This window comes from Streptomyces sp. AM8-1-1 (assembly GCF_032229325.1).
Taxonomy (GTDB): Bacteria; Actinomycetota; Actinomycetes; order Streptomycetales; family Streptomycetaceae; genus Streptomyces; species Streptomyces achmelvichensis.
This window is the reverse complement of record NZ_CP135086.1, coordinates 3,649,527-4,560,708: the sequence shown is the minus strand read 5'-3', so window position 1 is coordinate 4,560,708 and position 911,182 is coordinate 3,649,527. Positions and strand designations below refer to the sequence as shown.

817 protein-coding genes, 22 tRNA genes, 6 rRNA genes, 1 other RNA gene, 10 pseudogenes and 3 riboswitches (2 of these 859 only partly in view) are annotated in these 911,182 nt (G+C 70.5%); of the genes and pseudogenes, 472 read left to right on the top strand and 384 right to left on the bottom strand.

Annotated features, from left to right (window positions below):
* Nucleotides 1-580 carry the 3' portion of a hypothetical protein gene (locus RPQ07_RS20680; protein ID WP_313945652.1) on the top strand. It extends 1,952 nt beyond the left edge of the window, so the window shows 580 of its 2,532 coding nt (coding positions 1,953-2,532); its start codon lies off the left edge, out of view; the stop codon is at nt 578-580.
* A gap of 323 nt (nt 581-903) precedes the next feature.
* On the opposite strand, the gene RPQ07_RS20675 is transcribed toward RPQ07_RS20680, so the two are convergent.
* Nucleotides 904-4,053, bottom strand: coding sequence for a sacsin N-terminal ATP-binding-like domain-containing protein (locus RPQ07_RS20675; protein ID WP_313945651.1), 3,150 nt, complete (start codon nt 4,051-4,053; stop codon nt 904-906).
* A gap of 299 nt (nt 4,054-4,352) precedes the next feature.
* Entirely contained in the window at nt 4,353-5,285 is a 933-nt protein-coding gene (locus RPQ07_RS20670) for a DUF3027 domain-containing protein (protein WP_313945650.1), read from the bottom strand.
* 302 nt (nt 5,286-5,587) lie between these two features.
* Here RPQ07_RS20670 and RPQ07_RS20665 point away from each other — a divergent pair, with 302 nt between their 5' ends.
* The 4 genes from RPQ07_RS20665 (at nt 5,588) to RPQ07_RS20650 (ending at nt 9,825) form a co-directional block, all read left to right on the top strand.
* The gene (locus RPQ07_RS20665) at nt 5,588-6,937 is read left to right on the top strand and encodes an MFS transporter (protein WP_313945649.1); all 1,350 of its coding nucleotides are present in this window, start codon (nt 5,588-5,590) and stop codon (nt 6,935-6,937) included.
* 743 nt (nt 6,938-7,680) lie between these two features.
* Nucleotides 7,681-8,160 carry a DUF2771 domain-containing protein gene (locus RPQ07_RS20660; protein WP_313945648.1) on the top strand — a complete coding sequence of 160 codons (480 nt, stop codon included), beginning with the start codon at nt 7,681-7,683 and terminating at the stop codon, nt 8,158-8,160.
* Between the two features lie 16 nt (nt 8,161-8,176).
* A complete protein-coding gene (locus tag RPQ07_RS20655; RefSeq protein ID WP_313945647.1) occupies nt 8,177-8,983 on the top strand; it encodes a futalosine hydrolase in 807 nt (268 codons plus the stop codon).
* Complete coding sequence (locus RPQ07_RS20650; RefSeq protein WP_313945646.1) at nt 8,980-9,825, top strand: 1,4-dihydroxy-6-naphthoate synthase; 846 nt, start codon at nt 8,980-8,982, stop codon at nt 9,823-9,825. Before RPQ07_RS20655 ends, RPQ07_RS20650 begins: the two co-directional genes overlap by 4 nt.
* A 33-nt stretch (nt 9,826-9,858) precedes the next feature.
* On the opposite strand, the gene RPQ07_RS20645 is transcribed toward RPQ07_RS20650, so the two are convergent.
* A complete protein-coding gene (locus RPQ07_RS20645) occupies nt 9,859-10,242 on the bottom strand; it encodes a cold-shock protein (RefSeq protein WP_313945645.1) in 384 nt (127 codons plus the stop codon).
* A gap of 179 nt (nt 10,243-10,421) precedes the next feature.
* Between RPQ07_RS20645 and RPQ07_RS20640 the strand changes: the two genes are divergently transcribed.
* Nucleotides 10,422-10,694: a hypothetical protein gene (locus tag RPQ07_RS20640; protein ID WP_313945644.1), complete on the top strand. Its 273-nt coding sequence runs from the start codon at nt 10,422-10,424 to the stop codon at nt 10,692-10,694.
* Here the strand turns inward: RPQ07_RS20640 and RPQ07_RS20635 are convergent.
* Nucleotides 10,670-11,341, bottom strand: a complete 672-nt coding sequence (locus tag RPQ07_RS20635; protein WP_313945643.1) for an HAD family hydrolase — start codon at nt 11,339-11,341, stop codon at nt 10,670-10,672. The genes RPQ07_RS20640 and RPQ07_RS20635 overlap by 25 nt on opposite strands.
* Before the next feature lie 87 nt (nt 11,342-11,428).
* Here RPQ07_RS20635 and RPQ07_RS20630 point away from each other — a divergent pair, with 87 nt between their 5' ends.
* From RPQ07_RS20630 to RPQ07_RS20620, 3 genes are all read left to right on the top strand, one after another.
* Nucleotides 11,429-12,439 carry an iron ABC transporter permease gene (locus tag RPQ07_RS20630; RefSeq protein ID WP_313945642.1) on the top strand — a complete coding sequence of 337 codons (1,011 nt, stop codon included), beginning with the start codon at nt 11,429-11,431 and terminating at the stop codon, nt 12,437-12,439.
* A gap of 127 nt (nt 12,440-12,566) precedes the next feature.
* Nucleotides 12,567-13,622 (top strand): FecCD family ABC transporter permease, encoded by a 1,056-nt coding sequence (locus RPQ07_RS20625; RefSeq protein ID WP_313945641.1) that lies wholly within the window; start codon nt 12,567-12,569, stop codon nt 13,620-13,622.
* Nucleotides 13,619-14,467 (top strand): ABC transporter ATP-binding protein, encoded by an 849-nt coding sequence (locus tag RPQ07_RS20620; protein WP_313945640.1) that lies wholly within the window; start codon nt 13,619-13,621, stop codon nt 14,465-14,467. The genes RPQ07_RS20625 and RPQ07_RS20620 overlap by 4 nt, the downstream gene beginning before the upstream one ends.
* 22 nt (nt 14,468-14,489) lie before the next feature.
* Here RPQ07_RS20620 and RPQ07_RS20615 read toward each other — a convergent pair whose 3' ends face one another.
* Entirely contained in the window at nt 14,490-15,539 is a 1,050-nt protein-coding gene (locus RPQ07_RS20615) for a hypothetical protein (RefSeq protein WP_313945639.1), read from the bottom strand.
* A 95-nt stretch (nt 15,540-15,634) separates the two neighbouring features.
* Here RPQ07_RS20615 and RPQ07_RS20610 point away from each other — a divergent pair, with 95 nt between their 5' ends.
* Complete coding sequence (locus RPQ07_RS20610; RefSeq protein WP_313945638.1) at nt 15,635-18,190, top strand: helicase C-terminal domain-containing protein; 2,556 nt, start codon at nt 15,635-15,637, stop codon at nt 18,188-18,190.
* On the opposite strand, the gene RPQ07_RS20605 is transcribed toward RPQ07_RS20610, so the two are convergent.
* Nucleotides 18,153-18,848, bottom strand: coding sequence for a VanZ family protein (locus tag RPQ07_RS20605; RefSeq protein WP_413777759.1), 696 nt, complete (start codon nt 18,846-18,848; stop codon nt 18,153-18,155). The genes RPQ07_RS20610 and RPQ07_RS20605 overlap by 38 nt on opposite strands.
* A gap of 95 nt (nt 18,849-18,943) precedes the next feature.
* Between RPQ07_RS20605 and RPQ07_RS20600 the strand changes: the two genes are divergently transcribed.
* Nucleotides 18,944-20,581, top strand: coding sequence for a DNA repair helicase XPB (locus tag RPQ07_RS20600; protein WP_313945637.1), 1,638 nt, complete (start codon nt 18,944-18,946; stop codon nt 20,579-20,581).
* Here RPQ07_RS20600 and RPQ07_RS20595 read toward each other — a convergent pair.
* Together RPQ07_RS20595 and RPQ07_RS20590 are read right to left on the bottom strand one after the other, a co-directional pair.
* Nucleotides 20,539-21,585, bottom strand: a complete 1,047-nt coding sequence (locus RPQ07_RS20595) for a glycosyltransferase 87 family protein (protein WP_313948959.1) — start codon at nt 21,583-21,585, stop codon at nt 20,539-20,541. The two genes, RPQ07_RS20600 and RPQ07_RS20595, sit on opposite strands and share 43 nt — an antisense overlap.
* Before the next feature lie 126 nt (nt 21,586-21,711).
* Complete coding sequence (locus RPQ07_RS20590) at nt 21,712-21,903, bottom strand: hypothetical protein (protein ID WP_313945636.1); 192 nt, start codon at nt 21,901-21,903, stop codon at nt 21,712-21,714.
* A 318-nt stretch (nt 21,904-22,221) separates the two neighbouring features.
* Between RPQ07_RS20590 and RPQ07_RS20585 the strand changes: the two genes are divergently transcribed.
* Nucleotides 22,222-24,264 (top strand): HelD family protein, encoded by a 2,043-nt coding sequence (locus RPQ07_RS20585; protein WP_313945635.1) that lies wholly within the window; start codon nt 22,222-22,224, stop codon nt 24,262-24,264.
* A gap of 179 nt (nt 24,265-24,443) precedes the next feature.
* Here the strand turns inward: RPQ07_RS20585 and RPQ07_RS20580 are convergent, their stop codons facing one another.
* The 3 genes from RPQ07_RS20580 to RPQ07_RS20570 all read right to left on the bottom strand — a co-directional run bounded on the left by RPQ07_RS20580 (nt 24,444) and on the right by RPQ07_RS20570 (nt 26,479).
* Nucleotides 24,444-25,142, bottom strand: coding sequence for a copper homeostasis protein CutC (locus RPQ07_RS20580; RefSeq protein WP_313945634.1), 699 nt, complete (start codon nt 25,140-25,142; stop codon nt 24,444-24,446).
* Between the two features lie 236 nt (nt 25,143-25,378).
* Nucleotides 25,379-25,699 (bottom strand): DUF6479 family protein, encoded by a 321-nt coding sequence (locus tag RPQ07_RS20575; RefSeq protein ID WP_413777758.1) that lies wholly within the window; start codon nt 25,697-25,699, stop codon nt 25,379-25,381.
* A gap of 126 nt (nt 25,700-25,825) precedes the next feature.
* Entirely contained in the window at nt 25,826-26,479 is a 654-nt protein-coding gene (locus tag RPQ07_RS20570) for a maleylpyruvate isomerase family mycothiol-dependent enzyme (protein ID WP_313945632.1), read from the bottom strand.
* A gap of 86 nt (nt 26,480-26,565) precedes the next feature.
* Here RPQ07_RS20570 and RPQ07_RS20565 point away from each other — a divergent pair, with 86 nt between their 5' ends.
* Together RPQ07_RS20565 and RPQ07_RS20560 are read left to right on the top strand one after the other, a co-directional pair.
* Entirely contained in the window at nt 26,566-27,219 is a 654-nt protein-coding gene (locus RPQ07_RS20565) for a hypothetical protein (protein ID WP_313945631.1), read from the top strand.
* Nucleotides 27,220-27,316: 97 nt separating this feature from the next.
* Nucleotides 27,317-28,552, top strand: coding sequence for a Cmx/CmrA family chloramphenicol efflux MFS transporter (locus RPQ07_RS20560; protein ID WP_313948958.1), 1,236 nt, complete (start codon nt 27,317-27,319; stop codon nt 28,550-28,552).
* Nucleotides 28,553-28,660: 108 nt separating this feature from the next.
* Here RPQ07_RS20560 and RPQ07_RS20555 read toward each other — a convergent pair whose 3' ends face one another.
* Nucleotides 28,661-28,927: a DUF4031 domain-containing protein gene (locus RPQ07_RS20555; RefSeq protein WP_313945630.1), complete on the bottom strand. Its 267-nt coding sequence runs from the start codon at nt 28,925-28,927 to the stop codon at nt 28,661-28,663.
* Nucleotides 28,924-29,280 carry a hypothetical protein gene (locus tag RPQ07_RS20550; RefSeq protein WP_313945629.1) on the bottom strand — a complete coding sequence of 119 codons (357 nt, stop codon included), beginning with the start codon at nt 29,278-29,280 and terminating at the stop codon, nt 28,924-28,926. The genes RPQ07_RS20555 and RPQ07_RS20550 overlap by 4 nt, the downstream gene beginning before the upstream one ends.
* A 116-nt stretch (nt 29,281-29,396) precedes the next feature.
* Here RPQ07_RS20550 and RPQ07_RS20545 point away from each other — a divergent pair, with 116 nt between their 5' ends.
* From RPQ07_RS20545 to RPQ07_RS20535, 3 genes are read left to right on the top strand one after another with little or no spacing between them, the layout of a single operon-like run.
* Nucleotides 29,397-30,314, top strand: a complete 918-nt coding sequence (locus RPQ07_RS20545; protein WP_313945628.1) for a MurR/RpiR family transcriptional regulator — start codon at nt 29,397-29,399, stop codon at nt 30,312-30,314.
* A gap of 11 nt (nt 30,315-30,325) precedes the next feature.
* Complete coding sequence (gene murQ, locus RPQ07_RS20540) at nt 30,326-31,285, top strand: N-acetylmuramic acid 6-phosphate etherase (RefSeq protein ID WP_313945627.1); 960 nt, start codon at nt 30,326-30,328, stop codon at nt 31,283-31,285.
* Nucleotides 31,286-31,337: 52 nt separating this feature from the next.
* Nucleotides 31,338-32,792: a PTS transporter subunit EIIC gene (locus tag RPQ07_RS20535; protein WP_313945626.1), complete on the top strand. Its 1,455-nt coding sequence runs from the start codon at nt 31,338-31,340 to the stop codon at nt 32,790-32,792.
* A gap of 467 nt (nt 32,793-33,259) precedes the next feature.
* Here RPQ07_RS20535 and RPQ07_RS20530 read toward each other — a convergent pair whose 3' ends face one another.
* The 4 genes from RPQ07_RS20530 to RPQ07_RS20515 form a co-directional block, all read right to left on the bottom strand.
* The gene (locus RPQ07_RS20530; RefSeq protein ID WP_313945625.1) at nt 33,260-33,967 is read right to left on the bottom strand and encodes an ABC transporter ATP-binding protein; all 708 of its coding nucleotides are present in this window, start codon (nt 33,965-33,967) and stop codon (nt 33,260-33,262) included.
* Between the two features lie 49 nt (nt 33,968-34,016).
* Entirely contained in the window at nt 34,017-35,474 is a 1,458-nt protein-coding gene (locus RPQ07_RS20525; protein WP_313945624.1) for an ABC transporter permease, read from the bottom strand.
* Between the two features lie 87 nt (nt 35,475-35,561).
* Complete coding sequence (locus tag RPQ07_RS20520) at nt 35,562-35,780, bottom strand: hypothetical protein (RefSeq protein WP_313949148.1); 219 nt, start codon at nt 35,778-35,780, stop codon at nt 35,562-35,564.
* Nucleotides 35,777-35,992, bottom strand: a complete 216-nt coding sequence (locus tag RPQ07_RS20515; protein ID WP_313945623.1) for a hypothetical protein — start codon at nt 35,990-35,992, stop codon at nt 35,777-35,779. Before RPQ07_RS20515 ends, RPQ07_RS20520 begins: the two co-directional genes overlap by 4 nt.
* A gap of 113 nt (nt 35,993-36,105) precedes the next feature.
* On the opposite strand from RPQ07_RS20515, the gene RPQ07_RS20510 reads away from it, so the two are divergent.
* Both RPQ07_RS20510 and RPQ07_RS20505 read left to right on the top strand, forming a co-directional pair.
* Nucleotides 36,106-36,948, top strand: coding sequence for a helix-turn-helix transcriptional regulator (locus RPQ07_RS20510; protein WP_313945622.1), 843 nt, complete (start codon nt 36,106-36,108; stop codon nt 36,946-36,948).
* Nucleotides 36,929-37,195 carry a DUF397 domain-containing protein gene (locus RPQ07_RS20505; protein ID WP_313945621.1) on the top strand — a complete coding sequence of 89 codons (267 nt, stop codon included), beginning with the start codon at nt 36,929-36,931 and terminating at the stop codon, nt 37,193-37,195. Before RPQ07_RS20510 ends, RPQ07_RS20505 begins: the two co-directional genes overlap by 20 nt.
* Here the strand turns inward: RPQ07_RS20505 and RPQ07_RS20500 are convergent.
* Complete coding sequence (locus RPQ07_RS20500; protein ID WP_313945620.1) at nt 37,192-38,700, bottom strand: alpha/beta hydrolase; 1,509 nt, start codon at nt 38,698-38,700, stop codon at nt 37,192-37,194. The two genes, RPQ07_RS20505 and RPQ07_RS20500, sit on opposite strands and share 4 nt — an antisense overlap.
* A 202-nt stretch (nt 38,701-38,902) precedes the next feature.
* Here RPQ07_RS20500 and RPQ07_RS20495 point away from each other — a divergent pair, with 202 nt between their 5' ends.
* A complete protein-coding gene (locus RPQ07_RS20495; protein ID WP_313945619.1) occupies nt 38,903-39,286 on the top strand; it encodes a hypothetical protein in 384 nt (127 codons plus the stop codon).
* Nucleotides 39,287-39,448: 162 nt separating this feature from the next.
* Here RPQ07_RS20495 and groL read toward each other — a convergent pair whose 3' ends face one another.
* The 4 genes from groL to thrC form a co-directional block, all read right to left on the bottom strand.
* A complete protein-coding gene (gene groL, locus RPQ07_RS20490) occupies nt 39,449-41,071 on the bottom strand; it encodes a chaperonin GroEL (RefSeq protein ID WP_313945618.1) in 1,623 nt (540 codons plus the stop codon).
* 361 nt (nt 41,072-41,432) lie between these two features.
* Nucleotides 41,433-41,636, bottom strand: a complete 204-nt coding sequence (locus RPQ07_RS20485) for a cold-shock protein (protein WP_005315736.1) — start codon at nt 41,634-41,636, stop codon at nt 41,433-41,435.
* A 434-nt stretch (nt 41,637-42,070) separates the two neighbouring features.
* Nucleotides 42,071-42,346, bottom strand: a complete 276-nt coding sequence (locus tag RPQ07_RS20480; RefSeq protein WP_313945617.1) for a MoaD/ThiS family protein — start codon at nt 42,344-42,346, stop codon at nt 42,071-42,073.
* Between the two features lie 29 nt (nt 42,347-42,375).
* Nucleotides 42,376-43,659 carry a threonine synthase gene (thrC, locus tag RPQ07_RS20475; RefSeq protein ID WP_313945616.1) on the bottom strand — a complete coding sequence of 428 codons (1,284 nt, stop codon included), beginning with the start codon at nt 43,657-43,659 and terminating at the stop codon, nt 42,376-42,378.
* Between the two features lie 17 nt (nt 43,660-43,676).
* Nucleotides 43,677-43,845: riboswitch (SAM riboswitch) on the bottom strand.
* 116 nt (nt 43,846-43,961) lie between these two features.
* Between thrC and RPQ07_RS20470 the strand changes: the two genes are divergently transcribed.
* The 3 genes from RPQ07_RS20470 to RPQ07_RS20460 are packed head-to-tail and all read left to right on the top strand — an operon-like array spanning nt 43,962 to nt 46,731.
* A complete protein-coding gene (locus tag RPQ07_RS20470) occupies nt 43,962-44,903 on the top strand; it encodes a glucosyl-3-phosphoglycerate synthase (protein WP_313945615.1) in 942 nt (313 codons plus the stop codon).
* A gap of 38 nt (nt 44,904-44,941) precedes the next feature.
* On the top strand, nt 44,942-45,193 hold the full coding sequence (locus RPQ07_RS20465) for a hypothetical protein (protein WP_313945614.1): 252 nt from the start codon (nt 44,942-44,944) through the stop codon (nt 45,191-45,193).
* A gap of 59 nt (nt 45,194-45,252) precedes the next feature.
* Nucleotides 45,253-46,731 (top strand): trehalose-6-phosphate synthase, encoded by a 1,479-nt coding sequence (locus RPQ07_RS20460; RefSeq protein WP_313945613.1) that lies wholly within the window; start codon nt 45,253-45,255, stop codon nt 46,729-46,731.
* On the opposite strand, the gene otsB is transcribed toward RPQ07_RS20460, so the two are convergent.
* The 3 genes from otsB to RPQ07_RS20445 form a co-directional block, all read right to left on the bottom strand.
* Nucleotides 46,687-47,532 (bottom strand): trehalose-phosphatase, encoded by an 846-nt coding sequence (otsB, locus tag RPQ07_RS20455; protein ID WP_313945612.1) that lies wholly within the window; start codon nt 47,530-47,532, stop codon nt 46,687-46,689. The genes RPQ07_RS20460 and otsB overlap by 45 nt on opposite strands.
* Nucleotides 47,533-47,541: 9 nt before the next feature.
* Nucleotides 47,542-47,790, bottom strand: a complete 249-nt coding sequence (locus RPQ07_RS20450) for a DUF3263 domain-containing protein (RefSeq protein ID WP_313945611.1) — start codon at nt 47,788-47,790, stop codon at nt 47,542-47,544.
* Between the two features lie 86 nt (nt 47,791-47,876).
* Complete coding sequence (locus RPQ07_RS20445) at nt 47,877-49,133, bottom strand: extracellular solute-binding protein (protein WP_413777757.1); 1,257 nt, start codon at nt 49,131-49,133, stop codon at nt 47,877-47,879.
* 304 nt (nt 49,134-49,437) lie between these two features.
* Here RPQ07_RS20445 and RPQ07_RS20440 point away from each other — a divergent pair, with 304 nt between their 5' ends.
* From RPQ07_RS20440 to RPQ07_RS20420, 5 genes are all read left to right on the top strand, one after another.
* Nucleotides 49,438-50,331: a sugar isomerase gene (locus tag RPQ07_RS20440; RefSeq protein ID WP_313945610.1), complete on the top strand. Its 894-nt coding sequence runs from the start codon at nt 49,438-49,440 to the stop codon at nt 50,329-50,331.
* 186 nt (nt 50,332-50,517) lie between these two features.
* A complete protein-coding gene (locus RPQ07_RS20435) occupies nt 50,518-51,417 on the top strand; it encodes an ROK family protein (protein ID WP_391844802.1) in 900 nt (299 codons plus the stop codon).
* On the top strand, nt 51,417-52,574 hold the full coding sequence (nagA, locus tag RPQ07_RS20430) for an N-acetylglucosamine-6-phosphate deacetylase (protein WP_313945608.1): 1,158 nt from the start codon (nt 51,417-51,419) through the stop codon (nt 52,572-52,574). Before RPQ07_RS20435 ends, nagA begins: the two co-directional genes overlap by 1 nt.
* Nucleotides 52,575-52,695: 121 nt before the next feature.
* Complete coding sequence (locus RPQ07_RS20425; protein ID WP_313945607.1) at nt 52,696-53,622, top strand: 1-phosphofructokinase family hexose kinase; 927 nt, start codon at nt 52,696-52,698, stop codon at nt 53,620-53,622.
* A gap of 60 nt (nt 53,623-53,682) precedes the next feature.
* Nucleotides 53,683-54,528, top strand: coding sequence for a class II fructose-bisphosphate aldolase (locus RPQ07_RS20420; protein WP_313945606.1), 846 nt, complete (start codon nt 53,683-53,685; stop codon nt 54,526-54,528).
* Nucleotides 54,529-54,597: 69 nt separating this feature from the next.
* On the opposite strand, the gene RPQ07_RS20415 is transcribed toward RPQ07_RS20420, so the two are convergent.
* Nucleotides 54,598-55,569, bottom strand: coding sequence for a CBM35 domain-containing protein (locus RPQ07_RS20415; protein WP_313945605.1), 972 nt, complete (start codon nt 55,567-55,569; stop codon nt 54,598-54,600).
* 134 nt (nt 55,570-55,703) lie between these two features.
* Nucleotides 55,704-57,344: a diguanylate cyclase CdgB gene (gene cdgB / locus RPQ07_RS20410; RefSeq protein WP_313945604.1), complete on the bottom strand. Its 1,641-nt coding sequence runs from the start codon at nt 57,342-57,344 to the stop codon at nt 55,704-55,706.
* A 292-nt stretch (nt 57,345-57,636) separates the two neighbouring features.
* Here cdgB and RPQ07_RS20405 point away from each other — a divergent pair, with 292 nt between their 5' ends.
* Nucleotides 57,637-58,191 (top strand): flavin reductase family protein, encoded by a 555-nt coding sequence (locus RPQ07_RS20405; protein ID WP_313945603.1) that lies wholly within the window; start codon nt 57,637-57,639, stop codon nt 58,189-58,191.
* Between the two features lie 387 nt (nt 58,192-58,578).
* Here RPQ07_RS20405 and arfB read toward each other — a convergent pair whose 3' ends face one another.
* On the bottom strand, nt 58,579-59,004 hold the full coding sequence (gene arfB / locus RPQ07_RS20400) for an alternative ribosome rescue aminoacyl-tRNA hydrolase ArfB (RefSeq protein ID WP_313945602.1): 426 nt from the start codon (nt 59,002-59,004) through the stop codon (nt 58,579-58,581).
* A gap of 265 nt (nt 59,005-59,269) precedes the next feature.
* Here arfB and RPQ07_RS20395 point away from each other — a divergent pair, with 265 nt between their 5' ends.
* Complete coding sequence (locus tag RPQ07_RS20395; RefSeq protein ID WP_266547139.1) at nt 59,270-59,845, top strand: TerD family protein; 576 nt, start codon at nt 59,270-59,272, stop codon at nt 59,843-59,845.
* 159 nt (nt 59,846-60,004) lie between these two features.
* Here RPQ07_RS20395 and RPQ07_RS20390 read toward each other — a convergent pair whose 3' ends face one another.
* Nucleotides 60,005-61,408 (bottom strand): M1 family metallopeptidase, encoded by a 1,404-nt coding sequence (locus tag RPQ07_RS20390; protein WP_313945601.1) that lies wholly within the window; start codon nt 61,406-61,408, stop codon nt 60,005-60,007.
* Between the two features lie 98 nt (nt 61,409-61,506).
* A complete protein-coding gene (locus RPQ07_RS20385) occupies nt 61,507-62,064 on the bottom strand; it encodes a GlcG/HbpS family heme-binding protein (protein ID WP_313945600.1) in 558 nt (185 codons plus the stop codon).
* Between the two features lie 234 nt (nt 62,065-62,298).
* Between RPQ07_RS20385 and RPQ07_RS20380 the strand changes: the two genes are divergently transcribed.
* From RPQ07_RS20380 to RPQ07_RS20360, 5 genes are all read left to right on the top strand, one after another.
* Nucleotides 62,299-63,507, top strand: a complete 1,209-nt coding sequence (locus tag RPQ07_RS20380; protein WP_313945599.1) for a sensor histidine kinase — start codon at nt 62,299-62,301, stop codon at nt 63,505-63,507.
* Nucleotides 63,508-63,673: 166 nt separating this feature from the next.
* On the top strand, nt 63,674-64,297 hold the full coding sequence (locus RPQ07_RS20375; protein WP_313945598.1) for a response regulator transcription factor: 624 nt from the start codon (nt 63,674-63,676) through the stop codon (nt 64,295-64,297).
* Between the two features lie 120 nt (nt 64,298-64,417).
* Entirely contained in the window at nt 64,418-64,915 is a 498-nt protein-coding gene (locus RPQ07_RS20370) for a hypothetical protein (protein ID WP_313945597.1), read from the top strand.
* A 103-nt stretch (nt 64,916-65,018) separates the two neighbouring features.
* Nucleotides 65,019-66,197 (top strand): FAD-dependent oxidoreductase, encoded by a 1,179-nt coding sequence (locus RPQ07_RS20365; protein WP_313945596.1) that lies wholly within the window; start codon nt 65,019-65,021, stop codon nt 66,195-66,197.
* A 91-nt stretch (nt 66,198-66,288) separates the two neighbouring features.
* The gene (locus tag RPQ07_RS20360; protein WP_313945595.1) at nt 66,289-67,344 is read left to right on the top strand and encodes a zinc-binding dehydrogenase; all 1,056 of its coding nucleotides are present in this window, start codon (nt 66,289-66,291) and stop codon (nt 67,342-67,344) included.
* 18 nt (nt 67,345-67,362) lie between these two features.
* On the opposite strand, the gene RPQ07_RS20355 is transcribed toward RPQ07_RS20360, so the two are convergent.
* Together RPQ07_RS20355 and RPQ07_RS20350 are read right to left on the bottom strand one after the other, a co-directional pair.
* Nucleotides 67,363-67,833: a GNAT family N-acetyltransferase gene (locus RPQ07_RS20355; protein WP_313945594.1), complete on the bottom strand. Its 471-nt coding sequence runs from the start codon at nt 67,831-67,833 to the stop codon at nt 67,363-67,365.
* A gap of 110 nt (nt 67,834-67,943) precedes the next feature.
* Nucleotides 67,944-68,858 (bottom strand): aminoglycoside phosphotransferase family protein, encoded by a 915-nt coding sequence (locus RPQ07_RS20350; RefSeq protein WP_313945593.1) that lies wholly within the window; start codon nt 68,856-68,858, stop codon nt 67,944-67,946.
* A 126-nt stretch (nt 68,859-68,984) separates the two neighbouring features.
* Between RPQ07_RS20350 and RPQ07_RS20345 the strand changes: the two genes are divergently transcribed.
* Complete coding sequence (locus RPQ07_RS20345; protein ID WP_313945592.1) at nt 68,985-70,382, top strand: FAD-dependent oxidoreductase; 1,398 nt, start codon at nt 68,985-68,987, stop codon at nt 70,380-70,382.
* A 78-nt stretch (nt 70,383-70,460) separates the two neighbouring features.
* Here the strand turns inward: RPQ07_RS20345 and RPQ07_RS20340 are convergent.
* Nucleotides 70,461-70,533 (bottom strand) — tRNA-Thr (locus tag RPQ07_RS20340).
* Nucleotides 70,534-70,685: 152 nt separating this feature from the next.
* Between RPQ07_RS20340 and RPQ07_RS20335 the strand changes: the two genes are divergently transcribed.
* The 4 genes from RPQ07_RS20335 to RPQ07_RS20320 all read left to right on the top strand — a co-directional run bounded on the left by RPQ07_RS20335 (nt 70,686) and on the right by RPQ07_RS20320 (nt 74,994).
* Complete coding sequence (locus tag RPQ07_RS20335; RefSeq protein ID WP_313945591.1) at nt 70,686-72,086, top strand: transposase; 1,401 nt, start codon at nt 70,686-70,688, stop codon at nt 72,084-72,086.
* 370 nt (nt 72,087-72,456) lie between these two features.
* On the top strand, nt 72,457-73,593 hold the full coding sequence (locus tag RPQ07_RS20330) for a sn-glycerol-3-phosphate ABC transporter ATP-binding protein UgpC (protein WP_313945590.1): 1,137 nt from the start codon (nt 72,457-72,459) through the stop codon (nt 73,591-73,593).
* A 198-nt stretch (nt 73,594-73,791) separates the two neighbouring features.
* Nucleotides 73,792-74,214, top strand: coding sequence for a hypothetical protein (locus RPQ07_RS20325; protein WP_313945589.1), 423 nt, complete (start codon nt 73,792-73,794; stop codon nt 74,212-74,214).
* Nucleotides 74,215-74,271: 57 nt separating this feature from the next.
* Nucleotides 74,272-74,994, top strand: coding sequence for a nucleotidyltransferase family protein (locus tag RPQ07_RS20320; protein WP_313945588.1), 723 nt, complete (start codon nt 74,272-74,274; stop codon nt 74,992-74,994).
* A gap of 214 nt (nt 74,995-75,208) precedes the next feature.
* Here RPQ07_RS20320 and RPQ07_RS20315 read toward each other — a convergent pair whose 3' ends face one another.
* The 6 genes from RPQ07_RS20315 to RPQ07_RS20290 form a co-directional block, all read right to left on the bottom strand.
* The gene (locus RPQ07_RS20315) at nt 75,209-76,774 is read right to left on the bottom strand and encodes a DoxX family membrane protein (RefSeq protein ID WP_313945587.1); all 1,566 of its coding nucleotides are present in this window, start codon (nt 76,772-76,774) and stop codon (nt 75,209-75,211) included.
* Between the two features lie 169 nt (nt 76,775-76,943).
* Nucleotides 76,944-77,897, bottom strand: a complete 954-nt coding sequence (gene rlmB, locus RPQ07_RS20310; protein ID WP_313945586.1) for a 23S rRNA (guanosine(2251)-2'-O)-methyltransferase RlmB — start codon at nt 77,895-77,897, stop codon at nt 76,944-76,946.
* Between the two features lie 94 nt (nt 77,898-77,991).
* Nucleotides 77,992-79,392, bottom strand: a complete 1,401-nt coding sequence (gene cysS, locus RPQ07_RS20305; protein WP_313945585.1) for a cysteine--tRNA ligase — start codon at nt 79,390-79,392, stop codon at nt 77,992-77,994.
* 198 nt (nt 79,393-79,590) lie between these two features.
* Nucleotides 79,591-80,109: a 2-C-methyl-D-erythritol 2,4-cyclodiphosphate synthase gene (gene ispF / locus RPQ07_RS20300; RefSeq protein ID WP_313945584.1), complete on the bottom strand. Its 519-nt coding sequence runs from the start codon at nt 80,107-80,109 to the stop codon at nt 79,591-79,593.
* The gene (gene ispD / locus RPQ07_RS20295) at nt 80,096-80,842 is read right to left on the bottom strand and encodes a 2-C-methyl-D-erythritol 4-phosphate cytidylyltransferase (protein WP_313945583.1); all 747 of its coding nucleotides are present in this window, start codon (nt 80,840-80,842) and stop codon (nt 80,096-80,098) included. The genes ispF and ispD overlap by 14 nt, the downstream gene beginning before the upstream one ends.
* 283 nt (nt 80,843-81,125) lie before the next feature.
* Nucleotides 81,126-81,608: a CarD family transcriptional regulator gene (locus RPQ07_RS20290; RefSeq protein ID WP_003953493.1), complete on the bottom strand. Its 483-nt coding sequence runs from the start codon at nt 81,606-81,608 to the stop codon at nt 81,126-81,128.
* A 615-nt stretch (nt 81,609-82,223) separates the two neighbouring features.
* Here RPQ07_RS20290 and RPQ07_RS20285 point away from each other — a divergent pair.
* On the top strand, nt 82,224-82,979 hold the full coding sequence (locus RPQ07_RS20285; RefSeq protein ID WP_313945582.1) for a DUF461 domain-containing protein: 756 nt from the start codon (nt 82,224-82,226) through the stop codon (nt 82,977-82,979).
* A 98-nt stretch (nt 82,980-83,077) separates the two neighbouring features.
* On the opposite strand, the gene RPQ07_RS20280 is transcribed toward RPQ07_RS20285, so the two are convergent.
* On the bottom strand, nt 83,078-83,758 hold the full coding sequence (locus RPQ07_RS20280) for a response regulator transcription factor (RefSeq protein WP_142217884.1): 681 nt from the start codon (nt 83,756-83,758) through the stop codon (nt 83,078-83,080).
* The gene (locus tag RPQ07_RS20275) at nt 83,755-85,047 is read right to left on the bottom strand and encodes a sensor histidine kinase (RefSeq protein ID WP_313945581.1); all 1,293 of its coding nucleotides are present in this window, start codon (nt 85,045-85,047) and stop codon (nt 83,755-83,757) included. The genes RPQ07_RS20280 and RPQ07_RS20275 overlap by 4 nt, the downstream gene beginning before the upstream one ends.
* 208 nt (nt 85,048-85,255) lie before the next feature.
* Between RPQ07_RS20275 and phoU the strand changes: the two genes are divergently transcribed.
* Both phoU and RPQ07_RS20265 read left to right on the top strand, forming a co-directional pair.
* Complete coding sequence (gene phoU, locus RPQ07_RS20270) at nt 85,256-85,933, top strand: phosphate signaling complex protein PhoU (protein WP_313945580.1); 678 nt, start codon at nt 85,256-85,258, stop codon at nt 85,931-85,933.
* 104 nt (nt 85,934-86,037) lie between these two features.
* A complete protein-coding gene (locus RPQ07_RS20265; RefSeq protein ID WP_313945579.1) occupies nt 86,038-86,196 on the top strand; it encodes a hypothetical protein in 159 nt (52 codons plus the stop codon).
* Between the two features lie 124 nt (nt 86,197-86,320).
* On the opposite strand, the gene RPQ07_RS20260 is transcribed toward RPQ07_RS20265, so the two are convergent.
* The gene (locus RPQ07_RS20260) at nt 86,321-87,490 is read right to left on the bottom strand and encodes an amidase domain-containing protein (RefSeq protein ID WP_313945578.1); all 1,170 of its coding nucleotides are present in this window, start codon (nt 87,488-87,490) and stop codon (nt 86,321-86,323) included.
* Nucleotides 87,491-87,610: 120 nt separating this feature from the next.
* On the opposite strand from RPQ07_RS20260, the gene RPQ07_RS20255 reads away from it, so the two are divergent.
* Both RPQ07_RS20255 and RPQ07_RS20250 read left to right on the top strand, forming a co-directional pair.
* On the top strand, nt 87,611-88,153 hold the full coding sequence (locus RPQ07_RS20255; protein ID WP_313945577.1) for an HAD domain-containing protein: 543 nt from the start codon (nt 87,611-87,613) through the stop codon (nt 88,151-88,153).
* Between the two features lie 106 nt (nt 88,154-88,259).
* Nucleotides 88,260-88,718, top strand: coding sequence for a PaaI family thioesterase (locus RPQ07_RS20250; RefSeq protein ID WP_313945576.1), 459 nt, complete (start codon nt 88,260-88,262; stop codon nt 88,716-88,718).
* Nucleotides 88,719-88,752: 34 nt separating this feature from the next.
* Here the strand turns inward: RPQ07_RS20250 and RPQ07_RS20245 are convergent, their stop codons facing one another.
* The 3 genes from RPQ07_RS20245 to RPQ07_RS20235 all read right to left on the bottom strand — a co-directional run bounded on the left by RPQ07_RS20245 (nt 88,753) and on the right by RPQ07_RS20235 (nt 91,046).
* Nucleotides 88,753-89,328 carry a hypothetical protein gene (locus tag RPQ07_RS20245; protein WP_313945575.1) on the bottom strand — a complete coding sequence of 192 codons (576 nt, stop codon included), beginning with the start codon at nt 89,326-89,328 and terminating at the stop codon, nt 88,753-88,755.
* Nucleotides 89,329-89,559: 231 nt separating this feature from the next.
* Nucleotides 89,560-90,138, bottom strand: a complete 579-nt coding sequence (locus RPQ07_RS20240; protein WP_313945574.1) for a dihydrofolate reductase family protein — start codon at nt 90,136-90,138, stop codon at nt 89,560-89,562.
* Nucleotides 90,139-90,284: 146 nt separating this feature from the next.
* Nucleotides 90,285-91,046, bottom strand: a complete 762-nt coding sequence (locus RPQ07_RS20235) for a phosphoglyceromutase (protein WP_313945573.1) — start codon at nt 91,044-91,046, stop codon at nt 90,285-90,287.
* A gap of 153 nt (nt 91,047-91,199) precedes the next feature.
* Here RPQ07_RS20235 and RPQ07_RS20230 point away from each other — a divergent pair, with 153 nt between their 5' ends.
* Nucleotides 91,200-92,531: an MFS transporter gene (locus RPQ07_RS20230; RefSeq protein WP_313945572.1), complete on the top strand. Its 1,332-nt coding sequence runs from the start codon at nt 91,200-91,202 to the stop codon at nt 92,529-92,531.
* 46 nt (nt 92,532-92,577) lie between these two features.
* Here RPQ07_RS20230 and RPQ07_RS20225 read toward each other — a convergent pair whose 3' ends face one another.
* From RPQ07_RS20225 to mshA, 4 genes are all read right to left on the bottom strand, one after another.
* A complete protein-coding gene (locus RPQ07_RS20225; RefSeq protein ID WP_313945571.1) occupies nt 92,578-94,191 on the bottom strand; it encodes an MFS transporter in 1,614 nt (537 codons plus the stop codon).
* A gap of 64 nt (nt 94,192-94,255) precedes the next feature.
* Nucleotides 94,256-96,013 carry a glycosyl hydrolase family 28-related protein gene (locus RPQ07_RS20220; protein ID WP_313945570.1) on the bottom strand — a complete coding sequence of 586 codons (1,758 nt, stop codon included), beginning with the start codon at nt 96,011-96,013 and terminating at the stop codon, nt 94,256-94,258.
* A gap of 939 nt (nt 96,014-96,952) precedes the next feature.
* Nucleotides 96,953-97,447 carry a YbjN domain-containing protein gene (locus tag RPQ07_RS20215; RefSeq protein WP_313945569.1) on the bottom strand — a complete coding sequence of 165 codons (495 nt, stop codon included), beginning with the start codon at nt 97,445-97,447 and terminating at the stop codon, nt 96,953-96,955.
* Nucleotides 97,440-98,780: a D-inositol-3-phosphate glycosyltransferase gene (mshA, locus tag RPQ07_RS20210; protein WP_313945568.1), complete on the bottom strand. Its 1,341-nt coding sequence runs from the start codon at nt 98,778-98,780 to the stop codon at nt 97,440-97,442. The genes RPQ07_RS20215 and mshA overlap by 8 nt, the downstream gene beginning before the upstream one ends.
* Nucleotides 98,781-98,930: 150 nt before the next feature.
* Between mshA and RPQ07_RS20205 the strand changes: the two genes are divergently transcribed.
* From RPQ07_RS20205 to RPQ07_RS20195, 3 genes are all read left to right on the top strand, one after another.
* The gene (locus RPQ07_RS20205; RefSeq protein WP_313945567.1) at nt 98,931-99,713 is read left to right on the top strand and encodes a class I SAM-dependent methyltransferase; all 783 of its coding nucleotides are present in this window, start codon (nt 98,931-98,933) and stop codon (nt 99,711-99,713) included.
* 177 nt (nt 99,714-99,890) lie between these two features.
* Entirely contained in the window at nt 99,891-100,961 is a 1,071-nt protein-coding gene (locus RPQ07_RS20200) for an NlpC/P60 family protein (RefSeq protein WP_313945566.1), read from the top strand.
* A 269-nt stretch (nt 100,962-101,230) separates the two neighbouring features.
* On the top strand, nt 101,231-102,553 hold the full coding sequence (locus RPQ07_RS20195) for a PP2C family protein-serine/threonine phosphatase (RefSeq protein ID WP_313945565.1): 1,323 nt from the start codon (nt 101,231-101,233) through the stop codon (nt 102,551-102,553).
* Between the two features lie 45 nt (nt 102,554-102,598).
* Here RPQ07_RS20195 and RPQ07_RS20190 read toward each other — a convergent pair whose 3' ends face one another.
* The 4 genes from RPQ07_RS20190 to RPQ07_RS37800 all read right to left on the bottom strand — a co-directional run bounded on the left by RPQ07_RS20190 (nt 102,599) and on the right by RPQ07_RS37800 (nt 104,762).
* Nucleotides 102,599-102,934, bottom strand: coding sequence for a DUF2516 family protein (locus RPQ07_RS20190; RefSeq protein ID WP_313945564.1), 336 nt, complete (start codon nt 102,932-102,934; stop codon nt 102,599-102,601).
* 117 nt (nt 102,935-103,051) lie between these two features.
* Complete coding sequence (locus RPQ07_RS20185) at nt 103,052-103,642, bottom strand: hypothetical protein (protein ID WP_313945563.1); 591 nt, start codon at nt 103,640-103,642, stop codon at nt 103,052-103,054.
* A 25-nt stretch (nt 103,643-103,667) separates the two neighbouring features.
* Nucleotides 103,668-104,102, bottom strand: coding sequence for a helix-turn-helix transcriptional regulator (locus RPQ07_RS20180; protein ID WP_313945562.1), 435 nt, complete (start codon nt 104,100-104,102; stop codon nt 103,668-103,670).
* A gap of 27 nt (nt 104,103-104,129) precedes the next feature.
* Nucleotides 104,130-104,762 (bottom strand): DUF6188 family protein, encoded by a 633-nt coding sequence (locus tag RPQ07_RS37800; RefSeq protein ID WP_413777756.1) that lies wholly within the window; start codon nt 104,760-104,762, stop codon nt 104,130-104,132.
* 368 nt (nt 104,763-105,130) lie between these two features.
* On the opposite strand from RPQ07_RS37800, the gene RPQ07_RS20175 reads away from it, so the two are divergent.
* Entirely contained in the window at nt 105,131-105,637 is a 507-nt protein-coding gene (locus tag RPQ07_RS20175; protein ID WP_313945561.1) for a DinB family protein, read from the top strand.
* Nucleotides 105,638-105,651: 14 nt separating this feature from the next.
* On the opposite strand, the gene RPQ07_RS20170 is transcribed toward RPQ07_RS20175, so the two are convergent.
* The 3 genes from RPQ07_RS20170 to RPQ07_RS20160 form a co-directional block, all read right to left on the bottom strand.
* Nucleotides 105,652-107,727 carry an AAA family ATPase gene (locus RPQ07_RS20170; protein WP_313945560.1) on the bottom strand — a complete coding sequence of 692 codons (2,076 nt, stop codon included), beginning with the start codon at nt 107,725-107,727 and terminating at the stop codon, nt 105,652-105,654.
* A 73-nt stretch (nt 107,728-107,800) separates the two neighbouring features.
* The gene (locus RPQ07_RS20165; protein WP_313945559.1) at nt 107,801-108,475 is read right to left on the bottom strand and encodes a helix-turn-helix domain-containing protein; all 675 of its coding nucleotides are present in this window, start codon (nt 108,473-108,475) and stop codon (nt 107,801-107,803) included.
* Between the two features lie 39 nt (nt 108,476-108,514).
* Nucleotides 108,515-109,300 carry a TetR/AcrR family transcriptional regulator gene (locus tag RPQ07_RS20160; RefSeq protein WP_313945558.1) on the bottom strand — a complete coding sequence of 262 codons (786 nt, stop codon included), beginning with the start codon at nt 109,298-109,300 and terminating at the stop codon, nt 108,515-108,517.
* 104 nt (nt 109,301-109,404) lie between these two features.
* On the opposite strand from RPQ07_RS20160, the gene RPQ07_RS20155 reads away from it, so the two are divergent.
* A complete protein-coding gene (locus RPQ07_RS20155) occupies nt 109,405-110,349 on the top strand; it encodes an ATP-binding cassette domain-containing protein (RefSeq protein WP_313945557.1) in 945 nt (314 codons plus the stop codon).
* Entirely contained in the window at nt 110,342-111,121 is a 780-nt protein-coding gene (locus RPQ07_RS20150; protein ID WP_313945556.1) for an ABC transporter permease, read from the top strand. Before RPQ07_RS20155 ends, RPQ07_RS20150 begins: the two co-directional genes overlap by 8 nt.
* Here the strand turns inward: RPQ07_RS20150 and RPQ07_RS20145 are convergent.
* The 4 genes from RPQ07_RS20145 to RPQ07_RS20130 form a co-directional block, all read right to left on the bottom strand.
* Nucleotides 111,089-112,219, bottom strand: coding sequence for a phosphotransferase (locus RPQ07_RS20145; RefSeq protein ID WP_313945555.1), 1,131 nt, complete (start codon nt 112,217-112,219; stop codon nt 111,089-111,091). The two genes, RPQ07_RS20150 and RPQ07_RS20145, sit on opposite strands and share 33 nt — an antisense overlap.
* A gap of 89 nt (nt 112,220-112,308) precedes the next feature.
* On the bottom strand, nt 112,309-113,184 hold the full coding sequence (locus tag RPQ07_RS20140; RefSeq protein WP_313945554.1) for a winged helix-turn-helix domain-containing protein: 876 nt from the start codon (nt 113,182-113,184) through the stop codon (nt 112,309-112,311).
* A gap of 192 nt (nt 113,185-113,376) precedes the next feature.
* Nucleotides 113,377-114,078, bottom strand: a complete 702-nt coding sequence (locus RPQ07_RS20135) for an HAD family hydrolase (protein ID WP_313945553.1) — start codon at nt 114,076-114,078, stop codon at nt 113,377-113,379.
* A 168-nt stretch (nt 114,079-114,246) separates the two neighbouring features.
* Nucleotides 114,247-115,125: a winged helix-turn-helix domain-containing protein gene (locus tag RPQ07_RS20130; RefSeq protein WP_313945552.1), complete on the bottom strand. Its 879-nt coding sequence runs from the start codon at nt 115,123-115,125 to the stop codon at nt 114,247-114,249.
* A gap of 223 nt (nt 115,126-115,348) precedes the next feature.
* Here RPQ07_RS20130 and RPQ07_RS20125 point away from each other — a divergent pair, with 223 nt between their 5' ends.
* Nucleotides 115,349-115,516, top strand: coding sequence for a hypothetical protein (locus RPQ07_RS20125; RefSeq protein WP_313945551.1), 168 nt, complete (start codon nt 115,349-115,351; stop codon nt 115,514-115,516).
* 153 nt (nt 115,517-115,669) lie between these two features.
* On the opposite strand, the gene RPQ07_RS20120 is transcribed toward RPQ07_RS20125, so the two are convergent.
* Genes RPQ07_RS20120 through RPQ07_RS20110 form a run of 3 tightly spaced genes read right to left on the bottom strand, consistent with a single transcriptional unit; the run spans nt 115,670 to nt 118,547 of the window.
* Nucleotides 115,670-116,914, bottom strand: coding sequence for a GNAT family N-acetyltransferase (locus tag RPQ07_RS20120; RefSeq protein WP_313945550.1), 1,245 nt, complete (start codon nt 116,912-116,914; stop codon nt 115,670-115,672).
* Nucleotides 116,915-116,938: 24 nt separating this feature from the next.
* Nucleotides 116,939-117,904, bottom strand: coding sequence for an asparaginase (locus tag RPQ07_RS20115; RefSeq protein ID WP_313945549.1), 966 nt, complete (start codon nt 117,902-117,904; stop codon nt 116,939-116,941).
* 43 nt (nt 117,905-117,947) lie between these two features.
* The gene (locus tag RPQ07_RS20110; RefSeq protein ID WP_313945548.1) at nt 117,948-118,547 is read right to left on the bottom strand and encodes an ABC transporter substrate-binding protein; all 600 of its coding nucleotides are present in this window, start codon (nt 118,545-118,547) and stop codon (nt 117,948-117,950) included.
* A gap of 149 nt (nt 118,548-118,696) precedes the next feature.
* Here RPQ07_RS20110 and dtd point away from each other — a divergent pair, with 149 nt between their 5' ends.
* Complete coding sequence (gene dtd, locus RPQ07_RS20105) at nt 118,697-119,134, top strand: D-aminoacyl-tRNA deacylase (RefSeq protein ID WP_313945547.1); 438 nt, start codon at nt 118,697-118,699, stop codon at nt 119,132-119,134.
* 54 nt (nt 119,135-119,188) lie between these two features.
* On the opposite strand, the gene RPQ07_RS20100 is transcribed toward dtd, so the two are convergent.
* From RPQ07_RS20100 to RPQ07_RS20070, 7 genes are all read right to left on the bottom strand, one after another.
* A complete protein-coding gene (locus RPQ07_RS20100; protein WP_313945546.1) occupies nt 119,189-120,172 on the bottom strand; it encodes a folate-binding protein in 984 nt (327 codons plus the stop codon).
* Between the two features lie 10 nt (nt 120,173-120,182).
* Nucleotides 120,183-120,620, bottom strand: coding sequence for a Fur family transcriptional regulator (locus tag RPQ07_RS20095; protein WP_313945545.1), 438 nt, complete (start codon nt 120,618-120,620; stop codon nt 120,183-120,185).
* Nucleotides 120,614-121,129, bottom strand: a complete 516-nt coding sequence (locus RPQ07_RS20090; RefSeq protein ID WP_313945544.1) for a response regulator — start codon at nt 121,127-121,129, stop codon at nt 120,614-120,616. The genes RPQ07_RS20095 and RPQ07_RS20090 overlap by 7 nt, the downstream gene beginning before the upstream one ends.
* Nucleotides 121,130-121,220: 91 nt before the next feature.
* On the bottom strand, nt 121,221-121,793 hold the full coding sequence (locus RPQ07_RS20085) for an FABP family protein (RefSeq protein WP_313945543.1): 573 nt from the start codon (nt 121,791-121,793) through the stop codon (nt 121,221-121,223).
* Between the two features lie 247 nt (nt 121,794-122,040).
* Complete coding sequence (locus RPQ07_RS20080; RefSeq protein WP_313945542.1) at nt 122,041-123,018, bottom strand: hypothetical protein; 978 nt, start codon at nt 123,016-123,018, stop codon at nt 122,041-122,043.
* A complete protein-coding gene (locus tag RPQ07_RS20075; protein ID WP_313945541.1) occupies nt 123,015-123,929 on the bottom strand; it encodes a hypothetical protein in 915 nt (304 codons plus the stop codon). The genes RPQ07_RS20080 and RPQ07_RS20075 overlap by 4 nt, the downstream gene beginning before the upstream one ends.
* On the bottom strand, nt 123,926-124,711 hold the full coding sequence (locus RPQ07_RS20070) for a hypothetical protein (protein WP_313945540.1): 786 nt from the start codon (nt 124,709-124,711) through the stop codon (nt 123,926-123,928). The genes RPQ07_RS20075 and RPQ07_RS20070 overlap by 4 nt, the downstream gene beginning before the upstream one ends.
* Before the next feature lie 59 nt (nt 124,712-124,770).
* On the opposite strand from RPQ07_RS20070, the gene RPQ07_RS20065 reads away from it, so the two are divergent.
* Nucleotides 124,771-125,133, top strand: a complete 363-nt coding sequence (locus tag RPQ07_RS20065; protein WP_313945539.1) for a DsrE family protein — start codon at nt 124,771-124,773, stop codon at nt 125,131-125,133.
* Nucleotides 125,134-125,196: 63 nt separating this feature from the next.
* On the opposite strand, the gene RPQ07_RS20060 is transcribed toward RPQ07_RS20065, so the two are convergent.
* The 8 genes and pseudogenes from RPQ07_RS20060 to RPQ07_RS20030 form a co-directional block, all read right to left on the bottom strand.
* Nucleotides 125,197-125,457: a DUF3099 domain-containing protein gene (locus RPQ07_RS20060; RefSeq protein WP_313945538.1), complete on the bottom strand. Its 261-nt coding sequence runs from the start codon at nt 125,455-125,457 to the stop codon at nt 125,197-125,199.
* A 97-nt stretch (nt 125,458-125,554) separates the two neighbouring features.
* Nucleotides 125,555-125,842, bottom strand: a complete 288-nt coding sequence (locus RPQ07_RS20055) for a DUF1416 domain-containing protein (RefSeq protein WP_313945537.1) — start codon at nt 125,840-125,842, stop codon at nt 125,555-125,557.
* Between the two features lie 27 nt (nt 125,843-125,869).
* Nucleotides 125,870-126,709 carry a sulfurtransferase gene (locus RPQ07_RS20050; RefSeq protein WP_313945536.1) on the bottom strand — a complete coding sequence of 280 codons (840 nt, stop codon included), beginning with the start codon at nt 126,707-126,709 and terminating at the stop codon, nt 125,870-125,872.
* A 148-nt stretch (nt 126,710-126,857) separates the two neighbouring features.
* Nucleotides 126,858-126,941 carry a putative leader peptide gene (locus tag RPQ07_RS37795; RefSeq protein ID WP_350807544.1) on the bottom strand — a complete coding sequence of 28 codons (84 nt, stop codon included), beginning with the start codon at nt 126,939-126,941 and terminating at the stop codon, nt 126,858-126,860.
* Between the two features lie 193 nt (nt 126,942-127,134).
* A complete protein-coding gene (locus RPQ07_RS20045) occupies nt 127,135-127,884 on the bottom strand; it encodes a DUF2993 domain-containing protein (protein WP_313945535.1) in 750 nt (249 codons plus the stop codon).
* 198 nt (nt 127,885-128,082) lie between these two features.
* A complete protein-coding gene (locus RPQ07_RS20040) occupies nt 128,083-129,330 on the bottom strand; it encodes a hypothetical protein (protein WP_313945534.1) in 1,248 nt (415 codons plus the stop codon).
* A 10-nt stretch (nt 129,331-129,340) separates the two neighbouring features.
* A complete protein-coding gene (locus RPQ07_RS20035; protein ID WP_313948956.1) occupies nt 129,341-129,595 on the bottom strand; it encodes a MoaD/ThiS family protein in 255 nt (84 codons plus the stop codon).
* Between the two features lie 36 nt (nt 129,596-129,631).
* Nucleotides 129,632-130,405, bottom strand: a pseudogene (locus RPQ07_RS20030) (alpha/beta hydrolase); the annotation flags it as partial.
* Nucleotides 130,406-130,668: 263 nt separating this feature from the next.
* Between RPQ07_RS20030 and RPQ07_RS20025 the strand changes: the two are divergent.
* From RPQ07_RS20025 to RPQ07_RS20005, 5 genes are all read left to right on the top strand, one after another.
* The gene (locus RPQ07_RS20025) at nt 130,669-131,448 is read left to right on the top strand and encodes a response regulator transcription factor (protein WP_313945533.1); all 780 of its coding nucleotides are present in this window, start codon (nt 130,669-130,671) and stop codon (nt 131,446-131,448) included.
* 24 nt (nt 131,449-131,472) lie between these two features.
* Entirely contained in the window at nt 131,473-132,495 is a 1,023-nt protein-coding gene (locus RPQ07_RS20020; protein ID WP_313945532.1) for a LacI family DNA-binding transcriptional regulator, read from the top strand.
* Nucleotides 132,496-132,617: 122 nt separating this feature from the next.
* Nucleotides 132,618-133,673 (top strand): S1C family serine protease, encoded by a 1,056-nt coding sequence (locus RPQ07_RS20015; RefSeq protein WP_313945531.1) that lies wholly within the window; start codon nt 132,618-132,620, stop codon nt 133,671-133,673.
* A gap of 20 nt (nt 133,674-133,693) precedes the next feature.
* A complete protein-coding gene (locus tag RPQ07_RS20010) occupies nt 133,694-134,419 on the top strand; it encodes a response regulator transcription factor (RefSeq protein WP_313945530.1) in 726 nt (241 codons plus the stop codon).
* Nucleotides 134,416-135,825 carry a HAMP domain-containing sensor histidine kinase gene (locus RPQ07_RS20005; protein WP_313945529.1) on the top strand — a complete coding sequence of 470 codons (1,410 nt, stop codon included), beginning with the start codon at nt 134,416-134,418 and terminating at the stop codon, nt 135,823-135,825. The genes RPQ07_RS20010 and RPQ07_RS20005 overlap by 4 nt, the downstream gene beginning before the upstream one ends.
* A gap of 46 nt (nt 135,826-135,871) precedes the next feature.
* On the opposite strand, the gene RPQ07_RS20000 is transcribed toward RPQ07_RS20005, so the two are convergent.
* A complete protein-coding gene (locus RPQ07_RS20000) occupies nt 135,872-136,738 on the bottom strand; it encodes a phosphatidylinositol-specific phospholipase C (RefSeq protein WP_313945528.1) in 867 nt (288 codons plus the stop codon).
* Between the two features lie 310 nt (nt 136,739-137,048).
* Nucleotides 137,049-138,836 carry a bifunctional metallophosphatase/5'-nucleotidase gene (locus RPQ07_RS19995; protein ID WP_313945527.1) on the bottom strand — a complete coding sequence of 596 codons (1,788 nt, stop codon included), beginning with the start codon at nt 138,834-138,836 and terminating at the stop codon, nt 137,049-137,051.
* Nucleotides 138,837-139,017: 181 nt separating this feature from the next.
* Between RPQ07_RS19995 and mshD the strand changes: the two genes are divergently transcribed.
* The 11 genes from mshD (at nt 139,018) to pstB (ending at nt 150,843) form a co-directional block, all read left to right on the top strand.
* The gene (gene mshD, locus RPQ07_RS19990; protein ID WP_313945526.1) at nt 139,018-139,941 is read left to right on the top strand and encodes a mycothiol synthase; all 924 of its coding nucleotides are present in this window, start codon (nt 139,018-139,020) and stop codon (nt 139,939-139,941) included.
* 82 nt (nt 139,942-140,023) lie between these two features.
* Nucleotides 140,024-140,410 carry a GntR family transcriptional regulator gene (locus tag RPQ07_RS19985; RefSeq protein ID WP_313945525.1) on the top strand — a complete coding sequence of 129 codons (387 nt, stop codon included), beginning with the start codon at nt 140,024-140,026 and terminating at the stop codon, nt 140,408-140,410.
* Nucleotides 140,407-141,285, top strand: coding sequence for an ABC transporter ATP-binding protein (locus RPQ07_RS19980; protein WP_313945524.1), 879 nt, complete (start codon nt 140,407-140,409; stop codon nt 141,283-141,285). Before RPQ07_RS19985 ends, RPQ07_RS19980 begins: the two co-directional genes overlap by 4 nt.
* Nucleotides 141,282-142,226: an ABC transporter permease gene (locus RPQ07_RS19975; RefSeq protein WP_313945523.1), complete on the top strand. Its 945-nt coding sequence runs from the start codon at nt 141,282-141,284 to the stop codon at nt 142,224-142,226. The genes RPQ07_RS19980 and RPQ07_RS19975 overlap by 4 nt, the downstream gene beginning before the upstream one ends.
* 262 nt (nt 142,227-142,488) lie before the next feature.
* Nucleotides 142,489-144,717, top strand: coding sequence for an RNA degradosome polyphosphate kinase (locus tag RPQ07_RS19970; RefSeq protein ID WP_313945522.1), 2,229 nt, complete (start codon nt 142,489-142,491; stop codon nt 144,715-144,717).
* Nucleotides 144,704-145,783, top strand: a complete 1,080-nt coding sequence (locus RPQ07_RS19965) for a CHAD domain-containing protein (protein WP_413777755.1) — start codon at nt 144,704-144,706, stop codon at nt 145,781-145,783. The genes RPQ07_RS19970 and RPQ07_RS19965 overlap by 14 nt, the downstream gene beginning before the upstream one ends.
* Nucleotides 145,784-145,883: 100 nt before the next feature.
* On the top strand, nt 145,884-146,297 hold the full coding sequence (locus RPQ07_RS19960) for an NUDIX hydrolase (protein ID WP_313945521.1): 414 nt from the start codon (nt 145,884-145,886) through the stop codon (nt 146,295-146,297).
* 433 nt (nt 146,298-146,730) lie between these two features.
* Nucleotides 146,731-147,864 carry a phosphate ABC transporter substrate-binding protein PstS gene (gene pstS / locus RPQ07_RS19955; protein WP_313945520.1) on the top strand — a complete coding sequence of 378 codons (1,134 nt, stop codon included), beginning with the start codon at nt 146,731-146,733 and terminating at the stop codon, nt 147,862-147,864.
* Between the two features lie 103 nt (nt 147,865-147,967).
* On the top strand, nt 147,968-148,966 hold the full coding sequence (gene pstC / locus RPQ07_RS19950; protein ID WP_313945519.1) for a phosphate ABC transporter permease subunit PstC: 999 nt from the start codon (nt 147,968-147,970) through the stop codon (nt 148,964-148,966).
* Nucleotides 148,963-150,039: a phosphate ABC transporter permease PstA gene (pstA, locus tag RPQ07_RS19945; protein ID WP_313945518.1), complete on the top strand. Its 1,077-nt coding sequence runs from the start codon at nt 148,963-148,965 to the stop codon at nt 150,037-150,039. The genes pstC and pstA overlap by 4 nt, the downstream gene beginning before the upstream one ends.
* A 27-nt stretch (nt 150,040-150,066) precedes the next feature.
* Nucleotides 150,067-150,843: a phosphate ABC transporter ATP-binding protein PstB gene (pstB, locus tag RPQ07_RS19940; protein ID WP_313945517.1), complete on the top strand. Its 777-nt coding sequence runs from the start codon at nt 150,067-150,069 to the stop codon at nt 150,841-150,843.
* A gap of 346 nt (nt 150,844-151,189) precedes the next feature.
* Here the strand turns inward: pstB and RPQ07_RS19935 are convergent, their stop codons facing one another.
* Together RPQ07_RS19935 and RPQ07_RS19930 are read right to left on the bottom strand one after the other, a co-directional pair.
* Nucleotides 151,190-152,188, bottom strand: a complete 999-nt coding sequence (locus RPQ07_RS19935; protein ID WP_313945516.1) for an anion permease — start codon at nt 152,186-152,188, stop codon at nt 151,190-151,192.
* 5 nt (nt 152,189-152,193) lie between these two features.
* Nucleotides 152,194-152,814: a DUF47 domain-containing protein gene (locus tag RPQ07_RS19930; protein WP_313945515.1), complete on the bottom strand. Its 621-nt coding sequence runs from the start codon at nt 152,812-152,814 to the stop codon at nt 152,194-152,196.
* Between the two features lie 242 nt (nt 152,815-153,056).
* Between RPQ07_RS19930 and RPQ07_RS19925 the strand changes: the two genes are divergently transcribed.
* Nucleotides 153,057-153,389, top strand: coding sequence for a metal-sensitive transcriptional regulator (locus tag RPQ07_RS19925; RefSeq protein WP_313945514.1), 333 nt, complete (start codon nt 153,057-153,059; stop codon nt 153,387-153,389).
* A 116-nt stretch (nt 153,390-153,505) separates the two neighbouring features.
* On the opposite strand, the gene RPQ07_RS19920 is transcribed toward RPQ07_RS19925, so the two are convergent.
* Together RPQ07_RS19920 and RPQ07_RS19915 are read right to left on the bottom strand one after the other, a co-directional pair.
* The gene (locus RPQ07_RS19920) at nt 153,506-153,682 is read right to left on the bottom strand and encodes a hypothetical protein (protein ID WP_313945513.1); all 177 of its coding nucleotides are present in this window, start codon (nt 153,680-153,682) and stop codon (nt 153,506-153,508) included.
* Between the two features lie 172 nt (nt 153,683-153,854).
* A complete protein-coding gene (locus tag RPQ07_RS19915; protein ID WP_313945512.1) occupies nt 153,855-154,685 on the bottom strand; it encodes a hypothetical protein in 831 nt (276 codons plus the stop codon).
* 126 nt (nt 154,686-154,811) lie between these two features.
* Here RPQ07_RS19915 and RPQ07_RS19910 point away from each other — a divergent pair, with 126 nt between their 5' ends.
* The 3 genes from RPQ07_RS19910 (at nt 154,812) to RPQ07_RS19900 (ending at nt 156,942) form a co-directional block, all read left to right on the top strand.
* On the top strand, nt 154,812-154,991 hold the full coding sequence (locus RPQ07_RS19910) for a hypothetical protein (protein ID WP_313945511.1): 180 nt from the start codon (nt 154,812-154,814) through the stop codon (nt 154,989-154,991).
* Between the two features lie 78 nt (nt 154,992-155,069).
* Nucleotides 155,070-156,641, top strand: a complete 1,572-nt coding sequence (locus RPQ07_RS19905; protein ID WP_313945510.1) for an FAD-binding oxidoreductase — start codon at nt 155,070-155,072, stop codon at nt 156,639-156,641.
* 55 nt (nt 156,642-156,696) lie between these two features.
* Nucleotides 156,697-156,942 (top strand): hypothetical protein, encoded by a 246-nt coding sequence (locus tag RPQ07_RS19900; protein ID WP_313945509.1) that lies wholly within the window; start codon nt 156,697-156,699, stop codon nt 156,940-156,942.
* Nucleotides 156,943-156,985: 43 nt separating this feature from the next.
* Here the strand turns inward: RPQ07_RS19900 and RPQ07_RS19895 are convergent, their stop codons facing one another.
* The 3 genes from RPQ07_RS19895 to RPQ07_RS19885 all read right to left on the bottom strand — a co-directional run bounded on the left by RPQ07_RS19895 (nt 156,986) and on the right by RPQ07_RS19885 (nt 160,035).
* Nucleotides 156,986-157,723: a phosphatase PAP2 family protein gene (locus RPQ07_RS19895; RefSeq protein WP_313945508.1), complete on the bottom strand. Its 738-nt coding sequence runs from the start codon at nt 157,721-157,723 to the stop codon at nt 156,986-156,988.
* Nucleotides 157,724-157,966: 243 nt separating this feature from the next.
* A complete protein-coding gene (locus RPQ07_RS19890; protein WP_313945507.1) occupies nt 157,967-158,980 on the bottom strand; it encodes a bifunctional lytic transglycosylase/C40 family peptidase in 1,014 nt (337 codons plus the stop codon).
* A 233-nt stretch (nt 158,981-159,213) separates the two neighbouring features.
* The gene (locus tag RPQ07_RS19885) at nt 159,214-160,035 is read right to left on the bottom strand and encodes an SAM-dependent methyltransferase (RefSeq protein ID WP_313945506.1); all 822 of its coding nucleotides are present in this window, start codon (nt 160,033-160,035) and stop codon (nt 159,214-159,216) included.
* Between the two features lie 468 nt (nt 160,036-160,503).
* On the opposite strand from RPQ07_RS19885, the gene RPQ07_RS19880 reads away from it, so the two are divergent.
* The 6 genes from RPQ07_RS19880 to RPQ07_RS19855 all read left to right on the top strand — a co-directional run bounded on the left by RPQ07_RS19880 (nt 160,504) and on the right by RPQ07_RS19855 (nt 167,701).
* A complete protein-coding gene (locus RPQ07_RS19880) occupies nt 160,504-160,812 on the top strand; it encodes a hypothetical protein (RefSeq protein ID WP_313945505.1) in 309 nt (102 codons plus the stop codon).
* Between the two features lie 157 nt (nt 160,813-160,969).
* Nucleotides 160,970-161,821 carry a hypothetical protein gene (locus tag RPQ07_RS19875; RefSeq protein ID WP_313945504.1) on the top strand — a complete coding sequence of 284 codons (852 nt, stop codon included), beginning with the start codon at nt 160,970-160,972 and terminating at the stop codon, nt 161,819-161,821.
* Complete coding sequence (locus tag RPQ07_RS19870; RefSeq protein ID WP_313945503.1) at nt 161,811-163,142, top strand: hypothetical protein; 1,332 nt, start codon at nt 161,811-161,813, stop codon at nt 163,140-163,142. The genes RPQ07_RS19875 and RPQ07_RS19870 overlap by 11 nt, the downstream gene beginning before the upstream one ends.
* Nucleotides 163,139-164,698, top strand: coding sequence for an SCO6880 family protein (locus RPQ07_RS19865; RefSeq protein WP_313945502.1), 1,560 nt, complete (start codon nt 163,139-163,141; stop codon nt 164,696-164,698). Before RPQ07_RS19870 ends, RPQ07_RS19865 begins: the two co-directional genes overlap by 4 nt.
* A gap of 11 nt (nt 164,699-164,709) precedes the next feature.
* The gene (locus tag RPQ07_RS19860) at nt 164,710-166,122 is read left to right on the top strand and encodes an ATP-binding protein (protein WP_313945501.1); all 1,413 of its coding nucleotides are present in this window, start codon (nt 164,710-164,712) and stop codon (nt 166,120-166,122) included.
* 1 nt (nt 166,123) lies between these two features.
* The gene (locus tag RPQ07_RS19855) at nt 166,124-167,701 is read left to right on the top strand and encodes a type IV secretory system conjugative DNA transfer family protein (protein ID WP_313945500.1); all 1,578 of its coding nucleotides are present in this window, start codon (nt 166,124-166,126) and stop codon (nt 167,699-167,701) included.
* Nucleotides 167,702-167,718: 17 nt separating this feature from the next.
* Here the strand turns inward: RPQ07_RS19855 and RPQ07_RS19850 are convergent, their stop codons facing one another.
* The 5 genes from RPQ07_RS19850 to RPQ07_RS19830 form a co-directional block, all read right to left on the bottom strand.
* Nucleotides 167,719-168,267: a GNAT family N-acetyltransferase gene (locus RPQ07_RS19850; RefSeq protein WP_313945499.1), complete on the bottom strand. Its 549-nt coding sequence runs from the start codon at nt 168,265-168,267 to the stop codon at nt 167,719-167,721.
* A 131-nt stretch (nt 168,268-168,398) separates the two neighbouring features.
* Nucleotides 168,399-168,515, bottom strand: a 5S ribosomal RNA gene (gene rrf, locus RPQ07_RS19845).
* An 88-nt stretch (nt 168,516-168,603) separates the two neighbouring features.
* Nucleotides 168,604-171,728, bottom strand: a 23S ribosomal RNA gene (locus tag RPQ07_RS19840).
* A 312-nt stretch (nt 171,729-172,040) separates the two neighbouring features.
* Nucleotides 172,041-173,564: ribosomal RNA gene (locus RPQ07_RS19835) — 16S ribosomal RNA — on the bottom strand.
* A 648-nt stretch (nt 173,565-174,212) separates the two neighbouring features.
* Nucleotides 174,213-174,788 (bottom strand): MarR family transcriptional regulator, encoded by a 576-nt coding sequence (locus RPQ07_RS19830; RefSeq protein ID WP_313945498.1) that lies wholly within the window; start codon nt 174,786-174,788, stop codon nt 174,213-174,215.
* Nucleotides 174,789-174,933: 145 nt separating this feature from the next.
* On the opposite strand from RPQ07_RS19830, the gene RPQ07_RS19825 reads away from it, so the two are divergent.
* A complete protein-coding gene (locus tag RPQ07_RS19825; RefSeq protein WP_313948954.1) occupies nt 174,934-176,208 on the top strand; it encodes an MFS transporter in 1,275 nt (424 codons plus the stop codon).
* A gap of 27 nt (nt 176,209-176,235) precedes the next feature.
* Here the strand turns inward: RPQ07_RS19825 and RPQ07_RS19820 are convergent, their stop codons facing one another.
* Both RPQ07_RS19820 and RPQ07_RS19815 read right to left on the bottom strand, forming a co-directional pair.
* Complete coding sequence (locus RPQ07_RS19820; RefSeq protein WP_313945497.1) at nt 176,236-177,885, bottom strand: SpoIIE family protein phosphatase; 1,650 nt, start codon at nt 177,883-177,885, stop codon at nt 176,236-176,238.
* Between the two features lie 107 nt (nt 177,886-177,992).
* A complete protein-coding gene (locus tag RPQ07_RS19815) occupies nt 177,993-179,477 on the bottom strand; it encodes an NAD(P)/FAD-dependent oxidoreductase (RefSeq protein WP_313945496.1) in 1,485 nt (494 codons plus the stop codon).
* Nucleotides 179,478-179,803: 326 nt separating this feature from the next.
* On the opposite strand from RPQ07_RS19815, the gene RPQ07_RS19810 reads away from it, so the two are divergent.
* Together RPQ07_RS19810 and RPQ07_RS19805 are read left to right on the top strand one after the other, a co-directional pair.
* Nucleotides 179,804-180,592 carry a helix-turn-helix domain-containing protein gene (locus tag RPQ07_RS19810; protein ID WP_313945495.1) on the top strand — a complete coding sequence of 263 codons (789 nt, stop codon included), beginning with the start codon at nt 179,804-179,806 and terminating at the stop codon, nt 180,590-180,592.
* A 228-nt stretch (nt 180,593-180,820) separates the two neighbouring features.
* The gene (locus RPQ07_RS19805) at nt 180,821-182,839 is read left to right on the top strand and encodes a sigma-70 family RNA polymerase sigma factor (protein ID WP_313945494.1); all 2,019 of its coding nucleotides are present in this window, start codon (nt 180,821-180,823) and stop codon (nt 182,837-182,839) included.
* A gap of 205 nt (nt 182,840-183,044) precedes the next feature.
* Here the strand turns inward: RPQ07_RS19805 and RPQ07_RS19800 are convergent, their stop codons facing one another.
* Nucleotides 183,045-185,171 (bottom strand): asparagine synthase-related protein, encoded by a 2,127-nt coding sequence (locus RPQ07_RS19800; protein WP_313945493.1) that lies wholly within the window; start codon nt 185,169-185,171, stop codon nt 183,045-183,047.
* A 705-nt stretch (nt 185,172-185,876) separates the two neighbouring features.
* Here RPQ07_RS19800 and RPQ07_RS19795 point away from each other — a divergent pair.
* The 4 genes from RPQ07_RS19795 to RPQ07_RS19780 all read left to right on the top strand — a co-directional run bounded on the left by RPQ07_RS19795 (nt 185,877) and on the right by RPQ07_RS19780 (nt 191,446).
* Entirely contained in the window at nt 185,877-187,298 is a 1,422-nt protein-coding gene (locus RPQ07_RS19795; protein WP_313945492.1) for an MFS transporter, read from the top strand.
* Nucleotides 187,299-187,395: 97 nt separating this feature from the next.
* Complete coding sequence (lhgO, locus tag RPQ07_RS19790; RefSeq protein WP_313945491.1) at nt 187,396-188,604, top strand: L-2-hydroxyglutarate oxidase; 1,209 nt, start codon at nt 187,396-187,398, stop codon at nt 188,602-188,604.
* Between the two features lie 608 nt (nt 188,605-189,212).
* The gene (trmB, locus tag RPQ07_RS19785) at nt 189,213-189,989 is read left to right on the top strand and encodes a tRNA (guanosine(46)-N7)-methyltransferase TrmB (RefSeq protein ID WP_313945490.1); all 777 of its coding nucleotides are present in this window, start codon (nt 189,213-189,215) and stop codon (nt 189,987-189,989) included.
* 110 nt (nt 189,990-190,099) lie between these two features.
* The gene (locus RPQ07_RS19780; protein WP_313945489.1) at nt 190,100-191,446 is read left to right on the top strand and encodes a PrsW family intramembrane metalloprotease; all 1,347 of its coding nucleotides are present in this window, start codon (nt 190,100-190,102) and stop codon (nt 191,444-191,446) included.
* 131 nt (nt 191,447-191,577) lie between these two features.
* Here the strand turns inward: RPQ07_RS19780 and RPQ07_RS19775 are convergent, their stop codons facing one another.
* From RPQ07_RS19775 to RPQ07_RS19765, 3 genes are all read right to left on the bottom strand, one after another.
* The gene (locus tag RPQ07_RS19775) at nt 191,578-192,618 is read right to left on the bottom strand and encodes a M23 family metallopeptidase (protein WP_313945488.1); all 1,041 of its coding nucleotides are present in this window, start codon (nt 192,616-192,618) and stop codon (nt 191,578-191,580) included.
* Nucleotides 192,619-192,629: 11 nt separating this feature from the next.
* Nucleotides 192,630-192,786: riboswitch (cyclic di-AMP (ydaO/yuaA leader) on the bottom strand.
* A gap of 310 nt (nt 192,787-193,096) precedes the next feature.
* Nucleotides 193,097-194,236, bottom strand: a complete 1,140-nt coding sequence (locus RPQ07_RS19770; protein ID WP_313945487.1) for a PP2C family protein-serine/threonine phosphatase — start codon at nt 194,234-194,236, stop codon at nt 193,097-193,099.
* Nucleotides 194,237-194,412: 176 nt separating this feature from the next.
* A tRNA-Met gene (locus RPQ07_RS19765) sits at nt 194,413-194,486 on the bottom strand.
* 99 nt (nt 194,487-194,585) lie between these two features.
* Here RPQ07_RS19765 and RPQ07_RS19760 point away from each other — a divergent pair.
* On the top strand, nt 194,586-195,176 hold the full coding sequence (locus tag RPQ07_RS19760) for a hypothetical protein (RefSeq protein WP_313945486.1): 591 nt from the start codon (nt 194,586-194,588) through the stop codon (nt 195,174-195,176).
* 64 nt (nt 195,177-195,240) lie between these two features.
* On the opposite strand, the gene RPQ07_RS19755 is transcribed toward RPQ07_RS19760, so the two are convergent.
* From RPQ07_RS19755 to RPQ07_RS19740, 4 genes are all read right to left on the bottom strand, one after another.
* Entirely contained in the window at nt 195,241-195,990 is a 750-nt protein-coding gene (locus RPQ07_RS19755; RefSeq protein ID WP_313945485.1) for a MerR family transcriptional regulator, read from the bottom strand.
* 90 nt (nt 195,991-196,080) lie between these two features.
* Nucleotides 196,081-197,316, bottom strand: coding sequence for an RNA polymerase sigma factor (locus RPQ07_RS19750; protein ID WP_313945484.1), 1,236 nt, complete (start codon nt 197,314-197,316; stop codon nt 196,081-196,083).
* Nucleotides 197,310-197,726, bottom strand: coding sequence for a YciI family protein (locus tag RPQ07_RS19745; RefSeq protein ID WP_313945483.1), 417 nt, complete (start codon nt 197,724-197,726; stop codon nt 197,310-197,312). Before RPQ07_RS19745 ends, RPQ07_RS19750 begins: the two co-directional genes overlap by 7 nt.
* Nucleotides 197,727-197,911: 185 nt before the next feature.
* A complete protein-coding gene (locus tag RPQ07_RS19740; protein WP_313945482.1) occupies nt 197,912-198,121 on the bottom strand; it encodes a hypothetical protein in 210 nt (69 codons plus the stop codon).
* A 220-nt stretch (nt 198,122-198,341) separates the two neighbouring features.
* On the opposite strand from RPQ07_RS19740, the gene RPQ07_RS19735 reads away from it, so the two are divergent.
* Nucleotides 198,342-199,277, top strand: a complete 936-nt coding sequence (locus RPQ07_RS19735) for an N-acetylmuramoyl-L-alanine amidase (protein WP_313945481.1) — start codon at nt 198,342-198,344, stop codon at nt 199,275-199,277.
* A 116-nt stretch (nt 199,278-199,393) separates the two neighbouring features.
* Here RPQ07_RS19735 and RPQ07_RS19730 read toward each other — a convergent pair.
* From RPQ07_RS19730 to RPQ07_RS19705, 6 genes are all read right to left on the bottom strand, one after another.
* Nucleotides 199,394-199,469: transfer RNA gene (locus RPQ07_RS19730), tRNA-Lys, on the bottom strand.
* A gap of 239 nt (nt 199,470-199,708) precedes the next feature.
* Complete coding sequence (locus RPQ07_RS19725; protein ID WP_313945480.1) at nt 199,709-201,763, bottom strand: DEAD/DEAH box helicase; 2,055 nt, start codon at nt 201,761-201,763, stop codon at nt 199,709-199,711.
* Between the two features lie 205 nt (nt 201,764-201,968).
* Nucleotides 201,969-202,529, bottom strand: a complete 561-nt coding sequence (locus RPQ07_RS19720; protein ID WP_313945479.1) for a hypothetical protein — start codon at nt 202,527-202,529, stop codon at nt 201,969-201,971.
* A gap of 139 nt (nt 202,530-202,668) precedes the next feature.
* Complete coding sequence (locus tag RPQ07_RS19715; RefSeq protein WP_313945478.1) at nt 202,669-203,031, bottom strand: CrcB family protein; 363 nt, start codon at nt 203,029-203,031, stop codon at nt 202,669-202,671.
* Nucleotides 203,028-203,591, bottom strand: a complete 564-nt coding sequence (locus tag RPQ07_RS19710) for a fluoride efflux transporter FluC (RefSeq protein ID WP_413777754.1) — start codon at nt 203,589-203,591, stop codon at nt 203,028-203,030. The genes RPQ07_RS19715 and RPQ07_RS19710 overlap by 4 nt, the downstream gene beginning before the upstream one ends.
* On the bottom strand, nt 203,588-203,938 hold the full coding sequence (locus tag RPQ07_RS19705) for a metallopeptidase family protein (RefSeq protein WP_313945477.1): 351 nt from the start codon (nt 203,936-203,938) through the stop codon (nt 203,588-203,590). Before RPQ07_RS19705 ends, RPQ07_RS19710 begins: the two co-directional genes overlap by 4 nt.
* Before the next feature lie 135 nt (nt 203,939-204,073).
* On the opposite strand from RPQ07_RS19705, the gene RPQ07_RS19700 reads away from it, so the two are divergent.
* The 4 genes from RPQ07_RS19700 (at nt 204,074) to RPQ07_RS19685 (ending at nt 205,994) form a co-directional block, all read left to right on the top strand.
* Nucleotides 204,074-205,627 (top strand): metallophosphoesterase, encoded by a 1,554-nt coding sequence (locus tag RPQ07_RS19700; RefSeq protein WP_313945476.1) that lies wholly within the window; start codon nt 204,074-204,076, stop codon nt 205,625-205,627.
* An 80-nt stretch (nt 205,628-205,707) separates the two neighbouring features.
* Nucleotides 205,708-205,780, top strand: a tRNA-Glu gene (locus RPQ07_RS19695).
* Nucleotides 205,781-205,818: 38 nt separating this feature from the next.
* Nucleotides 205,819-205,893: transfer RNA gene (locus RPQ07_RS19690), tRNA-Asp, on the top strand.
* A 24-nt stretch (nt 205,894-205,917) separates the two neighbouring features.
* Nucleotides 205,918-205,994 (top strand) — tRNA-Phe (locus tag RPQ07_RS19685).
* 42 nt (nt 205,995-206,036) lie between these two features.
* Here RPQ07_RS19685 and RPQ07_RS19680 read toward each other — a convergent pair.
* The 3 genes from RPQ07_RS19680 to RPQ07_RS19670 form a co-directional block, all read right to left on the bottom strand.
* The gene (locus RPQ07_RS19680) at nt 206,037-206,861 is read right to left on the bottom strand and encodes a cytochrome c biogenesis CcdA family protein (protein ID WP_313945475.1); all 825 of its coding nucleotides are present in this window, start codon (nt 206,859-206,861) and stop codon (nt 206,037-206,039) included.
* Nucleotides 206,858-207,595, bottom strand: coding sequence for a DsbA family protein (locus RPQ07_RS19675; protein ID WP_313945474.1), 738 nt, complete (start codon nt 207,593-207,595; stop codon nt 206,858-206,860). The genes RPQ07_RS19680 and RPQ07_RS19675 overlap by 4 nt, the downstream gene beginning before the upstream one ends.
* A gap of 79 nt (nt 207,596-207,674) precedes the next feature.
* A complete protein-coding gene (locus RPQ07_RS19670; RefSeq protein ID WP_313945473.1) occupies nt 207,675-208,037 on the bottom strand; it encodes a hypothetical protein in 363 nt (120 codons plus the stop codon).
* Between the two features lie 110 nt (nt 208,038-208,147).
* On the opposite strand from RPQ07_RS19670, the gene hrpA reads away from it, so the two are divergent.
* From hrpA to RPQ07_RS19655, 3 genes are all read left to right on the top strand, one after another.
* The gene (hrpA, locus tag RPQ07_RS19665) at nt 208,148-212,077 is read left to right on the top strand and encodes an ATP-dependent RNA helicase HrpA (protein WP_313945472.1); all 3,930 of its coding nucleotides are present in this window, start codon (nt 208,148-208,150) and stop codon (nt 212,075-212,077) included.
* A gap of 143 nt (nt 212,078-212,220) precedes the next feature.
* Nucleotides 212,221-212,295 (top strand) — tRNA-Asp (locus RPQ07_RS19660).
* 184 nt (nt 212,296-212,479) lie between these two features.
* The gene (locus tag RPQ07_RS19655; RefSeq protein WP_313945471.1) at nt 212,480-212,776 is read left to right on the top strand and encodes a DUF6274 family protein; all 297 of its coding nucleotides are present in this window, start codon (nt 212,480-212,482) and stop codon (nt 212,774-212,776) included.
* Nucleotides 212,777-213,133: 357 nt separating this feature from the next.
* On the opposite strand, the gene bldC is transcribed toward RPQ07_RS19655, so the two are convergent.
* Nucleotides 213,134-213,340 (bottom strand): developmental transcriptional regulator BldC, encoded by a 207-nt coding sequence (gene bldC / locus RPQ07_RS19650; RefSeq protein ID WP_003949541.1) that lies wholly within the window; start codon nt 213,338-213,340, stop codon nt 213,134-213,136.
* A gap of 485 nt (nt 213,341-213,825) precedes the next feature.
* On the bottom strand, nt 213,826-214,665 hold the full coding sequence (locus RPQ07_RS19645) for a hypothetical protein (RefSeq protein WP_313945470.1): 840 nt from the start codon (nt 214,663-214,665) through the stop codon (nt 213,826-213,828).
* 186 nt (nt 214,666-214,851) lie between these two features.
* Here RPQ07_RS19645 and RPQ07_RS19640 point away from each other — a divergent pair, with 186 nt between their 5' ends.
* Nucleotides 214,852-215,949 carry a Leu/Phe/Val dehydrogenase gene (locus tag RPQ07_RS19640; RefSeq protein ID WP_313945469.1) on the top strand — a complete coding sequence of 366 codons (1,098 nt, stop codon included), beginning with the start codon at nt 214,852-214,854 and terminating at the stop codon, nt 215,947-215,949.
* A 278-nt stretch (nt 215,950-216,227) separates the two neighbouring features.
* Nucleotides 216,228-216,491, top strand: coding sequence for a DUF3073 domain-containing protein (locus RPQ07_RS19635; RefSeq protein ID WP_313945468.1), 264 nt, complete (start codon nt 216,228-216,230; stop codon nt 216,489-216,491).
* 54 nt (nt 216,492-216,545) lie between these two features.
* Here RPQ07_RS19635 and purM read toward each other — a convergent pair whose 3' ends face one another.
* The 9 genes from purM to purS all read right to left on the bottom strand — a co-directional run bounded on the left by purM (nt 216,546) and on the right by purS (nt 225,719).
* Nucleotides 216,546-217,646: a phosphoribosylformylglycinamidine cyclo-ligase gene (gene purM, locus RPQ07_RS19630; RefSeq protein ID WP_413777753.1), complete on the bottom strand. Its 1,101-nt coding sequence runs from the start codon at nt 217,644-217,646 to the stop codon at nt 216,546-216,548.
* A gap of 33 nt (nt 217,647-217,679) precedes the next feature.
* Nucleotides 217,680-219,197, bottom strand: coding sequence for an amidophosphoribosyltransferase (gene purF, locus RPQ07_RS19625; protein ID WP_313945467.1), 1,518 nt, complete (start codon nt 219,195-219,197; stop codon nt 217,680-217,682).
* A gap of 72 nt (nt 219,198-219,269) precedes the next feature.
* Nucleotides 219,270-220,085 (bottom strand): META domain-containing protein, encoded by an 816-nt coding sequence (locus tag RPQ07_RS19620; protein ID WP_313948951.1) that lies wholly within the window; start codon nt 220,083-220,085, stop codon nt 219,270-219,272.
* A gap of 92 nt (nt 220,086-220,177) precedes the next feature.
* The gene (locus RPQ07_RS19615; RefSeq protein WP_313945466.1) at nt 220,178-220,969 is read right to left on the bottom strand and encodes a maleylpyruvate isomerase family mycothiol-dependent enzyme; all 792 of its coding nucleotides are present in this window, start codon (nt 220,967-220,969) and stop codon (nt 220,178-220,180) included.
* A gap of 13 nt (nt 220,970-220,982) precedes the next feature.
* Nucleotides 220,983-221,879, bottom strand: a complete 897-nt coding sequence (locus RPQ07_RS19610; protein ID WP_313945465.1) for a M23 family metallopeptidase — start codon at nt 221,877-221,879, stop codon at nt 220,983-220,985.
* Nucleotides 221,880-221,939: 60 nt separating this feature from the next.
* Entirely contained in the window at nt 221,940-222,440 is a 501-nt protein-coding gene (locus RPQ07_RS19605; RefSeq protein ID WP_313945464.1) for an ArsR/SmtB family transcription factor, read from the bottom strand.
* Nucleotides 222,441-222,550: 110 nt separating this feature from the next.
* Nucleotides 222,551-224,800: a phosphoribosylformylglycinamidine synthase subunit PurL gene (purL, locus tag RPQ07_RS19600; RefSeq protein WP_313945463.1), complete on the bottom strand. Its 2,250-nt coding sequence runs from the start codon at nt 224,798-224,800 to the stop codon at nt 222,551-222,553.
* Nucleotides 224,797-225,477, bottom strand: coding sequence for a phosphoribosylformylglycinamidine synthase subunit PurQ (gene purQ / locus RPQ07_RS19595; protein WP_313945462.1), 681 nt, complete (start codon nt 225,475-225,477; stop codon nt 224,797-224,799). The genes purL and purQ overlap by 4 nt, the downstream gene beginning before the upstream one ends.
* Entirely contained in the window at nt 225,474-225,719 is a 246-nt protein-coding gene (purS, locus tag RPQ07_RS19590; protein ID WP_313945461.1) for a phosphoribosylformylglycinamidine synthase subunit PurS, read from the bottom strand. Before purS ends, purQ begins: the two co-directional genes overlap by 4 nt.
* 292 nt (nt 225,720-226,011) lie before the next feature.
* Between purS and RPQ07_RS19585 the strand changes: the two genes are divergently transcribed.
* The 8 genes from RPQ07_RS19585 (at nt 226,012) to RPQ07_RS19550 (ending at nt 230,450) form a co-directional block, all read left to right on the top strand.
* Nucleotides 226,012-226,347: an Lsr2 family protein gene (locus tag RPQ07_RS19585; protein WP_313945460.1), complete on the top strand. Its 336-nt coding sequence runs from the start codon at nt 226,012-226,014 to the stop codon at nt 226,345-226,347.
* A 112-nt stretch (nt 226,348-226,459) separates the two neighbouring features.
* Nucleotides 226,460-226,531: transfer RNA gene (locus RPQ07_RS19580), tRNA-Gly, on the top strand.
* A 78-nt stretch (nt 226,532-226,609) separates the two neighbouring features.
* Nucleotides 226,610-226,682, top strand: a tRNA-Gly gene (locus tag RPQ07_RS19575).
* A gap of 155 nt (nt 226,683-226,837) precedes the next feature.
* Nucleotides 226,838-227,755: an ABC transporter ATP-binding protein gene (locus tag RPQ07_RS19570; protein WP_313945459.1), complete on the top strand. Its 918-nt coding sequence runs from the start codon at nt 226,838-226,840 to the stop codon at nt 227,753-227,755.
* Nucleotide 227,756: 1 nt separating this feature from the next.
* Nucleotides 227,757-228,521 (top strand): ABC transporter permease, encoded by a 765-nt coding sequence (locus tag RPQ07_RS19565; RefSeq protein ID WP_313945458.1) that lies wholly within the window; start codon nt 227,757-227,759, stop codon nt 228,519-228,521.
* Nucleotides 228,522-228,541: 20 nt separating this feature from the next.
* Nucleotides 228,542-229,750: a sensor histidine kinase gene (locus RPQ07_RS19560; protein ID WP_313948950.1), complete on the top strand. Its 1,209-nt coding sequence runs from the start codon at nt 228,542-228,544 to the stop codon at nt 229,748-229,750.
* The gene (locus RPQ07_RS19555) at nt 229,747-230,355 is read left to right on the top strand and encodes a response regulator transcription factor (protein ID WP_313945457.1); all 609 of its coding nucleotides are present in this window, start codon (nt 229,747-229,749) and stop codon (nt 230,353-230,355) included. The genes RPQ07_RS19560 and RPQ07_RS19555 overlap by 4 nt, the downstream gene beginning before the upstream one ends.
* A 22-nt stretch (nt 230,356-230,377) precedes the next feature.
* Nucleotides 230,378-230,450: transfer RNA gene (locus tag RPQ07_RS19550), tRNA-Gly, on the top strand.
* Between the two features lie 128 nt (nt 230,451-230,578).
* On the opposite strand, the gene RPQ07_RS19545 is transcribed toward RPQ07_RS19550, so the two are convergent.
* From RPQ07_RS19545 to ffs, 6 genes are all read right to left on the bottom strand, one after another.
* Nucleotides 230,579-231,478 carry a phosphoribosylaminoimidazolesuccinocarboxamide synthase gene (locus tag RPQ07_RS19545; RefSeq protein WP_313945456.1) on the bottom strand — a complete coding sequence of 300 codons (900 nt, stop codon included), beginning with the start codon at nt 231,476-231,478 and terminating at the stop codon, nt 230,579-230,581.
* Nucleotides 231,479-231,547: 69 nt separating this feature from the next.
* Nucleotides 231,548-233,005, bottom strand: coding sequence for a N,N-dimethylformamidase beta subunit family domain-containing protein (locus RPQ07_RS19540; protein ID WP_313945455.1), 1,458 nt, complete (start codon nt 233,003-233,005; stop codon nt 231,548-231,550).
* 204 nt (nt 233,006-233,209) lie between these two features.
* A complete protein-coding gene (locus RPQ07_RS19535; protein ID WP_313945454.1) occupies nt 233,210-234,844 on the bottom strand; it encodes a hypothetical protein in 1,635 nt (544 codons plus the stop codon).
* Between the two features lie 436 nt (nt 234,845-235,280).
* Nucleotides 235,281-236,531 carry a phosphoribosylamine--glycine ligase gene (gene purD, locus RPQ07_RS19530; RefSeq protein ID WP_313945453.1) on the bottom strand — a complete coding sequence of 417 codons (1,251 nt, stop codon included), beginning with the start codon at nt 236,529-236,531 and terminating at the stop codon, nt 235,281-235,283.
* 60 nt (nt 236,532-236,591) lie between these two features.
* Entirely contained in the window at nt 236,592-238,895 is a 2,304-nt protein-coding gene (locus RPQ07_RS19525) for a DNA polymerase III subunit gamma and tau (RefSeq protein WP_313945452.1), read from the bottom strand.
* A gap of 144 nt (nt 238,896-239,039) precedes the next feature.
* Nucleotides 239,040-239,134, bottom strand: an RNA gene (gene ffs, locus RPQ07_RS19520) — signal recognition particle sRNA small type.
* 98 nt (nt 239,135-239,232) lie between these two features.
* Here ffs and RPQ07_RS19515 point away from each other — a divergent pair.
* A tRNA-Ser gene (locus tag RPQ07_RS19515) sits at nt 239,233-239,320 on the top strand.
* Between the two features lie 69 nt (nt 239,321-239,389).
* On the opposite strand, the pseudogene RPQ07_RS19510 reads toward RPQ07_RS19515, so the two are convergent.
* Nucleotides 239,390-239,653: pseudogene (locus RPQ07_RS19510) on the bottom strand (tyrosine-type recombinase/integrase); the annotation flags it as partial.
* A gap of 366 nt (nt 239,654-240,019) precedes the next feature.
* Between RPQ07_RS19510 and RPQ07_RS19505 the strand changes: the two are divergent.
* Both RPQ07_RS19505 and RPQ07_RS37790 read left to right on the top strand, forming a co-directional pair.
* The gene (locus RPQ07_RS19505; RefSeq protein WP_313945451.1) at nt 240,020-240,370 is read left to right on the top strand and encodes a hypothetical protein; all 351 of its coding nucleotides are present in this window, start codon (nt 240,020-240,022) and stop codon (nt 240,368-240,370) included.
* A 125-nt stretch (nt 240,371-240,495) separates the two neighbouring features.
* Nucleotides 240,496-240,648, top strand: a pseudogene (locus RPQ07_RS37790) (Tn3 family transposase); the annotation flags it as partial.
* A 127-nt stretch (nt 240,649-240,775) separates the two neighbouring features.
* Here the strand turns inward: RPQ07_RS37790 and RPQ07_RS19500 are convergent.
* Nucleotides 240,776-241,978 carry an NAD(P)/FAD-dependent oxidoreductase gene (locus RPQ07_RS19500; protein ID WP_313945450.1) on the bottom strand — a complete coding sequence of 401 codons (1,203 nt, stop codon included), beginning with the start codon at nt 241,976-241,978 and terminating at the stop codon, nt 240,776-240,778.
* Nucleotides 241,979-242,071: 93 nt separating this feature from the next.
* Nucleotides 242,072-243,016, bottom strand: a complete 945-nt coding sequence (locus RPQ07_RS19495) for an RNA polymerase sigma-70 factor (protein ID WP_313945449.1) — start codon at nt 243,014-243,016, stop codon at nt 242,072-242,074.
* Nucleotides 243,017-243,264: 248 nt separating this feature from the next.
* Between RPQ07_RS19495 and RPQ07_RS19490 the strand changes: the two genes are divergently transcribed.
* Complete coding sequence (locus RPQ07_RS19490; RefSeq protein WP_313945448.1) at nt 243,265-243,810, top strand: pyridoxamine 5'-phosphate oxidase family protein; 546 nt, start codon at nt 243,265-243,267, stop codon at nt 243,808-243,810.
* A 72-nt stretch (nt 243,811-243,882) separates the two neighbouring features.
* On the opposite strand, the gene RPQ07_RS19485 is transcribed toward RPQ07_RS19490, so the two are convergent.
* Nucleotides 243,883-244,257 carry a DUF2267 domain-containing protein gene (locus tag RPQ07_RS19485; RefSeq protein WP_313945447.1) on the bottom strand — a complete coding sequence of 125 codons (375 nt, stop codon included), beginning with the start codon at nt 244,255-244,257 and terminating at the stop codon, nt 243,883-243,885.
* A gap of 342 nt (nt 244,258-244,599) precedes the next feature.
* Here RPQ07_RS19485 and RPQ07_RS19480 point away from each other — a divergent pair, with 342 nt between their 5' ends.
* Entirely contained in the window at nt 244,600-244,926 is a 327-nt protein-coding gene (locus RPQ07_RS19480) for a carboxymuconolactone decarboxylase family protein (RefSeq protein ID WP_313945446.1), read from the top strand.
* Nucleotides 244,927-245,026: 100 nt separating this feature from the next.
* Here the strand turns inward: RPQ07_RS19480 and RPQ07_RS19475 are convergent, their stop codons facing one another.
* The gene (locus RPQ07_RS19475) at nt 245,027-245,305 is read right to left on the bottom strand and encodes a GlsB/YeaQ/YmgE family stress response membrane protein (protein ID WP_313945445.1); all 279 of its coding nucleotides are present in this window, start codon (nt 245,303-245,305) and stop codon (nt 245,027-245,029) included.
* Nucleotides 245,306-245,856: 551 nt separating this feature from the next.
* Between RPQ07_RS19475 and sigK the strand changes: the two genes are divergently transcribed.
* Together sigK and RPQ07_RS19465 are read left to right on the top strand one after the other, a co-directional pair.
* Nucleotides 245,857-246,381 carry an ECF RNA polymerase sigma factor SigK gene (sigK, locus tag RPQ07_RS19470; RefSeq protein ID WP_313948949.1) on the top strand — a complete coding sequence of 175 codons (525 nt, stop codon included), beginning with the start codon at nt 245,857-245,859 and terminating at the stop codon, nt 246,379-246,381.
* Nucleotides 246,378-247,118, top strand: a complete 741-nt coding sequence (locus RPQ07_RS19465) for an anti-sigma factor (protein ID WP_313945444.1) — start codon at nt 246,378-246,380, stop codon at nt 247,116-247,118. Before sigK ends, RPQ07_RS19465 begins: the two co-directional genes overlap by 4 nt.
* 194 nt (nt 247,119-247,312) lie before the next feature.
* On the opposite strand, the gene RPQ07_RS19460 is transcribed toward RPQ07_RS19465, so the two are convergent.
* From RPQ07_RS19460 to RPQ07_RS19445, 4 genes are all read right to left on the bottom strand, one after another.
* Entirely contained in the window at nt 247,313-247,960 is a 648-nt protein-coding gene (locus tag RPQ07_RS19460) for a fasciclin domain-containing protein (RefSeq protein WP_313945443.1), read from the bottom strand.
* A gap of 85 nt (nt 247,961-248,045) precedes the next feature.
* Nucleotides 248,046-249,614 (bottom strand): molybdopterin-dependent oxidoreductase, encoded by a 1,569-nt coding sequence (locus RPQ07_RS19455; RefSeq protein WP_313945442.1) that lies wholly within the window; start codon nt 249,612-249,614, stop codon nt 248,046-248,048.
* Nucleotides 249,615-250,469: 855 nt separating this feature from the next.
* Nucleotides 250,470-251,444, bottom strand: a complete 975-nt coding sequence (locus RPQ07_RS19450) for an alpha/beta hydrolase (protein WP_313945441.1) — start codon at nt 251,442-251,444, stop codon at nt 250,470-250,472.
* Between the two features lie 205 nt (nt 251,445-251,649).
* Nucleotides 251,650-252,135, bottom strand: coding sequence for a hypothetical protein (locus RPQ07_RS19445; protein ID WP_313945440.1), 486 nt, complete (start codon nt 252,133-252,135; stop codon nt 251,650-251,652).
* A gap of 650 nt (nt 252,136-252,785) precedes the next feature.
* Between RPQ07_RS19445 and RPQ07_RS19435 the strand changes: the two genes are divergently transcribed.
* Nucleotides 252,786-253,607, top strand: coding sequence for a maleylpyruvate isomerase family mycothiol-dependent enzyme (locus RPQ07_RS19435; protein ID WP_313945439.1), 822 nt, complete (start codon nt 252,786-252,788; stop codon nt 253,605-253,607).
* A gap of 92 nt (nt 253,608-253,699) precedes the next feature.
* Here RPQ07_RS19435 and RPQ07_RS19430 read toward each other — a convergent pair whose 3' ends face one another.
* The gene (locus RPQ07_RS19430) at nt 253,700-255,280 is read right to left on the bottom strand and encodes an MFS transporter (RefSeq protein WP_313945438.1); all 1,581 of its coding nucleotides are present in this window, start codon (nt 255,278-255,280) and stop codon (nt 253,700-253,702) included.
* 132 nt (nt 255,281-255,412) lie between these two features.
* Here RPQ07_RS19430 and RPQ07_RS19425 point away from each other — a divergent pair, with 132 nt between their 5' ends.
* Complete coding sequence (locus RPQ07_RS19425; RefSeq protein ID WP_313945437.1) at nt 255,413-256,159, top strand: TetR/AcrR family transcriptional regulator; 747 nt, start codon at nt 255,413-255,415, stop codon at nt 256,157-256,159.
* Nucleotides 256,160-256,330: 171 nt separating this feature from the next.
* Here the strand turns inward: RPQ07_RS19425 and wrbA are convergent, their stop codons facing one another.
* Nucleotides 256,331-256,942, bottom strand: coding sequence for an NAD(P)H:quinone oxidoreductase (gene wrbA, locus RPQ07_RS19420; RefSeq protein ID WP_313945436.1), 612 nt, complete (start codon nt 256,940-256,942; stop codon nt 256,331-256,333).
* A gap of 201 nt (nt 256,943-257,143) precedes the next feature.
* Here wrbA and RPQ07_RS19415 point away from each other — a divergent pair, with 201 nt between their 5' ends.
* The 3 genes from RPQ07_RS19415 to RPQ07_RS19405 all read left to right on the top strand — a co-directional run bounded on the left by RPQ07_RS19415 (nt 257,144) and on the right by RPQ07_RS19405 (nt 260,143).
* Nucleotides 257,144-257,764, top strand: a complete 621-nt coding sequence (locus RPQ07_RS19415; RefSeq protein ID WP_313945435.1) for a helix-turn-helix domain-containing protein — start codon at nt 257,144-257,146, stop codon at nt 257,762-257,764.
* Between the two features lie 92 nt (nt 257,765-257,856).
* Nucleotides 257,857-258,444, top strand: coding sequence for an HhH-GPD-type base excision DNA repair protein (locus RPQ07_RS19410; RefSeq protein WP_313945434.1), 588 nt, complete (start codon nt 257,857-257,859; stop codon nt 258,442-258,444).
* Between the two features lie 163 nt (nt 258,445-258,607).
* The gene (locus RPQ07_RS19405; protein WP_313948948.1) at nt 258,608-260,143 is read left to right on the top strand and encodes a M28 family metallopeptidase; all 1,536 of its coding nucleotides are present in this window, start codon (nt 258,608-258,610) and stop codon (nt 260,141-260,143) included.
* Between the two features lie 73 nt (nt 260,144-260,216).
* Here RPQ07_RS19405 and RPQ07_RS19400 read toward each other — a convergent pair whose 3' ends face one another.
* Complete coding sequence (locus RPQ07_RS19400) at nt 260,217-261,794, bottom strand: helicase HerA-like domain-containing protein (RefSeq protein WP_313945433.1); 1,578 nt, start codon at nt 261,792-261,794, stop codon at nt 260,217-260,219.
* A 117-nt stretch (nt 261,795-261,911) separates the two neighbouring features.
* On the opposite strand from RPQ07_RS19400, the gene RPQ07_RS19395 reads away from it, so the two are divergent.
* Both RPQ07_RS19395 and RPQ07_RS19390 read left to right on the top strand, forming a co-directional pair.
* The gene (locus RPQ07_RS19395) at nt 261,912-262,208 is read left to right on the top strand and encodes a type II toxin-antitoxin system VapB family antitoxin (protein WP_003955420.1); all 297 of its coding nucleotides are present in this window, start codon (nt 261,912-261,914) and stop codon (nt 262,206-262,208) included.
* Nucleotides 262,209-262,341: 133 nt separating this feature from the next.
* On the top strand, nt 262,342-262,965 hold the full coding sequence (locus RPQ07_RS19390) for a LytR C-terminal domain-containing protein (protein WP_313945432.1): 624 nt from the start codon (nt 262,342-262,344) through the stop codon (nt 262,963-262,965).
* A gap of 88 nt (nt 262,966-263,053) precedes the next feature.
* Here the strand turns inward: RPQ07_RS19390 and upp are convergent, their stop codons facing one another.
* Nucleotides 263,054-263,689 carry a uracil phosphoribosyltransferase gene (gene upp / locus RPQ07_RS19385; RefSeq protein WP_313945431.1) on the bottom strand — a complete coding sequence of 212 codons (636 nt, stop codon included), beginning with the start codon at nt 263,687-263,689 and terminating at the stop codon, nt 263,054-263,056.
* Nucleotides 263,690-263,808: 119 nt separating this feature from the next.
* Here upp and RPQ07_RS19380 point away from each other — a divergent pair, with 119 nt between their 5' ends.
* The 9 genes from RPQ07_RS19380 (at nt 263,809) to RPQ07_RS19340 (ending at nt 269,062) form a co-directional block, all read left to right on the top strand.
* On the top strand, nt 263,809-264,000 hold the full coding sequence (locus RPQ07_RS19380) for a hypothetical protein (RefSeq protein WP_313945430.1): 192 nt from the start codon (nt 263,809-263,811) through the stop codon (nt 263,998-264,000).
* A gap of 153 nt (nt 264,001-264,153) precedes the next feature.
* Nucleotides 264,154-264,690: a hypothetical protein gene (locus RPQ07_RS19375; RefSeq protein ID WP_313945429.1), complete on the top strand. Its 537-nt coding sequence runs from the start codon at nt 264,154-264,156 to the stop codon at nt 264,688-264,690.
* 68 nt (nt 264,691-264,758) lie between these two features.
* The gene (tadA, locus tag RPQ07_RS19370) at nt 264,759-265,187 is read left to right on the top strand and encodes a tRNA adenosine(34) deaminase TadA (RefSeq protein ID WP_313945428.1); all 429 of its coding nucleotides are present in this window, start codon (nt 264,759-264,761) and stop codon (nt 265,185-265,187) included.
* A gap of 57 nt (nt 265,188-265,244) precedes the next feature.
* Nucleotides 265,245-265,329: transfer RNA gene (locus RPQ07_RS19365), tRNA-Ser, on the top strand.
* A gap of 204 nt (nt 265,330-265,533) precedes the next feature.
* Entirely contained in the window at nt 265,534-265,698 is a 165-nt protein-coding gene (locus RPQ07_RS19360) for a hypothetical protein (RefSeq protein ID WP_313945427.1), read from the top strand.
* A gap of 73 nt (nt 265,699-265,771) precedes the next feature.
* On the top strand, nt 265,772-266,065 hold the full coding sequence (locus tag RPQ07_RS19355; RefSeq protein WP_313945426.1) for a Dabb family protein: 294 nt from the start codon (nt 265,772-265,774) through the stop codon (nt 266,063-266,065).
* 177 nt (nt 266,066-266,242) lie between these two features.
* Complete coding sequence (locus RPQ07_RS19350; RefSeq protein WP_313945425.1) at nt 266,243-267,085, top strand: RNA polymerase sigma factor SigF; 843 nt, start codon at nt 266,243-266,245, stop codon at nt 267,083-267,085.
* A gap of 234 nt (nt 267,086-267,319) precedes the next feature.
* Nucleotides 267,320-268,183: an RNA polymerase sigma factor SigF gene (locus RPQ07_RS19345; RefSeq protein ID WP_313945424.1), complete on the top strand. Its 864-nt coding sequence runs from the start codon at nt 267,320-267,322 to the stop codon at nt 268,181-268,183.
* Between the two features lie 81 nt (nt 268,184-268,264).
* Nucleotides 268,265-269,062, top strand: a complete 798-nt coding sequence (locus RPQ07_RS19340; RefSeq protein WP_313945423.1) for a hypothetical protein — start codon at nt 268,265-268,267, stop codon at nt 269,060-269,062.
* 84 nt (nt 269,063-269,146) lie between these two features.
* Here RPQ07_RS19340 and RPQ07_RS19335 read toward each other — a convergent pair whose 3' ends face one another.
* Nucleotides 269,147-269,365, bottom strand: coding sequence for a hypothetical protein (locus tag RPQ07_RS19335; RefSeq protein ID WP_313945422.1), 219 nt, complete (start codon nt 269,363-269,365; stop codon nt 269,147-269,149).
* A gap of 198 nt (nt 269,366-269,563) precedes the next feature.
* On the opposite strand from RPQ07_RS19335, the gene RPQ07_RS19330 reads away from it, so the two are divergent.
* The 4 genes from RPQ07_RS19330 (at nt 269,564) to RPQ07_RS19315 (ending at nt 273,974) form a co-directional block, all read left to right on the top strand.
* Nucleotides 269,564-270,034, top strand: coding sequence for a MarR family winged helix-turn-helix transcriptional regulator (locus RPQ07_RS19330; protein ID WP_313945421.1), 471 nt, complete (start codon nt 269,564-269,566; stop codon nt 270,032-270,034).
* A 23-nt stretch (nt 270,035-270,057) separates the two neighbouring features.
* Entirely contained in the window at nt 270,058-272,529 is a 2,472-nt protein-coding gene (locus RPQ07_RS19325) for an MFS transporter (protein ID WP_313945420.1), read from the top strand.
* Nucleotides 272,530-272,640: 111 nt separating this feature from the next.
* Nucleotides 272,641-273,459: a YceI family protein gene (locus RPQ07_RS19320; protein WP_313945419.1), complete on the top strand. Its 819-nt coding sequence runs from the start codon at nt 272,641-272,643 to the stop codon at nt 273,457-273,459.
* A gap of 47 nt (nt 273,460-273,506) precedes the next feature.
* The gene (locus tag RPQ07_RS19315) at nt 273,507-273,974 is read left to right on the top strand and encodes a PPOX class F420-dependent oxidoreductase (protein WP_313945418.1); all 468 of its coding nucleotides are present in this window, start codon (nt 273,507-273,509) and stop codon (nt 273,972-273,974) included.
* Between the two features lie 562 nt (nt 273,975-274,536).
* Here RPQ07_RS19315 and RPQ07_RS19310 read toward each other — a convergent pair.
* The 9 genes from RPQ07_RS19310 to RPQ07_RS19270 form a co-directional block, all read right to left on the bottom strand.
* The gene (locus tag RPQ07_RS19310; RefSeq protein ID WP_313945417.1) at nt 274,537-275,313 is read right to left on the bottom strand and encodes a TetR/AcrR family transcriptional regulator; all 777 of its coding nucleotides are present in this window, start codon (nt 275,311-275,313) and stop codon (nt 274,537-274,539) included.
* A gap of 34 nt (nt 275,314-275,347) precedes the next feature.
* A complete protein-coding gene (locus RPQ07_RS19305) occupies nt 275,348-276,856 on the bottom strand; it encodes an MFS transporter (protein WP_313945416.1) in 1,509 nt (502 codons plus the stop codon).
* An 85-nt stretch (nt 276,857-276,941) separates the two neighbouring features.
* Nucleotides 276,942-279,224, bottom strand: a complete 2,283-nt coding sequence (locus RPQ07_RS19300; protein WP_313945415.1) for an ArnT family glycosyltransferase — start codon at nt 279,222-279,224, stop codon at nt 276,942-276,944.
* Nucleotides 279,221-280,642: a bifunctional glycosyltransferase family 2/GtrA family protein gene (locus tag RPQ07_RS19295; RefSeq protein WP_313945414.1), complete on the bottom strand. Its 1,422-nt coding sequence runs from the start codon at nt 280,640-280,642 to the stop codon at nt 279,221-279,223. The genes RPQ07_RS19300 and RPQ07_RS19295 overlap by 4 nt, the downstream gene beginning before the upstream one ends.
* Nucleotides 280,643-280,667: 25 nt before the next feature.
* Entirely contained in the window at nt 280,668-282,257 is a 1,590-nt protein-coding gene (locus RPQ07_RS19290; RefSeq protein WP_313945413.1) for a HAMP domain-containing sensor histidine kinase, read from the bottom strand.
* Between the two features lie 8 nt (nt 282,258-282,265).
* Nucleotides 282,266-283,003, bottom strand: coding sequence for a response regulator transcription factor (locus RPQ07_RS19285; RefSeq protein ID WP_313945412.1), 738 nt, complete (start codon nt 283,001-283,003; stop codon nt 282,266-282,268).
* Nucleotides 283,004-283,104: 101 nt separating this feature from the next.
* Nucleotides 283,105-284,040: an amidohydrolase family protein gene (locus RPQ07_RS19280; protein WP_313945411.1), complete on the bottom strand. Its 936-nt coding sequence runs from the start codon at nt 284,038-284,040 to the stop codon at nt 283,105-283,107.
* Between the two features lie 258 nt (nt 284,041-284,298).
* Entirely contained in the window at nt 284,299-285,171 is an 873-nt protein-coding gene (locus tag RPQ07_RS19275; protein WP_313945410.1) for a DUF2797 domain-containing protein, read from the bottom strand.
* Nucleotides 285,172-285,229: 58 nt separating this feature from the next.
* Nucleotides 285,230-286,114, bottom strand: a complete 885-nt coding sequence (locus tag RPQ07_RS19270; RefSeq protein WP_313945409.1) for an arginase family protein — start codon at nt 286,112-286,114, stop codon at nt 285,230-285,232.
* A 333-nt stretch (nt 286,115-286,447) separates the two neighbouring features.
* Here RPQ07_RS19270 and RPQ07_RS19265 point away from each other — a divergent pair, with 333 nt between their 5' ends.
* Complete coding sequence (locus RPQ07_RS19265; RefSeq protein WP_313945408.1) at nt 286,448-287,368, top strand: peptidase; 921 nt, start codon at nt 286,448-286,450, stop codon at nt 287,366-287,368.
* 428 nt (nt 287,369-287,796) lie between these two features.
* Here RPQ07_RS19265 and RPQ07_RS19260 read toward each other — a convergent pair whose 3' ends face one another.
* On the bottom strand, nt 287,797-289,068 hold the full coding sequence (locus RPQ07_RS19260) for a hypothetical protein (RefSeq protein ID WP_313945407.1): 1,272 nt from the start codon (nt 289,066-289,068) through the stop codon (nt 287,797-287,799).
* Nucleotides 289,069-289,328: 260 nt separating this feature from the next.
* Here RPQ07_RS19260 and RPQ07_RS37785 point away from each other — a divergent pair, with 260 nt between their 5' ends.
* Nucleotides 289,329-289,532, top strand: a complete 204-nt coding sequence (locus RPQ07_RS37785) for a hypothetical protein (RefSeq protein WP_413777752.1) — start codon at nt 289,329-289,331, stop codon at nt 289,530-289,532.
* Nucleotides 289,533-289,538: 6 nt separating this feature from the next.
* Here the strand turns inward: RPQ07_RS37785 and RPQ07_RS19250 are convergent.
* Both RPQ07_RS19250 and RPQ07_RS19245 read right to left on the bottom strand, forming a co-directional pair.
* Nucleotides 289,539-289,611 (bottom strand) — tRNA-Arg (locus RPQ07_RS19250).
* Between the two features lie 210 nt (nt 289,612-289,821).
* A tRNA-Ser gene (locus RPQ07_RS19245) sits at nt 289,822-289,915 on the bottom strand.
* A 255-nt stretch (nt 289,916-290,170) separates the two neighbouring features.
* Here RPQ07_RS19245 and RPQ07_RS19240 point away from each other — a divergent pair.
* Nucleotides 290,171-290,617: an SSI family serine proteinase inhibitor gene (locus tag RPQ07_RS19240; protein WP_313945406.1), complete on the top strand. Its 447-nt coding sequence runs from the start codon at nt 290,171-290,173 to the stop codon at nt 290,615-290,617.
* A 169-nt stretch (nt 290,618-290,786) separates the two neighbouring features.
* On the top strand, nt 290,787-294,620 hold the full coding sequence (locus RPQ07_RS19235; RefSeq protein WP_313945405.1) for a PAS domain-containing protein: 3,834 nt from the start codon (nt 290,787-290,789) through the stop codon (nt 294,618-294,620).
* 88 nt (nt 294,621-294,708) lie between these two features.
* On the opposite strand, the gene RPQ07_RS19230 is transcribed toward RPQ07_RS19235, so the two are convergent.
* From RPQ07_RS19230 to RPQ07_RS19190, 9 genes are all read right to left on the bottom strand, one after another.
* Nucleotides 294,709-296,355, bottom strand: coding sequence for a long-chain fatty acid--CoA ligase (locus RPQ07_RS19230; protein ID WP_313945404.1), 1,647 nt, complete (start codon nt 296,353-296,355; stop codon nt 294,709-294,711).
* A 117-nt stretch (nt 296,356-296,472) separates the two neighbouring features.
* Nucleotides 296,473-297,057: a SigE family RNA polymerase sigma factor gene (locus RPQ07_RS19225; protein ID WP_313945403.1), complete on the bottom strand. Its 585-nt coding sequence runs from the start codon at nt 297,055-297,057 to the stop codon at nt 296,473-296,475.
* Between the two features lie 261 nt (nt 297,058-297,318).
* The gene (locus RPQ07_RS19220) at nt 297,319-298,401 is read right to left on the bottom strand and encodes a DUF1906 domain-containing protein (RefSeq protein WP_313945402.1); all 1,083 of its coding nucleotides are present in this window, start codon (nt 298,399-298,401) and stop codon (nt 297,319-297,321) included.
* A 52-nt stretch (nt 298,402-298,453) separates the two neighbouring features.
* Nucleotides 298,454-299,620, bottom strand: a complete 1,167-nt coding sequence (locus RPQ07_RS19215) for a lipid-transfer protein (protein ID WP_313945401.1) — start codon at nt 299,618-299,620, stop codon at nt 298,454-298,456.
* Complete coding sequence (locus RPQ07_RS19210) at nt 299,617-300,012, bottom strand: MaoC/PaaZ C-terminal domain-containing protein (protein ID WP_313945400.1); 396 nt, start codon at nt 300,010-300,012, stop codon at nt 299,617-299,619. The genes RPQ07_RS19215 and RPQ07_RS19210 overlap by 4 nt, the downstream gene beginning before the upstream one ends.
* On the bottom strand, nt 300,009-301,106 hold the full coding sequence (locus RPQ07_RS19205; protein WP_313945399.1) for an acyl-CoA dehydrogenase family protein: 1,098 nt from the start codon (nt 301,104-301,106) through the stop codon (nt 300,009-300,011). Before RPQ07_RS19205 ends, RPQ07_RS19210 begins: the two co-directional genes overlap by 4 nt.
* 2 nt (nt 301,107-301,108) lie before the next feature.
* Nucleotides 301,109-302,107, bottom strand: coding sequence for a bifunctional MaoC family dehydratase N-terminal/OB-fold nucleic acid binding domain-containing protein (locus RPQ07_RS19200; protein WP_313945398.1), 999 nt, complete (start codon nt 302,105-302,107; stop codon nt 301,109-301,111).
* Entirely contained in the window at nt 302,104-303,282 is a 1,179-nt protein-coding gene (locus RPQ07_RS19195) for an acyl-CoA dehydrogenase family protein (protein ID WP_313948947.1), read from the bottom strand. The genes RPQ07_RS19200 and RPQ07_RS19195 overlap by 4 nt, the downstream gene beginning before the upstream one ends.
* A gap of 224 nt (nt 303,283-303,506) precedes the next feature.
* Nucleotides 303,507-303,812 (bottom strand): hypothetical protein, encoded by a 306-nt coding sequence (locus RPQ07_RS19190; protein ID WP_313945397.1) that lies wholly within the window; start codon nt 303,810-303,812, stop codon nt 303,507-303,509.
* A 312-nt stretch (nt 303,813-304,124) separates the two neighbouring features.
* On the opposite strand from RPQ07_RS19190, the gene RPQ07_RS19185 reads away from it, so the two are divergent.
* From RPQ07_RS19185 to RPQ07_RS19170, 4 genes are all read left to right on the top strand, one after another.
* Nucleotides 304,125-304,991: a bifunctional DNA primase/polymerase gene (locus RPQ07_RS19185; protein ID WP_313945396.1), complete on the top strand. Its 867-nt coding sequence runs from the start codon at nt 304,125-304,127 to the stop codon at nt 304,989-304,991.
* A 343-nt stretch (nt 304,992-305,334) separates the two neighbouring features.
* Entirely contained in the window at nt 305,335-305,694 is a 360-nt protein-coding gene (locus RPQ07_RS19180; protein ID WP_313945395.1) for a DUF805 domain-containing protein, read from the top strand.
* Nucleotides 305,695-305,857: 163 nt separating this feature from the next.
* Nucleotides 305,858-306,172, top strand: coding sequence for a hypothetical protein (locus tag RPQ07_RS19175; protein ID WP_313945394.1), 315 nt, complete (start codon nt 305,858-305,860; stop codon nt 306,170-306,172).
* Between the two features lie 102 nt (nt 306,173-306,274).
* Nucleotides 306,275-306,670, top strand: coding sequence for an Imm7 family immunity protein (locus tag RPQ07_RS19170; RefSeq protein WP_313945393.1), 396 nt, complete (start codon nt 306,275-306,277; stop codon nt 306,668-306,670).
* Nucleotides 306,671-306,829: 159 nt separating this feature from the next.
* Here the strand turns inward: RPQ07_RS19170 and RPQ07_RS19165 are convergent.
* Together RPQ07_RS19165 and RPQ07_RS19160 are read right to left on the bottom strand one after the other, a co-directional pair.
* A tRNA-Ser gene (locus RPQ07_RS19165) sits at nt 306,830-306,916 on the bottom strand.
* Nucleotides 306,917-307,093: 177 nt separating this feature from the next.
* A complete protein-coding gene (locus RPQ07_RS19160; protein WP_313945392.1) occupies nt 307,094-308,662 on the bottom strand; it encodes a S1C family serine protease in 1,569 nt (522 codons plus the stop codon).
* A 327-nt stretch (nt 308,663-308,989) separates the two neighbouring features.
* Here RPQ07_RS19160 and RPQ07_RS19155 point away from each other — a divergent pair, with 327 nt between their 5' ends.
* From RPQ07_RS19155 to RPQ07_RS19145, 3 genes are all read left to right on the top strand, one after another.
* Nucleotides 308,990-309,799 carry a glycerophosphodiester phosphodiesterase gene (locus tag RPQ07_RS19155; RefSeq protein ID WP_313945391.1) on the top strand — a complete coding sequence of 270 codons (810 nt, stop codon included), beginning with the start codon at nt 308,990-308,992 and terminating at the stop codon, nt 309,797-309,799.
* A 53-nt stretch (nt 309,800-309,852) separates the two neighbouring features.
* Nucleotides 309,853-310,452 (top strand): ATP-binding protein, encoded by a 600-nt coding sequence (locus RPQ07_RS19150; protein ID WP_313945390.1) that lies wholly within the window; start codon nt 309,853-309,855, stop codon nt 310,450-310,452.
* Nucleotides 310,453-310,729: 277 nt separating this feature from the next.
* Nucleotides 310,730-311,722, top strand: coding sequence for a DUF5926 family protein (locus RPQ07_RS19145; protein ID WP_313945389.1), 993 nt, complete (start codon nt 310,730-310,732; stop codon nt 311,720-311,722).
* Between the two features lie 207 nt (nt 311,723-311,929).
* On the opposite strand, the gene RPQ07_RS19140 is transcribed toward RPQ07_RS19145, so the two are convergent.
* Together RPQ07_RS19140 and RPQ07_RS19135 are read right to left on the bottom strand one after the other, a co-directional pair.
* A complete protein-coding gene (locus RPQ07_RS19140) occupies nt 311,930-312,502 on the bottom strand; it encodes a hypothetical protein (RefSeq protein WP_313945388.1) in 573 nt (190 codons plus the stop codon).
* A 153-nt stretch (nt 312,503-312,655) separates the two neighbouring features.
* On the bottom strand, nt 312,656-313,339 hold the full coding sequence (locus tag RPQ07_RS19135; protein WP_313945387.1) for a bifunctional DNA primase/polymerase: 684 nt from the start codon (nt 313,337-313,339) through the stop codon (nt 312,656-312,658).
* A gap of 487 nt (nt 313,340-313,826) precedes the next feature.
* Here RPQ07_RS19135 and RPQ07_RS19130 point away from each other — a divergent pair, with 487 nt between their 5' ends.
* Together RPQ07_RS19130 and RPQ07_RS19125 are read left to right on the top strand one after the other, a co-directional pair.
* The gene (locus tag RPQ07_RS19130; RefSeq protein WP_313945386.1) at nt 313,827-315,368 is read left to right on the top strand and encodes a PP2C family protein-serine/threonine phosphatase; all 1,542 of its coding nucleotides are present in this window, start codon (nt 313,827-313,829) and stop codon (nt 315,366-315,368) included.
* A gap of 89 nt (nt 315,369-315,457) precedes the next feature.
* Nucleotides 315,458-316,945, top strand: a complete 1,488-nt coding sequence (locus RPQ07_RS19125; protein ID WP_313945385.1) for an aminopeptidase P family protein — start codon at nt 315,458-315,460, stop codon at nt 316,943-316,945.
* Nucleotides 316,946-317,047: 102 nt separating this feature from the next.
* On the opposite strand, the gene RPQ07_RS19120 is transcribed toward RPQ07_RS19125, so the two are convergent.
* A complete protein-coding gene (locus RPQ07_RS19120; RefSeq protein WP_313945384.1) occupies nt 317,048-317,506 on the bottom strand; it encodes an ATP-binding protein in 459 nt (152 codons plus the stop codon).
* Nucleotides 317,507-317,698: 192 nt separating this feature from the next.
* Between RPQ07_RS19120 and RPQ07_RS19115 the strand changes: the two genes are divergently transcribed.
* From RPQ07_RS19115 to RPQ07_RS19075, 9 genes are all read left to right on the top strand, one after another.
* Entirely contained in the window at nt 317,699-318,484 is a 786-nt protein-coding gene (locus tag RPQ07_RS19115) for a hypothetical protein (protein WP_313945383.1), read from the top strand.
* A gap of 96 nt (nt 318,485-318,580) precedes the next feature.
* On the top strand, nt 318,581-319,315 hold the full coding sequence (locus RPQ07_RS19110; RefSeq protein WP_313945382.1) for a YcnI family protein: 735 nt from the start codon (nt 318,581-318,583) through the stop codon (nt 319,313-319,315).
* Nucleotides 319,316-319,346: 31 nt separating this feature from the next.
* Nucleotides 319,347-320,003 (top strand): SCO family protein, encoded by a 657-nt coding sequence (locus RPQ07_RS19105; RefSeq protein ID WP_313945381.1) that lies wholly within the window; start codon nt 319,347-319,349, stop codon nt 320,001-320,003.
* Complete coding sequence (locus RPQ07_RS19100; protein WP_313945380.1) at nt 320,000-320,446, top strand: copper chaperone PCu(A)C; 447 nt, start codon at nt 320,000-320,002, stop codon at nt 320,444-320,446. Before RPQ07_RS19105 ends, RPQ07_RS19100 begins: the two co-directional genes overlap by 4 nt.
* Nucleotides 320,447-320,470: 24 nt before the next feature.
* Nucleotides 320,471-322,444, top strand: coding sequence for a copper resistance protein CopC (locus tag RPQ07_RS19095; RefSeq protein WP_313945379.1), 1,974 nt, complete (start codon nt 320,471-320,473; stop codon nt 322,442-322,444).
* A gap of 7 nt (nt 322,445-322,451) precedes the next feature.
* Nucleotides 322,452-323,684 carry an iron uptake transporter deferrochelatase/peroxidase subunit gene (gene efeB / locus RPQ07_RS19090; RefSeq protein ID WP_313945378.1) on the top strand — a complete coding sequence of 411 codons (1,233 nt, stop codon included), beginning with the start codon at nt 322,452-322,454 and terminating at the stop codon, nt 323,682-323,684.
* A 27-nt stretch (nt 323,685-323,711) separates the two neighbouring features.
* A complete protein-coding gene (gene pheA / locus RPQ07_RS19085) occupies nt 323,712-324,647 on the top strand; it encodes a prephenate dehydratase (protein ID WP_313945377.1) in 936 nt (311 codons plus the stop codon).
* A gap of 609 nt (nt 324,648-325,256) precedes the next feature.
* Nucleotides 325,257-326,534, top strand: a complete 1,278-nt coding sequence (gene serS, locus RPQ07_RS19080) for a serine--tRNA ligase (RefSeq protein ID WP_313945376.1) — start codon at nt 325,257-325,259, stop codon at nt 326,532-326,534.
* Nucleotides 326,531-327,343, top strand: a complete 813-nt coding sequence (locus tag RPQ07_RS19075) for an HAD family hydrolase (protein WP_313945375.1) — start codon at nt 326,531-326,533, stop codon at nt 327,341-327,343. The genes serS and RPQ07_RS19075 overlap by 4 nt, the downstream gene beginning before the upstream one ends.
* 120 nt (nt 327,344-327,463) lie before the next feature.
* On the opposite strand, the gene RPQ07_RS19070 is transcribed toward RPQ07_RS19075, so the two are convergent.
* The 6 genes from RPQ07_RS19070 to RPQ07_RS19045 all read right to left on the bottom strand — a co-directional run bounded on the left by RPQ07_RS19070 (nt 327,464) and on the right by RPQ07_RS19045 (nt 332,386).
* Nucleotides 327,464-327,550, bottom strand: a tRNA-Ser gene (locus RPQ07_RS19070).
* A 287-nt stretch (nt 327,551-327,837) separates the two neighbouring features.
* Nucleotides 327,838-328,530 carry a hypothetical protein gene (locus RPQ07_RS19065; protein ID WP_313945374.1) on the bottom strand — a complete coding sequence of 231 codons (693 nt, stop codon included), beginning with the start codon at nt 328,528-328,530 and terminating at the stop codon, nt 327,838-327,840.
* 294 nt (nt 328,531-328,824) lie between these two features.
* Nucleotides 328,825-329,544, bottom strand: coding sequence for an ABC transporter permease (locus RPQ07_RS19060; RefSeq protein ID WP_313945373.1), 720 nt, complete (start codon nt 329,542-329,544; stop codon nt 328,825-328,827).
* Between the two features lie 16 nt (nt 329,545-329,560).
* Nucleotides 329,561-330,472 carry an ABC transporter ATP-binding protein gene (locus tag RPQ07_RS19055; RefSeq protein WP_313945372.1) on the bottom strand — a complete coding sequence of 304 codons (912 nt, stop codon included), beginning with the start codon at nt 330,470-330,472 and terminating at the stop codon, nt 329,561-329,563.
* 49 nt (nt 330,473-330,521) lie between these two features.
* Nucleotides 330,522-331,424: an ABC transporter permease gene (locus RPQ07_RS19050; protein WP_313945371.1), complete on the bottom strand. Its 903-nt coding sequence runs from the start codon at nt 331,422-331,424 to the stop codon at nt 330,522-330,524.
* Nucleotides 331,421-332,386 carry an ABC transporter ATP-binding protein gene (locus RPQ07_RS19045; RefSeq protein WP_313948946.1) on the bottom strand — a complete coding sequence of 322 codons (966 nt, stop codon included), beginning with the start codon at nt 332,384-332,386 and terminating at the stop codon, nt 331,421-331,423. Before RPQ07_RS19045 ends, RPQ07_RS19050 begins: the two co-directional genes overlap by 4 nt.
* Before the next feature lie 244 nt (nt 332,387-332,630).
* Between RPQ07_RS19045 and RPQ07_RS19040 the strand changes: the two genes are divergently transcribed.
* The 5 genes and pseudogenes from RPQ07_RS19040 to RPQ07_RS19020 all read left to right on the top strand — a co-directional run.
* A complete protein-coding gene (locus RPQ07_RS19040; protein ID WP_313945370.1) occupies nt 332,631-333,473 on the top strand; it encodes a M24 family metallopeptidase in 843 nt (280 codons plus the stop codon).
* On the top strand, nt 333,470-335,239 hold the full coding sequence (locus RPQ07_RS19035; protein WP_313945369.1) for an SDR family oxidoreductase: 1,770 nt from the start codon (nt 333,470-333,472) through the stop codon (nt 335,237-335,239). The genes RPQ07_RS19040 and RPQ07_RS19035 overlap by 4 nt, the downstream gene beginning before the upstream one ends.
* Complete coding sequence (locus RPQ07_RS19030) at nt 335,236-336,153, top strand: metal-dependent hydrolase (RefSeq protein WP_313945368.1); 918 nt, start codon at nt 335,236-335,238, stop codon at nt 336,151-336,153. Before RPQ07_RS19035 ends, RPQ07_RS19030 begins: the two co-directional genes overlap by 4 nt.
* Nucleotides 336,154-336,163: 10 nt before the next feature.
* Nucleotides 336,164-337,120 carry a MerR family transcriptional regulator gene (locus RPQ07_RS19025; protein ID WP_413777842.1) on the top strand — a complete coding sequence of 319 codons (957 nt, stop codon included), beginning with the start codon at nt 336,164-336,166 and terminating at the stop codon, nt 337,118-337,120.
* 279 nt (nt 337,121-337,399) lie between these two features.
* Nucleotides 337,400-337,942, top strand: a pseudogene (locus RPQ07_RS19020) (RNA 2'-phosphotransferase); the annotation flags it as partial.
* A 48-nt stretch (nt 337,943-337,990) separates the two neighbouring features.
* On the opposite strand, the gene RPQ07_RS19015 reads toward RPQ07_RS19020, so the two are convergent.
* Complete coding sequence (locus RPQ07_RS19015) at nt 337,991-338,890, bottom strand: LLM class flavin-dependent oxidoreductase (protein WP_313945366.1); 900 nt, start codon at nt 338,888-338,890, stop codon at nt 337,991-337,993.
* Between the two features lie 214 nt (nt 338,891-339,104).
* On the opposite strand from RPQ07_RS19015, the gene RPQ07_RS19010 reads away from it, so the two are divergent.
* The gene (locus RPQ07_RS19010) at nt 339,105-339,965 is read left to right on the top strand and encodes a Cof-type HAD-IIB family hydrolase (RefSeq protein WP_313945365.1); all 861 of its coding nucleotides are present in this window, start codon (nt 339,105-339,107) and stop codon (nt 339,963-339,965) included.
* Between the two features lie 73 nt (nt 339,966-340,038).
* On the opposite strand, the gene RPQ07_RS19005 is transcribed toward RPQ07_RS19010, so the two are convergent.
* From RPQ07_RS19005 to hisC, 6 genes are all read right to left on the bottom strand, one after another.
* Entirely contained in the window at nt 340,039-341,247 is a 1,209-nt protein-coding gene (locus tag RPQ07_RS19005; protein WP_313945364.1) for a M23 family metallopeptidase, read from the bottom strand.
* A 155-nt stretch (nt 341,248-341,402) separates the two neighbouring features.
* The gene (locus tag RPQ07_RS19000; RefSeq protein ID WP_313945363.1) at nt 341,403-343,118 is read right to left on the bottom strand and encodes a GAF domain-containing protein; all 1,716 of its coding nucleotides are present in this window, start codon (nt 343,116-343,118) and stop codon (nt 341,403-341,405) included.
* 53 nt (nt 343,119-343,171) lie between these two features.
* Nucleotides 343,172-346,702 carry a thiol reductant ABC exporter subunit CydD gene (gene cydD / locus RPQ07_RS18995; protein WP_313945362.1) on the bottom strand — a complete coding sequence of 1,177 codons (3,531 nt, stop codon included), beginning with the start codon at nt 346,700-346,702 and terminating at the stop codon, nt 343,172-343,174.
* 15 nt (nt 346,703-346,717) lie between these two features.
* The gene (cydB, locus tag RPQ07_RS18990; RefSeq protein ID WP_313945361.1) at nt 346,718-347,719 is read right to left on the bottom strand and encodes a cytochrome d ubiquinol oxidase subunit II; all 1,002 of its coding nucleotides are present in this window, start codon (nt 347,717-347,719) and stop codon (nt 346,718-346,720) included.
* 21 nt (nt 347,720-347,740) lie between these two features.
* Nucleotides 347,741-349,249, bottom strand: a complete 1,509-nt coding sequence (locus tag RPQ07_RS18985) for a cytochrome ubiquinol oxidase subunit I (RefSeq protein ID WP_313945360.1) — start codon at nt 349,247-349,249, stop codon at nt 347,741-347,743.
* A gap of 237 nt (nt 349,250-349,486) precedes the next feature.
* Nucleotides 349,487-350,566 (bottom strand): histidinol-phosphate transaminase, encoded by a 1,080-nt coding sequence (gene hisC / locus RPQ07_RS18980; protein ID WP_313945359.1) that lies wholly within the window; start codon nt 350,564-350,566, stop codon nt 349,487-349,489.
* 354 nt (nt 350,567-350,920) lie between these two features.
* Between hisC and RPQ07_RS18975 the strand changes: the two genes are divergently transcribed.
* The 3 genes from RPQ07_RS18975 to RPQ07_RS18965 all read left to right on the top strand — a co-directional run bounded on the left by RPQ07_RS18975 (nt 350,921) and on the right by RPQ07_RS18965 (nt 354,394).
* A complete protein-coding gene (locus RPQ07_RS18975; protein WP_313945358.1) occupies nt 350,921-352,033 on the top strand; it encodes a LacI family DNA-binding transcriptional regulator in 1,113 nt (370 codons plus the stop codon).
* Nucleotides 352,034-352,207: 174 nt separating this feature from the next.
* Nucleotides 352,208-353,416 carry a metallophosphoesterase gene (locus tag RPQ07_RS18970; RefSeq protein ID WP_313945357.1) on the top strand — a complete coding sequence of 403 codons (1,209 nt, stop codon included), beginning with the start codon at nt 352,208-352,210 and terminating at the stop codon, nt 353,414-353,416.
* Nucleotides 353,417-353,563: 147 nt separating this feature from the next.
* Nucleotides 353,564-354,394, top strand: a complete 831-nt coding sequence (locus RPQ07_RS18965; RefSeq protein WP_313945356.1) for a hypothetical protein — start codon at nt 353,564-353,566, stop codon at nt 354,392-354,394.
* Nucleotides 354,395-354,494: 100 nt separating this feature from the next.
* On the opposite strand, the gene thiC is transcribed toward RPQ07_RS18965, so the two are convergent.
* On the bottom strand, nt 354,495-356,261 hold the full coding sequence (thiC, locus tag RPQ07_RS18960) for a phosphomethylpyrimidine synthase ThiC (RefSeq protein ID WP_313945355.1): 1,767 nt from the start codon (nt 356,259-356,261) through the stop codon (nt 354,495-354,497).
* Nucleotides 356,254-356,410: riboswitch (TPP riboswitch) on the bottom strand. (Overlaps the previous gene by 8 nt.)
* Before the next feature lie 71 nt (nt 356,411-356,481).
* Between thiC and RPQ07_RS18955 the strand changes: the two genes are divergently transcribed.
* Complete coding sequence (locus RPQ07_RS18955) at nt 356,482-357,828, top strand: YibE/F family protein (RefSeq protein WP_313945354.1); 1,347 nt, start codon at nt 356,482-356,484, stop codon at nt 357,826-357,828.
* A 10-nt stretch (nt 357,829-357,838) separates the two neighbouring features.
* Here RPQ07_RS18955 and RPQ07_RS18950 read toward each other — a convergent pair whose 3' ends face one another.
* From RPQ07_RS18950 to RPQ07_RS18935, 4 genes are all read right to left on the bottom strand, one after another.
* Nucleotides 357,839-358,273 carry an SsgA family sporulation/cell division regulator gene (locus tag RPQ07_RS18950; protein WP_313945353.1) on the bottom strand — a complete coding sequence of 145 codons (435 nt, stop codon included), beginning with the start codon at nt 358,271-358,273 and terminating at the stop codon, nt 357,839-357,841.
* 108 nt (nt 358,274-358,381) lie between these two features.
* Nucleotides 358,382-359,152, bottom strand: coding sequence for an IclR family transcriptional regulator (locus RPQ07_RS18945; protein ID WP_313945352.1), 771 nt, complete (start codon nt 359,150-359,152; stop codon nt 358,382-358,384).
* Between the two features lie 108 nt (nt 359,153-359,260).
* On the bottom strand, nt 359,261-359,473 hold the full coding sequence (locus tag RPQ07_RS18940; RefSeq protein ID WP_313948945.1) for a DUF5326 family protein: 213 nt from the start codon (nt 359,471-359,473) through the stop codon (nt 359,261-359,263).
* Between the two features lie 127 nt (nt 359,474-359,600).
* Complete coding sequence (locus RPQ07_RS18935) at nt 359,601-359,918, bottom strand: cupin domain-containing protein (RefSeq protein WP_313945351.1); 318 nt, start codon at nt 359,916-359,918, stop codon at nt 359,601-359,603.
* A gap of 51 nt (nt 359,919-359,969) precedes the next feature.
* Here RPQ07_RS18935 and RPQ07_RS18930 point away from each other — a divergent pair, with 51 nt between their 5' ends.
* The 4 genes from RPQ07_RS18930 to RPQ07_RS18915 all read left to right on the top strand — a co-directional run bounded on the left by RPQ07_RS18930 (nt 359,970) and on the right by RPQ07_RS18915 (nt 363,420).
* Nucleotides 359,970-360,347 carry a phage holin family protein gene (locus RPQ07_RS18930; RefSeq protein ID WP_313945350.1) on the top strand — a complete coding sequence of 126 codons (378 nt, stop codon included), beginning with the start codon at nt 359,970-359,972 and terminating at the stop codon, nt 360,345-360,347.
* Nucleotides 360,348-360,520: 173 nt separating this feature from the next.
* Nucleotides 360,521-361,648: a cystathionine gamma-lyase gene (locus RPQ07_RS18925; RefSeq protein WP_313945349.1), complete on the top strand. Its 1,128-nt coding sequence runs from the start codon at nt 360,521-360,523 to the stop codon at nt 361,646-361,648.
* 349 nt (nt 361,649-361,997) lie between these two features.
* Nucleotides 361,998-362,888, top strand: coding sequence for a LysR family transcriptional regulator (locus RPQ07_RS18920; protein ID WP_313945348.1), 891 nt, complete (start codon nt 361,998-362,000; stop codon nt 362,886-362,888).
* A gap of 52 nt (nt 362,889-362,940) precedes the next feature.
* The gene (locus RPQ07_RS18915) at nt 362,941-363,420 is read left to right on the top strand and encodes an NUDIX hydrolase (RefSeq protein ID WP_313945347.1); all 480 of its coding nucleotides are present in this window, start codon (nt 362,941-362,943) and stop codon (nt 363,418-363,420) included.
* A gap of 99 nt (nt 363,421-363,519) precedes the next feature.
* On the opposite strand, the gene RPQ07_RS18910 is transcribed toward RPQ07_RS18915, so the two are convergent.
* Nucleotides 363,520-365,247, bottom strand: a complete 1,728-nt coding sequence (locus tag RPQ07_RS18910) for a globin domain-containing protein (RefSeq protein ID WP_313945346.1) — start codon at nt 365,245-365,247, stop codon at nt 363,520-363,522.
* 760 nt (nt 365,248-366,007) lie between these two features.
* Between RPQ07_RS18910 and RPQ07_RS18905 the strand changes: the two genes are divergently transcribed.
* The 5 genes from RPQ07_RS18905 to RPQ07_RS18885 all read left to right on the top strand — a co-directional run bounded on the left by RPQ07_RS18905 (nt 366,008) and on the right by RPQ07_RS18885 (nt 369,628).
* Entirely contained in the window at nt 366,008-366,553 is a 546-nt protein-coding gene (locus tag RPQ07_RS18905) for a DUF2269 domain-containing protein (RefSeq protein ID WP_313945345.1), read from the top strand.
* Between the two features lie 5 nt (nt 366,554-366,558).
* A complete protein-coding gene (locus RPQ07_RS18900) occupies nt 366,559-367,416 on the top strand; it encodes a GNAT family N-acetyltransferase (RefSeq protein ID WP_313945344.1) in 858 nt (285 codons plus the stop codon).
* Nucleotides 367,417-367,517: 101 nt separating this feature from the next.
* Nucleotides 367,518-367,976 carry a MarR family winged helix-turn-helix transcriptional regulator gene (locus tag RPQ07_RS18895; RefSeq protein WP_313945343.1) on the top strand — a complete coding sequence of 153 codons (459 nt, stop codon included), beginning with the start codon at nt 367,518-367,520 and terminating at the stop codon, nt 367,974-367,976.
* 10 nt (nt 367,977-367,986) lie between these two features.
* A complete protein-coding gene (locus RPQ07_RS18890) occupies nt 367,987-368,439 on the top strand; it encodes a GNAT family N-acetyltransferase (protein WP_313945342.1) in 453 nt (150 codons plus the stop codon).
* Between the two features lie 25 nt (nt 368,440-368,464).
* Complete coding sequence (locus tag RPQ07_RS18885) at nt 368,465-369,628, top strand: winged helix DNA-binding domain-containing protein (protein WP_313945341.1); 1,164 nt, start codon at nt 368,465-368,467, stop codon at nt 369,626-369,628.
* A gap of 75 nt (nt 369,629-369,703) precedes the next feature.
* Here RPQ07_RS18885 and RPQ07_RS18880 read toward each other — a convergent pair whose 3' ends face one another.
* Nucleotides 369,704-371,086: a serine hydrolase domain-containing protein gene (locus RPQ07_RS18880; RefSeq protein WP_313945340.1), complete on the bottom strand. Its 1,383-nt coding sequence runs from the start codon at nt 371,084-371,086 to the stop codon at nt 369,704-369,706.
* A gap of 235 nt (nt 371,087-371,321) precedes the next feature.
* Here RPQ07_RS18880 and RPQ07_RS18875 point away from each other — a divergent pair, with 235 nt between their 5' ends.
* Together RPQ07_RS18875 and RPQ07_RS18870 are read left to right on the top strand one after the other, a co-directional pair.
* Nucleotides 371,322-371,885, top strand: coding sequence for a dihydrofolate reductase family protein (locus RPQ07_RS18875; protein ID WP_313945339.1), 564 nt, complete (start codon nt 371,322-371,324; stop codon nt 371,883-371,885).
* Nucleotides 371,886-371,900: 15 nt separating this feature from the next.
* Nucleotides 371,901-372,078 (top strand): annotated as a pseudogene (locus RPQ07_RS18870) (IMP dehydrogenase); the annotation flags it as partial.
* A 58-nt stretch (nt 372,079-372,136) separates the two neighbouring features.
* On the opposite strand, the gene RPQ07_RS18865 reads toward RPQ07_RS18870, so the two are convergent.
* Together RPQ07_RS18865 and dnaB are read right to left on the bottom strand one after the other, a co-directional pair.
* The gene (locus RPQ07_RS18865) at nt 372,137-372,769 is read right to left on the bottom strand and encodes a DUF2461 family protein (RefSeq protein WP_313945338.1); all 633 of its coding nucleotides are present in this window, start codon (nt 372,767-372,769) and stop codon (nt 372,137-372,139) included.
* Between the two features lie 103 nt (nt 372,770-372,872).
* Entirely contained in the window at nt 372,873-374,339 is a 1,467-nt protein-coding gene (gene dnaB, locus RPQ07_RS18860; RefSeq protein WP_313948944.1) for a replicative DNA helicase, read from the bottom strand.
* A gap of 442 nt (nt 374,340-374,781) precedes the next feature.
* Between dnaB and RPQ07_RS18855 the strand changes: the two genes are divergently transcribed.
* Nucleotides 374,782-376,119, top strand: coding sequence for an MATE family efflux transporter (locus RPQ07_RS18855; protein WP_313945337.1), 1,338 nt, complete (start codon nt 374,782-374,784; stop codon nt 376,117-376,119).
* Between the two features lie 102 nt (nt 376,120-376,221).
* On the opposite strand, the gene rplI is transcribed toward RPQ07_RS18855, so the two are convergent.
* The 4 genes from rplI to rpsF all read right to left on the bottom strand — a co-directional run bounded on the left by rplI (nt 376,222) and on the right by rpsF (nt 377,940).
* A complete protein-coding gene (rplI, locus tag RPQ07_RS18850) occupies nt 376,222-376,668 on the bottom strand; it encodes a 50S ribosomal protein L9 (protein ID WP_313945336.1) in 447 nt (148 codons plus the stop codon).
* A gap of 17 nt (nt 376,669-376,685) precedes the next feature.
* The gene (gene rpsR, locus RPQ07_RS18845) at nt 376,686-376,922 is read right to left on the bottom strand and encodes a 30S ribosomal protein S18 (RefSeq protein WP_003956534.1); all 237 of its coding nucleotides are present in this window, start codon (nt 376,920-376,922) and stop codon (nt 376,686-376,688) included.
* Nucleotides 376,923-376,975: 53 nt separating this feature from the next.
* Nucleotides 376,976-377,575, bottom strand: coding sequence for a single-stranded DNA-binding protein (locus tag RPQ07_RS18840; protein WP_313945335.1), 600 nt, complete (start codon nt 377,573-377,575; stop codon nt 376,976-376,978).
* A gap of 74 nt (nt 377,576-377,649) precedes the next feature.
* Nucleotides 377,650-377,940, bottom strand: a complete 291-nt coding sequence (gene rpsF, locus RPQ07_RS18835; RefSeq protein ID WP_159689873.1) for a 30S ribosomal protein S6 — start codon at nt 377,938-377,940, stop codon at nt 377,650-377,652.
* A gap of 259 nt (nt 377,941-378,199) precedes the next feature.
* Here rpsF and RPQ07_RS18830 point away from each other — a divergent pair, with 259 nt between their 5' ends.
* The 3 genes from RPQ07_RS18830 to RPQ07_RS18820 all read left to right on the top strand — a co-directional run bounded on the left by RPQ07_RS18830 (nt 378,200) and on the right by RPQ07_RS18820 (nt 380,995).
* Entirely contained in the window at nt 378,200-378,523 is a 324-nt protein-coding gene (locus RPQ07_RS18830) for a hypothetical protein (protein WP_313945334.1), read from the top strand.
* A gap of 236 nt (nt 378,524-378,759) precedes the next feature.
* Nucleotides 378,760-379,878, top strand: coding sequence for a lipid II:glycine glycyltransferase FemX (locus RPQ07_RS18825; RefSeq protein WP_313945333.1), 1,119 nt, complete (start codon nt 378,760-378,762; stop codon nt 379,876-379,878).
* 85 nt (nt 379,879-379,963) lie between these two features.
* Entirely contained in the window at nt 379,964-380,995 is a 1,032-nt protein-coding gene (locus RPQ07_RS18820) for an alanine racemase (RefSeq protein ID WP_313945332.1), read from the top strand.
* 63 nt (nt 380,996-381,058) lie between these two features.
* On the opposite strand, the gene RPQ07_RS18815 is transcribed toward RPQ07_RS18820, so the two are convergent.
* The 3 genes from RPQ07_RS18815 to RPQ07_RS18805 all read right to left on the bottom strand — a co-directional run bounded on the left by RPQ07_RS18815 (nt 381,059) and on the right by RPQ07_RS18805 (nt 385,237).
* The gene (locus RPQ07_RS18815) at nt 381,059-382,564 is read right to left on the bottom strand and encodes a glycosyltransferase family 87 protein (RefSeq protein WP_313945331.1); all 1,506 of its coding nucleotides are present in this window, start codon (nt 382,562-382,564) and stop codon (nt 381,059-381,061) included.
* A 112-nt stretch (nt 382,565-382,676) separates the two neighbouring features.
* On the bottom strand, nt 382,677-384,965 hold the full coding sequence (locus RPQ07_RS18810) for a transglycosylase domain-containing protein (RefSeq protein ID WP_313945330.1): 2,289 nt from the start codon (nt 384,963-384,965) through the stop codon (nt 382,677-382,679).
* A gap of 95 nt (nt 384,966-385,060) precedes the next feature.
* Complete coding sequence (locus tag RPQ07_RS18805; RefSeq protein ID WP_313945329.1) at nt 385,061-385,237, bottom strand: hypothetical protein; 177 nt, start codon at nt 385,235-385,237, stop codon at nt 385,061-385,063.
* A gap of 511 nt (nt 385,238-385,748) precedes the next feature.
* Here RPQ07_RS18805 and RPQ07_RS18800 point away from each other — a divergent pair.
* From RPQ07_RS18800 to RPQ07_RS18790, 3 genes are all read left to right on the top strand, one after another.
* On the top strand, nt 385,749-386,465 hold the full coding sequence (locus RPQ07_RS18800) for a PadR family transcriptional regulator (RefSeq protein ID WP_313945328.1): 717 nt from the start codon (nt 385,749-385,751) through the stop codon (nt 386,463-386,465).
* Between the two features lie 59 nt (nt 386,466-386,524).
* Nucleotides 386,525-387,607, top strand: coding sequence for an inositol-3-phosphate synthase (locus RPQ07_RS18795; RefSeq protein WP_313945327.1), 1,083 nt, complete (start codon nt 386,525-386,527; stop codon nt 387,605-387,607).
* Nucleotides 387,608-387,683: 76 nt separating this feature from the next.
* On the top strand, nt 387,684-388,976 hold the full coding sequence (locus RPQ07_RS18790) for an MFS transporter (protein ID WP_313945326.1): 1,293 nt from the start codon (nt 387,684-387,686) through the stop codon (nt 388,974-388,976).
* A 107-nt stretch (nt 388,977-389,083) separates the two neighbouring features.
* Here the strand turns inward: RPQ07_RS18790 and RPQ07_RS18785 are convergent, their stop codons facing one another.
* Complete coding sequence (locus tag RPQ07_RS18785) at nt 389,084-390,526, bottom strand: CCA tRNA nucleotidyltransferase (RefSeq protein WP_313945325.1); 1,443 nt, start codon at nt 390,524-390,526, stop codon at nt 389,084-389,086.
* A gap of 249 nt (nt 390,527-390,775) precedes the next feature.
* Here RPQ07_RS18785 and RPQ07_RS18780 point away from each other — a divergent pair, with 249 nt between their 5' ends.
* The 7 genes from RPQ07_RS18780 (at nt 390,776) to trxA (ending at nt 400,492) form a co-directional block, all read left to right on the top strand.
* Nucleotides 390,776-393,169: a DUF6049 family protein gene (locus RPQ07_RS18780; RefSeq protein ID WP_313945324.1), complete on the top strand. Its 2,394-nt coding sequence runs from the start codon at nt 390,776-390,778 to the stop codon at nt 393,167-393,169.
* A 45-nt stretch (nt 393,170-393,214) separates the two neighbouring features.
* On the top strand, nt 393,215-395,368 hold the full coding sequence (murJ, locus tag RPQ07_RS18775) for a murein biosynthesis integral membrane protein MurJ (protein WP_313945323.1): 2,154 nt from the start codon (nt 393,215-393,217) through the stop codon (nt 395,366-395,368).
* A gap of 120 nt (nt 395,369-395,488) precedes the next feature.
* Entirely contained in the window at nt 395,489-397,207 is a 1,719-nt protein-coding gene (locus RPQ07_RS18770) for a protein kinase family protein (protein ID WP_313945322.1), read from the top strand.
* Between the two features lie 190 nt (nt 397,208-397,397).
* Nucleotides 397,398-398,114 carry an RNA polymerase sigma factor SigM gene (gene sigM, locus RPQ07_RS18765; protein ID WP_391843569.1) on the top strand — a complete coding sequence of 239 codons (717 nt, stop codon included), beginning with the start codon at nt 397,398-397,400 and terminating at the stop codon, nt 398,112-398,114.
* Nucleotides 398,115-398,242: 128 nt separating this feature from the next.
* Complete coding sequence (locus RPQ07_RS18760; RefSeq protein ID WP_313945320.1) at nt 398,243-399,013, top strand: hypothetical protein; 771 nt, start codon at nt 398,243-398,245, stop codon at nt 399,011-399,013.
* Nucleotides 399,014-399,138: 125 nt separating this feature from the next.
* Complete coding sequence (gene trxB / locus RPQ07_RS18755; protein ID WP_313945319.1) at nt 399,139-400,113, top strand: thioredoxin-disulfide reductase; 975 nt, start codon at nt 399,139-399,141, stop codon at nt 400,111-400,113.
* A gap of 46 nt (nt 400,114-400,159) precedes the next feature.
* Nucleotides 400,160-400,492 (top strand): thioredoxin, encoded by a 333-nt coding sequence (trxA, locus tag RPQ07_RS18750; protein ID WP_313945318.1) that lies wholly within the window; start codon nt 400,160-400,162, stop codon nt 400,490-400,492.
* Nucleotides 400,493-400,579: 87 nt separating this feature from the next.
* Here trxA and RPQ07_RS18745 read toward each other — a convergent pair whose 3' ends face one another.
* The 9 genes from RPQ07_RS18745 to rpmH all read right to left on the bottom strand — a co-directional run bounded on the left by RPQ07_RS18745 (nt 400,580) and on the right by rpmH (nt 407,481).
* A complete protein-coding gene (locus tag RPQ07_RS18745) occupies nt 400,580-401,197 on the bottom strand; it encodes a GNAT family N-acetyltransferase (protein ID WP_313945317.1) in 618 nt (205 codons plus the stop codon).
* A 308-nt stretch (nt 401,198-401,505) separates the two neighbouring features.
* On the bottom strand, nt 401,506-402,603 hold the full coding sequence (locus RPQ07_RS18740) for a ParB/RepB/Spo0J family partition protein (RefSeq protein WP_313945316.1): 1,098 nt from the start codon (nt 402,601-402,603) through the stop codon (nt 401,506-401,508).
* Complete coding sequence (locus RPQ07_RS18735) at nt 402,600-403,676, bottom strand: ParA family protein (RefSeq protein WP_313945315.1); 1,077 nt, start codon at nt 403,674-403,676, stop codon at nt 402,600-402,602. Before RPQ07_RS18735 ends, RPQ07_RS18740 begins: the two co-directional genes overlap by 4 nt.
* Nucleotides 403,677-403,969: 293 nt before the next feature.
* Complete coding sequence (gene rsmG / locus RPQ07_RS18730) at nt 403,970-404,686, bottom strand: 16S rRNA (guanine(527)-N(7))-methyltransferase RsmG (RefSeq protein ID WP_313945314.1); 717 nt, start codon at nt 404,684-404,686, stop codon at nt 403,970-403,972.
* A 114-nt stretch (nt 404,687-404,800) separates the two neighbouring features.
* A complete protein-coding gene (locus RPQ07_RS18725) occupies nt 404,801-405,313 on the bottom strand; it encodes a protein jag (protein ID WP_313945313.1) in 513 nt (170 codons plus the stop codon).
* A gap of 18 nt (nt 405,314-405,331) precedes the next feature.
* Nucleotides 405,332-406,594, bottom strand: a complete 1,263-nt coding sequence (gene yidC, locus RPQ07_RS18720; protein ID WP_313945312.1) for a membrane protein insertase YidC — start codon at nt 406,592-406,594, stop codon at nt 405,332-405,334.
* Between the two features lie 3 nt (nt 406,595-406,597).
* Nucleotides 406,598-406,957 (bottom strand): membrane protein insertion efficiency factor YidD, encoded by a 360-nt coding sequence (gene yidD, locus RPQ07_RS18715; protein WP_313945311.1) that lies wholly within the window; start codon nt 406,955-406,957, stop codon nt 406,598-406,600.
* Nucleotides 406,954-407,325 carry a ribonuclease P protein component gene (gene rnpA / locus RPQ07_RS18710; protein WP_313945310.1) on the bottom strand — a complete coding sequence of 124 codons (372 nt, stop codon included), beginning with the start codon at nt 407,323-407,325 and terminating at the stop codon, nt 406,954-406,956. Before rnpA ends, yidD begins: the two co-directional genes overlap by 4 nt.
* A gap of 18 nt (nt 407,326-407,343) precedes the next feature.
* Complete coding sequence (gene rpmH / locus RPQ07_RS18705; RefSeq protein WP_010985740.1) at nt 407,344-407,481, bottom strand: 50S ribosomal protein L34; 138 nt, start codon at nt 407,479-407,481, stop codon at nt 407,344-407,346.
* Between the two features lie 359 nt (nt 407,482-407,840).
* On the opposite strand from rpmH, the gene dnaA reads away from it, so the two are divergent.
* The 12 genes from dnaA to RPQ07_RS18645 all read left to right on the top strand — a co-directional run bounded on the left by dnaA (nt 407,841) and on the right by RPQ07_RS18645 (nt 423,252).
* Nucleotides 407,841-409,649 (top strand): chromosomal replication initiator protein DnaA, encoded by a 1,809-nt coding sequence (dnaA, locus tag RPQ07_RS18700; protein ID WP_313945309.1) that lies wholly within the window; start codon nt 407,841-407,843, stop codon nt 409,647-409,649.
* Between the two features lie 839 nt (nt 409,650-410,488).
* Nucleotides 410,489-411,619: a DNA polymerase III subunit beta gene (gene dnaN / locus RPQ07_RS18695; RefSeq protein ID WP_313945308.1), complete on the top strand. Its 1,131-nt coding sequence runs from the start codon at nt 410,489-410,491 to the stop codon at nt 411,617-411,619.
* Between the two features lie 127 nt (nt 411,620-411,746).
* Nucleotides 411,747-412,625, top strand: a complete 879-nt coding sequence (gnd, locus tag RPQ07_RS18690) for a phosphogluconate dehydrogenase (NAD(+)-dependent, decarboxylating) (RefSeq protein WP_313945307.1) — start codon at nt 411,747-411,749, stop codon at nt 412,623-412,625.
* 30 nt (nt 412,626-412,655) lie between these two features.
* Nucleotides 412,656-413,819, top strand: a complete 1,164-nt coding sequence (gene recF, locus RPQ07_RS18685) for a DNA replication/repair protein RecF (RefSeq protein WP_313945306.1) — start codon at nt 412,656-412,658, stop codon at nt 413,817-413,819.
* Nucleotides 413,816-414,361 (top strand): DUF721 domain-containing protein, encoded by a 546-nt coding sequence (locus tag RPQ07_RS18680; RefSeq protein ID WP_313945305.1) that lies wholly within the window; start codon nt 413,816-413,818, stop codon nt 414,359-414,361. Before recF ends, RPQ07_RS18680 begins: the two co-directional genes overlap by 4 nt.
* 563 nt (nt 414,362-414,924) lie before the next feature.
* Nucleotides 414,925-416,988, top strand: a complete 2,064-nt coding sequence (gene gyrB, locus RPQ07_RS18675) for a DNA topoisomerase (ATP-hydrolyzing) subunit B (protein WP_313945304.1) — start codon at nt 414,925-414,927, stop codon at nt 416,986-416,988.
* Between the two features lie 40 nt (nt 416,989-417,028).
* Nucleotides 417,029-419,632, top strand: coding sequence for a DNA gyrase subunit A (gene gyrA / locus RPQ07_RS18670; RefSeq protein WP_313945303.1), 2,604 nt, complete (start codon nt 417,029-417,031; stop codon nt 419,630-419,632).
* 3 nt (nt 419,633-419,635) lie between these two features.
* On the top strand, nt 419,636-420,298 hold the full coding sequence (locus RPQ07_RS18665; RefSeq protein ID WP_391843585.1) for a DUF3566 domain-containing protein: 663 nt from the start codon (nt 419,636-419,638) through the stop codon (nt 420,296-420,298).
* Between the two features lie 59 nt (nt 420,299-420,357).
* Nucleotides 420,358-420,434: transfer RNA gene (locus tag RPQ07_RS18660), tRNA-Ile, on the top strand.
* Nucleotides 420,435-420,607: 173 nt separating this feature from the next.
* The gene (locus RPQ07_RS18655; RefSeq protein ID WP_313945301.1) at nt 420,608-420,979 is read left to right on the top strand and encodes an amphi-Trp domain-containing protein; all 372 of its coding nucleotides are present in this window, start codon (nt 420,608-420,610) and stop codon (nt 420,977-420,979) included.
* Nucleotides 420,980-421,240: 261 nt separating this feature from the next.
* Nucleotides 421,241-421,375: a DLW-39 family protein gene (locus RPQ07_RS18650; protein WP_003958712.1), complete on the top strand. Its 135-nt coding sequence runs from the start codon at nt 421,241-421,243 to the stop codon at nt 421,373-421,375.
* A gap of 380 nt (nt 421,376-421,755) precedes the next feature.
* Nucleotides 421,756-423,252, top strand: coding sequence for a hypothetical protein (locus tag RPQ07_RS18645; RefSeq protein ID WP_313945300.1), 1,497 nt, complete (start codon nt 421,756-421,758; stop codon nt 423,250-423,252).
* Nucleotides 423,253-423,298: 46 nt separating this feature from the next.
* Here RPQ07_RS18645 and RPQ07_RS18640 read toward each other — a convergent pair whose 3' ends face one another.
* Both RPQ07_RS18640 and RPQ07_RS18635 read right to left on the bottom strand, forming a co-directional pair.
* The gene (locus tag RPQ07_RS18640; RefSeq protein WP_313945299.1) at nt 423,299-424,669 is read right to left on the bottom strand and encodes a serine/threonine-protein kinase; all 1,371 of its coding nucleotides are present in this window, start codon (nt 424,667-424,669) and stop codon (nt 423,299-423,301) included.
* 45 nt (nt 424,670-424,714) lie between these two features.
* The gene (locus RPQ07_RS18635; RefSeq protein ID WP_313945298.1) at nt 424,715-425,263 is read right to left on the bottom strand and encodes a DNA-binding protein; all 549 of its coding nucleotides are present in this window, start codon (nt 425,261-425,263) and stop codon (nt 424,715-424,717) included.
* A gap of 142 nt (nt 425,264-425,405) precedes the next feature.
* On the opposite strand from RPQ07_RS18635, the gene RPQ07_RS18630 reads away from it, so the two are divergent.
* A tRNA-Ala gene (locus tag RPQ07_RS18630) sits at nt 425,406-425,478 on the top strand.
* Nucleotides 425,479-425,670: 192 nt separating this feature from the next.
* Nucleotides 425,671-426,036, top strand: coding sequence for a DUF6344 domain-containing protein (locus tag RPQ07_RS18625; protein ID WP_313945297.1), 366 nt, complete (start codon nt 425,671-425,673; stop codon nt 426,034-426,036).
* A 193-nt stretch (nt 426,037-426,229) separates the two neighbouring features.
* Here the strand turns inward: RPQ07_RS18625 and RPQ07_RS18620 are convergent, their stop codons facing one another.
* On the bottom strand, nt 426,230-426,907 hold the full coding sequence (locus RPQ07_RS18620) for a DUF5324 family protein (RefSeq protein ID WP_313945296.1): 678 nt from the start codon (nt 426,905-426,907) through the stop codon (nt 426,230-426,232).
* 275 nt (nt 426,908-427,182) lie between these two features.
* Between RPQ07_RS18620 and RPQ07_RS18615 the strand changes: the two genes are divergently transcribed.
* Nucleotides 427,183-427,716, top strand: coding sequence for a peptidylprolyl isomerase (locus tag RPQ07_RS18615; protein ID WP_313945295.1), 534 nt, complete (start codon nt 427,183-427,185; stop codon nt 427,714-427,716).
* Between the two features lie 96 nt (nt 427,717-427,812).
* Complete coding sequence (locus tag RPQ07_RS18610; RefSeq protein WP_313945294.1) at nt 427,813-428,709, top strand: rhomboid family intramembrane serine protease; 897 nt, start codon at nt 427,813-427,815, stop codon at nt 428,707-428,709.
* A 360-nt stretch (nt 428,710-429,069) separates the two neighbouring features.
* On the opposite strand, the gene crgA is transcribed toward RPQ07_RS18610, so the two are convergent.
* Nucleotides 429,070-429,327, bottom strand: a complete 258-nt coding sequence (crgA, locus tag RPQ07_RS18605) for a cell division protein CrgA (protein WP_313945292.1) — start codon at nt 429,325-429,327, stop codon at nt 429,070-429,072.
* Between the two features lie 141 nt (nt 429,328-429,468).
* Here crgA and RPQ07_RS18600 point away from each other — a divergent pair, with 141 nt between their 5' ends.
* Genes RPQ07_RS18600 through RPQ07_RS18575 form a run of 6 tightly spaced genes read left to right on the top strand, consistent with a single transcriptional unit; the run spans nt 429,469 to nt 433,848 of the window.
* Nucleotides 429,469-430,236 (top strand): DUF881 domain-containing protein, encoded by a 768-nt coding sequence (locus RPQ07_RS18600; RefSeq protein ID WP_313945291.1) that lies wholly within the window; start codon nt 429,469-429,471, stop codon nt 430,234-430,236.
* A 14-nt stretch (nt 430,237-430,250) separates the two neighbouring features.
* Nucleotides 430,251-430,955 (top strand): class E sortase, encoded by a 705-nt coding sequence (locus RPQ07_RS18595; protein WP_313945290.1) that lies wholly within the window; start codon nt 430,251-430,253, stop codon nt 430,953-430,955.
* Nucleotides 430,956-431,011: 56 nt separating this feature from the next.
* On the top strand, nt 431,012-431,185 hold the full coding sequence (locus RPQ07_RS18590; RefSeq protein WP_313945289.1) for a hypothetical protein: 174 nt from the start codon (nt 431,012-431,014) through the stop codon (nt 431,183-431,185).
* Nucleotides 431,182-431,820: an aminodeoxychorismate/anthranilate synthase component II gene (locus RPQ07_RS18585; protein WP_313945288.1), complete on the top strand. Its 639-nt coding sequence runs from the start codon at nt 431,182-431,184 to the stop codon at nt 431,818-431,820. The genes RPQ07_RS18590 and RPQ07_RS18585 overlap by 4 nt, the downstream gene beginning before the upstream one ends.
* Nucleotides 431,817-433,151, top strand: a complete 1,335-nt coding sequence (locus tag RPQ07_RS18580) for a class E sortase (RefSeq protein WP_313945287.1) — start codon at nt 431,817-431,819, stop codon at nt 433,149-433,151. Before RPQ07_RS18585 ends, RPQ07_RS18580 begins: the two co-directional genes overlap by 4 nt.
* A 25-nt stretch (nt 433,152-433,176) precedes the next feature.
* Nucleotides 433,177-433,848 (top strand): class E sortase, encoded by a 672-nt coding sequence (locus RPQ07_RS18575; protein ID WP_313945286.1) that lies wholly within the window; start codon nt 433,177-433,179, stop codon nt 433,846-433,848.
* A 176-nt stretch (nt 433,849-434,024) separates the two neighbouring features.
* Here the strand turns inward: RPQ07_RS18575 and pknB are convergent, their stop codons facing one another.
* The 6 genes from pknB to RPQ07_RS18545 form a co-directional block, all read right to left on the bottom strand.
* Nucleotides 434,025-436,022 carry a Stk1 family PASTA domain-containing Ser/Thr kinase gene (gene pknB, locus RPQ07_RS18570; RefSeq protein ID WP_313945285.1) on the bottom strand — a complete coding sequence of 666 codons (1,998 nt, stop codon included), beginning with the start codon at nt 436,020-436,022 and terminating at the stop codon, nt 434,025-434,027.
* A gap of 168 nt (nt 436,023-436,190) precedes the next feature.
* Nucleotides 436,191-437,651, bottom strand: a complete 1,461-nt coding sequence (locus tag RPQ07_RS18565; RefSeq protein ID WP_313945284.1) for a peptidoglycan D,D-transpeptidase FtsI family protein — start codon at nt 437,649-437,651, stop codon at nt 436,191-436,193.
* Nucleotides 437,648-439,057, bottom strand: a complete 1,410-nt coding sequence (locus RPQ07_RS18560; RefSeq protein WP_313945283.1) for an FtsW/RodA/SpoVE family cell cycle protein — start codon at nt 439,055-439,057, stop codon at nt 437,648-437,650. The genes RPQ07_RS18565 and RPQ07_RS18560 overlap by 4 nt, the downstream gene beginning before the upstream one ends.
* Before the next feature lie 23 nt (nt 439,058-439,080).
* On the bottom strand, nt 439,081-440,577 hold the full coding sequence (locus tag RPQ07_RS18555) for a PP2C family serine/threonine-protein phosphatase (RefSeq protein WP_313945282.1): 1,497 nt from the start codon (nt 440,575-440,577) through the stop codon (nt 439,081-439,083).
* A gap of 135 nt (nt 440,578-440,712) precedes the next feature.
* Nucleotides 440,713-441,228, bottom strand: coding sequence for an FHA domain-containing protein (locus tag RPQ07_RS18550; RefSeq protein WP_313945281.1), 516 nt, complete (start codon nt 441,226-441,228; stop codon nt 440,713-440,715).
* Nucleotides 441,229-441,238: 10 nt separating this feature from the next.
* A complete protein-coding gene (locus tag RPQ07_RS18545) occupies nt 441,239-442,093 on the bottom strand; it encodes a DUF3662 and FHA domain-containing protein (RefSeq protein WP_313945280.1) in 855 nt (284 codons plus the stop codon).
* Nucleotides 442,094-442,409: 316 nt separating this feature from the next.
* On the opposite strand from RPQ07_RS18545, the gene RPQ07_RS18540 reads away from it, so the two are divergent.
* The 3 genes from RPQ07_RS18540 (at nt 442,410) to RPQ07_RS18530 (ending at nt 445,432) form a co-directional block, all read left to right on the top strand.
* Nucleotides 442,410-442,493, top strand: a tRNA-Leu gene (locus RPQ07_RS18540).
* A 345-nt stretch (nt 442,494-442,838) separates the two neighbouring features.
* Entirely contained in the window at nt 442,839-444,560 is a 1,722-nt protein-coding gene (locus tag RPQ07_RS18535; RefSeq protein ID WP_313948943.1) for a sensor histidine kinase, read from the top strand.
* A gap of 191 nt (nt 444,561-444,751) precedes the next feature.
* Nucleotides 444,752-445,432, top strand: a complete 681-nt coding sequence (locus RPQ07_RS18530) for a response regulator transcription factor (RefSeq protein WP_413777751.1) — start codon at nt 444,752-444,754, stop codon at nt 445,430-445,432.
* A gap of 209 nt (nt 445,433-445,641) precedes the next feature.
* Here RPQ07_RS18530 and RPQ07_RS18525 read toward each other — a convergent pair whose 3' ends face one another.
* The gene (locus RPQ07_RS18525) at nt 445,642-446,256 is read right to left on the bottom strand and encodes an FMN-dependent NADH-azoreductase (RefSeq protein WP_313945279.1); all 615 of its coding nucleotides are present in this window, start codon (nt 446,254-446,256) and stop codon (nt 445,642-445,644) included.
* Nucleotides 446,257-446,359: 103 nt separating this feature from the next.
* Here RPQ07_RS18525 and RPQ07_RS18520 point away from each other — a divergent pair, with 103 nt between their 5' ends.
* Entirely contained in the window at nt 446,360-446,713 is a 354-nt protein-coding gene (locus tag RPQ07_RS18520) for a helix-turn-helix domain-containing protein (protein ID WP_313945278.1), read from the top strand.
* Nucleotides 446,714-446,762: 49 nt separating this feature from the next.
* On the opposite strand, the gene RPQ07_RS18515 is transcribed toward RPQ07_RS18520, so the two are convergent.
* Nucleotides 446,763-447,206: a MarR family winged helix-turn-helix transcriptional regulator gene (locus tag RPQ07_RS18515; RefSeq protein WP_313945277.1), complete on the bottom strand. Its 444-nt coding sequence runs from the start codon at nt 447,204-447,206 to the stop codon at nt 446,763-446,765.
* Nucleotides 447,207-447,422: 216 nt separating this feature from the next.
* Here RPQ07_RS18515 and RPQ07_RS18510 point away from each other — a divergent pair, with 216 nt between their 5' ends.
* From RPQ07_RS18510 to RPQ07_RS18500, 3 genes are all read left to right on the top strand, one after another.
* On the top strand, nt 447,423-448,928 hold the full coding sequence (locus RPQ07_RS18510) for a DUF2252 domain-containing protein (RefSeq protein ID WP_313945275.1): 1,506 nt from the start codon (nt 447,423-447,425) through the stop codon (nt 448,926-448,928).
* Between the two features lie 33 nt (nt 448,929-448,961).
* Nucleotides 448,962-449,792 carry a hypothetical protein gene (locus tag RPQ07_RS18505; RefSeq protein WP_313945274.1) on the top strand — a complete coding sequence of 277 codons (831 nt, stop codon included), beginning with the start codon at nt 448,962-448,964 and terminating at the stop codon, nt 449,790-449,792.
* A 68-nt stretch (nt 449,793-449,860) separates the two neighbouring features.
* Nucleotides 449,861-450,205: a rhodanese-like domain-containing protein gene (locus tag RPQ07_RS18500; RefSeq protein ID WP_313945273.1), complete on the top strand. Its 345-nt coding sequence runs from the start codon at nt 449,861-449,863 to the stop codon at nt 450,203-450,205.
* A 59-nt stretch (nt 450,206-450,264) separates the two neighbouring features.
* Here the strand turns inward: RPQ07_RS18500 and RPQ07_RS18495 are convergent, their stop codons facing one another.
* From RPQ07_RS18495 to paaA, 6 genes are all read right to left on the bottom strand, one after another.
* On the bottom strand, nt 450,265-451,446 hold the full coding sequence (locus RPQ07_RS18495; RefSeq protein WP_313945271.1) for an acyl-CoA dehydrogenase family protein: 1,182 nt from the start codon (nt 451,444-451,446) through the stop codon (nt 450,265-450,267).
* 160 nt (nt 451,447-451,606) lie between these two features.
* Entirely contained in the window at nt 451,607-452,662 is a 1,056-nt protein-coding gene (locus tag RPQ07_RS18490) for a 2Fe-2S iron-sulfur cluster-binding protein (protein ID WP_313945269.1), read from the bottom strand.
* Nucleotides 452,663-453,262 carry a 1,2-phenylacetyl-CoA epoxidase subunit PaaD gene (gene paaD / locus RPQ07_RS18485; protein ID WP_313945268.1) on the bottom strand — a complete coding sequence of 200 codons (600 nt, stop codon included), beginning with the start codon at nt 453,260-453,262 and terminating at the stop codon, nt 452,663-452,665.
* A complete protein-coding gene (gene paaC / locus RPQ07_RS18480; RefSeq protein WP_313945267.1) occupies nt 453,256-453,972 on the bottom strand; it encodes a 1,2-phenylacetyl-CoA epoxidase subunit PaaC in 717 nt (238 codons plus the stop codon). The genes paaD and paaC overlap by 7 nt, the downstream gene beginning before the upstream one ends.
* Complete coding sequence (gene paaB / locus RPQ07_RS18475) at nt 453,969-454,259, bottom strand: 1,2-phenylacetyl-CoA epoxidase subunit PaaB (RefSeq protein WP_313945266.1); 291 nt, start codon at nt 454,257-454,259, stop codon at nt 453,969-453,971. Before paaB ends, paaC begins: the two co-directional genes overlap by 4 nt.
* Complete coding sequence (gene paaA, locus RPQ07_RS18470; protein ID WP_313945265.1) at nt 454,256-455,221, bottom strand: 1,2-phenylacetyl-CoA epoxidase subunit PaaA; 966 nt, start codon at nt 455,219-455,221, stop codon at nt 454,256-454,258. Before paaA ends, paaB begins: the two co-directional genes overlap by 4 nt.
* Nucleotides 455,222-455,296: 75 nt before the next feature.
* Here paaA and RPQ07_RS18465 point away from each other — a divergent pair, with 75 nt between their 5' ends.
* The 3 genes from RPQ07_RS18465 to RPQ07_RS18455 are packed head-to-tail and all read left to right on the top strand — an operon-like array spanning nt 455,297 to nt 458,300.
* On the top strand, nt 455,297-456,394 hold the full coding sequence (locus tag RPQ07_RS18465) for a DUF5819 family protein (protein ID WP_313945264.1): 1,098 nt from the start codon (nt 455,297-455,299) through the stop codon (nt 456,392-456,394).
* Nucleotides 456,391-457,629, top strand: a complete 1,239-nt coding sequence (locus tag RPQ07_RS18460; protein WP_313945263.1) for an HTTM domain-containing protein — start codon at nt 456,391-456,393, stop codon at nt 457,627-457,629. Before RPQ07_RS18465 ends, RPQ07_RS18460 begins: the two co-directional genes overlap by 4 nt.
* Nucleotides 457,626-458,300 (top strand): TrmH family RNA methyltransferase, encoded by a 675-nt coding sequence (locus tag RPQ07_RS18455; protein ID WP_313945262.1) that lies wholly within the window; start codon nt 457,626-457,628, stop codon nt 458,298-458,300. The genes RPQ07_RS18460 and RPQ07_RS18455 overlap by 4 nt, the downstream gene beginning before the upstream one ends.
* Before the next feature lie 116 nt (nt 458,301-458,416).
* Here the strand turns inward: RPQ07_RS18455 and paaN are convergent, their stop codons facing one another.
* Nucleotides 458,417-460,078 carry a phenylacetic acid degradation protein PaaN gene (paaN, locus tag RPQ07_RS18450; protein WP_313945261.1) on the bottom strand — a complete coding sequence of 554 codons (1,662 nt, stop codon included), beginning with the start codon at nt 460,076-460,078 and terminating at the stop codon, nt 458,417-458,419.
* Between the two features lie 123 nt (nt 460,079-460,201).
* Here paaN and RPQ07_RS18445 point away from each other — a divergent pair, with 123 nt between their 5' ends.
* A complete protein-coding gene (locus RPQ07_RS18445; RefSeq protein WP_313945260.1) occupies nt 460,202-461,719 on the top strand; it encodes a 3-hydroxyacyl-CoA dehydrogenase in 1,518 nt (505 codons plus the stop codon).
* A complete protein-coding gene (locus RPQ07_RS18440; protein WP_313945259.1) occupies nt 461,716-462,318 on the top strand; it encodes a TetR/AcrR family transcriptional regulator in 603 nt (200 codons plus the stop codon). The genes RPQ07_RS18445 and RPQ07_RS18440 overlap by 4 nt, the downstream gene beginning before the upstream one ends.
* A 181-nt stretch (nt 462,319-462,499) precedes the next feature.
* Here RPQ07_RS18440 and RPQ07_RS18435 read toward each other — a convergent pair whose 3' ends face one another.
* A complete protein-coding gene (locus RPQ07_RS18435) occupies nt 462,500-463,018 on the bottom strand; it encodes an Lrp/AsnC family transcriptional regulator (RefSeq protein WP_313948941.1) in 519 nt (172 codons plus the stop codon).
* A 204-nt stretch (nt 463,019-463,222) separates the two neighbouring features.
* Here RPQ07_RS18435 and pdhA (RPQ07_RS18430) point away from each other — a divergent pair, with 204 nt between their 5' ends.
* From pdhA (RPQ07_RS18430) to RPQ07_RS18400, 7 genes are all read left to right on the top strand, one after another.
* On the top strand, nt 463,223-464,359 hold the full coding sequence (gene pdhA, locus RPQ07_RS18430; protein WP_313948940.1) for a pyruvate dehydrogenase (acetyl-transferring) E1 component subunit alpha: 1,137 nt from the start codon (nt 463,223-463,225) through the stop codon (nt 464,357-464,359).
* A complete protein-coding gene (locus RPQ07_RS18425) occupies nt 464,356-465,360 on the top strand; it encodes an alpha-ketoacid dehydrogenase subunit beta (protein WP_313945258.1) in 1,005 nt (334 codons plus the stop codon). The genes pdhA (RPQ07_RS18430) and RPQ07_RS18425 overlap by 4 nt, the downstream gene beginning before the upstream one ends.
* Nucleotides 465,360-466,841: a dihydrolipoamide acetyltransferase family protein gene (locus RPQ07_RS18420; protein WP_313945256.1), complete on the top strand. Its 1,482-nt coding sequence runs from the start codon at nt 465,360-465,362 to the stop codon at nt 466,839-466,841. Before RPQ07_RS18425 ends, RPQ07_RS18420 begins: the two co-directional genes overlap by 1 nt.
* Before the next feature lie 409 nt (nt 466,842-467,250).
* Nucleotides 467,251-468,132, top strand: coding sequence for an NTP transferase domain-containing protein (locus RPQ07_RS18415; protein WP_313945255.1), 882 nt, complete (start codon nt 467,251-467,253; stop codon nt 468,130-468,132).
* A complete protein-coding gene (locus tag RPQ07_RS18410; RefSeq protein WP_313945254.1) occupies nt 468,129-469,499 on the top strand; it encodes a molybdopterin molybdotransferase MoeA in 1,371 nt (456 codons plus the stop codon). The genes RPQ07_RS18415 and RPQ07_RS18410 overlap by 4 nt, the downstream gene beginning before the upstream one ends.
* Nucleotides 469,451-470,575 (top strand): potassium channel family protein, encoded by a 1,125-nt coding sequence (locus tag RPQ07_RS18405; protein ID WP_313945253.1) that lies wholly within the window; start codon nt 469,451-469,453, stop codon nt 470,573-470,575. Before RPQ07_RS18410 ends, RPQ07_RS18405 begins: the two co-directional genes overlap by 49 nt.
* 26 nt (nt 470,576-470,601) lie before the next feature.
* Entirely contained in the window at nt 470,602-471,582 is a 981-nt protein-coding gene (locus tag RPQ07_RS18400; RefSeq protein ID WP_313945252.1) for an NAD(P)H-quinone oxidoreductase, read from the top strand.
* A 309-nt stretch (nt 471,583-471,891) separates the two neighbouring features.
* On the opposite strand, the gene RPQ07_RS18395 is transcribed toward RPQ07_RS18400, so the two are convergent.
* From RPQ07_RS18395 to RPQ07_RS18370, 6 genes are all read right to left on the bottom strand, one after another.
* The gene (locus RPQ07_RS18395; protein WP_313945251.1) at nt 471,892-472,434 is read right to left on the bottom strand and encodes a bacterial proteasome activator family protein; all 543 of its coding nucleotides are present in this window, start codon (nt 472,432-472,434) and stop codon (nt 471,892-471,894) included.
* A gap of 140 nt (nt 472,435-472,574) precedes the next feature.
* Complete coding sequence (locus RPQ07_RS18390; protein WP_313945250.1) at nt 472,575-475,436, bottom strand: ABC transporter permease; 2,862 nt, start codon at nt 475,434-475,436, stop codon at nt 472,575-472,577.
* On the bottom strand, nt 475,433-476,203 hold the full coding sequence (locus RPQ07_RS18385; protein WP_313945249.1) for an ABC transporter ATP-binding protein: 771 nt from the start codon (nt 476,201-476,203) through the stop codon (nt 475,433-475,435). The genes RPQ07_RS18390 and RPQ07_RS18385 overlap by 4 nt, the downstream gene beginning before the upstream one ends.
* A gap of 174 nt (nt 476,204-476,377) precedes the next feature.
* A complete protein-coding gene (locus RPQ07_RS18380) occupies nt 476,378-477,046 on the bottom strand; it encodes a PadR family transcriptional regulator (protein ID WP_313945248.1) in 669 nt (222 codons plus the stop codon).
* An 85-nt stretch (nt 477,047-477,131) separates the two neighbouring features.
* Complete coding sequence (locus RPQ07_RS18375) at nt 477,132-477,695, bottom strand: hypothetical protein (protein WP_313945247.1); 564 nt, start codon at nt 477,693-477,695, stop codon at nt 477,132-477,134.
* 172 nt (nt 477,696-477,867) lie between these two features.
* Complete coding sequence (locus RPQ07_RS18370) at nt 477,868-479,484, bottom strand: protein kinase domain-containing protein (protein WP_313945246.1); 1,617 nt, start codon at nt 479,482-479,484, stop codon at nt 477,868-477,870.
* A 351-nt stretch (nt 479,485-479,835) separates the two neighbouring features.
* Here RPQ07_RS18370 and RPQ07_RS18365 point away from each other — a divergent pair, with 351 nt between their 5' ends.
* Nucleotides 479,836-481,368 carry a protein kinase domain-containing protein gene (locus tag RPQ07_RS18365; RefSeq protein WP_313945245.1) on the top strand — a complete coding sequence of 511 codons (1,533 nt, stop codon included), beginning with the start codon at nt 479,836-479,838 and terminating at the stop codon, nt 481,366-481,368.
* Between the two features lie 63 nt (nt 481,369-481,431).
* Here the strand turns inward: RPQ07_RS18365 and RPQ07_RS18360 are convergent, their stop codons facing one another.
* From RPQ07_RS18360 to RPQ07_RS18350, 3 genes are all read right to left on the bottom strand, one after another.
* A complete protein-coding gene (locus tag RPQ07_RS18360) occupies nt 481,432-482,439 on the bottom strand; it encodes a phosphotransferase (RefSeq protein ID WP_313945244.1) in 1,008 nt (335 codons plus the stop codon).
* A 15-nt stretch (nt 482,440-482,454) separates the two neighbouring features.
* Complete coding sequence (locus RPQ07_RS18355; RefSeq protein WP_313945243.1) at nt 482,455-482,871, bottom strand: pyridoxamine 5'-phosphate oxidase family protein; 417 nt, start codon at nt 482,869-482,871, stop codon at nt 482,455-482,457.
* Nucleotides 482,872-482,990: 119 nt separating this feature from the next.
* Complete coding sequence (locus RPQ07_RS18350; RefSeq protein WP_313945242.1) at nt 482,991-483,656, bottom strand: response regulator transcription factor; 666 nt, start codon at nt 483,654-483,656, stop codon at nt 482,991-482,993.
* 327 nt (nt 483,657-483,983) lie between these two features.
* Between RPQ07_RS18350 and pdhA (RPQ07_RS18345) the strand changes: the two genes are divergently transcribed.
* The 3 genes from pdhA (RPQ07_RS18345) to RPQ07_RS18335 are packed head-to-tail and all read left to right on the top strand — an operon-like array spanning nt 483,984 to nt 487,611.
* Complete coding sequence (gene pdhA, locus RPQ07_RS18345) at nt 483,984-485,141, top strand: pyruvate dehydrogenase (acetyl-transferring) E1 component subunit alpha (RefSeq protein WP_313945241.1); 1,158 nt, start codon at nt 483,984-483,986, stop codon at nt 485,139-485,141.
* Nucleotides 485,142-485,143: 2 nt separating this feature from the next.
* Nucleotides 485,144-486,124: an alpha-ketoacid dehydrogenase subunit beta gene (locus tag RPQ07_RS18340; RefSeq protein ID WP_313945240.1), complete on the top strand. Its 981-nt coding sequence runs from the start codon at nt 485,144-485,146 to the stop codon at nt 486,122-486,124.
* 14 nt (nt 486,125-486,138) lie between these two features.
* Entirely contained in the window at nt 486,139-487,611 is a 1,473-nt protein-coding gene (locus RPQ07_RS18335) for a dihydrolipoamide acetyltransferase family protein (RefSeq protein ID WP_313945239.1), read from the top strand.
* A gap of 95 nt (nt 487,612-487,706) precedes the next feature.
* Here the strand turns inward: RPQ07_RS18335 and RPQ07_RS18330 are convergent, their stop codons facing one another.
* Nucleotides 487,707-488,630, bottom strand: a complete 924-nt coding sequence (locus RPQ07_RS18330; RefSeq protein WP_313948939.1) for a D-alanyl-D-alanine carboxypeptidase family protein — start codon at nt 488,628-488,630, stop codon at nt 487,707-487,709.
* A 246-nt stretch (nt 488,631-488,876) separates the two neighbouring features.
* On the opposite strand from RPQ07_RS18330, the gene RPQ07_RS18325 reads away from it, so the two are divergent.
* Together RPQ07_RS18325 and RPQ07_RS18320 are read left to right on the top strand one after the other, a co-directional pair.
* Entirely contained in the window at nt 488,877-489,518 is a 642-nt protein-coding gene (locus tag RPQ07_RS18325; RefSeq protein WP_313945238.1) for a GntR family transcriptional regulator, read from the top strand.
* On the top strand, nt 489,515-490,813 hold the full coding sequence (locus RPQ07_RS18320) for an MFS transporter (RefSeq protein WP_313945237.1): 1,299 nt from the start codon (nt 489,515-489,517) through the stop codon (nt 490,811-490,813). Before RPQ07_RS18325 ends, RPQ07_RS18320 begins: the two co-directional genes overlap by 4 nt.
* 167 nt (nt 490,814-490,980) lie before the next feature.
* Here the strand turns inward: RPQ07_RS18320 and RPQ07_RS18315 are convergent, their stop codons facing one another.
* Entirely contained in the window at nt 490,981-491,805 is an 825-nt protein-coding gene (locus tag RPQ07_RS18315) for a maleylpyruvate isomerase family mycothiol-dependent enzyme (RefSeq protein WP_313945236.1), read from the bottom strand.
* 166 nt (nt 491,806-491,971) lie between these two features.
* Here RPQ07_RS18315 and RPQ07_RS18310 point away from each other — a divergent pair, with 166 nt between their 5' ends.
* Both RPQ07_RS18310 and RPQ07_RS18305 read left to right on the top strand, forming a co-directional pair.
* A complete protein-coding gene (locus RPQ07_RS18310; protein ID WP_313945235.1) occupies nt 491,972-492,772 on the top strand; it encodes a carbon-nitrogen family hydrolase in 801 nt (266 codons plus the stop codon).
* Nucleotides 492,773-492,822: 50 nt separating this feature from the next.
* Nucleotides 492,823-493,040, top strand: a pseudogene (locus RPQ07_RS18305) (mycodextranase); the annotation flags it as partial.
* Between the two features lie 50 nt (nt 493,041-493,090).
* On the opposite strand, the gene RPQ07_RS18300 reads toward RPQ07_RS18305, so the two are convergent.
* Nucleotides 493,091-493,585 carry an LURP-one-related/scramblase family protein gene (locus RPQ07_RS18300; protein WP_313945234.1) on the bottom strand — a complete coding sequence of 165 codons (495 nt, stop codon included), beginning with the start codon at nt 493,583-493,585 and terminating at the stop codon, nt 493,091-493,093.
* 81 nt (nt 493,586-493,666) lie between these two features.
* On the bottom strand, nt 493,667-494,281 hold the full coding sequence (locus RPQ07_RS18295) for a hypothetical protein (RefSeq protein ID WP_313945233.1): 615 nt from the start codon (nt 494,279-494,281) through the stop codon (nt 493,667-493,669).
* 187 nt (nt 494,282-494,468) lie between these two features.
* On the opposite strand from RPQ07_RS18295, the gene RPQ07_RS18290 reads away from it, so the two are divergent.
* A complete protein-coding gene (locus tag RPQ07_RS18290; protein ID WP_313945232.1) occupies nt 494,469-496,280 on the top strand; it encodes an NHL domain-containing thioredoxin family protein in 1,812 nt (603 codons plus the stop codon).
* A gap of 171 nt (nt 496,281-496,451) precedes the next feature.
* On the opposite strand, the gene RPQ07_RS18285 is transcribed toward RPQ07_RS18290, so the two are convergent.
* The 3 genes from RPQ07_RS18285 to RPQ07_RS18275 form a co-directional block, all read right to left on the bottom strand.
* The gene (locus RPQ07_RS18285; protein WP_313945231.1) at nt 496,452-496,823 is read right to left on the bottom strand and encodes a hypothetical protein; all 372 of its coding nucleotides are present in this window, start codon (nt 496,821-496,823) and stop codon (nt 496,452-496,454) included.
* A 74-nt stretch (nt 496,824-496,897) separates the two neighbouring features.
* Nucleotides 496,898-498,196, bottom strand: a complete 1,299-nt coding sequence (locus RPQ07_RS18280) for a M18 family aminopeptidase (RefSeq protein ID WP_313945230.1) — start codon at nt 498,194-498,196, stop codon at nt 496,898-496,900.
* A gap of 89 nt (nt 498,197-498,285) precedes the next feature.
* Nucleotides 498,286-500,112 carry an acyl-CoA dehydrogenase gene (locus RPQ07_RS18275; protein WP_313945229.1) on the bottom strand — a complete coding sequence of 609 codons (1,827 nt, stop codon included), beginning with the start codon at nt 500,110-500,112 and terminating at the stop codon, nt 498,286-498,288.
* A gap of 143 nt (nt 500,113-500,255) precedes the next feature.
* Between RPQ07_RS18275 and RPQ07_RS18270 the strand changes: the two genes are divergently transcribed.
* The 3 genes from RPQ07_RS18270 to RPQ07_RS18260 all read left to right on the top strand — a co-directional run bounded on the left by RPQ07_RS18270 (nt 500,256) and on the right by RPQ07_RS18260 (nt 503,018).
* A complete protein-coding gene (locus RPQ07_RS18270; RefSeq protein ID WP_313945228.1) occupies nt 500,256-500,714 on the top strand; it encodes an SseB family protein in 459 nt (152 codons plus the stop codon).
* 108 nt (nt 500,715-500,822) lie between these two features.
* Nucleotides 500,823-501,779 (top strand): pirin family protein, encoded by a 957-nt coding sequence (locus RPQ07_RS18265; RefSeq protein ID WP_313945227.1) that lies wholly within the window; start codon nt 500,823-500,825, stop codon nt 501,777-501,779.
* Nucleotides 501,780-501,938: 159 nt separating this feature from the next.
* The gene (locus RPQ07_RS18260) at nt 501,939-503,018 is read left to right on the top strand and encodes an AI-2E family transporter (protein ID WP_313945226.1); all 1,080 of its coding nucleotides are present in this window, start codon (nt 501,939-501,941) and stop codon (nt 503,016-503,018) included.
* Here RPQ07_RS18260 and RPQ07_RS18255 read toward each other — a convergent pair.
* On the bottom strand, nt 502,958-505,069 hold the full coding sequence (locus RPQ07_RS18255; protein ID WP_313945225.1) for a SpoIIE family protein phosphatase: 2,112 nt from the start codon (nt 505,067-505,069) through the stop codon (nt 502,958-502,960). The genes RPQ07_RS18260 and RPQ07_RS18255 overlap by 61 nt on opposite strands.
* Before the next feature lie 195 nt (nt 505,070-505,264).
* Between RPQ07_RS18255 and aspS the strand changes: the two genes are divergently transcribed.
* The 4 genes from aspS to RPQ07_RS18235 all read left to right on the top strand — a co-directional run bounded on the left by aspS (nt 505,265) and on the right by RPQ07_RS18235 (nt 509,371).
* Nucleotides 505,265-507,037, top strand: coding sequence for an aspartate--tRNA ligase (gene aspS / locus RPQ07_RS18250; RefSeq protein ID WP_313945224.1), 1,773 nt, complete (start codon nt 505,265-505,267; stop codon nt 507,035-507,037).
* 219 nt (nt 507,038-507,256) lie between these two features.
* Nucleotides 507,257-507,781, top strand: a complete 525-nt coding sequence (locus RPQ07_RS18245) for a SigE family RNA polymerase sigma factor (RefSeq protein WP_313945223.1) — start codon at nt 507,257-507,259, stop codon at nt 507,779-507,781.
* Entirely contained in the window at nt 507,768-508,598 is an 831-nt protein-coding gene (locus RPQ07_RS18240) for a hypothetical protein (protein ID WP_313945222.1), read from the top strand. The genes RPQ07_RS18245 and RPQ07_RS18240 overlap by 14 nt, the downstream gene beginning before the upstream one ends.
* Nucleotides 508,595-509,371: a L,D-transpeptidase family protein gene (locus tag RPQ07_RS18235; protein ID WP_313945221.1), complete on the top strand. Its 777-nt coding sequence runs from the start codon at nt 508,595-508,597 to the stop codon at nt 509,369-509,371. The genes RPQ07_RS18240 and RPQ07_RS18235 overlap by 4 nt, the downstream gene beginning before the upstream one ends.
* Nucleotides 509,372-509,454: 83 nt before the next feature.
* On the opposite strand, the gene metG is transcribed toward RPQ07_RS18235, so the two are convergent.
* Entirely contained in the window at nt 509,455-511,068 is a 1,614-nt protein-coding gene (gene metG / locus RPQ07_RS18230) for a methionine--tRNA ligase (RefSeq protein ID WP_313945220.1), read from the bottom strand.
* A gap of 146 nt (nt 511,069-511,214) precedes the next feature.
* Here metG and RPQ07_RS18225 point away from each other — a divergent pair, with 146 nt between their 5' ends.
* Nucleotides 511,215-511,868, top strand: coding sequence for a response regulator transcription factor (locus tag RPQ07_RS18225; RefSeq protein ID WP_313945219.1), 654 nt, complete (start codon nt 511,215-511,217; stop codon nt 511,866-511,868).
* The gene (locus tag RPQ07_RS18220) at nt 511,865-512,992 is read left to right on the top strand and encodes a HAMP domain-containing sensor histidine kinase (RefSeq protein ID WP_313945218.1); all 1,128 of its coding nucleotides are present in this window, start codon (nt 511,865-511,867) and stop codon (nt 512,990-512,992) included. Before RPQ07_RS18225 ends, RPQ07_RS18220 begins: the two co-directional genes overlap by 4 nt.
* Before the next feature lie 172 nt (nt 512,993-513,164).
* On the opposite strand, the gene RPQ07_RS18215 is transcribed toward RPQ07_RS18220, so the two are convergent.
* Entirely contained in the window at nt 513,165-514,916 is a 1,752-nt protein-coding gene (locus RPQ07_RS18215; protein WP_313945217.1) for a VWA domain-containing protein, read from the bottom strand.
* A gap of 297 nt (nt 514,917-515,213) precedes the next feature.
* On the opposite strand from RPQ07_RS18215, the gene RPQ07_RS18210 reads away from it, so the two are divergent.
* The gene (locus tag RPQ07_RS18210) at nt 515,214-517,265 is read left to right on the top strand and encodes a PhoX family protein (protein WP_313945216.1); all 2,052 of its coding nucleotides are present in this window, start codon (nt 515,214-515,216) and stop codon (nt 517,263-517,265) included.
* 21 nt (nt 517,266-517,286) lie between these two features.
* Here the strand turns inward: RPQ07_RS18210 and RPQ07_RS18205 are convergent, their stop codons facing one another.
* Together RPQ07_RS18205 and RPQ07_RS18200 are read right to left on the bottom strand one after the other, a co-directional pair.
* The gene (locus tag RPQ07_RS18205; RefSeq protein WP_313945215.1) at nt 517,287-518,255 is read right to left on the bottom strand and encodes a hypothetical protein; all 969 of its coding nucleotides are present in this window, start codon (nt 518,253-518,255) and stop codon (nt 517,287-517,289) included.
* A gap of 5 nt (nt 518,256-518,260) precedes the next feature.
* Entirely contained in the window at nt 518,261-519,733 is a 1,473-nt protein-coding gene (locus tag RPQ07_RS18200) for an APC family permease (RefSeq protein WP_313945214.1), read from the bottom strand.
* 284 nt (nt 519,734-520,017) lie between these two features.
* Here RPQ07_RS18200 and RPQ07_RS18195 point away from each other — a divergent pair, with 284 nt between their 5' ends.
* Nucleotides 520,018-520,401, top strand: coding sequence for an RNA-binding S4 domain-containing protein (locus RPQ07_RS18195; protein ID WP_313945213.1), 384 nt, complete (start codon nt 520,018-520,020; stop codon nt 520,399-520,401).
* Between the two features lie 91 nt (nt 520,402-520,492).
* Here the strand turns inward: RPQ07_RS18195 and RPQ07_RS18190 are convergent, their stop codons facing one another.
* The 5 genes from RPQ07_RS18190 to RPQ07_RS18170 form a co-directional block, all read right to left on the bottom strand.
* Nucleotides 520,493-522,436: an FUSC family protein gene (locus RPQ07_RS18190; protein WP_313948938.1), complete on the bottom strand. Its 1,944-nt coding sequence runs from the start codon at nt 522,434-522,436 to the stop codon at nt 520,493-520,495.
* 114 nt (nt 522,437-522,550) lie between these two features.
* Nucleotides 522,551-523,495 (bottom strand): NADP-dependent oxidoreductase, encoded by a 945-nt coding sequence (locus RPQ07_RS18185; RefSeq protein ID WP_313945212.1) that lies wholly within the window; start codon nt 523,493-523,495, stop codon nt 522,551-522,553.
* Between the two features lie 96 nt (nt 523,496-523,591).
* A complete protein-coding gene (locus RPQ07_RS18180) occupies nt 523,592-524,611 on the bottom strand; it encodes an endonuclease/exonuclease/phosphatase family protein (protein WP_313945211.1) in 1,020 nt (339 codons plus the stop codon).
* A 299-nt stretch (nt 524,612-524,910) separates the two neighbouring features.
* The gene (locus tag RPQ07_RS18175) at nt 524,911-525,519 is read right to left on the bottom strand and encodes a hypothetical protein (RefSeq protein WP_313945210.1); all 609 of its coding nucleotides are present in this window, start codon (nt 525,517-525,519) and stop codon (nt 524,911-524,913) included.
* Between the two features lie 101 nt (nt 525,520-525,620).
* Nucleotides 525,621-526,403: a TetR/AcrR family transcriptional regulator C-terminal domain-containing protein gene (locus RPQ07_RS18170; RefSeq protein ID WP_313945209.1), complete on the bottom strand. Its 783-nt coding sequence runs from the start codon at nt 526,401-526,403 to the stop codon at nt 525,621-525,623.
* Between the two features lie 177 nt (nt 526,404-526,580).
* Here RPQ07_RS18170 and RPQ07_RS18165 point away from each other — a divergent pair, with 177 nt between their 5' ends.
* Entirely contained in the window at nt 526,581-527,390 is an 810-nt protein-coding gene (locus RPQ07_RS18165) for an MBL fold metallo-hydrolase (protein ID WP_313945208.1), read from the top strand.
* Here RPQ07_RS18165 and RPQ07_RS18160 read toward each other — a convergent pair.
* Nucleotides 527,359-528,099 (bottom strand): ATP-grasp domain-containing protein, encoded by a 741-nt coding sequence (locus RPQ07_RS18160; RefSeq protein ID WP_313945207.1) that lies wholly within the window; start codon nt 528,097-528,099, stop codon nt 527,359-527,361. The genes RPQ07_RS18165 and RPQ07_RS18160 overlap by 32 nt on opposite strands.
* A gap of 445 nt (nt 528,100-528,544) precedes the next feature.
* Nucleotides 528,545-529,396: a hypothetical protein gene (locus RPQ07_RS18155; RefSeq protein ID WP_313945206.1), complete on the bottom strand. Its 852-nt coding sequence runs from the start codon at nt 529,394-529,396 to the stop codon at nt 528,545-528,547.
* Nucleotides 529,397-529,532: 136 nt separating this feature from the next.
* On the opposite strand from RPQ07_RS18155, the gene RPQ07_RS18150 reads away from it, so the two are divergent.
* From RPQ07_RS18150 to RPQ07_RS18130, 5 genes are all read left to right on the top strand, one after another.
* Entirely contained in the window at nt 529,533-529,910 is a 378-nt protein-coding gene (locus RPQ07_RS18150) for a hypothetical protein (protein WP_313945204.1), read from the top strand.
* Nucleotides 529,911-530,024: 114 nt separating this feature from the next.
* A complete protein-coding gene (locus RPQ07_RS18145; RefSeq protein ID WP_313945203.1) occupies nt 530,025-530,570 on the top strand; it encodes an NAD(P)H-dependent oxidoreductase in 546 nt (181 codons plus the stop codon).
* Nucleotides 530,571-530,676: 106 nt separating this feature from the next.
* Nucleotides 530,677-531,648, top strand: coding sequence for an ATP-binding cassette domain-containing protein (locus RPQ07_RS18140; protein ID WP_313945202.1), 972 nt, complete (start codon nt 530,677-530,679; stop codon nt 531,646-531,648).
* Nucleotides 531,645-532,511, top strand: a complete 867-nt coding sequence (locus RPQ07_RS18135; RefSeq protein ID WP_313945201.1) for an ABC transporter permease — start codon at nt 531,645-531,647, stop codon at nt 532,509-532,511. Before RPQ07_RS18140 ends, RPQ07_RS18135 begins: the two co-directional genes overlap by 4 nt.
* A 151-nt stretch (nt 532,512-532,662) precedes the next feature.
* Complete coding sequence (locus RPQ07_RS18130) at nt 532,663-533,739, top strand: MerR family transcriptional regulator (RefSeq protein ID WP_313945200.1); 1,077 nt, start codon at nt 532,663-532,665, stop codon at nt 533,737-533,739.
* Nucleotides 533,740-533,853: 114 nt separating this feature from the next.
* On the opposite strand, the gene RPQ07_RS18125 is transcribed toward RPQ07_RS18130, so the two are convergent.
* The 5 genes from RPQ07_RS18125 to RPQ07_RS18105 all read right to left on the bottom strand — a co-directional run bounded on the left by RPQ07_RS18125 (nt 533,854) and on the right by RPQ07_RS18105 (nt 541,155).
* Complete coding sequence (locus tag RPQ07_RS18125; protein WP_313945198.1) at nt 533,854-537,084, bottom strand: ATP-binding protein; 3,231 nt, start codon at nt 537,082-537,084, stop codon at nt 533,854-533,856.
* Between the two features lie 180 nt (nt 537,085-537,264).
* Nucleotides 537,265-537,885, bottom strand: coding sequence for an FMN reductase (locus tag RPQ07_RS18120; protein WP_313945197.1), 621 nt, complete (start codon nt 537,883-537,885; stop codon nt 537,265-537,267).
* A complete protein-coding gene (locus RPQ07_RS18115) occupies nt 537,882-539,012 on the bottom strand; it encodes an LLM class flavin-dependent oxidoreductase (RefSeq protein ID WP_313945196.1) in 1,131 nt (376 codons plus the stop codon). Before RPQ07_RS18115 ends, RPQ07_RS18120 begins: the two co-directional genes overlap by 4 nt.
* Before the next feature lie 94 nt (nt 539,013-539,106).
* Complete coding sequence (locus RPQ07_RS18110) at nt 539,107-539,889, bottom strand: hypothetical protein (protein ID WP_313945195.1); 783 nt, start codon at nt 539,887-539,889, stop codon at nt 539,107-539,109.
* Nucleotides 539,890-539,934: 45 nt separating this feature from the next.
* Nucleotides 539,935-541,155, bottom strand: coding sequence for a hypothetical protein (locus RPQ07_RS18105; RefSeq protein WP_313945194.1), 1,221 nt, complete (start codon nt 541,153-541,155; stop codon nt 539,935-539,937).
* A 177-nt stretch (nt 541,156-541,332) separates the two neighbouring features.
* Here RPQ07_RS18105 and RPQ07_RS18100 point away from each other — a divergent pair, with 177 nt between their 5' ends.
* The 3 genes from RPQ07_RS18100 to RPQ07_RS18090 all read left to right on the top strand — a co-directional run bounded on the left by RPQ07_RS18100 (nt 541,333) and on the right by RPQ07_RS18090 (nt 544,483).
* Nucleotides 541,333-543,369, top strand: coding sequence for an NADPH-dependent 2,4-dienoyl-CoA reductase (locus RPQ07_RS18100; RefSeq protein WP_313945193.1), 2,037 nt, complete (start codon nt 541,333-541,335; stop codon nt 543,367-543,369).
* 125 nt (nt 543,370-543,494) lie between these two features.
* Complete coding sequence (locus RPQ07_RS18095) at nt 543,495-544,034, top strand: PadR family transcriptional regulator (RefSeq protein WP_313945192.1); 540 nt, start codon at nt 543,495-543,497, stop codon at nt 544,032-544,034.
* A gap of 254 nt (nt 544,035-544,288) precedes the next feature.
* Nucleotides 544,289-544,483 (top strand): hypothetical protein, encoded by a 195-nt coding sequence (locus RPQ07_RS18090; RefSeq protein ID WP_413777750.1) that lies wholly within the window; start codon nt 544,289-544,291, stop codon nt 544,481-544,483.
* Between the two features lie 21 nt (nt 544,484-544,504).
* Here RPQ07_RS18090 and RPQ07_RS18085 read toward each other — a convergent pair whose 3' ends face one another.
* The gene (locus RPQ07_RS18085) at nt 544,505-545,605 is read right to left on the bottom strand and encodes a magnesium and cobalt transport protein CorA (RefSeq protein WP_313948936.1); all 1,101 of its coding nucleotides are present in this window, start codon (nt 545,603-545,605) and stop codon (nt 544,505-544,507) included.
* A gap of 274 nt (nt 545,606-545,879) precedes the next feature.
* Here RPQ07_RS18085 and RPQ07_RS18080 point away from each other — a divergent pair, with 274 nt between their 5' ends.
* A complete protein-coding gene (locus tag RPQ07_RS18080) occupies nt 545,880-546,416 on the top strand; it encodes a DM13 domain-containing protein (protein ID WP_413777841.1) in 537 nt (178 codons plus the stop codon).
* 35 nt (nt 546,417-546,451) lie between these two features.
* Here RPQ07_RS18080 and RPQ07_RS18075 read toward each other — a convergent pair whose 3' ends face one another.
* Entirely contained in the window at nt 546,452-547,279 is an 828-nt protein-coding gene (locus tag RPQ07_RS18075; RefSeq protein WP_313945190.1) for a mycofactocin-coupled SDR family oxidoreductase, read from the bottom strand.
* A 553-nt stretch (nt 547,280-547,832) separates the two neighbouring features.
* Here RPQ07_RS18075 and RPQ07_RS18070 point away from each other — a divergent pair.
* Complete coding sequence (locus tag RPQ07_RS18070) at nt 547,833-548,219, top strand: hypothetical protein (protein WP_313945189.1); 387 nt, start codon at nt 547,833-547,835, stop codon at nt 548,217-548,219.
* A 25-nt stretch (nt 548,220-548,244) separates the two neighbouring features.
* Here the strand turns inward: RPQ07_RS18070 and RPQ07_RS18065 are convergent, their stop codons facing one another.
* Nucleotides 548,245-549,210, bottom strand: a complete 966-nt coding sequence (locus RPQ07_RS18065; RefSeq protein ID WP_313945188.1) for a helix-turn-helix transcriptional regulator — start codon at nt 549,208-549,210, stop codon at nt 548,245-548,247.
* A 233-nt stretch (nt 549,211-549,443) separates the two neighbouring features.
* On the opposite strand from RPQ07_RS18065, the gene RPQ07_RS18060 reads away from it, so the two are divergent.
* The gene (locus RPQ07_RS18060; RefSeq protein WP_313945187.1) at nt 549,444-549,995 is read left to right on the top strand and encodes a hypothetical protein; all 552 of its coding nucleotides are present in this window, start codon (nt 549,444-549,446) and stop codon (nt 549,993-549,995) included.
* Nucleotides 549,996-550,010: 15 nt separating this feature from the next.
* Nucleotides 550,011-550,616: a response regulator transcription factor gene (locus tag RPQ07_RS18055; protein WP_313945186.1), complete on the top strand. Its 606-nt coding sequence runs from the start codon at nt 550,011-550,013 to the stop codon at nt 550,614-550,616.
* Between the two features lie 95 nt (nt 550,617-550,711).
* Here RPQ07_RS18055 and RPQ07_RS18050 read toward each other — a convergent pair whose 3' ends face one another.
* The 4 genes from RPQ07_RS18050 to RPQ07_RS18035 form a co-directional block, all read right to left on the bottom strand.
* Nucleotides 550,712-551,821 (bottom strand): 3-dehydroquinate synthase II, encoded by a 1,110-nt coding sequence (locus tag RPQ07_RS18050; RefSeq protein WP_313945185.1) that lies wholly within the window; start codon nt 551,819-551,821, stop codon nt 550,712-550,714.
* Entirely contained in the window at nt 551,793-552,725 is a 933-nt protein-coding gene (locus RPQ07_RS18045) for a 2-amino-3,7-dideoxy-D-threo-hept-6-ulosonate synthase (RefSeq protein ID WP_313945184.1), read from the bottom strand. The genes RPQ07_RS18050 and RPQ07_RS18045 overlap by 29 nt, the downstream gene beginning before the upstream one ends.
* A complete protein-coding gene (locus tag RPQ07_RS18040) occupies nt 552,622-554,376 on the bottom strand; it encodes a fatty acid--CoA ligase family protein (RefSeq protein ID WP_313945183.1) in 1,755 nt (584 codons plus the stop codon). Before RPQ07_RS18040 ends, RPQ07_RS18045 begins: the two co-directional genes overlap by 104 nt.
* Nucleotides 554,377-554,451: 75 nt before the next feature.
* Nucleotides 554,452-555,915, bottom strand: a complete 1,464-nt coding sequence (locus tag RPQ07_RS18035; protein ID WP_313945181.1) for a multicopper oxidase family protein — start codon at nt 555,913-555,915, stop codon at nt 554,452-554,454.
* A 262-nt stretch (nt 555,916-556,177) separates the two neighbouring features.
* Here RPQ07_RS18035 and RPQ07_RS18030 point away from each other — a divergent pair, with 262 nt between their 5' ends.
* From RPQ07_RS18030 to RPQ07_RS18020, 3 genes are all read left to right on the top strand, one after another.
* Nucleotides 556,178-557,689, top strand: coding sequence for a SagB family peptide dehydrogenase (locus RPQ07_RS18030; protein ID WP_313945180.1), 1,512 nt, complete (start codon nt 556,178-556,180; stop codon nt 557,687-557,689).
* A 239-nt stretch (nt 557,690-557,928) separates the two neighbouring features.
* Nucleotides 557,929-558,105: a thiazolylpeptide-type bacteriocin gene (locus RPQ07_RS18025; RefSeq protein ID WP_313945179.1), complete on the top strand. Its 177-nt coding sequence runs from the start codon at nt 557,929-557,931 to the stop codon at nt 558,103-558,105.
* A gap of 35 nt (nt 558,106-558,140) precedes the next feature.
* Complete coding sequence (locus RPQ07_RS18020; RefSeq protein ID WP_313945178.1) at nt 558,141-558,314, top strand: thiazolylpeptide-type bacteriocin; 174 nt, start codon at nt 558,141-558,143, stop codon at nt 558,312-558,314.
* 145 nt (nt 558,315-558,459) lie between these two features.
* Here RPQ07_RS18020 and RPQ07_RS18015 read toward each other — a convergent pair whose 3' ends face one another.
* On the bottom strand, nt 558,460-559,014 hold the full coding sequence (locus tag RPQ07_RS18015) for a hypothetical protein (protein WP_313945177.1): 555 nt from the start codon (nt 559,012-559,014) through the stop codon (nt 558,460-558,462).
* 215 nt (nt 559,015-559,229) lie between these two features.
* Here RPQ07_RS18015 and RPQ07_RS18010 point away from each other — a divergent pair, with 215 nt between their 5' ends.
* From RPQ07_RS18010 to RPQ07_RS17985, 6 genes are read left to right on the top strand one after another with little or no spacing between them, the layout of a single operon-like run.
* Nucleotides 559,230-560,405: a hypothetical protein gene (locus RPQ07_RS18010; RefSeq protein WP_313945176.1), complete on the top strand. Its 1,176-nt coding sequence runs from the start codon at nt 559,230-559,232 to the stop codon at nt 560,403-560,405.
* Nucleotides 560,402-562,978, top strand: a complete 2,577-nt coding sequence (locus RPQ07_RS18005; RefSeq protein WP_313945175.1) for a hypothetical protein — start codon at nt 560,402-560,404, stop codon at nt 562,976-562,978. The genes RPQ07_RS18010 and RPQ07_RS18005 overlap by 4 nt, the downstream gene beginning before the upstream one ends.
* Nucleotides 562,975-564,666 (top strand): hypothetical protein, encoded by a 1,692-nt coding sequence (locus RPQ07_RS18000; protein ID WP_313945174.1) that lies wholly within the window; start codon nt 562,975-562,977, stop codon nt 564,664-564,666. The genes RPQ07_RS18005 and RPQ07_RS18000 overlap by 4 nt, the downstream gene beginning before the upstream one ends.
* Complete coding sequence (locus tag RPQ07_RS17995) at nt 564,656-566,590, top strand: TOMM precursor leader peptide-binding protein (RefSeq protein WP_313945173.1); 1,935 nt, start codon at nt 564,656-564,658, stop codon at nt 566,588-566,590. Before RPQ07_RS18000 ends, RPQ07_RS17995 begins: the two co-directional genes overlap by 11 nt.
* Complete coding sequence (locus RPQ07_RS17990) at nt 566,587-568,221, top strand: hypothetical protein (RefSeq protein WP_313945172.1); 1,635 nt, start codon at nt 566,587-566,589, stop codon at nt 568,219-568,221. The genes RPQ07_RS17995 and RPQ07_RS17990 overlap by 4 nt, the downstream gene beginning before the upstream one ends.
* 26 nt (nt 568,222-568,247) lie before the next feature.
* Nucleotides 568,248-569,210 carry a thiopeptide-type bacteriocin biosynthesis protein gene (locus RPQ07_RS17985; protein WP_313945171.1) on the top strand — a complete coding sequence of 321 codons (963 nt, stop codon included), beginning with the start codon at nt 568,248-568,250 and terminating at the stop codon, nt 569,208-569,210.
* Between the two features lie 244 nt (nt 569,211-569,454).
* On the opposite strand, the gene RPQ07_RS17980 is transcribed toward RPQ07_RS17985, so the two are convergent.
* Both RPQ07_RS17980 and RPQ07_RS17975 read right to left on the bottom strand, forming a co-directional pair.
* Nucleotides 569,455-570,270, bottom strand: a complete 816-nt coding sequence (locus tag RPQ07_RS17980; RefSeq protein WP_313945170.1) for an ABC transporter permease — start codon at nt 570,268-570,270, stop codon at nt 569,455-569,457.
* The gene (locus tag RPQ07_RS17975; RefSeq protein ID WP_313945169.1) at nt 570,267-571,241 is read right to left on the bottom strand and encodes an ABC transporter ATP-binding protein; all 975 of its coding nucleotides are present in this window, start codon (nt 571,239-571,241) and stop codon (nt 570,267-570,269) included. Before RPQ07_RS17975 ends, RPQ07_RS17980 begins: the two co-directional genes overlap by 4 nt.
* A 279-nt stretch (nt 571,242-571,520) precedes the next feature.
* On the opposite strand from RPQ07_RS17975, the gene RPQ07_RS17970 reads away from it, so the two are divergent.
* Nucleotides 571,521-572,729, top strand: coding sequence for an FAD-dependent monooxygenase (locus tag RPQ07_RS17970; RefSeq protein WP_313945168.1), 1,209 nt, complete (start codon nt 571,521-571,523; stop codon nt 572,727-572,729).
* 183 nt (nt 572,730-572,912) lie between these two features.
* On the opposite strand, the gene RPQ07_RS17965 is transcribed toward RPQ07_RS17970, so the two are convergent.
* From RPQ07_RS17965 to RPQ07_RS17955, 3 genes are all read right to left on the bottom strand, one after another.
* Nucleotides 572,913-573,464 (bottom strand): hypothetical protein, encoded by a 552-nt coding sequence (locus RPQ07_RS17965; protein WP_313945167.1) that lies wholly within the window; start codon nt 573,462-573,464, stop codon nt 572,913-572,915.
* An 81-nt stretch (nt 573,465-573,545) separates the two neighbouring features.
* Nucleotides 573,546-575,483 (bottom strand): NAD-binding protein, encoded by a 1,938-nt coding sequence (locus RPQ07_RS17960; protein ID WP_313948935.1) that lies wholly within the window; start codon nt 575,481-575,483, stop codon nt 573,546-573,548.
* A gap of 165 nt (nt 575,484-575,648) precedes the next feature.
* A complete protein-coding gene (locus tag RPQ07_RS17955; RefSeq protein ID WP_313945166.1) occupies nt 575,649-576,014 on the bottom strand; it encodes a PH domain-containing protein in 366 nt (121 codons plus the stop codon).
* 173 nt (nt 576,015-576,187) lie between these two features.
* On the opposite strand from RPQ07_RS17955, the gene RPQ07_RS17950 reads away from it, so the two are divergent.
* Nucleotides 576,188-576,853, top strand: a complete 666-nt coding sequence (locus RPQ07_RS17950; protein ID WP_313945165.1) for a GOLPH3/VPS74 family protein — start codon at nt 576,188-576,190, stop codon at nt 576,851-576,853.
* An 82-nt stretch (nt 576,854-576,935) separates the two neighbouring features.
* Here RPQ07_RS17950 and RPQ07_RS17945 read toward each other — a convergent pair whose 3' ends face one another.
* Nucleotides 576,936-578,621, bottom strand: a complete 1,686-nt coding sequence (locus RPQ07_RS17945) for a TROVE domain-containing protein (RefSeq protein WP_313945164.1) — start codon at nt 578,619-578,621, stop codon at nt 576,936-576,938.
* Nucleotides 578,622-579,338: 717 nt separating this feature from the next.
* On the opposite strand from RPQ07_RS17945, the gene RPQ07_RS17940 reads away from it, so the two are divergent.
* The gene (locus RPQ07_RS17940) at nt 579,339-579,815 is read left to right on the top strand and encodes a lamin tail domain-containing protein (protein WP_313945163.1); all 477 of its coding nucleotides are present in this window, start codon (nt 579,339-579,341) and stop codon (nt 579,813-579,815) included.
* 130 nt (nt 579,816-579,945) lie between these two features.
* Here RPQ07_RS17940 and RPQ07_RS17935 read toward each other — a convergent pair whose 3' ends face one another.
* A complete protein-coding gene (locus RPQ07_RS17935; protein WP_313945162.1) occupies nt 579,946-580,509 on the bottom strand; it encodes a dihydrofolate reductase family protein in 564 nt (187 codons plus the stop codon).
* 267 nt (nt 580,510-580,776) lie between these two features.
* Here RPQ07_RS17935 and RPQ07_RS17930 point away from each other — a divergent pair, with 267 nt between their 5' ends.
* Nucleotides 580,777-581,337, top strand: a complete 561-nt coding sequence (locus tag RPQ07_RS17930; RefSeq protein ID WP_313945161.1) for a DinB family protein — start codon at nt 580,777-580,779, stop codon at nt 581,335-581,337.
* Between the two features lie 430 nt (nt 581,338-581,767).
* Here the strand turns inward: RPQ07_RS17930 and RPQ07_RS17925 are convergent, their stop codons facing one another.
* From RPQ07_RS17925 to RPQ07_RS17895, 7 genes are all read right to left on the bottom strand, one after another.
* The gene (locus RPQ07_RS17925) at nt 581,768-582,331 is read right to left on the bottom strand and encodes a hypothetical protein (RefSeq protein WP_313945160.1); all 564 of its coding nucleotides are present in this window, start codon (nt 582,329-582,331) and stop codon (nt 581,768-581,770) included.
* A gap of 10 nt (nt 582,332-582,341) precedes the next feature.
* Nucleotides 582,342-587,126 carry a putative T7SS-secreted protein gene (locus RPQ07_RS17920; RefSeq protein WP_313945159.1) on the bottom strand — a complete coding sequence of 1,595 codons (4,785 nt, stop codon included), beginning with the start codon at nt 587,124-587,126 and terminating at the stop codon, nt 582,342-582,344.
* A gap of 3 nt (nt 587,127-587,129) precedes the next feature.
* The gene (locus RPQ07_RS17915) at nt 587,130-587,780 is read right to left on the bottom strand and encodes a hypothetical protein (protein WP_313945158.1); all 651 of its coding nucleotides are present in this window, start codon (nt 587,778-587,780) and stop codon (nt 587,130-587,132) included.
* Nucleotides 587,780-588,193 carry a hypothetical protein gene (locus tag RPQ07_RS17910; protein ID WP_313945157.1) on the bottom strand — a complete coding sequence of 138 codons (414 nt, stop codon included), beginning with the start codon at nt 588,191-588,193 and terminating at the stop codon, nt 587,780-587,782. The genes RPQ07_RS17915 and RPQ07_RS17910 overlap by 1 nt, the downstream gene beginning before the upstream one ends.
* 187 nt (nt 588,194-588,380) lie before the next feature.
* On the bottom strand, nt 588,381-588,884 hold the full coding sequence (locus RPQ07_RS17905) for a hypothetical protein (RefSeq protein ID WP_313945156.1): 504 nt from the start codon (nt 588,882-588,884) through the stop codon (nt 588,381-588,383).
* A gap of 334 nt (nt 588,885-589,218) precedes the next feature.
* Complete coding sequence (locus RPQ07_RS17900; protein ID WP_313945155.1) at nt 589,219-589,641, bottom strand: arsenate reductase ArsC; 423 nt, start codon at nt 589,639-589,641, stop codon at nt 589,219-589,221.
* 314 nt (nt 589,642-589,955) lie between these two features.
* Nucleotides 589,956-590,330, bottom strand: coding sequence for a metalloregulator ArsR/SmtB family transcription factor (locus tag RPQ07_RS17895; protein WP_313945154.1), 375 nt, complete (start codon nt 590,328-590,330; stop codon nt 589,956-589,958).
* Nucleotides 590,331-590,435: 105 nt separating this feature from the next.
* Here RPQ07_RS17895 and arsM point away from each other — a divergent pair, with 105 nt between their 5' ends.
* From arsM to RPQ07_RS17860, 7 genes are all read left to right on the top strand, one after another.
* Nucleotides 590,436-591,329 (top strand): arsenite methyltransferase, encoded by an 894-nt coding sequence (gene arsM, locus RPQ07_RS17890; RefSeq protein ID WP_313945153.1) that lies wholly within the window; start codon nt 590,436-590,438, stop codon nt 591,327-591,329.
* 201 nt (nt 591,330-591,530) lie between these two features.
* On the top strand, nt 591,531-591,815 hold the full coding sequence (locus tag RPQ07_RS17885; protein ID WP_313945152.1) for a hypothetical protein: 285 nt from the start codon (nt 591,531-591,533) through the stop codon (nt 591,813-591,815).
* Nucleotides 591,816-592,197: 382 nt separating this feature from the next.
* Nucleotides 592,198-593,982 carry a serine/threonine-protein kinase gene (locus tag RPQ07_RS17880; protein ID WP_313945151.1) on the top strand — a complete coding sequence of 595 codons (1,785 nt, stop codon included), beginning with the start codon at nt 592,198-592,200 and terminating at the stop codon, nt 593,980-593,982.
* 167 nt (nt 593,983-594,149) lie between these two features.
* Nucleotides 594,150-595,961: a hypothetical protein gene (locus RPQ07_RS17875; protein ID WP_313945150.1), complete on the top strand. Its 1,812-nt coding sequence runs from the start codon at nt 594,150-594,152 to the stop codon at nt 595,959-595,961.
* Between the two features lie 241 nt (nt 595,962-596,202).
* Nucleotides 596,203-597,441 carry a PP2C family protein-serine/threonine phosphatase gene (locus RPQ07_RS17870; protein ID WP_313945149.1) on the top strand — a complete coding sequence of 413 codons (1,239 nt, stop codon included), beginning with the start codon at nt 596,203-596,205 and terminating at the stop codon, nt 597,439-597,441.
* Nucleotides 597,442-597,718: 277 nt separating this feature from the next.
* Nucleotides 597,719-598,219 (top strand): SRPBCC family protein, encoded by a 501-nt coding sequence (locus RPQ07_RS17865; RefSeq protein ID WP_313945148.1) that lies wholly within the window; start codon nt 597,719-597,721, stop codon nt 598,217-598,219.
* Between the two features lie 179 nt (nt 598,220-598,398).
* A complete protein-coding gene (locus RPQ07_RS17860; RefSeq protein WP_313945147.1) occupies nt 598,399-598,950 on the top strand; it encodes an SMI1/KNR4 family protein in 552 nt (183 codons plus the stop codon).
* Between the two features lie 278 nt (nt 598,951-599,228).
* Here RPQ07_RS17860 and RPQ07_RS17855 read toward each other — a convergent pair whose 3' ends face one another.
* From RPQ07_RS17855 to RPQ07_RS17840, 4 genes are all read right to left on the bottom strand, one after another.
* Nucleotides 599,229-599,417 carry a hypothetical protein gene (locus tag RPQ07_RS17855; RefSeq protein ID WP_313945146.1) on the bottom strand — a complete coding sequence of 63 codons (189 nt, stop codon included), beginning with the start codon at nt 599,415-599,417 and terminating at the stop codon, nt 599,229-599,231.
* Nucleotides 599,418-599,455: 38 nt separating this feature from the next.
* On the bottom strand, nt 599,456-599,896 hold the full coding sequence (locus RPQ07_RS17850; protein ID WP_313945144.1) for a hypothetical protein: 441 nt from the start codon (nt 599,894-599,896) through the stop codon (nt 599,456-599,458).
* A gap of 337 nt (nt 599,897-600,233) precedes the next feature.
* Nucleotides 600,234-600,668: a hypothetical protein gene (locus RPQ07_RS17845; RefSeq protein ID WP_313945143.1), complete on the bottom strand. Its 435-nt coding sequence runs from the start codon at nt 600,666-600,668 to the stop codon at nt 600,234-600,236.
* 256 nt (nt 600,669-600,924) lie between these two features.
* Nucleotides 600,925-601,467 (bottom strand): SMI1/KNR4 family protein, encoded by a 543-nt coding sequence (locus tag RPQ07_RS17840; protein ID WP_313945142.1) that lies wholly within the window; start codon nt 601,465-601,467, stop codon nt 600,925-600,927.
* 171 nt (nt 601,468-601,638) lie between these two features.
* On the opposite strand from RPQ07_RS17840, the pseudogene RPQ07_RS17835 reads away from it, so the two are divergent.
* Nucleotides 601,639-601,996 (top strand): annotated as a pseudogene (locus RPQ07_RS17835) (hypothetical protein); the annotation flags it as partial.
* A 553-nt stretch (nt 601,997-602,549) separates the two neighbouring features.
* Here RPQ07_RS17835 and RPQ07_RS17830 read toward each other — a convergent pair.
* Nucleotides 602,550-602,906: a DUF4145 domain-containing protein gene (locus tag RPQ07_RS17830; RefSeq protein WP_313948934.1), complete on the bottom strand. Its 357-nt coding sequence runs from the start codon at nt 602,904-602,906 to the stop codon at nt 602,550-602,552.
* A gap of 1,101 nt (nt 602,907-604,007) precedes the next feature.
* Here RPQ07_RS17830 and RPQ07_RS17825 point away from each other — a divergent pair.
* Nucleotides 604,008-605,750: an AIPR family protein gene (locus RPQ07_RS17825; RefSeq protein ID WP_313945141.1), complete on the top strand. Its 1,743-nt coding sequence runs from the start codon at nt 604,008-604,010 to the stop codon at nt 605,748-605,750.
* A gap of 478 nt (nt 605,751-606,228) precedes the next feature.
* The gene (locus RPQ07_RS17820; protein ID WP_313945140.1) at nt 606,229-607,248 is read left to right on the top strand and encodes a hypothetical protein; all 1,020 of its coding nucleotides are present in this window, start codon (nt 606,229-606,231) and stop codon (nt 607,246-607,248) included.
* A gap of 330 nt (nt 607,249-607,578) precedes the next feature.
* Here the strand turns inward: RPQ07_RS17820 and RPQ07_RS17815 are convergent, their stop codons facing one another.
* Entirely contained in the window at nt 607,579-608,619 is a 1,041-nt protein-coding gene (locus RPQ07_RS17815) for a DUF1152 domain-containing protein (RefSeq protein WP_413777840.1), read from the bottom strand.
* Nucleotides 608,620-608,754: 135 nt separating this feature from the next.
* Here RPQ07_RS17815 and RPQ07_RS17810 point away from each other — a divergent pair, with 135 nt between their 5' ends.
* The 13 genes from RPQ07_RS17810 to xerC all read left to right on the top strand — a co-directional run bounded on the left by RPQ07_RS17810 (nt 608,755) and on the right by xerC (nt 617,330).
* Nucleotides 608,755-609,495 carry a GntR family transcriptional regulator gene (locus RPQ07_RS17810; RefSeq protein WP_313945138.1) on the top strand — a complete coding sequence of 247 codons (741 nt, stop codon included), beginning with the start codon at nt 608,755-608,757 and terminating at the stop codon, nt 609,493-609,495.
* A 284-nt stretch (nt 609,496-609,779) separates the two neighbouring features.
* Nucleotides 609,780-610,223, top strand: a complete 444-nt coding sequence (locus RPQ07_RS17805) for an ATP-binding protein (protein WP_313945137.1) — start codon at nt 609,780-609,782, stop codon at nt 610,221-610,223.
* A gap of 99 nt (nt 610,224-610,322) precedes the next feature.
* A complete protein-coding gene (locus RPQ07_RS17800; protein WP_313945136.1) occupies nt 610,323-611,051 on the top strand; it encodes a GntR family transcriptional regulator in 729 nt (242 codons plus the stop codon).
* A 130-nt stretch (nt 611,052-611,181) separates the two neighbouring features.
* Entirely contained in the window at nt 611,182-611,532 is a 351-nt protein-coding gene (locus RPQ07_RS17795; RefSeq protein WP_313945135.1) for a hypothetical protein, read from the top strand.
* A 5-nt stretch (nt 611,533-611,537) separates the two neighbouring features.
* Complete coding sequence (locus tag RPQ07_RS17790) at nt 611,538-612,878, top strand: FtsK/SpoIIIE domain-containing protein (protein ID WP_313945134.1); 1,341 nt, start codon at nt 611,538-611,540, stop codon at nt 612,876-612,878.
* Between the two features lie 81 nt (nt 612,879-612,959).
* The gene (locus tag RPQ07_RS17785; protein ID WP_313945133.1) at nt 612,960-613,571 is read left to right on the top strand and encodes a DUF2637 domain-containing protein; all 612 of its coding nucleotides are present in this window, start codon (nt 612,960-612,962) and stop codon (nt 613,569-613,571) included.
* An 11-nt stretch (nt 613,572-613,582) separates the two neighbouring features.
* Nucleotides 613,583-613,801 carry a hypothetical protein gene (locus tag RPQ07_RS17780; protein ID WP_313945132.1) on the top strand — a complete coding sequence of 73 codons (219 nt, stop codon included), beginning with the start codon at nt 613,583-613,585 and terminating at the stop codon, nt 613,799-613,801.
* On the top strand, nt 613,771-613,962 hold the full coding sequence (locus RPQ07_RS17775) for a mobile element transfer protein (protein WP_313945131.1): 192 nt from the start codon (nt 613,771-613,773) through the stop codon (nt 613,960-613,962). Before RPQ07_RS17780 ends, RPQ07_RS17775 begins: the two co-directional genes overlap by 31 nt.
* A 10-nt stretch (nt 613,963-613,972) precedes the next feature.
* Entirely contained in the window at nt 613,973-614,167 is a 195-nt protein-coding gene (locus RPQ07_RS17770) for a hypothetical protein (protein ID WP_313945130.1), read from the top strand.
* Between the two features lie 16 nt (nt 614,168-614,183).
* Nucleotides 614,184-614,483, top strand: coding sequence for a hypothetical protein (locus RPQ07_RS17765; RefSeq protein ID WP_413777839.1), 300 nt, complete (start codon nt 614,184-614,186; stop codon nt 614,481-614,483).
* A gap of 153 nt (nt 614,484-614,636) precedes the next feature.
* Nucleotides 614,637-615,959 (top strand): replication initiator, encoded by a 1,323-nt coding sequence (locus tag RPQ07_RS17760; protein WP_313945128.1) that lies wholly within the window; start codon nt 614,637-614,639, stop codon nt 615,957-615,959.
* On the top strand, nt 615,952-616,164 hold the full coding sequence (locus tag RPQ07_RS17755) for an excisionase family DNA-binding protein (RefSeq protein ID WP_313945127.1): 213 nt from the start codon (nt 615,952-615,954) through the stop codon (nt 616,162-616,164). Before RPQ07_RS17760 ends, RPQ07_RS17755 begins: the two co-directional genes overlap by 8 nt.
* Complete coding sequence (gene xerC, locus RPQ07_RS17750; protein WP_313945126.1) at nt 616,164-617,330, top strand: site-specific integrase; 1,167 nt, start codon at nt 616,164-616,166, stop codon at nt 617,328-617,330. Before RPQ07_RS17755 ends, xerC begins: the two co-directional genes overlap by 1 nt.
* 51 nt (nt 617,331-617,381) lie before the next feature.
* On the opposite strand, the gene RPQ07_RS17745 is transcribed toward xerC, so the two are convergent.
* Nucleotides 617,382-617,455 (bottom strand) — tRNA-Gly (locus RPQ07_RS17745).
* Between the two features lie 501 nt (nt 617,456-617,956).
* Between RPQ07_RS17745 and dcd the strand changes: the two genes are divergently transcribed.
* Nucleotides 617,957-618,532, top strand: coding sequence for a dCTP deaminase (gene dcd, locus RPQ07_RS17740; protein ID WP_313945125.1), 576 nt, complete (start codon nt 617,957-617,959; stop codon nt 618,530-618,532).
* 3 nt (nt 618,533-618,535) lie between these two features.
* Nucleotides 618,536-619,033, top strand: coding sequence for a phosphoribosyltransferase (locus RPQ07_RS17735; protein ID WP_313945124.1), 498 nt, complete (start codon nt 618,536-618,538; stop codon nt 619,031-619,033).
* 80 nt (nt 619,034-619,113) lie between these two features.
* Here RPQ07_RS17735 and RPQ07_RS17730 read toward each other — a convergent pair whose 3' ends face one another.
* From RPQ07_RS17730 to RPQ07_RS17715, 4 genes are all read right to left on the bottom strand, one after another.
* On the bottom strand, nt 619,114-619,995 hold the full coding sequence (locus RPQ07_RS17730) for a Yip1 family protein (RefSeq protein WP_313945123.1): 882 nt from the start codon (nt 619,993-619,995) through the stop codon (nt 619,114-619,116).
* 174 nt (nt 619,996-620,169) lie between these two features.
* Nucleotides 620,170-621,369, bottom strand: coding sequence for a VCBS repeat-containing protein (locus RPQ07_RS17725; protein ID WP_313945122.1), 1,200 nt, complete (start codon nt 621,367-621,369; stop codon nt 620,170-620,172).
* Between the two features lie 224 nt (nt 621,370-621,593).
* Nucleotides 621,594-623,861 (bottom strand): (Fe-S)-binding protein, encoded by a 2,268-nt coding sequence (locus RPQ07_RS17720; RefSeq protein ID WP_313945121.1) that lies wholly within the window; start codon nt 623,859-623,861, stop codon nt 621,594-621,596.
* 130 nt (nt 623,862-623,991) lie between these two features.
* On the bottom strand, nt 623,992-624,555 hold the full coding sequence (locus RPQ07_RS17715) for a sugar transferase (RefSeq protein WP_313948933.1): 564 nt from the start codon (nt 624,553-624,555) through the stop codon (nt 623,992-623,994).
* A gap of 272 nt (nt 624,556-624,827) precedes the next feature.
* Here RPQ07_RS17715 and dnaK point away from each other — a divergent pair, with 272 nt between their 5' ends.
* The 6 genes from dnaK to RPQ07_RS17685 all read left to right on the top strand — a co-directional run bounded on the left by dnaK (nt 624,828) and on the right by RPQ07_RS17685 (nt 629,893).
* Nucleotides 624,828-626,699 (top strand): molecular chaperone DnaK, encoded by a 1,872-nt coding sequence (gene dnaK, locus RPQ07_RS17710; protein ID WP_313945120.1) that lies wholly within the window; start codon nt 624,828-624,830, stop codon nt 626,697-626,699.
* A complete protein-coding gene (grpE, locus tag RPQ07_RS17705) occupies nt 626,696-627,346 on the top strand; it encodes a nucleotide exchange factor GrpE (RefSeq protein ID WP_313945119.1) in 651 nt (216 codons plus the stop codon). The genes dnaK and grpE overlap by 4 nt, the downstream gene beginning before the upstream one ends.
* 30 nt (nt 627,347-627,376) lie before the next feature.
* Complete coding sequence (gene dnaJ, locus RPQ07_RS17700) at nt 627,377-628,567, top strand: molecular chaperone DnaJ (protein ID WP_313945118.1); 1,191 nt, start codon at nt 627,377-627,379, stop codon at nt 628,565-628,567.
* 1 nt (nt 628,568) lies between these two features.
* On the top strand, nt 628,569-629,024 hold the full coding sequence (locus tag RPQ07_RS17695) for a heat shock protein transcriptional repressor HspR (protein WP_313945117.1): 456 nt from the start codon (nt 628,569-628,571) through the stop codon (nt 629,022-629,024).
* A gap of 243 nt (nt 629,025-629,267) precedes the next feature.
* Complete coding sequence (locus RPQ07_RS17690; protein WP_313945116.1) at nt 629,268-629,516, top strand: hypothetical protein; 249 nt, start codon at nt 629,268-629,270, stop codon at nt 629,514-629,516.
* A gap of 146 nt (nt 629,517-629,662) precedes the next feature.
* Nucleotides 629,663-629,893, top strand: coding sequence for a hypothetical protein (locus RPQ07_RS17685; protein WP_313945115.1), 231 nt, complete (start codon nt 629,663-629,665; stop codon nt 629,891-629,893).
* Nucleotides 629,894-630,044: 151 nt separating this feature from the next.
* Here the strand turns inward: RPQ07_RS17685 and RPQ07_RS17680 are convergent, their stop codons facing one another.
* Nucleotides 630,045-631,037, bottom strand: coding sequence for a helix-turn-helix transcriptional regulator (locus RPQ07_RS17680; RefSeq protein WP_313945114.1), 993 nt, complete (start codon nt 631,035-631,037; stop codon nt 630,045-630,047).
* A gap of 174 nt (nt 631,038-631,211) precedes the next feature.
* Between RPQ07_RS17680 and RPQ07_RS17675 the strand changes: the two genes are divergently transcribed.
* Nucleotides 631,212-631,448, top strand: coding sequence for a LuxR C-terminal-related transcriptional regulator (locus RPQ07_RS17675; RefSeq protein WP_313945113.1), 237 nt, complete (start codon nt 631,212-631,214; stop codon nt 631,446-631,448).
* Nucleotides 631,449-631,624: 176 nt separating this feature from the next.
* Here the strand turns inward: RPQ07_RS17675 and RPQ07_RS17670 are convergent, their stop codons facing one another.
* Nucleotides 631,625-632,143, bottom strand: coding sequence for a hypothetical protein (locus RPQ07_RS17670; RefSeq protein ID WP_313945112.1), 519 nt, complete (start codon nt 632,141-632,143; stop codon nt 631,625-631,627).
* Between the two features lie 65 nt (nt 632,144-632,208).
* Nucleotides 632,209-633,963 carry an ABC transporter ATP-binding protein gene (locus RPQ07_RS17665; RefSeq protein WP_313945111.1) on the bottom strand — a complete coding sequence of 585 codons (1,755 nt, stop codon included), beginning with the start codon at nt 633,961-633,963 and terminating at the stop codon, nt 632,209-632,211.
* Nucleotides 633,964-634,162: 199 nt separating this feature from the next.
* On the opposite strand from RPQ07_RS17665, the gene lxmA reads away from it, so the two are divergent.
* The 9 genes from lxmA to lxmJ all read left to right on the top strand — a co-directional run bounded on the left by lxmA (nt 634,163) and on the right by lxmJ (nt 642,477).
* Entirely contained in the window at nt 634,163-634,378 is a 216-nt protein-coding gene (lxmA, locus tag RPQ07_RS17660) for a lexapeptide family class V lantibiotic (protein ID WP_313945110.1), read from the top strand.
* A gap of 100 nt (nt 634,379-634,478) precedes the next feature.
* Entirely contained in the window at nt 634,479-635,060 is a 582-nt protein-coding gene (locus RPQ07_RS17655) for a flavoprotein (RefSeq protein WP_313945109.1), read from the top strand.
* Nucleotides 635,057-635,950, top strand: coding sequence for a hypothetical protein (locus RPQ07_RS17650; protein WP_313945108.1), 894 nt, complete (start codon nt 635,057-635,059; stop codon nt 635,948-635,950). The genes RPQ07_RS17655 and RPQ07_RS17650 overlap by 4 nt, the downstream gene beginning before the upstream one ends.
* The gene (gene lxmK / locus RPQ07_RS17645) at nt 635,947-637,077 is read left to right on the top strand and encodes a class V lanthionine synthetase subunit LxmK (protein ID WP_313945107.1); all 1,131 of its coding nucleotides are present in this window, start codon (nt 635,947-635,949) and stop codon (nt 637,075-637,077) included. The genes RPQ07_RS17650 and lxmK overlap by 4 nt, the downstream gene beginning before the upstream one ends.
* Entirely contained in the window at nt 637,074-638,111 is a 1,038-nt protein-coding gene (locus RPQ07_RS17640; RefSeq protein WP_313945106.1) for a T3SS effector HopA1 family protein, read from the top strand. Before lxmK ends, RPQ07_RS17640 begins: the two co-directional genes overlap by 4 nt.
* Nucleotides 638,092-638,910, top strand: a complete 819-nt coding sequence (locus RPQ07_RS17635) for a class I SAM-dependent methyltransferase (protein ID WP_313945105.1) — start codon at nt 638,092-638,094, stop codon at nt 638,908-638,910. Before RPQ07_RS17640 ends, RPQ07_RS17635 begins: the two co-directional genes overlap by 20 nt.
* The gene (locus RPQ07_RS17630) at nt 638,907-640,232 is read left to right on the top strand and encodes a M16 family metallopeptidase (protein WP_313945104.1); all 1,326 of its coding nucleotides are present in this window, start codon (nt 638,907-638,909) and stop codon (nt 640,230-640,232) included. The genes RPQ07_RS17635 and RPQ07_RS17630 overlap by 4 nt, the downstream gene beginning before the upstream one ends.
* Entirely contained in the window at nt 640,229-641,464 is a 1,236-nt protein-coding gene (locus tag RPQ07_RS17625) for a M16 family metallopeptidase (protein WP_313945103.1), read from the top strand. The genes RPQ07_RS17630 and RPQ07_RS17625 overlap by 4 nt, the downstream gene beginning before the upstream one ends.
* 26 nt (nt 641,465-641,490) lie before the next feature.
* A complete protein-coding gene (gene lxmJ, locus RPQ07_RS17620) occupies nt 641,491-642,477 on the top strand; it encodes a F420-dependent peptide dehydroalanine reductase LxmJ (RefSeq protein WP_313948932.1) in 987 nt (328 codons plus the stop codon).
* A gap of 148 nt (nt 642,478-642,625) precedes the next feature.
* Here lxmJ and RPQ07_RS17615 read toward each other — a convergent pair whose 3' ends face one another.
* The gene (locus RPQ07_RS17615) at nt 642,626-643,630 is read right to left on the bottom strand and encodes a helix-turn-helix transcriptional regulator (protein ID WP_313945102.1); all 1,005 of its coding nucleotides are present in this window, start codon (nt 643,628-643,630) and stop codon (nt 642,626-642,628) included.
* A 434-nt stretch (nt 643,631-644,064) separates the two neighbouring features.
* Between RPQ07_RS17615 and RPQ07_RS17610 the strand changes: the two genes are divergently transcribed.
* The gene (locus RPQ07_RS17610) at nt 644,065-644,385 is read left to right on the top strand and encodes a (2Fe-2S)-binding protein (RefSeq protein ID WP_190120959.1); all 321 of its coding nucleotides are present in this window, start codon (nt 644,065-644,067) and stop codon (nt 644,383-644,385) included.
* A 160-nt stretch (nt 644,386-644,545) separates the two neighbouring features.
* Here the strand turns inward: RPQ07_RS17610 and RPQ07_RS17605 are convergent, their stop codons facing one another.
* Nucleotides 644,546-644,980: a pyridoxamine 5'-phosphate oxidase family protein gene (locus RPQ07_RS17605; RefSeq protein ID WP_313945101.1), complete on the bottom strand. Its 435-nt coding sequence runs from the start codon at nt 644,978-644,980 to the stop codon at nt 644,546-644,548.
* A 152-nt stretch (nt 644,981-645,132) separates the two neighbouring features.
* On the opposite strand from RPQ07_RS17605, the gene clpB reads away from it, so the two are divergent.
* Both clpB and RPQ07_RS17595 read left to right on the top strand, forming a co-directional pair.
* Nucleotides 645,133-647,730, top strand: coding sequence for an ATP-dependent chaperone ClpB (gene clpB, locus RPQ07_RS17600; protein ID WP_313945100.1), 2,598 nt, complete (start codon nt 645,133-645,135; stop codon nt 647,728-647,730).
* A 139-nt stretch (nt 647,731-647,869) separates the two neighbouring features.
* Nucleotides 647,870-648,400, top strand: coding sequence for a YbjN domain-containing protein (locus RPQ07_RS17595; protein ID WP_313945099.1), 531 nt, complete (start codon nt 647,870-647,872; stop codon nt 648,398-648,400).
* A 7-nt stretch (nt 648,401-648,407) separates the two neighbouring features.
* Here the strand turns inward: RPQ07_RS17595 and RPQ07_RS17590 are convergent, their stop codons facing one another.
* Both RPQ07_RS17590 and RPQ07_RS17585 read right to left on the bottom strand, forming a co-directional pair.
* Nucleotides 648,408-649,610 carry a glycosyltransferase family 39 protein gene (locus tag RPQ07_RS17590; RefSeq protein ID WP_313945098.1) on the bottom strand — a complete coding sequence of 401 codons (1,203 nt, stop codon included), beginning with the start codon at nt 649,608-649,610 and terminating at the stop codon, nt 648,408-648,410.
* Between the two features lie 121 nt (nt 649,611-649,731).
* The gene (locus RPQ07_RS17585; RefSeq protein ID WP_313945097.1) at nt 649,732-650,922 is read right to left on the bottom strand and encodes a pyridoxal phosphate-dependent aminotransferase; all 1,191 of its coding nucleotides are present in this window, start codon (nt 650,920-650,922) and stop codon (nt 649,732-649,734) included.
* A gap of 830 nt (nt 650,923-651,752) precedes the next feature.
* Between RPQ07_RS17585 and RPQ07_RS17580 the strand changes: the two genes are divergently transcribed.
* The 8 genes from RPQ07_RS17580 to RPQ07_RS17545 all read left to right on the top strand — a co-directional run bounded on the left by RPQ07_RS17580 (nt 651,753) and on the right by RPQ07_RS17545 (nt 660,494).
* Complete coding sequence (locus tag RPQ07_RS17580) at nt 651,753-652,304, top strand: DUF2617 family protein (protein WP_313945096.1); 552 nt, start codon at nt 651,753-651,755, stop codon at nt 652,302-652,304.
* A 63-nt stretch (nt 652,305-652,367) separates the two neighbouring features.
* Nucleotides 652,368-653,966 (top strand): polyamine aminopropyltransferase, encoded by a 1,599-nt coding sequence (locus RPQ07_RS17575; RefSeq protein ID WP_313945095.1) that lies wholly within the window; start codon nt 652,368-652,370, stop codon nt 653,964-653,966.
* 41 nt (nt 653,967-654,007) lie between these two features.
* Entirely contained in the window at nt 654,008-654,988 is a 981-nt protein-coding gene (locus RPQ07_RS17570; protein ID WP_313945094.1) for an SRPBCC domain-containing protein, read from the top strand.
* Between the two features lie 130 nt (nt 654,989-655,118).
* Nucleotides 655,119-655,913 (top strand): aldose 1-epimerase, encoded by a 795-nt coding sequence (locus RPQ07_RS17565; RefSeq protein WP_313945093.1) that lies wholly within the window; start codon nt 655,119-655,121, stop codon nt 655,911-655,913.
* Nucleotides 655,914-655,942: 29 nt separating this feature from the next.
* Nucleotides 655,943-656,491: an orotate phosphoribosyltransferase gene (pyrE, locus tag RPQ07_RS17560; RefSeq protein ID WP_313945092.1), complete on the top strand. Its 549-nt coding sequence runs from the start codon at nt 655,943-655,945 to the stop codon at nt 656,489-656,491.
* A gap of 194 nt (nt 656,492-656,685) precedes the next feature.
* On the top strand, nt 656,686-657,708 hold the full coding sequence (fbaA, locus tag RPQ07_RS17555; protein ID WP_313945091.1) for a class II fructose-bisphosphate aldolase: 1,023 nt from the start codon (nt 656,686-656,688) through the stop codon (nt 657,706-657,708).
* A gap of 92 nt (nt 657,709-657,800) precedes the next feature.
* Nucleotides 657,801-658,970 (top strand): MalY/PatB family protein, encoded by a 1,170-nt coding sequence (locus RPQ07_RS17550; protein ID WP_313945090.1) that lies wholly within the window; start codon nt 657,801-657,803, stop codon nt 658,968-658,970.
* Nucleotides 658,971-658,997: 27 nt separating this feature from the next.
* Nucleotides 658,998-660,494, top strand: a complete 1,497-nt coding sequence (locus RPQ07_RS17545) for an MFS transporter (RefSeq protein WP_313945089.1) — start codon at nt 658,998-659,000, stop codon at nt 660,492-660,494.
* A 96-nt stretch (nt 660,495-660,590) separates the two neighbouring features.
* Here RPQ07_RS17545 and RPQ07_RS17540 read toward each other — a convergent pair whose 3' ends face one another.
* Nucleotides 660,591-661,004 carry a hypothetical protein gene (locus tag RPQ07_RS17540; RefSeq protein WP_313945088.1) on the bottom strand — a complete coding sequence of 138 codons (414 nt, stop codon included), beginning with the start codon at nt 661,002-661,004 and terminating at the stop codon, nt 660,591-660,593.
* 121 nt (nt 661,005-661,125) lie between these two features.
* On the opposite strand from RPQ07_RS17540, the gene RPQ07_RS17535 reads away from it, so the two are divergent.
* The 10 genes from RPQ07_RS17535 (at nt 661,126) to RPQ07_RS17490 (ending at nt 670,481) form a co-directional block, all read left to right on the top strand.
* On the top strand, nt 661,126-661,419 hold the full coding sequence (locus RPQ07_RS17535) for a hypothetical protein (protein WP_313945087.1): 294 nt from the start codon (nt 661,126-661,128) through the stop codon (nt 661,417-661,419).
* An 11-nt stretch (nt 661,420-661,430) separates the two neighbouring features.
* Complete coding sequence (locus tag RPQ07_RS17530) at nt 661,431-661,844, top strand: DUF3151 domain-containing protein (protein ID WP_313945086.1); 414 nt, start codon at nt 661,431-661,433, stop codon at nt 661,842-661,844.
* A gap of 95 nt (nt 661,845-661,939) precedes the next feature.
* Complete coding sequence (locus tag RPQ07_RS17525; RefSeq protein WP_313945085.1) at nt 661,940-662,890, top strand: DUF3152 domain-containing protein; 951 nt, start codon at nt 661,940-661,942, stop codon at nt 662,888-662,890.
* Between the two features lie 88 nt (nt 662,891-662,978).
* Nucleotides 662,979-663,809: a tryptophan 2,3-dioxygenase family protein gene (locus RPQ07_RS17520; protein WP_313945084.1), complete on the top strand. Its 831-nt coding sequence runs from the start codon at nt 662,979-662,981 to the stop codon at nt 663,807-663,809.
* A complete protein-coding gene (kynU, locus tag RPQ07_RS17515) occupies nt 663,802-664,995 on the top strand; it encodes a kynureninase (protein ID WP_313945083.1) in 1,194 nt (397 codons plus the stop codon). Before RPQ07_RS17520 ends, kynU begins: the two co-directional genes overlap by 8 nt.
* Before the next feature lie 208 nt (nt 664,996-665,203).
* Nucleotides 665,204-666,073, top strand: a complete 870-nt coding sequence (locus RPQ07_RS17510) for an alpha/beta hydrolase (protein WP_313945082.1) — start codon at nt 665,204-665,206, stop codon at nt 666,071-666,073.
* A 156-nt stretch (nt 666,074-666,229) separates the two neighbouring features.
* Nucleotides 666,230-667,057 (top strand): NAD(P)H-binding protein, encoded by an 828-nt coding sequence (locus RPQ07_RS17505; RefSeq protein ID WP_313945081.1) that lies wholly within the window; start codon nt 666,230-666,232, stop codon nt 667,055-667,057.
* A 95-nt stretch (nt 667,058-667,152) separates the two neighbouring features.
* Entirely contained in the window at nt 667,153-668,523 is a 1,371-nt protein-coding gene (locus tag RPQ07_RS17500) for a histidine kinase (protein WP_391844123.1), read from the top strand.
* On the top strand, nt 668,520-669,179 hold the full coding sequence (locus RPQ07_RS17495; RefSeq protein WP_313945080.1) for a response regulator transcription factor: 660 nt from the start codon (nt 668,520-668,522) through the stop codon (nt 669,177-669,179). The genes RPQ07_RS17500 and RPQ07_RS17495 overlap by 4 nt, the downstream gene beginning before the upstream one ends.
* A gap of 84 nt (nt 669,180-669,263) precedes the next feature.
* Nucleotides 669,264-670,481, top strand: a complete 1,218-nt coding sequence (locus RPQ07_RS17490) for a cytochrome P450 (RefSeq protein WP_413777749.1) — start codon at nt 669,264-669,266, stop codon at nt 670,479-670,481.
* A 91-nt stretch (nt 670,482-670,572) separates the two neighbouring features.
* Here RPQ07_RS17490 and RPQ07_RS17485 read toward each other — a convergent pair whose 3' ends face one another.
* Together RPQ07_RS17485 and RPQ07_RS17480 are read right to left on the bottom strand one after the other, a co-directional pair.
* Nucleotides 670,573-672,189 carry an ABC transporter permease gene (locus tag RPQ07_RS17485; RefSeq protein ID WP_313945079.1) on the bottom strand — a complete coding sequence of 539 codons (1,617 nt, stop codon included), beginning with the start codon at nt 672,187-672,189 and terminating at the stop codon, nt 670,573-670,575.
* A complete protein-coding gene (locus RPQ07_RS17480) occupies nt 672,186-673,085 on the bottom strand; it encodes an ABC transporter ATP-binding protein (RefSeq protein WP_313945078.1) in 900 nt (299 codons plus the stop codon). Before RPQ07_RS17480 ends, RPQ07_RS17485 begins: the two co-directional genes overlap by 4 nt.
* Nucleotides 673,086-673,178: 93 nt before the next feature.
* On the opposite strand from RPQ07_RS17480, the gene RPQ07_RS17475 reads away from it, so the two are divergent.
* Entirely contained in the window at nt 673,179-673,685 is a 507-nt protein-coding gene (locus RPQ07_RS17475) for a GbsR/MarR family transcriptional regulator (RefSeq protein ID WP_313945077.1), read from the top strand.
* Nucleotides 673,686-673,740: 55 nt separating this feature from the next.
* On the opposite strand, the gene RPQ07_RS17470 is transcribed toward RPQ07_RS17475, so the two are convergent.
* Nucleotides 673,741-674,982, bottom strand: coding sequence for a GDSL-type esterase/lipase family protein (locus tag RPQ07_RS17470; protein WP_313945076.1), 1,242 nt, complete (start codon nt 674,980-674,982; stop codon nt 673,741-673,743).
* A 133-nt stretch (nt 674,983-675,115) separates the two neighbouring features.
* Nucleotides 675,116-675,931 (bottom strand): diacylglycerol kinase family protein, encoded by an 816-nt coding sequence (locus tag RPQ07_RS17465; RefSeq protein ID WP_313945075.1) that lies wholly within the window; start codon nt 675,929-675,931, stop codon nt 675,116-675,118.
* Between the two features lie 153 nt (nt 675,932-676,084).
* On the opposite strand from RPQ07_RS17465, the gene RPQ07_RS17460 reads away from it, so the two are divergent.
* Nucleotides 676,085-677,371: an adenylosuccinate synthase gene (locus RPQ07_RS17460; protein WP_313945074.1), complete on the top strand. Its 1,287-nt coding sequence runs from the start codon at nt 676,085-676,087 to the stop codon at nt 677,369-677,371.
* Nucleotides 677,372-677,451: 80 nt separating this feature from the next.
* Here RPQ07_RS17460 and RPQ07_RS17455 read toward each other — a convergent pair whose 3' ends face one another.
* Complete coding sequence (locus tag RPQ07_RS17455; protein WP_313945073.1) at nt 677,452-678,984, bottom strand: substrate-binding domain-containing protein; 1,533 nt, start codon at nt 678,982-678,984, stop codon at nt 677,452-677,454.
* A 163-nt stretch (nt 678,985-679,147) separates the two neighbouring features.
* On the opposite strand from RPQ07_RS17455, the gene RPQ07_RS17450 reads away from it, so the two are divergent.
* Nucleotides 679,148-680,029, top strand: coding sequence for a glycoside hydrolase family 19 protein (locus RPQ07_RS17450; protein ID WP_313945072.1), 882 nt, complete (start codon nt 679,148-679,150; stop codon nt 680,027-680,029).
* A gap of 113 nt (nt 680,030-680,142) precedes the next feature.
* On the opposite strand, the gene RPQ07_RS17445 is transcribed toward RPQ07_RS17450, so the two are convergent.
* Together RPQ07_RS17445 and RPQ07_RS17440 are read right to left on the bottom strand one after the other, a co-directional pair.
* Nucleotides 680,143-682,308 (bottom strand): S1 family peptidase, encoded by a 2,166-nt coding sequence (locus tag RPQ07_RS17445; RefSeq protein WP_313945071.1) that lies wholly within the window; start codon nt 682,306-682,308, stop codon nt 680,143-680,145.
* Nucleotides 682,309-682,342: 34 nt separating this feature from the next.
* On the bottom strand, nt 682,343-682,852 hold the full coding sequence (locus RPQ07_RS17440) for a hypothetical protein (RefSeq protein WP_313945070.1): 510 nt from the start codon (nt 682,850-682,852) through the stop codon (nt 682,343-682,345).
* Nucleotides 682,853-683,246: 394 nt separating this feature from the next.
* Between RPQ07_RS17440 and RPQ07_RS17435 the strand changes: the two genes are divergently transcribed.
* On the top strand, nt 683,247-686,969 hold the full coding sequence (locus RPQ07_RS17435) for an ALF repeat-containing protein (protein WP_313945069.1): 3,723 nt from the start codon (nt 683,247-683,249) through the stop codon (nt 686,967-686,969).
* Between the two features lie 13 nt (nt 686,970-686,982).
* Nucleotides 686,983-687,252: a hypothetical protein gene (locus RPQ07_RS17430; protein WP_313945068.1), complete on the top strand. Its 270-nt coding sequence runs from the start codon at nt 686,983-686,985 to the stop codon at nt 687,250-687,252.
* A gap of 62 nt (nt 687,253-687,314) precedes the next feature.
* Here RPQ07_RS17430 and RPQ07_RS17425 read toward each other — a convergent pair whose 3' ends face one another.
* Both RPQ07_RS17425 and RPQ07_RS17420 read right to left on the bottom strand, forming a co-directional pair.
* Entirely contained in the window at nt 687,315-687,551 is a 237-nt protein-coding gene (locus RPQ07_RS17425; protein WP_313945067.1) for a DUF397 domain-containing protein, read from the bottom strand.
* On the bottom strand, nt 687,548-688,384 hold the full coding sequence (locus RPQ07_RS17420) for a helix-turn-helix transcriptional regulator (RefSeq protein WP_313945066.1): 837 nt from the start codon (nt 688,382-688,384) through the stop codon (nt 687,548-687,550). Before RPQ07_RS17420 ends, RPQ07_RS17425 begins: the two co-directional genes overlap by 4 nt.
* Before the next feature lie 156 nt (nt 688,385-688,540).
* Here RPQ07_RS17420 and RPQ07_RS17415 point away from each other — a divergent pair, with 156 nt between their 5' ends.
* Nucleotides 688,541-688,963 carry a hypothetical protein gene (locus RPQ07_RS17415; RefSeq protein ID WP_313945065.1) on the top strand — a complete coding sequence of 141 codons (423 nt, stop codon included), beginning with the start codon at nt 688,541-688,543 and terminating at the stop codon, nt 688,961-688,963.
* Here the strand turns inward: RPQ07_RS17415 and RPQ07_RS17410 are convergent.
* A complete protein-coding gene (locus RPQ07_RS17410) occupies nt 688,941-690,647 on the bottom strand; it encodes a serine/threonine-protein kinase (RefSeq protein ID WP_313945064.1) in 1,707 nt (568 codons plus the stop codon). The two genes, RPQ07_RS17415 and RPQ07_RS17410, sit on opposite strands and share 23 nt — an antisense overlap.
* A gap of 178 nt (nt 690,648-690,825) precedes the next feature.
* Between RPQ07_RS17410 and RPQ07_RS17405 the strand changes: the two genes are divergently transcribed.
* Complete coding sequence (locus RPQ07_RS17405; RefSeq protein WP_313945063.1) at nt 690,826-691,314, top strand: VOC family protein; 489 nt, start codon at nt 690,826-690,828, stop codon at nt 691,312-691,314.
* Here the strand turns inward: RPQ07_RS17405 and RPQ07_RS17400 are convergent.
* Together RPQ07_RS17400 and RPQ07_RS17395 are read right to left on the bottom strand one after the other, a co-directional pair.
* Nucleotides 691,280-691,747: a helix-turn-helix domain-containing protein gene (locus RPQ07_RS17400; RefSeq protein ID WP_313945062.1), complete on the bottom strand. Its 468-nt coding sequence runs from the start codon at nt 691,745-691,747 to the stop codon at nt 691,280-691,282. The two genes, RPQ07_RS17405 and RPQ07_RS17400, sit on opposite strands and share 35 nt — an antisense overlap.
* Nucleotides 691,744-692,337, bottom strand: a complete 594-nt coding sequence (locus tag RPQ07_RS17395; RefSeq protein WP_313945061.1) for a type 1 glutamine amidotransferase family protein — start codon at nt 692,335-692,337, stop codon at nt 691,744-691,746. The genes RPQ07_RS17400 and RPQ07_RS17395 overlap by 4 nt, the downstream gene beginning before the upstream one ends.
* Before the next feature lie 163 nt (nt 692,338-692,500).
* Here RPQ07_RS17395 and RPQ07_RS17390 point away from each other — a divergent pair, with 163 nt between their 5' ends.
* The gene (locus RPQ07_RS17390; protein ID WP_313945060.1) at nt 692,501-693,862 is read left to right on the top strand and encodes an aspartate aminotransferase family protein; all 1,362 of its coding nucleotides are present in this window, start codon (nt 692,501-692,503) and stop codon (nt 693,860-693,862) included.
* 179 nt (nt 693,863-694,041) lie between these two features.
* On the opposite strand, the gene RPQ07_RS17385 is transcribed toward RPQ07_RS17390, so the two are convergent.
* A complete protein-coding gene (locus tag RPQ07_RS17385; RefSeq protein WP_313945059.1) occupies nt 694,042-694,491 on the bottom strand; it encodes a hypothetical protein in 450 nt (149 codons plus the stop codon).
* 184 nt (nt 694,492-694,675) lie between these two features.
* Between RPQ07_RS17385 and RPQ07_RS17380 the strand changes: the two genes are divergently transcribed.
* The 4 genes from RPQ07_RS17380 (at nt 694,676) to RPQ07_RS17365 (ending at nt 699,600) form a co-directional block, all read left to right on the top strand.
* On the top strand, nt 694,676-695,353 hold the full coding sequence (locus tag RPQ07_RS17380; protein ID WP_313945058.1) for a GntR family transcriptional regulator: 678 nt from the start codon (nt 694,676-694,678) through the stop codon (nt 695,351-695,353).
* Complete coding sequence (locus tag RPQ07_RS17375) at nt 695,350-697,788, top strand: glycosyltransferase family 2 protein (RefSeq protein WP_313945057.1); 2,439 nt, start codon at nt 695,350-695,352, stop codon at nt 697,786-697,788. Before RPQ07_RS17380 ends, RPQ07_RS17375 begins: the two co-directional genes overlap by 4 nt.
* 112 nt (nt 697,789-697,900) lie before the next feature.
* A complete protein-coding gene (locus RPQ07_RS17370) occupies nt 697,901-698,551 on the top strand; it encodes a hypothetical protein (protein WP_313945056.1) in 651 nt (216 codons plus the stop codon).
* Nucleotides 698,552-698,664: 113 nt separating this feature from the next.
* Nucleotides 698,665-699,600, top strand: a complete 936-nt coding sequence (locus RPQ07_RS17365) for a class I SAM-dependent methyltransferase (RefSeq protein WP_313945055.1) — start codon at nt 698,665-698,667, stop codon at nt 699,598-699,600.
* A 756-nt stretch (nt 699,601-700,356) separates the two neighbouring features.
* On the opposite strand, the gene RPQ07_RS17360 is transcribed toward RPQ07_RS17365, so the two are convergent.
* On the bottom strand, nt 700,357-701,094 hold the full coding sequence (locus RPQ07_RS17360; RefSeq protein ID WP_313945054.1) for an SLATT domain-containing protein: 738 nt from the start codon (nt 701,092-701,094) through the stop codon (nt 700,357-700,359).
* 287 nt (nt 701,095-701,381) lie between these two features.
* On the opposite strand from RPQ07_RS17360, the gene RPQ07_RS17355 reads away from it, so the two are divergent.
* From RPQ07_RS17355 to RPQ07_RS17325, 7 genes are all read left to right on the top strand, one after another.
* The gene (locus tag RPQ07_RS17355; RefSeq protein WP_313948929.1) at nt 701,382-701,717 is read left to right on the top strand and encodes a YbaB/EbfC family nucleoid-associated protein; all 336 of its coding nucleotides are present in this window, start codon (nt 701,382-701,384) and stop codon (nt 701,715-701,717) included.
* Between the two features lie 54 nt (nt 701,718-701,771).
* The gene (gene recR, locus RPQ07_RS17350; protein WP_313945053.1) at nt 701,772-702,371 is read left to right on the top strand and encodes a recombination mediator RecR; all 600 of its coding nucleotides are present in this window, start codon (nt 701,772-701,774) and stop codon (nt 702,369-702,371) included.
* Complete coding sequence (locus RPQ07_RS17345) at nt 702,364-703,023, top strand: DUF5063 domain-containing protein (RefSeq protein ID WP_313945052.1); 660 nt, start codon at nt 702,364-702,366, stop codon at nt 703,021-703,023. The genes recR and RPQ07_RS17345 overlap by 8 nt, the downstream gene beginning before the upstream one ends.
* A gap of 296 nt (nt 703,024-703,319) precedes the next feature.
* Nucleotides 703,320-704,591, top strand: a complete 1,272-nt coding sequence (locus RPQ07_RS17340) for an aspartate kinase (RefSeq protein WP_313945051.1) — start codon at nt 703,320-703,322, stop codon at nt 704,589-704,591.
* Nucleotides 704,588-705,688 carry an aspartate-semialdehyde dehydrogenase gene (locus RPQ07_RS17335; protein ID WP_313945050.1) on the top strand — a complete coding sequence of 367 codons (1,101 nt, stop codon included), beginning with the start codon at nt 704,588-704,590 and terminating at the stop codon, nt 705,686-705,688. The genes RPQ07_RS17340 and RPQ07_RS17335 overlap by 4 nt, the downstream gene beginning before the upstream one ends.
* Nucleotides 705,689-705,941: 253 nt before the next feature.
* Entirely contained in the window at nt 705,942-706,604 is a 663-nt protein-coding gene (locus RPQ07_RS17330; RefSeq protein WP_313945049.1) for a SigE family RNA polymerase sigma factor, read from the top strand.
* Between the two features lie 71 nt (nt 706,605-706,675).
* A complete protein-coding gene (locus RPQ07_RS17325; protein ID WP_313945048.1) occupies nt 706,676-707,710 on the top strand; it encodes a hypothetical protein in 1,035 nt (344 codons plus the stop codon).
* 549 nt (nt 707,711-708,259) lie between these two features.
* On the opposite strand, the gene RPQ07_RS17320 is transcribed toward RPQ07_RS17325, so the two are convergent.
* Both RPQ07_RS17320 and RPQ07_RS17315 read right to left on the bottom strand, forming a co-directional pair.
* Entirely contained in the window at nt 708,260-709,015 is a 756-nt protein-coding gene (locus RPQ07_RS17320) for an SURF1 family protein (protein ID WP_313945047.1), read from the bottom strand.
* Nucleotides 709,016-709,042: 27 nt separating this feature from the next.
* Nucleotides 709,043-710,869, bottom strand: a complete 1,827-nt coding sequence (locus RPQ07_RS17315; RefSeq protein WP_313945046.1) for a S9 family peptidase — start codon at nt 710,867-710,869, stop codon at nt 709,043-709,045.
* A gap of 154 nt (nt 710,870-711,023) precedes the next feature.
* Here RPQ07_RS17315 and RPQ07_RS17310 point away from each other — a divergent pair, with 154 nt between their 5' ends.
* Entirely contained in the window at nt 711,024-711,404 is a 381-nt protein-coding gene (locus RPQ07_RS17310; protein ID WP_313945045.1) for a nuclear transport factor 2 family protein, read from the top strand.
* A gap of 30 nt (nt 711,405-711,434) precedes the next feature.
* On the opposite strand, the gene RPQ07_RS17305 is transcribed toward RPQ07_RS17310, so the two are convergent.
* Nucleotides 711,435-712,133: a 4'-phosphopantetheinyl transferase family protein gene (locus tag RPQ07_RS17305; RefSeq protein WP_313945044.1), complete on the bottom strand. Its 699-nt coding sequence runs from the start codon at nt 712,131-712,133 to the stop codon at nt 711,435-711,437.
* A 335-nt stretch (nt 712,134-712,468) separates the two neighbouring features.
* Between RPQ07_RS17305 and RPQ07_RS17300 the strand changes: the two genes are divergently transcribed.
* Complete coding sequence (locus RPQ07_RS17300; RefSeq protein ID WP_313948928.1) at nt 712,469-713,026, top strand: TetR/AcrR family transcriptional regulator; 558 nt, start codon at nt 712,469-712,471, stop codon at nt 713,024-713,026.
* 260 nt (nt 713,027-713,286) lie between these two features.
* On the opposite strand, the gene RPQ07_RS17295 is transcribed toward RPQ07_RS17300, so the two are convergent.
* Nucleotides 713,287-713,862 (bottom strand): TerD family protein, encoded by a 576-nt coding sequence (locus tag RPQ07_RS17295; RefSeq protein ID WP_313945043.1) that lies wholly within the window; start codon nt 713,860-713,862, stop codon nt 713,287-713,289.
* A gap of 145 nt (nt 713,863-714,007) precedes the next feature.
* On the opposite strand from RPQ07_RS17295, the gene RPQ07_RS17290 reads away from it, so the two are divergent.
* From RPQ07_RS17290 to RPQ07_RS17280, 3 genes are all read left to right on the top strand, one after another.
* Nucleotides 714,008-714,391, top strand: coding sequence for a metalloregulator ArsR/SmtB family transcription factor (locus RPQ07_RS17290; RefSeq protein WP_313945042.1), 384 nt, complete (start codon nt 714,008-714,010; stop codon nt 714,389-714,391).
* A gap of 34 nt (nt 714,392-714,425) precedes the next feature.
* Nucleotides 714,426-715,067, top strand: a complete 642-nt coding sequence (locus tag RPQ07_RS17285) for an SRPBCC family protein (RefSeq protein ID WP_313945041.1) — start codon at nt 714,426-714,428, stop codon at nt 715,065-715,067.
* An 80-nt stretch (nt 715,068-715,147) separates the two neighbouring features.
* A complete protein-coding gene (locus RPQ07_RS17280; RefSeq protein ID WP_313945040.1) occupies nt 715,148-715,579 on the top strand; it encodes an SRPBCC family protein in 432 nt (143 codons plus the stop codon).
* A 39-nt stretch (nt 715,580-715,618) separates the two neighbouring features.
* Here RPQ07_RS17280 and RPQ07_RS17275 read toward each other — a convergent pair whose 3' ends face one another.
* Both RPQ07_RS17275 and RPQ07_RS17270 read right to left on the bottom strand, forming a co-directional pair.
* Nucleotides 715,619-716,368: a hypothetical protein gene (locus RPQ07_RS17275; RefSeq protein ID WP_313945039.1), complete on the bottom strand. Its 750-nt coding sequence runs from the start codon at nt 716,366-716,368 to the stop codon at nt 715,619-715,621.
* 1,044 nt (nt 716,369-717,412) lie between these two features.
* On the bottom strand, nt 717,413-719,740 hold the full coding sequence (locus RPQ07_RS17270; RefSeq protein ID WP_313945038.1) for an LAETG motif-containing sortase-dependent surface protein: 2,328 nt from the start codon (nt 719,738-719,740) through the stop codon (nt 717,413-717,415).
* A gap of 195 nt (nt 719,741-719,935) precedes the next feature.
* Here RPQ07_RS17270 and RPQ07_RS17265 point away from each other — a divergent pair, with 195 nt between their 5' ends.
* The 3 genes from RPQ07_RS17265 (at nt 719,936) to RPQ07_RS17255 (ending at nt 721,797) form a co-directional block, all read left to right on the top strand.
* Entirely contained in the window at nt 719,936-720,433 is a 498-nt protein-coding gene (locus RPQ07_RS17265; RefSeq protein ID WP_313945037.1) for a hypothetical protein, read from the top strand.
* Nucleotides 720,434-720,741: 308 nt separating this feature from the next.
* Nucleotides 720,742-721,203 carry a hypothetical protein gene (locus RPQ07_RS17260; RefSeq protein ID WP_313945036.1) on the top strand — a complete coding sequence of 154 codons (462 nt, stop codon included), beginning with the start codon at nt 720,742-720,744 and terminating at the stop codon, nt 721,201-721,203.
* A gap of 162 nt (nt 721,204-721,365) precedes the next feature.
* Nucleotides 721,366-721,797: an SMI1/KNR4 family protein gene (locus tag RPQ07_RS17255; protein ID WP_313945035.1), complete on the top strand. Its 432-nt coding sequence runs from the start codon at nt 721,366-721,368 to the stop codon at nt 721,795-721,797.
* A 294-nt stretch (nt 721,798-722,091) separates the two neighbouring features.
* Here RPQ07_RS17255 and RPQ07_RS17250 read toward each other — a convergent pair.
* The 4 genes from RPQ07_RS17250 to mptB all read right to left on the bottom strand — a co-directional run bounded on the left by RPQ07_RS17250 (nt 722,092) and on the right by mptB (nt 725,996).
* A tRNA-Pro gene (locus tag RPQ07_RS17250) sits at nt 722,092-722,165 on the bottom strand.
* 140 nt (nt 722,166-722,305) lie between these two features.
* Entirely contained in the window at nt 722,306-723,247 is a 942-nt protein-coding gene (locus RPQ07_RS17245; protein ID WP_313945034.1) for a metallophosphoesterase, read from the bottom strand.
* A complete protein-coding gene (locus RPQ07_RS17240; protein WP_313948927.1) occupies nt 723,220-724,467 on the bottom strand; it encodes a glycosyltransferase 87 family protein in 1,248 nt (415 codons plus the stop codon). Before RPQ07_RS17240 ends, RPQ07_RS17245 begins: the two co-directional genes overlap by 28 nt.
* Before the next feature lie 26 nt (nt 724,468-724,493).
* A complete protein-coding gene (gene mptB, locus RPQ07_RS17235) occupies nt 724,494-725,996 on the bottom strand; it encodes a polyprenol phosphomannose-dependent alpha 1,6 mannosyltransferase MptB (RefSeq protein ID WP_313945033.1) in 1,503 nt (500 codons plus the stop codon).
* A gap of 77 nt (nt 725,997-726,073) precedes the next feature.
* On the opposite strand from mptB, the gene RPQ07_RS17230 reads away from it, so the two are divergent.
* Nucleotides 726,074-726,313, top strand: coding sequence for a hypothetical protein (locus RPQ07_RS17230; protein ID WP_313945032.1), 240 nt, complete (start codon nt 726,074-726,076; stop codon nt 726,311-726,313).
* Here RPQ07_RS17230 and RPQ07_RS17225 read toward each other — a convergent pair.
* The 3 genes from RPQ07_RS17225 to RPQ07_RS17215 form a co-directional block, all read right to left on the bottom strand.
* Nucleotides 726,265-726,807, bottom strand: a complete 543-nt coding sequence (locus RPQ07_RS17225; protein WP_313945031.1) for a hypothetical protein — start codon at nt 726,805-726,807, stop codon at nt 726,265-726,267. The genes RPQ07_RS17230 and RPQ07_RS17225 overlap by 49 nt on opposite strands.
* 71 nt (nt 726,808-726,878) lie before the next feature.
* Nucleotides 726,879-727,280, bottom strand: coding sequence for a DUF393 domain-containing protein (locus RPQ07_RS17220; protein ID WP_313945030.1), 402 nt, complete (start codon nt 727,278-727,280; stop codon nt 726,879-726,881).
* A 17-nt stretch (nt 727,281-727,297) separates the two neighbouring features.
* Nucleotides 727,298-728,287, bottom strand: coding sequence for a GlxA family transcriptional regulator (locus tag RPQ07_RS17215; RefSeq protein WP_313945029.1), 990 nt, complete (start codon nt 728,285-728,287; stop codon nt 727,298-727,300).
* 70 nt (nt 728,288-728,357) lie between these two features.
* Between RPQ07_RS17215 and RPQ07_RS17210 the strand changes: the two genes are divergently transcribed.
* Nucleotides 728,358-729,308 carry an NADP-dependent oxidoreductase gene (locus tag RPQ07_RS17210; protein WP_313945028.1) on the top strand — a complete coding sequence of 317 codons (951 nt, stop codon included), beginning with the start codon at nt 728,358-728,360 and terminating at the stop codon, nt 729,306-729,308.
* Between the two features lie 330 nt (nt 729,309-729,638).
* The gene (locus RPQ07_RS17205; protein WP_313945027.1) at nt 729,639-730,103 is read left to right on the top strand and encodes a GatB/YqeY domain-containing protein; all 465 of its coding nucleotides are present in this window, start codon (nt 729,639-729,641) and stop codon (nt 730,101-730,103) included.
* Between the two features lie 83 nt (nt 730,104-730,186).
* Here the strand turns inward: RPQ07_RS17205 and RPQ07_RS17200 are convergent, their stop codons facing one another.
* Nucleotides 730,187-732,445, bottom strand: a complete 2,259-nt coding sequence (locus tag RPQ07_RS17200) for a transglycosylase domain-containing protein (RefSeq protein ID WP_313945026.1) — start codon at nt 732,443-732,445, stop codon at nt 730,187-730,189.
* Between the two features lie 622 nt (nt 732,446-733,067).
* On the opposite strand from RPQ07_RS17200, the gene RPQ07_RS17195 reads away from it, so the two are divergent.
* On the top strand, nt 733,068-733,412 hold the full coding sequence (locus RPQ07_RS17195; protein ID WP_177149633.1) for a WhiB family transcriptional regulator: 345 nt from the start codon (nt 733,068-733,070) through the stop codon (nt 733,410-733,412).
* Between the two features lie 145 nt (nt 733,413-733,557).
* On the opposite strand, the gene RPQ07_RS17190 is transcribed toward RPQ07_RS17195, so the two are convergent.
* Nucleotides 733,558-734,916, bottom strand: coding sequence for an ArsA family ATPase (locus RPQ07_RS17190; RefSeq protein WP_313945025.1), 1,359 nt, complete (start codon nt 734,914-734,916; stop codon nt 733,558-733,560).
* Nucleotides 734,913-735,875, bottom strand: coding sequence for an ArsA family ATPase (locus tag RPQ07_RS17185; protein ID WP_313945024.1), 963 nt, complete (start codon nt 735,873-735,875; stop codon nt 734,913-734,915). The genes RPQ07_RS17190 and RPQ07_RS17185 overlap by 4 nt, the downstream gene beginning before the upstream one ends.
* A gap of 95 nt (nt 735,876-735,970) precedes the next feature.
* On the opposite strand from RPQ07_RS17185, the gene RPQ07_RS17180 reads away from it, so the two are divergent.
* The 6 genes from RPQ07_RS17180 (at nt 735,971) to RPQ07_RS17155 (ending at nt 742,383) form a co-directional block, all read left to right on the top strand.
* Nucleotides 735,971-736,132 carry a DUF4177 domain-containing protein gene (locus RPQ07_RS17180; RefSeq protein ID WP_005314434.1) on the top strand — a complete coding sequence of 54 codons (162 nt, stop codon included), beginning with the start codon at nt 735,971-735,973 and terminating at the stop codon, nt 736,130-736,132.
* Complete coding sequence (locus tag RPQ07_RS17175; RefSeq protein ID WP_313945023.1) at nt 736,129-736,599, top strand: RidA family protein; 471 nt, start codon at nt 736,129-736,131, stop codon at nt 736,597-736,599. The genes RPQ07_RS17180 and RPQ07_RS17175 overlap by 4 nt, the downstream gene beginning before the upstream one ends.
* A 327-nt stretch (nt 736,600-736,926) precedes the next feature.
* Nucleotides 736,927-739,596, top strand: coding sequence for a PQQ-dependent sugar dehydrogenase (locus RPQ07_RS17170; RefSeq protein ID WP_313945022.1), 2,670 nt, complete (start codon nt 736,927-736,929; stop codon nt 739,594-739,596).
* Between the two features lie 92 nt (nt 739,597-739,688).
* Entirely contained in the window at nt 739,689-740,552 is an 864-nt protein-coding gene (locus RPQ07_RS17165) for an NUDIX hydrolase (RefSeq protein ID WP_313945021.1), read from the top strand.
* The gene (locus RPQ07_RS17160; RefSeq protein ID WP_313945020.1) at nt 740,549-741,379 is read left to right on the top strand and encodes an MBL fold metallo-hydrolase; all 831 of its coding nucleotides are present in this window, start codon (nt 740,549-740,551) and stop codon (nt 741,377-741,379) included. Before RPQ07_RS17165 ends, RPQ07_RS17160 begins: the two co-directional genes overlap by 4 nt.
* Nucleotides 741,380-741,498: 119 nt before the next feature.
* Nucleotides 741,499-742,383 carry a prohibitin family protein gene (locus RPQ07_RS17155; RefSeq protein ID WP_313945019.1) on the top strand — a complete coding sequence of 295 codons (885 nt, stop codon included), beginning with the start codon at nt 741,499-741,501 and terminating at the stop codon, nt 742,381-742,383.
* Between the two features lie 205 nt (nt 742,384-742,588).
* On the opposite strand, the gene RPQ07_RS17150 is transcribed toward RPQ07_RS17155, so the two are convergent.
* The gene (locus RPQ07_RS17150; protein WP_313945018.1) at nt 742,589-743,263 is read right to left on the bottom strand and encodes a Crp/Fnr family transcriptional regulator; all 675 of its coding nucleotides are present in this window, start codon (nt 743,261-743,263) and stop codon (nt 742,589-742,591) included.
* Between the two features lie 314 nt (nt 743,264-743,577).
* On the opposite strand from RPQ07_RS17150, the gene nth reads away from it, so the two are divergent.
* The 3 genes from nth (at nt 743,578) to RPQ07_RS17135 (ending at nt 746,483) form a co-directional block, all read left to right on the top strand.
* The gene (nth, locus tag RPQ07_RS17145; protein ID WP_313945017.1) at nt 743,578-744,396 is read left to right on the top strand and encodes an endonuclease III; all 819 of its coding nucleotides are present in this window, start codon (nt 743,578-743,580) and stop codon (nt 744,394-744,396) included.
* 82 nt (nt 744,397-744,478) lie between these two features.
* On the top strand, nt 744,479-745,216 hold the full coding sequence (locus RPQ07_RS17140) for a CoA pyrophosphatase (RefSeq protein WP_313945016.1): 738 nt from the start codon (nt 744,479-744,481) through the stop codon (nt 745,214-745,216).
* A 67-nt stretch (nt 745,217-745,283) separates the two neighbouring features.
* Nucleotides 745,284-746,483 carry a MarP family serine protease gene (locus tag RPQ07_RS17135; RefSeq protein ID WP_313945015.1) on the top strand — a complete coding sequence of 400 codons (1,200 nt, stop codon included), beginning with the start codon at nt 745,284-745,286 and terminating at the stop codon, nt 746,481-746,483.
* Between the two features lie 125 nt (nt 746,484-746,608).
* Here RPQ07_RS17135 and RPQ07_RS17130 read toward each other — a convergent pair whose 3' ends face one another.
* From RPQ07_RS17130 to RPQ07_RS17105, 6 genes are all read right to left on the bottom strand, one after another.
* Entirely contained in the window at nt 746,609-746,797 is a 189-nt protein-coding gene (locus tag RPQ07_RS17130; protein WP_313945014.1) for a hypothetical protein, read from the bottom strand.
* A gap of 128 nt (nt 746,798-746,925) precedes the next feature.
* Complete coding sequence (locus RPQ07_RS17125; protein ID WP_313945013.1) at nt 746,926-747,855, bottom strand: alpha/beta fold hydrolase; 930 nt, start codon at nt 747,853-747,855, stop codon at nt 746,926-746,928.
* 118 nt (nt 747,856-747,973) lie between these two features.
* Entirely contained in the window at nt 747,974-748,405 is a 432-nt protein-coding gene (locus RPQ07_RS17120; RefSeq protein ID WP_313945012.1) for a phage holin family protein, read from the bottom strand.
* 33 nt (nt 748,406-748,438) lie between these two features.
* A complete protein-coding gene (gene nhaA / locus RPQ07_RS17115) occupies nt 748,439-749,830 on the bottom strand; it encodes a Na+/H+ antiporter NhaA (RefSeq protein ID WP_313945011.1) in 1,392 nt (463 codons plus the stop codon).
* A 261-nt stretch (nt 749,831-750,091) separates the two neighbouring features.
* Nucleotides 750,092-752,047, bottom strand: a complete 1,956-nt coding sequence (acs, locus tag RPQ07_RS17110; protein WP_313945010.1) for an acetate--CoA ligase — start codon at nt 752,045-752,047, stop codon at nt 750,092-750,094.
* A gap of 198 nt (nt 752,048-752,245) precedes the next feature.
* Entirely contained in the window at nt 752,246-754,678 is a 2,433-nt protein-coding gene (locus tag RPQ07_RS17105; RefSeq protein ID WP_413777748.1) for a SulP family inorganic anion transporter, read from the bottom strand.
* Nucleotides 754,679-754,964: 286 nt separating this feature from the next.
* Between RPQ07_RS17105 and RPQ07_RS17100 the strand changes: the two genes are divergently transcribed.
* On the top strand, nt 754,965-756,233 hold the full coding sequence (locus RPQ07_RS17100; RefSeq protein WP_313945009.1) for a hypothetical protein: 1,269 nt from the start codon (nt 754,965-754,967) through the stop codon (nt 756,231-756,233).
* Here the strand turns inward: RPQ07_RS17100 and RPQ07_RS17095 are convergent.
* Nucleotides 756,211-757,206 carry an ATP-binding protein gene (locus RPQ07_RS17095; protein ID WP_313945008.1) on the bottom strand — a complete coding sequence of 332 codons (996 nt, stop codon included), beginning with the start codon at nt 757,204-757,206 and terminating at the stop codon, nt 756,211-756,213. The genes RPQ07_RS17100 and RPQ07_RS17095 overlap by 23 nt on opposite strands.
* 103 nt (nt 757,207-757,309) lie before the next feature.
* On the opposite strand from RPQ07_RS17095, the gene RPQ07_RS17090 reads away from it, so the two are divergent.
* A complete protein-coding gene (locus RPQ07_RS17090; RefSeq protein WP_313945007.1) occupies nt 757,310-758,140 on the top strand; it encodes an oxidoreductase in 831 nt (276 codons plus the stop codon).
* Nucleotides 758,141-758,585: 445 nt separating this feature from the next.
* Here the strand turns inward: RPQ07_RS17090 and RPQ07_RS17085 are convergent, their stop codons facing one another.
* The gene (locus RPQ07_RS17085; RefSeq protein ID WP_313945006.1) at nt 758,586-759,506 is read right to left on the bottom strand and encodes an HAD-IB family hydrolase; all 921 of its coding nucleotides are present in this window, start codon (nt 759,504-759,506) and stop codon (nt 758,586-758,588) included.
* 467 nt (nt 759,507-759,973) lie between these two features.
* On the opposite strand from RPQ07_RS17085, the gene ssd reads away from it, so the two are divergent.
* The 7 genes and pseudogenes from ssd to RPQ07_RS17050 all read left to right on the top strand — a co-directional run.
* Nucleotides 759,974-761,071 carry a septum site-determining protein Ssd gene (gene ssd, locus RPQ07_RS17080; protein WP_313945005.1) on the top strand — a complete coding sequence of 366 codons (1,098 nt, stop codon included), beginning with the start codon at nt 759,974-759,976 and terminating at the stop codon, nt 761,069-761,071.
* Entirely contained in the window at nt 761,068-762,216 is a 1,149-nt protein-coding gene (locus tag RPQ07_RS17075; protein WP_313945004.1) for a TadA family conjugal transfer-associated ATPase, read from the top strand. The genes ssd and RPQ07_RS17075 overlap by 4 nt, the downstream gene beginning before the upstream one ends.
* A 14-nt stretch (nt 762,217-762,230) precedes the next feature.
* Nucleotides 762,231-763,061, top strand: coding sequence for a type II secretion system F family protein (locus RPQ07_RS17070; RefSeq protein WP_313948925.1), 831 nt, complete (start codon nt 762,231-762,233; stop codon nt 763,059-763,061).
* Nucleotides 763,058-763,837, top strand: a complete 780-nt coding sequence (locus tag RPQ07_RS17065) for a type II secretion system F family protein (protein ID WP_313945003.1) — start codon at nt 763,058-763,060, stop codon at nt 763,835-763,837. Before RPQ07_RS17070 ends, RPQ07_RS17065 begins: the two co-directional genes overlap by 4 nt.
* A gap of 46 nt (nt 763,838-763,883) precedes the next feature.
* A complete protein-coding gene (locus RPQ07_RS17060; RefSeq protein WP_313945002.1) occupies nt 763,884-764,084 on the top strand; it encodes a DUF4244 domain-containing protein in 201 nt (66 codons plus the stop codon).
* The gene (locus tag RPQ07_RS37780; RefSeq protein WP_413777747.1) at nt 764,071-764,793 is read left to right on the top strand and encodes a TadE family type IV pilus minor pilin; all 723 of its coding nucleotides are present in this window, start codon (nt 764,071-764,073) and stop codon (nt 764,791-764,793) included. Before RPQ07_RS17060 ends, RPQ07_RS37780 begins: the two co-directional genes overlap by 14 nt.
* Nucleotides 764,790-765,053, top strand: a pseudogene (locus RPQ07_RS17050) (Rv3654c family TadE-like protein); the annotation flags it as partial. The gene RPQ07_RS37780 and the pseudogene RPQ07_RS17050, both read left to right, overlap by 4 nt.
* Nucleotides 765,054-765,096: 43 nt before the next feature.
* Here the strand turns inward: RPQ07_RS17050 and RPQ07_RS17045 are convergent.
* Entirely contained in the window at nt 765,097-767,769 is a 2,673-nt protein-coding gene (locus RPQ07_RS17045) for a DEAD/DEAH box helicase (RefSeq protein ID WP_313945001.1), read from the bottom strand.
* Between the two features lie 78 nt (nt 767,770-767,847).
* Between RPQ07_RS17045 and RPQ07_RS17040 the strand changes: the two genes are divergently transcribed.
* The 11 genes from RPQ07_RS17040 (at nt 767,848) to RPQ07_RS16990 (ending at nt 784,120) form a co-directional block, all read left to right on the top strand.
* Nucleotides 767,848-768,201, top strand: coding sequence for an STAS domain-containing protein (locus RPQ07_RS17040; RefSeq protein ID WP_215097290.1), 354 nt, complete (start codon nt 767,848-767,850; stop codon nt 768,199-768,201).
* Between the two features lie 91 nt (nt 768,202-768,292).
* Nucleotides 768,293-768,739, top strand: a complete 447-nt coding sequence (locus tag RPQ07_RS17035; RefSeq protein WP_313945000.1) for an ATP-binding protein — start codon at nt 768,293-768,295, stop codon at nt 768,737-768,739.
* 283 nt (nt 768,740-769,022) lie between these two features.
* Nucleotides 769,023-771,428, top strand: a complete 2,406-nt coding sequence (locus RPQ07_RS17030) for a sodium-translocating pyrophosphatase (protein ID WP_313944999.1) — start codon at nt 769,023-769,025, stop codon at nt 771,426-771,428.
* 208 nt (nt 771,429-771,636) lie between these two features.
* Entirely contained in the window at nt 771,637-772,215 is a 579-nt protein-coding gene (locus RPQ07_RS17025; protein WP_313944998.1) for a small secreted protein, read from the top strand.
* Nucleotides 772,216-772,316: 101 nt separating this feature from the next.
* The gene (locus RPQ07_RS17020) at nt 772,317-773,849 is read left to right on the top strand and encodes a class I SAM-dependent methyltransferase (protein ID WP_313944997.1); all 1,533 of its coding nucleotides are present in this window, start codon (nt 772,317-772,319) and stop codon (nt 773,847-773,849) included.
* A 461-nt stretch (nt 773,850-774,310) separates the two neighbouring features.
* A complete protein-coding gene (locus RPQ07_RS17015; protein ID WP_313944996.1) occupies nt 774,311-774,508 on the top strand; it encodes a hypothetical protein in 198 nt (65 codons plus the stop codon).
* A gap of 212 nt (nt 774,509-774,720) precedes the next feature.
* Nucleotides 774,721-777,558, top strand: coding sequence for a type I DNA topoisomerase (topA, locus tag RPQ07_RS17010; RefSeq protein WP_313944995.1), 2,838 nt, complete (start codon nt 774,721-774,723; stop codon nt 777,556-777,558).
* A 193-nt stretch (nt 777,559-777,751) separates the two neighbouring features.
* The gene (tmk, locus tag RPQ07_RS17005; protein ID WP_313944994.1) at nt 777,752-780,856 is read left to right on the top strand and encodes a dTMP kinase; all 3,105 of its coding nucleotides are present in this window, start codon (nt 777,752-777,754) and stop codon (nt 780,854-780,856) included.
* Between the two features lie 176 nt (nt 780,857-781,032).
* Nucleotides 781,033-782,238 carry a DNA polymerase III subunit delta' gene (locus tag RPQ07_RS17000; RefSeq protein WP_313944993.1) on the top strand — a complete coding sequence of 402 codons (1,206 nt, stop codon included), beginning with the start codon at nt 781,033-781,035 and terminating at the stop codon, nt 782,236-782,238.
* Between the two features lie 129 nt (nt 782,239-782,367).
* A complete protein-coding gene (locus RPQ07_RS16995) occupies nt 782,368-783,909 on the top strand; it encodes an alpha/beta hydrolase (protein ID WP_313944992.1) in 1,542 nt (513 codons plus the stop codon).
* A gap of 137 nt (nt 783,910-784,046) precedes the next feature.
* Nucleotides 784,047-784,120 (top strand) — tRNA-Thr (locus tag RPQ07_RS16990).
* Nucleotides 784,121-784,429: 309 nt separating this feature from the next.
* On the opposite strand, the gene RPQ07_RS16985 is transcribed toward RPQ07_RS16990, so the two are convergent.
* Together RPQ07_RS16985 and RPQ07_RS16980 are read right to left on the bottom strand one after the other, a co-directional pair.
* Nucleotides 784,430-785,851 carry a M14 family zinc carboxypeptidase gene (locus tag RPQ07_RS16985; protein ID WP_313944991.1) on the bottom strand — a complete coding sequence of 474 codons (1,422 nt, stop codon included), beginning with the start codon at nt 785,849-785,851 and terminating at the stop codon, nt 784,430-784,432.
* The gene (locus RPQ07_RS16980) at nt 785,848-786,180 is read right to left on the bottom strand and encodes a hypothetical protein (protein ID WP_313944990.1); all 333 of its coding nucleotides are present in this window, start codon (nt 786,178-786,180) and stop codon (nt 785,848-785,850) included. The genes RPQ07_RS16985 and RPQ07_RS16980 overlap by 4 nt, the downstream gene beginning before the upstream one ends.
* Before the next feature lie 398 nt (nt 786,181-786,578).
* On the opposite strand from RPQ07_RS16980, the gene RPQ07_RS16975 reads away from it, so the two are divergent.
* A complete protein-coding gene (locus tag RPQ07_RS16975; protein WP_313944989.1) occupies nt 786,579-787,550 on the top strand; it encodes a hypothetical protein in 972 nt (323 codons plus the stop codon).
* A 123-nt stretch (nt 787,551-787,673) separates the two neighbouring features.
* Here the strand turns inward: RPQ07_RS16975 and RPQ07_RS16970 are convergent, their stop codons facing one another.
* Nucleotides 787,674-789,584 (bottom strand): ABC transporter ATP-binding protein, encoded by a 1,911-nt coding sequence (locus tag RPQ07_RS16970; RefSeq protein ID WP_313948924.1) that lies wholly within the window; start codon nt 789,582-789,584, stop codon nt 787,674-787,676.
* Nucleotides 789,585-790,150: 566 nt separating this feature from the next.
* Between RPQ07_RS16970 and RPQ07_RS16965 the strand changes: the two genes are divergently transcribed.
* The 5 genes from RPQ07_RS16965 to RPQ07_RS16945 all read left to right on the top strand — a co-directional run bounded on the left by RPQ07_RS16965 (nt 790,151) and on the right by RPQ07_RS16945 (nt 796,161).
* Nucleotides 790,151-790,837 (top strand): FadR/GntR family transcriptional regulator, encoded by a 687-nt coding sequence (locus tag RPQ07_RS16965; protein ID WP_313944988.1) that lies wholly within the window; start codon nt 790,151-790,153, stop codon nt 790,835-790,837.
* 101 nt (nt 790,838-790,938) lie between these two features.
* The gene (locus tag RPQ07_RS16960; protein ID WP_313944987.1) at nt 790,939-792,294 is read left to right on the top strand and encodes a hypothetical protein; all 1,356 of its coding nucleotides are present in this window, start codon (nt 790,939-790,941) and stop codon (nt 792,292-792,294) included.
* The gene (locus tag RPQ07_RS16955) at nt 792,291-794,126 is read left to right on the top strand and encodes a GMC family oxidoreductase (RefSeq protein WP_313944986.1); all 1,836 of its coding nucleotides are present in this window, start codon (nt 792,291-792,293) and stop codon (nt 794,124-794,126) included. The genes RPQ07_RS16960 and RPQ07_RS16955 overlap by 4 nt, the downstream gene beginning before the upstream one ends.
* A 132-nt stretch (nt 794,127-794,258) precedes the next feature.
* Nucleotides 794,259-794,771 (top strand): SigE family RNA polymerase sigma factor, encoded by a 513-nt coding sequence (locus tag RPQ07_RS16950; RefSeq protein WP_313944985.1) that lies wholly within the window; start codon nt 794,259-794,261, stop codon nt 794,769-794,771.
* A 130-nt stretch (nt 794,772-794,901) separates the two neighbouring features.
* A complete protein-coding gene (locus RPQ07_RS16945; RefSeq protein WP_313944984.1) occupies nt 794,902-796,161 on the top strand; it encodes a hypothetical protein in 1,260 nt (419 codons plus the stop codon).
* Between the two features lie 144 nt (nt 796,162-796,305).
* Here the strand turns inward: RPQ07_RS16945 and RPQ07_RS16940 are convergent, their stop codons facing one another.
* Both RPQ07_RS16940 and RPQ07_RS16935 read right to left on the bottom strand, forming a co-directional pair.
* Nucleotides 796,306-797,991 carry a bifunctional 3'-5' exonuclease/DNA polymerase gene (locus tag RPQ07_RS16940; RefSeq protein ID WP_313944983.1) on the bottom strand — a complete coding sequence of 562 codons (1,686 nt, stop codon included), beginning with the start codon at nt 797,989-797,991 and terminating at the stop codon, nt 796,306-796,308.
* A 567-nt stretch (nt 797,992-798,558) separates the two neighbouring features.
* Complete coding sequence (locus RPQ07_RS16935) at nt 798,559-799,824, bottom strand: helix-turn-helix transcriptional regulator (RefSeq protein ID WP_313944982.1); 1,266 nt, start codon at nt 799,822-799,824, stop codon at nt 798,559-798,561.
* Nucleotides 799,825-799,950: 126 nt separating this feature from the next.
* Between RPQ07_RS16935 and RPQ07_RS16930 the strand changes: the two genes are divergently transcribed.
* On the top strand, nt 799,951-800,859 hold the full coding sequence (locus RPQ07_RS16930; protein ID WP_313944981.1) for an NADP-dependent oxidoreductase: 909 nt from the start codon (nt 799,951-799,953) through the stop codon (nt 800,857-800,859).
* Here the strand turns inward: RPQ07_RS16930 and RPQ07_RS16925 are convergent.
* Nucleotides 800,849-801,418 (bottom strand): sugar O-acetyltransferase, encoded by a 570-nt coding sequence (locus tag RPQ07_RS16925; RefSeq protein ID WP_313944980.1) that lies wholly within the window; start codon nt 801,416-801,418, stop codon nt 800,849-800,851. The genes RPQ07_RS16930 and RPQ07_RS16925 overlap by 11 nt on opposite strands.
* Nucleotides 801,419-801,543: 125 nt before the next feature.
* On the opposite strand from RPQ07_RS16925, the gene RPQ07_RS16920 reads away from it, so the two are divergent.
* Complete coding sequence (locus tag RPQ07_RS16920; protein WP_313944979.1) at nt 801,544-802,176, top strand: lipoprotein; 633 nt, start codon at nt 801,544-801,546, stop codon at nt 802,174-802,176.
* Nucleotides 802,177-802,355: 179 nt separating this feature from the next.
* The gene (locus RPQ07_RS16915) at nt 802,356-802,868 is read left to right on the top strand and encodes a hypothetical protein (RefSeq protein ID WP_313944978.1); all 513 of its coding nucleotides are present in this window, start codon (nt 802,356-802,358) and stop codon (nt 802,866-802,868) included.
* A gap of 50 nt (nt 802,869-802,918) precedes the next feature.
* On the opposite strand, the gene RPQ07_RS16910 is transcribed toward RPQ07_RS16915, so the two are convergent.
* Both RPQ07_RS16910 and RPQ07_RS16905 read right to left on the bottom strand, forming a co-directional pair.
* Complete coding sequence (locus RPQ07_RS16910) at nt 802,919-805,024, bottom strand: ABC transporter permease (RefSeq protein ID WP_313944977.1); 2,106 nt, start codon at nt 805,022-805,024, stop codon at nt 802,919-802,921.
* Nucleotides 805,018-805,755 (bottom strand): ABC transporter ATP-binding protein, encoded by a 738-nt coding sequence (locus RPQ07_RS16905; protein WP_313944976.1) that lies wholly within the window; start codon nt 805,753-805,755, stop codon nt 805,018-805,020. The genes RPQ07_RS16910 and RPQ07_RS16905 overlap by 7 nt, the downstream gene beginning before the upstream one ends.
* Before the next feature lie 165 nt (nt 805,756-805,920).
* Here RPQ07_RS16905 and RPQ07_RS16900 point away from each other — a divergent pair, with 165 nt between their 5' ends.
* Together RPQ07_RS16900 and RPQ07_RS16895 are read left to right on the top strand one after the other, a co-directional pair.
* Entirely contained in the window at nt 805,921-807,027 is a 1,107-nt protein-coding gene (locus tag RPQ07_RS16900) for a DUF2786 domain-containing protein (RefSeq protein ID WP_413777838.1), read from the top strand.
* 816 nt (nt 807,028-807,843) lie between these two features.
* Nucleotides 807,844-809,931, top strand: a complete 2,088-nt coding sequence (locus tag RPQ07_RS16895) for an FUSC family protein (protein ID WP_313944974.1) — start codon at nt 807,844-807,846, stop codon at nt 809,929-809,931.
* Nucleotides 809,932-809,968: 37 nt separating this feature from the next.
* Here the strand turns inward: RPQ07_RS16895 and RPQ07_RS16890 are convergent, their stop codons facing one another.
* Nucleotides 809,969-810,445: a hypothetical protein gene (locus RPQ07_RS16890; protein ID WP_384441757.1), complete on the bottom strand. Its 477-nt coding sequence runs from the start codon at nt 810,443-810,445 to the stop codon at nt 809,969-809,971.
* A 347-nt stretch (nt 810,446-810,792) separates the two neighbouring features.
* Between RPQ07_RS16890 and RPQ07_RS16885 the strand changes: the two genes are divergently transcribed.
* Nucleotides 810,793-811,035 (top strand): DUF397 domain-containing protein, encoded by a 243-nt coding sequence (locus tag RPQ07_RS16885; protein WP_313948922.1) that lies wholly within the window; start codon nt 810,793-810,795, stop codon nt 811,033-811,035.
* A gap of 91 nt (nt 811,036-811,126) precedes the next feature.
* Here RPQ07_RS16885 and RPQ07_RS16880 read toward each other — a convergent pair whose 3' ends face one another.
* Nucleotides 811,127-811,633 (bottom strand): ATP-binding protein, encoded by a 507-nt coding sequence (locus RPQ07_RS16880; RefSeq protein WP_313944973.1) that lies wholly within the window; start codon nt 811,631-811,633, stop codon nt 811,127-811,129.
* 325 nt (nt 811,634-811,958) lie between these two features.
* Here RPQ07_RS16880 and RPQ07_RS16875 point away from each other — a divergent pair, with 325 nt between their 5' ends.
* The 3 genes from RPQ07_RS16875 to RPQ07_RS16865 all read left to right on the top strand — a co-directional run bounded on the left by RPQ07_RS16875 (nt 811,959) and on the right by RPQ07_RS16865 (nt 815,087).
* Entirely contained in the window at nt 811,959-812,840 is an 882-nt protein-coding gene (locus RPQ07_RS16875; protein ID WP_383231943.1) for a helix-turn-helix domain-containing protein, read from the top strand.
* A gap of 58 nt (nt 812,841-812,898) precedes the next feature.
* Nucleotides 812,899-814,356 carry an aldehyde dehydrogenase family protein gene (locus RPQ07_RS16870; protein ID WP_313944971.1) on the top strand — a complete coding sequence of 486 codons (1,458 nt, stop codon included), beginning with the start codon at nt 812,899-812,901 and terminating at the stop codon, nt 814,354-814,356.
* Between the two features lie 182 nt (nt 814,357-814,538).
* Nucleotides 814,539-815,087, top strand: coding sequence for a DinB family protein (locus RPQ07_RS16865; RefSeq protein ID WP_313944970.1), 549 nt, complete (start codon nt 814,539-814,541; stop codon nt 815,085-815,087).
* A gap of 76 nt (nt 815,088-815,163) precedes the next feature.
* On the opposite strand, the gene RPQ07_RS16860 is transcribed toward RPQ07_RS16865, so the two are convergent.
* Nucleotides 815,164-815,865, bottom strand: a complete 702-nt coding sequence (locus RPQ07_RS16860) for a VOC family protein (protein ID WP_313944969.1) — start codon at nt 815,863-815,865, stop codon at nt 815,164-815,166.
* 44 nt (nt 815,866-815,909) lie between these two features.
* Between RPQ07_RS16860 and RPQ07_RS16855 the strand changes: the two genes are divergently transcribed.
* From RPQ07_RS16855 to RPQ07_RS16845, 3 genes are all read left to right on the top strand, one after another.
* Nucleotides 815,910-816,551, top strand: coding sequence for a PadR family transcriptional regulator (locus RPQ07_RS16855; protein WP_313944968.1), 642 nt, complete (start codon nt 815,910-815,912; stop codon nt 816,549-816,551).
* A 117-nt stretch (nt 816,552-816,668) separates the two neighbouring features.
* Nucleotides 816,669-817,598 carry an ATP-binding cassette domain-containing protein gene (locus tag RPQ07_RS16850; RefSeq protein WP_313944967.1) on the top strand — a complete coding sequence of 310 codons (930 nt, stop codon included), beginning with the start codon at nt 816,669-816,671 and terminating at the stop codon, nt 817,596-817,598.
* Nucleotides 817,595-818,368, top strand: a complete 774-nt coding sequence (locus RPQ07_RS16845) for an ABC transporter permease (RefSeq protein ID WP_313944966.1) — start codon at nt 817,595-817,597, stop codon at nt 818,366-818,368. The genes RPQ07_RS16850 and RPQ07_RS16845 overlap by 4 nt, the downstream gene beginning before the upstream one ends.
* A gap of 20 nt (nt 818,369-818,388) precedes the next feature.
* Here the strand turns inward: RPQ07_RS16845 and RPQ07_RS16840 are convergent, their stop codons facing one another.
* Nucleotides 818,389-819,810, bottom strand: coding sequence for a glutamate decarboxylase (locus RPQ07_RS16840; protein ID WP_313944965.1), 1,422 nt, complete (start codon nt 819,808-819,810; stop codon nt 818,389-818,391).
* Between the two features lie 216 nt (nt 819,811-820,026).
* Nucleotides 820,027-820,392 (bottom strand): YbjQ family protein, encoded by a 366-nt coding sequence (locus RPQ07_RS16835; protein WP_313944964.1) that lies wholly within the window; start codon nt 820,390-820,392, stop codon nt 820,027-820,029.
* Nucleotides 820,393-820,571: 179 nt separating this feature from the next.
* Here RPQ07_RS16835 and RPQ07_RS16830 point away from each other — a divergent pair, with 179 nt between their 5' ends.
* Nucleotides 820,572-821,261 carry a DedA family protein gene (locus RPQ07_RS16830; RefSeq protein WP_313944963.1) on the top strand — a complete coding sequence of 230 codons (690 nt, stop codon included), beginning with the start codon at nt 820,572-820,574 and terminating at the stop codon, nt 821,259-821,261.
* Nucleotides 821,262-821,339: 78 nt separating this feature from the next.
* On the opposite strand, the gene RPQ07_RS16825 is transcribed toward RPQ07_RS16830, so the two are convergent.
* Together RPQ07_RS16825 and RPQ07_RS16820 are read right to left on the bottom strand one after the other, a co-directional pair.
* Nucleotides 821,340-822,995: a threonine/serine ThrE exporter family protein gene (locus RPQ07_RS16825; protein WP_313944962.1), complete on the bottom strand. Its 1,656-nt coding sequence runs from the start codon at nt 822,993-822,995 to the stop codon at nt 821,340-821,342.
* A 144-nt stretch (nt 822,996-823,139) separates the two neighbouring features.
* Nucleotides 823,140-823,634 (bottom strand): inorganic diphosphatase, encoded by a 495-nt coding sequence (locus tag RPQ07_RS16820; protein WP_108151010.1) that lies wholly within the window; start codon nt 823,632-823,634, stop codon nt 823,140-823,142.
* 86 nt (nt 823,635-823,720) lie between these two features.
* On the opposite strand from RPQ07_RS16820, the gene dacB (RPQ07_RS16815) reads away from it, so the two are divergent.
* The 6 genes from dacB (RPQ07_RS16815) (at nt 823,721) to folE (ending at nt 831,134) form a co-directional block, all read left to right on the top strand.
* Nucleotides 823,721-825,124, top strand: a complete 1,404-nt coding sequence (dacB, locus tag RPQ07_RS16815) for a D-alanyl-D-alanine carboxypeptidase/D-alanyl-D-alanine-endopeptidase (RefSeq protein ID WP_313944961.1) — start codon at nt 823,721-823,723, stop codon at nt 825,122-825,124.
* A gap of 67 nt (nt 825,125-825,191) precedes the next feature.
* Nucleotides 825,192-826,319 carry a zinc-dependent metalloprotease gene (locus RPQ07_RS16810; RefSeq protein ID WP_313944960.1) on the top strand — a complete coding sequence of 376 codons (1,128 nt, stop codon included), beginning with the start codon at nt 825,192-825,194 and terminating at the stop codon, nt 826,317-826,319.
* Between the two features lie 174 nt (nt 826,320-826,493).
* A complete protein-coding gene (gene tilS / locus RPQ07_RS16805; protein WP_313944959.1) occupies nt 826,494-827,585 on the top strand; it encodes a tRNA lysidine(34) synthetase TilS in 1,092 nt (363 codons plus the stop codon).
* Between the two features lie 74 nt (nt 827,586-827,659).
* Nucleotides 827,660-828,214, top strand: a complete 555-nt coding sequence (hpt, locus tag RPQ07_RS16800) for a hypoxanthine phosphoribosyltransferase (protein ID WP_313944958.1) — start codon at nt 827,660-827,662, stop codon at nt 828,212-828,214.
* A 187-nt stretch (nt 828,215-828,401) separates the two neighbouring features.
* The gene (gene ftsH / locus RPQ07_RS16795) at nt 828,402-830,420 is read left to right on the top strand and encodes an ATP-dependent zinc metalloprotease FtsH (RefSeq protein WP_313944957.1); all 2,019 of its coding nucleotides are present in this window, start codon (nt 828,402-828,404) and stop codon (nt 830,418-830,420) included.
* Between the two features lie 108 nt (nt 830,421-830,528).
* Entirely contained in the window at nt 830,529-831,134 is a 606-nt protein-coding gene (folE, locus tag RPQ07_RS16790) for a GTP cyclohydrolase I FolE (RefSeq protein ID WP_313944956.1), read from the top strand.
* 509 nt (nt 831,135-831,643) lie between these two features.
* Here folE and RPQ07_RS16785 read toward each other — a convergent pair.
* The 6 genes from RPQ07_RS16785 to RPQ07_RS16760 form a co-directional block, all read right to left on the bottom strand.
* The gene (locus RPQ07_RS16785; protein WP_313948921.1) at nt 831,644-832,120 is read right to left on the bottom strand and encodes a DUF3180 domain-containing protein; all 477 of its coding nucleotides are present in this window, start codon (nt 832,118-832,120) and stop codon (nt 831,644-831,646) included.
* 76 nt (nt 832,121-832,196) lie between these two features.
* Nucleotides 832,197-832,811 carry a 2-amino-4-hydroxy-6-hydroxymethyldihydropteridine diphosphokinase gene (gene folK, locus RPQ07_RS16780; RefSeq protein ID WP_313944955.1) on the bottom strand — a complete coding sequence of 205 codons (615 nt, stop codon included), beginning with the start codon at nt 832,809-832,811 and terminating at the stop codon, nt 832,197-832,199.
* Nucleotides 832,808-833,167, bottom strand: a complete 360-nt coding sequence (folB, locus tag RPQ07_RS16775) for a dihydroneopterin aldolase (protein WP_313944954.1) — start codon at nt 833,165-833,167, stop codon at nt 832,808-832,810. The genes folK and folB overlap by 4 nt, the downstream gene beginning before the upstream one ends.
* 197 nt (nt 833,168-833,364) lie before the next feature.
* The gene (locus RPQ07_RS16770) at nt 833,365-833,811 is read right to left on the bottom strand and encodes a nuclear transport factor 2 family protein (protein WP_313944953.1); all 447 of its coding nucleotides are present in this window, start codon (nt 833,809-833,811) and stop codon (nt 833,365-833,367) included.
* Nucleotides 833,808-834,650: a dihydropteroate synthase gene (gene folP / locus RPQ07_RS16765; protein ID WP_313944952.1), complete on the bottom strand. Its 843-nt coding sequence runs from the start codon at nt 834,648-834,650 to the stop codon at nt 833,808-833,810. The genes RPQ07_RS16770 and folP overlap by 4 nt, the downstream gene beginning before the upstream one ends.
* An 83-nt stretch (nt 834,651-834,733) precedes the next feature.
* Complete coding sequence (locus RPQ07_RS16760) at nt 834,734-836,575, bottom strand: phosphatidylglycerol lysyltransferase domain-containing protein (RefSeq protein WP_313944951.1); 1,842 nt, start codon at nt 836,573-836,575, stop codon at nt 834,734-834,736.
* 147 nt (nt 836,576-836,722) lie between these two features.
* Between RPQ07_RS16760 and RPQ07_RS16755 the strand changes: the two genes are divergently transcribed.
* The gene (locus RPQ07_RS16755; RefSeq protein WP_313944950.1) at nt 836,723-837,835 is read left to right on the top strand and encodes an alpha/beta hydrolase; all 1,113 of its coding nucleotides are present in this window, start codon (nt 836,723-836,725) and stop codon (nt 837,833-837,835) included.
* Nucleotides 837,836-837,921: 86 nt separating this feature from the next.
* Here RPQ07_RS16755 and RPQ07_RS16750 read toward each other — a convergent pair whose 3' ends face one another.
* The gene (locus RPQ07_RS16750; RefSeq protein ID WP_313944949.1) at nt 837,922-839,085 is read right to left on the bottom strand and encodes a betaine/proline/choline family ABC transporter ATP-binding protein; all 1,164 of its coding nucleotides are present in this window, start codon (nt 839,083-839,085) and stop codon (nt 837,922-837,924) included.
* A 128-nt stretch (nt 839,086-839,213) separates the two neighbouring features.
* Between RPQ07_RS16750 and RPQ07_RS16745 the strand changes: the two genes are divergently transcribed.
* The 4 genes from RPQ07_RS16745 (at nt 839,214) to RPQ07_RS16730 (ending at nt 842,828) form a co-directional block, all read left to right on the top strand.
* Nucleotides 839,214-840,017: an ABC transporter permease gene (locus tag RPQ07_RS16745; RefSeq protein WP_313944948.1), complete on the top strand. Its 804-nt coding sequence runs from the start codon at nt 839,214-839,216 to the stop codon at nt 840,015-840,017.
* Complete coding sequence (locus RPQ07_RS16740) at nt 840,017-840,703, top strand: ABC transporter permease (RefSeq protein ID WP_313944947.1); 687 nt, start codon at nt 840,017-840,019, stop codon at nt 840,701-840,703. Before RPQ07_RS16745 ends, RPQ07_RS16740 begins: the two co-directional genes overlap by 1 nt.
* 52 nt (nt 840,704-840,755) lie before the next feature.
* Nucleotides 840,756-841,727: an ABC transporter substrate-binding protein gene (locus RPQ07_RS16735; RefSeq protein WP_313944946.1), complete on the top strand. Its 972-nt coding sequence runs from the start codon at nt 840,756-840,758 to the stop codon at nt 841,725-841,727.
* A gap of 84 nt (nt 841,728-841,811) precedes the next feature.
* Complete coding sequence (locus RPQ07_RS16730) at nt 841,812-842,828, top strand: hypothetical protein (protein ID WP_313944945.1); 1,017 nt, start codon at nt 841,812-841,814, stop codon at nt 842,826-842,828.
* Nucleotides 842,829-842,880: 52 nt separating this feature from the next.
* Here RPQ07_RS16730 and RPQ07_RS16725 read toward each other — a convergent pair whose 3' ends face one another.
* Both RPQ07_RS16725 and RPQ07_RS16720 read right to left on the bottom strand, forming a co-directional pair.
* Complete coding sequence (locus RPQ07_RS16725; RefSeq protein ID WP_313944944.1) at nt 842,881-844,023, bottom strand: NADH-quinone oxidoreductase subunit D; 1,143 nt, start codon at nt 844,021-844,023, stop codon at nt 842,881-842,883.
* 751 nt (nt 844,024-844,774) lie between these two features.
* Nucleotides 844,775-845,731, bottom strand: a pseudogene (locus RPQ07_RS16720) (SAM-dependent methyltransferase); the annotation flags it as partial.
* A gap of 96 nt (nt 845,732-845,827) precedes the next feature.
* On the opposite strand from RPQ07_RS16720, the gene RPQ07_RS16715 reads away from it, so the two are divergent.
* Nucleotides 845,828-847,027 (top strand): sensor histidine kinase, encoded by a 1,200-nt coding sequence (locus tag RPQ07_RS16715; RefSeq protein ID WP_313944943.1) that lies wholly within the window; start codon nt 845,828-845,830, stop codon nt 847,025-847,027.
* An 83-nt stretch (nt 847,028-847,110) separates the two neighbouring features.
* A complete protein-coding gene (locus RPQ07_RS16710) occupies nt 847,111-847,788 on the top strand; it encodes a response regulator transcription factor (RefSeq protein ID WP_313944942.1) in 678 nt (225 codons plus the stop codon).
* 86 nt (nt 847,789-847,874) lie between these two features.
* On the opposite strand, the gene RPQ07_RS16705 is transcribed toward RPQ07_RS16710, so the two are convergent.
* Nucleotides 847,875-848,999 (bottom strand): DUF5937 family protein, encoded by a 1,125-nt coding sequence (locus RPQ07_RS16705; RefSeq protein ID WP_313948920.1) that lies wholly within the window; start codon nt 848,997-848,999, stop codon nt 847,875-847,877.
* Between the two features lie 107 nt (nt 849,000-849,106).
* Between RPQ07_RS16705 and RPQ07_RS16700 the strand changes: the two genes are divergently transcribed.
* The gene (locus RPQ07_RS16700; protein WP_313944941.1) at nt 849,107-849,304 is read left to right on the top strand and encodes a hypothetical protein; all 198 of its coding nucleotides are present in this window, start codon (nt 849,107-849,109) and stop codon (nt 849,302-849,304) included.
* Nucleotides 849,305-849,397: 93 nt separating this feature from the next.
* Here RPQ07_RS16700 and RPQ07_RS16695 read toward each other — a convergent pair whose 3' ends face one another.
* Nucleotides 849,398-850,540, bottom strand: a complete 1,143-nt coding sequence (locus RPQ07_RS16695; protein ID WP_313944940.1) for a threonine aldolase family protein — start codon at nt 850,538-850,540, stop codon at nt 849,398-849,400.
* Nucleotides 850,541-850,656: 116 nt separating this feature from the next.
* On the opposite strand from RPQ07_RS16695, the gene RPQ07_RS16690 reads away from it, so the two are divergent.
* The 10 genes from RPQ07_RS16690 to RPQ07_RS16645 all read left to right on the top strand — a co-directional run bounded on the left by RPQ07_RS16690 (nt 850,657) and on the right by RPQ07_RS16645 (nt 859,070).
* On the top strand, nt 850,657-851,577 hold the full coding sequence (locus RPQ07_RS16690; RefSeq protein ID WP_313944939.1) for a Rossmann-like and DUF2520 domain-containing protein: 921 nt from the start codon (nt 850,657-850,659) through the stop codon (nt 851,575-851,577).
* On the top strand, nt 851,574-852,569 hold the full coding sequence (gene panC / locus RPQ07_RS16685; RefSeq protein WP_313944938.1) for a pantoate--beta-alanine ligase: 996 nt from the start codon (nt 851,574-851,576) through the stop codon (nt 852,567-852,569). The genes RPQ07_RS16690 and panC overlap by 4 nt, the downstream gene beginning before the upstream one ends.
* Entirely contained in the window at nt 852,566-854,281 is a 1,716-nt protein-coding gene (locus RPQ07_RS16680) for an L-aspartate oxidase (protein WP_313944937.1), read from the top strand. The genes panC and RPQ07_RS16680 overlap by 4 nt, the downstream gene beginning before the upstream one ends.
* Nucleotides 854,278-855,303, top strand: coding sequence for a carboxylating nicotinate-nucleotide diphosphorylase (gene nadC, locus RPQ07_RS16675; RefSeq protein ID WP_313944936.1), 1,026 nt, complete (start codon nt 854,278-854,280; stop codon nt 855,301-855,303). The genes RPQ07_RS16680 and nadC overlap by 4 nt, the downstream gene beginning before the upstream one ends.
* Nucleotides 855,303-856,100 carry a type III pantothenate kinase gene (locus RPQ07_RS16670; protein WP_313944935.1) on the top strand — a complete coding sequence of 266 codons (798 nt, stop codon included), beginning with the start codon at nt 855,303-855,305 and terminating at the stop codon, nt 856,098-856,100. Before nadC ends, RPQ07_RS16670 begins: the two co-directional genes overlap by 1 nt.
* 680 nt (nt 856,101-856,780) lie before the next feature.
* A complete protein-coding gene (locus tag RPQ07_RS16665; protein WP_313948919.1) occupies nt 856,781-857,356 on the top strand; it encodes a hypothetical protein in 576 nt (191 codons plus the stop codon).
* A gap of 14 nt (nt 857,357-857,370) precedes the next feature.
* Nucleotides 857,371-857,544, top strand: a complete 174-nt coding sequence (locus RPQ07_RS16660; RefSeq protein ID WP_313944934.1) for a hypothetical protein — start codon at nt 857,371-857,373, stop codon at nt 857,542-857,544.
* 119 nt (nt 857,545-857,663) lie between these two features.
* Nucleotides 857,664-858,059: a BlaI/MecI/CopY family transcriptional regulator gene (locus RPQ07_RS16655; RefSeq protein ID WP_313944933.1), complete on the top strand. Its 396-nt coding sequence runs from the start codon at nt 857,664-857,666 to the stop codon at nt 858,057-858,059.
* 9 nt (nt 858,060-858,068) lie between these two features.
* Nucleotides 858,069-858,590 carry an amino-acid N-acetyltransferase gene (locus tag RPQ07_RS16650; protein ID WP_313944932.1) on the top strand — a complete coding sequence of 174 codons (522 nt, stop codon included), beginning with the start codon at nt 858,069-858,071 and terminating at the stop codon, nt 858,588-858,590.
* 144 nt (nt 858,591-858,734) lie between these two features.
* A complete protein-coding gene (locus RPQ07_RS16645; protein WP_313944931.1) occupies nt 858,735-859,070 on the top strand; it encodes an Lsr2 family protein in 336 nt (111 codons plus the stop codon).
* Here RPQ07_RS16645 and RPQ07_RS16640 read toward each other — a convergent pair.
* Complete coding sequence (locus RPQ07_RS16640) at nt 859,049-859,639, bottom strand: SCO3374 family protein (RefSeq protein WP_313944930.1); 591 nt, start codon at nt 859,637-859,639, stop codon at nt 859,049-859,051. The genes RPQ07_RS16645 and RPQ07_RS16640 overlap by 22 nt on opposite strands.
* A 431-nt stretch (nt 859,640-860,070) precedes the next feature.
* On the opposite strand from RPQ07_RS16640, the gene RPQ07_RS16635 reads away from it, so the two are divergent.
* Nucleotides 860,071-862,596, top strand: a complete 2,526-nt coding sequence (locus RPQ07_RS16635; RefSeq protein WP_313944929.1) for an ATP-dependent Clp protease ATP-binding subunit — start codon at nt 860,071-860,073, stop codon at nt 862,594-862,596.
* 87 nt (nt 862,597-862,683) lie between these two features.
* On the opposite strand, the gene dacB (RPQ07_RS16630) is transcribed toward RPQ07_RS16635, so the two are convergent.
* Nucleotides 862,684-864,294 carry a D-alanyl-D-alanine carboxypeptidase/D-alanyl-D-alanine-endopeptidase gene (dacB, locus tag RPQ07_RS16630; RefSeq protein ID WP_313944928.1) on the bottom strand — a complete coding sequence of 537 codons (1,611 nt, stop codon included), beginning with the start codon at nt 864,292-864,294 and terminating at the stop codon, nt 862,684-862,686.
* Nucleotides 864,295-864,831: 537 nt separating this feature from the next.
* On the opposite strand from dacB (RPQ07_RS16630), the gene RPQ07_RS16625 reads away from it, so the two are divergent.
* Complete coding sequence (locus RPQ07_RS16625; protein ID WP_313944927.1) at nt 864,832-865,524, top strand: M23 family metallopeptidase; 693 nt, start codon at nt 864,832-864,834, stop codon at nt 865,522-865,524.
* 18 nt (nt 865,525-865,542) lie between these two features.
* Here RPQ07_RS16625 and RPQ07_RS16620 read toward each other — a convergent pair whose 3' ends face one another.
* Nucleotides 865,543-866,103 carry a helix-turn-helix domain-containing protein gene (locus tag RPQ07_RS16620; RefSeq protein ID WP_313944926.1) on the bottom strand — a complete coding sequence of 187 codons (561 nt, stop codon included), beginning with the start codon at nt 866,101-866,103 and terminating at the stop codon, nt 865,543-865,545.
* Between the two features lie 114 nt (nt 866,104-866,217).
* Between RPQ07_RS16620 and RPQ07_RS16615 the strand changes: the two genes are divergently transcribed.
* The 3 genes and pseudogenes from RPQ07_RS16615 to RPQ07_RS16605 all read left to right on the top strand — a co-directional run bounded on the left by RPQ07_RS16615 (nt 866,218) and on the right by RPQ07_RS16605 (nt 869,019).
* Nucleotides 866,218-867,795: an MDR family MFS transporter gene (locus RPQ07_RS16615; protein ID WP_313944925.1), complete on the top strand. Its 1,578-nt coding sequence runs from the start codon at nt 866,218-866,220 to the stop codon at nt 867,793-867,795.
* 210 nt (nt 867,796-868,005) lie between these two features.
* A pseudogene (locus tag RPQ07_RS16610) lies at nt 868,006-868,395 on the top strand (helix-turn-helix transcriptional regulator); the annotation flags it as partial.
* Nucleotides 868,396-868,572: 177 nt separating this feature from the next.
* Entirely contained in the window at nt 868,573-869,019 is a 447-nt protein-coding gene (locus RPQ07_RS16605) for a VOC family protein (RefSeq protein ID WP_313944924.1), read from the top strand.
* 122 nt (nt 869,020-869,141) lie between these two features.
* On the opposite strand, the gene cseC is transcribed toward RPQ07_RS16605, so the two are convergent.
* The 5 genes from cseC to RPQ07_RS16580 form a co-directional block, all read right to left on the bottom strand.
* Entirely contained in the window at nt 869,142-870,458 is a 1,317-nt protein-coding gene (gene cseC, locus RPQ07_RS16600; protein ID WP_313944923.1) for a two-component system sensor histidine kinase CseC, read from the bottom strand.
* A complete protein-coding gene (cseB, locus tag RPQ07_RS16595; RefSeq protein ID WP_313944922.1) occupies nt 870,455-871,162 on the bottom strand; it encodes a two-component system response regulator CseB in 708 nt (235 codons plus the stop codon). Before cseB ends, cseC begins: the two co-directional genes overlap by 4 nt.
* Before the next feature lie 9 nt (nt 871,163-871,171).
* On the bottom strand, nt 871,172-871,843 hold the full coding sequence (locus RPQ07_RS16590; RefSeq protein ID WP_313944921.1) for a hypothetical protein: 672 nt from the start codon (nt 871,841-871,843) through the stop codon (nt 871,172-871,174).
* The gene (locus tag RPQ07_RS16585) at nt 871,831-872,436 is read right to left on the bottom strand and encodes a SigE family RNA polymerase sigma factor (protein WP_313944920.1); all 606 of its coding nucleotides are present in this window, start codon (nt 872,434-872,436) and stop codon (nt 871,831-871,833) included. Before RPQ07_RS16585 ends, RPQ07_RS16590 begins: the two co-directional genes overlap by 13 nt.
* A gap of 184 nt (nt 872,437-872,620) precedes the next feature.
* Nucleotides 872,621-873,526 carry an A/G-specific adenine glycosylase gene (locus tag RPQ07_RS16580; protein ID WP_313944919.1) on the bottom strand — a complete coding sequence of 302 codons (906 nt, stop codon included), beginning with the start codon at nt 873,524-873,526 and terminating at the stop codon, nt 872,621-872,623.
* Nucleotides 873,527-874,103: 577 nt separating this feature from the next.
* On the opposite strand from RPQ07_RS16580, the gene RPQ07_RS16575 reads away from it, so the two are divergent.
* Complete coding sequence (locus RPQ07_RS16575) at nt 874,104-874,931, top strand: hypothetical protein (RefSeq protein WP_313944918.1); 828 nt, start codon at nt 874,104-874,106, stop codon at nt 874,929-874,931.
* Between the two features lie 69 nt (nt 874,932-875,000).
* Here the strand turns inward: RPQ07_RS16575 and disA are convergent, their stop codons facing one another.
* Together disA and radA are read right to left on the bottom strand one after the other, a co-directional pair.
* Entirely contained in the window at nt 875,001-876,125 is a 1,125-nt protein-coding gene (gene disA / locus RPQ07_RS16570) for a DNA integrity scanning diadenylate cyclase DisA (protein ID WP_313944917.1), read from the bottom strand.
* 44 nt (nt 876,126-876,169) lie between these two features.
* Nucleotides 876,170-877,624: a DNA repair protein RadA gene (radA, locus tag RPQ07_RS16565; protein WP_313944916.1), complete on the bottom strand. Its 1,455-nt coding sequence runs from the start codon at nt 877,622-877,624 to the stop codon at nt 876,170-876,172.
* Nucleotides 877,625-877,859: 235 nt separating this feature from the next.
* Between radA and RPQ07_RS16560 the strand changes: the two genes are divergently transcribed.
* Complete coding sequence (locus tag RPQ07_RS16560; RefSeq protein WP_313944915.1) at nt 877,860-879,524, top strand: BACON domain-containing protein; 1,665 nt, start codon at nt 877,860-877,862, stop codon at nt 879,522-879,524.
* Between the two features lie 1,232 nt (nt 879,525-880,756).
* Here RPQ07_RS16560 and RPQ07_RS16555 read toward each other — a convergent pair.
* A complete protein-coding gene (locus RPQ07_RS16555; RefSeq protein WP_313944914.1) occupies nt 880,757-881,560 on the bottom strand; it encodes a hypothetical protein in 804 nt (267 codons plus the stop codon).
* Nucleotides 881,561-881,600: 40 nt separating this feature from the next.
* Between RPQ07_RS16555 and RPQ07_RS16550 the strand changes: the two genes are divergently transcribed.
* The 4 genes from RPQ07_RS16550 to ilvD all read left to right on the top strand — a co-directional run bounded on the left by RPQ07_RS16550 (nt 881,601) and on the right by ilvD (nt 885,941).
* Complete coding sequence (locus RPQ07_RS16550) at nt 881,601-882,533, top strand: Ppx/GppA phosphatase family protein (protein WP_313944913.1); 933 nt, start codon at nt 881,601-881,603, stop codon at nt 882,531-882,533.
* A 22-nt stretch (nt 882,534-882,555) separates the two neighbouring features.
* Nucleotides 882,556-883,386 carry a sugar phosphate isomerase/epimerase gene (locus tag RPQ07_RS16545; RefSeq protein WP_313944912.1) on the top strand — a complete coding sequence of 277 codons (831 nt, stop codon included), beginning with the start codon at nt 882,556-882,558 and terminating at the stop codon, nt 883,384-883,386.
* On the top strand, nt 883,383-883,997 hold the full coding sequence (locus RPQ07_RS16540) for a TetR family transcriptional regulator (protein ID WP_313944911.1): 615 nt from the start codon (nt 883,383-883,385) through the stop codon (nt 883,995-883,997). Before RPQ07_RS16545 ends, RPQ07_RS16540 begins: the two co-directional genes overlap by 4 nt.
* A 93-nt stretch (nt 883,998-884,090) precedes the next feature.
* Nucleotides 884,091-885,941 carry a dihydroxy-acid dehydratase gene (ilvD, locus tag RPQ07_RS16535; protein ID WP_313944910.1) on the top strand — a complete coding sequence of 617 codons (1,851 nt, stop codon included), beginning with the start codon at nt 884,091-884,093 and terminating at the stop codon, nt 885,939-885,941.
* A 671-nt stretch (nt 885,942-886,612) separates the two neighbouring features.
* Here the strand turns inward: ilvD and RPQ07_RS16530 are convergent.
* The gene (locus RPQ07_RS16530) at nt 886,613-888,808 is read right to left on the bottom strand and encodes a protein kinase domain-containing protein (protein WP_313944909.1); all 2,196 of its coding nucleotides are present in this window, start codon (nt 888,806-888,808) and stop codon (nt 886,613-886,615) included.
* 138 nt (nt 888,809-888,946) lie between these two features.
* On the opposite strand from RPQ07_RS16530, the gene RPQ07_RS16525 reads away from it, so the two are divergent.
* Both RPQ07_RS16525 and RPQ07_RS16520 read left to right on the top strand, forming a co-directional pair.
* On the top strand, nt 888,947-889,387 hold the full coding sequence (locus tag RPQ07_RS16525; protein ID WP_413777746.1) for an SH3 domain-containing protein: 441 nt from the start codon (nt 888,947-888,949) through the stop codon (nt 889,385-889,387).
* A gap of 72 nt (nt 889,388-889,459) precedes the next feature.
* Nucleotides 889,460-889,972 carry a hypothetical protein gene (locus tag RPQ07_RS16520; RefSeq protein WP_313948916.1) on the top strand — a complete coding sequence of 171 codons (513 nt, stop codon included), beginning with the start codon at nt 889,460-889,462 and terminating at the stop codon, nt 889,970-889,972.
* 64 nt (nt 889,973-890,036) lie between these two features.
* On the opposite strand, the gene RPQ07_RS16515 is transcribed toward RPQ07_RS16520, so the two are convergent.
* Nucleotides 890,037-890,498: a hypothetical protein gene (locus RPQ07_RS16515; RefSeq protein ID WP_313944908.1), complete on the bottom strand. Its 462-nt coding sequence runs from the start codon at nt 890,496-890,498 to the stop codon at nt 890,037-890,039.
* Between the two features lie 127 nt (nt 890,499-890,625).
* On the opposite strand from RPQ07_RS16515, the gene RPQ07_RS16510 reads away from it, so the two are divergent.
* Both RPQ07_RS16510 and RPQ07_RS16505 read left to right on the top strand, forming a co-directional pair.
* Nucleotides 890,626-891,441 carry an ABC transporter ATP-binding protein gene (locus RPQ07_RS16510; protein WP_313944907.1) on the top strand — a complete coding sequence of 272 codons (816 nt, stop codon included), beginning with the start codon at nt 890,626-890,628 and terminating at the stop codon, nt 891,439-891,441.
* Nucleotides 891,438-892,175, top strand: a complete 738-nt coding sequence (locus RPQ07_RS16505) for an ABC transporter permease (RefSeq protein WP_313944906.1) — start codon at nt 891,438-891,440, stop codon at nt 892,173-892,175. The genes RPQ07_RS16510 and RPQ07_RS16505 overlap by 4 nt, the downstream gene beginning before the upstream one ends.
* A 5-nt stretch (nt 892,176-892,180) precedes the next feature.
* On the opposite strand, the gene RPQ07_RS16500 is transcribed toward RPQ07_RS16505, so the two are convergent.
* Together RPQ07_RS16500 and RPQ07_RS16495 are read right to left on the bottom strand one after the other, a co-directional pair.
* The gene (locus tag RPQ07_RS16500; protein WP_313944905.1) at nt 892,181-892,813 is read right to left on the bottom strand and encodes a hypothetical protein; all 633 of its coding nucleotides are present in this window, start codon (nt 892,811-892,813) and stop codon (nt 892,181-892,183) included.
* Nucleotides 892,806-893,312, bottom strand: coding sequence for a SigE family RNA polymerase sigma factor (locus tag RPQ07_RS16495; RefSeq protein ID WP_313944904.1), 507 nt, complete (start codon nt 893,310-893,312; stop codon nt 892,806-892,808). Before RPQ07_RS16495 ends, RPQ07_RS16500 begins: the two co-directional genes overlap by 8 nt.
* A gap of 138 nt (nt 893,313-893,450) precedes the next feature.
* On the opposite strand from RPQ07_RS16495, the gene RPQ07_RS16490 reads away from it, so the two are divergent.
* Together RPQ07_RS16490 and proC are read left to right on the top strand one after the other, a co-directional pair.
* Nucleotides 893,451-894,383 (top strand): L,D-transpeptidase, encoded by a 933-nt coding sequence (locus RPQ07_RS16490; RefSeq protein WP_313944903.1) that lies wholly within the window; start codon nt 893,451-893,453, stop codon nt 894,381-894,383.
* Nucleotides 894,384-894,621: 238 nt separating this feature from the next.
* Complete coding sequence (gene proC / locus RPQ07_RS16485; protein WP_313944902.1) at nt 894,622-895,431, top strand: pyrroline-5-carboxylate reductase; 810 nt, start codon at nt 894,622-894,624, stop codon at nt 895,429-895,431.
* 66 nt (nt 895,432-895,497) lie between these two features.
* Here proC and trpS read toward each other — a convergent pair whose 3' ends face one another.
* Nucleotides 895,498-896,493, bottom strand: a complete 996-nt coding sequence (gene trpS / locus RPQ07_RS16480) for a tryptophan--tRNA ligase (RefSeq protein WP_313944901.1) — start codon at nt 896,491-896,493, stop codon at nt 895,498-895,500.
* 835 nt (nt 896,494-897,328) lie between these two features.
* On the opposite strand from trpS, the gene RPQ07_RS16475 reads away from it, so the two are divergent.
* From RPQ07_RS16475 to RPQ07_RS16420, 12 genes are all read left to right on the top strand, one after another.
* A 16S ribosomal RNA gene (locus tag RPQ07_RS16475) occupies nt 897,329-898,851 on the top strand.
* Between the two features lie 314 nt (nt 898,852-899,165).
* Nucleotides 899,166-902,293, top strand: a 23S ribosomal RNA gene (locus RPQ07_RS16470).
* An 88-nt stretch (nt 902,294-902,381) separates the two neighbouring features.
* Nucleotides 902,382-902,498, top strand: a 5S ribosomal RNA gene (gene rrf / locus RPQ07_RS16465).
* A 94-nt stretch (nt 902,499-902,592) separates the two neighbouring features.
* Nucleotides 902,593-903,414 carry a hypothetical protein gene (locus RPQ07_RS16460; protein WP_313944900.1) on the top strand — a complete coding sequence of 274 codons (822 nt, stop codon included), beginning with the start codon at nt 902,593-902,595 and terminating at the stop codon, nt 903,412-903,414.
* Nucleotides 903,415-903,433: 19 nt separating this feature from the next.
* Complete coding sequence (locus RPQ07_RS16455) at nt 903,434-904,078, top strand: HAD family hydrolase (RefSeq protein ID WP_313944899.1); 645 nt, start codon at nt 903,434-903,436, stop codon at nt 904,076-904,078.
* A 64-nt stretch (nt 904,079-904,142) separates the two neighbouring features.
* A complete protein-coding gene (locus RPQ07_RS16450) occupies nt 904,143-905,393 on the top strand; it encodes an MFS transporter (protein WP_313944898.1) in 1,251 nt (416 codons plus the stop codon).
* Complete coding sequence (locus RPQ07_RS16445) at nt 905,344-906,519, top strand: acetoin utilization protein AcuC (RefSeq protein ID WP_313944897.1); 1,176 nt, start codon at nt 905,344-905,346, stop codon at nt 906,517-906,519. Before RPQ07_RS16450 ends, RPQ07_RS16445 begins: the two co-directional genes overlap by 50 nt.
* Nucleotides 906,520-906,678: 159 nt before the next feature.
* Nucleotides 906,679-907,494, top strand: a complete 816-nt coding sequence (locus RPQ07_RS16440) for a phosphatase (RefSeq protein WP_313944896.1) — start codon at nt 906,679-906,681, stop codon at nt 907,492-907,494.
* 128 nt (nt 907,495-907,622) lie between these two features.
* A complete protein-coding gene (locus RPQ07_RS16435) occupies nt 907,623-907,835 on the top strand; it encodes a helix-turn-helix domain-containing protein (protein WP_014046653.1) in 213 nt (70 codons plus the stop codon).
* A 122-nt stretch (nt 907,836-907,957) separates the two neighbouring features.
* A complete protein-coding gene (locus tag RPQ07_RS16430) occupies nt 907,958-908,056 on the top strand; it encodes a 30S ribosomal protein bS22 (RefSeq protein ID WP_003948845.1) in 99 nt (32 codons plus the stop codon).
* A 164-nt stretch (nt 908,057-908,220) separates the two neighbouring features.
* Nucleotides 908,221-909,309, top strand: a complete 1,089-nt coding sequence (locus RPQ07_RS16425) for an NAD-dependent epimerase/dehydratase family protein (RefSeq protein ID WP_313944895.1) — start codon at nt 908,221-908,223, stop codon at nt 909,307-909,309.
* Nucleotides 909,310-909,324: 15 nt separating this feature from the next.
* Nucleotides 909,325-910,386 (top strand): lysophospholipid acyltransferase family protein, encoded by a 1,062-nt coding sequence (locus RPQ07_RS16420; RefSeq protein ID WP_313944894.1) that lies wholly within the window; start codon nt 909,325-909,327, stop codon nt 910,384-910,386.
* Nucleotides 910,387-910,455: 69 nt separating this feature from the next.
* Here RPQ07_RS16420 and RPQ07_RS16415 read toward each other — a convergent pair whose 3' ends face one another.
* Nucleotides 910,456-911,182, bottom strand: partial view of a DUF5667 domain-containing protein gene (locus RPQ07_RS16415; RefSeq protein ID WP_313944893.1) — the 3' portion only. 476 nt of this gene lie beyond the right edge of the window; the window shows 727 of its 1,203 coding nt (coding positions 477-1,203); the start codon falls outside the window, past its right edge — the gene reads right to left on this strand; it ends in the stop codon at nt 910,456-910,458.

The following is a 911,182-nucleotide window of genomic DNA, read 5'->3' as shown; positions in this document are numbered from 1 at the left end:
CCCGGCGGGCGTGGCGGACACGGGCGTCGTCCTGCACCGGAGCGACCCGGGCCGGCCGGACGCGGTGATCCGTACCTGGACCCCGGAGTGCACCCCGGTGGACGCCACCACGTCCACGTGCGAGGCGCCCTTCCAGCTCAATGCCCGCGGCCAGCTCGGCCGGAACGATCTCGCCGGTGAGTGGAAGGCGGCCGTCTGGGCCCGCTCCCTCGACGGCCGGAGCTTCACCGACCGGAGCGATCTCGCAACAGCCCAGATCCTGCGCGAGACCCGGGTGACGATCACCGCGCCGACGGTCCCGGTGACCAAGGGCAAGGCGTTCGCAGTCTCCGGCATCGCCGGGATCGCGGACTGGTCGACAGGTCGCTGGAACGCCCTGCCGGGCAAGGCGGTCCAGCTGGAGTTCCGCCGTCCCGGCACCTCGGCCTACACGATCGCCGCCCATGTGACCGCCGACACGACGGGCACGGTCAAGGCCGCGCCGAAGGCCGCGTACGACGCCAACTGGCGGTGGCTGCTGCCGCGTACGCCCGGTGTGGGGGCCGCCGCGTCACCGGTCGTCTTCGTGGACGTCCGCTAGTGCCGGATCGGCAAGGTTCGTCCGTCGAGGAGTGAGGGTCCCCCCACGCCCGCATGGCGTGGGGGGAGCGTCCGGTGCGTGCTGTCGCAAGGCGGCCGGAAGTCCTGGTAGCGGAGCTGCCAGGGCTTGTGGCTGCACCTCCCGTGCCCGAAGGGCTACGGATGGGGGTACCTCCCGTGCCCGAAGGGCTACGGGGGAATGCAGGCGCGACAGGGCAGAGCTTGCCGGGAGCGGCACCAGGGACACGGACGAGATCGTCACACGCGAGAAGGGGGCGCCCTGACCGGGCGCCCCCTTCCTGCGTCTCCGCGCCGGTCTGCGTGTCAGTCGAACCAGCGGTTCCGCGCCAGTTCGTCCGTACGCGACGGGTCCTCCAGCAGGGCCGCCACCTCGAAGCGGCGCGGCCACTGGGCCGCCGTCCACGCGAGGCCCGCCGCCACGCCCTCCACCGTGGACGCGTGGATCACCCCGTCCGGGGTGCGGCGCCACTCCAGTTCGGTGCCGCCCGCGATCAGTTCGTCGTGCTCGACGTACGTGGCCGGGGTGCCCGCGCCCAGCAGGACGTGCACCGATTCCGGGACCTCGTACTCCTCACCCTCGGTCGCGACCTCCGCCGCCACCGTCTCGCTCAGCCGGCGGACCTGGAACAGTTCCGCCAGCTCCGTAGCCCGGGACGGAGCCACCGGCAGCAGCGGGATGCCGGCGGTGAGCGGGAGGAGGTCGGGGGCGTCGGCCACGACCGCGTCGGACGCGTCGACCACCCGGACCTCTCCGTCCACCACCGCGCGGAGCTCGTCCGGCAGGGTCACCTGCTCCGGGTCGAGCTCCGCCAGCGCCGTGTAGAGCGCGTGCAGTTGGGCCGGCCGCACCGGCAGGCCGGGGTCCGCGAGGCGGCCGAGCAGCTCGGCCGCGCCGCCGGGCTCGTCGAGGAGGGACGCCACCGACGTCCGTACGCCCAGCGCCCGCAGGACCTGCGCGTCGTCGAAGCCGGTCGCGTCGACGGCCTCGTACAGCCCTTCGAGCAGCGGATCGCCGCCGGCGGCCCGCAGCCCGGCGGGCCGCCGGCCGTCCAGGACGGGGTGGTCCCGCAGCCACCACGCGGTGTAGGGCCGCACGGTCTCCGTCGTGCCGTCCGGCAGCAGGACCCGTACGGCCTGGGTGAGCGCGTCCCGCAGCGGCGGCTGCGCCAGCAGCGCCAGCGCCTGCGGCCAGCGGTCGTCGTCCACCAGGTCCAGATCGCGCACCGCGACGATCTCCGTGGCGACCGGGGGAACGGGTGTGTCCGGCAGCCGGTCGAGCACGTCCTCGCACCAGACGTCGACCGCGTCCAGCAGGCCCGCGTCGTCGGGTTCGGCGAAGTCCCCGTCGCGGGGCTCCAGTTCGTCGGGGTCGAGGACGACGTCCGTGGCCCGTACCAGCGCGAAGTTCGCCAGCACCCCGCAGGCGGCGAGCGGCTGCTCGCCCCACCGTTCGGCCAGGTCCGCATCGCACAGCGCCAGCTCGTCGTCGCGCATCACGGCCGCGAACGGGCTGCCCGGCAGCACCAGTTCACCCGCCGGGGCGAGCTCCCCGTCCTCATCGGGCAGCGCGAGGGCGCCCAGCCAGGGCTCGTCGCCGGGTTCGAGACCCGCGTCCCGTACGAGCGTGAGCACGGTCTGCACGACCTCGTCGGCGTCGAGCGCGTCCTCGTCCCACATCTCGCCGGCGTCCATCGACCCGGCGACCGCGGCCCGCACCTGCGGCGTCGTGAGCACCGCACGCGGCGTCGCGGGCAGCGCCCCCAGCTTCTCCAGCAGCGGGTGCGCCGCGTCGGGGTGGACGACCTTCAGGCCGAGGCGGGCCAGCTCCTGCGGGGTGTCGGCGAGCGGAAGCAGCGTCTGCCGCGGCCCGATCGTGGTCCGGGAGTCCGCCAGCGGGACGGGCAGGCCCGTCAGCCGGTCGGGGTCGACACCGGCGAGGCTGTCGTAGAGCCGCCGCCACCAGTCCGGTTCGCGCTCCAGCCCCGCGAGCCGGTCGATCGCCTCGGTCAGCGGGACCCGGGCGACGCCGAGCGTCCGCAGCTCCACCCGGCGCTCCAGCCCGGCCGGCAGCAGACTCGGCAGGACTTCGGCGAGCACCTGCACGGTCTCCGCGCCGGCGCCCTCCAGGACCTCCGCCTCGATCGGCCGCAGCCCGGCCGAGGACTCGCCCACGGGCAGTCCGGTGTCGTCCCGTCCGGACCACTCCCCGGCGACGTCGCGCGGGGCCGCCGCCTCCAGGAACGCCGTACGCGGCAGCAGCCGCAGGATCGCGGCCCGCAGTGCGCCGTCCAGTTCGCCCTTGCCGAGCGGGCCCGGCACCAGGTCGATCGTGCCGACCGTGACGGGCTGCCAGTCGCCGAGCAGCTCGGCGTAGGCCTGCGCGGCGCGCTCCACGAGGAAGTCGGTGAGCGGCCCGGGCGCGGGATGGCGGCGCGTGGTGTCCAGCGGAAGTGTGGCGATCAGCAGTGCGGGGACACCGAGGGGTTCGTCGGTGGGGGTGGGCGCGTGCACCACGGGTGCGGTGCGCGGCTGGGCCGGCGCGCCCTCGTCGTCGACGGGCACGGCCCAGGTGACGGCCCAGTGGGGCCGCAGGCGCTCCTCGACGGGCCGGTCCGCGAGCAGGGCCGGTGCGAGGCCGCCGCCGTGGCTGACGACACGCCAGCGCCGCTCGCCGTGGACGCTGTCCTGGACGTGGACGTAGGGGCCCTGGACGGTGCGCCGCAACTCCCGTACGCCGTCCGGGGTTTCGATCACGATCTCGGTGAGGCCCGGGAGGGTGAGGAGCAGCGCGTCGTCGACCCCGGCGAGGAGCCGCTCCACGAGGTCGGCCGCGGCGCCGTCGCGCAGCGGCAGCACGACGACGGTGTCGTACCCCTCGGGGGCGGTGCCCTCGGCGGGCAGCGGCAGCCGCAGCAGCGGTACGTGCCCGTCGCGGCGGCGCAGCTCGTCGCCGAGGCCGGGGCTCGCCTGGGCGGCCTCCTCGGCCAGACCGCGCGCCTCGGCGAGGGACCAGCGGACGCCGCCGTGGCGGCCGATGACCGCGGGTTCGTCGCTCACGGCGAGCACGGCCGCGAAGCCGACGCCGAACCGGCCGACAGCGCTCTCGCCGCTGTCGCGCTTGGCGGAGGCACGCAGGGTGCTCAGCGATTCGACGCCGGTGGCGTCCAGGGCCGCGCCGGTGTTGGCGGCGGCGAGGACCGGTGGTGCGTCTCCGGTGCCGGGGTGCAGGGTCAGCCGCAGGCGGCCGGCGGTCCCGGCGCGGGCGGCGGCGTCGGCGGCGTTCTGGGCGAGCTCGACGACGAGGCGGTCACGGTAGCCGCCGAGGACGAGGTCCTCCTCGGCGTTCGCGTCCTCCCGGAAGCGAGCGGGGCTCGCACCCCACGCGTCGAGCACGCCGCGCCGCAGCCGCGCCGTCCCGAACGGGTCGGCCCACTCGGTCGTCCTGACGCTCACGCTGTGACTCCGCTCTTCCGCTGATGCCGCCGGTGCCGTGCTGCCGGTACTGCCGGTACTGCCCGGACTCGTGCCGGCGGTGATGCCTGTGCGGCCGAAGGTACCGCGTACCGAGCGCGGGGCGTCCAGAGGGCGGAAGGACCTGTGTCCACCGATTTGTCCCCGAACGGGGGCGGATCGAGGGCGGGCACGACGGAGAGCCGGGTGGATCACCACCCGGCCCGATCCGTACGGCAGGCGTTATGCGCGGCAGAGGTCGTCCGCCGGGGAGCGGCGAACCGGGCGGGACGCCGCGAACCCTACGAGTGACCGAGGTCGTCCGAGTCCGCGTCCGGCTCCGAGGACACCGAGCCCCCGTCGCGGGAAGGCCGCAGCGGGAACGCGTCCGCCCCCATCGAGTCGAGCACGTGCGGTGCGGGCGTCGGCGTCTTCGGCATCACGGCGGCCTCGGAGTGGCCACCGCAGCCGTACGCGAAGGACACGACATGCCCGTCGGCGGGCGAGAACTCGTTCGCGCAGAGGCCGAAGGCCTGCCCCAATGAGCCGCCGACCCGCACGAGGAACCCGCACGAGACACAGGGAGCGGGGGCCGCCTGCGCCATCGGGGTGTTCGGTCCGAAGGACTCCTCCCAGCGGGCGGCCGCGGCGCGCAGGCCGTACCGGGACAGCACCCGCGCCCGGCGCAGGCCCAGCTCCTCGGCGATCGACGTGATCGCACCCCGGCCGTTGCCCCCGGTACCCGCGGGCCTGCGGTCGGTGAGCTCGGCGTCCTCGTCCTCGACGCGTTCGGCCAGGTCGTGCAGCGTCTCGGCGACGGCCGAGTTCGGCGGCGGCGCGTCCTCGCCGGTCCAGCCGGGTTCGAGGCGCAGGTCCTCCGCCTCGGTGGGCAGCAGATCGCCCGGGCCCATGTCGCCCGGCCGCAGCCGCTCGCTCCAGGGCACCCACTCGGGGGCCAGCAGCGCGTCGGGTCCCGGCAACAGGACGGTCTCGTCGAGCGTCACGACCTTCGCGCGGGAGGCGCGGGCGACCGTGACGGCCCAGCGCCAGCCGCGGTAGCCGGGTTCCTTGCTCTCGAAGAAGTGCGTGACGACGCGGTCTCCCTCGGACACGAGGGACACATGCTCGCCGACCACTCCTGGGGCAGCGGCCTCCTCGGCCGCCTCCCGGGCAAGGTCTACCGCCTCGGCGCACAGACGGTCGGGGGTTCGGCTTCGCGTCGTCGCAGCACTCACAGGTCTCGCTTCTCTCCTACGCCGTCTCACGGGTGCGCCGGCCGATTCGTGAGGGACGGGCCGCAGGCGGAGCGGACCAGAGGGCCGCATCGACGTCCGCGCCCAGACCAACCTGTCTCGGGCACACCTATCTTCATCCATTCTGCGGGATGCCGAAGAGGCGCGCGGCCGAGAACAACCGCCGGTGGCGCGCTACGCACGCTACCCCCTCCGCAGCCCGCCGCCCACCTGCCCGCCCCAACAAGGGTCCAACTACGCCGCATCTCGGTTCGTCATGGCGGGGCTTGGGGCACTATGACGTGGTGGCAACCGTGAGGTCGTCGGAGCGAACCGGGCCGGTCGGGAGGGCGGGCCGGGCGGTCGGACGCGCCCTTCACCTGCCGTTCACCGGCACCGCCCGCGGCATCCGGAAAGCGACACACGCGCACGGCGCGGGCGAGTCGGGTCTCGGAAAACTGATCGAGCTGCACGCGGTCAACGGCGCGGGCGATGTCATGATCACCGTCGCGCTGGCGACGACGGTCTTCTTCTCCGTGCCGACGGACGAGGCGCGCGGCCGGGTGGCGCTGTATCTGGCCATCACCATGGCGCCCTTCGCCCTGCTCGCCCCGGTCATCGGCCCGCTGCTGGACCGCATCCCGCACGGCCGGCGCGCGGCGATGGCGGGCGCCATGCTCACCCGGGCGGTGCTCGCGGTGACGCTGTCCGGCGCGGTGGCGACGGGCGGCCTGGAGCTGTATCCGGCGGCGCTCGGGGTGCTGGTCGCGTCCAAGGCGTACGGAGTGGTGCGCAGCGCGGTCGTGCCACGTCTGCTGCCACCGGGGTTCTCGCTGGTCAAGGCGAACTCCCGGGTCACCCTTGCCGGGCTGCTGGCCACCGGGATCGCTGCGCCGATCGGGGTGGGGCTGCAGAAGATCGGGCCCGAGTGGCCTCTGTACGGGGCGTGTGCGCTGTTCCTGCTCGGCGCGTACTGGGCCTTCACCATGCCGCCGAAGGTGGACTCGGCGAAGGGTGAGGCCAAGGCGCACATGCTCACGCACGGGGAGAAGAAGCCGAGCCTGCGCACGGTCGGCCCCTCGGTGCTGCACGGTCTCCAGGCGAACGCGGCGTTCCGTGCCCTGTCCGGGTTCCTGATCTTCTTCCTCGCCTTCCTGCTGCGCGAGCATCCGCTGGCCGGGCAGAGCGCGGCGGTCTCGCTCGGGATCGTCGGTGTCGCCGCGGGTGTCGGCAACGCGCTCGGCACGACGGTCGGGGCCTGGCTGAAGTCACGCGGCCCCGAGGTGATCATCGCGACGGTGCTGGCGGTGGTGCTGGCGGCCGCGATCACCACGGCGGTGTTCTTCGGCGCGGGCATGGTGGCGGTGCTGGGCGCGTCGGCCGGTCTGTGCCAGGCGCTGGCGAAACTGTCTCTGGACGCACTGATCCAGCGCGATGTGCCCGAGCAGGTCCGTACGTCCGCGTTCGCCCGCTCGGAGACGCTGCTCCAGATGGCGTGGGTGGTCGGCGGCGCGATCGGCATCGCGCTCCCGCTGAACGGCACGCTGGGCATGTCGGTGGCGGCGGGCATCGTGGGGGTGGGCGCGGCGCTGTCGGTACGGGGCCTGCTGACGGCGGCGCACCGGGGCGGCCACCCGCGGCCGAAGGTGGCGTAGGGCGCCGCCTCATGGCCCGGACCTCCGCCTGTCCGGCGCCCGCACCTCCAGCCTGTCCGGCGATTGAGGACACGGCCGAAGGACGTGCCCCACAGAGACAGCGCGGGTGCCTGCGGGGCTCCGCCCCGAACCCCGCGCCTCAAACGCCGGCGAGGCTGAAATCCCGGACCCGCACTCCCGGCCTCGGGACACTCGGCCCGTCGGGCATTCGAGGGGCGCGTCCAGCCCGTAAGACACAGGGCCCGCACATCCAGCCCGTCCGGCGATTGAGGACACGACCGAAGGACGTGCCCCAGCGACGGCGCGGGTGCCTGCGAGACGCGGCCGACCCGTATGGCACAGGGCCCGTGAGTCCAGCCCGTCCGTCTCAGGGCCCGCACATCCAGCCCGTCCGGCGATTGAGGACACGGCCGAAGGACGTGCCCCACAGAGGCGGCGCAGGTGCCTGCGGGGCTCCGCCCCGAACCCCGCGCCTCAAACCCCGGCGAGGCTGGAATCCCGGACCCGCACTCCCGGACCCCGGGATGAGCGGACATTCGGCCCGTCGGGCATTCGAGGGGCGCGTCCAGCCCGTAAGACACAGGGCCCGCACATCCAGCCCGTCCGGCGATTGAGGACACGACCGAAGGACGTGCCCCCGCGCCTCACACCGGCGAGATCGCGGTCAACGCGTACCGCGGGCAATTCGGGCGACACGCCACCCCCGCGCCGACCCGCGCCCCCGGCCCGATAGCCTTTCGGCCATGACCGCTGCGTTCTTCTCCGGCAAGCGCCGCCGTGCTGCTGCCGCCGTCGGTGCCGTCTCCGCCGGGCTCCTCGTCCTCTCCGCCTGCGACAAGCCGACACCGCTCGCGACCGTCACGGTCGGGACGAACTCGGTCAGCACCGAGGCGGCCTGCTACAACGACGGTGACGCCATCAAGGAGTCCCTGATCCAGGGCTGCCTGAACAAGAAGGACGGCAAGACCGTCAAGGTCGCGATGGACGACAAGGTCCGCTTCGGCGTCGACCCCGAGATCGCCGACAACGGCTGGACCCTGTTCATCGGCGGCCAGCAGGCCGAGCAGGAGCCGTACAAGAAGACGTACCGGACCATCCCCGGCAACGCGTTCTTCGCCTCGCAGACCGGCGAGACCACGAACAAGGCCCAGGTCAGCATCGTGGAGACGGACGGCAAGAAGCTCGTCGGGATCTGGCACTTCACCCTCGAGAAGACCTCCTGACCCCAGGAGCAAGGCTGTGCGCGTACTTGTCGTGACCGCGGTGGCGGCGGAGGCCGGATCGGTCGCCGCCGGCCTCGCGGGTTTCGCGGACGGGAGTCCGCGGACCCTGCCGGGCGGCTACGCGCTGACGCGGTACGCGCGCCCCGCGACCGGCGCGCAGACCCCGGCCGTACTCGTGGACGTCCTCGCGGCCGGCGTGGGTCCCGCGGCGGCGGCGGCAGCGACGGCGACCGCCCTGACCGCGCGGACACACGAGCAGGCACAGGCGCTGACGGCGGGACCCGCACAGGCACCATCTGACGCCCGCGGCGCCCTCCCGCCCTACGACATGGTCGTCTCCGCCGGCATCGGCGGCGGATTCCCGCCCCGCGCCCCGCTCGGCACGGTCGTCGTCGCCGACGAGATCATCGCCGCCGATCTGGGCGCCGAGACGCCCGACGGATACCTCCCCGTCGACGAGCTCGGATTCGGCCGCACCACCCATCTCCCGCCCCCCGGGCTGCCGGGCCGCGCCGCGAAGCTGCTGGAGGCCGGCGGGCTGCCGCATCTCGTCGCTCCCGTGCTCACCGTCTCCACGGTGACCGGCACCGCGCGCCGGGCCGATGAGCTGACCGCGCGTCACCCCCGCGCCGGAGCCGAGGCGATGGAGGGGTTCGGGGTCGCCGAGGCCGCCGCCGCCCACGCTCTGCCCGTCCTGGAGATCCGTGCGGTCTCCAACCCCGTCGGCCCGCGCGACCGCGACGCCTGGCGCATCAAAGAGGCACTGGACTCCCTGCGGCACGCCTTCCAGCTGCTCACACCCCTGTTCGAGGAGTCGCCGTGACCCTGCAGATCGCGTACTCACCCTGCCCGAACGACACGTTCGTCTTCGAGGCGTGGGCGCACGGCCGGGTGCCGGGCGCGCCCGGTGTCGATGTCACCTTCGCGGACATCGACATCACCAACGGCATGGCGGAGCGCGGCGAGTCCGACATCCTCAAGGTCTCCTACGCCGTACTGCCGTGGGTGCTCGACGAGTACACCCTGCTCCCCTGCGGCGGGGCGCTCGGCCGCGGCTGCGGTCCGCTGGTGCTGACCCGTGAGCCGGGTGTGGACCTGCGGGGGAAGACGGTCGCGGTGCCGAGCGAGCGCTCCACCGCATATCTGCTGTTCCGGCTGTGGACGGCGGACCTCGTGCCGGGAGGCGTCGGCGAGGTCGTCGTGATGCCGTTCCACGAGATCATGCCCGCCGTGCGCGACGGCAAGGTGGACGCCGGACTGGTCATCCACGAGGCGCGCTTCACCTACCAGAACTACGGGCTGCACTGCCTCGCCGACATGGGCGAGCACTGGGAGTCCACCACCGGGCTGCCCATCCCGCTGGGCGCGATCATCGCCAAGCGGTCGCTGGGCGCCGGGACTCTGCGGCAGCTGGCCGAGTCGATCCGTACGTCGGTCCGCATGGCCTGGGACGATCCCGCGGCCTCCCGCACCTACGTACTGGAGCACGCCCAGGAGATGGATCCGGCGGTTGCCGATCAGCACATCGGGCTCTACGTCAACGAGTTCACCGCCGACCTCGGCGAGGACGGCTACGCCGCGGTGCGGGGGCTGCTGACACGCGCGGCGGCCGAGGGGCTGGTACCGCCCCTCGGCCGCGATGCGCTGGGTTTCGTCGACAACTGACGGGGCCCGGCGGCCCGGTCCGAAGGACAGCCCTCAGACGTCCAGCTGGTCCGCCACGGCGCGCAGCAGGCCGGCGATCTTCTTGCCGTGCACCTTGTCGGGGTAGCGGCCGCGCTCCAGCATCGGTGTGATGTTCTCCAGCAGCGTCGTCAGGTCCTGGACGATGGAGGCCAGCTCATCGGGCTTGCGGCGCTGTGCCGCCGCCACGGACGGGGTGGGGTCGAGAATCGTCACCGACAGAGCCTGGTCGCCGCGCTGACCCGCGACCACGCCGAACTCGACACGCTGACCGGGCTTGAGCGCCTCCACCCCGGCGGGCAGAACCGACGAGTGCACGAAGACGTCGCCGCCGTCGTCGCGGGAGAGAAAGCCGAAGCCCTTCTCGCTGTTGAACCACTTGACCTTGCCGGTAGGCACGTCTGTCCTCGTCCTCGTACTCTTGGGGCGCTGGGGCACCGGAAGATGGGCGCCGAAAAACGGCTCTGGATAGCACTACAGCGGGTCGCCTGACCCGCCACCCCCAAGGCTAATGGTCCAGGGGCCGGTGACAAGACGTCGCCGATCGGTTCCTACGCGCAGGGAACTACCCTGGCCGGATGACTGCTACTCCTCCCGCCCCCGGTGACGGGCTGGTCCGTGCCGGTGCCATCGTCTTCATCGTCGGCGCGGTCGCCACACTGGTCACGGTGGCACCGTTGTTCCTCGGCACCGAGCCGTTCCCGTCCCTCGCGTACGCGGTCTGCATGCTGATGGGCGTCGGCTTCCTGATCGCCGCCGCCGGTGTGCTGCGCTCCATCGCGGTGCAGCGCCGCGCGGCCAGGTCGGCACAGGCGGCGCATACACCTCAGGCGGCCCGTCCCGCCGCGTAGTCGCGCAGCCAGGCCGGGAACGTCATGAGGTCGTCGAGCACCACGTCCGCGCCGGCTTCCCGCAGTTCATCGGCGGTGCACGGGCCCGTCGGCACCGCGACGGACAGCGCCCGCGCGGTGCGCGCGCCGCGCACGTCGCCCGTGTGGTCGCCGACGTACACCCGCGCGCCGTGCTCCCGCAGCGCCTCCCCCTTGGCCTCCGCCCACAGCCAGCCGATCACCGCGTCCGGCTCGATGCCCAGGTGCGCGAGGTGGAGCTTGGCGTTCGGCTCGTGCTTGGCGGTGACGACGATCGCGCGGCCGCCGAGCTCCTGGACCGCGGTCACCGCCTCGCGGGCTCCGGGCATGGCGAGGGTCGGCCCGATCGCGTACGTGGGGTAGAGCTCGCGGTACCGGTCGCCCATGGCCTGGATCTGCCGGTCGGGGAACCAGTGCGCCAACTCCTGCTCCAGCGGCGGGCCGAGCCGGGTGACGGCCAGGTCCGCGTCGATCCACACGCCCGTCTCCGCCGCGAGCGCACGGTAGGCGGCGTGGATGCCCGGGCGGGAGTCGATCAGCGTCATATCGAGGTCGAACCCCACGGTGAGGGGGCCTCCGGGACGGGCCGGGGACGCGGGCGACGGGCCGGGTGAGGGGTGCGATGCCATAAGACCATTGTGCCCATCGGGCCGCGCGGACCCTTCCGTAGACTCAGGCAAGCCTTACCAACCCCTTGTCCCGTTCGATTGGTCCCCATGTCAGCCAGACGCGCGCTCGCGGTCCGCCGCATCGGCTGGACGGCCGCCGCCGTCGCGGCCCTGCTGTTCGCGATCCTGCTCAGCCTCGCGGTGGGCGCGCGGGCGATCGCGCCGACGGCCGTACTCGACGCCCTGCTGCACGGCGGGCACAGCGACGCCGCCGAGGTCGTCCGCGAACTGCGCGTCCCGCGCACCCTCATCGGCCTGATGGTCGGCGCGGCGCTCGCCCTGGCCGGCACGGTCCTCCAGGGCATCACCCGCAACCCGATCGCCGACCCCGGCATCCTCGGCATCAGCCAGGGCGCATCGGTGAGCGTGGTCCTCGCCATCGCCTTCGCGGGGATCCACACGCTGACCGGGTACGTCTGGTTCGCCTTCGCCGGCGCGGCAGTCGCGTCCGTCGCGGTGTACGCGATCGCCGCGAGCGGCAGGGGCGGCGCGACCCCCGTGAAGCTGGCGCTCGGGGGCGCGGCCATCAACGCGCTGCTGGTGTCGGTGACGATGGCCGTGCTCACGACGAAGGCGGCGACGCTGGAGGAGTTCCGGTTCTGGCAGGTGGGGTCCGTGGCCGGCCGGGACGCGGAAGTCGTCGGCCAGGTCTGGCCGTTCCTGCTGGTGGGCACGGTGCTGGTCGTCTCGGTGGCGCGGGGTCTCGACGCGCTGGCGCTCGGCGAGGACGTGGCGAAGGGGCTCGGCCAGAACGTGGCGACCGTGCGGATCGTGGGCGGGGTGGGCGCGACGGTGCTCACCGGCGTGGCGGTCGCGGCGGCCGGCCCGATCGCGTTCGTAGGCCTCGCGGTGCCGCACATCGCCCGCGCGATCGTGGGCGGCGACCACCGCTGGGTGCTGCCGATGGCCGCGCTGATCGGCCCGGTGATGCTGCTGGTGTCGGACGTGATCGGCCGGATCGTGTTCCCACCCGGGGAGATCCCGGCGGGTGTGATGACGGCCCTGATCGGCGTTCCGTTCCTGGTCGCCCTGGTCCGCCGCAAGGCGGTCCCGGCGTGAGCGCGACCCTCCACCGGGGCGGCGCCGACCGGTCCGGCCACCGCACCCGTGACCGCGACACCCTCAGCCGCAGCACCCTTACCCGCCACACCTGTTCCCGTACCACCCACCGCGCAGGGGCCACGACATGAGCAGCACCACCGTCCGCCCCCCGGGGTACGCCCTGGTGCGAGCCGGGCGTGGCTCGTACCTCCTGCACCGGCGCGCCGCCGTCACCGCCACCGCTCTCGCCGGGGCGCTCGCCGTCGTCTGCGTCGCCTACCTCTGCGTGGGCCAGAGCTTCGTCGCGCCCGGTGAGGTCGTCCGGGTGCTCCTCGGCCGCCCCTCCGCGGACGAGCTGGTCGTCGGCACGCTGCGGCTGCCCCGGATGACCGTCGGGCTGCTCGTCGGCGCCGCCTTCGGCATCGCGGGCGCGCTCATCCAGACCGTCGCCCGCAACCCGCTCGCCAGCCCCGACATCATCGGGATCAGCCAGGGCGCGAGCGCGCTCACGGTCGGGGCGATGACCTTCGGGCTCACCTCGTACACCGTCCTGCCCTACCTCTCGGTCGCCGGCGGTATGGCGGCCGCCGCGCTCGTCTATGTCTTCGCCTGGCGGGGCGGTCTGCACGCCACCCGCTTCGTCCTCATCGGCATCGGCTTCGCGATCGCGCTGCGCTCGGTCACCACGCTCTTTCTGACGAAGGGCGACGTGCTCGTCGCCCAGCAGGCCCAGATCTGGATGACCGGTTCGCTCAACGGCCGGGGCTGGGAGGAGGCGGCGCCCCTCGGCCGGCTGCTTCTCGCGCTGGTCCCGGCGATCCTGTGGGCGGCCCGCGCCCAGCGGACCGTCTCCCTGGACGACGACACCGCGACCACGCTCGGCGTCCGGCTGGGCCGCGTACGCCTCGGGCTCGTCCTCGTCGGTGTGGTGCTCGCGTCCGTGGCGACCGGCGCCGCCGGACCGGTCGACTTCGTGGCCCTGCTCGCGCCGCAGATCGCCCGCCGGATGACGCGGACCGCGCAGATCCCGCTGCTGTCTTCCGCCCTGATGGGCGCGGTGATCGTCGTGCTCGCCGATCTCCTCGCCCGGAAACTTCTCGCGCCCACCGAACTGCCGGTGGGCGTGCTGACGGCCGCCGTCGGCGCCCCGTACCTGATCTGGCTCATCGTCCGGAGCCGTACCGCTGGAGGAACGTCGTGAGCAGGCTCACCGCGCGCGGGCTGACGCTCGCCTACGAGGACCGCACGGTCGTCCACGATCTCGACCTGGCCGTCCCCGACGGGAAGGTGACGGTGATCGTCGGCCCGAACGCCTGTGGCAAGTCCACGACACTGCGCGCGCTCGGCCGGCTGCTCAGGCCGAAAGGCGGGGCCGTCCTGCTCGACGGCGACGAGCTCGCGAAGATCCCGACGAAGCGGATCGCGCAGTCGATCGGACTGCTGCCGCAGTCTCCCGTCGCCCCCGAGGCCATCACCGTCGCCGATCTCGTCTCACGCGGCCGTCAGCCCCACCAGGCCTGGTGGAAGCAGTGGTCGCAGGAGGACGAGCGGGCGGTCACGGACGCGATGGCGCGCACCGATGTGACCGCTCTGGCGGAGCGTTGCGTTGACGAGCTCTCCGGCGGCCAGCGCCAGCGGGTGTGGATCGCGATGGCGCTGGCCCAGGAGACGGACCTGCTGCTGCTCGACGAGCCGACGACGTTCCTCGACATCGCTCACCAGGTGGAGGTCCTCGACCTGATGCGCCGGCTCAACCACGAGCGCGGCCGCACGGTCGTCGCCGTGCTCCACGATCTCAACCAGGCGGCCCGGTACGCCGATCACCTGGTCGCGATGAAGGCGGGCCGGATCGTCGCGGAGGGGCATCCCTCGCAGGTCGTCACGGCCGCGCTGGTACGCGAGGTCTTCGGCCTGGAGTCGGTGGTGGTCCCGGACCCGGTGACGGGTTCGCCGCTGGTGGTACCGGGTAGTCCGTGGTCGGCCGGGACCGGGGACCGCGTCCCGGCGCAGTCCGAGAGCACCGGTCCGGTCGGCCGCACGTCCTGACCACCGCCGGCCCCCGCACGGCTCACCGCTTCCGCGCCCGCCACACCAGATAGAGCGCGGAGGCGAGCGCCGCGCCCTTCAGCACCCAGGGCCAGGTCCCGGCCAGCGCGTCGCGCATGCCGTTCTCCGGGACCGGCTCGCCCCAGCGGCCCTCGAACCGGCCCCAGAGCCAGACCAGTCCGCCGGTCACGGCGGCTCCCGGCAGGCCGAAGACCGCCGTCTTCACCTCCGCGGGCGTCAGCCGGCGCGAGCCGTACGCGAGGAGCCAGCCGAGGCCCAGCGCGAGCCAGTTGCCGAGGAGTGCGCCCGCGACCAGCAGCGCGGCCGCGAGCAGCAGGAACGGGTTGCCGAAACCCGCCCGGGGCACGGCCTCCTCCGCGCGGCGTCGCAGCCGGGGCCGCCAGCGGCGGCGCGCGACGACCGTCTCCGTCGCCTCGCCGGCCGCTTCCTCGCTCTCGTACCCCGCCGCCTCGGCCTCCTCCTCGGCGGCCCTGGCGGCCCTCGCCGCCAACTCCTCCTCGGTGGGCGGGGGTTTGAGTATCTCGGGGATCTCCACCCCGCCGGTGAAGCCGGCCACGCTCTCGCCCGCACCGAACGGCTTGGGCTCGACCCGCCACCAGTCCACCCCGTCGGACGGCCCGAGCTCGTCCATACCGGCGAGATGGGGCGGCGACGCGCCCACCGGCGGCTGCGGATTCCCGGGCCGTTCGCGGGCCGTTCCGGTGCGCGGCCCAGGGACCCGGCGGCGTACGCGCTGGGCCGGCAGATCGGCGGTGGGCAGAGGTTCCGGCGGGGCCGCACGCGAGGGTGTGTGCCGGGGGGCCGGGGCCTGTGCCGGGCCGTCACCGTCCGAGGCGGAGGCGACCACTTCGTCCGGTGTGCCGAGCCGTCCGAGGATGCGGCGCACGGCCGCCGGGCTGTCGGACACGGCTTTCGCGCGCTGCCGGTCGATCTCGCCGCGCAGTGCCGACACCAGCTTCATCCGGGTGCCGGACGGCAGCTGTTGCTGCTGCGCCAGGTCGCCGACCCGGCTCAGATAGTCGTAGACGAGCTGGTCGCTCTCGATCCCCACGGCCGTTTCCCCTGACGTTCCCCTGCCGGGCCGCCCTGTCTTCCCGGGCCCGCCCTGTCCCCGACCGTAGCGCTCCAGGGTCTACCGTGGGGCGGATGGGGACCATGCCCGAAGGAAGCAGCAGTCCGCGCACGCTGGCCGAGGCCCTGCGTACCCGCGACGACGAGGAGCTGGCGGCGCTGCTGCGCGCCCGCCCCGATCTGCTGAACCCCGTACCCAACGATGTGACGCAGCTGGCCACCCGTGCCGGCACCCGCGCCTCGGTCGTGCGGGCACTGGAGCGTCTGGACCGGTTCGCGTTGCAGACCGCCGAGGCGCTGGCGGTGGCCCCCGACCCGGCCCCGTACAAGACCCTGCTGGCCCTGCTGTCCGGTGACGAGGGCGACCCGGACGTCGAGGCGGCCCTGCCGCGTGCGCTGGGTGTGCTGCGCGGGCAGGCGCTGGTGTGGGGCGGTGACGACCGGCTGCGGCTGGTGCGCACCGCGCGTGAGCTGCTGGCCCCCTCCCCCACCCGGCCGTCGCCGACCGGGCTCGGCCCGACCGTCGCCGAGTCCACGTCGGGGATGTCGCCGGGCCGGCTCCAGGACATCCTGGCGGCCGCCGGGCTGTCGACGACGCACGATCCGGTGTCCGCGGTCGCCTCGCTGACCTCGCTGTTCACCGACCGCAGACGGATGGGCGCGCTGCTGGACACCGCGCCGACGGAGGCGCTGACGGTCCTGGACCGGCTGGTGTGGGGTCCTCCGTACGGCGAGGTGACGGCGAATCCGGCGCCGCCCGTCCAGTGGCTGCGCGACCACGGGATGCTGCTGCCCGCCTCGCCGCGCACCGTGGTGCTGCCGCGTGAAGTGGCCCTGCATCTGCGGGGCGGCCGGGCGCACCGGGTGCCGGAGCCGGTGCCGCCCGCGGTGGGGCCCGCGGCGAGCGCGTCCCTCACGCAGGGCCGTCCACAGGTTGTGGACAGCACCGCGGCCGGCCAGGCCTTCACCGCGCTGTCGACGGTCGAGGACCTGCTCCAGGACTGGCACGAGGGCGGACCTGCCGTCATGCGGTCCGGCGGTCTGTCCGTACGCGATCTCAAGCGGGCCGCTGCCGCGCTGGACACCGGCGAGCAGATGGCCGCCTTCTGGATCGAACTCGCCTATGCGGCCGGCCTGTTGGCGGCGGACGGCGAGGCCGACGAGCGGTACGCGCCGACGCCCGCGTACGACGAGTGGCTCACCCTGCCCCCGGCCGAGCGCTGGGCGCTGCTGGCATCCGCCTGGCTCACCGCGACCCGTACGTCCGGCCTGATCGGCGGCCAGGACGCCAAGGGCCGCTCGCTCTCGGCGCTCGGTCCCGATCTGGACCGTTCGGCGGCCGCGGAGGTGCGCCGCCGGGTCCTCGATCTGCTGGCCGTGCTGCCGGCGGGCACGGCGCCCGACCCGGAGACGGTGCTCGCCAGGCTGCGCTGGGAGCGCCCGCTGCGGGGCGGGACCGGCGCGGACGCCAACGCCGCCCGCAGCGCCGCGGACGGTTCCGTGGATCTGCGCTCGCGGGTCGCGGCATGGACGCTGACGGAGGCGGAGACCCTGGGCGTGACGGGCCGTGGCGCCCTGTCGGCGCACGGCCGCGCGCTGCTCGGCCCTTCGGGGCCTTCGGGCACGGGCCCTGACGCTGCCCGCACCCCCGGCCCCGACGCCTCACGCACCACCGGCGCCGGCCCCGATCCGGTCGCTCTCGCCGCCGCCGCGCTCGCGCCGCTGCTGCCCGAGCCGCTGGACCATGTGCTCCTCCAGGCCGACCTCACCGCCGTCGCCCCGGGACCGCTGGAGCGGCCGCTCGCGGAGACGCTGGCCGTCCTCGCCGATGTGGAGTCCAAGGGCGGTGCGACGGTCTACCGCTTCACGCCCGGCTCGGTGCGCCGTGCGCTCGACGCCGGACGGTCCGCGTCCGACCTGCACACGTTTCTCGCGACCCACTCGCGCACGCCGGTTCCGCAGCCGCTGTCGTACCTGATCGACGACGTGGCCCGCCGCCACGGCCATCTGCGGATCGGCGCCGCCTCGGCGTACGTCCGCTGCGACGACGACGCCATGCTGGACGAGATCCTCGCCGACAAGCGCTCCCAGGGCCTGCGGCTGCGGCGCCTCGCGCCGACCGTGCTCGCGGCCCAGGCCGACCCGGGGGCCCTGCTCGACGGTCTGCGGTCCATGGGGTACGCCCCCGCCGCCGAGTCGGCCGAGGGCGATGTCCTGATCACCCGGGCACACGCCCGCCGTACACCGCCGCGCACACCTCCCGCGCCGGTCCCGGACGGACCGCCGGTGCCCGACCCCACGCTGCTCGGCGCCGCCGTGAAGGCGATCCGGGCCGGGGACCTCGCGGCCACCGTCGAACGCAAGCCCGCTCCCGAGCCCTCACCCAACGGCAGCCTGCCGCGGTCCTCCTCGGCCGAGACCCTCGCCACGGTGCAGGCCGCGGCGATGACGGGCTCGGCGATCTGGATCGGCTATGTCAACGCGGAGGGTTCGGCGAGCCAGCGCGTGATCGCGCCGGTGCGCGTCGAGGGCGGCTTCGTGACGGCGTACGACCACACCGCCGACGAGGTCCGCACCTATCCGCTGCACCGCATCACGGGCGTTGCGGAGCTCGCCGACGACTCCGCCTGACCCGGTCGGCGACCCGCGTCCGCACGGCCCGCCACTCGGCGCCGGGCCGGGTACGGGCCTTGGCCCGGGCGGCCTTGCGCTTGCGCTCGCGCTCCCGGTTGCGTTCCAGCCGGCGCTCCTCCGCCTGCTCCGCGCGCTCCTGGTCCCGCTGTCCCGGCCGCGCGAGCGCATGGAAACGGCGTCCGATCTTCCGCCCCACCAGGAGGTAGGCGATCAGCGCGCCGCTGGTGTTGAGGATGACGTCGTCGACGTCGAAGGCGCGGCCCTCGACGATCGCGCCCTGCGCCATCTCCACGAGCACCATCACGAGCGCGGTCAGCACCACGACCCGCACCATCCGCATCTTGCGCGGAACCAGCACGGGCAGGATCAGCCCGAACGGGGCGCCGAGCACCAGATTGCCGCCGACCTGCTTGCAGGCCGCGAGGAACGTGTAGTCCTCGGCGTACTGCCGCAGTGAGTTCCCGGGCCGCAGATTGGATCCGGCGATCTCCGACGAGGCCGGTGACGGGGTGAGCGTCAGTTTGGCCAGCACCGCGGAGAAGCCGACCAGTGCGACGAACCCCAGGACCATGATCAGAACGCGGAGGGCGGTCCTGCCCCATGAGACTTCTGCCACGACGCTTCCGGCCGTGGCGCCTTCCCGATGTACGGTCATGGCTCCCTGATGCCCCCGCCCGCCGGGATCAGGCCCGCCAGTTCTGTCGTCCGGTACGGCACACTGGAGGTTTGGCTTACCGAAAGGGCGCAGGTGTGAACGGACCCCTCATCGTCCAGAGCGACAAGACTCTTCTCCTCGAAGTGGACCACGAGCAGGCGGACGCATGCCGTCGCGCCATCGCGCCCTTCGCGGAGCTGGAGCGCGCGCCCGAGCACATCCACACCTACCGGGTCACCCCGCTCGGTCTGTGGAACGCGCGGGCCGCGGGACACGACGCCGAACAGGTCGTCGACGCTCTGGTCGAGTTCTCGCGTTACCCCGTCCCGCACGCGCTGCTCGTCGACGTCGCCGAGACGATGGCCCGCTACGGCCGGCTCACCCTCTCCAAGCACCCCGTCCACGGCCTGGTGCTCACCAGCAGCGACCGGCCGGTCCTGGAGGAGATCCTCCGCTCGAAGAAGGTCCAGCCGCTGGTCGGCGAGCGGCTCGACCCGGACACGGTCGCCGTGCACCCCTCCGAGCGCGGTCAGATCAAGCAGACGCTGCTGAAGCTGGGCTGGCCGGCCGAGGACCACGCCGGCTACGTCGACGGCGAGGCGCACCGCATCGACCTCGACGAGACGGGCTGGGCGCTGCGCCCGTACCAGAAGCAGGCCGTCGAGGGCTTCTGGCACGGCGGCTCGGGTGTCGTCGTGCTGCCCTGCGGCGCCGGCAAGACCCTCGTCGGCGCAGGCGCCATGGCGCAGGCCAAGGCGACCACGCTGATCCTGGTGACCAACACGGTCTCCGCCCGCCAGTGGAAGCACGAGCTGGTGAAGCGGACGAGCCTGACCGAGGAGGAGATCGGCGAGTACAGCGGGACGAGGAAGGAGATCCGCCCGGTCACCATCGCCACCTACCAGGTGCTGACGACCCGGCGGAAGGGGATCTACCCCCACCTGGAGCTCTTCGACTCCCGCGACTGGGGCCTGATCCTCTACGACGAGGTGCACCTGCTGCCCGCGCCGGTCTTCAAGTTCACCGCCGACCTCCAGGCCCGCCGCCGGCTCGGTCTGACCGCGACGCTCGTCCGCGAGGACGGCCGGGAGTCGGACGTGTTCTCGCTCATCGGCCCGAAGCGCTTCGACGCCCCGTGGAAGGAGATCGAGGCGCAGGGTTACATCGCGCCCGCGGACTGTGTCGAGGTCCGGGTCAATCTGACCGACTCGGAGCGGCTCGCGTACGCCACCGCCGAGACCGAGGAGAAGTACCGCTTCTGCGCCACCACCGCGACCAAGCGGAAGGTGACGGAGGCCCTGGTCGCCAAGCACCGCGGCGAGCAGACGCTGGTGATCGGCCAGTACATCGACCAGCTCGACGAGCTCGGCGAGCACCTGGACGCGCCCGTGATCAAGGGCGAGACGTCCAACGCCCAGCGGGAGAAGCTCTTCGAGGCGTTCCGGCAGGGCGAGATCTCCGTCCTGGTCGTCTCGAAGGTCGCGAACTTCTCGATCGACCTGCCGGAGGCCACGGTCGCCATCCAGGTGTCGGGCACCTTCGGCTCCCGTCAGGAAGAGGCCCAGCGCCTCGGCCGGGTGCTCCGCCCGAAGGCCGACGGCCACGAGGCACGGTTCTACTCGGTGGTCGCGCGGGACACGATCGACCAGGACTTCGCGGCGCACCGCCAGCGCTTCCTGGCCGAACAGGGCTACGCGTACCGGATCATGGACGCGGACGAGCTGCTGCGCTGACGGCACCCCCGCGCCAGCGCCAGCACCGCGAACCCCAGCAGCGGGTACGGGGACGCCAGTATCTGCTGCCACCAGGGCAGCCGCAGGTCGAGGTCCCCGTGGTGCGGCACCAGCCACAAGGTCCGCGCCATGAAGACGGCGGCGACCACCGCGGCCGTGCGCATCCGGTTCTCCGCGATCAGCAGGGCCAGCAGCGGGACGCACCACACCCAGTGGTGCGACCAGCTGATCGGGGAGACGAGCAGGGCGGTCGTCGCGGTGGCCAGGACCCCCCACGGTCCGTCCGCGCGGACGGCGATCCACAGCCCGGCGACGGCGGTGAGGGCGGCGGCGAACAGCCACACGGCCCCTGGTTCGCCGGTGTGCAGCAGCCGGGCGAACAGTCCCTGAAGGGACTGGTTGTCGATGATCCACGCCTTGCCGACCCGGTCCGTCTCGAAGATGCGCCGGGTCCAGAAGTCCGCGCTGGCCTGCGGCAGGACGAGCGCGCCCAGGGCCACGGTGCCGGCGAACGAGCCGAGTGCGGTCAGTCCCGCCCGGACCCGGCCCGTGATCAGCAGATGGACGACGAACACCAGCGGCGTGAGCTTGATGCCCGCGGCCACCCCGATGGCGAAGCCCTTTCCGATGGCCGCCTCGTCGCGGGACAGGTCCCAGAGCAGCAGGCAGACGAGGGCGAGATTGATCTGTCCGAACAGGACGGTCTGGAAGACGGGTTCGAGCCACAGGCCGGCGGCCACGGCGGCCAGGACCAGCGGGGTCCGGGCGGGCAGGCCCGCGAAGCGGCAGGAGAGCCGCACCAGCAGGGCGAGCAGCAGAACGTTGCCGACGGCGAAGACCACCTTGAGCGCGGGGACGGGCAGCCAGGTGGTCGGTACGAAGAGGATTGCGGCGAAGGGCGGATACGTGGCGGGCAGACGCCACCGGGTGACGGTGAACCCGTAGAGATCGGTGCCGTTGGCGACGGCTGCTCCCTCCGCCCGGTACACGAGTGTGTCGGCCATCGGGATGCGCTGGGCGATGCAGAGTCCGGCGAGCGCGGCGAGGGAGACGGCGAGAGCGATCGAGGTGACTGCGGTAAGTAAACGAGGGGTCACGTTCCGGTACTTCACGGCCGCGACCCTAGTGGATCAACGGCGGCGGACGCCCGCTTCCTCCGCGTACTCACCGAGGACGGCGACGCTGAAGACGGCCTCGGCGAAGACCTTGACGGCACGCAGGGCGTTGCCGACGCGGTGCGGGGAGTGCGGGGCTCCGGTCGCGGTGGCTCCGTGATGGGGTGGAGGGACATGGGCTGCTGGGGTGAAGGTCGCTGTACTCATACCTCCATGATGGGATTCCCGGGCGCGCAGAACATCGATCCATGGACTGAACCCTGCGGATGCGCGTGTACGACTCCAGACAGAGGCCGTCCCCTACGGGGAGGACGCTCTCGCGTAGTACTCGCACGGCCGGGCGTCGCCCTCGCGCGGCCCCGCACAGCCCCGCGTCGCCCTCACGCGAAATTCGGTCGCCCGCGTCCGCCGCGCTGATCTAAACTCCTCCGTCTTGCCCGCCTCCCGCTGAGGAGCGCCACCGCCCGGTCGGAAACCGGGTGGTCTGCCTGCCCAGATCCCTGCCGTAGCCGCCGGAGGCGACCCGTGCCCGCGCACGCCCCTGTACCCGACTCTGCCGACACCGACCCCCTGTCGCGTGAACGTGCCCACCTCTCCGCCTCGCGCGACGCCCTGCGTGTCATGCGGGAGGACGTCCAGGCCCTCGACATCAAGGACGTCACCGCGAACTGGGTGAACGCGGCGGTGCTGGAGGCGCAGATCGACGAGCGCATCAAGGCGCTCGCCGACCTCTCCCACACCCCGCTCTTCTTCGGCCGCGTCGACTACCTCCACACCACACAGGAGGGGCAGCGCTTCTACATCGGCCGCCGCCATGTGCACGACGTGGACGGCGATCCGATGGTCGTCGACTGGCGGGCACCCGTGTCGCAGCCGTTCTACCGGGCCTCGAAGAAGGACCCGCTGGACGTCGCACTGCGGCGGCGCTTCGGCTACACGGCCGGCGACCTCACGGCGTACGAGGACGAGCACCTGAGCGATCCGGCCGAGGCGGAACGGACCAGCAGGCTGCTCCAGGCGGAGATCGAACGGCCGCGTGTGGGGCCGATGCGGGACATCGTCGCGACCATCCAGCCGGAGCAGGACGAGATCGTACGGTCCGGCCTCGGCGGCACGGTCTGTGTGCAGGGCGGCCCCGGCACGGGCAAGACGGCCGTCGGTCTGCACCGGGTGGCCTATCTGCTGTACGCGCACCGGGAGCGGCTGGCGAGGACGGGCACGCTGGTCGTCGGGCCGAACCGGTCCTTCCTCCACTACATCGAGCAAGTGCTCCCGGCACTCGGTGAGTTGGAGGTGAAGCAGGCGACCGTCGACGACCTCGTGGCGCATGTGGACGTACGCGGGACCGACGAGGCGGCGACCGCCGTCGTCAAGGGCGACGCGAGGATGGCCCAGGTGCTGCGCCGGGCCGTCCGCTCCCATGTCACGCTCCCCACCGAGCCGCTGATGGTCGTCCGCGGCTCCCGGCGGTGGCGGGTGCCCGCCTACGAACTCGAGGAGATCGTGCGCGAGTTGCTGGACCGGGACATCCGCTACGGCGCCGCACGGGAGGCGCTGCCGCAGCGCATCGCGCACACGGTGCTGGTCCGTATGGAGCAGGCGGGCGAGGCGCCGGACGACCGCGTGCAGGACGCGGTGGCGCGCAATCCCGCGGTGAAGGCGGCCGTCAAGGCGATGTGGCCGCCGGTGGACCCGGCGAAACTGGTGCTGCGTCTGCTGTCCGACGCGGACTTCCTGGCCGTGCACGCGGAGGGTGTGCTGACCCTCGACGAACAGAAGAGAATCCTGTGGCAGAAGCCGCCGCGGAGCCTGCGGACGGCGCGCTGGTCGCCGGCGGACGCGGTGCTGATCGACGAGGCGACGGACCTGGTGGCGCGGACGCACTCGCTGGGTCATGTGGTCCTCGACGAGGCGCAGGACCTCTCCCCAATGCAGTACCGCGCGGTGGGCCGGCGCTGCACGACGGGCTCCGCCACTGTGCTGGGCGACCTGGCACAGGGCACCACCCCCTGGGCGACGGAGAGTTGGCAGGAGGCTCTGTCCCACCTGGGCAAGCCGGACGCGGTGGTGGAGGAACTGACGGCGGGCTTCCGTGTGCCGCGCGAGGTCATCGCGTACGCCTCCCGGCTGCTCCCGCACATGTCGCCCGGACTGCGGGAGGTGAGCTCCGTGCGGGAGTCGCCCGGCTCGCTGACGATCCGTGAGGTGACGGACCTGGACGCGGCGGTGGTGGCGGCGTGCGAGGAATCGCTGCGCCACGAGGGCTCGATCGGCCTGATCGCGGCGGACGGGCGCATCCCGGCGCTGAGCGAGGCACTCGCCGCGGCGGGCCTGACGTGGCTCACCCCGGGATCGGAGACGACCCTGACGTCCCGGCTCACGCTGGTCCCGGCGTCGCTGGCGAAGGGTCTGGAGTACGACTACGTCGTCCTGGACGACCCGTCGTCGGTGGTCTCCGCGGAACCCGACGAGCGCACGGGCCTGCGCCGGCTGTACGTGGCCCTGACCCGCGCGGTCTCGGGCCTCACGGTGCTGCACAGGTCGCCCCTGCCGGCCCAACTCGCCTAGCAGGGACGGCCCGCGCCCGGTGGGGGCGGCGCGGGTCTGTCCGTCGGACGCGGGCCGGGAACGCAACCAGGGTCTGTCGATTGGATCAGGCCGGGTCAGTGAGTGGGGTCCCCCCACGGATGGGGGTACCGCCCGTGCCCGGACGGCTACGGATGGGGGCACCTCCCGTGCCCGGAGGGCTACGCGTCGAGCGCCCGGCGCCACTCCTCGACGGCCGCGGGCGCCACCGGCCTCTCCCAGCCGTCCGGCCGCGCCGCCCCGCCGATGTGGAACGCCTCCACGCCCGCTTCCCGCAGTACCGGCAGATGCTCCAGCCGCAGCCCGCCGCCCACCAGGATCTGCGGCTCGTAGCCCGGTTCGCCCGACCTCCGGGTCTCCGACAGCAGTGTCGGCAGGCCGTCGTCGACCCCGTCGGGCGATCCCGCGGTCAGATATGTGTCCAGGCCCGGCAGATCCGCCAGTTGCTTGCGCAACGAGTCCCGGTCGGCGGCACGGTCGATCGCACGGTGAAAGGTCCAGCGGCAGCCGGGCAGTTCGGCCATCAGCCGCTCCACCGTCACCAGGTCCGGGTTGCCGGCCTCGTCGAGGAAGCCCAGCACGAACTGGTCCGCGCCCTCGGACCGCAGGCCGCCCGCCGCCCGTACGAGGGAGTCCACGTCGGCCTGCGAGCCCGCCGAGAAGCCGTCCGCGAGGCGGAGCATCACGCGCAGCGGAATGTCCACGGCGTCACGGATGCGGGCGAAGGTCTCCCGCGACGGGGTCAGCCCGTCCGCCGCCATGTCAGTGACCAACTCCAGCCGGTCCGCCCCTCCGGACTGCGCCGCGACCGCGTCCTGCGCGTCCAGAGCGATCACCTCCAGGACTGCACGGTTGCTCATGTGACCCCATCCTCCAGGGAGACGGCTCATATAGGTCTAGTCCAATGCCAGCGTAATGCGCATGTACCACGAAAGCAGCTGCACCCGAGGATCCGCGCCGGGCGAACCGCCGGCGCGGGGTGTGCATAACCGCATGAGGTACCCCATAGGGGCATGAGCCAGTGGTCGAGCGGGGCGTGAGCCGTTGGTCACGCCCCGCGTGGACCGGGTCCGCGCCCGGCCGTGTCGCCCGGGGCTCAGCCCCCGAGGCCGCCGCTGCCGAACGAGCCGCTGTGCGCGTTCTTCCCGTGCAGGGGCCGCTCGTCGGGCCCCTTGCCGGTGCTGTGCGTGCTGTGCGTCCGCATGTTGTACGGAAGGAGCCGGTCGTCGCCCTTGTGCGGGAAGGTGTCGTCGTCCTCCTCGCGGACCTCCTCGATGTGCTCGCGGTGGTCGGGCACCGTGGGCTGCTCCTCGGGGAGCGGCGGGACGAGCTGCTCCCGGCGCCTGCCGTCCCACCACATGGCCCCCGCCAGGAGACACACCAGGATGAGCCCGAAAACGATCATCACTGCGATCATGGCGTCTGCCTCCGCCTCACTGGTCGACACACATGCCTTTGATCCCATTATCTCCCGGTATGGCCACTTCACTCCGCCGCGGAGGCAGCAGCGGCAAAAGCAGCCGGTGGCGGCGCACTGCCCGTGTCAGTCGAAGAAGACCAGCTCCTGCTCCGTCGCCCCCGTGAGCTCATAGCGCGTCCCGGTCAGCGGCCGGGCCGCCACCAGCCGGACCAGGGTGGCCGCCGACCCGCTGTAGACGGCGGGCTCCGGGCTGTCGGAGCCGAGCACCAGCGGTGCGTCGTGCCCGTCGAGCCGGGCGAGCAGAGGCAGCGACTTGTGCGCCCGGGTCAGAGCGGCCAGCAGGGCGAGCGCATGGGCCATCCCCTCCCCCTCGTACGCCCCGGGCTCACCGAGAGCCGCCCGCACATCACCGGCGTGCACCCACTCGCCGAGCGCGATCTTGTCCAGCATCCCGTGTCCGGCGGCGGCCATGACCTCGCCCGCCTCGGTCATCCCGCGCTCCAGCTCGTCGACGACGCGGGCGTTCGTCCACTCCGCACGCTCGGCGATGTCGCGGTCGTTGGACGCGGGCGTGAAGACGCCCTCCTCGAAACGGTTGTCCACCACGCGCGTCAGCGCCGAGCTGCAGTGGGCCAGCACATGCCGCACCGTCCAGCCGGGGCAGCAGGTGCGCAGGGCGAAGTCGTCGTCGGGGCGGGCACGCAGCAGCGGGACGAGGGCGTCGCGCTCGGTGCGCAGCAACAGGCCGGGCAGCTCGGGATCGCGTACAGATTCCATGCGCCCAGCCAACCGCATGGCGGCGAACGCCTCCAGGGGCCGGATCGGCCCGGCGGGACGCGAAGGGCACGAACTACAGTCGGCACATGACCGCCGATCTCCGCGAACGCTGGACCGAGGCCCTGCTCGCCGCCCGCCGGGGCCCGTCCGCGGCGAACGCGCCGGACCCCCTGCCGTACGCCGAGAATCTGCTCGCACGCTGGGCCGAACCGCAGCGCCGCTATCACACCACCGCGCATCTGACCGCGGTCCTGGACCACATCGACACGCTCTCCGAGCACGCGGCCGACCCGGATCTGGTGCGCCTCGCGGCCTGGTTCCACGACGCGGTCTACTTCCCCGACCGCTCCGAGAACGAGGAGCGTTCGGCCCGCCTCGCCGAACGCGCCCTTCCCGAGGCCGGCCTCTCCCCCGAGGCGACCGCTGAGGTCGCCCGCCTGGTGCGCCTGACCATCACCCACGCCCCGGACGACGCCGACGCCAACGGCGCGGTCCTGTGCGACGCGGACCTGGCGATCCTGGCCTCCGGCCCGGAACCGTACGCCGCCTATGCCGCCGCGGTCCGCGAGGAGTACGGCTTCGTCCCCGAGGACGCCTTCCGTACGGGCCGCGCGGCGGTGCTGCGCCAACTGCTGGAGCTGCCACGGCTGTTCCACACCCCGCACGGCGAACGCGTGTGGGAACCGGCCGCCCGCCGCAACCTCGGGACGGAGCTGGAGCTGCTCGGCGCCGCCGGCTGAGCGCCGCATCGGCACGGCCCCGGCCCCTGCGGGAATGCAATCAGCGATACAGGTCGTTGCTGCTGTCATGCCCGAATCCGCCGAGCGCCGTTCCCGTATGCCCCTCGCCGTCTACATCCTGGGGCTGTCCGTCTTCGCGCTCGGGACGAGCGAGTTCATGCTCTCCGGGCTGCTGCCGCCCATCGCGGACGACATGAACGTCTCCATCCCCCGGGCCGGCCTGCTCATCTCGGCCTTCGCGATCGGCATGGTCGTCGGCGCGCCCCTGCTCGCGGTGGCCACGCTGCGGCTGCCCCGCAAGACCACGCTCGTCACCCTGATCTCGCTCTTCGGACTCGGCCAGATCGCGGGTGCCCTGGCACCGACGTACGAGATCCTCTTCGCGTCGCGGGTGGTCAGCGCCCTCGCCTGCGCGGGCTTCTGGGCGGTGGGCGCCGCGGTCGCCATCGCGATGGTGCCGTTCACCTCGCGCGCCCGCGCCATGGGCGTGATGATCGGCGGGCTGTCCATAGCCAACGTCCTGGGCGTCCCGGCGGGCGCGTTCCTCGGGGAGCACCTGGGCTGGCGTTCCGCGTTCTGGGCCGTCGCCGCCGCCTCCGCGATCGCGCTGGCCGGTGTCGTGACCCTGATCCCGCGCATCCCGCTGCCCGACGAGAAGCCGCGGCTGCGGCGTGAGCTGTCGATCTACCGCGACCGTCAGGTCTGGCTCTCCGTGGCGATCACCGCACTCGCGGCGGGCGGTGTCTTCTGCGCCTTCTCCTACCTGGCGCCCCTGCTCACGGACGTCTCGGGCCTGGACGCCGGCTGGGTGCCGAGCGTGCTCGCCCTCTTCGGGATCGGCGCGCTGATCGGTACGACGGTGGGCGGCCGGGTCGCCGACGCGCACCTCTTCGGTGTCCTGCTGAGCGGCATCACCGCCTCGACGGTCCTGCTGGCGGCGCTGGCGCTGTTCGCGCCCAACCCGGCGGCGACCGTCGTGCTCACGCTGCTGCTCGGCTTCTCGGCCTTCTTCACCGCCCCGGCCCTCAACGCCCGCATGTTCAACGTCGCGGGTGCGGCGCCCACGCTGGCGGGCGCGACGACGACCGCCGCGTTCAACGTGGGCAACACGGGCGGCCCCTGGCTGGGCGGCACGGTGATCGACGCGGACTTCGGCTTCGCCTCGACGGCGTGGGCGGGCGCCGCGATGACGATCGCCGCGCTGGCCCTGGTCGGGATCTCTCTGCGTCTGCACGGCAGGTCGCGCGTGATCGCCTCCTCCACGCGACACGAGACGGCGGACGTGCCCGGCACCGTGCCCGGGGTCGGCGTCTGTCGCCCGACCACCGATTGACGCGCCGGCGCGAGCACGCTCTTCCGGCCGCGCGGCGGCCGCCTGTGTGACCGCGCGCCGGACACCCTTGACGCCCCTCCGGCGGCACACCGGCAGCCGGTCCGGCGCTCAGATCGCGCGGCCCTTCGGCCGCCGCAGCCCCGCCCGCGTCAGCAGGCCGACCACCTCACGGCTCGACACCTGCACCGCGCCCGCCGCCACCGCGTCCCCGTAGCGGTGCGAGGGGACGTCGTAGTGGTCCCGCTCGAAGGCGGTGGCCGGGCAGCCGATCGACTGCGCGAACGCGTGCAGCTCCGCGAACGAGACGTCGCTGATCAGGTGCGACCACATACGGCCGTGGCCCGGCCACGTCGGCGGATCGATGTACACCGTCATGCCAGACCGCCGACCCGGGCCACGACCACGCCCGCCTTGCCGCAGACCCAGTGCGGGTCCGCGCCCAGCTCCGGCTCCACGTCCAGGGCGTGCGGGTCACCGGCGTCGCAGACCGGGCACAGCGGCCAGCGGCCGTACCGCTCCAGGAGCGCGTCCTGGACATCCTGCGCGACCAGACCGGCGACGTACTCGACACCCTCCGGCCACTGCTCCACCCACCAGCGGCGGTGGGTCACGGCCTCCTCGACCAGGGACACCACCGCGGCGTCGGCCACATCGCGGGCGGCGAGGTCGGCGAGGACCAGGGAGCGCGCCGTGTGCAGGGCCTGCTCGATCGGGTTGGCGTCGTCCATGCAGACATTGTCACCCAACCGGCCCTGCGTCCGGGGGGCCGGTGTGATGCATCCGCCCAGCTCTCCGCCGCGGAGGGGGGTTGACGACCGGCGAAAAGCGAAAATATCTTTCAGAGGTGACCAATCCAGTGAAGGAAATTTTCAGCGGCGATGCTCCGCCCGCCCCCGCCGCCCTCGCGGCGAAGGTGCGGACGCTCACGCCGTCCATGACCCGCTCCATGCAGCGGGTCGCCGAAGCCGTCGCCGAGGACCCGGCGGGCTGCGCGGCCCTCACGGTCACCGGTCTCGCGGAGCTCACGGGCACCAGCGAGGCCACCGTGGTGCGCACCGCCCGTCTCCTCGGCTACCCCGGATACCGCGACCTGCGCCTCGCACTGGCCGGTCTGGCCGCCCACCAGCAGTCCGGCCGCGCCCCCAGCGTCACCGCGGACATCGCCGTCGACGACCCCATCGCCGACGTCGTCACCAAGCTCGCCTACGACGAGCAGCAGACCCTCGCGGACACCGCCGCCGGGCTCGACACCGTCCAGCTGGGCGCGGCGGTCTCCGCCGCGGCCACCGCACGCCGCATCGACATCTACGGCGTCGGCGCGTCCTCGCTCGTCGGCATGGACCTCGCCCAGAAGCTGCTGCGCATCGGCCTGATCGCCCACGCCCACAGCGACCCCCACCTCGCCGTCACCAACGCCGTGCAGCTGCGCTCCGGCGACGTGGCCATCGCGATCACCCACTCGGGCTCCACCGGCGATGTCATCGAACCGCTGCGGGTCGCCTTCGACCGCGGGGCGACCACCGTCGCGATCACCGGCCGCCCGGACGGACCCGTCTCGCAGTACGCCGACCACGTACTGACCACGTCCACCGCGCGCGAGAGCGAGCTACGCCCGGCCGCGATGTCCTCGCGCACCAGTCAGCTCCTCGTCGTCGACTGCCTGTTCATAGGCGTCGCGCAGCGCACGTACGAGACGGCGGCCCCTGCCCTCGCCGCCTCCTACGAGGCCCTCGCGCACCGGCACAGCCCGCGCTCCCGCTGATCACCCCCCTCATGAGAAAGCCGAGCCGCACCTCCATGACCTCCACGTCGCCCGCATACGGCGAACTCCGCGCTCAGCTGGCCACGCTCACCACCGAGGCGTTCCGGCCGGAGCTCGCCGACATCGACCAGCAGTCCACCCTCGAGATCGCCCGCATCATGAACGGCGAGGACCGCACCGTCCCCGACGCGGTCGCCGCCCAGCTGCCGCGGATCGCCGCCGCCATCGACGCCACCGCGGAGCGCATGTCCCGCGGCGGCCGGCTGGTGTACGCGGGCGCGGGCACGGCGGGCCGGCTCGGCGTGCTGGACGCCAGCGAGTGCCCGCCCACCTTCAACACCGACCCCTCCGAGGTGCTGGGCCTGATCGCGGGCGGGCCCTCCGCCATGGTCAAGGCCGTGGAGGGCGCGGAGGACAGCAAGGAACTGGCCGCCGCCGACCTGGACGGGCTCCGGCTGACCGCCGATGACACCGTCGTGGGGATCTCCGCATCGGGCCGCACCCCGTACGCCATCGGCGCCGTCGAGCACGCACGCGCCCTCGGCGCACTGACCGTCGGACTCTCCTGCAACGCGGACAGCGCACTCGCCGCGGCCGCCGACCACGGCATCGAGGTCGTCGTCGGACCCGAACTGCTGACCGGCTCGACACGGTTGAAGGCCGGTACGGCGCAGAAGCTCGTCCTCAACATGATCTCGACGATCACGATGATCCGGCTCGGCAAGACGTACGGAAACCTCATGGTCGACGTCCGCGCCTCCAACGAGAAGCTGCGGGCCCGCTCGCGGCGGATCGTGGCGCTCGCCACCGAAGCGGCCGACGAGGAGATCGAGGCGGCGCTCGCCGCCACGGACGGCGAGGTCAAGGAGGCGATCCTGACCATCCTGGCCGGTGTGGACGCCGCCACGGCCCGCCGTCTCCTTGACGAATCCCGGGGCCACCTCCGGGCCGCACTGCAGTCCGCTCTCTGATCCGCCCCTCCCTGGCACGTCCCCCGCCCCCGCACAGCAAGGCACCCGCACCATGAGCACGATCGATCACAAGGCGACGGCGGCAGCGATCCTCCCCCTCGTCGGAGGCGCCGCCAACGTCACGTCCGTCGCCCACTGCATGACCCGTCTCCGCCTCGGTCTGCGCGACCGTTCCCTCGTCCGGGACGAGGAACTCACCGCGCTGCCCGCCGTCATGGGGGTGGTCGACGACGACACCTACCAGATCGTGCTGGGACCGGGCACCGTCGCCCGCGTCACCCCCGAGTTCGAGGCACTGATCGCGGAGGCGCCGGTCACCGCGGAAGCGCTCGCCGACCGGGGTGCGGCCATCAGGGCGGAACGGAAGTCGCGCAACTCCACCCCCTTCAAGCTCTTCCTGCGGAAGATCGCGAACATCTTCGTCCCGCTGATCCCCGCCCTCATCGGCTGCGGCATCATCGCCGGTCTCAACGGCCTGCTCATCAACCTGGGTTGGCTGCCGTCCGTCACCCCCGCGCTCGCCGCCATGGCGAGCGGCTTCATGGCGCTGATCGCGGTCTTCGTCGGCTACAACACCGCGAAGGAGTTCGGCGGAACCCCGATCCTCGGCGGCGCGGTCGCCGCGATCATCGTCTTCCCCGGCGTCGCCAACATCGAGGCCTTCGGCCAGAAGCTCTCCCCCGGCCAGGGCGGAGTGCTGGGCGCGCTCGCCGCGGCGATCCTCGCGGTGTACGTCGAGAAGTGGTGCCGCCGCGTGGTGCCGGCCTCCCTCGACGTCCTGGTCACCCCGACGCTGACCGTTCTCGTCTCCGGCCTGGTCACCATCTTCGGCCTGATGTTCGTGGCCGGTGAGATCTCCACGGCCATCGGCGACTTCGCCAACTGGCTGCTGGCCAGCGGCGGAGCGGGCGCCGGCTTCGTCCTCGGCGGACTCTTCCTCCCGCTGGTGATGCTCGGCCTCCACCAGGCGCTGATCCCCATCCACGCCACGCTCATCGAGCAGCAGGGCTTCACGGTCCTGCTCCCCATCCTGGCGATGGCGGGCGCGGGCCAGGTCGGCGCGGCGGTCGCCGTGTACGCCCGACTCCCGCACAACACCTCGATCCGCAACACCATCAAGTCCGCGCTCCCCGCGGGTGTCCTGGGTGTCGGCGAGCCCTTGATCTACGGCGTCTCGCTCCCGCTGGGCCGCCCGTTCATCACGGCCTGCATCGGCGGCGCGTTCGGCGGAGGCTTCGTGGGCCTGTTCAACATGCTGGGCGACAAGGTCGGTTCGACGGCCATCGGCCCGTCGGGCTGGGCCCTGTTCCCGCTGGTCGACGGAAACAAGGGCCTGGGCGAGACGATCGCGATCTACGCGGGAGGGCTGCTGGCCGGGTACGCGGTGGGCTTCCTGGCGACGTACTGGTTCGGCTTCACGAAGCAGATGCTGACGGACCTGAACGCGGCGCCGGTGGAGGATGCGCCGGACGCCAAGCAGCGGGAGTTCAGCCCGGCGGGCGTCTGACGACATCAAGCCCCGCCGGGACCTGCGGCCGCACATTCAAGCCCCGTCGGCGATTGAGGCGCGGGGTCCGGGGCAGCGCCCCGGCGGACCGCCCGCGGCTCTCGTCGCACGGCACACCCTGCGGGCGTGTCCTCAATCGCCGGACGGGCTGGAATTACCTGCCCCGCACAAAATCAAGCCCCGCCGGGGCATCTGGCCGCACATTCAAGCCCCGCCGGCGATTGAGGCGCGGGGTCCGGGGCAGCGCCCCGCCGACCACCCGCGCCTCTCGTCGCACCGCACACCCTGCGGGCGTGTCCTCAATCGCCGGACGGGCTGGAATTACCTGCCCCGCACAAAATCAAGCCCCGCCGGGGCATCTGCCCGCACACATCAAGCCCCGCCGGCGATTGAGGCGCGGGCCCGGGGCAGCGCCCCGCCGACCACCCGCACCCTCTCGTCGCACCGCACACCCTGCGGGCATGTCCTCAATCGCCGGACGGGCTGGACGTGCCCGCTGCCGCACGCTCCTCCATCGTCACCCTCCCCTGACGAATCACCGCCACCCGCCTCGCCCGCCCCGCCAGCGCCGAGTCGTGCGTCACCATCACGAAGGTGAAGGCGTGTTCCTGCCACAGGGACTCCAGCACCTCCATGATCTCGTCCCGCATCGACTCGTCGAGGTTTCCGGTGGGCTCGTCCGCCAGCAGCACCGCCGGCCGCTTGACCAACGCGCGGGCGATCGCGACCCGTTGCTGCTGACCGCCCGACAACTCACCCGGCAGATGTCTCAGGCGCTCCCCGAGCCCCACCGAGCCGAGCGCCTCCGCGGCCCGCTCCCGCCGCTCGGCCGTCTTCAGGCCGAGCGGCACCAGCGCAGTCTCCACGTTCTCCTGCGCCGTGAGCGTGGGGATCAGGTTGAAGCTCTGGAAGACGAACCCGATCTTCTCCGCACGGACCCGGGTCAGCCTCGCCTCCGGCAGGGTCGCGAGATCCGTCCCGTCCAGGACCACGCTGCCCTCCGACGGCCGGTCCAGCCCGCCGAGCATCTGCAGCAGCGTCGACTTGCCGCCGCCGGTCGGGCCCTGGATCACCAGCCGACCGCCGTCCTCGATGGTGAGGTCCACGCCCGCCAGTGCGTGCACCGTGTCCTTGCCGCGCCGGTAGCGCTTGGTGACGCCACTGAGCTCGTACATCATCAACTCCTGTTGCACATGGATGAGAAGGGCTGCTGCGGTCGCCGCGTCACTCGACGCGGCGCAGCGCGTCGGCGGGGCGGAGCCGGGACGCGCGCCAGCCGCCGAAGCCCCCGGCCACGAGTCCTCCCGCCACGGCGAGCGCGACGGCGAGACCGATCGTGGTCAGCGAGACCGGCGCGGTGAGCGCGATGTCGAGCGCACGGGACGCGGAGCCGGGACCGCCCTGGCCCGCCGGACCGGCGCCGAACATCCGGCCACCGCCCGCCCCGCCACCACCACCGCCGAGCTGCGCGGTCAGCGTCGGACTGAACGTCGTGATCAGCCACGCTCCGGCGAGCCCCAGCGCGATGCCGAGCGCACCGCCGAACAGCCCGTTGACCAGGGCCTCCCCGGCCACCTGCCGGGTCACCCGGCCGCTCTTCCACCCCAGGGCCTTCAACGTCCCGAACTCCCGCACCCGCCGGCTCACCGCGGACGAGGTCAGCAGCCCGGCGACCAGGAACGCGGCGACGAGCACCAGGATCGACAGCCACTTGCCGACCCCCGAGGCGAGGTCGGACGCGGTGGACAGGGACCCGGAGACGGTGTCGGCCAGATCAGCCGATGTCGTCACGGTCGTACCCGAGATGTTCTTCTGGATCGTCTGCTTCACCGCGTCGATCCGCTGCGAGTCCTTCGCCCGGACATAGACCGTGGTGACCTTGTCCTTGGCGCCGGCCAGCGACTGCGCCTGGGTGAGCGGCAGATACACATTGGCCGCGGCGTCCCCGCTGTCGGCCGTCGCGATACCGATGACCTGGTACGGGATCTTGGAGATGGTGAGCGTCTTGCCGACGCCGAGACTCTTCTCCTTGGCGTACGCGCTGTCGAGCACCACGACCTTGGCGTTGGTCTCGGTCGCCTTGAACGTACGCCCGGAGGTGATCTTCGACGAGGTCAGCGGGCCGAGGTCCTGCTCGGTGACGTCCGTCCCGTACGCGGTGTACGAGTCGACGTCGAAGGCAGCACCGCCGCCCTGCACTTCGCCGCCACCGCCGCCACCGCCACCGGGTCCACCCTGTGGCGGCTGTGCGGGAGCGGCCTCTCCGCGCCTGAACTGCCCGTTGACCTTCATGACCCGCACGCTCAGGCCGCCCACGGCGTCTCCCACGCCGTCCTGCTTGCCGACCTGCGCGACGGTCGACGAGGCGAGTGTCTCGAAGCCCTGGACCATCACCAGGTCCCGCGCCTGCTCGGCGGTGTCGTCGTTGTCCTGCGCGTCGAACTCGAACCGGGGCCGCCGCGTCGTCTCGCCCTCCCCGGGCGGCGCGGCGGCCTTGGTGACGGTCATGTCCGTGCCCAGCCCGTACAGCGATTCCAGGACCTTGTCCTGGGCGCGATTCATCCCGGACGAGACCGAGTTGACCACGATGACCAGCGCGATTCCGAGAGCGAGTCCCGAAGCGACGACGAGCGCCGCTTTTCTGCGGCGGCGCAGTTCGCGCCGGAGGTAGGTGAAGAACATGGCTGGAAGTTAGGCGGGTGGCGTGATGGCCGGTTGAGTGCGCGGTGAGAGAAGCATGAGAACGCCTGAGCCGCCCTCACCACCCGTTCACGGCAGCCGGCCCTCCGCGTTGAGCTGCCGCACCCGCGCCCTCAGCACCTCGGCGGGCGGCGCCGGCCGTACGTCCTCGGGCGGGCAGTCCCACTCCCGTCCGCCGCCCACGGGCCGCAGCTGCACACAGGTACCGACGCGGCCCATGACCAGCCCCACGCGCCCGTCCCGGACATCGACGGCGTACGTGCCCGCCTCCGGCACCTGCCCGCTCACTTCTCCAGCCCCTGAAGCACCGCCGCCAGCCGCAGCGCGGTGTCGAGGTTGCAACGCCCCAGCTCCACCAAGGGATACGGCGCCGAACTCGCCAGCGACACCAGATCGACCCGTAGCGACGGCAGCGTCACCGACACCACGTCGAGGCCCTGCCGCAACTGGGCCACCACCTCCTCGGCGGCCCGCAGCCGCTCCGCCGAACGCACCACCATGACCAGGCACCTCCACACTCAGTGTTCGCTTTCCTCACCCAGCGTGTCCGTCACTGGCTAGCCTGAACAGTGACGGCGGCCCAACAACGCGACCTGTCGGCCAGGGAGTTGTCTTGCCAGGACCCAAGGATCTCGATCCCTCCTCATCCCCCCGCGCCCTGCTGGGCGCCGAGCTGCGCCACGCACGCGACCAAGCGGGTCTCACCCAGGACGAGTTGGGCAGACCGCTGTTCGTCAGCGGCTCGTACATCGGCCAGATGGAGGCGGGTACGCGCAGGATGCTGCCCGAGTACGCGCACCAGATAGACGAGATCCTCGGGACGAACGGGTTCTTCACCCGCAACTGCGAGGTCTCCAACAAGTCGCGCTACCCGGACCACTTCGCCGAGGCGGCGGAAGCGGAGGCGACCGCGACGACGATCCGGGAGTACGCGCCGCTGTTGGTGCCGGGGCTGCTTCAGACGGAGGCGTATGCGCGGGCAGTGTTCCGGGCGTATCAGCCGACCGCCGCCGAGGACGTCATCGATGAGCTGGTGGAGGCCCGGCTCGACCGGGCGCGGCTGCTGACCCATCCAACAAAGCCTCAGTTGTGGGCAGTTCTCGACGAGGCGGTGTTACGGAGGAAGGTCGGCGGGACGGCAGTGATGGCGGAGACGCTGGAACATGTGGCGGGGCTGGCGCGGCGGCACCGCATCATCGTGCAGGTGCTGCCGTTCGCGGCGGGTGCGCACGCGGCTTCTGATGGCGGCCTCAAATTGATGACATTCCCCGATGCGCCACCGCTCGCCTACGTCAACGGTCTGGGAACCGGCCAGTTGGTGGATGATCCGGCCACGGTCACTCGCCACGAACTGTCTTACGATCTGGTCGGGGCCACCGCACTGTCACCGGAAACGTCCTTGGCCTTGATCTCGTCAGTGGCGGAGGATTACGCACATGAGGATCAGCAACCCTGAGTTCGACCTGGCAACAGCGGTCTGGCACAAGTCCAGCTACAGCGGCGGCGACGGCGGCAACTGCCTGGAGATGGCCACCTGGCGCAAGTCGACCCACAGCGGCGGCGAAGGCGGCAACTGCCTCGAAGTCGCCGACAACTCCCCCGGCTTCGTCCCCGTACGTGACTCCAAGAACAGCGGCGGCCCCGAACTCATGTTCAGAGCCGCCGCCTGGTCCGCCTTCGTCGCCGGTCTGAAGCGCGACTAGCAGGCCTTGTCGCGGGCCGGGCGTTCGCCGGTGAGCAGGAAGGTGGTCACGGCGTCGTCCCCGCAGGCGTTGCCGTTGGCGACGTAGGCGCCGTGGCCCACGGTGTCGACCGTGACCATCCGGGCCCGCGCGCCGAACGCCTCGCGCATCTTCAGCGCACCGGCGAGCGGTGTGGAGGGGTCGCGCCGGGTCTGGATCATGAGGACGTTCGAGGGGCCGCCGTCCGGGGTGATGCGGGTGGGCCGCTCGCGCGGCTTGTCCTTCCAGAAGGCGCACAGCCAGATGTTCCTCGGCATGCCCGCGGTGAGGGGGTACTGCGCACGGCTCCTGGCGACGTCGCGGGCGTAGGGGGCCGGGTCGGTGGCCGGCCAGGCATCGACGTCGTTGCAGATGGTGGCGCCGGTGACGGCGACCGAGTTCTGCATGACCTGGTCCGGGGGCGTGTTCGCGGCGGGGAGTTCACGGCCGTCGCGGGCGGCGGCCATCAGCTTGGCCAGCGCGGGGAATCGCGTGACGGAGTAGAGGCTGTCCAGCAGGGTCTGCCGCAGGACGTTGCCGTTGAGTTCCGCCGGGTTGGCGCCGGCCCACGGGATCGGTGCACGGTCGAGGCGGGTGGCGAGCGCGAGGAACATCGGCCGGACCTCGGCGGGCGTCGCGGCGAGGCGGTCGGGGTTGGCGGGGTCCGCGGCCCAGGCGGCGAAGTCGGGGAAGGCGTCCTCGACGGCGATCTCGTAGTTGGCGAGCCAGCCGCGGGCCACCCGCTTCGGGTCGGGGTCGCCGCTGCTGTCCAGGACCCAGCGGTCGGTGCGGTGGGGGAACATCTGGGCGTAGACGGCTCCCACGTACGTCCCGTACGACAGACCCCAGGCGGACAGCCTGCGCTCGCCGAGTGCCTGCCGGATGCGGTCGATGTCCCGGGCCTCGTTGCGGGTGCTGATGCTGCGCATCACCTCGCCCCCGTTCGTGGCGCAGGCGGCGGCGAGGCGGCGGGCGGTCTCGGTGTTCTTGTCGATGCTGCCGTCCGCGGCGGGCCATCCCCTGACGTTCACCAGGGCGAGGTCGTCGTGGGTGAGACCGCAGCTCACCGGTGTGCTGCGGCCGACGCCGCGCGGGTCGAAGCCCACGATGTCGTAGGCGTCGCGCACCGACTGGGGCAGCTTCTTCCCCTTGCCCGAGGGATCGTTGATGCTGGAGCCGCCGGGTCCTCCGGGGATGATCAGCAGGGTGCCACGTCGTCTGTCGGGGCTCTCGCTGCGGATGCGGGAGACGGCGAGGGTGGTCTGCGGCCCCCGGGGTTTCGCGTGGTCGAGCGGTACGGAGATGTCCGCGCACTCCTGGCGCGGGTCGAGTCCCGTACCGGTGCATTTCTCCCAGCGGACTGCCGGGTCCGGCCGGGGAGTTGAGGCCGAGGCGGGCGCCGGGAGGGCGAGGAGCGTCGTCGCCAGGACCGGGAGGGTGAGCGCCGCCGCGGTGAAGCCGGATGTCGTACTGCCGAGGATTCGCATGTGATGACCCTCGCGGAACCGGCGCCCGGCTCCCACGGTGCCTCCTGGCCTGTTCCCAGGGGGGTTTGCCCCACCCGGCCGGTAGGGCCGCGCCCGCGGTGGCCGATGTCCGGCACCCACCCGCGGCACTGCGCTGCGCTCATACAGCGACGGCCGGCGGGCCGTCCCTCCTCGAACGACCTTTCCAGAGAGAGGAACACCGATGCGCAAGCGAATGCTCGGAACCCTGGCCGCGGTCGCGGCCTTCGCGGGCGTGCTGGGGAGCGCGCCGGCCGCCTCGGCGGCACCGAATCCGCCGGGGTGCGGCAAGGGCTACTTCTGCATCTACTCGGACCTGATCCAGGAGGGCAGGCTCGTCGCGAAGTCGGACCGCAACTGGTCCGGCAGGGCCGTGGGCATGTCCATCTTCAACAACGGCACGCCCTTCCCCGGCCAGGACCACATTCAGGTCGAATGGGGCTGGGCGGACGGCAGCGGCGGCACCTACACGAGCTGCCTCCACTTCAACCCCGGACCGGGCAACTACTCCCAGTCCTTCGGCGCGGACGTCGCGTTCACGAAGGTGACGTGGCGCGGCGAGTGCTGAGGCGCCGGCACCGGGCGGGCGCGGACGGCGCACGGCGGCCCGGGCCGGGCAGCGGCTGAGGAACCCCGGGCGAGCCCGGGCGCCCCACAACACGCCCGAGGGCGGCACCTCCTGGGAGAGAGGTGCCGCCCTCGGTCAAGGACGGGTCCGATCCGTGAAGGATCAGAAGTCCATGTCACCGCCCGGCATGCCGCCCGGAGCGGCCGCGGAGGCCTTCTCCGGCTTGTCGGCGATGACGGCCTCGGTGGTGAGGAACAGCGCCGCGATGGAGGCCGCGTTCTGCAGGGCAGAGCGGGTCACCTTCGCGGGGTCGATGATGCCTTCGGCGATCATGTCGACGTACTCACCGGTCGCGGCGTTCAGGCCGTGGCCGACGGGCAGGTTGCGGACCTTCTCGACGATGACGCCACCCTCGAGACCACCGTTGACGGCGATCTGCTTGAGCGGGGCCTCCAGCGCGAGCTTCACGGCGTTGGCGCCGGTCGCCTCGTCGCCCGTGAGCTCGAGCTTCTCGAAGACCGAGGAAGCCTGGAGCAGAGCCACGCCACCACCGGCGACGATGCCCTCCTCGACGGCGGCCTTGGCGTTGCGCACCGCGTCCTCGATGCGGTGCTTGCGCTCCTTGAGCTCGACCTCGGTCGCGGCACCGGCCTTGATGACGGCCACGCCGCCGGCCAGCTTCGCGAGGCGCTCCTGGAGCTTCTCACGGTCGTAGTCCGAGTCGCTGTTCTCGATCTCGGCACGGATCTGGTTGACACGACCCTGGACCTGGTCGCTCTCACCGGCACCGTCGACGATCGTGGTCTCGTCCTTGGTGATGACGACCTTGCGGGCGCGGCCCAGCAGGTCCAGGCCGGCGTTCTCGAGCTTGAGGCCGACCTCCTCGGAGATGACCGTGCCGCCCGTGAGGATGGCGATGTCGTTCAGCATCGCCTTGCGGCGGTCGCCGAAGCCCGGGGCCTTGACGGCGACGGACTTGAAGGTGCCACGGATCTTGTTGACGACCAGGGTGGACAGGGCCTCGCCCTCGACGTCCTCCGCGATGATCAGCAGCGGCTTGCCGGACTGCATGACCTTCTCGAGCAGCGGAAGGAGGTCCTTCACGTTGCCGATCTTGGAGTTGACGATCAGGATGTACGGGTCGTCGAGCGACGCCTCCATACGCTCCATGTCGGTGGCGAAGTACGCCGAGATGTAGCCCTTGTCGAAGCGCATACCCTCGGTGAGCTCCAGCTCCAGACCGAAGGTCTGGGACTCCTCGACGGTGATGACGCCTTCCTTGCCGACCTTGTCCATCGCCTCGGCGATGAGCTCGCCGATCTGGGTGTCGGCGGCGGAGATGGAGGCCGTCGAAGCGATCTGCTCCTTGGTCTCCACGTCCTTGGCCTGCTCCAGCAGGGCGCCGGAGACGGCCTCGACGGCACGCTCGATGCCGCGCTTGAGGGCCATCGGGTTGGCGCCGGCCGCCACGTTGCGCAGGCCCTCACGGACGAGCGCCTGGGCGAGGACGGTCGCGGTGGTCGTACCGTCACCGGCGACGTCGTCCGTCTTCTTGGCGACTTCCTTGACCAGCTCGGCGCCGATCTTCTCGTACGGGTCCTCGAGCTCGATCTCCTTGGCGATGGACACACCATCGTTGGTGATCGTGGGGGCGCCCCACTTCTTCTCGAGGACGACGTTGCGACCCTTGGGGCCAAGGGTGACCTTGACGGCGTCGGCGAGCTGGTTCATCCCGCGCTCGAGACCGCGCCGTGCCTCCTCGTCGAACGCGATGATCTTGGCCATGTGAAGTGGTCCTCCCGGACTTGGGGGTCCCCCCGCGCCCGCAGGGCTACGGGGGAGGATTGCTTCCGGACCGCGCTGGCGCCCGCGACGGACGGCCTGAGAGCCGTACGGTTCCTTGCCCCGACGGCCCTCGGACCTCACCGGCCCGGTCCATAAAGTTGTCACTCTCACCTGCAGAGTGCTAACGCCAATGATTAGCACTCGACCCCCTCGAGTGCAAGCGGCTTCGACGAAGCCCCGACGAGGGGCGGCGGGTTCGAATCCGCCCGCCCCGGGCATGCACGAGGGGCCCGCCTCCCTGGTGGGATGCGGGCCCCTCGTGAGTGTCGCGTGAGTGCGTCGGTGGCCGATCGCGCCGAGATCAGACGGCGAGCTTGACCATGTCCGCCTGCGGACCCTTCTGGCCCTGCGAGATCTCGAACTCGACTCGCTGACCCTCCTCCAGGGTGCGGTAGCCGTCCATCTGGATCGCGCTGTAGTGGACGAAAACATCCGCACCACCGTCGACCGCGATGAAGCCGTACCCCTTCTCCGCGTTGAACCACTTGACGGTGCCCTGAGCCATGCCTAACTCCCCTATTACTGGCCCTTGCACAGGACCGCACTTCGCGGACCCGGGTCATACCTCACCACCGAGAATTCCCTCCGCCAGAGGTGGAAGGAGGCCCTCGGGATGTGCGTCGGAACGCGTCGACCGCGGCTGAATGTATCTGTCCAACTGCCCTCTGCAACAGGTCAATCGGACGAGAAATCTGGGCGCGCGGGAACGGACCTTTGACGCTAATTCAAGAAGATCCAGGGCAACTCGGGCCCGGCAAATGACACTTAAGAGGCATTTTGATCGACCACATTGGCTGCTTCTTGTCGCGCCAGGGCGCATTCTCATATGCGGCGGGCACGGGCAGCGGCGGGGACTTCCCCAACTGTACCGCGCTCAACCATGCAGAATTGCCCCCTCCGCTTCTCTCGCGGAGGGGGCAACAGCGGTGACGGTGCGTATCAGCCGCCGGCGACGGCGGGGATGATCGAAATGCCGGCGCCGTCGGGCGTGGCGGTCTCGAGACCCTGCTCGAAACGGACGTCGTCGTCGTTGACGTAGACGTTCACGAAGCGGCGCAGCTTGCCCTGGTCGTCCAGGACACGGGCGGCGATACCGGTGTGGTTCTTCTCCAGGTCGGCGATGACCTCGGAGAGCGTCGCGCCCTCCGCCGGGACCTCGGCCTGGCCGCCCGTGTACGTGCGGAGGATGGTGGGGATGCGGACGTTGACGCTCATGCTGCGTGCCTTCCTTGAGTCTCGGGGTGTCAGCCGGCCAGGCCGGCGTCGCGGAACGCGTCCAGGCTCGGGCGGATGGTCGCGCTGGGGCCGGTGGTCGGCGCGACCGCGTCCAGGGTCTTGAGACCGTCGCCGGTGTTGAGCACGACGGTGGTGAGCGACGGGTCGAGCACGCCCGCCTCGAGCAGCTTCCGCGTCACACCCACGGTCACGCCACCCGCCGTCTCGGCGAAGATGCCCTCGGTACGGGCCAGCAGCTTGATCGCGTCGACGATCTGCTCGTCGTCGACGTCCTCCACGAAGCCGCCCGTGCGGCGCGCGATGTCGAGGACGTACGGGCCGTCGGCGGGGTTGCCGATCGCCAGCGACTTGGCGATGGTGTTCGGCTTCTGCGGGCGGACCACGTCGTGCCCGGCCTTGAAGGCCGTCGACACCGGCGAGCAGCCCGCGGCCTGGGCGCCGAAGATCTTGTACGGCTTGTCCTCGACCAGACCGAGCTTGATCAGCTCCTGGAGACCCTTGTCGATCTTCGTGAGCTGCGAACCCGAGGCGATCGGGATGACGATCTGGTCGGGCAGCCGCCAGCCGAGCTGCTCGCAGATCTCGTAGGCGAGGGTCTTGGAGCCCTCTCCGTAATACGGCCGAAGATTGACGTTGACAAAGCCCCAGCCCTCACCGAGCGGGTCGCCGATGAGCTCGGAGCAGAAGCGGTTGACGTCGTCGTAGTTGCCCTCGATGCCGACCAGTTCGCCGCCGTACACCGCGGCCATGACGACCTTGCCCTGCTCCAGGTCGTGCGGGATGAACACGCAGGAGCGGAAGCCGGCGCGCGCGGCGGCGGCGCCGACCGCACCCGCGAGGTTGCCGGTGGAGGAGCAGGAGAGCGTGGTGAAGCCGAAGGCACGGGCGGCCTCGACGGCGATCGCGACGACACGGTCCTTGAAGGAGTGCGTCGGGTTGCCGGAGTCGTCCTTGATGTGGAGACCGCCGGTCACGCCCAGCTCACGGGCGAGGTTGTCGGCCTTGACGAGCTTGGTGAAGCCGGGGTTGATGTTCGGCTTGTCGGCCACATCGGCCGGCACGGGCAGCAGCGGCGCGTACCGCCAGATGTTGTCCGGACCCGCCTCGATCCGCTTCCTCAGCCCTTCGGGGTCACCGCTCGGGAGGTCGTAGGCGACTTCCAGCGGCCCGAAACACGAGGCACAGGCAAAGATCGGGCCGAGTTCGAAACGCTCCCCGCATTCGCGGCACGAGAGCGCCGCGGCCGGTCCCAGGTCGACGGGGGTGGTGCTGGCGACAGTCTGCACAGCCATGGTGGCGAGGCCCTTTCTCCTCATCTTCCCCGTGACGCATTTCGTCACGAGACGGACTTGGCACCTTCCCTAGCCGGGAGCCTCGCGGTGGCTGCCACGTCCCATGGACGGGCGGCGCAACGGAGACCGGCTGGAGGGTTGCCGGGGCTTCAACGGGCCGTATCCCTCTGCCCCTCTGGATGAGCGGTATTCGATTGTCGGCGTGGGACCCCCGGCATGCGACGGTCCCGCGCGTTGTTCAAGACTGTAACCGACACCCCGGACGGTTGAGATGGTCGTCCGATCCGCGAGATGGAGATCCTGTGCTGGAAGAGGTGGAGCGCTGGCTGTCCCGGCGGTCCTGGTCGGCGGCGGACCGCCCGGTGGACCGGCTGGTCACGGCCAAGCAGGGCACCACGGTCAGCGTGGTGCTCCCCGCCCTGAACGAGGAGGCGACGGTCGGGCAGATCGTCACCGTCATCCGGCGCGAGCTGATGTCCGGGCCCCTTCCGCTCGTCGACGAGCTGGTGGTGATCGACTCGGGCTCCACCGACCGTACGGGCGCGGTGGCCGCCGCCGCGGGCGCGCGGGTGGTCCACCGGGACGCGATCCTGCCCGGCATCCCGGCCGTCCCCGGCAAGGGCGAGGTGCTGTGGCGCTCGCTGATGGTGACGCGGGGCGACATCGTCTGTTTCGTGGACGCGGACCTCAGGGAGTTCTCGGCCGACTTCGTGTCCGGGATCGTCGGCCCGCTGCTGACCGATCCGGACGTGCAGTTCGTGAAGGCGATGTACGACCGGCCCCTGGGCGACGTCGCCGGCCAGGGCGGCCGGGTGACGGAGCTGGTGGCGCGCCCGCTGCTCAATCTGCACTGGCCGCAGCTGGCCGGATTCGTCCAGCCACTGGGCGGCGAGTACGCGGCCCGCCGCTCGCTGCTGGAACGGCTGCCCTTCCCGGTCGGATACGGCGTGGAGCTGGGGCTTCTCGTCGACGCGCTGCACACCGTGGGCCTGGACGCGCTGGCGCAGGTGGACGTGGGAGAGCGCCGGCACCGCCATCAGGACGGACAGGCACTCGGCAGGATGGCGGCCGCCATCTACCGCACGGCGCAACTGAGGCTCTCCCGCGGGCACTTGGTGCGGCCCTCGCTGACCCAGTTCGAGCGGGGCTCGGACGGCTTCGTCCCACGGACGCACGCCGTGGACACCGAGGAGCGTCCGCCGATGCGCGAGATCGGTGAGTATGCGGCGCGTCGCGCGGCATAACCGAAGACAACCGGACACTTTGCATGAATATCGTACTTATGGATGCACAGGTTCCGGACGCACAGCGCAGGACGGGCTCCCGACGCGGCGCGCTCAGACTCACCACGCTGCTCGGCACACTGGCCGTCGTCATCGCCACCACGGTCGGCATGGCACCTCCGGCCGCCACGATCGCCGGGGGCGACGGGCACAGCACCGAACGCCTGTGGCTGCTGGGCGGCCTCGCCCTCAGCCTCACCGCGGCCGGTGTCGTCGCCGTCGCCGCCACCCGGGGACGCCGTAACCAGTGACGGGCGGCGCGGGGGCGTACGCACGTTTGAGGGATTACAGGACGGGCTAGGTTCGGCACATGGTCTCCGAGCATTCCGCTGCGCAGGTCCTCGTCGCGTCGAACCGCGGCCCCATCTCGTACACCCTGAAGGACGACGGGAGCCTCGACGCCAAGCGCGGCGGCGGCGGCCTGGTCTCCGGACTCTCCGCCATCGGGTCCGAGGCGGACGCCCTGTGGGTGTGCGCCGCGCTCGGCGACGGCGACCGCGAGGCGGTCCGGCGCGGAGAGGGCGCGGACGGGGTCCTGATGCTCGACATCGACGAGGCCGTCCACGCCGACGCGTACAACGGCATCGCGAACTCGGTGCTGTGGTTCGTCCACCACATGCTGTACCAGACCCCGCTGGAGCCGGCCTTCGACGCCGAGTTCCGCCGCCAGTGGGGCGCGTACGAGAGCTACAACCGGGCCTTCGCCGAGGCACTCGCCGAGCACGCGGACGAGGGCGCCGCGGTGCTGGTGCAGGACTACCACCTGTGCCTGGTGCCCGGCATGCTCCGCGAAATGCGCCCCGACCTGCGCATCGGCCACTTCTCCCACACCCCGTGGGCGCCGGTGGACTACTTCCGGATGCTGCCCGACGACATCGCCGAACAACTGCTGTGGGGCATGCTCGGCGCCGACCGGCTGGGGTTTTTGACCTCACGGTGGGCGACCGCGTTCATGTCCTGCGCCGACCGGCTGGAGCAGGCGGCCGCGCACTTCCCCAGCGGCGATCCCCGGCGGTACGTGGAGCACGCGCGCACCGGACGGGCCTCGGCGCGGACCACCGAGGTGGCCGTGCACGGACTCGGCGCCGACGCGGACTTCCTGCGGGCACGCTCCCACGAGGCCGATGTCGACGAGCGCATGGCCACCCTGCGCGAGCAGATCGGCCCGGACCGGAAGACGATCGTGCGGGTGGACCGCACCGAACTGTCCAAGAACATCGTCCGCGGGCTGCTCGCCTACCGGCATCTGCTCGACACCCGGCCCGAATGGCGCGAGCGCGTCGTCCACGTCGCCTTCGCCTATCCCTCCCGGCAGGACCTCGCGGTGTACCGCGACTACACGGCCGAGGTGCAGCGGGTCGCCGACGAGATCAACGCCACGTACGGCACGGACGGCTGGACCCCGGTCGTCCTCCATGTGCAGGACGACTTCGCCCGCTCGCTGGCCGCCTACCGGCTGGCCGACGTGGCTCTCGTCAACCCCATCCGCGACGGCATGAACCTCGTCGCCAAGGAGATCCCGGTGGTCTCCGACGACGGCTGCGCACTGGTGCTCTCCCGGGAGGCGGGCGCGCACGAGGAGCTCGGCGACGACGCGGTCACGGTCAATCCGTACGACGTGACCGGCACCGCGGACGCGCTCCACGAGGCGCTGACCATGCCGCACGACGAACGGGCCCGGCACACCAAGCGGCTGGCCACCGCTGCGACGGCGCTGCCGCCGCAGCGGTGGTTCCTCGACCAGCTAGAGGCGCTGCGCGAGCATGGCCAGGAACGCCACGACGGCTGACGGGCCCGGCAGCAGCAGATCGGCGCGCTCCGCCAGCTCCGGCACCGCGGTGCCGGAGCACACCAGCAGACCGGGTACGCCGTCCGAGCGGAGTTTCTCCACGGCCGCGTAGGCCGGCAGATCACCGAGGTCGTCGCCCGCGTACAGGACGGCCTCGGCGTCCACCTCGCGCACGTACTCCGCCAGTGCCACGCCCTTGTCCATGCCCGGCGGGCGCAGCTCCAGGACCATACGGCCCGGCTCCAGGATCAGACCGTGACGGGCCGCGAGCCCGGCCAGTGGATCGCGCAGCGCCTCGAACGCGGCCTGCGGGTCCGAGGCCCGGCGGGTGTGGACCGCGACCGCCTGCCCCTTCTCCTCGATCCAGGTGCCCTGCCAGGCGCCGATCTCGTCGAGGAAGCCGGGCAGTTCGGCGCGGGCGGCGGCGACGCCCGGATGCGGGGCGGGCGTGTTCACGGTCCCGGTGACCGCGTCCCAGCGCTCGGCGCCGTAGTGCCCGAGGACGACGAGATGGTCCAGGCCGGGCACCCCGGCGAAACCGCCGTAGCGGACCGCGACGCCGGCCGGGCGGCCGGTGACCACGGCGACGGAGCCGACCCGCGGCGCGAGCTGAGCCAGCGCGGGCACCGCCTCGGGATGCGCGCGGGCCTGCTCGGGGTCGGGCACGATCTCGGCGAGCGTGCCGTCGAAATCGAGGGCGACGACCGCCTTGCCGGGACGGGCCAGAAGCGCGGCCAGGCCTTCACGGCCCGCCGGCGTCGACGGTGACGGCAGAGGATGCACATACGGAGAGCTGCCCATGCCACGACCCTAGCGGCGCGATCGTTTGGCGTCCCTGACACGGCGGAGCCGGTTGACCGTGACGGGGTCGTGGGCGAGGGCCCGCTCGTCGTCGAGGAGGGCGTTCAGGAGCTGGTAGTAGCGCACCGGGGAGATGCCGAGCTGCTCCCTGATGGCCCGCTCCTTCGCGCCGGGGCCCGGCCAGGAGCGCTGCTCCATGGCCAGGACGGCCCGGTCACGGTCGGACAGCGCCTGGTGCTCGGTCATACGGTCCAACATATCGGCGGGGTGTCCCCCGGTGCGGCGGTGCGTACGGCTCGGCCTTCCCGGGCCGGCTGTGTGGCACCGGCGCCGGCAGGGGCGCGTTACTCGGCGTTCTCCTCGGTCGTCGCCTTCTGGGAGATCTGGCGCAGCACGGTCTGCGGGTCTCCCTCGGGATCGACCGCCTTGCCGATGTTCTGCTTGACGCTCTCGCTCACGGCGGCCCACGAGGTCTTGCCGACGGGCGGCAGGACCGAGGTCGGCAGTTCCTGGAGGAACTCCTTCAGATCCTGGTGCTCCGGGTCCTTCTGCATCGCCTCGGACGCGGAGATCGTCACCGGCAGCAGATCGTTCTGTCCGGCGAAGTCGAGGACGTTCTTGTCGTCGAAGACGAAGTCCAGGAACTTGCCGATCTCGACCTTGTGGCCGTTCTGCTTGAAGCCCATGATCCAGTCGGCGACGCCCATCGCGGCCTTCGGCTTGCCGGTGCGGCCGGGCATGGCCACCTTGCCGAGCTCGATGTTCGCCTTGGCCGCGGCCTTCATCAGCGAGGGGTGGCCGTTGAGCATCCCGACCTCGCCGCGGGTGAAGGCGGCGAAGGCGTCCTTGCGGTTGAGCTTGCCCGGCGCGACGGGGCCGGTGAGCTCCTTCTCCACGAGGTTGGTCTTCACCCACTCGAGGGTCGATATGTTCTGCGTGGAGTCGATCGCGTATCTGCCGACCGGGTCGACGTAGCCGTCACCGCCGCTGAGCAGCCACATCATGGTCTCGGCCTGGGCCTCCTCGGGCCCGAGCGGCAGCGCGAAGGGGTACTTGACGTCCGTGTTCTGCGCGAGCTTCTCGGCATCCTCGCGCAGCTCCTCCCAGGTCGTCGGCTCGCCCTTGATCCCGGCTTCCTTGAACAGCTTCTTGTTGTAGAAGAGCAGCCGGGTGGAGGCGACGAAGGGCAGGCCGTACTGCACACGCTTCTGCTCGCCGGCGTCGACGAGCGGGCCGAGGAAGTTGGACTGCACGGGGATGGAGAGCAGTTGGTCGGCGGTGTAGAGCTTGCCGGTGGCGGCGTAGTCGGCGTACGCGCCGATCTGCGCGATGTCCGGGGCCTTGTCGGCCTTGACCATCTCGGCGACCTTGCGGTCGACGTCGTTCCAGGACTCGATCCGGACGTCGATCTTGATGCCGGGGTTCTCGGCCTCGAACGCGGCCGCGAGGTCGGCCCAGTACTTCTTGCTGCTCTCGCCGCCCGCGACGTCGTAGTCCGCGGCCACGAAGGTGAGGGTGACGTCCGAGGAACCGCCGGAGCTGCCGCAGCCCGCGAGGGCAACCGTCATACCGAGCGCGGCGACCGCCGCTGTCAGACCCAAGAAATGCCGGTGCACAACTCTCTTGCCCCACCCTCTGCTGCTTGTTGGATTTGGTCCCCCGACCGTCCCCCCGTCCGCCCCGCACGACGTCCCCCGTGACGTCTCGCGAGATGAGCGACGATTTTTCACCATGCGAAGGGTAGAGGTCTACTCCACGCGGTATCTCTTCTGCAACGTCTGTCCCACTCAGGGTCAGCATTGCCCGCTTCCGCCGCGGCCTGCTAAGCACGACCTGCCAGGCCGTTTCGGCAGCACGAGGCCGATACCGGTCCCCCGTCCGCGTACGCGCTAGGAGCCTTGCCGCATGTCCCGTACCGCAGCAGAGATAGCCACTCAGCCCACCTGCTGGCGCCGGGCGGCCGACGCCGCCGCCGCCTTCGACGGATTTCCGCGGCCGGGTGAGCGCGTGGCCGTCACCGGCTGCGGGACGTCCTGGTTCATGGCGATCGCCTACGCGGCGCTGCGGGAGGCGGCGGGGCTCGGCGAGACCGACGCGTTCGCCTCGTCCGAGTTCCCGGCCGGCCGGTCCTACGACCGGGTGGTCGCGATCACCCGTTCCGGCACCACGACCGAGGTCCTGGAGCTGCTGACCGCGCTGAAGGGCAGGGTGCCGACGCTGGCACTCACCGCGGACCCCAAGACGCCGGTGATGGAGGCCGCGGACTCGGTGGCGGTGCTGGACTGGGCGGACGAGGACTCGGTCGTCCAGACCCGGTTCGCGACGACGGCCCTGGCGTTCCTGCGGGCGGGCCTCGGCGACATCCCCGGCGTCAAGACGGTCGCCGAGGCGGCCGTGGACGCGGAACTCGCGGTCACCGAACCGCTGCCGGAGGCGGTCCTCGGCGCGGAGCAGTGGACGTTCCTCGGCCGCGGCTGGACCTACGGGCTCGCCCTGGAGGCGGGACTGAAGATGCGGGAGGCGGCGGGCGCCTGGACGGAGTCGTACCCGGCGATGGAGTACCGCCACGGGCCGATCTCGATCACCGGTCCGGGCCGGGTGGCCTGGGTGTTCGGTGCACTGCCGGACGGCCTGTCGGTGGACGTCTCACGGGTGGGCGGCACGCTGGTCGCGAACCAGGGGGCGGACCCGCTGGCCGACCTGATCCGCGCGCAGCGTCTCGCGGTGATCCTGGCGGAGTCCAAGGGCTTCGACCCGGACCGGCCGAGGAACCTGACGCGCAGCGTGATCCTGACGTGAGGCGGATCCGCTGAGCCGGGGCCCTGGGCCCGCGGCGGCTCCGGGGGCGCGCAGACACGTGTCCGCACCCCCGGAGTTTGTACGCTCACGCAACAATCGGACGCAGTGGACTAGACCTTTCTGCCACTCTCGCGCCAGACTGTCTCCGTGAGACACGTCATCGCCCTCGATGTGGGCGGCACCGGCATGAAAGCCGCCCTCGTCGGGGCGGACGGCACGCTCCTGTACGAGGCCCGCCGCGCCACCGGCCGCGAGCGCGGGCCCGACGCGGTCGTCCGGTCGATCCTCGACTTCGCCGTCGAGCTGCGCGCGTACGGCGGCGAACACCTCGGCGAGAGCGCCGTCGCCGCGGGTGTCGCCGTGCCCGGCATCATCGACGCCGAACACGGCATCGCCGTCTACGCCGCGAACCTCGGCTGGCGCGACGTCCCCATGCGCGACCTCCTCAGCGAGCGGCTGGACGGCGTGCCCGTCGCCCTCGGCCACGACGTGCGCACCGGCGGACTCGCCGAAGGCCGCATCGGCGCCGGCAAGGGAGCCGACCGGTTCTTCTTCGTCCCGCTCGGCACCGGCATCGCCGGCGCCATCGGCATCGCCGGGGCGATCGAGGCGGGAGCCCACGGATACGCCGGCGAGATCGGCCACATCGTCGTACGCCCCGACGGCCCCGACTGCGGCTGCGGCCAGCGCGGCTGTCTGGAGACCCTCGCCTCCGCCGCGGCCGTCACCCGCGCCTGGGCGGCGGCGAGCGGCGACCCGCAGGCCGACGCCGCGGACTGCGCCAAGGCCGTCGAGTCCGGCGACCCGAAGGCCGCCGCCGTATGGGCCGACGCGGTCGACGCCCTGGCCGCCGGCCTCGTCACCGCGCTCACCCTCCTGGACCCCCGCACCCTGATCATCGGTGGCGGTCTCGCGGAGGCGGGGGAAACCTTGTTCACACCGCTGCGGGCAGCCGTAGAGAAGCGCGTCACCTTCCAGAAACTGCCCGCCATCGTCCCCGCAGCCCTCGGGGACACCGCCGGATGCCTGGGCGCGGGACTGCTCGCCTGGGATCTGCTCGCCACCGACTCGGAGGTAACCACCTAATGGCCGCAAGCGCCGTACGCGCCGACAGCACCGTTCTGACCGGCGCCCGGGTGGTCCTGCCGACCGGGACCGTCGACGGTGGGCGGATCTCCGTCGAGGGCACGAAGATCGTCGCCGCGGCACCCGACAGCGCGCCCGTCCGCGATCTGTCCGGCCACTGGGTCGTCCCCGGCTTCGTCGACATCCACAACCACGGCGGCGGCGGGGCGTCCTTCACCAGCGGCAGCGCCGAGGACGTCCTGCGCGGCGTGCGGACCCACCACGAGCACGGCACGACCACGCTCGTCGCCTCCACCGTCACCGGCGAGATGGACTTCCTCGCCCGCCGCGCCGGGTTCCTGTCCGAACTCGTCGAGCAGGGCGACCTCGCGGGCATCCACTTCGAAGGACCGTTCATCTCGCCGTGCCGCAAGGGCGCACACAGCGAGGACCTGCTGCGCGACCCGGACCCGGCCTCTGTGCGCAGGCTCGTCGACGCGGCCCGCGGCACCGCCCGCATGGTGACGCTGGCCACCGAACTGCCCGGCGGCATCGACTCCGTACGCCTGCTCGCCGACCACGGCGTGATCGCCGCGATCGGACACACCGACGCGACCTACGAGCAGACCGTCGAGGCCATCGAGGCGGGCGCGACCGTGGCGACCCACCTGTTCAACGCGATGCCCCCGCTCGGCCACCGCGCACCCGGGCCGATCGCCGCGCTGCTGGAGGACGAGCGGGTCACCGTCGAGCTGATCAACGACGGCACGCATCTGCACCCCGCCGCCCTCGAACTCGCCTTCCACCGCGCCGGCGCGCACCGCGTCGCCTTCATCACCGACGCGATGGACGCGGCGGGCTTCGGTGACGGCCGCTACCAGCTCGGCCCGCTCGCGGTCGACGTCACCGACGGAGTGGCCCGTCTCGTCGACGGCGGCTCGATCGCCGGCTCGACCCTCACCCTCGACACAGCGTTCCGGCGCGCGGCGACCGTGGACCGGCTGCCCGTGGAGGACATCGTCCGGGCGATCTCGGCCAACCCCGCGAGGCTGCTCGGCATGGACGACACGATCGGCTCGCTGGAACCCGGCAAGGACGCGGACCTCGTGGTGCTGGACGAGGACTTCACGCTGGTCGGCGTGATGCGCAAGGGCGAATGGGTGATTGACCCCAAGTAGCGGCATTTCGCCACGGAACATGGCAAGGCGGTTGGCCGGGGGGCTGGGCCGACCGCCCTGTGTTTGGCATGATCAGGACCCGTACGGATACCGCTCACGCGTTCCGAAGGGGTGTCACCGGGTGATCCTGACGGTCACGCTCAACACCGCACTCGACATCACCTACACGGTCGACGCCCTCACCCCGCACACCAGTCACCGCGTCGACCGGGTCGGCGAACGCCCCGGCGGCAAGGGGCTCAACGTGGCCCGGGTACTCGCCGCGCTCGGCCACGAGAGCGTCGTCACCGGCTTCGTCGGCGGATCCGTCGGCACCGTCCTGCGCGAACTGCTCGCCCCGCTGCCCCCGCGCGACGCGCTCGTACCCATCGAGGGCAGCACCCGCCGCACGGTCGCCGTCGTCGACGCCGCGACCGGCGACACCACCCAGCTGAACGAAGCGGGCCCCACCGTCACGCCCACGGAGTGGACGGCCTTCCTCGCCGCCTACGAGACCCTCCTGCGGGACGCCGACGCGGTAGCCCTGTGCGGCAGCCTGCCGCCCGGCATCCACGTCGGCGCATACGCCGAACTCGTCCGCAGAGCACGCGCCGCGGGCGTCCCCACCCTCCTCGACACCAGCGGCGAACCCCTGCGCCGCGGCATCGCCGCCCGCCCCGACCTCGCCAAGCCGAACGCCGACGAACTGGCCCGGCTCACCGGCTCCCGCGAACCGCTGCGCGCCGCCCGGGACGCGCGCCGCCGCGGAGCCCACGCCGTCATCGCCTCCCTCGGCCCCGAGGGCCTGCTCGCGGCCACCCCGGACGGCATATGGCAGGCCGCTCCGCCGGCTCCCGTACAGGGCAACCCGACGGGCGCCGGGGACTCGGTGGTCGCGGCCCTGCTCGCGGGACTCGTCGAGGGACTGCCCTGGCCGGACCGGCTGGCCCGCGCGGTCGCCCTGTCGGCGGCGACCGTACTGGCCCCGGCGGCAGGCGAGTTCGACCCCACCGCGTACGAGGAACTGCTGCCGCGGGTCACCGTGACCGAAGACGCGACCGCGGCGTGAGCCACCACCAGGGCAGCGGCCCGGACAATCGGGCCAGGCGCCCGGGAAGTGAGACGCACCATGCCCCTCGTCAACACCGGTGACCTGGTCTCGGCCGCGGCGGCCGAAGGCCGCGGGATCGCCGCCTTCAACGTCATCACGCTGGAGCACGCGGAGGCGATCGCGGCCGGAGCGGAGACGGCGGGAGCGCCCGCGATCCTCCAGATCTCCGAGAACGCGGTGAAGTTCCACGGCGGCACCCTCTCCGCGATCGCCGCCGCGACGGCAGCCGTCGCCCGCGCCTCCTCCGCGCCGCTCTCGCTCCACCTCGACCATGTCGTCACCGGGGCCCTGCTGCGGTCGGCGGCCGACGAGGGCTTCAGCTCGGTGATGTACGACGCCTCACGGCTCGCTCACGGACGGAACATCGAGGCCACGGAGGACGCGGTGCGCTGGGCCCACGAACGGGGCCTGTGGATCGAGGCGGAACTGGGCAAGGTCGGCGGCAAGGAGGGCGAGGCCCCCCTCGACGCCCACGCCCCCGGCGTCCGGACCGACCCCGAGGAGGCGGCGGCCTACGTCACGGCGACGGGAGTGGACGCACTGGCCGTCGCGGTCGGCTCCAGCCACGCGATGACACAGCGCACGGCGACGCTCGACCACACCCTGATCGCCGCCCTGCGCGAGGCGGTCCCGGTCCCCCTGGTTCTGCACGGCTCATCGGGCGTCCCGGACGAGGAGATCCGCGCGGCGGTGGCAGCGGGCATGGTCAAGATCAACGTCGGCACGGCCCTGAACACGGCGTTCACGGGAGCGGTACGCGCGTTCCTTGACGCGGACGCGAAGACGGTGGACCCGAGGAAGTACCTGGCACCGGCACGGGAGGCGATGTCGTCAGTGGTGGCGGGGTTCCTGGGGCTGCTGTGACGGCCGGGCCGGGCCCGTGCCCATCACTCGGCTCCGCCCGGGCCACCGGGCGGAGCACCTTCGGGAGGGCTAGATCGCCCCGTCGCTGACCTGGAGCCAGTCGAGGATGGCGTTGCACTGATTGCCCGCCTCGCACGAGATCTTGATCTCGTTCTCACCCTTCTGGAGATTGACCGGCGCCCATGTGGTCTGCCAGTTCTTCTCCCAGTTCGGGTCCGAGGACTTGACGAAGTTCTTCAGGCCCAGCGGGTTGGTGTTCGCCTTGCCGTTCACGGTCAGGGTGGCGTTGGCGTCCTGCGCGGGGATGGCGTAACGCACATACAGGCGGTACGTCTTCTCCTCGCTGACACTCGCCTTCCAGGTGACCGAAGCACCCGGGGCGTTGAACCCGGTGACGTACGCGCCGCCGGCGCCTTCCGCACCCTTGATGTCCTTGGCGAGCACCGCGGGCGCACCGAGCTGGAGCGTCGCCGCGTCCTGCTTGGGCAGCGGGGGGTCCGCCGGACGGTCCGACGCCTCACCGCTCGGCTCCACCGACTCCCCCGCCGTCGCGTCGCCGCCCGGCTTGCCCGAGCCGTCCGCCTTGTCGTCCTCGCCGCCGCCCGTCATCAGCGCCGCCGCGATGCCGATCACCACGACCGCCACCACCGCGATCGCGCCGATCAGCAGGCCCTTGGTGTTCGGACCGCCGCTGCGGCCGCCGCCGTGGCCACCGCTGTGGCTCGGGGTGCCCGGGAGCGGGGTCTGGCGGGTGGGCGCGCCGCCGGGGTAGGTCTCCGGGGCCGCGTACTGCGCCGTCGGCTGGCCCTGCTGCGCATACGTCTGCTGCTGCGGGACCTGCTGGCCGTACTGACGCTCGCCGACCGTCCGCACCTGGTTGTAAGAGGTTCTGGGGACACCGGGCTGCGCCGCCGGACCCGGGTAGCCGTAACCGCGGCCCTGTCCAGGCGGTGTCGCGCCCGCTGCCCGGCCGTCCTCGTAGAGGTAGCCGAACGGATCGTCGTCCTCGGGCGTGCTCGCGCCGTTGTTCGCGGCCGTCATCCCTAGTCACTCCTCACCATCTCGTCAGCACAACGCCGACGCGGGCGAGCCTACCCGGTTCGGAGTAACCACATGGGTGGCCTTGGCCTCATCCGGCCCGCCCGCCCTTCGTCCGCGGGCGCGGCCGCTCACCCTCAGCCCGCGCGGCGGTGCACCTTCGCCCGGGACCGCTTCTCCACGTACATCCGCTGGTCGGCGGACTGCAGGACCTCGTCCACGGACATCCCGCAGCTCGCCCAGCCGATGCCGAAGCTCGCCCCGACCCGCACACCCCGGCCGTCCACCCGGATCGGCAGGATGATGGCGTTCCGCAGGCGAACGGCCAGGTCAGCGGCGTCCGCCGCTCCCAGGCCGTCGGCGAGGACGACGAATTCGTCACCCCCGAGCCGCGCGACGGTGTCCCCCTCGCGCACACCCGTCGTCAGCCGGCGCGCGACCTCGACCAGCACCGCGTCGCCGGTCTGGTGCCCGAACCGGTCGTTGATCGACTTGAAGCCGTCCAGGTCGCAGAAGAGAACCGCGAGCCCCTTCGTACCGTCGTCGATCTCACTGTCCGGCGCGATCGTGTGCACATGGTGGTCGTAGGGCACGCCCACCGGCCCGAAGTCGAAGCCCTCGGTGTGAAAGATCGTGTCGGGGTCGGCGTCGTACGCCGCGTCCAGCGCCTCGATCGCCGCCTCCCGCGCCCCGTGCGGCCGCTCGCACAGCCGGGAGCTGAGCCGGGACCGCAGCTCGGCGCTGTTGGGCAGCCCGGTCAACGCGTCGTGCGAGGCCCGGTGCGCCAGCTGGAGCTCGTGCCGCTTGCGGTCCTCGATGTCCTCGACGTGCGTGAGCAGAAAACGCGGCCCGTCGGCGGTGTCGGCGACCACGGAGTTCCGCAGTGAGACCCAGACGTACGAACCGTCCCGCCGCCCCAGCCGCAGCTCGGCCCGCCCGCCCTCGGCGGAGGTCCGCAGCAGTGTGCCGACGTCCTCGGGGTGCACCAGGTCGGCGAAGGAGTAGCGCCGCATCGCCGACGCCGGCCGCCCCAGCAGCCGGCACAGCGCGTCGTTGGTGCGCAGCAGCCTGCCGTGCTGATCGCCGCCCATCTCCGCGATCGCCATCCCGCTGGGCGCGTACTCGAAGGCCTGGCGAAACGACTCCTCGCTCGCGCGCAGCGCCTGCTGCTCGCGTTCCAGGCGGACCAGCGCCCGCTGCATGTTTGCTCGCAGCCGGGCGTTGCTGATCGCAATCGCCGCCTGGGACGCGTACATCTGGAGGGCTTCCTGGCCCCACGGACCCGGACGGCGGCCGTTGCGCGGCCGGTCCACCGAGATGACTCCGAGGAGTTCACGGCCGCCGCCCGACGCGTACATCGGCGCGTAGAGCCGGTCCTGGGGGTGCCACTCGTCCTCGAAGCGGGGATCGGGACCTTCGGTGTGCCACTGCGGCACGTCGTCCTCGATGAGCACCCAGCCCTCGGTGTGCGGGATGAACCGCAGCTCGCCCCAGGCCTCACCCATGGACAACCGGCGCTCCCACGAGGGACGCGAGCCGACCCGGCCGGTGATCAGGGCCTCGGCGGCCGCACTGCCGGCGAACGCGGCGACCACGAGATCACCGTCGGGGCGTACGAGGTTCACACACGCCAGCTCGTAGCCGAGTCCCGCCACGATCCCGTCGGCGACGGTCTGCAGGGTGTCGGCCAGGCTGCGGGCCGTGTTGAGGTCGGCGACCACCTTGTGCAGCTGCCGCAGGGTCGCAAGACGGACGTAGGGCTCCGACTCGGTCTCCATGCTCGCTCTCCCCGAGACCTCGACAGCAAACTCCAGGGTTCTGATCGGCCTTCTCGTTGCGGTATCACGGCCACTGAATCACAGCGAGCTGTCCACTCGGTACACAGGGTCAACAAATAGTGCACTCTGTGACTCAAGTCACATCAAATGACCAGGGGTTGCGGTGGCGGGTGGATGTGCGCTCGGACTTTCCCGGCCTTCCCGGAACGCAAATCCCGGCCGCTGGACCTAGGTCCTGCCTGGTCCCCGGGCCCGATGCGGGTCCGGGACGGCCGAGGTTAGCGTTCCCGGTGTGCTTCCGACGACCCCTGCCTCCGCGCCCGCCGTCATCCCCCATCCTGAGGGGGTGACGAACGAGGATTTCCGCGCAGCCATGTCCCGGCTCGCCGCGGGTGTGGTGCTGGTGACCGCGTACGACGCCGACGACGGCCCGCGCGGCGAGGACGTCGGCATGACCGCGACCGCGTTCCTCTCGGTGTCGCTGGAACCCCCGCTGGTGATGGTGAGCCTGCGCGACGGCTCCCGGATGGACGACCTGCTGGCGGAACAGCCGCTGTGGGGGGTCTCGGTGCTGTCCGAGAGCCAGCGTCACATCGCGGGCCGCTTCGCGATGAAGGGCCGGATCAGCGACCGGCTGCTGTTCGAGGACATCCCCTACGTCCGGGGCGAGGTGAGCGGTGCGCTGCTGGTCGGCGGTGCGCTGGCGACGCTGGAGTGCCGTACGGAACAGCGGGTGGTGGCGGGCGACCACACCCTGGTGATCGCCCGGGTCCTGGAGGCGAACCTGCCGAGCGGGGAGGGCGGCCCGCTGACGTATTTCCGGGGCAGGTACCGCCAGTTGAACTGACGGGCGGCGGCGCGGGGCCGTGTGCCGGCCTGTCGGGCACGTGAGCGCAGAGGCCGTACATGAAGCCTGTCCGGCGCGGGCGGACACGGCCAGCGCACCCGCTCGTCCGGCGCTTGAGGACACGACCAGCGCACCCGGATCGTCCGGCGCGGGCAGACACAAGCCGTACAACACGCCCATCCGGCGCCTGAGGACAAGCCGTACAGCGCGCCCGCCCACAGTTGAAGGACAGGGCCCGCAACCCAGCCCGTCCGGCGCTTGAGGACACGACCAGCGCACCCGGCTCGTCCGGCGCTTGAGGACACGGCTCGCTCAGCGGTACCGAGGCGCGCGGACCGGCGCGATCGGCAGGCGGGTCACGGCCCGGGGCCCGGGGCCTGGCCGGAACTACCAGTCCCGCCCCGCGCGGCCCCGCTTCGTCTCCGCCCGCTGCTTCTTCTCCCGCAGCCGCCGTTCGTTGATGCCGCGCGGAATCCTCGTCGCCCGTCGCGGCTTCGGCGGCGGCGCCGTCGCCTCGGCGAGCAGGGCCGCCAGCCGGACCGCCGCGGTCTCCCGGTTGCGCCACTGAGAGCGGTGCTCGGACGCGCGGACCGCGATCACACCGCCGACCAGCCGCCCCGCGAGCCGCTCCAGCGCGCGGTCCTTCCAGACCTGCGGCAGCGAGTCCGTGTTCGCCAGGTCGAAGCGCAGCTCGACCTGCGAGTCACTGGTGTTGACGTGCTGGCCGCCGGGCCCGGACGACCGGGAGAAACGCCAGATGAGCTCGGCCTCCGGCAGGGAGACCGAACCGCGGATGATGTAGGGCCCGGACATGTGTCCATGGTCGCCTGCCCGCGCCTTTCGCGTCACCCCGTTTTCGACGCCGTCCGGCGCAATCCCGCGGCACACGGCGCGATCCGGTGGCGAACCCGGCGGAACGTGGCGGAACCCGCAGAAACCCGGCGGGCCGCTTCCGTACGGAATCCGCATGGAACCTCTTCGCATGGAACCTCGCAGTCCCCTGCCCGCGTTATGTCGGGTGACGGTAGCTTCGGGAGGGCTCGAAGCCCGCACACTCGAACACGAAGGGGACATCCCAATGGCAGTAAGCCTGTCCAAGGGCGGCAACGTCTCGCTCACCAAGGAGGCACCGGGCCTGACCGCCGTCACGGTCGGCCTCGGCTGGGACGTCCGCACCACCACCGGCACCGACTTCGACCTCGACGCCTCGGCGATCGGCGTCAACCCCGGCGGCAAGGTGGCCTCCGACGCCCACTTCGTCTTCTTCAACAACAAGGCGACGCCGGACCAGACCATCGTCCACACCGGCGACAACCGCACGGGCGAGGGCGGCGGCGACGACGAGCAGATCAACGTCAACCTCGCGGGCCTGCCCGCCGACGTCGACAAGATCGTCTTCCCGGTCTCCATCTACGACGCCGTCACCCGCAGCCAGAACTTCGGCCAGGTGCGCAACGCCTACATCCGTATCGTCAACCAGGCCGGCGGCGCCGAGCTCGCGCGCTACGACCTGAGCGAGGACGCGGCCACCGAGACCGCGATGGTCTTCGGCGAGCTGTACCGCAATGGCGCGGAGTGGAAGTTCCGCGCGGTCGGCCAGGGGTACGCCTCGGGCCTGGAGGGCATCGCCCGCGACTTCGGCGTCAACCTCTGATCCTCACCGTCGACGTAACGACGTCCGCCTCGGCGGGGAAGCCCGCGGCCGCACCGGCCGCGGGCTTCCGTCGTACAAAGCCGCGTACACAGCCCGGGCGTTCAGAGCCAGCACGTTCAGAGCCAGGACGTCCATCGCTCAACTCACCTGCCCCCGCCGTCACGGCGCGTCCGGCTTCTCCTCGCCGTACAGCCAGGTGTCCCACACCGCGTCCAGATCCTTGCCCGACATCTTCTCCACGTACGACGTGAAGTCGGCGGTCGACGCGTTGCCGTACATCCGCGTCTGAGCCCACAGCGGCAGGATCCTGAAGAACATCGGGTCGCCCACCGCCTCACGGACCTTGTGCAGGACCATCGCGCCCCGCCAGTACACCGGGTCCTCGGAGATGTCCGCCGCGCTCGGCGGATCGGCGGCGGGGAACCCCCAGTTGGCGTCGTCGGCGAAGGCCTCCTCGAAGCTCTCCTGCGCCGGTACGTCGTTGTAGTCCTCGTCCCAGAGCCACTGCGCGTAGGTCGCGAAGCCCTCGTTGAGCCACATGTCCTTCCACGTCTTCGGCGTCACGGAGTTGCCGTACCACTGGTGGGCGATCTCGTGGACGAGTACCTCCTCCTTGAACTCGCCCACCGGGAAGACGGGACGGGTCTGCGTCTCCAGGGCGTAACCCACCTCGCCGTCGGGGACGACGATCACACCGAAGGCCCCGAAGGGATACCGGCCGAACTTCTTCGCCGACCAGCTCATCATCGTGGGGACCTGGGTGAGCAGTTCCTCGGTCTCCTCCGCCACCGCCGGGTCGACCGCGGTGATGACAGGCTGACCGGTGCGGGGCAACGCGGACGGCGTCAGGTCGTAGCGGCCGATCGCGACCGTCGCCGCGTACGACGGCATCACGTGCTCGGACTTCCAGAAGAACGTGGTCTTGTCACCCGTGGAGTACTGGTCGTGCAGCACTCCGTTGGAGATGCCCTGGAGCCCCTTCGGCACAGTGATCTTGATGTCGTAGGTGGCCTTGTCGCTCGGGTGATGGTTGCCCGGGAACCACGCCATCGAGCCCGCCGGCTGACCGACCGCCAGCGCGCCGTCCGCGGTCCGCAGCCAGCCCTCCTCGGCATTGTCGACGTCGACGACGGTCCGGGGGGTGCCGGAGTAGCGGACGACCGCCCGCACCCGGCCCCCCTTGGGCACGGCCTTGTCCAGGTGCACCGTCACCTCGTCGCCCGCCCGGTCGACCGCGGCCTTACGGGCCCCGAGGGTGACGCTGTCGACGGTGAGCCCGTGCAGATCGAGGTTGAAGGCGCTCAGGTCCTGCGTCGCCTTCGCGATGATTTCGGCGGTGCCCGCGAGACGGCCGGTCTCCGGGTCGTAATCGAGCGTCAGACCGTAATGGCTGACGTCATAACCGCCGTTGCCCAGCTTCGCGAACAGCGGGTCCCCCGCCCCGGCCGCCCCCGGCTTGCCGTGCACCTCCGGATGTCCGGCACCGTTGAGACTCGGGCAACCCGTGAGCAGCAGCATCGCTGCGGCGGACATCGCGACCGGAAAGAGGCGTCTTCGGTACATGTCCCGATCCTAGAGGCGGGACATGTACCGACCACCAGGGGTTCGCACGGCATGTCCTGCGCCAACTCCGGTGCCGTCGACGGAAGTTGACAGACACATCAGCGGCCGAGCGCCGCCACGCCCGCCGCGGCGAACTGCTCGTCCAGGTCGCCGCTCGGCGCACCGGCCACCCCGATACCCGCGATCGGAGCACCCTTGGCCTGCACCGGGACGCCGCCCGCGAGGAACAGCGTGCCGGGAATGTCCTTCAGGTTCGGGGCCTGCGCCAGGCGCTTGGCGAGCTCGGAGGTGGGCGCGTTCCAGGAGACCGCGGTGAACGCCTTCTTCTCCGCCGACTCGTACGACTGCGGACCGGCGCCGTCACCGCGCAGGGTGACCAGGGTGTTGCCGTTGCGGTCGACGACAGCGACCGTGACGCGCTGTCCGGCCTTCTCGGCGGCGTCCAGCGCGGCCTGAGCGGCCTTGGCCGCCGCGTCGACGGTCAGATGCGTGGACTGCTGGAGGTTGCGGTTCGCCGGGTCGGCGCTCACCGCGGCGAGCGACTCGGCGGCCGGCGCGGAGGCGTTCGCCGTCACCGCACCGAACGTTCCCGCGCCGAGCGCGGCGGCGGCGACAGCGCCGGTCAGGACACGGGCACGCAGAGACATCTTCTTCATGATCGTCGGCTCCTGGGGTGAGTACGGAGAAGGGCGGGGAAGCGGAGGTGTCCCCCTCTGCCATCGATCCTCGGGCCGGATCCGGGGCCTGGCGGTCGGCGTAGCGGCTGGTGAACGCAGGCATGATGGATGACGGCCGGGTCAGCCGAACGGTCGATGCGGGGACGGTCCCGCCGGGTCACGATGCGAAGCAGGACGAGCCGGCCCACGAGGAGATCCCCGGGAGACAAGACGATGTCGCACGCACCGCCCGCCGCCGGACGGGCCCCCGACAGCGGGCCTGCCGACAGCCGGGCCTCCGGCGCCGGGGACGACCACAGCGGCCGGGACGCGGACGACCGATGGCTGGCGACGGTGATGAACACCGCCTTCCTCGCCCTCCTCGCCGGATCGCTGCTGCGCTATCTCCTCAAGCACCCCGACAGCCCGCGGCTGCCGTGGGTCGTCGGACTCGGCATCACCCTCGCCGTACTCCAGCTCGCCGGCCACCGGCTGATCGCCCGGCGCCCCGGGCGGCCCGCGCTCGTCCTGCTCGGCGCGATCGTCACCTGCTGGGTCGTCATCGTGCTGCTCGCCCCCAGCTTCGCCTGGTGCGCCGTCCCTCTGATCTACACCGTCCTGCGGACCCTGCCCACCCGCGCGGCCGTCGCGCTCGTCGGCGTGCTGTGCGCGCTGGTGATGATCGCCGAATGGCGGATCTCCGACGACGTCGACCCGAACCTCTTCCTCGTACCACCGGCCGTCACCGTCCTCGCCACCGCCGTCTTCCTCCACATGCGGCGGCAGGCCGAACGCCTGGCCGCCACCGAACGCCGCGAGGGCACGCTCGCCGAACGCGAGCGGCTGTCCATGGAGATCCACGACACCCTCGCGCAGAGCCTGTCGAGCCAGCAGATGCTCCTCCAGGCCGCGGAACGCACCTGGGACAGCGATCCGACGACCGCACGCGGTCACGTCCGTACCGCCGAGTCGATCGCGGAACGCAGCCTCGCCGAGGCCCGGCGCTTCGTGCACGACCTCGCACCCGCCGACCTGGCCGAGGGCGGCGGACTCGCCGAGGCGCTGCGCACCCTGGCCCTGCGCGAGTCCACCGACACGCTGCGGGTCCGCCTCCATCTCGACGGAACCCCCGTGCCGCTGCCCGACCGGGTGCAGTCGGCGCTGCTGCGCATCGCCCAGGGCGCGCTGGCGAACGTGACCGAGCACGCGGGCGCCTCCACGGCGACGCTCACCCTCAGCCACCTGGACGACCAGGTGGTGCTGGACATCGCGGACGACGGCCACGGCTTCGCCCCGCCGACGGACGCTCCCTCCGGGGGACGCGGGCACGGTCTGGCGGCGATGCGCGCCCGCGTGCGTCAGCTGGGCGGCACCCTGACGATCGAGTCGGCACCGGGCGAGGGCACGGTGGTGTCCGCGTCGATCCCGCTGGAGGACCGATGACCGCGGTACGTCCCGGAGGAGAGCGGTGCGGTACGCCCGGACGGCGCGCGCTTCACCAGGGAGCGCCCACGGCCCCCCGCCCGCCCGACCCGGGAGCGCCCGTAACCCCCCGCAGGCCCACCCCGGGAGCGCCCATGACCGCCGCCCGCTTCGAAGGGAAGCGCCCATGACCGCCGTACGGATCCTCCTCTGCGACGACCACGCCGTCGTACGCGCCGGGCTGCTCGCCCTCCTCGCCAGCGAACCCGACATCGAGGTCGTCGGCGAAGCGGGCAGCGGCGAGGAAGCCGTCGCCGCTGCCGCGAAGCTCCGGCCCGACGTCGTCCTCATGGACCTCCAGCTGGGCCCCGGCATCGACGGTGTGGAAGCCACCCGGCGGATCGCCGCACCCGGTGTCCACGTCCTGGTCCTCACCACGTACGACACCGACGCCGACATCACCCGGGCCATCGAGGCCGGCGCGACGGGCTACCTCCTCAAGGCCGAGCGGCCCGAAGAACTCTTCTCGGCGATCCACGCCGCCGCCCAGGGCCGCACCGCCCTCTCCGCCCCGGTCGCCGGCCGCGTCATGGACCGTATGCGCGGCACCGGCCGGCCGACGCTGACCGACCGCGAGCGGGACATCCTCGGCCAGCTCGCACGCGGCCTCGCCAATCGCGACATCGCCCGCGCGCTGTTCATCAGCGAAGCGACCGTGAAGACCCACCTGGGCCGTATCTACGCCAAGCTCGACGTGGACACCCGGGCCGGAGCGGTCGCCGTGGCCAAGGAGCAGCGCCTGCTGCCGTAAGCCGCCACACGGGCCGCGGCCCCACGGCGGCCGCCCACCCGCGGGGTCCACCGCGCCCGCCGGGCCGCCTCCCCCGGCCGCCCGGAACCGCGTACCCCATCACCGTGACACCATCGAGCCGTGCTCGACATCGGCTACTCCCTCTCCCGGCGCTTCCCGGACCCCCCGCAGACCGACTACCGCCGCGCGGACGTCCAGGCCCTGCGCCACGACCTCTTCAGCGGCGACGTCTACCTCGCCGACACCAAAGAGGACCGCGAGCTGTCCACAGCCTGGGGATGGGTGCCCGTACTCGACTTCGCCTGGGCCCTGTGCGACATCGTCGAGCGCATCGACCGCGACCCGCTCGGCAGCCGCGCCGCCAAACCCCAGCACGCCGAACTGGACTTCACCGAATCCGCCGACCGGATGCTCTTCCGGCGGCGCTTCGGCTGGGTCGACGTCGAGGCCGACTGGATGCCCCGCGACGAGCCTCCCCTCACCTTCGGCCACGGCGAGCTGCGCCGCGAAGCCCGCGACTTCCTCCACGACCTGATCGCCGACCTCGCCGACATGCACGAAGGCCTCGCGGACAACCCCGTGATCTGGGACCTCCAGGCGCGCTTCCCGCGCACCTGACCCTCCCGTCACCCCGGTCCCGCGCCGGGACCCGGCGCCGATGTCACACATCGGCCTCCCCGATCCGTCCCCTTCCCGAGAACGCCCCACGGGAAGGACAGCCATGCACGAGATCACCGTCATCGGTGGCGGCTTCGCCGGGCTCACCGCGGCCGTCGCCGCCGCCGAGTCCGGCGCCAAAGTGACCCTGTACGAGGCCCACCACACCCTCGGCGGCCGCGCCCGCACCGCCGAAGGCCCGTACCGGACCAACGACGGACCTCACGCCCTCTACCGCCGCGGCCCCCACTGGACCTGGCTCCAGCAGCGCGGCCTCCTCGGCCCGGTGGCCACCCCGCCGCTGCGCGAAAGTGCCCGGCTCCGCTTCCGCCGCGGCGGCGTCCTGCGCAGGACCCCGCCCCTCGCCCTGCTGCGACTGGCTCTGACCACACCCGAACAGGCCCCGGTGGACAGCGACTTCCTCACCTGGGCGAGCAGCCGGGTCGGCGAGGAGGGCGCCCGCGCCGCAGCCCACTGGATGGGCGTCGCCCTCTTCCACCACGACCCCGGATCGCTCTCCGCCGCCTTTGTCCAGGAGCGGCTGCGACGGTCCACCTCCCTGCCGCCCGAAGCCCACTACCCGCGCGGAGGCTGGGGCCGGCTCATCGAGCGCATGGCCGCCCGCGCCTGGGACCTCGGCGTACGCATCGAGACCACCTCCCGCGTCGACGCCCTCCCCGAACGCAGGGGCCCGGTGATCGTCGCGACCTCGCTCGACGCCGCCCGCCGCCTCCTCGGCGACAGCACCCTGGAGGGCCCGAGCGGCCGCACCGTCCTGATCGACCTCGCGCTGCGCGCCCGCAGAGGCGACCCGTTCGTCGTCTCCGACCTCGACGCCCCCGGCTGGCTGGAACGCTTCACCGCCTCGGACCGCTCCCTCGCCCCCGCCGGGCAGTCCCTCATCCAGGGCCAGCTGCCCATCGCCCCCGACCAGTCCAAGGCCGACGGCATCGCCCACGCCGAAACCCTCCTCGACCTCGGCTTCCCCGGCTGGCGCGAGCGGACCCAGTGGCGGCGCGAAGGGCTCGCAAGCGGCCGTACCGGCGCCGTCGACCTGCCCGGCACCACCTGGCGCGACCGTCCGGGAATCGACCGCGGCAACGGCATCTATCTGGCGGGCGACCAGGTCGCCGCACCCGGACTGCTCTCCGAGGTGTCGTTCAACAGCGGGCTCGAAGCCGCGTCGCTCGCACTCCTCGCCACCAAGCGCACCACCGATTCGCTTGACCTCAAGCGGACTTGAGGTCGGAGGGTGGGGCCACGAACGGATCCGGGCCCCCGCGGCCCGGGTCCGCACACGACCCGACCCGGCACGCGACACAGGGGAGCCCGCCATGCACGCCATCCGCCTCCACACCTTCGGACCGCCCGAGAACCTCCGCTACGAAGAGACCGAGGACCCCGTACCCGGCCCCGGCCAGGTCCGCATCGCCGTCGCCGCCGCCGGCGTACACCTCCTCGACGCCGCCCTGCGCGAAGGCTCCCTCGGCCCCCACCCCGCCGCCGCGGAACTCCCCGCCGTCCCCGGCCGCGAGGTCGCCGGCGTCGTCGACGCCCTCGGCGAGGGCGCCGACCCGAGCTGGCTCGGCAGACGCGTCGTCGCCCACCTCGGCCTGATCCAGGGGGCACCTCCCGGACGAAGCTCCGTGGGCGGCTACGCCGAACTCACCGTCACCGACACCCCCCGGCTCCACGAGATCCCCGACAGCCTCGACCCCGCCGAAGCCGTCGCCATGATCGGAACCGGACGCACCGCGCTCGGCATCCTCCAGTTCACCGACCTCGGCCCCGGCGACATCGTCGTCGTCCCCGCCGCCGCCGGCGGCATCGGCACCCTGCTCGTCCAGTACGCCAAGAACGCCGGCGCCCATGTCATCGGCCTCGCCGGCGGCCCCGCCAAGGTCACCCGCGTCACCGCCAATGGCGCCGACCTCGCCGTCGACTACACCCGGCCCGACTGGCCCGCCGTCGTCCGCGAACACCTCGGCGACCGCCGCGCCACCGTCGTCTACGACTCCGTCGGAGGCGACACCGCCCGCGCCGCCGTCGACCTCCTCGGCAAGGGCGGCCGCCACATCGTCTTCGGCTGGTCCAGCCAGGGCATCTCCGACGGCGGCCCGCTGACCTTCACCGACGAGGAACTCGCCGAACGCGGCATCACCTCCGAAGGAGTCCTCGGCCCCGTCATGCTGGAGAAGGCCGGCGGCGACATCCGCACCCTCGAAACCCGCGCACTGGCCGAAGCCGCCGCAGGACGACTCCGCCCCGCCGTGACCCGCTACCCGCTCGAGCTGGCAGCCGACGCCCACCGCGCACTGGAGACCCGCGGCACCGTCGGCAAGGTCGTCCTCGAACCCCGCCCGCGGCGCACCCCCGGCGCCAAGCCGTAGACCGCGCCCCCAACCCCCCTATGAACCAAGCGACTTGAGCGCCTCGCCGGTCAACCGGTACACCGTCCACTCGTCCTGCGGCCTCGCACCGAGTGCCTCGTAGAAGCTGATCGACGGGGCGTTCCAGTCCAGCACCGACCACTCGAAGCGCTCATAACCCCGCTCCCCACAGATCCGCGCCAGCTCCGTCAGCAACGCCTTCCCGTACCCGCCCCCACGCCGGTCCGGACGGACGAACAGATCCTCCAGATACAGCCCCTGCACCCCGGTCCACGTCGAGAAGTTGAGGAACCACAGCGCGAACCCCACCACCTCGCCCTCATCCGTCTCCGCGATGTGCGCATACGCCCCCGGGCGCTCGCCGAACAGCGCCGCGTGCAACTGCTCCGGCGTCGCCCGCGCCTCCTGCGGAGCCTTCTCGTACTCCGCCAGCTCACGGATCATGGCAAGGATCTCGGGCACATCAGCAGGTGTGGCTTCACGAATCATGTGATCAGCGTGCACGCCCGACCACGCGCCACGCCAGCCGATTCCCGCGCGCCCATCCGCCCCCGGCGCCAGTGCCCCTGCACGGCCCGCGCCCCCCGGGTGGGCAGCCCTCAACGCGCCAGCAGCGCCCGCGCGATGGACATCTGCGACTCCTGGAGCCCTTCCTCCCCGTCCTCCAGATCCCACAAGCTGTTCTGCAACACCCGCCCCAGCGTCCACGCCTTCGCGCGCTCCCGGTCCAGACCCAGCGCCTCCGTCAGCAGATCGAAACGCCACAGCGTCTCCGCCGGATCGAAACGGTTGTCGAGCGCCGGCATCAGATCGAACCCCGGATCCCCCGCCAGCGGCTTCGGGTCAATGGCAAGCCACGGCTCCCGCGCGCCCGCCATGACGTTGTCGTAATGCAGATCCCAGTGCAGCAGCCGGTCCCCCGGCTCACCCGCCACCTCCCGCACCGCCGCCGCACAGTCCGCCAGCAGCCGGCGCTCCCCCACGTCCCCCAGCAACCTCAGCGCGTCCGGCACATCCGCCAGCATCCGCTCAGCGACGTCCCCCAGCCGCCGCAACCCCGGCGGCGCCGCCACCGACGTCAACCGCACCAGCAGCCCCGCCAGCACGCGCACCGCCTCCCGCGCATCCTCGACGGCCGACAGATGCACCCACGAACCGGCCACGTCCCCCGCCCGCGCCGCACCCCCGAGCCGCTCCAGCAGCATCGTGCCCGTCACCGGATCATGGTCCAACAGCCGCACCGCCCCGGCCCCGTCCCACACACGCAACGCGACCGGCTCCCCCACGCTCTCCTCGTCGAGCGCCTGAAGCTTCAGCACAGCCCGCGAACCGTCCCGCCGCACCACCGGAAGCACCAGCGCGCACCAGCCGTGCATCGCAGCACCCGACCGCGTCAGCTCCCACCGCTCCAAAAACTCCGCCGCCCGCTCCGGCAGCGCCGCGATGAACTCCCGCCCGGCCTCACCGCCGTACTTGAACTGCGTCGCCGCAAGCTCCTCCGGAACCTCGATCATGCCGCGATCCTACGGACACCCCACCCGCCCCCACCCGGCAATTTCCCCGGCCCCAGGTCTCCCCCACACCGGCCGGCCGGTAGCCTCCCCGCACAACACAGGCACACTCGCCGGAGCAGGGACAACATGAGCACCAGCACCGTCAACGGCGGCATCTCGTTCTGGTACGCGCAGGAAGGCCTCCCCGTACCGAGGGAACCCCTGCCCGGCGACACCACCGCCGACATCTGCATCGTCGGCGGCGGCTACACCGGCCTGTGGACGGCCTACTACCTCAAGAAAGCCGTCCCCTTCCTCAACATCACCGTCCTCGAAGCCAAGTTCTGCGGCTACGGCGCCTCCGGACGCAACGGCGGATGGCTCTACAACGGCATCGCCGGCCGCGGCCGCTACGCCCGACTCCACGGCCACGACGCCGCCGTACGCCTCCAGCAGGCCATGAACGACACCGTCGACGAAGTCGTCCGCACCGCCGCCGAAGAGAACATCGACGCCGACATCCACCAGGGCGGCGTCCTCGAAGTCGCCTACACCCCCGCCCAGCTCGAACGCCTCAAGACGTTCCACGCCGTCGAGATCGCCTTCGGCGAAAAGGACCGCGCCCTCCTCGGCGCCCGCGAGACCGCCGACCGCGTCCGCGTCGCCGGAGCCGTCGCCTCCAGCTGGACACCCCACGGCGCCCGGCTCCACCCCGTCAAACTCGTCAAAGGCCTCGCCGACACCGTCGCGGCACTCGGCGTCACCATCCACGAGTCCACGCCCGTCACCGAGATCAGGCCAAAACACGCCGTCACGCCCTACGGCACCGTCCGCGCCCCCTACATCCTGCGCTGCACCGAAGGCTTCACCGCGGGCCTCAAGGGCCAGCGCCGCGCCTGGCTCCCGATGAACTCCTCCATGATCGCCACGGAGTCGCTCCCCCAGTCCGTCTGGGACACCATCGGCTGGGACGGCCGCGAAGCCCTCGGCGACATGGCCCACGCCTACATGTACGCCCAGCGCACCGCCGACAACCGCATCGCCCTCGGCGGTCGCGGCATCCCCTACCGCTACGGCTCCCGCACCGACAACGACGGCCGCACCCAGCCCGCCACCGTCCAGGCCCTGCGCGACATCCTCGTCCGCTTCTTCCCCACCACGGCGGGCGTCCGCATCGACCACGCCTGGTCGGGCGTCCTCGGCGTCCCCCGCGACTGGTGCGCCACCGTCACCCTGGACCGCTCCACCGGCCTCGGCTGGGCGGGCGGCTACGTCGGCTCGGGCGTCGCCACCACGAACCTCGCGGCGCGCACCCTGCGCGACCTGATCCAACAGGACTCGGGCCAGTCCGGCCCCACGGACCTCACGACGCTCCCCTGGGTCAACCACAAGGTCCGCAAATGGGAACCGGAGCCGCTGCGCTGGCTCGGAGTCCAGGCGATGTACGCGGCCTACCGCGGCGCGGACCGCCGCGAATCGACGGGCCGCACGACGGCGACGGACCGGGTGGCGACACTGGCGGACAGGGTGTCGGGGCGCGGCTAGAGCGGGGACGGGCGCCGGAAAGGCCCGGAACGTACCAGTGCCCCGGACCGATGCGGTCCGGGGCACTGGCGTGATCTGAGCCGCCTGTCGGAATCGAACCGACGACCGTTCCATTACAAGTGGAGAGCTCTTCCAACTGAGCTAAGGCGGCATCGTGCGCGCTCGAACACGCAACGAAGCGTGACCACTCTACACAGCGCTCGGACCCGTCCGCCAAGAAGATTCGACCTTCGTAACCACTCGCCCAACCGTTCGTTGAACGGACTGGTGTGCCGTTCTGAAGATCGGACCGGGGGTGGAGGCATGGGGGAATCACGGGAGAAGCCGGTGCGCCTCACCGGCGCGGAAGCCGAGTACGTGAAGCGCGAGGCATTGGGCATCGCAGGTCGTCGGAAGCACCACGACCGGCCGGCGACACCGTTGAAACAGCGGGTCACAGAACGCGGGACGCAGTCGCGCGTCTACCGCTTCCGGTTCTATCCGACAGCGGAGCAGGCCGGGCAACTCCAGCAGACGTTCGGTGCCTGCCGGTGGGTCTACAACGAGGGTCTCGCCCTCCGGTCGGAGGCCTGGGAGAAGCACCGGGTGTCGGTCGGCTTCGCGGAGACCTGCCGGGCGCTGACCGGGTGGCGCAGGGCCGCGGAGACGTCGTGGCTCCGCGAAGTCTCGTCCGCGGTATTGCAGCAGGCCCTGCGAAACCTTGAAGGCGCGTTCTCCCGCTTCTTCAAGAAGACCGCGAAGCACCCGAAGCGGAAGACGAAACACCGGTCCCGGGACTCGGCGACCTACGTCCGCACCGGTTTCCGGTGGGTCGAAGATCCCGATCAGCCGGGCATCGGCATGATCACGTTGGCGAAGCAGACGGCGCCTCTGAACGTCCGGTGGTCACGGCCACTGCCGAGTGGCCAGGTCCCGCTGAAACTGACGGTGACGCGGGACAGGGCAGGACGCTGGTTCCTGGCGGTGCTGGTCGAGGAACGGATCGAGCCGCTGCCGCCGGTGTCCCTGCCCAGCAGTGGCCAGCCGAAGGCCGTCGGGCTCGATCTGGGTCTCAAAGCCCTGGTGACGCTGGACGACGGAACAGAGGTCGCGCACCCTCGGCTGCTCGCGAAGCACGCCGCCGAACTGGCCCGCCTCCAGAGACAACTGCACCGTAAGAAGAAGGGGTCACGGAACCGGGAGAAGGCCAGGAAGAGGATCGCCAGGCTCTACGCTCTCATCAGCGATGTGCGCAGGGACATGATCGACCAGCTCACCACCCGCCTCGTGCGCGAGAACCAAGTGCTCGTGGTGGAGGACCTGCCGATCACCAACCTGCTGCGCCCTGCCGTCGGCACAGGCCGGAAGCGGAAGGCAAAGCTGAATCAGGCGATCACGGATGCCGCCTGGGGCGAACTGCTGCGCCAGCTGCGCTACAAGTGCGCTTGGTACGGCCGGACCCTCGTGATCGTCGACCGCTTCTTCCCCTCCACGCGACGATGTTCCTCGTGCCACACCAAGGGACCTCGTCTGGACGTGTCCGTACGGGAGTGGACCTGTGCGGACTGCGGTGCGGTGCATGGCCGTGACAAGAACGCGGCCGTGAATCTCCGGGACGAGGGGATGCGGCTGTACTGGCTGGTCGCCGCCGCCTTGCCCCCGGGGAGAGTGACACCACCGGTGATCAAGGCGTCGGAACTGCCTGAGATTCTCGTCACCTCGTAGAGACGAGCCGGCGATACGCGTCACGGACCGACGGGCTGTCGGCCGGAATGCCTGTGGAGCTCGCGTAAGACCGTCCTGAGGTGGCCTCGAAGGCTGCCCCCGGCCGGCACTGGGCTGTGAAGCAGGAAGCGCCGCTGGTGTGCGGCAGCAGGCCACAAGGCAACTGCTCTGCTCAGCCATCAGTCGTCGCGAGCCACAAGTACGTCGCTCTGCCCGGTTCTCCCCCGAAGCCGAATATTCCCTCCCCCTCCCCTACTGACAGAACACACATCGCCAGGTAGCGTCACGGCAAGTCCGCTCAACTGGACTACACCACTCCCTTACAACGGATCGTCCGGCACGTTCCTGCCGGTGAAGGAGCAGCCTCACCATGGCCACTGTCACGTTCGACAAGGCGACCCGGATCTACCCGGGTACCGAGAAGCCCGCCGTCGATCAGCTGGAGATCGAGACCCAGGACGGGGAGTTCCTCGTCCTCGTCGGTCCCTCCGGCTGCGGCAAGTCCACCTCCCTGCGCATGCTCGCCGGGCTCGAGGACGTCAACGCCGGGTCCATCCGGATCGGTGACCGCGACGTCACGCACCTGCCGCCCAAGGACCGGGACATCGCCATGGTGTTCCAGAACTACGCGCTGTACCCGCACATGACCGTCGCCGACAACATGGGCTTCGCGCTCAAGATCGCCGGCGTCAACAAGTCCACCATCCGCCAGAAGGTCGAGGAAGCCGCGAAGATCCTCGACCTCAGCGAGTACCTGGACCGCAAGCCGAAGGCGCTCTCGGGTGGTCAGCGGCAGCGTGTGGCGATGGGGCGGGCCATCGTGCGGGAGCCGCAGGTCTTCCTCATGGACGAGCCGCTGTCGAACCTCGACGCCAAGCTCCGTGTGTCGACGCGTACGCAGATCGCGAGCCTGCAGCGCCGTCTGGGGATCACGACCGTGTACGTCACGCACGACCAGGTCGAGGCCATGACGATGGGCGACCGGGTCGCGGTCCTCAAGGACGGTCTGCTCCAGCAGGTCGACTCGCCGCGCAACATGTACGACCGGCCGGCGAACCTCTTCGTCGCCGGCTTCATCGGCTCGCCGGCGATGAACCTCGTCGAGGTTCCGATCACCGACGGCGGCGTGAAGTTCGGCAACAGCGTCGTCCCGGTCTCGCGTGAGGCGCTGACCGCCGCCGCGGACCGCGGCGACACGACGGTCACCGTCGGTGTCCGCCCGGAGCACTTCGACGTCGTCGAGCACAACGGCGCCGCGGCGAAGTCGCTGTCGAAGGACACCGAGGACGCGCCCGCGGGTCTCGCGGTCTCCGTGAACGTCGTGGAGGAGCTGGGCGCCGACGGTTACGTCTACGGCTCGGCCCAGGTCGGCGGCGAGCACAAGGACCTCGTGGTCCGCGTCGGTGGCCGTGCCGTGCCGGAGAAGGGCGCGGAGCTGCACGTCGTGCCGCGTCCGGGTGAGATCCACGTCTTCGCGACCTCGTCGGGCGAGCGTCTGAGCAACTGACGCTCCGGCGTCGCGCGCAACTCGCCGAAACGGCCCCGCAGTTCTTGCGGGGCCGTTTTTGCGTGTCGACAAATAACCCAACACTTCGGGCATTTCACCATCACTCGTCAACACCTGATTCGAAAAGCTTCGTCGAACCATCCCCCGGGCGAGTGACTAAATGTCGCCAAATCATCACTGACCGCTACGCTCGCTCGCGTGACCCACACAGCACGCCGAATCGGCCGCACTCTCGCTCTCGTTCTGCCCGTCGTCCTGGTGCTCTCCGGAACCCTCGCGGTCACCAGCGTGCCGTGGGCCGGGCATTCCGGCGAGTCGCAGATGCTCACCGCCTCTTCCCAGAACGTCTCCGTCCGCGCCACGTCACGCGCGCCGCAGGATGTTCTCCGTGACCGGCTCCTCGCCGAGCTCCAGGAGAAGGACCCCAGCGTCGCCCTGACCCATCTCCAGCGTGAGGTGGAGGAGCGTCCGTCCCTCGCCAAGCACTGCATGTCGATCGCGAAGGCTCTCGGCCGCGCGGCCGTGGACCGGTTCGGGCCGACTCGCGCGCAGACGTACTCGCAGCCCGTCTGCGACACCTCCTTCGCCACCGGCGTCGCCCAGCAGACGCAGGGGAGCTGACCGGCCGGCCGCGGCCCACGCCGCTTGTCCTCACCTGCGCCGCATATCGTTCACGGCATGCAAACGCCTACGTATCCGACGCAGGCCGTGGTCCTGGCCGGCGGCCAGGGCTCGCGGCTGCGCCCGTACACCGACGACCGCCCCAAGCCGATGGTCGAGATCCCGGGCACCGGGACCCCGATCATCGGCCATCAGCTTGCCTGGCTGGCCTCGGAGGGCGTGACGGACGCCGTCGTCTCCTGCGGTCATCTCGCCGAGGTTCTCCAGGAGTGGCTGGAGGGCGCGGACCTGCCGCTGCGGGTGACGACGGTCGTCGAGAGCGAACCCCTGGGCCGCGGCGGCGGTCTGAAGTACGCCGCCGGGCATCTCCCGGCCCCCGACGAGCCCTGGTACGCGACGAACGGTGACATCTGGACCCGTTTCTCGCTGCGGGACATGGCGGCCTTCCACACCGAGCGTGACGCCTTCGCGACGCTCGCGCTGGCCCGTCCCCGGATCCCGTGGGGCGCGGTCGAGACCGACGCGTTCGGTCACATCACCGACTTCATCGAGTCGCCGCCGTCGCCGTATCTGATCAACGCCGGTGTGTACGTGTTCTCCTCGGCCTTCACGGAGCTTCTGCCGGATCGGGGCGACCATGAGCGGACCACGTTCCCGGGGCTGGCGCGGGAGAGGCGTCTGGCCGGGTTCCCGCTGCCGAACGGCGCGTACTGGCGGGCGATCGACACGGCGAAGGATCTGACGGAAGCGGCCAAGGAGCTTGCCGCGCAGGCCCGCTGAGGCGCCGCGTTCCCCGAACCCCCGAACAACCCCCCGGCCGGCGTCCGCAGGCCCCGTACGGGCCCGTGCAGCGCCGCACGGAGCCCGGTGGGCCTCGCGGAGCCCCGCCGGACCCCGCGAGGGGGCCCGGACATGACGAAGAGGCGGCCACCGGACTCCCGGTGGCCGCCTCTTCGTCGTGGTGCGTCGTGGTGCGTCGTGCTGGGTCGTGGGGTCAGCCGAGCAGGCCGCCGATCACGCGCCCGCCGCTCGAACCGCCACCGGATCCGCCCGACGAGCCTCCGGAGTTCCCGCCGGAGGAGGAGCCGCCGCCGTCACCACCGCCGCCGGAGCCGTCACCACCGCCGCCGCTGGAGCTGGGGCCCGAGCTGCCCGCCGGGGGTTCCTCGGCCGGCTCGGAGCGGCCGGGCTGTTCCTGGCTGCTTCCCTGTGTCTCGCTGGGGCGTTCGGCGACGCGTCCGCTCTCGCGCACGGCCTCCTGCGAGGGCGTCGACTTCTCCTGCTCGGGGGTCTCGGCGCGGCTCGCGGACGGGGTGGGCCTGTCGGCGTCACCGGACGGGCCGGAGGAGCTGCGTCCGGTGGTCGGCTCCTGCTCCAGCGGGGAGCCGGGGCGGTGGTTGGTCGGGTCCTGGTTGGGCCCGGGGACGGTGACCATGTCGGTGGAGCGGACGGCTCCGCCGAGTACGGAGCCGATGAGCAGGGTGAGGCCGACGACGACGGAGGCGACGATCGCTCCGCGGCGCAGCACACGCTGCCGCAGTTCCCACAGTTCGGAGCGGGGGCCGAGTTTGCGCCAGGCCTCGCCCGCGAGGCGTCCGTCGATGGAGTACACGGGGGCGCCCGCGATGATCAGCGGGGACCAGGCGGCGAGGTAGATGATGTCCGGCGCGTCGTAGGCGGGGACGGTCTTCCAGCTGACGGTGAGGATCAGTGCGGCCGACAGGAGGACGCCGATCACCGCGGCGACGCGCTGCCAGAGGCCGAGCACGGTGAGGACGCCGACGACGACCTGGAGGAAGGCGACGGTGAGGCCCGCGCCGACGGGGTGGGAGAGGGCGAAGTCCCGCAGGGGTTCGGCAAGGGCCCACGGGTGGAGGGAGTTGAGCCACTTCACCATGGAGCCGCGTTCGCCGCCGTCGAAGTAGACGGGGTCGCACAGTTTGCCCATGCCGGCGTAGATGGAGATGAAGCCGAGGAACACGCGCAGCGGCAGCAGCACCACTCCGAGGTTCATCCGGCGGCCGGGGTAGTAGGCGTGCCGGACGGTGTCGGCGCCGTGGCGCTGCGGGCGGTCGTCGTCACCGTGCTCGCTCAGGTCGAACTCGTCGTCCTCGTACGGCTCCTGGCCGTGGGAGTGGTACGAGTCGTAGGCGCCGACGGCCTGCCGCATGGGCGGCAGGAGGGGCCGGTCGCCGCCGCCGGGGGCGGGGACGACGGGGGTCGGCTCGGTGTCCTCGGCGAGGTCGAGGCGCGGGATGGTCTGCGTGGCGCCGGTGTCGTAGCGGTCGCTGTCGTAGCGGTCGCTGTCGTAGGCGTCGCGCCCGGCGGTGGTGTTGCGTACGGCCTGGAGCAGGCCGGTGGCGCCGGCGTCCCCGGGCGCCGACTTTCCGCTCCAGACGACGGGCGCCCGCCTGCGCACCACCCGGCCGGCCGCGCCGACGACGGGAATGAGGGCGGTCTGCGCGAGGGCACGTGCGGGGCGCGGGCTCTGGGCGAGCTGCACCCGGAAGCTGGCGTGGTTCACGATGACCTGCGCGGGATCGCAGTCAACCTTGACCATGCTCAGCGCAGGCTGATCATCGAACCCGGGCCGGGGCGTTCTGGTGTCCACACTCATCTAACCGAGTGATGTGGACTTAGGACACTGCCGTGACGGGCCCTATCTGTCCGAGACCCGTCAAGGCTGGTGAATTGGCCGGTTAACGCGTCGGAAGCGCGGAAATGCGGTGTCAGGCGCGGCGCTTGGCGGCCTCGTAGAGGACGACACCGGCGGCCACACCGGCGTTGAGCGATTCGGCGCCGCCGGGCATCGGGATGCGGACGAGGAAGTCGCAGGTCTCGCCGACGAGCCGGGACAGGCCCTTGCCCTCACTGCCGACGACGATGACGAGCGGGCCGCCGAGTTCCGTGAGGTCGCCGACCTCGTGGTCGCCGTCGGCGGCGAGGCCGACGACGGTGAGTCCGGCCTTCTGGTACGACTCCAGAGCGCGGGTGAGGTTGGTGGCGCGCGCGACGGGGGTGCGGGCCGCGGTGCCGGCGGAGGTCTTCCAGGCACCGGCGGTCATGCCGGCGGCGCGACGCTCGGGGACGACGACGCCGTGGCCGCCGAAGGCGGCGACGGAGCGGACGACGGCGCCGAGGTTGCGCGGGTCGGTGACGCCGTCGAGAGCGACGATGAGCGGGTCCTCGCCGTCGTCGAAGGCGGCGGCCGCGAGGTCCTCGGGGTGCGCGTACTCGTAGGGCGGGACCTGGAGGACGAGGCCCTGGTGGTTGAGCCCGTTGGTCATGCGGTCGAGCTCGGGCCGCGGGGCTTCCATGATGTTGATGTTGCCGCGGCCGGTGGCGAGCTGGAGAGCCTCGCGTACGCGCTCGTCGTTGTCGATGAACTGCTGGACGTAGAGCGTGGAGGCGGGGACGCCGTCGCGCAGGGCCTCGAAGACGGGGTTGCGGCCGACGACCATCTCGGAGGTGCCCTTGCCGCCGCGGCGGGCGACGGGGCGCCGGCCGACGGCCTTCTTGGCCTGGGCGGTGGCGATGCGGTTCTTCTTGTGGCCCTTGCGGGCGGACGCGGGCGGGGTGGGGCCCTTGCCTTCGAGGCCGCGGCGTCGCTGGCCACCGCTGCCGACCTGCGCGCCCTTCTTGTTGGACGTGCGGCGGTTCCTGCGCTGGCTGTTCCCGGCCATGACTACCTGTTTCCCTGTTTCTTCAAGTCTGCGTGCGTGCGTATGTAAGAAAGTGTGCCGCCCGGCGGGCCGGGCGGCACATCTGCATGGGTGCTCAGCGGGGGCCGAGGGTCCACCGTGGCCCGTCGGGACCGTCTTCGATGACGAGTCCGGACTGGGTGAGCTGGTCGCGGATGGCGTCGGCGGTGCCCCAGTCCTTGCGGGCCCGGGCCGCTTCGCGCTGCTGGAGCACGAGGCGTACGAGGGTGTCGACGGCGCCGTGGAGGTCTTCGCCGCGGTCGGTCTCGCCGGCCCAGTGCTGGTCGAGCGGGTCCAGGCCGAGGACGCCGAGCATGGCGCGGACCTCGGCGAGGCGCGCGACGGCGGCTTCCTTGTCGTCGGCCGCCAGTGCGGAGTTCCCCTGGCGGACCGTGGTGTGGACGATGGCGAGGGCCTGGGGCACGCCCAGGTCGTCGTCCATGGCTTCGGCGAACGCGGGCGGCACCTCGTCCGCGGCGGGGACGGCTTCCCCGGCCTTCTCGGTGACGCGCTGGATGAAGCCCTCGATGCGGGCGAAGGCGGACTCGGCCTCGCGCAGCGCTTCCTCGCTGTACTCGATCATGGACCGGTAGTGCGGGGTGCCGAGGTAGTAGCGCAGGACGATGGGGCGCCAGTTCTTGACCATCTCGGAGACGAGCACCGAGTTGCCGAGCGACTTGGACATCTTCTCGCCGCTCATGGTGACCCAGGCGTTGTGCACCCAGTACCTGGCGAACTCGTCCCCGTAGGCCTTGGCCTGCGCGATCTCGTTCTCGTGGTGCGGGAAGATCAGGTCGAGTCCGCCGCCGTGGATGTCGAAGGCGGTGCCCAGGTACTTGTGCGCCATGGCGGAGCACTCGAGGTGCCAGCCGGGACGGCCGCGGCCCCACGGGGTCTCCCAGCTGGGCTCGCCGGGCCTGGCGGACTTCCACATGGCGAAATCGCGGGGGTCGCGCTTGCCGGTCTCGCCGTCGCCGGAGGGCTGGCGCAGGTCGTCGAGGTCCTGGTTGGACAGTTCGAGATAGCCGGGGAAGGACTTCACGTCGAAGTAGACGTTGCCCTCGGCCTCGTAGGCGTGGCCGCGCTCGATGAGGCCGCGCATCATCTCGACCATCTCGGTGATGTGGCCGGTGGCGCGCGGCTCGTAGGTGGGCGGCAGGCAGCCGAGGGCGGTGTAGCCGTCGTTGAAGGCGCGCTCGTTCTCGTAACCGATGGACCACCAGGGGCGGTTCTGCTCGGACGACTTGGTGATGATCTTGTCGTCGATGTCGGTCACGTTGCGGATGAAGGTCACGTCGTAGCCGCGGTACTCGAACCAGCGGCGCATGATGTCGAAGTTCAGTCCCGACCTGATGTGCCCGATGTGCGGGGCGGCCTGCACGGTCGCGCCACAGAGGTAGATCGAGACACAGCCCGGCGTGAGCGGGGAGAAGTCACGGATCTGCCGGGCGCTGGTGTCGTACAGGCGAATGGTCACGCAACAAGGGTAGTGGGCCCACGGCAGTGCCCCGCGACCCTTTCGGGCCGCGGGGACAAGTTCGTGACGTTTGTACGACGTGTTGTACGACGCCTTGCCGGGGCCCTGTCCGACGTCGTGTCGGAGCGGGCCGCGGCCGGGTCGTTCACCCGTTCCGGCGACGTCCGGGGATGCGGGCGGGCCCGAGGGTGGTGAGGCTCACGGCGACGCGGGCGCCGGGGCCCGGTAGACCAGCGCCGTGGCGATGGCGGCGAGGCCCTCGGCCCGGCCGGTGAGCCCGAGGCCGTCGGTGGTCGTGCCGGAGACGGAGACCGGGGCGCCGACCGCCGCTCCGAGCGCCTTCTGGGCCTCGTCCCGGCGCTTGCCGATCTTGGGCCGTACGCCGATGACCTGGATGGCGACGTTCCCGATCTCGAATCCTTCGGCGCGCACGATCCGGGCCGCCTCGGTGAGGAGGGTGACGCCCGAGGCGCCGGACCACTCGGGCCGTGAGGTGCCGAAGTGGGCGCCGAGGTCGCCGACACCGGCGGCGGAGAAGAGCGCGTCGCAGGCGGCGTGGGCGGCGACGTCGCCGTCGGAGTGTCCGGCGAGGCCATGACCGCCGTCGGGGCCGTCCCACAGCAGGCCGGCGCACCACAGCTCGCGGCCCTCTTCGAAGGCGTGGACGTCGGTGCCGATGCCGATCTGCGGCACGGGCGGGTGGCTAGAAGCCGTCATTGGCCCTCCTGCGGGCGAGTACGGCCTCGGCGAGGACGAGGTCCAGGGGGCGGGTCACCTTGAAGGCCTCTTCGTGTCCGGGGACGACGACGACCGGGCCGCCGAGCCGCTCGACCATCCCGGCACAGTCGGTGGCGCCCTCGCCGTCCGGCCGGACGATGTGGTGGGCGCGCACGAGGGTGTCCCGGTCGAAGCCCTGGGGGGTCTGCACGGCGCGCAGCCGGGCCCGCTCGGGGGTGGCGACGACCGGTTCGGGTTCGCCCTTCTCGGCGGGTTCGACTTCCTTGACGGTGTCGGCGAGCGGGAGGGCGGGCACGACGGCCTGCGCTCCGTCGCGTACGGCTTCGATGACGCCGTCGACGGTGTCGACGGGTACGAGGGGTCGCGCCGCGTCGTGGACGAGGACGATGCCGATGTCCTCGGGCAGGGCGTCGAGGCCGAGCCGTACGGAGTCCTGGCGGGTGTCGCCGCCTGCGACGACGAGGACCTCGGTGCGGTCGGACATGGCGTGTTCGGCGAGGACGTTCTTCACGCCGGCGACGTCGTCGGGCGGAGCGACGACCACGACGAGGGACACGGCGCGGGAGGCGGCCATGGCCCGTACGGCGTGGACGAGCATGGGTGTGCCGCTCAGCGTGCGGAGCGCCTTGGGAGCGCCGGGGCCGAGCCGTACGCCCTTGCCGGCGGCCGGGATCACCGCTGCGGTACGGGACGGACGCGTTTGGTCAGACATCGGTTGCACTCCGGCAGGTTTGTTTCCTCGGCCGACATGGGTATGGCCTGGGGGTACCCCCGACCGTAGGTTGGGGGAGTGCCGGGCGCGACGCCTTGACCGAACCCTTCCGTGACCATCGGTCTGCGCCAGCCGCCCGGGCCCGGCACACCACAGGGTGGGGTACCGCTGTGAACGCGAGACGAACATGCCGCAGCGCCCGGCGACAGAACTGTAGTCACAGCTTGTCAGCGGGCACCGCGGCACTATGTGGATAGCAGCTTTTGCATCCGGCGCAGCTGCGTCAGGACGCGAGGACCTCGTCGAGCAGAGCCTCGGCCTTGTCTTCGTTGGTGTTCTCCGCAAGCGCGAGCTCGCTCACCAGGATCTGGCGAGCCTTGGCGAGCATCCGCTTCTCACCTGCGGAAAGACCACGCTCACGCTCACGACGCCACAGGTCGCGCACTACTTCGGCGACCTTGATGACATCGCCGGAGGCGAGCTTCTCGAGATTTGCCTTGTAGCGACGGGACCAGTTCGTCGGCTCTTCGGCGTACGGCGCGCGCAGCACCTCGAAGACCCGGTCCAGCCCGTCCTGCCCGACCACATCGCGTACCCCGACGAACTCCGCATTGTCCGCCGGCACGCGCACCGTCAGGTCGCCCTGAGCGACCTTGAGCACCAAGTAGGTCTTGTCCACGCCTTTGATCTGGCGAGTTTCGATGGCCTCGATCAGCGCGGCCCCGTGATGGGGATAGACCACGGTGTCGCCAACCTTGAACGTCATGTGACAGGTACCCCTTCCGTGGCTATCCAGGGTAACACGGATACGGCTTCTTCTGAATGGCGTTTTCGCAGGTCAGGGCATATCTCGGGGCTTGACAACTGCAACGTGGACGTGCTGCGGGCGGTCTGCGGAACGAGGTATTCGCAGGTCGGAGCCGCTGCACAGGCGGACAGAAACGCACACGTCACACACCGCGCAGAGCCCCCGCGCATGGATGAACGTCCCGATTTGCCGGGTTTCCAGTGGTGAACTTCCCGTACTCCGTTCGGCGGTCGGTCACCCGTACGGAGGGATGCGGCCGGGAATCCGGAATTGATCACCGGAGCTATTCGCGGGGAATGCGGACGGGCCGGGAAATTGATCATCTCGGATATGTGAACAGCGTTCGAATGCACATGATCGGGCGTGGCCCGGCAGGGCCTGTGCCGGTACCCGGGGCGGCGCGTCGCGGGTGAAGGGGCGGGTCGGGTGCGGGGCGGGAGCGGTGGCTCGGTAATCTGTCGGCGAACTGACGCGGCCCCGGCCGGTATTGCGCCGGTTCGACCTTCCCCGAGGCCTCCGGGCGCCGGGGGCCCGTCCGTAGCCAGTCCGAACGTTCAAGGAGATGCCGCCGCCGTGAGCCTCCCCCAAACTCCGTCCGGGGGCGCCCGCCTTCGACGCGGCGCCCTCGCCGTCACCGCCGTCGCGTTCTCCGTCCTCGCGCTCGGCGCCTGCAGCGCGGGCGAGAACGCCCAGACGCTCGGTGTCAGGCCCGACAACGCCGAGGTCTCGGTCGACGCGATCAAGATCCAGAACGCGGTGGTGATCACCCAGCCGCAGAGCGACACCGACGGTCCCGCGACCTTCTCCGCGACGATCTTCAACGAGGACTCCGAGCCGCAGACGATCGACGCGGTCACGCTGCCGGGCGTCAACGGCACCGTGAAGCTGTCCCCGGCCCAGGGCACGGGCCCGGTCACCGTCCCCGCTCTGGGCTCGATCATCGTCGGCGGCAAGGGCAACGCGTCCGCGGTGCTCGAGAACGGCCGTGAGCTGACGAAGAACATCGGCGGGGTGCAGGACGTCGTCGTCCGCTTCAGCGAGACCGGCGATGTGAAGCTCGAGGCGTTCGTGCACCCGGCCGCGGGCTACTACCAGGGCTTCGGCCCGAGCGTCCTGCCGAAGCCGCCGGTGCAGACGCCGCCGGCCGAGCCGTCGAAGAGCCCGGGCGCGCCGGAGGGCGAGCACGGCAGCGAGCCGTCGGACGGCGCCTCGGAGCCGGCGGAGGGCGAGGCCGGAGCGTCGGGCGAGCCGGGCAACGGCGAGTCGGGCGAGCCGGGTACCCCCTCGGACTCCTCCTCCGCCTCGACCGAGGGCGACGCGGAGCACTGACAGCAGACATGAGGGCGCCCCGCCGGGACTCCGGCGGGGCGCCCTCATGTCTGCCCCGGAACGGCCCTTCGGAGGGGAATCCCTCCGGCCGGGCCGGCCTACGGCTCGAACTTGTAGCCGAGGCCCCGGACCGTCACCAGATAGCGCGGCGCACCCGGGTCCGGCTCGATCTTGGCGCGCAGACGCTTGACGTGGACGTCCAGCGTCTTGGTGTCGCCGACGTAGTCCGCGCCCCACACCCGGTCGATCAGCTGCATACGGGTCAGCACACGGCCCGCGTTGCGCAACAGCATCTCCAGCAGGTCGAACTCCTTCAGCGGGAGGTCGACCTTGCCGCCGGAGACCGTGACGACATGGCGGTCCACGTCCATCCGGACCGGGCCGGCCTCCAGCGCTGCCGGGGTGACCTCCTCCGGCTCGCCGCGGCGGCGCAGCACCGCACGGATACGGGCGACCAGCTCCCGCGAGGAGAAGGGCTTGGTGACGTAGTCGTCGGCTCCTATTTCGAGGCCGACGACCTTGTCGATCTCACTGTCCTTGGCGGTCACCATGATGACCGGGACGTTGGAGCGGCCGCGCAGCTGACGGCACACCTCGGTGCCCGGCAGTCCGGGCAGCATCAGGTCGAGCAGGACGAGGTCGGCGCCGTTGCGCTCGAACTCGTCGAGCCCCTCGGGGCCGGTGGTCGCGATGGCGACCTCGAAGCCCTCTTTGCGGAGCATGTAGGACAGGGCGTCGCTGAATGATTCCTCATCCTCGACGACGAGCACTCGGGTCACGGAAGGACCTCCGGGGCAGGGATCACGGTGTTCTGGTCAGAGGGTTCGCTGTCGAAGGGCCGGTCGTCGTCCTCGTCGACGCGATCCGGGCCAGGGGATGAACGGTCCCGCACGGCTCCCGCTTCCGGTAGCCGCAGGGTGAACGTGGAGCCTTGTCCCTCGGAGCTCCACACGGTGACCTCCCCGCCGTGCGAGGCGGCCACGTGTTTGACGATGGCCAGTCCGAGGCCGGTGCCTCCGGTGGCCCGGGACCGGGCGGGATCGACGCGGTAGAAGCGTTCGAAGACCCTTTCGCGGTCCTTCTCGGAGATCCCGATGCCCTGGTCGGTGACGGCGATCTCGATGAGGTCGCCGCCGGACGCGGTGATGCGGCGGGCAGAGATGCCGACGCGGGTGCGGGCCGGGGAGTAGTTGACGGCGTTCTCGACGAGATTGCCGAGCGCGGCGGCGAGCTGGCCCCGGTTGCCCCAGATGTGCAGGTCGGAGGTGGCTCCCTCGGCGCCGGGCGCGGTGGTCCCGCCGACGGCCATGGTGATCTGTTTGGTGGACGCGGGGTGCCGGGAGCGGTCGATGGCCTCGGCGACCAGTTCGTCCACGCGTACGGGCTCGGCGTCCTCCAGCGGGTCGTCGTTCTGCACCCGGGAGAGGTCGATGAGTTCCTGTACGAGGTTGGTGAGCCGGGTCGCCTCGATCTGCATGCGGCCGGCGAAGCGGGTGACCGCCTCGGGGTCGTCGGAGGCGTCCATGACCGCCTCGGAGAGCAGGGAGAGAGCGCCGACGGGGGTCTTGAGCTCGTGGCTGACGTTGGCGACGAAGTCGCGTCGTACCGCTTCGATACGGCGGGCCTCGGTGAGGTCCTCCACCAGCAGGAGGACGAGGCGGGAGCCGAGCGGTGCGACGCGGGCGGAGACGGCGAGGGCTTCGCCGCGGCCGGTGCCGCGGCGGGGCAGGTCCAGTTCGACCTGCCGTATCTCACCGTCGCGCCGGGTGTCGCGTGCCATGTGCAGCATCGGCTCGACCGCGAGCTTGCCGCCGCGGACCAGGCCGAGGGCGTACGCGGCGGAGCTGGCCTTGACCACGGCGTCGCTCTCGTCGAGGACGACCGCGGAGGAGCGGAGTACGGAAAGGACCGTGTCGACGCCGGGCGGCAGCGCGGCGTCGGTGTGCAGAGAGGTGCGGGTGGGTCTCGCCTGGTCGCGTTCGCTCCAGCGGAACGCCAGCATGGCGATGACGCCGGTGCACAACCCGGCGATCGCTGCCGCTGCGGCAACCGCCGCGTTCACGTCCATGCCTCCAGGTTAGGCGTGGTCACGAGCATGCTCCCAGCCAAACGGGTGGCACCTCGAACACTCGTCGCTCAGAGTTCACCGAGGGGATGGGGCCGGTTCACTTCCGAGGGTGGAGCCGGACGCGTTCCGGACAGAACGTGGGAGCGTGGGGGTCCGAGACACCCCCGTACCACTCCGGACCCCGGTCAGATTGAGAGAGGGACATCCCATGCGGGACGCGTACCACGAGGAACTGGACTCGATCGGCGAGGGCCTGGTCGAGATGGCCCGGCTGGTCGGGTCGGCGATCGGGCGCGCCACGACGGCGATGCTCGACGCCGATCTGAAGCTTGCCGAGAGTGTGATCGCCGCCGACCAGAAGGTCGACGACCTGCAGCACGACCTGGAGGCGCGGGCGATCGCGCTGCTGGCGCGCCAGCAGCCCGTCGCCACGGATCTGCGGATCGTGGTGACCTCCCTGCGGATGAGCGCCGACCTGGAGCGCTCGGGCGACCTGGCCCAGCACGTGGCCAAGCTGGCCCGGCTGCGTTTCCCGGAGACCGCGGTGCCGCAGGACCTTCAGGCGACCATCCTGGAGATGGGTCAGCTGGCGCAGCGCCTGATGGCGAAGGCGGCCGAGGTCATCATCACGAAGGACGTCGACCTGGCGCTCCAGCTGGAGACGGACGACGACGAGATGGACCTGCTGCACCGCACGCTGTTCCAGCACCTGATCGACGACCGCTGGAAGCACGGCATCGAGACGGCGGTGGACGTGACGCTGCTCGGCCGCTACTACGAGCGCTTCGCGGACCACGCGGTTTCGGTGGCCAAGCGTGTCGTGTACCTGGTCACGGGCGAGCACGCGGACGAGCTTCAGCAGCCGACGCAGGTCGACGGCGCGTAGTCGCCGGGGGCGATTGTGCCTCCGCGCGCTGTTGATGCGCCTGCCCCGGGGGGAATGACATGGGCAGAGGCGGCACATCTCGTACGCCCTTGAGGAGGGACCCCATGGCCGAATCCCCCACGACCGACCCTCAGCAGGAATCGTCCGGCGGACAGACCGACGTGACGTTCCTGCCCGTTCTCGGTGCCTGCGGCTGCGGCTCGGGCTGCGGCTGCGGCTGCCAGTCGGGGGCACCGTGCCAGTGCGGAGGCTGCTGCGGCTAGCGGCGGCGACAGCGAACAAGGGCCCCGTCCGCATCCGGACGGGGCCCTTGTCTGTCCACCTGCGCCTGTGTCCCTGTGCGCCTCGGCGTGCGTGACCGTACGCCGAGGCGTGTCGTGCGTCGGATCAGGTGCGGTACGCGTAGTACGCCGAGTTCGGGTACGAGGCGATGATGCTCGCGACCGACCTGCGGTACGTGTTGTTGGAGTGGTACGTCAGGTACGGCACGCCCTTCGAGCTGCGGTACGAGACGACCATGGTGTGGTCCTTGGACCCGTCCTTGTCGAAGTCCATCTGCATCACGTCACCCAGATCCATCTGGTAGACGTTCGCCAGGCTGGTGACCCGCTTGGAGGACAGGGCGAACCACGAGAACTCGTTCACGCCGACCCACGAGTCCGACTGGCGCGTGGTGTTGGAGAACCACTTCGTGTAGTCGGTGGACGTCCCCGGGACGTCCTTCCATCCACCGGCCCGCAGGGCCTGGCTGACGAAGTTCGTGCAGTCGCCGCCGGCCGAGTGGTAGTTGGGGTAGGCGGTGTTGTAGTTGGTCCAGTACTTCTCCGCGTACGCGGCCATGGCCTTGTAGTTGTACGTACCGGAGTTGAGGGCCTTCGGCTTGGCCGGCGCGGGCCGCGTGATGGCGGCGCGCGTGGCCACGGGCATCCCGCCGTCGCGCGCGGTCACCCCGGTGCGCGGCTGGGCGGGCTGGTTCACCGCGATGTAGCCGTCATCGGTGTCGCGGATGCCGGTCAGCTGCCAGTTGCCCTGCCGGTCGGCGGCGAAGGTGAGTTCGTGGCGGGCCTGGAAACCGGTGGTGCCCGGCTCGTCGCCACGGATCTTCTGGTACGTCAGCGTCGTGGTCTCGGTGACCTCGACGGTGGCGTGACGTCCCCGGGTGCGCGCCTTGTCGAGGGTGACGCTGGTCTTTGCCGAGGTGTAGCGCTCACCGAGGGTGGCGAGGCGGGACTTGCGGCTGCGGAGCGAGGAGAGCGCGGAGTCCTCCTTGTTCTCCAGCGACGCCGACAGCCGTACGTCACCGGAGAAGCCGGACGTCAGCGGCGCCTTGCCCGGGTTCTGCTTGCGGTCCACGAGGGCGTCCGTGCGGTCGGTGAAGACCGCGTCCGCCAGCCGCTGGAAGGTGGCCCTGGTCTGCGGGTCCACCGCCACGTTGTCGGCACTGGCCGCGCCGGCACTCCAGTTGGGCAGCATGGCCGCGCCGGCGACAACCGAGGCGACCGCCGCCGTCAATATGGTCGCGCGGCGGCGCGTACGGCTCAATTTCCTTGATTTCACTGAGTTCCCCTCCCACCCGGACGCCTGCCGGGGCAGGGCATCTTCGCATGCCCGCTGTGCGGGGTGTGAAGGGGGTTGCCCGAGAGATGGCGGGATCGTTGCGCGGTTAGTGTTCCGCCCGTGACCGGCCCGGTGGAACGCCCCCTCCTCTTCCTCGATGTCGACGGCCCGCTCATCCCCTTCGGACCGGCACCGGAGCGTTCTTCCGGACCGTCTGCTTCCGTTTTCGGTGCGCCCGCCGATCCGGGAAATCCGCTGCTGGGCCGCCTCGATCCCTCGGTCGGGCCTCGTCTGACCGCGCTGGGCTGCGAGTTGGTGTGGGCGACGACATGGCTGGACGACGCGAACGAGGTCGTCGCTCCGCGGATCGGCCTGCCGCCCCTGCCGGTGGTGAGGTGGCCGGACGCCGTTCCCGAGGGGCCACGGGGCCTGCACTGGAAGACGCGCACCGTCGTCGAGTGGGCGTGCGGCCGCCCGTTCATCTGGGTCGACGACGAGATCGGCGCGATGGACCGCCTGTGGGTCGCGGCCGAGCACCGAGCGGCGGCGCTGCTGCACCGCGTGGACGCGAGCGTGGGGCTGACGGACGAGGATTTCAGGGTGCTCGCGGAGTGGCTCGGTACGGCGGTGCCGGACGGGCCGCAGGGTACGGACGGGCCCTGACCAGGGGTGTCATGATGATCGCCACTCGGCGGTTCATCCGTGCACCTGGGCGTGGCCCGCACCTCGGCCCGCCGGACCGGGACCGACGACCGCCCCTGGAGGGCACGTGGACGACCAGGCGCAGCAGGACGAGGCGAGCCCCGAGGTGCAGGCGCGCATCCGGGCCAGTTTCGAGAGCCAGGGCCTGATGGGCCACCTCGGCGCCCGCCTCGCGCACATCGCACCGGGCCGCGTCCACATCACCCTCCCCCACCGGCCCGAGGTCACCCAGCAGAACGGCTACTTCCACGCGGGAGCCACCAGCGCCATCGCCGACAGCGCGGGCGGCTACGCGGCGTTCACCCTCTTTCCCGAGGACTCGTCGGTGCTCTCCGTCGAGTACAAGATCAACCTGCTGGCGCCCGCGCTGGGTGACCACATCGAGGCGATCGGCACGGTTCTGAAGTCCGGACGCACGCTCACCGTCTGCCGACTGGAGGTGTTCGGAGTGCGGGGAGACGAACGGTCGCTCGTGGCCTCCGGCCAGCAGACACTGATCCGCGTCGAGGCACGGCCGGAACGGTGAACCCCGGCGCCCAGCCGTGGGGTTGCGGGGCTGCTCAGGGGCGCTGCGCCTCCCGCAACCGCTCGACCTGCCGGTGGATCAGATCGGAGGGGAAGGACGCGCTGCCGCCGAGGTTCAGCTTTCTGAACGTCACGATGGTGTTCCCGGCCCGCACCACGGTGAACTGCTCGTTGCGATCCCCGGGATGCTCGGGGCCCATGGGGATGGTCTCCAGGAATCGCACCGATTCGTCACCGACGATCAGGGGCTGTACCACCGTCAGCGTGGTCTTGAACTTTCCCATCCAGGCAGTGCCCTCGTACGAACGGCAGGTGCCGAGCGCCTGCTTGAGCCGGGCGAAGGCCTGCTGGGCCTTCCCGTCCTCGTAGGCGGCAAGCGTCGAGCCACCGCCCCAGATGTCTCCCTTCCAGTTGAATTCCTGAGAGACGACTGCGGACGCACGCTCGCCTCCACGAATGTCGAGCACGGCCTGGCACGCGGCGTCGGACACCGGCGGGAACGAGCGCTGTTCCTCCTTCGGCTGGGGATCCAGCACCGGATTCCCGGCCTCGTGCGCCCCCGCGACCTCGCCCTCCTTCAAGGTCAGCGCCCGCAGTTGTGCCCGCGTCAAAGGCGCTACGGCGGCCTTCGCCGACGCGGTCGCCCTCGGCTTTTTCACCGGCTTCGGTGGCGCAGCCGGTGCCGCGGAACACCCGGCCATCAGTACCCCGGCGATCACCGTGCCGAGTATCGGAATGGGCCGGCGCGCGCGACCGTACATGAACGTCCCCCCAAGGACCGTGCGAGTGAGGACGCCGACGGTAGCCGTGCCGGGGCGTTCGTGACCAGGGGCTTCCTGGGCTCAGCCGTGCAGCGTGGGCCGGTAGACGAGTTCCTGGATGTGGCCGTCGAGCGTCCGCTGCCCGATCAGTTCCAGGTCGAAGTCGGCCGCCCCCTGGAAGATCGGGTCCAGCCCGGTCCGGCCGGTGATCACCGGGTAGAGCGTCACCTGGACCCGGTCGACCAGACCGGCGGCCATCAGGGCCCGGTTCATCGAGAGGCTGCCGTGCGAGCGCAGCGGTACGTCGGACTCCTCCTTGAGCCGGGCGACGACGTCGACGGCGTCGCCGCTCACGACCTTCGCCTCCGGCCAGTCGAGGGGGCCGTCCAGCGTGTTCGACACCACCGTCGCCGGCAGGCTCCTCATCCGCGTGACCCAGGGGTCGCGCACCTCGGACTCCTCGGTGCTCTCGGCCAGCATCTGCGCGAACAGCCGGTAGGTATTGGCCCCGAAGACCATCCTCTGCTCCTCCCCGTACAGGGAGAGGCGGTGGTCGAGGAGCTCAGGGCCCTGCTTGCCCCAGTAGCCGGTCCAGTCGCCGCCGGCGGCACCGAAGCCGTCGAGGCTGGAGAAGACGTCGAACGTGTAGATGGCGGTCATGGTGCTCTCCCGGTGTGCGGTCGGTCGCGTCCTGGAGATACAGACTGGCGACCGCGACGGGACTCATCGCCCATCCATGGCCGCGCGCCGCGAAAACGCCCCCGATCCGCGCCATCGGCGCAGCTCGGGGGCGTGATCGTGCAGAGCTACTTCTTCTTGCCCTGATTCTTGACCGCCTCGATCGCCGCCGCCGCAGCGTCCGGGTCGAGGTAGGTGCCGCCCGGGTTGAGGGGCTTGAAGTCGGCGTCGAGCTCGTACACCAGCGGGATGCCCGTCGGGATGTTGAGGCCCGCGATGTCCTCGTCCGAGACGCCGTCGAGGTGCTTGACCAGCGCGCGCAGCGAGTTGCCGTGCGCGGCGACCAGGACCGTGCGGCCGGTCAGCAGGTCCGGGACGATGCCGTCGTACCAGTACGGCAGCATGCGGACCACGACGTCCTTGAGGCACTCGGTGCGCGGGCGCAGCTCCGGCGGGATCGTGGCGTAGCGCGCGTCGTCGCTCTGGGAGAACTCCGTGCCGTCCTCGAGCGGCGGCGGCGGGGTGTCGTAGGAGCGGCGCCACAGCATGAACTGCTCCTCGCCGAACTCCGCGAGGGTCTGCGCCTTGTCCTTGCCCTGAAGCGCACCGTAGTGACGCTCGTTCAGCCGCCACGAGCGGCGGACCGGGATCCACAGGCGGTCGGCGGAGTCCAACGCCAGCTGGGCGGTGCGGATCGCGCGCTTCTGCAGCGACGTGTGCAGTACGTCGGGCAGCAGGCCGGCGTCCTTGAGCAGCTCACCGCCGCGGACCGCCTCCTTCTCGCCCTTCTCGGTGAGATTGACGTCCACCCAGCCGGTGAACAGGTTCTTCGCGTTCCATTCGCTCTCGCCGTGGCGGAGGAGGATCAGCTTGTACGGTGCTTCGGCCATGTGTCCGAGCCTAATGGACGCCCTCCGGGCGGACCGCTCGCGTCCACGGTTGACGGCAGACGTCAATTGACTGGCGGCCGGGACCCCGCGCTAAGTAACGTGCGCATACCAGCCAAGCCACTTACACGCCTGCCGAGGCCCCGGGGGAGACACATGTCCACAGCCGCACTGCGCAGAGCCGTACGCGAAAGCGTCTCGGGGCTCCCCCCGGCGTTCTGGTGGCTGTGGACGAGCACGCTGGTGAACCGGCTCGGGGCGTTCGTCGCCACCTTCATGGCCTTGTACCTGACGCTGGAGGAGGGCTACTCGGCCTCGTACGCCGGGCTCGTCGTCGCTCTGCACGGCCTCGGTGGTGTCATCTCCTCCCTCGGCGGCGGTGTGATGGCCGACCGGCTGGGGCGCCGGCCCACCCTGCTGATCGCGCAGAGCTCGACGGCCGTGTCCGTGGCCGTGCTCGGATTCGTCCAGCACCCGGTGGCGATCGCGGCCGTCGCCTTCGTGGTCGGCATGGCGTCGAACGCCTCCCGTCCGGCCGTGCAGGCGATGATGGCCGACATCGTCCGGCCGCAGGACCGTGTGCGGGCGTTCTCGCTCAACTACTGGGCCATCAACCTCGGCTTCGCCGTCTCCTCCGTCGCCGCCGGATTCATCGCCGAGTACAGCTACCTCGCGGGCTTCCTCGGCGAGGCCGTCATGACCCTCGTCTGCGCCGTCGTCGTCTTCGTGAAGCTGCCGGAGTCGCGGCCCGAGCGGTCGCAGGAGGAGTCCGCCACAGGCGCCGCGGAGCCGCGGATCGGGCTCGGGACCGTGCTGCGCGACGGCCGGTTCATGGGTGTCGTCGGGCTGTCGTTCCTCGTCTCGCTGGTCTTCATGCAGGGCTACATGGGCCTGCCGCTCGCGATGGGCGCCGACGGCTTCTCCGCCTCCGACTTCGGCACGGCCATCGCGATCAACGGTGTGCTGATCGTGGTCATGCAGATCCCGGTCACCCGGTACATCGAGCACCGCGACCCGCGCCGTCTGCTGATCATCTCCTCGCTGCTCGCGGGGTACGGCTTCGGGCTCACCGCCTTCGCCGGGTCCATCGCCGTCTACGCGCTGACCGTGTGCGTGTGGACGCTGGCCGAGATCGTCAACGCCCCCACGCAGACCGGGCTGGTCGTCCGGCTCTCCCCGCTGCACGGCCGGGGCCGCTACCAGGGCATGTACACGATGTCGTGGTCGGTCGCCGCGCTGATCGCCCCGCTGCTGGCCGGATTCGTCATCGACCACTACGGCGCCGGGCTGCTGTGGGGCATGTGCGCGGTGCTGGGGACGGTGGCCGGGCTCGGGTACTGGCTGCTGATGCGCAGCCTCCCGGAGGAGGAACCGGCCGGGGCGGAGGTGCCCGCACCGGACGCACAGGTCCCGCCGGTCGCCCCCGTCACACCGGTCACGCCCATCACCCTGACGGACACCGGCGCGGCGGAGAGGGCCGGAGCCTGACCGCGGGCCGCCGATCGCGGGCCGCGCGCACCGACACCTCGGCGCGTCAGCGGTCCGCCTGCACCCGCGACGCCGTGTCCGTCTCCTCCGTCACCCGCGTGCCCGGGTGCAGCAGCGAGCACACGAACGCGATGGCGAGCGCGATGGCCATGCCGTAGAACACGTACTGGTTGGCCTCGGCGAAGTCCATCCGGATGGCGTTCATCGAGTCGCGCATGGCCGTCGCGATCGGCCCGTCGCCGGTCGGTGTCTTCGCGTCCGGGTTGCCGGTGACCGCCTCGGCGACATTGCGGGCCGCGTCCCGTGCGGGGCCGTCCGGTACGCCCTTGGCCTGGAGCGTCTCCATGACCTTGTCGGTGGTGACATGGGTGAGGATCGTGCCGAAGACCGCCATGCCCACCGCCGCCGCGAAGTTGCGCACGGTCTGGGTGATGCCGGTGACCTCGCCGTACGAGGCGTTGATCGACCGGTTGACGGCGTCCGTCGAGGCGGGAGCGAGCAGAAAGCCGATGCCCGCGCCGGCGAGCGCTGCGTACAACCACTGGTCGTGCATCGAAAGGTTCGTCAGTTCGCCCGCCCACAGCCAGAATCCGACGGCGCCGAGCGCGGTGCCCAGTTTCATCGCGGGCCGCGCGCCGCGTTTGTCGAGGATGCGGCCGCCCCACTGGGACGCGATGCCGAAGCCGATGAAGAAGTAGAGAAGGAACAGCGCGGCCTGGTTCGGCGAGGCGCTCAGCGAGACCTGCGCGTACACCGAGGCGAAGAAGAACACCGGGACGAAGGCGAGCATCGCGAAGAAGAGGACGGCCGAGTCGACGCTGAACGCCTTGTCGCGGAAGACCTGGAGCTTGATGAGCGGTTCCTCGACGCGGAGTTCGTAGGCGCAGAACACGACCAGCACGGCGATGCCGCCGATGATGCAGGCCCAGGTGGCGACGCTGCCCCAGCCCCACGCGGACGCCTGCTGAAGGCCGAGCACGCTCAGCCCCATGCCGGCGGCGACGAGGACGGCGCCGGGCACGTCGAGGCGTTCGGGTCGCTTCTGGTTGGGGATACGGGCGTACGCCGTGAGGACGAGGGCGATGATCGCGACGGGCACGTTGACCCAGAAGATCGCGCGCCACGTCCAGTCGGTGAGCCAGCCACCGAGGAGCGGGCCGAGCGCGGTCAGCGCACCGGACAGACCGAAGAACAGCGCGAGGGCGCGGCCGCGCTTCTCCACCGGGAAGACCGCGACGACGACGGCGAGCGCGGCGGGGAACATCAGGGCGGCGCCCAGGCCTTGGGTGGCCCGGAAGACGATGAGCCAGCTCTGGGCGAAGCTGTCGTCGGGGACGCAGCCGCAGAGCACGGAGGAGATGACGAAGATCAGGGTGCCGATCACCATCATCCGGCGGTGGCCGAGGATGTCGGCGAGCCGGCCACCGAGGGCGAAGAACGCGGCCAGGGACAGCAGATAGGCGTTGACGACCCATTGCACGCCCGAGGTGGAGAGGTCGAGTTCGTCCACGATGCTCGGGGCGGCGATGGCCACGATGGTCTGGTCGATGAACGTCATCGACACCGCGAACAGCATCGCGGCGAGGGCAACGGTCTGATTGGGCCCGGCGGCTCCGGAAGCGGCCGTCCCGGGCGCAGAACTCCCCGTTTTGTCGCTCATGGTGGGATTCTCCCCCTCCCCGGGGTGTCCCGCACGCCCGGGGAGAGGGAGGGAACAGGGGCGGCTACGAGTGCAGAGCGCGCTGCGCCTGATGCAGATTGCGCGGCTGCACGCCACCCGGGGCGCCGTACGCCTCCAGCCGGGAGTGCAGTTCTCCGGTGAAGTCGGGTACGTCCGTCTGGTCGAACTCGCGGACCGTGGAGATGGCGACGGTCGCGCTGTACGGGGCGATTTGGTCGATCTTGATCAGGCCGGCGCGTTCGTTGGTGACGGTGACGTTCCAGTGGGTGAACCGGGCGCCGTAGAGCGGGCCCGCGCTGGCGTCGCCGCCGTGCCGGCCGTCGTTGTTCACCGTGATCTCGGTGCGGACGTTGGCGAACGGCATCCCGCGGTGGGTGTCGAAGGTGCCCATGTCCATCCGGCCGCGCGACCAGACGTTGTAGCTGGAGAGCCCTTCGACGTTGATGCCGTGCAACTGGGTGCCGGCCGGGGCCGGGACCGTGCGCGGGGCGATGGTGAAGTCCTCGACGAGGTTGTCGTGCGAGCCCTCGCGGCAGAAGTACGGGTGGTGGGAGCCGCGGCCCTCGACCCGGGTACGGCGCAGTGTGCAGGCGGACGCGGCGACCAGGCCGAACCCGTTGTCCGCGTGACGGACCGTGATGTCGTCGACCCAGCAGTCGTACGCGCACTGGAAGGTGACGCCGTTGTAGCCCTTGTCGAGCAGATGCGGGGACTGCGGGGTCTCCACCGCCTCCAGGGTGAGCCCCTCGACGCCCGAGTCGGTGAGCGGCGTGACCGGTGTGACGAGCCGGGGGTCCCACTCCGGGCGCAGGTCGAGCGGCAGAGGGCGCTCGAACGTGACCCTGTTCCGCTTGACCGAGGTGATGCGGACCGGCCACTCGTACGGGACGTAGCTGGTCAGCTTGGTCTTGTCGTCCCAGAAGTACGCCTCGGGGCCGGGGCCGTCGCCGGCCATGTGCTCCAGCAGCGTGTGCTGGGCGTCGTCCGCGATGCGCAGCAGGACGAGCTGGCCGCGGCGCAGTTTGCGGGTGTCGGGGACGGTCACGGTCCAGTCGCCGCGCTTGGCGGCGCGGACGGTGGCGAGGGTGCGCCACTCGTCGCGCTGGTTGCCGGTCCAGCCCTCGAAGGGCCAGTTCTTGGCCTTGATCGCATCGACGAGGCTGTCCCAACGCCCGCTCGGGCAGAGCCAGATGAGCCCGCCCGCCCAGGACCAGGAGGACTTGTCGCCGCCGTAGCGACTGCCGTACGGGCCGATGAGCTCGGTGAGGTTCTTGGTGGCGAGCAGCTTGGTGCGGGTGCTGCCGGCGCCCTTGAGGACGACGTTGCTGTGGCCGATGCGGATGACGTCGTCGATGCGGTAGGTGCCGGGGGGTATGCGGACGGTGCCGCCGCCGCGCTTGCCGACGGCGGCGAGGGCGCGGTTGATGGCGGGGGCGGCGTCGGCGGAGCCGTCGGGCTCGGCGCCGAAGTCGAGGACGTCGACGGTGCGGGTGGGTGCGTCCTGCTCGGGCGCGTCCTGCTTGGGCGCGTCCTGCTTGGGCGCGTCCTGCTTGGGCGCGTGGTGGTCACCGCGGTGGCGGCCGGCGCGGCCGATGTAGGGGATCTGGGGGTGGTCGAAGGGGTCGCGGCGGTACTCGCGCCAGAGGGAGGAGGGGGCGGCGGCCGGCTGGGGGTGGAGGTGGGGGGCGGCGGCGTGGGCGGTGCCGCCGAGGAGGGTGCCGCTGGTGGCACAGGCTGCTGCGACGGCGGTGGCACTGCCGAGCAGAGTGCGTCTGCTGATGGGGCGCTGACCGGTCTCCATGAGCTCGCCTTCCACGGATGTGAACCACGTTCATGTGGGTGTTGGCGGTGAGCATGCCATGGGGGTGCGGGGTGCGGAAGGGGGTGTGCGGGGGGTGTTGGTCGGGGGCTGGTGCTGTGCGGGCGCTTGAGGCGGGCCCGGGTTCTTGAGCCTCGGGTCCTGTGCGGCGTCGGGTGCGGGGGCAGCCCGGGGGCGTCGGGTCCTTGTCCCGCGTCGGGTCCGGGGGCCCTCCGGGCTCGACTCCTCGGGGTCGGCGGCGCACAGGTCCCTTGCATCGAACACCCAGGTTCTACCGCCGATCCCCTGCGGGGACGACCCTGCACGCCCCCTGCATGCGGTCGAGCACGCGACCCCCTGGCGTACACCCGGAAGCGAACCCGGACCGGTATGGGCAGCTGATGAGATGCGGCACGAAGCTGCCGCAGGCGGCGGCCGCTTGAGCCTCGGGTCCTTGTCCCGCGTCGGGTCCGGGAGCCCTCCGGGCTCGACTCCTCGGGGTCGGCGGCCAACAGGTCCCTTGCATCGAGCACCCAGGTTTTACCGCCGATCCCCTGCGGGGACGACCCTGCACGCCCCCTGCATGCGGTCGAGCACGCGACCCCCTGGCGTGCACCCGGAAGCGAACCCGGACCGGTATGGGCAGCTGATGGGATGCGGCGCGAAGCTGCCGCTAGGGGGTGTGGGGCGCAGCCCCGCTGAATCCCGCAGGTGCATGCGGCCCGGGTCCTTGTCCGACGTCGGGCGCGAGACGCACCCCGTTGCCGTGCGGGCACGCGCGACCCGAGCCGGTTCGGGGCAGTGAATGGGCGGGGGCGCGAAGCTGCCGGACCCGTACCGGACAGGTGTCGGCCGGCACTCGCGGCGCGAAGCTGGCGCGCTGAGCGGGGCGTGGGCGCCGGCCCCAAAACCCTTTGGACCGCACCCCCGTCGCGCGGGGAACTACCCCTTGCCGGTCAGGTTCGTGAACGCGTCCAGGTTGCGCGTCGACTCCCCCCGCGACACCCTCCACGCGTACTCCTTGCGGATCGCGCTCGCGAAGCCCAGCTCCAGCAGCGTGTTGAACGCGCCGTCCGACGCCTCCAGGACCGAGCCCAGGAGGCGGTCCAGTTCCTCCGGGGTGATCACGGAGAGCGGGAGCGTGCCCGTCAGGTAGATGTCGCCGAGGGTGTCGATCGCGTAGCTCACCCCGTACAGCTTCAGATTCCGTTCGAGCAGCCAGCGGTGGACCGCCGCGTCGTTCTCGTCGGGGTGGCGGATCACGAACGCGTTCACCGACAGGGCGTGCTTGCCGACCCGCAGGGAGCAGGTCGTCGACAGCTTGCGGGTGCCGGGGAGTTGGACCACGTACGTGCCGGGTGCCGGGTTCTCCCACGCGAGGTCCGCGTCGCCCAGGGTCTTCTCGATGATCTCCGCGGCCTGCCGTAGGTCAGCCATGGTGCGAGCGTACCCGCCGGCGGTGTTCGTACATCGCCGCCGTGTAGACGTCGGCCGTCGCCGATGCCGCGGTGTCCCAGCCGAAGGACTCCGCGTGGCGGGCCGCCGCCGCGCCCATGCGTCCCGCGAGGTCCTTGTCCGCCAGCAGGCGGTGCAGCGCCTGCGCGTAGTCGGCGGGGTCGTGGCCGGGGATCAGGAGGCCGGTGATCTCGTCGCGTACGGCGACCGGAAGGCCGCCGACCTCCGCCGCGATCACCGGCGTGCCGGTGGCCTGCGCCTCGATGGCGACGAGGCCGAAGGACTCGCTGTAGGAGGGCATGACCAGGGTGGACGCGGCCCGGAACCAGTCCGCGAGGGTGTCCTGGCCGACGGGCGGGTGGAAGTGGACGACGTCCGCGATGCCGAGGCGCGCGGCCAGTTTCTGGAGGCCTTCGGGCTTGGCCAGGCCGCTGCCCGAGGGGCCGCCGACGATGGGGACGTAGACCTTCGAGCGCAGCGAGGGCTCGCGGTCCAGAAGCAGTGCCACCGCGCGCAGCAGGATGTCGGGGGCCTTCAGGGGCTGGATGCGGCCCGCAAACAGGGGCACGAAAGCGCCCTGCGGCACCCCGAGGCGGGCGCGCGCGGGGCCGCGGCCGTCCAGCGGACGGAAGCGGTCCAGGTTCACGCCGGGGTGGACGACCGCGACCTTCGCCGGGTCCGCGTCGTAGAACCGGACGAGTTCGTCCGCCTCCTCCGCGGTGTTCGCGATCAGACGGTCCGCCGCGTCGACGATCTGGGTCTCGCCGATGACGCGGGAGGCGGGCTCGGGTGTGTCGCCGTCGGCCAGCGCCGCGTTCTTGACCTTGGCCATGGTGTGCATGGCGTGCACCAGGGGGACGCCCCAGCGTTCGGCGGCGAGCCAGCCGACGTGGCCGGAGAGCCAGTAGTGGGAGTGCACGAGGTCGTAGTAGCCGGGCCGGTGACGCGCCCACGCCTGCATCACGCCGTGGGTGAAGGCACAGAGCTGGCCGGGCAGCTCCTCCTTGGCGAGCCCTTCGTAGGGGCCGGCGTCGACGTGGCGTACGAGCACACCGGGGGCGAGTTCGACGCGGGGCGCCAGTCCGCCGGTGGTGGCCCGGGTGAAGATCTCGACCTCGATGTTGATCGCGGCGAGCCGCTTGGCGAGCTCCACGATGTAGACGTTCATACCGCCCGCGTCGCCCGTCCCGGGCTGGTGCAGCGGTGAGGTGTGGACGCTGAGCATCGCGATCCGGCGCGGCTTGCGCTGGCCGCCGGGGAATCGGATGCGCGGCGTCACCAGGCTGCTGCCGAGGCGGGAGACGTACTGGCTCACGTCGGTTGTCCTCCTCGATCCGGGCACGTCAAACAGCGGGCACGGGGCCCTGCCAGCCAGCTACAACAGCGGACTCTTCTCTTCCATTTCCCGCCTCCCCCTGCTTTGCCAAATCATTACCGTCACCTCGGCGCGTATACCCTCGCTGGCATGACCCGTCCCGTCGGCACCGCGACCCGCGGGACGACCAACCCCAACCGGCTGCGCCGGATGGACCGCTGGATCGCGGCCACCCACGGCGCCGCTCTGCGCCGCAGCGAGCGGCCGGTCGCCGTCGACCTCGGATACGGCGCCGCCCCCTGGACCGCCGTCGAACTGCTCCAGCGGCTGCGTACGGCCGATCCCCGCTGCGAGGTCGTCGGCATCGAGATCGATCCGGCGCGGGTCGCGGCGGCGAAGCCGTACGAACGCGCGGGGCTCACGTTCCGGCACGGCGGCTTCGAGGTGCCGGCGGACCGGCCACCCGCGCTGATCCGCGCGGCGAACGTGCTGCGCCAGTACGACGAGGGCGAGGTCGCCGCCGTCTGGGCCCGGCTGTGCGCGCGCCTCGCGCCCGGCGGTCTGCTCGTCGAGGGCACCTGCGACGAGATCGGACGGCGGCACGTGTGGGTGGCGCTCGGCCCCGAAGGGCCGCGGACGGTCACCTTCGCGGCCCGGCTGGCCTCCTTGGAGCGCCCCTCGGACCTGGCGGAGCGCCTCCCCAAGGCCCTGATCCACCGCAATGTGCCGGGCGAGCCGGTCCACGCCTTCCTGCGCGACTTCGACCGCGCCTGGGCGGCCGCCGCTCCCTACGCCTCGCTCGGCGCGCGGCAGCGCTGGGCCAGGGCGGTGGGTGAACTGGCGTCCGACTGGCCGCTGTCACAGGACCGGCGGCGGTGGCGGCAGGGGGAAGTCACGGTGAACTGGGCGGCACTGGCACCCAATTCCGGGTGAAACCTGCGCCCGCGGGGAACGCGCGCACCTGATCGTTCGTCCCTGTGAAGTGGGTGTGATCTCCCGAATGGCTCTGTCGCTTTGACGGAGGCCGTGGCACCATCGCGACATCACGCACCAAGTTACTGACGGTAAATCAGGTTTCCTGGCCTACGCCCGGGTTACGGAGGGGAAGTCGTGAACCGACGCCACTGTGCCACTGCCGCGATCACTCTGGTCTGCGCTCTGACCGTGCTGGCGTCATCAGGACAGGCTTTCGCCGCCACCGCCGCGCCCGAACCGCCGCCCTCCGCCGGCGCGCCGGCCGTGCCGAAGAAGACCCTCGAGCAGGTCCGCCTCGAACTCGACACCCTCTACCGGCAGGCGGCGTCCGCTGCGGACGCGTACAAACTCGCCGAGGAGAAGGCCGAGAAGCAGTCGGCCGAGATCGTCAGGCTGGCCCAGGAGACCGTCAAGGTCCAGGCGCGCGTCGACGACCTGAAGAACCGCGCCGGCGCGGCCGCCCGCGCGCAGTACCAGGGCGGCGGGCTGCCGGCCGAGGCGCAGTTGGTCCTCACGGACGACCCGGGCCTCTTCCTCGACGGCATGGGCCGGATCCGGCAGAGCCAGAAGGCGACCAAGGACCTCCTCGGCGAACTGACCCGGGCACAGGCCGATTTGGCCGCGTACTCGAAGGACGCCAGCGCCCACTGGAAGACGCTGGAGGCGCACCGCGTCAAGCAGGCCGCCGCCAAGAAGAAGATCGACGGCAAGATCGCGGCGGCCAAGAAGATAGAGGACCTGCTGGAGAAGGAGGAGCGCGCGCGCCTTCTCGAGCTGGAACGGCAGGCGGAGTACAAAGCGCAGACCACCTGGCTGAGTTCGGGCGTGCTCAAGGGAATCGGCGGCGCGGCGACCCAACAGGGCAAGAAGGCGGTGCGGTTCGCCACCGCCCAGATCGGCAAGCCGTACGTCTGGGGCGCCGAGGGCCCGGGTTCGTTCGACTGCTCGGGACTCACCTCGCAAGCTTGGTCGGCGGCCGGCCGGGGCATCCCGCGCACCTCGCAGGAGCAGTGGCGGCTGCTGCCGCGGATCGACATCAAGGACATGCGGCCCGGCGATCTGATCATCTACCACGCCGACGCCAGCCATGTCGGGATGTACATCGGCGACGGCGCGATCGTGCACGCCCCGCGCCCCGGGCGGAATGTGACCCTCGCGGGGGCGGGTTCGATGAAGATTCTCGGAGTCGTACGCCCCGACAAGTGAGCACTCGCGGCCGCGTTACGCCCCGGCACGTGAGCACGTGACCTGCGCCACCACCGGGCCCATGGGGCCAACAGGCCCGTCGATCATGCCCAGGGCGTGATGTTCGTCATGGCCCCGGCGTCAACTACCTCCCCATGCGCGGCATATGCCACCGGCTCTATGTCCTTCGCCATTCCGCTACGGCCGGGGCTACCGCTATGGTCCCCGTCGGGCGGGACGTCGATCGTCGTCCTGCCGCGCCCTCGGGGGGAGGGAAGGAAACCGAGTCAATGCCCGTACCCGTACCGCGACAGAGGAACGTCCCCGTCGCGGAGACCGCGCACGGCGGCGCCGCCGGCGGCGCCGGAGTCGTCGGCCGCCGCGCCGACGGCGGCCTCGGCGGCTCCACAGGCGTACCCGGTGGCGGCAGCGGCGTCAGCGGCGGCGACCTCACGCTCCTGGTGATCGAGGACGACCCTGCGGGCTCCTTCTCCGTACCCGAGCTGCCCGACACGGCCGGCGCCCGCGTCAAGGTCCGCAGCGCGCGCAACCTCACCGAGGCCGCACGCCTGCTCACCGACGACGTCCACTGCATCCTGGTCGACCTCGCCCTGCCCGGCACCGGCGACGAGCCGCTCTCGCCGCTGAAGCACGTCCTGCGGCTCGCGCCGCGCCACGCGGTCCTCGCCCTGACGACGTCGGGCGACGCCCAGCGTGCGGCCGAGGCGGTGCAGCTGGGTGCCCAGGACCATCTCTTCCGCGACGAGCTCGACGCCCGGCTGCTCAGCCGGGCCGTGCGGTACGCGGTGGAGCGCAAGCGCGCCGACACCGCCCAGATGAAGCTCGCCGAGTCCCGGCTGCGCGCGCAGGAGAACGCCCGGCTGGAGCGCGGTCTGCTGCCCACTCCCCTGCTGGAGGGCTCGAACCTGCGGTTCGCCGCCCGCTACCGCCCCGGCCGTTCCCGGGCCCTGCTCGGCGGTGACTTCTACGACACCGTCCGCACCCCGGACGGCACGGTCCACGCGATGATCGGCGACGTCTGCGGGCACGGCCCGGACGAGGCGGCCCTCGGTGTGGAGCTGCGCATCGCCTGGCGTGCGCTGACCTTCGCGGGTCTGTGCGGGGACGAGCTGCTCTCGACGATGCAGCAGGTGCTGGAGCACGAGCGGGAGAGCGACGAGATCTTCGCGACGCTGTGCACGGTCGACATCGCCCCCGACGGCCGTCGGGCCGGACTGTGCCTTGCGGGCCATCCGTCCCCGCTGATCGCCCGCAAGGGCAAGGCCGCGCAGCTGCTGCCGTACGAGAACGGCGGCCCGGCGCTCGGTCTGCTGCCGCGCGCCCGCTGGCCGCGCCGCCAGGTGGAGCTGGGCGGCGCGTGGAGCCTGATGATGTACACGGACGGGCTGATCGAGGGCCGTGCCGGGCCGGGCGAGAAACAGCGCCTCGGCCAGGAGGGCATGCTCGACATGATCAACCGGCAGCTGGGCGAGGGGCTCGAGGGCGAGGCGCTGCTGGAGTCGGCGGTGTCGGAGGTGCGCGACCTGAACGGCGGCGACCTCACGGACGATGTGGCGGTCCTGCTCCTGAGCAGGGACCGGCAGACGGCCTGAGCCGTCGCGCGGCGGGCTGCGACGGGGCTTCGGCTGCCCCGCGCGCTACCTGCCGCCGTTGTACGGGCCGTACGGGCCGTCGCTGCTGGAGCCGCCCCTTCGGCCGCCCCCGGACACCTGCGCGAGCGCGGGGCGCACGTCGACGAAGAAGACGATGCTGGCGATCAGTCCGGCGATCGACAGGAACAGCACGGACACGAACAGGTTCACCGCGACCGTGATGCCCAGGATGATCAGCCAGAAGTTCTTCGTCTGCTTGTCGGCGGCGGTGTAGGCGTCCTTGCGGGCCAGCGCAGCCATGATCAGAGCGGTCACCGAGGTGACCAGGAAGACCAGGTCCAGCACCAGCCAGAGTGTGAAGTCGAATCCCGCGCGCAACATGGAGTACCGCCTCGTGAGTCGTTAGGAGCGCCTCGCCGCCAAAGCTATCGGGAGAACGGGCCGGACACCTCAATGGTGCCCGGCCCGTTTTCTCCGTACGCCGTTGCCGGCGCTGGGCTACTTGGCCGGCGGCGTGGCCGTCTTCTTCGGCGCGGGCTTGCGCGGGCCGGTCTTCTTGGCGGCCTGGGCCGGCGGAACGGCCGCGGCGACCGGGGTGGACTTCGCCCCGGCCGGCTTCGCGGCCTTCGGCTCCGGGTCCGGCTCGACGGCGATGGCGATCTCGTTGATCTCCTCGGCCGCCTCGCCACGCCAGGTCTTCACGGTCTGCTCGCCGTGCTCGGCGACCTTCTCGTACGCCTCGCGGGCCTTGACGGCGTACTCGGCGGCGACGCCGACGCTGCGCAGGGCCAGGTCCTGGGCGCTCTCGCCCAGCTTCTTCAGGTCGGCGTCGAAGGTGCCGAGCACCTCGGTGACCTTGGCCTGGACGGTCGCCTGGGCCTCCTTGGCCTGGACGGAGACCTTCTCCTGGACAGCCTTGGGGTCGGTGTTGCGCACGGCCTCGATGCGGCTCGGCGCCTCGGCGCGGAGCTGCTCGAGCAGCGCGGGGACCTTCTTCGCCTGCTGGACGGCGAGGTCGGCCGTGCCGGCCGCGAAGTAGAGGGGGGTCGGGTCGGTGAGGGTCTTGCGCAGGTCATCGGTGATGGCCATGACTGTGGTCCTCCCGGAACGCAGATCAGTGTGAGGGTGGGTCGGCAACACTGCCGTCGGCCGTGCGGGGCCCTTCAACGTCGGTGTCCTCCGTGACCGCGCCGTCCTCGGTCTCGAATCCGTTCTCCTTGCGGAAGGACTCGTAGATCTGGAGCAGTACGGCCTTCTGGCGCTCGTTGATCGAGGGGTCGGCCAGGATGACGGCACGCGTCTCCAGCTCATCCCGATCCCGCTCATCGAGAATCCCGGCCCGCACGTACAGCGTCTCGGCGGAGATCCGCAGGGCCTTGGCGACCTGCTGCAGCACCTCCGCGCTCGGCTTGCGCAGCCCGCGCTCGATCTGGCTCAGATACGGATTGGACACCCCGGCGGCATCGGCGAGCTGCCGCAGGGAGAGCTGCGCCGTGCGCCGCTGCTCCCGCAGGTACTCACCGAGACTGCCGACGTTGAGTGATGCCATGCTTCCGATGGTGCACAGTCGCGCTAACTATTGCAAGCAACTGCTTGCAATAGTGTTCCACGCAACACCCGTACGGCCCTGAGGGACGCCTACCCGGTGTCCGCTCTCATGAGATGTGGCGAGTCCCAGTGGTTCTGGCAATCGACCTCGCGGAGTCCCAGCGAAGCCGGCCAGCCTGTTGTCCCGTCGAAACGGAGGTGGCAGATTCTCAGTGCTTCGCAGTCCGACCTTGTGGATTCTCACCCGTTCCAGAGCGGGACCAGACGGCAGCTCTCCGCCGGGCAACGAGACGAACCGCCATCCTCGTGGTCCTGTGATCTGCCAGGCTTCGAACGACGTGTCGGCCGAACACGTCAGATGCGTGCCGCCGTCGAACACCATCCGCAGGAGGCCGCACTTGAACGCAACCGCGGACAGGGTCTTCGCCCCGAACAGTGGAAGAGCCTCAGCCACGTCCTGAGACTCCGGTGTCAAAGGCAGGCCAGGACTGGTGTGGAGTGAGCCTGCCGAGAGCCGAGCCGGTGCTTCCAGTACGACTTCCCACCCCGCATCGAGGGTGAGCGTCAGCCGAGAGTCGATGCTGATCCTGGCGACACTCAGGCCTCGGAGGTTCAGGACCCACCGGTCCTCATGCTCGACCGGTTCCACTTCAGTGCTCATCACCGCACCATGGTCCACTCCGTCGCAGTTGCCAAGGGATTTTGCTCCTCCTCGGCAGCACCCTCTGCTGAGCAGGCGACTCTCCCCGGAAAGCGCATCCCTGGTTCGCGCTGCGGAAGACGAGCACTCCACCGAACTCGTCGTGTACGAACAGCTCGCAAGGGCGCAGCTCGGCACGCGTCAGTGCGGCTGCGGGACCTCGGTCAGGCCGATCCGCCGGTGTTCGTCCAGTCACGGGATGGTTGGGTCCGCTACCCACGCCTCCCGCCCCGATAACCCCGTGCCCTCCGTCACCCGCCCTGCCACCATGGTCCGGTTCACGCCGCCGGGTCGGTGCCCTCGGCACCGATTCCCCGAAAGGACCCACCGTGACCGACGACCGCATCGACCCGCCCATGCGGGGGGACGAGCGCGAGACGCTGCGCGCCTACCTCGACTACCACCGGGCGACCCTCGCCATGAAGACCGAGGGACTCACCGACGACGAGCTGCGCCGCCGGTCGATGCCGCCGTCGGCCCTCACCCTGCTCGGGCTGGTGCGGCACATGGCGGAGGTGGAGCGCACCTGGTTCCGCCGGGTGATCAACGGTGAGGACATTCCGCTCGTCTGGTCGGACGAGGGCGACTACCAGGTGGCGTACGACGCGAACGGGTCCACCGGCGCGGAGGCGTTCGCGGCCTGGCGGACCGAGATCGACCACGCGCGCCGGATCGAGAAGGAGGCCGAGTCCCTCGACGTGACCGGCTACCAGGCACGGTGGGGCGAGGACGTCTCACTGCGGCTGGTGATGCTGCATCTGATCCACGAGTACGCGCGGCACAACGGCCACGCCGACTTCCTCCGCGAGGGAATCGACGGAACAGTCGGCGCCTGACCGCCCACCGGTCCCTACGTGCCGAGTTCGCCCGGCAGCGGGCGGGTGTGCAGGACGTCGAGCCGGGACACGGCCCGGGTGAGGACGACATACAGCCGGTGCAGGCCACGGGTCTCCGCCCCGGCGATGGCGGCGGGCTCGGCGACGACGACATGGTCGTACTCCAGGCCCTTGGCCACCGCCGCGGGCAGCACGGTGACCCGGGCGTCCGCCGCGAGGTCGTCCGCGGCGGCGGTCGCGATGCCCGCCGCGGTGAGCGCGGCCCGCAGCCGGTGGGTGTCCGGCTCGTCCGCGATCACGCCGACCGAGCCCTCGTGCTCCAGCGCCGCCCGTACGGCCGTGACCGTCGCGGCCACCACGTCGTCGACCTCGCTGACCGTCAGGGCGCCGTCGCCCCGCAGCGAACGCGCCGGCGGCACGTCGACACCGAGCGAGGGAACCAGCCGGTTCGCGAAGGCCACGATGGCCGCCGGGACACGGAACCCTTCGGTCAGCGGGACCACGGCCGCGTCCGCCTTGCCGAGATGGGCCAGTTGCTCGGGCCAGCTGCCGGCCGCCCACGGTGTGGTGCCCTGGGCCAGGTCGCCGAGCACGGTCAGCGATCCGAACCCGGCGCGCCGCGCGATGGCCCGGCACTGCATGGGCGACAGGTCCTGCGCCTCGTCGACGACGATGTGGCCGTAGCCGTCGGGGCGTTCGATCAGCCCGGCGAGTTCGTCGAGGAGTACGAGATCCGCCGCGCTCCACCGCGCGGATCTGTACGAGCGCGGCGGCCTGGCCCACCTGACCGCGTCCTGCTCCACCGCGGTGAGGAGCGGATCCGCGGGGTCGGTCAGCAGGCCGGTGAGGACCTCCTCCGGCTGCGTCCGCGGCCAGACGGCGTCGACGAACGCGGACACCGGGCGGGAACGGCTGATCCGCTGCACCCAGGCGTTTCCCATCGGCCCGGCGCGCCGCTCCGCCTGGAGCAGGATCGCGCGGACGGCGCGGGTACGGACGCGCTCCCGTCCCACGGCGTACGGCGGTGCCTCGGCCCTCACCTCGTCGACGATGCGCCGCAGTTCGGCGAGCGGGACGCGCCAGCGATACGAGCCGTCGGGTACGACGACCGGCCCCGTGGGCGGCACCACCCGTGCGTACAGGGCCCGGTGCAGCACCTCGGCCATCCGGACGTCGTGCTTGACCGCCGCGGCGGCCGCGCCGTCCTGCGCGCGTACCTCGTGACGGGCGATCTCGTCGTCCACGGTCGACTGCCGGACGCCGGTCTCGCCGAGCGCGGGCAGGACGGCCGAGATGTAGGAGAGGAAGGTGCGGTTGGGCCCGAGGATCAGAAGCCCGCCACGCCGGATGCGCTGCGGAAAGGTGTAGAGGAGATAGGCGGCCCGGTGCAGCCCGACTGCGGTCTTGCCGGTGCCCGGAGCGCCCTGCACGCACAGCGATTCGGCGAGCCCGGACCGTACGAGGTCGTCCTGCTCGGGCTGGATGGTGGCGGCGATGTCCCGCATGGGTCCGACCCGGGGGCGCTCGATCTCGTCGGCCACGATGGCGCTCGTACGGCTGGTACGGGAGGGGCCGGGCGCCAGGCCGTCGGTGGCGGGGCCGGGGGGCCGCGTGAGCCGTTCGTCCTCCATGCCGGTCAGATCCGCCGAATCGCCCTTGCTCAGGGGCGCCCAGCCGAACCGGCGGCGCACGGCCACGCCGTGCGGATCGCGAGGGCCCGCCTGGTAGAAGGCGCGGGAGACGGGCGCGCGCCAATCGACGACGAGCGGCGGCGCGGAGGGATGTTCGGTGATCCGGCGGCGGCCGATGTGGTAGCTCTGCCCGCGGTGTTCGCCGGCGGTCGCCTCCCGTGCGAAATCGAGGCGGCCGAAGAAGAGCGGGCTGTCCGGCTCCTCGCTCAACGCCTTGGCCCGGCTGCGCAGTTCGTACCCCAGGACTTCGGCGTCGGCGCCCGAGGCGAAGGCGTTCTCGCCGTCGACGACGTCCTGGGCCGCACCGTCGACCATGCCGGTCAGGGCTGCGCGGCAGGCGTCGTGGAACGTGCGTTCCTGGGTGAGGGCATGGCTGAGTGCGTCGTCGGGTGCCGTCATTCCATCGAGAATAACGTAACCGAGTTACATTTTTAACCGAGACTCATCAAGGTGACTGGCTGCCCTGGCTGCCCTAACCGACCTGGCCGACCTGGCCGACCTGGCCGAGACCGTTGCGCAGCTGCGCGAAGGCGAGCCGCGCGGCGTCCACCGCGGACGGACGCACATCCTCAGCGCTCTCACCTGCGGCGATCCGGCGCCAGTTCTCCTCGGCCAGGATGCGGATGACGGCGATGATCTGCCCGGCGGCGAGCCTGGCGGTCACCGGGGCGCCGCCACCGTCCGCGGCTCCCGCCCGGGGTTCTCCGCCGTCGAGCGCCGCCGCCAGCGCCTCCTCGGACCGCGCCTGGTACGCGTACAGCCGGGCCACCAGGCTGGGCGTGCCGTACAGCAGCCGGTGGAAGGCGAGCACCTGCGGGACGTCACTGAGCCCGGTCACGGGGTCGCCGCGGTCGAGGCCGTCGAGAAAGTGCCCCAGCAGCGCGTCCAGTGGTGAGACCCCCGGCTCCCGTGCGGCCACCACGCGGGCCGCCTCGTCCTCGTGGTCGGCGAACCGGTGGAGCGCCATATCCTCCTTGGCCGGGAAGTAGCGGAAGAGCGTGGGCTTGGAGACGTCGGCCGCCGCGGCGATCTCGGCGACGGAGACCGCTTCGAAGCCCTTCTCCAGGAAGAGCGCGATCGCGGCGTCCGAGATCGCGCGGTACGTCTGCTGCTTCTTGCGCTCCCGCAGGCCCGTGCCACCGCTCATGGGCCCGAGCCTACGCACCGTCGCGCGCGGCCGGGGTGATCACCCCGCCGCGCACGGGCCCGCTCCGCCCCGCCTGCGGATCAGGGCCTCGACACCGTCCAGGATCGTCTCCAGCCCGAAGGCGAAGTCGGACCCCGGCTCGTCCGGCTCGAACATCGCCGTGGACTCCATCAGCTTGGCCACCGACGGATAGCGGACGGGATCCGCCAGTCGCTTCACGGTGTTGGCCCAGCCGCGCATGGCCTCCTCCGGACCGGCGCCGCTCCTCGCGACCGCCGCCGCCAGATCCGCCATCAGCAGCGCCTCGTTCCGCACGAAGCCGCCGACCAGCATGATCACCGAGATCTTGTCGCCCTCGTCCAGCCCCGTGCCCTCCAGCGCCGCGAGGCCCTGGTCCCACCAGGCGACCGAGTTGGGCGTGGCCGGCGGGCCGGAGATGGGGATGCGCAGGGCCCACAGATTGCGGTGGAAGACCTCGCGCTGCGCGCTCGCCCAGGCCGCCGTCGCCTCCCGCCAGTCCGCGTCCGGGCCGGGCGGCTCGGGGGGCATACCGACGACCGCCTCCTGCATCAGGATGTAGAGCTCGTCCTTGGCCGCGACATACCGGTACAGGGACATCGTCGAGACGCCCAGCTCCTTGGCGACCCGCCCCATCGACACGGCGCCGAGCCCCTCCGCCGCCGCGAGGGCGACCGCGGCCGCGACGATCCGTTCCAGGCTGAGTCCGGGTTTCGGCCCCTTCGCGGGACGGTCCCGCAGGCCCCACGCCGCCTCGATGCTGGCCGGCAGCCCGGTACCGCCGCCGTCGCCGCTGGTGTCCGTCATCGCTCTCCGCCTCGCTGCCCCGTTCCGCCTTGACGCACATCCTAGTAATGCGTAACCCTTACACAGTATCGCGTATGGCATACGCATTAGAGGGGGAGTCCGTCATGAACCAGCCAGCCGCCGTCGAGGCCACCGGCCTCGTCAAGGCGTACGGGAAGGTCGCAGTGCTCCACGGCATCGATCTGCGGGTCGAGGCGGGCAGCGTCTTCGCGCTGCTCGGCCCGAACGGCGCGGGCAAGACCACCGCCGTCCGCATCCTCGCCACCCTCACCACCGCCGACGCCGGAGATGCGCGCGTCGCCGGGTACGACATCGTCCGCGAACGGACGCGGGTGCGCCGGGCCATCAGCCTGACCGGCCAGTTCGCGGCGATCGACGAGAAGCAGACGGGCGAGGAGAACCTCCGCATGATGGGCCGCCTGAGCGGACTGTCCCGCCCGGCCGCCAAGCAGCGGGCCGCCGAACTCCTCGAACGGTTCGGCCTCACGGACGCCGCCCGCCGACGGACCGTCACCTACTCCGGCGGGATGCGCCGCCGCCTCGACCTCGCCGCCGGACTCGTCGGCCGGCCCGAGGTGGTCTTCCTCGACGAGCCGACGACCGGCCTCGACCCGCGCAGCCGCGCCGAGTTGTGGCAGGTGGTGCGCGAACTGTCCGCCGGGGGCGCGACGGTGTTCCTGACCACGCAGTACCTGGAGGAGGCCGACCGGCTCGCGGACCGTATCGCGCTCGTCGACGGCGGCAGGCTCGTCGCGGAGGGCACGGCGGACGAACTCAAGGCCAGGGTCGCGGGCCACCGCCTCGACCTCGTCCTCACCGACGCGGCGGCGTATCTGCGGATCGAGTCCCGCGCACCGGGCCGCTCCGTCCACCGCTCCCCCGAGACCCTCACCGTCGGCTTCCCGACGGACGGAACCGCCGCGGAGGTCCGCGCCCTGCTGGACGAACTCGACCCGCAGCGGCGCGACATCGTCCGCTTCTCGGTCCGGCAGGCCACGCTCGACGACGTCTTCCTCACTCTGACCGGCAAGGAGCCCGCCCATGTCTGACGCCCTGAGCCGTACGGTGTCGCCCGCGCTGACCGCCGCCATGACGATGTCCGGCCGCAGCATCCGTCTCAGCCGGCGCAACATCGACGCCGTCATCACCTCGATGATGCTGCCGCTGATGATGATGGTGGTCTTCATCTACTTCTTCGGCGGAGCCATCGACACCGGGACGGCGTACGTGACGTACGTGGTGCCCGGGATCCTCGTCCTGTGCGCGGCCTTCGGCGCGTCGACCACCGCGGTGGGGGTGAGCGAGGACATGAAGGGCGGCATCATCGACCGCTTCCGCTCCCTGGACGTCGGCGGCACGGCGATCCTGACGGGTCATGTCGCCGCCAGCACCCTGCGCAACCTGCTCTCCACGGCCCTGGTCCTCGCGGTCGCCCTGCTGGTCGGCTTCCGCCCCTCGGCCTCCCCCGCGGCCTGGCTGGCGGCCGGCGGCATCCTGATCGCGTTCCTGATCGCGATCTCCTGGCTCGCGGCGGCGGTCGGCCTGCTGGCGAGAAGCCCGGAAGCGGCGGGCGGCTTCACCTTCTTCATGTCGTTCCTGCCCTACCCGAGCAGCGCGTTCGTCCCGATCGACACGATGCCGGGCTGGCTCCACTCGTTCGCGGACCACCAGCCGGTGACCCCGCTGATCGAGTCCCTGCGCGGCCTGCTGCTCTCCCAGCCGGTGGGCACGACACCCTGGGCGGCACTGGCGTGGTGCGCGGTGATCATGGCGGTGGCGACGGGGGCGTCAGGGGTGCTGTTCCGGATGCGGACGCGGTGAGGACTTGAGCCAGTCGGCATAGGCGGCGATCACCCGGTGCAGCGAGGGGACACTCGTCAGCCCGAGTTGTTCCTGTGCCGCCGCCAGGACCCGCCGCACCTTTCGCGCCGCATCCGGCAGAAGCCGCTCAGCCGCCTCCGATGCCGCCCTGATCTCCTCGGCAGTGCGGATGACATCCGTGATGACTGATTGCACCCTCTTGTATGCCATCAGGACCGGAAGATCGTGTCCCATGTGTGCGGAGCAGCCGGGCTTCGCGTACTCGACCGCTTCCCGCCACACCTCGCAGATCCGCTGCTCCTCCCTCTTCGTGTAGTGCATCAGGTGCAGGTGGGTCGCCAGGTCGTAGAGCGGATCCCCGATCATGGCGAGCTCCCAGTCGATGAACCAGAGGTCGCCGCTGGAGTCGACAATCAGATTCTTGCGGTGGAGATCGCCGTGGAGGAGGGTGAACGGGCGTCGTCCGAGACCGGAGGCGGACTCGGACAGCTCGGCCAACGCCTGTTCATGAACCCCCAGCGTGCTGAGAAGCGTTCCAAATACTCCCGCATTGCGCCGGTACACCTCATGCTCGGTGAAGCGGATGAGCCCTCGCAGAAATCCGGCCGAGTCGTCATCCGCCGAGTCGCTGTCCACCGAAGAAGACCCCGTCAGGGTGGGGACCCGCGCTATGTCGTCCAATTCATCCGGCTTGATGGCCGTCAATTCCCTGAACAGCCGGCCGAGTTGAGTGACATGCCGTGCGCCCAGGGAGCGTTGGCACGAGGCGCCGCCCTCCAGCGTCCGGCCTTCGATGAACCCTTGGAGGAACACACCGTCCGCGATCTCGGCGGTCTCGGGGATACGCGAGACCCGGCCCTGCAGGGCAATGAGCAAGCGGTCCTCGGAGGCGAAGCAGCGCCGGTCGAACCAGAGCAGTCCCGGGCGCGGCACGCGCAACTTGCCTCGGAGGGAGTGGGCCGCCAATGGGTTCTCGACCGGCAGACGAAAGGCGTACGCCTCATGGTGGTAGCCCTCCAGAGGGCCTTCCACATCCTGGCCGTCGCTGCTCAGCGCGGCTGCTCGCCGTCGGATTTCAGATGCCGCATCGACTGTCATGTAGCGCGCCCTCAGCGTTCCGCCCGGTTCAGACTGAGAGAGGAAGTTACCTCCCCAGCAGACCCAGTGGTTGAAGGTTTGCTCCGAAGTCACTCACCCCAGTCCATGGAGGCCTCGGCATTCGACCAGTAGGACTCGAACTGCTCGCGCACTTTGTGGAAGTAGGCACTGTCCTGCCCCGTGCCGCCCGCCGTCGGCTTCCACGTGAAGGGTTCCGAGCTGCTCATCAGGTCACGGATCGCCATGGGCGGGCTGTCTCCGTGTTCGCGCACCTCGTTGCGGCGGACCTCGTAGAGACTGGTGAGCGCGACCGAGTTGTTGAGGATGTAGTACTTCTGCTGCGGGAGCGTGGGCAGCGAGCGGATCTCCACTCGCACACTGGCCCGTCTCCGGTACTCCGCCACGGAGAGCAGAGAGTGCTCCAGCTGCCGCGCATAGGTTCGGATGATTCCTCGCAGTCTCCGCAACGGGCGCTGGTCCGTCGGATCGCTGATCAACTCCGGTAGGCCGTGATCGACCACCAGACTCGGCAGCAGCACCCGCGCCCTGATCGACTCGGGCACCGGGGCCTTCCCCGCCCTGATCCTCACCACCTGCTGAGCCACGATCTGGCTGAGATTCTCGGTGGTCAGGGACCAGACATCGAGAGACACGTCGGCGGCGGCGAACGCCTCGGCCACCCAGTCGTCGAGGGTCTGCGGCGTCGTGTGGCCCGCCACCACGCGAGGCCCCCTCCCCTTCCCGCCCTCATCGATCAGTCCCCACGCCCGCAGGATCTTCAGGGCATGCTGAACGGTTACCAAGGAGACCTCGTACTGCTGTGCCAGCACCCGTTGCTTGGGGACCTGTTCGCCCGGCTCGATCCTGTTGTCGGCGATCTGCTCGCGGAGGTCTTCGGCTATGCGCAGGTACTTGTGCCGACCGGGAACGCCATGCTTCTCGCCCTCACGCCCCGTCAAAGCCATTCAAGAAAGCTACAACAGTCGTTCACCATGCGTCGCAAGTCCGCCATGAGCAGTCAACAAGACATGTTGAACGGTCACTTGGCAGACAGGTCGGGTGGCGTTGTGAGCTGCCAAGACCGCAGTGAGCGGGCGTACCTTCGGCCGCACGGGCAGAGCTCCCGAAGGGACGAAGTCATGCGTCGTACACTGCCGTCACTCCGCTCGGTGACCAGCCTCGAACGCCTCGATCAACGGGCCGTAGGAGCCGATGTACACCAGTGGCTCGCGGCCCCTCAGACGCCGGAGCTTCGCGTCGTTCCGGACATACCCGAGGAAGGGAACCCCGAGCGCACCGGCGGCTTCACGATCCGCGGGAGAGTCGCCGATCATCAGCGACTTCTCCGCCGTGAACCCCGTGGTCTCCAGCGCCCGGCGCAGACAGTGCGGATTCGGCTTGAGCAGCGCCGGGTCCGCGGTGCGTCCGTGGACGTGCCCGTCGAAGTAGGCCGAAAGGCCACGGTCTTCGAGATACTGCGACGCTGCCCGCGGCGAGTTGTTGGTGGTGATGGCGAGTCGTACGCCTCTTCCGCTCAGCAGCTCCATCAGGCGCCCCGCGCCGACGGTCGGCTCAGCAGTCGACGTGGCCCGCAGCTCCTCTTCGGTGAGCAGCCGCTCGAGTTCCAGGACCAGCTCACTGCCGGGTCGCTCCTGGCCTGCGACGCCCAGTACGGCGTGGGGGTCGTCGGCGGAGGCGGCGGGCACCGGCACGTCGTAACCGAACCGGTGCCGGCTCAGGGCGCGCATCGCTGCGGCCACGTCCGCAGCCGGATGGCCGGAGAAAAGTCGGCACACCGGGCCGTCGAAGTCGAAGAGCACGCACTTGGCGGCCGAAAGGAGGTCGAGCGGACCGGTCACGTGCGGATACCTCTCGTCGATCCGTCCGTTCGGGCAGAGAGTCGGCTGGTGTCTTCGCACCCCATCTTGCCCCCAATGAACAGGGGGAGCAGTGACGTTGCTACCGGACCCCCTGCGCCTCGCCACCCTCCAGGCCCCCGGCGCGAACCTCAATGGCCTCCGGGCAGCTCAGCCGGCGAGGGTGATGTCCGAGGCAAGCGTGCCCCACAGGCCGTCGAACCAAGCCTGCGACTGGATCAGGAAGGCTTCGTCCCGCGCCCCGCCGTCACGGTCGAAGGCGAACAGCCACGAGTCGCTCCCCAGCGCGTCGTAGATCACGGTGGGGGTGTCGCCGATCTGCTCCTCGCGCTTCGTCACGGTGTAGTACGCGAACAGCGCCTCGGAGCCGTTCAGCAGATAGAGCTTCACGGGCGGGGTGAAGGGCAGCGCCTTCAGTGTGACGTCGACGTCGATGCCCCGCGTCGTACGCAGCGCCCTGAGGCCGGAGCGCAGGACCAGGCCGTGGCTGTTGCGCAGCGACAGCCAGTGCTCGTGGACCTTCCTCTCGTCCGCCGCGTCCTCCGCGGCCCGGGGAAAGGCGATGTCCAGATCGCGCGAGGGCAGCAGCAGACGGACGGTCACACTCTCCGGGGTGACCTGACCCGAGCGCATCAGCTGCAACGGGTCGGCGAGCGCCAGATTCAGCGACTCGGCGGTGAGACAGATGGCGTCGATGGTCACGTGCGGAGCCTGGAACGCCTCCATCACTCGCGGTCGCAGCCCGGCGGCGGTCTGCTGCGGCTCCGCCGAAGGGTCCGTCTCGCGCGGCAGGGCAATGCGTGCCGGTGCGCCCCGGACGCCGGCCGTGAGCAGACCCGCGTCCCGCAGCAGGTCGAGCGCCTGCCGGATCACTCGACGCTCCACGCCGAATTCCTCGGCCAGGGTGTCCTGCGTGGGCATGCGCTCGCCGGCCCTGAGTCGGCCGACCCGGATGCGCTCGGTCAGGATGTCAGCCACTTCGCGGTGCGAGGGCTTGGTGCCATTGAGTGCACTGTGCTCGTGGGTCACGACAGAACGTTACAACTTAAGTCTATCTGACGGGAGTTACCCGCAACTTGTTTTCAAGTTGCGACCAAGTGGGGACAACTCAAGTGAAGTTGGCAACCAACTTGACCAACTTCCCGCAACTCGAAGACCGCGCCACCCCGCCCCGTCCACCGTCGTACGGGTGCCGCGTGCGGACGAATCCGCACCTCTGCCGTTCCACTCCCCAGCCCGAGGAGGGATCGCCGTGCCCCTGATCGCCCTTTTTGTCGAGCAGTACGTGCAGCTGCGGTACGGCTTCGTCGCCGCCGTAGGGCTCGCTCTGCTGACCATCGGAGTCAAGGCCGAGAACGCCACCTGCGCCGGCATCGGCGGCATTCTCCTCATCACGCCCGCCATCAGCGCCGGCAGCTGACAGGCACAACTCCCCACGCACCACCGAGCGCACCGAGCGCAACCCACGCCCGGACATCACCGCGCGAGCGGCCCTCGCGCCGCAGACGTCACAGGTGTCCGGGCACTCCCATGCCGCTGACGTCAGGACGTGCCCGGGCACACCTCGCAGACCTCAGAAGACGTCCGGGCACCACGCGCGCCTCGACGTACGGAACACCCCGTCCGCCACCCGCGCCGCTCCCGCCGTGTTCTCCTCCACCCGGCCGAGCGCCGTCAGCCGTACCGCCGACTCGTCGCCCAGGTACAGCGTCCCCAACTCCGCGATGTCCAGGGTCAGATCCGGGGTGTCCGTCGACGGGGCGCAGGTCGCGCCCTCCGGGGACGCGTCCAGGCGGAAGCGGCCGCCCGCCAGGCCCATCCGGTCGTGGAGCTCCAGCACCAGCGTGCCCGAGCTTTCGTACGTACGGGCTTCCAGCGCCCGTACGACGTCCAGGATCCGCACCCACAGGAAGTCGGCGTGCGTCAGGATCCGCGCCGCCCTCGGGTCCGGGAGGAGCAGGGGGAGGAGGTCGTCCGGGGCGCGGCTGCCCGACTTCACCGTGGTGATCCAGTCGACCGAGCAGACGAAGTGCCACAGCGCGCGCTCCGCGCCCGGGGTGAGCGCCAGCAGTTCGCGTACCGACGCCGTGTTCAGCGGCTGCTTGGCGTCTCCCCAGCGGTCGTCCGCCCGGTAGGAGAGCAGGCCCTCGATCTCGCCGGACGCCGCGCGGTAAACGGCGTAGAACGGCTCGGTCCACGGGTCGCCCGGCGGCAGGGCCTGGCCCGTGTGGAGCTGCCACCAGCGCTCGTCGCGGCTCACGAAGCCCGGCTGCACGGCGGCGAGGCGCTGATGCAGTTCCGGACCGAGCTTGCGGACGTCGGTGCCGTCCACCAGGTCGACACGGCCGCCGTCGGACGGGCCGGACCAGCGCGGGTCGATACCCGTGCGCGGGACGTCGACGGACCACTCGGTGAGCCAGGCAGCGGGCCCGAAGCCGTACCGGCCGTAGATGGGGTACTCCGCGGCGATCAGCGTCGACACCACGTCACCGCGCTCCTTGGCCTCCGCCAGGTCCGCGGTCATCATCCGGCTGAGCAGCCCGCGGCGGCGATGGGTGGGGCTGACCGTGACGTTGGAGACGGCGTTCGCGGCCACCGTGCCGCCGCCGGGCACGGTCAGCCGCTGCTCGAAGGTGCGGTACGTCGCGACACAGCGGCCGTCGTCGAAGGCGCCCCGCACCCGGCTGAGATCCGTGTGCGCACGGCGCAGCGCGATCTCCTCGTCGGTGATCGCGGGCGGGCGCAGAAAGCCGGTGGCCAACGCGCGCAGCCAGTCGGGGTATTCGGACTCGGTCGCGATGCGGGTCTCGACGCTCATGCACCCACGCTAAGCACGCGGCCGTCAGAAAGTCGCGCGAATTTCCCCGACCTCGGCCCCGCCGCCGAGCAGTGGCATCCGGCCGATCCTCGCCACCACCGGCGCGTCCACACCCATCAGGCGCAGCGCCCTGGCCAGCACGGGCCCGAGCGCGCGGCTCCCGCCGTCGTCGACCTTGAAGGCCAGCGCGCGGCCGTCCTCCAGCGCCACCGCCTGCACGGCCTCGGCGCCCATCTTGGACAGCGCGCCCGGCACCTCCTGCATCAGCCAGGTGTCGGCCCTGCGGGTGCCCGCCACGTACTCCGGGTGCGCCCGCATCGCGTCGGCGACCCGTCGTTCGGCCGTGCCGGCGCCGGCGAGCACGAAGGAGCGGAAGGACCGGGCGAGCCCGGTGAGGCTGATCGCCATCAGCGGCGCTCCGCAGCCGTCGGTGCCCACCGCACCCACCTGCTCCCCGGAGGCGTCCTCGACGACCTCGTGCACCAGCTGCTGGAGCGGGTGCGCCGGGTCGAGGTAGGTCGTACGGTCCCAGCCTGCCCGGGCGCAGGCGGCGAGCATCGCGGCGTGCTTGCCGGAGCAGTTCATGGTGACCCGGTCGCGCACCTGCCCCGCGGCGAGGTACGTCTCGGCCTCGACCGGGTCCAGCGGCAGATCGGGCGGGGTCCGCAGCTCGTCCGCCGTCAGGCCGTGCTCGGCGAGCATCTTCCGTACGAGATCGAGGTGAAAGCTTTCTCCTGAGTGACTCGCGGCCGCCAGCGCCAGCCGCTCCCCCGAGAGGTCGAGCCCGGCCCGGAGGACGGCCGCGGCCTGCATCGGCTTGTTGCTGGAGCGTGGGAAGACGGGGGTCGCCGGGTCGCCCAGCGCGAACTCCACACTGCCGTCGGCCGCGAGGACGACGAGAGACCCTCGGTGATGGCCCTCGACGAAGCCGGAACGTACGACTTCGGCGAGGACCGGCGGTATGGCGGTGCTGGCGGAGGTGGAGCTCATCGTCGGCCTTCCGGGGCGGGAACCCGCTCCCGGCACGGTCGCCTCAGGTGAGCAGGTCGTCTACTTGCGCTTCGCCCTCACGGTACCTGCGGGCGATCTCGGCACTGCAATCGTCCGCGGTGTGCTGCAGCAGCTGCCGGCGGCGTGACACCTGCTGTTCATAGCGGATCAGCTGTCCCATTCCCGCGTGCAGCTCTTCGTCCGTCCGGGCGTCGAGGTCGGAGAGCTCCACATCGGAGAGCATGTCGGCGGCGAGCCGCCGGTACTCCTCGCCGTGCGGCGTCGAGAGCGTCACATGGCGGGCGGAGGAGCGGTGCCGGGACGGGGTGTCGGCGAGGATCTCCGACAGCCGGTCCACGACCGGGGTCTCGGGGTCCGTACGCCGCGCGAGCTCGGCCCGCAGGATGTCGATCCGGCCCTGGAGCAGCCGCCGTACATAGCTGAGGTCCGCCTCGTCGCGCTGGGCCTCACGGCGTAGCACCCGCAGCTCGGGCAGACGCAGGGCGGGGAGGTCGTACTGCGGCGGCTCCGGCAGGGCGTCCGCGGTGCGCTGCTGGGGCGGGCGGGTCGCACACGCCGCCGCCGGCGGGAATGCGGGAATCGAAACGGGACCTGCCGTCTGCCCGGCGCCAGATGTACTCATGTGCGTATGTCCGTCCCCTCGACCGGTGCATGAGGTCTCCGCAGGCCCGGAAGGGCCGGGGGGATGCACCGCCTCATGGCATCGTGCCACTCCCGAACCGTCCGACGCAGGCGCTCTGCACCCGTTCAGCCCCAGATAGGTTGGTCTGTATGCGTGCAGTGGTGCAGAGGGTCGACGGCGCGAGCGTCGACGTGACGGAGGAGTCCGGCTCCGAGACGGTCGGCGAGATCATCGGCGAAGGCCTGTGTGTGCTGGTGGGAGTCACCCACGAGGACACCGAGGAGAAGGCGGCGCAGCTCGCCCGCAAGCTCTGGTCGCTGCGGATCCTGGAGGGTGAGAAGTCCTGCTCGGACGTGAATGCGCCCTTGCTGGTGATTTCGCAGTTCACTCTCTACGGGGACGCCCGGAAGGGCCGCCGCCCCACCTGGAACGCGGCGGCGCCGGGGCCGGTGGCCGAGCCGCTGGTGGACGAGGTGGTGGCGCAGCTGCGGGCACTGGGGGCGACGGTGCAGACGGGCCGGTTCGGGGCGAGCATGCGGGTCTCGCTCACCAATCACGGCCCGTTCACCGTACTGATCGAGATCTGACCGGCCGGCGGATTGCCGGGGCACGCGAGCCCGGCAGGTCCGAACGACGGACCCCTACGGCTCGACGACCGTCTCCTGTGCGGCCGCCGTGTCGCCAGCCAGCAGCTCCGCGTCCACCGGCACATTGCGCTTCACCAGCGCCAGCGCGATCGGGCCGAGCTCGTGGTGGCGGGCGGAGGTGGTGATGAACCCGAGCTTGCGGCCCTCCTCGCCGTCGGCCGCGAGCCGGATCGGGGTGCCGGGGCCGGGCAGATGGACCTCGCTGCCGTCCAGGTGCAGGAAGACCAGCCGGCGCGGCGGCTTCCCCAGGTTGTGGACGCGCGCCACGGTCTCCTGCCCGCGGTAGCACCCCTTCTGGAGGTGGACCGCGGAGCCGATCCAGCCCAGCTCGTGCGGGATGGTGCGGTGGTCGGTCTCGAAGCCGACGCGCGGGCGGTGGGTCTCCACGCGCAGGGCCTCGTAGGCCAGGATTCCGGCAAGAGGGCCGTTCGCGTCGGCGTACGACTCCAGGTCGGCGCGCGGCAGGAACAGATCGCGGCCGTGCGGGGTCTCGCGTACGACCACGCCGTTCGGGACCTCGGCGATGGAGCCGGCGGGCAGATGCACCACCGCGATCTCGGCGGTGCGCTCGGCGACCTCGACCCGGTAGAAGAACTTCATCGACTCCAGGTAGGCGATGAGCGCCTCCTCGGTGCCCGGCTCGACATGCATCCACACCGTCTCGCCGTCGTCGACGAGATACAGCGCGTGCTCGATGTGGCCGTGGGCGGAGAGGATCAGCGACTCGGTGGCCTGGCCCGCCGGAAGGTCGCTCACATGCTGCGTGAGCAGCAGATGCAGCCAGCTCAGCCGGTCGTCACCGGTGACGGCGACGACACCGCGGTGGGAGAGGTCGACCAGACCCCGGCCGTCCGCGAGGGCGCGCTGCTCACGGAACAGGTCGCCGTAGTGCGCGGCGACCCCTTCGTCGTGTCCCTCGGCGGGGACGGCGCCGGGCCGGGACAGCAGCGGGCTGGCTGTACGTGAATGTTGCAGCATGCGCACCAGCCTACGACTCGGTCGTCGAAGCCTCGGCAGAGCACTTCTCGCAGCGGCCGAAGATCGCGAAGTGCTTCATGTCGGTCTCGAACCCGAAGGTCTCGCGCAGCTTCGCCGTGAACTCGGAGGCGACCGAGACGTCCGCCTCGATCACGGTCGTGCAGTCGCGGCACACCAGGTGGATGTGGTGGTGCCGGTCGGCGAGGTGATAGGTCGGAGCGCCGTGGCCGAGATGGGCATGTGAGACGAGGTGCAGCTCCTCCAGGAGCTCCAGGGTCCGGTAGACGGTGGAGATGTTCACGCCGGACGCGGTCTTGCGCACCTCGGCGAGGATGTCGTCGGGCGTCGCGTGCTCCAGGGAGTCGACGGCCTCCAGGACAAGCTGACGCTGTGGGGTCAGCCGGTAGCCGCGCTGCCGCAGATCGCTCTTCCAGTCGATGCTCACCACGGGACCCAGTGTAGGTCCGCCGCGGAGCGTCGGACGGGGCTATGAGCGGGCGCCTCGGCCGACGGCCCGTCCGGGCGGGGCGGCGGCGCATCCGGGCGCTGCGGCGGCGCGTCCGGGCGGGGAGGTGGGGCGTCCGTGTCCCGCGTGCGGCCGAGCAGGGCCCGGACCCGCAGCACCACCTCTTCGAGGCTGAACGGCTTGGCCACGCACGCGTCCGCCTCCCCCGCGGGCCCGGTGCAGCGGTCGGCCGCGCCCGGGGCGGTGAGGAAGAGGACCGGCATGCCGTGCCCGGCCCTGCGCATCATGCGGGCGATCTCGAATCCGTCGAGATCGGGCAGCAGCACGTCCAGCACGACCACATCCGGGGCACGGCCGCCCAGGCGCTGCATGGCCTGGATGCCGGTTGCCGCACAGCTGACGTCGAAGCCGGCGAGGCACAGCGTCTGGGCGAGGAGTTCACGGATGTCCGGCTCGTCGTCGACGACGAGCACGGAGGCGGCTCTGGTCACATTCCAGAGCTACCGGCCGTGCCTCAGAGGATCCTGAGAATCCTCTTCGGGTTGCTTGAGGATCGCGCCCTGCCCGAGGCAGGCTGCTCGGCTACTTGAAGAAGGCGATGCCGTCGTCGGGGAGGTCACCGAGGTCCTTGGCCCAGGACTCGACCTGCTCCGGGGAGACGACCTTCTTCAGATGCGCCGACATGTACGGCCGCAGCGGCACCTCGGGCGTGGACTTCTCGCCCACCCACATCAGGTCGCTCTTCACATACCCGTAGAGCCGCTTTCCGCCGCTGTACGGGCCGGCGGACGCGGTCCGCGCGATCGCGTCCGTCACGAGATCGATCTGCGGCTTCTGGTCGGCGAGTTCGCCGTACCAGACCTCGACGACGCCCTGGTCGCGGACCATGACGACCTCGACCTTGCGGTCCTTGTCGATGCGCCAGTAGCCGTGCTCGCTCTCCAGCGGCCTGACCTTGTTGCCCTCGGCGTCCAGCACCCAGGAGTGCGAGACGTACTCGATGAAGTCCCGGCCGTCGTGGCTGAAGGTGACGGACTGGCCGAAGTTGCACTTCTCGGCGCCGGGGAAGTCGGAGACGCCCGCGCCCTCCCAGGTTCCGAGGAGGAAGACGAGGGGGACGAGGTCCGGGTTCAGGTCGGACGGAATCTCGATCATGAGCAGCTCAGGCGATCTGTAGTGATGGGCTGTCGTCACAGGTCTCGGGCGGCACGGCCCCGTTCAGCGCTGACCCTGGTAGAGCTTCTTCACGGTCAGCCAGGCGAAGGCGGCGACGCCGACGCAGACCAGGACCAGAAGGGCTTCGAAGAATGCCTCAAGCACGGGGTGCTCCTCGGATGAGCGATGTGGCGGAACAGGGCCGGTGCCCAGCCTAATGGGTTGACGGTCCCGTCTCTCTGCGAGGTCAGCCGAGCAGCTGATTCTGCAGGACGACGGTCTGGTGGAAGGGGACCGCCGCGGACGGGCCCTTCCGGGACTGGACGATCAGCGCGACGGTGTCGCCGGCGGTGATGTAGGCGTGCCGCACATGCACCGCCCCCGGCTCCGACTCGCCGTACACATGGCGGTTCGTCGAGAGAATGTCTGCGGCGAAGGGGTAGGACTCGTCGACCGGAGCGACCTGATCCACCCCGTTCAGCGGCGCTACGGCCTCCGGTGCCCCGCCGAGATTCGTCGAGAAGAACTCCTCGGCGAACGCGACCGAGTGGAAACGCAGCAGATAGATCCGGGTGCTGGTGGAGTCCGCCATGGTCCAGCCCCGCGCCACGACGTGTCGCAGCCCTCCATCGATGAGGTCCTGTTCCAGGTCCTCGCGCTGGTGGTCGGGGAACTCGGCGAGGAAGCGGCCGGCGGGCACCCGGTCGCCCTTGAGCTGCTTGTCCGGGCGGGCCCCCGCGGGCAGCGGGAGCAGCAGTGAGCCCAGGTCCGCGTAGTGGATCTGGGCCTCGTTGGTCGGGTCGAACGGGTCGATCGCACCGGCCGGCAGCACCGGCTTGGCGAGCTTCGGGTAGACCCAGCGGCCGTCGTCCTCGGTGGCGAGCCCGGGCACGTCGGTACGCTCCTGCTCGGTGATGCCGTACGCGACGGCCGTTCCCAGCGCGGCGAAGACCACCGTGGCGGCGGTCCAGCGGAGCACGGTCCGCAGACGCCTCCGGCGGCCGGGCGGGGCGGGCGGGGCGGGCGCGGCGGGCACGGCGGGGGCAGCGGGCGCGGCGGGCGGGGCGGGCGGAGCGGGCGGAGCGGGGACAACGGGCGGGGCGGGGGCAGCGGTCGCCTGGGCCTCCGGGGCCTCCGGCGGCACGCCGCCGTCGGCCTGCGGCGCGGTCAGCTCGGGCTCGTGCACGGATCGCACCTCGGGTGCCGTGCGGGTTTCGTCGATCACACGGACTCCCCGGGGGATTCGAGATGCTCCAGCTGGAGCCGCAGCAGTTCGGTAGCGGACGCGGTGTCCAGCGGCTTGAGGCCGTAGGCGTACACGTTGATCAGCGCATCGCCCTCGTAGGCGCTGCAGAACATCGCGTCGAACTTCGTCCTGGTGCTCTTCGGCGTCAGGAAGCATCTGGCGTTCTTGAAGCCGGGGACGGTGGGGCCCTTGCGCAGGACGCCGAGCGCGTCGACGAACTCGCTCTGGAACGCGGCGAGCTCCCGGCCGTCCTTCGCGTTCTCGATCTGCGCGAGCCGCATCTCGACGATCAGCCCCTGATCGAGGGCGACATAGCTGCGCACGGCGAGACCCTGGAGGCGCAGCTTGTCGATCGCTTTGTCACGGGCCTTGCGCTGCTCGGCCGGAAGGCCGCGGGTTCCCTCCTTGAACCGGACGATCGCCTGCTTCCTGCCCAGGACCGTGTTGTTGCCCAGTCCGTCGACGTCCGGTCCCAGCCGGTACTCGTCGGGCACCGGCGGCAGTTCGGCGGCGAGACCCGTCGCCTCGGCCGCCGGGTTCGCCGGCCGCTCAGGTGGATCTGCCCAGACCACGGTGGGTGCGGTTCGGTCCGCGTCGCCGAGCCGGTCGAAAGCCAGAACACCCAGGCCGGCGACCACGGCGAGGGCGAGGGTCCCCGACACCGCCACGATCAGTTCGGGGCGGACGCGCCGAGGCTCCCGGGCAGAGCCGAGGGTCTCGGGAAGCGGCTCCGGCGAGGCGGGCGCGGAGGGCGGCAATACGGGCGGAACCGGAACGGAAGGCGGCTCGACCGGCGGCGTACCGGGGACGGAAGGCTGTTCGACCGGCGGCGCGGTCGAGAGGGAGGGCTCGCCCGCGGGCGGGCCCGGAACGGAAGGCTGCTCGCTCACAGGCGCCCCAGTTGCTGCTCGGCGAGGGCCGTCACGGCCTTCTCGGATATCTCGCGGCGATTGCTGACGTACCAGATCTCCATGGCCACATCACCGCGACACGCGAGGACCCGGGCCCGGTACAGCGGTTCGTAACCCGCCTTGCGGATGGGTTCGTTGAACACGTACACCCGTCCGTTGCCACTGCCCGTGATGAGTTCGCCGTCGTGGCCGGCGAACTCCTCCGTCGGCATGTAGGACTGCTGGTCGGAGACCCAGTCCGCGGCTGCCGTCTTGGTGGCGTCCCGGAACTGGATGAGATGGACGGTGACGAAGATCCCGCCGCGCTGCTCCCAGGCGGTCGTGGCGATACGCCGGATCTCGTGCTTGGCCAGGAAGCGGAACGTCTGGGGGGGCTCGTCGAACCCACTGGCGTACGAGACGACCTCGGTCCACCCGTCGGACGTCACCGCACGGTCCGTCTGGGCACCCTTCGGCTTCTTGACGAGCAGCTGACGCAGATCGCCGTCCGTCGCATGCCGGCGGTTCGCGCTGACCGTCAGCGGTGTGGTGTCCGGGCCCGCCGCGACGGTCCTCGGCGTCCTCAACTCCGGCTGGGACAACGGCGCCAGCGGTGTCGGCTCACGTTCGATCTGCACGGCGTAGCCGGTCACCGTTCCGGCCAGCACCCCCAGCACCGCCGCCGCCCCGACGACCAGCGCCGTACGGCCCCGCCTGCGCGGTGCCACCGCCTCGGGAGCCGCAGGCTCACCGGGCTTCTCTTGATCTTCCGGTATGTGCACACACAGCAGACCCACAGGCCCGGGGGTGGGTTGCACCGCCGCGCATTACAGTTCGGCATATGGCGAAGAAGCTCGTGATCAAGGTCACCGCTGGTTCCGATGCGCCCGAGCGCTGCTCGCAGGCGTTCACCGTGGCGGCCGTCGCCGCCGCCAGCGGGGTGGAGGTGTCGCTCTGGCTGACCGGCGAGTCCGCGTGGTTCGCGCTGCCCGGGCGGGCCGCCGAGTTCGAACTGCCGCACGCCGCGCCGCTGCCGACGCTCATCGAGTCGATCCAGGCGGTGGGGCTGATCACGCTGTGCACGCAGTGCGCGGCCCGCCGGGACATCACGGAGAAGGACGTCATCGAGGGCGTACGGATCGCGGGCGCGCAGGTGTTCGTCAGCGAGATCATGGGCGACGGCGTACAGGCCCTCGTCTACTGAGAGCCCCGCCCGCGGCCGCCCGCAGGAGCGCAGGCCCTACGGCCGTCGGTACGGAACGGGCCGCTACGGCCGTCGGTTCTTGCCGTCCAACTCGTCCCACCAGTCGTCGGACTGCTTGTCGCCCGTGGGGTCGTCCCACCAGCGGTCGTCGGGTCCGCGCCGGTTCGCGATCATCGCCGCGAACGGCGGGATGACCATGGCGACGACGCACATCCCGACGGCGACCGGCACCGACCACAGCCGCACCACGGCCCAGGCGGAGACGAACAGGACCACGCATCCGCCCATCAGCCAGAAATAGCCACGCCGACGCCGTGCGTACATGTCTCCAGCGTACGACCGAAGGGCCGCACCCCCATCCGGTGGCGTCCAACCCCCGGGGGTGCGGCCCTTGGCCGTTCAGGTGTGCCCGATCAGCGACTCAGACCGCGATCGCGACCTCGGAGAGGCCGCCGGTCTGGGCGACGACGGTACGGTCCGCCGTACCGCCCGGCACCAGGGCGCGCACCGTCCACGTGCCCTCGGCCGCGTAGAAGCGGAACTGTCCGGTCGCCGAGGTCGGGACCTCGGCGGTGAACTCGCCGGTCGAGTCCAGCAGACGCACGTAACCGGTGACGGGCTCGCCGTCGCGGGTCACGTGGCCCTGGATGGTGGTCTCACCGGGCTTGATCGACGAGGCGTCGGGGCCGCCGGCCTTCGCTCCACACATACTGCTCTCCAGAAAGGTCGGGGTCGGTTACTTGTTGGCGCCGAGCTCGATCGGCACGCCGACGAGGGAGCCGTACTCGGTCCACGAACCGTCGTAGTTCTTGACGTTCTCCTGGCCGAGCAGCTGGTGCAGCACGAACCAGGTGAGCGCGGAGCGCTCGCCGATGCGGCAGTAGGCGATGGTGTCCTTCGACAGGTCGACCTGCTCGTCCTCGTAGAGGGCCTTGAGCTCTTCGTCCGACTTGAAGGTGCCGTCGTCGTTGGCGTTCTTGGACCACGGGATGTTGCGGGCGCTCGGCACGTGGCCGGGGCGCTGCGACTGCTCCTGCGGGAGGTGCGCCGGGGCGAGCAGCTTGCCGCTGAACTCGTCGGGCGAGCGCACGTCGACCAGGTTCTGGGAGCCGATCGCCTTGACCACGTCGTCACGGAAGGCGCGGATCGAGACGTCCTGGGGCTTGGCCTTGTAGTCCGTGGCCGGGCGCTCGGGGACCTCGTCGACCAGGTCGCGGGAGTCGAGCTCCCACTTCTTGCGGCCGCCGTCGAGGAGGCGGACGTCGCCGTGGCCGTAGAGCTTGAAGTACCAGAACGCGTACGAGGCGAACCAGTTGTTGTTGCCGCCGTAGAGGACGACGGTGGTGTCGTTCGCGATGCCCTTCGCCGACAGGAGCTTCTCGAAGCCCTCCTGGTCGATGAAGTCACGGCGGACCGGGTCCTGGAGGTCCTTCGTCCAGTCGATCCGGATCGCGTTCTTGATGTGGTTCTTGTCGTACGCCGAGGTGTCCTCGTCGACCTCGACGATGGCGACCTTCGGGTCGTCGATGTGGGCCTCGACCCAGTCGGCGTCTACCAGGACGTCGCTGCGGCTCATGCTGTTCTCCTCCGGGGCAGTGTGCGGCGGGTGATGCGAAGAGACGGGGGCGCGGTTACGCGGATGCGCGAGGGCACTGCGCTGAGCGCCGGGGGCGGCCCTGATTGACCATCGAAGGGCCCGGGGGAAACGGGAGAAAGGCTCCCGCTCAGACAGCGCGACAGAGCATGGCGGCGACGCGGCACAGGTCCACTGCCCGCCGCTTCGTGAGGTCCGCCTGTCGCTGCTTCATGCCACCGATCGTAGGGACGAGTCGGCCACCATGTCACCGGCGTGTCGGATGCTGAGACGCGATCGTCCAGCATGCGGTACGCAGACCGGTCCGGACCGCTCCCCCACGGTCTCCGGACCGATTTCCGCCTCATGTTCATCTACCCAGCGGACACGGCCGTCTCACCATGCGGCCGTGCCCCGGGCGGCGCGGGTCAGCCCGCGAGCGACACGTCCTTGCCGATGCCGGAGAACCTCAGGCCCTCCTTCGTCGCCTCCAGCTTGTCGAGCTTGATGCTGGACGGCAGACCGTCGATCTTCAGGTCGTAGTCGACGAGCTCGCGCAGCTTCTCGTCGAAGCCGGGCAGCGGCAGGGAGGGCAGCGTCTCCGCCTTCAGCCGGACCGTGGTGCCGGCATGGAGCGAGACCTTGCTGTACGTCGAGACGGTCCGGCCCTTGACCAGTCCTTCGAGCGCGCCGGGAATGTCGATGCCCGCGCCCTCCAGCAGTTCGTCGAGCGGCCCGGTGAGCTTGACCTGACCGTTGGCGGCCCGCTCGGGGCCCGCGTAGGAAACGGTGGCGCCCTTCGGGGCGGCCTTCGTCAGATCCGCGTACGAGATACGGGCGGAGCCGTCGGCGCGGCTCGCGGTCGCGGAGGAGAAGCTGCTGTTGATCCTCACATCGAGCAGTTCGGCCTTCACCTCGGTGACGTTCACCGTGTGGCCGCCGGCGCTGCCGGTGATGCCGCTGATGCTCACGTCTATCTCGTCGAGCTCCTTGCCCAGCACCTGGGTGAGGAAGGGGAAGCCCTTGATCGAGACCTCGGGAGTGGAATCCAGCCCCTGGCTGCTCTTGATCTTGTCGGCCGCTTCGGACTCGGCCATGTTCACCGCGATCCGGTCCGCGGCGACGAATATGCCGCCGAGGACGACGGCCATGATGAGCAGTATTCGCAGTGCGCGCATTGCTTCGGTGTCCCCCACCCTTTTATTCGTCAGACCCCCGTGACGCCCGTGAGCCTAACCAAGACCGGACGACGCCTACTCGTCTGTGATCGACGTCCGGGCGGGGGCATTGGTTCCGCACACACGTTCCCCACGGTCACGGACCGGTCCCCACGGCCTCGGACCGGTCCCCACGGCCTCGGACCGGTCCCCGCGGCCTCAGGCCAGTACGCGGCCGATCAGATAGACCGCGGGCGCCGCGGCCGTCAGCGGCAGCGCCACCCCGGCGGTGAAGTGGACGAAGCGGGACGGGTAGTCGTAGCTGGCCACCCGCAGACCGACGAGCGCGAGGACGCCCGCCGTGAGACCGAGCAACGCGCCCGAGGTGCCGATGTCGGTGGCGCCTCCCGCGGCGACACCCGCACCCGTGGCCGCGAGCAGCGACAGCACGACGGAGGCGACGGGGGGCAGCGGCAGGGCGCGGGCCACCGTCGCCACGGCGACGGCGATCCCGCCGATCACCACGGCGTCGTCGGCGGCCCCGAGATGGCCGGTCGCGAGGATCGCCAGGGCCGCCGACGCCACGGTCGCCATCAGGCCCTGCATCCGCTCGTCCGCACTCGCGCGGCTGCGCAGCTGGAGGACGAGGGTGATGAGCACCCACACGCCGAGCGTGCCGACGATGGCCGCCGGAGCGTTCTCCCGGCCGACGGAGAGCACCACGACGTCGGCCGCGAGCCCGCCGGCGAAGGCGAGCGCGATGCCCTGCCGGGCGGGCCACATGCCGTTCAGCCGGAACCACCCGGCGGCCGTGACGGCCTGGAGCAGGACGAGCGGCACGAGCAGCGCGTACGGGCCGATGGCCGCGCCGGCGGCGAGGAGCAGTCCGAGAGCGGCGGTCAGCCCGGCGGGCTGGATGCCGGGCGGGATGATCGGCGAGCGGCCCTCGGCGCGGGCGCGCTGTGCGTCGGTGATCCGGGTGTTCCCGCCGACGGTGGGCGTGCTGTAGCCCGCGCCCTGCGATCCACCGGTGGCCGCGGAGGCGTCGGGCGCGGCCGGTTCGGCGGCGGGCTCGGCGTACGCGGGGGTCTCGGGCGGCAGCGGGTGGGCGCCCTGCACCGGCAGATACGCGGTGTCGGCGGCGGCCGGGGTCTGCGCGGGGGGCAGGACCGGCTGGTACTGCGTGTCCCAGGTCTCGCCCTCCCAGGTCTGCGCGGCCTGCGGGTGGGACGGCTGGGGATACCCCTGCTGCTGGTGCTGCTGCGGGTACCCCTGCTGCTGGGGGTGGGACTGCCGCGAGTAGGGCTCCTGCGCGTACGACTGGTCGTAGGACGGGTCGTAGGACGGGTCGTACCGGCCGTCGTGCGGCTGCTGCCCCTGGTACGGGTCCGGGTACTGCTGCTGCGGCGGGTACGGCTGCTGCTGCCCGTGCTGCCGGTCGTACGGATACTGCTGGTCGCTGCTCATGGTGTGCGGTTCACCCTCCTGCGAACGGCGGGAGCACCTCGACCGTGCCGCCCTCGGCAAGGCGTACGGTCTCATGGTCACGGGTCCCGACGGGATCACCGTCGACGAGGAACGAACACCGTTTCAGCACGCGCGTCAGCTCTCCCGGATGCCTCTCGCGTACCGCGTCGAGCGCTTCGGCGAGCGTCTCCGCCGCGTACGGCTCCTCCGCGATCCCGGCCGCCGCCTTCGCCGCGGCCCAGTAGCGGATCGTTCCCGCTGCCATGGCGCCCTTCCTTTCGTCGGCATCCATCATGGGCCACGCCGGGACCAGCCAGTCCGCGAGACGGCCCAGCAACCGGTCGTCGGCGGCGTTCTCGGCGTGCCCCATGCCCACTTCCAGCCACAGTTCGGCATCCCCGGCCGCCGCCAGCATCCGGGGATGGTCCAGCGGGAAGTACGGATCGCGGTCGCCGTGCACGATCAGCAGCGGGGTCGGCGCGATCAGCGGAACGGCCTCCACCGGCGAGAGCGGCACGGGGTCCCAGTCCTCGGCGTGGATGCGGGTCCGCAGCCCGTACCGGCCGACCGCACGGCCCAGCGGCCGGGTCACCACCCAGTGCAGGCGCCGCATCGGAGCCGTACCGCGGTAGTACCAGCGGGCGGGGGCGCTCACCGAGGCCACGGCGTCGGTCCGTGCCTCATTGCGCCCCCTGTGCATCGCCGCGTGCCGGAGCACGACCGAGCCGCCCATCGAGAAACCGATGGTCACCACCCGGCGGTAACCGCACGCGCGCGCCCACTCGACCGCGGCGGCGAGGTCGAGCACCTCGCGGTCGCCCACCGTCGAGCGGCCGCCGGAGTTCCCGTGACCGCGGAAGGAGAAGGTGACCACGGCCGCACGCTGCGCGAAGACCGCCGCGGCCCGGCGCACGGCCGGCCGGTCCACCGAACCGGTGAAACCGTGCGCGACGACGATCGCGGTGTCACTGTTGCCTTGTACCCACGGTGTGTGGAGCGCCTCGATGCGGACCCCGTCGGCGGTCCGCAGGGTTGCGCGCCGAGGGCCGCGGGTGATCGAGGAAACATCCACCATGTGAAATCAGCCCTCTGCCCCGGAACTCATGTGGGCTATTGTGCTGGGTAGAGGATCCGGGCAACGCAGCCCCCGGGTCCTTTTGTGTTTTCCGGCCGTTGTTACAGGCAGGTGAACAAAGGCTCTCAAGGGCGCGCGGGAGCCGAAGAACGAAGCAGGGCCGCATCACGTCCTCGCAGGGACCGAGGAGGAACCGACGTTATGGGCGAGCGAACCGTGCACGAACCCCGTCAGACGCAGACGACCTGGGCAGGTGGAGCCCGATGAGCTCACTGTTGCTCCTGACCAATGCCCTCCAGCCGTCGACGGAGGTGCTCCCCGCCCTCGGACTGCTGCTGCACAACGTGCGGGTCGCCCCCGCCGAGGGCCCCGCCCTCGTCGACACCCCCGGTGCCGACGTCATCCTGATCGACGGCCGGCGGGATCTGCCACAGGTGCGGTCGCTGTGCCAGCTGCTGCGCTCCACCGGACCCGGCTGTCCGCTGATGCTCGTCGTCACGGAGGGCGGCCTCGCGGCCGTCACCGCGGACTGGGGCATCGACGACGTCCTGCTGGACACGGCGGGCCCCGCCGAGGTCGAGGCACGACTGCGCCTCGCGATGGGCCGCCAGCAGATCACCTCCGACGACTCCCCCATGGAGATCCGCAACGGCGACCTCTCGGTCGACGAGGCGACGTACAGCGCGAAGCTGAAGGGCCGGGTCCTGGACCTCACCTTCAAGGAGTTCGAGCTGCTCAAGTACCTCGCACAGCACCCCGGCCGGGTCTTCACCCGGGCGCAGCTGCTCCAGGAGGTCTGGGGCTACGACTACTTCGGCGGCACCCGGACGGTCGACGTCCACGTGCGCCGGCTGCGGGCCAAGCTGGGCCCGGAGCACGAGTCGCTCATCGGAACCGTGCGGAACGTCGGATACCGCTTCGTCGCGCCGGAGAAGGTCGAGCGCGCGGCCGAGGAGGCCAAGGCGAAGGCGGCGGCTTCGGCCACCCGTACGGAGCAGGGAACCCCGGAGCAGGAAGCGGCCGTACGCCCTGCACACAGGTAGGTCACCACGCGTAGACTGCCGCGCGTGGCCAAGGTGACGCGGGACGATGTTGCGCGACTGGCGGGTACGTCGACCGCCGTCGTGAGCTATGTCATCAACAACGGACCCCGGCCGGTCGCCCCGGCCACGCGCGAGCGGGTTCTCGCAGCGATCAAGGAGCTGGGGTACCGGCCCGACCGGGTCGCCCAGGCCATGGCGTCGCGGCGCACGGACCTCATAGGAATGATCGTCCCGGACGCGCGGCAGCCCTTCTTCGCCGAGATGGCGCACGCGGTGGAACAGGCCGCGGCCGAGCGCGGGAAAATGGTCCTCGTCGGCAATTCCGACTACCGCGACGAGCGCGAGGTCCACTATCTGCGGGCCTTCCTCGGTATGCGGGTCTCCGGCCTGATCCTCGTCAGCCAGGGCCCCAGCGAGCGGGCCGCGGCGGAGATCGAGGCCTGGGACGCGCGAGTGGTGCTGCTGCACGAGCGCCCCGAGGCGATCGACGACGTCGCGGTGGTCACCGACGACGTCGGCGGCGCGCAGCTGGCCACCCGGCACCTCCTGGAGCACGGCTACGAGTACGTCGCCTGCCTCGGCGGCATGGAGTCGACCCCGGCCGTCGGCGACCCCGTCGCCGACCACGTGGAGGGCTGGCGCCGCGCGATGCTGGAGTCCGGCCGCTCGGTGGAGGACCGGCTGTTCCAGGCCCCGTACAACCGCTACGACGCGTATCTCGTGGCCCTGAAGCTGCTGGCCGGACCCGACCGGCCGCCGGCCATCTTCTGCTCGACGGACGACCAGGCGATCGGTGTCCTGCGGGCCGCCCGTGAACTGCGGATCGACGTGCCGGGCGAACTCGCGGTGGCGGGCTTCGACGACGTCAAGGAAGCGGCCCTGACGGACCCGCCTCTGACAACGATCTCCTCGGACCGCCCGGCGATGGCACGGGCGGCGGTGGACCTGGTACTCGACGACGGTCTGCGGGTGGCCGGTTCGCGGCGCGAGAGGGTGAAGCAGTTCCCCTCGGGCCTGGTGATCCGCCGGTCCTGCGGCTGCGCCTGAGAGGCCCGTAGCCGGGCGAGGGGAGGCCCTTGTCCGGTGCGGGGACAGGCTCTCACCGGTTCTCGGGTGGTTCTCAGCAGCGCCTCAGACTGTTCTCATCCGGCAGGAGAACAGTCATCAGCATGACGGACCACTACCCAGCGCAGTCGCATCCGCAGCCGTACACCACCGGCGCGCACCCGTACGACACTGCCGCACCGCCGTTCGACGGCGGCCCCTCCTACCCGCCGCCCCCGCCGTACGACCCCGTCGCCCACGAGGAGCCCGCGCAGCCGGCCGCGCACCGGGCCAGGGCCAGGCGCCCCGTCGCCCTCATCGCCGCCGTCGCGCTCATCGCGGCCGTCGTCGGCGGCGGAACCTCCGCCCTCGTCCAGCACTTCGCCGACAACGGCAGCGGCTCGGCCGGCTCCGCGGTCAACGGGACCACCGTGTCCCGTACGACCGCCGGCACCGTCGCGGGCGTCGCCCAGGCCGTGTCGCCGAGCATCGTGGAGATCAACGCGACCACCTCCGCCGGTGAGTCCACCGGCTCGGGCGTGATCATCACCTCCGACGGCGAGATCATCACCAACAACCATGTGATCGCGGGCGCCGACACCGTGAAGGTGCGGCTCGACGACGGCACGGCGTACACCGCGAAGGTCGTCGGCACCGATCCCGACAAGGACCTGGCGCTCATCAAGCTCGACGGCGCGAAGGGTCTGAAGGCAGCCGCGCTCGGGGACTCCGGCAAGGTCAAGGTGGGTGACGAGGTCGTCGCGATCGGCTCGCCCGAGGGGCTGACCGGCACGGTCACCAGCGGCATCGTGTCCGCGCTCGACCGCGACGTGACGGTCGCGAAGGACCAGGCCCCAGGCCAGGGGCAGGGCCAGGAGCAGGGTCAGCAGGGTGGGGGCGGGAACTGGCCGTTCGAGTTCGGCGGGCAGGAGTTCAACGGCGACACCGGCTCCTCGAAGACCACGTACAAGGCCCTCCAGACGGACGCCTCCCTCAACCCCGGCAACTCCGGCGGCGCCCTCATCAACATGAACGGCGAGATCATCGGCATCAACTCGGCCATGTACTCACCCAGTTCAGCGACCGGTTCCACCGCGGGCAGCGTCGGTCTGGGGTTCGCCATCCCGATCGACACCGTGAAGGGCGACCTCGACGCACTGCGCGACGGCGGCAGCAGCTGAGTGCGTGCGAGGCTGGTGCCATGACGACCCCCCGTGAAGGCGAACGCATCCTCATCGTGGACGACGAGCCCGCCGTCCGAGAGGCGCTCCAGCGCAGTCTGGCCTTCGAGGGGTACGGGACCGAGGTCGCCGTCGACGGCATCGACGCGCTGGAAAAGGCGGAGGCGTACGCCCCGGACCTGATCGTCCTCGACATCCAGATGCCGCGGATGGACGGTCTGACCGCGGCCCGCCGGGTGCGCGCGTCCGGGTCGACGGTGCCGATCCTGATGCTGACCGCCCGCGACACGGTCGGCGACCGGGTCACCGGACTGGACGCGGGCGCCGACGACTACCTGGTCAAGCCGTTCGAACTGGACGAGCTGTTCGCCCGGATCCGCGCACTGCTGCGGCGCAGCTCGTACGCGTCGGCCGCGGGGACGGCCGGCGAGGACGATGTGCTGGCCTTCGCCGACCTGCGGATGGACCTGGCGACCCGCGAGGTCCACCGCGGCACCCGCCCGGTGGAGCTGACGCGCACCGAGTTCACGCTCCTGGAGATGTTCCTGGCCCATCCGCGCCAGGTGCTCACCCGTGAGCAGATCCTCAAGTCCGTATGGGGGTTCGACTTCGAGCCCAGTTCCAATTCGCTGGATGTGTATGTGATGTACCTGCGACGCAAGACGGAGGCGGGCGGCGAGCCGCGTCTCGTGCACACGGTGCGGGGAGTGGGCTACGCGCTCCGCACCGGCGGCGGTGAGGGGTGACGGGCCCGGTCCACCGGTTCCGTGCCCTGCCGATCCGGTCCCGGCTCGCGCTGCTGGTGGCCACCGCCGTCGCGGTCGCCGTCGCGGCCGTGTCCGTCGCCTGCTGGCTGCTCACCCGGGCCCAGCTGAACGACGAGCTGAACACCTCGCTGAAGAACATCGGCGCGCCCCGGCAGGCGCTGGTCCAGGCGTACCAGGAGTGCCTCCAGGGACAGAGCCCCATCGAGAACACCCCGACGTCGAACTTCGCGTACGTCCAGATCGTGGCGCCGGACGGCCGTCGCTGCCCGGTCGCGTACTCACAGCCCGTGAAGGTGCAGGACGAGGACATCGCCGTCGCGGAGGGCACCTCGCGCATCGGCCTGCACGACAGCACCACCGACACGGGCGCCGAGGTGCGCGTGCGTACGGAGCAGGAGGACATCGGCGGTATCGGCGTGGCGGTGTCCGTCTCCCGCCCCCTCGCCGAGATCAACACCTCGCTGAACCGTCTCGCCCTGTTCCTCACCGCCGTCGCCGGCATCGGTGTCGTCGGCGCGGGCGCCGCGGGCCTGTGGGTGGCCCGCACCGGACTCAGGCCGGTCGACCGGCTCACCGGCGCGGTCGAGCACATCGCCCGCACCGAGGACCTGACCGTCCGTATCCCCGTCGAGGGCGAGGACGAGATCGCCCGGCTGTCGCGCTCGTTCAACTCGATGACCGCGGCCCTCGCCTCCTCGCGCGACCGCCAGGCGCAGCTGATCGCGGACGCGGGTCACGAGCTGCGGACGCCGCTGACGTCGCTGCGGACGAACATCGAGCTGCTGGCCCGCAGCGATCGGACCGGACGGGCGATCCCGCCCGCGGACCGGACCGCGCTGATGGCGTCGGTGAAGGCCCAGATGACCGAACTGGCCGCGTTGATCGGCGACTTGCAGGAGCTGTCCCGGCCCGACGCGGTCGAGGGCGGACCGCTCCAGGTGGTCGCGCTGCACGAGATCGTGGACGCGGCGCTGGAGCGGGTGCGGCTGCGCGGCCCGGAGCTGACGTTCGCTGCGGACGTCTCGCCCTGGTACGTACGGGCCGAGCCCGCCGCGCTGGAGCGGGCACTCGTCAACGTCCTGGACAACGCGGTGAAGTTCTCGCCACCGGGCGGGGTGGTCGAGGTGCGCCTCGAAGGCGGCGAGCTGACCGTACGGGACCACGGGCCGGGCATCGATGCCGAGGACCTGCCGCATGTCTTCGAACGCTTCTGGCGTTCGTCCTCGGCGCGGGCGCTGCCGGGATCGGGGCTGGGTCTGTCGATCGTGGCGCGCACCGTGCAGCAGGCGGGCGGCGAGATCGAGCTGGAGCCGGCGGCGGGCGGCGGCACACGGGCGCTGATCAGGCTGCCGGGGGCGGCCGAGCCGCCCCCGGCCTCGCTGTGACGCTCTCGGTGTGACCGCCGTCGGTCGTGAACGCCGGCCAGGGCTGTCAGTTGTGCCGGATCAGTGACTCGACGAGACCGCCGCGGGTGGCCGGGAAGTCGAGCGGGACGATCCCGAGCCCGCGCCAGCCGCTCGCGGTGCCGTCGATGAAGGAGTGGACCCGCGGGTTGAGGTTGTCGGAGTTCCAGCGCGGCGGCAGGCTCGCCGAGGTGCTGACGTAGTTGATGAACAGCTTGCCGGGCTGTTCGGAAGCCCGCCGGAAGTGCGCCTCGATCTTGGGGTACTTGGCGCCCGGCAGCGCGTTCCAGTCGTCCTGGATGTCGAACAGCGCCCCGTCGGCGTAGCGCACACCGGGCAGTCCGCCGTTGTCGCCGAGGAGCACGACCTTGCCGCGGGCCTCGCCGAGGGACGGAATCCCGTCGCCGATCCGGAACAGCGGCCGCCAGCCCTTGGTGTCCAGATAGGTGTCGAAGATCCGGCGGAAGGTGGCGTCGCTGTCGCTCGAGTACTCCTGCTTGACGCGCATGAGCACGGTCTCGGACGGGTGCGCCTGGAGGAAGTCCCGGCAGGCGATGAGGACGTCGCCGAACATCATGTTCTGGAAGGCCGGGCCGTGGTGGATGGCGAACGAGTCGCCGGTGACCCGGCAGCGGACGTCGAGGAAGCGGATGCCGCTCGTCAACTGCTGGGCGATGGTGGTGTTCTGGCACTCGGCCCACGGGCCGCCGAAGCGGGCGCCGGAGTCGTGGGTGCCGGGGATCGTCAGACGCTGCAGGGCGGTCGAGTCACCGTGACCCGCCATCCAGTCCTGGGGGGAGAGGATGCGGCGCGGTGCCGCGACTGCGGCCGGTGGGGGGATGAGGGCGGTCGCGGTCAGAACTGCGGCCCCCGCGAGAAAGCTGCGTCGGTCCATGGCCCCGGATTATGGCGGGGCCACGTCAAGCATCACCAGCCTCCGGACTGGCCAGTAACAAACAGCGATTTTCGGCCGGGACGGGCCGGGACGGCCGTGACGGGGCGCCGGAAAGCGGCGGACGGCGAACGGACCGCGGCCCTGCAAGCCGCGGGGCCCGCACGACCCGCGGCCCTGAAAGCCGCCGGGCCCGCACCACCCGCGGCCCGCACCACCCACAGCCCGCACGACCCGTGAGGCGCCGGCCCGGCAAACGCCGGTGGGGCGGCGCGCCCGAAGGCCCGCCGCCCCACCCTTCCCGCGTCTGCCGCTACTTGACGACCGTGATCCGACCGGTGGCCGGCGGCGCCAGCGGGGAGGCCGCCGTCGAGTGCGCGGCCAGGTAGGCGGTCAGCACATCCAGGTCGGAGGCGCCGACGAGCTTGTTCTTGTGCTCCTTCAGCACGGCGAACCCGTCGCCACCGCCCGCGAGGAACTCGTTCATCGCGACCCGGTAGGTCTTCGCCGGGTCGAGCGCCTCGCCGCCCAGCTTCACCGACGACGTCACGATCCGGTCGGCGCCCGACTTCGTCATGTCCAGGGTGTAGGTGAAGCCCTTGGACACCTGAAGGATCTTCGGAGCGGCCTGGTTCGCGCCACTGACCTGCTGCTGGAGCATGGTGACCAGCTGCGCGCCGGTCAGGTCGACGACGTTCATCATGTTGGTGAACGGCTGCACGGTGAACGCCTCGCCGTACGTCACGACACCGTCGCCCTCACCGCCCGACGCCTTGTGCACCAGACCCGCACGGACACCGCCCGGGTTCATGACGGCCAGCTGCGCCCCGCCCTTGTCGGCCGGCGCGAGACCCTCCAGCTGGGCGTCCGCGATCAGGTTGCCCACCGGCTTCTCGGGGGCGTCCGCCGGGTTCTCGATGTCGGCGGAGATGTAGCCCACGGGACGGCTCGCGATCGGCGCGGCCAGCGTGTTCCAGCGCTGGATCAGATTCGTCATGTCCGAGGCCTTCGCGACGTCACGGGTGACGACGTGGTTCGCGGACGCCACGGCCGTACGCACGATGTCGTTCGTGCGCCGGTCGTAGGTGAGGGTCGTGTCGGTGTAGAGCTTGCCGAACGACGCGGCCGAGGTGACGGTGCGCGGCTTGCCCGACGGGTCGGGGATCGAGCACGCGTACGCCTGGTGGGTGTGGCCGGTGACGAGCGCGTCGACCTGCGGGCTGACCTTCTTGGCGATGTCCACGATCGGGCCGGAGACGCCGTCACCCGGGCCAGGGCTGTCGCAGTTGTAGTTGTACGACGCCGAGGCGGGCGCGCCGCCCTCGTGGATCAGGGCGACGATCGACTTGACGCCCTTGCGCTCCAGGACCTTGGTGTACTTGTTGATCGTCTCGATCTCGTCGCCGAACTTCAGGCCCTTGACGCCCTCGGCGCTGACGATGTTCGGCGTGCCCTCCAGGGTCACCCCGATGAAACCGATCTTGACGCCGTTCTTCTTCCAGATGAAGTACGGGTCGAGCAGCGGCTTGCCGCTCTTCTCCTTCGTCACGTTGGCCGCGAGGTAGGGGAAGTCCGCGCCCTTGAACTTCTTCCCCTTCTCGTAGCAGCCCTCGGTCGGGTGGCAGCCACCGTTCTGGAGGCGGGCCAGTTCCTTGGCGCCCTCGTCGAACTCGTGGTTGCCGACGGAAGTGACGTCGAGCTTCAGCTTGTTCAGCGCCTCGACGGTGGGCTCGTCGTGGAAGAGACCGGACAGCAGCGGGGACGCGCCGACCATGTCACCGGCCGCGGCCGTCACCGAGTACCGGTGGTCCTCGCGCGCCTGGCGCAGGTGCGTGGCGAGGTACTCGGCACCGCCCGCGTCGATCGTCCTGGTGGTGCCGTCCTCGTTGGTGTGCGTGACGCGCCCGGCCGAGCCGGCGGGCGGCTCCAGGTTCCCGTGCAGGTCGTTGAAGGACAGGAGCTGGACGTCAACGGTGCGGCCGTGTCCGTGGCCGCTCTCGGAGGCTCCTGCCGGCATCGCGGCGACCAGAGCGCCGACGGTGGTCAGGCCGGCGACCGCGGCGAGTATGCGGCTGCGGTTTCTGTGCGGTGTCGCTGACATCTGTCCCCTTGTAGGTCTCAGCGTGTCTGAGGGTGCGAGCGGCAGCCTAGAGTCAACGCGCGTAGCGCGACAGGGGTGTACGGGTTACGACCTGATTGCCTTCGCGACAACCGCCCCCGGCCGGACCATTGCCGTCCCGCGTGCCACCCGCGGTCCGCGCCCCCCGCCGTACGCTCTCCTCATGACGACTGACGCGGTGATTCCGGAGCCCGGCCGGCAGATCCTGACCTATGACGAGCTGACTCCCGAGCAGGCGGAAGCCGTACTGGGTCTGCTCGCCGAGGCCGCCCGCAGCGACGGGATGCAGGCCGTCTCCGAACAGGGCCGGCTGCAACTGCGCGGCGGAAAGCGGGACGGCGTACGGCACTTCCTGCTGACCGTCGGCGACGAACTGATCGGCTACGCCCAGCTGGAGGACACCGATCCGGTGGAGGCCCCGGCCGCCGAACTCGTGGTCCACCCGAGCCACCGGGGCCGCGGCCACGGCCGGGCCCTGGGCAGTGCGCTGCTCGGCGCCTCGGGCAAGCGGCTGCGGGTGTGGGCGCACGGTGGGAAGTCGGCGGCCCGGCACCTGGCCCAGGTCCTCGGGCTCAGCCTCTTCCGCGAACTGCGCCAACTGCGCCGCTCCCTGAGCCCGCTCGACATCCCCGAGCCGGTGTTCCCTGCCGGGGTCACGGTGCGCACCTTCGTCCCGGGCCAGGACGACGCGGCCTGGCTCGCGGTGAACGCCGCGGCCTTCGCCCACCACCCGGAGCAGGGCTCGCTCACCCAACGGGACCTCGACGACCGCAAGAACGAACCGTGGTTCGACCCGAAGGGCTTCTTCCTGGCGGAGCGCGACGGCGAGATCATCGGCTTCCACTGGACGAAGGTGCACGCGGAGGAACACCTGGGCGAGGTGTACGTGGTGGGCATCCGCCCCGACGCCCAGGGCGGCGGACTCGGCAAGGCCCTGACCGCGATCGGCCTCCGCCACCTCGCGGCCCAGCAGATGCCGACGGCCATGCTCTACGTGGACGCGGACAACACTGCGGCACTGGCCGTGTACGAGCGGCTGGGCTTCGTCACGCACGAGGTGGATCTGATGTACCGCGCGGAGTCCTGAACGAACCTGCGGAAGGGGGCGGTTGACACCGCCCCCTTCTTTGCAACACCCTTTCACTACTTGATTAGTGAAAGGGTGGTTGATGATCGAATACCGGATCGACCGGCGCAGCGGAGTCGCCACCTATCTGCAGATCGTCCAGCAGACCAAACAGGCGCTGCGCCTCGGACTCCTCGAACCCGGCGACCGTCTGCCCACCGCCCGCGAAGTGGTGGAGGCGACCGCCATCAACCCGAACACCGTGCTCAAGGCCTACCGCGAACTGGAGCGCGAAGGCCTCGTCGAGGCCCGCCGCGGGCTCGGCACCTTCGTCCGCAGGTCCCTGGGTGCCACCCCCGCCGACTCGCCGCTGCGCGGCGAACTCGCCGAATGGGGGCGGCGGGCGCGGGCCGCGGGCCTGGAGCGGGACGACGTGGCCGCGCTGTTCACATCCGTACTGGACGAGCTCTACAAGGGGGACGACACATGACCGGCACAGCCCTGCAAGCCGACGGCCTCGGCCGGCGGTTCCGGCACGGATGGGCCCTGCGGGAATGCACCTTCCGACTGCCCGCCGGGCGGATCTGCGGCCTCGTCGGCCCCAACGGCGCGGGCAAGTCCACCCTGCTGGCCCTCGCCGCGGGACTGCTGCGCCCGACGGAGGGCAGCATCGAGATCCTCGGCACCGACCCCGCGTCCGCCCGGGCACGCATGGCGTACGTCGGCCAGGACAAGCCGCTGCATCCTCAGCTGACGGTGGCCCAGACCCTGCGGCTGGGCGCCGAACTCAACCCGGACGTCTGGGACATGGACACCGCGCAGCGGGTCGTGGCGGCCGGCGAGATCGACGGCACGGCCCGCGTCCGCACCCTGTCCGGCGGCCAGCGCACCCGCGTCGCCCTGGCCCTCGCTCTCGGCAAGCGGGCCGAACTGCTGCTCCTCGACGAGCCGATGGCGGACCTGGACCCGCTCGCCCGGCACCAGCTGATGGGCACGCTGCTGGCGGACGCGGCGGAGCGCGGTACGACGGTGGTGATGTCGTCGCACATCCTCACCGAGCTGGAGGACACCTGCGACTACGTGGTGCTCGTCGACGCGGGACGCATCCGGCTCGCGGGCGGGACCGACGACCTGCTGACCGCCCACACCCTGGTCACCGGCCCGGCACGGGACCTCGCCCCGCACACCGTGGTCGAAGCACGGACGACGGGCCGCGCCACCACGGCCCTCCTGCGGCGTGACGGCCCGGTCTCGGACGCCTGGCAGACGGCCCAGCCCTCCCTCGAAGAACTCCTCCTCGCCCACCTGCGCAACCCGGACGCACCGGCCCTGTTCACCCCGAGCGCGACAGGAATCCCCCGATGAACCAGGCAATACTCGCCGGCCCTCGCCGGACCGTCCTCCAACTGCACCGACGTGCACTGTGGGCCGCGCTCGCCCTGTTCGGCGCGGCGGCCGTGACCCTCGTCGTGCTGCGGCTGCGCGTCGACACGCTCGACACCACCGGTCCGTGCCGAGGCGGGACAGGCTGCAACGAAGCGATCCAGGGCCTCGTCCAGGCCCACGAATGGCTGCGGACCGGGCTCGACCAGGTGGCCACGGGCGTCCTGCTCCTGCCGCTCGCGATCGCGGCGTTCGCGGCCGGTCCGCTGATCGCCCGCGAGCTGGAGACCGGCACGTACCGGCTCGCCTGGACCCAGTCGGTGACTCCCGCCGGATGGCTCGCGGCCAAACTGCTCCTTCCCGCGGTCGTCGTCACGGCAGGGACGGCCGCGCTCGTCGCCGCCTTCCGCTGGAGCCGCCCGCCCACCACCGGGAACGGCGCCGGAATGCTGTGGGACAGCCCGGTGTACGCGTCCATGGGGGTCACCACCTTCGCGTACGGACTCCTCGCGCTCGCCGTCGGCGCGCTCACCGGACTGCTGGTGCGCCGCACCGTCGTCGCCATGAGTTTCGCGGGCCTGGCGACCGGAGGGCTCATGCTCCTCGTCACCACGCTGCGTCCGCACCTGTGGCCCGTCGCGACCAGGTCGGCGCCCGGCGACGAGCAGGACCTGTGGATTCTTCAGCAGGGCAAGCTCACGGCCTCCGGCGAACGGCTGTTCTGGGAGGACTGCTACAACATCAGCGGCCCGCAGACCCCGGAACAGTGCATGTCCGCCCGCGGCGCCGTCGGGGACTTCCACGACGTGCACCCCAGCTCCCACTTCTGGCCGCTCCAGCTCGTGGAGACCGGCATCGTGCTGGCGCTTGCCGCCGCGGCCGTCGCGGCCGCATTCTGGCTGCTGCGCCGGCGCCACGGCTGACCGCACACCCCCGGCGACCTGCCCGCGCACGCCGCCGGACCCGCCGGAACGCCCCTGAATCCCGTGCCGGACCCCTCGCGCGACCCCGGGGGGTCCCGCCGCGCTTTCCCGCGCGTCATGTCGTCGTTACCGGCCATTCAGACGCCCTTGCGACCCTCTCTCAATGCAGCCCGCCGTGCCCGCCTCCCCCAACGGCAGATTCCACCTCGATCCGGCACCCTCCGACGCGCCCGTCATGCCCACTACGCGGAAGAATGGGTCCATGAGTCAGCAGCCCGCCGAGGTACCGGTCCAGCACCCCCAGCCGTCCGTCGGTTCCATAGCCGCGCACCGCCCGCACACCGTCGCGGCCACGGTGTCCGAGCTGGAACCCGACCTCGACGCCGATCTCGACGGCTACGAGGAGGATCACGACGGATCGGGCGCCGAGCTGCCCCAGGGACGGTTCCTGGACCGGGAGCGCAGCTGGCTCGCGTTCAACGAGCGGGTCCTGGAGCTCGCCGAGGATCCGGCCACCCCGCTGCTCGAACGGGCGAACTTCCTCGCCATCTTCGCGTCCAACCTGGACGAGTTCTTCATGGTCCGGGTGGCCGGCCTCAAGCGCCGTATCGCCACCGGTGTCGCCACCCGTTCGGCCTCCGGCCTCCAGCCGCGCGAGGTCCTCGATCTGATCTGGACCCGCTCCCGCGAGCTGATGGCCCGGCACGCCGCCGCCTACCAGCAGGACGTCGCCCCCGCGCTCGCCGAGGAAGGCGTCCACCTCATCCGCTGGCCGGACCTCACCGAGAAGGAGCAGGCGCGGCTGTTCACGCTGTTCCGGCAGCAGATCTTCCCGGTGCTCACGCCGCTGGCCGTCGACCCGGCGCACCCCTTCCCGTACATCTCCGGGCTCTCGCTGAACCTCGCGGTCGTCGTCCGCAACCCGGTCAGCGGCCACCGCCACTTCGCCCGGGTGAAGGTCCCGCCCCTGCTCTCCCGCTTCCTGGAGGCCTCGCCGCAGCGGTACGTACCGCTGGAGGACGTCATCGCGGCCCATCTCGAGGAGCTCTTCCCCGGCATGGAGGTGCTCGCGCACCACATGTTCCGGGTGACCAGGAACGAGGACCTGGAGGTCGAGGAGGACGACGCCGAGAACCTCCTCCAGGCCCTGGAGAAGGAGCTCATGCGGCGCCGCTTCGGGCCGCCGGTGCGCCTGGAGGTCGAGGAGTCCATCGACCCGTACGTCCTCGACCTGCTGGTGCGCGAGCTGAAGGTGTCCGACGCCGAGGTCTACCCGCTGCCGGGCCCGCTGGACCTGACCGGACTCTTCGGCATCGCGGCGCTGGACCGGCCCGAGCTGAAGTTCCCCAAGTTCGTCGCCGGCACCCACCGGGAACTCGCCGAGGTCGAGTCGGCCTCCGCACCCGACATCTTCATGGCGCTGCGCGAGCGCGACGTCCTGCTGCACCACCCGTACGACAGCTTCTCCACCTCCGTGCAGGCCTTCCTGGAGCAGGCCGCAGCCGACCCGGACGTGCTCGCGATCAAGCAGACCCTGTACCGGACCTCCGGCGACTCGCCCATCGTGGACGCGCTGATAGACGCCGCCGAGTCGGGCAAGCAGGTCCTCGTCCTGGTCGAGATCAAGGCCCGCTTCGACGAGCAGGCCAACATCAAGTGGGCGCGCAAGCTGGAGGAGTCCGGCTGCCACGTCGTCTACGGACTCGTCGGCCTCAAGACCCACTGCAAGCTGTCCCTGGTGGTGCGCCAGGAGGGCGACACCCTGCGCCGCTACTCGCACGTCGGCACCGGCAACTACCACCCGAAGACCGCCCGGCTGTACGAGGACCTGGGGCTGCTGACCGCCGACCCGCAGGTCGGCGCCGACCTCTCCGACCTGTTCAACAGGCTGTCGGGCTACTCACGGCGAGAGACCTACCGCCGGCTGCTGGTCGCGCCCAAGTCCCTGCGCGACGGCCTCATCGCGCGCATCAACAAGGAAGCGGCGCACCACCGCGCCGGGCGTCCCGCGTACGTCCGCATCAAGGTCAACTCGATGGTGGACGAGGCGGTCATCGACGCCTGCTACCGGGCCGCGATGGCGGGCGTGCCGGTCGACATCTGGGTGCGCGGCATCTGCGCGCTGCGCCCCGGCGTCACCGGGCTCTCGGAGAACATACGGGTGCGCTCCATCCTCGGACGCTTCCTCGAACACTCCCGGATCTTCTCCTTCGGCAACGGCGGAGAACCCGAGGTCTGGTTCGGCAGCGCCGACATGATGCACCGCAACCTCGACCGCCGTATCGAGGCTCTGGTGCGGGTCACCGACCCCGCCCACCGCGCGACCATCACGCGCCTCATGGAGACCGGTATGTCCGACTCCACGTCCTCCTGGCACCTCGGCCCGGACGGCGCATGGACCCGGCATGCGACGGATCCGGAGGGCCAGCCGCTGCGGAACGTACAGGAGATGCTCATAGACGCCCGGAGGCGCCGGCGTGCACAGCCCTGATCTCTCCCGGGAGGACGCACCCGCCGTCCCGTCCGGCCACCCCACCGCGGTCACCGCGGGCGAGGCTCTCGCCCGGTACCTGAACGCGCGGGCGGGCGACTTTCTGCGCAGCCTGCGGCTGCACGGCGAGAGCGGTTCGGACACGGCGGGCGTGGCCGAGGCGGCCGGGTCGCTGCACATGGCCGCCCGCCGTATCAGCGGGACCCTGCACACCTTCCGGCCGCTGCTCGACCCGGGCTGGGCGGACGATCTGCGGACCGAGCTGGCCTGGCTGTCCGCCACGCTGGCGCAGGAACACGCCTGCACCTCGCGGCTGAACCGGCTGCTGAGCGCCCTGTCCCGGCTCTCGGGCGCCGCTCCGGTGCCGTCGGCCAGGGGTGAGTTCCTGGTGCTGGACGGCGCCATGGGCCCCCAGGCGACGGACGCGCCCCGCCCCTCCGGCAGTCTCACCGTGGGCGCGGCCCGCGCGGGTGCGCTGCTGGAGCGGCAGCTCACCCTGGCCCGGACGCGCGCCCACTCCGCGGCCCTCCAGGCGCTGGGCTCCTCGCGCTTCCACGGCGTCGCCGACGCCGTCGCCGTACTCGCCTCCGAGCTGCCGCTCGGCCCCGTCGCGGGCGCCCCGGCCTCCGAGGCCCTGGCCCCCGCCGCCGAGGTCGCCGAGCACCGGCTGGTGGACGCGGTCGCCGCACTGCCGCTGTCGCGTGCGGGCCACCCGTACAACGCCGAGGCCCTCGTGCACGGCCTCGCCACCGCGTCGGCCGGAGAGGCGCAGGACGCGCCCTGGCACCAGGTCCGCCAATTGCTGCGGCTGCACCGGTACGCCCAGGAAGTGCTGTGCCCGAACACGGATCCCGTGCTGGGCCGCGCGGGTCTGGTGCTCGACCGGCACCGCGACGCCGCCGAGGCGGCCGCCGCTGCCGCCGCCGCGGCCCGCACCCCCCGGATCGCTCCGGCCACGGCGTACGCGCTGGGGGTGCTGCACGCGGACCAGCGGCACGAGGTGGAGGCGGCCCGGTTCGCCTTCCAGGAGGTGTGGCGGACCAGCACCGCGGTATCCGCGCCATGAGGACCCGGGGCCGGGTCCTCGATGCGGTTCATGAGGACGGGCTCATGGGACCGGGCACAGGAGGCGAGCCATGGAGGCGGCTCATGAAAGCGGGCTTGTGATGAGCGACAGCACGGTCCATGCGGCGGGGTGCGTCCTGTGGCGCCGGGCCCCGTACGACGAGGGCCTGGAGATCTGTCTGGTGCACCGGCCCAAGTACGACGACTGGTCACACCCCAAGGGCAAACTGAAACGCGGTGAGGACACCCTCGCCGGTGCGTTGCGCGAAGTGCTGGAGGAGACCGGTCACGCGTGTGTCCCCGGCGCCCGGCTGCCGACCGCGCGCTACTTTGCGAACGGGCGCCCGAAGCAGGTCACGTACTGGGCGGCCGAGGCGACGACGGGGTCCTTCACCCCGAGCGAGGAGGTGGACCGCATTCTGTGGCTGCCGCCCGCCGCGGCACGCAACCGGCTGACGCAGCCGCGGGACCGCCAGCTGCTGGACGCGCTGCTCGACGCGCTGCACTCGGCCTGATGCACGAGGCTGGGACGTAGAGGCCGAGCGGCGATGGGCACGACCCGGGAGCGGAGAGGCGAGGTCCGGGAGTCCGAGGCCGGAGCCGCCGGGAGCCGCCCTGACCCGTCCTGCCGGCAGTCCCCGACCCTCACCAAGCTGTCGCTCGACGGTCCGCCGACCTGTGCCGGACAGACGTACGGACGGTCACCGGGACAGGGGTACGGGCGAACGGAGCGCGACCGTCCGATCCGCCGCGCCACCAGGCACCCAGCCGCCCGACACGGTTCACCTTCCGTTCACTCTCCACCTTGGGCCGCTTCACCTGATCTGCCTAATTTCGGCCTTACACGGTGACCGGCAAAGGGCCGGCTCCCCCCACCCCGACACACGCCGCACTGAACGTCCCCGACTCAGGTCAACGTCCGGCGGCTCCTGGAAGGAACACCCGAAAGTGAAGCTTCAGCGCAAGAACGGGCTTCGCGCCACCGCGCTCGGCGCCCTCGCCGTGACCGGCGCCCTGGTCCTCACGGCGTGTGGTTCGGACGACAACGCGGGCGGAACCGGCGGCACCGGCGAGAAGACCAACGCCGCGTCGAACATCAAGTGCGACGACGCCAAGGGCAAGCTGCCCGCCTCCGGTTCCAGCGCTCAGAAGAACGCCATGGACCTGTGGGTCAAGAACTACATGGCGGCCTGCTCCGGCGTGGAGGTCAACTACAAGTCCTCCTCCTCCGGTGAGGGAATCGTCGCCTTCAACCAGGGCACGGTGGGCTTCGCCGGATCCGACTCGGCCCTGAAGCCCGAAGAGGTCGAGGACTCGAAGAAGATCTGCAAGGGCGGCCAGGGCATCAACCTGCCCATGGTCGGCGGCCCGATCGCGATCGGTTACAACCTCTCCGGTGTCGAGGGTCTGACCCTGGACGCCCCGACCGTCGCCAAGATCTTCAACAACAAGATCAAGAAGTGGAACGACCCGGCGATCGCCGCTCTGAACAAGGGCAAGACGCTCCCGGACAAGGCGATCCAGGCCTTCCACCGCTCCGAGGACTCCGGCACCACGCAGAACCTCGGCAAGTACCTCGGCAAGACCGCCAAGGCGGAGTGGCCCTACGAGGCCGAGAAGAGCTGGCCCGCCCCCGGCGGCCAGGCCGCGTCCGGTTCCTCCGGTGTCGCCGCCCAGGTCAAGCAGGTCGACGGCGCGATCGGTTACTTCGAGCTCTCCTACGCCAGCTCGCAGTCCATCCCGACCGTGGACATCAACACCGGTGCCGCCGCTCCGGTGAAGGCCACCTCCGAGAACGCCTCCAAGGCCATCGCCGCCGCCAAGGTCAAGGGCACCGGCAAGGACCTGGCTCTCGACCTCGACTACACCACCAAGGCCGAAGGCGCCTACCCGATCGTCCTCGTGACCTACGAGGTCGTCTGCGACACGGGCAACAAGGCCGAGACGCTGGGCACGGTCAAGTCCTTCCTGACCTACACCGCCGGCGACGAGGGCCAGAAGGTCCTCTCCGAGGCCGGCTACGCGCCGATCCCGGCCGAGATCAACGCCAAGGTCCGCGAGACCGTCGCGGGTCTGAAGTAACGCAACCGGCCGGCGGAGGCCTTCGGGCCTCCGCCGGCCACCTCATCCGGTGCACCGCCGCCAGGGGAGTCCTGCCGCTCCCCCACCACAGACCGGAAAGACCATGGCTTCGACCACATCCATAGACGCACCCCCTCCAACGCCGGCTCCGCCGGTCAACAGGAAGAAGGGTTCCACCGGCCGCACCGGCGACAAGGTCTTCCTCGGCCTGTCCCGCGGTTCGGGCATCCTGCTCCTGGTGATCATGGCGTCGATCGCCGCGTTCCTCACCTACCGCTCCGTGCTCGCCATCTCCGCGGACGAGGGCAACTTCCTCACCACGTTCGAGTGGAACCCGGCGGGCGACCCGCCGGTGTTCGGCATCGCGGTCCTCCTCTTCGGCACCGTGATCAGCTCGATCATCGCGATGGCGATCGCCGTCCCGATCGCCGTCGGCATCGCGCTGTTCATCTCGCACTACGCGCCGCGCAAGCTCGCTTCCCCCATCGCCTACGTGGTCGACCTGCTGGCCGCCGTGCCGTCGATCATCTACGGCATCTGGGGCGCGCTCTTCCTGGTCCCCTACCTGGAGGGCCTGAACCTCTGGCTCGACCAGTTCTTCGGGTGGACCTACCTCTTCGAGAAGACCGAGGTCGGCGTCGCCCGCTCGCTGTTCACCGTCGGCATCCTGCTGGCGATCATGATCCTGCCGATCGTGACCAGCGTCAGCCGCGAAGTCTTCCTCCAGGTCCCGAAGATGAACGAAGAGGCCGCCCTCGCACTCGGCGCCACCCGCTGGGAAGTCATCCGTATGTCGGTGCTCCCCTTCGGCCGGTCCGGCGTGATCTCCGCCTCGATGCTCGGCCTCGGCCGCGCACTCGGCGAGACGATGGCCGTCGCCACGGTGCTGTCGCCGAGCTTCCTGATCTCCCTGCATCTGCTCAACCCGGGCGGAGGCACCTTCGCCCAGAACATCGCGGCGAAGTTCGACGAGGCCAACGAGTTCGGGCGGGACGCCCTGATCGCCTCCGGTCTCGTCCTCTTCATCCTCACCCTGCTGGTCAACGGCGCGGCCCGCCTGATCATCGCCCGCCGCAAGGAGTACTCGGGGGCCAACGCATGAGCCAGACAGCCATACAGGACAGGCCCACCCCGACGCCGCCGGTCCGCAAGGACGGCCTGCGCAGCCGCTCCCTCCCCCGCTTCGCGCCGCTCGGCTTCGCCGTCGTCGCGATCGCGCTCGGTGTCTGCCTCGGTCTCGCCGCCGGCTGGGAGAGCCGCATCCAGTGGGGCCTGATCTCGGCCCTCTTCTTCGTCGTCATCTCGTACGTCGTCACCACGGTCGTCGAGAACAAGCGACAGGCCAAGGACCGTCTGGCCACCAGCGTCGTCTGGGTCTGCTTCGTCCTCGCCGTCATCCCGCTCTTCTCGCTGATCTGGGTGACCGTCAGCCGCGGTATGAAGGTGCTCGACGGGTACTTCCTGACCCACTCGATGGCCGGTGTCCCCGGCTTCGAGGCCGGCGGCGGTGTCTACCACGCCATCATCGGCACGCTGGAGCAGGTCGGTATCGCCACCGTGCTCTCGGTGCCGATCGGTCTGCTGACCGCGATCTACCTGGTCGAGTACGGCAAGGGCACGCTGGCCAAGGCCGTCACCTTCTTCGTCGACGTCATGACGGGCATCCCGTCGATCGTCGCGGGCCTGTTCCTCCTCTCGATCATGCTGCTGTTCGAGCTGGAGCCCTCCGGCCTGATGGGCGCGCTGGCACTGGCGATCCTCATGGTCCCGGTCGTCGTCCGCTCCACCGAGGAGATGCTCAAGCTCGTTCCGAACGAGCTGCGCGAGGCGTCGCTTGCCCTCGGTGTGCCGAAGTACCGCACGATCACCAAGGTCGTCATCCCGACCGCGCTCGGCGGCATCACCACCGGTGTGATGCTCGCGATCGCGCGTATCGCGGGTGAGACCGCGCCGATCCTGCTGCTGGTCTTCGGCAGCCAGCTGATCAACAGCAATCCTTTCGAAGGCGCCCAGTCCTCCCTCCCCTTCTACATTTGGGAGCAGTACAGGGTGGGCAGCGAGGCGTCGTACGACCGCGCCTGGGCCGCCGCCCTGGTGCTGATCGCCTTCGTCATGATTCTCAACCTGGTGGCCCGCGGCATCGCCCGCTGGAAGGCCCCGAAGTCCGGTCGCTGAAGCGTCCATGAAAGCGAAGTGATCCCCATGGCCAAGCGAATCGACGTCAGCGGCCTCTCTGCCTTCTACGGCTCCCACAAGGCGATCGAGGACATCTCGATGACCGTGGAGCCCCGCTCCGTGACGGCCTTCATCGGCCCGTCCGGCTGCGGCAAGTCCACCTTCCTGCGCACCCTGAACCGTATGCACGAGGTCACCCCCGGCGGCCGCGTCGAGGGCAAGGTGATGCTGGACGACGAGAACCTCTACGGCTCCAGCGTCGACCCGGTCTCCGTGCGCCGTACGGTCGGCATGGTCTTCCAGCGTCCGAACCCGTTCCCGACGATGTCCATCTACGACAACGTCGCCGCCGGTCTGCGCCTCAACCGCAGCTACAAGAAGAGCGAGCTCAACGCGGTCGTCGAGAAGTCGCTCAAGGGCGCGAACCTCTGGAACGAGGTGAAGGACCGCCTCAACAAGCCCGGTTCCGGTCTCTCCGGCGGTCAGCAGCAGCGTCTGTGCATCGCCCGCGCGATCGCGGTCGAGCCCGACGTCCTGCTGATGGACGAGCCCTGCTCGGCGCTCGACCCGATCTCGACCCTCGCGATCGAGGACCTGATCGGCGAGCTGAAGGAGCGCTTCACGATCGTCATCGTGACGCACAACATGCAGCAGGCGGCGCGGGTCTCGGACCGTACGGCGTTCTTCAACCTCTCGGCGGTCGGCCAGCCCGGAAAGCTGATCGAGATAGACGAGACGGAGCGCATCTTCGCGAACCCGTCGGTGCAGGCGACCGAGGACTACATCTCGGGCCGCTTCGGGTGATCACCGCTCCCGCGGTGATCCCGGGCGGACGGCGCCGGCACCGGCTGCCGGCGCCCGGCAGCCCCGTCGCCCCCTAACACGTCTCGCGGTGCTGCATGGCGGTGCCACCGCAAGACGAAGGGCCCGCCCCCTTTCCCAGGGGGGCGGGCCCACATGTCTTTCCAGTCTCTGCCGTACGGGCGCTCACACCGGGCCGGCGTCTTCGAAGGGGGCGAGCCGTCCGGGGCGGGGAAGTGGTACGGCTGCCTTCCGGGCCGGGCTCGCAGGCCGTCGTCCGAGCCGGCTCCCAGGCCGTCGTCCGGGCCGGCTGCCCTGCGGGCCGCGTCCCGGCCGTCCGGCGCAGGCGTCAGCCGAACGCCAGGTACACGATCCCGTAGCTCAGCGCCGCGACCGCCGCTGCGGCCGGCATCGTGATGAACCAGCCCATGATGATGTTCTTCGCGACGCCCCACCGGACCGCGTTGACCCGCTTCGTCGCCCCGACACCCATGATCGCGGACGTGATCACATGCGTCGTCGAGATCGGCGCGTGGAACAGGAACGCCGAACCGAACATGATCGAGGCGCCCGTCGTCTCCGCCGCGAACCCCTGCGGCGGGTCGAGCTCGATGATCTTCCGCCCCAGCGTGCGCATGATGCGCCAGCCACCGGCGTACGTGCCGAGCGAGAGCATCACCGCACAGGCGATCTTCACCCAGACCGGGATCGCGTCGCCCTGGCCCTCGACATCGGCGATGACCAGCGCCATCACCACGATGCCCATCGTCTTCTGGGCGTCCTGGAGTCCGTGCCCGAGCGCCATACCGGCCGCCGAGACGGTCTGGGCTATCCGGAATCCGCGCTTGGCCTTGTGCGGGTTGGACTTCCGGAACATCCACATGATCCCGACCATCACCAGATAGCCGCAGACCAGGCCCACGATGGGCGAGACGAACATCGGGATGACGACCTTCTCCAGGACGCCGGTCCAGATCACATCCGTGCCGCCGGCGAGCGCCGCGCCCACCATGCCGCCGAACAATGCGTGCGAGGAGGACGAGGGAAGGCCGAAGTACCAGGTGACGAGGTTCCACACGATCGCGCCGAGCAACGCGGCGAAGAGGATGCCCATCCCCTTGCTGCCCTGGGGCGTCGCGATGAGCCCCTCGCTGACGGTCTTGGCCACGCCCTGTCCGAGGAACGCGCCCGCGAGGTTCATCACCGCGGCCATCGCCAGCGCCGCGCGCGGTGTCAGGGCGCGGGTGGAGACGGACGTCGCGATGGCGTTCGCGGAGTCGTGGAAGCCGTTGGTGTACGTGAATCCGAGCGCGACACCAATGGTCACGATCAGGGCAAAGGTGTCCACAAGCTTCAGGACTCCTTGACCGCGATGGTCTCGACGGTGTTCGCGACGTGCTCGAAGGCGTCGGCCGCCTCTTCGAGTACGTCCACGATCTGCTTCAGCTTGAGGACCTCGATGGCCTCGTACTTGCCGTTGAAGAGGTGGGCCAGCAGCTTGCGGTGGATCTGGTCGGCCTGGTTCTCGAGGCGGTTGACCTCGATCCAGTACTCGGTGAGGTTGTCCATGGTCCGCAGGTGCGGCATGGCCTCCGCCGTCAGCTCCGCGGCCCGCGCGAGGACCTCGATCTGCTGCTCGACACCCTTCGGGAGCTCCTCGACCTGGTACAGCACGACCAGGTCGACGGCCTCCTCCATGAAGTCCATGATGTCGTCGAGCGACGACGCGAGCTTGTAGATGTCCTCGCGGTCGAACGGCGTGATGAAGGAGGAGTTCAGCTGGTGGAAGATCGCGTGCGTCGCGTCGTCTCCCGCGTGCTCCGCTGCCCGCATCCGTTCCGCGATCTCGGCCCGGGCGGAGGAGTCCGCCCCGAGCAGTTCCATCAGGAGCTTGGAGCCCGTGACGATGTTGTCCGCGGAGGCGGCAAACATGTCGTAGAAGCTCGTCTCCCTGGGGGTCAGACGAAATCGCACGTGGGGTCCTCGGGGTGCATTGGATTCGGTCAGGCTGATGCTAGGCGCATTCATCCGGCCACGGCCAACCGGCTTCCTCAGTGTCGCCCATCGGCAACAGTGCACAGCACAGCACCCCCGGCCCCCTGGCCGGAGCGATTCGGTACCATATACCCATGAGGGGTATGTGACTCCTATGTGATGGATCAGGCACAGTTTTCGGACAGGCTCCATCTCGGCACAGCTGACAACCGGAGGACGCGATGACGACCACCGAGGCGGGCGGCCCCCCGGTCACGGACCACGACCGCGGCGTGCACGGCTACCACAAACAGAAGGACGAGCACCTCAAGCGGCTGCGCCGTATCGAGGGCCAGATCCGCGGCCTCCAGCGCATGGTCGATGAGGACGTCTACTGCATCGACATACTCACGCAGGTCTCCGCCTCCACCAAGGCACTCCAGTCGTTCGCGCTCCAGCTGCTCGAGGAGCATCTGCGCCACTGCGTCGCGGACGCCGCGGTCAAGGGCGGCGACGAGATCGACGCCAAGGTCGAGGAAGCCACCAAGGCGATCGCCCGCCTGCTGCGCACCTGACCTGCCGCTTTCCCGATCTGCCGGCCACACGGCCGGCGCTTACCCGCCTTGCCGCCCATCCGACCGCCGCATACCCGACGTACAGCGCCCCCCGGGGACGGTCCCGCCGAGAGGGATCAGTCGATTCGGCCGGATTCGGACCGCTCGGCCGCCACCTTCAGCACCTCGTCGATACGGTCCGGGCTCAGCCGGTCCTCGTCAGCGGCCGACGCCGCGATGATCAGCTCACCGCACAGTTCGATCTCGGCAAGCGCCACGTGGTCCTGGACGGTCGTCGTACTGGGCGGAGCCACGTGCGTTCACCTCTTCCTGCCGGGCGTCGACTTCCTAGCGTAGGGAGTGGTGCACACACCGCGCATGGCACGTCCGGACCATTTCGGGGGTGTCTTTCAGATCTTCCCGGGCTGACCCGAAGGAACCCCACGGGCCCCGGCGGCGAACGGACACGGCCACGAAGAACACGGACTACGTCCCGATCCTGCCGGCATAGATGTCCCGCCGGTCGGGGAGAACCATGGTCACCGGAGTGCCGAAGTCGTAGAGCACCGTGGTCGACGTGACCGCGACCGTACCGGTCGCGTTGGCGAAACTGAAGCGGTGCCGCACCTTGCGGAGCCGGCCCTGCTCGTCGAGATAGACGTCGAACGGCACGGTGTCGGTGGCGAACCCTTTCGCCGCGGCCGCCAGCGAGGCCCGCGCATGTGGTTCGGCGGCCAGCGCCGCCCGCCCGATGTCCGTGCTCCCCCGGTAGTGGTGCACCGTCTCGCCGGCGACGCTCTCCTCCCCGACGTACGTCACGTCCCGGGCGCCGCGCAGCAGTTCGGCCGCGGCCAGCGGATCCGTCGCCCCGCCGGTGACCAGATTGCCGTCCGCGAGGGTCGTCGTGTCGATCCGAACCCACTTGTCGGCGGGCACACCCGCGCCCCGGTTCTTCATGTAGAGCGCCCCGGGCGCCATCAGTTCCGTGACCGGGCGGTGTTCGTCCGCGCCCGCGGGGTCCTTCGGCAGGACCACCGTCAGCCGGCCCATCCGCCGCCGGAAGTCGTAACCGCCCTCGCCCTGGATGGTCACCCGCGTCCCGCCGGTCGCGGTCTCCATCGACGTACGCGCCCGCGCGCTGCCGGCGGCGACCAGCGCGTCCGCCGCCGTGCGCACCCGGTCGGTCCGTCCGCCGCCGGGCCGGTCGTCGGCGACCGCGCCCGTGCCGCCGGAGCAGCCGCTGGTCGCCATCACACCCGCCACGGCGGCGGCGACCACCAACGCGGCGCCCCTGCGCCTGTGCTGCTGCACCACCATCGACCGCCAACCCCCAACACCGGAACCGCTGCTTCTACGAGACCTCCGCCCGTCCCGCATAACGACGGCCAGGGCCCGTCGTCACGCGACCACCCGGGTTGCGCTCCGCGCCAGTACCGTGGAGAGGTGCCAGCGCGAGACCTCCCGGACAGCGGAGAATCCCCTCATCTCACGACAACCACCGAGCGGGGCTCGTTCGCGATAGCCCGGTGCAGCTGCGGATGGGCCGGACCCGCCCGACGCTCCCGTGAACGAGCACGTACCGACGCCGAGTTGCACGGGACAGCCGTCACCGCGAGAGACTGAGACCGCACGGCAGCCCCTGGACCGCGTTCCTCCGGAACCCCCACGGCCTCAGCGCCGTCTTGTCCCCCAGGAGGCACCATGGACCGGCGCGCGCTGCTCACCACCGCTGTAGCTCTGACCGCGACCGCCTGCAGCAGCAGTGCGGGCGGCGGCACACCCACGGCCGAGGCCACCACCGGCACGGCCGGCCGCATACCCACGCCCCGCGGGTCCGCCTCGACGGCCTCCGCCGCCGCGGCCGACTGGACAGCTCTCGCCCGCGGCCTGGACGGGCAGCTGGTGCGCCCCGGCGACGCCGCGTACCCCACGGCCCGCCAGCTCTACAACACCCGCTTCGACGCGCTGAAGCCCGCGGCCGTCGCGTATGTGTCCGGCGAGGACGACATCGCCGAGTGCCTCGCCTACGCCCGGGCCCACCGCACCCCCGTCTCCATACGCAACGGCGGCCACTCCTACGCCGGTTGGTCCTCCGGCAACGGCCGGCTCGTCATCGACGTCTCCGCCCTGAAGAAGGTCGGCACGGACGGCACCATCGGCGCCGGCGCCAAACTGATCGACGTCTACACCACGCTCGGAAAAGCCGGCCGCACCATACCGGCCGGCTCCTGCCCCTCCGTCGGGGTGTCCGGCCTCACCCTCGGCGGCGGTCACGGCGTCACCTCGCGTGCGTACGGCCTGACCTGCGACAGCCTCACCTCGGCGAGGATCGTCACGGCCGACGGCCGACGGCTGACGGCGAGCGCGAAGGAGAACACGGACCTGTTCTGGGCACTGCGCGGCGCCGGCAACGGCAACTTCGGCGTGGTCACCGAGCTCCGGTTCCGTACGCACCCGGCCACGCCGACCGTCGTCGGCTATCTCACCTGGCCCTGGTCGAAGGCGGCCGCCGTGTTCTCGGCCTGGCAGCGATGGGGACCCGACCAGCCCGACGAGATATGGTCCTCGGCCCATCTGTCGGCCGGCCCCGGCGGGCATTCCCCCACCTTCTCCATCGCCGCCTTCTCCCTCGGCACCGAGGGCGATCTGAAGAACGCCGTCGACCGGCTCGCCGACGCGGCGGGCTCCCCGGCGAGCAACGTCTCCATCCGCCGGCGCGGCCATCTCGACGCCATGCTCGGCTACGCGAACTGCGCCACGCTCAGCCAGGACCAGTGCCATCTGCCCGGCCGCACCCCGGGCCGCTCCCCGCAGGGCGCGCTCCAGCGTGAGACGTACGCCGCGGCGTCCGCCTTCTTCGACCGGGCGCTCTCCCCTTCCGGCGTCCAGGCACTGCTCGCGGCGGCCGAAGGGTTCACGCGCCTCCCGCAGAGCCAGGGCGGGGGCGGCTCCATCGTCCTGACAGCGCTCGGCGGCGCGGTCAACCGGGTGGACCCGCTGGCGACGTCGTTCGTCCACCGCCGCTCGCGGATGCTCGCGCAGTACATCGCCGCCTGGCGCCCGGGCGCGCAGGGCACGGCCCAGCAGGCGTGGCTGAAGAGCACCCATGCCTCCCTGCGCCGTTTCGCGTCGGGGGCGGCGTACCAGAACTATGTCGATCCGACGCTGACCGACTGGCGGCGGGCCTACTACGGACCCGCGGCGGACCGGCTCACCCGGCTGAAGAAGCAGTACGACCCAGGCAGGCTGTTCGACTTCCCGCAGGCGCTGTAGCCCGTACGGGGGCCCCCGAATGGCCGGTACGGTGCCGGGCCTGTGCGCTGGTTATATGAACCGAACCGGACGAATAGCCACGCTCACGGCGACCACCGCGCTCACGCTGGCCCTCCCGTTCGGCGGTGCCGCGCCCGGGGCGTCCGCGGAGCCGGCCGAGACGGCCCCCGCCGTCGCCTCCAAGCCGGACGGCCCGCTCGAGAGTTCCCTCGCGGTGCTCGCCACCGGAGCGATAGCCGGCGCCGGAACCGTACTGATCGTCCGTCGCCACCACCGCCGCAACCGCGGCGGACGCCGCTGACCCGCCAGGACCCGGTACGGCCTGCGGCTCACGGCCCAAACGATCAGGCAGCCAGGTCGTTCCGGCCCGCGCCCTCGGTCCGCGGATCGTGGATGTCCAGCGGCTCGGGACGGTCCGCCTGGGCGGGCGCCCGCTTCGAGCGCACGAGCCGTCCGGCCCGGCCGGAGCCCGCGACCGCCGACACCACCGGGGTCAGCAGAGCCAGCGCGAGCGGGGCGAGGAGCAGGGTGACCGCCGTACCGAGCGCGAAGCCGCCGATGACATCGGTCGGGTAGTGCACGCCCATGTACACCCGGCAGAACCCCTCGGCGAGGGCGAGACCGATCGCGGCCCAGCCGAACTTCCGGTGCGCGATGAACAGCCCGGCACCGATCGCCATCGCCATCGTGGCGTGGTCGCTGACGAACGAGTAGTCGGTCTTCCCGGAGACGAGGACCTCGATGCCCTGGTGGTCCAGGAACGGACGAGGTCTCTCCACGAACCCGCGGATCGGGATGTTGATCAGCAGCGCGATGCCCGCGGCGAGCGGCGCCCACACCAGCGCGACGACACCCGACACCGAGTCCTCGGTGGTACCGCGCCGGCGCACGCTCCACCAGCACCAGAGCGCCACGGCCACCATCGCCAGCAGGATGCCCCACTCGCCGACGAACTCCATCACGCGGTCGAACCAGTGGGGTGCGTCCTTGGCCAGGCCGTTGATGTCGTAGAGCAGGCTGACATCAGGGCTCGACCCGCCCCTTGACTCCGTCAGGGGGAACCCCATTGCGAGTCCAGCCATCTGCTGCGGCCCCTTGCCTTGTGCCTGCTGCGGTGCACGGGTGCACCGCTCGTACCAACCCCCGTGGTCAGTGTGGTGTCTGCTGCATGGTCAGTGCCGCTGTCACAGTCCAGGGAACGGCACGTTCCCCGGCTTCGTTCCACTCTCCACCGAACGATCACTATGACGTTATCGAAGAGAGACACATCGCTGCAGCTCAGGGCCTTGGCCTAACGGAGAGTTCCAGCCATTCGCGACGCCCCGTCAGGCCCCCGGAGGCACCGTGGGGAGTGCTTTTGCGCCATCCTCGGTGACCCTCGTGGCGCCGAAGTAGTCCGGGGTGTCGATCTTGTCGAAGCGGATCACGGCACCGGTGTAGGGCGCATTGATCATGTAGCCGCCGCCGACGTACAGCCCCACGTGCCGGATGGCGCGCGAATTGGTCAGGTCGTCCGAGAAGAAGACGAGGTCCCCCGGCAGCAGCTCGTCGCGGGACGGATGCGGCCCGGCGTTGTACTGGTCGTTGGCCACCCGCGGCAGCTCGATCTTCACCGTGCGGTACGCGGCCTGCGTGAGCCCGGAGCAGTCGAAACGTCCGCCCTGCTCAGGGGTGCCGTTACCGCCCCACAGATACTTCGTGCCGAGCCGCTGCTGCGCGAAATGGATCGCCCCGGCGGCCTGCCGCGACGGCTCGACACGGCCGGCCGGCCGGGCGAAGCTCTTCTCCAGGGTGCGGATGATCTTCACGTAGTTCTGCGTCTCGCGGTACGGCGGAACCCCGCCGTACTTGATGACCGCGTACGCGCCGGCGTTGTAGGCGGCGAGCATGTTGTCGGTCGCGTCGCCCGGCGCCTTCTTGACATATCCAGCCAAGTGGCAGTCGTACGTCGCAGCAGACGGAATCGCGTCGGCCGGATCCCACACATCGCGGTCCCCGTCCTTGTCCCCGTCGACGCCGTGCGCCGCCCAGGTGCCGGGGATGAACTGCGCGATGCCCTGCGCGGTGGCCGGGCTCTGCGCCTTCGGGTTCCAGCCGCTCTCCTGGTAGAGCTGGGCGGCGAGCAGCGCGGGATTGATGGCCGGGCAGAGGTTGCCCCACTTCTGCACGAGCGGCTGGTAGCGCGCGGGCACGGCCCCCTTGGCCAGGGCGACGGCACCGTTCCTGCCGTCGATCCCGAGGAGGCCGGAGGCGGCGGAGTACGTACCGACGACGAGCAAGCCGACGAACCCCAGGCACACCACGACGGACGCGCCCGCGACCAGCCACGCCTTACGCACCGTCAACCACCCTTCACCCCATGGCAGTAGGCCCTGCGCCAGTGTAGGTGGGCAGGGCCTCAATCAGCGGTCGGAGAAGAGGGCGGGGCGGGAAGCGTTCGCAGGATGGCGCGACCGCGACGTCCGCGCCGCGCCACCGGCTTCCCATCCCCGCCACGGAACCGGACCTACGGCTTCCCGTCCCGGCCGCGGAACCGGACGTACGGCTTCCCGTCCCTGCCGCCGAACCTGGTCTACGGCTTGCGCGCCACGCCGCCGAACATCGCGACCTCTTCCGGCTCCGGCCGGCCCTCGGGGACGTCCACGCGCCAGCGGGAGCAGGAGACCACGCCCGGAGGGAGCAGTTCGAGGCCGTCGAAGTAGCCCTCGACCTCCCGCGGAGTGCGCTGGGTGAGGCGCGGGGTGCCGTGCTCGTTCCAGAAGGCGACCGCCGCGTCCACGTCCGGCATCGTGGGGCTGGTGATCGTGTGCGACAGCACGAGGTGGCTGCCGGAGGGCAGCGCGTCCATCAGCCGGCGGACGACCGCGTACGACTCCTCGTGGTCCTCGATGAAGATGACCACGCCCAGCAGCATCAGTGCCACGGGCTGCTTGAAGTCGAGCGTCTCCGAGGCACGCTCCAGGATGGCGTCGACATCGCGCAGATCGGCGTCGAGGTAGTCCGTACGGCCCTGAGGAGTGCTGGTCAGGAGCGCGCGGGCGTGCGCGAGGACGAGCGGGTCGTTGTCCACGTAGACGATCCGCGATTCGGGCGCGACGCCCTGTGCGACCTCATGGGTGTTGTCGGCGCTGGGCAGCCCCGTTCCGACGTCGAGGAACTGCCGGATCCCGAGATCCGCCACCAGATGGTGGACGGCCCGGCCCAGAAACTGACGGTCGGCCAGGGCATAGTCCCCGATGCCGGGGTGAATGCCCCGGATCTGGTCCCCGGCCTCACGGTCCACGGGGTAGTTGTCCTTGCCGCCGAGCCAGTAGTTCCAGATCCTGGCGGTGTGAGGGCGCGAGGTGTCGATCCGGTCGCGTACGTGCTCGTTTTCGGTCACGGGCCACAACATATCCAACTCGGGCCCTCGGGAGGGAGGTTGAGGCGCAGATGGGAGACGTTTCTGCACCCTCCGCGGGCCCGGCCCCGAGCACGGCCGCGGCCCGGTCCGGAACACGGCCGCGGACACGGCTCCGGCGAGGAACCTCCCCGGCCGGCGGACCGTCATATGTCACGGCGGACGCACCCGTTCGCCCGGCACGCGCCGATCGGCTGTCCGGAACGCCCCAAAGGTGCCACAACGACAGTCATTGCCCGGAGTCACGCACCGTGATACACAGAGTGACGGTACGGGCTCCTCTCTGTGAACAGGTCGGCACCGCCGCAGGTCAGGGCGGTGGGATCGGTCATACGTGCGGAGATCGGGTAAAGAGACCCGCCAAGTCGGCATACGCGGGCGGTTTCATCAGCGAAGATAGAGCGATGGCCCATGCCGAGGGGCATGGGCAGCGAACAACCCGACAGGGGCGGTGAGTTACACATGATCCTGGCAGCCGAAAAGGGCGACATCACCACCATCATCGGCGGAATCGCCCCGAACTGGGGGCCTTTCGGGAGCCTGGGCAATGAAGCCCGCATCATGATCGAGGTCGTGATGGCGGTGGCCATCCTGCTCTGCCTCGGTATCGCGATCTGGGGCGCCGCGAAGCAGCGCATCGGAGCGACCGCGCTGCGCGACACCTTCAGCGCGGAACAGGGCAAGGGCCTGATCGTCGCCGGCCTGACCGGCGTCTTCATCATCGGGTCACTGGGGACCCTGTTCACCATCGTGTACGGGATGGCCGTCTGACCGACCCGTCGGACCCTCCGTCCCCTTCCCGCGTGCCCGGCCCACCCAGAGGTTGCGTCTCCCTGATGTCGAGTCACCACACCGCGCCCGCGCGGAAAGCAGCACGGCTACCGTCGTACTACGCGGTTCTGCACCCGGTCGAGGGGAAGTGCGCGACATGAGCCTGGGGGACGACCACGGCTTCGGCGGCGACACGAGCAGCCGGGTGGACGACGGCTTCCGCGGCACGGGCCAGACCCGCACGCGCCTGCCCGGCACGGACACGGACGTCTACGGTGGCGCCCGCCGCCCGGTCCGCAACTCCCGCTCGCTCATCACGGTGGTGGGCGTCGTGGTGCTGCTGATCGCGGCGATCGCGTTCGCCAACCAGGGCGGCGGCGACGAGGAGCGCGCCGGAGAATCCCCGAAGGGCCCGGAATCGGCCCCGACGGCGGCGACGGGCGTGAAGCCGGTACAGGGCAAGGTGGGCGGGATCCCGACGGGGTACGGGAGGAACGAGCAGGGGGCGCAGAGCGCTGCTGCCAACTATGCGGTGGCACTGGGTTCTGACGGAATGTTCAAGGCCGGCACTCGGCAGGCCATCGTCGAGACCGTCCACGATCCCGCCGTGGTCACCCCGCTGCTGGGCAACCTCGACCAGGCGTACTCGCCCCAGTTCCTCGCCAACGTCGGCCTCACCGCCGACGGCAGCGCGCCTGACGGCCTCACCTTCGTCTCTCGCACCGTGCCAGTCGGGACCAAGGTGACCGCGCAGAACGGCGAATCCGCGACCGTGGAGGTCTGGTGCACCGGTCTCGTGGGGCTGGCGGGGCCGAAATCCACCAAACCCGTGACCGAGACCTGGTTCACGCTCACCCAGCAGCTCAAATGGGTCGGTAACGACTGGAAGATCACCTCCTCCACCCAGAAGGAGGGCCCGACACCGGTCAACGGGGACAACCGCGCGTCCTCCGCGGAAGAGATCGCCGGTGCCGTCGCGGGATACGGAGGCTTCACCTATGCCCGGTAGTCACCGCACCAGGATCCTCACCGCCCTGGCCGCCGTCCCCACGTCCCTCGTCCTGCTCTCGTCCCGGGCCTCGGCAGCGCCGACACCGCCACCCACTCCGAGCCCGAGCGACAACCCCTGCGACCTCATCGTCGGACTGGCCAGGGACTACTGCGAGGACGGCGACAAGGCCGGCGGCGCCGCCCGCACCACCCCCCAAGACCCCACCGACGCCCTCGACCCCCTGTCCTCCCTCGCCCGCGGCTGCGCCGACGCCGCCGTCTGGACCGTCGACACCCTCTCCAAGGCCGTGAAGTCCACGGCCACCGTCGACTTCACCAACACCGCCTTCCTCTCCCAGTACGCCGTCGTCTTCGCCGCCGCCACCATCCTCACGCTCGTCCTGTGGCTCCTCGCCGTCGCCAAGCGGGCCATCCGCGGCGTGCCGCTGATGACCGCCATCTCCGAAGCCATCGGCTTCCTCTGGCTCACGGTCCTCGCCTCCGCCTTCACCCCGCTGATCCTCTACACCCTCGTCTCCGCCACCGACGGCGTCACCGAGGTCATCGCGGGCGGTACCAGCGGGCAGACCGACATGTTCTTCGGGAACTTCTCCGCCGCCCTCAAGAAGGGCACCGACATCGGAGGCGGGCCGATCATGCTGATCGTCGTCTCCCTCGTCACCGTGCTGGCCGCGGGAATCCTCTACCTCGAGCTGTTCATCCGCGCCGTCCTCCTCTACGTCGGTGCCCTCCTCGGCGTCGTCGTCTACGCCGGACTCGTCGACAAGAACATGTGGGGCCACGTACGCCGCTGGGCCGGCATCATGATCGCGATCATCCTCATCAAGCCGGTCATCGTGATCGTCCTCGGCCTCGCCGGTGCCCTCTCCGCCGATCAGGGCCCCGACTCCTTCTCCGCCGTCGTCTCCGGACTCGCGATCATCCTGCTCGCGATCTTCGCCTCGGCGATGATCTACCGCTTCGTTCCGGGCTTCGGCGACGAGATCGTCGCCTCCCGCAACAACCGCCTCCAGGGCGGCGCGGAGAACGCCGCCGCCGCCGTCATCAGCTCCCCCGCCGCCCTCGTCTCCCAGGGCATCAAGACCCACAGCGCCCGCGGCAACCCCCGCGGCGGCGAGAACAGCGGCGGAGGCGGCGGGGCCAGGCCGTCCAACCCCATGGGCGGCGGCGTAGCCGCCCACAGCAGCCGCACCCCCGGGGGCGGCGGCGGAACTGTCCCCTCCGCCGCACCCCCGCCCCGCAGCTCCCGACCCAGTAGCAGTCCCACCAGCGGCACGCCGCACAGCAACCGCAAGAGCACAGGAGGTGGAGGGCGTTGACGACCCAGTCCCATCCCATCGCGCCCCGCCGTACGTATCTGATCGGCCGGGCCCGGCCGAACGCGATCGTCGGCAAGAACCGCGAGACCGGCGAGATCGCCCTGATCATCGCCGGCGCGTTCCTCGGCATGATGTGCGGACTGCTCGTCCCCGTTCTGTCCGTGCGCATCGTTCTGCTGATGGGCTTCCCGCTGCTGGCGCTCGCCGCGGTCTACGTGCCGTACAAGCACCGCACGTTCTACAAGTGGTTCGAGGTCAACCGCAGCTTCAAGCGCACCCTGCGCAACGGCACCGTCTACCGTTCCACCGCCGTCGAGGCCGGCACCCGTCTCGACGGACGTGAGGTCGAGGTCGGCCCGCCCCCGGGCATCGGCCGGATCAACTGGCTCGCCGCCCCCTTCGGCCCCGACGAGATCGCCGTACTGCTGCACGCGGACCGCCGTACCGTCACCGCCGCCATCGAGATCGAGGGCCCCGGCGTCGGACTGCGCGACAGCGAGGACCAGGAGGCCCTCGTCGACCGCTTCGGCACGCTGCTCAAGCATGTGGCCAACGGCGACGGCTTCGTGACACGCCTTCAGATGCTGGCCCGTACCCTCCCCGCCGACCCCGACGCCCACGCCAAGGACGTCGCCCAGCGCGGCGACCAGAAGACCCCCGGCTGGCTGCGCGACTCCTACGACCAGCTCCAGTCGATGGTGTCCACCTCCAGCGAGCAGCACCGCGCCTATCTCGTCGCCTGCATGCACTACACGCGGGAACTGGCCGCCGAGGCCCACGCCATGGCGCGTGCCACCCGCCACGCCTCCGGCGCCAAGTCCCGCAAGCTCGACAAGGACGCGGGCCTCGCTGTCGTCATGGCGCGCGAACTCACCGACATCTGCGCCCGCCTCGCCGAGGCCGACATCCGCGTCCGCCAGCCGCTCGGCCAGGGCCGGCTCGCCTCCCTCGTGCACTCGATGTACGACCCGGACCACCCCATCGACCACATCCAGGCCATGACGAAGCGGAACGCCTGGCCGGCCGAGCTCGACGCCATGCAGCCCACCTTCCTCCAGGCCAAGACCCGCGAGTCCTCCACCCGCGCGCCCTGGTGCCACTCCACCGCGTGGGTGAAGGAGTGGCCGATGACCCCTGTCGGCGTCAACTTCCTGGCACCGCTGCTCGTCCACACCCCCGACGTGATCCGCACGGTCGCGGTCACCATGGATCTGGAACCCACCGAGGTCGCCATCGAGCGGATGCTCACCGAGAAGACGAACGACGAGGCCGACGCCAGCAGGGCCGCCAAGATGAACCGCACGGTCGACCCGCGCGACATCGCCGCACACGGCCGACTCGACCAGCGGGGTGAAGATCTCGCCAGCGGTGCGGCAGGGGTCAACCTTGTCGGGTACATCACTGTGTCGTCGCGTTCGCCCGAGGCCCTGGCCAGAGACAAGCGGACGATCAGGGCCTCGGCCGGTAAGTCGTATCTCAAGCTGGAGTGGTGCGACCGCGAGCACCACCGGGCCTTTGTGAACACCTTGCCGTTCGCGACCGGCATCCGCCGATAGGGGCCCGAGTGATGCGAGATCCGCTGTCCGTCCTCACCGATGCCTTCACCTCCTTCCTGTTCGGGAAGGTGGAGACGACCCGACTGCCCGTCCGAACCTCGACCGGGCAGGCGCAGGCCGTCTATCTGCCGACCGCGGCGCCGGGCCTCGGCGACTCGGGCGTGATCATCGGCCGTGAGGTCTACAGCGGCAAGGGCTACATCTACGATCCCTTCCAGCTCTACGGCCAGCAGCTCCCCGCCCCGCACTGGCTGGTCCTCGGCGAGTCCGGCAACGGCAAGTCGGCACTGGAGAAGACCTACGTCCTGCGCCAGCTCCGCTTCCGCGACCGGCAGGTCGTCGTCCTCGACGCCCAGGGCGAGGACGGCGTCGGCGAATGGAACCTCGTCGCGCAGGAGCTGGGTATAACTCCCATCCGGCTCGACCCGATGACGGCGCTCGACGGCGGCATCCGTCTCAACCCGCTGGACCCCGCGATCACCTCGACGGGCCAGCTGGCGCTGCTGCGCACGATCATCGAGGTCGCGATGGGCCACGGCCTGGACGAGCGCTCCGGCTTCGCGCTCAAGGTCGCCCACGCCTACGTGAATGAGTCCATCACCGACCGCCAGCCCGTACTGACCGACATCGTCGACCAGTTGCGCCACCCGGAGGCGGAGTCGGCGGAATCGATGAACGTCGACATAGACGATGTACGGGCCTGGGGCCTGGACGTCGCCCTGGTGCTGGACCGGCTGGTCGACGGTGACCTGCGCGGCATGTTCGACGGCCCGACGACCGTCGGCATCGACCTCGACGCACCGCTGATCGTCTTCGACCTCTCCCACATCGACCGCAACTCCATCGCCATGCCGATCCTCATGGCAATCGTGGGCGTGTGGCTGGAACACACCTGGATCCGCCCGGACCGCAAGAAGCGCATCTTCCTGGTGGAAGAGGCGTGGCACATCATCAACAGCCCGTTCGTGGCGCAGCTGTTCCAGCGGCTGCTCAAGTTCGGCCGGCGGCTCGGTCTGTCGTTCGTGGCGGTGGTCCACCACCTCTCGGACGTCGTCGACGGCGCCGCGGCGCGGGAAGCGGCGGCCATCCTCAAGATGGCGTCCACCAGGACGATCTACGCCCAGAAGGCGGACGAGGCGAGAGCCACGGGCCGGGTCCTGGGCCTGCCACGCTGGGCGGTCGAGATCATCCCGACGCTGACTCCGGGTATCGCCGTATGGGACGTCAACGGCAACGTCCAGGTGGTCAAACACCTGGTGACCGAGGCCGAACGACCACTCGTCTTCACCGACCGTGCCATGACGGAGTCCTCGGGCCCCGCACTGCCGGAGGACGTACAGGCCGCGGAGTGGGAGGCGGAGGAGCGTGCGGCGCTGATCGAACGGCAGCAGCAGCTCGACGAGTCCGAGTCGACGGTGGCATGACATGCACGACAACCGCCAGGGCCGCCGCCGGCGGGACGAGAACGAGCGGGGCATCCCCGACGGCATGCTGCTGGCCCTGCTCGGCTTCCTCCTCGGCCTGACCATCCTGGTCTGGACGGCGACGGGCCTGGCCGGTGTGCTGTCCCACGGCGCCTGGCCGCAGGGCGTCACCTACCAGAACACCCCGCTGGCGATGCGCTCCCTGGCCTCGGCCCCGCACGACCTCGCCGCGGCCTGGCCGTCGACGCCCGCGGCGGAACTGTCCGGCTACGGCCTGTTCTGGGGCCTGGCGATCGGCGAACTGATGGTGCTGATCGTCCTGACGATCTTCGCGCTCGGTACGACGGCCCGCTGGCGCGCGGTCCGGGCGGACCGCCGGGAGGCCATCCGTGCCGCCCGCCGCGACGAGGTACGCGACAACCGGACCGGCAGCCGCAGCCCGACCCGGGACGGTGCGGAGTCCCTCCCCCGCGAAGCGCACCCGGTGAGCCCCGGTCCGTACGCCGAGCCCGCACACCACCCCGCCGACGCGCCCACAGCCGTGGTCCCCGGTCCACCGGTGGAGCAGACGGCCGGCGCACGGCCCGCCGACACCGCACCCCTGTCGGCACCCGACACCGGCGTCCTGCCGGCTCCCGTCCCGCCGCCCCGCGCCGCCGCCCCCCGGCTTCTCTACGGCGACCCCGCCACGCGCCGGCCCACCACGCTCCAGGCCGTGCTCGACGCAGCCGGGCCCGCACTCGTCGTCACGTCCGACCCCACCGTATGGGCCGAGACCAAGGACGCCCGGGCCAAGCTGGGTCCCGTGCTCGTCTACGACCCGGGCCATCTCTGCGACACCCCCGCCCGGCTCCACTGGTCTCCCACCGCCGGCTGCGAGAACGCCGACACGGCCGCCGCGCGCGCCATCGCCCTTCTCACGCCGGTCCGCCCGCGAGCCCTCCTCGACGCCGCCATGGCCGACACCGCGGAGACACTGCTGCGCTGCTGGCTGCACGCGGCCGCGGTGGACGGGCGCCCGTTCAAGCAGGTCCACCGCTGGGCCCAGGGCGGGGGAGCCCAGGAGGCCGTACGCGTCCTCCGCACACACCCCAAGGCCGCCTCCGGTCTCGCGGGCCTCCTGGAGTCCTCACTCACCGCCCACCCCGAACGGCGGGAGATCGCCCAGCAGTTGGTCGCCCGCGCGCTCTCGGCCCTCTCCTCGATCCACATCCGCGAGGCATGCGCTCCCAACCGAACCGATGCACTCGCCCTGGAATCTTTCGCCAATGAATCGGGAACGCTTTATCTGGTGGGTGAACCGATCGAGGATCCCCGCACCCACCCCGGAGCGATGCCCTTGCTGACGGCATTGGCGTCAGACGTGGTCGAGCACGGCCGCCGCATGGCCGCACGGTCATCCGACGGTCGGCTCGACCCACCAATGACGCTCGTCCTCGACGACGTGGCCGCCGTGGCCCCGCTCCCCCGGCTCCCGGATCTGCTGACCACCGGTCAGGCACAGGGACTGCCCACCCTGGTGCTGCTCCGCTCGGCCGAACAGGCCCGCGCCCGCTGGCCCGAGCCGCTCACGCAGTAGCCGGCCCCGCTTCCGGACTACCGCAGGACTTCGTACTCCACCTCGCGTGCCGTCTCGTCGCCCGGCACCGGCACGGTGTCACCGGTCGGCACGAATCCGATCCGCCGGTAGAACGCCGCCGCCCGGGCGTTCCCCTCGTGCACATACAGCCGTACGCGCTTCACGGGCGGTTCCGACAGTTCCCACGACCAGTCGATCGCGGCCCGGAACAAGGCTTCCGACACCCCCGTGCCGCGAACCTCGGGCCGGACGAACACCGCGACCAGATGCGTCTGATCGCTCTCCGCCACCTCCCCGAACCGCACCTCACCTGCCGGCCTCTCCACCAGCGCGGTGATGGTCCCCACCCACCGCCCGTCCGGCGCCTCGGCGATGAACTGCCGCGAGCTGATGCCCTCGGCCGCATGGACGGCACGGTCCTGCCAGAAGCTGTCCGGCCGCCCGACGGCGTGCTCGTACGACTCCAGGAACGCGAGGTGGGCAACCGGGTCCTGCAGAGCGGCGAGCCGGATCTCCTTGGCCCTCTCCCACTCCTCGGCGAGTACGGGGCGAATCACATGGTCCATACAGTGCATCCTCCGTGTGCGACGGACGGACCCGCAACACGGTTTCCCGCACACCGCTTCGCCGGCGGCCGGTCGTGAACGCAAAAATGCCTCAACCCCCGGACATGGTCCAGGGATTGAGGCTAAAAATTGTTCGGCGGCGTCCTACTCTCCCACAGGGTCCCCCCTGCAGTACCATCGGCGCTGAAAGGCTTAGCTTCCGGGTTCGGAATGTAACCGGGCGTTTCCCTAACGCAATGACCACCGAAACACTATGAAGATATCGACCCGGAACCCACACAGACGGGGGTTCGACAGTTCGTTACTTCAGAACTAACACAGTGGACGCGAGCAACTGAGGACAAGCCCTCGGCCTATTAGTACCGGTCAACTCCACCCATTACTGGGCTTCCATATCCGGCCTATCAACCCAGTCGTCTACTGGGAGCCTTACCCTCTCAAGGAGGTGGGAATACTCATCTCGAAGCAGGCTTCCCGCTTAGATGCTTTCAGCGGTTATCCCTCCCGAACGTAGCCAACCAGCCATGCCCTTGGCAGGACAACTGGCACACCAGAGGTTCGTCCGTCCCGGTCCTCTCGTACTAGGGACAGCCCTTCTCAATATTCCTACGCGCACAGCGGATAGGGACCGAACTGTCTCACGACGTTCTAAACCCAGCTCGCGTACCGCTTTAATGGGCGAACAGCCCAACCCTTGGGACCGACTCCAGCCCCAGGATGCGACGAGCCGACATCGAGGTGCCAAACCATCCCGTCGATATGGACTCTTGGGGAAGATCAGCCTGTTATCCCCGGGGTACCTTTTATCCGTTGAGCGACGGCGCTTCCACAAGCCACCGCCGGATCACTAGTCCCGACTTTCGTCCCTGCTCGACCCGTCGGTCTCACAGTCAAGCTCCCTTGTGCACTTACACTCAACACCTGATTGCCAACCAGGCTGAGGGAACCTTTGGGCGCCTCCGTTACCCTTTGGGAGGCAACCGCCCCAGTTAAACTACCCATCAGACACTGTCCCTGATCCGGATCACGGACCCAGGTTAGACATCCAGCACGACCAGAGTGGTATTTCAACGATGACTCCACAACCACTGGCGTGGCCGCTTCAAAGTCTCCCACCTATCCTACACAAGCCGAACCGAACACCAATATCAAACTGTAGTAAAGGTCCCGGGGTCTTTCCGTCCTGCTGCGCGAAACGAGCATCTTTACTCGTAGTGCAATTTCACCGGGCCTATGGTTGAGACAGTCGAGAAGTCGTTACGCCATTCGTGCAGGTCGGAACTTACCCGACAAGGAATTTCGCTACCTTAGGATGGTTATAGTTACCACCGCCGTTTACTGGCGCTTAAGTTCTCAGCTTCGCACGCCCGAAAGCGTACTAACCGGTCCCCTTAACGTTCCAGCACCGGGCAGGCGTCAGTCCGTATACATCGCCTTACGGCTTCGCACGGACCTGTGTTTTTAGTAAACAGTCGCTTCTCGCTGGTCTCTGCGGCCACCCCCAGCTCGAGGAGCAAGTCCTCTCACCAGTGATGGCCCCCCTTCTCCCGAAGTTACGGGGGCATTTTGCCGAGTTCCTTAACCATAGTTCACCCGAACGCCTCGGTATTCTCTACCTGACCACCTGAGTCGGTTTAGGGTACGGGCCGCCATGAAACTCGCTAGAGGCTTTTCTCGACAGCATAGGATCATCCACTTCACCACAATCGGCTCGGCATCAGGTCTCAGCCTTAACGAGGGACGGATTTGCCTACCCCTCGGCCTACACCCTTACCCCGGGACAACCACCGCCCGGGCTGGACTACCTTCCTGCGTCACCCCATCGCTTACCTACTACCACCTTGGATCGCCGGCTCCACCACTTTCCTTTCCCCGAAGGGTCCGGAACGGCTTCACGGGCTTAGCATTAATGGGCTCGATATTGGGCGTTTCAAAGCGGGTACCGGAATATCAACCGGTTGTCCATCGACTACGCCTGTCGGCCTCGCCTTAGGTCCCGACTTACCCTGGGCAGATCAGCCTGACCCAGGAACCCTTAGTCAATCGGCGCACACGTTTCTCACGTGTGTATCGCTACTCATGCCTGCATTCTCACTCGTGAACCGTCCACCACTGCCTTCCGGCGCGGCTTCACCCGGCACACGACGCTCCCCTACCCATCCGTACTCCCGTTGGGGATATATGTACGAATGACACGACTTCGGCGGTACGCTTGAGCCCCGCTACATTGTCGGCGCGGAATCACTTGACCAGTGAGCTATTACGCACTCTTTCAAGGGTGGCTGCTTCTAAGCCAACCTCCTGGTTGTCTCTGCGACTCCACATCCTTTCCCACTTAGCGTACGCTTAGGGGCCTTAGTCGATGCTCTGGGCTGTTTCCCTCTCGACCATGGAGCTTATCCCCCACAGTCTCACTGCCGTGCTCTCACTTACCGGCATTCGGAGTTTGGCTAAGGTCAGTAACCCGGTAGGGCCCATCGCCTATCCAGTGCTCTACCTCCGGCAAGAAACACACGACGCTGCACCTAAATGCATTTCGGGGAGAACCAGCTATCACGGAGTTTGATTGGCCTTTCACCCCTAACCACAGGTCATCCCCCCAGGTTTTCAACCCTGGTGGGTTCGGTCCTCCACGACCTCTTACAGCCGCTTCAACCTGCCCATGGCTAGATCACTCCGCTTCGGGTCTTGAGCGCGCTACTATGTCGCCCTATTCGGACTCGCTTTCGCTACGGCTTCCCCCACACGGGTTAACCTCGCAACACACCGCAAACTCGCAGGCTCATTCTTCAAAGGCACGCAGTCACGACGCAAGGAACAAGTTCCTTGCGCGACGCTCCCACGGCTTGTAGGCACACGGTTTCAGGTACTATTTCACTCCGCTCCCGCGGTACTTTTCACCATTCCCTCACGGTACTATCCGCTATCGGTCACCAGGGAATATTTAGGCTTAACGGGTGGTCCCGCCAGATTCACACGGGATTTCTCGGGCCCCGTGCTACTTGGGTGTCTCTTAAACGAGCCGCATGAATTTCAGCTACGGGGGTCTTACCCTCTACGCCGGACCTTTCGCATGTCCTTCGCCTATCCATACGGTTTCTGACTCGTCTCACCGCCGGCAGACGATGATAAAGAGATCCCACAACCCCGCATGCGCAACCCCTGCCGGGTATCACACGCATACGGTTTGGCCTCATCCGGTTTCGCTCGCCACTACTCCCGGAATCACGGTTGTTTTCTCTTCCTGAGGGTACTGAGATGTTTCACTTCCCCTCGTTCCCTCCACACTGCCTATGTGTTCAGCAGCGGGTGACAGCCCATGACGACTGCCGGGTTTCCCCATTCGGAAACCCCCGGATCAAAGCCTGGTTGACGACTCCCCGGGGACTATCGTGGCCTCCCACGTCCTTCATCGGTTCCTGGTGCCAAGGCATCCACCGTGCGCCCTTAAAAACTTGGCCACAGATGCTCGCGTCCACTGTGCAGTTCTCAAGCAACGACCAGCCACCCACCACCCCACCCAACAGGGCGAGTTCACTGGGGCCGGCATCGCGAAGGTTCAGACAACTTTCTGTCCGTACCCTCAGATACCCAACAGCGCGCCCGGCACGATCAGCCTGGAGTCACGTTCCACACTCCGAAGAGCAGTACTAGTGATCCCTGCGGATCGTGCCGAATAGTCAACGTTCCACCCATGAGCAACCAGCACCGGACATTCGCCGATGTACTGGCCTCTGACCTGATCCGAAGATCCGGTAAGAAGTGCTCCTTAGAAAGGAGGTGATCCAGCCGCACCTTCCGGTACGGCTACCTTGTTACGACTTCGTCCCAATCGCCAGTCCCACCTTCGACAGCTCCCTCCCACAAGGGGTTGGGCCACCGGCTTCGGGTGTTACCGACTTTCGTGACGTGACGGGCGGTGTGTACAAGGCCCGGGAACGTATTCACCGCAGCAATGCTGATCTGCGATTACTAGCAACTCCGACTTCATGGGGTCGAGTTGCAGACCCCAATCCGAACTGAGACCGGCTTTTTTGAGATTCGCTCCGCCTCGCGGCATCGCAGCTCATTGTACCGGCCATTGTAGCACGTGCAGCCCAAGACATAAGGGGCATGATGACTTGACGTCGTCCCCACCTTCCTCCGAGTTGACCCCGGCAGTCTCCTGTGAGTCCCCATCACCCCGAAGGGCATGCTGGCAACACAGAACAAGGGTTGCGCTCGTTGCGGGACTTAACCCAACATCTCACGACACGAGCTGACGACAGCCATGCACCACCTGTCACCCGACCACAAGGGGGGCACCATCTCTGATGCTTTCCGGGCGATGTCAAGCCTTGGTAAGGTTCTTCGCGTTGCGTCGAATTAAGCCACATGCTCCGCTCTTGTGCGGGCCCCCGTCAATTCCTTTGAGTTTTAGCCTTGCGGCCGTACTCCCCAGGCGGGGAACTTAATGCGTTAGCTGCGGCACCGACGACGTGGAATGTCGCCAACACCTAGTTCCCAACGTTTACGGCGTGGACTACCAGGGTATCTAATCCTGTTCGCTCCCCACGCTTTCGCTCCTCAGCGTCAGTAATGGCCCATGAGATCCGCCTTCGCCACCGGTGTTCCTCCTGATATCTGCGCATTTCACCGCTACACCAGGAATTCCGATCTCCCCTACCACACTCTAGCTAGCCCGTATCGAATGCAGACCCGGGGTTAAGCCCCGGGCTTTCACATCCGACGTGACAAGCCGCCTACGAGCTCTTTACGCCCAATAATTCCGGACAACGCTTGCGCCCTACGTATTACCGCGGCTGCTGGCACGTAGTTAGCCGGCGCTTCTTCTGCAGGTACCGTCACTTTCGCTTCTTCCCTGCTGAAAGAGGTTTACAACCCGAAGGCCGTCATCCCTCACGCGGCGTCGCTGCATCAGGCTTTCGCCCATTGTGCAATATTCCCCACTGCTGCCTCCCGTAGGAGTCTGGGCCGTGTCTCAGTCCCAGTGTGGCCGGTCGCCCTCTCAGGCCGGCTACCCGTCGTCGCCTTGGTAGGCCATCACCCCACCAACAAGCTGATAGGCCGCGGGCTCATCCTTCACCGCCGGAGCTTTCAACCCTTCCCATGCAGGAAGGAGTGTTATCCGGTATTAGACCCCGTTTCCAGGGCTTGTCCCAGAGTGAAGGGCAGATTGCCCACGTGTTACTCACCCGTTCGCCACTAATCCACCCCGAAGGGCTTCATCGTTCGACTTGCATGTGTTAAGCACGCCGCCAGCGTTCGTCCTGAGCCAGGATCAAACTCTCCATGAATGTTTTCCCGTAATCGGGATGAACACCACAAGAGCGGAACAGCCGATCGGAATAAGACCGACTGTTCACAGCGTCCTCGCTGTGTCATTGCCTACCGACCACAAGGGCCGGCAGGACTTTCAAAGGAACCTCGCCATCCGAAGATGGACGGGGTATCAACATATCTGGCGTTGACTTTTGGCACGCTGTTGAGTTCTCAAGGAACGGACGCTTCCTTTGTACTCACCCTCTCGGGCTTTCCTCCGGGCGCTTCCCTTCGGTCTTGCGTTTCCGACTCTATCAGACTCTTTCGTGTCCGATTCCCCAGTCGGCGGGGCTGCTTTCCGGCCTTTCGGCTTTCCGGCGATTCCGACTCTATCAGATCCTTTCGGGCCTGATTCCCGGTCGAACTCGGGTTGTCATTCCGGCTGTTGGGCCGTTCCGACGTTCCAAACTCTAGCGGATTCCCCATCCGACTCATAATCGAGTCTTCGAAATGAATTTCGGCATGCCGAAATTCGTCCCGGTTGGGAGATCGTGTCGAGAGTTGGGTGCCGCTTGAGCGGCTGAGTGGCTGTCGAGGAACCGTTCCGGCCCCTGACAACTCGAAGAACCTTACAGACAGGTGAAGTGTGCGTCAAATCCCGCCCGGGAGGGGTCGACAGCTCGCTAGTCGAGGTCCGTGAGCCGGCCGCCCGCGTCCGGTTGGGCGTGTTCCACCCGGCGCAGGACGCGGATCAGGAGCTCGCCGAGCATGCCCCGGTCCTCCGCCGAGAGGTCCTGGAGCAGGTCCTCCTCGAAGTCCGTGGCCATGCGCATCGCCTCGAGCCACTTCGTACGGCCTTCGTCGGTCAGTTCCACGATCACGCGGACGCGGTTGTTCTCGTCCCGGTCGCGGGTGACGAGGCCTTCGCTCGCCATGCGGTCGATGCGGTGGGTCATCGCGGCCGGGGTGAGGCCGAGGCGCTTGGCCAGTTCGCCGGGGCCCATCCGGTAGGGCGCCCCCGCGAGCACCAGGCTCTTGAGGACCTCCCACTCGGCGTTGCTGATGCCGAGGGTGGCGACCTGGCGGCCATACGCCACGTTCATGCGCCGATTGAGCCGGCCCAGCGCGGAGACGACCTTCTCGACCTGGGGGTCCAGGTCTCCGTACTCCCGCTGGTACGCGGCGATCTGCTCGTCGAGGCTCGGCTCGCCGAGGGCGGGGTCCGGCGCTGCTGGGCCTTCGGGGCTCGCGGTTGGCATGCGCCGAAGTATCCCATGGGGCGCGTTGGCGTTGAAGTCCTTCACTGTGTATTGTTGAGGATCTAACTTTAGTGTTGAAGTCTTCAGGCTTCAGTCCTTCAAGACCTCGAGGTAGGTGAGTGTGACCAGGGCGATGGGCGCTGCGATGCGCCGGATTCAGGCGGGGAACGCGCTGAGCGCGTTCGGACTCGGCTTCACGGTCCCGTATCTGTACGTCTATGTGGCGCAGGTACGGGATCTCGGCGCGACGACGGCGGGAGCTGTCCTCGCGGTCTTTGCGATGGCCGCCCTCGTCGCCCTTCCCTTCACCGGTCGTGTGATCGACCGCCGCGGACCGCTGCCCGTCCTGGTGGGGGCCGCGCTGCTGGCCGGTGCGGGCGCCGTCGCCATGGGACTGGCGGGGAACGTGCCCGCGGTCGTGCTGTCGGCGGCCCTGCTGGGCGCCGGTACCGCGATCATGCAGCCGGCGCTGGCCACCATGATCGTGTGGACCTCCGACTCCACGACCCGTACGCGCGCCTTCGCCACACAGTTCTTCCTGCAGAACCTGGGCCTCGGCATCGGCGGGCTGATCGGCGGGCACATCGTCGACGCGAGCCGCCCGGGCAGCTTCCTCCTGCTGTTCGGTATCGAAGCCGCGATGTTCCTGGTGCTGGCCGGGATCGCCCTCACCGTGCGGCTGCCGCGCTCCCTCTCACTGCACGAGCTGCGGCCCGAGAACGCCGAGGCCAAGGCACGCGGCGGGATGCGTGCCCTGCTCGGCCACAAGGCCATGGTCCAGCTCTGCGTCCTCGGGTTCGTCCTCTTCTTCGCCTGCTACGGACAGTTCGAGTCGGGGCTCGCGGCCTACGGCACCGAGGCCGCCGGGATCCAGCCGTCGACGCTCGGCACCGCGCTGGCCGCGAACACCGCGGTCATCGTGGTCGCCCAGTTCGTCGTGCTGAAGTTCGTCGAGCGCCGCAGCCGCACCCGGGTGATCGCCGCTGTCGGGCTGATCTGGACGGTCGCCTGGCTCATCGCGGGCTACGCGGGCCTCGGGCACGGCAGCCAGGCGATGGCGACGGCCGCGTTCGTCTCGACGTACGCGCTCTTCGGGCTGGGTGAGGCGATGCTGTCGCCGACCGTCGCGCCGCTGGTCGCCGATCTGGCGCCGGAGTCGATGGTCGGGCAGTACAACTCGGCGTTCGCCCTGGTCAAGCAGCTCGCGCTGGCGGTCGGTCCGGCCGTGGGCGGGCCGATGGGGGCCGCGCTGCACGGCCCGTACATCGTGACGTTCGTGCTGTTCTCGCTCGGCATCAGTGTGCTGGCGCTGCGGCTCGGCAAGCAGCTCACACCTGTGCAGGACAAGCCCGCGCTCGCGTCGAAGTCGCGGGTGGTGGCGGTGCACAAGCCCGCCGAAGCGGTGGAGACACCGGTCTGAGGGGCTGAGCCCGCGGGGATCCCTGCCCTACGAGGGCAGGGCGAACTCGCACCAGACCGCTTTCCCGCCGCCCGGCGTGCGGCGGCTTCCCCAGGACGAGGCGATCGTCGCGACGATGGAGATCCCGCGGCCCGCCTCGTCCTCCGTTTCCGCACGGCGGCGGCGCGGCAGGTGATCGTCGCCGTCCGTGACCTCGATGATCAGCCGGCGGTCGGTGCGGCGGAGTCTGAGGCGCATGGGCGGGGTGCCGTGCTGGAGGGAGTTGGCGACCAGTTCGCTGGTCGCCAGGACGCCCAGGTCGTGCAGTTCCGGGGAGAAGCGCCAGGAGGCGAGGACGCCGGAGGCGAACGCGCGGGCGCGCGGGGCCGCTTCGATGCCGCCGAGAAGATCGAGCGCCGCGTTGTGGAAGAGCTCGGCCGCCGCACCCGTACGCGTGGGGTGCTGGACGACGAGGACGGCGACGTCGTCGTCATGCTCCGCCGTCACCCCCAGCGAGCGGATCAGCCGGTCGCAGACCACCTGGGGGGTGCCCGTCGCTCCCGACAGGGCACGCTCCAGAGCGGCCACTCCCTCGTCGATGTCCTCGCCCCGGCGCTCGACCAGACCATCGGTGTAGAGGACGGCGCTGGAGCCGGGCGGCAGGGCGATCGTGCCCGAGGTGTGGATCCAGCCGCCGGTGCCGAGCGGGGGGCCCGTCGGGTCCTCGGCGCGGCGGACCGAGCCGTCCTCGTCGCGGACGAGGATCGGCAGATGGCCGGCCGACGCGTACACGAGCCGGCCTTCGTTCGGATCGTGCACCGCGTAGACGCAGGTCGCGATCTGGCTGGCGTCGATCTCGGCGGCCAGGCCGTCGAGCAGCTGGAGCACCTCGTGCGGCGGCAGATCGAGACGGGCGTAGGCGCGGACGGCGGTCCGGAGCTGGCCCATGACGGCGGCGGCACGCACCCCGCGGCCCATGACGTCGCCGATGACGAGCGCGGTACGGCCGGCGCCGAGGGTGATGACGTCGTACCAGTCGCCGCCGACCGCCGCGTCCGTACCGCCCGGGCGGTAGTCGGCCGCGATCCGCAGATCGTCGGGCTGCTCCAACTCCTGCGGCAGCAGGGACCGCTGGAGAGTCACCGCCGTCTCGCGGTGACGGCGCTCGCTGGCCCGCAGCCGCTCGGCGGCCTCGGCGTGGTCGGTGACGTCGGCGGCGAAGACGAGGACCCCGCCGCCTTCGTCGGGGCTGTCGACCGGAAGGCAGGTGGCGGTGTACGAGCCTCCGCCGCGGACCTTGCGGGACTTGACCGTCCGGGGCTTCCCGCTGCGCAGCACCTGGTCCATGAGCGGGAACAGGCCCAGCTCGGCCAGTTCGGGGCAGGCGCCGGCGGCCGTGGCGCCGGCCGGGCGGGGGCCGAAGGCCGCGGCGTACGCGTCGTTCACGTAGGCGATGCGGTGCTCGGGGCCGTACACGAGGGCGACCAGGGCGGGCAGGCTGCCGAGCACCTCGCGGACCGGGAAGTCCTCGATGGCGGGCGCGTCGGGCAGGGAGTCCGGCTGCTGTTCGTACTCGCCGCGGGCCGCGGGGACCGAGCCCTCCCCTCGTTGTACGGGGGAGATCCCGTGGTCGGTCCTCCGCGCCGCGCCGCGGCGCTGCGTACCGGGGAGCCTCGAGCTCCAACGCGTGAAGTTCACTGACTTACTTGCCTCAATGGTTGTCGCCAAGGGTCACTCTGTGCAGGTGTGAGCCCACCTATGGTCACACGTCCAGTGTGGCCGAACGGACTGCCGGCCGCCGCCGGCTAGTTGCCTCTGGGGTCGCTCTGCTGCTCGTCCTTCGACCCGCCCTCGGTCCCGGGGAGGGTCCCGCCGTGGGGCCGGTGCCGCGCACCGTCAGGGCCGTGGCCGGGGCGTTTGCCGCCGGCGGCGAGCTCGAACTCGGCCCGCGGGTGCTCCAGCGATCCGAGCGAGACGATCTCGCGCTTGAAGAGCCCCGCGAGGGTCCATTCCGCGAGCACCCGCGCCTTGCGGTTGAAGGTGGGGACACGGCTCAGGTGGTAGGCGCGGTGCATGAACCACGCCGGGTAGCCCTTGAGCTTGCGGCCGTAGACGTGGGCGACGCCCTTGTGGAGACCGAGGGAGGCCACGGAGCCGACGTATTTGTGCGCGTACTGCTGGAGCGGTGCGCCGCGCAGCGATGCCGCGATGTTCTCCGCCAGCACCTTCGTCTGACGCACGGCGTGCTGGGCGTTGGGCGCGGTCTCCGTGCCCGGCGTGTCGGCGGTGACATCGGGAACGGCCGCCGCGTCACCGGCCGCCCAGGCGTGCTCGACGCCGACGACGGTCAGTTCGGCGGTGCAGCGCAGGCGGCCACGCTCGTTCAGCGGCAGGTCGGTGGCGGCCAGGACCGGTGCCGGTTTGACGCCGGCGGTCCACACGACGGTGCGCGTCGGAAAGCGGCTGCCGTCGCTGAGAACGGCGACGCGGTCCTCGCAGGACTCGAGCCGGGTCTCGAGGCGTACGTCGATGTTGCGGGCGCGCAGCTCGCGTATGGCGTAGGTGCCCATCTCCTCGCCCACCTCGGGGAGGATGCGGTTGCTGGCCTCGACGAGGATCCACTTCAGGTCGTCGGGCTTGATGTTGTGGTAGTAGCGCGAGGTGTAGCGGGCCATGTCCTCCAGCTCGGCGAGCGCCTCGACGCCCGCGTAGCCGCCGCCGACGAAGACGAAGGTGAGGGCCGCGTCGCGGATCGCGGGGTCGCGGGTGGAGGAGGCGATGTCCATCTGCTCGATGACGTGGTTGCGCAGACCGATGGCCTCCTCGACGGTCTTGAAGCCGATGGCGTAGTCCGCGAGGCCGGGGACGGGCAGGGTGCGGGAGACCGATCCCGGCGCGAGGACCAGTTCGTCGTACGGCAGCTCGACGGCGCCGGTCCCCTCCTCGGCGGTGGCGAGGGTGGTCACGGTCGCGGTGCGCTTGGCATGGTCGATCGCCGTGGCCTCGCCGATGAGGATCTTGCACTTGTCCAGAACTCGCCGCAGCGGGACGACGACATGGCGGGGCGAGATCGATCCGGCGGCCGCTTCGGGGAGGAAGGGCTGATACGTCATATAGGGGTCCGGCGTGATCACCAGGATCTCCGCCTCGCCGCGTGCCAGCTCGTGTTTCAGCTTCTGCTGGAGACGAAGCGCCGTGTACATCCCGACGTAGCCGCCGCCGACGACGAGGATGCGCGTGCCCGACGGTGGGCCGGGGGTCGCGCCCCGGGAGTTAGCAGCCTTCACCATCCCATGAGGCAACGGCCGCAGGCGTTTGTCCACAGGCCCGGCAAATTGTGTGACCGGAAGCCTCCGGTTGTGACGCGCCGGGCGCATCCCGCGCATTCCGGAAGGTACGCAGGTCAGGGGCGGGGAGGAGGGTGGTGCGAGGGGGCGTAATCGGGAGTCTTCCGGTCCTTGCTCCGATCGGGGGGCGCTCCGTGCGGAACTACCCCCTTCTGAATTGACCCTGGCTCAACTATGTTCGTACCTCGTCGGGGTGCCTGGTCAAGGCGCGCCCGGCAGACCAGGCGGGGAGGTCTCCGGGGGGAGACACAGTGACCGGGGGAACGCGTATGACCATTCAGGATTCTCATTGGCAGGCTGCCGTGCCGACGGCCGTGGACGGGCATTCCGTGCACGGCGGACACACGGGCGGCGAGGGCAACGGACGCGCGGGATCGGGCGGCCTCGGCCGTTCCGCACCGCTGCGGGTGGACGCACAGCGCAATCTCGAGCACGTCCTGCGGGCGGCTCGTGAGGTGTTCGGCGAGCTGGGATACGGCGCGCCGATGGAGGATGTGGCCCGTCGCGCCAGGGTCGGCGTGGGGACGGTGTACCGCCGTTTCCCGAGCAAGGACGTGCTGGTGCGCCGGATAGCCGAGGAGGAGACCTCCCGGCTGACGGAGCAGGCGCGTACGGCTCTGGGGCAGGAGGAGGAGCCCTGGTCGGCCCTCTCCCGCTTCCTGCGTACGTCGGTGGCGTCGGGTGCCGGACGGCTGCTGCCGCCGCAGGTGCTGCGCGTCGGCGTGGAGTCGGAGGAGTCTGCGGCGGTCGGCGGCGACGGTGTCCGGGTTCCGCATCAGCGCTCCGGGGCACAGCCCGAACTGCGGGTCGTCGGACAGCGTCAGGCACCGGCGGACGAGGACGAGGGCACGGGCGCGGCGGATCTGCTCGAGGTCGTGGGGCAGCTCGTGGACCGGGCCCGGGCGGCGGGTGAGCTGCGGGGCGATGTGACCGTGGCGGACGTGCTGCTGGTGATAGCCACGGCGGCGCCCTCGCTGCCGGACCCGGCGCAGCAGGCTGCGGCGTCGTCACGGCTGCTGGACATTCTCCTCGAGGGATTGCGTCCGCGGTCGGCCTGAGCACTGACGGGTGCGGCTGTGGGCAGCGACCGACCATCGCGATCCACAGCCGCAACGGCTCATCACAGAACGCCGATTGACCATTCCCCGAACGAGTGACGATTAGTGCTCGGATTCGGTAAGTCTCCCCGGATGAGTGGTTGACGCGCATGCGGGTTCGGTGCGCTGTTGCTCTGTGGCACGCTTGCCCGGTGTTTGGGTCTGAAGGTGCTGACGGGGGCTTCCGCGATGAGCGGTGACGAACGGGACGAGTCCCTCGACGGTGCGGATGACGCGGAGGCTTCGGGACTGCCTTCGAGGCAGGTTCCGAGCCAGGGCGGGCCCGAGGGGTCCTCCGGATCGCCCGACGGCGTTCCGCCCCAAGGCGCGGCCAGAGACGGGATCGGGACCACCGGCCCCGTGCCGGCCGGTCATGCGGTGCCGCTCCAGCGCGAAGGCGGCAGCGGACTCGACTCGGTGCTTCCGCCACCACGTGAACTCCCCGTGTCCGATGCCGAGTTGCTCCAGCGCATGCGCATGGGGGAGAGCAGCGCCTACGAGGAGCTGTTCCGCCGCCACTCCGACGCCGTTCGTCGGTACGCGCGCACGTGTTGCCGGGACGCGCACACCGCCGACGACCTGACGGCAGAGGTGTTCGCGCGGACGCTGCAGGCCGTTCGCGGGGGCGCCGGGCCCGATCACGCCGTGCGGGCGTATCTGATGACGACGGTGCGCCGGGTGGCCGCCTCCTGGACGAAGACCGCCAAGCGCGAGCAACTGGTGGACGACTTCGCGGTGTTCGCCGCCGAGGCAGCCCGCAGCACGGACGCCGCGACCGACGACACCCTGGACCTGGGCGCGGACGTCCGCGCCATGCACGAGGCCGAACAGTCCCTGGCCATGCAGGCCTTCCGGTCGCTGCCCGAGCGCTGGCAGGCGGTCCTGTGGCACACCACCGTCGAGGAGGAGTCCCCGAGCGAGGTCGCACCGCTCTTCGGGCTGACCGCCAACGCCACGGCGGTCCTCGCCAGCCGGGCCCGCGAAGGGCTCAAGCAGGCCTATCTGCAAGCCCATGTGAGCACCGCGCTCACCTCCGGCGGCGACTGCGCGCGGTACGCCGACCGGCTGGGGGCCTATGCCCGCGGCGGGCTGCGGATGCGGGCCGAACGCGGTCTGCGCAAGCACCTGGAGGAGTGCGCCAAGTGCCGGCTCGCGGTGGGCGAGCTGGAGCACGTCAACGCCGGGATCCCCGCGCTGCTGCCGGTCGCGGTCATCGGCTGGTTCGCCGCCGGCTACTCGCTCAAGGCCGCCGGGATCGTCGCCGGCGGAGCAGCCGGCGCGGCGGGGGCGGGCGCGGCCGCCGCGGCATCGGGCGGTGCGGCGTCCGGCGGGTCCTCGGGCGCGGCCGGTGGAGCCGCCGCAACGGAGGGACTCGGCGCACCCGTGAAGGCGGGTATCGCCGCCGCGGTGGCCGTGGCGGCAGCGGCGGGACTGGTGTGGGCGCTCTCCGGCGACCCGGCGCCCGTGCCGGAAGCGGATGCAAAGCCTCCGGTCAGTCTGCCCGGCGCACCGCAGCAGCCGCGGCCGCCACAGCAGAAGCCCGATCCGCCGCGGCCGCCGGCACCCGGCGACCCCGCCGTACCGGCTCCGTCGGTGCGTCCCAACGACCCTGCGCCGAAGACGAATCCGGCACCCACGACGGCACCGGGTACGCCCGCACCCTCGGCCCCGGTGCCGTCCGAGCCCGCACCGTCGGACCCGCCCGCACCCACACAGCCACCGGCACCGACGCCGTCCGAGCCGCGCCCCACACCTCCCCCGCCTCCGCCGGAGCCGCGGGTCTACCAGGTCAACCGGCTCGAATACAGCGTGTTCGGTGACCACACCGGACCTGAGGTGCTGCTGGGGCAGAGCAGTTGGATCTGGCAGCGCTGGGGGATGTCGGTCGACGGCCGCCGCTACGGACACGGGGTGACGGTGCACGCGCCGTCGTCGGTCACCATCGCCCTCAACCGCCGGTGCACCAGCTATGACGCGGTGGTCGGCATCGACGACCTGACGCTGGGCCGCGGTGCCGTGCGGTTCTCCGTCTACGGGGACGGTGCGCGGCTGTGGCGCTCGCCGGTGATCCGCGGCGGGCAGGCGGGCGTACCGGTGCATGTGGCGATCGGCGGGCGGGAGAGGATCCGGCTGGTCGTGGAGCCGGTCACGCCGTTCGGTTCGGTGGCGCTCGCGAACTGGGCCCAGTCGCAGATCAGCTGCGGCTGACGACGGCCCGTACCGGTACCTCTACGGGGGTCGCGCCCCCGGGCCGTACGGAGAGCCCGCGGTCGTACGGAGATCAGCCGGGCCGTACAAGGAGCCCGAGGCCGTACCGAGGTCCACCCGAGGCCGTACCGAGGTCCACCCGAGGCCGTACCGAGGCCCACCCGCGCGGAGGTCGGCCTGAGCCCTGTGCGGGCCCAACCGCCGCCTACGGCTGGAGTGTTCGCCGCGGTGGTACTCCTCCGGCGACCGCACGCTGCCGGGGGGCCGCCGAGCCCGTCCAGCAGGTGCCACGGCGCGACAGCAGTCGCCGCAGCCACAGTTCCGTGGAGATCAGGTCGGCCAGGCCGTCCAGAGGCACCTGTTCGCCCTCGGAGGCCGCCCTCAGGGCCTTGCGGACCACCCGCGCCTCCACGAGGCCCGCGTCCGCGAGCAGCGGGGCGTCGAAGAGGGCCATCAGCGTCGGCAGTGCCGCGCGGAGGCCTTTGCGTGCCGTCGCGGTCGACGTGGCCTGGGTGGTCGCACCCCAGCCCGGCGGCAGGTCGTGGATGCCCGCACCCGAGAGGACCGTGCGCAGGATCTCCGCCCGCGCGCCTGGCCGCACCCGCAGGGACTCGGGGAGGTCGCGGCAGGCGCGGACGACCTGGTTGTCGAGGAAGGGCGCGTGCAGGCGCTGGCTGCGGACCTCGGCCGCCTGTTCCAGGATGCGGTGGTCGGACGCGTGGCGGGTCAGCGCGGCCCGGGCGCGGGCCTCACCGGGACGTTGCACGATCACCGGGCGCGTCGCCGCCGCCATCAGACGAACCGATACTTCAGCCAACGCCTCACCCGTGAGCCACCGCGCGGCCGGGCCGGGCCGCGACCAGGTCAGGGCCGCCAGCGACGCACCGAGCGGGCCGGTGCCGTTCGCCCCCGCGCTCTTGCGGTTCGCCTCCAGCAACAGGTCGGCGGCCGTCTCCAGGCCCGTCCGGTACGGCGTACGCGCCAGCCGCCGCGCCGCCCGGTACACCGTCACGGGGATGAACAGCGCCTGCGGCGAAGGGCCTTCGGCCCGCGCCAGCGCTGCGGCAGGCCGCAGCAGATGGCGCCGGCGCCGGTCCAGCAGCAGATCCGCGAGGCGTGCCGGGTGCGCGTCCAGCACCTGCCGTGCGCCCGTACCGGTGAAGTGGTCCGCGCTGCCGCCGGTCAGCCGGCCACGGTGACGTTCCGCCGTGACAAGGGAGGGCGCGGGTTCGTCGGTGAGCGGCCCGCTGTCCAGCGAGGCGTACGGCAGCCCCTCCTCGCCGGCCGCGACGACCACATGGTGCAGGCGGGGGTTCTCGGCGATCGCGCGTGCCCGTTCCAGTTCGGCCTCGCGGCCGTCCTCGGTGAGGTCGTTGAAGGTGACGGCGAGGAGCCGCTCGCCCGCGCCGGTGCCATGGCCGAGCACCGTGCCGGGGACGCCGGGCAGCCCCGCCGCGAGCAGCGCGAGCGTGCCGGACGCGCTGCCGCCGGACAGGTCCGCGCCGATGCCGGGAGCCGGCCCGCCCCTGGCGGCGCGGCGCTCCGCGGGACCCATGCCCGGCACGGGCCCCGGGTCCGGGGGCAGGGTCTCGGGTGCGTGCCGGGGCGCGGTGAGCCGGGCGCGTACCGCGTCGACCAGGGCGTCCCGTACGCCGTCGACCGCGCGCGCCGCCTCGATCTGCGGGCCCGCGACGGCGAGCGAGGCGACCGGCTCGTAGCCGGTGATCTCGCGGGAGCCCTCGCGCAGGATCAGCGCGTGCCCCGGCGGGATGCGCTTGACCCCTTCGTACGGAGTCGAGTCGCGCAACGCCTCCGGGGTCTCGGGGCAGGCGAGCAGTGCGGCCAAGTGGCCGATGTCCAGCTGCGCTTCGATGAGATCGGCGAGCGGGAGGGCGGCGGTCGCGTAGGCGGTGCCGTTGGCCCAGGGGGTGTAGAAGACGGGTCTCGCGCCGGCCAGGTCGCCGATGACGGTGATCCGGCGCCCTATCTGGACGACCGCGGTGTAACTGCCGGCCCACGAGGTCAGATGGCGAAGGGCCCCGCCGCGGGCGGACAGCAGTCCGGCCCGCAGCTCGCCGTCCCCGGCCGCGCAGCAGCCGAGGACGGCGAGTCTGGTGATGGGAACCTGGCCGACGACATGGGCAGGCGGATCGGCGGTGACGACGCGCACCTCGTCGGGGCGCCAGTCACCGACCGCCCACAGCGGGTCCGGGTCGCCCCACAGGAGCTGCGAGCCGACGGGGTGGACGGTGCGGCCCTCGTCGGACTCCCCGACGGCCCCGGCCGTACCGAAGTTTGCGGCAATACTGCTCCACCCCACCAACCACCGCATCGCCGCCTCCACAGGCTGTGGACAAACCATGGCCGTCGAGCCCCGGCCGTTCGGGAACATGCTGCCACGAAGGCAGCGCACAGGAGGGGCTCCGGGTAGCGCGCGCAAAAAGTGAACGCGCCCCCGCGGTTGGCGATTTGCTGCCGGTTCAACGAGCGGCGGAACGAGCGACCCATACCCAAATCAGAGCAAAGGGAACGAGCAGGACAGTCGTCATTCGGCCATTCTCAGGGGCGCTTCGGGGGCTTTGGCCCGGCATACGACAGTCCGGGAGGCGCTGTTCGCCTCCCGGACCGGTCCGCCGCCCGCGGGGATTGAAGGCGGCGGTGTCCCCCAGCCCACTGGTTCCAGTACGCAGTGGGCCGACCCACGCAGCACTCATGGAAGCGGTCCCCCACCTGCCGGACCAGAGCGCACGGACGGGCGCACGGCCACACACACGGAGCACGGCGGCGCGGCACCGCCGGCCGTCCGGCTGCTCCAACGCACAACAATCTCGCCATACGGAACACCGCCCCTTAACGGTCAGGATGCGGCGAACTACGCTGTGTTTACTGATGTTCTCCGCCGGGGCGCATATTCCGCAGGGCTCGGCCAGGTGCTTTTGCAGCCGGGACCGCGAAGCTGCCAACCGGGGAGGACGCAGTACGAATGCCGTGCGCTGCAGAGCGACGCGGCGGCCGTCTGTGTGTCGAGGGGTGGCGCATGTCCAGGGAGCAACGCGGGCCGAACGAAAAACTCGGCACCGTTCTCGCCCTCGCGGGAATCAGCAACGCCGGTCTTGCCCGGCGGGTCAACGACCTCGGAGCGCAGCGCGGGCTGACCCTTCGCTACGACAAGACGTCCGTGGCGAGATGGGTGTCGAAGGGCATGGTGCCGCAGGGTGCCGCGCCCCATCTGATCGCCGCCGCGATCGGCGCGAAGCTCGGCCGTCCGGTGCCGCTGCACGAGATCGGTCTCGCGGACGCCGACCCGGCCCCCGAGGTCGGGCTCGCCTTCCCGCGTGACGTCGGCGAGGCGGTGAAATCGGCCACCGAGCTGTACCGCCTCGACCTGGCGGGCCGGCGGGCCGGGAGCGGAGGCATATGGCAGTCGCTGGCCGGTTCCTTCGCGGTGAGCGCTTATGCGACGCCTGCGTCGCGCTGGCTCATAACCCCTGCCGACTCCTCGGTGGAGCGTTCTCTGGACGCCCTCACCGACGACTCGCCCGCCCGCGTGGGCCACAGCGATGTGGCCAAACTGCGGGAGGCGGCGGAGGACGCCCGCCGCTGGGACTCCAAGTACGGTGGTGGGGACTGGCGTTCGTCGATGGTCCCCGAGTGCCTCCGGGTGGACGCGGCGCCGCTGCTGCTCGCCTCGTACTCCGACGAGGTCGGCCGCGCATTGTTCGGCGCGACCGCCGAACTGACGCGGCTGGCGGGCTGGATGGCCTTCGACACGGGCCAGCAGGAGGCCGCCCAGCGGTACTACATCCAGGCGTTGCGGCTCGCCCGAGCGGCGGCCGACGTGCCGCTCGGCGGATACGTCCTCGCCTCGATGTCGCTCCAGGCCACCTACCGCGGCTTCGCCGACGAGGGCGTGGATCTCGCGCAGGCGGCACTGGAGCGCAACCGCGGCCTGGCGACCGCCCGCACGATGAGCTTCTTCCGGCTGGTCGAGGCACGCGCCCACGCCAAGGCGAACGACGCGGCCGCGGCCGGCGGGGCGCTGAAGGCGGCCGAGGGCTGGCTGGAGCGCTCACGGGAGGGCGACCCGGATCCGTCCTGGCTGGGTTTCTACTCCTACGACCGGTTCGCCGCCGACGCGGCCGAGTGCTACCGCGACCTGAAGGCACCACGGCAGGTACGGCGCTTCACGGAGCAGGCCCTGTCGCGGCCGACGGAGGAGTTCGTGCGCTCGCACGGCTTACGGCTCGTGGTGAGCGCCGTCGCGGAGCTGGAGTCCGGGAACCTGGACGCGGCGTGCGCGGCGGGCACGCGCGCGGTGGAGGTCGCGGGACGGATCTCCTCGGCGCGGACCACGGAGTACGTACGGGACCTGCTGCACCGGCTGGAACCGTACGGCGACGAACCGCGGGTCGTGGAGCTCCGGGAGCGGGCGAGGCCGCTGCTGATGGCGCCCGCGTAGACCCGAGCGGACATGACTGCGTACACGCCTCCCTGTTTCAGCTGGTTTAACGGCATTGTCAGCGGGCCAGTGCACTATCGGGGTGGGAGGTGACGCGGTGACGGCGTCCGGGCAGAGCTTCGACTGCGACGTGCTGGTGATCGGCGGTGGGATCGTCGGTCTGTCGACGGCGTACGCCCTCACGCGCGCGGCCCCGGGGACCCGGGTGATCGTCCTGGAGAAGGAACCGGGGACGGCGCGCCACCAGACCGGGCGGAACAGCGGGGTGATCCACAGCGGGATCTACTACCGGCCGGGGTCGCTGAAGGCGCGCTTCGCGGTGCGCGGGGCGGCGGAGATGGTCAAGTTCTGCGCGGAGTACGGCATCGCCCACCAGGTCACGGGCAAGCTGATCGTCGCCACCGGCCGCGACGAGCTGCCCCGGCTGCACGCGCTGGTCCAGCGCGGCCGGGAGAACGGCATTCCGGTACGGGAGCTGGGCCCCGCGCAGATCATGGAGCACGAACCGGAGGTCCGCGGGCTCGCGGCGATCCAGGTGGGCACGACGGGGATCTGCGACTTCGGCGCGGTGGCGGCGCAGCTGGCGGCCGCGTCGGACGCCGACATCCGCTGCGGCGAGGAGGTCCTGGCGGTCGACCGCCGCGCCTTCGGAGTCGCCGTGCGCACGTCCTCCGGCACGGTGCTCAGAGCGCGGGCGATGGTCAACTGCGCGGGTCTCCAGTGCGACCGGGTGGCCCGGATGACGGGCGACGAGCCGGACATGCGGATCATCCCCTTCCGCGGCGAGTACTACGAACTGGCGGACCCCTCGCTCGTCCGGGGGCTGGTCTATCCGGTGCCGGACCCGGCGTTCCCATTCCTCGGGGTGCACCTGACACGCGGGATCGACGGCGGGGTCCACGTCGGCCCGAACGCGGTCCCGGCGCTGGCCCGCGAGGGCTACGACTGGTCCACCCTGCGCCCTCGCGACCTGGCGACCACCCTGACCTGGCCGGGCTCCTGGCGGATCGCCCAACGCCACTGGCGGTACGGCGCGGGCGAGCTGCACCGCTCGGTCTCGAAGCGCGCCTTCACGACGGCGGTCCGCCGCCTGCTGCCCTCGATCACGGAATCGGACCTCCGCCGCGCCCCGGCGGGAGTCCGCGCCCAGGCGGTCCTGCGGGACGGCACGCTGGCGGACGACTTCCTGATCCGCGAGTCCCCGCGCACGGTCCACGTCCTGAACGCCCCGTCCCCGGCGGCGACGGCCTCGCTCCCGATCGGCCGCGAGGTGGCGCGCAGGGCGCTGCGAGCGCTGTCCGCTTAGCGGGGCCGCGCCCCACGCCCCCTGGCTCCGGTGGCTTCGCGCCGCAGGAGCCAGGGCCGTGCGGATCAGTCGGTGTGGCCCCACGGGGCGGGTGGCCGCACCTGTTCGGTGCGGAAGAGAGAGGGGTTTGTGGAGCTGCGCCCCACGGCCCCGCATGCCGCGGCAGCTTCGCGCCGCCGGGCCCAGACAGGTGCATATAAGGCCTCGCGCCGCGAGCGCTGGCCGACGCCCTGTCCTGTTTATCCCGAACCGCTCTGGTTCGCGTGTGCCCGCACCGCAACGAGGCACGTCCTCGACCGCCGGCAGGGGGCGTGCAGGGTCGTCCCCGCAGGGGATCGGCGGCAACACCCGGGTGACCAAGACAACAGACCTGTACGCCGCCGACCCCGAGGAGTCGAGCCCGGAGGGCCCCCGGACCCGCACCACACAAGAACCCGCGCCCCAAGCACCCAGTCCCCGCCCCATGGACCCGACGCGGGACAAGAGCCCGCCACCCCAAGCGCCCCGGCCCCGCCCCATGGACCCGCACCACACAAGAACCCGAGGTCCAAGCACCCGCACCACACAAGAACCCGCACCCTCACCCACCGCGTAAAATCGGCCCCACTGTGTCTGAGTCCCAAGAACCCGCCCCCCAGCCCATCCGCGACCGCCGCGCCCCCCGGTTCCCCGATGGGCCCACTCCCGACCCCGCCGGGTCGCACCACGAGCGGCGCATTCGCAGTTTTCAGCCGCGGCGCAGTCGTGTCACCGCCGGGCAGGGCGATGCTCTCCAGCGGCTCTGGCCCATCTGGGGCTTCGACATCGACGGGCACCGCGTCCTCGACCTGGAGGCCATGTTCGACGGGCTCCCCGTCGTCCTCGAGATCGGCTTCGGCATGGGCGAGGCCACCGCCCAGATGGCCGCCGCCGACCCCACCACCGGCATCCTCGCCGTCGACGTCCACACCCCCGGCCAGGGCAACCTCCTCGCCCTCGCCGAGCGCAACGGCCTCTCCAACGTCCGGGTCGCCAACGGCGACGCGATCATCCTCCTCCGCGAGATGCTCGCCCCCCGCTCGCTCGACGGTCTGCGCGTCTACTTCCCCGACCCCTGGCCCAAGAAGCGGCACCACAAGCGCCGGCTGATCCAGCCCGAATTCCTCAGTCTCGTCGCCGGCTCGCTGAAGCCCGGCGCGATCGTGCACTGCGCTACGGACTGGGAGTCGTACGCCGAGCAGATGCTCGAGGTGCTCTCGGCCCACCCGGACTTCGAGAACACCCAGGAGCACGGCGGTTTCGCGCCACGCCCCGACTTCCGGCCGCTCACGCGGTTCGAGGGCCAGGGCATCGACAAGGGCCACAAGGTGCACGACCTGCTGTTCCGCCGCACCGCAGGAGCCTGACCCGAGCGAACGGCGGCGCGCGCCCGGCTCACAGCCACCCGCCCCGGCCGGGGCCAGCCAACCCCCACACACCGTCGCCCGTTGTCGGTGTCCCTCGTTAGGGTCAGTGGGTGTCCGAGTCGTCGCCCCCGCAGCACCATCCACCGCACCCCGCGGTCCCGGCGTTCGAGCAGCAGCGTGTCGACGAGCTGCTCGCCGCCGTGCCGGAGCGTGCCCGGTGGCGCTACGAGCCCCGCCGTGTCTCCCGGTTCTGGCACAGCAAGGCCGTCCGGGCCGGGGTGCTGATCACGCTCCTCGCTCTCTCGGGCCTCGTCATCCTGTCGCTCGTACGGGAGCAGACCGGCACCCAGGGCTTCCTGGTCGGACTCGGGCTGGCGACCCTGCCGGTGCCCCTGCTCACCGCCGCGTTCCGCTGGCTGGACCGGGTCGAGCCGGGTCCCTGGCGGAACCTCCTGTTCGCCTTCGCCTGGGGCGCGTTCGCCGCCGCCCTCGTGGCGATCATCGCGAACACCTTCGCGACGCAGTGGATAGCCACCGCCACGGCGGACCCCGCGGGCGCGGACACACTCGGCGCGACGGTCATCGCGCCGGTCGTCGAGGAGAGCGCGAAGGCCGCGGCGATCCTGCTGATCTTCCGCTTCCGCAGACAGGACTTCCGCGGCATCGTCGACGGCGTCGTGGTCGCCGGGTTCACCGCGACCGGCTTCGCGTTCACCGAGAACATCCTCTATCTGGGCAACGCCTTCGGCGAGGACCAGCAGATGGGCTTCTCCGGGATCGCCTCGGTGACCGCGGCGACGTTCTTCGTACGGATCGTCATGTCCCCGTTCGCGCACCCGCTCTTCACCGTGCTCACCGGTATCGGCTTCGGCGTCGCGGCGCTGGCCTCACGGCGCATGCGCGTCCGGCGCATCGTGCTGCCGCTGCTCGGACTCGCGCTGGCGATGGGCATGCACGCACTGTGGAACGGCTCGACGTCCCTGTTCGGCCCGTGGGGCTTCTATCTCGTGTACGGGGCGTTCATGGTGCCCGTCTTCGGACTGCTGACCTGGCTCACGATATGGAGCCGGCAGCGGGAACTGCGGACGATAGCGACCGAGTTGCCTGCCTACGCCGCGGCCGGATGGCTGTCGGCGGACCAGCCGCCCGCGCTGTCGTCGATGCGGGCGCGCACCCTCGCCCGGGATGTGGCCCGGCGCATGCACGGGCCGACCGCGGCGCACGCGGTGTCGGAGTACCAGCACTTCGCGACGTCGCTGGCGTTCCTGCGCCACCGGGCCCACCGGGGCGCGGCGGACCCGGACTTCGTGGAGCGCGAGCAGGAGTTGCTGCACCATCTGTGGCAGCGCAGGGACGTGGCGGCGCCGGCGCTGACGTACGCGGCACGGGCCACCGGGCGGGTGCGTGTGCCGCCTCCGCACCGCGACTACGGCGCGTACAACCCGTACCGGACCTGACCGCACCGGTGGGCGACCGAACCCGCCCGCGCCCGGGAGAACCGGGCGCAGCAAAAACCGGCAGTCCTGGCGTCGGGGGGTGAGCGCCAGGACTGCCGGGGATCGAGATACGCGGGAACGGTCCCGCAGGATCAGGGAGTCAGGCCCTTGTCCCGCAGCCAGGCCATCGGGTCGATGCCCGAGCCGCCGGGGGTGTGGACCTCGAGGTGCAGGTGCGCGCCCGTCACATTGCCCGTGGCGCCGACGCGGCCGATGGTCTCGCCCGTCGCCACCTTCTGGCCGGCGCTCGCGGTCATCGACGACAGGTGCGCGTACCAGACCTCGGTGCCGTCCTCGAGTTCGAGAACGATGCGGTAGCCGTACGAGCCGGACCAGCCCGCCGACTTCACGGTGCCGTTGTGGACGGCCTTGGCGGGCGTACCCGTCGGGGCGGCGAAGTCCAGGCCGGTGTGCTGGCCCGAGGACCACAGGGAGCCGGACTCGCCGTACGTGGAGGTGATCGTGTACGAGGAGGTGGGGAGCGAGTAGCTCTTGGCCAGCTGCGCGAGACGCTCGGCCTCCGCCTTGGCCTTCGCCTCGGCCTCCGCCTTCTTCTTCGCGGCGGCGGCCTTCGCGGCCACTTCTTCCGCCTTCTTCTTCGCCGCGGCCTCGGCCTTGTCCGCCGCGGCCTTCGCGGCCGCCGCCCTGGCCGACTCCTCCGCCTTGGCCTGCTGCTGCTCGGCCTGCTGGAGGATGCGGGAGCGCAGCGCCTCGCCGGCACCGCCCTGGTCGGTGTCGGAGGCGGTGTCGGCGTAGGCGATGCCCATCGCCGAGTACGTGGCCGCCTCGTCGACGACGTCCGAGGAGTCGTCGGACATGAAAGAACCGACGCCGGGAAGAGACTTGGCGTCGGGGAGATTGTCCGAGAGCGCGTCGGGAAGGGAGATGGAGACCGCGGGTTTGTCCTGGGCGGTCGCGATGCCACCCGCGCCGACCGCGGCGATCACGCCGACGCCGAGCACGGTGGAGCTTCGGGCAAGTCCGCCGCGCTGCTTGGCTACACGGTGCCGACCGCGCACCGGACGGACGGAGTCCTCGGTGGGGTTCCACTCTTCGAGGGACCGCTCCGCGCCCTCCGCACCGAAGAAGTCATTGGCGAAGGGTGCTTCTGGGGCAGGCCTGTTGGACGCCACTGAGGCGTGCTCCTTTCCTTCCTTCTCGCCTACCGGGTTAGCTGACGGGTTCGGAGCAGGAAGGTCTCCTACGAGCGCCACCCGCCGCGGAAGTCGCGGTGGAAGGTGCCCGATTCACCCCAAGGATTGGTTCCCCGGTTCCCTTGCGGAATTCGGCGCACGCGCACGGCGCCGTCCTGACGACGGCTGGGACGACCGCGCTGCGTTATCGAACGTTAATAGACGCGAGGACCGTATTCCAAGCTGTTCCGGGTGATCGTTAACGACTTCCCACGGGACCAATCGGGACACAAGCAGCCGGATACGGGCGACTTGATCGCGCTTCGGACTTCGTCACATTACTGACGGGTCGTCAAATGGTATGCGGAGGGGGATCTTCCCACTACGCAGCGTGCGCGGCCGCCCGAGCGGGCCGAGCGGGCCGAGCGGGCCGAGCAGACGAGACACCCGAGACCGTCCCGCGGGGGCCCGGCGCTCCTCACGCGGGCGGCACGACCTTCACCGTCCTGCGGCGCTCCGGCTGCCCCTCCGCCGGCCGGGCGACCGCCAGCAGCGCCATGTCGTCCTTCGAGCCGCCGCCGGTGTACCGGCGCACGTCGTCGACGAGCGCGTCGAGCAGTTCGTCGGGCCCGGGGAAGAGCCGGCCGGAGAGCCGCGCGCCGGGATCGTAGAACTCACCGGCCGCGTTGCGCGCCTCGCTGACACCGTCCGTGTAGAGCAACAGGGTCGCCCCCGTCGGCAGCGGATACTCCACCGCCTGGTCCGGCCAGGAGTCCAGATCGCCCATACCCAACGGCAGCGCGGCCCTCGACGGCTCCAGGAATGCCAGGTCGCCGTTGGCGTACAGCATGATGGGTTCCGGGTGGCCGCGATTCACCAGCCGGACGATTCCGGCGCCGCGCGGGATCTCCCCCAATACGGCGGTGGTGAAGCCCTCGACCGCGTCCAGGCTGTCCCGGCGCGTGCCCTCGCGCGCCAGCGCCCGCTCGAGGCGCTGGGCGACGCCCTCCAGGGAGCTCTCCTGTTCGGCAGCCTCCCGGAACGCGCCGATGACGACGGCCACCGCCTCGACGGCCTCCAGCCCCTTGCCGCGGACGTCGCCGACCACCAGCCGCACACCGAAGGGCGTCTCCTGCACGGCGAACAGGTCACCGCCGATGAACGCGTCGGCGAGCGCGGCCTCGTACCGCGCCGCGACGTGCAGCCCGCCGATCCGGTCGGCGGGCGCGGGCAGCACGGCACGCTGCGCGGTCTCGGCGATGACCCGGGCGGAGGCGAGCCGTTCACCGCTGCGTCTGACGACGGTGTTGATGAGCAGCGCGAGTCCGGAGACGGTGATGAGCGTGAAGACCTCGGTGTACGCCGTGACCTCGTCGGCGGTGTGGTTGTAGAAGTGCAGCCCGAGCACCGCGAGGACCGCCGTGATGCCCGTCAGCAGTGTGGTGAGCCAGGAGAAGAACGGAGCGGCGATCAGCGGGGCGGCGGCGAACAACGGCACGGCCGTGAACTGCGCCGGGGTCGCCAGGTCGAAGACCAGCCCACCGATGATCATCAGCGTGGGCAGGGCGCGGAGGAAGCGGCGGGCGCCGTACACGCGACTCTGCTGGAACTGCGCCAACGGTGCTCTCCTCCCCGGTCCGCCCACGGCTGCGGACGGTACCGCGCCCTACCCAGGCTGTCCGGAGCCGCGCCGCTGAGCGACTCTCCGTCGGCCAACCGGGCGAAACACGAGCCCGCAGAGGGGGAAACAACAGCGGCCCGGCACTCGAGACGAGTGCCGGACCGCTGTTTCAGTAGCGGGGACAGGATTTGAACCTGCGACCTCTGGGTTATGAGCCCAGCGAGCTACCGAGCTGCTCCACCCCGCGTCGGTAAACACCACTCTACGCCATCCGGAGCAAGATCAACTCCAATTGGTGGAGCCCCCGCCCTGTCGCTCACGTTTCCGGTAGGTCACCATCTCGCGCATGAGGGGGAAACAGTCCGTGCGGCCGAACGTACGTCCGTCGATCGTCCGCCCGCTCGCGCGTCGAAGGGCCGGGCCGCTCGTCCGGGCCGCCGCGGCGCTGATGGCGCCCGCGGTAGGCCTGGCCACGTACGTGCTCCCGCCCGGCGCGCAGGACGACAGGCCGGCGGGCGCACTGGCGCACAGCCCCCTCCCGCGCGCCCAGCTGCTGGTCATCGATCCCCCCGGCGGCTTCGAGACGGAACCGGGCACCGGCCGTCTCACAGCGGACTTCCGTCTCCACTACAGCGCCGGCGGCCGGCCCGGCGCCGTCCCCGGCTTCGACTACGAGGTCACCGCGCGGCCCGACGCGGGCTGCCCCGAGGAACTCCCCGGCCAGATCGTCTGCCTGGACGCCGGGGACGGTTTCACCGTGGTCAAGCAGCGTCACGTCGACGGCAAGGTGTCCCACTACGTCGTCCAGCGCCGCGGGTCCCTGTTGCTGCGGGCGCGCACCGCCCCCGGCCTGGACGTGGAACGGCTGCGCAGCACCCTCGCCGCCGCACGCCCCGCGACCGACGAGGAACTGGCGAGAGCGTTGCCCAGCCGCTGACCAGCGGCGGGGGACCAGCGGCCCGCGACCGGCGGCCGGAGACCGGCGAGCGGGCACCGCGTGATCACTCGTCGGTCAGATGCCGCTCCCCGTACACCTTCATCGCGTCCCGGACCAGGACGGCCGTCCCCTCGCCGTGCCGGTCGTACGCGGCGGTGAAGCGCGGATCCGCCACGTACATCTCACCGAGACCGATGAAGTACGACTTCGAGGGCGTCACGGTCGTCGACAGCCAGGCGTACTGCCGCGCGGTGATCGCCTGCACCTCGTCGCTGTCGGCGGACCGGCCGTCCCGGAGCGCCTGGGCGAAGGCCTGGGCGATGGAGACCTGCTCGTCCTGGAAGGCGCGCTTCTCCTTGTCGCTGAGCGAGCGCCACCAGCGGTCGCCCTTCTCGTACGCGTCCCGGCCCCAGCGCTCGGTCACCTCCTGCTCGTACTGCGTGTGGTCGAAGCCGTCGAACACTTCCTCGGCCATGAGCTCTTCCCCTCTCTCGGTCTTGTGGAGAGTGGTCCGCACCGAGGCGATCTGCCGCCCGATGCGTTCGCGTTCCTGCTCCAGGAGGCGCAGATGAGCCCGCAGCGCGGCGCCCGTGTCCCGTTGCCCTTCGAGCACCTCGGCGATCGCGGGCAGGCCGAGACCGAGCTCGCGGAGCAGCAGGATCCGCTGCAGCCGCACGAGCGCGTCCGGGCCGTAGTAGCGATAGCCGTTGCTGCCCACCCGGGTGGGTTCGAGCAGACCGAGCTCGCCGTAGTGCCGCAGCGTGCGGCTCGTCGTCCCGGCGCGCCGGGCAATCTCCTGGATCGACCACTCCATGACGCAGACGCTAAATCTTGACGCTGCGTAAAGGTCAAGCGGCGTTTCGGCTGGGTGAGCCGGCGGCCGTCCTACGGGCCGGGGCGCGGTTCAGGGCAGCAGCCGGGACGCCCGGGCCCGGAGATAGCGAGCCTCGGGGATGCTCAGCGTGCGCTGGGCGGCCAGCTGGTAGGCGGCGCGTGCGCCCTCGACGTCCCCCGCCTTCTCCAGCAGATGCGCGCGTACGGCGTCCAGCCGGTGGTGGCCCGCCAGCCCGTCCTCCAGCCCGTCGAGCTCCGCGAGCCCGGCCTCGGGCCCGTGCACCATCGCGACCGCGACGGCCCGCCCGAGTTCGGCCATCGGCTCCGGAGCCAGCCGTACGACCAGGTCGTACAGCGCGAGGATCTGCGGCCAGTCCGTGTCCTCGGCACGCGCGGCCTCGTCGTGCAGCGCCGCGATCGCCGCCTGAAGCTGGTAGACCCCGGCCGGGCCCTGCCCCAGAGCCTCCTCCACCAGCGCCGACCCCTCGTCGATCGCCGCCCGGTCCCAGAGACCGCGGTCCTGCTCGTCGAGCGGGATCAGCTCTCCGTCCGGCCCGGTCCGCGCGGAGCTGCGGGCGTCGGTGAGCAGCATCAGCGCCAGCAGACCGGTGACCGCACCCTCCCGCGGCAGCAGACGGCGTACGGCCCGGGTGAGCCGGATCGCCTCACGGGCCAGATCGGCGCGGTGCAGCGCCCTGCCGGACGTCGCCGTGTAGCCCTCGTTGAAGATCAGATACAGGACCTGGAGCACGGCGGCGAGCCGCCGGTCACGGTCCTCGGGACCCGGCTGCCGGAACGGCAGGCCCCGGACCCTCTGCTTGGCCCGGCTCACCCGCTGCGCCATCGTCGCCTCCGGCACCAGATGCGCGCGGGCGATCTCCGCGGTGGTCAGACCGCCCACGGCACGCAGCGTCAGGGCGATCTGGGCGGCGGGCGTGAGTTCGGGATGGCAGCAGAGAAAGAGGAGGGTGAGGGTGTCGTCCTCGGCGGGCGCCCGGCTCTCCCCGGGGGCCGGAGCGGTGAAGGCGTCGCGGGGCATGAGGGTCGCGACCGTCTCCTCGCGACGGCGCCGGGCCTCCTCGCTGCGCAGCTGGTCCGTCAGCCGGCGCGAGGCGACCCTGATCAGCCAGCCGCGGGGGTTGTCCGGGATACCGGAGTCCGGCCACTGCTCGGCGGCCGCGAGGAGGGCTTCCTGCACCGCGTCCTCGGCCAGGTCGAAGTGGCCGTAACGGCGTACCAACGCGCCGAGGACCTGCGGCGCGTGCCGGCGCAGCAGGTCCTCGACAGCGGTCGTACGGCTCAACATTCGCCTCCGGCGGCGTCCTGGATGGGCCGGATGACGACGGGGTATTCGGTCGATCCCTCGGGAGCCGGGCACTGCGCGACCCGTGCCGCGATCTCGGTGACCCGCTCCAGGCTCTCGCAGTCCAGGACCCAGTACCCGGCGAGGACCTCCTTGGTCTCGCCGTAGGGCCCGTCCGTGATGACCGGCCGGCCGTCCTTGCCGGCGGCCACCGTCCGGGTCTTCGCGGGCTCGGTGAGCCCCTGCGCGTCGACGAGTTCACCGGACTCGGCGAGGTCGTTGTTGATCGCTCCCATGAAGGCGAACATCGCCTGCATGTCCTTCTCGCTCCACGCGGGGCTCTGCGCGGAAGGCTTGCCGGACATGGCCTCGTAGTCGGCCTGCGTGCCCTGGACCATCACCAGATACTTCATGACTCGCTCCCTCGGATGCGCGGTCACCCTCGTGGGCAACTCTCACAGGGGACGTCGGAGCCGGTGAAGGGTTCTCGACACCTCGCGGAAGAATCCCGGGAAATCTTTTCGGGACCACCCGGCCGGGCGCCTGCCCGGGGTACGGCACCGATCCGAGCCGCCTCGTGCTGCCCGGAGCGCCGGTGCTACTGGACGGCGCCCAGCACCCCGGTCACGGGGGCCACGACTCCGGTGAGCTGACCCAGCTGGCTGAGCTGGTCGAGCTGGTTCAGGGACGGTGCTCCGGCGCCCTTCTGCTCGGCGGTGTGTCCCGAGGCGTGAGCACCGGAGGCGGCCATGGCGGTGGCGCCGGCGGCGATGGCAACGGCGGTGAGGATGCGCTGTGTCTTGGTCATGCCGGGACAACGGCCTGGGGGACGCGGGGTCACGGGGACGGCTCCCGGATGACCCGCACCGACGACCTCACCGATGGCCGCACCGGCCACAACAACGCCCCTGTACGAGGAAGCGGGCCGACTATGGCGTGTTCTGGACCATCCCTGGGCCCGCTCCCCCCGAGATCCTCTAAGGGTCCACCGGCGTGAGAGCCCACGCATCGATCTGATTGGGGGACGCATGGCCTGGTATCCGAACGCCACGAAGTACGAACTTCAGCCCGAGTCCGACAGTCAACCCGCCATCCGGCCCACGCAGTTCATCCTGCACAGCATCGCGGCGCCCTGGACGGCGAAGCGGGTGTACGAGTACTGGCGGGACAGCACCAATCTCGAAAGTCATTTCGGGCTCGGTTACGCCGGCGACCTCGGCCAGTACATCGGCACGGAGACCCGGGCCGACGCCAACTATCAGGCCAACCGGCGCCCCGACGGGACCGGCGCGGTCTCCATCGAGACGGCGAGCAACACCAATGCCACCGACCGGTGGACGGACGAACAGGTCGACCGGCTGATCCGGTTGGGGGCGTGGCTGCACCACCGCCACGGCATCCCGCTGCGGATCTGCCGCACCCACGACGACCCCGGCTACGGCTACCACCGGCTGCACGAGGAATGGGCGGTCGGCGGCACGATCTGCCCCGGCAACGCCCGGGTGACCCAGTTCCGTGAGGTGGTCTTCCCCGGCATCGTCGCCGAGGCCGCGAATCCCAGCCCGCCCGAGGAGGACGACATGCCCATCGCCAAACTGCACGAGTCGAACGCCTTCGACGTCGAACTGCCGTCCGGCTCCTGGGTGGGCCTCGCCTTCCGGGACGCGGTCATCCACGCGGGCCCCCGCACCCTGATCGGCCCGCTCTACGTCCAACTGACCATCGGCGACGCCCCGCAGGGCACCCGCCTGGACGGCCGCTTCTACGCCACGAACCCGGACGGCTCGTCACCCTCGGGCTACGGCGACCTCACCAAGTGGGGCGCGGGTACGCACCAGTTCCTGCACAACGTGGACGTCCCTGCGGGCAAGCACCTGCGGTTCGAGATCTGCGCGACGACACCGGACGGCAGCCCGGTGACGCTGATCCACCGGCTGGTGACGGGGGATTACGTGGCGTCGTGAGGGGCGGACAGGCGAGGTGCGAGCCGGTGCACGCCGCCCGCGGACGCAGAAGCGCCCGGCCGGGGAAACCGGTCCGGGCGCTCGGGTGGTGGCCGACCGGAGACCGGTCGGCCGGGTGGTAGGCCGTGTGGGACTCGAACCCACAACCAACGGATTAAAAGTCCGCTGCTCTGCCAATTGAGCTAACGGCCCTCGGCAGGACACCCCGAGCATAGCCCGAGCTGACTCGTGAGCCGATCGGGTATCCGATCAACGGCTTGTCGCGCTCTTCCTGGGAGGTGCCACGAGTCAGTGAGGTGGGCCGTACCGCTCGGCGCAGCCCCCTCGGGAGGCGCCTTGTCCCCGCAACACGTCAGGGCCCGCACGGCACCGAAGTGTCGTGCGGGCCCTGTCAGCGTTCAGCAGGTCCGGCTCAAGAGCCGGGAGGCGGATCAGCCGTTGCGCTTCCAGCGCGGCTTGTCGTCACGGCGACCGAAGGAACCGGTGTTCGTGCCGGTGCCGGTGCCACCCCGGTGGTCGTCACGGCGGCCGTACGGGCGGTCCGCCGAGCCGGCGCGGTAGCCGCTGGAGGGGCGGTCGTCGCGGCGGTCACGGTTGAACGGGCGGTCGCTGCCACGGTGGCCGGACGGACGGTCGTCGCGACGGAAGCCGCCGGAGGGGCGGTCGTCACGGCGCTCGTTGTCGCGGCGGAAGCCACCGGAGGGGCGGTCGTCGCGGCGGAAGCCACCGGACGGACGGTCGTTGCTGTCACGGCGGAAGCCACCGCGGTCGTCACGACGCTCGAAGGAACGGCCACCACGGTCGCCACCGCGGTCGTCACGACGGTCACGGTTGAAGCCGCCACGGTCGCCACCGCGGTCGTCACGACGGTCACGGTTGAAGCCACCGCGGTCGTCACGGCGGTCGTTGCCACGACGCTCGAAGTTGCCGCGGTCGTCGCGGCGTTCGGTCTGCTCCGGCACGGCGGCCGCGGCCACAGCGGCCTCGACCTCCGCCGTGGCGGCCTCGGCCACCTCGGCGATCGCCGTCTCCGGGTCGTCGCCCCGCTCACGGGCCGCACGCGCCACCAGGCGGTCGGCCTCCTCGCGGAGCTCCACCGCGCGGCGCTGCACCCGCTCCAGCTGCTTCGTCAGGTCGGCGGCCTCACGCTCGGCCTGCTTGGCGGCGTTGTTCGCGGAGTCGGCCTGGACCTCGGTGAGCGAACGCGCACCGGTGATCTCGGCGACCTCGGGGTCGAACGCGCCCGCTCCGCCCACGATGTGGCGCGAGGCGTCGACGCCCGCGTCCTCCATGAGACGGAAGATCTGGCGGCGCTGGTGCGGCAGCGACAGCGACACGACCGTGCCGGACTTGCCGGCGCGGGCGGTACGGCCCGAGCGGTGCAGGTAGTCCTTGTGGTCGCCGGCCGGGTCCACGTTCAGGACCAGGTCGATGCCGTCGACGTGGATGCCGCGGGCGGCGACGTCGGTCGCGACGAGCGCGTTGACGTAGCCCTTCTTGAAGTCCTCCAGCACCCGGGTACGCGCGCCCTGCGTCATACCGCCGTGGAGCGCGTCGGCCTTCACGCCCGAGTCGCAGAGCTGCTCGGCGATGCGGTCGGCGCCCAGCTGGGTGCGGACGAAGATGATGGTGCGGCCCTTGCGGGCGGCGATCGCCGCGGTGACGGGCGCCTTGTCCTTCGGCTTCACGACGAGGACGTGGTGCGTCATGGTCGTGACGTTGCCCTGGGCGCTGTCGACCTCGTGGCTGACCGGGTCGACGAGGTAGCGGCGCACGAGGGTGCCGATCTCGTTCTCCATGGTCGCGGAGAAGAGCATCCGCTGACCGCCGGCCGGGATCTGGTCGAACAGCTCGGTGACCTCGGGCAGGAAGCCCAGGTCGGACATCTGGTCGGCCTCGTCGAGGACGGCGACCTGGATGTTCTCCAGCGAGCAGGCACCGCGGTTGATGATGTCGCGCAGTCGGCCCGGGGTGGCGACGAGGACGTCGACACCGCGCTCGAGCGCGTAGATCTGGTTGCCCATGGACGTACCGCCGCAGACGACCTTCATCTTGAGGCCGAGCACGTCGCCGTACGGCTGGAGGGCGTCCGCGACCTGCATCGCGAGCTCACGGGTCGGGGTGAGGATGACGCCGCGGGGCTTCTTCTTGTCGGTGTGGCCGCCGGCCAGCGTCGCGAGCAGCGGGAGACCGAAGGAGAGGGTCTTGCCGGAGCCGGTGCGGCCACGGCCGAGGATGTCCTTGCCGGCCAGGGCGTCCGGGATGGTCGCGGCCTGGATCGGGAAGGGGGTGGTGACACCGTTCTGCGCGAGCTTGCGGACGACGCCCTCGGGCAGACCGAGGTCGGAGAACGTCACCTCGGGGGTCGAGGGAGCCTCGGAGACGTCCGCGGTCTCGGGGGCGTCGGAGACCTCGACGGTCTCGACAACGGCCTCGGCCGACTCGTTCTCGGGCATGACGGCGTGATCAGTACTGAAAGTGGACATGCGAAATGCGAAACCTTCCGGAGTCTCGGCACGCGCCCAAACTCCGTGATTCGCAATTCGACCGCCTCGATGCGGTCAGCCACGGCTAGGGAGAGTACGCGCCACGCGGCGCTCTTCTTTTTCGGCGCCGGGCAATGGGATCAAACGATCTACCACCATACGCACCCTCCCCCGCCCAAGGCAAACCACCAGGGAGTGACCCCGGTTACATCGGCCCCATCTGCGGTGATGCGCTGGGTACTCCCAGTGTGCCCTGTCCGTCGACCAGCCGCATGGCACCGGCGTGCACCTCCGGCGCGGACGACGCCGACGGCGCATCGGTGGGCTCGCTCGGCGGCAGGGTGGGCGGGTCGACCGGCGGCGGCTCGGACGGCTCGACCGGGGGTTGCGGCTGCGACGGCTGCGCGGAAGGGGACGATCCGCCTCGCGTCGGCTCGGGCCCTTCGGGCGGCCGGGGCTGCTGACCGCCGCTCGGGGGCCGCGCGGAGGGCGCGGCCGTACCGCTGGCGCTGGACGATGCGTCCGGGCCGTCACTCTTGTCGCCGGCCTTGCCGGAACCTTTCCGTCCACCGTCGGCGTGACGGCCGCCGGACACCCCCTCCCCGCCGTCCGGTTCGGCCACCGCACCAGGGCGGCCGGAGGACTTGCCGGGGGCCGGTTTGCCGCCGGGATCGTCGCTCACGCTCATACAGCCGGCCGAGGCTGCGACGGCCAGTGAGGTGACCATGGCGACAGCCAGACGGCGGGGGGCGGACAACTGGCGCACGAGGGGCACCTCCGGGACACAGGGCACGGTTTCCGTGCCCAACTCCCTGTGCCCCACAAGGGACACGCCCCGACGCCTGACAAGTACACGACCCTGTCCCGACGGTCCGGTGCCCAGCCGTGCGCCCCCGGGCCGCCTTCTAGTGCGCCCACGCGCGCGCCAACTCCGCGCCCAGGAACACCGATCCGAGCCCCACCAGCACCGATGCGGCCACGTTCGCCGCGGCGAGGAGCCCCCGGCCGCGTTCGGCCAGCCGCAGCGTCTCGTAGGAGAAGGTCGAATACGTCGTGAGCGCCCCGCACAGGCCGGTGCCCAGCAAGGCGTACGCGCCCGAGGAGACCGACGCGCCCGCGACCGCGCCCAGCACCAGGCTGCCGCCGGCGTTGACCACGAAGGTGCCCCACGGGAACAGCGAGTCGCTGCGGGCCTGCACCGCACGGTCCGTCAGATAGCGCAGAGGTGCGCCGACCGCCGCGCCGAGGGCCACCAGCAGCCAGGTCATTTCGGCACCGCTCCACCCGCGGCAGCCCTGGCCACTACCGCCCTGGTCGTCACCGCGGCGAGCCACACGGCGCCGAGGCAGCCGGCCACCGTGCCGCCGGCGTAGGCGAGCGCGAGCCCGGCCTCCTCGCGTTCCAGGAGGTTCCGGAGGTCCAGGGCGTACGTCGAGAAGGTGGTGAAACCGCCGAGCACCCCGACTCCGACGAACGGCCGGACCAGCGGATGGGCGCGCCGGCCGCCCTCGGCGATCAGCGCCATCAGGACGCCGATCAGGGCGGACCCCAGCACGTTGATCCAGAACGTCGCCCACGGGAAGGTGCCGTCGGCCGCGGGCCACTGGCGGTTCACCGCGTGGCGGGCGAGCGCCCCGGCCACACCGCCCGCGGAGATGGCCAGCAGGACGGGAAGACGGTGGCCGCGCGCGGTCTCCGCGCGCTGCTCGGGCACGTGCAGGTCGACATCCGGGTCGATCGCCTCGGCTGATGCATCAGGCGTACCGGACGCCGCAGCGGCATCTCCCGCCTCAGCGTCTCCCGCACCGGAGGGCGGGTCCTCGCTCACCCGTACCCCAGTGCGTGCAGCCGCTCGTCGTCGATGCCGAAGTGGTGCGCGATCTCGTGCACGACCGTGATCTCAGTCTCCTCGACCACGTCCTGCCGGGTCTCGCTGATCCGCAGCGTGGGCCCCCGGTAGATCGTGATCCGGTCCGGCAGCACCCCCGCGTACCACTCGCCGCGGTCGGTGAGCGGCGTCCCCTCGTACAGCCCGAGCAGCTCGGGGTCGTCCGCGGGCGGCTCGTCCTCGACGAACACCGCGACGTTGTCCATCAGCCGCGTCAGCTCCGGCGGAATCCTGTCCAGGGCCTCGGCGACCAGTTCCTCGAACTCCTCGCGCGTCATCTCCAGCACGTGGCCATTGTCACGTACGCCGTCCGGCCGGTCGCCCCGGGCCGGGCCGCTCGGCCGGCCCGGGTGCCTCCGAGCCCTCCCCGTACGCCCGGCCGGCCCGGCATGCCGCCCCGCATCACTGGGCATACGCGCCCAATGGCACGCAAGGTCCCGGAACCGGTCCGAGCCGCGACGACACGGCTGCAACGCCTCTATCGCTCCCGCCACACCGAACCGACCAGCGCCCTCGTCCATACGCCGCACCCGTGGGCCCGCGCACTGGGACTGACCGTCGTCGTGCTGTTCGGCGCCTGGCTCGGCCTGCTGATCGTCGGCAGCGTCCGCACCCCGGTCGGGCCGATGAACACGAGCATGACGCTGCGCCCGGACCTGACCGGCGGCACGAAGATCAACGTCTCGCCGCTGGGCGCCCTCGAACTCGACTCCCATGTGGCACCCATCCGGCTGGACGTGGACGTCGACCAGCTCGACCCGGTGCGTTCCCAGGCACTGGTCGAACACCCCGAACGGCTCGCCGGCCTCCAGGACGAGGTCGCCAGCGACGTGGCCGACGGCACCACCGAACTGGCCGTGCGCTCCTGCGTCGCCGTCGTCTCCGGCGCCACCGCCCTCGGCCTCGCCGTCTACCGCCGCCCGCGCCGCGCCCTCGCCGCCGGCGGCCTGGCCCTGGCGCTGCTGGCGGCCTCCGGTGTCTCCGCGTACGCCACCTGGAACCCGAAGTCCGTCCTGGAGCCGAAGTTCTCCGGACTGCTCTCCAGCGCCCCGTCACTGGTCGGCAACGCCCGCTCCATCGTCACCGAATTCGACGTCTACCAGCAGGAGTTGGCCCGCCTGGTCACCAATGTGACCAAGCTGTACGACGCGACGTCGACCCTGCCCACCTATCAGCCGGACCCGCTGAGCATGCGGGTGCTGCACGTTTCCGACATCCATCTCAACCCGGCGTCGTGGCACATCATCAGCTCGCTGGTGGAGCAGTACGACATCGACGTGATCATCGACTCCGGCGACACGATGGACCACGGAACGGCTGCCGAGAACGGCTTCCTGGACCCCATCCGGGATCTCGGCGCCCCCTATGTGTGGGTCCGCGGAAACCACGACTCCGACGTCACACAGGCGTACCTCTCCCGGATGAAGAACGTCCACGTCCTCGACAACGGCAGGGCCGTCACGGTCAACGGGGTGCGGATCGCGGGCAGCGGGGACCCCCAGTTCACCCCGGACCGCTCGGTCGTCGCCCAGGGCGACCCGGCCGAACGCATGACCGGCATCCGCCTCGCCTCCGCCCTGCGCGACCAGGAACGGGCGGGCACGCCGGTGGACATCGCGGTCGCCCACAACCCGGTGGCGGCCCGCCAGACCGACGGCACGGTCCCGCTCGTCCTGGCCGGCCATGTCCACCGCCGCCAGACGGAGGTGATGAAACTCGGCACACGGCTGAAGATCGAGGGCTCGACGGGCGGCGGCGGCCTGCGGGCCGTGCAGAACGAGAAGCCGGAGAAGGTGCGGGCCTCGCTGCTCTATCTGGACCGCTCGACGAGGAAGCTCCAGGCGTGGGACGAGATCACGCTGGGCGGCCTGGGACTGACGACGGCCGAGGTCAGCCGCCATCTCCCGGAGGACAACCAGCCGGGTGCGGTGCCGTCCCCGAGCGTCTCCTCACCCTCCCCCTCGGCGACCCCCTAAACCGTTTTGGCGATACCTCCCTGCATCCCATATGCTTCTCACGTCCCCGACGCGCTGCGAGGCGCCCAGGCGGGCCTTTAGCCCTCATCGTCTAGTGGCCCAGGACGCCGCCCTTTCAAGGCGGTAGCACGGGTTCGAATCCCGTTGGGGGCACGCATCACCCTGTGCGAGACTTGTCTCGCACATTGCTTGGTCCTGTGGAGCAGTTTGGAGTGCTCGCCACCCTGTCAAGGTGGAGGCCGCGGGTTCAAATCCCGTCAGGACCGCTGTGGTCACGCGAGTGATCGCGTGGCTGGGTAGCTCAGTTGGTACGAGCGATCGCCTGAAAAGCGATAGGTCGCCGGTTCGACCCCGGCCCCAGCCACCACCCGAAGGCCCCGATCCCCGGATCGGGGCCTTCGTCGTTCCCCTACGCCTCCTCCCGCCTCCGCCACCCCCGTACCCCCAGCACCACCGCCGCGACCGCGACCACCGCGATCAGCAGGGCCCAGTCCGGGACCGCCCTGCCCACGTCGCCCGCCCACTGTTCCGCGGCGAACGAGTCGTCGACCGACAGCAGGCCCGGCAGGGCCGTCGCGCCGTCGAAGAGCAGGAACAGCGTGCCGAGGACGACGAAGAACAGGCCCGACGCCAGCGAGGTGGTGTGCAGGTGCAGGCGGCCGATGGTCAGTGCGCGGCCGCGGAGCCAGCGCCTGCTGCCCAGGTCGTAGCGGTCCCACAGCAGGGCGAGCAGGAACAGCGGGACCGCCATGCCCGCGGCGTAGACCGCGAGGAGCAGTCCGCCGTAGGCCGGGCTGCCGCTGAGGGCCGACACCGTCAGCACGCTGCCGAGGATCGGGCCCGCGCAGAAGCCGGCGAGGCCGTAGACCAGGCCCAGGGCGTAGACCGGGAGGGCCGTCGTCGGGCGGATGCGGCCCGAGAGCGCGGCCATCCGGCGGGAGGCGAATCCGAGGCCGAGGATCTGGGCGAGACCCAGCACGATGATCAGCCAGCCGCCGGTGGTGACCAGCAGATCGCGGTTGCCGTAGAAGAAGCGGCCCGCCAGCGAGCCGGCGGCGCCGAGCGGGACGAGGGTGGTGGCCAGACCCGCGTAGAAGATCGCGGTGCGGGCAAGCAGCCTGCCGGCCGAGTCGAGGGAGTACGCGAAGAACGCCGGGAGCAGCAGTGCGCTGCACGGACTCACCAGAGCGAGCAGGCCGCCGAGGAAGGCGGCCAGATAGCCGAGGTCGGTCATCGGGCGGCCTTCGCCGCCGCGTCGACCGCCTCGGTGAACGTCCGCTCCGACTGCGCGCCCGCGATCGGCCGGCCGTTGATCAGGAAGGACGGCGTCGAGGTGGCGCCGAGACCGTACGCCTCGTCCTGGTCCTTCTTCACCGCCTTCTTCGCGGCGGCGCTGTCCACGTCGCGGCCGAAGCGGGCGAGGTCCTTCACCCCGGCCTCGCGCGCCAGCGCCTCCAGCCGGTCGCCGGTGAAGCCCTTCTCCTTGGCGCCCTCGGCGTACGCGGCGGCGTGGAACTGCCAGAACCGGCCCTGCTGTCCGGCCGCCCAGGCGGCGCGTGCGGCGGACTCGGACTCCGCGCCGAAGATCGGGAAGTTGCGCCACTCGATGCGCAGGACACCCGCGTCGACGTACTTCTTCACCAGCGCCGGTTCGGTGTCGCGGGCGAACTTGCCGCAGTAGCCGCACTTGAAGTCGGCGTACTCGACCATCACGACGGGCGCGTCCGCGCGGCCCATGGCGAGGGGGTCACCGGCGTCGCGGCGGGCGAGTTTCACCAGTTCGGGATAGGTGCCGGCGCCCGGTTCTGCGGACACCTCGGCGGCGGGGCCGGATTTCGAGGGCGACTGAGGTCGGGTGGCGGTGTACGAGGCGAAGCCGAGCAGCAGCGCGGCGACGAGCACACCCGCGGCGATGGCGACGGTCGTGCCGGAGGGCCGGGACGATCGGGCAGAGGGGGAGGAAGGCATGGTGGTTCGGTACTCCTGAGCGAGAAGAAACAGCGAGAAGGACGCCGTGAACGGACACGCGCGAGCGGCCCGTCGCCTTCTAGACGCGCAGGACGGACAGATCCACCGGGGTGGGCGGGGCGGGTGGCGGCGGGGCCCGGTCGGGAGTGATGACCGGGGTCGCGGCGGTCAGGACCGGGCCCGTGAAGCAGGGCGCGTCATGCGGCGCCGGCAGCAGTTCGTACGCCGCCGAGCCGCGCGGCGGGGTCGCGGGATGCGCCCCCCGGTCCCCGTCCGGCGCCCCCTTGCCGCATCCGGGCGCCTGCCCCTGCGCGGTCACCACGATCACGTCGTCGGCGGGGTTCGCGTACGACGGGGAGCACAGGAGCAGCGCGAAGAGCATGCCCAGCAACGCGGTCGCGGTCACCGCGGAGCGGTACCGGCGGTGGCGGCCGATGGGCATGAACGTGCGGCCCTTCGTGGGGAGGTGAACGGATCTGCTCCATACTGCACCAGCTTGTGGGCGAAATGCGTTCGCCAGTGCTTTCCCGGGGGTGCGATCCTGGGATCCGTATGTCTACTTCCTTCGCCGACCTTCAGACCCTCCTGGCCGGGGCATCGCTGCGCGACGCCCACCGGCTGGGCCGTCGTCTCGAAGGCGCCCGCCGCATCCGTAAGCCCGAGGCGCGGCAGGCCGTGCTGGACGAGATCGCCGCCGAGGCCGAGCAGTCCGCTGCCCGCACCGCCCGGCGCGCGGAGCGCATGCCCGCGATCACGTACCCCGAGCAGCTGCCCGTCAGCCAGAAGCGGGACGAGATCCTGGAGGCGATACGGGACCACCAGGTCGTGATCGTCGCGGGCGAGACCGGCTCGGGAAAGACGACGCAGATCCCCAAGATCTGTATGGAGCTCGGCCGGGGCGTGCGCGGCATGATCGGCCATACGCAGCCGAGACGGATCGCCGCCCGGACGGTCGCGGAACGGGTCGCCGAGGAGCTGAACACGCCGCTCGGCGAGGCCGTCGGCTGGAAGGTCCGCTTCACGGACCAGGTCAGCGGCAACACCTTCGTCAAGCTGATGACGGACGGCATCCTCCTCGCGGAGATCCAGACGGACCGCGAGCTGCGCGCGTACGACACGATCATCATCGACGAGGCCCACGAGCGGTCCCTCAACATCGACTTCCTGCTCGGCTATCTCGCCCAGCTGCTGCCCAAGCGCCCCGATCTCAAGGTCGTCATCACCTCCGCGACCATCGACCCGGAGCGGTTCTCGCGCCACTTCGGGGACGCCCCGATCGTCGAGGTCAGCGGGCGTACGTACCCGGTCGAGGTGCGCTATCAGCCCCTTCTCGAGGAAGAGGGTGACGACAGCGACCGCGACCAGATCACCGCGATCACGGACGCCGTCGAGGAGCTCCAGGGCGAGGGCAAGGGCGACATCCTCGTCTTCCTCTCCGGTGAGCGGGAGATCCGCGACACCGCGGACGCGCTCAACAAGAAGCAGTACCGATTCACCGAGGTGCTCCCCCTCTACGCGCGGCTCTCGCACGCCGAGCAGCACCGCGTCTTCCAGCCGCACACCGGCCGCCGGATCGTGCTCGCCACGAACGTCGCCGAGACCTCGCTGACCGTCCCCGGCATCAAGTACGTGATCGACCCGGGCACCGCCCGTATCTCCCGCTACAGCCATCGCACCAAGGTCCAGCGGCTGCCGATCGAGGCGGTCAGCCAGGCCAGCGCCAACCAGCGCAAGGGCCGTTGCGGCCGTACCTCCGACGGCATCTGCATCCGGCTGTACTCCGAGGACGACTTCGAGTCCCGTCCCGAGTTCACCGACGCCGAGATCCTGCGGACCAACCTGGCCTCCGTCATCCTCCAGATGACCGCCGCCGGCCTCGGGGACATCGAGAAGTTCCCCTTCATCGACCCGCCGGACCACCGCAACATCCGCGACGGTGTGCAGCTTCTCCAGGAACTGGGCGCGTTCGACCCCGCCCAGAAGGACCCGAAGAAGAAGCTGACCCAGCTCGGCCGCAAGCTCTCGCAGCTGCCCGTGGACCCGCGGCTGGCCCGGATGGTCGTGGAGGCCGAGAAGAACGGCTGCGTACGCGAGGTCATGGTGATCGCGGCCGCGCTCTCCATCCAGGACCCGCGCGAGCGACCCGCCGAGAAGCAGACGCAGGCCGATCAGCAGCACGCGCGCTTCAAGGACGAGACGTCCGACTTCCTCGCCTTCCTCAATCTCTGGCGCTATGTCCGCGAGCAGCAGAAGGAGCGCGGCTCCTCCAGCTTCCGCCGGATGTGCAAGCAGGAGTATCTGAACTTCCTGCGCATCCGCGAATGGCAGGACATCTACGCCCAGCTGCGCCAGGTCACCAAGTCCATGGGCATCGAGGTGAACGAGGACGACGCGCCCGAGACCAGCGTCCACATCTCGCTGCTGGCCGGCCTGCTGTCGCACATCGGCCTCAAGGACACCGACAACAAGAACGAGTACCTGGGTGCGCGCGGCGCCAAGTTCGCGGTCTTCCCCGGCTCGGCGCTGTTCAAGAAGCCGCCGCGGTTCGTGATGTCGGCCGAGCTGGTGGAGACGTCCCGGCTGTGGGCGCGGGTCAACGCCAAGGTCGAACCGGAGTGGATCGAACCGCTCGCGCAGCATCTGCTCAAGCGCACCTACAGCGAGCCGCACTGGGAGAAGGACCAGGCGGCCGTGATGGCGTTCGAGAAGGTCACGCTGTACGGCGTGCCGATCGTCGCCCAGCGGAAGGTCAACTACGGGCGCATCGACCCGGAGACCTCCCGCGACCTGTTCATCCGCAACGCCCTGGTCGAGGGCGACTGGCGCACGCACCACAAGTTCTTCGCGGACAACCGCAAGCTGCTGACCGAGGTCGAGGAGCTCGAGCACCGGGCCCGCCGGCGCGACATCCTCGTGGACGACGAGACGCTGTTCGACTTCTACGACCAGCGCATCCCCGAACACGTGGTGTCCGGCGCGCACTTCGACTCGTGGTGGAAGCACAAGAAGCGCGAGGAGCCCGAACTCCTCGACTTCGAGCGCGAGATGCTCATCAACGAGAAGGCCGCGGGGGTCACGAAGGACGACTATCCGGACTCCTGGCGGCAGGGTCCGCTGAAGTTCCGGGTGACGTACCAGTTCGAGCCCGGGGCCGACGCCGACGGTGTGACCGTCCACATCCCCCTCCAGGTGCTCAACCAGGTCACGGACGAGGGCTTCGACTGGCAGATCCCGGGCCTGCGCGAAGAGGTCGTCATCGAGCTGATCCGCTCCCTGCCGAAACCGGTCCGCCGCCACTACGTTCCCGCGCCGAACTACGCGAAGGCGTTCCTGGAGAGGGCCGTGCCCCTTCAGGAGCCGCTGCCCGTGACGCTGGCGCGTGAGCTCAAGCGCATGGTGGGGGTGCCGGTCGGCGCCGAGGACTTCGATCTCACCCGGGTCCCGGACCACTTGAAGATCACGTTCCGGATCGTCGACGAGCGCCGCCGCAAGCTGGCCGAGGACAAGGACCTGGAGGCGTTGAAGCTCCAGCTGAAGCCGAAGGCCCGGCAGGCGCTCTCCAAGGCGGCAGCGGCCGCCACGGCGGGCCCCTCGGGGTCGGGCGAGTCCCTGGAGCGCACCGGTCTGACGGACTGGACGATCGGGACGCTGACGAAGGTCTTCGAGACCCGGCGCGCGGGCCAGCCGGTGAAGGCGTATCCCGCGCTCGTCGACGAGGGGGACAGCGTCGCCGTACGCCTCTTCGACACCGAGGCGGAGCAGCAGCAGGCGATGTGGCGGGGCACGCGGAAGCTGATCCTGCTCAACATCCCGGTCAACCCCGCCAAGTTCGCCTCGGACAAGCTGAGCAACCAGCAGAAGCTCGCTCTGTCGGGCAATCCGCACGGTTCGGTGCAGGCCCTGTTCGACGACTGCGCCACCGCCGCCGCGGACAAGCTGGTCGCGGACCACGGCGGACCGGCGTGGGACGAGGAGTCGTACCGGAAACTCTACGACAAGGTGCGTGCCGACCTCGTGGACGCGACCGTACGGACGGTGGGCCAGGTGCAGCAGATCCTGGCTGCCTGGCAGGCGTGCGAACGCCGGCTGAAGGACACGAAGAGCCCGACCCTCGCCGCCAACGTCCAGGACGTACGGACCCAGCTGGCGGCCCTGATGCCGGCGGGCTTCGTGACCCTCACCGGTCTGCGCCGTCTTCCGGACCTGATGCGGTATCTGGTCGCCGTGGACCGCAGGCTCCAGCAGATGCCGACGTCGGTGCAGCGCGACACCACGCGCATGGAGAAGGTCCACGACATGCGGGACGAGTACGCGTGGCTCCTGGAGCAGCTGCCCCAGGGACGGCCGGTGCCGCAGGAGGTCCTGGACATCCGCTGGATGATCGAGGAGCTGCGGGTGAGCTACTTCGCCCACGCCCTGGGCACCGCGTACCCGGTCTCCGACAAGCGGATCGTGAAGGCGATCGACGCGGCCGCGCCGTGACGGACCCTGGGGCGATCGCCGTGACGAACCCCGTGGCGATCGCCGTGACAAGGCCGTCGCTCACCGTGAGTTCGACCGCCGGGCCCGGCCTGCTGTAGAGTCTCTTCTCGCAGCACAGCGCACGATTCGGAGCTGCAAAACCTGGTCCTGTGGAGCAGTTTGGAGTGCTCGCCACCCTGTCAAGGTGGAGGCCGCGGGTTCAAATCCCGTCAGGACCGCACAGACGACGAAGGCCCCGCACCATCACGGTGCGGGGCCTTCGTCGTTCTCGCCGTCTTGACGACGCCATCCGCCGCCGGTACCCACTGACTAGGGGCCCTTCGCCGGCCTGCCGTCCGGACACGGCGGACGAGACGGACGAGCGGGCGAGGGCGGGGACGGCACACACCGGAGGTGACGTGCATGGCGGCGTCCACGGCGAGGCGGCACGAGACGAGGGCACTTCTGCGAGCCCATCTGGCGGCGGCTTCCGGCTATCGGCATCTGACGCGCAACTGCCCCATCTGTCATCGCCTCCTGAGGCTCGCCATGGAACCGTCGGCGGACAACGAACCCGCCGGCCTCCGCCCGCCCGTGGCGTCCGGGACGCCCGAGGCCTCCGAGACATCCGAGGGGTCCGGGTCTCGCCGGACCTCCGAGGCTCCCCAGCCGGCCGCAACTCCCGTCGGCGCGGAGAGCGGAGGCACCGCCGACGCGTGACGTCGGGCGGGTTGCGGCCCGTTCCGGGGGCGTGCGGCGGGGAGTTGGCAAGAGTCGTGCAGTGTGACGGGAGTCACCGCGTGGGTTTTCAGAACCCCCCTCCTTAACCCCTCCCTACAACCGACCAATTTAATATGTGCCATTGCACTGCCCCCAAAGGGTCTCCCGCGCTCTCCGGGAGCGCCCTGTGCAGGGGCGATGCCGGCGCCCGAAGAAGCGCACAAAAAAGATCGCGCTGGACCCGGCGGAGTCCAGCGCGATCGATGACGAAGTCTGTTGGGGCAGAGCCCGTCATGTGGAGCTATGGGTGGGCTTACCGGGATGGGGGTCCCGAATACGCCCGTTTCAACGGGGCTTTCAGGCCTCGCTGCGCTGCTGCGGGATACCCGCAAGCAGTGCGCGGACCTCAGCCTCGCGGTACCGGCGATGTCCACCGAGAGTTCGGATGGACGTGAGCTTGCCTGCCTTCGCCCAGCGGGTGACCGTCTTCGGGTCCACGCGGAACATCGTGGCAACCTCTGCCGGGGTCAGCAGCGGCTCGGCATCAGGGGTGCGAGCGGTCATGAGCGGCCTCCTCGGGAGAACCGAACCTTCTCGGTTCTTTCCTCTAAATTCTGCACCTTGACCCGCGTTGCCCGAAATGGCGGACGCGGGCCGAGTCGGTTATAGGACGAACGGCTTGTCCTCGGCACTACAACTACACCATCTGTCCAGCCACGTCGGCCAAACCGACGGAATTGCCCTCTGAGGTGTTCATCAGTGGCGGAAGCCGATGGACCATGCCATAACGGACAGTCACGCCACAGTGACGATCAGTCACAGAGCGATCAGGAGTCACCAGACCCCCCATAGAGCGCAATACCGAGAAATCCGCCTGAAGTTGGACGGAAGGAGTCCTCCCCGGACTCCTTGTCCTATTTTGACACGAGGGTAGGCGATAGGCGCAAGGGCCCAGTTAGTGCAGTCCGTCACGCTTGAGACAAAGGCCCGGATCGGGACCTACGTCCTGGACGGAGGGGCTCGGCGATCTCATCGATCCCCAGAATCGATCAGTTTGCGAACTGAAGGTCCCTCACGGCCCGCCAGCGCTCTACGAGACGGGCGTACGCCGCGCTCGCGCCGTCACTGTCGCCGGCCCCCAGCGCCGTGATCCCCGCGGCCAGATCCGCCGCCGAACGGTCCTCCTCGAGGTGCGCTCCACCGAGCGCGTGCACCAGGCCGCCGTAGTCCAGCTCGACCAGGGAGCGCGGGTGGAACTCCTCCAGCCACTTCCCGACGTCCACCAGCCCGTCGGTCAGCAGACCGCCGTCTGCCGACTCCCGCAGCGTCCGCAGCGAGCGGGCCACCCGGCGCCGCGCCTGGACCATCGGCGTGCGGTAGCGCAGCACGGCCGCCTCGGGCCCGGCCGGCTCGTAGACGCGCTCCTCGTCCGAGAACAGCGCGAACCAGCGCACCGGCACCTGCCACACCGCGGTCCTGATCCACGGCCGGGCATCCGGGTTCCGCTCCCGCCACTGCTCGTAGTCGGCCGCTGCCTGTCCGCGCACGACCGGCGGAAGCGCCGCGTCCAGCAGTGCCGCCGGCAACTGCTCGGTCAGCTCCTCCAGCGCCAGCCAGCCGCGCAGCCGGGTCCGCCAGGGGCAGACACAGACCACACCGTCGATCTCCGTGACGAAGGCGTCGCCGCTCTCGTGGACGGGCACCGGGACGGGCGGGGTGGGCAGCAAGTCCGCCAGTGAGCGCCGCAGTTCGTCCTGCGCCGTGGGGGTGCTCTCCCGCTTGGCGTAACGGGTCCAGTGGGCCCGCTCCGCGTCCGGGAAGGCCGCCAGCGGTTCGTAGACCCGCAGGTAGGCCGCGTAGGGAACGGGGACCGAGGACAGCGCTGGCATGTCGCGAATCCTTCCACGCCCGTACTCCGCCAGGGGGTGATCCTCGGCACTGCGTCGGATCTACCCTGACGTAGGACTTACCCTCGTGCCCAACCGGACCTCCCCACCCCTTCCCCTGCCACAAGCGACGGGGAGACCCCAAGGGGGTCCTCCACATCCGCCGCTTCGTACTTGGGAGTCACCACAGTGACCGATCTGACCGGCGCGCCCGTCCCCGTCGATGTCCTGCACACCCTGTTCCGGTCGGACCAGGGCGGCCACGAGCAAGTCGTGCTGTGCCAGGACCGCGCCTCCGGCCTCAAGGCCGTCATCGCCCTCCACTCGACCGCCCTGGGCCCCGGCCTGGGCGGCACCCGCTTCTACCCGTACGCCTCGGAGGCGGAGGCCGTCGCCGACGCGCTGAACCTCTCCCGCGGGATGTCGTACAAGAACGCCATGGCCGGTCTCGACCACGGCGGCGGCAAGGCGGTCATCATCGGTGACCCCGAGACCCTCAAGAGCGAGGAGCTCCTGCTGGCGTACGGCCGGTTCGTCGACTCCCTCGGCGGCCGCTACGTCACCGCCTGCGACGTCGGCACCTACGTCGCCGACATGGACGTCGTCGCCCGCGAGACCCGCTGGGCCACCGGCCGCTCCCCCGAGAACGGCGGCGCGGGGGACTCCTCCGTCCTCACCGCCTACGGCGTCTTCCAGGGCATGCGCGCCTCCGCCCAGCACCTGTGGGGCGAGCCCTCGCTGCGCGGCCGCCGGGTCGGCATCGCCGGCGTCGGCAAGGTCGGCCACCACCTCGTGGGGCATCTGATCGAGGACGGCGCCGAGGTCGTCATCACGGATGTCCGCGAGGAGTCCGTACGCCGTATCCGCGACAAGCACCCGCAGGTCACCGCCGTCGCGGACACCGACACGCTGATCCGCTCGGAGGGCCTGGACGTCTACGCGCCCTGTGCGCTGGGCGGCGCGCTGAACGACGGCTCCGTCCCCGCACTGACCGCCACGGTGGTCTGCGGAGCGGCCAACAACCAGCTCGCCCACCCGGGCGTCGAGAAGGACCTCGCGGACCGCGGCATCCTCTACGCGCCCGACTACGTGGTGAACGCCGGCGGAGTGATCCAGGTCGCCGACGAGCTCCACGGCTTCGACTTCGACCGTTGCAAGGCCAAGGCGTCGAAGATCTTCGACACCACGCTGGCAATATTCGCACGTGCGAAGGAGGACGGCATTCCGCCGGCCGCCGCGGCCGACCGGATCGCCGAGCAGCGCATGGCGGACGCCCGCCGGAGCTGACCGCACGGACGCCGGCCCGCCGTATCGGGAGACAAGACTCACCCCGGTCGGCGGGTCGACCGCCAAGAAGAGGTTAAAATCGCAGTTGACCAGCGAGGACGGGGCTCCTCGCGGGTCCTGTGAAGTGGCACCTCATGCGGGCGGCGTACCGTATGGCCGCGGAAGCAGGTACCGTTGAAGCTCTACGGACCGGTCTCTCCACGGAGAGCCCGTTCCGACTCATGAACGCGTGTCAAGACTCTGGGGCCGTCGAGCCCCGTCACCGAGGGGGTCGAGCCATGGGGCGCGGCCGGGCCAAGGCCAAGCAGACAAAGGTCGCCCGCCAGCTGAAGTACAACAGCGGCGGGACTGACCTGTCGCGTCTGGCCAACGAGCTGGGCGCTTCCACTCCGAGTCCGATTTCGAGCCAGCCGCCGAACAGCGAGCCGTTCGAGGACGACGACGAGGAAGACGACCCGTACGCACGGTACGCGGATCTGTACAACGACGACGAGGACGAGGACGAAGAGTCCGGCCCGTCGTCACAGCGCCGCGGCGCTTGACGTCGTCACCACCGACCCGGTCCGGGGCCCGCCCCGGACCGGGTTCTGTGCTGTTCAGCTCGCGTAGTCGCCGGTGAGCTCCGCCCCGGTGGTCCGGTCGCCGCGCTCGGTGATCTCTCCGGTCACCCAGGCGTCCACACCGCGGTCCGCGAGCGTGGTCAGCGCCGCGCCCACCGATGCCTCGGGGACGACGGCGATCATGCCCACGCCCATGTTCAGCGTCTTCTCCAGCTCCAGCCGCTCGACTTGGCCGGCCGTGCCGACGAGGTCGAAGACCGGACCCGGCGTCCAGGTCGACCGGTCGACGATCGCGTGCAGGTCGTCGGGCACGACGCGGGCCAGGTTGTTGGCGAGCCCGCCGCCGGTGACGTGGCTGAAGGCGTGCACCTCGGTGGTCCGGGTGAGGGCCAGGCAGTCCAGCGAGTAGATCTTCGTGGGCTCCAGCAGTTCCTCGCCGAGCGTGCGGCCGAACTCCTCGACCTGCTGGTCCAGCGACATGTTCGCCCGGTCGAAAAGGACATGGCGGACGAGCGAGTACCCGTTCGAGTGAAGGCCCGACGACGCCATGGCGATCACCGCGTCACCCTTACGGATACGATCCGGGCCCAGCACCCGGTCGGCCTCCACCACTCCGGTGCCGGCGCCGGCGACGTCGAAGTCGTCCTCGCCCAGCAGACCGGGGTGCTCGGCCGTCTCACCGCCGACCAGGGCGCAGCCGGCCAGCACACAGCCTTCGGCGATGCCCTTGACGATGGCGGCGACCCGCTCGGGGTGGACCTTGCCGACGCAGATGTAGTCGGTCATGAACAGCGGCTCGGCGCCGCAGACGACGAGGTCGTCGACGACCATGCCGACGAGGTCGTGGCCGATCGTGTCGTACACGCCCATCTTCCGGGCGAGATCGACCTTGGTGCCGACGCCGTCCGTGGCGGAGGCGAGCAGCGGACGCTCGTAGCGCTTGAGGGCGGAGGCGTCGAAGAGGCCGGCGAATCCGCCGAGGCCGCCCAGGCCCGCCGTCTCGGGGCGCTGGGTCTTCTTCACCCACTCCTTCATCAGCTCGACGGCGCGGTCGCCGGCCTCGATGTCGACACCCGCGGCCGCGTAGCTGGCACCGGTGCCCGCGTGCAGGGCACGCTCGGAAGATTCAGCAGACATTGCCGGAGAACTTTCGTGTCGTTGAGCGGGGTCTCACGGGCGACGGAGCGCGTCGGCGGCGTCGGCGCCGCCCGCAAGCTCGGTCTCCAGAAGCTGCTTGCCGAGCAGCTCGGGGTCGGGGAGGTCCATCGGGTACTCGCCGTCGAAGCAGGCGCGGCAGAGGTTCGGCTTGTCGATGGTCGTGGCCTCGATCATGCCGTCGATGGAGATGTAGGAGAGCGAGTCGGCACCCATCGAGGTGGCGATCTCGTCGACCGTCATGCCGTTGGCGATGAGCTCCGCGCGGGTGGCGAAGTCGATGCCGAAGAAGCAGGGCCACTTCACCGGCGGGGACGAGATCCGGATGTGGACCTCGGCGGCGCCGGCCTCGCGGAGCATCTTGACCAGGGCGCGCTGGGTGTTGCCGCGGACGATCGAGTCGTCCACGACCACCAGGCGCTTGCCCCGGATGACTTCCTTGAGGGGGTTCAGCTTGAGGCGGATGCCCAATTGGCGAATGGTCTGTGAGGGCTGGATGAAGGTGCGGCCCACATAGGCGTTCTTCACCAGGCCGGAGCCGTAGGGGATGCCGCTGGCCTCGGCGTAGCCGATGGCGGCGGGGGTGCCGGACTCCGGCGTCGCTATCACCAGGTCCGCGTCGACGGGCGCTTCCTTGGCGAGTTTCCGGCCCATCTCCACACGGGAGAGGTAGACGTTCCGGCCGGCGATGTCGGTGTCGGGGCGCGCCAGGTAGACGTACTCGAAGACACAGCCCTTGGGCTTCGCTTCCGCGAATCGCTGGGTGCGGAGACCGTTCTCGTCGATGGCGATGAGCTCGCCCGGCTCGATCTCGCGGACGTAGCTCGCGCCGCAGATGTCGAGGGCCGCGGACTCGCTCGCGACAACCCAGCCGCGGTCGAGCCTGCCGAGGACGAGCGGGCGGATGCCCTGCGGGTCCCGGGCGGCGTACAGGGTGCCCTCGTCCATGAAGACGAGCGAGAAGGCGCCCTTGACGTCGGGGAGGATCCTGGCGGCGGCTTCCTCGATGGTCAGCGGCTTGCCGTCGTCGTCGACCTGGCCCGCGAGGAGCGCGGTGACGAGGTCGGTGTCGTTGGTCGCCGCGACCTGGGTGGAGCGTCCGTCCTGCCGGGGCAGATCGGCGACGAGCCCGGCGAGCTCGGCGGTGTTGACCAGGTTGCCGTTGTGGCCGAGCGCGATGGAGCCGTGGGCCGTGGCCCGGAATGTCGGCTGCGCGTTCTCCCACACGGAGGCGCCGGTCGTCGAGTAGCGGGCGTGACCGACCGCGATGTGTCCCCGCAGAGATCCGAGGGACGTCTCGTCGAAGACCTGCGAAACGAGGCCCATGTCCTTGAAGACGAGGATCTGGGAGCCGTTGCTCACCGCGATTCCCGCGGATTCCTGACCTCGATGCTGAAGGGCGTAGAGCCCGAAGTAAGTGAGCTTTGCGACCTCTTCGCCCGGAGCCCAGACACCGAAGACGCCACAAGCGTCCTGGGGGCCTTTCTCACCGGGGAGAAGATCATGACTGAGTCGACCGTCACCACGTGGCACGGCACCGAGTGTAGGCGAGATCGACCACTGGTCCGAATTGGGGACTACCCGGGTCTCTCGGTGACCGCACGGTCACCCGGTGGTGGCGTTCGCGGAGATGCCTTTTCCATTCGCCGCGGTGAGGGTGAGACCGCGGTGCTGAAGGTTGAACGTCACCTTTCCCTCGAGCGCCTTGCGCATGTGGTTCTCCACCGTGCCCGCGGTGCCGGCGCACATCTTCCGGGTGCTGGCCAGGCGGTCGAAGGTGATCGTCGAGCCGGAGACCTTCGCCGTGCTGCTGAAGGTGTTGCAGCCGAGGCTGCCGCGTACGGAGCCGTCCTTGGCGAGGGTGAAATAGGCGTTCTTCTCGGTGCCGGCCGGCAGGGACGTCGCGACATCGCCCGTGAGCAGCGAGTTCACCGTCCACTTGGTGCCCGCGAGGGGTGCGGCCGGCTCGGAGGTCAGGGTGATCGAGTCACCCTTCGGGGTGGTCAGGGTGAGGTTCTTGTCGACGAGCTTGGCCTTGAGCTTCCCGGTGAAGGCGTCCTTCATCGCCTCCTCGAAGCCCTGGATGTCCTCGGCGCAGCCCATCTCGGTCATCTCGCCCTTGCCGACGGTGACGGTGTCGCCCTCGACCTTCACGGCGGCGCCGAACTGGTTGCAGCCGTAGTTGCCCTGGGCGCGGCCCTTGTCGGTGATCTCGACATGCGCGCCGTTCGGGGCAGCCGACTTCTTGCCGTCGACGGTGACGCTGTCGACGGTCCAGTGCACGCCGGTCAGGGGCAGGTCGGTCGTGACCGATCCGCCCCCGTCGCCGCCCGACCCGGAACCGGATCCCGATTCCGTGCCGCAGGCTGCGAGCGCGAGGAGGGCCAGGGCAGTGACAGGAATGCTCAGCTGGTTACGCATACCGATGTGACGGAGCACACCGCGCTCCGGTTCCCGCCCGTACGCCGGGCGGGCGTGCCTGCCCGTACGCCGGGTGGGCGTGCCGGCCCGGCTCAGCCGAGCACCGGCAGCAGCGCGGCGAGGTCGGCCCGCTCGCCGCTGGCGCTCACCTTCGCGGCATCGAGTGCCTCGGCCCAGCCGGTGCGTCCGGTGGCGAGCCTGATCCAGGTCAGCGGGTCGGTCTCGACGACATTGGGCGGGGTGCCCCGGGTGTGCCGGGGGCCCTCGACGCACTGGACGACCGCGTAGGGCGGCACCCGGACCTCGACCGAGCCCCCGGGCGCCTTCACGGCGAGCGCGTCGGCCAGGAGCCGGGTGCAGGCGGCGAGCGCCTGCCGGTCGTACGGGATCGCCGTCCCGGCCGCGTCGTTCAGGTCGTCGGTGTGGACGACGAGTTCGACGGTCCGTGTGACGAGGAAGTCGCCGAGGCGCATGGCTCCGAACCGGGTCGGGATCAGCCGGTCGTCGGGGACCCCCGCAAGCGCCTCCTCGATACGGGTGGCCGCGTGCTCGTACAGCTCGTCGGTGGTGGCGCCGGCCACCAGTGCGCGGACGTCCTCGTCGACCTGACCGGCGGCCGATGCCGTGGCGAACGGCCATTCCAGCAGGGCGACTTCCTGCCGCGCGGGCTCCGGCAGGGCGAGGTTGCGGGCGACGACGGCGACGGCCATGGACAGATGGGCGGCCAGCTCGCGCACCGTCCAGTCCCCCAGCCGGGTGGGCAGCTCCTGCTGCTCCGGCGTGAGCTTCGACACCCCGTCGCGTACGTGGCCGAACTGGGTCAGCACGGCCGTACGGATCTTGCCGGGGTCGTAGCTGCGGGTGCGCTTTCTGGCTGGTGGCATGGCCCGAGGGTAATCAATCGCGGTGCGTCGGCAGGGCTGTTTCTCCGGCCGGGAAAGTGGCCTGCGAAGGGTCCGGGGAGACGGCCTGCGAGGAGTCCTCCGTGGACCCGGCCGTGAACGTCTCGCCGTTGCGCGGGACGCCGATGGCCCGCCACGCGAACGGGACGCCCCGGGCGGTGTCCAGGTCCGTCCCGTCCATCAGCTGGAAGTGGACGTGCGGCTCGCTGGAGTTGCCGGAGTTCCCGCAGCGGGCGATCTGCTGCCCGGCCCGGACGGTGTCGCCCGCGCGGACGCTCAGCGAACCGCGCTGGACGTGGGCGTACATCGCATAGGTGCCGTCGCCCAGGTCCAGGACGATGTGGTTGCCCACGACCCAGGAGGCACCGCCGATGTCCCGCACGCTCGCCTCGACGAGCAGCATGTAGACCAGCATCACGAGGGAGTTGCGGCTCAGATGGTCGCGCCGTCCGTCCGAGGCGTGCACGACGGTGGCGTCGGCGACCGCGAACAGCGGTGCGCCGAAGGCCGGGAAGGCGCTGTTGCGACGGGCGAGCGGCCAGAGCCAGGCGAACGCGGGGCGCGCACCCTTCTCGGGCTCCGCGACGATGTCGATGGCGTACGTCTGCCCGTAGCCGTGGACCCCGTGGCTCGGCACCTTGTCCGCCGGGCTGTTGAGCGCGGACCACCGGCCCGCGACCGGGGCCTCCACCTCGACGGCGGGCGGCCGGTGGGCGTGGACGCCGCGCGCGCGGCGGCTCAGCTCCACGACGATGGCGAGAGCGAGAGCGCCGGGCAGCCAGACCCAGTGCGGGGAGAAGGGCAGCTCCGTGACGAGGCTCGTGACAACCAGCGCGAAGAAGACGACCCAGCAGACCCGCTGGGTCACCATCAGCAGCTTCTGGACGGACATCGTCATCACCTCTCGTGGCGATCGGGGTGGTCGGGCGGTTCCTGGAATCGGACAGGGGACCTACGGGCGGGCCGCGGCGAGCGCGACCAGCAGGGGCACCACCCGCGCTCCCGGCACCTCGTAGCGGCCACGGCTCGCGGTGTGCAGCCAGCCCGCGGCGGTCAGCTGGCGCAGGTGGTGGTAGATCTGGCCGGTCGTGCCGAGGCCTTCGAGCTCGGTGAGCTCGGCCGCGGTGCGCCGGCCGCCGAGGATCTCGCGCAGCAGGCGGAGCCGTACGGCATGGCCGAGAGCGGCGAAGGAGTCCGCGGCGTCCGACCAGTCGCCGTCGAGCAGCTGCTCACTCAGCAGGCCGTACTGCCATTCGTACTGCTCCTGCGTCGGCAGCCGCACGGCCCCGGTGAACAGCACTCCCCCGCTCTGCGCGCCGGCCTCGGCGAGCTGCTCCTTGAGGCCCTCCAGCGCCCAGAAGTCGCCCTCGCCCAGCCGGGGAGCCGCGCGGTCCGCCTGCTCTAGGGCGGCGAGCCGGCGTTCCAGCGCGGCGACCCGTTCTTCCAGTTCCATGATTGCCAACATACGTAATTACGTAATCTCGCGCAACGGTCGGACAGGTGTCCGGACACGACGGAGCCCCCGCCCCCGGAAGGGGGGCAGGGGCTCAGCGGATGCTGCGGTCAGACCAGCAGACCCGGGATCGTCTCCTCGTGCGCCGTGCGCAGCTCGCTCAGCGCGATGCCGAACTCGCCCTGGACCTCGATCTCGTCCCCGTCCACGACACCGATACGGGTCACCGGCAGACCTCGCGCACCGCACATGTCGGTGAAACGCAGTTCCTCGCTGCGCGGCACCGAGACGACCGCGCGCCCCGCCGACTCGCTGAACAGGAAGGTGAAGGCGTCCAGACCGTCGGGAACGACCAGCCGCGCACCCGTCCGGCCGCGCAGGCAGGACTCGACGACCGCCTGGATCAGACCGCCGTCGGACAGGTCGTGCGCCGCGTCGATCATGCCGTCGCGGGAGGCCGAGATCAGGATCTCGCCGAGCAGCTTCTCCCGGTCGAGGTCCACGGCCGGCGGCATACCGCCGAGGTGGTCGTGGACGACCTGCGACCAGGCAGAGCCGCCGAACTCCTCCTTCGTGTCCCCGAGGAGGTACAGCAGCTGCCCCTCCTCCGCGAACGCGATGGGCGTACGGCGCGTGACGTCGTCGATCACACCGAGCACCGCCACGACCGGCGTCGGGTGGATCGCCGTCTCACCGGTCTGGTTGTAGAGCGACACATTGCCGCCGGTGACCGGGGTGCCGAGCTGCAGGCAGCCGTCCGCGAGACCACGGGTGGCCTCGGCGAACTGCCACATGACGGCCGGGTCCTCGGGCGAACCGAAGTTCAGGCAGTCGGAGATGGCGAGCGGCTTGGCACCGGAGGCGGCGACATTGCGGTACGCCTCCGCCAGCGCGAGCTGCGCGCCCGTGTACGGGTCGAGCTTGGCGTACCGGCCGTTGCCGTCGGTCGCCATGGCCACGCCCAGGTTCGAATCCTCGTCGATCCGGACCATGCCCGCGTCCTCGGGCTGCGCCAGGACGGTGTTGCCCTGCACGAAGCGGTCGTACTGGTCGGTGATCCAGGCCTTCGAGGCCTGGTTCGGCGAGGCGACCAGCTTCAGGACCTGCTCGCGCAGCTCCTGCGAGGTCGACGGCCGCGGCAGCTTGCCCGCGTCGTCGGCCTGGAGGGCGTCCTGCCACTCGGGGCGGGCGAACGGCCGGTGGTAGACCGGGCCGTCGTGCGCCACGGACCGCGGGGGCACGTCCACGATCTGCTCGCCGTGCCAGAAGATCTCCAGCCGCTCGCCCTCGGTCACCTCACCGATGACGGTGGCGATGACGTCCCACTTCTCGCAGATCTCCAGGAAGCGGTCGACCTTGTCGGGCTCGACCACCGCGCACATGCGCTCCTGCGACTCGCTCATGAGGATCTCCTCGGGCGAGAGCGAGGAGTCGCGCAGCGGCACGGTGTCCAGCTCGACCCGCATGCCGCCCGAGCCGGCGCTCGCCAGCTCGCTGGTGGCGCAGGACAGCCCGGCGCCGCCGAGGTCCTGGATGCCGGCGACGAGGTGCTCGCGGAAGATCTCCAGGGTGCACTCGATGAGGAGCTTCTCCTGGAAGGGGTCGCCGACCTGGACGGCGGGGCGCTTGGCCGGGCCGGTCGCGTCGAAGGTCTCGGACGCGAGGACCGAGACACCGCCGATGCCGTCGCCGCCGGTCCGGGCGCCGTACAGGATGACCTTGTTGCCGGGGCCCGAGGCCTGCGCGAGGTGGATGTCCTCGTGCTTCATCACACCGATGCAGCCGGCGTTGACCAGCGGGTTGCCCTGGTAGCAGGCGTCGAAGACGACCTCGCCGCCGATGTTCGGCAGGCCCAGACAGTTTCCGTAGCCGCCGATGCCCGCGACGACACCGGGCAGCACCCGCTTGGTGTCGGGGTGGTCGGCGGCGCCGAAGCGCAGCGGGTCGACGACGGCCACGGGGCGGGCGCCCATCGCGAGGATGTCGCGGACGATGCCGCCGACGCCGGTGGCCGCGCCCTGGTAGGGCTCGATGTAGCTGGGGTGGTTGTGCGACTCGACCTTGAAGGTGACCGCGTAGCCCTGGCCGACATCGACGACGCCGGCGTTCTCGCCGATACCGACGAGCATGGCGTCGTTCTCGGGGACCTTCTCACCGAACTGCTTGAGATGGACCTTGCTGGACTTGTACGAGCAATGCTCCGACCACATGACGGAGTACATGGCGAGCTCGGCGCCGGTGGGACGGCGGCCGAGGATCTCGTTGATCCGCGCGTACTCGTCCTGCTTCAGGCCCAGTTCGGCCCAGGGCTGGTCGACGTCCGGCGTCTCGGTGGCGTGCTTGACGGTGTCGAGGGTCATGCGGTGACCAGCTTCTTGATGATCGAGGTGAAGAACGCGAGGCCGTCGGTGCGGCCGGTGCCGACCAGCGGCTCGACAGCGTGCTCGGGGTGCGGCATCAGACCGACGACATTGCCCTCGGCATTGGTGATGCCGGCGATGTCACGGAGCGAGCCGTTCGGATTGCCGTCGAGGTAGCGGAAGGCCACCCGGCCCTCGGCCTCGAGCTCGTCGAGGACCCGCTCGGCGGCGACGTAGCGGCCGTCGATGTTCTTCAGCGGTACGGAGATCTCCTGGCCCGCCTCGTAGTCGGCGGTCCACGCGGTCGTCGCGTTCTCCACCCGGAGCTTCTGGTCGCGGCAGATGAAGTGGAGGTGGTTGTTGCGCAGCATCGCGCCCGGCAGCAGATGCGACTCGGTGAGGATCTGGAAGCCGTTGCAGATACCGAGGACCGGCAGTCCCGCCCTGGCCTGCTCGATGAGCGTCTCCATCACCGGCGAGAAGCGGGAGATGGCTCCCGCGCGCAGATAGTCCCCGTAGGAGAAACCTCCGGCGAGGACCACGGCGTCGACCTGCTTGAGGTCCTTGTCGCGGTGCCAGAGGGTGACGGGCTCGGCGCCGGCGAGACGCACGGCGCGCAGGCTGTCCCGGTCGTCGAGCGTTCCGGGGAAAGTGACGACTCCGATGCGAGCTGTCACGACTCCACCTTTACGACGAAGTCCTCGATGACGGTGTTGGCGAGGAACGTTTCGGCCATCTCGTGGATGCGGGCGAGGGCGGCGTCGTCGACCGGCCCGTCCACCTCCAGCTCGAAACGCTTTCCCTGACGTACGTCCGCGATGCCGTCGAATCCGAGACGGGGCAGTGCGCGCTGAACTGCCTGTCCCTGGGGGTCGAGGATCTCGGACTTGAGCATGACGTCGACTACGACGCGTGCCACGGGCACTCCCGGTGGTGTGTTGCGAGGGCGGTTCCCTCAGCGTACCCGGCCCGAAAATCTACTCGCGTAGATATCCGGAGAACATCCTGGGTAACGCACGGAGAAAATCCAGGAAAAATATCCCGCCCGCCATTGCTCCAGACACGCGCATGTAATTGAGTGGGCTTCACAATGTGTCGTCGGCCGCTGTACAAAGGAATACAGAGGAAAGCAGCTTTGCCCCTCGGCAGCCGGAAAGTCGGTGGCACCGCATGTCAGAACGGGTGACACCGCAGGGAAAGGACCGATATCCGTGGCTCAGCGAGTAGTGGTCGCGCTCTTCGATGACATCGACGGCGGAGAAGCGGCGGAAACGGTCACGTTCGCCCTGGACGGGAAGTCGTACGAGATCGACCTCAATCCCGCCAATGCAAAGAAACTGCGCAAGGCGCTGGCCCCGTACGTCGCGGCCGGCCGGAAGCAGAGAGATGCCGGCAGACGCGGCAGGGCCCGCACCGCCTACACGCACACCTCGCTCGAGCCGGCCCCGGCCGCCGTACGGGCCTGGGCGCAGTCCAACAAGATGGACGTGCCCGCACGCGGACGCATCCCGAAGGCGGTCTACGAGGCGTTCCGCGAAGCGAGTTGAGCGCCGCGCGCCGGACCGCGCGCCGATCCGAGTTGCACAGCACCCCTGCTGTTCGGCTAGAGTCTGGAGCACGCCGAGGGGCGAGGCCGCAAGGCCCCACCTCACGCAGCGTGCGGGTGTAGTTCAGTAGTAGAACATCCCCCTTCCAGGGGGAAGGCGCAGTGTGCAATTCCTGTCACCCGCTCTCATCGCTTTACCATCCTCTCGCGAGGATCGGGTAAGGTGATGCGGCACCGCCCAGTGAGAGCTGAGCGGGAGCAATGCGGACGTAGCTCAGTTGGTAGAGCGCAACCTTGCCAAGGTTGAGGTCGCCAGTTCGAACCTGGTCGTCCGCTCCGGAATGAAGGCCCTGGTCATCGACCAGGGCCTTCGTCGTCTTCCCGTACACGCCCGCCGGTTCCGGACCGCCTGCCGCGCCCATGACATTTGTCATCGGGGCCGATGACAGGGCGCACTGCTCGTGGGTCCGTCCGGGCGGAAGCCTTGAGACATGACCTCAGACGACCACGTGATCAGGGCCGAGCAGGTCCGGCGCTCCTACACCGAGGGCTTCGAGGCCGTGAGCGGGATCTCCTTCTCCGTCTCCCGCGGCGAGATCTTCGCGCTGCTCGGGACGAACGGCGCGGGCAAGACCTCCACCGTCGAACTGCTCGAAGGACTCGCCCGGCCGACCGGCGGGACCGTGCAGGTCCTCGGCCACGACCCGTACCGCGACCGCACCGCCGTCCGGCCCCGGATCGGGGTCATGCTCCAGGAGGGCGGCTTCCCCTCCGACCTCACGGTCGCCGAGACCGCCCGCATGTGGGCCGGTTGCACCACCGGAGCACGGCCCGTCCCGGAAGCCCTGGAACTCGTCGGGCTCGGAATGCGGGCCGGCGTCCGCGTCAAGCAGCTCTCCGGCGGTGAGCGGCGGCGCCTGGATCTGGCACTGGCGCTGCTCGGACGGCCCGAGGTGCTCTTCCTCGACGAGCCGACGACCGGCCTCGACGCCGAAGGGCGCCGCGACACCTGGGACTTGGTGCGCGCCCTGCGGGAGGGCGGCACCACCGTGCTGCTGACCACGCACTATCTGGAGGAGGCCGAGTCGCTGGCCGACCGGCTGGCGATCATGCACCGGGGGCGGATCGTGACCGGCGGCACCCCCGCCGAGGTGACGGCGTCCCGGCCCGCCAGGATCCGCTTCCTGCTTCCCGAGGGCTTCCCGGCCGGGCGGCTGCCGCTGTCGCTCCAGGCCGGCGCCCTGGGCCGCCGCGTCGAGATCCGTACGCACGAACTCCAGGACGACCTCGGCGAACTGCTGCGCTGGGCACGGGAGTCGGACGTACGCCTCGAAGCGCTCGACGCCCGCTCCGCCTCCCTCGAAGACGCCTTCCTCGACATCGCGCAGACCGAAACGGCAGGGGTGTGACATGAACGCCACCACACGCAGGCTTAACGCGCTCGGGCGCGCGGAGCTGACCCTCCTCGTACGCAACCGGACCACCCTCTTCGTGGCCCTGCTGATGCCCCCGGCGATGATCATGCTGATGGCGTCGACGCTGGACGGCATGGACCTCGGCCCGACCGGGATGAGCATCGGCGAAGCGACGATGACCGGCGCGATCGGGATGGTGCTGATCCTCGTCGTCCATCTCAACCTCGTCTCGGCCTATGTGGCCCGGCGCGAGGAACTGGTGCTCAAGCGGCTGCGCACGGGAGAGGTGCCGGACCACGAGATCCTCACCGGGACCGCGCTGCCCGCCGTCGGGCTCGCGCTCGCGCAGTGTCTGCTGATCGTGATCGCCGGCATGGCCCTGCTGGATCTCGGCGCACCCCGGCGGCCCGACCTGCTCGTCGTCGGCATCCTGCTGGGGACCCTGCTGATGGCCGCCCTCGCCGCCGCCACCTCCGCGTTCACCCGCACCGTGGAGAGCTCGCAGATCACCACGATGCCGATGTTCCTGATCTCCCTGCCGGGCTCCGGCCTGCTTTTTCCGCTGGACGTCCTGCCGGACAAGATCGCCTCGGTCTGTGAACTGCTGCCACTCACCGGAGCGATGACGCTCGTACGGGCCGGCTGGCTCGGCGACACCGGCTCCGGGGAACTGCTGGGTGCCGCCGTGACCGCACTGGCCTGGGTCGTGGTCTCGGTGTTCGCTGTGCAACGGTGGTTCCGCTGGGAACCCCGTCGCTGACCTCGGGAGTACGTGTGCCGGTGAAGGCATGGAGCAAACGCAGCGGTCTGGCCAAGGTGGACCTCTACACCCGCGGCACCGTGCATCTGATCATCTGGTTCGGGCCCGTCGGGCTGGCGCTGCTGCTGATGACCAGGCCGGTGCGCAATGGCGGACAGACGCCTGTCCTGCTGGCCACGCTGCTCTGCTGCGTCGTGACGGGCGTGCTGTGCGGCCGTCTCCTCCGGCACGCGATGGACGTGTACCTGGGCAGGGGGCAGCTGCCCCCGCGGCTGCTGGGCCAGGCCGCCGCCGCGACGGCCGCCACGGCCGGCGGGGTGGCCGTGCTGGCGGCCACCGTCGATCTCGAAGGGCTGCTGCCCACCATGCTGGCGGCGGCGGTCGTCCCCTTTCTGACCGTCCACACGCTGCTCGTGCCCAACCGGGTCTCGGTCGTGGTCCAGCTCGGCGTGCTCCTCGCCGTGGCCGGACTGCTCGCGGCGACCGGCAGCCCGGTTCAGGAGATGCTCATCGTCCTGCCTGCCCTCGCCTTCAGCACCGGGTGGATGGCCTTCACCTCGCGGGCGTCGATGTGGGTACTGGCGGTGATGTGGGAGCTGCGGGAGGCGCGGGACGTCCAGGCACGGCTCGCGGTCGCCGAGGAGCGGCTGCGCTTCGGCCGCGATCTGCACGACGTCCTGGGCCGCAATCTCGCCGTCATCGCGCTGAAGAGCGAACTGGCGGTCCAGCTGGCCCGGCGCGAGCGGCCCGAGGCGGTCGACCAGATGACCGAGGTCCAGCGCATCGCGCAGGAGTCGCAGCGGGAGGTGCGGGACGTGGTGCGCGGCTATCGCGAGGCGGATCTGCGCGTCGAACTGGAGGGGGCGCGGGGCGTGTTGGCGGCCGCCGGCATCGCCTGCACCGTGACCGCCGGGGACACGGTCCTGCCCGGCGATGTGCAGTCCGCGCTCGGCTGGGTGGTCCGGGAGGCCACCACCAACGTGCTGCGGCACGGGGACGCGCGGCGCTGCACGATCGCGGTGGACACGGCGGACGACGGCGTGGTCCTCGTCGTCGAGAACGACGGAGCGGGTGCCGCGGTGGCCGCGCCCGGCTCGGGTCTGACCGGTCTGCGGGAGCGGCTGTCCGCGGTGGACGGCGCCCTGGAGGCGGGCCCGGTGGACGGTGGACGGTTCCGGCTGACGGCCCGGGTACCGCTGGCACGAGCTGACATGAGGGAGGCGGTGTGACCGTACGCGTACTGCTCGCCGACGACGAGCATCTGATCCGCGGGGCGCTCGCCGCGCTCCTCGCGCTGGAGGAGGACCTCGTGGTCGTCGCCGAGGCCGCCTCGGGCTCGGAGGCGCTGGCCATGGCGCTGGCGCACCGGCCCGACGTCGCGGTCCTCGATCTCCAGATGCCGGGCGCCGACGGTGTGAGTGTGGCCACATCACTGCGGGCCGAACTGCCCATGTGCCGGACGATGATCGTCACCAGCCACGGCCTGCCGGGACATCTGAAAAGGGCGCTGACAGCGGGTGTGCGGGGCTTTGTCCCGAAGACGCTCAGTGCCCGGCGGCTCGCCGAGATCATCCGTACCGTGCACGCCGGAAACCGTTACGTGGACCCGGAGTTGGCGGCCGACGCGATCTCCGCCGGGGACTCGCCGCTGACCGCCCGCGAGGCGGAGGTACTGACGCTGGCGGCGGACGGCGCACCGGTCGCGGAGATCGCGGAACGGGCCTCGCTGTCACAGGGGACCGTGCGGAACTACCTGTCGTCGGCGGCCTCAAAGCTGGGTGCGGAGAACCGGCATACGGCAGTCCGTCTCGCACGCGAGCGAGGTTGGGTATAGTGGTCTCCGCGCCACGGCGCATGCGGACGTAGCTCAGTTGGTAGAGCGCAACCTTGCCAAGGTTGAGGTCGCCAGTTCGAACCTGGTCGTCCGCTCGGAAAGAAGGCCCCGGTCCTCAGGACCGGGGCCTTCTTCGTGTCTTCGTGGGCCGGTGTCTTCGTGCGCCGGTGTCTCCGCGGGCCGCGTGTCTCCGCGGCCCGCGTCGCTCCGGGCCCGCCGGGCGCTACGACCAGCTGGTGCCGGTCAGCAGCTCGTAGGCTTCCAGGTACTTGGCGCGCGTCGCCTCCACGACCTCCTGCGGGAGCGCCGGCGGCGGCTGCTCGCTCCGGCGGTCCCAGCCCGAGGCGGGCGAGGTCAGCCAGTCGCGGACGTACTGCTTGTCGTACGAGGGCTGGGCGCGGCCCGGCTCCCACGTGGCCGCCGGCCAGAACCGCGAGGAGTCCGGGGTCAGCACCTCGTCCGCGATGACGAGGTCGTCGCCGTCGAAGCCGAACTCGAACTTGGTGTCCGCGAGGATGATGCCGCGCTCCCGGGCGATGTCACGGGCCCGGCCGTAGACGGCCAGGGTCGCCTGCCGCAGCTCGGCCGCGGTCTCGGCGCCGACCTGACGGGCGACCTCTTCGTAGCTCACGTTCTCGTCGTGGTCGCCCACGGCCGCCTTGGTGGCGGGGGTGAAGATCGGGGCCGGGAGCTCCGAGCCGTCGGTGAGGCCCTCGGGAAGCGCGAGGCCGCAGACCGTACGGGACTCCTTGTACTCGGCGAGGCCGGAGCCGGTGAGATAGCCGCGGGCGACGCACTCGACCGGGACCATCCGCAGCGACTTGCACACCAGGGTGCGCCCCTCCCAGTCGGCGGGGGCGCCCTCGGGCAGGTCGGTGCTCAGGACGTGGTTGGGGACCAGGTCGGAGAGCCGCTCGAACCACCACAGCGAGAGCCGCGTGAGCACCCGGCCCTTGTCGGGGATCTCGGTGGGCAGCACCCAGTCATAGGCGGACATACGGTCGCTGGCGACCATCACGAGGTCGCCCGCCTCGTTCCGGTACAGCTCGCGCACCTTGCCGGTGTGCAGATGCACCAGGCCCGGCACCTGAAGCGGTTCGGGCTTTTCGACGAATCCGGACACGGTTCCTCCCCGTATATCTGTCCCAGCGGTCCGATTCTCCCGCATCCGGAGGGCGGTCCTCGACGCGGGTCAGTCCCGTTTGCAGATCCGGTCCAGCAGATTGGCCGTCGCACGCTGCACTCGCGTGTCCCGGTGGCCCGGCCGGTCCAGCGCCGGTGACCAGGCGAAAGTCCCGGACGCGAAGACGAGGGCACCGGAGGGAGCGCGGTACAGGGAGGTCTCCTGGTGACGCACCACGCCCTCGCCGTCCCGGTACGGGGAGTGCGCGAGCAGGATGCGGCGCCGGTGGTCGGGGAGCGCGGTGCGCGGGAAGTAACGGTCCGCCTCACCGGCGACCAGGCCGGCGAGCTCGTCGCCCTCGCCCGCGCCGGTCGCCTCCCACAGCCAGTGGTCCGCGTTCCGGACGACGAGGGGATGCGGCTCGGGCACACGGCCCGCGTACTGGATGCCCAGGAGCTGCTGCTCCGAACGGTCCACCTCGCGCCACAGGGCCGGTTTGCCGGGGCCGCGGCGCTTGCGGCAGGTGAGAAGACGGTCGGGCACCCCGGAGGGCGAGGGGCCGAGCTCGACCTGCCAGTACATGGTGTTGGCGGAGAGGAAGACGAGCGAGGTGCCGTGGTCGCGGGCGCGCTCGGCCGTGCGGCGCATGGGCGCCGACCAGTACTCGTCATGGCCGGGGAAGACCAGGCCGCGGTAACGGGTCGGATCGATGCGGCCGGCATGCAGATCGCGGGTGTCGGCATAGGCGAGGTCGTAGCCGTACCGCTCGGCCCAGCGGATGAAGTCGTAGGCATGACCGACGTGCAGGGGCAGGCCGGCACCTGCGTACGGCCGGTCGAACGAGACCGTCACGGCGGCGTCCTGCTCACCGAGGAGCCGGCCCTCCTCGTCCCACGCGTGGTAGAGACTCGCGCCGGTACGGCCGTCCTCGGGATACAGGTTGTACGCCTGCCAGGTGACGTCCGGCAGGAGCAGCAGCAGGTCCGCGGGGTGGTCGTCGCGGACGGTGAAGGGGATGTGGGAGCGGTACCCGTCGAGGGTGGTCAGCACGGCGACATAGGCGCCGACCGACCAGTACGAAGGGATCTGCAACCGCCAGGAGAGCCACCAGTGGTGGCAGGAGACCGTGCGGTCAGCGGCGAGCGGCGGTGGCTGGACGATGCCGGACAGCCGGGGGCTGGTGGTGATCTTGGCGGCGCCGTCGCCCGCGTAGTGCCCGATGCGATAGACGTCGACCGAGAACTGCTGCGGCGGGTCGACCGTGATGTGGAAGTCGAGCGCCTCGCCCGGCGCCGCGGCGCCGGTGGACGTGAAGCCCTTGATCTGGCGGTGGACGTCGTCGGCCGTGCGGGGGCCGCGGGCGCTTCTGCCCCGGTCCGGGTCGGCGTACCACGGCACGACCTGACCGGTGTCGTCGAAGTAGTGCTCGCTGCCGCGGAGCCAGGGGAGCGGCCCCTGCCCGAACGGGTCCGAGACGGCGTGGGCGAGAGCGCCCGATTCCCACCGCCTGATCTGCTCCGCCCCCATGCCGCACCCTCCCTCGATGCCCCAGGACAACTGTGGAAGCGCCGAGTTCGTTCAGCGCCGGTCCCAGCACATCACATAACGCACGCGCACCGTCACCCTTCGTCGCTAATTGTTGCGGCAGCGAGCTATTGACGAGAGCGGGCGGTGTCCGGTGCGTGGGGCGGGCCCCCCGAGGAGCGGACGCTCGTCCGGCCGGGAGCCGCGTCAGACGAGGCGGACCGGTTTCTCGGGGCGGACGCCGAGCGTGCGGATCCAGGTGCGCAGCGGGGCCGCGTCACCGTCCTCGGTCAGGCTGAGCACCCGGGTCGTGAGGTCTCCGCAGCGTTCGCCGCGGATCAACAGCGCCGGTCCGTCGAGCCAGTCGAGGCCGGGGGCGGCGCCCGCGGTGTCGACCGCGGCACAGCAGACCATCGCGGTCACGTGGTCGGCGAGCAGCTCACGCCCCGTCCGGGGCGGCTGGAGCGGGAAGAGCGGCAAGGGGTCCGCGGCCCAGCCGGCCAGCGTGTCCCCGGGACTCTTGGCGACCGGCAGCGCCGCCTCCTCCTCGCGGGCCACATGGGCGGTGATCCCGGCCGCGAGATGGTCGCCGGTGTCCGTTCCGCGCCCGGACAGATGCTCCATCACGCGGTCCAGCGTCGGCCCGTCCGGACCGGTCGACTGCGGTACGCCGAGCTCGTCCAGGACCCGGTGCAGCCGGGCCGCCTCGGTACGCCACTTACGGTCGACGACCTCTTCCGGGTACTGCTGCCAGTCCACCGGCGACCACCCGGGGCTGTTCTTCGCGGGACCGCCGTGGAAGAGGCGGGCGGCCAGCAGGGAGGCGGCCTCGTCGATGGCGCCCGGCTCCTCGAGCAGATCGCAGGCGGGGCGCTCGCCCAGCCGGGACGTGAAGCCCTCGGCGAGACGGTCGCGGCGGGACAGTTCGGTGAGGGCCGAGACCACGCCCGCGTCGAGTCGGGCCGGCCAGCGGCCCATGCGCCACGCCGGCAGCGCCACCCGGGTCAGCAGCCGGTCCCAGCCCGCGTAGGCGAGGCCGACCTGCTCCTGGGCGACGATCCGCAGGCCGTAGTCCACAGCCTGTGCGCGCTCGGACGCCGCCGCGGCGACCCCGCGCTCCATCTCGGCCGCGTGGGTCTGACAGCTGTGCAGCATCAGCCGGGCGACCCGGCCGACGAAGCCGAGCGCCGCCGCGCGTATCGCACCCCGGCCGGGGCTCGCCCCGACCGCGACCGCCGCGTCCAGGCCCCGGACGAACCTGCGGGCCGCGGCTATGTCGGGCTGCGCGGAGGGGCCGGTGCCGGCGACCACCGGTGCCAGCAGGGCCCGCAGCTCGGCGACCCGCATCCACCACAGGAAGGGCGAGCCGATGACGAGCACGGGCGCCTCCGTCGTACGCCGACGGCGCGCTCCGGATATCGCGTGCGCCGGGTGCGTACGGTCCTCGAGCCAGCTGTCGCAGTCCGGGGTGAGGGCCAGCGCGGAGGGCGCGGGCACGCCGAGACGGTCGGCCAGGTCCCTGACCAGCCGGTACAGATCGGGTGCGGCCCGCTCGGACAGCTCCACCGTGGGGCTGAGCGCCGGGGACGCCCGGACGATCACGGCCGCGACCACCGCGGCCACCACCAGGACAACCGCAGCGAAGATGCCCACGGCCCAGCGGGCCGTGCTCCATGCTTCGCCGCTCATATGGCCGGACACACCGCCCGCGAAGAGCACGACGGCGACAGCCGCGGGCAGCAGGCCGACGGCCAGGGCCCTGCCGCGGGTGCGCAGCACGGCCAGTGCGCGCGACCGCGCGGCCTGGGCCCCGATCGACTCACCGATACCGGTACCGGACACGATCGGTTCTCACCCCCTTTGCCCTGCGACGGTGTAGGTCACTCACCCACTGTGGCACCCGCCAGTGACATCGCAATGCCGGTGGGCCAAGTGCCGGAACGCTTGCGCCGCACCATAGTTGGGCCTTCGGCGGGCGTCATCCGGATGGCTCAGCCGTCACTCGATGGAATGGCTATGGGCATAGGTGATGACGGAATCGCGGGGCGGGGGGTTCACTCCTGCGCGGGCTTGCGTGGAGGGGCGCCGCTGCGTGGGGACGCACCTGCTGTCGTGCGCGGGGCACCGTATGGCGGCCCTGGCGCGTCAGGGGGTCGCCGCACGGGGCATCCGCCCGCCGGGGTTGCTCCTCGGCGGGCTTACGGAGCCTGTTCGGCGGCCTGGCGCCCGGGGGTCTCGGCGGCGGCGCGTGGGCCTGTCGGCGGCGACGCCCGCGGGTCTACGCCTCCGCGACCTTGCGGGCGATGTCGGTCCGGTGCTGCGAACCGTCCAGCCGGATCCGGCCCACCGCGGCGTAGGCGCGTTCCCGCGCCTCGTGGAGGTCCTTTCCGGTCGCGGTGACCGAGAGCACCCGGCCACCGGCGCTCACGACGGCGTCACCGTCGCGCCGGGTCCCGGCGTGCAGGACGTACGCGTGCGGCGCATCCTTCGCCGCGACCTCGTCCAGCCCCTCGATCGGGTCGCCGGTGCGCGGGGTGTCCGGGTAGTTGTGCGAGGCGACGACCACCGTCACGGCGGCCTCGTCGCGCCAGCGCAGCGGCGGCTGGAGGTCGAGGGTGCCGTCGGCGGCGTGCAGCAGCAGTCCGCCGAGCGGTGTCTTCAGCCGGGCGAGGACCACCTGGGTCTCGGGATCGCCGAAGCGCGCGTTGAACTCGATGACGCGGACGCCGCGCGAGGTGATCGCCAGGCCCGCGTACAGCAGCCCGGAGAACGGGGTACCGCGGCGGCGCAGTTCGTCGACGGTCGGCTGGAGGACCGTCTCCATGACCTCGTCGACCAGCTTGGGGTCCGCCCACGGCAGCGGCGAGTACGCACCCATGCCGCCGGTGTTGGGGCCCTCGTCGCCGTCGAGGGCACGCTTGAAGTCCTGCGCGGGGCTGAGCGGCACGACGGTCCGGCCGTCAGTGATCGCGAAGAGCGATACCTCGGGACCGTCCAGGAACTCCTCGATCACCACCCGGCCGCAGGCGAGCGCGTGCTCGCGAGCCGCACCGAGGTCGTGGGTGACCACGACGCCCTTGCCGGCAGCGAGGCCGTCGTCCTTCACGACGTACGGGGCACCGAAGGCGTCGAGCGCCTCGTCGATCTCCTCGGGCGTCGTACAGACATAGCTGCGGGCCGTGGGCACCGCGGCGGCCGCCATGACGGCTTTGGCGAAGGCCTTGGACCCCTCCAGCTCGGCGGCCTCGCGAGAGGGGCCGAAGCAGGGGATGCCGGCCGCGCGCACGGCGTCGGCGACGCCCGCGACCAGCGGGGCCTCCGGACCGACGACGACGAGCCCGGCAGCCAGTTCGCCGGCGAGCCGGGCCACGGCCGCGCCGTCCATGGCGTCGACCGGGTGCAGCTCGGCGACCTCGCCGATGCCGGCGTTTCCGGGCGCGCAGTGCACAGCGGTGACGTCGGGGTCGAGTGAGAGAGAGCGGCACAGGGCGTGTTCGCGGGCGCCGCCGCCGATGACGAGGACCTTCACGGCAGCCAGCCTAACCGCCGTGCGCGGCTCGTCCTGTACGGGCCTCCGAAGGAGGGGGCCCTATTCGTTCGTGTATTCCTCCACGACCGTGGCTCCCAGCTCGCGCACGATCAGGTCGTGACCGGAGAGCGCGGAGTCGACCAGGTCGGGGTCGTCGTCCTCGGGCACGTCGTCCTCGATACGGACGGACGGCGGGGTGTGTGCGGGCCCGGAGGCGTGCGAGGGCTCGGGGGCGGCCGCGGCTCTGGGCGGGCGTGGGGCCTGCGCGGGCTGCGGCGCAGGAGCGGGCGCGGGTGCGGACGCCTGCGGGGCGGAGCTCTGGGGGGCGAACCCGGACTGCGGGGGCCGGCCGCCGCCGTACCCGCCGCCGGACGAGGGCGGTGCGCCGCCGCCGGGACCGCCCGGGCCCGGACCGCCGGAGCCACCGCCTGAGCCACCCGGACCGCCGGTGCCCCCCGAGGGGTCGACGATCGCCTCGACCTTCCACTGCACGTTGAACTGCTCGGAGAGTGCCTGCCGCAGCACCTCTTCGCTGCCGCTGCTCGCGAAGTTGTCGCGAGCGCCGGCGTTGATGAAGCCGAGCTGGAGCGTGGTGCCGTCGAACCCGGCCACCTGCGCGTTCTGGCTGAGCAGGATCCAGGTGAAGCGCCGGCGGTTCTTCACGGCCTCCAGGATGTCCGGCCACATGTTCCGCACCTGGCCGGCGCCCTGGGCCATGCCGGGTGTGGGACCGGGGGCCGATTCCTGAGCCGGGGCCTGCGCCGCGGGGGCCGGCCGGGAGGCCGCGGGCGGGGTGCCGCCCTGGCCCGGGGCGGAGGCGGTGGGCCAGCCACCGGGCCGGCGCGGGGGTTCGGGCGCGGCATCGGGTGCTGAGCCGGAAGCGGGTGGGGACGCGGGGGCGGAGCCGGACGCGGGGGCCGCCGCGGTGGGCCAGGCGCCGGGGCGGGGGCCGGTGGCCGGTTGCGGATCCGCGGGCGCGGCGTACTCCTCCGGTGCCGGGGCGGACTGGGCGGCGGCCGGCTGCGCGGTGCTCGGTGCGGACGGCGGCTGAGCGGCCGGCGGTGCGTCCGGCACGGGCCCGCGGGCCGCCGCACGGGCCGCGGCCGGTCCACCGCCCGCAGGCGCCGCGTGGGCGGGCATGTGCGCCTGCGCCTCCGGCCCGGGGATGTAGCCCATCGCGGGACCGGGACCGGCCGCCGAGAAGGTCGCGCCGCGCTCCAGCCGATCCAGCCTGGCCTGCATCGAACGCTCGTCGTCGTACGCGGCGGGCAGCAGCACCCGCGCGCAGATCAGCTCCAGTTGAAGCCGGGGCGAGTTCGCGCCCCGCATCTCGGTCAGCCCGGTGTTGACGAGATCGGCCGCCCGGCTCAGCTCGGCCGCCCCGAAGACGGAAGCCTGCGCCTGCATCCGCTCGACGACATCGGCCGGGGCATCGATGAGGCCCTTCTCGGCGGCGTCCGGCACGGCGGCCAGGATCACCAGGTCGCGGAGCCGCTCCAGGAGGTCGGCGACGAAGCGGCGCGGGTCGTTGCCGCCCTCGATGACCTGGTCCACGACCTCGAAGGCCGCGGCCCCGTCGCCCGAGGCGAACGCCTCCACGACCGCGTCGAGCAACGACCCGTCGGTGTACCCGAGGAGGCCGGTGGCCATGGCGTACGTCACGCCGTCCTCGGCCGCACCGGCGAGAAGCTGGTCCATCACGGACATCGAGTCCCGCACGGACCCGGCACCGGCCCGGACGACCAGCGGCAGCACACCGTCCGCGACGGGGATCTGCTCCTTGCCGCACACCTCGCCGAGGTAGTCGCGCAGCGTCCCGGGCGGCACCAGACGGAACGGGTAGTGGTGCGTACGCGACCGGATCGTGCCGATGACCTTCTCCGGCTCGGTGGTCGCGAAGATGAACTTGAGGTGCTCCGGGGGCTCCTCGACCACCTTCAGCAGAGCGTTGAAGCCCTGCGGGGTGACCATGTGGGCCTCGTCGATGATGTAGATCTTGTAACGACTGCCGGCGGGACCGAAGAAGGCCTTCTCGCGCAGATCGCGGGCGTCGTCCACGCCACCGTGCGAAGCGGCGTCGATCTCGATGACGTCGATCGACCCCGGGCCGTTCCTCGCGAGATCGCGGCAGGACTGGCACTCACCGCAGGGGGTCGGCGTCGGCCCCTGCTCACAGTTGAGACAGCGCGCGAGGATGCGCGCACTGGTCGTCTTGCCGCAACCGCGCGGACCGCTGAACAGGTACGCGTGATTGACCCGGTTGTTCCGCAGCGCCTGCTGCAGCGGGTCAGTGACATGCTCCTGCCCGATGACCTCGGCGAACGACTCGGGGCGGTAGCGGCGGTACAGCGCAAGGGACGACACGCCTACGAGGTTATCGGGGTGCACCGACAACCGTCGCCGCCCCTGTGTGGCCGCCGGGGGCCGCCGAGATCGTTCCCGTCCGCACGGCCGACGATCACGTACTCACGTGCGACGCCCCCACCGGAAGGCGGGCACCCCGGAACGCAAAACGCCCCTCACGCACCCGCCAGAGCCGACCTACCCTTGCTGCCTTCCGGCCCTGGGGGAGTTCAGTCAGATAGCGCCACGTGAGGGGCTGCGCCCAGGTTACCCGATGACGACCGGTGCTCGATCCCCCGGGCCGGGCTGCCGGGAACAGGTTCGCGAGCACTCCTCAACGTCTTGTATTGTTTGCGGCGGAGGATTCGCCTAGTGGCCTAGGGCGCACGCTTGGAAAGCGTGTTGGGGGCAACCCCTCACGAGTTCGAATCTCGTATCCTCCGCCATTGCTCTCACCGGGCAATACGTCGAAGGGCCCCACCGCGAGGTGGGGCCCTTCGGCGTTGTCCCCAGCCCTCGTTGTCCTGGTTCTTGTCCACAGGGGGCGTTTCCGGGGGTCCCCAGATGGCTTCGGCGACCTTCCGGGCCATGTCCTTGAGCATCGCGTCCGGCACATGCAGGTACCTCGCCCGCATGCCGGCGGAGGCGCCCGGTTCCCATCCCATGATCTGGTCGATGACACGGGCCGGGACACCGAGCAGCATGAGCACGGTGGCGATGGTGTGACGAGCATCATGCGGCCGGCCGTCCCGGACCCCCGCGTCTGTCAGCAGTCGCTTCCGGCAGGAGCGGATCCTCGGCTGCATCCACGAGCGGATCGCCGAAACCGGCGAGGGCCCGAGCATCCGGCAGAAGAGCCGGTGGCCCCGAACCGCACGGTTCGGGGCCACCGGCCTCTCGTTCCTTCTGAGATCAGGACGGGAGCTGAACCCGCAGCGCGTTCAAGCCGTTTCGGATTCCCGGATGCCGCCGGCGACTGCACGATCACCACGCTGGACCACCCGGTGGAAATCGGCTCCACTTCTACCCGCTCCAAGATCACCCGCACGCGCCGGGACGGCTCCTCGAAGGTGTCGACGCTCCACGACATGCTCCGGGACGGAACGTCGGCCGCCGGCCGACGTCCATCCAGCCAGAGGTCCCCCATGCGTCTTCGTCTCACCCTCGGCGCCGCCATCGGCGCCGTCGCCCTCATCGTGGCCATCCCCTCCTCGGCCCACGCGCTCGACGGAAGCTTCCTCTACCAGTACGGCGACTCCGCCAATCCGACTGCGGCGCTGCTGGAACAGCCGGGGGCGGGCGAGTGCATCAACATCCCCGAGGTCGAGGGCAAGTCCGACACCGCGTTCGCGCCCAACAACTCGGTGCAGGGCGCCGATGCCAACGTCTACACCGAAGAGGACTGCCAGGGCACGCCCACGACACTTGCCGAGGGCACCCAGCTGGGCCCCGAGGTGACGTTCAAGTCCGTGTACTTCGAGCAGACCGAAGCCTGAGCCGCACGGCCACACCGTGCGGACCATCACGGCCGCACCGGAACAGAGCCGCGTCACGGTGCGAGGAACCTGACGCGCCCCCACATCCGCGAACCATCGGACGGTGCGCAACGTGCCGCGCTCGTGCGGTCGTTCTCCGGACGATCCGCTGCATCGGCGTCGCGGTCGCCCAGCTGAGTGCCGAGGGCCATGAGATCCGCGACGAAGACGTGGCCCGGCTCTCGCCACACAAGCACCGAAACGTGAACTGCCTGGGCCGGCACAGCTTCGCCGCCTCCCAGAGGACCATGCGAACAGGCACAGGCAGAGATCAGCGGCGCCGGGCTTGGTCACGCGGCCCTGTTCGGGCGGTGGAACCGCCGTGGGCGCCCCCGGTGCGAGGGCGCCCATGACCGAAAGCGTGCGTCAGGCAGCCGTGACCGGCGCGCCCGCGCCCGTCGGCTGCGGCAGTACCCGGCGGGGCCGGGTCGGGAGGCCGAGAAGGGGGTTGGCCACTCCCCAGGCCGCTCCCTTGCAGATCAGTTCCTTGTAGACCGCGGCGAGCCGGCCGGTCAGGGCCGCGTTGACCGAGCGGTCGTCGGCGGTGACGTACTGGATCAGGCCTTCCCTGCGGCCCAGCGAGATGCACTGGTTGAAGTAGCGGAGCGGCGTCTTCGGGAGCTTGCGGCCGGTCATGCGTGCCGCGATGGCGTCGGCGGCCTGCCATGCCATGGGGGTGCCCGTGGCGCACGACATCCGCAGCGGCTTGTCCGCGGGGCCCATCGCCATGGCCGCGTCGCCGACCGCGTACACGTCCGGGTGCGAGACCGAGCGCATGGTCCCGTCGACCACGATCTGGCCCGCTTCCGTGACGTCCAGGGCGGTCGCCGCCGCGATCGGGTGGACCGCGAAGCCCGCGGTCCACACGGTGACCGCGGCCGGGACGGCCGTGCCGTCGGCGGTGGTGACACGGTCGGCCTCGACCCCGGTGACGGCGGCGTGCTCGTGCACGGTGATGCCGAGCCTGCCGAAGACCTTCCGCAGGTGGGCGCGGCCCTTGGGCGACAGCCAGTCGCCGAGTTCGCCGCGGGCGGCGAGGGCGACGTCGAGGTCCGGGCGGGCCTCGGCGATCTCGGTCGCGGCCTCCACGCCGGTGAGACCGCCACCGACGACGACCACGGTCCCGCCTGCCTCCAGCCGGGCCAGGCGCTCGCGCAGCCGGAGTGCTCCCGGACGGCTCGCGATCTGGTGGGCGTGCTCGTCGGTGCCGGGGACGCCCTGGTCGTTCCAGGCGCTGCCGAGGGCGTAGACCAGGGTGTCGTACGACAGCTCCTCGGCCGCGCCGTCGCCGTTCGCGCCGGCCACGGCGACGGTCTTGCGGTCGACATCGACGCCGGTGACCTTCGCGAGCTTCAGTTCGACACCGGTGCCGGCGAACATCTCGCTGAACGGCCGGGCCTTGAGGTCCTGGCCGACCGCCAGCTGATGGTTGCGGACCCGCTCCACGAAGTCGGACTCGGCGTTGACGAGGGTGATGGCGACGTCCTCGCGGTGCAGCCGCCTGGCGAGTCGCCCGGCGGCGATGGCTCCGCTGTACCCGGCTCCGAGGACGATGATGCGGTGCTGCATGTCAGGGCTCCTGTCTCGCGCGGTTTCGCCCCTTGAACCGGGCAGCCCGCCGATTCCTGACAGGAACCGGATGTGAAGCAGGTCACATCGGGGTCAGAAGGCCGTGAACAGGGGTTCCCCGTGGTCGGCGGCCGCCCACCGCCGGGTCGCGCGGTCGAGCTTGTCGGGGTTGACCTGGTTGCGGAACGCGGCGATGCCGTCGGCGCCGACCTCCACGCACATGATGCCGACCACCCGGTCGTCGACGACCGCCACGACCGCGGGGACGCCGTTGGCGGTCGCGGCGTAGACCCCGGGCGAGCCGCCGACCAGGTTTCGCTTGGCCTTGCTCGGCTTGAACAGACCCCGCATGAACTTCGCGACCGCGAGAGCGCCCTCGAACGGAGTGGCCTTGGCCGGGACCTTGCCGCCGCCGTCGCCGACCGACACGGCGTCCTTGGTCAGCATCTTCACGAGCAGATCCGTCTGCCCGCTGGTGGCGGCCGCGAGGAACTCCTCGACGATCCGCCGGGCCGCTTCCTCGTCGATCTCGGTACGGGACCTGCCCTGCGCCACGTGCTTCTTGGCGCGGTGGAAGATCTGCTGGCAGGCGGCCTCGGTGAGGTCGAGGATCTCGGCGATCTCGCGGTGCGGGTAGTCGAAGGCCGTCCGCAGCACGTACACCGCACGCTCGTTGGGAGTCAGGCGCTCCAGCAGGGTGAGGACCGCGTACGAGACCGACTCACGCTGTTCGGCGGTGTCCGCCGGGCCGAGCATCGGGTCCCCGGCGAGCAGCGGCTCGGGGAGCCACTGCCCCACATAGGTCTCGCGGCGCGCACGGGCCGAGGTGAGCTCGTTGAGGCACAGGTTGGTGAGGACCTTCGTCAGCCAGGCCTCGGGGACCTCGATGCGGTCCACGTCGGCGGCCTGCCAGCGCAGGAACGTGTCCTGCACGGCGTCCTCGGCCTCGCTCGCGGAGCCGAGGAGGCGGTAGGCGATGGCCTCCAGGCGCGGCCTGGAGGCCTCGAACCGGTCGACGGCGTTCCTGGTCAGGGCCATGGCCCGGATCCTAACTCCCGCCGTGCCCGCCGGCCGCCGCATTCCGCGACGAACCGGCCACCCGCCGGATGCCGACGGCCGGCTCCCGGCGGCTGACCCCGGCGGCCGGCCCCCGACGACCGACCGCCGACGGTCGTCCGTCGCGGGCGGACCCGGACCGCTGACCGTAGCGGCGGCCGATGACTTCGGTGGGGAAACGCGGTCAGTACTGAGCAGGCACAGGAGAACGGAATCGAGGAGGACGTCCCATGACACCGATCGAGCCGATCACCGAGGTGATCCCCCGCCGGGGCAGGGGCACACAACCCGACGGAGGCGGGGAACTTCCCCCGGCCGACTGGGAGATGGTGTCGGGTGAGCTGCGGAAGGGTTCCGCCACGTCCTGGCTGGCGACCGTGGGCCGCGACGGGTCGCCGCACGTCCGGCCGGTGTTCGCGGCGTGGACGGGGTCGTCCTTCGTCGTCGCCTCGAAGCACGACGCGGTCAAGAGCCGGAACATGCGCGCGGACGGACGCGCCACGATCACCACCGACATCGGACTCCTGCATGTCGTGGTGGAGGGGCTGATCCGGCGGGTGACGGACCGCGAGCGGCTGCAGTTGGCGTCGCGGACGATGCAGGAGGTGTTCGCCTGGCCGACGGAGGTCGTCGGCGAAGAACTCGACGCCGAGTACGGGGCGCCCACCTCCGGAGGACCGCCGTACGAGGTCTACGAGATGCATCCGCGGAAGGCGTTCGGATTCCCGACGCAGGACACCTTCGAGCCCACGCGGTGGACTTTTCCTCCCCGTTGAGCGTGTCAGCGGGGTGCGCCCTCGGCGGATGACGCGAAGGAGAATCGGTCGACGACGGTCAGTCGGCGACAGTCAGTCGGCGATCGGCTGGGAGAAGTCGGATCCGAGCTGCGACATCAGATGCCCGAACTCCTTCTCGCTGATCGCCTCACGAAGGGTGCCGAGCACCGCACGGACGCCGCTGTCGGCCTCGTCCGTCCTGAGCACGTTGCGCTCGGCCACACGCCGCACGGTCTCCGCGTAGTCGAAAACCTCGATGTGGGGGGTGGCACCGCGTCGGACCGACTCCGCCAGACCTTCGGGGAGCTCCGGCATCAGGTTCCGGGTCTCGCCGGAACTCAGCCGATGGGCCAGCGTCTCCAGCGTCGCGCGGGTCAGATCGGCCGACTCCTGCCGCGACAGGCCCGTGCGCTCCGAGACCGCCTGGATGAATGCCCTCTCTTCCACGCGCTGTCTCCTTTGCCGGCGTGCCGGTGCCGCTGCCCTTCCCGTTCGACGACGGTGGAGCGGCCCTGAATCCAGCCTGACACGCGGCTGCCGGGCCCGCGCGGGCAGGGAGCCGCACCCCCGCGGCCGGAGCCCGCCGCGGCGTATCACGTGCCATGCGCACGGCGCGGATGAGTTCTAGGGTTGAAGGGAATCCCGACGCTCGCGCCCACCGAATCGACATCGGCATCGGACCGGATCCGACGTCGAATCCGACCTCTGACAGCGGACATTCGCTCCTTCCGCCGCGCTTTCCTCCGTCGGGACACACATTCACGGGACACACATTCAGGAGGGACAGAAATGTCCACTGCATCGGAAACCCCTGTCCTGGACACCCTCGCCGCCATGACCATCGATTCCGTCGAACGCTGCGGACTGCCCCCGGACATGCTCCTGCTGACCCGCATCGCGGCCCTCGCAGCCTCCGATGCCCCGCCGATCTCCTATGCGGCCCACATCGACCCGGCTCTCAGGACCGGTATCACCGCCGAACAGTTGCAGGACGTCCTCGTCGCCATCGCACCCATCGTGGGCACGGCCCGTGTGATGACGGCGGCAGGAAACCTCACCGCGGCACTCGGCATCGCCATCGCCGTTGCCGACGCGGAGATCCAGGCCCAGGGCTGAGAACGGACGCCCCGGCCGGGGTGTCGCAGGCCTCGCGCCCCGCACGGCGCGGCCCCCGCCCGAGAAGGGCGGGGGCCGCTTGCGCGTCCGCTGTGCGAGGTCAGGCGTGCCGGTGCGAGCGGCGGTTGCCCGTGATGAGGCGGTAGAGGACGAGCAGGATGAGCGAGCCCACGACGGCCGCGACCCACGTGGAGAGATCGAAGAAGCCGTCGATGGAGTCGACGCCGAAGATGACCTTGCCGAGCCAGCCTCCGAGAAGGCCGCCGGCGATGCCGATGAGCATCGTGATGATGATGCCGCCGGGGTCCTTGCCAGGCATCAGAGCCTTGGCGATCATGCCGGCGAGCAAACCGATGAGTATCCAGGCGATGATGCCCATGTGTGATCCCCTGCCCCTCGAAGTAATTCACTGTTCGATTACCGCGTGCGCCGAGAATGGCGATTCAAACCTCGCCGACTCATGAGCGGGCGGGGTGACTCCGTTTTCACGGCCGGGTGCCCGGCAAAAGGGCCCGGCGGCCCCCCGGATCCGTACCGGCCCGCCCTCCTCGGTCCGTGACTGCCGTCGGTCGGCGACCCGGCCGGACACGGCGCGGTGCTCGCCTCTCGTACGCCGCTCGTACGGCTCTCGTACGGCTCTCGTACGGCGCTCCTACGACGCCGGCGTCCCGCGCCGTCGCACATCGGCTGACCTGCGCGCTCGCACCCCGCCCGCACCCACCGGCCCGTGACGCACCGGCCGGGCCGTGGACCAATCCCTCTTCGCTCCGGTGACGAACCAGTAATGACCAGCAATGACATAGACCGCGAAAACGCCCCATGAGCCATCCACGGCACCATCGAGCAGGTCAGTGAGGAATCCAGGTGCAATCCGCCGACCGCGGACAGGAAACCGGGCAGCCGTCGACACAGCGCGATCTCGACGCGCTGATGATCCGGACAGCCCAAGGAGATCATGACGCGTTCGCCCGGGTGTACGACCTGGTCAGCGCGCCCGTCATGGGAATGGTGCGCCAGGTACTGCGGAATCCGGCCCAGTCCGAGGAGGTGACCCAGGACGTGCTCGTCGAGGTGTGGCGGACCGCGGCCCGGTTCGAGCCCGAACGCGGCAGCGCGAAGAACTGGATCATGACCCTGGCCCACCGCCGGGCGGTGGACCGGGTGCGAGCCGTGCAGGCGAGCGTCGACCGCGAGTACAAGGCGGCGCTGCTGGACCGGACCACCCCCTTCGACGAGGTGACGGAACACGTCGAGACGCGTCTGGAGTGGCAGCAGGTACGCCGCTGCGTACGGACTCTCACGGACATCCAGCGAGAGGCCGTCACCCTCGCCTACTACAAGGGGCTGACCTACAAGCAGGTGGCCGAGGCGCTCTCGCTCCCTCTGGGCACGGTCAAGACCCGGCTGAGGGACGGGCTCATCCGCCTGCGCGACTGCCTGGGGGTGACGGCATGACCACGGCCGACCTGCACACGGCCACCGGCGCCTATGTGCTGCACGCACTGCCCGAGGACGAACGGGCGGCCTTCGAGACGCACCTGGCCGCCTGCGAGGCATGCCGGCAGGAGGTCGCCGAGCTCCGGGCCACGGCCGCCCGGCTGGGTCTGGCCGTCGCCGTCACGCCTCCCGACGCGATGAGGGACAGCGTGCTGCGGCGCACGGCGGGCACCCGTCAGGAGTTCAAGCTGCTGACGAGCGAACGGATGCGACGGCCCGCCCAGCGGCTCCCCCGCCTCGTCATGGCGGCCTGCGTGGCGGCCGCGGCGGCCTTCGGCGGCATCGCCGTGTGGCAGCACGAGGAGGCGGACAGCGCACGGACCGCGGCGCGCCAGGCCGAGGAACGGGAGGCGAGTGTCGCGGATGTGCTGGCGGCACCCGACGCCCGCCTTCAGACGCGTGCCCTGTCCGGCGGGGCCACCGCCACGGTCGCCGTCTCGCGCAGCGAGGACGCCGCGGCGCTGGTCGTCGCGGGACTGCCGGAACTGCCGGCGGACAAGGTGTACGAAGCCTGGTACGCCGGGAGCGGCAATCCGCGTCCGGCCGGACTGCTGCAGAGCGCGTCGGGCAGGCAACTCACCCTGCTCGACGGACCGGTGGGCGACGCGACCGCCGTGGCGGTCACCGTCGAGCCGGCCGGGGGCTCTCCGCAGCCCACGACCGTGCCGCTCGGCGCGATCACCCTCCCCGCCTGAGCCGGGGCCGGACAGCAGTACACGCGGCGGGCACCGGGACAGTCCCGGTGCCCGCCGCGTGCGTACGGGTGGACGATGCCGGTCGACCGGTCGTCACGCTCACCGCCGGGCGCCCCCGGCCCCACCGCAACGCGCCGGGGCGACCCCTCAGAGGCCGCCCCGGTCGCTTCCGCCTGCCCCGTGGGCAGTTGCCGCTACTTCGGCATCAGTACGGTGTCCACGATGTAGACCGTGGCGTTGGCGGTGGGCACATTGCCGCAGACCACGTTCGAGGCGTCGTTCACCTTGTACGCCTCTCCCGAGCCGGCCGTCGTGAGCCGGGTCTTCTCGAGGGTGGCGTAGGAACCGCTATCGAGCTGCTGCGGAGTGAGCTTCTGGCCCACGACGTGATAGGTCAGGATCTTGGTGAGCATCGCCTTGTCGGCGAGGACCTTGTCCAGGTCGGCCTTCGGGATCTTGGCGAAGGCGTCGTTGGTCGGGGCGAACACCGTGATGTTCTCGGCGTTGTTGAGGGTGTCGACCAGACCCGCCTTCTTCACCGCGGCCACCAGGGTGGACAGCGCCGGGTTGTTGGAGGCGGCGGTCGCGACCGGGTCCTTGGCCATGCCGTCGAAGCTGCCCGCCCCGTCCTTCGGCACCGACGCGCAGGCAGGGCCGAACGGGCCGTCCGCCGTGGCGGCGTCGTCGGCGGGCATCGACTTCTCCGTCGACGGAGCCGCCGTGGACGCCTTGTCGGAGGCGGATCCGGAGCTGTCGTCGCCGCCGCAGGCGGTCAGGGTCAGAGGCAGGGCCGCGGCGGCGGCCACGGCGACGGCGGCACGACGGAAGCGCAGAGCGTTCATGATGTCTCCTTGAGTGTTCGCATAGTGACGTTGTGTCACCAACGGAGGGGTTGAGGAACCTGGGGGCAGGCCCGGGGGTGCCGGTTCAGTCGACGGTGACGACCACCGAGTGCCGGCCGCTCGCTCCATCGGGGATGGTGCGGGCACGTCTGTCGGTCTGGACTTCGCCCGTCCGGTCGGTGGCGCGGACGGTGAGGGTGTGGCTGCCCGGCGTGGCCTTCCACGGGTAGGACCACTGCCGCCAGGTGTCCGTGGTGGCCTGCGCGGCGAGGTCGGCGGGACGCCAGGGGCCGTCGTCGACACGGATCTCGACCCGGTCGATGCCGCGATGCTGGGCCCAGGCGACACCGGCGACCATGACGGTGCCTGCCGCGGGCCGGGCGAACGGCTTGGGGGTGTCGATCCGCGACTGGGTCTTGATGGGGGCCTTACGGGCCCACTTCCGCTTCACCCAGTAGGGGTCGTAGTCGGCGAACGTGGTGAGTTCGATGTCCTCGATCCACTTGCAGGCCGACACGTATCCGTACAGGCCGGGGACGATCATGCGGACCGGGAACCCGTGGGCGAGCGGCAGCGGTTCGCCGTTCATCCCGACCGCGAGCATCGCGTCACGGCCGTCCATCACGTCGTCGACCGGCGTGCCGAGCGTCATGCCGTCCACCGACCGGGCGACGAGCTGGTCGGCGGGGCCGCCCCGGCGTGGCGGCCTGACGCCCGCCTCGCGCAGCAGGTCGGCCAGACGCACCCCGATCCAGCGGGCGTTGCCCACGTACGGGCCGCCGACCTCGTTGGACACGCACGTCAGGGTGATGTCGCGTTCGATCAACTCCCGTGCCAGCAGATCCTGGAACGTGTACGTGACCGGGCGCGTGACGCCCTTTCCGTGGATACGCAGCCGCCAGCGGGTCGCGTCGACCTTCGGGACCACCAGCGCGGTGTCCACCCGGTAGAAGTCCTTGTTGGGCGTGGAGAACGGGCTGATGCCCGGTGCCCGCAGCCAGGCACCGGCCGGGACGGCAGCAGCCGGGGACGCCGCGGCCGGGAGGTTCACCGCGGCGCGTGAGGCGACTGCGTCCTTCCCCCGCGAGGTGTTGAGGCCGCGGCCGAGGGCTCCGGCGCCGGCCGAGACGAGAGCGGCCGCGCCCGCGGTGGCGAGGAACCCCCGCCGGTCCCACCCGAGTTCGGCACCGGCATCGGCTGCTTCGCGGCGGGCCGTGAGCCGTCCGACGAGGACGTACAACAGCGCCGCCCCCGCGACGGCGCCGACGAACGAGGGAAGCCCGTCCACCGCTCCGGTCGAGTCGGGGCGGCCGACGGCCGCGGCCGCACCCACCACGCCGAAGAGCAGCACACCGGCCGACCCCACGCGCCGGAAGCGCAGCGCGACGAGTCCGAGCACCAGGGCGAGGGCGGCGAGCGTGGCCAGGATCCCCAGCTGGAGGACGAGTTTGTCGTTCGTCCCGAAGCTGCGGATCGCCCAGTCCTTGAGGCCCGCGGGTGTCCGGTCGATGGCCGCTCCGCCCACCGCGGTCACCGGTCCGGCCTCGGGCCTGACGGCGGCCGAGACCAACTCGGCGACGGCGAGCGCCGCACAGCCGGCGAGCAGGCCGCTCACCGCGGCCAACCCGTTCCGGCAGATGTTCGTCCTGGTCATCGTCACAAACACAGTTCGGAACCAGGACGGCGGGCGGATTGGTGCATCACTCAGTCGAATGAAGATCGTTCGATCGCCGCGGCGGGAGAGGGGGCTGCGGCGCGAGCCCGTGCGGCGATCGAGGCCATGCCCGCAGGGCGGGCGGGACGGCCCCGGGCGGGAGTCACTTCGAGGCCCGGGCTCGTTGCGGGGCTCCGCCCCGAACCCCGCGCCTCAAACGCCGGCGAGGCTGGACTTACCGGGCCCTCCCCGGCGAAAGCCGAAGAGCCTGCTGCCGACAAGGACGTTCACCCTCAGTTCGGCCCGCGATCGAGGACAACCCCGCAGGACGCGCGAGACAGTCCCGGGCCGGGGGGTCGCCTCAAAGCCCGGGCCCATTGCGGGGCCCCGCCCCGAACCCGCGGCTCCAACCCCGGCAAGGCTGGATCCGGCCGGGCGGGGCCGTGGTGGACCGGGCGGGTGATGTTCTCTCAGGCGACCAAGCTCCGGGCGGCCCGGTTCCGAATCGATGGTGGCGGGAGGGGTCGCGAGCGGCGGCCACTGCCACCGACCGCACCGGCAGACCTGGGACGCTGCCGATGCGGGACCGCCCGGCTCCGGAGGGGGACCCCTGGCGCCGGGCGGCACCCTGTTCCCTCGTACGAACAGCCCACGTGCGACCGATCCGCGTACGAACGGTCCGCTTACGACCGGCCCGCGTACGAACGGTCCGCGTACGAACGGTCCGCGTACGAACGGTCCGCTTACGACCGGCTCTCGGGCGCTCGGAGCACAGTCCGGCTCATCCGGGTCCCGGCCCGCCTCGCGGCCCCGTGGGTGACGCTCGCGGCGCTCGACCCCGCCGTGGTCACGACGTCAGGACGCCCCGGCGAACGCGACCGTCTCCGGCTCCGCCGCGTAGGACAGCCCTTCCAGCGTCCTGTCGGTGCAGAAACGCGTCACCAGGTCCGCGAAGTCGGCGATGCGTTCCACCGGCGCGAGATGGTCCGTCTCGTCGATGGTCATGAACCGGCCCGCCGGCAGACACGCGGCCACGTCGCGGCCCATGGCGGGTGTGGTCAGCGTGTCGTGCTCGCCCGTGACGACCAGGCTGGGGATGTGCGGCACCGGCTCGGGCCGGTACCACTCGTGGCGCATCAGACGGGTGTTGTGCTCCGCCGACTTCCGCAGCTGTTCGGGGCTCTGCGAGGCGATCTGCTGGTGGACCAGGCGGGCCACGGCGGCGTGCTTGCGGACGCGGCCCGTGCCGGGCGGAGACATGAAGCGGTCGGCCAGTTCGCGGGCGATCGTCTCCGTCCGCCCCTCCCGGATCATGCCGTCCCAGCGCACCATGGCCGCGGCGTAGTCGTCCGGGATCCTCGTCGTCATACCGACGAGCATCAGCCGGGCGACGTGGTGGGGGTAGTGCTGGGCGAACCGCAGACCGATGGCACCGCCGTAGCAGGCGCCCACGAGATGGACCCGGGGCAGCTCCAGCGAGTCGAGGAGGTCCCGTACGGCCGCGGCGAGGAAGTCGATGCCGTACGTCGCCGGAAGGAAGTCGGCGCTGCCGTAGCCAGGGAGATCCACGGTGATGACGGAATGCGCGTGCGAGAGCCACTTCTCGTGGCGCGTCCAGGAGAAGCGGTCCTGCGACGACCCGCCCAGCACCAGAATGGGCTCGGCATCGGGACGCGCGCCTCGCGCGACACGGCACGTGTAGCGGAAGCCCGCGAAGGTGAAGTCCTGTTCCTCCACCGGCCGTTCGGCACAGCCACTGTCGGAGACCTGGCCGGGGACGGCGTTCACACCGGGCACGGGCGGATGGGTATTGATGGTGTCTGCGGCCACAGAAGGACTCCCAGGCAGGTCGAGAAGGCAGGGCTAGTCGCTAACGGCATTCCGTGGTCACCGGTTGCGGATATCCCGTGGGAACTGGTGAGTTACGGGTGCACCGCCGACGGGACCGCCCCTCCCGGACCGGAACGGGGACGGGGACGGGCCTGCCACGGCGAAATGTTCCTGTGTACGCGCGAGTTGACCCGACCCGCCGTCGTCATCGGCCGTACGCCCCGCGGCACAGCTCCGTGAGCGACGGATCGGCGATGCCGTCGGAGATCGCGCACAGGCTGCGCATGTCGTACGTCTGCCGGGGGCGCGGGGCCCGGACGACCGGGCGCGGCCGCCGGGGCCGTGGGGGCTGGGCACGTCGTTCGGCCGCGGGCCGGGCGCGCCTCGCCGGTGGCTCCTGTGCCCCGCGGCGCGGAGCCGACACCGGCCGGTCCTCGGGGTGTTGGCGTGCCGGAGCCCCGGTGGCCGCCGCGCCCGGTCCGGTCACCGCGAGCGTCTCGCGCACGGGCGCCTGGGTCGGGCGGTGGCGTGGGTTCACGGGCTCCGTCGGCCGTGGTTCCAGGGGTGCCGTCGACCGGTCGCCCGCCGGCGCCAGACCCGGGGTACCCGGTTTCCCGGTATGGGGCACGGCAACGCAGCCGGTCGAGGCCGCGAGCACGGCCAGGGCGATGAACGTGATCCGCAGACGCATCCGACCACTCTCCCGCCGGGAGAGCCTGCCTGCGAGGACACGCGGGCAGGACCACCGGCACGAGTGATCACCTGCGCGCATCCCTGACGCGGCGGGTGTCGCGAGCCGGCACGTCACGTTCGCGGAACGAGTCGCGAGCCGGCACATCCCGATCCCGTGCCTGGTCCCGATCTCGATCCCGATCCCGTGCCTGTTCCCGTGCCTGTGACTGTTCCCTTGCCTGTCGGCGAAGCTCGACCCGGGCCGCCGGTGACCGGCCGCGCTCGGTCTCCCAGTACGGGTGCCACAGGACGCGCACCGACAGTCTCAGCAGGCGGCGGCGCAACGTCGTGCAGTGCGGTGCACCCTCTGCGAGCTGCGCATATGTGCGGTTCCAGTCGCGCTGGGCCTGCACCAGGTCGGACGGGAAAGCGGTGTGGGCCATAGCTCGAATTCAATCATATGTTCGATTCTTTGGTCATCCGGAACCCCACCACCGGCGGGTCGCCCCAGCACCCTCCTCGTCGTGACCGAGACCTTGTCGTCGTGCCCGCGACCTGGTTGTCTACCGCGGGCGATCTCCAACAGGTTCGCCGGCGGAACCGTGCGATCCGCCGTGGAAGTCCGCCACGGAAGTCCTCCGTGGATGAGGGACCGGGACCGGGAGAGCCGTGACAGGGACAACAGGGCATGAGATACACGGCGCGCTTCCCGAGGGGCTCGCCGACGCGATACGCGACACCGCCGAGGACATCGCCGCCCTGCTGCGCGGGGTCAGCGACACCGGCGTCCCGGTACCTGACTCGCAGTGGAGCCTCGGAGCCGCAGCCGCCCATCTCGCGCAGGCCAACGAGCTGATGGCCGACATAGCGGCGGGGCGGGAGCGCAGTCACGGCGACGGCACACCGCAGAGCCTGGCGGCCGCCAACGAACACGCGCTCGCCGCATTCGCCGAGCGGGACGCCGCTCCCCTGGCCGCGATGATCGTGGAGCAGGCCGCCGCCTTCCTCGACGCCGCGGACCGGAACTCCCCCGACGAGATCGTCTTCACCCCGCTCGGCCCGATGAGCCGGGCGGAACTGGGTTCGTACCTGCTGACGCACATGCTCGGCCACGGCTACGACGTGGCCCGCGCCCTCGGCCGTCCGCACATGATCGACCGGGCGCGGGTCGGGCTGACCCTGCCTTTCCTGATGGTGGCCATGCCGCGGGTGGTCGACGGTGCCACGGCCGCCGGGCTGAGCGCCGCGTACACGATCCGCCTGTGGGGAGGCGCCCGCTTCGGCGTGACCTTCACCGACGGCAGCGCTGCGGTGGAGGCCCGGACGCCCGGCCGCCCGGACTGCACCATCCTCACCGAGCCGGTGACCTTCCTGCTCATGGCCCTCGGGCGCTGCGACCCGCGGGGCGCCATCGCCCGGGGCCGGGTGCTGGCCTGGGGCCGCAGGCCCTGGCTCGCTCCCCGTTTCCCGGAGCTCTTCACGGCTCCCTGAAGCGCCGCCCGGTCCGGACGACCCGGACCACACCGAAGGCCCCGAACGGCGAACCGTCGGGGCCTTCTCCATCGAGCCGTCCGTGCCGGACCTCAGCCGGCCGTCTGCCCGGCCGTCCCCTCCAGCGCCCCGTCCTTCACCGAGGCGTCCTTCACCGCGTCGTCCTTCACGGCATCGTCCCCGCCACCGGTCTGCGCATCGGGCGTACGCCCCCGCATCAGAAGCAGCGCCAGCACCGCCGCGGCCAGCACACCAGCGACTCCGACCACGAAGCTGGCGGACATCGCGTCCGTGAAGGCGTCCCGGGCGGAGTCGAGCAGTCCGGCGTCACCGGTGCGGCCGGCCACGGCGAGCGCGTCGCCGATCGACTCCCGCGCCTGCTCGGGCGCCGAACCGGGCATCGAGCCGGTGTAGGTGCTCGACAGGACCGCGCCCATGATGGCCACGCCCAGGGCCGCACCCGCCTGCTGAATCGTGTCGTTGAGCGCCGACCCGACGCCGGCGTGCTCCTGAGGCACCGCGCCCATCAGCGCCGCGATCGCCGCGGGCATCGCCAGTCCGCTGCCCGCTCCCATGAGGACCATCGCGGCGGCCAGCATCCCGAACCCGTCGTCCGTGGACAGGGTCGTGAGCACGCCGAAGCCGGACGCGACGACGATCAGACCCATGACCGCGACGGCGCGGTTGCCCAGCTTCTGCACCAGCGAGGCGCCGAGCACGTTGAACAGCAGCGCGGCGACGGCCAGCGGGGTGAAGGCGAGACCGGTCTCGGTGGGCGAGTACTCCAGCACGAACTGGAGGAACTGGGTGAGCACCAGCATCAGTCCGCCGTTGGCGAAGGTCAGCAGGACGAGCGAGAAGCTGGACCCGGTGAAGACGCGATCACGGAACAGGGAGAGCGGCACCATCGGGGAGGGGGCGCGCATCTCCCAGTACGCGAACCCGCCCAGGCACAGCACCGTGACGGCGAGCGAGGTCAGCGTGGCCGGGTCGGTGAGGCCCAGCTTCGGCAGCTCGATGATCGTCCAGACCAGGGCGACCATGCCGGCCATCGAGAGCACCATGCCGAGCGGATCGGCCTTGCGCCAGGGGCCCTTGGACTCCGGCATCAGCGCCACGGCCGCGATGATCGCGAGCGCCGCGATGGGGATGTTGATGAGGAAGACCGCGCCCCACCAGAACTTGGCGATCAGGACACCGCCGAGAACGGGACCGCCGACCAGGCCGATCATCGCCACACCGCTCCAGGCCGCGATGGCCTTGGGCCGCTCGGCCTCGTCGAAGACCGTGATCAGGATCGACAGGGTGCTCGGCATGATCAGGGCACCGCCGACACCCATCATCACGCGGGCGGCGATGAGCTGTTCAGGACTGCCGGCCCAGGTGGCGAGCACCGACGCCGCCCCGAACAGCGCCAGGCCGATGATCATGACCTTCCGGCGCCCGAAGCGGTCGGACAGGCTGCCCGAGGTGAGCAGCAGACCGGCGAAGACCAGCATGTACGAGTCGATGATCCACTGGATGTCCTGCGCGCTCGCCCCGAGGTCCTCGGTGATCGGAGGGACCGCCACCGTGAGCACCATGTTGTCGATGACCAGCACCAGCGTGCTGAGGCAGAGCACGATCAGGATGAGCCAGCGCCGTGGGTGGCGTTCGGGGCGTTCGGTCTCCATCGTCCAGCCTTTCCGAGTCCGTCCATACGTCGTTCGCTACTCCGAACACTGTACGGCTGACGCACGGCGTACGCAAGACGCACATCGTTCGTGCGCTGGGCTATCCTGGCGGCGAGACGAAGAGGAGACCGGATGTCAGCGGAGAAGCAGCAGGTCCAGTCGGTGTGGACGCGGCCCCAGCGGCAGCGGCGGGAACAGCCGGCCCTGAGCCGCGACCAGATCGTGTCCGTGGCACTCGAACTGCTGGACACCGAAGGGCTCGACGCCCTGAGCATGCGCAAGCTCGGCACCCGACTGAACGCCGGCGCCACGTCGATGTACACCTACGTGGCCAACAAGGACGAGCTGTTCGAGCTGGTCGTGGACCAGGTCTACGGCGAGATCGAGGTGCCGGCCGCCGACGACCCCGCGGACTGGCGCGCGGCCACCACACGCTGCGCCCACAGCCTCCGCTCGACCTTCCTGCAGCACCCCTGGATCGTCTCGGTGCTCGGCGAGGTGGGCGTGGCCTATCTGGGCCCGAACATGATGCGGCTCTCCGACGCCCTGCTCGGCGTGCTGGAGGACGGCGGCTTCTCGCTGGAGGCGGCGGACCGGGGCGTGAGCACGGTATTCGCGTACGTCATCGGGGTGTCGACCACCGAGGCGGCATGGCTGACGACGGTCAAGCGCAGCGGCCGCGCCGAACAGGATCTGATGGAGAGCCTGCTGCCCGCCGCCGAACAGGCGGTCCAGGGCCACCCCCGGCTGCGGAGGCTGTACGCGGCCCAGCGGGACGCGAACGCCAACGGCGCGCGCAACGACGGCTTCGAGGACGGACTCCAGTGCGTACTGGACGGCCTGGAGGCCCGGTTGGGACGCGGGGGCGGCGCGGGCTGAGGGACGGACCGGCCGTCACGGCCGCGCCGGGGCGCATCACGACCGCTGCCCCCGGTCCGCGTGCGAACCGGGGGCAGGATCCGTGGGACGGGCCCTGGGCGTGGGCGAACCGCCCTCCGCGCAGAGGAGCGAGCCGCGCGCTCCGCGCGTCGGCCGGCTTCGGGCGCCGCGTCAGGCGGTCGGCGTGCCGGTCAGCAGCCGGCCCGTGATGTCGGCGAGACGCCGGCCCTGGTAGCGCGCGGCTTCCAGGATGTTCTCGCCGGGCTCACCCGCGCCCGAGGCGTGTGCCGTGCCGTACGGGTTGCCGGTGGCGGCGGAGACGGCCGGGTCGGTGTAGCCGGGGGAGACGATCAGCGAGCCCCAGTGGTGCAGCGTGTTGTAGAGCGCCAGCAGCGTCGACTCGTTCCCGCCGTGCACATTGGCGGCGGAGACGAAGGCGGTGGCGGGCTTGTCGATGAACGCACCCTGGGCCCACAGCCCGCCGGTGCCGTCGATGAACTGCTTGAGCTGGGCCGCGACACTGCCGAAGCGGGTCGGCGTACCGAAGGCGTAGGCGTCGGCCCAGGTCAGGTCGTCGTGGGTGGCGACCTCGATGTCCTTGGTGGCCTCGACGTGCTCGCGCCAGGCGGGGTTGGAGTCGATCGCGGCGTCGGGCGCGAGTTCGGGCGCACGGCGCAGACGGACCTCCGCGTCCGCCTTCTCGGCCCCCTCGGCGACGGCCTGCGCGAGCTGGTGCACATTGCCGGTGGAGGAGTAGTAGATGACGGCGATCTTGGTGGCCATGAGGGGGTCCCCTTCCGAGGAACAAGGCTCTTTCCGTGGGCAGGCGCTCCGGGGAGACGCACGCTGCGGGACGGCACACGGGCCGCCGCAGAGAAACGGATGATTATCCGTTTCGTTCGCCGCCCACGCTAAACGGACAGCTATCCAGTTTTCAAGTACGGTCCGGGACCGGCCGGAAACCTGTCCGATACGCTCGGTGCCATGGGAGTGCCACACCGCACCGAGCTGCCGCTCGCCGACCGGCAGCCGCCCGTCGAGCGCGCGGACGCGGCGCGCAACCGGCTCAGAATCCTTCGGGCGGCGTCCGCGATCGTGGCCGAGAAGGGCCCCGAGGCACTCACCATGAACGCCGTCGCCCAGGCTTCCGGCATCGGCGTGGGCACGGTCTACCGCCGCTTCGGCGACGTGGCCCAGCTGCTGAACGCGCTGCTGGACGAGCGGGAGAAGCAGTTCCAGGCGGCGTTCCTCGGCGGTCCGCCCCCGCTCGGCCCCGGCGCACCGCCGGCCGAGCGGCTGCACGCCTTTCTGCACGCCCTGGCCGACCGCGTCATCGACCAGCGGGAGATGCTGGTCGCCGGAGAGACGGCGTCACCGTGCGGGCGGTACACGAGCGGCCCCTACACGACCATGCACACCCATGTGGCGATGCTCGTCACCGAGCTGCGGCCGCAGGCCGACGCCGCCCTCCTCGCCCATCTGCTGCTCGCACCCTTCGCACCGAGCCTGCTGGACCACCTCTCGCGGGGCCAGGGGCGTACGGCACGGCAGATCACGGACGCGGTGGACGAGCTCCTCGCGACGGGCGGACTGCTCCAGGGGTAAGGGCTGTCCCGTTCGACAAGCGTGTCCGCCGGACGGCGCCCCGGACGCCCTGCTCACTGGCGGCCCGCCGCGCCCGGAGAGATCATCGGGACATGAGCCCCACCATTCATCTCTCCCAGCAACCCGAGGCCGACGAACTGCTCGGCCGCAGTCCGCTCGCCGCTCTCGTCGGGATGCTGCTCGACCAGCAGGTTCCGATGGAATGGGCGTTCTCCGGCCCGTACACCATCGCCCGGCGGATGGGCGCGGACGACCTGGACGCCGCCGCGATCGCCGCGTACGACCCCGAGGCCTTCGCCGAGCTGCTGAAGGAGAAACCCGCGGTCCACCGCTACCCGGGAAACATGGCCAAGCGCGTGCAGGTGCTCTGTCAGTACCTGGTCGACGAGTACGGCGGTGACGCGAGCGCGGTGTGGCAGGACGTGCAGAGCGGCGCGGAGCTGCTGGGCCGGCTGAAGGCGCTGCCCGGGTTCGGCGAGCAGAAGGCGAAGATCTTCCTGGCGCTGCTCGGCAAGCAGTACGACGTCCGGCCCACGGGGTGGCGGGAGGCCGCCGGCGCGTACGGCGAGCAGGGCTCCTACCGCTCCGCCGCCGACATCACGGGACCCGATTCCCTGGCCAAGGTGCGGGCGCACAAGCAGGAGATGAAGGCGGCGGCGAAGGCGGCCAAGGGAGACTGATCATCGGCGTGTTGAAGCGGATCCCTCCACTCCTGGTGCCAATGAGATGAATTGCGACGTGAGTTGAGGCACATCCGTTCACAGAACTGCCGTGCGTCGCTAACTTCCCTTCCACCTGTCCACACCGGGAAGGATCTCTGTGAAGGCATCCCGTCGCAGAGCCGTGGCCACCATGGCCGCAGCCGCACTCGCCACCCCGCTCCTGCTGGCATCCGCATCCCCTTCCGCCGCTCATCGCCAGGACCCTGGCGCCCAGGCGGCGAAGAACGCGTCGAAGCTCGCCCAGAAGCTGGTAGGCAAGGCGTCCGCCAAGGACGCCCACAAGCATCTGGAGAAGTTCCAGCAGATAGCCGACACCACCGGCGGCCACCGGGCCGCCGGTTCGCTGGGCCACGACGCGTCCGCCGCGTACGTCTACCAGCAGATGAAGAAGTACGGCTACGACGTCTCGTACGAAGAGTTCAACTTCGTCTACACCGAGACGCAGGCCGAGAAGCTCTCCGTGGTCTCGCCCACGCCGCGCGACGTCGCGATCTCGGCGATGACGTACACCAAGTCCACCCCGGTGGGCGGCATCAAGGCCGATCTGGCCGCCGTGCCGGTGGACGAGACGACGGGCTGCGAGCCCGCCGACTACGCCTCCGGAACCTTCACCGGGAAGATCGCGCTCATCAAGCGCGGCGGCTGCACCTTCGGCGAGAAGCAGGTCGCCGCGGCCGCCGCCGGCGCGGTCGGCGCCATCGTCTACAACAACACCGAGGGCGCGCTCGCGGGCACCCTGGGCGACGTGGCCACCGGCAAGATCCCGACCGGCGGAGTCACCCAGGCGGACGGCGAGAAGCTCGTCGCCGATCTGGCCAAGGGCGCGGTGAACGTCTCCTTCGAGATCCGCCAGCTCCAGCAGAACCGCACGACCAGAAACGTGATCGCGGAGACGCGCACGGGCAACGCGGCCAACACCGTGATGCTCGGCTCGCACCTCGACTCGGTCACCGCCGGCCCCGGCATCAACGACAACGGCTCCGGCTCCGCCGGCCTGCTCGAAGTCGCCCAGGAGCTGGCCAAGGCCGAGAAGCGCCCGGCCAACAAGGTCCGCTTCGCCTGGTGGTCCGCGGAGGAGAACGGTCTGCTCGGCTCCGAGGCGTACGTCGCGAACCTCAGCGACCTCGGGAAGAAGGAGATCAAGCTCTATCTGAACTTCGACATGATCGCCTCGCCGAACTACGGGCTCTTCGTCTACGACGGCGACGACTCCGACGGCGTGGGCGCGGGCCCCGGCCCGGCGGGCTCGGCGCAGCTGGAGCGGGACATCAACACGTTCCTCGACAAGCGCGGCACCCCGCACGAGGGCACGGACTTCACCGGACGCTCGGACTACGGGCCGTTCATCGAGGTCGGCATCCCCTCCGGCGGTACGTTCACCGGCGCCGAGGGCCTCAAGACCCCGGCCCAGGCGGCGAAGTTCGGCGGCACCGCCGGTGTCGCGTACGACCCGAACTACCACGCCAAGGGTGACGACCTCAGCAACATCAACATGAAGGCGTTCGCCGTGAACATCGGCGTCATCGCCAACGCGGTCGGCACGTACGCCCACGACCTGAGCTCGCTCAGGAAGCCGGTCACCACCGTCCCGACGGAGGGCGACGCCGGCAGCGGCGGCGGTCTTCACGACGGCCACGGCCACGAGGTCACCGAGTAACGAACACCGAGCGACAAGCTCACCCAGCAGGACCGCTCCCCCGCGCCCGTCCGGGCGTGGGGGAGCGTCGTTCTCAGCGTCTGCGGCGGGCGGTACCGAACAGCGAGCGGGAGATCTCCCGGCCGAGCTGTGTGCCCACCGAGCGCGCCAGCGAGCGGAAGACCCCGCTGCCCATCACCTGACCGGCCAGCGACTCGTCCTTCCGCTGCGAGGCCTTCGGCGCCTTCGCCGCGTCCTTCGCGGCCTGCTTCGCCGCCTCCGCGTCCCGCGCCGCCGCTTCGGCCGCCGCCTCCGCCGCCTGCTGCTCGGCGGTCAGCCTCTCGTACGCCGACTCCCGGTCGACCGCCTGCGCATAGCGCGCGTACAGCGGCGAGGAGGTCACCGCCGCCTGCATCGCCGCGGCGTCGATCGGGCCCATCAGGGACTGCGGTGCCCGCAGCCGGGTCGCGGCGACGGGTGTCGGCGCTCCCTTGTCGCTCAGCACGGTGATCACGGCCTCGCCGATGCCGAGCCCGGTGAGCACCTCTTCCAGGTCGTACGCCGAGTTCGGGAAGGTCTTCACCGTCGCCTTCAATGCCTTCGCGTCGTCCGGTGTGAACGCCCGCAGCGCGTGCTGCACCCGGTTGCCGAGCTGCGCCAGCACATCGGACGGCACGTCCTTGGGTGTCTGCGTCACGAAGAAGACGCCGACCCCTTTCGAGCGAATCAGCCGCACGGTCTGCGTGATCGACTCCAGGAACGCCTTGGACGCCCCGTTGAACAGCAGATGCGCCTCGTCGAAGAAGAACACGAGCTTCGGCTTGTCCACGTCGCCGGCCTCGGGCAGATCCTCGAAGAGATCGGCGAGCAGCCACATCAGAAAGGTGGAGAACAGCTGCGGTTTGTCCTGCACCGACGGCAGCTCCAGTACGGAGACGAGACCCCGCCCGTCCGGGGCCGTCCGCAGCAGCTCGCTCGTGTCGAACTCCGGCTCGCCGAAGAACCCGCCCGCGCCCTGCTGCTCGAAGGCGGTGATCGAGCGCAGGATGACGCCCGCCGTGGCCGTCGAGAGCCCGCCGATGTTCTTCAGCTCCGCCTTGCCGGTGTCGGACACCAGGAAGGCCACCACCGCGCGCAGATCCTTGAGATCGACCAGCTCCAGGCCCTTGGAGTCCGCGTAGTGGAAGATCAGCCCGAGGGACTGCTCCTGCGTCTGGTTGAGCTGGAGCACCTTGGAGAGCAGCACCGGCCCGAAGCTCGTGACGGTCGCGCGCACGGGGATGCCGGCGCCGATGCCGCCCAGCCCGTAGAACGCGCAGGGAAAGCCCTCGGCCTGCCACTCCTGTCCGACCTGCGCGGCCCGCTCGCGCACCCTGGGGCCGTCCTGCCCGGGCGCGGAGACACCGGACACGTCGCCCTTGATGTCGGCCAGGAAGACGGGGACCCCGTTCGCGGAGAGCTGCTCGGCGATCAGCTGGAGCGTCTTGGTCTTGCCCGTGCCGGTGGCCCCGGCGACCAGTCCGTGCCGGTTGAGCATGGAGAAAGGGATACGGACCGGCGCCTGGGGCAGGCACTGCCCGTCCCAGAGCAGGGCGCCCAGCTCCAGGGCAGGGCCGTCGACGGCGTAGCCCGAGGCGATTTCCTGCGCGGGCTGCGGCACGGTCTCGGCCATGACGGACCTCGGATTTCCGGTCTGTGGCGTGCGATTTCCGGTCTGTACCGTTTTGCCCAGGATCGCATTGGGCTGCCATGGCTGCGCCCGGAGCCGCTTGCCCGGTAGGCTTTCCGTGTGATCTTCAAGCGCATCGGTAACGGGCGGCCGTATCCCGACCACGGCCGGGAAAGCACCCGGCAGTGGGCGGATGTCGCGCCGCGCCCGGTCCGCCTCGATCAGCTCGTGACGACCAAGGGTCAGCTCGATCTGGAAACGCTGCTGGCCGAGGACTCGACCTTCTACGGCGACCTCTTCGCGCATGTCGTGAAGTGGCAGGGCGACCTCTATCTCGAGGACGGCCTGCACCGCGCCGTACGCGCCGCGCTCCAGCAGCGCCAGGTGCTGCACGCCCGCGTCCTCGAACTCGGCTGACCCGCACAACTCGCCGCGAGGCGCTCGCCGAGAGGTCGGCCACTGACCCTTTCGGGCTCTTTCGAAGTCCGTACGGACGCAATCGGTTGATCGTTTAGTAGGCATGGACTCCGGGTCGCACTACGCTGCGCCCATGAGCATGCTCACTCCCCCCGGCATGGGCGGAAAGTACCGCATCACGGGCGACAAGTACCCCCGCATGCGACGCCCCCGCAATCGCCGCAGGATCGTCACGGCAGTCGTTGCCGCGGTCGTCGCCCTCGGGCTGGCCGGGTGGGGAACGCTGCAGCTCATCGACGTCTTCACCAGTGACGGGAAGAAGACGTCGGCGAGCCACAAGGCGAACTGCCAACCGGCTGCGAAGACCTCCGCGGCGGCTCCCGTGGCCCTCAGGCCGGGACAGATCACGGTGAACGTCTACAACGCCACTCCGCGGTCCGGTCTGGCCAAGGCGGCGGCCGACGAACTCAAGAAACGCGGCTTTGCCATCGGCAAGGTGGGCAACGCGCCGGCCGCCTACGACAAGAAGGTTCCGGGCATCGGGATACTGCTCGGCGCGCCGACGGCGTCGAAGGGTCCGTTCTCGGTCCTCGGCACCCAGCTGAGGGGTGCGACGACCAAGACGGACGCACGCAAGACGGCGGACGTGGACCTGATTCTCGGTACGCGCTTCACGGCGCTCACGGCCAAGCCGGACGCGGACCAGGCGCTGACGGTGCTCGCGAAGCCCGCACCCGCTCCCGCCGGGAAGTGCTGAGAGGCCACTCCCCGCACCGAGGCGCCACCGCACGACAAGGCCGCCGGGACACGGTCGTCCCGGCGGCCGAGATCGCTCGGATCAGTTCCTAGTCGACCGTGCCGTACATGCGGTCGCCCGCGTCGCCGAGGCCCGGGACGATGTAGCCGTGCTCGTTCAGGCGCTCGTCCACGGACGCCGTGACGACGGTGACCGGGGTGCCGGCGAGCTCGCGCTCCATCATCTCGACACCCTCGGGCGCCGCCAGCAGCACGACCGCCGTCACATCGTCCGCGCCGCGCTTGATCAGCTCGCGGATCGCCGCGACCAGCGTGCCGCCGGTGGCCAGCATCGGGTCGAGGACGTAGACCTGCCGGCCCGAGAGGTCCTCGGGCATCCGGGTCGCGTACGTCGACGCCTCCAGCGTCTCCTCGTTGCGGATCATCCCGAGGAAGCCCACTTCGGCGGTCGGCAGCAGGCGCACCATGCCGTCCAGCATGCCGAGGCCGGCCCGCAGGATCGGCACGACCAGCGGGCGCGGGTGCGAGAGCTTGACGCCCGTCGTCCCGGTCACCGGGGTCACGATGTCCACCTGCTCGGTGCGCACGTCCCGGGTCGCCTCGTACGCGAGCAGGGTGACCAGCTCGTCGGCGAGACGCCGGAAGGTCGGGGAGTCGGTGCGCCTGTCGCGCAGCGTGGTGAGTTTGTGCGCCACCAGGGGGTGGTCGACGACGTGGATCCGCATGGCGTCAACAGTAGCCCGCGCTCGCATCAAGGCAGGTTCCGGAGGGAAGGTGGAGGAGATCCCCCCAGGCCCCGGGGCCGAGGGGAAGACGGATCAAGCCGTGGGGTGGTGTGTGGGCGATGCCTGAGCCCGAGGGTGAGCAGCACGACATAGGGAGCGAGAGCGAGAGCGAGGCGGCGCGCAGGAGGCGGCGCGCCCAGTTCCTCCGCGAGCTCCACGAGGCCAAGGCGCTGCGCGACCGTGTGCAGCCGCGCCGGGCCCGTGCGGCACGGATGCGTCAGCAGATGCGCATGCGCACGTTCCGCTGGTGACGGGCCCACGCAAACGGTGCCTGTGAGAACTGATGGCCGACGCAACGACGGAAGACCTCTCGCAATGGCCCGCTTTCTGCCACGATTCCGAGAGGGCGGGGCACGCTCAGCGCACCGCCGGTCGTCACACCTCTGATCAGTGGGAGAGTCACGGTGTACTTCGCCGCACTGCTCGCGCGCACTCATGACGGGTGGGAAGCGAGCGACACAGAGCTCGACGATGTGGAGACGCTGTCGGATCTGACCGACCTGGCACGTGAGGCCTCGGTGGACGAGGACACGGTGCTCGTCTTCATCGAGCAGGAGGACGCCTGGTTCGGCATCGTCCGGGTGGAGGGCGAGGAGGATCCTCGTATCTTCGTCTCGGACGCCGCCGCCGCCGCGCGCTCCTCCTACGGGGAGATCCTCACCAACGAATTGCTCGGCGGGGACGATGATGACCCGGCCGACGATCTGGACACCCTGGACCTCGACGGCACCGAGGACGGCGAGGCGGACGAGGACGACGACGAGGAAGCCGTCGACCCCATCGCCGCGCTCGACACCGTGCCCGCGGGACCGGTCGGTGACCGCGACATCCTGACGGACCTCGGTCTGTCGGAGAAGGAGCTGCTGGCACTGGATACGGAGGCACTGCCGGAGATCGCCGAGTCGCTGGGCGCGGCCGAGGTTCTGGAGACCGTTCGCTAGTGACGGGAGCGGGACCCGATCGCGTACCGACAGGCTCGGACCCGGTACGCGGACCGTGGGAGGCGCCGATGCGCGCCGCCCTGGCGGAGGCGGAGCGTGCGGCGCTGTCCGGCGATGTGCCGGTCGGCGCCCTCGTGCTGGGCGAGGACGGCACGGTGCTCTCCGCCGGGCACAACGAACGCGAGCTGACGGGCGACCCGACGGCCCATGCCGAGGTCCTGGCGATCCGCAGGGCCGCCGAGCGCCTCGGCAGCTGGCGGCTGACCGGCTGCACGCTGGTCGTGACGCTGGAGCCGTGCACCATGTGCGCGGGCGCGATCGTGCAGTCCCGGGTGGACCGTGTGGTCTACGGCGCCCGCGACGAGAAGGCGGGCGCCGCGGGTTCGCTGTGGGACGTCGTACGGGACAGACGGCTCAACCACCGGCCCGAGGTGGTGCTCGGCGTGCTCGAGCAGGAGTGCGCGGCGCTCCTGACGGCCTTCTTCCGCGAGCGCTGAGCACGGATCCGGATACCGATTTCGGAGCACGGCCCACCTTGGGCTAAGCTCTCTCCCGGTAGCGTGTCCGAGCGGCCGAAGGAGCTCGCCTCGAAAGCGAGTGTGGGGAAACTCACCGAGGGTTCAAATCCCTCCGCTACCGCTCTCGGCAAAGGGTCCGGCTCATCGAGCCGGGCCCTTTCGTCTGTTCCGGGACCACTCGTACGGACCTGTCCCGCGGGCCCGGGACCCCGTCGGCAACCGGCCACGATCACCGGGTTCTTGGTCCGGAAAGGCTCGGTTAGACTCACGCGACTCCACGAACGGGGGAGGCACAGGGGCCAGGGGACGCAGGGAGCAAGGGCTGATGGTGCAGACGAAGAAGATCGCTGTCTATGTCGTCGTCGTCTTCGTGCTCTACACGATCATCACGTCTCCGGAGAAGGCCGCCGACCTGGTCCAGATAGGGTTCGAGGGTATTTCGACCGCCGCGCAGGGCGTCGGGGACTTCATGACCGAGCTCGTCAATTAGGGTCTGTCGCTGATCCGAACGACAGGCCCCGGGGTCTGTCGGTGGTCCGAACGACCGACGCTGGGAGCACCCCTTGATCCGCCATCTGGTCCTGTTCAAGCTCAACGAAGGAGTGGGGCGCGACGAGCCCCGGGTGATCGCCGGCGCGCAGGCCTTCCGGGAGGTGGACGGGCTCGTGCCCGAGCTGGAGTTCTGGGAGTGCGGCTGGAACATCACCGACCGGCCGATCGCCTATGACTTCGCCATCAACTCCGCCGTCGCCGACGGCGATGCGCTGAAGCGGTACATCGAGCATCCGGCCCATCAGGCTGCCGCCGGACAGTGGCGTGAGTTCGCCACCTGGGTGATCGCCGACTACGAGTTCTGAACCACCTGCTTCTCCGGCCCTCCGCCCGCTGGGCGGGGGGTTTTTGAGGTTTAGATCACAACTTGCCGTCAACACGGTGTTTTCGGGTGCTTGCACACAGTGGACATGTCTTGTGATGCTATGACCGCTTTTGACGGATGAGTTGACCGTAGTTGACCGCAAAGGGGTGGCGTGACCGTGCCGGCCAGTACTGCGCCTCAGGTGTTGCCCCAGAACGAGCGGCCGGACGACCCGCCCGCCACCGCGCGGCCACAGAGCAGGGGCGCCGACACCAGGGCCCTGACACAGGTGCTCTTCGGTGAGCTCAAGGACCTGGAGCCCGGCACCCCGGAACACTCCCGGGTGCGTGGGGCGCTGATCGAGGCGAACCTCCCGCTGGTGCGCTACGCCGCCGCCCGCTTCCGCTCCCGCAACGAGCCGATGGAGGACGTCGTCCAGGTCGGCACGATCGGCCTCATCAACGCCATCGACCGCTTCGACCCGGACCGCGGAGTGCAGTTCCCGACCTTCGCGATGCCCACGGTGGTCGGCGAGATCAAACGTTACTTCCGCGACAACGTACGGACCGTCCATGTGCCGCGGCGGCTGCACGAGCTGTGGGTCCAGGTCAACGGCGCCACCGAGGACCTGACGACCGCTCACGGCCGCTCCCCGACGACCGCCGAGATCGCCGAGCGGCTGAAGATCGGCGAGGACGAGGTGCTGGCATGCATCGAGGCCGGCCGTTCGTACCACGCGACCTCGCTGGAGGCGGCGCAGGAGGGTGACGGGCTGCCCGGCCTGCTGGACCGGCTCGGTTACGAGGACCCCGCCCTCGCGGGCGTCGAACACCGGGATCTCGTACGGCATCTGCTCGTACAACTGCCCGAACGGGAACAGCGCATCCTGATGCTGCGGTACTACAGCAATCTGACGCAGTCACAGATCAGCCAGGAGCTGGGAGTCTCCCAGATGCATGTGTCAAGACTTCTGGCGCGCAGCTTCGCCCGATTGCGATCCGCAAACAGGATCGAGGCGTAGCCGGAACGGGTATACCCCGGTCGGACGCTTTTCATCGGGCCCACATCCGTACACCCCCTGCCGCCTGCGGAGTTTGGCCCATTACTTGTCGACATGTCACTACAGCGTGTTGCCGACATGTGACATTCTGCCGGAGACGCGTTTGCCGCAGCCTCGCCGCCGGTATTTCAGGGGAAGCTGCGTTCCTCCGTTGGTCGCGGCCACCGCGACCGTCCGCGACCTCAAGGGGGTGGCATGTCCGCAGAACAGGGCAGCTCGAAGGTGCTTACGCTCACAAAGAGCGCTCCCGCACCTGTCACGCCTGACAGCTCGGAGGCCATCGACACTCGCACTCTGTCCCGCTCCCTGTTTCTGCGGCTGCGCGCACTCGACGCGCAGAACGCCGAGGGCGCGGGCGACACCCCGGAGCGCACCTATGTGCGCGACACCCTCATCGAGCTCAATCTCCCCCTGGTGCGTTACGCGGCGGCGCGGTTCCGCTCCCGCAACGAACCGATGGAGGACATCGTCCAGGTCGGGACCATCGGTCTGATCAAGGCGATCGACCGCTTCGACTGCGAACGAGGCGTGGAGTTCCCGACGTTCGCCATGCCGACGGTCGTCGGCGAGATCAAGCGCTTCTTCCGCGACACCTCGTGGTCGGTGCGGGTGCCGCGCCGGCTCCAGGAGCTGCGGCTCGCGCTCACCAAGGCGAGCGACGAGCTGGCGCAGAAGCTGGACCGCTCCCCGACCGTGCCCGAACTCGCGGCCGTGCTCGGGGTCTCCGAGGAGGACGTGGTCGACGGCCTGGCCGTCGGAAACGCCTACACGGCGTCCTCGCTGGACTCGCCGTCCCCCGAGGACGACGGCGGCGAGGGCTCGCTGGCGGACCGTCTGGGGTACGAGGACTCGGCGCTCGAGGGCGTGGAGTACCGCGAGTCCCTGAAGCCGCTGCTGGCCAAACTCCCGCCCCGGGAGCGGCAGATCATCATGCTGCGGTTCTTCGCGAACATGACGCAGTCCCAGATCGGCGAGGAGGTCGGCATCTCGCAGATGCACGTCTCCCGGCTGCTGACCCGCACGCTCGCGCAGCTGCGGGAGGGACTGATCTCCGACTGACGTCCGCCGGCCCGGCCCGGTCGCCGATCCGGCGGCCGCGGCCGGGTTCCTTATTGACGGTCCGTCAGACACACTGACGCGATGCGACGACGTCCCAGAACGGCTCTCGTGGCGGTGGCGCTCTGCCTCGGCGGCACGCTGACAGCGTGCGGCAGCGGCGGCGACGACGGATACGCGGCGGTCGGTGCCGCGGGTTCGGGGCCCGAGAGAGGGCCCACGGCCGCGGTTCCGCCGAAGGGTGACGTGATCCTGGTACCGCTGGACGGGACCACCGGGCCCGGTGAGCCACCGGGCGCGACACCGCCGAAGGGCGGGCAGCCGTCCGGTACGCCGTCCGCGGGCGGCGACGGAAGTGGCGCGGGCGGTACGGGAGATGGCCCCGGAAGCTCCAGCGCTTCGGCGGGCGGCACAGGTACTCCGGGTGCTGGAGGTCCGGCCTCCGGCAGTCCGGGCGGGAGCGCCTCGGGCGGACCGGGCGCTTCGGGAGGATCCGGCGGCACGGACACACCCGGCCGGCCCGGCACACCGCCCGCCGAACCACCCTCGAAGCCCACACCGGAGCCCCCGCCGGGACCCGCCGTGCTCAGCGTCGGCGAACCGGTGCGCGCGGCACTCGACCGCCGCTGGTGCGAGCAGGTCACCGTGACGTTCCGCAACACCGGCCGGTCGCCGGTGGCTTCGGGCACGGTCACCTTCGCCACGCACATCATCGGCGCGCTCGGCATCGACTGGGCGACCGTCCGGTCCGCTCAGCCCCTGCCCGCGCCGATCGCCGCGGGGGCGGCGCGCACACAGGCGTACACCGTGTGTGTGGACGCCTGGCGGGTGCCGCTGGGCATGCACATCGAGACCCAGGACGTCACCGCCACCTGGACCTGACGGACGCGCGGCCGCGGTGACGTACCCGGTGAGGTGCCTCGTACGTTTCCCCGACGTCTTCGGTGACGTGAGGAAGCGGGCGGGTCAGCCCAGGGCGAGCCAGGCCACCGCGCCGAGGATCACGACGGCGGCGATGACGCCGACGATGAGCCCGACGCGCGAACCGGACTGGGCGGTGGCCGCCGGCTGCCGGGTCTGCGGCGCGCCCTCGTCGACGAACGCGCGGAACATCTGGGTGCTGCCCGCCGGGTCGTAGTTGCCCTCGGGGCCCTGACCTTGGGGAGCGTGGGGGTTGTGTGCCATGGGGCAGGACCCTAGCGAACGCAGGTGTCCTGCCCAACCCCGGGCGAGCGACGGACCGCTCCCCGGGTGCGCCATGACCGGGCGCATGCGAAGCCTTTTGAGTTCCTTTACTACTGCAAGCCCCGCTTTCGTTTGCCTTCAGCAACCAATAACTTCTATGGTTGCCCTAAGCAACAAGATGTCGGGAGGGGTACGGCCATGGCCGCACAGAGTCAGTACGCGGAACTGGCCCGGCAGCTCAGTGCCATCGGCGCGATCAAGCGCGGACTGGCACGGATGCTCCCCGCCGAGTGCCCGTCCGGCACGGCCGCCGTACTGACCCTGCTGGACCGGCACGGCGAGATGCGGATGAGCCGGCTGGCCGAGCTGCTGGCCGTCGACATGTCGGTGACCAGCCGGCATGTGGCCCATGCGGCGGAACGCGGATGGATCGAGCGCTCCCCCGACCCGGGCGACCGGCGCTCCCGCATCCTCCGGCTGACCCCCGCGGGGCTGGACATGCTCGACGAGCTCGCCCGGCGGACGACGGACATGTTCGCCCACAACCTCGAGGACTGGTCCGACGACGACGTCGGACAGCTGATCGTGATGCTGGCGCGCCTGCGCGACTCCTTCGGAGACTGCCGGGCGCGCCACCACGACGAGCCGCACTCCCGTACATCCGTGTGACAAGACGTAAGAAAAGGAACTTCATGGCTACGACCACACCGTCCGGTGTGCGGGGCGGCCACGCCAAGCACGGCGCTCAACCCGCCGGCGACGGCACGCCGATGACCCACCGGCAGATCATGGAAGCGCTGTCCGGGCTGCTGCTCGGCATGTTCGTCGCCATCCTGTCGTCCACCATCGTCTCCAACGCCCTGCCCGAGATCATCACGGACCTCGGCGGCGGCCAGAGCGCCTACACCTGGGTGGTCACGGCCGCACTGCTGTCGATGACCGCGACCACCCCGCTGTGGGGCAAGCTCGCGGACCTCTTCAGCAAGAAGCTGCTGGTCCAGATAGCGCTCGTCATCTACATGGCGGGCTCGGTGGTCGCCGGCCTCTCGCAGAACACCAGCATGCTCATCGCGTGCCGCGTCGTGCAGGGCATCGGCGTCGGTGGCCTGACGGCACTCGCGCAGATCATCATGGCCGCCATGATCGCCCCGCGTGAGCGGGGCCGGTACAGCGGTTACCTCGGCGCGACGTTCGCTGTCGCAACCGTCGGCGGTCCTCTGCTCGGCGGCATCATCACCGACACCGAGTGGCTCGGCTGGCGCTGGTGCTTCTACGTCGGTGTGCCCTTCGCGATCATCGCGCTGATCGTGCTCCAGAAGACGCTGAAGCTGCCGGTCGTGAAGCGCCAGGTCAAGGTCGACTGGGCGGGTGCCCTCTTCATCAGCGCCGCGGTCTCGCTGCTGCTGGTCTGGGTGACCTTCGCCGGTGACAAGTACGACTGGATCTCATGGCAGACCTACGCCATGGTCGGCGGCTCGATCGCCCTCGGGCTGCTCTTCCTGCTCATCGAGTCCAGGGCGAGCGAGCCGATCATCCCGCTGCGGCTGTTCCGCAACCGCACGATCACGCTGGCCTCGCTGGCCTCGCTCTTCGTCGGTGTCGCGATGTTCGCCGGCACCGTGTTCTTCAGCCAGTACTTCCAACTGGCACGCGACAAGTCGCCGACGATGTCCGGCGTGATGACCATTCCGATGATCGCCGGTCTGTTCGTCTCCTCCACGGTCTCGGGCCAGGTCATCACCAAGACGGGCCGCTGGAAGGCCTGGCTGGTCGGCGGCGGTGTGCTCGTGACCGGCGGCCTCGGTCTGCTCGGCACGATCCGGTACGACACGGAGTACTGGCACATCGCGATCTTCATGGCCGTCATGGGCCTCGGTCTCGGCATGATGATGCAGAACCTGGTGCTCTGCACGCAGAACCAGGTCGCGCCCGAGGACCTCGGCTCCGCCTCCTCCGTCGTCACCTTCTTCCGCTCGCTGGGCGGTGCGATCGGCGTCTCCGCGCTGGGCGCGGTGCTCGCCAACCGGGTCACGCACTACGTCAAGGACGGACTCGCCGAACTCGGTCCGCAGGGCGCGGCGCTGGGCCACGGCGGCACGGCCGGCGGGGGCATCCCCGACCTGGACACGCTGCCCGGCCCGATCCGTACGGTGATGGAGACCGCGTACGGACACGGCATCGCCGACATCTTCCTGTTCTCGGCGCCCTTCGCCCTGCTGGCCTTCCTCGTGACCCTGTTCATCAAGGAGGTCGCACTGAAGAGCCACGCGTCGTCGGAGTCCTCCGAGCCGGCGATGTCCCCGGCGCCCGCGGCGTCCGTGGAGGCATCGGTCGGCGCACCCGCTGCCGCCCTGTCCCTGGCGGCCGACGCCCCGGTCGCGGTCGTCGCCGCCCCGGTCGGCCCGTCCGTGCACGGTGTGGTGCGCGGCAACGAGGGTGCGGCGGTGCCGCAGGCAGCCGTCACCCTGATCTCGCCGGCCGGCCGCCAGCTCGGCCGCTCGGTCTCCCAGCACGACGGCAGCTACGCACTGGACGCTCCCGGCGCCGGTTCGTACGTCCTGATCGCCTCCGCCGACGGCTTCCAGCCGCAGGCCTCCACGGTGGTCGTCGGTGACGACCCGGTGGCGTTCGACATCCTGCTCTCGGGCACGAGCGGACTCGCCGGCATCGTGCGGGCCGCCGACAGCGGCCTGCCGGTCGACGGCGCGATGGTCATCGTCACGGACGTCCGCGGCGATGTGCTGGGCACCGGAAAGACCACCGTGCAGGGCGACTTCGCCTTCGCGGAGCTCGTACCGGGTGCGGTGACCGTCGCCGTGAACGCCACCGGCTTCCGGCCGCTGGCCCTCCCCGTGGAGATCGGCGGCCAGGGCGTGACCCGGGTCGAGGCCGTCCTCCAGGCAGGGGCGCTCGTCCGCGGAACCGTCCGCGGCGGCCCGGACCGCCGGCCGCTGGCCGACGCACGGGTCACCCTGGTCGACGCCGCCGGCAACGTGGCCGCCACCTCGACGACCGGGGACGACGGGGCGTACGCCTTCGCCGACCTGGACGCGGGGGAGTACACGGTCATCGCGACCGGCTATCCGCCGGTGGCCGGAGCGCTGAGCGTGGCCGGCGGCGGGGTCGACGGCCACGACATCGAACTCGCCCACCCGGGCGAGTAGTTCGGACCCCCGGGCAGCTGCGCTCTGTAGCGGAAGCGCGCGCCCGGGGCCGGGGCGGCAGGCTGGGGACGGCCTGCCGCCCCGGCAATTTTTCGCAAGGAGAGAAACGGGATGGGACTTCGCGCACAGGTACGGACGCGGGACGGCTGGGCCGTCCAGCACGCGGTCGTGACGGTCACCGACATGACCGGCGCACAGGTGCTGCGGGAGACGGCGGACGCGGACGGCGCGGTGCGCTCGGCAGCCCCGCTGTCCGCGGGCGGCTACACGGTCGTCGTCACGGCGCTCGGTTACGCGCCGACCGCGTCGACCGCGATGGTCACCGCGAGCGGGCGCGCCGAGATCGGCACGGTCGTACTGGCCCGCCAGGGCGGCGCCGAACTGCCACCGCCGGGCACCTGGTCCATCGACCCCGCCCACTCCTCCGCGGGCGCGGTCGCCCAGCACCTCGGCATCTCCTCGGTGAGCGGCCGGTTCACCGACTTCGGCGGCCGGATCGCGATCGCGCCGGACCTCGGCTCCTCGCGGGTCGAGGCGGTGATCCGGGCGGCCACCATCGACACGGGCAACGGCCTGCGCGACAAGCACCTGCGCTCGCCGGACTTCCTGGACGTCGAGCAGTACCCGGAGATCGTCTACCGCAGCCACGGTCTGACACCGACGGGCACGGACCGCTGGACGGTGCACGGCGCGCTGTCCCTGCACGGTGTCGTACGGGACGTGGACCTGGACCTCGCCTACCTCGGCACCGGCCCCGATCCGTGGGGAGGCGTCCGGGCGGCCTTCCGGGCGACCACCGAGCTGCACCGGGAGGACTTCGCGATGAACTACAACCAGGTGGTCCAGGCGGGGATCTCCGCGATCGGCACGACCCTCAAGATCGAGCTGGCGATCCAGGCGGTCCAGGGTGACGCGCTGCCGGGCGTCTGAGGAACGGGTCCCAAAGGACAGGGCGCCCGAGGATTAGGCTGCGGCCCATGGCACCCAACATCGCCACCAACACCACGGTGGAACTGGACGAGTTGCTGGAGTTCGTACGCCCCCGGCACCGGGCGATCCTGCTGACGGCCCGTGCGGACGGGTCACCGCAGGGCTCCCCGCTCACGTGCGGGGTGGACGACTCGGGCCGGATCGTGATGTCGACGTACCCCGAGCGCGCGAAAACCCGCAACGCGAAGCGGAATCCGCGGGTGAGTGTGATCGTCCTGTCGGACGACTGGGACGGGCCGTGGGTCCAGATCGACGGCGACGCGGAAGTCATCGACGCGCCGGACTCGGTGGAACCGCTGGTGGAGTACTTCCGCAACATCTCGGGGGAGCATCCGGACTGGGCGGAGTACCGGGAGGCGATGCTGAAGCAGGGGAAGTCGATCATCCGGGTGACGCCGGGGCGGTGGGGGCCGATCGCGAAGGGCGGCTTCCCGGCCCGCCTCAGCGGCTCCTGAGGGCGCTCCAGCCCCACCGAGCTGTGCGGGCCGCGGGCTGGCAGACGCGCATTCAGCAAGCCAGCCTCGCCGGGTTGTGCGGGCCGTTCCAGCCCCGCGGGTCTGTGCGGGCAAATCCAGCCCCGCGGGCATGGGGTGATCAGCCGGGCCATCCAAGCCCCGCCAGCGATTGAGGCGCGGGGTCCGGGGCAGAGCCCCGCAACGAGCCCGCGCCACGAAGCCACCCCCCGCCCGGGACTGTCCCGCATGCCCTACGGGCATGTCCTCAATCGCCGGACGGGCTTGAAGTGAACGCCCTTGGCAGCACCTAGCCCCTTCGACTGGACCGGGTCAATCCGGCCTCGGGGCGGATGATCAGCCGGGCCATTCCAGCCCCGCGGGTCTGTGCGGGCAAATCCAGCCCCGCGGGCATGGGGTGATCAGCCGGGCCATCCAAGCCCCGCCGGCGATTGAGGCGCGGGGCCCGGGGCAGAGCCCCGCAACGAGCCCGCAGGCTGAAGGTGCAGCCCCCTGACCGGCTCAGAGTCAGCCGCACGCGTGCGCAGCCGCACGCTCCGCTCCGTCACACCGCGCGAGCCACCATCGCTTCGATGCCCGCCACCAACAGCTCCAGCGCGAAGTCGAAGTCCCTCTCCCTCATCTCCGCCACCGTCTCCCCGCCCCGCGCCTTCATCAGTTCCGCCGCGTTTCCGAAATGCCGGCTGAAGTCCGGCTGTTCGCTGATCGAGCCCATCGCCTCGCGGAAGTACTCGTCCTGGCTCAGGCCCGCCGCCGCGCAGCGCTGGATGAAATGGCCCTCGATCGTGCCGAAGCCGTAGACGAACTGGAAGACCGCCGACAGCCCGCCCATCTGGCCGTGCGGCGGAAGTCCCGTGTTGCGCATGACCTCCTGGACCGCCAGCGAGAAGCCCATCGAGTGCGGGCCGATGTTCAGGAACGTGCCGATCAGCGCCGAGACCCACGGGTGGCGCACCAGCACCCCCCGGTACTCGACCGCCAGTGCGCGCAGCTGCCCGCGCCACTCGGACGCGTCGCCGACGTCGGGCAGCCGTACTTCCCCGAAGACCGCGTCCAGCGCCAGTTCCAGCAGGTCGTCCTTGGTGTCGACGTACCAGTACACGGACATCGCGGTGACATCGAGCTCGGCGGCCAGCCGGCGCATCGAGAACTTCGCCGCGCCCTCCGAGTCCAGCAGTCGTACCGTCGCGGCGATGATCTTCTCGCGGTCCAGGCCCGTCGGCTGGGCCGGTTTGCCGCCGGCGCGCCGGCCGGCCGGCTTGCCCTCCAGCCACACACTGGTCCGCGAAGGACCCTTCGCGCGGTCGGCCGCACCCACCATCGCGCCACTCTCCTCGACTCGCCCGCTCCCGATGCTATGCCGCCGCCCGCACCTCGTCTGCACGCTCCGCCCGCCGCAGCAGCATCGCGGCCAGCAGACCGCCGGCCAGCACGGCCACCGCGCCGACCAGCTGGCTTGTCTCCAGGCCGGAGGCGAACGCGTCCGAGATCCGGGCCCGCTCGGCCGGGCTCCCGGCCGCCGCGAGGGCGGCGGGCAGCGAGACGGCGCCTGCCACCGCGGGAACGAGTGCGGCGAAGCGGGAGTTCAGTACCGCGCCGAGCACGGCGACGCCGAGGCCGTTGCCGAACTCGGCGAGCGTGCCGTTCACCCCCGCGCCCACGCCCGCCTTCTCCGGAGGGATGGCCCCCATGATCGCGTTGGCCATCGCCGGCATGGAGAGCGCCACTCCCGCGCCCATCGTCACCAGGCCGAGCAGCATCCCGCCGTACCCGTCGGCACCGAGGAGCGCGATCGACGCGAGGCCGGCCGACACCAGGGTCATACCGACGGCGATGGTCCCCGGGGTGCCGATCCTCGGCAGCAGCCGGGCTCCCACGCCGGTCAGATTGAGCGCGACGACGGTGAGCGCCAGGGGAGCGGTGCGCAGACCCGCGTCCAGCGGCCCGTATCCGAGCACGAACTGCAGATGCTGGGTGAGCAGGAACAGCGAACCGCCCATGCCGAACGCGACGAGGATCGCCCCCGCGACCGCCCCGATGAACCGCTGGTTGCGGAAGAAGTGCATGTCCAGCATCGGGTGCGGGATCCGCAGTTCCCACAGGACGAACACGCCGAGCACCAGGACACCGGTCGCCGCCGATGCCACGACCTGCGTCGAGGTCCAGCCGTGCTCGGGCCCGGAGATGATCGCGTACACGACGGCGGTCATACCGATCGTGGAGAGCAGCGCGCCGAGCAGGTCCGGCCGGTCGCCCTGCGGGTTCTTGGACTCCGGTACGAGGGCGATGACCGCGAACAGACCGATGGCCACCACGGGGATGTTGACCAGGAAGATCGCGCCCCACCAGAAGTGGTCGAGCATGACCCCACCGATCAGCGGACCGGCCGCGAACCCGAGGGAGTTGACGGTGGACCACAGGCCGATGGCCTTGACGCGCTCGGTGTCGTCGAAGATCTGCACGACCACCGCGAGGGTGGTGGTCATCAGCAGCGCACCGCCGACGCCCATACCGGCGCGTGCGGCGATCAGCTGGGTGGAGGACTGGGCGAGCCCGGCGGTGAGTGAGCCGATGCCGAACAGCGCGAGCCCTGCCACCAGCATCTTCTTGCGCCCGTAGCGGTCGGCCGCGTTGCCCGCGGTGAGCAGCAGGCCGGACTGCACGAGTGAGTAGGCGTTGATCATCCACTGGATGTCGGCGGTGGAGGCGTCGAGTTCCCGCGTGAGGGAGGGGATGGCGACGCTCAGGACGGTGTTGTCGAGCAGCACCGTGAGCTGGGCGAGGCAGATGACGCCGAGAATGATCCAGCGCTGCGGATGGCGGCCCGGGAGGGCGGTGCCGGTCTCGGTGGCCGTGGCCGTCATACGCACTCCTTGTACGGTGTACGGGGTATATCCTGTACACCGTACAGCAAACTCCCTTACGCCGTACAGCGACCCTGAACTGGCACTACTTCTCGGCGGTCAGGTCGTACAGGGTCGTGCCGCCCACGGTCACCTCCGTGAAGGTCGACTCGATCCACGAGGTGATCGCGGAGCTGCTGTTGCCACCGGGCCCGCCGCCTTGTCCACCGCCCTGGCCGCCCTGGCCGCCCTGGCCGCCCGCGACGAAGTAGTGGATCTTCCCTGCGGCGACGTACTCCTTGAACTGGGCGAGCGTCGGAGACGGGTCGCTGCCGTTGAAGCCGCCGATCGCCATCACCGGCTCACCGGTGGCGAGTTGGTAGCCGGCCGCGTTCTGGGAGCCGATGGCCGCGGCGACCCAGGTGTAGTCGCCCGCGTTCTGCCGCAGTGTCGCCTCGGCCTCGGAGCTCACGGTCGCTCCGTTGAGCAGGCCGCCCATGCCGCCTCCCCCGCCACCCTCGCGAGCGCCGCCGCCCGCACCGCCGGGCCCCATGCCCTGGCGCTGGGCCGGACCGCCCTGCCAGGGAAGGCCGTTCGAGGGCTGAGCCGCCCCGCCACCGGGACCTCCCTGCTGCCCCTGCCCCGGGCCTTGCCCCTGTTGCCCCTGGCCCTGCTGCCCCGGCGGCACCCGTCCACCGTCGCCGCCCGGCCCGCCGGCGCGCATGCCCCCACCGCCCCGCGCCGCCGCGGGACCGGCGGTCACGATCGAGCCGGCGTGCCCCTCGTTCACGGTCGTGAGGGAGTACGCCACCGGTCCGGCCAGTGCCGCGACCAGGGCAAGCGCCGCCGCGCCCAGCGACAGCCGGGGTCCCCGCCGGCCCGCACGCCCCGCGAGCAGAAGCCCTGCCGCAGCCGCCAGGCCGCCGATGAGCACCGCCCAGCGCAGCCACGGCAGATAGTCGGGGGTCCGGCCGAGCAAGGTGAAGGACCACACGGCTGTCACCGCGACCGTCACGATCAGTGCCGCCGAGGCCGCGAACGCGTGCCGTTCCTCCCACAGGACGGTGACGCCCATGCCGACCAGGGCCGCGATGGAGGGGGCCAGCGCCACCGTGTAGTACTCGTGGAAGATCCCCGCCATGAAGCTGAAGACCGCCGCGGTCATCAGCAGCGAGCCGCCCCACACCAGGAACGCCGACCGCGCGGTGTCGGTCCGCCCGGCCCGCCAGGTGACGACGAGACCCGCGACGAGCAGCAGCAGAGCCGCGGGCAGCAGCCAGGAGATCTGGCCGCCGATCGACGCGTCGAACATCCGGCCGATGCCGCTGCTCCCCCAGCGGCCCCCGCCACCACCACCGCCGCCGCCCACGCTGCCGACCTCGTCGCCGTTGATCCGGCCGAGACCGTTGTAGCCGAAGGTCAGCTCCAGGAAGCTGTTGTTCTGGGAGCCGCCGATGTACGGGCGCGAGGAAGCGGGCCACAGCTCGACGATCGCCACCCACCAGCCGCCCGCGGCGACGATCGCGAGCCCGCCGAGGGCGAGCTGGCCGAGCCGCCGCCGCAGTGTCGTCGGCGCGCACACCGCGTACACCAGTGCCAGGGGCGGCAGGATCAGGAACGCCTGGAGGGTCTTGGTCAGGAACGCGAACCCGATCGCCACACCCGCCCAGACCAGCCATGCCGTCCGCGCACCCTCCAGCGCGCGCAGCACGCAGTAGACGGCGACCGTCATCAGCAACGCCAGCAGCGCGTCGGGGTTGTTGAAGCGGAACATCAGCGCGGCGACGGGCGTCACGGCCAGCACGGCGCCCGCGATCAGCCCGGCCGCGGGAGTGAAGCGCCGGCGCACCGCCGCGTACACCACCGCCACCGTGCCGACCCCCATCAGCACCTCGGGCACCAGGATCTGCCAGGAGCCGAGCCCGAAGAGCCGTACGGACAGGGCCATCGGCCACAGCGCGGCCGGGGGCTTGTCGACGGTGATCGAGTTCGCGGCGTCGGAGGACCCGAAGAAGAAGGCCTTCCAGCTCTCGCTGCCCGCCTGGACGGCGGCGGAGTAGAAGGAGTTGGCGTAGCCGGACGCGGTCAGGTCGTAGCTGTAGAGCACCGCCGTGATGAGCAGCAGACCGAGGAAGGCCGGGCGTACCCAGGGGGCGTCACCGGCCCGGCCGCGCCACAGCCGGGCTGCCGTCCGGGCTCCCCGTCCGCCGGCCGCGTGTCCGCCCCTGGGTCCGCCGCCGGGTGGTCCCCCGCGTCCGGGGCGTCCCTGCGCGGGCCCGGCCACCAGGCCGTCGGGACCGGACGCGTTGCCGGGCGGATCGCCAAGCGCATTGCCGGGCGCATTGCCGGGCGGGGGAGGGTAGGCGTGGCTGTCGTGTGTCGTCGTCATCGTGCGGCCCTCGGGTCGTTGTCGTGCGGGACGGCGCGCAGCTGCGCGGTGTCGTCCCAGGTGTGGTCGGAGACCGCACATGCGTCCGGCGCGCGGTCCGGGAACCCTCGCGGCCGCGGTCCCTCATCGGGTTCCGGGACCGCCCACGTCCGGGATGCCTCACTCCGTGCCGGCGCCCCCCGCCGGTCCGGGAACACCCACGCCCGGAACAGCAGAAAGCGCAGCACCGTCGCCGCCAGGTTCGCCGCGATCAGCACCGCCAGTTCGGTGCCGTGCGAGGCATCGCCCGCGGCAGCGTCCAGTGCGGCCAGCGAACCGCTCGTCAGCGCGAGCCCGATGGCGAACACGACCAGGCCCTGCGCCTGGTGCCGTACCGCTCGGTCCCGCCCCCGCACACCGAAGGTGAGCCGCCGGTTGGCCGCCGTGTTGGCGATCGCCGACAGCAACAGGGCGGACGCGTTGGCCGTCTGCGGGCCGGCTCCCAGCCGGAACGCGGAGTACAGCAGCAGATAGAGCAGCGTGGAGAGCGCGCCCACCGCGCAGAAGCCGACCAGCTGACGCGCCAGCGAGCCGGGCACCCCGCTGAGCTGCCGGTCGCGCGGGTCGTCGCCGAAGGGGCGGGCCAGCCGGTCCAGCGGCAGCGCGCCGACCGCCAGGGCCCGTCCCACCCGCCAGACGCCCTTGAGGTCCTCGGTCGCCGTGCTCACGATGTGCACGGTCGAGTCCGGGTCGTCCACCCAGTCGACCGGCACCTCGTGGATGCGCAGTCCGGCGCGCTCGGCCAGCACCAGCAGCTCGGTGTCGAAGAACCAGCCGGTGTCCTCGACCATCGGCAGCAGCCGCTCGGCGACTTCGCGCCGTATCGCCTTGAACCCGCACTGGGCGTCCGAGAACCGCGCGGCGAGCGAGCCGCGCAGAATCAGGTTGTAGGCCCGCGAGATGAACTCCCGCTTCGGCCCGCGCACCACCCGCGACGAGCGGGCCAGCCGTGAGCCGATGGCGAGATCCGAGTGCCCGGAGATCAGCGGGGCGACGAGCGGAAGCAGCGCGTTGAGGTCGGTGGACAGATCGACGTCCATGTAGGCGAGTACGGGGGCATCGGAGTGCGACCAGACGGTCCGCAGGGCCCGCCCCCGCCCCTTCTCCTCCAGCCGGTACGACCGCACCTCGGGGACGGTCGCCGCGAGTTCGGCCGCCACCCGGGGCGTGCTGTCGGTGCTCGCGTTGTCGGCGACGGTGATGCGGAAGCCGTACGGGAAGGTCCGCGCGAGGTGTTCGCGCAGCCGCAGCACGCATCTTTCGAGGTCGGCCTCCTCGTTGTAGACCGGGATCACGACGTCGAGTACGGGCGGCCCGGCCGTGCCGGCGAGCAGATGCTCCCGGGCCGGCAGGGTTCCCTCTGGGATGTCGGTTCGCATGTCACGACACTCGTCAGGAGGGCTGTCACGGCTGTGTGATGCGCCTGTGCCCTGTCTGTGAGAGGGGATCAGTGGCGCCCGGCGGGTCGTTCCACGTGGGCAGTTCGACGCCGAACACGGTGCGCCCGGGGCGGGAGTTGACTCCGACGCGACCGCCGTGCGCGCTCACCACCGCGTCCACGATCGCCAGTCCGAGCCCGGTCGACCCCGCGGTGCGGGACCGGGACGCGTCCCCGCGCGCAAACCGTTCGAAGATGTACGGGAGCAGTTCGGGCGGGATGCCGGGCCCGTCGTCCTCCACCTCCAGCACGACGGTGGGACCGCGGTCCTGCACCCGGGCGACGACGGTCGTGCCGGGCGGTGTGTGCGTACGGGCGTTGGCCAGCAGATTGACCAGGACCTGATGGAGCCGGGCCGCGTCGCCCCCGACCGCCGCCGGTTCCACCGGGAGTTCGAGCCGCCAGGTGTGATCGGGACCGGCCGCGCGGGCGTCGCTGACGGCGTCCACGACCAGGGGAGGAAGGTCGGTGCGCTCGCGGTCGAGCGGGCGTCCCGCGTCGAGGCGCGCCAGCAGCAGCAGATCCTCGACCAGACCGGTCATCCGGGTGGCCTCGGACTCGATCCGGCCGAGGGCGTGCCGGGTGTCCGGTCCGACGGTGTCCCGGCCGCGCCGGGTGAGTTCCGCGTAACCGCGGATCGAGGCCAGTGGCGTACGCAGCTCATGGCTGGCGTCGGCGACGAACTGCCGTACCCGCGTCTCGCTCTGCTGGCGGGCGGTCAGCGCCGAACCGACATGGTCCAGCATGCGGTTGAGCGCGGCTCCGACCTGTCCGACCTCGGTGCGGGGATCGGCCTCGGCGTCCGGCACCCGCTCCAGCGGGGCGACCTCGCCGCTGTGCAGGGGGAGTTCGGAGACCCGGGTGGCGGTGGCGGCCACGCGCCGCAGCGGTCGCAGCGCGACACCGACCAGCGCGGTACCGGTGATACCGGCCGCCAGCAGGCCCGTCGCGGCCACACAGATCTCGACGAGGATCAACGTGCTCAGCGCGTCTTCCACCTCGCCGGCCGGAATCCCGACGAGAACCGTGCCTTCGCCGGCCGACCCGTTGTCCGCCGCTCCGTCGCTCACGGTCCCGTCGCCCGTCGACCCGTCTGTCGTCGTGGGCAGGGACATCACGCGATAGCCGCCGAGCCCCGGCAGCGTGACGTCGTGCACCTCGCCGTCCGCGGGCACCGTGCCGAGCGCCCTGAGCTGCGCGGCATCGAGCGGCGTGGTGTCGTCCGGGCGGTAGCCGGGAGTGGTGTTCTCGACGGTCCTCGCGCCTTCGGACCCCGCGCTGCCACCGTCCGGTACCAACGCCCCGACCGTGCCGAAGGGCTGACCGCCGCCGCCGAGGAAGTCCAGCGGGCCCTCGGTGTCCCCGGGTACCGGAGGCGGACGTCCGGGCAGGTCGGCGCGGACCGCGATGCCGCGCAGCTGGTCGTCGAGCTTGCCGTACAGATAGCTGCCGAACGCGATCGTCGTGACGGCCCCGATCACCGACGCGACCACGGCGATCAGCGCCACCGCGGACACCACCAGCCGGGTCCGCAGCGACCATCTGCGGCCGCGCATCCCCCGCACTACTCGCCGGGCTTGATCAGATACCCGGCTCCGCGCCGGGTGTGGATCATCGGCGGCCGCCCGGCGTCGATCTTCTTGCGCAGATAGGAGACGTACAGCTCGACGACGTTGGCCTGGCCGCCGAAGTCGTACGACCACACCCGGTCGAGGATCTGCGCCTTGCTGAGCACGCGCCGCGGATTGCGCATCAGATAGCGCAGCAGCTCGAACTCCGTCGCCGTCAGATGGATCGCGTCACCGGCCCGGCAGACCTCATGGCTGTCCTCGTCCAGGGTGAGATCGCCGACCGCCAGCAGCGAGGCGCTCCGCGCGGCCGCCGTCCCGGAGCGCCTGATCAGTCCGCGCAGCCTCGCCACGACCTCCTCCAGCGAGAAGGGCTTGGTCACATAGTCGTCGCCGCCCGCCGTGAGCCCGGCGATCCGGTCCTCGACGGCGTCCCTCGCGGTCAGGAAGAGCACCGGCACCTCGGGCATGTCACGCCGCAGGCGTCCGAGGACCGCGAGCCCGTCCATGTCGGGCAGCATCACGTCCAGCACGACGGCGTCGGGCCGGAAGTCGCGCGCGGACCGGAGAGCGCCCGCGCCGTCGCCCGCGCTGCGCACTTCCCAGCCCTCGTAGCGCAGGGCCATCGACAGCAGCTCGCTCAGCGCGGTCTCGTCGTCGACGACGAGGACGCGGACGGGGCTGCCGTCCGGCCTGAGCAACTCGGTACGCCCCTGAGGCGTGGTCGCGGTCATGCGGCCAGCCTGCGACCCGGCCGTGAAAAGGCTCTTGCGCCTTTCTGTGAATTGCCTGAGAACCGGGGCTCCTCGGGGACCGCTTCTCCTCAGGGATCGCCTCAGGTCGCCTCAGCGACCGCGTCTTCTCCGGGACCGCCGGGCGCGAAGAGCCGGACGCCGTTGTCGTGGCAGACGGCCCGCAGCCAGTCGTCCCCGAGGCCGAGCTCCTCGAGGGCGCGGAGCTGATGGACGTACGGATAGGGGATGTTGGGGAAGTCCGTGCCGAGCACGATCCGGTCGCCGAGATCCGCGAGCCGCCCCTTGTGCTGCTGGGGGAAGGGGGCCATGCGCTCGCTGAAGTCCGTGAAGGCCATGGTCGTGTCCAGCCGTACCTGCGTGTAGCGCTCGGCGAGGTCGAGGAAATCGCTGTACTCGGGCATGCCCATGTGCGCGACGACGAGCGGCAGCCGCGGATGCCGCGCGAGCAGCCGGCCGACCGGCTCGGGCCCGGTGTGCTTGCCGGCCACGGGCCCGGAGCCGCAGTGCGTCACCACGGGCACACCGGCCTCGGCCAGCAGTCCCCACACCGGGTCGAGCAGGGGATCGTTGGGGTCGTACGCGCCGACCTGGAGATGCGACTTGAAGATCCGTGCGCCGCGGTCGAGGGCCTCGCGGACATAGGTCTCGACGCCCTCCTCCGGGAAGAAGGTCGCGGTGTGGAGGCAGTCCGGCGTCCGGGCGGCGAAGTCGGCGGCCCAGCCGTTGAGCCAGGCCGCCATGCCGGCCTTGTGCGGGTAGAGCATGGAGGTGAAGGCGCGCACCCCGAACTCACGCAGCAGAGTGACCCGTTGCTCCTCCTCGTGCCGGTAGGTGATGGGCCACTCCAGGCCCGTCATGGGCCCCACGGCATCGAAGTAGGCCCACACCTTGGCCAGGACTCGTTCCGGCATGAAGTGGGTGTGGACGTCGACGAGCCCGGGGAGCCCGAGCCGGCCCCAGAACGCGCGTACGTCCGCGGCCTCCGTGGCCTGGTCGCTGACGGGCTTGTTGGTCATGACGCCCACCTTCGGACGCCGGTCCGTGGGGTGTCCACCGGCTTCGCGGTACGGGATCGGAACGTGATCCGGTTCATGACGGCCGGGGCTGCCGGATCACCGGGTCCACGCGGGCATCGGGCCACCCGGCCGGCGGGGCTGGTGGTGCGGCGAGCAGTCTCATACGGCCCGGCCATCGGGGCTGGTGGTGCGGCGAGAGCCCTCCCGGACGGCCCGGGACTCCGTTGATCATCCCGTCCGGCACCGGTACGCCACTCGTCAGAACAAGCCGTCCTGCACGGCCCCGCCCCCCGCGTTGGCGTCGGCCGTCGGCACGGAGACGCCCGCCGCCGGATCGGCCCCGATGAGCGACCAGCCCGTCATCAACCGGGTGTCGAGGATGACCAGTTCACCCTCCGCGGTCCGCAGATGCAGATCGGGCCCGGCGGCCGCGAGCAGCGTTCCCGCGACGGCGCCGCCGTCGGTCAGCTCCCGCACCACCGCCCCGGGCGCCGGCAGCCGGCCGAGCCCGAACACCTCGGCGTGGTCGACCGCCAGGAACTCCAGCCGCTCCAGCGACTCGGCCCAGCCGGTGAGCGCGAGCGCCCGCCCGTGCAGGTCCTCGACCTCCGCGGCACGCTCGGCGGGACCCGGCAGCTCGCACCGCACAGCCCTCTTGTGGGCGTACGGAATCCGGTCCGGCACCCCCAGCGCGCTGCGCAGCAGCTCCTCCGTACGCCGCGCCGCCATCAGCGGCCCCCGCCCCAGCCAGCTGAAGACGACGGCGCCCTGCTCCAGCAGCCGCGCGGACTCACGCTCCTCGGCGGTGATGCCGACCTTGACCATCCCGGGGCCGAACCAGGCCAGATAGACGCGGTACGTCCGCGGGTCGTCGGCGATGGTGTCGGCCGCCACCGAGTGCGCGCGATCCAGCCGTGCGCACTCCGGACACCGGGCCTGGGTGGCCCGCCCCGGCACGACGGCCCGCAGCGGGCAGGCATTGCCACGCGCCCCGACACAGCTCCGGACCCCTTCGGCACGGAACCCGAGCGCCTTGCCCGCGGTCAGCGGACTGATCCGCCCGCCGTCCCACCGGAGCACGGCCATCCGCGCCCCGCGCGGCCAGCCGAGCCCGGAGCACCGCCATGCCATACGCACCTCCGGCCGAAAACGCGGAGGTTACCCGAGAGCACTGACACAGGCCCCGGGTCTAGGCCGAGTTCCGGCCGATCCGCGCGGAGAGCCCGCGGTGCAGACATTCGACGAGCCGGGCCGTGATCAGGCCTTCGGGGTCGAGGCGGGGGTTGAAGATCGTGACGTCGAACCCGACAGCACGCTCGTCACCGAGCGCGATCCCGAGCACGCTCTCCAGTTCCGCCCAGCTCAGGCCCCCGGGGATGCGGTAGTCGACGGCCGGCATGACGGCGTCGTCGAGAACGTCCACATCGAGATGCACCCAGTACTCCCCGAGCCGTCCGACCGCCTCCCGGGCCGCCTCCTCGGCGCCGGCCGCCCGCACGGCATCGAGACCGACGGCGTGCAGCTCCGGCGGCAGCGGCTGCATCCCGGCCTCCGTGGACTCGTCGGTGTCGCGGAACCCGAGGGCCACGACATCCTCGTCCCGTACGAGCGGCCGGAGTCCTTCCAGATCGGTGAGTACGTCGGGCCCGCGGCCGGTGGCGAGCGCGAGCTCCATGGAGGCGGCCTCGCCGTTCGGTTCCGCGGCCGGCTGATAGAAGTCGGTGTGCCCGTCGAGGAACAGCAGCCCGTACCGTCCGCGCCGCCGCAGCGCGAGGAGGTTGCCGAGGAGGATCGAACAGTCCCCGCCGAGGACGACCGGGAAGTCCCCCTGATCGAGCACTCCGGCGACGACGTCGGCCAGCTCGCCGGAGTACCGCGCGATCGCGGCCGCGTTGAGCACCCCGCTCGCGGGGTCCCGCCGGGCCACATACGCCGGCGCCTCGACCCGCCCGCCGTGGACGGCCCCCAGCCGCTCGGCCAGACCGGCCCCGATCAGGGCCGCGGGCAACTCCTCCACCCCGGAGGGCCGCAGCCCGAGCACGGAAGGGGCTTCGACGACGACGATCCGGCGCATCCCGGCTCCTTCTGTCGGACACCCAACGGTGCACGAGGCCCCTTAACGGTGCACAAGGCCTCTTTCGGACGCTACCGGACAGGGGCGGTCGCCGCAGGGTGGCTGCTCCGGCCCCCGCCGACGGCGGTCCGGCCGGAGGGCGAACACCTCACTCTCGCCGCCAACTCTCCTTGTGCGCCCGGTCGGTGGTCGATCACCGCCGACCGGGCGCGGATCCAGACACGTGTGTCACAGATCATCGACAGCGCCAACCGAACCGGCGGATTCCCCGGTCTTGCCGTGCGGACCGGCGCCCCGCGTCCGCTGCCCGCACCGACCGAGGAGACATCCGCGATGCCCACGACCTCCCCTTCCATGATCCGGCGCCTTCGCAGCCGGGCCACGGTGCTCGCCGTCGCCGGTACGGCTCTCGCCCTCGTCGCCCCGGCCACGGCGACCGCCGCCGCCGGGCAGACCCGTGCGGCCGCGCCCGACCCGGTCTCCGTCCTGTCGTACACCGCCAAGGAACGCCGCACGGCCCTCGCCTACTGGACACCCGCCCGTATCAAGGCCGTCGGTAAGTCCGTGGACCTCGGCCCGACCGGCCCGAAGGCGAAGCCGTGGCGGGGCACCACGCTGAAGACCGTGGGGCGGCTCTTCTTCGTCAACGCGTCCGGCGCCGACACCTGGTGCACGGCCACGGCCGTGAAGAGCGCCAACCGCTCCGCCGTGATGACCGCGGCCCACTGCGTGCGACGCGGCTCGTCTCCCGTCAACACCAACACCGACATGGTGTTCGTCCCCGCCTACGGCAAGGGCCAGCAGCCGTACGGCGCGTTCGCGGTCCGCTCGGCCATGACCCCGCGCACCTGGGAGACGGACTCCACCGACGACCTGTCCACGCTGGTCGTCGACCCCGACAAGAAGGGCCGCAAGCTCACCGACGTCGTGGGCGGCCAGGCCGTCGCCTTCAACCGTGCCGTCGGCGGCACGATCTCCGCCTTCGGCTACTCGGCCACCCGCCCCCAGCGCGGCGAGGAACTCCTCCGCTGCGTCGGCAAGCCGAAGAAGAAGCACGGCCTTCAGGCCATCTCCTGCGACCTGACCGGCGGCTCCAGCGGCGGCCCGTGGCTGGCCGACTTCAACACCACCACCGGCAAGGGCGTCCTGGTCTCGGTCAACAGCTCGCTGGACTCCCTGACCCCGACGGAGATGCAGGCAGAGATCATGGGCGCCCTGGCGAAGAAGGTGTACGACCGGGCCCAGCGCGCCTGACACGGTTCGCCCGCGCGTCGACGCGAGAGGCCCCCGGATCGCCTCCGGGGGCCTCTCGCGTCTGCACACTCGTCCGCGGCCTAGGCGAGAGTCCGCCTGACGAAGGCGAGGATGGCGGTCAGCAGGTTGAGGTTCTGACCGATGCCGGTGCCGGTGCCGATGCCCGGGAGCGGCGCGGCGTGGGCGGAGGTGACGGTCATGGTCGTGAGGATGACGGCGGAGCTTGCCAGGGTCGCGGCTACGCGCTTGATCTGTCGCATATAAGGACGAACGATCACGAACGTGTGAAGTGAGTTCGGTGAGCGGCGAACTCACCGGAATGGAGGCAGCGCCCTCCGTTTCTGTCAGCTCGTCCGCCGATCACGGGCGGATGTGCTGGGGCCCGTTTCTGATGTTCGTCGATCAAGTCGGAGGCGTGTGGGGCGAGGTCAGAAGCAGCCGGGTCCGGTGGAGGGGCTGAAGCAGACGTTGGTGCCGGGGCCGCCGTCGTTGGTGTTGGTGCCCGGGCCACCGAAGAGCGCGTCGCTGCCGGGACCGCCGAAGAGGGCGTCGTTGCCGTTGTTGCCGTTCAGGTTGTCGGCGCCGTTGCCGCCTTCGATGCGGTCGTTGCCGTCACCGCCGGACAGTACGTCGTTGCCGTCGCCGCCGCAGATGATGTCGTTGCCACCGCGGCCGTCGACCACGTCGTTGCCGCCGAGAGCGAAGATCACGTCATTGCCGGGAGTGCCGATCAGGATGTTGTTGCCATTGGTACCGGTGATGGTGGCCGTGGCGGTCGCGCAGGTGGGGGGCGCCGGCTCGTAGGTGACGGTCACCTGGGCCGGCCCCACTGCAGGTCCGGAGGTACCACCCGTGGGGACACGGTTCGACGCACCACCGCCACCACCGGGACCGTAAGCGGGAGGAAAATCAATACGGTTGCAGCCTCCGCCGCCGCCTCCACCGAACCAGCCGCCCCCGCCTCCGCCCGCCCCGAAGCCGCCTCCGCCGGTGCCGCCCGCACCGCCTGTGCCCGGAGTGCCGGATGTACCGACGGCAGGGCATGCTGCTCCGGCTGTGCCACCGGCGGTCTGGGTTCCGCCGCCGCCGCCTTGGCCGCTGTTCGTTCTGCTGCCGCCGGCACCCCCGGTGATTCCGGCGTCTCCGCCGGTGGCCTCCGGGTTGAGGTAAGTGGGGGGGAAGCCGCTTCCTCCGCCGCCTCCGCCGCCCGCGACGATGAGACGGGGGTCCGTGCCGGGGACGCCGGTCAGGGTGCAGCCGGGACCGGCCGAGCTGCAGGTGCGGACATCGCTGGATCCGCCGCCGGCACCGCCCGTAGTGGCGGGTCCGCCGCCGGCGCCCCCGCCCGTGCCGACGTTGACGTAGAGGGTGGTGGTGCTCGGCGGCACGGTGACGGTGCCGGTGACGGTGGCGCCGTTGCCTCCTGTGCCGCCGCCGGACCCGTTTTGTCCTGCGGCGCCTGTGGCGGTGACGGTCAGTTGGGTGACGCCGGACGGGACGGTGAAGGGCTGGTTGGCGCCTGCGTTGAAGGTGACGGTCACGGGCGCCGCCACGGCGGGCGTGGCCGTGGGAACGACCAGTGCCGCCGGCAGTGCCACCGTGGCGAGCAGGACCGCAGCACGCCTGGCCGGGCGCCTCCGCTCACCGGCGGCTCCGGCGCCACGTCGCTGGAGCATGGCATGTTGCAGGGTCGGTCTCACGGTGGGGGCTCCTCGACGATGAGCGCGGCACTCAGGACGTGCCACGGATGTCGGTTGGTGTTCGGGCCCCTGCCGGGACCGCCCGACGATCAAGCCACACGCACCCTGTGTGGTCGTACAGACACACCGTCATACCGCCCGCAATCCACCGACCAGACGCTCCCCGACCCCGAACTCGGTCCTGTGATCCGTTGGCGCGTACACCACGGACACGAGGTCCGTGCAGTTCTCTCCCGGTCGCCCTCGAGGTCCACCCGAAGGTGGCACAGCGGATCCTGCGGCACTCTCGCATCGCCCTGACGATGGAGGTCTGCGCCGAGGCGAGGGAGGAACAGGTGCGCGCCGCGATCGGCAAGCCGTCGGACGCGATGCGCGTACCGGCTGACGACGATCAGCCCTTGCTGTACTTCGCTGCTGCACGGCACGACAAAGCCCCCTCCGGAGTGATCCCGAGGGGGCTTTGAGCAGTGTGCACTCGGCAGGATTCGAACCTGCAACCTTCTGATCCGTAGTCAGATGCTCTATCCGTTAAGCTACGAGTGCTTGGCGTTCCGGGCTTTTCTGCCTGGTCGGCGTTGCGGGAACAACATTACATGACCCGCGCCGTGAGGTGAAATCCGTTAAGCAAACCCCAGCTGACCTGCGAAAACAGCGACTCAGCGGCCAAGAATCCCCGCACGTACGCCCGAAGAAGCACAGCCCGCCGAGGACGACCGAAGCCCCGGCCTGCGGGCCGGGGCTTCGGTGATCAACTGGCGGAGGCGGAGGGATTTGAACCCTCGATGGGCTTTAAGACCCAAACCGCATTAGCAGTGCGGCGCCATAGACCGGACTAGGCGACGCCTCCAGCACACTCACGCGGGCGCGAGTGGTGCGTGCAGATGATGACACAGCCGAGCGGGGTGTCACCAATCGCCGTCCACGGTACTAGGCCCGCAGGCCGGAGGGCAAAGCACGGGCCGCCGGGCCCGTCGGCCGGTCGGAGCGCCCGTAGTCCGGGCGGCGCGGTCCGGTTGCGCAACGCCCGGGCGCACGGAGCGTTAGAGATGCCGGGGCATCCGCGCCCCCGCACGGTCCCTCACTCCCGGATCCAGGAGCACCCATGCTGCGCCGCCTCGTCCTCACCGCAACCGTGACCGCCGCCGCGCTGGCCGGCGCCGTACCCGCCGCGGGAGCGACCCCTCTGCCGTTCCCGTTGCCGCTGCTGTCGGCACCCGACCCCGACCGGCTGACCGTGATCGTCTCCGACACCGGGAACACCCGGACGGACGGCACCTACGAGCTGATGTGCGACCCGGCCGGCGGCACCCACCCCGCAGCCGCCAAGGCGTGCGCGCGGCTGGACGAGCTCGCGAAGGAGAGGCGTAATCCGTTCGCGCCGGTTCCCGAGGACCAGATGTGCACCATGCAGTCCGGGGGGCCGGCCACCGCCCGGGTCACCGGCACATGGCAGGGACAGAGGGTGGACGCCACGTTCAACCGGGCGAACGGCTGCGAAATCTCACGGTGGCGCACGATGGAGCCCGTGCTGCCGAACACCAGGTCATAGCGCCCGGCGGTACCGCTTGTGCACACAACCTTGGTGAGAGCTCCCCCTCATCCGCCGCCCCGGCCCCCTCGCCTGCCTTTAGACTCCCTCCAGTGACAGGCTGAAGCCCGAGGGGCAAGATGGGACCGGCCGTCCGCAATATGCAGTAGGTCAGGGAGGAACCGTCGTCGTGAGCAGCAGGCCATCCCGAGGCGCTGCTCGCCTCGCAGCCATACTCGACGCCCTTCCGGACGGCCTCGTGCTCGTCAACTGCAACGGCACGGTCGTCAACGCCAACACCATCGCCCTCGAACTCTTCGAGACGCCCGGTACCGCACTCGTCGGACGCGGGCTGCTCGATCTGCTGCCCGCCTTCGACTCCCGGCTGATCCCCGGCTCGATGCGGCGCCCCGAGGCGGCCGACGAGCGCGGGCGGACCAAGCCCACGCGGATGGTGGCGCGGCGCACGGACGGCAGCGAGTTCCCCGTCGAGGTGACCAGCGCGAGCCTCGAGGACGGACGCGAGGCATACGACTCGTACAGCGGCTACACCGGCGACGAGCTGCTGATGCTCGTCGTGCGGGACCTGTCCGGAACGATGGACACCGAGGCCGAGCTGGCGCGTTCGCAGCGGCAGACCGAGATGATCCTGCGTGCCGCGGCCGAGGGTGTGGTCGGTACGGACACCGACGGACGCGTCGTCCTGGTCAATCCGGCGGCAGCGCAGATCCTCGGATTCCGGGCGAGCGACCTCGGCGGCAAGGAGCTGCACCCGCTGATCCTGCACTCGCGCGGGGACGGCGAGCCCTTCCCGTACGAGGAGTCGGCGCTCGCCGACACCCTCAAGTCCGGGCGCAAGCACCGGGTGCGCGGACAGGTGCTGTGGGCGAAGAACGGCTCGCAGGTGCCGGTCGATCTGACGACCGCGCCGGTGCGGGACGGCGACCAGCTCGTCGGCGCGGTGATGACCTTCACCGACCGCCGTCCTTACGAGGAGCTGAGCCAGCAGCACAAGTCCGAACTCACGGAGACGACCGAGCGGCTCGGCAAGGAGCTGGAGGAGACCACCGAACGGTTCACGGCCGAGCTGGCCGACCGCGCGGACCGCTACACCGCGGAGATCGAGAGCCGGGATGAGCAGTACACCGAGCTCGCCGCCCGCCATGACCAGCTGACCGCCGTGCTCGGCGAGTCGCTGCGGGGGCCGCTGGAGGAACTCCGTTCCGAACTGGCCACCCTGGCCGCCGACCCGGCGGGGCAGTTGTGGCCCGAGGCCAACCAGATCCTGCACCACCTGGCCGCCGGTTATGCCCGGATGACGACGCTCGTCGACAACGTCATGGGCTACCAGCGGCTCGACACGGGTGCGGAACAGCTCTACAAGATCCCGGTGCTGCTCGACGCGGTCGTCGCGGCCGGCGTCGAGGGTGCCATCGAGCTGATCGGCCCCGGGCGGGCGCAGTTCGCGGTGCACGCTCCGCCGATCGAGGCCGAGGTGGACGCCGGACGGCTGGCGACGGCGCTCGCCCACCTGGTGGCGGACGTGGCCGGTGTCGACTCCACCGGCAAGGCCAAGCTGATGCCCGGCGGCGGGTATGTGGACTCCACGATCGTGGTGGCGGCCGCGCAGCGCGGTGACGTCGTACGGATCGAGGTGCGCGGGCCGTTCGCCGGGGGAGACCCGGTGCACGAGCCGATCGTGCGCGGAATCGTGCGGGCGCACGGCGGAGTGCTGCAGACACACGAGGTGCCGGGGATGAGCGGCAGCGCGTATGTCCTGGAACTGCCGCTGGGCGAGGGCTCGGGAACCGTGGCACCGCCGGAGCACGGCGCGATGCTGGCCCTGCCGGAGCAGACGCCTCCGCAGCCGCAGCGCTCCCCCGGCACGTCGGGCGGTGGCCGGCGGCGCGCGCGGCGGGCTTCCACGGACGCGTTCCTGGAGAGCCCCGTCGCGATGGAGGACCCGGTGGCCGCGCCGCCGACAGGCCGGCGTCGCGCGCACGGCGAACAGCCGCAGCAGGACCTGATCCCGGCCCAGGACTCGGGCGGCAGCCATGCCGCCCACGCGGGCGGTGGCGGAACCGGTCGCCGACGCGGCCGGCCGAGCCCTGCCGAGGAGTCCGTCGCCGTCACCGCCGGTGGCGGCAGGCCGACCGAGGGCTCCGTCGTGACGGCCGCGGAGGGCGCCGCCCAGTCCGGTCGCGCCGCACTCGGCGAAACGGTGCCGCCGCAGGGTGTCTCCGTCGACGGGCCGGGCTCGGGCCGTCGAGCGCGGCACGGTGCGATGCCGGAGCTGCCCGCGGCTCCGTCCGCCGCCCCGGCCTCCTCGGCTTCGACCGCGATCGAGACGCGCCCCTCCGGCCGCCGGGCCAGGAGGGCACTGGCGGCGGCTCCGGCCGAGCCGGAAGCACCGCGCACCCCGTTCGCGCTGCCGCCCGCCGAGGCCGACCGCATCCCGCCGAGGGCGGGTGAGGCGGACGCCTCGCTGCCGGGCCGACACGACTCCGTCCGTACGGAGCCGGGCACCGACCATCACACGCCGCCGCAGCAGCACCCCACCCCGACAGGTCGGCGGCGCGCGCGGCCGCAGCCGCAGGCGCCCGCTCAGGGTGCGATGCCGGACGCCCCGCCCGGGTGGGGGGACGCAGCCGAATTCGATCCGCGCGCCACCGACGACGGTACGAACGGGCAGCACGCGGCGACGCAGGACGAGGCGGCGCCGGGTCAGTCGGGTGCCGCGACGTCGCAGGGCACCGGCTCGGTCGCCCTGCCGATGCCCGCGTTCGAGGAGCCCGCCGCCGAGCCGCAGACCGCGCCGCGGCCCGCGCAGGCGCGCGTCGCCCAGCCGCTGCCCGCGGAGGCACCGGTCCCGGCGGACGCCTCACAGGGCCGGGCATTCAGCGTCCGCACACTCGGACAGGGTGTGCCGTTCTCGCAGCAGATCGCCGAGAAGCAGAACCAGACGCTCGGCGCCGGACGCCGTCGCAAGCTGGGGACGCGGTCCGCCGAGGGGGAGCGCCCGGAGCCGGCCGCCACCACGGCCCGCCCGCATCCGCAGACGCAGGCCGCCCCGGCACAGGCTCCGACGCAGGGCCAGACCCAAGGGCAGTCGCAACCCCAGGGACAGGGACAGGCACAGACCCAGAACGGGTCGCTGCTCCCCGCCGAGCGGTCCGAGGGCCGGTCGTACGCCATAGGCGCACCCCTCGAAGGCGCGGAGGGCCCGGAGCCGCTGGACGGTCCCGGCGGCGCGGTGGAGGTGGCCAACCGGCCGCAGCCGCAGCCCGTCGACGACGAGCTGCCCCCGGAGCCGCTGGACAATCCGCGCCGCCTGCTGGTGTGGCCGGCGCCGGATGTCTCGACCTCGCAGGCGCTGAGCGACCGGGGCTACCGTCCCGTCGTCGTGCACTCGCGCGAAGAGGTCGATGCACAGATCGCCGCGTTCCCCGCGGCCCTGTTCGTCGACCCGCTGACGGGTCCGATCACCCGGACCGCGCTGCAGTCGCTGCGCCAGGCCGCGGTGGCCGCGGAGGTCCCCGTCCTGGTGACGGCCGGACTGGGGCAGGCCACCCGGGAGGCGGCCTACGGCGCCGACCCGGCCATCCTGCTGAAGGCGCTGGCCCCTCGGGACAGCGAACAGCACCCGTCACGCGTGCTGTTGATCGAGGAGCACGAGGAGATCGCGCTGGCGCTCACCGCGACGCTGGAGCGCCGCGGAATGCAGGTCGCTCGGGCCGGTGCGGACACGGACGCCGTCACCCTCGCGACCCAGATGCGGCCGAACCTCGTGGTGATGGACTTGATGCAGGTGCGCCGCCGCCGGGCCGGGATCATCGACTGGCTGCGGGCGAACGGCCAGCTGAACCGGACGCCTCTGGTCGTCTACACCTCGGCCGGCCTGGACCGGGCCGAGCTGCCGCGGCTCTCGTCGGGCGAGACGGTGCTCTTCCTCGCGGAGCGCTCCACCAGTAACGAGGTCCAGTCGCGGATCGTCGACCTGCTCGCGAAGATCGGTACGAACTGACGGCGGTGGCCGGGGCTTTGGCCGAGGGCATCAACTGATGCGTCGGGGGCGGTGTTTCACGTGAAACACCGCCCCCGACGCGTGATGGTCAGAACTGGGTGACGTCCAGCTCACCGTCCGCGTACTGCTTGCGGATCACCTTCTTGTCGAACTTGCCCACGCTCGTCTTCGGGACCGCCGGGATCACCGCCCAGCGCTCGGGCAGCTGCCACTTGGCGACCTTCTCGGAGAGGAAGGCCTTCAGCGACTCATAGTCCGCCGTCGAGCCCTCCTTGAGGACGACCGTCGCCAGCGGACGCTCGCCCCACTTGTCGTCGGGCACCGCGACCACCGCGGCCTCGGCGACCTCCGGGTGGGCCATGAGCGCGTTCTCCAGATCGACGCTCGAGATCCACTCCCCGCCGGACTTGATGACGTCCTTGGCCCGGTCGGTCAGCGTGAGGTAGCCGTCGGGGCTGATGAGGCCGACGTCGCCGGTCTTCAGCCAGCCGTCCTCACTGAACTTGTCCGCGGGCTTGAAGTCCTCGCCGCCCGCACCGCCGTAGTACGAGCCCGCGATCCAGGCGCCCCGGACCTCCAGCTCACCGGCGGAGACGCCGTCCCACGGCAGGATCTCACCGGCGGGACCGACCAGCCGGGCCTCGACGCCCGTGGGGAAACGGCCCTGGGTGATGCGGTACGGCCACTCCTCCTCCGCGGACAGACCGGCCGGCGGGTGCGACATCGTGCCGAGCGGGGAGGTCTCCGTCATGCCCCAGGCGTGACAGAGCCGTACGCCGAGCTTGTCGTACGCCTCCATCAAGGCCGGCGGACAGGCCGCGCCGCCGATGGTGACCTGCGTCATCGAGGTCAGGTCGCGGGGGTTGGCGGTGACTTCGGCGAGGAGTCCCTGCCAGATGGTGGGGACGGCCGCCGCGTGCGAGGGCCTCTCGCGCTCGATCATGTCCGCGAGCGGTCCGGGCTGAAGGAAACGGTCCGGCATCAGCATGTTGATGCCGGTCATGAAGGTGGCGTGCGGCAGGCCCCAGGCATTCACATGGAACTGCGGGACCACGACGAGCGTGGTGTCCCGCTCGGTCAGCCCCATCGACTCGGCCATGTTGACCTGCATCGAGTGGAGGTAGATCGAGCGGTGGGAGTAGACGACACCCTTGGGGTCGCCCGTGGTGCCGGAGGTGTAGCACATGGCGGCGGCGGTCCGCTCGTCCAGCTCGGGCCAGTCGAACGTGGTCGGACGGCCCGCGATCAGGTCCTCGTACTCGTGCACCGTCGCGTCGGTCTCGGCGAGCAGACCGCGGTCGCCGGGGCCGGAGACCACGATGTGCTCGATCGTGGGCAGGTGCGGCAGGAGCGGGGCGAGCAGCGGGAGCAGGGAACCGTTGACGATGACGGCCCGGTCGGCGGCGTGGTTGACGATCCACACCAACTGCTCGGCGGGGAGGCGGAGATTGAGTGTGTGCAGTACGGCGCCCATGGAGGGGATGGCGAAGTACGCCTCGACATGCTCGGCGTTGTTCCACATCAGGGTGGCGATCCGCTGGTCTCCGTCGACCCCCAGCTCGTCACGGAGCGCGTTGGCCAGCTGTGTCGCACGGCTGCCCACCTCCGCGAAGCTGCGCCGCTGCGGCTCGGCGTCTCCGGTCCAGGTGGTGATCTGCGACTTTCCGTGGATCGTCATCCCGTGTTGCAGGATGCGGGTCACAGTCAGCGGTACGTCCTGCATGGTGCTCAGCACGGCGTCCTCCCGGTGGGCGCTAGCGCTACGTGGCAGTAAAGGTGGGAAGATTCTGCTCACGTACCGCGCGGTATGTCACTACCCCCGGGTAGGGGAACTGGTCACGGACGGTGTTGCTCAGCGCACAGGGGACAGCTCCGGGTCCTCGCGGAGCTTGCTCAGCGCCCGGGACACCGCACTCTTGACCGTGCCGACGGACACCCCGAGCACCTCGGCGGTCTGGGCCTCGCTGAGGTCTTCGTAGTACCGCAGGACGACCATCGCGCGCTGCCGGTCCGGCAGCTTCATCACGGCGCGCCACATGGCGTCGTGCAGCACCTGCTGCTCGGCCGGGTCCGCCGCCGGTACGGTCTCCGGCTCCGGAAGTTCCTCGCAGGCGAACTCGTCGACCTTGCGCTTGCGCCACTGCGAGGTGCGGGTGTTGAGGAGGGCGCGGCGGACATAGCCGTCGAGCGCCCGGTGGTCCTCGATCCGCTCCCACGCGACATACGTCTTCGTGAGCGCGGTCTGCAGCAGGTCCTCGGCGTCGCTCGGGTTCGCCGTGAGCGAGCGGGCGGTACGCAGCAGCACGGGCCCCCGCGCCCGTACGTACGACGAGAACGACGAATAGCGAGCATGGGGCGCATGCCGTGGGCCGGCGCCGTACGACGGAGGCACCGGCACGGCGGGCCTCGAGACGCTTGTGCAGACTGGCGTGGTCATAGGTCCACGCTAGGAGCGGGTGCTACTCAGCGGATCGGCCACAGGTCCCGAAGGCATGTCCGCCTCAGGTTGTACGGCTGGTGCCGGCCTCACCTCCTGAAGGTGGAGGAGACCCTCAGGGGCAGTGCGCCTCAGGTCAGGGGGAAGAGGCCCTTCCGCCGCGACGGGCACAGGCATCCGAGACTCGCGCCACCGGCACCAGCCGACGTACGCGGGTCGCTCAGGCCAGGCCACGGGTTCCTCGGCCGCGGACAGGGACGCTCACGGGCGGATCCGGGCCACGGGAGCGTCCGCCATGCTGCGGCCGACGGTCAGCCGGTGACCGCCATGGCTCTCGGTGACGTCGCCGTCGTACTGGTGGATCCGCCGCTTCGGCCGCCAGGCGTACGGGTTCAGGACCTGCTCGTCGTACAGGTCCTCGTACAGGGCGGGCTCGGCGCTCCGGCGGGCGAACCACATCGCGGAGGGCAGGTCGCCCGTGCCGGCCAGCCGGGCGCGCTCCATGTGCAGGACCCCGGCGTCGGCGGTGCTGTGGAAACCGGGCACATAACCCCGGCGGCGTACCTCGCGGTCCCACGCCCGGACGAAGTCGAGCGTGGCACGGGCGCACGCCGCGTCGTCCACGTCGTACGCCTCCAGGTCGAGATAGAGAGCGCTGCCCCTGGCCATGCCGAGCGCCCAGGCACGCTCCACCGCCTCGTTGCCCTCTCGCTGCCCCTCGGCACCGGGGCTCGCGCCGATCACGGCGGCGCGTCTGCGCTCGTCCCGGACGCAGGGGGCCTGCGAGCCGGCGAACACGGGCAGCACCTGCCAGCCCATGCGGTGCACCGCCGCGACCCACTCCCGGGTGAGGTGGGGCTGCTGCGGGCAGCGCCGCCCGCGCCCGCCGTAGGACACACCGACCGCGCCGTACGGGGACGAGGTGCGCCAGGACCGCATCGCGGCCAGGGGCGGTGCCTGGCAGGTGTCGAACACCAGGCCCCGGAAGGTCAGGGCGGTGTCGGCGGTCGTGTCGACGACCGCGCCGGAACCCTCGGCCGGAGCGTCTGCGTTGCTGTTCGGCCGGCCGTTGCCGTTCCGCTCGATGCTGTTGTTCCGCTCGGTGGTGCTGTTCCGCTCGGTGGTGCTGTTCCGCTCGGTGTTCGTGTCGGTGTCCGCGTTGGCGTCGGCCCTTCTGTCCGTGGGGGGTTGCGCCGCGCGGGCGTCGGGGGCGGCGGGGGCATCGACGGCGGCTGCGTACGCCGTGTCCCTGGGCGCGGACCGCTCGGGTTCCGGTGCCAGCAGCAGACCGAGCAGGGCGGTCAGCGCGAGGGCGACGGCGGCGGCGCATTTCCGTAGACGCATGTGCCGAGTGAACGGCGGGCGGGGCGGCCGGGCCACCGCTCAGCCCGCTCGCTCAGCCGTCCGCGCCCAGGATCAACCCGGATGTGGGAACGCCGGTGCCCGCGGTGACCAGAGCCCTGGCCGCGCCCGGTATCTGGTTCACCGAGGTGCCCCGTATCTGGCGGACCGCCTCCGCGATCCCGTTCATCCCGTGCAGATAGGCCTCCCCCAGCTGTCCGCCGTGGGTGTTGAGCGGCAGCGCGTCCGCCGCCACGAACTCCGCCGCTTCGCCCGGTCCGCAGAACCCGAACTCCTCCAGCTGCATCAGCACGAAGGGGGTGAAGTGGTCGTAGATGATCCCCACGTCGATGTCCTGGGGCGCCAGGCCCGAGGTCCGCCACAGCTGCCGGGCGACCACTCCCATCTCGGGCAGTCCGGTGAGGTCGTCGCGGTAGAAACTGGTCATCTGCTCCTGCACGCGGCCCGCGCCCTGCGCGGCGGCGACGACCACCGCGGGGCGTTGCGGCAGATCGCGTGCCCGCTCCGCGCTGGTCACCACGATCGCCTGACCGCCGTCGGTCTCCTGGCAGCAGTCCAGCAGCCGCAGCGGCTCGACGATCCAGCGCGAGGCGGCGTGATCGTCGAGGGTGATCGGCTTCCCGTAGAAATACGCCGCCGGGTTGCGGGCGGCATGGCGGCGGTCGGTGACGGCGACATGGCCGAACGCCTCGGGGGTCAGCCCATAGGTGTGCAGATAGCGCTGGGCCGCCATGGCCACCCAGGACGCGGGGGTGAGCAGCCCGAACGGGAGGTTCCAGCCGAGGGCCGCACCCTCGGCCGACGGCTCCCGGTGCTGCACACCCGCGCCGAATCGCCGCCCCGACCGTTCGTTGAACGCGCGGTAGCAGACGACGACTTCGGCGATGCCCGTCGCCACGGCGAGAGCGGCCTGCTGGACGGTGGCGCAGGCCGCGCCGCCGCCGTAATGGACACGGGAGAAGAAGGACAGCTCTCCGATACCTGCCGCCTGGGCGACGGTGATCTCGGGGCTGGTGTCCATGGTGAAGGTAACGAGGCCGTCGACGTCTGCGGGGGAGAGGCCGGCGTCGTCGAGAGCCGCGTGGACCGCCTCGACGGCCAGCTTCAGCTCACTGCGCCCGGAGTCCTTGGAGAACTCGGTCGCCCCGATGCCCACGACGGCGGCCCGCCCGCCGAGTTCGTCCCTGCGGCGGATGCTCATACGGCGCCCTCCGGTGGAAGGGTCACCGTCACCGTGCCGGTGACATGGGTACCGATGCCGTTGGCGCCGACGACCCGGACCTCGGCGGTGTCGCCGGTGACGGAGGCGATCGTGCCGCGCAGCACCATGGTGTCTCCCGGGTAGTTGGGCGCGCCCAGCCGGATGGCGACCTTGCGGAGAACGGCCCGCCCGCCGAGCCGGTCCGTGATGTAGCGCCCGACGAGGCCGTTGGTCGTCAGGATGTTCATGAAGATGTCCGGGGAGCCCCTCTCCTTCGCCAGTTCGGCGTCGTGGTGCACGTCCTGGTAGTCGCGCGAGGCCACGGCTCCGGCGACGATCAGTGTGCGGGTGATCTCGATCTCCAGCGGCGGCAGTTCGTCACCGGCCTTCACTGGGCTCCCTCCTTCGCGAGCATCGCTCCGAGCTCCGCCAGCAGTTCGCTGCCGCACCCCTGGTACGCGTCGAGCTGGCGTCCCCAGAGGAAGTGCCGGTGGACGGGGTGGTCCACATCGGCGCCGATGCCCCCGTGGAGGTGCTGGCCCGCGTGGACGACGCGCTTTCCGGCTTCGGACGCCCACCAGGCCGCCGTGAGCGCGTGGGTGGTACACGGCAGAGCCTCGTCGTACCGCCAGGCGGCCTCGTAGGCCGTGACGCGGATGGCCTCGGTGTCCATATGGGCGTCGGCCGCGCGGATCAGCACGCCCTGATTGGTGGAGAGAGGGCGGCCGAACTGCTCGCGGGTGGTGGTGTGTTCGACGGCACGGGCGAGCGAGCCGGCGCACACGCCCGCCTGCAGCCCGGCGAAGGCGATACGGCTCGCGGTCAGCACCTGCTGATACGGCCTCGTGTCACCGATGTGCCGGGTGCCTTCGAGCTCCGCGCCCGGGGCGCCGACACGCTCCGCCGGGGTGCCGTCCAGGACGAGCCGCGCGGCCGACCAGGGCGCGGTGGTGTGCACCGGCTCGGTCTCCGCGTCGACGACCCGCATCCACCACAGGTGCCGGTCCTCGTCGGCGACCAGCACATGCGTGGCATCCCGCAGCCAGGGCACCCAGCCGACGGTGCCGGTCAGACGTCCCTCCGTCCGGCCGGCGGCACCGGCGGACGGACCACTGCGGGTCCGCACCGCAGCGGGTTCGGTGACCGCTCCCGTCGCCACCACAGTCCCGTCCCGCAGCCCGGGCAGCAGCCGCTCGCGCTGCTCGTCCGTGCCGTGCGCGACGAGGGGCAGCAGTCCGTACGCACAGGTCGCCGCGAACGGCACCTGGGCCGTCGTCCGGCCCTGTTCCTCCAGCAGCAGCACCAGTCCCAGCAGACCGATGTCCTCGACGGCGGCGACGAGTCCCGCCGCGCACAGGGCCTTCCACAACTCGGCGTCCGTCCCGGTGCCCGCCGCGGCGAGCCGGTCGGGCGTGGACAGATCACCGAAGATCCGGGCCGCCAGTTCCCGCGCGGCGGTCTGCTCCTCCGTGGGCGTGAAGTCCATGGTCAGCCCTCACCCCCCGCCGTGCCCGAGCCGCCGTGCGGATCGCTGTCAGCGTCGGCGGTCCCATCGGCACCCGCTCCCGTGCCGCGGAAGACCGGCAGCTCCAACTCCTCGTCCACCCGCAGGAACTCCAGTTCCACGGGCATCCCGATGCGCACCTTGTCGTACGGCACCCCTGTCACATTGCTGACCATCCGCACGCCTTCCGCGAGCTCGATCAGCCCCACCGCGTACGGCCCGGTCGTGTCTCCGTGCTGATCGGGCGCGGCGAAGCCGGGGAAGACCGGGTGGTGCATCACCACGTACGAGTAGACGGTCCCGGCGCCGCTCGCCTCGACCGTGTCCCACCGGTCCGAACCGCAGGCATGGCATCCCGGAAGCCAGGGGAACCGCAGGGTGTCGCAGCCCGTGCAGCGCTGGATCAGCAGCTTGTGCTCCGCGACCCCTGCCCAGAATCCGGCGTTGTCCCTGTTGATCACCGGCCTCGGCCGCTTGGCCTTCGGCTTTCGCGCGGCCGGCGCGTATTTGAGGATCCGGAAGCGGTGCGTACCGGCGAGCTCGCCGTTCGCCCGGACGTCCATCCGTGTCGTGATGAAGTGGCCCGTCCCGAGCTTGGTCGTCTTGCGCTGCGACACCGAGTCGATCGCACCGTCGAAGGTGATCCGGTCACCCGGCCGCAGCGGCCGCAGATACTCCTGCTCGCAGTCGGTCGCGACGATCGAGGTGTACCCGGCGTCGTCGAGCAGTCCGAACAGCTCGTCGTGCACCGTCGAATGCGCCGTGTGTCCCGAGAGCCCGCCCATCGTCCATGCCTGGAGCATCGTCGCCGGCGCCACCGCGTCCGGGCCCCGGTACGCCGGGTTGGTGTCCCCCATCGCCTCGCACCAGTGCCTGATCATCGGCTCGTTGACCAGGTCCTTCCCGGCTCCTCCCGTCGTGGTCGCCCTGCCCTCGTACGCCTTGAGCCGCTCGTACAGCCCCGGTACGTCCGTGTCCGTCACCGCCGCCCCCTCGTCATACCGAGCCGCATCGTCGCGACGATCTCCCGCTGCACCTCGCTCACCCCTCCCCCGAAGGTGTTGATCTGCGCTGCCCTGTTCATCCGCTCCAGCTCCCCGTCCCCCGGAGCGCCTGTGCCGAGAGCCCCGGGCGATCCGGCCCGGACCAGTCCGGCCTCCCCCGCGATTTCCTGGCACATTCGATACACCTCGACCGCCGATTCGGTTCCCGCGAACTTCACCCCGCTCGCGTCGCCCGGGGCCGGACCGCCTGCCTCCACATCGCCCACCAAACGCCAGTTGAGCAGGCGCGTTGCCGCCAGCCGGGCGTGTGCTTCGGCCGCCCGGAACTGGACCCAGGGCTCGTCAATTCGGCGCCTGCCACTCACCGGATCGGGTGTACGGGCCCGTTCCAGGGCGGCCGCGAAGAAGTCCTCCGCCTGCATCCCGATCGCGGCGAGCGCCACCCTCTCGTGGTTGAGCTGGTTGGTGATCAGCCTCCAGCCGGCGTTCTCCTCGCCGACCAGGTTCGCCGCCGGCACCCGGACGCCGTCGTAGTACGTGGACGTCGTGGTCTGACCGCCCACGGTCTCGATCGGTGTCCAGGAGAACCCGGGCGCACCGGTCGGCACGAGGATGATCGAGATGCCCTTGTGCTTGGGCGCGGCGGGGTCCGTGCGGCAGGCGAGCCAGATCCAGTCGGCGTTCTGGCCGTTGCTCGTGAAGACCTTCTGGCCGTCGATCAGCCAGGAGTCGCCGTCGCGGACGGCACGGGTGCGCAGAGCCGCGAGGTCGGTCCCGGCCTCCGGCTCGCTGTAGCCGATCGCGAAAACGATCTCACCGCTGAGGATGCCCGGCAGGAAGGCCGACTTCTGCTGCTCGGTGCCGAACTTCATCAGGGTCGGGCCGACGGTGTTGAGGGTCACCATCGACACCGGGGCCCCGGCGCGATGGGCCTCGTCGAAGAAGACGAACTGCTCGTCGGCGCCGCGGCCCTGGCCTCCGTAGGCGACGGGCCAGCCGAGGCCGAGCATGCCGTCCGCGCCGATCCGGCGCAGCAGGGCCCGCTGCGCCTCCGCGTCCGCCGGGGGCGGCGGACCGTCCGGCATCAACGCTGTGAAGTACGAGCGCAGTTCGGCGCGCAGCAGTTGCTGCCGCTCCGTCGGGGCGAGGTGCACGGCGGCCGCCTCCCGGGCGTACGGATCGCGGGGGATCAGGGATTTCTGACTGTCCGTCAGATGACGCCACCCTGTCAAGGTCATGCCGCGCCCGCGATCGCGCGAGGCCCTCAACCAGATCCCCGAAACCGCGCCCCGCACAGAACCGCCTGCGCGACGGCACCGAAGTACCGTCGCGCAGGCGGTGGTTCACCCCAGGATCGAACCCCCCGTCGGGCCGGTCGTCACCACAGGTTCGTGAAGTTCACGACGGTCTTCGACTGATCGATGGCCGTGAACGCGGAGCCGTTCACGCTGGCGATGTTGCTGTGATTCGACGCGCCGGCGCCGCTCGCCACCTGCTGACTGGTGGTCGAATTACCCCAGTTGCCGCCACCGACCCCGCTGCCGACGATCGATGCCACCGTCGCGTTCGATCCGTCGTCCGCGAACGCTCCGTTGTCGGCCGTGGCGACGCCCGAGAACAGGGCGGCCGTGAGGGGCAGGGCTGCGACAGCGGCGAGGACGCGGGCGGTACGGATGCTTGCCATGTCATTTCCTCCAGGAACCGGAACTGCGGAAGTACGGCTGGTTCCAGAGCAGTTGGCCGACCGCCCCGGATCGTGGTCACGACGTCGCGATCTCAGAGTTGCCCACCGAATACCCGGCGAACCGCCCATCCCGGAGCGATTCCCCCGCAAGCGTGATGACATGTCGATAAACCCCCTTCGTCGCCACAGAACCCCAGCTCAGCGGCGCAGAGGTGACAAAACCCAAGGGCCGCAAGGGATGAAGCGTTACGGCATATTTTCGGCCAATCTTTCCCCCTTCCCTTCTTCGAACGCTTGTACGAAAATGGGGCCATGGCCATCACCGACCGGCAGACCGCGACCCTGGCCCTCGCCCACGCCCTCTCCGCCGCGGAGCGAGGGCTCCCCGTCATCCCCCTGTCCCCCACGAAGCTTCCGGCCCTGCGCTCCCCGCACCACGGCGAGGCCGAGCCGGTCCTGTGCCGCGGCGAGTGCGGCCTCCCCGGCCACGGTGTCCACGACGCCACCACCGACCCGGCGGGCGTGCGCGCCCTCTTCGGGGCCGCGCCCTGGGCCACCGGCTACGGCATCGCATGCGGCCGCCCCCCGCACCATCTGATCGGCATCGACCTCGACACGAAGGCTCCGACCGACTCGGTCTCCGCACTCCAACACCTGGCGCTGCGGCACCTGTTCACCATTCCGGAGACGGTCACCGTGCTCACCCCGAGCGGCGGGCGCCATCTGTGGCTGACCGGTCCGCCGGACGTCGTCGTACCGAACTCCGCGAGCCGGCTCGCCCCCGGCATCGACGTGCGCGGCGCGGGCGGCTATCTGGTCGGCCCCGGCTCGGTCTCCGCCCACGGCGCGTACCGGCTGGCCCCCGGCACCGCCGATCTCTCGCCCGCTCCGTGCCCCCGCGCCCTGCTCCGGCTCGTCGCACCCCCCGCGCGCTCCCGGCACGCCACACGATCACGCCCGCCACACGGCCAAGGCCTCGTCCAGTTCGTCCTGGCGGCACACGAGGGCCAGCGCAACACCCGTCTGTTCTGGGCGGCATGCCGGGCGTACGAGAACGGCATCGGGGAGGACCTCGCCGACGCCCTCACCGAAGCGGCGGTCCACGCGGGCCTGAGCGAACGCGAAGCCCGCGCGACGATCGCCTCGGCGGACCGGCTCACCACGGGCCGCGGCCGCTGAACGGGGGAGAGGGAAGGGGGAACGGGGAGACGCGGGGGTGCTCACGAGGGGGGCATCCCCGCCGCCGCCCACCCCGTCCCGGTGTGGCCCACGCCACACGAATCCCCATGCGTGACCCCCGGTGGTCCGGGCACCAGCCCTGTCGAGGCCCCGTCGCGTATCCCCCGTCGCGACGGGGCCTCCCCCCTTGCCACCTGGGCCTTTCCCCACGGTCGAACGGACGGGCAGTCGGCCGCCGGACAAGCTTTAGGTAACAGTTTGACCCGCTCACTTCAAGCCCATAGGTTCTGCCCCTGGCCTGATCCATGAGGACGGGTCCACCACAGTCCTTTGGGGGGACGTAATGCACTGGTACCTGGACGTGCTCAAGAAGTACGCGGTGTTCAACGGGCGGGCCCGCCGCCAGGAGTACTGGATGTTCACGCTGTTCAGCGTGATCATCAGCATCGTGCTGGCGATCGTCGACGCCGTGGCCGGCACGAGCCCCATCCTGGGCGGCATCTACACCGTCGCGGTGCTGCTTCCGACGCTGGGTGTCACCATCCGCCGCCTCCACGACACGGACCGCTCCGGCTGGTGGATCCTCATCGGCATCGTCCCGCTGGTGGGCTTCATCGTCATGCTGGTGTTCCTCGCCAGCGAGGGCAAGCGCCACGACAACAGCTACGGCCCGGACCCGAAGCTGGTTCCGGCCACCTACTGATCGCCGCACCACCGGCCGCCGGGAACCGCTCTTTCCCGGCCGGCCCCGAGCGCCGTGCCCGACGAGCCCGTCGGCCACGGCGCTCGGCCGTTTCCGCCCCCTTCGGGGCGTTCCGACCACCCCGCCGCACTTCTGGGTGCCGTTTCGCTGGCAGGATCGCCTCATGACCGAATTCGGCTGGCGACGCGGGCCCGACGATCCGTTCCCGGAACAGATCCGCCGGGCGTGGCCGGCAACCGTGTCCGCGCTCCCCATAGGCACCCCTGTCACAGGTCAGGTCGTCGGCCGCCAACCGTTCGGCATCTTCATCCGCATTAACGGTTCTCCTCATGCGGTCGGCATGGCCGACGCCGGCTCCATGCCGGTCGGCGGAACCCTGCCGGCGCTGGGAGCCCAGGTCAGCGGCACGGTGGTCTGGCACACCGACAGCAGCTTCCAGGTGCGGATCCGGCTGAGCGAGTGGCTCGACGAGAATTGAACCGGGGCGGTGACGCGTCGGCAGTGGGGGCTGCCGACGAGCCTGCCCGCGGCAGACGGGCATCCTGATCGGCAGTGGCCGCGCGGTCACTACGCTGCGTCCATGTTCGAATACCACGGCTGGATCACCGTGCGGGAGAGCGCCGGCGCCGACGACGACGACCGCGAGGCCGATCGTCTGCGGGAGATCGTCGAGGGCGTCCAGCGCCGCATCCGGGAGATCAACAGCCCGTATCTCCTGGATCTGCGGTGGATGAACGGCGAGCCCTTGCTTCACCTGGGGGGCTTCTCCAACCACCGTGACAAGGAGATTCTCGGATTCTTCGCAGAGGTGGGTCGGCGGGCACCGGGGTCCTACGGCCTGCTGCACGTACGGGACGACGAGCACGCCGGTCGCGACAACGAGGTCCTCGTCCTCAGGCTGGTGCGCGGCGAGGTGACCGAACACGCGGAACCGTTGCTGTCACCCTGCATTCCGGTGCTGGAGGACCCGCTGTGACCATCGCCGACCGAGCGGGCCGGAGCCGCGTATCGAAAGGGGGCCCGTCCCCCCTCCGCGCCCGATCGGGCGGGAAGCCGCTGGGACATCGATGGTCGGCGGGCAGCGCCCAGCACAACGGCCCCTGACCGTATGACCTGGTCAAGGGCCGTTCAACTGCGGTGGGTGTGGGATTTGAACCCACGGTGACATCGCTGCCACGACGGTTTTCAAGACCGTTCCCTTAGGCCGCTCGGGCAACCCACCCACGCCCCGCCTCACCTGCCGCGGAACGGCCTACAGAGTACCGGGCCGACGCGGCGCGTCGCAGCACGCTTTCGATCACCGCCTCGGTGGCCACCGAGGCGGTGACAGCAGCCTTGTGACCACCGCGTGGAACGGCCCTCCGACCGCCGGGGACCGGGCGACGCCCGTCCCCGTGGCTCAGCTGTCGCCCTGGCGTTCACCGAGTACCACGTCGACCGTCTGTTCCTTGCCGCCGCGCTCGTACGTCAGCTTCACCTTGTCGCCCGGCTTGTGATTCCAGATCTCACTGATCAGTGTCGGGCCGCTGTCGATCGGCTTGCCGTTGAACTTGGTGATCACGTCGCCCGACTTCAGACCGGCCTTCGCCGCCGGACCGTCCGCGGTCACGGCCGCCGTGCCGCCCGCGCCCTCCGTCGCGATCTTGGCTCCCGACTCCTTGCCCGACATGTCGACCGTCGCGCCGATGACCGGGTAGACCGGCTTGCCTGTCTTGATCAGCTGTTCCGCGACGTTCTTCGCCTGGTTGATCGGGATGGCGAAGCCGAGTCCGATCGAGCCCGCCTGGGACTGGCCGAGGCCGCTGCCCGCCGACTGGATCGCCGAGTTGATGCCGATCACCGCGCCGCGTGCGTCGAGCAGCGGGCCGCCGGAGTTGCCGGGGTTGATCGATGCGTCCGTCTGGAGGGCGCTCATGTACGAGTTCTTGCCGCTGGAGCCGTCACCGGAGGCCACCGGGCGGTTCTTGGCGCTGATGATGCCGGTGGTGACCGTGTTCGACAGGCCGAAGGGCGCGCCGATCGCGATCGTCGAGTCGCCCACGGCGACCTTCTGGGAATCGCCCAGGGCCAGCGGGTTCAGACCCGACGGCGCGTTCTTCAGCTTGATCACGGCCACGTCGTAGCCTTCGGCCCGGCCGACGACCTCCGCGTCGTACTTCTTGCCGTTGGAGAAGATGACGGAGAGCGTGCCCCCGTCCGCGGCCGTGGCGACCACGTGGTTGTTGGTGAGGATGTGGCCTTCCTTGTCGTAGACGAAGCCGGTGCCCGTGCCCGCCTCGCTCTCGCCCGTGCCGTCGGCACCGCTGCCGCCGGCCTTCGCCTCGATCGTGACCACGCTCGGCAGCGCCTTGGCCGCGACGGCCGCGACCGTGCCCGGCTCGCGCTGGACCTCCCTCGGGGTGTCCGCTGCGGAGACCGTCGTGGAGTTGATGCCGTCGTCGTTGCGCTCGGCCGCCCAGTAGCCGATGCCACCGCCGACACCGCCGGCGACCAGGGCGGCCACGAGGACGGCCGCTGCCAGTCCGCCGGATCGTTTCCGCCTCGGCCCTTCGCCCGCGTGCACCGGGGCGCCCCAGACCGGGCCGTCGCCGCCGGGGCCGTGGGGCGCGCCGGGGCCGTGAGCGCCATGAGGGCCGTGGGCGCCGCCGCCGTAGGAGGGCAGGCTGGGCGGAGGCGGCGGCCAGCCGGTGCCGGGCTGCTGCGATCCGGCCGGCGCCGCGGCGCCCACGGGATGCGGCAGCGGCGCGGTGGCGTGCTCGGGCTGGGCGGAGTGCCCGGGACGCTCGCCCGCAGCCGCAGCAGGCTCGGCGGGACGCGTCATGTCGTGGCGGGGCGGGGCGGGATACGCGGCGTGCGTGGGCTCGGCTCCGGAGGGTCCCGAAAACTCGGGAGGGCCGGCCGGCACGGGAGGTACCGACGGGGCGGCCGGCCGCGCAGTGCCCTCGTTGCCCTCGTTCTCGGTGCTCACAGCTCTCTCCTCAGGTTCCACGTCGTGCGTCGTCGTGCTTCGTCCGGTGCCTGGCGGCGGTTCGTACTCCGGCCCTGGTCGGGCGGTGGTGGCGGGCGGCGTTCGGCGCTGTCTCGGCGGGGACCGGTCAGCAACTGTCCGACGCAAGCTTTTCCCACAGCCCGTCAGGCCACTGTAAGCAGGACCTGTGTGTATTCCCGCAATCCTTTACTTCCGACAATCAGGACGCATCCCCAGAGCGCCGGACGGATCCGTCGCCGGGCCGCTTCCCGGCCTGGGATCGGCCCCCTGCGCACGCCTTCCCCGTCTCGGTGACACCATGACGCGGTGACCCAAGCACGGCAGCACAACATTCAGGTCGTTGCCCACCGAGGCGCGTCGGAAGACGCCCCGGAACACACCCTCGCCGCCTATATGAAGGCGATCGACGACGGTGCGGACGCCCTCGAATGCGATGTGCGCCTCAGCGCCGACGGCCATCTGGTGTGCGTCCACGACCGCAGGGTCAACCGGACGTCGAACGGCCGCGGCGCCGTGTCCGCCCTGGAGCTCGCCGACCTCGGCGCGCTGGACTTCGGGACCTGGAAGGGCCGCGAGGACTCCGCCGAGAGCCCGGACTGGGGTGACCGCTCGCTCACCTCGGTGCTCACCCTGGAACGGCTGCTGGAACTGGTCGCCGACTCGGGCCGCCGCGTCGAGCTGGCCATCGAGACCAAGCACCCCACCCGCTGGGCGGGGCAGGTGGAGGACCGGCTGCTCCAGCTCCTCGGCCGCTTCGGCCTCGCCGACCCGCCGACGCCCGCGGACTCTCCCGTACGCGTCATGAGCTTCTCGGCCCGCTCGCTGCACCGGGTCTCGGCCGCCGCGCCGCGCATCCCGACCGTGTATCTGCTGCAGTTCGTCAGTCCGCGGCTGCGCGACGGACGGCTGCCCTCCGGCGCCCGGATCGCGGGGCCGGGGATACGGATCGTCCGCAACCAGCCCGGCTACATCGCCCGGCTTCACCGGGCGGGCCAGCGCGTCCATGTGTGGACGGTCAACGAACCCGAGGACGTCGAGCTCTGCGTCCGGCTGGGTGTCGAGGCGATCATCACCAACCGGCCGCGGCAGGTGCTGTCCCAGCTGGGCCGTCTGTAACACCCCTTACAGGGAGTGCACCGGCGCGTTCGGTTCGTATCCGATCGTTACGAGTGCGTCACTGGCCCGGCCTTGGCCGGTTTCCGGTCCAGTCCATTGGGGCATTCACACCGTGGCGTGGGGCAAAGGAGGTCTCGGGGGTGGCGTTTGTGGTGGCACAGGAGGTGCCCACGTCGTCGAGCATGGCCGTTCCCCATGGTCCTGCGGGCGTGGGGGCAGCACGACACCGTATGCAGGAACAGCTGCGCCGCAGCGGGGTGTCGGAATCGGTCGTCGACGATGCAGTTCTGATTCTGTCCGAGCTTCTCAGCAATGCCTGCCGGCACGGCAGACCGCTGGGACGTACCGAGATCGGCGACGGGGACATCCGCGCCGAGTGGCGCGTCGACCAGGCGGGCCGGCTCACGGTCGAGGTGACGGACGGCGGCGGTCCCACGCGGCCGGTCCCGTCCACACCGTCGGTGACCGCACGGGGCGGCCGCGGACTCAACATCATCACCGCGCTCGCCCAGGAGTGGGGTGTCCGCGACAGCGCGGGCGGCGAGGTCACCGTGTGGGTGATCGTGACGGAAGGGCACCGGCGCGAGGATTTTGCTACGCGCGTCGCAGGCCCGGGCTTCGACTTCGCCGAGGCGTACGACGACCTCGACTGACCCCCGGCGGAGCGAGCACGACGGCGCCGCGGGACCGAGGGGCACGACCACCCCTGGCCGCGACGGGCAGGGACCGGGTGGCACGAACACAGCGGTCCCGGCCGGCCTTCCGGTGATGACGGCACGACCCGGGTCCCCGGCGACCCGGACATGACCGATGCTCCCGACGAAGTGAGCACCGTCGGGGCGAGTGTGCGGCGCCGTGCCACCGTGAGGGCGGCGGACGGCTAGGCTCGCGCCCACACACAGCACCGCCGCAATCGGGAGAAGCCGCACCATGGCCAAGAAGCGCCCCCAGACCAAGGCGTCGAAGCCTCCGCACACGGACCGGGGCCGCGCCGCAGGCGCCGATGAACCCGTACCGGTGGTCGGGGCGCGTGAGCCCTGCCCCTGCGGTTCGGGCCGCCGCTACAAGGCGTGTCACGGCCGCGCGGCCTCGCACGCCGTGACCGAGCTGGTCCAGCGTCCGTTCGAGGGCCTCGCCGGCGAATGCGACTGGGTCGCCCTGCGCGAACTGGTGCCCGCCGCGACGGTCGAGCTGACGCTGAAGGACGGACTGCCCGACGGCGTCCCGTCCGTGACGCTCGCGACCGTCCTGCCGATGGCGTGGCCCGCGCTGCGCCGCGACGACGGCTCGGTCCTGCTCGGCCTGCAGAACGACACGTCCTCGGGCGACCTGAGCCGCGACCTCGCCGACACCCTCAACCGCGCGCTCACCTCCCAGCCGGGCAACCCGGTCGCCGGGGAGCGGGTGTCCGGTGACGGTCCGCGACTTCAGGACCTCCTCGACCCGGACGCCGCGTTCGCGCCGGTCGTCCATTCCGGTTTCGAGTTCTGGATCCCGGACTCGGCGGAGAACGCCACGCCCGAGGTGTCCGCGTCCCTGGAGCGCGCGAACGCCGCGGCGATCCCCACCGTGCGCCTGACGGGAGTCGACTCCGCCTACTGGTGCGAGACGCCGGACAAGAACCACCTGCGCTGGGTCATGCCGCACCCGGAGGAGAAGCTGCTGGACGCGCTGGCCCGGCTGCACGCCTCCGGTGCCACCTCGCTCGGCGAGGGGACCCGTCTGGTCGGCTCGTTCCGGGCCCACGGCCTGATGGTCCCCGTCTGGGACCTGCCGACCGGGATGGGCGCCGAGGAGTGCGAGAAGCCGGCGGCCGAGTTCGCCGAGCGGCTGTCCGAGGCGCTGGCCTCCGACGCTCCGCTTTCCCCCGAGGAGCGCCGCGCCCGCGGCGGTCTCACCAACCGCCAGGTGACCCTCAGCTGACATCCTTCCCGGCCGTGAGAAGAGACTGGTGACTCCGGTCACAACTCTCGCCGGGGGCAGCCGAATCGATGTCCGAATAACCGAGATCGAATTTGCGAACCGCCGATCTCTTGTTACCGTTCTGGAAGCCCGGTCGCTGGTGCATCCCCCGTCGCCAGCGACCGGGCGCTTCCATTTCCGCGGAGCGGTCCGTTCCGCGTGGACGCGTCAACTTCCCCCGCTGTCATGGGAGTTGCTCCCGGACCTCAGCAGCAGTGGCGCATCGTCCGAATCCTCGGCAGGCGCGAACTCCGCAACTGCCGAATAATCCCCGGATCCGCCCCGAGAAGGCTCCCGCGGTGTCTCACAAACACCCGGTTCGTCACCCGCTTCGACCGCACAGTTGGTCTGCATAGTGCGCCCGCCGGGTCCCATCAGAGTGAGTACGGAACGCAATTCCTCACCTGTTGCATTCCGGTAGTACGTACGCGCCCAGGCATCGCCGCTCTGCGTCAGCACACAGGTCTGCGCCTCGATCCCGCCGGGCGATGTCAGTTCCGGACCGCACCGTGCCGCGGAGGCGGGCGATACAGCCGAGCCGGCTGCGGCGGGCGGTTCGGTGGGATCTGTTTCGGCCGTCTGCGGATCCGGTCGCGTACTTGACTTCGCGTCGACGACGGGTCCTCGCGCGGCGGGCACGTCCGGCCACAACAGGCCGTCGGCCGGTCCGGCGACGGCGGCCAGCGGCAACAGCGCGGCGACCACCACGACCGAGGCGATCCCGATCATGCGGAGATTCATGGCGCCCACCTGCCGACCGAGCGGAATTCCTGACGGTGGACCGACGATATCCGCGGAATACGGGCACGCGGTGCGCCGCACGCCCGTTTTCCCGACAACTCGGGCCGGCTCCAACCCTTACGAGTGAGGGAGCCGGCCCGAAGAAGCGCCTGTTCAGTAAGCCAGCCGACTGCCGCCGTCCGGCGCGCTGGTGCTCGCCTCGACCAGCGCGTCCACCACCGCCTCCACATCCGGCAGCCACGGTGCGGCGGAACCGGGCAAGGGAGCCCGCTCCCAGCGCACCTGACCGGTTCCCGCCTCCGCCGGAGGCAGCACCAGATATCCGCCCTCGCCGTGGAAGCGCAGCGAACTCGGCACGCAGTCCTTGACGAAGAGCAGTTCCCCGAGCTGTTCGAGGGTGTAGGGGGCCACGAGGAGCGACCACCGGGTGGGCGTCGCGACCACGGGGCCCAGCCGCATGTCCATGCGGTCGAGCGCCGAGAGCGCACGCGCCCCGGCCACCGCCGGCAGGCTCACCGCGCACGGTGCCCGTCCTCCGGTGGCCAGCACGATCGGAGCGGCCGGCCGGTTGGCCCACCACCAGCGCACCATCTGCTCGTCGGTCGTCGCCGCGAGAATGCCGGGGTCGAAGGGGTGCGCGCCGGGTACGACGCACTCGGGTTCCGGGCAGGCGCAACCGCGCCCGCGGTCACCGCGGCTTCCGGCCGCCTTCAGTCCCACACCGGGGAGGACGGGCCATTGCCACGCGGCGGCGTAGGTGAGCGCCGCCCGAAGCTGTACTGGCCCCCTCTTACGCCGGAACAGGAGCCTGCGTCGCCTTCCGAGGATCTCGCGCATGAGCGCTCGTTCCTTTCCGTTGAACGCCGAGGTCCACATCACAACATGTGTGCAGCTCTTCACTGTGCGTACAAGTCGGCGCATCACCGCCCCTTGCCGGTGGCATGGGCGACTCCCCGCTTCGTCTGCGGCAGGATCGCCGCTCGGGGGCCGAACGTGGGCTGTAGTCCATTAAACGCATGGCGAGGGGTGGCGCGCGCGTGGCGCTTGCCGTCCCGTCAAAACTTTTCCCCGCCACCCGGGGATGCGGCGCGGCCCACGGCTGTTAGGACGCCCGTGGCCGTCGCCAGGTTCCGGGGCGGAATCAACTGCCCCTGGCCGTCACCGTTTACGTACCCAGCACGTTTGGTATGACGCGTCCCTCTGGGGCCTGAGCCCTGGAGGGATCCACTGCCGAACGCCCTCAGTCGACCCCAATTCGCCGCCACGGGGTGCATTTTTCGGCCAAGTTCATGGTCACCTAGACACCACCAATCCCACTGGTCCAATGCTGGACATCCCCTTCCTTGTGCGTGTACATGTGGATGCATTGATAGCGGCGCAGAATGACATGGGGGTTTGCGATGCTATTGAGCGAAACGCACCAGTCGGAAAGCCGGCTGCCATGAGCGCCCCTCACCTGCCGAAAGTGGCTGGAATCGACTCGGCAGTCCCCAACCCCACGCACACTGCCCACTCGCTGCCCTCCCTGCCCACCCCTCCCGGCGCGGTCCTCCAGGACCGGCTGGCCGGCTGGGTCTCCGATCTCACGACCCTGCACGAGCTGACCGAGCGCCTGGCCAGGACCAGCACGCTGGACACAGCACTCCACGAACTGCTGCGCGCCGGCGCCGCCCTCGTCGGAGCGCGCCGGGGCATGGTCGTCCTCGAACCGGTGGCGGACGCCCGGCGCGCCGACTGCTTCGACGCGGACCACGGCCCCGCGTTCACCAAGGGCCTCGGACTCAGCCACGCCGAACTCGGGCACATCGAGACCGTCCCGCGCCTCGCGACCGCGTACGGCCGCATCCTGGACGGCCGTCGCCCCGGTGGACTGCCGGGCCCGGCCACCTCCCCGGAGGCCGTCGCCCAGCCCGATCTGCTCGCCGACGAATCGCTCGACCCCCTGCACCGCGACGTCGTGGTCCGCCTCGGCTACGCCGCGAGTTTCACCCAGCCCCTCGCCTCCGAGACCGCGGGCACCCTGGGCGCGGCCGTCTGGATGTACGACGAACCCGCCACCCCTGTGGAGCGTCAGCGTCATCTCGTCGGCCTCTACATGCGCTACGCCACCGAACACCTGGCACGCCTGCTGGAACTGGAGCACGCGCGGGAGACCGTGGCGACCGTCGCCGAGGAACTGCTGCCGAGCAGGCTGCCCCGGGTGCCCGGGGTACAGCTCGCCGCACGCCACCGCACGGGACCGCAGGGCGGGGGCGACTGGTACGACGCGCTGCCGCTGCCGGAGGGCGCACTGGGCCTCGCCGTCGGATCGGTCAGCGGATCCGGCCCGAGCGCGCTCGCCGCGATGGGCCGGCTGCGCGCCTCCCTGCGGGCGTACGCGGTGATGGAGGGCGAGGACCCCGTCGCCGTCCTGTCCGATCTCGAACTGCTGCTGCGGCTGACCGAACCCGCCCGTACCGCCACGGCCCTGTTCGCCTACGCCGAACCTGCGGTCGGGAAGATCGTGCTGGCCGGGGCGGGGCACACACCGCCGTTGCTCATCAGCGAGCACCGCACCGAGTTCGTCGAGACCTCCCTGTCCGCGCCGCTGGGCATGCTCGCGTGCTGGGAGGCACCGAGCGTCGAGATCTCGCCCGAGCCGGGAGAAACGGTGCTCCTCTACACCGACGGGCTGCTGCGACGGACCGGTGACCCGATGGACCGGGCGTTCGCACGGCTGCACGCGGCCGCCGCGAGCGTGCCCCGGGCGGCCCGCCAGGACCCGGCCGCCATCGCCGACCATGTACTGCGCACGGTGCTCCCTGACGGTCTCGACCGGGACGGAACGGGAGAGGACGTCGTCCTGCTGGCCGCCCGCTTCGACTGATTCCTCACACGTTGTCCACAGGGCGACAGGACGTCTTCCCCTCGCACATACGATGGACAGCGGTCCAGTGTCGTATCGAGGAGGCAGACGTGGCCGAGGAGCTCATCCCGGCGGATTCCGACGAGGCCGCTGCGGCAGCGGGCGCGGAAGAAGAAGAGCAGCCGATCAAGCAGCGCAAGAACGGCCTGTACCCGGGCGTGTCCGACGAGCTCGCGGAGAACATGACGAGCGGCTGGGCGGACACCGAGCTGCGCGATCTCGAGCCCATCGCACAGGCGGCGCACACCGCCGACCGCCGTGCGGCGCTCTCGGCGCGCTTTCCCGGTGAGCGGCTGGTGATCCCCTCCGGGAATCTGAAGACCCGCTCCAACGACACCGAGTACGCGTTCCGCGCGTCCACCGAGTACGCCTACCTCACCGGTGACCAGAGCGAGGACGGCGTCCTCGTCCTGGAGCCGCAGGGCGGCGGCCACCGTGCCACGGTCTATCTGCTGCCCCGTTCCGACCGGGAGAACGGCGAGTTCTGGCTGTCCGGCCAGGGTGAGCTGTGGGTCGGCCGCAGGCACTCGCTCGCGGAGGCCGAGCAGCTGCTGGGCATCCCCGCCAAGGACGTGCGCGAACTGCCCGAGAAGCTGCGCGAGGCGACCGGTCCGGTCCGCGTCGTCCGCGGGCACGACGCGGCCATCGAGGCCGCGCTGACCGACAAGGTCACCGCCGAGCGTGACGAGGAGCTGCGGGTCAACCTCTCCGAGGCGCGCGCCGTCAAGGACGCGTTCGAGATCGGCGAGCTGCAGAAGGCGTGCGACTCCACCGCCCGCGGTTTCGAGGACGTGGTCAAGGTCCTCGACAAGGCCGAGGCCACGAGCGAGCGCTACATCGAGGGCACGTTCTTCCTGCGCGCCCGCGTCGAGGGCAACGACGTCGGCTACGGCTCGATCTGCGCCGCCGGACCGCACGCGACCACCCTGCACTGGGTGCGCAACGACGGCCCGGTCCGCTCCGGCGATCTGCTCCTGCTGGACGCCGGCGTGGAGACCCACACCCTCTACACCGCGGACGTCACCCGCACGCTGCCGATCAACGGCCGCTACAGCGAGTTGCAGCGCACCATCTACGACGCGGTGTACGACGCCCAGGAGGCCGGTATCGCGGCCGTCAAGCCGGGTGCCAAGTACCGCGACTTCCACGACGCCGCGCAGCGCGTGCTCACCGAGCGGCTCGTCGAATGGGGTCTGGTCGAGGGCCCGGTGGAGCGGGTGCTGGAGCTGGGCCTTCAGCGCCGCTGGACGCTCCACGGCACCGGCCACATGCTCGGCATGGACGTCCACGACTGCGCCGCCGCGCGCACCGAGGCGTACGTCGACGGGACGCTGGAGCCGGGCATGTGCCTGACGGTGGAGCCCGGGCTCTACTTCCAGGCGGACGACCTGACCGTGCCGGAGGAGTACCGCGGCATCGGTGTCCGGATCGAGGACGACATCCTGGTCACCGAGGACGGCAACAGGAATCTGTCGGCGGCGCTCCCGCGCCGGGCCGACGAGGTCGAGGCCTGGATGGCGGCGCTCAAGCAGGGCTGAGACGAGACGCACCGAGTCGGGCCGGGCACGTCGGGCCGACTCGGGACCGGGAGGGCGTGGCTGCCCCGGGTCTTGGTGGACGGATCCTCGGACGAGGACGTCTCACGAGACCTTGAGCAGCGCGTCCTCCCGCCATTTGAGGACCTTGTCGAAACTGACCACCGCTCCCCGCCCCGGCCGGTTGCCGAAGTGGACGTGGTCGGCGAGCTGCTCGATGAGACAGAGCCCCCGACCGCTCTCGGCGGAGGCCGGAGCCTGCGGCAGGGCGTGGGCGCAGCCCGCGGCGTAGACAGGGAATCCGGGGCCGGAGTCGGAGACTTCGATACGGCACGTCTCGCCGTCCAGATAGGCGGTGACGCAGTAGTCGGCCGAGGCATCGCCGTGCCCCTTGTCGCCGCCGTGCTCGACCGCGTTCGCACAGGCCTCACTGAGCGCGACCGAGAGGTCGAACGAGATGTCGGGGTCGACGCCCGCGGTCTCCATCGTGCCGAGCAGCAGGCGCCGGGCGAGCGGAATGCTCGCGGCTTCGCGCCGCAAGTGGAGTGACCACCAGATGCTCATGCTCCAGCCTCCTGGCTGCGGCTCGACATACCGTTACGTATTGCCCCAAGACACGCTCGGTAAGCACATGGTTGACGTGAGTGCGCTCATTCGGCCGACGCGCGCCACCAGGGCGGCGGTGTATACCGCCAAAGCGGATCTTCCGGACCTGCCGTACGGGGCCCGTTGACGCAGTGCGATGATGACCCGGCCATGTCGTCCCCACCCGTTGCACGTACCGGAGCCGGTCTGCGGCTGCTGAGGGCCGCGGTGTTCACCGCGGTCTGTGTCGTGCTGTCCGGGACGGGGCATGCGATCGCCGCCTGCGAGGGCGTCGCGGCGTGGTCGCTCGCAGTGGGCTTCCTGGGCATGTTCGCGCTGGTCCTGCCCTTTGCGGGCCGTGTTCGCGCACTGCCGTCGATCGCCGTCGCCCTGAGCGTCGGACAGCTCGCCCTGCACGCCCTGTTCGGTCTGGGGCAGCATCAGCTGCGGCTCGCGCCGGCGGCGGACGACGCACTGATCCGTACGGCGGCGAAGCTGGTCTGCGGGGCGGGCGCCTCGTCCCTGACTCCCGCGGACGCGCACCGGATCGTCACCGCGGCGGGAGTCACTCCGCCGGGGCACGGCACGCACACCTCTGTGACGCACTCCACAGTGCCGCAGGCGGAGCTGTGGCCTTCGCTTCCGATGCTGCTGGGGCACCTGCTGGCGGCTCTCGTGACCGGCTGGCTGCTGCGCCGCGGAGACCTGGCGCTGGCCCGGTTGATCCGGCTGTCGGCCGACTCCGCCCAGGAGGTGGCCGAGGCCGCCTGGCTGCGCCCGCTGCGCGCCGCGCTCGCTCTCGTACGGGCGCTGCGCGGCGGGCTCGTACGAACCCCTCTGCCCGGTGCGCGCGCCGTAGCGGCGTCGGCCGGTCCTCCCCCGACGGCAGCGGGAGAGGCACTCCAGCACACGGTGATCAGGCGCGGGCCGCCCGCCCGCCTCGAACTCGCAGCCTGACGCGGCCCACTCGACGGGAGTGGTGCCGTGGTGCCCGCGCATCCTCCCGCGCCCGGCACACCTCACCTCTCCTCACCAGTGGAGTGTTCCCCAGCCATGAACCTTTCCCGTATCGCCGTCGTGTCCGGTGTCGCCGCCTCCTCCGTGCTGCTGCTGTCCGGCACCGCCTTCGCGCACGTCAGCGTCCAGCCGCAGGGCGAAGCCGCCAAGGGCGGCTACGCCACGGTCAACTTCAAGGTCCCCAACGAGCGTGACAACGCCTCGACCGTGAAGCTCGAGGTCAACCTCCCGGCCGATCACCCGATGGCGTCCGTGATGCCGCAGCCCGTTCCCGGCTGGAAGGCCGTCGTCACCAAGACCAAGCTGGCCAAGCCGCTCGAGGTGCACGGGAAGCAGATCACCGAGGCCCCGTCCAAGATCACGTGGACCGCGGCCGGCGGCAAGATCGCTCCGGGTGAGTTCCAGCAGTTCCCGGTCTCCCTCGGCCGGCTGCCCGAGGACACCGACCAGCTGGTGTTCAAGGCGCTCCAGACGTACGACAACAAGGAGGTCGTGCGCTGGATCGAGGAGGTGAAGGAGGGCGCGGCCGAGCCCGAGTCCCCCGCGCCGGTCCTGAAGCTGTCGGCCGCCGCCGAGGACGGCCACGGCGCCGCGGGTGCCTCCGCCTCGAAGGCCGGCGCCAAGGACACCGCGGCCGACGACTCCAAGGCCGAGACGGCCTCCGCCGACGACACGGACACCTTCGCCCGCGTCCTCGGGATCGTCGGCATCCTGATCGGCGCGGCAGGTGTCGCCTTCGGTGTCCTGGCCGGCCGCCGCCGCACCGCCTGACACCCCACATCACTTCCGGGAACTTTCTCTCATGCGCAAGAAGACCGCTCTGGCGGCCGCACTCGTTGCGGCCGCCGGGCTCACCCTGTCCGCCTGCTCCGACGGCGGAGAATCCGCCAAGAGCCCTGTCGCCGATGTCTCCGCCCAGCAGGGCGCCGAGGCGGCGACCGTGCTCGACCAGCCGTTCGCCAAGCCGAACCTGGTCCTCACGGACACCACCGGCAAGAAGTACGACCTGCGCGAGCGCACCAAGGGCAAGCCGACGCTGATCTATTTCGGCTACACGCACTGCCCCGACGTCTGCCCGCTGACGATGAGCAACATCGCCATCGCCAAGAAGAAGCTGCCCAAGGCCGACCAGGACAAGCTCCAGGTCGTCTTCGTCACGACCGATCCGGAGCGGGACACCCCCGCCGAGCTGGCCAAGTGGCTGCCCAGCGCGGGTGACGCGTCCTTCACCGGGCTGACCGGCGAGTTCGCGGCCATCCAGGCCGGTGCCCGCCGGATCGGCATCGGCATCGACCCGCCGAAGAAGGAGAAGGACGGCACGGTCGTGTCGATGCACGGCGCCCAGGTCGTCGCCTTCTCCCCGAAGACGGACGCGGGCTATGTGCTCTACGGCGAGGACACGACGGCGGACGACTACGCCAGGGACCTGCCGAAGCTGATCCGCGGGGAGAAGCCGTGAGCCGCGGCAGGACACTCGCCTGCGTCATAGCCCTGTCCGCGGGGCTGGCCCTGGCGGGCTGCTCCTCGGACGGCACGCCGGAGTTGAAGGTCAGCGGCGGGTTCATGCCGCAGCCGGTGACCGACATGGCCGCCGGTTTCCTGACCGTGCACAACGACGGAGGCCAGGGCGACAAGCTCACCTCCGTCACCAGCGCCATCTCCGACGACGTCACGATCCACGAGACGAAGGACCAGCGGATGCGGAAGGTGGAGGCCTTCGACATCCCGGCCGACGGCGAGCTCGACCTCGAACGCGGTGGCAACCACATCATGTTCATGGCGCTCAAGAAGCAGCCCAAGCAGGGCGAGAAGGTCGCCGTGGAACTGCACTTCGAGAAGTCCGACCCGATCACGGTTGAACTCCCCGTCAAGGCTCCCACGTACAACCCGACGGAACACTGAGCACCGAGGGGACTGAACCACGCCATGACAACCACCGCCCCGCGCCTCGGCCCATCCCCGGTCCGACTGCTGCTGGCCGCGACCGTGTTCCTGGGCACGCTCCTCGGAGCGCTGCTCACCGCGGCGAGCCCGGCCGCCGCCCATGCCGCTCTGACCGGGAGCAATCCGAAGGACGGGGCGGTGGTCGCGACCGCCCCCACGGAGGTCACGCTCACCTTCTCCGAGCAGATCGCGATGGGCAACGACTCGATCCGGGTCCTCGAACCGAGCGGCAAGCGCGCGGACAAGGCCAAGATCCGTGACATGTCCACCGGCGGCAAGGTCGGTTACGGCGTCGATCTGCTGCCGGGCCTGCCCGACGGCACGTACACCGTGGCCTGGCAGGCCGTCTCCGCCGACAGCCACCCCGTCTCCGGCGCCTTCACCTTCTCGATCGGGGCGCCCTCCCAGACCGAGGTCGCCCTCCCCGACAACGAAGCCGGCGGCGGCCTGGTCGGCCTGCTCTACGACATCGCGCGCTACGCCGCGTACGCGGGATTCGTCCTGCTCGCGGGCGGCGCCGCGTTCGTCCTGCTGTGCTGGCAGCGCGCCGCCTCCGTCCGCCCGGTCCAACGGCTCGTCGCGTACGGGTGGGTGACGCTGACCGCGTCCACCCTCGCCATGCTGCTGCTGCGCACCCCGTACACCGGCTCCGGAAAACTCGCCGACGCCTTCGACCTGAGCGGGCTGCGGGACGTCCTGGAGACCAAGACCGGGGCCGCGCTCGTCTCCCGGCTGCTGCTGCTCGGCGCGGCCGCCCTGTTCATCGCCGTGCTGTTCGGCGCGTACGCGAGGCGGGAGGACGCGGCCGAGAAGAAGGACCTCACCTTCGGGCTGGCCATGGGCGGCACCGTCGTCGCGGCCGGTGTCGCGGCCACCTGGGCGCTGTCGGAGCACGCGTCGACCGGTATCCAGCCCACCGTCGCCATGCCGGTGGACGTCCTGCATCTGCTGGCCGTCGCCGGCTGGCTCGGCGGTCTCGCCACCTTGCTGACCGCGCTGTACCGGGCACCGTCCATCGAGCCGTCGGCCGTGCACCGCTTCTCCCGCGTCGCCTTCATCTGCGTCGTGACGCTGACGGTGACCGGGCTGTACCAGTCCTGGCGGCAGGTCGGCTCGTGGTCGGCGCTGACCGGGACGTCGTACGGACAGCTGCTGCTGGCCAAGGTGGCGCTGGTCGTCGTCATGGTCGGTGTCGCCTGGGTGTCGCGGCGCTGGACCGCACAGCTCGCCGAGGCGAAGCAGGCCGAGCAGTCGGTGCGGACCGAAGAGGCGGAGACGGAGCAGGCCGAGGCGGAGCCCGCCGCCGTGACCGTTCCCGACGACTCCGCCACGAACGCGGCCGGCTCGGGCGGACAGGGCGAAGGGGCGGACCCCGAACGGGCCGCCCAGCTCGCCCGCCAGCAGGCCGCCGTGGCCACCGCGGCCAAGAAGAAGGCCAGGGACGCGGACCCCGTGCGGTCCGGGCTGCGCCGTTCCGTACTGGCCGAGGCGGCCGTCGCCGTCGCCCTGCTCGCCGTGACCACCGTGCTGACGTCCACCGAGCCGGGCCGTACGGAGGAGGAGGCGGCCAGGATCACCGGCAGCTCCGCCCAGGGTGCCGACGCACCGGCGCCCGGTCCCGCCGAGATCACCCTGCCGTTCGACACCGGAGGCCAGAAGGGCAAGGGCACGGTCCGGCTCACGCTCGGTCCGGCGAGCCCGGGCGCGAACGAGATGCATCTCTACCTCACCGACCCGGCCGGCAAGCCGATGGAGGTGCCCGAGGTGAAGGTGTCGTTCACGCTGGTCGCCAAGCAGATCGGCCCGCTGCCCATCCGGCCCGACCGGCTCCCTGCGGGACACTGGAGCGCGGCCGCGGTCCAGATCCCGATGCCCGGTGAGTGGCAGGTCCAGGTGACCGTGCGGACCTCCGACATCGACCAGGCCACCATCGACAAGAACGTGAAGATCGGCTGATCCACCCGTGAGCGACAACAACATCTCCAGGCGGCGGCTGCTGGGCAGCGTGGGTGCCGCCGGCGCCACCGGACTGGCGCTCGGCGCCGCGGGCGGCGTCGTCTCCGGCGCCACCGCGTCCGACGACACCCTGGCGGCGCTGACCGCGGTCGGCTCCACCGGTGTCCCCTTCCACGGCGAGCACCAGTCCGGCATCACCACCCCCCTCCAGGCGCGCGGCCATCTGATCGCCTTCGATCTGGCGCCGGGGGCGGGCCGGAGCGAGGCCATCGCGCTGATGCGCCGCTGGTCGGCGCTGGCCGCCGAACTGATGGCGGGCCGCCCGGCCGCCGAGGGGGACACGGGGGTCGCCCTGGACGCAGGTCCTTCGTCGCTGACGCTGACGTTCGGCTTCGGCCGCACCTTCTTCGACCGGACGGGCCTGGTGGCGCAGCGTCCGCCGGAGCTGGACCCGCTGCCGGACTTCTCGTCCGACCAGCTCGACGCCAAGCGCTCGAACGGCGATCTGTGGGTGCAGATCGGCGCCGACGACTCCCTGGTCGCCTTTCACGCACTGCGCGCGGTGCAGAAGGCGGCGGGCGCGGCGGCCCGGGTGCGCTGGCAGATGAACGGCTTCAACCGTTCGCCCGGTGCCACCGACAGGCCGATGACCGCCCGCAACCTGATGGGGCAGGTCGACGGCACCCGCAACCCGAAGCCGTCCGAACCCGACTTCGACCGCAGGATCTTCGTCCCCGCGAAGACCGCGCACCCGTGGATGGCCGGCGGCTCGTACGCGGTCGTGCGCCGGATCCGGATGCTGCTCGACGACTGGGAGCAGCTGACGCTGAAGAAGCAGGAGCAGGTCATCGGCCGGCGCAAGTCCGACGGCGCCCCCCTGACCGGCGGCTCCGAGACCACCGAGATCGCGCTGGACAAGACGGGCCCGGACGGCAGGCTCGTCGTCCCCGACAACGCGCACGCCCGTATCGCCGCACCCGAGCAGAACGGCGGGGCGGCGATGCTGCGGCGCCCGTTCTCCTTCCACGACGGGATCGCCGCGGACGGGACGCCGGACGCGGGGCTGCTCTTCATCTGCTGGCAGGCCGATCCGCTGCGCGGCTTCGTGCCGGTGCAGCGCAAGCTGGACCGGGGAGACGCCCTGTCGCCGTTCGTCCGGCACGAGGCGAGCGGACTGTTCGCGGTGCCCGGAGGCCCGCGGGAGGGCGAGTACGTGGGGCAGCGGCTCCTGGAGTCGTGACTCCCGCGCGCCCATTAGGGTGACCGTATGTCAGCCACGCGCTACACCTATCTGGGTCCCGAGGGCACGTTCACCGAGGCCGCCCTCCGTACGCTCCCGGAAGCGGCCACCCGCGAGCTCGTTCCGATGGTGTCCGTGCCGGCGGCTCTGGACGCCGTGCGGAACGGGGACGCCGCGGCGGCCCTCGTCCCGATCGAGAACTCCGTGGAGGGCGGTGTCACCGCCACCCTCGACGAGCTGGCGTCCGGCGAGCCGCTGATGATCTACCGCGAGGTGCTGCTGCCGATCGCCTTCGCGCTGCTGGTACGGCCGGGCACCAAGCTGTCCTCGGTGAAGACGGTGACCGGGCACCCGGTCGCCCAGCCCCAGGTGCGCAACTGGCTGCGGAACCATCTGCCGGACGCCCTGTGGGAGTCGGCGGCATCCAACGCGGACGGTGCGCGGCTGGTGCAGGAGGGCCGGTACGACGCGGCCTTCGCGGGGGAGTTCGCGGCGGCGACCTACGGGCTCGAGCCGCTGGTGACCGAGATCCACGACGCGGAGAACGCGGAGACCCGGTTCGTCCTGGTGGGCCGGCCCGCGAGGCCCGCGGCACCGACCGGCGCGGACAAGACGTCGGTCGTCATCTGGCTGGGCGACGACCACCCCGGTGCTCTGCTCGAACTGCTGCAGGAATTCGCCGTGCGCGGGGTCAACCTGATGCTCATCCAGTCACGGCCGACGGGCGCGGGCATCGGGAACTACTGCTTCGCCGTGGACGCCGAGGGCCATATCTCCGACCGGCGGGTGGGCGAGGCGCTGATGGGCCTCAAGCGGATCTGCCCGAAGGTGCGCTTCCTCGGTTCGTATCCCCGTGCGGGCGTCGCACCACAGGACGTACGGGCACTGCGGCGGGGCACCTCGGACGAGGAATTCACGTCGGCCTCGGACTGGCTGGCGCGCTGCCAGGACGGCCGGGCCTGACACGAAGCCGCTCCGCCCTGCCCGCGGCCTGACCGGAAACTGTCCTACCTGCTGACTTTTCGTTGTCCACAGAAGTTATCCACAGGCCTGGGTCTCGACCTGGGGACAAGTCGACAACACCATCCGACATGGTCGACAAATCGGCCCAGTCACCCCACTTCCATCCACAGGGCAGCAGGTCGCCCATGTCATCCGCTCGTCACCTCCCTTTCATTGATCAACTCTTTGGAGCGAGCAATTCCCACCCGAATGAGTGTGTGGGGTGGGTTTGGGAGGGGAATCCCTCGGCTCGTACGAAGCCCCAGGAATGATCACTTCCGCCGTCCACAGTTCTCCCACACAGCCTGTGGATAACTTTCTGAGGCACCGCACCCCTGTGGACAACAGCAGGTCAAGTTCCGCGCCCCGCAAGGGAAGTGGGTCAATTCCCCTCTTCACGGAATGCCCCGTTTCGGCGAATAGCGGCTTGTCCATTGACGATTGGCCCCGGCATTGACGGTGGACCCGGCGATTCACCCGGCAGCTTTCCCAATTCCGGCAATCCGGACAAAGTGACACGCGCGGTATATCGATGGCGTTGCGGTGAGTGGGCACCGGTAGCCTGGTGGGGTGATTGACCTTCGCCTGCTCCGTGAGGACCCCGACCGTGTCCGCGCCTCCCAGCGCGCCCGTGGAGAGGACGTCGCCGCCGTCGACGCCCTGCTCTCCGCCGACGAGCGACGCAGGTCCTCCGGCGTCCGCTTCGACGAGCTGCGCTCCGAGCAGAAGGCGCTCGGCAAGCTGATCCCGAAGGCTTCTCCCGAGGAGCGCGCCGAACTGCTCCAGCGGGCCGAGCAGCTGAAGACCGAGGTCAAGGCGGCGGATGCCGCGCAGGACGAAGCCGACGAGGAGACCAAGCGGCTCCTGCTCCAGCTCGGGAACCTCGTCCACCCGGACGTCCCGGTCGGCGGCGAGGAGGACTTCGTCGTCCTGGAGACGCACGGCACCATCCGCGACTTCGCCGCCGAGGGCTTCGAGCCCAAGGACCATCTGGAGCTCGGCGAGGCGCTGGGCGCCATCGATGTCGAGCGCGGGGCCAAGGTCTCGGGTTCGCGCTTCTACTACCTGACCGGAATCGGCGCGCTGCTGGAGCTCGCCCTGGTCAACGCGGCGATCGCGCAGGCGGGCGAGGCCGGCTTCGTGCCGATGCTGACCCCCGCGCTGGTCCGCCCGCGCGCCATGGAGGGCACCGGCTTCCTCGGCCAGGCCGCGGAGAACGTGTACCACCTGGACAAGGACGACCTGTACCTCGTCGGCACCTCCGAGGTGCCCCTCGCCGCGTACCACATGGACGAGATCATCGAGGCCGACAAACTGCCGCTGCGGTACGCGGGCTTCTCGCCCTGCTTCCGCCGTGAGGCCGGGACGTACGGCAAGGACACCCGCGGCATCTTCCGGGTGCACCAGTTCGACAAGGTCGAGATGTTCTCCTACGTCGCTCCCGAGGACGCGGAGGCCGAGCACCAGCGTCTCCTGGACTGGGAGAAGCAGTGGCTGACCGGTCTGGAGCTGCCGTTCCAGGTCATCGACGTCGCCACCGGCGATCTCGGCGCCTCGGCCTCGCGCAAGTTCGACTGCGAGGCGTGGATCCCGACCCAGGGCAAGTACCGCGAGCTGACGTCCGCGTCGAACTGCGACGGCTTCCAGGCCCGCCGTCTGTCGGTCCGTATGCGGGACGGCAAGAAGGTGCAGCCGCTGGCGACGCTGAACGGCACGCTGTGCGCCGTGCCGCGCACCATCGTGGCGATCCTGGAGAACCACCAGCTCGCCGACGGTTCGGTGCGCGTACCGCCGGTGCTGCGCCCCTACCTCGGCGGCCGGGAGATTCTGGAGCCGATCACCAAGTGAGCTCGGCCCCGCCGCTCCCGTACCGGCTGATCGCCACGGACCTCGACGGCACGCTTCTGCGCGAGGACGACACCGTCTCGCAGCGCACCCGCGACGCGCTCGCCGCAGCCACCGCGGCGGGTGCCGCGCACATCGTCGTCACCGGACGCGCCGTGCCCTGGACCCGGCACATCCTGGACGACCTCGGCTACGAAGGCCTCGCGGTCTGCGGGCAGGGCGCGCAGGTCTACCACGCCGGTGAGCACCGGCTGCTGACCTCCGTGACGCTCGACCGGCAACTGGCGGGTCTGGCTCTGGCCAAGCTGGAGGCCGAGGTCGGCCCGCTGGCCCTGGCCGCGAGCCGGGACGGTCTCGACGGCGAGGTGCTGGTCGGCCCCGGCTACCGCGTCCAGGAAGGCCCGCTGCCCGTGCTGGCCTACGAGGACCCTGCCGAGCTGTGGTCCGCCCCGCTGAACAAGGTCTACATCCAGCACCCCGGACTCGACGACGACGCCCTGACCAGGGTGGCCAGGGCGACGGTCGGCGGACTGGTGGACGTGGTGATGGCGGGCCAGGGCGTGGTCGAACTGCTGCCGCTGGGGCTGAGCAAGGCGACGGGTCTGTCGCTGGCCGCCCGTCGGCTGGGACTGAAGGCCGCGGACACGATCGCCTTCGGCGACATGCCGAACGACATCCCGATGTTCGCGTGGGCGGCGCACGGCGTGGCGATGGCGAACGCGCACGAGGAACTGAAGTCGGTGGCGGACGAGGTCACCTCGCCGAACGACGCGGACGGCATCGCCGTGGTCCTGGAGCGCTGGCTCGGCTGACGCGTTCGGCCGGTGCGGGGCGTGCGGCGTGGAGGCCGAGGTCCGCGTCGGCCGGGGTGCGGCGTACGGCTTTCGGCGAAGGCCGCCGGAAACGACCTGCGTAACGGGGCCTGCGTACGGCGGAGGATGCGCGGATCGAACGCGCGCGGGGCTCCCGCCCCGACGACGGCTTAGCAAGCCGCTGCCTTACCACTCGGCCAATCCTCCGGGACGGGGCGGCCCGCGCAGATGCGCGCTCGAAGCGGCCGCCCCCGGACAGCTGCTCGCGGGCGGCGTGGAGTCTCGGTGGCTACTCCAGTGCCTGCCCGGCGCTGCCCTGACGGGAGCTCGACGGACTCGTACTCTCGGTCATCGTCGCGCTCCTCTCCCGGTAGGTGGTACCGATCGCACTGGTGTGCCCCGGCCCGACCACTGTGCCGGGCCGGGGCGGTCCCGCGCCACCGAATTACCGGCGGCGCGGGCACTGCGTCCCCGCGGTCATTGCCGCGGTTCGGTCAGCGGCGCCTGCGACGGCGCAGATCCCTCAACTGACGGGCGAAGTCGTCCATCCTGGCGTCCATGCGCAGCATGTCGTCGGACAGTTCGCACAGTCGGTTGCTCATCGCCCCGACCACGCGGTTGGTGGCATCCAGCCGCTGGTCCAGGGAGTCGAGCCGCTGCGACATCCGGTTGAGCACCGGGCCGAGTTCGCACAGCGCCGTGCCGACGCCGGCGAGGCACTGTTCGACCGCGGTGACACGCCGGTCGAGTGAGGCGTGGGCCTCTCGCCAGCCCTCCTCGGCATCGAGGAGATAGGTGCGGACGCGGCGGGCGATGTCACTGTCGCGCAGGAGCATCGCGATGTTGAGCACCGTCCGGCGGGTGAAGAGGGTGAGGCTGGAACGGCGCTGTGGATAACTTCCCGCCCCGCTCGCGGATGAGAGTGACAACTTGTCACTCTGATATTCCCGCAGGTCAGAGCCGCGCAGCACGCGCATCCCGTTCTCGGTGAGCTCCTCACGATGCCGCGAGGTCACCTGCCTGACGACCTCTGTGGATACTTCGAAGTACCGCGCAACGCCCTCTGTGGATACGTGCACGTTGTCAGGGAGCAGAGCGAGCGCCTTGACCTTGTCGAGTGCTTCGACACACCCCTGGACGCTGTCGCGCATCGCGCGCGATTCGAGCAGGGCACCTTCTGGTGGCATGAGCATGCCTTCTGTTCGGGGAGCTGACAGTGGACAGCCCTCTCCCCGGGCACAGGGGTGGAGGTCGGCTCACGGTGCAACTCACTCAATGACCGTTCCGGGCGCAGTCCCTGCCCTCACGGCAATCCCCGACTTCACGAACTCTCGACGCCACTCACTCCAGTTGCCTCCACGCACCGAGGACAACGAGCCGATAAACGTACAGTTACGCGAAATGCGTCGGCCCCCGCCTGTCCTGGCGGGGGCCGACGCACCTGGCGATGTCTCCGGTGTGGTCTCCGGGGTCGCTGTCTCTCACTCCTCGCCGGCGAGCTTCAGCACCCGCAGCTTCTGGCCCGCGTACCACGTGGCCGCGACCGTGACACCGGCGAGCAGCACCGCTGCCAGCGGAAGCCCGACGTCCGAGCCGATCAGGCCCTCGCCGCCGATCTTCTCGGCGAGCGCGAGCGCCCACTGCTGGACGCTCAGGGTGCGGGCGCCGGGCACCAGGCTGCCGAACAGCGTCTCCCACACCAGCGCGTAGACGAGACCGATGACGACCGCGTGCCGGCTGACCGTGCCCAGCAGCAGGAACAGCGCGCTGTAGGCGATCGAGGCGACGAGTGCCGCGACCGTGTAGGCGATCGCGACCTGCTGGCCGTTGCCGTTGAGAATGAACCCCGCGATGAGGGTGGGGATGGCCGAGAAGGCCATCGTCACGGCGATCGCCACGATCAGCTTGGTGAAGATGATCGTCGGCCGCTTCACGGGCTTGGCCAGCAGATAGACGATCGAGCCGTCGTCGATCTCGGGACCGATCGCCCCGGTGCCTGCGATGACACCGATCAGCGGCACCATCGTGGCGATGGCGAAGCCGCCGAGGACGTCGGCGGCGACCTGGTCGTCGACGCCGTTGAAGCTCCGTACCGCCACCGCGATGACGAGCAGCAGGGCGGGTAGGACGAACAGGATGGCTGCCCGGCGCCTGCCGAGCACGGCCCGATAGGTGAGCCGGGCGACTGTGGGGTTGTACATGACGTCACAGCTCCTTTCAGGCCGCTACGAGGTAGGAGAAGACCGACTCGAGGGACTCGTCCGAGGGCGAGACCGTGAGGAGCCGGATGGAGTGCTCGCGGGCGACCCGCGGCAGCAGCTCGGTGAACCTGCCGAAGTCGACGGCCTGGATGCGCAGCGCGCCCTCGGCGAGGTCGACCTCGATGCCGGCCGTCGACGGGTCGGCGATCAGGGCCGCGGCGAGCGCCCGGTCGTCGCTGGACCGTACGAGATAGCGGTGCGGCCGGTCCGTCATCAGTCGGCGGATCTTCCGGAAGTCACCGGACGCGGCATGCCGTCCGGCGACGATCACCTCGATGTGGGAGGCGAGTTGCTCGACCTCCTCCAGGATGTGCGAGGAGAACAGCACGGTGCGCCCCGCGGCGCCCATGCGCCGCAGCAGATCCATCAGCTGCATGCGCTGACGCGGGTCCATACCGTTGAAGGGCTCGTCGAGCAGCAGCACCGACGGGTCGTGGACCAGCGCGGACGCCATCTTCACGCGCTGCCGCATGCCCTTGCTGTACGTCGAGATCTTGCGGTCCTGCGCGTACTCCATCTCGACCGTCGCGAGCGCCCTCTGGGCCTCGTTGGCGCCCAGGCCGTGCAACTCGGCGTTGGCGACGACGAATTCGCGGCCGGTCAGGAAGTCGTACATCGCTTCCCGCTCCGGTACGACGCCGATCTGGCGGTAGACGGACTCGTTGCGCCAGATGGCATGGCCGTCGAGCGTGACGCTTCCCGTGGAGGGGGCGAGGAAACCACCCATCATGTTGATGAGAGTGGACTTTCCGGCGCCGTTCGGGCCGAGCAGACCGGTGACGCCGGGGCCGACGGTCATGGTCACGTCGTTGACGGCCACGACATTGCCGAACCACCGCGAGGTGTGCTCGATGTTCAGAGTGCTCATGGGCGCAGCCCATTCCTTAGGAGGGTGGTGGTGGGCGACGGGCGGGCGGTCACAGCCCGACCTTTCGGTAGCGGCGCATCAGGACGGCGTACGAGCCGGCGACGAGCGCGAGGACGACCAGCAGATAGACCACGCAGGCACCGGCGCCCGGTCCCGCTTCGCCCGGGAAGGCGGAGGTGGCTCCGAGGAAGGCGGTCTGCACGCCGTCGATGAGGGTGACCGGCGAGAAGAGGCCGAGCCACTTGATCGCGCCGGCCGAGCCGGTCTCCCAGGCGATGGCCTGGACGGTGGAGACGGCGCCGTAGGTGATCGTGAACGTCGCGATGACGGCGGCGACACCGAAGCCGCGGCGCGGTGTGAGCGCGGCCATCACCAGGCCGAGTCCGCCGAAGAGCACCGAGAGGAGCGCCACCGAGACCATGCCCTGTGCGAAGCCCTTCGTCTGGTCCATGAAGTCCATCTTGGCCAGCAGCGAGCCGACGTAGAGGATCACCAGCGGCGCCGCGGTGAGGACGAACAGCGCGGACGCCATCGCCCCGTACTTCGCGAGGACGTAGTCGATCCGCTCGATCGGGCGCGAGAAGTACAGCGGCACCGTCTTGAAGCGCAGGTCGCGGGAGACGGACTGCGGTGCCTGCGCGGCCAGATAGAGCCCGATGACCGCCTGGGTGACGATCGCGTAGCGCGTGTAGTCGAGGGGGAGGTCGTTCATCTTGGTGGTGACGGCGACCGCCACGATGATCGCCGCGGGCACGCACATCACCGCGAAGAGGATCATCGGCAGCACCTTGGACTTCGCCGAACGGCCGAGGCCGTAGGCGCCGCGCAGCGACTGCGAGTAGAGCGAGCGGCGTGCGTAGGCACGGCCGAGGCGCTGGCCCTCGTAGTTCCGGTAGCCGATGTTGTGGATACGGGTGGTCTCGGGGACCGTTCCGGACAGCTCCGTGCTCATCGGGCCTGCACCTCCATCGCCTGTGCCGCTGCCTCCGGGCGGAAGACCTCCGCGATGTGGTGGCGTCGCTGTTCCATCCGTACGAGGCCGAGGCCGAGGCCCGCGACGGTGTCGCGCACGACGTCGTACGTCTCTTCGCCCGTGGCCTCGATCAGCAGGATGTGGCCGGCTCCCGGCAGTCCCTCCTCCACGCCCGCGTGGAGCGTGATCCCGGCGGCTGCCAGTGCCTCACGGAGCGTCGCGGTCCCGTCGGGGTGCTTGTCCGTGTCGGTGACCTCGACCGCGAGGGTCGTGGTGGTCTGGGTGAAGTCGCTGGTGGAGCTGGACCGCAGGAGTGCGCCGCCGTCGATGACGACGACGTGGTCACAGGTGCGCTCGAGTTCACCGAGGAGGTGCGAGGTGACCAGGACCGAGATCCCGAAGTCGGTGTAGACGCGCCGGATGAGGCCGAGCATCTCGTCGCGGCCCACCGGATCGAGGCCGTTGGTCGGCTCGTCCAGGAGGACCAGCTTGGGGTCGTGGACCAGGGCCTGCGCGAGTTTCACCCGCTGTTTCATGCCGGTCGAGTAGCCGCCGATGGGGCGGTACCGCTCCTCGTAGAGGCCGACATGCCGCAGGGTGTCCGCGGTGCGCTCGCGGGCGGCCGTCGCCGGCAGCCCGGACATGCGCGCCATGTGGACGACGAACTCGGTGGCCGAGACGTCGGGCGGCAGGCAGTCGTGCTCGGGCATGTAGCCCACCTGCTCACGGATGGCGCCGCCGCTGGTGGCGACGTCGAGGCCGAGCACCGCGGCCCGGCCTTCCGTGGCGGGGGACAGACCCAGCAGGATCTTGATCAACGTGGACTTGCCGGCTCCGTTGGCGCCCACCAGGCCGGTCACACCGGGTCCGATGTCCAAGGAGAGCCGGTCAAGAGCGGTCACCCGGGGGAACCGCTTGCTCAGGCTTTCGGTCGCGATCACAGTCACAGTTCGAAGGTAGTGGTGCACGACACAGGGAGCGTCAGCCCTGACGGCTGTATCCGTGTCCGACTCCAGAGGTACGGACCCGTAGGGGCATGCGACCTCAGTGCCCCCGGGACGTCGGGGGACGGCGGTGTTTTCCACAGGCTTCGGCACGGGTCTTGACGTAGCCGCCGGGCATTGTCACATTCATCAGTGTCAAGTTACGGGCACGTACTGCATCCGACACGGGACGGACAGTGGCATGACCTCAGCAGTGGCAGGCGAACTCACCGCGGAGCTGCGGGGGTTCAGAGACGTGCAGCGGCTCGCCTACGACTGCGCGGAGGCGGTGGCGGCGCAGCTCAAGCCGGGCGTGACCGAGCGCGAGGCCGCGCGCATGCAGCGCGACTGGCTGCGGGAGCGCGGGGTGCGGGACTGGTTCCATCTGCCGTTCGCCTGGTTCGGCGACCGCACGGCCTTCGTCGGCTTCCGGGTGCCCCTTCAGTTCTTCCCCACGAACCGCGTGCTCGAGCCGGGCATGCCCTTCATTCTCGACATGGCTCCGGTGCACAGGGGCTTCACCGCGGACATCGGCTATTCGGGCTGTCTCGGCCCGAGCCCGCTGCACAGCAAGCTGCTCTCCGATCTCCAGGCACACCGCGAGCTGATTCTGCGCGAGGTGCGGGAGCGGCGATCGCTGCGCGAGATATACGAGGACGTGGAGCGCCTCATGGTCCGCCAGGGGTACGCCAACCGGCACCGCGCGTATCCCTTCGGCGTGATCGCCCACAAGATCGACCGAGTGAAGGACCGGCGCTGGTCACCGAGCCTCTTCGGCTTCGGCACCCAGTCGCTGAAGGGCCTCGCGAGCGACGCGCTGCACGGTCATCGCGACGGCTGGTCACCACTGTGGAGCCCGTACAAGTTCTCCGACCACCCGCCCCGTCCGGGGCTCTGGGCGGTCGAACCGCACCTCGGATTCCGGGGCACGGGCGCGAAGTTCGAGGAGATCCTGGTGGTCACCGACTCCAGGGACCCCGAGCAGAGCGCGTTCTGGCTGGACGACGATCTGCCGCATGTGCGGCGCTGGGCGGAGGACGCGTGAGTCTCGAAGGGGCGCGGGAGCGCTGGGTGCGTACGGGAGGAATCGAGCTGTGCGTCGCCGAACTGGGCGACACCGACAGGCCGACGGTCCTCCTCGTACACGGATACCCGGACAGCAAGGAAGTGTGGTCCGAGGTCGCCGGACGGCTGGCCGACCGCTTCCATGTGGTGCTGTACGACGTGCGGGGGCACGGTCGCTCGACCGCGCCGACCCCGCTGCGCGGCGGCTTCACGCTGGAGAAGCTGACGGACGACTTCCTCGCCGTCGCCGACGCGGTGAGTCCCGGCCGGCCGGTGCATCTCGTCGGGCACGACTGGGGCTCCGTGCAGGGCTGGGAGTTCGTCACGCTGGAGCGCACAGAGGGGCGGATCTCCTCCTTCACCTCGATGTCCGGACCGTCGCTGGACCACTTCGGGCACTGGATCAAGAAGCGGATGAGCCGGCCGACCCCCCGCAGGGTCGGACAGCTCCTCGGCCAGGGCGCCAAGTCCTGGTACGTGTACATGCTGCATACGCCGGTGCTCCCCGAGCTCGCCTGGCGCGGACCGCTCGGCAGGCAGTGGCCGAAGATCCTCCGGCGCATGGAGAAGCCGGCCGCCGGCGACTACCCGACACCCTCGCTCCCCCAGGACGCGGCCCACGGCGCCTGGCTGTACCGCGACAACGTCCGTGCCCGGCTCCGCCGCCCCCGTCCCGACGCCTACGCCCACGCGCCCGTGCAGCTCATCACGCCGACCGGGGACTTCTTCCTGTCCGAGCGGCTCTACGACGACCTGGGCACCTGGGCACCGCAGTTGACCCGCCGGACGCTGCCCGCCCGGCACTGGATCCCACGCACCCGGCCCGACCAACTGGCCTCTTGGATTGCTGAGTTCGTGACCCAGCACGAGGGCAGTCCGGCGGGCACGGCGGCGCCGGTGAGTGCGGCCAGGGGCGCCCACGCCGAGCGGTTCGGCGGACAGCTCGTCCTGGTGACGGGCGCGGCCAGCGGCATCGGACGGGCGACCGCCTTCGCGTTCGCCGAGGCCGGGGCCCGGGTCGTGGCCGTGGACCGGGATGCGGAGGGCGCGGCGAGGACCGCGGAGATGTCCCGGCTCATCGGGGCTCCCGAGGCCTGGGGCGAGGCGGTGGACGTCAGCGACGAGGAGGCGATGGAGAAGCTCGCCGACCGGGTCGCCACCGAGTACGGAGTGGTCGACGTCCTCGTCAACAACGCGGGGATCGGTCTGTCCGGCTCCTTCCTCCAGACCACGTCCGCGGACTGGAAGAAGGTCCTCGACGTCAATCTGTGGGGTGTCATCCACGGCTGCCGGCTCTTCGGGCGGCACATGGCCGAGCGGGGACAGGGCGGCCACATCGTCAACACCGCGTCGGCCGCCGCCTATCAGCCCTCCAAGGCGCTGCCTGCGTACAGCACCTCCAAGGCCGCGGTGCTGATGCTCAGCGAATGCCTGCGGGCCGAGCTCGCGGGCAAGGGGATCGGGGTCTCGGCGATCTGCCCGGGCTTCGTCAACACCAACATCACCTCCACCGCGCGCTTCGCCGGCGTCGACGCGGCCGAGGAGCAGCGGCGCCAGAAGAAGTCCGCCCGGCTCTACGGTCTGCGCAACTACCCGCCGGAGAAGGTCGCCGACGCCATCCTGCGCGCCGTCGTACGTAACCAGGCGGTGGTGCCGGTGACGCCCGAGGCCCGCGGCCTTCGCTTCATGTCCCGTTTCACGCCCAGGACTCTGCGCGCGATCGCCCGGCTGGAGCCGCCGCTGTGAGCACCGAGGAGCAGACCGGTCACCATGCCATCACCCCGCGGCGGGTCTCGTTCGACTGGGACGGGACCCCGCTGCACTGGATACCGGACGAGCCCGTCGCGACCCATGTGATCAATGTGCTGCATCTGCTGCTGCCCGCCGGGGAGCGGTGGTTCGTCAAGGTGTTCAAGGAAGCCCTGCCGTTGGTGTCGGACCCGGTGCTGCTGAAGGACGTCAAGGGCTTCATGGGGCAGGAGGCCACTCACAGCGTGCAGCACTCCCATGTGCTGGACCATCTGGCTGCCCAGCGGCTCGCCACCGAGGACTTCACCCGGCACGTCGACTTCCTCTTCGAGAAGCTCCTCGGCGAGACACCGCCGTTCAACGCACCGGTGCCGAAGCGGGAGTGGCTGCGGTTCCGGCTCTCGATCATCGCGGCGATCGAGCAGTTCACCGCGGTGCTGGGCGACTGGGTGCTGCGCGCCGAAGGGCTCGACCGTGCGGGCGCCGACGAGATCATGCTCGACCTGCTGCGCTGGCACGGCGCCGAGGAGGTCGAGCACCGGGCTGTCGCCTTCGACATGTACCAGCACTGCGGAGGCTCGGGGCTGCCACGCTACGCACGCCGCATCGAAGGCATGGTGGTCACCACCCCGGTGCTGCTGTGGCTCTGGGCCTGGGGCACGGCGTATCTCATCCGTCACGACCCCGAACTGGCGGGCCGGCTGCGCTACTCCCTGCGCGAGCACAACCGCGCGGTCGCCAGAGGGCTGCTGCCCACCTGGCGCGAGCTGGGCGCCGCGATACCCCGCTACTTCCGGCGGTCGTACCATCCCTCGCAGGAAGGTTCGCTGCGCAGGGCCGTCGACTATCTCGCGACCTCGCCGGCGGCCCGCGCCGCGGCGGGGGCGGTGGGCCGCGCCGCCCTGTCGTAGGCGGTCTGTCATCGAGGGAGCGGGCGTGTCCGAGCAGTCAGTCGCCGAGTACCGCATCGAGGATCTCGCGCACCGCAGCGGCGCCACGGTCCGTACGATCCGCGCCTACCAGGACCGCGGGCTGCTGCCCAAGCCCGAACGGCGCGGCCGGTCCAACGTCTACGGCTCCGCCCATCTGGCGCGGCTGCGGCAGATCGCCGATCTGCTCGACCGGGGCTACACCCTGGCGTCGATCAAGGAGTTGCTGGAGGCCTGGGACGCGGGCCGGGGGCTCGGCGGAGTGCTCGGGCTGGTCGCCGAGGTGCAGGGCCCGTGGACCGACGAGGAGGCGGCCCGGATCACCCGGGACGAGCTGAACGCCAAGTTCGGGGGGAAGCCGGACGATGCCGCGGTCGCCGAGGCGGTGGAGCTCGGGGTGCTGGAGGCCGTGCCGGGGCGGGACGACGAGTTCCTGGTCCCCAGCCCTCAGGAACTTGCTGTGGCGGCCGAGTTGCACGCGGCCGGGGTTCCGCTCCGGGCAATCTCCGGTCATCTGAGGGAACTTCGCGGCCAGGTGGAGCACATCGCTTCGCGTTTCCTGGAGTTCACCACCGAGCACGTCTTCGCCCGCTATCTCGGGCACCGGCCGCCGACCGACGCGAATGCGGCCGAAGCGGCGTCGCTGGTGCGACGACTCCGTCCGCTCGCACAGCAGACGGTGGATGCCGAACTGGCGCGCGCCATGCGTACGTTCGCCACCCAGCACCTGCAACTCCACCTGACGTCGGAGGGTCCTCTTCCCGTCGGCTCCGAGGCGCGTTCCGTCGCCCTGCCGACGGAGACGATCCTGGCCGTACAGGCCCTGGTTGGCGCGGAGCATGCGGCAGCGTTTATCACCGCGGCGACCGAACGGGAGCTTCAGGCAAGGACCTTGGATGCTCTGGCGTCAAGGACAGGCGACACCAGTGGACTTGGCCAAAGCACGTAAAACGAACAGGAGTTGTCCACAGAATCGTCAATTCCCCTGTGGATAACCACAGTTGGCTGTGGATCAAACATTCGCAGCGATTTTTCTGGGTGGCGGCGAGGGTGATCGGCCGGGCACGCTGACCGCATGAACGAAAGACCCGACAAACGATCCGACGGACTATCCGACAAGCGAGACCGATCCGACAAGCGAGACTCCGCGCGCGGCCGGCCGGTCGCCGAGCCGGAGCCGTCCGGAGCCGAGCACGGCTCCGAGCCCGACCGGGGCGGCGCCGAGCCCGACGAGCGGCGCACCGTGAAGGTGTCGAAGTACCTCTCGAAGCATCTGCGCCATCAGCCGGAGCGGATCGGCATCACCCTCGACGAGAACGGCTGGGTGCCGGTGGACGAGCTGATGCGCGCCGCGGCCGCGCACCACTTCCCCTTCACCCGCGCCGAACTGGACCATGTCGTCGCCGTCAACGACAAACGGCGCTTCACCATCGACGGCACACGTATCCGCGCCAACCAGGGCCACACGGTCGAGGTCGACCTGGACCTGCCCCCGGCCGAACCTCCCGCGTACCTCTACCACGGCACGGTCGCCGCGCATCTGGACGCGATCCGCGCCGAGGGCCTGCGTCCCATGCGCCGCCACCATGTGCACCTGTCGCCGGACCGCGAGACGGCGACGCGGGTCGGCGCGCGCCGCGGCCGCCCCGTCATCCTGTCCGTGGACTCCGGGGCGATGCACCGCGCGGGCCATGTCTTCCGCGTCAGCGCGAACGGCGTGTGGCTGGCGGAGGCCGTCCCGACCGAGTTCCTGCGGTTCCCCGGCGCGTAGGTCCGTGCGCTGCGTCCGGGGTGCGTGGGTCCGGCGACTCAGTGCACGTCAGCGCCGCAGCTGCGCGAGCCCCTCGGTCGCGATCTGCTCGAAGACCGCCTGGTCGGCGGCGAAGTCCGAGTCGGGGATCGGCGCGTGGATCGCGATCTCCGTGAAGCCCAGCTCGAAGTGCTTGCCCGCGAAGTCCACGAAGGCGTCGAGCGAGGTCAGCGGCGTCCCGCGGTCCGGTGTGAAGCCGGTGAGCAGGATCTTGTCCAGGTCCGCCACGTCCCGGCCCGCTTCCGCGCACGCCTTGCCGAGCTTGTCGATCTGCCCGCGGATCGCCTCGCGGGACTGCGCCGGAGTGCCCGTCTCGAAGATCTTCGGGTCGCCCGTGGTCACCCACGCCTGGCCGTGCTGCGCCGCGAGCTTCAGCCCGCGCGGCCCGGTCGCCGCCACCGCGAACGGCAGCCGCGGCCGCTGTACGCAACCAGGGATGTTGCGTGCCTCGACCGCCGAGTAGAAGGTCCCGTCGTAGGTGACGGAGTCCTCGGTCAGCAGCCGGTCCAGCAGCGGTACGAACTCGGCGAAGCGATCCGCCCTCTCCCGCGGGGTCCAGGCCTCCTGCCCGAGCGCCGTCGCGTCGAAGCCCATGCCGCCCGCGCCGATACCCAGCGTGACCCGCCCGCCGGAGATGTCGTCGAGGGAGATCAGCTCCTTGGCGAGGGTCACGGGGTGCCGGAAGTTCGGCGAGGTGACCAGGGTGCCGAGGCGCAGCCGGTCGGTGGCGGCGGCAGCGGCGGTCAGCGTCGGGACCGCGCCGTACCAGGGGCCGTCGCGGAAGGTGCGCCACGACAGGTGGTCGTAGGTGTAGGCGGTGTGGAAGCCGAGCTGCTCGGCTCGCAGCCACTCGTCACGGCCGCCGTCGTGCCAGGGACGGACAGGAAGGATCACGGTGCTCAAACGCATGCCTTCGAGCGTACGTGGCCCCGAGGACTCCTCCGCCCGGACCCGGGAACTGCTCCGTCCCGCCCCGGGGAAGTCCTCCGCCCGCCCGGAATCACCCCGCCCCGCCGGGGGAATCCCGCGGCTCTTCTCGGAGAATCCCCCCGGTCACGCCCAGCTGCACTCAGATGTGCGCCCTGTCGCACGCACGTGCGCGGGCGTACGGGAGAATGGATCGGTGACCTCAGCTACCGATTCCTTCCCGCCCGTCGTCCCCCGGCTGATCGCCACCGACCTGGACGGCACGCTGCTGCGCGACGACAAGTCCGTCTCGGAACGCACCATCGCCGCCCTCGCGGCCGCCGAGGAGGCCGGGGTAGAGGTCTTCTTCGTCACCGGCCGCCCGGCCCGCTGGATGGACGTGGTCAGTGACCATGTCCACGGTCACGGCCTGGCCATATGCGCCAACGGCGCCGCCGTCGTCGATCTGCACGCGGGCGGGAAGGTACTGGAGGTCCGGCCCCTGGAGCGGGACATCGCCCTCGACGTCGTACGCACCCTGCGGGACGCCGCCCCCGGGACCTCCTTCGCGGTCGAGACGACCGTCGGCATCCACTACGAGCCTCAGTACCCGCCGTTCTTCCTCGACCCCGGCGCGACCGTCGCGACCGCCGAGAAGCTGCTCCACGAGGAGGAGCCCGGCTCCGCCGCCCCGGTGATCAAGCTGCTCGCCCACCACCCCGATCTGACGCCCGACGGGTTCCTCACCCTGGCGCGTACGGCCGCGGGCGACCGTGCGTCCTTCACCCGTTCCAGCCCGTCCGCGCTCCTGGAGATCAGCGGCCTGGGCGTGAGCAAGGCCAGCACCCTCGCGCTGTGCTGTGCCAAGCGCGGGATCTCCTCCGACCAGGTCGTGGCCTTCGGTGACATGCCGAACGACGTGGAGATGCTCACCTGGGCGGGGACCTCGTACGCGATGGGCAACGCCCATCCGGACGTGATCGCCGCCGCTTCGGGGCGGACCGTGGCCAACAACGAGGACGGGGTGGCGGTCGTCATCGAGCGCATCCTGCAGAACCTCCCGCCCGAGGGCGTCTGAGCACGTTCGCGGCGAGGCGTCCGGGGTGTCGAACCCGTGTCGAACCCCTTCCGCGTGAGGCGGCGGAGGGGCGTCATAGCCCGACGCCCCGCTCCGCCAGCCACGGCACGGGATCGACCCCCGACCCCAGATGAGGCGTGAGCCGCACCTCGAAGTGCAGGTGCGGCCCCGTCGAGTTGCCCGTGGTGCCCGCCTGACCGATCCACTGCCCGGTGCGCACCTGCTGTCCCTGGTCGACGGCCAGGGACGCCAGGTGGGCGTACTGCGTGTAGTAGCCGCCCGGGTGCTGGACGATGATCTCGATGCCGAAGGCGCCTCCGCAGGAGACCGACAGCACCCGGCCCGCCCCCACCGCGCGCACAGGCGCCCCGATGCCCACCGCGAAGTCCTGGCCCGTGTGCCCGCTCACCCAGTGCGACCCGCCGCTCCCGAAGCTGGCGGACAGCGCGTAGTCCTCCACCGGCGGGACCCACGCCGCCGCCGGTGGCGTGTCCTCGTCGACGGGTACGGCGCCCGCGCAGGTGCCGGCGGCCACGCTCCGGTCCGCCTCGCCCTGCAGCGTCCACTGCGCTGCCTCCAGTTTGGTCGCGATGCGCTGCTTGGCCGCGGCCAGCCCCGCCCTGCGGACGTCGAGGTCGTGCCAGGCGGCCCGGGCCCGCCGCTCGGCCGCGCTCAGCCGCTGCTCCGCGAGACGGGCCCGGTCGAGCAGCCGGCCCACGGCCTCCTCCGCCTGACGTGCGATACGCCGTCCTCGCAGCAGCTCGTCGGGGGTCTTCGACAGAAGCAGCCGCGCGGTGAACGTGAGCGATCCGCCGTTCCGGTACTGCGCGCGGGCGACCCCACCCAAGTCGTCGCGCAGGAGGCTCATCTCGCCCCGCTGCTGATCGAGCTGGTCCTGAAGCCTGCCGGCCGCGAGGCGCTGCGCCTCGGCGGCGCGTCTGCCCTTCTCGTACCCCGCGGTGGCGCGCGCCGCCTCCGCGTACAGCCGGGCCACTTCCGCGCTGATGCTGATGTCCGGGCCGTCGACGGGTGGCGCGGCCGGTTCCGGTGCGGCGGCGGGCGGCGCGGGCGGCTCCGGGTCGGCGGGCGCCACGAGAGCCGGGGCCGGAGGACCCGGGAGCAGGGGACCCGGCAACAGGGGAGCGGGGATCGCGGGAACCGGCACGGTGGGCAGCGGCATCGGATCCACCGGTGTGCCCGCGGCCGGGGACGGAGTCGTCGTGAGAAGGGCACACAGCACCACCGGGACGAGCAGCAGCCGGTCACGGGGTCTCAGGCACATGTCCGGATCGTCACCCGGCGGGCGCGCGATTTGTGGTACCGCCGAGGTGTCGTACGGCCACCTGGCCCAGGATCCGGCCCGTTGCGCGGGACGGCCACAGCCACGCGGGGCTTGTCGCCTCGACCGTGCGGCCGTGGCAAGGAGGCGAAGCCCGGCTACAGCGGTGCCTCCCAGAAGACCGTCGTCCCGCGGCCGTCCTCACCGATCCCCGGGCCGCTGCGGCTCGTTCCGCCGAGGGCCTCGGCACGGCGGGCAAGATTGCGCAGCCCGCTGCGCCGTCCACCCGCAGACATGCCCACCCCGTCGTCGGCGACGGTCAGCCGGACACCGTCGGAGCCGTCGTCGAGTGCCACGGTCGCATCGACGACGACATCGATACGGGTAGCCTCCGCGTGCCGGAAGGCGTTCGACAGCGCCTCGCGCAGCGCCGCGATCAGGTTCTTCGCGGTGAGCTCGCCGACGACCGAGTCCACGGGGCCGCGGAAGCGGTGGCCGGGCCTGAAGCCGAGAGGGACGGCCGCCATGTTGATCTCCCGCAGGACCCGGGTGCGCAGCCCGGACGGCACCTCGGCAGGGCCCTGTTGCAACGCGAAGATGGCGGTGCGGATCTCCTGGATGGTCACGTCCAGTTCGTCGACCGCCTTGCCCACGCCCTCCTGCACCGCGGGCACGACCGACCGGCGCTGGGCGCTCTCCAGCATCATCCCGGTGGCGAACAGCCGCTGGATCACCAGATCGTGCAGGTCGCGGGCGATCCGGTCGCGGTCCTCGTACACCGCGAGCCGCTCCCGGTCCCGCTGGGCCTCCGCCATCATCAGCGCCAGCGCGGCCTGTGAGGCGAACTGTGCGGCGAGCGTCCGTTCCGCCTCGCTGAACGGCCGGGCGCCGCGCGCCCGGGGAGTGGCGAGCGCCCCGAGCACCCGTCCCCCGCTGCGCAGCGGCAGCAGCATGCTGGGGCCGAAGCGCCCCGTCATCCGGGTGAGCAGGCGCGGATCGGTGGCCGCGTCCGTGACGAAGACCGCCTCACCGGCCAGCAGTTGGGCCACGACCGGGCTCTCCGGCGGTAGGACGATGCCGAGGGATGTCGCGGGGTGGTCGGAGGCCACGGCGACGATCTCCAGTCCGCCTTCGCCGGCCGGCAGCAGCACGATCCCGGCGGCGGCCTCGGCGAGCTTTCGGGCCTGCTCGGCGACGACGGCCAGCGCGTCGTCGGCGTCACCGCCGGAGAGCAGGGCGGTGGTCACGGCGACCGAACCGTCGATCCAGCGCTCCCGCTGGCGTGCCGCTTCGTAGAGGCGAGCGTTTCCGATGGCGATGCCGGCCTCGGTGGCGAGCACGCGCACCATGTGGAGGTCCTCGTCGTCGAAGTCGGCTCCGTTCCTCTTCTCCGTCAGATAGAGGTTGCCGAAGATCTCGCCCTGGACGCGGATGGGAACGCCGAGGAAGGAACGCATCGGCGGATGTCCCGGCGGGAGTCCGGTGAAGCGCGGATCGGACGTGAGATCGGTGAGCCGTACGGGGGCGGGCCCGTGGATCAGTGCACCGAGGAGCCCGTGCCGGCCGCCCGGCGGATGCCCGATCCGCTGGGCCACCTCCTCGTCGGCGCCGTAGGTCACGAAGTCGGAGAGGCCTTCGCCCTCCTCGTCGACGACGCCGATGGCGGCGTAGCGGGCGTCGGCGAGTTCGGCGGCGGTCTTGCAGATCCGGTCGAGCGTGGAGTGCAGTTCGAGTCCGGTGCCGACGGACCGCATGGCTTCCAGCAGCTGCGGGACCCGGGCCGTGAGCTCGGTGGACAGGCCCTGGAGGCCGCGGGTCGCCTGTGCCGCGGCTTCGGCGGGGTCCCTCGATTCCTGCGGCTCGGGCTCGGTCATGACCTTGAGCGTAGTTAGCCGCGTTTGTGAGGGAAAGTTGCCGTCTGCCGGGATCAGACGCCTGCCGCCGCCACCCGGGTACCGAGCAGATCCGCCGCCCGCTCCCGCTCCACCATCCGGCGCAGCGGACCGTCCACCGCCGCGATCTCGGCGTACGGGCCGCGCTGCACCACCCGGCCGTCCTCCAGGACCACGACCTCGTCCACGGCGTCGAGCCCCTGGAGCCGATGCGTGATCAGCACCGTGGCCGCTCCTCGCAGCGTGCGGTCCTCGGTGGCCGCCAGGAGGTCTGCCGTCAGCGCGTCGGCGGTCACCAGGTCGAGATGCTCGGCCGGCTCGTCCAGTACGAGGACCGGGAAGTCGGCGAGCAGCGCGCGGGCCAGGGCCAGGCGCTGGCGCTGGCCGCCGGAGAGCTGGGCGCCGTGTTCGCCGACGAGGGTGTCCATTCCGTCGGGCAGGGCGTCCACCCACTCCAGCAGTCGGGCCTCGGCCAGTGCGTTCCGCAGGTCATCCTCCGTCGCGGCGGTGCGTGCCAGCCTGAGGTTCTCCCGTACGGAGCTGTCGAAGAGGTGGGCGTCCTGCGCGCACAAACCGACGAACTGCCGGACGGTGTCGCCGTCCAGTGCCGCCGCGTCCACACCGCCGATCGTGTAGGTCCCCGCCTCGGCGTCGAGGAATCGGAGCAGGACCTGCGCGAGGGTGGTCTTGCCCGACCCCGACGTTCCGACGACGGCGACCCTCGTCCCCGCGGTGATCGTGAGATCGATGCCGGTGATCGCGTCCCGGTCCTGGCCGGCGTGCCGGGCCCGCAGCCCGCGCACGTCGAGCGGAAAGGCCGTCGCGGGGGCCTGCGCCGGGTGTTCCGGTTCGTGTACGGGGACCGGCGCGTCCAGCACCTCGTACACGCGCTCGGCGCTGCGCCTGACCCGCTGCCGGTACTGCACGGCGAGCGGGAGCCCGGTCACGGCCTCGAAGGCGGCGAGCGGAGTGAGGACCACCACGGCGAGCGACACCCCGTCGAGGCGTCCCTCCCGTACCGCCTGCACCCCGGCGAACGCGGCACACACCACGGTCAGTCCGCAGGCCAGCGCGGAGAGCCCGGCGCCGAGCGCGGTGGCCGCGGCTCCCCGTGAGGCGATCAGGGTCAGCCGCCGGTCGGCCGCACGCGTCCCGTCGGCCCGGCCCTTCAGGGCCCCGGCGACGGTCAGTTCTGCGGTTCCGCGCAGCAGGTCGGCGACGCGGGTGGACAGTTCGCCGCGGGCGGGGGCGAGTTGCCGCTCCGCCCGCCGTGCGACCCGGCCACTGATCAGGGGCACGAGGACGCCGGCCACGAGCAGTCCGACGGCGAGCACCGCTCCCGCCTCGGGGAGCAGCCAGGCGGTGAAGCCGACCGAACCCGCGCCGACGACGAGGGCCACACCGGCCGGCAACAGCCAGCGGAGCCAGTAGTCCTGCAGGGCATCGACGTCGGAGACGAGGCGGGACAGGAGGTCACCACGCCGGCTCTGCCGCAGACCCGCCGGTGCGAGGCGCTCCAGGCGCCGGTAGACGGCGACGCGCAGTTCGGCGAGCATCCGCAGCACGGCGTCGTGGGAGACGAGCCGCTCGGCGTACCGGAAGACGGCCCGGCCGATGCCGAAGGCGCGGGTCGCCGTGACGGCCACCATCAGATACAGGACCGGCGGCTGTTCCGAGGCTCGCGAGATGAGCCAGCCGGAGACGGCCATGAGCCCGACGGCGGATCCCAGCGCGAGAGCGCCGAGGAGCAGCGCCAGCCAGAACCGGCCGCGCAGATTTCCCGCCGCCGTGCGCACCCGGGCGAGCGGGGCACCACCTGCTGCGGACTCGCCGTTCATGGAGTCGGCGAGCCGGCAGGGATCGGCGCCCGATTCCCCTGCCGCGGCCGCATGCACGCGGAGGGCAGGCTGTTCGGACCTGACCCCGTCCGGGGTTCGGCGCGTGAGCGTGACCACGCGGTCGGCCACCGACAGAAGAGCCGGCCGGTGGACGACCAGGACGACGGTGCGTCCCTCGGCCAGCCGTCGTACCGCTTCGACGATCGCTTCCTCGGTCTCCCCGTCCAGGGCCGCCGTCGGTTCGTCGAGCAGCAGCAACGGCCGGTCCGCGAGAAACGCCCGGGCCAGCGCGAGTCGCTGCCGCTGACCGGCCGAGAGTCCTGCGCCGTCCTCCCCGAGCACGGTCGCCGCGCCCTCGGGGAGCGCGCTGACGAAGTCGTACGCCCCGGCGTCCCGCAGCGCGGCCGTCACCGCGGCGTCATCGGCGTCCGGCCTGGCCAGGCGTACGTTCTCTGCGATCGTTCCCGCGAAGAGATGGGGACGCTGCGGCACCCAGGCGATCTTCTCGCGCCAGGAGTCAGGGTCGATGTCCCCCAGGTCCACCCCGCCGATGCGCACCCGGCCCTGAGCCGGTTCGACGAAGCCCAGCAGGACGTCGAGCAACGTCGACTTCCCGATGCCGCTCGGCCCCACCAGCGCGACCGTCTCGCCGCTCTCCACGACGAGCGATGCCGAGTCCAGGGACGCCTCGCTGCGCCCGGCATGACGGACGGTCACCTTGTCGAACTCGATCCGCAGGGTGCCGGGCACCTCCGCGTGACCGGCCGGTCGTGGCTCGGTCTCCAGGACCCGGAAGATTTCGTCCGCGGCGGACAGCCCTTCGGCCGCCGCGTGGTACTGCGCTCCCACCTGCCGGATCGGCAGATACGCCTCGGGCGCCAGGATCAGGATGACCAGGCCGGTGTACAGGTCCAGGTCCCCGTGCACCAGGCGCATGCCGATCCCGACGGCCACCAGAGCCACCGAGAGGGTGGAGAGCAGTTCCAGCGCGAAGGAGGAGATGAAGGCGATCCGCAGGGTCCGCAGCGTGGCCCGCCGGTACTCGGCGGTGATGGACCGGATCGACTCGGCCTGCGCCTTCGCCCGCCCGAAGACCTTCAGGGTCGGCAGACCGGCCACGACATCGAGGAAGTGGCCCGACAGCCGCGACAGCAGCCGCCACTGACGGTCCATCCGCGTCTGGGTCGCCCAGCCGATGAGCACCATGAACAGCGGGATCAGGGGGAGCGTCCCCACGATGACGGCCGCCGAGACCCAGTCCTCGGTCACGATCCGCGCGAGCACGGCCACCGGAACCACGACGGCGAGGCCGAGCTGGGGCAGATAGCGGGAGAAGTAGTCGTCCAGCGCGTCGACTCCGCGGGTGGCGAGGGCGACGAGCGACCCGGTCCGCTGACCGCTCAGCCAGCCGGGACCGAGTTCAGTGGCCCGTGCCAGCAGCCGGCCCCTCAGCTCCGACTTCACGGCCGCGCTCGCCCGGTGTGCGGCGAGTTCGGTCAGCCAGGAGACCAGGCCCCGGCCTGCGGCGACCGCCGCGAGCAGCGCCAGCGGAGTCATGAGGCCAGAGGGCGCCATGCCGTCCTGGAAGGCACCCACCACCACCTCGGCGATGAGCATCGCCTGGGCGACGACCAGCGCCGCCCCGACCAGGCCGAGGAGGACCACCGCGATCAGAAAGCGACGAGTGGCTCGGGCGTAGCGGAGCAGACGCGGGTCGATCGGTTTCACGTGAAACATCCCCCACTAGTGAGCATCGGCGATGTGGTGCGTACCGATGCGCTTGCGGAACACCCAGTACGTCCAGCCCTGGTAGAGCAGCACCAGCGGTGTGGCGATGCCGGCGCACCAGGTCATGATCTTCAAGGTGTACGGGCTCGACGAGGCGTTGGTGACCGTCAGGCTCCAGTCCTCCTGGAGCGAAGAGGGCATGACGTTCGGGAACAGCGTCAGGAAGAGCATCGCGACCGCGGCCACGATGGTCACACCCGACCACGCGAACGACCATCCCTCGCGTCCCCGGGCGATCGCCACGACGGCGGCAACCAGCGCCACCACCGCGACGATCATCGCGACCAGGCTGGTGCCATCGCCGCGCGAGACCTGGGTCCAGCCGAGAAAACCGAGCGCCAGAGCGGCCGTGACCAGGCCGAGCTTGAGAGCCAGCGACCGGGCCCGGACCCGGATGTCCCCCACGGTCTTCAGTGCGGTGAAGACCGCGCCGTGGAAGGTGAACAGCGTCAGCGTCACCAGCCCGCCGAGGATCGCGTACGGGTTGAGCAGGTCGAACAGGGTGCCGACGTACTCCTTGTCGCCGTCGATCTTCACCCCGCGCACGATGTTGCCGAAGGCCACACCCCAGAGCAGGGCAGGCAGCAGCGAGGTCCAGAAGATCGCGTGCTCCCAGTTGCTCTGCCAGAGCGCCTCGTCCCGCTTGTGCCGGTACTCGAAGGCGACCCCGCGCACGATCAGGCAGACCAGGATCAGCAGCAGCGGCAGATAGAAGCCGGAGAAGAGGGTGGCGTACCACTCGGGGAAGGCGGCGAAGGTGGCTCCGCCCGCGGACAGCAGCCACACCTCGTTGCCGTCCCAGACCGGCCCGATGGTGTTGATGAGCACGCGCCGCTCGGCCCGGTTCCTGGCCAGCAGCTTGGTCAGGACGCCGACTCCGAAGTCGAAGCCCTCGAGGAAGAAGTAGCCGGTCCACAGGACGGCGATGAGTACGAACCAGACGTCGTGAAGTTCCATGCCTCAGCAGCTCCTCAGGGCTCAGTACGAGAAGGCCATCGGCCGGTCGGCGTCCTGGTCGTCGCCGCCGATCTTGGTGGGCGGGTTGAGGTCGGCCTCGGTGAGGTCGGGCGGTCCTGCCTTCACGTACTTCACCAGGAGCCTGACCTCGATCACCGCGAGGATCGCGTAGAGCGTCGTGAACGCGATCATCGAGGTGAGCACCTCGCCCTGCGATACGCCGGGGGAGACCGCGTCCCGTGTGCGCAGCACCCCGTAGACGACCCACGGCTGCCGGCCCATCTCCGTGAAGATCCAGCCCCAGGAGCTGGCGATCAGCGGGAAGGCCATGGTCCACAGCGCGACGACCCAGTACCAGTTGGTGAACCGCGGGTTCAGCGCCTTGTTCTTGAAGAGCACCAGATGGGGCACCTCGTCCTCACCGGTTCGCAGCCCCGGCGACAGCAGGAACTTCTTCCGGGTGAGCCAGAGGCCGATCGTCCCGATGGCCAGGGACGCCATGCCGAAGCCGATCATCCAGCGGAAGCCCCAGTAGGCGACCGGGATGTTGGGCCGGTAGTCCCCCGGCCCGAACCTCTCCTGCTCGGCCTTGTTGACGTCGTTGATGCCCGGGACGTACGAGGTGAAGTCGTCGTTGGCCAGGAAGGACAGCAGTCCCGGAATCTCGATGGCGACCTTGTTGTGCCCCTTCTCCACGTCGCCGTAGGCGAAGACCGAGAAGGGCGCGGGCGCCTCGCCCTCCCACAGGGCCTCGGCGGCGGCCATCTTCATCGGCTGCTGCTTGTACATGACCTTGCCGAGCAGATCGCCGCTGACCGCGGTGAGCATCCCGGAGATCATGATCGTGATCAGGCCGAGCCGCAGCGAGGTCCGCATCACCGGGATGTGCTTCTTGCGTGCCAGGTGGAAGGCCGCGATGCCGGCCATGAACGCGCCGCCGACGAGGAAGGCCGCCGTGATGGTGTGGAAGAACTGGGTGAGCGCGGTGTTCTGGGTCAGCACCAGCCAGAAGTCGGTGAGTTCGGCCCGTCCCCGCTCCTTGTTGATCCGGTAGCCGACCGGGTGCTGCATCCAGGAGTTGGCGGCCAGGATGAAGTAGGCGGAGAGGATCGTGCCGATCGAGACCATCCAGATGCAGGCCAGGTGGATCTTCTTCGGCAGCTTGTCCCAGCCGAAGATCCACAGACCGATGAAGGTGGACTCGAAGAAGAACGCGATCAGCGCCTCGAAGGCGAGGGGCGCACCGAAGACATCGCCGACGAAGCGCGAGTAGTCGGACCAGTTCATACCGAACTGGAACTCCTGGACGATGCCCGTCACGACACCCATGGCGATGTTGATCAGGAACAGCTTGCCCCAGAACTTGGTGGCCCTGAGGTACTTCTCCTTCTGCGTCCGGACCCAGGCGGTCTCCAGGCCCGCGGTGAGCGCGGCCAGCGAGATCGTGAGGGGGACGAAGAGGAAGTGGTAGACGGTGGTGATGCCGAACTGCCAGCGCGCCAGCGTTTCCGGCGCCAGAGCAAGCTCCACGACGTCATCTCCTTACAGCATCGGCAGGGTCGAGCGGCCGTTTGTCCTGTTAATCCCGCCGATCATGGGAGGAACGGGACTAGCTTGTGAACGCGTTCACATTCACAAGCATTATGGCGCATGTACCGCTCGCACTGTCGACCGGGGGGTACCCCTTTCGGAAAGAACCCCCATGAGCACCGGGCTCATGGGGGTTCTGCCGCTCCGAAACGGCGCCGAGCAGAGGGCGTGCAGGCGCTACATCTGCGCGCGGAACGCGTCCGCGGTGTGCAGGAAGATGTCGTTGGCCTCGGACTCCCCGATCGTGACCCGCACGCCCTCGCCCGGGAAGGGCCGCACCACGACACCGGCCTGCTCGCACGCCGCCGCGAAGTCGACCGTCCGCTCGCCGAGCCTCAGCCAGACGAAGTTCGCCTGGGTCTCGGGGACGGTCCAGCCCTGCTTGACCAGGCTCTCGTACACCCGCAGTCGCTCGCTCACGAGGGAACCGACCCGGCCGAGCAGCTCGTCCTCGGCCTGCAGCGAGGCGACGGCCGCGTCCTGCGCCAGCTGCGTCACACCGAAGGGCACCGCCGTCTTGCGCAGCGCCGCGGCCACCGGCTCCTGGGCGACCGCGAAGCCGACCCGCAGCCCGGCCAGCCCGTAGGCCTTGGAGAAGGTCCGCAGCACCGCCACGTTGGGGCGCTCGCGGTAGATGTCGATGCCGTCGTGCACCTCGGGGTCGCGGATGAACTCGCGGTACGCCTCGTCCAGCACCACCAGGACGTCCGACGGCACCCGGTCGAGGAACCGTTCCAGCTCGGCCCGGCGGACCACCGTGCCGGTCGGGTTGTTGGGGTTGCAGACGAAGATCAGCCGGGTCCGGTCGGTGACCGCGCCGGCCATCGCGTCCAGGTCGTGCACCTCGCCGCTGGTCAGCGGCACCTCCACCGGCGTCGCCCCGCTGATCCGGGTGATGATCGGGTACGCCTCGAAGGACCGCCAGGCGTAGATGACCTCATCGCCCGGGCCGGAGGTGGACTGCAGCAGGGACTGGGCGACACCCACCGAACCGGTGCCGGTAGCCAGATGCGACAGGGGCACCCCGAAACGGTCCGAGAGCTCGTTCATCAGGCCGGTGCAGGCCATGTCCGGGTATCGGTTGAAGCTGTGTGCCGCGCCCGTCACGCGCTCCATCACCCCCGGAAGGGGCGGATACGGGTTCTCGTTGGACGACAGCTTGTACGCGACGGGGCCGCCGGCCGCCGCGGGCCTGCCCGGCTTGTACGTGGGGATGCCGTCCAGCTCGGCGCGCAGCTTGGGGCTCGTCTCGCTCACCGCAGGTCCTCCTCGAGGAGTCCGTCACATCGGAACCAATACTCCTCACCTTATGAGGATTCCCGGCCGGTGCGAATGGCCGCCCGGAAAAGGGGGGAGCGCGCACTTTCCTGGCGTGCGCCTGTGGCTCACTCCGTAGCGCGCATCACCCGTAGTGGTGAGTTGAGACCTCTTCGAAACATGAGCCATTCGGCAGGCCGATGCCGCCGGACGCCCGAGACGCTGTTGCCCGACCCGTCAACTACCTTGGTTTCCAAGGGAGTTGGTGGCTTATGATCTTGCAGAAACGTGCCTGTCAACTCAGGCATATGCGACCGGCTCAACCGCCCGCCCGAGCCCTACTATCGGCTCGCCATGACAGCAGCAGGGAAGCACCAGGTGAGCCGGACGGACACATCCCGACGGGGCAGCCGGCAAGGTCGTGCAGGCATTCGAGACGTTGCCGCCGCAGCCGGTGTCTCCATCACGACTGTCTCCGACGCGCTCAACGGCAAGGGCCGGCTCCCGGACGCCACGCGCCGGCACGTCCGCGAGGTCGCAGACCGGCTGGGCTACCGCCCCTCCGCGGCGGCGCGCACGCTCCGCACCGGTAAATCGGGCCTCATCGGCCTGACCGTCACGACGTACGGGGATGAACCTTTCACCTTCACGGAATTCGCGTACTTCGCCGAGATGGCCAGAGCCGCGACCTCCGCGGCACTCGCCCGCGGCTATGCCCTCGTGATCCTTCCGGCGACGTCCCGCCACGACGTGTGGTCGAACGTCGCCCTGGACGGCACGGTGGTCATCGACCCCTCCGACCACGACCCGGTGGTCACCGAGCTCGTCCGCCAGGGCCTGCCCGTGGTCTCCGACGGCCGCCCGGCAGGCACCCTGCCGGTCACCGCCTGGGTCGACAACGACCATGAAGCCGCCGTACTCGATCTGCTCGACCATCTCGCCGACGCCGGCGCCCGCCGTATCGGGCTGCTCACCGGCACCACCACGGACACCTACACGCGCCTGTCCACGACCGCGTATCTCAACTGGTGCGAGCGGGTCGGCCAGGACCCGGTCTACGAGTCCTACCCCGCGCACGACCCGTGTGCCGGCGCCGTCGCAGCCGACCGGCTGCTCGCGCGGCCGGACCGGCCGGACGCCGTCTACGGCCTCTTCGACCCCAACGGCACCGATCTGCTCGCCGCCGCCCGGCGGTACGGACTGCGCGTCCCCGAGGATCTCCTGCTGGTCTGCTGCAGCGAGTCGACGGTGTACGCCACGACCGAGCCGCCCATCACCACCCTCTCGCTGAAGCCGCGCAGGATCGGCACGGCGGTCGTCCAGCTCCTCATCGACGCCATCGAGGGAATCGACGAGGACCGGCCGGTCGAGCAGGTGATACCGACCGAACTGATCGTCCGGACGTCCTCGCAGCGACGTAATCCGCGGACGACGGTGAGCGCACCGCGTTCCCCCTCACCGGACTAGACCTTCCGAATGGGGACGAAACGACCGGCGTGCCAGGGGTGCGGACGGATTCACCACCCCTGGTGCGTCACAGAGCGCGGACCTCATTCCTATGATGGGCGCACGACACCGCGGACCACCCCGACCAGGCTGGGCCGAGAGGTGAACGGCGGCGCGACGGTGGTGGAGGGGTCGATGACTCAGGGGGCCGGTCAGGGACCCGTGGTGCGTACGGAGACATTGCGTGATTTCCGTGTCCCGCCTTACGCACAGGTGCCCGTGCAGTCACAGTCGCCCCATGGGCAGGGGCAGCCTCCGGAGATGCCCGCCGAGGCGCCTTCGGGGACACACGCTCAGCACGCCTATGTGCCGGCCCAGGGGCAGGCGCCCATGAGCCGCGAGGAACAGCCGCCCCCGCAGCCCGCCGCGCCGTCCTCGCACCCCGGCAACGCGGTGCCCGAGGACGAGATGCCGGACGGGTACACCCCCACCGCGCGCGACCTCCCGGTGATCAGGGCAGGCGGTCCGGGCGACACCGTGCAGGTGCACGTCGATCCGGAGGAAGCCGCCGCGGCCGAAGACGGCCTCGGTCCGCTCTACGTCGTCGGCGACGTCCACGGCTATCTCGACGAACTCGTCGCCGCCCTCACCGCGCAGGGCCTCATCGACACCGAGGGCAACTGGTCCGCGGGCAACGCCCGTCTGTGGTTCCTCGGCGACTTCACCGACCGCGGGCCCGACGGCATCGGCGTCATCGACCTCGTCATGCGGCTGTCCGCGGAGGCCGCGGCCGCCGGCGGCTACTGCAAGGCCCTGATGGGCAACCACGAACTGCTGCTCCTCGGCGCCAAGCGGTTCGGCGACACCCCCGTCAACTCCGGTGCGGGCACCGCCACCTTCCAGGCCGCCTGGCTGCTCAACGGCGGCCAGAAGTCCGACATGGACCGGCTGCAGGACGTCCATCTCCAGTGGATGGCCCGCCTCGACGCGGTCGTGGAGGAGGACGGGCACCTTCTCCTGCACTCCGACACGACGGCGTACCTCGACTACGGCTCCACGATCGAGGACGTCAACGACACCGTCCACGCGATCATCACCCGTAATGACGCCGACGAGTGCTGGGACGTGTTCCGCAAGTTCACCAAGCGCTTCGCCTTCCGCGACGACGGCGGCCCCGAGGCCGTCCGCCAACTGCTAGGCACATACGGGGGCACGCGCGTCGTGCACGGCCACAGCCCCATTCCGTATCTGCTCGGCGAAGTGGGCACCGAGGACGGCGAGGACGGCGCCCGTCCGGTCGTCGAAGGGCCGCATGTGTACGCCGACGGGCTCGCGATCGCCATGGACGGCGGCGTGACCATGGCCGGAAAGCTGCTTGTCGTGCAACTTCCGCTGCCCAACTGAGCAGAGCACGACAGGCGATTTACTGAAACCCCCTGTCACCCCGTGCCGTAACCGCTCTACCATCGGCTTATCCGTAGCAGGCTCTCCTCCGTTTCCGCCCAACTGCCCGGTTCGCCCGGTCAATCCGGCCCTACGGAGCATCGGGGGATGCACATGAACAGCGCTCCGCACCTGCTGACCGAGGACCGCGCCGAGTACGAGCGCATCCTCGACGACGCGCTGCGCAACGCCCATGACCGTCCGGACCTCGCTGCCGTGGGGCAGCGACTGAACACCGAACAGCTGCGCACGATGGCACTCAACGCGACGGCGCTGATCACCACCGCCGCCGCGGCCGAGTACGAGCACTACACAAAGATCCGCGAGGAGATGCGCGCCCCCAAGGCCGCCGCGTCCGTACGTCATTCCGTGCTGGCGCCGGTCACCGGCGAGGCCGCAGCCGAGAGCGGTGCGGGCTTCGCGGCCGTCATCGCCGTGCTCGCTCCGGTGCTCGCCGGTACGGCCGCGCTGATATTCCTGCTCGTCGGCTACATCCTGAAAGCGCTCAGCCCGACAGCCGCGTTCGCGCAGACCCTGGTCTCGGCGGGCTGGTTCTTCGGGGCTCTCACGGCGGCCGCGATCCTGGTGGCCGCGGTGGCCCTGCTGCTCACCGCGCTGCGCAACGGCGCGACGCAGGTGCCCGCGGAAGAGGTGACGGGTGAACTGCCCGACGAGGTGGCACGTGCCAAGGACGCCTGGCGGCACGCCCTGCTCGAACGGGGCCTGCTGCCCTTCCTGCGGGCGGCGCTGGCGGACCCCAGCGCCGACCCGACGTCGAGCAAGCCACCGCGACCGGTGAGCCGTATCCCCAAGGTCGGCTACAGCGGTCCGGACTACTCGAGCCCCGCCGAGGGCTCGACGGCGGGCCAGCGGCCCACGTTCACCAGTCCGGACTTCACCAGCCCGGATTTCGGCGGACCCGAGCACCAGCCGGAGTGATCCCCGAGGCGCGCCCCGCGAAAGCGGGAGCGCGCCTCGGACACCTCGGACGTACGACCTCGCGGATACGGGAGGACCGCGGGTCAGAGAGCCGCGGGGCTCACTCGGCGATCGGCAGGTACACCCGGTTGCCGGCGGCGGCGAACTCCTTGGACTTCTCCGCCATCCCCTCCTCGATCTCCTGCTGCGAGTCGCCGTGCCGGCGCCGGATGTCCTGCGAGATCTTCATGCTGCAGAACTTGGGCCCGCACATGGAGCAGAAGTGTGCGGCCTTCGCCGGCTCGGCGGGGAGCGTCTCGTCGTGGAACTCCCGCGCCGTGTCCGGGTCGAGAGCCAGATTGAACTGGTCTTCCCACCGGAACTCGAAGCGGGCGTCCGACAGTGCGTCGTCCCACTCCTGCGCGCCCGGGTGGCCCTTGGCCAGGTCCGCGGCATGAGCGGCGATCTTGTAGGTGATGACGCCGGTCTTCACATCGTCGCGGTTCGGCAGGCCCAGGTGCTCCTTGGGCGTGACGTAGCAGAGCATCGCCGTACCCCACCACGCGATCATCGCCGCTCCGATACCGGAGGTGATGTGGTCGTACGCGGGAGCGACGTCCGTCGTGAGCGGGCCGAGCGTGTAGAACGGCGCCTCCTCGCAGATCTCCTGCTGGAGGTCGATGTTCTCCTTGATCTTGTGCATCGGGACGTGACCGGGTCCTTCGATCATCGTCTGCACGTTGAAACGCTTGGCGATCGTGTTGAGCTCACCGAGGGTGCGCAGCTCCGCGAACTGCGCCTCGTCGTTGGCGTCCGCGATCGAGCCGGGCCGCAGCCCGTCACCGAGGGAGTACGTCACGTCGTACGCGGCGAGGATCTCGCACAGTTCCTCGAAGTTCTCGTAGAGGAACGACTCCTTGTGGTGCGCCAGGCACCAGGCGGCCATGATCGAGCCGCCGCGCGAGACGATGCCCGTCTTGCGGCGGGCGGTGAGCGGGACGTACCGCAGCAGCACGCCCGCGTGGACCGTCATGTAGTCCACGCCCTGCTCGGCCTGCTCGATGACCGTGTCCTTGTAGATCTCCCAGCTGAGCTCCTCGGCCCTGCCGTCCACCTTCTCGAGAGCCTGGTAGAGCGGCACGGTGCCGATCGGCACGGGGGAATTGCGCAGCACCCATTCGCGGGTGGTGTGGATGTTGCGGCCGGTCGAGAGGTCCATGACCGTGTCCGCGCCCCACTTGGTGGCCCAGGTCATCTTCTCGACCTCTTCCTCGATGGAGGAAGTGACCGCGGAGTTGCCGATGTTGGCGTTGACCTTCACCAGGAACCGCTTGCCGATGATCATCGGCTCGATCTCGGGGTGGTTGACGTTGGCCGGCAGAACCGCACGGCCGGCCGCGATCTCCTCGCGCACGACCTCGGCCGGCACGTTCTCGCGGATGGCGACGTACTCCATCTCCGGGGTGATCTCGCCCCGGCGCGCGTACGCGAGTTGCGTCACCGCCTTCCCGTCCCGGCCCCGGCGGGGCTGGCGCGGGCGGCCGGGGAACACCGCGTCGAGATTCCGCAGCCCGCCGCGCGGCGAGGTGTGCTTGATCCCGTCGTCCTCGGGCCGGACGGGACGGCCCGCGTACTCCTCGGTGTCGCCGCGGCCGATGATCCAGTTCTCCCGCAGCGGCGCCAGGCCGCGGCGGACATCGGTCTCGACGGTGGGGTCGGTGTACGGCCCGGACGTGTCGTACAGCGTGACGTCCGTGCCATTGGTGAGGTGCACCTGGCGGACGGGCACCCGGAGGTCGGGGCGCGAGCCCTCGACGTATCCCTTGTGCCAGCCCGGCGTGCGCTCCGCCTGGTCGGCGGCAGGCGTGCGTGCATCCTGAACGGTCATGAGACCTACTCCCTACGCCGGCATTACCCGGTAACAGGTTCGGCGGTCGACGCAGCGGCTTCCGTCCGACGGTGTTTCACGTGAAACACCACTGGGACGAAGGTCAGCGCCCTCTCAGCCCGGTGCTCCGAGCTCCCGCGTGTGCAAAGGTGCCTCCACGCTAGCGTCATGTCTGGCGCGCTGAACAGAGGCCCCCAACCGTTCTTGCGATGATCTGTCGGTGACCTCATCGCCGCCCGACCCGCATCAGACGCCCGAGCCGCACGGCCACTCGCACTCCCATGGCCCCGCCGCACCTGTCTCCCGGCACCTCCGCAAGGTCATCGCGGCCGTGCTGATCCCCTTCGCCACCGCTGTGGTCGTGGGGCTTCTCGTGCTCTGGCCGGGTGGCGCACCCGGCCACGAGCGCACCGGAGTGGGCTTCGACCGTCAGACCGAGTCGGGCAAGGTGGTCTCGGTCGAGAAGGTCGACTGCAAGGACGTGAACGCCGGACAGGTGCCACCGACCGCGGACCCCACCACCCCCGAGGGGCGCGAGGCGGCCGCTTCCCAGCAGGGCGACTGCGGGAAGGCGACGGTCGAGGTCACCTCCGGCAAGAACAAGGGCCGCACCTTCGTCGAGATCGTCCAGCCGGACGCTCCACGGCAGTTGAAGAAGGGCCAGGGCGTGGTGGTGGCGTATGCCCCCGACGCCCCGCGCGACCTCCAGTACTCGGTGACGGACGTGGACCGCGGATTCCCGATGGCGGTGCTGGCCGGGATCTTCGCCCTGGTGGTGGTGCTGGTGGGCCGCATGCGCGGGGTGATGGCGCTGCTGGCGCTCGTCGTCTCGTTCGCGGTCCTGACCGTGTTCATCCTTCCCGCGATCCTCCAGGGCTCCAATCCCCTGATCGTCGCCGTGGTCGGAGCGAGCGCCATCATGCTGATCGCGCTCTACATGTGCCACGGACTGACAGCGCGCACCTCGGTCGCGGTCCTGGGCACGCTGATCTCCCTGCTGCTCATCGGGCTTCTCGGTTCGCTGTTCATCGGCTGGGCGAGCCTGAGCGGCAACACCGACGACAACACCGGCCTGATCCACGGCCTGTACCCGAACATCGACATGAGCGGTCTGCTGCTGGCCGGCGTCATCATCGGCTCGCTCGGCGTCCTCGACGATGTGACGGTGACCCAGACGTCCGCCGTATGGGAACTGCACCAGGCCGACCCGGACATGGGCGCCAAGGGGCTGTACCGGGCGGGCATCCGTATCGGGCGCGATCACATCGCATCCGTCGTCAACACCCTTGTCCTGGCCTACGCGGGTGCCGCGCTGCCGCTGCTCCTGCTGTTCTCGATCGCGCAGAGCAGCGTCGGTACCGTCGCCAACAGTGAGCTGGTGGCGGAGGAGATCGTACGGACCCTCATCGGATCGATCGGTCTGGTCGCGTCGGTACCGGTGACGACCATTCTGGCGGCGCTGGTGGTCTCGGCGGACCGGCCGGGGCTGCCCGCAGGAGAGAGCGACACCCCGGCCCACAGCGCGGCGCCGGGGCGGGGCGGCAAGGGCCGCCGTCGCAAGAAGTGAGACGGGGCGCTCAGCCGGCGTTCTCCTCGGCGAGGATGCCGTCGAGCGCCCTCTCCAGGCATTCCCTGAAGTCGCCGTACCGGTGCTCCTGCCCCAGCGGTACGAGCTTGTCCGTGCGGTCCAGGAAGGCCACCACAGGCGCCGCCCCGACGTGGAACAGGGCACGGTCGCTGCCCACTTGGAGCCGGATGGCAAGGTCACCGAGGCCCGCCGCGCCGGTGGGCGCGATGTGCACATCGCCGTCCCCGCTCGGCCCGCTGATCCCGTCCAACAGCAGCTCGCGTCCGAAGGCCCAGGTCACGGGTGCGTCGCCCGGCAGATGGAAGGTCATCCGCACGGCATACGGATCGTCCGTCTCGTAGCGGAGCCCCACCGGGATCCGGAACGAGAGCTCCTCCGAGACGAGGAAGCTCATCAGGACCTCGGCCTGGACCGACTCGCGCATCATGTACTCCGCAGTGAATGAGGCCTGCTGAAAACGGCCAGAACGATCCCCTTGGCCTTCTTGCCACAATCGTGGTGTAAGCGCCAGAGGTCCACAAGGAGTGATTTTTCAGATACTGATAGAGAACGCGAGCGCGCCGAGCAGACCGCCAATTCCCTTGCGCAATTGCTCAATAGCCGGAAGCAGTCGCTCTTCCTGGTGCAGGGGCAGCGAAATAGCCATCGTGGCCGCCCCGGAACCGGTGGCGACCGGGATGGCCGCGCAGACCGTGCCGAGCGCGTATTCCTGGCGTTCCACGACCGGTTGCATCCTGCCCGTGGTGGCGAGCCGATCCAGCAGCGTGCGGCTGTCGGACACGGAGTAGGGGGTCACCGGCTGGACCGGATGCCGGTCCAGATGGTCACGGCGGCCGTTCTCGTCCAGCTGGCTCAGCAGACACTGCCCGATCGCGTGCGCATGGCCCGTCTCACGGAAGTCCGCCCACTCCGCGACGGCGGGTGCGTAGGGGGTGTCGGAGATGGCGACGAGTTCGATCTCGCCCTCGCGGTAGAGCGCGAAGTAGACCGGTACGCCGATCGCGTCCCGCCAGTGCCGGAGTGCGTCCTCGAGCCTGCTGCGACGATTCTGCACAGACTCGCCGAGAGCGAGCCGGCCGACCGCGCCGCCGAGGACGAACACCCCTTTCTCGCGCCGGAGATAGTCCTCGTGCGTCAGCGTCCGCAGCAGGTGGTACGCGGTCGGCAGGGGAATCGCGGCCTCTCGCGCAAGCACCTTGGCGGGCGCCCCCTCGCGATGGGACGCGGCGGCTTCCAGCAGCCTCAACGCCCGCTGCACCGAACCGATGAGCGTAGGGGTCGTGGCGTTCGTCGCCGTGGCCAAAGGTCACCCCCGGGCTGGATGGGCTGCCACAGTAATGGCCGCCCGCCCGTGATACCCGGGGTTCGGCGAGCGTTCCCCCTCCCGGGTTAACGCCCTGACCCGCAGTGGCTACCAGTCGCTCCGAGAACTCGACGATGTCATGAACTTCCGTACGACAAAGATGAGTCCGGCGACGAGCGCGACGAAGACCAGGAGCTTGAAGAGCAACCCGATCACAAAGCCGATCACGCTGGTGATCAGGCCACCGAAGACGAACAGAGCGATGACGGGCACCGCGACCCACTTCACCCACCACGGCATCCCCGCGAACACTTCCCGCACAGCCATCGCCTCTACCTCGCTTCTCGGAGTTCCTGCCCTCGATGCTAGGCGGACGTATGGGGTGTGCGGGGGCCCGCGATCCCTTGAACTCCCCTGACCGGACCCTTAGGAGTCACGGGGTCCGGGGTCAGCTCTCGGGCGGAGAGAAGATCACCATGACCCGCAGGTCCTCGGTGATGTGGTGGAACTTGTGGGCCACTCCGGCGGGGACGTAGACGACACTGCCGCGGCCGACCTGGGTCGTCTCCATACCCACCGTGATGGCGGCGCGTCCGCTGACGACGAGGTAGATCTCGTCCTGGTTGTGGGGCAGCTGCGGGTCCAGCGAACCCGCGTCGAGCGCGTAGAGACCGGCCGACATGTTCCGCTCGCGAAGGAACTGCAGATATGCGCCGTCGTTCGCGGCACGCTCCGCCTCCAGCTCGTCCAGTCGGAATGCCTTCATCGTGCGTCCGCCCCTGCCGTCGTCCCGATCACGTCTGCCACGATCAGACACATGATGAATTTCGTAGTCAAGACGATCGCCAATGCGGGGGCCCTGGCCGTGGCCATCTGGCTGGTCGGGGACATCACCCTCACCGGGGACAGTACCGGCAGGAAGATACTGACCCTGATCCTGGTCGCCCTGCTGTTCGGCCTGGTGAACTTTGTGGTCAAGCCGGTGGTGAAGCTGCTGACACTGCCGTTGTTCATCCTCACGCTCGGCCTGATCACGCTGATCGTGAATGCCTTGATGCTGCTGCTCACCTCATGGCTCGCCGATGTGGTCGACCTGAACTTCCACGTCGAGGGCTTCTGGACGGCCGTCCTGGGCGGTCTGATCATCTCGGTCGTGTCGTGGGCCCTGAACGTCGCCCTGCCCGACAAGGACTGACCCGAGAACGACCGATCCGAGTACGACCGATCCGAGGACGACCGGCCCGGCGGGTCCGACGGGTCCGACCTGCGGACGCGCCGACGGCAGGCCGGGCACGTGTCCGAAGATGGTGGTGGCGACGGGCGAGGGCGGTCCGGCGCGGTACACACGCAAGGCGAGGAGTGGTCGGCATGAGCGGTGGCACGGGAGAAGGCACGCGGGCGGTACGGGCGGGTCTGCCCGACCCGGTGAAGTACGAGCCGACCCTGCCGGGCCCGGTCTTCGCGGCCCACTTCCATCTGCCGGGCGAGCCGACCGGGCCCTACACCTACGGCCGCGACAACAACCCCACCTGGACCCACCTGGAACGGGCGATCGGCGAGCTGGAGGCACCGGGCGAGGCGGTCGAGACCGTGACCTTCGCCTCGGGCATGGCCGCGATCTCCGCCGTGCTCTTCTCCCAGCTGAAGGCCGGCGACGCGGTCGTGCTGCCGGACGACGGCTACCAGGCGCTCCCGCTGGTGCGCGAGCAGCTGGAGGTGTACGGCATCGAGGTGCGGACCGCGCCGACCGGCGGCGACGCGCAGCTCGCCGTCCTCGCGGGCGCGCGGCTGCTGTGGATCGAGAGCCCGTCCAACCCGGGGCTCGACGTCTGCGACATCCGGCGGCTGGTACGAGCGGCGCACGACGCCGGCGCCCTCGTCGCCGTCGACAACACGCTCGCGACACCGCTGGGGCAGCGGCCGCTGGACCTGGGCGCCGACTTCTCGGTGGCCAGCGACACCAAGGGGATGACCGGACACGGCGACATCCTCCTGGGACATGTCACGTGCCGCGACCCCGAGCGCGCCGCGGGGGTGCGGCGCTGGCGCAAGGTCGTCGGCGCGATCCCCGGCCCCATGGAGGCCTGGCTCGCACACCGTTCGCTGGCCACGCTCCAGCTGCGGTCCGAGCGGCAGTGCGCGAACGCGATGGCGCTCGCGGAGGCGCTCGGCGGGCGGGAGGACGTGACAGGGCTGCGGTATCCGGGGCTGCCGACGGACCCCTCGCACAAGATCGCCTCGCAGCAGATGCGGCGTTTCGGCAGCGTGGTCTCCTTCGTGCTGCCCGATCGCGAGCACGCGGAACGCTTCCTGGACGCGCTGCGGCTGGTCGACGACGCGACGAGCTTCGGCGGAGTGCGCTCGTCCGCGGAGCGGCGCGGGCGCTGGGGCGGGGACGCGGTGCCGGAAGGTTTCATCCGGCTCTCGGCAGGCGCCGAGGACGAGGACGACCTCGTGGCGGATGTACTGCGCGCGCTGGACGAGGCAGCGCACTAGAGCCACGCCGAGCCGACGGAGCCCCGCCCCGAGGGGGGCGCAAGGCGGGCGGTTCGATGGGCCGGGGGCGCACGGCGCCTCCGCGCGGGCCGTCCCGGGGGCGCGCAGCGAGGTGCGCACGGAAGCCGGGCGTACGCCCGGGTACGTCAGCCGCTGAGCGGCACATACAGGAAAATGGCGGTCCGAGCCTCCCCCCTCATGGCTCGGACCGCCCCGGTTCATTTCTCGAAGAACCGCGCCAACAAGGCTAGTTGACTCTGCGTCAGTGTCCAATCACAGTAGCGACAGCGACCTATCGACTTATTTATAGTTGTCCGGTCCGGGGCGTCGACGGTCGGGAGGGCTCGGCATGGATCTGGCCCTGCTGCGCACATTCGTCACGGTGCACCGGGCCGGCTCCTTCACCCGGGCGGCCGCCCTGCTGGGCCTCTCGCAGCCCGCGGTGACCGGGCAGATACGCACCCTGGAACGCCAGCTGGGGCGCCCGCTGTTCCTGCGCCAGGCCCGCGGCGTCACCCCCACCACCATCGGCGACGAGCTCGCCCACCGGGCCGCTCCGCATCTCGACGCCCTCGTGGAGATCACGGAGACCGGTCTGGACAACGAATCGGGCGTCCGGACGCTGCATCTCGCGGGCCTCCCCGAGTTCACCTCGCTCCGGGCCCTGCCCGCCCTCACCCCGCTGATATCCCAGGGCATGACGCTGCGGGCCTCCTTCGGGAACGCGGAGGAGACGCTGGAGGGGCTGGCCGCCGGACACCATGATCTGGCGATCACCACGGCGCGGCCGCGCGGCGGACTGCTGACCTCGACCCCGCTCTGCGACGAGGAGCACGTCCTGGTCGCGTCGCCGCGCTGGGCGGCCCGGCTGGGGCCCGAAGAGCTGCACGGCGGCCATGTGCTGCTGGAACAGCTTCCCGTGGTCGAGGTCCACGAGTCGCTGCCGCTGGTCTCGCGCTACTGGTCGTCCGTCTTCGACTCCCGGCCTGCCGCCGCGGCCGCCATCATCGCACCGGATCTCCGGGCGGTCCTCGAGACCGCCGCGTCGGGCGCGGGGCTCGCCGTTCTGCCGCGCTACCTGTGCGAGGAGGACCTCCGGAGCGGTCGCCTCGTGGCGCTGCTCGACCCCCCGGTGCCCCCGCTGCGCACGTACTTCCTCGCCGTCCGTACCGGCACGCTCGCCCTTCCGCACATCGCGCGGGCGCACGACTGGCTGCTGCGCGCTGCGGTCGACTGGTGACAACCCGGGGACCAGGAGTTTCAGAACGGGCGCCACGGGCCATTTTCTAGCCATGACCGAACGGCCAGTGGTCAAGCGCACCGCACGCGCCATCCTGCTCGACGGCGAGAACCTCGTCCTGATCAAGCGCACCAAGCCAGGCGTGGATCCGTACTGGCTGACGCCGGGCGGCGGGGTCGAACCCGAGGACGCCACCGTCGTGGACGCGCTCCACCGCGAGGTGGACGAGGAACTCGGCGCCAAGATCACCGACGTGGTGCCCTGCTTCGTCGACACCGTCGAACACATCGCGGACGGCGGAGTCACCGGTGTGAAGGTGCAGCACTTCTTCGTCTGCCGGCTGGGGTCCATGGACCCCTCGCGGCGGCACGGCCCCGAGGTGGACGATCCCTGCGGGGAGTACGAGATCGTACGGGTGCCCTTCAGCCGCGTGGGCATCGCGGCCGTCCATCTCGTGCCGTTGTCGCTGCGGCACTATCTGGACGGCAACATCGAGGGCGTCCGGGCGATGCACGCGCCGGACCTGGGCTGACGCGGGGCCGGCCGGGGTCGCCGCTCGTCGGTCGCCACTGCTCGGTCACCGTTGTGCGGTCTCCGGTGCCTCGGTCCCGCGCTGGCGGTCGCCGGTTCCTCAGTCCCCGGCCGCGACGAGCTCTTCGAGGGAGTCGTGGCGGATCCGGTCGACCGGGATGCCGATGCCGCGCAGCGCGTGCACGCCGCTGCGGATCATCCCCGGAGGCCCGGACAGATAGGCGCTGTACTCGTACCAGGGACCGAACTCCCGGACCGCGTCCGGGAAGTGCGCCCGATCGTCCACGACGGGGCGGACGGACAGCCAGGGGTGTGTCTGCTGCAACCGCAGCATGGTGTCGATGTCGTACAGGTCGAAGTTGGTCCGCGCCCCGTAGAAGACCTCCACGAGCCGACGCGTTCCGTGTTCGGCGACGTCCTCGACCAGGGCCTTGATGGGCGCGATACCGGTGCCGCCGCCGAGACAGAGCAGACCGTTGTCCGTGGTGTGGTCGACGGTCATCGACCCGGCGGGCGGGCCGAGCCGCAGCACGTCGCCCGGCCGCGCGTGATGGACGAGAGCGTTGGAGACCCAGCCGGCCGGGACAGCCTTCACATGGAAGGTGAGCAGGCCGTCCGAGCGCGGGGCTCCGGCGAAGGAGTAGTGCCGCCAGATCCGCGGCCACCAGGGCGTCTCCAGACTGGTGTACTGCCCTGCCACAAAGGCGTAGGGCTGGTCCGGGCGGACGGTGATGATCGCTATGTCGGGCGTCCGCAGATCGTGCGAGACGACCTCGGCGTGCCACCACGCCGGTGCGAGACGCTCGTTCTGGGCCGCCGCGTCGATCATGATCTGCGAGATCGTCGTGTACGTCCGCACCCAGGCGGCTTCGGTCTCCTCGTCCCAGGTGGACGTGGCGTACCGGCTCAGCGCGCCGATCAGAGCCTCACCGACGGCCGGGTAATGGGCGGCCTGCGTCCCGTACTTGCGGTGACCGCGGCCCAGGTGCTGGAGGTACTCGGTGAGCACCTCGGCGTTGTCCATGTGCTCGGCGGCGGTGAGCAGCGCCTTCAGGAGCCGGTCGCGCTGGGAGTCCATGGCGGCGGGGAAGAGCCCGCGCAGTTCGGGGTGGCGGACGAAGAGCAGGGCGTAGAAGTACGACGTAACCTTGTCCGCGACGGGAGCGACCTCCGCCATGGTCCGGCGGATGAGGATCGCGTCGGGGGAGGCGTTGTCGGCAGGTGCGGCGGGCGGCCGGTGCTCCGCGAAGGGATCGTCGTACGACGGGGCTTCACGGCTCTGGGCCCGGTGAGCGGCGTGGGCTTCGTGCGCATGATCCTGGGGGGCCGCCGGGGCCTCAGCACCCTGACCTTCGTGCGAATGGCCGGCCAGGTGCAGCCGCATCGGTGTCTCACGGGGGTGACCGGCCTCGTGCTGCGGTATCTGGCCCTGCGTAGCCTGCTGCTGTGGGTGCCCGCCCTGGGCGGCGTTGTGCCTCGGGTGGCTGCCCTGCGCCGTGCCGTGCTGCGGGTCCTGGTCGTGCCGCGCCTCAGGGAGCGGGGCTCTGTGAGGGGGGTCGTCGTCCGCCGCGGCAACCCGATCGGCGGGAGGAGCCTCGGACTCCGTCACGGAAGGCGGTGGAGCGGTACGGGAGGCACCGGACCCCACCGGGCGTATGGATGCCACCGGCCGTTTGGGGACGGCGGACCGTTCTCGGCCGGTGCCCTCCGGAGCGTCACCCGATCCGGTGCGACCCTGGTCCGGCTGCCTGCGCGGGGTGAACCAGCCACCCTTGTCGTTTTCGCCTGAAGTGCCGTAGTCGGCCGACGTGGTGGTCGGAGCGTCCATTGTCTGCCTCGCCTCGAACATCTCTCGGTCGGTCCCCGCACTTCCGGTGATTCGGAACGTGCCTCACTTCCCCGCTTCTGCCCCAGGACCACTTCCAGACCACACTAACCATGGGCCCCGGCTGATTCGGGACGAGCGGGTTCGGAATGTGACGTTGACCGCAGCACCCGTCGACGCAGCATGTCAGCCGGCGCCCCGGCAACGGACAAAGAGCGGAAAGTCCGGGCATCCACACCCGCTTACCCGTTAAGCTCCAATGCCACCCATGCCTGTTCACCGGGCACCGCCGGGCCGCTGCCGTCATCCGTACCGCCCGTGGAAACACACCAGTTCAACGGCCTCGCGCAGATTGCCCCCCGCATCGATGTGTGTGGCCACGCCCGAGAGACGCGGTCGGCGTGCACAGCGGCCGCAGTGGGCGCCGACGCAATATCTCTGCGTCGGACATGGAATCACCGCATGCAACACATGCGTCCAGACCCATCTCGGACTCTGCACAGAGCCGGTCCGCGATCTTCACGTTTGCGGCCGAGCAGAGAATGGCGGCGGTCATCACGGGTGAGTCAACGGTGTCCCCGCATATGGCTGCCCTCGTCTTCCGAGCGCCATGGGGATGTCATCAGCGCGCCATCGGAGAGACACAGCCGGAAGGGTCACCCTGTGCGGTCGGTCGCCGTGCGCCCTGTACGCCGAGGCTAGTACCGGGGATTACTCCCGCTGTCAGACGCCATACATCGCTCTGCCCGGCACTGTGTTTCACGTGAAACCACTCAGGCGCCCCGCTCGCCGGGCCATCCTCGTCGTCCACGTCGCCGCAGCCGCCGGCTGGCTCGGGCTCACGCTCGGTCTGCTCGCGCTCGCCATCTCGGCCAACGTCACCGAATCGACCGCCATGATCGAGGCCGCCGCACGATCCATGAAGGTCTTCACCGACTGGCTGGTGCTTCCTGTGGCCCTGCTGACCCTGCTCAGCGGCCTTGTTCTGTCGCTCGGCACCAAATGGGGGCTGGCACGGCATCGTTGGGTCTACACGAAGTTCTGGCTGACCCTGGTCACCATCGCGGCGTCGGCTTTCGCCCTCCGCCCCGGTGTCAACGACGCCGTCGAGACCCTTGCGTCGGGCGCCGCACTGCCCGATCCGCTCGGCCTGATGATGGGACCGATCGTCTCCTTCAGCGCCTATGTCTTCATGACCGTCATCTCCGTCCTGAAGCCCTGGGGACTCACCCGCCGTGGCCGTCGCCTGCGCAGCGCAAGCACTTCCGCGAAAGCACTGGACGAGCGATCACTGCGTCAGACAGCCTGATCCTCATGTCGACACCGCTCCCGGAGCTACCCATCCGCCGTCTCACCAGGGACGACCTCGTTGCCTGTGCCGATCTTTCCGAAGACCGCGGATGGCCACGCGAGGAACACAAGTGGGGCCTGCTGCTGGCGGCGGGGACGGGGTACGGAATCGATGACCCGGCGGGCAAGGGGCTGGTCTCGGCCTCCGTGGTCACGTCGTACGGCCCCGGGCTGTCCGCCATCGGCATGGTCCTGGTCGCACAGCGGTACGAACGCCAGGGCATCGGACGTCGCATGATGCAGCAGCTGATGCGTGAGGCCGGCTCCACCCCGCTCACCCTGCATGCCACCCCCAGCGGCCGTCCGCTGTACGAGCAGCTGGGCTTCGTCAACGTCGGGCGCGCGGAGATGATCCGAGGCCACTTCCGACCGGACCCGGCCGACACGACGGCCGTGTCCACCCGCCCGGCAACCGCCGAGGATCTCCCCCGGATCGTCCGCCTGGACACCGAGGTCTTCGGACTGGACCGCACCCACATGATCACGCGCCTGCCGGCCTTTGCGGACCAGCTCCGCGTGGCAGAGGACGAAGGCGTGCTGACCGGCTATGCCGCGGCCTGGCCGAACATGGAGACGCATGTCATCGGTCCACTGATCGCCCGCGACACGGATACGGCCAAGGCTCTGATCACCTCGCTCGCTCCGGCCACGGACAGGCCTTTCCGGACGGACATCGATGTACGCCACGAGGAATTGCTGACCTGGTTGAAGGAGCGCGGCCTCGAACCGATCGCCTTCAACGCCGTCATGACCTACGGAATCGACGATCTCCCCGGCGATTGGACCCGCCGTTTTGCACCGCTCTCGGTGGCCGCAGGCTAGAACTCGCAGGTCAGGGGAGCGCAGATGATTGCAAACGCGGAATATTGCGCGTGTCGTCTATCCTTGACGAGGTAGCCGCTCGGGCTGGAGGAGGAAGACAGATGACCGCGACCGATCCCGCGCTCACCGCGCTCTCCCAGAGCTGGTGCGCTCTGTCGCTGCTCCACGGGAGGATCGAGGCCCACATCGAGCGGGCACTCGAGAGCAAGCACGGTCTGAGCATGCGCGAGTACTCACTCCTCGACGTCCTCAGCCGCCAGCACAGCGGCCCTGGCGGACACCTCCAGATGAAGCAGGTGGCCGACGCCGTCGTGCTCAGCCAGAGCGCCACGACCCGGCTGGTCACCCGTCTCGAGGACCGTGGCCTGCTGACCCGGTACCTCTGCGACACCGACCGGCGCGGCATCTACACGGACGTGACCGAGACGGGCCTCACCCTGCTTGCCGAGGCCCGCCCCACCAACGACTCGGCGCTGCGCGAGGCTCTCGACGAGGCCGCCAAGGTTCCGGAGCTCGCTCCCCTGGTCCGCACCGTCGAGGAACTCCGGGTCCCCGCGTAATCTGCCGATCATGAGTGATCTGGAAATACGGGCCGCTGTACTCGACGACATCCCGGAGATCGTGGCGATGCTCGCCGACGACCCACTGGGCGCTCAGCGCGAGTCACCGGACGACATGGCCCCGTACCACGCGGCATTCGAGCGCCTTGCCCGGGATCCGAACCAGATCCTCGCGGTGGCCGCCCGCCAGGACCGCGTCGTCGGCACCCTCCAGCTCACGATCATCCCCGGACTGTCGCGGCGTGGCTCCACGCGATCCATCATCGAGGGTGTCCGCATCCACGCCGACGAACGCGGCAGCGGCCTCGGCACGCGGCTCATCGAGTGGGCGATCGACGAGTCGCGCCGACAGGACTGCCGGCTCGTCCAGCTGACCTCGGACGCTTCCCGGACCGACGCCCGTCGCTTCTACGAGAGGCTGGGCTTCGAGGCGTCCCACGTCGGGTTCAAGCTCCAGCTCTGAACAATTCTCCGCCCAGGGAGTCCGCGTGCATTCGATCAGCGACGAGCAACGCCGTATCCGGCTCGGCCGTCGGCATCGTCTGGCCCCCTCCACACGAGGGGACGACCCGGTGGAGGCAGCGGACGCGGTGGTCGCGCTGCATGCCACCGATGCCGCGACAGTGTTCCTCTCCGCCTGCGCCCGCCTCTCGACGCCGGGTATCGAGGCTGTGGAACAGGCTCTCTACGACGACGTGACACTGGTCCGGCTGCTCTCCATGCGCCGCACCTTGTTCGCCGTCTCCGCCGAACTCGCGCCGTACGTCGAGGCATCCACGGCCCACGCCATCGCGGTCAAGGAGCGCAGCACTCTCCTCGCGCATCTGGAAGAGGATGGCGGCGGTCTGGACGCGCGCTGGCTCGCCGAGGCGGAGGAGGCGGTTCTCGCCGCTCTGGTCCGGGGTGGCCCCGCCACGGGCACCCAGCTCTCCGCCGACGTCCCCGCTCTCCGGACGAAGATCACTGTCTTCCCCGGCAAGAAGTACGAGACGGTGCAGGGCGTCGCCACGCGTGTCCTCAGGGTGCTCGCCGCCGACGGCCGCATTCGCCGCGACCGGCCCCGAGGCTCCTGGACCTCCAGTCAGTTCCGCTGGACCGCCGGCCGGACCTGGCCGGCGGTGGATGCGGCCGAGGCCCGTGCCGAACTGGCACGCCGCTGGCTGCTCGCGTACGGCCCCGCCACCGAAGCGGATATGAAGTGGTGGACGGGATGGAGCCTCGGCCACGTACGCAAGGCGCTGATCGCCGTCGCCGCCGAGGAGGTCGGGCTCGAGGGTGGTGCGACCGGTTATGTGGCCCCCGGCGACCTCGGGCCCGACGTCGCACCGGAGCCCTGGGCGGCATTGCTGCCGGGACTCGACCCCAGCGCCATGGCCTGGGCTGACCGTGGCTTCCACCTCGACGCGGAGCACCGCTCGGCCCTCTTCGACCGCTCGGGCAACATCGGCCCGACGGTGTGGTGGAACGGCCGCATCATCGGTGGCTGGGCTCAACGGCCGGACGGCGATGTCGTCTGGCGCCTGCTCACCGATGCCGGCCGTGAGGCCACCGCTGCTGTCGAAACGGAAGCCTCCCGGCTGGCGGACTGGGTGGGCGATGCCCGGATCACCCCTCGGTTCCGTACGCCCCTGGAGCGCGAGTTGTCGGCCTAGACTCCGTCGACGGCTGCGCACGTTTCACGTGAAACATCGACCGGAACTGCATGGAGAGGCTCGCAAGGGCCGGCTTCACAGCGGCAGTCCGCGCCAGCCCTCCGGGTCCACTCCACCCGGCACCCCGCCCTCCGGCTCATAGGGCTCCCGGGTGAAGACGAACGACCCCAGGTCGAGATGCAGGACCGAACCGTCCTCTCGGCGCACCACACGCAGGGTCTCGCCGGCGTAGTAGCCGTTCTGGCCGGTCCACGTACCGTCCTCCTCCGCGGTGAACCGCGCTCCCCTGCCGACGCCCTGCAACGGCAGCAGTTCCAGACCGCGGTCGGCGAGCAGCCGCAGCCCGAAGGAGTAAGTCCCCCAGTACCAGGGCCCGGTCAGCGCCAGGAGCTCCTGATCGACCTCCGGCAGCGGCTTCCAGGGCTCGGGGATACGGGGCTCGGCCTCCGAGACGATGCCCACGAGATCGGCCGCGACAGTCGCTGTGAGCGGCCCTGAAGTGGCATTGGCGAGCGCGACGGCTGCGACCCCGTCATCGACACTCACCCACAGGCCCGCGACGAATCCGGGTAGCGAGCCTGTGTGCCCCACGAGGGTGCGGCCGCCCTTCCGCACAATCTGCACACCCAGCCCGTAGGTGCCCTCCCAGTCCCCGCTCTCCAGGGGCACGGACGGTGTCCGCATCTCCCGTACCGACGACTCCCGCAGGACGCGCTCGTCGCCCTCGGCGAGAAAGACGGCGAACCGGCAGAGGTCGGTGACTGTCGACCAGAGCTGTCCGGCCGGCGCCATCAGGCCGAGGTCCTCGGACGGTTCGGGCAGCAGCACATCGGCCCAGGGGTGCACGGCCCATCCACCGGCGTGCGGAGCCTCGGGCCGAGTGCTCGTACGGCTGAGGCCCAGGGGCTCCAGAATCTCCCCGCGCAGCACGTCCTCCCAGGAAGCACCGCGTACCGCCTCGATCAACGATCCGAGCAGCGTGTAACCGGGGTTGGAGTAGTGGTGGCGCCGCCCGACAGGGTGCATACGCGACCCCTCACCCAGCACATCGCCGAGATCCGGACGCTGAGAGCCCGGTGTCCTCTCCCACCACGGCGCCGGGGACTCGGCGCTCAACCCGGCACTGTGACCCAGGAGTTGGGCGATCGTCACGTCCCCCACGCCGGTACCGGACAGATGCTTCTCCAGGGGGTCACCGAGATCGAGCAGCCCCTCGTCCCGCAGCCTCATCACCAGGACGGCGGTGAACGTCTTGGTGATCGAGCCGATGCGGTACTGGGTGTCGGCGTCCGGACCGTGGCCGTCGACGGAGGTGCGGGATCCCGTCCACGCCAAGTGCCCCTCACGCGCCACCCCGGCGACGAAAGAGGGCGCACGCCCTTCGGTCTGGGCGACCGCGATGCGGTGCAGCAAAGCCCGCTTGGTGGCGGGGAGGAACTCGGTAAAGGGTGAGGTCATGAGGCAGGTCTACCGGCGGCACCCCGTCACGTCGACCGCATTCCCCGGCATTTCGCGACGCGCGGAAGAGGCGACCGGAGGCCCCGGCAGGCTCCGCGACGGGCCGCGTCTCCAGGGCTGCAGGGTCTCGCCACGAGCACAGGGGAACCCAGTGTGAGCTCAGACCGCCCGCCGATGAGTTTCCCGCGGCGCGCCGGTCTGTACGGGGGAGACCGACTCACGGAAGGCTGGCGCCGTGCGGAAATTGATCTACGGCATGAACGTGTCCCTGGACGGCTACATCGCCGCGCCCGGCGACGACATCGGCTGGGGCGTGCCGAGTGACGAGCTGTTCGCGTTCTGGTCCGACCAGTTGCAGGGGACCGACCTGACGCTGTACGGGCGCAAGTTGTGGCAGACGATGAGCTCCTACTGGCCGACCGGCGACCAGCAGCCCAACGCCACCCCGGCGGAGATCGAGTTCGCTCGCCGATGGCGGGACATGTCGAAGGTGGTGTTCTCCTCGACTATCGACCAGGTCGACTGGAACACCCGTCTGGTCACCGGCGACGCGGTCGCCGAGATCGCCCGGCTCAAGGCCGAGGACGGCGGCCCGATGGACATCGGCGGCGCGACGCTCGCCGGGGCGGCCATGCGGGCCGTGCTGATCGACGAGTACGTGCTGGCCACCGTGCCGGTCCTGGTGGGTGGCGGCAAGCCGTTCTTCACCGCGCTGGACAGCTGGGTGAACCTGAATCTGGTGGAGACGCGGATGTTTCCCGGCGGCGTGGTCCTGACCAGGTACGAGACGAGGCGCTGAGCGCCCGTCCGGGAGCTGCGCGGGGGTATCGCCCCTGTCCGCGATGACATTCCCGAACTCCTGCCGGATGCGCTCTCCGGGGCCCTCGATGCGGGGGCCGTCTTCGACCGTGCCGTCCCCCCTGGCCGAGGTGCCGGACGGCTATCGGGCGATGGACGACCGGTCGGCGCGGAAGGTGCGCATCACCTTCTGAGCGAGGGGCCGGCGGCACGGGCGCGGTTCCTCCTATGCCGCGCGGCGCCCTCGCGATGTCAGGCAGCGCGCTTCACGTGGCGGACCAGCCACATCAGCAGGGCGTCCAGGTCGGCGGCGGCCGAGAGGACCCGGTCGACCGCCTCGGGGGTGTGCAGCCACTCCTCGCAGCCGAGGGGACGCGCGGCGATCAGAGAACGGTGGCGCAGCAGGTTCGTACGGGCATGGTCTGTCGGATAGCCGCGCGGAGGGCGTTTCATCACGTCCCCGGAGATGTCGTAGCCCTTCTTCCGCACGTCCTCGACGATGGCGGACAGTTCGCGGCCGCTCCCCTCGGAGTCCACGGCTTTGCGGAACATGTCCACCTGGCCGGGGTCGGGGTACCACCAGGCGCCCTGGATCCGCAGGCCGTCCAGGGAGAACCGGAGACCGATCTCGATCTTGCGGCCGAGCCGGATCACCGCGCTCTGGTGCTGCCACCACCAGGAGTCGGTGCGGTAGTGCCAGACGGAGAAGTCCTCGTACCGGGGGTCGGTGTCCGCGACCTCGTTGAGAAGGGCGATCATCGGCTGCCGGACCAGGCGTTCGCGGTCCGCGCGGCAGCGCTCGCGGGTCGCATGGGTCGGTTCGCCCTGGAGCTGCCACAACACGTCCATGGCCTGCTCCGGCCAGCCGGTGAACTGTCCGCGCATGCGCGGAGAATAGCCCACCCATGAGCCGCGCGCGGAGAGTGAGACGGGCAGTGAGGCGTGGCCCGGACAGTGGGGTTGTGCAGCCGAAACTTGCAGGCACGACCTAGGTCTGCGCCATGTCCACGAAGCGGGAGTAGTGCCCCTGGAACGCAACGGTGATCGTGGCCGTGGGGCCGTTACGGTGCTTGGCGACGATCAGGTCCGCCTCACCCGCTCGGGGTGACTCCTTCTCGTACGCATCCTCACGGTGCAACAGAATCACCATGTCCGCATCCTGCTCGATGGAGCCCGACTCACGCAGGTCGGACACCATCGGCTTCTTGTCCGTCCGCTGCTCGGGCCCACGGTTCAGCTGCGAGAGCGCGATCACCGGCAACTCCAGCTCCTTGGCCAGCAGCTTGAGGTTTCGGGACATGTCCGAGACCTCCTGCTGGCGGCTCTCGGCACGCTTGGAGCCACCGGACTGCATCAGCTGAAGATAGTCGATGACGACCAGCTTCAGGTCGTTGCGCTGCTTCAGCCGGCGGCACTTCGCCCGGATCTCCATCATGGAGAGGTTCGGGGAGTCGTCGATGTAGAGCGGCGCCTGGGAGACATCGGGCATCCGGCGGGCCAGCCGGGTCCAGTCCTCGTCGGTCATCGTGCCGGACCGCATGTGGTGCAGCGCCACCCGCGCCTCGGCGGACAGCAGGCGCATCGCGATCTCGTTCCGTCCCATTTCGAGAGAGAAGATCACGCTCGGCAGATTGTTCTTGATGGAGCACGCCCGGGCGAAGTCCAGCGCCAGCGTGGACTTACCCATCGCGGGCCGGGCCGCGATGACGATCATCTGGCCCGGGTGCAGACCGTTCGTCAGGGAGTCGAAGTCCGTGAAGCCGGTGGGCACACCGGTCATCTCACCGCTGCGTGACCCGATCGCCTCGATCTCGTCGAGAGCGCCCTCCATGATCTCGCCGAGCGGGAGATAGTCCTCGCTGGTCCGCTGCTCGGTGACGGCGTAGATCTCGGCCTGGGCGGAGTTGACGATCTCGTCGACGTCGCCGTCGGCCGCGTATCCCATCTGTGTGATCTTGGTGCCGGCCTCCACGAGCCGTCGCAGCACCGCCCGCTCGTGGACGATCTCCGCGTAGTACGAAGCATTCGCCGCGGTCGGCACCGACTGGACGAGCGTGTGGAGATAGGGAGCTCCCCCGACCCGGGTGATCTCGCCGCGCTTGACCAGTTCGGCCGCCACGGTGATCGGGTCGGCGGGCTCGCCCTTGGCGTAGAGATCGAGGATCGCCGTGTAGACGGTCTCGTGGGCGGGCCGGTAGAAGTCGTGGCCCTTGATGATCTCCACGACATCGGCGATCGCGTCCTTGGACAGGAGCATGCCGCCGAGCACCGACTGCTCGGCATCCAGGTCCTGAGGCGGCACCCGCTCGAACCCGGGAGAGCTTCCGTCCCACCCCCCGCTGTCCCTGCCGCGCTCGTGCTGATCATCACGGCCACCACGGTGGTCGTTACGGCGCTGACGGGAAACGGGGAGACGATCGCCAGGGCCGCTGTCCGCCGCCCACGGGTCGTCCAAGGGCTCGGAAATGCTCACCCGGGCCACCTCCTCCCGTCCGCTCCGCGGACCTAGCCGTGCACCTCTTTCTACGGCACGGCACTGACAAAACGAGTGGCCCGGCTCCACTTCCGGCGCGTCGGGCGACGGTCCACGGTAGGCCCGGCGGCACCGTCAGCCAATCTGGTTATCCACAGGCCGTGTGGATGACCGACGAGATGCTGTGGAGAACCCCACAGAACCTGTGCACGGACCGGGGGACAGCACTGTGGACAAAGTCGGACCCACCTCGCCGCACTAGCTCTGAGCTGGGCTTTTTCCGTCCACCGGCTGTGGGGGAGAAAAACTTTCCCGACTGGGCCAAGATCAGAACAAACGGCGCACGCCCGCGTCTCCACAGGAGGAGCAGGTAAGGACCTCTAGGCAATTGCATCTCTTACCTGTGGAAGATTACATTGACCCCATGACTCAGGCCCTCAAGGATCCGAAGACGGTCCGGCGACGCCACGACCGAGAGATCGTCTCGCTCGCCGTTCCCGCCTTCGGTGCACTCGTCGCCGAGCCGCTCTTCGTCATCGTCGACAGTGCCATCGTCGGCCATCTCGGCACCCCGCAACTTGCCGGGCTCGGCGTCGCGGCGGCTCTCCTGATGACCGCCGTGAGCGTCTTCGTCTTCCTCGCGTACGCCACCACGGCGGCCGTCGCACGCCGCGTCGGCGCGGGTGATCTGGCCTCCGCCATCCGCCAGGGAATGGACGGAATCTGGCTGGCGCTCCTCCTCGGCGTTGCGGTCGTCGCCGTCACTCTGCCGACCGCCCCTTGGCTCATCGACATCTTCGGAGCCTCCGACACCGCCGCTCCGTACGCCATCACGTATCTGCGCATATCCAGCCTCGGCATCCCCGCCATGCTCATCGTGCTGGCCGCGACCGGCGTTCTGCGGGGTCTCCAGGACACCCGCACTCCGCTGTATGTCGCGATCGGCGGCTTCGCCGCCAATGCAGTCCTCAACGTCGGCCTGGTCTACGGCGCCGGTTTCGGCATCGCCGGATCAGCTTGGGGCACCGTCATCGCCCAGTGCGGCATGGCCGTGGCCTATGTGATCGTGGTCGTCCGGGGGGCACGGAAGCACGGTGCCTCGCTCCGACCCGACGCCGCAGGCATTCGAGCCAGCGCTCAGGCCGGTGCGCCTCTTCTGGTCCGTACGCTCTCTCTGCGCGCCGTCCTTCTGATTGCGACGGCGGTCGCGGCCCGCCTCGGCGACGCGGAGATCGCCGCCCACCAGATCGTGCTCTCGCTGTGGAGTTTGATGGCCTTCGCCCTGGACGCGATCGCGATCGCGGGCCAGGCGATCATCGGCCGGTACCTCGGCGCCGGTGATGCCGACGGCGCACGTCAGGTGTGCCGCCGTATGGTGCAGTGGGGCCTCGCCTCGGGTGTGGTGCTGGGACTGCTGATCGTCGCCGCCCGCCCGCTCTTCCTCCCGCTGTTCACGGGTGACTCGATCGTGCACGACACCCTGCTGCCCGTCCTGCTGGTGGTCGCCCTCTCCCAGCCCATTGCCGGCGTGGTCTTCGTGCTGGACGGCGTACTGATGGGAGCGGGTGACGGCCGCTATCTCGCCGGGGCGATGCTGGTCACCTTGGCCGTCTTCGCCCCCGTGGCCCTGCTCGTTCCCACTCTCGGCGGCGGGCTGACGGCTCTGTGGTGGGCCATGACGCTGATGATGGCCGTACGGATGCTGACGCTCTGGCACCGCACGCGGTCGGGCCTCTGGATCGTCACAGGTGCAAGCCGCTGAAGAACCCAGCGGATGTTTCACGTGAAACACGCTGTTTCACGTGAAACGGCGAGAGGGCCGCACCTGACGGTGCGGCCCTCTGCCGTACTGCTGAGTGCAGCGTTACGCGGCAACGACCTCGATGCCGAGCTTCGCGGCAACCTCGGGGTGCAGACGCACGGACACCTGGTGCGAGCCCAGGGTCTTGATCGGCGTACCGAGCTCGACGCGACGCTTGTCCACGTCCGGGCCACCGGCGGACTTGATCGCCGCAGCGACGTCCGCCGGGGTGACCGAGCCGAAGAGACGGCCGGCGTCGCCGGAGCGAACTGCCAGACGCACCTTCACGCCTTCGAGGCGGGCCTTGATCTCGTTGGCCTGCTCGATGGTCGCGATCTCGTGGATCTTGCGGGCGCGGCGGATCTGCGCCACGTCCTTCTCGCCACCCTTGGTCCAGCGGATCGCGAAACCACGCGGGACCAGGTAGTTGCGAGCGTAGCCGTCCTTGACGTCGACGACGTCGCCGGCGGTACCGAGGCCGGAGACCTCGTGGGTAAGGATGATCTTCATGATTCGGTCACCCTTCCTTAGCGCGCGGTGGACGTGTAGGGCAGCAGTGCCATCTCACGGCTGTTCTTGACTGCCGTGGCGACGTCACGCTGGTGCTGCGTGCAGTTGCCGGTGACGCGGCGGGCACGGATCTTGCCGCGGTCGGAAATGAACTTCCGCAGCATGTTCGTGTCCTTGTAGTCCACGTACACGGTCTTGTCCTTGCAGAATGCGCAGACCTTCTTCTTCGGCTTGCGCACAGGCGGCTTCGCCATGTGTATCTCCTGTGTGATCAAGAAGTGGGGGTACAAGCTCCCCTGGGGAATCCCTAGAAGGGGGGCTCGTCCGAGTAGCCGCCGCCGGAAGAGCCGCCGGAGCTTCCGCCCCAGCTGCCGCCTCCACCGCCACCCTGCTGCTGGCCGCCGGCCGGCGCACTGGTGGCCCAGGGGTCGTCGGCGGGAGCACCGCCGCCGCCACCCTGCTGGCCACCGCTGGAGCCGCCGCCCCAGTTGCCGCCGCCACCCTGCTGCTGACCGCCGCCGTAGCCGCCCTGGCCACCGCGACCGGTGGTCTTGGTGACCTTGGCCGTGGCGTTCTTCAGGCTGGGGCCGACTTCCTCGACGTCCAGCTCGTAGACCGTGCGCTTGACGCCCTCGCGGTCGTCGTAGGACCGCTGCTTGAGCCGGCCCTGCACGACGACGCGCATGCCGCGCGTGAGCGACTCGGCGACGTTCTCCGCCGCCTGACGCCAGACCGAGCAGGTGAGGAAGAGGCTCTCGCCGTCCTTCCACTCATTGGTCTGACGGTCGAAGGTGCGGGGAGTGGACGCGACGCGGAACTTCGCGACCGCCGCACCGGACGGGGTGAAGCGCAGCTCGGGGTCGTCGACGAGATTGCCGACGACCGTGATGACGGTCTCGCCTGCCATGGGTGAACCTCTCGGCGGGGATTGCTTCTGGCTGCTTGCTGCTACTCGAACCCGATGACCTCTGAGCTAGGCGCTCAGTGGGTCTCGGGACGGAGGACCTTGGTCCGGAGGACCGACTCGTTCAGGTTCATCTGGCGGTCGAGCTCCTTGACGACCGCAGGCTCGGCCTGCAGGTCGATGACCGAGTAGATGCCCTCGGGCTTCTTCTTGATCTCGTAAGCGAGACGACGACGGCCCCAGGTGTCGACCTTCTCCACCTTTCCGTTGCCCTCACGGACGACGGAGAGGAAGTTCTCGATCAGCGGGGAGACAGCGCGCTCCTCGAGATCGGGGTCGAGGATGACCATCATTTCGTAGTGACGCATGTAGAACCCACCTCCTTTGGACTCAGCGGCCACGGTCGTTCCGTGGCAGGAGGGTCGTGATGCGTAAGCAACGGTATCCGCCACCACTGACAATCGCGGACGATCGGCTGTGGGCAGGGCAGACACCGGTGCAGACCGTACAGAGTACCTGCAGACGTGCTTCCGGTTGAAATCCGGTGGCCAGGGGACGCAATCTGTACACATCGGGTGTGCGCGACGCTACGATGCGCCGCCTTCCGGCAACGCCAGGAGGTGCCTCATGGCACAGGCAATGCGACGTCAGTCCAGTGAGTCCGCTGTTTCCCTCTTCGCCACGGACGGCAAGCCCCACCCCCTCCAGGACACCCTGGTCGCGGTGACGCTGGTGCTCGGCGTCCTCGCCTTCGTCACGGCGATGTTCCACAACCTCCATCTGATCAGTTCCTGGGCCGGCCTCATCGGCCTGCTCACGGGTGCGTACGGGCAGTTCATCTCGGCCACGACCCGCGAGCGCTTCGCTCTGATCGTCGGCCTCGGCGCATCGGGTGTCGGCTTCTTCCTCGGCATGGCCCACGGCGGGCTCTTCGGCGGGGTCATCGGCTGAGCACGATCCGAGCGGCGACCCCCCGCCCTACTCGGCAGGCCCTGGCCCGTCCGGAGCAGTCGGCCCCCATTGATCGACTTGCCCGCTCGGGCAGGGCAGCCAGGGCAGGGCAGGGCTCACGTCACAGGGACGCTGTTCCCCGCAGCCATTCGGGGCGCTCCCCCAGCGCAGTAGGCTTCGGCGCGAGAGCCGGAGCCCCTGACCCATGGGGACACACCTGCCGAGGAGCGCCCCGCATGAGCCTGACCCTGAGGACCATCAGCCGAGAGCAGCATCTGGCGTACATCCAGACACTGCCGTCGGCCAGTCATTGCCAGGTCCCGGCGTGGGCTGATGTGAAGACCGAATGGCGCTCGGAGAACCTGGGCTGGTTCGACAAGAGCGGTGAACTGGTCGGTGTCGGCCTGGTGTTGTACCGCCAGCTGCCCAAGATCAAGCGCTACCTCGCCTATCTGCCCGAGGGCCCGGTCATCAACTGGTACGCCCCGAACCTGGACGACTGGCTTCAGCCGATGCTCGCCCATCTCAAGCAGCAGGGCGCCTTCTCCGTGAAGATGGGTCCGCCGGTCGTCATCCGGCGCTGGGACGCTCCCGCGATCAAGTCGGGTATCCAGGACCCGGATGTGAAGCGTCTGCGCGACGTCGAGGCCTCCCACATCGAGCCGCGTGCCTTCGAAGTCGCCGACCGGCTCCGGAAGATGGGCTGGCAGCAGGGCGAGGACGGCGGCGCCGGCTTCGGTGACGTCCAGCCTCGCTACGTCTACCAGGTGCCCCTCGCGAACCGGTCCCTCGACGACGTCCTCAAGGGCTTCAACCAGCTCTGGCGCCGCAACATCAAGAAGGCCGAGAAGGCCGGCGTGGAGGTCGTCCAGGGCGGCTACGACGACCTCGAGGAATGGCAGCGGCTGTACGAGATCACGGCCGTGCGCGACCACTTCAGGCCCCGCCCGCTCTCGTACTTCCAGCGCATGTGGAAGGTGCTCAACTCCGAGGACCCCAACCGCATGCGGTTGTACTTCGCGCGGCACAACGGTGTGAACCTGTCGGCGGCGACGATGCTGGTCGTCGGCGGGCACGTCTGGTACTCCTACGGCGCCTCCGACAACATCGGGCGCGAGGTCCGGCCCTCGAACGCGATGCAGTGGCGGATGCTGCGCGACGCGTACGCCATGGGTGCGACGGTCTACGACCTGCGCGGCATCAGCGACTCGCTGGACGAGACCGACCACCTCTTCGGTCTGATCCAGTTCAAGGTCGGCACCGGCGGCGAAGCCGTGGAGTACGTCGGCGAGTGGGACTTCCCCCTCAACAAGCTGCTGCACAAGGCGCTGGACATGTACATGTCGCGCCGCTGACGTGTCCGCGGCCGACCCCGTAACCTCGTAGATCCCGTACATACCTCTGATACACCGCACACACCAGAAAGGTTCCGGGCCGGCCATGGCGCTCTCCCTCTACGTCGACACCGCGCGCTGGCGGGCGCACCAGAAGACCGTGATCGACCAGTTCCCCGGTCTCGTACCCGTCTGCAAGGGGAACGGCTACGGCTTCGGTCACGAGCGGCTCTCGGAGGAGGCCTCCCGCTTCGGCTCCGACATGCTGGCCGTCGGGACGACGTACGAGGCGGCCCGGATCAAGGACTGGTTCAGCGGCGATCTCCTCGTCCTCACACCTTTCCGCCGGGGTGAGGAGCCGGTTCCGCTGCCCGACCGCGTGATCCGCTCCGTCTCCTCGGTCGACGGTGTGCACGCCCTCGTCGGCGCCCGCGTCGTCATCGAGTGCATGAGCTCCATGAAGCGCCACGGCGTCTCCGAGCAGGATCTGGGGCAGCTCCACTCCGCCATCGAGGACGTACGGCTGGAGGGCTTCGCCCTCCATCTCCCGCTGGACCGCACCGACGGATCCGACGCGGTCGAGGAGGTCATCGGCTGGATGGACCGGCTGCGTGCGGCCCGTCTGCCGCTGCACACCATGTTCGTCAGCCATCTGCGGTCCGAGGAGCAGGCCCGGCTCCAGCAGCAGTTCCCGCAGACCCGCTTCCGCGCCCGTATCGGCACGCGGCTGTGGCTCGGCGACCACGACGCGACCGAGTACCGCGGTGCCGTCCTCGACGTGACCCGCGTGGCCAAGGGCGACCGGTTCGGCTACCGGCAGCAGAAGGCCGCGTCCGACGGCTGGCTCGTCGTCGTCGCCGGCGGCACCTCGCACGGCGTCGGCCTGGAGGCTCCGAAGGCCCTGCACGGTGTGATGCCCCGTGCCAAGGGCGTTGCCCGGGCCGGCCTGGCGACCGTCAACCGGAACCTTTCTCCATTCGTCTGGGCGGGCAAGCAGCGCTGGTTCGCCGAGCCCCCGCACATGCAGGTCTCGATCCTGTTCGTCCCGTCGGACGCGGACGAGCCGCGGGTCGGCGACGAGCTGGTGGCGCATCTTCGCCACACCACGACCCAGTTCGACCGCCTGGTGGACCGCTGAGCCGGTTCTGAGGGCCGCCCGGGGGTCGGTGACCCACCGGGCGCCCCATGACGGGTTCCGGCCCTACGACTGGGCTCCGCCGGCCCTTCGCGGCCCCGTTCCCCATTCCACCTTCAGTCCCTCCACCGCGTGCGCCGCATGCCGCGCAGGGCGCGCCGCATGCCCTACGACGAAGACGTCCTCCGCCCCGTCGAGCACACCGCCCGACGGGTCGTCCGAGCCGTCCTGCCGTACGCCGTCCCGCTCCGGCATCAGGATGTCCCGCACCACCACGGCGCACAGATAGAGCGTCCCCAGCAGATGCAGGGCGATCGCCACCTGGTACCCCTCGGGCGGCAGTCCTTGGTGCTTGGTGCTGGTCGTGTAGGCGAGGTACATCCAGATCCCGAGGAAGTACATGACCTCGCAGGCCTGCCAGATCAGGAAGTCGCGCCAGCGCGGCCGTGCCAGCACCGCGAGCGGGATCAGCCACAGGACGTACTGCGGCGAGTAGACCTTGTTGGTGAGGATGAACGCGGCGACGACCAGGAAGGCGAGCTGGGCGAGACGCGGCCGCCGGGGCGCTCCGAGCGCGAGCGCCGCGATCCCCGCGCAGGCCAGGAGCATGAGCAGCGTCGCGTAGGTGTTCACCTTCTCGACGTCGATGCCCTCGCCGGTGCGCTGGGTGATGATCAGCCAGAACGAGCCGAAGTCGATCTGCCGTTCCTGGCTGAATGTGTAGAACTTCTTCCAGCCCTCGGGCGCCAGCGCCATCACCGGCAGATTGACGACGAACCACGCGCCCGCCGCGCCCAGCGCCGCGGTGGCGAACTCTCGCCACTTGCCGGCCCGCCAGCACAGCAGGAGCAAGGGGCCCAGCAGAAGTACGGGATAGAGCTTGGCAGCGGTCGCCAGCCCGATGAGGATGCCGAAGGCCAGCGTCCGGCCGCGGGACCACATCAGCATCGCTGCGGCCGTCAGTGCCACCGCCAGCAGATCCCAGTTGATGGTCGCGGTGAGGGCGAACGCGGGCGCCAGGGCCAGCAGGAGCGCGTCCCACGGCCGGCGGCGGTGTGTGCGGGCCACACAGACAGCGATGACCGCCGTGCAGATCATGAGCATGCCTGCGTTGATCATCCAGTAGGCCTGCTCCTGCTGCTGAAGCGAGCCGTCGGCCAGATTCAGCCAGGACGCCACCTGCATGAACAGACCGGTCAGCACCGGATACTCCAGGTACTCCATGTCACCGGGCAGCCGGTCGAAGTACGGGATGAGCCCCTCCGAGAAGCCGCGCCCCAGGAAGAGATGCGGAATGTCGGAATAGCAGGCGTGCGTGTACTGCGAGCTGGTGCCCCGGAACCAGGCCCAGTTGTAACAGGGCATCTTCTGCACCATGCCCAGCGCGAACATGCCGATGGCCACCAGTGCCACGACCCGTACGGGCGTCAGATAGCCGCTGCGGACACGCAGGGCCCAGCGGCCGGCCGGACCACCGATCAGCTCGCTGCCGGACGCGGCGACGGAATCCCGCCGGGTGGGCCGTACATCCGGCCTGTCCTCGTACACGCTCGTCTCTTCTGCGCTGGGCATGGTGCACATCCTGCCGTACGGGAACGGATACGCCGCAGGGCCGCCGCATCGTTACGCACGCTGTGCGTCCCGGCTGCGACGGCCCTGTGGTCACGGAGCTACGGCGGGGGCGCTAGCCCCCTGGGCCCCCGAAGAGGCCTCCGTTGTTGTTGCCGTTGTTGCCCCCGTTGCCCGCCGGTGGCGACGAACTGCTTGTCGGGCCGCCGTCCGACCCTTCGTTGTCGCCTCCGCCGTTGTCCGAACCGCCGGGTTGGCCGCCGGTGGCACCACCCTGCGTACCGCAGGTGATGTCCTCCCACGGGTTGCACGACTCGGACGGGTCAGGACTCTCGGTCGGGGTCTCGGACGGCGTCTCGCTCGGGGTCTCGGACGGCGTCTCGCTCGGCGTCTCGGACGGCGTGGGAGACGGGCTCACCGCTCCGCCACCCCAGACAGCCTGTCCGAGCGGCTCCGGCTCAGGGAACTTCATGACCTTCTGGCCCTTGAGGGCTTCCTTCATGTACGCCTGCCAGATCTCCGACGGGAACGACGCACCGTGGATCTTCTTCTGGCCACCCGTTCCGAACATCTCGAGGAAGCCGCGCTTGGCGTTCTTCTCGTTGTCGTCGAGGCGGTACATGTCGATCGCGGTCGACAGCTGCGGGGTGTAGCCCACGAACCAGGCGGACTTGTTGCCGTCGGTCGTACCGGTCTTGCCGGCGACCTCACGTCCCGGCAGGCGCGCGTTCTTGCCGGTGCCCTCGTCGTCCTCGACGACGTCCTTGAGCACATCGGTCACGTTGTTGGCGACGGCCGGAGTGAACTTCCCGACGGGGTCGTCCTTGTGCTGGTAGATCGTCTTGCCCTCCCGCTTCACCTCCTTGACGGAGTACGGGGCACGCTGCTCGCCCTCGGCCGCGAAGGTTGCGTAGGCGCCGGCCATACGGATGGCGCTGGGGGAGGAGATACCGATCGAGAACGAGGGAACGTCCGACTTGTTGAGCGAGCTCTCGAGAAGACCGGAGTCGATGGCCGCCTGGCGGACCACCGGGATACCGACGTCCATGCCGAGCTGCACGAACGGCGAGTTGGCGGAGTGGATCATGGCTTCACGCAGCGTGATGTTCTTGTACGACTCATCGCCGTCGTTCGTCTGCAGCCACTCCTTCCCCTCCTCGTTCTGCCACACCGAGCCGTCGTATTCCTTGATCTTGAGCTTGTTCTGGCCGTTGTAGACGCTCTTGTCCGGGTCGACGATCGTCCGCTCGTCACTGCCCTGGTCCGCGCCGCCCTGAGGGTCGCGCACACCGTCACGCATGGCGGCTGCCAGGACGAACGGCTTGAAGGTCGATCCGACCTGGGCACCGGTCTCGTTGGCGTTGTTGGTGAAGTGCTTGGTCGCGTCCTCACCGCCGTAGATGGCGACGATTGCACCGGTCCGCGGGTCGACCGAGGCACCGCCGAACTGGACGTGGGTGTCCGTTTCCGGCCGCTTGTCGGGCTTGATGTTGGCCTCGCGGACCTTCTTCACCGCCTTCTCGAGCTGATCGATCTTCTTCTTGTCGAAGGTGGTGTGGATCTCGTAGCCACCACGCGCGAGGTCGTTCGCGTCGATGTCTTCGTTGTTGTTGAGGAAGTTCGACTTGGCGAGATCGACCAGATAGCCGACCTGCCCACCGAGCTTCGCCCCCTTCGAGACGGACTGGGGCATCGGGAACGAGGGGTACTTCGCCCGCTCGGCAGCACTCAGATGCCCGTCCTTGACCATCTCGTTCATGATCCATTGCCAGCGTTCCGTCGCGCGGGCCAGATTGGCCTTCGGCGTCGCTGCCGGATCGATGTCCACGGAACCGGCCGGATCGAAGTACGTCGCACCCTTGAGCAGCGAGGCGAGGAAAGCGCACTCGCTGGGGTCCAGGGCCTTGGCGTTCTTCCCGTAGTACGTACGGGCCGCGGCCTGGATGCCATAAGCACCACGCCCGTAGTACGAGGTGTTCAAATAGCCGGCCATGATCTCCGACTTGTCCATGTCGGTACCGACACGGATGGAGATGAACAGCTCCTTGGCCTTACGGCTCAGAGTCTGCGACTGGTCGCCGAGCCGCGCGTTCTTCACGTACTGCTGGGTGATGGTCGAGCCACCCTGGGTCTGGCCGCCCTTGGCCATGTTGACCACAGCCCGGCCGATACCCATGGGGTCGATGCCCGAGTCGGTCTTGAACGTCTTGTTCTCCGCCGAGATCACCGCGTTCTGCATGGCCTGCGGGATCTCCCCGATCCCGACGATCTGACGGTTGATCTCCCCACCGGTGGCGGCCATCTGTTTGCCGTCGGCCCAGTAGTAGACGTTGTTCTGCGCCTCGGCGGTCTTGCTCGGGTCGGGGACCTCCACCATCGCGTAGGCGATGGTGGCTGCCGCCATGAGACTGCCGAGAAAGCCGATGCACAACCCGGTGACGAGCTTCCACGAAGGAACCCAGCGTCGCCATCCGTACTTGTTGTGGCGCGGATAGTCGATCAGACGCTTCTTGCCGGGGCCACCACCGCCCCGGCCGGGCCCTTCATGGCCCCCGCCACCACCGCCACCGCGGCGACCACCACCGCGGCCGCCGTGCCCGGCGCCCGCGGCTTCGTCGACGCGCCGGCGGCTGCCACCACGCTGTGCGGCGCGGCGAGCCTCGGCCCGGCCACCATAAGTCCGCTCCTCACCGTACGAAGCGGAGGGAGATTCCGAGCCGGTGCCCCGGGGGGCTGCGCGGCGGCCAGTGGGCTGCTGGGCGGCGCGCCTGGCAGCCGCACGCCCGCCACCTTGCGGCTGCGGCGGTTTGCGACGGTGCTCGCTCATCGAACGACTACTCCTCGGGCAGGCGAGACGCCTGGAAGCGGCAGTTGAGTTCCGGTCCCCCCGAAATGGATACGGACCAGCTCCCGAAAGAGCTCATCCGCTGCGCATCCACGGCGAGGACGCACACAGGCGTCTCATGGTTCCCGGTGGTCTGCATGCCGCACAGACTACGCACGGTCAAAACCCACCTAGCAATGAAGTTCACCCCAAATCAGGCAAGTTGCCTGCTGTGAATTGATGATGTGACGCCGTTCACGATGACCCCCCTTGTCGCAGGAGGCACACGGGCCTATCGTGCTGATGTATCGAGTCGATACATCAGCACGACATAAGCGACCGGGATGGCAAAGGAGGTAGTCGGTGAGCAGGCGCTCCGGCATCCTCGAGTTCGCCGTCCTCGGTCTGCTCCGTGAAGCCCCGATGCATGGCTATGAGCTGCGCAAACGGCTCAATACGTCGCTGGGGATCTTCCGCGCCTTCAGCTACGGAACCCTCTACCCCTGCCTCAAGACGCTGGTCGCCAACGGCTGGTTGATCGAGGAACCGGGAAGTGCTCCCGAGGATGCTCTCGCCGCGTCACTCGCAGGGCGCCGCGCCAAGATCGTCTACCGGTTGACGGCAGAAGGTAAGGAGCATTTCGAGGAGCTGCTCTCGCACACCGGCCCGGACACCTGGGAGGACGAGCACTTCGCTGCTCGCTTCGCCTTCTTCGGGCAGACGGAGCGCGAGGTGCGGATGCGGGTGCTGGAAGGCCGTCGCAGCAGGCTGGAGGAGCGCCTGGAGAAGATGCGCGCCTCCCTCGCCCGCACACGGGAGCGCCTCGACGACTACACCCTTGAGCTTCAGCGGCACGGCATGGAGTCCGTGGAGCGCGAAGTGCGCTGGCTGAACGAGCTCATCGAGAGCGAGCGAGCGGGGCGGGGCCGGCAACAGCCCTCCTCCGAGAGCGCAGCTCAGCAGGACAGAACATCTGGAGCGACGGGCGGCCTGCCCCGGTACGGGAGTGCCGAGTCGTCCGGGGGATCCTCCCCCGGGCCCTCCACCCCGCCGGATCCGTCCGACGACACCACCAAGTGAGACCCCGCGGTCCGCAGGGTTTCATCCGGAATACCGAGATCACACAGGGAGCAACCGGAATGGGTTCGGTTCGCGTAGCCATCGTCGGCGTGGGCAACTGCGCCGCCTCGCTGGTGCAGGGCGTCGAGTACTACAAGGACGCCGACCCGGCCGGCAAGGTGCCGGGTCTGATGCACGTGCAGTTCGGCGATTACCACGTCGGTGACGTGGAGTTCGTGGCCGCCTTCGACGTGGACGCCAAGAAGGTCGGCCTCGACCTGGCGGACGCCATCGGCGCCAGCGAGAACAACACCATCAAGATCTGCGACGTGCCGAACACCGGCGTCACCGTGCAGCGCGGCCACACCCTCGACGGCCTGGGCCTGTACTACCGCCAGACCATTGAGGAGTCGTCCGAGGCGCCGGTCGACATTGTCCAGACCCTCAAGGACAAGCAGGTCGACGTCCTGATCTGCTACCTGCCCGTCGGTTCCGAGGACGCTGCGAAGTTCTACGCGCAGTGCGCCATCGACGCCAAGGTCGCCTTCGTCAACGCTCTCCCGGTCTTCATCGCCGGCACCAAGGAGTGGGCGGACAAGTTCACCGAGGCGGGCGTCCCGATCGTCGGTGACGACATCAAGTCCCAGGTGGGTGCCACCATCACGCACCGCGTGATGGCGAAGCTGTTCGAGGACCGCGGTGTCCGTCTTGAGCGCACCATGCAGCTCAACGTCGGCGGCAACATGGACTTCAAGAACATGCTGGAGCGCGACCGCCTCGAGTCCAAGAAGATCTCGAAGACGCAGGCCGTCACCTCGCAGATCCCCGACCGCGAGCTGGGCGAGAAGAACGTCCACATCGGTCCGTCGGACTACGTGGCCTGGCTGGACGACCGCAAGTGGGCGTACGTCCGCCTCGAGGGCCGTGCCTTCGGTGACGTCCCGCTGAACCTGGAGTACAAGCTCGAGGTCTGGGACTCCCCGAACTCCGCGGGTGTCATCATCGACGCCCTGCGCGCCGCGAAGATCGCCAAGGACCGGGGTATCGGTGGCCCGATCCTCTCCGCGTCCTCGTACTTCATGAAGTCCCCGCCGGTGCAGTACTTCGACGACGAGGCCTACGCCAACGTCGAGAAGTTCATCAAGGGCGAGGTCGAGCGCTAAGCGTTCAACCGATGGTCCGCCGAGGGTCCCCGGGTTATCCGCCCGGGGACCCTCGGCGTATGTGAGGCTTGATCACATGCCCGTCGTACGTGATCTGCGCGTACTCCTGCGCCTGACCGACTTTCGCCGACTGCTCACGGTCCGGCTGCTATCCCAGGCAGCCGACGGCGTCTACCAGGTCGCGCTTGCCACGTACGTCGTCTTCTCCCCCGAGAAGCAGACCTCCCCGGCCGCCATCGCTTCCGCCATGGCTGTCCTGCTGCTCCCGTACTCCCTGATCGGCCCGTTCGCCGGAGTCCTGCTGGACCGCTGGCAGCGTCGGCAGGTCTTCCTCTACGGAAACCTGCTGCGGGCGCTGCTCGCCTCCTGCACCGCGCTGCTGATCCTCGCCTCCGTGCCCGACTGGCTGTTCTACGCCTCTGCCCTGTCGGTCACCGCGGTCAACCGCTTCGTCCTGGCCGGCCTCTCCGCCGCCCTGCCCCGGGTCGTCGACGCGGACCGGCTCGTCATGGCCAACTCCCTCTCACCCACCGCCGGTACGCTCGCGGCGACAGCCGGCGGAGGCCTGGCCTTCGCCGTACGACTGCTGTCCGACAACTCCGACGCCGTGGTGGTCCTGCTCGGCGCCGCGCTCTATCTGTGCTCTGCTCTCGCCTCACTCCGCATGGGCCGCCAACTGCTCGGTCCGGACCAGGAGTTGCAGCAGCGTCGATTGCTCTCCGCGATCGCCTCCACGGCACGCGGCCTGGCGAGCGGAGTACGGCACCTGGCGAGCCGCAAGCCCGCGGTGCGGGTACTGATCGCCATGACCTTGATGCGGTTCAGCTACGGGGCGCTGACGGTCATGGTTCTGATGCTGTGCCGGTACGCCTGGTACCAGGACGAGAAGGACGGTCTCGCTCTGCTCGGCATCGCCATCGCCGTCTCGGGTGCCGGCTTCTTCGCGGCGGCCGTGGTGACTCCATGGGCCGTCGAAAGACTCGGAACCTACGGCTGGCTCGTGGCCTGCGCCGGAACCGCCGCCGTCCTGGAGCCCGCCCTGGGGCTGCCATTCGCCCCCGTGCCGATACTGGTCGCGGCGTTCGTCCTGGGACTCATCACTCAAGGCGCGAAGATCACGACGGACACCGTGATCCAGACATCGGTGGACGATGCCTATCGCGGCCGCGTCTTCTCGCTCTACGACGTTCTGTTCAATGTGGCGTTCGTGGGCGCTGCCGCCGTCGCGGCGCTGATGTTGCCGCCAGACGGTCGATCGATCCATCTGGTGCTTCTCGTGTCCCTCATCTACGCAGCCATCGCCGCGGCGATGGTCCGGTGGAGCCGGGCGGACGCGACACCGCAGGGATCCGATCCCCTGCGGCCATAACAAAGGGGCAATGTTTCACGTGAAACATCGCCCCTCAGTGCACTGCCCGGCTCGATGTTTCACGTGAAACATCGAGCCGCTTCACGGTCGAGCTCGCGTCAGGAGGCTCAGTCCTGCGTCGCCCACCATTCCTTCAGGGCTGCCACGGCGGCGTCTTCCTCCATCGGGCCGTTCTCCAGCCGAAGCTCCAGCAGGAACGCGTACGCCTTGCCGATCACCGGACCGGGGCCGACCCCCAGGACCTCCTGGATCTGGTTGCCGTTCAGGTCGGGCCTGATGGCGTCCAGCTCCTCCTGCTCCTTCAGCTGCTCGATCCGCTCTTCGAGCCCGTCGTAGGCCCGGGACAGCGCGGCAGCCTTGCGCTTGTTGCGGGTGGTGCAGTCGGAGCGGGTCAGCTTGTGGAGCCGGCTGAGCAACGGTCCCGCGTCCCGGACGTAGCGACGCACGGCCGAGTCGGTCCACTCGCCGGCTCCGTAACCGTGGAACCGCAGATGCAGCTCCACCAGGCGCGAGACATCCCTCACCATCTCGTTGGAGTACTTCAGCGCGGTCATCCGCTTTTTGGTCATCTTCGCTCCGACCACCTCGTGGTGATGGAAGGAGACCCCGCCGTCCTTCTCGAAGCGCCTCGTCCGGGGCTTCCCGATGTCATGCAGCAAAGCGGCCAGCCGCAGGATCAGATCCGGGCCGTCCTCCTCCAGATCGATGGCCTGTTCCAGAACCGTCAGGGAGTGCTCGTAGACGTCCTTGTGCCGGTGGTGCTCATCGCTCTCCAGTCGCAGCGCGGGCAGCTCGGGCAGCACCCGCTCAGCCAGGCCGGAATCGACGAGCAGGGCCAGCCCCTTGCGGGGGTGGGCGGAGAGGAGGAGCTTGTTCAGCTCCTCCCTCACCCGCTCGGCGGAGACGATGTCGATGCGCTCGGCCATGCCCTTCATCGCCGTGACGACCTCGGGGGCCACCTCGAAGTCCAGCTGCGCGGCGAAGCGGGCGGCCCGCATCATGCGCAGCGGGTCGTCGGAGAAGGACTCCTGCGGCGTTCCCGGCGTCCGCAGCACGCGTGCGGCCAGATCCTCCAGGCCGTGGTGCGGGTCGATGAACTCCTTCTCGGGCAGCGCCACGGCCATCGCGTTCACCGTGAAGTCACGACGGACCAGGTCGTCCTCGATGGAATCGCCGTAGGACACCTCAGGCTTGCGGGAGGTCCTGTCGTACGCCTCGGAGCGGTAGGTCGTGACCTCGATCTGGTAGCCGTCCTTCTGGGACCCGACCGTGCCGAAGGCGATACCCACGTCCCATACGGAATCGGCCCAGGGGCGAATGATCTTCAGGACATCCTCGGGGCGGGCGTCCGTGGTGAAGTCCAGATCATTGCCGAGCCGGCCGAGCAACGCGTCCCGGACCGAGCCGCCGACAAGGGCGAGGCTGAACCCGGCTTCCTGGAAGCGACGGGCGAGGTCATCGGCGACGGGCGCTACACGGAGTAGTTCCGTCACCGCACGGCGTTGCACCTGGCTCAGGGCGTTGGGGTTGTCTTCATTGGCGTTCGGCACAACAGAAGAGGGTACGTGCCCCCGCCGGGCCCGGTGCCCCTGTTTATGGGCCGCTCGCACCGTCGCCGTGGCGCTACCCGGCCGTGGACCGATGATCGACTTCTCACCGGACTCCATGGAGTCCCCACAGTTCCTTGCGATCTTGTGAGGCACTCCGCGGCACTTCGGCACAGCGGACCTCGTTACCATGCGTGGACGCACTGAGTGACAACGACCGACGGCATCAGACGACGAGGGACGGACGAGCGCGTGACGGAGGCGGCAGACTTCCAGGGGATGACTTCTCCTGCCCGCCGGTGGTTGCGGCGCACAGCCTCCATGATCGCCGGCGCTCCGCTCGTGGCCGGGCTCCTCATCGGGCCGGCCGCACCTTCGGCGCACGCCGACGAGGACGCCACAGGCTCGAACATGGTGGATGTGTCCATCGACACGATGACACCGACCGCCCCAGGACCGAACGACAAGATCACCATCTCCGGCACGGTCACCAATGAGGGCAAGCAGACCGTCACGGACGCCGAGATCGGCGTGCGGATCGGGCCGCAGCTCGAAGGCAGGAATGCCATCGACCGTGCCTCCGAGCGGACCGGCTTCATCGACGGCGCCGACGGTTCCCGAGTCGATGCCAAGTTCGCGGCGAAGCTTCCCAAGCTCGTCTCCGGCATCAGCCGGGAGTTCTCGCTCACAGTCCCCGTCAGTGAACTGAACCTCGACGAGGACGGCGTCTATCAGCTCGGCGTGGCACTCGAGGGCCGGACACCCGACGAGCCCTTCGATCAGGTGCGGGGTATCGAGCGGACCTTCCTGCCCTGGCAGCCGGAGGCCACCGAGAAGAAGACGCAGTTCACCTATCTCTGGCCGCTGATCTCGTCGACCCACCTCACGTCGGAGACGGGCTCGGACGAGCAGCAGACACCGGTCTTCGAGGACGAGGAGCTGGCCAAGGAGCTGGCACCTGATGGACGGCTCGGACAGCTCGTCAGCCTCGGCAGTGAACTGCCCGTCACCTGGGTCATCGACCCGGATCTTCTGGCCACCGTCGATGCGATGACCAGGAACTACCGCGTCAAGAGCGGTACGACCACGGTCGCCGGCAAGAACCAGGCGGTCGCCAAGCAATGGCTGAACGCGGTGGAGGCGGCCGTCCAGGGGCGCAAGGTCATCGCGCTGCCGTTCGCGGATCCCGATCTCGCTTCGCTGGCCCACCGCGGCAAGAACGTCTCGGGCTCCCTCAGTCACCTGCAGCCGGCCACCGTGGTCGCGGAGAAGACCGTCGAGACGATCGTCCATGTGAAGCCGTCCGTCGACTTCGCCTGGCCCGTCGACGGAGCGATCGATTCGTCGATCGTGGATGTCGCCACCTCGGCCGGCGCCCACAAGGTCATCGCCCGCAGCGACAGCCTGCGCGACGATCTGGCGTACACGCCCACGGCGGCACGGCCCATCGGTGGCGGTACGACGGCCGTGGTGGCCGACGCACGGCTCTCCAAGGCCTTCGAAGGCAACATGCTGGACTCCGGCAGTTCCACGCTTGCGGTCCAGAAGTTCCTCGCTCAGACGCTGGCCGTGACCCGCCAGGACCCGGACAACCAACGAAGCATTGTCGTCGCCCCGCAGCGCAGGCCCAGCGCCTCCCAGGCGCAGTCCATGGCGCGCGCGATCGCGGCACTCGACGGTCAGCGCTGGACCCAGCCGCTGGACCTGGTCGCTGCGGCGGGCGTCAAGCCGGATGCCGACGCCACGACGAAGGTGCCCGCCACGTCGCGGTACCCCGGACGGCTCCGGGAGCAGGAACTACCGGTCCGGGCGTTCGAGGACATCCGCACCACCCAGAGCGGGCTCGACAACTTCACGGTCATCCTGACGCTGGAAGACCGCGTGGCGGCGCCGTTCGGCAGGTCCATCGACCGGGAGATGTCCACCTCCTGGAGAGGGCTCCCTGAGGACGCGCAGCTCTATCGCGACAGCGTGCGGAGCAACCTCCAGGTGCTCACCGAGCAGGTGAAGCTGATCGAGAAGTCGCAGGTCACGCTGTCGGGGCGGAGTGCGACCATTCCCGTCACCGTGCAGAACAGGCTGGTCCAGGGCATCGACGGCCTGGTCCTGCGGCTCAGCTCGGACAACGCCACCCGCCTGAGCCTCGACGACGACAACGCCATCGCGGAGCGGCCGATCAAGGTCGAGGGCGGGCACAGCCAGTCGGTGAAGTTCGACGCCGCGGCCAATGCGAACGGCCCGGTGAAGATGACGGCACAGCTCTACACCGAGGACGGCAAGCCGTACGGCGAGAAGATGCAGTTCACGGTGAAGGTCTCCGAGATCACCCCCACCGTGATGCTCGTCATCGCCGGCGGTGTTCTGCTGCTGGTCCTCGCCGGGGTCCGCATGTACAGCCAGCGCAAGCGGTCGGCCTCCCAGGAGCCGATCGCTGCGGACGGCGAAGGCTCCGACGGCAAGGACGGCGGCGACGACGGTTCCGCGAGCGCGGAGCCCACGCCGGACGGGGGTGACGCACCGGATGAGCCCACGGGGCCCGAGGGTGACATCGCCGACCCGGATCCCGGGCAGGCGAGTGACCCGACGCCGGACACCGGACGGGAAAGCGACAACCCGTCGAGTACGGGTGAGAAAGTGGACCGTTGAGCGATGTCGTGGCCGGTCGGCCGGGGACGATGAGGTGGGGTAGCAATGAACGCGCCGTACGACGGTGACCGCGGTCAGGGCGCGGGCGTGGACCCGGCAGGCCAGGTCCCGCCGCCACCCGCGCCCGACCCCTATGCGCAGGATCCGTACGTCCAGGAGGCGTACGACCGCGACCCCTACCGGGAGCAGGATCTGTCCGCCCAGGACCCCGTGTCCGAGGCGCTGTACGACCGTGCCTCCCACCCCCCGCCGCCTCCCGGCACCTACCAGGAGCCGCCGCCGCTCTACCAGCAGCCGCAGTCGCCGCAGCACGCTCCCGACCCCCGAGTCTGGGCGCAGACCCCGCCGCCCGAGCCCGGCGGGGCGTCCCGTCTTCTGCCCTACGGCGACGACGCCAGGACGACCCAGTACACGGGTGTCGACGACCTGGTGACCCACGCAGGCGAGGAGGAGCAGGAGAACGACGCGTTCGCGCACCTCTTCCGTGACCAGGAGAGCTCCGGGCAGACGGCTCCGGCCCCTGAACCGCTGCCGACAGCGCCGGCACCCGCGAAGTCCGGCGGCAGGGCCAGCAGCTTGCTGAAGTCCAGCGCCGTGATGGCCGCGGGCACGATCGTCTCGCGGCTCACGGGCTTTCTGCGGACCCTGGTGATGGCCGCGGCGATCGGCGTCGGCACCCTGAACGACTCCTACCAGGTCGCCAACGTCCTGCCGACGATGATCTACGTCCTGGTCGGCGGCGGCGCCCTCAACGCCGTGTTCATCCCCCAGCTCGTCCGGGCCATGAAGAACGACGACGACGGGGGCGAGGCGTACGCCAACCGCCTCCTCACGCTCGTGGTCGTCCTGCTGGCGGGCGTCACGGCCGTCTGTGTCCTGGCGGCCCCGCTGCTGGTCCGGATGATGTCGGCGGAGATCGCCTCCGACCCCCAGCGGATGGAGGTCACGGTCACCTTCGCCCGCTACTGCCTGCCGACCATGTTCTTCATGGGTCTGCATGTGGTGCTGGGCCAGATCCTGAACGCCCGCGGCCGCTTCGGCGCGATGATGTGGACCCCGGTCCTGAACAACATCGTCATCATCGTGACCTTCGGCGCCTTCATCTGGGCGTTCGGCAGCTTCACGGAGTCCGGTGTCAGCGGTTCCACCATCACTCCCGAAGGTGTCCGCCTGCTGGGCCTCGGCACCCTCCTCGGGCTCACCGTCCAAGCACTCGCGATGATCCCGTATCTGCGGGACGCGGGCTTCAAGATGCGACTGCGGTTCGACTGGCGCGGCCACGGGCTGGGCAAGGCCGTGGGGCTCGCCAAGTGGACCTTCTTCTTCGTCCTCGCCAACCAGCTGGGCATGATCGTGGTCACCCAGCTGGCCACCTGGGCCGGCTCGATCGCCGAAGAGGACAACTACACCGGCACCGGTATCACCGCCTACAACTACGCGCTGCTGCTCTGGCAGATGCCGCAGGCCATCATCACCGTGTCCGTGATGACGGCGGTCCTGCCCCGCATCTCCCGCTCCGCCCACGACGGCGACCCCGCCGCGGTGCGCGACGACATCTCGTACGGCCTGCGCACCTCTGCCGTCGCGATCGTTCCCTGCGCCTTCGCCTTCGTCGCCCTGGGCGTACCGATGGCAACGCTGCTTTACGCCGGATCCGGCTCGGAGGGTGCTCTCGGCATCGGCTACACGCTGATGGCGTTCGGTCTGGGCCTCATCCCGTACTCGGTGCAGTACGTCGTGCTCCGCGGCTTCTACGCCTACGAGGACACCAGGACCCCGTTCTACAACACGGTCATCGTCGCCCTCGTCAATGCCGCCGCCTCCGGAATCGCCTTCGTGGTTCTCCCCGCCCGCTGGGCGGTCGTCGGCATGGCCGCCTCCTACGGCCTCGCGTACATGGTCGGTGTGGGCATCGCCTGGCGGCGGCTCAAGAAGCGGCTCGGCGGCGATCTGGACGGCACCCGCGTCATGCGCACCTATGCCCGTCTCTGCATGGCGTCCGTGCCTGCCGCGGCCGCAGCGGGCCTTACCGCCTACGGGATCATCCAGCTCCTGGGCATCAGCGCGGGAGGCTCTCTGATCGCGCTGGTGGCCGGCGGTGTGGTGCTGCTGGGCGTCTTCTTCCTGGCCGCGAAGCGCATGCGCATCGAGGAGCTCAATTCCATGGTCGGCATGGTGCGCGGACGCCTCGGCCGTTAGTCGGACGGCGGGCTCGCACAACCATCGTCAGTCGCCGCGTGTCGTGCATAGCGGCGGACTGTGGGCACAATTGGCATGGCTGTTGGTTATGCGCAACGGAATGGGGAGGCAGGAACGACGGTGGCGGAACGTAGCACGGCCGCCGTCGACGTGGCTGACAACAGCGGAGATGATCCGCTGTCCGCGCAGGCGGGGAAGGCCACGAACGACGGGGCGGCTGAAACCGAGGACACGGCGAAGAAGTCCGCGCCGGACACAGGCAGCGACGGGCAGGGCACCGAGCCCACCATCGCCACGCCTGAGCTGCACAGTGGCCACAAGCTCGCCAGACGCTACCGGCTCGAGGAGTGCGTCACCCGTCTGGACGGTTTCAGCAGCTGGCGTGCTGTCGACGAGAAGTTGCGCCGTGCAGTCGGAGTCCACCTGCTGCCCGCGGACCATCCCCGGGCCCGTTCGGTCCTTGCAGCGGCCCGTTCCTCGGCTCTGCTCGGCGATCCCCGCTTCGTGCAGGTGCTGGACGCGGTCGAGGAGAACGACCTCGTCTACGTCGTCCACGAATGGATTCCGGACGCGACAGAGCTCACTGCTCTGCTCGCCATGGGGCCCATGGAACCGCACGACGCCTATCAGCTCGTCGACCAGCTCTCCCAGGCCATGGCCGCGGCGCATCGTGAGGGCCTCGCGCATCTGAAGCTCACCCCCGGCGCGGTCCTGCGGAGCTCGACCGGGCAGTACCGCATCCGTGGCCTCGCGGTGAACGCCGCCCTGCGGGGCATCACGGCGGAGCGCCCGCAACGCACCGACACCGAAGCGATCGGCGCCCTGCTCTACGCCGCCCTGACACAGCGCTGGCCGTACGAGAGCGACGCCTACGGGCTCTCCGGACTGCCTAAGGGCGTCGGCCTGGTCGCGCCCGACCAGGTGCGTGCGGGGGTGCACCGAGGACTCTCGGAGCTCGCCATGCGCGCCCTGGTCAACGACGGCGCCACGGCTTCCCGCCAAGAGCCGCCGTGCACGACGCCTGACGAGCTCGCGAAGGCCGTCGCCGCGATGCCCCGCATCCGCCCGCCCGAGCCGTCCTTCACCGCGTCCCCCGACTATCAGCAGACGACGTACCAGCAGGGCTCCTACGGCCGCCCGGGCAACCACGCCAGGTCGGCAGTCACCCAATCGGTGCCCGTCCCACCGGCACCGCTCGAAAGCCGCACGGGTCGGGTCCTCAAGTGGGGCGTGGCCGCCTTGCTGATTGCGGCACTGGGCCTCGGCAGCTGGCAGATCGCGGACAAGCTGATCGACAAGGACAAGGGCTCGGGCAACACCCAGACGAACCCCGGCGAGGGTGACGACGACAAGGTGAAGGCACCCGACAAGCCGCTGGAGATCAAGGACGTGTCGGAGTTCGTGCCCAACGGCTCCAGCGGCATACAGGAGGCGGACGCACCCAACGCCGTCGACGGCAAGCCCGACACAGCGTGGATCACGCCGCGATACGACGGCGCCGCGAACTTCGGCAATCTCCCGTTCCGCCGCCAGGGCAGCGGGATCATCGTCGACCTGGGCAAGGTGCAGGAGGTCGCCGGCATCGAGGTCGTCATGTACCGCAGTGGCCAGAAGGTCGAGGTCCTCGCCGCCGGCGAGGACGCCTCCGCCCCCTCGTCGCTCGAGGACTTCTCCGAACGTCTCACCGCTCTGGAGAAGGCGGGTAAGGACGTGAAGGCCACGCTCGACAAGCCGACGAGTACTCGTTATGTGCTCGTCCGCGTCACCGAACTGGCTCCGGACAGCTCCCCGTCCTCCTTCCGGGGCGGTATCTCGGAGATCACGCTCCTCGGACGCTGAGGGCCGGTCATCGAGGCAGGCAGCGCCGGCCGACCGTGGCGTGACGAGCGATGTGGGAGCCGGGCCCGTACCCCTGGAGATCGGCCCGGCTCTATGCTCTTCATCTCTATGACCTTCGCGACTCGAATCGTGATAGACAGTCCGAGCCACGACCGAGCGTGACCACAGGCAGGGTGGTACCGGACAGAGGGTGGAGGCCGTGACGACTGGGGCGTCCAACTCACTCAGTGACTCGGAGCTGCTGGCCCGCCATGTCGGGGGCGACCCCGAGGCTTTTGGTGAGCTCGTACGCCGGCATCGTGACCGGCTCTGGGCGGTGGCCCTGCGCACCCTGGGAGACCGGGAGGAAGCCGCGGACGCTGTGCAGGACGCTCTCGTGTCCGCCTTCCGGGCAGCCCACACCTTCCGCGGCCAGTCCGCTGTCACCACATGGCTCCACCGCATCACGGTGAATGCCTGTCTCGACCGGGCTCGCAAGGCCGCCTCCCGCAAGACGTCGCCGGTCGACGATACAGAGCGCCTGGAACAGCTCCTTGAGCCCCATGAGTCCGCGGAAGCGCCCGCAGAACGACAGGATCTGCACCGCGAGCTCTTGGCGGCGCTCGCGAAGCTTCCTGTCGATCAGCGAGCTGCTCTGGTGCTGGTCGATATGCAGGGCTACCCGGTCGCGGAGGCCGCCCGTGTCCTCGATGTGCCGACCGGCACCGTGAAAAGTCGATGCGCTCGGGGGAGAGCACGACTGCTGCCCATGCTCACCCATCTGCGCGCAGATGCCGGGGATAGCGACGAGTCCAACGAGGGAAGGAACCGGACGCCAGGGAAATCCGTCCCACCGGCGTCGGGACTTAGGGATGCAGGGACGACAACCGACCCTGCTGCTGTGAAGGGCGGAGGTGGGCGCGCATGACATCCACGGCCGACATGACTCAGCACCCGGACGTCTCGGAGATCTCCGATCTCACGGAAGGCCTGCTGTCACCGTCTCGCAGTGCCGATCTGCGACAGCACCTGGACGCCTGTGAGCTGTGCGCCGATGTGCACGCCTCACTGCAAGAAATCCGCGAAACGCTCGGCACGCTTCCCGGTCCCGTACGGATGCCCGCTGACATCGCGGGCCGCATCGATGCGGCGCTGGCCGCCGAGGCGCTTCTGGACTCCACAGCGCCGGAAGAGCACGCGCATGTTTCACGTGAAACAACGACCGCAGCCCGCTCGCAGGAAACCCGCCCGAGCGAGCGCCCGGCGGGGCACGCCCGTGGCACCAACGGTCCCGGTCGCACCCGGCAAGGACGGCGCCGCCGCACCGCTGTGCTCGGCGCCATCGTCAGCGTGGCCGCTGTCGGCGTGAGTGTGCTGCTGATGCAGACGATGTCGCCGGGAGGCGCCGGCGACGCCGGAGCATCCAAGGAGACCAGCGTCAGCTCTGCTGCCGGCGACGGCCGGGACTTCGCAGCCATGAACCTCGAGCGCCAGGTCCAGCACCTGGTGGCCGCAGCGCCCACCCTCGACACAAAGATCGACAAGAGTGAGTCCTTCGGCTCTGCCGACAGCGCACCGCCGCCCAGCACCCGGAAGGGCAGCGCGGCACCCGTACCGACCTGCGTTCAGAAGGGCACGGGGCGGACCGACGCGCCCATCGCTGTCGAGAAGGGCGTGTACAAGGGGGAGAACGCCTACCTGGTGGTGCTCCCTCATGTCTCTGACACGCAGCAGGTTCAGGCCTACGTCATTGACGCGGCCTGCGTGGACATCGCTCCCGCTTCCACGGGAAAACTCCTACTGACGAGCACGTACCCTCGCCACTGACGCGCCCCACCGTGCCGTGCGGCCACCCTGGGAATGCCAGCCCCTTAGGATCCGTTGGGTGGGGTGAGAGTCATTGACCCGGCCCAGTAGGCAGTAGGCAGTCCGCAGAGACGAGGAAAAACGCCGTGAGCGACGTCCGCAACGTGATCATCATTGGCTCTGGCCCGGCCGGTTACACGGCAGCCCTGTATACCGCCCGCGCATCGCTGCAGCCGCTGGTGTTCGAGGGTGCCGTCACCGCCGGTGGTGCGCTGATGAACACGACCGATGTGGAGAACTTCCCCGGCTTCCGCGACGGCATCCTGGGCCCGGACCTGATGGACAACATGCGCGCTCAGGCCGAGCGGTTCGGCGCCGAGCTGGTCCCGGACGACATCGTGAACGTCGACCTCACGGGCGACATCAAGACTGTCACCGACACCGCCGGCACCGTCCACCGCGCGAAGGCCGTCATCGTCACGACCGGCTCGCAGCACCGCAAGCTCGGTCTGCCGAACGAGGACGCGCTGTCCGGTCGTGGCGTCTCCTGGTGTGCGACCTGTGACGGGTTCTTCTTCAAGGGCCAGGACATCGCCGTGATCGGCGGCGGCGACACCGCCATGGAGGAGGCGACCTTCCTTTCCCGGTTCGCCAAGTCCGTCACCATCGTCCACCGCCGTGACACGCTGCGTGCCTCCAAGGCCATGCAGGACCGCGCCTTCGCCGACCCCAAGATCTCCTTCGCCTGGGACAGCGAGATCGCACAGATCCACGGAGACCAGAAGCTCTCCGGTCTGACCCTGCGCAACACCAAGTCCGGCGAGACCTCTGAGCTTGCGGTGACCGGACTGTTCATCGCCGTGGGCCACGACCCCCGGACGGAGCTCTTCAAGGGCCAGCTCGACCTGGACGACGAGGGCTACCTGAAGGTCGAGGCTCCGTCGACGCGGACCAACCTCACGGGCGTGTTCGGCGCCGGCGACGTCGTCGACCACACCTACCGCCAGGCCATCACGGCTGCCGGCACCGGCTGTTCGGCCGCTCTCGACGCCGAGCGCTACCTCGCGGCACTCGCCGACAGCGAGCAGGTCTCCGAGCCGGAGAAGACCCCCGCGGTCTGACCCTGAACCATCTCCCCCTCCACCCCGCAGAAGTAAGGAGGTCGCCGTGGCCGGCGCCCTGAAGAACGTTACCGACGACTCCTTCGAAGAGGACGTCCTCAAGAGCGACAAGCCCGTACTCGTGGACTTCTGGGCCGCGTGGTGCGGACCGTGCCGCCAGATCGCGCCGTCCCTCGAAGCAATCGCGGCCGAGCACGGTGACAAGATCGAGGTCGTCAAGCTCAACATCGACGAGAACCCGGCCACCGCGGCCAAGTACGGCGTCATGTCCATCCCGACGCTGAACGTGTACCAGAACGGTGAGGTCGCCAAGACCATCGTCGGCGCCAAGCCGAAGGCCGCGATCGTTCGCGACCTGGAGAACTTCATCGCCGAATAGTGGCGAGTGGTCACGGCGTCGATGTTTCACGTGAAACACGAATGGGCTCATCCCGCACCGGGATGAGCCCATTGTCGTAGGAGGCGATCACAGGGGACGCAACGCCGGCTCCTTCTGGACGGCGCCGAGGAGACGGTCGAGTGCGAGCTCCACATCTTCCTTCCACGAGAGCGTGGTCCTCAGCTCCAGCCTCAGCCTCGGGTTGGTCGGATGCGGTCGCACTGTCTTGAAGCCCACGGCCAGCAGATGGTCCGCCGGCAGCACGCAGGCCGGCTCCTTCCACCGCGCGTCGCCGAATGCTTCGATGGCACGGAAGCCTCGCCTCAGCAGATCCTTGGCCACCGTCTGCACGATGACCCTGCCAAGGCCCTGGCCCTGATAGCCCGGGTTGATCCAGGCAGTCATCAGCTGGACGGCATCGGCCGAGACCGGACTCGTGGGGAACGCGGTGGACCGGGGTACATACGCCGGCGGTGCGTAGAGGACGAACCCCACGGGCACGTCGTCGACGTAGACCACGCGGCCGCACGAGCCCCATTCGAGCAGCACCGCCGAGATCCAGGCTTCCTTCTCCAGCTCCGGCGTGCCCGCCTTTACTGCCGCTTCTCCGCTGACCGGATCAAGTTCCCAGAAGACGCACGCTCGGCATCGCTTGGGTAGGTCCGAAAGGTTGTCCAGCGTGAGGGGTACGAGCCGACGCCCCATGAAGGCTGTTCCTCGCTTCCTTCTCCGGCCGCGCTACGAGCGGCCGCCAGCGCGCTCCGTTCATGGAGCAGGCTGCTGATGAAGCCTCCTACTGCTCCCAGGCCCAGGCCTGCGGTGACCAGTTGGCTACGGCTAACCGTTCGCACGGTCCCTCGCCCTCCTCTGAGGTGGATCAAGGTGGATGCGCCTATACCAGAACGCATCGTATCCACCTGTTCCTGACATCGGTACCGCCAGATGGCAAAGGGCGGGCCGTGTCCGGTGAAACACCCGGACACGGCCCGCCCTTCAGGGGACCGAGGAAGCCCTCAGACCTCTTCGTCCTGCTCCGAATCCTCGGTGAGGCCCTTCTCCAGGACTCGCCCCTCGCCCGGGGCGAGGGTGCCGAGGATGCGCTCCAGATCGTCTATCGAAGCGAACTCGACAACGATCTTTCCCTTCTTCTGACCCAGGTCGACCTTCACGCGGGTCTCGAAGCGGTCGGAGAGCCGGGAAGCCAGATCGGTGAGCGCCGGCGAGAGCCGGGTCCCCGCTCGCGGACTCTTCGGCTTGGCCGCACTCTTCGGGTTCGAGTTGATCAGCGTCACGATCTCCTCGACAGCGCGCACCGACAGCCCCTCGGCCACGATGCGGTGGGCGAGGCGGTCCTGCTCGTCGGAGTCATCCACCGACAGCAGCGCCCGTGCATGACCGGCCGAGAGAACACCGGCGGCGACCCTGCGCTGAACGGGAGGCGACAGCCGCAGCAGACGCAGCGTGTTCGACACCTGCGGACGTGACCGGCCGATCCGGTCCGCCAGCTGGTCGTGCGTGCAGTTGAAGTCCTTGAGCAGCTGGTCGTAGGCCGCAGCCTCTTCCAGCGGGTTCAGCTGCGCACGGTGGAGGTTCTCCAGGAGGGCGTCCAGCAGAAGCTTCTCGTCGTCCGTGTGCCGGACGATCGCGGGGATCCGCTCGAGACCGGCCTCACGGCAGGCCCTCCAGCGGCGCTCGCCCATGATGAGCTCGTACCGCTCGGTTCCCAGCTGACGCACGACCACCGGCTGGAGAAGCCCGACCTCCTTGATGGAGGTGACGAGCTCCGCCAGGGCGTCCTCATCGAAGACCTCACGAGGCTGACGCGGGTTGGGCGTGATCGCGTCGAGAGGCAGTTCGGCGAAGTGCGCGCTGAGCGACTCCTCGGGCTCCACCGCAGCTTCCGGCTCCGCTGCGGGCATCGTCGCGTCGGGCGCGACGGCGGCCGACGGCAGCGTTGCCACCTTGGCGGCAGCCACACCCCGCTCCGCGGTCAGTACGGGACCTGCCCCTGGAGAGTTCGATGCCCCGCTGGGCGGCACCTGCTTCTCCTGGGGAGCGGCAGGGATCAGCGCACCGAGCCCACGCCCCAATCCTCTACGTCGCTCACTCACTGGATGCCCTCCGAGATGTTCTGCTGGCTGTTCTGACCGCCCAGCTGGGCGTGCTGCGGGTCGTACTGGACACCGACACCGCGGAGTGCGATCTCACGAGCTGCTTCCAGATACGACAGGGAACCACTGGAACCCGGATCGTAGGTCAGCACCGTCTGGCCGTAACTCGGGGCCTCTGAGATACGCACCGAGCGGGGGATGCTCGTCCTCAGCACCTCTTCACCGAAGTGACTACGGACCTCGTCCGCCACCTGGGAGGCAAGGCGGGTTCGGCCGTCGTACATGGTGAGGAGAATCGTCGACACATGCAGCGCGGGGTTCAGATGCCCTCGCACAAGGTCCACGTTTCTCAGCAACTGCCCCAAGCCCTCCAGTGCGTAGTACTCGCACTGGATGGGGATGAGCACCTCCGCACCGGCCACCAGCGCATTGACGGTCAGCAGACCGAGCGAGGGCGGGCAGTCGATGAGGATGTAGTCCAGTGGCTGCTCATAGGCCTGGATGGCCCGCTGGAGTCGGCTCTCCCGCGCCACCAGCGACACCAACTCGATCTCCGCACCGGCGAGATCGATGGTGGCTGGGGCGCAGAAGAGGCCTTCGACGTCCGGGACGGGCTGGACCACCTCGGAGAGCGGCTTGCTCTCCACCAGGACGTCATAGATGGAGGGGACTTCGGCGTGGTGGTCGATCCCCAGCGCCGTGGAGGCGTTGCCCTGTGGATCCAGGTCGACCACCAGGACGCGCGCGCCGTGCAGGGCGAGCGAGGCAGCGAGGTTGACCGTGGTAGTGGTCTTCCCCACGCCGCCCTTCTGGTTGGCGACAACCATGACGCGTGTCTGATCAGGTCGGGGCAGACCTTCACCGGCACGCCCCAGCGCCTCCACGGCCAGCTGGGCAGCTCGACCGATGGGGGTGTCGTCCATGGGGGGCGGTGTTTCACGTGAAACATCGTCCCCTGGCGACTCAGTACGGGGACCGGGGACCGGATCGGTCATCGGTCCCGCGATGTTGGCGTCGGACCGCAAGGATTCACTCTCCTCGACTTCAGACTCGCGATGAACAGAGCCTGCCATGCTTTCGGGGTCGTGAACCAGCGAGGCCCGTGGTTCTGTGGAGGAATCCACCTCTGTGGACATCTCCCTAGCCCTTACGAGGGGCGCACGGTTCCGAATGGGGGCGGCTGCTCGGCCGCGGCTGATGATTCCCTGCAGCAGTGAGCGACGTTTCACGTGAAACACGATGCACGCGCCGCAGGACTACATCCGCACGACACTCCGAAATGCGTACGTATGGAAGCTTGTATGGAGCATCGCTCATAGACAGTACGGACCGGACAGAAGGGAACCGCTGGATCACGGCACGGGGATCAGCGTCGTCGTCGAGTGCGGCTCGTCCGGGCCGCCTTCGCCCGCTTGGCCGCGAAACGCACCCCGCCGGGGCTCTCCCCGACCTCCACGCGCACCACGGTGGAGAGCGGATCGACATGGCCCTCGCCGACATGCAGCACTGAGGTCTCCACGACGCCGAGCTTGCTCAGCGCCGCCCGTGCTCCCTGGATCTCTTCCTCGGCGGTGTCGCCCTTGAGCGCCAGCATCTCCCCATAGGGGCGCAGCAGAGGGACTCCCCAGCCGGCCAGCCGGTCGAGCGGAGCCACGGCACGGGCCGTGACCACATGGACGGGAGGCAGCGAGCCCAGAACCTCCTCGGCCCGCCCCCGCACCACGGTCACATGGTCGAGCCCCAGCAGCTCGACCACTTCCTGGAGAAAGTTCGTCCTGCGCAGCAGAGGTTCCAGGAGCGTGATCTTCAGATCCGGGCGCACCAGGGCGAGCGGGATACCCGGGAGCCCTGCTCCGGAGCCGACATCGCAGACCGTGACGTTCTGCGGGACCACCTCGGAGAGCACAGCGCAGTTCAGCAGGTGCCGCTCCCAGAGCCGCGGCACCTCGCGCGGACCGATCAGGCCGCGCTTCACGCCGGCGTCGGCGAGCAGCTCCGCATAGCGCACGGCTTCCGGGAAGAAGTCGCCGAATACCGCCCGCGCTTCCTCAGGAGCCTGAGGAAGCTCTGCTGCCTCCGTCACGGGGACCGTCCTTCCGTACCGCACTGCCGCAATGTGGACCGTGGTGGCTGACTATCAGGCTGACAAAGATCGGCCCCGTCTGCGAAACAGACGGGGCCGAGGAAACGATGGTGGTCAGGCAGGGAGGACGACGACGAAGCGCTGCGGCTCCTCGCCCTCGGACTCGCTGCGCAGACCCGCGGCCGCGACCGCGTCGTGCACGACCTTGCGCTCGAAGGGTGTCATCGGGTCGAGCTTGACCGGCTCGCCGGAGCTCTTCACCTCGTCGGCGGCCTTGGCACCGAGCTCGGCGAGCTCGGTGCGCTTCCTGGCCCGGAAGCCCGCGATGTCCAGCATCAGCCGACTGCGGTCACCGGTCTCGCGGTGCACGGCGAGCCGGGTCAGCTCCTGGAGGGCTTCCAGGACCTCCCCATCACGGCCGACGAGCTTCTGCAGATCCCGGCCGCTCGAGTCGCTGATGATCGAGACCGCGGCCCGGTCGGCCTCGACGTCCATGTCGATGTCGCCGTCAAGGTCGGCGATGTCGAGCAGACCCTCGAGGTAGTCGGCAGCGATCTCCCCTTCCTGCTCGAGGCGGGTCAGGGTGTCGCCACTGTCTACGGCAGCGGGGATGGTGCCTTCCGTCACGGATGGACTCCTTCTTGCTTACTTCTTGGACGACGGGTGCTTGGGCCGCTGCTGGCCCTTGCGCTGTCCGGACTTGGGCTGCTGGCGCGCGGACCCGGAGGGGGACTTGCCGGCCGAGTTCGGCTTGGCGTCCTCCGGAGCGTTCTTCTCCAGAGACGGCTTGGCCGGCGCGTCATCCACGCTCTTGGCCGAACCGGGCTGGGTGGCGCTGGCCGAGCGCTTCGCCTTGGTCTGCCGCTTGGGCTGCTGGCGCCGCTGGGCACCGGCGCCCTCCGCCTCGACCGCGGCTTCGTCGCTCTTGGTCACCGTGCCGTCCGCCTGAGCTGCGAAGCCCGCCTTGGCCAGACCGGTGATGAACTTGCGCTCGTTGTCGTTGCGGTCCGTGCCCTTGGCGACGATGGCCTGGATGACGCTCCGCTTGCGGCGCGACTTCACCTCGCCCGAAGCGGTGACGCTCTTCAGCACACGCTGCAGGTAGTGGTCCTGAGCCTTGCTGCCGGGGGTGGGGTTCTGGTTGATGACGAACATCTGCTGGCCCATGGTCCACACGTTGGTGGTCAGCCAGTAGACGAGAACACCGACGGGGAAGTTGATGCCCATCACGGCGAAGATGACCGGGAAGATGTACATCAGCATCTTCTGCTGCTGCATGTACGGGGTCTTCACCGTCAGGTCGACGTTCTTCAGCATCAGCTGGCGCTGCGTGTAGAACTGCGACGCCGACATCATCACGATCATGACCGCGGTGACGATCCGGACGTCAGTCAGGGTGGCGTCGAGCGCAGCGACCTTTTCAGGGCTGTCCATGAACTTCGCGGCGATCGGGGCACCGAAGATGTGGGCCTGCCTGGCACTGTCGACCAGGCTCTGGTTGAGAACGCCGATCGTGTCGCCCGAGGCGATCTTGCTGAGCACGTGGTACAGCGCGAAGAAGAACGGCGACTGGGCCAGGATGGGAAGGCACGAGGAGAGCGGGTTCGTACCCGTCTCCTTGTACAGCTTCATCATCTCTTCGGACTGACGCTGCTTGTCGCTCTTGTAGCGCTCCTGGATCGCCTTCATCTTGGGCTGGAGCGCCTGCATGTTCCGCGTCGCCTTGATCTGCTTGACGAACAGCGGGATCAGGCAGATCCGGATGAGGATCACCAGCGACACGATCGACAGCCCCCAGGCCCAGCCCGTGTCCGGGCCGAAGATCGCCCCGTAGAGACTGTGGAACTGGACGATGACCCACGAAACTGGCGTGGTGATAAAGCTGAAGATACTGGCAATCGTGTCCACTAATCAGGCTCCTTGAGCATTGGGCGAGGTCTCTGCGGCCGGACTCGGAAGGTCGGTGACCGACTCCCGGGACGGCGCATCAGCGGCGGATTGCCCGCCCTTGCTGCCGCGCAAGGCATCACGCAGCATGGCGTGCCACCGCGGACGCTTGCGTGGCGGCACATGGTCCACTCCGCCCGGCGACCACGGATTGCACCGCAGGATGCGCCAGGCGGTCAGTGCTGTGCCCTTGATCGCACCGTGACGGTCGACGGCCGTGTATCCGTAGTGCGAACACGACGGGTAGTACCTGCAGACGGGCCCCAGCATGGGGCTGATCGTCCACTGATACAGCTTGATCAGGGCCAGCAGCGGGTACTTCATCGCGCGCCCCCTCCCAGCAACCGCTCGAGAGCGGCGTCCAGGTCTCGGGCCAGCTGTGCTTGGTCGGCGTCACCCGCCCCGGGCAGCGCCCGTACGACCACCAGGCTACCGGGGGGCAGCTCGGCGAGACGATCGCGCATCAGGTGCCGCAGTCGACGCTTGACCTTGTTGCGTACGACCGCTCCGCCCACTGCCTTGCTCACGACGAAACCCGCACACGTCGGGGGAGCTGTCTCCCCCGTCGCGTGCGGGTCCGTTGCACCGCTGCGTAGATGGACGACGAGGAGCGGGCGTCCGGCCCGGCGTCCTCGGCGTACCGCGGTCGCGAAGTCCTCGCGCCGCCTCAGCCGATTCTCGGTAGGCAGCACGTCATGACCTGTAAGTGATCAGGCGGACAGGCTGGCGCGACCCTTGCCACGGCGAGACGCGAGAATCGCGCGGCCGGCACGGGTACGCATGCGCAGACGGAAGCCGTGGGTCTTGGCACGACGACGGTTGTTCGGCTGGAAGGTGCGCTTGCTCACTCGGGGGCTCCAGTTAAAGATCGTGGATGGCGGGACATCGCCTGGCTGTCACCGTGCGCCCACGAGTAGCTCGCAATACGCCCGAGTGCACCGCTTCACGATCACAGACCGTGATCTTTGCCCATCGGAGGCAGGCGGCAGCAGCCATCGACAACTCGACCTGGTCACGGTACGCGCGGCTACGCCATCCGGTCAAACCGGCCCCGGGGTGGCCCACACTATGCACAGGCTGTGGACAACAACTTGAACCGCGCGGGTCGCCCTGACTACCTTGGCGGAACTCCTATTCCTTTCCTGCCTGTCTTCCTATCCCGTCCCGAGAACCACACATTCGTGGGACCTGCGAGAGAGCGTGCCTTGTGGCTGACGTACCTGCCGATCTTGCCGCAGTGTGGCCACGAGTGCTGGAGCAGCTCCTCGCAGAGGGCCAGCAGGGCATCGAGTCCAAGGACAAGCAGTGGATCGAGCGCTGCCAGCCTCTCGCGCTGGTCGCCGACACCGCACTGCTCGCCGTCCCCAATGAATGGGGCAAGCGCGTCCTCGAGGGCCGGCTCGCCCCCTTGATCAGCGAGACCCTGAGCCGTGAGTGCGGGCGTCCCATCCGGATCGCGATCACCGTCGACGACTCCGCGGGGGAGCCCCCGCCGTCGCAGTCGTCCGCGCCGCAGCAGTCGCAGGCACCCCTTTATCAGGGGCCGCATCACGACGAGCCCCAGGACGACCGCTACCGGGGATACGGCCACCGGCCCTCCGACGACGGCCTGCCGGAGATCCGCCCGGCCTATCCGGAGTACCAGCAGCAACGGCAGGAGCAGGAGTACCAGCAGCAGCGACAGGACTCCGACTATCAGCAGCAGCGGCCCGAGCCCGGGGCCTGGCCGCGTACGCAGGAGGACCTGTCCTGGCAGCAGCCGCGGCTCGGGGGCTTCCAGGACCGCGATCCGTACGCCACCACCAGACCCCACCAGCCGCAGCGCGACTACCGGTCGCCGCAGCCGCCGGAGCGTCAGCAGTACGAGCAGCAGCGGCCGGAGCGCCGTGAGATGGAGCCCCAGTCGCCGCACCGCGGTGTCTCCCAGGGCGCGCCCGGGCCGCTGGGTGCACAGCCCTCGCCGGCGCCCGGCCCCGGTGAGCCGCATGCCCGGCTGAATCCGAAGTACCTCTTCGACACCTTCGTCATCGGCGCGTCGAACCGGTTCGCACACGCGGCCGCCGTCGCGGTGGCCGAGGCCCCGGCGAAGGCGTACAACCCGCTCTTCATCTACGGGGAGTCGGGCCTCGGCAAGACGCACCTGCTGCACGCCATCGGGCACTACGCGCGCAGCCTCTATCCGGGGACGCGGGTGCGGTACGTGAGCTCGGAGGAGTTCACCAACGAGTTCATCAACTCGATCCGCGACGGCAAGGGCGACACGTTCCGCAAGCGCTACCGCGACGTGGACATCCTGCTGGTCGACGACATCCAGTTCCTCGCGAGCAAGGAGTCGACGCAGGAGGAGTTCTTCCACACCTTCAACACGCTCCACAACGCGAACAAGCAGATCGTGCTCTCCTCGGACCGGCCGCCCAAGCAGCTGATGACGCTGGAGGACCGGCTGCGGAACCGTTTCGAGTGGGGTCTGACGACGGATGTGCAGCCCCCGGAGCTGGAGACGCGGATCGCGATCCTCCGGAAGAAGGCCGTCCAGGAGCAGCTCAACGCTCCGCCGGAGGTACTGGAGTTCATCGCCTCCCGCATCTCGCGCAACATCCGCGAGCTGGAGGGTGCGCTGATCCGGGTGACGGCCTTCGCGTCCCTGAACCGGCAGCCGGTGGACCTCGGGCTCACCGAGATCGTGCTGAAGGACCTGATCCCCGGCGGCGAGGACTCGGCACCGGAGATCACCGCGAGCGCCATCATGGCCGCGACCGCCGACTACTTCGGTCTCACGGTGGAGGACCTCTGCGGCTCCTCCCGCAGCCGGGTGCTCGTCACGGCCCGGCAGATCGCCATGTACCTGTGCCGGGAGCTCACCGATCTGTCGCTGCCGAAGATCGGCGCGCAGTTCGGCGGCCGTGACCACACCACCGTGATGCACGCCGACCGGAAGATCCGTGCCCTGATGGCCGAGCGGCGCTCGATCTACAACCAGGTCACCGAGCTCACCAACCGCATCAAGAACGGCTGACGCGGCCGCTCGACACCCCTTCGCAACGCCCCGGGACACCAGATCCCGGGGCGTTCCGCTGTGCTGCGCGCGGCCGCGGACCGGAGCGATCGGCGCCGGCTGTTCGAATACGCGACCGGGCGGAAGGGTTCTCCACAGATCTGGGGAAGATCTTCCGTCCACAGCCTGGGGACCGGGAAGTTGTCCAGATTGCGTCCACAGGTACGGTTGCTGAGACTTCATCACAGCAGGTCAGTGCCTTGTGGATTTGTGGCCAACCGCGCTCCACAGACTGTGGACACAGAAATCGTCCACAGGCCATGATCGACGTTGTCCACCGGCGACCCACAGGCTGCGCCGTGTTGCCCACAGCTTCTCCACACCGCTGTCCACTGTTCGGCAACGAAACACACCCTCTCACCGTGTCGAGTGAAAGCCGTCACACCAAGGGGGCAGGTTGGCCTGTGGGGAACGTGGGTAAAGCTGGGGACAGCGCTGGGGAGAAGTCCCCTCCGGCTGTGCATCGGATGTGCAGAACTTTCCGGTGTCCACAGAAACCCCCGGTTGTCCACCGGTCCCGCCCACAGGCACGGTGGACAAAAAAGTGGGTCTGACCTGGGAAAACGACGTTATCCACGGTTTCCACAGGCCCTACTACTACTCCCACTTAGAGTTACCGGGAAATTCGCTTCGAAGAGGGCCCTGTGCACAACTCGAGCCAGGAGCCCGGCGCACCGGTCGCCACGACTTGACCCCGACCCGCACCGACTGTCGGTGCTGTGCGTCAGACTGGTCCCCGGCAACACAGCCGACGACGAAGGCCAGCAAGGGCGAGCCAGCAACAGCAGGAGGCGGTTCCGGTGAAGATCCGGGTTGAGCGCGATGTACTCGCGGAGGCGGTGGCCTGGGTGGCCCGGAGCCTCCCGGCCCGTCCGCCGGCGCCCGTACTTGCCGGCCTTCTGCTGAAGGCCGAGGACGGCGCCCTCAGCTTCTCGAGCTTCGACTACGAGGTCTCGGCCAAGGTCTCCGTGGAGGCGGAGGTCGACGAGGACGGCACCGTGCTCGTCTCCGGCCGCCTGCTCGCCGACATCTGCCGCGCCCTCCCCAACCGCCCGGTGGAGATTTCCACAGACGGTGTACGAGCGACCGTGGTCTGCGGCTCCTCGCGATTCACACTCCACACCCTGCCTGTGGAGGAGTACCCGGCGCTGCCGCAGATGCCGACCGCGACCGGCACCGTGCCCGGTGAGGTCTTCGCCTCCGCCGCCGCGCAGGTCGCCATCGCCGCCGGCCGCGACGACACCCTGCCCGTCCTCACCGGTGTGCGGATCGAGATCGAGGGCGACACCGTCACCCTGGCCTCCACCGACCGCTACCGCTTCGCGGTCCGCGAGTTCCTGTGGAAGCCGGAGAACCCGGACGCGTCCGCCGTCGCCCTGGTGCCCGCCAAGACGCTCCTGGACACCGCCAAGGCACTCACCAGTGGCGACACGGTGACGCTCGCGCTCTCCAGCTCCGGCGCCGGAGAGGGCCTGATCGGTTTCGAGGGTGCCGGACGGCGCACCACCACCCGTCTCCTCGAAGGCGATCTGCCGAAGTACCGGACGCTGTTCCCGACCGAGTTCAACTCCGTCGCGGTGATCGAGACCGCGCCGTTCGTCGAGGCTGTGAAGCGTGTGGCCCTGGTGGCCGAGCGGAACACTCCGGTCCGGCTCAGCTTCGAGCAGGGCGTGCTGATCCTGGAGGCCGGCTCCAGCGACGATGCACAGGCTGTGGAGCGTGTGGACGCGCAGCTGGAGGGCGACGACATCTCGATCGCCTTCAACCCGACCTTCCTGCTCGACGGTCTGAGCGCGATCGACTCGCCGGTCGCCCAGCTGTCGTTCACCACGTCCACGAAGCCCGCGCTGCTGAGCGGCAGGCCGGCAGTGGATGCCGAGGCGGACGATGCGTACAAGTACCTGATCATGCCCGTACGGCTCTCCGGCTGAGCCCGCAGGGCGTGGACACTTCCGGGGCCTGCTCACTCTCCGAGCAGGCCTGCCGGGCTGCTCCGACCCTGCGGGCGTAGGCTCGGAGCCGGGTACGAATCGGCATACAACGCTAAAGGAACTTCAGATGGAGCTCGGTCTCGTCGGCCTCGGCAAGATGGGCGGCAACATGCGCGAGCGCATCCGCCGCGCGGGCCACACCGTCCTCGGCTACGACCGCAACGCGGACCTCGCCGATGTCCACAGCCTGCAGGAACTTGTGGAGAAGCTGAAGGGCCCGCGGGTCGTGTGGGTCATGGTCCCGGCGGGCGCCGCGACCCAGTCGACCATCGACGAGCTGGCCGAGCTGCTGTCCCCCGGAGATGTCGTCGTGGACGGCGGCAACTCGCGCTGGACCGACGACGAGAAGCACGCCGTCGAGCTGGGCCTCAAGGACATCGGCTTCGTCGACTGCGGTGTCTCCGGCGGTGTCTGGGGCCTGGAGAACGGCTACGCGCTGATGTACGGCGGAACCGCCGAGAACGTGGCGAAGGTCCAGCCGATCTTCGACGCGCTCAAGCCCGAGGGCGACTTCGGCTCCGTCCACGCGGGCAAGGTCGGCGCCGGCCACTTCGCCAAGATGGTCCACAACGGCATCGAGTACGCCATGATGCAGGCCTACGCCGAGGGCTGGGAGCTGCTCGAGAAGGTCAACTCGGTCACCGACGTGCGTGAGGTCTTCCGCTCCTGGCAGGAGGGCACCGTCATCCGCTCGTGGCTGCTCGACCTGGCGGTCAACGCCCTCGACGACGACGAGCACTTGGAGAAGCTGCGGGGTTATGCACAGGACAGTGGCGAGGGCCGGTGGACTGTGGAAGCCGCGATCGACAACGCCGTGCCGCTGCCCGCGATCACCGCGTCGCTGTTCGCCCGGTTCGCCTCCCGTCAGGACGACTCCCCGCAGATGAAGATGATCGCCGCGCTGCGCAACCAGTTCGGCGGCCACGCGGTGGAGAACACCAAGTAAGTCCCAGCCGGGGGAGGTCGGCGCACATCCATGCACGTCACGCACTTGTCGCTGGCCGACTTCCGCTCGTACGCCCGGGTCGAGGTCCCGCTCGATCCGGGCGTCACCTCGTTCGTGGGGGCGAACGGGCAGGGCAAGACCAATCTCGTCGAGGCGGTCGGCTATCTGGCGACGCTGGCCAGCCACCGCGTCTCGTCGGACGCCCCCCTGGTGCGTATGGGGGCCGAGCGTGCGGTGATCCGCGCGGCCGTCACGCAGGGCGAGCGCTCCCAGCTGGTCGAGCTCGAACTCAACCCGGGGCGGGCGAACCGGGCGCGTATCAACAGGTCATCGCAGGTCAGACCGCGTGATGTGCTGGGGATAGTGCGCACGGTGCTGTTCGCACCGGAGGATCTCGCGCTCGTGAAGGGTGACCCGGGCGAGCGTCGCCGCTTCCTGGACGAACTCGTCACCGCGCGCTCGCCGCGGATGGCCGGGGTCCGCTCCGACTACGACCGGGTGCTCAAGCAGCGCAACACCCTGCTGAAGTCCGCGGCGATGGCGCGGCGGCACGGCGGACGCGGGATGGACCTGTCCACACTCGACGTCTGGGACCAGCATCTGGCGCGTGCGGGCGCGGAGTTGCTGGCGCAGCGCGCCGAGCTGATCGCCGCGCTGCAGCCGCTCGCGGACAAGGCGTACAACGCTCTGGCCCCCGGTGGTGGGCCCTTGGCGCTGGAGTACCGTTCCTCCGCCGCAGCGGCGGAATCCGGAGCGGGCGACTCCGCGGGCACCGCCGTCGACGGGCCGAGCGGCCGTGACGAGCTGTACGCACAGCTGATCGCCGCGCTCGGCGAGGTGCGCAAGCAGGAGATCGAGCGGGGCGTGACGCTGGTCGGGCCGCACCGGGACGAGCTGGTGCTCAAGCTCGGGCAGCTGCCGGCGAAGGGGTACGCCAGCCACGGAGAGTCCTGGTCCTATGCGCTGGCCCTGCGCCTGGCCTCGTACGACCTGCTCCGCGCGGAGGGCAACGAGCCCGTGCTCGTCCTGGACGACGTCTTCGCCGAGCTGGATGTGAAGCGGCGCGAGCGCCTGGCGGAACTGGTGGCTCCGGGCGAGCAGGTCCTGGTGACGGCGGCCGTCGACGACGATGTGCCGGGGGTGCTGGCCGGGGCTCGGTACGCCGTGGCCGGCGGCGAGGTGGAGCGGGTATGAGCGACGAGATTCCGGCCGACACCCCCCAGGAACCCCAGACGTCCGGGGTCGACCTGGCACGGGTCGCCCTGCGCGCCGCGAAGGAGCAGGCGCGGGCACGGGGTGCGGCGGCGCAGGAGAAGCGGCAGGCCAGGCGGGGCGGCGGGCTGCGCTCCGGGGCGCGCGCGGACGGCCGCGACCCTTTGCCGCTGGGCTCGGCCATCAACCGGCTGATCACCGAGCGCGGCTGGGAGACCCCTGCCGCTGTGGGCGGGGTGATGGGCCGCTGGCCGCAGATCGTGGGCGAGGACCTGGCGAATCACTGTGTGCCGCTGCGGTACGACGAGGAACCCGACGAGCGGGTGCTGACGGTGCAGTGCGACTCGACGGCCTGGGCGACACAGCTCCGGCTGCTGGCACCACGACTGGTGGCGCGCCTGAACGAGGACCTGGGGCACGGCACCGTCCGGCTGATCAAGGTGCTGGGGCCCGGAGGGCCGCGCAAGGGGTACGGACCGCTGCGGGCGCCGGGGAGTGTGGGCCCGGGGGACACGTACGGGTGAGCCGGGGCGGATTTCCCGCACCCCGGGCCTTCGTCGCCCGGAACCCGCTGCCTCCCTGCGACCACCGGGTGACCTGACCCCGGAAACGAGGTACCGGAGCCGGAGCCGTCGGAGTTCTTCGAGCCGCCGCACCGGAACCGCCGGGCCCCTGTCCCATGTCCTTCCGAGGCGAACATCGGGGCGCCGCGGGATCTGCGTCACACCGGGCCCCGCGGACCGTCCCGCATGAGGGTCACCGCGTACCCGGATTCCGCCTCCGAGGCCCACGATCCCGCCCCAAGCGGACCCCTCACTTCCCCCCTGTATCACCCGCATCGCCCCGGGTGTCCCTCACCGTAGCCAGAGGTTGACAGCCCGAAGCTCTCAATGCCCGCGTGAGCCCTCTGGAGCCCCTCCCCGAATGTGGGGAGTCGGACGGCCGGTGTTCAGGGCGGCACATGCGGACTCAGCTACCGGCAAACCCCCATGAGTGTCAGCCGTACCGGTAGACTGGTGAGCAATCCCGCCTTCTCGCGGAACATGTCGAACGACGCAGCCGCTCCCGCCTGCCCGGAGAACGGCTTGTGCTGTGCCAGAAAGGGCGCTTCGTGGCCGATTCCGGCAACCCCAACGAGAACAATCCGTCCATCCCCGCCGGCGGACACGGCGAGGTCACCGCCTCGTACGACGCCAGTGCGATCACCGTCCTCGAGGGACTGGACGCGGTCCGCAAGCGCCCCGGCATGTACATCGGGTCCACCGGTGAGCGCGGCCTGCACCACATGGTGCAGGAAGTCGTCGACAACTCCGTCGACGAGGCCCTGGCCGGTCACGCGGACATGATCGACGTGACCATCCTGGCCGACGGCGGCGTGCGCGTCGTCGACAACGGCCGCGGTATCCCGGTCGGCATCGTCCCGTCGGAAGGCAAGCCGGCCGTCGAGGTCGTGCTGACCGTCCTGCACGCGGGCGGCAAGTTCGGCGGCGGCGGTTACGCGGTCTCCGGCGGTCTGCACGGTGTGGGCGTGTCCGTCGTCAACGCCCTGTCCTCCAAGGTCTCCGTCGAGATCAAGACGGACGGCTACCGCTGGACCCAGGAGTACAAGCTCGGCGTGCCCACCGCGCCCCTCCAGCGCAACGAAGCGACCGACGAGACCGGCACCTCGGTGACCTTCTGGTCGGACCCCGACGTGTTCGAGACCACCGACTACTCCTTCGAGACGCTCTCCCGGCGCTTCCAGGAGATGGCCTTCCTCAACAAGGGCCTCACCCTGAAGCTGACGGACGAGCGCGAGTCGGCCAAGGCCACCGCCGGTGCCGACAGCGTCGAGGAGGCGGGCGAGGAGCCGGTCCGCACGGTCACGTACTTCTACGAGGGCGGCATCGTCGACTTCGTGAAGTACCTGAACTCGCGCAAGGGCGAGCTCATCCACCCCACCGTCATCGACGTGGAGGCCGAGGACAAGGAGCGGCTGCTCTCGGTCGAGATCGCGATGCAGTGGAACTCGCAGTACACCGAGGGTGTCTACTCCTTCGCGAACACGATCCACACGCACGAGGGCGGTACCCACGAAGAGGGCTTCCGGTCCGCACTGACGGGCCTGGTCAACCGGTACGCGCGCGACAAGAAGCTGCTGCGCGAGAAGGACGACAACCTCTCCGGCGAGGACATCCGCGAGGGTCTGACGGCGATCATCTCGGTCAAGCTGGGCGAGCCGCAGTTCGAGGGCCAGACCAAGACCAAGCTGGGCAACACCGAGGCGAAGACCTTCGTCCAGAAGGTCGTGCACGAGCACCTCACGGACTGGTTCGACCGCAACCCGAACGAGGCCGCGGACATCATCCGCAAGTCCGTCCAGGCGCAGACGGCGCGCGTCGCGGCCCGCAAGGCCCGTGACCTCACCCGTCGCAAGGGCCTGCTGGAGTCCGCCTCGCTGCCGGGCAAGCTGAGCGACTGCCAGTCGAACGACCCCACCAAGTGCGAGATCTTCATCGTCGAGGGTGACTCCGCCGGCGGCTCGGCGAAGTCCGGCCGCAACCCGATGTATCAGGCGATCCTGCCGATCCGCGGCAAGATCCTGAACGTCGAGAAGGCGCGGATCGACAAGATCCTGCAGAACACCGAGGTCCAGGCGCTGATCTCGGCCTTCGGCACCGGAGTCCACGAGGACTTCGACATCGAGAAGCTCCGCTATCACAAGATCATTCTGATGGCGGACGCCGACGTCGACGGCCAGCACATCAACACCCTCCTGCTGACCTTCCTCTTCCGCTTCATGCGGCCGCTGGTCGAGGCCGGGCACGTGTATCTCTCCCGCCCGCCGCTCTACAAGATCAAGTGGGGCCGGGACGACTTCGAGTACGCGTACTCGGACCGTGAGCGCGACGCGCTCGTCGAGCTCGGCAAGCAGAACGGCAAGCGGATCCGGGAAGACTCGATCCAGCGCTTCAAGGGTCTCGGTGAGATGAACGCCGAGGAGCTGCGCATCACGACCATGGACGTGGACCACCGCGTGCTCGGCCAGGTCACGCTGGACGACGCGGCGCAGGCCGACGATCTGTTCTCGGTGCTGATGGGAGAGGACGTCGAGGCACGGCGTTCCTTCATCCAGCGCAACGCCAAGGACGTTCGGTTCCTCGACATCTGAGTCGGTCTCAGCTGACCGCACGAAAGGACTTTGACCAGCAATGGCCGACGAGAACACCCCTGTGATGCCCGAAGAGGAACCCGCCATTCCGGGCGTGGGGATGCGCGTGGAGCCCGTCGGGCTCGAGACCGAGATGCAGCGCTCCTACCTCGACTACGCGATGTCCGTCATCGTGTCGCGTGCGCTGCCCGACGTCCGGGACGGTCTCAAGCCCGTCCACCGGCGCGTGCTGTACGCGATGTACGACGGCGGATACCGGCCCGAGAAGGGCTTCTACAAGTGCGCCCGTGTGGTCGGCGACGTCATGGGTACCTACCACCCGCACGGTGACTCCTCGATCTACGACGCCCTGGTCCGTCTGGCCCAGCCGTGGTCGATGCGCATGCCGCTGGTGGACTCCAACGGCAACTTCGGCTCCCCGGGCAACGACCCGGCCGCCGCCATGCGGTACACCGAGTGCCGGCTCAAGCCGCTGTCCATGGAGATGCTCCGGGACATCGACGAGGAGACCGTCGACTTCCAGGACAACTACGACGGCCGCAACCAGGAGCCGACGGTTCTGCCGGCGCGGTTCCCGAACCTGATGGTCAACGGCTCGGCCGGTATCGCGGTCGGTATGGCGACCAACATCCCGCCGCACAACCTCCGCGAGGTCGCGGCCGGCGCCCAGTGGGCGCTGGAGCACCCCGAAGCGACGCACGAGGAGCTGCTCGACGCGCTCATCGAGCGGATCAAGGGCCCGGACTTCCCGAGCGGTGCGCTGGTCGTGGGCCGCAAGGGCATCGAGGAGGCGTACCGCACCGGTCGCGGCTCCATCACGATGCGCGCGGTCGTCGACGTCGAGGAGATCCAGAACCGCCAGTGCCTGGTGGTCACGGAGCTTCCTTACCAGACCAACCCGGACAACCTCGCCCAGAAGATCGCCGACCTGGTGAAGGACGGCAAGATCGGCGGGATCGCGGACGTCCGCGACGAGACCTCCTCGCGAACCGGTCAGCGCCTGGTCATCGTGCTCAAGCGCGACGCGGTCGCCAAGGTCGTGCTGAACAACCTGTACAAGCACACCGACCTGCAGACGAACTTCGGCGCGAACATGCTGGCACTGGTCGACGGCGTGCCGCGCACGCTGTCCCTGGACGCCTTCATCCGCCACTGGGTGACGCACCAGGTCGAGGTCATCGTCCGGCGCACGAAGTTCCGGCTGCGCAAGGCCGAGGAGCGGGCGCACATCCTGCGCGGTCTGCTCAAGGCTCTGGACGCGATCGACGAGGTCATCGCGCTGATCCGGCGCAGTGACACGGTCGAGATCGCGCGCGGCGGCCTGATGGACCTCCTGGAGATCGACGAGATCCAGGCCAACGCCATCCTCGAGATGCAGCTGCGCCGACTGGCCGCCCTGGAGCGCCAGAAGATCGTGCAGGAGCACGACGAGCTGCAGGCGAAGATCAACGAGTACAACGCGATCCTCGCCTCGCCGGAGAAGCAGCGCCAGATCGTCAGCGAGGAACTGGCCGTCCTGGTCGAGAAGTTCGGCGACGACCGGCGGTCCAAGCTGGTGCCCTTCGACGGTGACATGTCCATCGAGGACCTGATCGCCGAGGAGGACATCGTCGTCACCATCACGCGTGGCGGCTATGTGAAGCGCACGAAGACCGACGACTACCGCTCGCAGAAGCGGGGCGGCAAGGGCGTACGGGGCACGAAGCTCAAGGAAGACGACATCGTCGACCACTTCTTCGTCTCCACCACGCACCACTGGCTGCTCTTCTTCACCAACAAGGGCCGCGTCTACCGGGCCAAGGCGTACGAGCTCCCCGACGCCGGACGTGATGCCCGGGGTCAGCACGTTGCCAACCTGCTGGCCTTCCAGCCGGACGAGCAGATCGCCGAGATCCTGGCGATCCGCGACTACAACGCCGCGCCGTACCTGGTGCTCGCCACCAAGGGCGGCCTGGTCAAGAAGACCCCGCTGAAGGACTACGACTCACCCCGCTCGGGCGGCGTCATCGCGATCAATCTTCGTGAGACGGACGACGGCAGCGACGACGAGCTGATCGGCGCCGAGCTGGTCTCGGCCGAGGACGACCTGCTGCTCATCAGCAGGAAGGCCCAGTCGATCCGGTTCACCGCGACGGACGACGCACTGCGCCCGATGGGCCGTGCGACCTCGGGCGTCAAGGGCATGAGTTTCCGTGAAGGGGACCAGCTCCTCTCGATGAATGTGGTGCGGCCCGGTACGTTCGTGTTCACTGCTACCGACGGTGGGTACGCCAAGCGGACCGCCGTCGACGAGTACCGCGTCCAGGGTCGTGGTGGCCTCGGTATCAAGGCCGCCAAGATCGTGGAGGACCGTGGGTCGCTCGTGGGCGCGCTGGTGGTCGAGGAGACGGATGAGATCCTCGCCATCACCCTTGGTGGCGGTGTGATTCGTACGCGAGTCAACGAAGTCAGGGAGACGGGCCGTGACACCATGGGCGTCCAACTGATCAACCTGGGCAAGCGTGATGCCGTTGTCGGTATCGCTCGCAACGCCGAGGCTGGTCGTGAGGCCGAAGAGGTCGAAGGGACCGATGAAGCCGACGCCGGTGGGGCCGAGGCTGCTGTCGAGGGCACGGAGTCCTCGGCCGGGGAGCACGAGGAGTAGAGCGTGAGTGGAGCCACGGGCGCCGGTTCGGCCGCTGCCGGAGCTGGAGCGAACGGTGCCCGTGGCCCTGCCGCGGACTCCCAAGGCGGGGGCACCCCCGCCGATGGCAGGGGGATGACGGTGACGGACACCCGGGGGCCCAATGCCCCGTACGAGACGTATGCGGGCGAGCAGCCGGCCCCTCAGCAGCCGGCACAGCCGTACCACCCGCCGCAGGCCTACCAGTCGCCCCAGGGCGGCGGCGGGACCCAGGGAGGCGTCCGCCTGCCGCGCACCGGGGCGCGGACGACTCCGCGCACCCGAAAGGCGCGGCTGCGTGTCGCCAAGGCCGACCCCTGGTCGGTGATGAAGGTCAGCTTCCTGCTCTCCATCGCGCTGGGCATCTGCACGGTGATCGCGTCCGCGGTGCTGTGGATGGTCATGGACGCGATGGGCGTCTTCTCGACGGTCGGCGGGACGATCAGCGAGGCCACCGGCTCGAACGAGAGCAACGGCTTCGACCTCCAGTCGTTCCTGTCGCTCCCGCGCGTCCTCATCTTCACCTCGGTCATCGCGGTGATCGATGTGGTGCTGGCCACAGCGCTGGCGACGCTCGGAGCCTTCATCTACAACCTCTCCGCGGGGTTTGTGGGCGGCGTCGAGCTCACGCTGGCGGAGGACGAGTAACCGATTTGGGAGCTGCGCCAGACGTGCGCTAATCTTCAGAAGTCAGCGCGCAGCGCGGCGGGGCTATAGCTCAGTTGGTTAGAGCGCATCCCTGATAAGGATGAGGCCACAGGTTCAAATCCTGTTAGCCCCACCAACCGAAAGACCCCCAGCCGATCATGGTTGGGGGTCTTTCGCATCCCGGGGGTGCGGTCGCGGCGCCGGGCCGTTCCGGATCCCTTGCCTTCCTCGGCGGCTGTGAAGATGTCCGATCCGGTGCTTGGCATCAGAATTGGCGTTATCCCCTGGTTCCGCCGGATCGGAGACGCCATGACGGACCTGAAGTTCGAGCAGAAGCGCTCGCTGTCCCGCCTGGAGGCGGCCGATCAGCTGACGGCGCTCGCGGCGGCGCTGAGGCAGGGCGGCGATGTCTCTCTGGAGCTCGGGTCGGGGACTCTGAGCCTGAAAATTCCCGATGACCTTCGCAGCGAGATCGAGGTCGAGGTCGGTGACGGGGAGATCGAGCTGGAGATCGAGTTCACCTGGCCGGTCTCGCACGAGGAGGCCGCGCCCCCGGCGGCCGGGACGGGTACGGCGGCGACCGCCAGGAGGCGCAGGAGTGCGCCTGCCAAGACCGCGCGGAGCAGCACCGGCACCAGCAGGAGCAAGAGCGCCAAGCGGTCCGCCGCAAAGGCGTCCTGAGTCGCGTCCTGAGTCGCGCGGGGGGCCTGTTGCGAATTCTCCGTCGCGTCTGCCGGCGGTGACGTTTCGCCGGTACGACAACTAGGCCGGTGGTTTCGGCAAACGGTGATGATGCCGATGGGCAGGAGCGGATCGATCGCTGTGCCCGGGGCTCCAGTTGGGCCCAGGGCGGGACGTACACAGGTCACCGATCGGTATCGGTCGGTGTGTATAGTCGGGCGCCAGAAGTCCTCATACGTCAAGGAAAGACGAGGTCGCGCGGTGAAGAAGCTTCTCCTGGTCGCACTGGCCGCCATCGGCGGGCTCCTCGTGTACCGCCAGATCCAGGCGGATCGCGCCGAGCAGGATCTGTGGACGGAGGCGACCGACTCCGTGCCCGCAGGTTCGGGTGTGTGAGACGCAACAGTCTTGGTTGAAGCCCCGGTCGCTCGAAGCGGCCGGGGCTTCGTGCTGTCCGGGGTGCGGGTGGTCGGGGGTACGGGTGCCGGGAAACGGCGTGACCCTTCCGCCCGCCGGTTCACCTCAGCAAATTGGTTGCTTGCTCAAGCAAACCTGAGGGGTGCTGGGTGAGCACAACCACGGCGACGAGGGGACAACACGGGCTATTCGTCGTCCGGCGCAGACAGCGGTGCGGGCGACGGGGCAGGATGGTCCCCCCGCGGCGATCGCCGCGGTTGCGGGGCCGGGATGCCGTCATGATCGCGGTCCGCTGCTCGTCCGGATGCGACACGAGCCGGGCATGCCACCGATACGACCAGCACACCGAGGAGAAGCGCGTGAAGAGGCAGCGCGGCAGAGGCCGGGTGACGCTGGCGGCCATGGCGGCGATGTGCGTGGTGGCGGGGCTGCCGACGCAGGCCCATGCGGCCGGGGAGCCCAATCCGTACGTCTTCGACAGCCAGGCCAAGACGGTCCAGGGCTCGGCCGTCAACAGTGACGGGCCGGCGTTGACGGCAGGATCGGTCTACAAGGACACGATCAAGCCGGGCGGGAAGCGCTACTACCGTGTCGACCTGGACGCCCGGACGAACGCCTACATCTCGGCGGTCGCGGTACCCAAGCTCCAGACCAAGGTTGCTTCCCTCGACAAGCTCTCGGTGAGCATCGAGGACCGCTCGGGGACCAAGTGCGGCAGTGGCGACGCCCAGTTCGGGTCTGCCGCGTACGTCAGGCCCGTCGCCGCGTACGCGGACCGGATGATCGACAAGGACAGCAGCAGCTGCCAGGAGGCCGGCGCGTACTACGTCCTCATCGAGCGGGACGGCGACGCGGCGTCCAGTCCCGAACCGTGGGACGTGGAGATCCGTTTCGCCGCTGAGCCCGGCCTGAAGGCGGCCGGTCCGACGGCGGCGCCCGAGAACTGGCCGTCCGCCTCTCCCCCGCCTCCGGCAGGCAGCCCGCAGAAGCGCGCCGGCGGCACGAGCTTCTCCGACGCCACCGGCCTCACCGAGGGCGAGTGGCAGGACGAGATCCTCCCGGGCCGGACGCGGTTCTACCGGGTGCCGCTCGACTGGGGTCAGCAGATCTTCGCCAGCGCCGACCTGGGCACCAGCCCGACGGCCTCCGACACCACCCAGAGCGTGTCCAGCGCGCTGTCGGTGTCCCTGCACAACCCGGCGCGCGGTCTCGTCGACGAGACCGCGAGCGTGTACTACGACGGCAAGCAGAAGTCCGTCGCGCTCGACCCGGTGCCACCGGTGGCGTACGAGAACCGCTTCGACTCGACCGAGTCCACCAGCGCCATGCGGTTCGCGGGCTGGTACTACATCGCGGTGACGCTGAGCCCCGAGGTCGGCGCGGAGTACGGGAGCGGGGCGCTCTCGCTGACGCTCCGGGTCAACGTCAAGGGCAAGCCGAAGGCGGCTCCGGCCTACGACGGCGCCGCGGGCGACTTCCAGGTGACCGAGGACGACCAGGCGGCCGCCGACAGCGGGAAGAGCGGCTCGGACGAGGACGGGAGCGACCCGCTGCAGCTGGTGGCCGCCGTCCTGATCGGTACGGGCACCGTGCTGCTGCTCGGACTGGGGGTGTGGCTGCTGCTGAAGCGCCGGCGGGCCTCCGCCGCACCCGCGGACCCGGGTGCCGGTACGCCGGCGGTGCCGGGGCAGGGACCGGCGACGCTCCCGGATCAGGGGCATGTGCCGGGCGGCCACGCGCACGGTGGTCAGGTTCCGGGCGGTCACGCGCAGGGTGATTACGGGCAGGGCGGCCAGGTGCCCGGGCAGGCTCCGGGGGCGCAGCAGGGTCAGTTCGGGCCGCCGCCGAGCTGGTAACCCGGCTGGAAGGGCTCACCCGGCCAGGAGCGCCCGCCGGGAGGGCTCAGGCCTGGGTCAACGCCCAGATGCCCACGGCGAAACAGAGCAGCGCGACGATCAGCATCGGGACCGCGACCTTCGGGGGCGGTCCCGTTCGCTGTGTGCCCACCCCCGGAATCGGCGTATGCGGGAACGGAACCTGAGGGCTCTGAGCGGTGTAAGCACGAGTGAGAGGCGATTCGTGCCGCATCGGGGCCGTCGGAGCGGTCCCGGAGTGCGAGGGCTGCTCCGGTGTGGGGTGGCCCAGAGGGGAGGCGTGGTGCGCAGTGGGGCGAGCGGGCGTCGGAGCCGGCTGTGGGGTCGCCGACATGGGGGGAGGAGTGACGGGCTGCGCGGGGTGGTCCACGTACGGAGGCACCGCGGGCGGCTGCTGGGGTGGAGGAGTGACCGGGAAGCTGCCCGTATGCGACGGCGGATGGGCCGGCTGTGCGGGGGGCTGCGTCGGCTCGGTGACCGGTGCCGTGTACCCGGCCGGCGCGCTTTGGGGGGACGGCTGCTCGGGGCCGCAGGGGCCGAACCCGGGGGGAAGAGGCCCCAGTTGGTCGAAGACCTCGACCGGCTCGTCGTCGGGCCCGGGATCCGGAAGCATCTCGACGGCCGCGGTGAGCGCCTTGCGGGCCCCTGTGGCCGTACGGAAGCGGGTATCGGGGTCCGGCTGCAGCAGACCCGCCAGGACCTGCCACAGCGGCTCGGGTATGCCCGCGGGAGCGCCCGGGGTGCCGTGGTGCGTGAAGTGCTCCACCAGCGCACGGGAGTCGGGCTTCTGCCCCTGGAGCAGATAGAGCGCGACCAGGCCGACCGCGAAGAGGTCCGCGGTGAACTCCGGCTCCGCGCCCAGCATCTGCTCGGGAGCGAAGTAACCGGGCGTGCCCACCACATGGTTGGTCTCCGTCAGCCGGGGCTCGCCCTTGCGCATGGAGATACCGAAGTCCGACAGACGCAGATGCGGACGCTTCGTCCCGGTCGCCTCCAGCAAAATGTTCGCCGGCTTGATGTCGCGGTGCACGACCCCCTCCGCGTGCACCGCGGCCAGTCCGGCCAGCAGCTGGTCGAGAAGCGTGCACACGAAGGCGGGTGGCAGCGGGCCGTAGTCACCGATGAGGTGCGCCAGCGATCCGCCGCTCACCAGATCCATGGTGAACAGGACCTTGTCGTCGTCCGCCGCCCAGCTCGCGGGAGCGAGGACATGGGGGTGATCGATCCGCAGCGCCTGCTCGCGGACGAAGCGCAGCAGGGTGTGCGCGTCGCTCTGCTGCAGCACCTTCGCTGCCACATAGCGACGGCGCCGGTGGTCCCAGGCGCGCCAGACCGCACCGACACCACCGCGCCCGATCGGGTCGATCAGCTCGTACCGACCAGCGAAGACCTCACCCATGGCGCTGCGCCCGCTCCCGTTCCCTCGTGAGGCGTCCGCCCCGCGTCAGTTCTGGTGCGATTCGTAGTGGGCGACGGCGTCCGCGGTGCGTCCGGCGCCGTACACCCTGAGGAACTCTGCCAGCTCCGGGTGGCTCGAGGCGAGGGAGTCGGCGGCATCGATGATGTCGCCGGCGGCGGCCACGGAGCGCAGCAGCGACTGGATCTCACGGACGACCCGGCGCACCGTCGGAGCTCCGGAGCTGTTCGTGCTCTGGCTCGTTCCGGTGAGGACGGATCCGCCCTGCGACTTCTTGATCTCTTCCATCCGGTCGGTGGCTTCGACCGCGCTGACGCTGCCGTCGGCGACAAGACTCGCCAACTCCTGCAGAGCCTGCACACGTTGGACCACCGCGGGATTGCCGATCTTGGCCCGCTGGCCGCTCATCAGCTGGGACAGCATCGGAGCCGACAGCCCGAGCACGGCTGCGAGCCGGGCCTGATTGAGACCCAGGTCGTCGATCAGCCGGCGGAAGAGCGCCCCCAACGGCTCCCCGTACCAGCTGCGCTGCAGCTCTCTGGCTCTTGCGGTCGTTTCCTGCTGAGCGGCGTCCATGGCGTCTCCCCATCGCTTTCCCCAAAGCGGGCTTCGCTGCTGCGAACCACGTCGTGCATCTTACGGAGAGTGGTCGCCCACCGGGAGCCCCAATCCCTTTTGCAGGAACCGGGGGGTGACCCGGTACTGTGGTCTGCGACCAGGGGCCTTAGCTCAGTTGGTAGAGCGCTGTCTTTGCATGGCAGATGTCAGGGGTTCGACTCCCCTAGGCTCCACACACGAAGAGCGCCCCGGCCTGTTTCCGCAGGCCGGGGCGCTCTTTTTTGGTTTTTCCGGGGCCGCCTTGGGCCGTCCGGGTGGTGTTCATCAGAAGAACCGCCTATGTCCTGCGTCGGTCCTTCGCAACTCGAGATGCGTACACATCATGAGAAAGGTATGTAGATCGCCCAACCCGAAAGCGAGGGGTCATGGCCGCCATCAAGGTCAGGAATCTGTGGACCGCATTCTTCACCGCGCTCGTCGCGCTGCTTGCCTCGGTGGGTCTCACCACCGTCGCGTCGGCCGCGCAGCAGTCGGCCGTTCAGACGCCGGAGCGTACCGATCTGCCGCGTCAGACGCGTACGGAGGCCGTTCGAGGGACGGTGCCGGCGCAGAGTACGCGCTGGAGCCCGACCGTGCGCGACAGGTCACTGCCGCCCACGATCAAGCAGCGCATCAGCGCCGAGGCACACGGTTCGTCTCCCGCCACCCGGCACCTGTCCGCCGAGAGCGACGACGCCGCGATCGAGCCGGGCTCGGACGCACTCGCGGACCGCGCGCTCACCTCGGCATGAGGCGCCGGGAGCACTCACCTCTCCCGGCACCACAGCGCACGTCCCGTTCCGCAGCACCACAGCGCATGTCCTGTTCTGAGGCACCACAGCGCAGGTTCCGTCCTGCGGCAGCACCTGCGGCACCACAGCGCACGACACCGCAAGCACTGCTCACGCTCACCGCATCACCACCGGCCACACGGGCGGTGACCGATCAGCGGCCCTCGTCGCGATCGGCAGCCTCCGCCTCGGCCTGCTTCGCCTGGACCTCGGGATCGAGCGCTTCCGGACTGCCGTCGACGGACGTCAGCGGATCGCGGTCGGCGAGTTCCGTCGCAGCGGGCGGCTCGACCAGCCAGTCGGGGTTGGCCTGCTTGTCCCACCACTTCCAGGCGGCCACAGCGCCGCCGGCCAGAACACCGATGATCGCGAGACCCTTGGCAAGACGCGCGGCCTTCGAGCGCCGCTCGTGCTTCCTCACCAACTTCTGAATGTCCTTCGCCGTCACCTGACCGCGCAGAGCGGCCAGCGCGGCAGCGGAGCGAGCCGCAGCCTCTTCCCGTACGGGCTGAGCGGCGGCAACGGCGTGTTCGACGCGCGGAACTGTGTAGTCCGCCGCCTGACGGGCTGCCCTGCGAGCCGTGATCGCGGCCCGGTGCGCGGCGTCGTCCACCTTCGGCGGCACATGCGGTGCGACACGGGTGTCGTACTGAGCACGGGCCTTCTTGGCGGCCTTGGAGACCTTGGGCGCGAGCCGGACGCGGGCTTCCTGCGCGTAAAGCGCGGCCTGGTCCTTGGCAGTACCGGCGTAGGGCGCCACCACGTCCGCGGCGTGCAGCACGCTTTCCTTCGCCGTACCGGTCGCGGCGCGCACGCTGTCCATGCGGGTCACGGGGATCCTCCTCCTCGGTGGCGTTCTGGGGCCTGGGGATTTCCCCAGTTCGGCACAGTTTCGCCTTTCCGTCTGAATGGAAATCATGCCCGCAGACCTCATGCTCGGCATGTGGGGCCGGGCATCCGGGTCATGTTTGGGAGCTTCCGCTCGACGATGCCACGATTCGCCCCGGAGCGCGCCGCTTCGGCGAGGACTCCGCCGCTTTTCTCCGTGAGCGGCCCTTCCGTGCGAGGATCGGTGGACGTCAGACGAGACTTACGGAAGGCAGGATCGTGGCCGAGCAGCTTTACGCCACCCTGAAGACCAACCAAGGCGACATCGAGATCCGGCTCCTGCCGAACCACGCGCCCAAGACGGTCAAGAACTTTGTCGAACTCGCTCAGGGCGAGCGCGAGTGGACCCACCCGGCGACCGGCAAGAAGTCCACGGACAGGCTGTACGACGGCACGGTCTTCCACCGCGTCATCAGCGGCTTCATGATCCAGGGCGGCGACCCGCTGGGTAACGGCACCGGCGGCCCGGGTTACGAGTTCGGTGACGAGTTCCACCCGGACCTTGCCTTCGACAAGCCGTACCTGCTGGCCATGGCGAACGCCGGCCCGGGCACCAACGGCTCGCAGTTCTTCATCACGGTGTCGCCCACCTCGTGGCTGACCCGCAAGCACACCATCTTCGGCGAGGTCAGCACGGAGGCGGGCAAGAAGGTCGTGGACGCGATCGTCGGCACCCAGACAAACCCGCGGACCGACCGCCCGCTCAACGACGTCGTGATCGAGTCCGTCGTCGTCGAGACCCGCGAGGGCTGATTTCCCGGGCCTGGTCCCCAGGGGAACCAATGCGCCCCGTCCGTCCGTAAGGATGGACGGGGCGGTGTTTTTGAGCGAGGGAGATTGAGGGATCCCATGGACCAGGTGCCAGGCACTCCGAAGGAGCCGCAGGACGCACACAGCCTGCCCAGCTGCTACCGGCATCCCGGCCGCGAGACGGGCATCAGCTGCGTGCGCTGCGAGCGGCCGATCTGTCCGGACTGCATGGTCGACGCCTCCGTGGGTTTCCAGTGCCCCGACTGCGTGCGCACCGGCTCCGGCACCGGGCACGCTCCGGCGGCGAACCAGCCACGGACCATCGCGGGCGGCAGCATCCGCTCCGACGCCTTCCTGATCACCAAGATCCTCGTGGCCCTCAACGCCGCCGTATACGTGGTGGTGCTCGCCCTGGGCGACCGCTTCCTCGACGAGACGCTGCTGATCGGGTACGCGTACAACCCTCAGCTCAACGAGGTCGTCGGAGTCGCGGACGGCGAGTGGTACCGCCTGATCACCTCGGTGTTCCTGCACGAAGAGGTGCCCCACATCCTCTTCAACCTGGTGGGGCTGTGGTTCCTGGGCAAGATGGTCGAGCCGGAGCTCGGCCGCTCCCGCTTCCTCGCGGTCTATCTCATCTCAGGGCTCGGCGGCAGTGCGCTCGCCTATCTGCTCGCCGCCCCGAACCAGGGGTCCCTGGGTGCGTCGGGCGCCATCTACGGCCTGATCGGCGCGTTCGCGGTGCTCGCGCGTCGCAAGAACCTCGACATGCGGCCGGTCATCGCGATCCTGGTGATCAGCCTGATCTTCACGTTCGGCCGTGAGGGCATCTCCTGGGAGGGGCACATCGGCGGTCTGGTGGCCGGGGCCCTCGTCACGCTCGGACTGGTCTTCGCTCCGCGCCATCGGCGCACCCTGGTGCAGGTCGCATGCTGTGCGGGGGTCCTGCTGGTGATCGTGGCGACCGTGATCGCCCGGACCGCGTCCCTGACCTAAGGGCTGGCCCGTGGGGTCTGTCACCCGGCCGACGGGGGCCGTCGATCATCCGGGCCGAGCGGCTGCTTGCTCAGCTGAGCGCAACCTTTCCCCAAAGTTGTCCACAGCGTGTGGCGGATCTTGTGCACGCCGTATGAGACACGTGTGCCCCTTGTCGCTGAACTGGGTTTTCCCAGCAGAGGCAAGGGGCCGAACGCTTCACCGAGATGGCTCATGCAGTCACACCGGCGTCAACACTTTGAAGGTTATCCACAGATCGTCAGACCTTTTCCCCACTGTGGACAACGCTGTGGATAACCTTGGGGCAGGGCTTGACGTCCCGCCCCGGGAGCCGAAGCGGCTCCGGGAGCTGCGGCAGAGCTACTTCCACTGGGTGGAGACACCGAAGCCGGCGGCGATGAAGCCGAAGCCCGCGACGATGTTCCAGTTGCCGAAGCTCTTGATCGGAAGGTCGCCCTCGGTCACATAGAAGAGGACGATCCAAGCGAGCCCGATCAGGAACAACGCGAGCATCACGGGTGCTACCCAGCTGCGGCTCGTCAGCTTGATGCTGGTCGCCTGCTTCGTCGCGGGCGGCGGCGTGAACTCGGCCTTCTTGCGGATACGTGACTTCGGCACGAGGGACTCTCCTGTCGATGCGCTGCGTGACCGCGCAGGGAACTGTGGCTGGCGCCGGGGCTGGAGCGAAGGGGGACCACTGCCGCCCCCGGGCGTCCGTTAGCGTAGTGCTTCCGCGGCGCCTGAGGAGATAAGGGTACGTTGAGCAATTCCGCCGACTCCCCGCAAGGCCCGGTTCACCGCTTCAACTGGCGGGTGGGCCGGGTGTTGACAGCTGCCGTTTTCGCCCTCGCCGGGCTGATCTTCGTGACAAGTTTCAATACGGCCAAGGGTACCGATCTGCGGACCGACGGCTCCCTGCTGAAGCTGTCCGATCTGATCCAGCAGCGCAGCACCAAGAATGGTGATCTCACAGAGTCCACAGCCGCGCTCCGCGGCGATGTCGACGCTCTCGCCCAGCGCGACGACGGCTCCACCAAGGCCGAGGACCAGAAGCTCGGCGCTCTGGAGGAGGTGGCCGGCACCCGGAAGCTGACCGGGCCCGCGCTGACCGTCACGCTCAATGACGCCCCGCCCAACGCCCAGGCCGCACCCGGCTATCCCGAGCCGCAGGCGAACGACCTGGTGATCCACCAGCAGGATCTCCAGGCCGTCGTCAACGCCCTGTGGAAGGGCGGCGCCAAGGGCATCCAGGTCATGGACCAGCGCCTCATCTCCACCAGCGCCGTCCGCTGTGTGGGTAACACCCTCATCCTCCAGGGCCGCGTCTACTCCCCGCCGTACCGGATCACCGCTGTGGGTGATCAGAGCGCGCTCCAGAAGGCCCTCGACGACTCCGTCGCCGTGCAGAACTACCAGCTGTATGTGAAGGCCTACGGTCTCGGCTGGAAAGTGGACGAGCGTGAGGCGGTGACTCTCCCCGGCTACTCGGGCACAGTGGATCTCCACTACGCGAAGCCCGTGCAGTAGCGCCTGGGGGTGCGGTGTCGGTACGGCTGATCGTCAGGACCTTCAGCGAACTGTGCATCACCGTCGGCACCTTGATCGTGCTCTTCGTCGCGTACGTCGTGTTCTGGACGGGCGTCAAGGCGGCCGACGCCTCCGACGGTCAGATCGGACGGCTTCAGGACGAGTGGTCCCACGGTGCGGTGGCGAGCCCGGCACCGGCTCCCGGCGGCACGGCCCCACCCACCCCGGCTCCGCCGGCCCCGGAATACCGGGACGGCAAGCCCTTCGCCGTGATGTACATCCCCCGTTTCGGTGGCAGTTGGGACTGGCCGGTCCTCGAAGGCACCCGTACGGGGACGCTCAAGAAGGGGCTCGGGCACTACGCCACCACGGCCCGGCTCGGCGGCACCGGCAACTTCTCGGTCGCAGGTCACCGCCGTACGTACGGCGATCCGTTCAAGGACTTCCCGCGGCTGCGGGCCGGTGACGCGGTCGTGCTGACCGACGGTACGACGTGGTTCACGTACCGCATCGACAAGAGGCCGTACCGTACGGTCCCCGGTGACATCGGGGTGATCGACCCCGTTCCGCGGAAGTCCGGGTTCGACGGTCCCGGGCGCTATCTCACCCTCACGACGTGCGATCCGGAATGGGGCAGCAGCCACCGGCTGATCGTCTGGGCGCACCTCGACGCCACCCAGCCTGTGACGGACGGCAAACCGGAAGCTTTGCGCAGCTGACCCATGCGCCCCTGCCGCCCTTTAGTCTGGTGCGGTACCGAACGGAAAGGGACGGCATGTACGGCTGGATCTGGCGGCATCTGCCGGGCAACGCATGGGTGCGGGCTCTCATCTCGCTCGTGCTCGCCCTCGCGGTTGTCTACGTGCTGTTCCAGTACGTCTTCCCGTGGGCGGAGCCGCTGCTTCCGTTCAACGATGTGACGGTCGACGGAGCGGGGGCGGCCCGATGAGTGCCCGCATTCTCGTCGTCGACAACTACGACAGCTTCGTGTTCAACCTCGTTCAGTACCTGTACCAGCTCGGGGCGGAGTGCGAGGTCGTCCGGAACGACGCGGTCGGACTCGAACACGTGCAGGACGGCTTCGACGGGGTGCTGCTCTCCCCCGGGCCCGGCGCCCCCGAGCAGGCCGGCGTGTGCATCGAGATGGTGCGGCACTGCGCGGAGACCGGAGTGCCGGTCTTCGGTGTCTGCCTCGGCATGCAATCGATGGCGGTGGCGTACGGCGGAGTGGTCGACCGCGCTCCCGAGCTGTTGCACGGCAAGACCTCGCCGGTGGCGCACCAGGGCAAGGGCGTCTTCGCCGGGCTGCCCTCGCCGTTCACCGCGACCCGCTACCACTCGCTGGCCGCGGAGCCGGCCGACCTGCCCGAGGAGCTGGAGGTCACCGCACGGACCGCGGACGGCATCATCATGGGGCTGCGCCACCGTGAACTGGCCGTCGAAGGCGTGCAGTTCCACCCCGAGTCGGTCCTCACCGAGCACGGGCACCTGATGCTGGCCAACTGGCTGGAGCAGTGCGGCGACATCGGCGCGGTCGAGCGTTCGGCGGGGCTCGCGCCGGTGGTGGGCAAGGCCGTGGCGTGAGTGCCGGGCGTCCGGGGGACGAGTACGACCCCCTGACGGACCCGACCCCGCCGGAGGAGTGGGAGCGGGCCCGGGCCCACTCGCGGGGCCAGGCCGACACCCAGGCCTACCTGCCGCCCCAGGCGTACGCTCCGGCCCAGGAGCAGCCGCAGGCCTATCCCCAGGCACCCGCCGCACCGCAGCGGTACTCGCGCACGCCTTCTCCGGGCTCCCAGGGCTATCCGCAGCAGCAGTCCGCGCCCCGGTCGTACGAAGGGCTCCAGCAGGCGCAGAACTACGGCCAGTACCCCTCGAGCGCCGCCGAGGCCTACGCCGAGACCTATCGGCAGGACTGGTACGGGCAGCAGGAGACGGCTCCGCCGCCCGGACTCGCGGCGCGACCGGCGGCCGCGGTGAGACCCGAGCGTGAGCCCGGCCGGTTCCCCCGACCGTTCCCCGGTTCGGGGAGTACGCCGGGACGCGACGAGGACGACGAGACGGTCGGCCTGCTGACGTCGGACACCCGGCGCGCCGAGGAGGCTCCCGCCGGGCCCGGCCGTGCCGAACGCCGCAGAGCGGCCAAGGGCCGGGGCCGCAGGCGCCCCGAGGCGCCGGGGACCTCCGCAGCGCCCGGCAGGCCCCTGTCACGCGTGGAGGCCCGCAGAGCGGCCCGTGCGGCGAAGGACAGCCCCGCCGTCGTGGCCAGCCGTGCCATCGGCGAGCTGTTCATCAGTTTCGGCGTGCTGCTGCTGCTGTTCGTCACCTATCAGCTGTGGTGGACGAACATCCGTGCCGGGCAGCTGGCCGGCCGGGAGACGAGCAAGATACAGGAGGGCTTCGCCAAGGGCCGTCAGCCCGGTGCCTTCGAGCCCGGGCAGGGCTTCGCGATCATGTACATCCCGAAGCTGGACGTGGTGGTCCCGATCGCCGAGGGCATCAACAAGAACAAGGTCCTGGACCGCGGGATGGTGGGCCACTACGGCGAGGGCAAACTCAAGACGGCGATGCCGTCGGACAAGGCGGGCAACTTCGCCGTGGCCGGCCACCGCAACACCCATGGCGAGCCGTTCCGTTACATCAACCGTCTCCAGCCCGGCGACCCGATCGTCGTCGAGACGCAGGACGCCTACTACACGTACAAGATGGCGAACATCCTTCCCCAGACCGCTCCTTCGAACATCGGCGTCATCGCGCCGGTGCCGGCCGGATCCGGCTTCACGGAGCCCGGCAGGTACATCACGCTCACGACGTGCACGCCGGAATTCACGAGTACGTATCGAATGATCGTGTGGGGCAAGATGGTTGAGGAACGGCCGCGCAGCCAGGGCAAACCGGACGCGCTCGTAGGCTGACGACTTCAAGACGGGAACAGGTGCAGTGTCACGTGCGCGCAGCCGGATCGCCGGCGTCATCAGTGTCTTCGGCGAGCTGCTGATCACTGCGGGCGTGGTGCTGGGCCTCTTCGTCGTCTACTCCCTGTGGTGGACGAACGTCCTCGCCGACCGTGAGGCATCCCGCCAGGGCAACGAGATGCGCGACGGATGGGCCGGCCCGGGGGCGCTCGACACCAAGGACGGCATCGGATTCCTGCACGTGCCCGCGATGTCGAAGGGCGAGGTGCTGGTGAAGCAGGGCACCGACGCCAAGGCCCTCAACAACGGCATCGCCGGCTACTACACTGCCCCGATCAAGTCGGCGCTCCCCTGGGACCCGCAGGGCAACTTCACGCTCGCCGCGCACCGCGACGGCCACGGAGCGAAGTTCCACAACATCCACAAGGTGAAGGAGGGTGACCCGGTCGTCTTCGAGACGCGGGACACCTGGTACGTCTACAAGGTCTTCAAGAAGCTTCCCGAGACCTCGAAGTACAACGTCAACGTGCTGCAACCGGTCCCGAAGGAGTCGGGCAGGTCCAAGCCGGGCCGCTACATCACGCTGACGACGTGCACGCCCGTCTACACCTCGGACTACCGCTACATCGTGTGGGGCGAGCTGGTGCGCGAGGAGAAGGTCGACAAGAACCGCACGCCCCCCGCCGAGCTGCGCTGAAACGAATCCGCACCGGCCGGCCACCGGCACGGCAGGGTTCTGCTCGCCTGCGGTAGCCGACTCCGGTCCACCGCATCGCGCCCCTGGCAGCTCACCCGGCCCACCGCCTCCGCGCACGCAGAAGCCCCGGCACCCTTCGAGGGTGACCGGGGCTTCTGTCCGTCCTTCGGCTCGGATCAGTCGCCGTCTCCGCCGCCGATGAATCCGCCGTTCCCGCCTCCGTTGTTGCCGCCGTTCCCGCCGCCGCCACCGATCGTCGTGAGCGTGATCGTGGTGGTGGCCGGGTCGACCTGCGTGCCGGGCTGCGGATCGAGCGAGGTCACGATGGCGTTGTCGTCGCCGGGGCTGCCGGGCGCGAGCGCGAGGTTCGTGAAGCCGTTCTGGGCCAGGATCTGCTTGGCCTGTCCGAGCCTCTGGGTCCGCACCTCGGGAACCGGCTTCCCGGCCGGCTGCTGCGGGCCCTTGGAGACCTTCAGCGTGATCGTCGCACCCTTGGACGCCTTGCCCGTGGGGGACTGCTCGACGACCGTGTTCGCGGGCTGGGCCGAGTCGACGTCCTGCCGCTCGACCTTGAACTCGAGGGTCTCCAGCTGGGCCTTGGCACTCTCGAACTGCTGGCCCTGCACCGGCGGAATGTTCACCAGCGCTTCCTTGGCCACCTTCAGGTTCACGGTCGTGCCCTTCTCGGCCAGGCTGTTGCCCCGCGGGTCCTGGGAGATGACCGTGCCGGGATCCTGCTCGGAGGACTCGACTTCCTCGACCTTGAACTTGAATCCCTTGCGCTGGAGGGCTTCCTGCGCGTTCGTCTGGGACTTCTCGGTGACGTCCGGGACCTCGATCTTCGGCGCGCCCTCGGAGAGGACGTACTGGACCGTCTCGCCCTGCTGCATGGTCGCGCCGTCAGCCGGCGTCTGGCTGCAGATCGTGTTCTTGGGCTGGTCGCAGCGCTCCGTGCCGGACTGGCTGATCTCGACGCCCGAGTTCGTCGCGAGTGTCTTGGCTTCTTCCACGGTTTTGCCGACGAGTGAGGGCGCCGGTACGTCACCGTTGCCCCCGTCGTTGCCGCTGAAGACGGCACGGCCGATGAGCACCGCGCCGACGAGCACCAGGATGCCGGCGACCACCAGCAGGATCGTCGACGTGTTGGACTTCTTCTGCTGGCGTCGGCGGCCCGGGCGGTCGTCGTAGCCGCCGAAGCCGCCGTCGTCCGGGTTCATGGGCGGCAGCATCGAGGTCTGGCCCGCCGGGTCGGCCTGGCGCAGCGCCGTGGTGGCCTGGTCGTCCGAGCCGTAGCCGTAGCCGACCGCGCCCATCGCCGCCGTCGCCGCCACGGGCTGTCCGTCCAGACAGGCCTCGATGTCCGCGCGCATCTCATCGGCGGACTGGTAGCGGTAGTCGGGGTCCTTGACCAGGGCCCGCAGGACGATGGCGTCCATCTCGGGCGTGATCTCGGGGTCGAAGTTGCTGGGCGGCTGCGGCTCCTCGCGTACGTGCTGGTACGCGACAGCCACCGGGGAGTCGCCCACGAAGGGCGGCCGCACGGTGAGGAGCTCGTAGAGCAGACAGCCGGTGGAGTAGAGGTCGGACCGCGCGTCGACCTGCTCGCCCTTGGCCTGCTCGGGCGAGAGGTACTGGGCGGTGCCGATGACGGCGGCGGTCTGCGTCATCGTCATCCCGGAGTCGCCCATGGCGCGGGCGATGCCGAAGTCCATGACCTTGACCTGGCCGGTGCGCGTCAGCATGACGTTCGCCGGCTTGATGTCGCGGTGGACGATGCCGTTGCGGTGGGAGTACTCCAGGGCCTGGAGGATGCCGATGGTCATCTCCAGGGTGCGCTCGGGCAGCAGCTTGCGTCCCGAGTGCAGCAGCTCTCTGAGCGTGGAGCCGTCGACGTACTCCATGACGATGTACGGGATCGAGACCCCGTCGACGTAGTCCTCGCCCGTGTCGTACACCGCGACGATCGCCGGGTGGTTGAGCGAGGCGGCCGACTGGGCCTCACGGCGGAACCGGGCCTGGAAGGACGGGTCGCGGGCGAGGTCGGCCCGCAGCGTCTTCACGGCGACGGTGCGGCCGAGCCGGGTGTCGTGGGCGAGGTACACCTCTGCCATGCCACCGCGGCCGAGCACCGAGCCCAGTTCGTACCGGCCGCCGAGGCGACGCGGCTCTTCCATAACTGTTCCAGCCCTCTCCGTCAGTCCCGACCGCACCAGCGTGTGGTCCGGCGGTGTGCTGTTCGCGCATACGCTACCGGCCGCTCCCCACTCGATCGGCCCGCGACGGTCAGCTGATACCCGACCGGTATCGCAATGTGCAGGTATGGGGGGCGCACGTGATCCGCATCACTTCTTGCTGTCCAGTACCGCCTGCATCACTTTCTTGGCGATCGGGGCCGCGAGGCCGCCACCCGAGATGTCGTCGCGCCGGGCCTCGCTGTCCTCCACGACGACGGCGACGGCGACCGGCGAGCCGTCCGCGGTCTTGGCGTACGAGATGAACCAGGCGTAGGGGTTCTTGCTGTTGTTCTCGCCGTGCTGGGCGGTACCCGTCTTGCCGCCGACCTTGACGCCGTCGATCTTGGCCTTCTCGCCGGTGCCGCTGTCGACCACGTTCTCCATCATCTGCTGGAGGAGCTGCGCGTTCTTCTGCGAGACCGGACGGCTCATCTCCTGCGGCTCGGTCTTGGAGATCACATCGAGGTTCGGCGCCTCGAGCTGGTCGATCATGTACGGCTTCATCAGCTTGCCGTCGTTGGCGATCGCCGCCGTGACCATGGCCATCTGGAGGGGGGTGGTGGCCGTGTTGAACTGGCCGATGGAGGAGAGCGCGTTGCCCGGCTTGTCCATGTTCTTGTCGTAGACGGACGCCGCCGCACGCACCGGGGTGTCGATCTCGGCGTTGTTGAAGCCGAACTTCTGCGCCATCTCGACCATCTTGTCCCGGCCGACCGTGTCACCGAGCTTGGCGAAGACGGTGTTGCAGGAGACCCGCAGCGCCTCGTTCAGGCTGGCGTTCTTGCAGCCCGGGTGGGAGTTGGGGAGCTTCGTGCGGGTGTCGGGCAGGGTGTACGGCTCGGGGGTGTCCGTGGCCGCGTCGATGTCGTCCACCGCGCCGTACTCCAGCGCGGCCGCCGCGGTGAGCACCTTGAAGGTGGACCCGGGCGGGTAGACCTCGCGCAGCGCGCGGTTGAGCTTGGGCTTGTCCTTGTCCTTCTCCAGCGCGTTCCACGCCTTGGCGTCCGCGTCCCGGTAGCCGGCGAAGGAGGCCGGGTCGTAGGACGGGGTGGAGGCGAGGGCAAGGATCTTGCCCGTCTGCGGGTCGATCGCCGCGACGGCGCCCTTCTTGCTTCCCAGGCCCTCGAAGGCGGCCTTCTGCGCGGCGCCGTTGAGGGTCGTGACGACGTTGCCGCCCTTCTTCGTGTCGCCGGTGAACATCGCCATCGTGCGGTCGAAGAAGAGCTGGTCGGAGTTGCCCGTGAGGATGCCGTCCTCGAGCTTCTCGATCTGGTTGGCGTCGAAGGCCTGCGAGGCGTACCCGGTCACCGGCGCCCACATGGGGCCGTTGACGTAGGTGCGCTTGTACTTGAAGTCGGTGTCGTTCGTCTCGACCGAGCCGGTGATGGGCTTGCCGTCGACGATGATGTTGCCGCGCTCGCTGGCGTACCGCTCGATCGTGATGCGGCGGTTCTTGCTGTTCGTGTTGAGGTCCTCGGCCTCGGCGTACTGGAGCCAGTTGATGCGCACGAGGAGGGCCAGGACGAGAAGGCCGCAGAAGATCGCGATCCGGCGCAGGGGCTTGTTCACGGTCGGACCACCTGGGTCATCTCGGCGTCGGGGGACGGGGCGGGGGCCGGCGCGGGACGGCGCGCGGTGTCGCTGATACGGATCAGGATGCCGATCAGCGCCCAGTTGGCGATCACGGACGAACCGCCGTAGGCCACGAACGGCATGGTCATACCGGTCAGCGGGATGAGGCCCATCACACCGCCGGCGACGACGAAGACCTGGATGGCGAAGGCTCCGGAGAGGCCGACCGCCAAGAGCTTGCCGAAGGGGTCACGGGCAGCCAGTGCGGTGCGTACGCCGCGTTCCACGATCAGGCCGTAGACCAGCAGGAACGCCATCATTCCGGCGAGACCCAGCTCCTCACCGAAGGTGGAGAGAATGAAGTCGGAGTTGGCGGCGAAGCCGATGAGGTCGGAGTCGCCCTGGCCGAGCCCTGTGCCGAGCGTGCCGCCGGAGCCGAAGGACATCAGCGCCTGGCCGATCTGCTCGCTCTGCTCCCAGGTCTTCTCCGCGAAGGGGTTGAGCCAGAACTCCACACGCTGCTGGACGTGCGGCTCGAACGAGGCGACACCCACCGCGCCGACCGCCGACATCAGCAGGCCGAAGACGATCCAGCTGGTGCGCTCGGTGGCCACGTACAGCATGATCACGAAGAGGCCGAAGAACAGCAGCGAGGTGCCGAGGTCGGTCTCGAAGACCAGGATGAGGATGGACATCGCCCAGACCATGAGGATCGGTCCGAGGTCACGTCCACGCGGCAGGTACAGGCCCATGAACCGGCGGCTCGCCAGCGCCAGGGCGTCGCGCTTCACCATCAGGTAGCCGGAGAAGAAGATCGCGATAATGATCTTCGCGAACTCACCGGGCTGGATGGTGAAGGGGCCGAGGCTGATCCAGATCTTGGCGCCGTTCACCGCCGGGAAGAACATCGGCAGGATCAGCAGGACCAGCGCCACCGCCATCGAGATGTACGTGTAGCGCTGGAGGATGCGGTGGTCCTTGAGCAGAATCAGCACGGCCACGAAGAGCGCGATGCCGATCGCCGAGTACATGAGCTGCTTGGGGGCGTCCGGGCTGAAGCTGCCGAAGAGGTTCTCGGCACGCTGGATCAGTCGCGGGGACTGGTCCAGCCGCCAGATCATGACCAGCCCGAGGCCGTTGAGCAGGGTGGCCAGCGGAAGCAGCAGTGGGTCGGAGTACTTGGCGAACTTACGCACCGCCAGGTGCGCCACACCGGCGAGCAGGCCCAGTCCGAGCCCGTAGCCGAGCACGCCGGCCGGCAGCTTGCCGTCGAGAGCCAGTCCCACGTTGATGTACGCGAACACCGGAATGACGACGGCGAAGGCGAGCAGCATCAGCTCGGTGTTGCGGCGGCTCGGTGCTTCGATCGCGCCGATCGTGGTGGTGTTTGTGACAACGCTCATGGTGGAGAGGGCCCCCTAGGCCGTTACTGCTTTCCGCAGTTCGCGGCCAGCTTCTGCTCCTCTTCCGAGAGGGTGGGGCCCGGAGTGGGAGTAGGTGCGGTCGGCTTGGTCTTGGCGTTCTGGGTGGTGGGCTTGCCGGTGGTGCCACCGGCCTCGCCCTCACCGGGCGGCGGCGTGCTCGCACGGTCGGCGGCCTCGCGGCGCTGCTCCTCCTTCTTGCAGGCGGAGGCCTGAGCGGCGAGTTCGTCGATCTTCGAGCGGGCCCGGCCGAGGCTGTCCTGCGTGATGGTGCCCTCGACCTGCTTGCGCTGGTACTCCGGCAGGTACTTGAGTTCGATCTCGGGGTGGTCCTTCTCCACCTTCGAGAGCGAGACCCATGCCAGGTCCTGGCTGATGCCCTGGTAGAGCGCGACGTGCTCGTCGTTGGAGCCGACGTAGTACTGGGTCTGCGTCCAGCGGTAGCCGCCGTACAGACCGCCGCCGACGACCGCCAGCGCGAGCACGATGAAGAACGAGCGCTTCAGCCACTTGCGGCCGCCGCGCGGCTTGACGAAGTCGTCGTCGCCGTACGTGCCGAAACTGTCCTCGGACGGCAGTCCGCCGTACCCCGCCCCGCCGCCGCTTCCGGGCGGGCCGAAGCTGCCGTTCGCCTGCGGCGGCACGGGACGGCCGAGGCCCGCCGCGCGGCCGGCGGGCGTCTGCATGGCGCCGCCGTCGTTCATCTGCAGCTGGTTCTCGGCGACCGCGCCGACGACGACCGGGGTGTCGTTGAGCTGCCCGGCCAGAGTGTCGTTGGTGTCGGTGTCGAGGACGTCCGCCACGATGCAGGTGATGTTGTCCGGACCGCCGCCGCGCAGAGCGAGCTGGATCAGGTCCTGGACGGTCTCCTGCGGGCCCTGGTAGCTGGCGAGCGTCTCTTCCATCGTCTGGTGCGAGACGACGCCGGACAGGCCGTCGGAGCAGATCAGATAACGGTCGCCGGCGCGCACCTCGCGGATCGAGAGGTCGGGCTCGACATGGTCACCGCTGCCCAGCGCGCGCATCAGCAGAGAGCGCTGCGGGTGGGTGGTCGCCTCTTCCTCGGTGATCCGGCCCTCGTCGACCAGGCGCTGAACCCAGGTGTGGTCCTGCGTGATCTGGGTCAGCACGCCGTCGCGGAGCAGGTACGCGCGGGAGTCGCCGACATGCACGAGACCGAGCCGCTGGCCGGTCCACAGCAGGGCGGTGAGCGTCGTGCCCATGCCTTCGAGCTGGGGGTCCTCCTCGACCATCAGCCGCAGCTGATCATTGGCGCGCTGCACGGCCGTACCGAGCGAGGTGAGGATGTCCGAGCCGGGCACGTCGTCGTCGAGCGTGACGAGCGTGGAGATGACCTCCGAGGAGGCGACCTCACCGGCGGCCTGGCCGCCCATGCCGTCGGCGATGGCCAGCAGGCGGGGGCCGGCATAGCCGGAGTCCTCGTTCCCCTCCCGGATCATGCCTTTGTGCGATCCGGCGGCGAAGCGCAGTGACAGACTCATGCGCACCTCGCCCGTCGGCTCGGGGTACAGCCGGTCTCGAGCCACACTGCCCACCCTCCGGTCGGGAGCCCGTCCCGGTCCGCTGTCGGGACCGCTGCGGCTCGCTCGCTCCGCTCGCGCGCTGTCATTGTCCTACTACTTCCGCAGCTCGATGACGGTCTTGCCGATGCGGATCGGCGCGCCCAGCGGAATCGGGGTCGGCGTGGTGAGTCGGGTCCGGTCGAGATATGTGCCGTTGGTGGACCCGAGATCCTCGACGATCCACTGGCCGTCACGGTCCGGGTAGATCCTGGCATGCCGGCTGGAGGCGTAGTCGTCGTCCAGCACGATCGTTGAATCGTGGGCCCGGCCCAGCGAGATGGTCTGGCCCTGCAGTGCCACGGTGGTACCCGTCAGGGTCCCCTCGGACACGACCAGCTTGGTCGGCGCTCCGCGCCGCTGGCGGCTGTTCGCCTGCTGGCGCTGCGGCGGTGGCGCAGCACTCTGGCGCGCCTGCTGCTGGGGACGGGCGTCGGCATTGCGGCGTGAGCCGCGCTGCGTGACGCGCGTACCGAACAGGTCGCTGCGAATGACCTGGACGGCCACGATGACGAACAGCCACAGAACAGCCAGGAAACCTAGCCGCATGACCGTCAGGGTCAGCTCTGACATTGCCCCCGCTTCACCCTTCGGCTTGCCGGTAAACGATGGTGGTGCTGCCCACGACGATCCGCGAGCCGTCGCGGAGCGTAGCGCGGGTGGTGTGCTGCCCGTCTACCACGATGCCGTTGGTAGACCCGAGATCCTGGATCGTCGAGGGCGTTCCGGTCCGGATCTCACAGTGCCGGCGCGATACGCCGGGGTCGTCGATCCGCACATCGGCGTCGGTGCTGCGACCCAGCACCAGCGTCGGGCGGGAGATCTGATGGCGGGTGCCGTTGATCTCGATCCAACGTCTGACTTGGGTGCCCGGCAGCGGGCCCGCGGCCCCTGCCGGACGGCGGTCCGCCGTGGGAGCGGCTCCGGGACGGCCGCCGCCCGGGGGCGGTGCGGCCGGCATCGGAGGTGCTCCGGTCGGAGGGTAGCCGTACCCGCCGCGAGCGCCACCCTGCGGGGCGACGGGGGCGGGGCCGGCCGGTGCCCGGTCGGGCGCCTGTGACGTACTCGACGCGAGCGTACGGCTGCGCACGCGGTACAGACCCGTGTCGAGGTCGTCCGCCTTCTCCAGATGGACCTTGATCGTGCCCATGAAGGTGTAGCGCTGCTGCTTGGCGTAGTCGCGGACCAGGCCCGCGAGCTCGTCGCCGAGCTGGCCGGAGTACGGGCTCAGGCGCTCGAAGTCGCCGGGGCTGAGCTCCACGATGAAGTCGTTGGGGACGACCGTCCGCTCGCGGTTCCAGATCGTCGCGTTGTTGTCGCACTCACGCTGGAGCGCGCCCGCGATCTCGACAGGCTGGACCTCGGACTTGAACACCTTGGCGAAGGTGCCGTTGACCAGACCTTCGAGTCGCTGCTCGAACTTCTTCAGGACTCCCATGAGGCACCTCCTCCGTCGTTGCCGTCCTGGTACTGCTTACTGATCGTATCCACGCGTCGGGAAATCGGCTGGTTCCCCTTGTCTGCCCCGTCGATGAGTGTCACCTCTCACACGGATCGTAGAGGCGGCCTCCTGACAGTGTCCCGCACCCGGGGTGTGCCGAGGAGGAGTGGGGGCGGCCGCTCTCCGTTCCCTGTTCCCCGGTCGCCCGTGCCAAACAAACGGATGTGAAGGCACCCTGTCCAGCGTGCTAATCTTCTGCATGTCGCCAGGGGGACGCACCGAGCCGGTGAGACCCCGAACGGCAGCACCCAATGCGCGGGTGGCGGAATAGGCAGACGCGCTGGATTCAGGTTCCAGTGCCCGAAAGGGCGTGGGGGTTCAACTCCCCCCTCGCGCACAGATGGAAGCCCCGTAGGTCATCGACCTACGGGGCTTCTTCGTGTCCGGACGGCTGCGTGTCGGCGACGGTCGACGGCGTGTCCGGCGGCGGCCCCGGTGCGGTTCGAACGCGATCGGCTTCGGGAGCGGGGGCGGGGGTGGGGGCGGCGCCGGATCCGTGGTCGAGTGCGGGCCGGATCCGTGGTCGAGCGCCGTCGGCAGGTGTGGGATACGCGACTGTGCGACGTTCGTCGCTCCCGGCCGCGACCAAAGGGGGCCGTCGGCGTGGCGGGGGATTCTCTAGGGTGCCGTCGTGAACGCGTCGACGAAGATCCGGGCCGGTGCCCGGGCGGGTTGGTCCTGGATGGCCGCCCCTGAGCTGTGGTCGCCGCGGCGGACGGCCGGTGAGGTGGTCCTCGGGCTGGTGCTGGGTGTCATGGCGGCCGGTACCGAAGAGCTGATGGGCAGCGAAGGGGCACGTCTGCTCGCCGTCGGTGCCGCCGCCACGCTGCTCTCACTGTTGCGGCGCCGGATGCCCACGCCCGTACTGCTGGTCACCGCGCTCCTTGCGCCGCTGGTGAGCGGGTTCGCGCCGCTGCTGCTGATCGTCGGCTGGTCGGCCGGGCGCCGGATCGTCGGTGCCGGGCGGGTGATGGCGGCGTTCACCGTGGCGTACGCCCTCTTCATCGGCACCACGCTGCTGGAGGGCTGGGCCCCCTCGGCGACTCTGACCCTGGTGCTGCTGTCCACGCTGTACTTCCTCGCGACGACGCTCGTGCCCGGGCTCGCCAGCCGCTACTGGACCCAGCGGCGGACCCTGCTGCACGCACTCCAGGAGCGCAACGCGCAGCTGCTGCGAGAGCGGGCGATGGTCGCCGGGCAGGCCCGGCTGATGGAGCGGCAGCGCATAGCCCAGGACATGCACGACAGCCTCGGGCACCAGCTCGCGCTGATCTCGGTGCACACAGGGGCGCTGGAGGTGGACCCGCAGCTCACCCCGCAGCAGCGGGAGGCGGTCGGCGTACTGCGGAACGCGTCCGTGACGGCCATGCACGAACTGCGCGAGGTCGTCGGCATCCTGCGGGACGGGGTCGAGGCTCCGTCGGCGCCGGTGGACGACTCGGGGCGCGTCACGCGGGGGACTGCCGGCATCGAGGGACTCGTGGAGGCTGCCCGGGCCGCGGGGAACGAGGTGGAGCTGCGTCGCGCCGGCGACCAGCGGCCGCTCGCGGCGGCGGCCGACCATGCCGCCTACCGCATAGCCCAGGAGGCGCTGACGAACGCGTACAAGCATGCTCCCGGCGCCCGGATCGACGTGGAGCTGCGTTACGAGCCGGACTCCCTCGTCGTGGAGATCGTCAGCGGGCCGGTGGACGCGGCGGTCCGGGGTGCGGTCGTCAGCGGAGGGCAGGGGCTCACCGGGCTGCGTGAGCGGGCGCGGCTGGTGGGCGGGATCGTCCATGCCGGTCCGGCGAGTGGCGGCGGCTTCCGGGTGGCGGGGATGCTCCCGTACGGCGTGGTCGAGGCCACGCCGCTCCTCGCGGCCGAGGACGATTTCCATCAGCAGTCGCCGAGGGCCGTCTACGACGACGGCGTTCCGGTCATGGACTGGAGCGTCACCGGTCGACTTCCCGTGCGCGACGGGCAGGGGGAGCCTCTGGGCGGCCAATGGGCATATCCGGGCGGGCAGTTGACCTTCCCGGGTGCCGAGGGGCGGAGCAGGGCCGGCGGGATCGCCATGGGGTGCGGGATCGCCCTGGCGGCCCTGCTGGTGCTCGGGGCCGCCGCGGTCTTCGGGCTCTTCTTCCTCGTCGGGTCGATGGACGAGGGGATGATCGACCCCGCCGAGTACCGCAGCGTGCGGATCGGGGACGACGAGGACGCGGTGCGGGACCGGCTGCCTCCCGGCGACTCGATCATGACCACGGGACTGAGCGGGAAGGATCCGAAGGAGCCGGAGGGCTCCGAGTGCTTGGTGCTGATGTCGTCGGATGTCGGGGACAGCATGGAGACCGAGCCGGTGTTCCGGTTCTGCTTCCGGGACGGCAAGCTGATCGAGAAGAAGGCGTACGACGTCGTTCGGTAGGTTCGGGGCGGTGGGTGCACGTCCCGTGGGCGTGGCCCGGTGGATGACGGGTGGTAGGTGCCCGGCGGTGGGTGCCGCTCGGTAGGTGCCGGGTGGTAGGTGTCGTTTGGTAGGTGTCGGGCGGCGGGTGTGAGTCGGTAGGCCGCGTTCGATGTCGGCCGGCGGATACGGGTGGGTGTGAAGTGGACGGGATGGCGCCGGCGGGGGTGCCCGGAGCGCCGATCCGGGTCGTCATCGCGGATGACGAGCCGCTGATCAGGGCGGGAATCCGGATGATTCTGACGTCGGACCCCGGGATCCAGGTCGTGGCCGAGGCGGCGAACGGACGCGAGGCGGTCGACATGACACGGGCGCACGGCGCCGACGTGGTGCTGCTCGACATCCAGATGCCGGTCATGGACGGCCTCACGGCGGTGGGGGAGCTGCGCAGGGCGGTCCCGACAGCACGGGTCATCGTGCTGACGACCTTCGGTGAACGGGACAACGTCCTGCGGACGCTGGAGTCCGGTGGCGCCGGGTTTCTGCTGAAGGACACCGCGCCCGCGGAGCTCATCGGAGCCGTACGGGCCGCTGCCGCCGGTGACGCGTACCTCTCCCCCGGTGCGACGCGGCACGTGGTCGACCAGCTGGCGTCCGGGCGGGCGGCTGCGCGCAGCGAGGAGGCGCGGGCCCGCGTGGCGGGGCTGAGTACCCGGGAGCACGAGGTGCTGGCGCTGCTGGGCGAGGGGCTGTCCAATGCGGACGCCGGAAAGCGGCTGCATATGAGCGAGGCCACGGTGAAGACCTACGTGAGCAGGATTCTCGCGAAACTGGAGTGCGAAAACCGGGTGCAGGCGGCGTTGCTGGCCCGGGATGCGGGGCTCGGCGGCTGAGCTGCCGGCTGCGAGGCGTGGGGCTGAGGGTCTGAGCCGTCAGTCGACTGGTTGCCGCGTGACGTGGTTCAGGACCGGTGGTGGGTGGGTGCTTTGGCCATCAGGGGGCGCGTTGGCGGGCGCGGACGTTTCACGTGGAACGTCCGCACTGACTGTTTCACGTGAAACGTCCGCTGAGGCCGGCGCCCGGGGCGCGCCCCCTGGGCTGATCAGGCAGCGAAACGCGCGGCCAGTGTCTTGCCCTTCTCCGCGGCATCGTCGAGCGCCTTGGTCTTCGAGGCGTCGGCGAGCGGGATGAACTGCGCCATCTCCGGCTTGGAGCGGGCCAGCGTCATCTCCGGAACGATGAAGTCGACCGTGGCGCCGAGCATGCCGGTGAACACCTTCTCCAGGTAGTTCTGCACGAATTCGAAATCCTCGCGCGGTGTTCCGGGGGCGTAGGAGCCACCGCGGCTGGCGACCACCGTGACCGGGGTGCCGGCCACTGGGCCGTCGGGCGTACCCGCGTTGTGGCCGACGATGATCACCTGGTCCAGCCATGCCTTGAGGGTGGACGGGATCGTGAAGTTGTACATCGGTGCGCCGATGAGGACGGCATCCGCCGCCTCCAGCTCGGCGGCGAGCTCCGCGCGCAGTTCGTTCTCGACCCCGGCAGAGACGGCCGCGAAGTCCAGGTGGGGCAGGGGTGTGGCGGCGAGGTCGCGGTAGATGACCGTGCCGTCCGGGTGCTGCTCCTGCCAGGCCTGCACGAAGGCAGCGGTGATCTCGCGGGAGGCCGATCCCTGAGGGAAGAGGGCGGAGTCGAGGTGCAGCAGCGTGGCCATGAGGTTCTCCATGAGGGGGGTAGTGAAAATCTGTGCGTACCTATGGATATCACAGTAGCTTACTTTTCATAAGTACCTAGCTTCGGCGCAGTAGTCTGGAGGCATGGCGGAACACAGCGAAGAGGCGTGCAGGCGGGTCGACGGGGGGATCGCGCGTGTCTTCGAGCTGTTCGGCAAGCGGTGGACCGGGCCGATCGTCTCCGTGTTGATGCAGCGCGCCGTGCACTTCGCGGAGCTGCGCCGGGCGATCCCGGGCATCAGTGAACGGATGCTCTCCGACCGGCTGGCCGAGCTCGCGGCCGCGGGGCTGGTCCTGCGGGAGGTCGACGAAGGACCGCCGCTGCGGGTCGCCTACCGGCTGACGGCGGCCGGGACCGCGATGGAGCCGGCCCTCAAGGAACTCGGCCGGTGGGCCGACGAGCATCTGCCCAGGGATCGAGAGGCCGGGACCTGCTAGGCCGCGTCCAGCGGTCCTGCCGGGGGGTGCTGTCCGTCGGGCTTCTGGATCAGTGCTGCCGCGGGCCCTCGACGGCGGAGTTGTAGCGCAGGAGGTAGTCGGCGAAACGGTCGAGATCCTCGGCCGGCCAGTCGGCCAGACGCTCCTGGTAGGCGGCGCGGCGACTGGCGTGTGTGGAGGCGAGCGCAGCGGATCCCGCGGCGGTGGGGTGCAGCACCTGGACGCGGTGGTCGGCCGGATCGGCTCTGCGCTCGACCAACCCGAGCTTCTCCAGTGCCGAAACCTGCCTGCTGACCGTCGACTTGTCGAGCATGTAGTGCGACGCGAGGTCGGTCGCCCGGCAGCCCTGCTGATCATGGATGTGGGACAGCAAGGTGTACGAGACGAACGGCAGCTCGGGATGGAGACGGGCGGCCGCCGCGCGGGCCCGTCGGGCGAAGGCCGTCAGCTCGCGCTGAATGGTGTCGATGGAGCTGTCCCGTGCGCGTGACATGCCGCCTCCTCGCCTTCAGTTGCACGGTACAACGTGTGGTGCGCCCGCCGGCCGCCTTGCCCGGCGCGGGATGCCCGCTCAGTCCTCCCGGGTGGTGATCGCCGCAGGCTGTGGAGTTTTCCGGGGTTATCCACAGGGGCAGACGCCCATCGGCACGCGGCGGTACGGTCAAGGGCACTTGATGTTGAAGGATCGGGACGACGGGGGCAGGACGCCATGGGTGACGCAGAGACGGTGCAGCGGACGGACACCAGCGGACTGGGGCCGGAGTCGGCGGGGACGTCCAGCGCCAAGGGCGGGGGCCGTATCCCGGTGGTGCCCGGCTTCGCCCGGCGCAAGGGCGGGCAGGGCGTCACCGGAGTCGCACCGGCCACGCGGTCGCCCAAGCAGGAGGGCAAGGCGCTGCGTGATCGGGTTCCGCGCTCCTCGCACGACTCGCTGGTGCTCGCGGTGGACCGGCCGGACGCGGTCGCCGCCGTCGAGGAGTCCAGCCGGGGCAGGGTGCCGGGGCTGACACCGATACGGGTGGGGCGGATGGCCGCCTCGCCGTTCGCCTTTCTGCGCGGCTCGGCCGGGCTGATGGCCCACGATCTGGTGGGCACCCCGGTCACCGGAGTGAGCGCCCAGCTGTGCGGCGACGCGCACGCGGCGAACTTCGGCATCTACGGCGATGCCCGCGGGAACCTGGTCATGGACCTCAACGACTTCGACGAGACCGTCGTCGGCCCCTGGGAGTGGGACCTCAAGCGGCTCGCTGTCTCGCTGGTGCTGGCGGCGCGCGTCGCCGGTGCCGACGAGGACGTCTGCCGTGCGGCCGCCTTCGACACCGTGGGCGCCTACCGGCGCACCATGCGCCTGCTGGCGCGGCTGCCCGTGCTGGACGCCTGGAACGCCATCGCGGACGAGGAACTCGTCTCCCACACGGACGCACGCGACCTCGTCGGCACCCTGGAGCGCGTCTCGGAGAAGGCGCGGAAGAACACCAGCGCGCGCTTCGCCGCCAAGGCGACGGAAGGAGTCTCCGAGGACGGCGGCGAGACCTGCCGCTTCGTGGACGCGCCTCCGGTGCTGCGGCGGGTGCCCGACGCGGAGGCCGCTGCGGTCGCCGCGTCGCTGGAGGAGTACCTGGGCACGGTGTCGGAGGACCGGCTGCCGCTCCTCGCGCGCTACGAGATCCACGATGTCGCCTTCCGTGTGGTGGGCACGGGAAGCGTCGGCACCCGTTCGTACGTGGTGCTGCTGCTCGACCACCGGGGTGAGGCACTGGTGCTCCAGGTGAAGGAGGCCCGGCCCTCGGCGCTGCTGCCGTGCCTGGAGGCCGCCGGCTTCGAGGTGCCCGAGGTGGAGCACGAGGGCCGCCGCGTGGTCTTCGGACAGAAGCGGATGCAGGTGGTCAGCGACATCCTGCTGGGCTGGACGACGGTCGACGGACGGCCCTTCCAGGTACGGCAGTTCAGGAACCGCAAGGGCAGTGTGGATCCCGCCGCGCTCACCGCCGACCAGTTCGACGACTACGGGCGGATGACCGGCGCGCTGCTGGCCCGGGCCCACTCCCACAGCGCCGACCCGAGACTCCTCGCCGGCTACTGCGGCAAGAACGAGGAGCTGGACGAGGCGGTGGCCGGCTTCGCGATGCTCTACGCGGACCGCACGGAAGCCGATCACGAGGAGCTGCTGGCGGCGATCAAGAGCGGGCGGATAGCCGCTGAGCTGGGTGTGTGACACCGGGCGCCACCACGCCCGTAGGCTGGCCGGGTGACCCAGGATGCACCCGGCGGCCGGACGACCCGGAGCGACGAAGAGCAGGACGTGCCCCCGAGGCCGGAGGCGCGGCTGGAAAAAGCCGTGTACGCGGCCGAGCAGGCGCTGATCGAGTTCGAGATCGCTCTGGAGACGTTCCGGGTGGAGGTGGAGAACTTCTCCCGGCTGCATCACCAGAAGCTGGGCCCGATGTATGCGCGCCTCGACGAGCTGGACGCCCAGATCGCCGAGGCCAAGGCCTCGGCGAGCGGTGATCCGGAGGATCTGCGCAAGGCGCAGGAGGCCCGGGCGATGGTGATGCCGATGCCCGGCGTCGACGAGCTCTTCCACAACTGGATGGACTCCGACGGCCTCTCCCCCGAGGCCGCCGCGATGCTCAACGACCAGCCCGTCCGGGCGCCGAAGCGGGTGCGGCCGAGCGAGGAGGCTCGCAAGCTCTACCGCGAGCTGGCGCGCAAGGCGCACCCCGACCTGGCGCAGGAAGAGGCGGAGCGTGCCCGCCGCGAGGAGTTCATCACCCGCGTGAACGCGGCATACGCGCTCGGGGACGTGGGACAGCTGCGCGAGCTCGCCGACGAATGGGCGGCCGGGCCGGTGCCCGAGGCCCGGCTCAGCGAGAGCGAGGAGCTCTATGCCCGGCTGGAATGGCTCTCGCAGCGCAAGGAACTGCTGGCTGCCGTGGCTCACGAGCTGGAGGAGAGCGCGATCGGCGCCATGCTCCGGATGGCTCCGGAGGACCCGGACCGGCTGCTCGAGGAGATCGCCGAGCAGCTGCTCGCACAGGTCGCCGAGCGCGAACGGGAACTGGCCGGGCTGGTGGAGTAGGTTTTTCGAGGCCGTCCGGATTCCCGCCGCGACCGCGCGTCGCGTACCTACGAGAGAAGGCATGACCCATGAATTTCGCCCCGCTGCCGTCGGTGGACGTCGCGACCGTGCCGGCCGACGGCCTGGTGCTGGACGTCCGGGAGGACGACGAGTGGGCGGCCGGGCATGTCGAAGGCGCACTGCATGTGCCCATGAGCGACTTCGTCTCGCGCTTCGGTGAGGTGACCGAGGCCGTGAGCGAGGGGCACCGGGCGTATGTGATGTGCCGGGTCGGCGGCCGGTCGGCGCAGGTCACCCAGTACCTGGTGCAGCAGGGGATCGACGCGGTGAACGTCGAGGGCGGGATGCTCGCCTGGGACGGCGCCGGGCGCCCGATGGTCACGGACAACGGATCCCCGGCGTTCGTCCTCTGAAGCGCCTCTGCTGATCCCTGGCCCGTCCCGGTGGGACCAGGCGCTCGTCTGCCGTCGGTCTAGCCGAGAGGGTGGGCCGCCAGCAGGTCGCCCAGGGCCTCCTCGTGGGCCGCTGCGGGGCCGAGGGAGAGTTCGAGCTGCTTGGCCCAGGCGTGATAGCGGTGCAGCGGGTAGTCGGTGTCGGCACCGAAGCCGCCGTGCAGATGCTGAGCGGTCTGGACGACCCGGCGTACCCCCTCCGAGGCCCAGATCTTCGCCACGGCGACATCGCCGGCCACGGGCAGCGGGCCGCCGACACCGGCACTGTCCCGTGCGGGCGTGAGCCGCCAGGCCGCCTGCCACAGAGTCGCCTCCATCGCCCGCAGGTCGATGTACCGGTCGGCCGCCTGCACGGCGACGGCCTGGAAGGTGGCGACGGGGAAGCCGAACTGTTCACGCTTGCCGGTGTAGGCGCTCGTCATGGCCAGTACACCTTCGCCGAGACCGAGCGAGAGCGCGCACGTGCCGGTGGTCAGCAGGTGGCGCAGCCACTCCCAGGCACCTTCGGCGTCGATCAGCTCGGAAGCGTCGACCCGTACGGAATCCAGCGTGACCTCGGCGAACCGCTCGCCGCTCGTGGAGATCTGCTCGGCCAGCACCATGCCGTCGCGGGTCCGGGGGAGCAGTGCCAGGACAGCCTGACCGTCGGGTGTGTGCGCCGGCACGGCGATGCGGTCCGCCGAGTGCGCCCAGGGGACACCTGTCTGTACGCCGTCGAGCAGCCAGCCGGCCTCCTGGCCGGCGTCCCGACTGGCTTCCCGGCCGGTGTCCCGCCGCGCCGTGACAGCGAGTTCGGCCGGGTCGTGTCCCGTACGGCCGTTGGCTCCCACGGTGATGACCAGTTCACCGCGGCCGACCCGAGGGAGGATCTCGTCCCTCAACCCGGCGCTGCCGTAACGCTCCACGGCCATGGCGACCGCACTCGTCTCCAGCAGAGGTACCCGGGCCAGCACCCTGGCGGACTCGCGCAGCACCAGACAGAGGGCGATGGGGTCGAGTCCTGCTCCGCCGTACTCCGGTGACACCACCAGACTCAGCAGGTCGGCGTCCGTGAGCTTGGCCCACAGCGGCCGGTCGAACTCCTCGGCCACCGCGCCCGCTGTGAGCGCCGGGCTCGGCACGCCGTCGGGCGCGACACCCGAGAACACCGCCTTCGCAGCCTCGACGGCCGCCTGCTGCTCCTCGGTGAAGGTGAAGTCCACTGCCCTGTCCTCCCACACGCCGGCGGTGCTTGAGCCGTTGCCAGGTCCGGTTCCGCTGTTCGTATCTGACGGGTCGTCAAGATAGAACAGGTTCCTGAAAATGAACACAGCTCGGCAGCGCGGGACGGGTCAGGTCACCGGTGGAGGGGTCCCCGGAGGGTCAGCGGTCGAAGTCGAGCTCCACTTCCGCTGTGGCCGGGTGGGACTGGCAGGCCAGCACATAGCCCGCCTCGGTCTCCTCGGGCTCCAGCGCGAAATTGCGATCCATCCGGACCTCGCCCGACACCAGGAAGGCACGGCAAGTGCCGCAGACGCCGCCCTTGCACGCATACGGCGCGTCGGCACGGCTGCGCAGCACGGTCTCCAGGAGCGATTCCCCTTCCTGCACGGGCCACTTGCCGGACCGTCCGTCCAGGGTCGCCGTCAGCGAGGCGTGCGCGGGAGCGCTCACGGGCTCGGCTGTGGGCGCCGAGCCGTCGTCCACATGGAAGATCTCCTGGTGGATACGGCTCCGGTCGACGCCCAGTTGGCGCAGTGCCCGCTCGGCTCCCAGGACCAGGCCGAAGGGGCCGCACAGGAACCAGCCCTGCACGTCTGCCACCGAGAGCAGGGACGGCAGCAAGGCGGTCAGTCGTTCCTGGTCGAGCCGCCCGGACGGCAGGCCCGACTGCTGCTCCTCCCGGGACAGCGTGGTGACCAGCTGGAAGCGGTCGGGGAAACGGTCCTTGAGGTCCGCCACCTCGTCCAGGAACATCGTGGACGCCACGGTCCGGTCGCTGCGGATCAGACAGAACCGGGCCTCCGGCTCCCGGGCCAGCAGTGTGGCCGCCATCGACAGCACCGGAGTGATTCCGCTGCCGCCGACGACCGCGGCGAAGTACCCGGGCCGCGGTTCGAGCAGGAAGCGGCCCATGGGGGGCATCACCTCGACCGTGTCGCCGACGGCGAGCTCCTTGAGCGCGTACGTCGAGAAGTCACCCCCGTCGACCAGGCGGATGCCCACACGCAGCACCGGATCGGTGCCGGAGGGGGAGGCGGCGGCGCAGATCGAGTACGTACGGCGGATCTCCTCGTCCCCCACCAGCCGGCGCATCGCCAGATGCTGGCCGGGGGTGTGGCGGAAGGTCTCGCACAGCTCGGGCGGCACCTGGAAGGTGACCGCGACCGAGTCGTCCGTGAGCCGTTCGACCTCGCTGACCCGGAGCGGATGGAACATCTACAACTCCTTGAAGTGGTCGAACGGTTCACGGCAGTCGACGCAGCGACGCAGCGCCTTGCACGCGGTGGAGGAGAACCTGCTCAGCAGCTCGGTGTCGGTGGATCCGCAGTGCGGGCAGCGCACCGAGAGCGTGAGCGGGATCGGGCCCTCCGCGGGCTGAGGCCGCGGCGGGGCTATCCCGAACTCGGCCAGCTTGCGCCGGCCCTCCGCGCTGATGTCGTTCGTCGACCAGGCCGGGGAGAGGACCTTGACGACCGAGACCTCGGCGACGCCGTGCTCGTGCAGCACCTGCTCGATGTCCGCCGTCATGGCCTCGATCGCCGGGCAGCCGGTGTACGTCGGGGTGAGCTCCACCTCGACGCGGCCCGGGCCGAGGATATGAACCCCGCGCAGGACACCGAGCTCCTCCAGCGTCACCACGGGAAGCTCCGGGTCGGGCACGGAGCCGGCCAGCTTGCGCAGTTCGGACTCGAGCCGGCTGTCGTCACCGGCCTTCGGCGCGCTCGCCGTCCGGTGGACGGGAGCAGGCCGGGCAGCGGTGGCGGCCCGGTCGGCGTGGGCGCGACGGTCCGCGGTGAGGTGGGTGCCGGTCACCATGACGCCCCCGGGTGGCTGCGGTGCAGATGCTGCATCTCGGCGAGCATCCGGCCGAAGGACTCCGTGTGCAGTCCCTGACGCCCTGCGCCGGCCGCCCATGCACCCACCCGCGGTCCCTCGGGCACGGTCAGCGTCGCACGGGTGAGGACGTCCGTCACCGTCTCCAGCCAGCGCGCCTCCAGCGCCTGCTGGTCGACGTCCAGCCCTTCGACCGGCTCGAACATCTCGCCCGTGAACCTCCACAGCGCCTGACAGGCCCGCTGCATGCGCTCATGGCTCTCGTCGGTGCCGTCACCGAGGCGCAGAGTCCACTGCTCGGCATGGTCCTGGTGGTACTCGACTTCCTTGACGGCCTTCGCCGCGAGCCCCGCGAACTCGCCGTCTCCGGCAGCGAGCTGCCCGTACAGCAGTCGCTGGTAGACGGAGAAGTAGAGCTGGCGGGCGATCGTGTGGGCGAAGTCGCCGTTCGGCTGCTCGACCAGCTGGAGGTTGCGGAAAGCCCGCTCCTCGCGCAGATAGGCCAGTTCGTCCTCGTCCCCGACGAGGGACAGCAGCACGCGCGCCTGGCCCAGCAGGTCCAGCGCGATGTTCGCGAGGGCGACGTCCTCCTCCAGCACGGGTGCGTGGCCCGCCCACTCCCCCAGCCGGTGCGAGAGCACCAGCGCGTCGTCGCCGAGGGCGAGTGCCGCGGCGTTCGCCGTGGTGGTCACAGGTGCTTCACCCCGTCCGGGATCTCGTAGAAGGTCGGGTGGCGGTACGGCTTGTCGGCGGACGGCTCGAAGAACGGGTCCTTCTCGTCCGGCGAGGACGCCGTGACCGCCGTGGAGGGCACGACCCAGATGGACACGCCTTCGTTCCGCCGGGTGTAGAGGTCCCGGGCGTTACGGAGCGCCATCTCGGCGTCCGGTGCATGCAGGCTGCCCGCGTGGGTGTGGGACAGCCCGCGGCGGGAGCGCACGAAGACCTCCCACAGGGGCCAGCCGGTCGAACCGCTCATGCCGTCGCCTCCTGGGGCTTCGCGTGCTGTGCTTGATGCTTCTCGGCGTACGCAGCGGCCGCATCCCGGACCCAGGCGCCCTCTTCGTGGGCCCGGCGACGCTGGGTGAGCCGCTCTTCGTTGCAGGGGCCGTTGCCTTTGAGGACGTTCTGGAACTCGGTCCAGTCGATCGCGCCGAAGTCGTGCTGCCCGCGCTCCTCGTTCCAGCGCAGATCGGGGTCCGGGAGGGTCAGGCCCAGGGCCTCGGCCTGCGGAACGCAGATGTCCACGAAGCGCTGGCGCAGCTCGTCGTTCGAGTGGCGCTTGATCTTCCAGGCCATGGATTGCGCCGAGTGCGAGGACTCGTCGTCCGGCGGGCCGAACATCATCAGCGACGGCCACCACCAGCGGTTCACGGCGTCCTGCGCCATGTCGTGCTGCGCGGGTGTCCCCCGCGACAGGGTGAGCAGCAGCTCGAAGCCCTGGCGCTGGTGGAAGGACTCCTCCTTGCAGATCCGGACCATCGCGCGGGCGTACGGGCCGTAGGAGCAGCGGCAGAGCGGCACCTGGTTGGTGATCGCGGCGCCGTCCACCAGCCAGCCGATCGCACCGACATCGGCCCAGGTCAGCGTGGGGTAGTTGAAGATCGACGAATATCGCTGACGGCCGGCGTGGAGCTTGTCGAGAAGCTCGTCGCGGCTGGTCCCCAGCGTTTCGGCGGCGCTGTAGAGGTAGAGCCCGTGGCCGGCCTCGTCCTGCACCTTGGCCATGAGGATCGCCTTGCGCCGCAGGGAGGGTGCTCGGGTGATCCAGTTCGCCTCGGGCTGCATGCCGATGATTTCGGAGTGGGCGTGCTGGGCCATCTGGCGTACCAGCGTCGCTCGGTAAGCCTCGGGCATCCAGTCGCGCGGCTCGATGCGCTCGTCGGCAGCCACGGCGGCGTCGAAAACCGCCTCGTAGCCATCCGCAGTCACTGCCGTCATCCGGGCCCCCTACCGACCGATCGTTCGGTTCATTGACTTCAATGGTGAGTCGACGGGCCTTAAGGTGTCAACCCTGTGGATGACCGACGTGCGCCGAAGGGGACCGGGGGCGGGATGGACTCCTACAACGACGAGGACGCCGAAGGCGCCGCAACCAGGGGCTCCGCGGTGCCGCCGGACCGTGCCGCCGGGCCGGTGCGGCAGGCCACGCAGTCCTCGCAGCAGCCGTCGGACGGGCCTCAGCGTGCTTCGGAGGGGACTCGTGACTCTTCGGCGGACCAGGACCCGCTCCCCGCACCCGGGGACGGTCCGTCGTCCGCGGTCCGGGCAGAGCCCCGGACAGGGGCCCCGCAGACCGCGGAGCCCGCGAAAGCCGCCGTGCCCGGGCCCCGGAGCGGGACCCCGCACGAGGACGCCTTCCCGTCGGAGCCGGACAGCTTCCCGTCGGACCCGGACGCCTCCTCGCCGGACCCGGACCCGGACTCCGCGCCGCTCGATCCTGATGCCCCCACCGGCGGCATCGCGGCGCTCTCGCTGCCGTACCAGGTCGCCGTGGCCGTCTCGCTCGCCCTCATAGCCGTGCTCGCCGGTGTCCATGTGGCGATGGTGTTTCTGCACGTCGCCCCCGCCAACACGGCGAGCAAGGAGTACGGCAAGGCGATCGACGCCTGGGTCTATCCGGAGTTCGAGCAGAACTGGAAACTCTTCGCCCCCAACCCGCTCCAGCAGAATGTCGCCGTCCAGGTGAAGGCCGAGGTCACCACCGCCGACGGCGACCGCAGGAGCACCGGCTGGATCGATCTGAGCGCCGAGGACGGCGACGCGATCCGCGGCAATCTCCTCCCCAGTCACACCCAGCAGAACGCGCTGCGCAGGGCCTGGGACTTCTACATCAATTCGCACGACGACAAGAACCGCTCCAGCGGCCTGCGCGGTCAGCTGTCCGAGAGCTACGTCCGCCGCCTGGTGATGGCCCGCCTCGAACGGCACGACGTCGGCGGAGAGGTCGAGCGCATCCAGCTCAGGTCGTCGACCAGCGCGGTCAAGCCTCCGGACTGGAGCAACGAGAAGTTCGACCTCCGCCCGCAGTTCCGGGTCCTGCCGTGGTGGACCGTCACCGCGGCCGATCTGCCTGGGGGAGTCGACAACGGTCGTACGGAGGCGGACCGGTGAGCGATGCTTCCGAGCGCGGGAACGGCGGAGCCGTCCAGCGCATCACCGCCACGGCCTTCGGGCCGTATCAGACGGCCATCGTGCGGATCGGGTTCGCCGCCACCTGGCTGCTGTTCCTGCTGCGCGAGCTGCCCAACCGCCATGAGATGTACGGACCGCAGGGCCCGTGGAGCTGGGAGATGGGCCGTCGGCTGATCTCCGGCAACGACGCCTTCACGGCGCTGATGTGGTCGGACAGCACTCTCTGGTTCGAAGTCGTCTATGTCGTAGCGGTGCTGTCCAGCGCCCTGCTGCTGGTGGGCTGGCGGACCCGCACCATGTCCGCGCTTTTCATGATCGGCGTTCTGTCGCTCCAGAACCGCTCCATCTTCATGGGCGACGGTGGCGACAACGTGATCCATCTGATGGCCATCTACCTGGTCGTGACGCGCTGCGGTCAGGTCTGGTCGCTGGACGCGCGCCGCGCCGCCCTCGCCACGGAGCGGGAGTCCGAGGCGAGGGAAGCCGGGGTACCGGAGTCCGGGGCGCGGGTCGCCGCGGGGACACGGAGCGATCGGGTCGGCCCGCTTCTGTGGACCGTGCTGGGAGTTGCCCTGGTCATCGCCACGTTCCTGAACGACACCGGCTGGTTCATCCTGCTGCTGCTCTGGGTGCTGTGGGTGGGGCAGGGCTTGTGGTGGATGGCGAACCGGCGAGCCCCGCAGGGTGAGCCGCGCATTCTGCTGGACGCTCTCGCCAATCTTGCCCACAACGCCGGGCTTCTGGTGATCATGGCCGAGGTCTGTCTCATCTACGCCACCGCCGGCTGGTACAAGATCCAGGGCTCACGCTGGCAGGACGGCACCGCGCTCTACTACCCGCTCAAGCTCGACTACTTCACCCCGTGGCCCGCGCTCTCCGATCTGCTGGCCTCGGGCGGGCTGATGGTGCTGGTGCTGACGTACGGCACGGTCGTCGTGCAGGTCGCCTTCCCCTTCACGCTCTTCAACCGGCGCGTCAAGAACGTCCTGCTCGTGGCCATGATGCTGGAGCACGCCGGCATCGCCGTGCTGCTCGGACTGCCGTTCTTCTCGTTGGCGATGATCGCCGCCGACGCCGTGTTCCTGCCGACCGCGTTCCTGGTCTGGCTCGGCGCGCGGGTCGTGCGGAGCCGGGACCGGGTGTTCTCTCGGGCGCCCGCCGTACCGGAGCAGCGGCAGGAGAGTCCCGAGCAGCCCCGTACGCTCGTCGGGTGAGCACCACCCGAGAACCGATCCACGACGATCACGATCCGCTGCAGTACGACGAGGGCTTCGGGCCCGAGGTCGGCGTCGGCCCCCATCCGCTGCCGTGGCCCGAGGGCGAGCACTACGACGCCGAGCTGCTGGCCAACGGCGACCGCCGCAATGTGGTCGATCCCTACCGGTACTGGACGCGTGAAGCGATCGTCGCCGATCTGGACACACGGCGGCACGGCTTCCATGTGGCCGTGGAGAACTGGGGCCACGACTTCAACATCGGCTCGGTGGTCCGGACCGCCAACGCCTTCCTGGCGCGCGAGATCCACATCGTGGGCAGGCGGCGCTGGAACCGCCGCGGTGCCATGGTCACCGACCGCTACCAGCATGTGCGGCACCACCCGGACACGGAATCGCTGACCGCGTGGGCCGCCGCCGAGGATCTCCCGATCATCGGCATCGACAACCTGCCGGGCGCGGTGCCGCTGGAGAGGACCGAGCTGCCGCGCCGCTGTGTGCTGCTCTTCGGCCAGGAAGGCCCGGGTCTCACCGACGAGGCACGCAAGCACGCGACGATGGTGTGCTCCATCGCCCAGTTCGGCTCAACGCGGTCGATCAACGCCGGAGCGGCCGCGGCGATCGCCATGCACGCCTGGGTGCAGCGGTACGCGGAGATCCCGTCGCCCTAGCGTCGCCCTGGGAGGACGAGCCGTGTCGGGGCCCTCTCCCGCCCTGGCCTGCGCCTGACCGGCACATGCCGTGCCGCAGACCCCGGTCGGCCGGGGTCTGCGGCACGGAGCTCTTCTCACGCCTGGCGGCGGACCTCCACCACCCGGAAGCGGTTGGAGACGAAGGCGCCGTCGCACAGGGCCGCGTTCGCCGCCGGGTTGCCGCCCGAGCCGTGGAAGTCGGAGAAGGCCGCCGTCTGGTTGACGTAGACCCCGCCCGTCAGGTTCAGCGAGAGCTGGGCCGACTCGTCCAGGCAGACGTCCTCGATCGCGCGCTCCGTCTCCGCTGAGGTGGTGTAGGCACCCACCGTCATGGCGCCCTGGTCGCGGACCGTGCGCCGCAGCAGCTCCAGGGAGTCCGCGGTCGAGTCCACGGCGACCGCGAACGAGACCGGGCCGAAGCACTCGGTCAGATAGACCGCCTCGGTGTCCGGCTTGGCACCGTCGAGCTTGACGATCACCGGCGTACGCACGACGGCGTCGGGGAACTCCGGGTTGGTGATCTTCCGCGAGGGAAGGGCCACTTCACCGAGACCGGCCGCGCCGTCCAGCCGGCCCTTCACATCGGGGTTGACGAGTGCGCCCAGCAGGGCGTTCGCCCGGGCGTCGTCGCCGAGCAGTCCGCCCACCGAGGCCGCCAGGTCGCCGACCACCTCGTCGTACGACTTGTGGCCGGCGTCCGTCGTGATGCCGTCGCGCGGAATCAGGAAGTTCTGCGGGGTGGTGCACATCTGGCCGCTGTAGAGGGACAGCGAGAAGGCCAGGTTGGACAGCATCCCCTTGTAGTTGTCCGTGGAGTCGACGACGACGGTGTTGACGCCGGCCTTCTCGGTGTAGACCTGTGCCTGACGGGCGTTGGCCTCCAGCCAGTCACCGAACGCGGTGGAACCCGTGTAGTCGATGATCTTGATCTCGGGGCGCACGGCCAGGGTCTTGGCGATGCCTTCACCGGGACGCTCGGCGGCCAGGGCCACCAGGTTCGGGTCGAAGCCCGCCTCGGCCAGCACCTCGCGGGCCACCCGCACGGTGAGCGCCAGCGGGAGGACGGCGCGCGGATGCGGCTTGACCAGGACGGGGTTGCCGGTGGCGAGCGACGCGAACAGGCCGGGATAGCCGTTCCACGTCGGGAAGGTGTTGCAGCCGATCAGCAGGGAGATACCGCGGCCGGCCGTGGTGAAGGTCTTCCGCAGCTCCAGCGGGTCCCGCTTGCCCTGGGGCTTGGACCAGTCGGCGGCCGCGGGGGTGCGGACCTGCTCGGCGTACGCGTACGCCACGGCTTCCATGCCGCGGTCCTGGGCGTGCGGGCCGCCCGCCTGGAACGCCATCATGAACGCCTGCCCGCTGGTGTGCATCACCGCGTGGGCGAATTCATGGGTGCGGGCGCTGATGCGCGACAGGATCTCCAGGCAGACCAGGGCGCGCGTCTCCGGGCCGGCCTCACGCCAGCCGGCCATTCCCGCGCGCATGGCGGGGAGCAGGACGTCCAGGTCGGGGTGCGGGTACTCGATGCCCAACTCCGGGCCGTACGGCGAGACCTCGCCACCCGTCCAGTCGTCGGTGCCCGGCTGGTCCAGGTCGAACCTGGTGCCGCGCAGGGCTTCGAAAGCCGCGAGTCCCTCGGCCGGCGCGCTCTCGCCGTACGCCTTCGGGTGCTCGGGGTGCGGGGACCAGTAGGCGCGGGTGCGGATCGCCTCGAGGGCCTGGTCGAGCGTCGGCCGGTGGGTCTCGGTCAGCTGCATGACGGACCAACTCCTCGTCGAGCTGGGCAGGGATGGAATGACAGAGTTAGAGTAACCGAACGATCGGTCGGTACAAGGGGGCCTGTCAAACCTGTGGACAACGCATCGGGGAGGATCGCTTCCATGACCGCCATCGATCAGAGCCGTACCGTCGCCGTGGTCGGCACCGGCACCATGGGGCAGGGAATCGCCCAGGTCGCCCTTGTGGCGGGCCATCCGGTGCTGCTGTACGACGCCGTGCCGGGGCGGGCGGACGAGGCCGCCGAGGCGATCGGCGCGCGTCTGGACCGGCTGGTCGAAAAAGGCCGGATGGCAGCGGCCGAGCGGGACGGCGCCCGGGCGCGTCTGCAGCCGGCGGCGGATCTCGCCGAGCTGGCCGACGCGGCGCTCGTCGTCGAGGCGATCGTCGAACAACTGCCGGTGAAGCAGCAGCTGTTCGTCGCCCTGGAGAAGATCGTCGCGGAGGACTGCCTCCTCGCCACGAACACCTCTTCGCTCTCCGTCACCGCGGTGGCGGGCGCCCTGAAGAACCCCGGCCGGTTCGTCGGTCTGCACTTCTTCAACCCCGCGCCCCTGCTCCCTCTGGTCGAGGTGGTCAGCGGCTTCGCCACGGAGAGCGCTGCCGCCACGCGCGCGTACGCGACGGCGAAGGCCTGGGGGAAGACCCCCGTGCGCTGCGCCGACACCCCGGGCTTCATCGTCAACCGCATCGCCCGGCCCTTCTACGCCGAGGCCTTCGCGGTCTACGAGGAGCAGGCCGCCGACCCCGCCACGATCGACGCGGTGCTGCGCGAGTGCGGCGGCTTCAAGATGGGCCCCTTCGAGCTCACCGACCTGATCGGCCAGGACGTCAACGAGGCCGTGACCCGCTCCGTCTGGGACTCCTTCTTCCAGAGTCCCAAGTTCGTCCCGTCGCTCGCCCAGCGCCGGCTGGTCGAGTCGGGGCTCCACGGCCGCAAGAGCGGACGCGGCTGGTACGCGTACACGGACGGGGCGACCCGGCCCGAACCGCACACCGCTCCGGCCACCGAGCCGCCCACCGAGATCACCGTCGAGGGCGACCTCGGGCCCGCGGGGGAGCTGGTCGCCCTGCTGCGGGAGGCCGGCATCACCGTCCGTGAGACGGAGGAGGACCGCGGGACCCGGATCCTGCTGCCCAGCGGCGGCCAGCTGGTGCTGGCCGACGGCCAGACCTCGGCCGAGTTCCGCGACGTCGTCTACTTCGACCTGGCCCTCGACTACCGCGCCGCCACCCGGATCGCGCTGGCCGCGTCCGAGGTCACCGAGTGGGAGACGCTCCGGCAGTCCATCGGCCTGTTCCAGGCGCTCGGCAAGAGCGTCAGCGTCATCCGGGACGTCCCCGGGATGATCGTGGCCCGCACGGTCGCGATGCTCGTGGACCTCGCCGCCGACGCCGTGGCCAAGAAGGTCGCGTCCGCCCAGGACATCGACACGGCGATGCGGCTGGGCGTCAACTACCCGCTGGGGCCCGTCGAGTGGGGCCGCCGCCTCGGCCGGTCCTGGGCGCACGAGCTGCTGGACGAGCTCCACGCGCGCGTGCCCACCGGGCGCTACGCCCCCTCCCTGGGGCTCTACCGGCAGTCGTACATTCGCACCGAGAAGGACGAGGCAGGCGCATGACGACGGCCAAGCGGGACACGTACACACCCGAGACGCTGCTGACGGTCGCCGTGCGGATCTTCAACGAGCGCGGCTACGACGGCACCTCGATGGAGCACCTCTCCCAGGCCGCCGGTATCTCCAAGTCCTCGATCTACCACCACGTCGCCGGCAAGGAGGAACTGCTGCGCCGGGCCGTGAGCCGGGCCATCGACGCGCTCTTCGCGATCCTGGACGAGCCGGGAGGCCTGCGCGGGCGCGCCATCGAGCGGGTGGAGTACGTCACCCGGCGCACGGTGGAGGTGCTGGTGGCCGAGCTGCCCTATGTGACGCTGCTGCTGCGCGTCCGGGGCAACACCAAGACCGAGCGGTGGGCGATGGAACGCCGCCGTGAGTTCGACCAGCGCGTCGCCGATCTGCTGAAGGCGGCGGCGGCCGACGGGGATCTGCGCGCCGACGTGGACATCCGGCTCGCCACGCGGCTGCTGTTCGGCATGGTGAACTCGCTGGTCGAGTGGTACCGGCCGCACGCGGGCGGGGGCTACGACGGGGACCAGGTCGCCGAGACGGTCGTGCGGCTCGCTTTCGACGGTCTGCGTACGGACTCCGCCGAGGGCTGACCGGAGCCGCCTGCTCACCTCGTCCGCCGCCCGGCGGGCACCACCCCTCGAGCGACGACGCGCGCTCGCTCCGCACGTCCCTCGCGCCACCGCACCGCGCGGCCCGTCCGGGGCCGGCCACCCGCGGGTTCCACTCGCACGGCCCAGCGCTCCGGCGGTCCGCGCCGCGAGTGCAGGCCTGCTACAGCGGTTCGATGTCCGGGGTCCCCGCAGGGCCTGGCCCCGGGTCGAGGTCCGTCTCCTCGAAGACCAGCAGCGTGCGGGTGGAGAGCACCTCCGGGATGGACTGGAGCCGGGTAAGGACCAGCTCCCGCAAGGTGCGGTTGTCCGGGGTGTGCACCAGGAGCAGGACGTCGAAATCGCCGCTGACCAGAGCGATGTGCGCGGCGCCGGGCAGCGCCTGGAGCTGCTCGCGCACGGTCCGCCAGGAGTTCTGCACGATCTTGAGGGTGATATACGCGGAGGCGCCCTGACCTGCGCGTTCGTGGTTGACCCGAGCGCTGAATCCGCGTATCACGCCGTCGTCGATGAGCCGGTTGATCCGCGCGTACGCATTGGCGCGTGACACATGGACGCGCTCGGCCACGGAACGTATCGAGGCACGGCCCTCCGTCTGGAGGATGCGCAGGATGTCGCGGTCGATGGCGTCGAGCGGGCGGGCCGGAGGGCCCGTGTCCGAACCGTCCCCGCCGTCGGCCATTTGTTCAGCTGCCATATCCCCCCGCCTCCCTGGCATGGACGACCTGTCTCCATCAGAGGCTGTGGAGAACCGTTTGTCCACAGGCTGGAGGTGCCTGTAGCCAAAATGCGTCCACGACCGAACAATCGGTAGGTGAGGCGGGCCACACCCCGGCCGCTTCGTCGTCGCTCCCAGGAGGAGGTGCTCGCTGTGCGAAAGAGCAGCATGACGGTCCAGGAGCTGCCCGGCGCCGTCGCGTACCGGCCCACGCCGCCCCCGGCGTGGAAGCCCCGTACGGACCCCGCGCCACTGCTCCCGGACCCGGAGCCGTACCGCGTGCTCGGTACGGACGCCGCGGCCGGCACCGACCCCGAGCTGCTGCTGAAGCTGTACGCCCAGCTGGTGCGCGGCCGCAGGTACAACGTGCAGGCGACCGCCCTCACCAAGCAGGGCCGGCTCGCGGTCTACCCCTCCAGCACCGGGCAGGAGGCGAGCGAGGTGGCGGCCGCGCTGGCGCTGGAGGAGCGCGACTGGCTCTTCCCCAGCTACCGCGACACGCTCGCCGCCGTGGCACGCGGCCTGGACCCCGTGCAGGCGCTGACCCTGCTGCGCGGCGACTGGCACACCGGCTACGACCCGCACGAGCACCGCATAGCGCCCCTGAGCACCCCCCTCGCCACCCAGCTGCCCCACGCCGTCGGACTGGCGCACGCCGCCCGGCTCAAGGGGGACGACGTCGTCGCGCTCGCCATGGTCGGCGACGGCGGCACCAGCGAGGGCGACTTCCACGAGGCGCTGAACTTCGCCGCCGTCTGGCAGGCCCCTGTCGTCTTCCTCGTGCAGAACAACGGTTTCGCGATCTCCGTGCCGCTGGCCAAGCAGACCGCCGCCCCCTCGCTCGCCCACAAGGCCGTGGGGTACGGCATGCCGGGCCGACTGGTCGACGGGAACGACGCCGCCGCGATGCACGAGGTCCTCAGCGACGCGGTCGACCGCGCCCGCCGCGGCGGTGGCCCCACGCTGATCGAGGCCGTCACCTATCGCATCGAAGCCCACACCAACGCCGACGACGCGACGCGCTACCGCGGCGACGCCGAGGTCGAGGCCTGGCGGGCACACGACCCGATCCGGCTGCTGGAGCGTGAGTTGACGGAGCGAGGACTGCTGGACGACGAGGCCAGGGAGAGCGTCGCCGCCTCCGCCGAGACGATGGCGGCGGACCTGCGCGAGCGGATGAACGCCGAGCCGGTGCTCCAGCCGATGGACCTCTTCGAGCATGTCTACGCCGAGCAGACCAGCCAGCTGCGTGAGCAGGCCGCGCAGCTGCGCGCCGAGCTCGACGCCGAGGGAGAAGCACGATGACCACGGCCGCGGTGAAGCCCGCCACCATGGCGCAGGCCCTGCAGCGCGCCATGCGCGACGCGATGGCGCAGGACCCGACCGTCCATGTGATGGGGGAGGACGTCGGCACGCTCGGCGGAGTCTTCCGGGTGACGGACGGACTCGCCGAGGAGTTCGGCGAGGACCGGTGCACCGACACACCGCTGGCGGAGGCGGGCATTCTCGGCACCGCGGTCGGTATGGCGATGTACGGGCTGCGGCCCGTCGTCGAGATGCAGTTCGACGCCTTCGCGTATCCCGCGTTCGAGCAGCTGATCAGCCATGTCTCCCGGATGCGCAACCGCACCAAGGGCGCCATGCCGATGCCCATCACCGTGCGCGTGCCGTACGGCGGCGGGATCGGCGGCGTCGAGCACCACAGCGACTCGTCCGAGGCCTACTACATGGCGACCCCGGGGCTCCATGTCGTCACGCCCGCGACGGTCGACGACGCGTACGGGCTGCTCAGGGCCGCGATCGCCTCGGACGACCCGGTGGTCTTCCTGGAGCCCAAGCGGCTGTACTGGTCGAAGTCGCAGTGGTCGCCGGAGGCACCCACCGCCGTCGAGCCGATAGGCCGCGCCGTGGTCAGGCGTCAGGGACGCAGCGCCACGCTCATCACCTACGGCCCCTCCCTGCCGGTCTGCATGGAGGCGGCGGAGGCCGCCGCGGCCGAGGGCTGGGACCTCGAGGTCGTCGACCTGCGGTCCCTGGTGCCCTTCGACGACGAGACGGTCTGTGCGTCCGTGCGGCGTACGGGACGGGCGGTCGTCGTCCACGAGTCCACCGGCTTCGGCGGTCCCGGAGGGGAGATCGCCGCGCGGGTGACGGAGCGCTGCTTCCACCATCTGGAGGCTCCGGTGCTCCGGGTGGCCGGGTTCGACATCCCCTATCCGCCGCCGATGCTGGAGCGGCACCATCTGCCGGGAGTGGACCGGGTGCTCGACGCGGTCGCGCGACTGCAGTGGGAGGCGGGGAGCTGATGGCACAGGTGCTGGAGTTCAAGCTGCCGGACCTCGGCGAGGGACTGACCGAGGCGGAGATCGTGCGCTGGCTGGTCGACGTGGGAGACGTCGTCGCGATCGACCAGCCCGTGGTCGAGGTCGAGACGGCGAAGGCCATGGTCGAGGTGCCCTGCCCCTACGGCGGTGTGGTCACCGCGCGGTACGGCGAGGAGGGCACCGAACTGCCGGTCGGCGCACCGCTGCTGACGGTGGCGGTCGGCGCCTCGTCAGCCGTTGACGGCAAGGAAGCCGGTCCGGCCGCTGAGCCTGCGTCGGCGTCGTCGGCGCAGGCCTCGGGTGAGTCGTCCGGCAATGTGCTGGTGGGGTACGGGACGGGTGCGCCCGCGGCTCGCCGCCGCCGGATTCGGCCCGCTGTCCCGCCTGCCGCTCCGGCCGCTCCGGCCGAGCGTGCTCCCGCGCCGGCGGCCCCCGCGGCCGCCGCATACGTCGAGCCCACACCCGCCCCCGCTGCTCAGGCCGCTGTCGCGGGTCACGCCGGACTCAACGGTGGTGTGGCTGTCCGGGACGGTGCGATCGGGCCCGTGCCCGTCATCTCGCCGCTGGTGCGCAGGCTCGCCCGGGACAACGGCCTGGACCTCAGGCAGTTGACGGGCTCGGGTCCGGACGGCCTGATCCTGCGGGCGGACGTCGAACGCGCCATGGCCGCGGCCGAGGCTCCGGCCGTGCCCGCCGACGCTCCGACCATCACCGCCCCGACCACCAGCGCCCCCGTCGCCACCGCCCCTGCCGCTGCGGCACAGACCGGAACGCGCGGTGAACGGATACCGCTGCGCGGTGTTCGCGGCGCCGTCGCGGACAAGCTGTCCCGCAGCCGCCGCGAAATACCCGAGGCCACCTGCTGGGTGGACGCGGACGCGACCGAGCTGATGGCCGCCCGCGCCGCGATGAACGCCGCCGGTGGACCGAAGATCTCGCTCATCGCGCTGCTCGCCCGGATCTGCACGGCCGCGCTGGCCCGCCACCCGGAGCTCAACTCCACGGTGGACATGGAGGCCAGGGAGATCGTCCGGCTGCCCGAGGTCCACCTCGGGTTCGCGGCACAGACCGAGCGCGGTCTGGTCGTCCCCGTGGTGCGGGACGCCCAGAGCCGCTCGGCCGAGTCGCTGAGCGCGGAGTTCGCGCGGCTCACCGAGGTGGCGAGGCAGGGTGCGCTCACGCCGGCGGACCTGACGGGCGGGACGTTCACGCTGAACAACTACGGAGTGTTCGGCGTCGACGGCTCCACGCCGATCATCAACCACCCGGAGGCGGCGATGCTCGGGGTCGGCCGGATCGTGCCCAAGCCGTGGGTGCACGAGGGCGAACTGGCCGTGCGCCAGGTCGTCCAGCTCTCGCTCACCTTCGACCACCGGGTGTGCGACGGCGGCACCGCCGGAGGATTCCTGCGGTACGTGGCCGACTGCGTCGAGCACCCCTCGGTGCTGCTGCGCACGCTGTAGGTCCTGTCCGGGCGATCTTGTCGGGCCTGTGACGACAGCGACAGCTAGGCACTCCCTCGTAGCCCTTCGGGCACGGGAGGTGCCCCCACGCTGTGTTGTCTCAGTCGCCCGAGTACGCCCGGTATGAGGACGATCTCCCCCAGCCTGCGGCGGGGGTGCCCCACGGCCGTGCGATGCACCGCATCTGACGCCACAGGCTGATCCTCGAAGATCGCCCGGACAGGACCTGGGCGAACAGCACCGGCCGAGCAGCAAACAGCTCGGCACCGCCCAAAGCGGCAGAAAGCAGAAAGCCGAGGGCACCAGCGGCCGAGCAGCGGAGGAGCGGAGCGCAGAAAGCACGAGGGCGGGATCAAGAGAGATCCACTCAGGGGTCCCCGGCCGGGCCGTCGCGGACCATACTGCAGGCATGACCGCGTATGACGCCATCGTGCTGGCCGGGGGAGCCGCCAAGAGGCTGGGCGGAGCCGACAAGCCGGCGCTGAGTGTCGGAGGGCGGCCGCTCCTCGACCGCGTCCTCGGGGCTTGCCGCGACGCCGGGCGGACCGTGGTCGTCGGAGGCCGCAGGGCCACCGCCCGCCCTGTCGTCTGGGCTCGGGAGGAACCCCCGGGTGGTGGCCCGCTCGCCGCGCTCGACGCCGGCGTGCGGCAGACCGCCGCCGACTCCGTCCTCGTCCTCTCGGCCGATCTGCCGTTCCTGGGGGAGCCGACCGTGCGCCGCCTGATCGGCACCCTCGGCAGCAGCGGGCGGGAGGCGGCACTGCTCACCGACTCCGACGGGCGTGACCAGCCGCTCGTCGCCGCGTACCGTACGGAGCCGCTGCGCCGCGAACTCGCTCTGCTCGCCACGGAATACGGGAGTCTGACCGGGCTGCCGTTGCGTCTGCTGACGCAGGAACTCGACCTCGCCCGGATCCACGCGGAGCCGCTCGCCTCCTTCGACTGCGACACCTGGGAGGACATCTCCGCGGCCAGGGCCCGCATCAGGGAGCATGGGAACGTGCTGGACGAATGGATCACCGCAGTCAAGGATGAACTGGGCATCGAGCTCGACGTCGACACCGGCGCCCTGCTCGACCTCGCCCGTGATGCCGCGCACGGCGTCGCCCGCCCCGCCGCTCCCCTCACCACGTTCCTGGTGGGGTATGCGGCGGCGACAGCGGGTGACGGCGGGCCGGAAGCGGTCGCGGAGGCGTCCCGGAAGGCCGCCGCACTCGCCAGGCGCTGGGAGGCGGAGGCCCAGCAGCCGGCGCCCGAGTCCGCCGGGCCGGACCAGGCCGACGCCGGATGAACGGTCGCAAGCACGAGGTCGGCGCCGAGCCCGAGTCCGACGGCGTCGAGGAGGCCCTGGCGCTGCTCGGCCCGCAGTCGCGCCAGGAACACACCCCCACCGGCAACCGGCCCACGGCGCCCGACACCGGGGGACACCGTGCGACGGCCTGGCCCGCGGCCCGGGCTCTCGCCGCGCGTATCGGGCGTAGCGCTCCCGCCCGTACCCGGAAGGTTCCGCTGGAGCAGGCCGTCGGCCAAGTGCTGGCGGAGCCGTTGACGGCGTTGTGCGATCTGCCGTCCTTCGACACGTCCGCCATGGACGGTTGGGCGGTGGCGGGCCCCGGCCCCTGGCGGGTCCACGGCGACGGTTCGGTCCTCGCGGGCCGTGACGACGCTCCCGAGCTCAGGGACGGCTCCGCCGTACGGATCGCCACCGGGGCCCGTATCCCGGCCGAGGCCACCGCGGTGATCCGCACCGAGCACGCCCGCACCGATGCCGACGGCCGACTGCTGCACGCCGAGCGGGCCGTGACGCAGGGTCAGGACATCCGTCCGCGCGGACAGGAGTGCCGCTCCGGCGACCAGCTCCTGCCGACGGGCTCCCTGGTGTCCCCCGCCGTGCTGGGGCTCGCCGCCGCCGCCGGCTACGACGAGCTGCTCACCGTCCCGCGGCCGCGGGTCGAGATCCTGGTTCTCGGTGACGAGCTGCTCACCGAAGGACTCCCCCACGACGGCCTGATCCGTGACGCGCTCGGGCCGATGGTCGGTCCCTGGCTGCGGGCCCTCGGGGTCGAGGTCGTCGCCACCCGCGCGCTCGGCGACGACGCCGACGCGCTTCACCGGGCCGTCACCACGTCGGACGCCGATCTCGTCATCACCACCGGTGGCACGGCCGCCGGGCCGGTCGACCATGTTCATCCCGTCCTGCGGAAGGTGGGTGCGGAGCTGCTGGTCGACGGCGTGGCCGTACGCCCGGGGCATCCGATGCTGCTGGCCGCCCTCCCGCCCGGCAAGAACGTCCCTGTCCGGCATCTCGTGGGTCTGCCGGGCAATCCCCTGGCGGCGGTGTCCGGGCTCCTCACCCTTGCCGAGCCGCTGCTGCGGGGGCTCGCGGGGACAGCCGCCACGGCGGGCTATCTCGCGCCGGTACGCGATGAGGTCCATGGGCATCCGTACGACACACGGCTGGTGCCGTTCGTGCACCGCGGCGAGGAACTGGTGCCGCTGCATTACAACGGGCCGGCCATGCTGCGGGGTATCGCCGCGGCCGACGGACTCGCCGTGGTGCCGCCCGGCGGTGCGCGGCCGGGGGACGAGCTGGAGGTTCTCGACCTGCCGTGGACCCCGGGGACCCCCTCGACCGTGGACGGCGGGTGTTTCACGTGAAACTGCCCGGCCACGACGCCATGGCCCGGCGGGCGGAGGAGTTCCTCGTCACCAGTCGGGTGAAGCTCCCCCGCCAGGTCGTCGACCGACCACTGCGCCAGGTCGCCAAACGGCTGCTGATGGCGCTCGCGGTCCTGGTGATCACCGTTCTGCTGGTGTGGATGGACCGTTCCGGCTACCACGACAACTCGGACGACTCGGTCGACTTCCTCGACTCCGTCTACTACGCGACGGTCACCCTCTCCACCACGGGCTACGGCGACATCGTCCCGTACAGCGCGGGCGCCCGGCTGACGAACGTGCTGCTGATCACGCCGCTGCGCGTGCTCTTTCTGATCATCCTGGTCGGCACCACCCTCGAGGTCCTCACCGAACGGACCCGGGAGGAGTGGCGGCTGAACCGCTGGAGGCTTCGCTTGCGCGATCACACGGTCATCATCGGCTTCGGAACGAAAGGCCGTTCGGCGCTCCAGACGCTGACGGCGACCGGTGTGAAGCAGGAACAGATCGTCGTCGTCGACCCCAGCGAGAAGGTGATCGAGACGGCCAACGCCGAGGGCTATGTGGGAGTGATCGGCGACGCCACCCGCAGCGATGTGCTGCTGCGGGCCGAGTTGCAACGAGCCCACCAGATCGTCATCGCGACCCAGCGGGACGACACGGCGGTGCTGGTGACACTGACGGCGCGACAGCTGAACCGGAAGGCGAAGATCGTCGCGGCGGTGCGCGAGGAGGAGAACGCGCCGCTGCTGCGGCAGTCCGGTGCCGACGCGGTCATCACCAGCGCCAGCGCGGCGGGTCGCCTGCTGGGCCTCTCCGTGCTCAGCCCCAGCGCGGGCGCGGTGATGGAGGACCTCATCCAGCAGGGCAGCGGCCTCGATCTGATCGAACGGCCGGTGATAAAGGCCGAGGTCGGCCTCAGCGTCCGGGAGACGAAAGACCTGGTGGTGAGCGTGCTGCGGGGACACCGGCTGCTGGGATACGACGATCCCGCCGCGAGTCCTCTGCAGTTGACGGACCGGGTGATCACCATCGTGCGGGCCGACGAAGGCTCATCGCTCAACAGCGTTGAATAGGCCCGCACGGGGGTAGCCTCGCCGCCATGCATGCGATCACGATTCCCGAACCCGGCGGTCCCGAGGCGCTTGTGTGGGCCGAGGCCCCCGATCCCGTACCCGGCGAGGGCGAGGTCCTCGTCGAGGTCGCGGCGAGCGCCGTCAACCGCGCCGATCTGTTGCAGCGGCAGGGCTTCTACAACCCTCCGCCGGGCGCCTCCCCCTACCCCGGCCTCGAGTGCTCCGGCACCATCGCGGCGCTCGGACCCGGGGTTTCCGGCTGGTCCGTCGGCGAAGAGGTATGCGCGCTGCTGGCGGGCGGCGGGTACGCAGAGAAGGTCGCCGTGCCGGCAGGACAGCTGCTGCCCGTCCCTCAGGGGATGGACCTGGTGACGGCGGCGGCACTGCCCGAGGTGACCGCGACGGTGTGGTCGAACGTCTTCATGATCGCGCATCTGCGTCCGGGCGAGACGCTGCTGATCCACGGGGGTGCGAGCGGCATCGGCACCATGGCGATCCAGCTCGCCAAGGCGGTCGGCGCGACGGTGGCGGTCACGGCCGGCGGGCCCGAGAAGCTGGCGCGCTGCGCCGAACTCGGTGCGGACATCCTGATCGACTACCGGCAGCAGGACTTTGTGGAAGAGCTGCGCAAGGCGACGGACGGAGCGGGCGCGGACGTCATCCTCGACATCGTCGGCGCGAAGTATCTCGACCGGAACGTGCAGGCCCTCGCCGTCAACGGCCGGCTCGCGGTGATCGGTCTCCAAGGCGGCGTCAAGGGGGAGTTGAACCTGTCGACGCTGCTGGGCAAGCGGGCCGCGGTGACGGCGACCTCGCTGCGGGGCCGCCCGCTCGGCGAGAAGGCGGCGATCATCGCGGCCGTACGTGAGCACGTCTGGCCGTTGATCGAGAACGGGCGGATCCGTCCCGTGGTCGACCGGCAGATCCCGCTCGCCGACGCGGCGGAAGGACACCGCGTGCTGGAGTCCGGCGGGAACGTCGGGAAGGTCCTGCTGGTCGCGGGCTGACCCCGCACCCCGCACCCGCCACCGGCACACCCCGAGGCACCCCCCCCGCCACCGGCACACCCCGAGGCACCCCCCGGCCACCGGCACATCACAAGCCCCCGGCCACCGGCACACCCCGAGGCACCCCCCGGCCCCGGGGTCGCCGCTGCAAAGCCGCGGCGGGCCGGTCCGGCGCTGGAAAACAGCGCCGGACCGGCCCGCCGGCCGCAGTCCGTGTCAGAGGCTCCGCATCAGAGGTTCCTCTCAGAGCCTCCGTGCCCGAACCTTCGTGTCAGAGCGGGTGTCGGAGCTCGTGTCAGAGCTTCCGTGTCAGAGGTACGGGCCCGAGCGAAGCGCGCCGTGCGGCGGGTTCTCCTCGTCCTCGTGGGAGGCGCCCGGCGGAAGAGCGCGGCGCATCTGTTCCAGCTGGGCGCGCGCCGCCATCTGCTGGGCGAACAGCGCCGTCTGGATACCGTGGAAAAGACCCTCGAGCCAGCCCACCAACTGAGCCTGCGCAATCCGCAGTTCGGCTTCCGAGGGGATCGCGTCGTCGGTGAACGGGAGCGAAAGGCGTTCCAGTTCCTCGACGAGCTCGGGCGCGAGCCCGTCCTCCAGCTCCTTGACGGAGCCGGCGTGGATCTCCTTGAGCCGTACGCGGCTCGCCTCGTCCAGAGGTGCCGCCCTGACCTCCTCCAGCAGCTGCTTGATCATGCTGCCGATACGCATGACCTTCGCCGGCTGTTCCACCATCTCGGTCAACGGGACCTCCCGCGACTCATCGTCTCCGCCACTGCCGCCGAGCGCCATTCCGTCCTGTCCCACGACAAGAACGTGGGGGCTCTCCTGCGACCGTTCATTCCTCGGCATCTCCATGCCGCCATTCTCTCGCACATGTGCGTCATCACACGGTGTGCCCCCGTACGAGAGTGATCCACCCTCGTACGGGGGCACAAAAGTGCAGGCAGTGCGATCAGGAGCCGGTCACGAGCTGATCAGGACGCGATCCGGGCCGATCATGTCGCCTCGCGCCGGGAGAGGGCGCCACGGGAGCGGGTCACCAGCGCCGCCAGCAGGGCCGCGCCCACGGGGACCGCGATCAGCAGCGCCGCCAGGGTCGCCCAGGGGACGAGGATCGGCACGTACGGAAGCGAGTCACTGCCGGCGTAGCCCTGGTCGAGGGCCTCCTCGTACCACTTCAGTTCCTGGCGCTTCTCGGTGAGGCGCAGGCCGATCGCCGGGAGCACTCCGGCCGCCGAACCGAGCACCACACCCATCGCGGCCACCACCCCGCACTGGAACCCGCTGAGCGTCCTGCGCACCCGGGGCGGGGCGCCGACCGCGGCCAGCGTCTTCAGGTCGGCCTCGGCATCCGCCTGGGCGAGACCCGTGGCGATACCGGCCGCGCCGATGGTGATCAGGCCGGCGAAGACGGTCAGCGCCAGCAGGATGATGCTGTTCTCGCTGGTGTAGCCCTCCTCGACGTGCAGATTGACCTCGGAGCCGGTCTTGTCGAGCTCGGCGTCCAGCTGCTGGCGCTGCTCACTGCTCGGCATCTTGTCGGTGGAGTAGTAGGCACCCAACGGAACCGTCTGGACCCCGGCCGCCTTCGCGGTGGCGGGCGACATGATCATCGCGACGCCGTAGGACTTCTGCTGGGCGTCGGCCTGGTACGTGGCGAAGGACTTGACCTCGCCGGGGGCCTCCTTGCCCTTCTCCTGTGCTTCGTCGGCCGCCTTCGTGTCGGTGATCAGGCGGATGCCGATCTTGCCCTTGGCGTCCACATTGCGCTTGTCGAACGAGACGATCTGCCCCGCGGCCAGTGCCTTCTCGGCCGCCGGGTCGTCGATTCCGAGGACCCGCATCAGCTTGGCGTCGCCGACGAGCAGCCCGCTGTCGGTGTAGCTGACCTCGTTGCTGCTCAGGCAGCGCCAGTCCTTGGCCAGCTTGCGCCGCTCGGCCTTGCCGAACTTCTCCCACGGGTCCGCGTTCGGGTGGGCCGGATCCGTGCGCCACAGCGGGCACTGGTTGGCGAGAGGCACGATCACCTCGTACCGTCCGCAGTCCTCCCCGCCGTCGTACATCGAGCAGCCGGCCTTGCCGACCGAGACCCGGTCCACATCCGCACGGACATCGACGGGGAGCATCTTCTGCACCGAGGCGCGTACGGACGGGACGTCCCGTCCGCCGTCCTCGTCGATCATCACGGAGACCGCGCCGTGCGGCAGCCGTGCCTTGTAGTCGGCCTTGCTCTGGGCGTCCGTGCTCGCGGCGTACGTCGCCACCGCGACCGTGCCGGCGACGGCGGCCAGCACCGCGGCGACCGCGGGAGCCGTACGGCCCCGGTTGCGCACCGCGTCCCGCAGCGCCAGCCGCGGGGACAGCGGCAGGATGCGTCCCGTCCGGCCGAACAGGCCGACCAGGGCGGGAGTCAGGGCGACGATGCCCAGTTCGGCGAGGGCGCTGCCGCCCGCCACCACGATGAACTGGTCGGTCATCGTCGATCCGTAGAGCGCGATGGCCGCGCCCAGGGTGACCGCCACCAGACCGATCACCGGCAGCACCCGGCTGCTCTTGCGGACACCGCGACGGCCGGTGAGCGATGCCAGCACCGACTGACGCGAGGAGGTGATGGCGGGCACCAGCGCGGCCATGACACCGGTGAACACCGCGAGCAGTCCGATGCCGAGGAGTTCGAGCGGCCGGATGTCGAAGCTGCCGAAGCGTGCGCCCATGTAGTTCTCGAGCACGGGCCGCAGCGCGAAGGTGAGCAGCAGTCCGAGGATGGTGCCGACGACGGCCGCGGCGATGCCGATGACCAGACCGCCGGAGAGGACGATGGCACGGATATGGCGGCGGTCACCGCCGTTGGCTCCCACCAGACCGAGCTGGCGGCGCGAGCGCCGGGCGCCGACGGCGAAGGCCGGGCCTGCCAGCAGGCAGATCTCCAGCATGGCCAGACCGACGACGGTTCCCGCGGCGGCGAGGGCGGCCGCCTTGGCGGCCGTGCTCTGCTCGAAGTTGCCCCAGCCGTCCTCCTGGAACAGCGGAACCTCGGAATCGGCCGGCGGGTCGAGGGCGACGGCACGCGACTCGACCTTCACGCCCTTGGCGTTGGCCGCCTTGACCATGTTCCACGTGAAACCACCCGAGACCTTCACCAGGTACGTGGTGGACGCCGACGAGGTCGGCAGCCCTGCCTTCTCGAGCGCCTTGTCCAGCGGCGTGAGCAGCGCCCCGGGAAGCGCGTTGATCTGATCGGTGTCCAGCGCGTCCGGGAGTTCGTAGGCGCCCACGATCGTGTACGCGCGGTCGAGGCCGCGGGCGGTGACCTTGGAACCGACCTTCAGGTCGCTGTTCTCCAGGAAGTGCGTGGTCGCCGCGACCTCGTCGTCCTTCGTCGGGAACCGGCCGTCGGTGACGGTCAGCATCCCCTTGACCATGGGGTCGGACGCCTTGATCTCGCGGACCTCGGTGTTCAGCAGACCGTGTGCCGTCCGCAGCTTGGCCCGGCCGGTCGTGTCGGCCAGCGACGTGGCACCCGCGGGCAGCGCCTTGCTGACGTCGCCCTTGCCCTCCGGGTAGGGCCGGTTGTCGAAGTCGCCCACCGGCATGTAGCTGTCGCCGTTGGGGGACTGCATGAGGGGCGACCCGCCCATGCCCGGGTCGTCCAGCCGCGCGTCGGCGGTACCGAGCTTGCGCTCCATGGTCTGCGCGGTGGAGAGCTCCGCGCTGCGCAGGGTGAGATCCGCGGCACTCACACCGAGGATGGGGAGAGCGATCATCGCGAGGACGAGGAAGCTGCGTCCCTTGTAGCGCCAGGCGTCACGGCGGGCGATGCGGATCGCGGCCCGCCAGGAGTGGTACGAGCTGTTCACAGTTCGGCCGCCTGGCCCGAGAGCAGCGAGTCGGCCTGGCTGCGGATGGTCTGGTCGACGACGGCGCCGTCACGCAGGAAGACCACACGGTCCGCCCAGGCGGCGAAGCGCGGCTCGTGCGTGACGAGGATGCCGGCAGCGCCGGCGTCGCAACGGGCGCGCAGCAGGGCGAGCACGGACTCACCGGTCTCGGAGTCGAGGGCGCCGGTCGGCTCGTCGGCGAGGACGAGCCGGCGCTCGCCGACCAAGGCGCGGGCGATGGCGACGCGCTGCTGCTGGCCGCCTGACATCTCGTCGGGGAAGCGGTTGGCGAGATGTGCGAGGTCCATCTCCTCGAGGGCGGCGACGGCCTCGTTACGGGCCTTGCGGGCGGACATGCCGTCCAGTTCGCGCGGCAGGGAGACGTTCTCGGCGGCGGTCAGCGCCGGGATGAGGTTGTAGTCCTGGAAGACGTAGCCGATGCTGCGGCGGCGCAGGGCGGCGAGCGTCTTGCGGTTGGCGGTGGTGATGTCGGTGTTCTCGACGATCACCCGTCCCGAGGTGGGGGTGTCGAGCCCGCCCGCGATGGTGAGCAGCGTGGACTTGCCGGAGCCGGACGGGCCCATGACGGCGACGAGTTCGCCCGGGAAGACGTCGAGGTTGATGCCGCGCAGGGCATGGACCTCGGTGGCGCCGCTTCCGTGGACACGGGTCAGTTCCTGCAGTTGCAGGACGGGCTGCTGTGACTGCTGTGACGCCTGTGGCTGCTGTGACATGCGATCGGACATGGGAGGGTCCCCCTTGGACGGACGGGTGAGCGGAAGACTGATGGGCGTGAGGCCCGGGGGGTCCGGAGCGGTGCTCGGACCGTGGGGTCCGGAGCGCAGTGCTCGGACCGTGGGGTCGGGGGCCGGGAACTCCCGGGCCCCCGGGCGGAGTCGGCCCCGGCCGGGGGCCTGTCGCTAGGCCGTGGACTGCCCGGAGCGATCGGCCTGCGGGGACTGCGCGGCGGGTGCGGACTGCGTGGACTGCGCCTGCTGTCCGAGCAGCGAGGTGGCCGTCGGGCGTGAGGCTCCCCGCTCGGCCTGGGCGGAGAGCCGGATGAGCCGTACTTCGCAGTGGTCGAGCCAGCGTGCCTCGGCCTCGGTCTGGAAGATCAGCTGTTCCAGGACGAGCAGCCAGGCCACGTCGTCGCGCTCCTGCGACCCGCCGCTCTCGATGGCGGCCAGCGCCTGGGCCTTGAGCCGCGTGTAGTCCTGCATCGCCTTCACGGTGTGATGGCGCTGGGACTGGATGACGGCACGGATGTCCACGCCCGGAGCGCCGATCGCCATGGCGAGCTTGATGGCCAGCTCGTCCCGCGGCGGATTGCTCCGGTCCACCGGAGTCTCGAACCAGTTGGTGAGCTCGGTGTGACCGGCCTCGGTGATGACGTACAGCGCGTGGCCGGCGTCATCCGCACCGCTCTGGGCGACCATGCCGTCGCGTTCCAGGCGGTTGAGGGTCGTGTAGACCTGACCCACGTTCAGCGGCCAGGTGGAACCGGTGCGGGACTCGAACTCCGTGCGGAGCTGTGAGCCGTAGCGCGGACCGTGTTCCAGGAGGGCGAGGAGCCCGTGACGGATGGACATACTCGGTATGTATACCGGGTATGCCGGTGCGCGCCAACCGTCGGGAGGCGGAGCCGTCGCCTCCGTCTCAAGGAGGACAGGCGCCTCAGCGGCGCCTCATCCGTACGGCCAGGAAGCCGATTCCGAGGCCCATGAGGGCCATCCCGATGCCGAGGGACAGTGGCGAGATCTGCCTCGCGACGGCCTCGGGGGCGGCCTGTTCCTGCTGTTGACGTGCGGCGGCGGGCGCGAACGGGGTCGGCGGAGGCGCCGGCTGTTCGGCGTCCTCCTCGTGCTCCTCCGTCCAGGGTTCCTCCTCCTCCGTGAGACGGGGCCGCGGAGGATGGTGGTGCCTGCGGGAGGGGGGCGCCGAGGCCGACGGAGACGCGGAAACGGACGCGGAACGCGTGGCGGAGGGTGTGCCGGACGGGTTGAGCGACGGCTTGGCGGAGACTGACGGCGTGCTCGGGCTCACGCTCACCGGGGGCAACGGCCGCCCCGGGCGGGGCCGGCCCTCGCCGGCGGGCCTGCCCGCGAGGGAGGGCGACGCCGTGGGTCTGCCGGAGGGGGAGGCTTCGGGGGTCCCGGACTCGTCCGCCTGTGCCGGATGGGCGACCAGCAGCAACGAGGCGACCGCGATGGCGCACCGCGTGCGGAGCCTTGGAGTCACCGGGTGACCCCCTCCCGTGCCGAACCGCTGTGTTGATGGACTCAGCGTCACATGACGTACCAAGGACGGCATCTCGGGCACCGGCCGTACGGGTCATCGGCCGCGGCAACACGAACGGCCCGGCACGCGTGGTGCGTACCGGGCCGTGTCGGAAAAGGAACAGAAGGCGAGGTCAGGGGGACTTGCCCGTGGAGATCGTCAGCTCGAACTCCTGGCTACCCGGCAGGACGGCAGCGCCCTGGCTCGGGTACTGCCCGACCACGGCGTCCTTGGGCCACTGGGGGTTGTCCTCCGTCTTGACGGTCCAGGTCCAGTTCGCGGCCCGCAGGCACTCCTTGACGCTCAGCACGTCCTTGTAACGGAGGTCGGGGACCACGACCTTCTTGGGGTCCTGGCCGTCCTCCGTCGCCGCGGAGCACTTGGTGGCCTCGATGGTCCGGTTCCGGTCCGGCGGGAGCTCACCGCCCTGCTGAGACGTGCTCGAACTCGGGTCCCCGCCCGTGTTGTCGTCCTTCCCCTTGTCCTTCATCGAGATCGCCGCGATCAGACCGCCGATCGCCAGCAGCGCGACCGCGATCGCACCGATGATCACCGGCATGTTCCGCTTGCCGCCGCTGCCGCCACCCGGGCCGGTCGTGGCCGTCTGCGGGGACATCGTGTACGGAGGCGGCGTCGAGGCCAGGGGCCCCGCCGTCTGGTACGCCGGAGCGGGATTGTGCGGATAGCCGTACTGCGGAGCCGGGGTCGGGGCGGGCGCCGGGGTCGGCGGGCCGTACGGGCTCGGCTGGTACGGCGTCTGCACGCTCTGCGGCGGCGGCGCCGACTGGTCGAGCGGCGGGAAGACGGCCGAGCCGACCCCCGAGCCGCTCGCGGCCGGGGCGCCACCGACGATCACCGGGGCGCCCGTCTGTCCGGCACCCATCACCCGTGCGCACTCGTCGCGCATCGCGGCCGCGCTCGGGAACCGCTCGTTCGGGTTCTTCTTCAGCGCACGGGCGACGAGGGCATCCATCGCGGGAGTGACGGAGCGGTTGATCGAGGACGGAGCGACCGGCTCCTCCTGGACATGCGCGTACGCGATCGCCAGCGGGGAGTCGGCGTCGAACGGGAGCCGTCCGGTGAGCAGCTGGAAGAGCATGATGCCGACGGAGTACAGATCGGAACGGGCGTCCACGCCGCGTCCCAGCGCCTGCTCCGGCGACAGGTACTGCGGGGTGCCGACGACCATGCCGGTCTGCGTCATCGAGGTGACGCCCGACTGCATGGCGCGCGCGATGCCGAAGTCCATCACCTTGACGACGCCGCGCTTGGTCATCATCACGTTGCCGGGCTTGATGTCCCGGTGGACCAGGCCCATTTCGTGGCTGGTCTCCAGGGCGGCCAGCACATCGGCCGTCACCTTGAGCGCCTTCTCGGCCGGCATCGCGCCGTACTGCTGGACGTCCGCCTGAAGGACGGATCCGAGGGGCCGGCCCTCGACGTACTCCATGACGATGTACGGCATCAGCGAGCCGTCGAGCTCGTCCTCGCCGGTGTCGAAGACGGAGACGATATTGGGGTGCGACAGCTTGGCGACGGCCTGGGCCTCGCGGCGGAAGCGCTCACGGAAGGACTGCTCGCGCCCGAGCTCGGTGTGCAGCGTCTTGATGGCGACCTGGCGGTCCAGCGCCGAGTCGTACGCCAGATAGACGGAGGCCATACCGCCCTCGCCGAGCAGGTCGCGAAGCTGATACCGGCCACCCGCCACGGACCCACCCGCATAGCGGCCCTGCGCGCCGTCCTGGCTCATGACTGTGCTTCCCCCTCGGCGCGGACACCTGACGGCCCTCGATGGCCCGCGTCGCCGCGTGATCCGTGATGCATTACGTGATCCCTATTACGGGGCAAGTCTGCCCGAGGGGTCCGACACGTCAAGCCGGGTGCCCGTTCCGTGACCGTACGCACAAGAAGAGTCTCGGACTCGTTACAGGAAAAGCATGGAATTTGCGCCGTCGGACCGGCAGCGGGTTTGATGGCCGGTCCATCTCGAGCAGGCGCGTCTCGCGGAGGCTGTAGCGTGAGGCGGCACAAGCACCCTGAGGACGACAGCGATTCCCGCACGCACCCCCACGCACGCGGACAGATACGACGGCGAGGAATGATGGCACCCGAACCCGAAGCAGGCGGCGGCGTGCCGGATGCGGCGGACTCCTGGGGCACCGGCGGGCTGGTCGGAGACGGCCGGTACCGGCTGACGCACCGCCTCGGCCGCGGCGGCATGGCCGAAGTCTACGCGGCGGAGGACGTACGGCTCGGTCGGACCGTCGCGGTGAAACTGCTGCGCGCCGACCTCGCCGAGGACCCTGTCTCCAAGGCCCGCTTCACCCGCGAGGCACAGTCGGTCGCGGGCCTCAACCACCATGCGATCGTGGCGGTCTACGACTCCGGCGAGGACGTCGTGGGCGGCCAGTCCGTGCCGTACATCGTCATGGAGCTGGTCGAGGGCCGCACGATCCGCGATCTGCTGCTGAACGCCGAGGCCCCGCCGCCCGAGCAGGCCCTGATCATCGTCTCCGGCGTCCTCGAAGCACTCGCGTACTCCCACCAGCACGGCATCGTGCACCGGGACATCAAGCCCGCGAACGTCATCATCACCAACTCGGGTGCGGTGAAGGTGATGGACTTCGGCATCGCGCGCGCCCTGCACGGGGCGTCGACGACGATGACGCAGACCGGCATGGTGATGGGCACGCCGCAGTACCTGTCCCCCGAGCAGGCGCTGGGCAAGGCCGTCGACCACCGGTCCGACCTCTACGCGACGGGCTGTCTGCTCTACGAACTCCTCGCGCTGCGGCCCCCCTTCACCGGTGAGACCCCGCTCTCGGTGGTCTACCAGCACGTCCAGGACATCCCGGCCCCGCCGTCCGAGGTCTCGGACGTGGTGCCGCCGGAGCTCGACGGCATGGTGATGCGCTCGCTCGCGAAGGACCCGGACGACCGGTTCCAGAGCGCGGAGGAGATGCGCGGCCTGGTGCAGTACTCGCTGCAGATGCTCCAGCAGCAGGGCAGCCACAACGGCAGCTGGAACACCGGGCCGGTCGTGCTGAACGACGGCGGGCCGACGCCCGCCATGGGCACCACGGGGCCGACCGCCGTGCACCACCCCGTGCACGGTGACACCTCGCAGGGTCCGCTCCTGCCTCCGCCCAACCCGAACGACGGCGCGTACGACGGTCATCGGCCGGGCGGCCGCAAGGGCCGCAGCAAGGTATGGCTGCTGGCCGTGCTCGCGGTGGTCGCCATCGCGGTCGGTATCGCCTTCGCGCTGAACAAGGCGGGCGACACGGGCGGCACCCCCTCCGACAAGACGTCGGTCTCCGAGACGCCCACGACGCCGGACGAGACGCCGACGCCGACCGAGGAGGAGACCCAGCCGACGGAGGAGCCGGACGACAGCACCGGCGGCAATCAGGAGCCGTCGGAGGAGCCGACGTACACCCGGCCGGTCACGCCGAGCGATCCGCAGACGACGGCGGGCCCCACCGACCAGCCGACGGAGCCCACGGACCCGCCGACGGAGCCCACGGACCCGCCGACCGAGCCGACGGACCCGCCCACGGATCCGCCGACGGGCGGCACCAACGAGGGTGCCAACGGTGATCCGGGCGACCCGGGCGGCACCGAGGGCGGCTGACGTCGGGCGGGGTGCTCCAGGGCACCCGGTGTTCGGCGCCGAGTCGGGCACGATCCACAGGCCCTAGGCCGTAAAGGCGTCCCGGACCGCCTCGTACTCGCTCGTCCACCAGACCGCCAGGGCCGACACCGCGGGAAACTGCGGGTCGGCCCTTCGGTCGTTCAGCTGGTAGCGCCACCGCAGTATCCAGAAGTCGTTGAGCCGCTCCCACCACACCCGGTGCACCGCCGCCGCGAGCTCCGCCGCGTCCGCGCCGGCGGCCCGGCGGTAGGCCCGGGCGTAGGCGCGTACCTTCGGCAGTTCCAGTTCGCCGGCCGGCTGGACGAAGAAGATCGCCGCCGCCCGTACGGCCTCCTCGGCGCGCGGCTGCACGCCCAGCCGGTCCCAGTCGACGATCGCCGCGGGCTCCGCGCCCCGGTAGAGCAGGTTCAGCGGGTGGAAGTCGCCGTGCACCCAGCCGCCCGCGGAGCCCGGCGGCGGTCTGTGCCCGGCATGGCGCTCCAGCAGCGCGCGGCGCTCCACGAGCCGGTGCTCGGCGAGGGTGTCGAAGGCGTCGTGCGGCCGGGTGGCCCGCGCCAGGGACAGCAGTTCGTCGATGAGCGCGAAGGTCTCCTCGGGGTCGGCGCTCTCGTACTCGCCGCGTTCTGTGTGGTCGACCTCCATGACCTGGTCGAGGCAGGTGTGGACGAGGCCCAGGAGGGAGCCGAGCCGCCGGGACTGGGCCGTCGTGAGGTGGGCGCCGTCGCGGTGGCGGCCGTCGACCCAGGGGTGCAGGGCGTAACAGCGGCCGCCGATCACCGCGACCGTGCCGCCCTCGGTGTCCTCGACGGGCGGGGCGACCGGGACACCGAGCGCCTGGAGACGTTTGGTCGCCCGGTGCTGGCGGGCGATGGCCTCGCGGTCGCCGTCGAGGTGGTGCTTGAGGAAGTAGGCGCCGCGGGTGGTGGACAGCCGGTAGCCGCGGTTGAGGAGGCCCAGGGTGACCGGCTCGCAGGACAGTGGTTCGCCCGGGTCCTCGTAGCGGCGCAGAAGCGGACCGAGGGGTGGGGCGGTTGCAGATGAGCGCGGCACCCGCCAGATGTTAGATCACGCAGCGTGTCGGGTGGGACGCTCTTCGAGATAGTCCATCGTGTGCACGGTCACGAACCGGGGTTCGATCCGCAGATAGACGGGATCGAACGCCTCGCCGTTCATGTGGTGCGGCTGCTCCCCGAAGAGCCGCAGCATCTCCTCGGACGGCTGGACCACCTCCGCCGTACCGCTGAACTGCACGGACCAGCGGACCGCCGCACCGGAGTTGAGGTTGTCCGCGCCGTAGGCCACCACGCTGCCGTTGCACGCGCTGTGGTAGCCGAAACCGCGGTGTATCCGCAGGAGGACGCTGCCGTCCAGCACGATGTGCCGGGCCGGCGCGACGAACGGCATGGCCCGCATGCTCGTCGCCAGCCGGCCGTACGGCACGCGTCCGAGCAGTTCGACCGCGCGGGCTTCCTCGGTGGACATCACTCCACTCTCCGTGACGGACGGCCTGCCCGGAAGGGCCCGCCGCCCTCGGCCCGCAAGGACGAAGGTCCCGGTGGCGAGGGCCGGAACGGGTCAGCCCGGACGGGTGAGGCGGGGCGTCAGCGGTACTCGCGCTCCGCCTGTATCCGGGCCACGTAGGCGGCGGCCTGCGAACGCCGCTCCATGCCCAGTTTGGACAGCAGGCTCGAGACGTAGTTCTTGATGGTCTTCTCGGCGAGGTGCAGCCGCTCGCCGATGACCCGGTTGGTCAGTCCCTCGCCGATCAGGTCCAGGATCCTGCGTTCCTGCTCGGTCAGGGAAGCCAGCTTCTCGTCGCTCTTCGGGCTGTTGCCGCCCCGCAGCCGCTCCAGCACCCGGGCGGTCGCCACGGGGTCGAGCAGCGACCGGCCGGCCGCCACGTCCCGCACCGCCGTCAACAGCTCGTTCCCGCGGATCGCCTTCAGTACGTATCCCGACGCGCCGGCCATGATCGCGTCGAAAAGTGCCTCGTCGTCGGAGAACGAGGTGAGCATCAGACATTTGATGTGCTCATCGGCGGAACGGACCTCGCGGCAGACCTCGACACCGCTGCCGTCGGGCAGCCGAACATCGAGAATGGCGACATCAGGGCTGGTCGCAGGGATTCTGACCAGGGCGTCTGCCGCCGTGCCCGCCTCTCCGACGACCTCGATGTCCTCCTCGCCGGAGAGCAGTTCGTGGACTCCGCGGCGCACGACCTCATGATCGTCAAGAAGAAATACGGTGATTTTTCCGTCTTCGGGCACGAAAGCAGTCTCACACATCTACTCTTCCCGTGCCTGGGGTGCCCGGGATAACGTGCCCGTGTTCCGGCGGCCTGCAAGGCTGTGACCAGTGGTTGTTCCCGTATTTCGCGATTTACTTGGATATCCAAGCAAAATCGCAGGTCAAATGGGGTTTCGCAGTAATGCGGCCCACTGGGTAACGTGCCTTTGGCAGGGCGCTCGCCGGGGCACCTGTCACGCCTGTTCCCGGCTGCGTCGCACCCACCCCGTGCACGGGTACTGGAATCAGGCGAGCCGCACTGGTTTACCCGGCGAACCCGGGGGCCGGACCGACGGAGGAGCACGCACGTGACCGTGGAGAGCACTGCCGCGCGCAAACCGCGACGCAGCAGCAAGCGCGTCAGCGCCGCGAAGAAGCCACAGGGCTCGGAGCCCCAGCTCGTACAGCTGCTGACGCCCGAGGGCGAGCGGATCGAGCACCCTGAGTACAGCATCGATCTGACGCCCGAGGAGCTGCGCGGCCTGTACCGCGACATGGTTCTCACGCGCCGCTTCGACGCCGAGGCCACCTCCCTGCAGAGGCAGGGAGAGCTCGGGCTGTGGGCATCACTGCTGGGCCAGGAGGCCGCACAGATCGGGTCGGGTCGCGCGCTGCGCGACGACGACTACGTCTTCCCGACCTACCGCGAGCACGGTGTCGCCTGGTGCCGCGGTGTCGACCCCACCAATCTGCTCGGCATGTTCCGCGGTGTGAACCACGGTGGGTGGGACCCGAACACCAACAACTTCCACCTGTACACGATCGTCATCGGCTCGCAGACGCTGCACGCCACCGGCTACGCGATGGGCGTGGCCAAGGACGGTGCCGACTCGGCCGTGATCGCGTACTTCGGTGACGGCGCGTCCAGCCAGGGCGACGTCGCGGAATCGTTCACCTTCTCCGCGGTCTACAACGCTCCCGTGGTGTTCTTCTGCCAGAACAACCAGTGGGCGATCTCGGAGCCGACCGAGAAGCAGACCCGGGTGCCGCTCTACCAGCGCGCCCAGGGCTTCGGCTTCCCCGGTATCCGCGTCGACGGCAACGACGTGCTCGCCTGCCTGGCCGTGACCCGGTCCGCGCTGGAGCGCGCCCGCCGCGGCGAGGGCCCGACCCTGGTCGAGGCGTTCACCTACCGCATGGGCGCGCACACCACCTCGGACGACCCGACGAAGTACCGGGCCGACGAGGAGCGCCAGGCGTGGGAGGCGAAGGACCCGATCCTGCGGCTCCGTACGTATCTGGAGAACGCCGTTCTCGACAAGAACGAGGCCGAAGCCTTCTTCACCTCCCTGGAGGAGGAGAGCGAGACGCTCGGCAAGCGGGTCCGTGAGGCGGTGCGGGCCATGCCCGACCCGGACGACCTGGCGATCTTCGAGAATGTCTACGCAGACGGGCACGCCCTCGTCGACGAGGAGCGCGCTCAGTTCCTCGCGTACCAGGCGTCCTTCGCCGAGGAGGGCAACTGATCATGGCCGCCACCAAACTTCCCCTCGCCAAAGCGATCAACGAATCGCTGCGCAAGGCCCTGGAGACCGACCCCAAGGTCCTGATCATGGGTGAGGACGTCGGCAAGCTCGGCGGTGTCTTCCGGGTCACCGACGGACTGCAGAAGGACTTCGGCGAGGAGCGGGTGATCGACACCCCGCTCGCCGAGTCCGGCATCGTCGGCACGGCGATCGGTCTTGCGCTGCGCGGCTACCGGCCCGTCGTGGAGATCCAGTTCGACGGCTTCGTCTTCCCGGCGTACGACCAGATCGTCACCCAGCTCGCGAAGATGCACGCCCGCGCGCTCGGCAAGATCAAGATGCCGGTCGTCATCCGCATTCCCTACGGCGGCGGCATCGGCGCGGTCGAGCACCACTCCGAGTCCCCCGAGGCGCTCTTCGCCCATGTGGCGGGCCTCAAGGTGATCTCGCCGTCGAACTCCTCCGACGCCTACTGGATGATGCAGCAGGCCATCCAGAGCGACGACCCGGTCATCTTCTTCGAGCCCAAGCGCCGTTACTGGGACAAGAGCGAGGTCGACACCGAGGCGATCCCCGGACCCCTCCACACCGCCCGTGTCCTGCGGACCGGCACCGACCTCACACTGGCCGCGTACGGCCCGATGGTGAAGGTCTGCGTCGAGGCCGCGGCCGCCGCGGAGGAGGAGGGCAAGTCCATCGAGGTCCTGGACCTGCGATCGATGTCGCCCATCGACTTCGACACCATCCAGACGTCGGTCGAGAAGACCCGCCGGCTGGTCGTGGTGCACGAGGCCCCCGTCTTCTACGGCTCCGGCGCGGAGATCGCCGCTCGCATCACCGAGCGGTGCTTCTACCACCTGGAGGCTCCGGTGCTCAGGGTCGGCGGGTTCCATGCGCCGTATCCGCCGGCGCGGCTCGAGGAGGAGTACCTCCCGGGTCTTGACCGGGTGCTGGACGCCGTCGACCGCTCGCTCGCGTACTGAGGAGTGCCGTGACCATGACTCAAGACACTTCGCTTCGCTTCCGCGAGTTCAAGATGCCCGACGTGGGCGAGGGACTCACCGAGGCGGAGATCCTCAAGTGGTACGTGCAGCCCGGCGACACGGTGACCGACGGCCAGGTGGTGTGCGAGGTCGAGACGGCGAAGGCGGCCGTCGAGCTGCCCATCCCGTACGACGGGATCGTGCACGCCCTGCGCTTCGAGGAGGGCACGACGGTCGACGTCGGCACCTCGATCATCACGATCGACGTGGCGCCCGGCGGCGGTGACGCGGCCCCGGACGACCAGCCCGCGGCACAGACGGAGGCCGCGCCGGTCGCGCCCGCCGCCGAGGAGGAGGCTCCCAAGGGACGCCAGCCGGTCCTCGTCGGCTACGGCGTCGCCGAGACCTCCTCCAAGCGCCGCCCGCGCAAGCCGGGCGCCGGGCAGGGCGTACCGGCCCAGCCCGCCGCCGAGGGTGCGGGCTCGCACCAGCCGCAGGCCGCGGCGCCGCAGAGCCCCGCCGCCGCGATCCAGGCCGAGATGAACGGGCACGGCGGCACCGCCGCACTGCCCCGCCCGCTGGCCAAGCCCCCGGTCCGCAAGCTCGCCAAGGACCTGGGCATCGATCTGGCGACGGTCACCCCGACCGGACCGGACGGCATCATCACCCGGGAGGACGTCCACGCGGCGGCCGCCCCGGCGGCTGCGCCCGCGCAGGCCCCGGCGCCCGCTCCGGCCCCCGAGCCCGTGGCCGCCGCCGCGGTGCCCGCGCCGGTCGCGGCCGGTGCGCGGGAGACGCGCATCCCGATCAAGGGGGTGCGCAAGGCCACCGCGTCCGCGATGGTCGGCAGCGCGTTCACGGCTCCGCACGTCACGGAGTTCATCACCCTCGACGTGACGCGGACCATGAAGCTCGTCGACGAACTCAAGGCCGACAAGGACATGGCCGGGCTGCGGGTCAACCCGCTGCTGCTGATCGCCAAGGCGCTGCTGGTCGCGATCAAGCGCAACCCCGGCGTCAACGCCGCCTGGGACGAGGCGGGCCAGGAGATCGTTCAGAAGCACTACGTGAATCTGGGCATCGCGGCGGCCACCCCGCGCGGACTGATCGTGCCGAACATCAAGGACGCGCACGACAAGACCCTGCCCGAACTGGCGCAGGCGCTGGGCGAGCTGGTCGCCACCGCCCGTGAGGGGAAGACCACCCCGGCGGCGATGCAGGGCGGCACGGTGACCATCACCAACGTCGGCGTCTTCGGCGTCGACACCGGTACGCCGATCCTCAACCCCGGCGAGTCCGCGATTCTGGCGGTCGGTGCGATCAAGCTCCAGCCGTGGGTCCACAAGGGCAAGGTCAAGCCCCGTCAGGTCACCACGCTCGCGCTCTCCTTCGACCACCGTCTGGTCGACGGCGAGCTGGGCTCCAAGGTGCTCGCGGATGTCGCGGCGGTCCTGGAGAACCCGAAGCGGCTGATCACCTGGGCCTGATCGGCCCGTACCGGCTCTGACCGGTGCTGAACGACGAGGTCCCGTGACGCCAGGCGTCACGGGACCTCGTTCGGTTCACCGGTGGGTCCGGTGGATCAGTCGCGCTGCGCGCCGGCCGGGAGCGAACGCACCTTCATCGTCTTGGCGGTGGTGGAGCCGAAGCCGAAGTCCAGCAGCTTCGCCGCGTCCTTGGTGCGCTCGGCGACGCTGGAGCTGCCGAGGACGACGCCGACGTACGTCTTGGTGCCGCGGGTGGCGGCGAAGACGAGGCAGGGGCCGGCAGCCGTGCCGGTACCGGTCTTCACACCGATGGCGCCGCTGTACGAGCCGAGCAGGGTGTTGGTGTTGTACCAGGTGTACGTGCGGGTGCCGCCGGTGCTCGTCGTCGCCGTGGTCTTGTACGACGTCGCCTTGACCACGTCACGGAAGACGGAGCTGCTCACCGCGTGGCGGGCGAGCTTCGCCAGGTCCCACGGGGTCGTGTAGTTGTTGCCCTTGGCGGAGATGCCGTCGAACGAGTCGAACTTGGTGTTGACCAGACCCAGTTGCTTGGCCTTGGCGTTCATCTTGCCGATGAACGAGGCGGTGCGGGCGGCGGTCGTCGTCCCCGTGCCGTAGGTGTCGGCGAGGGCGTACGCGGCGTCGCAGCCGGACGGCAGCATCATGGCGGAGAGCAGCTGGCGGACCGTCAGCTTGTCGCCGGTGCGCAGGTCCGCGGTGCTCGCGCCCTGCTTGACAACGTAGTCGCGGTACACCTGCTTGACGGTGACCTTCTTGTTGAGGTCCACGCCCTTGATCGTGAGAACCGTGATGGCGGTCACGAGCTTCGTGGTGCTCGCCATCTGCCGGCGGGTGTTGTTGGCCTTGCCGTAGATCGGCTTGGCGTCGAGCTGGTCGAGCAGGAAACCGCCCTTGGCGGTGATGGACGGGATCGGCTGCGCGGCTTGCGCGGGTGCGGCGAGGGGTGAAGCCGTCAGCAGCAGACCGCTCGCGAGAGCGAGCGTGGCTGCTCTGCGCAGGCCCTTGTGGCTCGATATCACAGAAAACGCTCCGAGTTCGCAAATGCGTCTAAACAAGTCCGAAGGGGACACGGCGAAAAGAGGGTCCCGTTACGAGACTCGTGACCGGCCCCGAAGGATGTAGTCGTGTGTGCATCTTGTCGGACTTTTTTGGCTGTGCTTGACGGTGCTCACCCGTCCCGGCTGTCCGTCCTGCATCGTGGACATGGCTTTCTGATGCACCTGTCTTGTATCTAAGCTGTGCGCATGCCTGCCGCAGCCCCCGCCGCCGACCGCGTCTACACCCACGTCAAGCAGGCAGTCCTCGACCGCCGCTACGAGGGCGGGACCCTTCTCACCGAGGGCGAACTGGCCGACGCCGTAGGGGTGTCCCGCACGCCCGTCCGTGAGGCCCTCCTCAAGCTGGAGGTCGAAGGGCTGATCAAGCTCTACCCGAAGAAGGGCGCCCTCGTCCTCGCCGTCTCCGCGCAGGAGATCGCCGACGTGGTGGAGACCCGGCTGCTCGTCGAGGAGCACGCAGCCCGCAAGGCCGTGCCCGCCCCGCCGCAGCTGCTCGCCCGTCTCGAAGAGCTCCTGGAGCAGCAGAAACGGCAGGTCCAGGAGGGCGACTTGGCGGCGGTGGCGGTCACCGACCGGTGCTTCCACGCCGAGATCGTCCGCAGCGGCGGCAACGAGATCCTGTCCCGCCTCTACGACCAACTCCGCGACCGGCAGCTGCGGATGGGCGTCGCCGTGATGCACGCCCATCCCGACAGGATCACCAAGAACGTCGCCGAGCACAGCGAGATCCTGGAAGCCCTGCGGGCCGGCGACCCGGACCGGGCCGCGGCCCTCGTCCACCGGCACGTCGGCTGGTTCAGCAACCTGGCGCGGGGCGAGGTCCGATGACGACCCACGCCGCGCTGCCGGGAGACCCTCCGGGCGGCCGCCGGGCCGCCGCCGTGTGGGGCATCGGCGTCGCCGTCTACTTCGTCGCCGTCATCTTCCGGACCTCCCTCGGCGTCGCCGGCCTCGACGCCGCCGACCGCTTCGATGTCAACGCCTCGGCGCTGTCCACCTTCTCCATACTCCAGCTGCTGGTCTACGCCGGCATGCAGATACCCGTCGGCCTGATGGTCGACCGGCTCGGCACCAAGAAGGTCCTGACGCTCGGCGTCGTGCTGTTCACCGTCGGACAGCTGGGCTTCGCGCTGGCCCCCTCGTACGGCACGGCGCTCGCCGCCCGCGCCCTGCTCGGCTGCGGCGACGCGATGACCTTCATCAGCGTGCTGCGGCTCGGCAGCCGCTGGTTCCCCGCCCGGCGCGGACCCCTCATCGGACAGGTCGCCGCGCTCTTCGGGATGGCCGGCAATCTCGTCTCCACCCTCGTCATCGCCCGCATGCTGCACGGCATGGGCTGGACCGCCACCTTCGCGGGCAGCGCCGGGGCCGGCGTGCTGGTCCTCGTGCTGATGCTGGTCTTCCTCAAGGACCACCCCGAGGGCCACGAACCGCCGCCCGCGCAGCACGCGGGAGCCGCGTTCGTCCGCAAACAGATCGCCCTGTCCTGGCGCGAGCCCGGCACCCGGCTCGGTATGTGGGTGCACTTCACCACCCAGTTCCCCGCCATGGTGTTCCTGCTGCTGTGGGGAATGCCCTTCCTGGTCGAGGCCCAGGGCCTGTCCCGGGAGACGGCCGGCTCGCTGCTGACCCTGGTCGTGCTCTCCAACATGGCGGTGGGGCTGGTGTACGGGCAGATCATCGCCCGCCACCACGCGGCGCGTGCGCCGCTCGCGCTCGGCACCGTCGGTGCGACCGCGCTTCTGTGGGCCGCCACGCTCGTCCACCCCGGCGACCACGCCCCGATGTGGCTGCTGATCACACTCTGCGCCGTGCTCGGCGCCTGTGGGCCGGCGTCGATGATCGGCTTCGACTTCGCCCGGCCGGCGAACCCGCCCCAGCGGCAGGGCACGGCGTCCGGGATCGTCAACATGGGCGGCTTCGTGGCGTCGATGACGACACTGCTCGCCGTGGGCGTGCTGCTGGACGCGACCGGCGACAACTACCGGATCGCGTTCTCCTCCGTGTTCGTGCTGGAGGCGCTGGGGATCACCCAGATCCTGCGCCTGCGGGCGCGTACAGCGCGCCGGGAACGGGAGCGGCTGGTGGCGAGCAGGGTGGAGGCGGTGCACGTCCCGGCGTAGGGACCACCGGGCTGGGCGCTGCGTGCCCCGGACGGCACTGCCTCGAGCCGCACTTCCGCGACCGCACTTCCCCGACCGCACTGCCGCGGACCGCGTGCCCGGGTGGACCGGCGCGGTGGCCGGCAGGGTCCCGGGCGTTCCTCGACCTCGGTCGCACCGCCCGAGCGTCAGGGCGTGACCGCGAACTCCCGCAGGATCGCGGTGGCCAGATCCTGGTCGCCGTCCACCTTCACCCGGTCCGCCGCCGCCGTCGCCCGCATGCGGCCGCAGGCCAGCCGGTGGTACGTCTCCCAGTCCATGGCCAGGGTCACGACGGGCCCCAACGAGGGTGCGCCGTCGACCGTTCCGCGTCCGTCCGCGTCCACCCGGACCGTGCGCAGGAACTCGACCGGACCGTGAACATCGAAGACAACCGCCGAGTTCGGCGGTGCGCCCGCGTCCTTGGCGACCGTCTTCGGCAGCGCCTCCAGCAGGCAGTCCCGGGTGATGTAGGCACCGGGGGAGTCCTCGTTGCCCGGCCGGCCGATGGCGGCCCGCAGATCCTGCTCGTGCACCCAGAGGTCGAACGCACGCATCCGCATGGCGAGTTCGAGGGTCTGCTCGGCGCCCAGCGGCGCGCGGACCACCGCGTCGGGACCGCGGGTCTCGTTGCGCAGCTGGCGGGCGCGCCGGATCATCGTGTACTCGAGCTCGGAGGTCATCTCCGGGGCCGTGTGGTGGCGCCGCACATCGACCTGCATCTCCATGTAGCGCGCGAAGTCGCTCTGCACGTGGTAGAGATCACGCGGCAGTGTGTGGATCGGCCGGGGATCGCCGAGCATCTCGCACTCCATGCCGATGACGTGCGAGACCAGGTCACGCACCGACCAGGCGGGGCACGGCGTCGGACGGTTCCACTCACCCTCGACGAGCGGCTGCACCAGCTCGGCTATCGCTTCAAGGGAGTGGGTCGAGGCGTCGGCGTAGGTCTGGAGGCTGGGATGGACGGTCACGGGACCCCTCGGCGGTTCTGCGGTACGCGGGCTGGGCTGCTGCTGACTGCTGGGCTGCGTGGGAGGCTCGGCAGTTAAGTTACGCTGCCGAGCGTCACCCCGGCAGTGCTTTCGTGTGACGATCGTAGGCCCGCCCCGAGGGCTCGAATGCCAGGACGGTGGTAGTGTGCGCGCCTCCCTCATCCAGATCGCAGCAGACCCGGACGAAACGGTCAATTCCCGTAGACGGCGTGCGGCTTCACTCGTTCGTGAGCAGCGCGGTGCGGATCTGGTGGTCCTGCCCGAGTTGTGGCCGGTCGGAGCGTTCGCGTACCAGTCGTTCGAGGCCGAGGCCGAGACACCTGCCGGGCCGACGTACGAGGTGATGGCCGAAGCCGCGAGGGACGCGGGTGTCTGGCTGCACGCGGGTTCGATCGTCGAACGCGACCCCGACGGCACGCTCTACAACACCTCCCTCGTCATCTCCCCCGCGGGCGACCTCGCCGGCACCTACCGCAAGATCCACCGCTTCGGATTCGACAAGGGCGAGGCGGTGATGATGGGCGCGGGCGCGGACCTGGCGACGGTCGCGCTGCCCGACCTGACCATCGGCCTCGCCACCTGTTACGACCTGCGCTTCCCCGAGCTCTTCCGGGGCCTGGTCGACGCGGGGGCCGGCCTGTTCGTCGTTCCCGCGGGCTGGCCCGCCCGCCGCCGCGGCCACTGGACCCTGCTGGCCCGCGCCCGCGCGGTCGAGAACCAGGCGTACGTCCTCGCCTGCGGTACCGCGGGCACCCATGGGGGCGTCGAACAGGCGGGGCACAGCATCGTGGTCGACCCATGGGGCGAGGTGCTCGCCGAGGCGGGGCCGGACGAGGAGATCCTGACCGTCAACCTCGACCCCGCGAAGGTGGCGGCGACGAGGGACCAGTTCCCGGTGCTGAAGGACCGGCGCCTCGGTGTGGTGGCGCCCGACATCCTGCGCTGAACCGCTGAACCGCTGACCGCTGGGCTACTGGGCCGCTGGGCTCCGCGCTCGGAGCCGCCAGGCCCGTCCCTGTCCGGGGGCGGGCCTTTGGCGCGGCCGGCGTCAACAAGTGCGGCTCGTTCAACTTCCCCGCCACCGGTCGAAGTTCTCCCTCGCCGACGGCGGCGGCAACGACGGCGTCCGGCTCGCGCCCTGGCTCCTGCCGAACACCATCACCTGCGACGACCGCCCACCGGTGGTCCCGCCCCCGGCCTCGTCACCCTGGTGACCGGCCGGCCGTGCCCCGCACCGCAACCCTCGGGTGCGGGGCACGGTCGCTCAGTCCTCCTCGCGCTCCTTCTCCGCCATCCGGATCACACACACGGCCACGGCGATCATCAGCGCGGCGTCCGCGTCCTCCCGGACCACGTTGACGGCGTACGTCTCCCGCACGTGGAACCACTGCCGCGAGATGTGCGCGAGCAGCTCACCCTCGTACTCGACGACGAACTCCCGGTCGAGGATGCGCCCGCTGACATCGAGCTCGGTGCCCTCGGCGAGGGTGACGCGGTAGTGATTGCGCAGCAGCGACAGCCGCTTCCTGCGGATGGTGGCGAGGGTGCTGTCGTCGCGCTCGATGGTCATGGTGTCCCGCAGGCTGATCAGCTTCTTGCGGAGCGTGACCAGGATCGTGCCGTTCGGGTCCTTGAGCTCCAGAGTGTCCCGGAGACGCAGCGCCTTGCCGTCGACGAGGAAGGCGTGACGGCCCTGCTCGTCCTCGATCCAGTAGTCGTCGCCGATCGCGAAGATTTTGTCGCGCACGAGATATTTCATGTGGAATGCGTACCCCCGGTGGCGAGGATGGATGGGGGTCCGGGCGCGCGTGCACGCGTTCGGGCGCCCGTGCCCGTCGCGTCAGTCGCCGACCTGGTGTTCCACTCGGTGGCGGATGTAGTCGTCCGGATGGGACCGGGCTATCGCCACCGCCGCGTCCACCAGGCCGTGGAACTCCGCGGGGTAGGCGGACTTCCGCAGTGACAGACCCGGCAGGATGCAGCGCCGGACGTCCACATGCTCGTTGCTCACGAACTCGCGCAGAGCGGTCTCGTTCCACTCGGCCACCACGGCCGCGCGGTCGGCGGGCTCCGGCTGCCCGATCGCTCCGGGGTTCTGGGCCCGTACGCGGGGCATCCGCGGGGGCAGGGCCGACCAGTACCAGGCACGCGCGGCGCCGGCCCGTTCGTGGTCCGTGCCCGTCTTCAGATAGGCCAGCAGCGCGGATTGGACCCGGCGCTGACCGAATGCGTTGAGGGCCGGCTCGACGAACTGGCGGTTGAAGCTCGGATCGGGATCGTGGACGGCCGCCCTGACCAACGTGTCGAACGACTCCTCGGAGAGGGTCAGGCCGCGGAGGCAGGCGCTGCGCAACGCGGTCCTGATGTGCTGCACCCATGTCCGCCGGCCGTCCGGCTCCGGCTCCGGCTCCGCAAGGAGACCGGCATCGAGACCGAGGATCCGGACGACGTCCACCAGACTCCTGGCGAAGACCTCCCGGCCGTCCTCCGTCCTCCCGGGGCAGTGCCATGAACCCGTGCGTCGTCGCCGCGTCACCGGCAGCCGTCTCGTTCCCGTCCGCAGACAATCGTCTCTCCCCCTGTCGTAGGCCCTGTCGTGGGCCTGCAATCCGGCATTCACACCCAGGTGGCAAGCTTGAACCATGAACGATGCCGCCCCGGCGCCCACCCCCGCGCCCCGCAAGCGTGCCCGCGTCCGTGCCCCTGAACTGGTCGGCAAGGGCGGCTGGCTCAACACCGGAGGCAAAGAGCTCACCCTCGCAGACCTGCGAGGTAAGTGCGTTGTTGTGGACTTTTGGACATTTTGCTGCATCAACTGCCTTCACGTCCTCGACGAACTCCGCGATCTCGAGGAGAAGCACCGCGACACCGTCGTGATCATCGGCGTCCACTCGCCCAAGTTCGTGCACGAGGCCGAGCACCAGGCCGTCGTCGACGCCGTCGAGCGGTACCAGGTGCACCACCCCGTCCTGGACGATCCCGAGCTCGCCACCTGGAAGCAGTACGCCGTCCGCGCCTGGCCCACCCTCGTCGTGATCGACCCCGAGGGATACGTCGTCGCGCAGCACGCCGGTGAGGGGCATGCGCACGCCATCGCCAGGCTCGTCGAGGAGCTGGAGGCCGAGCACGAGGCCAAGGGGACGCTGCGGCGCGGGGACGGGCCCTATGTGGCGCCCGAGCCCGTCGCCACCGATCTGCGCTTCCCCGGCAAGGCCGTGCTGCTGCCGTCCGGGAACCTCCTCGTCTCCGACTCCACCCGCGATCAGCTCGTCGAGCTGGAGCCCGACGGGGAGAACGTCGTACGGCGGATCGGGGACGGGATCCTCAACGAGCCGCAGGGGCTCGCGCTGCTGCCCGACGGGCGGGTCGCCGTAGCCGACACCGTGAACCACACCATCCGTGCGTACGACCCGGAGACCGGCGCGTTCGAGACGCTCGCCGGGACCGGCCGGCAGTGGTGGCAGGGGTCGCCCACCAGCGGTCCCGCGCTCGATGTGGCGCTGTCCTCGCCGTGGGACGTGGCCTGGTGGGGCGGGAAGCTGTGGATCGCCATGGCGGGCGTCCACCAGCTGTGGACGTACGACCCGGAGACCGGGACCGTCGAGGCCGCGGCCGGCACCACCAACGAAGGGCTCGTCGACGGACCCGCCGCCGAGGCCTGGTTCGCGCAGCCGTCGGGGCTCGCCGCCACCGAGGAGCGGCTGTGGATCGCCGACTCGGAGACGTCCGCCCTGCGCTGGATCGACCCGGATCTCGAGGTGCACACGGCGGTCGGCACGGGACTGTTCGACTTCGGGCACCGGGACGGGCCGGCGGACCAGGCCCTCCTCCAGCACCCGTTGGGGGTCACCGCCCTGCCGGACGGGTCGGTTGCCGTGAGCGACACGTACAACCACGCGCTGCGCCGCTACGACCCGGTGAGCGGCGAGGTCAGCACGCTGGCCACGGATCTGCGGGAGCCCTCAGGGGCCGTTCTCGTCGGTGACGACATCGTCGTGGTGGAGTCGGCCCGGCACCGGCTGACCCGGCTGCGGCTGCCGGACGAGGCGGTACGGGTCGAGGCCGTCGCGCACCGGACACAGCGTGCGGCGACCGAGGTCGCCGGTGGCACGCTCCGACTGGACGTGGTCTTCCAGGCCCCGGCCGGCCAGAAGCTCGACACCCGCTACGGGCCCTCCACCCGGCTGCTCGTCTCCTCGACGCCGCCCGAGCTGCTGGTGGCCGGCGAGGGCGCCGGGACCGATCTGTCGCGGGAGCTGGACATCGATCCGGCGGTGGGCGAGGGCGTGCTGCACATCTCGGCGATGGCGGCGTCCTGCGACGACGATCCGGAGAACGAGTACCCGGCCTGCCATGTGCATCAGCAGGACTGGGGCGTCCCGGTGAAGGTGACGGCGGACGGGGCGGCCCGGCTGCCGCTGGTCCTGGCGGGGATGGACGAGGGCCGCCAGTAGCCCTTCGTGTACGGGAGGTGCGCCCACGCCGCGCTGGCCACAAGCCGTCTTGCGACCGCACGCACCGGACGCTCCCCCTACGCCCTGCGGGCGTGGGGAACCCCCAGTGCTTGACGGGCAGACATTGCTGGTCGAGGCACTGGCTCCGGACAGCGCCCAGCCGCGATGGGGCTAGTGGAACAGGCCCTGCCGCCAGGCCGGTCGGCCGGCCGCGCCGTCCAGGCAGCCAGCCACCCACAGGCCCGGGTCGTACGACGCCTTGCGTCCGCCCCAGCCCTCGGCGTGCAGCCGTGCGCACCCGCCGGCCAGGAGGTCCTTCACCTCCTGGCCGGTGCGGTCGTACTGCCGGACGCGGTTGCCCTGGAGGAAGCCGGATTCGTACGCCACGTCCTCGGCCCACGGCGGCCGGTCGTGGTGCCGGTCGATGAGCACCCAGGCACCGGTGGCGAGGACGGCGGCCGCCGAGGCGAGCGCGAGCAGCAGCGTGCGGCGCGAGGGGCCGGTGTGGTGGACGGCGACCGTGTCATGACCGAGCAGAACCATGGGCACCACGGTGCCGTCCGGGGCCTTTCCCGGATGTTTCGTGGTCGCCGAACGCGCCGCCGGGGCGCGGGAGTTCAGCCCTCCAGGAACGACGCGATCGCGTTCGCGAGCAGATAGGGGTCGTCGGAGCCGCACAGTTCCCGCGCGCTGTGCATGGACAGGATCGCCACACCGACGTCGACGGTCTGGATGCCGTGCCGGGCCGCCGTGATGGGGCCGATCGTGGTGCCGCACGGCATCGCGTTGTTCGACACGAACGTCTGCCACGGCACGCCGGCCTTCTCGCAGGCCGCGGCGAACACCGCGCGGCCGCTGCCGTCGGTGGCGTAGCGCTGGTTGACGTTGACCTTGAGGATGGGGCCGCCGTTGGCGCGCGGGTGGTGCGTGGGGTCGTGGCGCTCCGCGTAGTTGGGGTGCACGGCGTGGCCGGTGTCGGAGGACAGGCACACGGTGCCGGCGAAGGCCCGGGCCTTGTCCTCGAAGCTGCCGCCGCGGGCGAAGACCGAGCGTTCCAGGACCGTGCCGAGCAGGGGGCCGTCGGCGCCGGTGTCGGACTGGGAGCCGTTCTCCTCGTGGTCGAAGGCGGCGAGTACGGGGATGTACGGCAGGTCGGACGATGCGGAGACGGCGGCGAGTGCGGCGGTGGCCGCGTGCACGGACAGCAGGTTGTCCATGCGCGGTCCGGCGAGCAGTTCGCGGTCGCGGCCGAGGTAGGCGGGCCGCTCCACGGAGTGCACCATGAGGTCCCAGCCGGTGACGTCGCCCTCGGTGAGACCGGCCTCCTCTTCGAGGAAGTGGATGAGGTCGCCCTCGTGGGCGTCGCCCAGGCCCCAGATCGGCTGCATGTGGCGCTGCTTGTCGAGCTTGAGGCCGTCGGTGTGCACGGAGCGGTCGAGGTGGATCGCCAGCTGGGGCACGCGCAGCAGCGGCCGGTCGATGTTCACCAGGCGGTGGGACCCGTCGCGCAGGCTCAGCCGGCCGGCGAGCCCGAGGTCGCGGTCGAGCCAGCTGTTGAGGAGCGGGCCGCCGTAGACCTCGACGGCGACCTGCCGCCAGCCGTGCGCACCGGTGTCGGGCAGCGGCTTGACGCGCAGGTTCGGGGAGTCGGTGTGGGCGCCGACGATCCGGAAGGGGGTGTGCGCGGTCGCTCCCTCCGGCACGAACCAGGCGATGATCGCGCCGCCGCGGAGCACGAACCGGCCACCGGTGGTCCCGTCCCAGGCGTCGGTCTCCTGCACCTGGCGGAAGCCGGCCTTCTCCAGCCGTTCGGCCGCGGTCGCCACCGCGTGGTACGGCGTCGGCGAGGCCGTCAGGAAGGACATGAGGTCGTCGGTGTGTCCGCGGTCGAAGCGGGCGGGGGCGCTGCTGCTCATGGAGCCACCTTAACGAGGGCGCCGCGGCGGGCGGAAAGAGGAAAGCGGCCCGCCCCCCGGAGGGAGCGGGCCGCACGAAGCGTGGTCCGTCAGAAGGACGCCTCGTCAAGGTCCATCAGCGAGAGGTCAACGGTTTCCGCGAGGGCGCGCTCGGCGGAGACGCCCGGCAGGATGGTGGCGGCGAAGAACTTCGCGGCCGCGATCTTGCCGCGGTAGAACGCCACGTCCTTGGCCGACGCGGTCTCCAGCTTCTCGGCCGCGACGGCCGCGCCGCGCAGCAGCAGGTAGCCGACGACGACGTCGCCGGAGGCCATCAGCAGACGCGTGGTGTTGAGGCCGACCTTGTAGATGTTCTTGACGTCCTCGCCGGTGGCGATGAGGTCGTTCGTCATGGTGCCGACGATCGCCTCGAGGTCCACCGCCGCCTTGGCGAGCGCGTCGCGGGCCGGGGCCAGCTCCTCGCCGCCGGTGCCGACCGCGAGGAACTTCTTGATCTCCTCGGAGAGGGCGTTCAGCGCCTGGCCCTGGTCGCGGACGATCTTCCGGAAGAAGTAGTCCTGGCCCTGGATGGCGGTGGTGCCCTCGTAGAGGGTGTCGATCTTGGCGTCCCGGATGTACTGCTCGACCGGGTACTCCTGGAGGTAGCCGGAGCCGCCGAAGGTCTGGAGCGACTGGGCGAGCTGCTCGTAGGACTTCTCGGAGCCGTAGCCCTTGACGATCGGCAGCAGCAGGTCGTTGAGGGCGACGAGGGCGGCGGTGTCCTCGCCCGCGGTCTCCTTGGCGGCGATCTCGTCCTGGATGGACGCCGTGTAGAGGACCATGGCGCGCATGCCCTCGGCGTACGCCTTCTGCGTCATCAGCGAGCGGCGCACGTCGGGGTGGTGCGTGATGGTGACCTTGGGCGCGGTCTTGTCCGCGAAGTTCACCAGGTCCTGGCCCTGGACGCGCTCCTTGGCGTACTCCAGCGCGTTCAGGTAGCCGGTGGAGAGGGTGGCGATGGCCTTCGTGCCGACCATCATCCGGGCGAACTCGATGATCATGAACATCTGGCGGATGCCGTCGTGCTTGTCGCCGATCAGCCAGCCCTTGGCGGGGTGCTGGTCGCCGAACGTGATCTCGCACGTGTTGGACGCCTTGAGGCCCATCTTGTGCTCGACGTTCGTGGCGTACACGCCGTTGCGCTCGCCCAGCTCGCCGGTCTCCCAGTCGAAGTGGAACTTCGGGACCAGGAAGAGGGACAGGCCCTTGGTGCCCGGTCCGGCGCCCTCGGGGCGGGCCAGCACGTAGTGGAGGATGTTCTCCTCCATGTCGTGCTCACCGGAGGTGATGAAGCGCTTCACGCCCTCGATGTGCCAGGAGCCGTCCTCCTGCTCGACGGCCTTGGTGCGGCCGGCGCCCACGTCCGAGCCGGCGTCCGGCTCGGTGAGGACCATGGTGGATCCCCAGCGCTTCTCGACGGCGATCTCGGCGACCTTCTTCTGCGCCTCGTTGCCCTCGGTGAAGAGGATGCCGGCGAAGGCCGGGCCCGAGGAGTACATCCATATGGCCGGGTTGGAGCCCAGCAGCAGCTCCGCGTACGACCAGATCAGGGAGCGCGGCGCGGTGGTGCCGCCGATCTCCTCGGGCAGGCCGAGGCGCCAGTACTCGGAGTCCATGAAGGCCTGGTAGCTCTTCTTGAAGGACGCCGGTACGGGCGCGGTGTTGGTCTCGGGGTCGAAAACCGGGGGGTTGCGGTCGGCGTCCGCGAAGGACTCCGCCAGCTCGTTCTCGGCGAGCCGGGCGACCTCCTCCAGGATGCTCTTGGCGGTGTCGACGTCCATCTCCGCGAACGGACCCGTGCCGTACAGCTTGTCGCGCCCGAGGACCTCGAAGAGGTTGAACTCGATGTCGCGGAGATTCGACTTGTAGTGCCCCATGGCGACGGCTCCGTAAGGATCGGGAGAAGGGTCGGACGGCGGACTTCTCGTCCACGTACCAGTAAGTAGCTACGATGATGCTACCCGTCGGTAATAAGATGCAACCCCTCTTGGGTGAACTGTGACTCGTTACTCTTGCGGGCATGTACGGCTATGACCAGAACCCGGGCGCTCAGCAGCAGTACGCCCCCCAGCAGCCATATGGGGGACAGCCGCACGGGCAGCCGCTGTATCCCGAGCCGTCGCCGCCGTCCCTCGCCGACGCCGTACGGGCCTTCACCACGGCTTCTCTGTCCGCGGAGGACTTCCAGCAGATCTTCGCGACCTCCAAGGTCTACTGCCCGCGGGGCGACAATCCGGGGTTCCTGGCGCTGCACAACACCCAGCAGCCGGTCATTCCGATGTTCACCTCCCTCAAGGAGCTGCGCAGGTACGCGGGCAAGGAGTCCAAGTACTTCGTGATCACCGGGGCCGAGGTCATCGACCTGCTGCCCACGGGGTACGGCTTCGTCCTCGACATGGAGGGTGAGCACCGCATGGTCTTCGACGCGAAGGCCGTCGAGCAGATGGTCGACTTCGCGATGCGGCGGATGTACGGCTGACGACGCCGCTCGCACGGCGCCCGGGAGGAATACCTCCCGGGCGTTTCTCGTTCCGGGTGGCAGGAAGTTCATCATTCAACTAAAGTGGTCGCACAAGGAGGTCCTCCCATGCCTGCAGTGACTGTCGAGAACCCGCTCACCCTGCCGCGCGTGTCCGCACCCGCGGACGCCGTGCCGCGGCCCGTCCTCGCGGTGACCACCGCGCCCAGCGGCTTCGAGGGGGAGGGTTTCCCGGTGCGCCGTGCGTTCGCCGGGATCAACTACCGCTACCTCGACCCGTTCATCATGATGGACCAGATGGGCGAGGTGGAGTACGCGCCGGGCGAGCCCAAGGGAACGCCCTGGCACCCGCACCGCGGCTTCGAGACCGTCACCTACCTGATTGACGGAACGTTCATCCACCAGGACAGCAACGGCGGCGGCGGAACCATCCAGGGCGGCGACACCCAGTGGATGACCGCGGGCTCCGGCCTGCTGCACATCGAGGCGCCGCCGGAGTCGCTCGTCATGTCCGGCGGGCTCTTCCACGGGCTCCAGCTCTGGGTGAACCTGCCCGCGGCCGACAAGATGATGGACCCCCGCTACCAGGACATCCGCGGCGGCCAGGTCCAGCTGCTCAGCACGCCCGACGGCGGTGCGCTGCTGCGCGTCATCGCGGGTGAGCTCGACGGTCACGAGGGCCCCGGCATCACGCACACGCCGATCACGATGATCCACGCGACGGTGCGTCCCGGCGCGCAGCTCACGCTGCCGTGGCGCGAGGAGTTCAACGGCCTCGCCTACGTCCTGGCCGGACGCGGCACGGTCGGCACCGACCGCCGGCCGGTCCGCACCGGGCAGACCGCGGTCTTCGGCGACGGCGGTTCGCTGACGGTGCGCGCGGACGAGACCCAGGACTCGAACGCCCCGGACCTGGAGATCGTGCTGCTGGGCGGCCGTCCGATCCGGGAGCCCATGGCGCACTACGGACCGTTCGTGATGAACACGCAGGCCGAACTCCAGCAGGCCGTCGAGGACTTCCAGAAGGGCCGCCTCGGCACCGTCCCGGCCGTCCACGGGATGTAAGGGCGATCCTCCGGACCCCGCCGAGTGGCGTGCGCTTCCCGCACGCCGCCCGGCGGGGTCCGGGCCGTTCCGCCTCCCGGCGACTGCCACCTGATGGGGTGTCACCCGCCTGGCGGTGAACGGCGGGACGCGGCCGTCCGGCTGTGATCGGGTGGGGGCGTGCTGACCCTTCTGCCCGAGCCCGTGCGGCGCGTCACCGCCTGGTGCGTGGTCGCGCTCCTCGTGGCGGGGGTCGGCGCGGTCCTCATCTGGCTGATCAGCACCTTCCAGGCCGCCGTCACCCCGGTCCTGCTCGCCCTGCTCGGAACGGCCCTGCTGGGGCCGCTGCACCGGCGGCTCATCCGGATGAAGATGCACCGTTCGCTGGCCGCCGGGCTGACGTGTGCCGCCGTGGTCGCCGTCGTCGGCGGCGCCGGGTACATCGTCGTCAGCGCGCTGATCGAGACCGGCGACCAGATCGTGGCCTCGGTGCGGCAGGCGGCCAGGGACCTGGCGGGCCTTCTGGGGGCCGCCGGGACATCGCTCGACGATCTCGCCGCCAACGCCCGGGAGCTGCTGGGGAAGTTCGGCAGCACCGCCGCGTCCGGCGTCATCAGCGGACTGAGCGTGGTGGCCGAACTGATCGCCACCGCCGTCCTCGCCCTGCTGCTGATCTTCTTCTTTCTGCGGGACTCCCACAAGGCCGTCGGACTGGTGCGCTCCCTGGTGCCCGGATCGAGCGGAGACGCCGCCGAGGCCATGGGGCGGCGGGCCTTCGAGGCCGTCGCGGGCTTCATGCGGGGCACCACGTTCATCGCGCTGATCGACGCGCTGTGCATCACCGTCGGACTGCTGATCCTGCGGGTGCCGGGAGCGATGGGCCTCGGCGCCCTCGTCTTCGTCGGGGCCTACATCCCGTACCTCGGGGCCTTCCTCTCCGGCACGGTCGCCGTGCTCGTGGCGCTCGCCGACCGCGGTTTCGTGATCGCGCTGTGGGTGCTCGGGGTGGTGCTGGCCGTCCAGGTGATGGAGGGCCATGTGCTCCAGCCCGTGATCCAGAGCCGTACGGTGCAGATGCACCCGGCCGTCGTCATGCTGGCGATCACCGCCGGAGCGGGCGTCGCCGGCATTCTCGGGATGCTGCTCGCCGTGCCGGTCACGGCCGCCGCGTTCGGGGTGATCGGGGAGCTGCGCACCCGCTACGCGGCGTCGGGCTCCGGCCCGGCGGGCGGCACCTCGCCGGACGCCGAGGACTCGTAGAGCTCGAACCAGATCGACTTCCCCTCGCCCCGCGGGTCCACCCCCCACGCGTCCGCGAGCATCTCCATCAACAGCAGGCCCCGCCCGGAGGAGGCCAGTTCGCCGGGGCGGCGCTTGTGCGGGAGTTCGTCGCTGGAGTCGGTGACCTCCACCCGCAGCCGGCGGGTGCTGTCCCGGCCGACGACCTCCGCGAGCAGCAGGGCGTTCCCGTCCGTGTGGACGAGCACATTGGTCACCATCTCCGAGACCATCAGCACCGCGGAGTCGACCTGCTCCGCGTCCGCCCAGTCGTGCAGCATCTCCCGCAACTGCCGGCGGGCCACCGCGATCCGTTCGGGCTCCGCCTGGGCCACGCTCATCGCGGTGCGCCGCGCCGCCTCGCGGTCGGGCGATCCGTCGCGGGAGATCAGCAGGACGGCGATGTCGTCCTCGCGCCGGTCGGCGAGCGGGCCGGTGGTGTAGTGGGAGCCGGGGCCGTGCACCGCCTGGACCAGCTGGTCGGCGAGCTCCTCCAGCGACCCGGACTCGTCGCTCTCCAGGACCGTGCGCAGCCGGGCCCACCCGGTGTCCAGATCGTGCCCGCCCGTCTCGATGAGCCCGTCGGTGCAGATCATCATCGTCTCGCCGGCCTGCAGCGTGAAGCTGGTCGTCGGGTAGTAGGTGTCCGGATCGATGCCCAGCGGCAGCCCGCCGTCGGTGGGCCGCATCAGCACCGTGCCGTCGGCCATCCTGACGGCCGGTTCCGGGTGGCCGGCGCGGGCGATCTCGATGCGGCCGGTCGACGGATCGGCCTCCAGATAGAGGCAGGTGGCGAACCGCGGGCTGGAGTGGTCCTCCTCGTCGTAGGTGTCCGTGATGCCGTGCAGAAAGCGGGAGGCCCGGGAGAGCACCGCGTCCGGCCGGTGCCCCTCGGAGGCGTAGGCGCGCAGCGCGATCCGCAGCTGGCCCATCAGCCCCGCGGCGCGCACGTCGTGGCCCTGGACGTCGCCGATCACCAGCGCCATCCGGCCCGACGGCAGGGGGATCATGTCGTACCAGTCGCCGCCGACCTGGAGGCCGCCGCCGGTGGGCACGTACCGGGCGGCCACCGACATCCCGGGGATCGCGGGCCCGAGCACCGGCATCATCGAGCGCTGGAGGCCCAGCGACAGCTCGCGCTCCGAGTCGGCGACACCCGCGCGGGCGAGCGCCTGCGCCAGCATGCGGGCGACGGTGGTGAGCACGGACCGCTCGTCGGGGGTGAAGGCCACCCGGTGCTTGAACGCCGCCATCCAGGCGCCGATCGTGCGCCCGGCGACGATCAGCGGCAGGAAGGCCCAGGACTGGCGGCCGAAGCGCTCGGCGAGCGGCCAGGTGGTGGGGTAACGGCGGCGGTACTCCGCAGGGGTGGGCAGATACGCGGCCCGGCCGGTGCGCACCACTTCGGCGGCCGGATAGTCCGTGTCCACCGACATGTCGAGGAAGGGGTGGTCGTCGTCCGCCTGGTGCCCGTGGTGGCCGATGATCGTGAGCCGGTCCCCCGTGACACCGAAGACCGCGAGCCCGTCCGGCGAGAATCCCGGCATCGAGAGGGAGGCGGCGACCCGCAGGACCTCCGCGGTGGAGCGGGCCTCGGCCAGGGCGCGGCCCGCGTCCAGCAGGAACGCCTCGCGGGAGCGCCGCCAGTCACCGGTGATGGCGGTCTGCGCCGCGGTGCCCTCCGTCGGCTCCGCGACCTCCTGGAGCATGCCGATCAGCAGGTAGCCGCCCTCCTGGGCGATGGGTCTGGAGCGGCTGCGGACGGTACGGAGCACCCGGCCGGCCTCGTCGACGATCCGCAGCCGGCCCTCGGCGAGCGTCCCCTCGGCGATGGCGAGGCTGACGACGCCGTTGATCTCGTTCCAGTCGACGGGGTGGAACCGGGAGCGCACGGTGCCCTCGGGGTACGTACCGGACTCGGCGGGCAGCTCGAGCAGCCGGGCGGCCCCCGCGTCGAGGGTGACGGTCCCGGATGCGTTGTCCCACCGCCACAGGCCGGTCGCGATCGCGGCCAGGACGTCCTCGGTGCGCATTGCCTCACTTTATTCCGATCTTCGGTCCGATGACGTCCCGGGGGGCGGGGGCCGGACGGCCGATGATCTACGGCGGCAGGGCGGTCCGAGGAGCGGCCAAGCGGGGCATGTATATGCCAATGAGGCGAAGGGGGGCCGGGCGGTAACCTTGACGGGCCCGGCCACCCCCGAATCGCTAAGACTGGATGAACGACGATGCATCGGTACAGGTCCCACACCTGCGGCGAGCTCCGCGCCTCTGACGTCGGTACCGACGTCCGGCTGAGCGGCTGGCTGCACAATCGCCGAGACCTGGGTGGCATCCTCTTCATCGATCTGCGCGACCACTACGGCATCACGCAGCTCGTGGCCCGCCCCGGCACCCCGGCCAACGAGGCGCTGTCGAAGCTGACCAAGGAGACCGTCGTCCGTGTCGACGGCAAGGTCTCCGCGCGCGGTGCCGACAACGTCAACCCCGACCTGCCCACCGGTGAGGTCGAGATCGAGGTCTCCGAGGTCGAGGTGCTGGGCGCGGCCCAGCAGATCCCGTTCACGATCAACGCCGACGACGGCGTCAACGAGGAGCGGCGTCTGGAGTACCGCTTCCTCGACCTGCGCCGCGAGCGCATGCACCGCAACATCATGCTGCGCTCCGCCGTCATCGCCTCGATCCGCCAGAAGATGGTGGCCCTCGGCTTCAACGAGATGGCGACCCCGATCCTGACCGCGACCTCCCCCGAGGGCGCACGGGACTTCGTGGTGCCCTCCCGGCTGCACCCCGGCCGGTTCTACGCGCTGCCGCAGGCGCCGCAGCAGTTCAAGCAGCTGCTGATGGTCTCCGGCTTCGACCGCTACTTCCAGATCGCGCCCTGCTTCCGCGACGAGGACGCCCGCGCCGACCGCTCGCCCGGCGAGTTCTACCAGCTCGACCTGGAGATGAGCTTCGTCGAGCAGGAGGACGTCTTCCAGCCGATCGAGAAGCTGATGACCGAGCTCTTCGAGGAGTTCGGCGGCGGCCGGCACGTCACCTCGCCGTTCCCGCGCATCCCGTTCCGCGAGTCGATGCTCAAGTACGGCAACGACAAGCCCGACCTGCGCGCGCAGCTCGAACTGGTCGACATCACCGACGTCTTCGCGGGCTCCGACTTCAAGGCCTTCGCCGGCAAGCACGTGCGCGCCCTGCCGGTGCCGGACGTGGCCGGCCAGTCGCGGAAGTTCTTCGACGGCCTCGGCGAGTACGCGGTCGAGCACGGCGCCAAGGGCCTCGCCTGGGTCCGCGTGGGCGAGGACGGCTCGCTGTCCGGCCCGATCGCCAAGTTCCTCACCGAGGACGACGTCAAGGTCCTCACCGAGCGCCTCGGCCTGGAGGCCGGCCACGCCGTCTTCTTCGGCGCCGGCGACTTCGACGAGGTCTCCAAGATCATGGGCGCGGTCCGCGTCGAGGCCGCCAAGCGCGCCGGCCACTTCGAGGAGAACGTCTTCCGGTTCTGCTGGATCGTCGACTTCCCGATGTACGAGAAGGACGAGGAGACCGGCAAGGTCGACTTCTCCCACAACCCCTTCTCGATGCCGCAGGGCGGCATGAAGGACCTGGAGGAGAAGGACCCGCTCGACATCCTCGCCTGGCAGTACGACATCGTCTGCAACGGCATCGAGCTCTCCTCGGGCGCCATCCGGAACCACGAGCCCGAGGTCATGCTGAAGGCCTTCGAGATCGCCGGTTACGACCGCGAGACCGTGGAGCACGAGTTCAAGGGCATGCTGAAGGCCTTCCGCCTCGGCGCCCCGCCGCACGGCGGTATCGCCCCGGGTGTCGACCGCATCGTGATGCTGCTGGCCGACGAGCCCAACATCCGCGAGACGATCGCCTTCCCGCTCAACGGCAACGCCCAGGATCTGATGATGGGCGCGCCGACCGAGCTGGACGAGTCGCGGCTGCGCGAACTGCACCTCCAGATCCGCAAGCCGGCCGTCAAGCCCGGCGAGTAGTCGCACACGCAGCGCTCAAGTAGTCGCACACGCAGCGCTGAAGCGAAGGCCCCGCACCGGTCATCCGGTGCGGGGCCTTCGCCGTTCCCGGACGGCCGGGCGCTGCTGGGAGGGCTTTTCGCAGCGTGTTTCGACGAGCGGCACTCCCGGGCAACCCGATCGGCACCCCGGCGCGTTCCTCTGACGTGGAAGACCGAACGCAAGGACGGTGGCGGTGCGATGGGCTCCGAGAGCGACGACGGCGACTTCGAGGAATTCGTCGCCGCCCGCGGCCCGCGACTGCTGCGCATGGCCTGGCTGCTGACCGGCGACGCCCATCTCGCCGAGGACCTGCTGCAGACGGTGCTGGCCAAGGTGTGGCCGCGCTGGCACAGAATCGCGGCGGACCATCCGGAGGCGTACATACGCAAGGCGCTGGTGCACACCCACGCCTCCTGGTGGCGCCGGCGCTGGCGGGGCGAGGTGCCGCACGGGGTGGTCCCCGACACGGCCGCGCAGTGGGACGCGTACGCGGGGGTCGATCTGGAGCAGTCCCTGGCCGCGGCCGTACGCCTGCTGCCGGTGCGTCAGCGGGCGGTGGTGGTCCTGCGCTACTTCGAGGATCTGAGCGTCGAGGAGACCGCGGCCACGCTCGGCTGCGCCCCGGGCACCGTCAAGAGCCAGTCCGCGAAGGCCCTGCGGACCCTGCGGGCGCTGCTGCCCGCGGCCGTCGTGGAAGGCGGTGAGCGTCGTGCCCGACCGTGAGGGCGACCAGGCCGAATACGCGGAGCAGGAACTCCGTGTCCTGCTGGAGCGGGCGACACCCGATCTGCCCGCGCCCGAAGGACGGCTCCAGCAGGTGCGCGAACGCATGGCCCGCCGCCGGCGTATGCGCCGCACCGGGGGCGCCACCGCGGTCGCCGTCACCGCCGTCGTGCTCACCGGAACGCTGGCGCCGGACCTCCTGCGCGACGACGGCACCCGGCAGGTGACCCCCGCCGCACCGATGCCCTCGGGGAGGGCGGCGCAGAAGGCGGCGCCGGAGACCGCCGTGACCTTTCCCGAGCTCGCCGCGCTCACCCTGCGGCTTCCCGAGCGGTGGCGGGCGCTGGCGGTCCCCGAGGCGCCCCGGTTCAAGTCGGCGGCTCAGGGGTTCGCCGGCAACCAGTTGCCCGGCGCGGTCGACCGGGCCTGCCCGGACAAGGACGTCCGGGGCTGCCCGCCGCTGGAGGTTCTGCGGCCCGGCGGCGTGTTGCTTACCCTGACGATGGAGCGCAGCGCCGGCCTCGGGACCAAGGCCAGACAGCCGGCGGAGCTGTACGACACGGTCACCGTGACGCCCGCCTGCCGCAAGATCGGCGGTCGGACGTCCTACAGCACACTGGTCGGCGGCGTACCGGACCCCGACGCAGGGCTTCTGGTCACCCTCTGCGTCGCCACCGGCACACCCCGGGGAACGGTGGACGAAGCCCGGCGCATCGTGGCCGGCATGCGGTTCGGCGGCGTGACGGCCTCCCCCGCGCCCACACCGACGCCCTTCGGCACCCTGCCCGCGACACAGCAGCCGAAGGACCCGGAATGAAAGGCCCGTACATGCCACTGCGGACCGGAGTGATCCCGGCAGTGGCGCTCGCGGCCTCTCTGGTGCTCACCGGCTGTGGTGCGGGCGTCACCGCGGGGCCGCCGCCCTCCGCGGACACCTCCGCCGTCACGGACACCAAGGGCGGCCGAGCGGGGGCGGCCGAGCCGCTGAGCGCACGGCCGAAGGAGATACCCGGCATCGGACCGGCGACCCGCGCCCGGATCGGCACGGCCTCCCGCCAGGCACTCGTGGTCACCGGCGGCGCCCGCGACGCCAACCGCGCCGTCGCCACCCTCTACGAGCGCGACGACACCCGCGGCTGGGAGGCCGTCGCCGGTCCCTGGCCGGCACACAACGCGCTGCGCGGCTGGACCGAGGACCACCGCCAGAACGATCTACGGTCACCGATCGGCGTCTTCGGCCTCACGGACGCGGGCGGCCGGCTGCCCGACCCGGGTACGGCGCTGCCCTACGACCGGGGGCCGGCCTTCACCGCGCGCGGCACGAACTTCGACGGTGAGCCGCTGACCGGGGCGTTCGACTACGTGGTGGCGATCAACTACAACCGCAAGCCCGGCACGACCCCGCTGGACTGGACCCGCCCGCTCGGCTCGTCCAAGGGCGGCGGGATCTGGATCCACGTGGACCACGGAGGCGCGACACAGGGGTGCGTGTCGCTTCCGCGCGGACGGATGAAGGAGCTCCTGAAGAAGCTCGACCCCGACCGGCGGCCGGTCGTGGTGATGGGACCCGCCGAGTCCCTGGCCCGCTGAACCCGCGGGACCCGTGGGAGGGGACGGAACGCGCTGAGCCCCGGCGGTGCCGGGGCTCAGCGGTGTCGAGGTGCGCGACGGCGTTACGCCGGCTTCTCCTCCAGACGCGGGAACAGCACCGCGCCCTTGGTGACCGTCGCGCCGACCGGCAGCCCGCCCCACTCGCCCGCCTGCTGGACACGCTGGTCCGCGAGAGCGCCGAGACCGGGCTCCGCGCCCAGCGAGTCCCACAGCGCCTGCGACGTCTGAGGCATCACCGGGTTCAGCAGGACGGCGACCGCCCGCAGCGACTCCGCCGCCGTGTAGAGGATCGTCGCGAGACGTGCCTGGCCCTCGGGCGAGGTGTCCTTGGCGACCTTCCAGGGCTCCTGCTCGGTGATGTAGCCGTTGACCTGCTTCACGAACTCGAAGACCGACAGGATGCCGCCCTGGAAGTCCAGCTCGTCACCGATCTTGCGGTCGGCCTCGGCGACCGCCCGGGCCAGACCCTCCTGGACCGCCTTCTCGGCATCGCCGGACGCCGTGGCCTCCGGCAGCGCGCCGCCGAAGTACTTGCCGACCATCGCCGCGACCCGGGACGCGAGGTTGCCGTAGTCGTTGGCGAGCTCACTGGTGTACCGGGCGGTGAAGTCCTCCCAGGAGAACGAGCCGTCCTGGCCGAACGCGATCGCGCGCAGGAAGTACCAGCGGTACGCGTCCACGCCGAAGTGCGAGGTCAGGTCCTGCGGCTTGATGCCGGTCAGGTTCGACTTCGACATCTTCTCGCCGCCGACCATCAGCCAGCCGTTGGCCGCGATCTTGCCGGGCACCGGCAGGCCGTTCGCCATCAGCATCGCGGGCCAGATGATCGCGTGGAACCGCAGGATGTCCTTGCCGACCAGGTGCACGTTCGCCGGGAAGGTCTCCTCGAACTTCGCCGGGTTCTCGTTGTAGCCGACGGCGGTCGCGTAGTTGAGGAGCGCGTCGATCCACACGTAGATCACGTGCTTGTCGTCCCACGGCACCTTCACGCCCCAGTCGAACGTCGACCGGGAGATCGACAGGTCCTGGAGACCCTGCTTGACGAAGTTCATGACTTCGTTGCGGGCCGACTCGGGCTGGATGAAGCCGGGGTCGGCCTCGTAGAGCTCCAGCAGCTTCGGACCGTACTCGCTGAGCTTGAAGAAGTAGTTCTCCTCCTTGAGGAGCTCCACCGGCGTCTTGTGGATCGAGCAGAGCTTCTGTCCGGCGAACTCGCCCTCGCCGTCGATCAGGTCGCCGGGGAGCTTGTACTCCTCGCAGCCCACGCAGTACGGGCCCTCGTAGCCGCCCTTGTAGATCTCGCCCTTGTCGTACAGGTCCTGCACGAACTCCTGCACACGGTCCGTGTGCCGCTTCTCCGTCGTCCGGATGAAGTCGTCGTTCGCGATGTTCAGGTGCTCCCAGAGAGGCTTCCAGGCCTCTTCCACGAGCTTGTCGCACCACTCCTGGGGCGTGACGCCGTTCGCCTCGGCAGTGCGCATGATCTTCTGACCGTGCTCGTCCGTGCCGGTGAGGTACCACACCTTCTCACCGCGCTGGCGGTGCCAGCGGGTGAGCACGTCGCCTGCGACGGTCGTATAGGCGTGGCCCAGGTGAGGAGCGTCGTTGACGTAGTAGATGGGGGTCGTGACGTAGTACGCCTTCGCCCCCTGCTTCTCGGATCCAGTGGCCGCCATGGTCGAAATCCTAACGGCCTCCGGAAGGTCACCTCACCCGGATAAACCCCGGCCACCGGGACGGAGACGTCCGCGAAACATCCTGTGCCGTAAAAAGACGCATCCTGGGAGGAGAGGCGGCGCGGACTGTGCAGGGGGAGGACAACATGCGGGTACTGGTCGCCGAGGACGAACAGGTTCTGGCAGAACTGGTCGCCACGGGGCTGCGGCGGGCCGGATTCGCCGTCGACACCGTCTACACCGGGGACGCGGCCCTCGCCTACCTCGGCCTGCACGACTACGACGTCGTCGTCCTCGACCGCGACCTGCCGCGGGTGCACGGCGACGAGGTGGCCCGCGAACTGGTCGCCTCCGCCGCCCGCACCCGCATCCTGATGCTGACCGCGGCCTCGTCCATGGAGGACCGGGTGGAGGGGCTCGACCTCGGGGCGGACGACTATCTGGGCAAGCCCTTCGAGTTCCCCGAGCTGGTCTCCCGGGTCCGTGCGCTGCGCCGGCGCAGCGCACGGCCGGTGCCGCCGCTGCTGGAGCGCCAGGGCGTCCGGCTGGACACGGTCCGGCGCACGGCCGAGCGCGACGGCCGGGATCTCGACCTCTCACCGAAGGAGTTCTCGGTGCTCCAGATCCTGCTGGAGGCGGACGGGGCGCCGGTCTCGGCGGAGGAACTGCTGGAGCGGGCGTGGGACGCGCACGCCGATCCCTTCACCGGCGCGGTCCGGGTCTGTATGAGCAAGCTGCGGTCGAAGCTGGGGGAGCCCGCGCTGATCCGTACGGTCCAGGGTGTGGGGTACGCCCTGTGAGCCGCGACGGCCTGGGGCCCGGCTCGACGATCCGGACCCGGATCGCCCTCGTCTACGGAGGCGTCTTCCTGGTCCTCGGCGCCTGTCTGCTCGGCATCGTCAACGTCCTCTCGCGCGCCGGTACGCACGACAAGGTGACCGCCATCAGGGCACGCGCCGTACCGGAACTGCCGGTGCGGGACGTGCGGGGCGCGACCGTGGTGCAGCTGACCGAGAGCGTCCAGGCCGAGGCGGGGCGGCAGATGCTGATCTGGTCGGTGTTCGCCCTGCTGGCGACGGCGCTCTGCGCGGTCGTGGTGGGGTGGTGGACCGCCGGGCGGGTGCTGCGGCCCGTGCACGCCATGACGGCGAAGGCACGGACCCTCTCGGAGCGGGCGCTGCCGGAGGTCCCGCCGGGCGGGGGCTGGGGAAGGATCGGCGCGAGCGGCCCCGACGACGAGCTCAAGGAGCTCGGCGACACGCTGGACTCACTGCTGGCCCGGCTGGAGAAGGCGTTCGACAGTCAGCGGCGGTTCATCGCGAACGCCTCGCACGAGCTGCGTACGCCGCTGGCCACCCAGCGCACCGCGATCCAGGTGGGTCTGCACGCGGACGTCACCCCCGAGGAACTGGCCGCGACCAAAGGGGTGTTGCTCGACAGCAACCGGCGCAGCGAACGGCTCATCGAAGGGCTGCTGGTCCTGGCGCGCAGCGAACGGGGGCTGGCGGAACACGAGGACGTCGACCTCGGGGAGGTCGTCGCGGAGGAGGCCGCGCGGTACGACGTGACGGCGCGGGTGGCGCAGGGCGCGGTGGTGCGGGGGAACCGGCTGCTGCTGGCGCAGCTGGTGCGCAACCTGGTGGTGAACGCGGTCGACCACAACATCCCGGACGGCACGGTGGCGGTCGCGGTGTCGGGCGGTGTGTTCACCGTCGTCAACACCGGTCCGGTCGTCCCCGCGGAGGAGATCGCGGCGCTGTTCGAGCCGTTCCGGCGAGGGGAAGGGCGGGACCGGATGGGCCCCGGGGCGGGCCTGGGGCTCTCGATCGTCCGCACGATCGCGCAGGCGCACGGCGGCACGGTGACGGCCGAGCCGGGGCCCGAGGGCGGGCTGGCCGTCACCGTGGCGCTGCCTGTGGACTAGGTCGTGTCCGCAACGTCTCGTCAGGGTCGCGACGCCCAGCACGCACCCTCGCTGCGTTGCCGATACGCCCGAGTAGCTCCGCTACGAGGGCGCACCGGCGCCTTGCGATCGCACGCACCGGACGCCGCGACCCCCGCCCTGCGGGCGGACGACGATACGTTGCGGACACTCCCTAGAGCTTCCAGGTCTTCAGCAGACCGCCGAACACCTCGGCGTCCGACAGGTCGCGCGGTGCCGGGCCCGCGTGGAAGAACCCGGCGTTGTCGACGGAGAGCTTGCGGAGGTAGTCGAACGCCTTCGCGTCGTGCTCGCCGAAGGCGACGAACTGCCAGAACACCTTCTTGTCCGCCGCCGCGGCCAGCGCGTCGGTGGCGGCCGTCTTGGACTCGGGAGCGCCGTCCGTCTGGAAGATCACGAACGCGGGGGCGTCGGTGCCGGCCTTGGCGTGCAGGGCGAGCACCTCCTCGACGGCGAGGTGGTAGTTGGTCCGGCCCATGCGCCCGAGGGAGTCGTGCAGTTCGTCGATGCGGCCCTCGTACGCGTCGAGGGTGAGCTCGCCGGTCCCGTCGATCTCGGTCGAGAAGAACACCACACCGACGCTTCCGCCTGCGTCCGCGTCCAGCTCGGCGGCGAGGGCGAGGGCCTGCTCGCCGAGGTGCTGGGCGCTGCCGTCCTTGAAGTACGGCCGCATGGACCCGGACCGGTCGAGGACGAGGTAGACGCGGGCACGGGCGGAGGAGAGCCCGGCGTCGGCGAGGGCGGCGCGGGCGGCGTCCCGACGGGCGGCCAGGGAGGCGGTGGCCCCGGTTGCCGTCTTGGCCGGCTCGGGCTCGGGCGCCGAGGCGGCCTTCGCGGTGGCGCGCTTGGCGGGAGCGGACTTCTTGGTCGCGGCGGCCTTGGTGGCAGCCTTGGCGGCGGGCTTGTCGCCGGCGTCGGCCTCCGTCGTGGCGGGAGCGGCAGCGGCCTTGGCCGGTGCCTTCTTCGCCGGGGCCTTCTTGGCCGGGGCCTTCTTGGCGGTGGTCTTCCGGGGCTTGGCAGGGGCGGGCGTCTCGGCCTTCGCCTCGACGGAGGGCTTGTCGGCCGCGTCCGCTGCGGCGGCGGGCTCGGGGGTGGCCGCCTCGGCAGCCGCCGGAGCCTTCTCGGCCTTCGCCTCGGCGGCGGGCTCGGCCGCGGGTTCTGCCGACTTCGGGGCGGTCTCGGCCTTCGGCTTCGCTTCGGCCTTCGTGGCGGCCGACTTGGCGGGTGCCGGGTTCTTCTCGGCCTTCGGCTCGGTGGCGGGCTCGGCCGCGGGGGCTGCCGACTTCGTGGCGTCGGCGGCCTCTTCGGCAGCTTCCGGCTTCGCCGGAGCCTTCTCGGCCTTCGCCTCGGCGGCGGGCTTGTCGGCCGCGGGGGCTTCCTGCTTCGCGGGGGTCTGGGCCTTCGGCTTCGCTTCGGCCTTCGTGGCGGCCGACTTGGCGGCCGACTTGGCGGGCGCCGGGGTCTTCTCGGCCTTCGGCTCGGCCGCGGGTTCTGCCGACTTCGCGGCGGCAGCGGCCTCTTCGGCCGCCTCCGGCTTTGCCTCGTCGGGCGCGGCCGCGGACGGCGCAGGCTCCTCCGGCTTCGCCGGTGCCGGGACCGCCTCGGGCTCAGCCGCGGGCGCCGCGGACTCCGGCTTCGCCGGGGCCGTCTCCGGGTCCGGTTCCGTCCTCGCCTGGTGCGGGACCGACTTCTTCCGGCCCTTGGGGGCCGCCTTGTCGAACGCCGCCGAGACCAGGTCGGCCGCTCTGTCCGCCGGAGTCGGTGCCGGCACCGTCGCCGAGGACGGCGAGGTCGTCGTGGCGGTCTCCGTGCGTTCCGACTGGGGCGGGACGGATGCTGCCGTCGACTCGGTGGGCTCCGACCGGTCGCGACCGAATACCTTGCGCAGCAAGCTCCGAATGCCCATGTGCGAGGCCTTTCGCATGAGTTGAGTGCGATGAATGTCCGCACATGGGCCGGGGTGTCCAAGGTGTGTCCTGGCCAGGGCGGACACGTAAGGTTAGCCGCCGTCCCGCCGGGAGCCCGGCAGGGGCGGGGGACCCGGCGCCGGGCCGCTCGTGAACACCCGTCCGCCCGCACAAGCAGCTCCGGATTCATCCACCGTTCACCTCGTAGCTGCCACCTTGCACATGACCGCCCCTAATGTCACAGCCGGATCTTTTCCGACACGCTGTCGGCGCGGGGTGCGCCGTAGGAGGACGAAGTGCGCAAACTGCTGCCGTTGTTGAACACCAAGCCGCATGCCGGCGGACGTTCCGCCCTCACCTGCCGTTACCGCTGCGGCGACGCCTGTTTCCACGAAGTGCCGAACACCAGCGACAACGAGTACGTCGGCGACGTCATAGCCAGTGCCCTGTCGAGGCGATCCATGATGCGCGCCGCCGCCGTGGTGACGGTCGCCGCTGCCGCCGGTACCGGTGCCGTGATCGGGCTCGACGACCAGGCCTCCGCAGCGCCCGCCGGCACCCCGGGCACCGGTGGCAGGCCCGACGGTGCGCGCGGTCTGCGCTTCGCCCCCGTCGCCCCCAACAAGGACGACAAGGTCACCGTCCCGGCCGGCCACTCCCAGAACGTCGTCATCCGGTGGGGAGAGCCGATCCTCCGCGGCGCCCCCGCCTTCAACCCGGACAAGCAGACCGCCAAGGCGCAGGCCGGCCAGTTCGGTTACAACAACGACTTCCTGAGCCTGCTGCCGCTGGACGAGCGCAACCGCCAGATCCTCGTCGCGAACCACGAGTACACCGACGAGATCCTGATGTTCCGCGGCTACGACCCGGCCAACCCGACCCGCGAGCAGGTCGAGATCGCCTGGGCCGCGCACGGTCTGTCGGTCGTCGTCGTCGAGGGCGAGCGGACGTCGGGCCGGCTCACCCCCGTCACCCGCCATCACCTCAACCGCCGCCTCCACACGACCAGCGAGTTCAAGGTCACCGGTCCCGCGGCGGGCAGCGCGCTGCTGAAGACGTCGGTGGACCCCTCGGGCACCAAGGTGCTGGGCACCCTCAACAACTGCGCCGGCGGCACCACCCCGTGGGGCACCACGCTGCACGGCGAGGAGAACTTCAACCAGTACTTCGCCAACGGCTCCAGCGACACCGACAAGCGCTACGGCGTCGGTACCGCCGCCACCGAGCGCAAGTGGGAGCGGTTCGACAAGCGCTTCGACCTCAAGCAGGAGCCGAACGAGGTCCACCGCTTCGGCTGGGTCGTCGAGCTCGACCCGTACGACCCCGACTTCACGCCCCGCAAGCGCACCGCGCTCGGCCGCTTCAAGCACGAGGCCGCCCAGCCGCGGCTGACCGCCGACGGCCGTCCGGTGGTCTACATGGGCGACGACGAGCGCTTCGACTACTTCTACAAGTTCGTCTCGTCGAAGCGGATGAAGAAGGGCAACTCCCGTGCCGCGCGCGAGCACAACCGCACGCTGCTCGACGAGGGAACCCTCTACGTCGCCAAGCTGACCGGGGACTCCCCCGCGTCGCAGATCGACGGCACCGGCAAGCTCCCGAACGACGGCGAGTTCGACGGCAGCGGCCAGTGGATCCCGCTCGCCACCGGCAACACCTCGCACGTCGAGGGCATGACCGCCGACGAGGTCTACGTCTTCACCCGCCTCGCGGGCGACAAGGTCGGCGCCACCAAGATGGACCGCCCGGAGGACGTCGAGCCGTCCCCGCGCACCGGCCGCGTCTACGTCGCGCTGACGAACAACACCGACCGCGGCAAGGCCGGCAAGGCGGGCGCCGACGAGGCCAACCCGCGCAACGCCAACAAGCACGGCCAGATCCTGGAGCTCGCCGAGAACTGGGACGACCCGGCGGGCGACGGGTTCGCCTGGCGGCTGTTCCTGGTAGCGGGCGACCCGGAGGACCCGGCCACGTACTTCGCGGGCTTCCCGAAGAACAAGGTCAGCCCGATCTCCTGCCCGGACAACGTGGCCTTCGACCCGCACGGCAACCTGTGGATCTCCACCGACGGCAACCAGCTCGGCTCCCACGACGGCCTCTTCGGCGTCGCGACCCAGGGCGAGCGCCGCGGTGAGCTCAAGCAGTTCCTGACCGTGCCGATCGGTGCCGAGACCTGCGGTCCGCTCATTCAGGACCGCCGGGTGCTCGTCGCGGTGCAGCACCCGGGCGAGGTCGACGGTGCGTCGGTCGAGAAGCCGGCGAGCGCCTGGCCGGACGGACCGGGCACGATCGTCCGCCCGTCGGTCGTGGCCGTGTGGCGCAAGGACGGCGGAGACATCGGCGTCTGATCCGGGACCCCAGCAGTGTGATCACGAGGTGGCGCGCACCTGGGCGTGCCACCTCGTGAACTCCTCGGCCGCGTCCCCGGTGTACTGCCACGGCACCCGCGCGGCCCGCCCGCCCAGCAGTGCGAACAGGTGCCGTGCCTCCTCGGCCATCCCGGCGTAGCAGGCCGCGTGGGCCAGGTGGTTGAGCTCGCCGACCTCCTCGGGGGCGGCGGGCCCCGGCGGCCGGGCGAGTATCCAGCGCTCCCAGGTGCGCCGCACCTCGGCCACCGCGAGCTCGTGGTGCCAGTGGCGGCCGAAGTCCTTCACGGGTACGCGGCCCGTGGCGTCCTCGGCGAGATGGCGGTACTCCTCGACCCGGGCGATCTGCACCAGGACCGGCAGCGGTGATCCGGGCGGCGCCGCGCCCGCCACATCCCTGGCGAAGTCGTACATGGCGCCGTGCGTCCCGTGCCAGCGCGCCGACCAGTAGCGCAGCAGCTGGGTGTGGCCCTCGATGTTGTCCGGGTCGCGGCGGCGCAACTCGTCGAACCAGCGCCGCAGTTCACGCCGCGAGACCCCGGTGCCGTACAGCCGCGCGGTCGTCAGCAGCGACACCCACGGCATGGGGTCCGAGGGATGCGCGTCGGCCGCGGCCAGACAGGCCAGCACCGCCGCGTCCAGCCGTGCCCGGTCGAGCCCGGTACGCCGGCCCGCCTCGATCGCGCGGTGGAAGACGCGGACGACCTCGGTCGCCGCCCGCAGCACCGCCGCGTCCGCGCTGTGCGGCTCGGCGGCGCTCCACGCCTCGACGGCGGCCCGGCCGGCCGCCGCGTGGGACAGCAGCCGCACCCGGTGCGTCCGCAGGGCCCAGCGGTCACCCGTGTCCCGTAGCAGGTCCCGTACCCCCTGCCAGCGTCCGATGACGATGTCGTGCAGGGCACCGGCCAGCGCCCGGTCTCCGAAGGCGGGGTCGAAGTCCGGTACGAAACGACGGCGTGGAGGCTGCGGCACGTCCCTCAGAACTCCGTGGCCAGCGACCTGTTGGCGTAGTCGGTGTCGCGGGAGGAGTCCGTGCGGCCGTGGTCCGCCGCCAGGGCGAGCTTCGCGTCGAGGCGGGCGGGGCGGTAGTACGAACTCCCCCGGCGCCAGTAGTGGATCATCGGCACCAGCCCGGCCGCGAGACCGCCGACACCGATCGCGACCGACGCCGCGCTGAGCTCGCCCAGCGCCTCGACCAGCACCCACAGCATGAACAGCGCCCCGAGCAGCGGCCAGACGCCGCCGAGCACGAAGTCCCGTACGGACGTGAGCAGGGTGCCCCGGTAGGCGACGACCGCGGCGATCCCGGCGAGCCCGTAGTAGAAGGCGATCTGCACACCGATCGCGGCGACGGCCGCCTGGAGGACGTCGCCGACCGAGCCGAGCGCCGTCGACGCGGCGAACATCACGAGCGCCACCGTCCCGACGACGGCGACCGCGACCCACGGGGTGTTCCACTTCCGGTGGACCGTGCCGAGCGCGGCGGGCATGGTGCGGTCGCGTCCCATCGCGAACAGCGAGCGCGTCACCTGGATCAGCGTGGTCTCCAGGGTGGCGACGGTCGACAACAGCACGGCCACGACGAGCAGTTTGCCGCCGACGCCGGGCCAGATCGCGTCACCGAGCACCGCCAGTACGCCCGCTCCGCCGGCCCGGATGTCCTCGGCGGTGAGGATGACGTTCACCGCGATGGTGAACGCCTCGAAGAGGAGGAAGACCACGCCGACGCCGATGAGCGCGGCGAGCCCGGCGGTGCGGCGGCTGTCGCGCGTCTCCTCGCTGAGATTGCTGGTGACGTCCCAGCCCCAGTAGTAGAACGCGGCGATCAGTGCCCCGGAGGCGAAGCCGGCCGGACCGTCGAAGTGCGAGAAGCCCAGCCACGACCAGTCGAACGCGGCCGCGGCTCCGCTGTGCAGCAGCGCGGCGGCGATGAAGAACACCAGGATCGCCAGCTCCACACCGGACAGCACCAGTTGGGCCCGCACGGTGAGCCGGGCCCCGCCGAGGACGACCAGCAGCATCGCCAGGAACCAGGCCGCGCCGACGGCGGTGGCGAGGAGTCTGTTCTCCGCGAGCGCGGGATCGACGAGCGACAGCGTCATCGCACCGGCCGGCAGGGAGCCCGCGACCATGAAGATCGTCGTGGAGACCACGAGTGCCCAGCCGGACAGAAAGCCCAGGAACGGATGGAGCGTACGGCCCACCCACGAGTAGCTGGCGCCCGCGTTGACATCGATCCGGCCGAGCCTGCCGAACGCGAGCACGATGCCGAGCATCGGGACCGCGCAGTACAGCAGGGACGCGGGGCCGGCCAGGCCGACGGTCGCGACGAGGACGGAGGTGGTGGCGGCGATCGAGTACGCCGGTGCGCTGCCGGCCACGGCCATCACGACGGTGTCGAGAGTCCCGAGAGCGTTGGGCCGAAGCCCTCTGCCGGAGTGGTTGCGCATGCGATTCTCCGAAGGCCCTTGTGCCGTACGACATGTGTCGACAGGTCAGAAACGTTCCCGCTCCGGAGTGAAGACCTCCGCGAAAGAAGGACGAGCGCATAGTAGTCGGACGGACGCACTGCGGTGACGGGGGTGGGGCCATCCCCTTCACGAGGCGTGGTCAGTCATGGGGCGCCGCCCTGCCTCTCGGAGGGCGCACCGGTGGACTCCGCGCCCGCGGAGAAGGCGGCAGGCGTTGAAGATCCTGCCGGTGCGGGCGGCGCGGGAGTCGTAGAGTCGAAGGCATGGATGCTGAGGGGACCGTGCGGGTCGACGTCTGGATCTGGTCCGTACGGCTGACGAAGACCCGCTCCCAGGCGGCCGCGGCCTGCAAGGCGGGGCACGTCCGCGTCAACGGCGAGCGGGTCAAGCCCGCGCACGGCCTGCGCGTGGGCGACCAGCTGCGGTTGTTCCACGCGGGCCGGGAGCGGGTGGTCGTCGTCTCCACGATCCTGCGCAAGCGGGTCGGCGCACCGGTGGCGGCCCAGGCGTACGTGGACAACAGCCCGCCGCCCCCGCCGAGGGAGTTCACGGCGCCGGTGGCCATCCGCGACCGCGGGGCCGGCCGCCCGACGAAGCGGGACCGCCGGGAACTGGAACGGCTTCAGGGCGGTCTGCCGAAGCCGTAGCGCTCCGGGATCGTCCGGTCCGGCGTACGGGGACACGTGCGGGGCGGGGTCCGGGTACGGACAGTGCTTCCGTATGCCGTCCCGCGTGGCCCTACGTCCCCCGCGCCGGGGACGCGATCGCCCTCGCCGCCATGACCTCCTGGCGCAGCGGCGCCAGGACACCGTCCTCGCCGCCCTTGAGCTCCGTGCGTACTTCCACCAGCACCACGCTGCTGCGGATGCCCTCCGCCAGGCCCCGCAGCTCCCGCTCGACGTCCGTCACCTCGGCGGGCGGCGGCGGGCTCGCGCCGTGGTCGACGCGGACCCGGGCCGCCGTCGTCGCGTCCACGATGCGTTCGACGGCCACCACCAGCGGCCACCAGGCGGCAGCACGCGTCCCCGCGGGCGGCGGTTCGGTCAGCGCCCGCTGGAACTCCGACCGCACGGTCGACAGGTCGCGGTAGATCCGACGGCGCTGCCGCAGCCGCTCCGCCCGGTCACCGGCCGCGTCGAACGCCCCCGCCACGTACCGAGCCGTCTCGTCCACCGCGTCCGCCAGCCGGTCGCCGACGCGGGTGTGCCAGCTCTCGGGCCACAGCAGATAGCCGGCCACCAGCGCGATGGCGCAGCCGATGAGGCTGTCCACGAGCCGGGGCACCACCAGGCCGAAGCCCTGGTGATTGAGGATGTCCGAGAACAGCAGGATGACCGGGGTGATGGCCGCGGTCTGGAAGGCGTATCCCTTCGCCGAGAACGCGGGGATCAGCGCCGCGAGCACCACGATCACCGGCACGTCCCACCATCCGCGCGGCACCTCGGAGAGCACGGCCGCGGCCACCACCAGCCCCGCCGCCGTACCGAGCGCCCGCATGACCGCCCGCGAGAAGACCGACCCGAAGTCCGGCTTCATCACGAAGGTGATGGTGAGCGCGACCCAGTACGAACGCGTCACGGGCACCAGTACCACCAGCGACTGCGCGAGGCCGATGCAGAGGGCGAGCCGCAGCCCGTAGCGCCAGGACGGTTCGGACAGCAGCACACTGCGGGCCGCGCGCCGGAAACGGATGCGCAGCGCCGCCGGCCGCCCGAGCCGGTCGTCGACGTTGTACGGGTCGGGGTCGGACTCGTGCACGACGGTCGCGGCGTGCCGCAGGGCCGCCTCGACGGCCCGGTCCGCGGGGCCCTGCGGCTCCGGCAGGATCAGCTCGGGCGGGTCGTTGCGCCTCTCGGCGACCGCGTCCCCCAGGTCCCGCACCGCTTCCGCGATCTCCGGCTGCCGTGAGGCCCGGCCGTGCAGATGGGCCGCGGCGGCCGCCTCCACCAGCGGGACGAGCACATTGAGCTGGGCGAGCAGCCGCACCATCGCGCTGCTCCGTCCGTGGGCACGGGCCCGGCGGGCGAGGAGCAGGTCGTAGGAGGTGTTCAGGGAGTCGGTCACGGCCTGGCGCCGCTCCGCGTACTCCGCCGTGCCCGCCGCCGCCAGCAGATCGGCGACGCTGCGATAGGTGTCGGCGACGGCGGCCCGCTCCGGCAGCCGTCTGCGCAACGGCCAGCCCAGCAGCGTCAGGAGGAGCACGAACAGCCCGCCGACCGTCAGCAGCAGCGGCGCCACCCACCACGGCCGGGGCATCGGCAGGCCGGAGCCCACCACCGCGTTGAGCAGGAGCAGCAGCCCGGAGACGGAGGCGACGGCGCCGATCGACGAGATCATTCCGGAGACCAGCGCGACCAGCGTCAGCACGGCCACCGCGAGCCAGCCCTGCCCGTAGACCAGGGTGCCGAGCGTGACCCCCACCGCGCCGAACAGCTGCGGGACGGCGATGTTGAAGATCCGCATGCGGTACGCGGACGCGGTGTCGCCGATGACACCGGACAGCGCGCCCATGGACGCCAGAGCGCCGTATGTCGGCTTGCCCATGGCGAGTCCGACGGCGAGGGGCGTGGCCAGTGCCACCCCGGCCCGCGCCACGGCCGCCCAGGGCACCGGGGCGGACTGCGGCCGCAGCCCGTTGAGCAGCCACTCGGGTGGGGACAGCCGTCCCGCTCGGGTCTCCATGGTCAAGACATGCCTCATGAAGGCGCACGGGAGCAAGTCCCTCCGCTTCAACGGGGCCCTTGCCCGGCTCCGGAGGGGCCCTTGACCGGCCTGGGAGGACCGGGTCCCGAAGCCTCAGAGGGTGAAGACCGTCCTGCCCCGTGCCCCGCCCGAGCCGGACCGCACCAGGGCGTCCGGGGCCTGTTCCAGGGGGAGTTCGGCGCCCAGCGGGACCTGGAGCTCACCGTCGGCGGCGGCCGCGGCCAGGGTGTCCAGCAGATTCGTGGACGGGCGCTGGAGGAAGTCGATGCCCTCGACGCCGGCCGGGAGGCGCGCGCCGGCCGCGACACCGCGCGTCGTGACGGCCGTGCCGCCCGCGCGGACGAGGGCCGCGTTCGCCGCGAAGGCGGCCGGGCTGTCCGAGACGAGGTCGATCACCGCGTCGACGCCGTCGGGAAAGAGGTCGCGCACGGCCGCGGCGAGGTCCCGGGCCGTGGTGTCGAGCGTGGTGTCCGCCCCCAGTGCGGCCATCCGACGCTCCCCGTCGCCGCGCACGGCCGCGAGGACGCGCACGTCACGCGCGGCGGCCAGCTGGGTGAGGATGCTGCCGACCCCGCCCGCCGCGCCCACGACCAGTACCGACCGACCGGCCGTCACACCGGTGGCGGCCAGCGTCTCCGCCGCGGTCATGCCCGCCGTCGGCAGCAGCGCCGCCGTACGGAACGACAGCCCGTCCGGGACGAACGCGATCGGCCCGTCCTGCGGCATGGTGACGTACTCGGCGAACGTGCCGGTGCCGACCGGTGGCCGGGCCGCCTGGCCGAAGACCGCGTCACCCACCACGAAACGGCTGTCGCCGGGACCGACGACATCGATGCGGCCCGCGAAGTCCCAGCCCAGGACCAGCGGGAAGACGTGTTCGGCCCGGCCGTCGAACGCGCCGTCGGCGATCTGCCGGTCGACGGGATTGAGCGCCGCGTACTCGATCTTCACCAGCACCTCGCCCTCGGCGGGGTCCGGCTTGGGGACCTGGATCAGTTCGGGCTGGGCCTTGAACGCCTTGACCGCGACAGCGCGCATCCGGAACACCTCCCGACGGACGGCCCCCTGGGGGTACCCCCGGACGGAGTCCGGGGGAGATCACCACGACGCCTTCACTCTCACCCGGCGCGGCGGTCAGCGCACGTCGTGCAGTTCCAGGCGGACCAGCAGCGAACGGTGGTCGGTGTCGTCCAGGTCCAGGAAGCGGGCCGCACGGACCGAGAAGTCCTCGCTGACCAGCACATGGTCGATCTGTGCGCCGAGCGGGGCGCGGACGGCCGCGGGCCACGACGGAGCCCGTGAGGCGCCGCCGAGGGTGGCACCGTCACGCAGACCGCCCGCGTCGAGGATGCGGCGGAACGCGGCGTGGTCCTGCGTCGCGTTGAAGTCCCCGGCCACGATCGCCGACGAGCCCTTCACGCCGTCGGCGTACGTACGCAGCCGGCCGAGCTCCCTGCGCCAGTCGTCCACCCCGCCGGGCACGGGCGGCAGCGGATGCGCGAGCTGCAGGTGGATCCGCCGCTCACCGGCGAGGGCCACCGACCCGGGCATGGCGAGGGTGCTCTCGATCCCCGGGGCGGCCTTCAGCGGAAGCCGGCTCAGGATCGCGGACCCGGAGGCCCACTCGCCCTCGACGACGTTGCGGTACGGGTAGTCGGCGGTGGAGACCTCCGCGGCGAGCGCGTCCGAGCAGCGGGCGGAGCACTCCTGGACGAAGACCAGGTCGGGCTGCTCGCGGCGGATGGTGGCCAGCAGGTCCGGGGTCGCGTTGCCGAACTCGACGTTCGACGAGAGCACGGTGAGCCGGGCGACGACCGGCCCCTTCGGATGCTCGGTGAGCCCGGTGTCGTACGGCCGGACGAACCATCCGGTGACCGCGAGCACGGCGACCGCCCAGACCATGCCGGTCCGCAGCCGGGCGAGGGCCGCGAGCAGCAGGGCGGCGCCCGCGGGGATCAGCAGCCACGGCAGGAAGGCGAGCAGCTGGGTCACCGGGGTGACGGCGTCGGTGTCAGCGAGCCGGCAGGCCGCGGCGGCGGTGGGCAGGAGCAGCAGGAGCGTCACGAGCCAGGAGGCGGCACGGCGGCGGCGCGCGGGGTACGGCGCGGGGCCCGGCGTGGCGGCCGGGGCTGCCGTGGATGTGGCGCTGTTCAATACGTCCTCCGGGCGCGGGGTGTGCGGATGTGTGCCGGTGCGTTCCGAACGTGTGGCTGCGTGTGGCTGCGTGTGCCTACGTGGGCCGACGGTGTCGACGTGTGCCGACGTACGGGTCGCTCCCCTGTGAGGACGCCAGTCTGGGTGAGTTTGTTGCGGGTGTCGCGGCGGCGGGGTTCGGGGGAGGGGCGGGTGGCGGGCAGACCGGGTCCGCGCGGCTCGGCTGCTGCGGCCGTGGCCCGGTGCTCAGGCTTTTGCATCGGACTCGGCATCGCACGTGCCGCGCGCACTTCGACCCTTCAGCTTGCGTCGAACGACCAGACGAGGCCGACTTCCTCACGGGACACCGCGAGGAGCCCGAAGTCCCAGACGTACTGAGACATCGGCCAGCAGCCGGAGACCCGCTCATAGAAGTCCGGATTCTCACCGCCATGACGGGTGTTGGTGAAGAATGTCGATCCGCTGGGTAAGCGCGAAAGGATCGCCTCTGCGTGGCGTTCCATGTCGGCTCTGCGCTCGGGGAAACTACGTTGCCTGGTCACGTTCATCTCATTGGTGGCCAGCATGACGAGGAGGCGCACCACCGAACGGCGTGGAATCTCGAAGAGTCCGCTTCGCCACTCAGCGGCGCCGGCCTCGTCCACCGGCGGAACGCGGAACGGGAAGGCAGGGTCCTCCAGCAACTCCGGTTCCCCCACCTCCGGGTCTTTGACTCGCCACCCCCGGGGGTCCGCCACCTCCCTGCGCATGATCGCGGCGACGTCGGGCTGCCATTCCTCACCGGTCCGCGGACCCACGGCGATGAATGTGTACCGATGGCGGTACATCTCGACCGCAGCCGACCAGTGGTCGGCCTCCTGACCCGCCGACGGCGCATGACTCGGGTCGTGGTCGGTTTCGCTGTGCATCCGGGGCCTCGCATCTGGGCGTCGAGCTGAAGACGATGCAGCGCGGGTTCACGTCGTGCGCCACCATCGCGTAGCTGTGACCAGCACGTTCCCAACAGGCTCTAAGCGTCGGCCGGTCTTCCCGGGGCGTACGGGCGCAGGGCGTCGATGAGTCGCTCCAGGCCGAACGTGAACTCGGCGTCGTGGTCGATGACCGCGAGCTTCGGCGCGAGCCTCGCCACCGCGGCGAATCCCGAGCCGGCGAGCAGCTCCTCGCGCTCCCGTACCGCCGACTCGTCCTCGCCCTGGAACGCCGGTGAGTGGAACTCCCGCATCAGCGAGCCGACCTGGAAGGCGACGAGCAGCCGCAGCGCGTGCACGGCGTTCGCCTCCTCGAAGCCGTGCTCCAGCAGCACCTTGAGCGAGCAGTCGATGGTGGGCAGCACACCGGGTGAGTTCAGCTGGCGGGTGAGGACCAGTTCACCGGCGCGCGGGTGCCGCAGGGAGGCGCGCCGGAAGGCGTGGGCGACCGAGCGGATGCCGTCCTCCCAGCTGTCGCGCGAGTGCCGGGTGATGTGCATGTCCGTGGTGATGTACTCGGTGACGCCGTCCAGCACGTCGGCCTTGCCCCCGACGTGGTTGTAGAGGGACATCGCCTGGACGCCGAGCGCGGCGGCGATACGGCGCATCGACAGCGCCTCAACGCCCTCGTCGTCGATGATCCGCAGAGCGGACTCGATGATCCGCTCACGGGACAGCGGCTCGCGAGCGGCAGCACGGGCGGTGGCGTGAGCGGTGTCGTGCGAGGTGGCGGGCGCCGTGCGGGGCGAGGCCGGGGGCACGGTGGCAGGGGAGGCCGACGCCTCGCCCTCGCGCAGCTGTTGACCTGACGCTTCGGCACACATCCGGCCGCTCCCCGGTTTCGCCCACATCCTTGACGGTTTACAGCGTAGGTGCTTCTCTCGGTGCCGACTTACGGTGTAAGTGTCGGTGCCAGTATTCCTGCGGCCTCGGGTTCGCGGAAGCAGCGCGCCGTCTTCTTTTCGCCTCGCTCTGTACTCCCCGCGTCGCCGGAGGCACGCATGTCCTGGCCCACCGTCCACCACCTCGACTGCGCCCCGATGCACCCCCTCGGCGGCTCCCCGCTGGTCGCCCACTGCCTGCTCGTGGTCACCGGCAGCGGACTGCTTCTGGTCGACACCGGCTTCGGCACCGGTGACATCGCCAACCCGCGCCGGCTCGGCGCGGTCTTCCGGAAGACCGCCCGCCCCCGTCTCGAACCGGCCTTCACCGCGTTCCACCAGATCCGTGAGCTCGGGTACGACCCGCGCGACGTCCAGGACATCGTGCTCACGCATCTCGACCTCGACCACGCGGGCGGCCTCGCGGACTTCCCCGACGCGCGGGTGCATGTGATGGCCGACGAGTACCGGGCCGCGATGCGGCGCGACTCCCGTCTGGACACGGCCCGTTACGTCACCGCGCAGTGGGGCCACGGCCCGCGCTGGATCATCCACGACACCGCCGACTCCACCTGGCACGGATTCGCCGCGAGCCCGGTGGTGCGCTCGCCCGACGTCCTGATGATCCCGATGCCCGGTCACAGCCGGGGGCACTGCGCGGTGGCGGTGCAGCAGCCGGAGAGGTGGCTGCTGCACGCCGGCGACGCGTACTTCTTCCACGGAGAGATGGACCTCCGCCGGCCGCGCTGCCCGCGCTCCCTGGCGCTCCACCAGCGCCTGATGGCCGACAACCACGACCAGCGCATGACGCAGCTGGACCGGCTGCGGGCGCTGCGGAGGGTGGACCCGCGGGTGATCAAGATCTTCTCCTCGCACGACGCGTACGAGTTCTCCCAGCTCACCTCAGAAAGGGTGCGTCCCTTGCGGTGACGAGCCGACGCGGGCCGGACGACCGCAGGACGACGTCCAGGACGCGGTCGGGCTCGGCGGCATAGCTCTGGGCGAACCAGGCCATGTTGGCCTCGACGACGGCCCACCGGCCGCCGACCAGCTGTCCGACGTCGAGGACGACGGCGCTCGGGAGGGTGGGGGCACAGGCTTCCAGCACCTCCTGGCCGAAGCGTTCGGCGTCCGGGGTGAGCGGGGCGGGGTCGAGGCGGCCGAAGACGGTGTAGCGGCTGCCGGTGAGGACCTGGCCGTCGAGGACGAAGAGCCGGTACTCGGCGGCGAACTCGACGACATCGCTGACGAGTACGGGTGTCTGCGGCCCGATGCGCTCCCCGCTGAGCGGGAGGTCGCGCCCGGTGGCGTACACCGCGGCGGGCACGGACTTGTCGGACGGCGGCTTGACGAAGAGGGGTCCGTCCAGCTCGCGGGCGCGGTCGAGGGTGGTCAACTCGATGCGGCGGTGGGTGAGTTCGGGGGCGAGGGTGGTGAGCCAGTCGTCGGCCGGCTCGAGAAGCCCGACGCGGAGGGGGCGGACGATCCGGTCGGCGGCGAGGGGGCCGCCGTACCAGTGGACGTCGCGCTCTTCGTGCCCCTGGGCGGAGGCGACGACCTCGATGCCGCGGTGGCGGGCGGCGTGGGTGAGGAGGGTGGCGGTGCTGGTGAGGGGGTGGGGGGCGAGGAGGAGGGGCATGGGGGGACGGTAGCGGGGGGGCGGTTGGGCTTGTGCGGGCCGGGTGTTGGGGGGCGGGTCCCTGGGGCTCGGGTGCTTGTGCGGTGCGGGTCCCTGGGGCGGGGCCTGGGTGCTTGGGCCTTGGCGTCGTTGTGCGGCGTCGGGTTTCCTGGGGCGGGGCCTGGGTGCTTGAGCCTCGGGCCCTTGCGCGGCGTCGGGTCCGGCGGCCCTCCGGGCTCGACTCCTCGGGGTCGGCGGCGTACAGCTGCGATGCACTGCGTACCCGGGTGTTGCCGCCGATCCCCTGCGGGGACGACCCTGCACGCCCCCTCCCGCGCGGTCGAGGGCGTGCCCGTTGATGCCCACCCGGAAGCGAACCCGAGCCCGTTCGGGCGGCGGATGGGATGCGGTGCGAAGCTGCCCCAGGTGAGGGAGTGTGGGGCGCAGCCCGACAGCCCCGGCGCGGCTAGTGGGGCGCAGGCTCCGTATGACTGCCCGAGCGCGCGTGCCAGGACCAGGCGCAGCAGGTCAGGGCCAGAACCGCGCCCGCTCCCAGCAGCCACCACGACGTGACCCGCAGCGTCGCCGTCAACGCTTCGAACACCGCCTCCGCCGCCGGGCGGTCCACGTCCGGGGGGAGATCGTCGAGGGCCAGGCCGCGGCCGATGGTCAGGGCCAGGCGCAGGAGGGCGCCGCCGATCGCCAGGGCCGCGCCCAGGAGCGCGAGGGCGTTCAGGCGGCGCCGGGCGAGGACGACCGCGGCCGCCGCGAGGAGCAGCGTGACCACCGGGAGCCGTACGCCCCAGAACTGGAGGTCCGCGAAGATCTCGCGCGCCGCCCCGAGCTTGTCCGCCTCCAGGATCGTGATCCGGGTGTTCCCCACCGGGACCTGGTCGGCGAACGGTACCCCCTCGTCGCTCAGCTGCCGCTTCACCTGCTCGATCACCGGCGCCAGGTCGATGCTCGCGGTGTCCACGTCGTCGCTCGTCAGCGCCTGTTCGACCGCGGTGTGGGCCGCGCGGTTCACGGTGTTCCAGGCGATCCGGTACGCGTCGGTCCCGGCGAAGGAGATCACCGCCTCGTGCACCAGATTCTCGACACCCTGCTGGAACGGCCCCGCGTCGATCTTCTTCATGACCTCGGCGGTGATCCGGTCCGCCACCGCGTTCTGCACGGCGGGGTCGGCAGCGAGCGGCTCCATCGCCGTGACGTAACTGTCGGTGTCACCGATCTCGCGGTCCGCCCACACGGCCAGCGCGCTCAGCGGCGTCAGAAGAGCCACGAGCACGATGAGCACCGCCGTCAGAACGCTCCGCACTCCTCCAGGGAACGCGGGCCCCGCCGGGCGCGCGAGCCGTGGGCCGCCGACCGGGCTGATGGCCGGCCGCTCCGACTTGCCTGCGGGGCGGCGCGGGTGTGCTCTGAAGTGAGGACGAGGGAAGGAGCTCTCCGTCATGGCTGTTCACGCAACGATGCCCGTACGGCACCACGGATCTCTCAGCTGGGCCATGCCCGTGGGGCTGGGCACGCTCTTCGGTTTCTACGCGGGGTTCCTCCGTCGCACCGGTGAGGCCGTCAGCTGGTGGGACGTTCTCTACGGGGTGGTCGCCGGGCTGGTCTTCACGGCGGTCGCCTACGGTCTCGGCCGCATCCAGAACGCCCTGCCGCGTGAGGTCCGCGCGGCCGCGTACGCGGTGGTGTGCGGCATGTCCATCGGCTTTCTGCACAGCCTGACGGGGACCAGCATCCTGCGGTCGGCGGGGATGGGGCTCATGTTCGCCGCCGTGATGTTCGCCGTCGCGTTCTATGTGTTCTACATGAGGGAGGACTAGGTCACCGACCTGCGACTTCTCTCTCTTCGCGCGGCCGCCAGATCTCATCTCGCGGCCGCGCGCCGTCGTCTCGCGCCTGCTGGGTGAGGAGCAACCGCAGGAGGGAGGCGCACCGTGCAGGAGACACCGCTGCGCGTCGCGGTCATCATCGGCAGCACCCGTGAGGGCCGCGTCGGCGAGAAGGTCGGACGCTGGTTCACCGAGCGTGCCGCCGAGCGGGCCGACGTGGAGCTCTGTGTCGTCGATCTGATCGACTTCGACTTCCCCGCCCGCTACCCGGACCGTGCGACCGCGCGGATGCGGGACTTCGTCTCGGAGATCGGCCGCGCCGACGCCTTCGTGGTCGTCACCCCCGAGTACAACCGGTCCTTCCCCGCCTCCCTCAAGCAGGCCATCGACTACGCCTACGACGAGTGGCGGACCAAGCCGGTCGCGTTCGTCAGCTACGGCCACGGCTCCCGTGGTCTGTACGCCGTGGAGCAGTTGCGCTCGGTCTTCACCGAGCTGCACACCGTGACCCTGCGCAACGGCGTGAGCATCAACCTGCTCGACGACACCGGCGAGGACCGGGACCGGGCGGCCGCTCTGATGTTGGACCAGCTCGGGTGGTGGGGGCTCGCGCTGCGCGAGGCCCGTGCCGCCCGGCCCTACGTCTCCTAGCGAGTGCTCGCGCCGGGACCGATGACTTCCGGTGGCCGATCCGGTCACCATCCTGGACCTCCGACGACCTCACCCGACCCACCGCCGACCATGCGAAGGAACGACGATGAGCACAGAACTGGCAATCGAGACCGCGGGCCTGGTGAAGGTCTTCGGTGAGAACCGGGCGGTGGACGGGGTCGATCTCTCCGTGCCGGCCGGCACCGTCTACGGCGTACTCGGGCCGAACGGCGCCGGCAAGACGACGACGGTGAAAATGCTGGCCACCCTGCTGCGGCCGGACGGCGGCGAGGCCCGTGTCTTCGGCAAGGACGTGCAGAAGGACGCGGACGCCGTGCGCAGCAGGGTCAGTCTCACCGGGCAGTACGCCTCGGTCGACGAGGACCTCACCGGTACCGAGAATCTCGTGCTGCTGGCACGGCTGCTCGGTCACGCCAAGCCGGCCGCGAAGGAGCGCGCCGGTCAGCTGCTCGACGCCTTCGGTCTGTCCGAGGCGTCCGACAAGCAGGTGAAGAACTACTCGGGCGGTATGCGGCGCCGTATCGACATCGCCGCCTCCATCCTGAACACCCCGGACCTGCTCTTCCTCGACGAGCCGACCACCGGTCTCGACCCGCGCAGCCGGAACCAGGTGTGGGACATCGTGCGCGCGGTGGTCGCCCAGGGCACGACGGTGCTGCTGACCACGCAGTACCTGGACGAGGCGGACCATCTGGCCTCCCGTATCGCCGTGATCGACCACGGCAGGGTGATCGCGGAGGGCACGAAGGGCGAGCTCAAGGCATCGGTCGGCTCGGGCGCGGTCCATCTGCGGCTGCGGGACGCGGAGCAGCGGCCGGAGGCCGAGCGGGTGCTGGCGGCGGCGCTGGGGGCGGAGGTCCTGCTGGACGCCGATCCGCTCGCGCTGACCGCCCGGGTGAACGGACACGGCACCCAGCAGGGCGCCGCGGAGCAGGCCGCGCGGGCGCTGGCCGAGCTGGCCCGCACCGGGATCACTGTGGACAACTTCGCGCTGGGACAGCCCAGCCTGGACGAGGTCTTCCTCGCCCTGACCGACAAGAAGGGGGCGGCGGCATGAGCACCGCGACGACGACGAAGTCCGTCAAGGACGCCGAGGACCTGGCACTCGAAGCACCGAAGGCCGAGGATCTGGCAGCGCTGCTGGTGGGCAAGGAGCGCCCACCGAGGCCGAGCGCCATCTCCGCGTCGCTGACGTTCGGCTGGCGGGCGATGCTGAAGATCAAGCACGTGCCGGAGCAGCTGTTCGATGTGACGGCGTTCCCGATCATGATGGTGCTGATGTACACGTACCTCTTCGGAGGGGCGCTGGCCGGCTCGGCCTCGCAGTACATCCAGTTCCTGCTGCCGGGCATCCTGACGATGAGCGTCGTGATGATCACGATGTACACGGGCGTCGCGGTCAACACCGACATCACCAAGGGTGTCTTCGACCGGTTCCGCACGCTGCCGATCTGGCGGCCGGCCCCGATGGTGGGCTATCTGCTCGGTGACGTCGTCCGCTACTTCCTCGCCTCCGTGGTCATGCTGACCGTCGGCATGATCATCGGCTACCGCGCCGACGGCGGGGTGATGGGCATCCTCATGGGCGTCGTCCTGCTGATGGTCTTCTCGTTCGCGTTCTCCTGGATCTGGACGATGTTCGGACTGCTGCTGCGGACCGAGAAGTCGGTGATGGGCGTCAGCATGATGGTGATCTTCCCGCTGACGTTCCTGAGCAATGTCTTCGTCGACCCGAAGACGATGCCGGGCTGGCTCCAGGCATTCGTCAACAACAGCCCGGTGACCCATGTGGCCACCGCGGTACGGGAGCTGATGGCGGGCAACTGGCCGGCGGCGGACATCGCCTGGTCGCTGGGCTGGGCGGCACTGTTCGTGGTGGTCTTCGGCTCTGTCACGATGCGGCTCTACAACCGCAAGTAGCCAGCTGTCCTGTGCTGCGGGCGTCCCCGGACCAGCGGGGGCGCCCGCAGTGCTGTGTGTGCGGTTGCCGAGGGCCGCCGTTGACCTTCACCCGGGGGGAAGCACCAGCTTCGGCGGGGCCGGGCGCGGTGCCCGGCGCGAGGAGGTACGCATGGGTCTGCTGACGATCGGCGCGTTCGCCCGCGCATCCAGGCTGTCCGCGAAGGCGCTGCGCCGCTACGACGAACTGGAGCTGCTGCCGCCGGCCCACGTCGACACGTTCACCGGCTACCGGTACTACGACGAGGCGCAGGTGGAGCGGGCCCGGCTGGTGGCATGGCTGCGGCGGATCGGGATGCCGCCGGCGCGTGTCCGCGAGGTCTGCGACCTGTACGCGTCCGATCCGGCCGCGGCGGCCCGCGGCATCCGGGCCTTCTGGGCCGGGGTCGAGGCGGAGACCGCCGCCCGCCGCGATCTGGCGGCCTTCCTCGCCGACCAGCTGTCAGGGAAGGACACCACCATGTCTCAGCTCACCGCCCCCTTGGGGATCCGCTACGCCGCCCGCACGGACCGCGGCCTCGTCCGTGAGACCGACCAGGACACCGCCTACGCGGGTCCTCATCTGCTCGCCGTCGCCGACGGGTTCGGCGGTCAGGGCGCACCTGCCGGAGCGGCGGCGATCGACGCCCTCAAGGACCTGGACGACGCCGGGGCCGCCGGTTCGGCGCGTATCGGCGATCTGCTCAATGCCCTGGAGGACGCCGTCGACCGGGCCAACTCCGCCGTGAGCGGCTTCGACGGCTCCGGCACGACGCTCACCGCGATGGTGTGGACGGGCTCGCGGCTCGCGCTCGTGCACATCGGCGACACCCGGGCCTGTCTGCTGCGGGACGGTGCGTTCTTCCGGATCACCCACGACCACACGGTGGTGCAGTCGATGATCGACAACGGCAGTCTCACTCCCGAGGAGGCGGTGACTCATCCCGGGCGGGCGATGCTGCTGAGGGCGCTCGACGGCGGCGAGGAGTCCGGCCGGGCGGATCTGCGGCTGCACGAGGCGCGGCCCGGCGACCGGTATCTGCTGTGCTCGGACGGCCTGTTCACAGTGGTCGCCGACGAGGACGTACGGCACACACTCGCCACCGTCGACGCCCCGGACGACGCCGTCGGCGAACTGATCGCCCGCGCCCGACGTGCGGGAGGCCCCGACAACATCGCCTGTGTCGTCGCCGATGTGGTGCCGCTGTGACGCCGATGGGTCGCGCGCCGCGCCTCACACCGCATCGGATGCGAGCCCGGCGCCTGGAGGGTGAGGTGAGCGGGCACTGCCTCGCCCGCGCTGCCCGCGTCGGGTCCTGCCGGCTCAGAGCAGCCAGTCGACGGGGCGCCCCGGGCGGTAGGAGCAGTACGAGCCCGTCGTGACCGACTCCCGCAGGTGCGCGGCCAGTTCGGGGTGGAGGGCGTCCAGTTTGCGGAGGGTGTCGCGGATGCGGGCCGTGACCGTCTTGCGGGCGCGTTCCGCCTCGTCGTCGAGCCGGCGGGTCCGGCCGCCCAGGCCGGCCGCCGTGCGCAACTCGTCGAGCAGCGCGGCCCGTTCGCGGCCGAACTCCTCTGCCCTGCGGTCGTCGCCCAGCTCCGCCGCCCGGTCGATCTCCTCGTCGAGGCGCTCCAGCCGCCGCCGGTAGCGGATCTTGGCCTCCTCGTCGAGAACCGGGTCCCCGCCGAAGCGGCGGGCGGCGATCACCGCTTCACCGCCCTCGGGGTCGAGCAGGACCACCGCTGACAGGTCGTCGCCCGCATGCGTCAGCAGGGTGTGCAGATCGCGTAGCCCCTTGGCGTCGGGGACATGGACACCGCGGCCCGCGAAGTCGAGGGCCCACACGGCGCCGTCGCGGCGGAAGCGCTGCCGGGCGGCGTGGGGCTGGAGGGCCTGGGCCGCGAGTTCGGGGGAGACGGCGCCCACTCCGGCGTAGGCGTCGGCCGCCCGGCCGTACGCGGTCAGTTCGTCTGCGTCCTCGGTGGGCGGGGCGTCCGCGACCGCGCGCGGCGGGACCCCGTCCAGCAAGTACGTCAGCCCCAGCTCCTCGGCCTCGCGCCGGGTCGACACGGCGAGCTCCGCCGTGTCGCCGCCCGGGCCCAGCAGATCCAGCAGCGCCGCCCGCGCCCGCACCGACCAGGGTCTCGCCCGCAGCCGGTCCGCCGAGGTGTACGCGGCGGTCAGCGCGGCCACCGCCTCCTCCCGTCGTCCGCGCGCCGCGTCGAGCATCCCCAGCCAGAGGTCCACGGGCCCGCTGATGTCGCAGCCGTACAGCGAGACGACCCACTGGCCCGCATACGGCGCGAGCGCGGCCCTGGCCTCGTCGATCCGTGCCGGGTCACCGGACGCCGCGGCCGCGTGCGCGCGCAGCCGCATCCACAGCGGTGCGAAGATCCGGGGCACCGCCTCGGGCCGGGCCGCGATCTCGTCCACGAACCGCAGCGCCACCGCCGTACGGCCCTGCTCGATCGCGGTGAGCCCCGCCAGCAGCGGCGGATGCGGATGCCCTTGGTCGGTGAGCGTCCCGACCACGGCCTCCGCCTCGTCGAACCGGCCCTGGAGCAGGAACAGCGCCCAGTGCATATGGGCGGCCATGAAGGCGAACGGCGGATGCTCGTGCTGCAGCCCGATCGCGGCCGAGAGCAGATCGGCCGCCTCGGTGAACCGCCCGCCCAGCGCGGCGATGAGGGACTGGTCGATGGCCATGCCCAGCTCGAACCTGCGCAGCCCCGCCCGCTCGGCCAGGGTGGTGAAGACGCGCAACTGGTCGAGGTAGCGCGGGTCGCCGAGCTCCAGGAGCGTCACCCAGCGCATCGCGGCCGCGTGCATCTCCATGTCGCGGTTGCCCGTGCGGCGGGCGACCTCGCCCATCTCCGCGGTGAGCACGAGGCGTTCCTCGGAGGTGCCGAGCCCCCAGATCGAGTCGTGCCGCGCCCACAGGGAGAACGCGAGGGCCTCGTCGTCCTCACCGCGCCGCGCCAGCGCCGTGGTCCGCACGGCCAGGTCCTGGGCGATCCGCTCCGGCGTCAGGCCGGCCAGTTCCTCGCCGCTGCCGCCGGCCAGCGCGCGGTACGCCTCGCGCAGCAGCTCGGCGCCCGACGCCTCCTGGCCCAGCACGCCCCCGTGCTGATGGAGGGTGATGGCCACGCGGGCGAGCACCTCGGGGTCGTCCACCGCGCGGGCCAGATCGACGGCGAGGTCGAGGAAGCGCCGGCCCTCGGCCTCGTCGCCGTAGTGCCGCAGTTCGCCGCCGAGGTCGAGGGCGACCAGGGCGGCCCTGCGCCGGTCGTCGCCGGCGGCCTCCAGGGCCCGCCGGTAGTGCCCGACGGCCTCTTCGCCGGACAGCCTGCTGGAGGCGTCCCGCGCCGCGGCGAGCAGCAGATCGACCCGCCGGTCCCGCTCCAGCTCCTCGCCGGCCAGATAGGCGTGCCGTGCCAGATCCGCCGGGAAGACCTTCTCGCTGAGGCCGGGGGTGCGGTCCAGGGCCCGTACGACGCCGGCGTGCCGCTCCCGGGTCCGCTGCTCGTCGAGCGCCTCGTACAGCGTCTCGCGGACAAGGTCGTGGGCGAAGGCGAACCGGCCGCCGCTGCGCACGGTCACCAGCCGGGCCGTCACCGCCCGGTCCAGCAGCCGGTCCACGTGCGGGACGGGGGATGAGGCGGCCGCCGCGAGCACCTGGCGGTGGAACTCCCGGCCCAGCACGGCCGCGGTGTCCAGCAGCGTGCTCACCGGCTCGGGCAGCAGCGCCAGCCGCCGCCGCACCGCCTCGCGCACCCCCGGCGCGACGGTGGTGACCGGGCTGCCGCTGTGCCAGATCCGCGCGGTCTGCTCGACGAAGAAGGGGTTGCCGCCGGTACGGCGGTGGACCTCCTCGACGAGGTCCGGCTCCGGCTCCACACCGGCGGTCAGCGCGATGAGCGCGCCCACCTCGTCGCGCTGGAGGCCGGTCAGGGTCACGGTCGCGGCGGCGCGGGCCGCCAGCGGGGCGATGAGCTGCCGCAGCGGGTGGTCGGGCGCCTCCACCTCGACGTCGCGATAGGTGCCGACCAGCAGCAGCCGCTCGAACCAGGCGTGCTGGGCGGCGAATTCGAGCAGTCTCAGCGAGGCCGGATCGGCCCAGTGCAGATCGTCGAGCACGACCACCAGCGGCCGTTTCTGCGAGACGGTGACCAGGGCGGTCGTCACCGCGTCGTACAGCTGGAAGCTCTCGCCGCCGTCGCCCTCGCCGGGCTCCTCGCCGAGCAGGACGGCGAGCCGCCCGCCCGCCGCCTTACCGGCCTCGGCCCACTCCGCCTCGTCGACACCCCGGCGCAGACCGCGCACGACCTGGACCCACGGCCAGTACCCAGGGGCGCTGTCGGAGTCCCAGCAGGAGCCGCCCAGCACCAGGGCACCGCGCCGGCGCGCCTCGTCGGCGGCGTCGGTGACCAGCGACGTCTTGCCGATACCGGCCTCGCCGGTGACCAGCACCAGGCCCCCATGGCTGTCCGTCGCCCGGCCGATCTCCGTCCGGAGGACGCCTGCGGGGTGGTCGCGCCCGATGAGAGCAGGGGTCATGCCGAAACCATAGGAGGCGGCACTGACAACCCGCACGCGAGAAGGCGCGCGGGTCGTCCCGGCCGGCGGCCGCCCGGTTAAGGCCCGGCGGCAGCCCCGGCGCCTCCTCGGTCCCGGGGCCTCTCGGTCCCGGTGCAGGCCCCGGCCCCGGTCCAGGCCCCGCTCAGGTCAGGCCAGGCCTCAGGCGAACGGCAGCGACAGCACCGGTTCCGTCTTCTTCCCGGCCGTCCTTCCCGACGCCGTCGCCATGAACTCCGCCAGGTCCCGCCCCGCGCGCCCGATCCGCTCGGGCAGCGTGTCCGTGAGCGCGTCGCCCGTGCCCCCCCAGTCCTCCGAGGCCGCGTAGACGGCGGTCGGCACGACCAGCGCCCGCAGATGGGCGAAGAGCGGACGCATCGCGTGCTCCGGCACCAGCGAGTGGCGTGACGTACCGCCGGTCGCCCCGATCAGTACCGGCGTGCCGGCCAGCGCTCCGACCTCGACGAGGTCGAAGAACGACTTGAAGAGTCCGCTGTAGGAGGCGGCGAAGACGGGGGAGACGACGATCAGGCCGTCCGCCTCCGTCACCGCGTCGAGCGCCTCGCCGAGCGCGGGCGAAGGGAAGCCCGTCACCAGGTGGTTGGCGATCGGAACGGCCAGCTCGCGCAGCTCGACCACGCGCACCTCCACCTCCCGGTCACCGTCCCGCTCGCCGAGGGAGCCGCGTACGGCCTCGGTGAGCCGGTCGGCGAGGAGCCGGGTCGACGAGGGCACGCTCAGACCGGCGGAGACGGCCACCAGTTTCAGCGCCTGCTCGCTCATGCCGCCTCCTTCGCGGTCTCGTTCGTGTTGTTGTTCTCCGTCGTCGCGTCCTCGCTCCGGGCAGCGGCGACGGCCGGGTGCAGCGGGGCGCTCTCCGGCACACCGGCCGGCCGCAGCGCGGCGAACTCCTTGCGCAGCACCGGGACGACCTCCTCGCCGAGGATGTCGAGCTGTTCGAGGACCGTCTTCAGCGGCAGACCCGCGTGGTCCATCAGGAACAGCTGGCGCTGATAGTCACCGACCGCGTCCCGGAAGCCGAGCGTGCGCTCGATGACCTGCTGCGGCGATCCGACGGTCAGCGGGGTCTGCTCGGTGAAGTCCTCCAGCGAGGGCCCGTGTCCGTAGACCGGCGCGTTGTCGAAGTAGGGCCGGAACTCCCTGACCGCGTCCTGCGAGTTCTTCCGCATGAACACCTGGCCGCCGAGCCCGACGATGGCCTGCTCGGCCGTGCCGTGGCCGTAGTGGGCGTAGCGCTGCCGGTAGAGGCCGACCATCTTCTTCGTGTGGGACATCGGCCAGAAGATGTTGTTGTGGAAGAAGCCGTCGCCGTAGTACGCGGCCTGTTCCGCGATCTCGGGGGAGCGGATGGAGCCGTGCCAGACGAACGGCGGGACGCCGTCCAGCGGGCGCGGGGTGGCCGTGAACGACTGGAGCGGAGTGCGGAACTTCCCTTCCCAGTCGACCACGTCCTCCCTCCACAGCCTGTGGAGGAGCGCGTAGTTCTCCACGGCGAGCGGTATGCCCTGGCGGATGTCCTTGCCGAACCAGGGGTACACCGGCCCGGTGTTGCCGCGGCCCATCATCAGGTCGACCCGGCCGTCCGCGAGGTGCTGGAGGTACGCGTAGTCCTCGGCGATCTTCACCGGGTCGTTGGTGGTGATCAGCGTGGTCGAGGTGGACAGGATCAGGTTCTCGGTGCGGGCCGCGATGTGCCCGAGGAGGGTCGTCGGGGAGGACGGGACGAAGGGCGGGTTGTGGTGCTCGCCGGTGGCGAAGACGTCGAGGCCGACCTCCTCCGCCTTGCGGGCGATGGCGACCGTCGCCTTGATCCGCTCGTGCTCGCTCGGCGTACGGCCGTTGGTCGGGTCGGTCGTGACATCGCCGACGGTGAAGATGCCGAACTGCATGTGAGCCCACCTCTCGGGTCCGGTTGGTTGAATGTTGAACCAAACCCTACAACGGGGACCCCGTCCTCCCTATTCCGGGTCGTCGGCGGGTGCCTCAGCCCAGACCCGCGGCGCGGGGGAACAGCTGGCGGAAGGCATCGGCGGACTCCGAGCCCGAGCGCCCGAACGGTGCGTCGAAGTCCCACACCAGGAAGAGCAGGAACGCGATCAGCGCGCTGAACAGACCGGCGAGCAGCAGCTCGCGGTAGGAGCGGCCGATCTGCATGGTGAAGATCAGTCCGACGGTCACCAGGGCGCCGGTGATCAGGCCGAACCACACCACGCCCGGCAGGGTCGCGCCGGCGTTCGACTCCCGGGCGTTGCGCGCGTCGTCGGCGACCGCCACCTGGTCGAGCATCGGCTGGTACGCCTGGGCCTCCAGCTCTCCCACGGGCACGCGCCTGGCGATGTCCGAGCGCACCACGTCGAGCAGCTCGCCGCCCCGCCCGGTCTGCTCCTGGCCGTCGATCATCCTCGGCCACTCCTGGTGGACGACGTGCGCGACGTACCGGTCGATGTCCGAGTGGAGCTTGCGCTGAACGTCGGGCGGGTAGACCTCGGCGCGCTGGGTGACCTCGTACAGGGCCTGCGCCTCACGGCGTACGTCGTCCTGCGCGGCGCTGCGTGCCTCCCACACACCGGCGATGGCGAGGCCCAGCACGATGGCGTACACGACGCCGACCATCATCGTCATGTACTCGAGGACGTCGGGGGTCTCGGCGGGCTCCACGCCCGTTTCCTCGGCGTCGTGCCGCCGGCGCTGGAGGAGAAGGGTGGCGATGAGGACGACGGCGCAGGCGGCGGCCATCGCGATGGCCAGGACCAGCCATTCCGACATGGGCTCACTCCGAAAGATGTGGTGGTGCGGTCGGTGGGGTGTCGCTCAGGCGCGGCCGCGCCCCGGCCGCAGCAGGGCCGCGGCGAGCACGGCCGGTGTCGTGGTGACGAGCACCAGGACGACGAGGGGCATCCCCTCGCGCTCCGGCCTACCGGGCAACGGCCGGTGGTTGCGTACGGTCACGGCCTGCGGCGGAGCGGCGGGCGGACCGGCCGCGGGAGGCGGCGGTACGACGGCCGGCTCGGTCTCGGGAACGACCGGCGCGGGCGGCCGCGGAGCCGGCGGTACGGGTGAGGGTTCGGGCGCCGGAGGCGGCTGCGTCGGGCGCGGCTGCGTCGGCGCGGGGGTCGTCGGCGCGGGCGGTTCCGGCACCGGCGGCGGGCTGCTGGGCGGCGGCGGGCTCGGGGGCTCGCTCGGCGGCGGCTCGGTGGGCGGCGGTTCGGGCGGACACGGCTCGGGCGGCGGTGGCGGGCAGTGCGTGAAGAGGTCCACGGACACGTCCACGTCGACCGACACATCCACCAGGAGGTCGCCGGCTCCGGGCCGGCCCCCGACGGACACCTGCACCGACGCGCAGACGAGACCAGGCAGATGGAGGGCCCATGTGCCGTGCGGGGGCAGGGGCGCCACGCTCACGGTGCCGGCGAAGAGGGCGCCGAAGGAGGGGACGACGGTGCCGGGGTCCGGCAGGACCGGGCCGATGGGTGTCGCCGCCGGAGCGGGGCTCGGCCGGTCGTGACCGGAGCCGGCCGCGCCCGCAACCGCGCTCGTCGGTGCGCCACCAGCCGCGCCCGCACCTGTGCCTGCGCCTGCGCCTGCGCCCGCACCTGAGTCCGCACCTGCGTCCGGGACGGGGTCGTGCGCCCGAGACGCCGGGGCCGGATCCCGCTCGGCCGGGACCGCGCCCGCGTCCTCCCGGGCCGGCCCCTTGTGCTCGCTCTCACGGCCCGGCGGCGCACCGCCCTCGTCGTCGCTGTCGGCCTCACCGTCGGCCTCGCGAACCAGGCCGGGCTCAGGGCCGGTTTCGGGTTCCGCGCCCGCCCGGGACGCCGAGCTCGCCTCCGGCCTCGGCTCCTGATCCGGCGGGGCCGGACCGGGCCGCGGCTCGGCCGGGTCGGAATCCCCCGTGGCCGGCTCGGCCTCGGCCCGGGAGACGGACGCGGCCGGAGCCGGCTCGTCCGTCACTCCTGCCGCTACTGCCCCGATCCCCTGCGAGCCGAGAATCGCAACGATCCCCAGTGCACTCAACTGCTCCCATCCCGCCACATCGGCACGTTATGGGTGAAGGCAGGGCAGAGGGGACCACTTTCACACGGATAGGTGAATCATCCGGTTGTCGGACCGGCTTCTCCGTGACGGTGCCCACAAGGTTTTGCACCTTGTTGCAAAACAAGGGTCCGGAGGCTAGAACTGAAAGCCACGACCCGTCCCGTGGAGGCCCCGATGAGCCAGCCGAGCACCGGCCCGTACCCCCATCTCCTGAGCCCGCTCGACCTCGGGTTCACCACGCTTCCCAATCGCGTGCTGATGGGCTCGATGCATGTCGGCCTCGAAGAGGCGGAGAACGGGTTCGAGCGCATGGCCGCCTTCTACGCGGCCCGCGCCCGCGGTGGCGTGGGGCTCATCGTCACCGGCGGCATCGCGCCCAACGACCGCGGCCGGCCGTACGAGGGCGGCGCCAAGCTCACCACCGAGGCCGAGGCGGCCCAGCACCGCACCGTCACCGACGCGGTGCACGCCGAGGGCGGCCGGATCGCGCTCCAGATCCTGCACTTCGGCCGGTACGCCTACCACGCCGACCTCGTCGCCCCCAGCGCGCTCCAGGCCCCCATCAGCCCGTTCGTGCCGCACGCCCTCACCGACGAGGAGATCGAGGAGACGATCGAGGACTTCGTGCGCACCGCCGCGCTCGCGCGGTCCGCCGGCTACGACGGCGTCGAGATCATGGGCTCCGAGGGCTACTTCATCAACGAGTTCATCGCGAGCGCCACCAACCACCGCACCGACCGCTGGGGCGGCTCGTACGAGAACCGCATCCGGCTGCCGCTGGAGATCGTCCGGCGTACCCGCGAGCGGGTCGGACCCGACTTCATCCTGATCTACCGGCTCTCCATGCTCGACCTGGTTCCCGGCGGCTCCACGCTGGAGGAGGTCGTCACGCTCGCCCAGGAGATCGAGGCGGCCGGCGTGACCATCATCAACACCGGCATCGGCTGGCATGAGGCCCGTATCCCCACCATCGCGACCTCCGTGCCGCGCGGCGCCTACAGCTGGGTCACGAGCCGGCTGATGGGGTCCGTGTCCGTGCCGCTCATCACCAGCAACCGCATCAACACCCCCGAGGTCGCCGAGCGGCTGCTCGCCGAGGGCCGCGCGGACATGGTGTCGCTGGCGCGGCCCTTCCTCGCCGATCCCGAGTTCGTGGCCAAGGCGCAGGCCGGCCGCGCGGAGTCGATCAACACCTGCATCGGCTGCAACCAGGCCTGCCTGGACCACACGTTCAGCGGGAAGCTCACCTCCTGCCTGGTCAATCCGCGTGCCTGCCACGAGACCGAGCTGGTGCTCTTCCCCACCCGGCTGCGCAAGCGCGTCGCCGTCGTGGGCGCCGGGCCCGCCGGTCTCGCGTGCGCGGTCTCGGCCGCCGAACGCGGGCACACCGTCACGCTCTTCGACGGCGCCGACGAGATCGGCGGACAGCTGAACATCGCCAAGCGGATCCCGGGCAAGGAGGAGTTCGACGAGACGCTGCGCTACTTCCGCAACCAGCTGGAGACACACGGTGTGGAGGTCCGCCTGGGTGCCCGCGTCAGTGCCGACACCTTCGCGGCGGACGAGTACGACGAGATCGTCGTCGCCACCGGAGTGACGCCGAGGACCCCCGAGATCCCGGGCGTCGACCACCCGAGCGTCGTCAGCTACCTCGACGTCCTGCGCGACGGCGCACCCGTCGGCGAGCGCGTCGCGGTCATCGGCGCCGGCGGCATCGGCTTCGACGTGGCGGAGTTCCTCACCGACGACGGCGAGGGCGCGAGCCTGGACGCGGGGACGTACTTCCGCCAGTGGGGCGTCGACACCGAGTACCAGGGGCGCGGCGGCCTCACCGAGGCGAAGCGCACCGCACCCGCCCGGGCCGTGCATCTGCTCCAGCGCAAGACCGGCAAGGTCGGCGCCGGCCTCGGCAAGACGACGGGCTGGATCCACCGCACGGAGCTCAAGCACCGCGGGGTGACGATGACCCCCGGCGCGACGTACGAGCGCATCGACGACGAGGGGCTGCACCTCACGGTCGACGGCACGGCCACCGTCCTGCCGGTCGACACCGTGGTGCTGTGCGCGGGCCAGGAGCCGCAGCGCGGACTGTTCGACGAACTGGCCGCGGCCGGCCGCTCGGTCCATCTCATCGGCGGCGCCGATGTGGCCGCCGAGCTGGACGCGAAGCGCGCCATCGACCAGGGCACCCGCCTCGCGGCCGCGCTGTGACGGCCCGCCGCGGGCGCACGGACAGCTCCCCGGGCGGTGCCCGCTGCGTCCTGCCTGTTCCGCCTGTTCCGCTGTGGTCCTCGGGCGGCCGACGGCGCTTTCCGGACACTCCCTAGGATCGGGCCATGTCGCTCCCGCACGCCATCCTCACGGCCCTGCTCGAAAAGCCCTCGTCGGGCCTGGAGCTGACCCGCCGCTTCGACAAGTCGATCGGCTACTTCTGGTCGGCCACCCATCAGCAGATCTACCGCGAGCTGGGCAAGCTGGAGCAGGCGGGCCAGATCCGGGCGCTGCCGTCCGCGCAGCCGACGCGGGGTCAGAAGAAGGAGTACGAGGTGCTGCCCGCGGGCCGCGCCGAGCTGGCCTCCTGGGTGGCGCGGCCGGAGGACCCGAGGCCGGTCCGCGACCCGCTGCTGCTGCGGCTGCGGGCCGCGGGCGTGGTGGGCGGCGCCGGGCTGCGGGAGGAGCTGGAGCGCCATCTCGCCCTGCACCAGCGGCAGCTGGAGCAGTACCGCGAGATCGAGGAGCGCGACTTCGCGCCGGAGCGGACCGTCACCGAACAGGACGCGCTGCGCCACATGGTGCTGCGCGGGGGCATCGAGCTGGAGTCGTTCTGGACGAAGTGGCTCACCGAGACCCTGGCGGCGCTCCCCGCCACGCCCTGAACCCGGCGGGTCCCGGCCGCTACGCGGGGCCGCCCGTGCTCGTCGAAGGGCGCCGAAGGCCTTCGCACCCCGTAGCACGGGCGTGCGACCTTTCGACTCCCATCGAAAAGCTCGCGCCGGCGGGGCCTGTCCGATGAGAATCGCGATCAGGCGGACCGGACCGGGCTCCGTTCCCGGCAGGGCTACGGGGGTGGCCTGCCGAGAACGGAGCAGTCCGGGATGCGGGAGCTGACGGGCCGTGAGACGGTCGCCGGGTGATGGATGCCCTGATCGTCGCCATGGTCGCCGCCTGCTCGGCCGGCGCACTCGCCCTGCTGGTCACCTCGGCCCTCGGCCTGGCACGCGCCGGCCGTGGCGATCCCTCCGGCGAGGCGCGTGCCGTGACGCTCGCGCTGTACGGCTGTGCGGTCGCGATCGCGACCCTCGGGATGTTCGTCACGCTCCTGTGAGCGGCCGTTGACCGGGCCGGCTCACAGCCAGCCGTTGCGGCGGAAACTACGGTGGATCACCAGACAGGCGACCACCATGACGGCCATCACCACCGGATAGCCGAAGGGCGAGCGCAGCCCCGGCATGTGCTCGAAGTTCATTCCGTACGCACCGCACACCATCGTCGGCACGGCCACGATCGCCGCCCATGCGGTGATCTTCCGCATGTCCTCGTTCTGGGCGACGGTCACCTGCGCCAGGTGTGCCTGGAGGATCGAGTCGAGCAGGGCGTCGTAGGAGATGATCTGCTCGTTGATCCGGGCCAGATGGTCGACGAGGTCGCGGAAGTACGGCTGTATCTCGGGTCCGACCGGCGGCAGAGGTGTGGTCGCCAGGGTCCACATCGGCCTGTCCAGCGGCGCGACGGCCCGCTTGAGCTCCAGCAGTTCGCGCTTGAGCTGGTAGATCCGCCCGGGGTCGGCCCGCCCCGCCGACGTGTCGAAGACGGTGCTCTCGACGTCGTCGACATCGGTCTGCACGGCCTCGGCGACGACGAGGTAGTCGTCGACGATCCGGTCGGCTATCGCGTGCAGCACGGCGGCCGGTCCCTTGGACAACTGCTCGGTGTCCCCTTCGAGGGCCTCGCGGAGCGGGCCGAGCGAGCCGTGCCTGCCGTGCCGGACGGTGATGACGAAGTTCGACCCGGTGAAGACCATGAGGTCGCCGGTGTCCACGACCTCGCTGGAGCACGTGAGTTCCTCGTGCTCGACGTAGCGGCAGGTCTTGAAGACGGCGAACAGCGTGCCGTTGCGGGTGCCGTCCCCTTCGTACCGCTGGAGCTTGGGCCGCTGGTGCGCGTGCACCGCGTCCGCCACGGCCAGCGGGTGCAGCGCGAAGAGCTCCGCGAGTCCGGCGAACTCGGCCGCCGTGGGCTCGTGGAGCCCGATCCAGACGAAGCGGCCCTCGTGCTTGCGGACCTGGCGCAGGGCGTCCTCGGCGGAGGCGTGGCCCGACAGCCGCATCCCGTCCTCGTAGACCACGCAGTTGACGACCGAGCTGCCGAGCGGCGACCTTGCCGGGTGGCTGAGGTCGACGCGGGGTTGGTGCGCACGCCCCACGGCACGGCGCAGGGTGCGGATCATCGGCACGGCGGAGCTCCTTCGAACGACCGCCGGTCAGTGTGCCACCCGAGCCTGTCCGCTGTCGTCGGCGCAGGTGGGGGCTTCGGTGGCGGGGCGGTCGCGCGGCGCTTCCTTCCCCGCGTGTTCGAGGGCCGCGCGCAGGACGTAAGACTTTCGTCACCGGCCCATGGCCACCGTCGCGGCTCGTGCTGCCGTTGAATGCCGTGGAGGGCCGAGCGGATCCCGACGGGGGACGACGCCGGACACGCGACGGGGAGTGGATCACATGCGGGCGATGCTGCGACGGCCGGTGGTCGTCGGACTGCTGCTTCTGGGACTGGCCGCGGGCGCCGTCGGTGCCGTGTGGTTCCAGCCGTGGAAGCTGTGGGTGGACGAGACCGTAAGCGAGGACCTGCCGGCGGCGGCCCCCGCCGGGGTGCCGGAGCAGGACGCCGCCGACTCCCCGCCGCAGGCCGGGCCCCGCACGCTGGCCACCGGCGAACTGATCAGCCACGAGCACCGGACGACCGGCACGGTGAAGATCGTGCGGCTGGCCGACGGCTCGCACGTGCTCCGGCTGGAGAACCTCGACACCAGCAACGGGCCCGATCTGCGCGTCCTGCTGGCGGACGCTCCGGTCAAGGAGGGCACGGCCGGGTGGCGTGTCTTCGACGACGGCAAGCACACGGCACTCGGCAAGCTGAAGGGCAACAAGGGCGACCAGAACTATGCGCTGCCGCGAGGCGTCGATCCGGCCGACTACAGCAGTGTGAGCATCTGGTGCGACCGTTTCGACGTCTCCTTCGGGGCCGCGGAGCTCGCTCCCGTATGACCCGGCCGGTCAGCCGGTGACCCGAACCACGCCGGTCAGCCGGCGTTGGAGGCGCTGAGCCCGGCGGACAGTGTCATGGCCTCGCCGTTGAGGAATCCGCCGGAGTCCGCGAGCAGAAGGAGTACCGCCGCGGTGACGTCCTCGGGTTCCATCAGCCCGGGCCCTTGACCCTCCAGCACCGGAAGGACGTCTTCTCGCGCCGGGTCGTCCAGGTCGGGACGCAGCAGCCGGTACGTGGCCCGGTTGTGGATCATCGTCGTGTTCACCCCGGCGGGCAGGACCGCGTTCACGGTGATGCCGTGCTCGGCCACCTCCAGCGCCAGGGACTTCACCAGCCCGATGACGCCCCACTTGGCCGCCGCGTAGTGCGCGCTGTTCTTCGCGCCCATCCGGGCGACGACGGAGGAGGTGGCGACGATCCGGCCGTAGCCCTGCTCGATCATGTGCGGCACGACCGCGCGGAACGAGTGGAAGACGCCGGTCAGATTGACGTCGATCATCTCCTGCCACTGGAGGGCGTCCATCGAGGCGAGGGGGGAGGCGGACGCGATCCCGGCGTTGGCCAGCAGGAAGTCGATACGGCCGAACTCCTCCAGTGCCCGTGCCGCGACGTTCTCCATCTCCTGGAGACTGCGGACGTCTCCCATCAGGGCGACGCAGCGCCGGCCGGTCGACTCCACCAGGTCGACCGTGCGGGCCAGTTCGGCCTCGCTGCCCAGCGGATAGGGAACGCTCTCCAGCTCCCCGGCGATGTCGCACGTCACGATGTCGGCGCCTTCACGCGCCAGGGCCACGGCATGCGCCCGTCCCTGTCCCCGCGCGCCACCGGTGATCAACGCGACCTTGCCGTCGAACTTCCCCACTGCGTGTGCCTCCTCGACGCGAGCCTGTCCGGACCGAACCTATGGTCGGAACCGGCGCGCCACCAGACGGCATCCGAGGGTGTCCGCGGTACCGCCGGCGTGCTTTTCATCGCTGGACCGACCTCGAGGGACCCTCGTTTCAGTAATTCCTGAAATGACAGCGGCAGAAGCGGACGCCTCCTTACCGGTGGCAAGCATTCCGCCCAGGAATGGCAGATGATCACCGCCCACGCGCCGTCCGGAATCGGCGCGCTCGGCCACCGCGTACATGCGTCCCTCGCCCCGGCCTCCTGGTCGCACCGCTCTGAACTGCTGTTTCTCCTCACAGGGGCGGGAGTTGGCGCCGCTGTCCGGCATGAACCGGCCACCTCCGTGGCAGGCACCTTCATGCCAGGCAGGTTCCTGGTCTGGCCGAAAGCAGACAACAGTACGGGGTCGGTGATTTCCTCTAGCTACGCAGTCGAAAGGCCCCCGGGCCGGACGGCCGCCGGACAACTTCTTCCGAATGGAAACACTGCCGCATTCGTATCCACCGCACGAATGGAGACGATCAATGTCACGTGTAACCCGCTGTACCGCCGCCGCTTCCGTCATAGCCGCCACCGTTCTCGGCTCGCTGCTCTTCTCCTCGCCGGCGCAGGCCGCCGGGCAGCAGGGGCCGGCCGCGTCGGTGCAGATCTCCCAGACGCCCAGCGGCGAGGACGACTTCGTCTGGCCGCAGCCGAAGACCGAGCCCGGCACGGACGGTGCGCAGAGCGCCCGCGGCGGCGACCGGACGGCGGCCAAGGACGGCAAGGACGACTTCGTGTGGCCGCAGCCCCTGGGTGAGCCGGGCGTCCCGGACGACTTCGTCTGGCCGATCCTGGGCGAACTCCCCGACCTCCCGGGCCTCCCCGGAATCCCGGACGACTTCGTCTGGCCGACCCCGCCGAAGAGGTGACTACGTTGTCAGCACAGCAGTTCCGTCAGATCCACTCCCGCCGGGTCGCCTGCACGCCGGCCTCGAACCGGCTCGACGCGCCCAGCCGGTCCATCAGTTCGGCCACGATGCGGCGTTCGGTGCGGACCCCGATACCCAGCGCACGCGCCACCGCCTCGTCGGTGAGACCCGTGGCCAGCAGCTGGAGCAACTTGCGCTCCTGCGCGGTCAGTCCGCCGGGGTGCGAGTCCGCCGGGGTGTTGAGGGGGCTGGCATGCTCCCAGTACGCCTCGAACAGGGCGCGCATGGCGTGCACCACGGGCGGGTTGCTGAACAGCAGCGCGGACGGCTGTGCCTGTCCCGGCAGACCCGCGACGACCGCGGCCGTGGTGTCGACGATGAGCAGCCGCATCGGCAGGGTCGGCGAGGTGCGTATCTCGCTGCGGCGCTCGGCCATCCACTGAGCGTGGGCCCGGGTCACCCGGTCGTTGGCGACGCTGTCGAGATAGATGGAGCGGAATCGTACGCCCCGGGCGAGCGCTCGTTCGTTGAGCGGCCGCCCGGCCTCGATCGACTCCTCCGTCAGTGCGTTGACGGGGTGGAAGGCGAGGGACTCCACGGCACAGGACTCGGCCAGGGCTTCGAGGCGGATGCGGATGTCGTCGACGTTGTCGAGGTGTTCCGTGCCGCCGAGCGACTCGGTTCCCCCGGACGCGGTGTATTCGGCGGCGAGAGCGGCGAGAGCCGAGCGGTTCTGCTCGATCTGCTGCTGTCGCCAGGCCAGTTCGTCCTGCTCCCGCTGGAGCAGGACTTTGAGACCGAGTGCCGGGTTGACCGCCCGGAGCCTGCCCGGACTGTCCCGGGACGGTGCCAGCAGAGAGAGCTTGGACAGCCGGCCGAGTGCGGCCTCCACCTCCTCCGGAGTGCTGTCCAGAAGCTTGGCGAGCTGCACGGGGTCGTGTTCCTTGTGGAACAGGATCGCGCGATAGACGCCAAGGGTCTGTTGATCCAATGACGAAACCTCGTCCACGTGGCATTTCCCCCTTGAACCACGGTTGAACGGAACTTCACTGCGAAACAAGGGCACGCACGCGGACGTGCACCCGGTTCCCGCTCGAGCAAGTCGGCTTCACGGGCGGGCCCCATCTGTTCACACATTTGGCACGTTACCTGCTCGTCGTACCCACCGACAGGGATCTACGACTGCCGCCGGGTTCTGCCCGCGCACAGACCCCAGGAGTCCTCATGCCGTTCGCCGGGCCCCACCCTCCCGCGCCGCTCGACGGCTGCATCGTGCTCGTCGTCGACGCCACCACGGGCGCCGGCCGGATCGTGACCGCACGACTGTGTGCGGCCGGTGCCGCCGTCGCCGTCGTCGGGGCCGGACACCCCGGCCGGGGCGACGACGCGGCCACCAAGGCGGCTTTCCTGTGCAAGGAACTCGCGGACATCGATCGTGTGGCGCTGCCGTACCGGACGGACATCGACGACCTCGACATGGTGCGCGAGCTGCCGGCGCAGATCGCCGCCGACCTCGGGCCGGTCTCGACCTCGGTCGTCGTCATTCCGTCCGGCTCGGGAACGGACAGGCTCGCGGAAAGGTTTCGCGCCGCGTCCCGGGTGATCGCCGCGGCCCTCCCCGAGGGAGCCCGGCACATCGAACTCGCATCGGACACCGCCGCCGGCACCGGCCAGGACGAAGAACTGGCCCGCCGCGTGGTCGAACAGCTTCTCAGCGGAACGGACCGCCCGCCGGACGCACGGCCGTCGGCCGGGCCACCGGTCACAGCACACTGATTGTGGGGGCACAGCATGTCGATACGCGTCGTCGTCGCCGGTGATCACCAGCTCGTGCTGGAAGCGTTCGCCGAGACACTCAACGGAACGGACGGTCTGGAGGTGGTGGGCCTCGCGACCACCTTCGAGGCCGTACTGCCCACCGTCGAACGGTGCAGGCCGACCGTTCTCCTGCTCGGCGAGAGCACCATGGGCGGCAAGGCGCTGCGGATCGCGACCGACGTCCGCTCCCACCACCCCGGCTGCGGCGTCGCGTTGATGGTCGGCACGGCGACACCGGCCGTGGTGGACCGTGCGGTGGCCGCGGGCGCCCTGGGCATCGTGCCGAAGAACGGCCGGCTGCCACAGCTGATCACCACGCTGATCGGTGTCGCGGGCGGCTGTCTCACCGTCGACCCGGCCCTCATCCGGCCGCCGGTCACGGGCGACACCTCGCTCAGCATCCGCGAGCTGGACGTGCTGCGGCTGACGGCGGGCGGAGCCACCGTCAAGGAGATCGCCGGGGAGCTCTATCTGGCCTCGGGGACGGTACGCAATCTGACGTCGGCGGCCATCAAGAAACTCGGCGGGCGCAACCGCTTCGACGCCGCCCGCATCGCGGTGGAACAGGGGTGGCTGTGAGCCGGCGACGGAGGTCCGGACACGCGCCGGCCCCGGCACCAGGCGTGCCGGGGCGGGGCGTCCGGGAGCTGTTCGTCCGTCTGCACGGACTGCTGCTACTGCTCCAGGCAGAACTCGTTGATCGGGTAGCCGACATGGCGGTCGGCCGTCGGAAGATGACCGAGGATCGTGTCGCCGGGCTTCAGTTCGGTGCTGTTGAGGACCGCCGCACCGGGGCCGAGGACCCGGACGTGCCAGTCGTCCTGGAGGATCAGGTTGACGGCCTGGCCGTTGGGCGCGACCGCGTCGATCGAGATGAGCGGACGGGTCTCTATCTTGACCCGGCCGACGCTGACCGGACGCGTCTGGCCCTTGACGTCCACGGCCAGCACGGTGCTGCCGGCGTGGAGTTCGCTCAGATAGTGGGTCCGGCCGTTCTGCGAGACGGTGTACGAGTGCAGGGCGCCGGCGTTGACCCGGAACGGGCGCGTGGGCATGTACGGCAGCGGATGGGTTTCGCTGACACACAGCACCATGCCCTTGGAGTGCGACCCGACGAGGATGCCCTCGTCCTTGCGGAAGTACGTCGTGGTGTCGACGCAGGCGCGCTCGCCCATGCCGATGTGACTGGCCGCGGTGACCGTGAGCTCCACCAGCTCGATCTTCCCCGTGCGGGAAGTGGCCGCTGTGCGCAGGGCGGTGGCGTCGCCGACGGTCAGCCCCTGCATCAGGACGCCGTCCGAGCCGAGTTCGAGCACACCGAAGATGATCTCGGCCTCCTCGGGGTTCGACGCCGTGGTGACGATCGAGCCCGGGGCGCCGGTGGCGGCCGCGATGACGATCTCCAGCGGGATCTTCGTGGGGTCGCGGAAGTTGAGGATGCTCCAGTTCTCCAGGCGGGCCGCGAGGCAGGCGTCCTCGAGGGTGTCCGCGTCCACGATCTCGACGTACCGGCCGAACTCGACGTCCGGGTGGGCGGCGGCGAGGCCGGCGCGGGCGTCCCGGCCGCCGGGGACGATCACGAGGTCGGCGCCGCTGAGGTCGTCCGGGACCACGCCGTCCTCGAAGAGCAGGATCTTGCGGACCGTCGGGGGCAGGCCGGCGAAGGCGGCCGGGTCGGCTGCGACGATGCCGTCGATGCGCTGGTGCAGGGCTTCTTCGAGTACTGCCGCGGTGGCGGTGCCGGCGTTGCGGATGTCAAGCCAGCACAGTTTGGCGTCCGTCATGGTGGGGCCCTCCTGTCGTGTGGTGGATCTCGGTGTCGTCGAGGTGGTCGGGGGTCAGCCGTTCGTCGGCGAGCCGCTCGTCGTCGAGCTGCCCGGCCACGAACGGACCCGGGTGGAAGTGCTGTTCGGGGAAGTGGTGGACGAGCCGGGCGACCTTGGCGGCCAGCCGGCGCGGGTCGGGCGCCTGGAAGATGTTGCGGCCCATCGCCACCCCGCCCGCGCCGCCGGCGAGAGCGTCCCGGACGTACGCGAGGACGTCCTCCTCCCGTGCGAGGGCAGGGCCGCCCGCGACGAGAACCGGTACCGGGCAGGCGGCGGTGAGGTCGAGCATCTCCGCCGTCGACCCGAGGAAGACGGTCTTGACGAGGTCGGCCCCCAGGTCGGCGGCGATCGTCACGGCGTGCGCGACGGTCGCCGGGTCCCGGGGGTCGGTGATGCGGGGGCCGCGCGGGTACACCATGGCCAGCAGCGGGAGGTTCCAGCGGTCGCAGGCGTCCGCTATCCGCCCGAGGTCGCCGATCTGCTGGCGCTCGTCGTCGGAGCCGAGGTTGACGTGGACGCTGACCGCGTCCGCGCCGAGCCGCAGCGCCTCCTCGACCCCGGCCACGATGTACTTCGCGGTGGGGTCGAGTGCCTGACTGGTGCTCGCGTTGAGGTGGATGATCAGCGACATCGCGGCGAACCGCTCCGGACTGATGTGCCGCACACTGCCCTTGTGCACGACGACGGCGTCCGAACCGCCGGCCGCGAGCCGGCCGGCGAGCTGGTCGAGGGTGGTGCCCTTCGGCACGACCGGGCCGTCATGGATCGAGTGGTCGAGAGGGGTGATCATCAGGCCGGCCGTGCTGTGGCGATAGAGCCGTCGCAGCCGCAGTGACCGGGCGAAATGGCCGAATGTGGTCATGAAGCGCCCTTTCTTGTTCGCGGGTGGGCGTGATCGTGGGCGGTGTTCCTGAGGTCGGCTGCTCGTTCCGTCGTGGTGCACCTCCGTGGTCGGACCGGGCGCGAGGAGGCGTCCGGGTGTCGTGGGCCGGGGTGGTCATGGCGCGCAGATAGGCGCGGTCGGGTTTGCCCGAGGGGGTGAGCGGAAGCTGGGGCCACACCGAGATCCGGACGGGGGTGTGTTCCGGAGTGAGCGTCGCGGCCACGAATCCCCGGAGGTCGCAGGAGGTGCGCGGGGCGCCGTTGCGCAGCTCGACGGCGGCGTGCACCTGCTCGACGAGGTCGCTGTCGCGGACCCCGAAGACGGTGGCCTGGCGGACCTGCGGATGCCGCAGCAGGGCACCCTCGATCGCCGCCGGGTCGAGCTTGAGACCGCCGTGCTTGATCACGTCGCCGACGCGGCCGTCGAGACGCAGATAGCCGTAGCGGTCCCAGTGCCCGAGGTCGCCGGTGCGCAGCCAGCCGTCCTTGAGGGTGGCGCCGGTGAGCTCCTCGTCGTCGAGGTAACCGGCCGTCACGGTCGGCGACTTCACCCAGATCTCGCCGGTCTGCCCGCGCTCGGCCGGGACCGGACTGCCGGCCACCCGGATCTCCAGGGCCACCCACGGGAAGGGCCGGCCGACGGTGCCGAGCAGCTCGGGTTCGCGGTGGTCCAGCGGGGTCAGACAGGTGATGCCGCCCGCCTCGGTGGAGCCGTAGACCTGGATGAGGACGTCGCCGAAGATCTCGACCGCCCGCGCGACCCGGGCCGGGGCCGCGGGGGTGCCGCTGTAGGTGATGCGGCGGAGCGAGGTGAGGTCGGCCGTGGTGATGCCCGGGTGGTCGAGCAGCCGGTAGAGGTGGGGCACGGCGAGATAGACGTCGGTGACCCGGTGGTCGGTGAAGGCGCGCAGGACGGCCTCGGTCTCGAAGCCGTCGTGCAGGACCACCGTGCCGCCGGTGGACAGCACCGCGTCCGCCATCGGCGCGGTGGTGTGGCTGATGGGTGTGACGGACAACAGCGTCGCGGGTCCCCGGGGATCGAGGCCATGGGCGAGGCGGTCGACGAGTTCCTCACGGGTGCCGTAGCGCTGGGCCACCATCTTGGGGCGGCCCGTGCTGCCGCTGGTGAACTCGACGGAGGCGAGCGCCTCCGGCCGTACGGGCGGGAAGTGCGTGGGCAGGGCGGCGCGCGCCGGCGCCTCCCGGGGGATCGGCAGCACGGTCAGTCCGGGCAGCCGTCTGGCCAGCCAGCGCCCGCGCTGGGCGCTCTCCTCGTCCACCAGGAGCAGGAACGCTCCGATGTCCCGCAGCAGTTCGGTCTGGGTGGCCAGGGAGAACGTCTCGGTGTCGGTCCTCGGGTTCATCGACCGGATGTAGACGGACGTGGCCCCCAGGAGGTGGACGGCATAGCGGGCGCTGAGCATCAGGGGATGGTTCGGCCCGGTGAGCACGCCCACCGCGTCGCCGTGTCCGATGCCGCGGGCGTGCAAAACGGCTGTCGTGCCGAGGACGGAGTCGCCCAGTTCACCCGCCGCGACGGTGGTGCCCGGCCCGTGCACGACGCCACGGGCCGGATCCCGTTCCAGTGCGTCCAGGATCCGTTGCGCATAGGTGCTGTTCCGGGTGGCCATGACCCTCCAATCTTCAAAGTCGGTACATCACAGGTCGGATGAGGGATTTCGGACGGGCCCGTGCATGCGGGCCGGTCACGTGATCTTCATGTGCGCCATCATTCCCATGGCGCTGTGGTCGATCATGTGGCAGTGATAGGGAAAGACCCCGCGGTGCGAATCGAAGGTGAGCTGGAGTTTCACCGTCTGGCCTGGGAAGAGCAGCACGGTGTCCTTCCATCCGGCCTCGGCGGGATAGACCGGCTGTCCGTCGCGTTCGAGAATGCGGAACTGCACCAGATGCGTATGGAAGTTGTGCGGAATGGTCGCGCTCTTGTTGGTGACGGTCCACAGTTCCGTGGTGCCCCACCGGATCTCGGTGTCGATGCGTTTCGCGTCGAACGTCTTGCCGTTGATGTACGCCTGGTGGCCGCCGGTCTCCGGCTCGTCCATCTGGAGCTCGAAGGTGCGCTCCACGGTCGGCTTCGCCAGGGCGGGCAGGGTGGTGAGGACGTCGGGGACGCGGCTGGGGTCGGCCACCTTCTCGCCCACGTCGAAGCGCATCACCTTGCCGACCTGCTCGACCGGGCCGGGACCGATCAGGTTCTCCAGGACCAGCTGGGTGCCGGGGGCGTACTGCGCGAAGTCGATGACGAAGTCGGCGCGTTCACCGGGGGACAGGACGAGCACCGGGGCGGGCGCGGGGGCCGGCAGCAGTCCGCCGTCGGAGCCGATCTGGGTCATCTGGCTGCCGTCGGACAACCGCAGGATGAAGATGCGCAGGTTGGATGAGTTGAGCATCCGGAAGCGGTACTTGCGTCCCTGGACCTTCAGGTACGGCCAGGGCCGGCCGTTCACCATGATCGTGGTGCGGTTGAACGCGTCGTCCATCGTGTAGACCATGGCGCCCGCGTCGTCGAACTGCGCGTCCCGCAGGATCAGCGGCACCTCGTACGCACCGGACGGCAGCCCCAGGCGGTCCTCGGCCGCGTCACCGAGGAGATAGAGGCCGGACAGCCCGCGGTAGACGTGCTCGGACTCCATGTGGTGGGCGTGGTCGTGGGTCCACAGGGTCGCGCCGGGCTGCTTGTTGGCGTAGACGTACGTCCTGCTGCGCCCGGGGGCGATCGTGTCCATCATGCCGCCGTCGTGCGCGACCGGGTTGTTGCCGCCGTGCAGATGCACCGAGGTCGGCATCTCCAGCGCGTTGATCTGCTTGACCACCGCCGTGCGCCCGGAACGGGCGCGGATGGTGGGGCCGGGGAACGAGCCGTTGTAGGTGAGCACGTCCGTACGCCGGCCGGGCAGGATCTCGTGGCTGGTGCGGCTCATGGTGACCGCGTAGAAGTCGGCGGTCCCCGTCCGCAGATAGGGCTTCAGGACCTTGGGCAGGGGGAGCGGCACCGCGAAGGGGGTAACGGCCGGGGCGCCGGCCGCCGTTGCCCCCTTCGCGGTGCCGCTGGGGGTGGTGAGGGTCTGGAACACCCCGCCGGCCGCGCCGACCGCGCCGACGGCACCCGTGGTGAGACCGAGTCGTATTGCATGACGACGAGTGAGCACGAGATTTCCTTAGTGGCGAGGTGAATTCGTGCTACGAGCATGCGGCGGTACCGGTGAATGTCCGAGCGAAAGGGTTCCGCTGCTGTCATCTGTCACGTCATTCATGACCTCGATCACCTCAGCGGAACGGGCCTTTCCGCGTGACGGTTGTCATGGCCGGACATGGTCTCTGTCACCGGTTCTCCGACGGCCGGCACCACAACTCCCGGGCGGCATCAGAGTGTTTTCCGACGTCTGTTCCCTGCGCACCCCGGAGTTCCGTATGACGACAGAGAAAGCTCCACCGCCCCGTATCGCGCCGGTTTTCCGCGAGGACGTACGGGTCGCGTTCGACGGCGAGTCGGCGACGCTGACCAGCCCGGTCACCTCGTTCACACTGCGCCCGGTGCGCGGCGGCATCCGTACCGCCCTGGTCCGGCTCACCGAGGGTCCCGCGCCGCTGGACGACCTCTTCGAGGGGCTGCTGCCCGCCGAACAGGTCCAGGTGCAGCGGTTCCTGGACCGGGCGGGCCATCTTCTGGCGCACAGCGTCCTCAGCCGGGACGAGGGCTCGAAGCGGCGTGAACTCGTCCGTCTGGAAGCGGTCGCCCGCGACGGTGAGTACCGGGTCGCGACGCTCGGGCCCGACACGACCGTGCGGCTCTCCCGGTTCGCGTTCTGCCGCTCCCGCGGCGGCGCGCTGGTGCTGGAGTCACCTCTGGTGAAGTACCGCGCCGTCCTGGTGGACGGCGCCGCGCGCGACCTGGTGGCCGAGCTCGGGGCCCCGGCCACCGTGGCAGGTCTCGCGCAGCGAGTCGCGCTGGGCGGTGACGAGGTGCTGGACGTGCTCGGCCATCTGGCGGGCGCCGGCTTCGTCGAACCGGCGGACGCCGGCGGCGCGTTCGTCTCCGACAGCGACCCGACGCTGCGCCAGTGGGACTTCCACGACCTGCTGTTCCACTCCCGTATCCGCTCCGGGCGCTACGACGAGCTGTTCGGCGCCGTCTACCCCTACCGGGGGGAGATCGAGCCGCAGCCGGCGGTGAAGCCCGTCCCGGACGGCCCGGTGACCGAGCTGTACCGGCCGACGCTGGAGGAGATCGAGAGCCGCGACCCGCTGCTCACCACCGCGCTGGAGACGCGCCGCTCCATCCGTTCCTACGGTGAGCGGGAGCTGACGGCCGCGGAGCTCGGCGAGTTCCTCTACCGCGTCGCCCGGGTCCGCGCCCACTTCAGGCCCGGCGACGGCAGCGACCGCGACGAGGTCGTCTCCCGTCCCTACCCCAGCGGCGGACAGGGCTACGAGCTGGAGCTGTATGTGACGGTGCGGCGCTGCGCGGGCCTTGCGGCCGGCATCTACTACTACGACCCCGTCGGCCACCGGCTCGTCCTCGTCAACGGCGATGCCGTGGACCGCGAGTCGCTGTTCCATGTGGCGTCGCGCGCCACCGGTATGGAGGCGCGTCCCGACGTGCTCGTCACCGTGACGGCACGCTTCCAGCGCATGTCGTGGAAGTACCGCGCCATCGCCTACGCGACGACGCTGCGGCACACCGGCGTGCTCTACCAGACGATGTATCTGGTGGCGACGGCGCTCGGCCTGGCGCCGTGCGGGCTCGGCAACGGGGACGCCGACATGTCGGCGCGGGTGCTCGGCCTGGACTATCTGCGGGAGTCCTCCGTGGGCGACTTCCTGCTCGGCAGCCGCAGTCCCGGCGACTCGGTGGCCGGCGAGCCGGAGGAGGGCTGGCGGCTGCTCAACAGCCCGGAGTGGTCGCTCCCGGCGGACACGTAGGCGATGGAGAAGGCCCGCCCCGGTCCCGACCTGCGTCAAAGCGCCGCTTTCCTCCCCGCACGGGGAGGAAAAGCGGCGCACTTGTATTCGGCGGGCGGCCGATTCGGCATGACAGCCGTTATATCCACCGTGATAAATGTCAGGACGGAGCCGGGAACACTAGCCACGGATGGGCGGCGAGCGCATGATTAATTCAGCAGCCGAACACGGCGGCTAAAGAATCCGGAAGGGAATTCAAAATGAGCATCAACGACATCAAGAACGGCGACGACGCGGCCAAGGCGTTCGAGGGCTTCGACGCGGACGAGCTGGAGACCCTTGAGGTCGAGCAGGGTGTGGCTCTCCCGGAGATGGGCGCCTCCAGCGGTTCGATCGGCACCTCGTCGTCCTCGTCCTCCACCTGCTCCGCCTGCTGAGAACCCGCTCCGCGGATCACCGGAAGGAACCTGGAATGAGCAGGAACGACTGGCAGTACGGGGAAGACGTGGCGGCGGCATTCGAGAGCTTCGACGTCGAAGAACTCGAAACCCTCGAAGTCGCGCAAGGCGTCGCACTTCCCGAGATGGGCGCTTCGACGGGCTCGATCGGGACCTCGTCCTCGTCGTCGACCTGCTCGGGTTGCTGATCGGAAGTTGCACCAAAGGATGCGCCCATCCAGCCGGCCGGTTGGATGGGTACATCCTTGTGTCCGGACGGGTGCTCTTCCTCAGCTCCCGTACCCGGGTCCGGCGCGGCCCGCGGTCGCCAGCCGGATTCCGTATCCCGGCGGTTCAGCCCCGCACGGCGACATGGAACGACGAGAGCCACAGCACCACCGCGGCCCCCAGGCCGACCACGACGCGGGCCGTCTCACCGGTCGTGCCGGCCGCGATCGCCACGAACCCCACCACCGCGACGACGCTCAGCGCGACGGCGGTCCAGGTGTACTGCCACTGGTCGAAGAGGCGCGCGAGCGGGAAGAAATGCAGCCCCACCACGAGGCAGATGCCCGGCGGGATCAGCTCCGGCCGGCCGGTGGCGTTCGACGCGGCGATCACCGCGAAGACGGCCACCACCTCGGCCGTGTTGACGATGCCGACACCGCGGTTCCACTTCTGGGGCAGACGCACACTGCGGACCACCGGCCCCGCGGCCCCGCGGAAGGCCAGCACCACGCCCGCGACGCTCAGCGCGGCGGCCACCACTCCGACGGTGACCGACACCGCCGCCGCCTCTATCCCCGACCCGCCGGCGAATGCCCAAACAAGGGCGAACACCGCCAGAACGATCGCTCCGCGGCGGCGCAGATTCTGCGTGAGTGTCTGACACTCCGGCTCCGTAGTCATTGCGCGAGAGTACAACGCCATTCCGTTCATTCTGACGGGTTTCGGCCAACCGTCGAGAGGCCGCAATCGGCTGCCCAGGTGCCGGGCCGCGTACCGGTGTCACGGAAACCGTGACGTATGTAAGCGGCCCCTTCGCATTCACTTCTCGGGCCGGACGAATCGCCAGAAGATTCCTGTCAGACGTTTGTTTTCGATTTCTCGGAAGGTGCGAAAGCATGGGGATTGAAGCGCCGGAGCGCACTGCCGTGAAGCCGGACTCCGCCGGCCTGACGGGAGTACGGCTCCACACCCGGATGCCGGTGACACCGGCGTGGCTGACCCAGCGCATCGTGCCGGTCGCCCGCGCCCTGAGCGAGCAGGGAGCACCCGCCGTCCAGCTGCGCCGCGGCTGGCTGCACGGTCCGCACGTCGACATCCTCGCCCTGAACGTCCCCGGCATGCCCGGCGGCGCCGACTGGGACGCGACGGCGGCCGCGCTCGACGCGGGACCGCTCGACCCGCCCCGAGCGCTGACCGAGGAGGCATACCTCCAGCAGGCACGGGAGTTCGGCCGCCTCGAAGCCGTCCAGCCCCCCTACCTTCCGCTGCGTGAGCACGGCGTCGTCGTCCATCTCGGACCCGCCGACACCGCCTCCCGCGAACCGCGGCTCGACCGTTTCCGCACCGTGGTCCTCGGCGCCCTCACCAAGCCGCTGCTGCGCACGATCGAGGGGATCACGGCGGAGCCGGCCACCGCGACCGTCCGCCTGGCCGAGGCGTTCGCCGCACTCGCCGACACCCATCTCCTCGGCCCCGCGCACGGAGTGTTCTCGCCGCGCTCGCACGTGGAGGCGTTCCTCGCGTGGGCCGCCCCGACCAAGGACGTCAGGCCGCTGTTCCAGGAGCGGCTCACCCGGGACGCACCCCGGCTGCGCGCCGTGGTCGAACAGCGCCTGAGCGGCGAGGTGTCGCCGGCCGCGGCCGAGTGGCGCACCGCCTTCGCCTACAGCTCCGGGACCCTGGAGAGCGCGGTCGCCTCCGGCACCCTCACGCTCGACCTGCTCGACTCCGTCACCGACGGCGTCGACCGCAGCGAGATGGGCCCGCCCGGAGCGACCCGCACCGTGCCGCAGGGCGACCAGCCCGACACCGACTTCCACCGGGCCGTCGGAGCCTCGGGGGTGGTGGCCAGCCCCTCACGGTGGTTCGCCGCCTTCCGGCTGCTGACGAACCTCTTCTACGAGCAACTGCCGCTGCTCACCGTCTCTCCCATGCAGCGCTACTACATGTGCTTCGCGATCGCCGAAACGGTCGACGAGGTCCTCGGCGTGTCCTGGCAGGACCGGCTGAACGCCCAGCGGGACCGGATGACCGCCGCCACGACAGCCGACACCACGGGAGCCCCGCGATGACCACGACCGCATCCGCCCGCGAACCCCTGTGGTTCCTGCGCGTCAATCCGCTGCGCCGCAACCGGCTGAGCGATCCCGCCCAGCGCCGTCTCCTCGATGAACTCGCCGCCGTCGAGAAGGCGCTGACGGCCGCCGCCGCGGAGTGCTCCGAGGAGCTCTACCACCGCATCGCCGCCGCCACCGACGACACCGAGCGCCGCGACCTCATCGCGCTGCGCCGCTCGATCCACAACGGCCGCGCCCCGAGGAAGGCGCCGGACCCCGCCACCCCCGCAGTGACCCGGTGGCTCGAGACCCGGGACGGCAGGGAGCGGCTGCGCGCCGAGATATCCGCCGGCTACGCGGCGGCGGCCGACCGTGAACGCGAGGGCCTGGCCGCTCTGTTGGGCGACGACGACCTGCTGCGCTCACTGGCGCTGATCGCACCCGAGGTCCACCAGGAGGCGGTGCGCTACCGCGCCGCCGTCCTCGGCCCCGGCAAGATCACCGCCCGTACCCGCAAGTCCGAGCGCGGACTCATCCAGTACGTCACCCGGGCCATGGTGCGCACCAGCCCGCTGTCCCGGTTCACGGCCGTCGGCATCGCCGAGCCGGGTCCGGACGGCGTCGACCCGGGCGACGTGCCGTTCGAGGGCGCGACCGCCTTCCCCGGCCTGGACCGCGTCATGCTCGGCTATGTCCTCGGCGGGCTGCCCGACCCCGGCGACGCGGAACTCAGCGAGCTGTGGATCGGGTTGCCGCCCACCTCGGCCCCCGACGAGGCGGCCGGCAAGCTCTTCTTCCTCAAGCTCGGCGAGAGGGGCATGCGCCGCCTCGCGGTACCCCTGGACGGGCCCGTCGGCGATCTGCTCGACGCGGTGTCCATGGGACCGCGGCCCTACCCGTCCGTCGTGGCGCACGTCGCCGAACGCGCGGGCTGCTCCGCCGACGACGCCGAGCGGCGCGTACGCCACGCCCTCGGGCAGGGCGTGCTGTGCAGCTTCCACGAGGCCGAGGACGGCTCCGCCGACTACGACGACCTGCTGACGCCGGACGATCCGCGCGCCGGTGACCTGACCGCCGCCGTCCGGGCGGGTCTGCCCGCACTGGCCGCCGCTCCGGCGTCCGAACGCGGCGCCGTGCTCGACGAGTTGCGCGGCAGTCTCGGCAAGCTGAGCCACCTCGCCGGGCGGCCCGCCCAGATCACGGTCGAGGAGGACTACGTCATGCCGCCGCTGACGGTGGCGACCGAGCGGTGGCACCGCCCCCTGGCCGACCTCGGACCGGCCGTCGAACTCCTCACCGTCTTCGACTGGCTGCACGACGTACGCGTCCTGATGACCGCCGCGTTCGTCGAGCGGTTCGGCGCCGGGGCCAATGTGCCGCTCGCCGCCAACGCGCCGTTCGTCGTCGGCGAGGTCTCCCGCCGCGCCGCCGCGATGGCCGCCGCCTACGGCCCCGACGGCACCGGCGACGTCGCCGCCCTCGACGGCATCGGCCCGGCCGACGGCTCCCTGGAGCGCATGTACCTGCTGCGCCGCGAGCTGACCGAGGCCGTCCACGCCCGGCTGTCGAAGACCGTCGACGCCGGTGAGGACACCCTCCGGCTGACGGCCGAGGACGTCCGGGAGCTCACGGCGGCCCTGCCCGACCGGTTCCGCCAGGACCGCCTCATCTACGGCGTCCTGCTGCAGCAGGCCGGCGAGCAGCTGATCCTCAACGACGGACTGCCGGGCCACGGCATGCTCTACGCCCGCTTCCTGGAGGCCGACCGGCGGCTCGGCGGCCGTGCCCTGCCGCTTCTCGCCGACCACCTCCAGCGCGCCTACGGCTCCGACGGCCACCGCGTCACCGAGGACCTCGGCCTGCACCGGCTCAACGTCAACGCGCACACGCCGATCCTCCCCGGCGGGCTCCGGCCCGAGGACTGGTTCGGACTGCGCCTCGCCCACGACCCGGACACCGACACCCTCAGGGTCGAGGACGCGGACGGCAGACCCCTGCGGGTCCTGCCGCTGGGCACCGGCCACCCCGGCCTCTTCCCGCCGCCGCTGTCCGTCGCCTCCGGCCTGGTCATCAGCGGCCGTCTCTTCAACGCCCTGCCCAACAGCTGGCACGCCGCCACCCCCTGGGACCGCGGCACCACCAGAACGGCACCCCGGATGGCGGTCGGCGAGGTCCTGATCGGTCGGCGGCGCTGGTACGGCGGCGAGGAGCTGGCCACCGCCGTCGCCGCCGGCCCGGACGAACTCGACCGGCTGCTCGCGCTGAACGCCTGGCGGGCCCGGCACGGTGTCCCCGAGGAGGTCGTCATCAAGACCACCCCCGAGGACGAGGGCCCCCTCTCGGTGGGCGCGCCCGACGTCCAGTCCAAGCGGCTCCAGCAGAAGCCGCAGTACGTGGACCTCACCAGCGCCCTGAGCGCCCGGGTGCTGCCGCGGATGCTGGACCGCCGCGGCGCGGACACCGGCGGGAGCTATCTGGAGGAGGCGCTGCCGGCCGTCGTGGACGGCACCCACGCCACCGAGTGGGTGGTCGAGGTCGGCCGCGAGCCCGGCGGCAGCTTCACCTACGACGCGGGGGAGCGGTCATGAGGCTCGTCGCACGCCCGGACCTGCACTTCGCGCCGGTGCCCGGCGGGGTGTACTTCAGCGGTACGCACGGGCAGTTCGTACTGCGGGGCTCGGAGCTGCTGTTCGCCGTGGCCGAGGGGTGTGTGCCCCTCCTGGAGCAGGGCGCCACCGAGGACGAGCTCGTCACCGCGATCGGCACCGAGCGCGCCCGGCCCGCCGTCCGCCATCTCGTGGACCGGCTGCGGTCCAACCGCATGCTGCTGGACCCGGCCGCGTTCACCGTTCCCCCGCCGGACGCCGAGGTGCGCTCCCGTCACCCCGAGGCGATCGCCCGGCTGGAGACCCTGCTCGAAGATCCGTATGCCGCGTTCGCCCGGCTGCGTGCCGCGACCGTGCTGCTGACCGGGCCGGCCACGGCGACCGGACCCGCGGCGCGCGGCCTGCGCCGGGCCGGGGTCGGGCAGGTGACGGTCGCCGACTCCCCGGCCGCGTACGGCGGTTCGCCCAAGCCCGTGGACGCCGTCGTGGTCTGCGGTGCGGGCGTCACCGCCGCGGTCCCGGACGGTGTCCCCGACGGCGTCCCGGTGATCCCCGTGCTGCTCGGCGAGCGCGTCGCTCTCGTCGGGCCGGCCGTGACGGGCCCGGACGGCGGCCGCACCTGGCAGGCCTTCCGGGACCGCGCACTGGGCTGGGCGGCCGCGGAGAACACCGAGCCGGCGGCCCGCCCGGTCGCCGACGCCCTTGCCGGCGCGCTCGCCGGACAACTCGTCTTCGACGCCCTGACGGGCACGGCGGACATGGGTGAGGCCCATGTCGTGCACGGGACGGCCCTGGTCGCGGACCGGGTCACCGTCGAGGGAGCTCACATGGCGGCCGCGCCCGGCCGGCCGAGCTCCCTTGAGGACGCCCCCGCGGAGAAGATGCCCGAACCCGAGGACGCGCTGGCCGCCGCCGGCGCCCTCACCCGCCGCTGGACCGGGCTGTTCGCCTCCGGAGCCGGCGAGGACCTGCCGCAGATGCCGCTCGCCCTGCGCCCGGCCGAGCCGCGCGCGGACCGGACCGCCACCGTCGTCGGCTGGGCCGGGCACCAGGAGACGGCGACGATCGCCGCCGCCCTCCAGGCCCTGCGCGCCAGGTCGCCCGAGGGCGGCACGCCCGCCGCCGGTCTCACCGAGGAGCACTGGCTGCTGGACGGAGCCCTGCGCGGGCTCACGCCGTCGGCCGCGCCCCTGGCGGACGTCACGCCGGACGACCTCGACCCGGAGGCCGCCCGGATCCTCGCCGCGGTGCGCCCGCTGCTGCCCGCCGCGCCCACCCTGGAGCTTCTGCACGTCCCCGGCCTCGACTGGCGGCTCGCCCGCGTGGCCGGGGCGGGGGACACGCTCGGCCTCGGCTGGGGCGCGAGCGCGCAGGAGGCCACCCGTACCGCGCTGTGCACGGCACTCGCCCGCCTTCAGACGGCCGGCGACGGCGAGGAGCGGGTCGCGGACGTGTCCACCGACGCGCTGCTGTTCGCCGGTGCCGACGTCCTCGGCGCCCTGCGCAAGCAACTCATCGCCCAGGCCGGGGAATCGGGCCTCGTCCACCGCGGCCGGGCCGTGCGGACCGATGCCGTGCTCGGCGAACTCCCCCTCTGGTACGGGCCGGTGGACGCAGCAGCATCTACACCGGAGACCCAGGACACGCAGGAGCCCCAGGATGCGAACTGACCTCCCCGCGGGCCGGGCCGGCGCACCGGCGTACGGCCCCGGGCTCTCACCCCCGTACGACGACGAGGCATGGCACACCGCGTTCGCCGCCCTCGCCGAGGCCACCGACGGCGCGGTCGCCGTGAACCGCGGCTGGGACCTCGCGTTCGAGCGCGAACGCCTCGACGCGGCCGCCGACCGGGGCCGCTCCCATCTCTCCGTCCGGGTGCACGGGGACGAGGTGCTCGTCGGCCCGCTGTGGATGCCCGGCAGCGATGCCGGATGCGCGGGCTGTGCCGAGGTGCGTGACCGCACCCTTCTCGAACACCCCCTCGTGGGGGACCTCACCCATGCCACCGCGGCCCCGTCCCCGAGCGCGCCGCTGCTGCCCGAACTGCTCCGGGCGACCCTGGAGCATCTGGCACAGCGGCCGCTGGGGCCCGGCGAGCTGTACGCCGTCTCGCCGCGCGGTCTGCGCCGGCACCGCATCGCCCGCAGTTTCCACTGCCCGGTGTGCGGCCCGACGGAGGCCGAACTGGACGGCACGGCCGTGCCGTTGCCGCTCGCGCTGCGCGCCCGGCCCGCCTCGTCCGGCGACCCCACCCGCTCGGCGCACAGCCGGCTCGTGGAGCGCGGGCTGCTGCGCGACCGGCTCGTCGACGACCGCTACGGGCCGGTCCGCGCGATCCTGCGCGAGTCCCACGCCCCGTTCGCGATGAGCATGGCGGTGGTGCCCGACGCCCCGGCCATGGGCCACGGCCGCGCGCAGACCTTCGCCGAGACCGAGCCCGTCGCCGTCCTGGAGGGGTACGAACGCCTCGGTGGTTTCCCGTACGACATTCCGGTTCTCACGGGTCGTGCGTACACGGAGATCGCCGATCACGCCGTGGACCCCGCAACGCTCGGTCAGTACACGGCGGAGCAGCTCGCGCACCCCACCTCGCGGGTGACGCCGTCGGACGAACACACGCCGATGGACTGGGTGTGGGGTCACGACCTGGCGGACGGCAGAGCCCTGCTCGTTCCCGCCGACCACGCCTTCTACCAGTACGAGTACGCGTTCCGCCGGGACCGGCGGGCCGCGCGCGAGGTCGGTCCGACGGAGCGCAAGCACTACTTCTACGAGTCCTCCAGCGGCTGCGCCGTCGGCGCCGGGCTCGAAGAGGCCGCGCTGCACTCGCTGTTCGAGCTGGCGGAGCGCGACGCGTTCCTCACCTCCTGGTACCGGGCGGCGCCCCTGCCGTACATCCCGGAGGCGTCGATCACCGACCCGACCAGCCGCGGAATGATCGAACTGATCAGGGCGCGCGGATTCGACGTGCATCTGCTGGTCGCCACCCAGGACATCGCGCTGCCCGTGGTCTGGGTGCTCGCGGTGAACCGGCTGAACCCCTTCCCCGCGACGTTCTCGTCCGCCGGGTCCGGCGCCGACCCGCAGTCCGCGATCCGGGGAGCCCTGCGCGAGGTGGCCCAGCTCGTCACCAACCCGGTGGACTGGACCCGCGAGCAGGTGGAACCGATGGTCGATGACCCATGGCTGGTCCAGGAGTTGGAGGACCACGTCCGGTTCTCCTCGCTGCCCGAGACGGCCGCCCGTGCCACGGCGGCCCTCGGCGGCACCCGGGTCACGCTGGACGAGGCTTTCCCCGACTGGCCTCGGCGTCTGGCGGAGGCGTCCGGCGGCGATGTCCGCGGAGCGCTGGAGTTCGTCCGGAGCCTGTTCGCGGACGCCGGTCTCGACAGGATCGTCCTCGTCGACCAGACCAGCCGCGAGCACGCCGACGCCGGTATCTCGGTCGCGCGTGCCGTCGTGCCGGGCATTCTGCCGATGTGCTTCGGCCATGCCCAGCAGCGCCTCGCGGGGCTGCCCCGGCTGGAGGCCGCCCTGCGCGGCACCGGCCAGGAGCACCGGGCGATTCCCTACGACCCCCACCCGTTCCCGTGACGGCCCCGGTCGCCGAGGCCGCTTCGGCAGCGCAGGGTCCGGTGGCGGGAGAAGCCGCGCCGGTGCGGCGCTCGCCCGTCGATCTGCCCGGCCCCGAAGGGGACAACAGCATCGCGCGCGAACCGCTCTGGTACGCGTACGGCGCCGGCCACGACCGGCCCGAGCCGCCGTGCTGGACCTGGGACGCCACCCCGCCGCCGGACACACACGTCGCGCCCGCGCCCCCGACGGGCGCGGGCGCCCGCACCACCCTGCCGCTCGGCACCGCCGGGCTCCTGGAGCGGATGGTGTTCCCCCGGGTCCCCTCAGCCCGTCCGGTCCCGTGCGGGCCGCCCGCCCTCGCGGTGCCGGACGCCGAACGGCCCGGCCGGGCCCTGGTCACCGCCTTCGGCCCACAGCGGCGTGAGCCGGAGAACCCGTACAACGACCACCGGACCTACGCCTCGCCCCGCTGCCTGTTCCCGGTGCACGCCTTCGTGGACGGGGGCGGCGGCGACCCGTGGCGGCTGCTGGAACCGGATCTGCACACCCTGACCGGGGCGCCGGACCCCGGGGAGATCCGGCGGATCGCGCTGACCGGCCGCTATACGGCGATCCCGGCGGCCTACCAGTGGTTCCGCGGCTCGCTGGTCGCCATCGAACTGGGCATCGTGCTGCGGGCGCTGGGCATCGGGCTGGAGCTCTTCGGGGTGCCCGCCAGGCTGCGGCTGCCCGACGCCGACGCGCATGCGCTGATCGGCGAACTCGGGCCGGAACGTGCCTGGGAGTGGTCACTGCCGTTCGTGCTCGACCTGGGCGACCCGGCCCCGGCTGCCCCCGTGGCCCGTACGCCCGGCGCCCTCCTGGTCACCACTCCCCGGACGGCCGGCGGCCCGGACCTCGTACCCGGTGGCATCGGCGCGGGCGACCCCGCGTTCGCCGACCTGGTACGCGTCAACCGGAGCCAGACGTACGGCGGTTCACCCGTGCCGATGACCACCGCCGTGCCCGCGGGCCTACCGTCCTCCGGACGGACGCCGACCTGGGCCGAGCTGCTGTGGAGCCGCCACTCGGGACGGATGCCGCGCGGACTGCACGGCATGAGCGGCCGGCCCGCCCGGCTGCCCGCCGAGGCCCTGCACACCGCCATGAGCTGGCTCGCCGTCCCGCCGCCGGGCCCCGAACTCGCCGCCGCCTTCGACGCGGTGAAGGTCACCGCCGTCGTGCAGGGCATCGACGGGTACGACGACGGCGTCCACCGCATCGAGGACGGCACGGCCCGCCTGGTGCGCGCCGACACCTCGGCGCCCGGAGTGCTGGAGGAGAACTACGGATACGGGGTCTCACCCGTCAACGGCTGCCGCATCCGGCACGCCCCGATGACCGTCTTCTTCTCGATCCGGCCCCGGGAGCTGTTCGCCCGGCTCGGTCCCGCCGGCTGGGGCGCCGCCCAGCACGCCTGCGGCTGGGCGGTCCACGGACTGTGTCTGTCCGCGGCCGCGTCGGGCCTGTTCGCACGCCCCGTCAGGGCGTTCAAGGAGATACCCACGCAACGCGTCATCGGCCTCGACGAGGACGAGGCGATCGTCCTGTCGGCGGTCGTGGGGGTCCCTCAGGACACCGGTGGCGCGCTGCTCGACCTCAGAGTCTGACGGCTCGGAGCGCGAAGGAGCGACACATGACGCAGCGAGACACGACCGGGCACACCGCCCCGCCCGGCGGGACCACGGACTGGAACGCGTGGCACCTGCACCTCGCCACCACGGCACGATCGGCCCACGACCGGGTACTGACCGAGGTCGTGGGCCCGGTGGTGCGCGAACTGGCCTCGGACAGACCCTGGTTCTTCATGCGGTACTGGCAGTCCGGACCGCACGTCCGGCTGCGGATCGGCGACCTCGACCCCCGGACGTACGACCGGGTCGAGCAGGCCCTCACCGAGCGGCTGGCCGTAGCCGGCCGGCTCACCGACGGCGAGGAGCCGCTGGACGCGGACGCCTACCGGCTCGGCGCGGGCCGGCTGGCCGCGGCGGGCGAGACGGGCGACAACCGTTTCGTGCGGGAGCTGCGGGAGCCGGGCGTCCACCGGGCCGTCTACGAGCCGGAGACCGAGCGCTACGGCGGCGCGGCCCTGATGCCCGCCACCGAGCGGCTCTTCCGGCTCGCCAGTGAGCTCGTCCTCGGATTCGTCCCCCGCATCTCCACCGACGGACACCGCGCGATGCTCGCCCTGCGCGGCACGATGGCCGCGGCAGGCGCCCTCGGCGATCCGGCGGAGCGCTCGTACTACTACGCGCACGGCCTGGGCGCGTGGCGCGCCTGGGCGACCGAGGCCGGCTACCCGGACGACCTGCTCGACCGGATCACCACCATCGACCGGGACGGCTCCGCCAAGGACGCCGACCCGGCGGGCCACGGCCCCTTCGCCGGCTGGCACACGGCGCTGGTGTCCCTGAAGGAGCTGATCGAGGAGAAGTCACCGACCCACCCGGGCATGATCCTCTTTTCACACGCCCACATGCTCCACAACCGGCTCGGCCTGAGCCTGCTGGACGAACTGCGCACCTACGCCTGGCTCGCGCATGTCTTCCCCCTCCCCGAGGGTGCGCACGGCCCCGGGGAGCTGACGCGGACCGCCTGACCCCCCGCGGGACGACAGGGCCCGGCCGGATCCCCCTCCGGCCGGGCCTTCTCGTGCGCCCACGGGCCTTTCCTCGCCCACGTCCCTTGCCGCCCACGTCCCTTTCCTCGCCCACGTCCCTTTCCGCCTACGTCCCTTTCCGCGCGGCTTCCGCCGGCTCGCGAGCACTGTGCACCGACGCACCGAGGGGGGCCTCCCCGGGAGGCCCCCCTTGTCGTGAGCGGTGCGGTGTCGCGCGGATTCCTCACTCCGGCCGCGGGTCCCAGCGGAAGCGGCGCACGGCGATCAGGGCGCCGATGACACCCCAGGCCGCCAGGACGGCGAGTTCCTTCCACTGGTAGCCGGCGTCGTGGGCGAACGGCGCCAGCATGGCGTCGTTGAACGGCTTCACCGGCAGCAGACCCGCGATCGTGTTCAACACGTCGGCGTGGATCGGAAAGTAGCTGCCGGAGATGAAGACCAGCGGGAACTGGATGAACTGCACGACGGCCGGGGCCGCCTCCGAGTTCCTGATGAGCGAGGCGACGCCCACCCCCAGGGCGCAGAAGCTCGCCGCACCCAGCACCAGCGTCAGCACGACGGGCCCCCAGGCGGAGGGCAGTGTCACGCCGTACAGCGAGCCGATGCCCATGACCAGAGCGACGTCGACGACGCTGACCACCACACAGTGGACCAGCAGCCCGGCGAAGTAGATCCAGGCGGGCAGCGGCGTGGCGTGCAGCCGCTTGAGGATGCCCTGCTGGCGGCGCATCGCCAGCACGATCGCCAGCTGGCCGTAACAGGCGCCGAGCACCGACACCGCGGCGATCGTGGGCGTGTAGTACTGCATGCCCGTGAGGCCGAAGAAGAAGGTCTCGCCGCTGCCGCCGCTGAAGACGGCACCGAAGATCCCGATGATGACGATCGGCAGGACGAAGGTGAAGACCATCGACTGCGGGTTGCGCCAGAACGACAGCTGCTCGAAGCGGATCTGGTGGACGAGCAGGGACAGTTGGCCATGTCCGCCGCGGACCGCGGGACGGTCGGCGCGCGTGGCCGTGGTCGGGGTCAGGGTGGTCATGAGCGGCTCCGCCTCGGTCGGCGCGGCCCTCGGCCCGAGGACGGCGAGGGTGCTTCCTTGTCTGTGAGGTCCGCGTAATCACGCGTGAGGTCCAGGTAGACGTCCTCCAGCGTCGGCTGCACCACGCTGAGGCGCTCCAGCGGAGTGCCACGGCGCAGCGCCCAGTCGGTGAGCTTGTGCAGGGCCGCGGTCGGCTCCTCGGCCTCCGCCGTCACCAGACCGTCCTCCACCGCCGTGACGGTGAGCGGGATGTCGGACGCCACGGCGCCGCGCGGCAGCGCGAAGCTGATGCGGGCCAGCGCGCTGTCCCGGCCGCCGAGGGTCTCCGGTGTGCCGGTGGCGACGATCTCACCGCCGGCGATGACGACGACCGAGTCGGCGAGCGCCTGGGCCTCGTCCATGTAGTGGGTGGTCAGCACGATCGTGGTGCCGGCGTCCCGGAGATTGCGCACCACGTCCCAGGCACCGCGGCGGGCGCCCGGGTCGAAACCGGTGGTGGGCTCGTCCAGGAACAGCAGCTGCGGGTCACCGATGACGCCCAACGCCAGGTCCAGACGCCGCTTCTGCCCTCCTGAGAGGTCCTTCACCTTCGCGCCGCGCTTCTCCTGAAGACCGACGAGGTCGATCACCTCGTCCACGCCGCGCGGCGCCGGGTAGTAGCCGGCGTTGCGCGCGATGGTCTCCCGTACCGACAGATACGGCTCGACGGCGATGTCCTGGAGCACGAGACCGATCCGGCCGCGCAGCCACTTGCCGTCCGCCTTCTTCCCCGGGTCGCGCCCGAGCACCTCGACCCGGCCGCCGTCGCGTTCACGGAAGCCCTCGAGTATCTCCAGTGTGGTGGTCTTGCCCGCGCCGTTCGGACCCAGCAGGGCGAAGATCTCGCCCTCCGAGACGGTGAAGTCCACACCGCGTACGGCCTCGTGGTCTCCGTAGCGCTTACGCAGGCCCTCCACGGCCACCGCGGTCACCGCGGTCCCTCCGGTTCCTTCACTGTCTTTCCTCCCGGCGTAGTGGGTCGCCCGTGGACAGAACTCCGGGGCGCACTCAGGACGTTAGGACCGGGCCGCGGGCTTCCAGGAGGGCGCGGAGGGGAGCCGGTGACGGACGTCATGGAACCGGCGACAGTTGTCAGGGGAGGGCGTGACCCGCGTTGCCGCCGGGGTGGCGGCCGCACATTCTCGTGGGGCGGGGCCGGTGCGACAGCCGCTCCGCCGACAGGTGCGGCGACGCGGAAGGCGGTCACAGACGTGCAGTTCGGGGAAGTGGACGAAGTGGAACGGCCGCGGATCACCGTGGTCGGCGCGGGCATCGGGGGCCTGGCACTCGCCGGCGCGCTGTCCGCGAACGGCACACCGTACGAGATCTTCGAGCAGACCCGGCAGCTGGCCGAGGTCGGGGCGGGCGTCCAGCTCTCCCCGAACGCGATCCGCCCCCTGGTCCGCCTCGGTCTCGAACCCGCGCTGCGCAAGCACGCGGTACGCATCGAGGCGATGGAGGTACGCGGCTGGACCGGCCGCCCCATCGCCCGCACCCCGCTCGGCGGGGACTGCGAGCGCATGTTCGGCGCGCCCTATCTGACCATCCACCGGGCGCATCTCCACGAGGCCCTGCTCTCCCTGGTGGACGGCGACAGCCTCCACCTGGGACGTCGGCTGCGCGCCGCACAGGAGACTTCGGAGGGAGCACGGCTCACCTTCGACGACGGCACCGTCCGCCCGGCTGATGTCGTCGTCGGCGCGGACGGAATCCACTCGACGGTCCGCGAGACGTTCCACCGCGACGCCCCGGTCTTCGCCGGCCTCGGCATCTACCGCGGTCTCGTCCCGGTGGACCGTCTGCCCGCCGAGGCCCGCGAGTCGCTGGTACGTCTGTGGCTCGGCCCGGGCGGACACTTCGTCTGCTACCCGGTCTCCTCGGGCGAGTACATCAGCTACGCGGCGACCGTGCCGATGACCGAGGCACCGGCCGAGTCCTGGTCGGCGCCGGGGAACCCGGACGACCTGACACGGGCCTTCGGGACGTGGAACGGCCTGGTCGGCGACATCGTCCGGGCCGTGGAGAGCACCCACCAGTGGGCGATGCACGACCGGCCTCCGCTGCGCACCTGGTCCAGCAGCCACATCACGCTGCTCGGTGACGCGGCGCACCCGATGCTGCCGTTCATGGCGCAGGGCGCGAACCAGGCGATCGAGGACGCGATGGACCTGGCGGCCTGCCTCGCCGACGACTCCGGCACACCGGTCGCCTCCCGGCTCGCGCACTACGAGTCGCTGCGCATCCCGCGCACCGCGGAGATCCAGCGCGGCTCCCGCGGCAACGCCGGAGTCCTGCATCTGCCCGACGGCCCGGCCCAGCGCCGCCGCGACGCACGGATGGCGGTCCATGCGGCCCTGCACGACCGGGCGACGCTGTACGCGCACGAGACCGGTCGCAGTGTCGTGCCGACGGGGGTGTGACAGGGCGGTGGACGGCAACGAGCCCCGGGCCGGCGGCCCGGGGCTCTGTGCTGAGGTCGGACATGCTCGGGCGTGACCGGGACGTCGGGTCCGGAGTGTGAGGCCGACGGCATCGGAGTACGTGAACCGCGCGCCGGGTCCTGCGCATCAGGTCCTGCGCGTTCGGCCCCCGCACATCAACTGCTACGCGTCGGAGTCTTCGAACCGGGCGTCCAGCACCGCGTCGAGTTCCGCCGCCCACTGCTTCAACTCCGCCTTGGACGAGGCCTCGACGTCGTTCTCGAACCAGCGCTGACTGGACACGTAGACGGTGACACCGAACCGCCGGCCGAAGCGCGGGGTGCCGATCTCCACCGCCCCGATCTCGCCCCAGCCGAAGCGGGCTTCTTCCTCGTCCAGCCGGAAGGTGATGCCTTCCGCGTCGGCGACGATGGCGCCCCGGCGGTCGGAGGCCTCGAAGACGGGACCGTCGTCCTCGACCGGCCCCGCTTTCCCGGGATCCTCGGGCGCGGACCCCTCCGCGCCGGAGCCCTCGTCCTCGGACGTCACGCGCTCGGGCGCGGCGTCCTTCGGCGGCGCCTCGTCGGCCTGTTCCGCGTCGGTGGCCTGCTCGGGGACGGCCGCGTCCGTCTCGTCACCCTCCGCGGGGCGCGGGGGCACCAGCCCGGGGATGTGTGCCGGGTCGAGTCCGGCGGCGGCCGTCGGCGGGATGATCGAACCTATGCGCTGCTCCACGGCAGGCAGTATGGCGGACGAACCTGTGCGGGTCCCAGTGGAACCGCACAGCCGGCCCGGACGCTAACGCCCCGTCGCAGGTCACCCGTCCGTCCGGGTCGTTCCGCGTGCGGCACGCGACTCGGGCTGCCGGCCCAGGAGTTCGGCCATTCCTCTCCGGGTGGCCGCCACCACCACACAGTCCTCGGGCCGCAGGACGTACCCGGGGTGGAGGTCCCACAGCAGCCGGCCGGCGTGCTCGCGGCGGATGTCGCGGCGGGCGGTGGCGAGGTCGGGGCGGTCGTCCGGCTCCGCCGTGTCGAGGGCGATCACCCGCCACGCTCCCGGCCGGAATGCCTCCGCGACCGTCCGCCCCTCGAACTGCGGGTGACCGGCCACCTCCAGCGCGGCGAAGAGCAGCACCTTGCGTTCGACCGGGATCGCGCCGAGGATCTGCCGGCCCATCATCGCGCCGGCGAACGCGGGAGCGGCGAGTGTGGAGACGCTGCGGCTGCGGGTCAGCGCGTCGGGATGGGCCACGCGCAGGGTGCGGTAGACGGCGGTGGCGAAGTCGTCGTCGTACAGCCGCAAGGCGACCCGCAGATCCGCCTTGACCGTCCGCGCGTACAGCGTCGCCTCCAGATTGGTGGTGTCGACGCTGGTCAGGGACAGCAGCGCGTACGCACGGTGGATTTTCGCCGCCTCCAGGACGCCCTCGTGCGTGACATCGCCCAGCACCACGGGAACGCGCAGCCGCCGCGCGAGCGGGATGCCGCGTGCCTCCGGGTCCTCCTCCACGCACACCACCGGGATACCCAGCTCCCGCAGTTGGACCAGGACGCGGGTGCCGACCTTGCCCAGCCCGAGCAGCACGACATGCCCCGACAGGCCGCGCGGAGGACGGCGCAGCGCCGCGGCCCCGCGGAACGCGCCGAGCGCCTCCAGCCCGCCGGCCACCAGCACCGGCAGCAGCGCCAGCCCGGCCAGTCCGGACAGCAGCTGGAGCACCTGACGGGCGGTGGGTTCCCCGACGGCCGGGTCACCGATGGCGAACAGGTCGAGCAGGGTCAGATACGCGGCCCGCAACGGGTGTTCGCCGGTCGTCAGCCAGGAGGCGACGGCGAGCGCGAGCACGGCCGCCCCCATCCCGGCGAGCGCCCAGCGCAGCCGCCGCGAGAAGATCTCGCCGAGCGGCGCACCGCGTCCGGCCAGCTGCCGGGGCGGCACAGCGGGCCCGCTGTGCGACACGGCCTCCAGCACCACCGTGCCCCGCCGGGACGAGGCGGCGACGGTCGCGTCGTCGGGCAGCAGCAGCGGTCTGTCCGCGCCGATGTCCGAACCCGCCGTGCCGGAGGGGCCGTCGACCGTGGACGACAGCAGCGCAAGGGTGCACAGACCGGAATCGGGAGCCTCACCCTGCCGGTGCGGCGGCCGTTCCACGGCCCGCAGCAGCAGACCGTCGGCCTGGACGACCTTGCTCGTACCGGCCACGGCGGTGGCCGCCAGCGCCGGCGCCGCCGTGTCCGCGTCGGACAGCACGGTCGTCGAAGCGTCCAGCTCGGACGCGTCCAGCCCGGGCATCGCGACCACGGCGGCCTGATCGAGCAGCGCCTCCAGATACTGGCCCAGCTTGCGGTTGTAGAGCCGGATCACGAGCCGCAGCCGCGGGTTGAGCCGGCGCGCGGCCAGCGCGGCCCTGATGTTGGTCTCGTCGTCGTCGTAGACGAGGGCGACGGCGGCGGCCTGTTCCGCTCCGGCGAGCCGCAGCGCCTCCTCGGTCGGCTCGGAGGCCTCCATCTCGCGTACCGGCAGCAGGATTTCGCCGCTGGATCCGGTCGCGTCCGCCGTCCCCGGCCGGTTCATCACGGCGCTCACCCGCCCGAAGAGCGCGGAGGCACGGATCCGGTTCGGCGCCGCGGCCGACGGACTGCTCGCCGACGACCGGGCCGGCGGTACGACGAGGGTGACCCGCTCGCCGTACACGCTGTGCAGTTCACCGGCGAGCCGGGTGGCCAGCGCGTCGTCACCGCAGACGATCATCTGCCCGGCGGGCACGGGCTGTTGGGCCGCGGGTGCAAGGGAGGAGGACACGCCCCAACCCTCTCGCGCCGACCCCCCTCGGCGCACGGCGGCCTCCCGCCCGTGCGTCCCCGTCCAGCGCGGAGCCGGCCCGGTCGCGTGGTTCCGGGGACGCGCGGTGGCGGGCTAGCGCGCCACGAACTGCGTCAGGATGGCCTGCACCTCGTAGATGTCGACGCCCTTGGTGAAGGTCTTCTGGATCGGTGCCGGCGTCCCCGACACCCAGATCTTGAGCTCGGCGTCGAGATCGAAGGTCCCGGCGGTCTCCACCGCGAAGTGCGTGATGCTCCGGTACGGCACGGAGTGGTACTCCACCTTCTTGCCGGTGATGCCCTGCTTGTCGATGAGCAGGAGCCGGCGGTCGGTGAAGAGGATCGTGTCGCGGATCAGCAGATACGCGGCGTGCACCTGCTCGCCCTGCCCGAGCAGCCGCGCGTAGTCCTGCTGCGCCGCCGCCGGGTCGATGGTGTGCGCGTTCCCGAACAGTGCCATGGATGGCCCCCCAACTCGTCGATGCGAATCTCCCAGCGTATAGGGGCGGCCGAGATGACCGGAGGGCGTGGCGATCACACGCCTTTTCGCCGCTGCGGGGACCGGCACGGGAACTGGCGGCCCACCCCCGGGCGTCGAACAGGGCAGGGGGAACGACTGGAGGGAACAGACGCATGACGGTCACGCTGGGCGAGGAGATCATGCTGCTGTCGCTGGACGACGAGTCCGGAGCGGCGAAGGAGCGGCAGGCCGCGGGCTGGGCCGTCGCGGGCGGCATCGTGCTCGAACTCGTCCTCGCGGGCCGCATAGCGGTGGACCGCGAGCGGCTGACCGTCAAGGACACGACGCCCACCGGCACCCGGCTGCTCGACGAGCGCCTCGCACTGATCGACGCCTGGGCGTCGAAGAAGAGCAAGCCTCCCAAGATCACCGACTGGCTGACCAGGGACCACGACAAGGCCGTCACCGCCACGATCGACAGCCTGCGCGACCGGGGCCTGGTGAGCGAGGAACAGCGCAAGGTCCTCGGCCTCTTCCCGGTCCGCCGCTACCCCGAGGCAGACGGTTCGGCCGAGCGCGAGCTGCGCAGCCGCCTCGCCGCCCTCGTTCTGCACAACGCCACTCCGGACGACCGCTCGGCGGGCCTGATCGCGCTGATCCACGCGGCGAAACTGCACCGGCTCGCCTTCCCGGACCTGCCGCGCAAGGAGGTCTCACCGCGGATGGAGGAGATCGCGAACGGCCAGTGGGCGGGCGAGAGCGTGCGCACCGCCATCCGGAACATGGAGGCGGCGATGGTGGCGGTCCTGGTGACGACGACGGTGGTGGTGACGAGCTGACGGTCGGTGGTCCGTCAGCATCGCAGCGCGATCGGTGACGTCGTGCACCGGGTGCGCGGTGCCGCCGCGCACCCGGTGCACATCAGAGGCGGGAGTCGGCGGGCTGCTCCCAGGGCCACTTCGCGTCCCGCGCTGCCTCCAGGAGCGGGATCAGCCGGAAGGCGGCATCGCTGAGGCCGCCGAAGGTGTGGCGGTGCGGCCCGGAGGCGGAGTGCCCGGTGGCGTACCCCTCCAGGTTCCAGGTGTAGACCGGAACATCGCGAGGCACCGCGGCGAGCGGGTCCTTGCAGTGGGTCGACTGCACCTGCTCGTCGGTGACGACGACCACCCGGGAGTGCCCGCGGTAGTGCCGCTTGACCGCCGCGGCGGTGTTGGTGCCGCCGAGGTCGTGGAACCGGTCCACTGCCCGCAGGACGGAGTCACCCGGTCCGACCTCGACCGTGCGGCTGCCGGTGCCGAATTCGACCAGGTCGGCGTGTTCGGCCCGGGTGGCCAGGGCGGTCCCGAAAATGGCGGCGGCATCCGCCCGGGTGAGGTCGTTCCCCTCGCTGGTGTGCCAGAACATCGAGCCCGAGCGGTCCACCAGGACGAGGGTCCGGCCGGGCAGCGCGGGCACACGGGCGAGCGAGTGGTTGAGGGCGGTCTCCAGGGACTGCGCCCAGCGCGGCGAGGGCGCGTTGCGGTGAGCGGCCAGATAGCGGAACGGGAACTGCCGTGAGCGGGCCACCTCGTCCGGGTCCGAGATCCGGCGCGCCACCTGCGCGGCGACCTCGTCACCGACGCCCGCGAGATCGAAGTTGCGCAGATTGCGGACGAGGGCCATCGACCCCATCGACGGGATCACGGCCTCCCACACCGCCGCGTCGAGCGGACCGTGCAGCCAGCCGGCCAGCGCCTCCCACGTCATCCCCGCCGCCGCCAGCCGATCGGCCCCGTCCGGACCGGTGACCAGGGCGTACCGCTCGGCCACCGGCACAGCCATCAGCGCGTGGTGCGCGCCGAGGAGCGCATCGCCCACGGGCGGCACGGCGCGGTGGGGCCGGTGCCGCCGGTCCAGTGCGTACCGGAACAGCTCCCCCTGCCATGGCGCGGCCGGCGCGGGGTGCGTCAACTCCAGTACGTCGCCGAACCGGTAGGACCGAGCATCGCTGTCGTACTTCAGCAGTGCCCGCCCGGTGTAGAGCCGGCGTACGGCGTCGGCGACCCCGCGCTTGACGGGCTGGGGCAGCCGCCGGCCGTACCGGGACGTCCAGTACGCCAGCAACTCACCTGGCTCGTCCGGGCGTTGGAGTACGGCATTGATCGCCTGCCGGCTGAACCCCGCCTCTCCGACCTCCAGCCGCGCACGGGTGAATTCGGCCGCACCCACCAGCGAGGCCGTCCGCATCCGGGCGTCGGTCCGCAGCCAGCTGAGCAGTCCGAGGGGCCACGCCGGTTCGCTGAGGGCGAGTTCGCGGATCAGCCGCAGATAGCGGTCGTCGCGTGACTCGGCGCTCTCGTAGAAGGTGTGCCGCCCGACCATGTTGGCGACGGCGAGCAGAAAGAGCGCGTCCTTCGGCTCCCGGACGTACCCGGCGCCGCCCTGGTGGTTGGTGAGCCACGGCAGCCATCGCGTGACCACCGGCGCGGACGCACCGCGCGGCGGTGTGGCCCAACGGCCGTCGGTGGAAAGCGGGGAGGTCACTCCGCGCGCGGTCAGGCCCGGCACTTCGGCCTGGATCTCCGCTCTGGCGTCGGCCTTGGTCCGCTGGCGGCTGAACCGGGTCATGCAGAAGTCCCCCTGGGGAGCGACGGGTCGAAGAGGTGGCGGGCGGCTGTCGGTCACAGCGGTGCGCGGTCGCGGGACGGCATGCGTGGGGCCGGTGAGCGGCGGGACCGGGGAGCGCGGGATCGAGGGGCACGGGTCGAGGACGTGGGTCGAGGACTCGGCGGTGTGCGCCTTCCGAGATCGGATATGCGCACCGGTGGATGAGTTTTCAGGAAGTAACCGGGACGCAGCGCATCGGAAGGCGCGGGACGTGACGCTACCCGGCGCCGCTCGCCACGGCATCCGAATAAATGACCCGCACCCGTGGACGCGCGGCGAGCCCGTTCGGCCGGCAATTTCTCGCACCTGCATACGACATGGGGCAGACCGTTCGAGGATCGGCCGCTTCGCTTCGTTACCTGGAGCGAAGCTCTGCCCTGGGTGGCGAGCGGGGTGGCGCGGGGGGTGGTGCGCCGGAGCCCGCAAAGGCTTGCTGTCAGTGACGGCCCGGGTTGGTGCAGCAGGCACGTTTTGTCTGGAACGTCACTTCAGTAGTTAGTTGAACGACGCAATCAAGAGTTACGGAAATGTCCGCATTCAGTAACACGAAGCGGAGCACCTGCGGACCGGCGTCTCGGGGCCGCAGAGTTTGGGTCCTCGGCCCGGGGACGGCCGAGAACCCGTACAGCACAACGGGCCGAACGGACCGTTGTGCCCCTGATCCGAGGGGGCTTTCTCTTGTCTGCTTCTCGTACCGCTCGCACTCTCGTCGCCACCACCATGGCCACCGGCGCGGTGGTGACCGCCCTGGCCATGCCGGCCGTGGCGGCCGACCGCGGACACGACCACGGGCACGACCGCGGACCCTCCAAGTCGGCGATCGAGCTGGGCCGCATCCAGTACGACAGCCCCGGCCGCGAGGACAACTCCAACCGGTCCCGCAACGCGGAGTGGGTGGACATCAAGAACACCTCCCGCAAGCCGGTCAAGCTGAACGGCTGGACCCTGACCGACAAGGCGGGCCACCGCTACACGTTCCGCCACTTCACCCTCGCCGGCCGCTCCACGGTCCGCGTCCACACGGGCATCGGCCACGACACCCGGACCGACGTGTTCCAGGACCGCCGCAACTACGTCTGGGACAACAAGGACAAGGCCATCCTCAAGGACCGCCGCGGCCATGTCGTGGACAGCAAGTCCTGGAACCGTCGCTGAGACACCGCGCACAGCCGCGTAGGCGCTGCGCACCTCCGGCCTGAACCGGGCCGCACCGTATGACACCAGGGCCGGACCCCTCCTGACAGGGGCCCGGCCCTGGTCCGTGTCCGGCGCGGCCACCCGTCGCTCAGGCCCGCGGAATCTCCCGGCCGGTCGGCCGGTACTCGACCAGCAACACCCGGTCGTCCAGGGCCCGGTGCCCCACGAGCTCCAGGTCGGCGGACGTCACCCCCGCGAAGAACGGCTCACGGCCCGTTTCCCCCACGAGCAGGGGAAAGGTCATCAGCCTCAACCGGTCGACGAGTCCCGCGCCGCACAACTGCCGTGCCACGGAAAGACTCCCGATCGTGCGCAGCGGCACGCCGCTCTCCCGCTTGAGCCGGCCGACCTCGGTGACGAGGTCCTCGTGACAGACGCGGGTGTTCGGCCACGAGGCCGACTCCAGCGTCGCCGAGAACACGACCTTGTCCAGCCCGGCCATCCGCTCCCACGACGCATCCCGCGCCTCCCGCGGCAGCCCGGCAAGCGCCTCGTAGGTCCGCCGCCCCAGGACGACCAGTTGCGGCAGGTCCAACTCACCTTTGATCCACGCATCGAGCTCGGGCCCGAAGTACCCGAAATACCCGGGCGAGGTGGCGCCACCGGCCCATCCGTCGACCGAGAGAAACACATCGACAGTCAGTGTCTGCATCGCTGCCCCTTCGTGGGTGTGGCCCGGGTGCCTACGGCTCCGGGGTGCCCCGGGAGCCTTTCCGCAGGAGACGTCGGAGCGGGGCGGGGCTTCTCGACACGATCCGACCCGGCCGACCCGGCCGACCCTGCCGACCCGGCCGGCCCGGCCGTCACCACACCTGCCGCGGAAATTGGGGGGCGCCCGGGCGGTCGTCCCTGACACATTGGGCGGCAAACTCGGGGCACCCGCACTGCTCGGGCGGTCCCACGGACGAACAGGGAGCGCATGAGCGACCAGCCCGCACGATGGACCCAGGCAACCGTCTACCCCGACATGTGGGCGGACCCGAACGACGACCCGCGCAACAGCGAGGGTGCGAGTCCGGACGGTGAGCTCGCGACGCTGGACGACTTCCTGACCAACTACCGCATGACCCTGCGGATGAAGTGCGAGGGCCTGACCCCGGAGCAACTGGCCCGCCGGTCGGTCCCGCCGTCGACGATGTCGCTGCTGGGCCTGCTCCGCCACCTCGCCGAGGTCGAACGCGACTGGCGCAACTGGATCACCGACGGCGAACCGCTGCCGAAGCTGTACGGCAAACGAGACGCGGACTTCACCGGAGCCGTCGCGGATCAGTCCGTGGTCGACGCCGCGTACGCGGACCTGGAACGCGAACAGGCGGCCACGGACGCGACCCTGGCCGAGCACCCGGACCTGGGTGCGCGCGTGGGCAGGGAGGACATCGCGGTACGCGAACTGCTGGTGCACCGCATCGAGGAGTACGCCCGCCACTGCGGCCACGCGGACCTGCTGCGGGAGTGCGTCGACGGGAGGGTGGGGCAGTGACGGGGGCGCGTCTGAAGGAGGCGGGCGCGGGGCCGCGGTGAGGCAGCGCCCCGTGATCGGCTGACACCGTCGGTCTCGGAGACCTGAGTTGGCGAACGCCAGGATGCGCGACGTCAACCTGCCCGTGGCGAAGCGACGGTACGGCGGGGGAGAAGCTCCTGGCGGGAACGGGCCGCGTCCCTGTTCGAGCGGCCGGGGACCTGCTGCGCAACAGCGGCAACGGCGCGGGTTCCTTCAACTCGACCGTGAAGATCGGGACGGGCTGGCAGGGGTACAAGGGCCTGTTCTGAGCTGCTGAGAGGACCTCGTTGACCGGGACGCGGGCCGCCGGCGGGGCCAGGCGACGTGGATGTCGTTCAGCAGAGCCTTTTCTGAGGCAGCTGCCGTGTACGGCGTGGCATCGAAGCACGCGTATGCCGGGCCGAGCCCGTCAGTGCGTAGCTCCCCGCTCTGCGGCCCACACGGCGGATTTTTGGATCACAGGCCCGTCGATCCGGACCGCGCCCGATGCGTACGCGGCCCACAGCAGGTCCTGGCAGCCGAAGAAGGATTCCCCCCAGCTGTCCACCCAGATGTGGACGCGGGAGGGTCCGGCCTGTGTGGCGTCCCACCACTCCCAGCCTCGCGAGTCCTCGTCGGGGTCGAAGCGGTACAGCCAGTTCTGCAGCTCCCACGGCCGGCCGCCTCCCGTGCGCTCCACATATGCGTCGTGGCCGGCCCTGGCGAACTGCGGAGCCCGCTCCTCGTTTCCGGAACTCACGGCCGCGAACCAGTCCGGAACATCGTCGGCCGGGAGGCTCTCCTGCTCGAAGTCCGCGGTGGCCCCCAGCCGCACAGCAGGCGACAGGACCGAACGCAGACGCTGCTCGTACTCCGCGGCGTCACCGGAGACCTGGGCGACGAAGAGGGACAGAACGGGCGGCGCGGATTCGGCGCTCGGGCGATCCTGGAGTCGCTGGAATTCTGAGGCCAGGCTGTCGCGGCTGTGCATCATTTGAGGAGAATCACCCTTCTCGGACCACGCGTCCAGATCCGGGGATAATAGCATCCCGCAGCCCGTCGAGCAGTTTGTCAGGAATTCCGTAGAGGTGGGGGCCCTTTGTGGGGTCGGATATCTCGGGATATTCCTTCAGGAGCGCTTTCCATTCCTGTCGGGTGAACGCGGAACCGTCGGGATGGTCGTCCTTGTTCTGCGGAAGCGCGTCGTCGTGAATGGAATCGCGATAGGACTTCGGAACGTCGTACGAAACAATCTGCCCGCTGTCGGAACGGAATTCGACGGTGTGCTTCATGTCCCCGCTCATATTGAGGTAGAGCTTCCCGTGCCCGGTGATCGTCACCTCGCCGTTCTCGCCGATGTGCACGCGCTGGCTCAGCGGATGGTCCGTCTGTTTGCGGTAGACCGTCACCGTTTCGTCCGGGCACCCGACCGGCGCGAGCCCGAGGGGGTCGGCCGCAGTGTGGGGGTTGTTGACGTAGGCCACGGGGTTCGGGGCGGGCGCGAGGCCGAGCGGATCCGGCGTCAGATACCGGGCGGTCTCCGGGTCGTAGTGGCGGAAGTAGTTGTAATGCAGACCGGTTTCCGGATCGAAGTACTGACCGGGGAAGCGCAGCGGGGTGTACGCGGTGGAGGTGCGCGCCCAGGTGGTGGTGCCCCACAGCGTGGTGCGGGTGTGCCAGGCGATGTCACCGGACTCGTCGACGAGTTCGGTGGGTGTGCCGACGAGGTCGGTGACGATGGCGAAGAACCGCCGGTCGACCTCTTCCTGGGTGGGATCGGCTGGAGCGATGCGTTCGGTCTGGGCCAGGGGGCGCATGCCGGAGTGGTCCCACGTGAGGACGACCCGGTGCGCGAGGTCCGCGGAGGTGGTGGTCTGTTCGCAGAGGGTGCTGCCGTCCCAGGTGAAGGTCACCTGCTCGGCCACGGTGACACCGTCTCGAGCGAGCCGCTGTTTGGCGGTCCGGCGGCCGAGCGGGTCGTAGAGGTAGCGCCACCGGGTTCCGTCCGGCGTGGTGACGGCCGTCAGGCGGTCCTCGGCGTCCCAGGTGTAGCGCCAGGTGTCGGGCTTGCGTGACAGCCGCGTCTTCTGGCGCAGGACGATGCGGCCGGCGTCGTCGTGCTCGTAACGGACGTCTCCGGCGCGGGTGATGCGGGTCCCCGCGTACGTGCGCGGACCGATCGCCTCCTGACCGGGCATGGACGACGGCCACGAGGCGGCAGTCTGGTTGCCCGCCTCGTCGTAGGCGTACGTCTCGCTCCAGCCGTCCGCGTGGACCGCGGTGACGCGACCGGCCGGGTCGAGGTCGAAACGCCGGGGCCCGGAGAGCTCGTCGTCGATACCGGTCAGCAGCCCGTCGGCCCGATAGTTGTAGGTACGGCGATTGAGGCTGCGCCCGCCGGACGAGGTCTCCTGCCCGGCGACCCGTCCCGCCGCGTCCCACTCGGTCGTGAACGTGAGCATCTCGCCGAACTGCCGGGTCAGTTCGCGACCGGTTGCGTCACGGCCGAAGTCCACCTCGTGTCCACCGCTGGTCTGCCGGACGAGGTTCCCGGCCGCGTCGTACGAGTAGGCGGTGACCTGCCCGGTGGGGGTCACCCGGCGCGTGCGGCGGCCCAGGGCGTCGTAGGCGTGCGTGGTGACCCGGCCGTCGGCCAGCTCTGTCTTGACCCGCCCACTGCGGTCGTACTGATAGCTGAGTTCCCCGTCCGGACCGGAGGCATGGAGCAGTTGGCCTCCCGGGGCGTACTCGTAACTGGTGGTCCGGCCGCCCGCAACCTTGCGGGTCACCCGGCCGCCGATGTCGCGCTCGTAGTGGATGGTCTCGCCCGTCGGCGTGGTGCGGCGGGCCACCTGACCGAGGGGGTCGAGTCCGTAACGGAGTGTGCGGCCGTCGAAGTCCGTCTCGGCGATCACCCGGCCCGCGTTGTCGTACGCGTAACTCCACGTCAGACCCTGCGGGTTGGTCACCCGGGTCAGGCGCAGCTCCGCGTCGTGGTCGAACGTGTAGCGGCACCCGTCAGGGCCGGTTCGCGCTGTCAGGAGGTCGAAGTGGGTGTACTCGTAGTGGGTGGTGTGGCCCAGTGAGTCGGTGTGGCTGAGGCAGTTGCCCTCGCCGTCCCAGGTCCACGATTCGGCGGCGCCGCCGGGCGCGGTGCGGCGGGAGAGCAGGCCGTCGGCGTTCCACTCGAAGCCGGTGACCGCTCCCAAGGCGTCCGTGACGCTCAGGAGTCGGCCGAAGGCGTCGCGCCGGTAGCGGGTCGTGCCGCCGAGTGGATCGGTCACTTCCAGCGGCAGGCCGGCCCTGTCGCAGCGTACGGTCGTCACCTCGCCGACGGCGTCGATGACAGTCTCGGGGCGGCCGTACGCGTCGTAGGTGTACCGCGTGGTCCGTCCCGCGGGGTCGGTGAGAGAGGTCCGGTTGCCGCGGTCGTCGAACGCCTGCTGCCACCGGGCACCGCCGGGAGCGTTGATCCCGGTCGCCTGGCCCGAGGCGTCGCGCTCGGCGTGGATCGTGCTTCCGTCGGGGCGGGTGAGGGTGGACAGCCGGCCTTCCTCGTCGTAGGCGAAGGCGGTCGTCCGCCCGAGCGCGTCCGTGCGGCTCAGCCGGTTGCCTCGGGTGTCGTAGGTGAAGCGGGTGGTGTGGCCGAGCGGGTCGGTGGTCGCGAGGACGCGGTTGCCCTCGCCGATGAGGTGGCGGGTGGTGTGACCTTCGGAGGTGGTCAAGGTGGTCGTGCGGTGGCCCGTCGCCGGGTCGGGTTCGCCATAGCTGAGGGTGACGCGGAAATGTCCGGCCTCGCCGCCCTCGGACGTCACCCGGTGCCGGTCGTCGTACGAGTAGGCGTAGCCGCGGCCGTTGGAGTCGACCCAGCCCGTCACCCTGTGGTGGTCGTCGTACGCGAAGGTGAGGGTGGCTCCGGAGGGCCTGGTGACCTCGGTGAGGTTGCCGTCCGTGTAGCCGTAGGCCATGACGGGCCGGGCCGGCCGTCCGTCCGGCCCGGCGTCCGTTCCGGTCAGCGCCAGTGCGGTGACGCGGCCCTCGGCCGTGGCCAGGGACAGGTGGTAACCGGCCGAGTGGACCAACGCCAGGGGCGTGCCGTCGTCCGCGCGCTCCAGGGCGACGGTGTTGCCGTTGCTGTCGGCGACCTCTACGAGCCAGCCGTCACCGTCGCCGCCGGGTTCCGTCCCGGGAGGTCGGGCGAAGTGCTTGGTCAGCCGGGTCTCGGGGTCGGTGAGCGTGTAGTCACCGGTCTCGTCGCGGCTCAGGACGCTGCGTGAGGTGCCGGTCTCCGGGCGGGTGGAGAGGCCGGGGACGGGGTGGGGGTAGGTGATCAGGAGGCCGTCGTCGGTGACGTGGATGACGCCGTTGGCGTCGATCTCCAGGCGTTCGTCGACCGTGGACGACCACGAGGGGCCGAAGAACCGGCCGCCGGTGTAGCCCGACTCCACGCGGCGGGTGAAGGCGAGGGGCAATACCCCGGGGAGCATCACATCGGTCTGGGGGAGGAACATGCGGCCCGAGGCCAGGTCGACCGGGTCGGTGCCCTCGGCGGTGCGCTCACCGTCGGGGCGGTTGTGGGTGCCGTCCGGGGCGTCGTCGACCAGCCCCCGGGACCGGCGGGACGCGTTGGCCGCGTCGGCCAGCTCGTCGGCCAGGCGCACGCCCTTGACCCCGGCGCCCGCACCTCCGGTGGCGGCGGTCAGCGCCAGGTCGGGGATGAGCCGGCCGAACCCTTCGGCGGGGTCCTTCATGAAGTCGGTGACCATCTGCTTGCCCGCGCCCCAGGGGTCGTTGGCGACCTGGACGAGTCCCGCGGCGGTGTTGTTCAGGGCGAGCGCGTATTCAGCGGGGTGCGTGATGTTGTACGGGTCGGTGGGGTTGACGCTGCGGACGAAGCTGAGCAGCCCGGCGGTTCCCTTGATGATGCCGCCGCCGAAGTGGGTCTGCATGATCTGGATTTCGTCCAGGCCGTCCTTGGCCTGCTCGGCGTACGACGGCTTGGGCGGCGCCTGGTCCCGCGCCGCCCGGACCGCGGTACGGGCCGTCTCGGCGGCCGTGTTCCGCTGCTTGCGGGCCTCGGCCAGGATCTGCTGGGCCTCCTCCATCCGTCCCTTGCCCGGGTCGGTGAACTCGCCCGGCTTCGGCGGCAGCGAGGCGGGGTTGCGCTGGTCGGCGGGCTGGGCGTTGTACTGGTCGGCCGCCTTGTTGTAGGTGTCGACCTTCGACTTGTGCGCGTTCAGGGCATCCTCGGACGCCTTGGTGCCCGCCTTCCACTTGTCGATGGCGGTCTGCGCCTGGCCCTGTGCCCACTCCACGGTCCCGGCGAACGCCTCCAGCGCTCCCGCGGCCTTCTCGCACGCGTCGGCCGCCTTGTGCCACTTCGGCGGCTCGATCTTCACCGTCGCGCGGAAGGCGTCCGCCGCCTCGCCCTTGAGCGAGGACGAGTCCAGTCCTCCGAGACCACCGGCGACATTGCTGAACGCGCTCTTGAAGTCCTTGAGATGAGAGGCGGTGGAGCGGATCTTGGAGGCACTGCCGTAGATGAGCTTCGTCTTGTCCTCGGTCTGGCCGAGGTCCATCTCATCGACCTCGGCGCCCATCCGGTTCGCCAGGGAACGGGACTGCTCACGCACCCAGTCGGCGCCCGAGTCCCAGCCCACGTCCTCGAGCCGGTCCGCGGTCCAGTTCCCGGCGTCCTCCACCCGGTCGCCGGCCCACTCCACGCCGTCCTCGACCGCGTCCTCCACGACATCCGGTGTGATGTCGCTGACGAAATCGCCGATGCCCATGGATCAGTTCCCCCCGCCGTCGGGCTGCTGTTGCTGCTGAGCCGCCCGTTCCTCGGGCGAGGGGCCGAAGGTGTCGTCGACCGCCCGGTCGAAGTCCCCCTGGTCGACGCCGATCAGATCGTTGAGCATGCTCGCCTGACGCCCGCCGTTGCCCTCGGTCAGCAGAGCCCGCCCGGTGTCCTTCCAGGTCTGTGCGGCCTCGTCGCGGGTCTTCTGAAACGATTCCGCGCTGTAGTCCGGGTTCAGATAGTCCGGGGTGAACACATCGCCCCAGTTCTGCTTGACGATGTCGTCCTCGGACGCGTGCGGATTGCCGACGGCGGAGTTCACCGCGATCTTGAAGGCTCCCTGGACGTACTGGTCCTCCTCCCAGAGCAGCCCGGCCGCCAGCCCCAGTTTCGACGCGATGGTATTGGCGTCCTGGACCAGCGCCCGCACGCCCCACTCCCAGCGTTCGCAGTAGTCCTCGAAGTCCACGGAGAGCCCGTGGTGGCCCGCCTCCATGCCGGTCATCGACATGTCCGAGAAGCCCTTGCCCAGCACCGAACCGCTGCCGGTGCCGACCTCCCGCAGCTCGGACACCGCGGCCCGCAGCCCTTTGGTGATCCGCTGAACGCTCTCCTTGTCGACCTTCAGGTCCTCGGCGCCTCCCATCAGTCACGTCCGCTCTCGTCGACAGCTGCCGCGTCGGGCACGATGCCCGTCACCGGCGGGAACAGCATGGCCCCGTCGGGATCCGCGATATTGAGGGCCAGCCCCGCCGGTTCAGCCATGGCCGGGACGATCTCGTCCAGCAGCCGCGCACCGCGCAGTTCGGCGAACTCCCACGACCGGCCGGTCTCCCGCCCGTCCCCGGCATCCCGTGACCGAGCGAACCGGGCCAGCGCCTGCTCGTCCGTGAACCCGCAGATCCAGCGCACCCCGCCGAACGCGGCCGTCCACAGCCCGCCGCCGTCGTACGGCACCAGGACCAGTGCCCGCCGCAACTCCCCCACCAGCGCGCGGGGATCTCCCACCCCTGCCCGCCGATCGGCAATCCGATCCGTCAGCGCTGTCCCGTCAGCCATGGAGCCTCCGTTCATGTGCCACTGCCGCGTGGTCCTGGATCCCGGACACCGTAGGACACCACGCTCGGCATGAACCAGCGGTTCCGCCGACCTTGGCGGCGACGTGAAGCAGGGGCGGGTTACCGGGCGCAGCGACGGTGGGCATGTTGTGGCCCGACCGTGGAGCGCGGCACGTGACGTGAATCCGTCAGCTGGAGCGCTTCCCCTGGGCAGCCACGCTTTCGGCCTTCATCTCCGCACGCGCTCGGTACTCGTCCTGAAACCCCAGGGCGAGCAGCGACAGCATCGCTGCCAGGCCGAAGGCGGCCGTCAGAAGGTTGAACAGGCTGTAGGGGCCGCCGGCCGCAACGACGCGACCGTCGTCCAGCAGGCAATCGAAGCCCAGTGGGAAGTAGGACGGTTCGTGTCCGGCGAGTTGATCGAGCGTGCCGGGCGGGAGGGAGCGGCAGGGAACGGCGGGGGAGGACCCTGCGCCGGACTCGGCTTCGCTCGCGTCCCACTGGACCGAGCCGAGCCCGATCGTGTACACGATGACGGCTGCGACAGCCGCCATGCCCGCGCTCCAACGCAGCAGGTCCCTGGCCCAGTCCGGTCGGCGCCCAGGGACGACGACCGATAGCAGCTTCACCACGACCGCAATGACCCAGAGCGGTACGGCGAACATGGCGCCGTACATCAGCAGGACGAACATGAGGTGTCTGCCTTTCGGGCGTTCCCCGACTCTGTGGACGACCTGATCGTCCTGTGCCAGACGCCATGCCGCGCCGGCCGGTTCCCCGGAGCCGCTGAGCGCCCGGACATCATGTTTCACAGCCGAAACAGCAGCACTCCGACAACAACAAAGGCCCCTACGGTGACTGCGACCTCAGCTGAACGCAACTAGTGGCCCTGTCAGCGTCGGCCGCTCGCACGCTTTCCCCCTGTGTCGGAGGGGTGGTGGGCTCTACGGGGGAGTTCAGCTGCGTTCATGTGTGGCCGGCACTTCGCTGCTGTACCGCAACGCGCCGTCAGCGCCCAGGCGGTGCTTACGCCGTGGCCGTGATGCCGAGTTCGGCGAGCAGGCCGCGCACCCGCTGTTCGATCTCGTCCCGGATCGGGCGGACCGCATCGACGCCCTGGCCGGCCGGGTCGTCGAGCTGCCAGTCGAGGTACCGCTTGCCGGGGAAGACCGGGCAGGTGTCCCCGCAGCCCATGGTGATCACCACGTCCGACGCTTGGACCGCTTCGGTGGTGAGGATCTTCGGGGTCTCGGCGGTGATGTCGATACCGGCCTCCGCCATGACTGCCACGGCGGCCGGGTTCACGGAGTCGGCGGGCGCCGACCCGGCCGAGCGCACCTCGACCTCAGCGCCGGCGAGGTGGGTGAGGAAGGCGGCGGCCATTTGGGACCGGCCGGCGTTGTGGACGCAGACGAACAGCACCGAGGGGCGCGGAGCGGCAGGGCTCATGACAGGTGTCCTTGCGGGCGGAAGAGGCGGTCAGGAGGAGGCGAGTTCGGGTTCGCCGTGCGGTACCACGACGATCGCCGTGCGGGCAGGACGTCCGTACACCACCGCCGCGGCACCCGGCCCGAGCGCGGCGCCGAGCAGCGGGGCCGCGATGAACGGGGCGAAGGAGCCCGGGATCGCCCCCTGGCTCAGGTGCCGGTGACAGCGCGGCCGACGGTGATCAGCTCCGCCGCCTGGATGCCCGAGCCGACGACGACCGCGACCAGCGGGCCGGTCCCCACGGCCTCCCCGGTGACGCCACGCCCGAGCGGCGCTCACGCGGTGATTCTGGCGCTCTGCGGCGTCACCAGGAACGAGGCGAGCTGATCCAGAACGCCGGGCAGCACCCAGTAGTACACCCACGTACCGCGGCGCTCGCAGTCGATGAGACCGGCCTGCCGCAGCAGCTTGAGGTGATGGGAGATCGTCGGCTGGGACAGTTCGAAGGCCGGCGTCAGCTCACAGACACACACCTCGCCGCTCTCCCCGCGCGAGGCGATCATCGACAGCAGCCGCAGCCTCACCGGGTCGCCCAGCGCCTTGAACACCTTCGCCAGCTCACCGGCGCGCTCCTCGCCCAGCGGCGCGGCAGCCAGACCCTCGCAGCAAGCGGCGTCCTGGCCGATCACCTCCAGCTCTTGATTCGGCATGTCTCTATGTTGACGTCTTTCGATTCAAGGCGCAAGCTTGCATCAACGAACGTCGATACAAGCAGTTCCAGGGCGCCACCACGCCCCGTCATCGAGGAGTGCGTCATGAGCGAACAGCCCAGCGACCTGCGCGAGACCGTCCGACAGCGCTACGCCGCGGCGGCCGCCCAGGTCACCGAAGGCGGCACCGCATGCTGCGGGCCCGCACCGGCCGAGGTCGACGAGAACTTCGGCTCCACCCTTTACACCGCCGACGAGCGCGACGCCCTGCCCGCCGAGGCCGTCGCCGCCTCCCTCGGCTGCGGCAACCCCCTCGCCGTCGCCGAACTCCGTACCGGTGAACGCGTCCTCGACCTCGGCTCCGGCGGCGGCATCGACGTCCTGCTCTCCGCCCGCCGGGTCGGCCCCACCGGCAAGGCCTACGGCCTGGACATGACCGACGAGATGCTCGAACTCGCCCTGGCCAACGCGGAGAAGGCCGGCGCGACGAACGTGGAGTTCCTCAAGGGCACCATCGAGGCCGTCCCGCTGCCCGCGAACACCGTCGACGTGGTCATCTCCAACTGCGTGATCAACCTGTCCACCGACAAACCGGCAGTGTTCGCCGAGACCTTCCGCGCGCTGAAGCCCGGCGGGCGGATCGGCGTCACCGACGTCGTCGCCGACGACGACCTCACCCCGGACCAGCGGGCCGAGCGCGGCGACCACGTCGGCTGCATCGCCGGCGCGCTCTCCTTCGCCGAATACCGCGCGGGCCTGGAAGCCGCGGGGTTCACCGACGTCGAGATCATCGCCACCCACTCCGTCGCCGACGGCATGCACTCCGCCATCGTCCGCGCCACCAAGCCGCTGACCACCGACGCCATCCCTGAGACCGCGGAGCCGGCTGACGCATGCTGCGGCGTCAACGCCTGCTGCACCCCGGCCGAGCGCTCCGCCGATGCAGCCCTGACCGTCGCCGATGCCAAGACCGCGACCGGCTGCGCCTGCCGGCACTGACACCCCGACCCGGGTCCCTTCCGGCCCTTCCGGACAGCGGGCCCCGGCGGCAAGGGCGACGCCGACGCGGTGACGGGCGCCGTTCGTATCACCTGACGCGGCCCTTCAGGTGATGGTCGAGGGCCTCAGGAGCCGAACAGCCGATGCGGGGGTACGACGTCTCAGCGGAGTTCAGACCCTGACCCCACGAGGAGCTCGGTGATGTACGCAGCAGTCCGGCGGTACGAAGGAGTGACGGACCCGGCCGAGGCGGGGCGCCGCGTGAACGAGGGGTTCGTGCCGCTCATGCGCCAGGTTTCAGGCTTCGTGGCCTACTACTGGGTCGATGCCGGGGACGGAGTGATGATCTCGACCAGCGTGTTCCAGGACCGGGCCGGTGCCGCGGAATCGGTCGCGAAGGCGGCGGACTTCGTGCGGGACAACCTTGCGTCGCTCCTCCCCAACCCTCCCCAGGTCATGGCCGGCGAGGTTCTGGCTTCCTCGTGAAAACGGTCGAAGCAGCCGCATGGGACGGCCTCTGAGCAGCACACGTGAGGCGACCGTGCGAGCAACTGTGGAGCGGGGCAGCCCACCTGACCGCAGGATGGCGCTCAGCGCGCTCCGGACAACGACAAAGGCCCGGGTCCATGACCTGGGCCTTTTCCATGGAGGCGGGTGACGGGACTCGAACCCGCGCTCCGAGCTGGGAAATCACCGGGCGCTTCCGGCGGACGCGCACGGCCAGGGACCCCGTGCCCGCCATGGGCGACAACCCTGATGGGCAGCGCCGAACTTGCGCACGGCCGCCGCCTTCCCCTCACGCCCCCTGCCTCTACCCTTGAGGACTTCGGATTGATGGTTCACGAACAACCACGGAACGGAGCGTGCGGTGACCGCGGGGGAAGCGCATGGCGGAGAGCTGACGGGCAGGGTACTCGGCGGGCGTTACCGGGTGACCTCCGTCATCGGGCGCGGCGGCATGGGTGTGGTCGCCCGGGCGGTGGACGAACTCCTGAACCGGGAGGTCGCCGTCAAGGTCCTGCGGGCTTTCACCGACACCTCCGCGGCCGAACTGGCCGACGTGCGGGCCCGGATGCAGCGCGAGGCGCAGGCCGCCGCCCGTATCCGGCACAGCGGCGTGGTCACCGTGCACGACGTGACCGAGGAGCAGGGCCTCCCGGTCATCGTCATGGAACTTGTCGACGGGCCCTCGCTCGACGACGTGCTGACGGAGCGCGGCACACTGGAGCCTCACGAAGCAGCCGCGATCGGCGCCAAGTTGATGGACGCGCTCGACGCCGCGCACCGGGCCGGCGTACTCCACCGGGACGTCAAGCCGGGCAACGTGCTGATCGAGCACGGCGGCAGGGTCGTGCTCACCGATTTCGGCATCGCCAGCATGGAAGCCTCCGGCGACGACGCCATGGCCAAGCTGACCCAGAGCGGTCAACTCGTCGGTTCCCTCGACTATTTGCCGCCGGAGCGTGCGCAGGGCAGGGAGCCCGGTCCCGCGTCGGACATCTGGTCGCTCGGCATGACGCTCTACGCAGCAGTGGAGGGCACGTCGCCGTTCCGCCGCACGTCCGCGTGGTCCACCCTGTCGGCGATCGTCACCGAGCCGCTGCCGGAGCCCCGCCGGGCGGGACCGCTCACGCCGGTGCTCCAGGCGCTGATGGCGAAGGAGCCGGAGAACCGGCCCACCGCGGAACAGGCGCGCGGCATGCTGGAGCGCGCCGCCTCGGGCGGAACGGTGCGCCTCGCATCCGCTGCTCCCACGCTCACGCCGACGCCGACGCCGACGCCGACGCCGGCACCCGCTCCCGCTCCCACTCCCACTCCCACGGTGGGCCCCGAGGCCGCGGCCGCCGCCGCACCGGTCCCCGGGTTCGGTCCCCCGCTGTTCCCCCAGCCCGAGCCTGCGCACGGAGGCTATGTGCAGCCCGGCGCGCCGCCGACGCTGCCGGAGCACGGCGCGCCGGGCGCGGGCCACGCCGGAGTCCCCGATCCCGAGACGAGCCGGACGACAGCCCGTCGCGCACGGCGCCGCAGCAACCGCACCGTCGTCGCGGCAACGGCCGCCGTCGCACTCCTCGCCGCAGGCGCCGGCATCACCTACGCCCTGACGTCTTCACAGGGCGGCACGACCACGGACGGCGCGCGGGCGACGCCGCCCGCCGTCGGCTCCCCCACGGACAACCCACGGTCGACGGAGGGAAGCACCCCGGCGTCCGCCGGTCTTCCCGGAACGTCCTCGAAGGCGTCGGCCTCGGAGGAGCCTGATGGTGACGAGGACGAGGAGCGGGGCCCCACGGAGAAGCCCGGCGCCGAAGGCGACGAGCCGACCGAGAGCCCGTCGGCCTCTCCGGAGACCGAGCCCAGCCCGACGGTGAAGGAGCCCACTCCTGTGTCGACGGCCTGCACCGGCTGGGCCCACGAGAACCGCAGCGCCGGCTCCGGCCAGCTGGCCGAGACGTCCCACCTCTACACCGGGCCGTATGCGGAATGCCAGTACGTGACCGTGGTCAAGACCGGTGCGAAGCTCTACTACCACTGCTACATCACCAACGCGTACGGCAATAAGTGGATCTACGCCCGTATCGATGGGACGAACACCGAAGGCTGGGCCCACAGCATCAAACTCACCAAGGAGAGCGGCACTTTGCGCCGCTGCTAGGCGTCCCGACCAGTGCTGCACAGGGACGGCTTCACAGGTCCGTCCTTGGCGGCCCGCACCAGCCGGTCCGTCCTTGGCGGCCCGCACCACCGGCTGATGCCGTCGCGCGACGTGGTGGCCCTACCCGTCTAACCCCCGGAGCGGGTGGTGGTCCGATAATGCGACGGGTGATCAACACTTCCCGCCGCACCCTGCTCGCAGCTCTCGGCGCCACTGCCGCCGGCCCGCTCATCGGGCTGAGCACCTCCCCGGCCGCCGCAGCCACCACCTCACCCGCCGGCACCCCGGCCACGGCCCCCCGCGCGGGCACCTCGGCGTCCTCCGGCATGACCGGCCCGCGCTCCTCGATGACCCTGACCGGCGCCCCGCACGACATAGCCGCCCTCACCCGGGCCTCCGTCGGCGCACTGACCGCGACCGTGCTGCCCGGAACCCCTGCCCGGACCGAGATCCGCTGCGCCGGTCAGCCGCTGGCCGTGCTGACCACGGGCGCCCGGACAGTTCTCATGACCGGACCCGAGCGGACGTTCACCGAGAACAAGCGGACGTTCGAGGACCGCTTCGAGCGCACCCTGGCCACCGCGGGCAGCTGGGGCAACTCCCCGGCCGGCGGCAGCTGGTCGGTGTTCGGCGGAGTCAGAACGGGCACACCCGAGGAGCCCGTGTACGCAGAGTTCACCATCCCGGAGCGCGGCGCCGGCCGTGCGGTCCTCAGTGACACGCTCACCGGCCGGTTCGCGACCCTGCGCGACGACGAGATCACCGACGTCGACGTCCGGTGCAACGGCCGGTTCGACAAGGTCCCCGCCGGCAACGCCTGCTCCTTCGCGCTGGTCTTCGCCTACAGCGGTAAGGACGGGACCGACCCCAGCACCCACTACCGGGCCCGGCTGTCCTTCACCACCCAGGGCGGGGTCGACCTGCGCGCCGAGAAGGTCCTCGGCGGGGACGCCACGGTCCTGAAGACCGCCGGCCCGCTCGCCACCGGTGTGTCCGCCAACACCGACTGGACGATCCGTGTCCGCCGCGAAGGCGCCCGCGTTCAGATCAAGGCCTGGCGCACGGCGGCTGTCGAACCGGCCGGGTGGACCATGGAGTTCACCGACGCCGACCCCGCCTACGCCAAGGGCCGGGTCGGCGTGCGCGGCTTCGCCTCAACCGGCTGCACGAATCTCCCGGTCACGATGAGCGTGAGCCACTTCAACGTCATGGAGGCCTCCTGGGAGAAGCCGCCGTCCGTCACCCACAGCCACTGGGTCCGCCTCCTCGACGCGCCGTACGACGGCACCTGGACCCCCGCAGTGGAGGCGGTCGTGCGCGGCTGGGCCGGATCGCTCGCCCCGGACGCCCTCTCGTACGCGGCGATGTTCCTGCCCGGCGCGCCACAGGTGACGAGCGGCCAGAAGCAGCCCGTCGGCGCGCAGGTGCTCGGCCAGGCCGGATACGGGAAGGCGGACGGGCAGGGGCTGCGCCCGGTCGGCGCGGACTTCCACGACTACATGGACCGGTCCTGGTCGTTCCCCGACAAGGTGGCGCAGCCGGAGGAGGGCCAGGTCGGGAGCCTCGACTGCTCCGGGTACGTGCGGATGGTCTACGGCTACCACATGGGCGTCCCCGTGTACTCCGGCGTGGACCCCGCGAAGCTGGCACTGCCCCGCAAGTCAGGTGCCATGGTCGACCATGCTCCCGGGGCGCGGGTGGCAACCAAGGCGGATGACCACCATGCCCTTGCGGCGGACACCCCGATCCAGCCGGGGGACCTGGTCCTGTTCGACGCGAACGACCCGGTCGACGCGAACGAGCCCTACCCCGTGGACCACGTCGGTATCTACCTCGGCCTGGACACCGACGGCCTGCGCCGGTTCGTCTCCAGCCGCAAGAGCAGCAACGGGCCCACGATGGCCGATCTCTCGGGCGCCTCGTTGCTTGACGGCACCGGCACGTACGCCCTCGGTCTGCGCACCGTGCGCCGCATCTGATCCTGCTGTCCCGGCGGGGCGCGCCGCGTGCTCGCCCCGCCGGGCTGCATCCGGTCGGACCTCGTCGAGTCTCGCGGTCAGGACCGTCGTGACGGCCGAGCCCATGGAGGGACGCCGCAGCCCACTCGTCCTTGCCGGCCGCCTGACGTGACCACCTGCCCGTACGAGACCGGGCCCGGATTGACGCTGGCCACGGAGGTACCCAAGCTGGGTGTGAGGGCTGGTGGAAGGGGCTGTGGCCGTGAGCGCTGGACAGAGTGAACTTCCCCGGCTGCTGACGGCGGCGGAGACGGCGGCGCCGATAGAGGCCGTCGACGTGATCGCGGAGTATCTGCGGTTGCGCATCGAGGCCACGAAGGTCTCCTTCCTCATCGTGGACCTGACGGGGAAGGCTGTGGCGCGGCTGTCCACCGTCGGGGCAGTGGAGGGAGGGCGGGAAGCGGAGCGGATCCCGCTGTTCGGCAGCGTTTACGAGCAGGTGATTCGTACCCAGCGGCTGTATCAGGAAGCGACCGGCCGGGGACAGCGGGTGATCGTGCCGGTCACGAACCGCGGGGACGCCATCGGGCTGCTGGAACTGCTCCTGCCGGTCGCCCCCGGCGAGGGCGTCCTCGATACCGTCGGGGAAGCCGCCCACATCCTGGCGTACGTCGTGATCGCCAACGGGCGCTTCACCGATTTCTACACCTGGGGGAAACGCTCCAGGCCCCCGACTCTGGCAGCTGAGATCCAGTACCAGCTGCTGCCTCCCTCACTGTCGTGCGAGGCCGCACAGTTCACCTTGTGCGGGAGTCTGGAGCCCTCCGAAGACCTCAGCGGGGACACCTTCGACTACACCGTGGACCGGGACACCCTGCATGTGTCGGTGACGGATCCCATGGGCCACGACATCGGCGCTGCCCTGGCCGCAACGGTGCTGGTGGGCGCTCTGCGGGGTGCTCGCCGCGCGGGAGCCGACCTGGCCGAGCAGGCTCATCTGGCCGATCAGGCCCTGGCGGCCCACGGCCACGGTCACGCCACCGGGCAGCTGCTGCGCATCGACCTCCACACCGGACGGGCCCGGCTCGTCAACGCCGGTCACCCCTGGCCACTGCGCATGCGCGACGGGACCGCGGAGGTGATCACCTGCGCGGTGGACCATCCCTTCGGGCTGTCCGTGCGCGTGACGCACCCGTACCGCGTTCAAGAACTCGATGTGCGCCCTGGTGACCGTCTGCTCATGCTGACGGACGGCATGCTCGAACATCAGGGGGCGAAGGTGAACCTGCTCGCCATGTTGGAGCGCACCCGGGGCCTTCACCCGCGGGAGACCGCGCTGATGCTGACGTCCGAGGTCCGGGACGCCGCCGACGGCCAACTCAAGGACGACGCCACGGTGATGTGCCTGGACTGGCACGGTCCCCAGGAGACCCAGCGGCACGTCAGCTCCGGCGCGGACGTTGCGCAGGCCTCTGCCGGCCGCGGGAAACAGCGGATGTGACCCGGGCGCTCTCCGGGACGGTGCCGGACAGTGGGTGAGTGGCTGCTCGCGCCGGGAGCGGGTGACGGGGAGCGAACCTGTGCTCGAGCTCGGGAATCACCGCGCCTCGGGGTGCCGTTGGCGGCCTGTGCTCGGCGAACAGGGCCGACAGGCAGTGGCGCCGGAGATACTCGCCCCGTGCCTCGCTACCTTTGCTTTACGGACACAGAAGGCAGTGTCCTCGGCTGAGGAGCACGACGAGCAGGGCAAAAGCACGTTGTCCCAGAGGAAAAGAATGATGCGCACCATGAAATACACCGTCTCCATCGAGATCGCCCTGCCGCGGGAGAAGGTGGCCCAGCTGCTCGCCGACCCGGCACACCTGCCGAAATGGCTACGGGGCCTGGTGCTGCACGAGCCGCTGAATGGGGAGCACGGGCACCTCGGCACCAAGTCGCGGGTCGTGATGCAGATGGGCCAGCGGACGTTCGAGTGCACCGAGACCATCACCCGCAGGGAACCGGCAGACCTGCGCGAGATCCCGAGAACGAGCGTCGTTCACTTCGACCGCGAGATCGTCGGCGAGGGCATGTGGAGCGCCGTGCGCGACCGGCTGACCGAAGCCGGCCCGGATGCGACGCTCTTGGAGAGCGAGAACGAATACCGGTTCAGCGGCTTTCTGATGAAGGCGGTGGGACTTCTGATGCCCGGCGCCTTCCGCAAGCAGTCGCAACAGCACCTGCAGGACTTCAAGGCGTTCGCCGAACAGGGAAAGGACGTCCGCGAGGCGACGGACTGATCTGCCGTATCTGGTCAGGCGTTTGACGATGCAGCGTGTTGATCTTCCCGCGCGTTGCATGCTGCCTGGCGCCGAGACCGGGGCAATCTTGCAAACCGTCGGTTCCCTCTGATTCCCCGCAGGACAGGGCACGCGAGGGGCACCCGTCTTTGTCAGAGGTGCCTGGCAGGATCACGCCCGTGCCTGACATCGAAGACCTCATTCATCGGGTAGCAGCGAAGGCGAAGACCCCTGGATCGGCCATGTCTGCCCCCGTCAGCGCCGACCAACTGGCCACAGCAGAGGCTGAGCTCGGCTTCCCGCTCCCGCCTCTGCTCGCGCGCCTGTATCGGGAGATAGCCAACGGAGGTTACGGCCCCGACTATCAGCTCCTGCCTCTGGTTGGAGCTGAACGCACAGTGCTGAGCGAATACCACGCCGAGCGATCGGCCTCGGCTGAAGAGGAGAGCCCCTCTTGGCCGGCCGGTGTGGTGCCGATCCTGGACTGGGGTTGCGCAATGTACGCGGCTGTGGACTGCTACAGCGAAGCCGGTACGGTCCTGCTCTTCGAGCCGAACGCTGTGGAGGACGGCGGGGCCGCCGCCTGGTTTGTGGATGCCGAGTCTCTGACGGATTGGCTCGAAACGTGGCTCGCAGGAACTGGGTGGTACCGGGAGGACGCTGACGAGGACGACCTGCCCGACCAAGAGCTACCCCCGTGGGAGCACGCTGCTTCCCGGCTCACCGAGTGACGGGTCGCCGCATTGCGAGCTGAGGTTGGCGTAGCGGCTTTGGACGGGAGCTGCGTTGCAACAAAGGCCCGGGTCGATGACCTGGGCCTTTTCCATGGACGGGTGACGGGAAGCGAACCCGCGCTCTGGGAATCACCGGGCGAATTGAACCGGGGGAGCGCTGACCTGTGCGCAGCGCGTATGGCCGGTCGCCGGAGAGACGCGGCCGTGACCGCGACTGACCGCTGTTCTCCCTACTTTCTGGCACGCATCTGGCGCGGCTTACCCGGGGTGGGTGTCTACCGCCTCAGGGCCCGGTACCGTTTGAGAAGAGCGGTGATCTTCTCGTGGTTCGCGTCGCCGTTGAGTTCAGCAACGAGATCATCAGGGCAGAGCTGGTAGAGGTCACCCCACCACCGGCGTCCCTTGTTGTCCCAGATTCGATAACCGCCTGGCACGCCTCTGGGCACGTACCGTCTCCGACTCACGTTGCCTCCTGTCACGCCGGGACGGCTCCAAGGCGCCGTTACCAGGCCGGTCGTGGATCCTGGCGTTCTGCTGAGAGGTCTGCCGGCACCGTGCTGCCCGTGTCCGTCCGCCACAGATACCCCGGACTCGGCGGGAACTCGTCAGAGGACGGGACTGGGGAATGGAAACGCTGGGTACGCGGGAGCGATACCTCGACCAGTCTGCCGTCGTGGATCATCCACAGGCCGAAGCAGTCGTCCTCCTCGTCATGGATCAGTACCTGAACGCCCCCCGGGTTGGTCCAAGGAAGCGACCCCAGGTGCTTGAGCAGTCCGGAGCGCGGCCGCTCCCTGTGGAACTCGATTACCCACCCACCGACAAACAGGCCGAGCGGCTCGAACGTACCCTTCCAGCTACGCGAGTCGTCCCAACGGGTCAGCGGTTCCATGACCTCGTCCTCATACGCCGCCAGCACGATGACCTGCGCAATTCTGCTCATGCCGGAATATCACCGCACGCCACACGGCATCGGCAACACATTTCAGGTGCGGGCTGGCCGGAGCCGTCCCGTCCTCGGCGACGACGTGCCCGCCGGCGGAGGGAATCACCCGGTCTTGCTGGCCGAGCGTGGTCGTACCGACACCCGCTTCAGGAGCGTGGTCGTACCGACACCCGCTTCAGGAGCGTGGTGGGGCGAGTTGGGCTGCGACCTGCGTCGAATTCGGCGGATGTTGGTTGCTGCTCCTGCCAAAACCGTGGTGTCAGCGACGTCACCGTGGGGTCAAATCCCACACCCACCGCATGTGATGGGCACCCCAGGGGCACGAAGCCCCTACCTACCCCAAGATCTCGATCGGTTCGTACGTTCCGTCGCGGAAGGTAAAGACAGTCACCGCAGTGCCGTAGAAGTTGCGGAAATGGCCCCCGTAGCCAGGGCGCGCTGCATGTGGGGCGAGCAGATCCAAGAGGTCACGGAGGTAGAGCATGGAGTCATCAAGCCAGTCCTTGCGGGCGAAGAGCTCCCATTCGTAGCGTTCGCCAGACTGAGTGAACTCCTGCACTGTGCGGTGCAAGGACACGACGTCCCCTCCGGGCAGACAGCTGTTGTGGTTGTCTGGATCGAGTAGCGGATAGAGCTGCCCCTCGTCGTCGTCGAGATTCTCGGGAAATTCGGCATCCATGCCCAGATGCCAGCGCAAGGCAGCCATCACCGATTCCGGGGTGTCGTCGCGCAGGAAGCAGGAGAAGACGACTTCGTAGTGATCACTCATGGGCGCATTGTGTAGGGCGCTACTGACACCAGCCACGATGGTCCAGGTCGGTGGAGCCGCTTTGGGCTGGAGCTGCCATGGGGCGAGAGATCATGGTCCCTTACTCTGGCCGCGACTCGCTCCGCCAGGAGTTCCGCCGTTGACCGGCCTTCGGGCAAGGGTCACGAGCCGCCAAGCATCGCCGCTGCCCGGAAGGGCCCACGTAACCCCCTTCCAGCCGCAACGAAGGACAACCGTGGATGCCCAGGCGCTCGCCCTATTCCTGCTGCTTCTCAGGTGGCACGACATCGCCGCCGGGGTCCTCGTCGAAGACGGTGCTGGAGGTGAGATTCTCGATGAACGAGCGCAGGTCGTCAGCGAGGGCCAGTTCGGTGTTGAAGTCGTTGTCGAACCAGGTGACCGACGGTTCGCCCTCCGGCCCACAGACCCTGTAGTCGAGCCCTGTCCAGCAGTGCCCGTCACCGGAGATGAGCACGATCGGCGAGGGCATCTGCCACTCCTTGATCAGGTACGGAGTGTCGAGCAGCGACATCATGCCCTCACGTCTCCCGATACCCATGAGCTCCGTGAAGGGGACATGGTCTTCGCTCCACGACGTCGGCCGACTCGTAGCGAATGCATCCCACTCAGTGGCTACTTGGCCGCCGTTCTGAACTCGCAGAAGGTCAAGCAGGGCAGAAGGAAGCCGCACAGCGAGCTCACGCTCGGCTTGCCTGATCGCTTCCTGCGTGAGTGGCGGCTGGACGCCGTAGTCGCTGTCGTCCCAGAACGTCGCCTTGACGTCGTCGAATCGCGCCATGACCTGCACCCTACGGCTCGGCCGCGTCCAGGCAGCAACAGCCCTCACGCCATCAGTCAGCAAGGCCGGCCGCCCGTGGCACCCGCACTCTCACGCGCTGACCACTGACGCACTGACCGGCCTCCCGGGCGACCCACAAGCCGCCAAGCATCGCCGACGCCCGGACGGTCCGTGGGGGAGAAGGGCAAGCCGTTCAGGCGATCCACCTTCGGGCGGAAGTGGCGCACGGCGCGGACCACGGTCGATCTTCCTGATGGCTTCCGCTTCTACGATCTTCGTCACACCGGGCACACCCTGACGACCCGTTCCGGTGCGACGCTCAAGGACACGATGGTGCGCGCCGGGCAGTCCACCGAGCGCGCCGCGCTGACCTATCAGCACTCGGACCTGGAGCGTCAGCGGGAGGTCGCCGCGGGCCTGGACCGGATGGTGCGGGCGGCGTGATGCAGTGGATGACCAGGCATCTGGCACGGATCTGGCACGGGAGGCTCAGACAGGTCCAGACGACAACAAAGGCCTGCGTCTATGACCTGGGCCTTTTCATGGAGCGGGTGACGGGAATCGAACCCGCGCTCTGAGCTTGGGAATCACAGGTGATTAAGCCGGGATCGAGGCGCTGACCTGCCGAAACGGCCGCCGACGGCAGTAAAGACTGGTGGCCACTGACACCCTCGTTGACCGCGGCTTACCGTCCCGTCGGGCACGCAACGGGCACGGCCCGTGCTGACACCTGCCTTGTAAGTTCGATGGCAGCCCGCTTCGGGTGCTGTTGCGGACTGGTGCGACGGCCGGACAAGGGTGCTGATGTGCGTCCCCGTCCGGCGTCGTTGATGTCAGCCATGGATGTCATGTATGCCAATCAGGCGGTGGAGATTTATGGCCGAGCCAGGATGCCCGGGCAGCCAGCAGTGAGGGCAGTGTGCGGCTCAATGACACCAGCATCAGCCCCGTTTAAGGGAAGATGTCGTTGCCAGTGGGGACCTCGATCATCTTGCTGGATATGCCTGCGCTGGCGGACGACTGCCTTGGGCATATCTGATCCGGCAGCTGCCCTTGAGTGGCCTAGAGCTGACCCACGTACTTCAGGGGCTGCCAGCTGGGGTCGTCGATCGACGCATTTGAAACTCTTCGTACTTGGCGGTGAAGACGTAGATGTAGTCGAGCAGAGCTTCGGCGAGCTCCAAAGCATCTCTGGCGTCTTCCCGGCTTACCGCGTCCTTGCTGAAGTGGGCACCCTGATTGCCAAGGACACGTAGGGCCTGCGCCCATTCAAAGAGTCGGCCTTCGATCTTGTCCGCGTCGCGTAGCTCGCCCAGGGCTTCAAAGAGTGCCTTCTTGCGCGTACCTTGATCGACGCACATGCCTTCGAGTGTTCGCCGGACCATCACGGCGGTAGCGGTGTAAAGGTTGGCGCCGAAGCAAGCCCGAGCCTCACGCATCTCTCGCGCTAGCGCCACGGGGATGCTGGGGCTCAACGGACCCGAGGAGTCGCTAGGCCACTCGCGAGTAGGATCTGTCCAGCCCCAGACGTTTCCAGCCTCCATCTCCGCTGTCTGCACGAGGAGCTGAGGAGCGCGGCATTTGTCGCACGACACAAGTGTGTACAGCGTGGGCTCGAACTCGTCGTCGCCCTCCGGTGTGAGCTCCCATGTCCCTCGCTGTGTGCTGAGAGTGTGCGCATCGCAGTAGGAACACTGGATCAGTATCGGTGGCGGGGAAGCGTTCCCCCACCCGTTCGTGGTCGCCATTCTGGGAGAGTAGCGGCGGGATTCAGCCCAGGAGGTCTCAATAACCAAGTCCGGACCTGTCTTCTTGCCCTGGGCGTTATCGGGGATCTTGGTGAGCTGGGTTTTAGCTGGTCAGGGGCGGCGGGCTCGTGCGCCTGGTGGTCGTCGTTGGTCGTCCTTGGCCACTGTTGAGCGCCCTCGGACGGCCCAGAGACGGCCCAGCCTTGATCGGCTATGGTGCCGCGCTCGACTTGACGGCGGCGCCCTCGATGCGTTCCGCCTGAGCCTCAGCCGACGAAAGTCAGCCACGACGGCGGGTACTAGCCGACTGGGCGCGCGCGTGCCTCGCTGTACCCCCCACCGGCCTCAGCCACGCTATTGGTGCCGTCGACTAGAGCAAGCCGCGACGGCCGGCCCGTGAAGGCGACTCATCCACCCTCAAAGCTCAGCTTGGGAAGCTAAGGTGATCTAGGGCAGATTGCTGGGCTGACCTGCGGCGGAGCGGCGCCGACGTCAGTCTGGCCTCTTTCGAAGTCCCCGGTATTCCCCGCTGTTCCCCGCACGACCTGGCACGGATCTGGCACGTCCGTCGTGGGCGCCACGCGGTGAGTGCTGTGGCAGTCGTTGTTGGGTGCTGGCAGTTGCTGGGGTTGCTGTCCTCCCGGCCGTCTCAGCGCCTGGCTGGCACAGGGGCCGCCGGTGCGTCGCGTCGTCGACGAGCAATCACAGCCTGACTCTTCCCTATCACCGTGTGCAATCGATACGGTGCTCGCTCCAGGGACGAGCCTGCTGATCTTGGCATGCGGGGGGCGCATGAAAAAGCTGTGGGTCAGACACATCAGGGACGCGCTGCACACAGGTTTCGCGGACCACATCGATATGAGTGATTACGAGAAGGCTAGCTCTTCCGTCCGCGAAAAGGCGTTCCTGAGCCGATCCCTAGCGGCTCTCGCGATTCAGAGGTTTACCGAACTCTCAGCGGACCAAGCGGCTGCAACCGTTGTGGATGGCAGCCATGATAATGGAATTGACGCCATTGCGATCGACGCTACACAGCACAGGGTGATTCTTGTGCAGTCCAAGTGGGACGGCTCAGGAGACGGCAGTCTTGGGTTAGGTGATTCAAGGAACTTTATTGCGGGATTTAAGGACCTCCTCGACACGAAGTTTGACCGCTTCACCCCTCGACTCAGAGCCCGCGAAGAGCAGATTACGGCGGCGCTCGACGATGTAGATGTGACATTCGTGCTTGTCGTGGCCACAACCGGCCGAACGGAGTTGGCGAAACCGTCTGCTGCGGTTTTTCAGGACGTGCTCGACGAGATGAATGAGACTCAACAGCTTGTTTCGGTGGAGATGCTGGGTCTGACTGAGTTTCATTCCTTTGTCGCTGAGGGGTTGGGGGGCTCGCGAATCGATTTTCCCGCACAACTGGAGAATTGGGGAACTGTAAGCGAGCCATATGAAGCCTATTATGGTGTTGTGACGGCTTCGAATGTTGCCGAGTGGTACGAACGTTTTGGTGACCGACTGTTCTCGCAGAACATCCGAAAGGCTCTTGGCAACACCAGCGTGAACGATGCGCTGGCGAATACTATTCTGGATTCTCCTCATCATTTTTGGTACTTCAATAATGGCGTGACAGCCCTCTGTGAGAGCATCAAGAAGACGCCGCGCGGCGCGGCAACGCGCACCTTCGGTGATTTTTCTCTGACCGGGGTAAGCATCGTAAATGGCGCCCAGACTGTAGCTAGCATCCATAAGGCGTGGCAGAGGAGTGGGAGTTCTCTCGACGGCGCAATGGTATGGGTTCGATTCATTAATCTCGAAGCCTGCCCTGAGGGTTTTGCAACGGCAGTCACGAGAGCGACAAATACGCAAAACAGCGTGGAAACGCGAGATTTTGTGGCTTTGGATCCGCAACAGGATCGTTTGCGGACCGAATTGGTGCTTTCGTTGAAGAAGACGTACGCGATCAAACGTGGAGAACCCGTACCCAGCGTTGAAAACGGCTGCACAGTGGTGGATGCCACCGTTGCTCTGGCGTGTGCGAATCGCGAACCAAGTCTGGCGGTCCTTGCAAAGAGCAAGGTCGGAAGTCTATGGGAATCAACAGAAAAGCCTCCGTACCGTACGCTGTTCAATCCAACTGTGGGACCGTATCGTGTATGGAGATGCGTTGAGGTCATGCGCCTTGTCGACCTCACGTTGTCTGACCTAAAGAAGGAACTCGATGGACGTCCGCGGTCAGTTTGCCTCCAGGGTAACCGTCTCGTACTTCACTTGGTTTTCCGAGAACTCGACTTGCAGCGAATCGATGACGCCGAGTCCGATTGGTCTTCGGAGCTAAGACGAGTTCCGGCGCTCACCGAAAAAGCGCTCTTCTCTCTCGTGGAGCATGTCGATGATGCATATCCGAGCAGCTATGTGACGAGCCTCTTCAAAAACATCACAAAATGCCGAGATATCGTCCAGAGAGTTCGTGATGACTGGCCCAAAAACTCCGATGAGAGTAAAACGGAAGTAAGGACAGGGCGACGATTCTTCCGGAACTAGGGAGCTTCGCGGCCAGTGTGTCCGCGGCATCCGGCGCAGCGGCATCCTGGAACTCAGTCCGGCTTGTCAGGCATCCGCAGACAGCCGGGCGCACCTCGCGCAGAACCACAGCCCGGATGGCGAGAGCTCTTAACGTCGCTTCCCTTCGCCCGCAGCTTGGTCGAGAGGCCTGAGCTGCCGGCCCCAGTCCAGCCACAACTGATCACCGGCGGCCGTGACCTGCGGCCGCCTTATCGATCAACGCCCTGACCTGTCGCTGAGCTGTCGGCAGTTGTCGGCGTTGGTCATCGTTGAGCGCCCTTCCACGGCCCTAGGACGGCCCGGGAGGGCGCTCGCGCGTTGGGGGAGATCCACCGCTTGTTGCGAGGTTCGATCAGTACCTGGCACCCAGTCCGTCTGCGGCTGCCTCATGCCCGCGCTTACGCTGGCTCTGCGCAAAGCGCTGCGGACTCTGGACAGCCGCTACTAAGATCGCTTCATGGGTGAATATTCCACTGAAGAGCTGACTAAAGAGTTCGGCGCGAGGAACGCAGGCTACATAAATCTGTGCCAGGAGCTGGAGTTCAGCCTGAAGAATAGGATGAACGAAGCGGGGATTAAGTGGCATTCAATCGCCGCACGACCTAAGACTCTTGAGAGCTTCCTGGAAAAGGTTGAACGAAAGGGTTATAGGGAGCCCTTCAAGGAAACCGAGGACTTGGCTGGTGCTCGCGTGGTCTGCCTGTTCATGAGCGACTTGGGGCGCGCGGAGCAAGTCATCTCGTCCATTTTCAACGTCCTCAACAAGGAGGATAAGATCAACGGAGGAGATGTTTCCGCGTTCGGGTACATGTCTCACCACTATATTTGCACTCTCTCTGAGAGGCATGCCGGGGAGCGGTATGACAAAATCAAAGGTCTCAAATTCGAGATCCAGGTTCGTACCATCCTTATGGACGCGTGGGCGAACATGTCCCACTATCTGAGCTATAAAAGCGAGGAGAGTATCCCAAGAGACCTCGTCAAGGACTTTCACGCGTTAAGTGCGCTGCTCTACGTGGGCGACCGGCAGTTCGAGGGGTTTTACAGGTCATCATCACGCTCTGCTGCGGCAGCCGAAGAGGCGGTGTTGCGGAGTCCGGAGATTCGAGCTACCGAAGTTAATGCCGATACTCTGCAGGCCCTACTGGAAAGGAGTTTCCCTGAGCGTCGACCGGCAACATCGGAAACGATTTCGGAACTTATTTCTGAGCTGCACGAGTTCGGGTATGACGATTTGACTGAGATTGACCGCATCGTTCAGAGCAAGAAGCAGGCTGTAATTCGAAAAGAGAAGACGACATCCATCCATGATAGTGAAGGGAAAGTGATTAAGGGGTCGCTCAAGTACAATCGCGCCGGGATTATTCGAGCTGCGTTGGATCTGCATGACCCCAGACTGTCCGAATATCGCAGGGAGAAGTCGCGGCGCAGGCTTGAGGAAAAGGGTAGGGGAAACGAAGCGATAGATGAGGCCTAGAGACGGTCGGTGGAGCGGCTTTGGGCTGGAGCTGCTTTGGGGCGAGTGATCTTGGCCCCGTAAGCTGATGGCGAGTCGGGCAGTCTGTGGACCTGCCCGTTAAAGCACGACTTTGGGGCCAAGATCTTAGAGGCTCGCCCCAAAGTGGCTGCCTAAAGCCGTGGAGCCGACCGCCCCAGCCACAGAGGGTGTCTCCCCACTTCATGCCCGCAGCCGCCGAGCGCGCCGCCGGGCGCGGCCAGCCGGGGCGAAGACAGGAGGCGGGCCGCGCCGTAGAGGCGGCGCGCCCGCGCCGTGCGCGGGCCTTGAACCCGTAAAGAAAGTTGTTACTCAGGCGACCGGGGGGATGTGCCACAGCGGGGCTTGGTACTGCTCCGGCAGGTTGCTGAGCAAGAGCGCTCTGAGGTCCTGGCGCTGCCTGCCATTGAGGCCGAGTGCTTCGGTGAGGCGGCGAAACGTCGTGTGCGTGATCCCGCGGGTGCGGGCTTCGGCTTCGAACTGGCCGAGTTGGCGGAGCGTCGTCTCCGCGTCGAGCCTCTGCTCTGTCTGGGTACCGAGCCAACTAGCCTTGTTGCGCTCGTAGTCGATCTCCGAGTAGCCGCAGATTTCGCGACTCTGATGTTCGACCTCGTCGAGGGTTTCCGTTGCGAGGATGGCGCGGGCGAGCTCGTTACGGGTGAGCGCGTCGTCCAGGTTGGCTTCGTGGACGGTGGGGCCCTGGTCGGTGAGCGGGACGGGTAGGCCGGCGTCGCGGACTTCGCAGAGGCCGCGGACTCCTCGGGCTGTCGCCGCGAGCATGGCCGTTGCTTCCGAGGGGTGCCATTCCAGCACCGAGCTGACCGGATCAACGTGCTCAGCTGTCAGGGTCAGAAGAGTGGAGCCGGTGCGGTCGCGTAGGTCCTTGGCTGGGATCTCGCCGTCCAAGCCGGGGCCTGCGACCAGGAGGCGTACGGATGCGTTGACTTGGCAGCACGCCGCGAGCGTGAGGGCATCGGCGAGTGGACTGCGCAACGTCGGCTCGTCGCCGCGGGCGAGGATGTCGCCTCCCACGTCCAGCAGGTCGATCGACTCGGGCTCCAGTTGCTGGATGAGTTCTTCGAGCTGGCGTGTGATGCCCTCGGCTCCGTGGTGCGGGTCAATCAGAGCGAAGGTCTGCGGGAGCTCCGCAGCGAGGCGCGGGAGTGTCGACCCTGCCGGGGGAACTGGACGCGCATCGCCGGGTACGACCTGGACGCTTCTGGTCAGGGGGCGCAGGCCAGTAAAGCTCGCTGGCCCTCGTGGACCCGGCACCGGATCAATCAGGAGGCGGTCCCACGCGTAGGTGAGAACCACGGCCGGCCCCTCGGTGCCGTACAGGGCGGCGTCGAGCATTGCGGCGGCGACTGCGTCGCCCCCTCCACCTGCTGCCACGATCAAGCGCGTCACCCGCGTCAGCGTACGGGTTACCCTGCTGGCCACTCACCCTATAGTGGCTAGAGGTAATAGCCACTTAGGGAAGGGGCTCGGATGCCGCAGATTGAAGAGACCCAGCCCAAGTACCTGCAGATCGCGCACCATATCCGCGATCAGATCTTGCGCGGTGACTTGCGGCCGGGAGACGAAGTCCCGTCGGAGCGGCAACTTGCGACCGACTGGAAGGTGTCGCGACCCACGGCCGCCCGGTCCCTCGAAGCGCTGAGCCATCAGGGCCTCGTCGAGAAGCGTCAAGGCTCGGGCACCTACGTTCGCGGGCTTCAAGTGAACCGCCGTGCCCGCGAGTTGTACGGTCGCGCAAGACAAACGGGCAAGATCTACACGCCAGGCGAGTACGCGGTGATCACTTCGGCCGGGTGGCTGGAGGCTCCTGAGCATGTTGCTGAAGCCCTGAGTCTGGCGGCCGGCAGTCGAGCGGTCCACCGTCGGCGAGTGACGAACAACGAGGCAGGGCCGATCACGCTGTCCACTTCGTGGTTCGGTGCCGAGGTCGGCAACCGTGCACCAAAGCTCCTGGAGCCGGACCGTATCCGCGAAGGCACGCTCATGTACGTCGAGGGCATGACGGGCCGGCAGGGCAGCTACGCGGAAGACCGTATGTGCGCACGGGCCGCGACTGATGAGGAAGCGGCTGACCTCAAGTTGCCTGCTGGGTCTGCCGTGTTGATCGTGCACCACGTCGTCTATGACCTGCAGGATCGCCCGCTGGAGTTCGCCGAAGCCACCTATCCGCCGGGGCGTTGGGCCTTCGAGCAGGGCTACCCGATCACCTGAAAGTCGCTCCGCTGTTGGAGAAGCGCTTGCGCGCCTCAAGTGGCCAATGCCACTATCCACTAAGTGGCTAAGGCCACTTAGTGGAAGGGGGCACGACTGTGATCCACGAAGGTGCTGGATTAGCGCGCTCCGCGCATGCGCCTTGCGTTGCATGCCGGGGACAGGGTTGGAAGCGCGTTGGTTCTCGCTCCGCTCTGGCGCTCTCCGCTGCCGATGGTCGCGCTCGTGCCACGTCCAAGCGGCGCTGTCTCGACTGTGACGGCACCGGTAGGGAGTAGAAGCGCATGACTGGTGTCGCTGAAGGTCTCGCCGAACCGGGTCCAGAGCCCGTTTCGATCGGCCGCATGACGTTGTATCCCGAGCCCGAATCGGTCTCTCGCGCCCGTCGTTGGTTCCGGAAGTTCTTAGACCCGTACGGCCTGACATGCTCGCTGGACGACTGCGTCCTGATGGTCTCCGAGTTGGTCACCAACGCGATCCTCTACGGCGAGGCCGAGGATGCGTGGCGGGTGCGTGTCGAGTGGTGGCGCGTGGGGGAGGCGTTGCGGGTCGACGTGCACAATCCCGGGTTTCCGGCCCATGTGCGAATGCGGCAACCCGCCGCCGATGAGGCGCATGGGCGAGGGCTTTGCCTGGTCGATGAGCTGTCGGACTCCTGGAGTGCCGGGCCGAGTCCGCTCGGAGGAACAGTGGTCTCATTCGTGCTTGCCGGCGCTTGGAACGTCTGAGCCGTTGCCCACAAGTAGCGCGCCAAGGGTGGCGACTGTCTACTCACGTGAGTAGGTTGGTTGACAAGTTGACTTGGCGGATTCCGGCTAGGCGGGGCTATGGCGTACGAAGTGGCTGCACCGAAGTACGTGCGGTTGGCGCAAACGCTCCAAGCTCGAATCGAGGACGGGACCTACCCGCCCGGTACTCGTGTGCCCAGCGAGAACCAGCTCGTCCAGACCTTCGGCATGTCCCGCCCGACGGTCGTCCGAGCCCTTGAACTCCTCAAGCGGGATGGCTGGCTTGAGTCGCGGCAGGGGTACGGCACCATCGTGCGCGGCCAACGGGAAGCCGTCGAGCAGAAGGACCGGCGCGGTCGCGAAGCGCTGGAGCGCGATGAGTCCCAGGCCGCGGGCCGCCTCGTCGAGGTGGGAGAAGTGCCCGTGCCCCCGCGTATGGCCTCGCTGCTCGGCGTCCCAAAACGGGGCAAGGTTCTCGTACGGCGACTGCTGATCGAGGATGAAGGGGAACCGGTCGAGCTTGCCTCGTCGTACTTCCCGGCAAGTCTCGCCGACGGTACGGACCTTGCCGGCCCCGCGCCCATTCAGGGCGGCCTTCGCGAGCACCTGGAGTCGAGAAGGCGTGTGCGCTTCGACCACGTGACAGAGCGCGTTTCCGCTCGACTCGCGACCAAGGAGGAGGGAGACCTCCTCGGCATGGCTGCGGGAGACCCGCTGCTCAGCGTGCTCGTCGTGGCCTTCGATGCCTCCGGGCAGGCTCTTCAAGTGACCGATGTGCTGCTGCCAGCCGACCGGCAGGAACTCGAAGACACGTACCGGCTCAGCTGAGATCCACCCAACTGATCTGCCCTGTCGGCCACTTGAATCACTTGACAAGTCAACCTGGCATCCCTAGCTTCGAACTTGCTAAGTCAACCTGTCAGGTGTTGGCGGGTGTCCACACAGAGGAGAAATCTCAGTGCGAATGATGCGAATCGACGCCTCGACGGCGACGGTCCTGTTGACGGAGTCTCCGGCGCCGAAACTGCGCGACCGGCAGACCGGTGAGATCGCCAAGGACGCCGTGACCGGCGAAGCTCTGATGACAGTCGGCGTCGTCTACATCGACCAGGGGGAGTCCTCCCTGATCGCGGTGACCGTTCCGCAGAGCGGCGTCACGGAGGGGCTCGCCGTAGGTGCGCCCGTCTCGCTGCCGGGACTGGTTGCTCGACCGTGGGAGAGCATCTTCAACGGTCAGGCCCGTCACGGCATTGCCTTCCGTGCGGCTGCTGTCGCCCCCGGCGCCTACCCGGCCGGGCAGGAGGGCTGATCGCCGTGGCTGACCTGGTGACGCTCGCCGAACTCGGCGGAGCATGTACCGCCGTTGGCGGGGTGGCCTACGCCCGCAAAGCGCATCCCTCGGTCTACTGGTCCATGGTCGGCCTGCCCGTCTCGACGGCGAGGCTGTTGGTCTCGTACGGCTCCACCATGGACGCGTGCGGACTCACGGTTCCGCCATCCCGGCTGCGGGCGCTCGCGGTAAGGACAGCCACCCGCCGCGAGGTACGCCCGGTCCCTCCCCGTCGTGGTCTGGTCCGCCCGACCGCGACGGGGCTCCGGGTACGGCTCCGCCTTGCCCCCGGGCAGGAGCCGGCGGACGTAGCTGCCTCATGCGAGCGGCTGCGGCACGCCTGGGGCGTTCACGCCGTCCACGTCCGGAGCATCAAGCCGGGCGTGGTCGAACTGCGGCTCGTCGGCTTCGACGTCCTGCGGGCCGTGAAGATGCCACGCCACACGGAGAAACGGCTTCTCTCCGTGCCCGTAGCTCTCCGGGAGGACGCGACCCCGTTCGTGCGCGACTACCGGGCGATCCCTCACCAGCTCGTCCTCGGGGCCACGCTCTCGGGGAAATCCATGTTCCTACGCAATCTGCTGGCGGCGCTGGCCGCGCAACCCGTGTCGCTCGTCGGCATCGACTGCAAGCGCGGTGTGGAGCTCGCTCCCTTCGCGTCCCGGCTCTCCGCCCTGGCCACGGACCCGGATGAGGCTGCCGGGCTGCTGCCGGTACTCGTGCAGGAGATGGAGAACCGGTACGACCTGATCCGGGCCCGGCAGAGCATTGCCCCCGGCATCCCGGACGAGGAGATCACCTCCGACATCTGGGGCCTGCCCGACGACGAACGGCCGGCTCCGATCGTGCTCTTCGTCGACGAGGTAGCGGAACTGTTCCTCGTTGCCACCCGCAAGGACGAGGAACGACGTGACGAGATGGTCACCCAGCTCATCCGTCTCGCGCAGCTCGGGCGGGCCGCGGGCATCTACCTGGAGGTCTGCGGACAACGCTTCGGGGCCGAGCTGGGCAAGGGGGCAACCATGCTCCGGGCCCAGCTCACCGGTCGCGTCTGCCACCGAGTGAACGACGAGGCATCGGCGAAGATGGCGCTCGGCGACATCGCTCCCGAGGCGGTGTACGTCGCCTCCGCCATCCCGCCCGAGGCGCCGGGGGTCGCGGTCGTCGGCGATTCGTCGGGCGGCTGGTCCCGCATTCGTACGCCGTACCTCTCGCTCGCCGACGCTGCCGTTACCTGCCGTGAGTCGGCCCATCTCGCCCCACACATACCGGCGCTGGAGCCCTTCCGGCCGTACGCCCCGGCCGAGCTGGTCCCCGCCAGCTGAGCGCTCAGTTCCCCTCGGTTGGCGCGACCGCCTCGTGCCAAGTCCCTACCCCGCCATGCCCGAAACCGGAGGAGTCCTGCCGTGCGCGCGCTGCCCGTCCGCGTTGATGCCGTACTGATCCAAGCGGTCATCGCCGCCGCGCTGTCCTTCGCGCATCTCCATGACCTGGCCGTGGCAGCGGGCCAGGACGGCTGGAAGGCGTGGGCCTATCCGGTCAGCGTCGACCTGCTGATGGTCGCTGCCTGGAAGCGGCTGCGGACGGGGGAGTCGAGGGCGGCCGGGTGGTCATGGTTCCTGGTGGCCATCGCGGCCAGCCTCGGGGCGAACGTTGCCACTGCCGGGCTTCTCGACCTGGACAACGTCCCGGCTTGGCTCCGCATCACCGTGGCCGGTTGGCCGGCGGTCGCCTTCCTCGGCGGCACCCTGCTCGCTCACGGGCCGAGTGACCGAACGGAAGCCGTCACGGAACCGGACTCGCTGCACACGGTCGAGCCGGAGTCACCCGCGCTACCTGCGCCCCGGGAAGCGCCCCGCACCACTGCCCAGCCCCCAGCGGCTCTCGTCGACCACGCCCGAAAGGTCGCGGCCGAACACCTCACCCGTACGGGATCTCCGATCGATACCGCCACCCTTCGCGCCCGGCTCGGCGTTCCGATGCCGCTCGCCGAGGCCATTGCCGCCCAACTCAGCTGACCGACAAGGAAATGCCGTTGCGTCCGTCCACGCTCCGCACGCTCAAGCGCGCGGCCGAACTGACCCGCCAGAACCACTTCGTTGAAGCCGTGCTCCTCGCCGAGCCGGTGATCCTCAGCGCCGACGAGCAGGAAGCCGGCGAGATCCGCCGATGGCTCATCGACCACACAGCCGAATTAATCCAGGGAGGGACCCGCTCATGTCCACACAGCCGCGCTTCCGACGAGTGACCCGCGTCGGACCGGTCCAGGTCGGCACCTACTACGACGGCCGGGGCCGTGAGAAGCACACCGCCGCCTGTACGGCTCCGCGCTGCGGCTTCTCCACCGACTTCGACAGCCGCGCTGCCGCCGAGTTGGCGGCACGTACACACCGCTGTTCCGTCCGCTGAGGAGCTTCCAGTGACCGTCAGTCTGCCGCTCGTCTTCGTCCTCGGCGTCGTCGCCTGGGCCGCGATCAAGTTCCTCGGCATCCGCCTCTGGGTCGCTGTCGTCGTCGCCCTCTTCGGCTTCTGGCTCTCCCAGACCTTCCTCGCCCCGGCGATCGAGTCCGGTACGCGCTCTGGAGTCGACGTCGTCAACGGCACCAACAAGTGAGAGGAGAACTGCCGTGTTGCTTCGCCCCAAGATGCCCGACGCTCCGCCGGTCCCGACCGCGCACATGATCACTTCGGCGCTGCCCACCGAACGGCATCACTCCGCCGCCCAGTGTGCCTGCCGCCACACTTCGGCGGCCTCCGCTGCGCGACCGGTCGTCCCGTACGTGGGCTTGGGCGTCGGAGCCGTCGCTGCCGTACTCGTGGTCGGCGTCGTGCTGACCGCGCTGCTGGCCACGGTCGCCGTAACGGCCGTCTCCGTCTCCATTGCGGCCCTGGTGCTGCGTTCTCTGCTCGGTCGCGCGCGAACACGCTGAGCGGCCTGCCGGGGCGGTCTCGATACCGCCAAGCATCCCGCCGCTCCGGCAGGCACCGACCCTCCCGACCACTGTCGAAAGGACAGCTCCATTACTACCGGACACACTCCACCGCCGCTGAAGGATCTGGGTGGGCTTGCCGCGCTCGGCAATATGCCTGCTCTCGTCCGTCAATTACGCGGCCTGGGCGGCTGCACGAACCCCGTGCGCCTCGAGGGCCACCGCACCGAATACGAACTCAACCCGCGAACGGGTGAGATCGGCCGGGTCCTGCACCACCTCAACTCGGTAGAGCTCCCGGCCGGCCGTCTCCTGGTTCGCTGCAACAACCGCCGGGCGACTCGCTGTGCGGCCTGCGCAGAGGTCTACCGCCGGGACACCTTCCAGCTCGTCACGGCCGGCCTGCGGGGCGGCAAGGGCAACCCTGACACGGTCGCCCAACATCCCAGGGTGTTCGCCACGTTCACCGCGCCCGGCTTCGGGGCTGTTCACAACCGACCCACCGATCGGCGTGGAACCGTACGGCCCTGCCGGTGCGGTGCATTACACGACCAGGACGACGATCTACTCGGGGTGCCCCTGGACCCGGCGACGTACGACTACGAGGCCGCCGTCCTGTGGAACGCCCACGCGGGCATGCTCTGGCGCCGCTTCTCCATCTACCTGCGCCGAGAGATCGCCAAGCGCGCCGGGCTTACTCAGCGAGACTTCCCCCAGGCCGCGCGCGTCTCATTCGCCAAGGTGGCCGAGTACCAGAAGCGTGGCGCGGTCCACTTTCACGCAGTGATCCGCATCGACGGCCCGGACGGCAGCTACAGCTCACCTCCGCCATGGGCAACGACCGAGCTGCTGACCGACGCGATTCGTGCCGCTGCTCGCAGTGCGGCCGTCAATGGACCCCTGGTCGAGGGTCGGCCGCATGTGTTCATGTTCGGCCGACAGCTCGACGTACGCCCAATCCGCTCGCCCGAATTCGACGGTCCGGCTGAACTGACCGAACGCGCTGTGGCTGCCTACATCGCCAAGTACGCCACCAAAGGCGCCGAGGCGGCGACGGGCACGCTGGACCGGCCGATCAAGTTCCTGGCCGAGCTGGCCTACGCGCGCATCACCGACCACGCCCGGCGAATGATCCGCACGGCGTGGCTGCTCGGTGCGCGCAAAGACCTGGCTGAGCTGCGACTGAGGGCGTGGGCCCACATGCTCGGCTTCCGCGGCCACTTCTCGACCAAGACACGCCGCTACTCGACCACTCTCGGAGCGCTGCGCAATGCCCGAGCCGAGTGGAGGCGTGCCCAGGCACTCGCGGCCCTGCCCGAGGAACTGCGCTCGATCGACGTCGACCAGGACGAGGAGACGACGTACGTCGTCGCGCACTGGGCCTTCGCCGGCATCGGCCTCACCCGCGGCAAGGAGTGGCTATCCGCCTCACTCGCCCCTGCCCTCGGTACGGAAGGAGAACCCACCCATGGCTGAGCGGCTTCTGACCGTCGCGCAAGCCGCTGAGCGGCTGGGCACGAGCGAGCGTTTCCCCCGCCGCCTGATTGCCGAGCGGCGCGTGACCTTCGTGAAGGTCGGTCGACATGTCCGCATCCCTGAAGGCGCCTTAGCGGCCTTCATCGACGCCAACACCGTGCAGCCCATCCACCGTCGCCGCTCGCGCTACCGGAGGGCCGCCTGATGGCTGCCAAGAAGAAGCGGCGCTTCGGGCGCATCCGCAAGCTGCCGTCCGGCCGCTACCAGGCTCGCTATCAGGGCCCCGACGGCATCGACCGGCCGGCACCGCAGACCTTCGAGTCGGCCCGAGACGCTGACGACTGGCTCGCGGAACAGCAGACCGAGATCCGTCGAGGGGACTGGGCAGACCCCGACGCTGGTGCGGTCAACTTCGAGGAGTACGCCCTCCAGTGGGTCAAGGAGCGTCGTCTTTCGCCGACCACGGACGAGCTGTATCGGCGGCTGCTCCGGCTGCACGTCCTGCCCACCTTCGGCGGCATGGACCTGGACGAGATCACCCCGCCTCGCGTCCGTTCCTGGCGTTCGGAACGACTCGACACCACTGGGGCTCACACCACGATCGCGAAGGCCTACCGACTGTTGAAAGCGGTCATGCAGACGGCTGCGGACGACGAGTTGATCCGGCGCAACCCCTGCCGCATCCGCGGTGCGGGCAAGGAAATCGCCGAAGAACGCCCCACCGCCACCGTCGCCCAGGTCGACGCGCTCGCCGAGGCGATGGGACCCCGCTGGCGACTGATGGTCTACGTCGCCGCGTACGGCCCGGCCCGTCCTGAGGAACAGGCCGCGATGCGGCGTCGTGACGTCGACCTGGAGCACGTCGGCATCTGGGTGCGCGCGGCTGAGCCCGAACTCACCACGGGGCGCCGGGCACCCGGCGACACCAAGTCGGACGCGGGCAGGCGCTTCCTGGTGCTGCCGGCCTTCATGGAGAAGGACCTGAAGCGGCACCTGGCCTGGTACGCGGAGAAGGCTCCGGACGGACTGCTGTTCGTGGGGGAGAAGGGTGCCCCGTTCCGGCGGTCGTCCTTTGGACGGAAGTGGCGGCAGGCTCGCGCCAAGGTCGGGCTTCCGGACAACTTCCGCTTCTACGATCTTCGTCACACCGGGCACACGCTCTCGACGCAGTCGGGCGCCACCCTCAAGGACACGATGGTGCGGGCGGGGCAGTCCTCGGAGCGGGCCGCGCTGATCTATCAGCACTCGAACCTGGAGCGGCAGAGGGAAGTGGCCGACGGGATCGACGCCCGTGTCCAGGCCGAGCGGGAGAAGGCCGGCCCCGTGCCCGACGATCAGGCATCGGGCACGCAACGGGCACGGGACGCCTAGCGTGGTCCAGACAACAACAAAGGCCCGGGTCTATGACCTGGGCCTTTTCCATGGAGCGGGTGACGGGAATCGAACCCGCGCTCTGAGCTTGGGAAGCTCATGTTCTACCATTAAACTACACCCGCCTTGCGGACCGTGATCGGATCCGCAGCGTCGCTCACTCTACCTCATCGCAGGCCCCCGGCGAATGACGCCGCGGGGCCCGCGTGGCGTTCGCCGGTCCGGGGCCGCCTCGGATGCGGGTGCGGGGCGCGGGAGTTGGGGCGTACCGTTGGAGTCGTCCTGCGGTCGGAGTGCCGCCCGCAGCGTCGTCCCGTACATCCCCTAATGTGGTCGTTCGTCCGCATTCGTTGGGGAAGGGAACCGATGGACTTGATGGAGCGCACCGTCGTCCGCTGTGCCGATGGGCATGTCTTCAGTACCTCTTCGTTCCCGATGCAGCAGCTCGGGAACGCCCGGATCGGGCCCGGGCGGCTCATCCGTTGTCCGCGGTGTGCGCGGCTGCGGAGCGTCGTGCCCGTGGAGTCCGTCGAGCGGTAACCGCAGACAGGGAGACAGCTGGGGACAGCAGAGGCGCGCGGGCTGCCGGGTGCGGCGGGGTCGCGCGCTCTGCGTATCCTCGGGGAGTGCTTCTCTCAGACAAGGACATCCGGGCCGAGATCGACGCCGGGCGGGTCCGCCTCGACCCGTTCGACGAATCCATGGTGCAGCCCTCGAGCATCGATGTGCGGCTCGACCGCTACTTCCGGGTGTTCGAGAACCACCGCTATCCCCACATCGACCCCGCCGTCGAGCAGGCCGATCTGACGCGCCTCGTCGAGCCGGACGGGGACGAGGCGTTCATCCTGCATCCCGGGGAGTTCGTGCTGGCCTCCACGTACGAGGTCATCTCGCTGCCCGACGATCTGGCCTCCCGGCTGGAGGGCAAGAGTTCCCTCGGGCGGCTCGGGCTGGTCACCCACTCGACCGCCGGGTTCATCGACCCCGGGTTCTCCGGGCACGTCACGCTGGAGCTGTCGAATCTCGCGACGCTGCCGATCAAACTGTGGCCCGGCATGAAGATCGGCCAGCTGTGCCTCTTCCGGCTCAGCTCGTCGGCCGAATTCCCGTACGGGAGCGAGCGGTACGGCTCGCGCTACCAGGGGCAGCGCGGTCCCACCGCCTCCCGGTCGTTCCAGAATTTCCATCGGACACAGGTGTGACGCATGAGTGACGTACGAGAGAACCTGACGTACGAGAAGTTCGGCGGCGCGGTCCGGGAGCTGGCGCAGACCATCGCCGACGACGGGTACGAGCCCGATGTCGTGCTGTCCATCGCCCGCGGTGGTGTCTTCGTCGCCGGCGGGCTCGCGTACGCGCTCGACTGCAAGAACATCCACCTGGTCAACGTGGAGTTCTACACCGGGGTGGGCACCACCCTGGAGATGCCGGTGATGCTCGCGCCGGTGCCCAACGTGATCGACTTCTCGGACAAGAAGGTCCTGATCGCCGACGACGTCGCCGACACCGGCAAGACGCTGAAGCTGGTCCGCGACTTCTGCGTCGACCATGTCGCCGAGGTGCGCAGCGCCGTCATCTACGAGAAGTCGCACTCCCTCGTGAAGTGCGAGTACGTGTGGAAGCGGACGGATGACTGGATCAACTTCCCCTGGAGCGTGGAGAAGCCCGTCGTCCGCCGGGCTGGTCAGATCCTCGACGCCTGAGCGGTCGGCAGCAGGACCTACGGCCGAAGGAAGGGCCCCCGCCGATGCCGGCGGGGGCCCTTCTCCGTGTGCTCAGCGGGTCAGATCGTGCCCAGCTTGATGATCGAGAGCAGCGCGATCAGCTGGATCGCCGACGCCCCCAGCGCCTTCGGCCACGGCAGGTCGTGCGACTTGCTCACCATCGAGGTGAACAGGGCCGCCGCCGCGAGCCAGGTCGCCCAGCCGAGGATCTGGACCAGGGAGTTCTCGCCGCCCAGGAAGAGGGCGAAGACCAGCCGCGGTGCGTCCGTGATGGACATGATCAGCATGGAGAGGCCGACCGTCGGCTGCCAGGCGCCGTCGCCGCCGAGCTGGCGGGCGAGGGTGTGGGTCACCGCGCCGAGGATCAGGCCGCCGATCACGAACGCGACGGCCGTGGTCAGGACGTACGGGATCGCCGTGGAGATCGTCGCGTTGATGGTCTCTTCGCGGGCCTTGTCGAAGCCGAAGATCGCGAGCATGCCGTAGAGGAACGTGACGACGATCGCGGGGCCCCAGACCGCGTAGTCGCGCATCTGGAAGAACGTCGGTCCCGGGCGCAGCACGATGCCGCTCAGCAGCTGCTTCCAGTGCAGTCGCGGACCCGAGGGGGCGGCGGGGGTGTTGCCCGCCTGGTAGGTCGCGCCGTGGCCGTACGGGTCCTCGTTGACGCTGAACGCCTGGGTGTGACCAGGGTTGTTGGCGTACGGGTCACCCTGCGGGCCGCCCTGGTGCGGGTGCTGCTGGTACGGGTCGCCGAAGTACTCCGGCTCGCCGTACGGTCCCTGCTGCGCGCCGCCGCCCGCATGAGGCCACTGCGGCCGCTGCTGCTGTGCGTACGGCGGCGCCCCATGGCCTCCTCCGCCGCCGTACGGCGGTGGTGCCTGCGGGGGTTGCTGCTGCGTGCGGTTGTCCCGGCCGCGTCCGATCCTGAATCCAGCCACGTATTCGAACGTACCCGGTCCGGCGGCGCCGGGTGGAGCGGAGCGGGATCGCGCGGGCCTTTGCTGCTGAGCTGTGACATCCCTTAAGGGAACCCCGGGGGGTCAGCCGGAAGGGCCTCGCGGGCCTGTCGAGGCCCCGTGCCGGGGGCCGTCGCAGAGCGCCGGAAGGGGGCCTCAGCGCAGGAAGACCGATGTGCTGAAGGTGATCACCGGCTTCGTACGTCCCGCCGTGTACAGCGCCACCACGTCCGTCCGCTCGCCCCGGTACGTCGTCCGTGTCACCAGGTCGGGGCGCCTGTCGCCGTCGAAGTCCGCCGTGCGCAGCAGCTGAGTGACGGGAGCCCTGCCTGCCGGGGACGCGGGGAGTTCCGGCAGCGGCAGGGGCTCGGCGCGGTACGGGCCGCCCGCGCGTCCGGGGCCGTCCGGGCCGCCCAGCAGGAGGGTGCCCTCGGCCGCCGTACCGGGCCGGGGCGCGCGGGCGGAGACCACGAGGTCGTCGTAGCCGTCGGCGTCGGTGTCGGGGCCCGTGGCCGGGGCGGAGAGGGCCGGACCGGCCACGGAGACGGCCGCTTCGGCCGCGCGCGGAGCTCCGGTACGGGTGAAGGGGCCGCGCAGGAAGCCGAGCCGGAAGCCGGCCTCCCGTGCGGAGGTGGTGACCGCCAGATCCGCGCTGCCGTCGCCGTCGAAGTCGCCGCAGACGGCGCCGGGCTGTACGTCGCCGGGGCGGGCCCGCTCGGGGATGCGCAACGCGACCGCCGCGCCGGACAGGCCGATGGGGGAGCCGAAGAGCAGCTGGAGCGCTGCGGGCGGGCGGCCGGTGCCGTCGTACGGCGGGGTGTCCGCGGTGATGACCAGGTCCGCGAAGCCGTCCCCGTCGAGGTCGCACGAGGTGGCGGCCTCGACGACGGCGGGAGGCCTGTCCCGGACGGCGGTGGCGTGGGCGCGCGGGGTCAGGAGGCGGCGTACGGAGGGGTCGAGGGCGCGCGGTCCCGCGGTGCCGTAGACGATGCCGATGCCCGCGTCGGCGGGGGCGCCGCCCTTGCTCCTGCCGTCGGCGCGGCTCTCGCCGGGTGCCACGACGAGGTCGTTCAGGACGAGGTCACGGTGGCCGTCGCCGTTGAAGTCGTCGGGGAGGCGGCTGCCTCTGCCGCGGGGGACCGGGAGCAGCTCGCCCGCCGTCCGGCCGGCAGGAGGCGGGGCGTCACCGTTCTTGGCACCCGCCCCCGCCCCGGCCCCGGTCGGGCCGGCCGGCTCCGCCGTGGGCGTACAGCCGGACGTACAGCCCGCCAGCAGCAGGGCGCAGAGGCCGAGTGCGCCGAGTGCGGACGCCCTGCGCGCGCCGGAGGGGCGATGCGTCCTGCGTGTCCCGGTCACCGCCCCACCGTCCGTCCTGTCCGCACAGCCACCGTCCCGTTCGTTCCGTACGCCTCGGCTTCGCTCTGCCGCCCCATGATGCTCGTCCGGCCCCGCCCGCATGCCCGCGGAACACCCACGGACACGAAGAAGCGGCCGGTTCTGCCCCCGAGGCAGATCCGGCCGCTTCCTTCATCCGTAGGCGCCACCAGGCACCCGTCTCGTGCGCCAGTCGCGTGTGCCCGTTACTTCACCGGTTCCGGCTCCGGGGCGTCCTCGGGCTCCTCGGACGCCGCCGGGTCGGCCGGGGTCCTGACGGAGTCGAGGAGGAGCTGCGCGACGTCGACGACCTGAAGGCTTTCCTTCGCCTTGCCGTCGTTCTTCTTGCCGTTGACGGAGTCGGTGAGCATGACGAGGCAGAAGGGGCAGGCGGTGGAGACGATGTCCGGGTTGAGGGACAGGGCCTCGTCCACGCGCTCGGTGTTGATGCGCTTGCCGATCCGCTCCTCCATCCACATCCGCGCGCCGCCGGCGCCGCAGCAGAAGCCGCGTTCCTTGTGGCGGTGCATCTCCTGCTGGCGCAGGCCCGGGACGGCGGACATGATCTCGCGCGGCGGCGTGTAGACCTTGTTGTGACGGCCCAGGTAGCAGGGGTCGTGGTACGTGATGAGGCCCTCGACCGGGGTCACCGGGATCAGCTTGCCCTCGTCGATGAGGTGCTGGAGCAGCTGCGTGTGGTGGATGACCTCGAACTCGCCGCCCAGCTGCGGGTACTCGTTCGCGATCGTGTTGAAGCAGTGCGGGCAGGTCGCGACGATCTTCTTCGAAGCCTTGGGCTTCTTCGTCGACTCGTCCTCGTCGTCCTCGCCGAACGCCATGTTCAGCATCGCGACGTTCTCCTGGCCGAGCTGCTGGAACAGCGGCTCGTTGCCGAGGCGGCGGGCCGAGTCACCGGTGCACTTCTCGTCGCCGCCCATGATCGCGAACGTGACGCCCGCCATGTGCAGCAGTTCCGCGAAGGCCTTGGTGGTCTTCTTGGCCCGGTCCTCCAGGGCGCCGGCGCAGCCGACCCAGTACAGGTACTCGACCTCGGTGAGGTCCTCGACGTCCTGTCCGACGATCGGGACCTCGAAGTCGACCTCCTTGGTCCACTCGACGCGCTGCTTCTTGGCCAGCCCCCAGGGGTTGCCCTTCTTCTCCAGGTTCTTGAGCATCGTGCCCGCCTCGGACGGGAACGCGGACTCGATCATCACCTGGTAGCGGCGCATGTCGACGATGTGGTCGATGTGCTCGATGTCGACCGGGCACTGTTCCACGCACGCACCGCAGGTGGTGCAGGACCACAGCACGTCCGGGTCGATGACGCCGTTCTCCTCGAGCGTGCCGATCAGCGGACGCTCGGCCTCCGCGAGGGCGGCCGCGGGAACGTCCTTGAGCTGCTCCTCGGAGGCCTTCTCCTCGCCCTCCATCGTCTTGCCGCCGCCGGCCAGCAGGTACGGGGCCTTGGCGTGCGCGTGGTCGCGCAGCGACATGATGAGCAGCTTCGGGGAGAGCGGCTTTCCGGTGTTCCAGGCGGGGCACTGCGACTGGCAGCGGCCGCACTCGGTGCACGTGGAGAAGTCGAGGATGCCCTTCCAGGAGAACTGCTCGACCTGGGAGACGCCGAAGACGTCGTCCTCGCCCGGGTCCTCGAAGTCGATCTCCTTGCCGCCGCTCGTCATCGGCTGGAGCGCGCCGAGGGCGGTGGAGCCGTCGGCGTTCCGCTTGAACCAGATGTTCGGGAAGCCGAGGAAGCGGTGCCAGGCGACACCCATGTTGGTGTTGAGCGAGACCGTGATCATCCAGATCAGCGAGGTGCCGATCTTGATCATCGCGGTGAAGTAGATCAGCGTCTGGAGCGTGGAGACGCTCAGTCCCTTGAACGCCAGGACCAGGGGGTACGAGACGAAGTACGCGGCCTCGTAGTGGTCCACGTGGTGGATCGCGCCCTCGAGCCCGCGCAGGGCGAGGATCGCGAGTCCGATGGTGAGGATGACGTACTCGACGAAGTAGGCCTGCCAGGCCTTCGAGCCGGCGAAGCGGGACTTGCGGCCCGCGCGGGACGGCAGGTTCAGCAGCCGGATCGCCATCAGGATGACGATGCCGACGACCGTCATCAGACCGATGAACTCGATGTACATCTCGAACGGCAGGAAGCCGCCCAGGATCGGCAGGACCCAGTCGGCCTCGAAGAGCTGCCCGTACGCCTGCGCCAGCGTGGGCGGCAGGGTGAGGAAGCCGATGGCGACGAACCAGTGGGCGAAGCCCACGATCCCCCAACGGTTCATACGGGTATGGCCGAGGAACTCCTTGACCAGGGTGATCGTGCGCTGCTTGGGGTCGTCGGTCCGGCTGCCCGCAGGCACGGGCTGGCCGAGCTTCACGAACCGGTAGATCTGCGCGACGGCTCGGGCGATGAGCGCAACGCCGACCACGGTCAGAACCAACGACACGATGATCGCGGCGAGTTGCATGAGGGGGCTCCTCGGGCCTGCGAGGGTGGGAAACTATCCAGCACTACTAAGCGGTAACTTATCCAGTCCGTGCTGAGAGTACCCACTTATTCCGCCGCACTGTAGCTGGGCGGCCGGTGATCTGTGTCGCTCAGGCATGCCTCACCGGGACGCGCGGGCGGCGTCCGGCGAGAGCGGCGGGCAGGGTACGGACCATGATCGCCAGGTCGAGTCCCAGCCAGTGCTGTTCGACGTAGTGGAGGTCGAGGACGGCCTTCTCCTCCCAGGGCATTTCGGAGCGGCCGCTGACCTGCCAGAGGCCGGTGAGGCCGGGGCGCACTCCGAGACGGGTGCGGAGGCCGCCGACGGCGGGGTCGGCGTCCTCGGGGCGCAGCGGACGCGGGCCCACCAGCGACATCTCTCCGCGGACGACGTGGATCAGCTGGGGCAGCTCGTCGAGGAAGTGGCGGCGCAGAAGGCGTCCGGTGCGGGTGCCCGGGGCCGCGTGGAAGGCGAGTATGCCGAAGGGGCGGCCCGCGAGGCCGATGCGCCGGTGCCGGACGAGGGCCGTCCGCCGTGAGGTCAGGGCGACCGCGAGGGTGATGACGGACATCAGCGGGGCCAGGAGAAGGAGCAGCAGCAGGCCGCCCGTCACATCCATCAGGCGTTTGGCGGAAACACGCCTGACGGGCGTCAACCGCTCGACCGGCATCATGGGCACACACCCTTCCTCCGCTGTTGACTGGCCTTGACCGTATTTTTGCGCGTTTGGCGCTATTGCGGCTACGACTCTGGCAGAAGGACGCCATTCGATCGCTGCGCCACGCGTGTGAGGCCGTCCGGCCGGGCAAGCGGCACTGGTCACGGCGCAGTATGCATATAAGAGCGGGATAAAAGTTGAGTGGGGTCGACTCAGGTCTGTTGACTACGGAGACCGGGTCATGCATCCTTGAGCGAGATCTACTCAAGTCTGCTGGAGGAATTGACATGGCACGTGCGGTCGGCATCGACCTGGGCACGACTAACTCCGTCGTCAGCGTTCTGGAGGGCGGCGAGCCCACCGTCATCACCAACGCCGAGGGTGCCAGGACCACGCCGTCCGTCGTCGCCTTCGCGAAGAACGGTGAAGTGCTGGTCGGCGAGGTGGCCAAGCGCCAGGCGGTCACCAACGTCGACAGGACCATCCGGTCGGTCAAGCGCCACATGGGCACCGACTGGAAGATCGAGCTCGACGGGAAGAACTTCAACCCGCAGCAGATGAGCGCCTTCATCCTGCAGAAGCTGAAGCGCGACGCGGAGTCCTACCTCGGCGAGAAGGTCACCGACGCGGTGATCACCGTCCCGGCGTACTTCAACGACTCCGAGCGCCAGGCGACGAAGGAGGCCGGCGAGATCGCCGGTCTGAACGTGCTGCGTATCGTCAACGAGCCCACCGCGGCCGCCCTGGCGTACGGCCTCGACAAGGACGACCAGACCATCCTGGTCTTCGACCTCGGTGGCGGCACCTTCGACGTCTCGCTGCTGGAGATCGGCGACGGCGTCGTCGAGGTGAAGGCGACCAACGGTGACAACCACCTCGGTGGTGACGACTGGGACCAGCGTGTCGTCGACTACCTGGTGAAGCAGTTCGCCAACGGTCACGGCGTGGACCTGGGCAAGGACAAGATGGCTCTCCAGCGTCTCCGCGAGGCCGCGGAGAAGGCGAAGATCGAGCTCTCGTCCTCGACCGAGACGACGATCAACCTTCCCTACATCACGGCATCGGCCGAGGGCCCGCTGCACCTGGACGAGAAGCTGACGCGCGCTCAGTTCCAGCAGCTGACCGCCGACCTGCTGGAGCGCTGCAAGACGCCGTTCCACAACGTCATCAAGGACGCGGGCATCCAGCTCTCCGAGATCGACCACGTCGTTCTCGTCGGTGGCTCGACCCGTATGCCCGCCGTCGCCGAGCTCGTCAAGGAGCTCACAGGCGGCAAGGACGCCAACAAGGGCGTGAACCCGGACGAGGTCGTCGCCATCGGCGCCGCGCTCCAGGCCGGTGTCCTCAAGGGTGAGGTCAAGGACGTCCTGCTCCTCGACGTCACCCCGCTGTCCCTCGGTATCGAGACCAAGGGCGGCATCATGACCAAGCTCATCGAGCGCAACACCACGATCCCGACCAAGCGGTCCGAGATCTTCACGACGGCCGAGGACAACCAGCCGTCGGTGCAGATCCAGGTCTACCAGGGCGAGCGCGAGATCGCGGCGTACAACAAGAAGCTCGGGATGTTCGAGCTGACCGGTCTGCCGCCGGCCCCGCGCGGGGTCCCGCAGATCGAGGTCGCCTTCGACATCGACGCCAACGGCATCATGCACGTGACCGCGAAGGACCTGGGCACGGGCAAGGAGCAGAAGATGACCGTCACCGGCGGCTCCTCGCTGCCGAAGGACGAGGTCGACCGGATGCGCCAGGAGGCCGAGCAGTACGCGGACGAGGACCACCGCCGCCGCGAGGCCGCCGAGTCCCGCAACCAGGGCGAGCAGCTCGTCTACCAGACCGAGAAGTTCCTCAAGGACAACGAGGACAAGGTCCCGGGCGATGTGAAGACCGAGGTCGAGGAGGCGCTCGGCGAGCTCAAGGAGAAGCTCAAGGGCGAGGACACGGCCGAGATCCGCACCGCGACCGAGAAGGTCGCCGCCGTCTCGCAGAAGCTGGGCCAGGCCATGTACGCCGACGCCCAGGCCGGCCAGGCCGCCGGTGGCGGCGAGGGCGCGCAGGACGGTGCCGCGGGTCAGTCCGCTGACGCCGCCGACGACGTCGTGGACGCCGAGATCGTCGACGACGAGAAGGACTCCGGGCGTCAGGGTGGTGCCGCGTGACGGAGGAGACTCCGGGGTTCGACGAGCACGACGAGAACCCCTCCGTCCCCTCCGGCTCGACATCTGACGACGCCGCCGAGCCCGCCGAGTCCTCCGAGAAGGAGGGCCCGGCGGCCCCGGCAGGGGACGCAGCAAAGATTGCCGGTCTGACGGCACAGCTGGACCAGGTCCGTACGGCTGCCAACGAGCGCACGGCCGACCTCCAGCGGCTCCAGGCCGAGTACCAGAACTACCGCCGTCGTGTGGAGCGCGACCGGATCACGGTCAAGGAGATCGCCACGGCGGCTCTGCTGACCGAGCTCCTGCCCGTGCTCGACGACATCGGCCGCGCCCGTGAACACGGGGAACTCGTGGGCGGGTTCAAGTCGGTCGCCGAATCTCTCGAGACGGCGGCCGCCAAGATGGGCCTGCAGCAGTTCGGCAAGGAGGGCGAGCCCTTCGACCCGACGATCCACGAGGCGCTGATGCACAGTTACGCACCGGACGTCACCGAGACCACGTGCGTCGCGGTGCTTCAGCCGGGGTATCGCATCGGCGAGCGGACCATCCGCCCCGCGCGGGTCGCGGTGGCCGAGCCCCAGCCGGGCGCGGCGCCCAAGGACGAGACGGCGAACGACGAGGAGAGCGGTGGCCCGGACGAGGGCTGACGCAATGATCGTCCGAGAGGAGGGACGTCGATGAGCACGAAGGACTTCGTCGAGAAGGACTACTACAAGGTTCTCGGCGTCCCCAAGGACGCCACCGAGGCCGAGATCAAGAAGGCGTACCGGAAGCTCGCCCGCGAGTTCCACCCGGACGCCAACAAGGGCGACACCAAGGCGGAGGAGCGCTTCAAGGAGATCTCCGAGGCCAACGACGTACTCGGCGACCCCAAGCGGCGCAAGGAGTACGACGAGGCGCGCGCCCTCTTCGGCAACGGCGGCTTCCGGGCCGGGCCCGGTGCCGCCGGCGGCAGTTTCAACTTCGACCTGGGCGACCTCTTCGGGGGCGCCCAGGGCGGGCCGCAGGGCGGAGGTGCCGGCGGCTTCGGCGGCGGCCTCGGCGACGTCTTCGGCGGGCTGTTCAACCGCGGCGCCGGCACCGGCGCGGGTACGCGGACGCAGCCCCGCCGCGGCCAGGACATCGAGTCCGAGGTGACGCTCAGCTTCACCGAGGCGGTCGACGGGGCCACGGTCCCGCTGCGGATGTCCAGTTCGGCGGCGTGCAAGGCGTGTGCGGGTACCGGCGACAAGAACGGCACACCCCGGGTGTGCCCGACCTGCGTCGGCACCGGCCAGGTCTCGCGCGGCGGCAGCGGCTCGTTCTCGCTGACCGACCCGTGCGTGGACTGCAAGGGCCGCGGGCTCATCGCGCAGGACCCCTGCGAGGTCTGCAAGGGCAGCGGGCGTGCCCGCTCCTCGCGCACCATGCAGGTCAGGATCCCCGCGGGCGTCTCCGACAGCCAGCGGATCCGGCTGCGCGGCAAGGGCGCCCCGGGCGAACGGGGCGGTCCAGCGGGCGACTTGTACGTGGTTGTGCACGTCGACGCCCATCCCGTCTTCGGCCGCAAGGGCGACAACCTCACGATCACCGTGCCCGTCACCTACACGGAGGCGGCGCTGGGCGGCGAGGTGAAGGTGCCGACCCTGGGCGGCCCGCCGGTGACGCTGAAGCTGCCCGCGGGCACCCCCAACGGCCGTACGATGCGGGCCCGTGGCAAGGGAGCCGTCCGCAAGGACGGCACCCGCGGTGATCTGCTGGTCACCGTCGAGGTCGCGGTCCCCAAGGAGCTGAGCGACAAGGCGAAGGAAGCGCTGGAGGCCTACCGCGAAGCCACCGCGGAAGAGGACCCGCGGGCCGAGCTGTTCCAGGCCGCGAAGGGAGCATGAGATGGATGGCCGGAGCGGACGTAGCCGGAACCCTTATCAGCTGACCGACGAGTCACCGGTGTATGTGATCTCGGTGGCGGCCCAGCTGTCCGGCCTGCACCCCCAGACCCTGCGTCAGTACGACCGTCTCGGTCTGGTCTCTCCCGACAGAACCCCCGGCCGGGGCAGGCGTTACTCGGCCCGCGACATCGAACTGCTGCGCACCGTCCAGCAGTTGTCGCAGGACGAGGGCATCAACCTGGCCGGTATCAAGCGCATCATCGAACTGGAGAACCAGGTCGCGGCGCTCCAGTCCCGCGTCGCCGAGCTGGCTTCGGCGGTCGAGGGCGCGGCGGCGGCCATGCAGCAGCGTGAGGCCCAGGTGCACGCCTCGTACCGGCGCGATCTCGTGCCGTACCAGGATGTGCAGCAGGCGAGCGCGCTGGTGGTGTGGCGGCCCAAGCGGACCTCGGAGTAGGACCGTTCGGCCCGCGGCCGACAGCCAGGAGCTGTCGGTACGGGGCCTTCCAGCAGGACACCCGGCGGGGCCGGAGAGCGACACGCTCTCCGGCCCCGCCGTCGTGCTGTCCGCTGGCATATAGCTGACCCCCCGGTGCAGCAAGCTGACAGCGATCTCGGTGGAGTGCGTCCGGACCCGCTGGCAGGCTGGAACTCGCCGGCAGGAAAGAGTCAGCACGCGAGGTTTGTGGGGGAATGAGCGATGAGCGTCAGCACTGTTGCCAGAAAGAGCACCGCGGCCCTGATCTCGGGCGTGGCCGTGCTCGCACTGGCGGCGCCGGCCCAGGCGTTGGCCGGACCGGCCGGGGCCGGGAACACCGGCGGTCAGGGTGTGCACGGGCAGTCGGGCCTGGCGGTCGAGGTGGCGGGGAAGCTCTGCGGGCTGCCCCTGCCGAAGCCCCTTTCCACGGTGGTGGGCAACGTGGCGATGTGCGTCAACGGCTGGCAGTGAGGGTGCCGGACGAGCGGGCACGGGAGGTACCCGCGGCACCGGAAGGGGGCGTGGGGGCAGGGGTACACGCGGAGCCCGACGGGCCCGCACGGGTGGAAGGGCCTGCGGGGGCAGGGGGTTTCGCGGCGGCGGGGGGATGCGCCGAGTTGCACGCCGTTCGCGTCGTCGCGGACGCGGCGCCGGGGGAGATCGCCGTCATCAGGCTCATCGGGATGCTGCCCGCGGACTGGGTCTGCGGGCAGCGGGTGGAGGAGGACCGCATCTGGTTGCGGGTCCATTCGGCGGGGGGAGCCGGAACCGATGTCGTACAGGAGCGGCTCAGGGCCGCGCTCAGGGAGGGACCGCCGGGGTGGCGGGAGACGGCGCCGCGTCCGTGACGCCGCCCGCCTGCCGCGTGGCAGCGTCCGCGACACCCGCCGCCCGGCGTGTGGCCGCGCTGGTGACGCCGCCCGCCCGACGTGTGGCAGCGTCCGCGACACCCGCCGCCCGCCGTGTGACCGCGCTGGTGACGCCGGCCGCCCGCCGTGGCTAGATCAGGCCCTTCTCCCGGGCCAGCAGGGCCGCGTGAGGTCTGCTGCTGGCCCCCAGGATGCGCAGCACATCGGCCACATGGCGGCGGTACGTACGGACCGAGATGTCCAGGTTCCGGGCGCCCGTCTCATCCTTGGCCACCCGGCACATCTCCTCCAGGACCTGCTGCTCGACACCGGAGAGCACGCCCGACGGCGCGGACTCCGTGTCCGTGAGGGCGGGCAGATCCGTCGCGTGGTCCCAGATCTTCTCGAAGAGCGCCAGGATGTTGGAGACCAGCCCGGCCTGCTGGGTGACCAGCGCGCCGCGGGCGGTGTCCACCGGATCGACGGGGACCAGTGCGGTCTGCCGGTCGTAGACGAGGATGCGCTCCGAGAGGCTGTCGGCGACGCGGATCACCGCGCCCTGCACGGTCAGTTCGCGCAGATAGGCGACGGTCGGAGGGTGGTCGAGCGCCTCGCGCAGCACCACGCTGCGGATGCGCACACCGCGCCGCAGACAGCGGGTGTCGAGCGGCCGGGAGTGCGCGATGTTCTCCGGGGTCAGAGCCGTGTACGGCTCGACGGAGAGGATCTCCTCGCGGGCGAAGAAGGCCAGGTCGTCGATCCGGTCGCGGAGCCTGGCGAGGACCTCCAGCCGTTCGACCCCCTGGGTCACGAGCGGGCGCGCGTCCTGCTCGGCCCGCAGCCCGGCGATCAGATGCCGGGACTGGGTGACCTGGCGGAGCTGGTCGTGCAGTTCGCGCAGCCGCAGGTCGGTGAGGCGGTCCACCGCGTTCTCCGGGTCGGCGGCGACGGTCCCGCCGGCCTCGCCCGTGCGCAGCAGGCTCAGTTCCGTGAGCCGCTCCAGCACCTTTTCGACTTCCTCGCGCGCTGCGTGGAGGAGGACATGGATGTCCTCGGCGGAGGTGTCCGGATTCCTCAGGAAGTGCCGGTAGACACGCTCCTCCGTGGCTGTCAGTCCGAGTATGGACAGGCTTGCGCCGCTCACTGTTGCCCCCCGTGCCGTCCTGCCGATGGCCCGCCGGGCATGGGTCAGATGCTGCGCGAGCCACCGAAGTGATCAAGGAGAGGGTAATTCAACGGTAAAGGCGTTGCGAGGGCCCGGACCGGTCGATGGACGGGGGACGGTGAACGATCAATGAAGGAGGCAGCCTTGATATCAGTGACCGATCGACACGTACTGGACTTCACCCGGCTCACGGAGCGTGAGCTGGAGGTGCTGCTCCTGCTGGCGAGCGGCGAGCAGAACCGGTGGGTGGCACGCCGGCTGGGCATCGCCGAACGCACGGTGAGGGCGCACACGACGAGCATCGTGCGGAAGCTGAATCTGAAGTCGCGCTTTGAGGCGGCGCTCGTGTCGAACCTGTACGCGGACGACATCAGGGGCGTCCGCGTCTGACGGTGGGACGGGGCGCCTGAGCGCGCTGAGCGTGCGAACGCCGGACGGCCGGGGACCTCCCCGCCCGTCCGGCGTTTTCGCGTCTCGGGCGCCCGAGTGCGGGACAGCCCGCCGGCCACGGGAGCCACGGACGGCTCCGCGCTCCGGACCGTCCCCGGAGCGCCCGAAGTCCCCTGCTACGGAAGGGCCGTGGCCACCGCGTCGATCGCCATCATCCACATCGGCTGGGCGCCCGTGCCGAAGGCCGCCGCGAGGGCGTAGCCCACCGCCGCGTCCAGCGGCTCGATCTTCGCGTCCTCGCGCCACTCCGCTATCACCCGGCCGTCGCCGTCCGAGGAGAAGTCGCCGATGTGCAGGCCGTCGCGGACGAGGCGGCTGCTCGGGACGGAGTCCGGGACCAGACGGTACGACGTGCCCGCGTGGTCGACGTCCACGGCGTACGAACGCCGGGTCAGACGGCCCTTGGACGGGGTCAGCTTCGCCGGGGTGCCGTCGATCCGCAGGGTCAGCTGTTCGGGGTCGCGGGTGCCGATGGCGATGTGGTCGTCCTTCTCCGAGTCCGGCGCGCGGTCGAGGGTGATCCGGGGGATCGCCTCGCCCTCGACCAGCAGGGATTCCTGGCCCTCCAGCCGGACGCGCAGCTCTCCGAAGCGGTCGTCCTGGACGGGGGCGGGTGTGGGGGCGGTGTCGTTCATGGGGGGTCCTTCGGTCCTTCAGCGTGGTCAGAACTGACGGTTCACAACAGTGTGTCGGGTGGTGCTCAGTGGGCCGCGGCCAGTTGGGTCGCGGTGAGGTCCCGGTAGAGATCATTCCTTGCGAGCAGGTCCTGGTGCAGCCCGTGGTCGCGAACCCGGCCGCCCTCGAAGAGGATCAGCTGGTCCGCGGAGGTCACGGTGGACAGCCGGTGCGCGATGAGCAGCACCGTGCAGTCCTCCGCGGCCTGTTCGACCGTCTTGCGCAGAGCTGTCTCGCTCAGGCCGTCCAGATGCGCGGTGACCTCGTCGAGGAGGAGCACCTGGGGCCGGCGCAGCAACGCGCGCGCGATGGCGAGGCGTTGGCGTTCACCGCCCGACAGGGCGAGGCCGCGGGAGCCGATGGCGGTGTCGAGCCCGTCGGGCAGGCCCGCCACGAAGCCGTCCAGGAGTGTCTTGCGCAGCACGTCCGCGATGTCCGTCTCGCTCGCGTCGGGAGCGGAGTACAGGAGGTTCTCCCGGATCGTGCCGGCGAGCATCGGGGAGTCCTGTTCGACATAGGCGATACGGCGCCTGAGCTCGGCCCGGGTGAACGAGCGGATGTCGGTGCCGTCGAGGAGGATGCTGCCGCCGTCCAGGTCGTAGAACCGCTGGATCAGGGAGAAGACGGTGGTCTTCCCCGAGCCCGAGGGGCCCACGATCGCCGTGATGCCGCCGGCGGGCGCGGTGAAACTGGTGCCCACGAGCGTGGGCGTCCGCCCGGGATAGCCGAACGTCAGGTTCTCGACGGTGACCCGCGGCGGCGGGCCGACCGGGGCGGCGGGCTGGTCGTCCACGTCGTCCTCCGCCTCCATCCCGCGCACCTCCTCGATACGGGCGAGGGCGCCGAGTCCCTGCTGGAGCGCGGTCGTTCCGCCGACGAGGGAGAGCACGGGACCGCCCAGGTTGAACAGATAGAGCAGGAAGCCGATCAGGGCCGCCAGGTCCAGGGTGCCGGTGGCGACGAGCGCGCCGCCGAAGCCGATGACCGCGAGGAACGACGCCTGCACGATCAGGCCGGAGAGCACGGCGATCATGGCGTGGTAGCGGGCACCGGTGAGTCCGGCGCGATAGGCGTTCTCGGCGGCCGCCGTGGCCCGTTCGGTCTCCTTCGCCTCACCGCCGTTGGCCTTCACGGTGCGGGCGGCGCCCAGCGAGCGGTCGAGGGCGGCGCCGATGTCGCCGACGGAGCGCTGTGCCTCGGTGGTGACCCGGCGGATGCGCGGCATGACCACACCCATGGCGACCCCGATGACGAGCAGCACACCCGAGGTGATGCCGAGCAGCGGCAGACTGGTGATGCCCATCAGCACGATGGTGGCGAGCAGATGGATCGATCCGTCGACGAGCTGGATGAGCCCGCCGGTGGCCGCGTGCTGCACGAGCGTGGAGTCGGACGTGACGCGGGTGGTCAGGCCGCCCGGTTCGGTGCGGTCCAGTTCGCCGGTGCGCAGCCGGATCAGCCGGGAGATGAGGCCGCGGCGGACCTGGAGGACCACGCGTTCGGCGGTGCGCTCGCTCAACCAGGCCTGGGACCACATGAGTCCTATCGACAGGACCAGCAGCCCGACCAGGAGAAGGATGTCGTCGCGCAGGCTGCTGCCGGTCATCAGCTTGGTGAGGACCGACTGGATGACCATGGGCTGGGCGAGGCCGGCGGCGCTGCCCAGCAGGGTCAGCAGCAGCACCACCGAGAGGACTCCGCGGTGCGGCCGCGCATACGAGAGCAGCGCGCGCAGCGCGGGCCGCTCGGCCGGAGGCTGTTCTGCGTCAGGTGTGTTCACCCCGGTATTTCTAGTCCCTCTATATGTGCGCGGGGAATTGGCGCTTGCGGCTATGCCGGGACCGGCTATGCCCCGAGCGGCAATGCCGCAACGGTCGTTGCCGCAACAGCCAATGGTGCCGCGTCCGCGAGGTGGGCCACTATCGATCTGTCCGCAACGGACAAGCCCTCAAGGGCCATTACCCACCGAAGGAATTCTCATGCAGAACGTTTCCGAGAAGGACCTGTTCGACGGCTACACCGCCTACACCTCGGCCGAGGAGCTGGGCCTGCACGACGGCAAGGAGGCCGCCCCGGCGTTCAGCCCCACCATCCCGTGGGCGATCCGCGCCACCATCATCACCGCCCGCTCCTCGCAGCAGTGTGCCGCCGCGCTCGGCTCCCTCGCCGCGAAGACCGTCGAGAAGAAGTGCTGATCACGCCTGCCGTGAGCTGAGCCTCGGGGTCCGGCCGGCGCGCCCGCGCTGCCGGCCGGACCCGGCCCCGTCCCGTCCGCCGAGCCCACGAGGAGGCGTCATGGATCTTCCGGACACCCGGTTCGGGCGCGTACTCGTCGTCGGAACGGGAGCGCTCCAGGTGGCCTTTCTGCCCTTCTGGATCAACTGGCTGAACAATTCCCTTCCCGATACGGAGATACGGGTCGCACTCACCCGGTCCGCCTGCCGTTTCGTTTCCCGGGACGCGGTCTCCGTCCTGTCCAGAAGGGATGTCGTCGTCGACGACTGGAACGAATTCTCCGGGCTGGATGTCCCGCATGTGGACATTGCCCGCTGGGCCGATCTCGTCCTGGTGCATCCCGCCACCCTGAATTTCGTGAGCAGGTTCGCGCTCGGTGTCGCCGACACACCGCTGATGCTGGCCCTCCACTCCACCGACGCCCTCGTGGGTGTCGCACCCTCGCTTCCGCCCGGTTCCCTGGGGAGCCCCGTGGTCCAAGCACATCTGGAGGTGCTGCGGAACCGGCCGGGCGTGGTGCTCGCGCCCACGATCGTCACCGAGAGCGCCAGTACGGGAGAGGCCGCGGACGGCGGTGCGGCGCCGCTGAACGAGCTGTACGACCTGTGCGTCGAACGTGCCACGGCGAAGGCGGCCGTGTGACCACCGCGGCTCCCGTCGCCGAGTACGGGACGGATCTCCAGCTCACCCGGGTCCTGCGCGATCCTGCCGGCGGATTCCTCTGGTGGCATCTGCCAGGACCGCTCGCGGCCCGGCCGCTCACCGCACCTCTCGCGCCCCTCGTACCGCACCTCGATCCCGGGACCGGGGCCGCCCTCGCGGCTGTCGCGGAACCGTACGGCGACGGGCTGCTCCACCGGGCCGCCGGCTCGGCCTCCCTCGCCGCCTGGCTGCGGGACCCCCGCCCGCAGGCCAGGCGGCTGGCCGCCCACTCGCTGGTGTCGGCCGCCCGCACCCTGCGGGCGGTGCACCGGGTCCGGGTACCGGGCCCGCCGCGGATCCCGCCCGGGCTGCGACGGCTCGCCGCGTGGATCTCGGGGGAACAGCTCCCGGAATCGGCACAGCGGTTGCGGGGGCACGCCCGGGACGTGTGGGGCGAGCGGCGGACCGCACGACTGGCCTCCTGGGCGGACGACGCCGTCCTGGGCACACACCTGGTCCACGGCTGGGCCTCCGTCGGCGCGCTGGTACCGCCCCTGAGCCGGGGCCGCGTGGCGCTGCTGACCGGCGAGGACCTGGCCGTGGGCCGGCCCGAACTGGACCTCGGGTGGATGCTCGGCGACCTCGTCGAACTCGCCTGGGCCATGCCGTACTTCGGCAATGACGATCTGCGGCGCGGCTTTCTCGACGCGTACGGCCCGGGCCCCGACCCGGTCGCCGTCGGCCGGTGCGCCGTGCTGCGCGTCGCCACACACATGCAGGACTTCGCCACCTTCGGCGGTTGGAGCGACGAACTGCACGGCTATCTCGACTTCACCGCCGAGCTGATCGACGAGGAGGGCCGCCGGGCGGTCCCCCAGGGAGAGTCATGACCACCACGACCGAGCCTGCACTGCTGCGGTACCGGCCCACCGAGGCCGCGCCGCAGGTGAACGAGCTGCTGGAGCGTCTGGGCCTCGGGCCGTTCGTGCCCGACGGGCTCACGTCGTTCGGCGGACGCAACGACAACTGGGCCGGTACGACCGGCAGCGGCGCACAGGTCTTCGTCAAGAGCGTGGCCCGCGGCCCCGACGGCACCAGCCCCGAACTGCAACGCGCTCTTGCCTTCGAGCAGTTGGCCGCCGGGCTGGCACCGCAATCCCCGCTCCGCTGTCCCGAGCACCTCGGCACCCACGAGGAAGCGGCGATCAGCGCCTACCGTCTGCTGCCCGGCGCGCGATCCGGCTCGGAGGCCGCCCTCGACGGCGACTTCGGCGAGGACCTGTGCCGGGCCGCCGGCAGGGCCGTCGCCACCCTGCACTCCCTTGACCCCGAGGGCGCGGAGGGGATCGACACGAGCGAGGCGCCGCTGCCGCCGCTGCGGTGGCTGGAGGCGTTCCCCTGGAGCGAGGTCGGCGACCGCAGCATGGCGCAGATCGCCGCGTGGAAACTCGTCCAGGACGACGCGGAGGCCGTCGCCGCGCTGCGGCGGCTGCGGGAGGCGGAGCGCGCGGCGCCGCGCACACCGGCCCACTGCGACCTGCGCTTCGACCAGTTCATCCTGCACGAGGGCACGCTGCATCTGTGCGACTGGGAGGAGTTCCGGCTGGCCGACGCCGCCCGTGACGTGGGCGCGTTCGCCGGGGAGTGGCTGTTCCAGGCGACGTACTCGGTGTTCGCGCCGACCGGCGACAAGGACGCCCCCGCCCTCGGCTTCGACCTCACGCACGAGGAGATCGTCGAGCGCGGATCGGCAGGGCTGCGCCGCCACATCCCCCGGATCGCGGCGTTCTGGCAGGGCTATCTGGAGTGCCGCGACCCCGATCCGGGGCTCGCCGAGCGGGCGGTCGCCTTCGCGGGCTGGCATCTGTACGACCGCCTGATCGCCACCGCGCAGGCGCACGCCGTCCTCAACCCCGTCGCCCGTGCGGCGGCCGGCATCGGCCGCACCCTTCTGCTCGACCCCGCCTCCGCCGTCGCGACGCTGCGGCTCGGCCCTCCATCCGGGAGCACCCGATGACCCTCACCGCCGATGCGCCCGCACAGCTGTTGGCCCCGCGGATCGCCGCCGCCCTGGACCGGGTGTCCGTGCGCGCCGACGGCCTCGCGGCCGCCGTCGCGGGCCGGCCGCTGACCGCGGACAGTCCGCGCGATCTGCGCGGCCGGCTCAGCAACGCGCTCTACGAGGAGTTCCACGCCGGCAACGGCGCCCACCGCCGGGAGACGGACACCCCGCCACGCCGGAACCTGCGCGACGCCGGTCTCGAGGAGCGGCTCGCCGCCGGGGTGCCGCACGCCACGACACCCGTGCGCGGCCGGCTGATCGAGGTGCTGCGCCGCCCGGACGGTGACCAACTCGTCGTACGACTCCCGGAGATCACCGCCCGCGTGCCCGCGGACCGGCTGCTCACCCCCGGCCCCTGCGAGCCCGGGCAGCTCGTCGACCTGGCACTGGAGGCGAGCCGTCCCGCGCTGTCGCCCGGCTTCTTCTACGTCATGGGCTCCCACGCCCTGCCCGGTCCTGCGGGTCCCGTACGCCGCCTCTTTCTGCACGCGACGGACACGGACCGCGCGGTACGGCTGTGGGCCGCCGCGCTCACGGCGCTGGAGCGGACCGGGGCGCGGTACCACGCGAAGGCGCTCTCCGACCCGGACGACTTCCCGCGCCGGGACGGCATCGTGATCTATCTGCACGGCCGCCACGAAGAGGCGGAGGCCGCCGTCGTCGAGGCTGTCGCGGGGCTCGGGGCCGGTGAGAGCACCTCGCTCTTCACCCGGCGGCTCGCGCCCGGAGTGGCAGCGGCATGGGACCCGCAGGACCCGCGGCCGGGGCACGGAGGGATGAGTTTCGGCCAGCACCGAAGCTTTGCGCTGGCAACGGCACTCGTGGACCACGCGACAGCGGACCACGCGACGTCCGACGCCGAGCGGGGCGCCGGATCGCTGGAGGAGCGCGTCGCCCGTGCCTTCACCGAGGCGGGCATCGACCCGCTCCACCCCGAGAACAACCTCACCGCGAACGAAGGAAGCCGAGATGACGACCGAGACCGCTGAACCGGCGACCGGACTGGCCGCGGACATGGCCGGGTTCGGGGCGGGCGGGTTGGGAGCCGCCGTCACCACCGCCTACAGCGACGCGCTCGCCGCGGTGTACGACGACATCTACCCCGCCACACCGGATCTCGCCGACATCGGGGAGTTCCTCCTCACGCTCACCTCGCAGGGTGCGAGCGTCCTCGAACTGGGCGTCGGCACCGGCCGGGTGGCGATTCCCCTCGCCGACCAGGGCTTTCGGGTCCATGGCGTCGAGTCGTCCGAGGGCATGCTCGCCCGGCTCGCCGAGAAGGACCCCGAGGGCCGGATCACCCCGGTGCGCGGCGACTTCGCCGGCATGGACCTCGGCCGGACCTTCGACGTCGTGCTCGCGCCCTTCAACGTCCTGTGCTGCGCGATGGCGGTGGACGAGCAGATCGCCCTGATGCACGCGATCGCCCGGCACACGGCGGCGGACGGCGCGGTGGTGGTCGAGACGTTCGACCCCAGCGACCACCACGTGCGCAAGAGCAACGAGGTCACCACCTACCCCGTCGGCGACCGCGGAGTGATGATCGAGTCCATCGGCGTGCTGCCCGCGTCGCAGAACATGATGCTCCAGAACACCCTGTTCCTGGACGGCGATGCGCCCCGGTCCGCGACGACGGTCATGCGGTACCTGTGGCCGAGCGAGCTGGACCTGCTGGCCGCGATCGCGGGCCTGGAACTGACCGCGCGGTACGCGGGCTGGCGTGAGCAGCCCTTCGACGGCGGCGACAGCCGCAAGATGTGCGTCTCCGTGTTCCGGCCGCTGACGTGAGCCCGCACGTCGAGCGGCCGGCCGACGGCCCGGGCCTGGTCGTCGAGTCCGTTCCGTACGCGCGCGGCCTCGCGGCCGTCGCGCTCACCGTGGCGGCGGGCGGCGACGACGACCCGCCCGGCCGCCACGGCATGGCGCACCTGGTGGAGCACCTGATGTTCCCGCGCTCGGAGACGTACGAGACGCATGAGACGTACAAGACACATGAGGCGTACGAGGGTGGCGTCTCCGCGGACGACGCGCCGGACAGCCATGTCGTGAGGGTCGAGGGCGCGGGCGGGGTGTGCAATGCCGAGACCCACCGCGATCACACGGTCTTCCACACGACGGTGCCGGCGTCGATGCTCGACGATGTGCTGGCCTGGGAGGCGCGGCGGCTGCGGGAGTTCGCGCCGTCCGCCGAGGCCATCCGCACCGAGACGGCTGTGATCGCCGAGGAGATCCGCGGTACGGCGGGCAGCCGGATCTGGGACACCGTCCTGGCGTCCGTCGTACCCGGCGCCCGGGACAGCTTCGGCACGGCGTCCGAACTGGCGCGTACGAAGCGGGAGGAGGCCCTGGCCTTTTTCGGCCGCCACTACACGGCGGACCGGATGGTCCTCTCGATCGTGGGCGACGTCGACACGGCGGCGGTGGCGGCAAAGGCCAACGCGCTGTTCGCGGGAGTGCGGCTCGCGTCGGACGGGACGGCGACCGCCCCGCCGCCCCGGAGCGCCCTCCCCGCGACGGACCCCGCGTGGCCCGCGACGGACCCCGCGTCTCTCCCTCTCACCACGTCTGTGCCCGCCGCCGCCGACGGTGTCGCCCTCGGTCACCGCCTTCCCGACCCCGTCACCTCCCGCTCCGCCTACCTCGCCCACGTCGTCCTCGCCGAGGTCCTCGCGCGCTCGCACTTCCCGCGCCTGGTCCGGCGCGATCCGCGGTTCACCGCCGCCGGTATGAGCTGTGGCCTGTACGGGCAGTGGCTCGCCTCGGCCGCACCCGACGTCGTCCTCGTACGGATGAGGTGCGCCCGGGGCGTCGGAGCGGCGGAGGCCGTCGACGCGTGGCGCGATGTGCTGCGTGCCGTCGCCGGCGCACCGGTGGACGCCGACGCCCACCGTCGTGCCGTCAACTCCCTCCTCGTCGCCGCGCACCGGCAGGAGGACTCGCTCGTCGCGCGGGCCGTCGGTCAGGGCCGCGCCGCGCTGCTCTTCGGCGGCCACCCCGCCACGCCCGCCGCCGAACTGGCCGCGGTGACCCCGCTCCAGGTGGCCGACGCCGCCCGGGCGCTGCTCGCCGCCCCGCCCACCGTGACCGAACTCGTAGGAGGGCCGCGGTGAACCGCGAGACCGCCGAGACCGTCCTCGCGAACGGACTGCGCCTGGTGGCCGTCCTGGCCCCCGGCGCTCCGCTCGCCGAGACCCGGCTCGTCCTGCCGTACGCGTGCGCCGACAGCCGGCTCGCCGCCACCCGGGAACTCCTCGCCGCCTGCCTGGGCACGGGGACCCGCGGCCCGGCGCGCACCCGGCAGGACGTCGCCGACCGCGCGGCGGATCTGGGCGCGGAGCTGAGCACCGTCGTGACCGCCGAATCCATGGTCCTGGCGACGAGCGTGCTCTCGCCCGGGCTGCCCGGCGCGCTGGACCTGCTGGCCGATCTCCTGATGCGCCCCCGGTACACGGACGACGAACTCGCCCTGGCCCGGCGGCGCGGAGCCGGTGCGTCCCGGGCTCCGGGGCCGCTGGGGAGGCTGCGGGGTTCGGTGCTCGCGCACGCCTTCGGCAGCCATCCGCTCACCCGCCCCCACTCCGCCCCCGTCGACGACCCGCCGTCCCGGCGTGAGGTCGAGGCGCTGCACGCCCGCGCCGTCGTTCCCGACGGGGCCGTCCTGCTGCTGATGTCGGACCGCGATCCGCAGGAGGCGCTGCGTCTTGCGGGGGAGCGCCTCGAAGGGTGGAGCGGTGGGCCGTCCGGGCTGACGCTGCCCCGCTTCGAGCGGGCCGAGCCGTTCCCGGGCCGGGTCACCCTCTCCTCGCACGATCCCGCACAGGCGATGGTGCTGACCGCGGGACCGGCGGTGCCGGCGGCGGATCCGGGCCACGCGCCCCTGCATCTGGCGCAGTTGCTGCTCGGCGGACACGCCTCGTCGCGTCTCGCCCGGCGGCTGCGGGACCGCCACGGGCTGGCGTACGCGGTCTGTGCGGAACTGCGCGAGTACCGCGCGGGCTGCTGGCTGGAGGTCGAGTGCTCCGGCGCCCCGGGCACGGCGGCCCGGACGGCCGTGGAGGTCACCGACGTGCTGCGCGAGCTGGCCGACGCCGGTCCCACGGCGCGGGAGGTGGAGCGGGCCCGCGCCTACGCCGCCGGGTTCACCCGCTTCGCCCTGGCCACCCGGACGGAGGAGGCGAGCGCGCTGGCCGGCTTCGCCGCGGCGGGACTCCCGCTCGACTGGCTGGACGCCTACCGCGGTGTGCTCGCCGAGGTCACCCGCGCCCAAGTGGCCGCTGCGGCGGCTCACTTCCTCGATCCGTCGAGAGCCGTGATCGCGACCTACGACGAGGAAGGCCGATGAGCACCCCGAACTCCCCGACGAATCCGATGAATCCCGCGGTTCTCTACCCGCTCCAGCCCGACCACCCCGAACTGGTCGCCCCCTTCGCCGCGCTGGTGCAGCGCACCGGCGCCCGCAGGCTGTGGCTGTGCCAGTCGTTCAAGGCGGAGACCCACCAGGTCATGGCCTACCTCGCGGGCATGGGTCACAACGTCCCGCTCGGCACCTCGGTGACGCTGCTGCCGCTGCGGCACCCGTACGAGGCCGCGTTGCAGGCCCGTTCGCTCGCCCTGCTCACTGGTGAATCCGTCGTCGCCGGCTACGGGATCGGCAATCCGGGCTTCGTGGCCGGGCTCACCGGTAGCCCGTACGCCAGTCCCCGCACGGCGGTGCACGACTATCTGACCTCGGTGCGGGCCCTGCTCGACGGCGACCGGGTCGAGCACGACGGGCCCTACCACCGGCTCCACGGAGGGCTGTTGCCGCTCGGCCATTCCCCCGTCGAGATCGGTGCCGGAGTGCTGCGGCCGGGGATGGCACGTACCGCGGGTGCCGTGGCGGATGTGGCCATCACCTGGATGACCCCTCCGCGCTACATCGAGGGGGTGCTGGCCCCCGCGCTGGCCGAGGGCGCCGCAGGGCGTCAGAGGGCCGCCGACGGGCCCGTACGGCCCCGGATCGCGACGGCCGTCCATGTGGCCGTGGCCCGCCCCGGCCGGGACCCCCGACGGATCGCGCTCGCCGCGGCCGGCGAACACCTCAGGGCTCCGCACTACGCCGCGATGCTGAGTCGCGCGGGCGTCGCCGTCGACCCCCACGACCCGGCGGCGAGCGCGGCCGCGCTCCTGGACCATCAGGTCGTCGTTGCCGGCACCCCGCGGGAGATCGCCGAAGCGCTCGCCGGGTACCGGGCCGCCGGGGTGGACGAGGTGATGCTGAATCCGGCGGGTGTGCTGCTGACCGAGGGAGTGCCGGCGGCCGTCGCCGATCTGGAGGAGATCGTCGCCGCCTGCCGCGAGCAGGCGCCGACCTGACGCACCGGTCGCCGCCTGCCACGAGCACGTACCCGCCCGACACCCGACACGCGTCGCCCGGCGCTGCATGCACACGTCCGGCACACCATCCGTCACCCCGGCCCCCGGGGCGACGGATTCCGGTCGTCTGTGCACCGCCCCGAACGCGTCAGCGGCTGACGGGAATCGACTCCGCATCCTGCTCCAGAATCCCCGACCGGGCGATGAGATAGCCCAGTTGGGCACGGCTGCCGCTGCCGAGCGACGAGCCCAGCTTGGCGATATGGGCCCGGCACGTCCGTACGTTCATGCCCAGACGCCGCGCGATCGCCTCGTCCACATGGCCTTCGACCAGGAGTTTCGCGATGGAGCGCTGGACGCCGGTGATGCCGTCGACGACCGGTCCGTACGAGATCGGCTCCTCCCACGGGATGCCGTGCAGCCAGAACTGCTCGAAGACACCGACGAGGTACTCGACGATTCCCTTGTGCCGCAGTTCCAGGGCGGACAGCCGGTCGCTGCTCGCGGGGATGAACGCGACTTTGCGGTCGATGATGATCAGTCGGTCGATGATCTCTTCGAGCGTGCGCACCTCCACACCGGACGGTCCGACCTTCTCCATGTAGGCGAGTGTGGCGGGGTGGTGGCGGGCGGTGTGCTGGTAGAGCGTGCGCATCCGTACGCCCCGCTCGATCAGCGGTTCCACCCTGCGCAGGGCCTTCTCCAGAACGTGCGGTTGCCGCCCGCTGCCGGGCTGGACCGTGAGAAGCTCCTCGGTGCAGTCTGCGGTGACTTGGTCGAGGGTTGTGTTGATCCGGTTGAGGCCTTCGAGGACCGTGATCCCCTGTGGGACGGTGGAGTTCTGAGCGGTGAACGCCATGAATGGCTCAAGAGCATCGGTCAGAGCGACAGTTCGCCGTCGGCGGTCTTGGATCTCCCGCTCGATGGGGTGTATCAGCTGTGTCAGCGCGGTGGTCGGCGGAACCGGCCGGAGCCACTGCGCGTCGTCAGGATCCGGGTGCAGAAGGGCGAGATCGAAGAGGCACGGCGCGGGTTCCGCCTCTGACCGGGCTATACGCCCGGTGCGCAGGGCGGTGATGTACAGACTTTTCCCCGCTTCGCACAGCTCACCGTCTGCGTGAGAGTGTCCTGTTTCGCCCTCATTTGCTGCCATACGCACCCCCTCAGGCTCCTGCAATACAGGAACATGATGCCTGCCGTCGCTGGTGCAAGCGTTCGGAGTGAGACATCGTCTTATTCGCGGGGGAGGAGGAATGATCAAATGAGGTGGAGATCACCCATGTCTAGGACGCTACGTGCTCTTTGTGCCCTTGCCATAGCGGCGGCCGCGCTCGGTTCGGTGGTCTCCGGTGAGCCTTCCTGGGGCGGTTCTCCCGCCGGCACGGTGTCCGCAACTCCCGGTGAGCCGTCGTGGGGCGTCGTCCCGGCAGGTGCGTCGGGTAAGCCCGGTGAGCCGTCGTGGGGCATCGTTCCCGCGGACGCGGTGTCGGGTATCAGTGAGCCGTCGTGGGGGGCCGCTCCGGCAGGCGCGTCGGGTACGCCCGGTGAGCCCTCGTGGGGAGTCGTCCCTCCGACCAGCACAGAAGCATGACGGTTCCCCCGGACGACCGGGTCTTCCGGCGCGAGATGGCTACGGCCTATCGATCGGGGTGGCATTTCATCGACCTCGTCACGGCAATCCCCCACCGTGGCGACTCGTTGATGGTCACCCTGTTCGGAGAGCCGATCGTCGTGGCGCGCGAGGAGGACGAGGACGTCCGTGCCTACCGGTGCCTTCGCCGGCCCCGTGGAGCGCCGCAGCCCGTCCGCTGCGCCATCCGCTACGGCATGATTTTCGTCAATCTCGACCAGCGAGACCACCAGATGGTCGAGCCGGACACCACCACTGCCACCCCCCGCAGTGCCTGAGCGATTCCCCCGTCGTTGTAAATCGCTCGGGCGCTTCCCCCACACAGCGGCGCCATCGTGGACCTGAAACACGATGGCGCCGCTGTGCATGTCCCGTACTGCTCCGCGGCGCTTCCCCCGCCCCGCGCGCCGCGGCGCCTCCGGCCCGCCGGCGCTCCGGTCAGGCCTTGCCGAGTGCCCGCTCCACGGAGATCTCGATGAGCACCCGGTCCGGGTTGGGCTTCGGCGTCCGCCCGTAGCGCTCCGCGTAGCGCCGCACCGCGTCCTCGACCGCGTCCGGCTCCGTGCGCACCCTCGCCCGGCCCTCCAGCGTCGCCCAGCGCCTGCGGTCGACCTGGCAGACGGCCACCCGGGCGCCCTGCCCCTGCGCGCCGTCCGCCGCTGAATCCGCGGGAGCCGACGCCAGCACGTGGGCCACCTTGCGCGTGTGCCGGTTGGCGATCACCCGGGCGGTCCCCGTCTGCGGGTCGAAGGTCACCCCCACCGGCACGACGTGCGGGCTGCCGTCCGGCCGCAGGGTCGTGAGGGTGCAGAGATGGTGTTCACGCCAGAACGCGAGGTACTCGGAACTGAGATGGGATACGTCTGTGGCCATGGCCCCAGGCTAGGCCGGGTCCGCAGGCGGGCGGAGCGAAGGCCATGCCGCGGTGACGCGCGACTGGTTGAGTGGAATAGACTCAACTTTGTGCAAGTTCGCTGAGTCAGTGTTGAGGGAACACCCCCACCCGCAAGGAGGAGAGAGCGCACGTGGACGCCGAGCTGACCAACAAGAGCCGGGATGCCATCAACGCCGCCACCAGTCAGGCGGTGACCGCGGGCCATCCCGATCTCACCCCCGCACATCTGCTGCTGGCGCTCCTCACGGGTGAGGACAACGCCAACATCACCGATCTGCTGGCCGCCGTGGAGGCGGACCAGGCCGCCGTGCGGTCCGGGGCGGAGCGGCTGCTGGCCGCGCAGCCCAGTGTCACGGGGTCCACCGTCGCTCCGCCGCAGCCCAACCGCGAGCTGCTCGCCGTCGTCGCCGACGCGGGACAGCGGGCCAAGGAGCTCGGCGACGACTATCTCTCCACCGAACACCTGCTGATCGGCCTCGCGGCCAAGGGCGGGGCTGCCGGTGAAGTGCTGGCGCAGCAGGGCGCGTCGGCGAAGAAGCTGCTGGAAGCGTTCGAGACGGCAAGGGGAGGACGACGGGTGACCACCCCCGATCCCGAGGGTCAGTACAAGGCGCTGGAGAAGTTCGGTACGGACTTCACGGCCGCGGCCCGCGAGGGCAAGCTCGACCCGGTCATCGGCCGGGACCAGGAGATCCGCCGGGTCGTCCAGGTGCTGTCCCGGCGCACCAAGAACAACCCCGTGCTCATCGGTGAGCCCGGCGTCGGCAAGACCGCCGTCGTCGAAGGGCTCGCCCAGCGGATCGTGAAGGGGGATGTGCCGGAGTCGCTCAAGAACAAGCGGCTGGTGGCCCTCGACCTCGGCGCGATGGTGGCAGGTGCGAAGTACCGCGGTGAGTTCGAGGAGCGGCTCAAGACCGTGCTCTCCGAGATCAAGGCGAGCGACGGACAGATCATCACGTTCATCGACGAGCTGCACACGGTCGTCGGCGCGGGCGCCGGCGGCGACTCCGCGATGGACGCGGGCAATATGCTCAAGCCGATGCTCGCCCGCGGTGAGCTGCGCATGGTCGGCGCGACGACGCTCGACGAGTACCGCGAACGCATCGAGAAGGACCCGGCGCTGGAGCGGCGCTTCCAGCAGGTGCTGGTCGCCGAGCCGACCGTCGAGGACACGATCGCGATCCTGCGCGGCCTCAAGGGGCGCTACGAGGCGCACCACAAGGTCCAGATCGCCGACTCCGCGCTGGTCGCGGCGGCGACGCTGTCCGACCGGTACATCACCTCGCGCTTCCTGCCCGACAAGGCGATCGACCTCGTGGACGAGGCCGCGTCCCGGCTGCGGATGGAGATCGACTCCTCGCCGCTGGAGATCGACGAACTCCAGCGTGCCGTCGACCGGTTGCGGATGGAGGAGCTGGCGCTCAAGAACGAGACCGACGCCGCCTCCAAGCAGCGGCTGGAGAAGCTGCGCCGTGACCTCGCCGACAAGGAGGAGGAGCTGCGCGGCCTCAACGCCCGCTGGGAGAAGGAGAAGGAGGGCCTCAACCGCGTCGGTGCGCTGAAGGAGAAGCTCGACGAGCTGCGTGGCCAGGCCGAACGCGCCCAGCGCGACGGCGACTTCGATTCCGCCTCCAAGCTGCTGTACGGCGAGATCCCGTCCGTCGAGCGGGAGCTGGAGGAGGCCTCCGAGGCGGAGGCCGAGGTCCGCCACGACACGATGGTCAAGGAGGAGGTCGGCCCCGACGACATCGCGGACGTGGTCGGCTCCTGGACCGGCATCCCGGCGGGACGCCTGTTGGAGGGGGAGACGCAGAAGCTGCTGCGGATGGAGGCCGAGCTGGGCCGGCGGCTCATCGGCCAGTCCGAGGCGGTGGAGGCGGTGTCCGACGCGGTACGGCGCACCCGCGCCGGCATCGCCGACCCGGACCGCCCGACGGGCTCGTTCCTCTTCCTCGGCCCCACGGGCGTGGGCAAGACCGAGCTGGCCAAGGCCCTCGCCGACTTCCTCTTCGACGACGAGCGGGCGATGGTCCGCATCGACATGTCGGAGTACGGCGAGAAGCACAGCGTCGCCCGCCTGGTGGGCGCGCCTCCCGGCTACATCGGCTACGAGGAGGGCGGCCAGCTCACCGAGGCGGTGCGCCGGCGCCCGTACAGCGTCGTGCTGCTGGACGAGGTGGAGAAGGCCCATCCCGAGGTCTTCGACATCCTGCTCCAGGTACTCGACGACGGCCGCCTCACGGACGGGCAGGGCCGCACGGTCGACTTCCGCAACACGATCCTGGTCCTGACCTCCAACCTGGGCAGCCAGTACCTGGTGGAGCCGCTCACCAGCGAGGAGCAGAAGAAGGAACAGGTCCTGGAGGTCGTGCGGTCCTCCTTCAAGCCGGAGTTCCTCAACCGCCTCGACGACCTGGTGGTCTTCTCCGCCCTGTCGAAGGACGAGCTGGCCCGCATCGCGAAGCTCCAGATCGAGCGGCTCGCCAAGCGTCTGGCGGAGCGCCGCCTCACGCTGGACATCACCCCGGAGGCCCTGGAGTGGCTCGCGGACGAGGGCAACGACCCCGCGTACGGCGCCCGGCCGCTGCGGCGTCTGGTCCAGACGGCGATCGGCGACCGCCTGGCGAAGGAGATCCTGGCGGGCGAGGTCACCGAGGGCGACACGGTCCGGGTGGACCGCGTCGGGGACGGTCTGATCGTCGGCCCGGCCGCCGGCAAGACGCTCTGAGGGCTCCGGCCCCCGCTCCGTCTCCCCGCTGCGGGCTTTGGCCCGGAGCGGGGAGATCGCGCCGCGTCACCGGTAGGGGTTGCCAGCCCCCGCGTCGCATGGGGGAGGATGGCCACATCCGTACGAAGGGAAATCCACGGTGACCATCGATCCGTCCTCGATTCCGAATTTCGGGGGCCAGAACCAGCCTCAGGCCGCAGGACCGGCGGGCCCCGTCGTTCCCGACCAGGACCTGGTCAAGCAGCTCCTCGACCAGATGGAGCTGAAGTACGTCGTCGACGACGAGGGTGACCTCGCCGCCCCGTGGGAGGAATTCCGCACGTACTTCATGTTCCGTGGCGAGGACGACCAGCAGGTCTTCTCGGTGCGGACCTTCTACGACCGGCCGCTGCCCGTCGAGGACAAGCAGAAGATCCTCGACGTGATCGACGACTGGAACCGCCGCACCCTGTGGCCCAAGGTCTACACGCACCTCCACGACGAGGAGGAGACCCCCGCCACCATCCGTCTCATCGGCGAGGCGCAGATGCTGACCGGCACGGGCGTCAGCCTGGAGCACTTCGTGTCCTCCACCGTCAGCTGGGTGCGCGCCGCCATCGAGTTCGACAAGTGGCTCGTCGAGCAGCTCGGCCTGGAGCCGGCCGAGGAGAAGCCCGCCGACGACGCCTGAGCCCCGGCTACAGCGCGATGGGGGACAGTGTCAGCAGATACGTCCCGTAGGCGAACGAGAGCCCGGCCAGGGCGACGGTCATCACGACCGCCGTCCCGGGCCGGGCTTTTGTCAGCGCGCGGGCGAGCGGCAGCAGCAGCGGGAAGGCCGGCAGCAGGAAGCGCGGCTTCGACTCGAAGAAGCCCGAACCGCCGAGCGTGATCAGCAGCAGCACGGCCGTGTAGACGACGATCGCGGCCGGCGGCCGGTCCAGGACGAGCAGCGCGAACAGCAGCACCGCCGCGGCGACCACCAGCAGCGCGACCATCAGCGAGAACAGCGTCGGCTTCAGCACGATGTCCCGCACCACTCTCAGCGCCCCCACCCCGAAGTCGAACTTCGAGGTCCAGCCGCTCTGCACGGCGAAGTACCCGCCCAGCACATCGCCCTTGCGGTAGCCGACCGAGAGCACATAGCCGCACCAGCCGAGCGGGGCCACGGCCGCGCCCGCCCAGAGGCGCCACCCGGCCCGCTCGCTCCCGCGGGCCGCCCGCACCAGTTCGTACGCCGCCACCGCCACGACCGCCGCCGCCACCGCGATCCCGTTGGGCCGCGACAGACCGGCGAGTGTCGCGAGCGTTCCCGCCCACAGCCAGCGGCGGGTGAGCACCGCGTACAGCGACCAGGCGGCGAAGGCGGTGAGCACCGGCTCCGTGTACGCCATGGACAGCACGATCGAGTGGGGCAGCAGTCCCCACAGCACCACCGTCACGGTCGCCGTGCGCCGTCCGTGCAGCCGCTCCACGACGGCGTAGATGCCCCAGGCCGCGGCGCCCGCAGCGGCCCAGGAGATCAGCAGCCCGGCGGTCCCGCTGGTCACCGGCAGGACGGTGGTCACCGCCCGGATCAGCGCCGGGTAGAGCGGGAAGAAGGCGAGGTCGCTCTGGACGGCGCCGTCCGGCCAGTACAGCGTGCGCCCGTAGCCGTGCTCGGCGATCAGCATGTACCAGTCGGAGTCCCAGGCCCGGGCGATGATGGCTCGCGGGGAGCGCTCGATGTGCCAGGCCCAGCCGGCCATCACCAGCAGCCCGGTCAGCCTCGCCGCGGCGAACAGGCCCAGTGCCGGTGCCGCTCGCAGCAGTGCGGCACGCCAGCGGGGTACGGGCCGTGCGCCCGCCGCCGCTGCTCGGTCGAAGGTCTCGGCGGACAGGGTGCACCTCCGGGCGCGCACATGGGTCGGACAATCCGACCATGAGCGGCCGCGGCCGCACACGCACGCGCTGACCGGCCGACGGGGCCGGTTCCTACCCGGTCGGTCGAAGGGGCGCGTGTCGGCCGTGACATGCGCCGTCCTAGCCGCTAGCGAGCTCCTTGAGGCGCGTCACGGCCTCCTGGAGCACGTTCTCCCGCTTGCAGAAGGCGAACCGGACGAAGGGCGCGCCCTGGTCGCGGTGGTCGTAGAAGACCGCGTTGGGGATCGCGACCACACCGCACCGCTCCGGCAGCGCCCGGCAGAACGCGAAGCCGTCGTCCTCGCCCAGCGGCCGGATGTCGGTGGTGACGAAGTACGTCCCGGAGGGCCGGTAGACCGCGAAGCCGGCGTCCGCGAGCCCGGCGCTCAGAAGGTCCCGCTTCGCCCTCAGGTCGTCGCGGAGCCCGTCGAAGTAGGTCTGTGGCAGCCGCAGGGCCTCGGCCACCGCGTACTGGAACGGCCCTGCCGACACATAGGTCAGGAACTGTTTGGCCGAGCGCACGGCGGCCACGAGCTCCGGCGCGGCCGTCACCCAGCCGACCTTCCAGCCGGTGAACGAGAAGGTCTTGCCCGCCGACCCGATGGTGACCGTGCGCTCCCGCATCCCCGGGAAGGTCGCGATCGGCGTGTGCTCGCCGTCGAACACCAGGTGCTCGTACACCTCGTCGGTGACGACCAGCAGATCCCGCTCGACGGCCAGCCGGGCGATCTCGGCCAGCTCCTCGCGGCTGAGCACGGTGCCGGTCGGATTGTGCGGCGTGTTCAGCAGGATCAGCCGGGTCCGGTCGGTGACGGCGTCGCGCAGCTCGTCGAGATCCAGGTGGTACGCGCCGTCGCGCGGCCGCAGCGTCACCGGCACGCGGCGGCCGCCCGCCATCGCGATGCAGGCCGCGTACGAGTCGTAGTACGGCTCCAGCGCGACGACCTCGTCGCCGGGTTCGACGAGCGCGAGGAGGGAGGCCGCGATGGCCTCGGTCGCCCCCGCGGTGACCAGTACCTCCGTGTCGGGGTCGTGGACCAGGCCGTACCGGGTGCGCTGGTGATCGGCGATCGCGGTGCGCAGCTCGGGCACGCCGGGGCCCGGCGGGTACTGGTTGCCGCGCCCGTCGCGCAGCGCCCGGACCGCGGCCTCCCGGATCTCGTCGGGTCCGTCGGTGTCGGGGAATCCCTGGCCGAGGTTGATCGATCCGGTCCGCAGGGCCAGCGCCGACATCTCCGCGAAGATCGTCGTGCCGAACTCCGCGAGACGGCGGTTGAGCAGGGGCCGGGGCTCGGGCGCGCGTGCGTTCATGGTCGCCATCCTGTGCGCAAGCTCTGGAGTTCCTCAAGTCTGCTTTGGGCCCGAGACGCCGAGGGCATCTCCCTCCCACGCAAGAAGCGGTCACGCGAAGACGCGGGGGTCTCGCTTCGGGGGAACGAGAGGACGGTGAGAGCGATGCCGGCTTTCTTCGGCATTCTGGTGGGCATTTTCGTGCTGGTCGTGATCATCTCGGTGGTCAGGGGCGGCAGCAGCAGCACGCGGCGCAGGCGTACGGCCCGGAGCAGTGGCGGGGCGAGCGGCGGCAGCTGGTGGGCCGGCGGTGACGGCGGCGGTGGCAGCTCGTGCGGCGGTGGCTCATCCTCGTCCTGCGGCGGCGGGTCGTCGTGCGGTGGAGGCGGAGGCGGCGGTTGCGGAGGCGGAGGCAGCTGACACGGGGCAGCTGGTCCGCGCACGTCGACAGGGCACCCGGTGGGCAACCACCGCCGGGTGCCCTGTTGTCTCGGTGCCGCCACGCTGCGGTGCGGCGTGGTCGGCATGGCCGGCGTCGGCAGCACGAGTGGCGCCCCGCCCCGGTAACCCGCGGAGGCCACTGGCGTCACGTTGACGCGTCCGGAGCTTTTTGTTGAACAGTTGAACCGTTAGGCCCCCGAGGGGATGGAAACCCCTCCGACTTGGGTAAAAATGTGGTGAGCGCCGCTTACCTCATGATTCCCTCGCTGTTGGAACCTGTTGGAACCATCAAGCCCTTGGACCGGCTCGGACCCGAGCGGAGCGGTCCCCGGAACCTCTTGAACTCCCTGTCAGGGGCGCCCCAGGTCCACGTGTCCACCCCCGCCGAAGCATGTTTGCGGAGCCGACCCATGCTTACGACCCTTCAGACTGCCTACACCGATACCCGTGCCGCCGACCTCGCCTGGGCCCTGGGCCTGGAGCCACTCCCCGCCCTGGCCGTTCTCGACCTCGAACTGGGCCGGGCAAAACTGCAGTTGAGGCTGCTGGGCGCCTCCCACCAGGTGCTGCTCCAGGAAGACGGCGGCAGCTGTTCCGAGACCGTCGCCTGTATGCCCGGAAGCAGTACGCCGCTGCCGCTGGGTGTCGCCAAGAGACTCGGCGACTGGGAGTACGAGTTCGCCGCCCGCGTCGAGACGCTGTCGCGGGGCTCGTTCGCGGGCCGGGCGCAGGAACTGCTGGCCCTTGTCGCCGACCATCCCCATTCGCTGGCCGGGACGTTTCCCGGCTCACCACACGCCTTCACCGCGATGATGGCGCAGCGGTACGAGGGCCAGGTGCGGTGGCGCACCTGGCACGCCTATCCCCAGGAGGGCCACCTCGTCGTCACCCGCACACGCGTGGGCGCGCTCTCGCCCGCCCGGCGCACGTCCCCGTCCCTCCTCGAGCCCGCATCCCTCTAGTCGCATCTAGTTGCACCCGTGTGGGTGACAGGGTGCACGCGAGAGGTGACGTAGCGTTACGGCATGATCGACCGGCAGGAGCAGTTGTCGCCGCCCCAGAGTGCGGTGTGCCTGCCCGTGCGTCCCGATGCCGGCCGGTTCCTCGTCCTGGCGGCGGTCTTCGTCTGCGCCGCCTGTGGACTGGTGTACGAGCTCGAACTGGTCGCGCTCGCCTCCTATTTGATCGGGGACTCGGTCACCCAGGCCTCCGTGGTCCTGTCCGTGATGGTCTTCGCCATGGGCATCGGCTCGCTGCTGGCCAAGCGGCTGCGCTGCCGCGCCGCGGTCGGGTTCGGACTGCTGGAGCTGACGCTCGCGCTCGTCGGCGGCTGTTCGGCGATGGTGATGTACGCGGCGTTCGCGTGGATCGGTGAGTCCCGGGTCGTGCTGGTGACCTTCTCGCTCGCCATCGGGGTGCTGATCGGCGCGGAGATCCCGCTGCTGATGTCCCTCATCCAGCGCATCTCCCGGCGGGACGCCGACGGCACGGTCGCGGACCTGTTCGCCGCCGACTATGTGGGCGCCCTCGTCGGCGGGCTCGCCTTCCCCTTCCTGCTGCTGCCCTGGCTCGGCCAGCTCACCGGCGGACTGCTCACCGGCGCGGTCAACGCGATCGCCGGCGGATCGCTCGTCCTCTGGCTCTTCCGCCGGGATCTGACCCCCCGTTCGCGCGGCTGGCTCCTCGTCGCGAACGTCCTGGTGCTCGCCGTCCTCGCCACCGCGACCGCGCTGGTCGACGACTTCGAGCGCGCCGCGCGCCGCGCGGTCTACGGCGACCGGGTGCGCGTCGCCGTGCACACCGACATCCAGGAAGTGGTGCTGACCGGCCGCCCGTCGGGGCCGCCCGACCTCTTCCTCGACGGACGGCTGCGGGTCAGCGGCCGCGACGAGTACCGCTTCCACGAGGCGCTGGTGCACCCCGCGATGCGCGGCCCGCACGCCCGGGTGCTGATCCTCGGCGGCGGCGACGGGCTCGCCGCGCGTGAGGTGCTGCGGTACCGCTCCGTCACCTCGGTGACGATCGTCGAGCTGGACCCGGGTGTCGTCCGGCTCGCCCGCACCGATCCGGCCCTGGCCGAGCTGAACGACCGCGCCTACCGTGATCCGCGGACCCGGGTGATCACCGAGGACGCCTTCGGCTGGCTGCGCTCGGCGCGCGGGGGATACGACGTGGTCATCGCCGATCTGCCCGACCCCGGCATCACCCCCAGCACCAAGCTCTACTCCCAGGAGTTCTACGGACTGGTCGCGGGGGTGCTCGCGGACCGCGGCCGGCTCGCTGTGCACGCGGGGCCCGTGACCTCGCGCCCGCGCACCTACTGGACGGTCGACGCGACCCTGCGCGCGGCGGGATTCGGCACCAGCCCCTATCGCGCCACCGCGCGGGCCTCCGGGTTCGCCGCCGGACCCGACCGGGCCACCGGCCGGGCCTTCGAGCCGTACGACTGGGGGCTTCTGCTGGCCGCGCCGGGACGCACCCCGGAGCTCGGTCTCGATCCCCGCGCGCCGCGCCTGCGTTCGCTCAGCCGGGCCGTGCTGGCCGCCGAGGCCTGGGGTGCCGAGCGCACGAGAGGCCGGGACCTGCCGCCTTCGACGCTGGTCCATCCGCGATACACGGAGTGAATCGCAGACGTGAGCGGTCGCTCTGGGTACGCTCGACTTCCATGGACCATGAGGTGTTCGTTCCGGTTCCGGCAGAGACCGTCCGACAGACGCTGAGGGACCCTGCCCGGGTCGCTCGCTGTGTCACGGGCCTCCAACAGGACGCCGACGAGTCCGCGGGCCCGCTCTCCGGCCGGCTCAAGGTCCGCATCGCCAATCACTCGATCACCTATCGCGGTGCCCTGCGCATCGTCGAGCGGGACGATGCGTTCACGGTCGAGGGCGACGGTGTGGAGTCCCGCGGTACGGGCTCGGTACAGGTGACGCTCACGATCCGCCCCACCGAGGCGGAGGGCGGCACGACGATCGGCTTCACGGGCACGTCCACGGCGAAGGGCAGACTCTCCGAGCTGTCCGGGCAGTCCGCGGAACAGGCGGCCCACCGCATGCTCGACCGGTTCGCGGAGCGTCTGGCGACCGTCGCGATCGAGCCGCCCGCCGGGGCGACCGGCGGCGGCGAGAGCCCCGGACCCGTGAGCTCTGACGATGCCGAGCGCCTCGGACTCGTGGACGACGAGGACGCGACGCCGGACACCCGCGCCGGTACGCAGGGCGCGACCGCCGAGACGGGCGACATCGCTCCCGACCCGCTCGACGAGGAGGAGCCCGGGGACGAGGAGACCCCCTCGACGGAGGAGACGGTCTTCGACGCCCCGGTGCCGCCGCCCTCGCTCGGACCGCTCGCCGACGACGAGTTCGACACGGATCTTCCCGGCGCGGCCGACGAGCTGGAGGAGAACGATCTGGACGATCTCCCCGGCCCCCCCGACGAGCCGATGGCGGAGGCCGCGCACGCCCGCCGGACGATGATCGGACGCAGCGCCGAAGAGGTCGACCACGCGCCGCCGCGCGGCCGGTACGCGCCCATGCCCGCCCCGGACGCCACCGGTGTGGGTGTGCCGCTGCGCTGGCTCGCACCCGCCGCGGCCCTCGCGGTCGCGTCGGCCGTCGTCGTGGGCCGGGCGCTGCGCCGCCGCAGGTAGGTCACCGTGCGCGGCCGCGGGACCGCGCCGCCCACCGGACCGCGCGCCCCCAGCACCGGAACCGCGACAACGGGCCACCGGTACCCGGTAGTCCGGCGTACGGCGGCGCGGCGAACAGTAGTGTCGTCGTGTGAGTAGCAGCGAAGAGAGCGTCCGGCTGGCCGCCGGAGACGTCGAGTTGACCGTGCATCCGCAGAACGGCTGCCGCATCGCAAGCCTGGTCATCGGAGGCACCGAGGTGCTCCGGCAGGGCGAGCGGTACGGCTCCTTCCCGATGGTGCCGTGGTGCGGCCGGGTCGGGGACGGCCGGTTCCGCAACGGTGACGTGGTGCATCAACTGCCGCTCAACTCCCCGCCGCACGCCATTCACGGCACCGGCCGGGACGTCGCCTGGCGCACCGCCCGCGCCGGCAAGGACGAGGCGGCCTTCACCTTCGAACTCGCGGAGCCCTGGCCGTACACCGGGCGCGTCACACAGACCTTCGCGCTGACGGAGGACTCCCTGACTCTGACCATGGGCGTCGAGACGTACGACACCTCGTTCCCCGCGCAGGCCGGCTGGCACCCCTGGTTCCTGCGCAACCTCGGCGGCCAGGACGTACGCGTCGACTTCACCGCCGCCTGGCAGGAGGAGCGCGGCGAGGACCACCTCCCGACCGGCCGCCGGATCCCGCCGCAGCCGAGCCCGTGGGACGACTGCTTCGGCATGCCCGACGGCGTTCTCGTCACCCTCACCTGGCCTGAGCAGCTGGAGCTGACCGTGGCCAGCCGCTCCGAGTGGGTCGTGGTCTACGACGAGCAGGACGAGGCCGTGTGCGTGGAGCCCCAGTCCGGTCCGCCGAACGGTCTCGACTCCGATCCGCGGTTCGTCACCCCGATCGACCCGCTGGAGATGGCCGCGACCTGGAGCTGGCGCCGGCTGTGACCGGTGGGACGGCCTCTAAGCTCGTGGGCATGACTGACGTACGCGCTGAGCTGCTCCAGCAGATCAAGGACAAGGCCGTGGTGCACGGCAAGGTGACCCTCTCGTCGGGTCTTGAGGCCGACTACTACGTGGACCTTCGCCGGATCACGCTCGACGGAACCGCCGCGCCGCTCGTCGGCCAGGTCATGTCCGACCTGACCGCCGACCTCGACTTCGACTGCGTCGGCGGGCTCACGCTGGGCGCCGACCCCGTGGCCACGTCGATCCTGCACGCCGCCGCCGCGCGCGGACAGCGCGTGGACGCCTTCGTCGTCCGCAAGGCGGCCAAGGCGCACGGCATGCAGCGGCGCGTCGAGGGCCCGGACATCTCGGGCCGGCGCTGCCTCGTCGTCGAGGACACCTCCACGACCGGCGGTTCGCCGCTGACAGCGGTCGAGGCCGTGCGCGAGGCCGGCGGCGAGGTCGTGGCCGTGGCGACGATCGTGGACCGGGCGACGGGCGCCGGGGAGAAGATCAGCGGCACGGCCGGGGTGCCGTATCTGTACGCCTACTCGCTGGACGAGCTCGGACTGGCCTGACCGGCGAGGGCTTCTGACCTGCGAAGACGGTGAAGGGTGGGCTGTTTCACGTGAAACAGCCCACCCTTCTCGCATACGCGCAGACCGGGCGGGGTGGAGTCCGGTGAAGAGTCTGGAAAGATAGGCGCCGACGATGACGTCGCCCCCAGGTCAGGGCCAGCACTTAACACCCGCACATCCCAAGGAGCGGACAGATGCCCATCGCAACCCCCGAGGTCTACAACGAGATGCTCGACCGGGCGAAGGCAGGCAAGTTCGCCTACCCGGCCATCAACGTGACCTCCTCCCAGACCCTGCACGCTGCGCTGCGCGGCTTCGCGGAGGCCGAGAGCGACGGCATCATCCAGATCTCCACCGGCGGTGCCGAGTTCCTGGGTGGCCAGTACAACAAGGACATGGTCACCGGAGCGGTCGCCCTGGCCGAGTTCGCGCACATCGTCGCCGCGAAGTACGACATCACGGTCGCCCTGCACACCGACCACTGCCCCAAGGACAAGCTGGACGGCTATGTCCGTCCGCTGCTCGCCATCTCCGCCGAGCGCGTCGCCGCGGGCAAGAACCCGCTGTTCCAGAGCCACATGTGGGACGGCTCCGCCGAGACCCTCGCGGACAACCTGGCCATCGGGCAGGAGCTGCTCGCGCAGGCCGTCGCCGCCAAGATCATCCTTGAGGTCGAGATCACCCCGACCGGCGGCGAGGAGGACGGTGTCACCCACGAGATCAACGACGAGCTCTACACCACCGTCGACGACGCGATCCGCACCGCCGAGGCGCTCGGCCTCGGGGACAAGGGCCGCTACCTGCTCGCCGCCTCCTTCGGCAACGTCCACGGCGTCTACAAGCCGGGCAACGTCGTTCTGCGCCCCGAGCTGCTGAAGGACCTCCAGGAGGGCGTCGCCAAGAAGTTCGGCAAGGCCGAGCCCTTCGACTTCGTGTTCCACGGCGGTTCCGGTTCGACGGCCGAGGAGATCGCGACCGCGCTGGAGAACGGCGTCGTCAAGATGAACCTCGACACCGACACGCAGTACGCCTTCACCCGCCCCGTCGCGGACCACATGTTCAAGAACTACGACGGTGTGCTGAAGGTCGACGGCGAGGTCGGCTCCAAGAAGACCTACGACCCGCGCACCTGGGGCAAGGCCGCCGAGGCCGGCATGGCCAAGCGCGTCTCCGAGGCCTGCGCCGCCCTGCGCTCCACGGGCACCAAGCTCAAGTAAGCACCATCCGCGCCGCAGCCTCGCGCCCACCGGGCCCGGCACCCCTACCCGGGGTGCCGGGCCCGCGGCATGTCGTCAGGAGATCAGCACCCATGACGTACGACTTCGACACCGTCGTCGACCGCCGCGGCACCTGGTGCATCCAGTGGGACGGGGTCGCCGACCGCTTCGGGGTGGACGGGCTGCTGCCGTTCACCATCTCGGACATGGACTTCACCTCCCCGCCGGAGGTACTGGACGCGCTCCAGCAGCGCATCGCCCACGGTGTCTTCGGATACACCGACTGGCGCCACGACGACTTCCTGTCCGCGGTGGGCCACTGGTTCAGCAGTCGCCACGACACCGCGATCGACACCGGCCGCCTCGTCTACGCGCCCTCCGTGCTCAACCAGCTCTCGCAGCTGCTGCGGATGTGGAGCGAGCCCGGTGACGGGATCGTCGTCCACACCCCCACCTACGACGGCTTCCTGAAGGCGATATCCGGGCTCGGGCGGGAGCTGCGCGGGGTGCCGGCCGGCGACATGGCGGCTCTGGAACGGCAGCTCGCCCGGCCCGACAGCACCGTGCTGGTGCTCTGCTCGCCCCACAATCCGACCGGCCGGGTGTGGACGGAGGCCGAGCTGACGGAGACGGCACGGCTGGCGGCCGCGTACGGGGTCGCCGTCGTCAGCGACGAGATCCACGCCGACTTCGTCCACCCCGAGTTCGTGGCCCCAGGTCAGCGGCATCTGCCCTGGACGCGCTTCGGCACCGGCCGCTGGGCCCTGATCACCTCCGCCACCAAGGCCTTCAACTTCCCCGCGCTGAGCGGCTCCTACGGCATCATCGGCGACCCCGACGACCATGCGGCGTTTCTGCGCCGGATGCAGACCGGTGAAGGGCTCGCCTCGCCCGCCGTGCTGTCGCTGACCGCGCACATCGCCGCCTACCGCCGGGGCGGTCCGTGGCTCGACGCGCTCGGCTCGTACGTCGCCGGCAATCTGCGGATGGTCGCCGAGCGGCTCGCCGCCGCGTTTCCGCAGCTCGGCTGGGAGCCGCCTCATGCGGGCTATCTCGCCTGGATCGATCTGCGCGCCGTTCTGCGACCACGCATCGATGACGCGGAGCTTCAGCGGGAGCTGATCGAGCGCGAGAAGGTGGCCATCATGCCGGGGACGACCTACGGCTGCGAGGGCTTCGTCCGGCTGAACGTCGGCTGTCCCCGCGCCAAGGCCGAGCAGGGGGTGGACGCGCTGATCCGCGCCCTCCGCCGACTCGAATGAGACGCCCACCACTGGGATGATCCCGGTATGGACAACCGCCCGGGCGACATCCGACTCTCCTCGGTCACCGGCCGGTGGGTGATCATGACGACCGTGCTGGGTTCCGCCATGGCCCTGCTGGACTCGACCGTCGTCAACGTGGCCCTGCCGCGCATCGGCGAGGATCTCGATGCGGACCTGGAGGTCCTCCAGTGGACCGTGAACGCGTACACGCTGGCGCTGGCGGGGCTGATCCTGCTGGGCGGGGCACTCGGTGACCGCTTCGGGCGACGCAGGATCTTCGTCATCGGCGTCATCTGGTTCGCCGGCGGGTCGCTGCTGTGCGGCCTGGCGCCCAACGCCCTTGTCCTGGTGCTCGCCCGCGCCCTCCAGGGCATCGGCGGCGCGCTCCTCACCCCGGGGTCGCTCGCGCTGATCCAGGCCAGTTTCCATCCGGACGACCGGGCGCGCGCGGTCGGACTGTGGTCCGGGTTCGGCGGCATCGGCGCCGCCATCGGCCCGTTCGTCGGCGGCTGGCTGGTCGACGGGCCGGGCTGGCGCTGGGTCTTCCTGCTCAACATCCCGCTCGCGCTGCTGTGTGTTCCCGTGGCGCTGCGCCATGTGCCGGAGTCGCGCGACCCGAAGGCCCATGGCCGGTTCGACATCCTCGGTGCGGTGCTCGGCGCGACCACGCTGGCCCTGGTGACGTACTCGCTCATCGCCTCGCACGTGTGGGCGGGCATCGCGGGTGTCCTCGTCGGCGCCGCCTTCGTCCTGCTGGAGCGGCGACGGCCCAACGCGATGCTGCCGCTGTCGCTCTTCAAGTCCCGGCTGTTCGCCGCGGTCAACATGGTGACCGTGTGCGTGTACGCGGCGTTCGGCGGCTTCTTCTTCCTGGTCGCGCTGCAACTCCAAGTGGTCTCGGGTTACTCGGCGCTCGGCGCGGGTCTCGCGCTGCTGCCGACGACCCTGATGATGCTGCTCTTCTCCGCGAAGTCGGGAGAGTTGGGGGACAAGATCGGCCCGCGCATTCCGCTCACGGTGGGCCCGCTGCTCTGCGCGGCGGGCATGCTGCTGATGCTGCGCGTCGGCGAGAACGCGTCGTACCTGGCCGATGTGCTGCCCGCGCTGCTGGTCATGGGGCTGGGCATGGTGACGGTGGTCGCCCCCCTGACGGCGACGGTGCTCGGCTCCGTGGACATGGCCCGTGCCGGTATCGCCAGCGGCATCAACAACGCGGCGGCGCGGGCCGCGGGCCTGCTCGCGGTGGCGGCGCTGCCGATGCTGGCGGGGATGGGCCCGGAGGCGTACCGGTCGGCGGTGGAGTTCGGGGAGACGTTCCGCAAGGCGATGCCGATGTGTGCGGGCGTGCTGGTGGTGGGGTCGCTGATCGCGCTGTGGCGGGTCCGCAAGCCGGAGCACGTGCCGGAGCGGGCGCGGCCGGAGTGCAGGATCAACTGCGGGGTGGGGGCGCCGCCGCTGGAGCCCTCGGCGCGGCACATGCCCGGACCGAAGGTCGACCCGACCCGCCCGGACACGCCCTGATACCGCTCCGGAGTGCGGGCCGGCCCAGCTCCTGCCCGGACACGCCCTGATACCGGCCCGGAGTGCGGGCCGGCCCAGCTCCTGCCCGGACAGGACCTAGTACTGCGCCGGGTCGATCTGGTTCACGATCCACAGCGCTTCCGGGTCGGTCTGGTAGTGGAAGACCAGCGAGCGCGTGCCCGCCTGCGCGTTTACCCGGCGCAGGAACTCCGCCGCGCTCATCGCCCTGCGCTGCCCCGCCGGTACGAACGGTGCGGTCACCGTGATGTGGGCGTCGGGGTTCAGCGGGTACGACACCGTTTCGGGCGTGGAGGTCCAGCTCGGCTCGCCGCGGGCGTTGCAGCTGAAGTAGCCCGCCCGGCCCGTCAGCCGTGCCGAGGTGCCCGTGCCGGTCGCGGACGTGATCCGGACGTAGGGGCCGTGGTCCGTGCCGGCGCAGAGGTCGCCGTCGTACGGAAAGCCGTCCGTGCCGCCCGCGGGGGCCTCCTGGGAGGGGGGAGCGGGCGCCACCGGGGGTTCGGGCTGCCCGCCGCCGCTCGTACCGCCGCCACCACCGCTCCCGCCACCACTGCCGCCGCTGCCGGTTCCGCCCCCGCCCCCGGGCCGGGCGGGAGGCCTGGCCGGCGGCGTCGTGGGGAGCGGCGCGGACGTCCCGGAGGCCGTCGGCGGCGACGTGGTGGCGCTCGGGGACGGTGACGCCGATGTGACCGCAGACGCCGACGCGGACGGCGGGGCCGACAGCGACGGAGGGGCCGACGGTCCCTCCCATGCCTCGTGCCGCCCGCCCTCGTCGGGGGACGCGCATCCGGCGAGCAGGCACACCGCCGCCAAGGCCCCCGCAGCTCTCACACAGCCCATGAGGAAGAGGATCGCCCCCGGCTCCCGATCCCCGCACCGCTTCCACGGATTCCCCATGGACCTGTGACACTGGAGACCATGGCCATCCATGAAAATCTGCTGGGGGGACCGCCCCCGACCCACCTCCCCGACGACCCCGAGCCGCGCGAGCTGCTCGCCGCCGGGACAGCACCCGCGGACGTCGCCGCCAAGTACCCCACCTCCTCGCTGGCCTGGGCACGGCTCGCCGACGACGCCTTCGAGAACGGCAGTGTCGTGGAGTCGTACGCCTACGCGCGCACCGGCTACCACCGCGGACTCGACTCCCTGCGCCGCAGCGGCTGGAAGGGCCACGGCCCGGTGCCGTGGGAGCACGAGCCGAACCGCGGCTTCCTGCGCGCCCTGCACGCGCTGGCCCGCGCCGCGCAGGCGATCGGTGAGCAGGAGGAGTACGAGCGCTGCGCGACCTTCCTGCGCGACTCCTCCGAGACGGCCGCAGACACCCTCGGATGAACCGAAGGCCCGCATCCCCCGTCTGAACAGGGGGTGCGGGTCTTCCGGCCCGCTACGATCGCACGCATGGGCGATTTACATAGTGGGGGGCTCTGTTGAGCGGCCGCAGACGCAAGGGAAACCAGTCGCGTGCACGCAGTCGTCGAAGACGGCCGCTGCCCCGCCCGCTCGCCCGCCGTCTCGTTCTGCCCGGCGCGGCCCTCGCCGTCCTGGTGATCGCCTCGGGCGCGGCCGTCGCCCACTGGGGCGCCGCCCCCGGCACGCCACGGGCTGCCGCCGACCCGGCCGCACCGCCCGGCTCCCCGGCACTCGTACCGGACCCGCAGGCCGATGAGAGCGACGCCTCCCCGCCCGGCCGGGAGCGCCGCAGCCCGTCCGCCGAGGCCGGGCCGCCGAATGACCCGAAGCCGCGGGTCACGCCCTCCACCGAGGTCCCGAAGCCCGCGAAGCCCTCGCGCAAGGCGGCGCCGCCGCCCGCCGTCCCCGCCTCCGGCCCCGGAACCTTCGCCACCGCCCGCTCGGCCGGCAGCCCGGTCGGCGCGGGCCAGGTGCGCCGCTACCGGGTCCAGGTCGAGAACGGCATCGCCGTCTCCGCAGAGGAGGCCGCCACCGAGATCGAGCGCATACTCGCCCATCCCCAGGGCTGGGCCGCGAACGGCAAGGGCTCCTTCCAGCTCGTCACCGGGGACGCCGATTTCGTCATACGGATCGCCACCCCGGCCACCGCCGACGCCCTGTGCCGGCGGCAGGGGCTCAACACCCGCGGTGAGCTGAACTGCGAGACGACGGACGGCGTCGTGGTCAATCTGCGCCGCTGGATGCTGGGCTCGCCCACCTTCGCCGGGACGCCCGCCGAGTACCGGCATCTGATCATCAACCACGAGGTCGGGCACGAGATCGGTCTGCGTACCCACATGGGCTGCCCGGGCCCGGGTGAGCCGGCGCCGGTCATGATGCAGCAGATCAAGGGCCTCGACGGGTGCCGTTCGAACGCCTGGCCCTACGACGAGGACGGGACGTATCTCACCGGCCCGGTGATCGACTGACCTTCGGCTTATGATGCCGGTGGGGACCGGGGCTCCCACACCAAGAGGAAGGGGCGGACCGCTACCCGGACACGTCGAGGAGACAGCGATGTCACATGACGCGACCCCGAATCTGGATTTCGCGGGTACCACTCCGTACGAGGACTACGTCCAGGCGGACGTCCTGACCCATCTCCAGCACCCGCTCTCGGAGGACCCGGGAGAGATGGTCTTCCTGGTCACCACCCAGGTCATGGAGCTGTGGTTCACCGTCATCGTCCACGAGTGGGAGACCGCGACCCGCGCCCTGCGCGAGGACCGGGTGCAGGTGGCGAGGGACGCGCTGAAGCGGTCGGTGCGTGAGCTGGAGGCGCTGAACGCCTCGTGGCGGCCGCTCGCCCAGCTGACACCCGCACAGTTCAACTCCTACCGCAGCGCCCTCGGTGAGGGCTCCGGCTTCCAGTCGGCGATGTACCGGCGGATGGAGTTCCTGCTCGGCGACAAGTCGGCGTCGATGCTGGTGCCGCACCGTGGCGCACCGCGGGTGTACGCCGAGCTGGAGAAGGCGCTGCACGAGCCGAGCCTGTACGACGAGGTGCTGCGGCTGCTCGCCCGGCGCGGGCTGCCGGTCCCGGAGGCGGTGCTGGAGCGCGACCTGTCGCAGAAGTACGAGCCGTCCCCCGAGATCGAGAAGGTCTGGGCGACGGTCTACGGCGGACAGGACGTCGGCGAGCCCGACTCCGAACTGGTCCTGCTCGGCGAGGCGTTGACGGACGTCGGCGAGCTCGTGTGGCGCTGGCGCAACGACCATCTGGTGGCGACGCGCCGCGCGATGGGTTCCAAGACGGGCACCGGTGGTTCCGCCGGTGTGGCCTGGCTGGAGAAGCGGGCCCGCAAGAACGTTTTCCCCGAGCTGTGGACGGCGCGCAGCCATGTCTGAGTCCCTGGCCCACGAGGCCGCGGCGCTCGACGCCGCAGACGAACTGGCCGGTCTGCGCAAGCTGTTCACGCTGGACGACGGCGTCTATCTGGACGGCAACTCGCTGGGTGCGCTGCCGGCCCATGTGCCGGCGCGCGTCGCCGATGTCGTGCAGCGGCAGTGGGGCGAACTGCGCATCCGCTCCTGGGGCGAGAGCGGCTGGTGGACCGCGCCGGAACGTATCGGCGACCGCATAGCACCGCTCGTCGGGGCCGCGCCCGGGCAGATCGTGGTCGGCGACTCCACCAGCGTCAACGTCTTCAAGGCGGTGGTGGGCGCGGTCCGGCTGTGCGACGACCCCGCCCGTACGGACATCGTCGTCGACGCCACGACCTTCCCCACCGACGGCTACATCGCGGAGTCGGCGGCCCGGATGACCGGCCGACGGCTGGTGCCCGTCGCTCCGGCGGACCTGCCGTCGGTGCTCGGGCCCAGCACGGCCGCTGTTCTGCTCAATCACGTCGACTACCGCACCGGCCGCCTCCACGACCTGCCGTCGCTGACCGCGGCGGTGCACGAGGCGGGCGCGCTGGTGGTCTGGGACCTGTGCCACAGCGCGGGCGCGCTGCCTGTCGGGCTCGACGCGAACGGCGTGGACCTGGCGGTCGGCTGCACCTACAAGTACCTGAACGGTGGGCCGGGTTCACCGGCGTACCTCTATGTCGCCGAGCGCCATCAGGCGGCCTTCGACTCGCCCCTGCCGGGCTGGACCTCGCACGCGGACCCGTTCGCGATGACCCGCGAGTTCACGGCGGCGGACGGCGCGCTCCGGGGCCGGGTCGGGACGCCCGACATCCTGTCCATGCTGGCGTTGGAGGCGGCGCTCGAGGTCTGGGACGGGGTCGGGATCGAGGCCGTACGGGCCAAGAGCCTGGCGCTCACGGACTTCTTCCTGAAGTGCGTCGCCGCCTATGTCCCGGAGGGCAGGGTCACGTCGCTGACTCCTGAGGACCACTCGGCGCGGGGCAGTCAGGTCGCGCTGCGGTGCGAGGAGGCGCCGGCCGTGATGGAGAAGCTGATCGCGCGCGGAGTGGTGGGTGACCTGCGCAGGCCGGACGTGCTGCGGTTCGGGTTCACGCCGCTGTACGTCGGGTTCGGGGACGCGGAGAGGGCGGCGGCGACGCTGGCGGAGATCCTCGCGGCCTGAGGCCTCTGCCCTTTCGGCATCGGGGGCAGCCGGCGACCGGCCGTGTCGATCACGCGGCCGGCCGCCGCTCCTTCGCGGGCGCGGGCCCCCGGACGCCGGCGGGCCTTCGGCGCCGACCCGCGCCTCGGCATCCGGCGGGGCGGGCCGTGCTGGTACCGTCCCCGCTGGTCAGGTCAATTCCGTGACTGCATCGGAAGGTTGGCACCGCATGCCCGACCCTGTCGCCCGTGACGCCGCAGAGGAAGCGTCGGCGTTCTCGCATCCCGCCGTCGACCCCGACGCCTCCGTCCCGTACGGCGACCATCCCGACCAGGTCGTCGACTTCTACGCGCCCCGCGGCGGGCAGGCCTCGGCGCCGCTCGTCGTCGTGCTGCACGGGGGCGCCTGGCGGGGAGCGTACGACCGCCGGCATGTCACGCCCTTCGCCGACTTCCTGGCCCGCCGCGGCCTCGCCGTCGCCAATGTCGAGTACCGGCGCGGGCGGGAGATTCCGGCGCAGGGCGGGACCAGCCCGGTGGCGGGCCGCTGGCCGGAGACCTTCGACGATGTGGCCGCCGTCCTGGACGCGCTGCCGGATCTCGCGCGCAAGGCGCTCCCGGAGGCGGACGTCCGGCGCACGGTGCTGACCGGGCACTCCGCCGGCGGACATCTGGCGCTCTGGGCCGCGGCCCGGCATGTGCTGCCCGTGGGGTCGCCGTGGCGGCTGCCCGCCCCTCCCGCCCTGCGCGGTGTGGTCGCCCTCGCGCCGATCGCGGACTTCGCGCGGGCGGTGGAGCTCGATGTGTGTGGCGGTGCGGTGCACCAACTCCTCGGCGGGGAGAGCGAGTTCGAGGAGCGCCGACCGCACGCCGATCCGGCGCTGCTGCTGCCCACGGGGATCGCCACCGCCGTCGTGCAGGGGCGGACCGACACCACCGTGCCGTATCCCGTCGTCGAGTCGTACGTGGACGCCGCGGCGAAGGCCGGGGAGACCGTGGGGCTGACGCTGTTGGAGGAGGTCGGGCACTTCCCGCTCATCGACCCGGCGGCCGACGCCTGCGCCGTCGTCGCGGAGGAGATCGCCCAGCTCGCCTGGTGACCGTCCCGCGTGCGGAAGCACCGAAAGCGCACGCACCGAAAGTGCACGCACCGAAAGCGCACGCACCGAAGCCGGAAGCACCGAGAAGGCCGATTGCCCGCGGACGCCGACGGCTTGCGGACGGAAGCTGACCGCAAGCCCTCCTACGTTCTTCCCATGACGCATCTCGTGACCGGAGCCACCGGAACCGTTGGCCGCCAGGTCGTCGCGGAGCTCCTCCGCCTCGGCCTCCCCGTCCGCGCCCTGACCCGCGACCCCGCCACGGCGGACTTCCCCGCCGGGGTCGAGGTCGTCCGCGGCGATCTCACCGAACCCGAGTCCCTCGCCGCCGCCCTGGAGGGCGTGACCGGTCTGCATCTGATCACCTTCGGCGGCCCGTACTTCACCCCGCTGGAGAGCGGTCCGCGCATCCTGGAGCTGGCCCGCGAGGCCGGCGTGCGCCGGATCACCGTGCTGCACGGCGGCGGCCCGACCCCGCTGGAGGACGCGGTGCGCGGCTCCGGCGAGTCCTTCGCGTGGACCGTCGTCATGCCGGTCGAGTTCATGGCGAACGCGCTGGAGTGGGCCGACGGCATCCGCAGCGACGACCGGGTGCGCGAGCCGTTCACCGGCCGGCTCAGCGCGATGGTGCACGAGGCCGACATCGGCGCGGTCGTCGCGGTCGCGCTGAGCGAGGACGGTCACGCCGGGCAGGAGTACGTCGTCACCGGCCCCGAGGCGCTGACGCTGAAGGACAAGACGGAAGCGCTGGCGGCGGCCCGCGGCCGGGAGATCCGGCTGGAGGAGCTGACCGCGGAGGAGGCCGTCGCGCAGTGGCGTGAGGGCGGTATGCCCGAGGATGTGATCGACTTCCTGCTGGAGGTGTACGGCAACACACCGCTCGCCGGCAGGACCGTCGCCGGCACGGTCGAGAAGGTCACCGGCCGGCCCGCCCGGACCTTCGCGCAGTGGGCCGAGGAGCACGCGGACGCCTTCCGCGCGTAGCGGACGTACGCCCTGCGAGGCCTCATGTCGTACTCAGGACGGACGCGGCAGGATCCATATCGCTGGTGACGACCGCGTCCGCCCGTCCCCGTACCTTGGCTGCTGTGACCGATTCGCAGAACCCGCAGCGCACACCGCGCACCGCCGCCGATTCCGACAGCCGCAGTCCCGAGTTCCGCCTCGCCATGGACGCGTTCACGGGACTGCGCACCGATCTCCTCGACGACGTGTTCGCCTACCGGCCGCTGCCGCCCCGGGCCGGCGGCGGCCTCGTCGGACGCCTGCTGCCGCGGCGGATACGGGACCGGGCGGGCTGGTTCCCGCACGCCGTGATCGTCGGTGCGGCGCTGTTCGTGCTGATGGTCGGATACCTGGTGGCCGACAGCAACGGCAGCCAGGCCTACTTCGTGATCAGCGGGTTCGTGCCGGCCGTCGCGGTACTGCTGACCCTGGTGCGCCCGGTCGCCGCGTTCTGGCTCTCGCTGCTGTCGACCCCCGTGGTCACCGTGGTGGGCTCCTACGGCGACGGCTGGCCGTGGGGACCGAGCTCGTTCATCGCGCACCTCGTGGTGATGACGGTGGTCGCGGCCCGGACCCGGCCGCGCACCGCGGGCTGGATGTGGGCCGTGACGGCCGGGTACGCGCTGTTCGCCGAGATCTTCCTGGGCACCAGTGCGGGTACGGACACCCCGCAGATGCTTTTCTTCTCCGCCCTCGCCCTGCTGGTCGTGACCGTGCTGCACGTCCGCCGCGAGGCACGCGAGGAGGTCGCGGTCCAGCAGAGCGTCACCGCCGTCGAGCGGGACAAGCGCACGCTGCTGGAGGAGCGCACCACCATCGCCCGGGAGCTGCACGACGTCGTCGCCCACCACATGTCGGTCGTGGCGATCCAGGCGGAGGCCGCGCCGTACCGGGTGGAGAACCCGCCGCCCGAGCTGGAGAAGGCGTTCGCGACCATCCGGGAGAACGCGGTGGCGGCGCTGACCGAGCTGCGCCGGATCCTCGGTGTCGTCCGGGCCGAGGACTACGAGGCGCCCGACGCCCCGCAGCCCGTCCTCGCCGATCTGGACAACCTGCTCGGCAACGTCCGCGAGGCGGGCCTGGAGGCGGACAAGACGATCACGGGCGCGGTGCGGCCGCTGCCGCAGGGCGTCGAGCTGTCGGCGTACCGGATCATCCAGGAGGCGCTCAGCAACGCGCTGCGCCACGCGCCGGGCGCCTCGGCGAAGGTGGAGGTCTCCTACGTCCTCGGCGGGATCGGCCTGCGGATCGTGAACACCGCGCCGCAGGGCCTGGTCAAGCCCTCGCCGGGCGCCGGCCACGGGATCACGGGCATGCGCGAGCGTGTGACCATGCTGAGCGGCGAGATGACCGCCGAGCCCACCGAGGACGGCGGCTACGAGGTCACCGCGTTCATCCCCGTCGCGAGCCCCGTGCCCGCACAGGCCACCGAGGAGCAGTCATGACCATCCGGGTCCTTGTCGTCGACGACCAGGTCATGGTCCGTGAAGGCTTCTCCGTCCTGCTGAACGCGATGCCCGACATCGAGGTGATCGGCGAGGCGGTCAACGGCCGCGAGGCGGTCTCCAAGGTCGCCGAGCTGGCGCCGGACGTGGTCCTGATGGACATCCGTATGCCGGAGCTGAACGGCATCGAGGCCACCCGCGAGATCGTCGCCTCGCACGCGGAGTCGAAGGTGCTCGTGCTGACCACCTTCGATCTGGACGAGTACGTCTACCAGGCGCTGCGGGCCGGGGCGTCGGGCTTTCTGCTCAAGGACGCCTCCGCGCGTCAACTGGCCGACGGGGTACGGGTCGTGGCGGCCGGCGAGGCCCTGCTCGCGCCGACCGTGACGCGCCGGCTGATCACGGAGTTCTCCAAGATCAGCCAGACCCCGAAGCCGCCGGCCCTCTCCCAGGTCGGTGAGCTCACCGAGCGCGAGACCGAGGTGCTGGTGCTCATCGCGCAGGGGCTGTCGAACGCGGAGATCGCCTCCCATCTGGTGGTCGCCGAGTCCACGATCAAGACGCATGTGAGCCGCGTCCTGGTGAAGCTCGGCCTGCGGGACCGCACCCAGGCGGCGGTGTTCGCGTACGAGGCGAGGCTGGTCACACCCTCGTAGCCGGGCCGGGAGGCTGGTCACCGCCTCGTTCCCGGGCGGCCGGGAGGCTGGTCACAGCCCTCGTGGCCGGGCTAGCGTCCGGGGATGGACGCTGCCGTGGAAGCTGGTTTCGCCCCCGGGTCGCCGGACTTCGTCGCCGACCCGTACCCCGTCTTCGACCGGCTGCGGGACGCCGGGCGGGTGCACTGGTTCGAGCCGACCCGGCAGTGGCTGGTGCCGCATCACGCGGATGTGTCGGCGCTGCTGCGGGACCGGCGGCTGGGGCGTACGTATCTGCACCGCTTCACGCACGAGGAGTTCGGGCGGACGCCGCCCCCGGCGTCCCACGAGCCGTTCACCACCCTCAACGACAACGGCCTGCTCGACCTGGAGGCGCCGGACCACACACGGATCCGGCGGCTGGTGACCAAGGCGTTCACCCCGCGGACCGTGGCCGCTCTGGAGCCGACGGTCCGGCGGCTGGCGGCGGGGCTGGTCGCGGATCTGAAGAAGGCGGGCGGCGGCGATCTGCTGGCCGATGTCGCCGAGCCGCTGCCGGTGGCGGTGATCGCGGAGATGCTGGGCATCCCGGAGTCGGACCGGGGGCAACTGCGGCCCTGGTCGGCGGACATCTGCGGGATGTACGAGCTGAACCCCTCGCAGGAGACGGCGGCGCGGGCGGTACGGGCGTCGCGCGAGTTCTCCGCGTATCTGCGGGAGCTGATCGCGCAGCGGCGGAAGGCGCCGGGGGAGGACCTGATCTCGGCGCTGATCGCCGCGCACGACGAGGGCGACCGGCTGAACGAGCAGGAGATGGTCTCCACCTGCGTGCTGCTGCTGAACGCCGGGCACGAGGCGACGGTCAACACCACGGCGGGCGGCTGGTGGACGCTGCTGCGCCACCCCGAGCAGCTGGCCGCCCTGCGCGCCGACCACGGACTGTTGTCCACAGCTGTGGAGGAGCTGATGCGGTACGACACCCCGCTCCAGCTCTTCGAGCGCTGGGTGCTCGACGACATCGAGATCGACGGCACGGTGATCCCGCGGGGCGCGGAGCTGGCCCTGCTCTTCGGCTCGGCCAACCGCGACCCGGCCCGCTTCACGGACCCCGGCACCCTCGATCTCGCCCGCGAGGACAATCCGCACGTCAGCTTCGGGGCCGGCATCCACTACTGCCTGGGCGCGCCGCTGGCCCGCATCGAGCTGATGGCGTCGTTCGGGGAACTGCTGCGGGAGGCGCCGTCCATGCGGCTGGCGGCGGAGCCGCAGTGGCAGGGCGGCTTTGTGATCAGAGGGCTGCGGGAGCTGCGGGTCGAGCTCTGACGCCGAGCCGCGGTCGTGGGCGCCGGCCCGGCCCGCGCCCGCTCTCCCCCCGGCCGGCTCTGACCCCATGCCCGCGCCGCCGGCACCCCCGTCACGTCAGGATGTCGCGCCGCCGCAGTCCCGCCAGACCCGCCGCCGTGAACACCACCGCGAGCGCCAGCAGCACCCCCACCGGTCCCCAGGCCATGTCGTTGCCCGGCAGCTTCGGCAGATGCTCGAACGGAGACACCTTCAGGGCCGCGTCCGGCAGATTCAGGGCCGCGCCCACCCAGCCGAGCGCCAGCGACAGGCCCGCGTAGGCCCAGGCCAGCCCCGCCGCCCGCGGGACGATCCCGTGGACGGCCACCGCCACCGCGCCCAGCAGCCACACCGCGGCCACCTGCACCAGGCTCGCGCCCAGCACCGGACCGAATCTCCCGCCGTGGCCCAGCGCGAGACCCAGGCCGCCGAGCAGCATGATCAGCGCGGCGCCGCCGAAGGCGACGAGGAGGTGGCCGGCCGCCCATCGCACCCGGCCGACCGCCGCCGCCAGGACCGGTTCCGCGCGCTGCGAGGTCTCCTCGCCGTGCAGCCGGAGCACCGACTGCACGATGTACAGCGCGGCGACCATGCCGAGCATCCCCACCATCGCGGCGAGGAAGGCGTCCGTGATGCCGGACTGCCCGCCCATCCGTTCCAGCATCTGTCGGGTCCGCTCGTTGTCGCCGACCAGATCGGCGGCCCCCTCCGCCATCCCGCCGAACATCAGCCCGGCGAGCAGGAACCCGGTGCCCCAGCCCGCGAGGCTGCCGCGCTGGAGGCGCCAGGCCAGGCCGGACGCGGTCGCGAGGCGGCCCTCGGCGGGCCCGGGACGGGCCGCCATGAAGCTCATGCCGACATCGCGCCGCCCGGCGAGCCCGTACGCGACGGCGCCCTGGAGTATGACGGCCGCGGCGAACAGGAGCAGCACCCACCAGCGTTCGGCCGCGAAGGGCCGCAGGTTCTCCGCCCAGCCGATGGGCGAGAGCCAGGTCAGCACATGCGAGCCGTCGTCGCTCGCCGCGTCGCCCGCGGCCCGCAGCGCGAAGGCCAGCCCGAGTACCGCGGCCGTCAGGCCCTTGGCGAGGCGCGCGGTCTCGGTGAACTGCGCGATCATCGCGGCCATGGTGGCGAAGACCATGCCCACGCCGCCGATGCCGAGGCCGAGCGCGAGCGCTCCGGCCGCGCCTTCGGCGGCCAGCCCCGCCGTCACCAGCAGGGCGAGCGCGGTGTTGGCGACGAGGGCCACGAGCAGTGCCGAGGTGAGCGGCGCGCGGCGGCCCACCATGGCGGCGGACAGCATCTCCTGGCGGCCGGTCTCCTCCTCCTCGCGGGTGTGCCTGACCACGACGAGCAGGCTCATGACCGCGGCGAAGGCGGCCATGAAGACGGTGTACCGCCAGGCCACGATCCCGCCGAGGGAGTCGTCGAACACCGGTCCGTAGAGGGAGCGCAGGGAGCTGTTGGCGGCCATCGAGTCGACCACGCCGGCCCGCTGGGCGGGGGTCTCGTAGACCTTGCCGAGCGTGTTGCCCGCGCTCGCGGTCGTCCCGCCGATCGCCAGGACCCACAGCGGCACCATCACGCGGTCGCGGCGCAGACCGAGCCGCAGCAGCGTGCCCGTCCCCGCGAGGGGCCGCGATCCGCCCCCGCGCGCAGGAGCGAATCCGGCGTCGGCCACGGCGGTCATCGCGACATCGCCTCCTCCGGCGCGTAGTGGCGGAGGAAGAGCTCTTCCAGGGTGGGCGGCGTGCTGGTCAGCGACCTGACGCCGGACTCGCTCAGCGAGCGCAGCACGGCGTCGAGCCGGTCGGTGTCCACCTGGAGCTTCACGCGCGTCCCCTGGATGTCCAGGTCGTGCACGCCGGGGAGCTGGGCGAGTCCGTTCGGCGGCCCGGCGAGTTCGGCGGTGACGCTCGTCCGCGTGAGGTGGCGCAGTTCGGCGAGCGACCCGGTCTCCACGGTGCGGCCCCTGCGGATGATGCTGACCCGGTCGCAGAGGCTCTCCACCTCGCTGAGGATGTGCGAGGAGAGCAGGACGGTACGGCCGCGGCGGCGCTCCTCCTCGACACAGCTCTGGAAGACCTCCTCCATCAGCGGGTCGAGTCCGGAGGTGGGCTCGTCGAGGATCAGCAGGTCCACGTCGGAGGCGAACGCGGCGACCAGGGCGACCTTCTGACGGTTCCCCTTGGAGTAGGTGCGCCCCTTCTTGGTGGGGTCGAGTTCGAACCGTTCGAGCAGGTCGGCCCGGCGTGCCAGGTCGAGGCCCCCGCGCAGCCGGCCGTAGAGGTCGATGACCTCGCCGCCCGAGAGGTTGCGCCACAGGGTGACGTCTCCGGGCACATAGGCGATACGGCGGTGCAGCTCGACCGCGTCGTGCCAGGGGTCCCTGCCGAGGAGCTGGGCGGCGCCGGAGTCGGCCCGCAGCAGTCCCAGCAGGACCCGGATGGTGGTGGACTTGCCCGCGCCGTTGGGGCCGAGGAAGCCGTGGACCTCACCGGTCTCGACCGCGAGGTCGAGGCCGTCCAGCGCGTGTGTCCGCCCGAACGACTTGTGGAGTCCGGAGACGGTGATGGCCTTCGTCATGCTTCGGAACGTACGGTGTTTTCACAAATTTGTGAAGTTAAGGAAGCGTATAAACTCGGGTGGGCAGGCCGGACGAGGGGAGACGATGGGGTCATGAGCGGCGACGACAGCGCGAACGGGCGGGCCGGTGACGAGGCGGTCTCGCGCTTCGTGGAGCGGTTCGCGGCCGAACTGACCGAGGCCGGAATGCAGCGGATGGCCGCGCGGGTCTTCGCCGCGCTGCTCTCCTCGGAGAAGGGCAGCATGACCTCCGCCGAGCTGGGGGAGCAGCTGCGGATCAGCCCGGCGGCGGTCTCGGGGGCCGTGCGCTACCTCAGCCAGGTCGACATGGTCAGCCGGGAGCGGGACCCGGGCTCACGCCGCGACCGCTACGTCCTGCACAACGAGCTCTGGTACGAGACCTTCACCCGGCGCGACCAGCTGCTGACCCGGTGGGAGAAGGCGCTGCGCGACGGCGCCGCGACGCTGGGCCCGGACACGGCGGCGGGGGCGCGGGTCACGCAGACCGCCGAGTTCTTCGGCTTCCTCCAGCATGAGCTGGAGGGGATGATGGACCGCTGGCGCGTCTACCGCGAGGAGCACGGCATCCCGGCGCCCTGACAGTCGCTCGCGGCAACCTCGCGCCCGGGCCACGGAGATCTCAGTGAGGCGCCCGTCAGGAACCCTCACCCGCGAACGCGCCGCCCGCGCCGAAGGCCAGCGCCGCGAACCGTTCGCCCATGCGGCGGTGGGTGGCGGCGTCCGGGTGGAGGTCGTCCGGCAGCGGCAGTTCGGCGGAGTCGTCCTCGCCGTAGAGCTCGCGCCCGTCGAGATGGTGCAGATTCGGGTCGTCGACCGCCCGCTGCTTCACGATGCGGGCCAGCTCCTCCCGGATGACGCCCAGCGTCAGCTTTCCCGCGGCCCGTTCGCCGGGGTCGCCCGCGGCCCGGAACCGGAGCTGCCCTTCGCCGACGCCGCTGAAGTCCGGGATGCTCGGGCCGGGGGTGTCCTCGTGGATCGGGCACAGGACCGGCGAGACGACCAGCAGCGGAGTGGTGGGGTGGCCCTCGCGGATCGTGTCGAGGAAGCCGTGCACCGCGGGACCGAAGGCGCGCAGCCGCATCAGGTCGGTGTTGACGAGATTGATGCCGATCTTGACGCTGATCAGGTCGGCGGGGGTGTCCCGCAGCGCGCGGGCCGTGAACGGGTCGAGCAGGGCGCTGCCGCTGAAGCCCAGGTTCGTCAGCTCCACACCGCCGAGAGAACTCGCGAACGCGGGCCAGGTGGTGGTGGGGCTCGCGGCGTTCGACCCGTGACTGATCGAACTGCCGTGGTGCAGCCATGTCCTGCGGCCCGTGTCCGGCACGGCCTCGACGGGCGCGTCGGTGCGCAGGGCGACCAGTTCGGTGATCTCGTTGTGCGGCAGCCAGATCTCGACGACCTTGTCGCGGCCCGGGAGTCCGGAGAACCGCACGGTGCCGACCGGGCCGGGCAGCGTCTCCGCGGACCCGGTGGTCATGTCGATCATCAGGACGTTGCCGCCGGGCACACTGGCCTGCCGGGTCAGCGCGCCGTCGACGAGCAGGTCGTACACGCCGTCCGGCCGGGGCGGGGCGCCTTTGTACGCGTTCTTGGTGCGCAGCGTGTCGAGCTCGACGACGCCGGCCCGGGTGCGGAAGGTCAGCCGTACGCCCGAGGGCTGGGCCTCCGCCATGGCCAGCTGACCGTCGGTGTTCTGTGCGCGGGCCCGGGCGGGCAGCCGGTGCGGCAGCCACCCCTGCTCCGTGCGCTCCAGCTCCAGCGCGCCGCGCAGGAGGTCGGCCGTGACGGGGGTGGTGGTCCAGTCCGTCGCCGGGTCCGCCGGGTCCGCCGGGTCCGCCGTGGGGGTGTGGGGGGTGTCGTCGCGCTGGTCGTCCATGGACAGCATTCTGCTGGCCGGATACGTGGTCGGCCCAATGATTATCGGCCCCTCGGCCCCTCGGCCCCTCGGCCCCTCGGCCCAGCGGGCCGGCGTCGGCGCCGACGGGCGGCCGTGCTCGGACGGCGCGGCCTCAGCCCCCCGACGCCGTCGCCGCCGACGGCAGTGTCAGTCCCCACGCCCCCGGCCGCAGCGTCCAGGTCCGCGTCCGCACCGGGCCGGTGATCAGCGTGTCCGCCCGGTACCGGAAGTCCGGCCCCGAGACCGTCACCGTCAGCGCCTTCGCGACCAGCGGGTCCCCGGAGGCCGAGGCGCGGACCGTGACCTCCGCCCGCCCGCCGCCCGTGCGGACCGTCACCGCCTCCACCAGGCGGTCCAGGTCCGACAGCAGGACGCCGTCCGCCTCCACCCGCAGCCGGTGGGTGCGGACCACCGCCGGGGGCGCGGGTCTGACCAGGGTGCGCACCAGCGAGCGGCAGGTGTTCCACACCGAGGTGCCGTTCGCCCCCGACCCGGGTCCCGCGACGGCCGGGATGGACAGATCCCCGAGCACCACGCCGTCGCTCTCGTCCACCAGCAGATCCAGCCGCCGTACGACCCCGTCCAGCACCGCCCGGGCCGCCGCCACCGCAGTGCGGGGCACGCCCAGCGAATGCGCGAGATCCACCGCCGGGCCGACCGGCACCATCGACAGGGCGCCGTCGCCGAGCCACCGGTCCCGGTGCAGCAGCGACACCGCACGCAGCAGCGTCCGGTCGTCACCGATCACCACGGGGCGCCGCGAGCCCCTGCGGGCCAGCGCCCGCGCGAATTCCTCGGGTCCCTCCGGAAGGCAGATTTTCGCCTCAGAGCCACCGCACAGCACATCTTTCGCGATCCGCACGGACTCGCCGTCACTTCGGCGGGCGACCGGGTCGATGACCACCAGCAGCTGGTCGTGAGCCGACACCTCGGTCCTTCCTCGGGTAGCATCTTTGTGCAAGAGCCCCTTGCGCTATTGCGCCAGGGGCTTCGTCTATTCCGGGGCAACAGGTCCGCAGACTCAGGCACGGCACACGCCCCCTGACCTTGGACATGCCCCGCCCGGAAGGGGTGTACGCCTGTGCCCGCACTTGTGCTGCTCGGTGCTCAGTGGGGTGACGAGGGCAAGGGAAAGGCCACCGACCTGCTCGGTGGATCCGTGGACTATGTGGTGCGTTACCAGGGCGGCAACAATGCCGGCCACACGGTCGTGGTCGGCGACCAGAAGTATGCGCTGCATCTCCTCCCTTCCGGAATCCTCTCGCCGGGGTGTACCCCGGTCATCGGCAACGGGGTCGTCGTCGACCCGGCTGTCCTGCTCTCCGAGCTGAGCGGGCTGAACGACCGTGGCGTCGACACGTCCAAGCTGCTGATCAGCGGCAACGCTCATTTGATCACCCCGTACAACGTCACTCTCGACAAGGTGACGGAACGGTTCCTCGGTAAGCGGAAGATCGGTACCACCGGCCGGGGAATCGGCCCGACGTACGCCGACAAGATCAACCGCGTCGGCATCCGCGTCCAGGACCTCTACGACGAGTCGATCCTCCAGCAGAAGGTCGAGGCCGCGCTGGAGTCCAAGAACCAGCTGCTGGCCAAGGTCTACAACCGCCGGGCGATCGAGGCGGAGAAGATCGTCGAGGAGATGCTCCAGTACGCGGAGAAGCTCCGTCCGTACGTCGCCGACACGACGCTGCTGCTGAACAACGCGATCGACGAGGGCAAGGTCGTCCTCTTCGAGGGCGGCCAGGGCACGCTGCTGGACGTGGACCACGGCACGTATCCCTTCGTCACCTCCTCGAACCCCACGGCCGGCGGCGCGTGCACGGGTGCGGGTGTCGGACCGACGAAGATCAGCCGGGTGATCGGCATCCTCAAGGCGTACACGACGCGTGTGGGCGCGGGCCCCTTCCCGACGGAGCTGTTCGACGAGGACGGCGAGGCGCTGCGCCGTATCGGCGGCGAGCGCGGTGTGACCACCGGCCGTGACCGCCGCTGCGGCTGGTTCGACGCGGTGATCGCGCGCTACGCGACGCGCGTGAACGGTCTGACGGACTTCTTCCTGACGAAGCTGGACGTGCTGACGGGCTGGGAGCAGATCCCGGTCTGCGTGGCGTACGAGATCGACGGCAAGCGCGTCGAGGAGCTGCCGTACTCGCAGACGGACTTCCACCACGCGAAGCCCATCTACGAGTACCTGCCGGGCTGGTCGGAGGACATCACGAAGGCCAAGACCTTCGCGGACCTCCCGAAGAACGCGCAGGACTACGTGAAGGCGCTGGAGTCGATGTCGGGCGCGCCGATCTCGGCGATCGGCGTGGGCCCGGGCCGCACGGAGACGATCGAGATCAACTCGTTCCTGTCGTAGCACCGGCCGTGCACGACGACGCCCCCGGGACCGCGGTCCCGGGGGCGTCGTCGTCCTCCTTCCCGCCACCGGCCCCCGGCTCAGTCCTCGCCGCAGATCCGCAGCCCCTTCGGTGTCCCGCACGGCAGATGCCCGTGGGTGCGGATCACGTCCTGTCCGCTGCCGCGCGTGAGATAGCCGAGGAAGCTGGAGGCGAGCGAGTCCGCCGGCGGCTGTCCGTAGGTGTAGGCGTACTCGATCTCCAGATACGGGTACACGTACGCGCTCCTGCCGATCTCGTCGACGTTCGGCGCCTGCCCGCCGATGCTGAGGCGGTGCGCCCCCTTCAGCCCGCTGCCGGAGCGCAGTTCGCTGTAACCGATCGCGCCCGGCAGCCTGGCCACCGTCGCGAGCACCTGCTCGGTGCTGTCGAGCTCGCAGCGCACGACCGGCGCCTGCGGATCGTCCCGGTGGGCGCAGTCGCGTGAGGAGTTCGCCGGCTCGTTGCGGTGCAGCACCCGGCGCTGGAAGACCTCGCGCGTACCGGAGTTGGCGTCCCGGCTGACCAGCAGGACAGCCAGATCGGGGCCGCCGAGCTGCTTCCAGTTGGTGATCTCGCCCGCATAGATGCGCCGGACGTCCGTGAGGGAGAGGTCGCGTACGGGGACCCTGTCGTTGACGACGAGCGTGAAGAGGGAGACCGCGACGCGGACCTCGCGCAGCTGCGGATACCCGCCCGGCTTGGGCCCGTCGGAGAGCGCCACGAGCGCCGGTGCCTTGTCCTCCTCAGCCCCTTCGTCGGCCAGCGCCCGTATCCCGGCGGTGCTGCCGTGCGCGTCCACCACGACGGTGGCGCCCTCGCAGTCCTTTTCGTACTTCGCCGCCAACTCCCGTACGACGGGGGCGAAGGCCGTCGACCCGGTCAGTGTCAGGCTGCCCCGCTGGCACCCCATGGGCGGCGGGGCGTCCTCCCGTACGACGATGATCGAGGCCAGCACGATGACGCACGCCGTGAGCAGGACCGTGATGGTGCGGGCGGCCCGGCTGAAGACCGGCGGTTTGTCGTCGGGTGTCGTACTGCGGTTGGGCCGCACCTCGCCGTCGCGGATGCCACCCGTGACGCCGATCGGGCTGCCGACATGGCCGCCCGTCAGCAGCACCAGCAGTTTGTAGTGCTCGCCCCGGTTCAGCGGGACGCGCGGCAGGTGGATCGTGCCGTCCGTGTGCCGCAGGCCCGCCGCGGGGGTGAAGTGCTCCATCAGATGGTCGGCGTCCGCGGGCTGGGTGACGGCGATCGCCCGGACCGTCCGGTCCGCGAACTCCGCCGTCAGACCGTGCACTCCACGGCCCGTGTAGTCGTCGCCCGCGATCGACTGCGCGCCGTCGTTCTCGATGCGCAGCAGGACGAGCGTGGCGTCGGACATGTCGGGGGTCTCGTTGAACAGCCCCAGCCGTACGTTCCCCCGGCCGCCGCCCGGCGCGTTGCTGCCGATCGGGGTGTCCAGCTGGACGCGGTATCCGATGCGCTTGCGCCGCGGCACCCGCCGCTCGTACCAGAGCACCGCGCCGGAGGCCAGCACACCGAGGAGCGCGGTGAGCACGGCGACGACGTTCTCGGGGCTCAGCCATTCCACGGCGGTCACGGTAGGGCGAATCACCCTGGGCGCACGGGAGTTGGGGCGTTCGGTCGCTCAAGATTCGCCGTTCGTTCAGTACGTAACAACCCTTGGTCTAGACCTTGACAGGTCCAGACCAATGCCGTTCGGTGTGGGTGACCCCCACGGAAGGACGGAACTCATGCTGAGACGCGTCACCACCCTGCTCGCGGCATTCGCCATGGCCATCGGGCTCGCCGTCTTCATCCCCAGCACCGCGTCCGCGGCGGCCTGCGCTGCCGCGTGGAACTCCTCGTCCGTCTACACGGGCGGCATGTCCGCCTCGTACAACGGCCGCAACTACCAGGCCAAGTGGTGGACCCAGAACGAGCGTCCGGGCTCCGCGGACGTCTGGGCGGACCAGGGCACCTGTACCGGCGGAGGCGGCGGCAACCCGCAGCCGTCGGGCTTCGTGGTCAGCGAGGCACAGTTCAACCAGATGTTCCCGGGCCGCAACTCCTTCTACAGCTACAGCGGTCTGACCGCCGCGCTCAGCGCCTACCCGGCGTTCGCGAAGACCGGAAGCGACACCGTGAAGAAGCAGGAGGCCGCGGCCTTCCTGGCGAACGTCTCCCACGAGACGGGCGGGCTGGTCCACATCGTGGAGCAGAACACCGCCAACTACCCGCACTACTGCGACCGCAGCCAGCCCTACGGCTGCCCGGCCGGCCAGGCCGCCTACTACGGTCGCGGACCGATCCAGCTCAGCTGGAACTTCAACTACAAGGCAGCGGGCGACGCGCTGGGCATCAACCTGCTCGCCGACCCCTGGCGCGTCGAGCGCGAATCGGCCGTCGCCTGGAAGACCGGCCTCTGGTACTGGAACACCCAGAACGGTCCCGGCACCATGACCCCGCACAACGCCATGGTCAACAGCCGCGGCTTCGGCGAGACGATCCGCAGTATCAACGGCTCGCTGGAGTGCAACGGCGGCAACCCCGGCCAGGTGCAGAGCCGGGTCACCAAGTACCAGCAGTTCACCCAGATCCTGGGCGTCGCCCCCGGCGGCAACCTGTACTGCTGAGCCAGGCGCCGGCACCCACGCCCACGTCCGGCACCGCCAAGGGCGGTCACCGACAGGTGACCGCCCTTGGTCCGTTTGCCGGCCCGGCTCGCACGCCCGGCCGTTGCCGCCGGCTATTGGCTGACGGTGCCGAACGTGTCGCCCGCGGCCGGAAGTCCGCCCGAGCCCGGCTGGTACGAGACCACCGGATCGGCCGCCCCGCCCACGATGTTCGCCCACGGCAGGGCGTGGAGCGCGCCGCGTGCGTTGGGTCCCAGAGGCATTCCCACATAGAGGTGACCCGCCGCCGCGGTCATGTAGCCGCCCACGGCGTGGGACGTGCCCGGTGCGCCCGGCAGTCCGGACTTCCCCTCCTCGACCACGACCTCGGACGCGCCCGGGCTGCCGAGCAGCGGCACGATCCGAATGGCACCCGCGTCCTTCACGCTGCCGATGTCCTCGCCCGGGACACCGATCGACAGCAGCAGGCTCTTGTCGGTACTGACCGCACCGGGCCGGGTGTTCACGGCCGCCACCTTCTTGCCGAAGGCGTCGCCCGCCTCGTGCTCACCGGCGATGCCGGTGGTGCCCTGGCTGATGTCGGCGAGCTGCGTGATTTTCCCTGCCGCGTCCACGCGCAGTGTCACCACTCGTCCGGCGTCCTTGACGAGAGTGCTACCGGTGCCCATGTCCTCGCCGGGGGAGCCGATCGCAAGGATCGAATCGGTCCCGGTGGACGTGGCGGACGGACGGTACTGGGCCATCGCCAGCGAGGCACCGAACTGGTCGCCGGGCTCGGCGGCACCACTGATCAGGTCCGAGTCCTCGTCGAAGCCGAGCAACGGGGTCGGCCCGCCCGAGGAGTTGATGGCGTGGCCGTAGATCTGCACCCCGCCGGAACCGGAGTCCGTGCCGACGTCCTCGCCCGGGGTGCCGACGGCGAAGTGGCCGGGTGATCCGGCGACCGTCGTGCCGAAGCGGTCGTCCTTCTCCGCGGCGCCGGCCGCGCCGGGCTTGTCCTGGTGCGTCGAGGCGTTGGTCGTGCCGCGCAGGTAGAAGAGATTGCCCGCGTTCGCGACGTCGCCCAGGTCCTCGCCGGGCACGCCGATGGCCAGGTACGGCTCCCCGGTGACGGTGGCGCCGGCGGCCAGGGCGTGGCCCATCCGGTCGCCCGCCTCGCCGGCGGACGCCTTGATCGCGCCCGCGCCGCTGCCCTGCTCCAGGGTGAGGGCCGTCTGTCCCTTGGTGAGACCGCCGGGTGCGCCGTACAGGACCTGCACCATGCCGGCGTCGGCCGCGTTCCCCAGGTCCTCCCCGGGGACGCCGACGACGAGGTCGGTGCAGCCGTCGAGGTTGTGGTCGAAGACCGCCAGCGCCTCGCCGAACTGGTCGTCGGGCTCGGCGCCGCCCGGGACGCCCGCGGCGTCCTGGTTCAGTTCCGTGGTGCCCTTGCCGCCGCCGTGGACGATCCGTACGACACCTGCCCTGGCGTCCGCGCCGACCGCGGCCTTGGGGTCGGCGACGGCGATGTCGCGTTCTCCGTCGCAGTTGAAGTCGGTGGGGCGGGCGGCGGTGACCGTGGTGGTGATCCAGGTGGCCAGGTCGTCCGAACGGGAAGCGACCGCGCCGGTGCGGGTCTCCTTCTCGCCGAAGCATCCCCCTTGCCAGGAACGGCTGTTGACGCCGACCAGCTGGGCGATCCCGTTGGTCTCGCGGAGCAGAGGGCCACCGGTGTCACCCTTGCAGAGCGCGCCGTTCACCCCGGTGACGCCGATGTCGTCGGTGCCGACGGCGTCCACGGTGAAGGCGGCGGCGTGCGCGGCGGACGGCACCCACTCGGTCCTGGTGCGGCCGTAGCCGACGGCTTTCAGCTGCTCGCCCGCCGTGGCGGCGGTGGCGGACACCGTGACGGGAGCGGCGCCGGTGGTGGGCCTCGCGAGCCGGGCCAGCACGATGTCGCGTCCCGGACGGGGCACCAGTTCCACGATCTCGCCGGTCTTCCCGGCAACCGTGGCGATGGTCTTGAGTGCGGGCTTGCCCGCCTGCACCGAAGTGGTCTCGGGGTCGGCGGCGAAACAGCTCGCGGCGGTGAGAATCCACTGCGGCGCCACGAGGGAGCCGGTGCAGGTGCGGGCGGTGTCGTCGGCGCCGATGGCCAGTGCGGCGGCGAAGGCGTAGCTGCCCGCAGGGGCGGTGTCGCCGGCGACGGCGTGGGCCGGGGTGGCGGTGAGTGCCCCGGCGGTGGCCACGGCGGCCACCAGGGCAGCGGTCACGGCGGCCCCTGGACGTACGGAAGTCACGTTTCTCGATTCCTTGACGCTGGACACGGCCGGGTCAGCCGGTGACACGGATCTCGACGAGCACGGACTGCGCGCCCCCGACGGTGCCCTCGCCCACGCTCTCGAAGCCGTCCTTGGGAACGTCGACGGTGGTGGTGTCGCCGTTCGCGGTCAGGTCGGCGCTGATGGGGTGCTCGGCGGTCTCCAGGGCGAAGACGCGCGGCAGTTCGAGGGTGAGGTATCCGGTCTTGGCGGTGGCCCGGAAGCAGTAGTTGCCCTTGCGGCCGGCCGCGTCGTCCTTGACGGTGTGGACCTTGATCTCGCCCGGCGAGGTGTCGCACTCCACGAGCAGAATGCGTCCGTCGCCCTTTTTCAGCTTGATTCCCTGGGTCGCCAGAATGTCGGCGGCGCCGGGGTAGCCGTAGTCCTCGACCGCGACCGGCGGAGTGGCCGCCGCGCTTCCCCTGGTGGCCGATTCGTCCGCGACGGCGAAGGACATACCGACGATTGCGACGAGGGTGCCGACGGCTCCCGAAACAAGAAGACTACGAGTGCGGAAAGCCACCGCACACTCCCTTCAGGCGGCACCCGTGCATTCATAGGTGAGCCGGAAACGTAATTGCCCAGTAAAGGTGACGAGTGAATCTAGATTGCGCTGTGACAGATCGTCAACTCACTTTCACTCAGGGGTCGTTGCGGTGAGCAGGGTTTTGGGGGGCTACTTCCCGCGCTGTCCGATTCTGATGATGCGTGCGTCACATGTGTATTGACGTGCGACGGCATCCTGATCGACGAGTGGCGCAGGTGTGGAACGGAACAGACTATTCCGGTTATGTGGGCAGCGGCCCGTCGCGCGGCGGCTGGGCGGTCCAACTTCCCGAATAGAGGCGGGATATGCTCCCGACGCCATACGGAAAGGCGGCAACACCCGTTGCCGATAACCGAGATGAGTGTTTCTCTTGAATGGAAGAATTAATGGGGGGCGACGGGCGTGGGGGGCTCGGAGGACAGCGCGTGCGCTGATCACCGGCCTGCTGCCGCTGGCCCTGCTGGTGGGGTTGCTGGGGGGCACCGCGGCCGCCGCCGACGACCCGCTCTCCGACGACGGCATGTTCAGCGGCCAGAGCGGCAGCCCCACGCCGCTCACCAACCGCGCTCTCGTCGTGGACCTGTGGAAGACCGGCGGCCCGGGGGTCAAGGCGCTTGCCGAGGCGGCCCTGACCGGCACCGACGCAGACATCCGGACGCTTCTGAGCACCGTCCACGAGACGGGCGTGCAGGACAACCGCGTCGCCGCGGCCCAGCTCGCCTCCATCGGCGGCAGCCAGCTGCTGGACGCCGCGCGCACGGCGCTGTCGGGCACGCCGGAGGAACTGGAGACCTTCCTCGCGTACGGCTGGGAGGACCCGCTCGTCCAGGACCAGCGGGTCCAGGCCGCGCAGGTCATCAGCGCGGGCGGTCCAAGCGTCCAGGAGGCCGGGCGGGCCGCGCTGAACGGCACCCCCGAGGACGTGCAGGCGTTCCTCGCGACCGGCCGCTACGCCAAGGCCCAGCAGGACGACCGCGTGGAGCTGGTGCAGCTCATCAGCAGCGGCGGGTCCAATGTGAAGTCCGCGGGGCGGCTCGCGCTGAACGGCACACCCGAGGACGTCCGGGAGTTCCTGGAGGTGGGCCAGTACGTGGCCCGCTCGCGTGACCAGGAGCGAGCGACCGTCGAGCAGCTCGCCGCCCGGGCGAAGGAGGCCGGCCGGCAGGCCGCCAAGGAGACGGAGGCGGCCAAGGCGGCGTCCGCCAAGGCGGTGAAGGCCGCCGAGCTGGCGAAGGAGGCGGCGGAGAAGGCCGCGAAGGAAGCGTCCCTGGCGCAGAAGGACTCGCTGGACGCCGCGGCCGCGGCAGGACGTGCCGCCAAGGCCGCCAAGCAGGCCGCCGGCGCCGCGCAGCAGGCGATCTCCGCGGCCAACGCGGCGAACAACGCGGCCCGGGTAGCGGCGAGCGCCGCCTCTCAGGCCGCCGCCGCGGCAGCCGGTGCGGCACGCGCGTCGTCGAACGCCCGCAGTGCTGCCGCAGATGCCGCGCGCGACGCGAAGAACGCCTCCGCGGCCCGAAAGGCCGCCGAGGACGCCCGGGCCGCCGCCAAGGGCGCCAACCTCGCCGCCGACGCGGCCGACCAGGCCTCGAAGGCGGCGACAGCGGCCGGCGTGGCGGCCCTCTCCGCCGTGAGCGCGGGTGCCAACGCCGACCGGGCGGCGTCGGCCGCCCTGGAGGCGAGCGGCTACGCCAACCAGAGCAGTGCACAGGCCGCCGAGGCCCGTCGCTCCGCCGCTGCCGCCAAGCGTCACGCGGCCGAGGCCAACCGTGCCGCCTCCGCGGCGGAGAAGCTGGCCCGCAAGGCCGCGACAGCGGCGTCCCAGGCCCGTGACGAGGCGCGCTCAGCAGCGGCCCACGCCAACGCGTCGGCCAAGGCCGCCGACGAGGCCGCCGAGCACGCGGGCGAGGCGGCGCAGGCCGCCGACAGGGCCACCGCACACGCCAAGGCCGCGACGGAAGCCGCCAACACGGCGTCCAAGGCGGTCACCAAGGCGCAGGAGGTCTACCAGCTCGCGCGCGAGGTCGAGACCGAGGAACTCCGCGGCCGGACCAACGCGGGTATCGAGCAGGCCAAGGACATCAAGGAGGACGACGACACCCGCCGGGCTGCCGTCGCCAAGGAGATACAGGAGTCGAAGGACCGGGACGCCGAGGCCCAGCGCCTCGCGACCGCCGCGGCCCAACCGGGGGCGGACCTCGGCCAGGTGGCCACCGACGGACGCAAGCTCGCGCTCCTCGCCGTCCGGAACGCGGACGCATGGAGCCGTGCCGCTGCCGAGGTGGCCCTCGCCTCCTCCGACGAGTATGTCGTCGACTACGTCCGCAACGGCTGGAAGGAGGCGCGCGAGCAGGACGAGCGCTTCCAGGTCGAGCGACTGGCCGAGGACAGCATGAGCAAGGCCGTGCGGGACGCGGCGGAGACCGCGCTCGCCGGTGACTCCGCGGGTGTGCACACCTTCCTGACCAAGGGTCAGTACGACGCCGGCGCACAGGACTTCCGTGTCGCCATCGCACAGGCCGCCGACACAGGCGGCCCGATCGTCACCGAGGAGGCGAGGAAGGCGCTCACCGCCGGTACTCCCGCCGCCTTCCGGCAGTTCCTGCTCACCACGCAGTACACGGCCCGTACCCAGGACGAGCGGGTCCAGGCGGCTCAGCTCGTCTCCACGGGCGGCCCCGAGGTGAAGTCCGCTGCGCGGATCGCCCTCGAAGGTTCACCCCAGTCGCTGCACGCGTTCATCGCCAAGGGTCAGTTCATGGCCCAGCGCAAGGACCTGCTCGCGGCCACCCACGTCGCACAGGTCCAACAGCTGATCGCGGAGGCGGCCGGCATCGCGGCCACCGCCCAGCAGGATGCCGCGGAGGCCCGGCAATCCGCGGCCATCGCCCGCAAGGCCTCGGAGGACGCGGCCAGGTACGCCAAGGAGGCCAAGGACTCGGAGATCAAGGCCAAGGGCTACGCCGACGACGCGGCCCAGCACGCCAGGGACGCGGAGGCGTCCGCAGCGCGTGCGGCCGAGTCGGCGAGGACTGCCCGCAACGCGGCGAACAACGCCAACCGTGACGCCCGTGCCGCGGCGGCGTCCGCCGCCACGGCGACCGTCTCCTCGGAGATGGCGCAGGCGTCGGCGTCGAGCGCATGGTCGGCGGCGAACGAGGCACGGGCGTCGGCGACGGCGGCGGGCAAGGACGCCAAGGCAGCCCTCACGGCGGCCAAGGACGCCTACTCAGTCGCCCTGAAGAAGCTGAAGGCGGAGGAGGAGACGCGCCGCAAGGCGGCCGTCGCCGCGAAGGAGAAGGCGGAGAACGACCCGGGCGCTCAGGCCCGTGAGATGTACCGCTGCGGCTTCGTGGGCTGTGACCTGGCGAGCAGCAACCACCCCCGCTGGTGCCAGCAGAACGAGATCCTGTGCGCGATCTTCGCGGACGGGGCCCGGTTCGGCGAGGCGATGAAGCAGCTCCACGACGTCGCGTCGATCTTCACCGATCTCGGACTGCTGGAGGCGTGCGCCGACGACCCGACCATCTCGAACTGCTGGGAGTTCCTGGGGGACGTCACCGTCAAGTCGAAGGCGCGGTGGGCGGAATCCGCGTACGACCTGATGCGCAAGCTCTTCAAGGTCAACAAGATCTGCAAGAAAGCCAAGCCGCTCACGGTCTCCGGGCAGCGCTCGTCGGTGCAGCCGGCCTCCGTACGGATGGCGGCGGCCGCTCCGAAGTGGGCGTGCGGCGACTTCACCAGAGGGTACGACGGGGACGGGATGATCACCGCCAACGTCACGGACGGCCTGCTGACCATCGCGGTCGAGAGGAACGACAGCAAGACCAAGGGCTATCAGATGTTCGACGACATGATGGCCCACTACGGTGCGGAAGGCATTCAGGCGGTCCAGGGAAACTGGAACCGAAGCATGCCCAGCAATCTGGACGAGTTCAACGCGCTCTTGCGCAGCGGAAAGACGCTGGAGGAGGCCGCGGCCGGCACCTTCACCGGCAGGAACTCGGCACGGTACGGATTCGGCAGGGTCTACGGCATCAAGGTCACAGGTGAGCACGGACACTACACAAACGTCCAGGTCCACTTCGGAAGGTAGAACGGAAGCACCGATGGAGAAGGCAGCCGAAGACATCCGGCGAATGGCGGCGGAAGGCGCGGGACTCGTCGCCATGATCGAGATGCTCAGACGGGACGAGGATTTCCGGCTGACCCCGCTGCATCTGCTGCGGATCCTCGGCGAGGGCGTCGGTATCCCGTGGACCGAGTCCCGGGTACTCCTGGAGTTCTTCGACCCCGACCTGAGGCCGCTCGTACCCGAGGACGAGGTCGACCGCAGGGCTGAAGAACTGCTGTCCCCTTACGTGACGCGGGAGGGGTAGCGGCGAAGGAAACGGGGACCGGTGCGGTCCGGGCACAAGGCCCGGTCCGCACCGGTCTCCTCCTACTCGGTCCAGCGGACGAACTGCGACCAGGCGTCGGGCGCGACGGTGAAGGCGGGGCCCTCGGGGTTCTTGGAGTCGCGCACGTGGACGACGTCGGGGCAGGTGGCGACCTCGATGCAGTTGCCGCCGCTGTCACTGCTGTAGCTGGACTTGCGCCAGGCGAAGGCGACCTCGATGCAGTCGCCACCGCTGGGGTTGCTGTAGCTGGACTTGAACCATCGCAGGGTGCTGCTCATTGCTGGTCTCCCGCCAACCTCTCGATGAGGCCCAGCGATTCACGAGGACCCAGGGCCTGTGCTCGGATCTTCGCATACCGCTGCGCGTATGTACTCACCTTTGCGCCGTCCTTGATCAACATGCCCTCCTCCTGTGGTTCCAGGTAGACAAGGTGGTCATGATCCGGGGTCTCCACCAAGTTCATCTCCCCATAGGCCCCTGGGCTTTCGCCTGAGAACCCACAGTCCAGCGGCAGCACCTGCAACGTCACATTCCGCCGCCGCGCGCACTCCGCCAGGTGCAGCAGCTGCGCCCGCATCACCTCCGGGCTCCCGATCCCCCTCCGTAACACCGATTCCTCCACGATCAGCTCGATCAGTGCCACCGGCTCCCGGTCGAACAGCACCCTGCGGGCGAGCCGCGCCTCGACCAGTTCCTCGACGCGGGGCTCGGGCAGGGGCGGGTAGCCGCCGCCGATCAGTGCCCTTGCGTACGCCTCGGTCTGGAACAGGCCGTGGACCACCAGCGTCGCGTACAGCGACAGGCCCACCGCCTTCTGCTCCAGCAGGACGTAGTCCTTGAACTGCGCCGGGTACTTGTCCAGCCGCACGTACTCCCGCGCCTGCTCGAAGATCCCCGTGCCACTGCCCAGCACCCGTTCCAGCTGCACCAGCATGTCGTCGCTCGCCGGCTGCGCGAAGGTCTCCATCGCGCTCACCGCCGCGCCCGAGTAGCCGAGTTCGCTTCCCAGTTGTTCCTGCGTCAGTCCCTGCCGGATACGCAGGTTCTTGGCGACGTTCGCCACCAAACGCGTCGCCGGACCCGCCGTTTCCTTGTTCTCCGCTCGCGCCATTTCTGATCACCACTTCGACTCGACCGGACTCAACCGGTCTCAACCGGAACTCGTCGAATTCAACCCGCCTCAAGGGGCGTTGGTGCAGGTCAAGACGTACGCAACGGCTCCTTCAGGCTCTGGAAAACGCTATCCGTGGTCACCGAGGATGTCGTCGTGGATACGCAAAGTCGCCAAGTAAACCTGGACTGGATTCCGGCTTCCGGATTCCAACTCCGCAAAGCAGGTGTGCAATTCGACGCGGCCCGCGTCGACGGTGAGGACGGCCGCCGGCTCGCCGATCTGCTGGAGGTGATGACGAACGGCGACCCCGGCCCCGTGGTCGCCGAAGCCTACGGACGGCGGTCGGTGTACTTCCTCGTACCGGTGGGCAGCACCGCGCACCGGCCGTGGCCGCGCGGGGTCACCCGGCTGGGCTCGGGCCCGGCGCACGTCAGTTTCATCCCCGTGCCCGCACTACGGGGCCGCACCTGGCCGCTGTCCTGGCGGTTTCCGCCCACATCGGCCGGACGGTTCGTCCATCCCCTGCTGCTGTGGCACTCCGCGACGGTGGTGCTCAGCCGGTCTTCCGGTACGTGAGCGGCGCGCCGCCCGAGCCGACCAGTTCACGGACGATCGTGCCGTTCGACAGCTCCAGCCGGCTCCACTGGCCCGGTGAGCACTTCGTCCGGTCGCCGAACGTGACCTGGGTGGGGCCCAGTTCGAGCGGCGGACCGGAGGCCTGGAGCTTGGCCGACCAGCGGCAGTCGTAGGTGGGGCCGATGCCGGAGAGGGTCATGACCTGGTCGCCCGAGGAGCCCTGGGTGATCGTCATGGTCCGGGTGTTGGTGCCGTCGGCGGTGTCGAAGGAGGACGTCCAGGTGCCGACGTACTCGGCCGGGACACCACCCTCGGCCGTGCTCGGGCTGTTCGACGGCGTGCTCGACGGGCTGTCGGACGCGGACGGGGTGGTCGAGCCGGGGGTCTCCGGGCCCGAGGACGCCGGTCCCGGCTTGGGGTCCGCGGTCGTCTTCTTGTCCTTGTCGCCCATGAAGGCGTAGACGGACCCGCCGGCGCCGACCGCGACGATGAGCGCCACCACGATGAGGGCCGCCGTCCCGCGATTGCTCCTGGCCGGGGCCGCGGGCGGGGGCGTCAGCACGTACGGAGGCGGGGTCTGCTGGTACGGCGGCGTCTGGTGGTGGTGGGACGGCGGTGTCTGCTGGTAGTGCGCGTACGGCGGTGTCTGCTGCGGCCCGGGGTGCTGATGCGGGTAGCCGTACGGCAGCGGGGGCGGGGGAGTGGGCGGCGGGGTCGACGTGGGCGCCTTCGGCGGGGCCGTGACCGTCGGCGGGTGCTCGGGCGAGGCCTTCGCCGGGCCGGCGGGCTGCTCGACCTCCAGCAACTGCACGGCGTGACGGCCGAGCTGGGCGATCAGCGCGCCCGGCAGCCAGGGCTCGTCGTCCTCGTCGGTGACCGTGCGCTCCAGGATCTCGTCGAGACCCGGCCGCGCCTCGGGATCCTTGTTCAGGCAGGCCCGGACGAGTTCGTCGAGATCCTCGGGCAGGCCTTCGAGGTCCGGTTCCTCCTGCGCGATACGGAACATCAGCGCGTGCACGCCGCTGTCGGCCGAGCCGAAGGGGAGCCGGCCCGTCGCGGTGAAGGCGAGGACCGCGCCGAGGCAGAAGATGTCGCACGCGGCCGTGACCCGGTCGCCGCGCACCTGCTCGGGCGCCATGAAGCCGGGGGAGCCGACGAGCGCACCGGTCCGGGTGAGACCGCCGTCGGTGACCGTCTCCAGCGCCCTGGCTATCCCGAAGTCGATGACCCGGGGGCCGTCGATGGTGATCAGGATGTTGGACGGCTTCAGGTCGCGGTGGATGAGATCCGCGCCGTGGATGCTGCGCAGGGCGTGCGCGAGACCGGACGCGAGGATGCGGACCGACCGTACGGGGAGCGGGCCGTGGCCGCCGGAGACGACCGAGTGCAGCGAGGGACCCGCGACATAGCCGGTGGCCACCCACGGCACGGGCGCCTCGGTGTCGGCGTCGAGCACGGGCGCCGTCCACTGCCCGCCGACCCGCAGGGCGGCCCGGACCTCCTGGCGGAAGCGCGCCCGGAACTCCTCCTGTTCGGCGAGTTCCTGGCGGACGAGCTTCACGGCGACCGTGCGGCCGCGGTCGTTGCGCGCGAGGTACACCTGGCCCATGCCGCCCGCTCCGAGCCGGGCGAGCAGCCTGTACTCACCGATGTGCTGCGGATCCCCTGGTGCCAGCTGGTCCATCGCCGCGCGCCTCCCCCGAAGTCTTCTGTTGGACGGACCGAGAATAGTGCGGTCCGTGCCACGGCAAGTAGGTCAGTATCCGACCTGCATGCCGCCTACGGTCGGTCTCGCGCAAGCGCACCCCGAGCGCCCCGGTGACCACGTCCGGTGCGCGCGACCCGTACGCGAGGAGACTGCCATGACCGTCAAGCCGGTTCCCGAGGGATACACCAGCGTCACGCCGTGGATCATCGGCCAGGACACCGCGGGCGTCATCGACTTCCTGAAGGCGGCGTTCGGGGCGGTGGAGCTCGGCAGGATGACGGACGAGAACGGCCGCATCGGCCATGCCGAGGTGCGGATCGGGGACGCGGTGGTGATGCTCTTCGACGCCCCGGGGGCCGACTGGCCGCCGACGCCCGCCTTCCTGCGGCTGTACGTCGAGGACGCGGCGGCCGTGCACCGCAGGGCGGTCGAGGCCGGCGGACAGTCGGTGACCGAGGTGACGCACCTCTTCTTCGGCGACCGGGTGGGCCGGGTACGCGACCCCTTCGGCAACCTCTACTGGATCCAGACGCACATCGAGGATGTGAGCGAGGAGGAGATGGAGCGTCGCCTCGGCGACCCCGTCTTCACCGAGGCGATGGACTACGTCACGAGCGCGGACTTCTTTCCCGGGGTCCGCTGATCGCCTCCAGCGCTTTGGACAGCTCCTCCAGGACTCGAGCCGTCTCGGCGAACCGCTCGGGCCCCAGTGCCTCGGCGAGACGGCCGGCCAGCTCGGCATGGCCCGGATCGATCCGGGTGATCGCCGAGCGGCCTTCGTCGGTCGGACGCAGCAGCTTGGCCCGGCGGTGCGCGGGGTTCGGCTCGTAGGCCGCGAGGCCCCGCTCGACCAGGAGGTCGGCGATCCGCTGCACGCTCTGGCGCGTGATGCCCATGTCCCGGGCGATCCCGGCGACCGGCTGCGGCACCCGCACCACCGCTCCGAGGACCTGCCACCAGGACGCGGTCAGTCCGACGTCCTTCGCCAACTCGTCGGAGACCGTGAGGAACTGGCCGTTCAGCCGGAAGACGCCGAGCGCCGTCCGGGTGAGCAGATCCTGTTCTTCGCGGCTCACGATTCGAGGACCGCGAACGCGGAGGCGTCCGAGTCGTGGAACAGCCGGTACCAGGCGTCCAGCTTCTCGCCCTCGTACACGCCGAGCCTGGCGAAGACCTCGCGGGCGAGGGCGACGGGCTCGGTCGGGCCCGCGGTGATCAGGTCGCCGTCGGTGACGGCGTCCGCCTCCCGGTAGTGCTCGGCGCCCTTGTAGCCGGTGGCGGCGAGGTAGAACGAGACGGCGCTGGTGTGGTCGCGGTCGTCCAGCAAACCCTCGCGCGCCAGTCCGGCGGTGGCGCCGCAGATGGCGGCGACCGGGACACCCGCGTCGAGGAAGGTGCGCGCGGCGGCGGCGAAGGGCGCGAGGTCGTCGCCGGCGTCCCAGAGGTGGGCGCCGGTGAGGATCAGCAGCGCGCTGTCCGCGGGGTCGAGGTCCGCGAGTGCGAGGTCGGGCTGGACACGGACGCCGCCCATGGTGGTGACCGGGTCGGTGGTGAGGCCGACGGTCCGGACCGTGAAGCCGTTCTGGGTCAGATGGGCGGTGGTGTGGCCCGTCTCCCAGTCGGCGAAGGTGTCGTAGACGGCGAGATGAACGGTGGTGCGGGTCATGGTGCCCTCCTCGTTCGGTATGACAGAAGACTGTCATGTCGACAGGATGCTGTCAATGTCCTTCCGGGGGGTCGAAGCACCCGACAGAACGCCGATGAAAGTGGCCGAGGCCATACAGGGTGGCCATGTCGGCCCTCACCTGCGCGTCCTTACGCTGGGCCGCATGACCCCTCATGCCGATGCCGATCCCCAGGCCGGCGCCGCCGTCAAGGCGGCCGACCGTGCGCACGTCTTCCACTCGTGGTCCGCCCAGGGCCTGATCGACCCGCTCGCCGTCGCCGGCGCCGAGGGTTCGTACTTCTGGGACTACGACGGGAACCGCTACCTCGACTTCACCAGCGGCCTCGTCTACACCAACATCGGGTACCAGCACCCGAAGGTCGTCGCCGCGATCCAGGAGCAGGCGGGCAGGCTGACGACCTTCGCGCCCGCTTTCGCCGTCGAGGCCCGCTCCGAGGCGGCCCGGCTGATCGCCGAGCGCACCCCCGGCGACCTCGACAAGATCTTCTTCACCAACGGCGGCGCCGAGGCCGTCGAGAACGCCATCCGGATGGCCCGTCTGCACACGGGCCGCCCGAAGGTGCTCTCGGCCTACCGCTCGTACCACGGCGGCACCGCGACCGCGATCAACGTCACCGGCGACCCCCGGCGCTGGGCGAACGACAACGGCACGGCGGGAGTCGTCCACTTCTGGGGACCCTTCCTCTACCGCTCCCCGTTCTACGCGTCGACCGAGGCCGAGGAGTGCGCGCGGGCGCTCCAGCACCTCGAGGACACCATCGCGTTCGAGGGTCCCTCGACGATCGCGGCGATCATCCTGGAGACGATCCCCGGCACGGCCGGGATCATGGTCCCGCCGCCCGGCTACCTCGCGGGCGTCCGGGACATCTGTGACCGCCACGGCATCGTGTTCGTCCTGGACGAGGTGATGGCGGGCTTCGGCCGGACCGGCAAGTGGTTCGCCGCGGACCACTTCGACGTGGTGCCCGACCTGCTGACCTTCGCCAAGGGCGTCAACTCCGGGTATGTGCCGCTGGGCGGTGTCGCCATCTCCGCGGAGATCGCGGCGACCTTCGAGACCCGGCCCTACCCCGGCGGCCTCACCTACTCCGGCCACCCGCTGGCCTGCGCGGCGGCCGTCGCGACGATCCAGGTGATGGAGGATGAGAAGGTCGTCGAGCACGCGGCCCACATCGGCGAGACGGTCCTCGGCCCGGGCCTGCGCGACCTGGCCGAACGCCACCCGAGCGTGGGCGAGGTGCGGGGCACGGGCGTGTTCTGGGCGCTGGACCTGGTCCGCGACCGCGAGACCCGCGAGCCGCTGGTGCCGTACAACGCGACGGGTTCGGCGGCGGCGCCGATGGGAGCGTTCGCGGCGGCGTGCAAGGCGAACGGCCTGTGGCCCTTCGTGAACATGAACCGGACGCACGCGGTGCCGCCGTGCAATGTGAGCGAGGCGGAGGCGAAGGAGGGGCTGGCGGCGCTGGACGTGGCGCTGTCGGTGGCGGACGAACGCATGGCCTGAGGGCGGGCGTTCCGGCCCCGGCCACGGCTTCGGGCTGTGCCGGGGCTCCGCCCGGACCCTGTGCGGCGAGGCCCGGTGGGGTCAGCCCCTCCGGCGTTTGAGGACACGGCCGTGGGCCGTACCCGGGGCTCCGCCCCGGACCCCGCGCCTCAATCGCCGGCGGCGCTGGAATGTCTCCCTCACCCGCCGGGCGGCGCCATCGGTGGCTCCACCTCCAGGAACCTGCGGTTGCGCGGCCCCTTGTAGAGCAGAGCCTCCCAGCCCGCCGATGTCAGCACCCGCGCGCACTGCGACAGCCGCTGCTCCTCCTCCTGGGCGGCGCCGCTGCCCGGCGGGCCCAGCCAGTCCACGCACACCGCGCCCGCCCGGTCGGCCGTGCGCACCCGGTACCCCGTGGCGGTGCGCGCGCCCTCCGCGTCCGTCGCCGACGGCGGCAGGCCGCCCGCCTCCAGCGCCAGGGCCACCGCACGGACCACCTGACGCAGCTCCCACTCCGCCGGCGCCGCGCCCGTCAGGCGGCGTATCTGCAGCAGCCCCTCGTACGCCGTCCGCACCTGCGCGGCCCGGTTCCGGTCCGCGAGCAGCTCCGCCGGGCCGTCTCCCGTGGCCGCCTCGAAGACGTCGGTCACGTCCGCCTCCCTGTGGGCATCTTCCGTCTCCCTCGTGACTCCGCCGTTCGGATCCTGCCGGCCCCTCGCTCCCCGGGACCGTCCTGGACGCTTGGTCCCGTCGCAGGTCATTCACCCGTGCCTCACCCGGTTCGTCGGCACTGGCCTATCGTGTCCGGGACCCCAGGCGAAGGAGAAGCCATCGATGCGCGGCACCGGCAGTACCGCTGTCACCCGCAGCACCCTGCGGCAACAGATCGCGGACGCGCTGCGTGACGAGGTGCTTGCGGGACGTCTGAAGCCCGGTCAGGAGTTCACCGTCAAGCTGATCGCCGACCAGTACGGCGTCTCGGCCACACCGGTGCGCGAGGCGCTCGTCGACCTGTCCGCCCAGGGCCTGCTCGACTCGGACCAGCACCGCGGCTTCCGCGTGCACCGGTTCACCGTCGACGACTACCGCCGCATGGTCGATGCCCGTTCGCTCGTCATCGACGGAATCTTCCGCCAGGCGGAGCGCCAGGGCCGCAGCACCGTGCCCGGCAAGGCGCTGGTGTCGGTGCGCCGCCGTGCCGAGGAGGCCGCACGCGCCGCCCGCGGCGGCGACCTCGACATCCTCATCGGCTACGACCTGCGCTTCTGGAACGAGCTCGGCGCCGTCGTCGCCAACAGCTACATCTCCGAGTTCCTGCACCGGCTGCGCGTCCAGGCCTGGGTGTTCGCCGTCCCGTTCCTGCGGGCGGACCCCGAGCTGCGGGACTGGCTGTGGAACGGCCACGAGGACCTCATCGACGCCATCGGCGCGGGCGACCTGGCGGCCGCCCGCACCGTCGTCGACAGTTACAACGACCATGCGCTCGCCTGGGCGGATCGGCTGGAGCAGTGAGCGTGGACCTGAGCGTCGTCGTCCCGGCGTACAACGAGGAGGGCAGACTCCGGCCCACCCTGGAGGCGATCTGCACCCATCTGCGGGCGGAGCCCGGCCGCTGGGGGGACTGGGAGCTGATCGTCGTCGACGACGGCTCCACCGACTCCACCGCCAAGATCGCCCGGGAGGCCGCGGCCGACGAGCCGCGGATCCACGTGATCGCGAGCGAGGACAACCGCGGCAAGGGCAACGCCCTGCGGCAGGGCGTACTCGCCTCCTACGGCCGGCGGGTGCTGGTCACCGACGCGGACCTCGCGACGCCCATCGAGGAACTGGACCGTCTCGACAAGCAGCTCGCCGCCGAGGACAGCGCGGCGGCGATCGGCTCGCGCGCGCACCCCGACTCCACGATCGAGGTCCACCAGCGGCGGACCCGCGAGTGGCTCGGCCGGATGGGCAACCGGCTCATACGCACCGTCGCCGTCCCCGGGATCCACGACACCCAGTGCGGATTCAAGCTCTTCGACGGCGACAAGGCGCGCGCCGCCTTCGCCGACTCACGACTCGACGGGTGGGGCATCGACGTCGAGATACTCCGCCACTTCCGGCGCGAGGGCTGGCCGGTCACGGAGGTCCCGGTGCGCTGGTCGCACCAGGAGGGCTCCAAGGTCAGACCGCTGGACTACGGCAAGGTCCTGCTGGAACTCGTCCATCTGCGGGCCCGTGCGGTGCGGCGGACCGACCTCCTGGTCGTCGGCCTCTTCCTCCTCGCGGCGCTCTTTCTCTACAAGGACCTGTGGGCCGACCTCGGCCACGGCTACCTCGACGACGCGGGACAGGACCAGAACCAGTGGGAGTGGTTCTTCGCCGTCACCGCCGACAATGTGATCCATCTGCGCAATCCGCTGTTCACGACGCTCCAGGGGCATCCCGACGGCGTGAACCTGATGGCGAACACCGTGATGCTCGGGCTCTCCGTCCCGCTCACCCCGGTGACCCTGCTGCTGGGTCCGACCGTCACCTGGGCGCTCGTGCTCACGCTCGGCCTCGCCGCGACCGCCTCGTCCTGGTACTGGCTGATCGCGCGCCGGCTCGTCGACAACCGGTGGGCCGCGGCCGTCGGAGCGGGCCTCGCCGCCTTCGCGCCGCCGATGATCTCGCACGGCAACGCGCACCCCAACTTCCTGGTGCTGTTCATGATCCCGGTGATCGTGGACCGGGCCCTGCGGCTGTGCGAGGGCCGCGCGGTCGTGCGCGACGGCGTGCTCCTCGGCCTCTTCGCGACGTACCAGATCTTCCTCGGCGAGGAGCCGCTGCTGCTCGCGGCGATGGGCATGCTGTTCTTCGCCCTCGCGTACGCGCTCGTGCGGCGCGATGTGGCCCGGACGGCCTGGCGGCCGCTGCTGCGCGGGATCACGGTCGCGCTCGCGGTGTGCCTGCCGCTGGTCGCGTTCCCGCTGGGCTGGCAGTTCTTCGGACCGCAGAGCTACACGAACGTGCTGCACGGCGACAACACCGCCAACGGACCGCGCGCCTTCCTGGAGTTCGCGGGACGCTCGCTGATGGGCACGGACGAGCGCGCCGACCGGCTCGCCATGAACCGCACCGAGCAGAACGCCTTCTTCGGCTGGCCGCTCGTCGCGCTCACCACAGCGATCGTGGTGCGGCTGTGGCGGCTCGCGGCGGTGAAGGCGCTGGCGTTCACGGCGTTCGCCGCGGCCTTCCTCTCGCTCGGCTCGACGTTCCGCATCCCGTACACCGACATCGTGCTGACCGGCCCCTGGCGGGCGCTCGCCCACCAGCCGCTCTTCGAGTCCGTCATCGAGTCGCGGTTCGCGATGATCTGCGCGCCGGTGCTCGGCATCCTCGTCGCACTCGCCGTCGACCGGCTGGCCGTCACGAAGGATCGGGTCCATCAGGTCGTGGGTCTCGCGGCGGTGGCGGCGGCGCTGCTGCCGGTGCTGCCGACGCCGTACCCGGTGCGCGAGCGGCAGGAGGTGCCGGAGTTCATCACCCGGGGGATGTACCGCGCGTACCTCGCCGAGGGCGAATCCATGGTCACCGTGCCGCTGCCGTCCCCCGCCGGTGCGGAGGCGCTGCACTGGCAGTCGGCCACCACGCTGGACTTCCCGGTCGCGGGCGGCTATTTCAACGGCCCCTGGGGACCGGACCGTATCGGCATCTACGGCGCCACCCCGCGGCACACCTCCAACCTCTTCAGCGAGGTCCGCAACTCCGGACAGGTCCCGGTGATCGGTCCCAACTGGCAGGCCCAGGCCCGCGCGGACCTGGAGGCGTGGCGGGCGGGTGTCGTGGTGCTCCAGCCGCAGTACAACGCCGAGGCGCTTCATGCGACGGTGGAGAAACTGCTCGGAAAGCCGGGCAGGCGAGTGGGCGGCGTATGGGTATGGGATGTGGGAACGTCCAGGGACACTGGCGCAGGGGAGCGGTGACGGCAGGTGACCGGCCCCCTTCGCCGAACGTGTCCGTGGCACTACTCTGTCCCGACCATCGCACGACTGTCGCGCCGACCGTGCCCGATCCTGCTGGAGAGCGAGCCTTCCCTTGGCCTGTGACCTGTGGCTGGTCCCCCTCGTCGATGTGCTGTGCCACAGCCCCGACAACCCCTTCGCCGAAGAGATCGCGTCGTACGACAAGGCGCTGACCGACTCCGGTCTGCCGACAGTGCCCGTCTTCGCCTACATGCCGGGCCTGTCGGGCGATGTCGCCCCGGTCGCCGGCTTCGACTACGACGCGCTGCACTTCCTGCGGCGCGCCTACCTGCTCCAGCTGTGCGGGCTCGCCGTCACCCCGGTCGACGAACTGGGCGGTGACTACGAGCAGTTGCTGGAGATGTTCGAGTCGACGGCCCAGCAGTCGCACCTGGTGTGGCACTACGACCACGCCGGGGCGTACGTCCCGGTGGACTTCGCGTCCCCGCTGTTCAACGAGGAACTCCTCGCGGGCGGCGGCCCCCTCGGCTCCACCCAGGGGCTGTTGCGGGAACTGGAATTCGTCGCGCCCGCGATCGGCATCGACGCGGCGAACCCGCCGGCCGCGCCGCAGCCACCGGACCGCCCGACGTCCCTGGAGGAGCCGGCGGGTCCCATTCCGTACGACGAGAGCCCCTTCGCCCGGGAGCGGCACGTGTGGCTGGGACTGCACGCGGCGGCGACGCGGAGCCTGGGCCAGGGCTCGATGATCATTTTCAGCTGAGGGTCCCGGCCGAGGTCGTCAGCCGGGACGCATCCACCGACGCACATCCGCAGCACATGTACTGAACGGGCAGCCGTAAGCTGCGCGACACCTCCGGCCGGTAGGACCGGTGCATGTCACAGACGAGCACCCCGGTGACGGGGGAGAACGCGGACGAAGCTCTCCCCCGCCCGACGAGTTTCGCGGACGTCAAGGGCTGGTTCTGGCCGGTGGACCAGCTGCTCTTCGACTGGTTCCTCGGCCATCAGCACGACACGGACCCCGACGGCCGGGGGGATCTGCTGGAGCTCGGCGCGTACCTCGGCAAGAGCGCGATCTTCACTGGGAGCTATCTGCGCGACGGTGAGGAGTACACGGTCTGCGACCTGTGGGACTCACCGGCGCCGGACGACCCCAACAGCGCGGAGATGAACCGGTCGTACGCGACCCTCACCCGGCGCGCCTTCGAGGCGAACTACCTGTCCTTCCACGACGAGTTGCCGCGCATGGTGCAGGCACCGACGTCGGTGATCACCTCGAAGGTACGCCCCGGCAGCTGCCGCTTCGTCCACGTCGACGCGTCGCACCTGTACGAGCACGTCCACGGGGACATCGCGGCGGCGAAGGAACTGCTGCAACCCGAGGGCATCGTGTCCTTCGACGACTTCAGGGCGGAGCACTGCCCCGGGGTCTCGGCGGCGGTGTGGGGCGCGGTGGCGACCTCGGGCCTGAAGCCGGTCGTGATCACGGGAACGAAGCTGTACGGCACCTGGGGCGACCCGGCAGCGCTGACGGCGGCGCTCCTGGACTTCCTGGCGGACCGGACGGACCTGTGGCACGGAGTGGAGGAAGTGGCGGGCCGCCCACTGATCCGCATCAAGGGCAACAAGGCGACGCCCCCGCCCCACCCGAAGTCCCGCCACGAACCGCTCCCGCCCCCGGAACCGACCCCACCCCCGGTGACGCCACCCCCGCTCCCGGTCCGCCCCCGCCCTTCCCGGACCCGCCGCCTGGCGAAGGACCTGCTGCCACCGGTGGTGACGAGGGCGCTGACGTCGCGTCGTCCGTAGGTGCGCGGGGGTGCGCGTGCGGCTGGCACCGGCGGGGTGGGGTGCGTGTGTGGTCTGCTCGCTGCCGGCACGGCCTGCGGCCGTGTCCTCAATCGCCGGACGGGCTTGATGGTGTGGCCACGTCTTTGCCTGCACGGCCTGCGGCCATGTCCTCAATCGCCGGACGGGCTTGAGTTGCCCCGCACATCAGGCCGCGGGGCAGGCGCCTCGCGCCGAGCTGAGCATGGGCCCGCATTTCCAGCCTCGCCGGCGATTGAGGCGTGGGCTCCGGTCATCAGGTCGAGCCTGGGATGGGGGCCGCACTTCGTGCACTCCCAGCCTCGCCGGCGATTGAGGCGCGGGCTTGGGGCAAGGGCCTGAGCCGGCATGCGGCTGCACCCCATCCCTGGGAGGGCGATCGGAGCGTAGGGCTGCACTTCCTGCTCTCGGACGGGCGATCGGGCATGGGCCCGCACATCAAGCCTCGCCGGCGATTGAGGCGCGGGGTCCGGTCATCAGGTCGAGCCTGGCATGGGCCCGCACATCAAGCCCCGCCGGCGATTGAGGCGCGGGGTCCGGTCATCAGGTCGAGCCTGGCATGGGCCCGCACATCAAGCCCCGCCGGCGATTGAGGCGCGGGGTCCGGGGCGGAGCCCCGAAACGGGGGCGCATTCAGCCCGTCCGGCGATTGAGGACACCGCCGCAGGCGGTACAGCTGCACGGGTACGCGGGTACTCGGGTACACGAGCCCGGGGCCCTGGGGCCAACCCCCAGGCGTCAGCGCGGCGACTCCGGCGGCCGCTGCCGCGGCATGTTCGGCCGCGTCCCCGGCGGCAACGGCATCCGCGCCGAACCCGCCTCCCGCCCCGCTCCGACCCCGCCCCCCGGCACCCCCACCGACTGCACCAGCGGCCCCGGCGCCCCGCGGAACTCCACCATCCAGTCCGCCGTCTCGCCGCGCACCAGCTCCGTCACGTCCTCGGAGAACCGCCGCAGCACCCCCAGGCATCGGTCCGCCGCCTCACCGGCCGTGCCCTCCGCGGGGCCGAGCACCTCCCGTACACACTCCGACGCCCAGTCGAACTGAAGTACCTGAAGCCTGCGTTGTACGGCCTGCGCCGTCGCCACGTCGCGCATCCAGCCGGAGGTCACCCCGAAGTACCGGTCGCAGCCCAGACACGCGGCGCCGAGTAACAGCAGTACATAGCCCCACCCGGCCGCCCCGGGCAGCGCGCCGGTGAGGTCGAGGAGCGGGAGCGCGGCGCCGGCGATGGCCCCCGCCGCCGTACCGATCCGCAGCACCCGTCCCGCGAGCCGCTTGCGGACCCGGTCGTGGAGGTACCACTCCGCCGTGCGCAGCGCGCCCGTCTCCACCCAGCGGTACAGCTCGTCGAGCCGTTCCGCGGGCTCTCCCCAGTCGCCGAGCGGAAACACCCGGCCGGTCAGGTCACCGCGCGGTACCTCGCCGCGTTCCTCCCGGGCCGGCCCCCCGGGCTGCATCTCCGGCTGGCTCACCGGGGCACTCCTCTACGACGTGATGGCGGCGTGACACTGCGTGACGGACGGTGCGCACGTGCACCCGGTGCACGGTGATGCGCCGATGCGCATGCTCTTCCTACCGCCGAATGGTGGGCTGCGTGCCGGAAATCCTGGTATTTCCGCCCCTACGAGGTCCTTGATCAGCTAGGGGTGCCACGCCCCGGTCACTCGAAAGAGTTGTCACGACAGGGTGCGGCGCGCCGCCCGGTGACCACGTAGGCTCGGCTTACCGAACAACCGTCGTCGAAGTGCCTGGAGTGACCGTGATTCCCGGTGGTGGCCAGCCCAATATGCAGCAGCTCCTTCAGCAGGCCCAGAAGATGCAGCAGGACCTCGCACAGGCGCAGGAAGAGCTGGCGCAGACCGAGGTCGAGGGGCAGGCGGGCGGCGGGCTGGTGAAGGCCACCGTCACCGGCTCCGGCGAGCTGCGGGGCCTGGTCATCGACCCGAAGGCCGTCGACCCCGAGGACACCGAGACCCTGGCCGACCTCGTCGTCGCCGCCGTCCAGGCGGCCAACGAGAACGCGCAGCAGCTCCAGCAGGAGAAGCTCGGCCCGCTCACCCAGGGTCTCGGCGGCATGCCGGGACTGGGCTTCTAAGGCCGGGGCGCACCAACTACCGTACGTAGAGCCACAGAAGAAGGAAGGCGTCCGTTGTACGAAGGCGTGGTTCAGGACCTCATCGACGAACTGGGCAGGCTGCCCGGCGTCGGTCCCAAGAGCGCGCAGCGGATCGCCTTCCACATCCTTCAGGCAGAACCGACCGATGTCCGCCGCCTCGCGCACGCACTGCTCGAGGTGAAGGACAAGGTCCGCTTCTGCGCGGTGTGCGGCAACGTCGCACAGCAGGAGCAGTGCAACATCTGCCGCGACCCGCGCCGTGACCTGTCGGTCATCTGCGTGGTGGAGGAGCCGAAGGACGTCGTCGCGATCGAGCGGACCCGGGAGTTCCGGGGCCGCTATCACGTACTCGGCGGGGCCATCAGCCCCATCGAGGGCGTCGGCCCCGACGACCTGCGGATCCGTGAGCTGCTGACCCGCCTGGCGGACGGCACGATCACCGAGCTGATCCTGGCCACGGACCCCAATCTGGAGGGCGAGGCCACCGCCACGTATCTGGCGCGCATGATCAAGCCGATGGGCCTGAAGGTCACCCGGCTGGCCAGTGGTCTGCCCGTGGGGGGAGACTTGGAATACGCCGACGAGGTCACGCTGGGGCGTGCCTTCGAGGGGAGACGACTTCTCGATGTCTGACGCCGCACTGCACGCAACGAGCCAGGACCCCGACTCCTTCGCGGTCCAGATCGCCGACTCGATCGAGTCCTTCATCGTCGCCACCACGGAAGTCGCCAAGGGTGACGAGCCCGACAGCGCTGTGCCCTTCCTGCTGCTGGAGGTCTCCCAACTCCTGCTGACCGGTGGGCGGCTGGGCGCGCACGAGGACATCGTCCCGGACGAGCGCTACGAGCCGGACACCGGACCCGACCTGGACGTGGACGATCTGCGCGAGCGTTTCGCCGTGCTGCTCGACCCGGTGGACGTCTTCTCCGAGGTCTTCGACCCGTACGAGCCGCGCAAGGCCCCGGTCGCGTACCGGATCTCCGACAACCTCGCGGACGTCGTCACCGATCTGCGCCACGGCCTCGCGCACTACCGCGCCGGGCGGACCAGCGAGGCGCTGTGGTGGTGGCAGTTCTCCTACTTCTCCAACTGGGGCCCGACCGCGTCCGCGACCCTGCGCGCCCTCCAGTCGCTGGTCTCCCACGTCCGCCTCGACCAGCCGCTGGACGAGTTGGACGGTCTGGACACGGACGAGGACCTCGCCGACGACGCGCTGGCCGAGGAGGCCGGGAAGGTCATGGCCGAGGAGATCGCCGGCCCGCTGGGACTGCGCACCGTCACCTGACGCGCCGGGCGCACCTGACGCGCGGGCGCACCTGACACGCCCGGGTGCCCCGGGCGCCTGAGCCTGAGCAGCTGGTCGCGGGAGCGCGGGGCGGTCCGTGTGAGCCGCCCCACATCCCGCGTACCCGGCGTCCGGTCGGGCAGGAGTCGATCCGAGCGGCCGCAGCCCCCTCGTGGTGATCACACAGTGAGCGGGACATCTCACGATGTGATTGCCCCGGGTCGGAGTGCGGCCGCTCGTTAAACTGAGCCGACCGCAGTAATGGCTGTGGTGCAGAGACCGAGCGAGGAGCGCACGTGGGCCTTGTCGTGCAGAAGTACGGAGGTTCCTCCGTTGCCGATGCCGAAGGCATCAAGCGCGTCGCCAAGCGAATCGTGGATGCCAAGAAGAACGGCCACCAGGTGGTCGTCGTGGTATCCGCGATGGGCGACACGACGGACGAGCTGATCGATCTCGCCGAGCAGGTATCCCCGATCCCTGCCGGGCGCGAATTCGACATGCTGCTGACCGCAGGAGAGCGGATCTCGATGGCCCTGCTGGCCATGGCGATCAAAAACCTGGGCCACGAGGCCCAGTCGTTCACCGGCAGCCAGGCCGGCGTCATCACCGACTCGGTGCACAACAAAGCGCGCATCATCGATGTGACGCCGGGCCGTATCCGTACGGCGCTCGACGAGGGCAACATCGCCATCGTCGCCGGCTTCCAGGGCGTGTCCCAGGACAAGAAGGACATCACCACCCTCGGCCGTGGCGGTTCGGACACCACCGCCGTGGCCCTCGCCGCGGCGCTGGACGCCGAGGTGTGCGAGATCTACACCGACGTGGACGGCGTCTTCACCGCCGACCCGCGTGTGGTGAAGAAGGCCCGGAAGATCGACTGGATCGCCTTCGAGGACATGCTGGAGCTCGCCGCCTCCGGCTCCAAGGTGCTGCTGCACCGCTGCGTCGAGTACGCACGCCGATACAACATTCCGATCCACGTCCGCTCGTCCTTCTCCGGACTGCGCGGCACCTGGGTCAGCAACGAGCCGCAGGGAGACCAGCAGGTGGAGCACGCCATCATCTCCGGAGTCGCCCACGACGTCTCCGAGGCCAAGGTCACGGTCGTCGGAGTGCCGGACAAGCCGGGCGAGGCCGCGGCGATCTTCCGCACGATCGCCAACTCCGAGATCAACATCGACATGGTCGTGCAGAACGTCTCGGCGGCCACCACCGCCCTGACCGACATCTCCTTCACCCTCCCCAAGACCGATGGCGCCAAGGCCATCGACGCCCTGGAGAAGGCGAAGAGCGCGATCGGCTTCGAGTCCCTGCGCTACGACGACCAGATCGGCAAGATCTCGCTGGTCGGCGCCGGGATGAAGACCAACCCCGGTGTCACGGCCTCCTTCTTCGAGGCGCTCTCCGACGCGGGCGTGAACATCGAGCTGATCTCGACCTCCGAGATCCGTATCTCGGTCGTCACGCGCGCCGACGACGTGAACGAAGCCGTCCGCGCCGTGCACACCGCCTTCGGCCTCGACTCCGACTCCGACGAGGCGGTCGTCTACGGGGGCACCGGGCGATGATCCGCAAGCCGGCACTCGCGGTCGTCGGAGCGACCGGAGCCGTCGGCGCGGTGATGCTCCAGATCGTCTCGCAGCACGAGGACGTCTGGGGCGACGTACGACTCGTCGCCTCTCCGCGCTCCGCCGGCCGCAAGCTGGCGGTGCGCGGGGAGGAGACCGAGGTCGTTGCGCTGAGCGAAGAGGCCCTGGAGGGCATCGACGTCGCGCTCTTCCTGGTGCCCGCGGAGGTCTCCGCACAGTGGGCGCCGATCGCCGCCGCGAAGGGCGCGGTGGTCGTGGACAGCTCCGCCGCCTTCCGGGCGGACGCCGAGGTCCCGCTGGTCGTTCCCGAGATCAACCCCCATGCCCTGCGGGTGCGCCCGCGGGGCATCGTGGCGAGCCCGCACGACACCACGCTGGCGATGATCCCGGCGATCGGTGCGCTGCACGCCGAGTTCGGGCTCGACGAACTGGTCGTCTCCTCCTACCAGGCCGTCAGCGGTGCCGGCCGGGACGCCGTGGCCGCGCTGCGTACGCAGATGTCGCTGGTCGCCGGTACGGAGCTGGGCACGGGCCCGGGCGACGTCCGCCGGGCCGTCGGCGACGAACTCGGCCCCTTCGCGGCACCGCTCGCGCTGAACGTCGTGCCGTGGTCCGGGACCGTGGAGGAGGGCGGCTGGTCGTCCGAGGAACTCGGGCTGCGGGCCGAGACGCGGAAGATCCTCGGCCTGCCGTCCCTGCGGGTGTCGGCGACGTTCGTCCGCGTGCCGGTGATCACCACACACTCCCTCGCGGTACACGCGCGCTTCGAGAGCGAGGTGACGGTGGAACGGGCGCACGACATCCTGGCCACCTCGCCGGCGGTCGTGCTCTACGACGATCCCGAGGCCGCGGACTTCCCCACGCCGGCCGATGTGGTCGGGACCGACCCCACCTGGGTGGGCCGGGTGCGCCGCGCGATGGACGATCCCTGTGCGCTGGACCTCTTCCTCTGCGCCGACAACCTCCGCAAGGGCGCCGCGCTGAACTCCGCGCAGATCGCCGAAGCCGTGGCCGCCGAACTCGCTGCCCCGGCTTCCCCGGGTAATCCGGCGCGAGGCCGCTCCGGGTCTTTGTAGGATCTGTGAACGCCCTGTGATCAAGTCGAAGGTCTGTACCACTTGTTCTGGGGTGTGTGAATGTTTGACTATTCGCTTCCCACCACCTGCAACCGGCAGCTGGGTGGGAAGCGTCTTTGCGGTCGCCCCTGTTCGGTACCGCGAAAAAATGGGGCACAAGGGAAGAGCGAGTACGCATGAGGGCAAATCGATCACCGTCAAAAGCGGTGGCGTACGCGTACAACCCTGACGGGGGGAAGCGTGTCCAACAGGCGTGGCAGAGGTACTCGACATCGCAGGGGTGGTCCCGGTTCGCGGCGCAACAGTGCGCCCGCTCCGCAGACCCCGCCCGTCCGGCGGCATGCCGGTGATCGCCCCCATGCCCGCGCCACGAGCCGGCCGCATCACGTCCCAGCGCGAGAGCGCTGAAGAGGCCATGGCTGCAGGTACGACCGTCGATCACCTCACCGAGACCTACCGCGCCCACTACCGGTCGCTGCTGGGTCTCGCCGCGCTGCTCCTGGACGACACCGCCTCATGCGAGGACGTCGTGCAGGAGGCGTTCATCCGTGTCCACTCGGCGCGCAACCGTGTGCGCGAGCCGGAGAAGACCCTCGCCTATCTGCGGCAGACGGTCGTCAACCTCTCCCGCTCCGCGCTGCGCCGCCGCATCCTCGGACTCAAGCTGCTCTCCAAGCCGATGCCGGACATGGCGAGCGCCGAGGAAGGGGCGTACGACCAGCTGGAGCGCGACGCGCTGATCAAGGCGATGCGCGGACTCCAGCGCCGCCAGCGCGAGGTGCTCGTGCTGCGGTACTTCGCCGACATGACGGAAGCCCAGGTCGCCGAGACGCTGGGCATATCCCTCGGGTCGGTGAAGGCGTACGGTTCGCGCGGCATCGCCGCACTGCGCGTCGCCATGGAGGCGACGGCATGAGCGGGCACAGGAACAGATTTGAGCGGTACGGGCCGGACGGGCCGTTTGACGACCGGACTGGAAACGGAATTGTGAACAACGGGCCGGACAACGAGCTCGGCGGCCTCGGAGAGGCGCTGGGCGGCGACGAACAGGCCCTGCGCCGGCTGATGCAGGGCGCAGTGCAGGACCTCGAGCCTTCCGAGGGCACCCTCGACCATCTGCGCAAGGCGGTCCCCGCCCGACGTGCGCGCAAGCGGCAGGCCCTCGTCGGTGTGGCCGCCGCGGCCGTGCTGATGGGCACGGCGGTCCCCACCTTCGTGCACGTCGCGAGCTCGGGCAGCAGCGAGAGCGCGAACCCCGTCAACGCCGGACACGGCGAGCAGGCGCAGGGCGGTACCGGCGCCGAGACGGGTGATGACGAAGGCGAGAAGGGCACGGACCAGCCCACCGGCGGACCGGACGGCACGCCGTCCAGCGCGCCCGGCTCCAGCCCCGCGGTCGGGCCCCGGCCCGGCACGGGCACCGGGGACGGCGGCACGGGCGACACGGCGGTACCGCCGGGCGTCGACGCCTCCGACCTCCCGGTCTGTGACCCCGCCCAGCTCGGCGGCACCTCGACCGTGGGCGCCCCGGACGCCGAGGGCAAGGTCTACGGCACCTTCCGGGTCGCGAATGTCTCCACCACCGAGTGCATGATCAAGGGCCAGGGCAACGTCGGCTACCAGGCCATGGGTGCGGCAGACCGCGACAAGATCGCAGTCCAGACGCACACCACCGGCGACGCGGCGAGCGGTCTGCCCGACCCCTCGCAGGAGGCCCCCGAGATTCTGCTCGCGCCCTCCGCCGCGTACGAGGTGAAGTTCGCCTGGGTCCCGAGCGATACCTGTCCCACCCCCGGCTCACCCGAGCCGACGCCCACGGACGGCGGCTCCGGGGCGACGACCACGGGTACGGGTGCGTCGGCGGAGAACGCCCAGACGCAGCTCCTCGCCGAGGACGGTGTCTCCGACGGCAGCGTCGAGGTGACCCACGTCCCGGAGGCGGGCGCCCCGGGCGCGGGCGTGACGGTCCCGAACGCGTGCGCGGGCACGATCTACCGGACGGGTCTGCTGAACGCGTCGTAGGGCGGCGCCTCGTGCGCCGGCCCGGGCTGCGGGCGGCAGGGGCGGCAGCCGATGGACTCTGTGGGCCTGTTCCGGTCAGGGGAGCGGGCCCACAGGCATGTCGAGCGCCGGTGGCGTGCCGGCCATGTCGGCCATGTCGGCCGCATTTCGGGCAGTGAGGGCCAGCCGGGTGGGTGTGCAGGAAAGGCGCCCGGGTGGTGTGGAGGAGGGCGCCCGGGCGGTGTCCGGAGGAGCGCCGGCTCGGGTGCGGCGTGGCTCGGACGGGCTCGGCGTGGCTCGGACCGGCTGGTGTTGGGCATGGCTCGGACGGGCTCGGACCGGTTGGTGTTGGGCATGGCTCGGACGGGCTCGGGCTCGGTGTCGGTCAGACCGGCTCGGACCGCTCGGCGTGGGTCAGACCGGCTGGTGTTGGGCGTGGCTCGGACCGATCAGCGTGGCTCGGACCGACTCGGATCGGCTCGGGCTCGGGCTTGGACCGGTTCGGGCGCGGCGTGGGTCTGCCCGGCTCGGGCTCGGCGTGGGCCAGGCCGGCTCGGCCGGCGGCGTGGGTCAGACCGGCTCCGGCTCCAGGCCCAGTGCGCGGTCCCTCGCCGCCTCCGCCTCGCGGCGCAGCAGCCGGAACCACATGAACACCACGAAGGCCGCGAACACGAACCACTCCCCGGTGTAGCCCAGGTTCTGGAACGCCTTCAGGTCCAGCCCACTGCCCTCCGGCACCGACGCCGGCACCGGGACGAGGCCGCTGTCCGCCGTGGTCAGGGTGACCCAGCCGTCGTACACGTCGTCCGGGACGAGGTTGACCAGTGAGGCCGCACTGATCATCCCCAGCTGCCCGCTCGGCAGCCCGCCGGCCGTGTGCACCCCGTCCGTGCCCGAGGTCTCGGACGCCTGGAGCGCGCCGGTCACCGTCACCTGCCCGCCCGGGGCCGCCGGTGCCGGCTTGCCACTGGCCAGCCAGCCCCGGACGACGGGCAGCGTGCGGCCGCCGTCGGTCTTCAGCAGCGTCAGCACGTACGAGCCGTTCCGGCCGTCCAACTCCCGGTCCGGCACCAGGAACTGGCTGCCGTAGACCCCGGTGGCGGTGGCGGGCCGCCCCGACGTCTCCTGGTCCACGGGCAGCAGCCGCTCGAGCGGAGCTGCCACCTGTTCACCGGGGGCGGGCCTGCTTTCGGCCTCCTGATGGGTGTCGACCCGGTCCTCGAACTTCCCGAGCTGCCAGGACCCCATGAAGATGCAGAAAGGGATCGCCAGCACGACGAAGACGTTGATGCCCCACCAGCGGGGAGTCAGCAGGAACCGGTACACCCCTCCACGGTACGGAACCCGTCGCGGCTACTCCGTCGCGACCCCCTCTCCGAGAGGCGCGGTCGCGTCTCCCAGATGCGCGCCGGCGAAAGCGATCTCCAGGCCGACCTGCTTGATCCGCTCCTCCACCACGAGCGATCCGTGCCCGGCGTCGTACCGGTACACCTCGTGGACCGCGCCGCGCGCCGCCAGCCTGTCCACATAGTTCTCCACCTGACGGATGGGGCAGCGCGGGTCGTTGACGCCCGCCGAGATGTAGACCGGAGCCCGGACCGCGTCCACGTACGTCAGAGGGGACGACGCCTCGAACCGCTCGGGCACCTCCTCCGGCGTACCGCCCAGGAGGGTACGGTCCATCGCCTTCAGCGCCTCCATCTCGTCGTGGTAGGCCGTGACATAGTCCGCGACCGGCACCGCCGCCAGCCCGACCGCCCAGGCCTCGGGCTGGACGCCGAGGCCCAGCAGCGTGAGATACCCGCCCCAGGAGCCGCCCGCCAGGATCAGCTTCGCGGGGTCGGCGAGCCCGGAGGTCACGGCCCATTCGCGGACCGCGGCGATGTCCTCCAGCTCGATCAGCCCGACGCGGTGCTTGAGCGCGTCGGTCCACGCCCGTCCGTATCCCGTCGAACCGCGGTAGTTGACCCGCACGACCGCGTAGCCGTGGTCGAGCCATGCGGCGGGACCGGCCGCGAAGGCGTCGCTGTCGTGCCAGGTCGGGCCGCCGTGGATCTCGAACACGGTCGGCACCGGGCCCGTGGTGCCGACGGGACGCTGCACCAGCGCGTGGATACGGCCGCCGGGTCCCTCCACCCACGCGTCCTCCACCGGCACCGACTCGGGCGCCTTCATACCCGGAGGGTCGAGCACCACTCCGCCGGCGGTGGAACGCACCTGCGGCGGCTGCGCGGCGGACGACCACAGGTACTCCGCCTCGCCGTCCGGGCGCGCCGTCGCGCCGGAGACCGAACCCGCCGGGGTCTCGATCCGTACCAGCTCGCGTGTCGCGAGGTCGTAGCGCCAGAGCTCACCCCGGGCCTCGAAGCTGTGCGCGACCAGCAGCCCGGAGCCGTCCGGATACCACTCGGCGTTCACATCGCCCGGCAGGTCGATCGCGAGATCGGTCTCCTCGCCCGATGCCACGTCCCAGATCATCGGCTCCCAGCGGCCTCGCCGCTGATGCCCCACGAGCAGCCGGGTGTCCCCGTCCACCGGAGCGAAGCCGAGGACTTCGAGGCCGAGCTCCTTCGTGCCTCCCTCGGTGTCGTCCAGCTCGGCGACCGGGCCGCCGTCGATGCGTACGACGCGCAGCGCCGAATGCATCGCGTCCCCGTGTTCGGTGTGCTCGATCGCGACGAGTGTCCCGTCGTGGGACAGGTCTCCGACCCCGGCCGACTCCCGGTGCCGGTAGATCTCCACCGGCTCCTCGCCCTCCCGGACGACATGGATCGTCGTACCGTCCTCGTCGGTCGACCGGCCGACCACCGAGGCGCCGTGGCGGCCGATCGCCAGCCCCGCCGGATAGGAGGGCGCGAGACCCGGCGCCGCGGGCTCGTCCTCCCCGCCGGCGAAGGGCTGCCGCATCCATATGCCGAACTCGTCCCCGTCGGTGTCCGAGAACCACCAGAGCGACGCACCGTCGGGCGACAGCACACCGTCCGTCGTGCCGTTCGGCCGGTCGGTCGCCTGCCGCTGCTCGCCGGTCGAGCGGTCCCAGGCGTACAGCTCGTAGGTCCCGGTGGCGTTCGACACGAAGAGTGCGTGGTGGGGTGCGTCCTCGGCCCAGTCGGGCAGGGAGACGCGCGGCGCACGGAAGCGCTTCTCCCAGTCGGGCATCGAGTCAGTGATCTCAGTCATGACCCCATTCTGCGCCGGACCCTCCACAAACCGTCGACGTGCTCCGCAGCCTGTGGACGACTCGGCGCATGTGGACAGCAGGGCCACCCGTTCGGGGACTCGGGTCGATGGTCAGTGCCCCGGTGATGTCAGTGCCCCGGTGCACACTCGCCGTATGACCGAACTGCGCAGGACAGTCGAGACCTACTGGTCGGCCGCGGAGGCCCGGGACTGGTCGACGTTCGCGACCACCCTCAGCGACGACGTCGTGTACGAGCTGCCGCAGACCCGTGAGCGGATACGCGGCAAGGACGCGTACGTCCGGTTCAACCGCGAGTACCCGGACACCTGGCACATCAGCGTCCACCGCCTGGTCGCCGACGCCGGGAGCAACCATGTGGCGACATGGGTGCATGCCGTGGTGGGCCTGGAGGAGATGTACGCGGTCACGTTCTTCACGGGTGACGACGACGGCAGGATCACGACGGTCACCGACTTCTGGCCGGAGGCGTACGAGCCCCCGCCGGGCCGCGAGCACCTGGTCGAGCGCTACTGAACGAGCCCCGTGCGCCACAAGGCCGGTGGCTCAGGGCAGTCGGGCGTCCGGCCCGCCGGCGCGGACCGCGACCGCCGCCGCATAGCCGGCGTCGACCGGCAGGTCCGTGAGCAGCCAGTCGGTCAGCTCGGCCGGCCGGGGCCCGGCCCCCACATAGGTGACGGACACGTCCTCGGTGAGGCCGACTCCGGCCGCCTTCAGCACGGCTTCCTTGCGGGTCCAGCAGCGCGTGAAGCCGAAGGCGCGTTCAGCTGCGGGAAGGGCAGCCAGCTCCGTACGCTCCCGCGGGTGCAGCTGCGTCGCGACATCGGTGATCGTGCCGTCGTTCGGGACGATCTCGACGTCGACCCCGACCGGCGCGGCCGCGAGCGCGAGCAGCACCATGCCGCTGGTGTGCGAGAGCGAGAAGTGCACCTCACCGCCGGGCACGACGGGCCGCCCGTGCGGGCCGCCGCAGTGGGCGCACGGTTCGCGGTCCATCGTGACCGCTTCCGGCGCGAGCCCGAGGCGCTCACCGAGGATGCGGCGCAGGGCCACATGGGCGACGGCGTAGGCGTCCCGGTCCGCCGGCCGGAAGAAACCGTCGAGCCGTGCGGACTCCTCGGCGTCGAGGAGATGGCGATGGGCGAGAGCGTCCTCGGTGTGCTCGGCGACCCTGCCGGACCACAGCAGCTCCACGCCCGGGGGCGGTGCCACCGGTTCGCGGTCGGTCGGTATCCCCGTCGACATGGAGTCCCCTTCCTCAGGCCAGTAAGCGTAGCCAAGGGATCGTCCAGAACTAACGGACTTTCGGTGCCGTTAGGATGGAGCGAGCGATCATCGCAGTGCATCGCCGCGGCCGATCGCCGCACTTCATCGAGGTGGCCCGTCGAAACGAAGGAGGGCCCGGGGTGACGACCGACAGGGCGACCGCGAAGGCGGCCGCCGTGCCCACCGCGCAGGCGACCGGCCATGCGACCGGGGGCGCGCCGTCGGACGGTGTCGGCACGCCGTTCGCTCAGACGGCCGGGACCCCGGGGACCGTTCGTCCGGGTGGCCGCACCGCCCGCGTCCGGACCGCTGTTCTGGAGGCCGCGGGCGACGCTCTTGTCGAGCACGGGTTCCACGGTCTCGACCTCGCCGACGTGGCCCGGCGGGCGAACGTCGGCAAGACGACCGTCTACCGGCGCTGGTCCACGGTCACCGGGCTGGTCGCCGATCTGCTGGAGGACATGGCCGAGCAGTCCGTGGCCCGTACGGACACGGGGAACGTGTCCGACGACCTCCGTGCCAACGCCCACCTCGTCGTGGAAACCCTCACCGATCCCCGTCAGGGCGCCCTGTTCAAGGCGGTGATCGCCGCCGCCACCTGCGACGACCGCACGACCCAGGCCCTGAACCGCTTCTACGTCACCCGCATCGAGGAGTGGGCGCCGTGCGTCGAGGCGGCCGTGTCGCGTGGTGAACTCCCGGCGGGCACCGACGCGCGGGAAGTGATCCGCGCCGTGTCCGCCCCGCTCTACTACCGCCTGCTCGCCAGCGGTGACCCGCTCGACGAAGCGACGGCGGACCGGGCCGCGGCCGCGGCGGAGGCGGCGGCCCGCGCGGGGGCGTATGTCGTGGACGGCCCCGGCGCTCGCTGACGTACGACGAGGCCTCCCGGACCTGTGATGGGGTCAATGGGCGTACGACGGTCCAGGGCCTACGACGACGGCTCGGCGACGACGACGGTTCGGCGGCGACGGCCCGGCGACGTACGGCGAAGGTGCGGCGACGTACGACGAGGGCCCGGCGACGTACGACGAGGGCCGGCGACGTACGCCGAGGGCCCGACCCCCGTGTGGGGATCGGGCCCTCGGCTCGTGCAGTTGCCGCGGATGCCGCGGCGCTGTTCGGCTCAGGCTCAGATGTTGACGCCGAAGTCCTGCGCGATGCCGCGCAGGCCGGAGGCGTAGCCCTGGCCCACCGCGCGGAACTTCCACTCCGCGCCGTTGCGGTACAGCTCACCGAAGACCATCGCGGTCTCCGTCGAAGCGTCCTCGCTCAGGTCGTAGCGCGCGAGCTCGGCGCCGCCGGCCTGGTTGATGACGCGGATGAACGCGTTACGCACCTGGCCGAAGGACTGCTGGCGGCTCTCGCCCTCGTGGATCGAGACCGGGAACACGATCTTGTCGACCTCGGCGGGCACGCCCGCCAGGTTCACCTTGATCTGCTCGTCGTCGCCCTCGCCCTCACCGGTGAGGTTGTCACCGGTGTGCTCCACGGAGCCGTCCGGGCTCTTCAGGTTGTTGAAGAAGACGAAGTGCGAGTCGGTGAGGACCTTGCCGTTGGCGTCCACCAGCAGCGCGCTGGCGTCCAGGTCGAAGTCCGTGCCGGTCGTGCTGCGTACGTCCCAGCCGAGGCCCACGACTACCGCAGACAGGCCCGGGGCCTCCTTGCTGAGCGAGACATTGCCGCCCTTGGACAGGCTGACACCCATGGAAATCCCCTGCGCAATCCGGCGCGGGCCGCGCCTCTCTTGACGATTCCTTTGCCCACGAGGGCAACGAGCGACCAGGGGTGTCGGTTCCCCAAACTTCGCATAAGCTTTGACTTATATAAGTGATGGCTGCAAAGTGGATGACGTGCACGCATTTGATGTTCTGGGGGACCCGGTACGGCGGCGGATCCTGGAGCTCCTCGCCGAGGGGGAGCAGTCGTCGGGAACGGTCGGCGCGGTGATCCAGAAGGAGTTCAGGATCTCGCAGCCCGCCGTCTCGCAGCATCTGCGGGTGCTCAGAGAAGCGGGCTTCGCGTCCGTACGCGCCGAGGGCGCCCGCCGGCTCTACGCCGTCGACGCCGGGCCGCTGCGTGAGGTGGACGCGTGGCTGGACCGGTTCCGAGGCTTCTGGGAACAGCGGCTGGACGCACTCGGCACCGAGCTGGCGCGCGGCAGGCGCGAGCGCCGCGGAAGTGGCTCCGCGCGAGAAGCGGCCCACCCGCCGCCGGACAGAGAAGCAAACGAGTGACCGAGCCGCACCACACCACCAGTCAGGAGCAGCGATGAGCGACATCGTCGACCGGATCAACGACATCCACCGTGAAGTCGGCTCCAGGACCGTGCCGTCGGGCGAGGCGCGCACGGTCGTGCTGCGGCGCACGTATGACGCGGCTGTCGAGGACGTGTGGGACGCCTGCACCGACCCGGAGCGGATCAGCCGCTGGTTCCTGCCGGTGAGCGGCGATCTCCGGCTGGGCGGTCGGTACCAGCTGGAAGGCAACGCGGGCGGCGAGATCCTGCGCTGCGAGCCGCCGGAACTGCTCAAGGTGAGCTGGCTGTTCGGCGAGAACCCCGGCTTCAGCGAGGTGCAGGTGCGGCTGACGCCCGAGGCCGATGAACGCACCGTGTTCGAGCTGGAGCATGTGGCCGTCGTACCGCCGGAGATGTGGGACCGGTTCGGCCCGGGAGCGGTCGGCGTCGGCTGGGACCTGGGGCTGCTGGGTCTCGGCCTCTACTTGGAGGGCAACATGATCGACGATCTGTCGGCCTGGCAGGCCACGGGCGAGGCGCGTGAGTTCATGACCCGCAGCAGCGAGGCCTGGGGCGTGGCGTATCGCGCGTCGGGCGCACCCGCCGATGAGGTGGCCGCGGCTGTCAGCGCCACGACGGAGGCCTACGCACCGGAACCGCCGGCGAACACCTAAGGGGGCGGAACGGTCGGCGTACACCTGACACGCGTCGGCGTGTCGGCGTGCCCGCGGTCCGTCCTGGGTATGGCTCGGCCGTGAAGTATTCGACGTCATTACCGATCAACGCCGCCCCCGACCGGATCTGGTCGGTGCTGACGGACGTCGAGCGCTGGCCGGAATGGACGCCGACAGTGACCACGCTGCACCGCCTGGACCAGGGCGAGTTCGCGGTCGGCAGCAAGGTCCGCATCAAGCAGCCCCAGCTGCGGGTCGCGGTCTGGGAGGTCACCCAACTGCACCGGAACACGTCGTTCACCTGGGTGGCCCACGCCCCTGGCGTCACGACCAAGGCCGGCCACGCATTGAGCGTCCCCGCGACTGACGGCGCTCCCGTCGAGGTGACGCTCGCCCTCGACCAGCGAGGCCCTCTGGCCGGACCGGTCGGCCTCTTCACCGCATCGCTGACGCGCCGCTACATGGAGACGGAGCTGCGCAGCTTGAAGGCGCGCTGCGAGTCGGGGGTGTGACACGGGGGCCGTCGAAGTGTGGTGCCGCCTGCCGGAGGGTCATGCACCCCACCTAGCGACGACGGCCTGATCGACCCGGAACACCGCACCGCAGTCCGCGCAACTGGCGCTGCCGAACACATAGGTCAGCTTCCTCGCGACCTCGATCTGTCCATCGCCGACCGCCCGCGCGTGCAGCCGCGCTGCCAGCCCCTCCATCGCGCCGGGCTCTGCCGGCATCAGCGGCTTGTTCCCGGCAGACGGCTCGCGCATGTACATCTCGTCGAGGGTGGAGAAATGCCCGTACTCGCCGAAGACAATGAAGTTCTCGGCCTCGCACCGCGGGCAGGGAACCTCGTACTCCTCGGAGTTGAGCCCATCGAGCTGCCCGCCCCACACCTCGGCCCCTTCGAGGCTCAGGAGTGTCTCCAGCAGACAGACATACGTGTCCGGGGCAGCGTCCACCTCAGGGTGTCGCAGGATCTCTTCGGTGAGCCTGATCAGTGTGGCGATGTCGGCGGCGTGGCTGATGTGCGGGTCGTCGCATCCGTGGGGCCGATCCACACCGGCCACGATGGCGCCGGCCAGGACCAGCGGCGCCTGCCTGTCCGTCGCGGAGAACCTCTGGGCCATCGCGGCCAGCCGCGGGAGGGCGGCGAAGCTGGCGGAGTAGACCGTGCCCTGGTGACACAGGCACGACCAGAGCGAGTCCCACGCGGGCCCGGCCGGGTCGGATTCGGCGTCGTCGAGCAGGCGGGGTATGTCGTCCGCGGGGCCGTAGGCGTGGCTGAGCTGGGACCAGTCCGTCATGCCGTCGATGAAAGCAGAAGGGCGACGTCCGACCGGCCACGTGGGTGAGGCGAGGTGGACGGCACGGTCCGCGCTCAGGCGGGACGGACTGCCTGTACCTGTCTCGTGGCAGGCGATCCTGATGACTCTGAGCGATGTTCTGCTTCGGGCTCGGTGAAACTGGTTCGACCGGCACGGCCAGGTACCGGAACTCTCCTCGAACACCCTCTTGTTGCGAGTAGGGCTCCCACGTGAGTGGGTATGCGCCGCGCAGTATTCGGGTGTGTGGTTCGTCGTCGCCTTCCGCCCAGAGGAACTCGCCGGCGAGGGTACGGCCGTCATGAATGCGGAAGTCCTCGTCCCGGGTCTTCCGAGCCCCAGGGGGCGGCGATGCCCACAGAGCCCGTTCGTTCGTGATGAGCAGCGCCAGACCGTCCTGGTCGGGACGGTTTCCGAAGCGCTCCAGCCTGGCGATGTCCGAGACGAAGCCGAGCCGGCCGAGGTCGGTGGCTGCGTGCGATGTGAGCGTGTACTGCTCCTTCAGGGGCCCGGCCACGCCGATCCACTTGGCCTTGAAGTACTTGAACTCGATGGCAGTACGCGCGGAAGGACCGATGCACAAGAGGTCGAGGTGCTCGGCGCGGTCCGTGTCCGACACGTACTGGCGCACTTCCAGCCTTGACCGGATCGAGGGCGCCAACTCCCAGAGCACGCGAGCGAAGCTGTGCTGAAGATCCGCTTCGGAGTGGAATACGGGCGAGTCTTCTCGGAGGCGAGCCATGACCTGGCTGAGGGGGATCTCTCCGGCGATGAGGGCGGGTGTACTGGGAGGACCGGAGGTCATCGCGGCTCCACGGAGCCGTACTGAACATCCCGCCGACGTGTCCAGTCCATGTATCCCCCGGAGAACGATGCAACGCAGGGGAACAACGGTAGTGGCCGGTCCGGCTCGGCTCAGGCGTTCCGTCCAACTGCCGGGGCTGCACGTGGTCCGCCGCCGGACCGCTTCGGCCCCGCACCCAGTCGTACGGTGCGGGGCCGAAGTCATGCGAGCGCCGTGGCCGACTACTCCTGGCCGGTGGCGGTGCGGCGGCGCTTCCACCACACCAGGCCGCCACCGGCGGCTGCGAGAGCCGCGGCGATTCCGGCGATCAGTCCGAACGGCGTGCTGGAGCCCGTGTCGGCGAGGTCGCCCTGCGGGTCCTTCCCACCCGTGCCGCCGCTGCTACCGGTAGCGGGCGGAGTGGCGGGCTCGGTCGGGCCGGTGGGATTGTCCGTCGGCTCACCCGGCTTGGTCGGCGTCGGCGTCGGAGTCGGCTTCGGGCCCGGGGTGTCGTCGCCGCCGGAGATGTCGGAGGAGACGGTGTTACCGCCCAGGAGCAGAAGGTTCGCGTCCCCGTCCTTGGCGTTGTCCGTCAGCGTGCGCACCGATGACTTCGTCTCGCGAGGAAGGTAGCGGTGCTCGGCCTCGAAGCGGACCTTGGTCATGTTCTGCTTGGGCTGCTTGGAGAAGTCGACTCCGCCCACGCTCATGGTGTACGGGCCGCCGCCGGCGTCGTGCTCCCACTGCTGCTCGCCCTCACGCAGCGACTTCAGGTAGGCCTGGTACACGCTCTCCCGCGTCCAGTCCTTGTTCTCGCCGCGCAGCGGCCACGAGGAGACGTCGTTGCTGTTGATGACCTTGCGGTAGTCGGTGGGAGCCTTGGCATCCTGCTGGCGGATGAACTCCGCCGCTACCCGGGCCGTGTAGGTGCGGCGCAGGTCGGCGTAGCGCGGGTCGTTGTTCACACGCCTTTCGACCTCGGGCATGATCAGCCGGTTCATGCGGTCCTCGGTGGCCTTCTTCTCGGCCTCGTTGAACTCGCACAGGTACGGGTCACCCGGCATGTTGTCGATCTTCAGGTACTGGGCCTTGACCTTCAGCGGCGTGTCCAGGATGTGGATGCCGCCGTTCTCCTCGCGGACGACCGCGGTGCCCGGCTCGATCCAGTTGCGGACCTGGAACCAGCAGGGGACGCCCTCGGCGTTGCGGGGCAGCGACTTCCAGTACTGGTCGGCCTCCGGACGCTTCTTCGGGTTCATCGCATCGGCGAAGTCCCTCTTCAGCTCCAGGTCGGCTTCCAGCAGGACCCGTCCCGCGTCCGTCTTCCCGAACGCGCTGTCCATGATCTTGTCGGGCTGGTCCGGGTTGAGGTTGACCCAGAACTTCTCCGGGCTCAGGGCGAGCCAGGTGAAGAACGCGTCGTTGATGAGCTGCGCCTTTTCCTTGCCTCCCCAGCCGGCGGTGTCCTCGGCGACCTCCTTGGCGGAGAAGCTGTAGTCGACGCCCTTGCCCTTGACGGGCTTGCCGATGTACCGCAGGTCCAGGGTGGTGAAGTCCACCCCGCCGGGCCCCTTGGGCTGGAGCCGATTGGGGTCGGCCGCGTTCTTGCGGTCCAGGAACTCCTTCATGTCCTTCGGGTTCGGCCGCGACTCACGGATCAGATCCTGCGCGCCGCCGCCGGTCACCCCCTTGGACCCAGGGGGCTGCATGGTGGTCGACTTGTCCCGCACGCCGCCGCCGGGGGCCAACTCGACCCTACGAGAGCGGTAGTTGTACTCGGTGACCTTGCCCGGAGCGTTCTTCCTCAGCTCGTTCAGGTGGTCCTTGGCGGCCTTCTCCTGCGGCTCGGCGAAGACGTACTTCAGCGACTTGACCGGGGATTCCTTCTGCTTCGACCAGGCGATGTCACCCGGCTTCTGCTTCGGATCCGGATGCCCGTTGGACTTGATCTCCAGAGCCTGTCCGGTCCTCTTGTTCCAGGCATCCGCCTGACGCCGGTGAGTCTTGCCGGTGTCGGGGTCGGTGTAGTCGAACTCCTTCTGGCAGATCCAGTCGTCACCGACGAGACCGTGCTCCTTGATGATCTTCTTCTCGAACGCCTTGCCGCGCGGGTCGTTTCCGGCGTTCTTGATCAGGATGATGTCGCGCCAGTAGGTGAAGTCCCCGTACGCGTTCGGGTTCTTCTTGCTGGCCCGGATCCACTTCCACCAGACCCGGTCGACCGGCCGGGACTTCGGAGGCTCCTTGGCCTCCAGCTCCAGGCGCTTGTAGTCCGCGTCGGACGGCGCCTGAAGGCCGTCCCACTTCTTGCCGGGGTTCTCGTAGTCGTAGGTGTCCCACTGGGACTTCGCTCGTGACGCATCGCCGTCGGGCATCTCGACGATGGCGGCGAGGTCTTCGGCGAGATCGAAGTAGTCGCGGCAGAGCATGCCCGGGTTCGGTGGCTTTACCGGTGCGGCATCTGCGCTGGAGGTCAGGCCCGGAAGGCCGGTGAACGCGAGGGTTGCCGCTGCGGCGACCGCGACAGCGGACGCCAGGCGTGCCCTCACGCGGGAACGTATGGATTTCACGTGCTGTGTCCCTTACCTGCGGGGGCTTGGGGACATGTGTGTGAGCGGTGTGAGCCCCCGTGACATGACACCGTCAGCGAGGCAGCCTAGTGCCCGAACTCTGCGTTGACACAAGGCAATTGAGGGTGTGTCGCACTGTTGCAGAAGGCGCTGCTGCCCTGTCGGAGGCGCCGGGTAGGGTCGGCCGGTATGGAGATGACCGACGACGAATACCAGGAACTGGCTGAGCTGGACCGCGTACGCGCCGGCAACCCCGTCCTGGACGCCTGGCTCCAGATCCAGCAGCAAGAGTTCCCCGCGTGGGCCCAGCAGTACGACGGGGACTGGGACTTCACCCCCGCCTCGCTCGAGCGCGTGGAGGTCCTGGTTCGATCCCGCTACGCCGGCAGCGACCAGGCATGGGACGAACGCGGTAGCGACTTCCTCCAGACGGCTTCCTGGTACGTCGGTGAGGTCCACAACCGCACGTGCGGCACCCAGTGGCAGTTCCACCCCGACTCGGCCGACGCGGATCCGGCGGTGTGGCCGTTCGTCACCGTGCCGTTCGACCGGCTCTTCGACTTCGAGGACGAAGACGGCATCGAACCCGACGCCCGACCCCTGTACACGCCGGTCAACCGCCTGTGCGGAATCCTCGACGCGGGTGGTGGGAGCCTCGTCGCCGACCTGGACATCCACACGCCGACGCAGTAGCCGGGGTCGCGATCGCCTCAACCCGCCCTGGAAGAAGGCCGGTCAGCTCACATCGGTCCGCCCGGCGCCGGGCGTCCTTGCGCCGGGCTGCGGAGCTGTAGGCGTGGGGGAGCTGCGGCCATCTGTTCACGTGGTCGATCAAAGCGGACACGGCAGGTTCGATCTCTCAGGACCGCGAACCCGGTTACGCCGGGTGGTGTTCGACCACGTAGTGCGTTTCGAAGTAGGAGATCTCAGACGTGAAGACCAGAACGCGTGCCTCCGCGCTCGCAATACCCCTTGTGCTTACTGTCCTGACCGGATGTGGCATGACCGATGACGAGAGCGATGGCGTCCCGTTCGTGGGCACGAGCACCTCGCTCGACGCCGCCGACACGATGGAAAAGGTCTCCGGCGGTATCCATGACCTGATTGGTGTGAAGGGAAAGGCGTCAGAAAGCCTTCCGGGAGTGACGGACTGCTCAGGCAAGGACACACAGACACACTTCCGCATCTTCCATCCGTGGAGCTTCGCCCCCGCCTCGGCGGGCGACCTGGACGAAGCGATGGAGCGGCTCAAGAGAGAACTGCCCAAGCAGGGGTGGGAGATCGTCGAATACGGACCGAATACCAGCAAGAACCGAAACATCACCCTGACCGCTGACAACGACAAGAAGAAGGTCAGCGTCAAGGTCATCAAAATGGCCAAGAATGATCCGCCGAAGCTGAGCCTGGACCTGGTGTCCGGTTGCTACAAGGTCCCGGACGGCGAAGAGGTCGAACGCTTCTGAGGGTCGGACGGCTGGTCATGGGCGCGTGGCCGCGCACTCATCTGAGTGAGGGGCTTGCCCGATCATCGGCCCGCCGGCGGTGACGGTGCTGGGGGTTGCGGCACGGCACTGCTGTACCGCAGCGGCGCTCGGGGCTGTCAGTCGTCCGCCTAAGCTGCGCCCATGTGGAAGGAAGCTGCTGCTGGAGCCTCGCCCGACGTCGAGTTCCGGGCACCCGTTGACGCGGCAGCGCTGGCTGAGGCGGAGCGGCGCCTTGGCCGGAGCTTGCCCGGGCAACTGACTGCCCTACTGAAGGAGACCAACGGGGTAGCCGACGGGTACGGAACTGACATCGTCTGGTCCCTGGACAGGGTCGTGGAGCACAACCTTCAGTTCTGGTCCCCCGACACGTTTCCGGGCCTGTACATGCCCTTCGATCCACTGCTGTTCTTCGGCGACAACGGTGGCGGCGACCAGTTCGCCTTCGTGCTCACGCCCGAGCGTCCGGACATTTTCGTCTGGGACCACGAGAATGACAGCCGGCTTTGGGCCGCGCGAGAGTTGAAGGACTACCTGCACCGCTCCCTCCTGGGAGAAGGCGACTGGTATCGGTAGCCGTCTGAGGACATGCGAAGGCCCTGCTGCGGCGCTCGGACCGAGAAACTGCGAGCCCTCGCCTGGGACCACGCCTCATCGGCCGGCTGGGCGCCGATCCGGCGCAGTCTCCGCACATCGCGGTGTGGTGATCGGTGCGCCGTGGCGGGGATACGTCCGCCTGGCGCCCAAGGAGGCTGACCGGGATCAACGCCGACGAGTGGACGCTCCGGCGAAGTCACGCAGACAGATACGCAACAACGCCAGAGGGCCCTCACCGATTAGGTGAGGGCCCTCTGATCTGCTACCTGGCTGTCGGGGTGGCGGGATTTGAACCCACGACCTCTTCGTCCCGAACGAAGCGCGCTGCCAAGCTGCGCTACACCCCGATGTCACCGGCGTCGCGGCGACATCGATTACTTTAGCCCACCCGCGCTCCCAGACGAAATCCGGTTTTCCCGGCCTCCGGCCACGCGAGCGGGTCTGCCACACGGGCCCGGCGGCCGGGGCGCGGGCGCGCCCCGCAGGGCTACTCCTCCCGCTCCACCAGCGTCAGCAGCGTCGCCTCCGGCGGGCACGCGAAGCGCACCGGGGTGTAGCGGCTCGCGCCGCAGCCCGCCGAGACGTGGAGGAAGGAGGTGTTGCCCGACGACTCGTGGGTCGACAGGCCCTTCACGCGGTCCGTGTCCAGGTCGCAGTTCGTGACCAGGGCGCCGTAGAAGGGGATGCACACCTGGCCGCCGTGCGTGTGGCCCGCCAGGATCAGGGGGTAGCCGTCCGCCGTGAACGCGTCCAGGGTGCGCAGGTACGGCGCGTGCACGATCGCCAGGGAGAGGTCCGCGTCCTTCTCCGGGCCGCCCGCGACCTTCGCGTAGCGGTCGCGCTTGATGTGCGGGTCGTCCAGGCCGGTGAAGGCCAGCTCGAAGCCCTCCAGCTTCAGGCGGCCGCGGCTGTTGCTCAGGCCCACCCAGCCCGCCGTGTCGAACGCGTCGCGCAGGTCCTCCCACGGGTTGTGCACCACGCCGACCGCCGGCGGGTTGCCGTTGAGGCCGTGCCGGCCCTGCGCCTTCTCGAAGAGGTAGCGCACCGGGTTGCGCAGCGTGGGGCCGTAGTAGTCGTTGGAGCCGAAGACGTAGACGCCGGGGAGCTCCATCAGCGGGCCGAGCGCGTCCAGGACCTCGGGGACGCCCTGGGGGTCCGAGAGGTTGTCGCCCGTGTTGACGACGAAGTCCGGGCGGAGGCCCGCCAGCGACTGGAGCCAGGCGCGCTTCTTGTGCTGGCCGCTCACCATGTGGATGTCGGAGACCTGGAGGACGCGCAGCGGTCGCATGCCCTTCGGCAGCACGGGGACCGTGATGCGTCGGAGACGGAAGGACCGGGCCTCGAAGCCCGCCGCGTAGGCGACGCCGGCGGCGCCGACCGCCGCGATTCCTGCCGTGATTTTCAGGGGGATCCCGTATCGTGCGCGCATCTGCCCATGGTGGCAGACCCTGACGGTTGCAGAGACGGGTGGGCGGTGGGTACCTCGGCCCTCACTCCCCGCACCGGCAGCGTCAGCAGCAGGCCCAGCGATATCCAGACGTACGTGTTGCTGCCGATGAACCCGTCGATGCCGGTGGCGTCCCAGCTCCACAGCCAGACGACGCTGCTGCAGAGCACCACGTAGATCACGGCCGCCCGGCGCAGCAGCCGGCGTCGTCGCGGGTCGTCGCGGTCGTGGTCGAGGCCGGCGGTGGCCAGTACGGCGAGGGCCGGGAACACCCACACCAGGTGGTGCACCCAGGTCACGGGGCTGATCAGGCAGGCGGTGAGGCCGGTCAGGGCGAAGCCGGCGAGTTCGTTTCCGGCGGCGGCCGCGCGGGTGGACCGGCGGGCCCAGATCGCGAGGATCACCACGACACCGATCGCCCACACCGCTCGGCTGGGGTCGTCCGGTGCCGAGAGCCGGGCGAGGACGCCCTGCCAGGACTGGTTTGAGACATACGCGAGCGCGCCGACGCGGTCGGTGTTCCACATCGCCTCGGTCCAGTAGACGCGGGAGGCGTCGGGCGCGACCCACACGGCGAGGAGCGTGGCGGCGGCGGCGACGCCCGTCGCGGTGGCGGCCGCGCGCCAGCGGCGGGTGATGAGGAGGTAGCCGATGAAGACGGCGGGAGTGAGTTTGATCGCGGCGGCGAGCCCGATGCCGAGACCCGCCCAGCGGGCGCGGCCCGTCGACAGCAGCCAGGCGTCGGTGAGCACGAGCGCCAGCAGCAGCAGATTGACCTGGCCGAAGCTGAAGGTGTCGCGGACCGGTTCGAGCAGCGCGAACAGGCAGAAGGCGACGGCGAAGGTGTACCAGCGGCTCCAGCCCTGGCGGTCTACGAGCGCACCGGCGCACCAGTACAGGACGACGAGCCCGGCCGCGATGTTGCCGAGCACGCTGAGCGCGACCGCTCCGGGCCAGGCGACCAGGGTCATCGGCAGCATGCACACGGCGGCGAACGGGGGATAGGTGAAGCCGTAGTGCGTCCCCGGCACCAGGTAGTCGTAGATGCGGCCGCTGTCTCTCCAGTGCTCGACCGTGCCGTAGTAGACGCCGAGGTCGAACCAGTCTCGGTGCAGGGGCACGGTGGTGAGGAACAGCGCCACGGCCGCCGCCAGGCCGGCCACCAGCAGCACCCGGCCGCGGGTGCTCGTGGGCCACTTGATGCCGCTGGTTCTCTGCTGGACCAGTGTCATGCGGTGCTCCCCAGGGCGTCGGTACGGGAGGCGGTGCGCTGCGCGACGCGGTGGGCGCACCACAGGGCCAGCACGGCGAGTACGCCGCCGAAGGTTGCGAGCGCCACCTGCGGGCCCTGCGGCGCGAACCCGTTGGGCAGTACCGCGAGGGCGAGGACCGCGCTGGCGGCGGCGACCGCGCGGCGTACGGACCGGCCGGGGCCGGCCGCGGCTATCAGGAACAGCCCCCACAGCACGTACCAGGGCCGGATCGCCGGTCCGAGCACGGCCACGGCGGTCAGGCTGAGGCCGAGGGCGTAGACCGGCCGGCGCAGGTGGTGGCGGCGCCAGGCGAGCAGTATCGCGAGAGCTGTGGCGGCGAGACCGGCCAAGTGCCAGGCGGGAGTGGCGAATTGCGCGAGTCCGCTGCCCGCGCTCTCCAGCAGGGCGCCGGTCATCCGGCCCAGCGAGGAGGTGATCGACCAGTTCTGCGGGGAGACCGGGGTGTCGAGCGCGCCGATCCACCCGTAGCCGGTGCCGGTGACGGCGGTCGTCGCGGCCGTGGTGGCGGCGCTGATCCCGAGCACGGCGAGTGCGGCGGTGAGCCGTGGCGCTCGGACCGGCCAAGGTATGGGTGGCGCTCGCAGCGATCGCGGACGAACCGGTGATGTGCGAGCCGGTGGCCTACCGCTGCCGAGCTGTCGGGCCCACAGGAGGGCGACGGCGAGCAGCCCCATCGCCGCGGGTGCTTTGACCAGGGTGGCCAGCGTGACCAGGACGACGGCGAGTACGGGCCATCTGCCCAGGGCGGCCACGAGACCGGCGCCCAGCAGGCCCAGCATGATCGCGTCGTTGTGGGCGCCGCCCACGAGGTGGAGGAGGACGAGCGGGTTGAGCGCACCGAGCCAGATCGCGGTCGCGGGGTCGGCGCCGCAGTGCCGGGCCAGGATCGGCAGACAGAAGACCATCCCCGCGACCCCCAGCAGCGCGACGAGGCGCATACCGATCACGCCGGCCGACACCTCGGTGTGCGAAAGGTTGTTGATCACCGTCGCGCAGGCCAGGAACAGCGGGCCGTACGGAGTCGGGGTGTGCTGCCACAGCGGCGCCACCTCGTCGTTCAGCGGACCGCCGAGGCGGGAGGGCCCGTGCGTGTACACGTCTATCTGGGCGTCGACCATCGCGCCCTGGGCGAGGTAGCTGTAGACGTCACGGCTGAACAGCGGTGGCGCGATCAGGAGCGGCGCGGCCCACAGGCCGAGGGTGAGCAGCAGAGTCCGGCGGTCGGGCGGCTGCGGGCCGCGCACCGCCTGCCCCAGCATCGCCCAGGCCGCGACCAGCAGGACGAGCCCGAAGTACGCCCCGACGAGCCCGATCGCGGCGCGGCCCGACTCCGGCGCGAGGGCGTCGCGTACGGGCAGCGCGCCTGCGGTCACACCTCCCGCTGCGAGCGCCGCCGAGCCCACCAGTCCGAGGAGTTGGCAGCGGCGGGTGTCGAGGGGGGCGGGGACGAGCGGCATTCGGTCAGAGTGTCAACGGGCGGTGTCCGAGAAGCGACGGTGTCCTCGCCGCGGAGCGGCCGCAGCGTGTCGGCCGTATGACGGCGAACGGGGTACGGGGTACGGAGTACGGCGTGGCGGTACGCCCGTACGCGTACGACCTGCGCACCCCGTACGGCGGCCCGCCGAGACGAGACATCGACGGCCCACTCGGTACGACGGCTCGATACGACGACCGTGGCGGCGCACCCGCACCACCACGAACCCGCACCCGCACCACGAGGAACCGCTACGACGACGACCCCGGCGGCGGCGCCAGCTGCCACTGCCCCGAGTGACCCGGCGGAAGCGCGAGATCCCGTCGGACCGCCGCGTAGTACCCCTCGCGCGCCGTCCGCTGTTTCTCCAGCAGGACCGACCACGCCTGCGGGTCATGGGTCCGCTCGCGCAGGAACTGCTCCATCTCCAGGACGGTGACGACCCACACCCGCGCCTTGTCCACCACGTCCCGGGTGCCGAGCATCAGCAGGGCCTCCCCGGCCGGGTCCCGGCCGTCGTTCGCCGCTGCCAGGTGGGGCGCCGCCTCCTCGGGTGACAGGGGGTGCGGGTGGGGATCGTTCCCGAGGTGGGCGGCGATCCGGTACGTCAGGGTCACCGACTTCTTCAGCGACCTGGCGTACTCGGCGTAGGTCTCCAGCCGCCGTTCCTCCCAGCGGGCCTCCTGCTCGCGGCGGAAGCGGGCCTGATCCCCTCGCGTGATGGCCAGGTACGAGCCCAGGGCACCGACCACCACACCGATCAGGGCGGGGAGTTGCTGTAGGAACGCGGACATGGCGAAACGCTATCGGAGGGCCGCTCGTGAGGGAGGTGACGGCCGAGTACGGGCAGGCGGGACGGTGCCTGTCAGTCGGACGGCAGCTTCCCCGGCCGGCGGTTCGCCGGAAGGGCGCAGGCCGGTGTTCCGCCCGGCATGCGGTCGCGGTTGTCCGCAACGACCCGGTAGACGCCGCGAGCGATCCAGCGCAGAGGGGGCAGGGTGAGGAGTGCGCCCAGGACGGCCCACCCCTTGCCCGCTCTCAGCAGGAGCTTGGCGACAGCCTGACTGCCGCCGTACGCGGCGCCGGTCGGCGTGATCCACAGCAGCTCGTGCTCGGCGCGCCGCTGCGTCGTGCCGAGCGAGCGCAGATCCGCGAACTGCCACGGCGTGATCGAGCAGCGGGGCCGCACATGGCGTTCGATGAAGGCCACGGAGCTGGTGCAGAAGGCGCAGTCGCCGTCGTAGACGAGTACCGGCCCTGTCCGCATGGCTCCGTCCTGTCCCGTCACAGCGCCATGCCCGCAGTGGAGTCGGCGGCCCGGAAGGTGCGGCGATAGGCCAGGGGGGAGACGCCCAGCTCGGCGTGCAGATGCTGGCGCAGCGAGGCGGCGGTGGCGAAGCCGATCTCGAAAGCGACCTGATCAACGGTCAGATCGGTCGACTCCAGCAGGTTCCTGGCACGTGCGAGGCGCTGTTTAATCAGCCACTGGCCGGGGGGCAGGCCCGTCTCGGCACGGAAGCGGCGGACGAAAGTACGCACGCTCATGTGGGAGCGCTCGGCCATCTGTTCCACGGTGAGCTTGTCGCCGAGCCGCTCAAGGGCCCACTGGCGGGTGGCGGAGGTGGATGCGGCCGGGTCGTCGGGGATGGGGCGTTCGATGTACTGGGCCTGCCCGCCATCGCGGAAGGGCGCCACCACGCAACGCCGTGCGGCGTGATTGGCCAGGTGCGAGCCGTGGTCGTTGCGGATCAGGTGGAGGCACAGATCCACCCCGGACGCGGCGCCGGCGGAGGTGAGCACGTCGCCGTCGTCGACGAAGAGCACGCCTTCGTCGAGGCGGATGTGCGGATACCAGCGGCGGAACAGTTCCGCGCTCTCCCAGTGGTTGGTTGCCACCCGCCCGTCGAGCAGGCCGGCCGCGGCCAGGATGAAGCCTCCGCTGCAGATGGAGGCGATCCGGGTGCCCGGTCGGATCCGGGCGAGGGCGTCGGCGACGGCTGCGGGCAGCTCGCGGGTGAGCCGTGCCTTCTCGAGCGGGGCGATGATCACCGTGTCTGCCGATGCGAGTGCCTCGGGACCGTGCTGCGGGACGACGGAGAAGCCGGCGTTGGTCTCGACCGGCCCGCCGTCGCAGGAACACACGACGACCTCGTACCGGTCGTCGGCCGCTCCCAGGACGCGTGCAGGGATCCCCAGTTCGAAGGGATAGGCGCCGTCCAGCGCGAGGACGACGACTCTGTGCGGCTGTGGCTGGACCGGCTGCGGAGGGACCATGGCAGAATTCTATCGCCTATTGACGTTTCTGCCGTTGGTGAGCTCTGGGGCGGGGCCACACGCTGGTGCCATGAACAAGAACACGATGCGTGCCCTCGGCCAGAACACCTACGGCGGACCTGAGGTCCTCGAGGAAGTAGAGGTCGAGCGGCCCGAGCCCATAGGCAACGAGATTCTCGTCGCCGTCCATGCCGCGGGGCTGAACCCCACCGACTGGAAGCACCGCGCGGGAATGATGCGCGTCGGTGAGCCGCCGTTCACGCTGGGCTGGGACGTGTCCGGCGTGGTCGAGGCGGTCGGCGCGGGCGTCACGCTGCACCAGCCGGGCGACGAGGTGTTCGGGATGCTGCCCTACCCGAACGGGCACGGCGCGCACGCCGAGTACGTGACCGCTCCCGCCCGTGCCTTCGTCCCCAAGCCGTCCACTCTGAGCCACATCGAGGCGGCCGCGCTGCCGTTGGCGTCGATGACCGCTTGGCAGGTGCTCGTCGACACGGCCGAGGTGCGCCCGGGGCAGCGGGTACTGGTGCACGCGGCGGCCGGCGGCGTGGGGCATCTCGCCGTGCAGATCGCCAAGGCGCGCGGTGCGTACGTCATCGGCACGGCGTCCGCCGCCAAGCACGACCTGGTGTTGGGCCTGGGCGCCGATGAGGTCATCGACTACCGCACCCAGGACTTCGTGGCAGAGGCGCGTGACATGGACGTGGTCCTCGATCCGTTCCTCGGCGAGGACCGGCTGCGCTCGCTCGAGACCCTGAGGCCGGGCGGCCTGCTGGTCTCGATCCTGCCCCTGGAGTTCGCGCAGGTGGAGGCGCGCGCGGCCGAGTTGGGGGTGCGGGCCACGGCCATGCAGGTCGAATACGACCACACGGGCATGACGGGCGTGGCGGCGCTGGTGGAGTCCGGGCAGCTGCGCCCGCACGTCGCCACCACCTACCCGCTGGCCGAGGCGGCTAAGGCGCACGCGGAGGGTGAGACGGGCCGGGTCGCGGGGAAGCTGGTGCTGACGGTGCGGTCCTAGGGTCCGTCGCCCGGCTGGTCACTTCGCCGTGGAAAATGCGCTCGGAACAGCGCTCGGGGACGCGCTCGGTGCAGCGGCCGTGGATCCGGGCGGCCTTCGGCGGACGGGTGGGGCGCGAACCGGCATCCGCCCGCCGCCGTGCGGTGGCCGCGCCGGTTCCGGGCTTGGTCCCGGGTCCGCCCGGGGGATGATGGCCGTGTTCAGTCGGTACGACTGCGCTTGTACCGCTGTGCCCCGGCGCTACGGGCCAGCCTGCGGAGCCGTTCCGAGTCAGTGCTGACCTGCGAATCTGCGTTGACCGGGTCCATGAGAAAAGGCTATGAAGACGTTATGACCACGCTCAAGTCCAAGCTGAAGGAAGATCTCACCGCGGCGATCCGGGCGCGCGACGAGCTGCGCTCCTCCACTCTCCGGCTGACGCTCTCCGCCATCACCAAGGAGGAGGTTTCGGGCAAGACCGCCCGTGAACTCTCCGACGACGAGGTGCAGAAGGTGATCGCCAAGGAGGCGAAGAAGCGCCGCGAGGCCGCCGACGCCTTCGCGCAGGGTGGCCGTGCCGAGCAGGCCGAGCGGGAGAAGGCGGAGGGCGTTCTGCTCGACGCCTACCTGCCGAAGCAGCTGAGCGACGACGAGCTCGCGCAGATCGTGACGCAGGCCGTCGACGAGGCGAAGGCCGCAGGGGCCGAGGGGCCGCGGGCGATGGGTGCCGTCATGAAGATCGTGAACCCGAAGGTGGCGGGCCGCGCCGAGGGCGGCCGGGTGGCCACCGTGGTGAAGCAGCTGCTCGCGGGCTGAGGCACCGCAGGCGGACATGGAGATGGGAGAGGGGCCCGGCGTATACGCCGGGCCCTCTCCCATGGAGCAGTGCTGCGGGCGGCCTACGGGAAGCCTCCGCCGCCGTTCCCGTTGTTCCCACCGTTGCTCTGACCGCGGTTGTTGCCGCCGCCGATCAGGTCCGGCGGGATCGAGATACCGGGGAAGGGCTGGCCGTGGTTGCCGCCGTTGTCCTGGCCGCGCTGGTTGCCGGGCTTGTTGTCGGGCCTGCCCGGCTTCTCGGGCTTGTCCGTCTCCTTCGGCGCGTCCGGGATCGGCACTCGGTTGAAGGGCGGTGCTTCCTGCCCGTCCAGCGCACCCGTCATCGCGTCCCGCCAGATCGGTCCGGGGACCTGACCGCCGAAGACCTTGCCGTAGGTGGTGCCGCCGATGCGGATGTTCTCCATCTTCACCTGCTGGCTGGGGCTGCCGACCCAGACGGCTCCGGAGAGGTTCGGCGTGTAGCCGACGAACCAGGCGTTCCGCCGCTCGTCCGTCGTACCGGTCTTGCCCGCGTTGTCGCGGCTCTGCAGGCCGGCCTCCTGGCCCGTACCGGAGTCGATCACGCCGCGCAGCAGCTCGTTGATCGTGTCGGCCGTCCGCTCGGTCATCGCCTTCTCGCAGGTGCTCTTGGGCACCTCCAGGCTCTTGTTGTCGGCCGTGCGGATCGACTCGATCGCGGTCGGCGTGCAGTACGTGCCGCGGTTGGCGAAGGTCGCGTACGCGCTCGCCATCACCAGCGGGGAGATACCGGTCGAGCCCAGGGTGAGCGGCGACGGCGAGACCGGCAGCTTCGCTCCGTTGCCCTGGACGACACCGAGCTTGTCGGTCATCTCCACCACGGGGCAGAGCCCGATGTCCCCGATCATCTGCACGAAGTAGGTGTTGACCGACTTCGCCATCGCGTCCTTGAGGGCGTACGGGCCGACCTCGGACTCGTTCTCGTTCTCCAGGTTGAAGCCCTGGTTCCGCCACGGCTTGTCGGTGCACGTGGGGATCGAGTCGGGGTACGGCATCCTGTACGGCGCCGGGTAGGACTGCGTCGGCGGCTTGCCCTGCTCTATGGCCGCGGCCGCCACGAACGGCTTGAAGGTCGAACCGACCGGGAAGCCGTAGTTCGAGCCGCCCATCTTCTGGTTGACCGAGTAGTTGATCTGCGTCTCGTGCTTGCCGAAGCCGTACGGCCGCGACTGGCCCATCGCCAGGATCTTGCCCGTGCCCGGCTGGACCATCGTCACGGCGGTGGCGACGTCGTCCGTCTGGTAGACGTGGTCCTTGATCGACTCCTGCGTCGACTCCTGGGCGCGCGGGTCGAGGGTCGTCCTGATGGTGAGGCCGCCCTGGTTCCAGACCTTGGCCCGTGCCTCCTTGGTCTTGCCGAAGACCGGGTCGGACAGGAAGACCTCGCGCACGTAGTCACAGAAGAAGCCGGCGCCGCTGACCGCGGTGATGCAGCCGTTCTTCGGCTTGCTGACCTTGAGCTTGACGGGGACGGCCTTCGCCCGGTCCGCCTCGGCCTGCGAGATGTCGTGCACCTCGGCCATGCGCTGGAGCACGGTGTTGCGGCGCTTCGTCGCCTCTTCCGTGTCGTTGACCGGGTCGTAGCGGCTGGGGGACTGCACGATGCCCGCGAGCATCGCCGCCTCCTCCAGCTTCAGGTCCTTGGCCTGCTTGGAGAAGTAGCGCTGCGAGGCGGCCTCGATGCCGTACGCCTGCTGACCGAAGAAGGTGATGTTGAGGTAGTTCTCCAGGATCTTCTTCTTGCCGAGCTCTTCCTCGACCTGGATCGCGTACTTCAGTTCCTGGATCTTGCGGCCGATCGTCTGCTGGGTGGCCTGGGCGACCTTGTCGGGGTCGTCACCGGCCTCCTCCACGAAGACGTTCTTCACGTACTGCTGGGTCAGCGTCGAAGCGCCCTGGGCGACCCCGCCGGACTGGGCGTTGCGGTTGAGCGCGCGCAGGACACCCTTGAGGTCGATCGCGCCGTGCTCGTAGAAGCGCGAGTCCTCGATGGCGACGATCGCCTTCTGCATGTACGGCGAGATGTCCTTGAGCGACACGACCGTGCGGTCGCGCGAGTACACCGTGGCGATCTGGCCGCCCTTCGCGTCCAGGATCGTGGTGCGCTGGCTGAGCGGGGGCGTCTTCAGATTGGCGGGGATCTCGTCGAATCCCTTGACCGTTCCCTTGGCCGCAAGTCCCAGCGCTCCGGCGGCGGGCAGGGCGATGCCCGCCAGCACGGCTCCCGCGAGCACACTGACACCGAGGAACTTGGCGGCCTGCTGGGTCCCGGTCAGACCTCCGCCCGAGCGCTTCTTTGGCATGAGGGCAGCCTAATCCGTTGGTACGGGTGTTCCGTAGGAGCAGGGGCTTCCCGGGGCGTACTCGTACCGGACCGTGACATCCACGCAAGGGGACCGGCACCCGGCCGCCCTGGCGCAGCCTCGTCGACCGCATGATCGTCCGGCTCGACCGCTGCCGGCTCGTCACGGCCCGGCTCTACGGCCGCGCGGTGGACGCAGTTACCCCCGGGAACGTGGCGGCACAGCAGCAGGCATGGCCTACGTCGTCATTCGCCGGACACGCGGACAGGCCTTGGCCTAAGCTGCTCTCAACTGTCACAGCAGTGTGGTTTCGCATCAAGTCCTCCTCAGAATCCCGCAGTACCGGAATCTGGTAGTCCGTGTCCGATTCCACCTCATGCGTCATTCGGCGCCCGTTGTGACTCCCCTGGAATACCCCGGTTTGCCCGGGATGATCACGTATGCCCCCAGCTCACTCCCCTGGGTGATCTGCCGCGTACGCATAGTCCGTTCGGGCCATTCAAGATTGGGCCCGAAGGGGGTGTTGCGCTGTGCCCACCTTCCGTAACGTCCTCAACTGGCAGCGGTGAATATGCCGCTGCCGCCGTGGGGGAGCCTCGATTCGGGAGAGGACGGCGCCGGCATGGGCTGGGTAACCGACTGGAGTGCGCAGGCAGCCTGCCGCACTACCGATCCGGATGAACTGTTCGTACAAGGGGCAGCGCAGAACAGGGCCAAGGCGGTGTGCACCGGATGTCCGGTGCGGACCGAGTGCCTGGCCGATGCGCTCGACAACCGCGTGGAGTTCGGTGTGTGGGGCGGAATGACCGAACGGGAACGGCGTGCACTGCTGCGCCGACGACCAACGGTCACGTCCTGGCGCAGACTGCTTGAGACCGCTCGCACCGAGTACGAGCGCAGCGCGGGCATCCTGCCCGTGGGCCTCGACGACGACGAGACGTACGAGACGTACGCGGCGGTGGGATAGCCGCCGGGCGACAACCGCGGCGGGACAGCGGCAGTTGGATGTGCCGAGGTGGGACACCCACCGCGGAGACAGCCGAGGTGGGACACCCACCGCGGAGACAGCCGAGGTGGGACGGCCACCGCGGCGGCGGGACGCCCGCCGCCGTTCACCGAGCTCCGGCCGCGCCTCCGGTCGCGAGCCGGTCGCCGATGGCCCGCAGCCCCGCGAGGTCGTGGACATCGCCGGGCAGGGCGGCGACCTGGGTCACCGCCACCTCGGGGTGGAGTGCTGTGAAACGGTCGCGCGTTCGCTGTTCACGCGCGAGGACCTGCATCCGTTCGGCATGCAGGCGCAGCAGTCCGGCTGTCAGCTGTTCGGTGGTGTGCTCGGTCGAGCCGGTGCGGTCCGCGGATCCGGACTGTTCTGCGGGGTCGGTACCGTCCGTGGCGCCGGCGTGATCCGTCGGTTCGGTGTGCTCCGCGGGGTCGCGATTCTCGGGAGAGTGGTCCACGGACGGGGATTCGGGAGAGGCGCCCGTGGCGTCACGAACACCAGTCTTCCCGGACGTCTGATCCACAATGCGACCCTCGTCAAGATTTTCTGCGGCGGCAAGCGCCCGCTCGGCCGACAGCCGGGCGGCGCCGCTCTCATGGACCCGGTTGAGGACCAGACCGGCCAGCGGCATCTCCTCCGCGGCCAGCCGCTCCACGAAGTACGCGGCCTCCCGCAGGGCGTCGCGCTCGGGCGCCGCCACCACGAGGAAGGCGGTCCCGGGCGCCTGGAGGAGCCGGTAGGTGGCATCGGCCCGGGTGCGGAAACCCCCGAACATCGTGTCCATCGCGGCCACGAACGTCTGCACGTCGCGCAGCAGCTGACCCCCCAGCAGCTTGCCCAGCGTCCCGGTCATCATCGACATGCCGACATTGAGGAACTTCATCCCCGCCCGGCCGCCCATCTTCGCCGGAGCCATCAGCAGCTTGATGAACTTGCCGTCCAGGAACGACCCGAGCCGCTTCGGCGCGTCCAGGAAGTCGAGCGCGGAGCGGGAGGGCGGGGTGTCGACGACGATGAGGTCCCAGTCCTCGCGGGCCCGTAGCTGCCCCAGCTTCTCCATCGCCATGTACTCCTGCGTACCGGCGAAACCGGCCGACAGGGACTGGTAGAAGGGGTTCTCCAGGATGGCCCTGGCGCGCTCGGAATCCGCGTGAGCCTCGACGATCTCGTCGAAGGTCCGCTTCATGTCGAGCATCATGGCGTGCAGTTCGCCGCCGGCGCTGTCGTCGATGCCCTTCACCCGGCGCGGCACGTTGTCCAGGGAGTCGATGCCCATGGACTGGGCGAGCCTGCGCGCCGGGTCGATGGTGAGGACGACGACCCGGCGGCCGCGCTCCGCCGCGCGTACGCCGAGGGCCGCGGCGGTGGTCGTCTTGCCGACACCGCCCGAGCCGCAGCACACGATGATGCGGGTGGCCGGGTCGTCGATGAGCGGATCGACTTCGAGAGGCGCCGACGCGTCCAGGGTCATGAGCCGGTCCCTTGCTTCCGCAGTTCCTTCGACAGTCGGTAGAGCCCGGCGAGGTCGACCCCTTCGCTGAGCAGGGGCAGTTCGTACGAGGGCAGCCCCAGCCCGCTCAGCAGGGACCGCTGCTCGCGCTCCAGCTCGACGCGCTGAGCGTGGTCGGCCGCCTGTTCCAGCAGGGGAGCGACAAGCTTCGTACCGCCGCTCACCCCGGCCGCGGTGAGGGTCCTGGCGATCTCCGCGCGACGGTCGTCCGCCGCGTGGCGGACCGCGTCCTCGTCGAGGAGGTGCGGGCGCACCATGTTCACGATCACCCTGCCGACGGGCAGCTCGGCGGCGCGCAGCTCAGCGACGCCGTCCGCGGTCTCCTGGACCGGCATCTCCTCGAGCAGGGTCACCAGGTGGACCGCCGTCTCGGGGGACTTCAGCACCCGCATGACGGCCTGGGCCTGATTGTGTATCGGGCCGAACTTCGCCAGGCCGGCCACCTCGTCGTTCACATTGAGGAAGCGGGTGATGCGTCCGGTGGGCGGGGCGTCCATCACCACGTAGTCATAGGTGTAGTCACCCTGCTTCGTCCTGCGGCGCACGGCCTCGCAGGCCTTGCCGGTCAGCAGGACGTCCCGCACCCCGGGGGCGATGGTGGTCGCGAAGTCGATCGCGCCGAGCTTCTTGAGGGCGCGGCCGGCGCTGCCGAGTTTGTAGAACATCTGGAGGTAGTCGAGGAGGGCGCGCTCGGCGTCGATGGCCAGGGCGTACACCTCCCCGCCGCCGGATGCGACGGCGATCTTCCGTTCCTCGTACGGAAGCGCCTCCGTCTCGAAGAGTTGCGCGATGCCCTGCCTGCCCTCCACCTCGACGAGGAGGGTTCGCTTTCCCTCCGTCGCGAGGGCGAGCGCGAGGGCGGCGGCGACCGTCGTCTTACCGGTACCGCCCTTGCCGCTGACGACCTGGAGCCTGCTCACGTATTCGAGCCTAACCAGTAAGGCCCCGGGCTACGCACGAGGCGGTGTGCGGGCTGCGTCACGGGGCGAGGGGCGGGTGCGGCTACAGTCGGCCCATGACCAAGTGGGAATACGCGACCGTGCCCCTTCTCGTGCACGCGACCAAGCAGATTCTGGACACCTGGGGCGAGGACGGGTGGGAGCTCGTCCAGGTCGTTCCCGGGCCGAACAACCCCGAGCAGCTCGTGGCGTACCTGAAGCGGGAGAAGAGCTCATGACGGGCGTCGTCGAGGCGCGCCTGGCGGAGCTCGGCCTGACGCTCCCGGACGTCGTACCGCCGCTGGCCGCCTACCAGCCGGCCGTGATCACGGGTGCGTACGTCTACACCGCCGGCCAGCTGCCGATGGTCGAGGGCAAGCTCCCCGTCACCGGCAAGGTGGGCGGTGAGGTCACCCCCGAGGAGGCCAAGGAGCTCGCGCGCACCTGTGCCCTGAACGCCCTGGCGGCCGTGAAGTCCGTCGTCGGCGATCTGGACCGGGTCGCCCGCGTGGTGAAGGTGGTCGGCTTCGTGGCCTCCGCCGCGGACTTCACCGGGCAGCCCGCCGTGCTGAACGGCGCGAGCGAGCTGCTGGGCGAGGTGTTCGGCGACAAGGGCGTGCACGCGCGCAGCGCGGTGGGCGTCGCGGTGCTGCCGCTGGACGCACCGGTCGAGGTCGAGCTCCAGGTGGAGCTTCTCCAGAGCTGACGCCGCCGGCCGAGGTCCGGGACCGGCGGGGTGACTGTGCCCCGCGGGTGAGGTCCCAGGCGCTTCATGCTCCGGCTTCACGTCCGGCCCGCCTCCCGTTTCCGTACGTCTCTTCGTCCCGCACGTTTCACGCGTACCGGCGGCCCCCTCCGGGACTGAACCGCCGGTCAGCGCGCAGATGGCCCCGCGCCTGCCGATTCGTCGGCGGGCCGGGGCCTGACTCATGCGTGGCAAACGCTTGCACCGCTCTTGACGTGAACGCGTCGACGGGTGTGATCTGTCCGCGGTTAGGAACGTTTCCTAACGATCTGAACGTGGGAGGGATCCGTGGCACCAACCCCCCGCCGCCGCTCGCGCGGAGCGATCGGCGTCCTCGTGGCCGCGGCCACAGCAGCGTTAACCGTGGCCCTGCCGACCCCGAGCACCGCCCAGCCCGTCACCGGCTCCGCGGCGCTGCCAGGGACCGTCAAGGCCGACCCCGTCCGGTACGAGGCCGAGTCCGCGACCATCTCGCAGGGCCTGGCCGAGTCCAACCACGCCGGGTACTCCGGCACCGGCTTCGTCAACTACACCAACGTCGCCGGCGGCTATGTGGAGTTCACGGTGAACGCCCCCGCCGCCGGGAGCGCCACCCTGGCCCTCGGCTTCGCCAACGGCACCACCGGCAACCGCCCGCTGGCCGTCTCCGTCAACGGCGCCGCCCCCACCGGCCTCGCCTTCCAGCCCACCGGCGCCTGGACCACCTGGTCCGCCGTGACCACCACGGTGACCCTGAAAGCGGGCGTCAACACCCTCCGGGCCACGGCCACCGCACCCGAGGGCGGCCCGAACCTCGACTACATCGAGGTCACACCGGCCGACGGCCCCGCCGGCACGGACCACGAGGCGGAGGCCGCGACGATCTCCCAGGGCGCCGTCGAGTCCAACCACGCCGGCCACTCCGGCACCGGCTTCGTCAACTACCAGGCCGTGACGGGCGCGTACGTCGAGTTCACCGTCGCATCGGCGCAGGCGTCCGCCACCCGGCTCGACTTCCGCTACGCCAACGGCACCGCGGCGGACCGGCCCCTCGACATCACGGTCAACGGCACCGCGGTCGCCGACGATCTCGCCTTCCCCGGCACCGGCGCCTGGACCACCTGGAAGACGGCGACCGCCACGGCGAACCTCAGGGCGGGCAGCAACACGATCCGCGCCACCACCGCGGCCGGCGACGGGCCCAACCTGGACAAACTCACCGTCACCGCGAGCGGCCCCGCCGACACCGTGAAGCCCAGTGCGCCCGGCGATCTGCGCAAGGACAAGGAGCCCACGGCCTCCACCGTCTCGCTCGCCTGGAACGCCGCCACCGACAACGTCGGCGTCGTGGGCTACGACATCTACCAGCACGGCCAGCTGATGAAGCAGGTGGACGGGAACACCCTGGCCGCCACCGTGGACGGCCTCGACCCCCAGACCACGTACGACTGGACCGTCTTCGCCCGGGACGCCGCCGCGAACGTCTCGGTCGCGAGCAACGCCGTCACCATCGCCACACTGCCCGCACCGCCGGACGGCGAGGCACCCAGCGTCCCCGGCAACCTGCGCTCCACCGGCCGCACCGCGACCAGCGTCGACCTCGCCTGGAACGCCTCCACGGACAATGTGAAGGTCACCGGGTACGAGATCCACCGCGACGGCGCACTCGCCGGCACCGCCGACTCCACCTCGACGACCGTCGCCGGTCTGGCCGCCGACACCGCGTACCGGTTCAAGGTCAGGGCCTTCGACCTCAAGGGCAACAAGTCCGCGTTCGGTCCCGAGATCACCGTCACCACCTCCGGCACCCAGCCGGGCGGCACCCCCGACCCGGGCGCCGTATCCACCCTCGCCTCGGGCGTGGACGTGGCCTGGGGTGTCGCGTTCCTGCCGGACGGCGCGGGCATCTTCACCGAGCGCAACACCTTCAACGTCCACCGGCTCACCAAGTCCGGCCAGAAGACCCTGCTCGGCAAGGTCCCCAACTCGCAGACCACGGGCGGCGAGGGCGGCCTGATGGGCGTCGAGGTGAGCCCGACCTTCGCGACCGACCACTTCGTGTACTTCCTGCACACCTCGACCGACGGCAACCGCATCGCGCGCATGAAGCTCGAGAACAACGCGCTCAGCGGCTACACGGTGCTGCTCGACGGCATGGAGGAGAGCCGCTTCCACAACGGCGGACGGCTGCGGTTCGGCCCCGACGGCAAGCTCTACGCGTCCATGGGCGACGCCCAGAGCAGCAGCCGGGCACAGGACAAGAACTCGCTCAACGGCAAGATCCTGCGCATCAACCAGGACGGCAGCATCCCGTCGGACAACCCCTTCGGCAACGCCGTCTGGTCGATGGGCCACCGCAACCCGCAGGGTCTGGACTTCGACTCCCAGGGCCGTCTGTGGCAGGCCGAGTTCGGCAACAGCATCATGGACGAGGTCAACCTCATCCAGCGGGGCGGCAACTACGGCTGGCCCAACTGTGAGGGCACGAGCGGCAGCTGCTCCGGCTTCATCGCGCCCAAGAAGACCTGGCCGACCAACCAGGCCTCTCCGAGCGGGCTGACGATCATCAACGACCACGTCTTCGTCGCGACGACCGTCGGGCAGCGCGTCTACCGCCTGCGGATCGACGCCTCGTCCAACCTGGTCGAGCAGAAGACGTACTTCCAGAGCACCTACAACCGGCTGCGCACGGTCGAGGTCGACCACGACGGCGACATCTGGCTCACCACGTCGACCGACAAGGACGGCACCAGCAACAACGACCGGATCCTCCTGATCGACATCGTGTACTCGGGCGGGTCGCAGCCCGGTGAGTTCGAGCTGACCGGCGGCGCGTTCCGCGACAACGCGACCACGGTGGACGCGGCGACCGTGCCGGGACGCACCTCCGGCTCGTCGATGGCCCGGATCGACACGGCGATCAAGAACGCGAGCACGGCGAACGGGAAGCCGCGCGGCAGCTCGGACGCCGGAACGTAGACAACCCGGGCACCGGCGGACGGGGGCGAGGGGCGGCCGGTGATCACCGGCCGCCCCTCGAACATCCGCGCGCGAACGCATAGCATCCGCCCATGTCCAATGGTCAGTGGTACCCGCCGGAGTGGCCGGACCGCATTCGCGCGCTCGCGAGCGGTGAGCTCACCGTCGTGCCGCCGAAGCGGGCCGCGACCGTCATGCTGCTGCGCGACGGGGCGGACGGCCCTGCCGTGCACATGCTGCGCCGGCGCGTCTCCATGGCCTTCGCCGGCGGCGCGTACGCCTATCCGGGTGGCGGTGTCGACGCCCGCGACTCCCGGCCGGTCCGCTGGACGGGACCCTCACTGCGGGACTGGGCCGGCCGGCTCGGTCTCGACGAGGCGTCCGCGCAGGCCGTCGTGTGCGCGGCGGTCAGGGAGACGTACGAGGAGGCGGGCGTGCTGCTCGCCGGCCCCACCCCGGACACCGTCGTCAGCGACACCACGGGCGACGACTGGGAGGCCGACCGGCAGGCGCTGGTCGACCGTGAGCTGTCCTTCGCGGACTTCCTGGACCGGCGCGGCCTGGTGCTGCGCTCCGACCTGCTGGCCGCGTGGGCGCGCTGGATCACCCCGGAGTTCGAGCCGCGCCGCTACGACACCTGGTTCTTCGTGGCCGCCCTGCCCGAGGGCCAGCGGACCCGGAACGCCTCGACGGAGGCGGACCGTACGGTGTGGATCCGGCCCGCCGAGGCAGCCGCGGGCTACGACCGCGGCGAGCTGCTGATGATGCCGCCGACCGTGTCGACCCTGCGCGCCCTGGAGCCGTGCGGCAGCGCCGCCGACGCCCTCGCGGCGGCCCGGCAGCAGGACATGACGCCCGTCATCGCGACGGCCGAGCTGGTGGACGGCGAGCTGGTGCTGAGCTGGCCCGGCCACGGCGAGTTCACCAAGCGCATCGCACCCGGGGGCCCGCGATGACCGACGCGGCCGCGCTGCCCGGGCAGCCCCGCGGCGGTGTGCTCTCCGGGCCCGCCACCGCACGGGCCGTCAACGTCCTCGCGCCCAACGCCTCCGCGATGACGCTCGACGGCACCAACACCTGGATCGTCTCCGAGCCGGACTCCGAGCTCGCGGTCGTCATCGACCCCGGACCGCTCGACGACACCCATCTGAGGCATGTCGTCGACACCGCGGAGAAGGCCGGCAAGCGGATCGCGCTGACCCTCCTCACCCACGGCCACCCCGACCACGCCGAGGGGGCCGGGCGCTTCGCGGAGCTCACGGGCACGAACGTCCGGGCGCTCGACCCGGCGCTGCGGCTCGGCGACGAGGGCCTGACGCCGGGGAACGTCATCCGCGTCGGCGGCCTGGAGATGCTGGTCGTCGCCGCCCCCGGGCACACCGCGGACTCGCTCTGCTTCCATCTGCCGGCCGACCGGGCCGTGCTGACCGGGGACACGGTCCTCGGGCGCGGCACGACGGTGGTGGCGCACCCCGACGGACGGCTCGGCGACTATCTCGACTCGCTGCGCCGGCTGCGTTCGCTGACCGTCGACGACGGGGTGCACACCGTCCTGCCGGGCCACGGCCCCGTGCTGGAGGACGCCCAGGGCGTGGTCGAGTTCTATCTCGCCCACCGTGCCAACCGGCTCGCCCAGGTGGAGACGGCGGTCGAGGGCGGCCACCGCACCCCCGCCGAGGTGGTGGCGCATGTGTACGCGGACGTCGACCGGTCCCTGTGGCCGGCGGCCGAGCTGTCGGTACGCGCGCAGATGGAGTATCTGCGCGAACACGGCCTGATCTGACGGCCCGGGGCACCCGCGCCCCTGAACGGAAACCGCCGGCGTGCCCCCAGGCGTCGGAGGCGTTGACCTGTGTCTTACGCTCCGCTTACTTCTGACATCCGTTCCTGGGGGGAACCGACGTGTTCGTGCTCTTCGTGCTGCTCGTCATCGCTGCCGCAGTCCTGTTCTTCGTCGGCCGCAGCCAGGACCGCACCGGGCTCCGCCTCGGCGCGCTGGGTGCGCTGCTGGCCGGTCTGTTCGCCGGCACAGCGAGCTGTGTGCACATCGTCAGCGCCTACGAGGTGGGCGTCCCGGTCACCTTCGGCAAGGTCGGCTCGCCGATGACACCGGGACTGAACATCACCTCGCCGTTCACCAACGTCACCACCTTCTCGACCCGTCCCGTCGACCTCAACCTCTCCGACAAGGACGTCGTCGAGGTGCGGTCCTCGCAGGGCGGCGTGATGTACGTGGAGCTCACCGTGAAGTGGGCGGTGACCCCGGCCAAGGCCGTCGAGCTGTACCGGCTGGCCGGCAGCGAGGACGCCATCCAGCAGCGGCTGGTCTTCCCGGACAGCCGGGAGATCATCCGCAATGTCTTCGCCCGGCACACCAGCGAGGAGGGCTACACCTCGGCCCGCGAGCAGATCAACACCGAGATCGGCGACCTGATCAAGGAACGGCTGGCCCCGCGCGGCATCGACGTCACCACGGTCAATCTGCGCAATGTGAAGCCGTCCGACCGGCTGCAGGACCAGATCGACCGCAAGATCCAGCAGCAGCAGGCCACCGAGCGGGCCACCGAAGCGGCCCGTACGGCGAAGGCCGAGTCCGAGCGCCGCAGGATCGAGGCCGAGGGCATCGCCCGGGCCAACAAGATCCTCAACAACTCGCTCAGCGACAAGGTCCTGATGAACCAGTGCATCGACGCGTTCAAGGACGCGGCGGCCAAGCACCCGGTATACGCCGTGCCGTGCGGCGGTGGGACGGGCAACCCGCTGATCGTGGACGGCACGAAGAACTGACGAGTGCGGGGGGCGGCGGATGTGCGCGCCCGCCCGCGTCCTCCTCGGCGGGCGGCGGGCGGCGGACGCGCAGGGCCGCCCCCGGTTCGTCGGGACCGACGTACGCGAAGGGCCGCCCCCGCATCGTGCGGGGGCGGCCCTTCGGCTGCTGTGTGCCGGTGCTGCGAATCTGTGCAGCCGGCGGTCTTTCGCGTATCCGCCGGCGTCAGCGCGAGCGCTTGGCGAGCCGCTCCACGTCCAGCAGGATCACCGCGCGGGCCTCGAGCCGCAGCCAGCCGCGCTGGGCGAAGTCGGCCAGCGCCTTGTTCACCGTCTCGCGGGAGGCGCCGACCAGCTGGGCCAGCTCTTCCTGGGTCAGGTCGTGCACGACGTGGATGCCCTCCTCCGACTGCACACCGAAGCGGCGCGACAGATCGAGGAGCGCGCGGGCCACACGACCCGGCACGTCGGAGAAGACGAGGTCGGACATCTGGTCGTTGGTCTTACGCAGCCGGCGGGCCACGGCGCGCAGCAGCGCGGTGGCCACCTCCGGCCGGACGTTCAGCCAGGGCTGGAGATCGCCGTGACCGAGGCCGAGGAGCTTCACCTCGGTCAGCGCGCTGGCGGTCGCGGTGCGCGGTCCCGGGTCGAACAGCGACAGCTCGCCGATGAGCTCGCCCGGGCCGAGGACGGCGAGCATGTTCTCGCGGCCGTCGGGGGATGTGCGGTGGAGCTTGACCTTCCCCTCGGTGACCACGTACAGGCGGTCGCCGGGGTCGCCCTCGTGGAAGAGGGCGTCGCTCCGGGCGAGCGTCACCTCACTCATCGAGGCGCGGAGCTCCGCGGCCTGCTCGTCATCGAGCGCCGCGAAGAGCGGGGCGCGCCGCAGAACGTCGTCCACGAGTTCTCTCCTTGTCGACCTGCTCAGGGACCGTGGCCCCCATGATGCCGGACCGCACTCCACCTACCCGGGGGACACCCGCGTACGACGGCGTCGTCGCGACCGGCCCCTGGCAAGTAAATATTCGTGCGATCAGTCACAACAAGTTTGACGCACTGGAGCGTCTGTTCGTGCGGCAGGGGCCCGATTGGGTCTGATTACCGGGGAGCGGGGCGGATGTCAGTGGTGGCCCGTAGGCTGGCCGGGTGTCCAATTCGCCGGTGAGAGCGCAGGCCAAGGGGGCTTGAAGAGTGTCCGGAAAGCAAAATTCCGCTGTGGGCGAACAGTCGCGGAGCGGCACCCGGAAAGCCGTAAAGCCGCCCAAACCGGAATCGCGGCTGGCCATGGTCCGCCGCGCGCGCCGGATCAACCGTGAGCTCGCCGACGTCTATCCGTACGCCCATCCGGAGCTGGACTTCCGCAATCCCTTCGAACTGCTGGTCGCCACGGTCCTGTCCGCGCAGACGACGGACCTGCGGGTGAACCAGACGACGCCCGCGCTCTTCGCGAAGTACCCGACCCCCGAGGACGTGGCGGCGGCCGAGCCGGAGGCCCTCGAGGAGATCCTCCGGCCCACCGGCTTCTTCCGGGCCAAGACCAAGGCCCTGCTGGGCCTGTCCGTGGCGCTCCGGGACAACTTCGGCGGAGAGGTCCCGGGCAACCTCAAGGATCTGGTCAGCCTCCCCGGCGTCGGCCGCAAGACCGCCTTCGTGGTCCTGGGCAATGCCTTCGGCGTCCCCGGCATCACCGTCGACACCCACTTCGGCCGTCTCGTGCGCCGCTGGAAGTGGACCGAGCAGGAGGACCCCGAGAAGGTCGAGGCGGAGATCGCCGAGATCTTCCCGAAGTCCGAGTGGACCATGCTCTCGCACCGGGTGATCTTCCACGGCCGCCGTATCTGTCACTCCCGCAAGCCGGCCTGCGGCGCCTGCCCGATCGCCCATCTGTGCCCGTCGTACGGGGAGGGCGAGACCGACCCGGAGAAGGCGAAGAAGCTTCTGAAGTACGAGATGGGCGGTCAGCCCGGCCAGCGGCTGAGTCCGCCGGCCGACTACCCGGGTATGCCGGCCCCGCCGCTGGGGGCGAGCGGGTGACGCCACCGCCCGTCCGTTCCGCCGGGCACCCGGCGGAACGATCCGAGCGCCCCGGCGCGTTGTGAGCGAGGGGGTGCGGCGCATGCGCGCAGGAGAAGAGACGTACGACAGGACCCGGGGCCAGGACGTGTACGAGAGCGGTGTGTCCGGCGGCGATGTGACCGTCACCAGTGACGGCCTGCCCACGTGGCTGGACCCCGTCGCGCGCGCCGCCGAGACCGTCCGGCCCGAGCAGCTCAGCAGGTTTCTGCCGCCAGAGAGCGGCAGCGGGCGGCAGTCCGCCGTCCTCATCCTCTTCGGCGAGGGCCCGGCGGGCCCCGAGCTGCTGCTGATGGAGCGGGCGGGCAGCCTGCGCTCGCACGCGGGACAGCCTTCCTTCCCCGGCGGGGCCCTGGACGCGGCGGACGGCGACCCGGCGACCACCGGCCCGCTGTGGGCGGCCCTGCGCGAGGCCGAGGAGGAGACCGGGCTCGATCCGTCGGGCGTCCAGATCTTCGGCGTGCTGCCGAGGCTCTACATCCCGGTGAGCAGTTTCGTCGTCACGCCCGTACTGGGCTGGTGGCGCACCCCGAGTCCCGTCGGTGCGGTCGATCCCGCGGAGACAGCCCGCGTCTTCACCGTGCCGGTGGCGGATCTCACGGATCCGGCGAACCGCGTGACGACGATGCACCCCAGCGGGCACCGAGGTCCGGCATTTCTGGTCGAAGGGGCCCTGGTCTGGGGTTTCACGGCCGGCGTGATCGACCGCATCCTGCACTTCGCCGGCTGGGAACGACCGTGGGACCGCGGCAAGCAGGTCCCTCTGGACTGGCGCTCATGACAGGCTGACCCTGGGACATCAGTGCCGGGACGGACCACCCGGCGACGACATTGCGAGGCTAATGACGGTGAACGTGCTCGACATCTTGTTGCTGGTCGCCGCCGTATGGTTCGCAATCGTCGGGTATCGCCAGGGCTTCGTCGTCGGCATCCTGTCCGTGATCGGCTTCCTCGGAGGCGGACTCGTGGCGGTGTATCTGCTGCCCGTGATCTGGGGTGAGCTGACGAACGACTCCGAGGTGTCCACCACCGCGGCGATCGTCGCGATCATCATCGTGATCGTCTGTGCCTCGGTCGGTCAGGCCTTCACCACTCACCTCGGCAACAAGCTGCGCCGGTACATCACCTGGTCACCCGCCCGGGCCCTGGACGCCACCGGCGGCGCGCTGGTCAACGTGGTCGCGATGCTGCTGGTCGCCTGGCTGATCGGTTCCGCGCTCGCCGGGACCTCCCTGCCCACACTCGGCAAGGAGGTCCGCAGCTCCAAGGTGCTGCTCGGTGTGTCCCGCGTGATGCCGACGCAGGCGTCCACCTGGTTCACGGACTTCTCCTCCGTCCTCGCGCAGAACGGCTTCCCGCAGGTCTTCAGCCCGTTCGCCAACGAGCCCATCACCGAGGTCCGTCCGCCGGACCCCGCGCTCGCGGGCAGCCCGGTCGCCGCACGCGCCCAGCAGTCCATCGTCAAGGTCGTCGGTACGGCACAGAGCTGCGGCAAGGTGCTCGAAGGCACCGGCTTCGTCTTCGGCCAGCGACGGGTCATGACCAACGCCCATGTCGTCGGCGGCGTGGACGAGCCGACCGTGCAGATAGGCGGCGAGGGCCGGCTCTACGACGCGCGCGTCGTGCTCTACGACTGGGAGCGCGACATCGCGGTCCTGGACGTGCCTGATCTGAAGGCCAAGCCGCTGCAGTTCGCCGACGCCGACGCGCGCAGCGGGGACAGCGCGATCGTCGCCGGCTTCCCCGAGAACGGTGCGTACGACGTCCGCTCGGCCCGCGTCCGCGGCCGGATCAACGCCAACGGCCCCGACATCTACCGGCGCGGCACGGTGCACCGCGATGTGTACTCGCTGTTCACCACCGTCCGCCAGGGCAACTCGGGCGGACCGCTGCTCACACCCGAGGGCAAGGTGTCCGGTGTCATCTTCGCCAGGTCGCTGGACGACCCGAACACCGGATACGCCCTGACCGTGGACGAGATCGCCGCGGACGTCAGGGCCGGCCTGGCCGCCAACCAGCAGGTCGACAGCCAGAACTGCGCGCTGTAGCGGCGGGCGGTGTGGCTGCGGGCACCTGCAGCGGCGGGGCGCTGCGGCTGCGAGCCGCAAGCGCCCCTGGCCGCGGGCGATGCCGGAGGAGCGGTGTTGATGGAGCGGTGTCGGTGGAGCCGGCGTCAGCCGCGGGTATGCCGCAGCCGGGCGGACATCCAGCGAGCGCGGCGCCGAAGGATGCGGGGAATCCCGATCCCTTGTACCGCGTGATCATGGCCCTGAGCTTGCAGGCCACCCCTGTCATGAATGTTCGGCCCATTGGCCGAGCGACGGTTGCGTGCTGCGTCACCGTAGTCGTGCGTCCAGCCCATACCGGGACGTCTGCCCGTGCCCCATGGTCGGTAACCGTGTCAGGAGCGGCCAATTGGCCTATGCGCCAGGCATTTGGCTGTTCGTCAGACAAGCGTTCCGGTAAGCGCGAGGTCCAGGAGTCGACGGGCTACCGGTCGGGTTCGGGGTCCTTCAGCCAGTTGATGAGTTCGGAGGAGAAGGCCACCGGGTCCTCCTCGTGAGGGAAGTGGCCGAGGCCGTCGAACAGCCGCCAGCGGTACGGGGCTTCGACGTACTGGCCCGAGCCCGCCGCGCTGCGTGTGCGCATCACCGGGTCCAGGGAGCCGTGCAGATGCAGGGTCGGCACCCGGACCGGCCGCTTCATCCGGCGGTTGAACTGGATCCCGTCGGGCCGTGCGAGCGAGCGCACCATCCACCGGTACGGCTCGACCGCGCAGTGCGCCGTCGACGGAATGCTCATCGCCCGGCGGTACACGTCGAGGGTGTCCGCGTCGGGAGGCTGCGGGCCGGACCACTCCTGGATCAGCTTGCCCACCAAGGCCGCGTCGTCCGCGATGAGCTGACGCTCCGGCAGCCACGGCCGCTGGAACCCCCACACATAGGAACCCGCCCGGCTCTGCGAGAAGTCGGAGAGCATGGCCGAACGCCACCGGCGCGGATGGGGCATCGAGGAGACGACGAGCCTGCGCACCAGCTTCGGCCGCATCACCGCGGCGGTCCATGCGAGGTACCCACCGAGATCGTGCCCGACCAGTGCCGCGTCCGGCTCGCCGAGGGAGCGCACCACCCCGGTGATGTCGAGCGCGAGGTTCGCGGGGTCGTAACCCCGCGGCGTACGGTCGCTGCCTCCCACGCCCCGAAGATCCATGGCCACGGCCCGGTACCCCGCGTCCGCGAGCGCCGTCATCTGGTGCCGCCACGTCCACCAGAACTGCGGAAAGCCGTGGAGGAACATCACCAGCGGCCCGTCGCCGACCTCGGCGATGTGGAAGCGCGCACCATTGGCTGCCACGTCGCGATGGGTCCAGGGACCGTCGATGCGTACGGGGCTGCCCGTACCGGTGTCAGGGGCCGTCATGCAGACGAGCGTCCCATACCCGGGTACGGCCCGTTCGCCATGCCCTCCCCGGGAGCGGCGCCCGCGACGCCGCGCTCCGCCGCGGGACCCGTGCTGAGCGGTCCCGCGACGGCCCGGATCAGGCGGAGATCTGGTCCTGCGACACCCGCGGATGCGGCTTGACGCTCTGGAGTACGGCCGCCGTCTGCTTGGCCGAGGCGATCGACCTCTCCGGCGGCTTGACCTTCTTGAACTTGGTGACGGCCAGGAGCGCCAGAATCCCCGCGAGCAGCAGGAACGCTCCGCCCACGATCAGGAAGCACCAGGCAAGGCCGAGCCCCCAGTTGTGGATCCCGTAGGCCGCCGCGAAGCTGAAGACCGGCAGCGAGAACAGGGCGAAGACGCCCGCCACGCTGATGGCCGCGCCGCCGACCGCACCTCGCTTGACGTCCTGCCTCAGTTCCGCCTTGGCCAGGGCGATCTCGTCGTGCACCAGCGCGGACATCTCGGCGGTCGCCGAGGCGACCAGCTGGCCGAGACTGCGCTCGGCACTGCTGCCGGGGTCGCTCATCGCTGCTCCCTCTCTCCTGTGGTCCGACACAGATCATGCCGGACTGTCGCCGTCACCGCGCGACACCCCCGCCGCTTCGGCGCGACGACGGTGTTCGGCGGCCTTCTTCTCGTAGATCTCGGCCATGCGCAAGTGGTACGCCGGATTGTCCTGTTCGTAGATGTCGGGGATGCCGTCGTTGTCCTCGTCACGCTCCTCCTCGTCGTACAGCTCCTGGTACCGGCGTACCCGCAGTTTGAGCAGCACTCCGGCCAGGACGGCGGCGATCAGGGAGCCGACCAGGACCGCGGCCTTGACCTCGTCGGCGAGCAGCGGGTCGTCGGCGAAGGCGAGTTCACCGATCAGCAGCGAGACGGTGAAGCCGATTCCGGCGAGTGCGGACACCGCGAAAACGTCCGGCCAGGCGAGGTCGTCGTTGAGTTCGGCCCGGGTGAAACGGGCCGCGAGCCAGGTGCCGCCGAAGATGCCGAGTGCCTTGCCGACCACCAGGCCGAGCACGACACCGAGGGTCTCGGGCCGGGTGAAGACCTCCGTGAGGGAGCCGCCGGAGACCGACACGCCGGCGGCGAACAGCGCGAACAGCGGCACGGCGAGTCCCGCCGACAGCGGGCGCACGATGTGCTCGATGTGCTCGCCGGGGGAGTACTTCTCCCCCTCGCGCCGGGTGCAGCGGAGCATCAGGCCCATGGCCACACCGGCGATGGTGGCGTGGACGCCGCTGTTGTACATCAGCCCCCAGATGACCAGGGCCAGCGGCACGTACACGTACCAGCCCCGTACGCCCTTCCTCAGCAGCAGCCAGAAGACGGCCAGTCCCAGCACCGCGCCGCCGAGGGCGGCGAAGTCGAGATCGCTGGTGAAGAAGATCGCGATGATGAGGATGGCGAACAGGTCGTCGACGACGGCGAGCGTCAGCAGGAAGGCGCGCAGCGCGGAGGGCAGAGAAGTGCCGATGACCGCGAGGACGGCGAGCGCGAACGCGATGTCGGTGGCGGTGGGCACCGCCCAGCCGTCGGTTGATCCGCCGGTGGACGTGGTGACGATCAGGTACACGGCGGCGGGCGCCGCCATTCCGCACAGCGCGGCGATGACCGGGAGGGCGGCGGCGCGGGGATCGCGCAGTTCGCCTGCCACGAGTTCACGCTTGAGCTCGATGCCGGCGACGAAGAAGAAGATCGCGAGAAGTCCGTCGGCGGCCCAGTGCTGGACGGACAGATCGAGGCCGAGCGAGGCGGGGCCCAGATGGAAGTCCCGTACGGCTTCATAGCTGTCGCCGATCGGTGTGTTGGCCCAGATCAGCGCGGCGACGGCGGCGACCAGGAGCAGCACGCCGCCGACGGTCTCGGCTCGCAGCGCGTCCGCCACATAGGTGCGCTCGGGCAGGGGGAGCACACCGAGAAACTTGCGGGAGCGGGGCGCGGACACGTGGGGAACCTCCGGTCGGGCGGGCAGGACTCATCACTTGCCGACCAGACTTCCCGGCGCACCTGGGTCTTTCTTGTCGCGTCGTTGACGCGTCCATCACCATACCCATATGGCTCCGGGGTGATATCCGGTGAAGTGCACTTTAGGCGCAGAACGGGCACCCGGCGCGTTGTTGCCGGGTGCCCGTCGTGGTGCGGTCCGCGCCGCTCAGTGGTGTGTGGCGCGGTGGTACGCGTGGTGGCCAGGGGAGATGTGCGTGGATCAGTCCTCGGAGGGCGCGCTCGGCAGCTGCGTCTGGATCAGATCCATGACCGACGAGTCGGTCAGCGTCGTGACATCGCCGAGCTGACGGTTCTCGGCGACATCGCGCAGCAGCCGGCGCATGATCTTGCCCGAACGGGTCTTCGGCAGCTCCGCCACCGGCAGGATCCGCTTCGGCTTGGCGATCGGGCCGAGCACCGAGGCGACGTGGTTGCGCAGCTCGTTGACCAGGCCCTCGTCCACACTCGCCGTACCGCGCAGGATCACGAACGCCGCGATCGCCTGCCCGGTCGTCTCGTCCTTCGCGCCCACGACCGCCGCCTCGGCGACCTTCGGGTGCGAGACCAGAGCCGACTCCACCTCGGTCGTCGAGATGTTGTGGCCGGACACCAGCATCACGTCGTCCACCCGGCCGAGCAGCCAGATGTCGCCGTCGTCGTCCTTCTTGGCACCGTCACCGGCGAAGTACTTGCCCTCGAAACGCGACCAGTACGTGTCGATGAACCGCTGGTCGTCGCCCCAGATGGTGCGCAGCATCGACGGCCACGGCTCGGTGAGGACGAGATAGCCGCCACCGCCGTTCGGCACCTCGTTGGCTTCGTCGTCGACGACCGTCGCGGAGATGCCGGGCAGTGCGCGCTGCGCCGACCCGGGCTTGGTCTCGGTGACGCCCGGCAGCGGCGAGATCATCATCGCGCCGGTCTCGGTCTGCCACCAGGTGTCGACGATGGGGGTCTTGCCGGCGCCGATGTTCTCCCGGTACCAGATCCATGCCTCCGGGTTGATCGGCTCTCCGACCGATCCGAGGACACGCAGGCTGGACAGGTCGAACTTCGCGGGGATGTCCTCGCCCCACTTCATGAAGGTCCGGATCGCGGTCGGCGCGGTGTAGAGGATCGTGACGCCGTACTTCTGCACGATCTCCCAGAACCGGCCCTGGTGCGGGGTGTCGGGGGTGCCCTCGTACATCACCTGGGTGGCCCCGTTGGCCAGCGGCCCGTACACGATGTACGAGTGACCGGTCACCCAGCCGATGTCCGCGGTGCACCAGTAGACGTCCGACTCCGGCTTGAGGTCGAAGACGGCGTTGTGGGTGTACGCGGCCTGGGTGAGGTAGCCGCCGGAGGTGTGCAGGATGCCCTTCGGCTTACCGGTCGTGCCGGAGGTGTAGAGGATGAAGAGCGGGTGCTCCGCGTCGAACGCCTCCGGGGTGTGCTCGGCGGACTGACGGCCGACGATGTCGTGCCACCACACGTCCCGGCCCTCGGTGAAGTCGGTGTCCTGGCCGGTACGGCGCACCACCAGCACATGCTCGACCTGCGGGCACCGGGCGACGGCGTCGTCGATGGCGGGCTTGAGCGCGCTCGGCTTGCCCCGGCGGTAGCCGCCGTCGGAGGTGATGACCAGCTTCGCGTCCGCGTCCTGGATGCGGGAGGCGACGGCGTCGGCGGAGAAACCGCCGAACACCACCGAGTGCGCCGCGCCGATGCGGGCACAGGCCAGCATGGCCACGACCGCCTCGGGGATCATCGGGAGGTAGACGGCGACGCGGTCGCCCTTCTGCACTCCGAGCTCGGTGAGCGCGTTCGCGGCGCGCGAGACCTCGTCCTTGAGCTCCGCGTAGGTGACGGAACGGCTGTCGCCGGGCTCGCCCTCGAAGTGGAGCGCGACACGGTCGCCGTTGCCGGCTTCGACATGACGGTCCACGCAGTTGTACGCGACGTTGAGCTTGCCGTCCGCGAACCACTTCGCGAAGGGCGGGTTGCTCCAGTCGAGGGTCTCGGTCGGCTCGGTGGCCCAAGTCAGCCTCCGTGCCTGCTCGGCCCAGAAGCCAAGCCTGTCCGCCTCGGCCTGCTCGTACGCCTCCGCCGTCACGTTGGCGTGCGCGGCCAGCTCGGCCGGCGGCGCGAACCGCCGCTCTTCCTTGAGCAGGTTGGCCAGGCTTTCGTTGCTCACGACATCTCCCTTTCCCAGGGCGTCCTATGTGCCTATGTGTCCCAGGCCATAGCTCATCAGCCAGATGGCCGGGTGACAAGGGCCTTCCGGAGATTGGTTTAGACCTATTGAGCCTGAGGTGCCTATTGAGCGGCCCCTCCCTCCCGGGCGGCGGGAAGGAGGGGCCATACGTTCTCACGGACGGGGTGGGGGATTGGTTCAGGCGCGCGTCTCGGTCAGCGAGGACGGGGTGGGGGCGACCCGGTCGAAGACCGCCTCGACCTCATGGTCGTCACTGCTGGCGAGGAGATACGCCTGCGCCTCGCCGACATGGAAGTACATGCCGTGCAGCTCCAGCGAACCCTCGGCGATGCGCCGCGCCACGCCTTCATGAGCCTTCAGATGCTCCAACTGCTGCACCACATTGGTCAGACAGAGCTGCTCGACCGCATCCGCGGGCAGCCGCCCGGAGATCCGCGCCCAGGTGCGGTGCCGGCTGCGCATCCGCTCCAGGCTCGGCTGACCGTGCCGCAGCCACCGCCGCAGCGGTGTGCGTCCTCCGTCGTTCGTAGCGCTCAGCAGCGCCTGCATCGCGCCGCAGCCCGAGTGCCCGCAGACCGTGATCGAGCTGACCTTCAGCACGTCCACGGCGTACTCGATGGCGGCCGCCACCGAGTCGTCGCCGCTCTCCTTGCCGGGCAGCGGCACCAGGTTTCCGACATTGCGCACGGTGAACAGGTCACCCGGCCCGCTGGCCGTGATCATGCTGGTCACCAGACGGGAGTCCGCGCAGGTCAGGAAGAGCTGCGACGGTTGCTGGCCCTCGCGCGCCAGCCGGGCCAGTTCGTCGCGCACCAGCGGAGCCGTGTTGCGCTGGAACGAGCTGAGACCGTGGGCCAGTTGGTGCATCGAGGCGCGCCGGGTGCGGGTGTCGCAGTGGTGATTGCGCCACGGTGTCCAGGGACGGCAGCAGCCGTGGGTCTGGGAGGCGGCTTCGCTGATCCGGCCCCCGGCCCGCCCGGTGAACTCCACCGAGCCGCCCTGCGCGACATGGGAGGCCTGCCAGTCATGCAGTGCCTCGTACGCGGCATGGTCCATGTAGGAACCGTCCAGCTCGACCTCACAGCGTGCCCCGTGCGGCACCTGGCCCAGCATCCGGCTCAGCCGGGGCACGGCGAGGAAGGTCAACTGCCCGCGCACCCGTACCCGGTGCACGCGCGCATGCTCCTCGCCCTGCTCCTCGACGGTGATACGGGTCCGGGTCAGCCGGTGCAGCGCGACCGCGACCGCCATGGCGATCCCGATCGCGACACCCTCCAGCACTCCGGTGAGGACGACCGCGATCGACGTCGCCGCGTACACCAGCATTTCGCGGTTCTGCCGCACGCTGCGCAGATGGGTGACCTTGACCATCTGGACGCCCACGACCATCACCAGGGCCGCGAGGGCGGCCAGGGGAATCAGGTCGAGCACGGGCACGAGCAGCAGCGCCGCGAGCACGATCCACAGACCGTGCAGCATCGTGGAGTTGCGGCTGACGGCGCCTGCGGACACATTCGCCGAACTGCGCACCGCGACCCCGGTGATCGGCAGCCCGCCGAGCGCACCGGACAGGACATTGGCGGCGCCCTGACCGGCCAGCTCCCGGTCGAGGTCGGCGCGCGGAATGCGGACGGTGGGCTGCTTGCGGGCGGCCACCAGCTTGTCCACCGCCACGGCGGAGAGCAATGACTCCACACTTCCCACCAGGGTGATGGTCAGCACCGCGGCGATGAGGCCCAGCACGGGCCCGTCCGGCAGTGCGGGCAGGGCATGACTGCTCCACGACGGCAGGTCCACCAGCGGCAGGCGCAGCCCCGCCACCACGGCGAGGGTGGTCGCCGCCGCGACCGCGGCGAGGGCGGCCGGGATCTTGCGGACGATTCGGCCCGCCCGCCCGGGGATCCGTGGCCATGCGAGCAGGATGACCACGGTCAGGATGCTCACGGAGAGCGCGGCCGGACGGAGCTCGGCCAACTGGGCAGGCAGCGCACCGACATTGGCGATGGCGGAGCTCTGCGGTGTGCCGCCGAGCACGATGTGCAGTTGTGCCAGGGCGATCGTGACGCCGATGCCGGCGAGCATGCCGTGCACGATCGCCGGGCTGACGGCGAGCGCCGAGCGGGCCACGCGCAGAGCGGCCAGGCCGACTTGGGCGAAGCCGGCGACGACGGTGATGGCGCAGGTGACACGCCAGCCGTACTGATGGATCAGATCGGCGGTGACGACGGTCAAGCCGGCGGCGGGCCCGCTGACCTGGAGCGGCGCTCCGCCCAGCCGTCCCGCCACGAGGCCGCCGACGGCGGCCGCCACGAGCCCGGCCTGAAGTGGTGCGCCGGTGGCGAGTGCGATGCCGAGTGAGAGCGGCAGCGCGATCAGGAACACGGAGACCGAGGCGGACAGATCGGCGCCCGCGATGCGGAAGCGGCGGCCGCCTTCATCGGGCGGGGGCAGGCTGTGCGGGCTCTCGGGGCCGGGGGGTGCGGACCCGCCGCCCTGGACGGCTTCGTGGGACACGGGCTTCTCCCGTGTGGTGCGGGACTTCCTGTTCTTGCGGTTCTTCGGCTTCTTGCGAGAAGGGTCGTCGGTGCGAGTGGGGACGCAGGCAGACATGGTTTCCCGTCTCCTCCGGGGCAGCGCGGTCGCGGAATGTGGGGACGCGGCCGTGGGTCACGGCGTGCAGTGGCGGGATTCTCAACTCTCGGTAAATGGATCGTAATGGAGAGTAAAGACTGCGGCATTCTTTCCGGGGCAAATAGGGCAATCTTTCACCCGTGCTGGTGATTAATCCTTCGAATGCGGCTCGTCGCACCCTCCCCATCGCCACCCCGATGCGACTTTGTCGGCGCCATCGACGCCGGTCGTAAAAACACAAAGTCATACGAAAGAGGGTGGACGGATGAAGGCCGCCACACAGCGGGTCGCCGTCGGCGCAGCCGTCACGGCGCTGATCGCGGGACTCGCGGGCTGCTCCGGCTCCGACGAGAGCGCGCACCATGGCGCGCCCGGTGCCAAGAAGGCCGCCCCTGCCCCCAACAGCGCCGTGCGCCTGATCGGCGACGGCTCCACGGCCTTCACCGGAACCCAGCCCGGTCTGCTCAAGCCGGAGCGGATGAAGCCCGGCGAGAAGCCGCCGCAGTTCGTGGTGTTCTCATGGGACGGGGCGGGGGAGGACAGCCAGAAGCTCTTCTCCCACTTCCGCCGTGTCGCCAAGAAGTACGACGCCACGATGACCTACTTCCTCAGCGGCGTGTACCTCCTGCCGGAGGAGAAGTCGACGATGTACGACCCGCCGCAACACGCGGCCGGGCGCTCCGACATCGGCTTCAATGACGTCGAGGGCATCAAGGACACCGTGCGTGAACTGCGCGGCGCCTGGCAGGAGGGCAATGAGGTGGGCACCCACTTCAACGGCCACTTCTGCGGCAAGGACGGCGGTGTGGGCAATTGGTCCGTCGCCGAGTGGAAGAGCGAAATCAGCCAGGCCAAGGCGTTCGTGAAGAACTGGAGGACCAACGCGGGCCTGAAGAACGAGCCGCCGCTTCCCTTCGACTACGACAAGGAACTCATCGGCGCCCGCACCCCCTGCCTGGAGGGCCGGAAGAACTTCGTCCGCGCCGCCAGCCAGTTGGGCATGCGCTACGACACCAGCGGGATCAACGACCAGATCTGGCCCAAGAAGGAACTCGGTCTGTGGGACCTCTCGCTCCAGATGGTCCCGGTCCCCGGTCGCGCCTTCGAGACGCTGGCCATGGACTACAACTTCATGGTCAACCAGTCGGGGACGACATCCAAGGGCGACCCCGCCATGCACGAGTACTGGGGCAAGCAGATGCGTGACGGCCTGGTCAAGGCCTTCGATCGCGCCTACGACGGCAACCGAGCCCCGTTGATCATCGGCAACCACTTCGAGTCCTGGAACGGCGGCACCTACATGCGCGCCGTCGAGGACACGATCGCCACGGTCTGTGTGAAGAAGAACGTGAGGTGTGTGTCCTTCCGCCAGCTCGCGGACTGGCTGGACGTCCAGGACCCCGAGGTGCTGGAGAAGATGCGGACCCTCAAGGTCGGCCAGAAGCCGAAGAACGGCTGGGCGGCCTTCCTGGCCACCCAGCCCTCCGCCCCGGCCTCACCCGTCGTCAAGGTCAAGCAGGCAGGGCAGAGCTGACGTCAGCCGCATGCTCATGGAGCACGAAGGCGGGGTCGACCTGAGCCGCCAGGTCGGCCCCCGTCTTCGCGTTCCCCCAGCTCTCCGCGTTCTTGAGATGGAAGTGCACCATCTGGCGCGTGTAGCGCTCCCAGTCGCGGTTGTCGTACGTGTCCTCCGCGGCGTTCTGCAGGGCTTGCAGGGACATGCGGTTGTCCGCCTCGAGCAGCTCGAAGGGGGACGGCCGGCCCTTCTCCATCCCGCGCACCCAGTTGGAGTGGCCGACGGTGATCAGCAGGTCGTCGCCCACCTCGTCCCGCAGGAAGTCCACATCGTCCGGGCCCTGCACCTTGTTGCCCACGACCTTCAGCTCGATGCCGAAGTCCCGTGCGTACTCCTTGTACTGGCGATACACGGACACCCCCTTGCGGGTGGGCTCGGCCACCAGGAACGTCATGTCGAAACGGGTGAACATCCCGGACGCGAAGGAGTCCGACCCGGCCGTCATGTCGACCACCACGTAGTCGTCGCGGCCGTCGACGAGGTGATTGAGGCACAGCTCCACCGCGCCGACCTTGGAGTGGTAGCAGGACACCCCGAGATCCGACTCCGTGAACGGCCCGGTCGCCATCAGCCGGATGTCCCCGTCGTCGAGATGCACGACCCGCGCACAGGCGTCGTAGACGGGGTTGTCCTCGTCCACGCGCAGCAGACGCGAGCCCTCTCCCGGCGGCGTGGTCTTGATCATCGTCTCCGCCGAGGCGATGCGGGGGTTGGAGCCCCTCAGGTATTCCTTGATCAAGGGGAGGTGCGCGCCCATGGCGGGCAGGGCGGCCGCCTCCGCCTCGTCGAGACCGAGCGCGGCCCCCAGATGCTGATTGATATCGGCGTCGACGGCCACCACATGAGCCTCGTTGGCGGCCAGATGGCGGATGAACAGCGAGGACAGCGTGGTCTTTCCGCTGCCGCCCTTCCCTACGAAAGCGATCTTCATGTTCACCTAACGTAGTGGGTCCATTGCGCGCTGTGGTCGAAGTGCGTGAAGAAGACCACTCCAAGGTGGGGGCGTACGCCGATGGCGCGTAGCCTCGCTACTTATGAGTACGAATGCCTCGTCGGTCGACCCCCTTGCCGCTCTCGGCTCTCTGCCGGGTGTCCCCGACGCCGTTGATTCCGTGCGCAAGGCGGTCGACCGGGTCTACGGTCACCGGGTCATGCGGCGGCGCAGCACCGAGGTCACCTCGGAGGCGGCGCTGCGCGGCGCGCGTGCTTCGGCGGCGCTCTCCGGCGCCGACTGGGCGCTCGAAGAGGTCCGCAGGCGCACCGACTTCGGTGTCGAGCCCGAGGCGCGAACGGTCGGCGCCGCACTGCGGCTGACCGCCGAGGCGGGGCAACTCCTTTCTGTATGGCGGCAGTCGCCGCTGCGGGTGCTGGCCCGGCTGCATCTGGTCGCGGCGAGTGGGGCCGGTGACGACGAGGCCGTGGGGCGGCCCCGGCTGGCCGGCGAACCGGTCGACGAGCCGCTGATCGAGGCGCCGCTGCCGGACGCGGGCGAGGTGAACGGCCGGCTGGACGGCCTTGCCGAACTGATCATCGCCGGCAGCTCGGCACCGGCCCTGGTGACCGCCGCCGTCGTGCACGGCGAGCTCCTGGCGCTGCGCCCCTTCGGCTCCTTCAACGGTCTGGTGGCTCGCACCGCCGAACGGATCGTGCTGATCGGCAGCGGTCTTGACCCCAAGTCGATCTGCCCGGCGGAGGTCGGGCATGCCGAACAGGGGCGCGCGGCCTATGTCGCGGCCTTCGACGGCTATCGCTCCGGTACGCCGGAGGGCATGGCGGCATGGATTGCCCACTGCGGGCGGTCCGTGGAGCTGGGCGTCAGGGAGTCCACTGCGGTGTGCGAGGCGCTTCAGCGAGGCGCGGCTTGATGGAGCGGGGCAGAGCTCGAGCGCTTGAGTGGGGCACGGCTCACGTGCTGCAGCGAGGCGGGGCTCGAGCGCTTGAGTGCTTGAGTGCGGCGGGGCTTGAGCGATCCCGGATGCTACGGCGTCCTGGGCGCGGGCCCGAAAGACCCTGAACAGGGTTGCGGCGGTACCGGTATGGGTACCGCCGCTGGCATGTCCACCGAGTTACCAAGCGTCCTCGAGATAGTGCCCATCAGGTCGGGAACTTTTGCCCGTCACCTGGTGCGGCTGGCCCGTAATCGACGGGTCGACGTCGCGTGGGTGCTCAGTTTTCATGCTCGGTCCGTGGGGCCTTTATGCGTTGATAGGTGATCCTCTCGGATGTCCTAGGTCTCGCGGGCCGTTGAGTCCTTTCTACTCCTGCCCGCAAGGAAGCGGAACCCCCAGCTGCGGTTCTTTACTTTTGGGTTCAAATACGGGCGAAGCGTTCCGCGGCGCGGTCGATGACCCGTTCCATCACACCGGCCGCGGCCGACTCGGCAGCTGCGGCTGCCGCACTGCGGCGCCGGCTGGCGTACCAGACGAGGCCGGCGGTCGCAGCCGCCGCACCCACCGCCGCCGCGGCGACGAGCGCGGGACGCGGCGGCAGGGAGAAGGCGGGGATCCGCTGCTTCAGCCGGACCGGCCGGTTGAAGACGAGAACAGGCCAGCCGCGACTGACGGCTTCACGCCGCAGCGCCCGGTCCGGGTTCACGGCGTACGGGTGGCCGACGGACGACAGCATCGGTACATCGGTGATCGAGTCGCTGTAGGCGTAGCAACGGTCGAGGTCGTAGCCCTCGGAGGCGGCGAGTTCCTTGACGGCCTCCGCCTTGGTCGGCCCATAGGCGTAGTACTCCACTTCGCCGGTGAAGCAGCCGTCGTCTCCGACCACCATGCGGGTGGCCACCACCCGGTCCGCACCGAGCAGCTCGCCGATCGGTTCGACCACCTCCGCGCCCGAAGTGGACACGATCACGACGTCACAGCCGGCGGTGTGGTGTTCCTCGATGAGGGACGCCGCTTCGTCGTAGATGATCGGGTCGATCAGGTCATGGAGGGTCTCCGCGACGATCTCCTTCACCAGCTGCACGTTCCACCCCTTGCAGAGGGCGGACAGGTACTGCCGCATCCGCTCCATCTGGTCGTGGTCGGCGCCGCCGGCGAGAAAAACGAACTGGGCATAGGCGGTCCGCAGTACGGCCCGTCGGTTGATCAGGCCGCCTTGGTAGAAGGACTTGCTGAAGGTCAGCGTCGACGACTTCGCAATGACCGTCTTGTCCAGATCAAAGAAGGCAGCTGCGCGAGGCAAGGAGTGGTTTTCCACGAGCAGAGCATAGGTGCCCGCCATTCGGCGTACGCTCGGGCGTGTGGGTTTGCCTGAGAAGGCTCTCGGGTACACCATGGAAGTCACGGATCGTTCGCGACCGTGCTAACCCGGTCCGGCTCCTCCCCCCCCGAGTCGGCCGGAGAGACGACCCCCGCTCTCCCCCCCGGCGGGGGTCGTCGCATGTCCGGACGCATTTTCGGCTCTCGGACAGAGCTCATGATGATCCTTCTCCCTTCCTGACGGCTTCGCTTGCGGCGGCCTCACACCACTCTGAATCGTCACTGTGCGTAGCGGAAGAGCTGCTCCCGGGAGTCACCGGTATGAGCGACGGGGATATTCACAAGTGGCTAGTTGTCCACAGTTTTTCAGCGAGATCCACACGTTTTTCCAGCGCGCTCCACTGTGATTCCACCCGCGCTCTTCGTGGGTGGCCGGAATCACAGATCTCGTAAGCAAGCGAGATCGAAAGTAAGAAGGGGTTGGAGATCGTGGCTGGATCCATCACATCGCAGAGGACGCCCGGTGCCGAAGGCCGGCGGGACGGGCCCCTGATCGTCACCGAGGACCTCGAACTGCTGGACGATCTGCTGCGGCTGTGCGCAGCGGCCGGCGCCGAGCCCGACGTCCACCACTCGGTGCCGGAGCGCGGGGGCGGCTGGGAAGGCGCCCCGCTGGTCCTGGTCGGCGACGACGCGGCGGCGCGCTGCCGGGGCGCCACCCGACGGCAGGGTGTGCTGCTCGTCGGGCGTGACCAGGACGACCCGGACGTCTGGCGGCGGGCAGTGGAGATCGGGGCCGACTGTGTACTGCGGCTGCCGGACGCCGAGAGCTGGCTCCTGGACCGGATCGCGGACGTCGTCGAGGGCGTCGGGGAGCAGGCGCTGACCGTCGGCGTCATGGGCGGCCGGGGAGGCGCGGGGGCGTCCACGCTGGCCTGTGCGCTGGCGGTGTCCGCGGCCAGGACGGGCCGGCGGACCATGCTCGTCGACGGCGATCCGCTCGGAGGAGGCGTCGATGTGCTGCTCGGCGGGGAGCAGGCGGAAGGGAGAAGGTGGCCGGATTTCGCCGCGTCCAAGGGACGGGTCGCCGGCGGCGCGCTGGAGGAGTCCCTTCCGGAGCTCCACCAGCTCCGGGTTCTGAGCTGGGATCGTGGCGATTCCGTGGTGGTTCCGCCGGAGGCGATGCGCTCCGTTCTTGCCGCGGCCCGCAGGCGGGGCGGTGTGGTGGTCGTGGATCTCCCGCGCCGGGTGGACGAAGCCGTGGCGGAAGCGCTGGCCCAGCTGGATCTCGGGCTGTTGGTCGTTCCGGGCGAGCTGCGGGCGGTCGCCGCGGCGAACCGCGTGGCGTCGGCGGTGGGCATGGTGCTCCAGGACCTGAGGGTCGTGGTGCGCGGGCCGTACGCCTCGGGACTGGACGACCAGTGGGTGGCCGACGCGCTCGGCCTGCCTCTCGCGGGTGAACTGCCGCTGGACGCGGGACTGTTTGCCGCCCAGGACCAGGGCGCACCGCCCGGCGGTGGGCGTGGCCCGCTGTCGCGGTTCTGCGCGGCCTTCTGGGACCGGGCGCTGGCGGGGGGTGTCTCATGAGCACGGGACTGCTGGATGCCGTACGACAGCGGCTTGCGGAGAGCGGCGCCGAGCCCACCCCGGCCAGGGTCGCGGCAGCGCTGCGGGCGCAGGGGCGGCTGCTGGGAGACACCGAAGTGCTGGGCGGCACCGAGACATTGCGCTGCGAGCTGGTGGGGACCGGGCCCTTGGAGCCCCTGCTGGCGGACCCGGCCGTGACGGATGTGCTGGTGTCCGCCCCCGACCGGGTGTGGGTGGACCGGGGGTGCGGTCTCGAACTCACCGGTGTGACGTTCGCGGACGCCGCATCGGTGCGCCGGCTGGCCCAGCGGCTCGCGGCGGTGGCGGAGCGGCGGCTGGACGACGCCCGGCCGTGGGTCGATGCCCGGCTTCCCGACGGGACGCGGATGCATGCGGTGATCCCGCCGGTGGCGGTGGGTTCGACGTGTCTGGCACTGCGTGTGGTGCGTCCGCGGGCGTTCTCGGTGGAAGAGCTGGTCGCCGCGGGGACCGTGCCGCCGGGAGGTGACCGGCTGCTGCGGGCCCTGATCGACGCCCGACTGTCCTTCCTGATCAGCGGGGGCACGGGCACAGGGAAAACCACGCTGCTGTCCAGCCTTCTCGGACTGGTGGGGGAGCGGGAGCGGATCGTGCTGGCCGAGGACTCGGCCGAACTGCGGCCCGACCATCCGCATGTCGTGCGGCTCGAATCCCGTACGGCGAACCAGGAGGGCGCGGGCCTGGTCACGTTGCGGGACCTGGTGCGCCAGGCCCTGCGCATGCGGCCGGACCGGTTGGTGGTGGGGGAGGTCCGCGGAGCGGAGGTGACCGAACTGCTGGCGGCCTTGAACACCGGACACGAAGGGGGCTGCGGCACTGTCCACGCGAATGCGGCATCGGATGTGCCGGCCCGGCTGGAGGCGCTCGGCACGGCTGCGGGGCTCGACCGGGCGGCCCTGCACAGCCAGTTGGCCGCCGCTCTCTCGGTGGTGATCCATCTCGTGCGGGACCGCGGCGGGCTGCGGCGGATCGCCGAGGTGCATGTGCTGGAGCGGGATGCCGCGGGTCTGGTGAGGACGGTGCCCGCGTTGCGGTGGGGTGCGGAGGCGTTCGCGTACGACCGGGGCTGGGAGCGGCTGCGGCCGCTGATCGGGGGTGCGGTGTGAACGCGGGCGAGCCGATGTATGCGGCAGCGGTGTGCGTCGGGGCGGCAGCGTGGCTCACGGCGGGCCGGGAGCGGGGTCTGACACGAGCAAAGCTGCTCTTCGCCGGTGGCGGCGCGCCGGAGCCGTCGTGGTGGACGTGGCAGCGGCTGCTGCCTGTACTGCGGTTGCGACGTGAGTGGCTGTGTCTGCCGGTGGCGATGCTGCTGGCCGTGCTGGGGGAGTCGGTGCTGCCGCTGATGGCAGGCGCGGCGGCCGTGCCGCTGGTGAAGAGGCAACTGGCGGCCAGAGAGCGGGTGAGGGCGCGGGAGCTGCGGGCCGAGGGGGTGATCACGCTGTGCGGCGCAGTGGCTGGGGAACTGCGGGCCGGTATGCAGCCGGGACAGGCGCTGCTGTTCGGTACGAGGTCCACGGACGCCTTGGGTGCTTCGGAGGGCGCGGTGGTGGCAGCGGCGCGGTTCGGCGGTGATGTGCCGCAGGCCTTGCGGGAAGCGGCACGTGAGCCTGGTGCGGACGGGCTGGCAGGGGTCGCTGCCTGCTGGCGCGTGGCTGTGGACAGCGGTGCGGGCCTTGCGGCGGGCCTCGACCGGCTGGAGGCGGCTCTGCGGGCGGATCGGGACCAACGGGAGGACGTACGTACTCAGTTGGCCGGCGCTCGGTCGACCATCGGGCTGCTGGCACTGCTTCCCGTCGTGGGCCTGGCCATGGGCTGGGCGCTGGGTGCCGATCCGCTGCGGGTGCTGCTCCACACCCCGGCCGGTCTGATGTGCCTGTTCGTCGGCGGGCTGCTGGAGGCGGCCGGGCTCTGGTGGGCCGCGCGGATCGTGCGGAAGGGGCAGGGCGCATGACCGCGGAGGTTGTCCACAGGCTGGGGGCAGTGTTGTGCGTTCTCTCCGCAGCTGCGTTCCTCGGATTCACGGTGGCGGGCCGACGCCACGAGCGCAGGACGCACCGGCGGATCGAAGGGCTGCTGGCTCTGGAACGCGAACGTCGGCGCCGGTGGCCGAAGGACACTCTGTGGGCGAGACGTTGGGCGGCTCCCCTGGGTGCGCTGATCACCGGATACGTCCTTGTCGGCGGATGGCTCGGCGGCGCGGTCGGATTGGCAGCCGCGTACGGCGTACGGCGCATACAACTGAACCGCACACCGGGCCCTGATGCCGGGGACGCCGCGGGCCTGCGCGATGTGCGGCAACTGCCGCTGGCGGCCGACTTGCTGGCCGCGTGCATCTCGGCCGGAGCGGGGCCACGTGAAGCGGCCGAGGCGGTCGGCGAATCACTCGGCGGGCCCGTCGGCGAGCGGCTCGTACGTGCGGCGGCCGAGCTGCGGCTCGGCGGTGAACCGGCGCGCGCGTGGGGGGTGTTCGCGCAGATACCGGGCGCTCAGGAGCTGGCCCGCTGTCTGGAGCGGGCCGACTCCACCGGCGCTCCCGCGGCGGAGCCGGTGTCCCGTCTGGCCGGACGCCTGAGGGCCGACCGGTCACGCAAGGCCGCGGCGGAGGGCCGCAGGGCCCAGGTCATGATCACGGCCCCCGTGGGGCTCTGCTTCCTGCCCGCGTTCCTCGCCGTCGGGGTGGCGCCGGTCGTGATCGGGCTCGCCGACGGACTGCTCAACAGCAACTGAACGAACTGAACGAGATCTCTTGTGGGTCGATCAATGGGGGTTTGGCATGTGGAATCCGATGCGGGCATGGCTGAGCGCAATGGCGCGCAGGCTGCGCAAGGACTCGGGAATGACGACATCCGAGTACGCGATGGGGACGATCGCCGCCTGTGCGTTTGCGGCGGTGCTCTACAAGGTCGTCACGAGCGGGACGGTCTCGGGCGCGCTCGAAGCAGTGATCGGAAAAGCGCTCAATGCGCAGTTCTGAGGCCCGGCGCGGGAGGTACGGCGAGGGCGAGGGCGACCGCGGATCCGTGACAGCGGAGGCCGCCGTCGCCGTACCGGCCCTGGTGGTGTTCGCGATGGCTCTGGTCTGGGCGCTGATGGCGGCCTCGGCCCAGATCCAGTGCGTGGACGCCGCACGGGCCGGGGCACGGGCGGCGGCCCGGTCCGAACCGCCTGCGGCGGCGGAGGCCGCCGCCCGCTCGGCGGCTCCGGACGGCGCCCGGGTCACGGTGGGACGGGCCGGGGATCTGTGGCGGGTGCGCGTGGAGGCGGCGGCACCGGGGCCGGGCGCGCTGGGGCTGACGCTCAGCGCGGAGGCAGCGGCGTTCGCGGAGGACGCGGTGGGTGGTCCCGGCTCCGATGCGACGCAGGCCGGAGACTCGGAGCCGGCTGCCGGTTCGGGCGCGGGTGGCGGCTCGGGCTCCAGCCAGACGGCAGCCACCGCGTCGGTCGGGGCTCCGGCGCTGGACGGGGCCACTCGCGAGGGCCCGGCCTCTGCATCGAGCCCGGCCTTGGGTCCGGCCGCGGCGGTGGTCTTCGGCTCGCGTGCCCAAGCCCAAGCCCAGGCCCAAGCCCGCGCCGGCTCGGTCGGCGCTCCGGCCGGGGGCCGGGCCGCTCGTGAGGTCCCAGCCTTCGTGGGGCCGGTCCCGGTCCCGGGCCCGCTCGGTGGTCCTGAGGGGGTCGTCCCATGAGGGCGACTCGCGACCGGGGCTCGGCCACCGTCTGGGTCGCCATGGCAGCCACCGTGCTGTGCGTCGTGTTCGCCGCTGTGCTGGCCATGGGGCAGGCCGTCGTGGCTCGGCACCGGGCAGGCTCGGCAGCCGATCTGGCGGCGCTGGCCGCGGCTGACCATGCCCTCCAAGGGGCCGGCCCCGCCTGCGAGAAGGCTGCGACCGTGGCCCGGGCTCAGGGCGCGGCCGTGGTGCGGTGCGCCGTTGAGGGCGAGATCGCGGACGTGACCGCGCAGGTCCGCTTCGGACCGTACGGCCCGACGGTCAGGTCGAGGGCCGGTCCTCCGGAAGCGGCATCTCCAGTGCAGCCGCCTCAGCCACCTCCGGGGGCCCACCCGGTGCGGGCGCCTCAGCTGCCCGACGAGGGGCAGAGGTGGCGCTCTGAGGCCCTTGGGGCCGGGAGCCCAGGTCCGGCCCCTCGCCGGGCCGCTGGGCCCCCTCCCGGCCTGACGCGGCACCCTCCGACGCCGTCCCCGTCGCCGCCGGACCCTCCGGCGCCCCCCTGAGCAGTTCGGTGAGCAGGCGGACCGCGCCGCGCTTGTGGAGCGGGTCATTGCCGTTGCCGCACTTGGGGGACTGGATGCAGGACGGGCAGCCCGCCTCGCACTCGCAGGAGGCGATCGCCTCACGCGTGGCAGTGAGCCACTCGCGGGCGGTGTGGAAGGCGCGCTCGGCGAAGCCGGCGCCTCCTGGGTGGCCGTCGTACACGAAGACCGTCGGCAGCAGGGTGTCCGGGTGCAGCGGCACGGAGACCCCGCCGATGTCCCAGCGGTCGCAGGTGGCGAACAGCGGCAGCATCCCGATGGAGGCGTGTTCCGCGGCGTGCAGGGCCCCGCCCAGTTGCTCGGGGTTCACCCGTGCCGCGTCCAGCTGGTCCTCGGTGACCGTCCACCACACGGCCCGGGTGCGCAGGGTGCGCGGTGGCAGGTCGAGTTTGGTCTCGCCGAGCACCTCACCGGTGATCAGTTTGCGGCGCAGGAAGGAGACGACCTGATTGGTGACCTCGACGGAGCCGTAGCAGAGGCGGCCGTCGCCCCACGGGATCTCGATGTCGGTCTCCAGCACGGAGACGGCGGTGGTGTCACGTGCGGTCGTGGAGTACGGCGGGTTCGCCTCCTCCACGAGTGCGGCGGAGTCCTCCAGGTCCAGGTGCTTCACCAGGTACGTGCGGCCCTGGTGGAGGTGGACGGCTCCGTCGTGGACGGCGGAGTGCGCGGCGGACTCGTCGACCGTGCCCAGCAGCCGTCCGGTGGCCGCTTCCACGATCTGGACCGGCCGGCCGCCCTCGCCCCGGATGTCGGTGAGGTCGGCGGCTCGCTCCCGTCGGGTCCAGTGCCAGCCGGAGGACCGGCGGCGCAGCAGCCGCGAGGACTCCAGCTGGGGCATCAGTTCGCCGGTCGCCGGGCCGAACAGGTCCAGGTCGGCCTCCGTGAGGGGCAGCTCGGCGGCTGCAGCGCACAGATGGGGGGCGAGGACATAGGGATTGTCGGGGTCGAGGACGGTGGACTCCACCGGCTGGTGGAACAGCGCCTCGGGATGGTGGACGAGGAACGTGTCCAGCGGGTCGTCGCGTGCGACGAGGACGGCCAGGGCGCCCTGGCCGGACCGCCCGGCCCGGCCCGCCTGCTGCCACAGCGACGCCCGGGTGCCCGGGTAGCCGGCGATGACGACGGCGTCCAGACCGGACACGTCGACACCCAGCTCCAGGGCCGTGGTGGCGGCGAGTCCCAGCAGCTCGCCGGAGTGCAGCGCCCGCTCCAGGGCGCGGCGCTCCTCGGGGAGGTAGCCGCCGCGGTAGGCGGCGACCCGCTGGGGCAGGGAGCGGTCCACCTCGGCCAGGCGTTCCTTGGTGATCACGGAGATCAGCTCGGCGCCACGCCGGGAGCGTACGAAGGCGACCGTGCGGACGCCCTGCACGGTCAGATCGGTGAGGAGGTCGGCGGTCTCGGCGGTGGCGGTGCGGCGGACGGGTGCACCCTTCTCGCCGTGGAGCTCGGTGAGCGGAGGCTCCCAGAGGGCGAAGACGAGCTCGCCGCGCGGGGAGGCGTCGTCGGAGACCTCCTGGACGGGCAGGCCGGTGAGCCGGCCGGCGGCCACGGACGGTTCCGCCGCGGTGGCGGAGGCGAGGAGGAAGACCGGATTCGCACCGTAGCGGGCGCACAGCCGGCGAAGGCGGCGCAGCACCTGGGCGACATGGGAGCCGAAGACTCCCCGGTAGGTGTGGCACTCGTCGATCACGACATAGCGCAGGGAGCGCAGGAAGGAGGCCCAGCGGGGGTGGGAGGGGAGTATCCCGCGGTGGAGCATGTCCGGGTTGGTCAGCACGTACGTCGCGTACTGCCGGACCCACTCGCGTTCCTCGACAGGGGTGTCGCCGTCGTAGACGGCCGGGCGCACCCGATGGCCCAATGGCGCCGCGAGTTCTTTCACGGCGCGGCACTGGTCGGCGGCGAGGGCCTTGGTGGGGGCGAGATACAGGGCCGTGGCGCCGCGGCCGTTCGGGGCCTCGGACCCGTCGAGCTGGGCGCTCAGCACCGGCGCGAGATAGGCCAGCGACTTCCCCGATGCGGTGCCGGTGGCGATCACCACCGACTCGCCGTCGAGGGCGTACTCGGCGGCGGCTGCCTGGTGGGCCCAGGGGTGTTCGATGCCGGCCTGCTGAATGGCGTTGATCACTTCCGGCCGGATGCGGTCGGGCCAGACGGCATGGCGGCCCGGCCTTGGGGGCAAGTGCTCCGTATGAGTGATGCGCGCAGCCCGGTTCGCCCCTGCGGTGAGCCGGTCGAGGACCGTACCGGGGGAGGGGCGGGTGTCCCCGCTCTCGGGAGGTCGTCTGGGACGGAGATTCTTGGCCATCGGCACCGAGTGTGTCACCGGCGTGGCGGACAATGGTCTCAAGGCGTCGTGCATGGCTGCTGGTAAGTGATTGAATGCCATCGCGGCTGGCGACCGTCCTCCGGCTCCGCCGGGGAGACCTGCTGGGCGGCCGCTCGATAGCAAGGTGCTGGAGGATCCGTGGACCTGTCCCTGTCGACTCGCAATGTGTCCGGCCCTGGTGGCGACCGTACGGTCGTCGAGGTCGGTGGCGAGATTGATGTGTATACCGCGCCCAAGCTGCGCGAGCAGTTGGTCGAGTTGGTGAACGACGGCAACTACCACCTGGTTGTCGACATGGAGGGCGTGGACTTTCTCGACTCCACCGGGCTCGGAGTGCTGGTGGGCGGCCTGAAGCGCGTGCGCGCGCATGAAGGGTCGCTGCGCCTGGTCTGCAACCAGGAGCGCATTCTCAAGATCTTCCGGATCACAGGACTGACCAAGGTGTTCCCCATCCACACCACGGTCGAGGAAGCGGTTGCGGCGACCGACTGACGGTCGGCCGGACACGCCGGAAGAAGTGAGGGGTACCGGGCATCCAGCCCGGGCCTCTGAGATGCATGCCCGTACGTCCGAGGGGGAGCACATGGCCACCGTCGAGCTTCGATTCAGTGCCCAGCCCGAGCATGTCAGGACCGCCCGGTTGGTGGCGGCTGCCGTGGCGCGCAGGGCGGGGGTCGACGAGGCCGTGCTGGACGAGGTCCGGCTCGCGGTCGGCGAGGCATGCAGTCGTGCTGTCGGGCTGCATCGCAGTCATGGCATCACCGAGCCCGTCACCGTGGTGCTCGCCGAGGAGGAGAAGACTTTCTCCATCGAGGTCATCGACGAGGTTCCGAGCGCGGGGGCGAACGGCGCACATGCCGTTCCCGGCGCGCGAGGCGGCTCCGACGAGGACGCGGACGCCGACGGAGAGGACGAGATGGGTCTCGCCGTCATCAGCGGCCTCGTGGACGACGTGGAGGTCAGTTCCACCGATCACGGGGGCGTGATCCGGATGAGTTGGCCGTCGGCGCCGGTCTCCGTCCTGCCCTGACGCGGTACGACGATCAGGGGTTCCGGTCCGCCGGTCCATTGATCGTCAGCCGGTCATGATCGTGAAAAGAGGTCCTGCTGAGCAGGGCCTCTTTTCTTTTTTCTAGATCATTGATCAAGGGTCAATGGTTTTGCCCCATTACCTCTTTCGGTGGCATTTTCGGAACCGGATCATTTGCTGAGTAGCAACTGAAGGTCAAATCCAGTTGTCGCGCTCTGTTTTGATCAGGTTCCGCTCCCTACAATCCGTCCACATCTTGAGCTCTGAGCGTCAAGGAGGACGAATGGCGGGGCTCGTCAACCCAGAACTGTCCAACCACCCCACTTCCCTTGCAGCCGCAGTACTGACAGACGACAACCGAGTGATCGTTATTGTCATCGCCGTCGTGGCGTTGGCAGCACTCGTCGTCGCCCAGCTGCTGGTGCGCCAGGTACTGGCCGCCGGCGAGGGCACCGATTCCATGAAGAAGATCGCGGCAGCGGTCCAGGAAGGCGCGAATGCCTACCTGGCCCGGCAGTTGCGCACCCTCGGCATCTTCGCCGTCGTGGTGTTCTTCCTGCTGTTGCTTCTTCCGGCCGACGACTGGTCACAGCGAGCGGGACGCTCGGTGTTCTTCCTGGTGGGTGCGCTTTTCTCGGCAGCCACCGGATACATCGGTATGCGTCTTGCCGTACGGGCCAATGTGCGCGTGGCGGCGGCCGCGCGTGAAGCGACACCGGCCGAGGGCGAGCCCGAAAAGGATCTGACGGCCGTCTCGCACAAGGCCATGAAGATCGCTTTCCGGACGGGAGGCGTGGTCGGCATGTTCACGGTGGGCCTCGGCCTGCTCGGTGCCTCCTGCGTCGTACTCGTCTACGCGGCCGACGCCCCCAAGGTCCTGGAGGGCTTCGGTCTCGGCGCCGCACTGATCGCCATGTTCATGCGTGTCGGCGGCGGCATCTTCACCAAGGCGGCCGACGTCGGCGCCGACCTCGTCGGCAAGGTCGAGCAGGGCATCCCGGAGGATGACCCGCGCAATGCCGCGACCATCGCCGACAACGTGGGCGACAACGTCGGCGACTGCGCCGGCATGGCCGCCGACCTCTTCGAGTCGTACGCGGTCACGCTCGTCGCGGCGCTCATCCTCGGCAAGGCGGCATTCGGCGACGCCGGACTCGCTTTTCCGCTGATCGTTCCGGCGATCGGCGTGGTCACCGCGATGATCGGTATCTTCGCGGTCGCCCCGCGGCGCGCCGATCGCAGCGGGATGACCGCCATCAACCGTGGATTCTTCATCTCCGCGCTGATCTCGCTCGCGCTCGTGGCCGTCGCGGTCTACGTCTATCTGCCGTCGTCCTACGCCAAGTTGGACGGCGTCACGGAGGCGGCGATCCGGTCGCACGGCGGAGACCCCCGGGTCCTCGCGGTCGTGGCCGTCGCCATCGGCATCGTGCTGGCGGCTCTGATCCAGCAGCTGACCGGGTACTTCACCGAGACCACCCGGCGTCCGGTGAAGGACATCGGCAAGTCCTCGCTGACCGGCCCCGCGACCGTCGTGCTGGCCGGCATCTCCATCGGTCTGGAGTCCGCCGTCTACACGGCGCTGCTGATCGGTCTGGGCGTGTACGGGGCGTTCCTGCTCGGCGGTACGTCGATCATGCTCGCCCTCTTCGCGGTCGCGCTGGCCGGCACCGGCCTGCTCACGACCGTCGGCGTCATCGTCGCCATGGACACCTTCGGTCCCGTCTCCGACAACGCCCAGGGCATCGCCGAGATGTCCGGCGACGTCACGGGCGCGGGCGCGCAGGTCCTCACCGACCTGGACGCCGTGGGCAACACCACCAAGGCCATCACCAAGGGCATCGCCATCGCCACCGCGGTACTCGCGGCGGCAGCGCTCTTCGGCTCGTATCGCGACGCCATCGCGACCGCGGCAGCGGACGTCGGCGCGAAACTCGGCGACGGCGCTCCGGCGAACCTCGTGATGGACATCTCCCAGCCCAACAACCTGGTGGGCCTCATCCTCGGCGCGGCGGTCGTCTTCCTCTTCTCGGGGCTCGCGATCAACGCGGTCTCCCGTTCGGCGGGAGCGGTGGTCTACGAGGTGCGGCGGCAGTTCCGCGAGCACCCCGGGATCATGGATTACACCGAGAAGCCGGAGTACGGACGCGTCGTCGACATCTGCACCAAGGACGCGCTGCGGGAGCTCACCACCCCGGGCCTGCTCGCGGTGCTGACACCGATCGCGGTCGGATTCTCGCTCGGAGTCGGGGCTCTCGGCTCGTTCCTCGCGGGTGCGATCGGCACCGGCACGCTGATGGCGGTCTTCCTCGCCAACTCCGGTGGTGCGTGGGACAACGCCAAGAAGCTCGTCGAGGACGGTCATCACGGCGGCAAGGGCAGTGAGGCCCATGCCGCGACCGTCATCGGCGACACCGTCGGCGACCCGTTCAAGGACACCGCCGGTCCTGCCATCAACCCGCTGCTGAAGGTCATGAACCTGGTGGCACTGCTCATCGCACCCGCGGTGGTCCAGTTCAGCTACGGGGACGACGCGAGCGCCGGGATCCGGGCGGTGATCGCGGTCCTCGCGATCCTCGTCATCGTCGGTGCCGTGTACATCTCCAAGCGGCGAGGCATCGCCGTCGGGGACGACCCGGGGACGGCGGAGCGGAGTTCGAAGTCACCCGACCCCGCGGTGGTTTCGTAGTACCGGTCACATCGACGGGCGGGCGGCGCGCAGTGGCGTGCTGCCTGCCCGTTCGTCTGTCGTGACGTCGGTCGTGACGTCTGCCGTGAGCCTTCTCTCTCTGGTGCAAATAGTGGCAAAAGAATATGAACCGGACGCAAGGCTCGCGAATGTCGACCACGTGCCGTGTATGTTCCGGGGCCGAGAAGCCTTGGAAGGGACCAAACCGGTGAACAAGAAGCTTGCGGCCGCACTGTCCGGCGGTGCGGTGCTCGTACTCGCGCTGTCGGGATGCTCCGGCGAAGGCGACGCGGACAAATTCTCGGTCGACGACTGGGCCAAGAAGTACTGCGACCAGGCGCAGCCGCAGATCAAGAAGCAGTTCGACGCGGAACAGCTCATCCGCTCGACCGCCTCGGACGGCAAGCCCGCCGACATCCAGGCCGCCGACTCGAAGGCCTTCCAGGACCTCGCGGACGTGAACAAGGCCTTGGCGACGGCGTTCAGAGGCGCCGGGACGCCGCCCGTCGACGCCGGTGAGCAGCTCGTCAAGGACGCCGCCGCCGAGCTCGACGCCAACTCCAAGTCCTACCTCGATCTGAAGAAGCAGATCGACGCGCTGAACGCCAAGGACCAGCAGAAGTTCGCGGACGGCCTCCAGCCCGTCGCCGCCGGTCTGGAGAAGATCGAGAAGAACCAGAGCGCGCGGAACAAGCTGCGGAAGGCGGAGACGGGTAACGCCATGGCGAAGCAGCCGGGCTGCAAGCCGCTGAAGGCACCGGCCCCGTCCGGCGGTTCGGCCGCCTGAGCCGCACCCCGTCCCTCCCGGCAGCTCCTGGCCGAGCCGCCGCGCCTCGCCCGTACGGGCCGGGAGCGGCGGTTGTCAGTGGCGGCCGCCACAATGGACGGGTGAGTACGACCAGCGTTGCCCCAGGCCTCCCGTCGCCCGACCGTGCGCTCCCGCTGCGCGAGGCGCTGCTGGCCCGCGCCTTCACCGTCGACGGGCTGCTCGACCTCCTCGGCGCGTCCGCCTATGCCGCGCTCGCCCGCAGCGAGACCGTCCCCGCGCTCCGAGCCACCCGCGGGGACGGCGATCTGGCCGCGCTGGTGCGGCTGTTCCTGCTGCAGCGGCCCGTGGCGTACGAACGGGCCCTGGCCGCCCTGCCGCTGGAGGAGTGCCTCGCCGACGGCTGGGTGGTGCGTGAGGGCGACGACATCCGTGCCACCGTCGACGTACGGCCCTACGGCGGACCCGATGGACAGGACTGGTTCGTCGTCTCCGACCTCGGGTGCGCGGTCGGTGGCGCGGGCGGAGCGGCCGGCCGGGCCGAGGAAGTCGTCCTCGGTGTCGGTGGCGCGTCCACCACGCTGGCCGGCATCACGGTCCGTGCGCCGGTGTCCTCCGCCCTGGACCTCGGCACCGGCTCCGGCATCCAGGCGCTGCACGCGGCACAGCACGCCACCCGGGTCACCGCCACCGATCTGAACCCGCGCGCCCTGCACTTCACGCGGCTCACGCTCGCGCTCTCCGCGGCTCCGGAGGCCGATCTGCGGGAGGGGTCGCTCTTCGAGCCGGTGGGCGACGACACGTACGACCTGATCGTGTCGAACCCGCCCTTCGTCATCTCTCCCGGTGCGCGACTGACCTACCGCGACGGCGGGATGGGTGGGGACGATCTGTGCCGCTCGCTGGTTCAGCAGGCGGGGGAGAGGCTGAACGACGAGGGCTATGCCCACTTCCTCGCCAACTGGCAGCACGTGGAGGGTGAGGAGTGGCAGCAGCGGCTGCGCTCCTGGGTGCCGCGCGGGTGCGACGCCTGGATCGTGCAGCGCGAGGTGCAGGACGTCACCCAGTACGCCGAGCTGTGGCTGCGCGACAGCGGTGACCACCGCGGCGATCCCGAGAAGTACGCCGAGCTGTACGAGGCGTGGCTGGACGAGTTCGAGGCGCGCAAGACCCAGGCGATCGGCTTCGGCTGGATCACGCTCCACAAGTCCGAGTCCGCTGCCCCCTCGATCGTCACCGAGGAGTGGCCGCACCCCGTGGAGCAGCCGCTCGGCGCGACGGTGCGGGCGCACTTCGACCGCCAGGACTACCTGCGGACGCACGACGACGCGGCCCTCCTCGCCGACCACTTCACGCTCGCTCAGGAAGTCGTCCAGGAACAGGTGGGTCTGCCGGGAGCGGAGGACCCCGAGCATGTGGTGCTGCGCCAGCACCGAGGGATGCGGCGGGCCACCAAGGTCGACACCGTCGGAGCCGGATTCGCCGGGGCCTGCGACGGCACGCTGAGCGCCGGACGGATCCTCGACGCGATCGCCCAGCTGATCGAGGAGGACCCGGTGCTGCTGCGGGACCGCACACCGCAGGCGCTGCGGCTGCTGGTGGAGGAGGGCTTCCTGGAGCCGGTGCCGCAAGAGCCCGTGCCGCCGGTCGCCTGACGGGGCCGGGGCCCAAGGGAGGGCATGCTGCCCGGCCGCCCGACACGCCCAGGCCGCCGGCAGCCTGGGGCAGCCGGCACACCCAGCCGCCCGACACGAGTCCGTGCCGCAGTCCGCCTGGGGTAGCCCGCACACCCAGCCGCCCGACACGAGCTCAGGCCGCGGCCCGCCTGGGCAGCCCGCACCCCCGGTCGCCCGACACGAGCCCGTGCCGCCGCCTGCCTGGCGGGAGCCGGTGCCCCCAGGCGATCGACCGCAGCCGTGCATCCGGCCGCCCCGCCCGGCGGCCGGAAGCGGACTTCCCGGCCGCACCATGAGGTGAAATCGGCCAATGCCACCGGCCGGGTGAACCCACGCCGCGTTCACCCGGAATTCGCCCCACTGACTCCCGGAGGTGCCAGCCTCGGCCTCCGGGAGCGACGCCGCACCGGTTCGGCGTCAGGGAAGGGCGGGGCACGGATATGGAGAATGGGCCGGCGATCTTCGCCGGAGCGGCGTTCACGCTGTTCGGAGCCGGACTCCTGGTGTGGACGGGAATGCGTGTGATGCACCGCGCACCGGTCGCACACGGAGTGAGTCCCGCCACGGCAGCCACCCTCGCAACACTCTTCGGGGCCCTCTCCTTGGCCCTCGGGGTCTGGTGCTTCGGCCGCGTCTGACCGGGGGCCCCTGACGACCTCGTGCCGGTCCGGGCGGCAGGAATGGCCGGAGTCGGGTTACCGTTCGAGTGGCCGTTGCGGGCTTTTGCCGTTTGACACGGGGGCGGGTTGTACCGTCACACTCCGCAGCGACAGCAGCGCCACAGCAGTGCGCCGACCGTGCCGTACCGCCGTGAGCGCCCATCGAGCGTCGACCGGAGAGAAGAGCGAAGTTGTCCCCGACCAGCGAGACCGCACAGGGCGGCCGCCGACTCGTGATCGTCGAGTCGCCTGCCAAGGCGAAGACGATCAAGGGCTATCTCGGCCCCGGCTATGTCGTCGAGGCGAGTGTCGGGCACATCCGCGACCTCCCGAACGGCGCGGCCGAGGTCCCCGAGAAGTACACCGGCGAAGTGCGTCGCCTCGGAGTCGACGTCGAACACGACTTCCAGCCGATCTATGTCGTCAACGCCGACAAGAAGGCCCAGGTCAGAAAGCTCAAGGAGCAGCTCGCCGAATCCGACGAGCTCTACCTCGCCACCGATGAGGACCGCGAGGGCGAGGCCATCGCCTGGCACCTGCTGGAAGTCCTCAAGCCCAAGGTCCCCGTCCACCGGATGGTCTTCCACGAGATCACCAAGGACGCGATCCGCGACGCCGTCGCCAACCCGCGCGAACTCAACCAGCGCATGGTCGACGCCCAGGAGACCCGCCGCATCCTCGACCGCCTCTACGGCTACGAGGTCTCGCCGGTCCTGTGGAAGAAGGTCATGCCCCGGCTGTCGGCCGGCCGTGTGCAGTCCGTCGCCACCCGCCTCGTCGTCGAGCGGGAGCGTGAGCGCATCGCCTTCCGCTCCGCCGAGTACTGGGATCTGACGGGTACGTTCTCCACCGGCCGCGCCGGTGACGCCTCCGACCCCTCGACACTCACCGCCCGCCTGAACACGGTCGACGGGCAGCGCGTCGCCCAGGGCCGTGACTTCGGTTCGGACGGCCGGCTCAAGTCGGCGCAGGTGCTCCACCTCGACGAGGCGAACGCCCGCTCGCTGGCCGCCGCCCTCGAGAACGCCACGTTCGCGGTCCGCTCGGTCGAGTCCAAGCCGTACCGCCGGTCTCCGTACGCCCCCTTCCGTACGACGACGCTGCAGCAGGAGGCGTCCCGCAAGCTCGGCTTCGGGGCCAAGGCCACCATGCAGGTCGCGCAGAAGCTGTACGAGAACGGCTTCATCACCTATATGCGTACGGACTCCACCACGCTCTCGGACACGGCCGTCTCGGCGGCGCGGGCGCAGGTCACACAGCTGTACGGCGCCAACTACCTGCCCGACAAGCCGCGCGTGTACGCCGGCAAGGTCAAGAACGCGCAGGAGGCGCACGAGGCGATTCGCCCCTCGGGCGACCGTTTCCGCACCCCGGCCGAGACCGGCCTGACGGGCGACCAGTTCAAGCTCTACGAGCTGATCTGGAAGCGGACCGTCGCCTCCCAGATGAAGGACGCGACCGGTAATTCCGTCACCGTGAAGATCGGCGGGGTCGCCGCCGACGGCCGGGACGCCGAGTTCACCGCGTCCGGCAAGACGATCACCTTCCACGGCTTCATGAAGGCGTACGTGGAAGGGGCCGACGACCCGAACGCCGAGCTCGACGACCGCGAGCGCAGGCTGCCGCAGGTCGCCGAGGGTGACGCGCTCACGTCCGAGGAGATCTCGGTCGACGGCCACGCCACCAAGCCGCCCGCCCGCTACACCGAGGCCTCGCTGGTCAAGGAGCTGGAAGAGCGCGAGATCGGCCGCCCGTCGACGTACGCCTCGATCATCGGCACCATCCTCGACCGCGGCTATGTGTTCAAGAAGGGGACGGCGCTCGTGCCGTCGTTCCTGAGCTTCGCCGTGGTCAACCTGCTGGAGAAGCACTTCGGCCGGCTCGTCGACTACGACTTCACCGCCCGCATGGAGGACGACCTCGACCGCATCGCGCGGGGCGAGGCCCAGGCCGTGCCGTGGCTGCGGCGCTTCTACTTCGGCGAGGGCGACGACAAGGGTGCCGCGTCCGCCGCGGGCAACGGCGACGGCGACCACCTCGGCGGCCTCAAGGAACTGGTGACCGACCTCGGCGCCATCGACGCCCGGGAGATCTCCAGCTTCCCGGTCGGCAGCGCGATCGTGCTGCGTGTCGGCCGCTACGGCCCGTACATCGAGCGCGGCGAGAAGGACTCCGAGGGCCACCAGCGCGCCGACGTCCCCGACGACCTCGCGCCGGACGAGCTCACCGTCGAGTACGCGGAGGAGCTGCTGGCCAAGCCGAGCGGTGACTTCGCGCTCGGCACCGACCCGTCGACGGGTCACGAGATCGTCGCGAAGGACGGGCGCTACGGCCCGTACGTCACGGAGGTCCTGCCCGAGGGCACCCCGAAGACCGGCAAGAACGCGGTCAAGCCGCGCACCGCCTCGCTCTTCAAGTCGATGTCGCTGGACACCGTCACCCTCGAGGACGCGCTGAAGCTGATGTCGCTGCCGAGGATCGTCGGCGCCGACAGCGAGGGCGTGGAGATCACCGCGCAGAACGGCCGGTACGGCCCGTATCTGAAGAAGGGCACGGACTCGCGCTCCCTGGAGACCGAGGACCAGCTCTTCAACATCACGCTGGAGGAGGCTCTCGCGATCTACGCGCAGCCGAAGCAGCGTGGCCGCGCCGCCGCCAAGCCGCCGCTCAAGGAGCTGGGTACCGACCCGGTGAGCGAGCGTCCCGTGGTGGTCAAGGACGGCCGCTTCGGCCCGTACGTCACCGACGGCGAGACGAACGCGACCCTGCGGACCGGCGACAGCGTCGAGGAGATCACGCCGGAGCGCGGTTACGAGCTCCTCGCCGAGAAGCGTGCCAAGGGTCCCGCCAAGAAGACGGCGAAGAAGGCTCCGGCCAAGAAGGCGCCGGCGAAGAAGGCGGCCGCGAAGAAGACGGCGGCCAAGAAGACGACCACCGCGAAGAAGACGGCGGCGAAGAAGACGGTCGCCAAGAAGTCGGCGGCGACGGCGAGGACCACGTCCACGCCGGCCGCGTCCTCGGACGAGTAGGACAAGCAGGCCGTCGGTCCGCGGGTCGACGGCCTGTCCGGTCCGGTTCGCTCGGCTTCGTACGCTTTCCGTACGGATTCGCAGGGGCGCTTTGTGCGGGGGTGCGGCAGGTGGATGCCGACCCCTCCGTACAAAGCGCCCGTTTGTTCGGACGGGCCTCCGGGGAGTCGTACGCTCCGGATAGGCTGGGCGGATGACGCGAGCCGAGCAGCCAGCCGAGCAGCAGGCGGTCGTGAGCACCGCCTCAGAGACTGCCTCAGACTCCGACACCCTTGCCGCAGACTCCCGTGAGCGCGCAGTGCGCGCTCTCCTGCGCTTCCCTCCGTTGAGGAGACTCTGGAACGCGCAGATCGTGGGCGGTATCGGCGACGCCCTTTCCGTGTTCGTCCTTCTGCTGCTGACCCTTCAGGCGGCGGTGCTGGCGGGCACGTTCGGCGACGGTTATCGGGGCGCGGCGTTCGCCGTCGCCGCCGTTCTCGGCGCCCGCGTCCTCGCCACGCTGCTCTTCGGAGCCGTTCTGCTGGGTCCGCTGACGACCCTCACCTCGCCCAAGGGCCCGCTCGACCGCCGCTGGACCATGATCGGGGCGGACGGACTGCGAGCCGTTCTGCTGATCGTCGCCCCGCTGTGGGTGGACTGGACCCTCGACAACGCGGCGGCGATCCTGCTGATCACCGTGTTCGTCGCGGGAGTCGCCGAGCGCTTCTGGACCGTCGCCCGCGACGGTGCCGCGCCCGCGCTGCTGCCCGCCCCGCCGCCGGAGGGCGCGGCGGTACGCCCGCTGCCCGACCACCTCGACGCGCTGCGCCGGCTCTGGCTGCGCACCGGTTTCGCCGTCATTCCCCTCGGCGCCGCGGTGCTGCTGGTCGCGACCCTGATCGGCAACCTCCTCGCCACCGGCCTGGACTGGTTCTCGCTGCACCAGGCGGCCCTCGGGTCGTACGTCGCCGCCGGACTCTTCGCCGCCTCCGTGTCGACGCTGTACTTCATCGAGCTGCCCGGCTCCTCGACGGCGAGGCCGCGCTCGCCGCTCGAAGGGCTGCGACGGCCGTCCACCGGGGGCACCCTCGACAAGGGGCGCACCGGAGCCATACCGCTGTTCGTCCTCGCCTGTGCCGCGGTCGCCGCGGCGATCTCGTCGGCCGTCGCCGTCGCCGTCCTGCACGCGGTCGACCTCGGTGGCGGACCCGCCGCGTTCGCCCTGCTGGTCCTCGTGCTGACCGGCGGCACGGGGCTCGGCATCCGGGGGGCCGCGTCGGTCCTGCCGTCGCTCTCGCGCCGCCGCCTCCTCGTCCTGGCCCTCACGGTCACCGGAGTGGCGCTGCTCGCGATGGGGCTCGTGCCGGACACGGCGACCGTGCTGCTGCTCGCGCTGCTCGCGGGCTTCTCGGCCGGAGTCGCCGCGAACATCGGCCACACGCTCATCGACCAGGAAGCGGAGGACTTCCGCCGGGCCCGGATCACCGACCACCTCCAGGCCGTCGTCCGGGTCGCCATCGCCGTCGGCGCGGTCGCGGCCCCCCTGCTCGCCGCGGCCATCGGGCCGCACCGGCTGGCGAGCGGAGACTTCGTCTTCGCCCACGGCGGCGCCGGATTCACCCTGATGCTGGTGGGCGCGCTCCTGCTGCCCGTCGCCGCGATCATCCTCGCGAAGACCGACGACCGCTCAGGCGTTCCGCTGCGCCGCGATCTGCGCGACGCGCTGCGCGGCGGGGCCGACCCGGCCGTGGCGCCCGCCGGCACCGGGTTCTTCATCGCGATAGAGGGCGGTGACGGAGCCGGGAAGTCCACCCAGGTCGAGGCCCTGGCCCAGTGGATCCGCGCCAAGGGCCACGAGGTCGTCGTCACCCGTGAGCCGGGCGCGACGCCGGTCGGCAAGCGGCTGCGGTCCATCCTGCTCGACGTCTCGTCCGCCGGTCTGTCGAACCGCGCCGAGGCACTGCTGTACGCCGCGGACCGCGCCGAACACGTCGGATCGGTCGTCCGGCCCGCGCTGGAACGCGGCGCCATCGTCATCTCCGACCGCTACATCGACTCCTCCGTCGCCTACCAGGGCGCCGGCCGCGACCTCTCGCCCACCGAGATCGCACGGATCTCGCGCTGGGCCACGGACGGGCTCGTACCGCATCTGACGGTGCTGCTCGACGTCTCGCCGGAGGCCGCGCGGGAACGCTTCACGGAAGCGCCCGACCGGCTGGAGTCCGAGCCGGCGGAGTTCCACCATCGGGTGCGGTCGGGCTTCCTGACGCTCGCCGCCGCCGACCCGGGGCGCTACCTGGTGGTGGACGCCGGCCAGGAGCCGGAGGCCGTCACCACCGTCGTACGCCACCGCCTCGACCAGCTGCTGCCCCTGTCCGACGCCGAGATCAAGGCGCAGGAGGAGGCCCGCAAGGCGGCCGAGGAGGAAGCCCGCCGCAAGGCCGAGGAAGAGGCCGCGCGCAAGGCGGAGGAGGAGCGCCTCGAGCGCGAGCGCCAGGAACAGCTGGCCAAGCTCCGTGCCGAGGAGGAGGAGCGCAAGCGCCGCGAGCTGGAGGAGGCGCGGCAGCGCGAGGCCGAACGGCAGGCGGAGGAGGCCCGGCAGCGGGCCGAGGAGGCGCGACGCCTCGCGGAGGAGGAACGCCGACGCCGTGAGGCCGAGGAGAAGACCCGCCGCGAGGAGGAAGAGCGCCGGCGCAAGCAGGCGGAGGAGGAGGCCCGGCTGCGGGCCGAGGCCGACGAGCGTCGTCTGGAGAAGCAGCGCAAGGCCGAGGAGGCCCTGCTGCGGGCGGAGGAGGCGCGCCGGCTGGCGGAGGCGGCGGCAGCGGCTGCCGCGCCTGCCGCCGAGGTGACGGCTCCCACGCCCGTCGTGCGGCCGGACGAGGTGACGCAGGAGGTGCCACAGCCTCCGGCGGCCGCGGCGGACGAGACGGCGGTTCTCCCGCCGGTGCGGAACAACGACGAGACGGCTGTGCTGCGGCCGGTGCGGGACGCGGAGGAGACCGCGGTGATTCCGCCGGTTCCGCCGGTGCGGGACGCGGACGAAACCGCGGTGATCCCGCAGCTGCGGGAGGCGGACGAGACGGCCGTTCTTCCGCCGGTGCGGGACCAGGAGCCGGTGCAGGATCGCGGGTCCGCGCAGGAGGGCGGCTCGGACCGCACGCGTGAACTCCCGCAGGTCGACCCGGCGACGGGCCGCCCGCGGCGGCGCTCGGACTGGGCGGAGGAGACCCCGCTGGACGATCTGCCGACGCTGGCGGACGAACTGCTGGGTCCGCACGACGAGGACGACAACGGGCGCCGGGGGCGCGGCGGCCGCTGAGGCGTGTTGTCGCCATCTCCGTCCCGGGGGCCGGGCTCGGCCCGGACGGCCCGGTGCTCAGGGATTTTGGCTCCCTCCAAGCTCGCTTTCGTGCACTCACGCGATCGAGCGCGTGCGCTGAGTGTCGGACCCCTGCCCCACAATGGGAGCCCCAGGACAAAGGCAGGTGACGGCGCATGACCGTGTGGGACGAACTGGTCGGACAGGACCGGGTGCAGGTGCAGCTCGGTGCCGCCGCGCAGGACGCCGACACCCTGGTCACCGCCGAGTCCCGCGGTGAAGCCGCCCCCGAGGCTTCGAAGATGACCCATGCCTGGCTGTTCACCGGTCCGCCGGGATCGGGACGGTCCACCGCGGCGCGTGCGTTCGCCGCCGCGCTCCAGTGCGTCAGCCCCGACCGGGCCCTCGGCGCGGCGCCCGGATGCGGATTCTGCGACGGCTGTCACACCGCCCTCGTGGGGACACATGCCGACGTCGACGTCGTCCGCACCGACATGCTGTCCATCGGCGTCAAGGAGACCCGCGAGCTCGTCCGCCGCGCCCAGCTCTCCCCTGCCGTCGGCCGCTGGCAGGTGATCATCCTGGAGGACGCCGACCGGCTCACCGAGGGCGCCGGCAACGTCCTGCTGAAGGCCGTGGAGGAGCCCGCACCCCGCACCGTGTGGCTGCTGTGCGCGCCGTCGCTGGAAGACGTGCTGCCGACCATCCGCTCGCGCTGCCGGCACCTCACCCTGCGTACGCCGCCGGTCGACGCCGTCGCCGATGTGCTGATCCGGCGGGACGGCATCGAGCCCGGCGTGGCGGCCGCGGCCGCGCGGGCCACGCAGGGCCACATCGGGCGGGCGCGACGCCTCGCGACCGACGAGAAGGCCCGGGCGCGCAGGGCCACCGTGCTCAAGCTGCCGCTGCGTGTGGACGACGTCGGAGGCTGTCTGAAGGCCGCGCAGGAACTGATCGACGCCGCGGCCGAGGACGCCAAGCAGGTCGCGGACGAGGTCGACACCAAGGAGACCGAGGAGCTGAAGGCAGCCCTCGGCGCGGCACAGGGCGGCCGGATGCCGCGGGGGACCGCGGGCGTGATGAAGGACCTGGAGGACCGGCAGAAGCGCCGCAAGACACGGACGCAGCGCGACACCCTGGACCTCGCCCTCAGCGACCTGACCGGTTTCTACCGCGACGTCCTCGCGCTCCAGCTCGGCTCCGGTATCGCGATCGCCAACGGAGACGTACAGGACGCGCTGGACCGGATCGTCGGATCGTCCACCCCCGAGCGCACCCTGCGCCGGATAGAGGCGATCACCGCGTGCCGAGAGGCGCTGGAGGCGAATGTGGCGCCTCTGCTGGCGGTCGAGGCGATGACGATGGCGCTGCGGGCGGGCTGACCGGGCGGGGCGGCGGCGTTTCATCGCACTGTACGACGGCTCCCGGACGGTGGGGCCGTCCGTGGTTGACCGGCTCACTCGTACGCGCGCGGACGGGCATCTTCCGGTCTCGTCGCCTACGCTCCGGGCATGGACACAAGGCGCTGGTTCCGCAAGTCCGCCCTCACGCTGGCGACCGCCGGCCTGCTGATCTCCGGCTGTACGGACGGGAATTCGTCCTCCAGCGCCGCCGGGTCCACACCGAGCGGCGGCCCGGCCCCGAGCGCCGCTCTCCAGCCGTACTACGCGCAGAAGCTGAAGTGGCGGGCCTGCGGAGTCGAGGGCTTCGAGTGCTCCACGATGAAGGCCCCCCTCGACTACGCGAAGCCGGACGGCGACTCCGTGAAGCTGGCCGTCGCCCGCAAGAAGGCCACGGGCCCGGGCAAGCGCCTCGGCTCGCTCCAGGTCAACCCGGGAGGGCCCGGCGGCTCGGCGATCGGCTATCTCCAGAGCTACGCGGGTGTCGGCTACCCGGCGCCGGTGCGCGCCCAGTACGACATGGTCGCCATCGACCCCCGCGGGGTCGCCCGCAGCGAACCCGTCGAATGCCTCACGGGCAAGGAGATGGACGCGTACACGCAGGTCGACCAGACCCCCGACGACGCCGCCGAGGCCACCAAGCTGTCCGGGGCGCTCAAGAACTTCGCGGCGGGCTGCGAGCAGCGTTCCGGCAAGATCCTTCCGCATGTGTCCACGGTGGACGCGGCGCGTGACATGGACATCCTGCGGTCCGTGCTGGGCGACAAGAAGCTCTCGTACGTCGGCGCTTCGTACGGCACCTTCCTCGGCGCCACGTACGCCGAGCTGTTCCCCGACCGCACAGGCCGCCTCGTCCTCGACGGTGCGATGGACCCGTCGCTGCCGTCGCGGCAGATGAACCGCGACCAGACCGCCGGGTTCGAGACGGCGTTCCAGTCCTTCGCCGCCGACTGCGTCAAGCAGCCGGACTGCCCGCTCGGCAACACGTCCGCGGCGGACGCGTCCACCCGGCTCAAGGCCTTCTTCACCGAGCTCGACGCCCAGCCCGTCCCGACCGGCGAGAGCCGCGCGCTGGGGGAGTCGCTGGCGACGACGGGAGTGATCGCCGCGATGTACGACGAGGCGGCCTGGCCGCAGCTGCGCCAGGCCCTCACCGACGCGATGGCCGGCCAGGGCGCGCCGCTCCTGTCCCTGGCGGACAGCTACTACGAGCGCGAGGGCGACGGCTCGTACGCGAACCTGATGTACGCCAACGCCGCCGTGAACTGCGTGGACCTGCCCCCGGCCTTCGGCGGCCCGTCGGCGGTCCAGTCGGCCCTTCCGGAGTTCGAGAAGGCGTCCCCGGTCTTCGGCCGTGGCTTCGCCTGGGCCTCGCTGAACTGCGCCTACTGGCCGGTCCCCGCCACGGGCAAGCCGCACCGCATCGAGGCGAAGGGAGCGGCCCCGATCGTGGTCGTCGGCACGACGCGCGACCCCGCGACCCCCTACAAGTGGGCGCAGGGCCTGGCCGGCCAGCTCTCGTCGGGCACGCTGCTGACGTACGAGGGTGACGGACACACGGCATACGGGCGGGGCAGCGACTGCGTGGACACGGCGATCAACACCTACCTGCTGGAGGGCACCACCCCGCCGAAGAACAAGACCTGCAGCTGACGCGGGGCGGGGTGACCCGGGGGCCGCGGCGGGGGCTCCCGGGGGTGGTTCGGGGCACCCGAAACAACCCTGTAGACTTGGCGCCGCTGCTGATGCGAACGTGTTCTCGCGAGGACGGGTATCGCCGCAGGTAGCTTGCCGCCTTAGCTCAGTTGGCCAGAGCAACGCACTCGTAATGCGTAGGTCTCGGGTTCGAATCCCGAAGGCGGCTCTGTGGAAGCCCCAGGACTCACTCGCCGTGACCTGGGGCTTTTGCTTTTGCCGAATGCGGTGACAGGCCGCCCTGCGGTCCCCGGTCTGAGTCCTGGTCCTCGATTCCCGCCTCGGCGAGCAGTTCCTGAACTCCTCGTGGTCGGCGCGCTCGTCGGCCGTGAGAGCACGACGTGATGCTCATGTCATCGCTCCGCGGCGGCTTGCGCGCATCTTGTCCGGCCCTTTGGTCAGGCAGGAACGGGCAGGACAGGCGTGATCGGGACGGCGTGCCTGCTCTTCTGCGAAGGGTGACAGGAACGAGCCGTGCTCACATGTTCCTCAGGTTCTTCTGAACCGCCGCCGCGGTGAACCGCACCGCCTCTTTGGCCAGTGGCTTGAGCATGTCCGGGATCTTCTCGATCCGGTGCACCCAGATCTTCCAAGGCCAGTCCCACGGCTTCTGGACCGGCCCGAGAGGGCCGGGGCTCGTCGGGTGCGTGAGGGCGTTGTGGCAGAGGGCCGTCATGCCTGAACTGACTTCCTTGATGATCTCTGCCATCTCCTGCCACGGAGGGTGGAAACTCCTGGGGAAGTCGTCCGTGTAATACCTGCCGAACTCGACGACGAGCGCGTGCGCCTTGACGGCGTTGCTGGTCAGGTGGCGACTGTAGGCGTAGTCCGTGACGGTACCGGACGTCGGGTAGGGCATTTTGTCGTTGGAGATGCTGGGAGCCTTCAGCCAGAACGACTGGATGTCGTCGTAGGTCACACCCCGGACCTTGCCGATGGCCTCCGCCATGATCGCGGCGCCGCCCGACACCACTGCCTCGTCCTCAGCTTCGATGAACTCCGCGTACGAGCAGCCCTGCGGCCCTGCGGCCGGTTCGTTCTGCCTGCACGAGGTGCCTCGCTTGCCGTCGTACCGAGACGTCGCGAAGGTCGTGAAGGGGTCCCGCATCTGGTTTTCGTCGTGCCCCCACACGTGCATCACCGTGTTGCTGAAGCTGTGGATGTCGACGTACCAATGCGGTGCCAGGCTGCCGAACGGAGTCGACCACACCAGCGGGGGCCACTTGTCGATCCGGTCGAGCAGCCAGTGGATGTTCCGCGTCTCTGGTTCAGAATTCGGAGTGTGGCCGTGGAAGAGGTCGCTCCCGGGGTTGTCCGACGCCAGAGAGCTCTTGTTCGCGTACGGGGAGAAGTACCGGCGGAAGTCCCAGAGGAACGAGTGGTTGCGGTTGATGTCCACCCCGACGCCATTTCCTCGGGGCGAGCGGTTCTTGCGCCACATCTCGCGGTTGTAGCGGGCTTCTGGGGTCGCTTCCGCGTGGTAAGTCTGCGAAAAATTGCGCCCGTCGGGGTTCACGCACGGAAGGACGACGACATACAGCTCATCGATGATGCGTCTGATGGTGTCCTTGTCGTAGAAGGCTCCTCCGTAGCGGAGGCCGGCACCCGTCTTGTACGCCTCCAGCAGGTCCGCGGCGAACGACAGGCAGATCTCGGCACCGCCCCATTCACGCGCGTGTGCACAGGCGGTGAAGAACACGCATGGCTTACGCGGCCGGTTCAGGAGGTTGCCCAGGAAGCTGCTGTCCCCAATGACCAGAGCGCGGCACCGGCGTCCCTCGAAGGTCGTGTACGGCAGCGTGACGCGGCGCGACAGGTCGGGGTACTCGGCAGCCAGTCCTGAGAGGGCGGAATCCACTTCGCCGACGTTGAGATACCGGTCAAGTGCCAGGTGGGTCATGGCGCCGACTCCTCATCGTCGCGGACCTTCTCCCCGAGGCCTTCCAGCGCAATTCGCCCTTCCGCGAACCGGTCGCCCTTCCCGACGTCTGCCGGTGGCTCGTCCGCGGACTGCGCCACGTGGACCGAGACGTCGTATCCGTCCTGTCTCAGCGATTGCATCTGCTCGCTGCTGGCAATGACACCAACCGACAACGCGCCGTCCGGCTCCTCGGTCACCACCGGTCGGCAGCCGAAATCGAGGGGCTTCAGCAGCAGCTTCTGCATCAATGAGGGCTCGCGTGTGCGGACCGTTCCCACGAGACGGGCCGTCGCTGGTATATCGGCCATGCTTCCACGCTAGGCCGCCAGCGGCGAGGCTGCATCGCGACGCCGGGTCAGTCACCCGCGTCGACCGCGCGGACCTGACGGCACCGCACCGACCTGTCCTGGGTCGGGGGCGGCGGCTCGAGGTGATTGGCGATCAGGCTGGAAGGAGCCGGACGCCGACCCTCGAGGGTGGTGGTGATGGTAGAGCCGTACCAACGGGGGTGTGCGGGGTCGCCGGCATCGCGTCGATCGCCCCCGTTCAGCGCCTTGCGGCGACGCCGGTTCCCCGTGTCCCTTCCGCGGCACGATCGCCAACTCCTCGACCGTCGCTCGCCGCTGGGCGTTCCGGTCCAGGATCTCGGCGTTGTCATCGGTGATGGGCGTGCGACATTCTCCAACAAAGCGCAGAAGGAGCACCTGTGGACATCGTTCTTGACCCGCCCCACGGCGCCGGCCCCGTACGGCTGGGCATGTCCCTCGACGAAGCCGTCGCGGCGGTGTCCCCGTGGGGGCCCCACGAGGTCGAGCAGGACGACGACGAGAGGACGATCTACACCTCCTGCGGGAACGTGCGCGTCAACATCCTGCTGGAGGAGTCGGGCAAGGCAGTCACCGCAGTCGAGTTGTGGTGGCCGGGCGAGGGCCGGGAGGCGGACGTGCGGGTCCTGCTCGACGGTGACGACGTCTTCGCCACCCCCGCCGAGGACCTGTTCCGCCGGGCGGCCGAGCGTGGCTGGACCGTCAACACCTCCGAGGCCGAGTACCCGTTCGTTGCCGGCGTCTCCCTCGGCTTCACCCGCCAGACCGGCCAAGAGGTGCCCCGCACCGCACAAGGGCTTCCGGTCCACGTCACCTCGGTGCTGGTCGCGGGCGAGCACTACTACGACCAGCCCGCTCACGCTCAGCCCATGGCCACAGTGACCGCGATGCTGGAAGAACTCCGGGCCCTCGTCCCGCTGACCGCCGAGGGTGCGGCGGCGCGGTTCTCGGCCCAGGAGTGGACGCCCGGGGGCAAGCCCCGTGACGGCGTGGAGACGTCGTGGGACAAGGACGGCGTCGGGGGCTGGATCCAGACGTTCGGCGGTGGGGCGGTCAGCGTCTCGTTCGCCGTGTGGATCCGTGATGTCGACGCCTCGGGCTACTTCGACGACCTGGACGCCGTTTACGAGGAGGGCGAGCAGGTGCTGTCCGGGTTCCTCCCCGAGATCGAGGCATCCCCCCTCGCCGGGCACCTCGTTCCGGCCGAGCAGACAGCGGAGGACCGGGACGAGTTCATCGACGTGCGGAAGTGGGCCCTGGACGGCCAGGTCCTCACCGCCGGTGTCGTACAGCAGGACGCCGACCTCCCGGTCATGGTCGTGGTCGCGCTGGAACAGCCCGCGAGCGTCTGAAGCGGCTTGGCGAGCGCTGCTCCCCGTGCTCTTCCGTACGGGCGTCTCGTCCATATCTCCGCGAGGGCACGATGCACGGTCGGCGGCCGTGCATCGCCCCGTCACCCCGGTCGACGCCGGGGCTCAGTCCCCCCGCCCCGGCGCCTCCCGCACACCCTCCCCCCGCTGCCCCGGAACCCGTGCCGGTCCCTCGTGCACGTACTGCCTCGACTGGATCAGGTACATCTTGCGGAACGCCCCCTCCTCCACAGCCATCAGCTCGTCGAACGAGCCGTGTTCCGTCACGCTGCCCTCGTCCAGGACGTAGATCTCGTCCGCGTGCCGGACACTGTGCAGGCGGTGGGTGATCAGGATGACCGTCTGGCCCTCCGCCGACAGCGCGCGGATCTGGTCGAAGGCCCGCTGTTCCGCCTCCGCGTCCAGTGCGCTCGTCGGTTCGTCGACCACCAGGATCTGGGCGTCGCGGTGGCGGGCGCGGGCGATGCCGAGGCGTTGCCACTGGCCGCCCGAGATCTGGTGGCCGCCCTTGTAGCCGCGGGCGAGCAGGGTGTCCCAGCCGCGGGGGAGCGAGGCCACCGTCTCGTCGGCGCCCGCGTATTCGGCCGCCGCGTCCAGCAGCGGTTCGTCGTGCGGGGCTTCGGGGCGGCCGATGGCCACGTTGATACGGGCCGTGAAGGGCCAGCGGTAGAAGTCCTGGGCCACCACGGCCACACGGTCGAACAGCGCGGTCCGGTCGGCCTCGGTGGTGTCCACGTCGTCCCACAGGATGCGGCCCGAGTCCGGGGCGTACAGGCCGCAGAGCAGTTTGGCCAGGGTGGACTTGCCGCTGCCGTTGTTGCCGACCAGGGCGACGATCCGGCCGGCGGGGATCGTGACGTCAACGCCGGTGAGCGCCGGCTTGTCGTCGGTGGTGCCCGGATAGGTGAAGGAGACGTTCTCGAACTGAATCGTGCGGACCTTCTCCGGCAGCGGGACTCCGGACGCGGGGATCAGACGGCGGTCGGCCTCCCGGCACAGGCGGTCGAGGTCGGCGACGAACAGGCTTTCCTCGTAGAGGAAGTTGAGCTGCACGACCAGCCCTTCGAGGTTGGCGGAGCCCGTGCGGACGGCGATGACCGCGGTGCCGGCGACGGCCAGGTCCATGGCTCCGGTCCACAGCAGTGCGCCGAGGGTGGCGTACGTCGCCGCGGTGGTGATGCCCGTCCAGCCGGAAGCGACCAGGCCGGTGCGGGCCGCGAGAGAGGCCAGGCGGGTCTGTTCCTTCTCACCCGTCTCGGCCATCGTCCGGAAGTGCCTGAGCAGGAACGGGCCGATGTTGTGGACGCGTACCTCGGCCGCGGCCTGGGCGTCGATGAGCAGACGTCCGAGGAGCTGGCCGGCGCGGGCGTGCTGGATCCAGGTGTGGAAGGAGACATAGCGCCGGCGCGCGATCGTCAGTGAACTCCAGGCGCTGGGCAGGGTCATGAGGGCGAGGAGGGGGAGCAGGACGGGGTGGAGCACGGTCAGTACGCCCGCCGCGGCGATGAACGAGATGGCCGCGGTGACCACCGACGTACAGAACTTGATCATCCGGCGGGCCGACTCGGCGCCCCACTGCGCCGAGTCCAGCAGTTTGTGGAACTCCTCGTCCTCGACGGCGGCCAGTTCGACGCGCGCCACCCGCTCCAGGTACTCCTCGGTGGCCACCCGGTAGACCTTGGGCTCCAGCCGGCCCGTGCCGGCGGTGGAGGCGGACCGCAGCAGCGCGCCGATCAGGGCCGTGACCGCGACGGCGAGGAACGCGGGCAGGGCCTCGGTGAGCCGTTCGCTGGTCCTGCCGCCGTTCAGGACGTGTGTGAGGACCTGGCTGACGGCGACGAGCCCGACGGCCTGGGCGATGCCACCGCCGAGTTCCGCGCCGGCGACCCAGCGCAGCGCGCGCGGGTCGGCGCGGTGCGCCAGCCGGATCGTGGAGGCGATCAGCCGGGGCATGCGCGCCACCATCGTGCGCAGGTCGAGTTCCAGGAAGGAGCCGTGATGCTGGTTCCAGCCCATGTCGTAGCGGAGGGGGCCGCCGAAGAGGAGGCGTTCGGACTCCGACACGTCCTCCGCGCCCGCCGCCGATGCGTCTGTCGAGGTGTCCGATGAACCGTCCGTCGAGTCGGTGGTGCCCGTGGTGTCCGACGCGTCGGTCGATGTGTTCGCCGATGTGTCCGTCGTGCGGGGCGAGCGGCGCCTCATGCGCGCCACCCCGCTCCCAGAAGTTCCTTTCCGTCCCAATCGAACGCCAGGTGAACGCCGATCACAGGGGTAGAGGGATGCATCAACTCTCCTCGGCCGTCGGGTGCTGCGCTGGAGCCTGACCAACGCTGCTGATCAGCGAGGCGTAACGGGGTGCATGCCGAGCAAAAGTTCGATCATGCGGCCGGTGGGCCGGTGGGGGTCCGGGTGGGGTGGCCGTGATGCGTAGTTCGAATCACCCGGACGGTCATCCCCACCCGATTCGGGGATTGCGCCGAGGGCTTCTCAACGGCAGGTGCGGTCCGGGCCATTGACGGCGGCGACCCGGCATTGGTTGAGTGGCTCATCCACTGAGCCACTCAATCCCGGGGAGGGAACTCGTGGAGGCACTGCCCCGCGAAACCATCGTCGACGTCCTGGAGTCCCGGCTGCGCGAGGACATCCTCGACGGACGGCACCCCGCCGGCAGCTATCTGCCCCCCGAGCGGCAGCTCGCCGACGGATACGGCGTCACCCGCACCACCCTCAAGCACGCATTCGGCCGGCTCGTCCAGGCCGGGCTGCTGGAGACCCGGCACGGGGTCGGCACCCGGGTGCGCGACTACGCACGGCTCGGCGGCGCCGATCTGCTGCCGATGCTGGTGCGGCACAGCCCCGACTGGATCGGCGAGATCTTCGAAGTCCGGCGCAGCATCGGCGCGTTGATCGCCGAGCGGGCCGCGGGGAGAGCCACCGCGAAGCAGCGGGCCGAACTGCGGGAACTGCTGGAGGCGGTGCGTACGGCCGAAGGCGGCGACCCGGTCCAGCTCGCCGACATCGACGTGCACCGGGCGCTCGCCCGCGCCACCGGCAACCGTGTCTATGTGCTGCTCACCAACACCCTGTTCAACGCCTATGTGCCCGTACGGGCCGCCCTGGTGGGCCCGTTCACCGATCCGCAGGCGGCGCACCGCCGGCTGGCGCCGGTGGTCGAGGCCGTCGCGGCCGGTGACGAGAGTGCCGCGAGGCGGGCGGCCGAGGCGTATCTGACGGCCACCGAACGGATCATGCTGGAGGGGCTCGCATGAGGACACCGCGCAGGAATACACCCCGCACGAGCACGCGCCCACCTCGTACCAGCGCAAGCACGGGTGGCACGAGCTCACGGGGAACGTCGTTCAGCGAGACCATGCTCGGCACGGTCCGCCTCGACGGCGAGGACCGCAGCCGCCCGATCCGCCTCGACCTGCGTGTCACGGCCGACCGTGTGCTGCGCCCCCTGGGCACGACCGAAGCACACGCCTCGGGCCGTGTCCGCATCGCCGGGCGGGCCGACGACTCTTCCGCCGCAGGGGAGTTGGAGATATCGCCGCTGGCCAGGCGGCGCATCCGCTACCGGCTCTCCTTCACCGCCGACGGCCGGCGTCTCACCCTCGACGGCTGGAAGTCCGTGAATCCGCGCCACCCGGTGAAGTCGATGACCGTCCTGCCCTTCACGCTCCACGAGGACGGGGCCCCGGTCGGCGAAGGAACGCTCCGCTTCCCCGTGGCGACCGGCCTGCTGCCCTTCCTCGCCGGTTTCCGCTTCCCCCGCGCGGTGGACGGAGGCGGTCTGATGGCGCCGCGGTGGCGGGGCGAGCCCGGCCGTACCGAGGTCTGGTACACCACGGCGACCGACCCGGCCACCGGCACCGGACTGTGGCTCCATCACGAACTCACCGCGCCCGCCGACGGATCGGAACCGTACGCCCACGGCTGGGCCGCGGTCTTCCCCAAGGACGAGCCGGTACGGCACGCCCGCTTCGGCCCCGGGAAGTGGGCGGGCGGCGAGCACGGGTTCAGCGCCGACGGCATCTCGGCCGTGCCCGGACAGCTGACCGGTTCGGCAGGTGAGCTGCGCTGGGACCTGACGGAACAGGCGGCCGACACACCCCTGTTCACCTTTCCCCGCTGGTCCTGGCGCCGCCCGCTGCTGCCCGCCGCGCAGATCCTCCCGGCCGCGCGCGCCTCGTACGGCGGCACCGTCTCGTACGGGAGCACGACCCTGCGACTGGCCGGCGCCCCCGGGGCGTCCGCCCGGATCTACGGCCACGGCAACGCGCACCGCTGGGCCTGGCTGCATGCCGACCTCGGCGGCGGGGACGTCCTGGAGATCGTCACCGCCGTATCCCGGCGCCCCGGTCTGCGCCGGCTGCCGCCGCTGGTCTTTCTGAGGCTGCGCCGCTCCGGCCGGACCTGGCCGCGGCGGGCGGAGCGCTCGGCGGTCGGGTGGGGCGGGCTGTGGCGCTTCCGCTCGCAGATCGGCCTGCCCACCTGGACGGTCACCGGCCGCGCAGGGCTGCGGCGTATCCGGGTCGAGGTCACCCAGCCCGACGAGCGCACCCTCGCGCTCGGCTACACCGACCCGGACGGTGCGCAGGCCGTCTGCCGCAACAGTGAACGCGCCGATGCCCACGTCCTGTTGGAGCGGTGGTGGGGCGGTTGGCGTACGGAGCGGGAGTGGCATCTCGACGGCACGGCGCACGCCGAGGTGGGCACCCGATGAGCCTCGACGGTCTGGTGGCCGCGCTCATCGCCGACGACGGCACCGAGCGGTGGCCCGCGCGGGTGCCCCGGCGGCTGGAGACCGTCCTCGGTTCGATGCCCCTGCCCGCGCGCGCCGGACTGCGGGCGGCGGCCGGCGCCCTCGACGCGTACGCCCTGGCACGGGACGGGCGCAGGCTCGCCGAACTCACCCCGGGCGAACGGGAATCGGTGCTGGGATCGCTCGGCGCCCGGCCCGCGCTGCTGCCGCTGCTCGATGTCCTGAAGGTGCCGGTCCTGCTGGCCGCGGGCACCGAGCGGATGCTGCACCAGGGCCCCCGCCCGCTCTTCCCGGCACCCGAGGATCCGCCGCTGGACTGCACCCCCGCCGGGGAGTGGCCGGCCCGATCGACCGCCGACGCGGTGGTGATCGGTTCGGGTGCGGGCGGCGCGACCGCCGCACGGACGCTCGCCCGCGCGGGTCTCGACGTCGTCGTCCTGGAGGAGGGGCACCACCACTCCACGGCCTCCTTCGGCCGCCGCACACCGCTCGACCGGTTCGCCGAGCTCTACCGCGACGGCGGCGCCACGGTCGCGCTCGGCAACCCGCCGCTGCTGCTGCCGGTGGGCCGCGCCGTCGGCGGTACGACGGTCGTCAACTCCGGTACCTGCTACCGCACTCCGGACCATGTCCTCGACCGCTGGACGAGCGAGTTCGGCTTCTCGCCCGCGGAGCGCTTCGGCCCCTGTCTCGACGAGGCCGAACGCACACTGCGGGTCGCGCCGCAGCCCCTCGACGTCCTCGGCAACAACGGCCGGCTCGCACTCGCCGGAGCCGAGGCCCTCGGCTGGGCGGCCTCGCCGCTTCGGCGCAACGCTCCCGGCTGCAAGGGCTCCTGCCAGTGCGTGGTGGGCTGTCCCACCGGCGCGAAGCAGAGCGTGCAACTGTCCGTGCTGCCCGACGCGTGCGCCGCGGGCGCGCGGATCGTCACGGGCGCCCGGGTCCGCCGGATCCTGGTGGACGCCGACCGTCCGGGCGGTGCGCGGGCCGCGGGAGTTCTCGTACGCCGCGAGGACGGCGGCGAGCTGGAGATCCTCGCCCCGCTGGTGGTCGTCGCGGCGGGCGCCCTGCAGTCACCGCCCCTGCTGCGGCGCTCGGGACTCGGCGGGCATCCGCGCCTCGGCCGGAACCTGAGCGTTCACCCCGCCACCAGCGTGGCCGGGCGCTTTGCCGAACCGGTCACCGCCTGGGAGGGGGTCCTCCAGAGCGTCGGCGTCGAGGAACTCCACGACGGCGGCGTCCTGATCGAGGCGACCGCGACCCCGCCGGGGATGGGCTCCTTCGTCCTCCCGGGCCTCGGCGGCGAACTGCGCCGCGAACTGGAGGCCACCGACCGTCTCGCCACCCTGGGCGCGATGATCGCCGACCGCCCATCGGGCCGGGTCGTCGGCCGCGACCGCACGCTGATCCGCTACGACCTGGACCGGCGGGACGCGGGCCGCCTCATGCGCTCGGTACGGGCCATGGGCCGGCTCCTGTTCGCGGCGGGCGCGGAGGAGGTCCTCACGGGCATCCCCGCCGCGCCCCGGGCCCGTGACCTGGCGCAGCTGGACACCGTCCTCGCCGGGGTCACGGCACGGCAGCTGCATCTGTCGGCGTACCACCCGACGGGGACGGTCGCGGCGGGAAGCAGCCCGGAGCGCGCCCCGGCGGACGAGACCGGGATGCTGCGGGGCGTGACGGGCGTGCTGATCGCCGACGCCTCGGTGCTGCCGGGCTGCCCGGAGGTCAATCCGCAGCTGAGCATCATGGCGGCGGCGCTGGCGGTGACGGAGGCGTATCTGGAGGGGTGAACCGCAGGTGGAGGCACCCCCGCCACCACCCGGGAAGAAGGCGGTGCAACATTTCGCCCAGGGTGGCGCGTCGATGAGGTGGGGGGGCCGGAGCCCTTCGGTCGCGGTGGGAAACAGGGGGGACGGGGAGGCATGAGACAGTCCCGCGAGGACGGGTTCATGGAGTTCGCAGGCGGGCTCACGGGACATCTGTTTCGTTTCGCGTGCCTTCTCACCAGTGGTGACACCTACCTCGCGGAGGATCTGGTGCAGGAGACGCTGGGCCGGATGTATCTGAAGTGGGGGCGGATCTCCCAGGTGGACAACCCCGCCGCGTACGCCCAGACCGTTCTGGTGCGGACCTTCCTCACCTACCGGCGCAGGCGTTCCGCGGACGAACGGCCGGTGGCGGATCTGCCCGACGCCCCGGTCATCACCGGAAGCGATCCGCTGCTGCGGCTGGCGCTGCTCCAGGCGCTCGGGCAACTGCCGCCGAAGGACCGGGCCGTGGTGGTGCTCCGTTACTGGGAGGACCGCAGCATCGAGGAGACGGCCGACGCCATGAACGTCAGCTCGGCCGCCGTACGCACCCGGGCGTCGCGGGCGCTGGCACGGCTACGGGCCCAGCTCGGCGGCAGTCTCGCCGAACTCGTCGCCGCCACCTGAGCCTTCGCCGCCGATGCCTCGGCCAGGTGTTCCGTCCGCACCGCAGCCACGATCCCACCGCCGTATCCCTACCAGCCAAGACCTCCCTCAACTCCGGCCCACCGGCGCCGACTGGAGATGGTGAACCGCCATGCCCCTCGACAACGACACCGAAGAGACCCCCGACACCCGCTTCGAGAACGACCTCGGTGAGATCATGCGGCGCACCGGCGGCACGTTCGTCGCCGACGGGCGGGGCCTGCTCACCGCGGGGGCACTCCGGGGCCGCCGCAAGGTTGCCCGCCGCTGTGCCACGGTCCTGACCGGAGGCGTGCTGACGCTGGCCGCGCTGGGGACGGCCGGGTTGTACATCACCGGCGGATCCGGGGACGACAGCGCGTCGGTGGCGGACGCGACACCGACTCGGACACACTCCTCTGCCCCGCGGGACGGCGCATCCCCCACCCCTGGCCCCTCCGGCGGAAGCGGCCCGAAGGAGGACCCCACGTCCTTCATGCGGGCGCACGCCGACCAGATGATCAAGCTGCTCGAGATCAGTCTCCCGGTCCTCCCGAAGGGGGAGTTCAGCAAGCAGCGGGGCACCAGCAACATGGGCGGTCCCGGCGCGGCCGACGCCTCGCTCGTCTACGACGACAGTTACGGGGCCTCACTCGTCTCGATCTCCGCCCGGCGCGTCGACCCCAAGGATCCGAAGGTCCGGCAGTCGCTGAAGTGCCCGAAGGCCACGACCGGTTCCGTGTGCAAGGTCGGTGCCTTCGGTGAGAAGAACGAGCAGGGCCATGTGGGCGGCGGATCCGCCGGGGTGAAGGTCTGGAAGTCCACCCGGATCTCGGCGGACGGCTTTCTGCTCCAGGCGGTCGAGTACAACGCGCCCTCACCGACGGGCACTCCCACCCGGAACGAACCCCCGCTCAGTCCTCTTCAACTGGATGAGCTGGCGGCGAGTGTGGAGGGGGCTTTCACCAAGTACGGCGTCATGAACGCGGAGGCGTTCACTAGCCCGCGCCCCGTCCAGAACAGCTGGGAGGTCTTCGAGACGCTCAGCGGCCTGGTGCCGGCCGGGTACGCGTCGGCCGGCCTGGGCGGCGGCGGTGACGAAGGCTATGTGATCGTGCGCGACAAGCAGACGAACACCAAGACGTTCCTGCGGGTGCGGCTGGGCCACGGCACGGCGGACGGCGGCAGGGTCGTCACCCGGGACGAGGCAGGCAAGCACGCGGGCACCGTGGGGTGGACGGCCGAAACCGTGACCGCGAAGGGTCTGCGGGTGACGGTCACGTCCTACAACGCGGAGTATCCGCACAAGCCGCCTGTGCTCTCCGCGCCTCCGTTCACCAAGGCTCAACTGTCCGCGATCGCCACCGACGAGGTGTGGCAGACGCTCAAGTAGCGGCTCCCCGTCCTCGGTCGCCCGGTCCTTGGTCCCTCGGCCTCGGTCGCCCGGCGGCCGGTCCGTCGGGGCGCGGGTCCCCGTCCTCGGGTCGTCCGGCCGCCGGTCCGTCGGCGCGGTCGCGGTCCCGGTCGCGGTGACGCGTCACTTCGCGTCCGCGTAGCACTCCACCACCGCCGTGCTGAAGGGGAACCGCACCGGCGTCTGCCCGAAGGCGATCCGCCCCGCCAGCTCTCCGGACTCGCGGATCGCCTTCGCCACTGCCTCCGCCTCCTCCGCGGGGCAGTGCACGATCACCTCGTCGTGCTGGAAGAAGACCAGCTCCGCGCGCATGCCGGCGGTCGCCTGCCGCAGGGCCGCGAGCAGCAGGAGTGCCCAGTCCGCCGCGCTGCCCTGCACCACGAAGTTACGGGTGAACCGGCCGCGCGCCCTGGCATTGGACGAGGCGTAGCCCGGGGTGAACTCGCCGTCCTGGGACGGTTGTTCCGCGGTCTCCTGTGGGATGCCCGCCTCGTCGGCCTCGGCCGCGCCGGCCGCGCGCGGGCTGGTGCGGCCGAGCCAGGTGCGGACGAGGCGGCCCTCCTCGCCGGCCCGGGCCGCATCGTCCACATACGCCACCGCCAGCGGGAATCTGCGGCGCAGGGCCGCCAGGTTCTTCAGTCCGTCGCCCGACGTCTGGCCGTAGATCGCGCCCAGGAGTGCCACTTTGGCGTGGTCGCGGTCGCCGGAGAAGGCGCGGTCGGACAGGACCGAGTACAGATCGCCGTCGTGGCCGGCGACGTCCATCAGACCCGGGTCGCGCGAGATGGCGGCCAGCACGCGCGGCTCCATCTGGTCGGCGTCCGCGACGACGAGCCGCCAGCCCTCGTCCGCGACCACCGCCCGCCGGATCACCTTCGGGATCTGCAGGGCGCCGCCGCCGTTGGTCGTCCAGCGGCCGGAGACGGAGCCGCCCGGCAGATACCCGGGCCGGAAGCGGCCGTCCCGCACCCAGTCCTGGAGCCAGCTCCAGCCGTGCGCGACCCAGATCCGGTACAGCTTCTTGTACTGGACCAGCGGCTTCACGGCCGGGTGGTCGATCTCCTCCAGTTCCCAGCGGCGCGTCGACCGCAGCCTGATGCCCGCCTGGGCGAAGGCCTTGATGACATCCGCGGGCAGATCGGGGCGCACCCGCCGGCCGAACGCGGCCGACACCTCGTCCGCCAGCTCGGCCAGCCGGCGCGGCTCCCCGCCGCCCGCGTACCGCTCGCCCAGCAGTTCATGCAGGACGCCGCGGTGGACGTCCGCCCGCCACGGCAGCCCGGCGAGGTTCATCTCGGCCGCCACGAGCATGCCCGCCGACTCGGCGGCGGTGAGCAGTCGCATCCGCCCGGGGTGTTCGGTGGCGTCGTGCCGGCGCAGCTGGTCGGCGTACACCTCCAGCAGGGACTCCAGCGGTACGGGAACCGGCTGGGGTTCGAACAGCGAGGACTGCGAGCCCGGTTCGGCGGCGCGCGGGGGCGGATCGGGGGGTACGGGGCCGTTGTGCAGCCGGGCCAGGGCCGCCGCCGCCGAGTGGGGCTCCCCGAGCCGCCCCTCATGGCCGAGGAGCAGCAGCTCAGCGTCCTCGATGTCGTAGCACCGCTCGACCCTGACGCCGGCCGACAGCAGACGGGGATACATGTCGGCGGTCGAGCGCCACACCCAGCGCCCGACCTCCGGCCGGGAGCGGACGGCCTCGGCGAGGTCGGGCTCCGTGATGACGGGCCCGGCGGGCAGGCCGTCGGGGCCGAGGGGCACGAGCTGCGCCCCACCGCCCTCCGCAGCCGCCAGAGCCCATCGGTCGCTCATGGATTCGAGTGTGGCAGGCGGGTGTGACAACGGCGGCGGACCCGCCGAGCGTCCGGACCGGATCGGCCCGTGGCCCGGGCCGGGTCGGCCTGTGGCCCGGGACGGGCCGTGAACGCGAATCGGGCCCCCGAGCCCGCCGAGCGGCCGGACCCGGACCCGCCGAGCGGCCGGACCCGGATCGGCCCGTGCCTGGACCGGATCGACCTGCGGCCAGGACCGGGTCGACCTGTGGTTCCGGGACGGGCCGTCGCGCGAAACCGGCCCCGGGCCCGCCGAGCGGCCGGACCCGGCTCGGCCCGTGGCCCGGATCGGATCGACCCGCGGCCCGGGACGGGCCGTCGCCCGAAGCGGCCCCGGATCTGCCGAGCGGCCGGACCGGATCGACCTGCGGCCCGGACCGGATCGACCCGCGGCCCGGGACGGGCCGTCGCGCGAACCGGCCCCCCCGGCCCGCCGAGTGGAACCCCTCGCATCACCGCGCGCCGGACCGACCGCCGCCCGAACCAGTCCCCCCGGAGAACCTTCGGGCCGCCGCGAAGCCCCCCGGGCGCGGTTGCCCCGACTGCCCTACGCCACCGCGTGGAACAGCGCCGACGCCTCTCCGCGCGAGGCCACTCCCAGCTTCGTCAGGATGTTCGCGACGTGGAACTTCACCGTCGACTCGCTGATGTGCAGCTCCTGCGCGATCACCCGGTTGCGGTGCCCCCGGGCCAGATGCGTCAGCACCTCCAGCTCCCTCGCCCCGAGCGCGCCCAGCGGATTCTCGGGGGACGACTGGGGTGTCCCCAGCGGGATCGTCGCCGTGACCGTCGTGCCCCAGCCCGGTACGGCGTCCGTGTCGAGCCGACCGCCCAGCGCCTCCAGACGTTCGGTGACCCGGTGCGGTTCGAGCGTGCACGACGAGATCCTGCCCGGGCCGTCGTCCCGTACCGTCGCCCGCAGTTCGTTGTCGGTGAGGGTCCAGCCGACGTGCATCCGGCTCAACCCGTCCTGTTCCAGCACGGTCAGCACCACGGCCCGGACGACGGCGCGTGCCGCGTGGGCCACGTCGTTGGCCAGCGGCCGCGCCGAGTCGGGCGCGCCCAGCTCCAGCCGGACCGGGCTGTAGCGGAGCATCGGCCGCAGCGAGTCGGCGAGGCGGGCGAAGGCCTGACCGGCGGGCTCCTCGGCGACGGCCTGGTCGAGTTCGCGCTCCGAGCGCAGATCGACGAGGGCGTTGACCGCCAGGTCGACGGCGGCCGCGCGGGCCGCGGCATCGTCCAGGCCGCGGCTGCGCAGGACCCCGAGCAGTCCGGACAGTGCGGTCGCGTGCGCCTCCGTCAGCTCGGCGATCACGCGTGCCCGCTCACCCGCGGCCGCCCGCGACTGGGCCAGCGGCCCGGGCACCGCCTCGGTGGCGAGCCGGTCGAAGTGGCTGGTCACCAGGTCCCACATGGCCTGGACGACGGCGGAGTCCTGCTCCGCCACCGGGCTGTCGTCGGCGCGTACGAGGACGAGCAGCGCCCCGCGCGGGGTCGCGTCGCTCGTCACGGCCAGCACCGGGTGCTCGGCCCCGCCGATGCGGACCGTGCCCTGCCAGGGCTCGCCCGCGGTCACGGAGGCGGCCAGTGGATGCAGTTCGGCCACGGTGATCCGCCCGGCCTGCGCACTGTCGCCGGCCGTCTTGAAGGGGGAGTGCGCGCAGTGCGTGGACAGTTCGGCCGCGGCCACATGGGGGACGACACCGCCCAGCGCCCGGGACAGCCGGGGCAGGATCTGCCCGAGCGGCTGCCGGACCACGTCGTAGGCGGCGGCCAGCGCGGGCACGGCTGACGTGGACCCGGTGAGTTCCATGGGTGCCAGCGTACGACCGGGGCCGGCCGGGCCGGCTGTCCTTTCGGCCAGGTCCAACCGTCCCAAGGGCGGGCCGGACCCGGCCGTCCCGCGAGCAAGGCTTGGTTACGGCGGAAGGAGCCAGACATGGAAGCGATCGTCTTCGAGGAGTTCGGAGGACCCGAGGTGCTGCGTCTCGTGGAGACCGCGAAGCCGCAGCCCGGACCGGGCCAGGTGCGGGTACGGGTCGCGGCGGCGGGCGTCAACCCGCTCGACCACAAGATCCGCAACGGCTGGATGCAGGCGGTGTTCCCCACCCCGCTCCCCGCGACCCCGGGCGCGGAGTTCGCCGGGACCGTCGACGCGGTCGGTGAGGGCGTCACGGACACGGCGGTCGGTGACGAGGTCCTGGGGTGGACCGCGACCGGCGCGTATGCGCAGTACGCCCTGAGCTCGTCCTATGCGCCGAAGCCGGCCGGTCTCGACTGGGCGGCCGCGGCCGCCCTGCCCGTCGCGACCGAGACCGCCGCACGGGTACTGGCCCTGCTCGGCGTGCGGTCCGGCGAGACCCTGCTGGTGCACGGGGCCGCGGGCGTGGTCGGCGCGACGGCCGTGCAGCTCGCGGTGGCGGCCGGTGCGGAGGTCGTCGGCACGGCGTCCCCTGCCAACCACGACTACGTCAGAAGCCTCGGTGCGACTCCGGTGGCGTACGGCGAGGGGCTCGTCGGACGGGTACGCGCGGTGGCGCCCCGGGGTGTGGACGCCGTGTTCGACGCGGCAGGAAAGGGCGCGCTGCCCGACTCGATCGAGCTGCGTGGCGGCAGGGCCGAGCGGATCGTCACCATCGCCGATCCGGAGGCGGGGACCTTCGGGGTGACGTTCTCCGCGAACAGCGTCGAGGCACCCGAGCCCGCGCTCGCCGAGCACGCCCGGCTGGCGGCCGACGGCACCCTGCGCGTCACGATCGTGGAGACCTTCCCGCTGGCGGAGGCGGCCAAGGCGCAGACGCTGAGCGAGACGGGCCATGCGCCCGGGAAGATCGTGATCACTCCGTAGCGTCCGTGAGGGTGCGGATCACCCGGGCCGGGCTGCCGACCGCGAGCACCCCGGCCGGGAGATCCCGGGTGACCACGGACCCGGCCCCGACGACGGTGTTCTCGCCGATCGTCACACCGGGGCAGACGATCACCCCGCCGCCGAGCCAGACGTTGTCGCCGATGGTCACCGGCTCGGCCTTCTCCCAGCCCGCGCGGCGGCGCTCGGTGTCCAGTTCATGGGTCGCGGTGAGGAGCTGGACGTTCGGGCCGATCTGCACGTCCGCGCCGACGGTGATCGGCGCCGGGTCCAGGAAGACCGCGTTGACGTTGATGAACGTCCGGTCCCCGATGGAGATGTGGTGGCCGTAGTCGCACTGGAACGGCGGCCGGATGTTCACGTTCTCGCCCACGGAGCCCAGCAGTTCGGCCAGGATCCGCGCCCGGTCGGCGGGTGCCGCGCCGCCGTTCGCGTTGTAGGCGGCGCACAGCGCGAAGCGCCGCTCGGTGTCCGCCCCCAGCTCGGGGTCGTCCGGGAGGTACCACTCACCGGCCAGCATGCGGTCCTTGTTCTCGCCCACGTCAGCTCCTCCCGGCCTCCCGGCCTCCCGGATCCCGTACGGTCCGACGGCATCTCTAGGATCGATCATGTCGGTCCGAACGGAACCAGGGGTGGGGATTCGTGGTACGAGGTGTGGTGCGGCGCATGGGAGCGAGAGCGCTCCCGGCAGCGCTGCTGCTGGGTGTGGTGACGGGGTGTGCGGCGGAGCAGGAGCCGAAGGAGCCAGCGGCCGGGGCGAAGAGCACGGCGACGGGGAAGAGCACGGCAGGTGCCCCGGCGGGCGCCGTCGCGAAGGGCGGCTCGATCGGAGGCAAGGGCTCGGCGTGTGTGCTGCCCGTCGCCTTCGACCTCGCCTCCGGCTGGTCGCCGGAAGCGGTCAGGATCGACGCCGAGTTCGGTGCGCTGAAGCACGGCCCGGTGACCCTGGTCTGTGAGATCGACGCCAAGCCGGCCGGGAACATCGGCTATCTGCGGGTGTGGACCGGCGGTGCGGGGGCCACTGATCCGCGCGCGGCGCTGGAGGCCTTCGTGGCCGAGGAGTCCAAGAGCAACAAGGACGTCGCGTACACGAAGACCACGGTGGGCGGCTTCGCGGCGGCCGAGGTGACCTACCTCAACACCGACGAGTTCCTCGACGCACCGAAGAAGGAACGAGCGCTCGCCTTCGCCGCCCCGCGGGGTCTGGTCGTGCTGCACCTGGGCGGGATGGACAGCGAGGAGCACGAGCAGATGCTGCCGGCGTACGAGCTGGCGAAGAAGAGCGTGCACGGGGTCTGAACGGGCGGGCGACCGGGGCGGGTTGCCGGGCAGAGCGCCTGCCTCCGCGCTCGGCTCGTCGTCGGGTCGCGCGCAACGCTCTCCCCGACTCCGGTACCGCCCCGCCTCCCCCGCACGGCGGACCAGGACTCTCCTCGGCGCCGACGCGACGGACCGGTCCCCCCGGCGAGTCTCGACACATGCCGAGAATCCGAGCTCTGCCGAATGTTCCGTACCGCGTCGCCGTCGCCGCCCACGCCGTACCGTTGATCACCCTGCCGTCCGGTCTGTGGCGGCTGGCCCTCGCCGCCGGGCTGCCGGTGGCCGAGGACTCCGTGCCCCATTGGGGTCAGGGGCTCTACGTCGTCATGCTGAGCGTCGTTTCCGAGGCGCTTGCTCTGCTGACGCTCGGACTGGTGCGGTCGTGGGGCGAGGTCGTGCCGGTCTGGGTCCCCGTGCTGGGCGGTCGCCGCGTGCGGCCGGCGGCGGCGGTGACCGCCGCGCTGGCGGGGGCGGCCGGGCTGGTCGCGGTGCTCGGCTGGGCGGTCTACGCCTCCGTGGCCGGACTGGGCGAAGGGTCCATCGGCTCACCGGCGCAGAACGCCCTGCTGCTGGTCTGCTACCTCCCGTTGATCGCCTGGCCCCCGCTGCTGGTGTACGTGGCGGTCGCGTACCACCGGCGCAGGACCGCGCTCGCTCCTGTCCGGGTGTGAAGCGCGGTCGGCCGTCCCGTGTCCCACCCCCACGCCCCACGCCCCGTGCGTCATCGGCGCGTTGCCGCCCACGCGGGCAGAAGCGCCGCGGCCACCGCGACGACCGCACACACGCCTGCCGCCGCACCGGCCGTGCCCCAGGGAATCGTCACCGTGACGGGTGCGGACAGGGACGCCAGTGCCGCCCCGAGCCCTACGAGGTTCACCGCGGTGACAGCGGCTCCGAGCAACGCGCCGATCCCGACGGCGAGCAGCGACTCGCCCGCCACGACCCGCAGGATCTGCGCCCGCGTCGCGCCCGCCGACCGCAGGGAGCCGAACTCGCGGGAGCGGACCGCCGTCGCCATCAGCAGGGTGTTGCCGAGGGCGATCACCGTGTAGAGGACGGCGATGCCGAGCACCACCAGCAGCCCGAGGCGGGTCTTCGGGCTGGTGCGAGGATGCGTCGCCGCGGCCCAGGCATCCGCGGTGCGCACCTCGCCGCCGCTCGCCCGCAACGCCTCCCGGACCGCCGCCGGTTCTGCGGCGCCGGACCCCAGCCGTACGTCGATGCGGTCGGTGCGTGCCGCGGTCGCGTTGGCCGCGGTGATGTACACCCCGTTGTTGCCCGTGCCCGTCGCCATCACCGCCGCGATGCGCAGCGACGCGGGCCGCCCGTCGCCGAGACGTACGGTCACCCGCTCGCCGACGGTGTGCCGCTCCCACTCCTCGTTCACGATGATCGAGGAGTCGTCGAGGGCGTGCGGATCGCCCGCGACGACCGGCAGCCGCGCGATGCGGGCGAAGGCGGCCGGGTCCGAGACCGCGCGGGCGTCGGACCGGATCAGCGCGGCGCCGTCCTCCCGTACGAACACGGCGGTCGACGCGCTCGCGGAGACCGTCGCTCCCGGCACCCGCACGGGCCGCAACGCCTCACCTGCGACGACGAGATGGGCCGAGGTCTGCCGTCGTGCCTCCGCTGCCTTGGCCGCGGTGACCGTCTCCGCCGTGCCGAGGAGCGAGCCCGCCAGGCCCACCGTGACCAGGACGGGTGCGGCGACGGCGGCCGTACGGCGCAGGGCGGCGGCGGTGTTCTCCCGTACGAGCAGCCCGGTGGCTCCGGGCAGGGGCAGCGCCCGCGCCAACGGACGTACGAGCAGCGGGGCGAGCAGGGCGACGGCCGTGATGAGGACCATCGGCCGGGTGGTGTACGTCTTGCGCTTCAGCAGCCCGGACGGGTCGGTGGCGAGGGTCCACACGAGCAGACCCGCGCCGGTGAGAAGCAGCGCGCACCCCGCGATGCGGCGGACCGGAGTCAGTACGCCGCTGTCGACGTCCGACTCGCGCAGGGCGGCCATGGGTCCGATACGCCCCGCGCGGCGGGACGCGGCCCACGCGCCGCAGAGCGCGACCAGCAGGCCGGTCGAGAAGGCCGTCCAGTACGGCCAGACGATCCCGTCCCCGATGGCGAACCACGGTGGCGCGGCGTCTCCCCGCACCAGTACCTCCGCCAGCCGTGGCGCCCCCCACGCGCCGAGCGCGCATCCCGCGGCGGACGCGAGCACGCCGACCCCGGCGGCTTCGGTCAGCAGCAGCCGGCGGATCTGGCCGGGTGTCGCGCCCGCGGTCCTCAGCAGCCCGAACTCCCGTGCGCGCAGGGCCACCGCGAAGGCGAAGGTCGATGCGACGACGAAGACCGAGACGAAGGCGGTGACTCCGCCGGCGGTGCCGAGCAGGGCGTTGACGGTCGTCAGGGCCTCCGCGTCCCGTGCCGATTCCGGGTCGGCCTGCCGTCGGCCGGCGCCGGTGAGGACGCGGGCCCGGTCGCCGACGACCTTGCGCACGGCGGCCGCAGGGGCGTCGATGCCGACGGCGTCCGGGGTGCCGTCCGCCGTCACCGGGCCCAGCGCTTGCAGATCGCGCAGCAGTCCGGAGTCCACAGGGTGGGGACGGTCGAGCTTCTTCGGCCCGGCGCCGTCGACGGTGACGGTGTCCGTGCCCGCCACCACCACCGGCGAGGCGGCGAAGCGCCGGGGCGGCTGTTCCGGCGCCCCGACGGTCGAGGCGAGCCCCAGACCCATGGTGGCCAGCAGCCCGACGCCCAGCGCGAGGGCGACGAAGCTGCCGGCGAAGGAGACCCAGCGGGTGCGCAGGGCGCTCACCGCGACGGTCAGCACGCCACGGCCTCCAGTCCCGTCAGGTGCGCGGCGACCCGCTCGGCGGTCGGCGCGGCCAGTTCGCCGGCGAGGCGGCCGTCGACGAGGAAGACGACCCTGTCCGCGTACGAGGCGGCCACCGGGTCATGGGTGACCATCACCACGGTCCGGCCGTCCCGGTCGGTCACTTCCCGCAGCAGGCGCAGCACATCGTGTCCGGTCGACGTGTCCAGCGCGCCGGTCGGTTCGTCGCCGAAGAGCACGGCGGGCCGGGTGATCAGCGCCCGGGCGATCGCGACCCGCTGCTGCTGGCCGCCGGACAGCCGGCCGGGCCGGTGCCGCGCCCGGTCGGCGAGACCGACCCGGCGCAGCGCCTCGCCGATCTCCGCACGGGACGGCCGGCGGCCCGCCAGCCGCAGGGGGAGGGCGACGTTCTGCGCGGCGGTCAGCGACGGGACGAGGTTGAACTGCTGGAACACGAACCCGACGCGCTCCCGGCGCAGCAGCGTCAGCCGTCGCTCGCTCAGTTCGTCGAGCGCCGTGCCGCCGATCTCCACGCTCCCCGATGTCGGCCGGTCGAGCCCGGCGGCACACTGGAGCAGCGTGGACTTCCCGGAGCCGGACGGCCCCATGACAGCGGTGAAGGAGCCGGCGGGAAAGGCGAGGTCCACACCGTCGAGAGCGGTCACATCGCGGTGGACGCGGCGCAGGGCGGTCAGCCGTACGGCCGCGCCGGAAGGGGTCGTCGTCATGCGTCCAGGCTTCCGGGGCGCGGCCCGGGGTTCACGACCACTGAGGGGCGTCCTGGAGGTAGTGCCTGCCCTACCTGGGATCATCGGTGAGCAGGCGGTCGACCGGTCGGAGCACGGACGGCGAGGACGCCGACGGGAGACGAAGGAGGCGGACCGGTGGGCACGGTGGACGAGGCGTTCGCGGTCGCCCTGTACGCACAGGGCGACGCGGGGCTGGACACGGGTGCGTCGCTGCTCGCCGCGGACCCCGGCGTGGACGGTGAAGTGACCCGGCGCGGCGAGGAGTTCGTCCGGCGTGCCTGGGAGCGCGGCTGGCAGCCGGCCGATGTCGTACGGCTGGTGCGGCGTGACCTCGACGAGCACCATGTGCGGCTGGTGTCGGGGCTCATCGCCGGAGAGTCGCACCGCTACGACCGCCTTCCCCCGCGCTGGTCCGCACAGCTCGCGGAGCTCGCGGGTCCCGAGTGGCGCGCGGACCGCTTCTCGTACGCCACGGCGGTGCTGGAGCTCTACCGCCTGCTGGTCGGGCTGCCCGCGATCGAACCGGTCGGCCCGGTGCCGGGCACGCCCTTCACGGCGCCGCCGTCGCCGCACGAGCCGCGGATGCTCGGCCGTATCCGCGCCCTCCTCGCCAAGGCGGAGGCCACGGGCTTCCCGGAGGAGGCGGAGGCGCTCACCGCCAAGGCCCAGGAGCTGATGGCGCGTCACAGCGTGGACGAGGCCGCCGTGTCGCACCGGACCCACGCGAAGGACGCTCCGACCGCCTGCCGTATAGGGGTGGACGCTCCCTACGAGACGGCGAAGGCGATCCTGCTGGACGCGGTGGCTACGGCGAACCGCTGCCGGGCCGTCTGGAACGGCGCGTTCGGCTTCTCCACGGTGGTGGGCTTCGACAGCGACCTGGAGTCGGTCGAGCTGCTCCACACCTCACTGCTGGTCCAGGGCCACGCGGCGATGACCCGCGCGGAGGCGTCCCAGCGGGCGGGCGGCCGGAAGCGTACGAAGACGTTCCGGCAGTCCTTCCTGATGTCGTACGCGAGCCGCGTCGGCGAACGCCTCGCCGCGGCCGCCGAGAGCGTCGCCGCCCCGGAGGACCTCCTGCCGGTGCTGGCCTCACGCGACGTGGCGGTGGCGGGCAGGACGGAGGAGATGTTCCCGCGGACGACGACCACACGGGTGCGGGGTGTGACGGACGAGGCGGGCTGGCTCGACGGCAGGGCGGCGGCGGACCGGGCGCAGGTGTCGCGGGAGCGGGGACAGCTGCGGCCATGAGGGCGAGGGCGGGCCGGGGGCGGGTCCGGCGGTTGGGCGCGAGGCGCGGGCGGCCGGGGGCGGGTTTTGCGGGGCCGGGCGTAGCCGCGGTCGGGCGACCGGGTGAGGGTCCGGCGGTTGGGCGCGAGGGGAGGGCGGCCGGGGGCGGTTTCCGGCGGTGCGCGAGGCATGGGGCGGGCCGGGCGTAACCGCGGTCGTGCGACCGAGGGCGGCTCCGGCCGTGAGGGCGCGAGGCGAGGGCGGACCGGGCGCGGGTCCCGCGGGACCGGGACGGCTTCCGCTGTGAGGCGCGTTGCGAGACTGCTGACGGCCGGAGGCCGTGACGCGCGAGGCGCGGGCGCACCGTGGGTGCGGCTTCGGTCGTGCGGCGTGAGACGCAGGCAGGATCGCTGACAGCCTCGGATGGCCGGGTGCAACAGGGACCGCGCGGGTTCCGCAGGACCGCTGACAACCGCGGCCGCCGGGGCCAGGCACAGGCGGGACCGCGCAGGTCCCGCAGCACCACTGACAACCGCGGCCGCCGGGCGCCAGGTACACGCAGGACCGCGCGGATCCCGCAGGTCCCCCAGGACCGCTGACGGCCAGGGCCGCCGGGCACAACGCGCAACGAGGAGCGCGCAGATGCGGCCGCACCGCTGAACCGCGGCCGCCGGGCGCCAGCCAGGCACCAGCAGGTCCGCTGACAACCGCGGCCGCCGGGGCCAGGCACACGCAGGACCGCGCAGGTCCCGCCACACCGCCGACCGCCTGAGGTCATGCCGCCCCGACCCCGCCCGAATCGTCCGCATCATCCCGTCATGCCGCTACTCTCGCCCCATGTCCTGGCTCCGGGCCCTGAAGGAGACCGCACGCTCCGGGCTCACCCTCGAACGGCAGCGGCTCGAGCCCCTCGTCGCGCTGCGGGGCGCACTCGGACTCGCCCTCGTCGTCGCGGGTGCGCTCTCCCTCTTCGGGTCCGTCGTCGCCGTCAGCGCGGCCTTCGGAGCATTCCAGGCCGCCATCGCCACCTATCAGCGCAGCTGGCGGCCGCGTCCGGTGCTCGCCCTCGCGTCCGGCGCGAGCCTCGCCGTGTCCACCTTCATCAGCTACCTCACCGCCTTCCACCTCGTGTTCTTCGTCGCGATGCTCGCGCTGTGGACCTTCCTCGCCGGACTCGCCTGGGCCCTCGGGCCCACCGTCGGCATCATCGCCACCTCCAACGTCGCGATCATGCTGGTCACGGTCACCCTCCCGACCTCCGTCGCGGCCGCGGCGGGCCACGCCGCCGTGATCGCGGCCGGTGGGGTCGTCCAGGCCGCGCTCGTCGTCCTGTTGCCCGTACGCCGCTGGGGTGCCCAACGCGACGCGCTCGCCGACGCCCTCGCCGCGGAGGCCGACTACGCACGGCGGCTGCGCCACGACCCGACCGCCCCCTTCGACCCCGCCCCTCTCATGCAGGCCCGCCGTGCCGCTGCCGTCACCCCTCGCCAGGCCCGCCGGCGCCCGGCCGAACTGCACGGGATGCGCGGCGTCGCCGAGCGGATCCGCCCGGTGCTCGCCGCCCTCGCCGACCCGGCCGTCGGGGTCCCCGCCGAAGGCCCCGAACGCGACCGGGTGCACGAACTCCTCACCGCCGCCGCCTCCGTACTCACCGAGGCCGCCCGCGCGGTCCGGCACAACAAGCCGCTGCGACTGCCGCCGTCCGCGGTGGCCGCGCTCAAGACCCCCGACACCGCCGCGGTTCTCACCGGACCCGCGCGCCGCGCGGCCCGCCGGCTCGCCGCCCTGCTCGACGACGTGACGGAGACGGCCCGCGGTGCCGGCACCACCGAGGGCCCGCACCGCGACCGCCCGCCGCTGATCCGGCTCATCCCGGGATCGCTGCGCATCCTGCGCGAGGAACTCCACCGGGACTCCCCGGTCCTGCGGCATGCCTGCCGGGTCTCGGCCGTCACGGCGGTCGGCTACATCGTCGGCACCGCGCTGCCTCTCGGTCACGGCTACTGGGCGCCGATGACCTGCGTGATGGTGATGCGCCCGGACTTCTCGCAGACGTACGCCCGTTCCGTCGCCCGGTTCGGCGGCACGCTGATCGGGGTCGGCGCGGCCACCGCCGTCGTCCAGGGGGCCGGCCCGGGCACCTATCTCTCCGGTGGTCTGGCCGTCCTGTGCGCCTTCTGCGTCTTCCTCGTCCTGAGCACCGGATACATCGCCTCCAGCGTCTTCATCTCCGCCTATGTCGTCCTCCTGCTGGGCATGGGAGGCGAGGACTGGAACCAGACCGTTCGCGAACGGGTCCTGCTCACCCTCGCGGGCGGAGTGCTCGCGATGATCGCCTACGCGGTCTACCCGGCCTGGGAGACACCACGGCTGCGTCATCGTCTCGCGGACTGGCTGCACGCCAACGGCGACTACGCGGCAGCCGTCGTGGACCACTACGCCGACCCGGCGGGCCGGGCGGGCGGGGACATCCGTCAGGCCCTGCTCGACGCGCGCGACGCCCGTATCGCCTGGCGGGAGTCGGTGAAGAGGGCTGAGCACGAGCCCGTGCGGAACCGGGGGCTCTCCCGCGACGCCGCGGAGAGAGCAGGGGAGGCGATCTCCCAACTCGGCCGTGGTGCCCTGCTGATGGAGGCGCATCTGCCCGACAGCGACGCCGCCCCCGTACCCGCGGCGGCGGACCTGGCCGAAGCGCTGCGCCGCGACACCGAGCGGGCGGCCGCGGCGGTGCGCGAGCGCAGGGTCCCGCAGTGGGACGCGGTGCACGAGGCCCTCGACCACTGGGACCGCGAGAGCGCACCCGACACGGTCCTGCACACCGGCGCCGGGCTGGTGGCGGAGGCGCTGGACGATCTGACCGAGGCGCTGGAACCGGAGGACGAGGGGGTACGAGGAGGGGCCGGGCCGCGAACCCGTGACCGGTGAGGCCGGGGACCGCGGCCCGTGGCGGTGACGCGAGAGATCAGGGAGTCGGAATGCCCGTCGGGAGCGTGCTGGGCAGTCCCTCGGGCAGCTTGCCGCTGGCGGACTTGGTGAGCGTGTCCTTCTTGCCGGCGTCCCACGCGATGACGAGGGTCTTGCCATCGTTGGACTCGATCGATCCCATGGTCCGGTCGGTGTTGCCGTCGGAGCACTTGAGGGACAGCATCGGCTCGCCGCCCATGTCCGCCAGGTCACCGGTGCAGGCGCGTCCGTCCGCCACCAGGACCGCCTTCTTGCCGGTGACGGCGAGGTCGACGGACTTGCCGTCGGTCTTGCCGGTCCACGCGCCCTCGATGTCACCGCTCGGCTTGTCGCCGCCGCCCGACGGCGTCGGCGCGCTGGACGACGTCTTGTCGCCCGAGTCGCCGCCGTCGTCGCTGCCGCATCCGGTCAGTACGAGAGCTGCTGCGGCGACGAGGCCGGCGGCGGCCATCGACATGCGTACTCGCTGGTGCACGTGACTTCCCCCTTGTCGGTTGCAAGACCGCGCCAAGCTACCAGGCACAACTGCCGCGCCTCCGGAGGCAATCCGGCGGTCCGACGCGTGGGTAGTCCTGCCGCGGCGGGGGCGTGACGCACACCTCATGAGACTGGCGGCGTTTCGCCGGAGCCGGAAGGGCGCGGATTGCGTCTCTTCCCTGTGCGCGGGTGTTCGGCCCGGGGGAGGACGTCCTCGGAGCTGTAACCGAAACGCCACCCCGCGTGCACGTGCATCTGCCCGTGCGGGCGCTCATGCAAGTGCATATGAACAGAGCTATGATCCGGGACAGTTGACACATGCACCTTGTACCCCGGGAGCGACACGTGCACCACGCGTACAACGGCATGGCGGCCACGGAGCTCCGCGGGGTCGTCTGGCAGAAGAGCAGACACAGCAACTCGCAGGGCTCCTGTGTCGAGTTCGCCAAGCTGCCCGGGGGAAATGTGGCGATGCGTAACTCACGGCATCCCGATGGACCCGCACTCGTCTATACGCCCGCCGAGATAGAAGCGTTGCTTCTCGGTGTGAAGGACGGCGAGTTCGACCACCTGATCGCACCCGCGTAGGTCCTGTCCGGGCGATCTTCGAGGATCAGAAAAGAGGGGCGGGCCCGCCCCCCGATGCGGGTCCGCCCCCGGTCTCGCGGGTCCACGCGCGTCATCCCAGCCGGAACAGCGCCCACACGACCTTGCCGTGCAGTGCTCCGGCGAGCGGGTGCCAGCCCCAGCTGTCGCTGAAGGAGTCCACCAGGAAGAGGCCGCGGCCGGACTCGGCGGCGCCGCACGGATCGGGGAACGAGGCATCGTCGCCGGCGCGCGCGCCGGGACCCTCGTGGCTCGGGTCGCGCACCGCACACACCAGGCGGCTCGTCCAGCGCATCAAGTGCAGCCGCACCGGCGGGCCCTGGACCTCGCGCGGCGCCTCATCGGGCAGGGCGTGCCGCAGGGCGTTGGTGACAAGTTCGGAGACGACCAGCGCGACATCGTCGAAACGGTCCGCCAGCTCCCACTGCCCGAGCGTCGCCTTCGTGAACTGGCGTGCCCCGCGCACCGCTTCGTAGCGGGCGGGCAGGGAGCACGAGGCGCTGCTGGAGACTGCCGCGGGATCGAAAGGGGGAAGCCCCTGCCGTAACGGCTCGAGCATGGTCGATCCATTCGTCCCCATGCGAGGCACTCCCGGGAATCGCGGCTGTGACGCTTCAACACGAACGAGCACGCAGGTGCGCGAGGACCATGGTTCCGAATGCGTACGGCAGATGCAAGGGCAGATGCACGTGCACGCGCCGGACCTGTCCGACCCCGTGCCGTTTCTTGACCATATCTTCCACGGATCTCTCCCACGGCCTTCCCAAGGGCTTCTCATTTCCGTAATCGAATGAGTACGGGCTGAAGCGTTTTGGTGGCAGAATCCGGCACTTGGGGTTCGGGGGTGCTCCAGGCTGTAGGGGACGGAACGCGATGAACGGCGATGGATGGGGAGGGTTGGAGTCGTGACCGCAGGTGAGTCGTGGGCCGAAGGGCCAGGTGGCGGTTCCGTGGTGCGGCGCATCCTGTTGGGCTCGCAGCTGAGGAGGCTGCGCGAATCGCGCGGCATCACCCGTGAGGCAGCCGGCTACTCGATCCGCGCATCGGAGTCAAAGATCAGCCGCATGGAGTTGGGACGGGTGAGCTTCAAGGCGAGGGACGTCGAGGACCTGCTCACGCTCTACGGAGTCGCCGACGAATCCGAACGCGGACCCCTGCTCGGCCTCGCGAAGGAGGCCAACGTCGCCGGGTGGTGGCACAGTTACGGCGACGTGCTGCCCGGCTGGTTCCAGACATATGTGGGACTGGAGGGAGCGGCCTCGCACATCCGGATCTACGAGGTCCAGTTCGTCCACGGCCTGCTGCAGACCGAGGCGTACGCCCACGCCGTCGTCGCCCGTGGCATCCCGAACGCACCGCGGGCGGAGATCGACCGCCGGGTGGCCCTGCGCCTGGAGCGCCAGAAGGTGCTGGTCTCGGAGCGCGCCCCACATCTGCATGCGGTGCTCGACGAGGCGGCGCTGCGCCGGCCGTACGGCGACCGCGAGGTCATGCAGGGCCAGTTGAGGCATCTGATCGAGATCTCCGAGAACCCGAACGTCACCCTTCAGGTGATGCCGTTCAGCTTCGGCGGGCATGCGGGCGAGAGCGGTGCGTTCACCCTGCTGCGGTTCCCCGAGTCGGACCTCTCGGACATCGTCTATCTGGAGCAGCTGACCAGCGCCCTGTATCTCGACAAGCGCGAGGAAGTCGCCCAGTACGAGCGGGTCATGAAGCGTCTGCAGGAGGACAGCCCGGATTCGGCCGAGAGCCGTGACGTTCTGCGTGGTCTACTCCAACTGATCTGAAACGACAGTACGATGACGTGACGTCAGGCATCTGCTTCTGCGATGGGAATCGGATCACATGTCCTTCTTCACCGAGCTGGCCCACCAGTACATCGATGGCGAGTGGAGGCCTGGCAGCGGCTCCTGGGACATCATCGATTTCAATCCGTACGACGGCGAGAAGCTCGCCTCGATACCCGTCGCCACAGCTGTCGAGGTCGACCAGGCCTACCGCGCGGCCGAGCGTGCGCAGGTGCCCTGGGGCGAGACCAACCCCTATGCCCGGCGGGCGGTGTTCGAGAAGGCGCTGCGCGTCATCGAGGACCGTGAGCAGGAGATCACCGAGACGATCATCGCCGAGCTCGGCGGCACCCATGTCAAGGCGGCCTTCGAACTCCACCTCGCCAAGGAGTTCCTGCGCGAGGCGATGCAGCTGGCGCTCCGGCCCGAGGGCCGGATCCTCCCCTCGCCGGTCGACGGCAAGGAGAACCGCGTCTACCGCCTCCCGGTCGGCGTCGTCGGTGTGATCAGTCCCTTCAACTTCCCCTTCCTGCTGTCGATCAAGTCGGTCGCCCCCGCGCTCGCGCTCGGCAACGCGGTGGTCCTCAAGCCTCACCAGAACACGCCGATCTGCGGTGGCTCGCTGGTGGGCAAGCTCTTCGAGGACGCGGGTCTGCCGCCCGGCGTGCTGAACGTCGTCATCACCGACATAGCCGAGATCGGTGACGCGCTCCTCGAGCACCCGGTGCCGAGGGCCATCTCCTTCACCGGTTCGGACAAGGTGGGGCGTCATGTCGCCACCGTCTGTGCGGCCAGTTTCAAGCGCGCCATCCTCGAACTCGGCGGCAACAGCGCGCTGATCGTGCTCGACGACGCGGACATCGACTACGCGGTCGACGCGGCGGTCTTCAGCCGGTACGTGCACCAGGGCCAGGTCTGCATGGCCGCGAACCGGGTGCTGGTGGACCGCTCGGTGGAGAAGGAGTTCACCGAGAAGTTCGTCGCCAAGGTGCGAACGCTGAAGGTCGGCGACCCGTCGGACCCGGCGACGCACATCGGTCCGCTCATCAACTCCCAGCAGGCCGACGCGGTGACGGCGCTCGTCGACCAGACGGTCGAGGCCGGCGCGACCGCCCTGCTGCACGGCGGCGCCGAGGGCAATCTGGTCTCGCCGTCCGTGCTCACCGGCATCGCCACCGACTCGCCGATCCTGGGCCAGGAGATCTTCGGCCCGGTCGCGCTGATCGTGCCGTTCGACGGGGAGGACGAGGCGGTCAGGATCGCCAACGACACCCCGTACGGGCTGTCGGGCGCCGTGCACACCGCGGACATCGAGCGGGGTGTGCGGATCGCCAAGCGCATCGAGACCGGCATGATCCACATCAACGACGGCACCGTGCACGACGAGCCGATCGTGCCCTTCGGCGGCGAGAAGCACTCCGGCAGCGGACGGCTGAACGGCGAGTCGATGATCGAGGCCTTCACCACCCAGAAGTGGATCTCGGTGCAGCACGGGCGCTCGCGCTTCCCGTTCTAGGCGAGTACGGGCCCGGGCGCGGGTCGCGTACTCCCGCCCGGATGATCCGGTACGCATCACTTCTTCGCCGCGGACCCTTGAGGACAGAAGCTGTCCGCAAGGGTCCGTAGTGTCTGTCGTGTCGGAAGGAGGCGGAAGCTGTCGCCCCTCGTCTCCTCGCATCAGCCGGAAAGGCGGACACCATGGTCACTCACGTTCCCGCGGAGGCCCGTGGAGACGAGCGCGGTGCGCTCCTCTCCTTCGTCGAGGCGCAGCGCGGCGCGATCCGCCGGTCGGTCCTCGGGCTGACGGAGGAGCAGGCCGCGAGCCGCCCGAGCGCCAGCGGGCTCACGCTCTCCGGGCTGCTCAAGCACGTCGCCGAGATGGAGCTGAACTGGCTGCGCATGGCGCAGGAGCGCCCGAACGAGAAGGCGCGCACCGAGGAGACGTGGGACGACAGCTTCCGTCTGGTCGGCGACGAGACGATCCCGGGGACGCTGGCCTTCTGGGAACAGGTCGCCAAGGAGACCGAGGAGTTCATCCGCTCGGTCCCGAGCCTGGACGACACCTTCCCGCTGCCCGAGGCGCCCTGGTTCCCCGCGGACGGAAGGGTCTCGATGCGCTGGCTGCTGGTGCACCTCGTGGAGGAGATCGCCCGGCACGCGGGCCACGCGGACATCATCCGCGAATCGCTGGACGGCAAGGGCGCGTTCGACCTGGTGGCGCTGGAGAGCGGCCAGAGCTGGGGCTGAGCCCGCACGGGGCCGAGGCGGGCCGGAGCTGCGGCCGGGACGGTTGAGGACCGCAGCTCCTCGGGAGCGTGCAGCGTCAGGCCCGCAGCTCCGCCAGCCGTTCCAGGCTGTCGCGCGCCGACGCGCTCTCCTCGTCGGTGAGCCGGACCGCCGCCGCCCGCTCCAGCAGCGACCGCGCGGTCTCCTCGTCCCCGAGCCGCAGGGCGATGTCGCCGCGCAGGACGAGCAGCCGCAACAGCTGCACGGGAGTGGGCCGTTCGTCGTCCAGCCCGAGCACCCGGTCGATGATCTTCGCCGCGCCCGGCAGGTCCTCCTTGGAGTCGGCGAACAGGTCCGCCATGTGCAGGGCCCGGGCGAACGTCTCCTTGGGGGCCGGCCGATGGCTCTGGTCCTCGTCGATCTTCTGGCCGACCCGGATGGAGTTGCCGCCGGGGTCGGTCATCAGGAACTGCCGCACCCCGTACGACATGTCCTTGAGCGGCCCGATGCGCGGCAGCCCGCGCAGCGGGATCTTTCCGTAGGCCGCCTTGAGGCCGGCGCGGAAGGTCGTGTGCAGTGTGTCGACGTCGTCGGTGAGGATGTAGCAGCCGGAGTAGGACTCCTTCGGGTCGTACGCCTTCATGCCGAAGAACTGGAGCTCGACGGGCCCGCGCTCGACGACCGCGTAGGCGTAGGGGCTCTTCTGAAGGAAAGTCGTCTCGAAACCCAGGGCGGTGTAGAAGTCGACCACCGGCTGGATCGTCCGGCACGGGAGGAGCGGGATGGTCTTCTCGGTCATGCCGCGTAGTCTAGTCAAAGTTGAATAGAAGGGAGTCCCTGCTGATGTCAGCAATCCGTCTGCTGGTCCTCGGTGCGGTACGTCAGCACGGGCGGGCGCACGGCTACCAGGTCCGCAACGACCTGGAGTACTGGGGCGCGCACGAGTGGTCCAACGCCAAGCCCGGCTCGATCTATCACGCGCTCAAGCAGATGGCGAAGCAAGGGCTGCTGCACGCCCATGAGATCGCGCCGTCCACGGCGGGCGGTCCGCCGCGCACCGAGTACGAGATCACCGAGAAGGGCACCGAGGAGTTCCTTCAGCTGCTGCGGGAGTCCCTGACCTCGTACGACCAGAAGATGGACGTCCTGTCGGCGGCGGTCGGCTTCATCGTCGATCTGGAGCGTGCGGAGGCCGTGGCCCTCCTGGAGGAGCGAGTGCGCGGCATGGAGGAGTGGCGCTCGGCGGTGACCGAGTACTACACCCCTGAGGAGGGGCCCGAGTCGCTCGGTCACATCGGCGAGATCATGAACCTCTGGGTCGCCTCGGCCGACTTCGGTGCCGAGTGGACGCGCGGTCTGATCCGGCGGATCGAGGCCGGTGCGTACTCCTTCGCCGGTGAGGGCGAGCCGTTCGTCGGGGTGCTTGCCGAGGGCGAGAAGAACCCGTATGCGACGGGCGAGCCGCACGAGGGCGATCTGGGCTGACGGTCCCGGCCGGTGGGATTCGTCGGCTAATCAAGTTTGACCAATTGCGGATCCGGGGATACCTTCCCTCCTGTAGTCAAGTTTGACTACTGATGTTGAGGGTGCTGGAGGAGACGCATGACGGACGCGATCGTCGTCGAGGGCGCGCGCAAGCGGTACGGGGAGAAGAAGGCACTGGACGGACTGGACCTGACGGTGGCCGGCGGCACGGTGCACGGCGTGCTGGGGCCCAACGGCGCGGGCAAGACCACCGCCGTGCGCATCATGGCGACGCTGCTGCGCCACGACGAGGGCACGGTGCGGGTCGCGGGGCACGACGTACGGACCGATGCGGCAGCCGTCCGGCGGCGGATCGGACTGCTCGGGCAGCACGCCGCGGTCGACGAGGAACTCGGTGGCCGGCAGAACCTGGAGATGTTCGGGCGGCTGCATCATCTGGGCGCGCGCAGGGCGGGCGTGCGGGCCGACGAGCTGCTGGAGCGGTTCGGGCTCGCCGACACCGGGCGCAAGGCGGTCAAGCAGTACAGCGGCGGTATGCGCCGGCGGCTCGACCTGGCCGCCTCACTGATCACGGACCCGCAGGTGCTGTTCCTCGACGAGCCGACGACCGGGCTCGACCCCCGTGGCCGGGCCGAGGTGTGGAGCGCGGTCCGCTCGTTGGTCGGCGGCGGCACCACCGTTCTGCTGACCACGCAGTATCTGGAGGAGGCCGACCAACTGGCCGACCGGATCTCGGTCATCGACGCCGGACGGGTCGTCGCGGACGGCACCGCCGACCAGCTCAAGGCCAAGCTCGGCGGCGACCGCATCGACGTGGTCCTGCACGACGCGGCAGACCTGGCCCGGGTCGCGCCGCTGCTGCCCGGCGAGACCACCATCGACGAGGACCGGCGGCTGATCAGCGCCCCCGTCAGCGACCGGATGGCCGCACTGACCGAGACCGTACGGGCGCTGGAGGCGGCCGGCGTCGACGCCGAGGACGTCGCGCTGCGCCGGCCCACCCTCGACGAGGTCTTTCTGCATCTGACGAAGGAGGCTTCGGCATGAGCACCTATGCCCTCACCGACTCCTGGACCATGACCCGGCGCGAACTCGCGCACTGGGCGCGGCAACCGGTGCAGGTCGTCGTCGGCCTGGTCTTCCCGGTGATGCTCCTGCTGATGTTCGGCTATCTCATCGGCGGCGGACGCGGCGTCGAGGGCGCCTACGTCAACTACCTCGTCCCCGGCATGCTCGCGCTGACCATGGCCTTCGGTCTCGAGGCGACGATGCTCGCGGTCACGCAGGACCTCAACAAGGGCGTGATCGACCGGTTCCGCTCGATGCCGATGGCCGACTCGGCGGTGCTGGTCGGCCGCAGCACGGCGGACATGCTCCAGTCGGCGCTCAGCCTGCTGGTGATGGTCGGCGTCGGGTACGCGATCGGCTGGCGCTGGCACGGCTCGTTCGTCGCGTTCCTCGGGGCACTGGGACTGCTCCTGCTGCTGCGCTTCGCGATGCTGTGGATCGGCATCCATCTGGCGATGGTCGCCGGAAAACCCGAGATGGTGCAGGCCGTGCAGATCCTGGTGTGGCCGGTCGGCTTCCTCTCCAACGCCTTCGCGGCACCGGAGTCGATGCCGGGCTGGCTGGGCGCGGCGGTCCAGTGGAACCCCATGTCCGCGACGGCCACCGCCGTACGTGACCTGTCCGGCATCCCCGTCGACGGCGGGTGGGCGGCCGAGCACGCCCAACTCCTCGCCGTGCTGTGGCCGGTGCTGCTGGTCGGGGTCTTCTTCCCGCTGGCCGTACGGAGGTTCCGCCGGCTCAGCCACTGACCCCGACCGCGAGATCCGGCTCAGTGATGGAAGGCTGTCGCCGTCGTCGTGTCCCTCTCCAGGGGGTGCGACTGACGGCGCAGTTCGGGCAGCAGGTCGTGCACGGACTCCATCAGCAGTGCGCCCAGGTCCGACGAGAAGCCGTTGCGGCAGACGATGCGCAGGACGGACAGGTCCTCACGGTTCTTGGGGAAGGTGTACGCGGGCACCAGCCAGCCGCGCTCGCGCAGTCGGCGGGAGACGTCGAAGACGTCGAAGTTCTTCACGTCCGGCGCTGTCGTGAGGGCGAACACCGGCAACTGGTCGCCCCGGGTCAGGAGCCGGAAGTCGTCGATGGCCTCGAACTGGTCCGCCAGCAGGCGCGCCACGTCGCGGGTCGTCTGCTGCACCGCTCGGTAGCCTGCCCGCCCGAGCCTGAGGAAGGTGTAGTACTGCGCCACGACCTGGGCGCCGGGCCGGGAGAAGTTGAGGGCGAAGGTCGGCATGTCGCCGCCCAGGTAGTTGACCCGGAACACCAGCTCCTCGGGCAGCAGTTCCGGCGAGCGCCACAGCGCCCAGCCCACGCCCGGGTAGACGAGCCCGTACTTGTGGCCCGAGGTGTTGATCGAGGCCACCCGCGGCAGCCGGAAGTCCCACACCAGGTCCTCGTCGACGAACGGTGCGACCATCGCGCCGGACGCCCCGTCGACATGGACCGGCACGTCCAGGCCCGTGCGTTCCTGGAGCGCGTCCAGGGCGGCGCAGACCTCGGCGACCGGCTCGTAGGACCCGTCGAAGGTCGAGCCGAGGACCGCCACCACACCGATGGTGTTCTCGTCGCACAGATCGGCGGCGGCCTGCGGGTCGAGGTGGAAACGATCTCCCTCCATCGGCACCAGACGCGGTTCGATCTCCCAGAAGTTGCAGAACTTGTCCCAGCAGACCTGGACGTTGATGCCCATCACCAGGTTCGGACGCGCGCCGGGATAGCGATCGGCGTTCCGCTTCATCCAGCGGCGCTTGAGCGCCATGCCGGCGAGCATGCAGGCCTCGCTGGACCCGGTCGTCGAGCAGCCCACCGTGTTGGCGGGATCCGGCGCGTTCCACAGATCGGCGAGCATGGCCACACAGCGCCGTTCCAGCTCGGCCGTCCGCGGGTACTCGTCCTTGTCGATCATGTTCTTGTCCCGGCACTCGCTCATCAGCACACCGGCCTGCGGTTCCATCCAGGTGGTGACGAAGGTGGCGAGGTTGAGCCGGGAGTTGCCGTCGAGCATCAGCTCGTCGTGCACCAGACGGTAGGCCGTCATGGACGGCAGAGGGCCGTCCGGCAGCCGGTGCGTGGGTGGAGCCGTCGTCATGCCACTGACCGGGTCGGCCGTCCCGTAGAACGGGTTCAGCGAGAGCCTGCGGTGTTCCTCGCCCTTGTCGGAGGACTCGTCCGCACCCTTGTGGAGTGCCATGCGCTCGCCGCCCTTCGTGTCTCGCGCCCAGTGCGCTCGGATTCCAGGCTCATACGGGCGACGCACTCACGCAACGTGAGGAGGCGGTACGGATGCGTGAGGGAAGGCCCCGGGTCGGCGGTCGCGCGGCCCGGCGGTCACGAACCCCGGCTCCCGGACCCGGCACTCCCGGGCCCGGCGGTCGTGCCCGGGCCCGGACACCCCCTGACCCGCGCGTCACAGGCGCGCGATCACCGCGGCCGTGCCGTACGCGCAGACCTCCGTGCCCACGTCCGCCGCCTCCGAGACGTCGAAGCGGAACATCAGCACGGCGTTGGCACCGCGGGCCCGCGCCTGCTCGGTCAGTCGCTCCATCGCCTGGTTGCGGGTCTCGACGAGGGTCTTGGTGAGGCCCTTCAGCTCACCGCCGATCATCGACTTGAGGCCGGCGCCGATCTGGCTGCCGAGGTGACGCGAACGCACGGTGAGGCCGAAGACCTCGCCGATGATCTCCTGCACCTGGTACCCGGGTACGTCGTTCGTGGTCACGACGATGACGTCCGCCTGCGGGCGCTGACCGCCGCCGTAGTCCTCGATGCCCATCTTGTCCACCTTTCGTGAGCCGGTGACGGGAGCTATGACGCACAGCTTTGTCCCAGCCGGGGCACAGTGCATCCTGAGCGCACCGGCGGAACGCGGAACCTGCCCGATGCGTTGATAGTTTTGTGCGGGCGACATGCCGATAGCCGATCGACGACTACCTACTCAGGAGCCCGGACCTCGTGACTACCCTTGCGCTCGGACCGAGCTGGCTGGACCCGGACTATCTGATCGGGACCTTCGGCCTGATCGGCGTGCTGGTCATCGTCTTCGCCGAGTCCGGACTGCTCATCGGCTTCTTCCTGCCGGGCGACTCGCTGCTGTTCACCACCGGTCTGCTGGTGACGACGAACAAGCTCGACTATCCGCTCTGGCTGGTCTGTCTGCTCATCGTGCTGGCGGCCGTGATCGGTGACCAGGTCGGCTATCTCTTCGGCCGCAAGGTCGGCCCCTCGCTCTTCAAGCGCCCGGACTCCAAGCTCTTCAAGCAGGAGAACGTCGAGAAGGCGCACGACTTCTTCGAGAAGTACGGCCCCAAGTCGCTGGTCCTCGCGCGCTTCGTGCCCATCGTGCGGACGTTCACGCCGATCATCGCCGGTGTGAGCCGGATGAACTACCGCTCGTTCATCACCTTCAACATCATCGGCGGCACCCTGTGGGGTGCGGGCGTGACGCTGCTCGGTGCCGCACTGGGCAAGGTCGAGTTCGTGCACCAGCACATCGAGGCGATCCTGATCCTCATCGTGCTCGTCTCGGTGCTGCCGATCGCGATCGAGTTCCTGCGGGCCCGCTCGAAGAACAAGAAGGCCGCGGTCTCCGCGCCCGACTCGGACATCCCGCCGGCCCGCGGCGGCCGCCACGCCAAGCGCTGAGCTCCGAAAGCGCGGCCGGCGACGAGGGCCGGCCGCGCAGAGATGTACGGACCGGCCGGGCATCCCCTGTCGTACGGACTAGAAGCCGCGTGTCCGCTTGGCCGCGCGGCGCTCCGACGGTTCCGCGACACCCGGGAGCCGGAAGAACAGCCGGGAGACCTCGCCTCCGAGGTTCACCCCGATCGCGATGGCCAGGGCCAGCGCCGCCGCCTTGGACAGCGAGGCGAGGCCCGCGTTCAGATCACCCCGCGCGATCTCCAGCAGCCCGAAGTACGTCGCGCTACCGGGCAGCAGCGGCCCGATCGCGGCGGTGACGTACGGCAGCGCCGAGGCGAAGCGGTAGCGCGACAGCACCTGCCCGAACAGACCCACCAGCCCGGCCGCGGCGGCCGTGGCGGCGACCGGCGGGACGTTCGCGGTGTCCGCGAGCGCGCCGTAGACCACCCAGGCGACACCGCCGTTGAGCGTCACCAGCAGCACGGTGTCGCGCTCCTGCTGGAGCATCACGGCGAAGCACAACGACAGCGCCATCGCCGCCAGCGTCTGGATCACCGGCCGCTCCACGCTGTGGATGGCCGTCTCGGGGTTGAGCGCCGCGTCCAGGGCCAGCCCCAGGTAGAGCACGCTGAGCACCCCGACGACGATGCCGACGACGAGGTAGCCGACCTCCAGGAGGCGGGCGGCCGCGGTGATGTAGAAGCCGGTCAGGCCGTCCTGGACGCCGGCGACCAGCGCCCGCCCGGGGATCAGGGCGAACAGTCCACCGGTGATCACCGCCGACGCCCGGACCTCCAGCGGTGACAGGGTCAGCGCGACCCCCATCGCGGCCGGGGGCATCGCCGCCGCCACGAACTGGTAGAACTCCGGCAGCCCGCGGCCCGCGCACAGCCATGCCAGCCGGTCGCCGAGCATGGCACTGATCGCCGCCGCCAGGAACACCAGCACATTGCCGCCGACCAGCACGGATGCCGCTCCGGCCAGCAGTCCGCCGGACAGCGTCAGCGCCCAGCCGGGAAAGGGGTGCCGGTTCCTGCGGATCTCCGCGAGCGTCCGGTACGCCTCCTCCAGGGAGACGTCGCTCTCCTCCGAGCTGATCTCGTGGATCAGCCGGTAGACGGCCGCGAGACGGGTGTAGTCGGTGCCCCGCCGGCGTACGGTCCGGTTCGCCGTCACCGGGTCGTCGACCAGTGAGGGCTGATACGTGATCGAGAGCAGCGTGAAGGTGACCGTGGGCTCGCAGCGGTCGAGACCGTACGAACGCGAGATGGCGAACATCGCCGCCTCGACGTCCTCGGCGCCCTCGCCGCCCGCCAGCAGCAGCTCGCCGATACGCAGCGTCAGGTCGAGCACCCTCGGCACGGCCGGGCCCGCGTCGTCCTGCTTCTGCACCGCGTCCGGGACCGGGCGCTCGCCCACCGGGATCTTCAGCATGGCCCGCATGCGGTCCTGCCACGGAAGATCCTTGGTCAGCCTCACCATCGGGATGCCCTGCGCGGGCGTGAAGGCGGGCGGTGAGTGCCGGGCCCTGTAGGTCCGCGGCGGAGCGAAGGCGGAACCTTCCGGTTCGGCCGGAGCATCCGGGGCGAACCCGGCCGGAACCGCGAACTCCGATGTGGTGGTCGGATCCTCGTCGGCCGTATCGGGCTGGCCCAGTCCCGTAGGTGGGGCAAAGGCGCTGTGCGCCTCGTCGGACTGAGGCTTCCGGTCTTCCGGACCCTCCGGCTCCGCCACCACGTGCTGCCCTCGCTCCCTCTTGTTCCGGCTTGTCACCCAGTATGTGCACGGACCCCCGGGCACACGCACGGCGGGCGGGACACCGTGTGGTGTCCCGCCCGCCGTCTTGTGACCGCTGTCGGCGGCGTTATGCGCGCCGGATGATCAGTGCGCGCCGCCCTGCGCCTCGAGGCGCTTGTAGGAGGCCTCGATCTCGGCCTCGGCCTCGGTGCGGCCGACCCAGTTCGCGCCCTCCACGGACTTGCCGGGCTCCAGGTCCTTGTAGACCTCGAAGAAGTGCTGGATCTCCAGGCGGTCGAACTCGGAGACGTGGTGGATGTCGCGCAGGTGCTCGACCCGCGGGTCGGAGGCCGGGACGCACAGCAGCTTGTCGTCGCCGCCCGCCTCGTCGGTCATCCGGAACATGCCGATCGCGCGGCACTTGATGAGACAGCCGGGGAAGGTCGGCTCGTCGAGGATGACCAGGGCGTCCAGCGGGTCACCGTCCTCGCCGAGGGTGTTCTCCACGAACCCGTAGTCGGCCGGGTAGCTGGTCGAGGTGAAGAGTCGACGGTCAAGGCGGATACGACCGGTCTCGTGGTCCACCTCGTACTTGTTCCTCGAACCCTTCGGGATCTCGATGGTGACGTCGAACTCCACGGGTGGCTCCTCCATGATCAACACATAGGTCTGGTGGTTAAGTGTCCCTCACGCATGTGTGTGATCGCGAAAGGGGCTGGTGCGAGGTGCCAGTGGTCAGGACATGGCAGCTGACCGCGGGCGCGGCCGTGGTCGGGCTCGCCCTGGCTGCCGGGGCGGTGGCCGCGGCCGGCCCCTGGGACTCCGGTCAGCGTAAGGCCGAGAGGGAGTGGGCGGCCGCCCGGAGCCCGGGTGGTGGCGTACATCACCCCAGGCCGGTGCCGGGACGCCCGCAGCCCGCACCCAGCGCACCCGGCGTCCTCACCGCGCTCGGCATCCCCGGGAGGGCTCCCGCCACCGCTCCGGCGGCCGCTCCGATCGACCTCGCCCAGGAGCTCCTCCCGCTGCTCGGCGACCCCGGCCTCGGCACGGTACAGACGGCGTCCGTCGTCGACCTCGCCACCGGCCGCGCGCTGTACGGCAAGGGGGCCGCCACCCAGATGACCCCGGCCTCCACGATCAAGATCGCCACCTCGGTCGCCGCCCTCGGCGCGCTCGGCCCCGACCACCGCATCCCCACCACGGCCACCGCCTCCAAGGACGGCAAGGTACTCACCCTGGTCGGCGGAGGGGACGCCAGTCTGGACCGGGCCCGCCTGGGCGTGCTCGCCCAGCGCGCGGCGAGCGCGCTGAAGGCGCGCGGCACCACCGCGGTGCGTCTCGCCTACGACGTCTCGCTCTACAAGGGCCCTGTGCGCCACCCCATCGGCCGGAACGGCAACCTCGCGCCGGTCACCCCGCTGATGCTCCACGAGGGCCGCATCGACGAGCGGAGCACGAAGGACGCCGAACGCTTCGACGACCCCGCCCGCGAGGCGGCCCGCGTCTTCGCGCAATTGCTGAAGGACCGCGGCCTCACGGTCGCGGCCGAGCCCGCGCCCGGCCGGCCCGCGGCGGGGTCGACGCCCGTCGCCAAGGTGCTCTCGGATCCCCTCTCCGCCCTCGTCGAGCGGCTGTTGACCGAGAGCAACAACGACCTCGCGGAGGCCGTCGCCCGTCAGACCGCTCTGGCCACCGGCCGGCCGGCGAGCTTCGTGGGCGCCGAGGCGGCCGTGACCGCGCAACTCAAGAAGCTGAAGCTGCCGTTGGCGGGCGCCCGCTTCGCCGACGGCAGCGGGCTGAACCGCGCCGACCGGCTCTCCGCGGGACAGCTCACCGCCCTGTTGGCCCTCGCTGCCGACCCGGACCGTCCCGGACTGCGGCCGGTTCTCACGGGTCTCCCGGTCGCCGGCTTCACCGGAACCCTGTCGGGCCGCTACGGCGCCACCTCGCCGGGCACCGGCCTCATCCGCGCCAAGACAGGCACCCTGAGCCAGGTGAACTCCCTGGCGGGAACGGTCGTTGCCCCGGACGGACGACTGCTCGCGTTCGCCTTCATGGCGGGCGGCACAGCGGACGCGGGATCCGCCCAACCGGCCCTGGACCGGCTCGCGGCGGCACTCGCCACGTGAGGTCCGTGGCCGACCGGCGCCTTCCGACACCTCACCGTCCCGCGGGCCCACCACGTACGGTTGACGCATGACGAGCATCGGTGGTGCCGAGATGGTCGACTGGAACCTCGCCGTGGCGACCGCGACCCGCTTCGTGCGGCCCGGGCCCGAAGTGACCCGGGAGGAGGCGCGGGCCGTCGTCGCCGAGCTGCGACGGCATGCCAAGGCCTCGGAAGAGCATGTGCGCGGCTTCACGCAAATGATTCCCGAAAGCCATCAGCCCGAGGACACCCCGGTCCTGGTCGTGGACCGGGCGGGCTGGGTGCGGGCGAACGTCGCGGGCTTCCGCGAACTGCTCAAGCCCCTGCTGGAGAAGATGCAGGAGCGCCGCCCCGGCGGGCCCGGCGGGGCGGTCCTGGGCGCGGTCGGCGGCAAGGTCACCGGCGTCGAGCTGGGCATGCTGCTCTCCTTCCTGGCCTCGCGGGTCCTCGGCCAGTACGAGACCTTCGCCCCCGCCACCCGTGAACTGCCCGCGGGCTCCAACGGCGGCGGACGCCTCCTGCTGGTCGCGCCGAACATCGTCCATGTGGAGCGCGAGCTCGAGGTCGATCCGCACGACTTCCGGCTCTGGGTCTGTCTCCACGAGGAGACCCATCGCACGCAGTTCACCGGCGTGCCGTGGCTCCGTGACCACCTCGAGGGCGAGATCCAGTCATTTCTCGGCGAGACCGAGGTCGACCCGATGACCGTCCTGGAGCGTCTGCGCGAGGCGGCCCAGTCCCTGTCCGGGGCCCGTCCCGAGGGCGAGGAGGACGAGGGCCGCTCCATCGTGGAGCTGGTGCAGACCCCGGCCCAGCGGGAGATCCTCGGCCGGCTGACCGCCGTGATGTCCCTCCTGGAGGGTCATGCCGACTTCGTGATGGACGGCGTGGGTCCCGACGTCGTGCCCTCCGTGGCGGAGATCCGCGAGAAGTTCCAGCAGCGCAGGGCGCGTGGCGCGAGCCGGCTGGACCAGGCGCTGCGCAAGCTCCTCGGACTCGATGCCAAGCTGCGTCAGTACCGCGACGGCGAGCGTTTCGTCCGGGCTGTCGTGGAGGAGGTCGGTATGGACGGGTTCAACCGGGTATGGACGTCCCCGAACACTCTCCCGACCAAGGCGGAGATCGCCAAACCGGCGGACTGGGTCGCGCGGGTGCACCGTAAAGCAGAGTCCTGAACCGGAGGCAGCCGCACGCCCTGGTAATCACCCATCCGAGGGACCGTGGGCCGTTGGCAGGCGTGCAATGCTCGGAGAACGGCTCGGTTCTGTCACCATCGACGCACTCTGAGTGACTGAACCTCCTCCCGACTCCGACCGAGGCACCCCCCAATTCCACGAAGGGCACCGGACATGGGTCCCCATCCTGCGGTCGCGGCGATACGCCTGGCGGTCCGCCGCGTACTCCACGACGTACTCACCGAGCACACCGAGACAAACGAACACTCAGCCCGGCTCGAGCGCACCCTGAGCCATGCGGCCGCCGCGCCCTCCGGGTCCCACCTGCCCGGCCGGTCCGCCCTGCCCGTCGACGAGCCCCTCGTGCTCGTGGCCTGCTCCGGCGGCGCCGACTCGATGGCGCTCGCCTCCGCGCTCGCCTTCGAGGCACGCAAGCTCTCCGTCCGGGCCGGTGGCGTCACCGTCGACCACGGCCTCCAGGACGGCTCCGACCTCCGCGCGGCCGAAGTCGCCGCCCGCCTCGGCTCGCTGGGTCTCGATCCCGTCGAGTCCATCACCGTCCACGTGGGCCGCGAAGGCGGACCCGAGGCCGCGGCCCGCGACGCGCGCTATGCGGCGCTGGACGACGCGGCCGAACGCCACGGCGCTGCCGCCGTGCTCCTCGGCCACACCCGTGACGACCAGGCCGAAACCGTCCTGCTGGGCCTCGCGCGCGGCTCCGGGACCCGCTCGCTGTCCGGAATGGCGGCCGTCTCGGGGGCGGCCGGCCGTTACCGCAGACCCTTCCTCCAGCTCGACCGGCAGACCGCCCGCAAGGCCTGCATGGTCCAGTCGCTGCCCGTCTGGGACGACCCGCACAACGCCGACCCGGCCTACACCCGCTCCCGGCTCCGCCACGAGGGCCTGCCCGCCCTGGAGAAGGCGCTCGGCAAGGGCGTCGTCGAGGCCCTGGCCCGTACCGCGCAGCTCTCCCGCGACGACGCCGACGCCCTCGACACCTGGGCCGCCGACGCGGACGCCTCCGTCCGTGACGACTCGGGCCGGCTGGAGTGCGCCAAGCTCTACGCCCTGCCGCCCGCCGTACGCCGCCGGGTGCTGCGCCGGGCCGTCATCGAGGCCGGTGCGCCCGCGGGTTCGCTGTTCGCCCGTCACGTCGAAGAGGTCGACCGGCTGATCACCGGCTGGCGCGGCCAGGGGGCCATCAATCTGCCCGGCCGCGTCGAGGCGCGACGGCAGGGTGGCAGACTGGTCATTCGGCAAGGCTGACGCAGCGGCGCAAGCACCACGGCTGTGTCACCCCGGGGGCGACCCCGGGACCCCGGCAGACAGAAAGCGACCGCGTGAACGAGAAGGACTTGGGCACCGACCTTCAGTCGGTGCTCATCACCAAGGAAGAGATCGACGCGAAGCTGGCGGAGCTCGCCGCGAAGATCGACGCGGAGTACGCGGGCAAGGATCTGCTCCTCGTCGGTGTGCTCAAGGGCGCCGTGATGGTGATGGCGGATCTGGCGCGCGCGCTGTCCACGCCCGTCACCATGGACTGGATGGCGGTGTCGTCCTACGGCGCGGGCACCCAGTCGTCGGGTGTCGTCCGGATCCTCAAGGACCTGGACACCGACATCAAGGGCAAGCACGTCCTGATCGTCGAGGACATCATCGACTCCGGCCTCACGCTCTCGTGGCTGCTCTCGAACCTCGGATCGCGCGAGCCGGCCTCCCTCGAGGTCTGCACGCTGCTGCGTAAGCCGGATGCCGCAAAGGTGGCGATCGACGTGAAGTGGATCGGCTTCGACATCCCGAACGAGTTCGTCGTCGGGTACGGGCTGGACTACGCGGAGAAGTACCGCAACGTGCCGTTCGTCGGCACGCTCGCACCGCACGTCTACGGCGGCTGACGCCACCGGGAACCCTTACCCCCCTCCCGGCGTTGGAGCATGGGAGGGCGGGTGTGTCAGCCGTACCGTGCGGTCACGGTGACGATGCTGGGGTACCGTCCGAAGAACAGTTAGCTTTAAATACAGAGCACTCTCACAGCAGCATTCACTACGGGCAGGAGGGACGGAGCGAATTCGCTCCGTATGGATGGACGTGAAGCGATACTTCCGTGGGCCGGTCATGTGGATCGTGCTGGCCGTCCTCGCCGTGGTCGTGTTGATGCAGGTCGTCGGCTCGTCCGGCGGCTACAAGACGGTGGACACCGGCGAGGTCGTCCAGGCGATCGACAAGAACCAGGTCGACCAGGTCAAGCTGACCACTGGCGACGAACAGATCATCAAGGTCGATCTGAAGGACGGCCAGAAGGTCAAGGGCAGCGACAAGATCCAGGCGAGCTACATCGGCACCCAGGGTGCCGATCTGGCGCAGACGCTGCAGACGAAGTTCGAGGCCGGCGACATCGAGAAGGGTTACACCGTCTCGCCGTCGAAGCAGAGCCCGTTCGTCTCGGTGCTGCTCTCGCTGCTGCCCTTCGTCCTCATCGTCGTGGTCTTCCTGTTCCTGATGAATCAGATGCAGGGCGGCGGCTCCCGAGTCATGAACTTCGGGAAGTCCAAGGCCAAGCTGATCACCAAGGACACTCCGAAGACGACCTTCGCCGATGTGGCGGGGTCCGACGAAGCCGTCGAGGAACTCCATGAGATCAAGGAGTTCCTGCAGGAGCCGGCCAAGTTCCAGGCCGTCGGCGCCAAGATCCCGAAGGGTGTGCTGCTCTACGGCCCGCCCGGTACGGGCAAGACGCTGCTCGCTCGCGCTGTCGCGGGCGAGGCGGGCGTCCCGTTCTACTCGATCTCCGGTTCCGACTTCGTCGAGATGTTCGTCGGTGTCGGTGCCTCCCGAGTCCGTGACCTCTTCGAGCAGGCCAAGGCGAACGCTCCGGCGATCGTCTTCGTCGACGAGATCGACGCCGTCGGCCGGCACCGCGGTGCGGGTCTCGGCGGTGGCCACGACGAGCGCGAGCAGACGCTCAACCAGCTGCTCGTCGAGATGGACGGCTTCGACGTGAAGGGCGGCGTCATCCTGATCGCCGCCACCAACCGGCCGGACATCCTCGACCCGGCGCTGCTGCGCCCGGGCCGGTTCGACCGGCAGATCGCGGTCGACCGTCCCGACATGCAGGGCCGTCTCGAGATCCTCAAGGTCCACCAGAAGGGCAAGCCGGTCGCTCCGGACGTCGACCTGGGTGCTGTCGCCCGTCGTACGCCGGGCTTCACCGGTGCGGACCTGTCGAACGTGCTGAACGAAGCGGCGCTCCTCACGGCGCGCGGCAACAAGAAGCTCGTCGACAACAACGCGCTGGACGAGGCGATCGACCGTGTGGTCGCGGGCCCGCAGAAGCGGACCCGGATCATGTCGGACAAGGAGAAGAAGATCACCGCGTACCACGAGGGCGGACACGCCCTGGTCGCGGCGGCCTCACCGAACTCCGATCCGGTCCACAAGATCACCATCCTGTCCCGCGGCAGAGCCCTGGGTTACACGATGGTCCTGCCGGACGAGGACAAGTACTCGACCACGCGCAACGAAATGCTCGACCAGCTGGCTTACATGCTGGGCGGGCGCGCGGCCGAGGAGCTCGTCTTCCACGACCCGACCACGGGCGCGGCGAACGACATCGAGAAGGCCACGGCCACGGCTCGCGCCATGGTCACGCAGTACGGCATGACCGAGCGTCTCGGCGCGATCAAGTTCGGTGGCGACAATTCCGAGCCCTTCCTGGGCCGTGAGATGGGTCACCAGCGCGACTACTCGGAAGAGGTCGCGGCCCTGGTCGACGAAGAGGTCAAGAAGCTCATCGAGACCGCCCACAACGAAGCGTGGGAGATCCTCGTCGAGAATCGCGACGTCCTCGACAATCTGGTGCTCCAGCTGCTGGAGAAGGAGACCCTCGGCAAGGAGCAGATCGCCGAGATCTTCGCCCCGATCGTGAGGCGCCCGGCCCGCCCGGCGTGGACGGGTTCCACCCGCCGCACGCCGTCCACGCGGCCGCCGGTGCTCTCACCGAAGGAGCTGGCGCTGACCAACGGCGCGGTCGGTGCCAACGGCGCGATCCCGGCGGACTCCTCCTCCGTGGAGGCGGTCCCGGAGGAGCGTCCGGAGAGCTGACCCGCCCGGGGTACCAAGCCCGGAATGGATGCCGCGCCCACCAGGTTCTAGCCTGGGGGGCGCGGCATTCGTATGACCGCAGGCCAGAGCAAGAGGAACGAGGCACAGATGACCGACCCGGTGACGCTGGACGGCGAGGGCACGATCGGCGAATTCGACGAGAAGCGTGCAGAGAACGCCGTACGCGAACTGCTCATCGCGGTCGGCGAGGACCCGGACCGTGAGGGCCTGCGGGAGACACCGACGCGCGTGGCGCGGGCGTACCGGGAGATATTCGCCGGACTGTGGCAGCAGCCCGAGGACGTACTGACGACGACGTTCGACCTCGGTCACGACGAGATGGTCCTGGTGAAGGACATCGAGGTGATGAGCTCCTGCGAGCACCACCTGGTGCCCTTCGTCGGGGTCGCGCACGTCGGCTACATCCCCTCCGTCGACGGGAAGATCACCGGACTGTCGAAGATCGCCCGCCTCGTCGACGTCTTCGCCCGCCGGCCGCAGGTGCAGGAGCGGCTGACGACACAGATCGCCGACTCGCTGATGGAGATCCTGGAGCCGCGCGGAGTGATCGTGGTCGTGGAGTGCGAGCACATGTGCATGACGATGCGCGGGGTCCGGAAGCCGGGCGCGAAGACGATCACGTCCGCGGTCCGGGGGCAGCTGCGTCACGCGGCGACGCGCAACGAGGCGATGAGCCTGATCATGGCGCGCTGACAGTCCGCCCGCGCCGGGCTGGTCCCGTCGCCCCCGCAACGCGGGGGCCTTTTCCGGCTCGGGGGAGGGGTGTGCTGAGTCGCCCCGCGGGGGATCGGCGGCAGGTCCCGGGTGATCAAGACAGGTGCCTCTGCGCTGCCGACCCCGAGGAGTCGAGCCCGGCGGGTTGAGTCGGGAAGGTCGAGCCGGGAGGGCTCCCGGACCCGCCACCGGACCAGGCGCCGCGCCGTGAGAACCCCGGCGCGGTCCACGTGCCCGTCACCGACCAGGCGCCGCGCCGTGAGAACCCCGGCGCGGTCCACGTGCCCGTCACCGGACCAGGCGCCGCGCTGCGAGAACCTTGGCGCGGTCCACGTGCCCGTCACCGGACCAGGCGCCGCGCTGCGAGAACCTCGGCGCGGTCAACGTGCCCGTCACTGACCAGGCGCCGCGCCGCGAGGACCCCGGCGCGCTCCACATGCCCGTCACCGACCAGGTGCCGCGGCAGCTTCCGGCCCGAGCCGACGGCCCTACGCCGGGGCCGGGCCCTCGTCGTCGTCCTCGGGGAGTTTGCAGACCCGTTCCAGGAAGAACGCCGCCGCGATCACCGCGATGCCCGCGACGACCGAGAAGCCCGCGTAGACCGCCTGGTCACGGCGGGCCGGGATGTCCAGGGAGCTCAGCAGGAACACTCCCGTGCCGCCGTACATCCCGCTCACCAGCGCCGCCACCAGCGCGCTCGCCTGGCCGAACACCACCGCACGGGCCGCCATCAGCGGCTCGACGCCCTTCGCGCCGGGGCGGCGCTCGCGCTGGGCGCGGAGGCGGGCCCGCAGGGAGAGGGCGGTGGCGGTCAGGACGACCGCGATCACCGCCAGCACGATGGGAGCGGCCAGCGGGACGCTCGGCAGGGTGCCGAACGACTCCCACAGACGGGCGGCGCCCCAGGACAGCACCCCGGCCGCGGCGAAGAGACCGGCCAGTACACCGAGCCGTAGTTGCTTCACCGAGTGGGCCGCCCTTCCGTCCTGCTGCATCGCGCCTGTCGCATCACACCGTGCACCGCTCCGCAGAGCCTAACGACTACTCGGGCAGACGGAGTTCCAGGTCGGCGCGGGGAAGCACACCGTCCTGGCCGATACCGTGCAGAAGCTCGGCGACCGGCCCGCGGCCGGGCAGCTGGGCCTGCGGCTCCACGTCGTGCCACGGCACGAGGACGAACGCGCGCTGATGCGCCCGCGGGTGCGGCAGCGTGAGTACCGGGTCGTCGGAGACCACGTCCGCGTACGCCACGATGTCGACGTCGATCGTCCGCGGGCCCCAGCGCTCCTCCCGTACCCGGTCGAAGGCCTCTTCGATGGCCTGGCCGCGCTCCAGCAGGGAGGACGGCGGGAGGGTGGTCTTCACGAGGACCACGGCGTTGAAGTACGAGGGCTGCGAGCCGGGGTCCACACCCCACGGCTCCGTCTCGTACACCGGGGACACGGCCTTGACCCGCAGGCCCGGCGTGTCCTCCAGGGCGTCGATCGCGCCCTGGAGCGTCTCCAGCCGGTTCCCCAGGTTGGACCCGATGGAGATCACGGCGCGTTTGGGGTTGGACAGGGTGACGTCCGCCGCGTCGACCTGCTCCACGACGGAGGCGGGCACCGGCTGCACGGTCGGGTCGCTCTGCGTCCCGTGCGGGAAGAACGCGGTCATACTCGGCTCCGGGTGATCGTGATGGTCACGTCGTCGAACGGCACGGTGATCGGGGCGTCCGGCTTGTGCAGGACCACCTCGACCTCCTCGACACCGTCGTGCTTGAGGCACTGCTGGGCGATGCGCTCCGCCAGCGTCTCGATCAGGTCGACCGGGTCTCCCTCGACGACCGCGACGACCTCCTCCGCCACCACGCCGTAGTGCACGGTCTTCGCCAGGTCGTCGGCCTCCGCGGCGGGCCGGGTGTCGAGGCCGAGCACCAGGTCCACGATGAAGGTCTGGCCCTCCTCGCGCTCCCGGGGGAAGACGCCATGGTGCCCGCGGGCCTTGAGGCCGCGCAGCGCGACACGATCCACGCGAATCACTCCTGCTTCCTGTACTTGGCGGGATGCGGGCACCGGCGCCGCGTGCGGGCGGGCCGGGTGCCCATGCGAATCTACCTGCGAGCACCGGCCCCACTCGCCCATGGGGCCGCACGGAGCTGCGGAGGCCCGGGCGGCCCGCTCCTGGCCGGAGCGTCCGGTTCCCAGCCTCCAACGGTGCGCCTACCCCGTTACGAGGGGGACTCCTCGTCCTCCGCGTCGTCGCTTTCCGTCAGGACGGGTGATCCATGATGTGACCAGATCCTCCATCCCTCGTCTGTGCGACGGAACACATTCGTGGCGACCACGAGCTGCCCGACGAGGGGACCGAGCTCGCCGCCGTCCTCGGCCGGGCCGCCACTGAGGATGTTCTCCGTACACGTGACGAGGGCGGTGTCGCCGGCCAGGTTGACCTTGACGTCGGTCAGGAAGAACTGGATGTACTCGGTGTTCGCCATGATCAGGGCGTACGAGCGCAGCACCTCGCCGCGGCCCGACAGGACCGGCCAGCCCGGGTGGATGCACGAGATCTCGTCGTCCAGCCAGAGGCCGGAGAGCTTCTCGAAGTCGCCGCGCTCCATGGTCTCGTAGAACGTCGTGTTGGCCTCTTCGACCAGCTCGATGTCGGTACGGCTCACCGGGCGGCCCCGACGGCGCGCGCGACGCGGACGGCGTCGGCCGTGGCCCGCACCTCGTGGACGCGCACGGCCCAGGCGCCCTCGTAGGCGGCGATCGCGGAGATCGCGGCGGTGGCGGCGTCCCGTTCCCGCGCGGGTGGCGGGGCGTCGCCGTCCCGGGCGAGGACCCGGCCGAGGAATCGTTTGCGGGACGCGGCGACGAGCAGCGGACGGCCCAGTGCGCGCAGTTCGCCGAGGTGGGCGACGAGGGCGAGGTCGTGCTCGGCCTGCTTGGCGAAGCCGAGGCCGGGGTCGATGACGATCTGCTCGGGGGCGACGCCGCCGGAGACGACGGCGTCCATGCGCTCCCTGAGCTCCGTGACGACCTCGGCGACCACGTCGGCGTAGACGGCGCGGCTGTTCATGTCCTCGCTGAAGCCGCGCCAGTGCATGACCACGAAGGGGACGCCGGCGGCGGCGACGGCCGGGACCATCGCCGGGTCGGCGAGACCGCCGCTGACATCGTTGACGAGGACGGCCCCGGCGGCGACGGCCCGCTCGGCGACGGAGGCACGCATGGTGTCGACGGAGACGGTGACCCCTTCGGCGGCGAGGCCACGGACGACGGGGATGACGCGGCGCAGCTCCTCGTCCTCGTCGACCCGGCTGGCGCCGGGCCGGGTGGACTCACCGCCGACGTCGACGAGGTCGGCGCCCGCGGTGACGAGGTCGAGGCCGCGTTTGACGGCGGCGGTCGTGTCGAACCAGCGGCCGCCGTCGGAGAAGGAGTCGGGCGTCACATTCACGACCCCCATGACGGCACAGCGATCCCACTCCGGCAGCCCGCGCAACGTACTCATACGCCCAGCCTAGGGCCGAGGGCCGACGGCTCGCCCCGCGCGGCCGTGCCGCGGGGCACACGCCGGGGCCCGCCGCGGGCCCCTCATGCCGCGCGGATCTCCCGTTCCTGCGTCATCGGTGTGATGTGCGCGCACGGGCGGGGCGGGCGCGGGGCCCTGCGCCGGGGGAAGAGGCGGGGGAGCGCCAGGGTGACGAAGCCCTCCGCCTGCATCGCGGCGAAGCCGATCCTGGGCAGGTCGCGGGTGTTGCGGAAGACCACGAAGCGCGGTTCCCAGCGCGGCCGGAACTTGGCGTTGAACTTGTACAGCGACTCGATCTGGAACCAGCGGGAGAGGAACACCAGCAGTCCGCGCCACAGCCGCAGCACCGGGCCGGCGCCGATCTTCTCGCCGCGGGCGAGTGCCGAGCGGAACATCGCGAAGTTCAGCGAGACCCGTTCGATCTTGAGTGCGGGGGAGGCCTGGAGCGCCGCGACGATGAGCAGTTCGTTCATGCCCGGGTCGGCGGAGCGGTCGCGCCGCATCAGTTCCAGGGACATGCCGTCGGTGCCCCACGGGACGAAGTGGATGATCGCCTTGAGGTCGCCGTAGGGGGAGGCCCCCGGCTCGTCGTCCGTCTTGTGCGCCGTGGCTATCACCGCGTCGCCGTCATCCGCGTCGCCGATGCGGCCCAGCGCCATCGAGAAGCCCCGCTCGGTGTCGGTGCCCCGCCAGGCCTCCGCGGCCCGCCGGATCTGCTCCAGCTCCTCGGCGGAGATGTCACGGGCGCGCCGGACGCGGGTGGTGTAGCCATTGCGCTCGATGCGCTTCACCATCTGGCGTACGTTGCGCATCGCCCGCCCGGTGAGCGAGAAATCCGCGACGTCCACCACCGCCTCGTCGCCCAGCTCCAGGGCGTCCAGGCCCGTCTCGCGGGTCCAGACCTCGCCGCCGGTCTCCGAGCAGCCCATCACGGCCGGGGTCCAGGAGTGCGCCTTGGCCTCGTCCATGAAGCGTTCGATGGCGCCCGGCCAGGCCTCGACGTCACCGATCGGGTCGCCGCTGGCGAGCATCACGCCGGACACCACCCGGTAGCAGACCGCGGCCTTGCCGCTGGGCGAGAAGACGACGCCCTTGTCCCGCCGGAGCGCGAAGTGGCCGAGCGAGTCGCGGCCGCCGTGCCGGGTGAGCAGGTCGCGCAGCCGGCGCTCGTCGTCCTCGGTGAGCCCGGCTGCCGGGTGCTCGGGCCGGAAGGCGAGGTAGATCGTGGTCACGGCGGTCAGCAGGCCGAGGGCGCCGAGCGAGTAGCCGACGGTCCAGGACACGCTGCCGGAGTAGTCGACGGGGCCCTCGAAGCCGAAGAGCCCGTAGAGCACGTGCTCCAGACGGTCCACCAGGCCAGGGCTGCCGACGGTCCTGCCGGGGTGCGCGCTGACGATGACCAGACCGAGGCCGAGGGAGCCGGCGCCCATCAGGACGAAGTTGGCGAGCGCCTTCCAGCGGCTGCGCGGGTCGGGCAGCGCGGCGAACTCGCCCCGGTGGCGCAGCAGCAGGGTCAGCAGGAGCAGCGAGACCAGTGCGCCGATGACCGAGTGCCGGTAGACGAACTGGCTGACCGCCCCCACGGGCAGCAGGATCACCGCGGCCCGCCAGGCCCGGCGCTTGTGCCGCTTGAGCCCGTGGGCGAGCAGCAGGAGCAGGACGCCTGCGCTCAGCGAGAGCGCGGCGGCGAACGGGCCGGTGGCTCCGGGGAGCACTTCGGCCAGCGTGTGCATGCGGCTGTGCCGGAACCGGGGGAACACCCCGGCGGCAATGTCGATCAGGCCGACGAGTGTGCAGGCCGTACCGACCAGCGAAGGGACCGCCTCCGGTCGGGGACCGCGCAGGAGGCGGCGTACCCGATTCGGAACCAATCCTGATTTGTCCCCATCTACCGTTGCAGACATCGCTTCCCGTGACTCCGCGAGAGATCCTGTGTCCGAGGGCCGCAGGTCGGTGGGCTCCGGACGATTTGCGCTCTCTAGGACGGGACTTCAAGGGGGCGGGTTCACTCACTCACAGGAAATTCTCACGGAAGAAAGCTCACGCGACTCATGGGTCTGACCAGTAACAAAGTTCTGGCCTTGGCCGTCCTCGTGGCCGTTCTGCTCTTCGCCGCCACCATCTGGCTGTGGCCGCGGCTGGCCGGCCGCAACTGGCGTGCCGTCACGGGAAGGGTCGGCATGCTGCTGGTGACCCAGCTCGCCCTGTTCGCGGCGGTGGGGCTCGCCGCGAACAACTCCTTCCTCTTCTACGGCTCGTGGTCCGATCTCTTCGGCCGGGAGCAGGACATGGGCGTGGTGGTCGACCACTCGGCCGGCGCGAAGCGCATCAAGGTGGTCGAACGGAAGCGGCTGGACGTGCCGGGCGGCGCGCGGCCGGCGGTCGGCGGACAGATCCAGAAGATCGTCGTCTCGGGCGAGAAGTCGAAGATCGACAGCCCGGCGTACGTCTATCTGCCGCCGGAGTACTTCCAGCCCGAATTCCGCAAGAAGACCTTTCCCGCGACGATTGTGCTGACCGGATATCCGGGTACCGCGGAGAACCTGCTCAAAGGGCTGAAGTATCCGCAGACCGCCTGGCAGGAGGCGAAGAGCGGCCGGATGCAGCCGACGGTTCTCGTCATGCTGCGACCGACCGTCGCCCCGCCGAGGGACACCGAGTGCGTGGACGTTCCCGGTGGTCCGCAGACGGAGACGTTCTTCGCGAAGGACCTGCCGAAGGCCGTCTCCGAGACGTACCGGGTCGGGGCCAAGCCCAGGAACTGGGGCCTCATCGGCAATTCGACCGGCGGTTACTGCGCCTTGAAGATCGCGCTGCACCACCCGGGGCAGTTCTCCGTGGGCGCCGGCCTCTCGGCGTACTACAAGGCCGCCGACGACCCGACGACCGGCGACCTCTTCCACGGCGACAAGAAGGCGAAGAACCGGGCCAATCTGCTGTGGAGCCTTGACCACCTGCCACAGGGCGCGTCGTCGTTCCTGGTGACGACGTCGAAGTCGGGCGAGGGCAATCTCAAGCCGACCGGGCATTTCATCAAGAAGGTGAAGGCGCCCGCGCGGGTCTCGTCGATCACGCTCGACAGCGGCGGGCACAACTTCAATACGTGGCGGCGCGAGATCGCGCCCGCGCTGGTGTGGATGTCGGGGCGGCTCCAGGCTTCGTGAGGCCGGGATCGCGCGTCGGCGGTGCCTTGTGCTGGGGGTGCGCGCCGCGGCGGACCTGCGCGGGTCGCCGCGACGCGTGTCCCGGGTCAGCTCCTGGCGGCTTCCGTGATCGTCGCGATCGACTCCAGGTCGACCTCCGTACGGGGAATGGCCTGCGCGTCCGCGTCGATCGAGCGGCGCAGCGCCTCGTGCAGCCGGGCCGGCGTCAGCACCCCGAGGAAGCGGCCCGTCTCCTCCTTGTCGATCACCGCGATCCAGCCCGCGTCGTGCTGGAGCATGGTGGAGAACGCCTGCTTGAGGGAGGCGCCGACCGGCAGCCATGCCTCCATCCGGCGCGCGTGCTCGCGGACGGAGCCCTTCCTGAGCGCCCCCTCGGCGGACAGCCAGCCGTGCAGGTTGTCGTCGCCGTCCAGGACGACGGCCCAGCGTGAACCGAGTTCCCGGGGCAGTGAGTCGTCGAGGTGGACGACGGGGGGCTGCTCGAGGTCCCCCTCCTCGATGGGGGTCACCGAGAGGCGCTTGAGGCCGCGGTCGGCGCCCACGAAGTCGGCGACATAGGGCGTCGCGGGCGTGCCGAGCACCGCGGCCGGGGCGTCGAACTGCTCGATCCGGCCCTGCCCGTAGACGGCGATACGGTCGCCGAGGCGGACGGCCTCCTCGATGTCGTGCGTGACGAACAGCACGGTCTTGCGCACCTGGGACTGGAGTCTCAGGAACTCGTTCTGGAGATGTTCACGGACCACCGGGTCGACCGCGCCGAACGGCTCGTCCATCAGCAGCACGGGCGGATCGGCGGCCAGGGCGCGTGCCACGCCGACGCGCTGGCGCTGGCCGCCGGAGAGCTGCTCCGGGTAGCGCCCGCCGTACGTCGTGGGGTCCAGGCCCACCAGATCGAGGAGTTCGGCGGCGCGGGCCCTGGCCTTGGAGCGCTGCCAGCCGAGGAGATGGGGGACGGTCGCGGTGTTCTCCAGGACCGTTTTGTGCGGGAAGAGGCCGACCTGCTGGATGACATAGCCGATACGGCGGCGGAGTTGGACGGGATCGATGGTCGATATGTCCTCCCCGTCCAGGAATATCCGGCCACTGCTGGGCTCGATGAGGCGGTTGACCATCTTCATGGTGGTGGTCTTGCCGCAGCCGGACGGTCCGACGAGCGTGACCAGTTCACCCTCGGCCACCTCGAACGACAGGTCGTCGACGGCTGTCGTCCCGTCCGGGTATCGCTTGGCTACGTGCTCGAAACGGATCATGGTTCCCCATTGTGACGGGTGTTGTGTGAAAGCCATGTTGCTGCAATGTGGCGGCCCTCGGCGATTGTCAGTGGTCAGGGATATGGTCGCCAGACATACGTTCGGCAGAGGTGGGGAGGTGGGGGTGCATGAGCATGCAGCAGGCCGCGCGGAGCTGTCTGGAGGCCAATGACTGGATCTGCGGGGAATACCTCCGCACCCGCAGCCAGGAGTTGACCGACGCGACGGTCGAGCACATCTGGATCACCGTGGCTTCGGTCCTGATCGGTCTCGCCGTCGCCTTTCCGCTGGCGCTGCTCGCCCGCGCGAAACCGGCATTCGCGGGCCCGGTGCTCGGTCTGACGACCCTGCTCTACACGATTCCGTCGCTGGCGATGTTCTCGCTGCTGCTGCCGGTCTTCGGACTGTCGGCCGCGCTGGTCGTCACCGGTCTCGTGCTCTATTCACTGACCATTCTCGTGCGGAACATCATGGCCGGTCTGGAAGCGGTGCCGGCCGAGGCGCGGGAGGCCGCCCGCGGCATGGGATACGGACCGGGCCGGCTGCTGTGGGAGGTCGAACTGCCCCTCGCGCTCCCCGCGTTGATGGCCGGCCTGCGCATCGCCACGGTCTCGACCATCGCCCTGACGACGGTCGGCGCACTGGTCGGCAAGGGCGGCCTGGGCAATCTCATAGACGACGGCGTGCAGACCACCTTCAAGTCGCAGGTGCTCACCGCCTCCGTGCTGTGTGTGCTCCTCGCGGCCGTCGCCGATCTGCTGCTGCTCGGCGTACAGCGGCTGCTGACGCCCTGGACCCGCATACGCACGGCGCAGCCGGGCGCCGTGCCTCCGGGCTCGAAGCCGCCCGGCTCGGCGCCCACGGGCACTTCCGGTCCCGGCCCGGTGCATCCGGTCACGGCCCGGCAGGGCACGGCGAAGGAGGCCGTCTGATGGGGGTCATGGCGGATGCGTGGACCTGGCTCACCACCGGAGCCAACTGGTCCGGCGAGAGCGGTGCCTGGCACCGGCTGGGTGAGCATGTGTACGTCAGCGGGGTGGCCCTCGCCCTCGCCTGCGCGATAGCCCTGCCCATCGCGCTGTGGCTCGGGCACCTGGGCAAGGGCGGTGCGCTCGCGGTCAACATCTCCAACGCGGGCCGCGCCATCCCCGTCTTCGCCGTCCTCGCCCTCTTCATGCTCACACCGCTGCGCAGCGCCGGTTACGCACCGACGATCATCGCCCTGGTGCTGTTCGCCGTGCCGCCGCTGCTCACCAACGCCTATGTGGGTATGCGAGAGGTGGACCGCGCGGTCGTGGAGGCCGCGCGGGGCATGGGAATGTCCGGCGGCCAGCTGTTCCTCCGCGTCGAACTGCCCCTCGCCTACCCGCTGCTCATGACCGGGCTGCGGTCCGCCGCGGTGCAGGTCGTCGCCACGGCCACCATCGCCTCGATGGTCGGCCAGGGCGGCCTCGGCCGCATCATCACCGCGGGATTCAACACGTACAACACCCCGCAAGTGGTGGCCGGCGCACTGCTCGCGGCGCTGCTGGCCCTGCTGGTGGAAGGGGCTCTCGTGGTGGCCGACCGGCTGATCGACCCGCTCCGCAAGTCCGTGTCGACCGTGTCGCCCCTGTGACAGCGGTGCCTTCCTCACCGTGAATTCTTTGAACCCCTGGACGGAGAACCTGATGAGCAAGACCTCGCGCATCGCGGGAGCAGTACTGGCGGTTGCGGCGCTGACGGGTTCCCTCGTCGCGTGCGGCGGAGACAGCCTGGAGAAGTCGGACGAATCCGGCTCGAAACCGGGCGGTTCGGGCGCGAAGGGCACGCTCGTCGTCGGCGCCGCGGCCTTCACCGAGTCCAAGGTCCTCGCCGAGCTCTATGCGCAGATCCTGGCGGACGCCGGATACAAGACCTCGGTCACCACGGTGAAGAACCGTGAGCTGTACCAGCCCTCGCTGGAGAAGGGCGAGATAGACGTCGTACCCGAATACGCGGCGACGATCGCCGAATTCCTCAACGCGAAGGTGAACGGGCCGAAGGCGCCCGACGAGAAGCCCGTCGCCTCCAGCGATGTCACGGCCACCGTCGCCGCGCTCACCAAGCTCGCCGAGCCTCGCGGTCTGAAGGTGCTCCCCGCCGGCGATGCCGTCGACCAGAACGCCTTCGCGGTCAGCAAGGAATTCGCCGAGAAGAACAAGCTCAAGACCCTTTCCGATCTCGGGAAGTCGAAGCTGAAGGTGAAGATCGCGGCGGGCGACGAGTGCGAGGTCCGCCCGTTCTGCGCGCCGGGTCTGAAGAAGACGTACGGCATCGACGTCACCGGTATCGACCCCAAGGGCGTCGGCACCCCGCAGGCCAAGCAGGCGGTCAAGGACGGCACCGACCAGCTGGTGCTGACCACGACGACCGACGCCGTACTGGACGGACTGGTCTTCCTCGAGGACGACAAGAAGCTCCAGAACGCCGACAACGTCCTGCCCGTGGTCAATGCCAAGGACGCCGGCGCACCGGAGGTGGCGGCCGCTCTCGACAAGCTCACCAAGGCGCTGACCACCGAGGATCTCGCGGAGTTGAACCGCAAGGTGGACGCCGAGCGGGCCAAGCCGCAGGACGCCGCGAAGGAGTATCTGGAGTCCAAGGGACTCCTCACGAAGTAGGCCGTGGACGGCCCGGCATTCTCGAACGAGAGATTTGCCGGGCCGACACCCCATTCGGCGTCTACGCACGGTAAATTTCAGGCCATGCCACGTGGACGCCACCGCCATTCCCCGCCCCTTCACAGGCTGCTGCCGCCGTCGGCGGTCGCCGGAGCGTCGGTGCTGTGTGCCGCCGGCGCGTGGTTTCTGACGGAGCCCGTCGTGCTCCGCACCCTGGTCACGGCGGCGACGGCCGCCGCGATCACCGGTGCGGTGCTGATGCGCAGTTGGGACCGCGCGGCCGGCCGACAGGTCGCCGACCTCACCCGCGGCCGCGCCAGCGACGCCTGGAAGACCGAGGAACAGATAGCCGAACTCGAGGCGGACCTCGAGGAATCACGCGATCTGCGCACCAAGCTGGACGCGCGGCTGCGCGCCAAACGCGTCGAGCTCGCCGCCCTGCGCGGGGAGCACGCGGCCCTGCTGCGCCGCTATGCCACCGCCGAGACCGAGCGGGCAGGCGTTCTGGAGGACCGTCGCCGGCTCGCGATCGAGGCGTCCTCGCCCAAGGCGCTGATGCCGGCCGGCTCCACGCCCACCCCCTCGACCTATCTGCGCGCCTCCATGGCGCTGGACAACCTCTCCCGCAACGCCGCCGCCCAGGAGGCGAAGCGCACCGTCGAGGAGGCCCGCAAGCGGGATCTCGCGGAACGGGCCCGTGAGGCGGACGAGCCGCAGGGGAAGCACGCGGCGGCCGCCGGCGGGGAGCAGCACTCCCGTCCGACGTCCGCCCTCCCCGCCAGGCGCCCTGTTCCGGTGGCGGCGGCGATCGTGCCGTACGGCCCGAGGCGCCGTCCCGGCAAGCGCCGCCCCGAGGGAGGCTTCGATTTCTTCGGGAACGCCATCGCGGCCACGCCGGCCGACGGGACCGACGGCGAGGACACGCAAAAGGCGATCGAGGCCGCGCAGCAGGAGGACCTCGCCGATGTGGTGGGCGAGGAGGCCCTCGCCGCGCAGCGCACGGACGGCTCGCGCGCGGTGGGCAAGGTCATTGACCTGACCGAGCACGACGAGACGGAACAGGTGGACATCACGAAGCTCCGGAAGGCCGTCAGTTCCTGACGCGCGGTCCTGAGCCTCACGGGCGGTCGGCGGTTTCCGCCGGCCGCCCGTCTCATTTGTCGATGTCGCCGACGACGAAGAACAGCGAGCCGAGGATCGCGACCATGTCCGCGACCAGCGTGCCCGGCAGCAGCTCGGTGAGCGCCTGGATGTTGTTGTACGACGCCGAGCGGAGCTTGAGGCGGTACGGCGTCTTCTCGCCCTTGGAGACGAGGTAGTAGCCGTTGATGCCCAGCGGGTTCTCGGTCCAGGCGTAGGTGTGGCCCTCGGGCGCCTTCAGCACCTTGGGCAGCCGCTGGTTGATCGGTCCCGGCGGGAGCGTCTCGATGCGGTCCAGGCAGGCGTCCGCCAGGGCCAGCGCGTTGTGCGTCTGCTCCAGCAGCACCTCGAAGCGGGCCAGGCAGTCGCCCTCGCTCCGGGTGACCACCTTCAGGGTGTCCTGCAACTCCCCGTACGCCAGATAGGGCTCGTCGCGGCGCAGGTCGAAGTCGACGCCGGACGCGCGGGCGATCGGACCGCTCACGCCGTACGCGTGGACCGCTTCGGGGGACAGGACGCCCACCCTGCGGGTGCGGCCGCGGAAGATCTCGTTGCCGAGGACCAGGTTGTCGTAGATGTCCATGCGCGAGCGGACGTCGGCGACGGCGTGCCGGGCGCGGCCGAGCCACCCAGCCGGGAGGTCCTCCTTGAGGCCGCCAACCCGGTTGAACATGTAGTGCATCCGGCCGCCGGAGACCTCCTCCATCACGGTCTGGAGCTCCTCGCGCTCACGGAACGCGTGGAAGACCGGTGTGATGCCGCCGAGTTCGAGCGGGTACGAGCCGAGGAACATCAGGTGGTTGAGGACCCGGTTGAGTTCGGCGAGGAGCGTACGGGTCCACACGGCGCGCTCGGGGACCTCCATGCCGAGCATGCGCTCGACGGCCATGACGACGCCGAGCTCGTTGGAGAAGGCGGAGAGCCAGTCGTGGCGGTTGGCGAGCATCACGATCTGGCGGTAGTCGCGGGCCTCGAAGAGCTTCTCGGCGCCGCGGTGCATATAGCCGATGACCGGTTCGGCGTGCTGGATGCGTTCGCCGTCGAGAACGAGGCGGAGGCGGAGGACGCCATGCGTGGAGGGGTGCTGCGGGCCGATGTTGAGCACCATGTCGGTGCTTTCCGCCGCGCCGCCGATGCCGACCGTCGTCTCCGTCATGGCGCCAGTATCCCCGACGGGGTACGGGACCTCACGGGTCCCCGGGCCCCGGCCCGTATCCCCTGGGCCGACGGGCCGGGCGGCCGGGACCGCGACTCAGGCCCTGGGCGGGATCCCTCCGCCCACGAGCTGGATCCCGCCCGCCCGCGCGCCCGGCCGCGCTCCGCGCTTCGGTCCCGTCGGCCTCGGGCAGTGCTCCAGTCGCCGTCCGCCCCGGACCCCTGCCTCAGTCCCCGGCGGCCCCGGGCCGGATCTCTCCGCCCACGAGCTGGATCCCGCCCGCCCGCCCGGCCGCGCTCCGCGCTTCGGTACCCGTCGGCCTCAAGCCGTGCCATAGTGCCCGGCGGCCCGGACCGCGCCCCAGTCCCGACGGCCCGGGGGCGGATCCCCGGCGGCCCCGGGCCGGATCCCACCCGCCCGGCCCTGCCCCGAGCTGGATCCCGCTCTCCCGGCCGCGCCCCCTGCTTCGGTACCCGTCGGCCTCGGACCGTGTCCCAGTCCCCGGGTGGCCCGGACCCGCGACTCAGTCCCCGGCGGCCCCGGGCTGGATCCCCTCCGCCCCGGGGCCGGATCCCTCCGCCCGCACGCCCGCCCGGCCGCGCTCCGCGCTGCGGTACCCGTCGGCCTCGGAGCGCCTCAGTCCCGGCGGCCCGGGGCCGGGTCCCACCCGCCCGGCCGCGCCCCGCGCACGGACCGTGCCCGCGCTTCCGCACCCGGCGGCCCCGGCGGCCCCGGCGGCCCCGGCCGCCCCCGGCACGCCCTGGAGCAGCCAGCCGAAGTCGCCCAGGCCGCCGTGGGCCGTCAGTTCCGCCGCCTCGCCCGCCTGCGACAGCGCACGGACGTAACCGGCCGGGTCCGTCGAGGCGAGGGACAGGGGCGGGCGGGTGCCCGAGACGCCGAGCGTGCGCAGCGCCTCCCGTTGCGTCGTCAGTTCCGCCCCCGGCAGCGCGCACGCGTCCAGCGCCACATGGGCCGTGAGGTCGCAGCTGCCGTCGGGGACCGGGCGTACCTCCCGGCCCTCCCGGAAGCCCGTCAGGGTGCCGAACGGCGGCCGTGACCCGGCCGTGTGGGCGTAGTCCACCGCGACCGCGAGCCCCGCCCGCAGTGTGCCGGCCGCCCGCGCCCACTCCTCGTCGCGCGGCCGGCCGATCTCCGCCCGGCTGCCGGGCTCCTTCAGCGGCCACCAGCGGTCCAGCCATGCGGCGTCCGCGCCGGTGACCGGCGGGCCGAGCCGCTCGCTGCCGTCCGGTCCCACGAGGACCAGCCGCGGGACGCCGTCCTCGTCCGCCTCGGCGACGTCGACGGGCACGTTGTCGAGCCACTCGTTGGCGAACAGCAGCCCCTGAACACCGGCCGGAGGCTCCGCCACCCACGCGATGCGGTCGTCGAGGCCCTCGGGGCGTGCCGCCTTCTCCACGGCGTACGCCCGTACCGGGAAGTCCGCCGGAAGCGCCGCGAGCACACCGGCGGCCAGCTCGCCGCGGCCCGCGCCCATGTCGACGAACGTCAGGTCCCCGGATGTCGCCAGTTCGTCCGCCGTGCGCCGCAGCAGTGCCGCGACGGCCGCGGCGAAGAGCGGGGAGGCGTGCACGGAGGTACGGAAATGTCCCACCGGTCCCTCGGGCCGCAGATAGAAGCCGCCCGGCCCGTAGAGCGCGCTCCGCGCGGCTTCCCGCCAACCCGGCCACTGACACGTCTCATCCGTCACGGGCCCAAGTCTCCACCTTGCGGAGTACGCCTCCGCCCACCGGATCGCTCTGCCGGTTGACCCCTGCACCTATGTACGTTCCCTACTCTGGGTTACGTGCAGCGCCTCTATGACTTCATCCGCAGACACCCGACGGGCGTCGACACCTTCTGGGCTGTCGTGCTCGGCGGGATCTCCCTGCTGTGGGCGGCCACGGTTCCGGTCGGGGTCGGCGACAAGTGGACGGCGGCACTGGTCGTGCTGCTGCTCAGCCTGGTCGTGGCGCTGCGCCGTCGTATGCCGGAGAAGATGCTGGTCCTCACGGCCGCGCTGGGGGTCGCCCAGCTCGTGCTGGACATCCAGGTCAACCCGGCCGACTTCGCGATGCTGGTGATCATCTACACCGTCGCCGCGCACGACCGGTCGCCCTGGGCGTCCCGGCTGGCCCTCGTCGGCGGGCTGTCCGCGGCCACCCTGGCGCAGCTGCGCTGGCCGATGGAGGAGACCGGCACCTGGGGCAAGGTCTTCTTCACGGTCGTGCTGAGCGTGCCGTTCGCGCTGGCCTGGGTGCTCGGCGACTCGATACGCACCCGTCGCGCGTACTTCGACCAGCTCGAGGAGCGCGCGACGCGGCTGGAGAAGGAGCGCGAGGCGCAGTCGAAGGTCGCGGTCGCCGCGGAACGCGCCCGCATCGCCCGTGAACTGCACGACGTCGTCGCGCACAACGTCTCGGTGATGGTCGTCCAGGCCGACGGCGCGGCCTATGTGCTGGACGCCGCGCCCGACCAGGCCAAACAGGCGCTGGAGACGATCTCCACCACCGGCCGCCAAGCGCTCGCCGAGATGCGCCGGCTGCTGGGAGTCCTGCGCACCGGGGACGCCCCGGAGAGCGGTGAGTACGTCCCGCAGCCCGATGTGCAGCAGATCGAGGACCTCGTGGAGCAGGTGCGCCACTCGGGTCTGACGGTGGACTTCAAGATCGAGGGAACGGCCCGGCAGCTGCCGAGCGGCGTCGAACTCACCGCGTACCGCATCGTGCAGGAGGCGCTGACCAATACGCGCAAGCACGGTGGCCCGGAAGCCGGAGCCAGTGTGCGGCTGGTCTACTTCGACGACGGTCTCGGACTGCTGGTCGAGGACGACGGCCGCGGCTCGGCGCACGAGCTGTACGAGGACGGCGGCGCCGACGGGCGCGGCCACGGGCTCATCGGCATGCGGGAGCGCGTCGGTATGGTCGGCGGCACGCTGGACGCCGGGCCGCGGCCCGGCGGCGGCTTCCGGATCAGCGCCCTGCTGCCCCTCAAGCCCGCCCACTAGCCGCGCGACCCGGCCCGACAGTCCCGACCCGTACCGGCCCGCTCCAGACCCCACAGCCCCGAGAGACCGAGGACCCCGCTGCCATGTCCATCCGTGTGATGCTCGTCGACGATCAGGTGCTGCTGCGCACGGGATTCCGCATGGTGCTCGCCGCCCAGCCCGACATGGAGGTCGTCGCGGAGGCGGGCGACGGGGCCGAGGCGATCGAGAACCTGCGGGCCACGGCCGTGGACGTGGTGCTGATGGACGTCCGTATGCCGAGGCTCGACGGCGTCGAGGCGACGCGGCGGATCTGTGCCGCGCCCAACCCCCCGAAGGTGCTGATCCTGACCACCTTCGACCTGGACGAGTACGCGTTCTCCGGGCTGAAGGCGGGCGCGAGCGGCTTCATGCTGAAGGACGTGCCGCCCGCCGAACTGCTCGGTGCGATCCGCTCGGTCCACAGCGGTGACGCGGTCGTCGCCCCCTCGACGACCCGCCGCCTCCTGGACCGCTTCTCCCCGATGCTGCCGAGCAGCGGCAGCGAGCCGCAGCACAAGGAGCTGGAGCGGCTCACGGACCGGGAGCGCGAGGTGATGCTGCTGGTCGCCCAGGGCCTGTCGAACGGCGAGATCGCTGCCCGGCTGGTGCTGTCGGAGGCCACGGTGAAGACCCATGTGGGCCGCATCCTGACGAAGCTGAACCTCCGCGACCGGGTGCAGGTGGTCGTGCTGGCCTACGAGACGGGCCTGGTACGCGCGGGCGGCGGAGCGGCTTCCTGACGCGCACGGCGTGGGATCCGGCACACCCGCTGCGACCGACAGCCGCGTACGGCCTCTCCGCCGGACGGCCCGGCGCCCGAATTCGGCTAGCGCAGCACCGTCTCCAGGAAGTCGCTGCCCAGCCGCGCCACGGCGGAGACGTCCAGCTGGTGCAGGACGTACCGGCCGCGCCGGCGCGTGGAGACGAGCCCGGCCTTCTTCAGCACCGACAGATGCCGTGAGACCTCCGGCGCGGTGATGTTGTACGCGTCCGCCAGCTCGCTCGTCGTGTACGCGGCGCGCGCCAGGTTGCGGCACAGCCGCATCCGCATGGGGTGGGCGAGCGCCTCCATCCGCAGCTTCAGCAGCTCGACGGGCGCGGGGCCGGGCAGTCCGGGCGAGCCGACCGGGTAGTGGATCACCGGCCGCCAGCCCGGCGCGTGCAGCACCATCAGATGCGGCCAGCCGAAGCTCGACGGCACGAACGAGAGTCCGGCGCCCACCGAGGGGTCGACGGCCGTCGTCCGCCCGTCGGCCAGCTTGTCGGCGCTGATACGGGTCCGGTCCTCGTCCACCGTGAGCGCCGGGGAGACGTCGTACAGCGCGTCGGCGAGGCCCTTGTGGCGCAGCAGTTCGGTCTTGTGCCGGGCGTCGGCGGCCAGTTGCGGTGCGACGCGGCGCCAGGTGTCGGCGAAGAATGCCTGGTCGCAGTCCTCGAAGAGCCTGCGCACCCAGGCGCGCACGGACGCCGGGTCGTCCAGCAGCCGCCGGGTGAAGTCGAGCTGCTTGGGTCCGCGGGTGGCGGCGAGTTCGAGCGCCCGCTCCCGCCGGGCGGGGTCGGCCAGCGCGGACGGGCCGGCGATTCCGTACGTACTGGCGCAGGTGAACTCCAGCGCCGCCGACACGAACCGCTCGTCGTCGAGGCGGTCGAGCAGGTCGAGCTCCTCGGCGATCGTCGCGCCCGTGCGGCCACCCGCGCCGCCGAGGGTCGCGGGCAGCCCCGCGAACGGCATGAAGACGTCGGAGAAGGTGGACCGCCACAGGAAGTCCGCCTCGTGCAGGCGGTCCGCGAGATCGGGCTTGAGCCCGGCGGCGGTGGCCGTGGCCCAGCCGTGCAGGCCCGGATGGTGCGCCGGCTCGGCCAGCGCGTGCAGGGCGACGCCGAGCTCGGCGAGGGGAGAGATGTCGAAGACGATGCGCTCCTGAGGGAGCCCGCTGATGTCGATGGTCACGCTCACAGGTCCCATGGTGCGGGGTGCGCGCAATCGTCCGACCGCCGGTTGACGCGGCTCGTCAATCGGCGCGACGGGCGGTGGGGGACCGGCGCAGCGTTGAGGACATGAACGCCATGCAGCAGCACATGATCGACAGCTACCGCGCCTCCGTCCTCGGCACCCCGCCTCCGCCGCAGCCGGGCGTCCACGACTGGCAGGTCGCCCGCGAACTGGGAGCGGAGATGGCCCGCGGTCCGGGACTCCTGCGGACCCTGCGGGCGAGGCTCCACAGAGCGGAGCGACCCAGGGCGCGTAACGGCTGACGCGCAGGGTGCGCGGGCGGTGCCGTGCCCGCAGGACCTGCCGGACCTGACCGGGCCCCCGCAGCCGTGGGCGTCGTCCGCCGCCCGCCGCTCCTACCCCACCCGCCCCAGAAACCCCTTCAGCGCCTCCCTCACGTCCTGTGCCGACCACTCCAGCCCTTGCGACGCCACCGTCACCTCCGTGACCGACAGCCCCGGCGGAGAGCCGTCCGAGAACCATCGGCGGAACAGCGTCACCCCCGTCTCCTCCGCCTGGGCCACCGCCGCCTCGTTCAGCGCGTCCGCGTCGTACGGGAGCCAGACCTGGAACTGGTGCGTGTGCGGAATCTGCGGGTGCACGCGGAACCAAGGGGCGTCGCTCTCGCGCAGGCCCTCGTCCAGCGCCGCGGCGACGGTCTTCGCGTGCGCCACGTAGGACGGCAGCCGCGGCAGTTCGCGCTCCAGTCCGAGCAGCGCCGACAGCGCCGCCGGGTACTGCTGGAACATCAGGCCCCCGTACCGGTGCCGCCAGGCGCGGGCCTCCGCGATCAGGTCCGCGGGGCCCGCCAGCGCGGCGCCGGAGAGCGCGTCGAGGGACTTGTAGAAGGACACGTACACGCTGTCCGCGAGCGTGGCGATCTCGTCCAGCGGGCGGCCGAAATGCGTCACGCACTCCCACAGCCGCGCGCCGTCGAAGTGGACGACGGCGTCCCGCTCCCGCGCCGCCTCCGTCACGTCGACCAGCGAGTCCCACGACGGGAGGACGAAACCCGCCTCCCGCAGCGGCAGTTCCAGCATCAGGGCCCCGAAGGGCTCCTCGAAGTCCTGGATCTCCTCCGCCGTCGGCAGCCTCGGTTCCGTCGTCGGGTGGACCGTCCGCAGCCCGCTCACCGCCGAGAAGGCGCCGCGCTCGTGCATCTCCGGGTGGGCCGTGGGATGCAGCGCGACCGTGCTGTTCCCCGTGCGGCCCGCCCAGGACCGCAGTGCCACCTGCTGCGCCATCGTCCCGGTCGGGAAGAACGCGGCCTCGGGGAACCCGAGCAGCCGCGCCACCCGCCGCTCCAGCTCGGCGACCACCCCGTTGCCGTACACATCGGTCCAGTCGTCCAGGTCGTAGACCTGGCCGGCGTCCGCCGCGAGGGCCGTCAGCCGCTCCTGGATCCGGTGATCGGCGGACGCTCGCCAGAGCACCCGGTCCGATCCGCGCCACGCGGCCAGCCTGCGCCGCCGCTCGTCCTGTTCGCCGGTGTCAGTCACCCCTCGATCATTCCCCACAGCCTGTGGACAACCGGAAGAGCGGGGGCCCTGCTGGCGTAGCATGACGGGAAATCGTCCGGTACCCCCCGCGGACTGGAACGGAAGGCCCCCACCGCGTGAATGCCACAGCACCACAGGAACCGCTCGACCCGCGGGACCGCCCCGCACGCCTGACCGTCGGCGTCGTCGGAGCGGGCCGTGTCGGACCGGCGCTGGCGGCGTCGCTCCAGCTCGCCGGGCACCGCCCGGTAGCGGTCTCCGGAGTCTCGGACGCCTCGGTGCGACGAGCCGCCGTCCTGTTGCCCGACGTGCCCATCGTGACGCCCGCCGACGTCCTCGCCCGCGCCGATCTGGTCCTGCTGACCGTCCCCGACGACGCCCTGCCCGCCCTCGTGGAAGGCCTCGTCGAGACCGGTGCCGTCCGCCCGGGACAGCTGCTGGTGCACACCTCCGGGCGATACGGCGTGGGCGTGCTGGACCCGGCGTTGCGGGCCGGCGCACTGCCTCTCGCCCTGCACCCCGCGATGACCTTCACCGGCACGAGCGTGGACGTCCAGCGCCTGGCCGGCTGTTCGTTCGGGGTGACCGCCCCGCAGGAGCTGCGGCTCGCCGCCGAGGCGCTGGTCATCGAGATGGGCGGCGAGCCCGAGTGGATCGAGGAGGAGGCCCGCCCGCTCTATCACGCGGCCCTCGCCCTCGGCGCCAACCACCTGGTGACCCTGGTGGCACAGTCGATGGAGCTGCTGCGTACGGCGGGGGTCGCCGCCCCCGACCGGATGCTCGGACCGCTGCTCGGCGCGGCCCTCGACAACGCCCTGCGATCGGGTGACGCCGCCCTCACCGGCCCCGTCGCCCGCGGAGACGCCGGCACCGTCGCGGCGCACGTCGCGGAGCTGCGCAAGCACGCACCGGGCACCGTCGCCGGCTATCTCGCGATGGCCCGCACCACCGCCGACCGGGCGCTCGCCCACGGGCTGCTCAAGCCGGAGCTGGCCGAGGACCTCCTCGGTGTGCTGGCGGAGGACGACGCGCGATGAGCTTCCGCATGGTGACGACCGCCGACGAACTGCACACCCTGAGGGCCGTGGGCGGCACCCGCGCCGTCGTGATGACCATGGGCGCCCTGCACGAGGGCCACGCCTCGCTCGTACGCTCCGCCCGCGACCTCGTCGGCCCGACCGGCTCGGTGGTCGTCACGGTCTTCGTCAACCCGCTGCAGTTCGGCGCGGGCGAGGACCTCGCCCGCTACCCCCGCACCCTCGACGCCGACCTCGCGACCGCCGAGGCCGCAGGCGCCGACATCGTCTTCGCGCCCTCCGTCGACGAGGTGTACCCCGGCGGAGAGCCCCAGGTCAGGATCTCCGCCGGCCCCATGGGCGAGCGTCTCGAAGGGGCGTCCCGGCCGGGCCACTTCGACGGCATGCTCACCGTCGTCGCCAAGCTCCTGCACCTCACGCGCCCCGACATCGCTCTCTACGGCCAGAAGGACGCGCAGCAGCTCGCGCTGATCCGACGAATGGCGCGCGACCTGAACTTCCCGGTCGAGATCGTCGGCGTACCGACCGTGCGCGAGGAGGACGGTCTCGCCCTCTCCAGCCGCAACCGCTACCTCTCCCCGGCCGAGCGGATCACCGCGCTCTCCCTGTCCCGGGCCCTGTTCGCGGCCCGTGACCGCCTCGCCGCCCAGCAGGCACTGCACGCCCGCGCCGAGGCGACCGCCGGCACGCTCGCCCGGGCCGCCGCGCTCTCGGCCATAGGGGAGGCGCGCGCCGCCGCCGACACCGCGGCCGTCGCCCAGGCAGGTCCCGGCTGCGCCGACGCCGTACGGACCGCGGCGCGCACCGTCCTGGACGAGGCCGCGCGGCTCACTCCGCCGCTCGCCCTCGACTACCTCGCCCTCGTCGACCCGGCCACCTTCGCCGAGATCCCCGACGACCACCACGGCGAGGCGATCATCGCCGTCGCCGCGAAGGTCGGCGGCACCCGCCTGATCGACAACATTCCCCTGACGTTCGGAGTCTCCACGTGACCGGCATACGGCTGAACGCCCCCGCGCCCGGCTGGGCCATCGCCGCCGACGTCGTCGTGGTCGGCTCGGGCGTCGCCGGCCTGACCGCCGCGCTCCGCTGCGCCGCCGCCGGGCTCTCCACGGTCGTGGTCACCAAGGCCCGCCTGGACGACGGCTCCACCCGCTGGGCGCAGGGCGGCATCGCCGCCGCGCTGGGCGAGGGCGACACCCCCGACCAGCACCTGGACGACACGCTCGTCGCGGGCGCGGGCCTGTGCGACGAGGAGGCGGTCCGGGCCCTGGTCACCGAAGGCCCGGACGCCGTGCGGAGGCTGATCGCCACCGGCGCCCACTTCGACACCTCCGCCGCCGGCGAGATAGAGCTCACGCGCGAGGGCGGCCACCACCGCCGCCGTATCGCGCACGCCGGAGGCGACGCGACGGGCGCCGAGATCTCCCGCGCACTGGTCGAGGCCGTCCGCGACGGGGGCCTGCGCACCATCGAGAACGCCCTGGTCCTGGACCTGCTCACGGACGCCGAAGGCCGTACGGCGGGAGTCACCCTGCACGTCATGGGCGAGGGCCAGCACGACGGCGTCGGAGCCGTCCACGCCCCGGCCGTCGTCCTCGCCACCGGCGGTATGGGCCAGGTCTTCTCCGCCACCACCAACCCCGCCGTCTCCACCGGAGACGGTGTGGCACTCGCGCTGCGCGCCGGGGCCGAGGTCTCCGACCTGGAGTTCGTCCAGTTCCACCCGACGGTGCTGTTCCTCGGGACGGACTCGGAGGGCCAGCAGCCGCTCGTCTCGGAGGCCGTCCGCGGAGAGGGCGCCCACCTCGTCGACGCCGCCGGCACCCGCTTCATGCTCGGCCAACACGAACTCGCCGAACTGGCGCCCCGCGACATCGTCGCCAAGGGCATCATGCGCCGGATGCAGGAACAGGGCGCGGCCCACATGTATCTGGACGCCCGCCACTTCGGGGCCCGGATGTGGGAGCAGCGCTTCCCGACCATCCTCGCGGCCTGCCGGGCCCACGGCATCGACCCGGTCACCGAACCGATCCCGGTCGCCCCCGCCGCCCACTACGCCTCCGGCGGCGTACGCACCGACCTGCGCGGCCGCACCACGGTCCCGGGGCTGTACGCCTGCGGCGAGGTCGCCTGCACCGGTGTCCACGGCGCCAACCGGCTCGCCTCCAACTCCCTGCTGGAAGGCCTCGTCTTCGCGGAGCGCATCGCGGCCGACATCGCCTCGCGCGCACCGCTCTCCGCCGGCGAGCCCGTCGCTCCTGCCAGCCCGTCGGAACTGCCGCTGATCGCCCCCGAGGCGCGCGTCGAGATCCAGCGGATCATGTCGCAGGGCGCGGGCGTCCTGCGCTCCGCCGCCAGCCTGACGGAGGCCGCCGCCGCACTGGAAGGTGTCCACCGCGCGGCCGTCGAGGGCCAGGAGGGCCCCGCCAAGACGGCCGAGCCGGGCGTGGAGTCCTGGGAGACCTCGAACCTGCTGTGCGTCGCCCGCGTCCTGACCGCCGCCGCCCTCGAACGCGAGGAGACCCGCGGCTGCCACTGGCGCGAGGACCGGCCCGACCGGGACGACACCACCTGGCGCCGCCATCTGGTGATCCGCATCGAGCCCGACCGCAGCCTCGTCGTCCGCCGCACCGAGAGCACCGCGTTCCCCGCCACCTCCGCCGCCACCGTCCCCGACGCCCCCAGGGAGCACCAACCGTGAGCACGCCCGAAGAACGTCCGCGTCCCGTGGACGTACCCCTGATCCAGATCGGCGCCCCGGCCGAGTCCTCCGGGGGCTGCGGGGACGCCTGCGGCTGTGCCGGCGGGGAGGAGGGGTACGACGAGCTGGAGTGCGGGCTCGACCCCGCCCTCGCCGCGATGCTCGCCGACGCGGGCCTGGACCCCGTACAGGTCGAGGACATCGCCCACCTCGCCCTCAGCGAGGACCTCGACGGCGGCGCGGACGTGACCAGCCTGGCGACCGTTCCCCAGGACGCCGTCGCCACCGGCGACTTCACCGCCCGCGAGGCCGGCACGGTTGCCGGCCTCCAGGTCGCCGAGGCGGTGCTGTCGGTGGTGTGCTCGGACGCGTTCACCGTCGAGCGCCATGTGGACGACGGCGACCGCGTCGAGGCCGGCCAGAAGCTGCTCTCCGTCACCGCCGACACCCGTGACCTGCTCACCGGTGAACGCAGCGCGCTGAACATCCTGTGCCGCCTCTCCGGCATCGCGACCGCGACGCGGGCCTGGTCGGACGCGCTGGAGGGCACGAAGGCGCGGGTCCGCGACACCCGCAAGACCACTCCGGGACTGCGTGCCCTGGAGAAGTACGCCGTCCGCTGCGGCGGCGGCGTCAACCACCGCATGTCCCTCTCGGACGCGGCCCTGGTCAAGGACAACCACGTGGTGGCCGCGGGCGGCGTCGCGGCGGCCTTCAAGGCCGTCCGGAACGCCTACCCGGACCTCGCGATCGAGGTCGAGGTGGACACCCTCCACCAGGTCCGCGAGGTCCTGGACGCGGGCGCGGACCTCATCCTGCTGGACAACTTCACCCCGGCGGAGACCGAGGAGGCCGTCGCGATCGTCGCCGGCCGCGCCGCTCTCGAATCGTCCGGGCGGCTCACCCTCGACAACGCCCGGGCGTACGCCGAGACGGGCGTCGACTACCTCGCGGTGGGAGCTCTGACCCACTCCTCCCCGATCCTCGACATCGGCCTCGACCTCCGTGAGGCTGACGTCTGATGCTGCTCACCATCGACGTCGGCAACACCCACACCGTGCTGGGGCTGTTCGACGGGGAAGAGATCGTCGAGCACTGGCGCATCTCCACGGACGCCCGCCGCACCGCCGACGAACTGGCCGTCCTCCTCCAGGGCCTGATGGGTATGCACCCGCTGCTCGGGGACGAGCTGGGCGACGGCATCGAGGGGATCGCGATCTGCTCGACCGTCCCCTCGGTCCTCCACGAGCTGCGCGAGGTGACCCGCCGCTACTACGGCGACGTGCCCGCGGTCCTCGTCGAGCCGGGCATCAAGACCGGTGTGCCGATCCTGATGGACAACCCCAAGGAGGTCGGCGCGGACCGCATCATCAACGCGGTCGCGGCGGTCGACCTCTACGGCGGACCCGCGATCGTGGTCGACTTCGGTACGGCGACGACGTTCGACGCGGTGAGCGCGCGGGGGGAGTACGCGGGCGGTGTGATCGCCCCGGGCATCGAGATCTCGGTCGAGGCGCTGGGCGTCAAGGGCGCGCAGCTCCGCAAGATCGAACTGGCCCGGCCGCGCAGCGTGATCGGCAAGAACACGGTCGAGGCGATGCAGTCGGGCATCGTCTACGGGTTCGCGGGCCAGGTGGACGGCGTGGTGCGCCGGATGAAGGCCGAACTGGCGGACGAGGCGGACGAGGTTACGGTGATCGCGACGGGGGGTCTGGCGCCGATGGTGCTGGGCGAGGCGTCGGAGATCGACGAGCACGAGCCGTGGCTGACGCTGATCGGGCTGCGGCTGGTGTACGAGCGGAACGTGTCACGGATGTAGGTGCGGGGTGCTTGTGGCTCGGGCCCTTGTGGCGGAGCCGCTTGTTCGGTGCGAGTCCTTGTGGCTCGGGCCGAGGTTCTTGTGGCGCGGCCGGTTGTTCGGTGCGGGTGCTTGTGGCTCGGGCCGAGGTTCTTGTGGCGCGGCCGGTTGTTCGGTGCGGGTGCTTGTGGCTCGGGCCTTGTTCGGTTCGGGCCCTTGTGGCTCGGGCCGAGGTGGTTGTGGCGCGGCCGGTGGTTCGGTTGCTGTCCCGGTGCCGTTCCGGGGTCATGTCCGGGACTGCGGTCCTCACCGCGCTTCGCGCGAGTTGCGGGCGCTTTGACGTCCCGGACACGACCCCTGCACGTCCCCGTCCCTGCACGCGACCAGGGCGGTACGCCCCTCGCCCCCACCCCACCCTCGCAGCGCACCCCGGCCCACGGGCGGAGGGTCGCGGGGACGGCGGGAGGGGGGCGGGGGCGCAGGAGGGGGGTGTCCGGACGTCAAAGCTTCAGCAGCTCGCGCGAAGCGCGGTGAGAAAGCAGTCCGGACACCCCCTCCGGAGAACCCGACCCCGCACCCACCACCCACAGCGCGCCCCCGCACAAACACAAGGGCACGCCCGGGTTGGGGGAATAAACCGATTTGAGCGATTTCGCACGTATTGTCAGTGCATGCCCACGCCATACGGTTCCCGCGGCGGCATGGCCTTCAGCGCAGACGAGCTGCGTGTGCTCCGACGCGCCCTCGCCGTTGCCCTCCATCCCGTCCCCCTCCCCGACGAGGACGTCCAGGCCTGCCTGCGTCTGGCCGACTCGGTGGACGAGGCGTCCCGCGAGGCAGGCCGGCTGCGCGCCTTCCTCCTCGCCGACCTCGGCCGGTACCGCTCCGCGCTCCCCGGCACCGCGGCGAGCTATCTGGAGCTCCTCCAGGACGCTCTGGCCACCGGCTACGACCCGCGTCCCGAGGACCTCGCCGCCCTGCGCACCCTGCGCGGCAATCCGGTCGGCGTGGCCGTGCTGCACCGCTGTCAGGCGCTCGCCGAGCAGTCCGTACGGGCCAGGCTGGCGGGCCGCTGCACACCCGCGCCGCGTACCCGTCTGCTGGCCCTCCCCGGCGGTCGTGCCTCGGGGGACGCGAAGCAGCAGCCCCGGCCGGAGCCGAGGAAGCCGCAGCCCAGCAAGCCCGAGCCGGGGGAGCGCCCGGTGCCCAAGCCGTCCGAGGTGTTTCCGCCGCGCCGCCGGCCGATGCCCCCGCCGGAACAGCTCGCCGCGGGCTAGCTACTCTGGGAGGCATGGACTACGTATCCGCGCTCCTGCCCCCCGTGGTGATGGCCGTCTTCTTCACCGTCCTGGTCGTGACGATAGTCAAGAGCCAGGGCGGCCCGAACAAGGCCAAGGAGGACGCGATCGTGGACGCCGCGATCGCCCGTGCGGAGTCCACCCGCCAGGCCGGCCGGGACGTCTGACCCGCCCCGACGCAGCACCCGCGCACCCGCGCGACCAGGACGTACGGCAGAGCCCCAGCCGTACGTCCTTTTTGTACGTCATTACCGCTCATTCCCCCTTCTCCCACTATGGTGGCGATGTGCCCCGCCAATTGGGAGACCTGGAAGACGCCGTCATGACACGCGTCTGGCAATGGAACCGGCCGGTCACCGTCCGGGAAGTCCTGGAAGACCTTCAGCAGGAACGGTCCATCGCCTACACGACGGTCATGACCGTAATGGACAATCTCCATCAGAAGGGCTGGGTCCGGAGGGAAGTCGAGGGCCGCGCCTATCGATATACGGCTGTCTCGACGAGAGCCGCCTACTCCGCCGCCCTGATGAACGAGGCGTGGTCGAAGAGCGACAACCCCGCGGCCGCACTTGTCGCCTTCTTCGGGATGATGTCGTCCGAGCAGCGGGAGTCCCTGCAAGCCGCCGTCCGGATCGTTCAGGGCGACGAGGTCGCCGACGGCGGTACCGCCGCGGGGCGATAGCGTCATGACATGCCTTATGCCCCAGCAAATGCCATCACCGTCCGGCGGGCCAGGACGTCCGATGTGCCCGAGGTCCGCCGTCTCGTCGATCCGTACGTGAGTGAAGGCATCCTCCTCGACAAAGCGACGGTCACTCTTTACGAAGCCATCCAGGAGTTCTGGGTCGCGGAACACGACGAGGACGGCACCGTCGTCGGCTGCGGCGCGCTCCATGTGATGTGGGAAGACCTCGCGGAAGTCCGCACTCTCGCGGTGGATCCCGCCCACAAGGGCGCCGGCATCGGGCATCTGGTGCTCGACAAGCTCTTGGACACAGCCCGCTGGCTCGGGGTGCGACGGGTTTTCTGTCTCACCTTCGAAGTGGACTTCTTCGGCAAGCACGGCTTCGTGGAGATCGGTGAGACTCCGGTCGACGGAGATGTCTACGCCGAGCTGCTGCGTTCCTATGACGAGGGCGTCGCCGAGTTCCTCGGGCTCGAACGAGTGAAGCCGAACACCTTGGGCAACAGCCGGATGCTTCTGCACCTGTGATCACCGGGAAGAGCCGGAACCCTATGTCCGAATCGCGCACGTTTCCCGCGTTCTCGAGGTTCTGAACCTCTGCCAAGGGTTTGTGTTTTCCAAGGAAAAGCGGTTTCCTTTCCGCGTACTGCATTTTCGATGAAAGGAAATCCGGTGGCACAGAAGGTTCAGGTCCTTCTTGTCGACGACCTCGACGGCGGCGAGGCGGACGAGACCGTGACGTTTGCGCTGGACGGCAAGACCTACGAGATCGACCTCACCACCGCCAATGCGGACAAGCTCCGCGGTCTGCTGGAGCCCTACGCGAAGAACGGCCGTCGTACCGGCGGTCGCGCCGCGTCCGGCCGTGGCAAGGGCCGTGCGGCCGCGAGCGGCAACAAGGACACGGCGGAAATCCGTGCCTGGGCCAAGGCGAACGGCTACGAGGTCAACGACCGCGGCCGGGTGCCCGCCACGGTCCGCGATGCCTACGAGAAGGCCAACGGCTGAGTAAACGGCCCTGCATTCACCCGCTGCGTATTCCTGCGCAGCAATCGGGCCCGGTGGCACTGCGTCGCCATCGTGTCCAGGAGCCGTACGAGATCGGGGCCGGTGCCCCGGCCGGTTCCAGCGCTGCGTCCGAAGGGCGCCAGCGCCGGAAGTGTCGGTTCCACCTCGCGCCCGGGCACGGGGGGCCGCAGCCACACGGCGGCCCCCCGCGAGCCGGGCCATCCGGGCGGCGGCGGGGCGGTCATCCGTCCTCCCGGGCCGGCGGCCGTGAGGTCCAGGGCGATTCCGCCCCATCCCAGCCAGTCGAGCAGTCCGGGCACCTCGTCCGCGCTGCCCGCTGCCACCAGCAGGCGCATCCGGTGCCCCATCAGGGCGACAGGGCTCGCCAGGTCCGTGCGGCGCAGGACGGCCGCCCCGGCGTCGGCCGGCAGTTCCAGCACGTCGAAGCGCAGTCCGGTGAGCAGTTGCACGGGGAAGCAGTCCGCCGCGGCCCAGCCGAGCTCGGTCTCGTACCACTGGGCGCGGCCGTCGTCGGCGGGCGTGCGGGGGAGCGGGACGGTGAGGGCCATACCCCGGGAACTCCCGGGACGGTGCGAGAGTTACGTAGAGTGTGCGTGCGAATGCGCCTGGTAGTGGCATCGGGGGCGTCCGGGCGCAGTCGGGGGCGCAAGGTTGTTCGCCCGTAGCTGAGGGAACCCGCGCGCGCCGCATGGAGTGTCAGTGCTTGCGGGTAAGACATTCCTAGTGGGGAGGGGCGACACGCTCGCCAGGCCGTCTCACGTTCGCCATCGGCGTAGTCAAGGTGAGGGTATCTGCCTGGCCTGCGGGAACATCGTCTCGCACCATCGGGTTGGAGCAGTTGTCGGCGTTCAGGGGTCAGGAGGCCACTTACGGGTGTCGGCAGTTGGAATGAGCGGTCCCCGCTTGCGGGACTAAGCTGCGGAAGGACAGGGAGGGGACCGACCCCTTACTGCCTGACCGCTCTGAGGAGCGATTAACGATGTTCGAGAGGTTCACCGACCGCGCGCGGCGGGTTGTCGTCCTGGCTCAGGAAGAAGCCCGGATGCTCAACCACAACTACATCGGCACCGAGCACATCCTCCTGGGCCTTATCCACGAGGGTGAGGGTGTCGCCGCTAAGGCCCTGGAGAGCCTCGGGATTTCGCTCGAGGCGGTCCGCCAGCAGGTGGAGGAGATCATCGGTCAGGGCCAGCAGGCCCCGTCCGGGCACATCCCCTTCACGCCCCGTGCCAAGAAGGTCCTGGAGCTGTCGCTCCGCGAGGCTCTTCAGCTGGGCCACAACTACATCGGCACCGAGCACATCCTGCTCGGCCTGATCCGCGAGGGCGAGGGCGTCGCAGCCCAGGTGCTCGTGAAGCTGGGCGCCGATCTCAACCGGGTGCGGCAGCAGGTCATCCAGCTGCTCTCCGGATACCAGGGCAAGGAAGCCGCCACAGCAGGCGGCCCGGCCGAGGGCACCCCCTCGACCTCGCTCGTCCTGGACCAGTTCGGCCGGAACCTCACCCAGGCCGCTCGTGAGTCCAAGCTCGACCCGGTCATCGGGCGCGAGAAGGAGATCGAGCGGGTCATGCAGGTGCTGTCCCGCCGTACCAAGAACAACCCCGTGCTCATCGGCGAGCCCGGCGTCGGCAAGACGGCGGTCGTCGAGGGCCTGGCGCAGGCCATCGTCAAGGGCGAGGTGCCCGAGACCCTCAAGGACAAGCACCTCTACACCCTGGACCTGGGCGCGCTGGTCGCGGGCTCCCGGTACCGCGGTGACTTCGAGGAGCGTCTGAAGAAGGTCCTCAAGGAGATCCGCACCCGCGGCGACATCATCCTGTTCATCGACGAGCTCCACACCCTCGTGGGTGCGGGTGCCGCCGAGGGCGCGATCGACGCCGCCTCGATCCTCAAGCCGATGCTGGCGCGAGGCGAGCTGCAGACCATCGGCGCCACGACGCTGGACGAGTACCGCAAGCACCTGGAGAAGGACGCGGCCCTCGAGCGCCGCTTCCAGCCCATCCAGGTCGCGGAGCCGTCGCTGCCGCACACCATCGAGATCCTCAAGGGTCTGCGCGACCGGTACGAGGCCCATCACCGGGTCTCCATCACCGACGAGGCCCTCGTCCAGGCCGCGACACTGGCCGACCGGTACATCTCGGACCGCTTCCTGCCGGACAAGGCGATCGACCTGATCGACGAGGCCGGTTCCCGGATGCGCATCCGCCGGATGACCGCGCCGCCGGACCTCCGCGAGTTCGACGAGAAGATCGCGGGCGTGCGCCGTGACAAGGAGTCGGCGATCGACTCCCAGGACTTCGAGAAGGCGGCCTCTCTCCGCGACAAGGAGAAGCAGCTGCTCGCCGCGAAGGCCAAGCGCGAGAAGGAATGGAAGGCCGGCGACATGGACGTCGTCGCCGAGGTCGACGGCGAGCTCATCGCCGAGGTCCTCGCCACGGCGACCGGCATTCCCGTCTTCAAGCTCACCGAGGAGGAGTCCTCCCGCCTGCTGCGCATGGAGGACGAGCTCCACAAGCGCGTCATCGGTCAGAAGGACGCCATCAAGGCGCTCTCGCAGGCCATTCGCCGTACGCGAGCGGGTCTGAAGGACCCGAAGCGCCCCGGTGGCTCGTTCATCTTCGCCGGCCCGTCCGGTGTCGGTAAGACCGAGCTCTCCAAGACGCTCGCCGAATTCCTCTTCGGCGACGAGGACGCGCTGATCTCCCTCGACATGTCGGAGTTCAGCGAGAAGCACACGGTTTCGCGTCTCTTCGGTTCCCCGCCCGGATACGTGGGTTACGAAGAGGGCGGCCAGCTCACCGAGAAGGTGCGCCGGAAGCCGTTCTCCGTCGTCCTCTTCGACGAGGTCGAGAAGGCCCACCCCGATATCTTCAATTCCCTTCTGCAGATCCTGGAGGACGGTCGCCTGACCGACTCCCAGGGCCGCGTCGTGGACTTCAAGAACACGGTCATCATCATGACGACCAACCTCGGGACCCGGGACATCTCGAAGGGGTTCAACCTGGGCTTCGCCGCGCAGGGTGACACCAAGACGAACTACGAGCGGATGAAGACGAAGGTCAACGAAGAGCTCAAGCAGCACTTCCGGCCCGAGTTCCTCAACCGTGTCGATGACACGGTGGTCTTCCACCAGCTGACCGAGGAAGACATCATCCAGATCGTCGACCTCATGATCGCCAAGGTGGACGAGCGCCTGAAGGACCGCGACATGGGTCTGGAGCTCAGCCCCACGGCCAAGTCGCTGCTCGCCAAGAAGGGCTACGACCCGGTTCTGGGCGCCCGGCCGCTGCGCCGGACGATCCAGCGCGAGATCGAGGACATCCTCTCCGAGAAGATCCTCTTCGGTGAGCTGCGCCCCGGTCACATCGTGGTCGTGGACACCGAGGGCGAAGGTGAGGAGAAGAAGTTCACCTTCCGCGGCGAGGAGAAGTCGGCTCTGCCGGACGTCCCGCCGATCGAGCAGGCGGCAGGCGGCGCAGGCCCGAACCTGTCGAAGGACGCGTAAGCGCCCGAAGGCCTGACAAAGGGGCTGCCCCGGACCATTGCGGTCCGGGGCAGCCCCTTTGCTGTGCCTCGCCCCGGGATCGGGGTGTCAGCAGAGCGCCGGCTTCCGCCAGGAGCATTCGAGATCGGCCGGGGCCTCGGATGCGCGGCGCGGCTTCGGCGGTACGGCCGTGACCGTGTCGTTGGCCGTGTCGGACTTCGCCAGCGTCACCACGATCGCGTCCTCGATGCTCTTCACCGAGGACGCGAGGTAGTTGTTGAGCACGACGCTGTAGGTGAGCTCACGGCCGGCCGCGTCCTTCACATAGCCGGACAGCGCGGATGCGCCGGTGAGCGAACCGGTCTTTCCGCGGGCGTTGAGTGCCGCGGCGGTCCCGCACATGCGGGTCCGCAGGGTTCCGCCGGTGAAGCGGTCCGGGTGGCACGCCACGGGCAGGGAGGCATACCAGTCCGCGTACCAGGGGGCGTCGCGGACCGACAGGAGCAGGGTGGTCAGCTGCTCGGCCGGGAAGAGGTTCATCCGGGACAGACCGGAGCCGTCGACCTGGCGCAGCTCTGCCGTGTCGACGCCTTCCTGTTTGAGATAACCGTCCACCGCCGCCAGGCCGGCTGCCCAGGTGCCGCGGCCCGACGTCTCCCGGCCCATGGTCTTGGTGAGCGTCTCGGCGTGCATGTTGTTGGACAACTGCATGAACGGGACCATCAGCTCCCGCAGCGGCATGGACCGGTGGGAGGCGAGCTCCTTCGCGCCGGCCGGTGTGGGCCGGCCCAGCCGGGGCGGTCCGGCGACGCGGACACCGTGGCGGGCGAGCGCGTCGGAGAAGACCGCGGCCGCGTAGCCGGTCGGCTCCCAGACGGCGATCCACTCCTTGGTGGCACCGGCGCCGACGGGAATGTTGCCGCTGACCGTGATCGTGTTGGTGCCGTGCTGCCGCTCGACGGAGAGGGTGTCCGGCTGCCCGGCGGGGACGGTGGTGCCGCGCACGTCGAGGCGTACGTAGTCCGTCGGCGGTGTCACCTTGATCCGTGGCCGGGCGCCGGGCCGGGAGCCCGGGAGGGCCTCCACGATGACCGTGCCCGAGTCGTAGTCGGTGTCGGGGGCCACCGTGAGGGGTGAGATCTGCGCGGAGTAGTACGAGGACTCGTCGTCCGACGCCCATGAACGTCCGAGCCGCTGGGTGTCGAAGCGGGTGTCGTCGGCGACGAGCCTGCCGGTGACGCGTCTGATGCCGGTCGCGGCGACGTCGGCGGCGAGCCGGTCGTAGTCCTGCGCGAGGGCGGTCGGGTCGCCGCTGCCGCGCAGATACAGGTCGCCGCGGAGTGTGGAGCCGTACCGCGGGCCGCCGGCGAGCACGTCGGTGCGGTAGCGGTAGTCGGGCCCGAGCAGCGCCATCGCGGCGACGGAGGTGGCGAGCTTGGTGTTGGACGCGGGCATCAGACGGTCCGCGCCGGTGCGCTGGTAGAGCCGTTCGCCGGTGGTGGCGTCGGCGATCACCACGCTCGCGGCGCCGCCGTCCATCCGGGCGTCGGCGAGGATCGTGTCGATGGCCCCCTTGAGGCCGTCGTCCGACGGCCCGGCTCCGGCGGGCGCGCTCCAGGTGAGTGTGGACGTGAGGATGCAGGCGAGCCCGATGACGACGGGCCGGATCCGGGCGCGGCGCTGTCCGCGGCGGTTCGAGCGAATCACGGGTCTACTCATGGCACAGGAGCATCCCGGAGGTGGCCTCGCGCGGGAAGGACGCCGGTCGGCCCGGTGAGCCTCCCTTTTCAGGGGCGTTTTATGGGCGAAACGGGCATACGGGACTTGGGTGTTGGTGTGGCCTGGGCAACATTCACAGGCCCTGGAGGGCCCCTCGCCCGTGACAAGGCACACAGGCCCATCCGGTCCTACTAGCCGGAATAGGAGCATGGTGCGCCGCTCGGCCGGGCCCTTCGGTCCTGGTAGCGGGGGGACCTTCGACCCATCGGCGGACGAATGGGTCGGATCCGGGCCCCATGGGGGCCCCGCTCCACCGGTACATGCGATTAAACCCGTTTTCGAGGGGATATCTCCCCGTGTTTCCGGTGCGCTTCTCGATCATGGTCGAGGGGTGTCAAGAGTCCGATTCCTGGCGCCGGAGCTACGACGCAATGTCGTAGATGGGGGGTTTGATGACGGATGGGCGCTTCGGTTACCAATGTGGAGCCAGCCCGGTGCGAGCGTGCCGGGTCAATTCATGCCCGGAGGTTCCCCCGAATGTCGAAGCGCATCAACCACCGTCTCCGCCCGTCCGTGCTCCGTACCCGTGGCACCGTCGTCGCCGCCGGACTCGGCGCCGTGATGGTCGTCGGAGCCGGTGCGGGTGTCGCCTCCGCAGCTGGGGGCACCACTGCGGCTGCTGACCCCGCGACCGCCGTGGCCGCGCAGGCCGATGCCCAGGCGAAGGCCGCTGTGAACGCGAAGGCCGTCAAGGCCAAGGCCGCGAAGGCCGCCGCGGCGAAGGCTGCCAAGGCCAAGGCCGCGAAGAAGGTCGCCTGGGTCAAGCCCGTCGGCAAGTACACGCTGAGCGCGAGCTTCAACCAGGGCGGCGCCATGTGGGCGCACAAGCACTCCGGCCAGGACTTCGCCGTCCCGGTCGGCACCACGGTCAAGGCCGCGAACGCCGGTACCGTCGTGAAGGCCGGCCCGTACGGCGGCGGCGACGGCGCCGCGTACGGCAACGCCATCGTGATCAAGCACGCCAACGGCAAGTACTCGCAGTACGCGCACCTGTCGAAGATCAACGTGGGTGTCGGTTCGCACGTGAAGACCGGCCAGTCCATAGCCAAGTCCGGCAACACCGGAAACTCCTCCGGCCCGCACCTGCACTTCGAGATCCGTACGACCCCGAACTACGGCTCGGCGCTCAACCCGGCCTCGTTCCTGCGCACCGTGGGTGTCACCTTCTGACATTCGCTCCGCGGTACGTCACCCGGTGACGCGGTGGGCCTGGCTCACCAGATCGATCGCGACCTCGAGGACAGCCCGGCGCTTGTCCTCGGGGTCGCCTTCGATTGTCTGGAGGAAGAACATCCCCGCGTGCATCGTGAAGAGCGCGCTGGCGCAGCGGACCTGGTCGGGCAGCGGGGCGCCCGGCTCCTTGATCAGGTCCAGCAGGCCGAGCATGCGCTTTTTGAAGGTCTCGCCGATGCTCAGCTCGCGGACCGTGGCCTGGTTCTCCTGCATGAAGCGGAACAGGGGAGCGGCCTGGGTGAGGGCCTCGCTGTAGCGGCGCAGCAGTTCCTTCTTGGTGGCGAGGGTCTTCGGCTCCGCCTGGGCCCACTCCATCAGCTCGTCGATCGGCCTCGTCAGATCCTCGAAGAGGCTGATGACGATGTCTTCCTTGGTCTTGAAGTGGTAGTACAGCGCCGCCTTGGTGACATCGAGCCGCTCGGCGATCTCGCGCAGCGAGGTCTTCTCGTAACCCTGCTCGGCGAAGAGTTCGAGGGCGACGTCCTGGATGCGCTGGCGTGTGTTGCCTCTGGCCATGGTCTCTCCCCAAGAACGCTCAAACTTACTTGACGCCCGGCTAGTGCGCGGTCTACCTTCCCCAGTGTAGTCAGCTAGCCGGGCGGCAAGTAAGTGCGTGGGGGAGTGGAACCGATGAACACCAGCAAGCGGGATCCCGAGGAGCCCGAGAAGAGCCAGGGGCGGGCCGCGAAAGAGCCGCGCAGTGTACGGATCGTGATCTTCGCACTCATGATCGCGATGCTGCTGGCCATGCTCGACAACATGATCGTCGGCACCGCGATGCCGACCATCGTCGGCGACCTCGGCGGTCTGGAGCATCTGTCCTGGGTCGTCACCGCCTACACGCTGGCCACCGCGGCCTCGACCCCGATCTGGGGCAAGCTCGGCGACCTGTACGGGCGCAAGAACATCTTCCTGCTGTCGATCGTGATCTTCCTGATCGGATCCGTGCTGAGCGGTATGGCCCAGGACATGGGCCAGCTGATCGGCTTCCGGGCCGTCCAGGGTCTGGGCGCCGGCGGTCTGATGGTCGGCGTCATGGCGATCATCGGTGACCTCGTCCCGCCCCGGGAGCGCGGCAAGTACCAGGGCATGATGGCCGGTGTCATGGCCGTGGCCATGATCGGCGGACCGCTGGTCGGCGGCACGATCACTGACCACCTCGGCTGGCGCTGGTCCTTCTACATCAACCTCCCGCTCGGCGCCGTCGCGCTGGCGATGGTCACCGCCGTCCTCCACCTGCCGAAGCGCGAGCGCACCAAGCCGCGCATCGACTACCTGGGCGCGGCCCTGCTGACGGTCGGCATCACCTCGATCGTGCTGGTCACGACCTGGGGCGGTACGGAGTACGCCTGGGGCTCCGCCGTGATCATGGAGCTCATCGCGATCGGCGTGGCCGCGCTCACCGGCTTCTTCTTCGTCGAGACCAAGGCCGCCGAGCCGATCATGCCGCTGCACATCTTCCGCAGCCGCAACTTCACGCTGATGTCGGTGATCGGCTTCATCGCCGGATTCGTCATGTTCGGCGCGGTCCTCTTCCTGCCGCTGTACCAGCAGTCCGTCCAGGGCGCCTCGGCGACCAACTCCGGCCTGCTGCTCCTGCCCATGCTGATGTCCATGCTGGTCGTCTCGATGATCGCGGGGCGGGTGACCACCAACACCGGCCGGTACCGCATCTTCCCGATCATCGGAGCCGGACTGATGGTGACCGGCCTGTTCCTGCTCGCGCAGATGGACACCGAGACCTCGCGTCTCGCCTCCGGCGTCTACATGGCCGTCCTCGGCGCCGGTATGGGCTTCCTGATGCAGATCACGATGCTGGTCGCGCAGAACAGCGTCGAGCTCAAGGACATGGGCGTCGCCTCCTCCGCGGCCACCCTCTTCCGTACGCTCGGCAGCTCCTTCGGCGTCGCGATCATGGGCGCCCTGTTCACGAGCCGGGTGAACCACGAGATGTCCGCCGGCGGCAACGCGGACCTCACCGAGCACTCCGCCCAGCTGGACGCGGCCGGCCTGGCCAAACTGCCGGACGACCTTCGCGAGGCGTACGAATTCGCCGTGTCGTCAGGGACGCACGGTGCGTTCCTCCTGGGAGCGTCGGTCGCCGTGCTCGGCTTCGTCGCGGCCTTCTTCGTCAAGGAGGTGCCGCTGCGCGGTGCCGCCCCCACGAAGGACCCGGCGCCGCAGGACAAGGTCGCGGAGAGCGTCTGATCGCGTCCGGACACGGAGAGCGTCCGACCGCGGTGGGCCCGGCGCGGCGCTGAGGCTCCGCCCGGCCCGCTGCCCGGCTCACGGCCCCCGGTGTGTGCACACCGGGGGCCGTTGTCAGTGGCGCGTGCCAGCATCGGGGATGTGGACAGCACCACCGCGGCGCCGGCGCGCCTTGCCCATCTGCGGCAGCTGCGCCTCGCCAAGGACGCCATGGACCGCGACTGGGCCGAGCCGCTCGACCTGGACGCGGTGGCCGCGCATGCCGGGTATTCGCGCTATCACTTCGTCCGCGCCTTCAAGGCGGTGTACGGGCAGACGCCCGGCCAGTACCTGTCCCGCAGACGCATAGACCGCGCCGAGGAGCTGCTGCGCTCGGCGAACCTCTCCGTCACCGAGATCTGCACGCTCGTCGGCTTCAGCAGCCTGGGCACCTTCTCCACCCGGTTCAAGAAACAGACCGGGCTGACCCCCAGCCAGTACCGCGCCCGGCACGTCGGCCGCGGAGCCGCGCTGATCCCCGGGTGCTACGCCCTGTTGTACGCGGGGGGCTTCCCGGGCAGGAAGACCGCCGACGGGCCGGGCGCGGGCAGCACGGGGCCCGCCGGCGATTCCGGCGGCCCGGACACCGGCTCCGGCTCCCGCTCCGGCTCCTGCGATGTCTCCGCCGACAACTCCCGCGACGACTCCCGCGAGCTGCGCAATTCTGAAGAAGCCGGCTGACCGGGCCGCTGCCTACGGTGGCAGGGCAAGCAGGAATCACCCCTCGAGGAGCACCTCATGATCAAAGGCCTCGCCATTTCCACCGTCTGGGTCCTGGACCAGGACCGGGCGAAGGAGTTCTACACCGAGAAGCTCGGCCTCGAGGTCCGCACGGACATGACGATGGGCGAGGGCGGGATGCGCTGGCTGACGGTCGGCGCGAAGGACCAGCCCGACGTGGAGCTGACCTTGATGGTCCCGGACCCGTCGACGATGGACCCGGAAGCGGCCGAGGCCCTGAAGACGCTGGTCTCCAAGGGGGTCATGGGCGCGGGCGTGCTGGCCACGGACGACATCCACGGGGACTACGAGAAGCTGAAGAAGCGCGGCGTGGAGTTCCTCCAGGCCCCGCAGGAGCGGCCGTACGGCACCGAAGCGATCCTGCGCGACGACTCGGGGAACTGGTACTCCTTCACACAGCGGCGCGAGGGCGCACTCGACTTCGACAAGGACTGGTCCTGCTAGGCCCTGCCCGGGCGATCTTGTCGGGCCTGTGACGACAGCTACGGCACCTCGCTGCTGACGCCACAGGCTGATCCTCGAAGATCGCCCGGACAGGACCTGGCGGGCCCGCCGGCAGACAGGCCCTAGTCGTCGAGCAGCATCGGGAAGCTGCCCGTGCTCGTCGGCGCGTGCTCGGGCAGCCACAGCACCGCGATCGCGCCGCCCGACTCCCCGAGAGGCGTCGTGCCCCCCGGAGCAGCGTTGCGGAAGGTGAGCCGGGCGCCCAGGACCCGCGCCTGCCCCGCCGCGATCGTCAGGCCCAGGCCGTGGCCCGTCCCGGCGCGGTCGCTCGCACCCGTGCGGAAGCGGCTCGGGCCCTCGCGCAGCAGCGCCTCGGGGAATCCGGGGCCGTGGTCCCGTACCCGCACGACCCGTCCCTCGACGGTGACCTCGATCGGCGCCTTGCCGTACTTGGCGGCGTTGGTCAGCAGATTGAGGAGGATGCGTTCGAGCCGCCGCGGATCGGTGCTCACCCATGACTCGTGGACGATCCGTACGACCACATCGGGGTTGAGCGCGGCGATCCGGCGGCCGACGAACTCGCCGAGGGCTATCTCCTGGAGCTCGGCCCGCTCCGAGGCGCTGTCGAGCCTCGCCACCTCCAGGACGTCCTCGACCAGCGTCCGCATGGCCTGGGCCCGGTCCCGTACGAGCTCGGTGGGGCGGCCGGGCGGCAGCAGCTCCGCCGCCGTGAGCAGCCCGGTCACCGGGGTGCGCAGCTCGTGCGCGATATCGGCGGTGACACGGCGCTCGGCCTCGATACGGGCGTTCAGAGCGTCGGTGAGGGCGTCCACGGCCCGGGCGAGCGAGTCGGTCTCGTCGCGTACGAGACCGCCGATCGCGTCCCGGACGCGGACGTCCGTGTTGCCCTGAGCGACCGTCCGGGCCGCCGCGGCGGCCTTGCGGAGCCGCCGCGAGAGCTGGCCGCCGATCAGTACGCCGAGGGCGCAGCCGCCGAAGACCACCGAGACCGAGCCGATGATCAGCGCCCGGTCCAGGGCCTTCATCACGGTGGCGCTGCGGCCGGCGAACTGGGAGTGCAGGGAGAGGACGTCGCCGTTGGACAGCGGAACGGCCGCCCAGATCTCGGGCGGCCCGTCGTGGTGGTCCTGCACATAGCTGCCGCGGCGCTTCTCGCGCATCAGCTTCTGGAGCGCCTTGGGCAGCGCGGGGTCATTGATCTTGGTGCTGAAGCGCGGGTCCTTGTTCTTGGACGTCTCGTACCAGCGCTGGGCCAGCAGGACACGGTCCATCTGGACATCGCGCGCGTTGTCCAGCATCGAGACGCGGGCGGCGTTGTGCACGACGAGGCTCAGGGCCATGGCGATGAGCGCGCCGACGGCGGCGATCGCGATGCTGATCTTCCAGCGGACCCCGGTGCGCAGGGCGAAACGCTTCATGCCTTGAGCTTGTAGCCGAAGCCACGGACCGTTTCGATCCGGTCCTGGCCGATCTTGGTCCGCAGGCGCTGGACATGGACGTCGACCACGCGGGTGTCGCCGCCCCAGCCGTAGTCCCAGACGCGTTCGAGCAGCTTGTCGCGGGAGAGCACCGTGCCCGGCGCGGAGGAGAACTCCAGCAGCAGCCGCATCTCGGTCGGTGTCAGTGCCACGGGCTGGTCGGCCTTCCGCACCTCCATGCCCTCGGTGTCGATCACCAGCTCACCGAAGGTCAGCACCGCACCCTGGCCGTCCTGGCCGCCGGACGCGAGCTCGCCGCCCGCCGCGCCACCGGCGTGACCGAAGCGGCGCAGCACCGCGCGGATCCTGGCGACCAGCACAGCGCCGTCGAACGGCTTGGTGACGTAGTCGTCGGCGCCCGCCTCCAGGCCCAGCACCACGTCGATCGAGTCGGCCCGTGCCGACAGCATGATCACCGGGACGGTCGACTCGTCGCGGATGCGCCGGCACAGACTCACCCCGTCGAGTCCCGGCACCATGACGTCGAGCAGCGCGATGTCCGGGCGGTTCGCGCGGAAGGCTTCGAGTCCGAGCAGTCCGTCGGGCATGGCGGTGACGACGAAGCCGTCGCGCTCCAGGGCCAGCTGGGTGGCCTCACGGATGACGTCGTCGTCCTCGACGAAGAGGACATGGGTGTCGGCCATCCGCTGCTCTCAGTTCCCGTCCGGTTGCGGCGCCTCGGAGGCGACCACGTCGCCCTCGCCCACCGCTCTGCTGAATTCGTTGCGCACCCAGTACTGCTGGGTGAACTTGCCGCTCGTCCAGTGGTACGTCGTGATCTCCTCGCCGGACGGCTCGTCCACCGGATCACCCTTGGCGTACACCTGCTTGGTCACGACCAGGTCGCCCCGGTCGATCGCGGAGTACACCGCGGGCTCCTCCGCCGCGAAGACATTCTCGTACTTGCTGCCGTTGTCGCGGTACACATACGTGCCCATGCCCACGGCGTCGCCGCAGGTCATCACGTTGACGACGACATCGGGCACGGTGCCGCCGGTCAGATTCCCGTACGAGGTGTCCACCGGGTACGAGTCGCGGCTGCACGGCTTGAGGTCGGCCTTCACCCGCTCGCTGACCTTCGGGTCGCTCTTGATCAGGTCCACCGCGTCCACGGTCTTGGCGAACTGCGTCTCGCCCGTCGAGGAGGCGCCGGCGGACGGGGTGGCCTTGGCGACGGCGTCCGCGTGTGCAGCGCCCTCGTCCTGCACTCCGGTGCCGCCGGTGGAACACGCGACGGTGAACAGGCCGACGGCGGCGAGCCCGGCAATCGCCGTGCCGCTCGCCGCCAGTGATGCCCTGCCGCCCCTGGTTGTCAGGCCGCGCACCTCTCCTGCCCCCGATCTCCCCCGTTGCCCTTCGGGCGCGGGAGATGCTTCACCTGCTCACCATCACGCCGCAGCTCGCCGCGCTCCAGAGCGCGCGCGTCCAGGTCCCGGCTCTCCAGCTCCTGACGGAGGCGGGCCAGTGCCCGGTGCAGTGTGCTCTTCACGGTACCTGCCGACATCCCCAGGGCGGCAGCCGTCTCCTCGGTGCTCATCTGCTCCCAGTGTCGCAGCACCACGACGCTGCGCTGCTTGGGAGCCAGCACCTTCAGGATGTCCATCAGCAGGGCGCGGTCGGCGCGCTGGTCGCTGCCGTCCTCGACGCTGGCGTCGGGCAGCTGCTCGGTGGGCACCTCTTCGAGGCGGCGGGCCCGCCACCACTCGGTACGCGTGTTGATCATGACGCGGCGGAGGTAGGCGTCGGCCAGCGACTTGTCGGCGATGCCGTCCCAGCGGCCGTAGGTGCGGGCCAGGGCGGTCTGCAGCAGGTCCTGGGCGTCGATCGGGTCGGGCACGAGACGCCGGGCACTGCGCAGCAGAGCCTCCTGCCGTGTGCGTACGTACTCTTCGAATTCGAGCACCTCGCCGTGCGCCATTCCAACCGCCTCCGTCCCCGTGACAAGCAACCGTGTTCCGTTACGCCACAGAAGCTACGGAGCGGTTGTCACGGCCCTGTGCGGAGCAGCCGTCGGACGGCGCACGGCCATCCATCGGTTGTGTAACAGCCGATGTTTCAGGTCCGGTTCGGGTGGGAAAGCCCCCCGTCCGGTCGGCAGGTGCTCAGCCCGGCAGTCGGTACGTACCGTCGTCCAGTGGCTCGACGAGCCCGTCGGCGACGAGTCCGTCGAGGGCGCGCGCCCGCTGCACGGGCTCGTGCCAGACCGCGTCCAGCGCCGACTGTGGGACCGGCACGTGCGCCTCCCGGAGAACGGCGAGGAGCCTGCCGCGCACCTGACGGTCGGTGCCCGCATAGGTCTGGCCCCGGCGGGCCGCGCCTTCGTGTGCGGGTTTGCCGGCCAGCCGCCAGGCGCACTGCCCGGCGATCGGGCAGCGGGAGCAGTCCTCGTTCCGCGCGGTGCACACCAGCGCGCCGAGTTCCATGGAGGCCGCCGCCCACCGGGCAGCCGTCCTCTCGTCGTCGGGCAGCAGCGCGCGGGCCAGCTTGCGCTCGGCCGCGGTGGTTGCCGTCGGCGGGTACTGGACGCCCGTCGCCGCCCGCGCGAAGACCCGGCGGACATTGGTGTCGAGGACGGCGTGGCGCTGGCCGTAGGCGAAGGAGGCCACCGCGGCCGCCGTGTACTCGCCGATCCCCGGGAGCGAGAGCAGCTGCCCGTGGTCGCTCGGCACATCGCCGCCGTGCCGCTCCGCTATCGCCTGCGCGGCTCCGTGCAGCCGCAGGGCGCGCCGCGGGTAGCCGAGCCGGCCCCAGGCGCGAACGGCCTCGCCGGGCGCCTCGGCCGCGAGGTCGGCGGGCCGGGGCCAGCGGGCCATCCACTGTTCGTACACGGGCAGGACCCGGCTGACCGGAGTCTGCTGGAGCATGAACTCGCTCACCATCACGCCCCAGGCACCCGCATCGGGGCGGCGCCAGGGCAGATCACGGGCGTGCTCGTCGAACCAGTCGATGACGGGGGAGTGGAGGGACGCCGCGTCGGCGCGGGCGGTGTGTGTGGTGGTGTCAGTCATGGCACTCCGATCCTGGCACGTCCGGGCGGACGGAGGGCGCATCCACCGGTGGCCCGGCGCGGGGGCGTGGGGGATGGCCCCCCGGGAGGCGGGTTCCCTCCTGCCGGGCCGGGTGCCTGGTTCCCCGGGTCCGGCCGCCGCTCGCGCGTGGCCGGGGGCTCGGGCCGGTCGCCGTCTCCGCGCGCGATGTGCCAGAGCTCAGGCGGCCGGTCGCTGCCGCGGGAGGACACCGTCGGTCGTGATGACGACAACCGGGCCGGGGGACGGCGAGGGCCTTGCCTCTCCGCGCGCCCGCGAACTCCCGCTGCCCGCAGGCCACCAGGCGACTACGGAGGCGGGCCGTAGGCCAGAACCCCTGCCACAGTACCGAGTTGACCGACGAGCCCGACCGCTGCACGCTGTGATCACGCAGCGTACGCGCCCCGGGTGGATCGGTCACCCACTGCTACCGGCCCGAGCGCGAACGACGGCTGCGGGCCGCGGCGAAACGTCCTGCCGTGATGATGATCCGCAGAACTTGCAAGTAGAGCGGCGGGTGGGACGGGAGTTGGCCCGGATCTCTCGTAGAGTTTGGGTCGTGGGATCTCTGCGCAATCCGATCGGGCCACTCCCCTCCTCCATCTACTGGCGACGGAGGGCAGTCGCGCTGTCGTTGGTCGCGCTGCTCCTGCTCCTGGTCGTATGGGCCCTTACGACGGGCGGAGGCGGCGGAGACAAGGACGACGGCGCCAACGGCGGTCCCTCGCCCGCCACTTCGATCACTCCGGGGCCCACGTCCTCGGGTCCCGCGATCAGCGAACAGCCCGGTGGCCGTGACACCGGCGGCACCGGTGAGAGCAACGGCGGTGGCGGAACCGGCGGTACGGGCGCGGACGGCGGAGCCGGCGGCGACGGTGGCGCGGGAACCGGCGGAGGCGGCGCCGCGGGTGGTGCCGGTGGCGCGGGCGGTGCCGGCGGAGCGGCGGGCGGCTCGACGGGCCAGCAGGTACCGGCCGGTTCCACCCTGCCCAACTGCACTCCCGGCGCATTGAAGTTGACTCTGCGCAGCCTCAAGGTGTCGTACGAGCCGGGTGAGAAGCCCACGTTCCAGCTGGTCGCCTCCAACTCGTCGTCCGCGACATGCAAGGCGGACTTCGGTCCGCGGGCGGCGGTGCTGACCGTCACCGACAACGGGGACGACGAGGTGTGGTCGTCGAAGGACTGCCCCCCGGGTGCGGGCAGTGTGCTGCTGAGGGTGCCGGCGGGCCAGACGATCACGTACACCGTGCAGTGGGACCGCAGGCAGAGCGAGCCGCAGTGCGCCACGCCGCGGCCGGGGGCCGCGCCCGCGGGCACGTATCTGGTGGAGGCGAAGTTCCCGGGCGTGACCGTGCTGCCGGCGTCGTTCCGCCTGGAGAAGGACTGAAGCCTGCCGTTCGGCTCAGGCTGAACGACAGGCTTCGGAGTCGGCGCGAGCCGATGTCGACGACGGTCCCTAGACGTACCGCTCGAGAATCGAGGACTCCGCGAGCCGTGACAGGCCCTCGCGGACGCTGCGTGCGCGCGCCTCGCCCACACCGTCGACCGTCTGAAGGTCGTCGACGCTCGCCGCGAGCAGCTTCTGCAGCCCGCCGAAGTGCTCCACCAGCCGCTCGATGATCGCGCCCGGCAGTCTCGGCACCTTCGCCAGCAGCCGGTAGCCGCGCGGGGAGACCGCGGAGTCGAGGGTCTCGGGCGAGCCGCTGTAGCCCAAAGCCCTGGCCACTATGGGTAGTTCCAGTAGTTCCGTGTGGGTCAGGGAGTCCAGCTCGAACAGGGCCTCGTCGACCGTACGGGACCGCTTTGCGGTGGGCTCGGGCACATAGTCACGCACGACCAGCTCGCGCTCGGGCTCGACGCCCGCGATCAACTCGTCGAGCTGGAGGGAGAGCAGCCGTCCGTCGGTGCCCAACTCGACCACGTACTCGGCGATCTCGGTGGCGATCCGTCGCACCATCTCCAGGCGCTGGGCCACGGCCGTGACGTCCCGGACCGTCACCAGGTCCTCGATCTCCAGCGCGGAGAGCGTGCCCGCGACCTCGTCGAGGCGGAGCTTGTAGCGCTCCAGGGTCGCGAGGGCCTGGTTCGCGCGGGACAGGATCGCGGCCGACTCCTCCAGGACCCGGCGCTCCCCGTCCACGTACAGCGCGATGAGGCGCATGGACTGCGACACGGACACCACGGGGAAGCCGCACTGACGCGACACCCGGTCCGCCGTGCGGTGGCGGGTGCCGGTCTCCTCGGTGGGGATGGACGCGTCCGGAACCAGCTGCACACCGGCCCGGAGGATCTTGGTGATGTCCTTGTCGAGGATCAGCGCGCCGTCCAGCTTGCACAGCTCGCGCAGCCGGGTCGCGGTGAACTCGACATCCAGCACGAAGCCGCCGGTGCACATCGATTCGACCGTTTTGTCCATACCGAGGACGATCAGGCCGCCGGTGTTGCCGCGGAGGATCCGCTCCAGGCCGTCGCGCAGGGCCTGGCCCGGCGCCACCGCGCTCAGGGCGGCGCGGATCAGTGCTTCGTTGCCGGAGCCTCCGCCGGACTTTCCGGGTGCTGCTGCCCGGTCGTTGGCTGCCACTGCACTCCTCCGGCTCGTACGGATGGGCGAGACCAGGGCAAAGTCTACCGGCGCGTGTCGTCGTCCCGTGGGGCCTCCGCACGCTCTTTGCGCGGTGCCGTGACCGGAGCCCCCTCCGAACCCCTCTGCCGCCCGCGCGGCAGCACCCTCAGAGCGTCTCCGACATCGGCCACTTCCGTCACCTTCATGCCCGCGGGCACCTTGCCAGGGTCGGACGGGACCAGGGCGTGGGTGAAGCCGAGACGGTGGGCCTCGGAGAGCCGGCGCTGCACGCCCGTGACGCGTCTCACCTCGCCGGCGAGGCCGACCTCACCGATCGCGACCAGGTTCTTCGGCAGCGGGGTGTCGCTGGCGGCGGAGGCCAGGGCGAGCGCGATCGCCAGGTCCGCCGCGGGCTCCGAGAGCTTCACACCGCCGACCGTCGCGCTGTAGATGTCGCGCTTGCCGAGAGCGGTGATCCGGCCGCGCTGCTCCAGGACGGCGAGCATCATCGAGACGCGGGAGGTCTCCAGACCCGAGGTCGTGCGCCGGGGGGAGGGGATCTGCGAGTCGACGGTGAGTGCCTGCACCTCGGCGACGAGCGGGCGCCGGCCCTCCAGGGTGACCGTCAGACAGGTGCCGGGCACGGGCGCGTCCCGGCGGGTCAGGAACAGGCCCGAGGGGTCCGCGAGTCCGGTGATGCCCTCGTCGTGCAGCTCGAAGCAGCCGACTTCGTCCGTCGCTCCGTAACGGTTCTTGACGCCCCGTACGAGACGCAGCCGCGCGTGCCGGTCGCCCTCGAAGGAGAGCACGACGTCGACGAGGTGCTCCAGCAGCCGCGGTCCGGCGATCGCGCCGTCCTTGGTGACATGGCCCACCAGGATCGTGGACATCCCGCGCTCCTTGGACGCGCGGATCAGCGCGCCGGCGACCTCGCGGACCTGGGCCATGCCGCCGGGCGCGCCGTCGATCTCGGGGGAGGCGACGGTCTGGACGGAGTCGAGGACCAGCAGCGACGGCTTGACCGCGTCCAAGTGCCCGAGAACGGCGGACAGATCGGTCTCGGCCGCCAGATACAGATGGTCGTGCAGGGCGCCGATGCGGTCGGCGCGCAGCCGGACCTGGCTCGCCGATTCCTCGCCCGTCACATACAGGGTCCGGTGCTCGTCGCTCGCGGCCTTGGCGGCGACGTCCAGCAGCAGGGTGGACTTGCCGACGCCCGGCTCACCGGCGAGCAGCACGACAGCGCCGGGCACCAGCCCGCCGCCGAGCACCCGGTCGAGCTCGTCCACCCCGGTGGAGCGGGCCGTCGCCTGTCGTCCGTCGACCTGGCCGATGGGCAGCGCGGCGGTGGAGACGCGGCCGGCGGCGGTGGTGCGGACGGCGGGCGCGCCGTACTCCTCGATCGTGCCCCAGGCCTGGCATTCGGGGCAGCGGCCGAGCCACTTGGCGGTCGTCCAGCCGCACTCGGTGCAGCGGTAGGACGGCCGGTCCTTCGCGGATTTCGTACGGGCAGCCATGCGGTGAACCGTAGCGGGGGCCACTGACAACGAGGTCACCGCCGTCCCCGGAGGGCTGCCGCGCACCGGGCGCGAACGGCCTGGCGGACAGCGGCGGAACGCCTCGGCACACGCCCCGTCCGTCCCGGGATGAATAAACGATTCCTGTCCCCCTTCGAGCGAACTGTTCACCCGTAAGGATTAAAAGTGTTCAAGGGGTACGAAGTGGGTGTGTTCCTGCGCCTACGGTCACGGCGTGACGAGCAGCAGGCTGGAACCACCCACCCACACCACCGGCGCACGACGGGCGCACCGGCGCACGCCGCACACCCTCACGCAACAGCCGCCCGCGCGTTATGAGCCGTACCTCGACGGCCTGTTCACCTACTGCCTCTCCGTGCTCTGCGACCACGACGCCGCGACGGCGCTGCTCGGTGATGTGCTCGCCATGGCGGAGCGGCAGTACGGGCGCAGCCCGGCGGACGAGCCCGGACGCAAGGCGTGGCTGTACGCACTGGCGCGCTGGGCGTGCCTGCGCCGGCTGGCCGAACAGCGGCGCAGCCGGCAGGGAGCGCACACCGGCAGAACCGCCGTCTCCGAGGAGCGGCCCCGGGTCTCCGAGGAGGCCGCGGAGCGCCGCCGCTCCGAACTGGCCCTGCTGGCCTGGCCGGAGGCGGCCGGCACCACACCCGAACAGCGCGAGGCGCTCGAACTCGCCGTACGCCACGGGCTCGGCGCGCGTGAGGTCGCCGCGGTCCTCGGTATGGACGCGACCGCCGCCCGCGAACTCCTCGCAGCCGCCGCCTGCGAGGTCGAGCGCACCCGCGCGGCGCTCGCGGTGGTCGAGAGCGGCAACTGCCCCTCCGTCGCCCGCCTCACCGGCGACCACCGGGTGCTGCTCTCCGCGGCGCTGCGTACCGAACTCGTCCGGCACGTCGACGACTGCCCCCGCTGCCGCCGCGCCGCCGAACGGGCCGGCGCGGGCGGGCCGTGGCCGGGGTCTGCCGTCAGCCCGGCCACGCTGCCCCTGGTCGAGGCCCCGCGGGCCGCCGCGTACATCGCGATGCTCCACGTCCCCCGGGCGCGCGCGGCCGCACCCCGCTTCGGACCCAGCGGCTTCCCCCTCGACCCGAAGGACCACGCGGCCCGGCGCGACCGGCTGCGGGCCCGCGCGGTGACCACCACCGTCGTGGCGACGGTCGTCGCCGCGCCGGTCCTCGCGCTGTGGGCGGCGTACCGCGGGGCGCCGCTGACGGGGGAGGGCGAACACGGCGGAGCCTCGGTCACCGCGAGCGACACGACGGAGGACGTGGGCCTGGAGGGCCGCCCCTACGACCACTACGAGAACGCGGGCAACGCCCAGGCCGAACCGGCGTCCCCGTTCACCGCGCCCTCCGCGTCGCCGGACGTCTCGGTCGAGGTCATCAGCGCGGGCACGCCCCCGCCGCCGTCCCGCCCCGGCATGCCGGCCCCGGGCCGCCTCACGGTCGAGGCGGAACCGTCCGGCGACACGACCCGCATCACCCTCCGCGCCTCGGGCGGCTCACCCGTCACCTGGTCCGCCTGGACGAACGCCCGCTGGCTCTACGTGAGCCACACCTCGGGCACGCTGCGCCCGGGCGAATCGGTGACGATCTACGTGACGGTGGACCGGGCACGGGAGCCGGTGGGGGCGTGGAGCGCGCGGGTGGGAGTGGACCCGTCCGGAGCGGTGATCTCGGTCCGCGGCCACGGCCGCCCCCACCCGCCGACGCCGCACCCCCCGACGTCGGAGCCTCCGCCGACGCCGCCCTCGACCCCACCACCGTCGGACCCCCCGTCCCCGACGCCGTCGGAGGAAACCCCGTCCCCGACCCCGACGCCCCCATCCTCGCCCCCATCGGACCCGACCCTGTCGGACTCCCCGCCGTCGAGCTCCTGAGGGGACGACGGCACCTGTCCGGTGCGGCTGGGACGGCCTGTGCGGGGCTGCGCCCCACGCCCTGCGGGCGGCAGCGTCGGGCTGCCTCGGCTGACCTCACCTGTCCGGTGCAGGCGGGAAGGTCTTGGTGTGCTGCGCCCCCAGGCCCTGCGCCTGCGGCTGCTGCGCGCCGTCCTGGGCCGGGCGCACTTGCTCAGTGCAGGTGAAGGAAGGGGTTGTGTGGGGCTGGGCGCCCCACATCCTGTGGCTTCGCGACGCTGGGTCCGGCCGAGCGGGGTGAACCACACCTGTCCGGTGAGGGTGGAGGAGGGGTCTATGTGGGGCTGCGCCCCACGGCCCCGCCGGCTCGGCAGCTTCGCGCCGCGAGTGGCCGACCGTCGCTTAGTGCGGTTGAAAGGAAAAGGTTGACGCGGGGCTGGCGCCCCACACCCCCTTGTAGCGGCGGCTTCGCGCCGCAGCCCATCGGGACCGGCTCGGGTTCGTGTGCCCGCACCGCAACGGGTGGCGTCCTTGACCGCCTGGGAGGGGGCGTGCAGGGTCGTCCCCGCAGGGGATCGGCGGCAGGACCCGGGTGATCAATACAACGCAGCTGTAGGCCGCCGACCCCGAGGAGTCGAGCCCGGAGGGCCCCCGGACCCGACGCCGGACAAGGGCCTGAGGCTCAAGCGCCCCGGCTCCCGCTCAAGCGCCCGAGGTACGCCAGTGGGTCGCGTCGTCGACCGCTTGGGAGGGGGCGTGCAGGGTCGTCCCCGCAGGGGATCGGCGGCAAGACCCGGGTGACCTGGACAACAGACCTGTACGCCGCCGACCCCGAGGAGTCGAGCCCGGAGGGCCCCCGGACCCGACGCCGGACAAGGGCCAGGGTCGAATGCGCCTGTTCGGTGCGGGTGAAGGGGGATTCAGCGGGGCTGGCGCCCCACACCCCCTTGTAGCGGCAGCTTCGCGCCGCATCCCACCCCGGCTGCCCGAACGGGCTCGGCTTCGCGTGTGCCCGCACCGCAACGAGGCACATGCTCGACCGCCGGGAGGGGGCGTGCAGGGTCGTCCCCGCAGGGGATCGGCGGCAAGACCCGGGTGACCTGGACAACAGACCTGTACGCCGCCGACCCCGAGGAGTCGAGCCCGGAGGGCCCCCGGACCCGACGCCCCACAAGGACCCGAGGCTCAAGGACCCGCCCCGGACCCGGGCCCCCGCTCAAGAACCCGCGCCCCCAAGCACCCCGCTCCCGCAACTACTTCGGATCCGCCGGATGCGGTGCCACCAACGGCAGTTGCGAAGCCAGCCGCGCCTCGCACAGTTCCGTCAGGACCCCGTACGCCTCCTTGCCCATCAGCTCCGTCAGCTCCGGCCCGTACGTCACGTACACCGGATCCCCCGCCCCGTGCGCCGACGTCGCCGACGTGCACCACCAGTGCAGGTCGTGGCCCCCGGGGCCCCAGCCCCTGCGGTCGTACTCGCCGATCGAGACCTGGAGCACCTTCGTGTCGTCCGGGCGCTCGATCCACTCGTACGTCCGGCGCACCGGCAGCTGCCAGCACACGTCCGGCTTCGTCTCCAGCGGCTCCCGGCCCTCCCGCAGCGCCAGGATGTGCAGCGAGCAGCCCATGCCCGCCCCGAATCCCGGACGGTTCTGGAAGATGCACGAGCCCTTCCAGCGGCGCGTCTGGCGTTCGCCGTCGTCGTCGACCTCCACCCAGCCCGTCTCGGTCCCCACGTCGTGGAACTCCCACAGCTCCGGCGTGAGCCGCGCGACAGCCTCCGCGACCCGTTTCTCGTCGTCCTCGTCGGAGAAGTGCGCCCCCAGCGTGCAGCAGCCGTCGTCCGCGCGGCCCGCCTGGATGCCCTGGCAGCCGCTGCCGAAGATGCATGTCCAGCGGGAGGTGAGCCAGGTCAGGTCACAGCGGAACACCTGCTCGTCGTCGGCGGGATCAGGGAATTCCACCCATGCGCGAGCGAAGTCCAGACCCTTCTCGTCGCCCTGGATCTTCTTCGGGGGGAGGGCTTTGCCCTGCTTCGCCTTTTTCGTCTTTGACACAGGTCCAGCGTATGCGCGCACCGGCAGTAGCGTTCAGTCCATGAGACTCGGAGTTCTCGACGTCGGTTCGAACACGGTGCACCTTCTGGTGGTGGACGCGCACCCCGGTGCCCGCCCGCTGCCCGCCCACTCGCACAAGGCGGAGCTGCGGCTCGCCGAGCTGCTGGACGAGGCGGGCGCCATCGGCCCCGAGGGTGTCGACCGGCTGATCGACACCGTCGCGGCCGCCGCTCAGGCCGCCGAGGACCAGGGCTGCGAGCAGGTGCTGAGTTTCGCTACCTCCGCCGTACGCGAGGCCACCAACGCCGACCTGGTGCTGGCCCGGGTCAAGGCCGAGACGGGCGTCGACCTCACGGTGCTCACCGGCGAGGAGGAGGCGCGGCTCACCTTTCTGGCCGCTCGCCGCTGGTTCGGCTGGTCCGCCGGCAAGCTCCTCGTCCTGGACATCGGCGGGGGATCGCTGGAGATCGCGTACGGGATCGACGAGGAGCCCGACGCCACGGTGTCGCTGCCGCTCGGCGCGGGCCGGCTGACCGCGGCCCGGCTGCCGGGAGATCCGCCGGACCCCGAGGATGTTCGAGCGCTGCGTCGCCATGTGCGTGCTGAAATCGCCCGTACGGTGGGTGAGTTCAACCGCATCGGCAAGCCCGACCACATCGTGGCGACGTCCAAGACGTTCCGGCAGCTGGCCCGTATCGCGGGAGCCGCGCGCTCCGCGGAGGGTCTGTACGTGCAGCGTGAACTAAGTCATAAATCGCTGCAGGAATGGGTCCCGAAACTCGCCGGGATGACCGCTGAGCAGCGCTGCGCCCTGCCCGGGGTCTCCGAGAGCCGCGCCCCTCAGCTGCTGGCGGGAGCCCTGGTCGCGGAGGGTGCGATGGAGCTTTTCGGCGCGCAGGTGCTGGAGATCTGTCCCTGGGCGCTGCGTGAGGGCGTCATCCTGCGCCGTCTGGATCACCTCCCCACCGCCTAGCGGCGGCCCGTACCCTGTCTCCGTGGCAGAACCAGTGGTGCGCATCCCGGATGCGAAGGTTGTCCTGTCGACGGCTTCCGTCTATCCGGAGTCGACGGCGACGGCCTTCGAGATCGCCGCGCGCCTGGGCTACGACGGTGTCGAGGTCATGGTCTGGACCGATCCCGTCAGCCAGGACATCGAGGCGTTGCGCCGCCTGTCCGACTATCACCAGGTGCCGGTCCACGCGATCCACGCCCCGTGTCTGCTGATCACGCAGCGGGTGTGGTCCACCGACCCGTGGGTGAAGCTCCAGCGTGCCCAGGCCGCCGCCGAGAAGCTGGGCGCGTCCACGGTCGTGGTGCACCCGCCGTTCCGCTGGCAGCGGCAGTACGCCCGGGACTTCGTCAGCGGTATCTGGCGGATGGCGAACGAGACGGATGTGCGCTTCGCCGTCGAGAACATGTACCCGTGGCGCTACCGGGACCGCGAGATGCTCGCGTACGCCCCCGACTGGGACGTCACCAAGGAGGACTACCGCCACTTCACGGTCGACCTCTCGCACACCGCGACCTCCCGCGTGGACACCATGGCGATGGTGGACCGGATGGGCGACCGGCTCGGACACGTGCACCTCGCCGACGGCAAGGGGTCCGCGAAGGACGAGCACCTCGTGCCGGGCCGCGGCAACCAGCCGTGTGCCGAGCTGCTGGAGCGGCTCGCCCGCGGCGGCTTCGACGGTCATGTGGTCATCGAGGTCAACACCCGGCGCGCGATGTCCGCGGCCGAACGCGAGGCCGACCTCGCGGAGGCCCTCGCCTTCACCCGGCTGCATCTGGCGTCCGCCACCTCGTCGGGAGTGCGCGGCTCATGACGGACCCGACGGCGCCCCGGCGCCGCGGCCGCCCGGCCCGTACGGAGGCGGCCGAGGGCCCCGGGGCCCGGGAGCGGATCCTGGAAGCGGCCCGGACCGAGTTCGCGGAACGCGGCTACGACAAGACGACCGTCCGCGGCATCGCCAGGGCGGCGGACGTGGACGCGGCCCTGGTCCATCATTACTTCGGTACGAAGGACGAGGTCTTCGCGGCCGCCATCGAGGTGTCCTTCGAACCTAGCCTGGTCGTCCCGGTGATCCTGGGACAGGGCACCGACGGAATCGGCGAGCGGCTCGCCCGCTTCTTCATCGGCGTGTGGGAGAACCCGGCCACCCGGGGCCCGCTGCTGGCGATCATCCGCTCCGCGCTCACCCATGACGCTGCGGCGACGGTACTGCGCGGCTTCCTGCTGCGGCGGCTGCTGGAGAAGATCGCCGGGGAGCTCGACGTACCGGACCCGAAGTTCCGCGCGGAGCTCGCGGCCTCGCACATGATCGGCATCGCGATCCTGCGCTACGTCATCAAGGTGGAGCCCCTGGCCTCGGCCGATCCCGAGACCATCGTGGCGATGGTGGCCCCCACGCTGCAGCGGTATCTGACCGAAGCGTGAGCCGTGCGTCCCGCATAGCGGACGGTGTGTCCAGATCTTGGATCGGCGGCGTACGCTCGAATGAGTCCTACCCCTATTGAGGAGCGAGCGACGATGCCCGAGCTGAGGTCCCGCACAGTCACCCACGGCCGCAACATGGCGGGTGCCCGCGCCCTTATGCGGGCGTCGGGCGTAGCGAGCGCGGACATCGGCAAGCCGATCGTCGCGGTCGCCAACTCCTTCACCGAGTTCGTGCCCGGCCACACCCACCTCGCCCCGGTCGGCCGGATCGTCTCCGAGGCGATCCTGGCGGCGGGCGCGGTGCCGCGTGAGTTCAACACGATCGCGGTCGACGACGGCATCGCGATGGGCCACGGCGGCATGCTCTACTCGCTGCCCTCGCGCGACCTGATCGCCGACAGCGTGGAGTACATGGTCGAGGCGCACTGCGCCGACGCGCTGATCTGCATCTCCAACTGCGACAAGATCACTCCGGGCATGCTGATGGCCGCCCTGCGCCTCAACATCCCCACCGTCTTCGTCTCCGGCGGCCCGATGGAGGCCGGCAAGGCGACGCTCGTCGACGGCACGGTCCGCAAGCTGGACCTGATCAACGCGATCTCGGACGCGGTCAACGAGAACGTCTCGGACGAGGACATCCTCCGTATCGAGGAGAACGCCTGTCCTACCTGCGGCTCGTGTTCCGGCATGTTCACCGCCAACTCGATGAACTGCCTGACCGAGGCGATCGGCCTCTCCCTGCCGGGCAACGGCTCGGTGCTCGCCACTCACACGGCCCGCCGCGCGCTGTACGAGAACGCCGCCCGCACGGTCGTCGACATCACCAAGCGGTACTACTCCGAGGACGACGAGAGCGTCCTGCCGCGCAACATCGCCACCCGCGCGGCCTTCGACAACGCCATGGCGCTCGACATCGCCATGGGCGGCTCGACCAACACGATCCTGCACCTGCTCGCCGCCGCGCAGGAGGCCGAGCTGGACTACGACCTCGACGACATCAACGATGTCTCGCGGCGTGTGCCCTGTCTGGCCAAGGTGGCGCCGAACGTCGCGCCCGGCGGCACGTACTACATGGAGGACGTGCACCGCGCCGGCGGCATCCCGGCGATCCTCGGCGAGCTGTACCGGGCGGGCCTGCTCAACGAGGACGTGCACACCGTCCACTCCCCGGGCATCAAGGAATGGCTCGGCACCTGGGACGTGCGCGGCGGCTCCCCGTCCGAGGAAGCGGTCGAACTGTGGCACGCGGCGCCGGGCTGCAAGCGTTCCGCGGAGGCCTTCTCGCAGTCCGAGCGGTGGGATTCGCTGGACGTCGACGCGGCAGGCGGCTGCATCCGCGACCTGGAGCACGCGTACTCCCTGGACGGCGGTCTCGCCGTGCTGAAGGGGAATCTCGCCGTCGACGGCTGTGTCGTGAAGACCGCCGGCGTGGACGAGTCGATCTGGACCTTCGAGGGCCCGGCTGTCGTCTGCGAGTCGCAGGAGGACGCGGTCGACAAGATCCTCACCAAGCAGATCAAGGAGGGCGACGTCGTCGTCATCCGCTACGAGGGCCCCAAGGGCGGCCCGGGTATGCAGGAGATGCTCTACCCGACGTCGTTCCTGAAGGGCCGCGGCCTGGGCAAGGCCTGCGCACTGGTGACGGACGGCCGCTTCTCGGGCGGCACCTCGGGCCTGTCGATCGGCCACGCCTCACCGGAGGCGGCGTCGGGCGGCACGATCGCGCTCGTCGAAGACGGCGACCGCATCCGCATCGACATCCCGAACCGCACGATCGACCTGCTGGTCACGGACGAGGAACTGTCGTCCCGCCGCGAGGCCTTGGCCGGCGCGTACGCGCCGAAGAAGCGCGAACGGAAGGTGTCGGCGGCGCTGCGGGCGTACGCGGCGATGGCGACGAGCGCGGACAAGGGCGCGGTCCGGGACGTCTCGCGCCTGGGCTGACCCTGTCCCGGGCCGCCGTCTCCGGCTCGGCGATTCGCGTGCCGGGCGAGCAATCCCAGCCGCGTGCGGCGCTCTTCGGTTCGGGGCCTCCCGCCTCGGCTGGGCGGGCAATTTCAGCCCGTCCGGCGTTTGAGGACACGGCCGCAGGCCGTGCACCCGTCGCGGTGGGTCTGTGGCCCCCGCGGGTGATGCCGACTACCGCGGCCTGCGATCCGGGACGCGGTCTTCCGCCTCGGCGATTCGCCGGGCCCGGACGAGCAATTGCAGCCGCGTGCGGCGCTCTTCGGTTCGGGGCTTCCGCCTCGGCTGGGCGGGCAATGTCAGCCTGTCCGGCGTTTGAGGACACGGCCGCAGGCCGTGCACCGCCGCGGCGGGTCTGTGGCCCTCCGCGGGTGCTGCCGACTACCGCGCCGTGCCCGCGGTCCGGGACGCGGTCTTCGGCCTCGGCGGTTCGCGGGTCCGGGCGAGCAATCCCAGCCCGTCCGGCGTTTGAGGACACGGCCGCAGGCCGTGCACCGCCGCGGCGGGTCTGTGGCCCCCCGCGGGTGCTGCCGACTACCGCGCCGGGCCCGCGGTCCGGGACGCCGTCTTCCGCCTCGGCGATTCGCAGGGCCGGGCGGGCAACTCCAGCCCGTCCGGCGCTTGAGGACACGGAGGACGCCACACGCTCCTCACCACCGCCCCGCATCCCCCGCCCTCACCCCGAACACCGACCCGTCCGGCGCCGTCGCGTACACCCGCCCCGCCATCACGACCGGCGCCGGCAGGGCGGACGCGTACGTGAACCGCCCGTCATCCATCCGCGGCTTCGTCTGACCCGTCAGTACCCCGCGTGCCGCGTCCACCGCCAGCAGTCGCCCGTCCCCGGCCGAGACGTACACGCCCCGCGCGTCCGCGGCCGGGCGCGACAGATGCGTCACCGCCGTCTCCAGCCGCCACCGCACCCCCTTCTCGCCGACCGCGAGCAGCGAACCGCCCGACCCGCTCACGTACACCGAGCCGCCGTGGACCGACGCCTGCGCCTGGTCGACCGGGGCACCCAGCGGGACGCGGTGGACCGTGCGGTCCCCGCCCACGCCAACCCCCGGCCCCACCTCCACCCGTACGACCGCGTCCGTGAAGCCGTCGAGGTCGGCGGAGAGCAGGTACAGCACGCCGTCCTCGCTCTGGACCGGCGTCAGCGACCCCTTGATCCGCTTCTCCCACAGCTGGTCGCCGCTCGCCGGGTCGACCGCGGCCACCAGCGTGGACGTCCCGTCCGCCGACGGGGTCGCGGACATCGCCGGGCCCTTCACGCCCGGCGACGAGACCCACTGGGTGCCGACGCCTCCGCGCTTCCGGGTCCAGCGTTCCGCACCCGTCGCGGCGTCGACGGCCCGCACCAGCCCGCTGTCGGTCACCAGCAGCACCACGTCACCGGCGTACCGCACGGTCGAGTACCGCGAGATGTCGGTCTGCCGCCGCACCGCACCGGATGCCGGGTCGAGCGCGTGGAGACGGTCCCCGCCGGGTGCGACGACGTGCAGCAGTCCACCCGCGGCCACGGGCGCCACGCCCTCGTCGGTCTGCCCCTCGTCGGTCTGTCCCTGGTCGGTCTGCCCCTCGCCGGTCTGCGCGGAAGTCTCGCCGGCCGGCAGCGACCAGTCCTTCGTGCCGTCGGCGGGGTCGAGACGGGCGGCCGTGATCCCGGGGCCCGCGCAGTACAGACGGCCGCCGGCGGCACCGCACACCGGGGTCTTGTTCTCCGCGTCACCGCCGGCCAGCGGCACACTCCAGGCCCTGAAGGCCTGCTGCGCGCCCGGCGTGGTGGACACCGGCGGCGACGGGTCGTCGTCCGCCACGGCGTTCACGACGGCGATCCCGGCCGTGACCAGTACCGCCAGGCCCGCGGCCGCCCACCGCAGCCTGCGGCCGGGCCGCCGAGCCTCCGGCCGTTCGTCCGCGCTCTGCGGCACCCCGTCCTCGACCCGCGGTGCGCTCTCGCGGGGATCCGGCGTACGCGGCCCCGGAATGTACGCCTGGGTGTCGCACGACGAGGAGGGCGAGGACTCCCGCAGCGCGACCATCACCTCGTACGGCGTCGGCCGGTCCGCCGGATCCTTCGCCAGGCACCGCCGGAACAGGGGTACGAGATCGGCCGGCACGCCCGCCAGTTCGGGTTCGTTGTGCACCACCTGGTACGCGACGATGTAGTGGCTGTCCGAGTCGAAGGGCCCGCGTCCGGTCGCCGCGTGCACCAGCACCGCGCCCATCGCGAACACGTCCGCGGCGGGCCCGACCTCGCGCGGCCGCTGGAACTGCTCGGGCGCCATGAACGGCGGCGTCCCGATCAGCTTCCCGGTCTCCGTCCGCAGATCGCTGTCCGAGGGCCGGGAGATCCCGAAGTCGATCACCTTCGGACCGTCGGGCGCGAGCAGCACATTGCTCGGCTTGAGATCGCGGTGCACCACGCCGGCGCGATGGATGTCGCGCAGCGCCTCGGCGAGCCCGGCACCGGCCCTGCGCAGTTCGTCGGCGCTCAGCGGACCGTTCCGCTTCACCCGCTCGGCGAGGGTGGGCCCGTCGATGAACAGCGTGGCCATCCACGGCCGTTCGGCCTCCGGGTCGGCGTCCACGACGGGCGCGGTGAAAGCACCGCTGACCTTGCGGGCGGCGGCGACCTCCTGCCGGAAGCGGGCCCTGAACTCCGGGTCGGACGCATGCTCGGCATGGATGACCTTGACGGCGAGCCGCAGCCCGGACGCGGATGTGGCCAGATGTACCACCCCCATGCCGCCTGTTCCGAGGCATCCCTCGAGGCGGTACTGCCCGGCATACTCCGGATGCTCCGCTTCCGGCGACTGCCCGGTGCTGCGCAGCGGTGGCATCTCCCACCCCCGTGTTCGTGGTGCGCACGCGCGACTCACGGAGCCTAGTCGATGGTGCGTGCGATACAGGTGTGGCTTGTTAGCCTGCGCGGCGTACAGTGCCCGAACAGTGCACATACAGCAACGGGGGATATTTTCATGGCACTTGAGGAAGTACGTCCTGAAATCGATGATCTTGCCGAGGCGCCGTCGGACACCGCCACGGCCGGCGCCGGCCCCGACACGGTCGTGAGCCTCGGCGCGATCGACACGGAAGCGCCGGAAGCGCAGCCGACACCGGGAGCAGGCGCGGAAGCAGACGCGGAAGCGGACGCGGCCGCTGCCCGGTCCGCCAAGCGCTACCCGGTCGCGCCCGGGCACCGCGTGAACGTCCGCAGCGGCCCCGGCACGAACTACCGGCTCGTGAAGGTGCTGCCGCTCGGTGCCAGCGTCCCGATCAACTGCCAGAAGCCGGGGGAGCGGATCAGTGGCCCCTACGGCACCACCAACCTCTGGGACAACATCGCCAACGGCCAGTTCGTCTCCGACGCCTACGTGCGGACCGGCAGCGACGGATATGTGACCATCCGCTGCTCCTGACCGCGCGGTTCCGAGGGGATAATCGACCTCGTGAGCGAGCAGAGCGACAGCAGCGTGCAGACCGGCGGCGGCGTGCAGGGTGACAGCAGTGAGCAGGCCGGCGCCGGTCCGCAGCCCGAGCCCATCCGTTTCTTCGGCACGACCTGGGTCGGCCACGACGGGGGCTACGGGCTGCGCCGGGTCGGCGCGGCCGCCGGTTCGCTGATCGCCGCCGTGGCCGCCTGTCTGGTGCTGCGGTTCGCCTACCAGGGCCTCGAGATCGCCGCGGTCGGCGGCTTCGTGAACATGCTGGTCGTCGTCATGTTCGCGGTCTGCAGCGCCATCGCCTTCCGCAAGACGTGGGAGGGCTTCAGCAGGCGGCCCACCGGCGCGGCCACCCCGGACGCGCTGCGCAGCCTCCGGGCGATCGGCTTCGTCGGCGTCCTGCTGGCGTACTTCTTCCGCTCGCTCGTCGAGGCGCCGGGCGAGAAGCTGCACCGCGAGGAGTACGAGACGGCCCGCGCCCGGTACGAGAAGCGCCGCGCCACCCGCACCGGTAACCCGGCCGCCCGCAAGAGCAAGGGCGGCAAGCCCCGCCGCCGGTAGCGGCGAGTACGCGCTCACGCGGTACGCGGCCCGGCCCAGGAAGCCGGACCGGCCCTGCGCCTCCTCACCCCTTGCGGTGCGAGAACCGCCCCACCAGTCCCACGACTCCCGTCACCAGCAGGCCCCTCCACAGGCTGTCCCAGACGCCGGAGAAGAACCCCTGTGACGTGAGCGCTTGATGCACCACCACATCGGTGGCCGCCATCAGCGCGCCGGGCACGACGGCGACCCGCCACGGGTGGGCCGCAGCCCAGCGCCGTATCCGCCGGTCGGAGGGGTGGCCGGTCTCCGGTCGGCCGCCCAGCACCGCGCCCGCCCCGCCGACCATGAAGAACAGCATCAGGCCGACCGACAGCGAGCCGGCCACCAGGCCGAGCCCGATGCCGTCGCTGATCGCACCCAGCGCGAGCGCGACACCGCCGCCCAGTCCGCCGACCGCCGCTGCCGCACGCCACGGCCCGAGTGTCGCCGAGGCGACGGCGAGCCGCCGCTGCTCGGCCCTGGAGATCTCACTGTTGTGGCTCATATGCCCACGGTCGTCCGCCCTTCCCCCGAATCGCCATAAGGGATCGCCCTGACCCGCCCCCCATCTCTCGGCGGCGGCCGCTCCCGGTCTCTTGACGGAGGGGGCTCCCGCGAGCACTATTCATCACATGATGAATTCTTCCGGGGTTGCCGTAGTGGCCCGCGGCCTCACCGTCGTACGAGGGGACCGCACCGTCCTGCGGGGTGTCGACTTCACCGTCACGACCGGCCGGATCACCGGCCTGCTCGGACCGTCCGGCTGCGGCAAATCGACCCTCATGCGCGCACTCGTCGGAACACAGGCCCACGTCACCGGAACACTCGACGTCCTCGGCAGGCCCGCGGGCGACGCGGCCCTCCGCTCCCGCATCGGCTACGTCACCCAGGCACCGTCGGTCTACGACGACCTGACGGTGCGCCAGAACCTCGAGTACTTCGCCTCGGTCCTGGAGCCGGGACGCCGGCACCGCGACGCCCGCCAGGAGCACGTCGGCCGGGCCATCGCCGAAGTCGACCTCGTCTCCCACGCCGACTCCCTCGCCGGACGGCTCTCCGGCGGCCAGCGCAGCCGCGTCTCGCTCGCCGTCGCCCTCCTCGGCACCCCCGAACTGCTGGTGCTCGACGAACCGACAGTCGGCCTCGACCCCGTCCTGCGCCGCGATCTGTGGGACCTCTTCCACCGCCTCGCCGACGAACGCGGCACGACGATCCTCGTCTCCTCCCATGTGATGGACGAAGCCGAACGCTGCCACCGCCTCCTCCTCATGCGCGAAGGCGAGATCCTCGCCGAGGACACCCCCGACGACCTGCGGTTCCGTACCCGTTCCGAGACGGTCGAGGCCGCCTTCCTGCACTTGGTCGACCAGGCCGATGCCCGCGGGCCCGCCGGTGACACCCGGCAGGAGACCGCTTCGACCGACGCCATCCAGGAGAACGCCCGATGAGCACCGCCCGCACCCTCGCCACCGCCGGCCGCGTCCTGCGTCAACTGCGCCACGACCGCCGGTCCATCGCCCTGATGGTCCTCGTCCCGTGCGTGATGCTCTTCCTGCTGCGCTACGTCTTCGACGGCAGCGAGCGGACCTTCGACTCCATCGGCGCCTCGCTGCTCGGCATCTTCCCGCTGATCACGATGTTCCTGGTGGCCTCCATCGCCACTTTGCGCGAGCGCACCTCCGGCACCCTGGAACGACTGCTCGCGATGCCGCTCGGCAAGGGCGATCTGATCGCCGGCTACGCCCTGGCCTTCGGCCTCGTCGCCGTCGTCCAGTCCCTCCTCGCCACCGGCCTCGCGCTGTGGGTACTGGGCCTGGACGTCGTCGGCTCGCCCTGGCTGCTGCTCCTCGTCGCGCTGCTCGACGCCCTGCTCGGCACGGCACTCGGCCTCTTCGTCTCGGCATTCGCCGCCTCCGAATTCCAGGCGGTGCAGTTCATGCCGGCGGTGATCTTCCCGCAGCTGCTGCTCTGCGGTCTGTTCACCGCACGCGACCAGATGCAGCCCGTCCTGGAGGGGATCTCGAACGTCCTGCCCATGTCGTACGCCGTCGACGCCATGACCGAGGTGCTGCACCATCCGGACGCCACGGGTGACTTCATCCGCGACGTGCTGATCGTGGCGGCCTGCGCGGTCCTGGTGCTGGCGCTCGGCGCGGCGACCCTGCGCCGCCGTACGGCCTGACGCTTCTACTTCAGTGTGACGGTGTCGCCGACGTTCAGCCGGTCGTAGACCCACCCGGCATCGGCGGCAGGCACCCGCAGCACACTCCGGTTCATGGGGCTGCCGGAGGCGTCGTCCGCGAACAGATACAGCACCTCGCCGCTCGGCAGCGAGAGCTCCACCACCCAGCTCGCCTCGATGTTGTACCCGCTGTCCGGCGGGGCCGACAGCGACACGGGGATCTTCCGCCTCGGATCCTTGTACTTGACCTTCGCGCTGCCCGCGGTGACGTCGTCCCTCATCGTCAGACGGAAGGACCGGAGCTTCTCACCGGCCGGCTCGAAGGTCAGCAGCTTCCTACGGAGGTCGATGCGGGCAGGGGCGGACGCAGGCACGGGAGCCGTCAACGACGGGTTCGGCGCTTCGGTAGCCACCGGCCGCCGGACCTCCTTGCTCCCGTCCATCACCCACGGCACCCCCACCGCGGCACCCATGCCCAGCACGACGACCGCGGCCGTCGCCACGGCAGCCCGTCGGCGTCGCCCGCGCGCCTCACCGCGCCGCCGGATCTGCCCGCCCGACAGGGGCGGCGGCACCGAAGCATCGGCGGCCAGCACCCGCAGCGCGGAACCCAGTTCGTCCGGCTCGTGCTCAGACACGGCTGCCCTCCCTCTCGTCCGCGGGCTCACCCGGAGACAACAGTTTGGCGAGAGCGGCACGCCCACGCGACAGCCGGGCCTTGACGGTCCCTGTCGGGGACCCCGTCTCCGCCGCGATCTGCTCGACGCTCAGATCGCACAGATGATGCAGCACTACCGCCTGCCGCTGGGGCTCCGGCAGTTGCCGCAACGCCTGCACGAGCATGGTGTGTTCCGGACCGGGGCCCGGCATCCGGTCCACCGGCGCCTGGTGGCGCACCAGCTCCACCCACCGCTTCGCCCGTCGCCACCGGCTCACCGCGAGCCGCATCGCGACCGTACGGATCCACGCCTCGGGGGCCTCGTCCGCCAGAAGGGAGGCACGACGGTCCCAGGCACGGACGAACGCCTCCTGGACGACATCCTGCGCCTCGCCGTGATCACCCGTCAGCGCGTACAGCTGCCCCACCAACCGGGGGAAAGCGGTCGCGTAGAAGGTGTCGAACTCCTCCTCGGTCACGAGCGGTAGGACAGCCCTCACCCTTCCGCGGTTCCACGGAAAACCGTCTTCCCGACGTGCAACCCGAGCCTCCCGCCGTGCGTACAGAAGCCGGACACGCTCCGGCTGATGACCAGCCGGCCCAGGGGGAGGACACTCATGCGACGACACATCGCCGCCGCCGTACTCGGTATGGCCTGCGCACTCGCGCTCACCGGCTGCTCGGACACCGGCGTACTGCCGGACGCGGCCGCCGCCGAGCGCCCCGAAGCCACGGCTTCCGCCCCCGCGAAGCCGAAGCCCACGGCGACCCCGGTGTCGCCCACCACCCTCGGACACCTCGCCGAGGCCTCCGTCAACATCACCGACGGCGCACGCGTCGGCGTCGGCATGCCCATATCGGTGACCTTCGCCCAGCCCGTGCCCCGGGCCGAGCGCGCCGATGTGGAACGGCAGCTCAAGGTCACCGCCGACCCCGGTGTCGACGGCGCCTGGGCCTGGATCAAGGACCACAACCACCACCTGGGCCAGCGGGTCGACTTCCGTCCCCGTACGTTCTGGAGGCCGGACACCGAGGTCAGCGTCCAGGCCGGCCCCGAGATCTCCCGGTCCTTCACCATCGCCCGCTCCCTGGTGGCCACGGTCGACGTGCGCACCCACCGGATGACCGTCGTCAAGGACGGCGCCCCCACGCAGAAGATCCCGATCACCGCGGGCCGCCCGCCCTACGACACGTGGAACGGCACCATGGTCGTCCTCGACAAGCAGCGCAAGGTCCTCATGGACTCGCGCACGGTCAACATCGCCGACCCCTACCGCGGCTGGTACGGCTACGCCGTGCACCTGACCACGTCGGGCACCTACCTCCACGAGAACAAGCGGGCGAACGTCTACGCCGGCGAGGCCAACGTCACCCACGGCTGTGTCGGCCTCGCCGACGACGGCACCGCCCGCCGGTTCTACGAACAGGTCATCCCCGGCGACGTCGTCCGCGTCGTGAACTCCAAGGACCAGGTGGCCCCCGGCAACGGCTACGGCGACTGGAACCTCTCCTGGAACGAGTGGCGCTCCCGCAGCGCCCTCAACGCCTGACCGGATCCTGATCGCCTCCCGACCGGGCGCCGAAGGAACCGGGCGCCGAAGGACCAGACGCCGAACGGACCAGACGCCGAACGGACCGGGCGCCGGACGGACGGGCGCCGGACGGACCGGCGTCCGGGGGCGCGGCACGGGGCTCACCACCCGTACCGCCCCTCGGACGCCCCGGCGCCGGTATGCCTCCGGTGCGAGGATGAGCGCACATATCCCCACCGGCGAGGTGAACAGATCCATGACCCAGACAGTCGCAGTCCTCGGCACGGGCAAGATCGGCGAGGCACTCCTCAGCGGCATGATCCGTGCCGGCTGGCGGTCCGCCGACCTGCTGGTCACCACCCGTCGCTCCGACCGCGCCACGGAGCTCCGCACCCGCTACGGCGTCGAGCCGGTCACCAACGCCGAAGCCGCCAAGCGGGCCGACATCCTCATCCTGGCCGTGAAGCCCCAGGACATGGGCAAGCTCCTCGACGAACTCGCGCCCCACATCACCGCGGACCGGCTCATCATCAGCGCCGCGGCCGGCATCCCCACCTCCTTCATCGAGGAGCGCCTGGCCGCAGGCACACCCGTCGTCCGTGTCATGCCCAACACCCCCGTGCTCGTCGACGAGGGCATGTCCGTGATCTCCGCCGGCAACCACGCCACCGCCGGCCACCTCGCCCACGCCGAGGAGATCTTCGGCGGCGTCGGCAAGACGCTGCGGGTCCCCGAGTCCCAGCAGGACGCGGCCACCGCCCTGTCCGGATCGGGACCGGCGTACTTCTACTTCCTCGTCGAGGCCATGACCGACGCCGGCATCCTCCTCGGCCTGCCCCGCGCCCAGGCCCACGACCTCATCGTGCAGGCCGCCATCGGCGCCGCCATCATGCTTCGCGACAGCGGCGAACACCCCGTCAAGCTCCGAGAAGCCGTCACCTCCCCCGCGGGCACCACGATCAGCGCCATCCGCGAACTCGAGAACCACGGTGTGCGCGCCGCCCTGATCGCCGCCATCGAGGCGGCCCGCGACCGCAGCCGCGAGCTCGCCTCCGGCAACGGCTGACCGCCGCGCTTCCCTCGTCGCTCCGTTCACCGCCGCGGCGCCACGGCGGTGAACGGACCCGGCCGGCTACCCGGGAAGCAGCCCGATCGCCTCATAGGCGGCATTCACCCTCGGCCGGGCCATTCCCCTGGCCCGCTCCGCTCCCTTCCTCACCACCTCGTCGACGTGTCCCGCGTCCGCCGCCAGCTCGGCATAGCGCTCCCTGATCGGCCTCAGCAGCTCCACCACCGCGTCGGCCGTGTCCTTCTTCAAGGCCCCGTACGACTCGTATACACCGGCCAGCTCGATCGGGTTCCCACCGGAACAGGACGCCAGGATCTCCAGGAGATTCGCGACGCCCGGACTGTTCTCCCGGTCGTACGCGACCTCGCTGCCGCTGTCCGTCACCGCGCGCATGATCTTCTTGCGCACCACGTCCGCGTCGTCGAGGAGATAGATGATTCCGGCGCCCGGCTCGTGCGACTTCCCCATCTTCGACGTGGGGTCCTGAAGGTCCATGACCCGCGCCGCGACCGACGGATGCGTCGCCTTCGGCACCGTGAAGGTGTGCCCGTACCGCTGGTTGAACCGCACGGCGAGATCCCTGGCCAGCTCCACATGCTGCGTCTGGTCCTCACCCACAGGGACCTCGTCCGTCCCGTAGGCCAGGATGTCGGCCGCCATCAGCGCGGGATAGGTCAGCAGGGACACCCGCACGCTCTGTCCGGCCGCCCGAGCCAGCGCGCCCTTCTCCTTGTACTGGATCATCCGCCGCAGCTCGCCGTCCGTGGCCGTGCACTCCAGCAGATACGAGAGCCGGGTGTGTTCGTCCACATGGCTCTGTACGAACAGGGTGCACAGCTCCGGATCCAGCCCCGCGGCCAGCATCATCGTGGCCGCCTGCCTGCTGAGTCTGCGCACCCGCGCGGGATCGTGCTCGATCGTCAGAGCGTGCAGATCGACCACGCTGAACAGCGCGTCCGTCTCATGCTGGTCGACCTCGACCCACCGCCGCAGTGCCCCGAGGTAGTTGCCCAGCGTGAGGTGCCCTGTCGGCTTGATCCCGCTGAAGATCCGCGTCATCACGTTCTCCGTCTCCTGATCGAAGCCGCCGCACCGAGCGGCCGGCCCCCAGGGGAAGGAGAAACGAAAACGGCCGCCGAGGCGGCGGCCGTTGGGTGCATACGTGCGTGCCGGCCGCCGTCAGGCGGCCCACCACTGAAGGAAGCACGTACGCGAGGTCATGCAGCAGAGGCTACGGCACCGGGCGCCGGTTGACACGGCAAACGCGGGTACGTAGTGTTCTCCGAGTTGTCCGACGTGAGCACCGACTTCGGTTGGTCCCCGGACAGCCATTCCGCAGGACACACTACGAGCGAGCGACACTTCGTCGCTTGTCTTTCTGTGCGCGTTTGCGAAATGAGGAATCTGCGTTCGAACGGACGCGGCCCCGATTAGCGTCGGGGCGGATGATTCCGCTAAAGTCTCACTCGTCGGAACGGCCCAACAGCCGGAATGACAACCCGAGTTCGACCGGGAATCAGGCCCGAAAGGATCTGATAGAGTCGGAATCGCCGGAAAGCCGAAAGGCCGGAAAGCAGCCCCGCCGACTGGGGAATCGGACACGAAAGAGTCTGATAGAGTCGGAAACGCAAGACCGAAGGGAAGCGCCCGGAGGAAAGCCCGAGAGGGTGAGTACAAAGGAAGCGTCCGTTCCTTGAGAACTCAACAGCGTGCCAAAAGTCAACGCCAGATATGTTGATACCCCGTCCATCTTCGGATGGCGAGGTTCCTTTGAAAGTCCTGCCGGCCCCGTGTGGTTGGTAGGCAATGACACAGCGAGGACGCTGTGAACAGTCGGTCCTATTCCGATCGGCTGTTCCGCTCTTGTGGTGTTCATCCCGATTACGGGAAAACATTCATGGAGAGTTTGATCCTGGCTCAGGACGAACGCTGGCGGCGTGCTTAACACATGCAAGTCGAACGATGAAGCCCTTCGGGGTGGATTAGTGGCGAACGGGTGAGTAACACGTGGGCAATCTGCCCTTCACTCTGGGACAAGCCCTGGAAACGGGGTCTAATACCGGATAACACTCCTTCCTGCATGGGGAGGGGTTGAAAGCTCCGGCGGTGAAGGATGAGCCCGCGGCCTATCAGCTTGTTGGTGGGGTGATGGCCTACCAAGGCGACGACGGGTAGCCGGCCTGAGAGGGCGACCGGCCACACTGGGACTGAGACACGGCCCAGACTCCTACGGGAGGCAGCAGTGGGGAATATTGCACAATGGGCGAAAGCCTGATGCAGCGACGCCGCGTGAGGGATGACGGCCTTCGGGTTGTAAACCTCTTTCAGCAGGGAAGAAGCGAAAGTGACGGTACCTGCAGAAGAAGCGCCGGCTAACTACGTGCCAGCAGCCGCGGTAATACGTAGGGCGCAAGCGTTGTCCGGAATTATTGGGCGTAAAGAGCTCGTAGGCGGCTTGTCACGTCGGATGTGAAAGCCCGGGGCTTAACCCCGGTCTGCATTCGATACGGGCTAGCTAGAGTGTGGTAGGGGAGATCGGAATTCCTGGTGTAGCGGTGAAATGCGCAGATATCAGGAGGAACACCGGTGGCGAAGGCGGATCTCTGGGCCATTACTGACGCTGAGGAGCGAAAGCGTGGGGAGCGAACAGGATTAGATACCCTGGTAGTCCACGCCGTAAACGTTGGGAACTAGGTGTTGGCGACATTCCACGTCGTCGGTGCCGCAGCTAACGCATTAAGTTCCCCGCCTGGGGAGTACGGCCGCAAGGCTAAAACTCAAAGGAATTGACGGGGGCCCGCACAAGCAGCGGAGCATGTGGCTTAATTCGACGCAACGCGAAGAACCTTACCAAGGCTTGACATCGCCCGGAAAGCATCAGAGATGGTGCCCCCTTGTGGTCGGGTGACAGGTGGTGCATGGCTGTCGTCAGCTCGTGTCGTGAGATGTTGGGTTAAGTCCCGCAACGAGCGCAACCCTTGTTCTGTGTTGCCAGCATGCCCTTCGGGGTGATGGGGACTCACAGGAGACTGCCGGGGTCAACTCGGAGGAAGGTGGGGACGACGTCAAGTCATCATGCCCCTTATGTCTTGGGCTGCACACGTGCTACAATGGCCGGTACAATGAGCTGCGATGCCGCGAGGCGGAGCGAATCTCAAAAGCCGGTCTCAGTTCGGATTGGGGTCTGCAACTCGACCCCATGAAGTCGGAGTTGCTAGTAATCGCAGATCAGCATTGCTGCGGTGAATACGTTCCCGGGCCTTGTACACACCGCCCGTCACGTCACGAAAGTCGGTAACACCCGAAGCCGGTGGCCCAACCCCTTGTGGGAGGGAGCTGTCGAAGGTGGGACTGGCGATTGGGACGAAGTCGTAACAAGGTAGCCGTACCGGAAGGTGCGGCTGGATCACCTCCTTTCTAAGGAGCACTTCTTACCGGATCTTCGGATCAGGTCAGAGGCCAGTACATCGGCGAATGTCCGGTGCTGGTTGCTCATGGGTGGAACGTTGACTATTCGGCACGATCGGTCATCCGGTTGTTAGTACTGCTCTTCGGAGTGTGGAACGCGGCGGAGGGTTGATTGTGCCGGGCGCGCTGTTGGGTATCTGAGGGTACGGGCAGAAAGTTGTCTGAACCTTCGCGATGCCGGCCCCAGTGAACTCGCCCTGTTGGGTGGGGTGGTGGGTGGCTGGTCGTTGCTTGAGAACTGCACAGTGGACGCGAGCATCTGTGGCCAAGTTTTTAAGGGCGCACGGTGGATGCCTTGGCACCAGGAACCGATGAAGGACGTGGGAGGCCACGATAGTCCCCGGGGAGTCGTCAACCAGGCTTTGATCCGGGGGTTTCCGAATGGGAAACCCGGCAGTCGTCATGGGCTGTCACCCGCTGCTGAACACATAGGCAGTGTGGAGGGAACGAGGGGAAGTGAAACATCTCAGTACCCTCAGGAAGAGAAAACAACCGTGATTCCGGGAGTAGTGGCGAGCGAAACCGGATGAGGCCAAACCGTATGCGTGTGATACCCGGCAGGGGTTGCGCATGCGGGGTTGTGGGATCTCTTTATCATCGTCTGCCGGCGGTGAGACGAGTCAGAAACCGTATGGATAGGCGAAGGACATGCGAAAGGTCCGGCGTAGAGGGTAAGACCCCCGTAGCTGAAATTCATGCGGCTCGTTTAAGAGACACCCAAGTAGCACGGGGCCCGAGAAATCCCGTGTGAATCTGGCGGGACCACCCGTTAAGCCTAAATATTCCCTGGTGACCGATAGCGGATAGTACCGTGAGGGAATGGTGAAAAGTACCGCGGGAGCGGAGTGAAATAGTACCTGAAACCGTGTGCCTACAAGCCGTGGGAGCGTCGCGCAAGGAACTTGTTCCTTGCGTCGTGACTGCGTGCCTTTTGAAGAATGAGCCTGCGAGTTTGCGGTGTGTTGCGAGGTTAACCCGTGTGGGGAAGCCGTAGCGAAAGCGAGTCCGAATAGGGCGACTTAGTAGCGCGCTCAAGACCCGAAGCGGAGTGATCTAGCCATGGGCAGGTTGAAGCGGCTGTAAGAGGTCGTGGAGGACCGAACCCACCAGGGTTGAAAACCTGGGGGATGACCTGTGGTTAGGGGTGAAAGGCCAATCAAACTCCGTGATAGCTGGTTCTCCCCGAAATGCATTTAGGTGCAGCGTCGTGTGTTTCTTGCCGGAGGTAGAGCACTGGATAGGCGATGGGCCCTACCGGGTTACTGACCTTAGCCAAACTCCGAATGCCGGTAAGTGAGAGCACGGCAGTGAGACTGTGGGGGATAAGCTCCATGGTCGAGAGGGAAACAGCCCAGAGCATCGACTAAGGCCCCTAAGCGTACGCTAAGTGGGAAAGGATGTGGAGTCGCAGAGACAACCAGGAGGTTGGCTTAGAAGCAGCCACCCTTGAAAGAGTGCGTAATAGCTCACTGGTCAAGTGATTCCGCGCCGACAATGTAGCGGGGCTCAAGCGTACCGCCGAAGTCGTGTCATTCGTACATATATCCCCAACGGGAGTACGGATGGGTAGGGGAGCGTCGTGTGCCGGGTGAAGCCGCGCCGGAAGGCAGTGGTGGACGGTTCACGAGTGAGAATGCAGGCATGAGTAGCGATACACACGTGAGAAACGTGTGCGCCGATTGACTAAGGGTTCCTGGGTCAAGCTGATCTGCCCAGGGTAAGTCGGGACCTAAGGCGAGGCCGACAGGCGTAGTCGATGGACAACCGGTTGATATTCCGGTACCCGCTTTGAAACGCCCAATATCGAGCCCATTAATGCTAAGCCCGTGAAGCCGTTCCGGACCCTTCGGGGAAAGGAAAGTGGTGGAGCCGGCGATCCAAGGTGGTAGTAGGTAAGCGATGGGGTGACGCAGGAAGGTAGTCCAGCCCGGGCGGTGGTTGTCCCGGGGTAAGGGTGTAGGCCGAGGGGTAGGCAAATCCGTCCCTCGTTAAGGCTGAGACCTGATGCCGAGCCGATTGTGGTGAAGTGGATGATCCTATGCTGTCGAGAAAAGCCTCTAGCGAGTTTCATGGCGGCCCGTACCCTAAACCGACTCAGGTGGTCAGGTAGAGAATACCGAGGCGTTCGGGTGAACTATGGTTAAGGAACTCGGCAAAATGCCCCGTAACTTCGGGAGAAGGGGGGGGGGGGCCATCACTGGTGAGAGGACTTGCTCCTCGAGCTGGGGGTGGCCGCAGAGACCAGCGAGAAGCGACTGTTTACTAAAAACACAGGTCCGTGCGAAGCCGTAAGGCGATGTATACGGACTGACGCCTGCCCGGTGCTGGAACGTTAAGGGGACCGGTTAGTACGCTTTCGGGCGTGCGAAGCTGAGAACTTAAGCGCCAGTAAACGGCGGTGGTAACTATAACCATCCTAAGGTAGCGAAATTCCTTGTCGGGTAAGTTCCGACCTGCACGAATGGCGTAACGACTTCTCGACTGTCTCAACCATAGGCCCGGTGAAATTGCACTACGAGTAAAGATGCTCGTTTCGCGCAGCAGGACGGAAAGACCCCGGGACCTTTACTACAGTTTGATATTGGTGTTCGGTTCGGCTTGTGTAGGATAGGTGGGAGACTGTGAAGCGGCCACGCCAGTGGTTGTGGAGTCATCGTTGAAATACCACTCTGGTCGTGCTGGATGTCTAACCTGGGTCCGTGATCCGGATCAGGGACAGTGTCTGATGGGTAGTTTAACTGGGGCGGTTGCCTCCCAAAGGGTAACGGAGGCGCCCAAAGGTTCCCTCAGCCTGGTTGGCAATCAGGTGTTGAGTGTAAGTGCACAAGGGAGCTTGACTGTGAGACCGACGGGTCGAGCAGGGACGAAAGTCGGGACTAGTGATCCGGCGGTGGCTTGTGGAAGCGCCGTCGCTCAACGGATAAAAGGTACCCCGGGGATAACAGGCTGATCTTCCCCAAGAGTCCATATCGACGGGATGGTTTGGCACCTCGATGTCGGCTCGTCGCATCCTGGGGCTGGAGTCGGTCCCAAGGGTTGGGCTGTTCGCCCATTAAAGCGGTACGCGAGCTGGGTTTAGAACGTCGTGAGACAGTTCGGTCCCTATCCGCTGTGCGCGTAGGAATATTGAGAAGGGCTGTCCCTAGTACGAGAGGACCGGGACGGACGAACCTCTGGTGTGCCAGTTGTCCTGCCAAGGGCATGGCTGGTTGGCTACGTTCGGGAGGGATAACCGCTGAAAGCATCTAAGCGGGAAGCCTGCTTCGAGATGAGTATTCCCACCTCCTTGAGAGGGTAAGGCTCCCAGTAGACGACTGGGTTGATAGGCCGGATATGGAAGCCCAGTAATGGGTGGAGTTGACCGGTACTAATAGGCCGAGGGCTTGTCCTCAGTTGCTCGCGTCCACTGTGTTAGTTCTGAAGTAACGAACTGTCGAACCCCCGTCTGTGTGGGTTCCGGGTCGATATCTTCATAGTGTTTCGGTGGTCATTGCGTTAGGGAAACGCCCGGTTACATTCCGAACCCGGAAGCTAAGCCTTTCAGCGCCGATGGTACTGCAGGGGGGACCCTGTGGGAGAGTAGGACGCCGCCGAACAATTTTTAGCCTCAACCCCCGGACCATGTCCGGGGGTTGAGGCATTTTTGCGTTGTGCGTCAGACGCTGAGCAGTGCCTCAGTACATTGGCGGCATGTGCATATCGGCGGCCGAAGCGATGTTCTCCGGGACGACTCTCTATGCGGGACGGCGCAATCATCCGGATCACGGGCTGATCCATGTCATCGGATATCAGAACACCGCGGAGAACCTGTCCGCCGGGCCTAATGCGATGGTTCTCCATCTGCCGGCCGTGCACATGACCCCGGACCACTTCATCGACGTCGGGCGGGACGCCGACATCCTGGAGCGCATGGTCGATGCCGTGCGGCCCGTCCCGGCGTCGGCGCCGGCGGTCATGGACTGGATGGGGTTCGACGACCGGACCCGCGCGGTCCATGTCTTCGAGCACGACGTCTACACCGTCGTCCTGGCCTCCGACCCGGCTCTCATCCCCTCGGCGCTCGGCCAGGTGCCCGCGCACCGGCGGCCGGCTCTCACACCCGAGCTGTTCGCGTTCTACGCGGAGCGGTACCCGACGCACACCATCGCCCTGTGCTGCTTCGACAACGCCCAGGCGCAGCGGGCCAAGCCCCTGCTCATGTGGTACGAGCCACTCGACGCAGGGCAGTTGGCGCTTCCGGCGCTGGACTGCCACACCGGTGGGGCTCCCGACCTCGAGGCCGATGTGGAGGTCGACCACTGGGTGCTGTTCGGGACGGACGAGGCCACCGGTCTGTGGGGCGGGGTCGTCGACTACCGGGTGGGGATGCGGCACCGGCTGCGGGAGTTCCTGCCGGACACCGTGGTGGGCCGCCGCTTCGAGGGGGCCATGCCCAACGGGGACTTCGTCGTCGACCACGAGGACCTGCTGACCGGAGGCCTGGACGCAGTGCGCCGCGTAGGGCCCGCCTGAGGCTCCTTAGGGTGGGGCCATGCGCTATGAACTGGTCATCTTCGACAACGACGGTGTGCTTGTCGACAGTGAGCCGATCTCGAACACCATCCTCGCCGGCTACCTGACCGAGCTGGGGCACCCCACCTCGTACGAGGACTCGCTGCGTGACTACATGGGGGCGGCTGTGCATCGTGTGCACGACCTCGTGCTGGAGCGGACCGGTAAGCGACTGCCCGAGGACTTCGACGACACGCTGCATGCTCGTGTCTTCGCCGCTTTCGAGCGGGAGTTGGTGGCTGTCGACGGAGTGACCGAGGTGCTGGGGAAGCTGGTGGCCGAAGGGGTGCCGTACTGCGTCGCGTCGTCGGGGAGCCATGAGCGGATCCGCGTCGGGCACCGGAAGACCGGGCTGGATCTGTGGTTCCGTGAGGGCAATGTCTTCAGTGCGCAGGACGTGGGCCGGGGGAAGCCGGAGCCGGATCTGTTCCTGCATGCGGCCGAGCGGATGGGTGTTGCCCCGGAGCGCTGTGTCGTCGTGGAGGACAGCCCGCTCGGAGTGACCGCGGCGAAGGCGGCCGGCATGGATGTCTACGGGTTCACCGCGATGACGGCCGCCGAGAAGCTGGCCGGTGCGAAGGGGTACTTCGGGTCCATGGCCGAGCTGCCCGAACTGCTCGTCTGATCCGGCCGATTGGTTGCGTGATCGATCTACCGCTGGGTAGGGCATCGGCCTACGCTGTCCGGCCATGACGGATGCGCGGTTGGGGCAGCGGTTGCGGCGTGGTCGCGCCTCGTTGGCGTTGAGCTTCTTCGCGCAGGGAGTGGCGTTCGCGCTGCTCGTGACGCGTATACCCGCGGTGCAGGACCGGTACGGGATATCCGACGCCCTGCTGCCCGTCTTCCTCGCGGCGGTGCCGATTCTCGCCGGTGCGGGGAGCGTGGTCACCGAGCGGCTGGTGCGGCGGATCGCCCCCAGTGCCGTACTGCGGTGGTCCCAGCCGGTGGTGATGCTGGCGCTGCTGGGGGTCGCCGCCGGGACCGACGTGTGGCAGGTCGCGGTCTCCCTCGGGGTCTTCGGGCTCGCGGTGGGTGCGCTGGACGCGTCCATGAACATGCTCGGGGTGAGCCTTCAGCGGGCGTACGGGCGCAGCATCATGCTCGGTTTCCATGCGGCGTACAGCCTCGGTGGGATCGCCGGCGCCTCGCTGGCGTGGGCGGGCGCGCACTGGGACCTGTCGCTGTTGGTCTCGTATCTGCCGGTGGTGGGTGTGCTGCTGCCGGTGGTGCTGGTGGCGAGCCGGTGGTACGCCGACCAGGAGCCGGTCCCGCAGACACAGGCGCAGGCGGGGGAGCGCGACGGGGCGGGTGCCGGGTTCCGGTTGCTGCTGCCGTTCTGCCTGGTGATGGCGTTCGCCTACATCGGGGACTCGACGGTCTCCAACTGGAGCGCGAAGTATCTGCAGGACGTGCTCGGGAGCTCGGAGGAGGTCGCGACCGTCCCGTACAACGCGTACATGGTGACGACCCTGCTGGGCCGGGCGGTGGGCGACCTGGGCGTGCGGCGGTTCGGTGCCGTGGCGGTCGTGCGGTGCGGGACGGTGCTGGCGGCGGCCGGCTTCGCCGTGGTGGCGGTGGCTCCCGGGCCCGCGGTGGGGATTCTCGGCTTCACCCTGCTGGGGTTCGGGCTGTGTGTGATCGTGCCGCAGACGTTCGCCGCGGCCGGGCGGCGGGCGGTCGAGGCCGGGGGGCCCGGGGCGAGCGATGCGGCGGTGGCCAGGCTCAACGTCTTCAACTATGTCGGATTCCTGGTCGGTTCACCGCTCGTCGGGGCGCTCGGGGACGCCTGGAGCTATCGGTGGGCGATGGTCGTGCCGATGGTGTTGGTGCTGGTGACGTTGCGGTACGCCCGCTCGTTCGGCGCGGAGCCGGCCGGATACGGTGGCGGGCATGAGCGGCCGCGGATTGTTGATGTGGGACGAGGCGGTAACGAAGTATGACTTCGGGAGCAGCCATCCGATGGACCCGGTGCGGCTCGCGCTGACCATGGGGTTGGTGCGGGCGTACGGGCTGGACCGTGCGCTGGACGTGGTGTCCGCGAAGTCTGCCGGGGACTCCACGCTCCGGCTCGTGCACCGTGAGGACTATGTGGCGGCGGTCCGGGCGGCTTCGGCGGACCCGAAGTCGGCGGACCAGTCGTACGGGCTCGGCACGATGGACGATCCGGCCTTCGCGGGGATGCACGAGGCGTCCGCGCTGATCGCGGGGCAGTCGGTCGGGGCCGCTGAGGCGGTCTGGCGGGGTGAGGCCGCGCATGCGGTGAACTTCGCGGGCGGTCTGCACCATGCGATGCCCGGTTCGGCCTCGGGGTTCTGCATCTACAACGACGCGTCGCTGGCGATCGCGCGGCTGCTGGAGCTGGGTGCGGAGCGGGTCGCGTACGTCGATGTGGATGTGCATCACGGGGACGGCGTCCAGGCGGCGTTCTGGGACGATCCGCGGGTGCTGACGATCTCGATGCACGAGCATCCGCGGATGCTGTTCCCCGGTACCGGCTGGCCGGAGGAGACCGGCGGGGACGGTGCGGCGGCGGGCAGCGCGGTCAATCTGGCGCTGCCGGCCGGGACCGGCGACGAGGGCTGGCTGCGGGCGTTCCATGCGGTGGTGCCGGAGCTGCTGGCCGACTTCCGGCCGGACGTCCTGGTGACGCAGCACGGGGCGGACACGCACTTCGAGGACCCGCTGGCGCATCTGGCGGTGTCGCTGGACGCACAGCGGGCGGTACAGGAGTCGTGCCATGCGCTGGCCCACGACCATGTGGACGGCGGCCGGTGGGTCGCGCTCGGGGGCGGCGGGTACGCGGTGGTGGACGTGGTCCCCAGGTCGTGGACGCATCTGGTGGGGATCGCCGGACATGCGCCGGTGGACCCGGAGTCGGTGATCCCGTCGACGTGGCGGGACGAGGTGTACGCGCGGACGCGGCAGCTGGGGCCGGGACGGATGACGGACGGCCGTACGCCGACGTGGCGCGAGTGGGAGGCGGGTTACGACCCGGCGGACCGTCTGGACCAGGCGGTGCTGGCGACGCGGCGGACGGTGTTCCCGCTCAGGGGGCTGCTGCCGTAGGCGGACTGCCCCGACCGGCACCGGCGGGTGAGCGGCACCGAGTGGCGGCCGCGTGGCCGTACGGCACTGCTCCGTCCGCCCTTACTCCCGTTACGCCAACCGTGCGGTCACTCCCTCCTTTTCGTACGGGCCCGCGTCCGCTGCGGGAGCATCGGGAGCGTGTTGAGTACCGGAGCGCTGCGGGCGCATCTTCTGGCGGCCCGGTTGGCCGGGTCCGTCGCCACGTCGCGGGAGGCGAGTCTGCGCAGTTACCGGCTCTTCGCCGCGCGTGATCCCCGCGCCACCCTCGGACTCCTTCCCGAACGGGACTGGAGCGAGCGGGAGTTGATCGCTCTGATGGCCGACAGGTGTGGTGTTTCGGACGATCCCGCCTGTGTCGACGGGCCCGATGTCATCGACCCCGAGCGGACGCTGACCGCGCTCGCCGCCTTCGCCGAACGGCTCGGTGCCGTTGCTGCTCGTGGGGGAGCTGTGCTGCTCGGGACCGGGCATCCGCACCGGCTGCTCGGGTTCTACGCCGGGCTGGCAGACGCTTTGTCGGCGGCGGGCTGCGTCGTTCTCACCCCCGCGCAGGGGCGATGTGTCGACATAACGACCCGGTTCGGCGTACGCACGTACAACCTTGAGTACGTACGGGGCGTCGCGATGGTGCGCGAGGCCGGCGCCCGGGGCACCGGGAGTGAGACCGGCGCACACTCCCATTCCCCCCTGCCGGTTCGGGTCGCCCTGGAGGGTGTCGCGGAGGGCCAAGGGCCCCTGCCGGACCTGGTCGTCGGTGACCACGGCTGGGTCTGCGGGGCAGGTCAGCTGGGGATTGACGCGATCGGGCTCGCCGACACCGACGATCCGGCGCTCTTCGTGGGGGAGGCCGAGGGGCAGGTGTCCGTGGTCGTTCCGCTTGATGACGCTGTGCGGTCCGATTACTACCTACCGCTGACGCGCTATGTACTCAATCGAGCGTGTCTGTCACAGTAGGCGGCCGATCGCTGCTCCTCTTCCCCACTCGCACCACCCGCCCCTAGTCTGGGGAGTGAGCGCACAGCGACGAAGAGTCACCGGAGGGGAAGCCGGTGTGCGTCATGTGCGGAAGGTACAGGTGGGTCATGGCTGCTGGCAGCGAGAGGCCTCTCAACGAGGTCAAGTTCCTTACCGTGGCGGAGGTCGCCTCGGTGATGAGGGTGTCGAAGATGACCGTGTACCGGTTGGTGCACAGTGGTCATCTGCCGGCCATCCGGGTGGGGAGGTCCTTCCGGGTACCGGAGCAAGCGGTTCACGAATACCTCCGCGAGTCCTTTGTGGGGGTGGAATCCGCGTAGCCCGAGCAGGGCGGCTGCCCTCGGATTACAAGCTCGGGGTTATGGCGGGTAGGCTAGGCCGACGTAGGTCGTGTGGGCCCAGACGCCCCGCACCGAGTGAAGAGAAGTGAGCGAGGGTAGTCGTGGGCTCTGTTATCAAGAAGCGGCGCAAGCGGATGGCGAAGAAGAAGCACCGCAAGCTGCTCAAGCGCACCCGCGTTCAGCGTCGTAACAAGAAGTAGTTCGTTACGGCAGCTGTACGTGTCATCACGGCCCCTCCACCGTTTCGGTGGAGGGGCCGCGGTGCGTCCACTGGCGAAACAGCGTCGTGCGGTCATCACAGCGCAACACCGAACCGCTACGGTGACGGATAAGGGTGGGGTGGACCTAAGGGAAGGCGCTGATCTTGGGCAAGGTCGTGCTCGTCACCGGTGTGGCCCGGCAGCTCGGAGGGCGGCTGGTACGGCGCATCCTCCGGGATCCCGGAGTGGACCGGGTGATCGGGGTCGATGCGGTGGACCCCGAGCACCATCTGGGCGGTGCCGACTTCGTACGCGCCGACATCCGCCAACCGGCCATTGCGCGGGTGCTGGCCGAGCACGACGTCGACACGGTCGTGCACATGGACGTGACCGGTACGCCGCTCGGCGCCGGCGGCCGGACGACGGTCAAGGAGACCAACGTCATCGGCACCATGCAGCTGCTCGGCGCCTGCCAGAAGTCGCCGACCGTCAAGCGGCTGGTGATCAAGTCCAGTACGAGCGTGTACGGCTCGGCACCTCGCGACCCCGCGGTGTTCACCGAGACCACACCGCCCAAGTCCCTGCCCAGCGGCGGCTTTGCGAAGGACGCTGTTGAGGTCGAGGGGTACGTCCGCGGGTTCGCCCGCAGGCGCCCGGACGTCGCCGTGTGCGTCCTGCGGTTCGCGAACATCCTCGGCCCGTGCGCCGATTCCCCGCTGGCCGAGTTCTTCTCGCTGCCCGTCATGCCGACGGTCTTCGGCTACGACCCGCGGCTGCAGTTCGTCCATGAGGACGATGTGATCGACGTGCTGCGGATCGCGCTCGACGAGCCGCGGCGCGGCACGCTCAACAGCGGCACGTTCAACATCGCGGGCGACGGAGTGCTGCTGCTCTCGCAGTGCTCACGGCGTCTCGGGCGGCCGACACTGCCGGTTCTGCTGCCCGCGGTCACCTGGGTCGGCTCCGCGCTGCGTACGCTCGGTGTCACGGACTTCTCGCCCGAGCAGATCCGGCTGCTGACGCACGGCCGGGTGGTGAGTACGACGCAGATGCGCGAGACCCTGGGCTTCCAGCCGAAGTTCACGACCGCGGAGGCCTTCGCGGACTTCGCCCGCAGCCGGGGGCCGGGGCTGCTGCCGCCGGAGGCCCTGGCGGACGCCGTGGACCAATTGGCGGCGGCGCTGCCGGTCGGCGCCGGCCGGTCCGCCGGTCCGGCCTCCTCCCCCCAGACGACTCAGAGCGACGCCGAATAAGGAGCGCAGCCAACGATGGCGGACGCCAAGGTCATTCCGTTCGACGACGACCGTTCGCGCGGCAGCGCGCAGCGTGCTGCGCGGCGGCGCCCCACGGGCGGCACGAGCCGGCGCAAGGCCGATCCCGGCGGTATGCGGGAGATGCCCGTGAGTCCGCTGCCCGCGCAGCAGCCGGTGCTGAAGGCGTCGGACGCCCCCGACCCGGAGCCGCCGGTGCAGCCGCCGGCCGAGCGGGGCGGCGGCTGGGACCGGCGGATCGCCGGCGGTCTGGCGTTCCTGCGCCGCCGGATCACCGGGGACTACGAGGTCGACGAGTTCGGCTACGACGAGGACCTCACCGACCAGGTCCTGATGTCGATGGTCCGGCCGCTGTACGAGAAGTACTTCCGTGTCGAGGTGAAGGGGATCGAGAACATCCCCTCCGACGGCGGAGCGCTGGTGGTGGCCAACCACTCGGGCACGCTGCCGCTGGACGGTCTGATGATGCAGGTCGCCGTCCACGACAACCATCCGGCGGGCCGTCATCTGCGGCTGCTCGCCGCGGATCTGGTCTTCATGCTGCCGGTGGTCAATGAACTCGCCCGCAAGGCCGGGCACACGCTGGCATGCTCCGAGGACGCCGAGCGGCTCCTTCAGCGCGGTGAGGTCGTCGGGGTGATGCCGGAGGGCTTCAAGGGCATCGGGAAGCCGTTCAGCGACCGCTACAAGCTTCAGAGGTTCGGGCGGGGCGGGTTCGTCTCCACGGCGCTGCGGGCGGGGGCTCCGATCGTGCCGTGCTCGATCGTGGGGGCGGAGGAGATCTACCCGATGATCGGCAACGCGAAGACGCTCGCGCGGCTGCTGGGCTTCCCGTACTTCCCGATCACGCCGACGTTTCCGTGGCTCGGTCCGCTGGGCGCGGTGCCGCTGCCGACGAAGTGGACGATCCAGTTCGGGGAGCCGATCCCGACGGACGGATATCCGCCGGAGGCGGCGGAGGACCCGATGCTGATGTTCAACCTGACGGACCAGGTGCGGGAGCAGATCCAGCACACGCTCTACAAGCTGCTGGTGCAGCGGCGGTCGGTGTTCTTCTAGCGTCTGCCGTTCGGCTCAGCACGTGCCGGAGGGGCTGGATTTCTCCAGCCCCTCCGGCCTTGCTGTGTGTCAGTTGTCGTCCTCGGCCTCCAGGCCGAGACCCGGCAGGATTCCCGGCAGCAGCGGCGGGATGGTGATGTCCGGCTGCGGCGGGAACGGGTCCTTGCCCGAGGGCGAGGGTGTGTCGCCGTTCGTCGGAGGGTCGAACAGATCGCCCGGGTCACCGCCGAGCAGACCGTCGTCCGACGCCTCACCGGAACCCGAGGGCTTCGGCTGGCCGGCCTCGCCCGGACGGGACTCGCCCGTGCCCGGCGCGGACGGTGTCGTACGACTGCTGCCCGGGCTCGATGTGCGGTCCGAGTCCTGCGAGGAGGCTCCGGGACGCTGACCGCCGCCACGGCTCTGCTCCGGGGCGCGGGGCAGCAGCGACTGAAGCGGCTCGACCTCTTGGTCTATGGCGTCGAAGACGTCGTTGACGTCGTCGCCGACATCGGTCAGCTGGGCCGGCAGCCGGTCCCGCAGCCCGTTCCACGCGTCACGGTGGGCGCGTGAGAACGAGTTGAGCTTCTGGATCGGTCCGAGCGAGCCGTCCCGTTCGTACGCCTCGTGGAGCAGCCGGTGGCCCTCGCCCGCGTCGTGCCGCACGCCGGTGAGGGCGCGGCGGACCTCGCCCAGTGATTCGTGGTCCAGGGCGCCCGCCCGTCCGCGCTCCATGAGGCGGCGGGCCTCACTGAGCCGGGTGGATGCCTGGTCGAGGTACAGCTCGCCGCGGTCGGACTCGCCTTCCGCCATACCG

Excerpts from the sequence above, each read along its gene's own strand:
- RPQ07_RS18830 (WP_313945334.1), top strand. The coding sequence starts at position 378,200 with ATGGCACAGGCAATGCGACGTCAGTCCAGTGAGTCCGCTGTTTCCCTC.
- RPQ07_RS19675 (WP_313945474.1), bottom strand. The coding sequence starts at position 207,595 with ATGCCTTCCTCCCCCTCTGCCCGATCGTCCCGGCCCTCCGGCACGACC.
- RPQ07_RS20060 (WP_313945538.1), bottom strand. The coding sequence starts at position 125,457 with ATGTACGCACGGCGTCGGCGTGGCTATTTCTGGCTGATGGGCGGATGC.
- RPQ07_RS20140 (WP_313945554.1), bottom strand. The coding sequence starts at position 113,184 with ATGGCTTTGACGGGGCGTGAGGGCGAGAAGCATGGCGTTCCCGGTCGG.
- RPQ07_RS17120 (WP_313945012.1), bottom strand. The coding sequence starts at position 748,405 with ATGAGCGACCCCGGCAGCAGTGCCGAGCGCAGTCTCGGCCAGCTGGTC.
- RPQ07_RS17910 (WP_313945157.1), bottom strand. The coding sequence starts at position 588,193 with ATGGCTGACGGGACAGCGCTGACGGATCGGATTGCCGATCGGCGGGCA.
- RPQ07_RS17935 (WP_313945162.1), bottom strand. The coding sequence starts at position 580,509 with ATGCAGACACTGACTGTCGATGTGTTTCTCTCGGTCGACGGATGGGCC.
- RPQ07_RS20160 (WP_313945558.1), bottom strand. The coding sequence starts at position 109,300 with ATGACGGACACCAGCGGCGACGGCGGCGGTACCGGGCTGCCGGCCAGC.
- folP (WP_313944952.1), bottom strand. The coding sequence starts at position 834,650 with ATGAGTACGTTGCGCGGGCTGCCGGAGTGGGATCGCTGTGCCGTCATG.
- radA (WP_313944916.1), bottom strand. The coding sequence starts at position 877,624 with ATGGCTGCCCGTACGAAATCCGCGAAGGACCGGCCGTCCTACCGCTGC.
- RPQ07_RS17485 (WP_313945079.1), bottom strand. The coding sequence starts at position 672,189 with ATGACCGCCGTGGCCGACGCCGGATTCGCTCCTGCGCGCGGGGGCGGA.
- RPQ07_RS19190 (WP_313945397.1), bottom strand. The coding sequence starts at position 303,812 with ATGGCAAGCATCCGTACCGCCCGCGTCCTCGCCGCTGTCGCAGCCCTG.
- RPQ07_RS20155 (WP_313945557.1), top strand. The coding sequence starts at position 109,405 with ATGAACCAGCCAGCCGCCGTCGAGGCCACCGGCCTCGTCAAGGCGTAC.
- RPQ07_RS17930 (WP_313945161.1), top strand. The coding sequence starts at position 580,777 with ATGAGCGACCAGCCCGCACGATGGACCCAGGCAACCGTCTACCCCGAC.
- RPQ07_RS18810 (WP_313945330.1), bottom strand. The coding sequence starts at position 384,965 with ATGGCGGCAGCCACCATCGCCTACGCGATGGTGGAGGTCCCCGACCCG.
- RPQ07_RS19645 (WP_313945470.1), bottom strand. The coding sequence starts at position 214,665 with ATGCCAGCGCTGTCCTCGGTCCCCGTTCCCTACGCGGCCTACCTGCGG.
- RPQ07_RS19265 (WP_313945408.1), top strand. The coding sequence starts at position 286,448 with ATGCCCACGACCTCCCCTTCCATGATCCGGCGCCTTCGCAGCCGGGCC.
- RPQ07_RS16635 (WP_313944929.1), top strand. The coding sequence starts at position 860,071 with ATGTTCGAGAGGTTCACCGACCGCGCGCGGCGGGTTGTCGTCCTGGCT.
- RPQ07_RS19565 (WP_313945458.1), top strand. The coding sequence starts at position 227,757 with ATGAACGCCACCACACGCAGGCTTAACGCGCTCGGGCGCGCGGAGCTG.
- RPQ07_RS16980 (WP_313944990.1), bottom strand. The coding sequence starts at position 786,180 with ATGGCCGATATACCAGCGACGGCCCGTCTCGTGGGAACGGTCCGCACA.
- RPQ07_RS17690 (WP_313945116.1), top strand. The coding sequence starts at position 629,268 with ATGAGCGTCAGCACTGTTGCCAGAAAGAGCACCGCGGCCCTGATCTCG.
- RPQ07_RS17805 (WP_313945137.1), top strand. The coding sequence starts at position 609,780 with ATGACTGGTGTCGCTGAAGGTCTCGCCGAACCGGGTCCAGAGCCCGTT.
- RPQ07_RS19425 (WP_313945437.1), top strand. The coding sequence starts at position 255,413 with ATGTCAGCGGAGAAGCAGCAGGTCCAGTCGGTGTGGACGCGGCCCCAG.
- RPQ07_RS18520 (WP_313945278.1), top strand. The coding sequence starts at position 446,360 with ATGGCGGAACACAGCGAAGAGGCGTGCAGGCGGGTCGACGGGGGGATC.
- RPQ07_RS19830 (WP_313945498.1), bottom strand. The coding sequence starts at position 174,788 with ATGCCAACCGCGAGCCCCGAAGGCCCAGCAGCGCCGGACCCCGCCCTC.
- RPQ07_RS17365 (WP_313945055.1), top strand. The coding sequence starts at position 698,665 with ATGTCACAGACGAGCACCCCGGTGACGGGGGAGAACGCGGACGAAGCT.
- RPQ07_RS18815 (WP_313945331.1), bottom strand. The coding sequence starts at position 382,564 with ATGCCCAGCGCAGAAGAGACGAGCGTGTACGAGGACAGGCCGGATGTA.
- RPQ07_RS17045 (WP_313945001.1), bottom strand. The coding sequence starts at position 767,769 with ATGGCATTCAATCACTTACCAGCAGCCATGCACGACGCCTTGAGACCA.
- RPQ07_RS17950 (WP_313945165.1), top strand. The coding sequence starts at position 576,188 with ATGACGGTCACGCTGGGCGAGGAGATCATGCTGCTGTCGCTGGACGAC.
- RPQ07_RS19390 (WP_313945432.1), top strand. The coding sequence starts at position 262,342 with ATGAGCATGCTCACTCCCCCCGGCATGGGCGGAAAGTACCGCATCACG.
- RPQ07_RS18515 (WP_313945277.1), bottom strand. The coding sequence starts at position 447,206 with ATGTCACGCGCACGGGACAGCTCCATCGACACCATTCAGCGCGAGCTG.
- RPQ07_RS20460 (WP_313945613.1), top strand. The coding sequence starts at position 45,253 with ATGGTCTCCGAGCATTCCGCTGCGCAGGTCCTCGTCGCGTCGAACCGC.
- ilvD (WP_313944910.1), top strand. The coding sequence starts at position 884,091 with ATGCCCGAGCTGAGGTCCCGCACAGTCACCCACGGCCGCAACATGGCG.
- RPQ07_RS18135 (WP_313945201.1), top strand. The coding sequence starts at position 531,645 with ATGAGCACCGCGACGACGACGAAGTCCGTCAAGGACGCCGAGGACCTG.
- RPQ07_RS18370 (WP_313945246.1), bottom strand. The coding sequence starts at position 479,484 with ATGAGCCAGGACGGCGCGCAGGGCCGCTATGCGGGTGGGTCCGTGGCG.
- folK (WP_313944955.1), bottom strand. The coding sequence starts at position 832,811 with ATGACCGCGTTCTTCCCGCACGGGACGCAGAGCGACCCGACCGTGCAG.
- RPQ07_RS17840 (WP_313945142.1), bottom strand. The coding sequence starts at position 601,467 with ATGGCGCGATTCGACGACGTCAAGGCGACGTTCTGGGACGACAGCGAC.
- RPQ07_RS20450 (WP_313945611.1), bottom strand. The coding sequence starts at position 47,790 with ATGTTGGACCGTATGACCGAGCACCAGGCGCTGTCCGACCGTGACCGG.
- RPQ07_RS18365 (WP_313945245.1), top strand. The coding sequence starts at position 479,836 with ATGGCACCCGAACCCGAAGCAGGCGGCGGCGTGCCGGATGCGGCGGAC.
- pdhA (WP_313948940.1), top strand. The coding sequence starts at position 463,223 with ATGACGGTCCAGGAGCTGCCCGGCGCCGTCGCGTACCGGCCCACGCCG.
- RPQ07_RS17070 (WP_313948925.1), top strand. The coding sequence starts at position 762,231 with ATGTATGCGGCAGCGGTGTGCGTCGGGGCGGCAGCGTGGCTCACGGCG.
- RPQ07_RS17390 (WP_313945060.1), top strand. The coding sequence starts at position 692,501 with ATGACCCCTCATGCCGATGCCGATCCCCAGGCCGGCGCCGCCGTCAAG.
- RPQ07_RS16620 (WP_313944926.1), bottom strand. The coding sequence starts at position 866,103 with ATGGCCAGAGGCAACACACGCCAGCGCATCCAGGACGTCGCCCTCGAA.
- mshD (WP_313945526.1), top strand. The coding sequence starts at position 139,018 with ATGACGACTGACGCGGTGATTCCGGAGCCCGGCCGGCAGATCCTGACC.
- RPQ07_RS19860 (WP_313945501.1), top strand. The coding sequence starts at position 164,710 with ATGCGAGATCCGCTGTCCGTCCTCACCGATGCCTTCACCTCCTTCCTG.
- RPQ07_RS19810 (WP_313945495.1), top strand. The coding sequence starts at position 179,804 with ATGACCATTCAGGATTCTCATTGGCAGGCTGCCGTGCCGACGGCCGTG.
- RPQ07_RS19605 (WP_313945464.1), bottom strand. The coding sequence starts at position 222,440 with ATGGAACTGGAAGAACGGGTCGCCGCGCTGGAACGCCGGCTCGCCGCC.
- ispF (WP_313945584.1), bottom strand. The coding sequence starts at position 80,109 with ATGACGGCTTCTAGCCACCCGCCCGTGCCGCAGATCGGCATCGGCACC.
- gyrA (WP_313945303.1), top strand. The coding sequence starts at position 417,029 with ATGGCCGACGAGAACACCCCTGTGATGCCCGAAGAGGAACCCGCCATT.
- RPQ07_RS19185 (WP_313945396.1), top strand. The coding sequence starts at position 304,125 with ATGGCCATCACCGACCGGCAGACCGCGACCCTGGCCCTCGCCCACGCC.
- RPQ07_RS20530 (WP_313945625.1), bottom strand. The coding sequence starts at position 33,967 with ATGTACGAGCTCAGTGGCGTCACCAAGCGCTACCGGCGCGGCAAGGAC.
- RPQ07_RS16740 (WP_313944947.1), top strand. The coding sequence starts at position 840,017 with ATGGGGGTCATGGCGGATGCGTGGACCTGGCTCACCACCGGAGCCAAC.
- RPQ07_RS19055 (WP_313945372.1), bottom strand. The coding sequence starts at position 330,472 with ATGAGCACTCTGAACATCGAGCACACCTCGCGGTGGTTCGGCAATGTC.
- RPQ07_RS17475 (WP_313945077.1), top strand. The coding sequence starts at position 673,179 with ATGAGCGGCGACGACAGCGCGAACGGGCGGGCCGGTGACGAGGCGGTC.
- RPQ07_RS16605 (WP_313944924.1), top strand. The coding sequence starts at position 868,573 with ATGATCAAAGGCCTCGCCATTTCCACCGTCTGGGTCCTGGACCAGGAC.
- RPQ07_RS20440 (WP_313945610.1), top strand. The coding sequence starts at position 49,438 with ATGTCCCGTACCGCAGCAGAGATAGCCACTCAGCCCACCTGCTGGCGC.
- RPQ07_RS18200 (WP_313945214.1), bottom strand. The coding sequence starts at position 519,733 with ATGCGCAACCACTCCGGCAGAGGGCTTCGGCCCAACGCTCTCGGGACT.
- RPQ07_RS17695 (WP_313945117.1), top strand. The coding sequence starts at position 628,569 with ATGGATGGCCGGAGCGGACGTAGCCGGAACCCTTATCAGCTGACCGAC.
- murJ (WP_313945323.1), top strand. The coding sequence starts at position 393,215 with ATGAACGCGCCGTACGACGGTGACCGCGGTCAGGGCGCGGGCGTGGAC.
- RPQ07_RS20375 (WP_313945598.1), top strand. The coding sequence starts at position 63,674 with ATGACCGCCGTACGGATCCTCCTCTGCGACGACCACGCCGTCGTACGC.
- RPQ07_RS17985 (WP_313945171.1), top strand. The coding sequence starts at position 568,248 with ATGACGCAGCGAGACACGACCGGGCACACCGCCCCGCCCGGCGGGACC.
- RPQ07_RS17550 (WP_313945090.1), top strand. The coding sequence starts at position 657,801 with ATGACGTACGACTTCGACACCGTCGTCGACCGCCGCGGCACCTGGTGC.
- RPQ07_RS16760 (WP_313944951.1), bottom strand. The coding sequence starts at position 836,575 with ATGTCTGCAACGGTAGATGGGGACAAATCAGGATTGGTTCCGAATCGG.
- RPQ07_RS19280 (WP_313945411.1), bottom strand. The coding sequence starts at position 284,040 with ATGACCAACAAGCCCGTCAGCGACCAGGCCACGGAGGCCGCGGACGTA.
- RPQ07_RS18950 (WP_313945353.1), bottom strand. The coding sequence starts at position 358,273 with ATGCGCGAGTCGGTCCAGGCCGAGGTCCTGATGAGCTTCCTCGTCTCG.
- RPQ07_RS19330 (WP_313945421.1), top strand. The coding sequence starts at position 269,564 with ATGGCCGCACAGAGTCAGTACGCGGAACTGGCCCGGCAGCTCAGTGCC.
- RPQ07_RS16665 (WP_313948919.1), top strand. The coding sequence starts at position 856,781 with ATGGCCTTCAGCGCAGACGAGCTGCGTGTGCTCCGACGCGCCCTCGCC.
- RPQ07_RS19655 (WP_313945471.1), top strand. The coding sequence starts at position 212,480 with ATGGCGGCGTCCACGGCGAGGCGGCACGAGACGAGGGCACTTCTGCGA.
- RPQ07_RS17720 (WP_313945121.1), bottom strand. The coding sequence starts at position 623,861 with ATGCAACTCGCCGCGATCATCGTGTCGTTGGTTCTGACCGTGGTCGGC.
- lxmA (WP_313945110.1), top strand. The coding sequence starts at position 634,163 with ATGCAGAACGTTTCCGAGAAGGACCTGTTCGACGGCTACACCGCCTAC.
- RPQ07_RS17780 (WP_313945132.1), top strand. The coding sequence starts at position 613,583 with ATGCCGTTGCGTCCGTCCACGCTCCGCACGCTCAAGCGCGCGGCCGAA.
- RPQ07_RS20045 (WP_313945535.1), bottom strand. The coding sequence starts at position 127,884 with ATGCGCGCACTGCGAATACTGCTCATCATGGCCGTCGTCCTCGGCGGC.
- RPQ07_RS18055 (WP_313945186.1), top strand. The coding sequence starts at position 550,011 with ATGTCGATACGCGTCGTCGTCGCCGGTGATCACCAGCTCGTGCTGGAA.
- RPQ07_RS19130 (WP_313945386.1), top strand. The coding sequence starts at position 313,827 with ATGCTGGACATCCCCTTCCTTGTGCGTGTACATGTGGATGCATTGATA.
- RPQ07_RS20290 (WP_003953493.1), bottom strand. The coding sequence starts at position 81,608 with ATGACGTTCAAGGTTGGCGACACCGTGGTCTATCCCCATCACGGGGCC.
- RPQ07_RS17425 (WP_313945067.1), bottom strand. The coding sequence starts at position 687,551 with ATGAGCAGCACCCTGCGATGGTTCAAGTCCAGCTACAGCAACCCCAGC.
- RPQ07_RS19335 (WP_313945422.1), bottom strand. The coding sequence starts at position 269,365 with ATGGCACACAACCCCCACGCTCCCCAAGGTCAGGGCCCCGAGGGCAAC.
- purM (WP_413777753.1), bottom strand. The coding sequence starts at position 217,646 with ATGTCTGCTGAATCTTCCGAGCGTGCCCTGCACGCGGGCACCGGTGCC.
- RPQ07_RS16850 (WP_313944967.1), top strand. The coding sequence starts at position 816,669 with ATGACGGACGCGATCGTCGTCGAGGGCGCGCGCAAGCGGTACGGGGAG.
- RPQ07_RS17430 (WP_313945068.1), top strand. The coding sequence starts at position 686,983 with ATGGAGAAGGCAGCCGAAGACATCCGGCGAATGGCGGCGGAAGGCGCG.
- RPQ07_RS17095 (WP_313945008.1), bottom strand. The coding sequence starts at position 757,206 with ATGAAGATCGCTTTCGTAGGGAAGGGCGGCAGCGGAAAGACCACGCTG.
- RPQ07_RS18610 (WP_313945294.1), top strand. The coding sequence starts at position 427,813 with ATGGACCAGGTGCCAGGCACTCCGAAGGAGCCGCAGGACGCACACAGC.
- RPQ07_RS18395 (WP_313945251.1), bottom strand. The coding sequence starts at position 472,434 with ATGGAGATGCCGAGGAATGAACGGTCGCAGGAGAGCCCCCACGTTCTT.
- RPQ07_RS19495 (WP_313945449.1), bottom strand. The coding sequence starts at position 243,016 with ATGGCCCTGACCAGGAACGCCGTCGACCGGTTCGAGGCCTCCAGGCCG.
- RPQ07_RS20560 (WP_313948958.1), top strand. The coding sequence starts at position 27,317 with ATGCCCCTCGCCGTCTACATCCTGGGGCTGTCCGTCTTCGCGCTCGGG.
- RPQ07_RS18300 (WP_313945234.1), bottom strand. The coding sequence starts at position 493,585 with ATGAAATATCTCGTGCGCGACAAAATCTTCGCGATCGGCGACGACTAC.
- RPQ07_RS18185 (WP_313945212.1), bottom strand. The coding sequence starts at position 523,495 with ATGCGCGCTGTCGCGGTCAAGGCGTTCAAGGCCCAGCCCGAACTGATC.
- RPQ07_RS20040 (WP_313945534.1), bottom strand. The coding sequence starts at position 129,330 with ATGAGCAGCGACCAGCAGTATCCGTACGACCGGCAGCACGGGCAGCAG.
- RPQ07_RS18880 (WP_313945340.1), bottom strand. The coding sequence starts at position 371,086 with ATGACCTCACCCTTTACCGAGTTCCTCCCCGCCACCAAGCGGGCTTTG.
- RPQ07_RS20345 (WP_313945592.1), top strand. The coding sequence starts at position 68,985 with ATGAGCACCAGCACCGTCAACGGCGGCATCTCGTTCTGGTACGCGCAG.
- RPQ07_RS20385 (WP_313945600.1), bottom strand. The coding sequence starts at position 62,064 with ATGAAGAAGATGTCTCTGCGTGCCCGTGTCCTGACCGGCGCTGTCGCC.
- RPQ07_RS19755 (WP_313945485.1), bottom strand. The coding sequence starts at position 195,990 with ATGGAGTGGTCGATCCAGGAGATTGCCCGGCGCGCCGGGACGACGAGC.
- RPQ07_RS16435 (WP_014046653.1), top strand. The coding sequence starts at position 907,623 with ATGGCTGCTGGCAGCGAGAGGCCTCTCAACGAGGTCAAGTTCCTTACC.
- proC (WP_313944902.1), top strand. The coding sequence starts at position 894,622 with ATGACCCAGACAGTCGCAGTCCTCGGCACGGGCAAGATCGGCGAGGCA.
- RPQ07_RS16700 (WP_313944941.1), top strand. The coding sequence starts at position 849,107 with ATGAACGCCATGCAGCAGCACATGATCGACAGCTACCGCGCCTCCGTC.
- lxmJ (WP_313948932.1), top strand. The coding sequence starts at position 641,491 with ATGAATCCCGCGGTTCTCTACCCGCTCCAGCCCGACCACCCCGAACTG.
- RPQ07_RS18655 (WP_313945301.1), top strand. The coding sequence starts at position 420,608 with ATGACGGACCTGAAGTTCGAGCAGAAGCGCTCGCTGTCCCGCCTGGAG.
- RPQ07_RS20435 (WP_391844802.1), top strand. The coding sequence starts at position 50,518 with ATGAAAGCCGCCCTCGTCGGGGCGGACGGCACGCTCCTGTACGAGGCC.
- nagA (WP_313945608.1), top strand. The coding sequence starts at position 51,417 with ATGGCCGCAAGCGCCGTACGCGCCGACAGCACCGTTCTGACCGGCGCC.
- RPQ07_RS20230 (WP_313945572.1), top strand. The coding sequence starts at position 91,200 with ATGTCCACAGCCGCACTGCGCAGAGCCGTACGCGAAAGCGTCTCGGGG.
- RPQ07_RS18825 (WP_313945333.1), top strand. The coding sequence starts at position 378,760 with ATGAGCCTGACCCTGAGGACCATCAGCCGAGAGCAGCATCTGGCGTAC.
- RPQ07_RS19415 (WP_313945435.1), top strand. The coding sequence starts at position 257,144 with ATGGGAGTGCCACACCGCACCGAGCTGCCGCTCGCCGACCGGCAGCCG.
- RPQ07_RS18965 (WP_313945356.1), top strand. The coding sequence starts at position 353,564 with ATGCACATGAACAGCGCTCCGCACCTGCTGACCGAGGACCGCGCCGAG.
- RPQ07_RS19850 (WP_313945499.1), bottom strand. The coding sequence starts at position 168,267 with ATGGACCATGTGATTCGCCCCGTACTCGCCGAGGAGTGGGAGAGGGCC.
- RPQ07_RS20115 (WP_313945549.1), bottom strand. The coding sequence starts at position 117,904 with ATGAGCTCCACCTCCGCCAGCACCGCCATACCGCCGGTCCTCGCCGAA.
- RPQ07_RS17000 (WP_313944993.1), top strand. The coding sequence starts at position 781,033 with ATGACCGTGTGGGACGAACTGGTCGGACAGGACCGGGTGCAGGTGCAG.
- RPQ07_RS19980 (WP_313945524.1), top strand. The coding sequence starts at position 140,407 with ATGACCGGCACAGCCCTGCAAGCCGACGGCCTCGGCCGGCGGTTCCGG.
- RPQ07_RS17160 (WP_313945020.1), top strand. The coding sequence starts at position 740,549 with ATGACCGACGCGGCCGCGCTGCCCGGGCAGCCCCGCGGCGGTGTGCTC.
- RPQ07_RS19970 (WP_313945522.1), top strand. The coding sequence starts at position 142,489 with ATGAGTCAGCAGCCCGCCGAGGTACCGGTCCAGCACCCCCAGCCGTCC.
- RPQ07_RS20380 (WP_313945599.1), top strand. The coding sequence starts at position 62,299 with ATGTCGCACGCACCGCCCGCCGCCGGACGGGCCCCCGACAGCGGGCCT.
- RPQ07_RS17715 (WP_313948933.1), bottom strand. The coding sequence starts at position 624,555 with ATGATGCCGGTCGAGCGGTTGACGCCCGTCAGGCGTGTTTCCGCCAAA.
- RPQ07_RS18440 (WP_313945259.1), top strand. The coding sequence starts at position 461,716 with ATGACGACGGCCAAGCGGGACACGTACACACCCGAGACGCTGCTGACG.
- RPQ07_RS18100 (WP_313945193.1), top strand. The coding sequence starts at position 541,333 with ATGAGCCAGCCGAGCACCGGCCCGTACCCCCATCTCCTGAGCCCGCTC.
- RPQ07_RS16515 (WP_313944908.1), bottom strand. The coding sequence starts at position 890,498 with ATGAGCCACAACAGTGAGATCTCCAGGGCCGAGCAGCGGCGGCTCGCC.
- RPQ07_RS16895 (WP_313944974.1), top strand. The coding sequence starts at position 807,844 with ATGTCCTGGCTCCGGGCCCTGAAGGAGACCGCACGCTCCGGGCTCACC.
- RPQ07_RS20495 (WP_313945619.1), top strand. The coding sequence starts at position 38,903 with ATGCGCAAGCGAATGCTCGGAACCCTGGCCGCGGTCGCGGCCTTCGCG.
- RPQ07_RS20315 (WP_313945587.1), bottom strand. The coding sequence starts at position 76,774 with ATGGTCAAGGTTGACTGCGATCCCGCGCAGGTCATCGTGAACCACGCC.
- RPQ07_RS18170 (WP_313945209.1), bottom strand. The coding sequence starts at position 526,403 with ATGTGTGCCGAAGCGTCAGGTCAACAGCTGCGCGAGGGCGAGGCGTCG.
- RPQ07_RS17815 (WP_413777840.1), bottom strand. The coding sequence starts at position 608,619 with ATGCTCGACGCCGCCCTGTACGGCACCGAGGGGCCGGCCGTGGTTCTC.
- RPQ07_RS17530 (WP_313945086.1), top strand. The coding sequence starts at position 661,431 with ATGGCCATCCATGAAAATCTGCTGGGGGGACCGCCCCCGACCCACCTC.
- RPQ07_RS16930 (WP_313944981.1), top strand. The coding sequence starts at position 799,951 with ATGGAAGCGATCGTCTTCGAGGAGTTCGGAGGACCCGAGGTGCTGCGT.
- RPQ07_RS20265 (WP_313945579.1), top strand. The coding sequence starts at position 86,038 with ATGGCCGAATCCCCCACGACCGACCCTCAGCAGGAATCGTCCGGCGGA.
- RPQ07_RS17495 (WP_313945080.1), top strand. The coding sequence starts at position 668,520 with ATGACCATCCGGGTCCTTGTCGTCGACGACCAGGTCATGGTCCGTGAA.
- RPQ07_RS17180 (WP_005314434.1), top strand. The coding sequence starts at position 735,971 with ATGACCAAGTGGGAATACGCGACCGTGCCCCTTCTCGTGCACGCGACC.
- RPQ07_RS18425 (WP_313945258.1), top strand. The coding sequence starts at position 464,356 with ATGACCACGGCCGCGGTGAAGCCCGCCACCATGGCGCAGGCCCTGCAG.
- RPQ07_RS18235 (WP_313945221.1), top strand. The coding sequence starts at position 508,595 with ATGAAAGGCCCGTACATGCCACTGCGGACCGGAGTGATCCCGGCAGTG.
- RPQ07_RS16445 (WP_313944897.1), top strand. The coding sequence starts at position 905,344 with ATGAGCGGCCGCGGATTGTTGATGTGGGACGAGGCGGTAACGAAGTAT.
- RPQ07_RS19825 (WP_313948954.1), top strand. The coding sequence starts at position 174,934 with ATGCGCCGGATTCAGGCGGGGAACGCGCTGAGCGCGTTCGGACTCGGC.
- RPQ07_RS18000 (WP_313945174.1), top strand. The coding sequence starts at position 562,975 with ATGAGGCTCGTCGCACGCCCGGACCTGCACTTCGCGCCGGTGCCCGGC.
- RPQ07_RS19460 (WP_313945443.1), bottom strand. The coding sequence starts at position 247,960 with ATGAACGCTCTGCGCTTCCGTCGTGCCGCCGTCGCCGTGGCCGCCGCC.
- tilS (WP_313944959.1), top strand. The coding sequence starts at position 826,494 with ATGGGTCCCCATCCTGCGGTCGCGGCGATACGCCTGGCGGTCCGCCGC.
- RPQ07_RS19400 (WP_313945433.1), bottom strand. The coding sequence starts at position 261,794 with ATGGCCGAGACCGTGCCGCAGCCCGCGCAGGAAATCGCCTCGGGCTAC.
- RPQ07_RS20035 (WP_313948956.1), bottom strand. The coding sequence starts at position 129,595 with ATGGCAGCGGGAACGATCCGCTACTGGGCCGCGGCGAAGGCGGCGGCC.
- RPQ07_RS18585 (WP_313945288.1), top strand. The coding sequence starts at position 431,182 with ATGAGTGCCCGCATTCTCGTCGTCGACAACTACGACAGCTTCGTGTTC.
- RPQ07_RS18735 (WP_313945315.1), bottom strand. The coding sequence starts at position 403,676 with ATGGCAGGCTCTGTTCATCGCGAGTCTGAAGTCGAGGAGAGTGAATCC.
- dtd (WP_313945547.1), top strand. The coding sequence starts at position 118,697 with ATGCGTGCAGTGGTGCAGAGGGTCGACGGCGCGAGCGTCGACGTGACG.
- RPQ07_RS17510 (WP_313945082.1), top strand. The coding sequence starts at position 665,204 with ATGCCCGACCCTGTCGCCCGTGACGCCGCAGAGGAAGCGTCGGCGTTC.
- RPQ07_RS19800 (WP_313945493.1), bottom strand. The coding sequence starts at position 185,171 with ATGCGGTGGTTGGTGGGGTGGAGCAGTATTGCCGCAAACTTCGGTACG.
- RPQ07_RS18865 (WP_313945338.1), bottom strand. The coding sequence starts at position 372,769 with ATGCGCGGACAGTTCACCGGCTGGCCGGAGCAGGCCATGGACGTGTTG.
- RPQ07_RS20335 (WP_313945591.1), top strand. The coding sequence starts at position 70,686 with ATGGGGGAATCACGGGAGAAGCCGGTGCGCCTCACCGGCGCGGAAGCC.
- bldC (WP_003949541.1), bottom strand. The coding sequence starts at position 213,340 with ATGACCGCTCGCACCCCTGATGCCGAGCCGCTGCTGACCCCGGCAGAG.
- RPQ07_RS18215 (WP_313945217.1), bottom strand. The coding sequence starts at position 514,916 with ATGGGCATTCGGAGCTTGCTGCGCAAGGTATTCGGTCGCGACCGGTCG.
- RPQ07_RS17175 (WP_313945023.1), top strand. The coding sequence starts at position 736,129 with ATGACGGGCGTCGTCGAGGCGCGCCTGGCGGAGCTCGGCCTGACGCTC.
- RPQ07_RS18420 (WP_313945256.1), top strand. The coding sequence starts at position 465,360 with ATGGCACAGGTGCTGGAGTTCAAGCTGCCGGACCTCGGCGAGGGACTG.
- RPQ07_RS17900 (WP_313945155.1), bottom strand. The coding sequence starts at position 589,641 with ATGAGCCCTGCCGCTCCGCGCCCCTCGGTGCTGTTCGTCTGCGTCCAC.
- RPQ07_RS19715 (WP_313945478.1), bottom strand. The coding sequence starts at position 203,031 with ATGACCTGGCTGCTGGTGGCCCTCGGCGCGGCGGTCGGCGCACCTCTG.
- trpS (WP_313944901.1), bottom strand. The coding sequence starts at position 896,493 with ATGACGCGGATCTTCAGCGGGATCAAGCCGACAGGGCACCTCACGCTG.
- RPQ07_RS16750 (WP_313944949.1), bottom strand. The coding sequence starts at position 839,085 with ATGATCCGTTTCGAGCACGTAGCCAAGCGATACCCGGACGGGACGACA.
- RPQ07_RS17755 (WP_313945127.1), top strand. The coding sequence starts at position 615,952 with ATGGCTGAGCGGCTTCTGACCGTCGCGCAAGCCGCTGAGCGGCTGGGC.
- rplI (WP_313945336.1), bottom strand. The coding sequence starts at position 376,668 with ATGAAGATCATCCTTACCCACGAGGTCTCCGGCCTCGGTACCGCCGGC.
- RPQ07_RS16660 (WP_313944934.1), top strand. The coding sequence starts at position 857,371 with ATGGACTACGTATCCGCGCTCCTGCCCCCCGTGGTGATGGCCGTCTTC.
- RPQ07_RS20635 (WP_313945643.1), bottom strand. The coding sequence starts at position 11,341 with ATGGCATCGCACCCCTCACCCGGCCCGTCGCCCGCGTCCCCGGCCCGT.
- RPQ07_RS20185 (WP_313945563.1), bottom strand. The coding sequence starts at position 103,642 with ATGGCCATCACCGATGACCTGCGCAAGACCCTCACCGACCCGACCCCC.
- RPQ07_RS16880 (WP_313944973.1), bottom strand. The coding sequence starts at position 811,633 with ATGGGGACGAATGGATCGACCATGCTCGAGCCGTTACGGCAGGGGCTT.
- RPQ07_RS17310 (WP_313945045.1), top strand. The coding sequence starts at position 711,024 with ATGACCGAACTGCGCAGGACAGTCGAGACCTACTGGTCGGCCGCGGAG.
- RPQ07_RS17960 (WP_313948935.1), bottom strand. The coding sequence starts at position 575,483 with ATGATCGTCTGCGGTGACGACGCGCTGGCCACCCGGCTCGCCGGTGAA.
- RPQ07_RS17995 (WP_313945173.1), top strand. The coding sequence starts at position 564,656 with ATGCGAACTGACCTCCCCGCGGGCCGGGCCGGCGCACCGGCGTACGGC.
- RPQ07_RS18060 (WP_313945187.1), top strand. The coding sequence starts at position 549,444 with ATGCCGTTCGCCGGGCCCCACCCTCCCGCGCCGCTCGACGGCTGCATC.
- RPQ07_RS18015 (WP_313945177.1), bottom strand. The coding sequence starts at position 559,014 with ATGACTACGGAGCCGGAGTGTCAGACACTCACGCAGAATCTGCGCCGC.
- RPQ07_RS16950 (WP_313944985.1), top strand. The coding sequence starts at position 794,259 with ATGAGACAGTCCCGCGAGGACGGGTTCATGGAGTTCGCAGGCGGGCTC.
- RPQ07_RS17640 (WP_313945106.1), top strand. The coding sequence starts at position 637,074 with ATGACCCTCACCGCCGATGCGCCCGCACAGCTGTTGGCCCCGCGGATC.
- ispD (WP_313945583.1), bottom strand. The coding sequence starts at position 80,842 with ATGTCTGACCAAACGCGTCCGTCCCGTACCGCAGCGGTGATCCCGGCC.
- RPQ07_RS17265 (WP_313945037.1), top strand. The coding sequence starts at position 719,936 with ATGACCGACGACGAATACCAGGAACTGGCTGAGCTGGACCGCGTACGC.
- RPQ07_RS18280 (WP_313945230.1), bottom strand. The coding sequence starts at position 498,196 with ATGAGCAGCAGCGCCCCCGCCCGCTTCGACCGCGGACACACCGACGAC.
- RPQ07_RS17925 (WP_313945160.1), bottom strand. The coding sequence starts at position 582,331 with ATGATGCACAGCCGCGACAGCCTGGCCTCAGAATTCCAGCGACTCCAG.
- RPQ07_RS16730 (WP_313944945.1), top strand. The coding sequence starts at position 841,812 with ATGCCACGTGGACGCCACCGCCATTCCCCGCCCCTTCACAGGCTGCTG.
- folE (WP_313944956.1), top strand. The coding sequence starts at position 830,529 with ATGACCGACCCGGTGACGCTGGACGGCGAGGGCACGATCGGCGAATTC.
- RPQ07_RS19215 (WP_313945401.1), bottom strand. The coding sequence starts at position 299,620 with ATGAGCATCCGCCGCAGGGACGAACTCGGCGGGCGGGCCGCCGTCGTG.
- pstA (WP_313945518.1), top strand. The coding sequence starts at position 148,963 with ATGAGCCAGACAGCCATACAGGACAGGCCCACCCCGACGCCGCCGGTC.
- RPQ07_RS18270 (WP_313945228.1), top strand. The coding sequence starts at position 500,256 with ATGTACGGCTATGACCAGAACCCGGGCGCTCAGCAGCAGTACGCCCCC.
- RPQ07_RS19005 (WP_313945364.1), bottom strand. The coding sequence starts at position 341,247 with ATGTGCCTGAGACCCCGTGACCGGCTGCTGCTCGTCCCGGTGGTGCTG.
- RPQ07_RS17100 (WP_313945009.1), top strand. The coding sequence starts at position 754,965 with ATGAAGGCCGCCACACAGCGGGTCGCCGTCGGCGCAGCCGTCACGGCG.
- RPQ07_RS16870 (WP_313944971.1), top strand. The coding sequence starts at position 812,899 with ATGTCCTTCTTCACCGAGCTGGCCCACCAGTACATCGATGGCGAGTGG.
- RPQ07_RS20415 (WP_313945605.1), bottom strand. The coding sequence starts at position 55,569 with ATGACGGCCGCGAACAACGGCGCGAGCACGCCCGAGGACGACGATCCG.
- cseC (WP_313944923.1), bottom strand. The coding sequence starts at position 870,458 with ATGAAGCGTTTCGCCCTGCGCACCGGGGTCCGCTGGAAGATCAGCATC.
- pknB (WP_313945285.1), bottom strand. The coding sequence starts at position 436,022 with ATGGAAGAGCCGCGTCGCCTCGGCGGCCGGTACGAACTGGGCTCGGTG.
- RPQ07_RS20485 (WP_005315736.1), bottom strand. The coding sequence starts at position 41,636 with ATGGCTCAGGGCACCGTCAAGTGGTTCAACGCGGAGAAGGGGTACGGC.
- RPQ07_RS18120 (WP_313945197.1), bottom strand. The coding sequence starts at position 537,885 with ATGAGCGAGCAGGCGCTGAAACTGGTGGCCGTCTCCGCCGGTCTGAGC.
- RPQ07_RS20190 (WP_313945564.1), bottom strand. The coding sequence starts at position 102,934 with ATGTTGCGCGCGGGATTCGACTTCACACTCTGGCTGGTGCTGGACCTG.
- RPQ07_RS19140 (WP_313945388.1), bottom strand. The coding sequence starts at position 312,502 with ATGAATCTCCGCATGATCGGGATCGCCTCGGTCGTGGTGGTCGCCGCG.
- RPQ07_RS19115 (WP_313945383.1), top strand. The coding sequence starts at position 317,699 with ATGTCGTCCCCACCCGTTGCACGTACCGGAGCCGGTCTGCGGCTGCTG.
- RPQ07_RS18175 (WP_313945210.1), bottom strand. The coding sequence starts at position 525,519 with ATGCACAGCGAAACCGACCACGACCCGAGTCATGCGCCGTCGGCGGGT.
- RPQ07_RS16970 (WP_313948924.1), bottom strand. The coding sequence starts at position 789,584 with ATGGGCTGGAACCAGCATCACGGCTCCTTCCTGGAACTCGACCTGCGC.
- RPQ07_RS17885 (WP_313945152.1), top strand. The coding sequence starts at position 591,531 with ATGTACGCAGCAGTCCGGCGGTACGAAGGAGTGACGGACCCGGCCGAG.
- RPQ07_RS18020 (WP_313945178.1), top strand. The coding sequence starts at position 558,141 with ATGAGCAGGAACGACTGGCAGTACGGGGAAGACGTGGCGGCGGCATTC.
- RPQ07_RS17760 (WP_313945128.1), top strand. The coding sequence starts at position 614,637 with ATGCCTGCTCTCGTCCGTCAATTACGCGGCCTGGGCGGCTGCACGAAC.
- RPQ07_RS17505 (WP_313945081.1), top strand. The coding sequence starts at position 666,230 with ATGACGCATCTCGTGACCGGAGCCACCGGAACCGTTGGCCGCCAGGTC.
- thrC (WP_313945616.1), bottom strand. The coding sequence starts at position 43,659 with ATGGCTGTGCAGACTGTCGCCAGCACCACCCCCGTCGACCTGGGACCG.
- RPQ07_RS19895 (WP_313945508.1), bottom strand. The coding sequence starts at position 157,723 with ATGGCTGGACTCGCAATGGGGTTCCCCCTGACGGAGTCAAGGGGCGGG.
- dacB (WP_313944928.1), bottom strand. The coding sequence starts at position 864,294 with ATGAGTAGACCCGTGATTCGCTCGAACCGCCGCGGACAGCGCCGCGCC.
- RPQ07_RS17395 (WP_313945061.1), bottom strand. The coding sequence starts at position 692,337 with ATGACCCGCACCACCGTTCATCTCGCCGTCTACGACACCTTCGCCGAC.
- murQ (WP_313945627.1), top strand. The coding sequence starts at position 30,326 with ATGAGAAAGCCGAGCCGCACCTCCATGACCTCCACGTCGCCCGCATAC.
- RPQ07_RS20065 (WP_313945539.1), top strand. The coding sequence starts at position 124,771 with ATGGCGAAGAAGCTCGTGATCAAGGTCACCGCTGGTTCCGATGCGCCC.
- RPQ07_RS16915 (WP_313944978.1), top strand. The coding sequence starts at position 802,356 with ATGCCGAGAATCCGAGCTCTGCCGAATGTTCCGTACCGCGTCGCCGTC.
- RPQ07_RS19315 (WP_313945418.1), top strand. The coding sequence starts at position 273,507 with ATGGCACCCAACATCGCCACCAACACCACGGTGGAACTGGACGAGTTG.
- RPQ07_RS18490 (WP_313945269.1), bottom strand. The coding sequence starts at position 452,662 with ATGTTCCATCCGCTCCGGGTCAGCGAGGTCGAACGGCTCACGGACGAC.
- RPQ07_RS20235 (WP_313945573.1), bottom strand. The coding sequence starts at position 91,046 with ATGGCCGAAGCACCGTACAAGCTGATCCTCCTCCGCCACGGCGAGAGC.
- RPQ07_RS19680 (WP_313945475.1), bottom strand. The coding sequence starts at position 206,861 with ATGACCGACCTCGGCTATCTGGCCGCCTTCCTCGGCGGCCTGCTCGCT.
- RPQ07_RS18970 (WP_313945357.1), top strand. The coding sequence starts at position 352,208 with ATGACTCAGGGGGCCGGTCAGGGACCCGTGGTGCGTACGGAGACATTG.
- kynU (WP_313945083.1), top strand. The coding sequence starts at position 663,802 with ATGTCTGAGTCCCTGGCCCACGAGGCCGCGGCGCTCGACGCCGCAGAC.
- RPQ07_RS17085 (WP_313945006.1), bottom strand. The coding sequence starts at position 759,506 with ATGGCGGGCACCTATGCTCTGCTCGTGGAAAACCACTCCTTGCCTCGC.
- RPQ07_RS18560 (WP_313945283.1), bottom strand. The coding sequence starts at position 439,057 with ATGAGCGTTGTCACAAACACCACCACGATCGGCGCGATCGAAGCACCG.
- xerC (WP_313945126.1), top strand. The coding sequence starts at position 616,164 with ATGGCTGCCAAGAAGAAGCGGCGCTTCGGGCGCATCCGCAAGCTGCCG.
- RPQ07_RS17570 (WP_313945094.1), top strand. The coding sequence starts at position 654,008 with ATGGACCATGAGGTGTTCGTTCCGGTTCCGGCAGAGACCGTCCGACAG.
- RPQ07_RS16840 (WP_313944965.1), bottom strand. The coding sequence starts at position 819,810 with ATGGCACTCCACAAGGGTGCGGACGAGTCCTCCGACAAGGGCGAGGAA.
- RPQ07_RS20170 (WP_313945560.1), bottom strand. The coding sequence starts at position 107,727 with ATGACGGCACCCGACGACGCACTCAGCCATGCCCTCACCCAGGAACGC.
- RPQ07_RS17775 (WP_313945131.1), top strand. The coding sequence starts at position 613,771 with ATGTCCACACAGCCGCGCTTCCGACGAGTGACCCGCGTCGGACCGGTC.
- RPQ07_RS20395 (WP_266547139.1), top strand. The coding sequence starts at position 59,270 with ATGGCAGTAAGCCTGTCCAAGGGCGGCAACGTCTCGCTCACCAAGGAG.
- RPQ07_RS16855 (WP_313944968.1), top strand. The coding sequence starts at position 815,910 with ATGTCAGCAATCCGTCTGCTGGTCCTCGGTGCGGTACGTCAGCACGGG.
- RPQ07_RS18025 (WP_313945179.1), top strand. The coding sequence starts at position 557,929 with ATGAGCATCAACGACATCAAGAACGGCGACGACGCGGCCAAGGCGTTC.
- RPQ07_RS17825 (WP_313945141.1), top strand. The coding sequence starts at position 604,008 with ATGAAAAAGCTGTGGGTCAGACACATCAGGGACGCGCTGCACACAGGT.
- RPQ07_RS17225 (WP_313945031.1), bottom strand. The coding sequence starts at position 726,807 with ATGTCCGCGTTCCTACAGCAACTCCCCGCCCTGATCGGTGTGGTGGTC.
- RPQ07_RS16845 (WP_313944966.1), top strand. The coding sequence starts at position 817,595 with ATGAGCACCTATGCCCTCACCGACTCCTGGACCATGACCCGGCGCGAA.
- RPQ07_RS18500 (WP_313945273.1), top strand. The coding sequence starts at position 449,861 with ATGAATTTCGCCCCGCTGCCGTCGGTGGACGTCGCGACCGTGCCGGCC.
- paaB (WP_313945266.1), bottom strand. The coding sequence starts at position 454,259 with ATGAGCGGTTCGACCGGCTGGCCCCTGTGGGAGGTCTTCGTGCGCTCC.
- RPQ07_RS18805 (WP_313945329.1), bottom strand. The coding sequence starts at position 385,237 with ATGGTGGCCGGGCCGAGGCTCGCCGCGCCGCACAGCGTGGTGGCAGCC.
- RPQ07_RS19015 (WP_313945366.1), bottom strand. The coding sequence starts at position 338,890 with ATGCGTTTGAGCACCGTGATCCTTCCTGTCCGTCCCTGGCACGACGGC.
- RPQ07_RS20515 (WP_313945623.1), bottom strand. The coding sequence starts at position 35,992 with ATGGTGGTGCGTTCGGCGGAGCGGCTGCGGGCCGCCGAGGAGGTGGTG.
- RPQ07_RS20640 (WP_313945644.1), top strand. The coding sequence starts at position 10,422 with ATGACTGCTACTCCTCCCGCCCCCGGTGACGGGCTGGTCCGTGCCGGT.
- RPQ07_RS17165 (WP_313945021.1), top strand. The coding sequence starts at position 739,689 with ATGTCCAATGGTCAGTGGTACCCGCCGGAGTGGCCGGACCGCATTCGC.
- RPQ07_RS18110 (WP_313945195.1), bottom strand. The coding sequence starts at position 539,889 with ATGTCGGAATGGCTGGTCCTGGCCATCGCGATGGCCGCCGCCTGCGCC.
- RPQ07_RS17210 (WP_313945028.1), top strand. The coding sequence starts at position 728,358 with ATGAACAAGAACACGATGCGTGCCCTCGGCCAGAACACCTACGGCGGA.
- RPQ07_RS18195 (WP_313945213.1), top strand. The coding sequence starts at position 520,018 with ATGGATGCTGAGGGGACCGTGCGGGTCGACGTCTGGATCTGGTCCGTA.
- RPQ07_RS19345 (WP_313945424.1), top strand. The coding sequence starts at position 267,320 with ATGTCCGCAGAACAGGGCAGCTCGAAGGTGCTTACGCTCACAAAGAGC.
- RPQ07_RS19110 (WP_313945382.1), top strand. The coding sequence starts at position 318,581 with ATGAACCTTTCCCGTATCGCCGTCGTGTCCGGTGTCGCCGCCTCCTCC.
- RPQ07_RS20365 (WP_313945596.1), top strand. The coding sequence starts at position 65,019 with ATGCACGAGATCACCGTCATCGGTGGCGGCTTCGCCGGGCTCACCGCG.
- RPQ07_RS18225 (WP_313945219.1), top strand. The coding sequence starts at position 511,215 with ATGCGGGTACTGGTCGCCGAGGACGAACAGGTTCTGGCAGAACTGGTC.
- RPQ07_RS16460 (WP_313944900.1), top strand. The coding sequence starts at position 902,593 with ATGTGCATATCGGCGGCCGAAGCGATGTTCTCCGGGACGACTCTCTAT.
- paaA (WP_313945265.1), bottom strand. The coding sequence starts at position 455,221 with ATGACGGCAGTGACTGCGGATGGCTACGAGGCGGTTTTCGACGCCGCC.
- RPQ07_RS18895 (WP_313945343.1), top strand. The coding sequence starts at position 367,518 with ATGACCGCGACCGATCCCGCGCTCACCGCGCTCTCCCAGAGCTGGTGC.
- RPQ07_RS16905 (WP_313944976.1), bottom strand. The coding sequence starts at position 805,755 with ATGACGACGACCCCTTCCGGCGCGGCCGTACGGCTGACCGCCCTGCGC.
- RPQ07_RS19180 (WP_313945395.1), top strand. The coding sequence starts at position 305,335 with ATGCACTGGTACCTGGACGTGCTCAAGAAGTACGCGGTGTTCAACGGG.
- RPQ07_RS20215 (WP_313945569.1), bottom strand. The coding sequence starts at position 97,447 with ATGGCTGACCTACGGCAGGCCGCGGAGATCATCGAGAAGACCCTGGGC.
- RPQ07_RS17470 (WP_313945076.1), bottom strand. The coding sequence starts at position 674,982 with ATGGACGACCAGCGCGACGACACCCCCCACACCCCCACGGCGGACCCG.
- RPQ07_RS18525 (WP_313945279.1), bottom strand. The coding sequence starts at position 446,256 with ATGGCCACGCTGCTGCACCTCGACTCCGCCCTCTTCCCTCAGGGATCG.
- RPQ07_RS18080 (WP_413777841.1), top strand. The coding sequence starts at position 545,880 with ATGCTGCGACGGCCGGTGGTCGTCGGACTGCTGCTTCTGGGACTGGCC.
- RPQ07_RS18530 (WP_413777751.1), top strand. The coding sequence starts at position 444,752 with ATGGCGCCGGCGGGGGTGCCCGGAGCGCCGATCCGGGTCGTCATCGCG.
- RPQ07_RS16510 (WP_313944907.1), top strand. The coding sequence starts at position 890,626 with ATGATGAATTCTTCCGGGGTTGCCGTAGTGGCCCGCGGCCTCACCGTC.
- RPQ07_RS19905 (WP_313945510.1), top strand. The coding sequence starts at position 155,070 with ATGGACCGGCGCGCGCTGCTCACCACCGCTGTAGCTCTGACCGCGACC.
- RPQ07_RS19855 (WP_313945500.1), top strand. The coding sequence starts at position 166,124 with ATGCACGACAACCGCCAGGGCCGCCGCCGGCGGGACGAGAACGAGCGG.
- RPQ07_RS19060 (WP_313945373.1), bottom strand. The coding sequence starts at position 329,544 with ATGTACAACCCCACAGTCGCCCGGCTCACCTATCGGGCCGTGCTCGGC.
- RPQ07_RS19000 (WP_313945363.1), bottom strand. The coding sequence starts at position 343,118 with ATGACCGAGCCCGAGCCGCAGGAATCGAGGGACCCCGCCGAAGCCGCG.
- RPQ07_RS19540 (WP_313945455.1), bottom strand. The coding sequence starts at position 233,005 with ATGGGGGCGGAGCAGATCAGGCGGTGGGAATCGGGCGCTCTCGCCCAC.
- RPQ07_RS20535 (WP_313945626.1), top strand. The coding sequence starts at position 31,338 with ATGAGCACGATCGATCACAAGGCGACGGCGGCAGCGATCCTCCCCCTC.
- RPQ07_RS18545 (WP_313945280.1), bottom strand. The coding sequence starts at position 442,093 with ATGGGAGTCCTGAAGAAGTTCGAGCAGCGACTCGAAGGTCTGGTCAAC.
- thiC (WP_313945355.1), bottom strand. The coding sequence starts at position 356,261 with ATGACCGTTCAGGATGCACGCACGCCTGCCGCCGACCAGGCGGAGCGC.
- RPQ07_RS17195 (WP_177149633.1), top strand. The coding sequence starts at position 733,068 with ATGGGCTGGGTAACCGACTGGAGTGCGCAGGCAGCCTGCCGCACTACC.
- RPQ07_RS19985 (WP_313945525.1), top strand. The coding sequence starts at position 140,024 with ATGATCGAATACCGGATCGACCGGCGCAGCGGAGTCGCCACCTATCTG.
- RPQ07_RS19615 (WP_313945466.1), bottom strand. The coding sequence starts at position 220,969 with ATGCCACCAGCCAGAAAGCGCACCCGCAGCTACGACCCCGGCAAGATC.
- RPQ07_RS18890 (WP_313945342.1), top strand. The coding sequence starts at position 367,987 with ATGAGTGATCTGGAAATACGGGCCGCTGTACTCGACGACATCCCGGAG.
- RPQ07_RS16580 (WP_313944919.1), bottom strand. The coding sequence starts at position 873,526 with ATGACTGACACCACCACACACACCGCCCGCGCCGACGCGGCGTCCCTC.
- RPQ07_RS19875 (WP_313945504.1), top strand. The coding sequence starts at position 160,970 with ATGAGCCTGGGGGACGACCACGGCTTCGGCGGCGACACGAGCAGCCGG.
- RPQ07_RS19570 (WP_313945459.1), top strand. The coding sequence starts at position 226,838 with ATGACCTCAGACGACCACGTGATCAGGGCCGAGCAGGTCCGGCGCTCC.
- RPQ07_RS17075 (WP_313945004.1), top strand. The coding sequence starts at position 761,068 with ATGAGCACGGGACTGCTGGATGCCGTACGACAGCGGCTTGCGGAGAGC.
- RPQ07_RS18680 (WP_313945305.1), top strand. The coding sequence starts at position 413,816 with ATGAGCGACGAGATTCCGGCCGACACCCCCCAGGAACCCCAGACGTCC.
- RPQ07_RS19040 (WP_313945370.1), top strand. The coding sequence starts at position 332,631 with ATGACCTCAGCAGTGGCAGGCGAACTCACCGCGGAGCTGCGGGGGTTC.
- RPQ07_RS17580 (WP_313945096.1), top strand. The coding sequence starts at position 651,753 with ATGCTTACGACCCTTCAGACTGCCTACACCGATACCCGTGCCGCCGAC.
- RPQ07_RS16455 (WP_313944899.1), top strand. The coding sequence starts at position 903,434 with ATGCGCTATGAACTGGTCATCTTCGACAACGACGGTGTGCTTGTCGAC.
- RPQ07_RS18285 (WP_313945231.1), bottom strand. The coding sequence starts at position 496,823 with ATGGTTCTGCTCGGTCATGACACGGTCGCCGTCCACCACACCGGCCCC.
- RPQ07_RS19295 (WP_313945414.1), bottom strand. The coding sequence starts at position 280,642 with ATGCGAACCGACATCCCAGAGGGAACCCTGCCGGCCCGGGAGCATCTG.
- RPQ07_RS20180 (WP_313945562.1), bottom strand. The coding sequence starts at position 104,102 with ATGGCATCACTCAACGTCGGCAGTCTCGGTGAGTACCTGCGGGAGCAG.
- RPQ07_RS18550 (WP_313945281.1), bottom strand. The coding sequence starts at position 441,228 with ATGTCAGAGCTGACCCTGACGGTCATGCGGCTAGGTTTCCTGGCTGTT.
- RPQ07_RS17735 (WP_313945124.1), top strand. The coding sequence starts at position 618,536 with ATGAGTGACGTACGAGAGAACCTGACGTACGAGAAGTTCGGCGGCGCG.
- RPQ07_RS18010 (WP_313945176.1), top strand. The coding sequence starts at position 559,230 with ATGGGGATTGAAGCGCCGGAGCGCACTGCCGTGAAGCCGGACTCCGCC.
- RPQ07_RS18435 (WP_313948941.1), bottom strand. The coding sequence starts at position 463,018 with ATGGCCGACGGCGGGGACGGTTCGGACACGGGCCCTCCGGCCCGCCCG.
- RPQ07_RS20505 (WP_313945621.1), top strand. The coding sequence starts at position 36,929 with ATGAGGATCAGCAACCCTGAGTTCGACCTGGCAACAGCGGTCTGGCAC.
- RPQ07_RS16625 (WP_313944927.1), top strand. The coding sequence starts at position 864,832 with ATGTCGAAGCGCATCAACCACCGTCTCCGCCCGTCCGTGCTCCGTACC.
- RPQ07_RS19880 (WP_313945505.1), top strand. The coding sequence starts at position 160,504 with ATGATCCTGGCAGCCGAAAAGGGCGACATCACCACCATCATCGGCGGA.
- RPQ07_RS16530 (WP_313944909.1), bottom strand. The coding sequence starts at position 888,808 with ATGCCACCGCTGCGCAGCACCGGGCAGTCGCCGGAAGCGGAGCATCCG.
- RPQ07_RS37780 (WP_413777747.1), top strand. The coding sequence starts at position 764,071 with ATGCGCAGTTCTGAGGCCCGGCGCGGGAGGTACGGCGAGGGCGAGGGC.
- RPQ07_RS18625 (WP_313945297.1), top strand. The coding sequence starts at position 425,671 with ATGGCCGCCATCAAGGTCAGGAATCTGTGGACCGCATTCTTCACCGCG.
- RPQ07_RS19760 (WP_313945486.1), top strand. The coding sequence starts at position 194,586 with ATGAGGGGGAAACAGTCCGTGCGGCCGAACGTACGTCCGTCGATCGTC.
- RPQ07_RS17215 (WP_313945029.1), bottom strand. The coding sequence starts at position 728,287 with ATGGTCCCTCCGCAGCCGGTCCAGCCACAGCCGCACAGAGTCGTCGTC.
- RPQ07_RS20480 (WP_313945617.1), bottom strand. The coding sequence starts at position 42,346 with ATGAGCGTCAACGTCCGCATCCCCACCATCCTCCGCACGTACACGGGC.
- RPQ07_RS16450 (WP_313944898.1), top strand. The coding sequence starts at position 904,143 with ATGACGGATGCGCGGTTGGGGCAGCGGTTGCGGCGTGGTCGCGCCTCG.
- RPQ07_RS18045 (WP_313945184.1), bottom strand. The coding sequence starts at position 552,725 with ATGACCACATTCGGCCATTTCGCCCGGTCACTGCGGCTGCGACGGCTC.
- RPQ07_RS17190 (WP_313945025.1), bottom strand. The coding sequence starts at position 734,916 with ATGACCCTGGACGCGTCGGCGCCTCTCGAAGTCGATCCGCTCATCGAC.
- RPQ07_RS19925 (WP_313945514.1), top strand. The coding sequence starts at position 153,057 with ATGACGACCACCGAGGCGGGCGGCCCCCCGGTCACGGACCACGACCGC.
- RPQ07_RS18290 (WP_313945232.1), top strand. The coding sequence starts at position 494,469 with ATGAACGATGCCGCCCCGGCGCCCACCCCCGCGCCCCGCAAGCGTGCC.
- RPQ07_RS20525 (WP_313945624.1), bottom strand. The coding sequence starts at position 35,474 with ATGTTCTTCACCTACCTCCGGCGCGAACTGCGCCGCCGCAGAAAAGCG.
- RPQ07_RS19145 (WP_313945389.1), top strand. The coding sequence starts at position 310,730 with ATGGCCAAGAAGCGCCCCCAGACCAAGGCGTCGAAGCCTCCGCACACG.
- RPQ07_RS19750 (WP_313945484.1), bottom strand. The coding sequence starts at position 197,316 with ATGTTGAGCCGTACGACCGCTGTCGAGGACCTGCTGCGCCGGCACGCG.
- yidD (WP_313945311.1), bottom strand. The coding sequence starts at position 406,957 with ATGAAGTACCCGCTGCTGGCCCTGATCAAGCTGTATCAGTGGACGATC.
- paaD (WP_313945268.1), bottom strand. The coding sequence starts at position 453,262 with ATGGTGACCGGCACCCACCTCACCGCGGACCGTCGCGCCCACGCCGAC.
- RPQ07_RS16550 (WP_313944913.1), top strand. The coding sequence starts at position 881,601 with ATGAGACTCGGAGTTCTCGACGTCGGTTCGAACACGGTGCACCTTCTG.
- RPQ07_RS17450 (WP_313945072.1), top strand. The coding sequence starts at position 679,148 with ATGCTGAGACGCGTCACCACCCTGCTCGCGGCATTCGCCATGGCCATC.
- RPQ07_RS17845 (WP_313945143.1), bottom strand. The coding sequence starts at position 600,668 with ATGAGTGATCACTACGAAGTCGTCTTCTCCTGCTTCCTGCGCGACGAC.
- RPQ07_RS20420 (WP_313945606.1), top strand. The coding sequence starts at position 53,683 with ATGCCCCTCGTCAACACCGGTGACCTGGTCTCGGCCGCGGCGGCCGAA.
- purL (WP_313945463.1), bottom strand. The coding sequence starts at position 224,800 with ATGACCCTCGACACCGTCAAGCACGCCACCGAGACGCCGGACGTCGAC.
- RPQ07_RS19795 (WP_313945492.1), top strand. The coding sequence starts at position 185,877 with ATGTCCAGGGAGCAACGCGGGCCGAACGAAAAACTCGGCACCGTTCTC.
- RPQ07_RS19300 (WP_313945415.1), bottom strand. The coding sequence starts at position 279,224 with ATGACGACGACACACGACAGCCACGCCTACCCTCCCCCGCCCGGCAAT.
- RPQ07_RS19290 (WP_313945413.1), bottom strand. The coding sequence starts at position 282,257 with ATGCGCGGCCGCAGATGGTCGCTGCGGACCCGGCTGGTGGTGTCCGCG.
- RPQ07_RS16835 (WP_313944964.1), bottom strand. The coding sequence starts at position 820,392 with ATGGGCATCGAGGACTACGGCGGCGGTCAGCGCCCGCAGGCGGACGTC.
- RPQ07_RS16945 (WP_313944984.1), top strand. The coding sequence starts at position 794,902 with ATGCCCCTCGACAACGACACCGAAGAGACCCCCGACACCCGCTTCGAG.
- RPQ07_RS20165 (WP_313945559.1), bottom strand. The coding sequence starts at position 108,475 with ATGAGCGGTGGCACGGGCCTGCGGGAGCGCAAGAAGCAGCAGACGTAC.
- RPQ07_RS16935 (WP_313944982.1), bottom strand. The coding sequence starts at position 799,824 with ATGGAACTCACCGGGTCCACGTCAGCCGTGCCCGCGCTGGCCGCCGCC.
- RPQ07_RS18335 (WP_313945239.1), top strand. The coding sequence starts at position 486,139 with ATGACTCAAGACACTTCGCTTCGCTTCCGCGAGTTCAAGATGCCCGAC.
- RPQ07_RS18925 (WP_313945349.1), top strand. The coding sequence starts at position 360,521 with ATGAGCGGTGGCACGGGAGAAGGCACGCGGGCGGTACGGGCGGGTCTG.
- RPQ07_RS17490 (WP_413777749.1), top strand. The coding sequence starts at position 669,264 with ATGGACGCTGCCGTGGAAGCTGGTTTCGCCCCCGGGTCGCCGGACTTC.
- RPQ07_RS16810 (WP_313944960.1), top strand. The coding sequence starts at position 825,192 with ATGACGAGCATCGGTGGTGCCGAGATGGTCGACTGGAACCTCGCCGTG.
- RPQ07_RS18820 (WP_313945332.1), top strand. The coding sequence starts at position 379,964 with ATGGCGCTCTCCCTCTACGTCGACACCGCGCGCTGGCGGGCGCACCAG.
- RPQ07_RS17130 (WP_313945014.1), bottom strand. The coding sequence starts at position 746,797 with ATGGGCTGGACGCACGACTACGGTGACGCAGCACGCAACCGTCGCTCG.
- RPQ07_RS19915 (WP_313945512.1), bottom strand. The coding sequence starts at position 154,685 with ATGGTGGTGCAGCAGCACAGGCGCAGGGGCGCCGCGTTGGTGGTCGCC.
- RPQ07_RS19050 (WP_313945371.1), bottom strand. The coding sequence starts at position 331,424 with ATGAGCACGGAGCTGTCCGGAACGGTCCCCGAGACCACCCGTATCCAC.
- RPQ07_RS18130 (WP_313945200.1), top strand. The coding sequence starts at position 532,663 with ATGGGTCTGCTGACGATCGGCGCGTTCGCCCGCGCATCCAGGCTGTCC.
- RPQ07_RS16525 (WP_413777746.1), top strand. The coding sequence starts at position 888,947 with ATGGCACTTGAGGAAGTACGTCCTGAAATCGATGATCTTGCCGAGGCG.
- RPQ07_RS17575 (WP_313945095.1), top strand. The coding sequence starts at position 652,368 with ATGATCGACCGGCAGGAGCAGTTGTCGCCGCCCCAGAGTGCGGTGTGC.
- RPQ07_RS18790 (WP_313945326.1), top strand. The coding sequence starts at position 387,684 with ATGCCCGTCGTACGTGATCTGCGCGTACTCCTGCGCCTGACCGACTTT.
- metG (WP_313945220.1), bottom strand. The coding sequence starts at position 511,068 with ATGGCGGCCACTGGATCCGAGAAGCAGGGGGCGAAGGCGTACTACGTC.
- RPQ07_RS18635 (WP_313945298.1), bottom strand. The coding sequence starts at position 425,263 with ATGGACGCCGCTCAGCAGGAAACGACCGCAAGAGCCAGAGAGCTGCAG.
- RPQ07_RS19700 (WP_313945476.1), top strand. The coding sequence starts at position 204,074 with ATGGCACGCAAGGTCCCGGAACCGGTCCGAGCCGCGACGACACGGCTG.
- RPQ07_RS20220 (WP_313945570.1), bottom strand. The coding sequence starts at position 96,013 with ATGGAGACCGGTCAGCGCCCCATCAGCAGACGCACTCTGCTCGGCAGT.
- RPQ07_RS18085 (WP_313948936.1), bottom strand. The coding sequence starts at position 545,605 with ATGATCCGCACCCTGCGCCGTGCCGTGGGGCGTGCGCACCAACCCCGC.
- cseB (WP_313944922.1), bottom strand. The coding sequence starts at position 871,162 with ATGGCCGACACCCATGTCCTCTTCGTCGAGGACGACGACGTCATCCGT.
- RPQ07_RS18795 (WP_313945327.1), top strand. The coding sequence starts at position 386,525 with ATGGGTTCGGTTCGCGTAGCCATCGTCGGCGTGGGCAACTGCGCCGCC.
- RPQ07_RS18125 (WP_313945198.1), bottom strand. The coding sequence starts at position 537,084 with ATGACCCCTGCTCTCATCGGGCGCGACCACCCCGCAGGCGTCCTCCGG.
- RPQ07_RS20320 (WP_313945588.1), top strand. The coding sequence starts at position 74,272 with ATGCAAACGCCTACGTATCCGACGCAGGCCGTGGTCCTGGCCGGCGGC.
- RPQ07_RS16960 (WP_313944987.1), top strand. The coding sequence starts at position 790,939 with ATGCTCGGCACGGTCCGCCTCGACGGCGAGGACCGCAGCCGCCCGATC.
- RPQ07_RS17245 (WP_313945034.1), bottom strand. The coding sequence starts at position 723,247 with ATGCGCGCACGATACGGGATCCCCCTGAAAATCACGGCAGGAATCGCG.
- RPQ07_RS17830 (WP_313948934.1), bottom strand. The coding sequence starts at position 602,906 with ATGCGTGAGGCTCGGGCTTGCTTCGGCGCCAACCTTTACACCGCTACC.
- RPQ07_RS17065 (WP_313945003.1), top strand. The coding sequence starts at position 763,058 with ATGACCGCGGAGGTTGTCCACAGGCTGGGGGCAGTGTTGTGCGTTCTC.
- RPQ07_RS20580 (WP_313945634.1), bottom strand. The coding sequence starts at position 25,142 with ATGAGCAACCGTGCAGTCCTGGAGGTGATCGCTCTGGACGCGCAGGAC.
- RPQ07_RS17205 (WP_313945027.1), top strand. The coding sequence starts at position 729,639 with ATGACCACGCTCAAGTCCAAGCTGAAGGAAGATCTCACCGCGGCGATC.
- RPQ07_RS19275 (WP_313945410.1), bottom strand. The coding sequence starts at position 285,171 with ATGGCATGGCGGTGCTCCGGGCTCGGCTGGCCGCGCGGGGCGCGGATG.
- RPQ07_RS19870 (WP_313945503.1), top strand. The coding sequence starts at position 161,811 with ATGCCCGGTAGTCACCGCACCAGGATCCTCACCGCCCTGGCCGCCGTC.
- RPQ07_RS18245 (WP_313945223.1), top strand. The coding sequence starts at position 507,257 with ATGGGCTCCGAGAGCGACGACGGCGACTTCGAGGAATTCGTCGCCGCC.
- RPQ07_RS20145 (WP_313945555.1), bottom strand. The coding sequence starts at position 112,219 with ATGACAGTCGATGCGGCATCTGAAATCCGACGGCGAGCAGCCGCGCTG.
- RPQ07_RS20195 (WP_313945565.1), top strand. The coding sequence starts at position 101,231 with ATGCCCGTACCCGTACCGCGACAGAGGAACGTCCCCGTCGCGGAGACC.
- RPQ07_RS17980 (WP_313945170.1), bottom strand. The coding sequence starts at position 570,270 with ATGACCACCCTGACCCCGACCACGGCCACGCGCGCCGACCGTCCCGCG.
- RPQ07_RS19325 (WP_313945420.1), top strand. The coding sequence starts at position 270,058 with ATGGCTACGACCACACCGTCCGGTGTGCGGGGCGGCCACGCCAAGCAC.
- fbaA (WP_313945091.1), top strand. The coding sequence starts at position 656,686 with ATGCCCATCGCAACCCCCGAGGTCTACAACGAGATGCTCGACCGGGCG.
- RPQ07_RS19975 (WP_313945523.1), top strand. The coding sequence starts at position 141,282 with ATGAACCAGGCAATACTCGCCGGCCCTCGCCGGACCGTCCTCCAACTG.
- RPQ07_RS16650 (WP_313944932.1), top strand. The coding sequence starts at position 858,069 with ATGCCTTATGCCCCAGCAAATGCCATCACCGTCCGGCGGGCCAGGACG.
- RPQ07_RS20595 (WP_313948959.1), bottom strand. The coding sequence starts at position 21,585 with ATGGCCGACACACTCGTGTACCGGGCGGAGGGAGCAGCCGTCGCCAAC.
- RPQ07_RS20390 (WP_313945601.1), bottom strand. The coding sequence starts at position 61,408 with ATGTACCGAAGACGCCTCTTTCCGGTCGCGATGTCCGCCGCAGCGATG.
- RPQ07_RS18385 (WP_313945249.1), bottom strand. The coding sequence starts at position 476,203 with ATGTCCGATCGCATGTCACAGCAGCCACAGGCGTCACAGCAGTCACAG.
- RPQ07_RS20225 (WP_313945571.1), bottom strand. The coding sequence starts at position 94,191 with ATGAGCGACAAAACGGGGAGTTCTGCGCCCGGGACGGCCGCTTCCGGA.
- tadA (WP_313945428.1), top strand. The coding sequence starts at position 264,759 with ATGCGCGCCGCCCTGGCGGAGGCGGAGCGTGCGGCGCTGTCCGGCGAT.
- RPQ07_RS16735 (WP_313944946.1), top strand. The coding sequence starts at position 840,756 with ATGAGCAAGACCTCGCGCATCGCGGGAGCAGTACTGGCGGTTGCGGCG.
- pstB (WP_313945517.1), top strand. The coding sequence starts at position 150,067 with ATGGCCAAGCGAATCGACGTCAGCGGCCTCTCTGCCTTCTACGGCTCC.
- cdgB (WP_313945604.1), bottom strand. The coding sequence starts at position 57,344 with ATGGAGACCGAGTCGGAGCCCTACGTCCGTCTTGCGACCCTGCGGCAG.
- RPQ07_RS17200 (WP_313945026.1), bottom strand. The coding sequence starts at position 732,445 with ATGCCAAAGAAGCGCTCGGGCGGAGGTCTGACCGGGACCCAGCAGGCC.
- lxmK (WP_313945107.1), top strand. The coding sequence starts at position 635,947 with ATGACCACCACGACCGAGCCTGCACTGCTGCGGTACCGGCCCACCGAG.
- RPQ07_RS18255 (WP_313945225.1), bottom strand. The coding sequence starts at position 505,069 with ATGCGCACCGAGGACGTCCTGGCCGCGATCGCGACCGGCCTGTGGCGG.
- paaN (WP_313945261.1), bottom strand. The coding sequence starts at position 460,078 with ATGCAGCTGACCGAGACCCACCGGCCGACGCTCGACCAGGCCCTCGAG.
- dnaK (WP_313945120.1), top strand. The coding sequence starts at position 624,828 with ATGGCACGTGCGGTCGGCATCGACCTGGGCACGACTAACTCCGTCGTC.
- RPQ07_RS18265 (WP_313945227.1), top strand. The coding sequence starts at position 500,823 with ATGCCTGCAGTGACTGTCGAGAACCCGCTCACCCTGCCGCGCGTGTCC.
- RPQ07_RS17410 (WP_313945064.1), bottom strand. The coding sequence starts at position 690,647 with ATGGACCAGCTGGCACCAGGGGATCCGCAGCACATCGGTGAGTACAGG.
- upp (WP_313945431.1), bottom strand. The coding sequence starts at position 263,689 with ATGCGGATCCACGTCGTCGACCACCCCCTGGTGGCGCACAAACTCACC.
- RPQ07_RS17030 (WP_313944999.1), top strand. The coding sequence starts at position 769,023 with ATGGCGGGGCTCGTCAACCCAGAACTGTCCAACCACCCCACTTCCCTT.
- RPQ07_RS18050 (WP_313945185.1), bottom strand. The coding sequence starts at position 551,821 with ATGACGGACGCCAAACTGTGCTGGCTTGACATCCGCAACGCCGGCACC.
- aspS (WP_313945224.1), top strand. The coding sequence starts at position 505,265 with ATGCATCGGTACAGGTCCCACACCTGCGGCGAGCTCCGCGCCTCTGAC.
- RPQ07_RS17480 (WP_313945078.1), bottom strand. The coding sequence starts at position 673,085 with ATGACGAAGGCCATCACCGTCTCCGGACTCCACAAGTCGTTCGGGCGG.
- groL (WP_313945618.1), bottom strand. The coding sequence starts at position 41,071 with ATGGCCAAGATCATCGCGTTCGACGAGGAGGCACGGCGCGGTCTCGAG.
- RPQ07_RS18410 (WP_313945254.1), top strand. The coding sequence starts at position 468,129 with ATGAACGGTCGCAAGCACGAGGTCGGCGCCGAGCCCGAGTCCGACGGC.
- RPQ07_RS17615 (WP_313945102.1), bottom strand. The coding sequence starts at position 643,630 with ATGGCAGCAAATGAGGGCGAAACAGGACACTCTCACGCAGACGGTGAG.
- RPQ07_RS17920 (WP_313945159.1), bottom strand. The coding sequence starts at position 587,126 with ATGGGCATCGGCGATTTCGTCAGCGACATCACACCGGATGTCGTGGAG.
- RPQ07_RS19815 (WP_313945496.1), bottom strand. The coding sequence starts at position 179,477 with ATGGTGAAGGCTGCTAACTCCCGGGGCGCGACCCCCGGCCCACCGTCG.
- RPQ07_RS19240 (WP_313945406.1), top strand. The coding sequence starts at position 290,171 with ATGCTGCGCCGCCTCGTCCTCACCGCAACCGTGACCGCCGCCGCGCTG.
- RPQ07_RS17090 (WP_313945007.1), top strand. The coding sequence starts at position 757,310 with ATGAGTACGAATGCCTCGTCGGTCGACCCCCTTGCCGCTCTCGGCTCT.
- RPQ07_RS19465 (WP_313945444.1), top strand. The coding sequence starts at position 246,378 with ATGACCACGGCCGACCTGCACACGGCCACCGGCGCCTATGTGCTGCAC.
- RPQ07_RS17060 (WP_313945002.1), top strand. The coding sequence starts at position 763,884 with ATGTGGAATCCGATGCGGGCATGGCTGAGCGCAATGGCGCGCAGGCTG.
- RPQ07_RS20355 (WP_313945594.1), bottom strand. The coding sequence starts at position 67,833 with ATGATTCGTGAAGCCACACCTGCTGATGTGCCCGAGATCCTTGCCATG.
- RPQ07_RS16865 (WP_313944970.1), top strand. The coding sequence starts at position 814,539 with ATGGTCACTCACGTTCCCGCGGAGGCCCGTGGAGACGAGCGCGGTGCG.
- RPQ07_RS17140 (WP_313945016.1), top strand. The coding sequence starts at position 744,479 with ATGCGCGCAGGAGAAGAGACGTACGACAGGACCCGGGGCCAGGACGTG.
- RPQ07_RS19175 (WP_313945394.1), top strand. The coding sequence starts at position 305,858 with ATGACCGAATTCGGCTGGCGACGCGGGCCCGACGATCCGTTCCCGGAA.
- RPQ07_RS17545 (WP_313945089.1), top strand. The coding sequence starts at position 658,998 with ATGGACAACCGCCCGGGCGACATCCGACTCTCCTCGGTCACCGGCCGG.
- RPQ07_RS16505 (WP_313944906.1), top strand. The coding sequence starts at position 891,438 with ATGAGCACCGCCCGCACCCTCGCCACCGCCGGCCGCGTCCTGCGTCAA.
- RPQ07_RS19270 (WP_313945409.1), bottom strand. The coding sequence starts at position 286,114 with ATGCGCCGGATCGTCGTCGTCGAAGCCCCTTCCGTGCTCGGGCTGCGG.
- RPQ07_RS18415 (WP_313945255.1), top strand. The coding sequence starts at position 467,251 with ATGACCGCGTATGACGCCATCGTGCTGGCCGGGGGAGCCGCCAAGAGG.
- RPQ07_RS17865 (WP_313945148.1), top strand. The coding sequence starts at position 597,719 with ATGCGCACCATGAAATACACCGTCTCCATCGAGATCGCCCTGCCGCGG.
- otsB (WP_313945612.1), bottom strand. The coding sequence starts at position 47,532 with ATGGGCAGCTCTCCGTATGTGCATCCTCTGCCGTCACCGTCGACGCCG.
- RPQ07_RS20660 (WP_313945648.1), top strand. The coding sequence starts at position 7,681 with ATGACCGCTGCGTTCTTCTCCGGCAAGCGCCGCCGTGCTGCTGCCGCC.
- RPQ07_RS17800 (WP_313945136.1), top strand. The coding sequence starts at position 610,323 with ATGGCGTACGAAGTGGCTGCACCGAAGTACGTGCGGTTGGCGCAAACG.
- cydB (WP_313945361.1), bottom strand. The coding sequence starts at position 347,719 with ATGGAACTTCACGACGTCTGGTTCGTACTCATCGCCGTCCTGTGGACC.
- RPQ07_RS16725 (WP_313944944.1), bottom strand. The coding sequence starts at position 844,023 with ATGACGGAGACGACGGTCGGCATCGGCGGCGCGGCGGAAAGCACCGAC.
- RPQ07_RS19960 (WP_313945521.1), top strand. The coding sequence starts at position 145,884 with ATGAGCGACAGCACGGTCCATGCGGCGGGGTGCGTCCTGTGGCGCCGG.
- RPQ07_RS16860 (WP_313944969.1), bottom strand. The coding sequence starts at position 815,865 with ATGACCGAGAAGACCATCCCGCTCCTCCCGTGCCGGACGATCCAGCCG.
- RPQ07_RS19310 (WP_313945417.1), bottom strand. The coding sequence starts at position 275,313 with ATGGTGGGTGCGGCCGACCGCGCGAAGGGTCCTTCGCGGACCAGTGTG.
- RPQ07_RS17820 (WP_313945140.1), top strand. The coding sequence starts at position 606,229 with ATGGGTGAATATTCCACTGAAGAGCTGACTAAAGAGTTCGGCGCGAGG.
- RPQ07_RS18745 (WP_313945317.1), bottom strand. The coding sequence starts at position 401,197 with ATGGGGCGTCGGCTCGTACCCCTCACGCTGGACAACCTTTCGGACCTA.
- RPQ07_RS17255 (WP_313945035.1), top strand. The coding sequence starts at position 721,366 with ATGTGGAAGGAAGCTGCTGCTGGAGCCTCGCCCGACGTCGAGTTCCGG.
- RPQ07_RS16490 (WP_313944903.1), top strand. The coding sequence starts at position 893,451 with ATGCGACGACACATCGCCGCCGCCGTACTCGGTATGGCCTGCGCACTC.
- RPQ07_RS19490 (WP_313945448.1), top strand. The coding sequence starts at position 243,265 with ATGACACCGATCGAGCCGATCACCGAGGTGATCCCCCGCCGGGGCAGG.
- RPQ07_RS19620 (WP_313948951.1), bottom strand. The coding sequence starts at position 220,085 with ATGCGTAACCAGCTGAGCATTCCTGTCACTGCCCTGGCCCTCCTCGCG.
- RPQ07_RS16540 (WP_313944911.1), top strand. The coding sequence starts at position 883,383 with ATGACGGACCCGACGGCGCCCCGGCGCCGCGGCCGCCCGGCCCGTACG.
- RPQ07_RS19285 (WP_313945412.1), bottom strand. The coding sequence starts at position 283,003 with ATGACCGCGACCACGCCTCAGGGGCGTACCGAGTTGCTCAGGCCGGAC.
- tmk (WP_313944994.1), top strand. The coding sequence starts at position 777,752 with ATGACGCGAGCCGAGCAGCCAGCCGAGCAGCAGGCGGTCGTGAGCACC.
- RPQ07_RS18320 (WP_313945237.1), top strand. The coding sequence starts at position 489,515 with ATGACGACCCACGCCGCGCTGCCGGGAGACCCTCCGGGCGGCCGCCGG.
- RPQ07_RS16755 (WP_313944950.1), top strand. The coding sequence starts at position 836,723 with ATGGGTCTGACCAGTAACAAAGTTCTGGCCTTGGCCGTCCTCGTGGCC.
- RPQ07_RS19500 (WP_313945450.1), bottom strand. The coding sequence starts at position 241,978 with ATGCAGCACCGCATCATCGTCCTCGGAGCCGGGTACAGCGGAGCCATC.
- RPQ07_RS18510 (WP_313945275.1), top strand. The coding sequence starts at position 447,423 with ATGGGTGACGCAGAGACGGTGCAGCGGACGGACACCAGCGGACTGGGG.
- RPQ07_RS18040 (WP_313945183.1), bottom strand. The coding sequence starts at position 554,376 with ATGGCCACCCGGAACAGCACCTATGCGCAACGGATCCTGGACGCACTG.
- RPQ07_RS17335 (WP_313945050.1), top strand. The coding sequence starts at position 704,588 with ATGATCCGCAAGCCGGCACTCGCGGTCGTCGGAGCGACCGGAGCCGTC.
- RPQ07_RS20120 (WP_313945550.1), bottom strand. The coding sequence starts at position 116,914 with ATGAGCGTCGAGACCCGCATCGCGACCGAGTCCGAATACCCCGACTGG.
- hrpA (WP_313945472.1), top strand. The coding sequence starts at position 208,148 with ATGTCTACTTCCTTCGCCGACCTTCAGACCCTCCTGGCCGGGGCATCG.
- RPQ07_RS19455 (WP_313945442.1), bottom strand. The coding sequence starts at position 249,614 with ATGACCAGGACGAACATCTGCCGGAACGGGTTGGCCGCGGTGAGCGGC.
- RPQ07_RS20605 (WP_413777759.1), bottom strand. The coding sequence starts at position 18,848 with ATGACCGTACATCGGGAAGGCGCCACGGCCGGAAGCGTCGTGGCAGAA.
- wrbA (WP_313945436.1), bottom strand. The coding sequence starts at position 256,942 with ATGGCCACCAAGATCGCCGTCATCTACTACTCCTCCACCGGCAATGTG.
- RPQ07_RS19480 (WP_313945446.1), top strand. The coding sequence starts at position 244,600 with ATGTCCACTGCATCGGAAACCCCTGTCCTGGACACCCTCGCCGCCATG.
- RPQ07_RS18590 (WP_313945289.1), top strand. The coding sequence starts at position 431,012 with ATGTACGGCTGGATCTGGCGGCATCTGCCGGGCAACGCATGGGTGCGG.
- RPQ07_RS16640 (WP_313944930.1), bottom strand. The coding sequence starts at position 859,639 with ATGGCCCTCACCGTCCCGCTCCCCCGCACGCCCGCCGACGACGGCCGC.
- ftsH (WP_313944957.1), top strand. The coding sequence starts at position 828,402 with ATGGACGTGAAGCGATACTTCCGTGGGCCGGTCATGTGGATCGTGCTG.
- RPQ07_RS18930 (WP_313945350.1), top strand. The coding sequence starts at position 359,970 with ATGATGAATTTCGTAGTCAAGACGATCGCCAATGCGGGGGCCCTGGCC.
- RPQ07_RS18840 (WP_313945335.1), bottom strand. The coding sequence starts at position 377,575 with ATGGCAGGCGAGACCGTCATCACGGTCGTCGGCAATCTCGTCGACGAC.
- RPQ07_RS16745 (WP_313944948.1), top strand. The coding sequence starts at position 839,214 with ATGAGCATGCAGCAGGCCGCGCGGAGCTGTCTGGAGGCCAATGACTGG.
- RPQ07_RS18070 (WP_313945189.1), top strand. The coding sequence starts at position 547,833 with ATGTCACGTGTAACCCGCTGTACCGCCGCCGCTTCCGTCATAGCCGCC.
- RPQ07_RS20590 (WP_313945636.1), bottom strand. The coding sequence starts at position 21,903 with ATGAGTACAGCGACCTTCACCCCAGCAGCCCATGTCCCTCCACCCCAT.
- RPQ07_RS18920 (WP_313945348.1), top strand. The coding sequence starts at position 361,998 with ATGGATCTGGCCCTGCTGCGCACATTCGTCACGGTGCACCGGGCCGGC.
- RPQ07_RS18165 (WP_313945208.1), top strand. The coding sequence starts at position 526,581 with ATGTCCTGGCCCACCGTCCACCACCTCGACTGCGCCCCGATGCACCCC.
- RPQ07_RS19725 (WP_313945480.1), bottom strand. The coding sequence starts at position 201,763 with ATGTCCACTTTCAGTACTGATCACGCCGTCATGCCCGAGAACGAGTCG.
- RPQ07_RS17610 (WP_190120959.1), top strand. The coding sequence starts at position 644,065 with ATGACGGTTCCCCCGGACGACCGGGTCTTCCGGCGCGAGATGGCTACG.
- arfB (WP_313945602.1), bottom strand. The coding sequence starts at position 59,004 with ATGTCCGGGCCCTACATCATCCGCGGTTCGGTCTCCCTGCCGGAGGCC.
- gnd (WP_313945307.1), top strand. The coding sequence starts at position 411,747 with ATGGAGCTCGGTCTCGTCGGCCTCGGCAAGATGGGCGGCAACATGCGC.
- RPQ07_RS18915 (WP_313945347.1), top strand. The coding sequence starts at position 362,941 with ATGACCGAACGGCCAGTGGTCAAGCGCACCGCACGCGCCATCCTGCTC.
- RPQ07_RS20015 (WP_313945531.1), top strand. The coding sequence starts at position 132,618 with ATGACGGACCACTACCCAGCGCAGTCGCATCCGCAGCCGTACACCACC.
- RPQ07_RS19670 (WP_313945473.1), bottom strand. The coding sequence starts at position 208,037 with ATGCCCATCGGCCGCCACCGCCGGTACCGCTCCGCGGTGACCGCGACC.
- RPQ07_RS18115 (WP_313945196.1), bottom strand. The coding sequence starts at position 539,012 with ATGCAGTTCGGCATCTTCACCGTCGGCGATGTCACGACCGACCCGACC.
- RPQ07_RS17380 (WP_313945058.1), top strand. The coding sequence starts at position 694,676 with ATGCGCGGCACCGGCAGTACCGCTGTCACCCGCAGCACCCTGCGGCAA.
- RPQ07_RS18275 (WP_313945229.1), bottom strand. The coding sequence starts at position 500,112 with ATGGGGCACTACAAGTCGAATCTCCGCGACATCGAGTTCAACCTCTTC.
- sigK (WP_313948949.1), top strand. The coding sequence starts at position 245,857 with ATGATCCGGACAGCCCAAGGAGATCATGACGCGTTCGCCCGGGTGTAC.
- RPQ07_RS19610 (WP_313945465.1), bottom strand. The coding sequence starts at position 221,879 with ATGTCCGTCCAGAAGCTGCTGATGGTGACCCAGCGGGTCTGCTGGGTC.
- RPQ07_RS17220 (WP_313945030.1), bottom strand. The coding sequence starts at position 727,280 with ATGCGGACAGGGCCGGTACTCGTCTACGACGGCGACTGCGCCTTCTGC.
- dnaJ (WP_313945118.1), top strand. The coding sequence starts at position 627,377 with ATGAGCACGAAGGACTTCGTCGAGAAGGACTACTACAAGGTTCTCGGC.
- arsM (WP_313945153.1), top strand. The coding sequence starts at position 590,436 with ATGAGCGAACAGCCCAGCGACCTGCGCGAGACCGTCCGACAGCGCTAC.
- RPQ07_RS18325 (WP_313945238.1), top strand. The coding sequence starts at position 488,877 with ATGCCTGCCGCAGCCCCCGCCGCCGACCGCGTCTACACCCACGTCAAG.
- RPQ07_RS16670 (WP_313944935.1), top strand. The coding sequence starts at position 855,303 with ATGCTGCTCACCATCGACGTCGGCAACACCCACACCGTGCTGGGGCTG.
- RPQ07_RS16615 (WP_313944925.1), top strand. The coding sequence starts at position 866,218 with ATGAACACCAGCAAGCGGGATCCCGAGGAGCCCGAGAAGAGCCAGGGG.
- RPQ07_RS19065 (WP_313945374.1), bottom strand. The coding sequence starts at position 328,530 with ATGCCACCAGAAGGTGCCCTGCTCGAATCGCGCGCGATGCGCGACAGC.
- RPQ07_RS16420 (WP_313944894.1), top strand. The coding sequence starts at position 909,325 with ATGGCGGACGCCAAGGTCATTCCGTTCGACGACGACCGTTCGCGCGGC.
- pstC (WP_313945519.1), top strand. The coding sequence starts at position 147,968 with ATGGCTTCGACCACATCCATAGACGCACCCCCTCCAACGCCGGCTCCG.
- RPQ07_RS16710 (WP_313944942.1), top strand. The coding sequence starts at position 847,111 with ATGTCCATCCGTGTGATGCTCGTCGACGATCAGGTGCTGCTGCGCACG.
- rpsF (WP_159689873.1), bottom strand. The coding sequence starts at position 377,940 with ATGCGTCACTACGAAATGATGGTCATCCTCGACCCCGATCTCGAGGAG.
- RPQ07_RS17035 (WP_313945000.1), top strand. The coding sequence starts at position 768,293 with ATGGCCACCGTCGAGCTTCGATTCAGTGCCCAGCCCGAGCATGTCAGG.
- RPQ07_RS18030 (WP_313945180.1), top strand. The coding sequence starts at position 556,178 with ATGACGACAGAGAAAGCTCCACCGCCCCGTATCGCGCCGGTTTTCCGC.
- RPQ07_RS17955 (WP_313945166.1), bottom strand. The coding sequence starts at position 576,014 with ATGGCACTGTTCGGGAACGCGCACACCATCGACCCGGCGGCGGCGCAG.
- RPQ07_RS19740 (WP_313945482.1), bottom strand. The coding sequence starts at position 198,121 with ATGACCAAGACACAGCGCATCCTCACCGCCGTTGCCATCGCCGCCGGC.
- RPQ07_RS19735 (WP_313945481.1), top strand. The coding sequence starts at position 198,342 with ATGGCCTGGTATCCGAACGCCACGAAGTACGAACTTCAGCCCGAGTCC.
- RPQ07_RS18535 (WP_313948943.1), top strand. The coding sequence starts at position 442,839 with ATGGCCGCCCCTGAGCTGTGGTCGCCGCGGCGGACGGCCGGTGAGGTG.
- RPQ07_RS17635 (WP_313945105.1), top strand. The coding sequence starts at position 638,092 with ATGACGACCGAGACCGCTGAACCGGCGACCGGACTGGCCGCGGACATG.
- RPQ07_RS19220 (WP_313945402.1), bottom strand. The coding sequence starts at position 298,401 with ATGCGTCTACGGAAATGCGCCGCCGCCGTCGCCCTCGCGCTGACCGCC.
- RPQ07_RS19105 (WP_313945381.1), top strand. The coding sequence starts at position 319,347 with ATGCGCAAGAAGACCGCTCTGGCGGCCGCACTCGTTGCGGCCGCCGGG.
- RPQ07_RS16920 (WP_313944979.1), top strand. The coding sequence starts at position 801,544 with ATGGGAGCGAGAGCGCTCCCGGCAGCGCTGCTGCTGGGTGTGGTGACG.
- RPQ07_RS18005 (WP_313945175.1), top strand. The coding sequence starts at position 560,402 with ATGACCACGACCGCATCCGCCCGCGAACCCCTGTGGTTCCTGCGCGTC.
- RPQ07_RS37795 (WP_350807544.1), bottom strand. The coding sequence starts at position 126,941 with ATGAAGCAGCGACAGGCGGACCTCACGAAGCGGCGGGCAGTGGACCTG.
- RPQ07_RS19340 (WP_313945423.1), top strand. The coding sequence starts at position 268,265 with ATGCGACGACGTCCCAGAACGGCTCTCGTGGCGGTGGCGCTCTGCCTC.
- RPQ07_RS17915 (WP_313945158.1), bottom strand. The coding sequence starts at position 587,780 with ATGGGAGGCGCCGAGGACCTGAAGGTCGACAAGGAGAGCGTTCAGCGG.
- RPQ07_RS20630 (WP_313945642.1), top strand. The coding sequence starts at position 11,429 with ATGTCAGCCAGACGCGCGCTCGCGGTCCGCCGCATCGGCTGGACGGCC.
- RPQ07_RS18445 (WP_313945260.1), top strand. The coding sequence starts at position 460,202 with ATGACCGCCATCGATCAGAGCCGTACCGTCGCCGTGGTCGGCACCGGC.
- RPQ07_RS17850 (WP_313945144.1), bottom strand. The coding sequence starts at position 599,896 with ATGAGCAGAATTGCGCAGGTCATCGTGCTGGCGGCGTATGAGGACGAG.
- RPQ07_RS17520 (WP_313945084.1), top strand. The coding sequence starts at position 662,979 with ATGTCACATGACGCGACCCCGAATCTGGATTTCGCGGGTACCACTCCG.
- RPQ07_RS18140 (WP_313945202.1), top strand. The coding sequence starts at position 530,677 with ATGAGCACAGAACTGGCAATCGAGACCGCGGGCCTGGTGAAGGTCTTC.
- RPQ07_RS17420 (WP_313945066.1), bottom strand. The coding sequence starts at position 688,384 with ATGGCGCGAGCGGAGAACAAGGAAACGGCGGGTCCGGCGACGCGTTTG.
- RPQ07_RS18855 (WP_313945337.1), top strand. The coding sequence starts at position 374,782 with ATGACTCAGGCCCTCAAGGATCCGAAGACGGTCCGGCGACGCCACGAC.
- RPQ07_RS17015 (WP_313944996.1), top strand. The coding sequence starts at position 774,311 with ATGGAGAATGGGCCGGCGATCTTCGCCGGAGCGGCGTTCACGCTGTTC.
- pyrE (WP_313945092.1), top strand. The coding sequence starts at position 655,943 with ATGACTGACGTACGCGCTGAGCTGCTCCAGCAGATCAAGGACAAGGCC.
- RPQ07_RS17260 (WP_313945036.1), top strand. The coding sequence starts at position 720,742 with ATGACCGATGACGAGAGCGATGGCGTCCCGTTCGTGGGCACGAGCACC.
- RPQ07_RS20625 (WP_313945641.1), top strand. The coding sequence starts at position 12,567 with ATGAGCAGCACCACCGTCCGCCCCCCGGGGTACGCCCTGGTGCGAGCC.
- RPQ07_RS17305 (WP_313945044.1), bottom strand. The coding sequence starts at position 712,133 with ATGTCGACGGGGATACCGACCGACCGCGAACCGGTGGCACCGCCCCCG.
- RPQ07_RS20555 (WP_313945630.1), bottom strand. The coding sequence starts at position 28,927 with ATGACGGTGTACATCGATCCGCCGACGTGGCCGGGCCACGGCCGTATG.
- RPQ07_RS19445 (WP_313945440.1), bottom strand. The coding sequence starts at position 252,135 with ATGCGTCTGCGGATCACGTTCATCGCCCTGGCCGTGCTCGCGGCCTCG.
- RPQ07_RS19805 (WP_313945494.1), top strand. The coding sequence starts at position 180,821 with ATGAGCGGTGACGAACGGGACGAGTCCCTCGACGGTGCGGATGACGCG.
- RPQ07_RS19430 (WP_313945438.1), bottom strand. The coding sequence starts at position 255,280 with ATGGAGACCGAACGCCCCGAACGCCACCCACGGCGCTGGCTCATCCTG.
- RPQ07_RS16585 (WP_313944920.1), bottom strand. The coding sequence starts at position 872,436 with ATGGCGCACGGCGAGGTGCTCGAATTCGAAGAGTACGTACGCACACGG.
- RPQ07_RS19745 (WP_313945483.1), bottom strand. The coding sequence starts at position 197,726 with ATGAAGTATCTGGTGATGGTCCAGGGCACGCAGGCCGACTACGAGGCC.
- RPQ07_RS20050 (WP_313945536.1), bottom strand. The coding sequence starts at position 126,709 with ATGAGCCGCAGCGACGTCCTGGTAGACGCCGACTGGGTCGAGGCCCAC.
- RPQ07_RS20010 (WP_313945530.1), top strand. The coding sequence starts at position 133,694 with ATGACGACCCCCCGTGAAGGCGAACGCATCCTCATCGTGGACGACGAG.
- RPQ07_RS16940 (WP_313944983.1), bottom strand. The coding sequence starts at position 797,991 with ATGAGCGACCGATGGGCTCTGGCGGCTGCGGAGGGCGGTGGGGCGCAG.
- RPQ07_RS19900 (WP_313945509.1), top strand. The coding sequence starts at position 156,697 with ATGAACCGAACCGGACGAATAGCCACGCTCACGGCGACCACCGCGCTC.
- RPQ07_RS20055 (WP_313945537.1), bottom strand. The coding sequence starts at position 125,842 with ATGTGTGGAGCGAAGGCCGGCGGCCCCGACGCCTCGTCGATCAAGCCC.
- RPQ07_RS17275 (WP_313945039.1), bottom strand. The coding sequence starts at position 716,368 with ATGACGGACTGGTCCCAGCTCAGCCACGCCTACGGCCCCGCGGACGAC.
- RPQ07_RS17945 (WP_313945164.1), bottom strand. The coding sequence starts at position 578,621 with ATGACCCGGTTCAGCCGCCAGCGGACCAAGGCCGACGCCAGAGCGGAG.
- RPQ07_RS19320 (WP_313945419.1), top strand. The coding sequence starts at position 272,641 with ATGGGACTTCGCGCACAGGTACGGACGCGGGACGGCTGGGCCGTCCAG.
- RPQ07_RS19360 (WP_313945427.1), top strand. The coding sequence starts at position 265,534 with ATGGTGCAGACGAAGAAGATCGCTGTCTATGTCGTCGTCGTCTTCGTG.
- RPQ07_RS18975 (WP_313945358.1), top strand. The coding sequence starts at position 350,921 with ATGACAGCAGCAGGGAAGCACCAGGTGAGCCGGACGGACACATCCCGA.
- RPQ07_RS18150 (WP_313945204.1), top strand. The coding sequence starts at position 529,533 with ATGGCTGTTCACGCAACGATGCCCGTACGGCACCACGGATCTCTCAGC.
- RPQ07_RS17905 (WP_313945156.1), bottom strand. The coding sequence starts at position 588,884 with ATGTTCGTCCTGCTGATGTACGGCGCCATGTTCGCCGTACCGCTCTGG.
- RPQ07_RS17605 (WP_313945101.1), bottom strand. The coding sequence starts at position 644,980 with ATGGCCACAGACGTATCCCATCTCAGTTCCGAGTACCTCGCGTTCTGG.
- RPQ07_RS20025 (WP_313945533.1), top strand. The coding sequence starts at position 130,669 with ATGAGCTCACTGTTGCTCCTGACCAATGCCCTCCAGCCGTCGACGGAG.
- RPQ07_RS20110 (WP_313945548.1), bottom strand. The coding sequence starts at position 118,547 with ATGAGTACATCTGGCGCCGGGCAGACGGCAGGTCCCGTTTCGATTCCC.
- RPQ07_RS19380 (WP_313945430.1), top strand. The coding sequence starts at position 263,809 with ATGCCTGAGCCCGAGGGTGAGCAGCACGACATAGGGAGCGAGAGCGAG.
- RPQ07_RS17810 (WP_313945138.1), top strand. The coding sequence starts at position 608,755 with ATGCCGCAGATTGAAGAGACCCAGCCCAAGTACCTGCAGATCGCGCAC.
- RPQ07_RS17655 (WP_313945109.1), top strand. The coding sequence starts at position 634,479 with ATGGATCTTCCGGACACCCGGTTCGGGCGCGTACTCGTCGTCGGAACG.
- RPQ07_RS20500 (WP_313945620.1), bottom strand. The coding sequence starts at position 38,700 with ATGCGAATCCTCGGCAGTACGACATCCGGCTTCACCGCGGCGGCGCTC.
- RPQ07_RS19475 (WP_313945445.1), bottom strand. The coding sequence starts at position 245,305 with ATGGGCATCATCGCCTGGATACTCATCGGTTTGCTCGCCGGCATGATC.
- RPQ07_RS17285 (WP_313945041.1), top strand. The coding sequence starts at position 714,426 with ATGAGCGACATCGTCGACCGGATCAACGACATCCACCGTGAAGTCGGC.
- rpsR (WP_003956534.1), bottom strand. The coding sequence starts at position 376,922 with ATGGCGAAGCCGCCTGTGCGCAAGCCGAAGAAGAAGGTCTGCGCATTC.
- RPQ07_RS20000 (WP_313945528.1), bottom strand. The coding sequence starts at position 136,738 with ATGGACCGACGCAGCTTTCTCGCGGGGGCCGCAGTTCTGACCGCGACC.
- RPQ07_RS18160 (WP_313945207.1), bottom strand. The coding sequence starts at position 528,099 with ATGCCCCTCCTCCTCGCCCCCCACCCCCTCACCAGCACCGCCACCCTC.
- RPQ07_RS20465 (WP_313945614.1), top strand. The coding sequence starts at position 44,942 with ATGGATGCACAGGTTCCGGACGCACAGCGCAGGACGGGCTCCCGACGC.
- RPQ07_RS18190 (WP_313948938.1), bottom strand. The coding sequence starts at position 522,436 with ATGGAGACCCGAGCGGGACGGCTGTCCCCACCCGAGTGGCTGCTCAAC.
- RPQ07_RS17345 (WP_313945052.1), top strand. The coding sequence starts at position 702,364 with ATGTCTGACGCCGCACTGCACGCAACGAGCCAGGACCCCGACTCCTTC.
- rlmB (WP_313945586.1), bottom strand. The coding sequence starts at position 77,897 with ATGGCCGGGAACAGCCAGCGCAGGAACCGCCGCACGTCCAACAAGAAG.
- RPQ07_RS19635 (WP_313945468.1), top strand. The coding sequence starts at position 216,228 with ATGGGGCGCGGCCGGGCCAAGGCCAAGCAGACAAAGGTCGCCCGCCAG.
- RPQ07_RS20275 (WP_313945581.1), bottom strand. The coding sequence starts at position 85,047 with ATGGACGTGAACGCGGCGGTTGCCGCAGCGGCAGCGATCGCCGGGTTG.
- RPQ07_RS19095 (WP_313945379.1), top strand. The coding sequence starts at position 320,471 with ATGACAACCACCGCCCCGCGCCTCGGCCCATCCCCGGTCCGACTGCTG.
- RPQ07_RS18935 (WP_313945351.1), bottom strand. The coding sequence starts at position 359,918 with ATGAAGGCATTCCGACTGGACGAGCTGGAGGCGGAGCGTGCCGCGAAC.
- RPQ07_RS37800 (WP_413777756.1), bottom strand. The coding sequence starts at position 104,762 with ATGAGCACTGAAGTGGAACCGGTCGAGCATGAGGACCGGTGGGTCCTG.
- RPQ07_RS20350 (WP_313945593.1), bottom strand. The coding sequence starts at position 68,858 with ATGATCGAGGTTCCGGAGGAGCTTGCGGCGACGCAGTTCAAGTACGGC.
- RPQ07_RS20205 (WP_313945567.1), top strand. The coding sequence starts at position 98,931 with ATGACCCGTCCCGTCGGCACCGCGACCCGCGGGACGACCAACCCCAAC.
- RPQ07_RS20565 (WP_313945631.1), top strand. The coding sequence starts at position 26,566 with ATGACCGCCGATCTCCGCGAACGCTGGACCGAGGCCCTGCTCGCCGCC.
- RPQ07_RS20575 (WP_413777758.1), bottom strand. The coding sequence starts at position 25,699 with ATGATCGCAGTGATGATCGTTTTCGGGCTCATCCTGGTGTGTCTCCTG.
- RPQ07_RS19205 (WP_313945399.1), bottom strand. The coding sequence starts at position 301,106 with ATGGACTTCACGCCCACGGAGGAGCAGACCGCCGCGCGGGAACTGGCG.
- RPQ07_RS16995 (WP_313944992.1), top strand. The coding sequence starts at position 782,368 with ATGGACACAAGGCGCTGGTTCCGCAAGTCCGCCCTCACGCTGGCGACC.
- RPQ07_RS20240 (WP_313945574.1), bottom strand. The coding sequence starts at position 90,138 with ATGACCGCCATCTACACGTTCGACGTCTTCTCCAGCCTCGACGGCTTC.
- RPQ07_RS19505 (WP_313945451.1), top strand. The coding sequence starts at position 240,020 with ATGCGTCTTCGTCTCACCCTCGGCGCCGCCATCGGCGCCGTCGCCCTC.
- panC (WP_313944938.1), top strand. The coding sequence starts at position 851,574 with ATGAGCTTCCGCATGGTGACGACCGCCGACGAACTGCACACCCTGAGG.
- RPQ07_RS19305 (WP_313945416.1), bottom strand. The coding sequence starts at position 276,856 with ATGACGGCCACGGCCACCGAGACCGGCACCGCCCTCCCGGGCCGCCAT.
- RPQ07_RS19410 (WP_313945434.1), top strand. The coding sequence starts at position 257,857 with ATGAGCCCCACCATTCATCTCTCCCAGCAACCCGAGGCCGACGAACTG.
- RPQ07_RS20550 (WP_313945629.1), bottom strand. The coding sequence starts at position 29,280 with ATGGACGACGCCAACCCGATCGAGCAGGCCCTGCACACGGCGCGCTCC.
- RPQ07_RS16955 (WP_313944986.1), top strand. The coding sequence starts at position 792,291 with ATGAGCCTCGACGGTCTGGTGGCCGCGCTCATCGCCGACGACGGCACC.
- RPQ07_RS18555 (WP_313945282.1), bottom strand. The coding sequence starts at position 440,577 with ATGAGTCTGTCACTGCGCTTCGCCGCCGGATCGCACAAAGGCATGATC.
- RPQ07_RS18900 (WP_313945344.1), top strand. The coding sequence starts at position 366,559 with ATGTCGACACCGCTCCCGGAGCTACCCATCCGCCGTCTCACCAGGGAC.
- RPQ07_RS19225 (WP_313945403.1), bottom strand. The coding sequence starts at position 297,057 with ATGACCACGCCAGTCTGCACAAGCGTCTCGAGGCCCGCCGTGCCGGTG.
- RPQ07_RS20610 (WP_313945638.1), top strand. The coding sequence starts at position 15,635 with ATGGGGACCATGCCCGAAGGAAGCAGCAGTCCGCGCACGCTGGCCGAG.
- RPQ07_RS20100 (WP_313945546.1), bottom strand. The coding sequence starts at position 120,172 with ATGCTGCAACATTCACGTACAGCCAGCCCGCTGCTGTCCCGGCCCGGC.
- RPQ07_RS17405 (WP_313945063.1), top strand. The coding sequence starts at position 690,826 with ATGACCGTCAAGCCGGTTCCCGAGGGATACACCAGCGTCACGCCGTGG.
- RPQ07_RS17315 (WP_313945046.1), bottom strand. The coding sequence starts at position 710,869 with ATGACTGAGATCACTGACTCGATGCCCGACTGGGAGAAGCGCTTCCGT.
- RPQ07_RS18400 (WP_313945252.1), top strand. The coding sequence starts at position 470,602 with ATGCATGCGATCACGATTCCCGAACCCGGCGGTCCCGAGGCGCTTGTG.
- RPQ07_RS18095 (WP_313945192.1), top strand. The coding sequence starts at position 543,495 with ATGTCGCTCCCGCACGCCATCCTCACGGCCCTGCTCGAAAAGCCCTCG.
- RPQ07_RS19995 (WP_313945527.1), bottom strand. The coding sequence starts at position 138,836 with ATGTCAGCGACACCGCACAGAAACCGCAGCCGCATACTCGCCGCGGTC.
- RPQ07_RS16985 (WP_313944991.1), bottom strand. The coding sequence starts at position 785,851 with ATGACCCACCTGGCACTTGACCGGTATCTCAACGTCGGCGAAGTGGAT.
- recF (WP_313945306.1), top strand. The coding sequence starts at position 412,656 with ATGCACGTCACGCACTTGTCGCTGGCCGACTTCCGCTCGTACGCCCGG.
- RPQ07_RS17230 (WP_313945032.1), top strand. The coding sequence starts at position 726,074 with ATGACGGCGAACGGGGTACGGGGTACGGAGTACGGCGTGGCGGTACGC.
- RPQ07_RS18640 (WP_313945299.1), bottom strand. The coding sequence starts at position 424,669 with ATGGGTGAGGTCTTCGCTGGTCGGTACGAGCTGATCGACCCGATCGGG.
- RPQ07_RS20330 (WP_313945590.1), top strand. The coding sequence starts at position 72,457 with ATGGCCACTGTCACGTTCGACAAGGCGACCCGGATCTACCCGGGTACC.
- RPQ07_RS19135 (WP_313945387.1), bottom strand. The coding sequence starts at position 313,339 with ATGCGCGAGATCCTCGGAAGGCGACGCAGGCTCCTGTTCCGGCGTAAG.
- RPQ07_RS17585 (WP_313945097.1), bottom strand. The coding sequence starts at position 650,922 with ATGAACGCACGCGCGCCCGAGCCCCGGCCCCTGCTCAACCGCCGTCTC.
- RPQ07_RS18355 (WP_313945243.1), bottom strand. The coding sequence starts at position 482,871 with ATGTCCACCGAGGAAGCCCGCGCGGTCGAACTGCTCGGACGCGTGCCG.
- RPQ07_RS19120 (WP_313945384.1), bottom strand. The coding sequence starts at position 317,506 with ATGAGCATCTGGTGGTCACTCCACTTGCGGCGCGAAGCCGCGAGCATT.
- RPQ07_RS20085 (WP_313945543.1), bottom strand. The coding sequence starts at position 121,793 with ATGATCGAGATTCCGTCCGACCTGAACCCGGACCTCGTCCCCCTCGTC.
- RPQ07_RS20150 (WP_313945556.1), top strand. The coding sequence starts at position 110,342 with ATGTCTGACGCCCTGAGCCGTACGGTGTCGCCCGCGCTGACCGCCGCC.
- phoU (WP_313945580.1), top strand. The coding sequence starts at position 85,256 with ATGCGGGACGCGTACCACGAGGAACTGGACTCGATCGGCGAGGGCCTG.
- RPQ07_RS19885 (WP_313945506.1), bottom strand. The coding sequence starts at position 160,035 with ATGTTGTGGCCCGTGACCGAAAACGAGCACGTACGCGACCGGATCGAC.
- RPQ07_RS19170 (WP_313945393.1), top strand. The coding sequence starts at position 306,275 with ATGTTCGAATACCACGGCTGGATCACCGTGCGGGAGAGCGCCGGCGCC.
- pheA (WP_313945377.1), top strand. The coding sequence starts at position 323,712 with ATGTCAGCCACGCGCTACACCTATCTGGGTCCCGAGGGCACGTTCACC.
- RPQ07_RS17895 (WP_313945154.1), bottom strand. The coding sequence starts at position 590,330 with ATGCCGAATCAAGAGCTGGAGGTGATCGGCCAGGACGCCGCTTGCTGC.
- RPQ07_RS17295 (WP_313945043.1), bottom strand. The coding sequence starts at position 713,862 with ATGGGTGTCAGCCTGTCCAAGGGCGGCAATGTCTCGCTCAGCAAGGAG.
- RPQ07_RS17125 (WP_313945013.1), bottom strand. The coding sequence starts at position 747,855 with ATGACGGCCCCTGACACCGGTACGGGCAGCCCCGTACGCATCGACGGT.
- RPQ07_RS18340 (WP_313945240.1), top strand. The coding sequence starts at position 485,144 with ATGGCCGCCACCAAACTTCCCCTCGCCAAAGCGATCAACGAATCGCTG.
- RPQ07_RS17105 (WP_413777748.1), bottom strand. The coding sequence starts at position 754,678 with ATGTCTGCCTGCGTCCCCACTCGCACCGACGACCCTTCTCGCAAGAAG.
- RPQ07_RS20570 (WP_313945632.1), bottom strand. The coding sequence starts at position 26,479 with ATGGAATCTGTACGCGATCCCGAGCTGCCCGGCCTGTTGCTGCGCACC.
- mptB (WP_313945033.1), bottom strand. The coding sequence starts at position 725,996 with ATGCCGCTCGTCCCCGCCCCCCTCGACACCCGCCGCTGCCAACTCCTC.
- RPQ07_RS18910 (WP_313945346.1), bottom strand. The coding sequence starts at position 365,247 with ATGGACGCTCCGACCACCACGTCGGCCGACTACGGCACTTCAGGCGAA.
- RPQ07_RS20360 (WP_313945595.1), top strand. The coding sequence starts at position 66,289 with ATGCACGCCATCCGCCTCCACACCTTCGGACCGCCCGAGAACCTCCGC.
- RPQ07_RS18380 (WP_313945248.1), bottom strand. The coding sequence starts at position 477,046 with ATGTCCATCCGTCACGGGCTCCTCGCCCTCCTGGAACACGGTCCGCGC.
- RPQ07_RS17670 (WP_313945112.1), bottom strand. The coding sequence starts at position 632,143 with ATGAACGACACCGCCCCCACACCCGCCCCCGTCCAGGACGACCGCTTC.